Here is a 920572-nt window from a genome sequence, read left to right as displayed (position 1 = left end):
GGCGCCGGTATTGCCGTCGACCGGCGCGACGCTGCAGCAGCAGGCGCAGAAGCGTGTCGATGCCCGGCTCGGCGGCAACACGGTGCTGGGCAACGGCGCGGCGGTGACCAAGGCGCAGGCGCAGAGCAGCGGGCTCGGGTTCGTCGCGAAGCACTTCGACGAGATCGATGCGAAACACACCGGTCGCGTGACGATGAGCGATGTGCGGCAGTTCATCCAGCAGCGGCAGGTGCAGGCGCAGCAGGAACAGCAGGAGTGACGGTGTAGCGAGGTCGTGCGGGGAGGGCGGCCGGTGCCGGTTCGGTGCCGGCTTCCCCACCGCGGCGGCGACCTGCGTTCAACCTGCCGCGGCGCACGTTCGGCCGCGGCCTTCTTCATGGCAGTTCGGCACGCACGCGCGTAACGCGAAGCCGCATCACGATCGATGCTCAGGCTTCCCGGTGCGCGTAGCGCCTCGCCGTCGCCGACGGCAACTCGCCGAACATCGCGCGGTAGTCCTGCGCGAAACTGCTCAGGTGCCAGAAGCCCCACTTCGTCGCGGCCGACGTCACAGGGCCGCCGAGCCGCAGCTCGCGGCGCACGTGATTGAGGCGGACGGCGCGCAGGTAGGCGATCGGATTCAGATTGAGCGTGTCGTTGAACGCGTATTGCACGGTACGCCGGCTGATGCCGAGCTGCACGCACAGTTCGGCGATCGACAGCGGGCACGTCGACGCATCCTGCAGCCGCGCCTGCGCCGCGTTGACGAGCGACCAGTACTTCGTCGAACGCGTCGCGAAGGTGTCCGCGTCCGGCGCGGGCACCGTCATCGCTTCGGAAATCGCATACAGCACGGTCCGCTCGAGCAGTTCGATCCGGCCCTGCGTCGTCACGTCGTCGATCGGCGTGCTCTTCGCGGCCGCGGCCATCGCATGGCGCAGCAGGTGGCGCAGGCGATCCGCGACCTGGGTCGTCATCGGGATCAGCGGTGCGAAGGTGCGGGCCCGCAGCGACGCGGCGAACGTGCGCAGCGCTTGCGTCGACAGCTTGTCGGGCGCGATCTCGACGTTCACGAGCACGTGCCGGTCGGGAGAGTAGAACTCGAACACGGGCTGGCTCGAGAACACGTGCAGGCTGTCGCGCCCGCTCTTTTCGCCGCACATGCGCGCATGGCCTTCGAGCTCCAGCGGCACGGCCACGGCGACGCGGTCCGACGGCACCGCGCCCTGTTGCAGGATCACCTTGTCGAGGTCTTCGACCAGCAGCCGGATGCCGCCGAGCGACACGATGGACGACGAGCCATGAAACAGGCCGCCCGAGATCTGCGTGTAGTTGAGATGCCAGCCGTCGAATATCCGCGCCTGCTCTTCCACGTCGGTGAACGCGCAGAACGTCACCCTCCGCGCGAGCGGCGGGGCGCCGGAGTAATCGCTCGGATCGGCAGACGGCGTCATCGGAGTCGGGAGGGGAGCGGGCGGATCGATTCATTGTAGTCGCTGCACGCGCCGGTCAAAAAACCCCGGAGAAAACCCTCGCATGCCGAAATCCGATAGTGCAAAGCCGGCCGGCGAAATATCGTTGGCATGAACACGACGCATCGCGCCGGCACCGGGCATCTCCCGCTTTGGTGCCGGCCGAGCCGAACACGGCGGCCGGCGCGGGACGGCCGGCGCACTTCTGGAGAGACGTTGATGGAGCTTCCACGTGGCGGATTCTGGCGGAACTGGGTCGGCAATCAGTCGTGCGTCGCCGCGCACATGGCGGCCCCCACCAGCGAGGCGGAGATTGCCGAGCTGGTGCATGCCGCGACGAGCCGGGGCAAGAACGTCCGCTGCGCGGGATCGGGACATTCGTTCACGCCCATCGTCGCGACGAGCGGCCTGCTGCTGTCGCTGAAGGATTATCACGGCATCGTCGCGGTCGACGAGCAGCAAAAGCGCGTGACGGTGAAGGCCGGCACGCGGATCAACGCGGTGACGCAGCACCTGAAGCAAATCGGCTTCTCGCTCGTCAACCAGGGCGACATCGATTCGCAGGCCATTGCCGGTGCGTTGGCGACGGGCACGCACGGCACGGGGACGACGCTGAGCAACCTGTCGTCGCAGGTGGTCGGGATGCGCATCGTCCGCCCCGACGGCTCGATCATGGAAGTGAGCGACAAGCAGGACCTGGACCTGCTGCACGCGACGCAGGTGAATATCGGCATGTTCGGCGTGGTCTCGGAGCTGACGCTGCAGGTGACCGACGCGTTCTGGCTACACGACCGCGTGTGGCGCGAGGACTTCGAGGCGCTGATGGAACGGTACGACGAGCTCGCGGCGACGCACCGGCATTTCGGCTTCTTCTGGTGCCCGACGTCCGAAAGCCGCCACCTGTACTGCCTGCCCGACACCACCGCGGTGTCGAACGCGAAGAAGGACTGCGACGTGTGCGAAGTGAAGGTGATGGACGTCACCGACGTGCGCACGTACCACGAAGGCGAGCACGAGAAGATCGCGTACAGCGCCGAGGTCTACGCGATCCACTACGTCGCGAACTTCCACGAGCTCGAGTACGCGGTGCCTGCCGAACACGGCAAGGAAGCGCTGCGCCGCGTGCGCGACCTGATTCTCACGAAGCATCGGGACTGCATCTTCCCGGTCGAGTACCGCTTCACGAAGGGCGACCCGGCGTGGATCAGCCCGTTCAATCACCAGGACAGCGTGACCATCTCGTGCTCGGGCGGTCCGAACGGCGTCGACTACTGGCCGTTCCTGAAGGATGTCGACGACATCCTGCGCGACTACGGCTCGCGTCCGCACTGGGGCAAGCTGCACTTCACGAACCGCGACGACGTGGACCGCTGGTTCCCGAAGGCCGAGGCGTTCCGCGAACTGCGCCGCAGCGTGGACCCGGAAGGCCGTTTCCTCAACGATCATCTTCGGACCCTGTTCAGCTGAGGGGTCCTGACGAATCACACTGGAGAACGACGCATGAATGCCAAGATTGACGGTCGCCTTGCCGGCAAGGTCGCGATCGTGAGCGGCGGCGCGGGCGGATGCGGCGCCGCTGCGTCCGAGCTGTTCGCCGCGCAGGGCGCGAAGGTGGCGATCATCGACCGTGACGGCGACGCAGCCGAAACACTCGCGTCGCGGTTGCGCGATGCCGGCCTGCAGGCGATCGGCCTGCCAGCCGACGTGTCGAAGCAGCCGGACGTGCAGCAGGCGGTCGATGCAGCCCGCGCGCAGTACGGCAACGCGGACATCCTGTTCAATCATGCGGGCACGCTGATCGTCAAACCGTTCCTCGACATCGAGGAGTCGGAATGGGACTGGCTGATGAGCGTGAACGTGAAGAGCATGTTCCTGATGACGAAGGCGGTGCTGCCGCAGATGCTGGAAAAAGGGCGCGGCAGCATCGTCTGTACGTCGTCGATCTCGGCCGTCTTCGCGACGCCCGGCGAGGTGCTGTATGACGCGACCAAGGGCGCCTGCCAGATGTTCGCGCGGGCGATCGCCGTCGAATACCGCGACCGCGGCATCCGCTGCAACGCGCTGGCGCCGGGCTTCATCCGCACGCCACACGGAATGCGCGAGCTGAAGGATCTGCAGGCGATGGGCGTGGACGCGACCGAGGCGGCCATCGCGGTGCAGCAGGGCCGGCTGTGCGAGCCGTCGGAAGTGGCCGCGGCCGCGCTGTTCCTTGCGTCCGATGAAGCGAGCTTCGTCAACGGCACCCAGCTGTTCGTCGACAACTGTTTTTCCGCCGTTTAGGCCCCCATATTCGCAAGAAGCCGACAGGCAGGCACGACCTCTCCAGGAGCGGCAGGTTCGGTCGAAGGTGCCGCAGCGATGCGGACCTTCGATTTTTTTTGGCCGGGCGTCGCGCGATGTGTCCTAGCGGAATGTCGCAATCCTTCTATCTGAACGATCGGGCGTCTGCTGGAATGGCAATGACGAGTCACCGTTCAGCCGGCATCGCGAGGCGGCATGGTAGTCGACGTCATCGAGCGCCGCTCCGGCGCTCGGCTTCGCGGGTCCGGGCAAGTCCGGCATACCAGCATCAATCCATCACTCTCTTCTGATCAATCATCATGTTCAATCGCACTACCAGCACCGTCGCCAACGTCGATCCCGAACTCTGGACTGCCATTCAGGACGAGAACCGCCGCCAGGAAGATCACATCGAGCTGATCGCGTCGGAAAACTATACGAGCCCGGCCGTGATGGCCGCCCAGGGCTCGCAGCTCACGAACAAGTACGCGGAAGGTTATCCGGGCAAGCGCTACTACGGCGGTTGTGAATACGTCGACGTGGTCGAGCAGCTGGCGATCGACCGTGTGAAGCAGCTGTTCGGCGCGGAAGCCGCGAACGTGCAGCCGAACTCGGGTTCGCAGGCGAACCAGGGCGTGTTCTTCGCGATGCTCAAGCCGGGCGACACGATCATGGGCATGAGCCTCGCGCACGGTGGTCACCTGACGCACGGCTCGCCGGTGAACATGTCGGGCAAGTGGTTCAACGTGGTGAGCTACGGGCTGAACGAGCAGGAAGACATCGATTACGACGCCGCCGAGCAGCTCGCACAGGAACACAAGCCGAAGCTGATCGTCGCGGGCGCATCGGCGTTCGCGCTGAAGATCGACTTCGAGCGTCTGGCGAAGATCGCGAAGTCGGTCGGTGCGTACCTGATGGTCGACATGGCGCACTACGCGGGCCTGATCGCGGCGGGCGTGTATCCGAACCCGGTGCCGCATGCCGACTTCGTGACGACGACGACGCACAAGAGCCTGCGCGGTCCGCGCGGTGGCGTGATCCTGATGAAGTCGGAATACGAGAAGCCGATCAACTCGGCGATCTTCCCGGGCATCCAGGGTGGCCCGCTGATGCACGTGATCGCGGCGAAGGCCGTGGCGTTCAAGGAAGCGCTGTCGCCGGAATTCAAGGCATACCAGGAAAAGGTGGTCGAGAACGCCCGCGTGCTGGCTGAAACGCTGGTCAAGCGCGGCCTGCGGATCGTGTCGGGCCGCACCGAAAGCCACGTGATGCTGGTGGACCTGCGCGCGAAGAACATCACGGGCAAGGCAGCGGAAGCAGCACTCGGTGCCGCGCACATCACGGTGAACAAGAACGCGATCCCGAACGATCCGGAAAAGCCGTTCGTGACGAGCGGCATCCGCCTGGGTTCGCCGGCGATGACGACGCGCGGCTTCGGCCCGGCGGAAGCGGAGCAGGTCGGCAACCTGATCGCCGACGTGCTGGAAGCGCCGGAAGATGCGGCGACGATCGAGCGCGTGCGCGGGCTCGTCGCGGAGTTGACGCAGCGTTTCCCGGTCTACGGCTAACGCGCTGCAATCGGGCACTCGGTCGGGCGTTCAACTGCTCAGGCGGTTGAACTTCGTCCGGTCCGAAGCGATGTAAAAAAATCCGGCTCGCCGTGTATGTGCGAGCCGGATTTTTGCGTTGTGAGCCTAGGCGCGAGCCGGTGTCGCTTCACACCGACGCATCGACGTTCGCCTCGAGTTCGCGAATGCGCGCGTCGTTGCGCGTGTCCTTGAGGACCGGCGGCCCCGCGAACGACTTGCGCACCCCGAAGCCGTACCAGATCACCATCAGCACGACCACGAACGCAACCAGCACGTAGAGCACCTTCTCGTTCGGCGGCTGGATGCCGACGTAAGCCAGCACGCAGGCGCCCACCAGCCCGAGCAGCGCGCACGGCTTCGACCAGATGCCGAGCTGGAACGGGCCTTTTTCGGTCCACGTGCGCCCTTCGGCGAGCATCCCGGAGCCGATCGGCATCGCATACGAGATGAACAGGAACACGGCGCTGCCCGCGCTCAACACCGAGAACGCGTCGCCGTACAGCGTGACGACGATCGCGAGCACCGCGCACGTCCAGATCGCGGGGCCGGGCGTCCGATGGTTGTGATTCACGCTGCGCAGCAGCTTCGACGCCGGCAGCCCGCCGTCGCGCGCAAACGCATACACCATGCGCGACGTCGACATGATCGCCGCGAGCCCGCACACGTAGTTGATGAAGAACATCGCGAGTTCGAGGCACACGCGCAAGGCCTTCGGAATCGGCGCGAGGATCGCTTCGAAGAAGCCGGTGCCCTGTTTCATCGCGGCCGTCAGGTCCGGCATCACCAGCACGAACGTGCACACCATCACGTAGCCGAACACCGCGGACCAGAACACCGAGCCGATGATGCCGCGCGGCACGTTCTTCGCCGCGTCGTGCGTCTCTTCCGACGTGTGGGCGGATGCGTCGAAGCCCGTGATCGTGTAGGTCACCAGCAGCAGGCCGGACAGGAACGCGAGCGGCAGGGTCTGTTTCGGCCATGCGCCGCCGTCGACGCCCGTGAAGTTGGTGAAGGTGACGAGCCGATGCAGGTCGAACGCGATCGGCGAGTAGACCAGCAGCGACACGACCAGCGCGATCGTCACGACGAAGATCAGGTAGCCGGACAGGTCGGTGATCTTGCTCGCGATCTTGATGCCGCGTGCGTTCAGGATCGCCTGCGAGAGCGTGATGAACGCGATGAACGCGGTCTGATGCCACCACGTCAGGCTGTCCGGACTGACGCCGAACATCGGGGCGATCAGCGTCTTGAAGAACGGATCGTAGGTGCCGAAATTGATCGCGGCGATCACGAAGATCAGGCCGATCAGGTTCAGCCACGCCGTCATCCACCCCCATTGCTTCCCGCCGAGGATGGCGCCCCAGTGATAGAGGCCGCCGGCGGTGGGAAACGCCGACGCGATCTGTGACATCGACACTGCGACGATCAGCGCGAACAGCGAGCCGAGCGGCCAGCCGAGGCCGATCGATGCGCCGCCGGCGGCGGAAAACGCGAGCTGAAATGCCGTGATGCCGCCCGACAGAATGCAGATCACCGAAAACGACACGGCGAAGTTCGAGAAACCGCTCATGCGTCTCGACAGCTCCTGCGCATATCCCATCTTGTGGAGAAGGCTTACGTCACTGTCGGTGCCTGAGTCAGGCTGGATTTTCGCGTCCATGTTCGCTCCGTCACGAATGTCCTGCATGGCAGGACCGTCATCGCTGCCCGGGCCCGGCATTGCGGCCCGCCCCTGGGAATTCGTCGGCGGCACGCGACGTCATGGGTGAATGACACGTCGCTTTCCGGTCCGATGCGGGAACGGTATGAAGCCAAATCTCGCGGCGCTATCGGATTTCGGCAATGCACCGGAAACTCCGGGCGGATGCACCTTTCGGGGGCATCGAGCGGGCGGTTTTGCCGATACGGCGTGGGTCGCCGATCGCCGTTACGTGATGGACGGCAACGTGATGACGACGACCGGCGTGGCCGGGTCGATTCGCGCGTCGCTTGCATGGGTGAATGCGCACGTGGGGCCGGCGGCGGCGCGTCGCGCAACGTCGGCGCGCAACATCGGCGCGGATGGATGGAGCGATTTGCACGACGGCAGCCGGTTCGGATGGACCGCGCGTGCGGTGGCGACGTGGTGCTGCCCGGTGTGCTCGGAGACGTCGCGGCGCGCTACGGCGACGCGACGTCAGACTGGGTGGCGCTGCAACTGGAGTATGCGAAGTAGCGGCGGAGAGCTTGCGCGTCGCCCGACGCGAACCGCGCTTCCCGGCCCGGAAACGGCGTTGCGCTCAGGCCGTGGCCGTCCGCCGCGCCGTCAGTTGGTTCCACAGCATCCCGGAGCGGCTCCCGCTGCGGCAATACGCGAGCACGGGCTTCGGCAGCGCATCGACCAGCGCGCCGAACGCGTCGACTTCCGCCTCGCCGATCCGGTCGCGTTCGACCGGCAGATAGCGCGCGTCGAGGCCGAGTTCGCGCGCGGCGGCCGCGATCTCGTCGAAGGCCGGCTGATCGGCGCCTTCGCCGTCCGGCCGGTTGCAGATCACCGCGCGAAAGCCTGCATTGCGGATCGCCTTCAGGTCCGCCGGCGTGATCTGTCGCGACGCGGTGAACCCGGTGGCGGCCGCGGCCCGGCATTGCTCGATCGCGCGCGCGAAACACGCGACCGCGAAATCGACGTCCTGCTCGGTCGTGAAGCGGCCGAAGCTGATGCGCACCGTGCGGCCGGCGGTTTCCGCATCGAGACCGATCGCGGTCAGCACGTGGGACGGCGCGCCGCTGGTCGAGTTGCATGCGGAGGTCGACGACACGGCGAGCGAATCGCCGAGCATGAACGGGAAGAAGCCCGGCGCGTTCACCGTGAGGCTCAACGTGTGCGGGATGCGGCGCGCCGCGGCCGCGTTGTGCGTGATGTCGCCGAGCGCGAGCAGCGCGTCCTTCAGGCGCGCGCTGAGTGCCGCGATCCGCTCGGCTTCGCGCTCGAGTTTTTCGGCGGCCAGCTCGCAGGCGGTGCCCATCCCGACGATCTGATGCGTCGCGAGCGTGCCCGAGCGCAGGCCGCGCTCGTGTCCGCCGCCGTGAATCTGCGGCGCGATGCGATCGGCGATGTCACGGCGGACGAACAGCGCGCCGATGCCCTTGGGGCCATACACCTTGTGCGCGGACATCGACAGCAGGTCGATGCCGAGCGCGCGCACGTCGATCGGCGTCTTGCCGAGCGCCTGCGCGGCGTCGACGTGCAGCAGCGCGCCCGCCGCATGCACGATGCGCGAGATCGCGCCGATGTCCGTCAGCGTGCCGAGCTCGTTGTTGACGAGCATCAGCGACACGAGGCCCGTATCGGGGCGAATCGCCGCGGCCACGGCGTCGACGGTGATTTCGCCGTCGGCGGTGGGGCTCAGGTAAGCGGCCGTCATCCCGCGCTTCGACAGGTTCGCCATCGTGTCGAGGATGGCCTTGTGTTCGATGCGGCTCGTGATCAGGTGGCGCTTGTCGGTCGCAGCCTCCGCGTAGCCCTTCAGCGCGAGGTTGTTCGATTCGGTGGCGCCCGATGTCCAGATGATCTCGTCGGCGTGCGCGCCGATCAGCGCGGCGACCTGCGCGCGAGCGTGCTCGACTTTTTCCTTCGCCAGCCGGCCGGCGGCGTGCGAGCTCGACGCGGGATTGCCGAAGATGCCGTCGGCACCGAGGCAGGCCGTCATCGCTTCGATCACGCGGGGATCCGCAGGGGTGGTGGCTGCGTAGTCGAGGTAGTGCAGCGGGGTGGTATCGCTCATGTCCTTCTCTTGCTCTTCTCTTCGGAATGGGAGAAATGATACGAGGTCGGGTGGGGAAAAAGGATCCAAAAGGGGCTGGGAATTTAGCTTGATATGGAATATGGATCTATCTGAATCCGATATTGGGGGATGAATTTTCTTTCTTGGCGTAGCGGAGCATCGGGGATTGGTCATACGGATGCCCGCATGGCGCGGCGCACGGTGGTGGCGCGTGGGCCGGCCTGCGAATAACCGAATGCCGTTAGCGCGTCGGCGCGCGAGTCGGTCAGGCCGACTCGTTTTGATCGGGCCGGTTCGATAAACGATGCGCGTCCTGCACCCATGCGTGCAGCGCGCGCTCGTATTTCGCCGGGATCGTGATCGTGACCGTGGTGAGGCGTGTGACGTTACCCGGCAGGTCCAGGTACCGCTGCCACGCCTTGCGAACGAGTTGAGACATTGCCGAGCGGTTCATGCCCAGCTTCGCGGCCAGTTCGCGCTGCGGGCGGCCCTTCACGAAAATCTCGTGCAGCGCCCACTGGTTCACCGGCTTGATTCGGGTATCTTGAAGCCGCAACAGCCGGAACTGTTCGGCGGTCATGCGTCGTGTCTTCTGCATTCAAATTCGCCCCGAATTCGGAAGTGAAGAAATCAGTTTTGCGCCGCAGGTCGTTTCGTGGCCGTCGAACGCGGCGGCTTGGCCTTCAACGTTGAAGGCAGGGTCGCCTGCCGCAATCGTGCAGGCGCCGTGGATCGGACACGAGCAGGCGTCGCCGAAGCGCGCGACCGCGCGCCCCATGACCTTGCTGATTCCGGCGCCGGATTCGACCCGGCCGCCATGGGTATGCATGTCGCCTACCCGGATAATTCCTCGCATATGACTCGTCCTCCGAATGATTCGTGTGGTGGTCGCGTGTTGCTCGCACTGTGCCGCAGCGCCGGTCTGCATCACCACGAATAGCCCTGCATGCCGTAATCGACATCGTGTCGGCGTCCCCACCACGGGAGATAGGCGTTGTTTCCGCCGCGCGCGCGGAACCAGTCCTTGGTTGGATCGATCGGCGTGAGCTTCGATGGCGGCCTGACGACGACGGCGACGGGGTGCTCAGCGTCGGTCGTGCCGGCGACGAGTGCGTTGCCGCCGAAGTGGTTGATTCGACCGATCGCGAGCGCGACGTCGGTCAATGCGCTGCCTGTTCCCATGTCGCCGAGCAGGGCGGCGGTGTTGAATGTCTGCTTCTTGTGGTCGTATTCCGGCAGGGTTTCGGTCAGGGTTTGCGTGAGTGCGACGAGTCGTGACGACGCGGCATCGCTGCCGTGGCCTGCATCGTGAACGATGTAGTTCAGGTCAGTGACAGCGACGCCGGCATTGCGGGCCGCTTCGGCGATCGTTGCCTTCCACGCCTGTACGGCGCGCGTCGTGCCGACCTTCGGCGAAAACGCTTTCGTGTCGCCGGTCGCGGCCTTGCCGATCCAGGCGAGTGGTTCCCGCTCGGTGTTGAAGTTGGGGCCGGCGAGGAACAGCACGACAAGGTTCTCGTTGATCTGCGCATCCGTGGGCGGGAAGTTCGGGGCGTCCCAGTTCATTGCCCACGCGGTCTTGTCGGGGTTTGCCTGCAAGTAGTCCAGCGCGTTGTTCAGTGATGTGAAGCCGGCGTTCGCGTTGCCTTGGGTGATTCGGACATCGGGCGGCGTGTCGCGGCTCCAAAGCGTCTTGGGCGACGGCGGCCCGATCTCGAAGAAATTCATCATCCGATCAACCATGCGCGACTTGGCAAAGGTCGGATCAAGTCGGGGCGGAATGGCAATTTCGACGTGTATGCCGGCGAGTTCGCGCCAATCGTTCTGGCGATCGGAGCGCACCGTGTAGAGATACTTTGCGTTGCTGAAATAGCGGGATCGCAGCAATAAAATGAATTTATCGATGTACTTCGCATAGAACCCGTTGAACGTTTCCGTTCCACGATTGCCGTACACCAACGCACCGATCGATCGAAGCGACGAAAATTTTTCGGGTTTGGTGCGCACCATGTCATCGTTCTTGTTCGGTACGGTAAGCCCTTGTGCCCACAGCAATTGCCATTCGGTCGGATAGTCCATACGTTGCAACGGATTCAGCCACATGAGGCCGACAACCTGCGCGACGAACGGCTTGGCCGGCCCTTCGGCTGCTGGCGTTGCATTTCCGGTACGCTCACTAACCGGCACGGCTTGAGCCGGACGCATGATGGCCGTGGTGAAGAGAAACACCATGAGCGCGATCAAGCCGGGAACCACAACGAATCGTTTCATCCTATCTCCAAATGTGCCGTGTCGGGTTGTCCGACGTGCGCCATCAGCGATGCCATGAGCACGGTGGTGATGAGCCATGTCAAAACGGCGATGGCGACGCGTCGCGGCCACGTGGCGATCAGGGCCTTCATACAAGACCTCCGACCTACAGATAAAACTCACCTTCGCGTTCATCCGTTATCGGCGGTCATGCGTCTCAGCACCGGTTGCATCACCACGAATAGCCCTGCATGCCGTAATCGACATCGTGTCTGCGTCCCCACCACGGCAGGTAGGCGTTGTTTCCGCCGCGCGCGCGGAACCAGTCCTTGGTCGGATCGATCGGCGTGAGATTCGAAGGCGGCCTGACGACGACGGCCACGGGGTGTTCAGCGTCGATCGTGCCGGCGACCAATGCGTTACCGCCGAAGTGGTTGATCCGGCCGATCGCGAGCGCGACATCGGTCAATGCGCTGCCCGTTCCCATGTCGCCGAGCAGGGCGGCGGTGTTGAATGTCTGCTTCTTGTGGTCGTATTCCGGCAGGGTTTCGGTCAGGGTTTGCGCGAGAGCGGCGACGCGTGACGACGCAGCATCGCTGCCGTGGCCTGCATCGTGAACGATGTAATTCAGGTCAGTGACAGCGACGCCGGCATTGCGGGCCGCTTCGGCGATGGTTGCCTTCCACGCCTGGACGGCGCGCGTCGTGCCGACCTTCGGCGCAAATGCTTTCGTGTCGCCGGCCGCGGCCTTGCCGATCCATGCGAGCGGCTCGCGCTCGGTGTTGAAGTTGGGGCCGGCGAGAAACAGCACGACAAGGTTCTCGTTGATCTGCGCATCCGTGGGCGGGAAGTTCGGGGCATCCCAGTTCATTGCCCACGCGGTCTTGTCGGGGTTTGCCTGCAAGTAGTCCAACGCGTTGTTCAGTGATGTGAAGCCGGCGTTCGCGCCGCCTTGCGTGATCTGGATATCGGGAGGCGTGTCGCGGCTCCAAAGCGTCTTGGGTGATGGTGGACCAATTTCGAAGCATTGGAGAAACTCGTTGGTAAAGTACGTCTTCGCTTCGATCGGATCAAGCCTCGGAGGCAGTGCGAGCTCGATATGTATTCCGGCAAGCTCGCGCCAATCTTTGGGATTCTCGGATTTCACGGTGTAGAAATAGCTCGCGTTCGCGAAGTAGCGCGAACGCATCAACACGAGAAACTCGCTTACGTACTTGTGATAGAAACCCTTGAATGTTTCTTCGCCCTCGTTGCCGTATGCGATGCCAGCCACCGACTGCAGGGTGGTAAAGGACTTCGGGTCGGTGCGGACCATATCGTCATTCTTGTTGGGAGCGGCAAGCCCCTGTGTCCACAACAATTGCCATTCGGTCGGATAGTCCTTACGTTGCAACGGATTCAACCACATCAGGCCGACAACCTGCGCGACGAACGGCTTTGCCGGCGCTTCAGCTGCTGGCGCTGCAATGCCCGCGGGCTCTGGAACAGGGGCGGCTTGTGCTGGACGCATGATCGCCGTGGTGAACAGAAACACCGTCAGCGCGGCCAAGCCAGGTACGACAAAAAAACGTTTCATCCAATCTCCTATTTCCAAATGTGCCGGGTCGGGTTGTTCGACATGCGCCATCAGAGAGGCCATGAGGACGGTGGCGATCAGCCATGTCAAAACGGCGACGGCGACGCGTCGCGGCCACGTGCCGAGCAGGGGCTTCATACGAACCCCCCGACCTTCAGATAAAACTCGCCTTCACGTTCGTCCGTGATCGCCTCGGGTATCTTTCCTTCGCTATTCGTGGCATGTGCCCATTCGTGCATCGACATTCGATCAAGCATTCCGTATTTAAAGTAGTTGGCGTACGGCTTGTTCGGATTGGAGTCGGGAATGCCGGTCCCTATCCGCCAATCCGCCTCAATGCGCAGCGATTTAAGTTGCTTGTCCGTCAGGTAGCACAAGCCCACCGCAACGTCATACGCAAGCGCCTTCTCGGCATGCTCCGGGTTGGTCATCGTCGTAGAGTGATTGGTCGGGCTATTCGTCGCACCACGATCGAGCCAGTCGGCGATCTGCTTGTCGCGCCATTCCTTGTAGCCCTCGGGCATCGCGCTTTTGCCGTCCTCACCAATTACGTGGCCGTCGCTATCAAGCCATTCCGCATTCAGCGTTCGACGCGCTTCCATGCGCATCAACGCGCGGTCTTCATAGCGCTGTCCGGCTTCCGTTTCCGCTGTACCCTGTGCGACGCTATCCGCGTTCTTTGCGTTGTACTGGTCATACGGATCATCGGCCCGCTTGTCCGCGTCGGCCTTGCTCGCGTCACGCCACGCGGCCGGTGGATCGTTGCCTTCGTTGAAGTCGCTTGTCGCGTCGCCGTCCTTCGTTTCAACGGGCTTGCCGAATCGCAGCGCCGTCGGCGAAAAAGGCTCGTCAAGGGCCGGCGCATCCGCCACCACGGTCCAGCCTTTCGGCGGATCGGCATTCACGCGCAGCATGTTCAACGCCGAGCTGATACCGGTCACGACGAACATGAGCGGTGCGGTCACGAGCGTCGCTGCCATGCCCAAAACTGATTCATTCCCTTTGAGCGCACCGATCAGATTGAACTTGGCGGGTGGCGATGGCGGATACCAGAAGCCCGGTTTCGTTCCTTGCTTGCCATGCCGCCAATCGTCTTCCCAATATCGGTAGGGTTTCTGCACGCCGATCGGGAAACCCGATGCGAACACCCGCTGCGTCAGAATGCCTGCGGCACCGATATCGCCGAGTTCGTGCTTGCTGATCCCGCGCCAGCCGATGCCTTGCACCGTCACCGCTGAAATCACCTGATCGTGCGGACAGCAATACGCGGAGACGCGCCCATACGTCGACCCATTCAAGCCGTGCCGCGCGCGATCCTCTTGCGCCGTATAGGACCGGTTGCTCGTCGGCGATACCCGCTCGTTTGCCATGTCCTCATCGATCTTGCTTGCCAGCAACTCGTGCTCCCTGCGAGCGCCGATGATCGATAGAAACGTGCCGAATGTCTTCGTGCGCGCGGCGTAGGTCTGCCTTCCGCGCTGACCGCTCGCGTCCTTCGTCGCGCGTTGCGACCATGAATCCATGAACGTGTCGGATTTGTACGGGCCGTCCGCATTCGCAAGGCTATACGGCGCATTCGCCAATACGTAGGCATCTGCCACGCAATGTCCGGTCCGCCCCCACGGATCTTCGACATCGGGGAAGGCGTCGCCAAAGAACGCTGCTGTCAGTCCCACGATGTTGCCCTGGCTATGACATACGACGGTAATCGGTACATCAGCCTGCATGCGGCGGATCGACTGGATCAGCCGGGCCAGTCGCAACGCCGCGAGTACGCCATACGCGCGAGGCGGCGCGCGGTACAGCGGCCGATTGGTCGGATTGATGCCTTGCACAGTCATCCACCCCATCGTTCGATCGTCCAGACCCCCGTGCCAAAGATCGGGCAGGCTTGCACAGCCGTTCGTGAACGGACCACCGCCCCAATAGTCCTTCTCGTTCAGGAAGATTTTGTCGCCGTATTCCTTCAGTTCGGCCGCGGTCGCCCGATAGCCCCATCGGAAATGAATGACAGGCGAAAACGACGGCTCGGGTTTGATGTAGTCACCGGACCAAAGCTTCGGATTCAAGAACCCATCCGGCGTCACGCTTTCCGTGTACTTCGCGGGCGTCAGCTGCCCCGCGTCGATGCCGTGATACATCATCTGATCGTCCAGACGCCCGAGCCTGCGATTCATCCCTTTGCACAGCCCGTGCTCCGCTGCATCGAACCATTCACCCTCCGAGTTGACGCCGTGCACGAAGATCACGATGCCGGGCAACGGCAATTGCTTGATGCAGATCAGCGGCGTGTTCTTTGCAAACATCGTCACGCCTTCGCCGCGGCCGACGATGATCTGAGGCGGCGAAGGTCGCGGCGCAGGAACGTCGGGAGCATCGGCTTTCATCGCGGGTTGGCCGCCAGGAGCGGCCGGTACCGTCGGCGGGTCAAGAAACGAATCGGTCATTCAAACTCCTGCGCATTCCTATACGTTTTTCTTGATGAACCGCACCGCCAGTTTCTCGAACTGGTCGGCATCGACGGCGGGCAGTTGGCCGGCCACGTCGCTCGACACGTTCGATACCGGTCCGGACGGCTTTTGAACCTCGCCTTCGAATCCCGCGGCCGCGTGACCGTCCGTCGCGCGGACCAGCTTTGGCACGCGGCCAAGCGTGTCCTGAGCGAATGTCGGCATGTCCGCGTTCATGCTCGCCGGACCATCCCAAGCATGACCGGCCGACTTCACCGTGAACGTGCCGGGGCATCCCAGCTCGATATCGCCGCCGCGCAGCTTGAGATACGCGCCACCGGACGTAACGAGCACGACTTCATCACTCGCGGTGCCAACGAGCTTTCCGCCCGCCGCGGTCAATTGAATGTTCTTCGCCGAGTCGACGCGCGTATCGTCGTTGTGCGACTGGATCGTGACCTTCCCCTGATTCGCGATCGCCGACACGCCGTCGCCGTGCGCAAACATCGCGACGCCGCGACCGGCATGCAAGTTGATGCGCTCGCCGCTCGTGACTTGCACATGTTGCTGCGCGACCTGATCGATGTTCTCGCCCGCATGGATGACGTGCGTTTTGGGCGTGACGTGGAGCGCCCCGGACCGCGCGCCGAATGCGAGCAGCGCGCACGCATCGTCGGCCGCGCCGGCTTGCGCGCCGCCGGGCGTCCAGTTACGGAATGCACTGGCGACGTTGTCCTGACCGCGGGTGTCGGCGGACCGCCCGCCGTGCTGGCCGGCGTAATCGCCGAGCGATTTGAAGAGTTCGGTGCATTGATCGAGCAGGCGAACCAGTTCATCGCGATCGAGCTGTGCACCGGTGGCCCGTGTGCGCGCATAGGTCGACAGCAGGATGCCGCGCGCGGCGCGCAATGCGGCGGCGGCATCGGTGCGCAGCTCCGCGCCTTCGCCGCGCGCCTCCCCATGTCCGTTTTCTCGCGGCTGCGTCAGATACCCGAGATTCAATTCGGTGTGCGCATGTTCGCTCGCCAACTGCGCCGAGATTTGCGACGGCGTATCGTCCAGACGAAGCTGGTTATAACGCCTGCCGTTGATTTCCTTGGTCTTGATGCCGGAGAGGAACCGGTTGCCGGGAAGCGCGCCGGTATGGCTGAAGGTCGCAGGCGGGTTCGCGCCATTGCTCAGCACGCCGATGATGACCAACCGGTCCGGGTCGCCTGCAAGACATCCCAACAGGACTTCCATGCCGACGCGGGGCAGGAACAGCGTCCCGAAGTTGCCGCCCGCCAGATTTGCCCCGACGCGGATGGGTGCACTGTCACCGGCCCGGCCGTTCGTTCCGGCGCCTTGAGCGTGCGCATGATCGGCCGGATCGTAACCGTGGATCCGCACGCGCACGCGGCCGGCGCTGTCGCAAAACACTTCCTCGCCCTGCATGCCGACGATCGTGCCGGTCAGCAGGTGAACCGGCGGCACATCGATCTTCGGATCGTAGGCGGGCTTGAGCGGCACGCCGCGCCGCACGCACGTGAACCGGTTCTCGTAGCGCGTGTCGGTTTGCTCCGACGGATCGGCAGGTGTAGGCGGAGCGGTTTGCGTCAGGTTACGACTCGCCGCGAAAAGTCCCTGGGCCCGACTCGCAAGCTGCGTTGGCAGGTTGTTGCGGATATCGTGTCGAACCGACGTGACGACGAACCGACGATGCTCGATCGGCTTCATATCCAGCTCCGGGTCGCCCGTCAGCGTGAACCAGTGGCCGACCGGCACATCGCGCACGTTGCTGATCCCGTCGTATCGCTCGGCTTCGAACTGGTGAGCCAGTATCCGGTCGCGCGTGATGCGGTCGTGATCGTTCCACGAATCGCCAACATGCGGGATGTCGATCGCGACGTCGGTCAGCAGGTGTGCCAGATCGTTTCCCGATTCACCCTGATGGAGGCTGGCGACGGCCGTTGAATCGTCGATGCGCGCCGTCTTGTAGTCCCACGACGGACGGCGGACCTTGCCGGACGACAGGCTCTGGCGGTGCGCAAAGAGCGTCACCGTGTCGCGCTGCGCAGCGCCCGCGTCGCGAGGATGAAGGCGCAGCGCACCGGCCGGTGCCTCTTTCAGGCAATGCGGATCGTCGCAAAATACGAGCGTGTGAACCGGCTGCTCGTCAGCCATGCCGTGCACGCGTCCGACCGGCGCGGCCTTCACGAAGACCGTGATGCCTTCCCGGCGCAGCAGACGCCGGATGAAGCGCGCGTCCGATTCGTTGACCTGCCGCGTGAGCTCGCGCAGCGGATAGCGATCGGCCTGCAGCCCGGACAGGTCGAAATCGAACGCGCGCGCGAGTGCGTAGCTGCGCTGTTTCCATTCGTTCATCAGCGTCGCGAGGATTTCCGGCACGCTGCGCGAGCGGAATACGCGGGCGTTCGTGCGACCTTCCATCAACGACAGCGCGTCACACACGTGCAGTTGATAGACGGTCAGTTCGCCGTCGGATTGACCGGTCCGCACTTCGCGCACGATCGCATTGATCGCGCGTACGCCGCCCCGATCGGTCGTCACCCGAACCGACACGGGCAGGCCGAGAAACAGCGCCGGCGACAGATGGTCGTGGGTGGATACGCAGGTCAGCTGCCCTTCGATTCCGGACATCAGCCCGTCGTGGATATCGGCGTGATGGAGCGCCAGCAGATGGCCGACCGCGCGTTGCGCGCGCCCGAAATGGAGATCGACTGGCCGCGGGTTCCCGTCAATCAGACCAGACGCAAAATTACGGAGCGTTTTTGCTATCGACATCACGCTAATCTCATTGCTTTGTTTCAGAATTCTGATTTATTTGAAATTGAATATCGGTATGGTTAAAGGCGCAAAGCCGCTAAATCGCGCGGCGGAGATTAGCAAGTTTTTCGGGCTCGGAAAATGTATTTTTATTTCGAGATTGCGCGATTTGTCTTTAAGAAACAGTATTTTGCGTTTGTCGCGATCTGTTTGTTTTTTAAAAATCTTATGTTGGGAGGGGATTGATGCTGTCTCGACAATTGTTCGGTGGACTGCGCGGTGGGGGGGCGGGTTCTTTTGTCCGAATAAAGCAAGTATGGATTTTTAAAAACTCGATTTGTCAGACATAAAGGGGAATGACTGCATGTTGCAGTATCGGAAAAGATGCGAACGGGATCGCACTCGTGCCTGCGCAGGCAATGTGCGGGAACGCATGATGTCTATGAGGGATTCCCCCGTAACACGCCGGTGAACGTCACGTGGACGCCCGTGGCCCACCGCCTGGCGCTTTCCCGCCGACGCTTCCCACCTCCGGCTCCCGATTATTTGCATTTCGCGAATGGCGCGTTCGCCGGTTGTTCCATACCCGATCGGCGGCCGCGCCCCTATCGTTCGGGCGTCGGCTGATTGAATTCGACGCCTGCAACCGGAAAGGCGGCCGCCATTTCCTCGCGACTCTCGCGTCGCATCGCACACAAGACAACGGACCTGGCTTCATGCACCGACGCTCCGGCGCGTGCAGGCGGACCAATCCACGGAGACAGACATGAAAGCAAACGAGTGGGATACCTCCTATGAGTGGAAGGCGGTGACGCTGCTGGCGCTCGGTTTCGGGCTGGTCGGCCTCGACCGCTGGCTCATCGCGCCGCTGTTCCCATCGATCATGAAGGACCTGAACCTGACCGCGCAGGACGTCGGCAACTGCATCGGCGTGCTCGGCCTGTCGTGGGGCATCTTCGCGGCGCTGATGGGCGGCATCTCCGACAAGATCGGCCGCCGCAAGGTGCTGATCCCCGCCATCGTCGCGTTCTCGCTGCTGTCCGGCTTCTCGGGGCTCGCGGGCGGGCTGCTCGGCCTGATCGCGATCCGCGGGCTGATGGGCGTGGCAGAAGGTTCGTTCTGCCCGACCAGCTTCGCGGCGACCGCCGACGCGTCGCACCCGCGGCGGCGCGGCCTGAACCTCGGGCTGCAGCAAAGCGGCTTCGCGCTGTTCGGGCTGGCGCTGTCGCCGATCATCGCGACCCAGTTGCTCAACGTCGTGTCGTGGCGCTGGGTGTTCGCGCTCGTGGCCCTTCCCGGGCTGATCCTCGGCGCGATCATGTTCTTCGTGATTCGCGAACCGAAGCGCACCAAGGAGGTCGCGTCGGAACACGCGCCGGCCTCGCTCGGCCATGTGCTCAAGAGCCGCAACATCCTCGTCGCGATGGCCGCGCTCTGTTGCGCGATGACCGGCGTGTTCGTGCTCGGCGCGCTGCTGCCGCTGTACCTGACGGACTACCTGTCGCTCGGCACGCAGAAGATGGGCCTCGTGGTGTCGGCGATCGGCTTCGGCGGCTTTCTCGGGCAGTTCGGGCTGCCGGGCCTGTCCGACCTGGTGGGGCGCCGCCTTGCGAGCATCGTCGGCTTCGCCGGCACGGCGGTGATGCTCTACATTTTCCGCGGGCTCGGCCCGCAGCCGGTCGTGTTGTTCGTCGTCCTGTTCGTCGCGTCGTTCTTCACGCTCGGGCTGGTGTCGCTGCTGTCGGGCCCGGTGGCGACCGAAGCCGCGCCCGTCGGCCTCGTGTCGACGTCGATCGGCGTGGTGGTCGGCTGCGGCGAGATCTTCGGCGGCGGCATCGCGCCGGCGCTGGGCGGCTACGTCGCCGCGCACTTCGGGATCCAGAACATTCTGTGGCTGCCGATGGTGGCGGTGCTGCTCGGCATCGTGGTCAGCATGCTGCTGCGGGAAACCGCGCCGGCCGTGCTGCAGCGCCGCGTGGGCGTGCAGCCGGAGCTGACGGCGGGCGAACAGCCGTAACGTGCGGTCGCACCCGCACCCGCACCCGCACCCGCACCCGCACCCGCACCCGCACCCGCACCTGCACCCGCACCTGCACCCGCGCCCGCACCTGCACCCGCGCCCGCGCCCGGCGGCCCTGCGAGATTGACACCTGTCGGGTGACAGTGTGACGCTTTGCGCATGCTCCAACCAGCCGGCAGGTGCGGTTAGACTGGCGGTTTCGCTTTTCGGAAAAGGCGCCGCATGGACCGCTTTCTGAGCATCGAGGCATTCGTCAGGGTCGCGGAGGCGAGCAGTTTTGCGGAAGCGGCGCGACAGCTTGGGGTCACCAGTTCGGTCGTGACGAACCGCATCCAGCAGTTGGAGAAGTTCGTCAACGCGCCGCTGTTCCATCGCAGCACGCGCCACGTGCGGCTGTCCGACGTGGGCGAGACCTTCTACCGCGAATGCGCCGAGGTGGTCGGGCGCGTCAACGAGCTGACCGACCAGATGCGCGAACTGCGCGCGACACCGACCGGGCGGCTGCGCATCCAGATGCTGCCCGGTTTCGCGCTCGATCACTTCGGCGTGCCGCTCGCCGAATTCAATCGGCGCTACCCGGGCATCCAGCTCGACATCATCGTCAACGACCGTGTGGTGGACCCTGTCGAAGAAGGGTTCGACATCGCGTTCCAGATCTTCCCGCCGATTTCCGAATCGCTGATCGAGCGGCGCCTGTTCGTGGTCCGACGCCTGTTCTGCGCGTCGCCCGCCTATCTCGACGCGCATGGTGCGCCACAACATCCGCGCGAATTGCTGCAGCACACGACGGCGCTGTATTCGGGTTATCCATCACGCAACCGCTGGACGATGACGCGCGGCGACGAGGTCGTCGAAATGGAATTGCCCGGCATGATCCGCTCGAACTCCGTGCATTTGCTGCGCGAGTACGCGCTGACGGGCGGCGGTGTCGTGTGCCTGCCCACGCTGGTCGCGAGCGAGGCGCTCGTCGCGAGCCGGCTGGTGCCCATCCTCACCGACTTCCAGATCGCGCCGCTGAGCTTCGCCGCCGTCTATCCCGCCACGCAGCGACAGGCGTTGAAGGTGAAAGCGCTGGTCGAATTCCTCGCCGAATACATCGGCGACGAATCGCCGTGGGACCGTCCGCTGCTGGAGCGCGGCTGGGTTCGCTGAGCCGGGCGATTATTCGCGAAACGCAAATGCCGTAGTCGCGCTCCGTTGCCTTGTTGAGGGGCGCCCTTGCCCCTAGAGTTGAATCCAACAAGCGGTACAACTCAGGAGACAGCAATGACCGACACGGCATTCCACACCGTCTTTGGCTCGCTCGACAGCTACACCAAGGGCGAGATCGAAATCACCAGCGGCAGCGCGCAGCACTACGCCTTCTCGAACGTGTTCGAGGTGGCATCGAAGTCGGCCCCTTACGAGAAGGTCGTCGCCGGCAAGAACCTCGAATACGTGATCGAAGTGCTGCGCACCGACGGCCAGTCGCCGTGGTTTGCCTGCGCGCACGACGAGTTCGCGATCCAGATGGATGGCGAAGTCCGCATCGAATTCATCAAGCTCGACAACCCGCCGACCACCGGCCGCGGCACCGTGAGCGCCGGCACGCAGCCGGCGGGCCGCGAGATGGGCTACGTCGTCCTGCGTAAGGGGCATCAGGCGCTGCTGCCGGCCGGCTGCGCGTATCGGTTTTCCGCCGTCAAGCCGGGCGTCGCGCTCGTGCAGACCGTGCTCGGCGAACTGTCCGTCGAGAAGTGGGCCGACATCTGCCTGCACTGACCGATCCGACTGCCCCCCATTCGACTATTCCAGGAGACACGTGATGGCCACTCTCGAGACCCTCGATCTTTCCGCAGGCTTTGCCGCCGATCTGGTGCAAGCCACCGAAGCCGATGCCGTCACCGGCTACCGCCGCTTCCACCTCGGCGCGTTCGCGTTCCAGCGCGACGAGTACTTCGTGAAAATCAGCTGGCCGGCGAAGGGCAGCACGCGCACGCATGCGATACCCGCGGACGCGTTTTTGCGCGCGATGATGCGTGACGTGGCGTGGGGCTTCTTCTACGGCTGGGTGAATTTCGATCACGTGTTCGGCACGCGCAATCACTACGGCAAGGTGGACGTCTATGCCGGCACGTTCAACGGAATCCTGAAGGAAGCCGGCGTCGACTACACCGAGACCTTCGAAACGCCGACGATCATGGCGACCTTCAAGGCGATGCTGCACGACTGGACCAACGAAGGCTTCGACCCATTCGCGGCGCCCGAGGAAACCGGCACGGCCTTCGGCCGCAAGCACGGTGAGAACGGCGCGGCGATCGAACGCACGCGCATCGCGACGCGCCGCATGCCGGGCCTCGAAGGCGACTCGCCGCTGCGCGACGAACTGCCGGTCAACCGCGCGTTCCGCGACGTCGGCCAGGACGAGCCGGAGGTGCATGTGAAGCCCGGCTTCGAAGGCGAGCTGCACGCGTTCAACCTGTTCAAGTACCTGTCGCGCTCGGACGTGACGTGGAATCCGTCGGTCACCTCCGTGTGCGGCCGCAGCCTGTTCTGCCCGACCACCGAGGAATTCATCCTGCCGGTGTTCCACGGCAACGACCGCGTCGAATGGTTCCTGCAACTGTCCGACGAAATCGTGTGGGACATCGGCGACAAGAACACCGGTGCGCCGCGCGCGCGCATCACGATGCGCGCCGGCGACATTTGTGCGATGCCTGCCGACATCCGGCACCAGGGCTACTCGACGAAGCGTTCGATGCTGCTGGTCTGGGAAAACGCGACGCCGGACCTTCCGCAGCGATACGAGAGCGGCGAGCTTGCGCCGTATCCGATCGCATTCTAAGCAGCGCATGCGCGCGCGATACCGAGGACGATTCATGCAAACCCAACTCTTCATCGACGGCCGCTTCGTTGACGCCGTCGAGCGCGGCACGATCGACGTGCTCAATCCGCACGACGGCTCGCTGATCACGACCATCGCCGCCGCCACCGCGGCGGACGTGGATCTGGCCGTCGCCGCCGCCACCCGCGCGTTCCCGAAGTGGTCGGCCATGCCGGCGGCCGAACGCGGCCGGCTGCTGCTGCGTCTCGCCGATGCGATCGAAGCCAACGCGGAGGAACTTGCACAGCTCGAATCGCTGGACACCGGCCACCCGATCCGCGATTCGCGCGCGCTCGACGTGCCGCGCACGGCAGGATGCTTCCGCTACTTCGGCGGGATGGCCGACAAGCTGCAGGGCTCGGTGATTCCGGTCGAAACCGGCTTCCTGAACTACGTGCAGCGCGCGCCGATCGGCGTCGTCGGCCAGATCGTGCCGTGGAATTTCCCGCTGATGTTCACGAGCTGGAAGATGGGCCCGGCGCTGGCCGCGGGCAACACGGTAGTGCTCAAGCCGTCGGAGATCACGCCGCTGTCGACACTGCGTATCGTCGAACTGATGGCCGAGGTCGGGTTCCCGGCCGGCGTCGTCAACATCGTCCCCGGTTACGGGCATACGGCGGGCCAGCGGCTCGCCGAACATCCCGGTGTCGGGAAGATCGCGTTCACCGGTTCGACGGCGACGGGCCGCCGGATCGTCGAGGCATCGCAGGGCAACCTGAAGCGCGTGCAGCTGGAGCTGGGCGGCAAGGGCGCGAACATCGTGTTCGACGATGCGAACCTCGACGCCGCCATCAACGGCGCCGCGTGGGCGATCTTCCACAACCAGGGGCAGGCGTGTATCGCGGGTTCGCGTCTCGTGCTGCACGAACGCATCGCCGACGCATTCCTCGAGCGCTTCGTGTCGCTGGCGTCGTCGATCCGTGTCGGCAATCCGCTGGATCCGGACACCGAGATGGGGCCGCTCACGTCGAAGCAGCACCTCGATCGCGTGCTGTCGTTCGTCGACGTCGCGCGCGAGCAGGGCGGCCGTGTGCTCACGGGCGGCAGCGTGCCGCAGGATGCGGCGCTCGCCAACGGCTACTACGTGCGCCCGACGGTCATCGAAGCGAAGAGCGCGGCGGATCGCGTCGCACAGGAGGAAGTGTTCGGCCCGTTCGTCACCGTGCTGCGCTTCGGCAGCGACGAGGAAGCACTGTCGATCGCCAACGCGACCGAATACGGGCTCGGCAGCGGCCTCTGGACCAACGATCTGTCTCGCGCGCACAGGATGGCGGCGCGCATCGACGCGGGCATGTGCTGGATCAACTGCTACAAGCGCGTCAATCCGGGCAGCCCGTTCGGCGGCGTCGGTCAGTCGGGCTACGGCCGCGAGATGGGTTTCGAGGCGATGCACGACTACACGGAAGCGCGCTCGGTGTGGGTCAACGTCGACGGCAACGTGCCGCCGCACTTCAAGCGCTGAGGCCGAGATGGAGCGCTTCGTCTATCAGGGAACGCCGTCGCGCGTCGTGTTCGAATGGGGCGCGCTCGAGCGGCTGCCCGACGAGTTGTCCGCGCTCGGCGCGCACCGCGCGCTGATTCTGTCGACGCCCGAGCAGCAGCCGCTCGCCGAACGGGTCAGCGCCGTGCTCGGCGAGCGGGCGGCCGGCGTATGCGCGCAGGCCGTGATGCACGTGCCGGTCGAGGTGGCCCGTGCCGCGCGCGAGAGGGCGGCCGAGCTGGGTGCGGACTGCTGCATCGCGATCGGCGGCGGCTCGACGATCGGGCTCGGCAAGGCGATTGCGCTCGAATCGTCCCTGCCGATCCTCGCCGTGCCGACGACCTACGCGGGCTCGGAGATGACGCCGATCTACGGGCTCACGGAAGGCCGGCTGAAGCGCACCGGGCGCGATGCGCGCGTGCTGCCGCGTACGGTGCTCTACGACCCGTCCCTGACGTTGTCGCTGCCGCCGGGGATTTCGGCGGCGTCCGGCGTCAACGCGATGGCGCATGCGGTCGAAGCGCTCTATGCGGAAGATGCGAACCCGGTGATCAGCCTGATGGCCGAGGAGTCGATTCGTGCGCTCGGCGAGGCGCTGCCGGCGATCGTGCGCGCGCCCGACGACCGCGAGATGCGCAGCCGCGCGTTGTACGGCGCATGGCTTGCCGGCACGTGTCTCGGCGCGGTCGGCATGGCGCTGCACCACAAGCTCTGTCATACGCTCGGCGGCACCTTCAACTTGCCGCACGCGCAGACACACGCGGCGATGTTGCCGCATACCGCCCACTACAACCATGCCGCGGCGCCCGACGCGCTGCGCCGGGTCGCGCGGGCGCTGGGCGGCACTGACGCGGCCGACGCCGGCCCGCTGTTGTTCCGGTTGAATCGGCAGCTCGGCCTGTCGGCGGCGCTTGCCGATATCGGGATGCCGGAAGCGGGCCTCGACGAAGCCGCCGACCTCGCCTGCCGGAACCCCTACGCGAACCCGCGGCCGATCGAGCGCGCGCCGATTCGCGAATTGCTTCAGCGTGCGTGGCAAGGGCACGCGCCGCAGTGAGCGGCCGGCCGCATCCAAGGAGACGAACGTGACGAATGAACATCATGACGGCGATACCCGGCTGACCGAGCAGGTCGTCGCCAGCTTCGACGGTACGCCGAACCCGCGCTTGCGCGTGCTGATGCAGAGCCTCGTGCGGCACCTGCATGCGTTTGTCCGCGAAACGGAGCTGACCGAGGCCGAGTGGATGACCGCGATCCGCTTCCTGACCGAAACCGGGCAGATGTGCGACGACGTCGTGCGCCAGGAATTCATCCTGTTGTCTGACACGCTGGGCGTGTCGATGCTGGTCGATGCGATCAACCACCGTTTCGCCACCGGCGCGACGGAAACGACCGTGTTCGGGCCGTTCTACATCGAGGGCATGCCCGAGCGTGCGTACGGCGAGAACATGGCGTTCACGCCCGGCACGCCGGTCGTCGTGCAGGGTCGCGTGCTCGGCACCGACGGTGCGCCGGTGCCGGGCGCCGTGCTCGACGTGTGGCAGACCGCGGACAACGGCATGTATTCCGGGCAGGACAAGGAACAGCCGCACGGCAATCTGCGCGGCCGCTACCGGACGGACGCCGAAGGCCGTTATGCGATCACGACGATTCTGCCGGTCAGCTATCCGATTCCGACCGACGGCCCGGTCGGCAAGATGCTCGATGCCACCGGACGCCATCCGTGGCGGCCCGCGCACCTGCACTTCATGATCGACGCGCCGGGCTGCCGCAAGCTCGTCACGCATCTGTTCGACGAGGAGGACGCGTATCTGAAGTCGGATGCCGTGTTCGGCGTGAAGCCGTCGCTGATGGTCGCCTATCGGCCGCGTGCGGCCGACGATGAACTTGCACGCCGGTTCGGGTTGAGCGGCGCGTACCGCGAAGCGACGTATGACTTCGTGCTCGACCGGAGCTGACCGACATGGCTCGATTTTTCGCGGTGTTTGCGACCGACCAGCCCGGGATGCGCGACGTGCGCGACCGCGTGCGCGCCACGCATCGGACCTACCTGCGTTCCGCCGCGCAGCACGGCGTCTATGTGCGGCTCGGCGGGCCGACGCTCGATCCGCAGGGCGATGCGATGAACGGCACGCTGCTCGTCATCGAGGCGGACGACATCGATGCGGTGATGCAGTTCGTCGGCAACGATCCGTACGTGAAGGAGGGGTTGTTCTCGCGGGTCGAGGTGCGTCCGTGGGACTGGAGCCTCGGCAATCCCGAGCGGAGAGTATGAGTCATGGGCGCCACGCAACTCTGTCGCTTCTCCGAGGTGCCCGACGGTGGGGCGCGGGTCGTCGACGAGGCGGGCATCGGGCGACCCGTCATCGTCGTGCGGCGCGGGGAGCAAGTGTGGGCGTACGTGAACCGTTGTCCGCATTTCTCGGTTCCGCTCGATTTCGTGCCGGGCAACGTTTCCTGTTACCGGTCGCAAGTCATGATGTGCGCGCATCACAGTGCGCTGTTCCGGTTCGACGATGGTGTGTGTATCGATGGACCGTGCTCCGGGGCCGGACTAGAAGCCGTGGCGGTCGAGGTGGATTCCGCGGCGTGGGTGGTCTGTCGGGGCGCTTGAGTCGGAATGTGGGATTGTCCAGCCGTGTTCGGGTGATCGGGCAATCGCATCGAGGTGGATGAAATCGGGAATGAGCGGGATTTCATCCATTCAATTCAATCAGTAAAGCTAAATACATAGTTATTTTTCCAACCCGGATAAAAGCAAAGCCGGGCTGGGGAAGTCGTTGTTTCACGAAACATCGGTCGAGTACCGCGAGACAGTGGGCGACCGTTCGCATTGACAGAAAAAAGACGGAGACGCAATGAAACTGAGGTTTGGAGCAGCCGCGATGCTTGTCATCGCGCAGGGCGCGTACGCGCAAAGTAGCGTGACCTTGTTTGGTCTGATTGACAGCGGCATCTCGTATGTCAGCAACGAGGGCGGCGGGAAGAACGTCAAGTTCGACGACGGTATCTTCACGCCGAACCTGTTCGGCTTGCGCGGCACGGAAGATCTCGGCGGCGGATATCGCGCGACGTTCGCGCTCGTGAACCAGTTCTCGATGGCGAACGGCAGCATCATCGGCACCGGGATTTTCGGCCGCAATGCGTACGTCGGGATCGAGAGCGACCGCTTCGGCAACGTCACGCTCGGGAACCAGTACGACTTCATGGTCGATTCCCTGTTTGCGAAGGGGAACGCGATTTCGATGGATATCAGCGGGCTGTACGGGTTCAGGAATGGCCCGTTCCAGCGTCTTGCGCTGCCCAACAATCCGACCGGCGCATTCGATTGGGATCGAACGGCGGGCAGCAAGCCGGTGGCGAATTCGGTCAAATACAGTTCGCCGACGATTGCCGGTTTCTCCGGTGGCGTGATGTATGCGTTCGGCGGCGTGGCCGGTTCCATCGGCGCGGACAACGCCGTGAGCGCCGGGTTGAACTACGAAGTCGGGGCGTTCGGTATCGGCGCGGCCTATACGAACGAGAAGTACGGTCCGGCGCCCGGTACACCGTCGACCAGTGTGCGCAACTGGGGCGTCGGGATGCACTATGACTTCGGCGCGGTGACCGCGAAGGCGTTGCTGACCACCGTCCACAATTCGTTCAACGACGCCGGTGTGTGGATGGCTGAAGCCGGTGGCATGTGGCGCATCAGGCCGGACGTTTTTCTCGGCGCGAAGTACATGTACATGAAGGGCAACGAAGCCGTGAACGACAACCACGCGCATCAGGTCAGCGTCGCGCTTCAATACCTGCTGTCGAAGCGGACGATGGTGTATGTGTCCGGGGACTATCAACGCGCGAACAGCGGCGCGAACGCGCAGATCAACGGCGTGCTCGACCCGAACGGCGCGTCGAGTTCAGCGACCCAGGCGGTGGCGCGGATCGGATTGCATACGATGTTTTGACGGAGGCGGCGGCGGCGGCGCGCGGGTCAGCCAGCGTCGGGGCGGAGTTTGCGTCAAGCTCCGCCCGGCGCGGGACTACCTCGCCGTCGCGGCGCTCTCTTTGGCTTTGTCTTGCTCTGCCGCCAGCGCCGCATCTGCGGCCTGTGCGCGCTGGATGGCCGGGCGTGCCAGGATGCGATCGATGTACGCGCGAATGCGCGGCGTCTCGGGTATCAGCTTGAACATCGTGATCCAGTTCAGCGCCGCGCCCCACAGCACATCGGCCGCCGTGAAGCGCTCGCCCAGCAGGTACGGCCCCTTTGCCAGTTGCGCCTCGAGCATGTTGATGACGGTATCGAAATCGCCGTAGGGCGACGTCGAGTAGGGTACGGGCGGACGATTCATCGACCGGTCGACGATGGCCGGCTCGAAGCACGAACCATAGAACGTCATCCAGCGCAGGTACGGTCCGCGCAGCGAGTCGCCCGGCGCTGGCGACAGGCCGGCTTCCGGATACAGTTCCGCCGCGTACAGGTGGACGGCGGGCTGCTCGGTGACGATCACGTCGCCGTGGCGCAGCGCGGGAACCTTGCCCAGCGGATTGATGGCGAGGTAAGCGGATTCGTGATGCTTGCCGGTCGATAGATCGAACGCGTGCAGTTCATAGTCGGCGCCCAATTCCTCCAGCAGCATGCGGACGCCCGCCGATCGGCTGCGCGGCGAATGGAACAGGGTCAGGTGACGGTCTTGCGGCATCGCGGGCTCCGGTGTGCGTTCGGGACAAGGTTTCCAATGTAGGTGGGTTGCATGCCGCCGTCTTGGAAAAATCCGCTGTGGCGGTGCATCATTACGCAATCCTTCCACCCGTTCGTCACCATGGCCGACCTGCGTAACGTGACCGACACGCCCAAGGGCGTCGTCGGCCCGAAAGCCTTCAACCAGCGCTTCCGCCTGAATCGCTACTACCCGTGTGCCGAACTGGCCGGGGTGCTCGATCACCACTGGATCGTCGAATGGGATCTGCGCGACCAGCCGCCGTACGTGCAGCGCACGCTGCCGTATCCGTGCGTGAATCTGGTGTTCGACCGGCGACGCACGGGGATCTTCGGTGTGGTGTCGGGGGCGTTCGAGACGACGCTGGCCGGGGCGGGGAGGGTGATCGGCGTGCGGTTTCGGCCCGGTGCGTTTCGCGCGTTCCTCGGCAAACCCGTGCATTTGCTGACCGACAAGGTGGTGCCGGTGTCGACGCTGCTCGACTGCGGCGATGCGGAAGCCGAAAACGCCGTGCTCCGCGCCGAGGATGATGCCGCGATGGTGGCGGCGGCCGAGGCGCTGCTGTTGCGCGTGCTGCCGCCGCCGGATCCGCAGGTCGAGCGCATTCATGCCATTTTGCAGATGCTGCAGCAGGACCTCGCGCTGACGCAGGTGCGTGATCTGGCCGAGCGTGCGGGGTTGAGCGAGCGCACGCTGCAGCAGCTCTTTTCCAGCCATGTGGGGGTGACGCCGAAGTGGGTGATCTGCCGATACCGCTTGCATGAGGCCGCCGACAAGCTCGCGGGCGGCGAGCCGGTCGATCTCGCGGAGCTGGCGCATGCGCTCGGGTATTTCGATCAGGCGCATTTCACGCGCGATTTCCGCAAGCTGGTGGGGAAGGCGCCGGCGGAGTATCGGCGGGAAGATCGGCAGCAGTGAGGTGGCGGTTGTGGCTTCGTGACGGGCAACCGCATGTCGTTGCCTGCCGCACGTCGCGCCGCTGCTCGCGAGTCGTGGATTGTTGTAGTCCGGGCAATACGATAGTGTGGCGAGATGGCCTGCCGCCGGGCTGCAATTGAACCTACGATGTGACGCGTAGGCGCTCAGTGAGATCGAACGGTTGGCGCGCTGCCCATCATTTCATCCTGCCGATCGCGTGGTCGGCCGGTCAGCCAGATAATCAGGAGTCTGTCGTGTTTTACCGGAAATCCATGTTGGGTCGTCGGAATGTCGTGTGCGTTGCCGCCGTGGCGATCATGCTGGCGCAAGTCGCGACGCGTGCAGAGGCCGCCAATGTCGGCGACACGGCGAGCGCTGCGCCCGCCGTGTCGCCCGACACGTCGCCCACTCGGCCGATTGTCGGCGACGATCCGGTTGCCATTCGGGACGCGCTCCAGAAGCAGCACATCAAAAGCGCGGCCCCGTCCCTGAGCGATCGCGTTCGCAGCCTGGTCCCCGGCGGGGCCGACCAGCATGGCCGGAACGCCGACTTGGCCGCGGTCAATCTGGATCGTGAGGTGACTTTCCTGGTGCCGGTGTCGTATGGGCTGCTGTATCAGTCGAAGAAGCATGTGTTGAAGGTGGACGTCGACCTGGTCGACAGCGACGGCGAAGGTCGGAAAGGCATCCTGCTCAAAAAGAGCATCACCGGGAAGCGCGGGCGAGGGCTCGCGATCGCAGCCGAGGCGAAGGCAAAAGGCTATATCCAGCAGATCGACATCATCGAGCTCGATACCGGAAAAGGCGGGAAGTCTACCGTTCGCGGGCGTGTGAACCTGTCGCCGGCCGCGTATGCGCAAACGCATGGCCAGTTCGCGTTCGCTATTTCCGGGCGACTGGTCCGGCCGTATCTGACGGAGCACGTCGAGCATGCGGAGCCGAGCAACGACGAGCCGACCGACATCACGACGAGGACTTCCAGGTTGTATCTGGATGTCGAATCCATCTCGCTGGTGAGTCCGGCGAGTGGGGTGGTGGTGTTGAAGAAGTTGAGTTTGTCGAAGTAGGGGGTATTGCGATCAAGTGCATTTCACGCGCGAGATCCGACGCCGTCTTGACTCGCCGCGGTGACTTGGAGCGCCGATTGACGCACCGCGGAGTCTAGGAAGACTGCGCGTCCCAACGATGGAGGAAGGCCAGTACGTCATCGCGTGATCGAAGAATCCGCTTGTCGGCCCCGTATTCCTCAAACAATTTCTGGTGGCCAACGTACGAACTCGATCCCTGACGACTTCGATACGACGAGGCCCAATCCAGCAACGCGGCGAATGACGCCGCGTCTCCTCCTCGACGAATACCGCGTTGACGAATATTCTCAACGCATTCCGCTTCTTCGAGGCACAACCAGATCAGCGCGGTGGAGTCATCGCGGATCTCATTGACGAGCGAACCGTAAATGCCTTCGATGACCCATCGATCAGCTTTCGCGGCATCTCGCAGTAATTGAAGGGCATCGTTGCGCTCCCGAGCAACGCTGTATCCGCCCGGAAGCCAATGAATCGAATCCAGGTCGACACAGGGCGCCGCCAAGCGATTCGCGATTCGTTCGGCGAGCCAGCTTTTTCCGGAGCCCGAATTTCCCACTATCAGCGTTCTGTGCAGATCCATACGGGGGCTCGTCTCGTGGGGTCTAACGGCTAATCTCTTGATCGTCATGTGCCGCAGTTCAATTGAGCGGCGACGGCTCGGAGCGCAAGTTCGCCAAGTCGGTTAATAGCATGATCGCAGATGCGCGTGTGCCGACGTACATTAACTCTGGTTACGGACCGCTCATGGTTCTTGTTACGCCCAAACTCTCTCTTGCGAATCAATGACTTGCGTGGCCGACCCGACGAACTCAAATCTCACGTATGTTTGCGTATCCACCGTCAACATCCGGACGCGTGCTTTTGCAACAGTTTGAGTGACGTACGCTAGGGACTGCATGAGTAGGGGGCTGCGACATTGGCTGTCAAGGAATATTCGATTTGGAAATCGCCGCAACCAATTCATCGCACCGTAAAGCTGTCTCACCGACCCGAGGACAGCTCGCTTGTACCGGCGCGGCCATGCCACCTTTAATCGTGATTTTCCTGGAAAGCGACATGGTTGTCGGAAAAGATGATGATATTGTCGCCGAAAACAACGAGTACATCAGCGAGCTCCTTGGCGCTTGCTCTTCCGTCGCGAACATCTTCGTCAGTATGAAGATTTGCGTGAGACCAGAGACTGGGAAATGACTTGCGACATAACCGCACGAGCAGACGCTCGGAGTCGTTGACCCCCTCTGTCGTAGAGGGGTCGAACACGACCTTGTACCCGCTGTCCGTGTCACCATATCCGCTATCCTCTATCGTCCAGGTCTCAGCATCGCCAACGGCTGCCCTAGTAGGTGCAGTCGATAACCAACGCGCTCAGCAGCGCGGCGTCCGACGACGCATTCGCGCATGCGACGGAAATAGCCTTGCGACACGCATCAGTAGTGCCTTCTGGAATCAATCGCTGCGTGCTGCTCTTTCGCCGGTCATCCTCGCGCCACCTGTCGCACATAAACCACATGACTAGATATATTCCGAACCGGGCGCCTACCGCAGCCATGTAATTGTCGCGTAACTGAGAGGCGGGGGCTGTGAGGAGGTCGTTATTCCAACAGCCCTTTACCTCAATTACCAATCGTAACGTATGGTCGCCAGGCTCGTGATTCGGGGCTCTTGAGACCTCAACGAGGATGTCGGTTCGTTCGCCCACACCAGCCGGATTATGCGACCTTACTTGTACTTCTCGATTCACCACCGCGCCTCGATGCGATAGCCGGTCCCGCAACTCGATAGCTAGCCAATCGCAGAGCCGTGGCTCATGCTTTGGACGTTTTGAGGATTCGTCCCACAGGAAGTAAACGGCTGGTTGTGCCGCGACCGAACAAATTTTTTTGCGATGGAACCCAGCTCATCGATAACGACGGCATGAAGTTCTGCATCTGTCCGAACAACTCTCCCACTGGCCAAACCCAGTGCAGCGAATGTCTCGTGGAGGTCGAATGGGGTCCATGCATCGCGCGCAGCCTTCTGCTCTGCGTCATGTACTAGTGTTGCAATCCACGAAATATCTGAATGTCGAGTTGCGATTCTTTCAAGCGCCGCTATGCTTGCTGTATCGGCGCGCTCACGGAGCGCATAAAGGCAGCAACCTCTAAACGCCTGTACGTGATGTCGCCGCGTCACATATCCACTGAGCGAATCGTCCGCCGACGTGGGGTAATGCTTCTCTAGGATTTCAAATATGCTCTCGGTCACCGAAGCATCGACGAGCAAAAGAGGAACGGTCTGGCTGGACCCAATTACTTGAAATTCCGCTGCGAGCTCGGCTATTACTCTGGCGTCGGAGCTAATCCTGGACCAAGCGGCATCGACGAAGCGTTTGGGTGCGCGCTTAGCAAGTAGGACTAGGTACTTGGCCGCAATCTGTGACGATAGGTCATCTACGTTCGCCAGCTTGTCAACCAACGTGTCAATCGCGGCCTGACTTCCATGTTCCGTAAGGTACTCACAAAGCACAAGGAAGCTCCGGTCGTCCTGTAGCGTCGGCAACACGGCCTCGAGCTCACTAAGCAAGGCGGCTGTCGCGACTTCGTGGGCGAATGCCGGCATACGTGGAAAGTCGGACGTCAAGTACTGTTTGCACACGCTCAGCAACTCATGCGTCACCGAGTCAGGTTCCTTGCCAAGAGCCACATGTAGGAGTTCATTGATTACCTTGCGTGGCTGCCCGTCGAGATGGTAACGCGCCAATCCCCGAGCCCATTTGACAACTAAACTTGGAAAATCTGTTGTGCTCCCCTGACCGACTGAATGCAAAAAGACCAAGGCAGCGATGCCGCCGTCCTCGTATGCATTTCCTTGATTCGGGGCGAGGTCCGTTGTCACCGGGCCCGTGTCTCGCAGGTATCCAAACGCAACACCAGCGAGCCTTAAGCGAATTGTTATATCGAGCGTCGCCCATAGAGGCAACGTCGTGACTTCTTTGGCAGGCCATTGGTAGCCGCCAAAGTTGTCGTTGTATCGGAGATACGACAGAATGTTCATCCACTCCCATGTATCACCGGCTTCGCCCCGCTCAAGTGCTGCTAGAAGCAGGTCTACCGACCGCACCTTCTCAGCAGGCTCTGGCTGCTTTTCGTCACGTTGTTGCATTTGAGCCAGGGTTTTCCTGAGAGAGTCGGCTCTTTGCGAATCTAGGGCGATTGGGCTCACGTAGTCGTGAGCGACTTCTTCGAGCAGTGGGTCGACCAGTGCGGCATTTGGGCCAGCAGTGTTCAGGAGCCATTCGCGGACAGTGCCATCTGTTTCGAAGACGTAGCCAAGCATAATGTTGGCAATCACACGCTTTCCTGCTTCAGTGCAGGAAGGGGACTCGTATATTCGTATCAGATGCGCACCATCTGCATCGGTTAGTAGACCGGTCCCGAAACGCAATGTCACGGCGACAAAGGAGGGTTCTCCCTCGGCCACCTGTAGCATCGATTCGAAGATTTGCAGGCGGCGTTCGCTGTGGCTGTCGAGTTCTAGTGCCACGTCGAAGCCACGGTGCTCGCGCGATGCAGAGAGCCGGTGATGTTGGGAAAGCGCCAGCCATGCAGCTTTCCCAAATCCCGACCAGCCGCAGTCGAACTGAACTACGGCGAGTGCGGTCTTGCTGAACATGTGAAAGACAAAATCCTCCCACGAGTGGTTCAGGCGTTCCTTGCAAACCTGCGACGCCAACCACTGAACCATGGCCGCGATGTCCGATTGTGCGAGTTCGGTATTTTCGATTCGACGCAGCGCATGAGCGTATGCGCCGGAGTAGTTTGACCTTTTTTCCTCATCGATGTGGGCTATCAGCGACCCTATAGGCGCTCCAGTATCAAGCGCACAGTGAAGAGTGATGCCTTTTAGTTCATCTTCGGTGTCTTCGAGATGCACGCCGTCAATTAGCGGATAAAGCGCATGCCCTTGCTCAGAACTTCCTGCGTCCCGTATCGCATTGGCCGCACTTTGCCGAACTTCGTAGTTGTCGGACTTATCCAGTGCGATGGAGATGAGTTCGGGGATTTCGCCGACTAGGCCAGTTGCAGATGCCACGTCTGCGACAAACTGTCTAACCGCGCTAGCTTGATTCCGGTCGGAGACTATCGACCGAACCTTGCTACAAAGCGACGAGTGAGCGAGCTTGTCATATGACCGTATGAGAGTACGTTCGTATATGGGGAATTTTTGTCGGGCAACAAGTCTCGTCAGCTCGTCGAAGGTCGCAGCCACATCCGCCTCATCGACCAGAGACGCGCTGCTGCTAAATACGAAGGTTGGGTCTACTCGTAGCAAAACCGCCAAGAGACGAGGATTACCATGTCCCATCCACGCGGCCAGTTCTCGCAACTGCGGAATCAACCGTCCGGAACCATCAGGCAAGTACAGTAGGTCCGCTGACTTGTCTGTCGGAAGGCTGAGGGACGAAATGAAGTGTGCGGCCAGAAATTCGGCATAGGTCCGATGAGCGAAGGTGAACAGTCCATCACCCTTCGTGATAAATATTCCGGACTGCAATACTTCCAGGCATTGCTCCCTATCGATTTGCCATTCGATACCAAAATCGACAAGAGGGAGGTTCACCAGTTGCTCAACGTCTAGTCTCGCTGTTGCTGATTCATCGGAGCCGGTGCCGTCCAACTCGAAATCTGTTTTATTTGTCAGTAAGGCGGATGCAGCCAACAGTCCAGCCAATCGAAGTCTCTGTTGCGGAGTGGGGAGCGTGAGATTTCGGTCGTCGAGCCGGCGTCTGCTTTCTCTAAGCAGAGCGATGCAGCCTTTCTCGTAGAGGTCCCATCTACTGGTGGAAAAAGTCGCCTCCTCCTTAAATTGAGACATCAGAAATTGGAGGCCAAGTGGTTGGAGTGACAGGCTATGCGCACCCGCACCATCCAACGCGGAAAAAAAATCCGTATCGTCGATTTGTTGCTCGTCCAATCGTCGGCGAACCTGCTCACGAGAATGAGGTGCTATCTCGTAAACGCAGACATCTCTTTCGCCGCGCCAGTGGCCGCGCAACATGTCCTCGAGAGAGGCCGGCCAAGCAGGCGTGCGGCAGGCCACTACGACTTGAAGGTCGGTTGGCGACACATCAAGCAGTACGTCCTCAAGTACAGTTTCGGCCCGTTTGATGTTGACGCGGCACTCATCTAGGGCATCGAGAAAAAGTACCGTAGCTACGTGCTCGTGCGCGCATTCTTTCAGCAAGCGCCGCAATGCGGCGTCGAGTACCCCTGCATCCGCATATCTTCCCAGGTCCAAGAATCGTATCGCGCAAACGCCAGTCTCCTCGACCCGTTTCTTGAATGATTCCAGTTCATGCGACTTGCCGGAGCCAGGCTCACCGAGCAAGACTGTGACCCGTGATGCATCTGAGAACTCACCCGTCGTTCTTATATCGGGGTTATAGAGTTCGCGCCATCGGGCTGCAAATACGGTGTACCCGTGTTCGTCTACCTGTACGTGCGTACCGCGCGGCACCCAGTATCGTCCCTGGTTAGACGAATCATTATCCGTGACCATGCCGTTGCCCGAAAGATATGCAGTTAAACCGCGATGCGAGAGTGAATCAGGCGGACTTACTTGCTCCGTACTGTGCAAACGCCCGTATCTTAACGAATGGCTCGCGACGTTAGTGTCCCCAGCCAAGGTCCCTAATTACGAAGCCGGTCGCATGCAAAGCAAGCGCGGCGTCTTCATTGGACACCTCTCGCAAGGCAAGACGTTCACGTTCATTGTCCTTTCCGCGAGGGTGCAGAAGATTGACCGTCTCGAGCGCAGCACGGATAAGCCGTCGTTCGCTTTCCCCGAAATGTTTGCCGATTGCCGTGAGACATGGTCCAAGGTCTTTGTAAAGAGACTTCTCGTCTCCGGTCAATTCGCGTAACCAACGCCCGCCGAGCACCGCGCAGAGGTTCCTGCACTGGTCGACAACTGATGTAGGGGAGTCACGATACGCGACCTGCATCACTCGATTGTAGGCCTCGGTTACAGCCACTAGGCTGTCCTCTGGGATTCTGGTCGCGTCGAGAGACGGCAGAATAGCAAATGCAGATTCCGCTCGAAGGGTGACCAATACATCCTGATTGACCGTCTGTTCGGTCTGCAGGATTCGCCAGAGCGAGTATGCCCCAGCATGGCCTATTGCCAACTGCAGACTTTCCCCTCGCTCGGAGCGAGCCAGAAGTTCCGTGCAGTGAATAAAGAGATTCATTTCCTTCGTTACCCGACCATCACTCCGGCCACGACCAAAGTCTGAGGAGACGAATGGATGTGCGTCAACAAGAACGGACGTGCGATTGTGGTTGAGCAATGACTGAAAGAGTCGACCGCGACGTATTCTCGAAACCGGGTCGAACGAATCCTCTCTGAACAACCAACGGAAGGGGTCACTATCCATCCCGCGAGGTAAGTTCTCCAAGTCGGCCGGGGACGCGATAAGCTGGCATTGCGACACAATCGGCGCCGGCACAGCGAGATGGCTGGGATTGTCTCTGCCTTCGTAGATTAAGCCGTTCTGGCACTCGATTCCCAAACGTGACATAGTCGTCGATGTATTGTTGGATACCTGACTATAGCGCATAGCCGCGCCGAACCTGTCCCGCTCTCGGCGCCTAACATTGGCGTCTATGCGGAGTTCAAGAGGGGCGACCGCGCACTAGTTTCAGTGGGAGACTATGCCCAGTGTTTCAGGAGGCTGCTCCCGCGCTGTTGCTTATTGCACGAAGCTGTAGTCAGGGGCAGTAGCAAACCGCCGTCGTTGCTCTGGCGTGGCGGAAACCGTGTGTGGCATAGTGCAATATTATTTATGGACGGGTGAGACTATGGCTACCCTTGAGAGCATACAGACACGAATCGCAAAGCTGCAAGCCCAGGCCGAAGCACTGGTCGCAAAGAAGTCGACCGAAGTGTTGGAAAGAATCCGTGGGCTGATGGAGAAGCATGGAATTACGACGGCCGACATCGAAGCGCATGTTGGCGGAAAACAGAGTGGCCGGAGAACCGGCATCAAAGCTGCTGCAAAGCCAACCACTTCGGCAGCGAAATACCGCGACCCCAAGACCGGGGCGACGTGGACCGGTCACGGTCGCGCGCCGGGATGGATTGCGAATGCCAAGGACCGGAGTAAGTTTTTGATTGGTGGCGTGTCGCCCAAGGTGGCCTCCGCCGCCAAGAAGTCTGCAATGGACGGCAGCCCCTTGCAGGGCTCGCTGCCGCCTCTATACCGTGACCCGAAAACTGGAGGAACGTGGAGTGGCCGAGGCCGCGCACCAGCTTGGCTTGCGGGCGCCAAGGACCGCTCCAACTTCCTGATTGCAAAGGCAGATGTAATTGCCGCAGAGCCGAAGGCAAAAGCGGCAAAAGAGAGAGCAGCCGCTGAAAAGGTCTCCGGCAAGAAGGTGGCTACCAAGAAAGTAGCGGCAAAGAAAAGCCCCCCGGTCGTCAAGAAGGCGACGGCGAAGAAGCCCGTGGCAAAGAAAGCTAGGGCTAGGAAAGTAGCGGCTAAGAACGCGGTGGGCACGGTCGAGCCGGTGCAGGCAGCCGTGGCGACGACCATCCCCACCACTGCATAACCGTCGGTCCACGCTGCGCCCGATATCGGCGATTCGAGCAGCATCACTGCCGATGCTGCTCGAAATTGACTGCAACTACTAGCTCAACGCTGGCGACCTTTTCACCCAATAGTCTAGGCTAGACTCGGAGAAGTAATCGGTGGAGCCGCATTTTCCCAGCGCTGCAACTTGGGAAGGTGACCCGAGAATTTCTTGGCCCATACGTGATTTGGCCGTCACGTACACACTCGTTTTTGGAGGCTCATATGTTCTCATTCAGCATGTTCAAGAGCATGGACAAGATGGCCTTCGTTCTGCTGATTCCGCTCTGTACAGTTGCACTAATGATTGACCATCCGCTGACTGGTTTTCACCAACCGTATTCCACACTGAATTGGCTCAGCTGGCTCTTCTCAATGTTCGTATCGGCCGTCGCACTGGTCCTTGTGGTCGACTACGTTGTCGTTTACATCGATACGTACACGTTTGAAGATTGCGTTCTGCCTTTCGCAGGTTTGCTATTTTTGGCGTTCTCGCTGTACGGCGTTTCAAACTTCTATCGTCAGCTGCCGCCGTCTCCGTTCGGCCCTGCTTGGCATCTTGCGGCGGGCTGTTACGGATTTACGCTCTTTAGGCGAAATGTTCCACGGGGAGTCTCGCGCGAGGACGCGCGCACTTCCTAATTCCGAGCCCTCCACTTTCGACGGCTGCCGTGCGCCTTCCTCGAACCCTATTCAAGTACCGAGCTTTCAGTACTAATACCCTACGCATGCTGAGCGAGGCTGAGCTGTATTTCGCGAAGCCCTCAACATTCAATGACCCTTTTGATTGCAATCCCACGGTCCGGTCAGATGTTGCGCCAAGAGAAGTTGAGCGCCTTTGGAAGCACCTCGCGTCTACACGGATGACTAAGGCCAAAGCTGCAGCAGACCTTGGCAACCATCGTTACTTCGCAACTGAATACGGCGGTCGCTTCGATGACGGTGGCCAGGGGGCAGGCATTTACGTGGCGCGCTTGTGTTGTGATATCGAGACGTACGTGAAGGAGGGCTTCGGCAAGCGCGGCGTGCTTTCGTTGGCCGCCAAGTGGGATTGCCCCCTAATGTGGAGTCACTATGCAGACGAGCATAAGGGCATTTGCATCGGCTACTCGACCGAGGACCACCGGTGTGATGTACTCAAACCAGTCAACTACGACTCGACTCGCTACCTGAAAGTCAGCGACCTTATCAATTGGTTCATCGGCGACTCTGCTGACGCAGAGCAGACAATTTTCGACCAGTATTTCTTCGCGAAGGCGCGCGAATGGAAGTATGAGAAGGAGTGGCGAGCTGTCACGGAGATAAGCGGTGCAGATGACCGGCCATTCCGCCTAAGTTCCGTGCACTTCGGTCTACGCTGTGACCCGGCCGTTATTACGACGGTGGTGAAGCTTCTCGCGGGTCAGCATGACATCGCGTTCCATCGCATGGATTCACGCGATAACGGTTTCAAGCTAAGAAGGTACGAGCTCGACCCTGCCGAGATTGAGGTGTTCGGTGTGAGCGAGTCGGCCCATTTCGCGTTCGACGAGTTCGAGTTCGATTCGCGCGAAGCGACTGGAAAAATTTCGGGCTCTGTTCGGAAGAAGTAGAACGCCGCCGCAAGCTACGGCTTTGGCTTGCCAATATCCGACTCAACGAGCTCTAGTGTCTCGCTTGGCGCTGTGGTCCGATTCATCGAAGTTCGGCTGTTTTCAGTGTCTGCGTCAGGGAATCGGGCCCAACTATCGTCAGGACCGGTTCCCGGTCCTGACGAATCCGCCCTCGAACGAGATTCCGGGGCTGTAGCTCGTTTACTCCCTATGCGGTTTCTGCTCCCATGTCCGCGGCGGCATTAGCTGCCGATATGGTCAGTGATTGGCTGAAGGGTGCAGTCAGCCCAAGATTTCGTACCCGTTATCTGGAAACGGCTGATGCCCAACGCATCAAGAACCAGGATATCGCCCCGACGAACGGATGTCCCGCATGCCAGCAGCCCTGATTCTTCGACACCCGTTCCACGAAGACGCGCGAATTCTGATTGAACCGTTCGTGCTGTCGACGTTGATGGGCTTTCGGCAAACGGACCCTACAGCGCCAGAGTCCGGTGGCATCTTGCTGGGCTATCGACGGGGCTTGCATCTTCACGTGTCGATGGTGACGACTCCACAACCAGGTGAAACCCACACCGTTACGGTTTTCGACGACAGGCACATGGGCATCAGAAAATAGCCCTTGACCTCTGGAAAGCCGAGCGCGAGACAATGGACTACCTCGGTGAGTGGTATACCCATCCGGAAGCTGTCCCTGCACCGTCGTCAATCGACACCGGGGAATGGCGAAAGATTTGCGCGAAAAAAAGCGAGTCCATGATGTTTCTGATTCTAGGTACTCGCAACGTGCTGTGGGTCGGGGCGGGCCGACGTGGCGAACTGCTTGGGGAAACTGCCGACGTGCCTAGCGAAGGTAGAACAGAATAGCAGACGAATGTTCACCGCAATGGTGAAGCCGCAGGATGCCACCTCAAGGTGGAACATGGACGGCCGGAGAGCGTTCGGGTCATGTGATGGCATGCGCCCTCGTCCATCGCTGCCTAAGCGTCTAAACGGCATCATCTATCGCGCGCCCATGCTTCAAATCTTCCTCCATGGGCGCAGCTGCTGAAGACATAGGCTCGGTCGGCGTCGCTCGCCGCACGGCTCGCGTGGAGTCCTAGTGGCTCGACGGCGGCTTCCGGGGGCTGATGCGTCGTGAAGGCGAAATCTGGGATGCCGTGCGCAAACGAAGGGCGCTAGAAAATGCTCCATCGCCCCGTGAGGCATTAGTTTTGGTTACCGCTTGCCAGGTGCGGCTCAGCGGCCGGAAAGAGTCACGTAACCGAAACTGAATCGAGGCTTCGTAACCGAAATTAATGCACCTCAGCACGCGAGCACAAACAGCAGACACCCTCACTCCACCGTCACCGACTTCGCCAGATTCCTAGGCTTATCAATATCCGTCCCCCGCGCCAACGCCGCGTGATAAGCCAGCAATTGCATCGGCACCGTATGCAGAATCGGCGAAAGCGGCCCGTAGTACTCGTTGAGCCGAATCACCTCGATCCCTTCACTCGGCACCAACCCGCAGTCCACATCCGCGAACACAAAAAGCCTGCCATTGCGCGCACTGACTTCATGCATGTTCGACTTGAGCTTCTCGAGCAGCACATCATTCGGCGCCACCGCAATAACCGGCATTTCATGACTGACCAACGCCAGCGGCCCGTGCTTCAACTCTCCGGCGGGATAAGCCTCCGCGTGGATATACGAAATCTCCTTCATCTTCAGCGCGCCTTCGAGCGCGATCGGATAATGCATCCCGCGTCCGAGAAACAGCATGTTGTCGCGTCGCGCGAGCAGCTCCGACCAGCCCATGATCTGCGGCTCCAGCGCGAGCACCTTCGACATCGCATCGGGCAGATGCCGCAGCGCACGCAGATGCGCCTTCTCCTCGTCATCGCTCAACCGCCCACGCACCTGCGCAAGCGCCAGCGTGAGCAGAAACAACGCGACGAGCTGCGTCGTGAACGCCTTCGTCGACGCCACGCCGATCTCGATCCCCGCACGCGTGACGAACTGCAGCGCGCATTCGCGCATCAGCGCACTCGTCGCGACGTTGCAGATCGCGAGCGTATGCATCATCCCGCGCTGCTTCGCGACATGCACGGCGCCGAGCACGTCGGCCGTCTCGCCGCTTTGCGACACCGCGACAACCAGCGTGCGCGGATTCGGCACGCTGTCGCGATAACGAAACTCGCTCGCAATCTCGACACTCGCCGGCAGCTTCGCGAGGCTCTCGATCCAGTACTTCGCGGTCAGCGCCGCGTGATAACTGCCGCCGCACGCGAGCAGCAACACTGAATCGACGTCGTTGAACACGCGCCACGCGCCGTCGCCGAACAGCTCCGGCATGATCGACGCGACGTCGAGCAGCGTATCGGCCACCGCCTGCGGCTGCTCGAAGATTTCCTTCTGCATGTAGTAACGATACGACCCAAGATCGGCCGCGCCGCTGTGCGCCGCCACCCGCTGCACCGCGCGCTCGACGCGCTGGCCGGCCGCATCGACGATCCAGTAGCGATGCAGCTGGATATCGGCGACATCACCGTTCTCCAGATACGCGATGCGATCGGTGATGCCCGACAACGCGATCGCATCCGACGCCAGGAAATTCTCGCCATCGCCGACACCGACAACGAGCGGCATCCCGTCGCGCGCACCGACGATCCGGTGCGGCTCGTCGCGGCACATCACCGCGATCGCGTAGCTGCCGCGCAGTCGTGCAACCGCGCGGCGCACCGCGTCGAACAGGTCGCCGTCGTACAGGTGATCGATCAGGTGCGCGATCGCCTCGCTGTCGGTCTGGCTCGCGAACACGTAGCCGTGCGCCTGCAGCTCCGCGCGCAGTTGATCGCAGTTCTCGATGATCCCGTTGTGGGACAGCGCGATGCGCGCATTGTCGTCGCTCGGCGAGAAGTGCGGATGTGCGTTGAGCGTGACGGGCGCGCCGTGCGTTGCCCAGCGCGTATGCGCGATGCCGGTATAGCCCGACAGCGCGTGCGCGGCGATCTCGCGCTGCAGGTTGGCGACGCGGTCGACGCTGCGCGCGCGTGCCAGCGCGCGGTCGCGATAGACCACGACGCCGCACGAATCGTAGCCGCGGTATTCGAGCCGCTTCAGCCCGTCGACGAGGTTCGGCAGGATGTCCCGCTGGGCAACCGCCCCGACAATTCCACACATATCGCGCTCCGTAAATGTCCTGTATGGACCCGTGACAGCGATGGTAGAGGCGAGTGAATGGAATTAAATTTCAAAATACATCGGTAAATGAAACGAACCGGTGATCGATTATCATGTTGAAATTAAATTTCACACCCTGACCGAAAGGAGCCGCCGATGGCCGGCATCACGCTCGACGATCTCGACCTGCGCATTCTCTCGATCCTGCAGGACGACGCATCGGTGTCGAACCTGCAACTGGCCGAGCGTGCGCTGTCGTCGCCGCCGACCTGCATGCGCCGCGTGCGGCGGCTGACGGAAGCGGGCGTGATCCGCCGTCAGGTGGCGGTGCTCGATCCGGTCGCGATCGGCACGGCGGTGACGGCGTTGATCGAGATCAGCCTCGACCGGCAGACGGCCGAAGACTACGACGCGTTCGAAGCCTACGTGTGTGCGGAGCCGGCGGTCACGCAGTGCTACCGCGTGTCGCCGGGGCCGGACTTCGTGGTGGTGGCCGACCTGGCCGACGTCGCCGAATACGACGCGTTCGCGCGGCGGCTGTTCACCGGCGCATCGAACGTGCGCAACGTGCGGACGTTCTTCTCGACGCATCGCGCGAAGTTCGAGGCGAACGCGCGGGTCACGCATGCGATGCGCAAGCGCGCATAGCGTGAGGTGAACGCGTCATTCGTCTTACGTCACACCGTTGCGCCCGCATCGGCCAGTTGCAGCGGCTTCCCGTATCCGAAGCAATGCGCGGGCTCCGGAAACACGCGGTGCCGCACGTCATGCGCGTACTGGCGGATCGCGTCGCGCATCACCGCATTCGCATCCGCGTAACGCTTCACGAAGCGCGGCGTGTACGCATCGAACGCGCCGATCATGTCCTCGGTCACGAGCACTTGCCCGTCGCACGCGGGCGATGCGCCGATGCCGATCGTCGGGATCGTCAGCGTTCCGGTCAGGTGGCGCGCGAGCGCCTCGGCAGTGCCTTCGATCACGACGCTGAACGCGCCGGCCCGTTCGGCCGCACACGCGGCGTCGAAGACCTGCGCGGCCGAAAGCGGGTCCATCCCCTGCGCGCGAAAGCCGCCCGTCGCGTTGGCCTGCTGCGGCATGAGCCCGACATGCGCCATCACCGGAATGCCGCGCTCGGTCAGGAAGCGGATCGTATCGGTCATCTCGCAGCCGCCTTCGAGCTTCACGGCCTGCGCGCCGGTTTCGGCGAGCAGCCGCGCGGCGGAGCGGTACGCCTGCGCGGGCGATTCCTGGAACGTGGAGAACGGCAGGTCGACGACGACGCACGCCTGCGCGGCGCCGCGCACGACGGCCGCGCCGTGTGCAATCATCATGTCGAGCGTGACGCGCAGCGTATCGGGCATCCCGTACAGCACCATGCCGACGGAGTCGCCGACGATGATCACGTCGGCCACGTCGTCGACGAGTTTTGCCGTTGGCGCGGAATACGCGGTCAGCGACACGAGGGTGCCGATCCCTTTGGTCGAGCGGATCGCGGTGACGGTCTTGCGGGTGGTGCGGGTATGAGCGCTCATGAACGGAAGCCGTGTGAAAGAAGAGCCGCCACGGTAGCATCGCGCTCGTTCGTGCAATGACCTTCGGAGGACGTCTTATGTTGCTGGCAGGACAACCCGGCGACCCACACGCAGTGCCGCCGATGGCGCGCCTGCCGAGGCCGCTGTACGTGCGCGCTTTCGGGATTCCCGGCAACGTGAGCGTCGATGCGCACAGTCATCCGTGGGCCCAGCTAATGTATGCGACGAGCGGCGTGCTCGAGGTGTCGACGCCGTCGGGCCGGCAACTGCTGCCGCCGCACTATGCGATGTGGATTCCGCCGCACGTGCCGCATGCGGTATCGACGCGCGATTGCGTCGCGTTCCACAGCCTGTATCTCGATGCGGCGATCGCACGGAGCGACGTGAACGACGATTGCACGATCCTCTGCATGACGCCGCTGCTGCGCGAGCTGGTGATCGCGACTCGCGAATTGCCGGTGAATTACGACGAGACGGGGCCGGACGGTGCGCTCGTGTGCGTGATCGCGGACCGGATCGCCCGCATGCAGCCCGCGCCGCTCACGGTGCCGCTGCCGCGCGATCCGCGCCTGCTGAAAATCGCGCGCGCATTGCATGCGGCGCCGGGCGATACGCGCAGTCTCGACGAATGGGGCCATCAGGTCGGCGCGACGCGGCGCACGCTGTCGCGGCTGTTCCGGCAGGACACGGGGCTGTCGTTCACCGAATGGCGGCAGGCCGTGCGGCTGCTCGCGTCGCTGCCGCTGCTCGACGCGGGCGAGCCGATCGGCACGGTGGCCGCGCGACTGGGTTACGACTCGACATCGTCGTTCATCGCGCTGTTCCAGGCGAAATTCCGCGTGACGCCCGGCGCGTATGCGAAGCGTGAAGCGCGTCGACCCGTGTTGAGCGCGTGACGCGCGGCATGCGTCAGAACCCGAGCGTCTGCTGCACCGGATGACGCTCGTCGCGCGCGAACCCGGCGCCTTCGAGCGACAACAACGCGCGTTTCCGTTCAATCCCGCCTGCATAACCGGTCAGGCTGCCCGACGCGCCGATCACGCGATGGCACGGCACCATGATCGACACCGGGTTGCGGCCGACCGCGCCGCCGACGGCACGCGCGGCACTCATCGGCAGCCCGACGCGTTCGGTGATGTCGCCGTACGACACGAGCTCGCCGAACGGAATCGCGAGCAGTTCCTTCCACACGCTGCGCTGAAACGCGGTGCCGCGCAGATGAATCGGCACCGAGAAGGTTTCGCGCGTGCCGGTGAAATAGTCGGCGACTTCTTCGGCAACCTTGCGCGCGAGCGGCGGCACATTGCGCGCGTCCGCATCCGGCGCGATTGCCAGCGACGGATAGTATTTCTGGCCGACGAAGAACAGGCCCGTCAGCGCATCGTCCTCGATACGAATGGCGATGTCGCCCAGCGGGCTCGGAATCAGATGAGCGAGAGTCATCGCGAAAGTTCTCCTATGACTGTCCGGCCGGCGGCATCACAAACAGGCGCTCATCCCACACCACGGGTTGCGGCTCGTTCACGACGATTCGCGCGGCGTCGGGATGCGCGGGATTCACCAGCACGTTGGACTCCGCTCGGACGACAACGGAAGGCACGACCAGGAGCGCGGTGCGGGATTCGGTCAGCCATGCGTCACCGAACCGACGCGCCTCCTGCAGCGCAGCCGCATTCCATCCAACCGGCAATGTATCAGCCGTATGGCGTTCAACGGGAACATCGTCGGGAACCGTTGCTTCGACCCATCCGTGCGTCTTCGGCACCTTGCCGATGCGCGCGTGCACGAGCACCTCGAGCATCGCGCCTGCGAAGGTCGACGCCGCATAGATGACCGGGCGGCCTGGACTATTGAAGCGGCCGCCGACCAGCATCGCGCCGGTCCCGCTCCAGATCGCGTGTCGCGTGTCGGCAATGCGGAACAGCTTCATGCCGGCAGCCCATAGAACAGTTTCCAGAGCAGCTCTTCGACCCGGCGCGCACCGAGCTCGGTCAGCGCGACGTCGAGCGGCGCGCGCCCCTCGAGTTCCGGATGCGGTGTCGACAGGAATTCCCGCGCGTCCTCTTCGTCATTCCAGACGTAGGTGGTCGTCGCAACGATCCGGGCCAGGCGCTCGGTCTTCTCCGATTCGTCTTGCGTCAGTCGATCGCGGCGGCGCTTATAGGTCGCCTCGGGGATGATGCGGGCGAGGAGCGCACGTCGAGCGTCGGCACCTTGCGTCGCATGTTCGACGCCCGCGCGCAGAGCGGACTTCGGCAGGCCGTCCCGCACAAGCGCCTCGAGCTCGGCCAGCGTATGCGGGAGGGGTTGCAGCCCCATGACCGCGGCCACCGCTTCAGGGGTAACGAGTGACATGGCGATTCCCGATAAGGTATCAAATGATACTTAATTATAGGCCAGATGATACCGAACGCGCTACGCGCATGCGACGACTGTCAACCATCGTCGTCGCCGATTCTGGCTGGAATCGGACCTGTGTATCGGGCGCACGGGTTCGCGTCATGCCCCCGTTTTGCCTGCGGGAAAATTCCGGAAAAACGGTTAATGCCAATCTGCGAAACAGTCGTCTCTTTTTGCGCGGCCAAATTCGAGATGACTCATCGAAATCCCCGACTGACACGGCACCGGCCCACGCCCTATTCTTTGAAAAACGTTTTCCACGACTCGACGGGCAATCGGCCGCGCCACCAAAGGGGCGGGCCGCCGCCCGTCCCGGCGCCCGTCGCCGGTCACGGACAGGCAATAACTTGCGGCGCGACGGGCGCGGCCGCGCATCGGAGACACTCATGCAATCTGCCGTCGTCGGCGCGGTGCGCGCCGCCGCCAGCCGCTACCGCTGGACCGTCTGTGCGCTGCTGTTCTTCGCGACCGTCATCAACTATATGGATCGCCAGATCCTCGGCCTGCTCGCGCCGATGCTCCAGCACGACATCGGCTGGAGCCAGGTGCAGTACGGCCGCATCGTGATGGCGTTTTCGGCGTTCTATGCGATCGGCCTGCTTTGCTTCGGTCGCATCGTCGACTGGCTCGGCACGCGCATCTCGTATGCGGTCGCGATGCTGGTGTGGAGCATCGCGGCGATGCTGCACGCGATGGTCGGCTCGGTGATGGGCTTCGCGGCCGTGCGCGCGTTGCTCGGGATCGGCGAGGGCGGCAACTTCCCGGCCGCGATCAAGACCACGGCCGAATGGTTTCCGCGCCGCGAACGCGCGCTCGCAACCGGCATCTTCAACTCCGGCGCGAACATCGGCGCGGTGTTCGCGCCCGCGATCATCCCGGCGATCGCGGTGGCCTACGGGTGGCGCGCGGCGTTCGTGATCGTCGGCGCGATCGGCATCGTGTGGCTCGCGGTGTGGCTGGTGCTCTATCGCACGGCCGACACGCGCGCGCTCGCCGACGCATACGACGAGCCGCGCGACGAAGCCGAAGCGCTCGACGCGGCGAACGTGAACGCCGGCGCGCCGCGCTGGGGCGAGCTGATCCGCAAGCGCGAGACGTGGGCGTTCCTGATCGGCAAGTTCCTGACCGACCCGGTGTGGTGGTTCTATCTGTTCTGGCTGCCGAAGTGGCTCAACGAGTCGCGCGGGATGGACATGCAGCATATCGGCCTGCCGCTCGTGTGCATCTATGCGCTGACGACGGTCGGCAGCATCGGCGGCGGCTGGCTGTCGTCGGCGTTGCTGCGCGCGGGCTGGAGCGTGAACGGCGCGCGCAAGACGGCGATGCTGATCTGCGCATGCTGCGTGCTGCCGATCGCGTTCGTGTCGCAGGTGCAGAACCTGTGGATCGCGGTGCTGATCGTCGGTCTTGCCGCGGCCGCGCACCAGGGCTGGTCGGCGAACCTGTTCACGACGGCGTCCGACCTGTTCCCGCGCCGTGCGGTCGCGTCGGTGGTCGGCATCGGCGGGATGGCCGGCTCGATCGGCGGCGTGCTGTTCTCGGAAGTGATCGGCCAGGTGCTGCAACGCACGGGCCACTACTGGGTGCTGTTCGCGATCGGCGCGCTGGCCTACCTGCTCGCGCTGGCGGTCATGCACGTGCTCACGCCGAAGATGAAGCCCGCGAAGCTCGACGCGTGATGACGTGTCGGCAAACGAACGCGCCGCCCGGAGGCGGCGCGTTTTCATGTGCGGGGCGCGCAAGCGCTGGGTGTCGCGGAGGGCGCTTGCGTCAGCCGACCGCGGCGGTCGATGCGCGCATGATCAGCCGCGGCTCGAACGTCGAATAGCTTGCGTCGGTGCGCCCGGCGAGCGCGTCGATCAGCTTCTGCATCGCGAGCTCGCCCATGTTCTCGCTCTGGATGTCGATGGTGGTCAGCGCGGGCGCCGCGTATTCGCCGTACGGCACGTTGTCGACGCCGGCGATCGACACGTCCCGCGGCAGCTGGAAGCCGAGCGACGCAGCTTCCTTCATGAAGCCGAGCGCGATCAGGTCGTTGTAGCAGATCACGGCCTGCGGACGCTGCGGCCCGAGCATCACGCGCGAGCACGCGCGCTCGCCGGCCTCGGCGGTCGGCGCGTGCGCATCGTGCACGTCGAGCGTGAGGCCCGCCTCGGCGAGACAGTCGCGCGCGCCCTGGATCCGTTCGTCGTTCACGCGCGCCGGCCCGAAGCCGAGGTACGCGATGCGCGTATGGCCGAGATTGAGCAGGTGGCGCGCGAGCATGTAGGTGGCGAGCCGGTTGTCGATGCCGACGCTCGGAATCGGCAGGCCGGGGCTGCGCCGCAGCAGCACGAGCGGCTTGTGCAGGTCGAGCATCCAGCCGGCTTCCTCGTCGGGCATTCGCGTGCTGACGATCAGCCCGTCGACGCGCTGCGCGAGCGCCTCGATCAGCGAGCGTTCGCGCGCCTGATTCTCTTCGGTATCGACGAGCAGCAGCGTGTAGTCATGCTGGAGCGCGACGCGGTTCGCGCCTTTGACGACGTTCGTGAAGTACGGGTTGCTGATGTCGAGGATCACGACGCCGATGGTGCGCGTGCGTCCGGTGATCATCGAGCGCGCGAGCGGGTTCGAACGATAGCCGAGCCGCTCGATCGCTTCCTTGAGCCGCGCCTCGACGGCCGGCGAAAAGCGCTGCGTGCCGTTCACGTACTTGGATACCGTCGCGACCGACACGCCGGCTTCCGCCGCTACGTCGCGGATCGTCGGGGAAACTTTTTTCATGAAGAGGGTAACGTTTTCGTTCCGTTGCCCGGGATTGTGGCAGAAAAAGCCGGCGTCCGACCGCCGGCCGATATCGGGAAAGTGCGGATGGCCGCGGGCGAGTTCAAGCATTGACGGTCGGCTTTTGTCCCGCGTATAGTGGAAAACGTTTTCCGCTTTCGGTCACTTCCCCGATTTCGGGCAACTTCCCGGACACCCTTCAGGACAGATTCAAGGAGACTCGATGAACGCCTCATCCACCGGCGCACGCAAGCCGTTCGGGCGCCTGCTGCTGACCGGCGCGGCCGGCAACCTCGGCCGCCAGGTGCGCGGCGCGCTGGCGAACTGGGCCGACGTCGTGCGCGTGAGCGACATCGCCGCGCTGGACGACGCGGCCCCGCACGAAGAAACCCGGGTCGTCGACCTGGCCGATCGGCCGGCGGTGATGGAGCTCGTCGACGGCGTCGACGCGATCGTCCATCTCGGCGGCATTTCGGTCGATGCGCCGTTCGACGATCTCGTCGATGCGAACATCACCGGCACGTACAACCTGTACGAAGCCGCGCGCAAGCATGGCGTGAAGCGGATCGTGTTCGCGAGCTCGAACCATGCGATCGGTTTCCATCCGGTCACGGAAGTGCTCGATGCCGATTCGCCGCTGCGCCCGGACAGTCTCTATGGCGTGACCAAGTGCTTCGGCGAGTCGCTGTCGCGCTACTACTTCGACCGCTTCGGGATCGAGACGGTGTGCCTGCGGATCGGCTCGTCGTTCGAGGCGCCGAAGAACCCGCGCATGCTCGTGACGTTCCTCAGCTATCGCGACTTCATCGAGCTCGTGCGCTGCTCGCTGCTGACGAACCGCGTCGGGCATGCGATCGTCTACGGCGTGTCCGACAACCCGGTGAAGTGGTGGGACAACACGAAGGCCGGCTTCCTTGGCTTCCAGCCGCAGGACAGCTCCGCGCAGTTCGCGGGGCTGTTCCCGCTCACCGCGCCAACCGCCGAGTACGACGATCCCGCGCAGCGCTACCAGGGCGGCGGGTTCGTCGTCGGCGAGCCGATGGAGCGCAACGCGAAGTAAGCGCCGCGCACGGCGTGGATCAGCGCAGGATGTCGGTCGCCTTGTGCCGTTCATCCACGCCGTCGATCAGGATCAACGGGCCGCTCGCGTGCCGCGCGCGCAGCGGCTGGATCTGCTGGTACGCGTCCGATTCGTACCATGCGCGGGCGGTGTCGAGATCGGGAAACGCGATCGCGATCAGGTCGCCGCGCCACACGCCTTCGCGCACGTCGGGCCGCGCGCCGTGAATGACGAAATGGCCGTCGAACGGCGCGAGCGTGCCGTCGATGCGCTCGAGGTAGTCGACGATGTCGTCGCACATGTGAACGTCGTGCAGGTGGGCGATGGCGTAGGCGGTCATGGCGGGCTCCGTGGCGTCGATGCGATGCGTCGATCGATTCGTTGATCGATGCGGCCATGATCGGTGCGCGGGCGGCGCGCGTCGATTACCTGCGACGTAAGCAAATCCAACTCGCCGAGCGCGATGCCGGCCGAGCGCGTCATGCGTGCTTGCGCTTCGGCCGCGGGAGCGCGCAGTGCCAGACGCGGCGCTACCGCAAGTGGATGGCAGGGCGGCCGGCGCGTTAGGCGCGAGGGCGATGCGGCTCAGACCGGATACGCATCGTCGACCTTCAGGTTCGCGAGCCGGAACAGCGTGCGCAGCGTCTGCGGATGAATGTCGCGGCGCGCGGCGAGCGACGTCAGCATGAAGTCGAGCACCTTCGCGTAACGCAGCAGCACGAGGCAGCGCGCGAGGTCCGCGTTGCCGCCGCGCATGCCTTCGGCGAAGTGGACCATCTGGGTCGACAGCGAGCGCGCCATCTCGAGTTCCATCTGCTGTTTTTCGGTCCATTCGGGCTGCGGCTGTTCGAGCAGTTTCGCGAGAAAGAGCTGGAACGACGTATCGGATGAGTTGGGCAGCGCATCCATGGGGAGCCTCGTTGCTTGCGTGGATCGTTCGGGCGTATCCGGTGGACGGATCCCGATCCGGTTCATGTCCGCGTCGACCGGTGACGCGGGTGTCACTGCAAGCGGATGCAGGTTTCGTACCAGCGGCGCGATCCGATTGTTGAGCAATGTTGACGCGGGGCGCGGCCGCGGTCATCGCGTCCCGCCGGTGCTGGCTTGCGTGGAAAATCGACGAAGGGGTTCATACGCCGCGCGCGGTCACGATCGACCGCGCATCGGGGCCCGGACGGATGAAATGCTTCAGCGATGTAACGTAACGCGGCGTTGAAACCGGTTGCGTGTTTCGGTCGACGGATTGCCGGCATGGCGCGACGCCTGTGTGTTGGCGACGTCCCGCGGCCTCGGGCGGCTGCGCGACGTGCGCCGCGACCACGTCCGCCGCACCGTCGAATGCCGCGACACCTGCGCCGGATGTTTCATATCCGAGACGTTTTCGCGCGCGGCGATCCGGATGCGTAGGCAACGGACCTCGCCCGCGCGCTCCAACTGGCCCTGCGAATAACCGGACAACTGTCCATGGGCAGCCGCGCCGTGTTTGCGAACAATCTCCACATCATCCCTGCGAGGTTCGACATGAGCGTCCACGCCTTCTTCTCGGCCAACCTGCTGCTCGCCTACACGGCTTATTTCATCGGCACGGCCAGCCCCGGCCCGAGCAATCTCGCGATCATGTCGGTCGCCGCGAACCATGGCCGCAAGGCGGCGCTCGCGTTCGCGCTGGGCGTCATCTCGGGATCGATGTTCTGGGCGACGGTGGCCGCGCTGGGCGTGTCGGCGGCGCTGCTCGCATGGTCGAAGCTGCTGGTCGCGATCAAGCTGTTCGGCGGCGTGTATCTGCTGTGGCTCGCGTTCAAGTCGGGCCGCACCGCGTGGTCGGCCAGGGCGGCCGACACGCTGAAGGCGGCGCCCGAGCAGAAGCTGTCGCGCCTCTACGCGCGCGGCGCGATGCTGCACCTGACGAATCCGAAAGCCATCCTGGTGTGGGTATCGATCGTCGCGCTGTCGTCGAACGGCGCGGGCGCGTCGCACGGCGCCGTCGTGCCGGGCTGCATCGCGATCGGATGCGTGGTGTTCGGCGGCTATGCGCTGGTGTTCTCGACGGACGGCGCGCGCCGGCTGTACGTGCGCGGCCGGCGCGCGATGGAAGCGTGTCTCGCGGTGGTGTTCGGCGTGGCGGGAGTCCGCTTGCTGGCGTCGAACGTATAGAGGGCGGCGCGTCGCGAAACGGCGGCGCGTGCATCGGCGCGTCGGCGTTCCCGGTCCGCGCGTGGCGCGCACGCGCAAAAAAGCCGCTGCACCGGCGCGGGCAGCGGCTCGTTCCGGGCATCGCGCTTCAGAAAATGAAGCCGGTGTTGATGAACTTCGAGTGGTGATCCGACACGATCGAGTCGAGCAGTTGCTTGCTGCCCTCGGTCTGCTTGGCCGCGACCATCGAGCGAATCGAGAACGCGCGCAGCGCATCGGTCACCGACAGCGTGCCTTCCGCCGAGTCCTTGCGGCCCGCGAACGGGAACACGTCCGGCCCGCGCTGGCACTGACAGTTGATGTTCACACGGCAGACCTGGTTCACGAGCGGATCGACGAGCGCGCCGATCTGCGCCGGATCGGAACCGAAGATGCTGACCTGCTGGCCGTGGTCCGACGTCGTCACGTAGTCGAGCGCGGTTTCCACGTCGTCGAACGTCGCGACCGGAATGATCGGCCCGAACTGCTCCTCGCGATACAGCTTCATGCCTTCGGACACCGGATACACGACGGCCGGGTAGAACAGCGTCTTGCTGAACTCGCCGCCCGAGTGGTTGACGACCTGCGCGCCCTTGGCCTTCGCGTCGTCGATCGCGTCGGTCATGTACGCGGTGCGATGCATGCCCGGCAGCGGCGTGATGCTGACGCCTTTCTCCCACGGCATGCCGATTTTCAGCTGTTCGAGCGCGGCGGTGAAGCGCTCCAGGAACGCGTCGACGATCGAGCGATGCACGAGCAGCATCTTCAGCGCGGTACAGCGCTGGCCGTTGAACGACAGCGCGCCGAGCAGGCACTCTTTCACGGTGAGGTCGAGATCGGCGTCGGGCAGCACGATCGCCGCGTTCTTCGCGTCGAGGCCGAGGATCGCGCGCAGCCGGTGCGACTTCGGATGCTGCTTCTTCAGGTGATCGGCGACCTTGCTCGACCCGATCAGCGCGAGCACGTTGATCTTGCCCGACGCGAGCATGTGCGGCACGACCACCGCGCCCGGCGCGTAGATCGTATTGATCACGCCTTTCGGGAACGCGTCGCGGAACGCCTCGAGCAGCGGCTCGAACAGCAGCGTGCCGTACTGAGGCGGCTTGAACACCACGGTGTTGCCCATCAGCAGCGCGGGGATCAGCGTCGCGAAGGTTTCGTTCAGCGGATAGTTGTACGGCCCCATGCACAGCACGACGCCGAGCGGCGTGCGGCGGATCTGGCCGATCGTGCCTTCCGCGATCACGAAGCGCGAGTTCGCGTTGTCGAGCTCCTTCAGCGCGTCGATCGTCTGCGTCATGTACGTGACGGTGCGGTCGAACTCCTTCTGCGAATCGGCGAGGCTCTTGCCAATCTCCCACATGATCAGGTTCACGACCAGCTCGCGCTGCGCGACCATCCGCTTGATGAAGTCCTGCATGCACGCGATGCGCTGCTCGACCTTCATCGTCGGCCACTCGCCGCGGCCCGAGTCGTACGCGCGCACCGCGGCGTCGAGCGCCGCGTCGCTTTCCGTCTCGCCCATCACCGGATAGCTGCCGATCTCCATCTGCGCGACGCTGCCGTCCGGCTGGCGCACGCACACGGGCGACAGCACGGTCTTGGTCGTGCCGTCCCACGGGCGTAACTCGCCGTCGACCAGCGAGACGCGCTGGTGGATCGGGGCGGCGAGCCGGAACTCGGCGGGGATGTCTTGATAGGCGGGAAACAGCTGCTGCAGGGAGGCGGAATCGGGCATGACGGTCTCGTTTGACAGGTGTCCGGAAAGGACGGGCGATGCGGAATCCTGAGCTGAATGATCCTCGATCCTTGAATCGGCATGATGACGCGCGCACGACGTGACGTCACGCGGCGTCACGCGACGGCATGGCCGAAACACGGATTGGAACCAGTTCCATTAAAAAGGAACGCCGATCCGATTGCAAGATTTACCGAACGCGATCGTTCGGTGCGTAAGCGTTTTGTAGGATTGTTTCCAAATGCCGGAAATAAGCCGCTCGATGCGTGCGCAAACGTTTCACGACGGCTGGTTTGGGCGGATAATGGCCACGCGCGGCATAGAAAAAATTGCCCCGGGACCTGAGAGAAAACATACGCAGTGAAGAAATGAGAGAAGGTGCCGCCGCGCTGCCGAAGCGAGGTCGGCTGCCCGGAGCGCCGGGTCGGGGTTGCCCGCCCGGCGCGCACCGGACCTGTCGCGGTGCGCCGCGATCACTCGACGTCTTCGTCATCCTCCGCATCGAGATCGTCTTCCTCCCCGTCCCGCCCCGGCGCCGCATACGCGCTCGCCTGTTCCAGCAACCACGCACGAAACGACTCCAGCGGCTTGCTGTGGCTGAGCTCCGTCGGATACACGAGGTAGTACGCCGAATCGCCGACCGTCGCCGCGTCGCACGGCACGACGAGGCCGAGCTGCTGCAACTGTTCCTCGACGAAGAACTTCGGCACGAGCGCGATCCCGAGCCCGGCCGCGGCCGCGCTGATTAGCATCGTGTGGAGTTCGTAGCGCACACCCTGCATCGTGCGGATGTCCTCGACGCCGTGCGTTTCGAACCATTGCGCCCATGCGCCGGGGCGCGTCGTCGAGTGCAGCAGCGGATACGCGAGCAGATCCTCCACGCGTTCGACCGGCCCGTCGAGCAGCGCGGGCGCGCAGATCGGCACGACTTCCTCGCCGAACAGATAGTCGGACGACGTGCCCGGCCAGGTCGGCTTGCCGTAATGGATCGCGGCTTCGAAGTGCGTGTCCTCGAACGAGAACAGGTCGGTGCGGCTGCCCATGTTCACGCGCACGTCCGGCGTGCGGTCGTAGAAGCTCTTGATGCGCGGGATCAGCCAGTGCGACGCGAAGGTGGGCAGCACGGCAAGCTCCAGGTAGCCGCCGCCGCTGCCGTGCGCGATGATCGACAGCGTGTCGCGATCGAGCGCCTCCAGCGCGCGCCGCACCTGCGTGCCGTACAGCTTGCCGGCGCGCGTGAGCACGACGCGCTGCTTCACGCGTGCGAACAGTCGCACGCCGAGGCTCGCTTCGAGCGTCGCGATCTGCCGCGATACCGCGCTTTCGGTCAGGAACAGCTCCTTCGCCGCGTGCGTGAAGCTTTCGTGGCGCGCCGCGGCTTCGAAAGCCACGAGCGCACCCATGTTGGGGATCTTGAATTTGCGCATGATTTTGTCTGACGAAGGAACCCGCCCGAAGCGGGCCGGCGGACGAGGGCGGGAACCGTGAATAATTCCAAAAACTCATCACGTGTCAATTTAATCTCGCTTTACGCCCGGCTGCAACCCTTTGAATAATGCATCCCACGCAAGGTCAGGCGCCCGATGGGCAGCCGGCCAGCCGAGATGCCGGCACGTTTGCCGGTGGTCCCCCGACACGAGAATCCTGATGCGCAATCCGAATATCGAGAGCCTGCTGACGAAGCTGCTGGGACAGGCGAAGACCGACGCCCTGTTCGCGACCCTGAACATGCCGGCCATCCTCGACGAATGGGAAACCGACGTCGTCACGCGCGCGGAAATCGCGCAGGCGATGAACATGGCGCTGTTCGAAGGGCTGCTCGAACGTTCGGCGAACGGTCGCGCGTATACGGCCGAGGCAATCGAAAACGGCGGCTCGGTCTACTTCGACCACGGCGCGCTGCGCACGGTGCGCTGGCCGCACACGGGCGCGCTGCCGCCGGGCGAAGCCGCGTTCACGCGGATCCTGCGTCCGCTCGGCTTCCGCCTGAACGGCCGTTATCCGCTCGACAAGCTCGGCATGACCGGCCGCGCCTACGCCCATGAAGACGCGCCGGACGAGATCGCGCAGTTCTTCGTCAGCGAACTGCATCCGGAGCGTTTCTCGAAGGAATTCCAGCAGGCCGTGACGAACGTCGTGAGCTCGTCGCGCGATCCGCTGTCGCCGGCGGCCGTCGCGTTGCTGTGGGAGATCGAGCGCGAAGGCTGGCTGTCGCTCGACGCCGCGCATGCGCTGCTGCCCGAGATCGTCGGCGCGTTCGCGCGCCAGCACGACCTGCCGAACGAACTCGACTACGAGACGCTGCTGCTCGAATCGGCCGAGATGGCATGGATCGCGACCGAAGGCAACGCGTTCAACCATGCGACCGATCGCGTGACCGACGTGTTCAAGCTGTCCGACGACGAGAAGGCGAAGGGCCGGCCGATGAAGCCGGAGGTCGAGCGCTCGCGTTCGGGCCGCGTGTTCCAGACCGCGTACCGCGCGGACATCGTCGAGCGCGAGTTCCGCACGCGCGACGGCGGCACGGTGAAGCGCAACGTGCCGGGCTCGTTCTATGAATTCATCACGCGCCGTCGCACGTTCGACCAGGCGGCGCGGCGCTGGGTGACGGACCTGCGTTTCGATGCGGGCAACGCGCAGGGCATCTTCAAGATGACGGCGAACGCGGCGAAGTAAGCGCGACGCACGCAAGACAAACGGGCCGGCGGCTGATGACAGCCGCCGGCCCGTTTGCATTGCATGAGCGCCTCGCGCGTCAGAACAGATGCGTGACCAGGTAGAACAGCACCAGCACGCCGATCGGTACGCCCAAGAGCCATGCGATCAGATACTTGCCCATGTCGTTATCCTCCGCGTGGCCGCGACGCGGGACGCGTCGCGGCGGTGTGAGGAGACTGACGCGTTACAGCTCGCGATCGAACTCCTTCATTTGCTTCTCGGCTTCGTCGCGCGCGATCCCATAACGCTCCTGGATCTTGCCGACCACATACTCGCGATTGCCTTCGGCGACGGCCAGGTCGTCGTCGGTCAGCTTGCCCCACTTGGTCTTCAGCTTGCCGGTCAACTGCTTCCATTGACCTTTGATCTTGTCTTCGTTCATGGTGTGCTCCTTGTCGTAAAGGGAGAAAAGTGCGGCGCTAGGCCGCGTGACACCTCAGGCTTTCGCCTTCAGGCCGGATGCGTTGACGTGCTTCACGCCCTTCACCGAGCGTGTCACGGCGATGGCTTTCTTTACCGCGACCTTCGAGTGCAGCACGCCCGTCAGCGTGACGACACCGTCGACCGTCTTCACGCTGATATGCGTGCTCTTCACCCCATCGGTGGTCGCGAGTTCGCTCTTCACCTTGGTCGTGATCCATGTATCGGTCACGGGCTGGTCCGATTCGGCCGTCATGGCTTTGTCGGCCGACGACGCCTGTGCGTGCGCGTTCGTGAGCGGTGCGGCAGCGAGCAGGAAGGCCGCGCTGACGGCGAGCAGCGTCGAAAGGTGCGAGGTCTTGTTCATTGATGTTCTCCTTCGATTGGCGTGGGTGAATGAATGTGAATGGGGATCGCGCCGCGAGTTATCGCGCGATCGGCGTGTCGTAGCCAGGCTCGCGCGGCGGCATGTCCGGGCGCGGCACGTCGGGTGGCCGTGGCACGGGTGGGTCGGTGCCGGGCGACGGTTCGGGCGGATGGTCCGGAGCCGGTTCGGGCCGCGTCGGATCAGGTGTCTGATGCAGCTTCATCGGGTGGTCCTCCTCTGCGGTAGGTCAGCGCGTGAGCGCCGATGCAGTACCAGCGTACCGGCGCGAACGCACGCACACATCGCGCAAATTCACCGGGTTGGCTAGTGCGTTTGCACGGGGACGGAACGGCCGCGCGGGAACGGGAAATGCGCCGACAGACGGGCGATGCGGAAGGACAGGCGCGGGTGCCGCGCTGCGCGCCGCTTGGCGGGATAGCGCACGCTGGCGGCGTGGCACGCGAATGTACTATTGCGCATGGTGCATCCGCGCGTGCCGAGCGCATCGGCGGCACGCAACCATCGCGACAACGCGCCGGGCCGGCGCATGTCGGCGCCTCATGGCGCGGATGCGGCCGAACCGGCAACCATGCAGACGACGTGGACGACCCTTCAATGGACGATCGAGTAAACGAACAGACGCTCAAGTCGCATACCGACCGGCGTCAGCTGTATCAGATCATCGCGGGGCTCACCGAAGGCGTGATCCTCATCGAACCCGACCAGCGCATCGTGTGGGCGAACGAGGCGGCGCTCGCGATGCACGGCGTCACCGAGCTCGACGCGCTCGGCGCGGACGTGACCGAGTATCGCGAGCGCTTCCGGCTGCGCTACCGGAACAACCATCCGGTGGGCGACGGCCACTATCCGATGGACCGCGTGATCGCGGGCGAGGAGTTCAGCGACGTGACGGTCGAAGTCGAATCGGCCGCCGACGAGAACGTGAGCTGGGTCCACCGGATCCGCAGCCTCGTGCTGACGAATGCCGCCGGCGAGCCCGACTGTCTCGCGCTCGTGCTGCACGACGCGACCGAATGGGCGAGCGCCGAGGAGCGCTTCGAGCTCACGTTCAACGCGAACCCGGCGCCGGCCGTGATCTGCCGGCTCGACGACCTGCGCTACGTGAAGGTCAATCAAGGCTTCCTCGACATGACGGGCCACGCACGCGACGACGTGCTCGGCCGCTCCGTCTACGAAGTCGATGTGCTCGATCAGGCCGAGCGGCGTGAACTCGCGATCGAGCGGCTCGGCGAGGGCGCGACGATCCCGCAGATGGAGGCCGTGCTCAAGCGCGCGGACGGCGGCACGAAGGCGGTCGTCGTCGCGGGGCAGCCGATCGACATGAACGGCGAAGCGTGCATGCTGTTCACGTTCATGGATCTCGAGCCGCGCAAGCAGGCCGAGCTCGCGCTGCGGCAGAGCGAGGAGTGCTTCGCGAAGGCGTTCCGGATGGCGCCGGTCGCGACCGCGATCGTCACGGCCGACCGCTTCGAGCTGCTCGACGTGAACGATGCATTCGTCGGGATGGCCGGCCATGCGCGCGACGATCTGCTCGGCAAGTCCGCGGACGAGATCGGGCTGTGGGCCGAGCGCGGCGCGCGCCAGCGGATCGACAGCGAACTTGCGCGCGACGGCAACGTGCGTAACGCGGACGTGCAGATCCGCACGCGCGACGGCGACGTGCGCGATTGCGTGGTGTCGGCCGAACCGGTCGCGATTCACGGCCAGGATTGCCTGCTGATCGCGTTGCTCGACATCAGCGATCGCAAGCGTACCGAGATGGAGCTCGTCTACGCGATCGAGACCGCGATGCAGGATGCGTCGTGGTTCAGCCGCACGCTGATCGAGAAACTGGCGAACGTGCGGCGCGCGAATGCGCCGGACGCGGGCGCGCAGCTGTCGGATCTCACCGCGCGCGAGCGCGACGTGTTCGACCTGCTGTGTCACGGCCTCGCCGACAAGGAGATCGCTGGCCGCCTCGGGCTCGCGCCGAACACGGTCCGCAATCATGTCGCGACGATCTACGCGAAGCTCGACGTGCATAGCCGCGGCGAGGCGATCGTGTGGGCGCGCGAGCGCGGAATCGTCGGCGCGGCCGACGCGAACGGCACGCGCGGCGAGAAGGGCGCCGAGAAGGGCGGCGCGAACGGCAAGGACTGACGCCGGGCGCAGGCCGTCTCCCCCATCGGTGCGAATGCACCATGCAGGCTGGTGCATCCGCATCTGCCGCGCGCGGCGCGCGGCTGCGATCCTGTCCACTCGGCGGTGCGGCGCGGGCTGCGGCACCGTCGGCTCTCTCCCCAATTCATTGCAGGAGACGACCATGGACAGGAATCGCATCGAAGGCAAGCTCAAACAACTGAAGGGTTCGGTCAAGGAAGCACTCGGCAAAGTGACGGGCGACCGCGAGACGGAAGCGGAAGGCGTGGCGGAACAGCAGGCCGGCAAGATCCAGGAGAAGGCCGGCGAGGCGGCCGACGAGGTGCGCCGCCATACGGGCACCGACCGGCATTGAGCGCCGTTGACCCATCGCGCGAGGCGTCGACGCTGCATGACGCAGCGATGATGCTCGATCGGCATCACCCCGCGCAGCCTTGATTTGAAGGCACGTGCGCGCGTCCCGCCCGATGTTTCGCCTTCCCGGCCCGCCGTCGCGCGGGCCGGCGCCGTCGGCGCACATCGAACTTGATGACAATTCCTCACAACATAGTTCCGATATTTCGTTTGCTGCACGCGTATTGGCTACCCACAATCGGTTCACCTCTTTCGCGCTGACAGGTTCTTCGGAGACGGAACCGCGGTGATCGACCGGCAGGCGACGCGCCTTTGGCGCAGTCCCGGCGACAGCAGAATTCACCGGCACGCGGGAGGTCGCCGCCGCGCGATGGTCGCGCGGCGCACCCGACCCATACAAGAAGGATTGGCCGATGACGTTCCGCATTCGTTCGCTTTCCGGCATTGCCCTGACCGCCGCACTCCTCGCGTTCCAGACGGGCGTGGCCCACGCGCAGGAGACGGTCATCAAGGTCGGCGTGGCCGTGCCGCTGACCGGCGGCGGCGCCGCCTACGGCAAGGACATCGAGAACGGCGTGCGCATGGCCGTCGACGAGGCGAACGCCGCGCATACGACGATCGGCGGCAAGCCGGTGAAGTTCGTCGTCGCGTCGCAGGACGACCAGAGCGATCCGCGCATCGGCGTACAGGCTGCGCAGCAACTGACCGATGCGCAAGTGGCCGTCGTGATCGGCCACTTCAATTCGGGCACGACGCTGCCCGCGTCGAAGATCTACGCGAAGGCAGGCATTCCGATGATCACGCCATCGGCGACCAATCCCGACATCACGCGCGCAGGGCTCGGCACCGTGTACCGCGTGATCGCCACCGACGCGCAGAACGCCGGCAACGCCGGCGCCTATGCGGCGAGCGTGACCAAGGCGAAGCGCATCGCGATCATCGACGACCGCACCGCGTTCGGCCAGGGCGAAGCCGACGAGTTCGAGAAGGCCGCGAAGGCGAACGGCGGCACGATCGTCGCGCGCGAATTCACGAACGACAAGGCCGTCGACTTCAGCGCGCAGCTCACGAAGATCAAGAGCACGAACGCCGACCTGGTGTTCTTCGGCGGCCTCGACGCGCAGTCCGCGATGCTGGTCAAGCGCATGCGCCAGCTCGGTATCCGCGCGCAGTTCCTGGCGGGCGGCGGCGTGATGAACGCGAACTTCATCAAGCTCGCCGGCAACGCGGCCGAAGGCGCGTCCGTGTGGGAATACGGTCAGCCGCTGTCGCGTCTCGCGAAGGGCAAGCAGTTCGAAACGAAATTCAAGCAGAAGTACGGCGTCGACATGCTCGCGTATGCGCCGTTCGCGTACGACGCGACGTGGATCGCGATCAACGCGATGCAGAAGGCGAATTCGACGAAGCCGGGCGATTTCAACGGCGCGCTGAAGGGCACGCGCTACGACGGCATCACCGGCACGATCGCGTTCACGAACACGGGCGATCTGAAGAACCCGAGCTCGACGCTGTATGAAGTGAAGAACGCCGCGTGGCAGCCCGTCACCACGCAAACAGCGGACTGAATACCTGAACGCGCGCGGACTTTCGCGGTGACGCCGGACGTGCTGAAATACCCAGGGCGATCGAATGCGATCGCCGCGCATGTCGGGGCGATTCGCCGGGCGGTCCGCACGCACGGCGCCGCGCGTGACGCGGCACGAACAACCTACGGGCGCGGCCGGCTGGCCGCGCCTTTCACGTGCAACTGGAGTCAGTCGTGAGTTCTCAAGTCGTCATCGTCGGCGGTGGTGTGATCGGTAGCTCGATCGCCTATTTCCTGCGCGCTACCGATCCGACGGTGTCCGTGACCGTCATCGAACGCGATCCGACCTATGCGAGGTCGTCGTCGGCGCTGTCGGCCGCATCGATTCGCCAGCAGTTCTCGACGCCGCTGTCGATCGAGATGTCGCTGTTCGGGATCGACTTCCTGCGCACGATCGGCGAGCGGCTCGAGGTCGACGGCACGCGGCCGTCGATCGATCTGCATGAAGGCGGCTACCTGTTCCTCGCGACGCCGGCAGGCGATGCGACGCTGCGCGAGAACCATGCGCTGCAGACGAAGCTCGGCGCCGATATCCGCTTGATGGATCGCGATGCGCTGCGCGCGAAGTTTCCGTGGCTGAACGTCGACGATCTCGTGTCGGGCGCTTATGGCGTCAGCGGCGAAGGGTGGTTCGACGGCTACGGGCTCGTGCAGGCGCTGCGCAAGAAGGCGCAGGCACTGGGTGCGCGCTACGTGCCGGCCGACGTGACCGGCGTCGTTCGCGACGGTCGCAAGGTGACGCATGTGATGACGAGCGACGGCGAGCGCTATGCATGCGACACGCTCGTCAACGCGGCCGGCGCGTGGACGCGCACGCTGTCGTCGATGATGGGCATCGACATTCCCGTGTATGCGCGGCGTCGCAGCATCTTCAACGTGTCGTCGCCGGCGCAGCTCACCGGTTGTCCGCTGCTGATCGATCCGACGGGCGTGTATTTTCGGCCGGAAGGGCGCACGTATATCTGCGGGACGTCGCCGAGCCCGGATCGCGATCCGGACGATCTGCCGCTCGACGAGGTCGATCACGATCTGTTCGACGAGGTGATCTGGCCGACGCTCGCGAATCGCGTGCCGGCGTTCGAAGCGCTGCGCGTGGAGAACTGCTGGTCCGGGTACTACGAGTACAACGTGTTCGATCACAATGCGATCATCGGGTATCACCCCGAGCTCGATAACGTCGTGTTCGCGAACGGCTATAGCGGGCACGGGCTGCAACAGGGGCCCGCGACCGGGCGTGGGGTGAGTGAACTGATTCTGGGCGGGCGGTATGAATCGCTCGACCTGTCGTCGCTCGGCTGGGAGCGCGTGCTCGAAAACCGGCCGATCGTCGAAAAGAACGTCGTGTAGCGCGGCGTGACCGCCCGGTGTGGGGTGGGCGGGATTCTCCTTGTGTCTCAATCTGATTGGCCCGGCTTTGCCGGGCTTTTTTTGTTCTTCGGGGATTACGAGTGGGGGGCCGGGAGGCGGTCGGCATTCGGGCAGGAGCGGACGGTCGCTATTACGAATACTCGAAGAAGCTCAGTTGCACGCATGCGCTTCATGCCAACAGACCGGGTTCGGCCATCTCCGGCCGTTCGCGCGCGCTGCCGAGCGGGCATTTAGATGTCCTGTCCTATCTGCTTAGCGGACGCTCGCCACAGTGTTCAATTTGTCGCGTTGCCGATCATTGCGAACATCGCCCCGAAGAAGTCAATGTGACCGGCTCGACTGAAGGCTTCGTTTCAAGCTTGATCCGGGGGAATGCAACCGAAACTGCTAGCAAAAGCGATATCAGCGCGAGGCCTGACGCGACATAGACGAACGCCTTCACCCAATGCAGCGTGCTGTCGGGCAACTTTGCGCCCGTCCACACGAAGGCAAGCAACGCGCCATTGATGGCGACGAGAAAGCCGGCTATCGCGTCAAGTATCGTGATCCACTTCCGTGAAAACTCACTGGCGCCGCTCATGCTGCTCGCGAGGGCACATCCCAACGCCACCACATAGCTCCGTCGACTCGTCGCACGCTTGCTTCCCTCCTTTATCCGTCGGCCAAGAAAAAGATAAATTTGCGCTGGATCTATGCTCTCAAACCAGCATCGACTGCTGGGCGAAGATGCCCGCCATCGCGCCCTGCGATGATGCCTGGGTGACCGAGGGCAAGAGGGGCGTGGCAAGGTCGCCGGCGGCGTAAATGCCGGGCATGCTGGTTTGGCGGCGCTCGTCGACCTTAAGGGCGATGCCGACGGGCGTATCCATCGTGGCGAGGCCCAGCGATTCATGCAGATTTGCGGACGGCTTGGTGCGCGGATGGGCGAACAGGACGTCGACCGCGACGTTGCGGCGGGTATCGAGATTGACGGTGGTGATATGGCCCTTGTGATGGGCGATCTCGACGATCCGGCCATCGACGACAGGTATGTTGCGGCGCGCCAGATCGGCCTGGATCTCGGGCGCAATGTCATGACCATCGGCGAAGACAGTCAACTTGTCAGTCCAATCGCGGAACAGCCTGACAGACTGGTGCGACTGCGGGCCGGACCAAACGAGGCCCCAATGCTGGCCGGCGACTTCAAAGCCGTCGCAATACGGGCAGGGCACGATGGACGTGCCCCAGCTTTCGGCAAAGCCCGGAACATCAGGCATCTGGTCGGCGACGCCATAGCTCAGGATCAGGCGGCGCGCCCTAAGGCTTTCGTTATCGTCAGTGACGACGCAGAAATCGTCGATGGCGCCAGACACGCTTTCGGCCCGGGCATCGACCAGCCGGATCGTTGGATAGCGCGCCAGCTGCTGGCGCGCCTCGACTAGGATGTCCAGCGGCGGCTTGTGATCGTGGCCGAGCAGGCCATGCGAGTGGCCGGCAAAGCGGTTGCGCGGCCGACCAGTATCAAGAACGGTGACCTTGCGGCGGGCACGGCCGAGCTGCAGGGCGGCGGCGAGGCCGGCAAAGCTGCCGCCGATGATGATGACGTCATTCATGGTGATCGGCTCCGGGTTGTGGATGGAGGAGGGGCTGGGCGTGGTGTGCAATATCGTCCGGCGATACGCGCTTGAGACGGTCAGCGAGCAGGGCTTCGGCATTGGCGAGAAAGTTGCCCATGGCTGTATTGACCGGCCGGACAATGCCGCATTCGATATCGCCGGGCGCCCCGGGGGAACCTGATTTGGACAACCGGTTGAAACCAACCCTTGGCTTGCACATTTAAGATACTGCGTGGTATCGTAGTGCAAGAATTTGAATACTGTCAAGTACTGGAATTGTCGTGACCGAAAACAGCCAGGGCCGGCGCGGCCGGCCCGCCAACGAGGCGCTTCGCCAAACGATAGTCGACGCCGCCTGCGAACTCTTTGTGGAATTGGGTTTTCAAGCGACGACCATGGACAAGGTCGCCCAGCGGGCGAAGATATCCAAGCTGAGCATCTATCGGCACTTCGAGAACAAGGAGGCGCTGTTCAGCGCGGCCATGGCGGCCCACTGCCATCAGTTTGCACCACAGGCCCTTTTTGAAGGCGTCGACGGTTCGGCCGACGATCAGCTCATGGCGGTGGGATCATCCCTGCTTCGCACGCTATTGAGCCCCGACGTCCGCAGTGTCGAAGCCATGGTGTTGGCCGACAAGACGAATCAAAAGTCGTTAAGCAAGCTCCATTACGAAGCCGGGCCCGCCCATGTCATCGCCCAAATCGAGGCCGTGTTGCGTCAGTTGCACGCGAAAGCGATTCTGAACGTACCCGATGCTCTGAGGTCCGCCCGCTTGTTTGCCGCGCTTTTCAAAGGATCCGATCTCCTGCTTATCGCGCGCTTCGATGAGGCGAGAGCAAGGGACGACAACGAAATCGAATCCTATTGCCGCTCGGCCGTCGCCATGTTCATCGCCGCGCACGGTCGCAGCGACCGCGCGGACGGGTAGTCTAGTTACGAACGGATTAGAACAAGGAGATGGCATGGCAGAGAAAAATGTTGATCAGGTAGCCGACTGGAATGGCCAAAGCGGGGAGCGCTGGGTCGCTTACCAGGCCCGGCTCGATGCCATGATGGCTGTGTTCGGCCAGGCCGCGATCGAAGCCGCCGCGCCCGCCACGGGCGAACGCGTGCTGGACGTCGGCTGCGGCGCGGGCGCGTCTAGTCTGGATCTGGCCGCCCGCGTCGGCGCGGGGGGCCAAGTGCTCGGCGTGGACATATCCGAACCGCTGATCCGCCGAGCGCGCGCGCTTGCGCCACAGGATGCGCCGGCGCTGTTCCGGGTGGCCGACGCCAGCAGCGCCGAGCTGCCCGAGGGCGCGTTCGACCTCCTGTTCTCGCGCTTCGGCGTGATGTTCTTTGACGATCCCACAGCGGCGTTCGCTCATATGCGCCGTGCGCTCAAGCCGGGCGCGCGAGTCGCTTTCGTCTGCTGGCGCGGCATGGCCGAGAACGATTGGGTGCGCTTGCCGATGGGCGCGATCAAGGGCATCGTCCCGCCGACGGCGCCGCCCGATCCCGAGGCACCCGGCCCATTCTCGTTCGGCGACCGGGGGCGCGTGGCGCGCATCCTGACGGCGGCCGGCTTCACCGATATCGCTATCGCGCCATTCGATGCTTCCATCCCATTCGGCGAGGGGGAGACGCGGGATGCAGCGATCGACGTCGCGGTAGAGATGACACTCGAGGTCGGCCCGCTGTCGCGCGTTCTCGCTGATCAGCCCGACGACATCCGGGCCCGCGCCTCGGCCGCGGTTCGAGCCGCCTTCGGGGGCCTCCCCGGCGAGCGGTCGGTGATGATCGACGGCGCGGCGTGGATCGTCACGGCCCGCAATTCGGCAAGCTGACAGGAATTAACAGCGGAGACGCCCCCGCTCGGTGAAGCGGGGCGTCGGATTGGAGTCCCTTCTGGCTTGGAAGCCGCCATTAGCGAGCTCGTGGCTTTGATGGCATGACCTGCACTCGGACGGGAAACTTACTTCTTCATTGAAGTGGCATGCGAGCTTGATGGTTTCCGCAAAGGCGGCATTGGACAGCGCGCAAGCGACAAGGCTGATCACGATAGCTCTTGACATAGCTATCCCCGGCTTTGATTGACCGGAGTATAAATCGGCCATAGCGAACGGCCCTTGCGCCCCGGGTGCCTGCCGTTCGAGCCGCCAGAACCCCCACGTCGTCTCAGGGTGGACTACTGCCGACTCACACTTGGGAGGCGGCAATTCATGCACAATGTCGAACCCTCGCCCTTTTGGCGGGAGTCGGCGTTCAAACAGCGTGAGGTTCCGCAGACGATTGTCCGTTCGTTCACACTTTCGCACGAACTGACTGCCCCAACTGAGCTGCGACCCAGCGATAGGGCCACCACTTTTGCTGCCCGCTCCTCACGTGCGTGGGAACCGCGTATAAGCCCTTCAACTCATGCGAACGTTCTTGTTATGCCAGAAGATTTCGAAGTTCACGGCCCGCACGATCATGCAGTAGAGCACCATGCGGCGCATGGAGAAGACCACGGAGCGGCGCGCATCGCCGTGATGACTGCTGTCCTGGCCTGCATCGGTGCGATTTCCGCATACCAGAGCGGTGCGGACGAGAATTTCGCGTTGCTGCACAAGAACGAGGCCGCGATCCAGAAAACCGAGGCAGCCAACCTGTGGGCCTATTACCAAGCGAAGGGCGAAAAGCAGAATCTAGCCGAGCTCGGTGCGGCCTTGAGCCAGGAAGCGTCGCCGCAAAGAAAGCGTTTCGAAGCAGACGCGGCGCGGTATCGCGAAGAGAAGGAGCCGATCCGCAATCGCGCCGAAGCGCTCGAGCAAGAAGTCGTGAAAAGCAATGCTGCGAGCGAGGAGCGGCTACACCGGCACCATCGATGGGCGCAGGCCACTACCATCATCCAGATTTCGATCGCGCTTGCTGCGATCACGATTCTCACGCGGCGGAAATGGATGCAACGCCTGTCGATGGGTGCTGCCGCGATCGGCGTCGTCTTGGCAGGGCTGGCGTTCTTCGGTGTGTAGCGGCCCGATGAGGGGCGTTTGTCGGCCATGAAGCGCCGTTCGCCTGCATGCACATTCGGACACTCGAGCGACCGCTCCAGTCGGCAAACGGCCGTTCCGATGAGAATGATTCAGATCCGTCATCTGCCAAAGCGCTCCTGACCTGCACTCAGGGTGTTCAGAACCCGGTGAATTCTCAACCCGTCGGATTGGCGCTGCGGCGACATGCTACGATCAACGCGATCCGACTTTCATCCTGACGCACAATGACGACAATGTATGAATTGCTCGGTGTGTGCGAGAACGCGACCAACGAGGAAATCAAGCGAGGCTACCGAAAGGCGGCGATGAAAGCGCATCCCGACCGCAACGTCGGGTGCGAAGCGGACGCGCATGCGCGATTTCAGGAGATCAAGGAGGCATACGCGATTCTCTCGGACCCGGAGCTGCGCCGCGTCTATGACACCGCTTACGCAGAGGAAATGCTCCGTCACGCACGGCTTCGCGAAGAAGAGGAGCGCTTGAACGCGGAGCGCGAAGCGGAATATGCGCGGTTCGTGGCATGGGCGATGCGCTTCGCCGAGCAAGGGCACAACCGCGACGTTGTGTTCGGTGTTCTGCTCGGCCGTGATTGCGATGTTCAACTCGCCGAGCGCATTGCCGGCAGCGTGGTCGAGTTGCATGCGTCGCGCCAGCCGGGCGCATCGCCGGACGGTGAGCGTGATGAGCAGATGCCGCAATGCGACGAGAGGGCGACACAGGCGGCATCGGCGCAGGCGTCAACGAGCGACGCGCGAAGGAGTGGCGAACACGCGCATACGGACTTTTTCAGCGCTCTCTGGCACGGCGTGTTCGGGCTGCGCCGGTGAGCCTTGGTGTGTGACCAGTTCTGCGAACGCAGAACTCGACCGCGATCGGTGCCAACTTCGGGGGAGGTTTTTTTGATCGACTGCTTCATGAGTTGACGGCTAATTGGGCGGTATTCGGCCACTTTCGGTCGTTCAACCGCGCGCTCAGGCGGACGTTCGGATGTCCGTTGCGCCTTGGATAACGGTTGTTCCCTCGGTCGCGTCGCTACTTGATGGGCTTCAACAGCCCGCTGTCGGGCAAGCTCCAGATTCGTCCAGCACTGCTGGTCGACCAAGCCGGATGTGCTCGTGATTACCCATCACGAGCATCAAGCGATCGGGCAACCCGAAAGCCAAGATCATCGATTGCAAACGTCGGATGGCTACGACGTCGATTCGTCGCAAGGCAGCCTCGTTCGGCATCCGCCCATCCGCCGCCACGAAACACGCGATACGAACCATAGACTTCCGGGTCGTATAGATCGGCGCACCACTCCCAAACGTTTCCTAGCGTGTCGAAAAGCCCCCAGTCATTTGCTTGCTTTTGACCCACCTCATGCGTGTGGCCTCCCGAGTTTTCTCTATACCAGGCTATATCGCCGAGTTTGCCGTATCTCGGACCATTTGTTCCGGCGCGGCATGCGTACTCCCATTCAGCTTCGGTGGGCAGGCGATAGCCGTTACTTTCCGGGACAAGAGAAGCCTCCGTTCCATCGCCATGAAATTCATAACAGTCGAGAAGGCCGGCTGCCTTTGAAAGCATGTTGCAGAACCGGGTGGCATCAATCCAGGATACGTTGACTACTGGACATTGTGCGGCGACATGCGACGATGGCCATTGTCCGGTTGCCGCAGCATATTGCGCCTGCGTGATGGGATAGCGGCCGATCAAAAAATGCGGCAGCTCGACAGACCATCTACGGCCAATTCTGTCGTCCCTCAATGCAATCGTTCCTGCGGGAACGCGTATCGTTTGTATATCGAGTGTTTCAGACAGATGTTCCATTTTCCTCGTGACAATAGAAACTGCTTACAGCGGCAAAGGCCTCCAACGCAGTATCTAACAGAGCTTACCTTGCCTTCACGGAAGCAGCATGAGTCGGGAGCGAGGTGCGCCAAAACGAAGGATGCGTTGGATCAAATGCGCGCGCGTTCGATAGCCCGGCGAAGCTGACGTCGCGCGAGCGACTGTTGTATGTTGAACGCCGTCATTGTCGTCGAGCTGGGGCGACGGGCCGAAGTGGGTCGGCATCCGCCAGTCGGCCGCCGCCCCGATGCCAACCGACCGGGTTCGGCCATGAAGCGGCCGCTCACCTCATATGATCGAATGACGCCTGTCTCGCAGGTAGCAGACTTTTCCTAATACCCCAAGGCGGCTAACCTCACACGGTAACGGGAAGCAGCGGGTGAGACGAGCAGGGGAAAAGTCGGGTGCTGGTCGTCGCTAGTTGCAGGCAACCGGATACGGTGCCCGGGAGAAAACGTTAGGACCACTCCGCTGGCGTGCAGCCCGGCCCGCCGGATCGGCAATGCTCGCATCCATTCAAAATTGCCGCTGAACTGTCACTTCGGATCCGTCGCTCACTGCAGGTAGCGGGCGCGCTGCTTTGCGACATTGCATGGTTCATTACCCGATCCAAGCGCAAGTGCGTACGTGCGAGCCGATTCCGAGAGACGGTAGCTTGCCGTGACACCGACGAAGCTCACGTCGAGGATCGACTTTTCGACCAGTTGCGCAATGCAGTCGAGCGCGGTCGTGCGGTCGACACTGTCGTCGCAAACGACGGAGTACGCCGAATCCAGCGTGAACGCATGGTCAAACCGTGCGATGCGACGAACGACGGCCTGTTCGTTGTGCGTGAGCCGCTGGAAACTCCAGTCAAATGCGGCGCGCAATGTTCGGTGTCGCGGTTGCGCCGTGCGATAACCGCCTGCGAGAAGCAGAAAGCGTTCTTCGAGACGCTGGTGCACCCCTTCGATACCCAACACGGACGCACGCCCGGCGGCGAGCTCGATCGCAAGAGGAAGCCCGTCGAGCCGGTGACAGATTTCAGCGACGAGCCTGAGTTGATGCTCGTCGTCAACTCGCACGCCGCATCGGCTTGCGCGCTCCAGGAACAGCTCGACGGCAGGCGACTGCATCAGCTTGTCGCGGCACGACTCGTCTGCCGGTAGCGCTAGCGGTTCGACGCGGAACACAGTCTCGGGCGCGATGCGAAGGCGCTCGCGGCTCGTGAGCAGCACGCGCAAGCTATGCCATTGGCCGATCAGCCGTTCCACGAGGTCCGCCACCTCGTCAACGATGTGCTCTGCATTGTCCAGTACGAGCAGTGTACCGGCGGGCCGCGAGGGCGCGGGCCCGATCTGCGAGACGGCCGCGAGCGATCCCGCTTCCTCGAGGTCGATGAATACGACATCTGACGTGCCGGCGGCGGTCGTGCGGTGCGCATGTTCAATGGCGAGGCAAGTCTTGCCGACGCCACCTGGCCCCGTCAGCGTGACCACGCGGCTGAGCGCAAAGCGACCCTCAATTTCATCAAGAGCCGTGGCGCGACCGAGCAGCGTTCTTCTGCCCGGCAATCGATGCCTCGGCGGGGTCATTGTATCCGCGTTGCGGAAGAGCGGCGCATGCCGCTCAGTCGGTACGTCGCGTCCGGGCTCCGCTGACATGCCGTGGAATACCTTGAATCGGTAGCCGCGCCCCGGTACGGTGTCGATCAGTTGACGATGGTCGCCGAGCGCTTTACGGACCGCGCTCAGATGCACATGGATGTTGTTTTCTTCGACGAACACACCGGGCCATACGGTGTCCATCAGTTCGTCCTTGGACACGATGCGCCCGGATGCAAGCACGATCACCGATAGAATGTCGAACGCGCGCGAGCCGAGCGGCACTTCGCGTCCCGCCTTGTACAGCGCACGCATGCCGAGGTTCAGTTCGAATTCCCCCAGCGCGATGACGGAATGCTCGGGGGTACTTCGATACTGCGGCCTGGCCGGCTGTTCCATCACCGTGTTCATAAGCATCGTCTGACAAAGTGTGAATGGGTTGCACCTGCCGGCGGGGCTCGGTGCGCGTGAGTTTCGCACCGTCATCTTATGAAGCGGCGGCTTTTCGGAGCGTTGCGATACCGTTAACGTTTGTTAATGTGCGCGGTCGGATGCCGCCGAGCCCCGCTGGCAAACGGCGGCAGGTAGCCCACGCGCGCCTTGATTAAAAAAATTTAATACGGCGCGGTCGCTTCATCTGTCCCGACGAGGCGATAATGAAAGGTCAGCGCGACGGTGCACTATTTCGCCCGACCTGCACACGTCGGCGGCCTTTCTGTCAGGTCGCACACGACGCGTGACCGACGGGCCGCGAATCCAGAAATGAAAATCCTCTTGGTCGAAGACAATCAGCAGGTGGCGGGCTTTCTGAAGAAAGGCCTGCTTGAAACCGGCCACGTCGTCGATTGGGCCGACAACGGCCGCGACGGCATGGCGCTCGCGATCGGGGAATCCTACGACGCGATCGTGCTCGACCGCATGCTGCCCGGCGGTATCGACGGACTCAAGATCGTCGCGGCGCTGCGCGCGGCGGGCAGCAAGGTTCCCGTGCTGATCCTCAGCGCACTCGACGAAGTCGACGAACGGATTCGCGGGCTGAAGGCGGGCGGCGACGATTACGTCGTCAAGCCATTTTCGTTCGGCGAGGTCGTTGCGCGGCTCGAAGCGCTCGCGCGGCGTTCGCAGGACAACGGCTTCGACACGAAGCTCAAGGTCGGCGATCTCTGCATCGACCTGCTGTCGCGGAAAGTGGCGCGCGCGGGCAATGCGATCCTGCTCAAGCCGCGCGAATTCAAGCTGCTCGAATATCTGATGCGCCACGCGGAGCAGGTCGTCACCCGCACGATGCTGCTCGAAAACATCTGGGAATACCATTTCGATCCGCAAACGAACGTCATCGACGTGCACGTGAGCAAGCTGCGCCAGAAGATCGACACGGGCTTTGACCGCTCGCTGCTGCGGACCATCCGCAACGCGGGCTACATGCTCACTGCCGCCGACTGACCCAGAGCGTCTCGCGAGATAGGAACCATGATGCTGACGGGCTACGACGTAACGACATTGAGCGACGATGGTCAGTTCGTGCTGTCGCGCCTGACGAGCCCGGGGGCGTCGGACAGCTGGCTGACGGTCACGTTGTCGGCATCGCAGCCGCAGCCGGAAAGCCACGAGCGTCTGGAGCACGCGTATCAGTTGCGCGGCATGCTCGACGGCGCGCATGTCACGCGGCCTCACGCGCTGCTGCGCGACGAGCGCAACGCGACGCTCGTGCTCGAGGATCCGGGCGGCAGATCGCTTCGCGTGGCGCAAGCGGGGCCGTTGCCGATAGGCCTGTTCCTTACCCTTGCCGTCAACCTCGCGTCGGCGCTGCGCTCCCTGCACAGCCGCGGCCTCACGCACAACGACATCCGGCCGGGCAACATTCTCATCGACGATGCGACCCAGGCCATCGCGCTGACGGGTCTCGGCCTTGTCTCCCGTGCGCCGCGCGAGCGTCCGCGCGACGGCCCGCCCGCGATCGCCGTCGAAGCGCTTCCCTATCTGTCGCCCGAACGCACGGGGCTGATGAACCGCTGGTCTGACTCGCGTGCCGATCTGTACTCGCTCGGCGTCGTGTTGTACGAAATGATGACGGGGAAGTTGCCGTATCGGGCCGCTTCGGCGGCGGAATGGCTGCATTGCCATACGGCGCAAGTGCCCGTTCCAGTGGACGAATGCATTGACGGCGTGCCCGCGCAACTGAGCGCGATCGTTGCACGCCTGCTGTCGAAGGACGCCGCGCAGCGCTATCAGACCGCAGCAGGGCTCGAACACGATCTGCGGCGCTGTCTCGACGCATGGCGCACATCGGGCAACGTCGAGCCGTTTGCGCCGGGTGCCGCCGATGCGCCCGATCAGCTGCAACGGCCGTTTCGTCTCTATGGACGCCAGAAGCAGCAGCACAAGCTCGAAGCCGCGCTGGAGCGCGTCGTGCAGAGCGGCGAGACGGGCGTGGCGTTGGTGTCGGGCTATTCGGGCATCGGCAAATCGACGCTCGTGAGCGGGTTGCGCATGACGCCTGCTGCGTCGCGCGGATGGTTCGCGTCGGGCAAGTTCGAACGCTACAAGCGCGACATTCCGTACGCCACGCTCGCGCAGGCGTTCCAGACGCTGATCCGCGAGTTGATCGACGACGGCATGCGCACACATGCGGACCTGTGCCAGCGCCTGCACGATGCGCTCGGCGCGAACGGCCAGCTGATCGTCGATCTGATTCCCGAGCTGGAGGCGATCGTCGGGCCGCAGCCGCCCGTGCCCGAACTCGCGCCGCAGGAAGCACGCATGCGCTTTCTCGCCGTGTTCACGCGTTTCATCGCTGCGTTCCCGTGCGACGGACAGCCGCTCGTGCTGTTTCTCGACGACCTGCAATGGAGCGACGCGGGTACGTTCAGCGTACTCGAACAGCTGTGCGGGCCGGGCGCGCGCAACGTGTTCGTGGTCGGCGCGTATCGCGACAACGAAGTGGGCGTCGCGCATCCGCTCAGACGCACAGTCGATCTGATCGGGCAGACGGGCACGCGCGTCGACGAAATCATGCTGACGCCGCTGCAACCCGACGACGTCGCGCATCTGATCGGCGACACCCTCAAGACCACGCGCCCCGAACTGGAGGGCCTGAGCCGTCTCGTGTTCGAACGGACGGGTGGCAATCCGTTCTACGTCGTGCAGTTTCTGCAATTTCTCGCCGACGAGCGTTTCCTCGCGTTCGATCTCGAATGCCGCATCTGGACGTGGGACAACGAACGGCTGCGCGAAGCGCGTTTCGCGGACACCATCGTCGATTTGATGGTCGGCAAGATCGAACGGTTGCCGCTCAGCACGCAGGCGTTGCTCGAACAGTTCGCGTGTCTGGGCGGCCGCGCGACGTCGCCGCTGCTCGCGCGCATCAGCGGCCTGGACGAGGCGCAGGTGGCCACGACCCTCGCCGATGGCGTCGAGGCCGGCCTGCTGTACCGCAGCCGCGAAGGCTATGCGTTCGTGCACGACCGCGTGCACGAGGCGGCGTATGAACTGATCCCGCCGCAGTTGCGTGCGCAGGCGCATCTGCGGATCGGCCGGATTCTCGCGGCGCAGCCGGCTGCGGACGAAGCGCGCAGCATCTTCGAGATCGTCAACCAGTACAACCGCGTCATTCCTCTACTCGACGATCCCGCCGAACGCGCGCGGGTGGTGGACTTCAATCTCGAGGCGGGGCAGCGCGCACGCGCGTCGGCGGCGTACAGCTCGGCGCTCGCGTACCTGTCGACGGGCAGCGAACTGCTCGGCGAAGCAGGCTGGGACGCGGACTATGCCCGCAAATTCCAGCTGGAATGCCAGCTCGCCGAATGCGAGTTTCTGACGGGCGCCATGGAAAGCAGCGAACGACGGCTGTCGATGCTCGACACGCGCGCGCGCACGCTGGCCGACCGCGCGGCCGTCACGTTTCTGCGCGTCACGCTCTACACGGCGCTCGATCGGATGAACCTCGCGGTGCAGACCTGCCTCGACTATCTGCGGCATGTCGGCATCGACTGGAATCCGCATCCGGGCCGCGATGCGGCGCGCGAAGAATACGACACGCTGTTGCGGGGCATCGGCGGCGCGCCGATCGAAACGCTGGTCGATCTGCCCTTGCTCGACGATGCCGGACTGGCCGCGACGATGAACGTGCTGACGGCCGTGTTGCCGCCCGCGTTCTTCAGCGATGAAAACCTCGTGTGTCTCGTGCTGTGCCGGATGGCGAACCTGAGCCTGCTGCACGGCAACAGCGATGCGTCGTCGCTCGGCTATGCGTATCTCGGCATGGTCGCGGGTCCGCTGTTCGACGACTACGACGCGGGCTACCGCTTCGGCCAGCTCGGCCTCGCGCTCGTGGACAAGCGCGGACTGGACCGTTTCAAGGCGCGCGTCTACATGTGCTTCGCGTATCACGTGACGCCGTGGACGCAGCCGATCCGTACCGGTTTGCCCTTGCTGCGCCGCGCGTTCGAAGTCGCGAGCGAAGGCGGGGACCTGACCTACATCGGCTTCAGCAGTTGCTGCACGGTCACGACGCTGATCGCCGCGGGCGAGCCGCTCGCGGAAGTCGAGCAGGAAGCGCAGCGTCGCCTGCAGATCGTTCAGGCCGCGAAGTTCGGCCTCATCGTCGACATCATCACCGCGCAACTCGCGCTGATTCAATCGTTGCGCGGCAACCTCGACGCGCATGACACGCTTCCCGATCGCTTCGATGACGCGGCGTTCGAGCAGCGCCTCGACGGCGATCCGAGTCTCGCGATCGCGGCGTGCTGGTACTGGATCCGCAAGCTGCAGGCGCGCTATCTGGCCGGCGATATCGAAGGCGCGATGCATGCGGATAGCAAGGCGTCGCCGTTGCTGTGGACATCGTCGGGTCATTTCGAAATCGCCGAGTATCAGTTCTTTGCGGGGCTCACGCGCGCAAGCTGGCACGACGGCGCGCCGGAAATCGCCAAGGCCGGGAATCTGGACAAGCTCGCCGCGCATCAGCGGCAGCTGGCGCTGTGGGCCGAGCACTGCCCGAGCAACTTCAGCAGCCGCGCGGCGTTGATGAGCGGCGAAATCGCTCGCATCGCGGGCCGCGAGTTCGAAGCGATGAACAGCTACGAAGAAGCGATCCGTCTCGCGCGCAAGCATGATTTCCCGCACGACGAAGCGCTCGTGCACGAGATTGCCGCGAAGTTCTATCTGGCGCGCGGCTTTACGACGACGGCGGCCGCGTATGTCCGCAACGCGCGCCGCGCGTGGTTGCGCTGGGGCGCGATCGCGCGCGTGAAGTCGCTCGATCGGCGTTATGCTGAGCTGCTGCGCGAGCCCGTCGAGCAGGCGCCGGCGCCCGGCGTCGTCGCCGAACAACTCGACGTCGATACCGTGGTGAAGGCGTCGCAGGCGATCTCCGGCGAACTGGTTCCCGAGCGTCTGATGCGCACGCTGATGACCATCATGCTCGAACATGCGGGCGCGCGGCGCGCGCTGCTCGTGCTGCCGCGCGCCGACGCGTTGTGGATCGAAGCAACCGCGGTGGCGGCGCGCGAAGGACCGGAAGTGCGCTTCGGCAGCAGACCGGTGAATGCGCAGGATCTGTCGAGCGCCGTGCTGCTCGAAAGCATTCGCACGCAACGCGCCTTGCTGATCGACGATGCATTCTCCGACCAGACCTGGTCGACCGACGAGCATTTCGCCGCGCAGCATTCGCGTTCGGTGCTGTCGCTGCCGCTCGTCAAGCAGTCGAAGCTGATCGGCGTGCTGTATCTGGAGAACGAACTCGCGCCGGGCGTGTTCACGCCCGCGCGTCTCGCCGTGCTCAGGCTGCTTGCGTCACAGGCGGCCGTGTCGCTCGAAAATGCGTCGCTCGAAGAGAAACATGCGTTGCTCGCCGAGAAAGATGCGCTGCTGCATGAAGTGCATCATCGCGTGAAGAACAATCTGCAATTGATCAGCAGCCTGCTGAATCTTCAAGCGGAGCGCGTGACGGACAAGGCCGTTGCCGAACTGTTCGCCGACAGCCGCAATCGCGTGCGCTCGATGGCGATGGTGCACGAGAACCTGTATCGCGCGGGCAACTTCGCGCGCATCGCGATGACGGCGCACGTGAAGACGTTATGCGGTCATCTGGCACGCGTCTACGACATGGGGCGACTGGGCGTCGACCTGCAGATCGACGTCGACGACATTCAGCTCGACATGAACCGCGCGGTGTCGTGCGGTCTCGTCATCAACGAACTGGTGTCGAATGCGCTCAAGCATGCGTTTCCGGATCAGCGCGGCGGCGTGCTCAAGGTCGAACTCAAGGCGATCGACGACCAGCGATGCGCGTTGATCGTCGCCGACGACGGCGTCGGCCTCGCGCCCGACTTTTCGTTCGAACGCGATGAAACGCTCGGCTTGCGCCTCGTTCACGACCTCGTGCTGCAATTGCGCGGCCGCGTCGATATCGCGCAGCAGCACGGCACCACTTTCACCATTCATTTCAATGCAGCCGAACGTTGACGGCCACACGCCATGACCAGCGCGAAAATCTTGATCGTCGAGGATGACCGCATCGTTGCACGCGATATCGCGCAACAGATGACCCGCGCGGGCTATGTCGTGATCGGCAGCGCGGGTAGCGGCGAAGAAGCGCTCGCGCTGGTCGACACGCTGCCCGCAGACAGCAAGCCGGATCTGGTGCTGATGGACGTGCGGCTCGAAGGCGAACTGGACGGCATCGACACCGCGCGGCGTATCCGCGAAGCGCGCGACATTCCCGTCGTGTTTCTCACCGCCTATGCGGACGAAGAGACGATCCGCCGCGCGACGGCAGCGGAACCGTACGGCTACGTGCTCAAGCCCTTCGACGACACGCAGTTGCGTACCGTCGTCGAAATGGCGCTTTACAAGCACAGCGCCGAGCAGCGTTTGCGCGAGAGCGAGCAGCGCTATGCGATCACGCTGTCGAGTATCGGCGACGGCGTGCTGTCGACCGATGTGGATGGCTTCGTCACCTTCGTCAATCTCGCCGGCGAAGCGCTGACGGGCTGGTCGCGCAGCGAAGCGACGGGACGGCGGCTATGCGAGGTTTTCCGTCTGCACGATGAGAACACGTGCGCGCTGATCGACGATCCGATGGCCGCCGTGCTGCAAACCGGGAGCGACGGCGGGCTGCCCGCGCGCGCCATTCTGCGCGCGCGCGGCGGCAGCGACCTGCCGGTCGAATGCACGGGCACGCCGATGACGGACGAACGCGGCGTGCGGCAGGGCATCGTGATTGTGTTTCGCGACGTGACGCAAAAGCGCCGCGCGCAGGAAGCGGAAATTCTTCGTGAGACCAATGCGCGACTCGAAATGGCGATGTACGGCTCGAATGTCGGCGTGTGGGAAATCGACATGCCCGAAGGCGATCACAAGCGCGGCTTCGCTCGCTATTCGAACATCTACGAGTGGCTCGGCTTCGACACGCCGCAAGCGCGCCTCGATTACGAAGCGTATATGAGCGTGCTGCATCCCGATCATCGCGACAGTACGGATTGCGCGGTCGCGTCGTTCCTCGAAAGCGGCGCAGGCTTGTTCGAACTGGAGAACCGGCTGCGGCATCGCGACGGCAGCGACCGCTGGGTGCTGGTGCGCGGCACCGCGCGCCGCGACGCGACGGGCAAGCCGGTGCGCTTCGTCGGCAGTCTGGTCGACATCACGCAACTGAAAATGACCGAGCAGGCGCTGCGCGCGAGCGAAGAGCGCTTTCGCGGCACCTTCGAAAACGCCGCGGTCGGCGTCGCGCATTGCGATCTTGATGGGCGCTTTCTGCGTGTGAATCATCGGTCGGGCGAGATCGTCGGCTGGCCGCGTGACGCGTTGCAACAGCGACGGCTGCACGAGCTAATTGATGATGATTTCAGCGTGGCGAGCATTGACCGGTTCCGCCTGCTGACGGAAGGCAAGCTCAAACATTATTCGGAGGAAGTGCCGCTTGTCAGGTTCGACGGGGAACGCGTGTGGGTAACGCTGTCGGTTGCGCTTCAGCACGACGCGTCAGGTCAGACGACCCACGTCATCGTGATCATTCAGGACATCTCCGCGCGCAAGGCGCTGGAAGACACGGTGCGCGTCGCGAAGGACGCGGCGGAAGCGGCCAGCCGCGCGAAGGACCAGTTCCTCGCCAACATCAGCCATGAACTGCGCACGCCGCTCAACGGCATTCTCGGCTATGCGCAGATACTGCAGCGTGACGCGCGGCTCGACACGCGCCAGCTGGCGAGCGTCGGTGTGATTGAGCAGAGCGGGCAGCATCTGCTGACGCTGATCAACGATATTCTCGACTTCGCGCGTCTGGGCGCCGGCAAGCTGGAACTGCAGGTCGGCGAAGTGTCGCTGCGCGGGTTTCTCGAGACGATCGCGGAAATCGTCGCGGTGCGCGCGCAGCAAAAGCGCCTCGTGCTGAACTATGTGGCCGCGCCGGATCTGCCTGCCGTGGTCCGTGTCGATGAGCGCCGGCTACGCCAGGTGCTGCTCAATCTGCTGGCGAATGCCGTCAAGTTCACCGACCACGGCGGGGTCACGCTGTCGGTCAGCCGAGGCACGGAGGGGCGCCTGCGCTTCGAGGTGCGCGATACCGGTATCGGCGTGAGCGCCGACCGGCTGGAAGCGATCTTTCAACCGTTCGAACAGGCGGGCGATCACACGCGGCGCAGCGGCGGCGCCGGGCTGGGTCTCGCGATCAGCCGGCAACTCGTCCGCATGATGGGCGGCGAGATCGAAGTCACAAGTTCGGCCGGCGAGGGCAGCGTGTTTGGTTTTGAACTGGATGCGCCCGCGTCGGCGGCGGGGCTGGGCGAATGCGTACCGCGTCTTCAGGCGGGCAGCCTTGATGGCGCGCGCCGGGTCATTCTGGTGGTCGACGATGTCCCCGCGAACCGCACGCTTCTGGCGGAAGTGCTGGGACAGGCGGGCTTTCGGGTGATCGAAAGCAGCGATGGGCGCGATGCGCTCGATAAGGCTGCAGCGTGCGCGCCCGACCTGATCGTTCTCGACACGGTGATGCCCGTGATGGGCGGCATAGAGACGCTGGGCCATCTGCGCCGTTCGCCAGCACTGGCAGCGACGCCCGTGATCGTCGTATCCGCCGACGCTTCCGAACAGAACGCACGCGCGAACATCGACGCGGGCGCAAACGTATTTCTCCAAAAGCCGCTCAATCTCGACCGCCTATTAGGCGCGATCGCAATGTTGCTCGGCCTGGTTACACAGCAGGGAGCCGACCCATCCTGCGAAGCTAACCGGCCGATGATCATCCCGCCGCGCGAGGACATGGCAGCGCTGCACCGCTATGCACTGCTCGGCTCGATGCGCGACATCAGCCGGCACGCCGATCGTCTTGCGAGTTCGCATGAAAAGTATGAACCGTTCGCCGCGCGTTTGCGGCACCTTGCCATGACCTACGAATCGCAGGCCCTGCTTTCGTTGATCGAACATCATCTGAACAACGAAGGGAGTTGACGATGCGAGAGCACAACAAAGACGCGCCCGTCGTGCTCGTGGTCGACGACACGGCGGCGAATCTGGCGCTCGTCGTCGATACGCTGGAAGCCGAAGGGCTGAGCGTGGCCGTCGCGCGCGACGGCCACGAAGCGCTGCGCCGCGCCGAACTGGTCAAGCCCGACCTGATCCTGCTCGACGTGATGATGCCCGGTCTCGACGGTTTCCAGACCTGCCGCGCGCTCAAGGACAATCCCGTCACGCGGGATATCCCCGTGATTTTCATGACCTCGCTGACGCAGATCGAGGACAAGATCACGGGTTTCCGCGTCGGCGCGATGGACTTCGTGACCAAGCCGCTGCAAATGGAAGAAGTGGCCGTGCGCGTGCAGATGCATCTGAAGCTGCATGCATTGCAACGCTTGCAGCAGGAACAGAACGCGAGGCTCGAAGAAGAGATCAAGACGCGCGTCCAGGCGCAGGACGCGTTGATCGAAGTGCTGGACGGCGTTCGCAATGTGTCGAACGCGATTGCGCACGATCTGCGCACGCCGCTCACCGAACTGCGTTCGAGACTCGAGGTGCTGCTGCTCGGGCTGCGCAAGAAGGGCGACGAAGACACGCTGGGCCAGCTCGAAGTGGCGATGGCCGACGTGGACCGCGTGATCGGTATTTTCAATGCGCTGCTTCGTCTCGCCGAGATCGATGCGGGCGTGCGGCGCTCGGGTTTTGTCAAAAGCGACGTCGTGACTATCCTGTCGGATGCCGTCGAGTTCTATCAGCCCGTCGCGGAGTTGCGCGGCATTTCGCTGACGCTGTTGCTATGTTCGGAAAGGGAGGTGCTGGCCGACGTCGACCCGTTGCTGCTTGCGCAAGCGATTGGTAACCTGATCGACAACGCGCTGAAGTACGCGCAGGACAACGGCGAGGTCGAGGTGTCGCTGTGTGAGCGTGACGACCGTATCGACGTCACGGTGTCGGATGACGGACCCGGTATCCCGCTCGCCGAACGGTCCAAGGTGACAGAGCGGTTCTATCGCGGCGACCGAAGCCGGGGAACCCCTGGCGTCGGACTCGGGCTCGCGCTCGTCAAAGCGGTGGCGACGCTGCACCATGGTTTTTTGGAGTTCGCTGACAACGAGCCAGGCCTTGCTGCCACCATGACGATCCTCCGGTTCAGCTAGTTGGGAGCCACGGGGTTCAAGAGGGCCATTTCAGAAAATGCGTACCCCGCTGCGGTACAAGTGCCACCGGCAGGCTGCAACGTCGATCAGTTCAGTCGCTCCCGCGGACGTCTGCAAACCGACACATTGCTGACGTAGAAGCGAGCCTCGTCGAACGGCGGCGATGGGTCGGAAACCGACATCCGCGAAAATCTACAGCGCGTCTTTTTCGTTATGGCTCAGACGCAGCAGCTGCTTTTGACCCGCACGCACCTCACGCCAGCAAGCACGCGATCAGATCATGCGTCGTGCGCACCTCGTACTTCCGCAGCAAGCTCGCGCGATGGATGTCGACCGTGCGCGGGCTGATGTTTAGTTCCTTGCCGATCTCCTTGCTCGTCAGGCCGTGAACCAGGAATGCCGCGACGTCGCGCTCGCGATCGGTCAGCGTGCTCGTGACGTCGGGATGCTTTGCGCTCTCCGACAGGTCCGTGAAGGTCCAGACGGCCAGCTCGAAGGGCCGCTTCGAGTTGTATCCGAAGCCGCACACGGTGACCCAGAAATGGCTGCCGTCGACACGGCGCATGATGCGATCGTCGCTGAACCCGGCATGTTTCGCGAGCAGCGGCGCGAGGCGCCGGCCGGTCGTCGCGAAGTCCTTCTGCTGCGGATACAGCTTCGCGAACGACTGGTCGACGATGTCGTCACGGGTCGCCCGGAACAGCTGCAACGCCTTCTCGTTGCACTCGACCATGATGCGCTCCCTGGCCACGATCGCCGCGACGGGCAGATGTCGGAAGAGATCTTCGTAATCGAGACGGGGCGTCGTGTCGGTCATGTTCGGCAGCTTGTCGACGGGCCCGAACCGCGTTCGGGCCAAGGCTATCGGGCAGGTTCGCTCCTGCCGGATTGTAGCGCTTGCCGAACACTCACCCGACTTGAAAGACGCAGCAATCGTGTCCTTCGCCCGCGCACTGGACTTCGGCCGAGTGCGCGCGCGGGCCCTTGCCCGCCGGGTCGGCCGCGGTGTCGTTGACCCAGTCCATCGCGCCGGCGAACCAGCCCGCGAACATGTAGCACAGCTTGCCGTGTTGGTCGGGCTGGGCCAGCACGAACGACGAATGGTGCAGATGGATGCGCGCATGCGACGTCGCCGGATCGGCTTCGGCGAGCGTGAACAAGCCCCAGCCGCGCTGCGACAGTCGCTTCAGATAATGCTCGAACACGGCCATGCCGCCGATGCCGTGCTGCTTCGCTTCCTTGTCGCACCAGTGATAGGCCGACTTGTAGCCGGCCGTGTAGAGAATCGACGCATAGGCTTCGCGGCCGAGCGCCCCTTCGACAGCGACATGATTGTTCGTGAAGAAATGGCGCGGCACGTACAGCATCGGCAGCGCGTCGGTCGTCCAGACACCGGTATCCGGATCGACGTCGATGGGCAATTGCGGGTGCATGGCGGGTTCGTTGGTATTGGGCGATTCAACCGTTCCAGACTTCGCCGAATACCCGCAGCCAGTTTTCGCCCATCACCTTCTTGATGCGCGATTCGCTCCAGCCGGCGCGCTGCATCGCGGCCGTGAGGTTCGGGAATTCGCCGATCGTTCGGATACCTTGCGGATTGACGACCTTGCCGAAGTCCGTCAGACGACGATAACGGCCCTTGTCGTGCGTGATCCAGTCGAAGAACTCGGTGCTGTAGCCCTGCGTGAAGTCCGTGCCGATACCGACCTTGTCCTCGCCGATCACGTCGATCACGTATTCGATCGCTTCGAGATAATCGTCGATGGTCGCGTCGGCGCCGCGCCGCAGGAACGGCATGAACATCGTGACGCCCGCGAAGCCGTTGGCCTCCGCGATCTCGCGCAGTTGATCGTCCGTCTTGTTGCGCGGATGCTCTTTCAGGCCGGACGGACAGCAGTGAGAGTAGGTGACCGGCTTCGTCGAACAGGCGATCGCGTCGGACGACGTCTTCGCGCCGACGTGCGAGAGATCCACCATGATGCCGACCCGGTTCATCTCCTGAATCACTTCGCGGCCATAGCCGGACAATCCGCCGTCCGGCTCGTAGGAGCCCGTGCCGACGAGGTTCTGCGTGTTGTAGCAGAGCTGCACCACGTTCACGCCGAGTTCCTTGAACACTTCGATGTAGCCGAGATTGTCCTCGAACGCATACGAGTTCTGGAAACCGAAGATGATGCCCGTCTTGTTCTCTTTCTTCGCGCGCAGGATGTCGTCCGTCGTGCGCACCAGCGTGAGGATTTCACTGTATTCGCGGATGTGCTGCTTCATTTCCGCGATGTTGTCGATCGTCTTCTGGAAGTCGTCCCACACGGAGACCGTGCAGTTGACGGCCGTGACGCCGCCCTTGCGCATGTCCTCGAACACGGAGCGCTCGAATTTCGAAATGTTCAGGCCGTCGATGATGATGCTGGCGTCATGAAGGCTGGTCATCGTGTCGCTCCGTGCGTTGATGTTGTGCGGGACGGTCGCTCAAACGGCGCGTTCGACGCCGCCCTTGGCGGACTGGGCGGCTCTGCCGGTTGCCGGACCGGCTTCCTCGAGTGCCGTCTTCGACGTTTCCGGCAGTGACAGACCGCCGATCATCGCGAAGATCGACACGGCGATCAGGTAGTACGCAGGCGACAGGTTGGTTCCGGTCGCGGAGATCAGCCACGTGGCGACGAGCGGGGCGGTGCCGCCGAAGATCGTGTAGGCGAGGTTGTAGGTGATCGCGGACGCCGTATAGCGGGTTTTCGTCGCGAACACTTCCGACATCAGCGGCGCCGTCACCACGCCGGAGAACACCGCACCGATCGCGAGCAGCGCGACGCCGAGCAGCGAGTGCGACAACACGCCCGAGCCGCCCAGCGAGAAGGCCGGATACACCGACCCGATGATGAAGATGCCGGTCGTCGCGATCGTCGCGCGGCGACCGACGAGGTCGGAGAAGAGGCCGGCGACCGGGCACAGTGCCGCGGCGAACAGGAGGGCCAGCACCGTCACGAGGAGCGACGTGCCGCGCGACAGGTGCCCGGCCACTTGCAGGTAAGTCGCGAAATACGTCGTGAACGTGTAGAAGGACAGCGCCGTCACGGACACGAACGCACCGAGCTTCAGGATATTCCTCGACTGCGAATGCAGCGTTTCCATCAGCGGGGCATGCGCAATGTCGTGCTTGCCTTCGAGCGCCTGGAACGCGGGCGTTTCATTCAGGTTGACACGCAGGTAGACGCCGATGAGGCCGACCGGTGCCGCGATCAGGAACGGCACGCGCCAGCCCCACTCGATCATCGCCTGCGACGACAGCGACGACTCGAGCAGATAGGCGACCACCGCCGCGCAAGCGAACGACGAGAAGGTCGATACCGGCACGAAGCTGCCGAAGAACGCGCGGCGGCGGCGCGGCGCATGTTCCATCACATAGGCGCATGCGCCGGCGTATTCGCCGCCGGCGGAAAAGCCCTGCACGCAGCGGATGATCGTGAGCAGCAACGGCGCCCAGTAACCGATGCTCGCGTAGGTCGGCAGCAGGCCGATCAACGTCGTCGAGCCGGCCATCAGCAGGATCGTCAGCGCGAGCGTGCGCTTGCGGCCGATCCGGTCGCCGATGACGCCGAAGACGAGGCCGCCGAGCGGGCGGAATGCGAAGGCCACCGCGAAGACGGCGAACGTCTTCAGGAGTCCGATCGTCGGGTCGCCGCTCGGAAAGAATTCGCGTGTCAGGATGGTGGCGAGAAAGCCGTATGCGGCGAAATCGAACCATTCGACGAAATTGCCGATCGACGCTGCAGCGATCACGCGTCGTAACGTTCTGGTGTCGACGTCCTGGGTGGTCATGGTCGTGTCCTCTTCGTGTGTGGCGCTTTGGGTCGCGTCGAAACCCATGGTAGGGAGGACAATTACCTAGGTCTATACGTGTCAATTACCTAGGTAATCGGGGGCGGGGCGGGGCTGACGGGCGATCGGCCCGACTGTCGGATGGGCGTCTGGAATCGTGCAAAAAGCCGCGCGCGCGTTCGGGCACCAGGCAAAAAGCCGCGCCCGCAGCGTGGCGAAAGACAAGCGCGAGCCGGCTGCGGGTTCAGGTAGGGGCGGGTGGCAGGGCGGGTGGCAGGCTTGGCAAACGCCAAGCCTGAATCGTCAGAGGAATGACGCCGGCCATTGCGTCATCGCAGCGAGGCGAACGGTCGCCTGGCCGCACGGCGCGAGTATGGGGCTGACGCCATGTGCCGGTGCGCCTCTGGGGGCGACGAGCGAACCTAGGAACGGCGGAAAGGTTCGTACAGGGTCGATGAAGAGAACATCGTCAGAATAAAAGTCCCAGCATCGCCGCCTTGACCGCGGCTTCGGTCTTGTTGGTCGCGTTCAACTTGCGCATTGCATTGACGAGGTGAAATTTGACGGTGCGGTCGTCGACATGCATGATTTTGCCGATCTCGGCATAGGTTTTCCCCGCGGCAGACCATCGCAGCGTCTCGCGCTCGCGAGCAGTCAACTCGACGGCATATTCGGGCACGAACCGCGCGAGCAGATGCATGCTCATCGCATAGTTGGCCATGTTTGCGAGCCATGACATCTGGTAGCCCTTTTCCGCGAGCTCGCGCTCGTCGATCGGCTCGCCCGATCGCACCATGGTCACGAGTCCGATCGCCCCGGTGCGGCTGATGGACGGCATGCACCAGCCGTGGCGCAAGCCATGATGTTCCGCTTCGTCCCAGAACTCGACGCTCTGTGTCTGGCTATCGGCGCGCCAGATCAACGGGCTCATCTGACTGAGCCCATGCCGAACCGTCGGGTCGACGGCAAAATAGTTCTGGCTCACATAGCGGTCGACCCACGTCTGCGGATAGTTGGACTGCAGCATGAACTGCGGCTTGCTGACCGGCAGCGGAACGCGCAGACCGAACGAACAGTACTCGAATCCAAGTGCTCGCACGTCAGCCGTGAACTCCCGAAACACCTCGGTCTCGGATTTTGCCGTAGCGTATCCATTCAGATACTTCTCTCTCCAGGCATGCATATCATTCCCTTGCGGTCAATCTTGCCCACGAAGGCGGGCTATATCGTGTGGTTGGTGCGTTGACCGGTTTTTTCAACAAATTATTCAAGAGGGAGGCTCATTGTTTCAAGTATCGAGTGGCAAGCATGGTGTTGTGCACGAATTTTCTGCGTGATGGCGGATTCAGAGAGGATCCGCGCTCGATATTGATTGCTCCAGTTATGGGGTTTGCATGTGGGCATGGCGACTTGTACATCCTGATAATGCGGTGGCATTGTTGGGATGATCTGTAATAATCGTAAATAATATGCACACGATCGCGCCGGCTATCACGAATCACAACGCGGGCGCGCTACAAGCGTTGCAATGGCCTTCGCCTAGCCGATAGCCGCGAATCTTGCCAAACTATGCGGCAGCGATTTTAACAGGTGCCACGTCGAGAGAACGGACATGCCAGAAAAACTGAACGATGGATACGTACGATTGACCTTGCCGGCGTTTTACGCGCTGCGCTTCCGCCAGCATATGTGTCAGCAAGCCCCGAACGTGTTGCATGACTTGTGGGGCGAGGGCATTAGCGCCGTCAATGCCGGCTACTACGAACTGATCTGCACCGAAACGCGACCGACCGCGAGCGTCGGCTGCGTATGGCATGTGGCGGTGGGCCAGTCCGACGTGAGGGTCGGGAAGGACGACGTCAGCAGCAACGTGATGCTCCTCAACATGAACGGTGACGATTATGGAGCGCGATACAGCCAGGAATTGATCCAGAGCTGGCTGTGCTCGGGCGTCCGTCAGCGCGAACTTGAATCGGCCATCTTCGCAGGTCACTGATTTTGTTTTCAATGCATAGGGTTATCTTGCATGAAACCCTATGCTTCGCGGCACCATTTATGCCGCTCCGCCCCCGATTTCCGTCGATCCTCGTGATCCGTGTGGCAATGGTGCGATGACAGCCACGGTCATCCATGCCGTGACGCGGCCCTCCGATAATCAAGTGCGCTCCGGCCGGTTTTTCCGACCAGCTCGCGTAGTGCTCGCCCGTTGAATTCCACCCCCGTTTGCACGGCGTAATGTCCCACCGCATTCGCCGCGAAGAATCTCGCCCGAACGCCCGACCCTGCCCATTCGGGCAGCTTTTTTGACTTGGCAATTTCGGGTCCAATTCGCGCTAACAATTCTGAGATAAGAGAGAGAGGGCATTTACGATGCTGACTTTATTGTCGGGAAGAAGCGCTGATTTGAGTCGCGAGACGATGAATCGACTTGCGGAGTTTCGGCATAAGGTCTTCATACAGGAACTCGGTTGGTCATTACCCACCGGCGACGGCATCGAATTTGACGACTTCGATCACGCGGACACCCTCTATGTGGTCGCTTGCGACCGCAACGGCGAAATCGTCGGATGCGGTCGGCTGCTGCCGACCGATGAGCCTTATCTGCTCGGTGAGGTGTTTCCGGATTTGATGGGCGGCGCGTCCCTTCCCTGTGCGCGCAATGTGTGGGAACTGTCCCGCTTCGCGATGAGCATGCCGCGCGGCGAGTCGTTGAGCGCGGAAGAGTCGTGGCGAAACACGCGCGCCCTGATGTCCGAAATCGTCCGTGTCGCGCATGCACATGGCGCCGACCGTCTCATTGCCTTCTCCGTGCTCGGCAACGAACGGCTGCTGAAGCGAATGGGCGTCAACGTGCATCGCGCTGCTCCGCCGCAAATGATCGACGGCAAGCCGACCTTGCCGTTCTGGATCGAGATCGATGAGCAAACGCGCGCGGCGCTGAACCTCGACGCGCTGGAGCACAGCGTGCCGTTCAACCTGTCGCGCGCCCTGCCTATGTCGCACGCGTTCGGGCAAGCGGTGTGAACGCTCGATGCGCACGCACCGGGAAGCACGACGGTCCGCCGCAGCCGTGCCCCGGTGCAATGAATTATCTGAAAGGGTGTGCTTGAAGATGAACAGTTTTAACGACGTGGCTCGGCTGATCCCGGCCCGAAGGGGGAAGGTGAAATGACGCTTCGAGTGGTAGTAACCGGTATTGGCATCGTGTCCCCATTGGGTTGCGGTAAGGAGTTGGTGTGGCAGCGCTTGATCGGAGGCGGCTCCGGGCTGCGCCGGCTCGGCGACGACATCGTCGGTGAACTGCCCGCCAAGGTCGGCGGGACCGTACAGGGCAAGACCGACGATCCCGACGGCGGGTTCGATCCGGAGCTTTCGGTGCCGAACAAGGAACTGAGGAAGATGGATCGCTTCATCCAGATGGCGATGGTCGCCGCGGACGAGGCGCTCGCTGAAGCCGGATGGGCGCCGCAAAGCGAGCATCAGCGCGAGCGCACGGCTACGGTCGTGGCATCGGGCATCGGTGGATTTCCCGGTCTGGCGGAGGCGGTGAGAGTTGGCGAGACGCGTGGCGTGCGGCGGTTGTCGCCGTTCACCATTCCGTTCTTTCTGTCGAATCTGGCCGCTGGCCAGATTTCGATCAAGCACCAGTTTCGCGGGCCTCTCGGCTGTCCCGTGACTGCCTGTGCGGCGAGTGTGCAGGCAATCGGCGATGCGATGCGCCTGATCCGGACCGGCGAGGCCGATGTCGTGCTGGCCGGCGGCGCCGAAGCGGCCTTCGACAAGGTCAGCCTGGGCGGATTCGCGGCGGCGCGCGCGCTGTCGACCGGTTTCGGCGATCAGCCGACCCGGGCCTCGCGTCCGTTCGACCGCGCCCGTGACGGCTTCGTCATGGGCGAAGGGGCCGCGATGCTGGTGGTCGAGTCGCTGGACCATGCCATCGCACGCGGCGCCAGCCCGATCGCGGAAATCATCGGGTACGGAACCACGGCGGACGCCTATCACATGACCGCCGGACCCGACGACGGATCCGGCGCCATGCGGGCGATGAAGCTGGCGCTGGCCATGGGCGACGTCGCCCCGGAACAGGTGGGCTACGTCAACGCGCATGCGACTTCGACGCCAGTCGGCGACTCCGGAGAAATCGAGGCGCTGAAAACCGTCTTCGGCGTGGGCGCCGGTCCGGCGATTTCCTCGACCAAGTCGGCAACCGGGCATTTGCTTGGGGCGGCGGGCGCCATCGAAGCGGCGTTTTCCATTCTCGCGCTGCGCGATGGCGTGATGCCCGGCACGCTGAATCTCGAGCACCCCGACGAAGCTGCCGCCGGCCTGGATCTGATCGGGCCTTCCGCACGGCACGTTCCCATCGAGATCGCACTGTCGAACGGGTTCGGGTTTGGCGGCGTCAATGCATCGGTGCTGTTCAAACGGTATCCGCCGGATAGCTCAGCCTCGGCGCATTGAACGCAGACGCTCGCAGTCCGCGTGCCATTCGCCATTTAGAAAGGATTGCGAAGCGTCTGTAATCGGCGCTACGTCGCGGTCCGCGTACGCCCCCGCCATTCGATGGCGAGGGCGCGTCACGTGCAATCCGGGTTCCAGTCGTCATCCAAAGGGAAAACTTTCCGTGTTAGACACCCTCATCGTGGGCGCCCGCTGCGCGGGCGCCACACTTGCGATTCATCTGGCGCGCGCCGGCAAGCGCGTTCTGGCGATCGACGCGGGCAATCTCCCGAGCGACCAGCCATTGTCCACCCACTGGATTTCGCCGTACGGCATGGCGCTGCTGGACGAACTGTCTCTGGGTGACAAGGTGCGCAGCTTCGCGCCGCCGGTGCCCAGCATGATGTATGGCGTCGACGAGGTGACCGGCCGCATTGAGTATCCGGTCGGCGGCCGGTGCTCGTGCCCGCGACGCATGGATCTCGATGCGCTCCTGCTGGAGGAGGCGCGTACCTCGGGGGCCGAGGTCCGTACGCGGACCAAGCTGGTCGGCCTGCTGCGCGACGGCGGGCGGGTGACGGGCGCCGTGGTCGAACAGGGCGGAACCCGTGAAGAAATCCGGGCGCGGGTCGTGGTGGGCGCGGACGGTCCGCACTCGACCACGGCGGAACTCGTGGATGCCGACGAGTATCACGACTACGACTGCCCCCGTGCGATTTACTGGGCCTACTGGCCGCGGCCGGACTGGTTCGACGACGATCCACGCTATCAGGGTGGCGCGATGAACTGCCTCTTCGGCGACGATATCGTCTTCGTCTTTCCGACCAACCGCGATCTGTTGCTGATCGGGGTGGCTTTTTCGAAAACGCAGTTGCCGGAGTGGAAAGGGCGCGTGCTCGAAAAGCTCACGGAGACGCTAAGCGCCAACCGTCACACGGCTCCGCTGATCACCGGGGCGCCTGCGAGCAAGGTGCTCGGTGCGTTGAAGCTGCGCTTTTTCTTCCGTCAGGCGGCCGGGCCGGGCTGGGCCCTGGTCGGCGACGCGGGCCTGTTCATGGATCCGTCCCCCGGGTTCGGGATTACCGATGCGCTGCGCGATGCACGCGCGCTCGGCCGGGCGATTGTCGAGGGCGGTGATGATGCGCTGGTGCGCTACTGGCGTCAGCGCGACGCGACCTCGATCGACCTGTTCGAATACTCGCGTAGTCGCGGCGCCCTCGACCACAACAACCCGCTCAGCCGGATCCTGTACGGCAAGCTGGCGGCCGATCCGGTGCTGCAGGCACGCTTGCTCGCTTCGCAGAATCGCGAGTGCTCGCCGTTTGCGGTATTCGATCGGAGCGATATCAAGCAATGGGCAGACGAGGCCGTTGCGCGCGGCGAGATGGGCGTGATCCAGCCTTTGATCGACATGTCCCGGCGAGGCGAGGCGATCCGCGCCGAGATGGCGTTGCGCCAGCGTCTGGCCGAGGAAGCCCGTTCCAGCCGGCCGCAAGCGTCCGAGCCTGACGAGATCGAATCGTTCGCCGTCGGCAGCGATCACGACGTTCGCGTAAAGGAGTCCATATGAGCGCGGAATACCGGTGCGTGGTCGTTGCGGCCACGCGATTTCAAGCCACGGCGGGGCACGTTCGCCACTCGCCGGCCCTGCGTCGCGTAACTCGAGGAGAGACGCTTTGACCATCGAAGCCACGCTGGACAGTGAGCTCGCACTCTCGCGGCTCAAGCTGCCACGACACTTCCACCGAATCAGTTCCGTCGCCACGATCCTCTATCTGGCGCACGCGCTCGCATTCTTCCTGATTCCGGCCGCCGTGGCGTTCGCCATCGTCGATATCCCGGCGTCGACGCCCACACGCATTGCCATGGCGATCGTCCTGGGCGTGATCGGCGGGCATGGCATGCACCTGCTGACCTTCGTCGGGCACGAGGGGATGCATACGAACCTGCATCGCAACAAGTACGTGAGCGCCGCGCTCGCGCTCATCTGCTCGTCGCTGGTGCCCGGCTTCCTGATCGTCGGCTTCAGCATGACGCACTGGAAGCACCATCGCTTCACCGGTCAGGACATCGACCCGGATGTCCAGATCTATTCGCAGTACCGCACGTTCTGGTCGCGCTTCTTTCTCGCGCGCTCAACGGGCGTGCGGATCTACCTGAAGAACGCCATGCGCATGGCGGCGGGGCTGCCCTGGCCGGAGAACACCCGGTTGCCGTTCAGCCAGCGCGAAATGCGCTGGATCTCGCGGATCAATGTTGCGTTGAACCTGTCTGCGGTGACGGCCTACGGGTTCATCTGGCATCGCTCGTTGTGGCTGGGTTTCACGGTCATGCTGATTCCGTATATCGGGGTGTACGTGTTCAGCACGATCCGCGCCTACATCGAGCATACGGATACCGTGCCGGGGCGATATCGCGACAGCCGCAGCTACACGTCGCCGATCTATACCGCGCTGTTCTTCGGCAGCAATTACCACCTCGAACACCACCAGTATCCGGCCGTCCCGTGTTATCGGCTGCCCGCGCTCCACACGTACCTGGCGTCGCACGGGCTGTTCGAGGGGACCGGCGCGCAGGTCGAGCCGTCCTTCCTTGGGGCGTTGCGTTATACGACGGGTCGCTTCCAGTACCCCTGCGTCAACCTGCAGTCCGCGACAGACGAATTCCTCGAGCGGATGGCAGACGGTCGTCTCGATCGCGAAGCGGCCACCGCCGACGCTCGGGACGGCGACGCGCTGGCCGCCGTCGCGCGCAAGTAGAAACGATCCGGTAGGCACATGCCAGCCTGAACTCGGGTCCGGTGTGCCACAACGCCACCCCTGTAGCAAAGAGAGGAATCATGTTTATCCAGAATGCGTGGTACGCAGCAGCACTTTCCGACGAAGTTCAGCGGGAGCCTTTTGCACGGACGATCCTGAATCAGAAGATCGTCATGTACCGTACGTTGGCGAACCAGGTCGTCGCTCTCGAGGACCGATGCCCGCACCGACAGGTTCCGTTGTCCCGCGGGCGGGTTGTCGGTGACGATCTCCAGTGCTGGTACCACGGGCTCCGGTACGACTGCTCCGGCGCGTGCGTCAGTATTCCGAGCCAGACCACGATCCCGAAGGGCGCGCGCGCGCGGGCATTCCCCGCCGTCGAGAAATACGGCTTCATCTGGGTGTGGACCGGCGAGCCGGACCAGGCCGACGAAGCGACGATCCCGAACCATTGGGTCTGTTCGGCGCCCGAGCTCGCCGGAAAGATGAGCTATTGCACCATCGCGTGCAGCTACTTGTTCGGCATCGACAACATCCTCGACATCTCGCACGCCGCGTTCGTGCATGCGAAGACGCTGGGTTCGCTCGACATCGTCGAGACGCCGCCCGAAATCGTGATCAACGACGATGAAGTCCGCGTGCGCCGGTACCTGCGCCGCGAGAAGACGCCGCCGCTCTATACCCATATCCTGAAGCTCGACTACATCGACCGCTTCCAGGAGGTCGTGTACTGGCCCATCGGCAACACGCGGGTCGAAACGCGGGCGCACGCCTGCGACGATGCCAGCGGCCAGGTCTACCACGTCTACACCACGACGATCTTCACGCCCGCCACGGACACCACGACGCATGTCTTCGTGGGCATGCACCGCGATTTCGACATCGACAACGAACGGTTTACCGAGTTCACCGCGAAGGAAGTGTTCGCCACCGTCATGGAGGACAAGGACGTCGCGGAGAGCCTGCAGGCGAACTGGAGCCCCACGGCGCCGATGATCGACATCCAGCTCGATCGACCGGCGTTTGCCGCGCGGCGGATATTGGAGCGAATGGGCGCGAATGCGTCGATTCGAGCAGCCGTATGACGCACGCAGCGGAAGTATCGACGATCACCGGGAAGGAAACGACGATGAATCACCAAGGACGAGCCGGTCTCTATGTCGGCGAGTTGCTGCGCGAGCTCGACACGTCGGCGCAGGACGAGGTCAGTTTGCGGCATCCGATGACGTTCGGAGAAATCGTCGGTCGCGACCAGGTCGAGCGCCTCGCGGCTGCCGCCGACGGCATCTTCTCCGAGGTCGAGCCGACACACGCGTGGAGCGGCGCCGATATCGGCGGGCGCGAATGGCACGGCCGCTTCCAGGACCGTCAGATTCGCGGCGTGACGGTGGCGCGCCGGTTCGGCACGCGCATCCAGGTCGACATCTTCCTCGGCTCGTTTCCCGCGCCGGTGCGCCGGGCGCTGTATGACGCGAGCCGGGAGCTCGTCGACGCCAACGTGTGGACGCTGCCGCCGGGGATCGATACCGCGTTACCGCCGGTACCCGACGATGAAGTGCTGGACGCCAAGTTGCCGTTCGGCATCACCGACGAGATGTTTCTGACCAGTCCGGTGGCGTGCAAGCCGATTCGCGGCAGCGCCGATGTCGAACGCGTTTGCGGCCACTCGATCGCGGTCTACGGCGGGCGGGCGAGCGGCCCGCGTCTGTCGGCTGGCGCGACGACGCTGAGCCTCTGGACAGGGGAGGTCGGCGGGCTGCCGCTGGAAGTGGCGAACGTCATTCACTGGGAAGATGCCCAGAACGTAAAGGGCATGGCAATGGCGATGCGCCCGTGGCCGGTCGTGGCGCTGTTTCAAGCGCGGATGCGGGCGCGCACGCTGTCGTTTCTCGACGCGTCGTATTTCGAATCCGAATCGGGCGACGGCGTGCCGCCGCTTCAGCCGCGCGAGGTATAAGGATATGAACGGACCCAGCGTGCTCACTCCGCAGGCGCAGTCGAACGCCGTTTCGCCGTGGCCGGTTTTCTGGATCGCCAGTGTGGCGGTGTTCCTCGTTTCGATCGACGTCACCGTGCTCTACGCGGCCTTTCCCGCGTTGCGATTGGCGTTTCCCGATGCGCACCCGACCGGCCTGTCGTGGGTGCTGAACGCGTACACGCTGGTGTTCGCCGCGTTGCTCGTGCCGGCCGGCCGCCTCGCCGACCTGCGCGGGCGCAAGCGCACATTCCTGCTTGGTCTGGCGATGTTCCTGGCGGGATCCTTCGGCTGTGGCATCGCCACGCGTGTCGAGATGCTCTGGGCGATGCGCGCCGTGCAGGGAGCCGGCGCGGCGCTGTTGTTGCCTGCCTCGCTGTCGATCCTGCTGGCGGCGTTCCCCGTCAACAAACGGGCGATCGCCGTGAGCTTGTGGGGCGCGGTCAGCGGGGTGGCCGGTGCGTTGGGGCCGAGTCTCGGCTCGTTCCTGGTCGATCGCTTCGGCTGGCCGTCAGCCTTCTTTCTCAACCTGCCGCTCGGGGCAATCGCGCTATGGCGCGGGTGGCGCATTCTCGACGAGTCGCGTGATCCCGAGCGGGGCGCGCCGCTCGATCTCATTGGCGTCGTCTTGCTGATCCTCGGCGTTGGCGCGATTGCTTTCGGTTTGGTGCAGTCGGAGGCGGTCGGCTGGACTTCCCCCGAGGTGGCGCTGGCGATCGTCGGCGGGCTGGTCATGCTGGCCGCGTTCGTTGCATGGGCACGCACGGCACGCGCTCCGGCCATCGATCTCTCGCTGTTCCAGGATCGGACTTACTGCTACATCAATCTGGCTTCGCTGTGCTTCGCGATCGGCTTCGCCATGATGTTTTTCCAGACGTTCCTGTTTACCACCGGTGTCTGGTCGTATTCGCTGACGCGTGCGGGATTGGCCGGCAGCCCTGGGCCGCTGCTCGTCGTCCCCACGGCGATCGTGTGCGGACGGTTCGCGGCGCGCGCGGGGCACCGGCTTCTGCTGGTGACCGGGAGCCTGATCTCCACGGCGGCAAGCGTGTGGTTCGCGTTGGTGCCCGGCGTCACTCCCGACTATGTGCACGCGTGGCTGCCGGGGGCGCTGCTGACCGGACTCGGGGTGGGCATGGTCATGCCTGCGCTGTCGGCCGCCGCCGTCGCGCATCTGCCGCCGGCCCGCTTCGGCGTGGGCTCGGCCGTGAACCAGGCGATACGCCAGATGGGATCGGTGTTCGGCGTGGCGCTGACGGTCGCGATAACCGGCAACGCGATCGGGCACCTCGCTGAATTCCGCACCCTGTGTTACCTGCAGATCGCGCTCGGTCTGGCCACCGCGATCCTGTGCGCGCCGGTGGATACGCGACCGCGAGCGCTGGCACCCGCGACGGCGCATTGATGGCCGCGTGTCGGCCAGCGCCGGTTGGCGCATGAAGCTTTCACCAAAACAAAACAACACTAATTATCCGAGGGTCTCACGATGGCCGGTAGCATTCCCCCCTCCACCCTGACGGCGGAGCGCATGACCTCGTCTCTGCTCGACATTCTTCGAGAGCGGGCCGAGCAAACGCCTGAGCGGATCGCATTCCATTTTCTTCGCGACGGCGAGGATGATGTCGTGAGCTGGTCGTACGGGCAGTTCGCCGCCGCTGCTGTCCACGTGCGCGACAGGGTGCTGCAGCACTCGCTGCACGAACGGCGCGTATTGCTGCTGCTCGAACCGGGCCTGAGCTACGTCGCGGCGTTGTTCGGCATCCTGCTCGCGGGTGCCACCGCGGTGCCTTCGTTTCCGCCTGCCGGTTCTCGCGCGGTGGCACGCTTCACGTCGATCTGTCGCGACGCCCATCCTGACGTGGTCATTGCCGGCAAGCTTCACCGCTCGCTGCAACCGCAGCTCGACGCGCTCTACGGCGACCAGCGCGCAGCGCCGACCTTGCTGACGATCGACGAAGATGCCTTCGACGATAGCGAATTATCGGTACATGACGTTCGGAACCTGCTGGAGCAGCACGTCGACCTGGATCGGCCGGCGCTGCTCCAGTACACGTCGGGATCGACGGGCGAGCCCAAGGGGGTGATCGTCACGCACGAGAATCTCGTCAGCAACTGCGCGGTGATCGCCGAGCGGCTCGGCCCCGATCCGGATCGCGTCGGCTGCACTTGGTTGCCGCCGTATCACGACATGGGGCTGATGGGCGCGCTGCTGCTCGCGGTGTACAGCGGCTTTCCGCTCGTGATTCTGTCGCCGCAGCATTTCGTCCAGCGTCCTTATCGCTGGCTCAAGGCGATCACCGACTACCGCGTGACCACGAGCGTCGCACCGAATTTCGCGTTCGACCTGTGCGTCGACAACATCAGCGAAGAAGAAGCCGCCACGCTCGATCTCAGCGCGTTGCAGCACGTCTTCTGCGGCGCGGAGCCCGTGAGCCACACGACGCTCGAGCGTTTCTTCGCGCGCTTCGGCCGGCACGGCTTCGAGCGCCGCGCCGTGGTTCCCTGCTACGGAATGGCGGAGGCGACGCTCTATGTATCGGGCAAGGTGGGCCTTTCGCCGGTCTCGCTGCTCGAGGTCGACAAAGAGGCGCTCGTTCGCGGCCTGTGCAAGCCGCACGACCCGGAACTCGACGGGCACGGACGCGCCACGCTGGTCGGGTGCGGGCCCGCGGCAGCCGGCCATCGGCTGCTGATTGTCGATCCGGCGACGAAGCGCGTGCTGCCGGAGCGCACCGTCGGCGAGATCTGGTTTAGTGGTCCGAACGTTGCAGCTGGATATCTGAATCGTGCGGACAGCGACGACATCTTCGCTGCGACGATTGCCGGCGCAGACGACGGCGGTGATCCGACGCACTACCTGCGCACGGGCGACCTCGGCTTCCTGAACGGCGGCGAGCTGTTCGTGACGGGCCGCATCAAGGACGTCGTGATTGTCGCCGGGCGCAATCTCTATCCGACCGACATCGAGGGATCGGTGCAATCGGCGCACGACGCGATTCGCACCAACGGCGTAGTGGCTTTTTCGATTGACGGCGCGCACGGGGAGTCGCTCGTCATCGTGGCGGAACTCAAACGGTCGCGTCGTCCGAGTGCCGAGCAGATGAGCGAGGTGCGAGCCGCGATCACGTTGGCGGTCACCCGCGACCACGGCGTCTCGCCGGCAGTGGTGCACCTCGGCCCGACTGGCGCGATTCCGCTCACGACGAGCGGCAAGGTGCGTCGGCAAGCGTGCAAGCAAGCGTTCCAGCAAGGCAGCTTGAGCGCACTCGAGACGCGCGCATAAGCGGTTCGCACGAACCGCATCCCCGATTTTCATTGACGCTGTCTTTCTTCGGAGCCAGTCATGGCTGAAGCGGATTCTTTGTCTTCGCGAACACCGGCGGCCGCCCGTGAGGCGCAAGCCGATACCGACGTGCGCGCACGCCGGCTCGCTTATCTGACCGTGGGTATTCCCGCGCTCGGTTTCGTACTGGCGATTGCCTACACGTGGATATATGGGTTGCGCGCAACCGACTTCGTACTGTTGGCGGTGATGTATTTCTCGACCGCGATCGGTGTCGAAACCGGCATGCACCGGTATTTCTCGCACCGTTCGTTCAAGGGGCGCCCGGTCGTTACCGTGATGCTGGGCGTGCTCGGCAGCATGGCCGCCCAGGGGCCAATCCTGTTCTGGGCCGCCACGCACCGGATGCATCATGCGTTCACCGATCAGGACGGCGATCCGCATTCGCCGCGCCCGCGCGCGAACCGGCACGGCAAGCTCAGCCGATTCGCGGGCCTTTGGCACGGCCACGTGGGCTGGCTATTCACCGTGCGCCGCGAGAACTGGAGCACGTATGCCGCAGACCTGCTGCGCGACCGTCTGATCGTCAATCTCAATCTGCGCTACGGGTGGTGGGTGCTGCTCGGCCTCGCGATTCCCGCGCTCGCGGGCGCGTTGCTCGCGCCCGCCGGGCAGAGCTTGCTCGGGGCCGTCGGCGGCTTCCTGTGGGGCGGACTTGCGCGGATATTCCTGCTCGATCAGTCGACCTGGGCCGTCAATTCGCTGTGCCACACGATCGGCACCCGTCCGCACGCGACGCGCGACCATAGCCGCAACCTGGGCCTGCTCGCGATCGTTTCGGTGGGCGGCGCATGGCACAACAACCATCACGCGCAGCCGGCGTTCGCCAACAACGATCACGCGTTCTGGCAGATCGATCCGTCCGCCTGGCTCATCCGCCTGCTCGACGCGCTGGGACTTGTCACGGAGGTGCGCTATGCGCCGAAGCGCCGCGCGGCGTTCTCCTCAACTTCGCCGTAATCCTCTATTAGCGTTTGGAGAATCCTATGAATTCGTCGATTCAGGTTGCCCCCGGCGTGACTGCCGCCGGCGGGCTGTCGGCCCCTGACGGCCAGATCCCCGGCGTTTCGCCGCTAAAAGGCAGTGGTGCGCGCGTCAAACGCTACACCGCCCTGGCCGTCATGCTGGTGCCGCTTGCCGGGTTCGCGCTGGCGGTGCGTCAACTCGTGCTGGGCGAGTTCGCCGTCACTGACCTGGTGTTGTTCGCGGTGTTCTATTTTCTGCACATGGGCGGGATCACGATGGGCTTCCATCGGTATCTTGCGCACAAGACGTTCCGGACCTCGAAGTGGTTCGAAGGAATCCTGCTGATCTGTGGCTCGATGGCCGCGCAAGGGCCGGTCATGTTCTGGGTGACGACGCATCGCCGTCATCACCTGTACAGCGACCAGAAGGGCGATCCGCATTCGCCGAACCTGGGCGGCGCGGGCCTGCTCGCGAAGCTGCGCGGCCTCTGGTATGCGCACATGCCGTGGATGCTGGCACCGGACGTGTCGGGGTGGACGTTCTTCGCGCCCGATGTATTGCGCGATCGCCGCCTGTTTTTCTATCACCGCACCTATGTCTGGTGGATCGTGCTCGGCCTGGTGCTGCCCGCCGCGATCGGAGGCGCGATCGGCGGCTCCTGGCACGGCGCGTGGAACGGCCTGCTGTTCGGTGGCTTCGCACGGATTTTCCTGGCCAATCAGGCTGCCTGGTGCGTCGGTTCGGTTTGCCACATGTTCGGCGGACGGCCCTTCAAGACCGACGACAACAGCGCGAACAACTGGACCGTCGCCATCCTCACGTTCGGCGAAGGTCTGCAGAACAACCATCACGCGTTCCCCGCGTCGTATCGCCATTCGGTGAAGTGGTACGAGCCGGATCTCAGCGCGTGGGTGCTCTGGACGCTCGGCAAGGCGGGGGTCGTCTGGGACCTGCGCTTGCCGGGGCCGGCCGCGATCCGCAAGTTGGCCAAGCAACCGTATTGAAGAAAGTTGCCTTCATGAAGCTGTTCATCTCCCTCGTATAGAAGGATTATTCATCATGTCTCAAGCTGGAATCCTGGGTGGCCTGTTCGGCCGCAAGAAAGCGGTCGCCGCCGACGTCGGCCCCCTGACGGAAGCGTCGATCCGCAGCTGGCTGGTCGATCGGCTCGCGAAGCAGCTGAAGATGGACCGGGCTGCCATCGATCCCGCCAAACGCTTTGACGAGTATGGGCTCGATTCGATCGTTGCCGTGCAGGTGTCGGGCGATCTCGAGAAAGTCGTCGAGCAGCGGCTGTCTCCGGCGCTGCTGTTCGAACACAACAGCATCGACGAACTGGCGCGCCACCTCTCGACCGAGCTCGGTCTGCAGGCTGCGTAAGCGGAGATCGACATGGCGAACATCTACACTGTTCCGAGCGCGCCGCCGGCGCGTTTCGACGAATTCCTGCAGAAATCGAAGGCGCTCGAGGGCGTGCGGCTGACCGATGCGATTCCAAAGTCGCTGTACGAGCCGCGTGCGTGGCGTGGCGTTCTCGGCTTCGTGGTGAGCTATGCGGCGTACATTGGCGCGCTCGTCGGTATCGCGTATGCGCCGCACTGGCTGTTCTACGTTCCGCTGTGGCTGCTCGCGGGCCTGGGCGGCTGGGGGCTGCATTGCATCGCGCACGATTGCGGGCACAACTCGTTCTCCCGCTCCCGGTGGTTCAACCTGACGATCGGGCATCTATCGCTGCTGCCGCTGCTGTATCCGTTCCATGCATGGCGCCACACGCATAACCTGCACCACGCGAACACCAACAACCTCGAGCTCGACACCGACTGGCGGCCGATTCCCGCGCCGCTTTACGATCGCATGCCGCTCCTCAAGCGCCTCGAGTACGCCGGTACCCGCAAGTGGCTGTTCTGGGCAGGTACGTTGAGCTACTGGAAGGAATCGGGCTTCCGTCCCGGCTTCTATCCGAAGCGCGAGATGCGGCGCGACGTGAAGCGCTCGATCGGCTTCGTGCTGATCGTCGCGATGCTCTATTTCCCTGCGCTGATCTACTTTACCGGCGTCACGGGCCTGTTCCTGTACTTCGTCGTGCCGTGGCTCATGATCCATGCGTGGTTCAGCGCCACGACGCTGATGCACCACACGTCGGACGACATCCCGTTTCTGCCGTCGCAGCACTGGACGCCGAACGCAAGTCGCCTGCTCGTGACGACGGACTACCGGTATCCGAAGTGGCTGCACTTCATGACCCATAACATTTCGGTGCATACGGCGCACCACGTCGCGCCGATCGTGCCGTTCTACAACCTTCCGAAGGCACAGGCGGCGCTCAAGGCAGCGTTCCCGGGAATGATTCGCGAAAAGGATTTCACGTTCGGCGATCTGTGGCACGTGATCCGCCACTGCCACTTCTACGACACCGAGTCAGGCTATTACCGGACCCTGTCCCGGGAGGCCGTGGCCGTCGGCGCGCGTGCGGCGACGGAGGGCCGGTGATGGCGGCCGCGAATCACACGGAAGTCTCGCCGATCACCCGGCAGACCACGAAGGCGCCTTCGTTGCGCGTGCGGCTCGGCCGTCACGCGTTCCGGATGCTGAACACGTTCGCGCCGCGCATTGCCGGACGGCGCGCGGCCGATGCGTTCGGCTTCACGCGTGGCTACGGGCTGCCCGTCAGCGATCGCATACCCCTCGGCGCGACGGTGACGTCCATCGAGGGCAACGAGGACATCGACCGGGCGTATTACTGGGCGGGCGGCACGGCGCGCGTGCTGCTCGTGCACGGCTGGGGCACCGACAGCAGCAGCATGCTGAGCTTCGTCAAGCCGATGAAGACGCTGGGCTTTTCGGTGGCGGCATTCGACGCGCCCGCGCATGGTCTGTCGCCGGGCAAGCATACGACGATGACGCAGTTCACGCGGGCGACGGGCGCGGCGCTGGATGCGATCGAAGGCGCGCAAGTGGTGATTGCACATTCGCTCGGCTCGATCGCGACGATCTCGGCGCTGGCGGAGCGCTCGCGCCGCGCGTCGTTGCGCTGCATCGTGCTGATCGCGCCGACGAGCGCGCTGACCGAGGTACTGGAGCGCTGGGCGAACCGCGACATGGCGTTGCCGCGCCCGGTGATCGAGCGCATCTATGCGGAGCTGCAATGCCGCAATGGCGTGCCGGTCAGTCATTGGGACATTCTGGCGCGCGGCGCGTCGCTCGATGTGCCGGTGCTGGTCGTGCACGACCCGGCCGATCCCGTGGTGCCGTACTGCGAGGCGCAGCGGGTGGTGGCGGGCCTGCCGCAGGCGACATTGTGGCCGGCGCCGGGCACGGGGCACGGGCGGATCTTGTCGGATGCGAGGGTACGCGAGCAGGTGCGCGAATTCGTGAAGCGACAAATGTCGAATCTTGGAGAGTTGGCGGGATGAGCACGACAGCGGTGGAGATGCGCACGTTGATGTGTCTGGTGTGCGGCTGGATTTACTCGGAAGAAAAAGGTGCGCCTGAAGACGGCATTGCGCCGGGCACGCGTTGGGAAGACATTCCGGCCAAATGGAAGTGTCCCGAGTGCGGCGTCGGCAAGGAGGATTTCGAAATGATATCGATTTGACCCAACGGAGGGGGCGCACTGCGCCCCCGATCCTGTGCCCGCAAGCACAAGATGCGGGTTCACGAGCGTGCCGGGCATGCGAAGCATGCATCCCCCCGGCAGGCAACGCGCGACGATGCGGTGGCATTGCTTCAGGCGAAACTGAACGTTGAATGGAGTGTTGAAATGGTTGCTCGACAAGTAGTGATCTGCAGTCCGGTAAGAACGCCCATCGGGGCGTTTGGTGGCACGTTGACGAACGTCGCCGCGACGACGCTCGGCGCAATCGCGGTGCGTGAAGCGGTGCGCCGCAGCAAGGTTGATCCGGCGGCGTTGGCTTCGGTCGTGATGGGCAACGTCATTCAGGCGGGAAACAAGATGAATCCCGCGCGTCAGGCGGCCGTCGGCGGCGGCATTCCGGTGGAGGTGCCTGCGCTGACCGTGAATCGCGTCTGTGGCTCGGGCGCTCAGGCCATCGTGAATGCGGCCCACGAAATCTGGCTCGGATTCGGCGAGGTCGCGGTGGCGGGCGGTATGGAAAACATGGACCGTGCGCCGTATCTGCTGCATAGCGGTCGGTGGGGCCAGCGCATGGGCAATACCGAGATCGTCGACAGCATGCTCGGGGACGGTCTCGTCGACGCGTTTTCCGGCCGGCATTCCGGATGGCATACGGAAGACCTCGTGTCGAAGGTTGGCATGACGCGCGAGCAGCAGGACCGTTGGGCGGAACGTTCGCAAAGGCGCTTCGTGGAGGCTCAGGGGCGCGGGGCGTTCGACGCCGAGCTTGTGGCGGTCGATATCGAGGGGCGCAAGCAACCCGTCCGATTCGAGCGCGACGAGCAGCCGCGGCCGGACACGACGCTCGAGTCGCTTGCCCGATTGAAACCCGCGTTTCGATCTGACGGCACCATCACCGCAGGCAATGCACCGGGATTGAACAGCGGCGCGGCGGCGATGGTCGTGGCAGAGCGGCAGTATGCCGAGGCGCATGGAATCGAGCCGATCGCGACGCTCGTGTCGTACGGCGTGGGTGCGGTCGAGCCAGGCATGTTCGGACTGGGGCCCGTGCCGGCAGTCAGGATGGCGCTCGCGCGTGCCGGATGGTCGTTGAACGACGTGGAGCGTTTCGAGATCAACGAGGCCTTTGCCGCCGTGCCGATCGCAGTCATTCGGGAGCTCGGCATCGACGAAGAGCGGGTGAACGTCGAAGGCGGCGCGATCGCGCACGGTCACGCCATCGGTGCGACCGGTGCGGTCCTGACGACCCGTCTCGCGCATTCGATGCGCCGCGATGGCATCAAACGCGGCATGGTGACCTTGTGCATTGGCGGCGGCCAAGGTATCGCCCTCGCCCTGGAGGCCGTCTGACGGCGTCTTGATCGCGACGGGAGCCGGCAACGTCCCGACCATCAGCAATCACGGAGAAGACATGGACCAGCGTTCAGCACTGGAAGACCTGTGTGCCCCTGCCGCGGGTGGGCACACGACGACGGAGGCGGAGCTCGCGCGCAAGTGGTTGACCCACTTCGGCGCCGACCGCGTGCAGGACCTCGACCTCGGCATGCTGGAGGCAATTGCCGGCTACGTCAGGAAGGGTGTATCTCCTCCGGGCGAATAGCGCGCGATTTACGTGTGTCCATTGCGTGTCCAGTGCGCGTGACCGGCCGGGCCAAGGCGCAAGCGCGGCGCGGCTTGCGCCTGGTCTGGCTCGGTCCGATCGCACGCAGGCGCGTCGCCCGGCGTCATCGCGTTGATGGCGTCGCGGGGCTGCAACGGTGCGAATGCCGGGGTCGCGATGGGCCTCGCGCATTCGCGGCATGTGCCGGTGGGACGGCCGTGGACGAAACGCGGCTGTTCCTCAATTAATGACCAAACCGCAAGACCTAGTGCATAGATATCGTTTGCCGCAGCGTTAATGACTATCGACAATCGTGGCTCGAATTCCCGCCCTTGCGCCAGAAGCGCCTTGGGCGGGCGGCACCTGTCGGCTATCCCGGCCGGCCGTGCCATCCAGCTCACGACGACATGTACGCGTTTACGCCCTCATTCCAGAATCCTGCCGGTTCGCCGATCCGCGAGCTGTTCAAGTACCTCTCCGAGCCGGGGATGATTTCGTTCGCGGGCGGCTATCCGGCCAGCGACCTGTTCGACGTCGACGGCCTGAACACGGCCGCCGAACGCGCGTACGCGCAGCCGGTGCGCTGCCTGCAATACGGCCCGACCGACGGCCTTGCCGAACTGAAGCAGCAACTGATTGCGTTGATGGCGCGCCGTAACGTCGCGTGCACGCCGGCCGAACTGCTCGTCACGACCGGCTCGCAGCAGGGCCTCGACCTGCTGCTGCGCGTGATGGTCGCGCCGGGCGACGTCGTGCTGACGGAGCAGCCGGCTTATCCGGCGACGCTGTCGGCGATGCGTCTGCAGCAGGCGCGCATCGTCACGATCCCGGTCGACGGTGAAGGCCTCGACGTCGACCGCCTCGCGTCGCAACTCGCGTCCGGCGCGATCGCGCAGCCGAAACTGCTCTACACCGTCCCGACCTTCGCGAACCCGACCGGCGCGACGCTCACGCGCGAACGCCGGCTGAAGCTGCTGCGTCTCGCGGTGCAATACCGTTTCCTGATCGTCGAGGACGATCCGTACGGCGACCTGCGTTTCGCGGGCGAACCGGTGCCGTCGATGCTCGCGCTCGCGAACGAAGTCGAAGGCGCGCGCGACTGGATCGTGCATTTCGCGAGCCTGTCGAAAATCGTCGCGCCGGGGCTGCGCGTGGGCTGGACGATCGCGCCGGCCGAGATCGCGCGACGCTGCGTGATCGCGAAGCAGACGGTCGACCTGTGCAGCACGCCGTGGACGCAAGCCACCGCCGCCGAATATCTCGCCGACGGCGCGCTCGAACGCCATCTGCCGCGCATCACGGCGGCCTACCAGCGCAAATGCGACGCGATGTGCGACGCGCTGCGCGACGGTTTCGGCGATGCGATCACGTTCCATCGCCCCGAAGGCGGGATGTTCGTGTGGGCGCGGATCGGCGCGGTGTCGTCGGATGTGCTGCTGCAACAGGCGATCGCGAACAAGGTCGTCTTCGTGCCGGGCAAGGCGTTCTTCGCGGACAACGTCGACGCCGCATCGTTGCGGCTGTCGTTCGCCGCGCCCGACGTCGACGCGATCCGGGAAGGCGTGGCGCGCCTGGTGCGCGCATATGGTGCGGCGCTGGCCGCGTGAGGAGACACACCCATGAGCATCATCATCAACGACACCGCATGGCTGGATGAAGCGCCGGGCATGGCCGATATCCGTCCCGTCGAGCACAAGTCGTCGCAGATCGGCGCGGGGCCGCAATACGTCGCGGACGTGCTCGGCCGCTTCGGCGCGGATTCGACCGACAGGGGCGACGCCGCACCGGTCGTCCTCGGCTATAACTGAACCGCGCGGCGGCGGGTTTGCAACGAAAGCCATGCGGGCACCGCGAGCTGCGCCGCCGAAACGGTTAAGCTAGCGCGACCGAATCCCGCAAGATAGTCGCGCCATCATGTCCGATCCCGCTTCCGAATCGCTCCCGCAAACCTACGACCGTCTCTGGTCGTGCCTCGAGTCCGGCGTCGGCACGCAGCGCTCGCCGTTCACGATGGTGCAGGCCGCGACGCTCGGCCTCGACGGCGCGCCGAAGGTGCGTACGATCGTGTTGCGGCAAGTGAGCCGAGCCGATCGTCTGCTGGCGTTCCATACGGATGCGCGCTCGGAGAAGGTGGCGGAGTTGCGCCGCGATCCTCGCATCGCCGTCGTCGCGAACGATCTCGACGCGCTCGTGCAGATCCGCGCGGAAGGCGTTGCGTCGATCTGCGACGACGAAGCGCAACGGCGCGCGATCTGGCAATCGAGCCGCCCACATACGTTGGTGCTGTATCGCGCACCGTTGCGTCCGGGCACGCCGATCGAGTCGCCTGAAGAGGCGCACATCACGCCAAGCCCGGGCGAGGCTCCCATCGACGGCGGCTATCGGAACTTCTGCCTCGTCCACGTCACGGTGACGCGCATCGACTGGCTCGAACTTGCCCGCGGTGGTCATCGCCGCGCGGTATTCGACGTGAACGACGACGGCTACGCAGGCCGCTGGATCGCCCCCTGACGTCGACGTTCGCACGCCTGCTACAAACGCGTACAAATCAGACACATCCCGGATACATCAGACCTTTCAAATGGGTGACCGCCGCGTGACCGCCGCGCGCCCAAATGAAAGCAAAGGCGCGCCCGGGCGCGCGGCATGTTCACTTTCAACCTCACGAAAGGAGATGCCGAGCGATGTCTTCCACACCGTTTTCCCCGATGCGTCGGCACCTGCTGGCCACGTCCGTGGCCGCGGGTGTATCCGCGATGCTGCCCACCGCGCTGCATGCGGCAACCGGCGACACCGGCATACGCCCGTTCACCGCCCATATCCCCGATGACGCACTGGTCGACCTGCGCCGCCGCATCACCGCGACCCGCTGGCCGGGCCGCGAGACCGTCGCCGACGAATCGCAGGGCGTGCGGCTCGCGCGCATGCAGGCGCTGCTGCGCTACTGGGGCACCGACTACGACTGGCGCAAGGGCGAGGCGCGCCTGAATGGCTTCCCGATGTTCATCACGGAAATCGACGGGCTCGACATTCACTTCATCCACGTCCGGTCGCGGCACGCGAATGCGATGCCGATGATCATGACGCACGGCTGGCCCGGTTCGGTCTTCGAGCTGGTGAAGGCGATCGGCCCGCTGACCGACCCGACCGCGCACGGTGCGAGCGCCGACGATGCGTTCCACGTCGTCGTGCCGTCGCTGCCGGGCTTCGGTTTCTCGGGCCGCCCGACGAAGACGGGCTGGGGCTCGGACCACATCGCCCGCGCATGGGGCGAGCTGATGGCGCGCCTCGGCTATACGCGCTTCGTGTCGCAGGGCGGCGACTGCGGCTCGGTGATCTCGCACCGGATGGCGATGCAGCGCGTGCAGGGCCTGGCCGGGATTCACGTGAACATGCCGGCGACGGTGCCGCCGGACATCGCGACGCTGCTCCAGGTCGACGCGCCGGCCCCGGCATCGCTGTCGCCGAAGGAGAAGGCCGCGTACGAGAAGCTCGCGACGTTCTATCGCGACAACTGCGGCTACTCGGCGATGATGGTCACGCGTCCGCAGACGGTCGGCTACGCGCTCGCCGATTCGCCGTCGGGGCAGGCCGCGTGGATGTACGACAAGATCTCGCAGTGGACCTACAGCGGCGGCGTCCCCGAACGTTCGATTCCGCGTGACGAGATTCTCGACGACATTTCGTTGTACTGGCTGACCAACACGGCGACGTCCTCCGCGCAGATCTACTGGGAGGATCACTCGAACAACTTCAACGCGGTGGACATCTCGCTGCCGGCCGCGATCACGGTGTTTCCCGGCGAGATCTATCAGGCGCCGCGCAGCTGGGCCGAGCGCAGCTATCACAACCTGATCTACTTCAACGAAGTCGACAAGGGCGGCCATTTCGCGGCATGGGAAGAGCCGGAACTGTTCGCACGCGAAGTGCGTGCCGGGTTCCGGCCGTTGCGTCGCGCGTAAGCGCGGCTCGACGGGCGCGCGCGGGCCGGTTGCGATGCCGGCCTGCGTTCGTCGCCGCATCGGTGCATGGGGGCGCGTGTGTTGCGCGGCCCCCGAAACGCACCGCCTCGCGGGCGTTTTTTGAATCGCTCTGTGTCGTATCCGAACACAGATACGTTGGGATACAAAGCGTCCGGATGGTTCGGATATAAATCCGGTGAAGCGATTCACACGGCGGCGCGAAGCGATGCGCGGCCGGCGTGAACGGCGATACCGGAGCGCCCGCACTTGCCGTGGGCTCCTTACTTAGCGATCGACAATGGAGAACGAGTCATGCCTGATACCGTGAATAGCCGCCGCCGCCTGATCCTGGGTACGACAATCGCAAGCCTGAGCCTCGCCGACCTCGGCTTCGGCTCGCTGGCGCACGCGCAGTCCGCGCCCGATGCCCCGACGAGCCGCGCGGCCGGCGCGGCGTCGCTCGGCACCATCCACCAGATCGATGCGGGCGTGCTGAACGTCGGGTATGCGGACCTCGGGCCGAAGAACGGCCCCGTCGTGTTCCTGCTGCACGGCTGGCCGTACGACATCTACAGCTACGCGGACGTCGCGCCGCTGCTCACGGCGGCCGGCTATCGCGTGATCGTGCCGTACCTGCGCGGCTACGGATCGACGACGTTCCGCTCGGCCGACACGCTGCGCAACGGCCAGCAGGCGGTGACGGCCGTCGACATCGTCGCGCTGATGGATGCGCTGAAGATCGACCATGCGGTGTTCGGCGGCTACGACTGGGGCGCACGCACGGCCGACGTCATCGCGGCGCTGTGGCCGCAGCGCGTGAAGGGGCTGGTGTCGGTGAGCGGCTATCTGATCGGCAGCCAGCAGGCGAACAGCAAGCCGCTGCCGCCGCAGGCCGAACTCCAGTGGTGGTATCAGTTCTACTTCTCGACCGAGCGCGGCGCGCTCGGCTATGCGGAGAACCTCGATGCGTTCAACAAGCTGATCTGGCGGCTCGCGTCGCCGAAGTGGCAGTTCTCCGACGAGACCTATGCGCGCAGCGCCGCATCGTTCCAGAATCCCGACCACGTGGCGGTCGTGATCCACAACTATCGCTGGCGCCTCGGTCTCGCGAAGGGCGAAGCGAAATACGACGACATCGAGCGGCGGCTCGCGGCCGGCCCGGTCATCACCGTGCCGACGATCACGATGGAAGGCGATGCGAACGGCGCACCGCATCCGGCCCCGGCCGCGTATGCGAAGAAGTTCACCGGCAAGTACCAGCACCGCACGATCACCGGCGGCATCGGCCACAACCTGCCGCAGGAAGCGCCGCAGGCGTTCGCCGATGCGATCCTGCAAGTGGAGCATCTGTGATGCGGGCGCGTACCGGTGTTGTGCGTCACGGCGCGCGCCGTGCGCTCGTCGCGGGCGCGTTGCTGGCCGGCGCGTTGTCGGCGAGCGGCCCGGCCGCGTTCGCGGAGCAGCCGAAGCCGGCCGCGTCGCCGATCTACGGCGTGACGATCCCGCCCGGCTACCGGAAGTGGGAAATGGTCGCGCCGGCCGAGGAAGCGGCGCCGCTCGACGAATTGCGCGTGGTGCTCGGCAATCCCGTCGCGATGCGTGCGCTCGAAAAGTCGACGCTGCCGTTTCCGGACGGCACGATCCTCGTGAAGCTTGCGTACAAGCGCAAGCAATCGGACGAGTTCCCGCCGGCGACCGTGCCGGGCCAGGCGACCACCGTGCAGGTGATGGTGAAGGATTCGCGTCGCTATGCGTCGACGGGCGGCTGGGGCTTCGGGCGCTTCATCAACGGCGTGCCGGCCGATATCGGTCAGCATCAGACGTGCTTCGCGTGTCACCAGGCGCGCGTGAAGAATCATGACTTCGTGTTCACGCGGTTGGCGCCTTGATGGGCGTGTGTACGTCAGGATGCACGCTTCATTGCCGTGCCATCGTCGGCGGGAATTTGAGTGGAACTACGCCGAGCCGGGTTGGACCCGACCGCCTGGATGATTCCTCGCGTTCAGGTCGTTCCGCTTGATGACGCGGCGGCGCGAACCCGGTTGCACGGATCGCGTCGCTGAGTCGCTTGCATCACCACGAATAGCCCTGCATCCCGTAATCGGTATCGTGTCTGCGGCCCCACCACGGCAGGTAGGCGTTGTTTCCGCCGCGCGCGCGGAACCAGTCCTGATTCGGATCGATCGGCGTGAGCTTGGACGGCGGCCTGACGACGACCGCGACGGGGTGTTCAGCGTCGGTCGTGCCGGCGACCAACGCGTTGCCGCCGGAGTGGTTGATCCGGCCGATCGCCAGCGCGACGTCGGTCAATGCGCTGCCGGTTCCCATGTCGCCGAGCAGTCCGGCGGTGTTGAAGGTCTGCTTCTGGTGATCGTATTCCGGAAGCGTTTCGGTCAACGTCCGTGCGAGTGAAACAAGGCGTGCCGACGCTTCATCGCTGCCTTTACCCGCGTCGTGGAAGATGTACTGGAGGTCGGTGGACGCGACACCTGCATTGCGCGCGGCTTCGTCGATCGTGGCTTTCCACGCCTGTACAGCACGGGTCGTGCCGACCTTCGGCGCGAATGCTTTCGTGTCGCCGGCCGCGGCCTTGCCGATCCAGGCGAGTGGTTCCCGCTCGGTGTTGAAGTTGGGGCCGGCGAGGAACAGCACGACAAGGTTTTCGTTGATCTGCGCATCCGTGGGCGGGAAGTTCGGGGCGTCCCAGTTCATTGCCCACGCGGTCTTGTCGGGGTTTGCCTGCAAGTAGTCCAACGCGTTGTTCAGCGATGTAAAGCCAGCGTTTGCGCCGCCTTGCGTGATCTGGATATCGGGGGGCGTGTCGCGGCTCCAAAGGGTCTTGGGTGATGGCGGACCGATTTCGAAGCATTGGAGAAACTCATTGATAAAGTACGTCTTCGCGTCGATCGGATAAAGCCTTGGAGGCAGTGCGAGCTCGATATGTATTCCGGCAAGCTCGCGCCAATCTTTGGGATTCTCGGATTTCACGGTGTAGAAATAGCTCGCGTTCGCGAAGTAGCGCGAACGCGTCAACACGAGAAACTTTCTCACGTACTTGTGATAGAAGCCCTTGAACGTCTCTTCGCCTTCGTTGCCGTATGCGATGCCAGCTACCGACTGCAGGGTGGTAAAGGACTTCGGGTCGGTGCGGACCATATCGTCATTCTTGTTGGGAGCGGCAAGCCCCTGTGTCCACAACAATTGCCATTCGGTTGGATAGTCCATACGTTGCAACGGATTCAACCACATCAGGCCGACAACCTGCGCGACGAACGGCTTGGCCGGCGCTTCGGCTGCTGGCGCTGCAATGCCCGCGGGCTCTGGAACAGGGGCGGCTTGTGCTGGACGCATGATGGCCGTGGTGAACAGAAACACCGTCAGCGCGGCCAAGCCAGGTACGACAAAAAAACGTTTCATCCAATCTCCTATTTCCAAATGTGCCGGGTCGGGTTGTTCGACATGCACCATCAGAGAGGCCATGAGGACGGTGGCGATCAGCCATGTCAAAACGGCGACGGCGACGCGTCGCGGCCACGTGCCGAGCAGGGGCTTCATACGAACCCCCCGACCTTCAGATAAAACTCGCCTTCACGTTCATCCGTGATCGTCGGTCCTGCGTCTCAGTGCCGGTCTGCATCACCAGGAATAGCCCTGCATGCCGTAATCGACATCGTGTCTGCGCCCCCACCACGGCAGGTAGGCGTTGTTTCCGCCGCGGGCGCGGAACCAGTCCTGATTCGGATCGATCGGCGTGAGCTTGGACGGCGGCCTGACGACGACCGCGACGGGGTGTTCAGCGTCGGTCGTGCCGGCGACCAACGCGTTGCCGCCGGAGTGGTTGATCCGGCCGATCGCCAGCGCGACGTCGGTCAATGCGCTGCCGGTTCCCATGTCGCCGAGCAGTCCGGCGGTGTTGAAGGTCTGCTTCTGGTGATCGTATTCCGGAAGCGTTTCGGTCAACGTCCGTGCGAGTGAAACAAGGCGTGCCGACGCTTCATCGCTGCCTTTACCCGCGTCGTGGAAGATGTACTGGAGGTCGGTGGACGCGACACCTGCATTGCGCGCGGCTTCGTCGATCGTGGCTTTCCACGCCTGTACAGCACGGGTCGTGCCGACCTTCGGCGCGAATGCTTTCGTGTCGCCGGCCGCGGCCTTGCCGATCCAGGCGAGTGGTTCCCGCTCGGTGTTGAAGTTGGGGCCGGCGAGGAACAACACGACAAGGTTTTCGTTGATCTGGGCGTCCGTGGGCGGGAAGTTCGGGGCATCCCAGTTCATTGCCCACGCGGTCTTGTCGGGGTTTGCCTGCAAGTAGTCCAACGCGTTGTTCAGTGATGTGAAGCCGGCGTTCGCGCCGCCTTGCGTGATCTGAATATCGGGGGGCGTGTCGCGGCTCCAAAGAGACTTAGGGGATGGCGGGCCGATTTCGAAAAAATTCATCATCCGATCGCCCATGCGCGACCGGGCAAAGGTCGGATCAAGTCGGGGCGGAATGGCAGCTTCGACGTGCATGCCAGCGAGTTCACGCCAATCACTTTGCTGCTCGGAACCTACTGTGTAGAAATACTTCGCGTTGCTGAAATAGCGCGCGCGCAGCAGTAGGATGAATTTATCGATGTACTTGGCGTAGAAGCCCTTGAACGATTCTTCTCCCTCGTTGCCGTATGCGATGCCAGCTACCGATTGCAGCGTGGTAAAAGACTTTGGGTCCGTGCGGACCATATCGTCATTCTTGTTGGGCGCCGCAAGTCCCTGTGCCCACAACAATTGCCATTCGGTCGGGTAGTCCATACGTTGCAACGGATTCAACCACATCAGGCCGACAACCTGCGCGACGAACGGCTTGGCCGGCTCTTCGACTGATGACGATGAATTCTCTAACGCGTTGACAGGTGCGGCATGTACCGAGCGTGCGATGGCCGTGGTGAACAGGAACACCATGAGCGCAGCCAGGCTCGGTACGACTAAGAATCGTTTCATCCAATCTCCTATCTCCAAATGTGCCGGGTCGGGTTGTCCGACGTGCGCCATCAGAGAGGCCATGAGCACGGTGGTAATGAGCCAAATCGAAACGGCGATGGCGACGCGTCGCGGCCATGTAGCGATCAGCGTCTTCATACGACACTCCCGGCCTTCAAATAGAGTGGACCTTCACGTTCATCCACGATCGCGGTCGGCATCGTTCCTTCGCCGTTCTCGGCGTGTACCCATTGGTGGAGAGGCATACGATCGAGGGTGCCCGATGCAAAATAGTCGGTATACGTCTTGTTCGGATCATTCAAAGGAGCCCCGTCCCCCATCCGCCAATCCGCCTCAATGCGCAGCGATTTAAGTTGCTTGTCCGTCAGGTAGCACAAGCCCACCGCAACGTCATACGCAAGTGCCTTCTCGGCATGCTCGGGATTGGTCATCGTCGTAGAGTGGTTGGTTGGGCTATTGGTCGCACCGCGATCGAGCCAGTCGACAATCTGCTTGTCTCGCCATTCCTTGTAGCCCTCCGGCACGGCGCTTTTGCCGTCCTCGCCGATCACGTGGCCGTCGCTATCAAACCATTCCGTATTCAGCGTTCGACGCGCTTCCATGCGCATCAACGCGCGATCTTCATAGCGCTGTCCGGCTTCCGTTTCCGCTGTACCTTGCGCGACGCTATCCGCGTTCTTTGCGTTGTACTGGTCGTACGGATCATCGGCCCGCTTGTCCGCATCGGCTTTGCTCGCGTCGCGCCATGCGGCTGGTGGATCGTTGCCTTCGTTGAAGTCGCTGACTGCGTCGCCGTCCTTTGTTTCGACGGGCTTGCCGAATCGCAACGCCTGTGGCGGGAAAGGCTCGTCAAGGGCCGGCGCATCCGCCACCACCGTCCAGCCTTTCGGCGGATCGGCGTTCACTCGGAGCATGTTCAACGCCGAACTGATTCCGGTCACGACGAACATCAGGGGCGCTGTTACGAGCGTAGCGGCCACGCCCAAGACCGACTCATTACCCTTGAGCGCACCGATCAGATTGAATTTGGCGGGTGGCGATGGCGGATACCAGAAGCCTGGTTTCGTTCCTTGCTTGCCATGCCGCCAATCGTCTTCCCAATATCGGTAGGGTTTCTGCACGCCGATCGGGAAACCCGATGCGAACACCCGCTGCGTCAGAATGCCTGCGGCACCGATATCGCCGAGTTCGTGCTTGCCGATCCCGCGCCACCCGATGCCTTGCACCGTTACCGCTGAAATCACCTGATCGTGCGGACAGCAATACGCGGAGACGCGCCCATACGTCGACCCATTCAAGCCATGCCTCGCGCGATCCTCTTGTGCTGTATACGACCGGTTGCTCGTCGGCGATACCCGCTCGTTTGCCATGTCCTCATCGATCTTGCTTGCCAGCAACTCGTGCTCCCTGCGAGCGCCGATGATCGATAGAAACGTGCCGAATGTCTTCGTGCGCGCGGCGTAGGTCTGCCTTCCGCGCTGACCGCTCGCGTCCTTCGTCGCGCGTTGCGACCATGAATCCATGAACGTGTCGGATTTGTACGGGCCGTCCGCATTCGCAAGGCTATACGGCGCATTCGCCAATACGTAGGCATCTGCCACGCAATGTCCGGTCCGCCCCCACGGATCTTCGACATCGGGGAAGGCGTCGCCAAAGAACGCTGCTGTCAGTCCCACGATGTTGCCCTGGCTATGACATACGACGGTAATCGGTACATCAGCCTGCATGCGGCGAATCGACTCGATCAGCCGGGCCAGTCGCAACGCCGCGAGTACGCCATACGCGCGAGGCGGCGCGCGGTACAGCGGCCGATTGGTCGGATTGATGCCTTGCACAGTCATCCACCCCATCGTTCGATCATCCAGACCGCCGTGCCAGAGATCGGGCAGGCTTGCACAGCCGTTCGTGAACGGACCACCGCCCCAATAGTCCTTCTCGTTCAGAAAGATCTTGTCGCCGTATTCCTTCAGTTCGGCCGCGGTCGCCCGATAGCCCCATCGGAAATGAATGACAGGCGAAAACGACGGCTCGGGTTTGATGTAGTCACCGGACCAAAGCTTCGGATTCAAGAACCCATCCGGCGTCACGCTTTCCGTGTACTTCGCGGGCGTCAGCTGCCCCGCGTCGATGCCGTGATACATCATCTGATCGTCCAGACGCCCGAGCCTGCGATTCATCCCGTTGCACAGCCCGTGCTCCGCTGCATCGAACCATTCGCCCTCCGAGTTCACGCCGTGCACGAAGATCACGATGCCGGGCAACGGCAATTGCTTGACGCAGATCAGCGGCGTGTTCTTTACAAACCTCGTCACGCCTTCGCCGCGGCCGACCACGATCGGCGGCGGTGCCGGACGCGATGCGGCCACGTTCAGCGGAGCGACTGTTGCCGCGGGTTCGTCGTTGCGAGCATGTGCCACCGATCGCGGATCGAGAAGTGAATCGGCCATCCAAACTCCTGAACATCTCAAACACCGTCCCCGTTATCGGACGTACGAAACGAATCGATAAGTATCCGAATCAATGGAGAACTGAAACGAGGCCGCAAGCATATCGAATCGGTGTGAGTGGAAAGCACGGATGCCGGAAAATGCGCGCCGAGCGCGATGGCGACGAACGAAAATTGTCAGAATGTGTTTCCGAGCGGAAATCCGTCGCATGGCTTCGTCACGCAAAGAGCGCCGCGAGCGCGGCGCTGCCTTCACTCCGTAGCGACTGCGAGGCCCGTCATCCGGCGAGGCAGCCGTTTGACGCACCGCGTACAACATTTTGTCTGTATCTTTCAACGATTAATTCGCTGTTGTCCGTGCTTGCGTGGCGAAACCGACGAGTTTGTATCGCACTGTATCTATCGCCGCTCCGGAAACATCGGATTGCACTGAAACCATGGTTCGGAAACATGCCGGATACGTGAGCGGGTTCTACTGTCGACATGCAGGAAACGTTCGATGCCAGCCATCTGGATCGGATGCCGAATGATCGACACACCCATTTCCTTCCAGGAGAACACTCATGAAAGTCGCTCGAATCGTCGCCGTTGCCGTCCTCGCTTCGATCCCCGCATTGTCGTTCGCCGATACCGGCCACGGCCTCACGCGTGCCGATGTGCGCGCCGATCTCGTCCGGCTCGAGAAGGCCGGCTACAGCCCGGCCAGCGGCGAAGCCAATTACCCGGACGATATCGCTGCCGCGGAGAACGCCGTCGCCGCGCAGCAGGTCGCGCGCTCGGACCAGAACGGTCCGTCGAAGTCGCAGGGCGACAACGTCGCCGCCGCGTCGGTGCCGGCCGCCCGCTACGCCGCGGCCGATACGGGCGCTGCCCGCGACGGACGCACGGGCGCCGCCGACGGCCTGTACGCGCATTCGTGATCCGCTGCCGCGCCTGCCGAGCGCCGGCGCGGCCGCATCGTAAACATTTCAGATGGACAACACGACAGGAAGGAGCAAGACGATGGTCGGTTTGACGAAACGGGTGCTGGTGTCCGCGGCGGTGCTCGGCGGGCTGTTCGGTGCGGTCACGGCGCAAGCTGCGCCGAAGGAAGACCTGAAAGGCACGAACGTCGTGCTGGTGCACGGCGCGTTCGCCGACGGGTCGAGCTGGAACCGCGTGATTCCGCTGCTCGAGGCGCGCGGCCTGCATGTCGTAGCGGTGCAGAATCCGCTGAGCTCGCTCGCCGACGATGCCGCCGCGACGAAGCGCGCGATCGACGAGCAGAAGGGGCCCGTCGTGCTGGTCGGCCATTCGTGGGCCGGCGTCGTGATCAGCGATGCGGGCAACGACGACAAGGTGAAGTCGCTCGTCTATGTTGCCGCGTTCGCGCCGGACAACGGCCAGTCGATCGCCGACGTCACGCAGGGGCTGCCGGCGCCGGCGTGGGCCGGCGAGCTGCGCAAGGACTCGGGCGGTTTCGCGACGCTGTCGGACAAGGCGATCGCGCAGGATTTCGCGCCGGACCTGTCGCCCGCGCAGCAGCGCGTCGTCGCGGCGACGCAAGGGCCGTGGTACGGTGGCTGTATTTCGCAGAAGGTCACGCAGGCCGCGTGGCATGAGAAGCCGTCGTCGTTCGTCGTCGCGACGCAGGACCGGATGATCGATCCGAAGCTGCAGGAGGCGATGGCGAAGCGGATCGGTGCGACGGTCACGCGTGTGAACGGCAGCCACGTCTCGATGTTGAGCCAGCCGAAGGCCGTGGCCGACGCGATCATCGCGGCCGCGGAGCGTGCGAAGCACGATACGCAGTGAGCGATGCGGCGCCGCGATGCGAATGGCGCGCGGCGCCTTTCCTTCCCGCCATCCGCCCCGAAGGAAGTCCCCTTGGGGGAAATGGCGGAGTTTCTCGGAGCACATTCTGATGACGCAGCAACTCTGGCAACTGTCGGCGACTGAAATCGCGAAGCGGGTGCGGCAACGTGAAGTGTCCGCGCGGGAAGTGGCGGATGCGACGCTGGCCCGTCTCGATGCGGTGAACCCGGCGATCAACGCGGTGGTCGAGCATCGCCCCGACGACGTGCGGCGGCAAGCCGACGAAGTCGATCGCGCGATCGCGCGCGGCGACGATCCGGGGCCGCTCGCCGGCGTGCCCGTGACCGTGAAGATCAACGTCGACGTCGCGGCGTTCGCGACGACCAACGGCACGCGCCTGCAGGAAAACCTGATCGCGAGCGCCGACAGCCCGTCGGTCTCGAACCTGAGGAAGGCCGGCGCGGTGCTGCTCGGCCGCAGCAATTCGCCGACGTTCGCGCTGCGCTGGTTCACATCGAATCTCGTGCACGGCCATACGTACAATCCGCGTAATCGGTCGCTGACGCCGGGCGGATCGAGCGGCGGCGCGGCGGCTGCCGTGGCCGCCGGGATCGGCCCGCTCGCGGTCGGCACCGACATCGGCGGCTCGGTGCGCTATCCGGCTTACGCATGCGGCGTGCACGGGATCCGGCCGTCGCTCGGACGCGTGCCGGCGTTCAATGCGTCGTCGCCCGAGCGTGCGATCGGCGCGCAGTTGATGTCGACGACGGGGCCGATCGCGCGCACGATCGACGATCTCGCGCTGGCGCTGCGAGCGTTCGCCGCGCCGGACCCGCGCGACCCGTGGTACGTGCCGGTGCCGTTCGAAGGCCGTGCGGCGCCGAAGCGAGCAGCGCTGTGCGTGCGGCCGGGTGGCCTGCAGGTCGTGCCCGAAGTCGAGGCCGCGTTGCGCGATGCCGCGCGCCGGCTCGTCGATGCAGGGTGGACCGTCGATGAAATCGACGACACGCCGCCGATGCGCGAGGCCGCGTTGTTGCAGGAGCAGCTCTGGCTTGGCGACGGATTCGACGCGTTGACGAACGCGGTCGCGAGCGACGGCGACCCGGGCGCGGCCGCCGTGATCGCCGCCGTGCGCGGCAAGGTGCGCGATCTGCCGGCCGACGTGATCAGCCGCGCGCTCGTGCGGCGCACGACGCTGACGCGGCAATGGCGGCTGTTTCTCGATGAATACGCGGTGCTGCTGCTGCCTGTGTCGTCGGAGTTGCCGTTCCCCGACGATCTCGACAGGCAAGGACCGGAAGGGTTCGAGCGCGTATGGGAAGCGCAGCTCACGCTGCGTGCGCTGCCGGCGATGGGGCTACCCGGGCTTGCGGTGACGACGGGGATCGTCAATAACGTGCCGGTCGGTGTGCAGGTGGTCGCCGCGCATCATCGCGAGGATCTGTGCTTGCTCGCGGGGCGCGACATCGAGGCGCGCGGCGCGCCGGTGACCGTGGTCGATCCGATCGTCTGAGGCGGCGACGGGCGTGGTGCATCGGCGATGCACCGCGTCCGTCGGTTGTCGTTCATCGATCCATCCAAGCGCGCGCCGTTGGACCCGGCGCGCGATTCCATTTCGGATTCCCTCGCAACGTGCGGCGCATCGCGTGCCGCATCGTCCCTGACTTCGCAGTCGCCCATCCTTTCAAGAACCTTCGATGCGTGACATCGAACGGCCATCGCTCCAGATCCCCCGCGTGAACCCGCACCGATTGTGCGCGTCTGCCATTGCATTTCGCGCGCCGCTGATTAGGAAATGAATTTTTATTGGTTCTGCTTCCTCGAGCGCACTCGCATAGTCGGGCTGACGGCTATAGACAGCACGCAAGCTGCGCAGGCCGCAATCCCGGCGTTGTTGATCATACGAATCTGCGAGAACGAGGAAGCGTGATGACGTTTGCATTGGAAGAACGAACGGCTGCCCGGCAGGCGCTCGACGCCGCGCGCGCGGCGGCCGCATCGGCTGGCACGCCTTACGCGGGCGGCGTGGCGCCGCAAGCCGCGTGGGCGCTGTTCGCCGCCGGCGACGCGTTGCTGGTCGACGTGCGCACCGCGGAAGAACGGAAATTCGTCGGCCACGTGCCGGAGTCGCTGCATGTGCCGTGGGCGACCGGCACGAGCCTGACACGCAACCCGCGCTTCGTGCGCGAACTGGAAGCGAAGACCGGCAAGGACGCGGTGGTGCTGTTGCTTTGCCGCAGCGGCAACCGGTCCGCGCAGGCGGCCGAAGCCGCGACCAAAGGCGGTTTCACACAGGTATTCAACGTGCTCGAAGGGTTCGAGGGCGACCTCGACGAACAGCGGCATCGCGGCAGCCGGAACGGCTGGCGCCATCGCGGCCTGCCGTGGGCTCAGGACTGAGTCACGGCTGTTACGGGGAGAAGTCAGCATGGCCGCATTCGACATCGACGACATCGTTCAATCGCTTCAGAGCGTGCGCCGCGCGTGGCGCGAGAAGCAGCGACGCTCGCTTGAACCGGGCGGGCGCGACCTGCCGGCGCGCGAGGCGCTCGCACAGATCATCGGCGCGCTGAAGGGCGTGCTGTTCCCGATGCGGCTCGGGCCGCCCGACCTGCGGCAGGAGAGCGAGAACTTCCATGTCGCCCACGCGCTCGACGCGGCGCTGAACGCGCTGCTTGCGCAGGTGACGCTCGAACTGCGCTACGCGGCGCGGCAACGCAACGCCGACGCACCGATCGAAGACGTGGCGTCCACAGCCGTTCAGGCGTTCGCCGCACGCCTGCCCGAGATCCGCCGGCTGCTCGACAGCGACGTGCTGGCCGCATTCCATGGCGATCCGGCGGCAGGCAGCGTCGACGAAGTGCTGCTCTGCTATCCCGGCATCCTCGCAATGATCCACCACCGGCTCGCGCATGAGCTGTACCGGCTCGGGCTGCCGCTGCTCGCGCGGATCATCGCCGAGCAGGCCCACGCGGAAACCGGCATCGACATTCATCCGGGCGCGCGCATCGGTGGCGGCTTCTTCATCGATCACGGCACGGGTGTCGTGATCGGCGAGACCGCGATCATTGGCGAGCGCGTGCGTGTGTACCAGGCCGTCACGCTCGGCGCGAAGCGCTTCCCGCGCGATGCTTCCGGACATCTGGAGAAGGGGCTCGCGCGCCATCCGATCGTCGAGGACGACGTCGTGATCTATGCAGGCGCAACGATCCTCGGCCGCGTGACGATCGGCCGCGGCGCGGTGATCGGCGGCAACGTGTGGCTCACGCAGGACGTACCGGCCGGCGCGAACGTCACGCAGGCCGTGCTGCGCAGCGAAGCGAATGCCGCGCGGCGCGAACCGGCCGAGCCGGTGCCCGACGTACGGGTGACGACATGAGCGACCTGATCCAGCACTTCGGCGCCAACGTGCGCAAGCTGCGCGAAGCGCGCACGTGGTCGCAGGAGCAGCTCGCCGAACACGCGGGGCTGAACCGTTCGTATGTCGGCGAGATCGAGCGCGGCGAGGCGATCGCGTCGATCGTCACCGCGGACAAGATCGCGCGCGCGTTCGACGTGTCGATCTCGACGCTGTTGCCCGGCGTGTACGTCACCTGACTCATCTCGCGTCCTTTCCCGTTCGGCAGTGCCATGTGACGGCTATAGCATGTTGAGCCGGCAGGTGCGTGCTTCCGATAATCGCCAGGCGTCGTAAGCAATCCCGTTTTTCATCTTAAGAACCCGGAGCCACACATGTCGACCGTTGCAAGCGGCACGGCCGCGCTGAGCGATCACGCCGCCCGCCAACTAGCGAACGCTACCAAGACCGTCCCGCAGCTTTCCACGATTACGCCGCGCTGGCTGACCCATCTGCTGCAGTGGGTGCCGGTCGAGGCCGGCATCTATCGCCTGAACCAGGTGAAGAACCCGGAAGCCGTGCGCGCCGCGTGCACGCAGCTCGAGGACGAAAGCGTGCTGCCGCGGACCTTCGTGCCGTACGAGGAACAGCCGCGCGAGTATTTCCTGAACGCGGTGAGCACGGTGCTCGACGTGCATACGCGGATCTCCGATCTCTACAGCAGTCCTCATGACCAGATCAAGGAACAGCTGCGCCTGACGATCGAGACAATCAAGGAGCTGCAGGAAAGCCAGCTGATCAACAACCCGGACTACGGGCTGCTCGCGAACGTGACCGACGAACAGCGGATCTTCCCGCTGACCGGCGCGCCGACGCCGGACGATCTCGACGAGCTGCTGACCAAGGTGTGGAAGGAGCCGGCGTTCTTCCTCACGCACCCGCTCGCGATCGCCGCGTTCGGCCGCGAATGCACGCGGCGCGGCGTGCCGCCGCCGACGGTCAGCCTGTTCGGCTCGCAGTTCCTCACGTGGCGCGGCATTCCGCTGATCCCGTCGGACAAGGTGCCGATCGCCGACGGCAAAACCAAGATCCTGCTGCTGCGCGTCGGCGACAAGCGCCAGGGCGTTGTCGGCCTCTATCAGCCGGGCGTCGCGGGCGAGCAGGGGCCGGGCCTGTCGGTGCGCTTCATGGGGATCAACGACCAGGCGATCGCGTCGTACCTGATCTCGCTGTACTGCTCGCTCGCGGTCCACTCGCCGGATGCGCTGGCTGTCCTCGATGACGTCGAAATCGCCAAGTACCATGACTATCCCGACACCTACCGTTAATCCCGGCTCGGCCGGCAGCGACGCGCTCGCGTTGCCGCACGCGCCGCTGCCGGCCGGCCTGCCCGACCCGGCGGCGCTCGCGCGGCTCGCGTCCGGGTTCTTCGCGACGCCGCCCGGGCAGGCCGCCGCGCCCGGGCTGTTGGCGGGTAGCGGGGCGGTTGGCGGCGTGCCGTCGGCGTTGCCGGCTGCGGCGCCGATTCTCGCGTCGGTGAGCAACCCGGCGCCGGCCGGCTCGCCGCTCGCGGGACCGGGCGGCACGGGCACCGGCGTGCCGGGCCTCGCGCTGCCGCAAGGCAAGGCGCCCGGTGCGAACCTCGCGCCGTCCGCGCCGACGCACGTGCTGTCGCTCGGCAACCGCGTGCCCGCGCTCGCGCCGCATGCGGCCGCGCAGAACGGGTTGCCCGACAACGCGGTGTCGATCGCGCCCGCGTTCGAGCCGCGCGCCGGCGGCGCGGCGCTTGGCGTGCCGCAGGCGAATGCCGCGGTGTCGGAGGGCGCGGCGAAGGCGGCGCCGGCGGCGTCACCGTATTACTTCACCGACGGCTCGCTGCAGGGCTGGCAGGCGACACCGCAGGACATCGTCGTGCCGTCGAACGGCCTTGCGTCGCCGGAAGCGTTCGGGCTGCCGGGCGACGACGCGCTGCGCGACCTGCTCGCCGTGCATCGCGACGTGCCGGCGCGTGCATCGGGCACTTCAGGCACGGCCGTGCCGCGTTACTTCATCGACGATACGCACGCCGCCGAACCGCAGGGCAATCCGCACCGCGGCGCGCACCCGCCGTTCGACGTGAACGCGATCCGCCGCGACTTCCCGATCCTGCAGGAACGCGTGAACGGCAAGCAGCTCGTCTGGTTCGACAACGCGGCGACGACGCACAAGCCGCAGGCCGTGATCGACCGCCTCGCGTATTTCTATGCGCACGAGAATTCGAACATCCACCGCGCCGCGCATGCGCTGGCGGGCCGCGCGACGGATGCATACGAGCATGCGCGGGACACTGTGCGGCGCTTCATTGGCGCATCCTCGCCGGACGAGATCGTGTTCGTGCGCGGCACGACCGAGGCGATCAACCTGATCGCGAAGACGTGGGGCGTGCAGAACGTCGGCGAGCGCGACGAGATCGTCGTGTCGCATCTCGAGCATCACGCGAACATCGTGCCGTGGCAGCAGCTCGCGGCGCTCAAGGGCGCGAAGCTGCGGGTGATTCCGGTCGACGATTCGGGGCAGGTGCTGCTCGACGAGTACCGCAAGCTGCTCAACGACCGCACGAAGATCGTGTCCGTCACGCAGGTGTCGAACGCGCTCGGCACGGTCGTGCCGGTGAAGGAGATCGTCGAGCTGGCGCATCGCGCGGGCGCGAAGGCGCTCGTCGACGGCGCGCAGTCGATCTCGCACATGCGCGTCGACGTGCAGGCGCTCGACGCGGATTTCTTCGTGTTCTCGGGGCACAAGATCTACGGGCCGACCGGGATCGGCGTCGTATACGGCAAGCGTGCGATCCTCGACGACATGCCGCCCTGGCAGGGCGGCGGCAACATGATCGCGGACGTCACATTCGAGCGCACGGTGTTCCAGCCGCCGCCGAACCGCTTCGAGGCCGGCACCGGCAACATCGCGGATGCGGTGGGACTGGGCGCGGCGCTCGACTACGTGAGCCGCGTCGGCATCGAGAACATCGCGCGCTACGAGCACGATCTGCTCGCCTATGCGACGAGCGTGCTCGCGCCGGTGCCGGGCGTGCGGCTTGTCGGCACCGCGCGCGACAAGGCCAGCGTGCTGTCGTTCGTGCTGAAGGGCTATGAGACGGAAGAAGTCGGACAGGCGCTGAACGAAGAGGGCATCGCGGTGCGCTCGGGGCATCACTGCGCGCAACCGATCCTGCGGCGCTTCGGGCTCGAGGCGACGGTGCGGCCGTCGCTGGCGTTCTACAACACGTGCGATGAGGTCGACGCGCTGGTGAGGGTCGTGAGACGACTGGCGGCGCGGCGCTGATGCGCGCCGCCTGAGGCAAGGCCGCTTGCGGCGCCCGGAAGCAGGGCGTCGCAAGCGGCCTTTGGTGTCGATGCAGGGGCGGACGTGATGCGACTCAACGCCCCGCCAGCATCCTTGTGCCGAGCCCCATCAGCAGCAGCCCGGCTGTCGTATCGAGCACGGCCTTGCGCTTGATCAGCAGCCGGCGCACGGACGGATGCGACGCGAGCAGCGCCATCGTGCAATACCACGCGCCCGAAATCCCGATCGACAGTGCGACGACGGTGAGATCGAACCATGCCGGTGCGTCGGCCGGCACCATCAGCGCGAAGACACTGCCGTAGAACGCGACGGCTTTCGGGTTCGTCATGCTGACCACATAGCCTTTCTTCGCTGCATGCCAGCCTGAGGATGAAGCCGGCGCGTCAACGGACAACGGCTTGCACGCGGTCAGCACCATTTTCAGGCCGAGCCAGATCAGGTAGGTCGCGCCCGCCAGCCGCAGCGCGGTGTGCACCCATGCGACGTGGGTGACGAGCAGGCTCAGGCCGCCGATCGCGATCGCGGCCCAGGTGCCCGATGCGGCAGCGAGGCCGAGCCCGGTCATCACGCCGGCGCGGCGCTGCGCGACCGCGCTCGACGTGACGATCACGAAGTTCGGGCCGGGGCTGGCCACGCTCAGTAGCAGGACGCCGGCGAGCGGCAGCAACGCGTTGATGGTGGTCGACATGGATTGGGGGCAGTGACGCGGAATGGGCCTTCATCTTACCCCGTGCGACGTGCCGCGCCTGCGTGCGGGCGATCCAGAAAAAAACGCGTGACGACCGACGTCGTCACGCGTTGCATTGCTTCGGAAACACCGGGCATGCCGGCGAACCGGCACGCCGCGGCACATCGTCGGATCGTCAGAAATCGAACCCCGGCCCGCCCGCACCCGGGCCGCCCGGCCCGGCGGCCGGCGCCGCATCCTTCGGCGCCTCGAACACGGTCGCATCGGTCGTCAGCAGCAGCCCGGCGACCGACGCCGCATTCTGCAGCGCGGTGCGCGTGACCTTGGTCGGATCGAGCACGCCCGATTCGACGAGGTCGCCGTATTCGCCGGTCTGCGCGTTGTAGCCGAAGTTGCCCGAGCCTTCCGCCACTTTCGCGACGACCACGCTCGCTTCCTCGCCCGCATTCGTGACGATCTGGCGCAGCGGTTCCTCGAGCGCGCGCAGCACGATCTTGATGCCCGCGTCCTGGTCGGCATTCGCACCCTTGAGCTCGAGGATCGCCTGCCGCACGCGGATCAGCGCGACGCCGCCGCCCGGCACGATGCCTTCCTCGACGGCCGCGCGCGTCGCGTGCAGCGCGTCGTCGACGCGGTCCTTCTTCTCCTTCACCTCGATCTCGGTCGCGCCGCCGACCTTGATCACCGCGACGCCGCCCGCCAGCTTGGCCACGCGCTCCTGCAGCTTTTCACGATCGTAGTCGGAGGTCGCCTCTTCGATCTGCACGCGGATCTGCTTCACGCGCGCCTCGATGTTTTTCGCGTCGCCCGCGCCGTCGATCACGGTCGTGTTTTCCTTGCCGACCTCGATGCGCTTCGCCTGGCCGAGTTCGGCGAGCGTCGCCTTCTCGAGCGTGAGTCCCGTTTCCTCCGCGACGACTTGCCCGCCGGTCAGGATCGCGATGTCCTCGAGCAGCGCCTTGCGGCGATCGCCGAAGCCCGGCGCCTTGACCGCGACCGTCTTCAGGATGCCGCGAAGGTTGTTCACGACCAGCGTCGCGAGCGCTTCGCCCTCGACGTCTTCCGCGATGATCAGCAGCGGCCGGCCGGATTTCGCGACCTGTTCGAGCACCGGCAAGAGGTCGCGGATGTTCGAGATCTTCTTGTCGTGCAGCAGGATGTACGGGTTCTCGATCTCGGCGATCTGCTTGTCGGGATTGTTGATGAAATACGGCGACAGGTAGCCGCGATCGAACTGCAGCCCTTCGACCACGTCGAGCTCGTCGGCGAGCGACTTGCCGTCCTCGACGGTGATCACGCCTTCCTTGCCGACGCGGTCGATCGCTTCGGCGATGCGCTGGCCGATCGATTCCTCGCCGTTCGCGGAGATCGTCGCGACCTGCGCGATTTCCTTGCTCGTGGTGGTCGGCTTGCTGATCGTCTTCAGCGAGTCGACGGCCGATGCCACGGCCTTGTCGATCCCGCGCTTCAGGTCGAGCGGATTGAGCCCGGCCGCGACGTATTTCTGGCCTTCGCGCACGATCGCCTGCGCGAGCACGGTGGCCGTCGTCGTGCCGTCGCCGGCGGCATCGCTGGTGCGCGACGCGACTTCCTTCACGAGCTGCGCGCCGATGTTCTGCAGCTTGTCCGCGAGTTCGATTTCCTTCGCGACCGACACGCCGTCCTTCGTGACGACGGGCGCGCCGAAGCTGCGCTCGAGCACGACGTTGCGGCCCTTCGGCCCGAGCGTGACTTTCACCGCGTTCGCGAGAATGTTGACGCCTTCGGTGAGCTTCGTACGCGCGACGTCGCTGAAAATGATTTCCTTTGCTGCCATGATTGCGCTCCGTTATTGATTGACGACCGCGACGATGTCTTCCTCGCGCAGCACGAGAAATTCGTTGCCGTCCACCTTGACGGCCTGGCCTGCGTACTTGCCGAACAGCACGCGCTCACCGACCTGCAGGTCGGGCACGAGGCGCTGGCCGTCCGCGTCCTTGCGGCCGGGGCCGACGGCGATCACTTCGCCCTGGTCGGGCTTTTCCGCGGCGCTGTCGGGGATCACGATGCCCGAGGCGGTGGTGGTTTCCTGGTCGAGTCGCTTCACGATGACCCGGTCGTGCAAGGGGCGTAGGCTCATCTGTCCGTCCTGTTCTGTTGCGTCGAAATGGTTGGCACTCTTTATCGGAGAGTGCTGACGAGTATAAGAACGCGCGACGGCGCGATCCAATAACGGATTCGGAAAAGCATTTGCGTGGATGCGCTATGGATGCGTGGCGGGCGTCGGCGTGGAGCGCAAGCGTATGATTCCGACATCGCACACTCGCCCGGGGAGTCCATGAGCGTGGCAACGACACCGGAAGCCGGACGTCAGCCGGGCTGGCTGCGCTTCGCCCCCGCGCTGTTCCTGCTGCTGTGGGCGAGCGGCTTCGTGTTCCTGAAGCTCGGGCTGCGCGACGCGGATCCGCTGACGTTCCTCGCGCTGCGCTATGCGTGCGTGGTTGCGCTGCTCGCTGGGCCGTTCTTATGGCTGCGTCCCGCGTTGCCGCGCACACGCGACGAATGGCGCAATCTCGTCGTCGTCGGTTTGCTGCTGCAGGCCGGCTATTTCTCGTTCACCTATCTGAGCCTGAAACTCGGGATGTCGGCCGGCGCCGTCGCGCTCATCACGTCGCAGCAGCCGATTCTCGTCGGGCTGCTCGCGCCGATGATCGCCGGCGAGCGCGTCGGCGTGATGCGCTGGATCGGCCTCGCGCTCGGCGCGGCCGGCGCGGTGATGGTGATCCTCGCGCGTTCGTCGGTTGCGGTGTCGTCGTCGTGGGCGCTGGCGTTCGCGCTGCTCGCGCTCGCGTGCATCACCGGCGGCACGCTGTGGGAAAAGCGCTTCGGCACCGACGTCCATCCGGTCACGGCGAACCTCGTGCAATACACGGTCGGCCTCGCGGTGACCGCGCCGCTCGCGTTCGCGCTCGAACCGATGCACGTGCACTGGACCGCCAGCCTCGCCGGTTCGCTCGCGTACCTCGTGATCTGCAATTCGCTGATCGCGATCTCGCTGCTGCTCGCGATGGTGCGATACGGCGAAGCGTCGCGCGTGTCGGCACTGTTTTTCCTGATTCCGCCGGCCGCGGCGGTGATCGCGCTCGTCGTGCTCGGCGAGACGATCGGTACGCTCGCATGGCCCGGCATGGCGCTTGCGGCCGCGGGCCTGTATCTGGTGATGCGGTACTGAGCGAGTATCGCGGGCCTCGTCGATCTTGTAACCCAATTTATGGGTTCTGATGCGTGGGTGTCTTTGTGTGCGGTCGCCCGGAATGCCTCCGCCCTGTTCGTGTCCAAACCGCGGTCCATAGCGGCTCGACGGCGTGTTGCAAGGCGTCCATGTGCGCTTTCGGCCTCGTCGAGTGACGGGTCCGTTCCGTTCCATGAAAGCCGCGAGGTTGTCGCATCGTGTTTCGAAAAGTAGATTCGCCCGACGGTAACACCGGAGGGTCGAATGACTTCGATTGCGATCGAGTTGGATTCGGGAAAGCGCGCGATGCTGACACGCGCGGGACGTGCGACGTTGTCGGCCAAGCAACGCGCTGCGGTCTCCGAGTTGATGCTGCACTGGCCGAGGTACGCGGGCCTGACGACGAATGCGATGACGTACTTGCGGCAATTGGGCCTTGACGCGTTCCGTGGTGCCCCGCTCGATGTGCTCAGGTCTGCCATCGAGGACGGCCGAGTCATGGTCGAGATCGAGCGTCCGGCGGTTGCCGGCGGGCGCTTGTGGTGATCTGCCGTCCACGCTGCCTTTCCCACGGGCGAATCGGTTCGCCCGTGGGGCGCCGCAGGCGTCGCTGCCGGTAGACAAGCCTATTCCGAGTTGGGCGCGGCCAAGTGATGTATCGGCCAATGAATTGATAAGCTACCTGGAAAGCGTCCTGGGGAACGCAGGCAGCGTCGGTGCCGGCACGGCACTCGGGCTGGTTGATACGCCGCTCAGCGACGCCGCCCCGTTCTTGCTGCGGGACTCGCCCTTGCGCGACGATTCGTTGAATCTGGCCGCTCGTCGGCCGAACGAAGGGTTGGAGGCTGGCTGCATGGAGAAATACGAAGCAGCTATCGAGTTGTGCAATCGGCTGGCCAAGGTCATGGGCGGCCTTGCTGGTCTGACACTGTGCAAGCAGAATGCGTTTATGGATTACCAAGAGTGCAGGGGATTCTAAATGGCTAAGCATTCGCCTTATGCCGTCGTGGTGATTTACGACGAAGACCAGCAAAGACTTACCGTAAAAGCGGCCGATCCGGACAAGCTCGCGCCGCAATTACAAGGCGTTCTCGAAATGCCGATCCTGTTGGACGAGTTCGACTATCGGATAGATGATGAGTTTGCGCGTCGGCTGGGTGCCGCAATGCTGAATCTCATCGCTGCCGGTCAGCCCGGCATCGAGAAATACATGAGTGTGACGCTTGAGCCTATTCCGAGGCGGGGCGACGGCAACCGCTGATGCTTGCAGAGCAATGTGACATGAGCAAACCGGCACGCGCGACCATCGTGTTTTACGACGAAGACACCGAACAGGTAACGTTGTGCACCGTGTTTCGCAAGGACGTCCAGGCCCTACTCGACCGGGAAAGGAGTGCAGGTGTCGCCATCACGATTCCGCCGCATGCCGAACCGAACGACGGGTGCCCGATTACCGATGAGGACGCGCGGCGATTGGGCGGTATGGCACTGCTGATGCAGGCGGGCGTGCACCCAGAGTTGCGCGAACGGCTCAAATTCGCGGAGGCAGGGTTCGTCGACTGGTCCCCGGTTCGGCGCCCGGACGCAGACTGAAGGTTCAGTGCATGAGCCGCAGGATTTCCACGATGATCCTGCCAAAAATGCCGATCACCACCTGCCGTCCGGTTCTGCGGTTTGATAGCCAGTCCTATCGTTCGATTCCCTTCACTCGCTCCGGCGTTGAATGGCCGCGTGCCGCACTGGCTGAGCAACGCCGGCAACGACGACCGTACGCGTTTTCCCCGCCTGACGCACAATCGAGCGTGTCATGCATGCGCTGCGCGCGAGCGCGCACCGCTCCGTCTTCGATTCTTTCGTCAGAGGCACGAATCATGTCATCCCGCACCTATCTCGTTACCGGCGCGTCGCGCGGCATCGGCTTCGCAACCAGCACGCTGCTCGCCCGGCGCGGCCATCGCGTCATCGGCCTCGCGCGGCATGCGCAAGGCATCGACTTTCCCGGCGAACTGATCGCGTGCGATCTCGCCGATATCGAACGGACGGCCGCGACGCTCGCCCGCATCGGCGCGTCGGACGAGATCGACGGCATCGTGAACAACGCGGGCATCGCGTTGCCGCAGCCGCTCGGCAAGGTCGATTTCGCATCGCTGCAGGCGGTGTTCGACCTCAACGTGCGCGCGGCAATCCAGGTCACGCAGCATTTCGCCGACGCGATGAAGGCACGCGGATATGGCCGCATCGTCAACGTATGCAGCCGCGCGATCTTCGGCAGCCTCGATCGCACCGCGTATTCGGCCGCGAAAAGCGCGCTCGTCGGTTGCACGCGTACATGGGCGCTTGAACTCGCCGAGCACGGCGTGACGGTCAACGCGGTCGCGCCGGGCCCGATCGAGACGGAACTGTTTCGCCAGACGCGGCCGGTCGGCAGCGAAGCCGAACGCAAGGTGCTGGCAACGATCCCCGCACGCCGTCTCGGCACACCGCACGATGTGGCCGCGGCGATCGCGTTCCTGCTGTCCGACGATGCTGCCTTCGTCACGGGGCAGGTGCTCGCGGTGGATGGCGGCGGCAGCCTCGGCGGACGCAGCTGACACAGCTGACGTAGTAGACGCAACGCAACCATCGCGGCGCGCGTCGTAAAACACGGGCCGCGCCGCATATTCTCCTGCCCCGTTAGCATGTGACGAATCCGACTTTGGGCGCCGCGCGGGCGACGCTAAGATCGCCGATCCCGTAGATCGTGCGCTCAACAACAATGAAAAAGTCCGCTTCGCCCTTGCTTGCCTTTCGTTTCCGTGTGGTCTGCGCCGCGATCGCGGGTGCGCTGTCGCTCGCGTCGTGCGGCGGCGTCGACAGCGATCCGCCGCCGCAGGCGAATGCGACGCCCGTGGCCAAGCGCCCGAACATCCTCTACATCATGGCCGACGATCTCGGCTATTCCGACATCCATGCATTCGGCGGCGAGATCAACACGCCGAACCTCGACGCGCTCGTCGCATCGGGCCGCATCCTGTCGAATCACCACACCGGCACCGTATGCGCGATCACGCGCGCGATGCTGATTTCCGGCACCGACCATCACCTCGTCGGCGAAGGCACGATGGGCGTGCCGACCGACGAGCGGCGCGGCCTGCCGGGCTACGAGGGCTACCTGAACGATCGCGCGCTGTCGTTCGCGCAACTGCTGAAGGACGCCGGCTATCACACGTACATCGCGGGCAAGTGGCACATCGGCTCGGGGATCGTCGGCAGCGCGACGGGCAGCGGACAGACGCCGGACCAATGGGGCTTCGAGCGCAGCTACGTGCTGCTCGGCGGCGCCGCGACGAACCACTTCGCGCACGAGCCGGCCGGCTCGTCGAACTACACGGAAGACGGCCGCTACGTGCAGCCCGGCCAGCCCGGACAACCGGGCGGCGCGGGCGGCAGTCCGGCCGTGTTCTACTCGACGGACTTCTATACGCAGAAGCTGATCGCGTACATCGATTCGAACAAGCAGGACGGCCAGCCGTTCTTCGCGTACGCGGCCTACACGTCGCCTCACTGGCCGCTGCAGGTGCCGGAGCCGTGGCTGCACAAGTACGCGGGCGTGTACGACGCCGGCTACGACGCGATCCGCAACGCACGGATCGCACGGCAGAAGGCGCTCGGCCTGATTCCGGCCGACTTCAAGCCGTTCGACGGCCTGCCCGAAACGACGTCGGCGTCGCCCGCGACGGCGAACAACGGCACCGCGAACGCGAAGTACATCAGCGCCGTGCATCCGGCCGCCGACGGCTACGCGGACTACGGCATCGGCAAGGTCGACAAGCTGTGGGCGAGCCTGAGCCCGGCCGAGCGCCGTGCACAGGCACGCTACATGGAGATCTACGCAGGGATGGTCGAGAACCTCGACTACAACATCGGCCTGTTGATCCAGCACCTGAAGGACATCGGCGAATACGACAACACGTTCATCATGTTCCAGTCGGACAACGGCGCGGAAGGCTGGCCGATCGACTCGGGCGCGGACCCGACGGCGACCGACACCGCGAACGGGCAGGAGCCGATCTACTCGACCCTCGGCACCGACAACGGCAAGCAGAACGCGCAGCGGCTGCAATACGGGCTGCGCTGGGCCGAAGTGAGCGCGACGCCGTTCCGGCTCACGAAGGGCTATTCCGGCGAAGGCGGCGTGTCGACGCCGACGATCGTGCGGCTGGCCGGGCAGACGCAGCAGTTGCCGACGCTGCGCGCGTTCACGCACGTGACCGACAACACGGCGACGTTCCTCGCGGTCGCGGGCGTCACGCCGCCGTCGCAGCCGGCGCCGCCGCTCGTGAACACGCTGACCGGCATCGACCAGAACAAGGGCAAGGTCGTCTACAACAACCGCTACGTGTATCCGGTGACGGGCCAGTCGCTGCTGCCGGTGCTGACCGGCTCGGCGACGGGTGAAGTGCATACGGCGCCGTTCGGCGACGAAGCCTACGGCCGCGCGTACCTGCGCAGCGCCGACGGTCGCTGGAAGGCGTTGTGGACCGAGCCGCCGCTCGGCCCGCTCGATGGTCACTGGCAGCTGTACGACCTCGCGGCGGACCGCAGCGAGACGACCGACGTGTCCGCGCAGAACCCGTCGGTGATCGGCACGCTGGTCGACCAGTGGAAGACCTACATGAGCAACGTCGGCGGCGTCGAGCCGTTGCGTCCGCGCGGCTACTACTGAGGACGACACGATGCGGTTGCGCTTCTGGACGCTCGGCGCGGCGCTCGCGGCCACGCTGTTCGCGGCTGCGTTCGCGGCCGGCTATGCGAGCCCGTCGGCGTCGCCCGCTGGCGCCTTCGACGACGCGAATCGCGGCCGCCCGCTCGCGCCGCTCGGCTCGGAGCGGCAGTGCGAGCGCTACTCGGGCCTGCCCGCGACGTGGCGTGATGACCCGAAGGCCGGCATGGTGCACCTGAGCGGCGGCGCGTTCGTGTTCGGCAGCACGCGCGGTTATGCGGACGAGCGTCCGGTCGGCGACGGCAGGACGCGCGTCGGCGGCTTCTGGATCGATCAGACCGACGTGACGATCGCGCAGTTCGCCGCCTTCGTGAAGGCGACCGGTTACGTGACCGAGGCCGAGCAGCAGGGCGGCGCGGCGGTGTTTCACGTGCCGACGCGCGACGAGCTGAATGTACGTGACCTCGCGTGGTGGAGCTGGGTGAAGGGCGCGTCGTGGCGGCAGCCGCGCGGCCCGGGCAGCAGCGTCGATGGGCTCGGCAACCTGCCCGTCACGCTCGTCACGCAGCGCGACGCGCTTGCGTACGCGCACTGGCTCGGCCGCGACCTGCCGACCGAAGCCGAATGGGAATACGCGGGCAAGGCCGGTCGCGACGACGCGTCGCTCGATGCGGCGCCGCGCGACGCGCAGGGCAAGCCGGCCGCGAACTACTGGCAGGGTGCGTTCCCGGTGCTCGATACGGCCGAGGACGGCCATGCGGGCCTCGCGCCGGTCGGCTGCTACGCGGCGAACGGCTTCCACCTGTACGACATGATCGGCAACGCGTGGGAATGGACGAAGGACGCGTACACGGGCCCGCATCAGTCGCACACGAACGGCGACACGGCGGCCGTGGCGCCGCCGACGCGCCGGCACGACACGCCGATGGTGATCAAGGGCGGCTCGTTCCTGTGCTCGCGCGATTACTGCGTGCGTTATCGCGCGTCGTCGCGCGAACAGCAGGAAGCCGATCTCGGCGCGTCGCATATCGGATTCCGCACGATTCTGAGGGATGCATCGTGAAACGCGTCGCGCATTGCATTGCCGTATGGCTGGCCGTTGCATGCAGCCTCGTTCATCCGGATTGGGCCGTTGCCGCGGAAACCACCACGCGCACGGTGCGCGTCGGCGTGACGCGCGGCGTGCATGCGGAGATCCTCGACGCGGTGAAACGCGTTGCCGCCACGCGCGGGCTCGATGTCGACGTCGTCGAATTCGACGACGCGTCGCGCATCGATGCCGCGCTTGCGGACGGCAAGATCGACGCGGCGAGCTTCGAGGACGCGCAGCGCCTCGCTGCCACCCGCACGGCGAAAGGCTACGCGCTGAGCGCCGTCGCACCGACCGTCACGCTGCCGATGGCGCTCTATTCTCGCAAGCTGAGGAGTCTGAACGAACTGCAGCCCGGCGCGACGGTCGCGATCCCGGCCGATCCGCGCGGGATGGCGCGCGCGCTCGTGCTGCTGCAGAACGACACGCTGGTGACGCTGCGCGCCAAGGCCGGCCTGCATGCGACGCTGCGCGACGTGACCGGCAACCGGCTCGCGCTGAAATTCGTTGCGCTCCGTCGCGACCGGCTCCGTGCGGCGCTCGACTCGGCCGCGTTCGTCGCGATCGACAGTGGCGACGCCACGCGCATGGGCCTGCAACCGGCGCGCGACAGCATCAACCTCGAGGACGCGCGCTCGCCGTATGCGAACGTGCTGACCGTGCGCGACGCCGATCGCACGAAGCCGTGGGTCGCGCAACTCGTCGCCGCGTATCACTCGGACGACGTCGCGCATTTCATCCTGACGCGCTACCAGGACTCGGTGCGGCGGCCGTGGTAGACGACTACCGCCTCGCGTGCAATGCGTGCGGCCGCTGCTGCAACAGCGTGCCGACGCTGTCGTTGCGCGAGCTGTTCCGGCATCGGCATCGCTTCGTCGGCGCGTTGACGATCCATCGCGTGCCGAAGCGGCGCATCGGTGAACGGATCGCGCACGGGCGGGCGCGAGCAGGCGCTCGACGCCGACGACGTCGCCGCGTTCGATGCGCTCGCGAACACGCTGTTCCATCGCGCGCGCGGCACGGATGACGAATGGATCGCACTGACGCTGCAAGGCTACGACTATCCGTCGCTCGGGCGGTGCCCGGCACTGGCCGACGACGGCCGCTGCAGCATGCATGCGGACAAGCCGTCGATCTGCGGCGCGGTGCCGCTCGATCCGATGCTGCCGGACCGGTTGCAGTCACGCGTGCTCGCGCGGCGGCGCGAGGACACGGCGTGGCTCGGTGCGAACTGCATCGTCGGTGTGGACGACGGCACGGCTTCCGTCGATGCCGCGTCGGCGATACCGCTGGTCACGGCAGGGCAGGTCGTGGACCGCGCGGCGCTCGACGCGTTTCGCGACGCGCTCGCGTTCGAGCGCGCGGTGTGGCGCGACGCGGTGTTCGCATCGCTGATCGACGGTGGACCGCAAGTGCGCGATGCGTTGTCGCGGCTTGCGCCCGGCGGCTACCTGACGATGTCGATCGTGCCGGTGCTGCTGGCCGTCGCCTCGGTCTCCGCACATTGCCGCGCGCGATGCATCGACTTCATCGATGCGCAACGCGCGTTGATCGATGCCCGCGTCGACGCGGCGCTCGCGCGCCGGCGTCTCGACGACCGCCCGGCGACGCGCGAATTGCGCGGTTTCGCGGAAGCGCTCGGACGTGCGCGTCACGCACTCGCCGCGATGCCGGCAGCCACGCCGGCCACGGCGGCCACCCGCACGGACGCACCCCGCATCGACGCGTGGCTCGACGATCGGCACGACGCCGTCACGCTTACCTCCTGACGACAGCAGCACGCGATGCGTGCCTTACACTTGACGCTCTTTCAATCGTCTCCGACGGAGCGCGCATGTACGCATCGACCTTCATTTTCCGCGCTGGGCAATACGACGACGAATTCCATCGACTCGACCGGCAGATCGCCGACATGGCGCGCGCGACACCCGGCTATCTCGGCGAGGAAACCTGGGAGAACACGGAGGCGGGGCTGATCCAGAACGTCTACTACTGGGAATCCGAAGCGGCGTTGCAGCAACTGATCCAGCACCCCGCGCATCGGGAAGCGAAGGCGAAGCAGGCGCGCTGGCTGGACGGTTATCGCGTGGTGATCTCGCAGGTGCTGCGCGAGTACGGCGACGGCAAGCTCACGCAACCGCATGCGGGGCAGCCCGCGTGAATTGAATGCCGAATCGGCGCGTCGGGCTGCGCATCCGCGCACCGCGTCAAAGCGCCTCGACCAGCAGCCGGTTGCTCTTTTCGCAGTACTCGTGACACGCGGCACGCGCGGCGATCGACGCGCCGTGCACGAACTTCGGCGCGTCGGCACGGCGCGACATCGACACAACGATCGATGGCGGCGACGGCTGCAGCGGCAGCTCGACGACCTCGCCGCTCGCGATCAGCGCATCGACGAACAGCACCGGAATCGCGGCGACGCCGAAGCCGTCGCGCACGAGCTGCACGATCACCGAGATCGACGGCGAGCCGGTGATGCGCGTCTCCGACAGCGGCACACCATGCGCGTGCGCGAGCGTGCGCACGATGTCCTCGAGCGCACGGTGCGGCGCGGTACCGCGCCCGTAGGTCAGGATCGGCTGGCGCAGCACCTGGCGCGCCAGGCCCGTGCGCGTGGTCGGCAGCAGCCCCGCGCGCGCGATCCAGCGCACCGGATAGTTCGCGAGCGCGTCGCAGACGACCGACGCCTCGTCGCTGCCCTCCACCCGAATGATCAGATCGAGCTCGCCGGCCATCAGCCGGCGCTGCAGCACGACGCTGACGTCGACGGTCAGGTCGACCTCCAGTTGCGGATAGTCGGCGGCGAGGCGGCGCAGGTAGTGCGGCAGCCAGCTGTGCACGACCGTCTCGATCACGCCGAGCCGCAGCTTGCCGCGCAGCGCGCTTTCGCCGGCCGCGGCGGCCTGCAGCTCGTGCGTCGCCTCGACGACGGCCTTCGCATAGCCGAGCAGGTACTCGCCGTTCGGCGTGAGCCGGAACTCGCGGCTGTCGCGATCGACGAGCACGGTCTGCAATTCATCCTCGAGCGCCTTCAGGCGCTGCGAGATCGCGGCCGGCGTCGCGTGCAGCGCGGTGGCCGTCGTGCGGAAGTTGCGCAGCTTCGCGAGCGTGACGAAGGTTTCGAGAAAACGCGTGTTCATGGCGGTTGGCGGGATGGTGGACGCGCAGCTTGCCGGTGAAGAAAAGTGAACGGGACCGGGGAAAACCCGGAGATGCGTTAAGAAATTCTATACGCCGGGCGCAAAAAAACTCGTTGGCGGCAAAATTTTTTCTTTTCTATTCTTGGCCGTATCCGCTGACGCAATTGCGTTGGCCCGACGACATCCCGATCCGCCAACGACCATCATGACGCCTTCCGAATTCCGCCAGTCCGTACGCAGCGGCGCGTTCCGCCAGCCGACCGCCGGCCAGTGCGGCCCGTTCGCGCAAGCGAATCTCGCGATCCTGCCGAACGCGTACGCGCACGATTTCCTGCGCTTCTGCCAGGCGAACCCGAAGGCGTGCCCGCTGCTGGGCGTCGGCGAGCCGGGCGCGTTCCGGCTGGACGTGCTCGGCGAGGATCTCGACATCCGCACCGACGTGCCGAGCTACAACGTATACCGCGACGGTCGCCTGACCGAGCGGGTCGAATCGCTCGAGGCGCTGTGGCGCGACGATTTCGTCGTGTTCGCGATCGGCTGCTCGTTCTCGTTCGAGGACATGCTGGCGCGTGAAGGCATCGCGCTGCGCCACATCGAGGAGGGTCGCAACGTGCCGATGTACCGCACGTCGATCCCGAACCGCCGGGCGGGGATCTTCGGCGGCCAGCTGGTCGTGTCGATGCGGCCGCTGCGCGGCGCCGACGCGATCCGCGCGGTGCAGATCACGAGCCGGTTCCCGGGCGTGCACGGTGCGCCGGTCCATATCGGCCATCCGCGGGAACTGGGCATCGCCGATCTCGGCACGCCCGATTTCGGCGACGCGGTGACGGTGCGCGACGGCGAGCTGCCAGTGTTCTGGGCGTGCGGCGTGACGCCGCAAACCGCGCTGATGGAAGCGAAGCTGCCGCTCGCGATCGCGCATACGCCCGGCTACATGCTGATGACCGACATCACGAACGCGTCGCTCGCCGTGTTCTGACCCGGTCGGCACCCGCGGCCGGTACGGCCGCGGGTCCGGCCCCACCGCGGCGGCATGCCGCGACCGCAGACGATCCGCCCGGCCTCAGCGCGCAGCCGCGGCTGATGAATCGCGACGCACACACGACACGCGCGCCGCACGTACCGCACGCACCAAGAGCACGGCATTGACCGCACATTTCGACAGGAGCTTCACCATGGAAAGCAAGATCCTCGCGGCGCCCGCCGCCGACCCCGCGGGCCCCGCACGCAACGGCCTGTTCGGATGGTATGCGGACGCGCAGCCGCGCGAGCGCCGCGCGTTCTGGAGCTGCAAGGTCGGCTACATGCTCGACGGGATGGATACGCAGATGCTGTCGTTCGTGATCCCGACGCTCGTCGCGACCTGGGGCATCTCGTTCGCGGACGCCGGCTTCATCGGCACGATGACGTTGCTCGCGTCGGCGGTCGGCGGCTGGCTCGCCGGCATCCTGTCCGACCGGATCGGCCGCGTGCGCACGCTGCAGCTGACCGTGCTGTGGTTCGCGGTGTTCACCGCATTGTGCGGACTCGCGCAGAACTACCACCAGCTGCTCTCGGCGCGCGCGCTGATGGGCTTCGGCTTCGGCGGCGAATGGACGGCCGGCGCGGTGCTGATCGGCGAGGTGATCCGCGCGCGCGATCGCGGCAAGGCGGTCGGCCTCGTGCAGTCGGGCTGGGCGATCGGCTGGGGGCTGTCGGCGCTGCTGTATGCGCTGCTGTTCTCGGTGCTGCCGGCCGAACAGGCATGGCGCGCGCTGTTCCTCGTCGGCCTCGCGCCGGCGCTGCTGGTGGTGGTGATCCGCCGCTACGTGAAGGAACCGGACGTCTACGAGAAGGAGAAGGCCGCGCAGGCGCAGGTGGCCGACGCGCCGCGCCTCACGGAAATCTTCGCGCCGAAGCTGCTGTCGACGACGCTGCGCGCGGCGTTGCTGACGACCGGCGCACAGGGCGGCTATTACGCGATCACGACCTGGCTGCCGACCTTCCTGAAGACGGAGCGGCACCTGACCGTGATGGGCACGGGCGGCTATCTCGCGATGATCATCGTCGGCTCGTGGGTCGGCTACCTGACGAGCGCCTACCTGACCGACCGCCTCGGCCGCAAACCGAACTTCATCCTGTTCGCGCTCGGCTCGATGGTGATCGCGTTCGCCTATACGTCGCCGGTGCTGAACCTCACGAACGCGTCGATGCTGTGGCTCGGCTTCCCGCTCGGGTTCTTCGCGTCGGGCATCTTCTCCGGGATGGGCGCGTTCCTCACCGAGCTGTTCCCGACGCGGGTGCGCGGCTCGGGGCAGGGCTTCTGCTACAACGTGGGCCGCGCGGTCGGCGCCCTGTTCCCGTTCCTGATCGGCGCGCTGTCGAAGCACTACGGGCTCGGCGCGAGCATCGGAATCTTCGCGGTCGCCGCCTACGGCGTGATGATCGTCGCCGCGCTGACGCTGCCCGAAACCCGCGGCCGCGAACTCGACGCCGCATAAGCGGGCGCCGGCCCGCCGCCTTACCTCTTCCCTTAAATCGAAGCCCTCACGCGGCGCGCGACGCGCGCCGTGCGGCGGCGCTCGTCCTTCGCTTCAACGACGCATCGAGTTCATCGCCATGACTGACCGACACACTTTCCCCGTTTCCTCCGACGCCGCGCGCTGGCAATTCTGGATCGACCGCGGCGGCACCTTCACCGACATCGTCGCGCGCCGGCCCGACGGCTCGCTCGTCACGCACAAGCTGCTGTCGGAGAATCCCGAGCAGTATCGCGATGCGGCCGTGGCCGGCATCCGCCACCTGCTCGGCCTGGCCGACGGCGAGCCGATCACGCCCGAACGCGTCGACATGGTGAAGATGGGCACGACGGTCGCGACCAACGCGCTGCTCGAACGCAAGGGCGAACGCACCGCGCTCGCGACGACGCGCGGCTTTCGCGACGTGCTGCGCATCGCCTATCAGAACCGGCCGCGCCTGTTCGATCTCGACATCGTGCTGCCCGATGCGCTGTACGAGACCGTCGTCGAGGTCGACGAGCGGATCGGCGCGCACGGCGACGTCGTCGTGCCGCTCGACGTGCAAAGCGCGGAAACCGAGCTGCGCCGCGTGTTCGACTCGGGCGTGCAGGCGCTGGCCATCGTGCTGATCCACGGCTATCGCTACACCGCGCACGAGCGCGCGCTGGCCGAACTCGCACGCCGGATCGGCTTCACGCAGGTGTCCGTGTCGCACGAGGTGTCGCCGCTGATGAAGATGGTGTCGCGCGGCGACACGACCGTGGTCGACGCGTACCTGTCGCCGATCCTGCGCCGCTACGTCGAGCAGGTCGCGCACGAGATGCCCGGCGTGAACCTGCAGTTCATGCAGAGCAGCGGCGGCCTGACGCGCGCCGATGCGTTCCAGGGCAAGGACGCGATCCTGTCCGGCCCGGCCGGCGGCATCGTCGGGATGGTGCGCGCCGCGCGTGCGGCCGGCTTCGAGCGCGTGATCGGCTTCGACATGGGCGGCACGTCGACCGACGTGTCGCACTACAACGGCGAATTCGAGCGCGTGTTCGAGACGCAGGTGGCCGGCGTGCGGATGCGTGCGCCGATGATGAGCATCCACACGGTCGCGGCCGGCGGCGGCTCGGTGCTCGGCTTCGACGGCGCGCGGCTGCGCGTCGGGCCCGAATCGGCCGGCGCGAACCCGGGGCCGGCCGCGTACCGGCGCGGCGGGCCGCTGACCGTGACCGACTGCAACGTGATGCTCGGCAAGATCCAGCCCGATCATTTCCCGCGCGTGTTCGGCCCGCACGCGGACCAACCGCTCGACCGAGACGGCGTCGCCGCGAAATTCGCTGCGCTCGCCGATGCGATCCACGCCGCGACCGGGCGGCGCGAGACGCCCGAGGCGCTCGCCGAAGGATTCCTCGAGATCGCGATCGGCAGCATGGCGAACGCGATCAAGAAGATCTCGGTGCAGCGCGGCCACGACGTGTCGGGCTACGTGCTGACGACCTTCGGCGGCGCGGGCGGCCAGCACGCGTGCGGCGTGGCCGACGCGCTCGGAATGACGCAGGTGTTCGCGCATCCGCTCGCGGGCGTGCTGTCCGCCTACGGGATGGGCCTCGCCGACCAGACCGCGATGCGCGAGCGCGCGGTGGAGGCGGTGCTGTCCGACGCGTCGCTGCCGGCGCTGAACGCGACGCTCGACCGGCTGACCGACGACGCGGTCGGCGCGCTGCTCGAACAGGGCGTGCCGCCGGAACGCATCGCGACCGAGCGGCGCGTGCACCTGCGCTACCAGGGCACCGATTCCGCGCTCGACGTGCCGGCCGGCAGCGTCGCCGCGATGCAGCAGGCGTTCGAAGCCGCGTACCGGCAGCGTTACGCGTTCCTGATGCCCGGCACGCCGCTGGTCGCCGAACTGGCCTCGGTCGAGGCGATCGGCCGCTCCGATGCGCCCGTCGAGATCGCGCCGCTCGCGTCGCGCGACGAGGGCGCGGCGCCGCAGGCCCACAGCGCCGTGCGGTTCCATTCCGGCGGCCAATGGCACGATGCGGCGCTGTACGTGCGCGACACGCTGCTCGCCGGCGACACGATCGACGGCCCGGCGATCGTCGCGGAGAAGAACGGCACGACCGTCGTCGAACCCGGCTGGCGCGCGCGGATGACCGCGCAGGGCAACCTCGTGCTGACGCGCACGACGCCGCTGCCGACGCGCCGCTCGCTCGGCACCGACGCCGATCCGGTGCGGCTCGAGATCTTCAACAACCTGTTCATGTCGATCGCCGAGCAGATGGGGCTGCGGCTGCAGAACACCGCGTACTCGGTGAACATCAAGGAGCGGCTCGACTTCTCGTGCGCGATCTTCGACGGCGACGGCAACCTGATCGCGAACGCGCCGCACATGCCCGTGCACCTGGGATCGATGGGCGAGAGCATCCGCACGGTGATCGAGTGCAACCGCGGCCGCATGCGCGACGGCGACGTGTTCATGCTGAACGACCCGTATCACGGCGGCACGCACCTGCCCGACGTCACCGTCATCACGCCGGTGTTCGCGGACGGCTCGGACACGCCGCTGTTCTACGTTGGCTCGCGCGGCCATCACGCGGACATCGGCGGCACGACGCCGGGCTCGATGCCGCCCGATTCGACGCACATCGATGAAGAGGGCGTGCTGATCGACAACTGGCAGCTCGTGTCGGCCGGCGTGCTGCGCGATGCGGACACGCGCGCGCTGCTCGCGTCGGGCCGCTACCCGGCGCGCAACGTCGAGCAGAACATGGCCGACCTGCGCGCGCAGGTCGCCGCGAACCAGAAGGGCGTCGACGAGCTGCGGCGGATGGTCGCCCAGTTCGGCCGCGACGTCGTGCTCGCATTCATGGGGCACGTGCAGGACAACGCGGAAGAGGCGGTGCGGCGTGTGATCGGCGCGCTGCAGGACGGCGCGTACCGCTATCCGCTCGACAACGGCGCGGAGATTCGCGTCGCGATCCGCGTGGATCGCGCGGCGCGGCGCGCCGAGATCGATTTCACCGGTACCTCCGCGCAGCTCGACAACAACTTCAACGCGCCGAAGGCCGTCTGCATGGCCGCGGTGCTGTACGTGTTCCGTACGCTGGTCGGCGACGACATCCCGTTGAACGCCGGCTGCCTCAAGCCGCTCACGGTGATCGTGCCGGCGCGCTCGATGCTGAACCCCGAGTATCCGGCGGCGGTCGTGTCGGGCAACGTCGAGACGTCGTCGGCGATCACCAATGCGCTGTACGGCGCGCTCGGCGGCGTCGCGTCGAGCCAGGGGACGATGAATAACTTCACATTCGGTAACGCTCAGTACCAGTACTACGAGACGATCGCGGGCGGCAGCGGCGCGGGTGACGGCTTCGCGGGCGTCGGCGCGGTGCAGACGCACATGACGAACTCGCGCCTGACCGACCCGGAAGTGCTCGAATGGCGCTACCCGGTGCGGCTCGACTCGCACCGGCTGCGCGCGGGCTCCGGCGGCGGCGGGCGTTGGCGCGGCGGCGACGGCGCGGTGCGGCGGATCCGCTTCCTCGAGCCGATGACCGCGTCGATCCTGTCGAACAACCGGATCCATGCGCCGTTCGGCGCGGCGGGCGGCGAGGCCGGCGCGCTCGGTCGCAACACGATCGAGCGGGCCGACGGCACGGTCGAGACGCTCGAGCATATCGGCCGCGCGCAGATGGCGCCGGGCGACGTGTTCGTCGTCGAAACGCCGGGCGGCGGCGGTTACGGCACGGCGGGCTGAGCGGTGCCCCGCAACGGTGCGGAAGCGGTGCGGCGGCGTGCCCGCCGGACGGTTTTCACGCGTCGCGGCGGGGCGATCGTACCGGTTCCATTGATGGGCGCGGCAAGGCCGCTGCGCCGCGACGATATATTCACTGGCATCGATCGGCGCGATATTGCCACGCGTATGGGAATAAAGACGGGCATTCCCGCATAAACGGAAATGGAAATTCCCCGCTTCCCCGCTCGGCGCAATGCGATCCGACCCCCGCGGAATGCGTTGTGGCCGAGCGCTCCGGGGCGACCGAGATTTCCCGCAAACGCCCGTCCGGTCGGGCGCTCCGCTGATCCTGTCGCCCCGCTTCGGGGCCTTGCGCCCGCCCGCGCCCGTCCGCGCCCGTCCCGCCAGTCACGAAAAAGCCGCTGTGCCAATCGAGTCCCGATTCCTTGACACCCCCTTCCGAATGTGAGTGCCATTCTTGATTGTCATTTGATAAGATGGGTTCCATCATTCGTTTGGAAAAACCTGCGCGCGAGATGCGCAAACGCCGGGTCGCATTGGTTGGAAACAATTACGGAACGAGGGCCGCTGTCATGGCCATCACGACTGCCCCGCCGGGTACGCGCGCCGCGCGCCCGGGGATCGGGAGCGGCCAGCTCGCCTCCGTCTACACTGTGCGTTTTTTCTGGATCGGGGCGTGTCCATGGATGACGAAAACGATAGCGCGGTGCTTGAAGCGCACGTCGGTACGCGCAGCCCCTGCTGGCGTCTCGGCAGCGACAGCAATGCGCTGGAGCTGGCCGCCGTTCGCGGCTTGACCAACGTCGCGGTGGCGCTGACCGGCGAACAGGCCGCGCGGATCCGCGCGCTCACCGGCGTCACGTCGCACCTCGTGCTCGACCTCGTGCTGTTCGGCGACACGGTCAGCCTCCATCTGGTCGGCCGGAAGGTCGATACCTCGAACTGGGCCGGCACGGCCTCCGCCTATTCCGATACCGCGTCGGTTGCGAGCGACCTCTCGCACGGGCTCGCGTTCGCCGAGCAGGTCGTGTCCGAAGTGAATTCGCTCGTCGTGATCCTCGACCGCAACGGCATGGTGCAGCGCTTCAATCGCCTGTGCGAGGAAGTGACGGGCAAGCGCGAGGTCGACGTGATCGGCCGCAGCGCGTTCGAGCTGTTCATGAGCCCCGAGCAGGGCGCGCAGTCGCGCACCAACATCACCGGCTTTTTCGCGAGCAACTGTTCGTTCGCGGTCGAGCGCTACATCAACACGGTCAACGGCCCTCGCCTGTTCCAGTTCCGCAACAAGTTCGTGCAGAGCGGCAGCGGCGTCGACGAGCAGTACCTGATCTGCTCGGGCGTCGACGTGACCGAGGAGCGCAACGCGCAGCTGCGGCTCAGCGAACTCGCGAACACCGACATGCTGACCGGCCTGCCGAACCGCCATGCGATCAGCGAGCGCATCGGCGCGGCGCTGGCCGCGGATCGCACCGACATGCGCGGCCAGGTCGGCATCCTGTTCCTTGATCTCGACAACTTCAAGCGCGTCAACGATCACTACGGGCACATCACCGGCGACCGCCTGCTGCAGGATGTGTCCACGATCATCAGCGGCTGCCTGCCGTCCGGCGCGACGCTCGCGCGGCTTGGCGGCGACGAATTCCTGGTGCTGTTCGAGCACGGCACGCGGCCGCTGCTCGAAGCGACCGCGCAGATCATCCTCGAACGGCTGCGCACGCCGATCCACCTCGGGCTGATGGAGGTCTACACGAGCTGCTCGATCGGCATCGCGATGTATCCGCAGCACGGCGATTCGCTCGAAACGCTGATCCGCAGCGCCGACACCGCGATGTACGTCGCGAAGGAAGAAGGCAAGCATACGTATCGCGTGTTCTCGCTGGAGATGAACCAGAAGGTCGCGATGTACATGTGGCTCGACACGAACCTGCGCAAGGCGCTCGAGGAGGAGCAGTTCGTGCTGCACTACCAGCCGGTCATCGACCTCGCGACCGGCGACGTGCACGCCGTCGAGGCGCTGATCCGCTGGCAGTCGCCCGATCGCGGGCTCGTCGCGCCGGTCGAGTTCATCCACTTCGCGGAGGAGTCGGGGCTGATCGCGCCGCTCGGACGCTGGGTGATGCGCACTGCGGCTGCACAGGCCGCCGCATGGAAGGCGAAGGGGCTCGACGTGCGGATCGCGGTGAACGTGTCCGCGCGGCAACTGCAGGACATGAACATCGTCCATCAGTTCGCGTCGATTCTCGCCGGCGCGGGGCTGAAGCCGAGCCTCGTCGACATCGAGCTCACCGAAAGCAGCTTCATCGAGGACGAAGAATCGGCGCACGAGCTGATGAAGGAGTTCCGCCAGCTCGGCGCGAAGATTCACCTCGACGATTTCGGCACCGGTTATTCGTCGCTGTCGCAGCTGTCACGGCTGCCGCTCGATTCGATCAAGCTCGATCGCAGCTTCATCACGGGCATCGACCGCAACCCGCGCTCGCAGGCGCTGGTGCGCTCGGTCGTGTCGCTCGCCAGGGCACTGAGTTTCTCGGTGGTCGCCGAAGGCGTCGAGACGCATGCGGAAGCGGATTTCCTCAAGCAGGTCGACGTCGACCACGCGCAGGGCTTCTACTTCGCGCGGCCGATGCCGGCCCAGGCGTTCGAAGCCTGGCTCGCGGAAACGAGAAAGCTCAGGCTGATCGCCTGAGCCTTCCCCGCAAGACGGCGCGCGCCGCCCACCACGCGGCGGCGCGCGCCACTCACGTCACACCGTGCGCAGCTTCGACACGCGCCGGTTCTGCAGCATCACCAGGCGTTCCATGTACGCGAGATCCTTCGGCTCGATCGTGAACGCCGCGTGAACCCATTCCTCGGTGATGTCCATCAGCTCGGAACGCGTGATCTGGAACACGCGCTCGCGTGCGCGCAGCATCGCGCGGATGCCGTTCAGCTTCGGCTTCGTCACGTCGATGAAGGTGCGCGTCGCGAGATACGCGTCGCCCGCGTCGAACGTCTGGTCGACCAGCCCGCGATCCTCGTACCACTCGGCCGCATGCGCCTCGCCGGACGAGATCAGCGATTCCGCGAGCCCGCGGTCCGCCTTGCGCGCGACCAGCGAATAGCCGCCCATGCCCGGGAACAGGTTGAACGCGATCTCGGGAAAGCCGAGCTTTGCGCCCTTCTGCGCGAGCATGTAGTGGTGCGCGAGGGCGGCTTCGAAGCCGCCGCCCAGCGCGCTGCCTTCGACCATCGCGATCGAGATCGCACCGGTGCCGAAGCCCGTGTAGATCTCGTACACGCCGTCGATGCACGAGCGTGCGTAGGCCATCAACTGATCGCGGCGGCCGCTGCGGATCGCGTCGACGAAGAAGCTCAGGTCGCCGCCGACGTTGAACAGCTCGGGCACGAGCGAACCCGTCACCCAGAAGTCGAACGGCAGGCCGGAGTCGCGTGCGACGCGCGCGAGATGGATGATGTCGGTGACGAGTTGCTGGTTGAAGCACGGCCGCGGCTCCGATCGCAGCATCATCCACATGATGTTGCGGCCTTCTTCGTAGAACGCGGTCAGTTGCGTGAGTTCACCTGCTTCGTAAAACGGACGGCACGCCGGATGAGATTGGAGTTGCATGGTATGTCCTCGGTGAGATGTGGTTTTGCAAAGAGCATCGCGGCCGGCGCCGTGGACAAATGCCCCCGCACGGCGCCGGCCGCGAGGCACCGCCATTGTTGCGCGCACACAAAAGCCGAAATGCGGGGAACAACGCACGACGGGGACGAGGAGGGGCATCGCGTTCGATGTGAACCGTGCGGACCATGCGAGCCGTGAACGACCGGATCGATGCGATCGCTTGGCGGAAGAACGTGGGGGGGTAGCGGGGTAGCGGAGGCAGTGTGACGATGCGATGACGATCGGCGCGGGCACGCCGTCCGGGGAGATGTGTGGCGCGTCGGTCGCTTACGCGCTGAAAGCGACGCCGCGCCGTCGATCGCGTCTCATGGAATGTGCGGACTGGTGCAGCGGCCGGGTGTCGGCTAGCGTTAGAGGATGACGCCGCCGCGCCCGGCGCTCCGGGAGGGGACCATGGCCGCACTCCAGAAGATGTGGCAGCTGCTCGTCGGCAAGCCGCTGGACCCGCTCGATCCGCGCACGCGCCATGCGATCGCCGTGACGCCGTTGCTGGCCTGGGTCGGGCTCGGCGCCGACGGCTTGTCGTCGTCGTGCTACGGCCCGGAGGAGGCATTCCTCGCGCTCGCGCACCACACGCCGCTCGCGCTGTTCCTGGCGCTCGCCACCGCCGCGACCGTGTTCATCATTGCGCTTGGCTACAATCAGGTGATCGAACTGTTCCCGACTGGCGGCGGCGGCTATCGCGTCGCGACGTCGCTGCTCGGGTCGAAGCCGGGCCTCGTGTCGGGCGCTGCGCTGCTGGTCGACTACGTGCTGACCGTCGCGACGTCGCTCGCGAGCGGCGTCGACGCGTTCTTCAGCCTGCTGCCGGTCAGCGCGCAGGCGTTCAAGCTCGCCACCGAGATCGTGCTGATCCTGCTGATGACGGGGCTCAACTTCCGCGGGATGCGCGAATCGATCATGGTGATGCTGCCGATCTTCATCGGCTTCGTCGTGCTGCATTTCGGGCTGATCGTGTATGGCGTCGCGGTGCACGGCGGCAACCTCGCGACGGTCGTGCCCGACGCCGTGCACGAGGCGCACGGGATGTCGCAATCGCTCGGCGTATTCGTGATGCTCGCGCTGCTGATGCGCGCGTTCTCGCTCGGCGGCGGCACTTACACGGGCCTCGAGGCCGTGTCGAACAACGTGAACATGCTTGCCGATCCGCGCGTGCCGAACGGCAAGGTGACGATGTGGTACATGTCGACGTCGCTCGCGTTCACGGCCGGCGGCATCATCCTGCTGTACATGCTGTGGCACGCGCGGCCCGTCGACGGCCAGACGCTCAACGCGGTCGTGTTCGGCAGCGTGATCGACCATCTCGGGCTCGGCTCCGCTTTCGCACGTCACGCGCTGCTCGCGGCCGTGCTCGCGTTCGAGGCCGGGCTGCTGCTGGTCGGCGCGCAGACGGGGTTCCTCGACGGGCCGGCCGTGCTGTCGAACATGGCGTCGGACTCGTGGGTGCCGCGCCATTTCCGCGACCTGTCGACACGTCTCGTGCGGCAGAACGGCATCGTGGTCGTCGGCCTGTCGGGCCTCCTGATCCTGCTGTGGACGCACGGCAGCGTCGACGTGCTGGTCGTGCTGTACAGCATCAACGTCTTCCTCACGTTCAGCTTGTCGCTGCTCGGGCTGTGCACATACTGGTGGCGCCATCGCAGCGAGCACGGCTGGTTCAAGCACTTCTTTCTGTCGGCGCTCGGGTTCAGCGTGACGGCGACCGTGCTCGTCATCACGCTGATCGAGAAATTCACCGCCGGCGGCTGGCTCACGGTGCTCGTGACGAGCGCGGTGATCGCGCTGTGCATCATGATCAACCGCCACTACGCGTACACGCGCGCGCAGCTTGCGAAGGAAGATGCGCTGTTCTCGGGAGCGCCGCCGGAAGTCGACGAGGCCGCCGCGCCCGGCCGGCCCGATCCGTCGCAACCGACGGCCGTGCTGCTGGTCGGCAAGCATCGCGGTGCGAGCATGCACGCGCTGCTGTGGGTCAATCGGTTGTTTCCGGGGCACTTCCGCAACGTGATCTTCCTCGCGGTGGGCGAGGTCGACGCGAAGGCGTACGACGGGCACGAGCATCTCGAGCGGCTGCGTCACACGATCACCGAGGCGCTCGACTACTACGTCGCGCACTGCCGCCGCAACGGCATCGCGGCCGACTACCGGATCGCATTCGGCACCAACCCGGTGGTCGAATTCATGAACCTCGCGTCGTCGACGCTCGATGCGTATCCGAACGCCGTGTGCTTCGCGAGCAAGCTGATCTTCCGGCGCGTGAATTTCCTGACCGCATGGCTACACAACCAGACGCCGGTCGAACTGCAGGCGCGACTGCATGTCGAGGGCAGGCAGATGGTGCTGTTGCCGATGAACGTCGGGTAGCGGCGCGGACGAAGCGGGGACTGCGGGCCGATGAAAGCGAACGTCCGGCATGACGAAATCGCGTACGAGCTGAACGGCCAAGCCGCAGCCGCAACGCACTGACCCGATGCCGGACCCGTGCCTGACCGACACGGACGCGAAGAACCTGCGCAAGACGATGGAGTCGCGCCTGCAGCGCGACAACGTCGACTGCACGATCACGAACTGGAACTACGCGGGCACCACGCTGAAGATCGCGCTGGCCTGCGCGAACGAACAGGAGCGCGGCAAGCGCGTCGGCAGATTGCTGCTGATGCATCGATCTCGCGATACACATACGGCCACCCGCGCGCCGGAAGCTTGAATGCATCACGGCGTTACATAAAATAAGAATAGGCACTTCGTGCTATCCGGCCTCTACGCCGCAAGTGAACCCGGCCGCGCGATGCGCGCAGCGTTCCGGGCGAACGTCCGGTTCAGGAGAGCGGGGAATGGCCGCGGGGCCGCGCCACGACCGGCAGCGGCAAGCGCCGCACGGTCTCGCGGCGACGACGAGGGAAAAAATGACGATGATGGTTACGTTTCGGTCAACCGCCGCACCGGACATCGTGATGTTGCGCGATCTGGCGCAGTACCTGTTGGGACTCGTCGGCAAGGAGCTCGACGTTCGTGGGGTGATTTCCCCTGACGAATTGCCGGGCGCGATCGCGCGGCTCGAGCAGGCGATCACGGATGACGTGGCGCGGGAAAGCGCGCACGAGCGTTCAACGCAGGCGCTGCGCACCGAGCTGCCGCCGCATGCGGGCGGGCTCGCGCAACGCGCGTGGCCGCTGCTGGACATGATGCGTGCGGCCCACGAACAGGGCCGGCACGTGATGTGGGGTGTGTAGGCGCGCGACGCGCGCCGGCTACCCGGGAACCGGACCTCCGCTGCAAGGCCGACGGCGTGGCGTCGCAAGACGCCATACCGTCGGCCGTTTTTTTTGCGCGGGGCGCTTTCCGCTTACGAATGGTGGTGCGTATGCGAGCGTTCCGAGCGCCGCGACGTCCGGTGCAAGAGCCGGTCACGTATGCGCTCGCGGCTGCGCTGCTCCGCGAAGAACAGCACCGCGAACACGAGGACCGCGAGCAGCAGGATGATCGCGACGATACCGTTTTCCATGTCGCCTCCGGCAGGTTGGGGAGCGATGGATGCCATCGGCCGGCGTCAGCCGGTCGGCATGGGCATCAAGAGGCCGGTGAGCTTCATGTCGATGAAGCGCTTGCCCAGTGCGATCGCGACCCGGCGCGCATCCGCGTCGTTGCGGAACACGTGGTGCCCGGGGGGCGAGCAGATGCGCGTCGTGGCGGCCGTCGGCGTCGCGCCAGCACACGACGGCGCGCGGCGGGTACAGCGCGCCGAGCGGGAGGCCTTCGCCGGCCACCGGATCGACCCGCGCGCCCACGCGGCTCTCATATTGATGGTAGGTCAGACAGAGCGGGGACTCCATGGTGATTCCCTTCACGGGCGCCGGTCGTTCCGACCCCGCGCCGCGAACGCCCACGTCGCGGCACGCGCGCGGCGTACGAACGAGGGCCCGGCTGCGTTCACGTCAGCATCGGCATCGCTTCGATCAGCGCGATCCCGAGCAACGCGCCGATCGCGGCGCCGACCAGCTTCGGATGCCACCGCTCGAGATGCAGCGCCGTGAGCAGCGCCCCGATCAGGATCACGCCCAGCAGCGCGAACGCGATCACGAGATAACCGATTTCGAAATCGTTGTTGATCAGCATGATGTCTCCTTCCCGATGCAGGCGTGTCGAATTCGCGGGATCGTCATTCGTTTCGGCGACGTCGCGCGCACGTTTTCACTGTCTGAATTGTATGTCATAACGTGATATAAAAAGCGATCGCGCGCGGAGCAGATCGTGAAAGTACGACCGCCCCCTGCATCACGCGTGCGGCGCTTCTCCGCCCACATGTTGCGTCGCGGCGCGACCGGCCGCGCCGCGGCTTGACGCTCGCGGGCACGTCACCCACACTGGGTTGAACGACGGGGCGCGGCGCGCGGATGCGTGCCCGTCGCGTCCCGACATGAACACGAACGCGCGGAGAGCTTCGACGTGATGCGTTTTCCGTTCCGATCGACCGGCCGCCTGCCGTACCGCGCCGCCGCGTTCGCGGTGGCCGTCGCCGCTGCCGCGCTCGCGCAGCCCGCGTTGGCCGATTCGGGTGACGAAGCGCCCGTCACGCTCGTCAGCGATGTCCACGTATTCGTGATCCAGCACGACGGCTCGCTCGACGAGGAAGACGATTCGACACTGCGCGCGAACGATGCGAACGGGATCGACGCGATCGCGCAACGCTACGTCTGGTTCGACAAGAACCTGGAGAAGGTCGACCTGGTCGCGGCCGAGACGATCGATCGCGGCGGCGTCGCGCATCCGGTCGGGCCCGACGGCATCCGCGACGTCCAGGAGCCGCGTTCGGCCGGCGCGCCGACCTTCCAGGACGGCCTGCTGCGCACCGTCGTGTTTCCCGGCGTCGAAGCCGGGTCGAGTACGCGCATCGCGTTCCGCAAGGCGCGCACGAAGCCCGTCAACGCCGGTTACTTCGGCTACTACGTCGAACCGTCGCGCGAGCCGGTGGAGAACCAGCGGCTGATCTTCGACGTGCCGGCGGACATGCCGCTGCAGGCGGACGCGCGCGGCTACGTCGCGCTGCCGCCGGTCACGGCGAACGGCCGCACGCGTTATACGTTCGATTACCGGCACGGCGCGTACGACCGGATCGAGAGCGGCTCGGTCGGCTATCCGACCTACGGCGACCGGCTCGTGGTGTCCACGCTGCCCGACTATGCGGCGTTCGCCGCGCGCTATCGCAACGCGGCCGTCGACTCGGGCGCGAACGATCCGGCCGTCGTGCAGCTGGCGCGCGCGCTCACCGCCGACGTCGCCGATCCGCACGACAAGGCGCGCCTCCTGTATGACTGGGTGCAGGCGAACGTGCGCTACGTCGCGCTTTTTCTCGGCGAGACGGCCGCCGCGCCGCATCGCGTGACGGACATCCTGCGCAACCGCTACGGCGACTGCAAGGACCACGTCGCGCTGTTCGGCGCGTTGCTCGCGGCGGTCGGCATCCGCAGCGAACCGGTGCTGATCAACCTCGGCTCCGTGTACACGCTGCCCTCCGTGCCCGGCTACGGCGGCGGCGCGATCAATCACGCGATCACGTGGCTGCCCGGTCTCGGTCTCTACGCGGACACCACGACGAGCGGCATCGCGTTCGGCTATCTACCGCCGATCGTGATGGACCGGCCGGCGCTGCTCGTCGACTCCGGCGTGCTGTCGCGCACACCGGCCACGCAGCCGAAGCGCCGCACCGCGCGCGTGGAGATCGATGCGGCGCAACCGGGCGCCGCGCGGTTTCACGCGCTCGTCGTGGACGACGGCTGGACCGCGGAGCTCGAACGCACGCTGTTTCGCCGCGCGCCGCCCGAGCGCGTGCGGCAGCTCGCGAACGAACGCCTGCGGCAAAGCGGCTTGCGGGGCCGCGCACGGATCTCGACCGGCGAACGCCGCGCGACGGACGGGCCGTTCGACGTGACGTATGACGGCACGCTCGATCACGTCGTGTGGCCGGACGGCACGACCGCCGTGCCCGCGCTGTCGAGCGTCACGGGCGGCATCGCGACGCAGGTCGAGGGGTGGCTGGCCGAACCGATGCGCACGCAGCCGTGGGTATGTCTCGGTGGCACGTTCGACGAGACCGGCCAGATCGCGCTGCCGGCCGGCGTCGCGGTGACCGACCTGCCGACCGATACGGCCGTGCACGACCGCTTCGTCGACTTCACATCGCATTACGTATTCGATGCGGCCGCGCACATCGTGCAGGTCACGCGCCGGATGACGGCGACGTTCGGCCGGCAGGTCTGCACGCCCGACGAGTACACGGCGCTGCGCGCGTCGCTCGAACGCATCGAGCGCGACACGCAGGCGCAGATCGTCGTGCGGGCAAGGCAACGTTGAACGCCGGGCGCGGCGCATGCGGCGCTCGGCACGATCGGACGCGCGGCCGGACTCGGCCGATGCGCGGGAGACGAACATGACGAAGCGGGAAGAGGAAATCGCCGACCTGTCGAAGGAATTGCTGGGCCGGATCGTGCAGGGCGCGATGATGAGCGGCGCGCCGGTGGATGCGCAACAGTGCGCGGCGCTGGCCGTGCGCTGCGCGACGGCGCTGGTCGATCGGCTCGAGGCACGCAGCGGCTGAGCGGAGTCGTCGCAGGCGAAGACGGAGCGAACGAAGCCGGGGCGACTCGACAGGCGTTCGCCCGGGCCCGCGTTGTACGTGACGCGTTACACGTCGGCGTGCGTGTCGCCTTCCGCGCGCACCGCGCCCGGCGGCCGCCCGACCACGCGCTTGAACGCCCGGCTGAACGCGGCGAGCGACCCGTAGCCGAGCCGGTACGCAACGGCCTCGATCGTCTCGCGGTCGCGTGCGATCCACTGCGCGGCGAGCCGCATCCGCAGCTCGGTCAGGTAGCGCACGGGCGTCATCCCGGTGGCCGCGAGAAAGCGCTCCGCGAACACCGAGCGTGACACGCCCGCTTCGGCGGCCAGTTCCGACACGCTCCAGTTGCGCCCCGGATCGCGATGCAGCGCGACGATCGCGCGACCGAGCTTCGGTTCGCGCAGCGCCTGCACCCAGCCCGTCGCGTCGCCGCATCCGCACTCGACCCAGCCACGCACGATGAACGCGGCGACCACGTCCGCGAGCCGCGCGAGGATGCCCGCGAAGCCCGCGCGTTCGGCGCACGATTCGCGCTCCATCGCGTCGAGCATCGGGCGGATTTCCGGGTAGCGCGCGAGCAGCGTGCCGACGTGCATGAACTCCGGCATCGTCCCGACGAGCGGCTGCATGCCGCCGAGATCGAGTTCCATGCACGCGCTGAAGATCAGCGCGTCGCCGGCGGCCGGCTCCGCCGCGGCGCACGACGTCGCGGCCACCGACGCGACCGTGTCGCAGATCTTCGCGACCTCGAACCCGCCGATCTCGCGGCACGGCGCATCCGGATCGGACACCAGCGCATGCGTGCGGCCGTGCGGCAGCAGGATCGCATCGCCGGCCTCGAGCCGCACCATCGTGCCGGCCGCGTCGCGCAGCAGCACGGGCCCGCGCCCGACGAAATGGAACTGCGCGCGGCCCGGCGCATGGCCGAAGCTCAGCCCGAACGGCCGCGGCACCTGGATCCGGCGGTACTGCACGCCGCTCAGGCGCATGCCCAGCAGCAACTCGCTGACGAGGTCGTGCACGTCGGGCACGGGGGGAAGCAGTGGCTCGGCCATTTTGAGATTCGGACGATCGATCAACAAGAACGGATTGTATGTCATAGACCGTCCTGCCGTGGTTCCCTACGATAGGCCGTCATCAGTACTTTCCCTATCTCACTCGGAACGACGCATGAATCCCGGAATCTCCTCTGCCGCCGCCCCGGCGGCTCCCCGCGCCCCGGCCTGGGGTGCCGTCTTCGCGATGACGCTCGGCGTGTTCGGACTCGTCACCGCCGAATTCCTGCCCGCGAGCCTGCTCACGCCGATGGCCGACAGCCTCGGCGTGACCGAAGGCGTGGCCGGCCAGGCCGTCACGGCTACCGCGACCGTCGCGCTCGTCACGAGCCTGCTGATCTCGGCGCTGACGCGCACGATCGACCGCCGGCGCGTGCTGCTCGCGTTCTCCTTGCTGCTCGTCGCATCGAATCTCGCAGTCGCGTTCGCGCCCGACCTGACGACGCTGCTGATCGGCCGCGTCGTGCTCGGCGTCGCACTCGGCGGCTTCTGGACGATGGCGACGGCCACCGCGATGCGGCTCGTGCCGACCGCGATGGTGCCGCGCGCGCTGTCGATCATCTTCAGCGGCGTGGCGGTCGCGACGATCGCATCGGCGCCGATGGGCAGCTACTTCGGGCACCTGATCGGCTGGCGCAACGTGTTCCTGATCGCGGCCGGGCTCGGCGGCGTCGCGTTCGTGTCGCAGGTGATGACGCTGCCGTCGATGCCGCCGAGCGGCACGACGCGGCTGCGCACGCTCGTCGACGTGCTGCGCCGGCCGACCGTCGGCCTCGGGATGTTCGCGACGATCCTCGTGTTCACCGGGCATTTCGCGTTCTTCACGTATCTGCGGCCGTTCCTCGAACAGGTCGCCGGCGTCGGCGTGAACGGGCTGTCGGCGATCCTGCTCGGCTACGGGATCGCGAACTTCGTCGGCACGTCGCTCGCGGGCCGCGTGCTCGAACACCGGCTGCGGCCGATGCTGATCGGGATGCCGGCGCTGATGGTCGTACTCGGCATCGCGCTCGTCGCGCTCGGCCGAGCGCCGATGATCGACGCGGTGCTCGTCGCGTTGTGGGGGATGGCGTTCGGCGGCGTGCCGGTCGCCTGGTCGACGTGGGTCACGCGCACGGTGCCCGATGAAGCCGAGAGCGCGGGCGGGCTGATCGTCGCGGCGATTCAGCTCGCGATCGCGACGGGCGCGGCGGCCGGCGGCGTCGTGTTCGACGCGAATGGCGCGGGCGGCGTGTTCCTGGGCGCGGCCGCGGTGCTGGCCATCGCGGTCGCGACGATCGTGACCGGCGTGCCGAAGCGGGTTGGCGTCTCGCCGGCGCTGGCCGAATGATGGATCGCAGCGGGCCGGCGCGTGATCGCGCATCGGCCCGCTGCTCGGTACGATGCGCGCCGCCGGAATGGCGGCGCGACACCTGAAGTTTGGGACGGCGATTGCATCGGATGTAATCGTCCGCTGTCCGCCCCAGAGCAGCGGCTAGCCGCCTTGCTTCACCACTGCCGCCAGCGCCTTCATCGCCTGCAGGTAAGGGTAGGGCCCGTGACTGATGCGCGCGACGCCGTATTCCGCGAGTTCGGCAAGCGTCGGCGTGTCGGCCACGCGCATGATGTTCACGGGTAGCGGCGACGCGGCCGTCAGCGCGCGAATCAGCGCCGGCGAGTGCAGGCCCGGCACGAACAGGCCGTCGGCGCCCGCCGCCGCATACGCGCGTGCGCGGGTCAGCACGTCGTCCAGAAGCCGTTCGTCGTGCGTGTCGGCCGCGGCCGTGAAAAACACGTCGGTGCGCGCGTTGATGAAGTAGCCGATGTCCGCGCGATCGGCCGCCTGCCGGGCCGCCGCGAGACGCGCGGCCGCGTCGTCGACGGTGCGCAGCTCGCCCGTCGCCGGAAAGCTGTCCTCCAGATTGCAGCCGATCGCGCCGGCCTCGATGCTGCGCGCGATCGTGTCGGCCACCTCCTCCAGCCGCTCGCCGTACCCGCTTTCGAGATCGACGGTGACGGGCAGGTCGGTCGCTTGCGCGATCCGCGCGAGCACTTCCATCACGAGCGCTTTTGGCATCTGCTCGCCGTCGGCGAACCCGTTGGCGACCGCGACCGACCAGCTGCCCGTCGCCAGCGCGACGCCGCCCGCGTCGGCCACCGTGCGCGCGCTGCCGGCGTCCCACACGTTGAACAGCGCGAGCGGCTCGCCCGCGCGATGAAGCGAACGGAAATACGCGGCTTTTTCCTTCTTATTGCGACTCATGCTCGTCCCTCCGGTTGAAATGCCGATCGGTGATCGTATCGAACGATACGTCGATGGTGTCGAGCGCCGCGAGGAAATCGCGCGCGTCGAACAGTTCGCCCAGGCTGCGCACGCCGCCCGGCGTCAGTGTACGGCCGCGCAGCAGGCGGACCGTCGCCTCGACGATGATCGGCGCGCTGACCGCATAGATGTCGCGTCCCGATGCGGTCGCGCACTGCGTGATGCCGTTCTGCACGACGACTACGTCCATCACGAATTGCTGCGCCGAGCGGCCGAGCGCGTCGACCGGTTGCGGCGGCGGCGTGCCGGCATCGCGGACATCGCGCAGCGCGAGTGTCGCGAGCCAGGACTCGATCGTATCGATGCGCAGATGACGCGCGAGTGTCATCACTTCCGAGAACGGCAGCAGCGTCACGTCGACGTCGCCGAGCGGCGACGGAAACGGCCAGCGGCGCTCGCGTGCCGTCGTGGGCACCGCGGTCGGCTTGCCGTCCCGCTGAATCAGCCGGGTCGCGTGATTGCGCTCGCCGGTCACGCGCGTGCCGCGCGTCGGATGCCAGCTGTCGAGGCCGGTCGCGACGTCGACGCGCTCGATCGGCCGGTGCGGGTCGACGACGGCCGTCACGAGCAGGTCGGCCAGGCCGCCGTAGAACGCGGCGGCCGGCACCAGCGTCACACCGGCGGCGCGTGCGCGGGCGTCGCGCTGGTCGGTCAGTGTCTGAACGGACGGCTGCTCGGCCGTCAGGTCGAGATACGGGATACCGGCGCGCAACGCCGCATCGGCGAGCGGCAGCGCGGTGTCGAGATAGGGGCCCGCGCAGTTGATCACCGCGTGCGCGCCGCGCAATGCGGCGTCGAGCGCGGCCGGATCGTCGACCGATGCGACGTGCCACGGCGCCGCGTCGTTGCCGCCTTGCGCGAGCCGCGCGGCATCGCGCCCGATGCGCATCGCGCCGAGGCCGCGCCGCTCCAGTTCGGCGACGACAAACCGCCCGGTGTGACCCGTGGCGCCATACACTGCAACCGTCATTCGATCGTCCATGATCCACTCCGATACAGACCGGTTTGTTTTATAGTACAGACCTGTAGCGTCGTCAACCCCGCGGTGCTATCATCGGATGCACTTTTGCGGGACGGGCGGCCCTTGGCGGCCGGGCTTGGATGAAACAGGGAACAGACACGAAGGGGAGCGCGCCCGATACGCGCGAGCGCATTCTGCAAACGGCCAGCGCACTGTTCTATCGGGAAGGGACGCGCGCGGTCGGTGTGGATTTGATCGTCGCGCAGGCGGGCGTCGCGAAGACGAGCCTGTATCGGCATTTCGCGACGAAGGACGACCTGATCGAGGCGTTTCTGCTGCGCGAGGATGCGGATTTCTGGGCGCACTGGGACGCGGTGGCCGCGCGGTACCGGCGCACGCCGCGCGAGGAGCTGGATGCGCAGTTGCAGTGGATCGGCGAGCGCATCGAGCGGCCCGGTTATCGCGGCTGTCCGCAGATCAACATCGCCGCGGAGTACGCGGACGGCAATCATCCGGCCCGCAAGGTCGCCGTCGCGCACAAGCAGGAACTGCGGCGCCGGCTGACGGAACTGGCAAGCGCGATCGGGATCGACGAACCGCAGACTTACGCGCTGCGGCTCGCGACCGTCATCGACGGCGCGCTCAGCAGCGGGCACGCGCTGCACGCGCACGGCCCCGTGCGCTTCCTGCAGGAGTTCGCGCAACTGCTGATGCCGACGAAGGGCAGGAAGTGAAGCGCGGGTAGTGCCGGGCCGCGCGTGGCTTCAGCCGCGCGTAGCCGGATCCTCCGACAGCGTGCGCAACTGATCGCGCAACACATCGACTTCTCCCGCCGCGAACGGCTGTTCGATCTCGGCGTGCGTCTGCTGCCACAGCGGGAACGCGTCGGCCAGCAGACGATGGCCGGCCGGCGTGAGTTCGAGCAGGCGGCTGCGCTTGTCGTCCGGATCCTGCACGATCGTGACCAGCCCGCGCCGCTCGAGCGGTTTCAGCGCGGCGGTCAGCGTGGTGCGATCCATCGCGAGCAGCGACGCGACCGATTTCATCGCGGCCGGTTTCGGCCGGTTCAGCGACATCAATAGCGAAAACTGGCCGTTGGTGAGATCCAGCGGACGCAGCACATCGTCGAAGATGCGCGCGAGATTGCGCGCCGCGCGCTGCATGTGCAGGCACAGGCAGCAATCGCGCACCATCAGCGTCGTTTCGAAAGGAAGCTTTTCATTGCGTGCCATGTTGCAATTGTGTTGATATCAACCTATCTTGTCAAGGGCGAGGAGTGGCAGCCCGCTGTTCCCGCCATCGGACGGAGGAAGCATGAGTGCTCAACAGCAGTTGTATCTCGCGGTATTCCTCGGCAGCAAGGAGAGCCCGGCCATGAAGGCGTGGATGGCGCTACCGGAGGAGGAGCGGCGCACGCGGGAGAAGGAAGGGATCGCCGCGTGGCATGCGTGGGTCGACCGGCATCGCGACGCGATCGTCGAGCTCGGCGGGCCGCTCGGCAAGACCAAGACCGTCGGCAAGGGCGGCATCACGGACACCGCCAATGCGATGAGCGGCTTTACCGTCGTGCGCGCCGCATCGCACGATGCTGCCGCCGCGCTGTTCGAAGGCCATCCGCATTTCACGCTGTTCCCGGGCGACGCGATCGACGTGATGCCGGTGCTCGCGGTGCCTGGCATGTGAACGATCAACCATGAACCATGCCGGGCGCCGCGTGGCGTCGATGCGCCGCGGCCTGCATGGGGACCCTTTCCCGACATTCAGGATGGAGACACTGCAATGAAGCTTTACGGATTTGCCGGCACCCGCACGCAACGCGCGCTGTGGGGGCTGAAGGAACTGGACGCGGATTTCGAATTCGTGTCGGTCAACCTGCTCGCGGGCGAGCACAAGCGGCCCGAATTCCTGCATCTCAATCCGGCCGGGAAGGTGCCCGTGCTGGTGGACGGCGACCTCGTGATTCCCGAGTCGGCTGCAATCGTGCTGTATCTCGCGGACAAGTATCCGGAGAAGGCGTTGCTGCCGGTCGATCTCGCGCGGCGTGCCGAGGCCTATCGATGGATCATGTTCGCGGTGACGGAACTGGAGCAGCCGCTGTGGCGCATCACGCGGCATACGTTCATCTATCCGCCCGAGAAGCGTTCGCCGGCCGACATCGAACTGGCGCGTGAGGATTTCAAGGCGATGGCCACGATCCTCGACAAGCATCTCGAGGGGCGTGAATTCATCGTCGGCGATACGCTGACGGTGGCCGATTGCGTGACGGCGTATCTGATCGACTGGGCGAGCGAATGCAACCTGATCGAACCGTTCCCGCAACTGCGGGCGTATCTCGAACGGTTGTATGCACGGCCGAAGGCGCCGCAGCGGATTGCGGAGGCGCGCAAGGCGGCGTGAGCGGGTGGTTGATCCGGCTTGAGCGCGGGGTCAACCACGAACATTGTTGCGGACTGTTGCCATTCGCTGGACGAGAACGTGGCCATCCTTTATCCCTCAGCTTCCACAAAAAAATCAGTGGCTGAGAGAAAAACATGGCTCGACAACGAAGTGCACAGGGTGCGCTCGCGCAATGGATAACCGGTCGTCAGTCGTATTTCCTGGAGGTGCCGGGGGCGCCTCGGGCGCAGGACCTGTCGATTATGTCGTTCGCGCTCGACGAGCGGCTCGGCGAGCCCTATCGAATCGACCTGACGCTGACCAGCCCGGCCCCGCTCGCGCGCACGGACTATCTCAATCGCCCGGCGATCTTCACGATCGAGCCGGCAGGAGCGGACGGCGCCGTCGACGCCCAGCGTACTTTCGCCGGCTGCATCACCGCGTTCGGCCAGATTCGCAAGACCCGCGATTTCGTGTCGTATCGCATCGTTGTCGAGCCGTTCGTCGCTCGCCTGCGTCTCGTCGAAACGTCACGCATCTACCAGCAGCAGTCCGTGCCGGAGATCATCGAATCGATCCTGAGGCGGCACGAATTCCGCTCCCATCAGTTCTCGTTCAAGCTGAGGCGCGCCTATCCGCGTCTCGCGTTCCGCATGCAGTACCGGATGTCCGACTGGGACTACATCAGGTTGCTGATGGAACAGACGGGCTTGTTCTGCTTTTTCCGTGCCGGGCAGCATGGCGACGAACTGCATTTCGGCGACGACGTCGATGCCTATCGCGCGCCGCAGGTGGTACGTGAGGATCCGGATGATGCGTACTCGGTGCCGGTGGCGCAGCGGGTCCATACGTTCGGCGAGCGGCGGCAGTGGCAGGGCGCGTCGCTGTACCTGCACGAGCCGGGCACGTTCGTGCCGCTGGCACGGCTGGACGAGACGCTGGTGGAGGCGGCGTTCATTGCCACGGGCACGGACGGCGGCTTCGTCCAGGTGCCGGCCAAGACGCGGCATGCGACGCTGTTCTACCAGAACGATCATCTGGGGACACCGCAGGAACTGCTGGATGACGCGGGTAAGGTGGTGTGGCTGGGTCGGTATCGGGCGTGGGGCGGTGAGAAGACGGTGTGGCGGGAGAAGCCGGAGCGGAATGAGGTGGGGAACGCGATCCGGTTTCAGGGGCAGCATCACGATGAAGAGACGGGGCTGCATTACAACCGGTATCGGTATTACGATCCGCAATCAGGTAGGTTCGTTTCGAAGGACCCGATTGGGCTGCAGGGTGGGTTAAACGTCTATCAATACGCAGCGAACCCTATCGAGTGGGTTGACCCGTTCGGATTGTCAAAAGCGCCAGGAACTGCAGGAAGAAAACAAGTATCTTCAAAGGCGAACCAGAATGCAAAGTGTCCATGCCGAGGAAAGTGGGAAGTAAATCATTTCGACAGGATATGTTCAGGCAACGTGCCTGGCGTCGGCTACGCTAAGTATGTGCGAGATCCGAGTACAGGTATGTGGTGGTCCGAAGATCAAACGGGGCATGGAAACAGTGCCTGGAAATTATACGATAAAAATGGTGCATGGGTTGCAGACGCCGATGTCTATGGTGATTTTATGAATAAACACAAGAGCGATACGGGGAAGAGGGTTGATTTTGATTCATTGAAGTGCAAGGAGTCGAAATGATTTACTCTGCTGAAGAGTTTGTCGCGCTGCGAGATAGTTCTATCAAGGAGGAGTATGATCGCGCTGCGACTGACGATGCTCCTGTTTCAGTGTGGAAAGATGTTATTGATAGATTCCCGGAATACAGGAAATGGGTTGCTTATAACAAGACGGTTCCGCTTGAGATCTTGACGTTGCTTTGCAAATTTGAACCTGATGTTCGTCGTTTCATTGCCGTGAAGAGGAAATTATCTGATGAATTATTTGATATATTGTCAAGGGATCTTGATGCGATCGTTCGGCAGGGCATCGCTTCGAATAAAAGGACTCCTATTTCAGTAGTCAGAAGGCTTGCGGATGATGAGGACGAGGATGTTTCTAGAGTCGCCAAGTACAATCTCGATAACCGATCATGATCGGCAGTATATTCTTGGAGGCATTACTCGAGCACTATATTGCGCTCCAGCGGAGGTGCTTGTATCACCGGATCCAACGCACATTGGTCCCGTAACCCTGCGGATCTGCCAGCCGTTCGAGGGAGGCCGCACGGATCATGAGTTACGAATATAGATTGGTGTTTGACGACGCTGCCTCAGCGCAGCTTGTCATCGATTCACTGAAGTCCACTGACGCCTGTGTCAAAGCGCAAGCTCAGGAAGTCTGCTTGAAGGACCGGGGCCTACAGACGTTGGCTGAGTATAATGCTAGGTTGACAAAAGAGAGTGATCGAGCACTATGGCTGGAAGTTAATTTTAGATCGCCCAATTTGTACAATTTATTGCAAGGAGCATTGAGCAGTAGGGTTGTTAGATGCTTCGAAGATGGGGATTGGGATGATGAAGTAACGCTGCAAGAGGTGTTTCGCATCAAGCAGTAACTAACTACAAGGGCCGCGTTAGCGGCCCTTGTAGTTAGCGAGGTTAGCGGTGATCCGGGCAGATGGTGATTCTTGAGCTAATGGATATTGTTTCGGGTTTCTGTCGCCCCGATATGCGAGTTTGGTAGACGTGTCGCACGGTATGGGTGCTACGCTGCCGAACAGCAGGCGATTCATATCGAAGGATTCGATCAGACCGATCGTCTTAAGAATGTCTACGACACCTCGTCGGGGCCGCCGAGCGCCCGACAAAGCATCGACAGGTCGCGCAGTGTGAGATGTGCGGAAGCCGCTCGTTGCCGAACGTGTTCCCCGTCCGGATGCGTGTCGCGCACCACCCACGCCGCCTGAAGCCCCGCATTCAACGCGCCGACGACATCGAGGTGGTAGTCGTCCCCGACATGAAGCAGTTCCCCCACAGGCACGCCAAGCGTCGCGGCGGCCGCATGAAAGATCTCCGGCTCGGGTTTCGCGAAGCCGAACGCACGCGCGCTGAGCGTTTCGCGGAAGAACTCGCCGCCGCCCGTCAGCCGAAGGTCCGCATTGCCGTTCGTCACCGCGATCAGCGGAAAGCGCGCGCTCAGCCACGCGAGCGCCGGCAATGCATCGTCGAAGAACTCGACCTGGTTCCGCGCGGAATAAAACACGTCGTATGCGCGGTCGGTCAGCGTGACGTCTTCGTTCGCGCGCTCCAGCGCAAGCCGGATCGAGCCGATGCGTAACGCACGATAGTCGCCGACCAGATCCGGCCGCAAGCGTTCGTATTCGTCGCGCAACTGGCTCAGTGCCTGCGACGTGGGCAGCACGCGCGCGGTTTCGGGCGCGTGCGCGAGCAGCCACGCATGCAGCGACGCTTCGGCCCGTTCGACAGAGGGGCCGAACGGCCACAGCGTGTCGTCGAGATCGAACGAGATGGCGGAAACGTTGGTCAGGTGCATGGCGACGGAAGATACCACGCAGTCGCCATTCACCACGGCCACGGGATCGCGCGTCCCGCGCCGCGTTCGACAGCGTGCCGATACAGGAAACGCGCAACGGTCAGGTCCTGCAGCGCGAGCCCCGTCATGTCGAACACGGTGATCTCGCTCGCCGCGCGATCGACCGACACAGCCCCCGAGAGCACGTCGCCGATTTCAGTGCGTGGCAAATCCGGCGCCCACTGACACTCGCCGATGCTGCGCGCCTGCTCGTGATCGTCCACGAAAATCCGTGCACGCTCCAATACGCGTTCGGGAAGTTCGCGCTTGCCCGCGGTATCCGCGCCCACGCAAGTCAGATGCGTGCCTGGCTGAACCGCATCCGCATCGAACAGCGGGCGGCCGCCCGGTGTCGCCGTGATGACCACGTCGCTGTCGGCCACCGCATCGTTGCGGTCTCGTGCGACGCGGATGTCGCAGCGTTCGCGAAATGCCGATTCGAACTCCGGATCGATTTCGCCGCTGACGTTCACGTACTGCACTGAGCACCGTTGCGGCAGCAGCCTGATCGCATAGTCGAGCTGGACGCGCGCCTGCACGCCGGTGCCGAACACGCAGATGCGCGTGCTGTCGCGGCGGGCGAGCGCCTGCAGCCCGAGGCCGCCTGCCGCACCGGTCCGGGCCGTGGTGATCGCGTTGCCGTCCATGATGCAGAGCGGGCGGCCGGTGGCCGGATCGAACAGCGCGATCGTCGCCTGATGCGGTTCGCCACCGCGGCCCCGATTGCCGGGCCAGAACCCGGCCGCCTTGAAACCGAGCAGATCCTGGCTCGCGACGTCGCCCGACTTGATCCCGAATACCCCGCCGGTATGCAGCTTCTCGCGGACGACCGGGAACACGCGTCCGGCGCGTCGACTATGCAGCACGAAGGCTTCGCGCACCGCCGCCGTCACTTGTTCGGCTTGAAGCGCCGGTTCGACCACATCGCGGTCGAGAAGAAGGAGTTGAGCGTCTGTCGGCATGGTGGGCGAGCCTGTGGGGCAATGCGAATCGCAATGTTTATAGTTTGTACAGATATAGACAAACTGTCAATTCAGTCCGGATGAGGGAGCCGGGCTTTGGATCGCCGCACCGGCTACCGTGCTCGCGGCGCTCACCACCCGTAGAAGCGCGGCCAGGTCTGAAGCGTGCCGTCGCCGCTCAGCGCGTGGTATTCCGGATGTTGCGCACCGGTCGCGCACGCGTGGTTCGGCAGGATCCGCAAACGGGTACCAATCGGAAACCGCTGCGCGATGCGCGTGTCGGGCGTATCGATGCGCGACACGATGCCGTGCTCCTGATTGGCCGAACTCATGACGTATTCGCCGAGCACGTCGCCGTCTTCGGTACACACCTGCCCGTAGCCGAAATCCCGCGCCTGCCGCTGGGTGCCGCGATCGCGGCTCATCGCCATCCAGCCCGCGTCGACGATGGCCCAGCCTTTTTCTTCCTGGTGTCCGATGACGGTGGTCAGCACCGACAGCGCGATGTCGGCCTGCGCGCACACGCCGATGTTATGCATCACGAGGTCGAACAGTACGTAGACGCCGGCGCGGACTTCCGTCACCCCGTCGAGGTTCGTCGCGGACAGCGCGGTCGGCGTCGAACCGATGCTCACCACCGGGCAGGGCAAGCCGGCCGCCCTGAGGCGCTCGGCGGCGTGCACGGTGCGGCTGCGCTCCTGTTCGGCGATCGCGACCAGCGCGTCGTGCGTGTCGTATTCATAACTGGAGCCGGCGTGAGCGAGCGCGCCGCCGAGCGCCATGCCGCCGTCGACCAGCGCACGGCCGACGTCGATCAGCAGGCCGTCGTCGGGCCGAATCCCCGAACGGTGGCCGTCGACGTCGACCTCGATCCACACGTCGAAGCGCTCGCCGTGCTCGCGCCCGAATTCGGCGATCGCGTTCGCGGTCTCCAGGCTGTCGGCGACGATCTTCAGGTCGCAGCCCTGGCGGCGCAGCGCCAGCGCCTGGCCCAGCTTGGCCGGAATCATCCCGACCGCGTAGACGATGTCGCGCACGCCGGCGGCGAAGAACTGTTCGGCCTCCTTCAGCGTCGACACCGTGATGCCCTGCGCGCCGGCCGCGATCTGCGCGTCGACGACCTGCCGGCACTTGGTGGTCTTCACGTGCGGCCGGAACTTGACGCCCAGCGCGTCGAGATGCGCCTGCATGCGCGTGATGTTGTTGCGCATGCGATCGACGTCGATCAATGCGGCGGGGGTGTTGAGGGGTGGAATGCCCATGGTGCGTTGCCTCGGTGGGTTGCCGACAGCGAACACTGTAGGGCGGTTGGCAAGCCGCGTGTTTAACGCATGCCAAATCGATCATTAAGCCGCATTTAATCGTGGACGGCCGCTCAGGCCTTGCCGCGCCATGGCGGCGGATCGAGAAATTGCTTCGCGGCGTCGAGAAAAACCCGTTGCCGCGCGGAGCGGCCGGTGCGCGACGGCAGCAGCGCGGTCACCGGCGCGGGCGGCAGATGCCAGTCGGGCAGCAGACGCACCAGCTTGCCGTTCGCGAGCAGCGGCGCGACGTCCCATTCCGAGCGCTCCACGATGCCGAGCCCGGCCAGTGCCCAGTCGGTGATGACGGTGCCGTCGTTCGACGAAAGCGCGCCCGTGACGCGGATCACCGCGGATCGCCTGGGTTCGCCCTGGTGGTCGCCGTGTTGCGAGAAGTGCCAGCGCGGAACGTCCTCGTCGTTCTCGCGCAGGCACAGGCAGTCGTAGCGGGCGAGGTCGGACGGATGGTTCAGTGCCTCGATGCGACGCGCGTAACCGGGGCTCGCGCACAGGAAGCGCTCGTTGGGTGCGAGCGGATAGCCAATCCACGACGACGACTTCAGGGTGCCGACATGCACGACCACGTCGGCGCCCGACGCACTGCCCAGCGGGCTCTCCGACAGGTGCAGCGAGATCTCGAGCTTCGGATGCGCGCGCTGCACGTCACGCACGATCCGCGCGACGTACTTGCGTCCGAAGCCGAACGGCGCGACGACGCGCAGCGTGCCCTGCACGTCGCCGTGATCGCCCGAGATGTTGACCGGCAGTGCCTCGACGCGCTCGAGAATCTCGACGGCTTCCTGATACAGCCGCTGGCCTTCGTCGGTCAATGCGATGCCTTTCGGCTGTCGTACGGCAAGGCGTACGTCCAGCCGCGCCTCCATCCGTTGCAGGCGGATCGTGACCGCAGGCGGGGTGAGGTCGAGCAATCGAGCGGCGGATGCCAATGAGCGCGACGCGCCGATCGCGCGGACGAGTCGAAGGTCTTCGAGATCGAGCATTGCATGTCTCTTAATGCTGGCGTTGCGGTGCATTAAACAACACATCGCGTGAAGACGGTAGCGTTACACCGCGTCAACCGACATGCGGCTTCACGCCCGTCACGCATCCAGCCCGAAAATCAACGACCGATGCGCGCCCACGCCGGCTGCGACGCCCGATGCCGACGCGAACGTCGCATTCGTCATCAGGCTCGACGCATCGCCGGCCGCGAACACGCCGGGAACGCTCGTCTGCTTCCACGTATCGACGCGGATCGCCACGCCGAGCGGCCCTTCGTCGAACGCACAGCCGAGCTGTTGCGCGAGATCGCTCGCCATCTCCGTACGCGCGCCGATGAACAGCGCATCGATCGGCACGACCTGCCCGTCGGCGAGCCGTAACGCTTCGATACGCGGTGCGTCGCCGAGGATCTCGACGACCGGCGACCGCTCGATACGCACGCCACGTGCGTCAAGCAACGCGGCTTCCTCTTCATTCGGTTCGACCACGCCTTGGGTGAACCACGTCGTCGGCCCCCAGTCCGGAATCAGGATCGCCTGATGCACGGACAGCGGATGCGTGGCCAGCACGCCGAGCTGCCGGCCCGACACCTCGTACCCATGGCAATACGGGCAATGCAGGACGCTGATGCCCCAGCGTTGCGCAAGACCCGGCAGCGCGGGCAACGCGTCGTGGATGCCGGTCGCGAGGATCAGCCGGTCGGCGCTGGCGCGGCTGCCGTCTGCCAGCGTCACGTGAAAGCGGCCGCGCGCATCGCGCTCGGCGGTGCGCGCTTCGCCGGCGATCCGCCGCACGGTCGGATAGGCCGCGAGTTGCGCGGCGGCGTCGGCGACGATCCGCGCCGGCGGCTTGCCGTCCTGCCCGAAAAAGCCGTGCGCATGCGCCGCGAAACGATTGCGCGGCCGACCGGCATCGATCACGAGCACGCGGCGTCGCGCGCGCGCCAGTTGCATTGCGGCCGACAGCCCGGCAAAGCTGCCGCCAATCACGATCACTTCATGATGGTTCTGCATGTGTTCACCCCTTTTCCGGAATCCGTGCCAGCGAAGAACGTGCTTCGATGACGGTCAACTCATGAAACATGAGAAGTTGCATGATAGGTCGATGGTATCATTCATGCAACTTCAGAAGTTTCGAGAGTGGGAGCCATCCGTCGATGAGAACCGATAGCCGTTTGTCGCGCATGCTGCATGCGCTGATCCACATGGACCAGGCCGACGGCCCGCTGACGTCGGAGGCGATCGCGGCGATGCTGTGCACGAATCCGGTCGTCGTGCGGCGCCTGCTCGGCGGCTTGCGCGATAGCGGCTACGTGCAGTCGGAAAAAGGCCACGGCGGCGGCTGGGCGCTCGCCGTCGCGCTCGACGACCTCACGCTGCTCGACGTCTATCGCGCGGTGGGGGAGCCGCCGGTGTTTTCGGATCTGGTGTCCGAGGATGCCCCCGAATGCCTGGTCGAACAGGCGGTCAACGCGCATCTGTCGGCCACGCTGAAAGAGGCCGAAGCGGTGCTGCTCGCGCGCTTCGGCGAGGTCACGCTCGGCATGCTGTCACGCGATTTCGAAGCGAAGGCGGCGCGCCGCCGCACGCCGCGCTGACGCGCTGCAACATCGCGGCCGGCCGCCGATAGCCGGCAGTCCGACGTAATCCGGCGCGGCGCGAAACCGCCGTGCCGCCATGTTCTGTCCCCCAACTTCTGCCCGATTTGCCCGCCACAGGGCAAAATACGGGTTTTCCGCACCCGAGAGGGCGCGTCCGAATCACGCGCCGGGCGGCGGCAGTGCGCAATCGCACGCCGTCGCCGGGCGCCCAGGCAAGATGCTCGCCGCGTCGCGAGCCCACAGGAGTCCAGACCCCATGCCCGAAACCAACCTGTCCTTCTTCGGCCGGCTATCGCTGGCCGTCGGCACGTTCTTCTCCGTGCTCGGCAACCGCGAGTTCGCGGCCGGCGTGCTGCGCCTGCGCGACGGCGCGCCGGCACCGGTCGCCCCGGCGCCGGTCGCGCCGACCCCCACCGCGGCTCCGGCACCCGCGCCCGTGAAGGCGCCGGCGCCCGAGCTGCGCGAAGCGAGCCCGCAAGCCGCGCTGCAATTGCTCGGCCTGCTGCAGCGCGATGCGCGCTTCATCGACTTCGTCGAGGAAGACATCGCCGGCTACGCGGACGCCGATATCGGCGCCGCCGCACGCCTCGTGCACGACGGCTGCCGTGCCGCGCTGCGCGAACACTTCACGATCGTGCCGGTGCGCGATGAAGCCGAGGGCAGCCGCGTGACGCTGCCGGCCGGCTTCGACGCGACGGCCGTGCGCGTGACGGGGAACGTGGTCGGCGCGGCGCCCTTCACGGGCACGGTCAGCCATCGCGGCTGGCGCGTGGCCGACGTGCGCCTGCCGAAGCTGACGGGCAGCCACGACGCATCGGTGGTCGCACCGGCGGAGGTGGAACTGTGAGCGATCCGCGCTATTCGATCGGTATCGACCTCGGTACGACCCATTGCGCGCTGTCGTACGTCGACAGCGCCGCGAGCGACGGCGAAAAAATCACGCAGCAGGTGCTGCCGATCGCGCAGCTGACCGCGCCCGGCGCGCTGGAGTCGCGCGACCTGCTGCCGTCGTTCCTCTATCTTCCGCATGAAAGCGAGCTGACGCAGGGCGACCTGACGCTGCCGTGGACGGCCTCGCGCGACTTCGCGGTCGGCGAGATGGCGCGCACCCGCGGCGCGGGCACGCCGATTCGCCTCGTGTCGAGCGCGAAGAGCTGGCTGTGCCACCCGGGCGTCGACCGCCGCGCGGCGATCCTGCCGAGCGATGCGCCGCCCGAAGTGGCGCGCGTGTCGCCGCTGGAAAGCTCGATCCGCTACCTGACACACCTGCGCGAAGCGTGGGACCACGCGCATCCCGATGCCCCGTTCGCCGACCAGGACGTGACGGTCACGATCCCCGCGTCGTTCGACCCGGCCGCGCGCGAACTGACGGCGGAAGCCGCGCGTGCCGCCGGCTACACGCGGATGACGCTGCTCGAGGAGCCGCAAGCGGCGCTCTACAGCTGGATCCAGAAGAGCGAAGGCGGCTGGCGCAAGCAGGTGCGGGTCGGCGACCTGATCCTGTGCGTGGACGTCGGCGGGGGCACGACCGACCTGTCGCTGATCGCGGTGGTCGAGCGCGACGGCAACCTGGAGCTGCATCGCGTGGCGGTCGGCGAGCACATCCTGCTCGGCGGCGACAACATGGACCTCGCGCTCGCGCACGTGGTCGCGCGCAAGCTCGCGCAGCAGGGCACGCAGGCCGATCCGTGGCAACTGCGCGCGCTGACCTACGCGTGCCGCGCCGCGAAGGAAACGCTGCTGTCCGACCCGACGACCGACGCGGTGCCGCTCGTCGTGCCGAGCCGCGGCTCGAAGCTGATCGGCGGCTCGATCCGCACGGAACTGACGCGCGCGGAACTCACGCAGACGATCCTCGAAGGCTTCTTCCCGCAAGTCGATGCGGCCGCGCGGCCGGTGAGCCGCGCGCGCGTCGGCCTGACGCAGCTCGGCCTGCCGTATGCGCAGGACGCGGGCATCACGCGCCATCTCGCGGCGTTCCTCGGCCGTCAGGTCGCGGCGCTCGACGCGCTCGAAGGCGTGCAGCGCACGCTGCCGCAAGGCGCGACGTTCCTGCATCCGACCGCCGTGCTGTTCAACGGCGGCGTGTTCAAGTCGGCGCTGCTCACGCAGCGCGTGCTCGATACGCTCAACAGCTGGCTCGCAGCCGAAGGTGCGCCGGCCGCGCGCCTGCTCGAAGGCGCGGACCTCGATCTCGCGGTCGCGCGCGGCGCCGCGTACTACGGCTTCGTGAAGCGCGGCCGTGGCGTGCGCATTCGCGGCGGCACGGCGCGTGCGTACTACGTCGCGATCGAGTCGGCGATGCCCGCGGTGCCGGGGCTCGAACCGCCGGTGCAGGCGCTGTGCGTCGCACCGTTCGGGATGGAGGAAGGCTCGGATGCGGCGCTGCCGCCGCAGGAGTTCGGGCTCGTCGTCGGCGAACCGGTGCAGTTCCGCTTCTTCGGGTCGTCGGTGCGCCGTCAGGACGAGGTCGGCACGCTGCTCGACTACTGGTCGGCGGAAGAGCTGCAGGAGCTCGAGGAAATCCAGGCCACGCTGCCCGCCGAAGGGCGCACGGTCGGCGAGATCGTGCCGGTGAAGCTGCATGCGCGCGTGACCGAAGCCGGCACGCTCGAGCTCGAGGCGATCCCGAGCGGGACGGACGAGCGCTGGAAGGTCGAGTTCGACGTGCGCGGCGCCGCCTGAGCGCGATGAAGCGCTATACCGTCGGCATCGACCTCGGCACGAGCAACACGGTCGTCGCATACGTCGAGGCCGGCTCCGACGCGATCCGGGTGTTCGACGTCGATCAGCTGGTCGGCCCCGGCGCGGTGGCCGCGCAGCCGCTGCTGCCGTCGGTGCGCTATCACCCGGCGGCGGGCGAGCTGCCGCCGGACGCGCTGCGCCTGCCGTGGGCGGCCGATTCGAAGGCCGGCGCGGCCGATGCGCCGCCGGCCGTGATCGGCCGTTATGCGCGCACGCTCGGCGCACAGGTGCCGGGCCGGCTCGTCACCAGCGCGAAGAGCTGGCTGTCGCACGCATCGGTTGACCGGCTCGCGGCGATCCTGCCGTGGGGCGCGGCCGACGGCGTCGACAAGGTGTCGCCGGTCGACGCGAGCGCGAGCTATCTCGCGCACGTGCGTGCCGCGTGGGATGCCCGCTTTCCCGATGCGCCGCTCGCGAAGCAGGACGTCATCCTGACGGTGCCGGCCTCGTTCGACGACGGCGCACGCGCGTTGACGGTCGAGGCCGCCAGGCGCGCGAAGCTGCCGGCGCTGCGCTTGCTCGAAGAACCGCAGGCCGCGTTCTACGACTGGTTGTACGGCCAGCGCGCGACGTTGCGCGACACGTTCGCCGCAGCGCGCCGCGTGCTGATCTGCGACGTCGGTGGCGGCACGACCGATCTCACGCTCGTCGATGTCGCGCCCGGCGACGACGGCGAGCCGACCTTCACGCGCGTCGGCGTCGGCAATCACCTGATGCTCGGCGGCGACAACATGGACCTCGCGCTCGCGCGTCTGGTCGAGACGCGGCTGACCGAGCCCGGTACGCGGCTGTCCGCCGCGAGCCTGTCGCAGCTCGTCGAACGCTGCCGCGCCGCGAAGGAGCGGCTGCTCGGCGACGACGCGCCGGCGTCCGTCACCGTGACGCTGCTCGGCGCGGGCAGCAAGCTCGTCGGCGGCGCGCGCTCGGCCGAGCTGACGCGGCAGGAAGTCGAGCAGGTCGTCGTCGACGGTTTCTTTCCGCAGATCGACGCCGGCGAGCTGCCGCGCCGTGCGCGGGCCGCGATCGTCGAATTCGGCTTGCCGTATGCGAGCGACCCGGGCGTCACGCGCCATGTCGCCGCGTTCCTGAACCGTCATGCGGAAGGCCCGCTGCCCGACACGCTGCTGCTCAACGGCGGCGTGTTCCGTGCGGGCGCACTCGCCGGCCGCCTCGCGCAGACGCTCGGCGCATGGCGCGGTGCACCGCTCGACGTGCTGCACAACGCGCATCCGGACGTGGCCGTCGCGCGCGGCGCGGTGGCGTACGGCCTGGCGCGGGCCGGGCATGCGCCGCGCATCGGCGGCGGCTCCGCGCGCAGCTATTTCCTCGTGCTCGACGACGGTGAAGGTGAGAGCGACGCCGCGCCGCGCGGCGTCTGCCTGCTGCCGCGCGGTGCCGAGGAAGGCCGCGAGATCCGGCTCGAGGAGCGCACGTTCGCGCTGCAGCTCGGGCAGCCGGTGCGTTTCCACCTCGTGTCGACGGTGGCCGAGACCGCGTACCGGCCCGGCGATCTCGTCGAGCTGGACGGCGGCGATTTCGTGCGGCTGCCGCCGATCGCGACGGTCGTCGACCGGCAGGCCGGCGGCGACGCACGCGAAACGCCGGTGAAACTCACCGCGTCGCTGACCGAGGTCGGCACGCTCGAAATGCACTGCATCGCGACCGACGATGCATCGCGGCGCTGGCGGCTCGAATTCCAGTTGCGCGGCGATGCGCCCGCGCAGGGCGACGGCGCCGCGCTGGCGCGCCATCCGCGGCTCGACCACGCGATCGAGCTGATCGACCGCTCGTTCGGCAGCAAGGCCGCCGACGTCACGCCGAAGGACACGCGACGGTTGCGCGCGCAACTTGAACAGGTGCTCGGTCCGCGCGACGAGTGGGACGTCGCGCTCGCGCGCGAACTGTTCGACGCGTTGCTCGCACGGGCGCGTCGTCGGCGGCGCTCGGCCGATCACGAACGCGCATGGCTGAACCTGGCCGGCTATTGCCTGCGCCCCGGCTTCGGCCATCCGCTCGATGCATGGCGCATCGAGCAGCTGTGGCCGCTGTTCGACGACGGGATTCAGTACGTGAACGACGCGCAGGTGTGGTCGGAGTGGTGGACGCTGTGGCGGCGCGTGGCCGGCGGCCTCGACGACGATGCGCAGGCGCAGGTGCGCGATGCGATCGCATTCCTCGAACCGTCCGACGACAAGCGCCGCAAGCTGCCGTTCGACCCGGCCAAGGTCGGCCCGGCCGACATGACGCGCTTGTCCGCGTCGCTCGAACGGTTGCCCGTCGAGCGCAAGGTGGAACTGGCCGAGCGACTGATCGTGCAATTGCAGAAGCCGGCCGAGCGCACGCTGTGCGCGTGGGCGCTCGGGCGGATCGGTGCGCGCGGGCCGTTCTACGGCAGCGCGCACAGTGTCGTGCCGGCCGGGATCGCGAACCGCTGGCTCGACGCGCTGTTCGCGTTGGACTGGAAGCAGGTGGAACCCGCGGCCTTCGCGGCCGCGCAAATCGCGCGGATGACGGGCGACCGCGAACGCGATTTGCCGGACGACACGCGCGAAGCGGTGATCAAGCGTCTGTCGGCCGCGAATGCATCGGCGGCGTGGATCGACATGGTGCGCGAGGCGATCGCGTTCGACGAAGCCGACACGGCGCGCGTGTTCGGCGAAACGCTGCCGGCCGGGTTGAAGCTGCTGGCCGGTTGACGCAACGGCGCGGTGCGTCGATCCGGTTCGCAGACCGAAGCATCATCCGGTCGAGTCGGGCCGCGCGTCGCGGCCCGTCGCTGTCTCTCAGGCGTGCGACACGGGTTCGCGTTGCCGTTCCACCGATTCGATTGCCTTCCCGTCACGGGTTGCCGCGCGCCGCGCGAGGTGAATGCCCGCGAGCATGCAGCGCACCGAGCCGCCGGCCAGTTCGATCGTCGGCACGTCGAGCGGCAGCAGCCGCGCGGAGCGTTCGATCGTCTCGCGTTGCGCGCCGGTGAGGCAGTCGAACGCACGCCGCGACAACGCGAGCACGCGCCCGTCCTTGCCCGACAGTTCCAGCGTATTGCCCGCGAAGTTCGCGATCTGCGCGTGATCGAGCGCGATCACCGTGCGGCCCGTTTCGGTCAGACGTTGCGCGATCTCGTCGCGGCGCCGCCGATCCGCGATCAGGTCGAGGCCGACCATCGCGAATTCGGTGGCGACGCTCATCATCACGTTCGTGTGATAGATCGGCTTTCCATTCGCGTCGGCCGTGTCGAAGCAGATCGGCTCGAAGTTGAAATTCGTGCAGAAGCGCTCGAGCGCGACCGGATCGGCGCGGCGCGATCGCGCGGTGTACGCGATCCGCGCGACGTGATCGAGCACCATCGCGCCCGTGCCTTCCAGGAACACGTCGTCGTATTCGAGTCCCGAGTAGTCGATCACGTCCTGCACGCGGTATTCGGCCTTCAGCATCTCGATCACGTCGGCGCGCCGTTCGCGGCGGCGGTTCGCGCTGTACATCGGATACAGCGCGACGTGCCCGCCCGGATGCGTCGAGAACCAGTTGTTCGGGAACACGGAGTCGGGCGTGTCGCGCTCACCGTGGTCGTCGAACACGTGCACGCGTACGCCCGCATCGGCGAGTGTCCGCGCGGCGGCCGTGACCTCGTCGCGCGCGGCGGCCGACACCGACGGCGGGCTGCCCGCGCCGTTGCCGGCCGTGCGCTGAAAGGCGTTGTCGGCCGCGGTCTGCGGGTTCGGCACGAAGCGGTGCGGCCGGATCATCACGACGGCGGACGGCGCCTGGATCGATACGAGATTCATGAACGGCGGGAGCGAAGGGCAGGAGAGCGGGCGGCGCACCGGCCGCCCGCGGAGGTCGATCAGCGCGCGAACGCGGCGACGGCGTCGGTCACGAACGCCGCGTGACCCTGTGCGATCGCGGCCGGATCGTCGATCAGCGCGAACAGGTTCTTCGGATCGACGGCCGGCGGAATCAGCGCGATCTCGACGCCCGCGTTGTGCTGCTGGGCAAGCGCGTACAGGTAGCGCAGCGCCGAGTAGTCCTCCAGCGCGAAGCCGACCGAGTCGAACACCGTGACTTCGTCCGCACGTTCGCGGCCGCTCGTCTCGCCCTGCAGCACGCGCCACAGTTCGGTCACAGGGAAGTCGGCCGGCATCTGCTGGATCTCGCCTTCGATGCGCGACTGCGGCTCGAATTCGACGAACACGCGGCCCGCCTGCAGCACGCCGGCTTCGAGCTCGGTCTTGCCCGGGCAATCGCCGCCCACCGCGTTCAGGTGCATGCCGGGCTCGATCATGTCGGCCGTGACGATCGTCGCATAGGCCTTGTCGGCGGTGACGGTCGTCACGATATCGGCGCCGCGCACGGCATCGGCGGTCGACGCGGCGCGCACGATGCGCAGCGCCGGATACGCGGCGAGGTTCCGCACGAGCTTGTCGGTCGCGAGCGGATCGACGTCGAATACGCGGATCTCCTCGATACCGAGCAGCGTATGGAACGCGATCGCCTGGAATTCGCTCTGAGCGCCGTTGCCGATCAGCGCCATCGTGCTCGAGTCGGGCCGGGCGAGGGCCTGCGCGGCCAGCACCGACGTCGCGGCCGTGCGCAGCGCGGTGGTCAGCGTCAGTTCGGCGAGCAGCAGCGGATAGCCGGTGTCGACTTCGGCGAGCGCGCCGAACGCCATCACCGTGTGCATGCCGCGCGCGGCGTTCACGGGATGGCCGTTCACGTACTTGAACGCGAACAGCGACGCGTTCGCGACGGGCATCAGCTCGATCACGCCGTCGCGCGAGTGGCACGCGACGCGCGGCGACTTGTCGAAGTCGGCCCAGTGCAGGTAGTCGGCGCGCAGCGTGTCGACGAGCTCTCGCAGGAACGGCGTGACGCCGGTTTTGGCGATCAGTCGGGCGGTGGCGGGAACGTCGAGGAAGCGAGTCATCGGTCTGTCTCCATTGTGTTGCCGGTACGCGTGTCCGGCGTTCTGGTCGACCGGGCGGGCGCTTCGGCCCGGGCCCCGGCTCCATCAAATGCGGCGTGGCAGCGTGGGCTGCCGGTCGATGAAGTCATTATTTCCGGGAGTCGAGCCAACAAAAAGACGGCAAAAGTGGCAGATTTCTCGATAGACTTGACAAATTGCTACCCAGATTCGGCAATTTGTTCAATTCATGTGGGTCGGAATGTGCACTGTCAGGCACGCTGGCGGCCGGCTCGCGTTCGTTACGTTCAACAGGAAGGTCCGTTCATGATTACGCTCGACGACGTCGACCGGCAGCTCATTGCGCTGCTGCGCGACAATGCGCGGCTGCCCGTCGTCGCGCTCGCGAAGGAGTTGCGCGTCGCGCGCGCGACCGTGCAGAACCGGCTGACGCGGCTGGAAAAGAACGGCGTGATCGTCGGCTATACCGTGCGGCTCAAGCCGGCGGCCGAGCGGCACCGGATCCGCGCGCTGATGTCGATCGCGGTCCAGGGCAATCGCGGCGCGGAAGTGGTGAAGGTGCTGCGCGGGCATCCGAACGTCGCGTCGATCCACAGCACCAACGGGCGCTGGGATCTCGTGGCCGAGCTGCATGCCGATTCGCTCGAGCATTTCGATCGCGTGCTCGGCGCGATCCGGTTGATCGACGGGATCGCGAGCACCGAGACGAGTATTCTGCTGTCGACGCACAAGGCGTGACGCGGGCGGGTGGCACCCGCGTCAGCCTGCGTACAGGTTCGGGTTGCCCAGGCTTCAGGCGTGGGCCGCCGGCTCCGGAAACACTGGCTCGCCCAGCGTCAACATCAACCGGTTCGCCCACGCGAAGATCGCGACCACGTGCGACAGGTCGAGAATGTCCTCATGCGTCAGCCCTTCGGCTTCCAGCTCGGCGATATCGCTCGCGTCGACCGTATCGGGCCGTTCCGTCAGCGCGATCGCATAGCGGACGATCGCGCGTTCGCGCGCCGTCGTGCCGGCCGTCGCCGGATCGTCGAACACCTGCTCGATCGCGTCGGTGCGTTTCGCGAGCTGCGTGAAGCGCTGCGCATGCACGGATGCGCAATACACGCAGCCGTTCACGCGCGACACGGCCGTGCTGGCCAGTTCGCGCTCCGCGCGCGACAGTCCGCCGGGGCCGTACATGATCGCGTTGAATACCCCCGAGCGTTGCCGCAGGATCTCGGGAAGATGGACGAGCAGCAGGTAATAGTCGGACGTCTTCGCGTGCGGGTGGCTCGCTTCGAGCACGGCAAGCTGATCGGGTGTTGCGGCGTCGAGCGCAACGGTGTCGAGCCAGGCACGCCAGCCGAGCGTGTCGGACGTGAAGCCGTGGGCGGTCGTCGTCATGCGGCCTCCTTGGCGGCACGTGCCTGAAGCGCTTGCGCGGCAACGGCGATGCGCAGCTGATACGCGACGAACGCAACGAGCTGCGACAGCGCGACGATTGCGGGTGTCGTGAGTCCGGCGGACTTCAGCGCATCGAGATCGGACGGGCGTGCATCGACAGGGGAAAGCGTCAGCAGGCGCGCATGCGCAAGGATCGCGCCGGTGCGTCGAGGCAGTGCGTCGAACGCATCGGCGTCCGCATGTGCGACATCGTCGAGCGTGCCGCCTGCCTCGACCAGTCGTGCGCGATAAGTCTCGGCCAATGCCAGTGCATTCGATTTTTGTGCGACATACCGTGCCACGTGCAATCGTTCGGTTAGTGAAAGATCGGGCAGCGCGGGATCGAACAGCGCAGCCTCGCTTAACCGAGTATGAAGCAGCACCTTTTCGCGCGCGCGGCGCAGCGCGGCGACCGCATCGCCGTCGCGCAGGCCGGCTACCGCATCGATCGTGTCCGGCGCGCCGGCCGGCGTGATGGATTCAGTCATCGTTTCAGGTTCCCTTCGTCGTCAATGTGATCGATGGACGCGCGCTCACGCATCGGCGTCGCGCCATTCGTCGCCTTGCAGTTCTGCGTTCGCGTATGCGACGAGCGCGTCGTAGTGGCGATCGCGATCGGCGTCGAACAGCCGGCTCGCAATGCCGCGCGCGAGCCGCTCGGCGCCCGCGCTGATGGCCGGGATATCGCCGGACAGCTTGCCGTGGCTCAGGCTCGCCGCATGGTTGAAGCAGTGGATCCGCGTGATGGCCGCGCACGCGCCGGGCTCGCGCTCCTGGAACGCGAACGCGGGGCCGAGATCGGGCGACTCGGCGAGCTCGTCGAGCCACGCGCCCGCCTCCGGTCGATAGCGATCCTTCCAGCGCCGCACCTGCGCGCCGAACGACGCGAATTCCGCGCGGGTCGTCCAGTCCGAATGAAAGCCGGTCGCGAAGATCAGGAAGTCGACGGTGTAGCGCCCGCGCGGCGTCGTCACGTCGAGTCCGTCCGCGTGTTCGGCAAGCGTCTCGATCGGGTTGCCCGCATGGAAATGCGCATGCCGGTGACGCGACACGCGCAGCACGCTGTCGCGCGGCGGCGGCGTCTGCGACGTCAGCGCGTAATGCATGAAGCGCCATTTCGTCGCGTCGTCGAGATCGGCGTAGCCGTGCACGAGGCCCGGGCTGCCGATGCCCGTCAGCTTGTTGATGCGCGGAATGTCCGCGCGGCGGAAGAACAGGTCGACGCGTGCGGCGCCGGCTTCGAGCGCGGTGCCCGCATTGTCGAACGCGGACGCGCCCGCGCCGACCACGCCGATGCGCTTGCCCGAGAGCGCCGCGAAATCGATCGGCTCGGACGAATGGGCCCAGCGCGTGCGCGGCGCGCGCTGCGCGACGGGCGGCACGTACGGGCCGCCGAGCCCGTCGCGGCCGGTTGCGAGTACCACGTGCCGCGCGAGCAGCGTCTGCGCTTCGCCGTTGCCGCGCACATCGAGTGCGAGCAGGCCGTCGTCGCGCGGACGCAGCGCGACGAGCGTGGTGTCGTTGCGCACCTGCAGGTCGAGCACGCGCCGATACCAGCGCAGGTAGTCCATCCATTGCGTGCGCGGAATCTTGTAGAGCGCGTCCCACGCGTCGCGGCCGTATTGCGCTTCGAACCATGCGCGGAACGTCAGCGCAGGCAGCCCGAGCGCGGGGCCCGCGAGCTGTTTCGGCGAGCGCAGCGTGTCCATCCGCGCGAACGTGACCCACGGGCCTTCGTAGCCGGCCGGCGCACGGTCGATCACGCACTGGTTGTCGATGCCGAGCAGGCGCAGTTCGGCGGAAGCCGCGAGCCCGGCCATGCCGCCGCCGACGATCGCGACGTCGAGCACGCGTGTGCCGTCTGCCTCTCGCGGCGGCACCCACGACGGCGCGGGCAGGTCGAGCCAGCGCAGGTCTTGCGCGAGCCGGGCTTCGAGTGCGTCGAGCGAGGTCGTCATGCGGCCTCCTTGCGCGAACGGCGGGGGCGGGTCGGGCGAGGCGCGGGCGGCGTGCGGCCGCTGCGCAGCCGATCGCCACGCAACAGCGCGTCGTGCGCGGCCGCTTCATGAAAGATCACGTCGTCGAGCAGCGCGCGCGTCGTGCGGCGCAGCGCATCGAGCAGCGCATCGACGGCCGCCGTGCGCGTCTTGCCGGCCGGTGTCGCGACGCCGAACGCGAACGGGATGTCGACGTCGAGCGCTCGCGCGACGACGCCGTCCACCGGCAGCGCGATACCCGTCGCCGGATCGACGATGCCGATCCCGATGCCCGCGCGCGCGGCCATGACCGCATTCAGCGATGCATTGGTTTCGATGAACACGCGCGCGTTGACCCGCGCGGCCGCGAATGCCGCATCGATCCGCTGGCGCAGCCGGTGCCGGTTTGCGACCGTCACGATGCGGCGTTGCGCGAGATCGCGCAGCGCGATGCGTGGCTGCGCCGCGAGCGGGTCGCCGGCGGGCAGCACGGCGACGCACGGCGTCTGCGCGATCCAGTGCACGTCGAGCCCGGCATGCGCCATCGGCAGCGTGACGACGCCGACATCGGCCGTGCCGGCCAGCACCTCGTGGACGACATGTTCGGCCGATTCGCTGCGCAACTGGTAGTGCGGCGCGTGCGCGTGGTCAGGCAGCGCGGCGAGCGCGGCCGGTACGAGCGTGGCCGCGAGCGAAGGTGTCGCCGCGATGCGGACGGGTTCGGCGGTTTCATCGCCGAGCGCCCGTGCGCGTGCCTCGATCGCACGCAGGCCGACCAGCGAGCGTTCGACTTCCTCGTAAAGCAGGAAGGCACGCCGCGTCGGCGTGACGCGCGGGCCGTGCCGGTCGAACAGCGCGTAGCCGAGATCGGCTTCGAGCTCCTGGATCTGCCGCGTGACGGCCGGCTGCGAGCGGCCGAGCAGTTCGCCCGCGCCGGTTACGCTGCCGGCCGACATGACCGCGGAAAAGGCTTCGAGTTGATGCAGCTCCATGACGCGTTCCGATGATGCGATTTGCGCATTGTAGGAGCGCAAGCATGCGTGATTCATATAATGATTCTTGCTATCGACAGCGCAAAAACTTCGAAGCGCCCGATCGTCGCGATGGCCGGTGGTGCGCGCGTGAGCATCGGTAGCGACCGGTGACGTGAACGAAACGCCAATCGAATCAACGCGATGCGATGCATGCCGATGCATCGTGCGACACGGAGTGTGCGGATGGCCGTTCGCGAGCATCACGCGCTTCGCGCCGCGCACGATATCGATATGCGCAAAACTTCGTTGGATCGTCCTGAACCGGATGGTTACATGCCCTCACTCTTTTCGACTGACTGAAGCTGGGGGACGCATGAATGTTTCGGGGAACGACGCACGCGGCGCATGGCGGCGCGTGCTGGGCACGGTGGCGGCGCTCGCTGCCGCATGGGGCTTGTCGACGGGCGGTGCGCTCGCGGCCGGTGTGTCGGGCGAGCCGGTGGTGATCGGCGTGAGCGGGCCGCTCACGGGCCAGGACGCGCAGTACGGCGAGCAATGGAAGCGCGGCTTCGATCTCGCGCTCGACGAGATCAACGGCAGCGGCGGCATTCACGGCCGGCCGCTCGCAGTCGACTTCCAGGACAGCCGCAGCGACCCGCGTCAGGCCGTCGCGATCGCGCAGAAGTTCGTCGCCGATCCGCGCATCGCGATCGAGCTGGGCGATTTCTCCAGCGCGACGTCGATGGCCGCGTCGCCGATCTACCAGCGCGGGCAGCTGACCCAGTTCGGCTTCACGAACTCGCATCCGGACTTCACGAAGGGCGGCGACTATCTGTGGAGCACCGCGCTGAGCCAGGCCGAGGAGCAGCCGCTGCTCGCACGCTACGCGGTGAAGGAACTCGGCTTCAAGCGGATCGCGGTGCTGTACCTGAACACCGACTGGGGCCGCACCAGCAAGGACATCTTCGCGAGGGCGGTGGCCGGGCTCGGCGCGCAGGTCGTCGCGGCCGAAGGCTACCAGCCGACGGAGAAGGATTTCCGTTCGACGCTCGTGCGGATCGGTGAATCGAAGCCCGATTCGATCGTGCTGATCTCGTACTACGCGGACGGCGCGCAGATCGTGCGGCAGGCGCGCACGTCGGGCGTCACGCTGCCGATCGCGGCGGTTGGCTCCGTGTATTCGCCGAAATTCCTCGAGCTGGGCGGCGCGGCCGTCGATGGCGTCTATACGGAATCGAACTTCTTCCCGGCGGAACCGCGCCCCGAGGTGCAGGTGTTCGTGCAGCGCTATCGCGCGAAATTCCATGCCGATCCCGATTCGTTCGTCGCGCGTGCGTACGACGCGCTGATCCTGTCGGCCGAGGTGCTGCGCCGCTACGGCACGACACGCCAGGCCGCGCACGACGGCTTCGCGAAAATCAGCGACGTGCCGAGCGTGATCTTCGGCAAGGTGCGCTTCGATCCGCAGACGCGCCGCGTCGCGGGCGCGCGCACCGTGTATCTGGTCGTGAAGCAGGGGCAGTGGGCGCTATGGGATGGCGCGAAGCCGCAGCTCGCCGCGCGTTGACCCCAGCCCTGAACAGCATGCACGTAACGGACGCATCGTGATGGCTTCCTGGCTCGATTACACGCTCAACGGCCTCATCGTCGGCAACATCTACGCGCTGCTCGCGGTCGGGCTCGCGCTGATCTTCGGCGTGTCGCACCTGATCAACTTCGCGCACGGCTCGGTCTACATGGTCGGCGCGTTCATCGGCTGGCTGTGCCTGACGCGCTTCGGGCTGCCGCTGCCGGTCGCGCTTGCCGCGGTCGTCATCGGTTGCGGCGCGCTCGGCGTCGCGATCGAACGGATCGGGCTGCGGCCGCTGCGGCACGCGGCACGCATCGCGCCGCTGCTCGCGACGATCGGCATCAGTTTCATCCTCGACCAGCTCGCGCAGCTTGCATTCGGCGCGGACCCGCGCGCGGTGCCGACGCCGCTGCCCGACTGGCATCTGCGAATTGCCGGCGCAACGCTCGGCTCGCTCGACCTGCTGATCGCGGGCATCGGCATCGCGGCGGCCGCGTTGCTGTACGGCTTCCTGCGATTCACGCGGCTCGGCTGGGCCGTGCGCGCGACCGCGCAGGATCGCGACGCGGCGCTGCAGATGGGTGTCGACGTCGATCGCGTGAACCAGACCGTGTTCGCGATCGCATGCGCGCTCGGCGGCGTGAGCGGGCTGCTGGTCGGCATGTACTACAACAGCATCGATCCGGCGATGGGCTTCCAGGCAACGCTGAAGGGCGTGGTCGCGCTGCTGATCGGCGGGCTCGGCAACGTGCCGGGCGCGATTGCCGGGAGCCTGCTGCTCGGCCTCGTCGAAAGCTATGGCGTCGCGCTGTTCGGCACCAGCTATCGCGACCTGTTCGCGTTCGGGCTGCTGATCGTATTCCTCGTATGGCGGCCGAACGGGCTGTTCAGCGCGAACCGCGCGCTGCCGCCCGAGCCGATGACGGGGACCTTCCTCGCGGCCGCGAAGGCCGTGCGCGCGCCGCGCCCGGTACTTGTCGTACTGATCGTGGCGGCGGCCGTGCTGCCGTGGCTCGGTGCATCGCCGTACGTGTTGCAGACGCTGACCAACGCGTGGCTGTACGGGCTGCTCGCGCTGAGCCTCACGCTCGTCGCGGGCACGGTCGGGCAGATCTCGCTCGGCCACGCGGCGCTGCTCGTGATCGGCGCGTATGCGTCGGCGCTGCTGTCGTCGGATCTCGGCTGGTCGCCGGCCGTGACGATCCCGTGCGCGGGCGTCATCACCGCCGTGCTCGGCACGTTGCTCGTCTATCCGGCGTTCCGGCTGCGCGGGCATTACGTGTCGATCGCGACGCTCGGCATCGGCGAAGTGGTGAGCCTCGTGATCCTGAACTGGGACGGCCTCACGCGCGGCCCGCTCGGCATCACCGGCATCGCGCCGCTGCCGTGGGCGACGACCGCGCGTGCCGCGTACTGGTTCACGTTCGCGGTGCTCATCGTGTTCGCGCTCGTGCAGGTGCGGCTGCTGCGTTCGCATCTCGGCCGCACGCTGCGCGCGGTGCGCGAGGATGATGTCGCCGCCCGTGCGCACGGCATCGCGCCGAACCGCTACAAGGCGATCGCGTTCGCGGTCGGCGGCGTCGCGGCCGGCGTGAGCGGCGGGATCGCCGCGCACCTGTACAGCTACATCAATCACCAGACCTTCGATTCGCAGGTGTCGATCCTCGCGCTGACGATGGTGATCCTCGGCGGGCTCGGCAACGTGCTCGGCGGCATCGCCGGCGCGATTGCGCTGATCGGCCTGCCCGAGCTGTTCCGCTGGGCGGCCGACTACCGGATGCTGATCTACGGCCTCGTGCTGCTGCTGCTCGTCCGGTTCCGGCCGCAGGGCGTGCTCGGCACGGTGTGAGGAGATACGCGATGACCACGACCCGACCCCTGCTCGACGTGCAGGGCCTGACGCGCCGCTTCGACGGCGTGACCGCGCTCGACGGCGCGAGCCTGACGCTCGCCGACGGCGAGCTGCTGAGCGTGATCGGCCCGAACGGTGCGGGCAAGTCGACGCTGTTCAACCTGATCGCGGGCGCCGACCGGCCCGATGCCGGCCGAGTGACGTTCGACGGCCGCGACATCACGGGCACGGCGCCCGAACGGCTCGCGGCGCTCGGCATCGCGCGCACGTTCCAGCACGGCCGCGTGTTCGGCAACCTGAGCGTGCTCGACAACGTGCTGATCGGCGCGCATGCGCGGCTGCGTGCGGCGCGGCCGGGCTGGCCCGTGCTCGGCGCGGCGGCCGAGGTGTGGCGCGCGCTCGTGCGGCCCGCGTCGGTGCGGCGCGAGGAAGCCGAACTGCGCGAAGAGGCGCGCGCGATCGTCGCCGGGTTCGGCGAGCGGCTGACGCCGCGCATCGATCATCCGGCGCACAGCCTGTCGTATGCGAACCGGCGGCGTGTGGAGATTGGCCGCGCGCTTGCGCTGCATCCGCGCCTGCTGCTGCTCGACGAACCGACGGCCGGGATGAACGAGACGGAAACGGCCGAGATGCTGCAACTGATCCAGTCGCTGAAGGCGCGCGGCCTGACGATCCTGCTGATCGAGCACAAGCTCGAACTCGTGATGCGCGTGTCCGACCGCGTGGTGGTGCTCGACAACGGCGTGAAGATCGCCGAAGGCGCGCCGCGCGACGTGCGGCACGACCCGCGCGTGATCGAGGCGTACCTCGGCCGCCGCCATGCGGGCGGCGCGCCGGCCGACCGCGCAGCACAGGCGGCCGCATGACCGCACTTTCTTCCGGACCCGACACGACCATGACCGATGCGCTGCTGAAACTCGAACACCTCGACACGTTCTACGGGCCGGTGCAGGTGCACTTCGACGTGAACTTCGAAGTCGGCCGCGGGCAGATCGTCAGCCTGCTTGGCGGCAATGCGAGCGGCAAGTCGACGACGATGAAGCTGATTCTCGGGCTGATGCGGCCGCGCCGCGGCGTCGTGCGCTTCGACGGCGACGACGTGACCGCGCTCGCGACGCCGCAGCGCGTGCGGCGCGGGATCGCGGCCGTGCCGGAGGCGCGGCGGCTGTTCGGCGACATGAGCGTGCGCGAGAACCTGCTGATGGGGGCATACACGCGTGGCGACCGCACGGCGGTGGCGGAAGACTACGAGCGCGTGCTCGACCTGTTTCCGCGTGTGCGCGAGCGGCTGACGCAGCGCGCGGGCACGCTGTCGGGCGGCGAGCAGCAGATGCTTGCGATGGCGCGGGCGCTGATGGCACGACCGAAGCTGATCTGCATGGACGAGCCGACGATGGGGCTGTCGCCGCTCTACGTCGACAAGGTGCTCGAACTGATCGACGCGATCAACCGGCAGGGCGTGACCGTGTTCATGGTCGAGCAGAACGCGAGCCTCGCGCTGGAAATCGCGCATTACGGGTACGTGCTGCAGACGGGGCGTGTCGTGCTCGAAGGGCCTGCGAAGGCACTGCTCGACGATGAGCGTGTGCGCGATGCCTATCTAGGTGGCGAAGCGGTGGCGGCGTAGCCGGCGTGGCTGATGGCGGCGCCCGGATGCGAGCATCGCGAAAGACCGCGATGTACACCGAATTGTCGGGTAGATTAGCGCTCAGTCACCGTCACTGCCATCGGGAGCGCCGCGCCATGTTGACCTACGCCATTCAGAAAGCCGGCTACGAATTCGATCAACTCGATCCGCAAGGTGTGACCGATTATGCGTCGTTCGTTCGTGCATTCGACGCATTCCCGTGGGCGTCGCAGCATGCCGAATGGGACGATACGCAGGACGGTCCGTTGCCGGCCCTCGTGCTGCAGCAGGCCGACGATCAGCGGGAATTGTGGGTGACCGCGCTGAGCGACGCGCATCCGGACGGCTTCCAGCTGAATGTCGTCTCCATGCGGATGAAGAAGGGGCTGTTCGGGATCGGCAAGGGGAAGCTGGAGCAGCAGGTCGACACGATCGACGTCGACTCGCGCGCGGACGTCGACACGTTGTGTCGTCTTTTCTGCGATCGTCAGTATGACGAGCTGGACCGGCTGGTCGCGCGGCACGCCGAGCGCAATCGCTTCGACGACGACAGCGACCGCGACGATTGATCGCCTGCCGCGCATGAGCCGGCGCAGGTTCGCCTGTTCATGCCTTTTCTGCTTCAGCCCCCGCCGCGTGCGGAAACGTCAGCACCACCGCAAACCCGCCCGCATCAGGAAACGCGAACCCGACGCGCCCGCCGTGCGCCTTCATCACTTCCTGCACGATCGCGAGCCCGAGACCCGACCCGGTGCGGCGTTCGGTGCCGTCCGGCGCGATCCGCACGAACGGCTGCAACGCCGCGTCCCAATGCTCGCGTGGAATCCCGCGCCCGTTGTCGGTGACGGTCAGCGTTACGGCATCATCGCTGTTGCCCGCGGTCGCGACCGACACGACGATATCGTCCGCATGCCCATGCAGCAGCGCATTGTGCAGCACGTTCGACAACGCCTCCTGCAGACTGATTGCGTCGCCGTCGATCCACGCATGCGGTGAATCGCTCGCGAATGCGACGGCCACGTCGCGCTCGTCCGCGAGCGGAATCGCGCGGCCGAGCACGTCCTTCGCGAGCGCGACGAGTTCGACCGGTTGCAGCGGCACGGCCTCGGTACGATGGATCACCATCGCATGGTTGAGCAACTGCCCGGTGAGCCGCCCGACATCCGCGCTGGTCGCACGCAACGCATCGAGCCGCGCCGCATGACGCGCGGGATCGACCTCGCCGTCGAGCAGTTCGATCTGCGCGTCGAGCCGCGCGAGCGGCGTGCGCATCTGGTGCGCGGCGTCGGCGATGAAGCGCTGCATCGCGTTGATCCGCTCGGCCAGGCGGTGCATCAGCCCGTTGATCGACCCGATGATCGCGTCGATCTCGCTCGGCGTATCGACGGCCACCGGCCGCAAATCGGCCGGGTCGCGCGCGGCGATGATCGTGCCGATCTGCGCGAGCGGGCGCAGCCCGCGCCGGATCGCGAGGCCGCTCGCGCCGATCGCGAGCACGCTCATCAGCAGGATCAGCGTCCACACCTTGATGCTCATGTCGTTGGTCAACTGCTGCCGCGCGTTGGTGGTTTGCGCAACCGTCACGAGCGCCCAGCCGGGCGTGCTTTCCTCGGGCATGTAGCGCGCGATCGTCGCGGTGCGGATCCGGTGTCCCTGGTAGACGGCGTTCGCGAACGCGGGGCCCTGCTTCGCGGCGGCGAGCGTCGCGGAGCTCGCGAGATCGTTGTAGCCGGCCACCACGACGCCGCGCGAATCGACGACCTTGTAGTAGACGAGGTCGTAGCGCGACAGCGTCGACAACGCGGCGACTGGCGGATTCAGCGCGAGCACGCCGCCTTGCACGTACAGGTTCTCCGCGACCTGGATCGATGCGCCCGCAAGCAACTGGTCGTATGCGCGCTCGGCCGCGACGCCCGCGTAGTAGCGCGCGATCACCGCGAGGGCGAGCGCGCCGGTCGCGACGACGAGCGCGATGAACAGCAGCGTGCGCCCGAACAGCGTCTTCGGGAACCAGTCAATGCGCGGCAATCTGATACCCCATCCCGCGCGCGGTGCGGATCTCGACCGAGCTGCCCTGCAGCTTCCTGCGCACGCGCGTCACGTATTGTTCGACCGCGTTCGCGCTCGGCTCGTTGCCGAAGCTGAACAGCTGGTTCAGCAGCTCGTCCTTCGAGAAGATCCGCTGCGGACGGCTCGCGAGGATCTCGAGCAGCGCGAATTCCTGGCGCGACAGCGACAGCGGCTGGCCGTCGAGTTCCGCGAGGCGGCTGCTGCGATCGATCACGAGGCCGCCGAGCGTCAGCACGTCGTTCGCATGGCCGCTGTTGCGGCGCAGCAGCGCCTGCACGCGCGCATCGAGCTCGCGGTAGTCGAACGGCTTCACGAGATAGTCGTCGGCGCCGAAGCCGAGGCCGCTCACGCGGTCGTCGATCGCCGAGCGCGCGGTGACGAGCAGCACCGGCGTCGTGCTGCCCGACGCGCGCAGGTTGCGCAGCACCGCGAAGCCGTCGAGCCCAGGCAGGTTCGCATCGAGCACGACGAGGTCGAAGCGCTCGATGCGCAGCAGGCTGTTCGCGGTCGAACCGTCGGTTTCGAGATCGACGGCATGGCCGAGCCGCGCGAGGCGGCTGCGGATCGCCGCGCCGATTTCGGCATCGTCCTCCACGACGAGAATGCGCATGGTGCCGTTTGCAGGTAGAGGGTTAGGGGTTTTCCCGGGGCCGGGATGTCAGCATTTTCTCAGACTCGCTCGATAACCTGTGTTCAGCCGGAACAAGCGATGACGGCATTAATACCAGAGGAGACGGCAACATGCAGCATGTCATGGGCACGACGAAGGCGCGGCGCAATGCACGGCCGATTGCACGGCGCAATGCACGGCGAGGTGTGACGCCGGCTGCCGCGTGGCCGCTTGCCGTGCGCCGCACGCACGCGTGCGCATGACGACGTCGCCGCGCCGCCGCGCATTGCTCGCCGCCGGCCTCGGTGCGTTCGCCGCGCCGTCGCTGGTGCGCTCGAAGCCGCGCACGGTGCGAATCTCGAAAGGCTATGGCGTGCTGTACCTGCCGCTGCTCGTGATGGAGAAGCAGCGCCTGTTCGAGCGGCACGCGGCGCGGCACGGCCTGCGCGACCTCGCGCTCGACTGGGTGCTGCTCGACGGCGGCAATTCCGTCAACGACGCGATGATGGCCGGCACGCTCGACTTCGCGGGGGCCGGCGCGCCGGGCTTCATCGAGCTGTGGGCGCGGGCGCGCGGGATTCCGAACGTCGAGGTGATCGGCATCAGCGGCTTGTCGACGACATCGCTGTCGCTCAATGCGAACCGTCCGGGCCTCGCGTCGCTGCGCGACTTCACGCCGTCCGACCGGATCGCGGTGCCGGGCATCCGCACGTCGCTGTCGGCGGTCGTGCTGCAGATGGTCGCGAGCCGGCAGCTGGGTGCGAAGCATTTCGCGCAGCTCGATTCGATCACCGTGAACCTGCCGCATCCGCAGGCGATGCAGGCGCTGATCCGCCGCGAGAACGGCGTGACGGCGCACTTCACGTCGCCGCCGTTCTCGACGCTCGAATTGCGGCAGCCGGGCATTCATCGCGTGGTGAATTCGGTCGACGTGCTCGGCCCCATGACGCTCGACGTCGTGTTCGCGCCGAAGCGGCTCGTCGATGCGGAGCCTGCGCTGGCCGCGGCGTTTCTCGGCGCGCTCGACGAAGCGAACCGCCTGATCGTGCAGGATCCGCGTGCGGCGGCCGCGCTGTATGCAGCGTCGTCGGGTGTCGGCGTATCGCACGACGACATGATACGGATGCTCGCCGCGCCGGACACGCGGTTCTCGGTATGGCCGAACCAGCTGATGGACTACGTCGAGTTCCTGTACCTCGCCGGCACGATCAAGGCCAAGCCGCGCGCGTGGCACGAGATGTTCGCGCCGATGCTCGACGACTACCGGGCACGCTGAGCGCCGCCGATCCACGATTTCATCGACCTGCACCGCGCCTGCGCGTTCGTTGCGCGCGGCGCCGATTCAACCGACAAGCAACCGATTCACGGAGGAGCCCCCAATGAATGCCACCGAAACCCTGGACCCCGCGTCCGCCGAAGAGCAGCGCGTCATGTCGAAGATCGCGCGGCGCCTGCTGCCCATCCTCGTCGTGATGTTCCTGATCGCGTTCATCGACCGGCAGAACGTCGGCTTCGCGAAGCTGCAGATGGTGCACAGCCTCGGGATGACGGAAGCCGCGTTCGGGCTCGCGTCGTCGCTGTTCTTCATCGGCTACCTGCTGTTCGAGGTGCCGAGCACGCTCGCGCTGCATCGCTACGGCGCCCGTGTGTGGCTCGCGCGGATCATGCTGACGTGGGGCCTCATCACCGTGCTGATGGGCTTCACGACGTCGATGCCGGCGTTCTGCTCGCTGCGCTTCCTGCTCGGCATCGCCGAGGCCGGCTTCTATCCGGGCGTGATCTACTACCTGACGCTGTGGTTTCCGCAGAGCTATCGCGCGAAGGTGCTCGGCATCTTCACGCTCGGCAGCGCGCTCGCCAACATGCTCGGGTCGCTGGTCGGCGGCGTGCTGCTGAGCCTGAACGGCGTGTGGGGCCTCGCGGGCTGGCAATGGGTGTTCGTGGCGACGGGCATCCCGGCCGTGATCGTCGCGATCGTCGTGTTCCGCGTGTTGCCGGCCTCGTTCCGCGAGGCGTCGTTCCTCGACGAACGCGAGAAGCAGATCGTCGCGGCCGCACTGGAGCGCGAGAAGCCGGCGCATGCCGAGCACGGCCAGCCGTGGAAGGCGCTGCTCGATCCGCGCGTGATGCTGTTCGCGGCGACCTACATGCTGATGTCGACGTCGCTGTACGGCGTCACGTACTGGTTGCCGACGCTCGTGAAATCGTTCGGCGTGTCGAGCACCATGAACGGTTTCCTGAGCATGCTGCCGTGGGCGCTCGCGGTGCTGCTGCTGGTGTGGCTGCCGTCGAAGCTGCGCCGCGCGAAGAGCATCCTGCGCACGATCGCGATCGTCGCGGCGCTCGGCGCGCTTGGCTTTCTGCTGAGCCTCGTGCTGCCGTCGACGCCGCTGCGCTTCATCGCGCTCGTGCTCGGCGGCGCGTGCATCCCGTTGCTGTATCCGTGCTTCTGGTCGATGCCGCCGCGCTACTTCACCGGCGCGCGCGCGGCGGCGAGTGTCGCGGCGATCAACTCGATCGGCAACCTCGGCGGCTTCTTCAGCCAGAACCTGATGCCGTTCGCGGGCAAGGTGACGGGCACCGCGTTCGGGCCGATGATCGTGCCGATCGTGTGTCTCGCGCTGCTCGGGATCGGCGCGCTGGTCGCGTGGACGCGCTCGGAGCGGGGGATGGTGGCGGCGCGGGTGTGATGTGCTACCGTGCATGCGGTTTGAATGCACGGAGATAGCAATGAAGACTGCGGCGATGTGCGCGCTTCGAGTCGATCAGACATTACTCGAGGAAGCGCAAACCGTATTGGCGGAAAACGAGACGCTGTCTGCGTTCGTCGAATCGACGCTGCGCGCTGCGATTGCACGCCGGCGCTCGCAGCGCGAGTTTGTCGCGCGCGGCGTGTTGTCGGCTGAGGAGGCGCGGCGCACCGGTGAATACGTCGACGCCGCAGAAGTCCAGGTCGAACTTGGGACGATGCTGAAAGCGGCGCGTGCAGCGAAGATAACGGGTTAGACGATTGGCGTCGATCGACGCGCCCGGTCGAACCCGTCACGATCCTTGCCGGTCGGCACAAGCGGGAAGGCAACTACCACTGATGCTCACCGCGGCGGCATTCCGCCGCCGCTTCCTTGACCGCCTTACCCCTGCGTCCGCGACGTCCCCCGTCCATCATGCGCGATCGCCACATGCGCGGACGCCACCGGAATATCCACCTCCACCTTCGTCCCTTCGCCCAGCGTCGTATCGATCCGCAGCGTGCCGCCGACGAGATACGCACGCTCGCGCAGGCCGACCAGCCCGAACGATCCCGATTTGCGCGGCACACCGGGATCGAAGCCCGCACCGTCGTCGCGAATCGTCAGCGCGATCGTCTCGTCCCGGTACACGAGTTCCACGGTCGCGCTCGACGCGGCCGCGTGCCGCGCGACGTTCGCGAGCGCTTCCTGCGCGATGCGGAACACGGCGGTCGCATACGGTTCGTCGAGCTGCAGCTCGCTCGGCTCGACGTGCAGTGCGCACGCCATGCCGTGACGGTGCCGGAAATCCTCCACGAGCCATTGCATCGCGGCCGCGAACCCGAGGTCGTCGAGCATCAGCGGGCGCAGGTCGGATGCAATGCGTCGCGTGGCCGTCACCGCGCCGCGCGCGAGCGTATGCATCGCCGCGATCTTGCGCGCCAGCGGCGCATCGTCCTGCGGCACGTGATCGAGCAGCCATTCGAGATCGTTCTTCAGCGTCGCGAGCGTCTGCGCGAGTTCGTCGTGCAGTTCGCGCGCGATGCGGCGCTGCTCGGCCTCGCGTGCGCTCGCGCTGATCGCCGCGATCTCGCGCAGCTCCTCGCGTGACGCCTGCAGCGCCCGCTCCGCGCGCACGCGCTCCTCGACTTCGCGCCGCAAGTCGCGGTTCGACGCGCTCAACTGCGCGGTGCGGGCCGCGACGCGCTGCTCGAGCCGTTCGTTCGCGTCGTTGAGCTGCGCGCTCTTCTGCACGATGAGCAGGTGCTGATAGCGCGCGCCGGCGAGCGCACGCACCGTCTGCGCATGCAGCCGGCCGTTCTCGAACAGCAGCGCGAACAGCACGACGCCCGACGCGACGAGGCCGTAGGTCCGCCCCGCGTAGAAGCCCAGGTCGAAGCGCCCGTGGTTCAGCATCGACGACAACGCGATGTCGAACAGCCACGCGACGAGCACGATCATCACCCACAGGTCGAGCACGGAATGGCGCCGCCGCTGCCGCCACATCAGCACGAGTGCGGCCAGGTTCAACGCCCAGACGACCGTGATCGCGGTCGTCATCGTCGCGGCCATCCGGTTGCCCTGCATGATGCGCGGCAGCAGGTCATGGCCGGCGGTCGCGAGCAGCGCGAGCGCGCCGGTCGCGCCGGCCGTCATGACGATGCAGAGCAGCAGCGGAAGCGTCGCGCGGCGCCGCTCGAGCGACGGCGGGTGGGCCCGCGGCGTCGCGCGCAGCAGCACGTACGCGGCGACCGCCAGCGGAAAGCCGCCGTGCCAGAACAGATAAAGCCACGCAGTGGTCTGTTCGCCCGCGCCGAGCAGGCCCGTCGGCGTGAACAGCCCCGGAAAGGTCAGCATGTGCGTGCCGGCCATGAAACCCGTGAACAGGTAGCCGGCCGCGAGCGCGAGCAGCGATTTCTCGCGCAGGATCGCGTACTGGCCGAGCAGCAGGCCAGCCGTCACCATGTCGTTGATGACGATCGCCGACTGGTACACGGGAATGAAGCCCCACACGCGAGCAAGCGGTATGCCCGCGAACGGCGCGAGGGCGACGAAGATCACGGCCGACACGATCACCATCGCGATCGCGAGCCGCCGCTCCTGCCGGCCGGGCGGCAGCGACGACATGAACAGGTGCGACGGATCCGGCGCGTCGTCGTCGGTGGCTGCGGCGCGCACGCGGAACGGGGGCGTCATGCGTCGTCGACGCCGAGGTCGAGATCGTGGCGCACCGCGTAGCGCACCAGCGCGGCTTCGTGCGGCAGCTCCATCTTCTCGAGGATGCGCGTCTTGTAGGTGCTGACCGTCTTCGCGCTCAGCGTGAGTTCCGACGCGATCCGCGTGACCGTCTGGCCCGCGACGATGCGGCGCATCACGTCGAGTTCGCGCGCGGACAACCGTTCGTGCGGCAGCATTTCGACCGGCGCGCGCAGCGTGCGCGCGAGGCTTTCGGCCGCCTGCGGGCTCACGTAGACGCCGCCCGCCGCGACCTTCGTGACGGCCTGGACGAGCTCGGCGGTCGCGCTGTCCTTCGTCAGGTAGCCGGTCGCGCCGGCCTTGAACGCGCGCGCGGCGTATTGCGCCTCCGCATGCATCGTCAGCACCAGCATGCGCAGCGACGGCGCGCGCGTCTTGACGAGCCGGATCAGCTCGATACCGGTCGGCCCGGGCATCGACAGGTCGAGCAGCAGCACGTCGGCGGCGCCACGCTCGGCCAGCGCGAGCGCGGCCGCGCCGTCGCTCGCCTCGCCGACGATTTCGAAACCGCCGGCCGTTTCCAGGATGTGACGCAGTCCGTCCCGCATGACTGCGTGATCGTCAGCCAGAATTATCCTGATCACTAGCGTTCCTCTTCGGGATGCCGCCGCGGGCTGTTCCGCCGGTTGCCGCCGCGGCCGTTCTTCTGACCAATATATTCCGCCGAAGCCGGAAAAGGTGCACCTTCGGGAAATTTTTGAGACGTTGAGGTGTGGAGTGTGTCTCGAAACGAAATAATCAGCGTGAAATGGTACAGGCGATAGGGCCAGATGGGGCGGGTATTCCCGACGCGTCGTTGCCGTCCGGCGGCCGGTGTGTGTCGCGGACCGCCCTGATTCAGAGATAAACTGGTGCCCGATTGCACTGTCGCGATCCGAGGAGCCTCCACGATGATCGAACTCGCCGACATCCTGCCGTCCGCGCTGCCCGACGCCGTCGCGTGGGCCGACGCGCAGGCGGCGCACGGGCTCGCGCAGGGCGTGCCGCTCACGCCCGCGCAGGCCGACGACGCGCGTACCGTGGGCGTCGCGCAACCGGAGCGGATCCGCGTCGTGGTCGGCGACCGCCTGCCGTTTCCCGACACGCCGGCGCTGGCCGCGATCGCGCGCGACACCGGGCTGCTGTGGCCGGGAACGATCGGCCTCACGCTCGGCCATGCGGTGTTCGTGCTGCGCGGCCACGACACGCGGCGCCTGCTCACGCATGAGTTCCGCCATGTGCATCAGTACGAGGAAGCCGGGTCGATCGGCGCGTTTCTCGCGCGCTACCTGCACGAGATCGCGACCGTCGGCTACCACGATGCGCCGCTCGAGGCCGATGCGCGGCAGCACGAGTTCGACTGACGCCACCGGCCCGCACGAACACACACACCCTCCGTTGACGTCGTCACCCGCCTAAAGGCAGGAGATTCCCACACCTGGCGATGCACGTCCGCATCGGAGAATGTTCAGCGCAGCGTTGATATCTCGATCATGCACGACACCACAGCCATCGCAGGCCCACTCTCTCATTCGCAGTCCCGCGATACCTTTCGGCCGCGTCGTGCTGTCTTTCGACCCGCACGCCGAACAGGACTGGGTGGAACCGCTTTCGTCGACTTCCTCGAACGTGGCCCCGTGCGCCATCGCCTTGTAACGGAGCTTGTTTCGGAAGGACGACCAGGATGCGTCGTAGACGCTTTTCGCCATCCTGGTTCTGGCAAGTTTGGCGGCAGATACGTTGCCGACCGCGATGTAATCGAAACGCCGCACCAGATCGAGCGCGAGCTTGTGCTGGAAATCGGCACGGGCATTCGCCACTTTGGCGTGCAACTTCGCGATATGCCGCTTGTGCTTTCGCGCCCGTTGCGCTTTCGCCAGTTTCTCCGCCGCGCGTCGGCCGAATCGGTCATTGGGCAGCTTCTCGCCGGTCGAAAGTGTGGCGAAGTCTTTCAGGCCGAGATCGATGCCGACACCCGAACGGATCGGGCGGGCCTGAACATCGGGCATCTCGATCACGATGTTGAGAAACCAGTTGCCACGCGCATCCTGCGCAAAGTTGGTCCCGTCCTTGATCTTGCCTTCGGGAAGCGGGCGGCTGTTGAACACGCGAAACGTGTTGCCGGCGAAGCGAAACGCATCGCCTTCGCGCTTCAGGTCACGCCCCTTCAGCGGCACCCAGCCAAGCGACTTCCTGCCGCGATAGCGCAGGTAGGGCCGACGGTGCTGACTGCGCGACTTCGCGTATTGCTCGCACGTTGCATTGACCGTGCCGGAGTGAATGCCGAGCGCCTTGCTGCTGCCGGTCGTCAGCACGTTCAGATCGAATCCCGTCGGCCACTTCTTGCTCCACTTGAGCGCGTGCTTCTGCGTGTCGTTGCAGAAGTTCCAGACGTAGTCCACCGCTCGGCTCTGCTTGTTGAGCAGTCCGTTGAGCGACTTCACCCGGTAGCGGTAGACAAGAATCATGCCGGTGATCCTAACCCGTGGAAGAAGCTGCCTGTCAACAGCAATCCTTTCCTTCCCGCCATCCGCCCCGAAGGAAGTCCCCTTGGGGGAAATGGCGGGGTTTCTCGGAGCAAATTCTGATGAACCTTCCCCACGCCATGGCCGGCCCGGTGCGGACACGCCGCGCCGCCACGCCGCGCGACCCGCGATGAGCGACACGATCCACGCATGGCTGGGCGCGATCGGCGCACATCCGGTACTCGTGCTGGCGATCGTGTTCGTTACCGCCTGCGCCGAGGCGATCGCGCTGATCGGCACGGTCGTGCCGGCCGGCGCCGTGATGTTCGCGGCCGGCACGCTGATCGGCGCGGGCGCGCTCGACGGCTGGACGACGATCGGCGTCGCGGCCGCCGGCGCGGTCGTCGGCGACGGCGTCAGCTACGAGCTCGGCCGCCGCTACCGCGGCGCGATTCGCAACGGCTGGGTGCGGCTGGGCTACGCGGACGCCTATGGGCGCGGCGAGCAGTTCGTGCTGCGCCACGGGATGAAGAGCATCGTACTCGCGCGCTTCCTGGCACCGCTGCGCGCGGTCGTGCCGGTCGTGGTCGGCTGCGCGACGCTGCCGCGCCGGTCGTTCTATCCGGTCAACGTCGTGTCGGCGCTGATCTGGGCACCCGTGCACGTCGCGCCGGGCATCGTGTTCGGCGCGTCGGCGGCGCTGGCCGCGGCGATCAGCGTGCGGGTCGCCGCGATCCTGCTGGTGGTCGCCGCGCTGGTCGCGCTCGTGTGGTTCGGCGTGCGCCTGGCGCTGCGGCGCGGCTGGCCGTTGCTGTGCCAGGCGACCGGCGCGGCCGTGCATGCATCCGCGCGCCGCTGGCCGCGCTTCGGTGAATGGCTGCACGACGCGATCGACAAGGTACGCCGCCTGCCGGGCGCGGTGCCCGTGTTCGCGCTGCTGTTCGTCGGCTGCGTGTGGCTGTTCGCCGGCATCGTGCAGGACGTCGTCGCGAACGATCCGCTGACGCACGCGGACATCGCGCTGTATGCGTTCCTGCAGAACCTGCGCACGCCGCCCGTGGATGCCACGATGCGCGCGCTCGCGGTGCTGCACGGCCACGATACGGGGCTGATCGTTGCGGCCGCGTTTCTCGTCTGGCTGATGATCCATCGCTGCTGGGTGACGTCCGCATGGTGGCTCGCGACGGTCGGCATCGCGATCGTGCTCGTGCCGGCGTTCGGCGCCGGCCTGCCCGGCACGTCGCCTGCGAGCCTGCCGCCCGGCGCGCTGCACGTGGCGCTGCCCGACGCCGACGCGGCATTCGCGATACTCGCGAGCAGTGGCATCGGCTGGGTGCTGACGCGCGAGCGGCCCGCGTCGTGGCGGATCCCGGTCGTGACGGCGGTCGTGCTGTGGATCGTGCTCGGCGGCTTCGCGCGGCTCTACGTCGGCGATACGTGGCTGTCGGGCCTGCTCGGCGGCTGGAGCCTCGGACTCGCGTGGTTCGCGGTGCTGGCGGGCGCCCATGCGTACTGGGGGGTGCGCGAACACGTGCAGCCGCGCGGCGCGCTCGTCGCGGTGCTCGTCGTGCTCGCCACCGCCGGCGTGTGGACCGTGCCCGCGCAGTGGCAGCTCGATCGCGCGGCGCGTCCGCATGTCGGCGACGTCGTCGCGATGACCGTCGACCAGTGGATGCGCGGCGGCTGGCAGCGCGTGCCGACGCGGCGCACCGAGATCGGCGGCGATCGCGAGGAATATCTGCCGCTGCAATGGTGCGCGACGTCGGACACGCTCGACCGCCATCTGTCGCTGGCCGGCTGGCAGCGCGCGACGCCGTGGTCGCCCGCCACCGCGCTGCGCTGGCTGTCGCCGCAGGCGCCGGCCGATACGCTGCCGGTGCTGCCGCGCTACACGCACGGCGAGAGCACGCGCCGCGTGTTCGTGCGCGCCGACGCGGCCCATCCGGACAGCCGCCTCGTGCTGCGGCTATGGCGTTATCCGTACGTGCTGCAGGATGCGCTCGGCACGCGGCCGCTGTGGTACGGCGCGCTGTATCGCGAGACGCTGCATCGGCCCGTGCGGTTGATGACGGTCGTGCGCACGACGACGCTCGACGATGCGGCGACGATCGCGCAGGCGCTGAAGGTCGAGCCGACGATCGAGCGGCCGCCGGCGGGGACGAGCACGGCGCCGCCCGCGATGGTGCTCGTGTGGATGGTGCAGCCGTGAAGCGCGCGCAACGCGTCAGGCGTGCGCCGGTTGCGCGGGGACGACGGACAGGCGCAGGCCGACCGTCTTGAGCACCGCGAGCAGGGTTTTCAGCGTCGGGTTGCCGTTGGGCGACAGCGTGCGATACAGCGATTCGCGGCTGATGCCGGCTTCGGCCGCGACCGCGCCGAGCCCGCCGTACGCTTCCGCGACCGTGCGCAGCGCGAGCAGCGCGGCCGCGCGGTTGTCGGGATCGTCGAGCGATTCCATCGCGACGCGCAGATAGGCCACCGCGAGCTCGCGGTCGGCACCGAGTTCGGCGACTTCCGCGTCGTGGTGCGAGACCGCGCCTTTGAGCTTGTTCACATTTGCCTCCGTTTCCAGTTCAACCAGTGTTCGTGCGCACGCCGGATGTCGTCGGATTGACTGCGCTTGTCGCCGCCGGACAACAGCAGGATCAGCGCGCTGCCGTACCGGCCGAAGTACACGCGATAGCCGGCACCGACGTGGATGCGCAGTTCGACCACGCCTTCGCCGACAGGCTCGCAATCGCCGAAATTGCCGGTCTGCACGCGTCGCAGGCGTTCGCGAATCCGTGCCTGGATGACCTTGTCGCGGACGGCGTTCAGCCATTCGGTGAAAGGCTCGCGACCGTCGTCGCGCTGATAGCGAAGCAGTTCGAACTTGGAGAGCATTGTAACTTATAAGCTACATAAAGGATAGGGGTATCGATGTGATGGCGGGGCCTGCCGGATGAGACTGATGAAGTGACGCGTAAGCGGGCCGACTGCCGAATCGAGACGAAGCACGTCGCAAGGGCGCTGCTCAGGGATGCCCGCAGAGCCTTTGCGACGTGGGGTTTCGGGCGATGAGGCCGGCTTCCCGAACGAGGATCATTCTTTCATTCGGGGCATGCGATGACGATTCGGCCGAACGGCCGATCTCATCGGCGCGTGAGGATACGCGCCGTGCGGAGGAGGGACTGCTCGTCGAGCTGCGCGGTCACCGATTCGGGGAAGTCGATCGGCTTGCCCCACGCGTCGGGCACGTCCTTGTGCTCGCCGGTCGCGTATCCGGCGAGCGTGGACACCTTGTCGGCGGCCGACGGATGGAGCGCGACCAGAGCGCGAGCACCTTCTCCGTGTGCTTGTCGCTCATCGTCACGATCACGTCGGTGTGCTTGATATCGTTCGCGTTCAGTTGCGTCGACCGAGGCACGGACGCGGCATTGCGCCGAAGCCGCGCTCCGCGGCCTCGAGCGCTGGCATCACTACGCCGTCGCCGTCACCCGCTGCGCGGCAAACCCGGCCAGCGTCCGCAACGCGTCCCGCGCCGAGCGCAGATAGAACGCCTGCAGATGAAACACATGCCAGCGCGCGGCATGAATCTCCAGCCGGCACGGCACGCCGCACGCGAGCGCATGCGCCGCCAGTCGCTGCGCATCCGACAGCAGCACTTCCTGGTCGCCGGCCTGCACCAGGATCGGCGGCAGGCCGCGCAAGTCGGTGTCGAGCGGGCCGCGCGGGGCCACCGAGCCGGTACCGTGATACCAGCGCAACCCCTGTTCGAGCCAGCCGCGACGGATCATCGGATCGTCGTGGCGGCGCGATGCGAGCGTGTCGCCGCCCAGCGTCGGGTCAGTCACGGGCGAGATCAGCAGCAGCGCGGCGGCAGCGGGTTCGCCACGCTCGCGCAGCGCGATGGCGAGCGCAAGCGCGAGCGCGCCGCCGGCCGAATCGCCGGCGATCGCGATCCGGTGCGGCGCGTAGCCCAGCGCGCGCAACGCATCGTATGCGGCCAGGGCGTCGTCGAGGGCCGCCGGGCTCGGATGCTCGGGCGCGAGCCGGTAGTCGGGCACCCACACCGGCAGCCCGGCTTCGGTCGCGAGCCGCGTCGTCACGCCGCGATGCGTGTGCGGGCCGCCGAGACAGAACGCGCCGCCGTGCAGGTAGAGGATCGCGCCGCCCGCGTCGCCGCGCTTCGGCGCGATCACTTCGACCGGCACGCCGGCGGCCGACGTCCGGTAACGCAGCGTGCCGCCCGCGCCCGGCATCAGCGGCGACAGCAACGCGACGACGCGGCGCTGCATGCGCGCGCCGAACGGCGGCCCGATCAGCGGCCGGAACGCGACGCGCAGAAAGCCGCGCAGCGAGGCGGCGGCGAGTGCTTCCATGCGACCGGCGGGCGGCGCGACGACGGCGCCGTGCGTCGGCGTGGCCGTGCCGGGCAGCGGCTGCGTGAAGCGATACGCGGACAGCCCCGTGAAGCGCGTGATCCATCGATAGGTCAGCGTGAAGCCGGGCCAGTTCGTGCTGTTGTGGCCCGACGCATCGACGTACCAGCTCTTGCAGCCGCTCCACACCGAACCCGCGAGCCGCTGCTGCACGTGCGCGTTGAAGCGCCGGTAGCGGCGCGGGTCGACATCGATCGCGGTCGCGCCGTCGCGCCGCATCGCGCGCACGCAGCGCATCACGTGCGCGATCTGGCTCTCGAGCATGTAGACGATCGAGTTGTGGCCGAGGTTGGTGTTCGGGCCGTACAGCATGAAGAAGTTCGGGAAGCCCGGCACGGTGAGCCCGAGATACGCCTGCGCGCCACGCCGCCATGCATCGTTCAGGTCGAGGCCGTCGCGGCCGGTGATGCGCATCGGCGACAGGAACGCGGTCGCCGCGAAACCGGTGCCGTAGACGATCGCGTCGACCGGATGGTGCACGCCGTCGTCGGTTTCGATGCCGGTCTCGGTCACGCGCCGGATGCGCTGCGTGACGAGCTCGACGTTGTCGCGGTCGAGCGCGGCGAGGTAGTCGCTCGACAGCAGGACCCGCTTGCAGCCGATCGGATAGTCGGGCGTGAGCCGCGCGCGCAGCGCCGGGTCGCGCACGTCGCGCGCGAGCAGCTTGCGGAACGGCCGGCCGATCGCGACATTCATCAGCCCGTGCAGCCGCGTGAAGGCGATCGCACGAGACTCGTAGCGCACGTAGATCGACGCGCGATGCAGCTTCATCGCCCACGGCAGCCGGCGGAACAGCACCTGCTCCCACGGGCGATACGCGCGATCCGGACGCGGCATCACGTAGGCCGGCGAACGCTGGAACACGACGAGGCGCTCGACCTCGCCGGCGATCGCGGGCACGAACTGGATCGCCGATGCGCCGGTGCCGACCACCGCCACGCGCTTGCCGGCGAGCGGATAGTCGCGATCCCAGTGCGCGGAGTGGAATGCGCGGCCGCGAAACGTGTCGATGCCGGGCAGGTCGGGCATCGCGGGGCGGCTCAACTGGCCGGTGCCGCTGACGAGCACGGCGGCGCTGAGCGTCGTGCCGTCGGCGAGCGTGACGTGCCACAGCGCACGGGCCTCGTCATGCTGCGCGCGCTCGACCTCGGCGCCGAAACGCAGATGGCGTGCAAGACCGTACTTGCGCGCGCAGTGCTGCAGGTACGCATGGATTTCAGGTTGCGGCGCGAATACGCGCGACCAGTTCGGGTTGGGTTCGAACGAGAACGAGTACAGATGCGAGGGCACGTCGCACGCGGCGCCCGGGTAGCAGTTGTCGCGCCATACGCCGCCGACGTCGTGCGAGCGTTCGACGATCACGAAGTCGTGAATGCCGGCCCGTTGCAGCGCGATGGCCATGCCGATGCCGGCGAAGCCGGCGCCGATGATGATTGCCGACAGCGGCGCGGCCGGTTCGGCGGGACGTGCGGTTTCAGGCGACGACATGGCGAATCTCCTCGGGCTGGATCGCATCATGCGACGCGCACGATGCATAAACGGGGTCGCGGTGCATCGGCGCAGCGGCCGGTTCGCGCGCCGTATCGGCCGCTGAGCATGCCGGCACGCGCCGCGCGCCGCGGATCAGGTCGACGGCCTTCTCGGCGATCATGATCGTCGGCGCATTGGTGTTGCCGCCGATCAGCGTCGGCATGATCGACGCATCGACGATGCGCAGCCCCTGCAGGCCGTGCACCCGCAATTGCGGATCGACGACCGCGAGCGCGTCGCGCCCCATCCGGCAGGTGCCGACCGGGTGATACACGGTGTCGGTGCGCCGGCGCAGCACGTCACGGATCTCGTCGTCGGTCGTGACGTTCGCGGTGAACAGGTCGCGGGTGATCCATTCGGCAAGCGCCGGTGCCGCCATCAGCCGGCGCGTGAGCCGGAAGCCGGCGACCATGTCGTCGAGGTCGCGCGGGTCGTCGAAGAACGCGGGGTCGATGCGCGGCGCGGCGAGCGGATCGGTGCCATGCAGCGTGACCGAGCCGCGGCTGCGCGGTCGCAGCAGGCACACGTGGCACGACAGTCCGTGGCCGACGTGCAGCCGGCGTGCGTGATCGTCGACGAGCGCGACGACGAAGTGCAGCTGGATGTCGGGCGCATCGAGACCGGCCCGCGTTTTCAGGAAGCCGCCGCCTTCCGCGAAATTCGACGTCAGCATTCCGCGCCGTTCGCGGCGAAAGCGCGCGAACTCGCGCAGCATGCGCAGGCCGCCGCGCACGGACACGCCCATCGTGTCGACGCTGCGTGTGCGGTAGCCGAGGATGAAGTCGGGATGATCCTGCAGGTTGCGGCCGACGCCGGGCCGGTCGGCGCGCACCGGAATGCCGAGCCGCTGCAGTTCGCCGGCCGGACCGACACCCGACAGCATCAGCAACTGGGGCGTCTGCAGCGCGCCGGCCGCGAGCACGACTTCGCGCCGGGCGCGCAGCGTGCGCACTTCGCCGTGTTGCCGCACCTCGACACCCGTCGCACGCGTGCCGTCGAACAGGATGCGCAACACCTGCGCGTGCGTTTCGACCGTCAGGTTGTCGCGCCGGCCGACGTGCGGCAGCAAATACGCGCGCGCCGCGCTCCACCGCTCGCCGTGCTTCTGCGTGACCTGATAGAGGCCGACCCCTTCCTGCTGCGCGCCGTTGAAGTCGTCGGTGAGCGGCAGGCCGGCCTGCCGCGCGGCTTCCAGGTAGCGCGCATGAAACGGGTTGCCGGTGCGCAAGTCGCTGACCCACAGCGGGCCGTCGCGGCCGTGAAAGGCGTCGTCGAAGCGCTCGTTGTGCTCGCTCAGGCGGAAATACGGCAGCACGTCGTCGTAGGACCAGCCTTCGTTGCCGAGCGCGGCCCAGCCGTCGTAATCGACGCGATGGCCGCGAATGTAGACCATCGCGTTGATCGCGGACGAACCGCCGAGCGCCTTGCCGCGCGGCTGATAGCCGATGCGCCCGCCGAGCCCGGGCTGCGGCACGGTCTCGAACGCCCAGTTGTTCACGCGGGTCGGCAGCATCGCGACCGAGCCGGTCGGCACGTTGACGACCGCGTTGTCGCCGCGGCCGCCGGCCTCGAGCACGCACACGGTCACGGCCGGGTCCTCTGTCAGTCGCCCTGCGACGACGCATCCGCCCGAACCGCCGCCGACGACGATGTAGTCGAAAGTCTTGCTCATGGAATCGTCTCCGATGGTCGATGGATTACGCGATGCGCGTCAGCACGCGCAGCAGCAGCTCGAACGTCCTGCCGTACGGCGGGTGGAACAGCGCGGTGCCGCTGTGGCGAGCCTGGTGGAACACGGGCTTGTGATGGCTGAAGGTGTCGAAGCCCCATTTGCCGTGATACGCGCCGATGCCGCTCGGGCCGACGCCGCCGAACGGCTGGTGTTCCTGCGCGAGATGCCACAGGCAGTCGTTGACCGTGACGCCGCCCGACACCGTTTCGCGCAGCACGCGGTCGCGGCGCGCGGCATCGCGGCCGAACCAGTACAGCGCGAGCGGGCGCGGGCCGCGATTCACGCGATCGATCGCGTCGTCGAGGTCCGTGTATTCGACGATCGGCAGCACGGGGCCGAAGATCTCCTCGCGCATCACCCGCATCGTGTCGCGTGCGCCGAGCACGAGCGTCGGCGCGAATTTGCGCGCGCCCGCGGCGAAGCGTTCGCCGGCCGGGTTGACTTCGAGCACGCGCGCGCCGCCGTCGCGCGCGTCGTCGACCAGCGCCGCGAGGCGGTCGCGATGCCGTGCGCCGATGATCGCCGTGTAGTCGGGGTTGCCCGCGAGCGTCGGGTAGCGGCGCGCGATCGCGTCCGACAGGCGCGCGGCGACGGTCTCGGCGGTGCCGGCCGGCACCAGCAGATAGTCAGGCGCGATGCAGGTCTGGCCGGCATTGAGCAGCTTGCCGAACGCGATGCGCCCGGCCGCGTGCGCGACGTCGCACGACGGGTCGAGAATCGCGGGCGACTTGCCGCCGAGTTCCAGCGTGACGGGCGTCAGGTTCGCGGCCGCGGCTTGCGCGACGTCGCGCCCGACCGCCGTCGAGCCGGTGAAGAACAGATGGTCGAACGGCAAGCGCGCGAACGCCTTCGCGGTGTCGACGTCGCCCGTCACGATGCCCAGCTCGTCGGCGTCGAACGCGTCGGCGACGAGCGTGTCGAGCAGGGCCGACAGTCGCGGCGTCAGTTCCGACGGCTTGACCAGCACGCGATTGCCGGCGGCGAGCGCCGCGACCGCGGGGCCGATCGCGAGCTGAAGCGGATAGTTCCACGGGGCCATCACGCCGACGACGCCGCGCGGCTGCGGCACGAGCCGGTTGTAGCCGGGGCGAAAGTGCGGCGCGGTCGGCATGCGACGTTCGCGCATCCAGTGCCGCAGGTGCGCGCGGGCATGGCGCAGGCCGCTTCGAACCACGAAGAGTTCGGCGAGGCGCGTTTCGTGCGCGGAGCGTCCGCCGAAATCGGCGTCGATCGCGCGCACGATCGACGCTTCATGCGTATCGAGCAGCGCGCGCAGGCGATCGAGCCGCGACAGGCGGATCGCGAGCGGCGGGGCGGGGTCGCGGGCGAATGCTTCGCGCTGGCGTTCGAAGCGGACCGCGAGATCGGTCGGGCGACTCGGTCGCATGGTGTCTCCTCCGGGGGCGGGGCGTTGGTGTCGTTCAGGCGACGACTGATGACGCCGATGGTGCGGGCCGCATGGGAAAACACCAATGCTGCTTCGGGACAATTGTTTTAGTATTTGGGCCAAATCGGCGCTTCGAGGGTTTCTCCGCATGAGCTTCTGGGACTTCACCCGGAGTCCGGCCAGTGCCCGGCTGCTGGTCGATTTCGGCGACGAGCGCGGCGTGTCGCGCACGAAGCTGCTGGCCGGCACGGGCCTCGCGGACGCGCAGCTCGACGATCCGAACGTCGAGGTGACGGCCGCGCAGGAACTGCGGCTGACCAGCAATCTCCTGCGCGCGCTCGGGCGTGCGCCGGGCCTCGGGTTCGAGGTCGGGCAGCGCTATCACTTCTCCGCATACGGCGTGTGGGGCTACGGGCTGATCGCGAGCGCGACCGCGCGCGACGCGCTGGCGCTCGCGATGCGCTTCCTGCCACTCACGTATGCGTTCACGGTGATCACGTACCGCGAGGAGTCGCAGGCGTGCGTGCTCAATTTCGGCGCGCCGGAGCTCGATGCCGACCTGAGCCGGTTCTTCGTCGAACGCGACATGACGGCCGCCGCCGTGCTGCTGCAGGAAATCGGCGGCGACGATTTCGCGTTGTCGCGCTTCACGATGCAGGCCGCGAGCGCACCCGCGTCCACACGCGCGCCCGCACCGCGGATCGCCGGTGTCGAACCCGCGTTCGGCGCGCGTGCGAACAGCCTCGCGTTCTACCGCGGGTTTCTCGACCGGCCGCTGCCGCATGCGAACCCGCTGACGGTCTCGATGTGCGAGCAGATGTGCGGTCAGCTGGTCGAGGCGCGGCGCGCGCGGGTCGGCACGTCGGAGATGGTGCGGCAATACCTGACGGCGACGCCCGGCAACGTGCCGTTCTCGCTCGAGGACATGGCGCGGCTGATGAACACGAGCCCGCGCACGTTGAAGCGCCGGCTGCAGGAGGAGGGCACGACGTTCCGCACGCTGCTCGCGCAGGCGCGCGGCGCGATGGCCGAGACGCTGCTCGGCGATGCCCACCTGTCGCTGACGGAAGTCGCCGAGCGGCTCGGCTTCAGCGACCTGTCGAGCTTCTCGCAGGCGTTCAAGCGCTGGTATGGTGTGCCGCCGGGCACCTATCGCAGCGGCCTGCTGCGCGACGGCGCCCGCCCCGACGCGGCGTAGCGCCACGCGCATCCCCCCAACCCCTTCGCGAGAGGACCCGCATGATCACGCTTCGCCCGATGACCGAAGACGACTTCCCCCGCTTCTGGCCCACCTACCAAGCGATCGTCGCCGCGCAGGAGACCTACGCATTCGATCCGGCGCCGACGCGCGAAGCCGCCCGCGCGCTGTGGCTCGACGCGCCGCTGTGCACGTGGGTCGCCGAGGAGGACGGTGTGCTGCTCGGCTCGTACTACCTGAAGGCGAACGCGGCCGGGCCCGGCAATCACGTGTGCAACTGCGGCTATATGGTCGCCGAGGCGGCGCGCGGCAAGGGCGTCGCGCGCCTGATGTGCGAGCACTCGCAGCAGGTGGCCCGCGAACGCGGCTTCCTCGCGATGCAGTTCAACTCGGTGGTCGCGACGAACGAAGTGGCGGTCGCGTTGTGGCAGACGCTCGGCTTCGAGATCGTCGGCCGCTTGCCGCGCGCGTATCGTCATGCGCGGCTCGGCTTCGTCGATTGCCTCGTGATGTTCAAGTGGCTCGGCGACGCGGCGGCCGCCGAAGCCTGATTCCACGCTCAGACGGCGAACGCGCCGTCGAACACGATCTGCCCGTCGAACGCGAGCGTGCCGCGCGCGAAGATCAGGTCGAGGTGATGGCTGCCGTTCGCGCCGCCGCCGAGGCCGAGATGCAGGCCCGGATGGCGTTCCTCGAACCCGGCGTTGCGGCCGTACAGCCCGCGGATGCCCAGGTTCGTGCCGATGCCGAATTCCTCGATGCGCCGGTGATTGTCGTGCCGGTCGAGATACGACGCGAAGTCGCGCCGGAAGCCCGCGTCGTCGCTGTCGAAATCGACGATCAGGCTGTCTTCGACATGCAGCGTCGCGAGCCGCTCCGCCACACGGTACTTGATCGCGAACGGCACGGTGCCGAGAAACGTGCCGCTGAACACGATCGAGCCGTGCAGGTCGGTGACGTGCGTCGCGATTTCGCCGGGCACGACGTCGAGATTGCCCATCCCGTCCACGCTCGTCCATTTCTGGTCCGGCGTGAGCGAGCCGGTCAGCGTGTTACCGGCTTCGTCGATGAAGCGGATCTGCGACGCGCGCGCGGCCGCGTCGATCAGCCGGCCGTTGCGCGCGGCGATGTCGTCGAGCGATTCGGCGAACGCCTCGTCGAGATGCGGGCCGTAATCCTTGAACAGCACCGACTTGCTCCAGTGCTCGACGATCGCGGGACGGATCGCGGCCAGGAACGGCGGGCCGCTCGGCGACGGCGTCGGCAGGCACGACGAGTCGTACAGCAGCACGAACAGGTCGGCGTGCGTGAGCGCGGCGGTGATCTCCGCGGGCGGGGTGCTTTCGAGGCAGAGGGTCGTCGCGTCGAGCGAGTCGGGCAGGGCGGAAAACGCGCGCAATGCGGTGTCGCGGTTGCGGGTGTCGTAGCCGACCAGCAGTTGTCCCGTCTCGCCGCGTGCGAGTTTGTCGCGCAGCGCCGGGTGAAAACCCAGCGCGCGATGCAGGTTCAGCATGCGTGTCTCCGGAAGCGGCGGAAGGGCCGCAGCCCTTCCGCGAGAACGGGCTGGCCGCTCAGACCGGCCAGAGCGCGGTGCCGAACGGCACCACGGCATCCTCCACCATCATGTCGACGGCTTCGGGGTGCGTGTCTTCCTGCATCCAGTCAAGCAATTCGATTTGCCGGGTTTCCTGCATGTCAATTCTCCTGTGGTGAACATGAGTGATTCAACATGAAAGCGCGGTAAAGGGATTACCGCCCTCATCCGGAATTTTTTGAATACCGGGCGAGTGGCGTCGATATTAGTCTGACGATTTCACGAATGCAATGCGTTGCAAGGTTTTTAGCCGGAGCATGCTAAACATGCGGGTTCGCTGCGCATCGTGCGATTGAGGCGAATGAATCGAATTTCGAAGGCCGCAATTTTTTATTGAATATCGGGGCATGATCGATAAATCGATTTACGTGATTTTTTAAATCCGAAGCCCAATTGCGCCGATCGTTTCGATTTTTATCATTCGCGGAAGATGCGTGCGTCGCCGATGGTCTCGAACTGGCCGAGCGTCGGCGCATCGCGGTTTGCGGGCGGCGTACGGTATCGCTGCTGGCGGCGCGGGCAGCGCTCGCAGCCGGTCAAGTATCATCGGTCGAGCGGCGCACCGGTTCCGGCAGTCGGGACCGGCGCTCGCCATAACACGGAATCCGCAGCGACAACGTCACGGGCCACGGCCGTCAAGCCGCGTCGGCGTTGCGGAACCCAGGCCCCGGGCATCGGCCCGGACCGGCCTCGAACCACGATGGAGACACCGCGATGCGCGCAGCACCGCAACCGGAGCACGCCGGCCGAGCACGGCCGGATGCGAGCGCCACCGAACCCGACCGCATGGCCGCATGGCGGCTCGCGATCTGCCTGTCGCTCGGCAGCGCGATCGCGCTCGGTCTCGCACGCTTCTCGTATGCGCTGCTGTTGCCGCCGATGAAGGCCGATCTCGGCTGGACCTTCGCGCAGGCCGGCGCGCTGAACACGGCGAACGCGGCCGGCTACCTGATCGGCGCGCTCATTTTCCCGTTCCTGTCGCGGCGCTGGCGCACGGGCACGCTGCTGGCGGCCGGCTGCGCGCTGACCGTGGTGCTGATGGCCGCATGCGGGCTCACGTCCGGCATGAACGCGCTGCTCGTCGAGCGGCTCGCGACGGGCGTCGGCAGCGCGCTGATCTTCATCAGCGGCGGCGTGCTGGCCGCGCGGCTCGCATCCGCGTCGCCGCGCGATGCGGGGCTCCTGCTCGGGCTCTATTACGGCGGCACGGGGTGGGGCGTCGTCGCGTCGTCGCTGCTCGTGCCGGCGACGCTCGTGCATCGCGCGCATGGCTGGCAACCCGCGTGGTTCGCGCTCGCATTCGCGTGCGTGCTGTTCTCCGCCGCAGCCGTGTCGGCGGCACGCCGCATCGAGCGCGCGCACGCGGCACCGGCCGTGCCGCGCGACGGCACCGCGCCGGCCGCCACCGCGCACCCCGCGCGCTTCGCACTCGCGCTCGCGGGCTACGGACTGTTCGGCGTCGGCTATATCGGCTACATGACGTTCATCGTCGCGCTGCTGCGCGGCGCGGGAATGAGCGGGACGGTCGTGTCCGCGTTCTACGTGACGCTCGGCGTGGCGACCGTCGTGTCCGCGCGGCTGTGGTCGGGGCTGCTCGACCGGATGCGCGGCGGCCAGGCGCTGGCCGTGCTCAACGCACTGCTCGGCGTCGCGACGCTGATGCCGGCGCTGTTCGTGCATCCGGCGGCCGCGTTCGCGTCGGGCGTGCTGTTCGGCGCGACGTTCCTGTCGGCGGTCGCGGCGACTACCGCGTTCGTGCGTCACAACCTGCCGCCGGAAGGCTGGGCGAAAGGCATCAGCGCGTTCACGACGGTCTTCGCGTTCGGGCAGATCGCCGGCCCTGTCGCGATCGGCTGGGTGTCGGACAGCGCGGGGCTCGCGCGCGGGCTCGTGTATTCGGCGCTGACGCTGTTCGCGGGTGCGGCGCTCGCGGCCGGACAGCGCGCGCTGCGGGCGTCCTAGGGTCTGTTCACGCTAATAGCGGGCTTGCGAACGTGCGTTGCCGGTCGTCACGCGCGTTTCACCGCACACACGCCGTGCGCGACACGCGATGAAACGCGCGGCTGAAGTAGATGAGGCTGTCGCCGTCGTGGCGCACGCGGATCGACGTCGCCTCGATGAACATCACCGAATGCGAGCCGACTTCCTTCATCTCGGCGATCGTCCCCTGCAGGCTCGCGAGCGCGTCGCGCAGCACGGGCACGTCCTGCTCACCGCGCTCCCACACCGGCAATTCGAAGCGGCGCTCCATCGGCAACTCGGTGAGTCCCGCGAAATGCCGCGCGAGCAGTTCGTGCTCGGCCGGCAGCACGTTGATGCACACGTGCCGATTGCGCTCGAAGATCGCGTGCATCGCGCTCGACCGGTTCAGGCACACGAGCAGCGTCGGCGGCGCATCGGTGACGGAACAGACGGCGCTCGCCGTGATTCCGCAACGGCCGTGCGGCCCCGCGGTGGTGATCACGTTGACGGCCGCGCCGAGGTGGGCCATCGCTTGCCGGAAGGCCTTTTGCGCGTCGGTCGGTTCGGCGCGCGCCGGTTGCGGGGTTTCGGTCGTGGCGGACATGGGCGCTCCTGGGTGAATGAGTGCGGCGATCGTGCATCGCGTCGATGCGGCATCGGATCGTCGACGATGACCCAAGCGTACGTCGCGAAAAAGCCGGCGAACATTCGCACGATTGATGCCGAAGCTGGCGTTCCCGCCAACGCGTCTAAAGGTTCTACCTAGATGCGCGGCGCGGCGCGCGAAAAAAAGTGCGATCGGGCGTTCGCGCGGCACGTGAAGGGGTATTCAGCGCATTTTCGGCTCGTTATGATGTGCCGCACACCCCCGACGAACGACGCTTGCCTGATATGCGGCGCGTGCGATACCGATACCGATATTTTGCGAGACACCCCGATGACGTCACCCGCTCCGATCGTATACATCGTCGACGACGACAGCGGCATGCGGACGTCGCTCGCCTGGTTGCTCGAATCGGTCGGCATCGCGTCCGAAGGATTCGCGAATGCCGCCGACTTTCTCGCGCGCTTCGACGTGAACCTGCCCGCGTGCCTGGTGCTCGACGTGCGGATGCCGGAGAAAAGCGGGTTCGACGTGCAGGCGGAGCTGAATGCGCGCGGCGCGACGCTGCCGGTGATCTTCGTCAGCGGGCACGGCGACATTCCGATGTCGGTGCGCGCGCTGCAGAACGGCGCGATCGACTTCGTCGAGAAGCCATACAACTCGCAGCAGATGCTCGAGCGCGTGCAACGCGCGCTGCGGCTCGCGCAGCAGCGGCACGCGGTCGACCGGCATCACCGCGAGCTGCGCCAGCGGCTCGATGCGCTGACCGCGCGCGAGAAGGAAGTCCTGCGCGGCGTCGTCGACGGCAAGGGCAGCAAGCAGATCGCGTCTGATCTGTCGATCAGCGTGAAGACCGTCGACGTGCATCGGGCGAGCATCAAGGAGAAGCTCGGCGCGACGTCGATCGCCGCGCTCGTGCGCGACGTGATGGTCGTGTGGGGCGGCGACAACGAAACGCCGCGCTAGCTGCCAGCTGCACGCGCGCGCGCCGAAGCGCGCCACGTTCAACGCTCAACGCATGTACAACCCGCCGTTGATGTCCCAGCACGCGCCGTTCGCGAAATGCGCGTCGCCCGACGCGAGCAGCACCGCCGCATCCGCGACGAAACCGGCCGAGCCGAGCTTGCCGCCCGGCAGGCTCGCGAGCACCTGCCGCAGCTTTTCCGGCGCGACGCTCTCGTAGACGATCGGCAAGTCGAGCGGGCCCGGCGAGATCGCGTTGACGGTCACGCCCTGCGCGGCGAGATCGCGCGCGAATACCTTGGTCAGCGTCAGCGTGCCGCCCTTCGCGGCCGCATAGTGTGCGCCCGTCGCCGAGCCGCCGTTCTGCCCGGCGAGCGACGCGATGTTGACGATGCGACCCGCGCCGCGCGTCGCGAAGTACTGGCCGAATACCTGGCAACCGAACAGCACGCTGCGCAGGTTCACGTCGATCACCTGATCGAACTGCTCGGCCGTGATCTCCATCGCTGGCACGACCTTCGACGCGCCGGCATTGTTGACGAGCACGTCGATCGTGCCCCAGCGCGCGACGAGCGCATCGCGCGCGGCTTCGAAGTCGTGCTTCGACGTGACGTCGAGCGGCAGCGCGATCGCGCGTTCGCCGCTCGGGTCGAGGTCGCGCGCATGCGCTTGAATGGCGTCGGCGGCGATGTCGGCCAGCGCGACGCGATAGCCGGCCGCGTGAAAGCGTTCGGCGATGACGGTGCCGAGCCCGCGCGCGGCGCCGGTGACGAGGACGACTCGATCTGACATGGTGCGTGATTCCCTGGTTCGCGGGCGCGTGGCCGAAGCGGCGCCCGCATCGTGGTTCAGGCGGCGAGCGCCGCCTCGAAGTGCGCGGCGACGGCGCACACCTGTTCGTCCGCGCCCTTGCGTCCGACGATCTGCAAGCCGGCCTTCAGCGGCGTTCCCGCGAGCGGCAGCGGCAGGCTGAGCGCGGGGTGGCCGCTCAGGTTGAACGGGCGGATCAGCGACGACATCGCAATCACCGACACGCCGTCGCGTGCCTGCTGAAGCGTAATCGGCAACGCGGGCAGCGTCGGCAGCACCAGCACGTCCGCATGTTCGAGCGCGGCATCGACCTGCGCGGTGAAGCGCGTGCGCGCGGCTTCGGCTTCCTCCAGTGCGGCCGGTGTCGTCGTCGCGGCCGTGCGCAGCCGCGCATCGAGATCGGCGCCGAGCTTGCCGGTGGCGACGAGATGACCGAATGCGCGCGACGTTTCCGCGTTGATGACGGCGAGCCCGGCCGCGAACGCGGCAGGCAGCTCGTCGAGCACGGCATCGCGCACGCGCAGGCCGGACGCGCGCACCGCCGTGTCGAGCGCGGCGACGATGGCCGCGTCGGCATCGACGATCACGCGCGCGATCGTGCAGCCGGCAACGGGCGCTGCCGCACGCGCGCGGTCGAAGCCCGGTGCGATGGCGGCCATCACGGCCGCGAGCGTATCGACGTCGCGCGCGAACGGCCCGACGCAATCGAGCGTGGTGTCGGCGGGCGCGACGCCGCGCCGCGACACGCGGCCGAACGTCGGCTTGAGCCCGGCCACGCCGCAGCAGGCGGCCGGCCCGCGAATCGAGCCGCCGGTATCGGTGCCGAGCGCGGCGTCGACGACGCCGAGCCCGACGAGCGACGCCGAGCCGCTCGACGAGCCGCCCGGAATGCGCGTCGGGTCCTGCGGATTGACCGGCGTGCCGGTGGTGTCGTTGATGCCGGTCATGCCGAACGCGAGCTCGTGCATGTTCGCCTTGCCGGCGATCTGCCAGCCGGCGTCGAGCAGCAGGCGGACCACGTCCGCGTGCCGCGCGGCGGGCGGTGCGTCGGCGAGCGCGCGGCTGGCCGCGCGGGTCGGATGGCCGGCGATGTCGATCGTATCCTTGATCGCGATCGTCGGGCCCGGGCCGCCCAGCGTGAAGGTGTCGATGAAGCCTGTCATGGTGCGATGGCGCGCGAGCGCGGTGAAAGGGTTCAGGACCGCGGCGCGGCGGCGAGCGGCCACGGGCCGTCGAGCACGCGCTCGGTGCGGAAATGGCGGATCAGCCAGGCGGCGCCATCGGCCGGCGCGAAATCGACGGTCAGCCGCGCGGCGATCAGCTCGGCCGTGCCGTCCACATGGCGCGACGCCTGCAGCATGATCCAGCGGCCGCGCGCGGTCGCGAGATCGGCGCCGACGTCGATCGACTCCGACGTCAGGAAGTGCAGGTTCGCCGAGAAATGCGGCTCGGGCGGCAGATAGCGGCGCAGCATCGCGACGATCGCGTCCGTGCCTTCGAGGCGGCCGAACTTGCGCGCGTACTGCGGGCCGATGCCTTCCCACACCGCATCGGCCGTGAACAGCGCGGCGAGCGCCGGGCCGTCGCCGGCATCCTCGGGCACGTCGCACAGCGCCATGTAGCGCGTGATCGTCGCGCGCACCGCGCGTTCGGCGTCGAGCGTCGCCACGCGCCGCTCAAGCGCTCCGAGCACTTCAAGCACTTCGCGTGCATCGATCGAGCGGGCCGAATCGGAGCCGGTCATCGCGCGTCTCACGACGCGGGGCGCGCGGCCGGCGGCACGGTCAGCGCGCGGCCGACCCGCGCCTCGATCTTGCCGTAGCGCCACAGGTTGTATTCGCCGACGGGCGTCGTGCGATACAGGTTGCAGACCGCGACCGTCGTGTCGAAGTCGGCGACGTCGGCCATGATGTAGAAGGTCCACGGCGCGCCGTCGGCCTGGCCCACGACGAGGCGGTCGTCATCCATCACGCCGAGCACGCGCACGCCGGGCATCGCCTCGACGGCGGCGAGCATCGCGCCGTACGCTTGCCACACTTCGCCGATCTTCTCGCGCGGCAGATCGAAGAAGTTTTGCGACACGCCGCAGCAGAACAGCACGCGCAGCGGCAGCGGATTCGAATCGGACATGACAGGTTCTCCTGAAGAATGCGTTGAGCGACGTCGCGGCGAAGCGACGCGGATTACAGATAGCCGGGAAACGGGGTGACGCCGGTGAACACCGCGCCCGCGCCGTCGAAGTTGCCTTCGCCGAGAAACGCATGCTGCGTGACGACCATCGCGTCGCGCAGCAGGCGCTGCAGCGGATGCGTGCGATAGATCGCGGCCGTGCCGCCGAGGCGATACGCGCGCTCGACGACGCTCGCGCCTTCGCGGGCGATGTGCGTGGCGGCGAGCCTCAGCAGGCTGACCTGCTCGGGCGTCACGGGGTTCCCCGCGAGGATCGATTGCCAGACCGAGTCGGTCGCGTCGTAGAAGAACGCGCGCGCCGAGCGCAACTGCGCCTCGGCCTTCGCGAGCTCGATGCGGAAATACGCGCGATCGGCGAGGCGCGGCGCGCCGGTGGTCGTCTGGCGGCCGCCCGACATCCGGTTCGCGACGTCGAGCGCCGCGCGGGCCAGCCCGAGGTTGACCACGGCCAGCACCTGCGCCGCATACGCGACGGTCGGATAGCGGTACAGCGGCTCGTCGACGGTCGCCTCGCCGCCGCGCACGAAGGTCCACGCTTCGGGCACGAAGCGATCGTCGACGCGCAGGTCGTGGCTGCCGGTGCCCTGCATGCCGACCACGCTCCAGTTCTCGACGATCTCGACGTCGGCGGCACGGAACACGGCCGTGCGCGGCTTGTTCGGCGCGGCGTCCTGCGCGCCGGGCACCGCGATGCCGACGCCGAGCCAGTCGGCGCCCTTGCAGCCGCTCGCGAATTTCCACGTGCCGTTCACGCGCCAGCCGCCGGGGGCCGTCTGCGCCGGCTGCACCGGGAACAGCCCGCCCGCGAACACCTGGTCGGGCCCGCTCGCGTACAACTCGGCCTGCGTGGCGAGCGGCAGCGCGGCGAGATAGACGTTGGCCGAGCCGAAGCTCGCGACCCACGCGGCCGACCCGTCGGCGGTCGCGATCCGCTCGATCATGTCGAGGAACGCGCCCGGCGCGAGCGCGTCGCCGCCGAAGCGGCGCGGCGTGCCCGCGCGATAGATGCCGGCTTCCTTGAACAGCGCGATCACGTCGCGCGGCACGTGCGACAGGCGGTCGAATTCGTCGCGGCGCGCGGCGACGGTCTCGATCACGGCGTCGAGCGGCGACACCCGCGCGGCCGCTTCACGGACCGCGTGCGGCGAGGGGGACGCGGTGTCGATGGCGAGGGCGGCGTTGGGCATGGCGGTCTCCTGGGGATGGGGTTCGATTGCGGGGGCAAGACGATGCATGGGCCTAGTCTAGAAACGCCGAAAACCCGCAGCAATTGGTGCGTAGGGCCGCGTGACTGGTGTCGCTCCGTGCCGGACTAAAGAAATCTTCAGATGCGGGCCGCGCACGCCGGTGCTATGTTGGACATCCGGCCGCGCGACGCCGCGCGCCTTCATCCGAATCCGATCATGAGTTTTCCCGACGAAGACGATTTCCACCGGCTGCTCGACGCGTTGACCACCTGCGTGCTGCTGCACGACGCGCAGACCCGGGCGATCGTGTGGGCGAACCGCGCCGCGTGCATCGCGCTCGGTTTTTCCGTCGAGGAGCTGCTGCCGCTGAAGGCGCAGGACATGACGCGTCCCGAACCGAAATACCGCCGCGAGATCGCCGTGAGCGCGTGGGATCGCGCGCTCGTCGACGGACCGCAGGTGTACGAGTGGTGCTACCGGTCGCGCACGGGCGTCGACATGCTGTCGGAGGCGACCGCCACCTACGTGCCGCTGCGCGGGCGCGACGTCGTGATGGTGCAGTTCCGCGACATCAGCGCGGAAGAGGCGGTCCGCCAGCAACTGCGTCGCTACGAGGCGCGGCTGCGCGAGTTCATGCAGGATCTCGACGAAGGGATCGCGGTCGTGACGCCGCACGGCCGCGTGCAGTTCATCAGCGAGTCGGGCCGGCGCGTGCTCGGGCTCGCGCCGGACGAAGCGCTCGGCGAGGTGCTCGACTACTGCAGCGCGGCCGACCGCGACCGGCTCGTCGCGCAGCTGCGCGATGCGCCGTGCGCGTGCCCGTCCGAGCCGCAGCGCTACCGGATCGTGCGGCGCGACGGATCGACGTGCTGGCTGCGCATCCTGTGCCGGCAGGTCGAGATCGAAGGCGATCTCGACGGGCTGCTCGTGCAGTTTCGCGACGTGAGCGACGAAGTCGCGATCGAGGACGCACGGCGTGCGGAAGCGCGCATGCTCGAATACGCGGGCCGCTACAACGCGATGGGCGAGATGGCGAGCGTGATCGCGCACGAGCTGAGCCAGCCGCTCGCGGCCGTGCGCAACTTCATCGAGGGCGCGGTGCGGCGGCTGAATGCGCGCGGCGCCGTCGACGATGCGATCTGGGGGCTGCGCAGCGCGGACCGGCAGGCCGAGCATGCGGCGCTGATCATCAAGAGCGTGCGCGAATTCATCGTGAAGCGCGAGCCGGTCGTCGCGCTCGCCGACCTGCGCGAGATCCTCGCCGACGTCGCGTATTTCATCGAGTTGCGCGCGAAGGAGGCGGGCGTGACGGTCGCGATCGTGCAGGCCGATGCGCCGCTGCCGATCCGCTGCGAGCGTGTGCTGATCGGGCAGGTGGTGCTCAACCTCGCCTTCAACGCGATCGAGGCGTTCGCCGGCTGCGAGCGCACGCCGCGCACGCTGACGCTCGGCACCGCGAACGTCGGCGGGCAGGCGGAGCTGCGCGCGATCGACAACGGCCCCGGGGTCGCCGAAGGGGCGCACGACCGGCTGTTCGACGGCTTCTCGTCGTCGAAGGCCGGCGGCAACGGGATCGGGTTGTCGCTGTGCAAGAGCATCGTCACGCGCCACGGCGGCCGCATCGTCGCGAGCCCGGCCGAAGGTGGCGGGCTCGACTGCCGCGTGACGCTGCCGCTCGCCGACGCGCAGGCGTAGCCGCTGGGTTGCTTCGCAGGCTTCACGTGCTTTACGTGCGTCACGGCGAGGCTGCGACGCGTGGCACACGATCAGCGCCCCAATGCCCGCGCGGTCTGCCCGCCGATCCCGAAGTCGGTGTTCGGGATGTCCTTGATCATCACGCGCGTCGCCTGCAATGGTGCATCGAGCACGTTCGCGCCGGCGTCCGACAGCGCGGCGATCAGCGCGCGTTTCTGTTCGTCGGTGCGCCCGGCGATCAGGATCGCGACGATCACGGGCAGCGACGGCGGCGCGCCGTCGGCGGCCGTGCGCCCGCCGAGACCGATGTGCGTCGTGGGCAATTCGGTCAGCAGCACGCGCACCGATTCGACCGGTGCGCCGATCGCGTCGACGGTCGCACCGGTCAGCCGTGCGATCAGCTCGGCCTTGCGGGCGTCGTCATGGCCGGCCGGCAGGAAAACTTCGAGTGTGGGCATGGTCGTCCGGAAAGGTGAAGGTGACCGGTTCACCGTTGCACTTGCAGCGGCGAACCGGCCGCGCGTTACAGCAGGAAGCCGATCGCGCTGAGCGCTTCGGTCGAGTCGATCAGGCGCACGACCTTCTCGGCGATCCGCATCTCGCCTTCGGCGTCGACGTGCAGCTTGTGCGTGACGTCGGCCGCGAACAGCGTCGCGACGCCGCGCTTGTAGGCGACGACCACCTGCGCGGATTTCAGCTCGACGATGCCGGCGCTGCTGCTTTCCAGCGTGAAGCGCGACACGGTGCGCACCGTGCGCGCCGCGTCGGTCGCCGACGCCGAGTAACCGGACAGCATCCGCTGCACGCGCTTCTCGCGCATGTCCTGGTCGTCGAACACGTAGTTCAGCGTCGCCGCGAAATCGGTGGCGTCGGGATCGATCGGCACCACGTAGTGGCCGGCCGGATCCCACAGGTCGAGCCACGCGCGATAGTCGCGGCGGTCGAGCATCTCGGCTTCGCGCCACACGAATTCGACCGCGCGGGCGAAGGTCTGCTGCGAAAAAAGGGCGTTGCGGTCGTCCATCATGCTTGCTCCATCAACTTGCGCCATTGCTGGTAGGCCTCGCGCATGCCGGTCTCGTCGGTCGCATGCGCGGTCTTTTCGCCGTTCGCGGCGGTCGTCTCGCGATTCAGCCCGCGGTTCACGAGGATCGGCACGTCGGGGCCCGCATGCGCGCCGCGCTGCACGCGCTCCCACGCTTCCGCGTCGTCGGGGCTGCCGAAGCCGAACGGGCCCTGAAAGTGTTCGTGGATGCGCAGCCGCTCGCGGTTCGCTTCGTCGGGGCCGCCGTCCATCGCGAGCGCGACGTGGCGGATCTCGGTTTCGTTCGCGGAGATCGGCCGCAGCACGCGGAAGAACGCCATCGACAGCGCGAGGTTCGGAAACAGGTTCAGGTTGAAGCCGACGCCCAGCAGCGAGCGCACGATGCGGCGCACTTCGTCCGGCGCGTGGCGCTCGGCGAGTTTTGCTGCGAGCGGCGCGAAGCGCTCGGGCAGCGGCGCGCCGTCGTCTTCGTCGAGATCGATCAGCTCGGGCATCAGCACCGCGAGGCTGTGGCCGTTGCCGAGCGCGCGACAGAACGCGTGCTCGCTCGTCATGAAGCTCGTGATCGCGGCGGCTGTTTCATCGTCGATCGACTTCATCCACGACTTGTGCACGACCGGGAAGTGATAGAGATCCGTCGTGTTCTCGAGCTGGATCTTCCAGTTGCCCTTGAATTTGAACTTGTGCTCGCCGTTCGCCTTGATCGGGTAGCCTGCGCCCTGCTTCATGAACAGGTCGATCCACGGCTTCGCGCCGCCGAGGAAATCCTCGAGCGGTTCGATGTCGTCGTTGAAGCTCGCGAAGATCAGCCCTTGATACACGCCGACGCGCAGCTTCACGAGCGGCAGGTCGCCTTTCTCGCACACGCCTTCGTAGCCGTCGCCGTACGGCAGCGCGCGCAGCGTGCCGTCGAGCGCGTACGACCAGCTGTGATACGGACACGTGAAGCCCTTCGCGTTGCCCTTGTGCGATTCGCACACGGTCGCGCCGCGATGGCGGCAGCGGTTCTGCAGCACGTTGATCTCGCCGGTCTTGTCGCGCACGACGATCACCGGCTGGCGGCCGATCGTCGTCGTGATGAAGTCGCCCGGGTTCGGCAACTCGCTCTCATGCGCGACCCAGATCCAGGTGCGGTAGAAGATGCGGTCGAGCTCGGCTTCGAACAGCGCGGGGTCGTGATACATCGCGGGCGCGATGCGGTCGGGCTGCGCGAAGCCGTGCAACGCGCGGGTGTCGATCGTCTGGTAGGGAATGTCGCTCATCGTCGTCGTGGGGAAAGAGTCGCGAAGTCGGGCCGCGCTGTGCGCAGCGTCGGGAGACCAGTCTCGGCTTCTGCTACATATCCGTCAAATTGATCTAAAATTGATGATCAAATAAATACGGCAAATGATGGAGGTCACGATGACATCGGTCGATCATCTCGATCTGAACCTGTTGCGGGTGTTCCAGGCGATCGTCGAGGAGCGCAGCCTGACCAAGGCCGGCGAGCGGCTCGCGCTGTCGCAGCCGGCCGTCAGCTATTCGCTCGGGCGGCTGCGCACGCTGTTCGACGATCCGCTGTTCGTGCGCACGCGCGCGGGGATGCAGCCCACGCCGGTCGCGCTCGAACTCGCAGGGATCGTCGGCAAGGCGCTCGACATGGTGCGCGTCGCGCTGCGCTATGCGGAGCGTTTCGATCCGGTGTCGAGCACGCGCACGTTCCGGCTGTCGCTGTCGGACGCGGGCGAGATGGCGTACCTGCCGGCGATCTGCCAGGCGCTGCGCGAGCGCGCGCCGCGCGTGACGCTGAGCGTGCAGCCGCTGCCCGTGGAAGAGATCGAGGAGGCGCTGCGCGCGAGCCGGCTGGACTTCGCGATCGGCAACCTGCCGGAGCTGATGCCGCGCACGCGCCACCAGGTGCTGTTCGAGGAAACCTACGTGTGCATGACGGGCCGCCGGCGCGGATTGCCGGCCGGCGCGGCGCTGAGCCTCGAGCAGTTCGTGCGCGCCGCGCATGTCAATGTGAAATCGGTCGAGCACAGCCACCACGCGCTCGACGACGCCTTGCGCGCGCAGGGCGTGGGCCGCAACATCGCGCTCGAAGTGCCGCACTTCGTTGCGCTGCCGAGCGTGCTGTCGGTCACCGATCTCTATGCGACGCTGCCGAGGCGGCTCGCGCAGATCCTGAACCGCGGCAATGCGTTCCGGCTGTACGACCTGCCGGTGACGCTGCCGCCCGCGCCGGTCACGATGCACTGGCACGAGCACTTTCACGAGGACGAGGGCATCGCGTGGATGCGCGCGCTGCTCGCCGAGATCGTCGAGCATTTCGACGAAGCGTGAGCGCGTGAGCGCGCGAGCGCGGGCCGTCGCGATGCAGCGGCGCATCGTCGCGTCAGTGCATCAGCGCATCCGAGATCGAGGCGCGGGCCGTCGCGACGCAGCAGCGCATCGTCGCATCAGCGCATCAGCGCATCAGAGATCGAGGACGAGCACCGCCGAGCGCGCACGCGACACGCAGCAGCAGATCACCGTGTTGCTCGCACGCTCGGCCTTGCTGAGGCAGTGGTCGCGATGATCCGGCTCGCCGTCGATCACCGGCACCATGCAGGTGCCGCACACGCCTTCGCCGCATGACATATCGACCTCGATGCCGATGCGCGCGAGCGCGTCGACGATCGACGTGTCGGGCGCGACGCGCACCGATTGCCCGCTGCGCTGCAGCCGCACTTCGAAGCCTTCCGCCGGCGCGGCATTCACGACGGCATCGGCCGCGGCCGGTTCCGCCGCGAAGCGTTCGAGATGAATCGCATCCTCGGGAATCCGCGTGGCCGCCGCCGCGACGACCGCATCCATGAACGGGCCGGGGCCGCACGTGTACACGTGGGCGTGCGCATCGATCGATTCGACGCAGCGGCCGAGTTCGGCCGCCAGCGCGTCGGGCTCGATTCCGTAGTGGAACGTCACGTGCGCGGCGAACGGGGCGGTCGACAGTTCGTCGACGAAGGCCGCGTGTTCACGGCTGCGCGCGAAGTAGTGCAACTGGTAGCGCGCGCCGCGCTGCTCGAGTGCATACGCCATCGACAGCAGCGGCGTGATGCCGATCCCGGCCGCGATCAGCACATGTTCGCTCGCGTCGTCGGTCAGACGAAACAGGTTGCGCGGCGCGCCGATCGACAGCTCGGCGCCGACGCATACGTCGTCGTGCAGCGAGCGCGAGCCGCCGCGCGAGCGCGCTTCCTTCTTCACCGCGAACAGATAGCTGCCGCGCTCGTCGGGGCGGCCGCACAGCGAATACTGCCGCGTGACGCCGGACGGCGCGGTGACGTCGATATGGGCGCCCGGCTCGTACGCGTCGAACGGCTGGCCGTCGACGCGCGAGACCCGGAAACAGCGGATGTCCTGCGCCGCGTCGATCAGCGCATCGATCCGGACCTGGTGGCGGTTCGCTTGCATGGGTGTTCCGTGGGGTAGGGAGGAAACCGGCTCGGCGGATGCCGCGCCGTCATGCAGCCGAGAATAGGGATGGACATCGCATAAATCAAATCGATAAAAAAGCGATGCCGGAATCAGTGGGATGGATAATTGCCGGCGACCCGATCGCAACCGCTCAGCGTGCGGCGACCGCGTTGCCGCCGTCGACGGCCGCGTTGGCCGCGCTGGCCGACGCAGCCGCATGGCCGCGCTCGCGCTCGAGACTGCGGCGGTACTGCCGGCATCCGGCCGCCAGCAGCAGCGCGGCAAGCGTGGCGGCGACGACGTTGACGATCGACATCGAATGGCCGACCGCCGCCGGCGCGCCGAACACGCGATCGGTGAATAGCGCGACGACGGTCGTGCCGATGCCGAGCGCGATCAGGTTCGACACGAGCAGGAACAGCGCGGAGATCTGCGCGCGCATCTGGTTCGGCGCGAGCGTCTGCATCGCGGCGGTCGAGGTCGGCATCGGGAACGACGCGAAGAACATCGCGACGACGAGCATCGCGAGCGACGCCGGCAGGCTGTCGAGCTGCGTGAACAGCGTCGCGGGAATCACCATGCACGCGGCGCCGATAGCGCCGGCGCGCATCGGCGCATCGCTGCGTCCGCGGCGCAGCAGCCAGTCGTTGAGCCAGCCGCCGCAGAACACGCCGGCCGTGTTCGCGACCAGCAGCACGATGCCGAGCGTGTAGCCGGCTTCGACGGCCGTCATCCCGAAGTGGCGGATATAGAACGCGGGCGTCCAGCTCAGCAGGCAGTACAGCGTCATCGCATAGAACGAGAAGCCGAGGTAGTGGCACGTGAAGGTCGCGCGATGCGTGCCGACGAAGCGCAGCGAATCGCGCATCGACACGCGCCGCACGGCGCCCGAGCGATCCTGCGCGAGCCCCTTGCGCTGCGGGTCGCGCACGGTCGCGGCGAACAGCAGCGCGACGAAAATCCCCGGCAGCCCGACGATCAGGAACGTGACCTGCCACGCATGCACCTGCCCGACGAGCGGCAGCGTGAATGCGCTCGCGTGCTTGAGCAGCGCGATCACGTAGCCGCCGATCAGGAACGCGACGCCGCCGCCGATGAACGAGCCGAGCGAATACACGGCGATCGCGCGGCCGAGCTTCTCCTTCGGGAAGTAGTCGGCGAGCATCGAATACGCGCCGGGCGACAGCGCGGCCTCGCCGACGCCGACCCCCATGCGCGCGATGAACATCTGCACGAACTGCTGGCTGAGCCCGCACGCGGCGGTCGCGACGCTCCACAGCGCGATGCCGACCGCGATGATGCGCGGGCGGGCGTAGCGGTCGGCGAGATACGCGACGGGCAGCCCCATCACCGCGTAGAACAGCGAGAACGCGAAGCCGTTGAGCAGGCTGAACTGCGTGTCGGTCAGGTGCAGGTCGCGCTTGATCGGTTCGATCATCAGGACGAGCACCTGGCGGTCGACGAACGAAAAGACGTACGCGAGCATGCAGATGACGACGACATACCATTCGTACGTATAGCGCTTGCCGTCGGCAGCGCGGGCCGTGGGTGCGGACATGCGGATTCTCCAGGAGCGGGCGGTGGAAAGGCGCGGCGCCGGCCTCGCGGGCCGGGCGCCGTCGCGGCGCGAAAGCGTGCGGGTGACACGTGTCGGAGACGCAGCGTAGTCGGCCAAATTCGGCCGCCATAGCCGGAGTGACAGCCGCGCCACACGGACCTTTACCGACCCGGATAAAGAAAACACCGAGGCCGTGCGCGCGGGCCGGCGCGCAGCGCGCGTGCGGCGGGGCCCGCGTGCATCATGCGGCGCATCTATAAGCGTTATAGAGCGGATTGCGTCGACGTCCGAAATTGTCGTTCCTAGACTCGGCCCGGTTTTGATCGGCAGCGTTCGCACGAGATCGCGAACGCGATTCACATCGAGCGGCGCGACGCCGACAGGCGCCGGAATGACTACGGGACGACGAAGATGAACCATCCGAACGGGCGGGCCGACCGGCTTGCCGTACCGCGTGCCACGCTGATTGCCGCGCTCCTGGCGTGCGCGTCGCTGCCGGCGCTCGCGCAATCGAGCGTGACGCTCTACGGCCGCGTCGACACCGCGATCGAATACGCGAACGCCGGGCCGAACCACGTGACGCGCATGGGCAGCGGCAACCTGTGGGCGTCGCAGTGGGGGTTGAAGGGCGTCGAGAATCTCGGCGGCGGCTACGCGGCGATCTTCAAGCTCGAGGACGGCTTCAACGCCGCGAGCGGCACGCTGTCGAACAGCAGCGCGCTGTTCGGCCGCGAGGCGTGGGTCGGCATCACCGGGCCATTCGGCGGCGTGCAGTTCGGCGAGCTCTACACGATCCTGCACACCACGCTCGTCACGTACAGCCTGCCCGGTCTCGGCGCGGGCCTCGCGTGGGGCAACGCGACGAACAACTTCGTCGGGCCCGCGTTCCTGCGCGTGCGCAACTCGATGCGCTACACGTCGCCGCGCTACGCTGGCTTCCTGCTCCGCGCGATGGCCGCGCGCGGCACCAACGGCGCGGCCGGCCAGCCGGCGACGCTCGGCGATACGTACGGTGCGGGCCTCAACTACGCGCGCGGCGGGTTGTCGATCGACGTCGACTACATGCAGCAGAAGTTCAGCCCGGTCGCCGCATCCGCGCTCGGCACAACCAGCACGGCCGCGAACGGCAACTACACGCTCGGCGCGATCTCGTACGACTTCAGCGTCGTGAAGATCGCCGCGCTGTACCTGCGCCATCGCGGCGGCCCCGACGTCGCGGCCGCGATCGACAGCCAGAGTGCGTATCCGCACAGCGACACGATGGAGCTCAGCGCGACGGTGCCGATCGGACGCGCGTCGCTGCTGTTGAGCATCGGCCACTACCGGAAGGTCGCGGACAGCGACGGCAACGCCGATTCGTACGGCATCCGCTTCGACTATCCGCTGTCGAAGCGCACGGTGCTGTACACGGGCGCGGCGATGGTGCGCAACGGCGCGCATGCGCGCTTCGTCGTGAACGGCGCGGCGGGCGGCGGCGTCGCGGTCGCCAAACCCGGCGCGACCGCCAGCTCGATCGTCGCGGGCATCCTCACGTCGTTCTGAGCGCCGAGGGTTGCCCCCGGCCGCCTGCACCGCTACGCGCAGGCGGGCGGGTGCGGCGCGAGCCATGCGTCGAACGGCGGCTGCCGGCCGATATCGAACAACTCCAGCAGCAGCGCACGCAGCCAGCGATGGCCCGGGTCCGCATCGAAGCGCCGGTGCCAGTACGCGTTGACGGCCCATTCGCCGGCCCCGGCGATCTCATACAGCGTGGACGGCTGACGCGCGGCGAACGTGATCGCGACGGTCTCCGGCAGGATCAGCGCGTAATCGCCGTGTTCGAGCAGCGCCGGCACCACCATGAAGTCGGGCAGCGCCGCCCGCACGCGCGGCATCAGTCCGTGCCGCTCGAGCAATTGCATCGACTGCGGATGCGATGTCACGGCGACGAAGCGCAGCGTGTCCGGCGCGTCGCCGTCGAGCACGAAATCGTCGGGCAGTGCGACGCGTTGCGCGGTGCGGCGCGGCATCAGCAACACGCAGCGCTCGTGCAAGAGCGCCGCGCGCTGGAAATGGCTCGACGCATCCGCGAAATGCCCGAGCGCGAAATCGATGCGGCCCGATTCGAGTGCGACGTTGAGCTGGCATTCGTCGACGTGCAGCGTCTCGATCACCGCGCCCGGTGCGCGCCGGTCGAATGCCGCGAGCAACGTCGGCAGGAAGGCGCTCGCCGCGAAATCGCTCATGTGCAGCCGGAACACGCGCTGCGTGCTGTCCGGCGTGAACCGCGAGCCTTCGTCGAGCACGTCCTGCAGGATTGCGAGCGCCTTGTCGACCGATATCGCGAGCCGCTGCGCGCGCGGCGTCGGCTCGACGCCGGTGCCGGTGCGCACGAACAGCGCGTCGCGGAACATCAGCCGCAAGCGGCCGAGCGCGTAGCTGACCGACGGCTGCGTGACGCCGAGCCGCAGTGCCGCGCGGCCGACGTGCCGCTCCTCGTACACCGCGCGAAACGTCTTCAGCAAGTTGAGATCGAGATCCTGCACGCGCAGGCCGTCGGGCGAATCGCCGTCGTGCGGTGAAGGTTCGGCGCGGGCCGGGGCCGGCGGCCGGCCGGTGGCGGAGTGCGTCATGGTGCTTGCCTCGCGGTGACGGAAGGCGCGTGGCCGTAACGCCGCGCATACGCCTTCGCGAAATGGCCGAAGCCATGAATGCCGTGCGCGATCAGCACGTCGGTCACGCTGCGCGCGTCGCCGCGTTGCAGCGCGGCGTGCACCGCGGCCAGCCGGCGCTCGCGCACGTAGGCGGCCGGCGTGGTGTTCAGGAACGCGCGGAACGCATGCTGCAGCGTGCGCGGCGCGACGCCCGCGACGGCCGCCAGCGCGGCGAGCGCGAGCGGTTCGCCGAGATGCGCGTCGACGTGGTCGCATGCGCGGCGCATATGCGCGGGCAGTGGCGGCGTGCCGCGCGTCAACGCGGCGCTGTACGAATGCGGCAAATGCGTGAGGAGCAGCGACATCAGCCACGCGGTGAGATCGGCGCCGAACGTCGTCGCCGCCGCGCCGATGCCCGGCTGCGCGCCGAGCCGGCACAGGTACTCGAACGTCGGCGGCACGAGCGCGGCGCCCGCGCCGTTGCCGCCGGCGGCGAGATCGAAGTGCAGCGGCCGCGTGAGCGTCGCGTGCAGCATGTCCTGCAGCTTGCGCTCGAGTGCGCCGCGCTCCAGCCGCAGCACCAGGTTGCGGCAATCGGGACTCGTGCTCAGGCGGCTCGCGAGCGCGGGCGACGACACGGTCAGCTCGCCCGGGCCCGCCCGCGCGACCCGCTGGCCGGCCCGCAGCTCGCACGCGCCCGACAGCGTCAGCCGGAACAGGAAGTGATCGGCATCGTCGCCGAAATCGATGCGCGTTTCGCGGCCGTAGCAAAGCTCGAGCAGCGCGCCGTGATGCAGCGGTACCTCGTACAGCTCCGCATGAAACGGATCGCGGCCTTGCGCGGCCATCCGGTGCGGCCCGAGCCGGTGCGCGACCGCGCGTTCGACTTCGTCGGGCGCATGCAGCGTGCCGAGCCGGTTCGGCGCATGTCGGGAGAGGGCGATGTCCATGCGGGGGCCTCGTGTCGGATGCGTGGGTGCGGCGCCATGCGCGGCGCCGCGATTGCGTTGCGCGAACGGGCGTGCCGTTGCGCGTTTTGAAGCGACGCGCTGCGCGCCGCCGCGTAGTCTCGGCAACACTCACTCACCGGGAGAAAACGATGAAGGTATGTGTACTGGGCGGCGGCCACGGCTGCCATGCGGCCGCGATCGACCTGTTCGAGAAGGGCCACGACGTGACGTGGTGGCGGCGCGACCGCGAACCGCATGCGCGGCTGCGCGAGCTCGGCGCGTTGCACGTGACCGACTATCGCGGCGAGCGCGCGGTGCCGCTCGGCGATACACCCGGCGCGATCCGCCTGACCGACGATCTCGCGGCCGCGCTGCGCGGCGCGCGGCTCGTCGTGGTGCCGCTGCCGGCCGTGTCGCACGACGCGCTGGCCGCGCAGGTCGCGCCGCTGCTCGAGGACGGCCAGGTCGTGTTCCTGCCGCCCGGCACATTCGGCAGCTTCGTGTTCGCGCGCGCGGCGGCCGACGCCGGCAACCGTGCGCGCGTCGCATACGCCGAGACGGGCACGTTGCCGTACCTGGTGCGCAAGCACGGCGACAACAAAGTCGTGATCAGCGCGTATGCGACGCGCCTGCCCACCGGCGTGTTTCCCGCGAACGCGGCCGGCTGGGCGTTCGACGTGCTGCGCGCCGGCTATCCGTCGGTCGAGCCGGTCGAGGACGCGCTGTCCGGCGCGCTGATGAACGCGGGCCCGGTGATCCATCCGCCACTGATCCTGATGAACGCCGGGCCGCTCGAACACTTCGACGCGTGGGACATCCACAACGAGGGCACGCAACCGTCGATCCGCCGCGTGACGAACGCGCTCGACGCCGAACGCATCGCGGTGCGCGAAGCGCTCGGCTACCGCGCGCCGCATTTCCCGCTCGCGGACCACTACGCGACCGACGGCGACGAATGGATGTACGGGCGCGGCGCGCACGGCAAGCTGACCGACAGCGGCGACTGGCGCGAGAAGATCGATTTGCGCACGCATCGCTACATGCTCGAGGACACCCGGCTCGGGCTGTCCTTCATCGTGTCGTGCGGACGCTGGGCCAACGTGCCGACGCCCGTTGCGCAGGGGCTGCTGAGCGTCGCGTCGGCCGTCACCGGCCGCGACCTGTATGCGCAAGGGCGCACGCTGGACGGTTTGGGTCTCGCCGCCCTGTCGCGCGACGCGATGCGCGCGCTGCTCGATGCGGGGTACGCCGCATGACGGCCGCTCTCGACGTGACACGCGTGCACGTGCTCGGCGCGGGACGCATGGGGCAAGGGATCGCGCTCGTGTTCGCATTCGCGGGCCTCGACGTGACGCTGATCGACTTCAAGCCGCGCGACGCGCAGGGATGGCGCGCGTTCGAGGATCGCACGCGCGGCGAGATCCTGCGGCCGCTGCATGCGCAGGTCGCGCTCGGCCGCATCGATGCCGCGCAGGCAGAGGCCGTCGTCGCGCGCATCGCGCTGGTCGCGCGCGACGACGCGGCGCACGCGGTGCGCGACGCAGGCATCGTGTTCGAAGCGCTGCCGGAAGTGCTCGACGCGAAGGCCGACGCGCTGCGCTGGCTCGGCGAACATGTCGATGCGCGTGCAACCATCGCGTCGACGACGTCGACGTTCGTCGTCACTACATTGCAGCGCCATGTCGCGCACCCGGAGCGGATGCTGAACGCGCACTGGCTGAACCCGGCGCTGCTGATGCCGCTCGTCGAGATCAGCCGCAGCGACACGACGGATCAGTCGGTTGTCGATGCACTGGCCGCGCTGCTCGAGCGCGTCGGCAAGAAGCCGGTGATCTGCGGGCCGGCGCCCGGCTACATCGTGCCGCGCATCCAGGCGCTCGCGATGAACGAGGCCGCGCGGATGGTCGAGGAGGGCGTCGCGAGCGCCGCGGACATCGACACGGCGATCCGCACCGGCTTCGGCCCGCGCTTCGCGGTGCTCGGGCTGCTCGAGTTCATCGACTGGGGCGGCTGCGACATCCTGTACTACGCGTCGACGTACCTCGCCGGCGAGATCGGTCCGCGCTTCGCGCCGGCCGCGAGCGTCGTGCGCAACATGGAGGCCGGGCGCGATGGCGTGCGCACAGGCACCGGGTTCCACGACTATGCGCAGGTCGATGTGCCGGCGTACATGCAGCAACGGCTCGGCGAGTTCGCGCGGCTGCTCGATCACCTCGGGCTTGCGCCCGGGTTCGACGCCGCACGGCGCGATTCCCGCGCTTGAGCGTCGCGCGGCGCGCGGCCGCGCGGTCATGCCGCGTCGCCGCGCGTGTCGGCTGCGGGCATACCGGCGGCGGGCGTACCGGCTCCGGGCATACCGGCGGCGGGCATACCGGCTCCGGGCATACCGGCTCCGGGCATACCGGCTCCGGGCGTGGTGCGCGTCTCGCGCATCACGCACAGCGTCGCGACGGTCACGAGGCCGAGCGCAATGAGGAACAGCGACACGGGCCACGACGCGTGATAGCGCGCGAGCAGCGCGGTCGCGATCAGCGGCGACATCCCGCCGGCGAAGATCGACGCGACTTCATGGCCGAGCGCGACGCCCGAGTAGCGCACCTCGGTGCTGAACAGCTCGCCGACCAGCGCGGGCAGCGTGCCGATCATCGCGCCGTGGCTCACCGCCGTGCCGATCGTCAGCGCGAGCCACACGAGCGGCGTCGCGCGCGTGTCGAGCAGCCAGAAGAACGGAAACGCGCAGGCGACGAGGCTCAGCGCGCCGATCAGGTACACGGGCTTGCGGCCGATCCGGTCGGACAGGCGGCCCCACGCGAGCATCGCGCCCATTTCGACGATCATCGCGATCATCACGCCGGTCAGCATCACGCCGTTCGGGATGCCGACGTATTTGCCGTAGACGAGCGAGAACGCGAGGAAGATGTACGCGCCGCCGTTCTCGGCGACGCGCAGCCCCATCGCGAGCAGGATTTCCTTCGGATGACGGCGGATGCACTCGACGATCGGCAAATGCGTGTGCGCGCCGCGCTTGCCGGCCTGCTCGTAGTCGCGGCTTTCCGGCAGGTGGCGGCGGATATAGATGCCGATCACGAAGATCGCGATGCTCGCGAGGAACGGCAGCCGCCAGCCCCAGGTGCGGAACGCATCGTCCGGCAGCGTCTGCGCGGCGAGGAACGCGGCCGACGACAGCACGAAGCCGCCGCCCACGCCGAGCTGGCTCCACGCCGCGTAGTAGCCGCGCTGCTCGGGCGGCGCGTTCTCGCTGATCATCAGCACGCCGCCGCCCCATTCGCCGCCGGACGCGATGCCCTGCAGCAGCCGCAGCACGACGAGCGCCGCGGGTGCCCACAGCCCGACCTGTGCGTAGGTCGGCAGCAGGCCGATCGCGAACGTCGACGCGCCCATGATCAGCAGCGTCCACACGAGCGACGCCTTGCGCCCGTAGCGATCGCCGACATGGCCGAACACGATCCCGCCGAGCGGCCGCGCGACGAAGCCGAGCGCGAACGCCGCGAACGCGGCGAGGCTGCCCGCGAGCGGCGACGCGCCGGGCGGAAAGAACACGTGGCCGAACACGAGCGCCGCGGCCGTGCCGTAGACGAAAAAGTCATACCATTCCATCGCGTTGCCGGCGACGGAGGCGATGACGATCCGGCGCAGTTGCCGGTCGGCGAGCGGCCGGGCGGCGCTCGGGGATTGCACGGTGTCGGTCGGGTACATGGCGGACTCTGAAGGGGGACGAACGCGTGCCGTCTCTGGAGAACGCATGCGGCACTGCGGGCTAGTGTTGTCGGCACCGCCGCCCCGGTCAAATCCACAGAAAAAGGGGAGTGTCATCACTCCCGCTGATGATGGGTGCGCCGCGCGCGGCCGTGCCCGCGCGCGCCGTCGCCCGTTACCGCTCGATCTGCCGGTTCCAGCGCGTATCCCACTGCGCACGGCGCGCGTTGATCGCCGCCCAGTCGACCACCGTCACCTTGCGCACGAGATCGTCGACGTTGCCGAGGCTTTGCTGCATCGCGGCAGGCATCTTCGCGAGGCGGTTGGTCGGGATCTGCTTGCCGGCTTCGGCGGCCTTCGTCTGCGCGGGCGCCGACAGCAGGAACTGCGCGAGCTTCTGCGCCAGCTGCGGATCCGGATTGTTCGCGACGACGCACAGGTCGACGAGCAGCAGCACCGGGCCTTCCTTCGGGTTCGCATACGCGACCGGAATGCCCTTGTCCTGCAGGTCGCCGACACCGGTCGGCGTCAGCGGGAAGAGGCCAGCCTCGCCGGTCTGCACCATCTCGGAGATCTTCGCCGAGTTCGGGATGTACTCGACGACGTTCGGCCCGACCGTGCTCGCCCACTTGCTGAAGCCGGGCTCGACGTTCTGTTCGCTGCCGCCGAGCAGCCGGTTGATCGCGAGGAAGCCGTGCAGCCCGAACGTGCTGCTCGACGCCGACTGAAACACGACCTTGCCCTTGTATTTCGGATCGGCGAAGTCCATCCACGACGTCGGCGGCGCCCAGCCTTTGTCCGCGAACAGTTTCTTGTTGTACGCGATGCCGGTCATCCCGAGCTGCACGCCCGCGCCGACGTCGTCCTTCATCCGCGCGAACGGATACAGCTCCTTGAGCACCGGCGAATCGTCGAGCTTCTGGCACACGCCGAGGCTGACCGCGCGCGCCATCACGCCGTCGTCGAGGAACGCGACGTGGATCTGCGGCTTGTTGCGGTTCGCGAGCAGCTTCGCGAGCACGTCCGACGACGTGCCGGGCACGACGACGACCTTCACGTTGTTCGCCTTCTCGAAGTCAGGCAGCACCTGGCTCGTATAGGCCTTTTCCATCGGGCCGCCGTTCATGCCGACGTAGATCGTCTTCGTTTGCGCGAACGCGGGCGCACTCGCGCCTGCGATGCAGAGGGCGGCGGCCGCCGCGATCGTTCCGGACAGTTTCACTTGTGGGTCTCCTCTTGACGGAAAGGGGCGATCGGCGCGTGCGGCGCGAAGCGGCCGATCGAGAATGCTTCGAGTGGCGTGACGGTTTCACCGGTCGTGACGAGCTCGGCGAGTACCTCGCCGACGCCCGGCGCGAGCAGGAAGCCGCCGCCGGAAAAGCCGAACGCATGCAACAGGTTCGGGGTCGTGCGGCTCGCGCCGATGATCGGGTTGTGGTCGGGCGTGCAGCCTTCGACGCCGCTCCACGTGCGGATCAGCAGCGCATCGCGCAGCGCGGGCAACAGCGCGCACGCGTCGCGCATCACCGCGCGCGTCGTGTCGACCGACGGCTGGCCGAATTCGCCATCGCCGCGGCCGCGCCCGCCGCCGATCACGCAGTTGCCGCGCGCGACCTGCCGCGCGTACACCCCGCCGCCGTACACGCCGAGGTTGTGGGTGATGAACGGCGGCAGCGGCTCGGTCACCCACATGTTCGGGTAGATCGGCTCCATCGGCACGGCTTCGCCGAAGCGTTCGGCGATGGTGTTCGCCCATGCGCCGGCCGAATTGATCAGCCACGTCGCCGTGCACGCGCGGCCGTCCGCATGAACGTGAAAGCGCGTGCCGTCGTGCCAGGCGTCGTCGACGGCTGCGTGCTCGAACACGTCGGCGCCCGCCGCGCGGGCCGCACGCGCGAAGGCGGGCGACACGACACGCGGGTTCGCGTGCCCATCGGTCGCGCACAGCGAGCCGCCGAGCGCCGCGCGGCCCAGCCACGGGTAGCGGCGGCGGAACGCATCGCCGCGCATCACCTGCAGCGGCAGGCCGCGCTCGCCGGCGAGCGTCGCGTACGCATCGAGCGCATCGAGATCGGCGTCGCTGCGCGCGAGCCGCAAGTGGCCCGACACGACGAATTCGCCGTCGATGCCGATCAGCTCGGGCAGGCGGTCCCAGATGCGCCGTGCGCGCAGCGCGAGCGGCAGCTGCTCGGCCGGGCGGCCCTGGCAGCGCACGCCGCCGTAGTTCACGCCGCTCGCCTGCGCGCCGCAGTCGCGGCGCTCGAACAGCGCAACGCGCAGCCCGCGCCGCGCCAGCGCCAGCGCGGCCGACGCGCCGACGAGGCCGCCGCCGACGATCGCGACGTCGTAATGACGGAGATCACTCATCGCGCGCCTCGTCGGGAATCGCCGCGACGTCGTCGCCCGCGAGCGCGGCCGAGATCGGGAACGGCTTCACCGGCGGTTGCGCGCGCAACCGGCCGACGTCCGCGAGCGGGCGGCCGGTTTCGGCGGCGAGTACGCGTGCGGTTGCGTCGCCGCACATGCGGCCCTGGCAGCGGCCCATCCCGGCGCGCGTCAGCGCCTTCAGCCGGTTCAGCTCGGTGGCCGCGCCGTCGCGGATGCAGCGCCGCAGCGTGCCCGCGTCGATCTCCTCGCAGCGGCACACGATCGTATCGTCCGGGCAGCGTGCGGCGAGCTCGGGCGGCGGCGCGAACGCCGCCTCGAGGCCCGCGCGGAATGCGCCGAGCCGGGCGAGCGTGCGGTCCAGCGTCGCCGCATCGGGCTTGCCGGCCAGCGACGGTGATGGCGATGGCGTCACGATGCCCGCGTCGTCGAGCAGCGCGAGCGCCGCGCGTCGCCCGGACGCCTCGGCTGCGTCGGCCCCCGCGATGCCGGCGCCGTCGCCCGCGACGTAGAGGCCGCGCACCGACGTGCGGCCGGCCGCGTCGCGCTCCGGCAGCCATGCATCGTTGAGCGGATCGAACCGGAACCGGCAGCCGGCGAGATCGGCAAGCTGCGTTTCCGAACGCAGCCCGAAGCCGAGGCCGAGCGCGTCGCAGTCGAGCCGGCGCAGCGGTGCATCGTTACCGGCCGCGCGCCACTCGAGGCCGGTAACGTGCCGCTCGCCGAGTACGCGTTCGAGCGTGATGCCCGTTTCGATCGCGACGCCGTGCGCGCGCAGCCAGCCGATGTAATAGAGCCCCTTCGCGAAGGTCGCCGGCATGCGCAGCAGCGCCGGCGTCGCGGCCGCCTGCTGGCGCAGCGGGCTCGTGTCGAGCACCGCCGCGACCTGCGCGCCGGCCTTCGCGTACTGGTAGGCGACGAGATACAGCAACGGCCCCGTGCCCGCGAACACGATGCGGCTGCCGATCGCGCACCCCTGCGACTTCAGCGCGACCTGCGCGCCGCCGAGCGTATAGACGCCGGCAAGCGTCCAGCCCGGCACCGGCAGCATGCGATCGGTCGCGCCGCTCGCGATGATCAGGTGCGAGAACGGCACGGTCGTTTCGCGGCCGTCCTGCAGCGTGTCGACGCGGCCCGCGCCGCACGCCCAGGCGAGCGTGTTCGGCCGGTAGTCGACCTGCGGCAGCAGCGCGGCCATGGTCCGGTGCACGGCGTCCGCCTTCGCGGCCTCGAAGCCGTACAGCGCGCGCTTGCCGCGGGCGAACGCGCCGTCGACCGGCGGCTGCCGATAGATCTGCCCACCCCAGCGCGCGTTCTCGTCGATCACGACGGGGCGCAGCCCCGCGTCGACCAGCGCCTCGGCCGCGCGCACGCCGGCCGGCCCCGCGCCGACGATCACCGGTCGCAGTGCGTCGCTCACGATGCGTCTCCGTTGATTACGTGCTGCGCACCGGTGAGAATCCGCATGCCTGCGGCGATCGGCGTCGAGCAGGCGCGCACGCGCGCGCCGGCCTCGGTGCGCACCCAGCAGTCCTGGCACGCGCCGATCAGGCAGAAGCCCGCGCGCGGCGTGCCGCTGAATTCGCTCACGCGCACGCGGCGCTGTGCGACGAGGATCGCGGTGAGCACGGTGTCGCCGGCAAGCGCCTGCGCGGGGCGGCCGTCGAGCGTGAACGCGATGGCGGCGCGCGCGCGTTCGGCGACGCGCACGAATTGCGGGCCGTCGTCGGCGATGTCGGTGGAACGGGAAACGGAAGTCATCGTCAGTGTTGGCCGATCAGGATGCGGTTCAGGCCGTACACGCGATCGAGCAGCAGCATCGCGCCGGCGGTGATGAGGATGACGAGCGCCGATACCGACGCCATCATCGGATCGATCGATTCGGTCGCGTACATGTACATGCGCACCGGCAGCGTGACCGTCTGCGGCGACGTGACGAAGATCGACATCGTCAGCTCGTCGAAGCTGTTGATGAACGCGAGCAGCCAGCCGCCGGTGATGCCGGGCACGATCATCGGCAGCGTGATGCGGCGGAACGTCGTCCACGGATCGGCGCCGAGCGAGCACGCGGCCTGCTCGATGCTGCGGTCGAGGCCCGCGACGGACGCGAGCACGAGCCGCATCACGAACGGCGTGATGACGATCATGTGCGCGAGCACCAGCCACGCGAACGAACCGGTCGCGCCGATCAGCGCGAAAAAGCGCAGCAGCGCGATGCCGAGCACCAGGCCGGGAATCACGAGCGGCGACAGCAGCAGCCCGTTCAGGAACGCGCGGCCCGGAAACGTCGCGCGGCCGATCGCGAGCCCGGCGGGTAACGCGATCGCGAGCGACAGCGTCGCCGACGCGAACGCGAGCTTCACGCTGTTGGCGAACGCGGTGACGAAGTCGGGATAGTCGAGGATCGCGCGGAACCAGCGCAGCGACAGCCCGTGCGTCGGCAGCGTCAGCGTTTCGTCGGGCGTGAACGCGACGAGCACGACGATCGCGAGCGGCGCGAGCACGAACAGGATCACGAGCGTATGGAACGCAAGGGCGAAGGGGCCGTTCTTGCTCATCGGGAAGCGCCTCCGAGGCTGCGCGCGTAGCGGCGTTCGAGCACGCGGTAGTAGGTGAGCATCACGACGAGGTTCGCGACCAGCAGCAGCACCGCGATCGTCGCGCCGAGCGGCCAGTTCAGTGAGCCGAGGAATTCGTCGTAGACGGCGGTCGCCGCGACCTTCAGGCGACGTCCGCCGAGCAGGCCCGGAATCGCGAATGCGCTCGCCGACAGCCCGAACACCATCAGGCTGCCCGACAGCACGCCCGGCATCAGTTGCGGCACCACGATGCGGCGCAGCGTCGTGAACGGCGAGGCGCCGAGCGACAGCGCCGCGTGCTCGGTCTGCGGATCGAGCCGTTGCAGCGCGGTCCACACGGGAATCACCATGAACGGCAGCATCACGTGAACGAGCGCGATCACGATCGCGAACGTCGTGTATTCGAGCTTGTACGGCCCGAGGCCCGCGAGCCCGAGCGCCTGGTTCACGAGCCCGCTGGTGTTCAGCAGCATGCTCCAGCCGAACGCGCGCACGACGACCGACACGAGCAGCGGCGCGAGGATCACGAGCAGGAACAGCGAGCGCCACGGGTCGCGCATTTTCGACAGCACGTACGCTTCCGGCGTGCCGATCGCGACGCAGATCGCGGTGGTCAGCGCGGCGATGCCGAAGGTGCGCGCGAAGATCGTGTGGAAGTACGACGAGCCGAGCACCTCCGCGTAGTGGCCGAACTGGAACGCGGCGATCGGCCCGGTGGCCGGGTCGAAGCGATAGAACGTGAGCGTGAGGGTCATCGCGAGCGGCACGAGCACGAGCGCGGCGAACAGCGCGAACGCGGGCGCGCACATCAGCCACAGCGGCGCATGGGCGCGCCACGTGGCGCGCGGCAGGCGGCCGCCGGCGGCGCGCGGCATCACCGCATCGCCCGTGGCGGCGGGCGGTGCGAGGCCGGCCGTCGCGCCGTCGGCGGGGAGCGGGCGGGTAGGCTGTCCCATTCAGGCCTCCCGGCGCATCACACGCACCGCGTCGCTATGCCAGTCGACGCCGACCGGCGCGCCTTCCGCGAGCGGCTCCGCGCCTTCGTTCTGGCAGCACACGAGCACTTCGCCGAGCGCGCTGTCGACGCGGTACAGCCACTGGCTGCCGAGGAAGAAGCGGCTCGTGACGGTCGCGGCGAAGCGGCCCGCGCCGGGCGCGCACAGTCGCAGTTTCTCCGGGCGGATGCAGACCGACACGGCGTCGCCGACACGGATGTCGCGCTCGCGCGCCGGCAGGTGGGCGGTGCGGCCCGTTTCCGCGAGATCGTGGCCGAGGTCGATGCGGATCGCGTCGCCGTCGTGCGCGACGATCGTGCCGGGCAGCAGGTTCGCCTTGCCGATGAATTGCGACACGAAATGATTCTCGGGACGTTCGTACGCGCGGTACGGCGTGTCCGTCTGCGTGATGCGGCCGGCTTCCATCACGACCACGCGATCGCTGATCGACAGCGCTTCCGACTGGTCGTGCGTGACCATGATCGTCGTCGTGCCGATCTTGCGCTGGATCGCGCGCAGTTCGAACTGCATGTCCTCGCGCAGCTTCGCGTCGAGATTCGACATCGGCTCGTCGAGCAGCAGCACCGGCGGTTCGATCACGACCGCGCGCGCGATCGCGACGCGTTGCCGCTGGCCGCCGGACAGTTCGCGCGGGAAGCGGTGCGCGAGCGCATCGAGTCGCACGAGCGCGAGCGCCGCGCGGATGCGCTCGGCGCGCTCGGCCTTGTCGACGCCGCGCATGTCGAGGCCGAAGCCGACGTTCTCCGCGACGCTCATGTGCGGAAACAGCGCATAGCTCTGGAACACGATGCCGAGCCCGCGGCGGTTCGGCTTCATGTGCGTGATGTCCTGCCCGTCGAGCGCGATGCGGCCGCGCGTGACGTCGACGAAGCCGGCGATCATCTGCAGCGTCGTGGTCTTGCCGCAGCCCGACGGCCCGAGCAGCGACACGAATTCGCCTTGTTCGACCGACAGGTTGACGTCGGCGACGGCGGTGAGCTCGCCGAACGATTTCGTCAGATCCGTAAGCGTGAGAAACGACATGGAGAGCTCCGGGTTCGCACACCGTGGCCGGTGAGCCGATGACGCGGACTCTAGCCAGCCATATTTCGGAGCGTCAATTTCGAATTCTGCTGAACGAGAGGAATTTCGAAAAAATTCCGATGATCGGAATGGAATGGCGAATCACGTCGGAATCGTTCCGGTGAATGAAGGGCGGTCGGCCCGCGAAATGCGCGCGTCAATCCCGTGCACACCCGGATGCCCGCGCAATTCCGGCGGGACGACAATGGCGGTTACCGTATTCCGTTCACTGAAATCATCGAGGAGAGGCGGCATGCCAGAACCCCAGTCGCCCGGAATGTCGCCGGCCGCACGCGCGCCGCACCCGGACGAGGACGCCGCCGATCCGGGCGGCGCGCCGGGCACCGGCATGCTGCAACGTGCGTTCGCGATCCTGCGCGCACTGGCCGGCATGCAGCAGGACGGCGTGCGCGTCACGCACCTTGCGAAGGCCGTCGGCCTCACGCAGGGCACCGCGCACCGGATCCTGCAATCGCTGATCGCCGAAGGGATGGTCGAGCAAGACGAACAGTCGAAGCTGTACCGGTTGAGCGTCGACTTCTTCGCGCTCGCCGCGCTGGCCGGCAATCCGAGCAGCATGCGCACGCTGTGCCGGCCCGTGCTGCTGCGGCTGTGCGCGAGTCTCGGCGAGACGATCTTCCTGCTCGTGAAAAGCGGCTTCGACGCGGTGTGTCTCGACCTGTGCGAAGGGCCGTTCCCGATCCGCTCGTTTACCGGCGACATCGGCGGGCGCATCGCGCTCGGCGTCGGGCAGGGCAGCCTCGCGATCCTCGCGTTCCTGCCGGAGGCCGAGCGCGAGGAAGTGATCCGCTTCAACGTGCCGCGCATCCGCGGCTACGGCGTGCTCGACGAGGTGTACCTGCGCACCGAGATCGAACGCGTGCGGCAGCTCGGCTACGCGGGCCGCAACAGCGGCGTGCTCGACGGGATGGCCGGCGTCGCGGTGCCGATCCTCGACCGCACCGGCTATCCGGTCGGCGCGCTGAGCGTCGGCACGCTGGCGTCGCGCCTCGGCGACGACCGGATGCCGATGGTCGTCGAACTGCTCAGGCGCCAGGCCGATGCGATCGGCCCGCGCACGAATCCGTTCGACGCCGCGTTGCGGCGGCCGATGCACGGGCTGTCCGGGAAAACCGGATAGGCGCGTCGCGCGTCGCGGGTTCGTCAGCTTGCGTACGCGAGTCCTTCACGTCTGATCGAGGCGCGGATTTTCCAGCGCTTTCGTTTTACTCGCGACGGCACGTCGCCGGCCTGACCTGCACGAACAACGATCGTGGCAGTCGGCCCGTCGCGCCCGCCCGTGCCGCGCACTTACCCGCGCCACACGCCGGACGGCAGCGATACGCGCGGCGTCGATTTCGACACGATGTGCGACGTGTGCGAGGACATCGTCGAAGCGTGCCACGGCGATGCCGACGGCCGGGCCCAATCACGCCAGCGCCGCTTCACCAAGACGAAACTGCGCGACGGCATCGCTGAGCCGCGTGCTCTGATCCTCGAGCGACAGCGCCGCGGCGGCGGCCTCCTCGACCAGTGCGGCGTTGCGCTGCATCGTCTGCTCCATCTGGATGACGGCCGCATTCACCTGCTCGATGCCGGAAGTCTGCTCGTCGAAAGCGATGCTGGTCTCGCCCATGATCGCGTTGACGCGCTCGACCGCGGTGACGAGTTCGGCCATCGCCGAACCGGCGAGCGCGACGAGGCCGCTGCCGTCCTCCACGCGCTGCGTCGAGTTGCCGATGAGCTCGCGGATTTCCTTCGCCGCCGATGCACAGCGCTGCGCGAGCCCGCGCACCTCGGTTGCGACGACCGCGAAGCCGCGCCCCTGCTCGCCCGCTCGCGCCGCTTCGACCGCGGCGTTCAGGGCGAGGATGTTGGTCTGGAACGCGATGCTCTCGATCACGCCGACGATGCCGGAGATCCGCGCGGAGCTGTGCGAAATCGCGGACATCGTTTCGACGACGCGCTGCATCGCGTCGCCGCCTCGCGATGCGATGCCGGCCGCGCCTTGCGCGTAAGTGCGTGCATCGCGCGCGTTGTCCGCGTTCTGGCGCACGGTCGCGGTCAGCTGCTCCACGCTCGCCGCCGCCTGTTGCAGCGACACGGCCTGCTGCTCCGTGCGCGCGGACAGGTCGACGTTGCCGCTCGCGATCGTGCGGACATCGCCGACGATCGTCTCCGTGCTCGTGCGGACCTGCGTCACGGTTTCGACGAGGCCGTCCTGCATCCGCTTCAACGCGTTCAGCAGATACGCCATTTCGTTTTTGCCGGGAATGACGACCGTGCCGGTCAGGTCGCCTTTCGAGATCCTGTCGAAGTGGTCGACGGCGAGATGGATCGGCTCGATGATCGCCTTCGCGAGCACGCGCTGCGCCAGGAAACCGACGATCAGCGCGAACAGCGCGACCGCCGCCATCGCCCACACGATCCGGTGAAAGCGCGTGCCGGCCGCGTCGTAGCGTGCTTTCTGGCGCGCGACCTGGAACGATTCGAGCGCGTCGATCGCATCCTGGTAGGCGGTGAACAGCGCCGGCTGCGCGGTGCGGTGCGTGTCGAGGAAGTCGAATGCGTTGTCTTGGTCGAGTTGCGACATCGCCTTCAGGAACACCTGGTCGAGCAGCGTGCGACGACGCGTTTGCAGCGTGTCGAACAGGGCTTGCTCGTCGGCGTCGCGCGTGTGCAGGCGCGTGTAGGCGTCGAGTTCGTCGTTGCTCTGTTTCAGGAGCGTGTGGAGTTGCGCGATTTCCGCCTTCGCGGGCTGGCCGGCGCTGATGATCTGCGCGACGTCGCTCACGCGTTCGCGCAGCACGAGCATGCGCTCCGAGCTGGTTTTCAGGTGCAGCAGCGACGCGGTGTCGTCGCGGTACATCGCTTCGAGCGAGCCGTTGCCGACATAGAGCGCGGCGATGCACGCGCCGACGACCAGGACGAGCAGCGCCGTATAGCCGGCGATGGTCGCGACGAGTCCGCCGCGGATGGTGAGTTTACGCATGACGTTCCCTTGCCGGCGGCACGAAGGGCGGCCGACGGCGGATGTGGATTCCGGATCACGAACGACGACGGGCGCCGCGTCGCGATGCGGGCGCCGGGATTGCGAACGAGTTAACGGCGGCGATGACCGGAAGTTTTTATCCGAACGCGACGCGAACCCGACGGAATGCGACAGAAAGGGGAGCGGCATGGGTTGCCGCGGCGCGGCAGGGTACTGAATGTCGAGGTGGTAGGGCACGCGTGGGCAGCCGCATCGGCGTCGATTGCGGCTGCCGCCCCCGGCGTTGCCGTCAGCTTCAGGTCCGGAAACCCAACGCCGCGGCCTTCGCGCGCAGGTCGGAGAATCGGTCGGCGGCGGGATTGGCCGCCATTTGCGACGGATCGATGCCCGACACCGAGCTGGACGGCGAAGGCGCGGTGGCCCCTGAACACGTTCCGCCGAACGGCCCTTGCGCGACCGTGAACGCCGGCGCATCCGTACGCGCCGCGCCGGTGAGATCGAGTGCGTAGGCGAGATTGAAGGTCGCTCGATCGCTGCCGCGCACACCGAGCGGCTTCAAGCCGAAGCGCCATTGCAGCAGCGCGTGAATCGAGCTCGGGTCGAACGGATAGCGCGTTACCGTGCCTGCACGCACGCGCGGGCCGAGCAGCGCGAGCGGCACGCGAAAGCCGAGCTTGCCGTCGTTGCCAACCGCGTGCTCGTTGTTGCTGATCGGCCGGATCGGCGGCACGACGTGCTCGAGAAAGCCGCCCCATTCGTCGTAGACGATGATCATCAGCGTGCGGCTCCACGTCGGGCTCGTGCGCAGCGCGTCATACACCTGGTTGAGAAATGCCTGCCCGTCGCGGATGTCCGCGTGCGGGTGGTCGTCCGCGGACGTACCCGACTGCTCGCCGGTGAAAACCGGATCGACCATGCAGAACGGCGGCAGCGTGCCCGCCGCCGCATTCGACAGGAACTCCGAAAACGGACGCGAGATGCCGAGATAGCGCGTGCCGTAAAGCGCGGTGAACGGCACGTCGTGGTAGTAGTAGTTGCAACCGACGTTGGCGTCGCTGAGGTTGTCCCAGATCGTGCGCAGCGACGAGTTGTCGACACTGTCGGTGAGGCGGTCGGTGGCGCCGCTATGCAGATAGAGGCGATTCGGGATCGTGTCGGTCAGGACGCCGGTGAAGTAGAAGTCGCCGATGGTGTAATTGCTCGCCACCGCGTTGAAGAACGGCAGGTCCGCCGCCGTGTAGAAGCCGATCGGCAGCAGGTCGCCCTGGGTCAGGCTCGTGCCTGGCGTGAGGAGCCAGCCGTTCATCGCCCCCGAGGCCAGCTGCGTGCGTCCGCCCTCGTAGCTGTGGTTCGGGTCGTGGTACGCGCACGCCTGATAGCCGTATGCGGGATCGGCCGACAGGGAAAACGGCGCGTGGGTGCCGCCGAACGCGTCCTTGTATTGGCGGTTCGCCGGCATGCCCTCGGCGCCGGGCACCCAGCCCAGGAAGTGATCGAACGAGCGATTTTCCATCGTGACCAGCACGATGTGATCGATGCCCGAACTCGCCGGGTCGGGCAACGCTGGCCGCGGCAGGCTGTAGCGATCGCGAGCATTCGGCGACGGCGTGTCGCCGATCGACGGCGCGGGCGCGTTGCCGTCCGGTGAATTGATGTCTCCATCTCCGCCGCCGCCGCAACCCGGCAATGCGACACTGCCGGCCACGGCGGCAACACCGGCCAGAAAACGGCGGCGGTTGTAGCGGCGATATGCATCTGTCTCGTCCATGACAACGTCTCCTTCGTTATTGGATGCGGCGCTGGCCAGCCGATCACGCATCGCTGCCGCGAAGCGACGCACACTCGCCATGCGGAAAATGCGAGCGGGCGCAAGGCGCAACCTTCATGCCTGCGGGCGACCGTTCGGTGCGGGCTGCTGCGGATGCTGTTGCGCATTCGGCGGGCGCTCGGCCGTCGCACTGGCCGGCTTGCATGTGCGGGTCGCGACTGCTTGTTCGGCGCAGTGCACCATTCGGCGTTTCATGCGTGACGAGGTCGTAGTCGGACGATTGAACGGCGCCAATGCACAGGTCGTTGGTCAAAAGGAATCGACGATCGAGGCATGGCGAGAAGCCGTGCCGGCAGCTTCGTGGCGCCATGTCGTTTGCGAACGCACAGTTGACAGTCGCGGCCGGATTGCGGAGAGTTTCAACATCGTTGCGCGGGCGCAAGCGCGGTGTCCGGTTCCGTGCGTGTGCAACGAGCAAGACGACGGCGCTCGCACGACTGCCGCGCCGACCCGAAACCGCTGCACTGTCGATGCCGATGGTTGAGCGTCGGCGGACATGCTAGGATTTCCGACAAACAACTTCGGAGACTGCCATGCCGTTCATCTGCGAGAACGTTGAATGCCGTGCCGTGCTGGCTCGAGGGCAAGTCAGGTCCCATGAGGAGGACGCGGGCTGGTGCTTCTACTGCCCGGACTGCAAGGCCAGGAACGAGTTGAAGAATATCGGCGCGGCCGACGGCCCTGTCGAGCTGATTCAGCCGGAGCGGTCCGGTCTTCCACACAAGGTCGTCGCGACGGCCCGGCCACTGGAAGACGGCAGATACGCGGCGCAGTTGCGCGTTCAGCGCGCGCTCGCAGTGAAAGGAACATACGCGGCCGAAGAGCAGTGGGAGGAACTTGGCGTGTTCCCCGACCCGCAAGAGGCCGTCGCGCATGCGAGGTCCTTCGCAACGGACCTGCTTGAACCTACAACGTAATCATCGATACCGTCAGTTGTGCTGCGGGTAGTGCCACCGCACTCGCTCGGTGACACTATCCGGACGTAATGAATACGCGTCCTCGGAGCGCCGCACTGTCGTGCGGTTCGAGGCGTCATGACGGTTGCCTGAAACGAAGAAGGGGCGTCGTGCACGCGAGCACGACGCCCCTTTGCATTTCCCGCTCGCGTCCGTCAGTTGTAGATATCGAATGAAGTCGGTGAGTCAGCGTGCGGCGCCGGTGATGCGGGCCATGCTGCGCCGATAGCCGGCGGGCGAGAACGTGGCGTTCAACGCAGCCGTCGACGCGATCACGCCGATGTGCAGCCACCACGCGATCGCGAAGCCGCCGCCCGCGTCGCGCAGCCAGCCGATCAACCACGGGCTCGCGGCGACGATCAGGAAGCCGACGCCCTGCACGAACGCGGCGAGCGCACCCGCGAGCCGCGCGTCGGGCAGATGGTCGAGCGTGACGATCAGGCTCATCGAGAAGAAGCCGCCGAGCCCGAGGCCGACGCTCGTGACCCACAGCCACGGCGCGAACGCGGGCATCGTCGCGAAGCCGACGAAGCCGCCCGCCTGCAACGCGAGCGTGAGCCACAGCACGGCGCGGCGATCGTGCGAACGTTTCGCGAGCAGCGGCATCGCGAGCGCGCCGATTGCCTGGAACAGCGCCATCCACGCGAGCAGGTTGCCGCTCGCCTGCGGGCTCATGCCGACGCTGCGATAGAACGCGGGCAGCCATGCGACGAGGCTCGCATAGCCGCTGTTGCTGAGGCCGAAGAACAGCGCGAGCCGCCAGGCACGCGGAATCCGCGCGAACGCGGCGACGGGCGCGGATGCCGTCGCGGCGTGCACCGCGTCGCGCGGCGCCTTCGCGCGCCACAGCGCGAGCGTGACGAGCGCGGGCACGGCCCACACGGCGAGCGACAGATGCCAGCCGCCGTGCGCGGCGAGCCATGGGCTCGCGATCGCGCCGAACGCACCGCCGCCGACCAGCGCGGCCGAATAGAGCCCCATCGCGAGCGGCAGCCGGTCGACGAACCAGCGCTTGGCGAGGCCGGGTGCGAGCGACTGGATCACCGCGACGCCCGCGCCCGCGACGATCGCGGTGACCACCAGCCCGGTGCTGCCGCCGGTCCACAGGCGCGCGGTGCAACCCGCGGCGATCAGCGCCAGCGCGACGGTCAGCGCGCGGTGTTCGCCGACGCGCCGCGCGAGCCCGACACCGATGCCGGCGACGACGCCCATCAGCACGAACGGCAGCGTGGTCAGCAGCGCGGCCGCGCGGAATCCGAGGCCGGTGTCGGCGCGTACGAGGTCGAGCACGGGGCCGAACGCGGTCAGGAACGGACGCAGGTTGAGGCCGGCCAGCACCAGCAGTGCGAGCGCGCCATAGGACACGTAAGCCGCGTGCGGGCGGGGAACGGCTTGCGCGGTGCCGGGGTCGGTCATCGAGATGCTCCAGAAGGGGCCCGTGGCCCTGTGATGCGATGCCGAAAGGGTAAAGGCGCGCTTGGTCCGCGGAAAATTAAATATTCGACTGGGTGTCAGTGCGGATCGCAATGGCACGGCGCGGCATGACGGGGCCGGATGGGCGGAGCCGGCCGGGTGGCGGCCGTTGCAGCGGCGGCGCGGCGGGTTCGGTGTGATGCAGGGCGCACCTTCGACACGCTGCTATGCGGCCGGTGCGTGCAGGTCGCGGGCGTGTTCACGGGCGGCGACGAGCGTGCGGATCCGCGCGCGATCGGCCGGCGTCGCGGGCGTGAAGACCACGAGGCTCAGATCCGGGCGGCCGGTCACCGAGAACGCCGAGTATTCGAGTGCGATCCGGCCGGCCTGGGGATGACGAATCTCCTTCGTCCCTTCGTCATGCGAATGGATGTCGTGGCTGCGCCACATCGCGTCGAACTCCGCGCTCGCCGCGCGCATCTCGTCGACGAATGCCTGCACGGCCTGCGTCGCGCCGCCGCGCGCGATGTCAGCACGAAACGCGCCCACCGCGAATCGCGCGACGCGTTCCCAGTTCGGCTGCGCGTCACGCACCGCGGCATCAATGAAGATCAGCCGCAGGATGTTGCGCGCGGGCGGCGGCAGCGTGGCGTAGTCGGTCAGCGTCGCGGCGGCCGCGTCGTTCCACGCGACGACGTCCCACGTCGCCGTGCGCACGATCGCGGGGCTGGCGTCGAGCGAATCGAGCACGTGCTGCAGGCGCGGCGTCACGTCGCGGCTCGCGTGATAGCGCACCTCGGGCGGATGACCGAGGCCGATCAGGAACAGGTGCTCGCGTTCGGCGTCGTTCAGCAGCAGCGCGCGGGCGAGCCGTTCGAGCACGTCGGCCGACGGTGCGCCGCCGCGCCCTTGTTCGAGCCACGTGTACCAGGCGGCGCTCACGTGCGCGCGCTGTGCGACTTCCTCGCGGCGCAAGCCCGGCGTGCGGCGGCGCGCGACGGGCAGCCCGAGCGCGGCCGGATCGAGTTTCTCGCGGCGGTCCCGAAGGTACGCGCCGAGCGGGTTGTCGGATGCGTCAGCCATAGCCTGTTAGTTCGTTTACCGGTAAACCGTCACGTCTTCACCGTGCGCGACGCTCGACAGATAGTAAGCCTCTCATTCATCCGGAGGTGTTGAACATGCGTGTCTTTGTTACGGGAGCATCGGGTTTCGTCGGCTCGGCGGTCGTCGCCGAACTCGTGGCCGCCGGGCATTCCGTGCTCGGCCTCGCGCGTTCCGACGCGGCCGCTGCATCGGTCGCCGCCGCGGGCGCGGACGTGCATCGCGGGTCGCTGGAGGATGCCGACAGCCTCACGCGCGGCGTGCAGGGCGTCGATGCGGTGATCCACACGGGATTCAATCACGACTTCTCGCGCTTCGCGGAAAACTGCGAACTCGACCGCCGCGCGATCGAAACGATCGGCGCGGCGCTCGCGGGCTCGACGCGGCCACTGGTCGTCACGTCGGGCCTCGCGCTCGTCGCGCCGGGCCGCGCGGCGACCGAGGACGATGCGCACGTGCCGGTATCGGCGGGCTATCCGCGAGCGTCCGAAGCAACCGCGGCCGCGCTGGCCGCGCGCGGCGTGTGCACGTCGGTCGTGCGCCTGCCGCCGTCCGTGCACGGTGACGGCGATCACGGCTTCGTGCCGCGCCTGATCGCATTCGCACGGGAGAAGGGTGCATCGGCGTATCTCGGCGACGGCGGCAACCGCTGGCCGGCCGTGCACCGGCTCGACGCGGCGCGCGTGTACCGGCTCGCGATCGAACGCAGCGCGCCCGGCGCGCGCTATCACGCGGTCGACGATACGGGCGTGCCGTTCCGCGAGATCGCGGAAGTGATCGGCCGCCGGCTGAACGTGCCGGTCGTGTCGAAATCGGCCGCGCAAGCGGAGGAGCACTTCGGCTGGTTCGCGATGTTCGCGGGAATGGATGCGCCCGCAACGAGCGAGCGCACGCGCGCATGGCTCGACTGGGCGCCGACGCAGGCCGGGTTGCTGGCCGACATCGACCGGCCGCGGTACTTCGAAACCTGACGCGCGCCCGCCGCCCGTCATTCGACCGGATGCAGGTCCTGCAGCAGCGTCGGCACGAGCTCCGACACGGTCGGGTGGATGTGCATCGCGCGGCTGATCGTCGTGTACGGCGCGCCGGCGGCCATCACGTCGAGCAGCGCGTGCACGACCTCGTCGCCCGTCACGCCGAGGATCGACGCGCCGAGAATTGCATGGCTGTCCGCGTCGACGATCACCTTCATGAAACCCTGGCTCTCGCCTTTTTCGACCGCGCGGCCGACGCGCGTCATCGGCCGCGTGCCGACCAGCAGCCGACGGCCGGTCTGCTTCGCTTCCGCGAGCGTCATGCCGACGCGGCCGAGCGGCGGATCGACGTACATCGCGTAGGCGGCGATGCGGTCGGACACCTTGCGCGGATCGCTGTCGAGCAGGTTCGCCGCGACGATCTCGTAGTCGTTGTACGCGGTGTGCGTGAACGCGCCGCGCCCGTTGCAGTCGCCGAGCGCCCAGATGCCGGGCACGTTGGTGCGCAGTTGCTCGTCGACCGTGATGTAGCCGCGCGAGTCGGTCTCGACACCGGCCTGTTCGAGCCCGAGATCGCCGGTGTTCGGCACGCGCCCGACCGCGAGCAGCAGGTGCGAGCCCGCGACCTCGCGGCCGCCGCCCGCGCAGTCGAGGCCGACCACGATGCCGTCGCCGTCGCGCCGCGCATTCAGGCAGTTCGCGTCGAGCTGCACGTCGATGCCTTCGTTCTCGAGAATCTCGCGTACGGCCTGCGACACGTCCTCGTCCTCGCGATGGATCAGGCGCGCGCCCTTCTCGACGATCGTGACCTTCGAGCCGAAACGGCGGTACATCTGGCCGAATTCGAGCCCGACGTAGCTGCCGCCGATGATCACGAGATGCTCGGGCAGGAAGTCGACGTCCATCATCGTCGAGTTGGTCAGGTACGGCACCGCGTCGAGGCCCGGCATCTGCGGGATCTGCGCGCGGCCGCCGACGTTGATGAAGATGCGTTCGGCCTCGAGCAACTTGTCGCCCACGCGCACCGCATCGGGGCGCTCGAAGCGGGCATGGCCCTGAAACACGGTCGTGTTGTCGAGCCCGCGCACCCATTGCTCGACGCCGTGGTTCGAGCGGCCGGAGATCCGGTCCTTGCGCGCCTTCACGGCCTTCATGTCGACGCTGACAGGGCCGACCGACACGCCGTATTCGGCCGCGCGCCGCGCGAGCTGCGCGGCGTACGCGCTCGCGATCAGGGTCTTGGTCGGAATGCAGCCGGTGTTCACGCAGGTGCCGCCGAAGCGGCCGCGCTCGACGATCGCGACTTTCATGCCGGCGCCGGCGAGCCGCGCCGCGAGTGGCGGCCCGGCTTGCCCGGTGCCGATGACGATCGCGTCGAAGTGTTGCGTCATGACGTCCTCCTGCGCTGGTTCAACGTGGGAAGGGAGGCGCGCAAGCCGCATGCCGCGCCGGCGCGTGCCCGAACGGCGACGCGCGCCTATGGTAGACCGGTTGGCGCGGGTGTGCGAGTTTGCATGGATGCGCGCGAGACGGAACATGCTTCATTCCCGACCGGGCGGGCGGCTTCCCGCCCCGTGGCAATGTGGCCCCGTGATGTGTCCCTGCATCGACCGCTCGCGGCCGGAAGGGCCGGGGGCCGGCGCGGTGTCAACGCTTCGATCGAGCGGATCGCTTGCGGTCCGGGGCCGCCTTGGCTACGTCGACCGGAACGAACGGGGCCTCGAAGTGCTTGACGAGAAAGTCGATGAACGCGCGGGCCCGCGTCGATTCGTTGCGTTGCCCGGGATAGTAGACGAACAGGTCGGCGGACGGCAGGACGACGTCGGGCAGCACGAGACGCAGTCTGCCGCTCTGGATGTATTTGGCGAGATCCCACTCCGAGCGGATCAGGATGCCGTGACCGTCCAGCGCCCAGCGCAGCACGATGTCGCCGTCGTTGCTGGACAGCGAGCCGCTCACCTTCAGCGCTTCGAGGTGATCCTCCTGCATGAAGCGCCACACGCCGAACGCATCGTCGTTCTGCGTGTGGATGATGCAGCGGTGATGCGCGAGATCCTCCTTGCACTGCGGCACGCCGTGGCGCTCGAGATACTTCGGCGATGCACACAGGAACCGGCGATTGCTCATCAGGCGGCGCGCCCTCAAGCGCTGGTCCGGCAACTCGCCGAACCGGATGGCCATGTCGAATGCGCCTTCGACGAGGTCGACCGGGCGATCGGTGACCACGAACTGGACATCGACGTTCGGATAGCGCTTCGCGAATTCCGACACCAGCGGTGCGATGGTCGTGCGCCCGAAACCGAGCGTCGCATTGATGCGCAACCGCCCGTGCGGGTCCGCGGGCGTGCCCGCGATCGCGTCCTCCATCTCGCGCACCTGGTCGAGAATCTGCGTGGCGTACCGCGCGTACATCTCGCCTTCCGGGGTCAGGCTGACGCTGCGGGTGGTCCGGTTGACCAGCCGCTTGCCGAACCGGTCTTCGAGAATGCCGAGCCGCTTGGTTGCCGCGGGCGGCGTGATCCCGAGCGAGCGGGCCGCGCCCGACAGACTCTTCAGTTTGGCGAGCTGGACGAAGAACTCGAAGTCGGAGGTCGAATCAGTTCTCACTTTTGGTAAAAAATGAAATGAATTGAGGTGAATTATAGGGCGCTCTCCGCGGACTATGCTCCGTCTCGTTGCAGCAACGTGCATGCAATCGAGATACCCCGCAAACGTGCCAGTCCAGGAGACGCCGCCATGAGAATCGTCGAGATTCGCGAACAAACCGTTCCGATCAGTTCCCCGATCCGCAACGCCTACATCGACTTCAGCAAGATGACGCTGAGCCTCGTCGCCGTGATCACCGACGTGATCCGGGACGGCAAGCCGGTCGTCGGCTACGGCTTCAATTCGAACGGCCGCTACGGCCAGGGCAAGCTCATGCGCGAGCGCTTCATCCCGCGCATTCTCGAAGCCGACCCCGGTGCGCTCGTCAACGATGCCGGCGACAACCTCGATCCGCACCGAATCTGGGCGACGATGTTCACCAACGAGAAGCCGGGCGGCCATGGCGAGCGCTCGGTCGCGATCGGCACGATCGACATGGCGGTGTGGGACGCGGTGGCCAAGATCGAAGGCAAGCCGCTGTTCCAGCTGCTGGCGGACCGCTACGGCGACGGCCGGCCGGACCGCAGGATCTTCGTGTATGCGGCGGGCGGCTACTACTATCCGGGCCAGGATCACGAGAAGCTGAAGGACGAGATGCGCAGCTACATCGACCGCGGTTACACGGTCGTGAAGAAGAAGATCGGCGGCGCATCGCTCGACGAAGACCTGCGACGCATCGACGCGATCCTCAGCGTGCTCGGCGATGGCCAGAAGCTCGCCGTCGACGCCAACGGCCGCTTCGATCTCGACACCGCGATCCGCTATGCGAAGGCGCTTTCGCAATACGACCTGTTCTGGTACGAGGAACCGGGCGATCCGCTCGACTTCGAGCTGCAGGCGACGCTGCGCAATTACTACGACAAGCCGATGGCGACGGGCGAGGACCTGTTCTCGATGCAGGATGCCCGCAACCTGATCCGCTACGGCGGCATGCGCGCCGACCGCGACTGGCTGCAGTTCGACTGTGCGCTGAGCTACGGCCTCGTCGAGTATCTGCGCACGCTCGACATGCTGCGCCAGCACGGCTGGTCGCCGAGCCGCTGCATTCCGCACGGCGGTCACCAGATGTCGCTCAACATCGCGGCCGGCCTCGGCCTCGGCGGCAACGAGTCGTACCCGGACCTGTTCCAGCCGTACGGCGGCTTCCCCGACGGCGTGAAGGTCGACAACGGCTACATCACGATGCCGGACCTGCCGGGCATCGGCTTCGAAGGCAAGGCCGACCTGTACGCGCAAATGCGGAAGCTGTCCGCATAAGCGTTGTCGGCAAGGTGCGCCGGACGCTCGACGGCGCACCGCATCACATCACACAACAATCAGTCGGGCAGGCGGAATCGGCATGGGCGTTCAGGGCGATCGGCTGCATCGCCGGCACGCGTGCGCTTTCCGGAAACAGGACGCCATGCACAGGAGACAGTCATGCTGGCATCACGCATTCGCAGAACGCTTTCCAAACTCTACGTCCAGGTTCTGATCGGCATCGTCGCCGGCATCCTCGTCGGGCACTTCTACCCCGATATCGGCTCCCAGCTCAAGCCGCTCGGCGACCTGTTCATCAAGCTGATCCGGATGTTGCTCGCGCCGATCATCTTTGCGTCGGTCGTGGTCGGCATCGCCCGCATGACCGATCTTCACGAAGCCGGCCGGGTGGGTGTCAAGGCCGTGCTGTATTTCGAAGCCGCGTCCACTGTCGCGCTCGTGGTCGGGATGGCGGTCGTCAACCTGATCCGGCCGGGCAGCGGGATGAACGCCGATCCGGCGAAGATCGACGGCGCCGCAATCGCCAGCTACACGCACGCGGCGCAGCATCACGGCACGCTCGACTTCCTGATGAGCATCGTGCCGGGCAGTGTCGTCGGCGCTTTCGCGAACGGCGAGATACTGCCGATCATCTTCTTCTCGGTCATCTTCGCGATCGCGCTCGCGAAACTCGGCCCGAGGACGGCGCCGCTCGTGGACATGCTGGACATGTTCCTGCAAGGGATGTTCGGGGTCGTGCGCATCGTGATGCATGTGGCGCCCGCCGGCGCATTCGGCGGGATGGCGTTCACCATCGCCAGATACGGGATCGGCACGCTCGCACAGTTCGGACAACTGATGCTGTGCCTGTACCTCACGTCGATCCTGTTCGTCGTCGTGGCGCTCGGCCTCGTCATGCGCGTGTGCGGGTTGTCGCTGTGGCAATACCTGCGTTATATCCGCGATGAGATCCTGATCACGCTCGGCACGGCATCGACGGAAGCCGTGCTGCCGCAGATGCTGCTCAAGATGGAGCGAATGGGTTGCTCGCGTCCGGTCGTCGGGATGGTGCTGCCCACCGGCTATACCTTCAATGCCGACGGCACCGCGATCTACCTGACGATGGCGTCGCTGTTCATCGCGCAGGCATTCAACATCCACTTGTCGATCTGGGACCAGCTTCTGCTGCTCGGCGTGCTGCTGCTGACGTCGAAGGGCTCGGCGGGTGTCGCGGGCGCGGGTTTCGTCGCGCTGGCCGCAACCTTGTCGACCATGCATCAGGTGCCCGTATCGGGTCTGGTCCTGCTGCTCGGCGTCGATCGCTTCCTGAACGAGGCGCGCGCCGTCACGAACCTGATCGGCAACGGCGTGGCAACGGTCGTGGTGGCCCGCTGGGAAGGGGCGATGGACCTCGACAAGGCCCGGGCCGTTCTCGATCGTCGCGCCGGGGCGGAGTCGCTCGTCGCGGACGAGCACGACGCGGGACCGCCGGCGCCGCAGCGGCACACGCAGGCGAGCGCGCCGGGCATGCAATCGAATGTGCGCTAGTCGCGGCGTGTCAGGAACACGGACACGCGCATGACGAAACCTGCGCATGCTCGCCGCGCGCGGGTTTCATTCCTTGCGCCGCCACTGGCTGAACGACACCGGCTTGCGCGCGTCGGCCCGCACCACGCTGACGAAGTCGGGCTTGCCAGGATCGACCGGAAACGATTCGATATGGATCTGGCTGGAAAACACCCATTCGTGCGTGCGCGGGACGTAGTGAAACGTCACGTAGTCGCTCCAGTGCTGTCCGCATGCGACGTCGTTCTGCACCGTGAAATAGCGGCCCTTCACGGCGATCCCACCCTCGGCGGCGGATTCCGGATCGAACGGGTCGCACTGCAGCGCGTCGTTCGCGCGCAGCACGACGTTGTCGTTGCGCGCGGCGAGCCGATAGGTGTGGTCGGCCTGTTCCTCATAGATCAGGAGCGGGCGCGGCGACGGCTGCTCGCGCGTGTCGGTCGCGCGATGCACGACGACGAGCAGGGTGCGCCGGCCGTTGCCGAGTGCCGGGCCGGGCTGCGCGACGAAAGGCTGATAGCCGGCCGGCAACTGCGCGGCGATCGACGGCGGCAGCAGCGGCGCTGCCTGCGCATGGCAGCACCACGCGGCGAACAGCGGAACGAGGAGGGCTCGATGAACCGCCGGGGCCGGTGCGCGCATCGTGCCCCTCACAGATCCCGCCCGAGAAACTCGGTGCCGGGCACCGGATTGAACGCAACGGGCGCCGCGGGCGTGAAGCCGAGCGAACCATACAGTTGCCTTGCGGCGGCGAATTCGGGCAGCACGGTCATGGCGGGTGGTGCGGGATGGCGGGAACGGCAGCCAGCATAGCAGCGCGCGGGTGCTTCCGGCGGCTCGCGAAGCGTGCCAGAATCAGCGACTTCACCGTCGGAATCGACACGATACGACACGCAGGCGCCGGCGCTTCGGCGTCGCTGATCAAGGAGACTTCGATGACTGCATCGGCTGCCGTACTCGCCATTCTGGCCGCGCTATGGCTCGGCGCGATGATTCCGGGCCCGAGTTTCGTGCTGGTCGCCCGCAATTCGATCGGGCTGTCGCGCCGCGACGGGCTCGCTACCGCGCTCGGCATGGGCGTCGGCGGGATCGCGTTCGGCGGCGTCGCGCTGGCCGGGCTCTACACGCTGCTGCAGACGGTCGAATGGCTGTACGTCGGGCTCAAGGTGGCGGGCGGCGCGTACCTGATCTACATGGCGTTGAAGATCTGGCGCGGCGCCGAGCGGCCGATCGCGATGGACGACCCGCAGGCCTCCCTCGCCGGCAGCACGCGCAAGTCGTTCTGGATCGGCCTCACGACCCAACTGAGCAACCCGAAGACGGCGATCTGGTATGGCAGCATCTTCGCGGCGCTGTTGCCGCAGCATCCGCCGCTGTGGTGCTACCTGGCGCTGCCGCCGCTCGTGTTCGGCGTCGAGTGCGGCTGGTACACGATCGTCGCGCTGTGCTTCTCGACCCGCCGGCCGCGCGAGCTTTACCTGCGCGCGAAGAAGTGGGTCGACCGCGTCGCGGCCGGCGCGATCACGCTGCTGGGGCTGCGGCTGATCCTGAACGCGCCGAAGGCCGGGATCTGACGACGGCGGTGTCGCCGGGGTGCACCGCCGTTTCATTCCTGACGGACATGCCGCCATGGCCGGTCATGCCGACGGGCGATGGGCCAGCCCGCTTCGTCCGACGCGCAAGCGCGCGTCACGCCGCCGGATACCGCTCGATCAGCGCCGCGAACCGCGCTTCATCCGGAAACGCCGTCACTTCGTACCGCACCGGCCGGTGCGCGGTGGCCGTCATCAGGTCGCCGCATGCGTCCCGCAGCGCGGCCATCGGCACGTGGGCCGACTGCCGCGTCGCTTCCCGATACAGCACGACGATGTCCGTCTCGGGCAGCAGCGTCGGCACGCCGTCGCTCCACACGCCGTCGCTCCACACGCCGACGCTGAACAGCTCGCCGTTCTGCCGCCGGTACACGGTGTAGGTCGCGACGAAGATGTCGGTGCCGTCCCGCTGGTGCAGGTCGTTGAGCAGTGCCCGCTGATCCTGGTAGTCGCCGGCGAGTTCGTCCACGCGCAGCGCATGCAGCTTCGCTTCCAGTCCTTTGGGAACAAAATTCCGCCACGCGGCGCCGTCCCAGCGCAGCATCAGCGACGGCAGCGGGCGCGGCTGCGCGCGCGCCTGTTCGGCGAGTTCGACCATCGTCGCGAGCCCGGCCGCATTGCGGTCGCCGGTGAGCAGCAGCACCGTCCGGTTCGGCGCCATCACCACCGGTGCGCCGGAGATCGGCTGGCGGTGCAGCAGGTCGGTCAGCAGCAGCCGCGCCGCGTCGTAGTAGTCGCCGAACTGCGACAGGAACACGCCGTCGCGCAACGCGGCCCACGGCGCCGACGACATGCCGCGCAGGTTGTCGATCGCGACGTCGCATGCGTCGTCGAAAGTGACGCCCCATTCGGCGAGCCGCGCGGTCGTCAGCCGCGCGACACTGAATTCGCCGTCGTACGCGATGCCGATCTCGAGGTTCTCGCACAGCGGCCGGAACGCGACTTCCGACGCGCCGGGTTGTCCGGCGAGCTGCAGCGCGACCGCGCCGCGCTCGGTCGCGCTACGGATCACGGGGCGCAGCCGCGTGCGGACGTCCGCGAAGTTCGACGGAATCTCGTGCTGCATCATCGCGTTCGCCTGGCGCTTCAGCGTCGCTTCGCGCTCGGCCGGCTTCGCGCCCGCGTAGTCGCGGAACAGGTTGTGCAGGTTGATGATGTTCGACGGGACATCCGCTTGCACGAGACGGCCCTTGTCGTCCTCGTGAAGCCACTCGCGCGTGTCGCCGGTCGCCCGCAGCGCGGCGATCAGGCGTTCGGCGAAGTCCTGCCGGGTCGGCGGTTTGCTGAAACGCTCGCGCAGGCGCGCGACGAAGTCTGAAAGCATCGTGAGCGGTCGGGCGGGCCCGTCTGTTATTGGTTCTGTTGTCATGGGCGGCGGCACCCGTCTCGCCGGGGCGCCGACTGCGGCCCGCGGATATCGGCCGGATATCCGTCACGCGTCCGGCGACCCGCGCGCCGGGTGCATGGTGGCGCGGGCCCGCAGCGGGCGCGATCGCGTGGCGGGTGTCGCGATGGTACCGCACCGCGTGGCGAAATCGTACACAGGCGAACATCATCGGCCGGCGCGGACCGGCGCCCGCCGGGCCGGCTTCGGCAGGCGGCCGCGCACGTTGCCAGGGCCGGGCCGGCTGTGGCCGGGTACGTCGCCAGGACCGCGCCGGCTGTCCGCCACTCCGACGATCGGCCCGCGAGCCTTGTGCGGCGGGCGTTCGCGCCGGTTGCGCGGCATCCGAGGCCGGGGCGCTTCCCCGATTCTCGCGGTCGACCTGCCGCCGACGTGTAAACTGCTGCCTTTTTTGACGGTTTGCAGCATGGTGCAAGCTCCTCCGCGCCCGGCACTCAGCGGCCCGACGCTCGTCCGGCTGCTCGCGCGCCTGACCGATGCCGACGTCGCGGAATCCCGGCAGGCGCTGTCGGACCGCCTGAGCCAGTGGCTCGGCTGGACCGACGCAATCACGCTGTCGTCCGCGCTGAATGCGACCCCGCCCGGCGTCGCGGCCGGCGTGCGGGGTTACGACGCCGAGCGCGACGGCGCGCGCGTGCGCCACGACCTCGCGCAGGCGATCACGGCCGCCCACCGCCCGCGGACGCGGCGGCGCCCGGGCGAGATGCCGCCGCCGCCCGCTGACACGGCCGATTTCGCGGACTTCCGCCAGAGCTGTCTGTCCCTGCAGCAGGAGATGGAGACCGCGATCGGCCAGTTGCGCGGCCGCCTGCGGGTCGCGCTCGCCGCGCGCTCGTCCGGGATGGCGCGGCTCGCGGCGCTCGACGCGATCATGGAGCGCGTGCTCGGCGCGCGCGAGCGCAGCCTGCTGTCCGCCGTGCCCGCGCTGCTCGGCACGCGCTTCGAGCGGCTGCGTGACGCGGAACGGCAGGCGCTGGCCGACGCGCAAGCGGCCGCCGATGCCGGCGCCGACGGCGACGCACCGTCCGCCGCGGCGATCGTGCCCGGCACGTGGCTCGAGTCGTTCCGCGACGAGATGAAAAGCATCCTGCTCGCCGAACTCGAAGTCCGGTTTCAAACGGTAGACGGGCTGCTCGCAGCCCTTCGTACCTGCTAATCCCTACGCTATGTCCAGAATTCGTCTTGATCTCGTTGTCTTCATCGCCGGCCTGCTCGCAGTCTGCTGGATCGGCGTCGGCTATGTCGCGTCGAACCCGCTCGCGGCGGCCGTCACCCTGCTGATCGGCGCGTGCTACGTCGCCGGTGCGTGGGAACTGCTGCGCTACCGGCAGGCGACCGCCACGCTGTCGCGCGCGGTGGCCGGCCTGACCGAACCGCCCGCGACACTCGACACGTGGCTCGACACGCTGCACCCGGGCCTGCGCGGCGCGGTGCGTGCGCGGGTCGAAGGCGCGCGCGTCGCGCTGCCGGGCCCGTCGCTGACGCCGTATCTCGTCGGCCTGCTGGTGCTGCTCGGCATGCTCGGCACGCTGCTCGGGATGGTCGTGACGCTGAAGGGCACGGGCGCCGCGCTCGAAAGCGCGACCGACCTCGACGCGATTCGCGCATCGCTGATTGCACCGGTGAAGGGCCTCGGCTTCGCGTTCGGCACGTCGATCGCGGGTGTCGCGACGTCCGCGATGCTCGGCCTGCTGTCCGCGCTCGTGCGCCGCGAACGCGTCGACGCGGGCCAGCAGCTCGACGCGAAGATCGCGACCACGTTGCGCGTGCATTCGTCCGCGCATCAGCGCGACGAATCGTTCCGGCTGCTGCAGCGCCAGGCCGACGTGATGCCGGCGCTGGTCGACCGGCTGCAGACGATGATGACGACGCTCGAGGCGCGCAGCGTCGCGCTGCACGATCGTCAGATCGAAAGCCAGCAGGCGTTCTTCGATCGCACCGAGCGCGCGTATGCCGGTTTGGCGTCGAACGTCGGCGACGCGCTGAAGGAAAGCGCCGCCGAAAGCGCGCGCGTGGCCGGTGCCGCGCTGCAGCCGGTCGTCGCGGCGACGATGACGGGCCTCGCGCAGGAGATGGCCGCGCTGCGCGACACCGTGACGGGCGCCGTGCAGCGTCAGCTCGACGGGCTGACGGACGGTTTCGAGAAGACGACTGAAAACGTGACGGCCGTATGGAACCGCGCGCTCGACGAGCAGCGCCGCACTGGCGACGCCGTCGCGCAGCAGCTGCAGACGACGCTCGGCCAGTTCACCGACACCTTCGCGCAGCGTTCGACGGACCTGCTCGACGGCGTCGCGACGCGCCTCGAATCGACCGAAAGCCGCCTGTCCGACGCGTGGCGCGACGCGCTCGCGCGTCAGGAGCAGGTCGGCGAGACGCTTGCCGGCCAGCATGCGCAGGCGCTGGGCGACGCCGCCGCGACGTTCGAGCGGCATTCGGGCGCGGTGCTCGCCGCGATGCGCGAGTCGCACACTGGCTTGCAGACGCAACTGGCTGCCCGTGACGAGGAACGTCTGGCGACGTGGAGTGCTTCGCTCATGGAGATGGCGACGAAGCTTGGCGACGAATGGCAGCGTGCGGGCGCGCACAGCGCGGGCCGTCAGCAGGAAATCTGCGACGCACTTGCGCAAACGACGCGCGATCTGACCGCGCAAGCGGCAACGTTCGAGCAACGCTCGAACGATCTGCTGTCGACGATCCGCGATTCACACACGGGCCTGCAGACGCAATTGGCTGCGCGTGACGAAGAACGTCTGGCGACTTGGAATGCTTCGCTGATCGCGATGGCGACGAAGCTCGGCGACGAGTGGCAGCGCGCGGGCGCACACAGCGCGGGCCGTCAGCAGGAAATCTGCGACGCGCTTGCGCAAACGACGCGCGATCTGACCGCGCAAGCGGCGACGTTCGAGCAACGCTCGAACGATCTGCTGTCGACGATCCGCGATTCACACACGGGCCTGCAAACGCAACTCGCTGCCCGTGACGAAGAACGTCTCGCGACATGGAATGCTTCGCTCACGGAGATGGCGACGAAGCTCGGCGACGAATGGCAGCGGGCAGGCGTGCACAGCGCGGGCCGTCAGCAGGAAATCTGCGACGCGCTTGCACAAACGACGCGCGATCTGACCGCGCAAGCGGCAACGTTCGAGCAACGCTCGAACGAGCTGCTGTCGACGATCCGCGATTCGCACTCCGGCCTGCAAACGCAACTGGCTGCCCGTGACGAAGAACGTCTGGCGATGTGGAATGCTTCGCTTACGGAGATGGCGACGAAGTTCGGCGACGAGTGGCAGCGCGCGGGCGTGCACAGCGCGGGCCGTCAGCAGGAAATCTGCGACGCGCTTGCGCAAACGACGCGCGATCTGACCGCGCAAGCGGCGACGTTCGAACAACGCTCGAACGATCTGCTGTCGACGATCCGCGATTCGCACACGGGCCTGCAGACGCAACTGGCCGCGCGCGACGAAGAACGCCTGTCCGCCTGGAACGACTCGCTCGCCGCGATGGCCGCCGCGCTGCGCGACGAATGGGCGCGCACGAGCGAACAGGCCGCGACGCGCCAGCAGGACATCTGCGACACGCTGACCCGCACGGCGAACGACATCACCGCGCAGGCGCAGGTGCACGCGAGCGACACGATCAACGAAATCTCGCGCCTCGTGCAGGCCGCGTCGGAAGCGCCGAAGGCCGCGGCCGACGTCGTCGCCGAGCTGCGCCAGCGCCTGTCCGACAGCATGGTGCGCGACACCGCGATGCTCGAGGAGCGCAGCCGCCTGCTCGCGACGCTCGAAACGCTGCTCGGCGCGGTCAATCACGCGTCCACCGAACAGCGCACCGCGATCGACGCGCTCGTCAGCACGTCGGCCGACCTGCTCGATCGCGTCGGCGCACGCTTCAACGACACCGTCGATGCCGAAACGCGCAAGCTCGATGCGGTGGCCGCGCAGGTCACGGCGGGCGCCGTCGAGGTCGCGAGCCTCGGCGATGCATTCGGTGCGGCCGTGCAGATCTTCGGCGAATCGAACGACAAGCTGCTGAACCACCTGCAGCGCATCGAGGCCGCGCTCGAGAAATCGCTCGCGCGCAGCGACGAGCAGCTCGAGTACTACGTCGCGCAGGCGCGCGAGGTGATCGACCTGAGCATGATGTCGCAGAAGCAGATCGTCGAAGACCTGCAGCAGATCGCCGGTCGGCGCGCATCGGTCGGAGCGTAACGCATGCATGACGAAATCGACGACGGCACGCCTTCCGCGCCGGTGTGGCCCGCGTTCGCCGACCTGATGTCGGTGCTGCTCGGCGCGTTCGTGCTGATTCTCGTCGGCGTGATCGGCATGCAGTTGCAGCTTACGTCGAAGCTCGAGGAAGCCGTGCGTGCGCGCCAGCAGGAGGCGCAGCAGCGCAAGTCGCTCGAACAGGCGCTCGCCGGGCCGCTCGCGGCCGGCCGCGTGACGCTCGTGAACGGCCGCATCGGCATCAGCGGCGCGGTGCTGTTCGCCCTGAACTCCGATCAGCTGCAGCCCGAGGGTCGCGATCTGCTGAAGACGCTGGCCGGGCCGCTGGCCGCCTACCTGAAGACGCGCGACGAGATCCTGATGATCAGCGGCTTCGCCGACGACCAGCAGGTGCGCGCCGGCAACCGCCAGTTCGCGGACAACTGGGAGCTGTCGGCCAAGCGCGCGCTGACGGTCACGCGGGCGCTGATCGACGCCGGCGTGCCGGCGCGGTCGGTGTTCGCGGCCGCGTTCGGTTCCGAGCAGCCGGTCAGCTCGAATGCGGACGACGAAGGCCGCGCGAAGAACCGCCGCGTGGAGATCGCACCGGTGCCGCGCAAGTCCGCATCGAACGGAGGGAAGCCGAAGTGACGGACGACGCGACGCACGTGCGCGCGACGCTCGACGCGTGGCGCGAGCAGGGCGCCGACCGGCTCGATCCGGTGCGCTTCCATCGGCTCGACGCGCTCGAGAAGCGCGCGGCCGCGTTCGACGGCGATGCGCGCGCGTTGCTCGATGCGCGGCTCGCGACGCTGCTGGAAGGGTTTGCGGAGCTCGTCGCGCGCGCCGGTGACGCGGCAGCCGCGAGCGAGCCGGCGCAAGCCGCCGCGCAGGCGCCTGCACGCGGCGCGCTCGGCGGGCTCGTCGAGCAGCTCGCGCGCGATGCGCAGGCCGACCGGCGCGGTGTCGATCCGGAGCTGATCGACTACTTCCGCACGATGTGGTCGAAGGTCCGGACCGAACAGCAGTATCGACAGTCGCTCGACCAGGTGCCGCGCAACGCGGGGCCGCTCAATTCGAACAGCCTCGTGCATCGGTCGCTCGCGACGATGCGCGAGCTGTCGCCGGAATATCTGCAGCAATTCCTGTCGTATATCGATGCGCTGGCGTGGCTCGAGGATCTCGCCGGCGGCGGCGCGCAGCCGGAGAAGGAAGCGCCGCGCGCGAAGGCGGCGAAGCCGGCGAGGAAGACCACGCGCACCAAGGCGCGATAACGTACGCGGTCGGCTAAACCGATCGTTGTCTAGCGGCCCGGCGCCTGCGCGTCGATCGCCGCGCGCAGTGCGTGCAACGCGTCGGTGAGCGCCGACGCGAACGGCGGATGCGCGGCGATGCCCGCCGCTTCGAGCTGGCTGCCGAGGATCGGCAACGCGATCGATGCGCGCTCGACGATGCACGCCGACATCACCGACAGCGTTTCCCGCAGCGCCGCGTCCGCGTGCGTCGCGCGCGGCGACGCGTTCAATACCGCGACCGGCTTGCCCACGACGGCTTCGCATCCCACGATCCAGTCCAGCGCGTTCTTCATCACGCCCGTCACACCGTGTGCGTATTCCGGGCTTGCGATCAGCACGCCGTCCGCGGCGTTCAGCCGCTCGATCAGATCACGCACCGCGGCCGGCGACGGATGTTCGGCATCGGGATTGAACAGCGGAAATTCGCCGAGACGATCGAAGCGCGTGATGCGCATCCCGCGCGGCGCGACGCGTGCTGCCGCATCCAGCAGCGCCGCGTTGTACGACTGCGCACGCAGGCTGCCGCACAGCGCGACGATGTCGATGCGGCGTTCGGAATCGGTTCGGGGTTCGGTGGCCATCGAGGCGGGTGTCGGTAGGTGGCGTGCGCGGCGGCGTCGCGCGAATCCGCCGGATTATCGCATCGACGCGTGATCGGCGTGAGCGACGTGACGCGCGTTGGCGGCGCGGTGCAGATGGGCGAGTTCGCGTCCCGCCTGCTGAAATCTCGCGTCCTGACACCTTGCGCCAGCGACGTCCGTCATCCCGGTTGCCCGCGCCAGATCGCCGAGCGTCCACCCGTAGCCGAGCAACAGCCGGCGCGTATGCAGCGCGCCGTGCACGTGATCCGCGACGGCTTCGCCGAGATAACGCAGCGCGCGGCCTTCGACGTCGACGAAGCCGTGCCGGTAGTCGTGCGCGAGCGCAGTCCACAGCTGCGCCGCGCCGACCGACTGCCGGGCGCCGCTGATCAGGCACAGGCCCGCGTCGAGTGCCCAGCGATACAGCGTCGTCGCGAGGCCCTTGCGTTGCGCGGACCCGCGCAGCCGCGTATGCGGGGCGCGCAGGTAGCGGTCCGCGCGGCGCGGGAGTTCGGGCAAGCGGTTGAAGATCGTGTAGCCGGCGAGTTGGCGGGCCGACGGATCCTCGACGTAAAGGAAGTATTCGCCGTCCGCCTCGCGGTGGCGGACGATCAGGCCCGAGTCGCCGAGCGCGACGGCCGGCAGGCCGTGCAGGCGATGGCCCGGCTGATGCAGACGCGCATGGAGCGCGTCGAGTTCATCGTCGATGTCGTGCTGGGAATGCTGTACGTCGATACGCATGGCAAAAGGCGCCCGTCCCGGGCGCATCGAGAAAGGGGTTCATCGCAACGGGGAAGGGACAGGGAAGCGGCCCCCGGGCTCGACGCGCGAGCCGGGGCCGCGAATCAGCTGGGGATGTGCTGGAAACCGGCGGCGATCGCGGCGAGGCCCGCGATGCAGAGTGCGAACAGGATCAGGACTTTGTGGATCACGCCTCTCTCCTCATGAATGCGCGGCGCCGAATGACGGTGCCGCGGAGACGGTGACGGCGGGCACGGCCCGCGCGGCCGTCGTGCGGGACGACGGTCGGAGGTCCGGCGACTGGCGCGCGCGGACGGTCAGCACCATACGCGACGGATACGGGGCGGGCAATCTGGCGGCGGGAGAAAAGCGACGAAACGCGCGGAATCGGCGCGTTTCGCGACAATTGGTCGCAAGGAAGCGGCGTGATGCCGATGCGTTTGCGTGAACAGGGCTCGGCGTGCGACATCGCGAGTACGTTTGTGCCGCACGTGCGCGACACGACACGGTAGCCGCTGCGTCGATCGCACGCGTTCCGCCGGGCTGCCACGCTCGAGGCGCTCATCGAACCGATGAGCGCGAGACACCCTCACGCCGCCTGCCGCACCCCGAACGCCTGCTTGATCCGCGCGAACAACCCGTGCCGAGCGATCCATTCCGCATACGCGCGATAGTCGGGATCCCGCATCAAATGCCGTTCTTCCGTCTTCGCCCGCGTGTAGTAGATCAGGTTGACCGCGACGAGCCCCGCGCAGTGCATGAGCCCGAGCTGCCAGCCGAGCGGCTCGACGAACGGCACCGACACCATCCAGTACGACAGGTTCTTCGCGATGTATGCCGGATGCTTCGTGAAGCGGTACGGGCCCGACGTGATGATCCCGCGATTCGTGAGGTTCGAGAAACGCAGCCCGAACGAGATCGTCGACAGCGCGTAGGTCATCAGCAGCAGGATGATCACCGCGCCCCAGATCACGCGCAGCGTCGGCGCGGACAACAGCCAGTTGTCCCAGAACAGCGAGCCTTCGTAGCGGATGTAGTTGTTCGAGATCAGCGACCAGAACGGCTGGTAGCACATCAGCGCGGCGACCCAGCCGAGCGTGGTCGGCTCGACCGTGCGCACGTGGCTGTCGAGGATGCGGAACGTGCACAGGTAGCCGACGGTGCCGAACATCAGGTCCATCGTGAACGACAGGTCGTACAGGAACACGAAGGTCGCGAGCGTCATCGGCGCGTGCAGCGCGTTCGCGAGCGACGCGCTCAGGTGATCGGCGTCCTTCGACAGATAGACGGTCATCAGCGGCAGGAAGAACGCCTTCACGCCCCAGCCGGCGAGCATCTCGCGCACGGGCTGCCAGCTCGCGGGCTTCTCGCGGCGGAACAGGAAGCGGCCCCATAGCAGGTACGCGTCGTCGGTCTCGCGCTGGTGGCGATCCATCCACGCGAAGTAGAACGGCGCGGCGACGATCACGTACGGCGCGAGCGAGCGCAGCAGCGACCAGAACGGCAGGTAGAACGCGCCGTGATATTCGGGCAGCAGCCAGTAGAGCAGGCCGATGCCGGCGTAGATCGACGTCAGCGCGCCGAGCCGCGTCGCGACGCGGGCGAGCCCGAGCGTGCGCACGGCCTGCCGCGACAGTCCCGCGCTCGGGCGCAGGTAGACGCGCGAGATGAAGATTTCGTGCAGCGCGATCGTGCCGATGATCGTGAGGCTGGCGATGACGGCGCGCGTGGCCGCGTCGAGGGTCGGCTGGTCGCGGGTGATCCACAGCGCGAACAGGCCGGCCGCGATGCCGAGCAGGCCGGCGCGCAATGGTGTGGCGGAACGGGGCGGGCGGTCCTGGACCGCGGCGATGCCGTCGATGGTGGAATTCATGATCGAATCCTCGTCGGGATGAGGGCCGGCGCCCCCGCTTGGCGGGTGACGCCGGCCGTCGGCCGGGCATTGGATTGGTACGCGCCCGGCCATTGGCCTGTGGTTTTGATAGGTGAAGCGTTACTTCTTCGGGGTGGCGCCGAGCAGGCCGCCGAGCAGGTTCGTCACCGGCGCGAGCAGATTGTTCGTGCCGCCCGCGGCACCGGTCGAGCTGCCGGTCAGGCCGGTCGTGACGGCGCCGCTGCCGGACGGCGTCGTCACCGTGCCGGCCGCGCCGCTCGGGCTGGCCGTGCCGAGCGCGCCCAACGCGCCGGCCGGCGACGTCAGCGAACCCGTCAGCGTGCCGACGGGACCGCTCGTCAGCGCACCGCCGAGGTTGCCCGTCAGGCCGCCGCCCGGCGTCGTGACCGTGCCGGTCAGGCTGGCGCCGAGCGGGGTCAGCGAGTTGACGAGGCCGGTGACCGGCGCAAGCAGGCCGCCGACACCCGAGCCGCTGGTGCCACTCGTTCCGCTCGTTCCACTCGAGCCGAGGCCGCCGAGCGCACCCGTCACCGTGCCGAGCAGGCCGGTGATCGGCGCGAGCGGGCCGCCGCTGGTACCACTCGTTCCGCTGGTGCCGCCCGACCCGCTCGAGCTGCTGCCGCCGAGCCCGCCCGTCAGCGTGCCGAGCAGACCGGTGATCGGGGCGAGCGGGTTGGTGCCGCTGCTGGAGCTGCCGCTGGACAGCAGGCCGCCGGTCGACGCCACCGTGTTGCCGAGCTGGGACACGCTGCCGCCGGCGCTCGTGCCAACCGGGTTGCCGGTTGCGCTGCCGACTTGCGAACCGGCCAGGCCGAGGCCGCTGCCGAGCGTGCTCAGCAGGCCGCTGAGCGGGGCGCCGAGCAGGGTCGCGTTGCCGAGTGTCTGCGTGGCGCCCGGCGTCGTGACGCCGCCGGTCAGCGTGTTCGTGATCGGGTTGATCACGCTGCCGAGCTGCGTCTCGAGTTGCTGGACCGGCGTGCTGTTCAGCGCCGTGTTCAGCGCTGATGCGGTCGAGTTGACCGCGGTGCCGACCGTGTTGACCAGATCGCCGACCAGGGTCGTGGCCGGCGCGAGCGGCGACAGCGGTCCGCTGCCGAGGCTCGTCACTGCGTTGCCGAGGTTGTTGACCGCGCCGCCGGCGCCGGTCAGCAGGCCGGTGGTCGACGTGAGCGTCGGGCCAAGCGGGTTCGGCGACACGCCGATCGAGCCGAGGCCCGCCGCGACGCCGCTGCCGAGCGACTGCACGCCGTTGCCGAGGCTCGTGACCGCGTTGCCGATGCTGGTGGCCGTCGTCGGGTTCGTGCCGGGGACCTGCACGCCGCCGATCTGCGCACCGCCGTTCGCGACTGTCGTGCCAAGTCCCGTGACGAGCGTGCCGGTTTGCTGGAGGACGTTGCCGAGCGGGGTGACGTTGCCGGAGGTGCCTGACGTGCCCGAAGTGCCCGAAGTGCCGGAAGTACCCGAGGTACCGGAGGTGCCCGACGTGCCGGAAGTACCCGAGGTACCGGAGGTGCCCGACGTGCCGGAAGTACCCGAGGTACCGGAGGTGCCCGACGTGCCGGAAGTACCCGAGGTGCCGGAAGTACCCGAGGTGCCGGAAGTACCCGACGTACCGGAAGTACCCGAGGTACCGGAGGTACCCGACGTACCGGAGGTGCCCGACGTACCCGACGTACCGGAGGTACCCGACGTGCCGGAGGTGCCCGACGTGCCGGAGGTGCCCGACGTGCCCGACGTACCGGAGGTGCCCGAGGTGCCGGAAGTGCCCGACGTGCCGGACGTACCCGACGTACCGGAGGTGCCCGAGGTGCCGGAAGTGCCCGACGTGCCGGAAGTGCCCGAGGTGCCGGAAGTGCCCGAGGTGCCGGAGGTGCCCGACGTGCCGGAAGTGCCCGAGGTGCCGGACGTACCCGACGTACCGGAGGTGCCCGACGTACCGGAAGTGCCCGAGGTGCCGGAAGTGCCCGACGTACCGGAGGTACCCGACGTGCCGGAGGTACCCGACGTGCCGGAGGTGCCCGACGTACCGGACGTGCCCGACGTACCGGAAGTCCCCGAACTACCGCCTCCCGACGTCCCCGACGACCCGCCACCGGAAGTCCCCGAACTACCGCCGCCGGACGTACCCGTCGAGGTGTTCCCGGATGCGCCCGACGTCCCCGAAGTCCCCGAAATGCCGGACGTTCCCGACGTGCTCGGCTTGACCGACGGCGTCACCGGCCCGTCGACCGAGCCGCAGCCGTAGAGTGTGACGAGCGACAGGACGGCCAGCGATACCGTCGTTTTCTTGAAGTAATGGTGCATGGTGCCCTCGACATTGGAAGTTGTGTCCGGGCCATTACTGCAAATTCCGCGCCATGGCATCTTTCGCGCGACGCACCGGCGCTTTGTTGCGGAAATCGGGAATATCGCCGCGATTTAAACGGATGAATAGAGGTTTCGCGAGATGGGCATGCCAGGTGCGTCGATGCGCGCGCTGCGATGTTCCCGTAAGGCGCCGTAACGCGCGGCGCGATGTTACGTAGCGTTCGTCCCGACGCGACGCGGGTGGCCGCAACCGGAACGCCACCTCTTTGACGAAACGCCCGCGTGCCGCGAACATGACGCGAACCCACCCGGCCGCGGGCGACGCCGAAGCGGCCGCGACTTCAGACAGGACACCGACATGAGCGAACAGGACAGGGAACAGGGCAAGGCACGCCGCACCGAAGTCATGGGCGACGCATTCGTCGAGCGCGCGATGCGCGACCTCGACGGATTTTCGCGTCCGCTGCAGAACTGGCTGAACGAGCACGCGTGGGGCAGCACCTGGCAGCGCGGCGGAATCGACCTGAAGACGCGCAGCCTCTGCACGTGCGCGATGCTGGCGGCGCTCGGCCGCGGCGCGGAGCTGAAGGGTCACGTGCGCGGCGCGCTCAACAACGGCGCGAGTCTCGTCGAGATCCGCGAGGTGCTGCTGCACAGCGCGCTGTACGCGGGCGCGCCGGCCGCGGTCGAAGCGTTCCGCAGCGCACGCGAGGTGATCACGGAACTCGGGCTGTCGCTGCCCGACGACGAAGCGTGACCGACGCGCGGTGCCCGGCATCCGCCCCGCAGCGCCGGGGCGCCGTCATCCTCCGCGCGACCGCCCCGTCAACCCGATGACGCTCAATGCTCGACGTGCGTGCCCTGCGCCGGCACATCGACCGGCGCGGCGGCAACCTCGAGCAGCCAGTCCGCCGTCGCGTCCGGCATCGTGACCGGCAGCATGTGTCCGCCTTCGACGACCGTCAGCCGCACGCGCGCCGACTTGTTCGCCAGCGCCTCGCCGTGCACGCGCCAGTTCAGGATCGGATCGGCGCGGCCGTACAGCACGTCGACCGGCAGCGCGAGGTCCGCGTAGCGCCGCTCCATCGCGGGCAGGTCGACGGGCGCCGACAGCAGGTCCGTCGCCGTCGCGTAGAACACGTGCGGGCGCAGCCCGAGCAAACCGCCGCCCTTTACCGGGAAGTCGCGCGGCACGGCTTCCGGCGCGAACACCTGGTCGACGGCCTTGCGGCCGGTCAGGATCGTCAGCGGGACCGCGAAGGTCCACGACACGAAGCGGCGCACCAGCGGCGACGGCAGCATCAGCGGCTTGAACGGCGCCGGCGGTTCGGTCTGCTCGTGCGTCAGCGGCGCGATCAGCGCGAGCCGGCTCACGCGCTCCGGATGATTGAGGCCGACCGCGAGCGCGATCGCGCCGCCGAGCGAGTGGCCGACGAGCACCGTCCGGTCGAGCTTCAGCGCGTCGAGGAACGCGGCGATCGTGCGGGCCTGCGCGAACACGTTCGCCTGCGAGCTGGCGCCGCGCAGCGAGCGGCCGGCGCCGGGCCGGTCGACGAGGATCACGCGATGGTGCTGCGCGAGCCGCGTGAGCGGCAGGTACGCGAAGTTGCGCCACTGCCCGGCGAGCCCGTGCACGAACACGAGCGGCGGGCCACTGCCGTACTCGACGTAGTGGATGCGGTCGCCGCCGATGTCGACGAAGCGGCCTTCGGGCGGAAACGAGCGCGTCACGCGGCGCGCGATGAAGCCGGAAAACAGCGCGAGCGCGGCGAGCACCACGACGACGCCGAGCAGCACGTTCTGGATCAGATGAAGCGTATGGCTCATGTCGGCCTCAACGGGTTTCGAGTACGGGTTCGGCAACCGGCGCGGCGGCCGGGCCGGCTTTCGCGCGGCGTTCGAACTTCATCGCCGAATCGGCGAGTCCGCTGAACTTCAGCGACGCGAGATCGAGCACGTAGTTCTGGTGGAATTTCCAGGGCTTGCGGTGCCCCTGCCGCGGCAGGATGCCGGCCGCGCGCTGGATGTAGCCCGAGCTCAGGTTCACCGCCGGCACGTCGCCGAGGTCGCCGGCGCCGAGCCGCGGCACGCAGGTGTCGTAGCCGTTCGCACGCATGTGGTTGAGCAGCCGGCACACGTAGCGCGCGATCAGCTCGGCCTTCAGCGTCCACGATGCGTTCGTGTAACCGAACGACGACGCGAGGTTCGGCACGTCGCTGTACATCATTCCTTTATAGGACACGGTCTGCGGCAAGTCGACCGCGCGGCCGTCCACCGTGACGCGCGCGCCGCCGAGCATCTTCACCTTCAGCCCGGTCGCGGTGACGATCACGTCCGCGTCGAGCTGCTGGCCGCTCGTCAGCTTCAGGCCGGTCGGCGTGAAGCGCTCGATCTCGTCGGTGACGATCGAGGCGCGGCCCGCGCGGATCGACTTGAACAGGTCGCCGTTCGGCACGAGGCACACGCGCTGGTCCCACGGCATGTAGCGCGGCGTCAGATGCTTCGCGACGTCGAAGTCGGGGCCGAGCTGCTTGCCGGCCGCGCGGATGATGAACCGCTTCGTCCGCTCGGGCTTGCGGCGCGACACGTTGTACAGGTACATCGTCAGCAGCACGTTCTTCACGCGCACGAGCCGGTGCGCAAGCCGCGACGGCAGCACGCGGCGCAACGCGTTCGCGATCCTGTCGCGCGCGGGCAGCGACACGATGTAGGTCGGCGAGCGCTGCAGCATCGTCACGTGTTTCGCGTCGGTCGCCATCGACGGCACCAGCGTGACGGCCGTCGCGCCGCTGCCGATCACGACGACGCGCCGGTTCGCGTATGACAGGTCCTTCGGCCATTGCTGCGGGTGCACGATGCGGCCTTCGAACGATTCCATGCCGGCCCAGTCGGGCAGGTAGCCGCCGTCGTAGTCGTAGTAGCCACTGCACATGTAGAGGAAGCGGCATGTGTAGACGAGCGTGTCGACCGTCCCGTCACGCGTGCGCTCGATGCGCACCGTCCAGCGCGCGCGGTTCGAATCCCAGTCGGCCGCGACCACCTTCTGGCCGTAGCGAATCGTCTTGTCGATGCCGTACGCGCGTGCCGTGTCGCGGATGTAGTCGAGAATCGTCTGCCCGTCCGAGATCGCCTTGTCGCTGTGCCACGGGCGGAAGCTGTAGCCGAGCGTGAACATGTCGGAATCCGAACGAACGCCGGGATAGCGGAACAGGTCCCAGGTGCCGCCGATCGCATCGCGCGCCTCGACGATCGCGACGCTCGCGTACGGGCAGCGCTTTTTCAGGTGATACGCGGCGCCGATGCCGGACAGGCCGGCGCCGACGATCAGCACGTCGAGGTCGCGGCTGTCGCCGGAGGCGGACGGCGCGTCGCGCCGGTTGGTCGTCGTCGAGCTCATGCCAGGTCCTTGGTCGGTGGGGTCGGGCGTGCGGCCGGGGCGTGGGTGCGTTCCACCGCGGCGGCGGCCTTCGGACACAGATTGCGTGCGCGTGCGCGCCGCACGTAGCGCAACACCAGCTGCTGGTAGCCGGCGCCGAGCAGGCGCGCGATCCGGTCGAGGCGCCGCGCATCGGCGCCGACCAGCACGCGGCGCGCATTGCGCTCGACGCCGGCGAGAATCTGCCGCGCGGCGTCGTCGGCCGTCGTCGCGTTGATCAGGCGGTTCGCCTGGCGGCGGTGGGTCGCTTCGTCCTGGCCCGTGAGCGCGTGGATGCTGGTGTCGACGCGGCTCGCATCGACGATGTTGGTCGCGACGCCGCCCGGATGCACGCAGGTCGCGCTGACCGGCGCGCCGTCGAGTTCGAGCTCCATCCGCAGCGCCTCGGTGAAGCCGCGCACCGCGAACTTGGTCGCGTTGTATGCGCTCTGCGTCGGCATCGCGACGAGCCCGAACAGGCTCGACGTGTTGATCACGTGCCCGTCGCCCGACGCGCGGAGATGCGGCAGGAACGCCTGCGTGCCGTGCACGACGCCCCAGAAGTTGATGCCGACGATCCATTCGAGATCGGCGATGCGCGCGGTCTCGGCGCTCGCGGCCAGCGACACGCCCGCGTTGTTGAAGACCAGATTGACCTTGCCGTGTTGGGCGCGCACGAAATCGGCCCACGCGAACACCGCGTCGCGGTCGGCGACGTCGAGCCGCCGCATGCTCGTGCGCACGCCGTGCTTCCCGCACGCGGCCGCCGTGCCGGCGAGACCGACATCGTTGACGTCGGCGAGCGCGACCTCGCAGCCACGCCGCGCCAGCTCGACCGCGAGGCTGCGGCCCATGCCGGAACCGGCGCCCGTGATCGCGGCGACCTTGCCGGAAAAACCCTTCATTTGTCGTCCCTCCCGTTCCGCTTGCACTGCGCCGGCGGCGTGCTTATTGTGGTGATGTTCGTCACCACTTTAGTTTTCGGGTGTCCTGATGTCAAATAGCGAAATGGAGAAAGCACTCGAAACGGAAAAACGGGGGCGCGCGTACGGCGGTGTCGCGCCCGAGGTACGGGCCGCCGAGCGGCGCGACGCGCTGATCCGCGCGGCGACGCGCGTGTTCGGCACCGTCGGCTTCCGCAAGGCGACCGTGCGGTCGATCTGCCGGGAAGCGAAGCTCAACGACCGCTATTTCTATGCGGCGTTCGACAGCACGGAGGATCTGCTGCGCTGCACCTATCTGCATCACGCGCAGCAGCTGCACGACGCGGTCGAGCGGGCGGTGGCCGAGCGCGGCGGCGATCTGCGCGAGCGCGTCGACGCGGGGCTCGCCGCATTCTTCGGGTTCCTGCGCGACCCGTGCGCGGCGCGCGTGCTGCTGCTCGAGGTGATGGGTGTGAGCGCGGATACCGACATGACCTACCAGCGGATGCTGATCGACTTCGGCAAGCTGATCATGGCGATCGGCGCGGCGCGCGAAGCCGTGACGCCCGCCGAGCGCACCGAGCAGCGGCTCGTCGGGCTCGCGCTGGTCGGCGCGATGACGAACGTCGGCGCCGCCTGGCTGCTCACCGAGTATCGCGATCCCGAGGCGCAGATGGTGGCGAGTTGCAGGAAAGTGCTGCTGGGCACGTTGCGGGAAGAGGGGTAGCGCCGGGGCCAAGCGCCTGGCGGCGCCCGGAATGAAGGGGTCGAAGCCGACTGCGTACATGGGGCGATTCGATTCATGTTTCGCCTTGGTGAATGCCTCGCCAATACGTATCGATAATTATCGGGTGGGGATCGATATTAACAAGGCGCAGAATTTCACGGAATCGTCATTGGCTATATTCATTTTTTGATTTGTCGGTTTGTAAATATCAATAATCGAATTTAAATGAAAATAGCCGGCGCAACGCCAATGAAAATTGACGTCGCGCCGGCACTGCGCGTGAAACGTGTCGCGCTCGCGAAATGCGAGATTACGAGCCCGTGTATGCGCCCCGGGTCCAGCCGTCACCATCCCAGCACCATTCGGTGGTCGCACCCCCGCTGGTCGCGTACACGCGGATGTGCACGGCGCTGCCGGCCAGCCAGCACGTCGCCGACACGTTGTCGCCGGCCTGATTGAACGCACCGGTGTACCAGTTCGAACCGTCGTAGCAGCGCTCGGTGATCTTGTTGCCGTTGGCCGTGTAGACGCGAATCGACGGCGTGCTTCCCCAGGAAATTGCGGCGGTTTGCATGTTCAAACTCCTTGATTGGAATAAGGCGGAGAATTGAAGCGGTTCGGTAAACGCGGTTCGGCGTATTACCGGGAATAAGGTTAGGTGAAAATCTCTAAAATCAATATGAGATTTTTTGTGAATAAATGGCGCGATTAATTCGGCGCGAGAAAATCCGCGGCCGCCGGCGCGGTTTCCGCGATCCGCGCCTTCATCGCGTCGATGAACGCGCGCACCTTTTGCGACGGCAACCGCGTCGACGGATACACCGCATGAATCCCCGCCCGCGCCGAGCGCCACGCGGGCAGCAGCCGGACGAGCCGGCCGGCCGCGATGTCCTCCGCGATCGAGAAATCCGTCAGGAACCCGAAGCCGCCGCCCGCGAGCGCGATCGCGCGGCAGGCCGTCGCGGTGTTCGACACCACCGGCGCGGTGCAGCGCACCGACGCATGGCCGCCGCTCGTATCGTCGAGTTCGAGCGTATGCGGGCGTGACGGCGTCGACAGCATCACGAACGGCAGCGCGGCGAGCGCGTCCGGATCGCGCGGCAGGCCATGCCGTGCGACGAACGCGGGGCTCGCCACCACCCATTTCTCGTATTGACCGAGCTGCACCGCGCGATAGTTCGAATCCGCGAGGCGGCCGAGGCGGATCGCGACGTCGAGGTTGTCCGCGACCAGATCGACGACGCGGTCGTTCGCGATCTGTTCGACGTCGAGCCCCGGATGCGCATCGCGCAGCGCGACGATCGCCGGCGCGACGACCAGCGCGCCGTAGTCGATCGGCACGCTCACGCGCAGCGTACCGCGCAACGGTCCCGCGTCGGACGACACCGCGTCGAGCGCGCTTTCGGTCGCGCGCACGATGTCGCGGCACGCGTCGTAGAACGCGCGCCCCGCATCGGTCACGCTCAGCCGCCGCGTGGTGCGGACCAGCAGGTTCGCGCCGACTTCGGATTCGAGGCGCTGCATGTGCGTGCTGACGACCGTCTTCGCGAGGCCGAGCCGCTCGGCTGCGGCCGTCAGCGAGCCGGCATCGACCACCGCGACGAAGATCGCCAGCCGGTTCAGGTTCACGTCGCGCAGATCGGCCATCGTTGATTGTCCTATAGGAAAGGATAATGTTTCAGCGATTATCCGCCTTCTGGATGTGAACGGCGAGCGCTACGCTGCGGGCTGGTCGTCGCCGATTCCCGGCGGCGCGAGATCCAGGAGCCTTTTCATGCCAGCCGCCAGCAAGCCCGTCCGTCCGGTTCGTGTCTATTCGTTCCCGCTGTCCGGGCATGCGCACCGCATCCGGCTGTTCCTGTCGCTGCTCGGGCTGCCGTCCGACATCGTCGACGTCGACCTCGCGGCCGGCGCGCAGCGCGAACCCGCGTTCCTCGCACTCAATCCGCTCGGCCAGGTGCCGGTGATCGACGACAACGGCACCGTGCTCGCCGATTCGAACGCGATCCTCGTCTATCTCGCGAAGCGCTACGGCGACGCGCACTGGCTGCCCGACGATGCGGCAGGCGCGGCGACCGTCCAGCGCTGGCTGTCGTATGCGGCCGGGCCGATCGCATCGGGGCCGGCGGCCGCGCGGCTCGTCACCGTGTTCAACGCGTCGCTCGATCACGACGCGGCCAAGCGCACCGCCGCGAAGATACTCGCCGTGATCGACGGCGAGCTCGCCGGCAAGCCGTTCGCCGCGGGCGCGCAGCCGACGATCGCCGACATCGCCGCCTACACGTACATCGCGCACGCACCGGAAGGCGGCGTGTCGCTCGAACCGTATCCGCACGTGCGGGCGTGGCTCGCGCGCGTCGAGGCGCTGCCGGGCTTCGTCGGCATGCCGACGACCCGTGCCGGCCTGCTCGCCGCCTGACGCGAAGCGCCACGACACGTCTTTACCGGGAGAAACGTGATGACCGCACCAACCGCCGCCGTACCGGGCTGGGAACTCGACGTTGCGCCTTTTCATGCGGGCGAGCTCGCCGTGCAGCAGCGCGCGGGCGTGACGGAGGCTGCGGGGGCGGCCGGCCGGCGCGGGATCCGGCGCTTCATGCCGGAGCAGCACCGGGCGTTTTTTGCGCAGCTGCCGTTCTTCGTGCTCGGCGGGGTCGACGCGCACGGCCAGCCGTGGGCGACGCTGCGGGTCGGGATGCCCGGCTTCGTGACGGCGCCGGACGCGCGCACGCTGCACATCGATGGCGATGCGCTGCCCGGCGATCCGCTGGCCGGTGCGTGGCAGCCGGGTGTGCCACTTGGCGGGCTCGGCATCGAGTTCGACACGCGCCGGCGCAATCGCGTGAACGGCGTCGTGCGTGCGGTCGACGGCGGTGCGCTGACGATCGCGGTCGAGCAGAGCTTCGGCAACTGCGCGAAGTACATCCAGGGTCGCAAACCCACGTTCGTGGCGCGTGAAGGCGATGCGTCCGGCGAGGCCGACGTGTCGGACCGCTTGAGCGATGCGGATCGCGCGCTGCTCGCGCAGGCCGATACGTTCTTCGTCGCGAGTGCGAACACGTCGGCCGATGCGGGCGCCGCGCGCGGCGCGGACGTGTCGCATCGCGGCGGCATGCCGGGCTTCGTGCGCGTCGACGACGCGTGCACGCTGACGACGCCGGATTTCAGCGGCAACCGCTTCTTCAACACGCTCGGCAACCTGCAGCACGATCCGCGCGCGGGGCTGCTGTTCATCGATTTCGACAGCGGCGACGTGCTGTATGTCGCCGCGCGGGCGGAGATCGTGTGGGACGGGCCGCTCGTCGCGTCGTTCGACGGCGCGCAGCGGGTCGTGCGGTTTCATGTGCGCGAAGTGCGGCGCACGCGGGGCGTGTTGCCGTTCCGGTGGTCGGCGCCCGAGCGGGCGCCGCAGTTTGCGGCGATGGCTGAGGGTTCGGCGATCGCGGGTGCGCAGGCGGCATCCGCATCCGTATCCGCATCGCCCTCCAACTGGCGCCCGCTGCGCATCGCGAAGATCGTCGACGAAGCGCGCGCGATCCGCTCGTTTCATTTCGAACCGGCGGACGGCGGCGTGCTGCCGGCCCATGAAGCCGGGCAGCATCTGACGCTGCGCATCGCGCTGCCGGACAGCGAGGCGCCCACGATCCGCAGCTATACGCTCTCCGATGCACCCGGCGCATCGCATTACCGGATCACCGTGAAGCGCGAAGGACGCGTGTCGGCATGGCTGCACGACCACGCGCATGCCGGGATGACGCTCGATGCGCAGATGCCGCGCGGCCGCTTCACGTTCGACGTCGCGAGCCCGCGTCCGGCCGTGCTGGTGTCGGCCGGCATCGGCATCACGCCGATGTTCGCGATGCTGCGACGTGCGCTGGCGGACGACACGCCGTCGCGCCGCGTCGTGTTCGTGCACGGCGCGCGCGATACGGCCGACCGACCGTTCGCGGCGGAGCTGACGCGCATCGCGGACGCCGACGCACGCGTGTCGCTGCACTGGTTCGACAGCCGGCCGCAGCGCGACGGCGCGGCGCGGCCGGGCCGCATCGACGTCGCGCAACTGAAGCGCATCCTGCCGTTCGACGACTACGATTTCTACCTGTGCGGGCCGTCCGCGTTCATGCGCGATTTGTACGACGGATTGCGTGCGCTGAATGTGCCGGACGAGCGTATCCGCTTCGAGGCGTTCGGGCCGTCGAGTGTCGTGCGCAGTGCGACCCGCGCGGCGGGAGCGCCGTCGGTGGCAAGCGTGCCCGTCGTGTTCCGCCGTTCCGCGCGTGACGCCGCGTGGACGCCGGCCGACGGCACGCTGCTCGAATTCGCGGAAGGTCAGGGCGTGGCGGTGCCGTCCGAATGCCGTTCGGGGTCGTGCGGCACGTGTGCGACGCGCGTGCTGTCCGGGGCGGTCGATTACGTGCAGTCGCACGATGCGCCGGTCGAGCCCGGCTGCGCGCTGCTGTGCGTCGCTCAGCCTGCCGAAGGGGCCACGGAGCCGCTGGTGCTCGACCGCTGACGTGCGTGCGGCATGCGGTCGCACAGCGCGTGCTGCGCAAAAAACGCTCGCAACTGCTTCTTTTTCAGGAGGCCTGTCGGATCGACGATAGCGTCAACCGATAGAGGAAAAGGAGCAACATCATGAAACTGTTCAGCATGATCCGGCTGGTTCTGTGGAGTTTCTTCGGCGTACGCAACAGCAAGGCGCACGCGTCCGATCTCGCGAACGTCAACTTCACGCTGCTGCCGTTCGTCGCGATCGTGCTCGCGGTGCTGGTCGGCGCGGTGATCTACGGCGTCGTCCATCTGGTCGTCGATCCGACGGTGACGATGCAGGGGTTCTGAGCGCTCGCCGAATCACGCGGGCTGCCATGCCCGCGTTCCCGCCTCTCGCCGCCCACTTCGGCCGATTCTCCGGCCGTCAGCCCCGCCCGGGGTAAAATGCGCGCCACGCCGCGATGTCGCGTGCGACGGGCATTCCGCCGTTCCGACGAACGGCGCACGCAAATGCCCGGCGCACGCACCGGGGCGTTCGAAGCGTCCCCTGCATGACAACACCGCGCGACGCAGCCGGCCGCCCGACACGCACCCGATCCCCGGATCGGCGGCCGCGTCGGCGCCTGGCGCGTCACCGGCATCCGATGTCCCATCCTGCGCATTCCCGATCGATCGGCACGCAAGCGGCCGAATCGTGAGATTCGTCAGATTCGTCCGATGAATGTCGTGCCGACGGTCGTGCCCGGCGGCTCGCCGGGACCGTCGCGGGGTCATGCGCGAGGCTGCGCTTCGCGGCTGCATAACGTGTTTCGACAGGGTCGAGTGGCGAGTTTTCCATCCAGAACAATGACGGTGAATAGAACAACAGCGTCGCCCGCACGGCGGCGGCGCGCGAAGGTCGGCGTGGGCGTCGGTCTCGGCATCACGCTTTTCGCGGCGCAGGCCGCCGCGGCACAGGGCGACGCGCGGGCTCCCGAAGCCGATGCGGCCGCCAGCGCGACGCTGCCGGCGATCGCGGTCAGCGGCGAGCGCGGCGGCGCGTTTCGCGCGCGCGAAGCGTCGGTCGCGGGGCTCGACGACGCGCCGCTGCGTGACACGCCGGCCTCCGTCAGCGTCGTCACGCGCGCGCAGCTCGACGACCAGCAGGCCAAGCGCCTGAGCGACGTGGTGCGCAACGATGCGTCGGTCGTCAACGACTACGCGCCCGTCGGCTACTTCGAAGGCTTCGCGATTCGCGGTTTCCCGGTGGATCTCGCGAGCGCGATCCGGATCGACGGGCTGACGGTGTCCGGCGAGCAGAACGTGCCGCTCGAGAACAAGGAGCGCGTCGAGATCCTGAAGGGGCTGGCCGGCATCGACAGCGGCGTGGTCGCGCCGGGCGGCGTGATCAACTTCGTGACGAAGCGCTCGGCGAACGTCGCGAGCGTGACGACCGGCGTCGATAGCCGCGGCTCGACCTCGGCGGCCGTCGATCTCGGCCGCCGCTTCGGCCCCGACCATCAGTTCGGCTTCCGGATCAATGCCGCGAAGGAGAACATGCACTCGTACATCGACGGCACGAACGGACGGCGCACGTTCGGCTCGATCGCCGCCGACTGGGACATCAGCCCGCGCGCGAGCCTGCAGCTCAACGCGGAATTCCAGCAGTGGATCCAGCGTTCCGCACCCGGTTACCAGCTGCTCGGCGGCACCGTCGTGCCGTCCGTCAACACGACGTCGAAGGCGCTCGGCACGCAGCCGTGGGCGAAACCGGTGACGACCGACGCGCTGAACCTGAACGCGCGCTTCGACTACCGGTTCAACGACGACTGGAACGCCTACATCGCCGCGGGCCGCAGCCGCACGATGATCGACGACAACAGCGCGTTCGCGTACGGCTGCTATTACGCGCCGAGCTGCGCGGCCGGCGCGACGTCGCCGTTCTTCTTCGGCGCGAACGGCGACTACGACGTGTACGACTTCCGCAGCCCCGGCGAATACCGCCGCAACGACGACCTGCGCGCGGTGACGACAGGCAAGTTCGCGACGGGCCCGCTGCGCCACGAGCTGACGCTCGGCGTGAGCGTGCAGCGCCGCGTCGTGCACATGGCGAACGCCGTGTACGACTACGTCGGCAGCGAGAACATCTACGGGCCCGACGTCGCGTTCGCGCCGTCGCCGAACACGGCCGGGCCGTCGTATCCGCAGCTCGATTCGTGGCAGTACGGCGTGTTCGGGCTCGACCGCATCAGCATCGGCGAGCATTGGCAGGTGCTCGCGGGCGGCAAGGAAGTGCTGCTGCGCCAGCGCAGCTGGGACAGCCTCGACGGCGACGCGACGCACACCGACCGTTCGGTGTTCCTGCCGCAGGTCGCGCTCGTCTACAAGCCGGTGAACGTGCTGTCGCTGTACGCTTCGTACAGCAAGGCGCTGTCGCTCGGCGACCAGGCGCCCGTGCGCGCGACCAACGCGTATGCGTTCCTGCCGCCGGTCGAATCGCACCAGTTCGAGCTCGGCGCGAAATACGACTGGCTCGACCGGCTCAGCCTGACGGCCGCCGTGTTCTCGATCAGCAAGCCGTTCCAGTTCGCCGATCCCGATGCGTCCGGCACGAGCTACACCTTCGTGCAGCGCGGCACGCAGCGCCACCAGGGGATCGAGCTCGGCGCGGCCGGGCGGCTCACCGAGCGGCTGTCGCTGACGGCCAGCGTCGCGGCGATTCGCGCGCGCGCGTACGATTCGGGTTCGCCGGCGTACGAAGGGCACCAGATCATCAACGTGCCGGCACTGCGCGCGTCGCTGTACGCGGATTACGCGGTGCCGGGCGTCGCGGGCCTGAACATGCTGGGCGGCGTCGAGTACAGCGGGGGCCGCAACGCGAACGAGGAGGGCACCGCGCGCGTGCCGTCGTGGTTCGTGTTCAATCTCGGCGCGCGCTATACGACGAAGATCGGCGGCCATCGCACGGTGCTGCGCGTATCGGTGGACAACCTGTTCAACAAGTTCTACTGGCGCGACGCGGGCGAGCAGCAGGGCGACGCGTATCTGTTCCCGGGCGCGCCGCGCACCGCGCGCGTGTCGCTGACCTATGATTTCTGATCGACCGGATCCGGCCGCGTGACACGCGGCCCCGGCAGCTAACCAGGAGAGCACGGACGATGTCCCCACTCGAAATCGCCGGCGTGATCGTCAGCGCGCTCGCGATCTGGCTGACCGCGAAGCGGCGCATGCTGTGCTGGCCGGTCGGGCTCGCGTCGGTCGCGCTGTACGGCTGGATCTTCTTCGATGCGAAGCTGTATTCCGACATGCTGCTGCAGGGCGCGTTCGCGGTGCTGCAGGTGTACGGCTGGCGCCGCTGGATCGCGCAGCGTACGCTGGAGGCGAACGGCGGCGCGGCGCCGGCAGGCGACGTCGCGCCCGTCGCCGGCGTGCGGCCACGGCAGATGCTGCCCGACCTGATGGCGGCCGTCGTCGGCAGCGCGCTGCTCGGCGGGATGATGGCGCGCTGGACCGACGCCGCGCTGCCGTTCGTCGATGCGTCGCTGACCGCGTTCAGCCTCGTCGCGCAATACTGGACCGCGCGGCGCTACATCGCGTCGTGGGGGCTGTGGATCGTCGTGAACGTCGTGTACGTCGGGATGTTCGTGTTCAAGGAACTGTATCTGACGGCCGGACTCTATGCGCTGTTCATCGCGCTCGCCGTCATCGGCTGGCGCGACTGGAGCCGCACGGCCGACGCGCTGCGCGCGAGCGCGAACCCGGCGGGCTGATTCGCGGGCCGATTCAACTACGGAGCTACGTCGTTCATGTCATTTCCACTCGAGCCGGACGGGCCGCTATCGCCGGACGTCGCACCGCCGCAGTTCGGTGTCGACGGCGAGCAGGCCGAACGCGACTGGCCGCTGATGACGCACGACGAGGTGGCGGCGCTGCTCGCGCGCATCGACGGCGCCGGCGAACCGGCGCGGCTGACCTGGCACAGTCCGAGGCAGTTCGCGGCGGCCACGCTGGTGCGGATGACGGACGGGCGCGCACTGTTCGTCAAGCGTCATCACGTGAGCCTGCGCGACGTCGCGGGGCTCGAGGAAGAGCATCGTTTCATCGCGCATCTGCGCGCGCGCGGGATGCCGGTGGTGGACGTGCTGGCCGATCGCAACGGCGCGACGGCCTTTGCGTGCGGCGACTGGACGTACGAGGTGCATGTGGTCGCGCCCGGCGTCGACGCGTATCGCGGCGTGATGTCGTGGCAGCCGTTCACGCATTCCTCGCACGCTTACGCGGCCGGCCGCGCGCTGGCCGAGCTGCATCGCGCGTCGGCCGGTTACGACGCGCCGGCGCGGCCCGTGCGCACGCTGCTGTCGAGTTTCCGCGTGCTGTCATCTGACGATCTCGCGGGCGCGCTCGAACGCTGGGTCGACGCGCAGCCGCTGCTGGTGCGCGCGCTCGGCACGCGCGACTGGCGCGGCGATGTCGCGGATGCGATCGGCCCGTATCACGCGCGCCTCGTGCCGCTGCTGCCCGCACTGTCGCCGCTGTGGACGCACGGCGACTGGCATGCGTCGAACCTGCTGTGGACCGGCGCAGGCCCCGGCGCGCAGGTGCGCACCGTGCTCGACTTCGGCCTGTCCGATCGCACCTGCGCGGTGATGGACGTCGCGCTTGCGATCGAGCGCAACACGGTCGACTGGATGGCGCCACCCGATGCGCGTCGCATCGAATACGCGCACATCGATGCGCTGCTCGACGGCTACGAATCGCTCGAACCGTTGAGCGACGACGCGTATGCGGCGCTGGTCGCGATGCTGCCGATCGTGCATACGGAGTTCGCGCTGTCGGAGGTCGCGTATTTCGGGTGCATCATCGACGCCCCGGCGATCGTCGATGTCGCGTACGACGGTTATCTGATCGGACACGCGCGCTGGTTCGGTGAACGCGACGGGCGGCAATTGCTCGACTGGCTGGTGCAACGCCGGCGTGCGAAGCGGGGCAGCGTGTAACGCGCGTGCCGGACCTCTCCAGGGCACGCGTGTCGACTGCCCGAACTTCATCTCCCTGCCGTGCGGCGGTCGCGTCGCACCTTCACTGAACCTGCCTGACCGCCGGCGCGGGACGCTGTTTTCGCAGGACGCTGCCCGGGATCGCCGCACCAGCGCACGTACCTGACCGGCATCAGCGGGTCGCGAGGCTGTCGTGATTGTCGGCCTGCGGCGTCTTCTCGCCGGCATGCATCGAAATCACGTGGAGTTCCTTGTTGCGCGCGATCATCTCGCTGGTCGGCGGGTACTGCGTCTTGCTCGTCGGCACCACACCGTCGTGTTGCGCCTGCTTCAGTTCGTTGATGACTTCCGTGCGGGTCTTGCCCTGCGTTTGCGTTTGTGCGAACGCGGCTTGCGTGGTGATGCCGAGCGACAGCATGGCGGTGACGAACAGGGCCGTGAGTCTTGTCGTTTTCATGGAGCTCTCCTTGATGAGGCCGCCGGGTGGCGATCCATGCATTCAGTATGCGAAAGCAGCCGGGCGTGACCGTGATCGGAAGATGAAAAGTGCGTCAGATTGCGCGATGGCGCGTGTGACGCAATCGTCATGTTCGGGTCATGCATGCGACGGGAGCAAAGCGGAACATGCAGTCAACCAGCGGTGGACATGTCGGGCGCATTGCCACCGATAGGCGATCCGGCCGCTGGCATGCGCATCGTTCGCCGCGAGAGTCTCGACAGCGGACGAGCCTGTCACGACGCTTCCATTCGTTCGCCAAATGAATCGCCTGTCTGTCCGCTCGTCGCGCCTCGTCATGCTGGTCATCCCGCTTCTCGTCTCGCTTCTCGCAGGCTGCGCATCCGTGCGCCCAGGCACCGGGCCGGCCGCATCGACCGGCGCGGCAAAAGCAAAGCCCGTTGCCGCCGAGTTGATGCCAGGCGAGCAGATCGACTACGCGGGGCATCGCTGCGGCAATCCGAACCTGTACGTGAAGACGCATCCGTGCCTGTTTCCGCAGCGCAACGTCGCGCGCTGAATACCGTGGCCGCGGCCTCGTGAAAGAACATGCAAAAAAAGTGCTTCGTGGATTTCCGTAGACGTCGCTTGCCGACCCATTGCGGTCGGTCGTCAGATCGCGGTCCCTTCGTCGCTTCTTGAAGTACTGCGGTCATCCGACGGCCGGTCTTGTTGGTCGGGCATCGGCCAACATAGTCAACAGCGCCGCAGAACCTTATCGACTTGGCGTACGCCGACTTCCGAGTCATTGGATTTGAGGAAGCCGCGTCAGAGAGAGATTGCGCCGGAAGCTGCTTGTATTGCCGCGGCAATCTCGTCTTCGCTGCGCCCCCCATTGATGGCAATGCTTCCCCCAAAGACGAAGTGAGGAACCGAACGAACACCGGCATTGGCCGACTTGAACGCTTCCGCTTCGACGCGATGGTGCTGTTCAGGATCAAGAGCGATTGCGCGCGCCTGATCGCGGTCAAAACCGTAGTCGATGGCAATGTCGGCCAGCACGTCCGCGTCGGCGATGTCCTTCGCTGCGATGAAATAAGCATGGGTGATTGCAACTGCGAGCCTGTGCTGCGTGTCAAGCCCAGCGGCTGCCAGAATCACGGCATGAGCAGCTTGAGTCGGATAGGTCCAGAGCTGGCGGCCAAGATCCAAGTCGAAGCCCGAAGCGCGGGCTTCTCCTTCAGGGCGAGTAAAGGCGATTTTCGGATCGGTTATGCCGTAGCGCGAGCGCAGCAAATCAGGAATGTAGAGGCCGCCTGCCGGCGCATCTGGCAGTAGCAGGACTGGATGCTGCCGAATGTCAACAGCCAAGTTGGGGAAACGCTCCGCCAGCACTTTATCGAGACGGTGATGCCCGACGATGCACCACGGGCATGTGATTTCAGTATAGAGGTCTATTTGCATGACCATGTTCTCGTGATCGAATCTTCGAAGCCTTGCACCGTGTGCTTTAGCTTCGGCCCTTGCACGCCCGCATTATTGATGAGCGCGTCGATGCGCGGTTCCTTTTCGGCCAGTTTTGCTGCGTTCCGCACGCTCGTCAGATCTGCGAGGTCAAGCGGCAAGAATGCGAGATTCGCTTCAGATGTATTCAGACGAATCCGGCTAATCGCTGCTTCCGCTTTCCGCTCGTCACGGCACGCGAGAAGCACCCTGGCTCGCCGCGTTGCCAACGTACTCGCTATTTCAAAGCCTATGCCGGTGTTGGCGCCGGTGACGACAAAGGTCTTTCCCGATTGATCGGGTACATCAGCATGGGTGAATCCGCTCATGGCGTGAACCTTGTCGAGACGTTATTGCGTCAGTGGTTGGCGATGCCTGGCGCGGCACGCACGAACTTCTTGTCGGTCACCTGGTCGACCAAGAACTTCGCAAGATTGCCTCTGGAGAGCTTCATGCTGAGTTTGGTCTTTCCATACCAACCCACATCCACGCCGCCATCGTCGGGGCCATCCTTGAGGTTAGGAATGCGTACCAGTGTCCAGTCCAAGTCCGAATTGGCGATCAATTCGCCAGTCGCCTTGATGTCCTCATACCCCTTGCGCGCGATAACCTTGAACAACAGCACGAATGCATGGGTTTTTAAGGCAGAGCCATCCTTGGGATCACGATAGGCAGCCGTAGAAATCTGGATAAGGCGGCGCACGCCTGCGTGCTTCATCGTGGCGATGATGTTGGTCAAGCCGTGCATGATCGGCTTATCGCCTTGCACCTTGAGACTGTTGGGGCCAAGGGCGCTAATGACCGCATCGGCACCTTGGACGCACTTCGCAATGGCACTCTGGTCTTGCAGGTCGCCGACCACAATTTCGACCCTTCCCGCGAACGACGCGAGTTTCTTTGCGTCGCGCGTATAGACCGACAGGTTGTAGCCCTGCTTCAAGGCTTCCTCGATGATGTGTCTCCCGGTCGGCCCGGTTGCACCGAACAGCGCGATGGTTTTTTTCCCGGCCATGAGGTCACGCAGCCTTCGCCAACAAGGCTTTGACGGCCGTTTCGGTGTTGGCGATTGCGGCCTGCGCCGCATCGGGGCCGAAAACCGTGCCTTCGACACGCACCACTGCAACGTCGGTTAGGCCGATGAAACCGAGCAGGTGCAGCAAATAGTTGGTCTGAAAGTCGAACGGTGCCCAGGCACCTTCCGAGAACACGCCGCCGGTAGCGGTAACGAGATAGACCTTCTTGCCGGTCAGCAGCCCCTTCGGCCCAGTATCGCCGTAGCCGAAGGTGACGCCCGGCCAGGTGACGTGATCGAACCAAGCCTTTAGCTGCGAGGGCAGACCGAAGTTGATCATGCCCGAACCGAGCACGATCACATCGGCGACCTTCAACTCATCGACCAACTCTTGCGCGACCTTCACCGCCTCGACCTGTTCCGGCGTGCGATCTCCGGGCGACGTGATCCGGCCTTGGATGTAGGCCGGTGCGATATGGGGCGGAGGATTCGCGGCAAGGTCGCGCACGGTCAGCGGGCCGCCCGAGCGGGCCTGGATGCCATCGGCGATTTCGGTGGCAAAGCGGGTGGAAAGGCTGTCAGCCCCGCGCGGGCTGGAAGTGACAAGTAGGGTGTGGCTCACGGCGGCTCCAAGGTATAAAAAGAGAACTAAGTAAGGTATTGGCCCTTACTTACCAATTCATACAAAGGATGGTATGGTTCCTGCCGTTTCCCCACAAGAAGGCACACGCATGTCACTTAGTCACCCCGAGCTACCTGCCGATATGCCTGCACCTGACGCTGGCGGCTGCCTGGCAACTCGTGAAATCCTGGATCGCATCGGCGACAAGTGGAGCCTCTACATTGTCGCTAGGCTGGCCAATGGCCCGCGGCGCTTCAACGAATTGAAGCGCGGCATCGACGGCATTTCCCAGCGGATGCTGACACTGACCTTGCGCGGACTGGAGCGCGACGGACTGATAACGCGAACGATGTATCCAACGATTCCTCCTCGCGTCGATTACGAACTCACTGACATGGGAAGAACGCTGTTGAAGCCTGTCATGGCGTTGGTCAACTGGGCGAGCGAGAATCAAGTCGCCATCGCCGAGGCGCATAAACGTTTTGACGAGGAGCCGGAGCCAGATCAGGTCTCGATTCAGGGCGTTGTCTACCAGCGTCGATAGACGAGTCTAGGCCGTAGGCTTGTGCAGACACAGCGGCGAAATCCAACTGCCAGCTCGAGTTGGGACCTGCCCCAACGCGGATCTTTCGGGGGGTGAGAAGGCGCTGCATTTTCCGATCTATCCAACCAACAGTCGGCCACGGCCGATCGAAAAAGTCGCATGGCATGACTGGGTGTCCGCTCCCTGAGCCACCCGGGACGCCTCAACGTCTCGCCGTCGACGCAAACCAATGACGCTCCATGGCCGAACCCGGTCGGTTGGCATCGGGGGGGGGCGGCCGACTGGCGGATGCCGACCCACTTCAGCCCTTCGACGCCGCCTGAATCAACGGCGGCTTGCGCGGTACACCGGCTATTTCCGCCATCGTCCACACCGGCGGAAGTTGGGTCCTTACCTGCGGTTCACGCGTTCGTGATAATTCCCCAACTTCCGAGCCGAAGCCCTTGGCGTGCGGGCACCTTGGAAGGCCGCCTGACGGCAGACCAGTTGAGAACTGCTTGACGCTTTTGCAGTCGCCAGAGTTCCCTGGGCCCAAAGCGTCAATCGCCCCGCCTCTTAATACCGCCGGTCAACAAAGAGATCGCGGTACGCAGTAGATCGTCGATGTGATCGACATCCAGTCGAAGGCTATCGGGGCGCCACATCAGGCTGATAACGCCATTCATCATTGCCCACAGCGCCGTCGAGGCGTGTTCCGGCTCGACGTCTGCATGCACCCACCCTTCATCGATACCTCGGCTGATCAATGCAGCCAATTTGGCGTTTTGCTGTTTGATGAGGGCAGCGATGCGCGCGAGCGCCTCCGGCTCATTCGGTGGTTCGACAAGGATACGGAATTGGTGCGGGCGCTCCTTGGCGAACCGCGCGTAAGCATCTGCCACACAACGTAGTTTCTTCTCCACATCACCATCGGATGCATAGGCCGCGTCCATGTACTCGCGGTTTTCTTCCAACGCGCGCTCCGCCACGGCAATGAGCAACGCGGAACGGCCACCTACACGGTTATAGAGCGTCTGCACTGCGACATCCGCCCGGCTCGCAACCGCTTCAGGCGTGACCGCGTCCAGTCCGCCCTCCGTCAGCAACGTCTCGGCGGCTTGCACGATCGCCAGGCGGGTCGCGGCTGCCCGGCGCTGAGTTCTGGATTCCATACGGGGTTTTCCCTCATTAATTGGAGCGAGCTACAAACATAGAATGCATTCCAACATTGGATTTCAATCTACGATTTTACACCTTGGAGGGACACATGGCCGGGCGGAGAAGTGTCGAATTCGTGGCTGGCGGCCGCGGAGAACATTGCCGTGGCTGGCTGTACGAGCCTCGCGGGACGGGCCCGTTTCCCGTCATCGTGATGGCACACGGGCTGGGCGGAATCAAGGAAATGCGGCTCGACGCCTATGCGCAACGCTTTTGCGCGGAGGGCTACGCGTGCCTCGTGTTCGACTATCGACATTTCGGTGCGAGCGACGGCTCCCTTCGCCAATTGCTCGATATCGATCGTCAACTGGAGGACTGGTCGGGTGCGATCGCTTTTGCACGCGGGCACAGCAATCTCCGGCCGGATCAGGTGGTCCTGTGGGGAACATCCTTCGGCGGCGGTCATGTGATTCTCTCCGCAGCACGCGACCGGACCGTTGCCGCTGCCATCGCGCAATGCCCGTTCACGGACGGGGTCGCGTCGTTGTTCGCGTTGAACTGGCGTAGCGCGCTCAAGGTTACCGCGCTCGCTCTATGCGATGTACTGCTATCCCTCGTCGGCAGGGCGCCGGTGATGGTGCCGACGGCGGGTCCCCCCGGTTCCGCCGCGTTGATGACTGCACCGGATGCCCTGGATGGCTATCTCGCGCTTGTCCCTGACGGCACTGCATTTCGCAATCAGGTCACAGCACGCTTCGGCCTGAACATCGTTCGGCACCGCCCGGGTCGCAAAGCAGGCGACATTTCCTGCCCGATTCTGTTTTGCGTTTGCGAAGCCGACTCCGTCGCTCCGGCGGGGCCGACGAAACGGTATGCCAGGCGCGCGCCCAAAGGGGAAATGCGCGCGTATCAGGCAGGCCACTTCGACATCTATGTGGGCAAGGACTTCGAACAGGTGGTCGCCGACCAGCTGGCATTTCTCCACCGTCACGTTCCAACGAAGCAAGGAGGCGCGCATGTCAACTTATAAGCTGGCGAACAAGGTGGTGGCCATTACCGGTTCCACCGGAGGCCTGGGATCGGCCTTGGCCGAAGCGCTGCACGCACGGGGGGCGCGCCTCGCACTTTTCGATCTGGAGGCAGACAGGCTCACGGCGCAAACTCGCAGCTTCGGCCACCCTTCTGACGTTCTTGGCTGGACCGCCGACGTCCGCGATTTCGAAAGCCTGGAAGCCGCAATGGCGAATGCGGCGGATCACTTCGGTCAAATCGATGTGGTCATCGCAAACGCGGGCATTGACACCATGGCCCCAATGGCCACCATCGACCCGGCCGCGTTTGATCGTGTCATCGACATCAACCTCAACGGCGTGTGGCGTACGTTCCGGGCCGGCTTGCCGTTCGTCCAGCAACAGCGCGGGTACATGCTGGCGATTTCGTCAATGGCCGCGTTTGTGCATTCGCCGCTACAGGCGTCCTATACGGCCAGCAAGGCGGGCGTCTGGGCGATGTGCGACAGCATCCGTCTGGAGCTTCGTCATCTGGGAATCGGGGTCGGCAGCGCGCATCCGACGTTCTTCCCGACGCCCCTGATGGACGATGTCGTTGGCGATCCTGCCGGCCGGGCATTGTGGCGAGGCAACGATCGAGGCTTCTGGAAGATGATCCCGCGAGAGCAGGTCGTGCGGGATATCGTGGCGGGCATCGAGCGGCGCGCGGACATGATCGTCGTACCAAAGATCAACACCATCGTGGCCAAGGCACCCGGCTTCTTCAGGCGCTTCGTCGAACGCGCTGGCTTTCGCAGCGAGGACATTGAACGCGCCATCAGTCTGGCGTCGGCAACTGGATGGAACGACTCGGCTGCGCACGCTCCAGCGAAATGAATGGCATCCGGTGGCTGCAGAAACCGATCGGCTTCGCGTGATCAGCGGAGCCGATGGCCCGGCATCCATCGCCCCCTGTTTGCGCAGCAATGGAATTCCAATAGCAGAGGAGCAGTACACAATGGCTTACGATCTTCAGGGAAAAGTCGTGCTTATCACGGGTGCGGCAGGCGGCATTGGTGCTGCGACCGCGCGCGAGTTGCATGCATGTGGAGCACGACTCGTTCTAACCGATGTGACGCAGGCTTCAGTGGACCGCCTCGCCGCGGAGTTTGACCCGGAGCGCACGATTGCCCTGGCGCTCGATGTCACTGATGCTGCCGCCACCAGGGCGGTCGTCCAACACGCCGTCGATAGATTCGGCCGCCTCGACGTTGCGTTCGCCAATGCTGGCATCTCATGGCACGATGTGCCCGCCACCGTTTACAGCTGCAATGAACAGGAGTTCGAACGAATCGTCGAGGTCGACCTGTTCGGTGTCTGGCGCACGATCAAGGCCGCATTGCCGGAGATCGTCCGCAATCGAGGTCAGGTCCTGGTCACCGCTTCGGTCTATGCGTTCGTGAACGGCATGGTCAACGCGCCTTACGCAGCGTCCAAAGCCGCAGTCGAGATGCTCGCGCGTTCACTGCGCGCCGAATTAGGCGGCACCGGGTCCACGGCGAGCGTGCTCTATCCGGGATGGGTGGCGACAGCAATTGCCAAGGTCGGCTTTGGCGGAAATGCGCTGGCGACGAAATTGATTGAAAAAGGGTTTCCTGCACCGTTGCGGCGACCGATACAACCCGAAGACGTCGCCAAGGCTGTCATCAAAGGGCTGCGAGACCGCCAACCGCGCATCGTCGTCCCGTTCCGGTGGGCACCGTTTTCGTGGACGCGAGGAATCTTCAACATCGTGACCGACTGGCATCTCGGGCGACAACATGAAATGCATAAGTTGATGCGCGAGCTTGAGCGCGCTCGAGACCGACAAAGCTAGCGCGAGTTCTGAGCGGTATGTTGGCAGCGCCGGCGAGCGGCTTTCCGTCTGAAAGGACGGCTGCTGCGCGCTAGCGTAAGACTCCCGGCAACTGAGAGGATCGGGTTGCCTCCAAATGGCCGTTTGCTAGTGCGGAGCGGACGTCCACGCGGCCATGTGACTGTGCTGGAGAATGACGCCTCCCGGCCGAACGCCGACGTTCCTCCCCAGCGTTCCCCCGTAATCCGCGATGAACCAAAAAAAGCCCGGCACTTCACGTGTCCGGGCCTAACGCGTGTTCGTGCCGTGCGGCAGCGAATCGCTTGCGTGGGTGTAACGGGCATTGCCCGTCACGTTGTCGATCGTATAGAAGCGACCCATCGCGAAGCTGATCGGAACATGAAATTTTTGTCATGCAGGGGCGAATGCGTCGCGGTGCGACTCGCGCGATTCGTCTTCGACCGGTGACGCAACCGTCGTCGCACAATCACGATCGCGCGGGCGCGCGCCATGCGGCACCGGTTCGAGCTCGAACACCTTGAAGCCGCTGCGCGTTCAAGACAAAGCGGGCGTGTCCGCACGCCCGCGTCGGGTCACACCTGCGCGAGCGCCTGGTCGAGGTCGGCGAGCAGGTCGTCGATATGCTCGATGCCGATCGACAGACGCACGGTTTCCTCCTTCACGCCGGCCTTCGCGAGTTCGGCGGGCGATAGCTGGCGGTGCGTCGTTGAGGCCGGATGCGTTGCGAGCGACTTCGTGTCGCCGATGTTGACGAGCCGCGTGAACAGCTTCAGCGCGTCCTGGAACTTCGCGCCGCCGTCACGGCCGCCCTTCACGCCGAAGGTCAGGATGCCGGGCGCGCGGCCCGACAGGTAGCGCGCGACGAGCGGATGGTCGGGGTGATCGGGCAGTCCCGCGTAGTTCACCCATTCGACGTGTTCATGGCTTGCGAGATGCTGCGCGATCTTCAGCGCGTTGTCGCTGATGCGTTCGACGCGCAGCGCGAGCGTCTCGATGCCCTGCAGGATCTGGAACGCGTTGAACGGCGAGATCGCCGCGCCCATGTTGCGCAGCGGCACGACGCGCGCGCGGCCGATATAGGCAGCCGGCCCGAACGCTTCCGTATAGACGACGCCGTGATAGCTGACGTCGGGTTCGTTGAGCCGCTTGAAGCGGTCCGCATGCTGCGTCCACGGGAACTTGCCCGAATCGACGATCGCGCCGCCAAGGCTCGTGCCGTGGCCGCCGAGATACTTCGTCAGCGAGTGCACGACGATGTCCGCGCCATGTTCGAACGGGCGCAGCAGGTACGGCGACGGCACCGTGTTGTCGACGATCAGCGGGATCCCGTGGCGATGCGCGATGTCGGCGAGCGCGGCGATGTCGGTCACGTTGCCGAGCGGGTTGCCGACCGATTCCGCGAAGATCGCCTTCGTGCGCGCGTCGATCAGCGGCTCGAACGATGCGGGGTCGCGCGGATCGGCGAAGCGCGTCGTGATCCCGTATTGCGGCAGCGTGTGCGCGAACAGGTTGTAGGTGCCGCCGTACAGCGAACTGGCGGACACGATGTTGTCGCCGGCTTCCGCGATCGTCTGGATCGCGTACGTGACGGCCGCCTGGCCCGACGCGAGCGCGAGTGCGCCGATGCCGCCCTCGAGCGCGGCGATCCGCTGCTCGAGCACGTCCGTCGTCGGGTTCATGATGCGCGTGTAGATGTTGCCCTGGACCTTCAGGTCGAACAGGTCCGCGCCGTGCTGCGTGTCGTCGAATGCGTACGCAACGGTCTGGTAGATCGGCACCGCGACCGCGCGCGTGGTCGGGTCGGGGCGATAGCCGCCGTGCACGGCGATGGTTTCGAGGCGCCAGTTCGAAGAGGCCTGATCGGTCATGGGTGCTCCATCTGTTGTTGTGGTGGTCGAGCGATTATAGGAGGACGTGCGCGGCTACCCTTAGAACGAATGGTTTGTTGCTTATGGCGACGCGGTGCATAAAATGCCTTTTCCGCAAACAAGGGGTGCGCGATGAATCAGGACCGTTGGAACCAGGTGGATGCGTATTTTTCCGCGACGCTCGTGCCGTCCGACGACGTGCTCGACGCCGCGCTGGCGGCGAGCGACGCGGCCGGGCTGCCCGCGATCAACGTCGCGCCGAACCAGGGCAAGCTGCTGCAACTGCTCGCGACGATCCGCGGCGCGCGCCGGATTCTCGAGATCGGCACGCTCGGCGGCTACAGCACGATCTGGCTCGCGCGCGCGTTGCCGCCGGGCGGCACGCTCGTGACGCTCGAACTGAACCCCGAGCATGCGAAGGTTGCGACGCGGAACATCGCGCGTGCCGGGTTCGCGGAAGTCGTGACGGTGGTGGTCGGCAGCGCGAAGGACAGCCTCGCGCGGCTCGTCGATGCGGGTGAAGCGCCGTTCGATTTCATCTTCATCGATGCCGACAAGGACAGCAACCCGGTCTATCTCGACGCGGCGCTGAAGCTGTCATGGCCCGGCACGGTGATCGTCGTCGACAACGTCGTGCGCGGCGGGCGCGTGGCCGATCCGGACAATCGCGAGCCCGACGTGGTCGGCGTGCGCGACGGGTTCGCGCGTCTCGTGGCCGACCCGAACCTCACGACGACGGCCGTGCAGACGGTCGGGCAGAAGGGGTGGGACGGGTTCTCGATCTCGATCGTCGGCGGGTGATGTGGTGCTGCGTGACGTCGCAAGGGCATGCACTCCGCTAGCCCTTGGCCGGATCCGTATCGCTGCACTGGTCGGGATCGTCGCGCAGCAGGATCCGGCGGATCGTGCCGTGATCGTAGAACGGCACTTCCGGGCAGAACTTCCGGCCCGCCCGCGTTTGCGCCGGCTTCCATTTGACAGCTTCCGTGCGGACGCGCGTCGGTGCGTGACCGGCAGGAGCCGCCTTCCAGATATCGATGTACGTGCGCGCGAGGAACGGTGAATCGTCAGCTTCGCAGTCCTTAGGAGCGGGCAGAGTGGAGCGCAGGATGCCGGAAGCGGTTTGCTCGATGCGTTGCGGGAATGCGATGAAGCCGTCTCCGTAGTCGGGCACCATATAGCAATAGCGACGCGTGTTCCCATCGAGCACAGGCAGCAGATAGCTGGTGGCCGAGTCGATTTCCTTCACATCGTTGCCCTGCCAGCGGTAGGTCGTCACGCCGTGCTCGGCGGCACTCGCGCGCCAACTCGCCCAGATGATCCGGTGTACGGGATCGAACGACGGTGAGGTGATCGCCTGCAGTTTAGGCGGTGCATCGACGAAGCGCCGCGTCTTCGGGTTGAAAATCCACGTCTGGTACGGAATGTTCGGGCCGGCGCCCATCGACTGCGCGAGCATCAGGTCGGGCCAGCCGTCGAAGTTCACATCGTCGAATTCGGGCGTGAAAATGCCGCAGGTGCCTTGTGAATCGGTCTCGAGCGTTTGCACGAGGCGAGCGTGATCGTAGAGCCGAATCGCCGTGACGTGCGGGGTGTCGTCGCACGACCCATCGCCCGGCAGTGCATTGGCGACGAGGCGGACGTCGTAAGGGAATCGCTTGCCATCGTGCTTTCTGGCGAGCGACACGGGAAGCGTGCGTTTGCCGTCCGGCGAGATCCACGTGCCCGATGCCGTCTCGACGAAGCGGTCCATCTTCCACGTACCCGTGACGCGATCGGGATTTGATACGGCGCCGATGTCGCGCTCCGACAGCGACGCTCCCTGCGTGCCGAACGATCCCTTCAGCGACAGGCGATAGCGTGTGTCTGCCGCGCACGGCGCATAGCAGTACATGCCTGTCAGCGTGTCGGCCACACGCGACAGTGCAACCTCGATATGCCGGTTGCCGAGCGTGCCGGCCCACGCATCGGACCACACCGGGAATTCGACCGTGGGCTCGGCGCGCGCAGCCGTCGATGCGGTCGCGGCGCTTGCGGGCGGGCACGCCAACAGGATGGAGGCGGACGCGAGCAAAATCGCGTCGACGCGTCGACGCACCGACGCGAGGGAGGACGGTTGCATGGCTCGGAGCCTCGGGATTGTTGTTGATTGCCGGCCTGGATGCCGCGACGCGTTGGCGTCAAGGGCGTGTATTCGTCGAACCGGCCGTGCGATACAGCCGTGGCCACTGATCCTGGAACAACCCGTTGCAGGCGCCGTGCATCGCGACGTCGTTCAGCACGAAGCGCCGGCCGTCGAACACCCACGACGCGCTCGATCCGCAATCGCCGGCACTCCGCACGCGGTCGAGGCTCGACAGCATCGCACGCGCGGGATCGTAGCTTGCTTCGGTCAGCTGATTCGTGAATGACGCCGGATCGAGCCCCGCGCTCGCGTGCTCGCCGAAATCCAGCGGCGTCGGCGCGTACGGCGCGCTGCGATGCACGCGATACCAGAGGTCCGTATGGTTGTACGCGCTGCTTGTCTGGCACGGGATCGACACGATCGCGTCGGTGGCCGAGATCGCGATGGCCGACGCCGTCTTGCGGCGCTCTTGCGCCGACATTTCGTCGCCGGCATCGGCCACGCAACGCTTCACATTGCCGCTGAATTTGTCGAACACGGCGTCGACGAGCGGGCGTTGTTCGGCGGGCGTGAGGTCGGCCACACGCGGTGCGGGAACGGGCGCGGGCGGCAACGCCGGCGCGGCGGGCACCGACGACGCGGGCCGCGTGCCCTTGCGCAGCAGCGCGGTGACCGTGCCGATGCGGCCCTGCGTGTCGTCGATCAGCAGCAGGGCGGCGTTGAGCCCCGACAGCGAGACGCGCGGTGTGCGCGCGGCGGCCGGGTCGCCGAAACTGACCATCTGCGCGTTGTGCGACATGGTCAACCATGCGTCGACGGTCGTCGGGTCGCTGGTGCGGATACGGAACGGATAGACGTCGCCATCTTCGTTGCCCGTCCTGGCGACGGCGTGCCACTCGGCCGGCATCGCGTCGAACGGCTGGCCGTCCGCGCGTGCGGTGCGCAGGTCGAGCGGTGCCGATGCGAAGATTTCCAGCGACGCTCGCGCATCGGCGCCGGCATCGCGCGTGAGTCGCACGATCATGCTGGTGCGCGTGTCGTCGATGTCGTCGTTGCCGCCTTCGGCGACACAGCGGTTCGCGTTGTCGCAAACGACTGACCAGTTCTTGAAGTCGCGCGCGACCGAATGTTGCGCGGGATCGCGCGCGGCGGCGGAGAGCGACGCGGTGAGCAGGGTGACGGCGACGGCAAGCGGGAGATGACGAAACATGACGGTTCGTATCGGCGGTGACGGGGCGAAGGACGGATGTCCGGTTGCACGTGCATCGCGAGTGCGCGATGCGGATCGGGCGCGGGCGGACGGCATCAAGTATACCGCCGCAACGATGACGATTCGTGTGACGGTTGTCGAAGAGCGCGTGGATCGCGGGGCGGTGACGCGAAGCCCCGGCCGCGGCTGCGCGATTCGCAGGCGAACGGCATGCTCACGTGATGGCGTCGCTCGACGTCCTCCAGCTCCGTCATCACGCGCGCCGCGCTATCCCTTCACGCACACCACCTGACGCAGCGTGTGCACCACTTCGACGAGGCTGCGCTGTGCGGCCATCACCGCATCGATGTCCTTGTAGGCCATCGGAATTTCGTCGACGACGCCCGCGTCCTTCCGGCATTCGACGCCGCGCGTCGCCTTCACCTGGTCGTCGACCGTGAAGCGGCGCTTCGCCTCGGTCCGGCTCATCGCGCGGCCGGCGCCGTGGCTGCACGAACAGAAGCTTTCCGGATTGCCGAGCCCGCGCACGATGAAGCTCTTCGCGCCCATCGAGCCCGGAATGATCCCGAGCTGCCCCTTCTGCGCGGACACCGCGCCCTTGCGGGTCACGAGCACGTCCTCGCCGAAGTGGCGTTCGCGCTGCACGTAGTTGTGGTGGCAGTTCACCGCGTGTTCGTCGACCGAGAACGGCTTCGCGATCACGCCGCGCGCCGCGCCGATCACCGCATCCATCATGGCCTGCCGGTTGCGGCGTGCGTAGTCCTGCGCCCAGCCGACCGCTTCGACGTAATCGTCGAAGTGCCGGCTGCCCTCGGTGAAATACGCGAGGTTGCGATCCGGCAGGTTCGCGATGTGCTGCCGCATGTCGGCCTGCGCGAGTTCGATGAACAGGCTGCCGATCGCGTTGCCGACGCCGCGCGAGCCGCTGTGCAGCATGAACCACACGTGATCCGCTTCGTCGATGCACACCTCGATGAAGTGGTTGCCCGTGCCGAGCGTGCCCAGATGCGCATAGTGGTTCGTCTTTTCCAGCTTCGGATATTTATCGACGATGCGCTTGAAACCCGGCAGCAGCGACTTCCACGACTCGGTCACGGCGGCCGGCGTGCGGTCGCCCCATGCCCCCGGATCGCGACGGCCCGGCGCGCGACCGTGCGGCACCGCGCGCTCGATCGCGCTGCGCAGCCCGCCGAGCGAGTCCGGCAGGTCCGCGGCGGTGAGCGTCGTGCGCGCGGCCATCATCCCGCAGCCGATGTCGACGCCGACCGCGGCCGGGATGATCGCGCCCTTCGTCGGGATCACGCTGCCGATCGTCGAGCCCTTGCCGAGGTGGACGTCCGGCATCACCGCGACGTGCCGGAAAATGAACGGCATCTGCGCGGTGTTGCGCAATTGCGCGCGCGCGTCGTCCTCGACCGCGACGCCTTGCGTCCACATCTTCACCGGCTTGCCGTTCGCCAGTTCCATCACCTGAAAATCGTCGTTACTCATTTGTATCACCCTTCATTCGTCCGGCGCGGCTTGGTCGATCCGTTCCGCGACGCGCCCGAGCGTTTCCAGCTCCTTGAGCCGCAGCGCGGTCGAGTCATCTTCCATCACCTTCGCGGTGTTCAGCGCTTCCCCATATTCTTGTCTTTTTCTTCAACGGCCGCCGGGCGACACACATCGCACGGATCGGGGTCCGACGGGATCGGGTGGGCGGCGCGTGGATTCGGCGCGGCCGCACGCTGCGACGCATCCTGCATCGCGTTGTCGTGCGCATTCGGGGCGTCCCCTCCGGTCGAGCCGGCCCGATATTCGACCGCTCACACGCGGCAGATCGCGATGATCTCCGCGCTGGCCGCGTCGTCGAACGGCGCGCCGTGCCAGTCGCCGCACCAGTCGGCCGACGAGAAACCGGCTGCCGCGACCCGCGCCTGCAGTTCGCCTTGCGCGATGAAGCGCAGCCGGCTCGCGTTGTGCACCTGCGTATCGTCACGGTGAAAGCGGTAGACCGTGTCGAACGACACGATTGGCCCGTCGATCGCGGTCACCGCGTGGTGCAGCTCGACGATGCCGAATTCGGACGACTCGATGCGGGATGCGGACGCCTGCGGTGTCCACGCACGCCACGGCTCGACACGCGGGTTGCGGGTTTCGAACAGGAAGCGGCCACCGTCGGCCAGCACGCGCCGCACGCCGCGCAGCGTCGCGTCGATGTCCGCGTCGGTCAGCAGGCACTGGAACGCGTGCCCGGTCATCACGACGGCGTCGAATGGCGCGCCGCGCGGCAGGCCGTCGAGGCCGCATGCGAACCAGCGCACGGCGTCGGCGCCCGGCTGGCGTCGCGCATGGCCGATCATCGCGGGCGCCGGATCGATCGCGACGACGTCGTGTCCGGCCGACGCAAGCCGCCGCGCGAACGTGCCGGTGCCGCAGCCGAGATCGAGGATCCGTTGCCGCGCGGCGCCGATGCGCGAGGCGTAGAACGCGAAGTCGCGATCACCGGCGTTGAACCGGTCGTAGACCGCGACGAGGCGCGGGTCGGTATAGAGGCGTTCGCCGGCAGGCGCGGCGCCGGACGTCATGCGAAACGCGCGGGTCAGCGCTGCTGCACCGCGACCCGCAGCCCGAGCGCGATGAAGATCGAGCCGATGATCTTCCCCTGCCAGCGCGTGAGCCATGCGAGCCGCTTCACGACGCGCCCGAGCGGGCGGATCGAGCACGCGATCAGCGTCGTGTAGAGCGAGCTCAGCACGACGAAGATCAGCCCGAGCACCGCGAACTGCACGAACGTCGAGCCGCGTTCCGGATGCACGAACTGCGGCATGAACGCGAGGAAGAACAGCGCGGTCTTCGGGTTCAGCATTTCGGCGGGAATCGCCTGCAGGTACGCCTTCAGCGGCGTGACGGCAGACACCTTCGGCAGCGACGGATCCGACGGGCGGTCGAGCAGCGCACGCACGCCGAGGTAGATCAGGTACGCGGCGCCGACCAGCTTCACGACGTTGAACGCGAGCGCCGACGTCATCAGCAGCGCCGACAGCCCGACGGCCGCGAACAGCGTATGCACGAAATCGCCGCTCGCGACGCCGAGACCGGTCAGGATGCCGGTCTTGCGGCCGCCCTGCACGGTGCGGCTCAGCACGAGCAGCACGGCGGGGCCCGGGATCAGGAACAGGCCCAGAACGACGGCCGTGAAGGTGGTCAGCGTGGTCAGGTCGAACATGGCGGCTCCAGCAAGGTGGGCGCAGCGGCGGGGGAGGATCGACGCATTGTATTCGGTTCGCCGCGCAGCTGCCGGCGGCGCGGAACCCTGTCAGATGCCCGCGAGGCGAAACGCGTCGGCCATGCGCTCCTGTTCCCGCGCAGAAAGCGCGAGTCGTGTCGCGAGCGTGCGCCATTGGCCGACGACGTCGCGGAAGTCGTCGATGATCTCGTCCGCATCCTTCAGGCTCAGCCGAAAATATTCACATACCTCGCGGGCGAGTTCGAGGTTCAGCGCGTTGTCGGCTTCCGTGATGTTGAGCTTGAGGCCCTCGGCTATGGCAACGGGATTCATGTCGTAGGCTGCGGAGAGTCGCCAGCCCGCACCGGGTTCGAGAATGAATCCGTGATTGCGAAGATGATCGTCTGTATTCGAGACGAGAAGGTTGAAGACGATCCGGGTCCATAGTTCGCGCAGGTCGGCATTCGGTTGCACACCGTGTCGCATGAGGACTTCCGCCAGTTCCAGGTAGCTGACGCCGGTGGATGCATCATCGCCGTCGACATGGCCGGTCATCGTCATGGCCGATGCAAAATGCAGCCGGCCACCATCGGGAGTCCGATCGAAGCGTCGCACCAGGAAGCAGTGATGGTCGCTGGCGAATTTTCGCGCTTCGGCGTGGGCGACGTTCAGGCCGCAGCCGACCGCCAGTGCATTGACGACCATTTCCCAGCCGCCTACGTCGTAGTCGTCTCGCGCGCTCGGGAACTTCGCGATATACAGATGCCCGCGATCGTCGGCCACGCTGGCTTTCGGTCTTGCGCCACCGAGCGAGCCTCCGGGCGCGATGAGCATCGATAGCCAATCGCGACCGTCCGGGGCGATGTTGTCGACGTCTTCCTCCAGTGCCCGACTGGCTTGCTCCAGTTCGTGAATTTCGGCAAACGGTGGTGCGGCGAGATCGATACGGTCATCGAGAAATTCCCCAGTGTCGTCGAGCTTGTAGCGCAATGCACCGACCCGATAGAGATCATGGACGCCGAGCAGGTAGTCCGACTCATGGAGTCGCGTGCCCTTCGGTCGAAGACCTGCACGAATGTCGCGCTCCAGCCGGCGATCCATCAGCATGCGGCCCCACCGATCGGGGCTCGAATCGGCGAACGCGCCGAATGCGTTCCGTGGCGGAAGTGGATATTGCGGCCCTTCGAAGAGGCCGATTCCGGGGTCGAGCTGCACGCCGGCAAGCTCGGGCGAAGCCAGCGCAGCCGCGTCGTACCGGAATTCGAACCGTTCGCTGGCACGTGTCTGTCGACCGTGCAGAAGGCCGAGCTTCAGGGGGGCGGGCAGACTGCTCCAGTCCGCATAGACGGAGATGGTCGTCATTTCTTGGGCGTCTCCCCGTGTCGCTTGCCGACGGGTTTCAGCAATGCGGCCAGCTCCGCTGCGGTCGTGCCGCGATTGTTGTCAGGCACTGCGCGATCGGATGCCGGGGTTGCTGTTTCCTTGGCTTGGGACGTGGATGAGACGCGCGCGCGCCTGTCGGGTGTGCGCGACGCTGCGGCAGTCGCCGGGGGCGCGACGCGCTTCGGGCGCCGCGGCGACGCGAGGCGGGTGTCCTGAAGCTGGCGGCCGAGCGGATCCGTGGCGGCCAGCTGTTCCAGATCGCCCTGGAGCCCGAGCGTCTGCATGACGGAAAGATAGGCTCCCATCGTCACCCCCGAACTACCTGCTTCGAGGGAGCGAAGCGTCATCGGCGACATGCCGGCGCGCTCCGCGACCTGCTTGGCCGTCAGTTTTCGGCGCAGACGTGCCAACTTCAGCCGCTCGCCGAGATCGGCGAGCAGCCGACTGGATGCCGGCAAGAGCGGGGCGGTTTTCTTGGCCATGGTGAGAGCTATTATTTCAGCACTTTTTACGTGATAAACGCCAAAATAATAGCACTTTGACCGGCCGCAAGCGGTGGTTTGATCCGGTTGCGCAAGAGGAAATGTAAATATTTTGGCTTTTTGTGTGAAAAAACACCGAAATATTGACATTTTCTCGATCGCGCGAGCCAGCGCCGGACGCGGTTTATACCGGGACGCTCGGTGTCACTTCGCCATGCAGGACGCACTGGGGCTCGTCCGCCCGCCCCCCATCACCCACCCAGCTCCCCCGCCAGATAGTCCACGAACGCGCGTATCCGCGCGGACATCTGATGCCGTTGCGCATACACCGCGTAAATATCCGCGGCCGGCGTCTCGTAGTCCGGCAACACGACGACGAGGCGCCCGTCGGCCAGGTAGTCGCGGATATCCCATTCCGCGCGCATCAGGATCCCGTGTCCGTCGAGCGCCCACTTCACCGCGATCTCGCCGTCGTTCGTCGTCAGGTTGCCGTTGATCCGCACGGCCTCCGTGTTGCGCGCCGCGCCGCGTCCGCCCGTCAGCCGCCAGATCCCGTAGCCCTCGTCGCCTTGCCGGATGCCGATGCAGTTGTGCCGCGTCAGCTCGTGCGGGGTGCCCGGTGTCCCGTGCCGAGCGAGATACGCGGGCGCCGCGCACAGCAGCCGCCGGTTCGGCGCGAGCCGCCGCGCGACGACGCGCGTGTCGGGCGGCTCGCCGAAGCGGATGCACACGTCGAACGCGTCGTCCGTCAGCGGCGGCGGCATCACCGACAGCTGCAGCTGCACCGACACTTCCGGATAGCGCGCGACGAAGCGCGAGATCGCCGGGCCGACGTGGCTGCGCCCGAAGCCGAGCGTCGCGTTCACGCGCAGCAGCCCCTTCGGCCGCTGTTTCGCGCTGCCGAGCAGTTCGCCCAGTTCGTCCATCTGATCGAGGATCCGGCGGGCGTAGTCGAGATACACGTCGCCCTCGGGCGTGAGCATCATGCGCCGTGTCGTGCGGTTGACGAGCGTCACGCCCGCGCGGCGCTCCATCTGGGTGAGCCGCTTGCTGACGGCCGCCGCGGTCAGCCCGAGTTCGCGCGCGGCCGCGCTCAGGCTGCCCGACGCGGCCAGCGTCGAGAAGAAGCCGAGATCGGCCGGCTGGACGGTATCCGCCATGACGAGATTCGTGAATAAAAGTTAAAGATGCTTTGAGCCTAGCACCGGTTCCCGTACTTCCGGTTCGGTAAAGTGCATTCACGCTTACGATCAATCGAGGATGTCAGCATGAAGACCTACCGTATCGCGACCATTCCCGGCGACGGCATCGGCAAGGAAGTGGTGCCGGCCGGCAAGCAGGTGCTGGAAGCGCTGGCCCGCGGCAGCGACCGCTTTGCGTTCGAGTTCGAGGATTTCGACTGGGGCGCCGATTACTACCGCCAGCACGGCGCGATGATGCCGGCCGACGGTCTCGACGCGCTGCGCGGCAAGGACGCGATCCTGTTCGGCTCGGCGGGCGACCCCGACGTGCCCGACCACGTGACGCTGTGGGGCCTGCGCCTGAAGATTTGCCAGGGCTTCGACCAGTACGCGAACGTGCGCCCGACGCGCATCCTGCCCGGCATCGACGCGCCGCTGAAGCGCTGCGGGCCGGACGACCTGAACTGGGTGATCGTGCGCGAGAACTCGGAGGGCGAATACGCGGGCGTTGGCGGCCGCGTGCACCAGGGGCATCCGATCGAGGCCGCGACCGACGTGTCGATCCTCACGCGCGCCGGCGTCGAACGCATCATGCGCTTCGCGTTCCGGCTCGCGCAGTCGCGTCCGCGCAAGCTGCTGACCGTCATCACGAAGAGCAACGCGCAGCGTCACGCGATGGTGATGTGGGACGAGATCGCGAAGCAGATCGCGCAGGAATTCCCCGACGTCACGTGGGACAAGGAACTCGTCGACGCCGCGACCGCGCGCATGGTGAACCGCCCGGCGTCGCTCGACACGATCGTCGCGACGAACCTGCACGCGGACATCCTCAGCGATCTCGCCGCCGCGCTCGCCGGCAGCCTTGGCATCGCGCCGACCGGCAACATCGATCCCGAGCGCCGCTATCCGTCGATGTTCGAGCCGATCCACGGCTCCGCGTTCGACATCATGGGCAAGGGCCTCGCGAATCCGGTCGGCACGTTCTGGTCGGTCGTGATGCTGCTCGAGCATCTCGGCGAGACGGACGCCGCCGCGCGCGTGATGCAGGCGATCGAGGCCGTCACGGCCGACCCGTCGCTGCATACGCGCGACCTCGGCGGCAGCGCGAGCACCGCGCAGGTGACGGCGGCCGTCTGCGAGCGCGTCGCGAGCGCGGCGGTCGCCGCCTGACGTCAACGAGGACGGTAACGGCCGCGCGCGTGCGCAGCCGTTCGTCGTCGATTCACCGCCCCTGAAATTTCTGCCCGCGACTCGCGCATTCGACGCGAGCCGGGCGCCGGTGTGCGCGCGTCGTCGTGGCACCGGCCGGCACCCACCGGGCACGCGCGCACTGCGCACGGCTCGACCTCCAAGGAGGAGACACATGCAAGCGGATCTTGAAACCCGTGTCGCGCGGAAGCTGATGTGGCGCATCATTCCGTTCGTGATGCTGCTTTACTTCGTCAGCTTTCTCGATCGCGTCAACGTCGGCTTCGCGGCGATGACGATGAACAAGGCGATCGGCCTGTCGCCGACCGCGTTCGGATTCGGCGGCGGCCTGTTCTTCATCGGCTACTTTCTGTTCGAAGTGCCGAGCAATCTGATTCTCCATCGCGTCGGCGCACGCATCTGGATCGCGCGCGTGATGATCACGTGGGGCATCGTGTCCGCGGTGTCTGCGTTCGCGGCCGGGCCGACGAGCTTCTACGTGCTGCGCTTCCTGCTCGGCATGGCGGAAGCCGGATTCTTCCCCGGCATCATCCTGTACCTGAGCCTGTGGTTTCCCGCGAAGCAGCGCGCGGTGGCCGCCGCGTGGTTCATGGCGGCCGCGCCGATCTCCACCGCGATCGGCTCGCCGCTGTCGGGCGCGATCATGCAGATGCCGCCGATGTTCGGGCTCGCCGACTGGCAGATGCTGTACGTCATCGAAGCGCTGCCGGCGGTCTTGCTCGGCTTCGTCGTGCTGAAGTGCCTGACCGATTCGCCGTCGAAGGCCGCGTGGCTTCAGCCGGACGAGCGCGACTGGCTGATCGCGAAGCTGAAAGCCGAAGCCGACGCGCGCCACACGCACGCCGGGCATACGGCCGGCGCATGGCAGGCGCTGCGCGATCCGCGCGTGCTGGCGCTCGCGCTGATCTATTTCGGCACGTCGGCAGGGCTCTACACGCTCGGCCTGTGGGCGCCGCTGATGGTCAAGCAGTTCGGCTTCACCGCGTTGCAGACGGGCTTGCTCACCGGGATCCCGAGCATCGCCGCGGTCGTCGCGATGATCGTCTGGGCGCGGCATTCGGATCGCACCGGCGAGCGCACGTGGCACGTCGTGATTCCGTGCGTGCTGGCCTGCATCGGCTTCGTGTTCGCGGGGCAGGCGAGCACCGCGCTCCTGACCGTGCTCGCGCTGGTCGTCGTCAACATCGGGATCAGCGCCGCGAAGGCGCCGCTGTGGGCGATGCCGAGCGCGTTCCTGTCAGGCGCCGGCGCGGCCGCGGGGATCGCGATGATCAACTCGATCGGCAACCTCGGCGGCTTCGTCGGGCCGTTCGCGATCGGCTGGCTCAAGCATGTGACGGGCGGGTATGCGGCCGGGCTGTACGTGGTGGCGGGCACGCTCGCGGTGTCGGCGGTCGTTACGCTGATGCTGAGCCGCAAGGAGGCGAGGGCGCACGTCGTGACGGGGGCGCAGCAGCATCATTGAAGGCTGCGCGCGTCGGCGGTCATGTATCCGGCACACGCACGGCGCGCGCCCGCATTCACCGGATCGGGCATGTCTTACGCGTTGAACCAGAACCACAGGCCCGGGATGCAGAGCAGAAGGTGCAGCGGGAGCGCGATGCGGAATGAAGTTTCCGGACGCTGGTCCGGTTTCGACGTGTCGATCGCGAGACAACCGACGCCGACGGCAAGCGCCCGGACGGAGACAGTGGCCATGCTCCGCAGGCCGAAGCCGAGAACGCCGACACCTGCGTAAGGATCGATCATCGAGCTGGCATAGCCGTAGCACATCACCATCGCAATGATTTCAATGACCGCGAGTCACGCGAGAAGAGAGCCGAGTCGTGTTGTCATGTTGTATCGGGTGTCGTTTCAGGTTGGCGAAAAGCCTCGAGGATACACGGCGCGCCGACGACGTTCCCCGCGACGGCGCGATCGAAGCGGGCGCGTCAATGTGCGGGAAGCGCCGCACGGCGAGCGATCTCCGACGCACACGCATCGGCCGATGCCCTCGACGTATCGATCACGCAATCGCTGAACGCGCGTGCCGCATATCCTTCCCGATACATCTCGCCGATCCGTTGCCGCTCCCAGTCCGTCAGTGCGCGCGCGCCGCGATTCGACGACGCGATCGCTTCGGGCGGCGCGAGCGTGACGACGAACAACCGCGCAGCGCGTGCGTCGCAGGCCGCGCTCAGCCGCTCGAATTCCGCTTCGCCGATCGGATAGGCAATCACCAGATAGCGCTCGCGCGCGTGCGCGATCTGCGTGACGAGACGCTCGAGCGCGATCGTCCATTGCACGTCGAACGGCGCGTCCTCGGGCGCATCGTGATCGTCGCCGTCGATGAAACGCGCGCCGGGCAGCATGCGCGCGAGCGCGAGACCGATCGTCGTCTTGCCGCTGTTGATCGGGCCGTTCAAGTGGATGACGGTGAGCGTGGTCATGAGTCGACGCAGGAATCGGACGACTCGCAGCTTGCCATGACTGGCGCGACGGTGCAGTGCCGTAGGTGCGTCACGCGGCGTGGTGCGAATGCAGAGGGAAAGCGGAAAGGCGGGGAGGGGGGAAGCGGCAGGCCGTGTGCGTGATGATGCGCCACACACGCAGCCCGCCCGACCGTGCCGCATCCAGCGATGCGGCACGGCGTCGCGCGAAGCGACTTACTTGTCGTCGCCCTTGATCTGCGGCAACGCCGACGTTTCACCCGGCGTCAGCAGGCCGACTTGCGAATACACGCGCAGCTTGTCGCGCGTATCGGTGATGTCGAGGTTGCGCATCGTCAGCTGGCCGATCCGGTCGCGCGGCGAGAACGTCGATGCAACCTTCTCCATCGACAGGCGTTCCGGCTGGTACGTGAGGTTCGGCGACTTCGTGCTCAGGATCGAGTAGTCGTTGCCGCGGCGCAGTTCGACCTTCACTTCACCGGTGATCGCGCGTGCAACCCAGCGCTGCGCCGTTTCGCGCAGCATGATCGCCTGCGGGTCGAACCAGCGGCCCTGGTACAGCAGGCGGCCGAGACGGCGGCCGTTCTCGCGGTACTGCTCGATCGTGTCTTCGTTGTGGATGCCGGTGACGAGGCGCTCGTAGGCGATGTACAGCAGCGCGAGGCCCGGGGCTTCGTAGATGCCGCGGCTCTTCGCCTCGATGATGCGGTTCTCGATCTGGTCGCTCATGCCGAGGCCGTGGCGGCCGCCGATGCGGTTCGCTTCGAGCAGCAGCTCGACCGGGTCCTTGAACTCGACGCCGTTCAGCGCGACCGGCTGGCCGGCTTCGAAGCGCACCGTCACTTCCTCGGCGGCGATCTTCACGTCGTCGCGCCAGAACGCGACGCCCATGATCGGGTTCACGATCTTGATGCCGCTTTCGAGGCTTTCCAGGTCCTTCGCCTCGTGCGTCGCGCCGAGCAGGTTCGAGTCGGTCGAATACGCCTTCTCGGCCGACATCTTGTACGCGAAGCCGGCCTGGTTCATGAATTCGGACATTTCGGCGCGGCCGCCGAGTTCGTCGATGAACGTCTGGTCGAGCCACGGCTTGTAGATCTTCAGATCCGGGTTCACGAGCAGGCCGTAGCGGTAGAAACGCTCGATGTCGTTGCCCTTGTACGTGCTGCCGTCACCCCAGATGTTGACGCCGTCTTCCTTCATCGCGGCGACGAGCATCGTGCCCGTCACGGCGCGGCCGATCGGCGTCGTGTTGAAGTACGTGACGCCGGCCGTCGTGATGTGGAACGCGCCGCTTTGCAGCGCGGCGATGCCTTCGGCGACGAGCTGCGCGCGGCAGTCGATCAGGCGGGCGCCGGCTGCGCCGTATTCGATCGCGCGTTTCGGGATCGCGTCGTAATCGTCTTCGTCGGGCTGGCCGAGGTTCGCCGTGTATGCGTACGGGACGGCGCCCTTCAGTTTCATCCAGTGCAGCGCGGCGCTGGTGTCCAGGCCGCCGGAGAAGGCGATACCGACCTTCTGGCCGGTCGGGAGGCTTTCGAGAATCGTGCTCATAGGAATTACCGTGGATTGAAGCCGGTGGGATCGTATTTCGCGGAATATGCGAGTATCGGCTGTCCGGGAAGTTGGGGCAAGACCTGATTTTCGCGCCAATGCGTCGTCGGGCCTGTCGCGGCGGGCCTGGCGGCCGGTTAACCGCCCGGAGAATCCGCCGCGAAGCGGCCCCGAAAGGCGGCCGAAACCGGCGGGAACGCGCTGGTACGCACGCGCTGTTGCCGGGGCCGGATCGACCGAAAAGGGTGGCCGATGTCGTCAGGATGCAATCTCGGCCTAATGAAAGGCATGTGAAAGTTTTCCCGCCGTCTGCCGGAATCCGTCGAGCTTCAGCCCTTCAGATATTCCATGCCTGCGCGGTATCGAGCAGCTTCTCGCGCAACTGATCCACTTCGGCGGCCAGCTTGGCCGTGATCGATACGTAGCCCAACAACTGCGGCGGCGCGTCGTGCAGCGGATCGGCCGGCCGGCGGCGCGGCGCGAGCCGGCTCGGCGTGCCGAACTTGAGCGCGCGGCTCGCGCCGACGAGCGTGTCGCGGATGCGCCGGTTCACGGCCTTCATCCCGGTTCGCATGTATTCGCGGGCGGCGAGGTCGTCGCGGGCCGGCACGGCGCTCGACAGGATCTCCAGGTAGCCGATGCACAGGCGCAGGCTGCGCTGGATCGCCTCGAGGTGCGTGACCGAGATCTCGCACTCCTTCGACACCGACGGCATCAGCGAACGCAGCTGCACCAGCAGCGCGCTCAGCGCGGCCATTTCCTTCAGGTGCGCGTCATCGCTCACGGGGCGGTCGCCGGCGAGCCGTGCGTGCACGGCCGCGCATGCGCGCAGCGCGTCGGCGAGCTTGTAGCGCCACGAGTAGGTCGCATAGAGCGGCAGCGCGAACGAGAACGCCAGCGCGATCGCGATGCCGACCAGCACGTTCACCGCGCGCCACAGGCCGTCGACGATCTCGTTGTCGCCGTGTCCGGCGACGATCACCATCGTGATCGCCGACAGCAGCGCGATGTAGCCGGCCTTGCCGATCGCGTGATACGCGCAGAGCCCGCACGCGATCGACATCAGCAGGTAGATCGCGAGCGGCGCGTGCAGGACGGAATACAGCACGATCAGCCCGAGCCCCGCGAGCGCGCCGATCGACGTGCCGAGCGCGCGCTCGGCCGCCTTCTTGCGAATGTTGCCGTGGTGTTGCAGCCCGCCGACGACGATCAGCACGGTGATCGTCGACCATTCGCCGTGCGGCACGCGCAGGCCGGTGGACAAGCCGATCGACACGAGGATCGCGAGCGCGACGCGCGCCGCATGGATCAGCTTCGCGTGCCGGTAGCGGCGGTACGGGTCCAGCAGAGGACGGAGCGCGTGGCGCAGGAGCGGCGGTAGTCGGGCAGGGAGCTGGGCAGTCATGACGGAGTGGGGTGGCCGGTGGGGTGGCCGCCGGGGTGGCCGCCGGGGTGGCCGCAATACGCGCGGGCGGCCTGCGCGGGCCGGCGCCGCGCCGCACGCGCAGCTGACGTAACGCTAGCCGAACGCGCGCGGGCTGTCCACGGCGAGGCGGCGCGGCGTGGGCGGCCGCCGCGTCACGCGTCGGCCGTGCTCGCCTCGGCGTCCGACACGCGATTGCGCCCGCCGGACTTCGCGCGGTACAGCGCTTCGTCGGCCAGCCGCAGCAGCGCCGCGGCGTTCACGCGCCCGCCGGTGGCGGTCGCGGTGCCGATGCTCGTCGTCACGTGGCCGTACGGGCTGCGGCCGTGCGCGATGTCGAGTCCGGCGATCGCGCGGCGAATCGCCTCGGCGACGGTCGCCGCGCCCCGCGCATCGGTGTCGGGCAGCGTGACGACGAATTCCTCGCCGCCGTAGCGCGCGACATGGTCGCTGTCGCGACGCAGGCAGCGCGACGCGGATTGCGCGACGCGGCGCAGCACGTCGTCGCCGGCAAGGTGGCCGTAGTAGTCGTTGAACGCCTTGAAATGATCGACGTCGACGAACAGCACCGACAGCGGGCGGCCGCTGCGCGATGCGCGCTGCGCTTCCTTCGCGAGCACCGCGTCGAAGGTGCCGCGGTTGTCGAGGCCGGTCAGCGAATCGGTGTGCGCGAGCCGGTACAGCTTCGACTCGGCGATCTGCCGGCGCTTGAGTTCTCGCGACAGCGCGAGCGAGCCCCACGCGATGAACGCGGTAAACAGGCCCATCAGCACGGCGGTCCAGATCGCGCGATGGCGCCACGGTGCGTAGATGTCGGTCTCGGCGGGCGCGACGTCGACGACCAGCGGCAGATTCGCGAGATGCTTGTAAACATAGATGCGGCGCACGCCGTCGATCGCGCCGACACCCGTGAGCACGCCTTCGCTGCGGCGCTGGGCCTCGATGAAGAGCGGGGAGTTGTGCAGATCGAGGCCGACCACGCGCGCATCGTACGGCAGGCGGGACACGAGCGCGCCGTTGTTCTCGATGACCGCGGCGCTGCCGTGTTTGCCGACCGCGAGACCGTCGAGCAGCGCGCGGAAGTAGTCGATGTTCAGCGTGCCGACGACGATCCCGCCGAACGTGCCGTCGGCCTGGATGATCCGGCGGCTGAGCGCGATCGTCAGCGCGCCGCCGCGCAGCCGGGACGCATAGGGCCGGCTGATATAGAGGCCCTGCGCAAGCCGGTCGCGATGCACGATGAAATATTCACGATCGGCGAAATTTCCTTGCCGCGGCGGCGACGTGGCCGAATCGATCACGATATTGCCGTGCGGGTCCATCACGAAAATGGCGCCGAGATACGCGCCGGTCGCGGCGCGGTCGAACAGCAGCCGGTGACGCTGGCGCGGCGGCAATGCCATCAGTTCCGGATCGGCGAGACCATCGACGACGTTTTGCAGTGACAGATCATACAGTTCGATATTGCGGGAAATATCGCGCTCGATCAGCAGCATCAGGTTGCGCGCATTTTCGACCGCATGGTCATACGCGTCGTGGCGTGCCTCGATTAAAAGCGACGTCGAGAGTCCCCAGCTGAACAGCAGCAGCACGATGCCCGCGACGAGTACGCCGCGCGGCGACAGAATGCGGGCCACGACCGACGCGGTATGGCGGCGCAGCGTAGCGGGCAGCAGGTGTGGGTTCATCCTCGGGGCGGCGCGGCGGATAGGTGTGCGTCGAGGGTTCCGCGCGCTGAATATTTCGAATTAACCCGTATTATGTCGCGAATTTTTAAAACCCGCCGCGCGATGCAAAACATGCATGCGCAAAAATGTCGATTCGCGGCGGCTACGCATCATCACCGCGTGCCGCTCGGTTGATTTTGATTTGAATCAATTGTCGGTGTCGGGCATTTTGTCTGATTATTGGCGTGTATGTCGATCGATTTGTCGCTTTAATGCGGCATCGGCAATGGGTGTTGAAGTCGATTGCGCAGGGGGCGGATCGGCATGACGGATAACCGGTCGGCGAATATGGCTTTCGACGCGCACGTGCACGCGCACGCGGCCGCGAGAGCGGCGTGTTGTCGCGCGTGCCGCATCCAACCCGTTGATTCCGCGGGGTCCTGCCCGCGGCGGCGCGGGCGTTCGGACCCGCGCGATCCTGATGACGAATCAGGTAGAATCCGCGCTTCGCCGCAGGCGCCCGGCGCGCAATGCGTATCGGGGCCGCATCGAATGCATCGCAGGCGGCGCGCCGCGCCCCGATTCCGCATGCGCCGGCTCCGGATGCCGGCCCGCTCAACGTTCGTCTCGTTTATGTCCGCAATTCCGAATTCCGACCAACCCGGTTCTCCCGCGAACCCACCCAAGCTTCATCGCGCGCTGAAGGCGCGCCATCTGACGATGATCGCCATCGGCGGTTCGATCGGCACGGGCCTGTTCGTCGCGTCCGGCGCGTCGATTTCCCAGGCCGGCCCCGGCGGCGCGATGGTCGCGTACATGCTGATCGGCCTGATGGTCTACTTCCTGATGACGAGCCTCGGCGAAATGGCCGCATTCATGCCGGTGTCGGGCTCGTTCGCGACCTACGGCGCGAAATACGTCGACGAAGGCTTCGGCTTCGCGCTCGGCTGGAACTACTGGTACAACTGGGCCGTGACGATCGCGGTCGAACTCGTCGCCGCGCAGCTCGTGATGCACTACTGGTTCCCGGATGTGCCGGGCGTCTGGTGGAGCGCCGCGTTCCTCGCCGTGATGTTCCTGCTCAACGCACTGACCGTTCGCGGTTTTGGCGAAGCCGAATACTGGTTCGCGCTGATCAAGGTCGTCACGGTGGTCGCGTTCATCGGCGTCGGCCTGCTGATGATCTTCGGCATTCTGAAGGGCGCGCCGGGCAACGGCTGGGGCAACCTGACGATCGGCGACGCGCCGTTCGCGGGCGGCCTGCCGGCGCTGATGGGCGTCGCGATGATCGCGGGCTTCTCGTTCCAGGGCACCGAGCTGATTGGCGTCGCGGCCGGCGAATCGGAGAACCCGCGCACCACGATCCCGCGCGCGGTGCGCCAGGTGTTCTGGCGGATCCTGCTGTTCTACGTGCTGGCGATCTTCGTGATCGGCGTGCTGATTCCCTATACCGACCCGAGCCTGCTGAAGAGCGACGTGACCGACATCGGCGTGAGCCCGTTCACGCTCGTGTTCCGCCACGCGGGCCTCGCCTTCGCGGCCGGCGTGATGAACGCGGTGATCCTGACGGCCGTGCTGTCGGCCGGCAATTCGGGCATGTACGCGTCGACGCGGATGCTCTACAACCTCGCGACGGAAGGCCGCGCGCCGAAGCTGTTCGCGAAGCTGTCGCCGGGCGGCGTGCCGCGCAATGCGCTGTACGCGACGACGGCCGTCGGCGCGCTGTGTTTCTTCACGTCGCTGTACGGCGACAAGACGGTGTACCTGTGGCTGTTGAACACGTCGGGCATGACCGGTTTCATCGCGTGGCTCGGCATCGCGATCAGCCACTACCGGTTCCGCAAGGGCTACGTGAAGCAGGGCTACGCGGTCGACCAGCTGCCGTACCAGTCGAAGTGGTTCCCGTTCGGCCCGCTGTTCGCATTCGTGCTGTGTCTCGTGATCGCGCTGGGGCAGGACTATCAGGCGTTCCTCGCGAACCGGATCGACTGGGCGGGCGTGGCCGCGACCTACGTCGGCATCCCGCTGTTCCTGGTCGTCTGGCTCGGCTACCGGTTCCTGAACAAGAGCCGCTTCGTGCGCTACGAAGATATGGAAATCGCGCCGTGGGTGGCCGCGAACCGCGGCGCGCAGGTGGAGCGTGTGGCGAACCGCGAAACCGCGGGCTGATGTTGGTGCGGCACACGGCCGCGCGAGATGCGATGAAACGGGAAGCCGCGCGCTTCCCGTTTTTTTTGTCGGCTTTCCCCTGCACGGGGTCAAAGCCGGTTATATTTCCCGACCCTACCGGGCCACGGCCCGGCCGGCGCGACGAGCGCGGCGCGGATCGGGCATCCGGCGCGCGCCTGTTGCGGCGGCCGGCGGCGCCCGGCGTTTCAATCGTTCCGCCGGGGCCGGCACGGCCCGCGGAGCGGCAACCCAGAGGAATTCATGAGCGCATCACCCGCCGAGCGGAAGGCCGGACCCGTTTCCATCGTGCGAATCGAAGCCGCGATCAACGCGTGGCGCGAAGTGTATCCGCCGGCGCCGGACGGCGAGGACGGCTACGCGCTCGACGCCGGCAGCAACTGCCTGGCCGAGCTGTACGGCGCGATGATCTGCTATCGGCTGCCGGACGTGCCGCTCGATTCGCTGAGCGACGCGCAGCGCGATGCGCTGTACGCAACCGAGGCGTGACGCGCGGCCGGGACGATGCCGCGACGCGGCGTCGATGAACGAACGGGAAGCCTGGCGGCTTCCCGTTTTGCTTTGTGCGGTGCGCAACGCGCGTGCAAGCGCGACGCTGCTCGCACCGGTATCGGCGCGCCGTGAGGTATCGTCATGGCATCGGGATCAGGCGATCACGGGGCGACCAGCGTGGGCGACCGGCGCGGGACGCATCCGCGCGGGGCCGAATGAACGTCCGTGGCCTGTCCGGGAGGGTTCGAACATGGAGTTGAGACACCTCCGCTACTTCGTCGCGGTTGCCGAGGAGCGGAATTTCACGCGTGCGGCCGAGCGCCTGCACATCGCGCAGCCGCCGCTCAGCCGGCAGATCCAGCAGCTCGAGGAGGCGCTCGGCGTGCCGCTGTTCGAGCGCACCGCGCGGCCGCTGAAGCTGACCGACGCGGGGCGGTTCTTCTATTCGCACGCGGTGCAGCTGCTCGCGCAGACGACCGAGCTCGAATCGATGACCAAGCGGGTCGGCAAGATCGAGCGCAGCATGTCGGTCGGTTTCGTCGGCTCGACGCTGTACGGGATGCTGCCGAAGATCATCCGGCGCTTTCGCAGCGAGTATCCGGCCGTCGAGCTGAGCCTGCACGAGATGTCGACGATGGACCAGATCAAGGCGCTGAAGGAAGGGCGCATCGACGTCGGGTTCGGGCGCATCCGTCACGAGGATCCGAGCGTGCGGCGCGTCGTGCTGCGCGAGGAACGGATGATCGTCGCGCTGCCGGTCGGTCACGTGCTCGACGGCGCGAAGCCCGTGCTGTCGCTGCACGATCTCGTGAACGACACGCTGATCATCTTCCCGAAGGCGCCGCGGCCGAGCTATGCGGACCAGGTGCTCGCGGCATTCCACGATCGCGCGCTGCAGCCGCGGCGCATCTACGAGACGCGCGAATTGCAGATCGCGCTCGGGCTCGTCGCGATGGGCGAGGGCGTGTCGGTCGTGCCGCACAGCGTGTACGGGCTGAAGCGCGACGACATCAGCTACAAGCCGCTCGACGATCCGAACCTCGTGTCGCCGATCATCATGAGCATGCGGATGCTCGATGAATCGGAGGACATCCGCGCGATGCAGGCGCTGATCTACCGGCTCTACGACGAGTCGCAGATGGAGTATCTGCCGCCGCAACCCGAATGAGCGTGCGGGCGGTGGGGGCTTGCTTGACGTCGCGCGCGTCGCCGGGCCACCATCGTCGGCATTCGATACGGTACGCCCGCGTGCGGCCGCCTTCATGCAGACGACGACACACACATGACTGACATCGTGACCGAGGAGACCTGGGTCGAGACGCCGCAAGGGCGTCTCTTCGCGAAGCGCTGGCGCGGTGCGCCTGCAGGGGAAATTGCCGCACCTGAGCCGGCCGCACCTAAGCCGGCCGCACCAATCGTGCTGCTGCACGACTCGCTCGGCTGCGTCGAACTATGGCGCGACTTCCCCGCCCGGCTCGCGCGCGCCACCGGCCGCGACGTAATCGCGTACGACCGGCTGGGCTTCGGCCGGTCCGATCGTCATCCGGGGCAGCTCGCCGCGACGTTCGTGCGCGACGAGGCCGATCACGGATTCCATGCGCTGCTCGAACGGTTCGGCATCGATGCGTTCGTCGCGTTCGGGCACAGCGTCGGCGGCGGGATGGCGGTCGGGTGCGCGGCCGCGTATCCGGCGCGTTGCCGCGCGCTTGTGACGGTCGCCGCGCAGGCGTTCGTCGAGGATCGCACGCGTGACGGCATTCGCGACGCGGCGCAGCAGTTCGATGCGCCCGGCCAGCTCGACCGGCTCGCGCGCTATCACGGCGACAAGGCCGAATGGGTGCTGCGTGCGTGGGTCGACACGTGGCTGTCGCCGGCGTTTCGCGGCTGGAGTCTCGACGACGAATTGCCGCGCGTGCGCTGCGTGACGCTCGCGATTCACGGCGAGCAGGACGAATACGGGTCGGACGTGCATCCGAAGCGGATCGCCGCGCGCGTCGCGGGGCCGTCGTCGTTCCTGCTGCTCGACGGATGCGGGCACATGCCGCATCGCGAGCGGACCGACGACGTACTCGCGGCGGTGGCGACGTTGCTGCGCGACGCGCCCGCCTGAACCTGCCAACCTATGCGACCGGCGGGCCGAACCCGCCGGTGCTCAGAACGCCAGCTGGATCGCGAGATCGATCGCGAGCAGCGCGATCGAGCAGCCGATGCCGAGGACCACGTTCGGCAGGCGGTGCTCGAAATCGCGATGATCGCTGCGCATCGCGGCGCCGAGCAGGAAGATCGCCTCGACGACGATCTGCAGCCCGACGAACAGCAGCATCAGCAGATACTCGTAACCCATCTGCTTGAACGCGGCGAATTGCATCCCGTGATCGCGGATCCACTGGCCGACGCGCAGCAGTTCGTACACGAACAGCAAGGCGGGAAACAGGTAGCTGATGAAATACGTCGGCGCGGTGGCGTGCCGTAGCTCGAGGTGGAAGTGCTGATGTGTCGTAGCCATCACGAAGCCCTCCTTGCAACGCATGATTGCGGGCGCGACGGCAGCGCGACGACGTGCGGACTAGGGGATTGCCCGATGCATCGTGCGCGGCCGTACGACACCAGCATACTGCCGCGCGGGAAATTTGGCATCCCGTCTGATCATTCGTTGTAAAAATCCCTGCGCGTCGCGCGACCCAATCAGCGGTCCTCACGTGCCTCGGGCGACGCGTTGGCCGGTTGCGTGTCGCCCGTCGTACCGGACAGCAGCCATTCCGGTGGCGCAGCAGATCGCCGGTCAGCGCGCGCGGCGTGGCGCACATTCGATGAGCACGCACCTTTCTGCCCGAGCGTCGCCTGCGCGCCGTGAGCGCATGTCGCGCGGCGATCGGCGCGGCGCGCGCATGTGGCACGCGTTCGGTATCGGACCGCGGCGGCCGCTCACGGCTTCGCTTGCGCGCCTTCGACGAACAGCTTCGCGACCGACTGGAATTCGCGTTTCAGCGACAACCCCGGCACGGTCAGCCAGCGCAGCATCGCCGCGAGATACAGGTGATGGAACCAGGTTGCGAGCTGGCCGGCGGCCAGCGCCGGGTTCAGCTCGCCGGCCTGCTGACCGGCCGCGATCAGCTGCTGCCACACGAGCGCGATGTCGCTGCCGTTCTCCGTCCCGCCTTCCGCTTGCACCGCACCAATGCTCAGGAATCGATGCCGCAGGTACGCGAGCAGGTACACCGGATGCTGTTCGCACCACGCGGCCGACGCATCGAGCACGCAGGCGATCCGCGACGCGAAGCTTTTCCGTCGCGCAACGTCGCGCTCAAGATGGGCGAGGTCGCGTGCGAGTTCGCCTTCGAGCCAGTGCGCGAGCACGGCTTCCTTCGTCGGGAAGTGGTTGTACAGCGTACGTTTCGCGACGTCGGCCTGCGCGGCGATCTGCTCCATCGTGACGGCGTCGTAGCCGTGCGCATCGAACAGGCGTGCGCCGGTGGCGGCGAGGTGCGCGAGCATCTGGATGCGCTTGCGCGCACGGCGGCCCGGATCGTCGGTCGTCATCGGCATGGTTCGGGGATTGACGGAAAGTGTACGAATTGCATTAGTATACGACGTGCACTTTTGTGAATCCACTCGTTCTCGCCGTGTGCGAGGAGTCACGCATGAAGCTCGTCATTGCCACCTACGGCACCGAAGGTGACACGCGCCCGCTCGCGGCGCTGGGTTGCGCGCTGATGGCGGCCGGTCATGAGGTCCGGTTGCTGGCCGACGCCGCGACGCTCGGTTCGGCCGCCGCGCTCGGCGTGCCGTGCGCGCCGTTGTCCGGCGATATCCGCGCGGCGGTGGCGCCGGATGGCGCGTTGTCCGATGCGGTGCGCGGTCGCGGCGGCTTCAACGACACGTCGAAGGCGCTCGCGGCGATCGCGAATGCGAACACCGCTGCGTGGATGCGCGAAGTCGCGGATGCGTCGGCCGGTTGCGATGCGATCCTCGTGTCGGGGCTGGCGTCGTTCGTCGGGCTGTCGGTCGCCGAGTATCGCGGCGTGCCGGCGATCGGCGCGGGGATGATCCCGATCACGCCAACCGCGGCGTTCGCGTCGCCGTTCCTGCCGCCCGGCAAGGCGCCGCGCTGGCTGAATCGCGCCAGCCACCGGTTCGTGAACGCGCTGCTGTGGCAGGCGTTCAGGAAGGCGACCAATGCGGCGCGCGCCAGCGTGTGCGGACTGCCGCCGCGCCGGCGCGTGTGGACCGATCATCCGATGGTGTACGGCGTGTCGCCCGTGCTGCTGGCCGATCCGGCCGACTGGCCGCCGAATGTGCTGGCATGCGGTCAGTGGCGTATCGACACGCCGGCGTGGACGCCGCCGCCCGCACTCTCGGCCTTTCTCAAAGCGGGCGATCCGCCCGTGTATATCGGCTTCGGCAGCATGGCCGGGTTCGACCGGGCCGCGATGGTCGACGCGCTGGTGCGGGCGCTCGACGGCCGGCGTGCGCTGTTCCAGCCGGGCTGGAGCGGCATCGACGCGTCGATGCTGCCCGCGCACGTGTGCGTGATCGGCGAGGCGCCGCACGATTGGTTGTTTGCGCATGTATCGATGGCGATCCACCACGGCGGGTCGGGCACCACGCATTCGGCCGCGCGGGCGGGCATTGCGTCGGTCGTCGTGCCGTTCGCGGGCGATCAGTTCTTCTGGGCGAACCGGCTGCAGCGGCTCGGTGTGGCCGATGCGCCGGTGGCCGGGCGCCGCGTGGACGCCGCCGCGTTCGCCCGCGCGATCGCATTCGCGGCGCGTGCCGACACGCAGGCGCGGGCCGCCGCACTCGGTGCGCGGCTCGGGCAGGAGGACGGGTTGCGTGTCGCGGTCGACGCGATCGAGCGTTGGGGGCGCCCCGGCGCGCAATGAACGCGCCAGCCGCGCGTCAGAAATGCCCGGTGAACCGGTAGCGGCTGCCCGGGTGCCATAGATTCGCGACCGACGCGACCATTCCCTGCGACCACGTGCGCCGATGCAGCAGCAGGCAGGGCTCGCGTTCGTCCATCGTCAGGTGGCGGCGCGTCGGCGCATCGGGCATCGCGGCCTCGATCCGGTATTCGACACGCTGAAGCGGTGCGACGCGCGTCAGGTACTGGTTCGGCGTCGTCGTCGTGAAGTCCTGCAATGCGTATTCCGGCGCGCAGGCCGGATTGACCCAGCGTTCCTCGAGCTGCACGGGTGTGTAGTTCTCGAAGTGCAGCACGCGCGAATGGAAGATCGGGTTGCCCGTGTCGAGCCGCAGTTCGTCGGCGAGCTGCGCGTCGGCGATGGCAGCGCCGACCTCCAGCACCTGCGCCCGATACGCATGGCCGCGCGCGGCGACTTCATCCGAGATGCTGCGGATCGCGACCAGCGTCGATTCGTATTTCGGCGACGCGACGTAGGTGCCGGAGCCGCGCGTGCGGGTGAGCACCTGCTCGGCCGTCAGCTCGCGCAGCGCGCGGTTGACCGTCATCCGCGCGACGTTGAATTCGCGCGCGAGCTCGTTCTCCGACGGCACCTGGTCGCCTTCCGCCCACTCGCCCGCATGGATGCGCGCGAGGATGAAGTCCTTGATTTCCTGATAGATCGGTGTGGTCATTGCATTGCTGTTCAAGTGACGGCGGCCGCGTGCCGTCGCAGTCCGGCCTTCGTGCGGGGGCCGGGCGGAGTGTACCGGGTTCGATGCGGCATCCGCCCGGCCATCGACGCATGATCCCCATTATTTCGGCACATATCCACACGGGAAATCGCGCAGAGGCGTGGTTCCGGCGAACGTCGCGCACGAGGCGCGCACGCATCGCGAGCGGAAAAGTATAGACAAACGATCGCATGGCCGAGATGGTCACAATTGTCTTATTAAAGCGCGGTTACAGCAAAATGTAAGACGCAGTGGATTGAAATATAAGGAAATCCCGAGCCGATACGACGATTGTTCGGCAACTAGAGATAAACACGGATTGCTGGCGGTATCCCGAAAAAGGCAAAGTTGTATGTACAACTTGGGGCGCCGTCTAGATGACGGCTTCCGGGTTGGAAGGGTTCGCGGCGGCGACGCCCGACGGGCCCGTGCCCAGTTCGCCTATGACAGGAACGCCATGAAGAAACTCGCCCTCAGTATTGCCCTCGCGTGTATCGCGGTGGGTGCCCACGCCAAGGATTGGTCGACGATCCGGTTCGGCGTCGACGCCAGCTATCCGCCGTTCGAATCGAAGGACGCAAGCGGCAAGGTCGTCGGCTTCGACGTCGATCTCGGCAACGAGATCTGCGCGCGCCTGAAGGCGAAATGCGTATGGATCGAGAACGACTTCGACGGGATGATCCCGGCGCTGAAGGCGAAGAAGTTCGACGGCGTGCTGTCGTCGATGTCGATGACGCCGGCGCGCGCCGAGCAGATCGCGTTCTCCGACAAGCTGTTCAACACGCCGACGCGGCTCGTCTCGAAGAAGGGCGCGCACCTGCAGCCGACGGCCGAATCGCTGAAGGGCAAGTCGGTCGGCGTCGAGCAGGGCACGATCCAGGAAACCTATGCGAAGGCCTACTGGGCGCCGAAGGGCGTGCAGATCGTGTCTTACCAGAACCAGGACGGCGTGTACCAGGACCTGATGGCCGGCCGCCTCGATGCCGCGCTGCAGGATGCGGTGCAGGCCGACCTCGGCTTCCTGAAGACGCCGCGCGGCGCGAACTTCGAATTCGCCGGCAAGGACATCGACGATCCGAAGACGCTCGGCAACGGCGCGGGCATCGGCCTGCGCAAGGACGACGCCGACCTGAAGGCGAAGATCGACCACGCGATCGCCGACATCATCAAGGACGGCACGTACAAGAAGCTCGAGAAGAAGTACTTCGCATTCGACGTCTACGGCGGCTGACGCCTTCGCGGCGCACGCGGCGCGTGCCGCGCTGCGCCGCCGGTCTTTCTGGAAATGCTGACATGATCTTCCAAGGATTTGGCCCGCTGTTGTGGGCCGGCACGGTCGAGACCGTGAAGCTCGCGGTGCTGTCGCTCGCCGCGGCGCTGATACTGGGCCTCGCGGGCGCGGCCGCGAAACTGTCGACCAACCGCGTGCTCAGGTGGATCGGCACGTTCTATACGACGCTGATCCGCGCGGTGCCCGATCTCGTGCTGATGCTGCTGCTGTTCTACGGGATCCAGATCCTGCTGAACATGGCGACCGACGCGCTCGGCTGGGATCAGATCGACATCGATCCATTCGTCGCGGGCGTCATCACGCTCGGCTTCATCTACGGCGCGTACTTCACCGAGACGTTCCGCGGCGCGTTTCTCGCGGTGCCGCGCGGCCAGCTCGAAGCGGGCTTCGCGTACGGGATGAGCGGCTGGCGCGTGTTCCACCGGATCCTGTTCCCGCAGATGATGCGCTTCGCGCTGCCGGGCATCGGCAACAACTGGCAGGTGCTCGTGAAGGCCACCGCGCTGGTATCGATCATCGGTCTCGCCGATGTCGTGAAGGCGTCGCAGGATGCCGGCAAGAGCACGCTCGATTTCTTCTTCTTCACGCTCGCGGCGGGCGCGATCTACCTCGCGATCACGACGGTGTCGAACGTCGTGCTGCACCACCTCGAGAAGCGTTATTCCGTCGGCGTCCGGAGGCTCGCACTGTGATCGAACTCATCAGCCAGTACTGGCAAAACTATCTCTACACCGACGGCTACCGCTTCAGCGGCCTCGCGATCACGCTGTGGCTGCTGGTCGTGTCGATCGCGTTCGGCTTCGCGCTGGCCGTGCCGCTCGCAATCGCGCGCGCGTCGTCGAACCGCTGGATTTCCGGCCCCGTGTGGCTCTATACGTACGTGTTCCGCGGCACGCCGCTCTACGTGCAGTTGCTGATGTGCTACACCGGCATCTACAGCCTGCAGGTCGTGCACAACCACGTGCTGCTCGACACGTTCTTCCGCAACGCGATGAACTGCACGCTGCTCGCGTTCGTGCTGAACGAATGCGCGTATGCGACCGAGATCTTCGCGGGCGCGATCAAGGCCACGTCGGCCGGCGAGATCGAGGCCGGGATGGCGTACGGGATGTCGCGCTTCAAGCTCTATACGCGCATCATCCTGCCGTCCGCGCTGCGCCGCTCGCTGCCCAGCTACAGCAACGAAGTGATCCTGATGCTGCACGCGACGACGCTCGCGTTCACCGCGACCGTGCCCGACATCCTGAAGGTCACGCGCGACGTCAACTCCGCGACGTACATGTCGTTCCAGGCCTACGGCATCGCGGCCGTGCTGTACGCCATCGTCGTGTTCACGCTCATCTGGGCGTTCCGCAAGCTCGAGACGCGCTGGCTCGCGTACCTCTCGCCGCGCGGCCATTAATGCAAGGAAGGACCAAGCATGTACAAGCTCACCGTTGATAACCTCCACAAGAAGTTCGGCGACAACGAGGTGTTGAAGGGCGTGTCGATGAAGGCGAAGGCCGGCGACGTGATCAGCATCATCGGCTCGAGCGGCTCCGGCAAGAGCACGTTCCTGCGCTGCATCAACTTCCTCGAGCAGCCGTGCTCGGGGCAGATCACGATCGGTAGCGAACCGATCCAGACCGCGCGCGACCGCAACGGCTCGCTGCGCGTGGCCGATCAAAAGCAACTGCAGCGGATGCGCACGAAGCTCGCGATGGTGTTCCAGCACTTCAACCTGTGGTCGCACATGACGGTGCTCGAGAACGTGATCGAGGCGCCGATGGCGGTGCTCGGGATCGGCAAGGACGAAGCGGTCGCACGCGCACGAACGTATCTGGAGAAGGTCGGTCTCGCGCCGCGCGTCGAAGGCATGTATCCGTCGCACCTGTCGGGCGGCCAGCAGCAGCGTGTCGCGATCGCGCGTGCGCTCGCGATGGAGCCCGAGGTGATGCTGTTCGACGAGCCGACATCGGCGCTCGATCCGGAACTCGTCGGCGAAGTGCTGAAGGTGATGCAGAAGCTGGCCGAGGAGGGCCGCACGATGGTCGTCGTCACGCACGAGATGGGCTTCGCGCGCAACGTGTCGAATCATGTGATCTTCCTGCATCAGGGGAAGATCGAGGAAGAGGGCGATCCGCAGGAGATTCTCGTCAATCCGAAGAGCGAGCGGCTCGGCCAATTCCTGTCGGGGCGGTTGAAGTAAGTCGCCAGATCGCGTGCCGCGGATGGGCGCGCTGGATGCGCCCGTCCGGCACGCGCTGGCTTTTCGTATCCTTTCTCATTGCTTGTCGGCGCGATCGGTCATCGCGCCGTTTCTCTTCCTGTCCCCTTCTCTCGCGCACGTTCGCCCGTTCCGGCGGCGCCGCTTCATTCGAACTCCAGACCGTTGTGCTGCTGAAAGCATCGAAAGCATGTGGGTGCGCAGCCGCCAGCTTCGCCGCCGTCGAGTGGCCGATGTCAAAGATCGTCAATTATGTGCAGGTGCGGTACACGGAGATCGGGGGACCGGCGTTAAGCAGGTACCAGCCGGATGACCGGCTGACCTATCCGGGAGAGTTCCATGTACCGCATCGCGAAGATCCTGACGGCCACCGCACTGGCTTGCGCCGTTCTCGTGCCGGCCCTTGCCGAAGCGCACTCGCACCGCGTGTGCCATTTCGATCACCACCACCATCGCGAGTGCCGCTGGGTGCGGTAAGCAGGGTTGTCCCGGCGCTGCCCGGGACGCTTTCACGATTCAGGCAAATCAGGAGAGGACCATGAAAAAGATGATGTTGATCGCCGCGCTTGCTGCCGGCGTGGGGCTGTCGACCGGTGCGTTCGCGCAAGTTCCGGCCAGCGCGCCGGCGGGCACGACCGGTCTGTGCAAGGACGGGTCGTTCTATTCGGGCGCGTCGAAGAAGGGCGCATGCGCGGGTCACAAGGGGGTGAAGACCTGGTACGGCGCATCGGCTGCTGCGGCGGCCAGCGCACCGGCCGCGGCGCCCGCGATGGCGGCATCCGCTGCTCCGGCATCGGCCGCCGCGCCCGCGAAGAGCGCGCCGGCGACGACCGCGGCTGCGCCGGGCGGCGGCGCGGGCAAGGTGTGGGTCAACGACAGCACGAAGGTCTATCACTGCTCGACCGACAAGTACTACGGCAAGACGAAGCACGGCAGCTACATGTCGGAAGCGGATGCGAAGACAAAGGGCTTCCATCCGTCGCACGGCAAGGCCTGCTCGTAAGCCGGCCGCGCGAGCGTCGGCTTGCGCATTGCCCGCGCGTTGGCTGTCGGGCATCACGCCCCGCCGTTTCGGCGGGGCGTTTTTTTACTTGGCGGACAGTCTGAAGCTTGCCGTTCGCATGGCGGCCGGGTGCGTCAGGATCACGGAATCGTTCCGGCGGGCTTGGCTGGAGGCGGATTGGTCGGCCGCGTGACGAGTTCACGCGTGAGGTTGTCCGACACATAGTGCGGGCCATCGAACAGATAGACCGGATAGCCGCGATACGTCGCCAGCTGCTTGCTCAGTTCCTCTGCGCTGGCCGCACGAAAGCCACCGTGCTCGGCGGGCCGGAAGGCTTCCGCGATCATCCGCACGCGTTGCTTTCCGAGGCGCGCGGCCAGCTCGTCGAGATAGACGCGGGCGACGTACGGTTCGCGCGCATAGACGCCGCAACCGTCCTGGAAGAACACGCCGATGTCCGCGGGCAGCCACGATGCGAGCCAGTCGGCCAGCGCCTTACCGCCGATATTGGTCTGGTCGTAGACGCTGACCCACAGCGGACGCGGCAAGCGCTTCAGGATCTCGGCGAGTTTCGGCGCGTCCTGCCAGGTCGGATCGATTTCGACGGGGAAGTAGTAACCAGTCACATGCAGCGGGACGTGTGCGCGCGCCACCTCCGCGGACTGGTTCGCAAGCGTCGCCAGATGGGTGCGTGCACGCCTTTCGTCCTGGTAGCCGGCCAGGCCCAGAATGACGTTCCTGGCCCACGGTTCGCGACCGATGCGCTCCCAGTCGGGAAGGTGCGCCGCGGTACGGATGCCGGTGTTCGGCACGTACGCGGTATCGTCGACGACGCTCCACTGGATCAGCAGATCGTGCACGCCCAGCATCTGCCAGTTCCCGACGGGATTCGTCGTCGCGTTGTCCAGTTGCCACACGATTCCGTCGGCATGCACGTCGTGCGCCGTCCAGCTACACGCGGCCATGGCGAGCGACGCGCCGATCGCCGCGAGCGTCGCCGTGCGCGCGCGCCGGCGCGGCCGCCCTGCGTGCCGGAACCGGCCCATACGCTGTCGAATCGTGCGCAAGGCCGGGATGGCGTACTTGATCATCGCTGCCTCCCCGGAACCACTCTTACGCGTCATCGTAGCCGATCAAATGCAGGCGTGCGACCCGCGTTGCCGCAGCGGGTCGCACGCACGGGGCTTTCGCCGGCGAGCGTCACTTGGCCGTCGTGCCGTCCACCCACGTGTAGCCCAGGTTCGTGATGCCGGTCACGACGCTCTGGAAGTCCTGGTAAGCCGGCAAGCCGAGATCGGGTTCGAGCCAGTAAGGATGGAAGAAGAACGACGCAAAGCCGTCCCGCACCGCCAGGCCGTACTGGGCGTTGGTGACGAGTTGCTGCCACGTGTACGTGATGCACGAGAACGGGTCGATGTTGCAGATGTTGTACTGGATGCTGCCCAGGTTTTCCGGGATGATCCGCTGCCCGTAGTAATCGGAGTTGATGATGTACGGGAAAAACTGCCCGGCCGAAAAGTCCTGGTTGGCTGCGCCTGTACCGATTTGCGGATTGGTCGACGTGTAGTAGACGGCCCGCTGGAACGTGGTCGGGAACGTCTGCGCCGTGGCCGCCGACGCGTTCGGCGACATCTGGTACTGCGGCGCGGCCCAGCCGACGATGTGGTAGCCGTTGAGCGTGAACTCGAGCATGCCGTCGGCCATTCTGCCTTTCGCCCACTGCACGGAGTCCTCTACGACCGGACGATTCTGCACCGCGTACCAGAACTCGTAGTCGCTGCCGCTGACCGCGGTCAGAAGGTTCGGTGTCGAGTCGTACTGGTGCGTGTAGCCGTGCATCACGATCGAGCCGCCGCGCAGGAGCGCATAGTTCAGCGCGCTCTTGAGGCCCGTTGCCTGCGCGAGGTGAATCGTCTCCGGACGGCCGCCGGTGTAATACCCGTTCGGATCGGTATACAGCGGAATGGTCGCCATCGTGAACTTGATCCTCTTCGAGTACAGGTAGTCCGTCAGCTGTCTCATCGAACTCGTCGTCGTGTACGCGTCAAGATCCTCGAGACGAACGAGCGCACGGTGATTCACCGGTGCATTGGTCTGCAGGATGTCGTGCAGGATGTCGCAGATCACGAGATAGCGATCCGTCGGGCCGATGTACGAGAATGGCATGTCCGCGAAATACCAGAGCTTGCCCGAGCGAACGACGTAAGGCGTGGTGGCGCCGCTCTTGCTGTTCTTGATGGTGACGAGCACTTGGGCCTTGGTGGCGTCGAGGACCTGGGTCAATCCGACGTCGGGATCCGCACTGATGGCACCCGACGACGCGTCATATGCGTAATACTTGACCATCGGCAGGTTCTTGTACGTGATCGTATCGTAGAAGCCTGGATTCGGATTGCTCGACGAAGGCGACGCGTTCATCCCGGCAAGGCCCGTGAAGCTGAACCCGAAGGTCTGGTTGAACGTGTAGGCCGTGTTCCATGCGAGCTGCCACAAGTTGTACTTGAACCAGACCACGGTTTTCGTCGCGGTCATCACGTCGCTCATGAACGCCGCCGGAATCGGATTGTTGTAGTAGTCGCCGATGTAGAACGTGGCATCGTGGCTGCCGATCATGCCGGCCGTGTAGTTCTGTATCGGGACCAGGTCGACGGTCGTATTGAAGTGGCCGAGCAGGTTCCTCAACATGATGCTGTACATCAGCCCGAGCTTCGAGTACGGGTCGTTGGCCGGGTTGTCGTACAGCACGAGCGTGTGTGCGGTAGTGACCTGCGCATGCGCGGTGACCGGCAAGGTCAGTTGCGCGAGTCCGGCAAGCAGGGCTATGACGATCAAGATCTTTTTCATGGCCGTTTCTCCCTATTCGCGTTCGACGTTGCCGCCGTTTCTCTTCACGAGGCTCCTGTTGAACTTCGGGCGCCCGGTCTCCTTGTATGCCTTGTCCCAATCCTCCTCGGACATGCCTGGCTTCACGATGGTGTTGGCCGAGCCGTTGGGTAAGGGAGGGGCCTTGATCTTGCCGTGAGACGACTGGTTCGTCTGCTGAGCACTCGCCTCCGGCGCCGTGCCGATGACGACGAGCGCGGGAACCAACGTCAGGACCAGCCCGGCGGTGCTCAACCCGATTCGAAAAGATTGGTAGCGATGCGAAGGCATGATTTTCATCCTTTGATATGCAAATTAAGTTTTTCCCCTTAACGAAACGAGCGCGTTGAATTGCCGATTTAAATCGGGTCGTTATGTCGTGAGTTTTTGCGCGCTTCTACCCGATAAAAAAACGAAACCGGATACCGTTGCTTCCAAGCTAGTTCCATACCATCTGCCGCTAATGGGCGTCGGGGCGAGACGTCGAAACCGGCACGTCGCGACAGTCCCAAATTGCTTTCGATAAACGTTTCATGCCTGCAACGCACGCGTTTTTTCGAATCCAGTCCGGCAAGCGTGCATCCGGCGTGGTCGGACGATTCGGGAAAAGCCGGTTGCGCGCTGAACGTCGCACCTGGAACAAGGCAATCGAGTCGATCGGCGCGCACGTGCGATATCGGTTCGGATACGGGATTTTTCGTGAGACGCCGATCCTTCCTGCCCCGGTAGATAGCCGAACCGCGTGGCGATGCTCCGATCGCGTCGAACGGCGCGCGGCGCCGACCTGTCAGGCTGCTTTCAGAGGATCGCTCACGTAGTGTTGCAGCGCTGAAACGTTTGGGCCGGATTCGAGCCGGCAATCGTGTGACGTCACCCCCGGGGGCTCGGCATGCCAAGGGCGGCGCGGCGATGGCGCACGACTTGCTAGAACAGCAGTGCGCGGAGAAGACGGTGCCCGGGGCGCACTGCGAGGCGCCAGATCGCAACACGGCTGCAAGCATCGGCGAATGCGGGGCGGCGGCAAGCAGTGAAATCGGCTGTCGAAAGTCATCCACTGAACACGTTGCGTTTTTGAGGATGTTACGTGGCCGTATCGATAGCGCTCGACGCGTGATCCGGGTCTGTCGAGAGCGGCGGGTGCGGGTGCGGCGCCGCATCGGGGTGGACATGACGGGGGCGACGGGGACGGGGAGAGATTCGTCTTGCGTTGGTTCGGCGGAGAGGAAGCGAAGGCGAACGATCGAAGAACGCGGAAGGGGTCATGGATAATATGATATGGAGTACGTATCTATATGCGATCAATATCGTCGCCATTGTGACCGCCATCGTCATCCTGGTCAGCACGCTGGATGACCTCACGCTGGACGCCTGTTACTGGTGGTTCGAACTCGGGCGGATCTTGCGTCGCGAGAAAGCGCAGACCGTCGATATCGGCATGCTGCGCGCGCTGGAAGAGCGCCATCTGGCACTCATGGTGCCGGCGTGGAAAGAGTATGACGTGATCGCCAAAATGATCGAGAACACCCTGGCGACCCTCGAGTACGAGCGCTATGTCATCTTCGTCGGCACCTATCGCAACGACGCCGAAACCACGTCGGAAGTCGAACGGATGGTGCGCCGGTATCCGGGCAGGGTGACGCGCGCAACGGTCAGGAACGACGGGCCGACCTGCAAGGCGGATTGCCTGAACTGGATCATCGAAGCGATCCTGCGCTACGAGGAAGTCCATCATATTCGATTCGCAGGCGTCGTCATGCACGACTGCGAAGACGTCATTCATCCGGTCGAACTCAAGTACCTCAATCATGCGGTAGCGGAAAGCGACCTGGTTCAGCTCCCGGTCCTGTCGTTGCCGCGAAAATGGAACGAGTTCGTCGCCGGCTGCTATCTCGACGATTTCAGCGAAACGCACCAGAAGGACGTGCCGGTACGAGCCCGCCTGACCGGCGTCGTGCCGGGCGCGGGCGTTGCATCATGCTACAGCCGCCGTTCGATCGAGGCGGCGATGAAGGCGCGCGACGGTTCTCCGTTCAACACGAGTTCGCTGACCGAAGACTACGACTTCAGCTTCCGGTTGAAGGATCTCGGCATGAAGGAAACGTTTGCCCGCTTCGCGCTTTCGGACGCCGTGCACGATGCCGGCCAAGAGCGTGCGGAGGCCGGCGCTGGCAATCGAAACCTGCTGGCCACGCGCGAGTACTTCCCGAAGACGTTTCGCACCGCCTACCGGCAGCGCACGCGCTGGATCCTCGGCATCGCCTTCCAGGGCTGGGAGCAGCTCGGCTGGAAGGGCGACCTCCTCACCCGCTATATGTTCTTCCACGATCGCAAGGGCATCGTGACGTCGCTGTTTTCGGTGGTGGCCTATGGCGTGCTGCTCAACTTCGTGTTGCTTGCCTTTCTTCAGAAAAGCGGCGGCATCATCCCCGCCGGCGCTCATGTCGTGATGGGCGGTGCATGGGTGGCGCCGCTGCTGTGGGTCAACACCGCCATGCTGTTTGCCCGCGCCGGGCAGCGCTACCACTTCGTCAGCAAGCTGAACGGCCCACTCCAGGGGCTGCTGTCGATCCCCCGGATGTTCGTGAACAACCTGATCAATTTCTGCGCGGTGAGTCGCGCGTGGCGCATCTATGTCGGCCACCTCGTGAACGGCAGGCCGATCGCGTGGGACAAGACCAGTCACACCTACCTGTCGAACGAAGAACTCGGGAAAGAGCGGCGCAAGGTCGGCGAGATCCTGGTCAGCTGGGGCGTCGTCTCCCTGGAGCAGCTGCAGGCGGGGCTCGAGAAACAACTGACATGCGGCAAGCGGCTCGGTGAACTGTTGCTCGAATGCACCGAGCTGTCCACCGAATCGCTGGCTGATGCGCTCGCCGAGCAGGCGGAGTTGCCGCGCGTGAGCCTGGGCAACGTCGCGGTCGGTCACTTCGCGGACTCGCTGGCATTCGAACTGCAGTACGCGTATCGCGCGGTCCCGTTTTCGACCGCGGACGACGGGACGCTCAATATCGCGGTCGGGCGCCCGCTCACGCCGGACGAACAGGACGTCGTGCGGCGCGGCGCCAGATCGAACGTCGCCTATTTCATCGCCTGCGATGCCGAGATTGCCACCGAACTCGCGCGGCACTCGCGCTTCGTCGACATCGCGCGGCTGCGCGACGGCGATGACGCGACGCCGCAGGCATCTGCGGCAAAAAGGCCGTCGGGAGAACAGGCATGAAGCGCGCGACACGACCCATCGCGGCCGGCCTCAAGCGTTGCGCACGGTTGAGCGCGCTGGCGCTCGCCGTGTCGCTTGCCTGGCAGGCGCCGGCATCCGCGGCCCAGCCGCTCACTGCGAAGGCCTACCGGCTCGCCGACGGCGCATACAAGGCGATCAACGCCGGCGACCTGCCGCGCGCGGACGAGTATGCGTCGCGTGCCGTCAAGATTCAGCCGGGGAGCGAGCAGCTCGCGCTGCTGCTTGCGGATGTGTACCGGCGCGAAGGAAAGGTCGATGAAGCGGACGCGCTGCTGGAATCGCTGAGCGTGCGTTTTCCGAAGAGCGCGGCGGTGCTGGCGCAGCATGGCTACCTGGCGCAGCGGCAGATGCGCTACGACGTTGCGTGCCGCGATTTCTCGGCCGCCGTCGCGACCGGAAAATGGAGCCACGAGCAGCAGCGCAACCTGCGTCTCGCATGGTCCGACAGCGCGCTCGCGGATAATCGCCCGCATGAAGCCGGCATTGCACTGGCGCCGCTGGCCGATGAAAAATCGGCCGTGGTTCAGGTGCGTATCGCACAACTGAGCCTGCAGGCCGGTGATCGCGAAAGCGCCATCCGCATGGCGGAGCTGGCGGCCAGCGACGCATCGACGGATGCGGAACGCAACATGGCTGCGTCGATCGCGGCGCAGGCGCGGCAAGTCGACGCGCCGCCGCAGGCGGCGGTCGACGATAGCGCGCAGCAGAAGCTGCAGCACGCCTATGACCTCCTGCGCGAACACGACGATCGCGCCGCGCTGGACGCATTTCGGGAGGGCTTCGCCGGTGGCGCCGGCAACGCGATGAACTACGCGGACGCCGGCTATGCCGCGAAGCGGATCGGATTGAACGAGCAGTCCGTCCAGTTGTTCGAACACAGCCTCGACGCCGACGAAAACGAACACGCGTTCGATGCGCAGCGCAAGTTCGGCTATCGGCGGGAAGTGGAACAGCTGGAGCGCACTTGGGGTTTCGTGCTGAGCGCGCCATACCAGTCGGCCGCGTTCGGCCCGCAAGGCACCATCAGCGTGCTTCAGCCGGGTATCGAGGCGTACTGGCAGCCGCCGAAGATCGGCTATCAGAACGGTCGCATCTTCCAGTTCTTCGTGCGCGGATACGGCACGGCCTACGACGGCTCGGGCAACGTGACCGGGATGCCGACCGTGCAAGGGTCGGTGGGCGCGCGCTACAAGCCGATACCCGACCAGAACGTGGTGTTGACCGCCGAGCGGTTGTTCCATGTCGGCAGCCTGTCGATGACGGACTGGCTGATGCGGGTGGGCTATTCATCGGAGGGGGGCACCGACCTGCGGGTCACCGAACCGAGCTGGCGGAGCTGGCAGGCTTACGTCGAAGGTGCGTATTTCATCAAGGCGGGCCGCTACATCATTTATTCGGAGCTGCGTTACGGGCACACGTGGCGTTTGCCGGCGCTCAGCGACCGGCTGACCGTCTACCCCCACGTCGCGGTGGCAGGCGATCACGACAATCGTGAGCCGAACAGGACGGCAATCGGTGTGGGGCCCGGCATCCAGTTCAGGTACTGGTTTCGCGAAGGCAGGTATACCGCGCCGGCAAGCTATCTCGATGTGACGGTGCAATACCGTTTTCCATTGACGTCAGCGGCACGCGCACGTGGTCTCGTCGTACGCGCGACATTGTGGTTCTGAGCGACTGCGCTGACGTTGGAACGGTTCGTGGATGAGCCCGATCAGTTGGGCGACTTCAGCGTGATGATGGTTTGGCGCAACAACTGGAAGTAGGAGCTCGTCGAATACGGGAGCATCTGTTCGGCGTAGTTCCACCAGAAGAATCCGCCGATGAAACGCGGATCGTTCATGCTGTTGACCATCGGATAATACGTCTTGATCAGGTTCTGCTGCACCGACGCCGGCGCGGAAATTTGCGACGTGCCGATTTCGCCGAAGCCGACCTTGGCATTCGGGAAGATGTTTTCGAGCGCCGCGAAATCGCTATTCCACGAGGGATTCAGCCCCGTGCAATCCTGATACGGGTAGTAGCTGAACAGCGCGTAGTCCGCCTGCTGGCGCACCGTTGCCGGCAGGAAGGCCGTTGGCCAGGTCTTCCAGTAATCCTGGGGTTTCTCCCAACAGTTGTTACCCTTGCTGTCGTCGTTGTAGTACAGCGTGATCGCGGTCTTGCCGCCGTTCGATTTGACGATCGTGTTGGCCGCGGCGACCATCTGGCCGATCTGCTGCTCTTGCGAATTGACCACGGTATTCGTGCCGCTCGGGTCGTTGCGCAACCATTCGCCGTTGATTTCGTTGGCGATTTCCCACACGTCGACGGTGTTCTTCAACTGCGACACCAGTTCCTGCGTTCGCGCCTTGTACGTCGCGAGATCCGTCGGGAAATAGTACGAATCGTAGACCTCGCCCATCACATACGCGACCGCGTGCAGGCGCAGCAGCGGTGCGTAGTAGTCGGCGGCCGACGTGCCCGGATCAAACACGACACGCACGGTCGGTCGGTACGGCAGGTTCTGGAGCGACGCGACGATCGCATCGAGCTTCGTCAGGTCGTCGAGCGTGACGCCGTAGACCGGATTCTTCAGCGGTTCGACCTGGGCGCTGGCCGTTTGGGACAGGGGCATCAGCCCCGCATACGCCACGCATGCGGCAACGGCCGTGCGCGAGATAGTTTTCGTCAGTTTAATCAAAACTTCATTCCATCCTAAGGTAAGAAGAAGCGCGATTTTAGACGAAAATAAAAGGTAATTATCTGACAATAGGCGAAGTAAAGGGGCCGAATGCCGCGCTGCAGCAGTCGCCCGAGCGGGGCTGTCGCGAGATAAAGGCAGCATCCCGAAGCGATCCTGACGGGCCGACCGAACGGCGAATTCCGTCGTTGTACCGTTGCGCGTCCCACGCATCGTCGCGTTGTCTGTCGGTCGGCCGGGCGTACGGCAGGCGGATGCATCGAGGAATCTTCCGAAGATGCGCATTCGTTCGACGATGCGCATTCGTTCGCAAACGTTTCACCTTGATTTTCAGCAAAAACGAGCAGGAATTCGCTAAAGGATGCGCGGCGCGATGACGTTAAAACGGGCACGGGGACGACTGTCGATGGCATGCATGCGACATGCGACGTGCAGTCCGCAATAACCAGCGCAGCAGGGGAATCGACTTGAACCGTCAGCAATCATGGACGCGCACGGCCGCGCCCGGCGAGATCATCTACTCGGAGGGCTTCGCCGGCGAGCCCGTCATCTTTCTGATCGCCGACGGCAAGGTCGAGCTGTCGACGCGCTGCGAAGACAAGCGCGTCGTCGTCGCGACGCTCGGGCGCGGCGAGTTCTTCGGCGAATCGGCGCTGCTCGCGGCCGAGCCTCGCGCGCATACCGCCAAGGCGCTGTCGTTCTGTCAGCTCACGGTCGTGCCGGCCGCGGTGCTCGACGAAGAGATCGAGCACGTGTCCGCGCTGCTGCGTCATGTCGTGCGCACGATGATCCGGCGCGTGAAGCGCAAGGACGACCAGCTCGCGACCTATACGCACGCCGATTTCATGCCGGGCGTGCTGTCGTATGCGCACGTGCTGTCGCTGATGGCGGGCGCCGACACGCGCGCCACGGACGACGCGTGGTCGCGCCGGCCGATGCAGGCGCATGCGGCGGAAACGTCGGTGCCGCTCGCGGACGTGATCCGCCGCTGTCGCGCGATCGCCGGCCATTCGCGCCCGCACGTGCTCGCGATGCTGCACCGCATGGAGAAGCTCAATCTCGTCACGATCGAAGCCGCGCAGGCCGACCATGCCGGCGCGGCCGATTACGCGGGTTCGTCGGATGCGCGCCAGGTCGTCACGTTCGATGCCGCGCGCGTGATCGATCGCGCGCAGCAGGTCGCCGATCACGATCTCGACCTGTCGATCAACAGCGAGCTGGAGCTGATCGAGCTGGCCGATCTGGAAGCGCTGATCGGCGTCGACCGGAAGCTGCTGCTCAACAAGCTGTCGCACGGCGAAATCGCCGACGAGGTGTTCGCGTTCCGCAAGTCGAAGGTGCTCGGCTACGTCGAACAGAAAGGCGTCGCGTATTTCTCGCGCCGCAGCCCACGCGCCGGCGGCGACGTGCGCGCGCTCGAGGACATCGTGTGGGTCGATCAGCGCACGCTGTTCGACGTGATCAGCGCATTCGACACGTACGATCTCGCGAAGCTGATCGCGAGCCTCAACGATCGCGCGGTGGCCGACAAGCTGTTCTCCGTGATGACGGAGGCGCGGCGCAACGAAGTGTCGTGGGTGATGCGTCGCGAGCTCAAGCTCGATCCGATCGAGATCGAGGAGATCGAGCAGCGCGTGCTCGATGCCGTGCGTGTTGCCAAGGCGCCAGCGCCGTCCGCGCCCTTGGCTGCATCCGACGCGTAACACACGATCCGACGGAGACGCATATGGACCTGTTGACCCTGGCCGGCGTGGTGCTCGGCGGCGCGGCCATCGTATTCGGCTTCGCGCTGGAAGGCGGGCATTTCTCGACGCTGTTCCAGTTCGAAGCGCTCGTCATCGTGCTCGGCGGCACGCTCGGCGCGGTGATGATCCAGAACACGTGGGTGCGCTTCTTCGATGCGGTGAAGCAGTTGCGGCTCGCGTTCGTGCGCGCGCAGGAAGTCGATCGCAAGCACCTGACCGACCTGCTGGAGTGGGGCGATCGCGCGAAGCTCGACGGCTTGCTCGCGTTCGAATCGATGGACGTGAGCGGCATTCATCCGTTCGCGCGGCGCGGGCTGGAACTGCTCGCGAACGGCGTGTCGACCGCCGTGCTCGAGGACGCGCTGCACCGCGAGCTCGACGCCTACGAGCGCAGCCGGCTCGCGGCCGCGCGCGTGTGGCAGCAGGCCGGCGGCTATGCGCCGACGTTCGGCATTCTCGGCTCGGTGCTCGGGCTGGTCCAGGTGACGAGCCACATTCTCGAACCGGCGCAGCTCGGACCGGGCATCGCGGTCGCGTTCATCGCGACGCTCTATGGCCTCGCGTTCGCGAACCTCGTGTTCCTGCCGCTCTACGGCAAGCTGCGCGCGCAGATCGACAGCGAGCTGCGTTTTCGCAAGCTGTATCTCGACGGCTTGCTCGCGATCTCGCGCAAGGAGTCGCCGCATACGATCGAAACGCGGCTGACCGGCGACGTGCGCGGCCGCGCGGCGGAGTCGCTCGCATGACGCACCGGGAGCTTCGACATGACGGCTCGAACTGACGGCGCGCGTGCGGCCTCGGCCGCGGCCGACCGCGACGACGATGAAGCGGAAGGCACGCAGTCCGGACGCTGGCTGATTTCCTACGCGGACCTCATCACGACGCTGATGGTGCTGTTTCTCGCGCTGTACGTGCTGCAGCTCGCGAAATACAACGCGCTCGATGCGCGATATCAGACCCTCGCGCGGCACGACGGCGGTGCGGCAAGTGTGACTGCGGCCGCACCTGCGACACCCGAGCGCGCGCCGGCGTGGCTGGCCTCGCTCGATGCGCTGAAGACGAACGGCCGCATCTCGCTCGTGCGGGCGCCGCACGGCATCGAGATCGGCATCGATGCGAAGATCCTGTTCAACGTCGGCGATGCGCGCCTGCTGCCCGACGCGACGCCGGTGCTGAGCGAGATCGCGCGGGCGCTGAGCGAGCATGCGACCGGCGACATACTCGTCGAGGGGCATACCGACAGCGCGCCGATCGCGAACGCGAAATACGAATCGAACTGGGAGCTGTCATCCGCGCGGGCGGGCAGCGTCGTGCGCTATCTGGCCGAGCGCGGCGTCGCGCCCCATCGGCTCGCGGCGATCGGGCGAGCCGACACGCAGCCGCTCGTCGCCGGCGACGATGCGCCCGCGCGGGCGCGCAACCGCCGGGTGACGATCTTCGTCGCATATTGATCGCACGACGCACGACGCACGACGCACGACGCACGACGCACGACGCACGACGCACGACGCACGACGCACGACGCGCGGCGGGCCGCCACGCCCGCCCGGCGACGACATATCGGATCCCGCATGACGGACATGTGAAATCGGCGATGCGATTTCGCGCGTGCCTGCCGATAACCCAAGCTGGCTCAGACCGAGCGGTTATCGAGGGTTCCCCATGCATTTCTGGCGCAAGCTGTCCATTCAGAACAAGCTGATTCTCAGCATGACGAGTTGCCTGCTCGTGTTCGTCGCGATCTCGAGCGGGTTGAGCGTCCGCCTGATCGGTCACGCGGTGCGCGATCGCGTCGTCCGCGAAGAGCTGCCGACGGCCGTCAGCGGCATCCGCGCCGACGTGCAGCGGCAGATGGCCGGACCGATCGCCGCGTCGCGCCAGCTCGCGCGCGATGCGTTCCTGCTGCAATGGGAAGCCGACGGCGAGCCCGACGCCGGCACGCGCAACTGGATCCAGCTTGCGAAGAACGTGAAGGACGAGCAGAAGGCAGCATCCGTGCAGTGGGTGTCGGTGAAGAGCGGCAACTACTACAACGAAGGCGGCCTGCAGCGCAAGGTCACCGACCAGGATCGGTGGCTGACGAACTTCCTCGCGGCGGGCAAGGCGTTCGACGTGAACATGGATCGCGAAGTCACGCTCGGCGGCTACATGATGTTCATCAACAGCCGCGTGGAGCTCGACGGCACGCCGATCGGCGCGGCCAGCATGAGCCTGTCCGTCGATGCGCTCGCGAAGGGCATCGCCGCGTACCGGATCGGCGAGACCGGGTTCGCGTACCTCGTGCGGCCGGATGGCGCGATCATGATGCATCGCGACACGTCGCTGATCGACGGCAAGCACTTCCTGAAAGACGAACCGGGCCTGCCTGGCGACGCGGCGTCGACGCTGCTGGCCGGCAAGCCGTATGCACATCTGAGCTACGACGGCGACGGCGGTGCGCGCTTCATCGCGACGTCGTTTATTCCGGAGCTGAATGCGTACGTGGTCGTCGAAGTGCCGCAGGCCGAACTGCTCGGCCCGGTGACGCGCGCGATTCGCAGCGCGGCGCTGGTCGCCGCGGTGGTGGGCCTTGGCGTCGCGCTGATCGTGATCTGGCTGGTCGGGCGCGCGATCGCCGCGCCGATCCGCCGCGCGGCGACGCTGCTGTCGGAGATCGCGAGCGGCCAGGGCGACCTGACGCGCCGGATGACGGTCGAGAGCGAGGACGAGATCGGCCAGTTGTCGGACGCGTTCAACCGCTTCGTGTCGTCGTTGTCGACGCTCGTCCACCGGATCCGCGCGGCGTCCGCGTCGATCGCGACCGGCTCCGCGCAGATCGCGTCAGGCAACGCGGATCTCAGCGAGCGCACCGAAGGGCAATCGAGCAACCTCGAGCGGACGGCTTCGTCGATGGAGGAAATCACGGCGGTCGTGCGCAACAACACCGAAACCGCGACGACCGCCGCGAAGCTGATCACCGGCGCATCCGATACGGCATCGCGCGGCGGGCAGGTCGTCGGTGAAGTCGTGTCCACGATGGAGCAGATCAGCGATGCTTCGCAACGGATCTCCGAGATCATCGTGATGATCGACAGCATCTCGTTCCAGACGAACATCCTTGCGCTGAATGCCGCGGTCGAGGCGGCCCGGGCCGGCGAACAGGGGCGCGGGTTCGCGGTCGTCGCGGCGGAAGTGCGGAACCTCGCGCAGCGCAGCGCGCAGGCGGCGAAGGAGATCAAGGCGCTGATCGAGCACAGCGCGGGCACGGTGAACACCGGCTCGCGGCTCGTCAGCGAGGCGGGGAAGGTGATGCGCGATGTCGTGTCGCAGGTGCAGGGCGTCAGCGCGATGATGAGCGAGATCGCCGAGGCGAGCCTGGAGCAGAGCGCGGGCATCGACCAGATCGGCGACGCGGTGCAGTCGCTCGATCAGATGACGCAGCAGAATGCGGCGCTGGTCGAGGAAAGCGCGGCGGCCGCGGAGAGCCTGAAGCAGCAGGCGGCGGAACTGACGCGACTGGTATCGGCATTCAAGGTAGATGAATGAAGCGCGCGCGACGTTAGAATGAAGCGTTTCTGAGGGACGGCTGTCGCGGGATGACGGCAGCCGTTTTCGCTGTCGGCGCGGGGTTCGGTAACGTCATAAAAAATGAAGCGCATATCAAGACTGAAGATCGGGGCGGGGGTGGTGGTGGTCGCGGCGCTGCTTGCCGCGGTCGGGGCGAAGGTGATCGCATCGCCGGCGGAGTCGTATCTTGCCTATCGGAACCAGGCCGCGGCGAGCCTGGCGGCGGCGCGGATGGAGGATCGGGCGGCGCTCGACAAGCAGTACACGGCCGACGTGAATGCACGGCTCGCCAAGCTGATCGGCACGGTCCGGGCGAAAGGGTTTGCCGCGAAGTCGGAGGGCACCGTGCAGAGTGTCGGCCCCGTCGACGGGATGCCGCCGGGGCCGGACGGGTTGTCCTTCAAGTCGGAGGACGGCAAGACGAATCTCGTCGTGACGACGGTTGCGCTGCTGAAGGCCTGGGCGGGTACCGCGGATGCCGGCATCAAGCCGACCGACGACGTCGCCGCGATGTTCGACCATGAAGCGCTTTACACGAACGTGTTCGGCGACGACGCAGCGGCGTTTCGCTTCGCCGAATTGCCCGTCAAGCGGCAGCCGGCCGACGGCGTCGTGAAGGCGTTGCTGCTGGGCGAAAGCCAGGACGGCGTGCCGGAGGGGCCGAACACGCTGGCCGTGTCGGTCCGGCAGGGCCAACGGGTGTACATCCTTTGGAAGAGCGTGACGCTGCGCCCGATCGCGGCGTGCAGCGCGGCGCGCGTGCCCGAGGACGCGCGGCAGGCGTGTTTCGCCAAACAGGTGGCGTCCCAGCGGAGTTACCCGCGGCTGATTGCGCAGGCGCAATCGATGGCCGATGCGGTGGTCCGATAGCGGACGGCGGCGCTCGCCGGTTGTACGGTGCGATTCGACGGCGATGGACGGTGGTTCACGTGTGACGAATGACGGCCGGCGACGTCACGCGTCGCCGACCGTCGGCATGCCGTCCAATGATCGACGTCAACGCGAGCGCAACGCCTGCAACCCCAGTGTGAGCGGGTTGAACGGCATTTCCGCGGCGCCCGTCGAAAAGCTCGTCGTCTTCGCGGTCGCCCCCGGAATATGCATCAGTGCATGAATGATTCGCTCGCTTGCATGACCGTCGCCATACGGATTGCTCGCGTGCGACATTTCCTCATACGCGCGCTCGCTGTCGAACAGTCGCGACGCCTCCCAGATGATCCGTTCCTGATCCGTGCCGACGAGCCGCGCGGTGCCGGCCTGGATCGCTTCGGGACGCTCGGTCGTGTCGCGCGTGACGAGCACCGGCTTGCCGAGCGCCGGCCCTTCCTCCTGGATGCCGCCCGAGTCGGTGATGATGAAATGCGCGCGTGACATCAGGAATACGAACGAAAGATATTCCTGGGGATCGATCAAATAAATGTTCGGCACGCTGCCGAGCAGCGCGCGCGCCGGCTCGCGCACGTTCGGATTCATGTGCAGCGGATAGACGAACTGCGCATCGTGATAGCGGTTCGCGAGCGCGCAGAGCGCCTCGCAGAAATGCCGGAACGGCTCGCCGAAGCTTTCGCGGCGATGGCCGGTGATCAGCACGACGCGACGCGACGGTTCGAGAAACGGAAAGTGCGCGGCGACCGTGTCGTTGAGCTCGGCATTGTGATCGAGCATCCGTTTGACGTCGTGCAGCGCATCGATCACGGTGTTGCCGGTCATCACGACCGCACCCACCGGTATGCCTTCGCTGAACAGGTTGTCGCGAGCCTGACCGGTCGGTGCGAAATGCCATGACGACACCGCGTCGGTCACGCGGCGATTCAATTCCTCCGGCCACGGCGACCAGATGTCGCCGCTGCGCAAACCCGCTTCCACGTGTCCGACCGGCAGATAGCGGTAGAACGCGGCGAGACTCACGGCCAGTGTCGTGGTCGTATCGCCGTGCACCAGGACGACGTCAGGACGGAAGTCGTCGAAAACGACTCCGATCGCCTGAAGAATGCCGGTCGTCACGTCGGTCAGTGTCTGGCTCTGACGCATCAGATTGAGATCGTAGTCGGGCTTGATGCCGAACAACGTCAGGACCTGATCCAGCATTTCCCGATGCTGGGCGGTGACGCATACCCTGGCGTCGACATCCCGGCGCGCCTTCAGCGCGCGGACGAGCGGCGCCATCTTGATGGCTTCCGGCCGAGTCCCGAACACAAGCAAGATCTTTTTCATCGTTATCCTCGTTGAGCTTCTTCGCGCCGGGGGACCCGGCGCCTGGCGTCGGGCATCCATGCAGGCGAGTCGTCCCATGCCCGCATGCGAGCACGCTGGCCGGCACCTTGCATCGTCAATCACGTCATGAGCTTTCCTCGATGTGTTGATCGCGACGTCTGTCGGTCAGGTTGCGTACGTCACCGCGTCGCGGCGCACCGGTACCTGTCCCTGCTACGGATAGAGCAATATTCAAACCAGCGGCCCTGCGAGCGGGCCCGCGTCGCTTCGCAAACGCGGATTGCCGCGGAACGTTTCACAATTGCTACGAGCGCGATCGCCGCGCGCCGCCCCGACGCGGGTAAACATCCGACCGTTCGCGACATCGATCCGGTCATGTCATTGGAAGCACGGCAGCTTGCGTCGCGCGACGCGCTGCCGATCCAAGCGCGGGCGACCTTGCAGATCCCATGAGTCACTTTGAGATGCGATTTCTGTATAGGAATGGGTGGGACATCGTCTGCTCTCCTGCATTGTTTCCGCACAAAGGATTTCCCCGAGGCATCGCGTCGTGCGCATCGTCAGACTCGGCGGGTGCGAAATGTTGCGCATCTGAAACGCCCGCCCGGAGCGGGCTGACATATCGGCGCGATGGCTGTCGATCTGCAACGCGAGGCGCACAGGTACTTGCCCGACAGTAGCGATGGATAGCCTGTCCGCAGCGATTGGCTTCCCGGAATGGCGCTGCGCGCGGTGCTCGTGTCTTGCAAGGGGAATCCCCGCCGGAGCGCGACCGTTGATTCGGCGGTGAATCAAAAACATGCGATCCGGATCCGCAGCGTGTCGATCGAGTACTCACGGGCCCTTGCCGGACGGGGCGCGGCGATTCATGGCTCGCCCCTTGCTAGTTTCAGGAGTGACACGCGTGTCCCGACGGCGGAGAGAGCGGTGACCGGATCGCGCTGGCGCGACGGCGCCGGTCCATGAACGGAACCGGGAGGCAGACGCGTCATATGTGGAATCGTCGGCGCGGCCGCACAACGGGACATCGTTCCGACTACGACTCGGTGCCACGCGCACCCAGGTGCCCCGAACCACACCGTCGATATGTTGTTCGCCGGACGCGACGCGGCCAACGCCGCGTCCGACGATTGCGCAGGACTACCGCGCAGGAGCCCCACATCATGAACTGGCCCGCGCTTTTCCCGGCCGCACGCGCGTGCGTGGCGGCCACCGTCAGGCGGTGCCATGCGTGGCGCGTTGCCTGCTGCGTCGCCGCGTGCTGCTCCGTGCTGCACGCGGGCGCCGCCGAACTCCGGCTCAACGGGCTGTATCAACGCCCGGACGGCGCGATCACCGTGCGCCTGAACGGGGCCGGCATCGATCCTTATTTTGCGGCGAAGGCCCTGCTTGCCGCGGCCGATACGCGGATGGACGCCCGTCGGTCGGCACTTGCATGGATCGCATGGCTGTTGCCGCGCCAGCGTCCGGACGGCGGCTTCGACCGCTATTGCGTGAAGGACGGGCTGACGAACCGGTGCGCGGAAGCCGACGCGGACGACGCGATGATGGCGAGCTGGATCGAACTGCTCGCGCGCTTCGCGCCGCCCGACGGGATGCCGGCCGCGTGGGAGCTTAGCCTGAACCGCGCGGGCGCGCACCTGGATACGCTGCTCGACAAGACGAGCGGCGTCTATCAGATCTCGTCGTCGCCGCAGGTGGCGCTGCTGATGGACAACGTCGAGGTGCACAGCGCGTTCCAGGCGCTCGCCGCGTATTACGTGCGCCGCGCCGACGCCGCGCATGCGGCGCCGTGGAGCCAGCGCGCCGACCGGCTGGCGTCGGCGATCGTGAAGGTGTTCTGGCGCGGCACGCAATCCGGCTTTCGCGCGAGCACGCAGAAGATCAGCGACGCGAGCTTCTATCCGTCGAAAGTCGCGCAGATTTTCCCGCTCCTGTCGGGCGTCCAGGTGCCCGACCAGTCGAACGACAGGATCTATGCGCAGTGGATGCAGAAGTACGGCAAGACCTGGACGCAACTCGCCGGCTCCGATTTCCCGTGGGGGTTGATCGCGCTGGTCGCATACAAGATGAATGACTGGAGCACCGTCGCCTGCTGGTATGCGCGCTCGGGACCATACCGTCACGGCGCGCACTGGAATGTACTGGAGGAGGCACTGTACCTGGCATTCGAAAGCAGGATGACCGACCCGCTCGTGCCTGCCAAATGCGGGTTGACGACGGCGGAGGTCACGGTGACCGGATCGCGCTGACGCAATGGCGCACGGTTCGGCTCACGGTTCATGAACGGACAAAGGGAAGGAGGCGTTTCATGTGTGGCATCGTCGGCGCGGTTGCGCAACGGAACATCGTTCCGATTCTGATCGAAGGTTTGCGCCGCCTCGAATATCGAGGCTACGATTCATGCGGCGTGGCGACCGTCGTCGACGGCCACGCGCGCCGCGAACGCAGCGTGTCGCGCGTCGCGGATCTCGACGCGCACGTGCGCAGCGCCGGGCTGTCCGGGACCACCGGCATCGCGCATACCCGCTGGGCGACGCATGGCGCGCCCGCAACCTGCAACGCGCATCCGATCTTCTCGCGCGACGAAATCGCGCTCGTGCACAACGGCATCATCGAGAATCACGAAGCGTTGCGCAGGCAACTGTCCGACGAGCACTACGAATTCGACGGCCAGACCGACACCGAGGTCGTCGCCCACCTGATCCACAGCAAGTATCGCGGCGACCTGCTCGCTGCCGTGCGCGATGCGACGTCGCAGCTGCACGGCGCGTACGCGATCGCGGTGTTCAGCAAGCATGAGCCGCAGCGGCTGATCGGCGCGCGTGTCGGCTCGCCGCTCGTCGTCGGCCTGAAGGACGACGAATGCTTTCTCGCGTCCGACGCGCTCGCGCTCGCCGGCATCACCGATCGCTTCATCTTTCTCGAGGAAGGCGACATCGTCGAGCTGACGCCGGGCGGCGTGCGAATTCTCGAGCGCGGCGGCACGCCGGTCGATCGCCCGATCCAGACCGTCTCGTCGACGCAGGGCGTGGTCGAGCTCGGGCCGTACCGGCATTTCATGCAGAAGGAAATCTTCGAGCAACCGCAGGCGGTGGCCGCGACCATTCCCGATGCGGGGCTGTTCGATCCGGCGGCCTTCGGCCCGGATGCCGCGCGGGCGTTCGAGCAGATCGACAACGTGCTGATCCTCGCGTGCGGCACGAGCCACTATTCCGGCCTGACTGCCCGCCGCTGGCTCGAGACGATCGCGCGCCTGCCCGCGCAGGTCGAGATCGCGAGCGAATACCGTTACAGCGACGCGCTCGCGCTGCCGAATACGCTGGTGGTCAGCGTGTCGCAATCGGGCGAGACCGCCGACACGCTCGCCGCGCTCAAGTACGCGCAGGCGCTCGGTCATGTCGACACGCTCGCGATCTGCAACGTGCCGACCAGCGCGATGGTGCGTCAGACCAGCCTGCGGTTCCTGACGCGCGCGGGCCCGGAAATCGGCGTCGCGTCGACCAAGGCGTTCACGACGCAGCTCGTCGCGCTGTTCATTCTCGCGGTGACGCTGGGCCGGCTGCGCGGCTATGTCGACGATGCGCAGCTCGCCCGCTATGCGACGCAACTGCGACGATTGCCGGACGCGCTCGAGGACGTGCTTGCGCTGGAGCCGCAGATCGAGCGCTGGGCGGTGGAGTTCTCGCGGCACGAGAATGCGCTGTTTCTGGGGCGCGGGCTGCATTACCCGATCGCGCTCGAAGGGGCGCTGAAGCTCAAGGAGATTTCGTATATTCACGCGGAAGCGTATCCGGCCGGCGAGCTGAAGCATGGGCCGCTCGCGCTCGTGACGCACACGATGCCGGTCGCGACGATCGCGCCGAACGACGCGCTGCTCGAGAAGCTCAAGTCGAACATGCAGGAGGTGCGGGCGCGCGGCGGTCAGCTTTACGTATTCGCCGATGCCGATACGCGGATCGACAACAGCGACGGCGTGTCGGTGCTGAGGATGCCGGATTACTACGGGCTGCTGTCGCCGATCCTGCACGTCGTGCCGCTGCAGCTGCTCGCCTATCACGCGGCGTGCCTGCGCGGTGCGGATATCGACAAGCCGAGGAATCTCGCGAAATCGGTGACGGTGGAGTGAGGGGAAGGGGGGCGACGAGGCTGCTTCGGCGCGATGCGGAGCAGTCTCGGAATGGCGGCGGGCAAACCGACGCGATTCGCGCCCGGCCGCCCCGTCCGTTACGATTTCGCGTCGTTAGCCGGAGCGTCGTCGTCGATGCGGAACACGATCGGATCGCGCGGATAGTGCTTGATATCCGGCGATAAAGCGTACCTGCCCTCGGTCCAGTAATACACGAAGGAAACGATCAGGATCGCCAGCGAAAAGGGCAGCGACATGCGCCCCCATGCCCAGAAGGCGAGAAGCCCGAGCGCGCCGATGATCGAAAAAGCGATCATGGCCGGGCGTCGTGCTGTTGCGAGCGGCTGCCAGGTTTCAGGGTGAATCCCGGCGGCGATGAACGTCCCCGGATTGAAACGCAGCCCCTGATGTGCCAGGCCGCACAGCAGCGCGACGAGCAGTTCGTGATGATTCTTGAAGCGAACGCAGCGGATGGCACTGTCGGCGTCGTAATCCACGAGACTCGTGCGCAGCGTGAATCGCGTCGCCGGTTCGCGCTTGGCACCGCGTCGCCAGAACTGGAAACTCGCCGGCCTCATGGTCACTCGGGATGCCGTGTCGTATTCGACGTCGCAGCGCAGGTCCTCGCTGGGTACGACTTCGTGCCATTCGATGTGCCGTTCCTGCTGCAGGGCTGCCGCATTCGAGCGCTTGCCGATGCCATATCGGAAGCCGGTTGCATCCACATGAAACCAGCCGCCAGTATTCCTCATGGCCCGAATGACGATGACCACCGCCCACGCGAGGCAGCCCAATATGCCGAGCCACAAAACGAATCCAATGAAGCCGCCTCGCGCGAAAGACGCATCGCCGAATGGCGCGGTGAGCAGCCCGACGAACATCGTGCCGAAAAACAGCAGGAAGCCGATATTGATCAGATAGGTATTGAACAGGTCGGGAATTCCATCACACGATGGAATCTGCCGAAGATGCGCCGGTAGCGTAATGACGCGCGGCTGTGCACCGGTGCCCTGTCTTGATTGATTCGACGCGTCGGCGATGCCGGACGACAAGGTGCCGTCTGAGCGGGTAGTCATGGCGCGTGGCCCTTTCCGGAGGAGGTGTTCTGGAGATCGACGATTGATCAGATGGTAGTCGATCTCGCGGAATGGCTCGCATCCCGAATGCGGAATTCGCACGAAGGCGGAAAAATCCGGCACATTGTTCGCGCCTATGTCGAAAATCGGTTCGACGACGGCGGCCGGGTATCGCGGCTGTTCACGAAGCGGTGGCATCACGCCGCCACATTCATGCGAAGATTAACCCTCCGTCCGACCACCGAAGCCGAGACCGTCGTGATCCGATCGAACCCCGAGGGCAATCCGCAATCCGGTCATCCGCCGTGGATGTCCGTCGCGCTGGCCGAGCTGGGCATCCGCCGTTTCCCGCCCGGCAGCATCAATCCGCGCATCGTCGAATACAACAACCACACGAATCTCGTCGGCTACGACGACAAGATTTCGTGGTGCTCGTCGTTCGTCAACTGGTGCATGACGCATGCCGGCATTCGCGGCACGGGGTCGGCGCTCGCGCGTTCGTGGCTCGAGTGGGGTCGGCCGCTGAAGCGCCCGGTGTACGGCTGCATCGCGATCCTGACGCGCGACGATCCCGCGAGCTGGAAGGGCCACGTCGGGTTCTATCTGCGTCATGACGACGAGCACGTGCATCTGTTCGGCGGCAATCAGCTGGACGAGGTGCGTGAACTCGCGTATCCGCTGAGCGAGGTGATCGGATACCGGTGGCCCGACGCCGGCTGATCGCGCCGCCGGCCCGGCACCCCGTGCATGCACGGGCCACGGCGCCGGCGTCGCAGGGTGGCCGCGGTCAGTCCTTCGCGACGGCGACGGCCACGGCTTGCGTGTCCGTCCCGCCCGCCGCATCGTTCCTGCTCCATCCACCGCCAAGCGACCGATACAACGCGACCGCGGCCAGCGCATGCTCGCGCCTCACCTGATTGAGCGCATCCGAGTCCCGCAGATAGACCTCCTGCGCGGACAGCACATCCAGAAAATCCGTCGCGCCGCCCTTGTAGAGCTGATTCGCCAGCCCGAGCGCCTTGTTCGACGCCGCGAGCGCGCTGTCGAGCCGCCGTGTCGCTTCATCGCTGCTGACGAGGTTCGCGCGCGCATCCTCGACTTCCCGCAGCGCCTGCAGCATCGTCTGCCGCAAACCGAGTTCCGACTCGCGCATCCGGCTTTCGCTCTGCGTGATGTCGGCCGTGATCCGCCCCGCGTTGAAGATCGGGCTGGTCGCGCTCAACGCCGCGCTGAACAGGTTGTCGGTCAGCGTCGGCAACCCGAGGTACGACGCGGCAAGAATCCCGTCCGCCAGGTTCAGCGAGAACTTCGGATACCGCTCGGCCTTCGCGACACCGACCTGCGCCGCGCGCCGTTCGACCTGCGCGTAAGCAGTGAGCACATCGGGCCGTCGCAGCAGCGCCTGCGAAGGCAGCGTGGTGGGCGACCCGGCTGGCGGCGCGGGGATCGCGCCGCCCTGCGCGAGCACGAGCCGGTCGACCGACTCGGGCGTGCGGCCCGAATACACGGCGATCAGGTTGAGCTGATGCGCGATCTGCGCCTGCGTCGGCGGAATCCGCGCTTCGAGCGCATCGAGCTGGTTCTGCGCGCGCGTGACGTCGAGTTCCGTCGACAGTCCGAACGCCTGGCGCTTGCGCGTGAGCTCGAGCGCATGCTGACGGATCGCCGCGTTGTCCTGCAGGATCTTCAGTTCCTGCTGCGCCCAGCGCAGGTCGACGTACGCGGACGCCGCATCGGCCGCGAGCGCGAGCCGTATCGCATCTTCCGCATGCTGTTGTCCGACCAGCTCGGCTTGCGCGGCCAGCAGGTCGAGCCGTTCGCCGCCGAACACGTCCGGCGACCAGCTCAGCGCGAGCCCGATGCCGGCCTGCCGCACGTAGCCGAGCGGCGGCGGCGTGTTCTGGCGCGCGTCGGACGCATGCGCGGTCGCGTCGAGTTCGGGCAGCAGCGCCGCGCGCTTCTGCACGGTCAGCGCCTGCGCCTGCTTCACGCGCTCGGTGGCGGCCTGCAGATCGAGGTTGCCGTCGAGCACGGTCGCGATCAGCCGGTCGAGCACGGGATCGTGGAACCGCGCCCACCACGCGGCAGCGTCGATGTCCGCGCGCGGCACGTCGGTGTCCCACGCGGCGGGCGCGAGCGATTGAACGGAATCGTGCAGCGCGGGATGCTGCGCGGGCTGCACCGCGCAGCCGGCGGCGAACGCGCTGACGGCCAGCGCGACGAGTAGCTTTTTCATCAGAATTTGCTCCGAGAAACCCCGTCATTTCCCCCAAGGGGACTTCCTTCGGGGCGGATGGCGGGAAGGAAAGGCGTGCTGTTGACAGGCAGCTTCTTCCACGGGTTAGGATCACCGGCATGATTCTTGTCTACCGCTACCGCGTGAAGTCGCTCAACGGACTGCTTAACAAGCAGAGCCGTGCGGTGAACTACGTCTGGAACTTCTGCAACGACACGCAGAAGCACGCGCTCAAGTGGAGCAAGAAGTGGCCGACGGGATTCGATCTGAACGTGCTGACGACGGGGAGCAGCAAGGCGCTCGGCATTCACTCCGGCACGGTCAATGCAACGTGCGAGCAATACGCGAAGTCGCGCAGTCAGCGCCGTCGACCCTACCTGCGCTATCGCGGCAGGAAATCGCTGGGCTGGGTGCCGCTGAAGGGCCGTGACCTGAAGCGCGAGGGTGACGCGTTCCGTTTCGCCGGCAACACGTTTCGCGTGTTCAACAGCCGACCGCTTCCCGAAGGCAAGATCAAGGACGGGACCAACTTTGCGCAGGATGCACGCGGCAACTGGTTTCTCAACATCGTGATCGAGATGCCCGATGTGCAGGCCCGCCCGGTCCGTTCCGGTGTTGGCATCGATCTCGGCCTGAAAGACTTTGCCACACTTTCGACGGGCGAGAAGCTGCCCAATGACCGATTCGGCCGACGCGCGGCGGAGAAACTGGCGAAAGCGCAACGGGCGCGAAAGCACAAGCGACATATCGCGAAGCTGCACGCCAAGGTGGCGAATGCCCGTGCCGATTTCCAGCACAAGCTCGCGCTCGATCTGGTGCGGCGTTTCGATTACATCGCGGTTGGCAACGTGTCGGCCGTCAAACTTGCCAGAACCAGGATGGCGAAAAGCGTCTACGACGCGTCCTGGTCGTCCTTCCGAAACAAGCTCCGCTACAAAGCGATCGCGCACGGAGCCACGTTTGAGGAAGTCGACGAAAGCGGTTCCACCCAGCCCTGTTCGGCGTGCGGGTCGAGAGACAGCACGACGCGGCCGAAAGGTATCGCGGGGCTGCGAGTAAGAGAGTGGGCCTGCAGTGAATGTGGTGTCGAGCATGATCGAGATACCAACGCTGCGCTGAACATTCTCCGATGCGGACGTGCATCGCCAGGTGTGGGAATCACCTGCCTTTAGGCGGGTGAGGACGTCAAGACGATGACCTCGGCTTCAGTGCGCGTCCGGCGGCGGCGCGTTCAGGTTAATGGGACGGGAAAACGCGACGGCGATCAGCGCGACGATGAAGCACAGCGACAGCGCGTAGTACGCATCCGCGTAGGTGAGCGTCAACGCTTCGCGATAGATCAGGTGGTGCAGGTTCGCGAGGCCGGCCTGGGCGGTATCCAGCGTGTTGCCGGCCACCGAGGTCCAGTACGCTGCCTGGCGATCGAGCAGCGACGCGACCTGCGGCTCGCCGGCGCTCACGTGCTCGTTCAGGCGCAGGTAGTGAAAGTTCAGCCGGTCGTTGAGGATCGTCGCGCTCACCGCGATGCCGATCGCGCCGCCCAGGTTGCGCATCAGGTTGAACAGGCCGCTCGCCGATTTCAGCCGCGACTGCGGCAGCGAACCCAGCGCCATCGTCACGATCGGCGGCACGCTGAACTGCTGGCCGATGCCGCGCAGCGCCTGCGGCAGCAGCAGTTCCCGCCAGCCCCAGTCGTGCGTGATCGGCGTGTACAGGTAGCAGCCGAGGCCGAAGCAGACGAGCCCGAACACGAGCAGCGCGCGCATGCTGAAGTAGCGCGCGGCGAACGCATACGCGCAGAGCGCGAGCAGCTGGAACGCGCCGACCGACAGCAGCGCGATGCCGATCTGCAGCGAACTGAATGCACGCACCTGCGACAGAAACAGCGGCGTGAGGAACACCGTCACGAAGATGCCGATGCCCGTCACGAACGACAGCAGGCTGCCGATCCCGAAGTTGCGCACGACGAGCGCGCGCAGGTCGACGACCGGATCGTCCGCGGTCAGCGCGTGCACGATGAACAGGAAGCCGCAGATGCCGGAGATCCACGCGCAGATGACGATCGCGTCGTCGCTGAACCAGTTCTTGCGCGGGCCTTCCTCCAGCACGTATTCGAGGCAGCCGAGGAAGCCCGACATCAGCGCGATGCCGAGATAGTCGCCGCGCTTGAGGAGGCTCGGGTCGGGTTCGTCGATATGCACGTAGCGCGGCACCAGCACGGCCACGGCGATGCCCGGCACGAGGTTCAGGTAGAACAGCCAGTGCCACGACCATTGATCGGTGATCCAGCCGCCGATCACCGGCCCGATCGCCGGCGCGAGCGACGCGAGCGCGCCGATCGTCGTCGACGCGATCAGCCGCTGCCTGCCCGGGAACAGCACGAACGCGGTCGTGAACACGGTCGGGATCATCGCGGCGCCGAGCGCGCCCTGCAGCCCGCGGAACAGGATCATCGAGTTGATGTCCCACGCGAGCCCGCACAGCATGCTCGTGATCGTGAAGCCGACCGCCGACGCGGTGAACAGCCAGCGCGTCGACATCACCTTCGACAGCCAGCCCGACATCGGGATCACGATGATCTCGGCGATCAGGTAGGCCGTCTGCACCCACGACAGCTCGTCCTGGCTGGCGGACAGGCCGCCGCCGATGTCGCGCAGCGACGACGCGACGATCTGGATGTCGAGCGTCGCCATGAAGAAGCCGACGCACATCAGCGCGAACGCGAAGACGCGCTGCTTCGTCGGTTGCGACGCAGGGTCGCCGGAAAACGCGGTGGTCATGGTCGGCTCCCGTTCAGTTCGCGTGGTCGGTGTGCACCGTCACGCCTGCGGACAGGCCGGGGCGCAGCACGTGCTCGATGCCCGGTTGCGGATCGAGATGCACGCGCACCGGCACGCGCTGGACGATCTTCGTGAAGTTGCCGGTCGCGTTCTCGGGCGGCAGCACGCTGAAGGTCGCGCCGGTCGCGGGCGCGAGGCTGTCGACGCGGCCGTGCAGGCGCGTGCTCGACGCATCGAGCGTGACGTCGACGCGATCGCCCGCGCGCATCTTGCGCAACTGGTCTTCCTTGAAGTTCGCGTCGATCCACAGCCCCGACGCGGGCACGACCGTCAGCAGCGGCACGCCGACATTCGCGAGCATCCCGACGCGGCTCGTACGGTTGCCGACGTAGCCGTCGACCGGTGCGCGGATCGTCGTGTACTCGACGTTCAGCGCCGCGACGCGTTGCGCGGCGAGCGCCGTGTTCACGCGGGCCCGCGCATCGGCGAGCTGCGCGCCGAGCACGTCGAGCTGCCGCTTGGACGCGAGCAGCGCGGCGTCGCTGCGGGCGACGGCCGCATCCGCCTTCGAATAGTCGGCATCCGCGCGCTCGACGATCTGGTTCGACACCGCATCGGATTTGACGAGTTCGCGGTAGCGCACGCGGTCGGACGACGCACGCGTGAGCTCGGCCGACGACGCATTGCGGTCCGCTGCGTGCTGGCCGATCACCGCGTATTGCAGCTGCTGCTTCGCTTCGAGTTCCGTCACGGCGGAGCGCGCGCTGTCGACTTCCGCGTCGGCCTGCGCGAGCTTCGCATCGTAGTCGCGCGCATCGAGCTGCACGAGCACGTCGCCGGCCTTCACGCGCTGGTTGTCGGTCACGAGGATCTTGTCGACGAAGCCGTTCACCTTCGGCGCGAGCACGGTGACGTCGCCGCCGACATACGCATCGTCGGTGCTTTCCTGGAAGCGCAGCACGAACAGCCAGTCGAGCGCGGCCGCGGCCACGACGACGACCACGGCGCCCACCGCGATGCGCATCCACGGCACGCGGCGCTGCTGCTTCGCGGGCGGGTCGATTGTGGCTGCTTCACGGGAAGCAGCGGCTTGGGTCGTTTCCATCGATTCACCTATGTATATGCACTTATTAAAACGATCGACGATGTCGCATCGATCGGGAAAGGGGCTAGCGCTCCGGCAGGTTGTGCGTGATCCGAAACAATTCGTCTCTGAGGCGGGCCGCCTGGGTCGACCCGAACCGCTGCTCGAATGCTTGCTGCGCGGCGAGCCAGTGCACATGCGCGTCGGCGATCCGGGCCTCGCCGTGCTCGGTCAGCGCGAACGTCTGGCGGCGGCAACGCGGCTCCATCCGGCCCGTCACGAGCGCCGCGCCGATCAGCGGCTTGAGCGCGCGCAGGAGCGCCGTGCGCTCGATCACCAGCACCGCCGACAGCGTCGCCATCGTCAGGCCCGGGCGCTCCCGCAGCAGCGCGAGAATGCTGTACTGCGACGGCGTGACGCCCGCCCGCGACAGATAGCGCTCGTAGAACTGCGAGATTCGCCGCGCGGCCTGCCGGATCGCGAAGCAATCGTCATCGGTGAGGGTGGTCGTGTGCATGTGCACATATTAGGTGGCGAGGCGGCCTGAAGCGAGGGTCGGGGCGGGATCAGATTGGTGTCGTGGCTGTACCAATCGGCGGCCGGACGGCGCGTTTTCGCGCCGGATCAGGCGGCGGCAGGAACAATCCGGCCTTGGTGGTCGCAGTACGCGGCCGTGTAGTCGATGAACGCCTTGACCTTCGCGGGCAGCAGCGCGCGGTTCGCGTAAGCGAGCTTGATCTCCACGAACGCGTCGACCAGATCGGCGCCTTCGAGCAGCTGCACGAGCGCGCCCGACGCGAGTTCGGCCTCGACGAGCGTTCTCGGCACGACGCCGATGCCGAAGTCGTGCATCACCATTTCACGGTTGAACACGGGGCTGTTCGACGAGATGTCGAAGCTCAACGGCACGGTCAGTGTGTCGCCGTCGACGCGGAACGACAGCGCGGGCCGGCGCAGCGACGGCGACAGCGGCACGAACGCATGCTCGGCGAGCGCGGCCGGCGTCTCCGGACGCGGATGCGCGCGCAGATACGCGGGCGTCGCGACGATCACCACCGGAATGCGTTCGACCAGGCGCACCACGGTCGTCTCGCTCGTCAGCATGTACGGCACGACGATGCCGATGTCGTAGCCTTCGCCGACGAGGTCGACCGGGCGCTCGGTCAGCGTGACGTCGAGGCGCACCTTCGGATGCGCGGCCTTGAAGCCGGCGATCAGCGGCACGAGCCGGTTCAGCGCGGCCGTCGTGTGCGCGACGAGGCGCAGCAGCCCCTCGGGCTCGCGCGTGTGCGACTGCGCCTGCGCTTCCAGCGAGTCGAGTTCGTCGAGCACGGCCGCGCAACGTTCGTAGATGCGCTCGGCGGTTTCGGTCAGTGAGACCTGGCGCGTGGTCCGGTGCAGCAGGCGGCTGCCGAAGCGCGCCTCGAGATCCGCGACCGCCCGCGACACGACCGGCCGCGCGAGGCCGTGCATGTCGGCGGCGCGCGTGAAGCTGCGCATTTCCACCACCGACCGGAAGATCCGCAGCTTGTCGATGTAGTCCATGTTCGTCTCCTCGCGGCGATGGCGGCGCGCGGTGAAAGCGGCCGGCCCGGCCATGTTACGGCGGAGTGTACATTGACTTTATGCATATGCACATATAAATTGCCAAGCATGAACGATATCGAGATCGCCCAAGCCTGCAATTGCCTCGCGCTGCGCCAGGCGGCGCGCTTCGTCACGCAACTCTACGAGCGGCATCTGGCCCCGGTCGGGGTCACGCCCGCGCAGTTCTCGATCATGGCGAACCTGTCGCGCCGGCCCGGCCTGGTGATGAGCGAGCTTGCCGATACGCTGGTGATGGACCGCACCACGCTGTTGCGCGCGCTCAAGCCGCTGCAGCGCGACGGATTCGTCGCCGCGGCCGCGTCCGAGCATGACGCACGCGCGCACTCGCTCAGCCTGACGAAGCTCGGCGAGCGCACCTACGCGCAGGCGAAAGCCGCGTGGCAGGCCGCGCAGGACGAGTTCGAGACGCAGTTCGGCCGCGACCGGGCGAAGGCGCTGCGCGACGAGCTGTTCAGCGTGACGGCGCAGCGATAACCGCAACGCGCGGTAGTATGACAAAAGCGATCCGGACCCGCCGGACGAGACACCAGGAGCACCCCCCATGCTGCAGTTGAGCGAGCGCGACGACGCGATGTTGCGCGGCGCATTCGGCGACGGCGTCGCACGCGCGATGCGGATCGTCATGCGCACGGCCGAGGTCATGTCGGCGCCGCACCTGATCGACATCACGTCCGCGCATATCGACGGCTGCCTTTACCACGGCCAGACGAGCCTCGACTTCGTCGAGTATTTCGTCGACACCGGCGCGCAAGTCGCGGTGCCGACCACGCTGAACGTCGGGTCGCTCGACCTGATCCATCCCGAGCTGTATCACGGCGACCGCACGATCGAGCGCGACGCCCGCAGGCTGATGGATGCGCATCTGCAGCTCGGCTGCGAATCGAGCTTCACGTGCGCGCCGTATCAGCTGAAGCATCGTCCGCGCCTGGGCGAGCAGATCGCGTGGGCCGAATCCAATGCGATCGTGTTCGCGAATTCGGTGCTCGGTGCGCGTACCAGCCGCTATGGCGACTTTCTCGATCTGGCCGCGGCGATTACGGGGCGTGCGCCGTATGCGGGCCTGCACGTCGAATCGAATCGCGCGGCGCGGATCGTATTCAACGCGCCGGACTTCCGCAACCGGCCGTCGCGCGACATCTATTTCGCGGCGCTCGGGTTGCTGATCGGCAGGATCGCGGGCGCGATCGTGCCTGCGATCGTCGGGCTGCCCGCTGACACCACCGAAGACGAACTCAAGGCGCTTGGCGCGGCCGCCGCATCGAGCGGGGCCGTCGCGCTGTTCCATGCGGTGGGCGTCACCCCGGAGGCGCCGACGCTCGACGCCGCGTTGCACGGGCAAGCGGCGCAGCGAACGGTCGATGTCGCGATGGCCGATCTCGACGAGATCCGCCGCACGCTGAATCATGGCGCGGCCGGCGATGCGCTCGTCGCGGTCGCGCTCGGCACGCCGCATTTTTCGCTGGCCGAATTCCGCACACTCGACGCGTTGCTCGATCAGTTCGACGGCAAGCCGAAGTGCGATTTCTACGTGAACACGAGCCGCTTCATCCTGTGGGAGCTGGGCGAGCTCGGGCTCGCCGGCAAATTCGACGCGCGCGGCGTCCAGATCGTCGTCGATACCTGCACGTACATCACGCCGGTGATGAAACAGCTGTCGGGCCTGGTGATGACCAACTCGGGGAAGTGGGCGTCGTATGCGCCCGCGAACATCGGCGTCACGGTCGCGTACGGCAGCATGCGCGAGTGCGTGCGCTCCGCGTTCGAAGGAAAGGTGCGATTCGATGACTGAAGCAACGATGAGGCAACTGACGGGCGACACGCTCGTGCCGGGCAGCGCATGCGCGAACACGATCGTGCTCGACAAGCCGCTCAGCTTCTGGGGCGGCTACGATTCGGGCGCGGGGCGGATCGTCGATCGCGGGCATCCGCAGGCCGGCGCGAGCCTGGCCGGCCGGATCATGGTGATGCCGCACGCGAAGGGTTCGAGTTCGAGCAGCAGCGTGCTCGCGGAAGCGGTGCGCAACGGCACGGGGCCGGTCGGGATCGTGCTGAAGGAGCGCGACCTGATCATCTCGATCGGCGCGATCGTGGCGGCGGAGCTCTATGCGATCGCGGTGCCGGTGGTTTGCGTGACGGACGACGTGTATGACGCGATTGTCGCGGCGACCGGCGAGGTGCGGATCGAGGCACTCGAAGGCGATGGCGGCGCGCGGATTGACGTCGGCAGCTGACCTTCCCGCTTATTCGCGTGCCGGATCGCCGGCCGCTTCCCGATAGGCACTTGGCGTCTGCCCGGCCCACCGTCGGAATGCGCGCGTGAAATTCGCCGGGTCGGTGAATTGCAGCCGCTCGGCGATCGTCTTCAGGTCGAGGTCCGAGGCAGCGAGCAACTGCCTCGCATCGCGAAACCGCGCTTCGTCGAGCAGTTGCCGGTAGCTCGACCCGGCTTCCTCGAGCCGGCGCCGCAATGTGCGGGTCGACACGAGCAGCGCGTCGGCGAGCGCCTCCGGGCTCGAATAGTCGCCGGCCGTGCGCGCCAGTTCCGCGCGCACGCGCTCGACCAGATCGCCTTCCTCCTGGCGTACCTGCGCATACTCGCGCTCGACCTGCACGAGCGCCTGCCGATGTGCGACTTCGTCGGCGAGCGGCAGCGGCCAGTCGAGCACGTCGCGCGCGATCCACAGCGCATTCGCCGCACAGCCGAATTCGACCGGCGGCAACTGGTCGCGATAACGCGCGAAATAGCCGGGCTCCGGCCACGCGAAGCGCAACGCGATCGGCGGCGACGCGCGCCCGGACCACTGCGAGATATTTTGCGCGAGCCCGGTCAGCACGAACTCGAACATCACGTGATGCTGCAGCACGGGGCTCGCCTGCACGCCGTGCAGTTCGAGTGTCGCGCCGTGTTCGTCCTCCGCGTAGGTCAGACGATATTGGCGATTGCGCATCCGGAAGTAGCGCTGCGTGACGACCAGCGCGTCGCGGATGTCCCGCGCGGTCAGCGTCGCATAGCCGAGGAAGCCGTGCACGGTCGGCTTCAGCAGCAGCCCGAACGCGAGCCCGATGCCCGGATCGCCGCCGATCTCGATCGCGTTGAGCACGAGCCGGCCCCATTGCGACGGCGCGACGCGTGCGTCCGGTTCGGCCAACACCGCGTCGCGCAGCCCGGTGCCTGCGCGCACCGCGGCCAGATCGACGCCGCGCGCGGCCAGCGCCTGCAGCAGCAGGCGCGTATAGGCGACCGGAATCGTCGGCCGGCGGAGCCCGAGGTGATCCTTGCGTGACGGGGAGGTCATGTCGATTTGGCCGGAAATGACAAGCATTATGGCTGTTTGCCCCCTCACGTTCAAGGCGGCGCGCGCCTACGATGACACCCATCGCTTACCGGCAGACTCATCATGACGACCCCCTTTCCCCACCTGCTCGCACCGCTCGACCTCGGCTTCACCACGCTGAAGAATCGCGTGCTGATGGGCTCGATGCACACGGGCCTCGAGGACAGCCGCAAGACGCTGCCGCGGCTCGCCGACTATTTCGCCGAACGTGCGCGCGGCGGCGTTGGCCTGATCGTGACCGGCGGCTTCGCGCCGAACGTGGCCGGCTGGACCAAGCCGTTCGGCGGCACGCTGATGACGTCCGCCGGCGCGCGGCGCCATCGCGTGATCACCGACGCCGTGCATGCGGACGACGGCAAGATCGCGCTGCAGATCCTGCATACCGGCCGCTACGGCTACCACCCGTTCGCGGTCGCGCCGTCGAAGATCAAGTCGCCGATCTCGCCGTTCGCGCCGCATGAGCTCAGCGCGCGCGGCGTCGAGCGGCAGATCCGTGCGTTCGTCCGCTGCGCGCAGCTTGCGCGCGAGGCCGGCTACGACGGCGTCGAGATCATGGGCTCCGAGGGCTATCTGATCAACCAGTTCATCTCGATGCATACGAACAAGCGCAGCGACCAGTGGGGCGGTTCGTATGAAAACCGCATCCGCCTGCCGATCGAGATCATCGAGCGCACGCGCGCAGCGGTCGGGCGCGACTTCATCCTGATCTACCGGCTGTCGATGCTCGACCTGATTCCGGACGGCAGCGACTGGCGCGAGACCGTGCAGCTTGCGAAGGCCGTCGAGCGCGCGGGTGCGACCATCATCAACACGGGGATCGGCTGGCACGAGGCGCGCGTGCCGACCATCGCGACGTCGGTGCCGCGCGGCGCGTTCGCGTGGGTGACCCAGAAGATGAAGGGCGAGGTCGGCATCCCGCTCGTGACGACCAACCGGATCAACCGGCCCGAAGTGGCCGAGCAGATTCTCGCGGACGGCTGCGCGGACATGGTGTCGATGGCGCGTCCGCTGCTCGCGGATGCCGAGTTCGTCGTCAAGGCCGCGCAGGGCCGCGCCGACGAGATCAACACCTGCATCGGCTGCAACCAGGCGTGTCTCGACCACGCATTCAAGAACAAGATCGCGTCATGCCTGCTGAACCCGCGTGCCTGCCACGAGACGGAACTGGTCTACACGCGAGTGCAGCAGCCGAAGCGCATCGCGGTCGTCGGGGCGGGGCCGGCCGGGCTCGCGTGCTCGACCGTGCTCGCGCAGCGCGGCCACCACGTCGACCTGTTCGACGCGGCCGCGGAGATCGGCGGCCAGTTCAACATGGCGAAGCGGATCCCGGGCAAGGAAGAGTTCGATGAAGCGCTGCGTTACTTCGGCCGCCAGGTCGAGCTGACCGGGGTGAACCTGCACCTGAACCGCCGCGTCGACGCGAGCGACCTGATCGCGGGCGGCTATGACGAGATCGTGCTCGCCACCGGCGTGGCGCCGCGCGACCCGAAGATTCCCGGGCAGGACGGGCCGAACGTGCTCAGCTATATCGACGTGCTCGCCGGCAGGCAGCCGGTCGGCCGGCGTGTCGCCGTGATCGGCGCGGGCGGCATCGGCTTCGATGTCGCCGAGTATCTGGTGCAGGACGGCGAATCGCCGACGCTCGATCTGGACGAGTGGAAAGCGGAGTGGGGCGTGACCGATCCGGCCGCGACGCGCGGCGGCGTGACGCGCGCGCAGGTCGGGGCGCCCGCGCGCGAAGTGACGCTGCTGCAACGCAAGGCCGCGCCGCTCGGCAAGGGGCTCGGCAAGACGACCGGCTGGATTCACCGCGCGACGCTGAAGATGAAGCAGGTGAAGATGATCGGCGGCGTGAACTACGAATTGATCGATGCGCGCGGGTTGCACGTGTCGTACGGCGAACAGCGCACCGATCACGAACTGATCGAAGCCGACACGATCGTGCTGTGCGCGGGGCAGGAACCGCAGCGCGCGCTGCTGGTGCCGCTGCAGGCAGCCGGACGGTCGGTGCATCTGATCGGCGGCGCGGAGCTGGCGGCCGAACTCGATGCGAAGCGTGCGATCGATCAGGGTTCGCGTCTCGCCGCGCGGCTGTAACGGGCAATCGTTCCGGGTTTCGGGACGGCGCGCGTCGCGCGGCGGTGCCTTGCCTGCGCGACGGCGCGCGGTTTTCCGCCCGATGATTCGTCAGGCCGGGGCACGCCGACGGCGCGGAATCGATGTGCCGCGCGCCATGCGACGCGACGATTCCGGCACGCTGCCATCTGCCATCTGCCATCTGCCATCTGCCATCTGCCATCTGCCATCTGCCACCGGCCACCGGCCACCGGCCTGCGTGCGTCAGGCCGCTTCGGCCCGTTCCTCCTCTTCCGCTTCCAGCATCGCCTTGACGATCAGGTAGACGGCCGGCAGGTCGTCGTCGTCGCGACGCCAGTCGACCGGCTCCTCGACGTCCGCCGCGACCAGCCGGCTGTCGCGCAGGCGGATGAACGCGTCGACGACGGTCGGATCGTTGCGGCTCAGGAAACCGGCGTTCGAGAACGCGAGTTCCTCGACGTTCAGCAGCGCCTGCCAGCTCATCGTGCGGACGGCGGCCGGATGCGTGCGGCGTCGCAGGCCGAGCGCGCGCTGCGCAGGGCCGCCGACGACACGCTGCAGATCGACGACCGCGCGCTGCGCGGCACGCTCGAAGTGGCCGGGGTTGAAGCCGGGTTGCTCGGGATCGAATGCGGATGACTGGAACATGGTCGCCTCACAAAAGTCCGTCCGTCATGGGTGACGGAATTCGGGTCAAATGGTGCAAAAGCACTGTAAATATATACAGTGTTCGGGGCGGTTTCAAGTCCTGAATGAATACGCGTGTGCCGCGGCCCGTTTCGGACGATGGAAAGTGCGGTTGCGCTCGTGCCGCGAGCGATTCATAGCGACGCGGCGATCGTCTCGCGCAACCATCGATGCGCGGGATCGCGATGCACGCGTTCGTGCCACAGCATCGACATCTCGTAGCCGGGGACTTCGACCGGCGCTTCCACGACGCGTAACGCGGGCGTGTTGCGGACCAGCCGCTCCGGCAGCATGGCGACGAGATCGGTGCTGGCGACGGCCGACATCACGAACAGGAAATGCGGAACCGACAGCACGACACGCCGCGCCGCGCCCGCTTTCGCGAGGGCTTCGTCCGTCACGCCGAAAAAGCCGCCGCCGTCGGGCGACACGATCACGTGTTCCAGCGCGCCGAACTGCGCGAGCGTCGGGCGCCGCTTCAGCTTTGGATGACCGGCGCGGCCGACGAGCACGTATCGCTCGACGAACAGCGGCAGGCGCCGCATGCCTTCCGGCGACGCTTCGGTCATATGGAAGGCCAGGTCGATGCCGTTTCGCTCCGCGTCCTGCTCGATGCGCGGCGGCACGAGTTCGACGACGGCGAGCCGTGCAGCGGGGGCGGCCGAACGCAGCGTGTTCAGCGCGGGCAGGACGATCGTCGATTCGCCATAGTCGGTCGCGGCCACGCGCCACGTGTTCGTCGCGGTCGCCGGATCGAACGGCGTCGCCGTCAGCACCGCCCGCTCGAGTGCGTCGAGCGCGTCCCGCAGCGGCTCGCGCAGCGTTTCGGCGCGGGCGGTCGGCCGCATCCCGCGTGGCCCCGGCAGCAGCAGCGGATCGCCGAACAGGTCGCGCAGTTTCTGCAACTGCACGCTGACCGACGGCTGCGACATGTTCAGTTTTTCGGCCGCCCGCGTGACGTTGTGCTCGGCGAGCAGCACGTCGAGCGTGACCAGCAGGTTCAGGTCCAGTCGTCTGAGATTGTTCATGGCTATACCTGGAATATCGGGAATTCATTTCCAATATACCGTTGGCGCCGGCATCCTGCAGTCATTCAATCAACGGAGCAGTGAACATGAATGTGCTGATCGTCTATGCCCATCCCGAACCGCGCTCGCTCAACGGCGCGTTGCGGGACTTCGCGGTCGAGCATCTCGAAGCGGCGGGTCATGCCGTGCAGGTGACCGATCTATATGCGATGAACTGGAAGTCGGCATTCGACGCCGATGACGTGACCGACCGTGCGCCCGACGCGCGTTTCGATCCCGCGCTCGATTCGAAGCGTGCGTTCGAGACGGGCACGCAGCGCGACGACATCGCGCGCGAACAGGACAAGCTGAAGTGGGCCGACGCGGTGATCCTGCAGTTTCCGCTGTGGTGGTTCTCGATGCCGGCGATCATGAAGGGCTGGGTCGAGCGTGTGTATGCGTACGGCTTCGCGTACGGCGTCGGCGAGCATTCCGACCAGCATTGGGGCGACCGTTACGGCGAGGGCTCGCTGGCGGGCAAGCGTGCGATGGTGATCGTCACGACGGGCGGCTGGGAGTCGCACTACAGCGCACGCGGCATCAACGGGCCGATCGACGACGTGTTGTTTCCGATCCAGCACGGAATTTTGTATTACCCGGGGTTCGACGTGCTGCCGCCGTTCGTGATCTATCGGACGGGACGGATGAACGACGTGCGCTTCGACGAAACGCGCGCGGCGCTCGGCAAGCGTCTCGACGAACTGTGGACCGCACGGCCGATTCCGTTCCGGCGGCAGAATGCAGGGGACTACGAAATTCCGGCGCTGACGCTGAAGGCCGGGATCGCGCCGGAGAAGGTGGGGTTTGCCGCGCACCTCGCGCACGAGCAGTGAGGGTGTGCGATCACGGCCGGTCGATGCGCCGTTCGATGCGCAGGCGGCCCGGCGGTTCGAAGTAGGTGCCGAAGCGTACGAGTCCCGTGTTCTTCAGGTGGCAGGTCATTTCGAAGCTAACCAGGATGCCGGGATCGCGGTTGTCGACGATCGCGACGTCGATCGAACGGATGCGCGGCTCGTACTTCAGCAGCGTGGCTTCCATCTGCTGCTTGAGCAAATGCGCCGACGCGGGCAATGCCTTGTAGATGTTCGTGAGGTCGGGCAACCCGTAGTCGGGCAGGTGCTTGAGCGCGCCGGCCCGCGTATTGAGAATGCGGCGCACGTTCTGCTGCACGCTCAGGCATTCGAGCGTCCGGTCGTCGTAGGCGCCGATCGGCTCGCCGTCGATCTGGCCGAGTAGCATGTCGTAGAGGGAGGGGCCGGCGGTCATCGGTGGTTCGGTTGCTCGATGCGAGCATCGATCGTGGCCGGGGCATCGACGAAATCGATCGTCAACGCGCCTTCCAGGCCTGTCGACAGCAGGATGTGTCGAGGCGTGACACCCGTTGCCATCCGGGCAAGCAGCTCACGGGATACGACGGGCAGCACGCGCTGGTTCAGGAACGCATCGACGCCTCGTGCGCCGGATTCCCGCGACACGCAGTGCTGCGCGATCGATTCGATCAGATCGTCGTCGCACGTTAGCGTGACGGCGTGTTGCCGATGCAGGCGTTCGGCAATCTTGTCCAGTTTGATCCGCACGATCGATGCAAGCGCCGCGGCATCGAGCGGCCGATAGACGAGCGTCTCGAAGCGTGCGAGCAGCGCCGGCTGAAAATGCGCGACCAGCTGCGGATGAATGGCTTCGCGCAGGGCGACCTGCGTGATCGACGCGTTTTCGGCCGTCGCGTCGTCGATCTGCGCACTGCCGAGATTGGACGTCATCACGATCACGCAGTTGCGGAAATTAATTTCGCGCCCTTCGCCATCGCGCATCGTGCCGCGGTCGAACACCTGATAGAAAATATCGAGCACGTCGCGATGCGCCTTCTCCACTTCGTCCAGCAGCACGACGCTGTACGGACGCTGGCGCACGGCTTCGGTCAGCACGCCGCCGCGGCCGTAACCGACATAGCCGGGCGGCGAACCCTTGAGCTGCGATACCGTGTGCGCTTCCTGGTACTCCGACAGATTGATCGTCGTCAGCGCCGCAGTGCCGCCGAACAGCACGTCGGCGAGCGCGAGCGCCGTCTCGGTCTTGCCGACACCGGACGGCCCGGCGAGCAGGAATACGCCGAGCGGCGCGTGCTCGCTTTTCAGGCCGGCTTTGGCGGTGCGCAGGCTCTCCGCCAATGCGCCCATCGCATCGTTCTGCCCGATCACGCGTGTCGCGAGCGTCGACTCGAGCGCGAGCAGGCTCCGCAGTTCGTCCTCGACGAGATTGCCGACCGGTACGCCGGTCCATTCGGCGACCACGCGCGCGATCGATTGCGCATCGACGTCGGGGGAGATTATCGGCGACTTTCCTTGAGCGTTCGCCAGTGCATCGATCGCATTGATCACGTCAGCCGGATCAGGCGCGGGGTCGGCCGCACCACGAAGCGTGCGCACTGCATCGACGAGTTCGCGCTCCCGTGCGTACTGACCGAGCAGCGTGTCGGCGGTGTCGCGCATCGCGTCGTGCTCCGTATCGATCGCGGCACGGCGTTCCGCGATGTCGGTGATGCCGGCGCGGGCGTCCGCATCGAGCGCCGCGCGTTCCAGCTCGAGCGCCGCCAGCGCCGCATGCGCCTGTTGCAGTTCCGCCGGCGGTACGTCGAGTGCCATCCGCACGCGCGCGGCTGCCGTATCGATCAGATCCACGGCCTTGTCCGGCAACTGTCGCGCCGGAATGTAGCGGCGCGACAGGCGGACGGCCGCGACGATCGCCTCGTCGCGGATGTGAACCTCGTGATGGGCTGCATAGCGGCCGGCGAGCCCGCGCAGCATCAGGCAGGCTGCTTCATCGTCCGGCTCGTCGACCTTGACGACCTGGAAGCGCCGTTCGAGTGCCGCATCGCGTTCGAAGTATTGCTTGTATTCGGCCCACGTGGTGGCCGCGATCGTGCGCAACTCGCCGCGTGCGAGCGCCGGCTTGAGCAGGTTGGCGGCATCGGCGCCGCCTGCCGCGTTACCGGCACCGATCAACGTGTGCGCCTCGTCGATGAACAACAGGATCGGTGTCGTCGAAGCTCGCACCTCGTCGATCACGTTCTTCAGCCGTTGCTCGAATTCGCCCTTTACACCGGCGCCGGCCTGCAGCAAGCCGAGATCGAGCGTCAGGATGCGGGTGCCGCGGATCGTTTCCGGAACGCCGCCGTCGATCACGCGCAACGCGAGCCCCTCGACAAGCGCGGTCTTGCCGACGCCCGGTTCGCCGACCAGGATCGGATTGTTCTTGCGGCGGCGCGCGAGCACGTCGATCATCTGCCGGATTTCGCGGTCGCGTCCGAAGACGGGGTCGATCTCGCCGCGACGCGCCTTTTCGGTCAGGTCGAGTGTGTAGCGCGCGAGTGCGTCGTGCTCGATCGCGCGCGTGGGGGCAGGGTGTGCCGCGGCGGCCGACGTCGGTGTTCCAGTTGCGCGCAGATCGCCGGCCGAGTCGGCTTCGGGTACCGATATGGGTTCGTCAACTGCGTTTTCGCACGAGCGCCGCCCGAGCCGGGGCAGCACGCGACGAATCTGCGCGCTGGAGACGGACAGCAGCGGCCACGCACGCTGGGTGCGCAGGACATGAGGGGCGTCGACGATCGCTTGCAGCAGGTGCCCGGAACGAATCAAGTCGTCGGGATCGTCGGCCATCGCATGCGCCCACGCATCCTCCAGCACCGTGGCGAGTTGTCGCGACAGTGCCGGCATGCCGCGCAACGTGCGTGGCATGCGCTCGATCACGTCGATCATCGCATCCCAGACGGCGTCGATGTCGAGGTCGTAGTGGCGCAGCAGCGCGGGAATGTCGCCGTCGTCGGCTTCGATCAGCTTCAGCACCCAGTGCTCGACCGCGATTTCGTCCGCGAGCCGGGTCTGGCAAAGATTCGCCGCGGCTTCGAGTGCGCGCGTGCAGTGGGGATTGAGGCGGCGAATGAGATGGGAAGCGTCCCGGAGCGGCGGCGTCATGTCGGTATCGGATCAGGAAAGGAAGGGGGCGGGCGCCCGGAGGAGCGGAATCCCGCCGCGCAAGCGCGACGGATTCCGCCAGCCGGTCAATCCATCAGGAACGTTCGTTCCAGGTGTCCTTGTGGATGATGTTGCCGTCCTTGTACGACCACGTGATCGTCTCGTAACGCAGTTCCACGTCTTCGAGATGGTTGTGCTTCTCGTAGTCGGGGTTCTTGATGTCGAGCATCTTTGGCTTCACCGCGACGATCTTCACGTTGTCGAGCTTGGTGTTGAAGTATTCCTTTTCCTTGCCCGCGTCGTCGATCCGATACCACTTGATCTCGACCGACTTCAGCGTCTGGCCGCTCGTCACGGCCTTGTACAGATACGGCGTCGACGCGTCGGTCTCCTTCGTCAGCGTGATCGGCTTGTGCACGCGCGTGCCGGTCAGCTTGCCCGTATTGCCGTCGGTCGGAATGTGCACGCCATGATCGAACGCAACCAGTTCGACGCTACCCTCGCGATCCTGCACGGTTACCGAACCCTTGATGTCCGCGCCACCGTCGTCCTTGAGCCACATGTAGGCCGGAATTGCCATTTGTTCACTCCTTCTTCTTCGTACTGCGAATCGCCGGAACCGGATTCCGGCGCTGATAACCCCGGGGCGACTGCCCCGGGAACCCAAACGCGTGTTACTTCGCGGCGCCGGTCGGGACGACAGGCACCGGTGTATCGGGCACGAGCGTGATCTCGACCCGACGATTCTTCGCCCGCCCTTCCGGCGTGGCGTTGTCGGCAACCGGCCGCGTATCGCCGTAGCCCTGGATCGCGAACCGTGTCGGCGGGATGCCGGACGCTTCGACGAGCCAGTCGCGCACGGCCGACGCGCGATCGATCGACAGTTTCAGATTGCGATCGGGCCGACCCTGATCGTCCGCGTAGCCCGCAACGAGCACGCGTTTGCCCGGATGGGCCTTGATCAGTTCGAGCGCATCGACCATCGCGCGCGTGGTGCCCGTTCGGAGCCTTGCCTTGCCGCTGTCGAACAGCGACATGCTGTCCAGTGTGACGACGGCGGGCGGCGGCGGGGGCGGTTCGTACGACGCGATTGCGTCGTTGAGGATGGGCAGCAGCGGTGCGCCGCGATAGGTGCCGAACGACAGCCGGAGCGGCACGCCGACCCGTGCGTATCGGTCGAGCTGATCGCGGTCCGACGCAAGGATGCGGAGGGCGTCGCGTTTGGCCGCGTCGTGCGTGGCGGGGATACGGTTGTAGTGTTGGAGGTGCTCGCCGATGCGGGTCATCAACGCATCGTTGTTCTTTGCGGCTCCGCAGATGGCGGCGATTGCGGCGCAGGCGACGATCGCGATGACGTGCGCGGCGGCGGTGATGCGCGGCGACCGCCACGATCGGCGCGGCATCGCATCGATCAGCGGTTGCGGCAATGGCCATGGCGTCGACGACGCAGGCAGTGCGGCCGGGGCGATACCTGTCAGGCTGCGGACTTCACGTTCCCACGGTTGGCCGGGGCCGCTCGCCGGGCCGTGGTCGATCCAGCCGGCGCCGAACAACGGCCAGGGCGATGCGGGCTGGCGTCGATCCGTCAGCGTGTCGAACACGACGCGTCGAGTCCATCCGATCATCGATGCGACGCCGGCGGCGCGTGCCGCGACCGCCGGGCTCCCGTCGGCATGGAGGGCATCCGACTCGGCTGCGTCGATCGCGGTATCGAAGCGATGCATGTCGACGATGGCCGATCCGGTCGACATGCCATACCACCGGACCGCCGATTCGACGGCCGGCGGCGTCGCCGCGGCGTTTGCGTTCGAGAGCCGCTGATAGATGGCGACATAGCCCGGCAGCGCCGCGCCGAGCATGCGGGACGCATCAGCAACGGCCTGCCGGATCACGCGCAGCGACTGCGATAGCGTGTCGTCGTTCGCATGAAGGCCCGGCGCGACCGCCAGCACGACACAATCCGGCGCGTGACCGTCCCGCCACTGGCGGACCGCGACGGCAAGCCGGGGAAGATCCTGAGGGCGGTCGGCTCGCAACCAGATCGCGCCGTCGCCGACATGCACGAAACGCGACATGGCCGTATCGCGATCGAACAACGCGGACAGACCGTCGCCGGTGACGAGAGCGAGCGGCATTCTCGTGCGCAGCGCGACCGGCAGGTCGGCAGTCGCCGCGCCCAGTTGTGCAATCACATGAACGTTTCGTTCCCGGGCGCGCGTCAATCCGCGCGAATGCAGCCAGACGATCAGCGCGGAAAGCGTGACGACGATCGCCATCCATCCCCACATGACGCCGCGCTCGACGGGTACAACCCATCCGACGACGGCCAGTGCCAGTGCCGCGGACAGCGTCACGACCGTGCGGAGCGGATAGCCCAGGCCCGACAACGCCGCGCGTGCCGCATTGGAATCGGCGCGGGTTGCCGCCGTTGGGAGCATGGTGCCCGAACTCACGGTCGTTTCGCTTGCTGGACGAGTCGGGCCAGTTCGGCATCGAGGATCCGATCCCACGCGAACCAGACGAGTATCGCGATGACGCATGCCGTGCCCGCGATAACCCATGGCGACACATGCCTGAGCCGGTCCAGCAGTCGCGTGTTGGAGCGATCGGTGACGAACCCCGGGCGGACCGCCGGCCGCAATTGATCGATCTGCGCCACCAGCGCGGCGATCAGTGCCTGACGTTTCGCCTCACCATCATGGGCGCCCGCGGACGGCCCCGAGCGAGCGGCATACCGGCCACGGAATCCCAGGCCGAGAACGGCCGCGTAGCATTCGAGCAGGTCGACGTTCGGCGCGGGTTCGCGCATCCGGTAGTCGAGCCGCTCGTAGATGCGCGTGCCTGCATCGTGCGTGCCGAATCGCTCGACCTGCAGCGGCGTGGATTCCCAGTTCGCCTTGTCGGAAGCCGGCAGGTGCCGCAGTGCGGCTTCGTCGATCAGCCCGCACTGGGCGACGATGGCGTCGTCCCGTACGTCCACGGCAATGCCTTGCGCATCGAGCGCGGTCGCGAACTGTGCGACCAGCAGGCGGCACTGCTCACGCAGGCTTGCGGCATTGTCGACCTGGCCGCCGTTCGACAGGTGAGTGACGAGCAACGCGGTATCGCGCAGCAGCGCGCGCATCGAAGATCGATGTGCAGGACCGGATGAGGGATCGTGCGCAAGCAGCGCGGTTTCGTGACGCATGGAGGCGACGGCATTCATCAGCGCAGCACCGCATAAAGTTCGAGCGACGCGTCGGGAATCGACGCGGGAAGATAGATCTGGCAAGCGCGCGCGGCGAGCATCCGTGCATGCGCGGCGTCGTGCGCATCAAGCGCGAAATAGTGGTTGTCCAGCCGGACCGGTATGGCGCCGGGTACCCGCTGCACGGCTTTGAGCGGAATTCCCGCCACGGCGGAATTGACGATGTGCTCGACGTCGTCCGGTGCGCCGATCTTGCAGAGGTGCGGAAACTGTTCGACCAGCTCGAACGCCGGCAACGCGGCATTGACGGACAGATACCAGTCCGCGGCATCTTCGACGATGCGCTCGTCGCGGAACTGGCCGACCCAGGTCGTCGGTGTCGCATGCGAGAGCCCGATCGAGACGACGCGTGACGGGATGATCGCGTCGAGCAGATCGCGGATCAGCGATTCGAGCGCCGCGAATACGTCATGGGCGCTCGCGTGGTCGTAGGGCGGAATGTCGGTCAGCGACACGCGAGTCGAGAACGTGATCAGCGAGCCGGCCAACTGGGCGAGCACCTGGTACAGGCGATCGGTCGGCTGCCCCGGATGCGACGCGAGGAAGCGCAGTTGCGGCCACGCCTGATGAATGCAATGCAGGAGCCAGAAGAGCTGGACATCGGCGACGCCGTACTCGGCCACCTGCTCGATGCGCTCGCTGCGGCGCGCACCGAGGAGCGCGCTTTTGGCGGCGAGGATGTCGGCGATCCGTCGAATGCGCTCGATATGCAGCGGGTGACCGGATAGCGCCAGACAGGGCGGGACGTATCGGCGATCGACCTGGAACTGCCCGCTCGTCGTGCGCGTCAGGCGTGCGATCGCGCATGCCGTGTCGTCGGCGTGCGATTCGAAGCCGAACAGCAACCGGACGGCGTGACGCTCGGCGGCAATTTCGGTCTCGGCCGAGCCGTTCAGGTCCGTCACCTTGACGAACTCGCGATACGCGCGGCGCGGGCGGGCCAGCGCCGTTTCGTCGAAGCGACAGTTGCTGCCGTTCGCGTCGGGTAGCGCGAGCGCGGCGAGTACGTCGACGGTCTGGGCATCGGCGGGAATTTCGCCGACGAGGTCGCGCGCCGGCGGCAACGCGTCGGCGATGGCCGTGTCGATCGGCGTGCCGTCGGGGAAACGCAGTTGCAGCCGCGCGAGCTTCAGGCGGCCGGAGGACAGTGCCTCCTCGTCGATGTCGACGTTCAGCGTTCCCCATGGCGATACGGCGACGGCCGACGCCAGTTGTTGCAGCGCGAACGCGTTCCAGCGCTCATGCTGCTGGAAATGCTGCTGCGTAAGAATCAGCCCTTCATGCCAGAGCGGTTTGTCGATCCGCATGGTGTGGTCAATACCGATGTAGGAATTATGAGGCGCCGATTCTATACATCGTTTTCTGATTTCGTATACCCCGTTTTATTCGAATTTGTTGGGAAGTGTCTCGAATAAATTGAGATAAATGGGGTGTTTATTTTGAGATTTATTGGGCGTGGGGTGTTTCTTCGGTGCCAGCGGTGCCAGCGGTGTCGAGTGGAGTTTTTATTGAGATTTTGTGTTCCGTGTTTTTTGTAAAAATCGCCTGCAAATCAGGTGGTTGTGAGATGGTTGTGAATTTGTTTGATAGTGATTTGTGGGCGGGTGTTTGGGATTCGGACGGCGTGTCTGGAATGCGACATGGAATCGGACTAGTCTTATTTGCAAAAAACCTTGTGTCGTTAATTTTCAATTTTCCGTGTTTCGGGTTTACTCGCTGACAAAGGGCGTGATATTTTCTGCCGCCTGAGTCGGATATCGGGCCGCGAATATCCGGATGGGCCGTTCGTCGATGCACGTTGCGGGGTTGGCATGGGCAGTACGGACGGCGATGCACCCATGACTTGCGGGTGCGTGTCGCGGAGTCTTCAAGCTTCCTGAGATAAGGAGAACGAATTGGATAGCTTTCAGCGAGAGATCCCGAAGAGCCGGGTGTCGATCACGCTTGACCTGCATACGGGTGGAGCGCAGAAGAAGGTCGAGTTGCCCCTGAAGCTGCTGGTCGCCGGCGACTTCAGTGCCGGCCGTGAGCAGGCGCCGCTTGCCGAGCGCAAGAAGGTGAACATCGACAAGAACAACTTCGATGCCGTGCTGGCCGACTATGCGCCGGATCTCAGGATCGCCGCGGACAACACGCTGGCCGGCGACGGTTCGGAGCTGCCCGTCAACCTGTCGTTCCGCTCGATCAAGGATTTCGCGCCCGAGCAGGTCGCGCGCCAGATTCCCGAGTTGCAGGCGCTCCTCGCGATGCGCAATCTGCTGCGTGACCTGAAATCGAACCTGCTCGACAACGGCACGTTCCGTCGCGAGTTCGAGAAGGTGCTGAAGGACGATCGCCTGTCCGCGAAGCTGCGAGGTGAACTCGCGCAGATCGCGACCGCCGCGACGCAGCCGGAAGGGCATGCGTGAAACGCGCTGGGCAAAACGCGCGTTCAGCGCATTCCGCAACATCGTAGCGATTCGATCGCAGACAGGACACGCCATGAAATCCACTGAAACGCAGCACGCCGGCGCGAGCGAGACCGTCGTGCTGGACGCCCCGCACGGGGATATCGACAGCGTCTATGCGTCGCTGTGCAGCAAGATCAACCTGAAGCCCGTCAGCGAAGCGCGCCCGCTCGAGGCGTTCCGCGACAACGACATGCTGTCCGAGGCGTCGGCCGACGAGCGCATCGCGCGCGGGATGGGCGCATTCCTCGAACTCGTTGCGAACGCGAGCCAGCCGGTGGACCGCCTCGACAAGTCGCTGCTCGATTTCCATATCGGCCAGATCGACCGGCAGATCAGCCGCCAGCTCGACGCCGTGATGCATACGCAGGAATTCCAGGCGCTCGAGGCACGCTGGCGCGGCCTGAAGATGCTCGTGAGTCGTACTGATTTCCGCAAGAACGCACGCATCGAAGTGCTCGACGTGTCGAAGGACGCGCTGCAGCGCGACTTCGAGGATACGCCGGAACTGATCCAGAGCGGCCTGTACCGCCTGACGTACATCGAGGAATACGACACGCCGGGCGGTCAGCCGATCAGCGCGATGATCAGCGACTTCGAGTTCGCGAATTCGCCGATGGACGTCGCACTGCTGCGCAACATCTCGAAGGTCGCGGCCGCCGCGCACATGCCGTTCATCGGCTCGGTCGGGCCGGCGTTTTTCGGCAAGCAGTCGATGGAGGAAGTCGCCGCGATCCAGGATATCGGCAACTATTTCGATCGCGCCGAGTACATCAAGTGGAAGAGCTTCCGCGATACCGACGATGCGCGTTACGTCGGCCTGACGATGCCGCGTGTGCTCGGCCGTTTGCCGTACGGCAAGGATACGGCGCCGGTGCGGGCGTTCAACTACGAGGAGGCCGTCAAGGGCCCCGACCACGACAAGTACCTGTGGATGAATGCGTCGTTCGCGTTCGCGGCGAACATGGTGCGCAGCTTCGTGAGCAACGGCTGGTGCGTGCAGATCCGCGGTCCGCAGGCGGGCGGCAAGGTCGAGGATCTGCCGGTTCACCTGTACGACCTCGGCACCGGCCACCAGCCGAAGATCCCGACCGAGGTGCTGATCCCCGAAACGCGTGAATTCGAGTTCGCGAATCTCGGCTTCATCCCGCTGTCGTTCTACAAGAACCACGACTTCGCGTGCTTCTTCTCCGCGAACTCGGCGCAGAAGCCGGCGCTGTACGAGACCAGGGAGGCGACCGCGAACAGCCGCATCAACGCACGGCTGCCGTACATCTTCCTGCTGTCGCGCATCGCGCATTACCTGAAGCTGATCCAGCGGGAGAACATCGGCACGACCAAGGATCGTCGTCTGCTCGAGCTCGAGTTGAACAACTGGATCAAGGGGCTCGTGACCGAGATGAAGGATCCGGGTGACGAGCTGCAGGCGTCGCATCCGCTGCGCGAGGCGAAGGTCACGGTCGAGGACATCGAGGACAACCCGGGCTTCTTCCGGATCAAGCTGTTCATCGTCCCGCACTTCCAGGTCGAAGGGATGGATATCGGGCTGTCGCTCGTGTCGCAGATGCCTAAGTCCAAGAACTGATCTGACGCTGTTCTGCGAGCCGCCGGGGTGGTGAGGTTTGCCCCGGTGGTGCCGCGTGTTTGCACAACCGAGAGAGTCCATGTCGATGATTTTGCCTACGCAGGCTTATGAATTGAAGCTGGCGCCGCACCCGGCGCCGTTCTCGATCCTGAAGTTCACCGGGCTGGACCGCGTGAGCCAGCTCTATCGATACGAGATCGAATTCACGAGCCCGGTGGCGGGGATTCCGATGGATCAGGTGCTGGGGCGACCGGCGAAGTTCAGCGCGGATCCGGTCGATTCGAACATGGATTACCTGCGCAAGATGTTTGGGGAGAACGCCGCGCAGTTCAGCGCAAAGCCGGCGGCGTATACGGTTCATGGCGTGATCACGCAGTTCGACGAGCGGGAGACGTCTGCGGACGAAACGCGCTACCGGGTCGTGCTGGAGCCGACACTGGCCGATCTCGATCGTGGCGTGACCAGCCGGTTGTTTCAGAAGCAGTCGGTCGAGGAGATCGTGACCGACACGTTGCGGCATTACGGCTACCGCGCGGGTGTCGATTTCCAGTTTCAGCTGCGTGGACAGTACAAGCGTCGCGAGTACGTGACGCAGTATCACGAGACGACGTTTTCCTTCATTCAGCGCCTTTGTGCGGAAGAAGGGATCTGGTTTCGCTGGGAGCAAAAGAAGGATCGTGCAGTTGTTGTGTTCGGCGACGATCTGGATGCCTATGCGCGCAAGCAGCGCACGGTGCCGTATCGGCGTGACTCGGGGCTCGAGAGTGTCGGTGCGGATGCGATCAAGACGCTCGGGCGCGAGATGAAGCGTGTGCCGGAGGCGGTGCGGCTACATGACTACAACCATCGACAAGCCGAGGTGTCGCTGCTGGTCGAGGAAAACGCGGCGCGCGACGACAAGACGACGAATGCGGTCGATTATCGCTGGGGCGAGCATTACGAGACGCCGGAGGAGGGCAAGCGGGTTGCGCGGTTGCGGCACGAGGCCTATCTGGCGACGCAGATTACGTTCAAGGGGACGGGCAATCCGTTCTGGCTCGAAGCCGGCGAGGTGATGCGGGTCGAGCCGAAACCGGCTGATGCGAAGCACGGGATTTTCGTTACGTCGGTCGGGTCGCACGGCGGGCGGAATGAGTCGTTCTGGGTGGCGTTCGAGGGCATTCCGTCGGATCGCGTGTGGCGTACGCCGGTGGCTTCGGTTTCACGGCCGGTGGTGGACGGGATCCTGCCGGCGCGGATTACGTCGCCGGGCAACTACAAGTATGCGTATCTGACCGAGCAGGGCTGGTACGTGATCAAGCTGCCGTTCGATCTCGATGAATGGAGCCCGGGCGGGACGAGCCGGCCGGTGCGGTTTGCGAAGCCATACAGCGGCGACAACTATGGCCATCACTTTCCGTTGATCGACGGGGCGGAGGTGGCGATTGTCCACACGGACGGCGATCCGAACCGGCCGGTGATCATCGGGGCGATGCATGACAGCGTGCATCCGGATCTGGTGAACAACCTGAACCATACGCGGAATATCGTTCGCACCGCAGCCGGGAACGAACTGCGGATGGAGGACAAGGAAGGTATCGAGCATATCCATTTGACCACGCCGTACCAGACCAGCGAGCTCAATCTCGGACACATGGTCGACGAAAGTCGCAAAGAGCGTGGCCAAGGTGCAGAGCTTCGCACGGACGAACACGTGGCGGTACGGGGAGGGAAAGGTGTTTTCATCTCGGCCGACATGCAATCGGCATCCAATGGCCGGCAGCTCGATATGCGACCGGCGCAGGAACTGCTCGAGCTTGGCTTGCAGCAGATGCAGTCCCTTGCCGATGCGGCGAAAGCAGCGGAAGCCGTTGCCGCGGATTGCGCCAAGCAGAAGGTCCTGCTGGAGGAAACGCTGGCAGAACTGAAAAAGGCCGGTGTCCTGATCAGTGCGCCGGCCGGTATCGGCGTGGCGTCGGGGGATCATTTGCAGCTTACGGCGCGCAAAAACCTGATTGCAACTGCGGGGGGTAGCGCCGACATCGGTGTTGTCAAGCGATTTACGGTAGCGGCTGGCGAAACCGTATCGATGTTCGCGGCGAAACTCGGCATCAAGCTGTTCGCCGCGAAAGGCAAGGTCGCCATTCAGGCGCAAACCGACGAGTTGACGTTGGCGGCATTGAAGGACGTCACTATCACGAGCTCCGACGGCAAGCTCGTACTTTCGGCGGCCAAGGAAGTGTGGATTGGTGCCGGCGGCTCGTATATCAGGATCGACGCCAATCGCATCGAAAACGGTACGCCGGGAGACATCCTCGAGAAGTGCGCATCGTGGAACAAACCTGGGCCCGCTTCGGCGCAGATCAGTACTGCGCTGCCGAATAGCTTGCCGGCGGAGCGCCTGATGTTGAGCCTGGCAGCGTCTCCTTCGGCCAGGGCGGCGATCCCGCAGGACGTTCCGTACAAGTTGTATGCGCAGGGTGCATTGGTCACGCAAGGGGTAACCGATTCGGCGGGGCGAATCGCTGTCGACCATCGCCAGGGCACGAAATCGTATCGACTTGAACTAGCCAATGGCGTTTCCTACGAGATTCCGGTCAGCGAGGAATTTCGCGGTGACGCGGCCAACGGCCAATTGGCCAACCAGGGGTTTCATTTCTACGAGCAAGGTGCCGGCGGTGACAGGGAAGATCGTGCAGCCAATCGCCAGCATTACTACCGCCTGCTGAATCCCGATACCGACACGCAGAACACGGAGGCGCAGTCATGAGTCAACCGGCAGCCATCACGGTACCGATCGCGCAATCGTGCGGCAACGCGGCGACGTTGACGTTGCCGCACTTTGTACAAGGGGCGGAATATAAGCCAAGGAATGCGACGCACTGCCCGCTGGTGAATGGCGAGGAGGCGTTCGGGGCTGTATACGATGCGATTGCCAGCGCGCAGCACAGCGTCGATATCGTCTGCTGGGGGTTTCAGCCTTCGATGTATTTCAAGCGCGGATCGTCGGGACAGGGTTCGCTGTCGATCGGGGAATTATTGCTCGAAAGGGCGAAACACAATGTGAAAGTCCGATTGCTGGTATGGGGCGATAAATTCCATGTTGCGCAGTTTTTGGAAAATATGATGCCCGGCGGTCGTTTCTCGCACCTGCCAGATAATCGAAACTCGGCTCAGCGGGAGTTCGATGCTTGGTGGTACGAGATGGTGAAGATGGACAAGAAAAATCAAGTGGGCACCGAATGGACAGGAGTCGGTATCGCACCCATCCCCGTGCTGACGCATAAAGCCGTTCGACGTATTTTACGAGGCAAGCGTGATCCGGCATTCCGGAATATCGATTTTGCTACGCGTGATTTCAGCATGAACGAACGTGCCGAGATAGCGTGGCGTACTGCGACGGACAGCAAGTACGGCGATCGCACCACAAATGCAAAAATTCAGAATGCCGCAGCAATGGGCCTGGCACCCTCGCATCATCAAAAAATGGTGCTGGTCGACTACGCGCATCCGGAGATCGCGACTGGCTTTGTGATGGGGCATAACACGCTTGACGAGTACTGGGATATCAGTAGCCATGGCCACGTGCGCATGCATCCGCAAATGGGGCGCAACGGATTTTTGCCGCGACAGGATATCTCCGCCCGCATCACGGGGCCGATTCTGACCGATTTGAATAAAAACTTCTGTCAGGCATGGGATGCAACGACGGGACAGCAACTGGAAAAGCAGCGAGAGTCAGCAAAAGAGCCCCTGCTCCGTTGCAGTAAAGATGACATCGCCGTGAGGGCACAGATCCTGCGCACCCAACCCCAAGTTGGGAAAGGTGGCGTTAAAGACATCGAACGACTTTACCTGCAGGCGGTCAACAATACGACCAATTTTATTTATATCGAAAATCAATACTTCCGATTTCCGCCGTTAGCCGAGAAGCTGACGAAATTGGTAAAAGCGTACCAGGCTGGCGGGCGTAAGACGCCGCTCTATCTGTTCGTCGTGACCAACTCGAGCGACGACGGGATCGGGCTTGGGACGGTGAGTACCTATCACATGCTCAATGCACTCGGGCGCGCGGATGTTTTGCCGGGTGTCTCGAAACTGGAACGCACCGACGACTTGGAGAAGCAATACGAGGCAGCACTCGAGGCGAAGAAAGCGGCTGACCAGGCATATGAACGCGCGCAGCACGTTCCCGTCAATCCGTTTTCGAGTTCGGCGCAGTATGCCGTGAACAATCTCGCTGCGGCGCAACTGGATGCTGCCGAGGCTGCCCAGCGGGTGAACGACTTGAAAGTTCAATTGGAAAAGGCCAAGACCGAGGATCCGCAGAAGCTCAATATCCCGGGGCTCGAGGTTCATATCTGTACCCTTGTGCCACCCGACACGCCGAAGGGGCGACCGTGGGATGAAGTGTATATCCATTCCAAGCTGATGATCATCGATGACGTGTTAGTCACGCATGGTTCGGCGAACGTTAACCTGCGGAGCATGGAGGTGGATAGTGAACTGAATATCGCTCATGAGTCCATGCGCGTCGCTCAGCCGCTCCGAGAGAAATTGTGGAGAATTCATGCCGGGGAAGATGGGGTGGGGACGAAGGATAAAAATGGGAGGTTGAATGCAGATGTTGCTTATGAAGCTTGGGGGGAAGTTATTTTGAATAATAAAGACTTAAGGAGTGAAGGGCGCGCACCGTGCGCATCGCTGGTCGAGTTTTATAGAGACAGTCCAAGCCGGTCCAATCTGGATTAACCGATGCGCCTCATCATTCTAATCTGCCTGGCGATTGCCAGTTTATCTGCTTGCTCGAAGGAGAGCGACTTGCCTGGATCGCCCGACCTTGCTGGTGTGCGCGCCAATCTGGCGTTTACCTGCGCCCACGAAGCGGATCGTCTACCTGCCATCGATCCGGACGTGGACGCGTTGTTCCGCTACGGCCGGTATCTGCAAACGCGTGATGGTCCGAAGGACTTCGACGAGGTGGCGCGCTACTACCGGATCGCAGCGGCGCATGGCCATTACAAGGCCAACCACAACGTGCAGCAACTGGTGTCGCAGGGTCTGGCAAGCTCTCCGAACGCGGCGCACGAGGCAGTGGAGTGGGCGAGTCAGCTAGTCAATCTGGGGATTCCGATGGGCTACTACGATATCGGTTACTACCTGAATTCCGGATATGGGCTGAAGCAGAACAACGAGCTGGCGCTGAAATACATCCGAAAGGCTGCCGATCTTGGCAATGCCGATGCCCAGTATTACGTCGCCAAATTATTGGCGCCTCATAACAAAGCGCCCGATATCGCTCGACAGATGCGCCGATGTGCTGCTGATCAGGGGCATGGGATGGCGGCTTATGAACTGGCGATTAATCTTAAGAATAGCGAAGATTTCCCCGGCGCCGTGCTTGCTTATCAAAAGGGAGTGGCTGCAGGGGTCAGCGGAACCGCCATGAACCTTGAGCACGCGTTCCTTGGCGATAAGCAATATTATTTTCTTGACTTGCCCAAAGATCCCGAACGCTCGCGTCGCTATCAGTTGATCGGCCAATTTCTGAGGGACAACAAACTGGCCAACCCGAAGGTTCCAGACATTGACAAGATCGTTCCGCTGCCACCTGCGAAGCTCCCACCGTGGGACGGTACGTTCGAATGGGAAAAGCAGCAAGCCCAGGTGCCGCCCAAGCCGTCGGATGAACTGATCAACAGACTGGCGAAGGAAAAGAACCTTGACCCGGCGACTGGGATACTGCTTTCGCCCGATGCGCAGACGTCGCAGACGACATCGCCGACCGATGTAGTCGCGCGACTGCCGCTCGGCACACTGGCAAGAACCGGGACACGCTGTCCTGAAAGCGGTGTCTGGTGCGCACAGCTTCGTCCAGGTCTTCGAGCCGATACGACACGGACTTTCGAAAATGGCGACGTGCTGCCGATGATCGACTTCTACGAGCCGCGTGCGCTGGCTTGGCTTGACCGCGTGCTCGGCGAGCGTCGCTTGACGACGGAGGTCGTGTGGAAACTGGTGGCCTACGAGGATAAGGTGTGATGGTGAGGTTAGTCGGGCGGTTTAGCATTATTTTGCTTGCGATATTTAGCACTTTTCTTGGTCCTAGTGGATGCGTTCAATCGACAGAGCAGCATCGCCTTGCCGAATTCAATCACGCGAAGCCATGGGATGGTGTAAGTGCCGATGAGCTCGATCACGATCTGGTGCGACGGTACCAGGGAAAGCCGTTTCAATGTAGTCGTGCCGCGAACCATACTCCAGAAGAGACACCCGTGGCCGCACGCGCGTTCGCCGACTTCGTAAAGTATTCGGCCCACGGCGATTCAGTGCCTGATTTCTGGATGAATGAATCGTCACGGCACAAGCGGAAACAGCTGCTTGCTGACGCCGTTGAGGCGGGAAGCTGGAAGGCGGCGTACGTGGATGCTGTTTGGGCGTTCCACCTAGCCGAGGACAACGCGACTATGCAACGGAGTGGAAATCGGCTCGCTTCCCTCGTCAAGCGCGGTATTCCGATCGCAGCCTACACCTATGCCACCTACCTCGATCAGGCACCCGGCGAACAGGATCGTCTACTCAACGAAGCGATTATCCGCGGTAGTCCCGATGCGATGGCCGTGGTTGGCGGCACGATGGTCGTGCGCTCCAGGAAACTCCGACCAGTTGGGAAGGCTATGCTTGAATGTGCCCTTTCCCAAGGGAATGCAGATGCTTACGCAAGTCTCGGAAAAATCGCTGACATGGAGGGACGTGAGGTTGATGCATACAAGCTGTGGGAGAAAGGTGTGAACAGTGGCTGTAGAGATTGCCTGGACCACATGCTGGCCGTCGCAAAGGTCCGCCCCGGCTATACCAGCGCAACACCAAGAGGAGATCTTGTTCCAGAATTGAAAGCGATTCAGAACTTTCTTGATAAAAGCAGTCTGTACGAATGGACTCGGCTCCCGGAGCTTGCAACACCGTTGCCATCCAACCTTTCCTTTCATGTCAGTGATGCGGAACTGTTGAAGCTACTGGAACTGCAGGCAAAGATGCGCGACGTAGGTAATTGAGCTGAGCGGGGAACATTCTTAATGATGTGGCCGTGGCGACGGGCAACGCGTCAACGTAGCTGACGAAGCCGTTATGGCAGAGCAATCGTCGATTCTGGTGTACGCGGATGAGGCAGCATGCAAGCTACCAGCGATTGAGGAGCCGGTGCGCTTTCGGTCACCGGCGTTCCGTCTCTGAAGGGGATTCCCGTCAGGAGCGGCTCGATCTTGTCGACACCGAAGATCTTCCGCCACGATTGCTCGACCTGAACACTATGCCGAGGAACGTTGCGCGCGCCTGATACCGAATCTATGCGGTGTGCACTTGCTGAAATACACCCCTGATCGGGTTTGGCCGTCTCGCTTTTGCGCATATTCGAACCGTAGCGTCCAATCAAAAAACCAGCAGCACGGCTTCGTGCCTCTTTCTCACTTTAGGAATACTCAAATCATGATCGATCTCATTCGTCTCGGCGACGCAACCGACCATGGCGGAACAGTCATCACCGCGTCGAACTCGATGCGCTTCGACGGCAGGTACGTCGCTCGCAAAGGGGATGAAGTGACGTGCCCGCGGCACGATATCCGCCCCAATCTCATCATCGACGGAGACGAAACCATGCTCGACGACGGCGTACCGATCGCACGGCAGGGCTATCGCGCCATGTGCGGGTGCCGTCTGATTTCAAGTCTGGTGTGACAGGACGACCATGCCGGTGGAACTTCCCGACCTCGACCCGCCTGGCGCCGCGCCGAGGCCGCCGCGTGCAATCGTGTGGACGGTGCTGTTTGTCTTCGTCATGGTCGCCGGCGTGTCGGTGGCACTGTTGACACGGTCCAAAGACGAAGCGACCGATACCGCATGGTTCTGGGTGCGCCTGCTTGCTTTTCCTGCGTTGACGTGGTGCGTGATGTTCGGCCTGCGCCGGCACTACTACGATGAGCAGATGCAGCGACTTCAGGCCGAACGCGGCGTGCGTGCTGAAGATCGGGAGAAGGCGTTGCAGTTCGCGCGTGAACCGCTCGCTGTCCTGGGCTACACGTATTTGACCGCATTGGGCAGTACGGACGCCGCGGTCAAGCTAGCGAGGGGTGAGCATGCGTTGAGTGCGCAGACATCGGGTGCGGGCATTGACGCGATTCGTCACACCGCACTGAGACTGAACGAGGACAAGGAAATGCCCGTGCGCTACCGGGCGTGTTTCAACGCATTGCTGGAGCAAATTTCCGATGCCGTGATGACTGTGCCAGCCAAAGTCCCGCTCTGTATCCGTTTGCTCGCACCAGCTGATGTTGATCAGGACGATCTCCTCAAGACATGGGAGTCGTGCTGGAGCGCCAAAAACCTTCGATCGGCAAAGACGAAACAGCTTTCAGTCGATCAGGGCGTGATGGCGCTCGATGAGTGGCTGGACATTCGGGGCGGTCCCGCCCTTGAACGGGCCACATTGTTCGTTTCCGCGCAACTGTACGACCACCCTCCGCAGTCGAGTGCCGAAGCGGCCGTCGGTGTGCTGCTTGCGTGGGCGCCGCTCGCCGAGCGGCATGGTTTGACGACGCGGGCGCTGCTTCATCGGCCGGTGGACGCCAGTGGGCCCGGGATGGATACAGCGCTGTCCAGGGTACTGCTGTGGGGTGATGCGACCGCCGCCGAAATCAGCGATCTCTGGCAGGCTGGCATGGCCGGGCAGGACAAGCGCGCATTGCTTCAGGCCGCCTCGAATACGAAGCTGGGTGTTTCGCAAACTGCTGGACTGTCGGGCGTCCACGACGTCGATCTGGCAATCGGCCATCCCGGCGTGTGCGCGGGTTGGCTAAGTATCGCGCTCGGAATCGAGCACGCGGCGCAAACCGGCGCCCCTCAACTCATGGCATGGCACGAAGGGTCGCTGCGATTCGCAGTCGCTCGTACGCCACGCGCATAAAGCAACGGTATCTATTGCATGTTCATTCGCACGATCCTGGGGTATTGGGTTCTCGTGCCGGCGGTCACCGCGGTTGTGGCGCTGCTGGCGTACTTCATGGGGGCCGACCTTCATCCGTCGCCGGCGTTTCGCGTTGGCGTCGTCATCATGGCCGGTCTGGCTGTTCTGGCGTTCCACCCTCTATGGGTTGGAGCATGGCAATGGGCTGCACGGCATGCTTCCGCTCGATCGGCGAGCCAGTACGATCGCGATCCGTCCGCCCGGATCGGCACACGTGCCGAAGCGCAGGTGGATCTCGGTTCGTACCGCGCCCAGGGCCTTCGAGAAACGTTGCGTTCCCGACACGGATGGCGCTGGCGCTATCGTAATCACTGGGTGCTCGTGACAGGGGACGAACCGATCGTCAATCGATTGGCTCCGGGGCTCGCGGATGCCGGGTATGTGGTTTTTGGCGACACGATTCTGATTTATGCCCGGCAAGCGGGCAACGCGCTCGATACCGGGTGGCTCGACCAGATCCGGCGCATGCGCAGATCTCGGCCCGTCGACGCCGTCGTCGCATTGATGCGCAACCGTGCGTCGTCCCGCGCACCGTTCGACGCCGACGAGCTTTCTCAACGACTGGCGCGCCAGGCGCGGGCGCTGCGCTGGGCCGCGCCGGTGTACCTGGCCAACGTCACCGATTTCGGTAGCGAGTCGTCCGCACCGGACGGGACCATCGGCTTGACATGGTCGAATGCGCGGATCAACGCGGCTGAAGTCGACGAGCACTTGACGATGCTGTCGCACAACCTCGCGGACGCGGGCGTCGTAGCGCTCAGCAAGAACATTCGGGACCGGTATCCGGCCGTGCTTTCGCACCATCTTGCGCATGTGCGCAGTGCGCTGTCGGAACTGGTGCTGCAAACGACCCGATCGAATGTCTGGCGGCATGCGGTACATGGCCTGCTGTTCGCCCCACTCTTCAACGAGCAGGAACGGGTACCGTCGGCTCCGGGCGAGCCGGGCGACGAGCAATTTCCGTCGGGTCTGCCGCATCGATCTGTCTGGCAGACGGTTGCGGCACACAGCCGCAATATTCGCGGACGTCGTGTGGGCTTTTCGTTCGCGACGGCGGCTGCATGGTTGACTGGCATTCTCATCGGCTCGTGGATCATCGGCACGATGGTGTCGGGCTTTTCGAATCGTGTGGTGATTCAGACTGCCGCGGATACGGTCGCGAAATTGGCGGGCGTGCAGGACCGCACCCAGGCCATGATTTCGCTGGACGGCTTCGGCAATCAGATCGATACACTCGAATTCCGTCAACGCGATGGCGCACCGTTGAAGACACGTTTCGGTCTGAATCGCGACGCCGTGCTGCTTGATGTGCTTTGGCCGAGCTACGCGCAGGCCGCGAGTAGCATCCTCGTTACGCCGATCAGGGAAAGACTTGAACGCCGCCTGCATCAGCTCGCATCGCTGTCGGACGTGGAGATCGCCAGTGGTGGAGAGGCACAGGTACAGGCCGCCTACGATACGCTCAGGGCGTACATGATGCTTGCGAGGCCTGAACGCGCGGTGGCGACATTCCTGGCGCCTCAGCTGGTGGCAACGGCCGTACCCGCGCGCCCGACCGACTCGTCATTGTCAGCGGGCGCCTGGGAAGACCTTCGTCTGCGTACGATTGCATTCTTCGCAAACCACTTGGCCCAGGACAATTCGCTGGCAATTGCTCCTGATCTCGGGCTCGTTGCGTCGACGCGCCAGACGATCGTCGGTGTACGGGGTATCCAGAGTTCGTCGGACGCGGTTTATCAACAAATCCTCGACGACGCGACGCCGAAATATCCGCCGGTGTCGCTCGCTACGCTGTTGGGTGATACGAGCGGCCGAGGCGTGTTCAATACGGCAGCTACGATTCCGGGTGTCTTTACGCGCGAGGCGTGGGATGACCGAATCTCCAAGGCGATCGATGACGCAAGCAGGCAGCACAGCGTGGCAGGCGATTGGGTGCTTTCCGACGCGAAAGCCGGCAATCAGGCGTCTTCAACGCTGAAACTCGAACTCCGCCAGCGCTATTTCGACGATTACGCGCGTGCATGGGCGCTATTCCTCAACAGTCTGCGTTGGCAACCCGCACCGACGCTATCAGCCACGGCCGACCAACTCACGCTACTGGGCGATCCGCAACGCTCGCCGCTCGTCGCGTTGATGAATGCGATCGTGTATCAGGCGGGAACGGGAGCCAACGCCCAATCGCTGTCCGACACGCTGATCAGCAAGGCACAGCAACTGGTCGGCGCGGACGAGAAGGATCCGTCCAAGCAGGCCAAGCCTCAACTGGCGCCGCTGGTCGCCGCATTCGGCCCGATCTTGCGTCTGACCGGTAGCGATCTCACGTCCGAGGCGCTATCCGGCGGCAAGGGGAATACACCGCCGGCAGCGACCGGCGACCTGAGCCTGGCCCGCTATCTGGAGCGCATCACGGCCATGCGCCTGAAGACATCGCAGATAGTCTCCAGCCCGGATCCGGACGCGATCGCACGTCTGGCCGCGCAATCCGTGCTGCAAGGCAAGACGTCCGATATCGCCGACAGCCGCGATTACGCGAGTCGTGTCGCTGCGAGCCTCGGTGAACAGTGGTCCGGGTTTGGCGCATTGTTCCGCGCGCCGTTCGATCAGTCGTGGCAGGTCATCGTGCAGCCGGCCGCATCGAGCCTGAACGAGATGTGGCGCACCGCGATCCTCGCCGACTGGAACAAGACCTTCGGCGGCCGCTATCCGTTCGCGGATTCCGACAACGACGCATCGCTGCCCGAGATGGCGCGCTTCATGCGCCCGGACAGCGGCGTGATCGCGCAGTTCGTGACGTCGCAACTGGCCGGTGTCGTCGAACGGCAGGGGGACCGGTGGGTCGCCGCGCAGGGAGCCGATTCCGGCGCATTGACGATCGATCCGGCTTTCCTGAACGGTCTGAACAAGCTCACGCGCACATCGACGGTCCTGTTTCCGTCGGGCGACGCGCGCGTGCGCTATGAACTGCGGGCCGAGCCGACGCCGGGCGTCACCGACATGAGATTCGTGCTGTCCGGCCGCGAACTGCATTACTTCAATCAGAAGCAGGAGTGGACACCGTTCGAATGGCCAGGACAGTCGCTCGAGAACCTGTCGCATATCGAATGGCAAACGGAGCAGGGCGGCTTGCGTACCGCGCTCGATTCGCAGGGGCGTTTCGGCCTCGTTCGATTGCTGGAGCGCGCGAAGATCACACAGCAGGACAACGCCCGCTATCTGCTGACCTGGACGCCCGACACGAGCCAGGGCATTCCGCTCAAGGTGCAATTGCGCAGCGAAGCCGGCGGCGGTCCGCTCGACGTTCTCCAGTTGCGGAATTTCGCGTTGCCGACACGCGTTTTCGTGACGGGATCTCAGAGCGCAGGGCCTCGGGTGTCGACGATCGGCCCGCCACCGTTGCCGGCGTCGGCGATCGCGGCGGCGAAGCATGCGGCTGTGCCGTTGCCGCCGGGGCTTCCGGGCGGGAGCCCCTTGCCGGACGACACCATGCGGGCGTCGGCGGAGCAGGCCTCCGGTCAACGCACTGCGCTCGGCCTTGCTCGGGCGAAAGCGCGAACCGCCGAGCCTGGCCCGGCGACACAGACGAGCACGCCCAAGGCTGCGATTTCGCCGTTGGCGACCACGTCGGGGCGCTCCGATTCCTCCCCCCGTCCGTTTGGGCATGCCATCAGGCTGCCGAGTGACGTATTCGTTTTTTGAGACCTGCCATGACGCTTGCCAATTTCGTGAAGACACTCGTCGGGGGGCCCCGCATCGATTCGCTCCGGAAGGCACGGACGGATACCTGGGCCGCATGGGTCGCGCCGATACCCGGCGATTGCGCATGCGGGCGAGACCCCGGCTACGAAGACGCGTTCTTCGAACTGAAGGATGAAGCCGGCAAGCTGTCGGGAATCGATGACGGGCTGATCGTCCGCTTGTGCGAACACCTGCTCAAGGAGACCGGCAAGGATTTGCGCGTCGCCGGCTACTACGCGTTCGCGCGCCTGCGGCAGGACGGCCCGGCCGGGTTCGCCGACGGGCTTGAACTGGCTGCCGCGCTCGTCGACCGGTTTGGCGAAGCCGCTTTGCCCGCCCGTCACGAAGCGAAGAAGGCAGCGCTCGAAATGCTCGCGACTGCGCGCGTGATCGAGACGCTGGATAGTCGTGGTGACTTTGCGCCGGTTGATCTCGAACGCGCGTTGGCCGCGCTCGATGTGCTCGTGACGCATACGGCGGCATGGCCCGATGCCGCTCGCCCGAATCTGCAGTCGCTCGTTTCCCGCTTCGAGAAAAAGGAAGGGCCTGCACGCAGTGTCGATGTCGGCGTCGCGATGCCGCCTGTGACGGCCGCGGGAAAGACTTCAGCCGGACCGATCGCGTCAACGCGCGATCTGCTCGATCAGGCGCGAGCGATGTCGGCGTGGCTCAGGGATCAGGAAAACGGCTATTTGCCGTCGGTGCGGCTCGTGCGAAGCATTCGCTGGGACACCGTGCACGACGTGCCGCCATCGGATGCCGCGTCGCATACGCGTCTGGCGGCGCCGCGCGCCGAGTTGCGACAGCAGATGAAGCGCCTCGTTCTGCAGAAGCACTGGCACGAGTTGCTGGAGCGCGTCGAGGGTGCGTTCATGGAGGGCGTGAATCACCTGTGGTTCGACCTGCAGTATTTCCAGCACGTTGGGCTCGACCACGTCGGCACACCGTACAGCGCGTGGCGCGAATTGCTGCGCACCGACTTTGCGCTGTTTCTCGAACGACTGCCGGGCATCGAACGGCTGGCATTCAGCGATGGCACGCCGTTCGCCGACGACACGACACTCGAATGGATCGCCCGGCATGCGGTCGTGCGCGACCTGGAAGCGGGCGAGACGGTTGCGCCGCTGCCCGTTTCCGCGGATAGCGCGAGCGATGCGGCGGGCGACTGGCCGGAGATCGAAACCCAGGCTCGCGAACTGGCTGCCCGTGACGGTATCGAAACGGCCTTTGCGTGGCTCGAAGCGCTGCCCGGCATGAAAACCGATCGACATCGCTATTTACAGCGGCTCGTGATGGCCCGCCTGGCCGACCATGCCGGCCGTCACGATGCGGCGCTCGCACTCCTCGCAGAACTCGACGCAACGTCCCGTTCGCTGCCGTTGATGCGCTGGGAGCCGGCGCTGACGTTCGAGGTCAAGCAGCAACTGATCAAAGCACTGAAAGCGATGAGCAGCCGCAAGGACGCCGACAAGCAGGCGTTCGCACGCCGCATCGGCGAGCTGCATGCGGAACTCACGGTACTCGATCCCGCCCGCGCGTTGACCCTTTCGTAACGGATTCCCATGGACAACAACGATCCCATCCTGCGCTACTACGAAGCGGAAATGCGCTATTTGCGCGAATCCGGCAAGGAATTTGCGAAGGCGCATCCCGATCGCGCGCGCCTGCTCAATCTCGACCGCGTCGGCGATCGAGATCCGTACGTCGAGCGTCTTTTCGAAGGCTTTGCATTCCTGACGGGCCGGCTCCGGCAAAAGCTCGACGACGAACTACCCGAACTGACCGAAGGGCTCGTCAGCCTGTTGTGGCCTCACTATCTGCGGATGATTCCTTCGCTGTCGATCGTCGAACTGACGCCGTTCGCGGAGAAATTGCAGAAAACGATAGTCGTACCGGCTGGCGTGCCGGTGCGCTCCGCGCCAATCAACGTGCCGTCCGCGGGCGGCGCGGGCGGCGCGGCACCGCTGACCGTGCAATGTCTGTACCGGACCACGCAGCAGGTTGCGCTGCAGCCGGTGTCGCTCACGCATGCCGGACCGGCCGTGCGACACGACGGCCGATCAGTGATCCGCTTCGGCTTCACGTTGCAAGGATCCGCGCTGCGCAAGGAGACGGATCTGTCGCGGCTGCGGCTGCATTTGAACGCCGATTTGCCGACTGCATTCGCGATGCATCTTGCGCTGACGCGTCAGGTCGACGCGATTCACTGGCGCGTTCCGGAAATACGCGATGGCGAATCCGTGCCGCTGCCGGGCGTCACGATCGAGCCGGCGGGATTTTCGACGGAAGAACGGCTGTGGCCCAAAGCCGATGCGGCGTTCTCCGGATATCAGTTGCTGCTTGAATACTTCACGTTCCGCGAGAAATTCCTGTTCGTCGATCTGTGCGGCCTGGACATCACGAAGCTGTCTGAAAAATCGACCCGCTTTGAACTGGAGATCGTTCTGAAGGATGCCTATCCGTCGGATCAGCGATTCAGCGCGGACAACGTGCGACTGTTCTGTTCACCGGTGATCAACCTGTTCGAACTGGATGCCGAGCCGATCGAGATCGACCATCACGAAACCGAGTATCGCGTCGTGCCGGCCGGTCATCAGGGCGAGCATGTCGAAACGTATTCGGTCGATGCGATCGCGACGTTCGATCACGATACGGCTGAGCGATACGAATACGTGCCGTTCACGACTTTCCGGCACCGCGGCGGCATGCTGCGGCATGAGGCGCCGGAGCGCTATTTCCATACACGCGTGCGTCCTGGCGTATCGGGGCTGCACGAAATGTGGGTGATTCTCGGCGGTCATGCGTGGGAAACGATGGATACGCTGCCGGAGGAAAGCCTGTCGCTGCGCGTGACGGGCACGAACGGACTGCTGCCGCGCAAGGGGCTGCGGGAGGCGAGTCTCGACGAACTGGCGGCCAGCACGCCGAACGTCGCGAGCGTGCGCAATCTCGTGTCGCCGACGTTGCCGCTCCATCCGCCGACGGAAGATCGTTTCCAGTGGCGTGTGCTGTCGCATCTCGCGCCCAACTTCCTGTCGATGATGAACGCGGAGGTGCTGCGCGGCGCTTTGGCGCTGTACGACTGGACGAACGACGAACTGAACCGGCGGCGGCTCGCCGGCATCCTGCATGTGTCGCAGGAAATGATCGAGGAAGTGTCGGGCGGGGCGGTCGAGCGCGGCGTGCTGATCGAGGTCACGCTCGATGCGCATGCGTTCTCGGGCGAAGGCGACGTGATGCTGTTCGGCGAGTTGCTGCACCGGTTCTTCGGCGCATACGCGGAGATCAATCTGTTCACGAAGCTGGCGATCGTCAGCCTGCCGTCGCGGTTGCGGACGGAGTGGCCGCGCAGCAAGGCTCAGCGGGCACCGCTATGAGTGCATCGATCGATTGGATGAGTGCTGAAGCCACGGAGTCGCAGGGCCTGTCGGCAGTGATTGCGAAGCTGTTCGAGCGGGCGCCGAAGATGACTTTCATGCAGTTCTGTCGTCTTTTGGAGGCATGTGCGCCCGAACGTCCCGGGTTCGGTACGCGCGATACGCCGGAGCACGAGCCGGTGCGATTCAGGCCGCGTCCTCGGCTGGGGTTCCCGGCGGGTGAGGTGGCCGCTGTCGAATTCGACGACGAGCATCCCGATGCGCCGCCGACCGTACGCACCACCTTCATGGGGCTTTACGGCGTCGATGCCGCGATGCCGTCGCATACGATCGACGAGATCGCGTTGCGCGAAGAGGGGCATGAAGCGGTCGAGGCATTTCTCGATCCGTTCAATCACCGCATCGCGACGTTGCTGTATCGCGCATGGAAGAAGTATCGCTATCCGGAGGGTTTTCGGGCCGGCGGTGTGGACGATTATTCGCAGAGCCTGTTGTGTCTGCTGGGGTTCGGATGGGGCGACAAGCCTTTGCGGGCAGGCTTGCCGGATTCGCGGATGCTCACGTTGTCGGGGCTGCTGATCCAGCGCACGCGTACGTCGGAAGGCCTGGCCGGGGTGGTGGCGCTTGCCGCGCCGAGGGCCGGGGTTCGCGTCGACGAGTTCTGGGCGGTGACGACGAGTACCGGTCGGCCGAAACCGTTGACGTCGACGAAGCCGGCTGCAGGCGGGCTACCGGACGGCAAGCGCACCGGGCTCGGTGGCGGTTACGTGCTCGGCAGGCGTCTCGCGTATCGCAGCCGGGCAGTGCGCGTGACGTTGCGGCCAGCTGATGCGCAGCAAGCTCAGGATCTGCTGCCGGGCGCATGGCTGCATCGAGAGGTCATCGCATTCATCCAGCTGTATGTCGGCATCAAGGCCGATGTGTATTTGCGGATGGAGGTGTCGTCACGGTTCGTTCCGCATCCGTCCGTCGGGATCGCGCGTGCCGGCCCGGCGCCGCGTCTCGGCTGGACGACGGTGTTGCCGTCTGCCGACGAACGGCTGATCGATATTGCCCTGGGTGCCTACGAGGCATTGCCCGCGCCGCAACCCAACCCGCATCTCGTGCCGCGCACGATCTGATTCCGGAGTCTTCATGTTCTATCGAATGAGTGCGGCAGCCGCTGCCGCCGTATTGCTGCTGTCGGGCTGTGGTGCCTGGCAGTCCGTGTCGGATGCGTCGTCGAATGCGTATCGCGCCGTGTTTTTCAAGCAGGTGAAGGTGCTTGATGTCGATCTGACCGCACGCGCTGCATTGAATCCGGACGACGTAGGGCGGCCCACGTCGGTTGCGGTGCGCGTCTATCAACTGAAGGATCGCAAGGCGTTCGATGCAGCGTCGTATGACGATCTGTTGAAGAACGATCGAACTGTGCTGGCCCAGGATCTGCGAGCGGATATGTCGGCTGTGATGAACCCCGGAGCTTCGTCGAGCTTGTCTCAACCGATGCAACGCGAGACGGAGTATGTGGCGATCGTCGCGTTGTACCGCGTCCCCGGAGCCGCCGAAGACTGGAAACGAGTCGTCGAGAAAAAGAAGCTTGATCCGGATAAGCCTCTACGTCTCGGTTTGACGTCGAATGGATTACGGATGACGGGGGATAGCTCGAAATGAAAGTCATGCAACCAATTCGGAGCGGGAATAAGCCATTCACGCTGTCTAAACAACTCAGGCTGGCAGTTTTGCTTGGCGTTATCGTGTCCGCTCACGCGGTGGCTCGAGATGTGCCGTCTCCATCCATTGCGCCGCTCGCTGGAAAGCCAGACGGTTTCGTTCCCAAAGGCTGGAAGCTGGAATTTCAGACGAAGGGCGACCTGAACGGCGATGGCCGCGACGATCTTGTGCTGGTCTTACGTGACAATGATCCGGCGAACGTGGTATCGCATGATGGCATGTGCGAGAACCCGTTCGACGCGAATCCGCGCATTCTTGTCGTTGCCTTTGCGCAGCCGGATGGCCGGTACGCTGTCGCGTTGCGAAGCGATACGCTCATACCGGTCCGGGAATCCCCCTGTCTCGCGGATGCTCTGGAAGAGGGGAACGTGATTGTCAACCGGGGCGCGTTGCGGGTCACGCTGAGTCGCTTTGCCAGTGCTGGGAGTTGGGAAATGGGATCCACCACCTATACATTCCGGTGGCAGGACCGGAATTTCATGCTGATCGGTTACGACAACTTCTCGGTGATGCGCAATACGGGCGCCGTGCGAAACCTCAGCGTGAACTACTCGACAGGTAAGGTCAAGATATCGATCGGAAATGCGTCCGACGACCGCGAACGTACACGATGGGTAAAGCTGCATACGCAGCGTCGCTGGACGCTGGACCAGGTTGGTGACGGCTTCGAGTTTTCCCGGTCGCTGCCGAGCGTCGAATAGTCGTAAATGCAGGCGTGAATGGCGTCACCACGACGCCATGTTTCGTGGTCCATGCGCCGGATAACCGGTGCATGGACCATACAGGCATTACCGATCGTCGTCCCGAACGGACGACGGATGCCGGCACAGCGCCCGCACCTCCATCTCCATATACGGAAACAACGGCAGCTGACTCAGCACATCATGCAACTGCTGCACGCTCTCGACATCGAAAATGCTGACGTTCGCATACTGCCCCGCGATCCGCCACAGATGTCGCCAGATTCCTTCGTTCATCAACCGCTGGCACATTGCCTTCTCTTCGGCCTTCAGCGTGGCCGCTTTGACCGGATCCATGTCCGTCGGCAGACGGACGGTCATTTCCACATGAAACAGCATCCTGTACTCCTTGCGTTATCGATTCGTCGAACGGGAAGGCCGCTCACGCCTGTGCGCGGGCCCGCTCGACTTCGCTTCCCGGCACGTCCTGCTTTTCCTTGAGCAGCGAGAAATCGAAGTCGATCAGCGCGAACTGGCCGTCGACACCATACGGCTTGCCTTCCGCGCCTTCGGCCTGCTTGACCGCCGGGATCAGCCCGTCACGCGTCGCGAAGGCGAAGTCGTCCCACAGATGCGGATCGCCTTCGATGTTGATCTGCGTCGTCAGCTTACGATATCCGTCCGCGGAAACGAAGAAGTGGATGTGCGCCGGACGATGGCCGTGGCGGCCGAGCTGGTCGAGCAGCTGCTCGGTCTTGCTGCCCGGCGGTACGCTGTAGCCGACCGGCAGCACGCTGCGGAAGCTGTAGCGGCCGTCGGCATCGGTGCGGATCGAGCGGCGCAGATTGAACGCGGGCTGCGATTGATCGAAGTACGAGTAGTTGCCGAGATGGTTCGCGTGCCACACCTCGACGAGCGCATTCGCGATCGGCGCGCCGTCCTGACCGAGCACCCGGCCGCGCATGATCAGCGTCTGGCCCGGATCGGTGCCGTCGTCGAGACGCGCATGGCCGACCGATTCCGGTGCGCCCGCGACATACAGCGGCCCCTCGATCGTGCGCGGCGTGCCGCCCTGGAAGCCGGCCTTCTCCTCGGCCTCGTCCATTCGCACGTCGAGGAAGCGCTCGAGGCCGAGGCCCGCGGCGATCAGCCCGAATTCACGCCCGGCTTCGTTCAGGTAGTTGAGCGCGGTCCAGAACTCGCTCGGCTGCACGTCGAAATCCTCGATCGTGTAGCAGATGTCCTTCACGATCCGGTTGACGATCGCGCGTACGCGCGGGTTGCCGGGCTTTTCCGCGGCGTCGTCGAAGGTCTTCAGCAGGGCGTCGATGGCTTGCTTGTTCATCTGTGTCTCCGGTTTCGGTTGTCGTGTGGGGTGGGATCAGCGGGCGTCGCGTCGCATCCGTTCGATGCGGGCCCAGTCGAAGGTGATGCCGAGGCCGGGCGTCGCCGGCAGGTGCAGCTTGAAATCCTGGTAGCGCAGCGGCTCGACGAGAATCTCCTCGGTGAGCAGCAGCGGGCCGAACAGCTCGGTGCCCCATTTCAGCGAGCCGAACGTGCTGAACAGCTGCGCGGACGCCATCGTGCCGGCCGCGCCCTCGAGCATCGTGCCGCCGTAAAGGTCGATGCCGGCCGCCGACGCGATCGATGCGACACTCGCCGCGCCGAGCAGGCCGCCCGATTGCGCGATCTTCACCGCGAACACGTCGGCCGCGCGGTCCTGCGCGAGCGCGAACGCATCGACCGGGCCGTGCAGCGCTTCGTCGGCCATGATCGGAATCCGCGCGAGCTGCGTGAGGCGTTTCAGCCCCGCGCGATTGGTCGCGGCGATGGGCTGCTCGACGAGGCTCACGCCGGCGTCCGCGAGTCGTGCGCCGGCCCGGATCGCGTCGGTTTCGCTCCATGCCTGGTTCACGTCGACGCGGACGTCGCCGCGCTCGCCGAGCGCGCGCTTGATCGCGATCACGTGCGCAACGTCGTCGTCGACCGCGTTCGACCCGATCTTCAGCTTGAATGCGCGATGGCGGCGCGCGTCGAGCATCGCCTCGGCTTCCGCGATGTCGCGCTGCGTGTCGCCGCTCGCGAGCGTCCATGCGACATCGACCGCGTCGGTCGTGCGGCCGCCGAACAGTTCCGACAGCGGCACGCCGAGGCGGCGCGCCTGCGCGTCGAACAGCGCGGTTTCGATCGCGCATTTCGCGAACCGGTTGCCCTGGAACAGCTTGCGCGCCCGCGCCATCGCGGTGCCGGGGCGCGTTGCGTCCATGCCTTGCAGCAGCGGCGCGAAGTAGGTGTCGATGTTGACCTTGATGCTCTCGGGGCTCTCCTCGCCATACGCGAGACCGCCGATCGTGGTCGCCTCGCCGACGCCTTCGATACCGTCCGTGCATCGAACGCGGACCAGCACGAGGGTCTGGCAATTCATCGTGGCGACCGACAGTTTGTGGGGCCTGATTGTCGGCACGTCGACGAGCAGCGTCTCGATGCGCTCGATGGTGGCGGCAGTTGCTATCATGCGATTCCTCCTGTTGGTGCACATGGTAGGAATTCCCGCCCGGCGTCGTCCAACACTCTTTCCGACTACTTCCATACCTTTGAGGCATGAAATGGAATTGCGTCAGCTCCGGTACTTCATCGCCGTCGCGGAAGAAATGAACATCACGCGGGCGGCGGAGCGGCTGCATATGACGCAGCCGCCGCTGAGTCGCCAGCTTCAGGCGGTCGAGGACGAAGTCGGGTTGCCGCTGTTCGAGCGCGGGGCGCGGCCGCTGAAACTGACCGACGCGGGCCGGGTGTTCTATGCGCAGGCGAAGCGCGTCGTCGAGCAGGCTGACGAGCTTGGCCCGCTGACGCGGCGGCTCGCGCAGTTGTCGGAGCGGATCGTGATCGGCTTTGTGCCGTCGACGCTCTATGGCGCGCTGCCGGACGTGATCCGCGCGTTTCGCGAGGCGCAGCCGAATGTCGAGCTGTCGCTGATCGAAATGTTCACGCTCGAACAGCTCGGCGCGCTGAAGGGCGGGCGGATCGACGTCGGGTTCGGCCGCCTGCGCTTCGACGACGACCAGCTCGTGCGCGAAGCGCTGATCGAGGAAAAGCTGATCGCGGCGCTGCCGGTCGGGCATCCGCTCGCGGATCCGGAACGGCCGCTGACGCTGGCGGACATCGCGAACGAGACGCTGATCGTCTATCCGAGCACGCCGCGGCCGAGCTTCGCGGATCAGCAGCTGTCCGCGCTGCGCGACGGCGCGCTGGTGCCGGCGGCCGTTCACGAGGTGCGCGAGCTGCAGACGGCGCTCGGGCTCGTCGCCGCGCAGGTGGGTGTGTCGCTGGTGCCGGAAAGCGTGGAGGGCGTGCGCGTGAGGGGCGTCGTCTACCGGCGGCTGCCGGAACCCACGGCGACGTCGCCGATCATCATGAGCCGCCGGCTGCACGGGGAAAGTGCCGCGACGACCGCGTTCTGCGCGATCGCGCGGGAGATGATCGTGCCGGTGGTGTAAGGCGGCACCGTTTGCGCGTCGACTGCAACTAACGGTCTGTTTTGGCGCGCCCCGCCGAAGGTTGAGACGGCGTCGCGATGCGATGTGGTTCGCCGGTGACGCAGGCGGGCAGCGAGCTGGCCAGCCGACCAGCCGACCAGCCGACCAGCCGACCAGCCGACCAGCCGACCAGCCGACCAGCCAACCAGCCAACCAGCTGACCCAGCAACCCAACCCAGCCGGCAGCCGGCAGCCGGCAACGCAACGCACCAGCCCCCGCCTACCGCTTGCCGTCGAGCGTCTCCGACGGCGATTCGCCGAACTTCTCCCGATACGCGAGCGAGAACCGCCCGAGGTGCGTGAACCCGCAATCGAGCGCGATATCGGCGATCCGTCGATCGGACACCGACCCGCGCAGCAACTCCCGCGCATGGTCGAGCCGCGTCGCGCGCAGGTATTGCATCGGGCTCATCCCGCGGAACTGCAGGAAGGCGTCGCGCAGCGTCCGTTCCGGCACGTTGGCGGCCTGGACGATATCCGCGAGCTGCAGCGGCTGCGCATAGTGCGCGTTCACGAACTCCTGCGCGCGCCGCACGAAGCCCGGCGCCGGGTCGCGGTGCGAGGCGCGCAGCACGGACGGCGGGTGGCCTTCGATCAGCAGGTCGATCAGCAGGTGCTCGAGTTGCGACGCCACGCGCGGATTGGCGTTCGCGCGTTCGAGCAGTTCGGGCGAGCGGGCGACGAGCATCAACTGCTGGCGCCACGCGGCGAGCGCGGAGTCGCTGATGTGCAGCACGGGGTCGAGCGTCGCGCGCGGGTCGCCGGTGAGCGAGCCGACGGTCGCCGCGTCGATGCGCAGCACGAACTGCTCGCAGTCGGCGGACAGCACCGCGTCGAAGCGCTCGCCGGGCGCGCACAGCACGCCGGTCTGCCCGTCGACGCCGAGCTGGCGTCCCATCGCGTGGACTTCCGCCTGCCCGGACAGGCAGAACATCAGCAGGTAATAGCCGTCGACGGCGTCGACCTGCACGCGCATCGCGTCGCCGAATGCGATGGTGCCCATCCCGAGCCCGCCGAGCCGGACGAAATCCATGTGCGAGGCGCCTTGCACGCGGCCGCTCGGCAGCAGCGCATGCGGCTGCATCACGCGCGAGATCCGCTCGCGCGTCTCGTCGAGATCGCGGGATTCGAACAGCCGGTGCGCGCGCAGCGCATGCGGCTCGAACGACGTTGGGGACATGGGCATCAGCCTCGGTGTGGACGCGCGCTTCGATCCGACGAATGGGTCGCGATCGTGCGCGGGTCGCTTGTGTCGCCATGCTAGCGCAGAAATCCGCCGAAAGTGGATATTGCGCCGCCGCAATCGCACTTTCCGGATAGACGGCGAATATTAGCTTTTCAAAAATGGGCTCCATGCAATCAACGAACCGGAACCACAAGGAGTCCGACATGGAGCAGACAGAATCGCCCGTCGTATTCGCCGCGCGTGACGACGCGTCCGATGTGCGTTTTCCGCACGACGACGGCTCGCGCGTGCCCTACAAGGTGTTCAGCTCGCGAGCGGTCTACGATCGCGAGCAGGAACGCATCTTCCGCGGGCCGACGTGGAACTTCGTCGCGCTTGAAGCGGAAATCCCGAAGGCCGGCGACTTCAAGAGCACGTTCGTCGGTGACACGCCGGTCGTCGTCACGCGCACCGAGGACGGCACGCTGTCCGCCTGGGTGAACCGCTGCGCGCACCGCGGCGCGCAGGTCTGCCGCAAGTCGCGCGGCAACGCGAGCTCGCACACGTGCGTGTACCACCAGTGGAGCTTCGACAACCAGGGCAACCTGCTCGGCGTGCCGTTCCGGCGCGGCCAGAAAGGGATGACCGGGATGCCGGCCGACTTCGACCCGAAGCAGCACGGGCTGCGCAAGCTGCGCGTCGACAGCTATCGCGGGCTCGTGTTCGCCACTTTCAGCGATGAAGTGATGCCGCTGCCGGATTATCTCGGCGAGCAGATGCGGCCGTGGATCGACCGGATCTTCCACAAGCCGATCGAGTATCTCGGCTGCACGAGACAGTATTCAAAGTCGAACTGGAAGCTGTACATGGAGAACGTGAAGGATCCGTATCACGCGAGCATGCTGCATCTGTTCCATACGACCTTCAACATCTTCCGCGTCGGGATGAAGGCGCGCTCGATTCCGGATGCGAATCACGGGCTGCACAGCATCATCACCGTGACGAAGACGGGCGACGACACGTCGGCCGCGTACAAGCAGCAGAACATCCGCTCGTTCGACGAGGGCTTCCATCTGGAAGACGAGTCGATCCTCGATCTCGTGTCGGAATACGACGAGGACTGCACGAACCATATCCAGCCGATCTTCCCGCAGCTCGTGATCCAGCAGATCCACAACACGCTGGTCGCGCGCCAGATCCTGCCGAAGGGGCCGGACAACTTCGAGCTGATCTTCCACTTCTTCGGCTACGCGGACGACACGCCCGAGCTGCGCGCGCTGCGCATCAAGCAGGCGAACCTGGTTGGGCCGGCCGGCTACATCTCGATGGAGGACACCGAGGCGACCGAACTCGTGCAGCGCGGCACGGTGCGCGACGCCGATGCGACGTCGGTGATCGAGATGTCGCGCGGCAATCCGGACCAGCAGGACACGGTGATCACCGAAAGCCTGATCCGCAAGTTCTGGGTCGGCTACCAGAAGCTGATGGGCTATTGAAGCGGGAGCGCGGAATGATGGAAAACCTGACGGAAGACATGAAGACGTGGTTCGAGATTTACATGCTCCAGAACCGCTACATCGGCCACCTCGACAACGACCGGCTCGAACACTGGCCGGAAATGTTCACCGAGGATTGCACGTACGAGATCGTGCCGAAGGAGAACGCGGATCTCGGGCTGCCGGTCGGGATCGTCCACTGCACGAACCAGCGGATGCTGCGCGATCGCGTGGTGTCGCTGCGGCACGCCAACATCTATGAAGAGCACACGTACCGGCACATGACGTCGGGCCTCACGATCGTCGCGGAACGCGACGGCGAGATCGACACCGAGAGTAACTACGTGGTCGTGCAGACGCGCAGCAACGGCGAATCGAACGTGTATCAGGCCGGCAAGTACTACGACACGGTCGTGCGCACGCCCGACGGGCTGCGCTACAAGACCAAGCGCGTGATCTACGACACGTCGCGCGTGCAGACGCTGCTCGCGACCCCGATCTGACAGCCAAGGAAACGACATGACCGAAGCAACGCTCGCCGAATGGCATCCGCTGGGCGCATTCGACGAATTCTCCGAAGACGAACCGGCGGCGCGCGTCGCCGGCCAGAAGCCGATCGCGGTGTTCCGGATCGGCGACGAACTGTTCGCGATGCACGACCTCTGTTCCCATGGTCATGCGCGCCTGTCCGAAGGCTATGTGGAGGACGGCTGCGTCGAGTGCCCGCTGCACCAGGGGCTCATCGACATTCGCACGGGTGCGCCGAAATGCGCGCCGATCACCGAGCCGGTGCGGACCTATCCGATCCGGATCGTCGACGGGCAGGTGGAAGTCAATGTCGACTGACCCGTTCGTGATCGTCGGCGCCGGCCACGCGGCGCGGCGCACGGCCGAGGCGCTGCGCGCGCGCGACGCCGATGCGCGCATCGTGATGATCGGCGCGGAGCGCGAGCTGCCGTACGACCGGCCCGCGCTGTCGAAGGACGCGCTGCTGAGCGACGGCGGCGAGCAGCGCGCGTTCGTGCGCGATGCCGCGTGGTACGACGCGCAGCGCGTCGAGCTGCGGCTCGGCACGCGCGTCGAGGCGATCGAACGCGATGCGCGGCGTGTGCGCCTCGACGACGGCGCGACGTTGCCGTATGCACGGCTCGTGCTCGCGACGGGGTCGCGGGTGCGTGCGTTCGGCGGCCCGGTCGACGCAGGCGTCGTTCCTCATTACGTGCGTACCGTTGCCGACGCGCGCGCGTTGCGGGCGAAGCTTGCGCCCGGGCGTCGCGTGGCGGTGCTCGGCGGCGGCTTCATCGGTCTGGAAGTGGCGGCCGCGGCGCGCCAGCGCGGGTGCGACGTGACGGTGATCGACCCGGCGCCGCGCTTGCTGCAGCGTGCGTTGCCGGAAGTCGTCGGTGCCTATGCGCGGCAACTGCATGACGCGCACGGCGTGAACTTTCAGATGGCGACGCTGCCGCGCGCGATTCGCCGCGCGGCGGGCGGCGGTGCGATCGTCGAGACCGATCGCGGCGACGTGCCGGCCGATATCGTCGTGGTCGGGATCGGCGTGGTGCCCAACGTCGAGCTCGCGCAGGCGGCCGGCCTCGAGGTCGACAACGGGATCCGTGTCGATGCGGGCTGCCGCACGGCCGATCACGCGATCTTCGCGGCGGGCGAGGTGACGATGCACTTCAATCCGCTGCTCGGGCGTCACGTGCGGATCGAGTCGTGGCAGGTCGCGGAAAACCAGCCGGCCGTCGCGGCCGCGAACCTGCTCGGCGCGGACGAAACCTATGCCGAGCTGCCGTGGCTGTGGTCCGATCAGTACGACTGCAACCTGCAGATGCTCGGTCTGTTCGGCAGCGAACGCACGACCGTCGTGCGCGGCGATCCGGCGAGCGGGCCGTTCACGGTGTTCGGACTGGGCGACGATGGCAGGATCGTCGCGGTGGCCGCGGCGAACCTCGGGCGCGACATCGGCGCGTCGCGCCGGCTGATCGCGGCGGGGGCGGTGCCCGACCCGGTGAAGCTTGCCGACCCGGCGGTGAACCTGAAGACCTTCCTCTGACGCAGCGTGCGAACGCGGCCCGCGTGGCCGGGTTCGCGTCGGCGTCCGGCGGCGGGCAGCCGGGCGGTAGATCGAAGGAACGCCGTTCCGGACAACCTTCCCGGCGCGCGCGATGCGCGCGGGTTTGTCGCGGGCCGGCGATCGGTGCATATTAGCGGCATTGCCGTTTCACCGGTCGCCCATGACGCCAGACAAAGCCCTCGAACTGAAACGCAGCAAGCGCCGCGCGCTATGGCTGCTGCTGGCCGCCGTCGCGGTGTTCGTCACGACGATCCTGCTGCCGCGCGGCCCGTGGGTCGACGGTTTCAAGGCGGTGGCCGAGGCCGCGATGGTCGGCGCGCTGGCCGACTGGTTCGCGGTCGTCGCGCTGTTCCGGCGCGTGCCGATCCCGTTCGTGTCGCGCCACACCGAGATCATTCCGAAGAACAAGGACAAGATCGCCGACAACCTTGCGGTGTTCGTGCGCGAGAAATTCCTCGGCCCCGACGCGCTCGCCGCGCAGATTCGCCAGCACGATCCAGCCAGCAAGCTCGGCGCATGGCTCGGCGAACCGGCGAACACCGACGCGCTCGGCGGCTACGTGACGAAGCTGATGAGCTTCGCGCTCGACATGACCGACGACGCGCGGATCCAGTCGTTCGTCCACGATGCGTTCCGCGCGGTGATCGACCGGATCGACCTGTCGCAATCGGCCGGCGCGATCCTCGACACGCTGACGAAGGACGGCCGGCACCAGGCGCTGCTCGACGACGCGATCGAACAGGTGGTCGACGTGCTCGACAAGGAGGAGAACCGCGAGGTGATCGCGGGCTTCATCGTCGAATGGCTGAAGACGCAATATCCGAAGGTCGAGAAGATCATGCCGACGCAGTGGTTCGGCGAGAACGGCGCGCGCATGCTGGCGAGCGCGGTGAGCCGCGTGCTCGAGGGGGTGGCGGCCGATCCCGAACACGAACTGCGGCAGCGCTTCGACCGCACGGTCGTGCGGCTGACCGAGCGGCTGAAGCATGATCCCGTGTTCATCGCGAAGGGCGACGAGATCAAGCGCTACATCCGCGATGGCGACGCGTTCAACGACTATGCGCGCGATCTGTGGGACCAGTTGCGCGCGTGGCTGAAGGCCGATCTCGCGCGCCCGGATTCGTCGCTGCACCGGCAGGCCGCGACGCTGGGCGGCTGGCTCGGCGCGCGGCTTGCTGAAAGCCCGGCGTTGCGCGCGTCGCTGAACGAGCATATCGAGAAGGCCGTGCACGAGATCGCACCGGATTTCGCGGATTTCCTGATGCGTCACATCCGCGATACGGTTCGCAACTGGGATGCGCGCGAAATGTCGCGGCAGATCGAGCTGAACATCGGCAAGGACCTGCAGTACATCCGCATCAACGGCACGCTGGTCGGCGGGTTGATCGGGCTCGGGCTGTACCTGGTGTCGCTGGTGCCGCATTGGGCTGGCGGATGGCTGCGTTGACGTGGCCATCGCGCACCTGGCGCGCCCGCGCGCGCCGGCGAATCACGCGTGCGCCTTCGCGCCGTGCAGTTGCAGGCCGAGCGCCTTGATCACTTTCAGGATCGTGCCGAAGCTCGGATTGCCGTCATGCGACAGCGCCTTGTACAGCCCTTCGCGCGACAGGCCCGCGTCGCGCGCGACCTGCGACATGCCGCGCGCGCGGGCGATCACGCCGAGCGCATGCGCGATGAAGGCCGGGTCGTCGCCGCCTTCCTGCAGACAGGCCTCGAAGTAGTCGGCCATGTCGTCGTCGGTTTTCAGGTGTTCGGCCGAATCCCACGGCCGGGTCTTGATCTTGTCCATCGATCACTCCAGGTCGAGCCGCGCGAGCATCGCGTGCGCGGCGCGGATGTCCGCCTGTTGCGTTGACTTGTCGCCGCCGCAGAGCAGGATCACCCATATCGTTCCGCGCCTGACGTAGTAGACGCGATAGCCGGGCCCGTGATCGATACGTATTTCGACGACGGGGGAGCCGGCGGATTTCCAGTCGCCTGGATTGCCCATCGACAGACGGTCGATGCGCGCCTGGATGCGGCGCTTCGCGACGCGATCCTGCAGGCCGGCAAACCACGCGTCGAAGACGTCGGTGGTCCGGATACTGAATGTAGGTGCACTGTATGGCATGGATCTCAGCATGTCAACCATGGTTCACAGGTTCGATGAATGGAATTCGGGTGCCCCTACAGTAGGGCCGCGCGCGCCGTTCGACGTCGAATTGGCCGTCAGGCCGACCCTGTCGCGAGGCCGGCCCCGGCCATTCGGTCGAAGTCGGGATTGCGCGAATCCGTCTACAATCAAAAACGTCCTTGTCGACCGCGCGTGCTTGCCGCGCGCGTGCCGTGTCGTGGTTTGTGTCCAGTAGGTAAAGCGTCCGCGTGCCGTAGGCCGGCGCGCGTTCTGAACGTCGCGCGCCCGTAAGCCGGGCAGGCGGCATCAACCGAGAGTCCCCATGAAAGCATCGGATCTGTTCGTGAAGGCGCTGGAAGCCGAAGGCGTCGAGTACGTGTTCGGCATTCCCGGCGAGGAAAACCTCGATCTGCTCGAATCGCTGCGGCGATCCAAGATCAAGCTCGTGCTGACCCGGCACGAGCAGGCGGCCGGGTTCATGGCCGCCACCTACGGCCGCCTGACGGGCCGCACCGGCGTGTGTCTCGCGACGCTCGGGCCGGGTGCGACCAACTTCGTGACGGCCGCCGCCTATGCGCAGCTCGGCGGCATGCCGATGCTGATGATCACCGGGCAGAAGCCGATCAAGTCCAGCAAGCAGGGCCACTTCCAGATCGTCGACGTCGTCGACATGATGCAGCCGCTGACGAAGTTCACGCGGCAGATCGTGTCGATCGGCAACATTCCGTCGGCGGTGCGCGAGGCGTTTCGCCGCGCGGAGGAGGAGCGTCCGGGCGCCGCGCACCTCGAACTGCCGGAGGACATCGCGCACGAGGAAGGCGACGGCAAGCCGATTCCGCGCAGCTACAGCCGGCGGCCGATTGCCGAGGAGAAGGCGGTCGCGCACGCGATCGACGCGATCCAGGCCGCGCGCCATCCGCTGTTGATGATCGGTGCGGGCGGCAACCGCAAGACGACCTGCAAGATGCTGCTCGAATTCGTCGACAAGACGGGCATCCCGTTCTTCACGACGCAGATGGGCAAGGGCGTGATCGACGAAACGCATCCGCTGTGGCTCGGCAACGCGACGCTGTCGGACGGCGACTTCGTGCATCGCGCGATCGAGCATGCGGACTGCATCATCAATGTCGGCCACGACGTGATCGAGAAGCCGCCGTTCTTCATGCGCGCGGACGACAAAACGGTGATCCACGTGAACTTCCTCGGCGCGCAGGTCGATCCCGTCTATTTCCCGCAGATCGAGGTGGTCGGCGACATCGCGAACGCGGTGTGGCAGATGAAGGAAGCGGTGACGCCCCAGCCGCACTGGGATTTCGAGCGCTTCACGATGATCAAGGAGCATTTCGACGCACACCTGCAGAAGGGCCAGCACGACCCGCGCTTCCCGATGTATCCGGTGCGGATCGTGAACGACCTGTACAACGCGCTGCCGCTCGACGGGATCGTCTGCCTCGACAACGGGATGTACAAGATCTGGTTCGCGCGCTACTGGCGTGCGCACGAACCGAACTCGCTGCTGCTCGACAACGCGCTCGCGTCGATGGGCGCGGGCCTGCCGTCGGCGATCGCGACGAAGATCGTGCATCCGCAGCGCAAGGTGATCGCCGTGTGCGGCGACGGCGGCTTCATGATGAATTCGCAGGAACTCGAAACGGCCGTGCGGCTGAAGCTCGACCTCGTCGTGATGATCCTGCGCGACGATGCGTTCGGGATGATCCGCTGGAAGCAGGAGAACATGAATTTCCCCGATTTCGCGATGACGCTGAAGAATCCCGATTTCGTGTCGTATGCGCAGAGCTACGGCGCGCATGGGCATCGCGTCGAATCGGCAGACGATCTCGAGCCGCTGCTGCGCGACTGCTTCGCGACGCCGGGCGTGCATGTGATCGACGTGCCGATCGACTATTCGGACAACGAGCGCGTGCTCAACCGCGAAATCAAGCGCCTGTCGGCGCAACTCTGAATCCGCAGTTCACCGGAAGGAGCGTTCCATGTTGAAGGATACCTATCCGTATTACCTGGCCAACGAAGCCGTCTACGCGAACACCGATCTCGACGTGACCGACAAGTTCAGCGGCAAGGTCGCGACACGCGTCGCGCTCGCCGACGCGAAGGCGATCGATGCGGCCATCGGCGCGGCGGTCGATGCCGCGAAGCCGATGCGCGAGTTGCCGGCCTACAAGCGGCAGGCGGTGCTCGATCACTGCGTCGCGCGCTTTCGCGAGCGCTTCGACGAGCTGGCCGAGGCGCTGTGCATCGAGGCCGGCAAGCCGATCAACGATTCGAAGGGCGAAGTGACGCGGCTGATCGATACGTTTCGCGTTGCGTCCGAGGAGTCGGTGCGCATCGATGGCGAAGTGATCAACCTCGAGATCTCGGCGCGCGCGCAAGGCTACACGGGCTATACGCGGCGCGTGCCGATCGGCCCGTGCTCGTTCATCTCGCCGTTCAACTTCCCGCTGAACCTCGCCGCGCACAAGGTCGCCCCCGCGCTGGCCGCCGGCTGTCCGTTCGTGCTGAAGCCCGCGAGCCGCACGCCGATCGGCGCGCTGATCATCGGCGAGGTGCTCGCGGAAACCGACCTGCCGAAGGGCGCGTTCTCGGTGCTGCCCGCGCATCGCGACGGCGCGGACCTGTTCACGACCGACGAGCGCTTCAAGCTGCTGTCGTTCACGGGCTCGCCGGCCGTAGGCTGGGCGCTGAAGGAGAAGGCCGGCAAGAAGAAAGTCGTGCTCGAACTCGGCGGCAACGCGGCGGCGATCGTCGACGCCGATCAGCGCGGCCAGCTCGACTACGTGGTCGAGCGTCTCGCGTTCGGCGCATATTACCAGTCGGGCCAGAGCTGTATCGGCGTGCAGCGGATCCTCGTGCATGCGGATCTGTACGACGCGCTGCGCGACAAGCTGATCGCGAAGACGCGTTCGCTGAAAATGGGCGATCCGAAGGATCCGTCGACGTTCGTCGGCCCGATGATCTCCGAATCCGAATCGCGCCGGCTGTCCGGCTGGATGGATGCGGCCGTCGCGGCGGGCGCGAAGATCGTCGCGGGCGGCAAGGTCGACGGCGCGATGTTCGAGGCGACGCTGCTCGAAAATGTCGGCCGCGAGCAGGACCTGTACCGCAAGGAGGCATTCGGCCCGGTCGCGATCCTCGAGAAATTCGACCGCTTCGACGATGCGCTCGCGCGCGTGAACGACAGCGACTTCGGGCTGCAGGCCGGCGTGTTCACCGATTCGCTCGCGCATGCGCAGCGCGCGTGGGACGAGTTGGAGGTGGGAGGCGTCGTGATCAACGACGTGCCGTCGTTCCGGGTCGACAACATGCCGTATGGCGGCGTGAAGGACTCGGGGCTCGGCCGCGAAGGGATCCGCTACGCGATCGAGGACATGACCGAGCCGCGGCTGATGGTCGTGCGGCGCCGCTAGCGCGATCGCAGGCGGCAAGACGGCACGCGGGCGGGCGATCGCGGGATCGCGCCGGCCCGCGTGCCGTTTTTCATTTCGACAGCTGCGGACGGGCGCGCCGACTTCCCGCCGTGTGGTATCGACGCGGCACCGCGCGCCGCGCCTGCCGAACGCGCTCGACTCCCGGCATCGCATCGTGATGTAATCGCGCGAAATGGCCAACCAGGGTACGACACCGGTTGGCGTGCGCATTCATTCTTCACGAGGTCGATTCATGTCCCCCGTCTCGGCGTTCAAGCTGGTTCTGTTGTCGTTTCTCGCGATCGTCGCGCTCGAATGCATCGCCAAGCGATTGCGGTTGCCGCCTGCGGCCGCGCTGCTGATCGGCGGCATCGGCATCGCGTTCATTCCCGGTCTGCCGCCGATCAACCTCGATCCGGAACTCGTGCTGCTCGTGTTCCTGCCGCCGCTGTTGATGGACGGCGCGTATTTCTCCGTATGGGAGGAGTTCAAGCGCAACGTCGGCGGCATCCTGATGCTTGCGATCGGCGCGGTGGTGTTCACGACGTTCGCGGTTGGTTTTGCCGTGCACTGGGTCGTGCCGTCGCTGCCGTGGGCCGCATGCTTCGCGCTCGGCGCGATCGTGTCGCCGCCCGACGCGGTGGCCGCGAAGGCGGTGCTCGAACGCGTCGCGCTGCCGCGCCGGCTGATGGTGCTGCTCGAAGGCGAAAGCCTGTTGAACGACGCGGCCGGCCTGGTGCTGTTCCGCTTCGCGGTCGCCGCCGCGCTGACGGGCGCGTTCAGTTTCGAGCACGCGGTCGTGCGCTTCGCGGAGCTCGGGCTCGGCGGCGTCGTGGTCGGCTACCTGGTCGGCAAGCTCGTCGTGTGGTTCCTGAAGCTGCTCGATGACGACTATCTGGTGATTACCGTCGCGGTGATCGCCGGCTGGATCGCATACATCGCGGGCGAGATGGTCGAGGTGTCGGGCGTGATCGCGACGGTGACGGCCGGCATGATCGTCGGCTGGCATCAGCACGAGGTGTTTTCGGCCGCCGTGCGCACGCGCGGCACCGCGTTCTGGCAGGTCATCGTGTTCCTGCTCGAGGCGATGGTGTTCGTGCTGATCGGGCTGTCGCTGCGCGGCGCGATCCACCGGCTCGGCGGTTTCGAGCAGGTGCTCGCCACGATGGTGCCGCCGGTGCTCGCGGTGCTGGCGGCGGTGGTCGTGTCGCGCTTCGTGTGGGTCTACGCGGTCGAGGCGCTGAAGCTGCCGGTGCGCGGGATCGTCGGGCGCGGTTTCGCACCCGACTGGAAGGCCGCGACGATCATGAGCTGGGCCGGGATGCGCGGGGTCGTGACGCTGGCGATCGCGTTGTCGTTGCCGGAGGCGATGCCGGGCCGCGACGTGATCCTGGTCGCGTCGTTCGCGGTGATCCTCGTCACCGTGCTGCTGCAGGGCACGACCATCGGGCCGCTGATCCGGCTGCTGCGCCTGCCTCAGCACGAAGCGCGCGCCGCGCATCACCTGACCGAGCCGATGGCGTGGGCACATATCGAGGCGGCGCAGCTCGCGGCGATCCAGCCGCTGGTGCGCGACGAGCGCGGCAACGTGATTCACCCGCGCCTGCTGGAGCAATACACGTATCGCGCGCAGCTGACCGAGCGGGCGAAGAACGAGCCTGCGTATCCGGCGGAGGTGCGCACCGCGCACTACGACGTCGTGCTGGCCGCGATCAAGGCCGGACGTGCGGAATTGTTGCGCCTGCATCGTTCGGGCCGCATCCACGACGAGATGCTGCACATGCTCGAGCGTGATCTCGATCTGCAGGAAGTGTCCGCGCAGCACGCGCGCGGGTAGGCTGCCGCACGGCCCTCGCTGGTGCGGTTGCCGGTTCCGGCCGGCCACGCCCCCGGGGCGTTCGCGTCGCGGCCGATCCGGTCGCGACGCGCGACTTTCTCCCTCCATCTCCCCCGATTCCGTCGCATCGGAGTCCGGCCCCAATACCTCCGACACGCGAGGCTTGCAGCGCATGCAAGCCTCATGGCACCGGCTTCGCAAACGTTATCGTCTTTCGCGTCCGGAAATGATCTGATTTAACTGAATCCCTCTCTTTCACCATATTTGGCAAAACTAAACCGGAAGGAGATAGATGCTGTGTTCTAATTTCATTTAGAATCAGCCGGTTATCTTTATTGAGAGAAAGCACGCGGAGGTAATACGACCGTCGTCGGGGGAAAATCGGCGCTCGGATCCCCGTGAGGCAATGCCGACAGGCCAGGTCGGCAACAACAGGCGGATTTCTCAACCGCTAAATTAAGATGGCGTCCAAGTCGGATAAACAACTCCTATGAAAGAATCAATTGGAGATTTGGCGTTTGAAACGGTATTTATGAAAGAATCGAGCGGTGAAAATGCGCCGGATTGTCTCGAGTCGGGGCTATCGGTTCTGCTCGTCGACGATCAGCCGTTCGTGGGCGAGGTGATCCGCCGCGCGCTGCGCAGCGAGCACGATATCGACCTGCATGTGTGCACCGACGCGCACCGGGCGATGGCGGTCGCGCGCGACGTGAAGCCGACGGTCATCCTGCAGGATCTCGTGATGCCGGAAATCGACGGCCTCGACCTCGTTCGCGCGTGGCGCGCGGACGCCGACACCGCCCGCGTGCCGATCATCGTGCTGTCGGCGAAAGAGGAGCCGATCGTCAAGCGCGAGGCGTTCATCGCCGGTGCGAACGACTATCTTGTGAAGCTCCCGGACGCGATGGAGCTGACGGCGCGCATCCGCTATCACTCGAATTCGTACCTGATGTCGCGGCAGCGCGACGAAGCGCTGGATTTCCTGTCGCACGACATGCGCTCGCCGCAGACGTCGATCCTCGCGTTGCTCGAGGTTTACCGGACCGAGCACGGCGACATGCCGGCGATCATGGAGCGCATTGCCGGCCATGCACGGCGCGCGCTGGCGCTTGCCGACGGCTTCATCCACCTGACCCGCGCGCAGTCGGAACGCCGCGCGCACGAGGTCCTGAGTCTCAACGAGATCGTGCTCGACGCCGTCGACCAGCTGTGGGAGAGGGCGGCCGGCTTCGGCAGCCGCGTCGTGGCCCACGTGCCCGACACCGAGTGCGTGACGATGGGCGACCGCATGATGCTCACGCGCGCGGTCGCGAACCTGATCGACAACGCGCTGAAATACGGTCCGGCCGGCACGGACGTGCATTGCACGCTGGGCGACGACGACGGTGCCCTGCTGATCGGCGTCGAGGATGCCGGCAACGGTATCGCGCCCGAGCAGCGCACCGCCGCGACCGAGTCGTTCGTGCGGCTCGAATCCGTGCACGGCGCGGCGCGCAGCGGCTTCGGCCTCGGGCTTGCATTCGTGCGCGCGACGGCCGCGCGGCATCGCGGCCAGATCCTGATGCGCAATACGGCGCGCGGCTTCATGGTCGCGCTTCGGCTGCCGGCGCAAGCGGACCGGTGATTTCGCGGTGCGGCCCGCCGGTGCCGTGCCGCCCGCAGACCCCGATGCGCTCGTGGCGCGCCGTGCGGCGCGCAGGCGGGCGCGGTTTTTTTCAACGCTGATTTTAGAAAGCCCATAACGAACATGGCCACCGTGACGCCCCGCGCGACCAATGAAAGCCTGCATCCGACGATCGGCGCTGGCCGGCTGACGCTCGGCAACCGCATCCTGCTCAGCTTCGGCGTGCTGTTCGTGCTGATGCTGGTCACCGCCGGCGTGTCCTACGAGCGTCTGCATGCGATCAACACCGAAGCCATCAGCATCGAACGCGACTCGCTGCCCGGCGTCTATCTCGCGGCGTCGCTGCGCGGCTCGGTCAACGAATCGTTCGCGATGCTGCAGCAGGCGACCTTCGTCGATACCGATTCCGAACTTGTGCAGCGCGATTTCGCGAAGATTGCCGAGGCGCTCAAGGAGGTCGAGTCGTTGTCGGTCGACTACCAGAACACGACGTTCCGCGATGACGACCGGCAGCGTTTCTCGACGTTCCGCGGTTCCTACGACCGCTACGTACCGCTGCTCAACGATGCGATCCAGAAGAGCCACGTGTCGCGCGAGGAAGCCGTCGCAGCCTACGCGCGGACGCTGCCCGTGTGGACCGAGGTCGTGCGCAACGCGAACGTCCTGGTGCAGGAGAACCGCAAGTTCGCCGACAACTCCGCGAAGCTGATTCGCCAGTCCGTGCAGGACACCGAGGTCGTGCTCGCGCTGGCGCTGGGCATCGTGCTGCTGTCCGCGCTCGCGCTCGGCTACGGGCTGTTCCGCGCGGTCACCGTGCCGATGGCGCGACTCGTGGAAGTGCACGACGTGATGCGCACCGGCAACCTGACGCGCCGCCTCGACCTGCGCCGCCATGATGAGTTCGGCACGCTCGAGACGGGCTTCAACCGGATGGCCGACGAACTGACCGAGCTCGTCGCGCGCGCGCAGCAGTCGTCGCTGCAGGTGACGACGTCGGTGGCCGAAATCGCGGCGACGTCGCGCGAGCAGCAGGCGACTGCCAACGAAACCGCGGCCACGACGACCGAGATCGGCGCGACGTCGCGCGAGATCTTCGCGACGTCGCGAGACCTGCTGCGCACGATGAACGAGGTGGCCGGCGTGGCCGAACAGTCCGCGACGCTCGCGGGCGCGAGCCAGAGCGGCCTCACGCGGATGGGCGAGACGATGCGCAGCGTGATGGACGCGGCCGGGTCGGTGAATGCGAAGCTCGCGATCCTCAACGAGAAGGCGCTGAACATCAACCAGGTCGTCGCGACGATCACCAAGGTGGCCGACCAGACCAACCTGCTGTCGCTGAACGCGGCGATCGAGGCCGAGAAGGCCGGCGAGTACGGCCGCGGCTTCGCGGTCGTCGCGACCGAGATCCGCCGCCTCGCCGACCAGACGGCGGTCGCGACCTACGACATCGAGCAGACGGTCAAGGAGATCCAGTCGGCCGTGTCGGCGGGCGTGATGGGGATGGACAAGTTCTCCGAGGAAGTGCGCCGGGGGATGCTCGACGTGCAGCAGGTCGGCGGCCAGCTGTCGCAGATCATCGCCGAAGTGCAGACGCTTTCGCCGCGCTTCCAGATGGTCAACGAAGGGATGCAGACGCAGGCGAACGGCGCGGAGCAGATCACGCAGGCGCTGTCGCAACTGTCGGAAGCCGCGCAGCAGACGGCCGAATCGCTGCGCCAGTCGTCGCAGGCGATCGATGACCTGACGCTCGTCGCGAACCAGTTGCGCACCAGCGTGTCGCGCTTCAAGGTCGACGCGTGACGCGCGCCGAGTCGCACGGCGGCGCGCATGCGCTATTCCTGATGTTCGAGCTCGACGGCGAGCGCTATGCGCTCGACGCGGCCGACATCGATGAAGTGTTGCCGCTCGCGACCACCAAGGTCGTGCCCGGCGCGCCCGACTGGATCGCCGGGCTGCTGATGCGCGGCGGTCAGCCGGTGCCCGTGATCGACGTGCCGATGCTGGCGCTCGGGCGGCGCGCGCATGCGCTGCGTTCGACGCGCCTGGTGATGGTGCGCTACCGGGTCGAGCCGCTCGACCGCGAGCGCGTGATCGGCCTGATCGTCGAGCGCGCGACGCAGACGCTGCGAATCGACCGCACGGCATTCCGCGCCAGCGGCGTGTCGACCGCGCGCACGCGCTGGCTCGGGCACGTCGCGAACACGCCCGACGGAATCGTGCAGCAGGTGTCGGTATCCGATCTGATCGACGACGTTGCGCGCCTGTATCTGTTCGACGGCCTGCCCGGCCACGGAGGGGAGTCCGCATGAAAGAGTCCGATTCGCGATTTCGCGGCTGGCTGCTGCGCGAGACCGGCATCGACCCCGATTCGCTCGGCAACGATTTCCTGAGCCGCGCGCTGACCGAGCGCGTGCATGCGCTGCAGGGCGACGGCGAGCGGCTGCCGTCGGCGGCGCGGCCGCCCGTCACGCCCGAAGCGCTCGACGCCTACTGGCAGCAGCTCAACGCGTCGGCCGACGAACGGCGCGCGCTGATCGAGCTGTTCGTCGTGCCGGAGACGTGGTTCTTCCGTGAACGCGAGGCGTTCGTGACGCTCGCGCGGCTTGCGGTCGAGCGGCTTGCCGCGACGCCCGGGCGCGTGATCCGCGTGCTGAGCGCGCCGTGCTCGACCGGCGAGGAGCCGTATTCGGCAGCGATGGCGCTGCTCGACGCCGGGCTCGATCCGGCCAGCTTCACGATCGACGCGATCGACCTGAGCGCGCGCGCGATCGAACAGGCGCGGCTCGGCTGCTACGGGCGCAATGCGTTTCGCGGCACGGCGACCGAGTTCCGCGCCCGCTACTTCACGCCGGCCGCCGACGGCTGGCTGCTCGACGAGCGCGTGCGCGCGCGCGTTCAGTTTCGCCAGGCGAACCTGATCGAACCGGGCGTCGATACGGGCATTCGCTACGATTTCGTGTTCTGCCGCAACGTGCTGATCTACTTCGACCGCGACGCGCAGGACCGCGTGATCGGTTCGCTCGAAAGCTGGCTCGCCGACGACGGGATGCTGTTCGTCGGTCCGGCCGAAACGGGCGTCGCGATGCGGCACGGGCTGCGTTCGGCGCGCGTGCCGCTGGCGTTCGCGTTTCATCGCGATCATGGCGGCGCGGGGGCGGGGGCGGGGGCGGCGGACGCGAGCGCGGCGCGGCATGCTGCGCCCACGCCCGCGGTTGCGCCGTACCGGCGCGCCGAGCGCTTGACGGTGGCGCCGCCCGCCGCGGCGCGCCCGCTGCTGGCCGTCGTGCCGCCGACGTGGAGCGGTAGCGCGCCGTCGCCCGCGGGGCTCGCGCCGGCCGAGCGCACGACGGCGTTCGAGCCGCTGGCCGACATGCGCGCCGGCTCGCTGACCAACGCAGCCAACGCGGCCAACGCGGCCAATGCAGCCAATGCGGCCAACGCAGCCAACGCAGCCAACGCAGCCAACGCAGCCAACGCGGCCAACGCGGCCAACGCGGCCAACGTGCCCGCGCCGGCGGCACCGCTCGCCGACGGCGCCGCACCGACGCTCGAGGAAGCGCAGGCGCTGGCCAACGCGGGTGCGTTCGACGAGGCCGAGCGCGTGCTCGCGCGGTTCTCCGCGCACGCCGGGCCGCACGCGGACGCGTTCTACCTGAACGGGCTGATCGCGGATGCGTGCGGGCGTGTCGCGGAAGCAGGCGACTTCTACCGGAAGGCGCTGTATCTGCGGCCGACGCACCACGAAGCGCTGACGCATCTCGCGACCTTGCTCGACGTCGGCGGCGATGGCGCCGGCGCGCAGTGGCTGCTCGAGCGTGCGCGGCGCTCGGCAGGATGATGAGAATACGGGTTGGGAGCCGACATCGGGATGACCGAGGAAAGAATGAACCGCGACGCCGTTGCCACTGACGACACGACGATCGGCGTCGACGATTGCTGGAACCGGATCGGCACGCGCGGCGACCGCTCGTGCGAGCGGCTGGCCGACTGCCTGCGCTGCCTGAACTGCCCGGTCTACGCGTATCACGCGGCGAAACTGCTCGAACGCCCGCTCGGCGTCGCCGAGATGGCCGACGCCACGCGGCGAATCAGCGCGTTCGATGCGACCGGCCCGCACGGCGCCGACGATACGCGCCAGGCGGCGCTGGCGTTTCGCGTCGCCGACGAATGGCTTGCGCTGCCGATCGGCGTGCTGCGCGAGATCGCCGGCACGCGCCGGATCCATTCGCTGCCGTATCGCCGCCATTCGGCCGTGCGCGGCGTGGTCAACATTCGCGGCACGCTGCGCATCGCGATCTCGATCGGCGCGCTGCTCGGCCTCGAGGCGGGCAACGGCGGCAGCGGCAGCGACGGCAGCGACGGCCGTTTCACGCGACTGCTGGTCGCCGCGCACCAGGGCGAGCCGGTGGTGTTTCCGGTCGACGAAGTCGAGGGCGTGCTGCGCTTCGGCGCATCCGAATGGGTGCCCGTGCCGGCGACGGTCGGGCGCGCGAGCGCCGGCCTGTCGCGCGGCGTGCTGTCGTGGCGCGGCAAGTCGGTGGGCCTGCTCGACGATGACCGGCTGTTCGACGCCGTCACACGGAGCATGCGATGAGCGGCGATGACGATCTGAGCCACCTGTCGCTGCTCGAGCTGTATCGCGAGGAGACGCGCACGCAGACCCAGGCGCTGTCCGAACGCCTGCTCGCGCTCGAATCGGGCGAGCCCGATTCCGTCGCGCTCGAGGCGTGCATGCGCGCCGCGCACTCGCTGAAGGGCGCCGCGCGCATCGTCGGCGTGCCGCTCGGCGTCGAGATCGCGGGGCGGATGGAAGAATGCTTCGTCGCCGCGCAGGCCGGCACCATCGCACTGACGGCCACGCATGTCGACGTGCTGCTCGCCGGCGTCGACCTGCTGGTGCGTGTCGCCGATCCGCAGGCGCAGCCCGTGTCGTCGACGGAGATCGAGGCGTTCGCGCTGGCGCTCACGGGCGCCGACGGCGCGCACGCGATGCCGGCACCGGCCTTCGCGCCGCCGCCGGCGCCGCCGTCCAGCGTGCCGTTTCGCGATCACGACGGCGCCGCGAACGAGCCCGTGGGGGCCGGCGCCGCGGTGCCGCCGCTCGCCCTGTCGGCGGCCGTGCCCGATCCGGTCCCGGCCGGCCGTGCGGCCGGCGCGGGCGCGATGCGCCGCGTGCGGGCCGATACGCTGAACCGGCTGTTGAGCCTGTCCGGCGAGTCGCTCGTCGAGTCGCGCTGGCTCAAGCCGTTCGCGGAATCGATGCTGCGCGTGAAGCGCGCGCAGCGCGATGCGGCCCGCTCGCTCGATCTGTTGTACGAACGGTTCGCCGACGAGCTCGATGCGGGCGTGCTCACGTCGGTCAACGAAGTGCGGCACATGCTCAACGACCTGCAGCGTTCGCTCGCCGAGCGCATGGAAGAATTCGACCGCTTCGAGCGCCGCAGCACGCACATCGCCGAGCAGCTGTACGACGAGGCACTTCAGTGCCGGATGCGCCCGTTCGGCGACGCAACGCGCGCGTATCCACGCATCGTCCGCGATCTCGCGCGCTCGCTCGGCAAGCAGGTGCGCTTCTCGATCGTCGGCGAAGGCACGCAGGTCGACCGCGACATCCTCGACCTGCTCGACGCGCCGCTCGGCCACCTGCTGCGCAACGCGATCGATCACGGCGTCGACTCGCCCGACGCGCGCCGCGCGCGCGGCAAGCCGGCCGAGGCGAGCGTGACGCTCGAAGCGCGCCACAGCGCCGGCTCGCTGCTCGTCAGCGTGATCGACGATGGGCCGGGCGTCGACATGGACGCGCTGCGCGCGGCGGTCGTGCGCCAGCGCCTGACCGACGACGAGACGGCCGCCCGGCTGTCCGATCCGGAACTGCTCGAATTCCTGCTGCTGCCGGGCTTCTCGATGCGCGATGCGGTGACCGACGTGTCGGGGCGCGGCGTCGGCCTCGATGCGGTGCAGGAGATGGTGCGCGGCGTGCGCGGCGCGGTGCGCATCTTCAACGAGCCGGGCGCGGGCATGCGCTTCGTGCTGCAGTTGCCGCTCACGCTGTCGGTGATCCGAAGCCTGCTGGTCGAGGTCGGCGGCGAGCCGTACGCGTTCCCGCTCGCGCACGTGCGCCGCACGCTCGAACTCTCGCACGACGACATCGACGTGCTCGAAGGACAGCCGCATTTTCCGTTCGACGGCCGGCGTGCGGGCCTCGTCGGCGCGCATCAGCTGCTCGATGCGGGTGAGCCCGCCGTCGCGCGCACGAGCACGGCGGTCGTGGTCGTCGGCGGCGAGCCCGAGCTGTACGGCGTCGCCGTCGATCGCTTCCTCGGCGAACGGATGCTTGTCGTGCAGCCGCTCGACAGCCGCCTGCAGAAGATCCAGAACATCGCGGCCGGTGCGTTGCTCGAGAACGGCGACCCGGTGCTGATCGTCGATGTCGAGGACCTGATCCGTTCCGTCGACAAGCTCGTGCGCGGCGGCCAGCTCGCGAAACTCACGCGCGATCCCCAGTTCGCGCGAGCCGACCGGCGCCGCCGCGTGCTCGTCGTCGACGATTCGCTGACGGTGCGCGAGCTCGAACGCAAGCTGCTGGAAAAGCGCGGCTACGACGTGACCGTCGCGGTCGACGGGATGGACGGCTGGAACGCGGTGCGCAGCGATGCGTTCGACCTGGTCGTCACCGACGTCGACATGCCGCGCATGGACGGGATCGAGCTCGTCACGCTGATCAGGAGCGATCCGGCGCTCAAGCGGGTGCCCGTGATGATCGTGTCGTACAAGGATCGCGACGAGGATCGCCGGCGCGGGCTCGATGCCGGCGCCGACTACTATCTCGCGAAGAGCAGTTTCCACGACGAGGCGCTGCTCGATGCGGTGCACGACCTGATCGGCGGGGCACGCGGATGAACATCGGCATCGTCAACGATCTGCCGCTTGCCGTCGAGGCGCTGCGCCGCGTGATCGCGCGGCGCACCGATCACCGCGTGCTGTGGGTGGCAACCGACGGCGACGAGGCCGTGGATTTCTGTGTCGCGCATCCGCCCGACCTGGTGCTGATGGACCTCGTGATGCCGAAGCTCGACGGCGTGGCCGCGACGCGGCAGATCATGGCGCGTGCGCCGTGCGCGATCCTGATCGTGACCGCGAGCGTCAGCGCGAACACGTCGTCGGTCTACGAGGCAATGGGCGCCGGCGCGCTCGACGCGGTCGACACGCCGACGCTCGCGCTCGGCCTGCCGTCGGACGCCGCGCCGCAGCCGCTGCTCGCGAAGATCGACCAGATCGGCCGGCTGCTCGAAAGCCGGACCGCGACGCTCGTGCCGCCCGTGCCGGCACCCGCGCGCGGCCAGCCGACGCTGATCGCGATCGGCGCGTCGGCGGGCGGGCCGACCGCGCTCACCGCGCTGCTGCGCGCGCTGCCGGCCGATTTTCCGGCTGCGCTCGTGATCGTGCAGCATGTCGACCAGGCGTTCGCGCTCGGCATGGCGGAGTGGCTCGACGGCTATACGCGGCTGCCCGTGCGCGTCGCGCGGCCGGGCGGCGTGCCGCAGGCGGGCGAGGTGCTGCTCGCGGCGTCCAACGACCACCTGTGCCTGTCGCCGCGCGGCGTGCTCGGCTATACGCGCCATCCGGCCGAGACGCCGTACCGGCCGTCGATCGACGTGTTCTTCAACAGCGTCGCCGACGGCTGGCAGGGCGACGCGCTCGGCGTGCTGCTGACCGGGATGGGGCGCGACGGCGCACTGGGGCTGAAGGCGATGCGCGCGAAGGGGTGCTACACGATCGCGCAGGACGAGGCGACGAGCGCCGTCTACGGGATGCCGAAGGCGGCCGCGGCGATCGGCGCGGCGTCCGCGATCCTGCCGCTCGACCGGATCGCGCCGCAGCTGATCTCGCGCGTGACGCGCCTGCCGCTCGACTGACGGTGCGCGGCGACCCGGCCGGGGCCGCATTGCGTGCGATGTGCGGCGTCGCGTACAATCGCCGCCAGCGGAGATGGCATGCCTCCCTGCGGTCGATCCCGGCGCCTGGCGTGCGGTTCGGCCCTCAACCGCCGGTTTGCCCGGCTGATGATGCCTGCGTGTTCCTGGGTCGTCAGGAGGTCGCAGGCCATCCATGCGGTATTCTGCCGCCCAGGTTTTGATGTCCTGTCGAATCTGGAAATCATGTTTTTCTCGACTTCTGCCGATTTTTTCGCGACCGTGCGCTACGTGTGCCGCTGGCTCGCGCTCTCGGCCTTGCTCGGCGCGCTGGCCGGCACGGCTTCCGCGTTGTTCCTGCTCGCGCTCGACTGGGCGACCGGCACGCGCGTCGCGCATCCGTGGCTGTTGTGGGGGCTGCCGGCCGCCGGCTTCGCGACCGGCTGGGTCTACCACCGGTTCGGCCAGTCGGTCGCGCGCGGCAACAACCTGCTGATCGACGAGATTCACGACCCGAAGGCGCTCGTGCCGAAGCGGATGGCGCCGCTCGTGCTCGTCGCGACCGTCGTCACGCACCTGTTCGGCGGATCGGCCGGGCGCGAGGGGACGGCCGTGCAGATGGGCGGCGCGCTCGCCGATCGCATCACGCACCTGTTCCGGCTCGATCGCGAGCATCGGCGCGTGCTGCTGATGGGCGGCATCGCGGCCGGGTTCTCGTCGGTGTTCGGTACGCCGCTCGCGGGCGCCGTGTTCGGGCTCGAGGTGCTCGCGATCGGCCGCGTCCGGTACGACGCACTGCTGACCTGCGTCGCGTCCGCGATCGTCGCGGATGTCGTGTGCCGCGCGTGGGGCGTGCATCACACCGTCTATGCGATTCCGTTCGTGCCGGCCGTCTCGGCGACGCGGCTGGCCGCGACGGTCGTCGCGGGTGTCGCGTTCGGCGTCGTCGGCCGGCTGTTCGCGTTTGCCACGCATGCGCTGACCGCGTGGTTCCGGCGCGTCGTCCGCCATGCGCCGCTGCAGCCGGTGCTCGGCGGCGTGCTGGTGGCCGTGGCGGCTACCGTACTGAACGTGCCGCAGTATCTCGGTCTCGGGATTCCGACGATCGAGGCCGCGTTTCACGGGCCGCTGCCGGCTTACGATTTCGCGGGCAAGTTCGCGTTCACCGTCGTCACGCTCGCGTCGGGATTCAAGGGCGGCGAAGTGACGCCGCTGTTCTACATCGGCGCGACGCTCGGCAACGCGCTCGGGCAGGTGCTTGCGCTACCGGTGCCGGTGCTCGCAGGGCTCGGCTTCGTCGCGGTATTCGCCGGGGCGGCCAACACGCCGATCGCGTCGACGATCATGGCGATCGAACTGTTCGGCGCGGATGTCGGCGTGTATGCGATCGTGGCCTGCGTGGTCGCCTATCTGTTTTCCGGGCACGCGGGGATCTATCGGTCGCAGCGGGTGGCGGTGGGGAAGGGTGCGCAGGTGGAGGCGGAGTGAAGCCGCCGCGTGGGGCGGCCGGGCAGGGCGTGTCGACGCAAATCGCTACCCGGGGACCCCGCCCATTACCGGGAACAGGGCGGCCCGTTACTGCTTCGGCAGCCGCGCGACGTTCCGGGCGAGCAGTTCCTCGATGTCGATACCCTTCTCCGCGAGCAACGTCGTGACGACGCCGGTCAGCTCCCCGAGCGTTTCCTTGACCGACTCGCGGATCGTATCCACGACGACCTGGGTGCTGCGCTCGATCTCGATATTGACCTTGTCGTCGACGCCATTCGCATCGAAGGTGGTGGCGCGGCGCGTTTCGGGAATCAGCCAGACCTCGAACCAGCCTTCGTCGCGATTGACGTCCGACACGGTCAGGCTGCAGCCGTTGATCGCGATATAGCCCTTCGCGAAGACATAGCGCTTGAAATCGGCCGGCACGCCGATGCGGATCATCCGGTTGTGTTCGGAAGACGCGATGTGCAGGATGGTCCCCATGAAGTCGACGTGACCGGACAGCGGATGTCCGCCGATTTCCGCGCCGTCCTTCGCGGCCCGCTCCACGTTGACCCGGGCGCCGGTCGTCAGGTCGGCCAGCGTGGTGATTCGCAGGCTCGGCAACATCACGTCGAAGTCGATCAGCACCGGCGAGTGGATGGTCGTCACCGTCAGGCAGACGCCGTCGACCGAGACGCTCGCGCCGATCTCGATGTCGGCGGTAAACCGGTCGGGAAATTCGATGCTGAACGTTCTCAGTTCGCCGTGATCCTTGATGGCCTTGATGACGCCAACACCCTGAACAATGCCTGTAAACATGATCTGCCTTTCGTCGCGAATTGCCTGGCCGGTATGATAAGTGATCGCGGCGGGCCGTGTCGGGGCCGGGTTCGTTGCAGGCGGTGTTCACGCACGCCGATTCCCGTCGAAACAACCGGGCACGCGGTGGCGGTGCGCCGCGTACCCGGTTGCGAACGGGTTTCCATCAAGCCTGTGCCGGCGCTCCCAGCGGCCCGGCAGCATCGTCCGCCGTGCGACGCGGCGAATCGATCAAGCCTTTTGCCAGCTCCAGTGCCTGCCGCTCGAACAACCGGCGATACGTCCCGCCGTCGATGCGGATCAGCGTGTCGTGGCTGCCTTCCTCGATCACCTTGCCGCGATCGAGCACGAGCAGGCGGTCGAGCGAGCGCACCGTCGACAGCCGGTGCGCGACGACGAGCGTCGTGCGGCCGACCATCAGCCGCTCCATCGCCTGCTGGATCAGCAACTCGCTTTCGCTGTCGAGGCTCGACGTCGCTTCGTCGAGGATCAGGATCGGTGCATCCGCGAGGAACGCACGCGCGATCGCGACACGCTGGCGTTCGCCGCCCGACAGCTTGATCCCGCGCTCGCCGACGAGCGTGTCATAGCCGTCCGGCAGCGCGACGATGAAGTCGTGCGCGCTGGCCAGACGCGCGGCGCGCTCGATCTCCGCGCGGCTCGCGTCGGGGCGTGCATACGCGATGTTCTCCGCAAGCGTGCGGTGGAACAGCACGGGCTCCTGCTGGACGATCGCGATCTGGCTGCGCAGCGAATCCTGCCGCACCTGCGCGATGTCCTGGCCGTCGATCGTGATGCGGCCGCCCGACACGTCGTACAGGCGCTGGATCAGCTTGATGAACGTCGTCTTGCCCGACCCGGAATGACCGACGAGGCCCACGCGCTCGCCGGGCGCAATGCGCATCGAGAAGTCGTCGTACAGCGGTATCGGATGATTGCCGTAGCGGAACGTCACGTGCTCGAAGCGGATCTCGCCTTGCCCGATCCGGATGGCCTGCGCGCCGGGACGATCGTCGATGCCGAGCGGCTGGCGCTCGAGCGCGACGAGCTCTTCCATGTCGTTGACCGAGCGCTGCAGGTTGCGGATATGCATGCCGACGTCGCGCAGGTAGCCCTGCAGCATGAAGAACATCGTAAGCGAGAATGCGATATCGCCGACGCTCGCTTCGTCGTTCGCCCACAGCCGCAGCGCGACGCCGATCATCGCCGCCTGCATCGCGACGAGCATCGCCCCCTGCAGCCCGCCGTTGAGCGTGCCGCGCACCCACGTGCGGCGCGTGCGCTGACGCCACTTGCCGATCACGCGCGCGAGCCGCGCTTCCTCGCGCGTTTCCGCGCCGAACGCCTTGACGACCGCGTTGCAGCTCACCGCGTCCGCGAGTGCGCCGCCCATGCGCGTGTCCCACATGTTGCCGAGCCGCGCGGCCGGCGCGACGATACCGAGCGACACGGCGACCGTCACCGAGATGTACAGCAGCGAACCCGCGCCGACGACGAACCCCATCACCGGCCAGTGCGTGCCGAGCAGCACGGTCGCGCCGACGAGCATCGTGACGGACGGCAGCAGCGCGATCAGCACCGTGTCGTTCAGCAGGTCGAGCGCCCAGATCCCGCGCGTGATCTTGCGCACGGTCGACCCCGCGAAGCTGTTCGCGTGCCAGTCGGTCGAGAAGCGCTGCACGCGATGGAACGACGCAGCGGCGATCTCGCTCATCATCTTCAGCGTGAGCGTGATGATGTTCAGGTAGACGCCTTGCCGCAGCAGCGTCGCGGCGATGCCGAGCGCGGCCAGCGTGCCGAACGCGGCGACGGCCGAATGCCACGCGGCGGCGCGGTCGGTCAAGCCGGTCGACAGCGCATCGACGAGGCGTCCGGCGAACAGCGGTGTGAGCACGTCGGCGAGCGCACCGAGCAGCGCCAGTGCGGTGATCGTCGCGATGCGCACCGGCTGCTTGCGCCAGTAGCGGAAAGTGAAGCCGAAGACGGCCTGGAATGCCTGGCCGCCCAGATGGGTGGTTTTTCTGGTCATGTGTCGTTGCCCGGCGCATCGCGCGACGGGACTTTCCGGTTCGGAGAACGTCGAAAACGCAACAGCCGGGCCGCGCGGACGACGCGGGCGGAATGAAACGGGCTGTCGGGAAAGTGCGCGGGCCGGCGGGTCAGCGGAGAACCCGGGAGCCGGCGCGGACGACGGGCTGGATCAGCCGCGTCGTGGGACCACGTTCGGGAAGGCTGCTGGCATTCGGAACATCTGCACCTCCCTGAAGTGAACGTTGAAAGGACATCGAAAAGACGTGTAGGGATTTTATCAGCAGTGCCGGACGCGCCGCAACGTCTGACGAATGCGGCGTTGCAGCGTCGATACGGTCGGCATGCCGCGTGTCGGCCCTTTTCCCCGCGCGTGTTCCGCGGTGCGGCGCTCTACAGGAAAAGGACCGGCGCGCCGCATCGATTACACTTTGCGGTTGCGCGCCGGCCGCTGCGGCCCCGCGGATTCACCCCGAACCATTCCTGAGGAAACGATGAGCGACGTTCAGCAAGGCATCCTGGCTCCGATCGACACGGCGGCCCGATACCTCACTTTCACGATTTCGGACAACGCCAATGTGGCAACGGCGCTGAAGGCATTGCGCGAGCTCGTCGACGGGCGCGGCACGGTCGCCGGCTTCGGGCATGCGCTGGCCGCACACCTCGGGCGCCCGGTGCCGGGCCTGACCGAATTCCCGGCATTCGCGGTGAACGACCGTACGCTGCCGATCACGCCGGCCGACGTATGGGTCTGGCTGCGGGGCGACGATCGCGGCGATCTCGTGCTGCGCGCGCGGGCGATCGAGCGGGCGCTCGCGCCGGCATTCGCGCTGCAGGACGCGGTCGACGGGTTCCGCTATTCGAACGATCGCGACCTGTCGGGTTACGAGGACGGCACCGAGAACCCGACCGGCGACGACGCGCTCGCCGCGGCGAGCGTCACGGGGCAGGGCGCCGGGCTCGACGGCTCGAGCTTCGTCGCGGTTCAGCAATGGCTGCACGACTTCGACCAGATGGAACGCATTGCGTCGGGCGACATGGATCACATCATCGGGCGCCGCCGCTCGGACAACGAGGAACTCGACGACGCACCCGAGTTCGCGCACGTGAAGCGCACCGCGCAGGAGAGCTTCGAGCCGGAGGCGTTCATGCTGCGCCGTTCGTCGCCGTGGTCCGATGCGCGTCGCGCGGGGCTCTACTTCGTCGCGTTCGGTTGTTCGTTCCGCGCATTCGACGTGCAGATGCGCCGGATGAGCGGCGCGGACGACGGCATCGTCGACGGCCTGTTCCGCTTCACGCGGCCGCTGACGGGCGCGTATTTCTGGTGTCCGCCGGTGAAGGACGGCAAGCTGGACCTGTCCGCGCTCGGACTGTAAGCGCCGGACGATATCCGCAAACGGGCGGGCCGCGCATCGTGCGCGGCCCGCCCGTTTTGTTTGTTGCACGTCGATCGCGTGCGGCGCTGCGGTGCGAATCCCGTCCGACCCCGCACGCCCGGCACGGCGCGCGTCAGTTCAGCGTCGTTTCGATGCGCGTGCCGCGCTTGATGAACAGCGTCACCGGCGTCTTCTCGCAGATTTCCGCGAGACGCTCGCGCTGCGCGTCGTCGAGCGGACCATCGAGCGTGACGGTGCGGCGCACGTATTGCTGGCCTTCGCGATCGGCATGCAGTTCGGTGCGCACGTCGATGCGCACGGCCGGCCACGTCTTGCGCTGCATGTACATGCGCAGCGTCGCGGCCGTGCATTGTGCGAGGCCGCCGAGCACGAACTCGAACGGCGCCGGCCCGAGGCCCTGGCCGCCTTCGCGTGGCGCTTCGTCGCCGGTCAGCGCATGCGTGCCGGCCTGCAGCTGGACGACGTAGTTGGGCGCGTCGGCGGCGAGGGTGGCGGCAGCGTGGATGAGCGGCATGGCAAGTCTCCGTTAAGCGGGAAAGAGGGGGGCGCGACGATGCGCGGCGTACGAGCCGTCAGCATACCGTCCCGGCGGAAACCGCGGGCGCTGCGAGCGTCGACGAGGCTCGACGGGATCAGCCGGCGACGCCGGCCGTCCTGCGCACGAGCGTGGCGACGCGTTCGCGCACCCACTGATGCGCGCGGTCGGTCTCGCGCGATTCGTGCCAGTACGCGAGCAGGGGAAACGGTTTGAGCCGCAGCGGCAGCGGCTGCACGGCGACCGGCAGCAACGCCGCCATGCGCAGCGCATACGAGCGCGGCAGCGTCAGCAGCAGGTCGCCCGCCGCCGCGATCTGGCAGGCGGCGAAATAATGCTGGCACACGAGCTGGATGTGCCGGAAGCGTCCGTCGTTGCCGAGCAGCACGTCGAGCGATTGCGGTTCGCCGAGCGGCGACACCGCGATATGCCGCGCGGCGAAATAATCGGCGCGCCGCAGCGGGCCGCTCGTGAGCGGATGATCGTGCCGCATCGCGACGACGAGCGAATCGTCGAGCAGGTGTTCGGTCGCGATGCGCGGGCCGGTTTGCACGCGTCGATCGACGGCGAGGTCGAGATTGCCCGACGCGAGTTCGCGTTCGATGTCGTGCACCGCGACGCGGCGGCTCACGAACCGCAGGCCGGGCGCTTCGTCGGCGAAAGCGGCGACGATCTGCGGCAGCGCGATCGATTCGAGCACGTCGCGAATGCCGACCGCGATGCTCAGGTCGAGCGTCGCCGGGTCGAATGCCGACGGGTCGCGCGCGGTGCGCTGCAGTCCGGCGAGGTGAAGCTGCACGTCCGCGATGATCGCGCGCGTGCGCTCGGTCGGCACGACGCGGTTGCCCTGGCGGACGAACAGCGGGTCGTCGAAATGCGCGCGCAGCCGGTTGAGCGCATGCGTGACGGCCGGCTGCGTCAGGTGCAGCGCGCGGGCGGCCGCGCCGATGCCGCCGTTCACGTAGACGGCGTCGAGCACGCGGAACAGGTTCAGGTCGAGACGATGATCGGCGGGCACGGACGAAATCGGCGTGGTGGACGTTGAGCGATTCTAATGGACGCGCGGACAACGGAACGCAAGCGCGTGCGCGCGTTCGTTCGCACCGGCGTTGCTGCGAATATCACCAGAATCGGCAAGGCCGCGCACGTCGCGCGCCCGCGCCTTGCATGCGTATTTCCGCGCGGCTATACCAGCGGCCGGCGACAGCCTGTAGTAATCCGCCATCATGCTGTCACTGTCAGCCATTTCGCGCCAAATACAGGACCCGTTCGGCTAAGATGCCGTCGCTTCATATTTTGAGATAGCCGTCCTGTCGCACGTGTCCAAACCAAATATAAGCCTGACAGTTCGACGGTAATACAAGAAGTCGAAACAGTCCGGGGGCTTGGTCAGTGGAAGCAGCAGATCAGAGATGGGTCGTTGTCTATTTGAGTACGGGGTTTTCCTTGGCCCAGGCCGCGCGTCTCGGCGAGGCCTTCAACCTGGCGAATCGTCTGCATGCGCTCAGTGCGGATTACCAGTTGAAGTACGTATCCGAAAGCGGGGGACTGCTGCAGTCGTCGTCCGGCGTGCAGATCGCCGCCGATGCGCTCGGCGACGAGCACGGCCATCGTGCGCGCGCGTTCTTTCATCTTCACGGTGATCGCGCGTCGGTCAACTGGAGCGATGCATTGCGCCGCCGCCTGACCGACATTCATCGGCATGCGCGCTGGATCGTCGATGCGATGGACCTGTCGACGCTCGCGGCGTCGCAGCGGCAGACGGATGCCGGTCAGCCGCGAACGGATCGCACCCGTGGCGCGGCGGCCACGATCGAACCGCAGGGCGGCGAGGCCGACGTGTTCGCGGCCGTGCTCGACATGTTCCGCGCCGATCTCGGCGACAGCGCCGCGCAGGAGATCGCCAGCAACCTGATGCGGCCGGTCGAGCAACGCTATACACAGTCGATGTGGGCGTTTCGCGAGCTGAGCGCGAGCCCGTCGATCCGAATGTCGGCGCAGCGGCTGCGCGCGCAGAGCGCGAACCGCATTTCGATCGCGGACGTCGCGCGGACGGCCGCGATGAGCGAGCGTAATTTCCTGCGGCGCTTCAAGAAGGAAATCGGCGTGACGCCGACCGAATTCGTGCAGCACGTGCGGCTCGAGCGCGCCTGCCACATGCTGATCCACACGACGCTGCCGGCCGACAAGGTCGCGCGGCGCACGGGCTTCGGCAGCGGCGAGCGTCTGGCGAAGCTGTTTCGCCAGCGCCTCCTCGTGTCGCCGACCGAATATCGCATCGCCGAGCGCGAGCGGATCCTGACGAACGGCGCCGGGGCGCCCGATCCGCAGCCCGATCCGCAGCCCGCGCCGCAGCCCGCGCCGCAGCCCGCGAAAGCCGACGGCGAGCGGGCGAGCCGGGGCGTGCGCGCCGAGCCGCGCGGGAAAACGGAGCGGAAGACCGTAAAATCACCGTGTCGCGATCACGATCCCCGGTTTCCATGCCCTTGCTCCCCACTACCGCCACCGCCCCCTTCTGCCCGTCGGAAGTAAAGGGCAGCATCACGATCGACGCCGGCGCGTCGCGCTGGATGAAGCTCAAGCGCTTCTTCGGCCCGGGCCTGCTGGTCGCGATCGGCTATATGGATCCCGGCAACTGGGCCACCGACATCCAGGCCGGCTCGCAATTCGGCTATTCGCTGCTGTGGGTCGTCGCGTTCTCGAGCCTCGCCGCGATCTTCCTGCAGATGCTCGCCGCGCGGCTCGGCCTCGTCGCGGGCAAGGATCTCGCGCAGGCCAGCTACGATCGCTACGGCCGCTTCGGCCGCGTCGTGCAGTGGGTGACCGCCGAGGTGTCGATCATCGCGTGCGACATCGCCGAAGTGCTCGGCTGCGCGCTCGCATTCAAGCTGCTGCTCGGCGTGCCGCTTGCGTGGGGGATCGTGCTGACCGCGCTCGACACGGTGATCGTGCTCGGGCTGCAGGGCAAGGGCGTCCGGCAGATCGAGGCGATCGTGCTCGGGCTGATCGCGACGATGGCGTTCTGCTTCGTCGCGCAGGTCGCGATCACGCCGCCCGACTGGCATGCGGTCGCGAAGGGGCTCGTGCCAGGGAACCCCGGCCACGACAGCAAGGACGCGATCGTGCTCGCGCTCGGCATCGTCGGCGCGACGATCATGCCGCACAACCTGTATCTGCATTCGTCGGTCGTACAGACGCGCCACGTCGTCGGCGGCGCGCGCGGCCTGATTCGCGACACGCTCGCGCTGGTGCGGATCGATACCTGCGTGTCGCTGTTCGTCGCGATGCTCGTCAATGCGGCGATCCTGATCGTCGCGGGCGCGGCGTTCCATGCGACCGGCCAGCACGACGTCACCGATATCGAACAGGCGTACCGGCTGATCACGCCGATCGCGGGCGGCGCGGCCGCGCTGCTGTTCGGCATCGCGCTGCTCGCGTCCGGGCAGAGCTCGACGCTGACCGGCACGATCGCCGGCCAGGTGATCATGGATGGCTTCCTGCACACGAAAATCCCGTGCTACCAGCGCCGGCTGATCACGCGCGGGCTCGCGCTGGTGCCCGCGCTGATCGGCGTGCTGTGGCTGGGCGAAGGGTCGGTCGGGCAACTGCTCGTCTGGAGCCAGGTGCTGCTGAGCCTGCAACTGCCGTTCGCGATGTGGCCGCTGATCCAGTCGGTCAGCGATCGCAACACGATGGGCGAGCATGCGATCGGCCGCAAGATGCAGGTCGCCGCATGGGCGCTGTTCGTCGTCATCACCGGCACCAACCTGCTGCTGATTACGGGTGTCGCGGGCTGATACAGGCTGTCACAGGCTGAAACAGGCCCGTCGCGCGCTTGCGTTAAACTGCGGCCTTTCGCTAGCCGTTCGATGTGTGTCATGTGGAGTGAAATCAGCAACCTCGGCGACGCCGCGCTGACCCTGCCGGTCGCGCTGACCTGCGCGGTCTGGCTCGCGCTGTCCAACTGGCGGCTCGCGGTGCGCTGGATCGTGCTGCTCGCGGCCGGCATGAGCCTGGTCGGGGCCACCAAGATTCTCTATGCGGGCTGCGGTGTCGAGATCCCGCAGTTCGATTTCCGCGTGATCAGCGGCCATACGATGCTGTCGACGTCCGTGTGGACCGTCGCGCTGTCGATGCTGTGGCAGGCGTTCCGTCCGGGCAAGGCGCCGGGCGTGGCGGCCGGTCTCGCCGTCGGCGCGGTGACGGCCGCCGCGCGCGTGTTCGACCATTCGCACACGATTCCCGAAGTCGTCGTCGGCTGGCTGCTCGGCGCGCTGGTCGCGCTGGTGTTCCTGCGCGCCTATGTCCGCACGCACAAGCGCTCGTTCTCGCCGCGCATCGCGGCCGTCTGCCTGCTGCTCGTGTCCGGCATCGCGTACGGAAATCGCGCACCGTTCCAGCAGATGATCGACACGCATTCCCCTCAGGTCTGCGCGTTCATGCGCGCGTCCGGCGACGGGTTCTGACGGCGGCTGGTTCCGGGGTATCAATGCCCCGGTGCCGGATGCGGTCGTCGCCGCGGCGCTGCCCGCGCGCTATTCCTGGTTTCAATCATTCCCTGTCATCGGCAAACGCCCGCGTGCGGCCTTCGTCGAACCGGTATTTGCGGTAATCGGCCGCGCCGCGCCTGCGCGTCGCACCGACCCCGGCTGCGAAGGCCATAAGACGTGTCTATGACCGGGCATTACGAATATTCATTACATCGATTGGCGGCAATCGCGTACGCTGGCGTTCGTTCGATCGGGGCCTGCAGCGGCGACCTGCCCGATTGGTCCGGCGCGGTGCGGCCGGCTCGCTATACTCGCGCAAACCGCGCGGCCGTCGGCCGGCGCACGGCAACCGCCGTCGCGGCACCGGTCCGCCACGACGATTCACGATAGGAGCAGGTCCCATGACAGTCGTTTCCTCGCGCCTCGCAGGCAAGTGCGCGTACATCACGGGCGCCGCCGGCGGCCTCGGACGCGCGATCGCGCGCCGGATGGTCGAGCAGGGCGCGCGCGTGTTCCTGACCGACATCGCCGACGCGGCGGTGCTCGACGCCTTCGCGCACGAACTCAATGCGGGGCACGCGGCGCCTGTCGCGTTCGCGGCCACGCAGGACGTGCGCGACGACGCGCACTGGCAGGCGCTGCTCGCGCAGGCGAACGAAGCGATGGGCGGCTTGTCGGTGCTCGTCAACAATGCGGGCGTCGGGTCGATCGGCACGCCTGCGCAGATCGAGATCGACGAGTGGCGGCGCGTGATGGCGATCAACGTCGAGAGCATCGTGCTTGGCTGCAAGCATGCGTTGCCGTACCTCGGCGCGAGCCGGCCTGCGTCGATCATCAACATCTCGTCGGTGGCCGCGTTCAAGGTCGAGCCGGAATTCACCACGTACAACGCGTCGAAGGCAGCGGTCGCGTCGCTGACGAAGTCGGTCGCGATCGACTGCGCACGCCGCGAGCTCGACGTGCGCTGCAACTCGATTCACCCGGCGTTCATTCGCACGGGGATCGTCGAGCCGCTGTTCCAGTCGCTCGGCGAACGCGATGCGACGCGCAAGCTCGCGCGCGGCATTCCGCTGCGCCGGCTCGGCGATCCGGACGATGTCGCGCATGCGGCCGTCTATCTGGCGTCGGACGAAAGCCGTTTCGTGACGGCCGCCGAACTCGTGATCGACGGCGGCATGTGCGCGGTCTGACGCGCAATCGATAACACCAACCGGAGGAGAACATCGTGTCGACACCCGTGAACCGCCAGCTGCTGCTGAAGACGCGCCCGGAAGGGCGGGTCGGCCGCGAACACTTTTCGCTCGTCGAAACACCCGTGCCGGCGTTCGCCGACGGCGAAGTGCTCGTGCGCGTGCTGTATCTGTCGATGGATCCGACCAACCGTGTATGGATGAGCGACGTGCCGCAATACCTGCCGCCCGTCGCGATCGGCGAGGTGATGCGTGCGCTCGGCATCGGGCGCGTGGTGGCGTCGCGCCACGCGGGTTTCGCGGAAGGCGACCTCGTGCAGGGGCTCGTCGGCTGGCAGGACTATGCGGTCGTCGCGGCCGACCAGGCCGCGCAGCTCGTGAAGCTGCCCGCGCAGTCGGGCCTGCCGCTGCCGACGCTGCTCGGCGCGTGCGGGATGAGCGGCCTGACCGCGTACTACGGGCTGACCGACATCGCGCCGGTGCAGCCCGGCGAGACGCTCGTCGTGTCGGCGGCGGCCGGTTCGGTCGGCTCGATCGCCGGCCAGATCGGCAAGATCCACGGCGCACGGGTGGTTGGCATCGCAGGCGGCGCGGACAAGTGCCGCTACCTGACCGAGACGCTCGGCTTCGACGCGGCCGTCGACTACAAGGCCGACGATTTCCGTGAGCAGTTGAAGGCGGCGACGCCGGACGGCGTGCACGTGAACTTCGAGAACGTCGGCGGCGAAGTGATGCGCGCGGTGCTGTCGCGGATGGTGATCGGCGGGCGCGTCGCGCTGTGCGGCGTGATCTCGAACTACAACAGCGGCCGCGCGGCGGACGACGTCGGCGTGCTGATCTCGAAGCGCATCACGATGCGCGGCTTCCTGATCCTCGACTACCGCAAGAGCCGCGAAGCGGTGCAGACGCTCGCCGGCTGGCTGCGCGATGGCCGTCTCAAGGCCGAGGAAACCGTGGCCGACGGCCTCGAAAACGCCCCCGACGTGCTCAATCGCCTGTTCGACGGCGACCATCGCGGCAAGCTCGTGCTGCGTGTCGATCCCGACGCGTGAGCGCCCGCGCTCGCGCGCGTTGAGTTCGAACAGGCGGACATCGATTTAGGACTTGTCCCATATATTGTTTCGGTTGCTCTCCTTACAGTAATCGTCAGCAAACGGCGGCGTGACATGCGCGTCACGCCGCCGTTTTTATTGGCGCGCGAGAAGGGAGGGAAACATGCGAACGAAGGCAACGCACGCGGCATCGGCGGTGATGCGCGATCGAACGATGCGGCGCATGTACGACAGGCTGCGAGTCATCGCAGCGGGGCTCGGCATCGCGTGCGCGATGTCAGGCGCCGGCGCGGCCGAGCACGCGAATGCGGATGGCATCGTGCGATTCACCGGTGCGCTCGTCGATCTGTACGACGTGACATTCGACGCGCCGTCGATCGAAGCGGTGGACACCGCGACGGCGGCGACGCTCCGGTTCGATGCGCACGGCCGGCGCCTGCCGGGTGCGCACGTGGCGCTCGTGAGGCCGGACGGCGAGCCGCTTGTGCAGTCGGCGGGAGCGGAGATTCGCGCGACCTGGCGCGATGCACGCGACGATCGAAGCGTGCCGCTCGTATCGGGGCGCGCTCATCGCATTGGCCCGCATGGCGGCGTGATGACGGTGGCAGGGCCGGAAATGAAAACGGGCGCCGTGGCGCCCGTCGTGATCAGGATTCGTCATCCGTGACGCGCGGCGTCATTCTCCCTGTTCGGAGCGCGCGTAGATGTCCCAGCTTGCCATGAACAGCGCGGCGACGAGCGGCCCGATCACGAAGCCGTTGATCCCGAACAGCGCCATCCCGCCGAGCGTCGAGATCAGCACGACCCAGTCGGGCATCTTCGTGTCCTTGCCGACGAGGATCGGGCGCAGCAGGTTGTCGACGAGGCCGATCACGCCGACGCAGAACGCGACGAGGATCACGCATTTCCAGATCGCGCCGATCGCGAGGAAGTAGAGCGCGGCGGGTATCCACACGAGGCTCGCGCCGATCGCCGGCAGCAGCGACAGGAACGCCATCAGCGCGCCCCACAGCACGACGCCCTCGATCCCGAGGATCCAGAAGATCAGGCCGCCGAGCGCGCCCTGCACGAGCGCGACCGCGATATTGCCTTTCACGGTTGCGCGCACCACCGTCGTGAACTTCGCGAGCAGCAGGTTCTTGTGCTCTTCGTCGAGCGGTATCGAGCGGCGCACGCGGCGGCCGATCTCGCCGCCGTCGCGCAGCAGGAAGAACACCATGTACAGCATCACGCCGAAGCTGACGACGAACTGGAACGTGTTCTGGCCGATGCTGAGTGCCTGGGTCGCCGCGAACTGGCTGATCTGCGCGGCGCCGTCGGTCAGCTTCTTCTGGATGCCGGGGATGTTGGACAGCCCGTACTTCTGCAGCAGGTTCTGGATCGACGTCGGCAGCGCGTGAATGATGTCATGGAAGTACCGCGAATAATTCGGCTGCGCGTCCTTCAGTTCCTGGTACACGTACGCGATTTCCTGCACGAGCGTCGCCGTGACGAACACGAGCGGCAGGATCACGATCAGGATGATCAGCGACATCGATACGAGCGCGGCGAGGTTGCGCCGCTTGCCGAAACGCGCGGCGAGCCAGCGCTGCACCGGCTGGAACAGGATCGCGAGAATGGTGCCCCAGAAGACGGCGCCGGAGAACGGCGCGAGTATCCAGCACAGTCCGACGGTGACCGCGAACAGCAGGAAATAAAAGAATTTTTGGTGATCGTGTCCGCTATCCATGGATGGTTCGCGCAGATTGATGCCTGGTTTGATTGAATCTCGTTGCCTCGGGCGCGATCGGCTCGCGAACGTCACGGGTTCGCGGCGAAGCGCGCTGCAGGCGGCCCGACCGGCAGTATGCCCGCAAAGGTGTCGCCATCATAGCCGCTGCGCGCGGCGCACGCGAAAACGCCGCGGCCGGAGCCGCGGCGTTGGCGGGAAGGGACGCGGCGGCGCCGCGCCGGATCGTCAGATGTGGAGCCGGGTGACCTTGGTGCCGTTCACCGACAGGTCGCCCATCAGGCCGGCGTTGGTCAGCACCAGGACCTGGACCGGTGCGGTGGCCGTGTTGGAATCGATCGCGCCGTTCGCGCCGACCTTCACGACCGCGACGGAGGCGTCGGCGCCGGCCGACCAGCCTTCGGACTTGCGGAACGAGTCGAGCGCATCCTGCGTCATGAACAGGAACACGATCGCCTTCGATTGCGCGCCGGCCTGCAGGCCGACCGACAGCGACGACGTGTTGTAGTAGCCGACGGTGTTGCCGCCGACACGCAATGCGCCGTTGCCGGACTGGCCGCCGACGATCAGGCCGGCCTGCAGCACGTTCGGGAACACGAGCACGCCGCGCGATTTCGCGACGAGTTCACGCGAGCCCGGCACCGTCGAATAGAGGCGCGACAGCGTCGCGTTCACGCTCGCGTCGATCGATTGGCGTTTCGACGCGCTGGCTGCTGCGTTGTCGGGTTTGTCGGACGTCATGGTGCAACCGGCAAGGGCGAGACTGCCGACCATGACGGCGGTGGCGGCTTTCAGGGCGAGGGATTTCTGCATGGCGATTCTCCTTCGTTGTCGGGTTGAGGAGGGACGGTCCGGGCAGGGGTCCGGGCAGCGGGGCAACCGGCCCCGTTCAACGGCGGGAAAGGAGCAGGCCGGCGGCGAACGCGAGGCCCGCGACGACGCCCGCGGTCTGCCACGGGTTCTCGTGCACGGCTTGCGACACGCGTTCGGCCGAATCGCGCAACCGGGCGGCCGCGCTACCCGACGCGTGGTCGAGCGTGCTGCGCGCTTCGTCGAGCCGCGCCTGCACACGCTTGCGCAGCGCGGCGATATCGCCGTCGCCATCGTTCTTCAGCAGGTCTTCCAGTTCATCGACCAGCCCGCGCAGATCGTCGGTCACGTCCGCATGCAGGTCGCGGGCGGCCGAGCGCGTCGTGCGTCCGACGCGGCGGCCGGTGCGACGGATTTCGGACAGGCCGCGGTCCAGCTTGTGTTCGATCGAGTCAGTGAGCGCCATGGTGTTTATCCTCCTTCGATTTGATTTACAGGCCAATTTGAAGATAAGACGAATCCCAGCAACCAGTGTGATTCAAATCAGCCAATTGAGTTTCGAGACAAATTTTCAATTCGTCGGCAAGATCCCCCGGAAGCACCGCGCGATGGGGTCAGGCGGCGGTTGAAAAAATTTCGAGATCGGGCGAAGCGCCATAAAGGAGACCATTGCCGCCGTGAAAGCCCGGTAAATATGGCGTCGCCCGGCCTGTCAGGTAAATAGTGCCGTTGCACGCGTTCTGTTGATGCAATTGCACTAATTGCCATTCTTTCGTTGAGCAGGGTTTGTGCCCGCGGCGGCTCAGGTGGCGCCTTCCTCCAGCGCAAGGTCGATGACGACGGGATCGTGATCCGACGAACGGTATGCATCGGGTGCGTAATAGGCGGCCTGTTGCGCCGGGGTTTTGTAATCGGGCACGGCTTGCAGTGCAATCGGTTCATCGGCGTTGATGTGCCAGGCATGCACGGCTTTCACGCGGGCGGCGAGCGGCGGCGTGGCGAGTGCGTGGTCGAGGTTCCCCGCTTCGCCGCGGAATACATAGGAGTAGCCGGCATTGCCGGCGAAGCGGGCGACGAGGTTGGCGTAGCCGCGCGATTCGAGCGCGCGCAGCGGGTCTTCCTTCGCGTAGCTGTTCAGATCGCCGATCAGCAGCACGCCGTCGGCCGCGGCGCCGGTCGGCGACGTGGCAAGCCAGGCGGCGACGCGTTCAGCCGCGCGCGTACGCGTCGCATTCCAGCAGCCCTGGCCGTCCGACTGGTCGAGATCCGGGCCGGTGGCGTGCGGGCAGTTCTTCGACTTCAGGTGGTTGACTGCGACCGTGAACGCGCGGGTGCCGCCGATGCGACGGAACGTCTGCGCGAGCGGCGGGCGATTCCGGCCGTCGAGCGCGATGGTCGCGGCGCGCCCGACGGGCTCGATCGTCCGGCTGTCATACAGCAGCGCGACCGCGATCGCATCGCGCCCGAGCCGTGCGGTGCCGGGGTCGACCGCGCGCCAGTTGCCGCCGAGCCGGGCCGCGAGCCGCTGCACGGCGCTCGCAGGGCCGTGACCGTTGTTCGCGATTTCCATCAGGCCGATCACGTCGGCGCGCAGCGCACGCAGCGCGGCCACGAGCTTCGCGTCCTGCCGAGCGAAGGCGGCGGGCGTCTTCGCGCCGCGGCCGGACGGATCGCCGAAGCCGCCGCCCGCGCCGTCGCCGTTGAAGTAGTTGAATACGTTGAATGACGCGACCCGCACGTCGGCTTGCGGATGCCGTGCCGGCGCATCGGCCCGCGGATTCGACGCGGCATCGAAGGCGGGCGCCGAGGACGATACGGGCTGCAGTCGCCACGTGCCGTAGCGCCGCTCGAGCACGCCTTCGATGCCGCGCACCGTGTAGCCCGCGCGCAGCGTGTTGGCGGCGCTCAGCGCAGGCGGCGGATAGCGGGCGGTCGCAGGGTTCACGCGGCTCGAACCGTCGTCGAGCACGATGCGGTTGCGTGCATTGGCCGCCGCCTGCGCGGCGGCTTCGGCCGGCGGCACCACGTGAGTCGGCATGTACAGGCGGCCATGGCTGAGCACGATGCTGCCGTAGCGGCCGAGTTCGTAAGTATCGCTGACCGTCAGCGTTTGCGGAAAGCGCACCCGCATGCCTTCATGCGCGGCGAATACCGACTCGCTGTCGACCGGCAGCATCAGCGCGACCGGCGTGACGCCCTGCCCGCGCGCGCAGACGGCCACGCGGCCTGCCAACGCGAGTTGCGTCCGGCCGTATTTCTGCTCGATCCTGCCGGTGACGTGCACGCGCTCGCCCGGCCGGACGTGCGCATTCGGCGCATACACAAACAGGCCTTCCGGCACGCCCGGCCGGCGTCGCCGCTGCGCGTCAGCCTGCTGGACGAAGAATCCGCCGAAGCCATCGGGGCCGCCGAATGCCGCGGTGACGACCGCTTCGATCGACGTGGTGTGCCCGGCCAGCGGCGAGCGGCCCGCGGGATGCCGGATGTCGGCGATCGCCGTGGTGGCGCCGCCGCAGCCCGCGCTGACCGGCAACGCGGCGGTGGCGGGCGGAACGGACAGGACGAGAAAGGCGGCAAGCGCGAGCGGTGACGGCAGGGGTGACATGGCGTGGCACACAGGAAGAAAATTCGAAGGTTCGGGAGGCATCTTGACGGCAAAATCGCGTGCCGCGATCGAATTGGCCATCAGGCCAGTGCCGAATGGCCAACGATGACGGCAGGGCCGGCCGGGGCTGTTACGCTTCGCACCTGACGTGTCATTCCGGCCTGCGATCCGAACGCTTCCGCGCACGGCCCCCAACAGGAGATTTCCATGTCCTACATGCTGTTGATTGTCGAACCGACCGGCCAGCGCGCCGAACGCACGCTTGAAGACGGGCAGGCGCTTTACGCGCGGATGGTCGATTTCGCCGAGACGCTGAAAGCGCGCGGCGTGCTGCGCGGCGTCGAATCGCTGGAGCGCTCGGAACGCGCGACGCGCGTCGAGGTGCGCGACGGCGAGACGCGCCTCGTCGACGGCCCGTTCGCGGAGGCGAAGGAAATGGTCGGCGGCTTCTTCATCGTCGACGTCGACACGCGCGACGAAGCGATCGAGATCGCGCGCCAGTGTCCGGCTGCACAATGGTGCACGGTCGAAGTGCGCGCGGTCGGCCCGTGCTTCCTGTGACGGCTGCGCCTTGGTGTTTACCCGTGCTCGTCGCGCGGCATGTCGATCCGGCAGCCTGTCATCCGTCGTCCGGATAAGGCGCCGATGAACGGACGCCGCTTTTCACCGACGACAAGGAGTGAACGATGCGATTCATGATCATGATCCGGGCGAACGCCGTCAGCGAATCCGACGCATTGCCGGACAACCGGCTGGTCGAGGCGATGACGGTCTATCACGAGGAGCTGGCCAAGGCCGGCGTGCTGCTCGATGCGAACGGCCTGCGGCCGAGCGCGCGCGGCTGGCGCGTGCGGTACACCGGCGGCAAGGGCACGGTGGTCGACGGCCCGTTCGCGGAGACGAAGGAACTGATTGCCGGCTATACGCTGATCCAGGTGCGCTCGCGCGACGAGGCGCTCGAGTGGACGCGCCGGTTCCCCGCGCCGTTCGGTGCGGAAATGGACTGCGAGATCGAGGTGCGTCCGCTGTTCGAGCTCGACGACCTGACGCCCAGCGACGCGGTCGAGCGGTTCCGCGAACTCCATGTCGGACGCGGCCAGGCCGTCTGAATCCATCGTCGCCGGGAGCGCGCTTCATGCACAAAACGATCTTCATCAACCTGCCGGTGGCCGACCTGCCGCGCGCGACGGCGTTCTATGTCGCGCTCGGCTTCGAGGTCGTGCCGGCCTACACGACCGAGCAGGGCGCCTGCATCCGGATCGGCGATGCGATCTTCGTGATGCTGCTCGTGCGGCCGTTCTTCCAGACCTTCACCGGCAAGACCATCGTCGAACCGGCGACGCACGTACAGGTACTGCCGTGCCTGTCGTGCGACAGCCGTGCCGAGGTCGACGCGGTGGTTGCGAAGGCGCGGGCGGCCGGCGGCGCCGTGCCGCGTCAGGCGCAGGCGTGCCCGGGCATGTACAGCCACGATTTCGCCGATCCGGACGGCCACGAATGGGGACTGGTATTCGTGGAGCAGGACGCGATCGGGCAGGGGCCGGCGTCGTGACGCGCGAGGCGACCCATCGTGCGATCGAGGCCGTCTGGCGAATCGAGGCGCCGAAGATCATTGCCCGCGCCGCGCGCGTGGTGCGCGACGTCGGCGTGGCCGAGGAGCTCGCGCAGGACACGCTCGTCGCGGCGCTCGAGCACTGGCCCGTCGACGGCGTGCCCGACAACCCGGCCGCGTGGCTGATGACGGCCGTGAAGCGGCGCGCGCTCGATCGGGTCCGGCAGGAGTCGCTGCATGCGGCGAAGCGCGATCAGCTCGGGCATGAAATGGACGCGCTCGAAGCGCACGTCGTGCCCGACATCGCGGAGGCGCTCGCCGACGCGAGCGACGACGACATCGGCGACGATCTGCTGCGGCTGATCTTCACGTCGTGCCATCCGGTGCTGTCGACCGATGCGCGCGTCGCGCTGACGCTGCGGCTGCTCGGCGGGCTGACCACGAGCGAGATCGCGCGTGCGTTCCTGGCGCCCGAGCCGACGATCGCGCAGCGCATCGTGCGCGCGAAGCGCACGCTTGCGGCGGCACGCGTGCCGTTCGAGGTGCCGTCCGCTGCCGCGCGGCCCGCACGGCTCGCATCGGTGCTCGAAGTGATCTACCTCGTGTTCAACGAAGGCCATGCGGCGACCGCCGGCGACGACTGGACGCGCCCGGCGTTGTGCGACGAGGCGCTGCGTCTCGGCCGCGTGCTGGCCGGGCTCGTGCCGGACGAAAGCGAAGTGCTCGGGCTTGTCGCGTTGATGGAGCTGCAGGCGTCGCGCATGCATGCACGCACCGATGCGCAGGGGCGGCCGGTGCTGCTGCTCGACCAGGACCGCAGCCGCTGGGATCGGCTGCTGATCCGGCGCGGCCTCGCGGCGCTCGAGCGGGCCACGAAGCTCGGCGGCGTGCGCGGCCCGTATGCGCTGCAGGCCGCGCTGGCGGCGTGCCATGCACGCGCGCGGCACGCGTCGGAAACGGACTGGGCGCAGATCGTCGCGCTGTACGACGCGCTCGCCGAAGTCGCACCGTCGCCGGTCGTCGAGCTGAACCGCGCGGTGGCGGTGGGGATGGCGTTCGGGCCCGCCGCGGCGCTGGAAATCGTCGACGTGCTGCGCGACGATCCGGCGCTCGCGCGCTATCACTGGCTGCCGAGCGTGCGCGGCGACCTGCTCGCGAAACTCGGCCGCACGGACGAGGCGAAGATCGAGTTCCGCCGCGCGGCGGAATTGACCCGCAACGAGCGCGAAAGGGAATTGCTGCTCAAGCGGGCGACGGACGCGTGACGCACGGCAAGCGCCGCCGCAGCGAGGGACTGAAACCGTCCCCAATTCACTCCGCCCGCTATCGCCCGGATTGAAAAAGCCTATTGGGGGATGCGATCGCCAGCGCCTAGATTAAAAGGCACGACGCGTGCGCCACACGCACGCATCGTGCCCTACATACATCATCGGCCCGGCTTCGCACGCGGCTGCGCCGACTCGAACGGAGGCGCAAATGGCTCAACTCAAGGGCAGCAAAACCGAAGAGAATCTGAAGGCCGCATTCGCGGGTGAATCGCAAGCGAACCGGCGCTATCTGTATTTCGCTTCGAAGGCTGACGTCGAAGGCCAGAACGACATCGCCGCGCTGTTCCGCTCGACCGCCGAAGGCGAAACCGGCCATGCGCACGGCCACCTCGAATATCTCGAAGCAGTCGGCGATCCGGCGACGGGTTTGCCGTTCGGCTCGTCGCGGCTGAACCTCGAATCGGCAATCGCCGGCGAGACGCACGAATACACCGACATGTATCCGGGCATGGCGAAGGCCGCACGTGACGAAGGCTTCGACGAAATCGCGAACTGGTTCGAGACGCTCGCGAAGGCCGAACGCAGCCACGCGAACCGCTATACGAAGGCGCTGGACGCACTCGTCGACTGACGCGGCCCCCTGCAAGGCCGCACGGCCCGGTCGGCAAATTCCGCCGACCGGCGGCCGTGCGTCGATCGCCGCCCGCATAGCGCGGGCGGCGCGTCCGCGCGCATGCGCGCCACCGCATGCGCGCCACGCTGGAGCGCCCCATGCCCCACAAGGAAGGCAGTCTCGAAGCCCCGACCCGGCATCCGCTCGACTGGCAGTCCGAAGCGTTCTACGACCAGGCGGCGATCGATGCGGAAATGACGCGCGTGTTCGACATCTGCGCGGGGTGCCGACGCTGCGTATCGCTGTGCGGCGCATTCCCCACGCTGTTCGATCTCGTCGACGACACGCCGACGGGCACCATCGACGAAGTGCCGAAGGCGGCGTTCGGCAAGGTCGTCGACCAGTGCTACCTGTGCGATCTCTGCTACATGACGAAGTGCCCGTACGTGCCGCCGCACGCATGGAACGTCGACTTCCCGCACTTGATGCTGCGCGGGAAGGCCGCGCGCTACCAGCGCGGCGAAGCGCCGCTGCGCGACAAGGTGCTGTCGAACACCGACGCGCTCGGCCATTTCGCGGGCATTCCGATCGTCACGCAGGCGGTGAATGCGGTGAACCACACGCCGCCCGCGCGGCACGCGCTCGAAGCGGCGCTCGGCGTCGATCGCGACGCGTGGCTGCCGGAGTTCGCGCCGCGCAAGTTCCGGCGCACCGCGAAGCGCTCGGACGGCCCGCCGGTGCGCGACGGCGAGCGCACGCCCGGCAAGGTCGCGATCTACGCGACGTGCTACGTGAACTTCAACGAGCCGGGCATCGGCCACGACCTGCTCGCGATCCTCGCGCACAACGAAATCCCGTACGAACTCGTCACGCGCGAAGCCTGCTGCGGCATGCCGTTGCTCGAGCAGGGCAATCTCGCGGGCGTCGCCGCGAAGAAGGCCGTGAACATGCCGGTGCTGGAGCGCTATGCGCGCGAAGGCTACGCGCTGATCGGCGCGATCCCGAGCTGCGTGCTGATGTACAAGAGCGAACTGCCGCTGATGTTCCCTGGCGACGAAGCCGTGCGCGCGGTGGCCGATGCATTCTGGGATCCGTTCGAATACGTGATCGCGCGGCATCGCGACGGTTTGCTGAAGACCGATTTCAAGCAGGGCCTCGGCACTGTGTCGTATCACGTGCCGTGCCACGCGCGCGTGCAGAACATCGGCCGCAAGACGGCCGACACGCTGTCGCTCGTGCCCGATACGCGCGTGAACGTGGTCGAGCGCTGTTCGGGTCATGCGGGCACGTTCGGCGTGAAGAAGGCCTTCCATGCGGACGCGATGCGGATCGGCACGCCCGTGTTCAAGGCGATGGCCGAGCCGAAGCCGGACTTCGTGTCGTCGGACTGCGCGCTCGCCGGCCATCACATCGTGCAGGGCATCGACGAGAAGGGGCTGCCGGCCGCGCCGCTCGCGCATCCGTTGACGCTGCTGCGCCGCGCGTACGGCATCTGAGGCAGCCACCCGGCGAAGACATTGACCCTATCCGAGGACATCCCATGACGCTGACCCGCGAATCGCTGCTCACGCTCGAAGCGTACGCAAAGATCCGCAAGACCGAACACGCGCGGCTCGTCGCGCACAAGCGCCGCCGCGCGGTGGCGCTCGGCAACCATCTGCGCTTGCTGTTCGAGGACGAGACCACGATCCGCTACCAGATCCAGGAGATGCTGCACATCGAGAAGATCTTCGACGAGGCGGGCATCGAAGGCGAACTGGAAGCCTATCTGCCGCTCGTGCCCGACGGCACCAACCTGAAGGCGACGCTGCAGATCGAATACGAGCACGAGGCTGAACGGCGGGCGGCGCTCGCGCGGCTGATCGGCGTCGAGGATCGCGTGTACCTGCAGGTCGACGGGCATCCCGCCGTGTACGCGATCGCCGACGAGGATCTCGATCGCGACAACGCGGAGAAGACGTCCGCCGTGCATTTCGTGCGCTTCGAATTGAGCGCGCCGATGCGCGTGGCGCTCAAGGACGGCGCGACGCTGTCGATCGGCTGCGACCACCCGGCCTATACGTTGCCGCCGCAACCAGTGGAAGCGGACGTGGCCGCGTCGCTGGCCGGCGATCTGCGCTGATATACACGGCCGCGCGCAGCGTCCGTCCGGCGCGTCGTTCCGACCCGCACACGGTCTTCCCGCCGCCTCGGTCGCGCGATCGGCTGCCCTTCGGCCCGAGGATGTAACAAGCCTGTCCCCGCTTGCATGCCGGGAAACAATGTGCATTGCACGGTCAGATCGCTTTCATCACTCGCAGGGAAGCAATAAAAAGATTGTGCGTGGAGATAATTCGGTTCAGCGGGATTTGAACGATTTACCGATCCGTGAATATCTTGTTACGAAGTTTTCCCTGATTTACCGATTTTAGGCGGCGCTTTCCGGGATTGTTACGGGGAAGGGTCGGAACAGCCTGGAAGGAGCGCCGGCCGGGCCTCGGTCGCACCCCGCAGAGCCCCGCCAGACGGGGCTTCCCAGCCTCACGCATAAAGATCGCGTAAAAAAATTCATGCGTAAATGGATTGCGCATCCATGCCAGGTTGTTTCAGTACGTAACATTAAGTCATTGTCATATTGAGAGAAACCCTGAGGATGGTATGCTTCGTGCACAAAAATTCCCACATTGGAGTGAGACCGTGATTTGTGCGCCATTGCCGGGAATGGCGGCACCGCGAAAGTGCGGTGTCGCGCCGGCATGCACAACAATCGGATAACCATAATGTGCAACCGGGCCGCCCCGTCACGCAAAGCGTGACGACGGCGCCGACAATCGCAGCCCGGCCTGGCTGCGTGGAGAGATCTACTATGTTCTTCGATGAGCTTAACGATGAAGAGTGGGTTCGTCTTTCAACGCTGATCGCCGATGAACCCATCCGGCTGAACCGTCGAGGCCGTCCACGTGCCGAACCGCGCGTTGTCGCCAACGCGGTCCTGTGGATCCTGACGACCGGTGAAGCGTGGTCCAAACTGCCCGGGCGCTATCCGTCCGGGCCGACGTGCCGCCGCCGCTACGAAGAGTGGCTCGCGAACGGCACGTTGCTGCAGATGATCGACGTGCTGACCCAATTCAGCGGGCGTACGTTCGCGTATGTGCCGCCGCCGCCCGTGCCCGTGGCGCCCGCGTGCCGTGCCGAACCCGTGCCCGACAACGATCGTCTGCGCGGCGTGTTCTGGCAGAACCCCGAGTCGTGGCAATTGCCGGTTGCCCAGGCAAACGTTTGGGATGGCGAGGGCGCGACGCTGGCCGCGATGTCGAACACCAACACGGACCAACCGTCCGGCGCGTCGTTCGCGGTGCCCGGCGCGCCGCCCGCCGGGTTGCGCCGCGGGCGGGCGTCCGCCACGAGCTTCGCCGCGGCCGAGCCGCAAGTCGACGAGTATCGCGGCTATACGATCTACGGCAGCGCGCAGCCGGTGCAGAACCTGATGTACCGCGCGTGGGCCGAGATCATGCAGGACGACCGGCGCGTCGAGCGCTCGGGCCTGATCGGCCCGCGCTTTACCGACGCGGAAGCAGCGGAGCAGTACGCGCTCGACTGGGCGCGCCAGTGGATCGATCGCCATGGTGCGAGCGACGAGCCGGTGCGTGTGCCGCAAGGCGAAGTGCTGGCCGGCTTGTCCGCGCTGGCGCGTGCGGAGTCGGACATCAAGCGCTTCATCGCCGAGCGTCGCTCGGGTGTGCTGTCCGAGGGCCGCAACGACCCGGTGCAGTCGGATCGCCGCGAGTATGCGTATCGTGTAGGTTGATCGTCATCCGAACGAAAACGCGCGGGTCGTCGTGTGTCACGGCGCCCGCGCATTTTTTTGTCTCCTCCATGCGCGTGATGCGGGGCGCACCGTCGAGACGGCGCGCCCCGCATCCACTGCGTCACTGGCGTCCGTAGGTATCGTCGTAGCGGACGATGTCGTCCTCGCCGAGATACGCGCCCGACTGCACTTCGATCAGCTCGAGCGGCATCTTGCCCGGGTTCTCGAGACGGTGCGATACGCCGAGCGGGATGTACGTCGATTCGTTTTCGGACAGCAGGAAGGTTTCCTCGCCGCGCGTGATGCGCGCGGTGCCGCGCACGACGATCCAGTGTTCGGCGCGGTGGTGGTGCATCTGCAGCGACAGTCGCGCACCCGGCTTCACGACGATGCGCTTCACCTGGAAGCGCTCGCCCATGTCGACCGAGTCGTAATGGCCCCACGGGCGGTGGACCTTGCGGTGATCGGTCGCTTCCGCGCCGCGTGCGGCCTTGATGCGCCCGACGATTTTCTTCACGTCCTGCACGCGGGACTTGTCGGCGACGAGCACGGCGTCGGGTGTTTCGACGACGACAAGATTCTGCGTGCCGACGCACGCGACGAGCCGGCTTTCCGAATGCGCGAAGGTCGACGTGGCGTCTTCGAACAGCACGTGGCCGCGGCCGACGTTCTCGGCATCGTCCTTCGGCAGGATCTGCCAGATCGCGTCCCACGAGCCGACGTCCGACCAGCCCGCGTCGAGCGGCACGACCACGCTTTCGCACAGTTGCGGCAGGTTCGCGAGCGGCTCCATCACCGCATAGTCGATCGAGTTGGACGGCGACGCGGCGAACGCGTCGCGATCGACGCGGAAGAAGTCGCCGTCTTCCTTGCCGTTTGCGACGGCCTGCTCGCAGGCCGCGTAGATCTCGGGTTCGAGCTGGCGGATCGCGTTCAGCCACACCGATGCGCGCACGATGAAGATGCCGCTGTTCCACCAGTACTCGCCGGACGCGACGTACTGCTGCGCGAGCTCGAGATGCGGCTTCTCGACGAAGCGGTCGAGACGGCGCACGTCGAGGTCGCCGGTGGCGGCGTCGCCGAGCGGTGCGCCGACGCGGATATAGCCGTAGCCCGTTTCGGCGCGGCCCGGCACGATGCCCATCGTCGCGATCTTGCCTTGTGCCGCGCAGTGCACGCCGGCCGCGACCGCCGCATGAAAGCGCGCCTGGTCGGCCACCGCGTGGTCGGCCGGCATCACGGTCATCACGGCATCGCTGCCGCCGGCGACGATGCGCAGCGCGGCGAGCGTCAGCGCGGGCGCGGTGTCGCGCCCGAGCGGCTCGAGCATGATCGATGCACGCTTGCCGGTCAGGCGCAGTTGTTCGGCGGTGGTGAAGCGGTGATCCTCGCCGCAGACGATCAGCACGTCGTCGTTCAGCGGAAGACCGGTCGAGAGGCCGTCGAGCCTCAGCGCGGTGGATTGCAGCAGCGAATGATCGCCAAGCAGGCCGATCAGCTGCTTCGGATAGTGTTCGCGCGACATCGGCCACAGACGCGTGCCCGAACCGCCGGCAAGAATCACCGGCTGCACCGCGACGCGCGTAGCGGCGTCGGTTGCGGCGGAAGAAGATGGGCGCGTATCGGCTACCACGGCCGGAGCATTCATGATGACACTCTCCTCGATTGAAGTCAGTGCCTGTTTGTAGCATGAAGTAAATCGACAATAAAACCGGGCGCCTTGCGCGATATTCTCTTCGCGCACGTATCCGGGAAAATTTTCCGCGATGACATCCGGCGCAAAGAAAAAATAAAAAATAATTCAACGAATCGGGCGCGCATGCCTTGCCACAAAGGGCTGGCGAGAACCGTAAAGTTTTCAAAAAAAGCCCCGATTCGGGCTCGATTCGGGAAAACGTGCCGATTTAATTCAAGAATATCGCGGCAAGAATTTCCGATTATTTTTCGAAATACTTGTGAGCTTGAGGATGAATTTTCTTACCGCTTCAATAGCGTCATGCAACGTTTGAATCGAATGTGCGGCACGGGCTGCACGAGGAGCTGTTCGGCAAACGCCTGTTCAAAGAGGAAGCGAACATGTTGAGCGTGCTGGCGAGAGTCATCGATATCGCGATGGTCGTGTTGGGGGCGTTGATCGCCGCCGCGCTGCACGACGGCAGCATCTGGCTCAACGATCTGCAGCGCACGACGGTGTTGTTCGACTGCCTGCTGGTCGTCGTGTTCTTTCCGGCGATCGGCATCTATCAGTCGTGGCGCGGCAAGCGTCTCGTCGGGCTGGTGGGGCGTGTCGCGTTCGCGTGGCTGGTGGTCGAGCTCGCGGGCATCCTGATGAGCTTCAGTTTCCACCAGTCGGGCGATCTGTCGCGGCTGTGGCTGGGCTATTGGGCGCTCGTGACGATGGCGTTGCTCGCCGGCTCGAAGGCCTGCGTGCACGTCGTGCTGCGGCAACTGCGGCGCGGCGGCTACAACCTGAAGGCGGTCGCGATCGTCGGCGGTACGCCGGCCGCGCGGCGGCTGATCGCGCAGATGCGGGCGCGGCCGGAAGCAGGCTTCAACCCGGTATGCGTATACGACGAAAGCGAAGTGCCGGGCGAAGTCGCGCTCGACGACGTGCGCATCGAGCGGCAGTTCGAATCGCTGGTGTGGCTGGTGCGCAGCCGCGCGATCAGCGAGCTGTGGCTCACGCTGCCGATCACGGAGGAGCGCCGGATTCACCAGATCGTGACGGTGTTCCGCCACGACTTCGTGAATATCCGCTTCATTCCGGACGTGCGCACGCTGTCGTTCTTCAACCAGGAAGTGGTCGAGGTGCTCGGCGTGCCGGCGATCAACCTCGCGGCGTCGCCGATCACCGACGTGCGGATCCTGCCGAAGTTCGTGTTCGACCGGCTGTTCGCGCTGGCGGCGCTCACGGCGCTGGCGCCGCTGATGCTGCTGATCGCGTGCCTGATCAAGCTGACGTCGCGCGGGCCGGTGTTCTTCCGCCAGAAACGCAAGGGCATCGACGGGCACGAGTTCGAGATCTACAAGTTTCGCTCGATGAAGGTGCATCAGGAAGTCGCGGGGCAGGTCACGCAGGCGACGAAGAACGACACGCGCGTGACGCCGGTCGGCCGCTTCCTGCGCCGCACGAGCCTCGATGAACTGCCGCAGTTCATCAACGTGCTGAAGGGCGAGATGTCGGTGGTCGGCCCGCGGCCCCATGCGCTCGCGCACGACGACATCTACAAGGATCTGGTGAAGGGCTACATGTTCCGCTACCGGATCAAGCCGGGCATCACCGGCTGGGCGCAGATCAACGGCTTTCGCGGCGAGACCGATCAGATCGAGAAGATGATGGGACGCGTGAAGCTCGATCTGTACTACATGCAGAACTGGTCGTTCTGGCTCGACATCAAGATCGTCGTGCTGACGCTCTGGAAAGGTTTCACCGGCAGCAACGCTTATTGACGCAGCGCCCGCGCAGGCGTTCCGGTTTTACGAATTTCGAATCATTGGTCACGAGGTCCGACACATCATGAATCTGACTATCATCGGCAGCGGTTACGTAGGACTTGTCACCGGCGCCTGTCTCGCCGACATCGGGCACGACGTGTTCTGTCTCGACGTCGATCAGGCGAAGATCGACATCCTGAACAACGGCGGCGTGCCGATCCACGAGCCGGGCCTCAAGGAAGTCATCGCGCGCAACCGCGCGGCGGGCCGCCTGCGCTTCTCGACCGACATCGAGGCCGCGGTCGCGCATGGCGACGTGCAGTTCATCGCGGTCGGCACGCCGCCCGACGAGGACGGCTCGGCCGACCTGCAGTACGTGCTCGCGGCGGCGCGCAACATCGGCCGCTACATGAAGGGCTTCAAGGTGATCGTCGACAAGTCGACGGTGCCGGTCGGCACGGCCGAGCGCGTGCGCGCGGCGGTCGCCGACGAACTCGCGAAGCGCGGCGACGACCCGATGTTCTCGGTCGTGTCGAATCCGGAATTCCTGAAGGAAGGCGCGGCGGTCGACGATTTCACGCGGCCGGACCGCATCGTGATCGGCTGCGACGACGACGTGCCGGGCGAGCGCGCGCGCGAACTGATGAAGAAGCTCTACGCGCCGTTCAACCGCAACCACGAACGCACGCTGTACATGGACGTGCGCTCGGCCGAATTCACGAAATACGCGGCGAACGCGATGCTCGCGACGCGCATCTCGTTCATGAACGAGCTCGCGAACCTGGCCGACCGCTTCGGCGCGGACATCGAGGCCGTGCGCCGCGGGATCGGCTCCGATCCGCGCATCGGCTACCACTTCCTGTATGCGGGCTGCGGCTACGGCGGCTCGTGCTTCCCGAAGGACGTCGAAGCGCTGATCCGCACGGCCGACGAGCATGGCCAGTCGCTGCAGATCCTGAAGGCCGTGTCGTCGGTCAACGCGACGCAAAAGCGCGTGCTCGCCGACAAGATCGTCGCGCGCTTCGGCGAGGACCTGACCGGCCGCACGTTCGCGATCTGGGGCCTGGCATTCAAGCCGAACACCGACGACATGCGCGAAGCGCCGAGCCGCGAGCTGATCGCCGAGCTGCTGTCGCGCGGTGCGCGCATCGCCGCCTACGATCCGGTCGCGCAGCAGGAAGCGCGCCGCGTGCTGGCGCTCGATCTCGCCGATCACCCGAGCTGGCTCGAACGCCTCACCTTCGTCGACGACGAGGCTCAGGCCGCACGCGATGCCGACGCGCTCGTGATCGTCACCGAATGGAAGGCGTTCAAGAGCCCGGATTTCATCGCGCTCGGCCGGCAGTGGAAGTCGCCGGTGATCTTCGACGGCCGCAATCTGTATGAGCCGGAAGCGATGAGCGAGCAGGGTATCGAATACCACCCGATCGGCCGCCCAGGCTCGCGTCAGGCCGTCGCCGCCCGCGTGTCGGGCGCCGCGCGCGCGAACGCGTAACCCGCGCGTCACCGTTCCCCGTTACCCGAATCGAGACGCCATGTTCCGCAACATCCTGATCGTCTGTCACGCGAACGTCTGCCGCAGCCCGGCAGCGGAAATGCTGTTCAAGTCGCACACCGCGTCGCGCGGCGGCCCGCGCGCGACGTTCCACTCCGCGGGCGTGCGCGCGAACGATGGCGACGGCATCGATCCGGTGATGCGGCAACTGCTCGCCGAGCGCGGCGTCGATGCGACGACGCACCGGTCGCGTCGGCTGTCGCGCCGGCTCGTGCGCGACGCCGACCTGATTCTCGTGAGCGAGCGCGGACAGATCGCGGCCGTCGAATCGGTCGATCCGTTCGCGCGCGGCAAGGTTCACCTGCTTGGAAAGTGGGAGGACGCCGAGATCGCGGATCCGCATGGCGGCCCCGAGGCCGACTATCGCGAGAGCTACTCATTGATCGAACGTCTGGTTCAAGGATGGCTGCAAAAACTATGCTGAAACGTCCCATGCGCCCGCTGGCGCTTGCCGTCGCGATGACGACATTCCTGTCGGCCTGCGCGACCGCGCCCGGCAACTATCTCGATTCGTCGAACCTGAAGGACGAAGGCCGCCAAGGGCAGGCCGAAACCTATCCGGTTCATTACATCGACGCCAAGCTGGTGATGGATCAGCTGCAGAAGCAGCAGGTCGAGCACCCGCTGCCGCCGGGCCGTTACACCGATCCGTCGCAGTACGTCTACCGCGTCGGCCCGCAGGACATCCTCGGCGTCACGGTGTGGGATCACCCCGAGCTGACGACGCCGCAGGGCCAGTCGTTCTCGAGCGGCGGCAACACGACGCAGACGGTCGCGGGCGCGCTCCAGCAGCCGTATACGACCGCGCTGCCGGGGCAGGCCGATCCGTATGGCCAGACCGTGTCGGCCGACGGCACGATCTTCTTCCCGTTCGTCGGCCGCATTCACGTGGCGGGCAAGACGGTCGCGCAGATCCGCGAGCAGATGGCGTCCACCCTTGCGCGCTATGTGAAGAATCCGCAGCTCGACGTGCGCGTGCTGTCGTTTCGCAGCCAGAAGGTGCAGGTGACGGGCGAGGTGAAGCAGCCGGGCCCGCTCGCGGTGAGCGACGTGCCGCTGACGCTGGTCGACGCGATCTCGCGCTCGGGCGGCTCGACCAACGAGGCCGACCTGCAGCGCGTGCGCCTGACGCGCGACGGCAAGCTCTACACGCTCGACGCGAACGGCGTGCTCGATCGCGGCGAAGTGAAGCAGAACGTGATGCTGCAGCCGGGCGACATCATCAATGTGCCGGACCGCAGCGACAGCCGCGTGTTCATCATGGGCGAGGTCAAGACGCCGGTCACCGTGCCGATGCTCAAGGGCAGGCTGACCCTCGCCGATGCGCTGACGTCCGGCGGCGGCATCCTCGACACCGATGCGAACCCGCGCAAGATCTACGTGATGCGCGGGATGCATGACAACCCGACGAAGCCGGAAGTGTTCCGTCTCGACATGACGCAGCCGGATGCGCTGATGCTGTCGAGCCGCTTCCCGCTCCAGCCGCTCGACGTCGTCTACGTCAGCACGGCCGGCTCGGTGCAGTTCAACCGTGTGCTGCAGCAGGTGTTGCCGACGATCCAGACGATCTTCTTCATGCGGCAAATCACGCGCTGATAGCCCGCCGGGGTGGCACCTGCCCCCCGGCACCACTCAAGCGGGAATGAATGGTGAACACGCAAGCGAAACACACCTACGCGGGTCTGACCGCGAAAACCGAGGAAGAGGACGTCGTCCTCGGCCAGTTGCTCCAGGTGATCATGGACGACATCTGGCTGCTGCTCGGCATCGCGGTGACCGTCATCGCGCTCGCCGGCCTGTACTGCTTCGTCGCGAAGCCGGTCTATCAGGCCGACGTGCACGTGCGGGTCGAGGGCAACGACAATACGTCGCAGGCGCTCACGCAGACGCAGACGGGTGCATCGATCAACAGCGGCCCGCAGCAGGCACCGACCGATGCGGAAATCGAGATCATCAAGAGCCGCGGCGTCGTCGCGCCGGTCGTCGAGCAGTTCAAGCTGAACTTCTCGGTCGTGCCGAAGACGATGCCGGGGATCGGCAGCCTGGCCGCGCGCATCGCGACGCCGGGCGAGCCGTCGCGCGCGTGGTTCGGCCTGCGGTCGTACGCGTGGGGCGGCGAAGTCGCCGATATCGACTCGATCAACGTCGTGCCGGAGCTCGAAGGCAAGAAGATGACGCTGACGGCCGGCCCGGACGGCACCTATACGGTGGTCGACCAGAACGGCCGCCGCCTGCTGTCGGGCCGGGTCGGCGAATCGGAGCACGGCGGCGGCGTCACGCTGCTCGTGCAGAAGCTCGTCGCGCGTCCGGGCACGCAGTTCACGGTGGTTCGCTACAACGATCTCGACGCGATCACCGGCTTCCAGTCGGGCATCCAGGTGAGCGAGCAGGGCAAGCAGACGGGCGTCGTGCAGATCTCGCTCGAAGGCAAGAATCCGGACCAGACGGCCGAGATCGCGAACGCGCTCGCGCGGTCGTACCTGAACCAGCACGTGGTCGCGAAGCAGGCCGAAGCGACCAAGATGCTCGACTTCCTGAAGGGCGAGGAACCGCGCCTGAAGGCCGATCTCGAGCGTGCGGAAGCCGCGCTGACGCAGTATCAGCGCACGTCCGGCTCGATCAACGCGAGTGACGAGGCGAAGGTCTACCTCCAGGGCAGCGTGCAGTACGAGCAGCAGATCGCCGCCCAGCGCCTGCAGCTCGCGTCGCTTGCGCAGCGCTTCACCGACTCGCACCCGATGGTGATCGCCGCGAAGCAGCAGCTCGCGGAACTGCAGGGCGAGAAGGACAAGTTCAGCAACCGCTTCCGCAGCCTGCCGGCGACCGAAGTGAAGGCCGTCCAGCTCCAGCGCGACGCGAAGGTCGCCGAGGACATCTACGTGCTGCTGCTGAACCGCGTGCAGGAACTGTCGGTGCAGAAGGCTGGCACGGGCGGCAACATCCACCTCATCGACTCGGCATTGCGCCCGGGCGACCCGATCAAGCCGAAGAAGGTGCTGATCCTGTCGGCTGCGGTGTTCCTGGGCATGATCCTCGGCACCGGCGTCGTGTTCCTGCGCCGCAACCTGTTCCAGGGCATCGAGGATCCGGACCGCGTCGAGCGGACGTTCAACCTGCCGCTGTACGGGCTGGTGCCGCAAAGCGCCGAGCAGGTGAAGCTCGACGCAATGGCCGAGAAGGGCGGCGGCCGTGCGCGGCCGATCCTCGCGAGCCTGCGCCCGAAGGATCTGAGCGTCGAAAGCATGCGCAGCCTGCGCACCGCGATGCAGTTCGCGATGATGGACGCGAAGAACCGCGTGATCGTGCTGACCGGCCCGACGCCGGGTATTGGCAAGAGCTTCCTGACGGTCAACCTCGCGGTGCTGCTCGCGCATTCGGGCAAGCGCGTGCTGCTGATCGACGCCGACATGCGCCGCGGGATGCTCGACCGCTACTTCGGCCTCACCGCGCAGCCGGGCCTGTCGGAGCTGCTGAGCGATCAGTCGCCGCTCGAGGACGCAATCCGCGAGACGCCGGTGCAGGGCCTGTCGTTCATCTCGGCCGGCACGCGCCCGCCGAACCCGTCGGAGCTGCTGATGTCGACGCGTCTGCCGCAATACCTCGAAGGGCTCGGCAAGCGCTACGACATCGTGCTGATCGACTCGCCGCCGGTGCTGGCGGTGACCGACGCGACCATCATCGGCCGCATGGCCGGCGCGACCTTCCTGGTGCTGCGCTCGGGGATGCATACCGAAGGCGAGATCGCCGACGCGATCAAGCGCCTGCGTACCGCGGGCGTCGATCTGGAAGGCGGGATCTTCAACGGCGTGCCGCCGAAGGCGCGCGGCTACGGCCGCGGCTATGCGGCCGTCCACGAATACCTGAGCGCCTGACCGCATTGCACGAAACCGGGCCGGCGCGCATCGCGCCGCCCGGCCGAATGGAGAATCCTCGATGAAAATTTCCGTGCTCGTTCCGACCTTTCGGCGTCCCGCCGACCTCGCGCGCTGCCTGCTGGCGCTGCAGCGCCAGCAGCGGCTGCCCGACGAGGTGATCGTCGTCGCGCGCCCGGAGGACGATGCCACGCACGAGCGCCTCGCCGATCCGTCGGTCGGCGGCGCGCTGCCGCTGCGGATCGTGCCGGTCGACGTGCCGGGGCAGGTCGCCGCGCTGAACAAGGGGCTCGACTCGGCGAACGGCGACATCGTCGCGATCACCGACGACGATGCGGCGCCGCGCGCCGACTGGCTCGCGCGCATCGAAGCCGTGTTCCTGGCCGATCCGCGCGTCGGTGCGGTCGGCGGCCGCGACTGGGTGCACGAGAAAGGCCGCGTGCTCGACGAGTCGCGCGAGCTCGTCGGCCAGCTCACGGTGTCCGGCAAGATCATCGGCAACCATCACCTGGGTGTCGGCGGCGCGCGCGAAGTCGACATGCTGAAAGGCGCGAACATGAGCTACCGCCGCGCCGCGATCGAACGGTTGCGCTTCGACACGCGGCTGCGCGGCGCCGGTGCGCAGGTGCACAACGACATGGCATTCAGCATGCACGTGCAGCGCGAAGGCTGGAAGCTCGTCTACGACCCGGCGATCGCGGTCGATCATTTCCCGGCCGAGCGTTTCGACGACGACCGGCGCGATGCCGCCTCGCTGAATGCGATCAGCAATGGCGCGTACAACCTGCACCTGATCCTGCGCGAGCATCTGCCGCCGATGCGGCGCGAGCTCGCGTGGTGGTGGTGGACACTGGTCGGCACGCGCGTCTATCCGGGCTTCGCGCACGTGCTGCTGTCGCTGCACACCGCGCAGCGCGAGCGCGTGCGCGAGCACTGGCGCGCGGTGCGCCGCGGCGCACGCGATGCGCGCCGCGCCAACCTTGCCCCCCATCGTGCGGCGATGCCGCCGGTGACGTCTTGAACGAGCCGCGCGCGACGCATGGCCACCCCCGGAGGGCTTGATATGGTACGACCCGCTCATTTCCCTGAAGCCTGCCTGTCGGGGCATCCCACGGCACGGCGGAGGCTGACATGACTGCAACGAAGGTTCACGTCCACCTGTTTTACGGCGCCGATCCGCGGACCTACCGGAAAGGCGAGGACATCGGCTGCCTGTACGGCTATCACCACGCCGAATCCGACGAATTCCGCTTGACCTATTCGCAGGACCGGCGCGAGAACCGTGTCGCGAGCCTTGCGCGCCGTGCGCTGAAGGCAGCGCTCGGCTTCGACGTCGTGCACGCGTGGCGCAATCGCGCCGCGCTGCTGGACACCGACGTGATCTGGACGCACACCGAGCAGGAGCACCTCGCCGCGGCGCTGGTCCTGAAGCTCGCCGGCGCGCGGGGCAAGCGCCCGCTGCTGCTCGCGCAGAGCGTGTGGCTGTTCGACAAGTGGAACACGTTCGGCGGCGCGCGCCGCTGGCTGTATCGCAAGCTGCTCGCCCGTGCCGACGCGCTGACGACACTCGCCCGCGACAACGCCGAGCTGTGCCGCCGCTATCTCGGGCGCGACGCGGAGTTCGTGTACTACGGGCTGAACACGCAGGATTTCCCGCCGGTCGAGCCGCAGCAGTGGCAGGCGAACCGGCCGCTGCGGATCGCCGCGATCGGCAACGACCGCGACCGCGACTGGCGCACCTTCCTCGCCGCGTTCGGCGGCGACGAGCGCTACGACGTGCGGCTCGCGACGCGCCGCCGCGTGCCGCGCGAGTGGCATGCGCCGAACGTGAAGATCGGCTCGGCATCGGGCCTCGCGAAGCAGCACGAGCTGTACGCATGGGCCGACGTGATCGTCGTGCCGCTGCGGCCGAACTTCCACGCGTCGGGCATCACCGTGATGCTCGAGGCGGCGGCGGTCGGCAAGCCGATGATCGTGTCCGACGTCGGCGGGCTCAGCGACTACTTCCCGCACGACACGGCCGCCTACGTGCAGGCGTTCGATGCCCAGGCGATGCGCCAGGCCGCCGACCGCTTCGTGGCCGATCCGGTCGCCGCGCTCGAGTGCGCGCGCGCCGCGGCCGCGTGCCTGCGCGAGCGCGACCTGACCACGCAGGCGTTCGCCGAGCAGCACGTGCGCATCACGCGCGACATGCTGCGCCGGCGTCGCACGCCGGCGGCCGCCGGTCTCGCGATGCCGCTCGCGGATTCGCGTCCTTCGTCGCGGTGAGAGCGGATCGATGAGCACGATTGCCGCCGAACGCGAACCGTCGCGCAACCGCAGCTGGCTACCCGAGCGGAAGCACTGGGTCGGGCAGGCCGGGCTGTGGACGTTTACCGCCGCGCTGATCGCCATTCACCAGGGCAAGGTGCTGACGCTCGCGTTTCCGGTGCTGGCCATCGCGGTCGGCATCTGGCTGTATTTCAAGAGCCCCGCGCGCTACGTCGGCTTCATGTGGTGGGTGTGGTTCCTGAGCCCCGAGGTGCGGCGCCTGGCCGACTGGTCGAAGGGCGCGTTCACGCCGACCAGCCTGATCCAGGTCGCGCCGCTCGCGGTGACGATGATCGCCGCGTTCGGACTGATCAGGCATTACCGCGTGCTCGCGCAGCGGCGCGGGATTCCCGTGCTGCTGATGCTGTTCGGGCTGGCGTACGCGTATCTGGTCGGCATCGTGTCGAGCGGCGTGATGGCCGCGACCTACGACCTCGCGAACTGGGTGTACCCGGTGCTGATCGGCTTTCACATCATGGTGAACTCGCGCGACTATCCCGAGTACCGCGACGTGCTGCTGTCCACGTTCATGTGGGGCGCGGCCGTGATGGGCGTGTACGGGGTCGTGCAGTACTTCGTGATGCCGCAGTGGGACGTGCTGTGGATGATCGGGTCGAACATGGGTTCGCAGGGCGAGCCGGTGCCGTACGGCGTCCGCGTATTCAGCACGATGAACTCGTCGGGACCGTTCGCGTTCGCGATCATGGGCGCGCTGGTGTTCGTGTTCGCGGCGCCGCAGAAGGTGCGCTGGTTCGCGGGTGCCGCCGGCTTCGTGTCGTTCGCGCTGTGTCTCGTGCGCTCGACCTGGGGCGGCTGGGTGATCGCGCTCGCGATCCAGCTCCTGCAGTCGAGCAACCGCGTGCGGATGCGGATCCTGATCAGCGGCGTCGTGCTGGTCGGGCTGTGCGTGCCGCTCCTGACCGTCGGGCCGGTGGCCGACCGGCTCGGCGCGCGTCTGCAGTCGATTACGAACCTGAAGGACGACCGCAGCTACGACGACCGCAACAAGTTCTACGCGACCTTCGCGCAAACGGCGTTCACCGACGTCGCCGGCGAAGGGATGGGCGCGACCGGCGCATCCACCAAGCTGTCGAGCGACAGCGGCGAGCTCGGCAAGTACGGCAGCTTCGACAGCGGCGTGATGAACGTGCCGTTCGTGCTCGGCTGGCCCGGTACGCTGTTGTACCTGGCGGGTGTCGTGATGCTGCTCGGCCGTACGCTGCGCGCGGCGTTCAAGCTGCGCAAGGACAAGTTCGTCGGCGCATGCCTGAGCCTGTGCCTGTCGGTGTTCGCGATGCTCGTGTTCACGAACTCGCTGATCGGCACGGGCGGCCTGCTGCTGTTCACGGCCATTTTTTCAATACTATCCGCGGCGCACTGGCAGAAGGCGCAGCGCCTGCTGGCCGCCGCGCAATCACGGGGAGGCGACCATTGAGAATCGCGATCGTCACGCACGTCGTGCGACATAACGACGGCCAGGGCCGCGTCAATTACGAAATCGCGCGCGCGGCGCTGGCCGAGAACTACGAGGTCACGCTGGTCGCGTCGCATGTCGCGCCCGAGCTGCTGGCCGACCCGCGCGTGCGCTGGGTGCCGGTGAAGGTCGGTCGCTTCTGGCCGTCGAATCTCGTCAAGCAGCAGGTGTTCGCGCTGAAGAGCGCGTGGTGGCTGCGCGCGCATCGCGGCGAGTACGACGTGCTGCACGTGAACGGCTTCATCTCGTGGATCCGCGCCGACGTGAATACCGCGCACTTCGTGCATGGCGGCTGGTTCAAGAGCCCGTACTACCCGTTCGGGCTGACGAAGGGCATGTGGTCGGCCTACCAGTATGTCTATACGCGCGTGAACACCGCGCTGGAACGCTGGGCGTACCGGCGTTCGCGCGCGATCACGGCCGTGTCGCAGAAGGTGGCCGACGAGATCGCCGGGCTCGGCATCGACAGCCGCAAGATCAGCGTGATCTACAACGGTGTCGACGGCAGTGCCTTCGCGGGCGCGCAGGCCGATCGCGCGGCGTTCAAGCTGCCGGACGACGCGTTCCTGCTGCTGTTCGTCGGCGACCTGCGCACGCCGCGCAAGAACCTCGGCACCGTGCTGAAGGCGCTGACGAAGCTGCCGGCCAACGTTCATCTCGCGGTGGCCGGCTATCTGCCCGGCAGCCCGTATCCGGACGAGGCGCGTGCGCTCGGCATCGATTCGCGCGTGCACTTCCTCGGTCTCGTGAAGAACATGCCGACGCTGATGAGCTCGGTCGACGCGTACGTGTTTCCGTCGCGCTACGAGGCGATGAGCCTGTCGCTGCTGGAGGCGATGGCGGCCGGGCTGCCGGTCGTCACCGCACGAACGGCGGGTGGCGCGGAAATCATCACGCGCGAGTGCGGGATCGTGCTCGAGGATCCGGACGATCCGGCGGCGCTCGCGCGGGCGATCGGTTCGCTCGCGGCGTCGCGCGACACCTGCCGCGCGATGGGCGACGCGGCCCGCGAATTGATGACCCGTTTCGGCTGGGCCCATATGGGCGCCCAGTACGTCGCGCTCTACCGGCGCATCGGCCAACCCACGCAGCCGTCCGCCTTCGAGCGGGTCGAGCATGCGGTCACGCAGGAGCAATCGTGATGTCCCAATCTTCCCGGCCGATCAAATCGTTGCAGATCGGCATGCACTGGTTCCCCGAACGTGCGGGCGGCCTCGACCGGATGTACTACTCGCTCGTCGGCGCGCTGCCCGGTGCGGGCGTCGAGGTGCGCGGGCTCGTCGCCGGCTCGCCAAAGGTCGCCGACGACACGGGCGGCGCGATCCAGGGCTTCGGGCCCGCGTCGCAGCCGCTCGCGCGCCGGATGCTCGCCGCGCGCCGCGCGTTGCGCGACGAGATTCGCAGCGAGCGGCCGGACGTGATTTCGTCGCACTTCGCGCTGTACACGTTCCCGGGCCTCGACGTGACGCGCGGGATTCCGCAGGTGTCGCACTTCCAGGGGCCGTGGGCCGACGAAAGCCAGGTCGAGGGTGCCGCGTCGCTCGGGCAGCGCGCGAAGCGCTATCTCGAACAGGCCGTCTATACGCGCTCGTCGCGGCTGATCGTGCTGTCGCAGGCATTCGGCCAGATCCTGACGAACCGCTACGGGATCGAACCGTCGCGCGTGCGCGTGATTCCCGGCTGTGTCGATACCGCGCAGTTCGACACGCCGCTCACGCCCAGCGAGGCGCGGCACAAGCTGCAACTGCCGCAGGACCGGCCGATCGTGCTGGCCGTGCGCCGGCTCGTGCGGCGCATGGGGCTGGAGGATCTGATCGACGCGATCGGCCTCGTCAAGCAACGGCACCCGGACGTGCTGCTGCTGATCGCCGGCAAGGGCAAGATCGGCGAGGAATTGCAGCAGCGCATCGATGCGGCGGGGCTGCAGGACAACGTGAAGTTGCTCGGCTTCGTGCCGGACAACCATCTCGCGGCGCTGTACCGCGCGGCAACGGTCAGTGTCGTGCCGACGGTCGCGCTCGAAGGCTTCGGGCTGATCACCGTCGAATCGCTCGCGTCCGGCACGCCGGTGCTGGTCACACCGGTCGGCGGGTTGCCCGAGGCGGTCGCCGGGCTGTCCGACGATCTCGTGCTGCCGTCGACCGGTGCGGATGCGATCGCGGAAGGGCTCGGCGCGGCGCTGTCGGGCGCGATCACGCTGCCGGACGAAGCCGCGTGCAAGCGCTATGCACGCGAACACTTCGACAACGCGGTGATCGCGCGGCGCGTCGCCGGCGTGTACGAGGAGGCGATCCAGGCGGCGGGGTAAGCGAATGCAGTGCGCCGCCGCCGGATTCCGAGCGGCGCACGCGCAGGCGTCCGGTTCGCAAGCCGGACGCCTGCGCCGGATGCCTGCGCCGGATGCCTGCGCCGGATGCCTGCGCCGGACGCCTGCGCCGGATGCCTGCGCCGGACGCCTGCGCCGGATGCCTGCGCCGGACACCCAAGCCGGACACCCAAGCCGGACACACAAGCCGGCTCGCCCAATTCGGACGAGCCGGCTTTTTGTCGTTTGCTGCCGGACTCGCCGTGATTCGCACGCCGTTTTCGACAGGCTTCATGCACGCCGGAGCGTCACGGCCCAAACGGCGAGCGCGACGACGCTGACCGCCGCACCGAGCCCGCAGACGCCGATCCATCCGGCGTGCGCATACATCATCGTCGACGCAATCGCGCCGAGCCCACTCCCGACCGAATAGAACAGCATGTAGCAGCCGACGAGGCGGGCATGCGCGTCGGGCCGCGCGCCGAGGATCATGCTCTGGTTCACGACGTGGACGGCCTGCCCGCCGACGTCGAGCAGCACGATGCCGACGACCAGCAGCGCGATCGACGTGCCGCCGAACGCGAGCGGCAGCCACGAGAGCGCGAGCAGCGCCAGCGCGGCGCCGGTCGTCGCTTCGCCGAGCCCGCGATCCGCGAGCCGGCCCGCGCGCGCGGCGGCGGCCGCGCCCAGTGCGCCGACGAGCCCGAATGCGCCGATCTGCGTATGCGACATCGCATGCGGCGGCGCGCTCAACGGCAGGACGAGCGCGCTCCAGAAGATGCTGAACGCCGCGAACATCAGCAGCGCGATCGCCCCGCGCACGCGCAGCACGCGCTCGGTGCGCAGCAGCGTGGCCATCGACCCGAGCAGCGCCGCATAGCCGAGGCGTTCGCGCGGCGCATCGGCATCGGGCAACAGCCGCGCCAGCGCGACGAGCATCGCGATCGCGAGCGCGCCCGACACCAGATAAACCGCACGCCAGCCGGCGATGTCCGTGACGACACCCGCGAGCGAGCGCGATGCCAGCAGGCCGATCACGACGCCGCCCTGTGCCGCGCCGACCACGCGGCCGCGCTCGCCGGCACCCGCAAGCGCGGCCGAGCAGGCGATCAGCCCTTGCGTCATCGCGGTGCCGAGCAGCCCGACCGCGACCATGCCCGCGAGCAACGCGATGCGCGTCGACGATGCGGCCACGCCGATGCATGCCGCCGTCAGCAGCAGAAGCTGAACGGTGATCAGGCGCTTGCGGTTCAGCAGGTCGCCGAGCGGCACGACGAACAGCAGCGCGAGCGCGCAGCCGAGCTGCGTCGCGGTGATCACGCCGCCGACCGCCGCCTGCGATACGCCGAAGTCGCGGGCGATCGAATCGAGCAGCGGTTGCGCGTAGTACACGTTCGCGACGCTCGCGGCGCAGCAGACAGCCAGCAGCGCGACGCGCGCCGTGGATACGCGTGTGTCATCGGCCGGGCGAGCGGCACGCGATGCCGCATTCGACGCGACGGTTCCTGAACGACAAGACGATTCCATCGGTTGCCTCACGCAAGTAGTTGCAATTTGAAACTGGTATGAGTGTAGGAAAAGTAGTTTTAAAATGCAACTTCATGAGGCGGCGGGCGACGGGCCCGCGCACGGATGGCCGGCGGCCCGGGCGGGCGGCCGGCGCGACAGCGGAGAGCAATATGGCCAGGCAGAAAAGTCTTGCGGATTCGCCGTGCCCGGTGGCGCGGGCGACCGATATCGTCGGCGATCGCTGGGCGTTGCTGATCGTGCGCGACGCGTTCGACGGCGTGCGCCGGTTCGGCGATTTCCGCGCGAGCCTCGGCGTCGCGAGCAACATCCTGTCGGACCGGCTCAGGATGCTGGTGGAGGCCGGCGTGTTCGAAGTCGTGCCCGCGTCGGACGGCAGCGCGTATCAGGAATACGCGTTGACGAAGAAGGGCGAGGGGCTGTTTCCGGTGATCGTGATGCTGCGGCAGTGGGGCGAGGCGAACCTGTTCGCGCGCGGCGAGCCGCATTCGGTGCTGGTCGAGCGCAAGACGGGCCGCGCGATCCGCAAGCTCGCGCTGCGGCACGACGACGGCCGGCCGCTGAAGGCGGCGGAGACGGTCGTGCGAAAGGTGGGTGATGACGAGGGTGGGGCGCGGGGGTGAAGGCCGGCCGTACTGTTCAATCGACGGACGACGCCGCCTGACACGCGGCCGATACACCGCGATGCGCATCCGGCCTGACCAGCGTCGCGAGCAACCCCGCTGCGACGAGTAGCGCCGACCGACGCGAGCAGCAGCGTCAGCGGCGTCAATGCATCGATGAAATGCAGCGACCCGTAGCCGAACGCGGCGACGGTTCGTGCGGCCGCGAGCATCGGCATCGTCGGCGAGCCGCGCACGCAGCGCGGCGATGCGCGGGAACGCATCGCGCTCGAATACCGCGTGATAGTCGGCCCAGCGCGCGATCCCGGAGAAGTACGCGTCGTGCGCCCGAGGTTTCAGGAAGGCATGATGCGTCGATACGGTCGCCGGCTGAGATCCAATGCGATCGATTTACGCATGAAAAAAGGCGGCTTCGCACCACGCGACCGCGTTACGGCAGGCACGGATCGTCCGGCGGAATCGCTCAGTGCCGTTCGCCGCGCCAGCGCCCCGGCGCGACGCCGAAGCGCTTCGTGAACGCGTGCGTGAAGGTGCTCTGGTCGGCGAAGCCGACCATGCCTGCGATGTCGACGAGCGGATGGCGGCCGTCGGCGAGCAGCACGACGGCGGCGTCGAGCCGCAGCCGCTGCAGGTAACGATGCGGGGTTTCGCCGAACGCTTCGACGAACAATTGATGAAACCGGCGCATGCCGTAGCCGCAGTGTGCGGCGAGATCGGCGATGCGCAGCGGCTCCGCGAGCCGGGCGCGCAGCCAGCGGTCGATGCGCGCGAAATCGAGGCCCGCCGCAGGCGCGGCGAGGCCGGTGTCGCCGAGCAGCGCGTCGCACAGACGCGCGGCGGCCTGCCACTGGAAGCGATGCGCGTGCCGCGCGTCGCCGGCCGGCCCGTCGAGTTGCGCGGCGACCGCCGCGACCTGCGCGACGAGCGAGGTCAGCGCCGGGTCGATCGATACCGCACGCGCGCTGTCGAACAGCCGCTGCGGCACCGCGAGCGACGCGGCGGGCAGGTCGAGCACGAGCTGGCGATTGTCGCCGAGGCCCGCGTAATCATGGCGCGCGCCGGCCGGAATCAGCCAGGCCGCGTGCCGGTCGATGCGCTGGCCGACGCCGTCCACCGCCATCACCATCGCGCCGTCGACGCCGAGCACGACCTGGTGAAAGTCGTGCACGTCGGACGCTTCGCACGTGTCGTAACGGCGCAGCGCGATGGCGGGTGACGGGATGCGTTCCATCGGAGGGAGTCGGCCGGCGTCTTCGTCAGACGTCGAGCAGTTCGACTTCGAACACGAGCGTCGCGTTCGGCGGGATCACGCCGCCTGCGCCGCGCGGGCCGTAGGCGAGTTGCGGCGGGATCGTCAGGCGACGCACGCCGCCGACCTTCATGCCCTGCACGCCTTCGTCCCAGCCCTTGATGACCATGCCGCCGCCGAGCACGAACGCGAACGGGTCGTTGCGGTCCTTGCTCGAGTCGAATTTCTGACCGTCGGTCAGCCAGCCCGTGTAGTGGACGCTGACGGTCTGGCCGGCTTGCGCTTCCGCGCCGGTGCCTTCGGTCAGCTCTTCGATTTTGAGGCCCGATGCGGTCGTGGTGACAGACATGACTTCTCCTGAAAGGGGTTGGGTAAAACCGCTATTGTAGGCGAGCGCGCAGCGGGCCGCCCTGCATGGCGAAGGCCCGGCCGCGCGTCGATCGCGGCTCGCCGGCGGGTCGGCCGCGCATCTGGCGAGAAACGCGAATGGAACGCGCGTTTGAATTTTCCGCGAACCGGATCGCCGCGGTTGAACCGCGCGAACGGTGCGCGCGTATGAATCGGTGCGACCCGGCCGCTCGGCGTTGCGTCGAATACTGTCGCGCCGCTCCGCGAGACGCCCGTCGCATGGGGCTTTCAAGCCGATTACGGTTCGCGCATTGAGCGCCCGCCTGCCGGTCGCGCGCCGCTGGGTGCGTTCGAATCGCGGCACGCGCAAACGCCGTTCGAACGTCTTTTTTTCGCGCTGCCGAGCGCCCCCTGTTTGGAAGCGCGCGTCTACCGCGCGGCTTGCGCGCGGCGTCGCCCGGAGCCTATCTTTACAGTTATCGATGTCAAGATTTCAGCGTTGCGCGATGCGCCGCCGGGGCCCGCGCCGGCAAGGCCGCAACGGCTGCCGGGCCGCCCGAAAACAAGGAGAACCACGAACATGAAGTCAGCCGCTTCCGCCACCGCAGCCGAGGTGATGCCGGTGCGCCGCGACCTGCGCTTCGACCTGCCGGTCGAACGCGCGAAGGACTGGCACGGGCTCGGCCCGCACGTGACCCACTTCTTCAATGCGCTGTCGCTGCTGTTTCCGGCCGGCGAACGCTTTTTCATGGATTCGGTGCGCAACTATCGCGACCGGATCGACGATCCCGTGCTGAAGCGCCAGGTGCTCGGTTTCATCGGCCAGGAGGCGATGCATACGCGTGAGCACGTCGAATACAACGAGTTGATGCAGGCGAACCGGCTGCCCGCGCGCAAGCTCGACAAGCGCGTGTGGACGGTGCTCGGCTTCGCGAAGCGCGTGCTGCCGCATTCGGTGCAGCTCGCGCATACGGTGGCGGCGGAGCACTACACGGCGATGCTCGCGGACTGGATCCTGCGCGACCCGACGCGTCTTGCCGGCTCGGTCGAAGGCTACCGGCAGATGTGGGTATGGCATGCGCTGGAGGAAACCGAGCACAAGGCCGTGTCCTACGACGTGTGGAACGCCGTGATGAAACCGGGTCTGCGCCGCTACCTGATCCGCGTCGGCGTGTACCTGCTGACGACGCTGACGTTCTGGCCCACCGTGTTCCTGATCCATGTGACGCTGTTGTCGCGCGATCGCGACATCAGGCATCGCGTGCGCGGCATGCTGCGCATGATCGCATTCCTGTACGGGCCGCGCCGCGGGCTGTTTCCTCGCATCGCGGGGGAGTGGCTGAGCTTTTTGCGGCCCGGCTTCCATCCGTGGGACCAGGACAACCGCCATCACCTCCTACGCGTCGACGGGCTCGTCGCCGCGTACGGCGAACACGCTGACGCAGCGGCCGGCCGCGGCCGCGCCCACGCGCCCGCGCCGCTCGCATCGGGGCGCTGAATCGCCCGCCGCGCGATGCGGCGCGTGTTGCGTTCGTGCATCAACCCCGTTTAATTGACGATTGACCGGCATCAAGCGGAAACGATTGCGCGCGCGTGCGTCGGGACGGCCGACCAGCCACGTCGGCGCATGCGGCCGGTCCGATTCCGCATGCCCGGCATCGCATGCCGACCCGGCGCGCCAGCACCGGCGCGGTTTCGCGCGTTCGCCATCCGTGCGGCCTGCTTTCGCGCCCGCCGCGCCACCGGGAAAACACCCATCTAGCCGCGCGTCGGCGGCATCGATATACCGTTCATGAAAGGATTCGTTCGGCGCACGATTATTGCCCGGGGGGATTTTATTCGTACGGAAATACGGCCAATATGTCGGTTCGATCGAGGTCCTTCGTACGCGCAGTGAGCCGGCGCACGATACCAACGCCAAGCGGGGAATAACGATGGTTGCAAGGTCACCCGACGCAAACGGGACGGCGGCGCCCGAGATGCCGCTCGTATCCGTTACCGCCCCCGAGGCCGGACGCAAGCTATTCGTGATCATGCGTTCGCCGGATGAGCCGTTGCTGGCGCAACTGCGCGGGCTCGGCTGGGATATCTCGGTCGCGAAGACGGCCGGCGCCGCGCAGAACATGACATCCGGCGTGAACGTCGCCGCCGGGCTCGTCGATTTCTCGGGCTTCACGTCGCGCGACTATCCCGCGCTGAAGGCGTGCCTGAGCCAGGCGGCGATCGGCTGGATTTCCGTCGCGCAGGCCGGTGTCACGATCAGCCCTGCCGTGCGCGAACTGATCCGCAGCTACTGTTTCGATTACGTGACACTGCCGTTGCCGCACGAATGGATTTCGCACGTGCTCGGCCATGCACGCGGAATGGCCGCGCTCGATCGCGTCGACGGCGCGGCCTACGCGGCGTCGATCGGCGAGCACGGGATGATCGGCAACTGCGAAGCGATGCAACAGCTGTTCAGCACGATTCGCAAGGTCGCGAAAACCGACGCGAGCGTGTTCATCTCCGGCGAGTCGGGCACCGGCAAGGAACTGACGGCGCTCGCGATCCATGAGCGCTCGGCGCGCGGCAAGGGTCCGTTCGTCGCGATCAACTGCGGCGCGATTCCGCATCACCTGCTGCAGTCGGAACTGTTCGGCTACGAGCGCGGCGCATTCACCGGCGCGAACCAGCGGCGCGCGGGCCGGATCGAATCCGCGAACGGCGGCACGCTGTTTCTCGACGAAATCGGCGACATGCCGGTCGAAAGCCAGGCGAGCCTGCTGCGCTTCCTGCAGGAAGGGAAGATCGAGCGGCTCGGCGGGCAGGAATCGATTTCGGTCGATGTGCGGATCATCTCGGCGACGCACGTGGATCTCGACGGCGCGGTCGAAGCTGCACGCTTTCGCGCGGACCTCTATCACCGGCTCTGCGTGCTGCGCATTCACGAGCCGCCGCTGCGCGCGCGTGGCAAGGACATCGACATCCTCGCGCATTACGTGCTGCAGAAATACAAGGCCGACAGCGGCCGCAAGATCAGCGGCTTCACGTCGGCCGCGCTCGACGCGATGCGCCGCTACGAGTGGCCCGGCAACGTGCGCGAGCTGATCAACCGGGTGCGCCGCGCGATCGTGATGGCCGAGAGCCGGCTGCTGACGCCGAACGATCTCGGGCTCGAGACGCCGGGCGAAACGGAGCCCGTGACGCTCGAACAGGCGCGTTCGCTCGCCGAGCGCACCGCGATCGAGAACGCGCTGCTGCGCAACGATCACCGGATCAACAAGGCCGCCGCCGAACTCGGCATCTCGCGCGTGACGCTCTACCGGATGATGATCGAACACGGGCTGAACGACCACGACAACAACGGCGACAACGGCGGGAAGGACGGTTCGCCGCCCGGCGACGCCGACCACCAGCGCGTCGGCTGAACGGCGGCGGGGAAGCGTTCCCGGCCGGCCAGTGCGGGCGTCCGGCGGCATGTAAAGGGCGTGAAACGTTTCCTGTCGGCAGCCGCGCGCATAGACCCGGCAAATGCGGGCGGCGGCATGCCGAGCGCGCCGGGAAAACTTTCCGGATCGTCCGCGCGCCTTGTCCGGCAAGGCGCTGCCGCGGCGCAGCCGCGGCCGCCCGCGCGCGGCATGTTTCAGTTTCGCAACTTCCTGCGTGTCCCGCCCGATCCGGCCGCGGGCTTGTCCGACGAAAGCCTTGTGCAGCCGGCTTCATCCGAAGCTGGCCCGCTCCTTGCGCAGATCGAGGTGCGAGAGACGACGACGTGGCGTCCGGCCGGTTCGGCAGCGAACCCTGCAAGAGCCGGCAAGGACGCGGTCCACGGGGATGACCGGCGGGACGGGCAGCACTGCCTGGTTCCGACCGGCACGGGCCGTCGTCGTCGGATCGTCGGAGCACCGGCGGTGTCCGGTTGCCGGCACAAGCAACGGCTCGAATACGGGGTAGAAAAATGATGAACGATCGCCAAACGCCGCGGCCAGCAAGCCGCGAACGCAATGATTCGACCCATCGCGGGTCGTCCGCGCATCTTGCCGCCGGCCGGCATGCGTCGACAGGCCACCTCAGCGCGCCCGGTGCGAGGCGGATCCGGCTGATACCCGGTCATCCGCGCCGGGCCGGCACTTTTTTGCTGCCCAATCCGCTCCGCAAGGGCATGTGTACCCGGGCGCCGGTACCGCTGCGCCCGCTCTTCGCGTATTGACGTCGCACGCGAGCCATCGCCCGCGCAAGTCATCGGTTTGCAATCCGAATGAAGTGCGGCAGCAGGCGGTGAGGCATGGGGCGGTAAGACACGGTTGATGAAACCGGCGCGACGGCAAACGTCAGGGAGGCGTTACCGTCCGGCGGTTGGGGGAGGGCGGTTGGGCCGCGCGCGATGGGCATCGCACCCGTCGCGCGCGACGCCGCTTTAGCTGCCGTAGATATCGAAGTCGAAGTACTTTGACGCGAGCCGCTTGTAGGTGCCGTCCTTGACCATGTCGAGGATCGCGCGGTCGATCTTCGACTTCAGGTCCGTGTCTTCCTTGCGCAGCCCGATGCCGGCGCCGATGCCGAGCACCTTCTCGTCGATGAGTTCGGGCCCGACGAACTGGTAGCCCGCGCCGCGCGGCGACTTCAGGAACCCGATCGCGGCCTGCACCTCGTCCTGCAGCGCGGCGTCGAGGCGGCCCGACGTGAGGTCGGCATAGACGCCGTCCTGGTTCTGGTACGACACGACGTTCGCACCTTGCTTCGCCCAGTACGCCTTCGCATACGCTTCCTGCGTCGTGCCCTGCTCGACGCCGATCGACTTGCCCTTCAGCGATTCGGCCGTCGGCAGCAGCGGCGAGCCCTTCTTCACGACGAGCCGGGTCGGCTGGTTGTAGATCTTCGTCGTGAAGCCGATCTGCTCCGCGCGCTGCGGCGTGATGGACATCGACGACAGCACCGCGTCGAACTTCTTCGCCTTCAGCGCGGGGATCATGCCGTCGAAATCGTTCTCCAGCCACACGCACTTCGCCTTCAGCCGCGCGCAGATTTCGTTGCCGAGATCGATGTCGAAGCCGACGAGCTTGCCGTCGGGCGCCTTCGATTCGAACGGTGCGTAGCTGGCGTCGGTGCCGAAGCGCAGCGTGGTCCAGTCCTTCGCGACGGCGGGACCCGCCGATACCGCGAGCAGGGCGATCGAAACGGCGGCAATCAGTCTCTTCATAATGGTTCCTTGGCGTGGTCTATCCGGTTCTGGGCGACACGGTTGGTGCCGACACGCAGCGCGTTGCGATGCGCTGTCCGCACGGCCATTAACGCAAAAAATAAAATATTCGTCCAGAATGGACAAAAAAATATCGCCTTGTCGGGCGGCACGCCGATGTCGGGGGACGACCCTTGCAAAAATACGGAAATGGACTAATCTTGTTAGTGAATTCATTTCGAGACTAACGATCATGACACAGCCCGCCTTCGATCCGTATTCCGCCCCGCGGCAGACTTCGGTCGCGCAGATGTCGGCGGCCGGCCTGCGTGCGTTCTTCAACATCGCGCGCGACTGGGAGCTGACGATCGACGAACAGATCGTGCTGCTCGGGTCGCCCGGCCGTTCGACGTTCTTCAAGTGGAAGGCAGCGCCGGAATCGGCGCGCCTGCCGCGCGATACGCTCGAGCGGCTATCGCTGCTGCTCGGCATCTACAAGGCGCTGCAGATCCTGCTGCCGCAGCCGGCTGCGGCCGATACCTGGGTCAAGCGGCCCAACGACGCAGCGCCATTCGGCGGCAAGCGCGCGCTCGACCGGATGCTCGCCGGCAACGTCGGCGATCTGGTCGCCGTCCGGCAATATCTCGACGCGATGCGAGGTGGCTGGGCGTGACGATCCCGACCGAAGCGCAACACTGGCCCACGACCGTTGTCGACTGGGCGCCTGCCTATCGCGTGATTCCCACCCGTTTTCCAGCCATCAACCTGTTCGACCGCGTCGCGTCCGCGGAGGATTTCGACGCGCTCTATGCGCTCGAATCGCTGACCAACGACCGCATTCGCCACGAAGTCGGCACGCTCGAACTCGTGCCGCCGGCCGAGCGTCGCTACGGCCAGGGCTGGGGGCCGATCATGGCCGCGTTCACGCACCTGAATCCGCAGGGCAGCCGCTTTTCCGACGGCAGCTACGGCGTGTTCTACTGCGGACGGTCGCGTGATACGGCGATCGCCGAAACGCGCTATCACAGCGGGCTGTTCCTGGCCGCGACGAAGGAGCCGCCGATGCGCCAGCAGATGCGGCTCTACACGGTGTACGCGCAGGGCGAGGTCGCCGACGTGCGCACGTGGCCGCAGCGCAGCCCGGCGCTGCTCGATCCGCTCGATTACAGCGCGGGGCAGGCGTTCGGGCGCGCGGTGCGCCATGCGGGCGGCGCGGGGATCGTCTATCCGTCGGTGCGCGACCCGCGCGGCGAATGTCTCGCGGCGTTTCGCACGACGCTGCTGCGCGACTGTCACCACGCGGCGTATCTCGAATACAACTGGACCGGTTCCGCGATCGATGCAGTGTTCGAGTTGAACCAGGTGGGCTAGCGGGGGGGGGGAGGCTCGGGCGGGCAAACGCGTGCGCGTGGGCCCGCCAGGCGTTGCCGGCCTAGGGCAGCGGCAACTCGCCTGCGTGACGGGCGCGCGCGTCGGCCTGGGTGAGCGACCACATGCCGCCCGTGCGCGGTTCGACGATCGTCAGGCGTCCGGACGGCGCGAAAGCGCCGGTATCGATGAACCATTGCGCGCCGATGCGCTGCGGCGCGCGCACGGGCGTATGGCCGGTGCAGGTCAATGACAGGCCGGCCTGCAGGGCCGGGTCGGCGAGCCCCTGGACCAGGTCGCGCCCCCACATCAGCCGCTCGCGCACGTCGTGCGAATAGCTGCCGGTGTCGAGTTCGGCGTCCGGACCGAAGAATTCCGCATGCAGCACGTTGAAGCGCGCGGCGCCGTCGCCGATCACGCGCACGAGCGGCAGCGCGTCGACGCGCGCCGCATGCGCGTGCAGCCGTTCCGGCGGCAGATCGGCGCCCCAGTCGCCGCCGATCCCGCGCCATGCATCGGGCGAGAGCTTGCCGCGCGACACGAGGCTCAGCACTTCTTCGTGATTGCCGCGCACCACATGGCACCACGGGCGGTCGAGCAGCGTGAGCGCGGTTTCGGACGCGGGGCCGCGATCGACGAGATCGCCGACCGAGAACAGCCGGTCGCAAGCCGGATCGAAGCCGATATCGTGCAGCAGCGCGCGCAGCACATCCACGCAGCCATGCAGATCGCCGACGACGAAGTCGCGGCCGGCCGCGTTCGCGGGATGGTGGCAGAGGGCGGGTGTCATCCCGATATCTTAGGCGCTCACACCCATCGCAACGACATGCCGGAATGGCGATAATCGGGGCGGTACCCGCCGGCGCCCCGCAGCGGGCCGTTCGCGCGCCGGCCGAACCTTTCCAACCGCTTTCGGAATCACATGATGACGCTTTATCCGCAGGTATTACGCAACCGGCCGCGCATGGTCGCCGCCTTCGTCGCGGGCGTGCTGTGCGCGGTGCTGCTGCCGCTCCAGTTGCGGCCGACCGCGCGCGTGCTGATCGGCTGGGATTGCACGGTATGGCTGTATCTCGTGCTGATGTGGGTGCGCATGGTCACCGCGCATCATCACATGGTGCGCGAAGTCGCGATCCGCGAGGACGAGAACGCGACGACCGTGCTGACCGTCATCTGCCTCGCGACGGTCGCGAGCGTCGCCGCGATCGCGGTCGAGCTCGCGACCGCGAAGAGCGTCGGCTTTCGCGCGGGGCTCGGTCATTACGCGATCACGGGCGCGACGCTGTTCGGCGCGTGGTTCCTGATCCCGACGATCTTCACGCTGCACTACGCGCGGCTCTATTACGGCTCGCCGACCGGCGATCGCGCACTGCGGTTTCCCGACCGCAATCCCGAGCCCGACTACTGGGATTTCCTGTATTTCTCGTTCACGATCGCGGTCGCGTCGCAGACGGCCGACGTGTCGCTCGCGAACCGCGCCGCGCGCCGCGCGGTGCTCGCGCAGTCGATCCTGTCGTTCTACTTCAACATGGCCGTGCTCGGGCTGTCGATCAACGTCGCGGCGGGATTGCTGAGCTGACCCGGGTTACTTGAGGAGTTCGTACGGACCGCCGCGCTCGAGCGCGCGGCGGTAGGCGGGCCGCGCGTGGATCGTTTCGAGAAAGCGTGCGATCGCCGGATGCCTGGCGCCGTCGCCGCGCGCCATCGCGGCTTCGAGCGGGAAGCTCATCTGGATGTCGGCCGCGCTGAAGCTGTCGCCGACGAACCAGCCCGTGCGCTTCAAAGCGTCCTCGATATGACCGAGATGCAGCGCGATCTGCGGATCGACGAAGCCCGATTGCAGCGTCGCGGCGATCTTGCGCGCGATCGGCCGCGCGAAGAACGGCATCGGCGCATGCGCGATGCGCAACGCGACGAGCTTCAGCAGCAGCGGCGGCATCGCCGACCCTTCCGCGTAGTGCAGCCAGTACGTGTAGTCGTGCCGCTCGGGCGTGCCGCTCGACGGCGCGAGGCGGCCGTTGCCGTGGCGTTCGACCAGGTACTCGATGATCGCGCCCGATTCGGCGATCGCGCGGCCGTCATCGGTGACGACGGGCGACTTGCCGAGCGGATGGATCGCGCGCAGCGCGGGCGGCGCGAGCATCGTCTTCGGATCGCGCTCGTAGCGCACGATCTCGTACGGCACATCCAGTTCTTCGAGCAGCCAGAGCACGCGCTGTGAACGCGAGTTGTTCAGGTGATGGACGGTCAGCATGTCGAGGCCGGAAGAGGGGCGGGAACGACATCATACCGAGCGCGGGTGACGCCCGGCACGTCTGGCTGCCGCGCGATGGCTTCGCAAAGGTCTGGTGCCTTGCGCGACGCTTCTCACCCGTCGTTGCGCCCCGTCACGCGGCGCGCCGCAGCGCGATCCACGCGCCCCAGAACAGGCTCGAGAAAAAGCGCAGCGGCGCATCGAAACCCGCATCGTCCAGCAGTTCGAACACGGCTTCCTCGGAAGCCGGCGGATCGGCGCCCTGCAGGATTTTCGCCAGTTGCGCACGCACGGCGTCGGGCGTCGCGCCCTTCATGCGCCAGCGTTGCTGCCACGCATCGAGCAGACGAGGGTGGTCCGCGTAGCGGCGATGGTTGCCCGCGATCACGAGTGGTGCGCCGGGCTTCAGGCGGCGCGCGATCGCGTCCAGCAGCGCGGCCTTCGCCGTGTCGCCGGGCACGTGATGCAGCACGCCGATCAGCGTCGCGCCGTCGAAGGCCGGCGCGTCGGGCAGCGCATCGATGCCGGCCTCGATGAAGTGCGTGCGAGCGGCGAAACCCGCCGCTTCGACGTTGGCGCGCGCAAGCGCGAGCATCGGCGCGGACGGATCGATGGCCGTGAACCGCCAGCCCGGTTCGAGCGCGGCGGGCACGCAGATTTCCTGCCCGGTGCCGCCTGCGCCCACGACGAGGATCCGCGCATCGGCCGCGCCGATCGACGACGCGAGCATGCACGCGGCGAGTTCGTGGCATGCGTCGTAGCCGGCGAGCGCGATGCGGGATTGTTCGGCGTATTCGTGCGCGCGTGCCGGATCGAACTTCGCGGCGCTGGCGGGGAGTGACATGGCGGATGCCTCGGGTTCGGGCGCGGACGGGGTGTCCACGCGCACCGCATCGAGCGTAAGTGGCGGTCGGCGGCGCAACAAGGCGAGCGGCCATTCCGGTATGCGGACTACCCGACTCGGCACGCCTCGCGCGCAAACGTTGTCGGGGTCGATTCGCATTTAAAAATGTGAGGATTCCATGCGTTTCGAACCTGAAACCGGCGCATACTTTTCTTCCCCCCTGCCTGGCCGTCGCATGCCGGGCCCCGCTGCGCCGCGCCGTGTTCGCGCGGCCATGCCGCTCGGCACGCATGAGGAGCGCATGATGTCAGATTGTTCGCACGATCCGTATGCGCAGCACTACATTCACTGCCTGCCGTCCGGCGCGCAGCCGTGCGGCGCGCTCGGCACGTCGCAGCGCACGCATTTCCGCGTGTGGGCGCCGGCCAGCATGCACGTTCAGCTCGAACTCGATACCGGTAACGGCACGACGCTCGTCCCGATGACGGCCGCCGGTCGGAACTGGTTCGAAGCGTTCGTCGAATGCGGTGCGGGCGCGCGTTATCGTTATCGGCTCGACGATGTCGTGTCGATTCCCGATCCCGCATCGCGTTCGCAACCCGACGGGCTCAACGGCCCGAGCGAGGTCATCGATCCGCGCGCGTTCACGTGGCGCAACACGTTCTGGCGCGGACGTCCGTGGGAAGACATCGCGCTATACGCGATTCGTCCGCACGCGGTGGGCGGCTTCGACGGCGTGCGCCGCCGGCTGCCGCAACTCGCGCGTCTCGGCGTGACCGCGCTGGAGTTGCTCGCGTCGCCGCACGACAGCCTGCCGTTCGCGCCGCTCGCGGCCGAGGGCGGCCCCAACGCGCTGAAGGCACTGATCGACGACGCGCACGGCTACGGACTCGCGGTGCTGCTGGAGCTCGATTACGCGCGCTTCGGCAGCGGCACCGACGCGCTGCGCCATTACGCGGCGCCGTTCTTCCATACGCGCGACGATCCGCTGCAGGCGCCGCCGCTCGCGCTCGATCATCCGGAAGTCTGCGACTTCTTCTGCGACAACGCGGTGTACTGGATCAACGAATACCGTTGCGACGGGCTGCGGCTGCGCGAGGCCGACCGGATCGACACGTCGTGGCTGCGCGAGATCGCCGATCGCGTGCGCGCGGCCGTGCCGGCCGACCGGCTGATCCACCTCGTGCTCGGCAGCGAGCGTCATCCGGTGCATCTGGCCGATACCCATTTCGATGCCCAATGGAACGGTTGCGGCGAACGCGCGCTGCATCGGTTGACGGACCGCGGCGCGACCGCTCACGAAGGGATTTCGGCACATCAGTCGATCCATACGCTGGCCCGTGCATTGACCGCGGCCGGCGCGGCGTTCCAGCCGGCCGCCTCTGTCGACGGCCCCTGCGCCGAAGGGCTGGCGCTGACGTCGCTGGTGCTGTCCGACGGCGTATGGCGCGAGAGCGAGCATGGCGACCTCGAGACGCCGGGTCTCGCCGCGCTCGCGCTGTCGCTGCTGACGCCGCAGATCCCGTTGATCTTCGACGAAACCGCACGCGATGCCGACCGTGCGCATTTCGTGCAGTCGGCGCTCGCGGTACGCGCGAAGCTGATTGCGCCGCGGCTGGCCGATTGTCGGCCGCGGGACGCGCATACGTTGAAGGCGGACGGTGACGGCGATGCCGATGCGCTGGTGGCGTCATGGCGGCTCGCCGATGACGAGACGCTGACCATCGCACTGAACCTGTCACCCGACGCGCTGCCGTTCGATGCGCCGAGAGGGCAGGTCGTGTTCGAGACGCCGGCACGTGCACGCGACCGGATCGACGACGGGGATTTGCCGCCGTATTCGCTCGTTGCGTGGCTGACGGGGGACGTCAACCACTACGCGCTCACGCACGACGTGCGCCGGATCGACGACAGCACATGGCGCGGAATGCGCGCCGATCTGAACGCGTAACGCTCGGAAGGTCGGGCGCTGGCGCGCCCGGCCGCACTCACCAGAAGCTTCGAATGCCCGCGACGCCATGCGCGCCGTGGCGGCGCGCGTCGTCGAGATGCGCGCGTGTCATGCCGCCGAGCGCATAGACCGGCATCACGGCCTGCGCGGCCAATGCCGCGAAGCGCGTCCAGCCGAGCGCCGGCGCGCCGGGATGGCTGAGCGTCGGCAACACGGGCGACAGCGTGACGAAATCCACGCCTGCGCGCGCGGCCAGCACGAGATCCTCGGCCGCATGGCAGGCGGCCGACACGCGGCGCGTGGCCGGCAGCGGCCGCTGCGCGACGGCGCGCAGCGCGGCGCTGTCGAGGTGCCACCCCGCGCCGTCGAGCTGCATCACGCCGGCCGCGTCGATCGGCCCGTTGAGCATCAGTTGCGCGCCGGCTGCGGTGCAGCGCGTGAGCGCATCGGCAGCCAGCCGCGCGAACGCGGCCGCGTCGAACGATTTCACGCGCAATTGCACGAGCGTCTCGCCGCGCGCGAGCACGGCCGACAGCCGGTCGAGGAAGGCCTGGCAATCGGCGGCCGACGCGGACGCCGGCTCCGGCGTGATCACGCAGCAGCGCGCCAGCGTCGCGCTCATCGCGTGCGGGGAGCGCGGGAAGGGCGTGCGGCGGCCGTCATTCGTCGGCTTCCTTCACGGTCTTCGGATAGACGCGCACCAGCACGATGCGCGGCCCGTTCATCTTCTTCACGACGACGTCGAAGCGATCGAACGACACGCGCTGCCCTTCGGTCGGCAAATCGCTCAACGCCTGGATCACGAGGCCGCCGACCGATTCCGCGCGTCCTTCGTCGATGTCGATGCCGAGCGCCTGCTCGAGCGACACGACGGGCAGGCTGCCCTTGCCCATCAGCGTGCCGTCGTCGAGGCGGGTCCAGTCCGCGTCGCCCTGGCGGAACTCGTCGTGGATCTGGCCAACCAGCGCGCCGAGCAGGTTGTCGAGCGTCAGGAAACCGATCGGCTTCTCGCCCTTGTTGCCGACCAGCGCGAAGTGCGGCGCGCCCTTGCGGAAGCGGCGGAACAGTTCCAGCGCCGGCGTGTCGGGCTTCACGTACTGCACCGGGCGCACGTAGTCGGACAGGTCCTCGAGCGCCGCGCCCGCATGACGCGCGAGCAGCAGGTCCTTCAGGTGGATCAGCCCGCTCACCTGTTCGCGCGACGTATTCTCGAACAGCGGATAGCGGCTGAAGCGGTGCCGCGCGACGATTTCCATGTTGTCGGGCAGCGGCAGGTCGCGGCGCAGGCCGATCATTTCATGCGCCGGCCGCATCAGGTCCGACACCGTCATCGACGAGAAATCGAGCGAATGCGCGAGCGTGTTCCACTCGTCGTTGGTGTACGTGCCGCGTGCCGGCTGCGCCGTGTTGCCCGCGGTGCTGCGGCGGCCGCGCAGGATCAGCTTCAGTTCGTCGGTCGAGTAGTGCGCATCGCCGCCGTGGTCGGCCGACAGCCCCGCGAGCCTCAGCACCGCGTTCGCGCTGCTGTTGAGCACCCAGATCGCCGGATACATCGCCCAGTAGAACGCATAGAGCGGCAGCGCGACCCACAGGCCGACCTTCTCCGACTGGCGGATCGCCATCGATTTCGGCGCGAGTTCGCCGACCACGATGTGCAGGAACGAGATCAGCGAGAACGCGAACACGAGCGAGATCAGGTGCACGATGCGTTCGGACTGCACGCCGATCAGGTCGAGCAGCGGGCCGATCAGTTCCGCGAACGCCGGCTCGCCGACCCAGCCGAGGCCGAGCGACGCGAGCGTGATGCCGAGCTGGCACGCGGACAGATACGCGTCGAGTCGACCATGCACGACGGCGAGGATGCGCCCGCGCAGGCCGTGCTTGCGGGCAAGCGTCTTGACGCGCGTCGCGCGCAGTTTGACGAGGCCGAATTCGGCTGCGACGAAAAACCCGTTCAGGGCCACCAGGAACAACGCGCCGATGAGCGCGAAGATCTGTAACAAAGAATCGCTCCAGTCATGAAAGGCCCAACAGTATAGGGCCGGAAAGGAAAATGTAATGTGTCCGACGGCCGATGGCTTACCCCGCCGCCTCGCAGGGAACCGCGAGCGACAGGGTGACGACGGCGCCGTCGGCGAACGGGGCGTGCGTGAAGGTGCCGCCGTGCGCGAGCGCGACACGCTGGCACAGCGCGAGCACCCACGCGACACGCTTCGCGTCGCGCGAGCGCAGCATCTCGCGACGTGCGAACGCGTCGAAGGCGTGCGGCAGCGCCGGATCGGCGAGCGCATCGGCGTTCACGCGGCAGGTCACATGCGCGACGCACTGCGCGCCGTCGCGCGTGCACGCGAACGTCACGCGGTTGCCGGCGGCACTGGCTTCGACGGCCGTCGTCAGCATCATCCAGAGCGCCTGTGCGAGGCGTTCGCGATCGGCGCTCAGTGACGGCTCGCCGTCGGGCAGCGTCGCATCGATGCTCACCTGCCGGGCGTCGGCGAGCGCGAAACGCACCAGCGCGAGCGTGTCGTCGAGCAGCGGGCGCAGCGCGAACGGCTGCGCGGTGATCGCGAGCGTACGTGTTTCCGCGCGCGGTGCGTCGAGCACGTCGTCGATCAGCGCAACCTGCTGATCGATCCCCGTGCGGATGCCCGCGAGCGCGCGCTGCAGGTTCGGGTCGGCATTCGCGAGCTGGCGCTCGAGCACATACGCCCAGCTGTGCATTGCGTTCAGCGGGCTGCGCAGGTCGTGCGATGCGGTGGAAAGCGCCTGGTCGCGCAGGAACAGCGCGGCCTCGGCGGCATAGTGCGCTGCGCGTTCGCGCAGCAGGTCGGCGGCGGGATCGACGGGAATGGACGTCACGGAGCTGGTTTGTTGGATGCGGTTGGCATGAAAAACACGCGAATCGTCATTATAGGGATCGCGCGTGTCACGCCGGCAGCGCGTCCTCGTCCTTTTTCCGGGCGTCGCCGTTCGGCAGCAACTGACAGGCGAGCAGGCCGGCCAGCATCAGCGCGCAGCCGACCAGCGCGCGCAGCGTCAGCGTCTCGCCGAGCGCGGCCCAGCCGGCGATCGCCGCGAACACGCCTTCCATGCTGAAGATCACGGCCGCGTGCGCGGGCGCCGCATCGCGCTGTGCGACGACCTGCAGCGTATAGCCGACGCCGACCGACAGCAGCCCGCCGTACAGCAGCGTCGGCAGCGCGCTGCGCAGCATCGCGATGCTGACCGGCTCGATCACGAGGCCGACCGCGAGACACAGCGTGCCGCACGTGACGAACTGCAGGAATGCGAGCACGAGCGGATCGTGGCGCTTCGCGAAATGGCCGACGGCCATCACGTGCGCGGCGATGATGACCGCGCCCGCGAGCTGGAACCAGTCGCCGTAGAGCACCGAGAAATGCTCGTCGATGCTGAGGAAATACAGGCCGATCGCCGCGAGCAGCGCGCCGAACCACGTGCCGGCGCCGATCCGGTGGCGGACGAACACGCCGATCAGCGGCACGATCACGACGTACAGCGAGCTGATGAAGCCCGCGTTCGCGATGCGCGTGTACTGCAGGCCGAACTGCTGCAGCGAGATCGATACGGCGAGCAGCGCGCCGAGCGCGAGCCCGGGCACCAGCAGCGCCGGTTCGCGGCGAATCGCCGCCAACTGCGCACGCGACGCCGTGTTGAACGTCAGCAGCGGGATCAGCACCAGCGCGCCGAGCAGGAAGCGCAGCCCCGTAAACAGGAACGGCCCGATCACGTCGAGACTCAGCCGTTGCGCGACGAAGGCCGAGCCCCAGATCGCGGCGGCGCCGAGCATCAGCAGGTTGGCGCGGAGGTGCTTGCGGGCTTCGGGCTTCATCGGAATTCTTCAGAGGATTGCGGGCGGCGAAACCGGGTAGTTTACGCCGAGATTGCAAGGCTGTCGGCAAACCTTCGCAGTGCGGCGGCCGCGCGGGTGTCGCGCACGCGTGAATACAGCACGACCTGCGAGTGCGGCAGCGGCGGCAAGCCGAATTTCGCGCCGACGTCCACCAGCGTGCGCGGCGCGACGCGCCGGGCCAGCGGGCTGACCGCGAGCCCGGCCGCGGCGGCGGCCGTGACCGCCGCGACGCCGCCGCCCGTGAAGCGCTCGCGCCACGGCCGCCCCGCGTGCTCCAGCGCGCGCAGCGCGGCGGCTCGCACGCCGCACGGCCCGGCCAGCACGGCGAGCGGCAGCGGCTCACCCGCGCGCGGCGCCCAGTCGGGCGCGGCAAGCCATGCGAGCGGTTCGGTAAACAGCAGCGTGCCGTCGTCGCGCGGCGGATCCTCGCCCGGTTCGTGCCGCACGATCGCCGCGTCGAGCCGGCGTTCGTCGTATTGGACGAGCAGGCTCGCCGACATCCCCAGATGCATTTCCAGCGACAGCCCGGGATCCTGCCGGTGCAGGCTCGTCAGCACGGCCGGTAGGTCGGGCACCGCGACGTGCTCGCTGACGCCGAGCGACAGCCGGTGCGTGCCGGCCGAAATCGCGCCGAGCGCGCGGTCGTGCGCGTCGAGCAGCGCGCGGGCGGCCGGCAGGAAGTTTTCGCCGTCCGCCGCCAGCTTGACGACGCGCGGCGTGCGCGCGAGCAGCGGCTTGCCGAGGTGCGCTTCGAGCCGCTTCAGCTTCAGGCTGACGGCCGACTGCGTGGTGCCGAGCGCGTCGGCGGCGCGCGTGAAGCTCGCGAGATCGGCGACCAGCACGAACGCGCGTACCGCATCGAGGTCGAGGACTTTCATTTCCGATGTAAATGAATGAAATATTGGTCGATGACTGTTCATTATAGTTATGCGCGCCTAATCTGACGTTGCGTTCCAGTTTTTCAACGTCACCGAAAGGAGCAGAACCATGCCATTCACCCGTATCGCAGTGCGCGAAGGCAAACCGGCCGCCTACCGCGCGGCGCTCGTCGACGGCGTGCATCGCGCGCTGATGCACACGTTCAACGTGCCCGAGGACGACATCTTCATGGTCGTGACCGAGCACTCGGCCGAGAACTTCGTCTTCGGCCGCCACTACCTCGACATCGAACGCAGCGACGATCTCGTGATGATCCAGATCACCGCGAACAACACGCGCACGCTCGAGCAGAAACAGGCGCTGTACCGGACCATCGCCGAGAACCTCGCGCGGCAGCCCGGCGTGCGGCAGCAGGACGTATTCATCAGTCTTGTGGAAGTGCTGAAGGAGGACTGGTCGTTCGGCAACGGCATCGCGCAATACGTCGTTTGATGCGCGACAGGGCGGCAGGGCCAGATCGTCGCCCGCGCGTTTTGACGCCGTGTACTATGGAAGCTGATTCACGGACGACGCCGGCACGCAGCCGGCGCTTCTTCATGTGCGGGAGCCTCCATGTCGCGTGTGCTGGAAATCGTGTTGTGCCTGTCGCTGGATGCCTGGCCGGTCAAGACGGGAAGCCGGGCCCGTGGCGAGCCGCGCGATTTCGGCGCCGAACTCGTCCGTGCGTGGCGCATCTGTCCGCAGGTGCGGATGCGGCGCGGCCACGAGCGCGTGACCATCGAGCCGTGCCAGGTCGAGGAGGCCGAGCCGAGCCCCGGCGAGTGCTGGTGGACGTGGATCGAGTCGAACGCGCAGGGGCGGCGTGTCGTCGCGTCCCGCACGAAGGCGTTTGCGCCCGGCGTCGTGGAGCGCGAGCTGTTCGACGCCGAGCATGCCGGCATTGCCGTGGCCACGCCGGCGCCGCTCGCCGATGCGCAATCCACGCAGGCCACGGGCGAGGCTATGACGCCCGGCCCCGTTGACGAAGCGGCCGTCGCCGCCTCGTCCGGGCCGGCGCCGTTGCGGCTCGTCGCCGAGCGGCGGCGCGGGCGATGGGCGGACGACAGCGGCGTGGTGGTCGAGATGACGCTCGACGACATCACGCTGCACGGTGGCGCCGGACTGCCGCGCCGCCATGTCGAGCTGCGCCTGGCGGCGCCCGACTGGGAAACCGTCGCCGCCCGCACGGCCGCGCTGCACGCGCTGTTCGCCGCCGCGCGCGAGCTCAGCGGCGCATGGCCCGCGTTCGTGCAGCTGACCAGCGTGATCGATCGCGCGTGCGCGGGCGAGCCGGGCATCGCCGGGCCGGTCAAGGCGAAAATCGTCGACCTGACCGGCATCCGCACGCAGCGAACCGCGCTGTTCGCGCTGTCCGGCGACATCGCCGCGCAATGGCTCGGCAACGAGGGCGGCGTGCTCGATCGCGACGATCCCGAATTCGTGCACCAGATGCGCGTCGCGCTGCGCCGGCTGCGCACGCTGATGCGTTTCTTTCCGCGCTTCGCGGACGATCAGTGGCAGGAAACCTTCGGTGTCGACCTGCGCTGGCTCGCGTCGCTCCTCGGCACGGTGCGCGACTGGGACGTGTTTTCGACCGAAAGCCTGCCCGCGCTGATCGCGGCGGATGGCGGCAGCGCCGACTGGAACGGCACGCTCGATGCCGCGCGTGCGCAGGCGATGGCGGCGCGCATCGAACTGCGCCAGGCGCTGCATTCGGCGCGCTATGCGCGACTGACGCTCGGCTGGCTCGAATGGCTGAGCACGCTCGCGCTGCCGCCGGCCGCCGGCGACGACGATGCGCCGTCGCTGCGGCGTCACGCGACCAAGCGCGTGCGGCGGCTGTTCGGTCATCTGTATGCATCGCCGTCGCTCACGTCGCTCGATACGGCCGCGCGGCACCAGGTGCGGATCGACGCGAAGCGGCTGCGCTATGCACTCGAATTCTTCGCGTCGCTCGCCTCGCGCCGCACGCGCAACGAAACGGTCAAGACGCTCGCGCGCGTGCAGAGCGTGCTCGGCGAAGCGAACGACACGATGGTCGCGCAGCATCATCTCGAGCAACTGGCGGCACCCGCGTATCAGCTCGGTTTCGTGCGCGGCTACGGTGCCGCGCTCGAGCAACGCGCGGCGCGCGACGCCGAGGCGCTGCTCGCGAGCCTGCGTCCGCCGCGGCTCGACGGCAAGCCGCGTTGAGCGGCGTGCGCTCCCTATAATGGCCCCCCGTTTTCTGCAGACAGACCCATGAGCGACGCGTCGCCTCCTTCCACCTCCGCCGGACCGCTCGGACTGGGCGGCGAACTATGGCTGTGCGCCGGCCCGCAGACGCTCGGCGGCGCGACCCGCATCGCGCTGCTCGCGGCGATCGGCGATACCGGATCGATCACGCGCGCGGCGAAGGCCGTCGGCCTGAGCTACAAGGCCGCGTGGGATGCGATCGATACGATGAACAACCTGGCCGGCGAGCCCCTCGTGACGCGTTCGACGGGCGGCAAGGGCGGCGGCGGCACGACGCTGACGCCGCGCGCGACGTCGCTGATCACCGCGTTCCGCACGATCGAGCGCGAGCATCGCCGCTTCATCGACGCCGCGAGCGCGGCGGTGTCCGGCTTCGACGTCGATTGGGCGCTGATCGGCCGGATCGGCATGAAGACGAGCGCGCGTAACCAGCTGTTCGGCAAGGTCGAGTCGATCGTGCGCGGCACGGTGAACGACGAAGTGACGCTCGTGCTGCCCGGCGGGCAGGTGATCGTCGCGGTGCTGACGCACGAAAGCGCCGACACGCTCGGCCTGGAGCCGGGCGCGGATGCGTGCGCGCTCGTGAAGGCGTCGTGGGTCGTGCTGGCGGTCGACGATGAAGCCGAACCGACATTGAAGGTGTCCGCGCGCAACCAGTTGCACGGGACGGTCGAAACCGTCGCGGCGGGCGCGGTGAACAGTGAGGTGACGCTGGCGCTCGACGGCGGCGGGACGCTCACGGCCGTCGTCACGAACGACAGCGTCGGCGCGTTGCAACTCGACGTTGGCCGGCGCGCGATCGCGCTGTTCAAGGCATCGAGCGTGATTCTCGCGGTGACGGGCTGATCGCGCGCGCCGTTTCCGCTCCTGACCGCGGGTGGACGAGGCGAAACCGGCGCCGCCCGAAGTGCGCGAGGCGCCGGCTTCGATCCCGTTGCCAGCTTGTTCCAGCTTATGCCGCCAGTGCGGCTTCCCTCAGGCTCCAGCGTGGCCGCCCGGGCCACGGCCGGCGTGCGCTCAGACGACGCGCGTCGGCCACTCGGCGTGCGGCGTTGCGGCCTGCACACGTCCCTCGCTCAATTGCACGACCTGGTCGCCGAACGCGGCGACGTCATCGGGATCGTGCGAGATGAGCACCATCGGGATATCGAGCCGCGCCTGCAGTTCGGCGAGCTCGTGGCGCATGCGCTGGCGCATCGCGCCGTCGATTGCCGCGAACGGCTCGTCGAGCAGCAGCACGTGCGGCTGCGCGACCAGCGCGCGGGCCAGCGCGACGCGCTGCTTCTGTCCGCCCGACAACTGCGACGGAAACTGGCCGGCGAGCGCGTCGAGCTCGAACGCCTGCAGCCAGTACGCGACTTCGGGCGGCGCCGTCTTCGCACGCGGGTTGCGCAGGCCGGGCGTGAGCCCGAACGCGATGTTCTGGCGTACGTTCAGGTGCGGGAACAGCGCATAGTCCTGGAACAGGTACGCGACGCGGCGCGCACGGGTCGGCACGTCGATGCCGCGCGCGGAATCGAACAGGGGTTCGCCGTTCAGCGTGATCGTGCCTTCGTCGGGCGACAGCAGGCCGGCGATCGCCTGCAGCGTCATGCTCTTGCCCGCGCCGGACGGCCCGAACAGCACGACGCGCTGGGTGGTGGCCGCAAACGACACGTCGAGCGTAAAGCGGCGCTCGGCGCTCGCGTAGGTCTTGCGGATGTCGACGACGACGCTCATGCGGCCCTCCGTCGTGCTGCGCCGCGCGCGCAGCAAACCGCGCGCGCAACGGGCAGGCGTGTCGCCGCGAAGCGGTACGGATGCGATCGGCGCGTCATGTCGGCTGGCTCCGCCCGGCGCGCGACGGCACGAGCCAGCCGGTCGCGAGCAGCACGAGCACGCAGGTGATCGACGTCACCAGCACGAGGAAGTTGGCCGTGCTGTCGTCGCCGGCCTGCACCGCCGCATAGATCGCCACCGACAGCGTCTGCGTGCGGCCGGGCAGGTTGCCGGCGATCATCAGCGTCGCGCCGAATTCGCCGAGCGCGCGCGCGAATGCGAGCAGGGCGCCGGCCAGGATGCCGCGCGTGGCGAGCGGCAGCGTCACGCGGAAGAACACCGCGGTTTCGCCGAGCCCGAGCGTGCGTGCCGCGCGTTCGAGGTGCGGATCGACGCTTTCGAACGCGGTGCGCGCCGATTTCAGGATCAGCGGAAACGCGACGACCATCGACGCGATCACCGCGCCCTGCCACGTGAAGACGAGTTCGATGCCGAGCTTGTCGAGCCACGCGCCGAACACGCCGCGCCTGCCGAGCAGCACGAGCAGGTAATAGCCGAGCACCGTCGGCGGCAGGACGAGCGGCAGGGTCAGCAGCGAATCCACCACGTCGCGCATCGGCGAGCGCCAGCGCGCGAGCACGAAGGCGGCGGCGACGCCGAGCACGATGTCGAGCGCGGTCGCCCAGCCGGCGACCTTCAGCGACAACAGCAGCGGTACCCAAGCGTCCTGCATCATGCCGTGCTCACTTGCCCGCGGGCTTGAAGCCGAACGTCGACAGCACTGCCTGGCCCTGCGGCGACGCGACGAAGTCGATGAACGACTGCGCCTGCGCGGCATGGCGGCTGTCCTTGACCACCGCGATCGGATAGGTGATGGCCGTCTGCGTCGGCACGGTCAGTGCGATCTTCACGCGGCCCGGCATGATCGCCGCGTCGGTGCCGAACACGAAGCCCGCGTCGACTTCGCCGCGCGCGACGTAATCGAGGCTCTGGCGCACGTTGGCGGCCAGCACGCCCTTGGCGCTGACGGCGTCCCACACTCCTGCCGCGCGCAGCGCGCCTTCGGTATAGCGGCCGACCGGCACCGATGCCGGGTCGCCGTACGCGATACGCTTCACGCCGGGCGCCGTCAGGTCGTTCAGCGATGTCGGCGCGGCCGCATGGCTGTCCGCCGGCACGATCAGCACGAGCGAATTCGCCGCGAAATCGCGGCGCGTGCCGGGCACGATGACCTTTTCGGTGACGGCGCGATCCATTGCCTTCTGGTCGGCCGAAGCGAATACGTCCGCCGGCGCGCCCTTGGCGATCTGCTGCATCAGCACGTCCGACGCGCCGAAGTTGAACAGCACCTTGGTGTCCGGGTGCTGCTTGTGGTACGCATCGCCGACTGCCTTGAACGCGTTCGTCAGGCTCGCGGCCGCCGACACGACCAGCTCGTCGGCAGCGGAAGCCGACGCGCTGAACGCGATGCCTGCGGCAAGCGTGGCGAGCGGCAACAGGCGGAGCAGGGTGCGGCGAAGCGGGCGGACGGTTGAGCGCATGGTCTGGTCGTTCGAATGGTTGAAAACCGTAATCGTAATATAGGGCAGGTTATAACGCTCGACATACCGTTCATGCGCCGGGACGCATGAAACCTTCGGACTTGAAACGCGGCGGGAAAGACGTGCGCGGGGCCCATCACGCGTGCAGCGACGGCGGCGACGACCCGGTGCGGTGCAACGACGACGGCTGCGACGCCGGCCGGTAGTTCGGGTTGGCTTTCCAGCGGGCGCGGACGAACGGCCGCTCGTGCCCCGACAGCTCCAGCGCGACCTGGGTGACCCACCGGTGCGACGGCACCGTGATGCCGTGCAGCGCGATGGTGACGAGCGCGAGGCTCGCGACGACCGCCGGCACCGACCAGCGGTGCGGCACCGCCTGCCACGAGCCGGCGATGAACACCAGTGCGGCGATCGCGCCGATGATGCAGCCGGTGATCGATTCGGACGGCGAATGCGCGGCGAGCGCGACGCGCGACACGCCGACCGCGATGCCGGCCGCGAGCCCGAGCGCGATGCCGGCGATCCGTACCGGCGTGCGCGTGCGGATCAGCGCGAGGAACATCGCGACGGGATAGACCGACGTCGACAGCATCGCATGGCCGCTGAATCCGGTGAAGTCCCACGCGCGGATCCCGATGCCCCAGCCGAGGAACGCGATCTTGGTGAGCGCGACGACCCCGATGGCGGCCGCGAGCACGCCGAGCCACGCGGCTGCGCGCTGCCACGAGTAGCCGAGCGCCAGCCACACGGCGATCGTGATCGCGAGCGGCAAGGTCAGGCCGGCGCCACCGAACGCGGTGATCGTGATCCACAGGTGAGACGACAGGTCGAACATCGGGAAGGGAACGGACAGAGGCGGGACGAATGCTTAAATCAACGCGCGAGCCGGGAAGAACGACTACAACGGATACAAGCGGTTAAACCCCAGTATAGCGCCGCGGGTGGTCGAGGCCCGTTTTTTGCGCTGCGGGGAACTATCCGCGTGCAGGAAAAATCCCAGAAACAATGCTATGGTGCATTGCACAAAGTCGAACGATGTACCGAGTATCGTGACCCTATTTTTCCTGACTGCGAGCCCGATTGATGACCAAAAGTCTGACGAAGGTATGGCTGGGCGGCGTGAAACGCATGCTGTCCCCGGCCGCCAAACGTGGGGCGCGCGATGCACAGCGGATCGCGCGCGATACGCTCGAGGCCGCGGCCTCGAGCGCCGCCACCGATCCGTCCCCGCTCCGCGAGTCGCGCGTGCGGCCGCGTGCGGCTGCATGGGCGGCGGGCGAGTGGACGCGCGGCGAGCATCCGATGGCGCCCGCGCTCGGCCGCCTCGTCCAGCAGCTCGCATATGGGCTGTACGTCCCGCCCGGCCGCCGGCGCGGTGCGATGCCGCTCGTCGTGATGCTGCACGGTTGCCAGCAATCGGTCGACGAGTTTGCGCAGGGCACGCGGATGAACCTGCTGGCCGACAAGCACGGCTTCGCGGTGCTGTATCCGGAGCAGTCGCAGCGTGCGCACGCGCACGGCTGCTGGCACTGGTATGAGGATACCGATCGCGCGGGTCGTGGCGAAGCGGATACGGTCGCCTCGCTCGTCGATGCGCTCGTCGACGAGCACGGTTTCGACGCATCGCGCGTCTACGTCGCGGGGTTGTCGGCCGGCGCGGGGCTGGCGGCGCTGCTCGCACTGCACCATCCGGACCACTTCGCGGCGGTCGCGCTGCACTCGGGCCCCGCGCTCGGCGAGGCGAATTCCGGCATCAGTGCGATGGACGTGATGCGGCGCGGGCTGCGGGAGAACCCGGCGGCGGTGCTCGACGCGCTGGTAGACGCCAAGGCGTATCCGGGCATGCCCGCGCTGATCGTACAGGGTGACGGCGACCATGTCGTCGCGCCGAAGAACGCGGACCAGCTGACGGTGCAGTTCATGCGCCTGAACGGGCTCGCGGACAGCCGCGGCGCCCTGCGCGGCGGCGAGCGCGTGGAGACGCGCGAGGCAGGCGCGCAGATCACCGACGTGCGCCGCGACGGCGAGTCGGTCGTGCGGCTTTGCCACGTCAAAGGGCTCGATCATGCGTGGGCCGGCGGCGACGAAGCGGTGCCGTTTCATGCGGCGGTCGGCCCCGATGCGAGCGCGATGATCTGGTCCTTTTTCGAACAGAATCGTCGGACTGTGGCGACCGAACGACGCACCGTTTGATCGACGCTAGCCAAGGTCTAGGGTTTTCCCTATAATTCGGGAAAACCCTAGTCAAAGAACCCTTGGATTGCGAGATCGATCATGTACCTGCTGAGCCACCTCTTCCTGATGCTGACCAAGAACGCTGAAAAGGCCGCAAAAGAGCGCGCCGACGCGTACCTGTCCGAAGCAACCGACATCTACGATCTCGAATTCCGTATGCGCAAGATCGATCGCGAAGCGGCGATGAACCGTCCGTTCTCGTTCGGCTCGCGTTAAGCAGCGCAGCGCGGGCCGGCTCGTCAGCCGGTCCGGCGAATCACGCAAAAGGGCGTGTGCGGCAAGTAGCCGCACACGCCCTTTTTGCATTCGGCGGCGCGTGGCGCGTCAGATGACCGTCAGGCGCACCGGCACGTTGTTGCGGGTCGCGTTCGAGTACGGGCACACGTGGTGCGCCTTGTCGACCAGCGCCTGTGCGTCGGCCTTGTCGAGCCCCGGCAGCGACACGCGCAATTCGATGTCGAGCCCGAAGCCGCCGGCGTCGTTCGGGCCGATGCCCACTTCCGCGGTGACTTGCGTGTCGGCCGGCAGCGTCTGCTTGTTCTGGCCGGCGACGAATTTCATCGCGCTCAGGAAACAGGCCGAGTAACCTGCGGCAAACAGCTGCTCCGGGTTCGTGCCTTCCGCGCCCGTGCCACCGAGTTCGCGCGGCGCAGCCAGCTTCACTTCCAGCTTGTTGTCGGCGGAAACCGCGCGGCCATCGCGGCCGCCCGTGCTCGTGGCGCTGGTCTTGTACAGAATGTTCATCGTGCAGCTCCTGTCGGAAAAGGGGAGAAGCGGTCCGGTCGGACTAGGTGTCGCCGGCCACGAGGAAAATATAGAACACAAATGATTTGTGTGCAAATGAAATTTTGAAGAAAGGGCTGACATACCGGGCCGGTTCGCGACCGATCGGCTCGTCAGCCTTCGTTGGCGGCCGACAGCGCTTTGCGCAACTGCTGGAGATCCGCGCGCAGCCTGACCAGGAATTCGGGCGTTTGCTGCATCGCGCAAAAGAGATCGCCCGGCACCGAGCGGGCCTTGTCCTTCAGCGCGCGGCCTTCCGCAGTCACGCGCACGTTCACGACGCGCTCGTCGGTCGCGCTGCGCACGCGCTCGACGTAGCCGAGCGCCTCGAGCCGCTTCAGCAGCGGCGTGACGGTGGCCGGGTCGAGGTCGAGGCGGGCGGCGATGTCCTTCACCGCGATGTCGTCGCGTTCCCACAGCACGAGCATGGCCAGATATTGGGGATAGGTCAGCGACAGCTTGTCGAGCAACGGCTTGTACGCCTTCGTCATCGCATGCGAAGTCGAGTAGAGCGCGAAGCACAGTTGCTCGTCGAGCGTCTGGGGCAGCGGGGGCAGGCGGTCCATGATTCGGGCGGCGCGGCGAACGCGCTAACGATTTGTACGCAAATTATTTTGCGCGCAAAAGATTCGATTGAACAGGGGCCGCGCGTCGGGGGATCGGGCGGCAGCCGGGCTCCGCGAGACCGGCGCCGGGCCGGCCGGGAGGGAGGGAGAGGGACGGCCGGCGGCGTGCGCCGGCCGAATTGGCGTCAGCGGCCGGACGTGGGCGTCGGGGCGCCCGGTTCCTGCACGCCGAAGCAGCCGCGATAGGTCGCGTAGAACGAGCAGTACATCATCGTGACGATGATGATCGTCACCGGCATCATGATCGTCAGCACATAGGCGCCGGCGCCGAGCGCCTGCAGCAGCAGCGACAGGCCAAACGACGAGCCGAGCGCGACACCGAACCACAGCAGCCCGTATACGACGAATGCGCCGCGATTGCGCCAGCAGCTGACGACGCTGAAGAACAGCGCCTTGGCGGGCGGGATGTCGTGCCAAGCGGTGAGCACCGGCGCGAACCAGAACAGCATCGCGACCGGCGCGTAGAGCAGCGTCGCGAGCAGCAGCGCGCCGAGCGTGCCCTGCGCGGCAAGCGTTTCCGGCGTCGGATTCGTGTCGTTCGTCGCGCCCAGCATCATGTGGAGCAGCCCGCCGCCGTCCACGAGGGACGACGCGGCGAACACCGCCACCATCAGCGCGACATAGACCAGGCCGAGGACGAGCAGCCGCTGCGTCGTCGCGGAGCCGTACGAGCGGAAGCCGTCGATGAGGATCGTCGGCATCACCGGCTTGCCGGCGACCGTATCGCGGCACGCGGCCATGAAGCCGACGGCGATGCCGGGGATGAACAGCAGCGGCAGGGCCGCGCCGATCACCGGCACCATCGACACCAGCGTGATGGCCAGCAGGTACGTGAAAAACAGCGTGATGAACGCGAGGGGGTTCCGGCGGAACAGCCAGATGCCTTGACGGAACCAGACATAGCCCGCTTTCGCGGGTACTTCGATCAGTTGCATGCGGTATGGGTCTCGGGAAGCGCGGGCGTGTGGGCGATACGCTCACGCAGGATGCGTTCGAAATGACCGGGGTCGTGCGGTTTGAGCATTTCGGCCGCGCGCGGCAGGTAGAAGTCGTACAGGCGCGACACCCAGAAGCGGTACGCGCCCGCGCGCAGCATGTCGCTCCAGTGGCGGCGCTCCGCGGCCGTGAACGGCCGGACCGTCTGGTACGCACGCAGCAGCGCGTCCGCGCGCGCGACGTCGAGCACGCCCGTCGCGAGGTCGACGCACCAGTCGTTGACGGTCACCGCGACGTCGAACAGCCATTTGTCGCAGCCCGCGAAATAGAAATCGAAGAAGCCGCCGAGCCGGACGTCATGACCGGTGCCGGGCGCCGCGTGCGCGAACAGCACGTTGTCGCGGAACAGGTCGCAGTGGCATGGGCCGCTCGGGAGCGCCGCATAGTCGTCGGACGCGAAGAACGCGGCCTGGTGCGCGAGTTCGCCCTCGAGCAGCGTGCGTTGCGCGTCGGAGATGAACGGAACGATCGCCGGGACGTTTTCCTGCCACCACGGCAGGCTGCGCAGGTTCGGCTGGTAGCGCGCATAGTCGCGCCCCGCGAGGTGCAGGCGCGCGAGCATCTGCCCGACTTCGATGCAGTGCTCGATCCCCGGCGCGAGTTCGGCGGCGCCGTCGAGCTTCGTGACGATCGCGGCCGGCTTGCCGTGCAGCAGGCCGAACAGCGCGCCGTCGTCGCGCGGGATCGGATCCGGCACCGGCACGCCGTGGCTCGCGAGATGGCGCATCAGGTCGAGGTAGAACGGCAGCTGTTCCGCCGTCAACTTTTCGAAGATCGTCAGGACGTACTCGCCGCGCGTCGTCGTCAGGAAGAAGTTGCTGTTTTCGATACCGGACGGAATGCCGCGGAACGCCAGCACGTCGCCCAGTTCGTAGTGGCGCATCCATTGCGCGAGATCGGAGTCGGAAACAGCGGTGAAAACGGCCATGCGAGATGCGTCAGGTCAGTTGTCGGCACGCGCGCGGCGTGCGGCGCGACAGGAGGTGAAGGGAGAGCCGGTGCGCCGCGTGGCGACCGACGCGGCGCGGCGGGAAATCAGTAGCGCAGGTTCACCGACGGCAGGCGCGTGATCGGGACGCCCGCGTCGTGCGGCTTCGGCGACGTGTCGGGCGTCGAGCTCATCTGGTAGCGCGTGCCGAAGTTCGACTTCACGTTGATCTCGACCGGCTTGCCGCGATCGCGATACTCGGTGACCTCGGTGCCGTTCCTGCTCTTTTCATGGAAGCTCGGCGTGCGGCGGATATCGGCGAAGTCGACTTTCGACGTGACTTCGGCGCCGGGCCGGTTGATCTTGCGGAGATCGGGCAGGCCGGCGGCTTCGTTGGCTTCGGCCCGGGCCTGCGCGTCGGCGTCCGGCGTGCTGCCCGCGGCGTAAGCGGTGCCGACAGCGGCAAACATGCCAGCAAACGCGGCAGCAGCGGCGACGAGAATGAGCGGCTTCATGATGAGTCTCCAGTGAACCCACCGATTTTAGCAAATACTGGGCGCGGCCCGGCCCTCATGTGCAAGCGACATGCAAGCAGGCGGCCATGAGCGTGACCGGGTTCCGTGGTAATGTCGTTCGATCAGATGAGGTATCGAAAATGAAGAACGATTTGAGCCGCCGGCACCGGATGCTAATGCCCGAGAGCCCGCCTGTCGAAGCATTCGACGATTCCGTTGCCGCCGTCGCGCGGCTGTCGGCCATCTACGACACCAATACGGGCTTCCTGCGCGACGCGTTCGCGCGTTATCGCCGCCACGAACCGATCACCGAGCACGTGCGCGCGTGCTACCCGTTCGTGCGGATTCGTACCGACGTCAACACCCACGTCGATTCGCGCCGCTCGTACGGCTTCGTCGCGGGCCCCGGCGTGTTCGAGACGACGGTGACGCGTCCGGACCTGTTCGCGAATTACTATCGCGAGCAGCTGCGCCTGTTGGCGAAGAACCATCATGTGAAGATCGAGATCGGCGTGTCGTCGCAGCCGATTCCGGTTCACTTCGCGTTCCCCGAAGGCATCCATCTCGAAGGCGAACTCGACCGCGACCGCCTGCTCGCGATGCGTGACATCTTCGATACGCCCGACCTGTCGTACCTCGACGATCGCATCGTCAACGGCACGTTCGAGCCGGAGCACGGCGAGCCGCATCCGCTCGCGCTGTTCACCGCCGCGCGCGTCGACTTCTCGCTGCACCGGCTGCGTCACTACACGGCCACGTCGCCCACGCACTTCCAGAACTACGTGCTCTACACGAACTACCAGTTCTACATCGACGAATTCGTGAAGCTCGGCCGCATGATGATGACGGAGAGCGACGATCCCGAAGTGCGCGAGTACCGCAGCCAGTACAGCGCGTTCGTCGAGCCGGGCGACGTCGTCACGTACAACGCGAACCTCGGCAGCGAGCCCGTCGAGGGCGCCGCGCCGCCGCGGCTGCCGCAGATGCCCGCGTATCACCTGAAGCGCGCGGACGGCAGCGGGATCACGATGGTCAACATCGGCGTCGGTCCGTCGAACGCGAAGACGATCACCGATCACATCGCGGTGCTGCGTCCGCATGCGTGGGTGATGCTCGGCCATTGCGCGGGCCTGCGCAACACGCAGCGCCTCGGCGACTACGTGCTCGCGCACGGTTACGTGCGCGAGGATCACGTGCTGGATGCCGACCTGCCGTTGTGGGTGCCGATCCCGGCGCTCGCCGAAGTGCAGCTCGCGCTCGAGCGCGGGGTGGCCGAGGTCACCCGGCTCGAAGGCGCCGAACTGAAGCGCGTGATGCGCACGGGGACGGTCGCGAGCGTCGACAACCGCAACTGGGAGTTGCGCGATCACCGCGAGCCCGTGCAGCGGCTGTCGCAGAGCCGCGCGATTGCGCTCGACATGGAAAGCGCGACGATCGCCGCGAACGGTTTCCGCTTCCGCGTGCCGTACGGCACGCTGCTGTGCGTATCGGACAAGCCGCTGCACGGCGAGCTGAAGCTGCCGGGCATGGCCGACACGTTCTATCGCGGGCAGGTCGACCAGCATCTGCAGATCGGTGTGAAGGCGATGGAGATCCTGCGCACGAACGGGCTCGACAAGCTGCATAGCCGCAAGCTGCGCAGCTTCGCGGAAGTGGCGTTCCAGTAAGTGCGATGACCGGCGGGCCCTCGCGGGTACCGCTGGCGTTGCCGAATCGGCCGGCGGCTGGCGCAAGCGCGCGCGTGATTTTCCGGGCCAGCAGCCCGCGGCGGCGTGCCGACCGCGATCGGCGCCGCTTCGACACCCCGGCTCGACCTGATCGCCGGGGCCGCGATCACCATTGCACCGGTGCGATCATCCGGTCGAATGCTGCTTCGAGCAGCGCGGTTTCGCGCGCGTCGAGCGCCAGGTCGAGTGCCGCGAGCGCATCGCTCAGGTGATGCGGCTTCGACAGCCCGACGATCGGCGCGGTGACGCCGGGCTGCCGCAACGCCCACGCGAGGGCGATCCGGGCGGGCGCCACCCCGCGTGCCTGCGCCACTTGCCTGACCGCGTCCACGGTTGCCGCGATCGCGTCGCGACCGTCGTACCAGGACACCATCTGCTGGTCGGTCGCGGCCCGTGTCGTCGCGGCATCGCGCGAGCCGGCCAGCAGCCCGCGTCCGAGCGGCGACCATGGCGTGTACGCAATGCCTTCCTCGATGCACAGCGGCAGCATGTCGCGCTCGTCGTCGCGGCAGATCAGGCTGTACTGGCTCTGCATCGACACGAACCGGGCGAGGCCGTGATGCCGCTGGAACGCGAGCATCTTCATGAACTGCCACGCATGCATCGACGATGCGCCGAGATAGCGGGCCTTGCCGCTCCTCACGATGGCATCGAGCGCATCGAGCGTTTCCTCGATCGGCGTATCCGGATCGAACCTGTGAATGACATAGAGATCGACGTAATCGGTTCCGAGGCGCTGTAGCGACGCGTCGATGCTCGCGAGCAGGTGCTTGCGCGACAGCCCGCGTGCATTCGGTCCGGCGCCGGTCGGAAAGAACGCCTTGGTCGCGATCACCACGTCGTCACGCGTCGAGCATTCGCGCAGCGCGCGCCCGAGGATGCGCTCGCTTTCGCCGCCCGAATAGATGTCGGCCGTATCGAAGAACGTCACCCCCGCGTCGAGCGCCGCGCGGATGAACGGGCGGGCCGCCTCCTCGTTCATCACCCACGGTCGCCACGACGGATCGCCGTAGGTCATGCAGCCGAGGCACAGCCTGGACACCTTCAGGCCGGACGTTCCCAGTCTCACGTATTCCATCGGTCCATCCTCCGTCGCGGTATCGGTCAACGCATCCCGCCGATCGTGTAGCCGCCGTCGACGAGGATCGATTCGCCGGTCACGAAGCGCGCCTCGTCGCTGCAGAGCCAGACGGCCGCGTCGGCCACATCTTCGGGCGTGCCGATCCGCCGTGCGGGCGTGAATGCGGCGAACGGGCGAAACATCTCGTCGTCGCCGAAGCGGCGCGCCATCGGCGTGTCGATGATGCCGGGGTTCACGTTGTTGATCCGGATGCCGTGCGGGCCGCCTTCGAGCGCGACCGCGCGCACCAGCGCATCGAGCGCGCCCTTGCTGGCCGAATAGATCGACGAACCGGCCAGCGCGCCTTTCGCGAGCCACGACGAGGTATTCACGATCGCACCGCCGCCTTGCGCGAGCATCGCTTCCATCTCGTATTTGATCGACAGCCACGTCCCCTTGAGATTGGTGGCGATCACGCTGTCGAAGTCGGCCTCGGTCTGCTCCACGATCGGGGCGAACGTGCCTTCCGTGCCGGCATTGTTGAAGGCGGCGTGCAGCGCACCGTAGCGGCCGACCGTCGCGTCGACGAGCGCACGCACGCCCTCGGCGGAGGCGACGTCGACGGCGATCGCGAACGCTTCGCCGCCGCGCTCGATAATCGCGCGGACGGTGTCGTCGAGCGGCGCGGCGCGCCGCCCGGCCACGACGACACGGGCGCCGTCCCGTGCGAACGCGAGCGCGGCCGCCCGGCCGATACCGGTGCCGCCGCCGGTGACGAGCGCGACGCGTCCGTCGAGCCGGGGCCGCGCCGGGGCGCGGGGGTGTGAAAAGAGGGGGGAGTCGGACATGGTGTGGGGTGTTCCGTGTGAGGGGGAAACGAACCGGTGACGGGCCGGTGCTCAGTCCTGGCGGGCTGGAACCGTCAAGGGCACGCCAGGCGTGCCGGCATAGAACACGATGAGCTCGGCGGGCTCTTCGCCGGTCTCGCCGCGATGGGCGCCGTCGACCATTTCCGGCACCACGTCGCCGGGGCCGAGCGCGAGTCGTTTGCCGTCGCTGCGGCGCACGGCACTCAGATGGCCGGACAGCACGTAGCCGACGTTGATCGACGGATGCGTATGCCACGGCAATACCGCGTGCGGCGGGATCGTGTAGCGTACGACCGTGATTTCCGGTTGCCCGGACGGGTAGGCACGGTATGGCGAGCCGTCCCACGCGCGCGTCGCTTGCAGCAGGACCGTCTCGGCGGCGCGATTGCTCGCTTCCGTCTTCTGTGCAATCGCGTGTGGCGCACCGGCGACGATTAATGCGGCCGTGACGACGGTCCGGGAAACGACGGAAAATGAGGGCGTGTTCATGGCGTGCGGGCGGTTTCGGCCGGGTAGCGAAGACAGCGCCATTGTGCGAAGCCGGGCGCCGCGCGAATAGCGTCGGTCCGGTTGAAACCGATTCAACCGGGCGGACCGATTTTGCAACGCCATTGACGAATTTCCGGGCGTTCCGGGCTTGATGGAGAGCAGCGAATGGATCGTTTGAAGGCGCTGACGGTATTCGTCCGTATCGCGGTCGCGGGCGGCATCAGCGCGGGCGCTCGCGAACTGGGCATGACGCCCCAGGCGGCCAGCAAGCAGGTCGCCGCGCTGGAAGCGCTATTGAGCGTGCGGCTGTTCCAGCGCTCGACACGCGGGATCGTGCTGACACGCGAGGGTGAACGCCTGCTTGACCAGTGCCGCGGCGCCGTCGGGGAGCTGGAGAGCGCGTTGCGCACACTCGATGACGATCGTGCGCACGTGGTCGGCACGATCCGTGTTGCAGCGCCATATTCGCTGGCCCGGCGTTTTCTCGCGCCGCTGCTGGGCGAATTCTGCGACCGGCAGCCCGGTGTCACGGCCGAGCTGATCGTCAGCGACGATATGGCCGATATCGTCGAACAGCGGATCGACATCGCGCTGCGGACCGGAAATCTACCCGATAGCGGGCTGGTTGCACGGCGTGTCGCCGATCTGCAGCTGGTGATTTGCGCGGCGCCGGCGTATTTGCGCCGCCATGGCGAGCCGCTGACGATCGACGCGTTGCGCGAGCATCGTTGTACCGCCTTCCTGTATCCGCGCACCGGCAAGCCGTTTCCGTGGGAGTTCCTCGTCGACGGTCGGGTCGATACGCGACAGGTCGATCCGTTCATCGCGACCAATGATATCGACACGGAACTCGATACCGTGTTGAGCGGTGCCGCGATCGGCCAGTTCTTCGGCTATTCGGTTCACGCGCACGTGCGCGAGGGGCGCCTCGTGCCGCTGCTGACCCGGCACGTCACGTGTCGATACGGTCTCTATCTGTGCATGCCGCAGCGCGTGCATCTGCCGCGCAGGAGCCGTTTGCTGATGGATTTCCTCGCTGCCCGGCTCGGTGCGCATCCAGATCTCGCGCCGCTATCGTTCGCGGATCCGCCGGTATGACGCGTAGCTGCGTCGAGGGCGGAGGTGTCTGACGACGTTCTTGCGGTACGGTCGGGGCGATCCGGTAGAAGGGGGCGGTGTTCGCGGTGCAGGCGCTCAAAGCGACAAGGCCGCCCGACGCCGAAGCGCGTGGGCGGCCTTGCCTGTCGAGCGAGTGTGCCGATCGTTCAGCACTCGCCTTTCTTCGCGTGTCCCGGCGGGCAGTGATAGCCGCCGCGGCCTTCGTGACCATGATGGCGCTCGTGATCTTCCCACTCGCGGCGTTCCCAGTAGCGACGGCCGTCCCAATAGCGGTCGCCGTGCCAGCCGACGATCACCACGGGCGCAGGCGCGACGACGACCGGCGGGGGCGTGCCGATGTTGACGTCGACGTTGACGGCGTGGGCGAGGCCGGACAGTGAAAGACCGAGGCCGGCGAAGGCGAGGGCAATCAGCGAGCGTTGCATGTTGTTTTCCGTGATGTCGTTGTAAGAGGCCGGCGCGACGCGATGGACGCGAGGGGGGATCGTGCCACCGGGGGGACGCCACGCCGACGAGATACAGTGTGCGGGCACCGCGCGGAAAAGGCGAGGCGTGTTTGTTACGGCGGATTCCCGGCCAGCGGCCCGGCCGGATCGATGGCGGGCCGCACGATTTGACAATGACGGGGCGCAGGCGCGGAACGGGGCACCCACGTTGCGCGGCACAGGCTGCCCTGATTTGACATTCGGCGGTGCGCGGACGCGCAGCGGGATTAATGCGGCGTTACAAAATGACACGCGGCAGGTGGCGAAATCGCCATGCCTGCCGCGCGGGGTGCGGATGCCGGCCGCGAGGCCGGCCATCGACATCGATCGAATTACAGATAGAACATGCGGTCTTCTTCAGGCCGCGGCGGCTGGCCGTCGCCGTCCGAGCCTTCTTCCTCGCCGCTGTCCTCGTAGAACGCGAGCACGGCGTCGAGCACCTGGTCGGGATCGTCGATCACCTGCATCAGATCCATGTCTTCCGGATTGATGAGGCCCATCGGAATCAGCTGGTCGCGGAACCATTGCAGCAGGCCCTTCCAGAACTCGCTGCCGACGAGAATGATCGGCACGAGGCGCGACTTCTTCGTCTGGATCAGCGTGAGCACTTCGGACAGTTCGTCGAGCGTGCCGAAGCCGCCCGGCATCACGATCACCGCGTCGGAGTTCTTCACGAACGTGACCTTGCGCGTGAAGAAATGGCGGAAGCGCAGCGAGATGTCCTGGAAGTGGTTGCCCGCCTGCTCGTGCGGCAGCTCGATGTTCAGGCCGACCGATGGCGCCTTGCCGGCGTGCGCGCCTTTGTTCGCCGCTTCCATGATGCCGGGGCCGCCGCCGGAGATCACCGCGAAGCCGGCGTCGGACAGCTTGCGCGCGATCTGCACCGCGAGCTTGTAGTGCGGCGTGTCGGGTTTGAGACGGGCAGAACCGTAGATGCTGACAGCCGGGCGGATCTCCGACAGGTACTCGGTCGCCTCGATAAACTCTGCCATAATCGTGAACATCTGCCACGATGCGCGCGCCTTCTTGGCCGTCGCGCGTTCTTGATCTGCGAGCGAACGCAGACTCGGAATCACTTTTCTCTTGTTCATAATGCCTGAAGAACGAAATCTGGAAGGTAAGACCCTGCTATTGGTTGACGGTTCGAGCTATCTGTATCGGGCTTACCATGCGATGCCTGATCTGCGTGGCCCTGGCGGGGAGCCGACCGGAGCGCTCTACGGAATCATCAACATGCTGCGCCGTATGCGCAAGGAAGTCAGTGCAGAGTATAGCGCTTGCGTGTTCGATGCAAAGGGCAAGACGTTCCGCGACGACCTTTATGCCGACTATAAGGCAAACCGTCCGTCGATGCCGCCCGATCTCGCGTTGCAGGTCGAGCCGATCCACGGCGCCGTGCGCGCGCTCGGCTGGCCGCTGCTGATGGTCGAGGGTGTCGAAGCCGACGACGTGATCGGCACGCTCGCGCGCGAAGCCGAGCGGCACGGGATGAACGTGATCGTGTCGACCGGCGACAAGGATCTCGCGCAGCTCGTCTCCGACCGCGTCACGCTCGTCAACACGATGACCAACGAGACGCTCGACCGCGACGGCGTGATCGCGAAGTTCGGCGTGCCGCCCGAACGGATCATCGACTACCTCGCGCTGATCGGCGACACCGTCGACAACGTGCCGGGCGTCGAGAAGTGTGGGCCGAAGACGGCCGTGAAGTGGCTGTCGCAATACGACAGCCTCGACGGCGTGATCGAACACGCGGGCGAGATCAAGGGCGTGGTCGGCGACAACCTGCGCCGCGCGCTCGACTTCCTGCCGCTCGGCCGCACGCTCGTGACCGTCGAGACGGCCTGCGATCTCGCGCCGCATCTCGAATCGATCGAGGCGTCGCTGAAGACGGACGGCGAAGCACGCGACCTGCTGCGCGACATCTTCGCGCGCTACGGCTTCAAGACGTGGCTGCGCGAAGTCGAGAGCGCGCCCGCCGAAGGCGGCGGCGCCGATGCGCCGGAAGGCGAGCCGGCGCCAGTGGTCGCGGCGGACATCGTCCGCGAATACGACACGATCCAGACCTGGGCACAATTCGACGCGTGGTTCGCGAAGATCGATGCGGCCGCACTGACCGCGTTCGACACCGAAACCACCGCGCTCGACCCGATGACCGCCCGCCTCGTCGGCCTGTCGTTCTCGATCGAGCCGGGCAAGGCCGCGTATCTTCCGGTCGCGCATCGCGGCCCCGACATGCCCGAACAGCTGCCGATCGACGACGTGCTCGCGCGCCTGAAGCCGTGGCTCGAATCGGCCGATCGCAAGAAGGTCGGCCAGCACCTGAAGTACGACGCGCAGGTGCTCGCAAACTACGGCATCGCGCTGAACGGCATCGAGCACGACACGCTGCTCGAATCGTACGTGCTCGAATCGCACCGCACGCACGACATGGACAGCCTCGCGCTGCGTCATCTGGGTGTCAAGACGATCAAGTACGAGGACGTGGCCGGCAAGGGCGCGAAGCAGATCGGTTTCGACGAAGTGGCGCTCGAGCAGGCCGCCGCGTATGCGGCCGAGGATGCCGACATCACGCTGCAGCTTCATCAGGCGCTGTATCCGCAGATCGCGCGTGAAGCGGGCCTCGAGCGCGTGTATCGCGATATCGAGATGCCGGTATCGCTCGTGCTGCGCAAGATGGAGCGCACCGGCGTGCTGATCGACGACGTACGTCTGCAGGCGCAAAGCACCGAGATCGCGACGCGGCTCATCGAGCTCGAAGGGCAGGCGTACGAACTGGCCGGCGGCGAGTTCAATCTCGGCTCGCCGAAGCAGATCGGGCAGATCTTCTTCGAGAAGCTGCAGTTGCCGGTCGTGAAGAAAACGCCGAGCGGCGCACCGTCGACCGACGAAGAAGTGTTGCAGAAGCTGGCCGAGGATTACCCGCTGCCGAAGCTGCTGCTCGAGCATCGCGGGCTGTCGAAGCTGAAGTCGACCTACACCGACAAGCTGCCGCGCATGGTGAATCCGACAACGGGCCGCGTGCACACGAACTATGCGCAGGCCGTCGCGGTCACGGGCCGGCTCGCATCGAACGATCCCAATCTTCAGAACATTCCGGTGCGCACGGCCGAAGGCCGGCGGATCCGCGAAGCGTTCATCGCATCGCCCGGCCACCGGATCGTGTCGGCCGACTATTCGCAGATCGAACTGCGGATCATGGCGCACATCTCCGGCGACGCGTCGCTGCTGCGCGCGTTCGCGCAAGGCGAGGACATCCACCGCGCGACCGCGGCCGAAGTGTTCGGCGTGACGCCGCTGGAGGTCAACTCCGACCAGCGCCGGATCGCGAAGGTGATCAACTTCGGGCTCATCTACGGGATGAGCGCGTTCGGTCTCGCGTCGAACCTCGGCATCACGCGCGATGCGGCGAAGCTCTATATCGACCGCTACTTCGCGCGCTACCCGGGCGTTGCGCAGTACATGGAAGACACGCGCACGGCCGCGAAGGAGAAGGGCTACGTTGAAACCGTTTTCGGTCGTCGCCTGTGGCTGCCGGAGATCAACGGCGGCAACGGCCCGCGTCGCCAGGCCGCCGAGCGCGCGGCCATCAATGCACCGATGCAGGGCACGGCGGCCGACCTGATCAAGCTGTCGATGATCGCGGTGGACGACTGGCTCACGCGCGACCAGCTCGCGTCGCGAATGATCATGCAGGTGCACGATGAACTGGTGCTCGAGGTGCCCGACGACGAACTGTCGCTCGTGCGCGAGAAACTGCCGGAAATGATGTGCGGTGTGGCGAAGCTGAAGGTGCCGCTGGTCGCCGAAGTGGGCGCCGGCGCGAACTGGGAAGAGGCACACTGACGCACCCCCGCGCGATTCCCGCTTCCCGCGGCATATTGTTGCAGGGATGCTGAATATCGAGATGGTTTGCTTGTGGTCAACGCGCAAGCTCCCGGACAATGCAAGTGAGTCCGGTCATTGTCGCGGGGGCGGCGCGCCCCGCGTTCCGGAATCGGACGCATCGAAGTGTTTCGAACTGCACATCGATGATGTCCGAACCGGTTAATCCAACGGGCGGCGCGAATGCATGCGTCTGCATCGTCCGGCGGCAGCAGTTTCGAATCGCAAAGGGGGAATCAGATGCATCGGATCATCATCGTAGGCGGAGGCGCGGGCGGCCTGGAACTGGCGACGCGGCTCGGCGACCGTTACGGCGCGCGCGCCAATCGTCCCGCGCGTGCGCTCGTCACGCTCGTCGACCGCAATCCGACCCACATCTGGAAGCCATTGCTGCACGAGGTCGCGGCCGGCAGCATGGACCCGTTCACGCAGGAACTCGAATACGCGGCGCAGGCGCGCTGGCATGGCTTCGAGTTTCAGCAGGGCGAACTGACCGCGCTCGACCGCGCGGCGAAGCGCATCACGCTGTCGCCCGTCAACGACAGCGACGGCGAGGAACTGCTGCCCGCGCGCGACCTGGAATACGACACGCTGGTAATCGCGATCGGCAGCACGACGCACTTCTTCGGGGTGCAGGGCGCGGCCCAGAATGCGATCGCGCTCGATACGGTCGGTGAGGCCGAGCGCTTCCGCAAGCGCTTGATCGCCGCGTGCATGCGCGCCGAGCACCAGGCGCCGGCGCAGCCCGCGCCGGGCGCCGAGGCCGAGCCGCGCATCCAGGTCGTGATCGTCGGCGGTGGTGCGACGGGCGTCGAATTGTCCGCCGAGCTGCGCAATACCGCGCAGGTGCTGTCCGTGTACGGGCTGCACAAGCTCGATCCGCGGCACGACGTCGGCATCGTGCTGATCGAATCGGGGCCGCGGATTCTCCCGGCGCTGCAGGAGCGCGTGTCGACCGCAACGGCCGAACTGCTCGAAAAGCTCGGCGTGCGACTGATGCTGGCCGAGCGCGTGACGGAGGTCGCGCCCGGCGTCGTGCACACCGCGAGCGGCAAGGCGGTGCGTGCGGATCTCACGGTCTGGGCAGCCGGCATCAAGGCGCCGTCCGTGCTGTCGAATCTCGACGGCCTGCAGGTCAACAAGCTCGGCCAGCTCGACGTGCGCCGCACGCTGCAGACCTTCACCGACGACAACGTCTTCGCGCTGGGCGACTGCGCGGCATGCGCATGGCCCGGCAACGAACGCAACGTGCCGCCGCGCGCGCAGGCCGCGCATCAGCAGGCGAGCTTTCTGCTGAAGGCGATCGGATGCCGGCTCGACGGGCGTCCGCTGCCCGAGTTCACGTATCGCGATTTCGGTTCGCTCGTGTCGCTCGGTCACTTCAGTGCGGTCGGCAACCTGATGGGCGGGTTGATCGGCGGCAACATGCTGATCGAAGGGCTGTTCGCGCGGTTCATGTACATGTCGCTGTACCGGCTGCATATCGCGGCGCTGCACGGCTATCCGCGCATGATGCTCGATACGGTCGCGCACTGGCTGCGCCGCACGACGCTGCCGCGCGTCAAGCTGCACTGACCGCGGTTCGTGCACCGGGCGGGCAGGGAATGCGCATCGAGCGCGTTTCCTGCCCGTTGTCTTTTGCGGGCGCAGAATGACTGCCCATGCGCGTGCGAGAACCATGCGCCGCACGTCTTTTCGTTTCAATCCGAAAGCATTCGATCGCGCAACGGCGCTCGTTGTGCGCATGCCGCACATGGACGGGAGGGGCGGTCGGTGGCCATCGACACCGTGGTCGATGTGACGGGATCGCACCGTCGTAATCGAGTCTTACACATCTGACAGTTGACGTGACAACGGATTATTGGGCATCTTGTCCGGGTTTCCGCTTGCGGCGGGGTGCCCACCGCCGCGACATCCGCGCCGTCCGCCGGCGCGATGCCCCGTCAGGTCGGATCCGTGGCCGTGACGGCGGCGCCCAATCGAGGAGTGCATTCATGTTGAAACCCGAAGTCGACAGCCTGGTTCCCCACGTTCCGTTCTCGCGCCGCAAGTTCATGCAGGCCGCGCTGGGCGGCACCTTCGCGGCGGCCGTGCTGCCCGTGTCGGCGCAGACCATCACGACCGACAGCGCCGGGCTGGACGTCGACACCATCGAGATCCGCTCGGGCGACGCGAGCATCCCCGCGTATCGCGCGCAGCCGGTCGACAAGACGAACCTGCCGGTCGTCATCGTGATCCACGAGATCTTTGCCGTGCACGAGCATATCGCGGACGTCTGCCGTCGCTTCGCGAAACTCGGCTATCTCGCGATCGCGCCGGACCTGTTCGCGCGCCAGGGCAATGCGTCGAAGTACCCGACGATCCAGGCGCTCGTCGACCACATCGTCAGCAAGGTGCCCGACCGCCAGGTCACCGAGGATCTCGATGCGACCGTCGCGTGGGCCGGCAAGAACGGCGGCGACCTGTCGCGTCTCGGTGTGACGGGGTTCTGCTGGGGCGGTCGTCAGGCGTGGCTGTATGCGGAGCACAATCCGCACGTGCGTGCGGCCGTGGCGTGGTACGGATTCGTCGAGGGCAAGACCGACGAGATGACGCCGTTCAACCCGGTCGATCATGCGTCGTTGCTGAAGGTGCCGGTGCTCGGGCTGTACGGCGAGAAGGATACGAACATCACGCAGGCGTCGCTGGCTGACATGCGCAAGGCAATCCAGACGAGCGACTCGAAGCTCGCGCGCCAATCCGAGATCGTCGTGTATCCGGATGCCGGTCACGCATTCTTCGCCGATTACCGGCCGAGTTACGTGAAGGGCGATGCCGAGGACGGCTGGAAGCGGGCGATCGAGTGGTTCCACAAGTACGGCGTGATGTAAACGACAAGCGGCGGCAGATGCCGCCGCGTCATCGTGCGCAGTGCCGGTATTTACGGTGTCGGGCCGGTCGCGATCGGCCGCGACGGATCGGCGCTCCATTCGCTCCACGAGCCCGGATACAGCGATGCGCCATGCAACCCGGCGATTTCGAGCGCGAGCGCGTTGTGGCATGCGGTCACGCCGGAGCCGCATTGCAGGATCACGCTGTTCGGTTCGGTGCCGGCCAGCAGCGTGGTGAACGTCTCGCGCAGTTCATGGCCGGTCTTGAAGCGGCCGTCGGTGTTCAGGTTGTCCTTGAAGAACCGATTGCGTGCGCCGGGGATGTGGCCGCCGACACGATCGATCGTTTCGTTTTCGCCGCGATAGCGGTCGGGCGCGCGTGCGTCGATCACGACGCGCTTGGCCGACGTCACGTTCGCGAGCACGGCTGCCGCGTCGACCGTCGATTCGAGCGGGGCTGCCGCCCGGAAGTCGCCGGCGGGCGGGTGCGGCACGTCGGTGGCCAACGGCTGGCCGGCCGCTTCCCATGCCTGCAGGCCGCCGTCGAGCACCGCGATGGAGTCGTGCCCGAGCCAGCGCAGCAGCCACCACAAGCGCGCCGCATAGGCGCCGCCGTGTGCGTCATAGGCGACGACCTGCTGGCCCTGCTTGACGCCGCGACTGGCCATTAGCGTCGCGAATGCGTCGCGGGTCGGCAGCGGATGGCGGCCGTTGGTGCCGGTCTTGCGGCCGGACAGGTCGCGGTCGAGATGAAGATACTGCGCGCCCGGGATGTGCCCGGCCGCATAGGCGGCTTCGCCCGCGGCCGGATCGGCGAGATCGAAGCGGCAGTCGAATACGGCGACGCTGCCCGGCGCCGCGGCCAGACGTTCGGCGAGATTGGCTGCGGAGATGAGCGTGGTGTAGTGGGTGTGTGGCATGACGGCTCCCTGGAGTGCAAACGGCCTGATACTCCAAGTCTAAACAAAAAAAGACGGGCCGAAACCCGTCTTTTCATATGCCGAATGCGAGGCGGCGCCGGAAGCGCCGCGCGCGCTCAGAGATCGCCGAGGTGGCGGCGCAGGAACTCGTGGAAGTGCTGCATGCCGTCTTCCATCGGGCTCTGGTACGGGCCGACCTGCGATTCGCCGCGTGCCATCAGTGCACGGCGGCCGGCGTCCATCCGCATCGCGATTTCATCGTCCTCGACGGCCGTCTCCATATAGGCGGCGCGCTCGGCCTCGACGAACTCGCGCTCGAACAGCGCGATTTCCTCGGGGTAGTAGAACTCGACGATGTTGGTCGTCTTCTGCGGGCCGCGCGGAATCAGCCACGACACGACGAGCACGTGCGGATACCACTCGATCATCAGGCCCGGGTAATAGACCATCCAGATCGCGCCGAATTCCGGCGGCACGCCGTTGCGGAACTTGAGCACCTGCTCGTGCCACTTCTGGTAGGTCGCGCTGCCCGGTTTCGCGAGGGCGTTGTGCACGCCGACCGTCTGCACGCTGTACCAGTCGCCGAACTCCCACTTGAGATCGTCACACGACACGAAACTGCCGAGGCCCGGGTGGAACGGGGCGACGTGGTAATCCTCGAGGTAGACCTCGATGAACGTCTTCCAGTTGTAATCGCACTCGTGCACTTCGACGTGATCGAACTGGTATTCGGAGAAGTCGAAGTGATGCTTCGTGCCGAGGTTCGCGAGATCGCGCGCGACGTTGCGGCCTTCGGCCTCGAACAGCAGCCCCTGCCAGTTCTGCAGCGGGCTCTTGCCGAGATTCAGGCAGGGCTTGTCGGGGAAGTGCGGGGCGCCGAGCAGTTCGCCTTCCAGATCGTACGTCCAGCGGTGCAGCGGGCACACGATGTTCTGCGCGTGGCCACGCCCGTTGAGCATGATCGCCTGCCGGTGGCGGCACACGTTCGACAGCAGTTCGATCTGGTTCGTCTGGTTGCGGACCAGCACGCGGCCTTCCTTCTCGGACGGCAGCGCGAAATAATCCCCCGCCTCGGGCACCATCAACTCGTGCCCGACGTAACGAGGTCCTTTCTTGAAGAGGGTTTCGATCTCGCGCTCGAGTAGCGCCTCATCGAAATATGCAGTGACTGGAAGCTGGCTGTGAGCCGACTTCAACTGAAGCGCGTCGCTCAGATTGGACATTCCCACTCCCGGTGTTAGCGTGAAAGCAGTGAACAACCCAACCATCGAAAAATCGATTTAGGGAAACGGACAATTATACCCGGTTCGCCTCGCAAGGCTAGGATTAAGTGCCTGATTTGTGTCAATTTTTTGTCGGGAGACAATCGGGAGGCGCACACTGTGCGTCGAAGATGGGGCCGGAATTGTGCCGGGCTGGCCAAGTCGGCAGATCGGAGAATTCTCTTTTGCCGTAGAATGTCCGACTTGTTTTGAAATTTGACACCCTCGTCCATGGCGAAAACCGCATCCCCAGGCGCCACGCCGCCCGACAATGGCACCGAACCGTTGCCGGACAATTACGAAATGGCGCTCGCGGAACTCGAGACGCTGGTTGCCCGGATGGAAGGCGGCGCGTTGAGCCTCGAGGATTCGCTCGCTGCGTATCGCCGCGGCGCGAACCTCGTTGCGTTTTGCCAACAGCAGCTTGAGAAAGTGGAACAGCAGGTTCGCGTGCTCGACGGCGCGACGCTGAAGCCGCTTTCGTCCGGAACGGCCGCCACGGACGGCGAAGACGACGATCTATGACATTCGAACAATGGATGCGGTCCGTGCTTGACCGTGTCGAGGACGCACTCGGCCACTATCTGCCGGCCGAAAACGTGGTGCCCACGCAACTCCACGAAGCGATGCGCTACGCGGTCCTCGGCGGCGGCAAGCGCGTTCGCCCGCTGCTGTGCCATGCAGCAGGCGAACTGACCGGTGCGACGGAAGCGGCGCGCAACGCGGCGGCGGCGGCGCTGGAGATGATCCACGTCTATTCGCTCGTGCACGACGACATGCCGTGCATGGACGACGACGCGCTGCGTCGCGGCAAGCCGACCGTGCACGTGCAGTACGACGAGCCGACGGCGTTGCTGGTTGGCGACGCGCTGCAGTCGCAGGCATTCGTCGCGCTGACCGACGTCGATGCGCTGTCGCCGGTGCAACAGGCCGCGCTCGTGCGCGAGCTGGCGCTGGCGAGCGGCTCGATCGGCATGGCCGGCGGGCAGGCGATCGACCTGGCGAGCGTCGGCCTCAAGCTGACGCGCGAGCAGCTCGAGACGATGCACCGGATGAAGACGGGGGCGCTGCTGCGCGCGGCCGTACGGATGGGCGCGCTGGCCGGCGATACGCCGTCGGCGGAAACGCTGGCCGCGCTCGACGTCTACGCAGGGGCCGTGGGCCTGGCCTTCCAGGTCGTCGACGACATTCTCGACGTCACGACCGATTCGGCGACGCTCGGCAAGACGGCCGGCAAGGATGCGGCAAATGACAAGCCGACCTACGTATCGATCCTCGGCCTCGACGCATCGCGTGAGCTCGCAGCCCAGCTGCGCGCCGAAGCACACGATGCGCTGAAACCGTTCGGCGCACGCGCACAGCGTCTCGCCGAACTTGCCGACCTGGTAGTGAACCGGGTCAGCTGACGCGAAGCCCGCCGCTGCGCACACGCTTACGGTGCGTGCAATAGAATGCGGGCGCGTTTGATTTCCTACAATGGAACGACGATGTACGACTTGCTGAAAACCATCGACGACCCGGCGGATTTGCGCCGCCTCGATCGTCGCCAACTCCAACCGCTCGCGGATGAACTGCGCGCGTTCGTGCTCGACAGCGTGTCGAAAACGGGCGGCCATTTGTCGTCCAACCTCGGGACGGTCGAGCTGACGATCGCGTTGCACTACGTGTTCAACACGCCGAACGATCGCATCGTCTGGGACGTGGGGCACCAGACCTACCCGCACAAGATCCTGACGGGCCGCCGCGACCAGATGCATTCGCTGCGCCAGCAGGACGGCATCTCGGGCTTCCCGCGCCGCAGCGAATCCGAATACGACACGTTTGGCACCGCGCACTCGAGCACGTCGATCTCGGCCGCGCTCGGCATGGCGATCGGCAGCCAGCTGAACGGCGACGACCGCTTCTCGATCGCGGTGATCGGCGACGGTGCGATGACGGCCGGCATGGCGTTCGAGGCGATGAACAACGCGGGCGTGTCGGAAGATGCGAAAGTGCTCGTGATCCTGAACGACAACGACATGTCGATCTCGCCGCCGGTCGGCGCGCTGAATCGCCATCTCGCCCGCCTGATGTCCGGCCGCTTCTATGCGGCCGCGCGCGCGGGCGTCGAGCGCGTGCTGAGCGTTGCGCCGCCGGTGCTCGAACTCGCGCGCAAGCTCGAGGAGCACGCGAAGGGCATGGTCGTGCCGGCTACGCTGTTCGAAGAGTTCGGCTTCAACTACATCGGCCCGATCGACGGTCACGATCTCGATTCGCTGATCCCGACGCTGCAGAACATCCGCGAGCTGCGCGGTCCGCAATTCCTGCACGTGGTGACGAAGAAAGGCCAGGGCTACAAGCTCGCCGAAGCGGATCCCGTGCTCTATCACGGCCCCGGCAAGTTTAACCCGGCCGAAGGCATCAAGCCGTCGCCCACGCCCGCGAAGAAGACGTACACGCAGGTGTTCGGCGAATGGCTGTGCGATGAAGCCGAGCGCGATTCGCGTGTCGTCGGCATCACGCCCGCGATGCGCGAAGGCTCGGGCATGGTCGAGTTCGAGAAGCGCTTCAAGGATCGCTACTACGACGTCGGTATCGCCGAGCAGCACGCGGTGACGTTCGCGGGCGGCCTCGCGACCGAAGGGCTGAAGCCTGTCGTCGCGATCTACTCGACGTTCCTGCAGCGTGCGTACGACCAACTGATCCACGACGTCGCGCTGCAGAACCTGCCGGTCGTGTTCGCGATCGACCGCGCGGGCCTCGTCGGCGCCGACGGTGCGACGCACGCGGGCGCGTACGATCTCGCGTTCATGCGCTGCATCCCGAACATGACGATCATGGCCGCGTCCGACGAGGACGAGTGCCGCCAGATGCTGCACACGGCGCTTCAGCAGCCGAACCCGACCGCGGTGCGTTATCCGCGCGGCGCGGGCACGGGTGTGGCGACGGTGAAGGAATTCACCGAGATCCCCCTCGGCAAGGGCGAAGTGCGTCGCCGTACGTCGCAGCCGGAAGGCAAGCGCGTCGCGATTCTCGCGTTCGGCACGATGGTCGCGCCGTCGCTCGCGGCGGGCGAGGAGCTCGACGCCACGGTCGCGAACATGCGCTTCGTGAAGCCGGTCGATGCGGCGCTGGTGCGTGAACTCGCCGAGACGCACGACTACCTCGTCACGGTCGAGGAAGGCTGCGTGATGGGCGGTGCGGGCTCGGCCTGCGTCGAAGCCCTGATGGAGAGTGGGGTTATCCGACCCGTAATACAATTGGGCCTCCCTGACCAGTTCATCGATCACGGCGACCCCGCGAAGCTGCTGGCGCAATGCGGCCTCGACGGCGCGGGCATCGCGAAATCGATTCGCGAACGCTTCCTGAGCCCGGCGGCCGACGTCGCCGGTCAGGCGAAGCGCGTCGCGTAAGCTGGCGCCGCCTGCGGGCGGCGTCAGTGCGACTGGCGCAACCGGTCTACATTGATGCGGAAAACATGGGCCTGCGGGCCCATGTTGCTTTTCCGGCTACCGCGTGACGCGGCGTGCGCGTCGTCGAACGCGCGGCTTACAAGGATTGAACAAGATGAACCAGATGAATCCCGCCTTCGTGATGCCCGACGTGCAGAGCACGGTGGATACCCGCCAGATTCCGATTCAGCGCGTGGGCGTGAAGGCGGTCCGGCATCCGTTGACGGTGCGCACCGAGAGCGGCGACGTGCAGCCGACCGTCGGCGTCTGGAACCTCGACGTGCGCCTGCCCGCCGATCAGAAGGGCACGCACATGTCGCGCTTCGTCGCTCTGCTCGAAGAGAGTCGCGAGCCGCTGACGGTCGAGCGCTTCCGCGCGATGCTCGCGTCGATGCTCGTGAGGCTGGAAGCCGAGGCCGGCCGCATCGAGGTCACGTTCCCGTACTTCGTGAACAAGACGGCGCCGGTGTCGGGCGTGCAGAGCCTGCTCGACTATGAAGTGACGCTCGCGGGCGAAAGCCGCAACGGCGAAACGCGCCTGTTCCTGAAGGTGCTCGTGCCGGTGACGAGCCTGTGCCCGTGCTCGAAGAAGATCTCGCAGTACGGTGCGCACAACCAGCGCTCGCACGTGACGATCGATGCCGAGCTCGCGGCCGACCTGCCGGTCGAGGCGCTGATCCGCATTGCGGAAGAAGAGGCGTCGTGCGAGCTGTGGGGCTTGTTGAAGCGTCCGGACGAGAAGTTCGTCACGGAGCGTGCGTACGAAAACCCGAAGTTCGTCGAGGATCTGGTGCGCGACGTCGCGCAGCGTCTCGATGCGGACGAGCGCGTGGTTGCGTACGTGCTCGAAGCCGAGAACTTCGAGTCGATCCACAATCACAGCGCGTATGCGCTGATCGAGCGCGACAAGCGACACGCCGCGTAACGCTGCGTCGTTTTGCCGCTGCAATGAAAAATGGCCGCTCATCGAGCGGCCATTTTGTTTTCCGGCGTGCGCCGGCGCGTAGGGTATCGGGTTGCGCGAATCAGCGTGCGAGCGACGCGAGATCCCAGCGCGGCTTCACCGTGAACGCGTAGTCGGCGTTCGCCTGCTCGGGCCAGCGGCCGAGCCGCAATGCGCCGGCGAGCGCGATCATCGCGCCGTTGTCGGTGCAGAGCGCGAGATCGGGATAGTGCACGTCGAAGCCGCGCTTGGCCGCGGCGGCCGACAGCGCCGCGCGCAACTGGCGGTTCGCGCCGACGCCGCCCGCGACCACCAGGCGCTTGAGTTTCGTCTGCTTGAGCGCGGCGAGCGACTTCGCGACGAGCACGTCGACGGCCGCGTCGACGAAGCCGCGCGCGAGGTCGGCCTTCGCGCGCTCGAGCGCTTCGCCTTCCAGCTTCGCCGCCTCGAATTTCTTCATCTGCGTGAGCACGGCTGTCTTCAGGCCGCTGAAGCTGAAGTCGAGATCGCCCGAATGCAGCATCGGGCGCGGCAGCACGACCGCACCCGGCGTGCCCGTTTCCGCGAGCTTCGACACTTCCGGGCCGCCCGGATAGCCGAGGCCGATCAGCTTTGCCGTCTTGTCGAACGCTTCGCCGGCCGCGTCGTCGAGCGTCTCGCCGAGCGTCTCGTACACGCCGACGTCCGTCACGCGCATCAGTTGCGTATGACCGCCCGACACCAGCAGCGCGATGAACGGGAACGGCGGCGGCTCGTCGACCAGCAGCGGCGACAGCAGATGGCCTTCGAGGTGATGAATGCCCACGGTCGGCTTGTTCCATGCCAGCGCGAGCGCATTCGCGATGCTCGCGCCGACCAGCAGCGCGCCGGCGAGGCCGGGGCCTTGCGTGAACGCGATCGCGTCGATGTCGTCGCGGTGCGTGCCGCTTTGCGCCATCACTTCCTCGAGCAGCGGCAGCGCGCGGCGGATGTGATCACGCGACGCGAGCTCCGGCACGACGCCACCGTATTCGCGATGCATCGCGATCTGCGAATGAAGCGCGTGCGCGAGCAGGCCGCGCTGCGTGTCGTAGAGCGCGAGGCCGGTTTCATCGCAGGAGCTTTCGATGCCGAGAACGAGCATGGGTAAGGGCGGGGGCGCGCTTTATCGAGCGCGCCGCAGGAAGGTCGACGTAACCGGAAATTATAGCAGGCGGGGGCCGGTCGTCGCCGCGGACGGCCCGGGCCGGAGGCCGGGCAGGTACAATCCGCGCCATGGAAACTTATGACATCGCCGTGATCGGCGCGGGCGCCGCCGGGATGATGAGCGCCGCGGTCGCCGGGCAACTCGGCCGCCGCGTGGTCCTGATCGACCACGCGCCGCGGCTCGCCGAGAAAATCCGCATCTCGGGCGGCGGCCGCTGCAACTTCACGAATCTCTACGCAGGCCCCGACAACTACCTGTCGTCGAATCCGCATTTCGCGCGCTCGGCGCTCGCCCGTTACACGCCGCGCGACTTCCTCGGGCTGCTCAAGCGCCATCACGTCACCTGGCACGAAAAGCACAAGGGGCAACTCTTCTGCGACCACGGCAGCGATGCGATCATCGACATGCTGAAGCACGAATGCGACGCGGGCGGCATCGCCTGGCGCCGCCCGGTGGTCGTCGATGCGGTGCGCCACGCGGCCGACGGCTTCACGCTCGACACGCAGCACGCAGGGCCGATCCGCGCACGCGCGCTGATCGTCGCGACGGGCGGCCTGTCGATCCCGAAGATCGGCGCGACCGACTTCGGCTACCGGGTCGCGAAGCAGTTCGGTCACAAGCTCGTCGATACGCGGCCCGCGCTCGTGCCGCTCACATTCGCGCAGCACGACTGGGAGCCGTTCGCGGCGCTGTCCGGCGTGTCGCTCGAAGTGCGCGTGTCGACCGGTGACAAGAAACGCGGCGGCGAATTCGTCGAGGATCTGCTGCTGACCCATCGCGGCCTGTCGGGCCCCGGCATCCTGCAGATCTCCAGTTACTGGCAGTCCGGCGACCCGATCCGCATCGACCTGCTGCCGCAGCGCGACGCGGTGGCCGATCTGCTCGACGCGAAGCGCACGTCGAAGCGCCAGATCGGCTCGCTGCTCGCGGACTGGGTGCCGTCGCGTCTCGCGCACGTCTGGCTCGACACGCATCGCGTCGCGGCCGACGCGCGGCTCGCGGACCTGCCCGACAAGACGTTGCGCCAGATCGGCGACGCGCTGTCCGGCTGGACGCTGACGCCGAACGGCACCGAGGGCTACAAGAAGGCCGAGGTGACGAAGGGCGGCGTCGATACGCGCGAACTGTCGTCGGCGACGATGATGAGTGCGCGGGTGCCGGGGCTGTTCTTCATCGGCGAGGCGGTGGACGTCACGGGCTGGCTCGGTGGCTACAACTTCCAGTGGGCGTGGGCGTCCGGCACGGCGGCCGGGCAGGCCGCGGCGGAGTTTGCGCACGGCGTCTGATGCGTCCGCGCAGGCCCGCCGTTGACGGGGCCCGGCCCTTAGGCCTTTGTGCGACGCTCTGCTATACTCGTAAATCTTCTGTGCAAACCTTTATTCGTGTCGGATCATGACGATCATTCGCGTTAAAGAAAACGAGCCGTTCGAAGTCGCCATGCGTCGCTTCAAGCGCACGATCGAGAAGAACGGTCTGCTGACCGAGCTTCGTGCGCGGGAGTTCTTCGAGAAACCGACCGCCGAGCGCAAGCGCAAGAAGGCTGCAGCAGTGAAGCGTCACTACAAGCGGATTCGCAGCCAGACGCTGCCGAAGAAGCTGTACTGAACGAGTGAGCGCCGCGCGGGTCACTGAGCGGCGCACCGGCGACCTCCGCACGATCGGTCTTGATCAGGGGCCGCGAGTCGCCGATGCCGGATTCGAGCAACCCGCTTGAGACATAGTCCCAAGCGGGTTTTTGTGTTGACGTCCATTCACGGGCGTCGAAGTCACGTTTCCATCCCGGGTGCAAGATGAGTTTGAAAGAGCAGATCAGCGAAGACATGAAGGCCGCGATGCGCGCGAAGGAAAGCGAGCGTCTGGCGACGGTTCGCCTGCTGCTGGCCGCGATCAAGCAACGCGAGATCGATGATCAAGTGACCCTCGACGACGCGGGCATCACCGCCGTGATCGACAAGATGATCAAGCAGCGCAAGGACTCGATCAGTCAGTTCCAGGCCGCCGGTCGCGACGATCTCGTCGCGAAGGAACAGGCCGAACTGACCGTGCTGGGCGCCTACATGCCTGCGCAACTGTCGGACGCGGAAGTGGCCGCCGAAGTCCAGGCCGCGGTCGCGGCAACGGGCGCAGCCGGCCCGCAGGACATGGGCAAGGTGATGGGCGTGCTGAAGGGCAAGCTCGCCGGCCGTGCCGACATGACCGCTGTCTCCGCGCAGGTCAAGGCCGCGCTGTCGAAGTAAAACCCGCTTCCCGGCGCGTCGCATGCGCGTGCGCCGGGGCATCGTATTGTCCTTTTTTCGCTCGATCCCACGGTGATTCCGCATTCGTTCCTGCAGGATTTGCTGAACCGCGTCGATATCGTCGACGTGGTGGGCCGGTACGTGCAGCTCAAGAAGGGCGGCGCCAACTTCATGGGGCTGTGCCCGTTCCATAACGAGAAGAGCCCGTCGTTTACCGTCAGCCCGACCAAGCAGTTCTATCACTGCTTCGGCTGCGGCGCGCACGGCACGGCGATCGGCTTCCTGATGGAGCACGCGGGGCTCACGTTCCCGGAAGCCGTGCAGGAACTCGCGCAATCGGTCGGACTGACCGTGCCGCACGAGCCGTCAATGCGCGGCGGTGGTGGCGGCGGCGACTATCCGGCACCCGTGTCGAAATCGGTCGCGACGGCGCTGTCCGACGTGATGTCCGTTGCGTGCGACTACTATCGCAAGCAATTGCGCGGCGCGACCGTCGCGATCCAGTACCTGAAGAACCGGGGCCTGACCGGCGAGATCGCCGCGCGATTCGGTCTCGGCTATGCGCCGGACGGCTGGCAGAACCTCGAAACCGCGTTCCCGGACTACCGTGACGAGTCGCTCGTCGAATCGGGGCTCGTGATCGTCAGCGAAAAAACCGACGCGCAAGGCGTCGCGCGACGCTACGACCGGTTCCGCGAGCGGATCATGTTCCCGATCCGCAACGTGAAGGGGCAGGTGATCGGGTTCGGCGGCCGCGTGCTCGGCAGCGGCGAGCCGAAGTACCTGAATTCGCCCGAAACGCCGCTGTTCAACAAGGGCAGCGAACTGTACGGGCTGTTCGAGGCGCGCCTCGCGATCCGCGAGCGCAAGTACGTGCTGGTCGTCGAAGGCTACATGGATGTCGTCGCGCTCGCGCAGCTCGGCTTCCCGAACGCGGTCGCGACGCTCGGCACGGCGTGCACGCCGATCCACGTGCAGAAGTTGCTGCGCCAGACCGATACGGTCATTTTCAGCTTCGACGGCGACTCGGCCGGCCGGCGTGCGGCGCGCCGCGCGCTCGAGGCGTGCCTGCCGCATGCGGCGGACAACCGGACGATCCGATTCCTTTTCCTGCCGTCCGAACATGATCCGGACAGCTACGTACGCGAATTCGGCGCGGACGCGTTCTCCGAGCAGGTCGAACGTGCGATGCCGCTGTCGCAATTTCTGTTGAACGAAGCAATTGCCGGCAAGGCGCTCGATCAGCCGGAAGGTCGCGCGAAGGCGCTGTTCGACGCGAAGCCGCTGCTGCAGGCGCTGCCGGCAAACGCGTTGCGCGCGCAGATCATGCACATGTTCGCCGACCGTCTCGATATCCCGTTCGAGGAAGTCGCGGGGCTGTCGGATGTCGATGCACGCATTGCCGCGCCGGCGCGCCAGGCGCCTCCGCGCAGCGAGCGGCGGCGTGTGACGGACAGCGAAAAGCGGGCGTTGCGTACGCTCGTGATGCATCCGCGGATCGCGTCGCAGCTCGACGACGAACAGCTTGCGACCCTGCGCGCGCTGCCGCGCATCGGCGAGTTGTTCGCCGAAGTCGTCGAGCATGCGCGTGCGCTGGGCGACGGCGCGGAGTTCCGGCTGCTGTCGGACGTGCTGCGCACATCCTCGAACGGGGCGACTTACGAGGAAATCTTCCGCGAAATTCTGGACTATGATGAAAACGTCCGCGACTTGCTGCTACAGAATCCGGAAGACGAGACGGTGCCTGAGCGGCAGCGCGAACAGGAACGGATCGCGGGCGAGGAACTGCAGGCCGCGGTGCTCAAGATGCGCTATGACGCTTGCTGCGACCGGCTCGATCGGCTGGCGCGGCAATCCACCTTCACACCCGAGGAATTGGCCGAATTGACGGAATTGAACCAGCAGCGAACCGACATGAAGCGTCGGCTCGGGCTGTAGGCGGCCGGGGCGCCAGGAGAGGGCTCCCCAGCGTGCTATAATATAAGGTTTCCAGCGGTTTGTTTTCCAAGCAGAGGCGAGAATCGCGATGGCAAAGACGACAGGCGGAAAGAAAGCAACAGGCAAGGGCTCGACGGAGCCGACCACGAAGGTCACAGCGGCCAAGTCTGCTTCTTCCACCAGGACAACGTCTTCAGCCACGTCTGCCCCTGCAGGAAAGAAAACCGCGGCCGGCACTGCTCAGGCTGCGCCGGCGTCGGCAGCCAGAACACGGGCTGCCGCCAGACCCGACTCCGGGCCGGCCAAGCCGGCGGCGAAGCGGGCAAGTGCGAAAAGCGCAAGGGACACGACTGCCGCCGCGGACGAAACGGCAGTACGTACTACTCATGCACCCACGGTTCAACCGGCTGTCGTCCAGCAGCCGCGAGTCGATATAGCCGGTACGGCGAACTCCATGACCAAAAAGCTGAACGAAGTATCCGTCGATGACGACGCAAATCAGAGCGACGAGCAGCCCGCAGCCGCGGCTGCTCCGGGCAAATCCAAGGTGCGCGATCGTCGCGCCAAGGAAAAGGCGCTGCTGAAGGAAGCGTTCGCGACGAGCACGCCCGGCACGGCCGAGGAGCTCGAAGAGCGCCGCGTGAAGCTGCGCGCGCTGATCAAGCTCGGCAAGGAGCGCGGCTTCCTCACCTATGCCGAAATCAACGACCACCTGCCGGACAACTTCACCGAGACAGAAGCCCTCGAAGGCATCATCGGTACGTTCAACGACATGGGCGTGGCCGTATACGAGCAGGCACCGGACGCGGAAACGCTGCTCCTGAACGACAACGCGCCGGCCGCGTCGTCGGACGATGAAGTCGAGGAAGAAGCGGAAGTCGCGCTGTCGACCGTCGATTCGGAATTCGGCCGCACGACCGATCCGGTCCGGATGTACATGCGCGAGATGGGCACGGTCGAGCTGCTCACGCGCGAAGGCGAAATCGAGATCGCGAAGCGGATCGAGGACGGCCTGCGCCACATGGTGATGGCTATTTCCGCGTGCCCGACGACGATCGCCGACATCCTCGCGATGGCTGAGCGCGTCGCGAACGAAGAGATCCGCGTCGACGAACTCGTCGACGGCCTGCTCGATCCGAATGCTTCGGACTCCGCCGATACGGACGGTTTCTCCGCGAAGGAAGCCGAAGCGATCGAGAACGAAGACGAGGAAGCCGAAGAGGAAGAGGAAGAAGAGGAAGAGGAGGAGGACGACGGTGCCGCACAGGCGTCGGCCAACGCCGCCCAGCTCGAAGCCCTCAAGCGTGCATCGCTCGACAAGTTCTCGCAGATCAGCGAGTGGTTCGACAAGATGCGCCGCGCGTTCGAGAAGGAAGGCTACAAGTCGAAGGCCTACCTGAAGGCGCAGGAAACGATCCAGACCGAGCTGATGACGATCCGCTTCACCGCGCGTACCGTCGAGCGCCTGTGCGACACGCTGCGTGCGCAGGTGGACGAAGTGCGCCAGGTCGAGCGCCAGATCCTGCACATCGTCGTCGACAAGTGCGGCATGCCGCGTTCGGAATTCATCGCGCGCTTCCCGGGCAGCGAGACGGATCTCGACTGGGCCGAGAAGATCACGGCCGAAGGCCATTCGTACAGCGCGGTCCTGGCGCGCAACATCCCGGCGATCCGCGAACAGCAGCAGCGTCTGCTCGACCTGCAGGCGCGCGTCGTGCTGCCGCTGAAGGACCTGAAGGAAACCAACCGCCAGATGGCGGCCGGCGAACTGAAGGCGCGTCAGGCGAAGCGTGAAATGACCGAGGCGAACCTGCGTCTCGTGATCTCGATCGCGAAGAAGTACACGAACCGCGGCCTGCAGTTCCTCGACCTGATCCAGGAAGGCAACATCGGCCTGATGAAGGCGGTGGACAAGTTCGAATACCGTCGCGGCTACAAGTTCTCGACCTATGCGACGTGGTGGATCCGCCAGGCCATCACGCGTTCGATCGCGGACCAGGCGCGCACGATCCGTATTCCGGTTCACATGATCGAGACGATCAACAAGATGAACCGCATCTCGCGGCAGATCCTGCAGGAAACCGGTCTCGAGCCGGATCCGGCAACGCTCGCCGAGAAGATGGAGATGCCGGAAGACAAGATCCGCAAGATCATGAAGATCGCGAAGGAGCCGATCTCGATGGAAACGCCGATCGGTGACGACGACGATTCCCATCTCGGCGACTTCATCGAGGACAACAACACGGTCGCGCCGGCGGATGCCGCGCTGCATGCAAGCATGCGCGACGTCGTGAAGGATGTGCTCGATTCGCTGACGCCGCGTGAGGCGAAGGTGCTGCGGATGCGCTTCGGTATCGAGATGAGCACCGATCACACGCTCGAGGAAGTCGGCAAGCAGTTCGACGTCACGCGTGAGCGGATCCGTCAGATCGAGGCCAAGGCGCTGCGCAAGCTGCGTCACCCGAGCCGTTCCGACAAGCTGAAGTCGTTCCTCGAAGGGAACTGATTTCCAGCGTCTCACTTGCGAACGCCGCCGGTATCCGCGTGATGCCGGTGGCGTTTGTCTCCTTTGTCGTCTTTGTTGTTACAATGCCGGCCCGGCTTCGTTGCCGGGGCGACATGTAGCACGCCATGCTTCTCATCTGGGCCCCTAGCTCATGCTTGGTTAGAGCAGCGAACTCATAATTCGTTGGTGCCGGGTTCGACTCCCGGGGGGCCCACCAGATTCTCTTTCAGGGTCATCCAGGGAAGTTGTGCCGTTAAGCATAAGTTGTCCACCTGGACACGTTATGCCTTATTTCCCGATCGGCCACGTTTTGCTTTATCGGGAATCGGCTGTACGTTTGAAGGTTTGGTTTGCGGTGGCAATCGACCGCGATTCGACGCGAAAAGGCCGACCCGGTGGGTCGGCTTTTTCGTTTCTGATGTACCGGAGATGCCTAGCTCAGTCCGAGCGCCTCCTAGCCCCTCTGACGTCTGTCTATGACGCCTCGGATGCCGGTCACGACCTCATGGGGCATCCGGGCGAACGACTGCGCCGGCGACTGATCGACCGGCACCCAGCACTCGCTCGACGATGGCCGTTTGCGCGCGTCGGCTCTCGGCGACGGTGGCCCCGGCGTCGTCTGCGCTCAAACAGTCGCGAGCGTGTCCATAACGGAGTCGCGATATACACGAGCGAGGAGAGTCCCGGTTCTGTCGACGGTGCGTCCTTGAGCGGCTTCCTCAAGACAATGAAGAACCTCGAGTGCGTGCTTACCGCAGGCATCGCGGTCTCGCCTCCCGAACTCGAGTTCCGTCTTCAATCCCCTTCTGGCGAATTGAGCGGAAAGCCACTCGAACGCGGAGGTAGCGTCAGATGGCCTTTCGTGAGCCGGCAGCGCCAGCAACATTTCGGCGTTAGCTTCATCGAACGCATTGAGTCGCAAGAATTCGTTGACGTTCCGCAGCAACTCGTTCACATCACGGCCGGTGTCTTCGAGAGCATTTTGCCAATTCGGGATGCATCGGTTCATTGCAGTGACGAGATACGTCAGGTCGAAATTCTGCCAGAACCGCGGACGTGGTTGATACACGTATTCCAATGCCAACGAAAGGCACATCGAAGTCAGGTGGGCTTCATTAAATTGGCAATCCATCATATACGTGTACAGCGCGTCGGTCGTCCCGGCGTGAAGGTCTGCGGCTTTAAGTTGCATGCTGGTCTTCTTCATGTGAATTGTTCTTGCTTGGGGCAGTGTGGTAATTCCATTGTCGAGTACGTAAATTTCGTATGCGACATGTCACAGCGAAAGATGAGTTACGTTGTACTTCTCCCGGAAAGGATGAGGTCTTCAAAACAATATGTGGGGCCATATTCGACGATGTCGCTCACATCAAGAATACACTCCGTATCATCCGGAACAATCTCTAGCATTGCGACGGCCATACATTCCAGGGACGTGCAGGGAAATCCAGAAAGCAGGTGTCGTGGCATTATGCTGTTGAAATTAGGGGAATCGCGACCAGTAACGATATCGACGAGTAGATTCGAGGGTGTGAGACCTTCATGGCTTCGTGTCCAATAATGAATGCGAGATTTAACCGCATCTCCCAGTACGTCAAGCCAATCGTTAAGTGTTGCCTTCCTGAAAGCCTCGGCACGAGCATGCGCCGTCTTGGCGGTATTGAGATAGTGGTCCTGAAAGAAATATGGTGGATTGCTATGCCTAAATACTATATTTCTGTATTTAAGGTACTCGAGTTCCAGTGACGAGCGGTCGTAGCCCGCGATTGCAAGACGCCGGCGAAGTGTATCTGCTCTCGTAAGATACAAGTAGTCTGTTTCCGGTTCGCTCCATTCACTGGCGTCATCGGGCAAGGCGTGAGTGATTAGATTTCGTTGACCTTTTGTTCGTGTTCGAATGATTCTGTCCTCACGTACGAAGAACCATCGACGATATTGGTGTCTCGTAGAGGCAATCGGATAGCCGCCAATTTGAATAAAAGCGTGGAGAGACATAGTTACCCCCGTTCAGAAAGTGGATGCTACAAAAGTGCGCTGTCTATCTATGTGGCGCGTATCCGTTGATCTATCCACCATCACCCGGATTGCAACGCTTCACACGTACGTATAGTCGCGGGAACGTCTGATGAAGGCATAAAAATCGCCGATTTTCCCGATTGCGGACGACCCACTCCGCATCTGAATGCCATGACATACGGCACACCTACCCTTGATACCAGTACGCGCGATTTCCGCACATACCGACATCAGACGGCGTTCTCTCGTGTCGGCATCAGGTCGTCAGACAAAGGCACGAGTTCAAAAACATCTAGGACGCACTCCGCGTCATCGGGTACGACTTCGAGCATTGCAAGTGCCATGCATTCCACGCTGATGCAGGGGAAGCCGCCAACCATATGACTCGGCACTTTGATACTGCTGGGCAGAGACTCCGGTCCCATAACTATATCGACTAGCGCATTTATGTCTATAAACGGGTCGGAGTAGTCAATGTGTTTGGCGCGCGTCAAATGTCCGGAATTTCTAATTCCCACAGCCATTTTGAGCGCGAAAAACCAATCATCAAGACTCGCGAATCTAAATGCTTCCGCGCGCTGAGCTGCGGTCGTGGCGTTACTGGCTTTGTCGTCTCGAAAGAAATATGGTGGGTCCCAGCGGCTGAAAGCCTGGTCCATGTATTTCAGGTATTCCAGCTCCAATGCTTTACGGTCGTAGCCGGATGAATTGAGGCGGCGGCGTATGGTGCCTGCCGTCGAGAGATACAGATGCTCACCGGCACCGTTCGAAGATGGAATGGCTCGCGTTGACACAAATCCAGATTCAAGAGCGAACTGCCACGGCAGACCACTGTTCCTCATGTAAGCGACCGGATACCCCGCAATCTTGAACTGCAAGCAGGCTTCCATAATGATTTCATCTCCAAAACTGGTTATCTAATATCGAATTTCGATGTCCATCGCTTTGCCGATGGCTTCAGCGACATGAGCGGCGGAAACAAGTTCGTATGCAATTTTGCATGCGAGTGATCGACTGGAAGGGTATAGTGCGACCGTGGAGTGATGATCGTGATTTTTCCAACGATTTTCGGTGTTTTTTGGAAAAGAAACGTTTTTCCCGAAAATCTCTCTGAAAATCAATGTGTTTTTGTGCGTCAAGCCTTCCGCCAATCATCTCGATTTCCGAGCGTGGCTCTGACTGGGGGCCGGTCTTGAGTTGACGCTTGGGTCGCGCACCGCTCGGCGGATGACGTCGCCGCTTCGTACTGCTCGCCTGATCTGCACAAGTGATGGTGCTGCCTCGCCAGGATGTCTCTGGAGTACGAGATTCGTCGAGCGAGACCTGTCAGACCGGAGGGCGGCGAGGGAAAAAGCTGCGCTGCGCTTGCCGGCGACGAAAACAATCAATTCGGGTTCGGCGGTGGGATGCTTTCCCCGGTGGGACGTTTGGTTCAACACCTTGGTACGCAGGCTGGGAACTTCGGCGATTGGACCTCCTCCACGATGCGAGTCAGCGTGTCGGAAAAGCATAGGAGGGGATCTGCCACTGCGCGCTCCCGAGCGCGTTCAGGTCACCGGCGTACCAGAATTCGCGACGGCCCTTGCAGAACGGGCAAGAGGGAACAACTCGATCAGCGCGCGCCAGCGGGCGGTGCTCGAGGATCTCCGTCAACAGTTCGGCTACATTTCGCGAACCGCAAGTGACCGCCTAGAGACGACCGTGCCGGGTTATCGGGAGTTGAAGACGTGGGAGGTAGCCTGACCGGTCGCAGCGCGTTAGGAGGTAGGGCGGTTTGTTTGCTCGCCGTACGGCTGGGGGCGGTCTGCGGCAAGGGCATCAGCTAGCCCCCGGCGGTCCAACGGGTGCCTGCGCTCCCCGAATGAGCTATGCTGCCCATGCCGCTGGGGGCTCATCGGGCGTTCATCAGATGAAGCCTCTCTTCGACACATTTTGTTCCAACGGCCCGTCGTGGTAGGCGCACACGAATGCGGAGTACGGTGGCGCAGCATGTCGCTACGCCCGCGCGTTCGAAGAGTTACGAGTGCACCGGGAGAACGCCGTTACTCGAGCAAAGGCAACTGCGCCCCCACATCCTGCACGGGAAGCGCTTCGATCGAGATTCCTCGCACATTCGCAACGTCGACGACAACGCGTGTTAGATGATGTGTCGTATTAACTTGCCGCCAGGTGGTGGAGTTGCCCGGTCCATCTAGTCCCTGAGCGGTAAGTGCGATATATGCGTCGGCCGTAGAGAACTGTGCCCCTGCGAAATGCCCGCTTGTAACGATTCTCGCGCAGATCTCTTTCATGACCGTCTTATCTGGGCCGGCCTTACCGCCTCGCGCAACCAACCAAGCGGATTCCGTGGTGTAACGGTAGTGGCGAATCGCTTTTCCACCGCTACCCCCGAAGACCATTTTCGCGCAATCGGCCGCATAGTCGCCGAAAATCATGTGCTCTGCCGTTGCGGGGTCGAAGCTTACGGCCTGCCGCCATGCGGCCCATTCATTGCGAGGCCAAAGTTCACTAGCGCCATGCCCAGCGGGATTCTGCTCAGGATAGTGCGTCCCCTGGAAGATGATGTGCTTCCATTGTCCGAGGTCCTGGAGCAGTTCCAGCGCCCCGCCGATAATAGGTGCAACGAGATCCGGTGCAGAAAAATCGGAATCCGAGAAGTCAGCAATGACGGCGCAGTCAACGGCTTGCAAACCCAACTGCTCGACAGCGCGAGAAAGCGTTACACCAAATTCTGCTCCCACCATCTCGCCGGAATTGACGCAGAAGCAAAATTTCAAATCATCTTCTTCGGCGATGGACTCCTTGAACGCGTCCATCTCAAGATCGCCCAGATCCGTGAGCCTCGCCATCGGAACGGCCCTCACGTGCAGGCTTCTTGCACGGCGAAACATTTGCGGTAGCCACGACGCGAGGCTGTCTCTTCCGCGTTCGGAGATAAGGTATGTCGAGTCGATAATCGCAGGGCGATTAAGCCAATGCCGGGACAATAGTCCGCCGACGTCAGGTGTGTCGTCGAGCAAAAAAAGCTCCGGCTGATCGTCGTCTCTTTCGCTTGGCGGTGGCACGATAAAGCGAGGGAGGACATGTGCAGCAACATCAGACGCCAGTTCGCGGACGCCGCTTAGTTCGCCCGCTTTCATGCGCAATGCCGGGCAATACAAGATCTTATTTCCCTTCACTTACAACCTCCTAGGGCTGCGAAAGTAGTTGCCTGCGTACCTTGTTGCGACCAATTCTGTCCGAAAACAGGGCGTAGTTGTTTCGCTCCATGCGAATACGCCCAAAAACAATTGCGGGAGAGATTCCTAACTGATCCGCAAAACGCTCGATAGGATCAGCTGTTTTAGCAATGCGTGCCGGGGACCGCGACCACAGTTCTTCGGGGATGAGCATGTTTGACGCGAAGCGATTCGCTTCTTCTTCAAACTCGTCAACTTCCACGCTTTCGACGTCGTCGAAAAACCCCGCTGCCAAGCCTGTTCTGTAATGCAAAATCACGTGGCCGACTTCGTGCATCAACGTGAACCAGAAATTATCCAATGCGTCGCGTAGAAGCGTCAGGCCGATGACCGGGATATGGTCGACTAAGAAGGCAGCTCCATCGACGTTCATTCCCGGGATGTTGCGTTCCGCTATCAGAACAATACCATGCTGCCTGAGCAGGTCACCCGCCTGCGCCGGTCCATCGTCTAGCTTACTTAGCCGAACCAGGTCTTTCAGCCAGGACACGTCGAGCGGCCGGTACTTGAGTTTGTCGCGATCAATGACAGCCTTCGCTTTGCGCGTTACTTGGGCTTTCCAGGAAAGTAACGTCCAATCCTCGGAGTGATGCTTGACATTAAGACCGGTGCGAAGTAAGGAGGGGGTGCCATGCATCTCGACATGCTCCGCGACATGCTTGACCAGTTGGCTGATGCCGTTCTCGTCAGATCCGTTGTCGCCTTGAAGCCACCCGTGCGCCCGGGCGTGTTTGAGCACCTTTTGCGCTTCTGCTGGCGAAACTTCGAACGAAGGCGCCCAGCGATTCTCATTGACCGGCCGGATATCTGCGGTCAAATCCACGTCGAGGGCCCGAGCGACCCGTATGTAGCCGGCGAGGCTGATGGACCGATAACGCTCTGATTCGTACCGCTGAATTGCCTGTTCTCGCAAACCGAGTTTTCGTGCAAGGTCTTTCTGCGACCAGTCCTTGGCGATACGCGCAACTATTAAGACCTCGCCGAGATCGTTTTCAGCCTTGCGTTTCAGCAGCTCAAAATCGCCTTCTTTCGCGTTCTGGTAAGCCTCCAATATTTCGGACAACTCCTGCCTTTCAGTCGAAAGGGAGCGTCGGACTCCATCGATCACCTCCCTCGGCAATCCTTCAACAATCGACTTGAGGGTTTGCTCGGAAGACAACGCGTGGCCAATCTGTTCGATCAGGGCTGCGGTTTCGCGAGCTTGGCGTTCATTAGAAATCAGGGTAACAGGAGACATGAGCAGATTGTACACTACAAATATGTTGTGTGCGAAATCTGTGGTCGACTGAGTGGCAGTCTCACTTCCTTTCATTATCATTTCGGTTGTGCCAGACCATCCGGCGGACGTTGCAGGAGCCGGCGGTGCGCCCGCACTGTCCGGCTAGACGTCGTCTTGCTGCACCTTGTGCTCTCGCGCTGCTGCCCGAACGGCGGGCATTCCACCGTGCTGGAGACTCGGATGTGAGAATGGCAGCGACTCACTCTCGACAGGTCGCGCCCGATGAAGCGCGACTGGTTCGGCGACCCTTTGGCGGCCAAGCCAAGACCGCCGTCGTGGCGAGCGTCGTCGTGTCGTGGCGGCTTCGCTACGCATCGAGTGGCATTCCAAGGGCAGTGACGCTAGGCTTTCGGGAAAACGGCTGCATGAAGGCAATTCGCGCCAAGTCGAGCAAACACGGCCTGGTGACGAATCGCGACGTCGATGTATCCTTGAATTCTCCTCACGCTCGTTGTCCCGGCCGTTCAACTTGCCAGTTTGCGTCGGCATAGACGCAAAAACTGTTCATAGACGGGCACGAACTTAGAAGCCTCTTCATTCAGGATACGGGCGTCCTCGATCACAGAAGGGGAGCGGGGACCGACGGCGCGCTGGGCATCTGGAAATACTGACAGATACTCCATGTTGCCGACTGGCACCGTCTTTTCTACCACATGCATTGCCATATTCTCGGCTGCCTTGTAAAAGCTCTGCAGCGCCTGCTGCAGTTCCGAGTCCAGAAACTCTTTCTCCGGCTGATCCCAGGTCTCGACGAAATCCATGAGCGGCCTTATGGCTTCCTTGGAGAACGAAGCGCCAAAATCCTGCTCGCGAAGCAGGCGAACGGCTGGTTCGAAGGGGAAAACCGACTGAAACTCCCGAAATAGGCGCTCATCGTGAGTCAGCTTCTGCTCCGCCTCTCGTGGCTGTAGTTGCGGATAGTGTTGGAACAGACTCCTTTCATCTTTCGTCAGGTCCTGCCAGATGTCTGTCCAGAACAGTATGCTGACGCCAAATTTTCCGGTTGCTTCTCGCACTCCAGAAAGGTTCCCGACCACGCTTTGAATCTTCCGATCAGTATCTGCGGTGGTTGCAATGTACAGGTGCGTCAAAGCGGGTGTAAACGCATCGGCCTTATTGACCTCTTCAGCAATCATTTCTTCGGTGACACCGGATACAGTGTTCTTGCACTGTAGTCCGACCAGCTTCCCATCATTGTCGTTGCCATACCGGGACGCGGCGACGGAGCCGCGACTCGTCGCGAGCAATGCGCAAGACCGGCAAGCGCCGCGCACGGTATCGTCCATGCTGTCGGCCCGCCAGCTGATAGGGCGGCATCACGCGCGCCGTTTATCCTGACGGGCGACGTGCCAAAGTAAAAAGCCGGCGTTTGGCCGGCTTCGCAATCCGCCTTGCTGGGGCGGCTCCTCGTTCTGCTTGAGCGCGAGGAAGTGGACTACGGGGTACGTTACCGGGTCAATAGAAAACTCATGCCGAGACGTTTCCTTGCATCGGAAATATATCGTCTGCGCGTAACGGCTTTCCACGAAAGGGGATGCCGGTTTTTTCGCTGCGGACCCACGACCGGCATGCCGTCGTCGGTCGCACGCGCCTCCGCCTGTTCTTGTTGGTTGTCCTGGAAATTTTTTTCTCGCTTCGGGTGATCGTTCATCAAACGGCTCCGTCAGGAAATCGCGTTGCGTCACGGTTCAGGCTTGTACTGCTTGAATCGAATCAAACCGCGCAGGCGATAGGGGGCGCAACGGCCTACGTTCGTCACGACGTACCCCTCGTCATGAAGTCTACGATCCATCGCCAATCTGCGCGTGAAGTACCACCATGCGTCTGCAGGCTTCGGCAGTCGGTACGCTGCCGTACATGACCGATGGGGAATACAGGCTCCCTGCGCTTCAAGCGCGATTGAGCATGCCGCGCAGACTGTTCTTCAGCGTACAGATTCGTCGAGCCCCGCAATGCATGATGACTTTCGTTGCATTTTCCGTCAGGAGCGAGTCATGAAATATCCGGTCTATATCACGCGGCACGGGAATCCCCGCTATCGCGGCGCGCTTCCGGATTTTCCGGAAATCGATGTGGCGGGTGACTCGTATGACGAGTTGCTGGTGGCTGCGGCGCAACAGGTCATGGCCTGCTACGACCGCTCCGCGCGTCTTGTACCGCCGCCGACCACGGATATGTCGATATTGCAGGCGTCGGATGTCGACGTGGGTAACGGAATCTGGCGGTTCTTCGATATCGACCTGACCGGGATGACCTCGAGTTCCGTGAGGATCGAGCTGTGCCTACCGAAATGCATTGTGCGTGACATCGACCTGAAGGCGAGCGCGCTGCACACGACTCGCGATGCATTCGTGTCGATGGCGTGTGCGAACGCCGACCAATCAGCGCAGCACGTCGCGGTGCGTTCCGAACCCACCGTGAAATCGCTGTCGGAAGCGGCTTGACGGTGAGACGCTTTGGACGTGAAGCCTGGGCGGATGGAGTGGTCATTCGGGAGAAGGTGCGTTGAAGATTCACGTTGCGCGTGTTTCGCGACGCCGGACATCGCCATGGAGCAATGCACGCCCGATTCGCGAGGAGTTCTTCGGCGAGGAGCGGCTGGCGCAGCTTGCGGGCAGTCTGGCTCGCGGGCAGAAGGTGCTGCCCGCCGGGGCCTCTGGCCCGTCGCTCGCCACACGGCTGAAGGACAACGCCGATCATCTGCTGAAGGCGTACCGGAACACGGTAGCGGCGGACGCCCGCGGCGAGGAAATCACCCCCGCGGCAGAGTGGCTGCTCGACAACTACTATCTCGTCGGGGAGCAGGTGCGGCAGATCCGTGACGATCTTTCCCCGCGCTATTACCGGCAACTGCCCAAGCTCGGCAACGGCCCGTTTGCGGGATATCCGCGCGTGTTCGGGATCAACTGGTCATTCGTCGCCCATACCGACAGCCGTTTCGATCCCGACGCGCTATGCCGTTTCATGCTTGCGTATCAGGCCGTGGAACCGCTGACGATCGGCGAACTGTGGGCGGTGGCGATCACGTTGCGGATCGTGCTGATCGAAAACCTGCGGCGGCTCGCGGATCAGATCATTGACGACCGGCGCGCGCGGCTCGACGCCGACGCGCTCGCGGATCGCCTGCTCGGCGAACGCGGGCAGGCACGGGAGGAGACGGAGCCGCTCGTCGCCCGTTATGAGCAGGCCGTATTGCACGATGCATTCGCCGTACAGTTGATTCAGCGGCTGCACGATCACGATCCGGCCATGGCACCGGTATTTGCATGGCTACATCGGCACCTCACGGCGCGCGGCGCGACGCCGGATCAGATCGTCGCGTCCGTCAACCACCAGCAGGGCGCAGCCAGCCTGACGGTACGCAACGTGATCACCAGCATGCGGCTGATTTCGGAGGTGGACTGGACCGATCTGTTCGAGCGCATCAGCCTCGTCGATCAGGTGCTGCGCAGCCACCCGGGCTTCGCGGAAATGGATTTCCCCACGCGCAACCTGTATCGCGATGCGGTTGAAACGCTTGCGCGCGGCGCGCCCGTCAGCGAACGGGAGATCGCGCGCCGCGTCGTCGCCGCTGCGGCGGCGCAGGGCGCGAACCGCGCGTCGGCCGCCGGCGCGGCGCCGGGTCGCGAGACGGACCCCGGTTACTACCTGCTGGCGGAAGGGCGCGCCGCACTTGAAGCGGAGATCGGCTATCGGCCGCCCGTTGCGCTATGGTTGCGGCGCCTGACACGTCACGCAGGTCTCGGCGGTTATCTCGGCCGTATCGGGCTGATTGTCGCGCTGCTGCTGGCGGGCATGTTGGTGTGGCTCGCGCGCGTCGAACCGCCCGGCCACTGGCTGATCTGGCTCGGCCTCGCCGGCCTGCTGCCCGTGCTCGATGCTGCCGTCGCGCTCGTCAATCGCAGCGTGATGCGCGATGTCGGCGCGAAGATCCTGCCCGGGCTCGCCTTGCTCGACGGTATTCCGCCGGGCCTGCGCACGATGGTCGCCGTGCCGGTGCTGCTGACGACGGAAGCGGCGCTCGGCGAGCAGATCGAGCAACTGGAAATTCATCACCTGGCGAGCCCCGATGGTGCGCTTTACTTCGCATTGCTCTCCGACTGGATGGACGCGCCCACGCCGCACGCCGACAGCGACGACGAGCTGCTGGCATCCGCGGCGGCGGGTATCGACCGCTTGAATCGCCGTTATCCGGCGGCGCTGGGCGAAGGCGAGCGCTTCCTGCTGCTGCACCGCAAGCGCGTGTGGAACGACGGCGAACGATGCTGGATGGGCTGGGAGCGCAAGCGCGGCAAACTGCACGAGCTGAACCGATTGTTGCGCGGTGCATCGGACACGACGTTCATCTCGCATGCAGGCGGGCCGCCGCGCGTGCCGTCTGACGTGCGCTACGTGATCACGCTCGATGCCGATACGCGGCTGCTGCGCGATACCGTGCGCCGCCTGATCGGCAAGATGGCGCACCCGCTCAACCGGCCGATATTCGATTCGGCGAGCCGGCGCATTGTCGAAGGCTACGGCGTCCTTCAGCCGCGTGTCACGTCGTCCCTCGCGAGCGGCGACGAGGGGTCGCTGTTCCAGCGTGTGTTGTCGAGCGCGCACGGCATCGATCCTTACGTATCGGCCGTATCGGATGTCTATCAGGATCTGTTCGACGAAGGCTCCTATGCGGGTAAGGGCATCTACGACGTCGATGCGTTCGAGGCGGTGCTCGCCGGCCGCGTGCCGGAGAACGCGGTGCTCAGTCACGATCTGTTCGAAGGTATTTTCGCGCGGGCCGGGCTGGCGTCGGATGTCGAGGTCGTCGAGGCGTCGCCGTCCCGCTACGACGTCGCGGCGGGACGCCTGCACCGATGGGCACGCGGGGACTGGCAGCTTCTGCCGTGGTTGATTTTTGGCCACGAACCGCTGACGGCGGTCGGCCGCTGGAAGATGCTGGACAACCTGCGCCGTACACTCACTGCGCCCGCCATGCTGGTCGCGCTGCTGGCCGGATGGATGCTGCCGCTGCCCGTGTCGTTTGCCTGGAGCGCGTTCGTGCTGGTGACGATCGCGCTGCCGTTCCTGTTGCCCGTCTTGAGCGGGCTGGTGCCGCGCTGGCGGCGCACGCACGTCAAGATGACCACGCGCAGCGTGCTCCATGCGTGGTCGGAGGAGCTGCAGTTCGCGTTGACGCGGTTCGGCCTGTCGGTCGTCATGCTGCCGCAGCAGGCATGGTCGATGGGCGACGCGATCGCGCGCACGCTGTTTCGCGTGGGGATCAGCCGTCGCCACCTGCTCGAATGGACCACGGCGGCCGAAGCCGGCGCGCGCGACCGGCGGACCCTGACGCTCACCTATCTGCAAATGCGCGGCGGCGTGACGCTCGCACTGCTTGCCGCGGTCACCAGCATGCTGGTGGGCTGGCGCTTCGATCGTCATGCGGGCTGGCTGGCCGCTCCGTTCGCGCTGGTCTGGCTCGCGGCGCCCGCGATCGCCTACTGGCTGAGTTGCGCGCCGCGGCCGGCGGGCGAGCTGGCGGTGGCTCCGCACGGTGCGCGCCAGCTACGGCGCGACGCGCGCCGGACCTGGCGCTATTTCGAGACTTTCGTGACGGCCGACGATCAGATGCTGCCGCTGGACAATTTCCAGGAGGACCCGAAGCCCGTCGAGGCGCACCGGACTTCGCCCACCAATATCGGGCTGTACCTGTTGTCCGCCGTCAGCGCCCGCGAGTTCGGCTGGCTTGGCACGCTGGACGCGGTGTCGCGGCTGGAGGCGACTCTCGCGACGATGCGGCTGATGTCGCGCTATCGTGGCCATTTCTACAACTGGTACGACACGCGCGACCTGCGGCCTCTCGAGCCGCGGTATGTGTCGTCGGTCGACAGCGGCAATCTCGCCGGGCACCTGATCGCGCTCGGCAATTGTTGCCGAGCGTGGGCGAAGCAGCCCGCTGGCGTGGGACGACAGGCCGCGCATGAAGGGATCGGCGATACGCTGGCGCTGTTGTGCAAGGCCGTGTGCCGAGATGGCGACGCCCGGACGGCCTTGCACGGCGAGTTCGAGCGGGCCGCGACCGAGCTGGAGGAGACGCTCGCCGCGCCGGCCGGGGAGGGCGCTGCACCGGAATGGCCCGCGATCACGATCCTCACCGCGACGGTCGCCGATGTCGCGCGTGCGCTGATGGACGAGATCGGCCGGGTGCGGGGCGACGACGTCGACGACGTGCTGTTCTGGGCGCAGGCGCTGGAGCACGTGGTGCAAGGGCATTGCAGTGACGCGACGCGCACGCCGGACGAAGCGGACGTGCTGAACAAGCGTCTTCAGGTGTTGGCCGATTCCGCGTTGCAGATGGCCTATGCGATGGAGTTCGGCTTTCTGCTCGACCCGGGGCGGAACCTGCTTTCGATTGGCTACGCCGTGGCCGACGGGCAGCTCGATCCGGGCAACTACGACCTGCTGGCGTCGGAGGCTCGCCTGGCGAGTTTCGTCGCGATCGCGAAAGGGGATGTCCCGGCGCGCCACTGGTTCCGGCTAGGCCGCCTGGCGACGCCGATCGGGCATGGCGCGGCGCTGATATCGTGGTCGGGATCGATGTTCGAATACCTGATGCCGTCGCTCGTGATGCGCGCGCCGGACAGCAGCCTGCTCGCGCGTACCAATCACCTGGTGGTGCGACGGCAGATCGCCTATGGCGACGGGCTGCGGCTGCCGTGGGGCATGTCCGAGTCGGCGTACAACACGCGCGACATCGAGCTGACCTATCAGTATTCGAGCTTCGGCGTGCCGGAGTTGGGGCTCAAGCGCGATCTCGACCAGAACCTGGTGGTCGCGCCCTATGCGACCGCGCTCGCGGCGATGGTCGCGCCGGACGCCGCCGCGCGCAACTTCGAGCGGTTGCGCGCGGCCGGCGCGTGCGGACGCTTCGGCTTCTACGAAGCGCTCGACTACACGCCTGCGCGCGTGCCGGAAGGCATGCCGGTTGCCATCGTGCGGGCATTCATGGCGCATCACCAGGGCATGTCGATCGTGTCGATCGCCAATGCGTTGCTGGGCGGGCGCATTCGCACCTTCTTCCATGCGGAACCGGCCGTTCGCGCCACCGAGCTGCTGTTGCAGGAGCGGGTGCCGGGCCGGGTCGCGGCAGGGCGGCCGCGGGTCGACGCACGCCCCGCCGGCAGGATGCATGGGATCGATGCCGGCGTCGCGCGGCGCCTGCTGTCCGCGAACGATCCCGCTCCCGTCACGCATCTGCTGTCCAACGGCCGCTATGCGGTGATGCTCACGGCCGCGGGGTCCGGCTACAGCCGTCGCGACGATCTGGCCGTTACGCGCTGGCGGGAGGACGCGACGCGCGACGATTGGGGCAGCTATCTGTATCTGCGAGACGCGGAGAACGGCGACGTCTGGTCGGCCACGTGGCAGCCCACCGGCGTGGTACCGGACAGCTACGAGGTGACGTTCACCGAGGATCGCGCCGAGTTCGTGCGTCGCGACGGCACCTTGACGACGTCGGTCGAGGTGGTGGTGTCAGCCGAGGACGACGCAGAGGTGCGTCGGGTGTCGGCGGCCAATACGGGCACCCGGCCGCGCATGATCGAATTCACGTCGTACGCGGAAATCGTGCTCGCGCCCGCAACCGCCGATCACGCGCATCCCGCATTCTCGAAGCTGTTCATCGAGACCGAGTACATGCCGGCGTCCGGCGCAATTCTGGCGACGCGCCGCAAGCGCGCGCCGAGCGAGGCGGAAGTTTGGGCCGCTCATCTGGCGGTGACTGCCGGCGAAATCGTCGGCGCGGAAGAATTCGATACCGATCGCCTGCGTGTCATCGGACGCGGACGCAGCGTTCGCCTGCCGCTTGCGCTGACCGAACGGCGTGCGCTGAGTACTTCCGAAGGCGCGGTGCTGGACGCGGTGTTCACGTTGCGGCATCGGCTGCGCATCGAGCCGGGCGCGAAGGCGAGCATCGTTTACTGGACCATCGTCGCGGATTCGCGCACGCAGCTGCTCGATCTGGTCGACAAGCATCGCGACGGCGAATCGTTCGCGCGTGCGGCGATGCTCGCGTGGACCCAGGCGCAGGTGCAACTGCGGCACAGCGCGGTGAGCCTCGACGAGGCCGCGTTGTTCCAGCAGCTGGCCGGATACATGCTCTACAGCGATGCGTCGATGCGGCCGGGCTCCGCCGCACTGCTGCGCCATGCGGCGGCGGTATCAGCGGCGGGCGGAATGGGCGCGTCGCCGTTATGGACGCATGGCGTATCGGGGGATCTGCCGATACTGCTTGTCCGGATCGACGACATCGAGCACATCGCCATGGTGCGGCAGTTGATTCGCGCGCACGAGTACTGGCGGATGAAGCGGCTCGAGGTCGATCTGGTCATTATCAACGAGCGCGCGGCGTCGTATGTGCAGGATTTGCAGGTGGCGCTCGAGGGGCTGGTGCGGCCCCGGCAGCCCCCTGGCGAAGCCGGACGCGGCAGTATTTTCGTCCTGCGCGAGGACCTGATGGCGGTGGCGGCGCGCGCATTGTTTCCGGCCGTTGCGCGGGCCGTGCTCGCCGCGCGCAACGGCCGGCTGGTGGACCAGTTGCGGCGCCTCGGGGGTTCGCCGCTGCCCGCGCGCCCGGATGCCGCGCGCGCGCCGCTGCCGCCGCCCGTGATCCCGCCGCCGAAAGGCGCACAGGCCGGCGAGCGTCTCGAATACTTCAACGGCATCGGCGGTTTCGCGCACGGCGGCCGCGAATACGTCGTGATCCTGCAGCCCGGCCAATGCACGCCGATGCCGTGGGTCAACGTCGTCGCAAATCCATCGTGCGGCTTCCTGACGTCGGCGGAGGGGGGCGGCTATACCTGGGTGACGAACAGCCGCGAGCATCCGCTGACGCCGTGGTCAAACGACCCGGTTACCGATCCGCCGAGCGAAGTGTTCTACATCCGCGACGACGAGACTGGCGTGCGCTGGGGGCCGCAGGCGGGTTCGATCGGCGACGACGCGCCGAGCGCGACCGCTTTCGTGGCGAGTCATGGCCAGGGCTACAGCCGGTTTGCGCATTCCGCGGCCGATGTCGCCGTCGAGTTGCTGCAGTTCGTGCCGCTGGCCGATCCTGTCAAGATTTCCCGCCTGAGTCTGCGCAACCTGTCGGACCGGCCCCGCCGGCTGTCCGTCGCAATCTATGCGGAGTGGGCGCTGGGTGCGCCGCGCAGCGCCTCGGCGCCGCACACCGCGAGCGAGATCGATCCGCCCACCGGCGCGCTGTTTGCCCGCAACGACTGGAGTCAGGTGTATCGCGGCAGAGTGGCGTTCGCCGATCTATGCGGCCTGCAAACCTCGTGGAGCGCGGACCGGCGCGAGTTCATCGGCCGCAATGGAGTCCTGAGCGATCCCGCCGGTTTTCCGGGCAAGACCGGCGCGTCGCCGTTGTCGGGCCGCGTCGGCGCCGGGCTCGACCCGTGTGCCGCGTTGCAGACCACGGTCGATCTCGAACCCGGCGGCAGCGTCGAAATCGTCTTGCTGCTCGGCGAAGGCGCCGATGCGGCAACGGCGCGACAGTTGATCGTGCATTACCGTCAGGCGGATCTCGACGCGATATTCGCCGCCGTGACGGCGTTCTGGGACGAGACGCTCGGCGCCGTTCAGGTCGAAACGCCTGATCGTGCGATGGATCTGATGTTGAACCGCTGGCTGCTGTACCAGACGCTGTCGTGCCGGATCTGGGGGCGTGCGGGCTTTTATCAGGCGAGCGGCGCGTACGGTTTTCGCGACCAGTTGCAGGACGGCATGGCGCTCGCGGTCGCCCGCCCGGCCCTGACGCGCGAGCATCTGCTGCGGGCGGCGGCGCGCCAGTTTCCCGAGGGCGACACGCAGCACTGGTGGCTGCCCGAAAGCGGCAGCGGCGTACGCACGCGAATCTCCGACGACCGCGTCTGGCTTGCCCATGCGGTTGCGCACTACGTCGACGTCAGCGGCGACCGCGCGATTCTCGATGCGTCGATCCCGTTCATCGACGGGCCACCGCTCGCCGCCGACGAGCAGGACGCGTTCTTCATCCCGCGCATCTCGGAAACGAGCGCATCGCTGTTCGAGCATTGCGTGCGCGGACTGGAGTCCAGCCTCGCGCAGGTCGGCGAGCACGGCCTGCCCCTGATCGGCACGGGCGACTGGAACGACGGCATGAACCGGGTCGGCGAGGCCGGGCGGGGCGAAAGCGTCTGGCTCGGGTGGTTCCTGCATGCGACGCTCACGGCGTTCGCGCCGCTCGCCACGGCGCGCGGCGCGAACGCACTGGCGGCGCGCTGGTTGACGCGCGCCGGCGCGTTGCGCGCTGCGCTCGCCGATGCGGGATGGGACGGCGAGTGGTATCGGCGCGGCTACTTCGACGACGGCACCCCGCTCGGCTCGGCGAGCAATGCCGAATGTTCGATCGACGCGATCGCGCAGTCGTGGAGCGTGCTGTCGCGCGCGGCGGACCCGATGCGCGCCGCACGGGCGATGGACGCATTGGAAGCGCAGTTGATCCGCCGCGACGATGGCCTGGCCTTGCTGTTTGCGCCACCGTTCGATCATTCGCCGGTCGATCCCGGTTATATCAAGGGCTACCCGCCGGGCATCCGGGAAAACGGCGGCCAGTACACGCACGCGGCCACGTGGTCGGTGCTCGCGTTCGCGCAAATGGGCGACGGCGATCGCGCTGCGAATCTGTTCGCACTACTCAATCCGGTCAATCGGAGCCGCACGCGCAGCGGCGCGAATCGCTATCGGGTGGAGCCCTACGTGGTCGCCGCCGACGTTTATTCGGTGACGCCGCATGTCGGTCGGGGCGGCTGGACCTGGTACACCGGCTCGGCGGGTTGGCTGTATCGCGCGGGCGTCGAAGGCCTGCTCGGCCTGCGCAGGCAGGGCGACCTGCTGTCGATTCAACCGTGCATACCGCGATCCTGGCCGGGCTTCAGGGCAACGCTGCGTCACGGGGCGTCGCACTACGACATCGTCGTCGAGAATCCGGACGACGTCTGCGGCGGCGTGTCCCGCGTCGTCGTGGATGGCGTGCGGCTTGCCGCCGGCGAAGCAGCGGTACGGCTCGTGGACGACGGTCGGCGTCATAGCGTGGTCGTGACGCTGGGGGCCGCGCAGGCGGTGCTCCTGTGAAGCGGCAGGCGGACGTGGAAGTCGGCAGGTTGGCATTCGGGCCGGTACGTTAGCGGACGGACTGTGCGCGATTTACCTCCCATCATGAACCGATGTTTCGAATTCCATCGAGACGTCAGCGCATGGGCTTCCGTGCTTCGAGCCGGATCGGACGACGCAGCGGCAACCCGAGGAGATAATCATGAGAAAGCTACATTCCGTGGCGGTCGAGATGGCGATAGTCACCATGACGATGGTCGTGCTGACCGGTTGCGGCGGTATGTCTCGCCGTGGAACGGATACCGTGATCGGGGCCGGTGTCGGCGGCGTCGCCGGTGCGGTCCTGACGGGCGGCAGCGCGTTGGGTACGGTTGGCGGCGCGGCCGTCGGCGGGGTTGTCGGCAATCAGGTCGGGAAATAGATCGGGAAACAGGCCGGCCGGATGAAGGGAAGGGAATCGGCAGGCGCACTCGCCGTCACGGCGAAGCGTGCACTATACGAGAATGGCTCGGAGTGTGACCGATATGTCGGCATTTCTTCTGAACGGTGAGCTGAGGCTGTCCTGGTGGCAGCTTGCGTGGGTCGTGCTCGCGCTCACGCATGTCACCATCATCGGCGTGACGGTGTACCTGCACCGCTGTCAGGCGCACCGCGCGTTGGATCTGCACCCGTGCGTCAGCCACTTCTTCCGGTTCTGGCTGTGGTTGACGACCGGTATGTTGACGCCGCAGTGGGTCGCGGTGCATCGCAAGCATCACGCGAAGAGCGAGACGCAGGAAGACCCGCATAGCCCGCGAACCCGCGGCCTCGCGACCGTGCTGCTTCGCGGCGCGGAACTGTACCGGGAGGAGGTGCGGAACGAGGAAACGCTGCGCCGGTATGGATTGGGTACGCCGGACGACTGGCTCGAACGCCACGTCTATGCCCGCTATCCGAACCTCGGCGTCGGGCTGCTGGCCGTGATCGACGTCGGGCTGTTCGGGCTGCCCGGCGTGGCGGCGTGGGCGATCCAGATGATGTGGATTCCGTTCTGGGCTGGCGGCGTGGTCAACGGTTGCGGCCACTTCAGCGGTTATCGGAATTTCGCGACGCCTGATGCGAGTACCAACCTTTTCCCGCTGGGCATCCTGATCGGCGGGGAAGAACTGCATAACAATCACCACGCATACGTGACGTCCGCCAGGCTGTCGAACCGCTGGTTCGAGTTCGACATCGGCTGGCTGTACATCCGCCTGCTGGCAGCATTGAGACTGGCGACCGTTCGGCGAGTCGCAACGAAGCCGCGCCCGCTGCCGAACAAGGCAGTGGTCGACGACGCAACGCTGCAAGCGATCATCCGCAATCGGCATGCGGTGATGGCCGCCTATGCGCGCATGCTCGAACTCGCCTGCCGACGGGAACTGCGCCGCATCAAGGACATGAGCCGCGACGACAAGCGCGCGTTCGCGCTCGGCATGAAACGCTGGCTGCGCCAGGCCTGGGGCCATCGGGACAAGCCCGATCTGCGTGCGTTGACGAGCCCCAATGCGAACCGGCGAATACGCGTGTACGTGGATATGTACGAGGCGTTGCTGGAGCTATGGACGCGGTCACACGCATCGCACGAGCAATTGCTGGTTCAGTTGCAGGATTGGTGCCGTTGCGCGGAGCAGAGCGGCATCAAGGCGGTTGCCGATTTCTCGATGCGTCTGCGCCTGTATGCGTGATCGCGACACGCCGGTGCCCTGCCATGCGGGACCGGCCTGCAACGGTTCGCGGAGCAAGCCCCGCTCATCTCGCCCGACTGTCGGGACGCAAATAACGCCACTTGCTCGCATTGGAATTGATGCCGGCATCCCGGCGGATGCGCTTTTCGGCGCGTTCGACGTCGGCACGGGCCAGATCATCCCGCTGCTTTTGCCGGGTCGCGTCATCGCGCCGATCAATTGCGGGGCCTGAGTAATATTTCATGAATCGCTCCTGAGTGAGGTGTGCCCGCCCCGCGAGACGCCGCGTCGAGCGGGATGCGGCGGACGGATCAGATCGCTGTGGGGGCGATCTTGCCGTCCACGATGTCCTTGCCGAATTGCATCGCCAGGTCGAGTGCGAGCGCCGCCGTTTGCGGAGCGCCATGTTCGAAAATGGTCGAGTAACGCGGTGCCGTTGCCGAGGTCGCCGGAATCGTATCGATGCGCACGATTGAAGCGAAACGCTTCGGGCCGGGGGCGTGGGGATCGCCGAACGGCGGGAAAAGCATTTGTGAATAGACGCGGAGTTCACGTCCGCGATATTCGAGAGTGGGGATGGTCATGATTTGCTCCTGACAGAGCAACCGTTGGCGCCGAAGGATTCAAGGGCGCCGATGCCTTGACAAAAAACCGGCAGGTATCTTCAGTGTGCGCGCTTGACAATGGTTTCGCAATAAAAATATCGGATGCCGAATCATATTTTCGATACGGATAAATCACCGGGTTGCGGTGCGGTTGCGGAAGAATTCGCTTCAAAATAGTCGATACCGTACAGACCAACGCGTGTCGTCCGGTTCACGATAAAATCAACACCGAGGAGGCTGCCATGTGCATCCCACTTTCACCCGAGGTCGTCGAGACCCTCAAATCGCTTGATCGAATTCCGGATTCCCAAGCCGATATTCCACGCTCCATAGCCAATGAACTATTGACTCACGGGCTCGCATACGAGTCGCGCACCGGCGGCTCCATCAATATGACGTCAGCAGGCCGGATGTGGCTGAATCGGTGCGCCGATTATTAGGAAGCGCGCACGCGTCGATCGGACGAGATGGGAGTTTTGTCGCGTACAACACTCCATGGACAAGTGAGGCAATGATGAAAATCCAATCTACACGATGGTTTACGCTGAACCGGTATGCGCCTGTTCGCGACGGATGGTATGAAGTGCGACTGGTGAGCGGCGACACGGCGTTTGCGAAGTTTGGTGATGGCGAATGGACGGAAAAGCCGATGCTCGCCTTTACGCGTTGGCGAGGCTTGCGCTCCGATCCGGACAAGTCGGGCGACCAGGAGACGATTGCCGCGGATGCGACCGTAGCGAAAGGTGTCCGAGACGTGTGGAACGCATTCTTTCCCGGCGTGGGAGACGAGCAGCACACACCACTTGCCGCCGCGCACAGCGATCACACCCGACACACTGCGGCATCGTGACGGCCGGCTGGAAACGGAATTCGCCGGGTGCAGACGTGTGTTATCGGCACCCGGCGAGTCAACCGCAATTTGCACGATCGCGCGGCGCGTCGGAACGAGCCGCGCGCACACCCTACGGTCGCTTCTTGAATTGCGCTTTCGCGTCACCGAATGAGGCTTGTGTCTTTCCGACGACCTGCTCGACCGTACCCTGCATTCTGGTCGTTCGATTCCCCAGGATCCTGCCGATCATTTCCTTCAGTTTGCCTTTTGCTTCATCGATGCGGCCTTTCACTTGATCCGTGTTCATCACATTGCTCCTTGGCATGGGTCGCCTGTCTCACCGATACGAAACCACGAACCGATCGAAGCCTCGTATCGGGCGCTTTGGCGCGCGACAACCAAGGCACCCCGACACATGTTGTGCGCCGTCGTGATGGAAGTCGGTACGATGCCGTACTGCCGTACGCGAATCGGAGGCGGCAAGCCAGCGTATGCATGCGGGTGGCGATCGGATCGATCGCCGGCTTATGAGTGCGGATTCAACCCGTCGATGCAACGAATTGATGAAAGCGCTCAGCCGGTGTATCAAAGTCTAGTGTTTTCCGCGGACGCTCATTGAGCCGCCTGGCAACAGCGTTGAGCTTGGCCTGGGAATAGGCCGAGAGGTCGAGCCCCTTTGGGAGATATTGTCTGAGGAGCCCATTTGTGTTCTCGTTCGAGCCCCGTTGCCAAGGGCTTTGCGGATCACAAAAATAGATCTTGATGTCGGTGGACACGGTGAAGCGCGTGTGATCGGCCATCTCTTTGCCTCGGTCCCAGGTCAGTGATTTGTAGAGTTCCTGAGGAAGCTTGCCGGCGTGCCGAATCAACGCATTGATGACCGTTTCCGTATCCTTGCTGCCGACCTTCACTAGCATCACGAAGCGGCTCTGACGCTCGACGAGCGTGGCAATCTGACTGTTCGCGCTGCCGAACAGCAAATCGCCTTCCCAGTGGCCCGGTATCGCACGATCATCAACGGTCGCGGGGCGTTCACTAATCGGGACGGTGTCGCAGATTCTGCCGTGGTCGTCGGTCTTCATCGTGTGATGACGCGAACGACGCATAGCTCGCGAGCGCCGTAAATGCTCGAGCAATTCCTTTTTGAGTGCACCGCGAGCTTGTATATAGAGGCTGCGGTATATGGTTTCGTGCGACACCTGATAGTCCTTGTTGACCGCATACACGTGCTTAAGCCAACCGGCGATCTGCTCAGGTGACCACTGCAGCCCGAGCTTGCTTGCCACGACCTGGGCGAGTTCCCGGTTCCTGACGAGCTTGCAGACTTGGGGGCGACGGGCTCGCTCCCACGCAAGTTCGTCAGCATTGTTCGCCCGATAACCCTGCATACCGCCGTTCCGCTTGAGCTCGCGGCTAATGGTTGACGGAGCACGTGCGAGCCGAATCGCAATCGCGCGAATCGAATCGCCAGCAACCACTGAGCGCGAGATCTCCTCCCGCTCGGCAAGGGTCAGTGCCAAGCTCGAACGGCGCCGTTGCTTTGGCTGTATGCCGCCCGTTTCGGCCAGAATCCCTTGTACCGAGGAATGGTTCCGATCAAACAGCTGGGCGATCTGCTGCAGCGATTCGCCCCTGCGCCAGCGCTCCCACATTAACGCCTTCTGGCTGTCTGTATAGTAGATCCGCCGTCTCTGTTTCATTGCAACACTCCTTGCTGCTATGCAGCCTCAAGTGTGTTGCATCGACGGGTTGAATCCGCAAGAGATACTGGCCGGACACAGGCCTGTGCCGACAGCATCATCTTCACGCTCCGAAGCACAATGAGTGCGGCCTGCCAGCCCGCTGGCTGTCGTGGGTCGGCAAGCGCTTTTCACATGAGATCGCACCGTCATGGCATCCGTGCCTCGTGATCGTCGGCTCGGCGATTGTGGCGAACGGCGATGTGCTGCCCTACATGACGAGGTAGCGACGGGACTCGACACCGTTGACCCTGCACACCGCGGCAAGCGCAGATTGGAGCGTGCCTGTACCCAGTCAAATGCGTCGGCCCAGAGGCCCGCCAGTCTAGCCGCGAACTCGCTGGCCACGCTCCATCGCGATATGACGGCTGAACACCGGTCGGCCTCGTGGAAGCCATAAGGCGCCTTGCATCGCTCATCTCGCCCGATTGTCGGGACGCGAATAACGCCACTTGGTCGCATTGGAATTGATGCCGGCATCCTGCCGGATGCGCTTTTCGGACCGCTCGATGTCGGCGCGGTCGAAATCTTCCCGCTGCTTCTGTCGGGTCGCCTGATCGCGTTGATCAAGTGGTGTGCCTAAATGATGTTTCATGGATCCTCCTGATTGGAGCGTACCGTGTATCGATATCGACCACTGCCGCAAATGTGTGCAGACACAGAATGGGCGAGAAAAAGGGGGGAGTCGGTACGATGCCGTGCAGTGGTGGTTGGCGTCGCTTCAAATCGTCATGCAGATGCTTTCCGGCGATGTCCGCCATGACCCGCGTGCGCCCGGTACTTTGCCGGCCAGGCTCCGCGCCAGCGTTCGGCTACTTTGATATCGAAAGATTCGATGCACGTTCCGAACCGGGTGCATCGAGCACGTGTCCTGCATGAAGGAGAAGGGCGACTTGCGTCCGGCCACCCGGCACTTGCGTGCCGGCGGCATCGCACTGGACCGCTCGACGCTGGCGCGCAGCGCGCCACGGCGTCCGCCTGAGTCTTACGCATAGCGGCGCATAAGCGGCGTGGCCGAAATGCCGTGCAGCACGATCGACACGGCGATGATGGCCAGTACTTGCGGAACCAGCGGCAACAGTTGCGCGCGCGGCCCTTGCTCGAGGGACAGCATCAGGTAATACAGGGAACCCACGCCACGGATGCCGAACCAGCCGATCAGCCGGCGCTGGTGGCGCGACGCCCGGGAACCGATCAGCGCAAGCCAGGTAGCGGTCGGCCGGATGACGAGCAGCAGTGACGCAACCACGGCCGCGCCTGTCCAGGTGAGCATATCGGCCCAATAGCGGGAGACGAGCGCGCCAATCAGCAGGATCAGCACGGCTTCGGCGATGTGTTCCAGCTCGATCGTGAATCCCATGACCGATTCAGCGACGAAGGCATGAGCTTTGTCGGGGTTGGTGGAGGTGGCTTCGACATCCTCGCTGTCCACGACGCCGACCGTCTCCTTCGACGTCTTCCGGCCGCTCGTGCGATGCTCGACGCGTCGCATCGCGACGCCCGCAGCGAACACGGCCAGGAACCCGTAGCCGTGAACGGCGAGCGCCGCGCCATATGACAGCATGATCAGGCCCAGCGCGAAAAACCCTTCGAGGCCGAGCGCCTGTCCGTGACGGCTGCGCAGAAATGCGACGAGCCGGGCGGTGGCCAAGCCAAGCAACCAGCCGACGCCCACACCGGAGGCGATACCCCATGCAACGCCGCCGACCATGTTCCAGTGAAGCGCCGACGTCGTGCTGGAATCGCACAATAGCAGGCCGAGCACCGCGCACGGATAGGCCGTGCCGTCGTTGATCCCGCCTTCGCCAGACAACGAAAAGCGCACCAGTTCGACATCACCCGCGTCGCGCACGCCGACGTCATGAGCGAGCACGGGATCCGTCGGCGCGATCATCGCACCCAGCAGCACCGCGACGCCGAGACTCAAATGCAGCACCAGCATGCCAAGCGCGGCGATCGACGCGACGGTGAAGATCATCGCGACGACGCCAAGCCGCAGCGGCAGCATCCAGCGGCGATCGGCGGGCGGGACACGCAACCTCAGGCCGATCGCGAACAGCGAGATCAGCAAGCCGATTTCGGCAGCGATGCGCAAGCGCGTGACGTCATCAGGCAATGTCATCGCCAGGAAACCGATACCGGACGGCCCGATCAGAAAGCCGATGCCGAGATACACCATGGCCGCGCTCAGCGGCAAGCGCTTAAGCGACGATCCGATGAGTCCCATGAAAATCAGTAGGGCCCCGAAGATGAGGCATCCAATCGTTTCGGTCACTTTGAATGTCCTGCATGGATAACGTCGCGCTCGCCGCGCGTCGAGCGCAGGTCGCCATGCGGTGTCGTCGAGACTGCACGCGGCACGCGCGGGACGGCACACACCGGGATGGGCGTCGATGCCTCGCATTCGTCGCACGATATCGCGCTGGTCGTACCTAACCTGAGGCGGAATTTCGTGACCGATCAAGTAGTGAGTCTCGCGTCGATATTATCGGAATCCAGCCAGGCTCGACGGACCGTGGCAGGAGGTTGATAGCGATGCGCGCTATGAGGCCGGCGCTCGTTGTAGATCCGATCTTTCTCCGGTTGCTTGAGCGTACAAGTGGCCACTCGGCAGCTCAACCCCAGATAACCACATGCCTTGCGTTGCGAGAGACCCCGCCGAGTCAACTTGTTGCGCCAACGATAGAACGTCTGTTCCGAGATGTTGTGGCGCTTGCACCGATCCTTCACCGGCTCGTCCCGGTTCTCGGCCTCCCGCAAGTTGCGGATGATCTGCTCGTCGGTAAATCGCTTCTTCATCGAGTTCTCCTTGCCACCAGGATAAAAGAGAACTCACTTGCCAAATGCTACAAGAAACGGCTCAGGTCATACGCGCTATACGCTCGACGCGCGGGCTCAGTATGTCCGATGCCGGACGGTTTGTCGGTGCGGGTGACGAGCGGAACCGGAGCGGCCCCCGAGCGTGTGCGGACCGGCATGTCCGGCGCGTTGCGGCGAAACACGCGCGTTCCCGGCGGAATATTCGGATCGGGCCTATGCTGGCGTTGTGACCGGCGGCATTCCACGCTGGCGTGTCGCCGACACGCAGCGCGTCGAATCCGGGCCGGCCTCGTCCGGCACTCAGTTCCATGGAGGTGGATATGCGCAGCAGGTATCGAGAGCAGCATACGAACGGTGGCAAGAGCGAACGCAATGTCGACGAGGCGGTCGAGGGGACATTCCCCGCCAGCGATCCGCCATCGATCGGCGGTGTCACCAGGATGATTTCGCGCCCGGCCCATCGAAAGCATCACCGGAAGTCGCCGCACATCAAGCACCGTTAGTGCAGGTTGCGCGGCGCGCATGTCAAAGGCAGCCCGAACTTCGACGACGAGCATTGGCCGGTGATGATGCAATCACAGTGGGGATTGTCGCTTCACCAGTACTACAACCGGACTCCGTACTGGGTAGTCGGAAGGTAGCTAATCCGTCTCGTCGAGAGCGCGAACGTGTCGATGCTCCGGTTTCACGCCTTCGGGAGCGTCACGGACATTCGCGGTGCAGTAGCGACTAGAGTCGCTTCAGATCGGGAAGCAGGCGATCGAATTCGCGTTTGACCACCCCATAGCATTCGCACACGCGTTTTTCGAGCCCCGGGCGGTCCAGCACTTCGATATGGCCGTAGTTGTAGCGGATGAGGCCTGCGTCTTGCAGCTTCAATGCAGCTTCTGTCACGCCCGACCTGCGCACGCCCAGCATGTTGGCGATCAGCTCCTGCGTCATGCGCAACTGGTTCGAAGGCAGGCGGTCGAGGCTGAGCAGCAGCCAGCGGCAAAGTTGCTGGTCGATCGAGTGATGCCGGTTGCATACTGCGGTCTGAGCCATCTGCGTGATGAGCGCCTGGGTATAGCGCAACAACAGGCGTTGCATCGCATTGCCGCGCCGGAATTCTTCTTTCAGAATGCGCGCGTCGAGCCGGTAGGCCTGCCCCGCGCTTTGCACGACGGCGCGACTCGGCGTCGTTTCGCCGCCCATGAACAGCGACACGCCGATCATGCCCTCATGGCCGACGATCGCGATTTCAGCGGACGAGCCGTCCTCCATCACATACAGCAACGAAACGATCGACGTGGTCGGAAAAAAGACGTGATGAAGCTGGCCCCCCGACTCGTACAGCACTTTTCCCAACGGCATGTCGACAAGGGCCAGGTGAGCGGCGAGGTGAGCGCGTTCGTTTTCGGGCAGCGCGGCAAGCAGGTGATTTTCGGTAATGGGCGGGTTGTCCTGCATGCGAGGCTCCTGCGCGCGGCTGACGATGGTGAATCCGGCCGATATGGGCGCAGCAGAAATCGGCGGGACGAGACACCCATCATACTTTACCGATCCGACGACCGGACAGGATGGCGGCAATGCGTCCTTTTTTCTATGAGTTCGGAATGTCGTTCGAATGCGAACTTACCTTCAAAAAAATTATAGTGTTGGCACATGTCTCATCAAGGTGCGCGCAATCACGTGCGCCCGATACGGAACCGATATTTCACGGAGCGTTTGAAGGGAAATCGCGGTCGCCAGGCCTGCCCGGCGTCGACCGCGGAACGGTGTGCCGCGATGACTCGGGTGCGTCGGTACTCGGCGTCCAGGTGGGGAGGTAGGTCGAGGTGGTGGATCTAATCGAAGTGCGCGACGGCGATTGACCGACGGACGAGACGAACGTAGATAGATGACTACGCCGCTCGCCCGGCGCGTCTTGGCGAAAAGTCGAACTTGGTCGCACCGGTATCGGCAGATGCAGGCGTCACGAGAAACACGCGCTTCCCGGCCTTGAATACGTGATGCAACGGCAGGCGCGGATTGACCAGTTCGATGAATTCTGCGGCCGAGATGACGGGCATGAACGCGAACACGTAGCTTTTTCGATACGAACCGATAAAGAGTTCGCGATGGACGACCCTGAGGGCCGCAGCGGTCATGCTGGTGGCATCAAAGCGTCCCGCGGGCCGAGGATGATTCGGCATTCAGCCAGTAGCCATGCTTGCCGTAAAACTGATACAACGCAATCTCGTCGCTTCGGTAGAAGGGCTGTGAATCGTCGTATTCGGGACTGTGGCGAATCGAGTCGCGGTTGAGCGCGGTTGATACCGTTTCCGTGGCCCAGTTCACCCGGTCGAGCCAGTGCGTTGCGATCAGAATTTCCTTGTTGGTCAACCACCAGTTCCGCGTACTGATTGCGAGATAGCGGATCACCCAGGCTTCATCGTCGTAGACGAAGTCAGACACGTGGCCGATGCGTCCGGCCGTGGCTTCGAGCCGATAGCCCTTGACTCTGCTGGTGCCGTGCAGATGCGTATCCGTCGGCACATCGGCCGGCACATCGCGGGGCATTGTGAGGGAGGGGAGCGGATTTCCGGCCTCGAGTTCTCGCGACAGGGTGGCAGAACCGGACGTAGGGTATCCGGCCATGCCCCACCGGTTCGGGCCATCCCAGTAGCGCGGATAATGGTAGTAGCTCAGGTATTCGATCTCGTGTTGGCGGGATACGGGTTGGTGTGTGTCCAGATCCGGGCTGTCTCCCACTTGCTGGCGCGTGAGGTCGACATGCAGCGTGCTGGACCGGGAGTCGGTGTGCTTGATGCAGTAGGGCGAGATGAGCACCTGCCTCTCGTGCAGCCAGTCCTCCGTCTTGACGACGAGGTAACGGATGCACCAGTCGTTGTCGAAGTAGGCTTGATTGACGTGTCCGATGTCTCCGTCCTTTGCACGCACCGCACTTCCGTGTAATGCCTTGGTGCTTCGTAACATGATGTTCTCTTCAGATCGATGCGCGGCATGCCGATGATCCGGCTGAATCGCGAGCCGTGCGGTGGCGTCCAGTCACTCGCCCGCGGATGAAGGGCGATTCGTGCCGATCCCTTTCATTCACGCGGTTCGCAGTCTGGCGCGACGTCGTAACGGATAACCGGCATGCTTTACACGGTACCGGCAATGCGCAATCAACGCGGTACGAAAGCGTACAGAGTGCGTGCCAATCGATGCAGATCAGGGTGTCGAATCGACTCGAATGGAAAGGCCGATGCGTTTCAAGCGTTGGCGAGTTACGCGGATGTGACGTGAAGCCGAGGATGCAGGCATTCGACAATGCGAATTGGCTGCCGACGGCGAACTCGCAGTGCGGATTGTTGCTTCATCGTCGATTACAACGGGACGCCGTGCCTCGGCGGATAGACGCGGCCGTGTAGGCTCAACAGGTCGTTGGACCGACAGCCGCGTGTGTGAAGAAAAAACGGGTTCTCATGCTTACATGAACCAGATGAACGTATGCATCCACGATGTATCGTTCGGATCGGCCCTTATAGCTGGCATTGATCGCACAACGTCCGATTCTCAGATTGGCCAGCATGAACGGGCGGCCATCGGACGGCGTCTCCGGAACCGTATTTCCTTTCATACCCGTGATCGTCACCAGTACGTCGGACAAATATTCGTTCCCGCCTCGGGTGCGGCGGATGAAGGTGAGCACGAGAACGTAGCCGCGCATGGCCCCCTTGATGGCGATCGATTGATCCAGTCCAATGCCGCCTGACAAGTAGGACCTGATTGGCGCGCTGTATCGGAGGGAGGTTGCCGGGGGCTGCGGCTGGGGCGATTCCGACGAACATGGCGCTGAGAAGAAGCGCGAGCATTGAGGGCTCAGGGGTTTTCATGAGGGATCTCCTAGAGGATCAGGCGGGGGAGTCGAGGTGTGGGGGCACGGTCTGACTGACAGAGCAGGCCCGGCGCTCACAAATGCGGTTATTCGTGCCGCATGTCCGTTCGTGCCGGACGCTTGCTCTTCATTCGATTGCGTGCCGCTTGTTGTCGAAGGACCCGTTCGCATGCTCTGCGGACGGTTCCCTTCACCGTCGGGCGAAGAGGGGCCCCGTTACGCTATGTGTTTTTCGCTCCTACTGACAATCGATTGAAAGCAGCTCCTAAGATCGGCCATGGGCGCACTCGACGGCGGGCGTACCTGGACGGCGACATGCCGGTCGAACCGTCTTGCTGCGTGTCCACTCGGTCTCCGTTCGGGGGGCATGGCACCGCGTTCGACCGTTGCATCCAGCCGCGCTGGCGGTCAACGTTCGAGCGCATGAACCCGCAAATCGAATCGAACAGTCGTACAGAATCAGCGCCGCTTGATCCTCAAATTCGGGCGAATACTTCGTGAGAATTTGAAACCGGGTCTTGCGATCCTTCTACTCGGACCCTTTGTCCATACGTGGATCTGTACGCATTCGCCAATTGTTACGGTCGGTATTCGCGCACCCAGTTGCGAGTGCATACACCTCTGCATCCCACTGGCGGCCTAACTCGCCAACTTCGCGCACAGAAAGTCCCGCAGGGAATGCCTTTGGTTTTACGGATACGCGCGCCTTCGATGACGCGCTCGAACGTCCAGCGAACCCGCCTGCGGCCATTTTTTGTGATGGTTTCGATGTGCATGACGCGAGATACCTGTATAGCGAGTCGAGGTCGTAGACAAGCGTTTTATGTCCCAGCCTGAATCGCTGAATCACAGTGCAGCCGCGATCGATGCAACTGATGTTTGGTAGGCAACGCCGGGGAAAGCGGCGGCCTCCTTCGCAGTTGCGCGCTTGCCTTTGGATAGGTCCATGCTACGAACCCTCCTGTCTCAAAAGGTACGTTGATGCAATGCAGAAAAATTTGTGACGGGTTAGGAGATGAACTGCGAGCCGCGCGTGACCGAAGACGGCAAGCACGCGGCCTATCGTGGCTACGACGTCGAGATTGGGGCGATCAAGCGTGATCCGGATACAATGGTGGCTGTTGTAAATTTGACGCCATGCCCGCCAAAGCTCCCCGTCAAATTTAAACATTCGGTGCGCCGCTTCCTGCAATCTCAGTATCCGGCGCGTGCTACGATGACCACTGGCCGAGCAGGGGGCTGCAATGAATCTGGACGGATTCAAGCCATATCGCGGCTATTTCTATCGAGTCTCTGCAAAATTTGGCGACAATGGCCAGTGGTGCAGCACGATTGATGTTCTTCGGCGTCATTGGAACGGTACAACCGAAACCGTGATTTCGCAGATGAATGTGCCTGGCATGTTCATTTCTGAGAGCCTAGCCCTCGACGCCTCTAACGCCTACTGCCACTTGCTCATCGACGAGGGAAGTTTCGGGGATGAGTAGTCTCAAGACACCCTCCTGAATTCGGCGACCCAGACCCACGGATTTGCGTCCCTGCTATCGCCCCGCGCGGCGGTCAGCCTGTCCCACAGTCACTGATACGACTCGCGCGCCGTCTGAGTGCCTTCGCCGTTATCGTACTGGTACGCTCCAGCGAACGTGCCTTAGTCCTCCACTTCATCCTCGCTGATGTCCTGCAGGTGCTTGACCACACGCCGGCGATCTCAAGCGTATTTCATTCATGCTAGGCTCCTTCCAAGTAGCGGAGGTTGTCATGCAGCGCACGATCAAGTACCGCGGATTTGAAATTGATATCCAACTGATCGCATCCGCTCCAGATATGTTCGATGTCACGTTCCAGATAAAGGGGCGCGACAATCTCGGCATACTTGGCGCGCATGGGCATCGGATACCGCTTCGAAACGGCCCATTTACCCGACGCTGGGCATACCTTGTTGCCGAGATCGCTGGGCAGGCAGCGATTGACGTTCTGCTCGGCCCCGCTGATTGATTGCATGTGCGTCCCAGCGGAAAGTGGTGGCCATCGTTTCGTCGGCTGCTGCGATGTGCCCGGCGTCTATCAGGTGCGCGGCTACCCGCCCCCCAACCTGACCATACCGCGTCCGACCGTCGATTCGCCGTCAAGCGCGAATGAGATTCACGGTCACGAAAGTTTGTCAGATCGATGCGCGCGACTATACTTCGATCGTCTGACGAAATTGGGCCAATCTTTGGGGCTGAGTTCGACCCAACACATGCGGGGCCAGACGTACAGCGGTGCCGCGGTGAGTCGACGTTGACGTATTGAACCAACATCGCTGCAAGCGTGGAGCGGCCGGAATCGTCCAACTGTCCTAAGCAATCGTGTATCTGCGGCCCGACCCGTCACCGTGAGGCTTCGACCGACCCCACGCCGCCAATCGGCTCGATACGAATGCGATCGCGCTGGGCGGGATCGATGCGTCCCTATCCGTGTTCGGCGCACTTTTTGTCGGCGCAACACTTGAGATCCGTTCGATTCAGCGGCAACCGTTACCGGGATTGCGGGGAGAACCTGGCATGCGTTTTCAATCTAGGCTTCACCACGGACAGGGGGAGGCACGATCTGGGCCTCACGCCGGGGCTTACATGGAACCGCACTGGCTGCCCAGGCGCGTGCGCTCCGGCAGACACGGTGCGATGACGCCTGCAAAGGCGAAACCGTTGCCCTCGACCCACCACTGGCACCGTCAAGGGTCCTGCGTGAGCGCGCAGAGCGATTCGGTCAATCGTCGCGTCCTCGTGATCAACGACAACGTTGCGGCGCACCAGAATTTCCGCAAGATCCTCGCTCGCCCACTGGACGGCGAAACTGCGCTGGCCGCAACCCGGGCGCCGTTGTTCGGCGAGGTTCCAGCCGGTCGAGCGGCGTTTCAGATCGATTGCGCCTATCAGGGCCGGGACGCGCTGGAGCGGGTCGTGCGTGCGCTGGAGGAGGACAAACCCTATGCGATGGCCTTTGTCGACACGCACATGCTGCACGGTTGGGACTGCCTTCAGACCATCGAGCGACTCTGGCAAGTGGATCCGAAGCTGCAGTTTGCCCTATGCAGCCCGCATTCCGATACCCCTTGGGGCACCCTGGCCAGGCGCCTGGGCGCAGACGACCGGCTGCTCATTCTCAAGAAGCCATTGAACAACATCGAGGTCCGTCAGACGGCCAGCGTGCTGACCACGAAGTGGCAGATGACGAAAGAGGCGGCCTTCAAGACGGGCGACCTGGAAGAGCTCGTCGAGGAAAGAATCAATGCGCTTGCCGAAGCCAACGTCATCGTCCAGAACAGTCCGGTCATTCTTTACCGTCTGCGCGGCGTGCCGTCGTTTCCGCTCATCTACATATCGCATGACATCGCCAGGTTCGGCCACGACCGCGCTACCTTGCTCGCTTCGCCAGTCTGGGCCAACGAGCTTGTCGCGCAGGACGACCAGGCCAGAGTCGATGCGGCGCTGGCGCGAATACTGGACAAGGACACCGAAGGCGTCTCGATCGAGTTCCGCTTGCGCACTGGCGACGGCGCTTACCGTTGTGTCGAGAATCGCTATGTTCCGGTTCGCGACAAGGATGGACGGCTAATCGAAGTCGAAGGGATCATCATCGACATTGCCGAGCGCAAGGCGGCGGAGGAAAAGATCGCGCGGCTCGCTCATACCGACGCGCTCACGGGAACGGCGAATCGTGCCGGCTTCCTCGCGCGGGTGCGCCACGCTTTCGCCGCGGCCCGACATGGCACCATGCCGTTTGCGATCTTGTTTGTCGCTCTCGACCGCTTCAGGCCGGTCAACGACAGGCTGGGTTATCCGATCGGCGACCCGTTGCTTCGGGAGGTGGCGGAGCGCCTCGGGAATTGCGTTCAGGAAAGCGACCTGGTTGCACGGTTGGGCGGCGATGCGTTTGCCGTGGTGCAGGGCGAGATCATCGAGCCGGCGGACGCCGGGGCACTGGCTGCGAAGCTCCAGGCGGCGCTGGCGGCTCCCTATCTGCTTGATGGTAACGATGTGCGGATTTCGGTGAGCATCGGCATCCGGGCGTACGTCCAGGGCGACAGTGGAGCAGACGCCATGCTGATGCAGACCGATTTGGCGCTCCACCGCGCGAAGCATCACGGCGGCAACCGGTACCGCTTTCATTCCGACGAACTGGACCACGAAGTACGCGAACGTGTCGCACTCGCCGACAACTTGAAAGGAGCGATGGATCGCGGCGAGCTGGAACTCCAGTACCAACCCGAGGTTGAGTTGTCCTCCGGAAACATTCTCGGAATGGAAGGGCTGGTTCGCTGGCATCACCCGACGCGAGGCCTCATTGCTCCCGGTGTGTTCATTCCGATCGCCGAGAGGGAAGGCTCCATGGCAGCGCTTGGTCGCTGGGTGCTGGATCAGGCGTGCCGGCAAATGAGAGCGTGGCGCGACGAGGGGGTGGCCCCGCTGATGATCGCGATCAATCTGTCTCTCTTCGAGCTCTGGAGTGCTCAAACGTTCGTGCGCGATGTCGCTGAAGCTGCCGCGAAGTGGCACCTTGCCCCCTCCGATCTGGAATTCGACGTGACCGAGGCGACACTGGCCAGGCTGTCGTGGGCACAAAGCGACATACTCCCGCAGCTGCATGCGCTCGGCGCGAAGCTTGCCATCGATGATTTCGGTAGCAATTACGCGTCATTTGAGTATGTCAAGGCTTATCGCGTGAACCATCTCAAGATCGCGCGATCCCTTATCCACCGGTCAACCAGCGATCCAGAGAGTGCGGCGACGATACATGCCATCGTCACCTTTGCGCACAGTATCGGGATCGGAGTCATTGCCCAAGGCGTGGAGACGGAGCAACAGCGTGCGCTGCTGGCTGCGACGAATCGGGCGACAAGTGCGCAAGGCTTCCGTTTCAGCGAAGCGGTGGGGGCCGCTCGCGCCAGCGAACTCCTGCGCCAAGGCCACATCGCGCCATGCGCGGCGCCTTGTCCGGAAGGGTAGGCATTCGATGGTCGCGGCTGCACGTTTCGCACGGGTACCCGTTGACAAGAATCGAAAACCGATACGCATAGCGAATCGATGGTGCTGGAGCCGACTGGCTGGTTCGGCCGGTTCGGGTCGTCAAGCGACACCCGCGGCAATCCGCGAAGAATTGCTTGCATTGACGTCCCGATTGCCGGAAAAGAAGAAGGGGCGTCGCGAAGCCGCCGATCCTGATGTGCGATCGCTCACGTCCTGCCAGGTTCGAGCAGGTTCTTCAGCGCAGCCAGCTGTTCCTTCTGCATGTTCAGCAATTCAGTCCATTGCTCCTCGCGCAACCCGTCCAATTTTTCATGGAGCAACATGATCTCGAGTTCGGCCTTCAGATTGATTTCATAATCGTGTTCGGCCGACACCCGATCCTTGTATGACTGCCGGTTCTGGGCCATCAGGATAATGGGCGCCTGGATTGCTGCCAGCATCGACAGAAACAGGTTGAGCAGGATATACGGGTAAGGGTCGAAGGCCTTGCTGTACGTTGCCAGAATCAGCGAATTCAGGCTGACCCAGACGACCATGACCACAATAAAGCACGTGATGAATATCCACGACCCACCGAAGGCCGCAACGGCATCCGCTGCGCGCTGGCCGCGCGTTGCCGTTGCATCGAGCGTTTGCGTGGAGTCTCTCGCTATGTGCTTTCGTTCCGCGATGAGGCGTGCAACATTTTTCGTGCGCTCGTCCAACGATTCATAGGGTATGCCGAAGAATTTTTCGGCAAGCTCGGCAGGTTTGTGCATGTCGCCCTCCGCGCGGTCGCACAATCCGGACGGAATGGAACCGCAATAACGTCATGGAAAAATGTTGCCGGCGCAGCAATCGGAAAGCACGGAAACCGAACGAGACCGAACGGCGTTCTGTCCCGGTTCCGTTGCCATTCGGCTCAGCGGACAACGTCCCGTGCGATTCCGCACGCTACCGGAATCGGAGCGGTATGAACAGGCTGACGCCCGGCGCGGGCTGAGGGGCATAAACGACTGGGGGCGGCGCGTACACATAGTCCTGGGAGTCCTAGTAGTCGCCGCGACGGTAGACATTGTCCGGATGTTGATAGGCATGCCGATCGCGGTGATCCCATCGGTGTCCATGGTGCGGCCGGTACCCGTTGTCCATGCGGTGCTGCTGTAGCTGGCTTTGATCATGCTGATAGCCGTCATACGGGCCATGCTGCTGACCGTCGTAGTCGCCGTAGTCCGCGCCGAGCGCCGACGCCATGGACATGCCGCCAATCGCCAAGGCCGGGCCAACCGCCGTCATGCTTCTGGTCATCATCGAGCCGACCGACGCGACGCGTACATCTGGAGTTTTCATGATGTTCTCCTGTCTGAGATCTGGAGCGCCGAACGTGGGCACCGGTCCGCTTCCCGCTGCGGGTGTCTCGCGATCACCCCTTCCTCGCGGAGTGTCGATGGTCAGTCCGGAAAATCAGATCGGCATTCCTCTTCTGGGCATCGGACATGCTGTCGTATAACATCTGAAACGCAGGGGTGAGCCTTCTGATGCCGTCCGCATGAACGTCGGCAACCTGGCCATAGGACTTGAGGTCGTCGACCGCGCTCATGGTGTTGGCATGACTCGTTCTCGCCCGTCTGAGCGCGTCCATCGTGCCCGCATTGTCGCGCATGACCCGCGCGGCCTTGTGCCAAAGTTCTTCTTGCGCCGCGGTGATCTGAGCCTGTCGTGAAGGTCATTGATGCGCGTATCGATTCGATCGTGGTGCCTGTGCTGCAAAGGCAAGCAGCCATGTGCCCTTGTCACTGCATTCCCCTTACGCTGCAACGGCCGTCAAGTTGTGGCTCAGGGCCGAGCGCGCTTGCCGTGCCGGTCGAGACAAGGCATGCCTTGACCATATCCCGGATCGAAGTAGCATAGTGATCGGCACCGATCGCACTCTGGAGATCCTTGCTCCACTGATCGGTATCGCCTGCCGGCCAGAGACCAACGACGATCAACGCGTCCGGCAGGCGTTGTCGTACACGTCGCAACAGGTAACGGAGGTGGGACGGGATTCCATCGATACCTAGATAAAAAATACACACCACGGTCACCTCGGTGACGTCCAAACCGCCGATCCGGACGCGCGAGGCTGCGTCATAGCTGACCACCCGGCAATCGAGATCGTGCTTGCCGAGAAGCTGGACGAGCATGGCCGATGCCAACTCGTCGAGCGGTCCCCGGCCGGCTATGCAAAGAATCTGTTTGCCGGCGCGCGGAACCGGGGGACCTTCGATGCTGGGCGAAACAGCATGTGGCGCGGGTTCGCACGATACCTTTTGTCCGCCAGCGGCTGGCGCCAGCGCGCCCCGGTTGCCCGCCGCTGCGTTGGTACCCGGATCGGTGTCCGCGAAGCCTTCCAGACCCTCGATGATGTCGTTGACGGTGGTCTCGATTCGCGCCAGTTGTGCCGGCGATACGCCGCCACGCGAGACGTCGTCGGCCGCAAGCTGCAAACCCTTGAGGACGATTTCATCGTAATAGGAGGAGAGCGGCCGGTCGCGAAGCAGTACCCCGGCTTGCTCTACTGCATCGTCCGGGTCGCCGGCGAGCGCTCGCTGATAAAAGTTTTCGACTGGCGTCAGCGCTGGCTGGTCGCCAAGCAGCACGTCGAGAAATTCGAGCCGCGTAACGTGGCGACCGAGGACCAGCAGGCAAAGTGTCAGCGGAGTGGACAGGATGAGCCCGATCGGCCCCCATATCCAGCTCCAAAAAATCGCAGCGACGACGACCGAAAACGGGGAAAGGCCGGTGCTATGGCCGTACAGCAGCGGCTCGACGACCTGACCGACCAGCAACTCGACGATCAGGAAAAGCACCAGCGACCAGATCGCCATCGACCACTCCGGACTGACGGCCGCGGCGAGCGCGGTAGCCAGAATGGCGGAGATCCAGATTCCGACGTCGGGAACAAGACGCAACAGCGCGGCCAGAATCCCCCCCACAGCACTGGGCCCGGTACGCCAATAATGGACAGCCCGATCCCGATCCCGATTACGATGCCCACGCCTGCGTTTACGCCGAGTTGCGAAACGAAATATCGGCTGAGGCGCCGTGCGGCCTCGTCCATTGCGGTGGTGGTCCGATGCAGATCTCTCGAGCCAAACAACCGGATAGTGCGATCCCGAAGATCATCACGTTGCAACAGAATGACGATGGTGACGATAAATACGATGAAGGCCGTCTCAAGCGGACTGACGACGGGAGACAGTATGCGCCGTGCAAGCTGGAATGGTGTCTGGGCTGGCTCGCGCACCTCGACGGGAAGCGCCATAGGCGGTTGGGAGCCGGCGGATGATGAAGCAGATTCGCGTATCGCTTTCGGCGGGTCAACGGTTGCCCGTTGAAGCGCCTGGCCAGCAGCACTTGCCAGCCGGTTCAATTTTTCAACCGTGAGTCCATGCACGGCATCGATCTTTTTGTCGATACTCGCCTGATAACGGGGGATATCAACAGCGAGATCCGTGATCTGGGCGGCGATCACTGCCCCGATCACGACGATCACCGAGAGCGACATCGTCACCGCAAGGAGAACCGAGACCACATGGCCAAGCCTGATGCGGCCAAGAAGATTGGCCAGCGGAGCGACCAGGAAGCTGAGCAGAATCGCTAGCGTGACCGGGATCAGGATCTCGCGCGCGAAATAGAGCGCAGCGACGACCGTGACGCCAACGGCGAGCGTAATCAAGCCCTCCACGCCTGGTGTCTCAGGAGGCTTGATGCGCGCCGATGGTCTCGCGGGGCGCGACTCCTTGAAATCGAACATGACGGCTAATGCCCGCGATATAGTCCATTCCGGTGGGTGCTTTCGGACCGGTGCGAATGCACCCCATGCAGGCCGAAAATCGAAGCGTACGGCATACGTTGCTCGCAGCCTGGCTTGAAGTCGGTACGGTGCCGTACCCGCTTCGGGCAGTGCCACTTCTCGTTAGTCCCGCGGCACGATGGGGCACCCGGGAGCCGTGCTCGACGGCTGGCCGGTTGCGGAGCCCCGCAATCTGTGGCCGGGCTGGGTCGGGTTTAGTTGCCGTGCGGCATTCGCGTGCCCGGTGAAGATACTGAACGATGCAGCGATGCTTCGTGCATCGCGGAGCCCGGTGAGTGGGTACGGGAGGAAACAGTCTTCGGAACGCGTTTCGTGACGCCCCGTCGTTCACACGCGCGATCCGGGTACGGCAGCGTACCGATTTGCCCGGCGATCGGGCGCACGTTCGGATCAAGCGCCGGGGTCCCAGTGGCCAGAGCGCGCAGGACGACTCGGGATGCAACGCGTTACATCGCTTACGGCCGGGCCGTCGTCACCGAAACGGAACGCCACCGTGAATGCCACCACACGGGTTCTATGCGCCGCGCTTGTCGCCGCGGCATTCGCTGTCGGCGCGTGGGACAACCTGTACCCCCGCGGTCCTCCTCTTCATCATCGCCGTCGTCATCGCGCTGTCCGTGCGGGGCGCCAACGTGTGGGAAAAATTCGTGATCCTGCGGATCGGAAAGCGGCAGAGCGTCGAGGGTGCCGGTTTTTTCATGCGCATCACGATCCCCGACAATGTAGACGCGGCCACCGAAGAACGCATTCAAACCACCTCCTTCAACACCGAACAAGCGCCGACCAAGGACACGTGCCCGTCAATGTCGACGCCGCCATCTTCTGGCACGTCCATGACGCGCAGAAGGCCACGCTCGCCATTACCGACTACCGGCAAGCCATCGAGCGCGTTGCGCAAGCCTCGGTGCGAAAGATGATCGGGGCGTCGATGTCAGCCTCGCTGTTGTCGGATCGCAAGACGGTCGGCATGCACCTGCGCGACAAGATCGGTAGAATGATCGCGGATTGGAGCGTGCCTGTCCAACCGGGGCATGTGGTACGGATGACTAGCACGGCGGACCTATCAGGTTCGCGCAAACTGCCATGAGAAAAATCCTCCTCAATGCACTGGCCGCATTCTTTGCGGGCGGAGTCTGGCTTGCCCCCGCGCCGAGCCACGCGTATGCGCTAGACGCTCAGTTCGACTGTAAAACCAATGCGCACGCGTTCATCGTGCGCCTGTTGAATCACGGCTATATCGATCGCGATCCGATGCGGGTCGAAGAGAATTCGATCAACGCATTCCGGCCTACAAGGGACGCCGCGCTCACGGTGTTCGGCTTCAACGTCTATGCCGTTTTCGCCTATGAGCAGTATGACGCGCTGTTCAGGCAAGGAAGCGGCCACCCTCTGCCGGGCTCGATTTACGGCGTCGTCGTCAAGGCGCCGATCGAGTCGGTCGAGGAGCATTCTCGGCTTGCGGGCAGCAAGGCCGTCGCGCATCAGGTCATTCCGTTCATTCTCACCGCCATCGTCTGCGCAAGGCCCTGAGACTAGCGCCGCACAAGCCGCGCTAACGGTGCTTGATGTCACGTGGGGAAACGCTTGACGGCGATTGCATGGAGCACCCGTCCGTCACGCGCGGGGTCGCCGCAACTGCGCTGAAACTTTAGATCGCAAACTCGGCCATCGTCGTCGAGCGAAACGCGCACCAGAACACGCCGGTGGGTCGTGGGACGGTGCAGATCGCACAACCATCGACCTTGGCGAGCCTCAAAAAGCGGCTGGAACCATTGTCGGTGGATGAGAAGCATTTCCTCGCAGACTGAGCGGAAAGCCATTCAAACGCGGTGGCTCCGTCCATCGGTCGCATGTGGACCGGCAACGACCTCAGCATTTCGGCATTCGCTCCCCCGACAACGACAAGGTCGGGGTATCGTGCGTCGAGTATTTTGCTCGGAATGGCTTTGGCGGCATGACCGCGAATATGCGGTCGGTACCGGTGCTCATGGGGACTTCAAGTTCAGCCCGAACAACGCCAGGATATGGAACAAGATGTGTGCGAACAAACTCGACCAGGACTTCAAAACCTACGGGGAGTTCGCGCTCGAATGCATCAAGGCCGCAAGCAATTGAGTGTTCGGGGAGGTTGCCGGCGCAAGACCGGCCTCTACGGTCGCGGCCTTGTGCTATCGATGCTATGGATAATTGAATTGGCGTTACTCGCCCAACGCGAACAAGGTCGCTTGGAGTATTGCGGGCTCTGAAGGCAGCGGCACGATATGAATTCCGCGAACCTCCGCTACGTCGGTCACGACTTGCGTGATGTGATGTGTCGTGTTGACCTGACGCCAGATCTGCGGATTACCCGGGTTGGTACCGTCAGTGGCGTTATCGGAGATGTATCGGTCCGCCAGCGAAAAGTCAGGTCCGGCAAATTGACCGCTGGCGACGATCTTTTGGCAGACGTCGGCCATGATGCGCGAATCGCCACCACCTTTACCGCCGCGTACGATTAGCCAGTCGGTCGGGGTCGTAGTCCAGTCGCGACTTGTACACAATGCCTTCCCCGGCTACCGCCCAGCGACGAACGGCATCGGCATCGTCGCTGATGCGATTGCCCGTGACTGCCACGGTGCGCTCGCCGCTGGGCGGGGTAAAGCGCCAGCGTTCATGGAGCTGCTCGCTCCAGACGTATCGAAGGCAATTGTGTCGCCGCAGGTCATCAACTTTGGCCGGTGCGCCATGCCGTTTCAGGTATGGCGGCGCGGCGCACAATGCCCGCCGGTTGTTGTCGACCAGCTTCAAGGCCAGCAGAGACGAATCCGGTAGCGCTCCGTAGCGCACGACGGCATCCAACGGCTGGCGGATGAGGTCGGCCGCGCGGTCGCTCATTTTGAGGTGCAGCGACAAACCCGGGTGTTGGTGTTGAAATTCATCCAGCCACGGCAACAGCAGGTTTCGCCCAAAGTCAGACGGGGCGGACAACCGCAGCGGCCCGGTCAGGCCAGGCCGTGAGCGGAGCGGACCTGCCGCATGATAAGGCCCTTTTAATCTGGCTCGAGCGAGGTGGGAGCGCACGAGATCACTTACATCCATTGGTGCTGGTGGGGCTGAGGCCGAAATTGGTGCTGGTGGGGCTGAGGCCGAAAACAGGCTTATTTGTCGGGCATTTATTTTTACACCAAAAACTTCCTTAGTTTATCGCTTGTTTTTTCCATTCGAGGAAACTCCATCTATTTAGGGGGCGTTTTTTATCGCGTCATTCGCCTCAGTCTACACTATACGTCCTATGCCCGATTCGACAAATCGAGGCGATAACTCTGCGCGATCTCCCTTCGCAGCAGCGAGACTGGACTATGCGGATGAACAATTGCCGATTGAGCGGAATCCGCACATTAATGGAGTGCATCATGGGTGTTTTGTTTTGGGCTGGCAGAGGGCTGACGAAGCTTGATGAAGCAGCGTTAAAGGAGTTTAAGGGCCGTGATTACGTGTCGGAGGACCTGATGGTCGTGGAAGGCAATCCGGAAGTCCCGCAACTGGCTGAAGGCGTTGAGGTTGGCGCCACCTACCGGCTTGCTGAAGTCTTCTTCTTCTCATTTCCTCACTGGCGCGTTTGCCGTGACTGGGTCATAAAATTGGCGGCCATGGTTGGCTGCACTAACGAACTCCTGAATACAGGTGGTACTGTCGCTTTCAAAGATTTCTTCATGTGGATGCAGGAGGGAACGGTTGGCCCGAAGGCTTCGGCGAAGCTGGCGGCAGAGTTTGCGGAATGGGAAGAGCGCGCGAAGACGTTCGCCGACCAGGAATTCTATGAAATCTTCACGAACATGAGTGCAATGTTCGCCTGGGTGGCGGAGGATGGTTTGATTTCCCTTCATAGCGCGTAACCACTACGCGAACTGCATATCGCTTTGCAAGGGGAGAGCACGGGGCAGGTAGGCACCTTACGAGCGGCAACCCTGACAAACTCGCACGCCCTCAATAGCGAATTTGAAAACTGGCGAGCGCGGCACGATGCCGCGCTCGCTTTTTTCGATCTAGAGTTCAGACGCGGACCAGACTCCCGGCAACGCCGCAGCCGAAACAGCGAGGTCAACGTCCAGCGGGTAGTGCCTGAGCAGGCGTTCCGCGACTGATTGAACGTTGCTGTGGCAATCTACATGGTTGGCGGAAGCAAGCACCTGAAGGAGCACGCGGGTATCGATGACGGCCTTCGTGCGCTCATATGGAGTTGTCATCCTCGGCTCCGGCAAGCAGCTGCTTGGTGACGTCAACGTATGCAGCCACTTGGTTGATTGCACACCAGCGCTTCCACACATAGTCCGCATTATCTGACCAGCCAGGCTCCCCGATGAGTTGATAAATTCGGCCGGAGCGAGTCTCACCACGTAAGCCGAGATGGTCGAACGTAACGACTTCGGAGCTGACGCGTCCCGTGAGATCTCGGTTGTCTGCGCCGACAAAATGTCGAGTCCCGTCCGATGTTTCCATGATTCTCCAACGCGATAACGTGACCCCAGGTTCCTCACTCACTGGGGCGATTCTCCAAATAGTCATGAGCGTCTCCTGTTCACCAATGAGGGCCTGGCGGGAAGATGTCGACTCTCACCTTGGCGGCCCGTCGATACTGCGCTGTCATTCATGGTATTCGAGTTTGCGTCGAATTAAAGTTAAAAACTAGACTATTTTATCGGTGATTTTCATGGACGGAATATGCTTTATATTTACACGAGTGGTCGACTTATTGTTTTTTGGGGGTGATGTGATTGCCAGTAACGCCATACCGCGAGGACTGTTTATGCTTTATATGGCGGACGAGTTATGCTTAACGGCACAGAAGTTGTGCCGTTGAGCATGAGTTGTTCACCTGGACACGTTATGCTTTATTCCCCGATCGGCCACGTTTTGCTTTATCGGGAATCGGCTGTATGTTCGAAAGTTTGTTTCGCGGTGCAACCGACCGCGATTGGACGCAAAAAAGCCGACCCACCGGGTCGGCTTTTTCGTTTCTGATATATACCAGCATGCTTGGCTCAGTCCGAGGGCCTCCTGACCCTTCTGACGTCAGTCTATGGCACCTCGGATGCCGGTCATGACTTCATCGGGCATCCGGGCGAAACGACTGCTCCGGTGCCCTTGAAGTACTGGCGGGGCTAGATAGCCTCTACCGCGCTGCCCAATAAAGAGGTACCTTGCAGCCTACTCTCTGTAGGACGTCGCAAACATTGTCACGGGAATGCGCTGCAGCTGCGTTGAACATTCTGGGACGCCAACGTGCCGATCGCGACTGCGCAGTGCCGCCACTGCGGCATAGAGGGTCGCGCAACGGGAAGGCTTATAAGGGCCGCGCATTCCAGTATGATGGAGTGCGCTCATCGAAGTCTTCGAGATCTCACGTTCCCCGTTTAACAGCATCCCTCAATTCTCGCCACGCTTGCTCGACAGCCTCGGTCGCACTGACGTTACTAAGAATGTATTCCTCGTTAAGGCCGGACGCCGACTTCAGCGTGAGTTGCGCATACTCCATCACTGGGATGGAATAGTTGTCTTTGTACCGTCTGTCCGGTGAACCATCCTTATTGGTTTTTGCCCATGTGGTTCCAACCTGCCTCGCATCTTCGGGAACGGCTTTCTCCTCATGGAAATTGATGCGCTCGACCTTCAGCTCCACATCGCCGAATTCGATGAGTGCATAGTTGGTCGTGGATGCGTGGTAGACGATGAAGCCGGGGCAGATGTAGATGTCGCCGCCGTTGGCGTTCTCGAGATATGGCAACGGCATCTGCGTTTCGATAACACCGCATTGGCGAGCGCCAAATTTTACGGGCTTCAGGTCTACGGCGCGCGACGCCATCGTGCGTTCTGCGACTCGATTGGTTGAACGATATGCAACGTTGTCCCATATGCGCTTCGATCGGGTGCACGACGTGAAGTCGTCAGCGAACCGGGAAAACGCCTTCGCTATGCCGTCGGGCACCTCAAATTGGGTATGTAGGCGAGACAATTCGAGCTGAGTCTCGAGTTCTTGCCGAGCGGCCCGACTCTCCTCGGCTTTTGCTTGCATCTGAGCAAAGCGCTGCCTCATGATTCGGCGCAGTAGCCATCCATCGGCCCAGCTTCGGTATATTCTCGTATCCTGTTCCGATATCTTCTTTGCTTCACCCAGATCATGCTCGATGGCAGAAAACTGCTGCTGGGCGGTTTCGAGTGTTGCCTTGAAGGCGGCTAGACCGGAACTCGTCAGAACCCCCGAGCCGGCACTCTTGATGTCCTGCATAGGCGGGACAGCTTTGTCGAATGGCGAGGGTTCAGGCGACGGTGCCGGAGTTGGCGGAGAGCCGCCCGCGGCCGGAGGCACAAAGGGTAGGGGCGTGTGTTGAGGGGCAGGTATGGGGCCGGAGCCTACGGGTTGACGGAACGGCAGACCAGTGCCCGGAGCACTTATCGACAACTCGCCTTCATTTCGACTGCCCGTGATTCGAACCGGCCCCACGCCGACCGAAGTCGTGATTCCGCTCGGAGATAGCGTCAGTCGTATCCCTGGAATCGGACTGAAACTCGTTCTGAAGCGCCATGTCATTGTCTGGTCCCCCGTATCGATGTGTTTGGGGTGATATTACATATGCTGTGCGTTTATCGCGACTAGCTACCTGTGGCTGCTCTGCTTAAGTGTTGAGTAGAGCCGGATGACCATCGCCTCTGTGTTTTACGGTCAAATCCTGGTCCGGCTCTGTCGCCGATATGGATAATGAGCGCCAATCACCGTACACCGTGCTTGGCCACCAGCCTATCGATAAATTCGGCGACGCGTTGTTGAGCGTTGGGACCCACTTTGCGCTCCTCTAGGTCGACATCCAAGAACTCATGGTCGCCAAAGCGATAGAAGACCTCGTATCCGATCAGCCGTAGTCGACGATCCTCCGCTACCATCTCGGCGTAGCGCTGTGTGTTCGCGATGAACCGATCCGGTGCGTGTGGATCCGACGCCGCATAATGATGGCGGCCGTCAATCTCAATCACGATGCGCACGCCTTGTTCGAGCATCAGCAAAAAATCCATCCGCTGACGTGCAAGGACCTGTTCGTCGCCGCGTTGGTGCTGAGTGTACGGATCGTAGTGTAGATAGACCTGCGGTATGAGCGCCGGTAGTCGTTCGCCGAGTGAAACGCCAAGGATCAGGCAATTGACTGTAGCAGGAAGGTTTCCTCGGAATACGCAAAGCTTATTGGCAAAGCGAGCTTCGGTACTTGAGCATGCCGTCCGATCCGGCTATGTATGCGATCAACTGTTTTTTTCGCGCACAGACTCAGTCGAGAACTGTACCCGTGGACGACATTCAGTGAGGTTGTCGTAAAACCTAACGGGGCCGAATTTTGGTTCGTCGCGGATTAGCGGGGGAACGCGGCGCGGATCTTGAGGAAGAAGTATTCCTCGTCGCAGTACCCGTAAGCCCGGCGCTCAATGACCTTGATGGTGTTGTTGATGCCGTCGACGACGCGGGTATTGAGTTGATGGTGGCAGCGAGCGAGAACTCCGTGCCAGTATCCCTGCAGAGGCGGCGGGGACAGCTCGATATCGAGCGCCTTCAGTTGTTGGTGGATATCGTGTGAATGCGTGATGCTGGTCAGCAGCAGTCAAGGCAACTGGCGCCAGAGAGAATCGGAATGGCGCCAGCGGGTCGGTTTCAGGCGGGCATCGGCTCGCTGCCGAAGGCTTCGAGTTCGCGCGCTAGTGACTGCGCGGCCAGTTCAACCAGTGCGCGGCCTTTTTCGCGCGTGGCCAGGCCGGGATCGGAACCGATGCGTCCGTCAGGGAAGCGGGCGCGGAAGTCGAGTGCTTCGCGGATCGGGCCGGTGTTGGCGATCTGCGGCGCGTAGTTGGCCGACTTGATCGAATCGGGGAAGGCCCACTGTGTAATCGCAATCTCGGACGGGGTGGCATGCGTGCCGTGGCCCGTCGGGAACTGGTCCCGCGCCAGTTCGCCCACGCCTTCAAGATCCCACCAGTTGCAAAGCTTCAGCGCGAAGCCCGCACGGCGACGCGCAAAGCTGGCTTCGGCATAAAGCTCGGAGAACGCGGCATCGATCGATGAGATATTGCCGCCGTGACCATTGAGGAACAGGATTTTCTCGAAACCGTGTGCCACCAGCGAGCGGGTCCAGTCGCCGATCGCGGCAATGAATGTGGACGGGCGCAGCGAGATGGTGCCAGGAAAGCCAAGGTGATGCTGTGCCATGCCGATATTGAACGTGGGTCCCACGAGGATATCGGCGGATTTTTCGGCTTCACGCGCGATGATCTCGGGACACAGCCAGTCCGTGCCAAGCAGTCCGGTAGGGCCGTGCTGTTCGTTGGAGCCGATCGGCACGACGATCGTGCGGCTGCGCATGAGGAACTGCTCGATTTCGGACCAGGTGGAAAGATGTAGAAGCATGACGACTCCTTGTTACGGCTTTGCGGGTAGCTTGTTGGCGAGAATGATCAGTGCGGCGATGATCGGCAGCGTGGCCAGGATCAGCATACCGAGGTGAAGGTTGCCGGTGGCCGTCTTGGCCCATCCGATGATGGCCGGGCCCCAGAAGCCGCCTGAAAGCCCGATCGTGTTGATCAGCGCGATGCCGCCTGCTGCCCCGGGGCCCTTGATGTATTCGGAGGGCATGGCCCAGAACACCGTGTAGGTCATCCACAGTGCGCAGGTGCCGAGCGTGAGCAGCGCCAGCGATGCGGCGAGATTGCCGTCGACGAGGGTGGATGCGGCCAGCAGCAGGCCTCCGATGGTTGCGGGCACCGCGCTATGGAAACGGCGTTCGCCCGCCCGGTCGGACCGGCGTCCCATGTAGTACATGCCGAACGCCGCCGCAATATAGGGCAGGGCCGAGTACCAGCCGAGTTGTACGGTGTCGCTCACGCCCTGGGCCTTGATGAGGGTCGGCAGCCAGAAGCTGATGGCATAGATGGCGGCGATGATGCAGAAGTACGCGAAGGCCAGCACATAGACCCGGACGTCACGCGCCACGGCCAGGAAAGAGTGATTGTGCCCCGCCGCGGATCCGATCTCGCTGGCGAGCAGGCGCTTTTCCTGCTCGGTCAGCCACGCCGCATCGGCCGGCCGGTTCGGCACGAAGAACAGTGCGAGCACGCCGAGCAGGATACAGGGCAGGCCCTCGACCAGGAACATCCATTGCCAGCCGGCCAGTCCGCCGGCGCCCGACAGCGCGGTGATCAGCCACGCCGATATCGGCCCACCGACAATGCCGCCGAGCGGGCCGGCAAGGAACACAACGGCGATGGCGCGCGCCATGCGCTGCGGGCCATACCAGCACGACAGGTAGTAGATCATGCCCGGCGCAAAGCCCGCTTCGAAGATGCCGAGCACGAAGCGCATCGCGTAGAACATCGGCACGTTACGCACGAACAGCATGCAGGCTGAGGTAATGCCCCACAGCACCAGGATGCGGCTAAAGGTCTTGCGCGCGCCGATGCGCGGCAACATCAGGTTACTGGGTATCTCGAACAGTACGTAGCCGATGAAGAAGATTCCGGCGCCCACGCCGTACGCGGCATCGGAGAAACCGAGGTCGCCTTGCATCTGGAGCTTTGCAAAGCCGATGTTGACGCGATCGAGGTAGGCGAACAGGTAGCAGCTCAGCAGGAACGGCAGCAGCCGCCAGTTGATCTTGCTGTAGAGATTTGAGGTGTCGCCTACCGCACTTTCGTTCGGGATTGCCAGCATGCCTGTCTCCAATGTCGTACGTGGTACCGCCTTGATGCATCGGATAGTGGCAGCGCGAGGCGCAATCACCAACAGCAACCATGTGCACACTTCGTTGCCCACAGGGCAACGCATCTGGTAGGGTGTGAATCTGTCCATAGGGACGGTAATCACCGGGTGGATGGATTCGACATGCGTGAAATCAATCAGCAGCGGCTGCGTTACTTCCGCGCAGTGCTCGAGCAAGGGACCATCCGCGGCGCCGCCGAGAGCCTGAACACATCGCCGTCGGTGATTACCCGGCAGATCCGGCTGCTCGAGGACGAACTTGGCGCGACGCTGTTCGAGCGCCAGGCGCGCGGCGTCAGGCCGACCGAAGCCGCCGCGCACCTGCTCGAGTTCTGGCGCGGCTACCGCTCGCATCAGGAGCGGCTCGAGGATCAGCTCCACGCGCTCAAGGGCCTGAAGCAGGGGCAGGTCCAACTGGTCCTGAGCGAGGGCTATGTGGATGCGCTGGTCAACGAGGTGCTGGCGCCATTCTGTGCGCAGTACCCGTTGCTCGAAATCGGAATGGAGATCCTCGGCGTGGATCAGGTGCTGGAAGCTGTGGCGGAAAGCCGCGCGCACATCGGGCTTGCCTTCAACCCGCCGCCGCACCCGCGTATCGAGTATCTGGCGAGTTCGTCGCAGGCGGTCGGGCTGCTGGTGCGGTCCGACCATCCGCTAGCATTGCGCGGCGGCGCGGCCAGCGTCGAGGACATGTTGTCGTGGCCGCTGGCCATGATGCCAGCATCGTTCGGTGTCGGACATGCGGCCAAGATGCTCGAATTCGCTGAGAACATTACGATACGGCCGACGCTGGTCACCAATTCGCTAACGGCGCTCAAGCAGTTCGTCGCTTACGAAAACTACATGACGCTGATCGGCGGCGAATTCGCGGCGTATCGGGAGATCGCCGCCGGCACGCTCACGGTGGTGCCGATCGATCATCCGCTCTTCAAGGGCACCCAGGCGCGGTTGCTCGCGAAGGCAGGGCGGCCGTTACCGGCGGCCGCCCTCAAGCTCCTTGAACATATTCTGCGGGACATGCCGATGTTCGCACAGGGCGGAGAGTAGACGAATAAACGGACAGGTCATCGCTCAGTCGGTTCAGATGTCGATAGGTGATCGACCGGTCCTTGTCCACCGCTGCAAGCCGCTCGCCGGATTGAAGCAGGATCGGTTGCAGATGCTCTGTCATGTCTGGCAGCGTCATTTTTTACACCTTCGATCCGTCGGCGATATCGGCGCAGGAGATAGAACCGGCCGGGCAGGTCAATGCTTGATGGCACATTTTTCAGCTTGACTACGGGTACGCTTGCGTTCAATATTTATCCGATCGGATAAATATTGATGGGTGGAGGAGAACGGACTTGAGCGAATCTGATCGATCGACCGCTGCTGGGCGCACGTGTTGCGCTCCTCGGCGTGAGAATTCATGCGAAGGTGTCGCGGCCTCGGTGTCCGAACCCGATCGGCTCGTGCATCCCGCGCCGGCCAATGTTCGTCTCCCGGCGGAAAACGTCATCGAGTTCGACGGCGGGACCAGCTGGGTGGGCACCGATGCGCCGGTCATCAAGGCCGATGGCGAGGGGCCGCGCCGAAAGGTACATCTGAAGCCGTTTGGCATCGAACGGTACGCGGTGACGAACGACCGATTCGCCGAGTTCGTGTCGGCGACCGGCTATCGCACGGATGCCGAGCAATTCGGATGGAGCTACGTGTTCGACGCCTTTCTCGAGCCCGACTGCGTCGCCGAGGCGCCGGCAAACGTACCCTGGTGGCGGTCGGTGCCGGGGGCGTACTGGGCTGCCCCCGAAGGGCCGCTTTCGTCGCTTGACGGGCGCGGCATGCATCCCGTCATCCATATTTCCTGGAACGATGCGACCGCGTTTGCAAGGTGGTGCGGAGGGCGATTGCCGACCGAGGCCGAATGGGAGCATGCGGCGCGTGGCGGTGCCGATGCCCGACGTTTTCCGTGGGGAGACGAGGAACCGGTGGAAGACGCGCTCTGCTGCAACATCTGGCAAGGCCGCTTTCCCGATCGGTATAGCGGAGGCGACAGAGCCTTCGGAACGGTGCGGGTCGATGCGTTTGCGGCGAATCCGGCGGGCCTCTACAACTGTAGTGGCAATGTCTGGGAGTGGTGTGTCGATCCGCTTCGCGTCAGATCGTTGTCGAGCGCCGGCAAGGCGAGAGATCGGCAGGCGGTCTCGGATCGGGAGTGCACGCTGAAAGGCGGCTCATACCTCTGTCATCGAAGCTATTGCTATCGCTATCGGATCGCGGCCCGAACCGGGCGGCCAAGGGATACTTCCGCTGGGCACACGGGATTTCGCGTGGCTTATGATTTGACGCGGAAATAAGGCCGGGCCCGACGATTTTCCGTCGGGCTCGACGGCTGGTCGTCAGCGAAAGACGAACGCCAGGACGGCTTCGCAATGGGCTTCCACGGCCTTCTCCCGCAGCGCGTTGATGCCGTGTGCGTATTTGATTTCAGCGGTCAGCAGATACGGGATTTGCGCGATCGCGGTGATCATGTACAGGAGCGTGACGGGATCGATCTTGTCGAGCCCCTTCGTCTGCGCGCTCACATGCTCGATCAGCGGAATGGTGAGATCGTGGCGTGGGCGAATGAACGTCTGCGCCATCCATTTCAATCGTTCGGAATCGCGATTGGCTTCCTGCATCATCAGGCGTGCGTGCTCCGGATACTTCGCGCAATACCGGACGTAGTTCCGGATGTACTCCTTCACGACATCGAGAGAGATTCGCCCTACATCCGACCCGGGTGGCTTCGCCTCTTCCATGAAGCGGTCGAAGAGGAAGGTCACGCTTTCCCGCCACAGATTGTCCTTGCTGCCGAAGTAGTAACGAATCATCGCGTGATTGACGCCGGCCGCGTCGGCGATATCGCGCACGCTCACCGCATCGAAGCCGCGAGTCGAAAACTGCTCGAGTGCAATGGCCAGAATTTCTGCTCGTGTCTGCTCGCTTCGTTCCTGCTGAGCCTGTCTGACAATCTGCATCGCAACGTTTCCTGAGTCGAGTCATCCGGATTGTGCCTTTCGTTCGAAGGGTTCGCAACGCCGTCCCGTATCCGCATGAAAGGCGGGGTGTGTCGTCGGCCTCGCTCGGCGATGCATGCGACCGATGTCGGGGAAAGTCCCAGTGTCCACGGATCGCATTGCGCTTGACGAGGGGGCGGCCGTATCTATAAATTATCCAAGTGGATAGTTATTCAATGAAAAGAGCTCTCATGACGCCTGTCGACCCTGATGCCGGTATCGAATTTTCGAATGCGGTGCTTCAATCCTCCTTATCCTCGCCGATGGCGGCGATTGCCGATCCTGACGAACGCGCCCGGGAAGTCGAAGCCCGCATGACGGACGACGAGCGGTTTTCGATGTTGTACAGCCTGATGGTGCGCATTTTCGGCACGAACGCGCGCGAATCGCGCGTGCCGGCACACGTCCCCGACATCGCGGGATACGTTAATGGCGTGCCGCGACTCGGAATTCCGCCGCTGCTGCTCGCCGATACCAGTCTGGGCTTGCGGGCGACCCATGACGTCAACGAGACGGCCACCGCGCTGCCGGCGGGGCTGGCGCTCGGGGCGACGTTCGATCCGATGCTGGCCACCGCGGCGGGTACGCTGATCGGCAAGGAAATGCGCGAGCGCGGCTTCAACGTCGCACTCGGCTGCGGCATCAATCTCGTGCGCGAGGTGCGCAACGGCAGGAATTTCGAATACCTGTCGGAAGACCCGCTCCTGTCGGGAAAGCTCGGTGCGGGCATGGTGTCCGGTACGCAGGCCGAAGGCGTCATCGCGTTGGTGAAACACGTCTCGCTCAATGCGAGTGAAACGAACAAGTTCTTTCTGGATGCGATCATCGACCCGGCCGCCCATCGGGAAAGCGATCTTCTCGCGTTCCAGATCGCGATCGAGACCGGTCGGCCCGGTGCGTTGATGGGCGCATACAATCTGGTTAACGGCGAATATGCGTGCGGTAACAAGCAGATCATTCAGGACACCATAAAGGATGCAATGGGGTTCGAAGGGTGGGTGATGTCTGACTGGCGCGCGGTCAATAGCTGGGATTACGCGCTCAAGGGCCTGGACCAGCATTCCGGTGCCCAGCTCGATGAATGCGAGTGGTTCAACGAACCATTGCGCCGGGCCTTCGACGAAGGTCGCATTCCACGGCAACGGATCAGCGAGATGGTGCAACGCATGTTGCGCTCGTACTTTGCGGTGGGCATCGACCGGCCGTCCGCCGCGGAGCCGGTCGACGCGGACGCGCATAACGACGTCGCACTGGAGATTGCCCGTAAAGGCATCGTCTTGTTGCAGAACCGCGATGCGATGTTGCCGCTCGGCCGGAATGTGCGGCGGATAGCGCTGATCGGCGGCTTCGCGCAGGCCGGTGTCCTGTCGGGATCCGGTTCGAGCCAGGTTCGGCCGCGCGGCGGCTACACGGCGGAGATTCCGTTCAGAAGTCACCCGTTGCTCGGCGCGACCTCGATGTGTTTTTTCGGGCCATCGCCACTCGCGCAACTGCGTGCGCGCCTGCCGGGAGCGAGGATCGATTTCGACAGCGGCGCGCATATTGCCGATGCGGTGGCGCTGGCTGAAAAGGCCGACGTCGTGATCGTGAACGCGATTCGACACGAGGGCGAGCGCTTCGATTGCCCCGACATGACGTTGCCGTATGGTCAGGACGACCTGATCGAAGCCGTGGCGCGTGTGAATCCGAATGTCGTCGTCGTACTGCAGACCGGCAACCCGATCGCGATGCCGTGGCGAGACAAGGTGCGGGGCATCGTCCAGGCCTGGTTCCCGGGGCAAGCCGGTGCCCAGGCCATTGCCGAGGTGTTGACCGGCGAGGTCAATCCTTCGGGGCGTCTGCCCGTTACGTTCCCCGTCAGCGTCGATCAAACACCGCATCCGCGGTTGCCCGGGGCGGATGTGGAACTCGGCACGCCGATTCAGGTGCGTTATCACGAGGGCGCCGAAGTCGGATATCGCTGGTTCGCGCAGCAAGGCAACACGCCGATGTTCGCGTTCGGTCACGGGATGAGCTATACGGACTTTGCGTACAGCGATTTTGCGGTGAGCGGCGGCGACACGGTAACGGCGAGCTTTACCGTCACCAATACCGGCCCGCGAGACGGGGACGACGTTCCGCAGCTTTATCTCACGCATGCGGCCGAAGCGACGCGCATGCGTCTGCTCGGTTTCGAGCGCGTCTGGTTGCGTGCGGGCGCGTCGGTCACGGTGAGCATGGTCGCGGATCCGCGCTTGCTCGGTTGTTTCGACGCGACATCGGGGCGGTGGCGCATCCTCGAGGGCGACTATCGGATCGTGCTCGCTCGCTCGGCTGCAGATCACGTCGTCGATGCGACGGTTCGGCTCGAGCATCGTGAATTCGGCAGGTAAGCAACCGGCGGATCGGCTGGCGCTGTGTCGGTACGGGCGCGCTCGCGTACCGCGCATAGCCGATGGGCGGGGAATTTTCGCATCAGCAATTTATCCGGTCGAATGATTCAGGGTGGTTTTTGCCCAATCGGCTGCAATGGAGACACCATGGACGAACTCGTGCTTGCGGGGGCCGGCAGGCGCTCCCGCGGACATCTCGGCATTACCCTGACCCTGGCCTTTATCGGCGTCTGGCTTGCATTGATTCCGTATCCGATGATGATCCTGCCGATGCTGGCCGAGCGCATCGCGCCGTTGGACAAGGCGAACGTGCTGGCCCGGGCGATCGGCGTCGGCGCGATCGTCGGATCGATTGCGCAACCGATCTTCGGCTTGCTGAGCGATCACACGCGCGCCCGCTGGGGCATGCGCAAACCGTGGATCTTCGGTGGCGCGGTGGCCGGTCTGGGCGCCATGGCGATCCTGGCAACGGCTGGGTCGCCGGCTCAGCTTGCGCTGGGATGGGCGCTGATGGCGCTGTCGTTCAATGCGACCTTGAGCGGGCTCAATGCGATTCTCCCGGATCAGGTGCCGCCCGCCCGGCTCGGATTCTTTTCCTCGATCGTCGGATTCACGCCGCCGATCGGCATTCTGCTGGGCGTGTGGATCGTGCGGCAACTGGCGCCCGATCTCGTGTCCGTCGCGATGTTGCAAGGTGCGATCGCGTTTACCGCCATCACATGTTTTGTCGTGTTTGCGAATGACCGGAGACTCGAGGAAGGTCAGTTCAAGCGGCTGCAATGGAAGCGGCTGGCGGCATGTTTCTGGACGAATCCGGTCAAGCATCCCGATTTCGCCATCGCGTGGCTATCGCGTGCGTTGGTGCTGTTCGGCGTGAGCTGCCTGCAACACTATCTGATGTTCTATTTGCGCGACCGGATCGGCCTGTCGCAACAGGAAACGCCTCATGCGATGTTCATGTGCCTGTTGGTCGCCACGGCGGCGATGACGGTCAGCGCGTTGCTGTTCGGGCGACTGTCGGACCGCCTGCAACGCCGGAAGGTATTCGTCTTCGTGGCAGGGGTGGGGATGGCATTCGGTCTGCTGGCCTTGCTGGCCTGCACGACACTCGCGCAACTGCTGGGCGTGATCGTGTGGATCGGTCTGGCACAGGGCGCGTATCTGGCCGTCGATCTGGCGTTGGTGACCGAAGTGCTGCCCGATCCCGATACCGCGGCCAAGGACATGGGCGTGTTCCACCTCGCAAACGTGCTGCCGCAATTCGTGTTGTCGCTTTTCGTGACATGGCTGACATTGCCCGGCGGTGCGATCCGTTACGACACCTTGTTCGTGACGGCGAGTTGCGCGACGGCGCTCGGTGCGCTCGTCATCACCTTCATCAAAGCGGTTCGTTGACATCGAACGTCTCTTTACCATCGGATTTGAAATGACCAAGCAGCCCAATTTCGTCGTCATTGTCGCGGATCAGCTACGTGCCGATTGCGTGCATGCCGTGCATCCGTCAACCCAGGTCCGGACACCGAATCTGGACCGGCTCGCAGCCGACGGCGTGGCCTTTACGCAAGCGTTCGGACAGCACAGCGTGTGTTCACCGTCGCGCGTGTCGTTCCTGTCGGGCCGGTATCCGCATGTGGGCGGTCATCGGACACTCGGCCACTTGCTGGGCCCGCATGAACCCAATTTCCTGCGCGTCTTCAAGGAAAGCGGCTACCACGTCGCGATGGCGGGCGGCCGTGGCGACTCGTTTGCCGCCGGTGCGACCGAGTTGTCGATGCATGAGCACGGCTTCCTGCCCGAGGAAACGCGGCGCAGCGCCGGCGAATTTCTGCGGAGCAAGACGCAGGGTGATCCGAGCGATCCGATGGTCCGTGCGTTCTATCGCGGGCAGCGCTCGCAGGATCAGGCGAACGTCGAATATGACGAAGTCGTGGTCAAGACAGCGGAGCACTGGCTCAAGTCTCCGCCGCGGGAACCCTGGGTGCTATATGTCCCGCTCTTTGCCCCGCATCCTCCGTTCGAGGCGGAAGAACCGTGGTTCTCGATGTACGACCGCGAGATGGTGCTCGAACGTGTCGCCGGGAGCGGGCGCATGCCGGCCTACATCGACGCGCTCACGAAAGCGCACGGCTGGGATCACATGACCGAAGCGCAGTGGCGGGAATTGCGTGCCGTGTATTACGGGATGGTGTCGAGGCTCGACCATCACGTCGGGCGGATCGTGGATGCGGCCCGGCAGGCGACCGAGCCGGAGCGGCTGATCACCACCTTCTTCTCCGATCACGGCGAATATCTCGGCGATTTCGGTCTCGCCGAAAAGTGGCCGTCTGGCGTGCACGAATGCCTGCTGAGAAACCCGCTGATCGTGTCGGGCGTGTCGGCGCCCGGTGTGGCCGGCACCGTTTCCGACGCGTTGGTGGAAATGATCGACGTGTTTCCCACGTTGCTGGATCTGGCGGGTCTCGAGGCCACGCACGCGCACTATGGGCGCAGCTTCGTGCAGTGCCTTCGCGAGACCGGTGCGGCGCATCGCGAGAAGGTGTTCAGCGAAGGAGGATTTCTCGTCAGGGAAGCCGATCATTTCGAGAATGCCGGCTTCCCGTACGACATCAAGGGCATGCAGCAAAGGGAGCATCCCGAGTCGGTCGGAAAAGTGGCGGTCGTTCGCACGCTTGAATGGACTTACGTGTGGCGATTGTACGAAGGGCCGGAACTGTATCGACGGACGACCGATCCGAACGAGACGACGAATCTGGCCGGTATGCCGGAATACGCCGAGATAGAGGCCGATCTGCTCGCGTCCTTGTTGCGCTGGCAAGTCGAGACAGCGGATGTGCTGCCGGCCGGGAAAGGCGCCCGATTCCCGGTCGTCGATTTGCCGCGTCCCGGAGAGTGGCGCGAACAGCAGGAACGTTGACGGCGCTCAGGTCGCGGAGTTGTCCAAGCCGACAGCTCGGCGACCTGATTTCCAGGTCGGGCGGTGGCATTGGCCAGACAGTTTTCCGGTTGAATTTTCATAATAATTACTTAATAGAACTAATTATTAAATGGAGGAGACAGTGCGGAAAGGAGCTGTAGCGGTGATCGCCATGGTGATCTCAGGATATACGTATGCGCAGTCGAGTGTGACGCTGTTCGGAACGGTCGGGGGAGGCGTGCGTTGGACCGACGGGATACAAGGTGGGCATCAGATCGGGTTCGACAGCAATTCCATTTCGGGCAACTCGTTCGGCATCCGCGGGGTGGAAGACTTGGGCGCGGGATGGCGTGCGATCTTCATGTTGCAGAGTGGCTTCATTACTGGCACGGGCGGCACGAAAACGTCGAGTACTTTCTTCTCTCAGCGCTCCTATGTCGGGCTGGAGGGCGGATTCGGCCGGCTGATGCTGGGGCGTCAACTCAACGCAGCGGAAGACATTGGGGTTCAGCTCGACCCGAATGAGGCCAACGGGCCTTCGTTGGCCACCGTGCCGGGCATTGTGTGGGGCGGCAACTTCTTCACGCTGGACGCGCGCTTCAACAATACGATCAAGTACGTCGGACGTAACGGCGGATTCACGTTGCGGGCGAGCTATTCGCCGGGCGGGGTGGCCGGCAATACGCGGGCCGGGACCAACTTCGCCGTCGGCACCAGCTATCAGTTTCGGACGTTGCTGCTGGCCGCCGCGTATCAGAAGACCTACAACGCTAGTGCGTCGCAACGCGCGGAGACGGCGATGGGCGGGGCAACGTGGCAGCTCGGGCCGACCCGGATGTATTTGAGCTACAGCGCACTGAAGGTTTCCGCGGCGACCGCGGCCGGCGCGGAACGACGCGATCACATTCCGTCGGTAGGGCTCGTCTATCGGGTAACGCCCACGCTGCAGTTCACCGGGGCGACCTATTACGACATCGCCAGCAATCTGAAAAATGTCGCTGGCGCCGACGGCCGAAAAATGACGACGTATGCGATGGTCGAATATTTTCTGTCGAAGCGCTCCGAACTCTATGTTGAATTCGACCGAAACGGATTTTCCGGTGCTTACAAGAAAGATCCCACGAACGTATCGGCGTTGAATCTTCGTCCGGATGGCCGCGCGGTGACCGGTGTTTCGATCGGGATGATCACGCAATTCTAGATACACATTCGATGGCAAGGTCGTGCTCGAACACGAAGCACGACCGGCGCATCGATTTTACGGGGAGGATGTATGCATGTTCGAGTGATGGTGTGCCGGGTCGCTGTGGCAACGGCACTGACGGTGCTGGCCGCGAGCGCGGCGGCTCAGGAGCGGCAGGCGGAACCGGCGCTTTCGTCAATGCCCGCGGCGGCGCCCACCAAGGCGCAGAAGGCGGCGGATCGCCAATTGAGGAAGCGCGTTGCGCGTGCGCTCGGGCGAGCGAAGCGACTCGATGCGAGTCGCTTGTTGATCTTCGTGCGCGGCGATGTCGTGACGCTCTCCGGCGATGTAGCAGATTTGGAACAGAGCGCGTTGGCTATCGGTACCGCGCAGCGCGTGCCGGGCGTCGGTGAGGTACGCAACCAGCTTCGTATCCGTACACGAAACTGACGAGCAGCGAGCCGATCGCATGAAGAATGAGCGTTAATCCTGGAGTGAAATGAGCGAATCATGAAAGCAATTCTCGTGATGTACGATAGCCTCAATCGGCACATGCTCCCGCCTTATGGCAACGAGTGGGTCAAGGCGCCGAATTTCCAGCGGCTTGCCGAGCGGAGCGCGACGTTCGACAACTGCTATATCGGCAGCATGGCGTGCATCCCTGCCCGCAGGGAATTGCATACGGGGCGCTACAACTTCCTGCATCGAAGCTGGGGGCCGCTCGAGCCGTTTGACGATTCGATGCCGAACATGCTTCGACGCGAGGGCATCCATACGCATTTGGCCAGCGATCATCCGCACTATTGGGAAGATGGCGGTGCGACCTATCACACGCGGTACAGCAGTTGGGAGTTCTTTCGAGGGCAGGAAGGCGACCCGTGGAAGGGGCAAATCCGGCAGCCGCCGATTCCGGCGCGGCTCAAGGGGGCGCTGAACGAGAAGGCCGCGCGACAAGACTTCGTCAACCGCCAGTACTATCCGACCGAAGATCTCCATCCGCAAACGCTGACGTTCGACGCAGGCGAGGCGTTCATCCGGGAAAATCACGATGCGGATTCGTGGTTGCTTCAGATCGAGACTTTCGATCCGCATGAACCGTTCGCCAGTTATCCGAAGTATCGCGATCTTTATCCTCGAACGAATACGGACGCGCATTTCGACTGGCCGCCATACGGTCCGGTATCCGGCAACGAAACCGACGACGACATTCGGCACGCGCGATCCGAATATGCCGCGCTGGTATCCATGTGCGATCACTCGTTGGGGCGGGTTCTCGACCTGATGGATGAACTGAATCTGTGGCAGGACACGATGCTCATCGTGTGCACGGACCATGGCTACATGCTCGGAGAACACGGTTGGTGGGCCAAGACGGCGCAACCCTGGTTCGACGAGCTCGCGCATACGCCGCTTTTCATCTGGGACCCGCGTTCCCGCCGTGCGGGCGTTCGACGCCAGTCGCTCGTGCAGATGATCGACATCGCGCCGACGCTGCTCGATTTCTTCGGCGTGCAAGCGACGCCGCGCATGCAGGGTGTGGCGCTCGCGAAAACCATCGACGAGGATCTGCCGGTTCGGGAGGCGGCGCTGTTCGGCATGCATGGCGAACACGTCAACGTGACGGACGGGCGTTACGTATATATGCGCTCAGGGCCGGACCCAGACCGCAACGCGCCGGTGTATGAATATACGTTGATGCCCACGCACATGCGCGAGATGTTCAGCGTCGACGAACTGCAGGATATCGAGCTGGCAGCGCCGTTTCCGTTTTCACAGGGCGTGAGCATGATGAAGATCGCGAGCCGGCCTATTGGATATTCGTATCGTGCCGGCACGCTGCTGTTCGACTTGATGACGGATCCCGGGCAGGCGCGCCCGTTGTACGACGATGCCGTGGAGCAGCGCATGGCGACACTCGCTCGGGATCTGATGCGTGCCAGCGACGCACCGGACGAGCAGTATGAACGTTTGGGTTTGCCGGCCGCGGGCCCGATCGACCGCGATCAACTGCTCGCCCGTGCCCACGCGGATCGATCTGAGGCGCTACGTCTGCATCTGGCCGCGCGTGCGCAAGTGATGCGCGCTGAAGTGGAGGGCCGGCGCGTTCGCGCCGAAGCATCTCCGGACCGTTGAGCCGTATGTGAAGGCTTTGCCGTCCGCAAGAAGGAGTGGCGGCAGGGCGGAAGGCACGGTCGCCTGTCGCGGCCCGGCGTGGAATGCGAAAAACCCGCGAAGGCTTCACGGCCTTCGCGGGTTTTGTTTTTTCGTGCGGCAGCGCTTGGCTTCGCCGACAGGCGCGGAACCGCACGCGTCATCCGGCCGTCAGCGCGCGAAATCCGACGTGCTCTGGATGAACGTGTTCAGCTTCGAGATGTTCACGCTGCCGAAGCCCGTCGTCGCGTCCCAGCCGGCCTTTGCCTTGTAGCCATACGTCCCGCTGCCGTTGTTGCCGGACGTCACGTCGTGCAGCAGGGCCGCGTTGGTCGGGAAGTACTTGTAGATGCTCGACGCCGGGAAGCCGAGCGCGTTGTTGTTGGCCGATTGCAGCCGCGCCCAGATGCCGGTGAAGATCGGCGCGGCGAGACTCGTGCCGCCTTCGTTGTTCAGGTAGCCCGAACCCCACAGCGTGTCGGACGTCTGGCCGTTCACCACGAGGATCGCGCCGGTGCGCAGGTCGGCGTCGAAGCCGACGTCCGGCAGCGCGCGCTTGGTCGATCCGGTGAGGCTCGACGATTGCCACGACGGCGCGGCTTCGTATTTGCTGTAGCCGCCGCCCGTCGACCACACGGTGCCCGCCTGCCAGCTCGGATCGTTCCACACGATTTCGCTGTTGTACGCGTTGGTCGACGTATTGGTGAACAGCGTCGTACCGCCCACCGCGATTACGTAAGGCGACGTCGCGGGTTCGCTCACCGTGTAGGTCGAGCGCGACGGCGTGCCGCTCGCGCATTCGTATGCGCCGTGGTCGCCGGCCGACACGGAAAAGGTCTGCCCCTGCGCGACGGCCTGCTTGAAGATGGTGTCGTCGGTCGCCTGGGAGCCGGTGCTGTACGAGGACGATTCGCACACGCCGAGCGACACGTTGATGACCTTCGCGACGTTGTCGCTCACCGCCTTGTTGTACGCGGCGGTGATCGCCGTGAGCGTCATCGACGGCGCGACGTAGAACACGACCTGTTTCACGCTGCCGCCGGCGGCGCCGACGATCGACTGGCTGTCGAGGTTCCATTCGACGGTGCCGGATGTATCGGTGTACGAACTGCCTGACGGCCCTGTCGGAACGACGCTGCTGCTGATCGTGCCGAGGCCGTTGTTCGCGGCGAACGTGTTGAGGTCGCTGACCGTCTGCGACAGGTCGCCTTCGGAGATGATGCCGACCGTGGTCTGCGAGGCCGTCGGCGTACCGTCGCCGCCATAAAGCGACGAGAACTCGGTCGGGTTGTGCGGCACCGCGGATGCGCCCGCCGGGATCGTCAGGTTGCTGGTGTTGCCTTGCGGCTTGCCGCCCGCGCCGGTATGCATGAGCTCGACGTTCTGCAGGCCGAGCACGGCGCCGACGATGCCGCCGATCGCGTTCGGCACCTGCGCGGCGTCGGTGTTCGCGTAGACGCTGCGGCCGTTACGCGTGAAGCGCTTGAGCGTCGTGCGGAAGGCCGACTTGATCGTTGCCGCGGTGCCGGATGCGGACACGAGCAGGCGGTTCGGCGCGACCACGATGTTGACGAAGCCGGCCTTGCGCAGGTGCGAGACGACCGAGGCGACCTGTTGGTCGGTCGGCGCGTATTGCGCGGCGAACTGCGCCGGCGTGAGGAACTGCTTGTAGTGCGGCGAGCCGGGCGTATGCAGGTCGCGCAGGTACTGGTCGAGTTGCGCTTCGTTGCGCAGGTTCAGCCCGAGCACGATGTCCACCGATTCGCCGGGCGCCATCTCGGTGGCAGCCGCCGCAGCGGCGGCGGTGCTGGCCGCCGGTGCGCCGGCGGTACTGCTGCTTTCACCCTGCTGGACGAGCGGCAGGAATCCCTTGGTGCGCGTTTCCGTCCAGCCGGCGGCCGGTGCGGCATGGACGGCCGTCATGCCGAACGAAGCGGCTGCCGCGGCGGCGAAGGCGAGCTTGACGATGCGGATATGCTTTTGTTTCTTGTCTGCAACCTGATTCATTTTGAATTACCCCTCCGGTTGAACATCGAACGGCATGAACAACAACAGTCGACAGCGGCGCGGATCGTGTGCCGCCGATATCCGCCGCGCTCGCGTGGATGGCGCGGACGCGACGGGGCCTTTCGCCCGATCCGGAAAGGTGGTGACCTCCGGGAGCGAAATGCTGGAATGCTACGTAGTGGTGGCGCTGCGCCACGTTTCGGGTGGCCGCGCCAGCGGGCTTGATGCGGGCGGGAATGGCTAGAGCAACAGTTTCGGTGTCCTGCTCATTCGGTTCGGTCCTTCGGCCCGCTGCCGGACGGCAGCTGCCCAATGAAATGCATCGGGATGTTGCATGCGCCGACGGAAGAGAGGTGGTCGGCGGCGAGAACTTCGGTGCGGCGGAAGCGAAATGCGTCGAGCGGATCGATTGCGTGGTTTGCAATGTGTCAGATTGCTTGCATCGGACGGTATCAAGAACGAAAGTTCGGTGTCAAACTTTTTCTGATTATATGAAACAAAATTAAATGAATTAAGCTGAAATGCTTTTGAAAAGATCTGGGGTGTTTTGTAATTTCCGAAACCCGATTTGGTTGTAATCGCAACTTCATCGGCCGGATCATTCGCGGTTCGAATCGTAATGGGCGAACCGTTGTGGAAGAAACATTCGAGTCGGCGGTGCCGGTCATCCGTCGCGCAATGCACCGGGTGTCACGACGTCCGGTGCGGAACGCCGGATTCGAGTGCGATGCCGGCGCCATTGACGAACTTTGCCGGGCGAGCGCCTCGAACACTGGCATGGGCAGCGCGGTGCAATTGCCGACGAAACATCGGCCGGCTTACAGCGCGGCGTGGGCGTGAAACGCGCGGCGAAGGCTGCTGCACCGGCCGACGCATCGAAGCGCGTGCCGCGCACGAAGAAGCCCACGGCACGCGCGATCAGTTCGGCTTGCGCTCCGGCGGGGCGGGACGCGTCTCGGCGGCAGGCATGCCGGCGGCATCGCCATCGTTTTCGGGGCCCACGGGCCGCGAACCTTCGTCATATGCGACGAGGCTGCGCTGCGGATTCGCGATCCGGATCCCGCGTTCGCGGAACATCACCGCGATCCGCCGGTTGAATTCGCGCTGCACGCCCCAGCGTGCCGAGTCCTTGCACTGGATCTGGCCTGCCAGCGCGATCATCGCGCCGTCGACCTGGTCGATGCCCCAGTAGCTGAAATCCGACAGGATGCCGTCCTTGTAGTTCGGGTCGTCGCGCAACGCGGCGCCGATCTCTTTCAGCGTCGCGATCGCGAGATCGATGTCCTGGCCGTAAGCGATGCTGACCTTGACGGCTGCGTTGCCGAGCCCGCGGTTCGTATTGTTGACGGTCGTCACCGAGCTGAACGGGATCGTGTACAGCGACCCGTCGCCCGCGCGAAGCCGCACGGTGCGGATCGACAGGTATTCGACCGTGCCCGACACGCCGGCGAGCGTGACCCAGTCGCCCACCTGCATCGCGTTCTCCATCAGCAGGAAGATCCCGGTGATGAAATCCTGCACGAGCTTCTGCGAGCCGAAGCCGAGTGCGACGCCGAAGATGCTGGCGCCGGCGAGCAGCGGGCCGATGTTCACGCCGATTTCGCTGAGGCCCGTCAGCACGACGACGAGCGCAATCAGGATGAACAGCAGCGAGCGCAGCATCGGCAGCAGCGTGCGCAACCGCGCCGCGCGCACGAGGTTGCCTTCGCGCGTCCATAGCTGCAGGCGCCGCTCGATCGCGATGTTCGCGGCTTCCCATACGATCAGCGCGACGACGGCCGCGATCGCGATCGTGATCAGCGCCGACGCGAGCCGATGGCCGATCGTGCCGGTCCCGAACGCATGGAAGATCGGCACGCCCCAGGTCTGCAGCAGCAGCACGACGGTCACGACGGCGATCACCGCCGACACGATCTGGCGCATCAGCGGGTAGTAGCGGTACGCGTGCAGGTGGACGAGCGTGCGATCGTCGTCGCGGCGCTGGAACAGCCGCGCGAGCGCGCCGAACACGACGATCGACACGATCCGCATGCCGACCATCACGGCGATCGAGCGGCCGCCGAGCGTGATCAGCACGCGGTAGCCGTTGTGGACGTCGAGCGCCCACACGAACCACAACGCCATCACGACGAACACCGACACGGGCGCCCACGCGTCGGCGAGCGCATTGCCGATCATCGCGAAGGCCGGCCGCTCCTCGCCGGCGGCGCGGATGCGCGCGGCGACCGGCTGGCGGCACTGCAGGATCAGCGCCGAGATCATCAGGTGGCCGACGAGCGCGACGGCCTTCAGCAGCGCGACGTGACCGGCGTCGCTGAGGCCGAAGCTCCCGGCGATCTCGACCGCGGCGGTGCAGGCGCCGAGGACGATCACGATCCGCGCGATCGAGCGCTGCGCGAACGCGGCCCATGCATCGCTGATGTGCAGCAGCCGCAGCTGCGGCGCATCGGGCTGGAAGAACAGCCGGCTGACGATTGTCACGAGGCGGCAGATCACGTAGATGTCGATCAGCGATTCGAGCGCGATTTCGGTCGGCGTGCCGGCGTCGTCGAGCAACGACATCGTCAGGCTCGCGACGCCGACGAACACCAGCAGCGGCACGACCCGCAAGGCGAGACTGATCAGCGCGCGCGGCATCCGGCGCAGCAGCGTGGTGTTGCGCCGCGCATGGCCGCGGCCTTGCGACGACGTATCGGGCGTGCCGGTGCCGTCCGCGTTAGCGGCGGAGTCGACCGTTGAGGCTGGCGCCGTGTCGTCGTCCGGCCCGGGCGGCTCGGATCCGGCTGCCTCGTCGTCGGCCAGGCGCGACGATTCGGCGCGACGCGCGCCCAGGGCGGCCAGCGCGCGCCGCAGCAGCCGCCTCGCGAACCATTCGACGACGAACGCGGGCACGAGCACGGCGAGGATGATCCCGATCGCGCGCGTGAGGTCCGCTCGTGCGTCGGCGCGGACCAGCCGCTCGTGCCACCAGTTGCCCACCGAGCCGACGTCGAGCAGCGAGCTCAGCGATTCGTGCAGCGCGCCGCCGATTTGGGCGGCCCAGCGCGATCCCTGCCGGACGACCATCGACGCGAGCCCGTTCGTCGTCAGCGCGGCGGGGGCGGCGGCAGCCGATGCCGCGCTGGCCGGCGCCGCGCCGCTCGCCGGCAGCGCGGGCGTGCTCAGTACGCCGACGGCCGCGATCGCGCGCAACGTGGTTTCGACCTGTTCGCGCTCGCGCGGGTTTTGCAGCACGGAGAGGGCCTGCTGCGCCTGTTGCGGCGTCAGCGTGGGCACGGCGCCGGAGGCGGCCGATGCGGTGGTCTGGGCGGGGGCGGCCGCGTGGGCGGCCGATACGACGGCGGCGAGCAGCCAGCCGAGCAGGAAATGTCGCATGAGTAGGCGTGCGGGCGCGCATCGAAGCGTGGCCCACCGGTCTGGACGATGGACGGAAGTTAACATGATCGCGATCGCAACCGAATAGTTCCGTCGATGAATATTCGATTCGGGCATACCGCGTGCGGCATGCGTTCCTGATGAATCAGCTTGGCTCGTCGTGAAAGATCGGCAGCACGTGCTCGGCGATTTCCTCGATGACCTCGCGCACGGGCCGGTCCGAGCCGGGATTCAGCGTGACATGGTGCGTGCCGGCCGCGCGCATGTCCCGCAGAATGCCGATCAGCGCGTTCCGCCCGGTTGCATAACCGAGCGACAGCGCGGTGGCCGGCGCATCGCGGTTCGCATCGAGATCGAGCCGCATCGACACGCCGAACGCGCGAAAGGCCGGTTGTGCGAGCCGGTCGACCGCCGCGCGCCACATCGAATAGCGCGCACGCTGCGTGTCCGGATCGCGGTGGTACGTCATCCAGCCGATCGCATTCCGTGCGATCCAGTCGACGCTTTGTCCGCCGGAGCCGACCGCGAGCATCGGCACCGCGTCATCGCCGCGCGGTAGCAGCGTGAAGTCGGGTGCGTCGGGCGGCGTTTCGTCGGGCAGCACGCGGGACGGCACGGCGAGCGCGGCCGCGACGATGTCCCAATGCCGGCGATACCGGTCGCGCCGCGTTTGCGCATCGACGCCGAACGCTGCATATTCGGGCGGCCGGTCGCCGGAGCCGAGGCCGAGGATGAAGCGTCCGCCGGACAGCGTCGCGACCGACAGCGCGCCCTTCGCGACATGCAGCGGATGACGCAGCGGCAGCACGATCGCGCCACTCGCAAGCGCGATCCGGCGCGTGCGCGCCGCGAGCGCGCCGAGCAGCACCCACGGATCGAGATGCCCGACCGGGTCGGGATAGTCGGCGCTGTTCAGCGGCACGTCGCGAATCCACAGCGCGCGAAAACCGAGTGAATCGGCCAGCGCCGCGAGTTCGAGCTGCTCGTTGAAATCCGCGACGGCACGACCGCTGCGCAGCAGCGGCAACGTCAGGCCGATCGACAGCCGCTCGGCCGAGAAGACGCGATGCGCGACGTCGGCGCGGTCGAAGGCGGGCAGGGGCATGTGCATTCCTTGAAGACGGGGCGAAGCGCTCGCGCGCCGTACGGTGTCCGAATGCTAACGTGTTCGCGACGCCCGCGACGCGATCCGCAGCGTCGTGTCGCGCGGCGCGAGGCCGAGGCGCTCCGCCACGCGTCGCGACGCCCGCTTCGGCGCCGACGTGCGAGAGCCGCGCGCCGAACGCGGTCAGCGTCGGGCGATTGTAAGTGGCTCGTCGGCATCGTGTAGGCGCACGTGTACGGCCGGCCACGCGTCCCGTTCCTGCAACGCCCGCGTTGCGCCGGCCGCCGTCGATCGCGCCGGCCGTTTCCCGTCGTTTCACTTTCGAAACATTCACGCATTCCTGTCGCCGTGCGATTTGCATCGGGGCCATTTCACCGGCCCGCGCGGCCTTGCGCCGCGAAGCATGGTGCGCTCCTTGCATATCTGTATGGGCCGTGAGCGCGATCGCGGGCGCAGCAGGGGCCGGGCGATCGCTTCAGTGGGTCGGACGTACAGAAGACGGGGACAAGAGAATGAAAACAGACCGAATCGCAACGCGCCGTGTTGCAAACATGAATCGCCGACCTGCCCGTGAATCTGCCTCGCCGTTGATTGCGGCGACGTGAGCGCGCGGCCTTCCGTTCCATCCGAACCAACCGGATTCGTTCCGAACGACGACGTGCAGGCGTGACGCGCGAGGCCGACGGGTGCTGGTCGGTCGTCGAGGATGAACTGCCGGTGCATGCAGATGGGCGACCATGACCTCCGGATCGTCATGCCGACGCGCGAAACGCAGGCGCACCGCGCCCGACGCATGCGCATGCGTGCCGCATGCGGTCCAGCGCGGCGCTCCGCGCAACATCAGTAAATCGAAGGTGTAGTTCAGGGGAAAGGTCCGCCGGCCGCGCCGCGGCGGATCCGATGACATTGTGCTGTCAGTTGATCCACTACCCCGATGGATCAATTGTTGAAGCGCCCATCGCCATGTGGTCGATGGGCGTCTTTTTTTGTGCGCCGGTCTCGCGCGCGGACCGCCGGCCCGATCGCGCGGCGTTCTGTATCATGTGCTGGCGCGCTGGCCGCCCGTGCGGTGCACGACCTGCCGCCGCGCCCGAACACGCGCCGCCAACATGAACGACACCGCCTTGCACGACCCCTCATCCGCCAGCATCGATCCGGCCGCGCTCGATGCGCTGCACACGTTCGTCGAGCGCCATCCGCGGCTGCTCGTGCTGACCGGTGCGGGCATCAGCACGGATTCCGGCATTCCCGGCTATCGCGACCGCAACGGTCAATGGATGCGCTCGCCGCCGATCCAGCTGCACGAATTCCTCGGTTCCGACGCGGCGCGCCGACGCTACTGGGCGCGCAGCATGATCGGCTGGCCCGTGGTCGGCCGCGCGCAGCCGAACCGTTCGCACGTCGCGCTCGCGCGGCTCGGCAGCGCCGGCCGGATCGAGCGCCTCGTCACGCAGAACGTCGACGGCTTGCACCAGCGCGCGGGCAGCGGCGACGTGATCGAACTGCATGGCGGCATCGACCGCGTCACGTGCCTCGATTGCGGCGCGCATCACGCGCGCGCGACGATCCAGACCGTGCTCGAAACGGACAACCCGGAACTGCTGGGCGCGCAGGCGGAGCCCGCCGCCGACGGCGACGCGCACCTCGAATGGGCCGCGCTCGACACGTTCCGCATTCCGGCCTGCCCGGCCTGCGGCGGGCTGCTGAAGCCGGCGGTGGTGTTCTTCGGCGAGAACGTGCCGCGCGAACGCGTCGCGCTGGCGTCGCAGGCGCTCGATGCGGCCGATGCGCTGCTCGTCGTCGGCTCGTCGCTGATGGTGTATTCCGGCTATCGGTTCTGCGTGTGGGCGCAGGCACGGAACAAGCCCGTCGCCGCGCTGAATCTTGGCCGCACGCGCGCCGATCCGATGCTGGCGCTGAAGGTCGAGGCGCGTTGCGCGCCCGCGCTCGACGCGCTGAACGCGCGGCTGGGCGTTTCTGGCGGTGCGCCGGAGCACGCATCGTGACCGGGCCGACGTCTTCGTCCGATCCGTCCGCGCGGCTGTCGGCGCCGGCCGCCGAGCGCAATCGCGGGCCGATCCTCGACGTGCTGCGCCGCGTGCTGCCGGCGAGCGGCAGTGTGCTCGAGATCGCGAGCGGCACCGGGCAGCATGCGGTCCATTTCGCGCAGGCGCTGCCGGGGTTGCGCTGGCAGCCGAGTGATCCCGACGCGCACGCGCGCCGCTCGATCGCTGCGTGGGTCGCGCATGCCGGCCTCGCGAACCTGGCCGAGCCGCTGGCGTTCGACGTGCGCGACGCGTCGTGGCCGGCCGCGGCGCTCGACGCGATCGTCTGCATCAACATGATTCATATCTCGCCGTGGGCCTGCACGGACGCGCTGTTCGACGGCGCGTCGCGCGCGCTGCGCCCGGGCGGCGTGCTGTTCCTGTACGGCCCGTATCGCCGCGAAGGCCGGCACACGGCGCCGTCCAACGCAGCCTTCGACCAGCAGTTGCGCAGCCGCGATCCGTCGTGGGGCGTGCGCGATCTCGAGGCAGTCGTTGCGCTCGGCCTCGATCGCGGGCTCGACTGCATCGAGGTCATCGAGATGCCGGCGAACAACCTGAGCGTCGTGTTCCGGCGCCTGCCGCACGCGGAGCAATGACACGCCGGCGCGCATCGCGGCCGGGTTTCCACTATCCTTTCGCCTGTGCGCGCGGCCCGGTTCGGGTCGCGCCCCGTTTTTTCCGGAGAATTGAATAATGGGCAAACAAGCAATCGGTGTGATCGGGCTCGCGGTGATGGGCCGCAATCTCGCACTCAATATCGAGAGCCGCGGTCATGCGGTGTCGGTGTACAACCGCAGCCGCGCGAAAACCGACGAACTGATCGCCGAATTCCCCGGTCGCAATCTGGTACCGACCTATACGCTCGAGGAGTTCGTCGCGTCGCTTGAAACGCCGCGCCGGATCCTGATGATGGTGAAGGCCGGCGAAGCGACCGATGCGACGATCGCATCGCTCAAGCCGTTGCTCGAGAAGGGCGACGTGCTGATCGACGGCGGCAATACGCATTTCACCGACACGATCCGCCGCAACCAGGAACTCGCGCAATCGGGCCTGCACTTCATCGGCACCGGCGTGTCGGGGGGCGAAGAGGGCGCGCTGCGCGGCCCGTCGATCATGCCCGGCGGCCAGCGCGACGCATACGACCTGGTCGAGCCGATCCTCAAGCAGATCGCCGCGAAGGCGCCGTCGGACGGCGAGCCGTGCGTCGCGTACATGGGCCCTGACGGTGCGGGCCACTACGTGAAGATGGTCCACAACGGGATCGAATACGGCGACATGCAGCTGATCGCCGAGAGCTATGCGGTGCTGAAGGACGTCGCGGGCCTGACCAACGACGAACTCGGCGCGGTGTACACCGAATGGAACCAGGGCGAACTCGACAGCTACCTGATCGAGATCACGTCGAAGATCTTCGGCAAGAAGGACGACGAAACCGGCAAGCACCTCGTCGACGTGATCCTCGATCGCGCCGCGCAGAAGGGCACCGGCAAGTGGACGAGCCAGAACGCGCTGGATCTGGGCGTGCCGCTGCCGCTCATCACCGAGTCGGTGTTCGCACGCGTGCTGTCGTCGCTGAAGACCGAGCGCGTCGCGGCCAGCAAGATCCTGTCGGGCCCGGCCGCCGCGCCGTTCGACGGCGATCGCGCCGCGTTCATCGAAGCGGTGCGCCGCGCGCTGTACCTGAGCAAGGTGATCTCGTACGCACAGGGCTTCGCGCAGCTGCGCACGGCGTCCGAAGAGTACGGCTGGAGTCTCGACCTCGGGACGATCGCGAAGATCTTCCGCGCGGGCTGCATCATCCGCGCGCGCTTCCTGCAGAAGATCACGGACGCGTACGCGAAGGATCCGGCGCTCGCGAACCTGCTGCTCGACCCGTACTTCAAGGACATCGCCGCGAACTACCAGGCATCGCTGCGCGACGTCGTGGTGGCCGCGGTGAAGGCCGGCGTGCCGGTGCCGGCGTTCGCGTCGGCGGTCGCGTACTTCGACAGCTATCGTTCCGAGCGGCTGCCGGCGAACCTTGTGCAGGCGCAGCGAGACTTCTTCGGCGCGCACACGTTCGAGCGCACCGACAAGCCGGGCAGCTTCCACGCGAACTGGTCGTAACGGGCTGCGAGGACGGTATTGTTGCGAAAATCTATTCTTTGAGTAGGGTTTTTCGTTTCCGGATCCCGGAATTGTTGGCTCCGCGGAAACAGTGTTTTCGTTCTTTCATGGTTTTCCCTAGGTGATCTCCGGACTAAACTTTGTTCAATCGCTGCAGACATGGTGTGTGCGGCGAAGCAAAAAAATCCCGGAGGTAATCATGAAATCGCTGATCGCAACGTTCGCTGCAGCTGCTGTCCTCGCCGTTCCCGCCGTGTCGTTTGCCCAACAGAACGCGCCCGTCACCCGTGCGCAGGTCAAGGCCGAACTGGCCCAGCTGCAACAGGCCGGCTACAAGCTGGGCAGCGACCGTACCGACTACCCGGCAGGCATCCAGGCAGCTGAAGCCCGTCTGAGCCCGCAACAGAACGTCGCTGCCGCCGATACGACCGGCTACGGCGCGCAACCGGCCGCCCAGCAAGAGTCGGGTGCTCCGGCAGCCGCCAAGACCGGCTGGCAAGTGAAGCGCGTGTCGGATGGCGCACCGGTCTACAAGGGTCGTTAATCGTCATCGATCGCAGGCCGCATGCGCGGCCTGATCCGACCCCCGCAGTACACGCAGCCCGTCGTTCCGCATCACGGAACGACGGGCTGTTTTCATTGGTGCCTGCCGCGTCAGTGCAGCGGCTGCGGGCCGCGGCCGATGTCCCGGAACAGCGCATCGGCGGGCTCGAGCGCCTGTAGCCACGCTTCGTCGTAGCCGCTCAGCGTATCGAGCGCGTCGCGCAGCCGCTCGATCGCGAGCACCGGCAGCTCGACGCTGTGCCGGGTGGCGCCGCTCAGGTGCGCGACGCTCGCCAGCTGGACGAGGGCGTCCGCGGCTTCGGCGACGTCCGTCGCGAACAGCAGGTGCCGATTGAGCAATTCGACGAGGCCGCTGGAACCGGCGAAATCCTCGGCGTTGAACTGCACGGACAGAAACATCGCATTGTTCATGTTGATCTCCTCGTCATTGGCGGATCGTGCGGTGCATTTCGGAGTATAGGAGGTGGCCGGCAGCGGGGCGGTGGCTGGCCGGCCGCCGCGGTCCGGCCCGCAGGAAGCCGCCCGGACGCCCGCGCGGCGCGGCTTGCGGACCGCCGACACCCGTCCGCGGTGCCGCAAGATTGTTGCCGGATCGAGCGCCTGTCGCGGTCCCGAGCGCGACAAATGGTATCTTTCACGATCGGGACGACGTGCAAAAGGCGCGAAAAAGGGGCCGGTGAGCCCCGTCGCGTCGGCGTTCCGCTGTGGAAACTGACGGCCGCGAGAGCGGTCGGATACTGGTTGGTCCGGCCATGCGGCCGGACATCGTGCGTCGCGTGCCGGAGGGCGGTGGGCGGCGCATCGACGCAAATCCGGGAGGACCCTTGAGAAAAACGATTCCGATCCACGATGCGCTCGCGCGCTGGTTGCCGCAGGCGGCGTTCGTCGTCGCGGCCGCCGCGCTGACGGGCTGTACGATGACGCCGTGGACCGACAACTGGCAGCCGGTGCGACCGTCGACGCCCACGTCGGCCGCCACGCCGGGCGTGATCGCCGGCTATTACCGCGTGAATCCGGGCGACACGCTCGCCGGCATCGCCGCCGCCTACGGGCAGCGCGTGCAGGACCTGGCCAGCTGGAACCACATGTCGCCCAATGACGCCGTGTCGCCCGGCCAGGTGCTGCGCGTCGCGCCGCCGCCTGCCGCGACGTCGCTCGGGCAGCCGTCCGCCGCGGCGCAACCGGGCTCGCTGGCATGGCCGGCCACGGGAAGCGTCGCCGCGCCGTTCTCGGCCGGCAGGACGCGCGGCATCGTGATCGCCGCGTCCGGGCCCGACCATTCGGTGCGGGCCGCGGCAAACGGGCGGGTGGTCTACGCCGGCGCCGGCGTCAAGGCGTACGGCCCGCTCGTGATCCTGAAGCATGACAACGGGCTCATCACGGCCTACGGGCACAACGGCAGGCTGCTCGTCAACGAAGGCGACGCGGTGCGTTCGGGCCAGCCGATCGCCGAGATGGGCACCGACGCGAGCGGCCGCTCGACGTTCGAGTTCGAAGTCCGGCAGAACGGCAAGGTCGTCGATCCGATGAACTTCCTGCCGCGCAACGGCGGCTGACGCGCCGCATCACGACGTGTGCGCCTGGCGGCGCACACGTTCCCGCCTTCATCCTTCCTTCAGCTCCGTGGCGTCGGACTGCCTCGCATGATTGCCGAGCCAGCGAATGCCCAGCGCGAGTCCCGTCGCGCCGAGCGCGATCAGCGAACACTGGATCGCGACCGGCAGATAGCCGTTCGGCCGCGGATCGACGAACGGGTAGGGATACCAGTTCTCCACCGCGCCGCGCACGAGCGTATAGCCGAGATAGACGATCGGAAAGCCGAGCCATGCGAGCGCGCTGCGCCACGGGATCGGCGAGCGCGGCTCCACGTACAGCCAGTCGCACAGCACCACGAGCGGCACGATCCGGTGCAGGACCCAGTTGTTCAGGGCCGGCGTGACATGTAGCAGCGCATCGAGCCGAGCGAGCAGCAGTTCGTAGACGATCGCGGTGATCAGCATGTAGAGCACGGCGGCGCCGCGCATCGATTCGTAGCGGGCCGAGCCGGGGCGCGTGACGCGCGAGAGCCCCGCGACCAGCATGGCCGCCGCATACAGGCTGCTCAGTTGAGTGAAGTAGCTGAGGTAGTTGCCGAGATGAAAGGTCGGCATGGCCCAGTAGTCGGCGACGCTGTGCAGCGTGGTGGACACCGCGAGCAACGCGGCGATCAGCCGGTAGGCCGCAACGAAGAACGCTTTGCTCATGATGCCCGCGCAACGTCGCACCAAAGCTTCATCGTGCCACAGCCATCGGCGCGCGCGATGCGGATTTTCCATATGACAGCGCGGTGACGCGGGCGCTACGCGGATTCTTCGGATATTTGATCCGGCCGAGGAACACCGGCCGCACGTGAGGCTACAATCGGTGCAGCCGCCGGGTACCGCCCGGCCGCCGCATGGGCCTCCCCGCAGACCAAACGAGAAATACGAGACGAAGCATGAGAAACATCCTCGCGAAACAGACGCGTTACAGCTCGCCTGCGATCTTCTTCCACTGGATCATCTTCCTGCTGGTGGCGCTGGCCTACCTCGCCATCGAGGTTCGCGGACCGAAAGGCAGCGACAGTCGCGCGTTCTGGATGAACGTGCACTTGCTCGCGGGTACGTCCGTGCTCGTGCTCTCGGTGCTGCGCGTGTTGTGGCGGGTGGTCAGCCGCGTGCCGGAGCCCATAGTGCAGGCGCCGCTGCTCAAGTGGCTGTCGAAGCTCGCGCATGTCGCGCTGTACCTGTTCATCATCGCCCAGCCGCTGCTCGGCATCATGATGATCAACATGGGCGGCAAGCCCGTATCGCTCGACTGGATCGGCGTGTCGTTCACGCTGTTCGGCCCGGACAAGGCGCTGCGGCCGACGATCAAGGCGGTGCACGAACTGCTCGGCAATGCGTTCTACTTCGTGATCGGCCTGCATGCGCTGGCCGCGCTTTACCACCATTTCATCCGGCGCGACGACGTGCTGCGACGCATGGCGCCGTGATCGCCGCGCGCTGAAGCCGCGCAGCAGCCGGGGGCGCATGGTTGTGTTGACAACCATGCGCCCCCGGTTCGTTTACCGCGATGCGCGACTGGCCTTCGCGGCGAACCTTCTGTAACATCTCGGTTGTTTTTACATTCCGCTTACGCGTCGCCGCGCATGCTGCATCGACATCGTCACCTGACCGCCTGGCTCGGCGTGTTCGCGATCTGGCTCGCGATCGCGGCGCCGCTGGTGTCGCAGTGGCGCCTTGCGCGGGTGGCGATCCCCGACGCGATTGTCTGCGGTAGCGAGCATGGCGCGCACCGCGCGCCCGATGCAGGCCACGCGCACGATCACGCGCTGCATCTCGACGCGTGCGGCTATTGCGGCTTCTTCGCGCACAGTCCCGCGATCGGCGGCGCGGCCGCCGTATCGTTCGCTTTCGTCCCCGTCCATGTCGTTTCCGCCGTCGCGCCGCATGCCGTCGCGCCGCGCGCCGCCCCCTATCCGCGCGCGTATCCACGCGCACCGCCCGAGCGCGCCTGACGCGCTGCCTTCCGTTCCATTCATCGCCGACATCCGTGCGGTCCGTCGAGGCCGCGTGGAGGGCGTCACTCGGGCTTTCGATCATGACCATTCTTTCCTTGCGCACGCCGAGGGCGTCGCGCTATTGCCGCGCGCGGCGCGTGCCGCGCATGCTGAAACTCACCATTCCCGCGCTGGCCGTCGGCGCGATGACCGCGGCGGCCGCCGCGACTGAAGCCGCGCGTGCGGCCGGTATGCCGACGGACGACGCAGCCGCTCTGCTGCCGCCCGTCGAAGTCGTCGCGTCGCCGCTGACGACACCGCTCGTCATCGTCACGGATCCGAAGACGCCGCGCCAGCCGCTGCCGGCCAGCGACGGCGCCGACTACCTGAAGACGATTCCCGGCTTCACGTCGATCCGCAGCGGCGGGACGAACGGCGACCCCGTGCTGCGGGGGATGTTCGGTTCGCGGCTGAACATTCTGGCGAACGGGATGCCGACACCCGGTGCGTGTCCGAACCGGATGGACGCGCCGACCTCGTATATCGCGCCGGAAAGCTATGACAAGGTCACGGTCGTGAAGGGGCCGCAGACCGTGCTGTACGGCCCCGGCGCATCGGCCGGCACCGTGCTGTTCGAGCGCGTGACGCCGCGTTTCGAGCGCCCCGGCATGCGCTTCGACGGCAGCGTGGTCGGCGGGTCGTTCGGCCGCAACGACCAGAACGTCGATGTGACGGCCGGCACGCCGGACGTCTATGGCCGCGTGAGCGCGAACCACGCGCACGCGCAGGACTACCAGGATGGCAACGGCAACACCGTGCCGTCGCAATGGGACAAGTGGAACGCGGATGCAGCGCTCGGCTGGACGCCCGACGATCACACGCGCGTCGAGCTGACGGCCGGCACCGGTGACGGTTATGCGCGCTATGCGGGGCGCGGGATGGACGGCGCGCATTTCCGCCGCGAGACGTTCGGCCTGTCGTTCGACAAGCGGCATCTCGGCGACGTGCTCGATCGCATCGAGGCACGCGTGTACTACAACGAAGCCGACCATGTGATGGACAACTACACGCTGCGGCAGCCCGACCCGACCAGCAGCATGCCGATGCGGATGGCATCCGAAGTGCGGCGCCGCACGCTCGGCGCGCGGGCGGCGGCGACGTTTCGTTTCGGCGACGACTTCAAGCTCGTGACCGGCGTCGACGCGCAGTCGAACCGGCTCGATGCACGTTCGGCGATGGGGCGGCAGAACTACGGCGACCGGCCGTGGGACGCGCAGGCGACGATGTGGAATGCGGGCGCGTTCGGCGAGCTGACGTGGTACGCGAGCGATGCGTCGCGCGTGATCGGCGGCGCGCGGGTCGACTACGCGAGCGCCCGCGACAAGCGTGCGACGACGAGCGGGATGATGGCGAGCAAGCCGAACCCCACCTTCGACGACGATCGCGCACGCGTGCTGCCGAGCGGCTTCGTGCGCTACGAGCGCGATCTCGCGTCGCTGCCGGTCACGTGGTACGCGGGGATCGGTCATGCGGAACGCTATCCGGACTACTGGGAGCTGTTCTCCGCGAAGCGCGGGCCGGCCGGTTCGGTCAACGCGTTCTCGGCGGTGCAACCGGAGAAGACCACGCAGCTCGACATCGGCGCGCAGTACAAGAGCGACCGGATCGATGCGTGGGTGTCGGCCTACGCAGGCTATGTGCAGGACTACATCCTGTTCAATTACGCGGCCGGAATGATGGGCCCGACCACGCAGGCGACCAACGTCAACGCGCAAATCATGGGCGGCGAAGCCGGTGTGTCGTGGCGGCCGGTCGCACCGCTGCGCCTCGAGACGTCGCTTGCGTATGCATGGGGGCGCAACGCGACGAGCGGCGATCCGTTGCCGCAGCTGCCGCCGCTCGAGGCGCGCGTCGGGCTGGAATACACGCGCGGCGCATGGTCGGCCGGCGGCTTGTGGCGGATCGTTGCGCCGCAGCATCGCTATGCGCTGAATGAGGGCAACGTGGTCGGCAAGGACTTCGGTCCGAGCGCAGGGTTTGGCGTGCTGTCGCTGCATGCGCAGTACAACGTCAGCAAGAAGGTGCAGATTTCGGTCGGCGTCGACAACCTGCTGGACAAGGCCTATACCGAGCACCTGAACCTCGCCGGCAACGCGGGCTTCGGCTATCCGGCGAACGCGCCGGTGATGGAGCCGGGGCGTACGGCATGGGTACGCGTGAGCGCGAAGCTCTGATCCACGGCGCGTGTGCGATGCAGCATGCGCGCGCATCGACGCGACCCCGCCCGAACGGGTGGGGCGCGTCAACCGATTAGAGAACCGTATCTAGTCAGGGCGCAAACGTTCGCGACTCGTGCTTCACTCCCGCATTCGACGCACACGATGCCCGCGACTGCGGGCAACGTGCCGTGCGCGTCGATCCGATCTCATTCGCACCGGCAGCACAATAATCAGGAGAACATGCATGGCCAGATCGATGCGTTCCAGGGTGGTGGCAGGGGCAGTGGCATGCGCGATGAGCGTCGCGCCGTTCGCGGGGACGACGGCGATGATGATGCTCGCGACGACGCACGCGGCGATGGCGGCAACGGCGCCGTCGGACGACTACGCGACGACGCGTTATCCGATCATCCTCGTGCATGGGCTCACCGGCACCGACAAGTACGCGGGCGTGCTCGAGTACTGGTATGGCATCCAGGATGACCTGCAGCAGCACGGCGCGACCGTCTACGTCGCGAACCTGTCCGGATTCCAGAGCGACGACGGTCCGAACGGACGCGGCGAACAGCTGCTCGCTTACGTGAAGACGGTGCTCGCCGCGACCGGGGCGACCAAGGTCAACCTGGTCGGTCACAGCCAGGGCGGCCTCACGTCGCGCTATGTGGCGGCCGTCGCGCCCGATCTCGTCGCGTCGGTGACGACGATCGGCACGCCGCATCGCGGCTCCGAGTTCGCCGACTTCGTGCAGGGCGTGCTCGCCTACGATCCGACCGGGCTGTCGTCGTCGGTGATCGCCGCGTTCGTCAATGTGTTCGGGATCCTGACGAGCAGCAACCACAACACGAACCAGGACGCGCTCGCCGCGCTGAAGACGCTGACGACCGCCCAGGCCGCCACGTACAACCAGAACTATCCGAGCGCGGGCCTCGGCGCGCCGGGCAGTTGCCAGACGGGTGCGCCGACGGAGAGCGTCGGCGGCAATACGCACCTGCTGTATTCGTGGGCCGGCACGGCGATTCAGCCGACCCTTTCCGCATTGGGCGTCACGGGCGCGGCCGACACCAGCACGATTCCGCTGGTCGATCCGGCGAACGCGCTCGACCTGTCGACGCTTGCGTTGCTCGGCACGGGCACGGTGATGATCAATCGCGCCTCGGGCCAGAACGACGGGCTCGTGTCGAAGTGCAGCGCGCTGTACGGGAAGGTGCTGAGCACGAACTACAAATGGAACCATCTCGACGAGATCAACCAGTTGCTCGGCGTGCGCGGTGCGTATGCGGAAGACCCGGTCGCGGTGATCCGCACGCATGCGAACCGGCTGAAGCTTGCGGGCGTGTGATCGATGACGGCACGTGAAGGACGCGCGCCGCTGGTGCGGCGCGTGGCGGTCTACGGTGCGGTGGGGCTGGCGGCGATCGCCGGCGTCGCGATCTGGAGCGGCGCGGCGTCGCATCGTGGTGCCGACACGGCACACCTGTCGGCCGATGCGGCGGCGCGCGACGGCGCGAGCGCCGCACCGCCGCAGGCCGCATTGCCGGCGAGCGCGGGCCTGCCGTCGCCGCTCGCCGGTTCCAGCGCGCCGCGGCTGCCGCTCGATGCCGGCGGCCATCTCGCGAAGTCGCGCGCGGTTCGCGATTTCTTCGACTACTGCCTGAGCGCGCAGAGCGACCTGAGCGCGACCGCGCTCGATGCGCTCGTCGTGCGCGAGATCGCCGCGCAGCTCGACGGCACGATGGCGCAGCCCGAGGCGCTCGACGTCTGGCATCGATATCGCGCGTATCTCGACGCGCTCGCGAAGCTGCCGGACGCCGGCGCGGCCGACAAGTCGGATCTCGGTGCGCTGCAGCTCGCGCTCGACCAGCGCGTATCGATCGCGTACCGGACGCTCGGCGACTGGAGCCAGCCGTTCTTCGGCGCCGAGCAGTGGCGGCAGCGCTACGATCTCGCCCGGCTGAAGATTGCGCAGGACCGCACGCTGACGGATGCGCAGAAGGCGGAGCGGCTCGCGGCGCTCGCGCAGCAGATGCCGGCCGACGAACGCGCGGCACGGCAGAAGGCCGACCGGCAGCAGGCCGCGATCGAGCAGATCGCGCAATTGCAGAAGAGCGGGGCGACGCCCGACGCGATGCGCGCGCAACTGACGCAGACGCTCGGGCCTGACGCCGCCGCGCGCGTCGCGCAGATGCAGCAGGACGACGCGTCGTGGCAGAGCCGCTACGCCGACTATGCGGCGCAGCGCGCGCAGATCGACGCGGCCGGACTGTCGCCGCAGGATCGCGACGCGCAGATCGCCGCGCTAAGGCAGCGCATGTTCACGAAGTCCGGCGAAGCAGTGCGAGCGGCGTCGCTCGACCGCGGCGCGGCTGCCGCGCGATGACGAACGATGGCGCGTGATGGCGCACGGTGACGCGCGCCATCACGCCGCGCGCGTGAAGTGCCGCGGCAGGTGCTGTTCGATGGTTGCCGCGAGCGTGTCGAACGCGGGGCCGATGCCCTCGTGCGCGACGCATGCATAGCCGAGCAGCAGGCCGCGCCGCGCGGTGTCCAGCCGGCTGTAGTAGCTGGTCAGCGGGCGCACGATCACGCCCGCGTCGAATGCGCTTTGCGTGACTGCGCGATCGTCGCATGTGTCGGGCAGGCCGAGCACCAGATGCAGGCCGGCTTCGTCGCCCATCACGGGCAGCGCGTCGCCGAAGCGCGCATGGATCGCATCGATCAGCAATTGCCGGCGCTCGCCGTACAGCGTGCGCATCCGTCTGACGTGTGAAGTCAGGTGCCCGTCCATGATGAACTCGGCGAGCACGGCCTGCTGCATCAGCTGGCCCTCCCGATACAGCTCCGACAGGCCGGTGCGGAACGTGTCGACCAGATGCTCGGGCACGACCATGTAGCCCATCCGCAGGCCCGGGAACAGCATCTTGCCGAGGCTGCCGACGTAGATCACGCGGCCGCCGTCGTCGAGCCCCTGCAGCGACGCGAGCGGCCGGCTGCCGTAGCGGAATTCGCTGTCGTAGTCGTCCTCGATGATCCAGCAGCGGTGCCGGCGGGCGTATTCGAGCAGCATCCGGCGCCGCGCGAGGCTCATCACCATCCCGAGCGGATACTGATGCGACGGCGTGACGAGCACGAGCCGCGGCGGCTGCTGCATGTCGCTCGCGCTCGGATCGATGCCTTCCTGGTCGACCGGCACCGGCGTAAGCGTGAGGCCGGTCGCCTGCAGCACGCTGCGCACGCCCCAGTAGCACGGCTCCTCGACCCACGCGCGATCGCCGATGTCGGACAGCAGCCGCACCGCGAGGTCGATCGACTGGTGGATGCCGGTCGTGATGATCACCTGATCCGGCGAGCATTTGACCGAGCGCGCGACGCGCAGGTAGTCGGCGAGCGCGCGGCGCAGCGGCCGGTAGCCGCCGCCCGGCGCATAGGTCAGCAACTCGGGATTCGCTTCCTTCCACAGTCGCGCCTGCAGGCGGCTCCAGGTGCGGCTCGGGAATTCCGATACGTCCGGCACACCCGGCATGAACGCGCCCCATTGACGTCGCGACACGCCGGCGTGCTCGATCAGCTGCCGGCCGCGCATCGACAGGCCGCCGTGCGCGTCCGGCAGCGGCGGTTCGTCGGCGGCCGACGGGGGCGGCGCGGCGCCCGGCGCGTGGATGACGGCGGCGTCCGGCCGCGTGTCGGCGACGTAGGTGCCGCTGCCGGTCGTCGTCAGCACGTAGCCTTCGGCCGTCAGCTGGTCGTACACGTGCAGCACGGTATTGCGCGCGATCGACAGGTCGGCCGCGAGCGTGCGCGAACTCGGCAGTTTTGTGCCCGGCCCCAATTCCCCGGTCAGGATGGCCTGCTGCATCAGCTGCAGCAACTGCCGGTACATCGGTTCGGGCGAGCTGCGGTCGATCCGGCCCGAGAGCCAGTCAGCGACGATGACGGTGTCCAAAGTGGTCCCACGCGGAATATTGAAATGGTTCCCTATTGTAGGACCGTGCGCGCCGTATAGTGAATCTCATCTCATAATCAATTGTCGCGCAGCAAGGGGACAGCCACGATGAAGTCCGATGATGTGATCGTCAGCTTTCGCGGCGTGCGGAAGACCTACGACGGCGAGACGCTGGTCGTCAAATCGCTCGACCTCGACATCCATCGAGGGGAATTCCTGACGCTGCTCGGGCCGTCCGGCTCGGGCAAGACCACCTGCCTGATGATGCTGGCGGGCTTCGAGTTTCCGACGGGCGGCGAAATCTGGCTCGACGGCGAGCTGCTGAATACCGTGCCGCCGCACAAGCGCAACATCGGCATGGTGTTCCAGAACTACGCGCTGTTCCCCCACCTGACGGTCGAGCAGAACGTCGCGTATCCGCTGACGGTGCGCAAGCTGTCCGCCGCCGAGCGCGTGGAGCGCGTCGCGCATGCGCTGAAGATGGTGCAGATGGAACGCTTCGCGAAGCGCTATCCGGCGCAGTTGTCGGGCGGCCAGCAGCAGCGCATCGCACTCGCGCGTGCCCTTGTGTTCGAGCCGAAGCTCGTGCTGATGGACGAGCCGCTCGGCGCGCTCGACAAGCAGTTGCGCGAACACATGCAGTACGAACTGAAGGCGCTGCACGAGAAGCTCGGCGTGACCTTCGTCTACGTGACGCACGACCAGGGCGAGGCGCTGACGATGTCCGATCGCGTCGCCGTGTTCGACAAGGGCATCGTGCAGCAGCTCGATACCGTCGATTGCCTGTACGAATCGCCGTGCAACGAATTCGTCGCGAACTTCATCGGCGACAGCAACCGGCTGCGCGGCACCATCGCGCGCGTCGACGGCGAGTTCTGCGAATTCCGGCTCGACGACGGCACGCAGCTCGTCGGGCGCCGCATCGGCGATGCGGCCGAAGGCGCGCCGGCGGTCGCCTGCATCCGCCCCGAACGCATGAGCCTTGCCGCCAACGGGCACGCGCATGGCGCCGCCGCCAACCGCGTGACCGGCGAGGCGCGCAGTCTCATCTATTTCGGCGATCACGTGCGCATGCGCTGCGCGCTGCCGGGCCAGGAAGAATGCTTCGTGAAGGTGCCGCTCGGCACGGATGCGCTCCACGCGTTCGCGCCCGGCGCACCGGTCGCGCTCGCCTTCGCGCCCGAGCACCTGCGCGTGTTCGCCTGACACCGGGTTTCACCGTTTTTCCGTAGCACGTCGTCAACAACAAAGCCCATTTCCACCACGAGAGGAGAGGAACCATCATGAACGGAGCAAGCTCAACCGCACGTCGCACCGCGCTCGCACTGGCACTGGCTGTCGTCGGCGCATCGGCCACGGCGGCCGAACTCACGGTCGTCAACTTCGGCGGCGCGAACGGCGATGCGCAGAAGGCCGCATTCAACCAGCCGTTCGAGAAGGCGACCGGCAACAAGGTCACGGCCGTCGAGTACAACGGCGAGCAGGCGAAAGTGAAGGCGATGGTCGAGGCGAAGCACGTCAACTGGGACGTGGTCGAAGTCGAATCGGGCGACCTGAACCGCGGCTGCGACGAAGGGCTGTACGAGAAGCTCGACTGGTCGAAGATCGCGAAGAAATCCGACCTGATTCCGGAAGCGCCGCAGGTGTGCGGTGTCGGCTTCTTCGTGTGGTCGACCGCGCTGTCCTACAACGCGGACAAGCTGAAGTCCGCGCCGACCGGCTGGGCCGATTTCTGGAACGTGAAGAAATTCCCCGGCAAGCGCGGGATGCGCAAGGGTGCGCGCTACAACCTCGAGTTCGCGCTGATGGCTGACGGTGTCGCGACGAAGGACGTGTACAAGGTGCTCGGCACGAAGGCCGGCCAGGACCGCGCGTTCAAGAAGCTCGACGAGCTGAAGCCGTACATCCAGTGGTGGGAAGCCGGCGCGCAGCCGCCGCAGTTCCTGGTGGCCGGCGACGTCGTGATGTCGACCGCGTACAACGGCCGCATCGATGCCGCGCAGAAGGAAGGCAAGAACCTGAAGGTCGTGTGGAACGGCAGCATCTACGACCTCGACTACTGGGCGATTCCGAAGGGCTCGCCGAACAAGGCGCTGGCCGAGCAGTACATCGCATACACGCTGACGCCGAAGCCGCAACAAGGATATGCGCAGCACATCGCGTACGGCCCGACGAACGTCGTGGCGATCAAGTCGCTCGACGCGAAGACGCTCGCGAACCTGCCGAACTCGCCGGCCAACGGCAAGAACGCGGTGCTGGAGGATATCGGCTTCTGGACCGACCACAGCGACGAGCTCGAGCAGCGCTTCAGCGCGTGGGCCACGAAGTAACCGTCTTCAGGCTGTCCTGATGCAACCTGCCGCGCGACGCGCCGAACGCGTCGCGCGGCATTCCGCCGGATCGAGCCCGGCCGGAGAGAACCGTTGAACACGATGACGATCGCTCCTTCCTCGCCGTCGACAGCCGCGCTCAAGCGCGAACTGAAGGCCGCCGAGGCCCGCAAGCGCACGATGGCGCTGCTGCTGGTCGCACCGCTCGCGATCTTCCTGCTACTCATTTTCGTCGTGCCGATCGGCACGCTGCTCACGCGCGCGGTGCAGAACCCCGAGATCGCGACCGCGCTGCCGAAGACGGTCGCCGCGCTGTCGGGCTGGGACCGCAAGGCGCCGCCGGCCGACGCTGCGTACGTCGCGCTCGCGGCCGACATGACGAAGGTCGCCGACAGCGAGGCGATGGGCGCGCTTGCACGGCGCCTGAACACCGAGATTCCCGGCTACCGCTCGCTCGTCGCGAAGACGGCGCGTGCGATGCCGCTGAAGGGCGACAACGATGCCGTCACGGCGCTGACGCCCGCGCAAACGCGCGCGAAACTGCTCGACCTCGATGCGCGTTGGGGCGATGCTGCGTACTGGCAGGCGATCGCGAAGAACGGCAGCCAGGTGTCGCCGTTCTATCTGCTCGCCGCGCTCGACCACAAGGAGGACGGCTTCGGCCGGATCGTGCAGGCCGATCCCGATCAGTCGATCTATCTCGCGATCTTCGGCCGCACGTTCGTGATCGGCGTCGCGGTCACGCTGTTCGCGCTGCTGCTCGGCTATCCGCTCGCATACTGGATCTCGACGCTGTCGGATCGGCGCGCGAACCTCGTGATGATCCTGGTGCTGATTCCATTCTGGACGTCGGTGCTGGTGCGCGTGGCCGCGTGGATCGTGCTGCTGCAAAGCGAGGGGCTGATCAACACGGCGCTGATCGGCAGCGGGCTGATCTCGCATCCGCTGGCGCTGCTGTTCAATCGCGTCGGCGTGTACATCTCGATGACGCACATCCTGCTGCCGTTCATGATCCTGCCGCTCTACAGCGTGATGAAGTCGATCCCGCCGACCTACCAGCGCGCGGCCGTCTCGCTCGGCAGCCATCCGTTCGCGGCGTTCTGGCGCGTGTACGTGCCGCAGACCTATCCGGGCGTCGGCGCGGGTGCGCTGCTGGTGTTCATCCTCGCAATCGGCTACTACATCACGCCCGCGCTGCTCGGCGGGCCGAACGACCAGATGGTCAGCTACTACGTCGCGTACTTCACGAACGTGACGATCAACTGGGGCATGGCGTGCGCGCTCGGCGGGCTGCTGCTCGCGGCGACGCTGGTGCTATATGCGGTGTACGGGCGCTTCACGCGCTCGAACGTGAGCCTCGGCTGAGCGCCGGGCACAGGGAAACGGGAAGGGGATGTCGACCATGAAACTCGCCAGGCCGCTGTTCGCGCCGCACATGTCGTTCGTCGAACGCGCGTGGTATGTCGCGCTGCGCGTACTCGTCGTGCTGACGCTGTTGTACCTGATCCTGCCGGTGCTCGCGATCGTGCCGCTGTCGTTTTCGTCGAGCACGTTCCTCGTCTATCCGATCCCCGGCTTCTCGACGCGCTGGTACGAGAACCTGATCGCGTCCGACGAGTGGCGAATGGCCGCGAAGAACAGCTTCATCGTCGCGCCGTCGGCGACCGTCGTCGCGACCGTGCTCGGCACGCTCGCCGCGATCGGCCTCACGAAGGCGGACTTCCGCGGCAAGGGGCTCCTGATGGCCGTGCTGCTGTCGCCGATGATCGTGCCCGTCGTCGTGGTCGGCGTCGGCATGTACCTGTTCTTCGCGCCGCTCGGGCTCGCGAATACCTACACGGGGCTGATCGCCGCGCACGCGGCGCTCGGCGTGCCGTTCGTCGTGACGACGGTCGCCGCGACACTGCAGGGCTTCAATCAGAACCTGGTGCGCGCGAGCCTGTCGCTCGGCGCGAATCCCGTCACGACGTTCTTCCGCGTGACGCTGCCGGTGATCGCGCCGGGCGTGATGTCGGGCGCGCTGTTCGCATTCGCGACGTCGTTTGACGAAGTCGTCGTCACGCTGTTCCTTGCCGGCGCGGACCAGACGACGCTGCCGCGCCAAATGTTCACCGGCATTCGCGAGAACATCAGCCCGACGATCGCCGCGCTCGCGACGATCCTGATCATTTTCTCGACGAGCCTGCTGCTCGCGCTCGAATGGCTGCGCGGACGCAACGCGCGACGGGCGGTGTCGTAACGCGATCGTTGCGTCCTCGACGATGCCGCGCACCGGGCGCGGCATGCCGAAGCTTTCGTTTCGCTGACTGACGGCGCGCTTGCCTGCAGGTTCGATGGGGCTCTGCAACAATACGGGTCGCGACGGCCCGTGAACCGGTTTCACCGCAGAACATACGCCGCCGCGCCGCTCAATCCGCGACGCCGCGCGTCGCTTGTCAGCCGAGCCTCATCTTGTCCGAATTCGCTTCCCCCGCCGGCGCCCGGGAGCCGGCCGTCAACTGGCGCGCGATGTCCGCCGTGCTGCTGGCCGTCGCGCTCGCGACGCTCGACACCGCGATCGCGAACACCGCACTGCCCGCGATCGCCACCGACCTGCACGCGTCGCCGGCCGCGTCGGTGTGGATCATCAACGCCTACCAGCTCGCGATGGTCGCGACGCTGCTGCCGTTCGCATCGCTCGGCGACATCGTCGGCCACAAGCGCGTGTATATCGCGGGCCTCGCGGTGTTTACGCTCGCGTCGCTCGGCTGCTCGCTCGCGTCGACGCTGCCGCAGCTGACGGCGGCGCGGATCGTGCAGGGCTTCGGCGCGAGCGCGATCATGAGCGTGAACGTCGCGCTGATCCGCAACCTGTTTCCCGCGCACCGGCTCGGGCGCGGCGTCGGCTTCAACGCGCTCGTCGTCGGCGTGTCGTTCGCGGTGGGGCCGACGATCGCGTCGTTGATCCTGTCGGTGGCCGCCTGGCCGTGGCTGTTCGCGGTGAACGTGCCGCTCGGCGTGCTCGCGCTTGCCGTCGCGATTCCGTCGCTGCCGCAGTCGGCGCGCGGCAAGCATGTGTTCGATCCGCTCGCCGCGCTGTTCAACGTGATCACGTTCGCGTCGCTGATCTTCGCGCTCGGCGAATTCGCGCAGCGCGGGCCGCTGTCCGTCGTGTTCGCGGCGGCCGCGGCCGCGCTCACGTTCGGCTGGCTGCTGATCCGCCGCCAGGCCGGGCACCCGGCGCCGATGCTGCCGGTCGACCTGTTCCGCCGGCCGGTGTTCACGCTGTCCGCGCTGACGGCCGTATGCGCGTTTGCCGCGCAGGGGCTTGCGTTCGTATCGCTGCCGTTCTACTTCGAAACCGTCCTGCATCGCAGCGCGGTGGAGACCGGCTTCCTGATGACGCCGTGGTCGGCGGTCGTCGCGCTGGCCGCGCCGATCGCGGGCCGGCTGTCCGACCGTTATCCGCCCGGGTTGCTCGGCGCGATCGGGCTCGCGCTGCTGAGCGCGGGGATGGTGGCGCTCGCCGCGCTGCCGGCCGCGCCGAACGTCTTCGACATCGGCTGGCGGATGATGCTGTGCGGCGCGGGCTTCGGCTTCTTCCAGTCGCCGAACCTGAAGGCGCTGATGTCGAGCGCGCCGCCCGAGCGCAGCGGCGGCGCGAGCGGGATCATCGCGACCGCGCGGCTGATCGGGCAGGCGACCGGCGCGGCGCTCGTCGCGCTGTCGTTCGGCATCGCCGGACGTCAAGGGCCGACGCTCGCGTTGATGCTCGGTGCGGGCTTTGCCGGCGCCGCGAGCGTCGCGAGCGGGTTGCGGCTCTTCGCGCCGTCGCATCGGGCCGGCGCGCCGGTGCCGGTGAAGGAGCAGGCGACGGAGTAGCACACCGAAGCCTGGAAATGCTTTGGCCGGCGCGCGCCGAACCTCCGCCGCGCGCCGGCCTTCGCGTCACGCTCAGAAGCCGCCCGTCTGGATCAGCTTGTTGAGGTTCGCGATGTTCAGGCTGCCGAAGCCGGTCGTCAGATCGCGGCCGGTGCCTGCCTGGTAGCCATACCCCTGATAGCCGTTGTTGCCCGATACGACGTCATAGCGCACGAGCGACGGGTTCGACGGAATGTCCGCATAGAAGTTGCCGGCCGGGAAGCCCAGGCCCGTGCCGTTTGCCGCGAGCAGACGCGCCCAGAAGCCGGTGAAGATCGGCGCGGAGAGGCTCGTGCCGCCGATCTGCTGCAACTGGCCGTAGTTGTAGATGTACGCGCCCGTGCCTTGCGCGGCGTCGAACGACACATCGGGCAACTGCCGGTTGCTGCCCGACTGCCACGACGGCGCCGGCAGGATCGTGCTGACGCCGCCGCCCGTGGACCATAGCTTGCCGTTGCCGTCGAGACCCTCGTTCCACACCGTTTCATTCGAGAATGCACCCGAGGACGTCGTGTACAGCGTCGTGCCGCCGATCGCGAGCACGTGCGGCGACGCGGCCGGCCACGACACCGTGTAGTTCGCGCCGTCCGGATAGCCGCGGTTGTTGCACTCGTACACGCCTTCGTCGCCCGACGACACCGAGAACGTCTGCCCTTGCGCGGCGGCCGTCGTGAAGATTTGCTCTTCGGCGTCGAGCGTGCCGTCCGCGTTCGCATCGGTCTCGCACCAGCCGAGCGACACGTTGATCACCTTCGCGGTGTTGTCCGACACCGCGCGGTTGAATGCCTGCGTGAGCCCCGTGTTGCCGGCGGCGTTCAGGTCCGCCATGTAGAACACGAGCTTGCCGACCTGGCCGCCGGCCGAGCCGACGATCGACTGGCTGTCGAGATCCCATTCGCCCTGGCCGTCCTGGTCGTCGCTGTAGCTGCCGGTCGTGCCGGTGCCGTTGGTCTTGACGGTCTGGGTCGTGACCGTGCCGTAACCGTTGCTCGACGTGAACTGCCTCAGGTCCTGCAGCGTCTGCGACACGCCGCCGATCGTGATGATGCCGACGGTCACGCCGGCCGCGGTCGGCACGCCGGTCGCGTTGTAGAGGCCCGGGAATTCCTTCGGATAGTGGCCGGTGGCCGTGCCGGCCGCGAGCGCCTGCGGCTTCGCGACGTTGCCGATGCGCAGCATCGGCCGTGCGCGTGCGACGTTCTGCAGCCCGAGCACCGAGCCGACGACGTCGCCGAGCGCATGCGGCACCTGCGCGGTCGACGCATTCGCGAAGCCGGAGCGGCCCGCGTACTCGAAATGCACGAGCGACGTGTTGAACGCGGTCTTCACCGTGCCGGCCGTGCCGCGCGCCGACACCAGCAGCCGGTTCGGCGCGACTTCGATGTTCACGAAGCCGCTCTTGCGCAGATAGTCGACGACCGACTTGACCTGTGCTTCGGTCGGCGCATAGCCGGCGAGGAACTGGTCGTGCGTGAGGTACCGGCGGTAATGCGCGTTGCCGGGCCGGTTCACGTCGTGCGCGAGTTGCTTGAGTTGCGCGGCGTTGCGCAGCTTCAGGCTGACGACGATGTCCGTCGTCTCGCCGGCCGCGAGTTCGAGCGACGGCGCCGCGCTGCGCGCCATCAACTGCGGGCCGGTCAGAAAGGCCTTCGTGTGGGTATCGACCCAATCCGTCGCCGCATGGGCCGCAGTGGCGGCGAACACGAGCGGTACCGCGCACGCAAGGTGTCGGGGCGACGGAAGGGGCAGCGCAAACCAGGTGTTCCTTTTCATCGGGAGTCCTTTTAAGGAGGGACGACGTTGCTGGAACCCCCGGCCCTTGTGGGGCCGCGAGCGGTGACGAGCGTAGGGCGTCGGTGCCGTTCAGGTAGCTGCCAGTTTCCATAGCTGTCAGATCTGACATCGGCGGGCTCGCACGCCTGCGCCACGTCGTTCGTGCAGGCGCAGCGGCCCCGGAGAAGGGAACCGGTTCGCGGCGCGCTCGCGCGACGGTCGACGACGTTTGAACGCACGCGTCGTTCGTTGCCGTGCCGGAATGCGCGCGATTGCGGAGCGCAGCGGCGCGCGAGCACATTGGCCGCGAGCGGGCCTGCGCGCGTCGTGCGTCGCACTATGTGGTCAAGTGCGGCCGCGGCATCCGCGCGACGACGTCCCGATGCGCGGAGTCACGAAAACGGGGCCGGTCGATCGCGCGCCTTTCCCGAACTGTGGAACAGCGCGTTGCCGAGTCTTGCAGCGTGCTTTCGGTTCGCGGGCCGGGTGAGTCGATTAGAGGAAGGGCTCGAATTCATCCGGCGACGCGCGCTCGAGGTCCGTCGCGCGCCGGTACGCCGCCGTTCGGCTCGCCGCGGCGAACGCAAATGCGGAAGGATCGCACGACGCCCTCCGCGAATTCCCTCCTTGACGCGCACCATTGCGCGGCTATCCTTCAATCCATAACCATCGAGTTATTGATTGAAACATGCAAAACACTCACGACATGCTGTTCAGGACGCTGGCCGATCCGACGCGCCGCGCGCTCTTCGAGCGGCTGTGCGAGCAGGGCGAACTGACGGTGGGCGCGCTGACGGCCCATGCAGGCGTGTCGCAGCCGGCGGTATCGAAGCATCTGGGTGTACTGAAGCAGGCCGGGCTCGTACGCGACCGTCACGCGGGCCGGCAGACGCACTACAGCGCGCAGCCGCAGGCGCTGACTCCGTTGATCGACTGGACCAGCCAGATGGCCGGCTTCTGGCAGAACCGGTTCGACCTTCTCGAAGATCTGCTCAACAGGATGGACCAATGAACCAGGCCACTACCGAAACACGCACCGTCGTCGTCGAACGGGAACTGTCGCATTCGCCGGAGAAGATCTGGCGCGCGCTCACGCAACCCCACCTGATCGAGGCGTGGCTGATGAAGAGCGATTTCGAGCCCGTCGCGGGCCGCGCGTTCAGCTTTCACGCGGACTGGGGTTCGGTCGACTGCACGTTGCTGACGATCGAACCGCAGCGCGTGCTGTCCTACACGTGGGCCGCGTATGGCCTGGAGAGCGTCGTCACATGGACGCTCACGCCAACGCCGAGCGGCACGCTGTTGCGCATGGAGCAGGCCGGCTTCCGCCCGGATCAGGAACAGGCATACCGCGGTGCGCAGCACGGGTGGGTGCGGTTCTTCGAGTCGCTCGAACAGGTGCTGGCGCGTCCCGATGAAGATCAGGAGGGCCGGGCATGAGCGCATCCGACCCGGGCCTGCCGCCGTCGGCCCGTATCGACGCGCTGATCGCGGGGATCGCCGACTGGCGCGGCAAGACGTTCGCCGAGTTGCGCGAGACGATCCTCGCCGTCGACGACGGCATCGTCGAGGAATGGAAATGGATGGGCAGCCCCGTGTGGGCGTGCGACGGGATGATCGCGGTCGCGAATGCGCACAAGGGCAAGGTGAAGCTGACCTTCATGCACGGCGCGCATCTGCCTGATCCCGACGGGCTGTTCAATGCGGGCCTCGACGGCAATGCGCGCCGCTCGATCGATTGGCTCGAAGGCGACAAGCTCGACAAGCGGGGGCTGAAGCGCCTCGTTCGCGCGGCGATCGACTACAACCGCGCGCACCTGAAGAAGAACGCGCGCGCCGGCTCCGGCGCGAAGGCGCGAGCCGACAAGGCCGCATAACGCACCGGCACACCGGGCGCACGGCCCGGCCGCCGCCTTCCCGCCGCCGACCGGCAGGCAAAAAAAAGCCCGACACGAGGTCGGGCATTCAAATCGGCCGCAACCGCCGCGAGGCGGCTGCGACACCTGCAAAAGCAGGACGCTTACGCTGCCAGCAGCGAGCGCAGCACGAACGGCAGGATACCGCCGTGCTTGTAGTAGTCGACTTCGATCGGCGTATCGATGCGCAGCAGCACCGGCACGCGCTGCGTTTCGCCGTTCTTGCGGTGGATCACGAGCGTGACGTCCTGCTGCGGCTTGAAGTCGTCGCCGAGGCCTTCGATGTCGTAGGTCTCTTCGCCGGTGATGCCGAGCGACTGGATGCTGTCCGCACCCTTGAACTGCAGCGGCAGCACGCCCATGCCGACCAGGTTCGAGCGGTGGATCCGCTCGAAGCTGCGTGCGATCACGGCCTTCACGCCGAGCAGTTGCGTGCCCTTCGCGGCCCAGTCGCGCGACGAGCCCGTGCCGTACTCTTCGCCCGCGAACACGACGGTCGGCGTGTCGGCGCCGACGTAGCGCATCGCGGCGTCATAGATCGACAGCTGTTCGCCGCTCGGCTGGTGGATCGTCAGACCGCCTTCGACGCGCGAGCCGTCTGCCTTCACCGGGATCATCAGGTTCTTGATCCGGACGTTCGCGAACGTGCCGCGCATCATCACGTCGTGGTTGCCGCGGCGCGAGCCGTAGCTGTTGAAGTCGGCCTTCTGCACGCCGTTCTCCTTCAGCCACTTGCCTGCCGGCGAGTCTTCCTTGATCGAGCCTGCCGGGCTGATGTGGTCGGTCGTGACCGAGTCACCGAAGATGCCCAGTGCGCGCGCGCCCTTGACCGTCGGGATCGACGCGGCCGGCTCCATCGAGAAGTCGTTGCCGAAGAACGGCGGCTCCGCGATGTAGGTCGACTTCGGCCAGTCGTAGACCTGGCCCGTTTCGCCCTCGATCTTGCTCCAGAGGTCGCCCTTCTTGGTCAGCTTCGCGTAGTTGTCCTCGAACTTCTTCGGGTCGAGCGCGAACTTGAGCAGCGCGTGGACTTCCTCGCTCGTCGGCCAGATGTCGCCGAGGTAGATGTCGTAACCGTCCTTGCCCTTGCCGACCGGCTCGGTCATCAGGTCGCGCGTGATGTTGCCGGCGATCGCGTAGGCGACGACGAGCGGCGGCGACGCGAGGAAGTTCGCGCGGATGTTCGGGTGAATACGCGCTTCGAAGTTACGGTTGCCCGACAGCACGGCTGCCGCGACGATGTCGTTCTTCGTGATCGCTTCGTTCAGCTCCGGCGTCAGGTCGCCCGCGTTGCCGATACAGGTCGTGCAGCCATAGGCCGCGACTTCGAAGCCGAGCATCGACAGGTAGGGCAGCAGGCCCGTCTTCGTCAGGTACTCGGTGACGATGCGCGATCCCGGCGCGAGCGAGGTCTTGATCTTCGGATCGACCGTGAGGCCGGCCTCGACCGCCTTCTTCGCGAGCAGGCCGGCGGCCAGCAGCACGCTCGGGTTCGACGTGTTCGTGCACGACGTAATGGCGGCGATCAGCACGTCGCCGTTCTTCACGTCGACGCCGTTGCTCGTCGTGTATTGCGTGCCCAGGTCTTCCGCCTTCTTCGCGAAGCCATTCTCGGCGACCGGCTTCGAGAACAGGTCGGTGAACGTCGACTTGACGTTGCCGATCTCGATGCGGTCCTGCGGGCGCTTCGGGCCGGCCAGCGACGGTGCGACCGTTGCGAGATCCAGCGTCACGACCTTCGTGTAGTCGATGTCGCCTGCCTTCGGGATGCCGAACAGCTTCTGCGCCTTGAAGTAGTTTTCGAACGCGGCGATTTCCGCCTTCGTGCGGCCCGTGCCTTCGAAGTAGTCGATCGTCTTTTCGTCGACCGGGAAGAAGCCCATGGTCGCGCCGTATTCCGGCGCCATGTTGCCGATCGTGGCGCGGTCCGGCAGCGACAGCGACTTCGTGCCTTCGCCGAAGAACTCGACGAACTTGCCGACAACCTTTTCCTTGCGCAGCATTTCGGTGATCGTCAGCACCAGGTCGGTGGCCGTCACGCCTTCGCGCAGCTTGCCCTTCAGCTCGACGCCGACGACGTCCGGCGTCAGGAAGTACACCGGCTGGCCGAGCATGCCGGCTTCGGCCTCGATGCCGCCCACGCCCCAGCCGACCACGCCGATGCCGTTGATCATCGTCGTGTGGCTGTCCGTGCCGACGAGGGTGTCGGGGTAGTACACGGTGTCGCCGCCGTCCGCCTTCTTGTGGACGCCGCGCGCGAGATACTCGAGGTTCACCTGGTGGACGATGCCGACGCCCGGCGGCACGACCTTGAACGTGTCGAACGCCTGCATGCCCCACTTCATGAACTGGTAGCGTTCGTTGTTGCGCTGGAATTCCAGCTTCATGTTCAGGTCGAGCGCATCTTTCTGGCGGAAGTAGTCGATCTGGACCGAGTGATCGACGACGAGATCGACCGGGACCAGCGGCTCGATCTTCTTCGGGTTCTTGCCCGAACGCTCGGCGACGCCGCGCATGGCCGCGATGTCGGCGAGCAGCGGCACGCCCGTGAAGTCCTGCAGCACGACGCGCGACACCACGAACGGAATCTCGTCGACGCGCTTCGCGGTCGGCTTCCAGTTCGCCAACTGCTCGATGTGTTCTTCGGTGATCTTCTTGCCGTCGTAGTTGCGCAGCACGGACTCGAGCACGATACGGATCGACACCGGCAGGCGCTCGATCTTCGTCTTCAGTTCCTTGCCGAGCTGCGGTAGCGAGTAGAACTTGCCTTTGCCGGAACCGCTGTCGAATTCCTTGAGGGTCTTGTGGAGATTGTGGGCCATGGTGATTTTCCTGGGTTTAAGGCTAGGAAACAACGTGTCCTGTAGATGACAAGGGGGCTGTTTGCGGATGAAACGGACATGCGTTGCCCCGAGAAAGGCCGCTCGCAAGGACTGCGACGCAGCGAATACTGGACGTATTCGCAAGGAGCGTGACGCAGCGAGCGGCCTTTCTCGGGGCAACCCCAAACTTGAATTTCATACCACGGGAATGCCCCAAATCGGCCACATGACGGCGTCGTTCGTCTCTTGTTTGGCACGGCCAAACGGCGCTCCTCACTCCTTGTCCTGCGACCGATTTGGGGCATTCGCATGTCCGTTTCATCCGCAAACAGCCCCCTATATCACATACAGATCGACGTATTCATCGACCGGCATTGCTTCGAGCTTTGCCTGGTCCAGCGACACGTCGAGAATCGCTTGTTGCTGCTTGGCCGGGAAGCGGCGGGCGAGGTTGGTCCTGAACTTCTCGACCAGCAGCGGGATGCCGTCCGTGCGGCGCCGCCGATGGCCGAGCGGGTATTCGATCGCCACTTCGGCAAGCTTCGACCCGTCCGCGAATTCGATCGTCAGCGCATTCGCGATCGATCGCTTGGCCGGGTCATGGTAATCCTTCGTGAACTGCGGATCCTCGACGCACACGGTTTTCGCGCGCAGCGCGTCGATGCGCGGATCGGCGGCGACCGCGTCTTCGTAATCGGCCGCGGTCAGCCGGCCGAACAGCAGCGGCACGGCGACCATGTACTGGATGCAGTGATCGCGATCGGCCGGATTGGCGAGCGGCCCCTGCTTGTCGATGATGCGCAGCGCGGCCGCGTGCGTGCGGATCGTGATCCGGCTGATGTCGTCGGTCGTGCGGCCCGTCGCGGCGAGCTGGGCGTGCAACTGCAGCGCGGCCTCGGCGGCCGTCTGCGCGTGGAATTCGGCCGGGAACGCGATCTTGAACAGCACGTTCTCCATCACGTACGTGCCGTACGGGCGCTGGAAGCGGAACGGCTGCCCGTCGAACAGCACGTCGTAGAAGCCCCAGGTCTTTGCGGTGAGCGCCGACGGGTAGCCCATTTCACCCGTTTTCGCGATCAGCGCGAGGCGCACCGCGCGGGACGTCGCGTCGCCGGCCGCCCATGACTTGCGCGAACCGGTGTTCGGCGCGTGGCGGTAGGTGCGCAGCGCTTGACCGTCGACGAACGCGTTGGACACCGCATTGATCAGCTCGTCGCGCGTGAGCCCGAGCAGGCGGCCGACGACGGCCGTCGACGCGACTTTCACGAGCAGCACGTGGTCGAGCCCGACCGCATTGAACGAATTTTCGAGTGCGAGGCAGCCCTGAATCTCGTGGGCCTGGATCATCGCGACGAGCACGTCGCGCATGGCAAGCGGCTTCCTGCCGGCCGCGACGGCCGTGCGGGACAGCCAGTCGGCCGTCGCCAGGATTCCGCCGAGATTGTCGGACGGATGACCCCATTCGGCGGCGAGCCAGGTGTCGTTGAAGTCCAGCCAGCGGATCATCGCGCCGATGTCGAACGCGGCCTGGACGGGATCGAGCTGGAAGGACGTGCCGGGCACCTTCGCGCCGTTCGGCACGATCGTGCCGGGCACGACGGGGCCGAGCAGCTTGGTGCAGGCGGGATAGGACAGCGCCTCGAGTCCGCATCCGAGCGTGTCGATCAGGCAATGACGCGCCGTCTCCAGCGCGAGCGCGCTGTCGATGCCGGTGTTCAGCACGTAGTCGACGATATCGACGAGTACCGTATCCGGAGCAGGGCGGACGTTGGAGACCGGGGCGGACATCGAGGGGCCGGGGAACGCGCTTAGTTCGTTGCCGGCTTCAGCTCGTTCGACTGCGTCGGTGCCGCGGTGCCTTGCGCCATTTCCGGCGTCACGCATTCGTCCGCGAGGCGCTCGCCGCCGTTTGCGTCGGAGAACAGCATCGCCTTGCTCGGGATCACGACCAGCTTGAGGCCGGCTGCCGGATCGTAGAAGGTGTCGGCGCCCGTCGTCGTGGCTTCGCGCGGCAGCTTGTAGTTCCTCTTCGCCCAGTGAACCGTGACGAGCTGGTCGCGCTTCATGTCGCCGGCGAGGTCGAACGACAGACCTTCCTTACAGGACCACTTGACCGCGCCTTCCGGTACCGTGTCGACCTTGGCAGCCGCGCGTGCCTGCGCCTTCTTGCTGCGCGGGATGATGCGCTTGGCCGGCGCCGGGCGCTTGGCCGTCTTCTTCGCGGTCGTCGCCGTACCCTGGGCGAACGCGCTCGGAGCCGACACCAGCATCGTGGCGGACAACGCGCCGATGGCGGTAGCGATCAGGAGTTTCTTCATGGAGTCAGAACCTTTCGATTATCAGTTGACAAGGGCCGGCAATCGAAACCGCCGGCCGGTTTGAAACTGCACGCGCCCCGGAAGCGCGCAGCGGCCGCTATTTTCACCTATTTGGCCGCGCATATTTCAGGTTTTCGGGCTCCGTTACGTTTTTTGTCGTTTCGCAAACCTGTGTCGGGTTCACACCCCGGCGATTCGATGAAATTCGTGTGTCGGCGCGCGCTCACCGCGCGTCTCCGGCGGCCGGGCCGAACAGCGGCGCGGCCTCGGCCGGCACCGGCTGGCCGGTCGCCCGCGCGCGGCGCAGCACCGACCAGTAATAGCGGTAGCTCGCGCGGTCATGCAGCGTATCGCCGTGGCGTGTCGGGCCCCAGTCGGCGGCCTGCGCGGCCAGCAGGATCTCCGCGGCCAGTGCGACTTCATCGGTGCGCGGCGCGAATGCGTCGACGATCGGGCGGATCTGCGCGGGGTGGATGCTCCACATCCGCGTGAACGCGAACTCGTCGCGCGCGCGGCGCGCGTCGCCGGCGACGACGGCCATGTCGCGCACCTCGGTTGTCACATTGTGTGACGGTGTCTTGCCGTGCGCGTGGCACGCCGCGGCGATTTCCAGCTTCGCGCGGCGCACGAGCGGGTGGTCGAACTGGCCGGGCGAGCGCATCGCCGCATCGGGAATCGCGCCGTGATGGGCGGACACGAAGTCCATCAGCCCGAAGCTCAGCGTGCCGACCAGCGGCAGCGCGGCGAGGGCGGCCGCCTGCGCGAGCGCGCCGTGCGTCTCGACCAGCACGTCGACGGGAATCGGCTGCGCGAGGCCGAGCTCGCGGCGCGTGCCTTCGATGAACGCGACCATCTCGGCCGCGTCGGCGGCGCTCGCGATCTTCGGCAGCGTGACGTAGGCCGGTGCGCGCGCGGCCCGCAGCACGATGCGCACGTCGTCGCGCCAGTGGGGATGGGAAAAGTCGTGGATGCGGACGCCGACCCGCCCGAAGCGGTTTTCGGCGCTGCCGAGGAACTCGGCGACGAGCTGCGCATGCGCGGCTTCCTGGCCGACGGCCGCGCCGTCCTCGCAGTCGAGCGTGATGTCGAACACGGGGCCGAGTTCGGCCTGGAGCGCGAGCGACTTGCGCATCAGCTTCTCGCTGCCCGCGTAGTGATCGCAGCAGGGCAGGATCGCGGGCGGGGACGCCCCGTCGTACAGCACTTGTGCAGGAGTGAGCGCGGACATCTCTTCTACGTCCAGGAAGCGGGCAACGTGGAGAACATCGGATTCGGGCGCGTTCTGGGCCGGCGCGCGGGGCGCCTGGAGCGGCAAAACGTGCCCGGATCGGATCGGGCGGCGGGGCTGGCTGCAGGCCCGCCGCCCATGCCGTGACCGGCCCGCCCGGAGGCGGCCCGGCCATCATGCAGCCTGCTTAGTTCTTCAGCAGGTGGGCGACGCCGTCGCGCTCTTCGAGCAGCTCGGCCAGCGTGCCGTCCATCTTCTCGCGCGAGAACGCGTCGATTTCCAGGCCTTCGACGCGCTTGTACTCGCCGTTTTCGCACACGACCGGCACGCCGTAGATGATGTCTTCGGGGATGCCGTACGAGCCGTCCGACGGGATGCCCATCGTGACCCACTTGCCGTTCGTGCCGAGGACCCAGTCACGCACGTGGTCGATCGCCGCGTTGGCTGCCGACGCTGCCGACGACAGGCCGCGCGCTTCGATGATCGCCGCGCCGCGCTTGCCGACGGTCGGGATGAACGTGTCGCGGTTCCACACGTCGTCGTTGATCAGCTTCAGCAGCGACTCGCCTTCGACGGTCGCGAAGCGGAAGTCGGGGTACATCGTCGGCGAGTGGTTGCCCCACACGGCGAGCTTCTCGATCGATGCGACCGGCTTGCCCGACTTCGCGGCGAGCTGCGACAGCGCGCGGTTGTGGTCGAGGCGCAGCATTGCCGTGAAGTTCTTCTTCGGCAGGTCCGGTGCCGACTTCATGGCGATGTACGCGTTGGTGTTCGCCGGGTTGCCGACGACCAGCACCTTCACGTCGCGGCTCGCGACTTCATTCAGTGCGGCGCCCTGGACCGTGAAGATCTCGGCGTTCGCCGACAGCAGGTCCTTGCGCTCCATGCCCTTCGAGCGCGGACGTGCGCCGACCAGCAGAGCAACGTCTGCATCCTTGAATGCAACCTTCGGATCGTCGGTGATCACGACGCCCGCGAGCAGCGGGAACGCGCAATCGTCGAGCTCCATCACGACGCCTTTGACGGCGGCTTGGGCTTGCGGGAGGTCGAGCAGTTGCAGGATGACCGGCTGGTCCTTGCCGAGCAGGTCGCCGTTCGCGATGCGGAACAGCAGGGAGTATGCGATTTGACCTGCGGCGCCGGTGACGGCAACGCGCTTTGCGGGCTTAGCCATTGAAAATCTCCAGGACGGGTGAAGCGTTGGACGCTAGGCAAAACGCCATTCTATGCGCGTTACGCGTAGCGTTGCATTGAAGCAGGGCGGAGGACTCGCGAATGGCAGACGCGGTGAACCTGGAGACGGCCGTGGCACGTAGCCGGGGACGCATTTGCACCCGCGAACCCTTGCTCGCCCCGGAGTGTAGGAGCCGGCTGGCCCAAAGTCAAACGGTATCATATGTCTTATATAAGACAGATGTTTTGCGGAATTTGAGTGGACGAAAAAGCGCGGTTTGTGATGAAATGCGCGCCATGACATCGAACCAGGCGAACAACGCGAATCCAACCGGCGCAGGCGGCCCAGGGCAGCCGGGCGCGGGTGATTCCGCGCCGGCGCCTGCCGCTTCGCCGTCCCCGACCTTCAGTCCGTTATACCAGCAGATCAAGTCATTGATCACGCAGAGTCTCGAATCCGGTGAATGGAAGCCGGGCGAGATCATCCCGAGCGAAGTGGAGCTCGCGGCCCGCTACAAGGTCAGCCAGGGCACCGTTCGCAAGGCGATCGACGAACTGGCCGCCGAAAACCTCGTGGTCCGGCGACAGGGCAAGGGTACGTTTGTTGCGACGCACAACGAGGATCGCGCGCAGTTCCGCTTCCTGCGGCTGCTGGCCGACGACGGTGCCGAGCATCCGCACGTGAGCCGGCTGCTCGAGTGCCGGCGCCTGCGCGCACCGGCCGAGATCGCGCGGCAGCTCGACCTGAAGCCGGCCGACCCGGTCGTGCAGGTGCGCCGCCTGCTGGAGTTCGATAGCGAAGTGACGGTGCTCGACGAGATCTGGTTGCCGGGCACGATGTTCCGCGGGCTCACGTTCGAGCGGTTGAGCGAGTACAAGGGGCCGCTCTACGCGATGTTCGAGACGGAGTTCGGCACGCGGATGATCCGCGCGACGGAGAAGATCCGCGCGGTCGCGGCGGAGCCGGCGGTGGCCGACCTGCTGCACGTGCCGGCGGGTTTTCCGTTGCTGTCGGTCGAGCGCGTGTCCTACACATACGGTGACCGGCCGGTGGAAGTGCGGCGCGGCTGGTATGTCACAACCGGGTACTACTATCAGAATGACTTGAGTTGACGATGTTCGGCTCAGGCCGGGTGCATTCGCGTTCCCCACGCTCGCGAAGCACGTTTTGGGCCGCCTTTGTTCGTGTTCGCGCAACTATCCAGAGCAGACTTTCGCTGCAGCGCGATATAAAAAGGCGCTAAAATCGCGGATTAGTGTGACAACATAGTAGGGGTCTAGCATGACTGACGCAGTAAGAAAGCCGAGGCCGGAATACCGGAACATCGGAATCGGCGACATCACGTTGAAATACCGCATGCCTCTGGCTGCGATATTGTCGATTCTCCACCGAGTCAGCGGCGCGCTGCTGTTCCTGTTCCTGCCGTTCGTGCTGTTCCTCTTCGATCAGAGCCTCACCTCCGAGCTCAGCTTCGAAGTCTTCAAGGCTTTCCTCTCCAACATCGTCGTCAAGCTGATCGTCCTCGCGCTGTCCTGGGCGTTCTTCCACCATTTCTGCGCCGGCATTCGCCACCTGCTGATGGACGTCAACCACGACGCCGTCACGAAGGAAGGCGGCAAGCGGACGGCAGTCGTCGTCTTTGTCGTCTCGATCGCGCTGACGATCGCCATGGCACTCAAACTGTTCGGAGCATTCTAAGAAAATGGCAGCCAATAACCGAATCGGCTCGAAGCGCCTCGTCGTCGGCGCTCACTACGGCCTGCGCGACTGGCTCGCGCAGCGCGTCACCGCCGCGATCATGGCGGTCTACACGGTCATTCTGCTCGTCCTGTTCTTCGGCGCGCATGACTTCTCGTACGAAGGCTGGGCGTCGATCTTCTCCGCGCAATGGATGAAGCTCGCGACCTTCGTGACGCTGCTTTCCCTCTTCTACCACGCATGGGTCGGCGTGCGCGACATCTGGATGGACTACGTGAAGCCCGTCGGTGTGCGCCTGCTGCTGCAATCGCTGACCATCGTCTGGCTGCTCGCATGTGCGGGCTACGCCGCGCAGATTCTCTGGAGAGTGTAAAGAATGGCTGCAATCAAAACTTCCCTGCCGCGCCGCAAGTTCGACGTGGTGATCGTCGGCGCGGGCGGCTCGGGCTTGCGCGCAGCGCTGCAACTGTCGCGCGCGGGCCTGTCGGTCGGCGTGCTGTCGAAGGTGTTCCCGACCCGTTCGCACACGGTGGCCGCACAGGGCGGCATCGGCGCGTCGCTCGGCAACATGAGCGAAGACAACTGGCACTTCCACTTCTACGACACGATCAAGGGTTCCGACTGGCTCGGCGACCAGGACGCGATCGAGTTCATGTGCCGCGAAGCACCGAACGTCGTGTACGAACTGGAACACTTCGGCATGCCGTTCGACCGTAACGCGGACGGCACGATCTACCAGCGTCCGTTCGGCGGCCACACCGCGAACTACGGCGAGAAGCCGGTCCAGCGCGCTTGCGCGGCCGCCGACCGTACCGGTCACGCGCTGCTGCACACGCTGTACCAGCAGAACGTCGAAGCGAAGACGCAGTTCTTCGTCGAATGGATGGCGCTCGACCTGATCCGCGATGCGGACGGCGACGTGCTCGGCGTGACGGCCCTCGAGATGGAGACGGGCGACGTCTACATCATGGAAGGCAAGACGACGCTGTTCGCGACGGGCGGCGCAGGCCGGATCTTCGCGGCGTCGACCAATGCGTTCATCAACACCGGCGACGGCCTCGGCATGGCTGCGCGTTCGGGCATCGCGCTGCAGGACATGGAGTTCTGGCAGTTCCACCCGACCGGCGTGGCCGGCGCGGGCGTGCTGATTACCGAAGGCGTGCGCGGCGAAGGCGGTATCCTGCGCAACGCGAACGGCGAGCGTTTCATGGAACGCTACGCGCCGACGCTGAAGGATCTGGCGCCGCGTGACTTCGTGTCGCGTTCGATGGACCAGGAAATCAAGGAAGGCCGCGGCGTCGGTCCGAACAAGGACCACGTGCTGCTCGACCTGTCGCACATCGGCGCCGAGACGATCATGAAGCGTCTGCCGTCGATCCGCGAAATCGCGCTGAAGTTCGCGAACGTCGATGCGATCAAGGAACCGATCCCGGTCGTCCCGACGATCCACTACCAGATGGGCGGCATCCCGACCAACATCCACGGTCAGGTCGTCGGCACGTCGCGCGATCACAAGGAACCGGTCAACGGCTTCTACGCAGTGGGCGAATGCTCGTGCGTGTCCGTGCACGGCGCGAACCGCCTCGGCACGAACTCGCTGCTGGACCTCGTGGTGTTCGGCCGTGCGGCCGGCAACCACATCGTCGAGCATGTGAAGAACCAGAAGGAACACAAGCCGCTGCCGGCCGATGCAGGCGAATTCTCGCTGGCGCGCCTGGCGAAGCTCGAGAAGTCGTCGTCGGGCGAATACACGCAGGACGTCGCGAACGACATCCGCGCGACGATGCAGAAGCACGCAGGCGTGTTCCGCACGTCGGCGCTGCTGAAGGAAGGCGTCGAGCAGATGGCCGGCCTCGCGGCACGCGTGGAAAGCATCCACCTGAAGGACAAGTCGAAGGTGTTCAACACCGCGCGCGTCGAAGCGCTCGAGCTGGAGAACCTGATCGAAGTCGCCCGCGCGACGATGGTGTCGGCGGAAGCGCGTAAGGAAAGCCGTGGCGCACACGCCCACAGCGACTACGAACACCGCGACGACGACAACTGGCTGCGCCACACGCTGTGGTACAGCGAAGGCGATCGCCTCGACTACAAGCCGGTTCAAATGAAGCCGCTGACGGTCGAATCCGTGCCGCCGAAGCCGCGCACGTTCTAAGCCGAGTCAAAGGAATCCGAAATGGCAAAACGCATTTTTGAAGTCTACCGCTACGATCCGGACAAGGACGCGGCGCCGCGCATGCAGACGTACGAGCTCGATATCCAGCATGAGCGCATGCTGCTCGACGCACTGGTCAAGCTGAAGGCACTGGACGAGACGCTGTCGTTCCGCCGCTCGTGCCGTGAAGGCGTGTGCGGTTCGGACGCGATGAACATCAACGGCAAGAACGGTCTCGCGTGCCTGACGAACCTGAACGACCTGCCGCAGAAGATCGTGCTGCGCCCGCTGCCGGGCCTGCCCGTCGTGCGCGACCTGATCGTCGACATGACGCACTTCTTCAACCAGTATCACTCGATCAAGCCGTACCTGATCAACGATGCGCCGCCGCCGGAGAAGGAACGCCTCCAGTCGCCGGAAGAACGCGACGAGCTCGACGGCGTGTACGAGTGCATTCTGTGCGCGAGCTGCTCGACGTCGTGCCCGAGCTTCTGGTGGAACCCGGACAAGTTCGTCGGCCCGGCCGGCCTGCTGCAGGCTTACCGCTTCATCGCGGATAGTCGCGACACCGCCACCGGCGAGCGTCTCGACAACCTGGAAGACCCGTACCGTCTGTTCCGTTGCCACACGATCATGAACTGCGTCGACGTTTGCCCGAAGGGCCTGAACCCGACGAAGGCGATCGGCAAGATCAAGGAACTGATGGTTCGCCGCGCGGTTTAAAGTTTGATGAGCGACGATTCGCATCAATCCGACCCGCACCGTCGCGCGCGCCTCCGCTGGCGCGCGCGGCGGGGTCTGCTGGAAAACGACATCATCTTCGAGCGTTTCTTCAGCAGATACGAGCATGACCTCACCGATGCAGACGTAGGCGCGTTGTCGCGCCTGCTCGATCTGAGCGACAACGACCTGATGGACTTGCTCCTCGCGCGCAAGGAACCAGAGGGCGACCTAGACAGCCCGGAAATTCACAGGCTGTTGGAGATGCTGCGCAACGTGTAACGCGTTACGCCCGTTATCGAATCCCGTTTCTTTATTTCGATTGAGGATGTGCCATGACTCCGTCTGATGTTAAAGCCACGCTATCGTTCAGCGACAACTCGCCGAGCGTCGAAATGCCGATCTACAAGGGCACGATGGGCCCGGACGTAATCGACATCCGCAAGCTGTACGGCCAGACCGGCAAGTTCACTTACGACCCGGGTTTCATGTCGACGGCAGCTTGTAATTCGGCGATCACGTACATCGACGGCGACAAGGGCGAACTGCTGTACCGCGGCTACCCGATCGACAACCTCGCGCAGAACGCCGACTTCCTTGAGACCTGCTACCTGCTGCTGAAGGGCGAGCTGCCGAACGCGGCGCAGAAGAAGGAATTCGTCGACACCGTCACGAAGCACACGATGGTGCACGAGCAGATGCACTTCTTCTTCCGTGGCTTCCGTCGCGACGCGCACCCGATGGCGGTGCTGGTGGCGGCCGTCGGCGCGCTGTCGGCGTTCTATCACGACTCGCTCGACATCAACGATCCGCGTCACCGTGAAGTATCGGCGATCCGCATGATCGCGAAGCTGCCGACGCTCGTCGCGATGGCGTACAAGTTCAGCATCGGCCAGCCGTTCGTTTATCCGAAGAATGAACTGTCGTACAGCGCGAACTTCATGCACATGATGTTCTCGAACCCGTGCGAAGAGTACAAGGTCAACGACGTGCTCGTCCGCGCACTCGACCGTATCCTGATCCTGCACGCTGATCACGAGCAGAACGCATCGACGTCGACGGTCCGCCTGGCCGGTTCGTCGGGCGCGAACCCGTTCGCGTGTATCGCTGCCGGTATCGCGTGTCTGTGGGGCCCGGCGCACGGTGGTGCGAACGAAGCCGCGCTGAACATGCTCGAGCAGATCGGTTCGCCGGACAACATCCCCGAATTCATCAAGCAGGTGAAGGACAAGAATTCGGGCGTGAAGCTGATGGGCTTCGGCCACCGCGTGTACAAGAACTACGACCCGCGTGCGAAGCTGATGCGCGAAACGTGCTACGAAGTGCTGAACGAACTGGGCCTGCACGACGACCCGCTGTTCAAGCTCGCGATGCAGCTCGAGAAGATCGCGCTGGAAGACGAATACTTCGTGTCGCGCAAGCTGTACCCGAACGTCGACTTCTACTCGGGCATCGTTCAGCGCGCGCTGGGCATCCCGACGTCGATGTTCACGTGTATCTTCGCGATGGCACGTACGGTCGGCTGGATCGCACAGTGGAACGAAATGATTGCGGATCCGGAGCAGAAGATCGGCCGTCCGCGTCAGCTGTTCATCGGCGACGCGCCGCGCGAAGCGAAGCCGATCAACGCACGTTAAGTCGTGCGCGGCGCGAACGGCCGTCAGGCCGCTCGCGTCCGGCAATCGCAACGCCCCGACACCCCGGTGGGTCATCCCGCCGGGGTGTTTTCATTTGCGCGGCGCAGGTTCGCCCGATCCGCTACGGTGATCCAGCGACGGCGGCCGCGTGTCGAGCGGCGGCGCGTCGGCGTCGGGCGCGTGGCCGTGCTGAGCGAAGAATTGCCGGTAAGCGCCGGGCGTCATCCCGCGCGCGGCGAGGAACTGGCGGTTGAAGTTCGCGGCATTCGGAATGCCGCAGCGTGCGGCCACCGTCGCAATCGGCCAGTCGGTGCCAACCAGGTGGCGGCACGCATGCGCGAGCCGCAGCCGCTGCACGTAGCGGCCGACGCTTTCGCCGAGGTGCCGCACGAACAGCCGCTGCAGCGTGCGCTCGGACATGTGTGCGACGGCCGCGAGCGCGTCGATGCGCAGCGGCTCGTGGAAGTGCCGGTCGATCGCATCGAGCACGCGATCGAGGCGCTCGGCTTCGGGCGCGGCCGAGTCGGCCGATGACGTTGCCGGGTCGGCCCGCTCGTAGGCCTGCGCGGTGGCGAGCGGGTCGCCGCCGGCTTCCGCAAGGTCGGCCAGCGTGTCGAGCGCGGCCGCGAGGCGCACGCGCGGCGAAGGGTCGAGCAACCGCGGCAGTCGCTCGCGCATCGCGCGGGCCGTCGCGGCGTCGAAAGCGAGGCCGGGCGCCGCGCGCCGCAGCAGCGAGCGCAGCGGCGCGTACTCGGGGCAGCAATCGGCAACCCGCCGCGCCCAGTCGCCGTCGAACCAGACGACGAGCGCGACTTCCGGCGCGTCGCGATCGATGCGCGCGTTCGACGACCACGTATGCGGCAGGTTGGGCGGCACGAGCACCAGGTCGTCGTCCGTGTAGCGGGCGACGTGATCGCCGACGAAGCGTCGGCCGCGGCTGTTCAGTGTCAGCGTCAGTTCGTACTCGGGGTGGCGATGCCATTCGAACGGAATACGCGCGAGCTGGCGGTGGTACACGCGGATCGAACAGCCGGGGGCGAACGCCACATGCTCGTACTGCGGTTTCATCAGGATTTGCTCCGAGAAACCCCGCCATTTCCCCCAAGGGGACTTCCTTCGGGGCGGATGGCGGGAAGGAAAGGCGTGCTGTTGACAGGCAGCTTCTTCCACTGGTTAGGATCACCGGCATGATTCTTGTCTACCGCTACCGCGTGAAGTCGCTCAACGGACTGCTCAACAAGCAGAGCCGTGCGGTGAACTACGTCTGGAACTTCTGCAATGACACGCAGAAGCACGCGCTCAAGTGGAGCAAGAAGTGGCCGACGGGATTCGATCTGAACGTGCTGACGACGGGGAGCAGCAAGGCGCTCGGCATCCACTCCGGCACGATCAACGCGACGTGTGAGCAGTACGCGAAGTCGCGCAGCCAGCACCGTCGGCCCTACCTGCGCTATCGCGGCAGGAAATCGCTGGGCTGGGTGCCGCTGAAGGGCCGTGACCTGAAGCGCGAAGGCGACGCGTTCCGTTTCGCCGGCAACACGTTCCGCGTGTTCAACAGCCGACCGCTTCCCGAAGGCAAGATCAAGGATGGGACCAACTTTGCGCAGGATGCACGCGGCAATTGGTTTCTCAACATCGTGATCGAGATGCCCGATGTGCAGGGCCGCCCGGTCCGTTCCGGTGTTGGCATCGATCTCGGCCTGAAAGACTTCGCCACACTTTCGACCGGCGAGAAGCTGCCCAATGACCGATTCGGCCGACGCGCGGCGGAGAAACTGGCGAAAGCTCAACGGGCGCGCAAGCACAAGCGGCATATCGCGAAGCTGCACGCCAAAGTGGCGAATGCCCGTGCCGATTTCCAGCACAAGCTCGCGCTCGATCTGGTGCGGCGTTTCGATTACATCGCGGTCGGCAACGTGTCGGCCGCGAAGCTCGCCAGAACCAGGATGGCGAAGAGCGTCTACGACGCATCCTGGTCGTCCTTCCGAAACAAGCTCCGTTACAAGGCGATCGCGCACGGGGCCACGTTCGAGGAAGTCGACGAAAGCGGTTCTACCCAGTCCTGTTCGGCGTGCGGGTCGAAAGACAGCACGACGCGGCCGAAAGGTATCGCGGGACTGCGAATAAGAGAATGGGCCTGCAGTGACTGTGGTGTCGAGCATGATCGTGATATCAACGCTGCGCTGAACATTCTCCGATGCGGACGTGCATCGCCAGGTGTGGGAATCCTCCGCCTTTAGGGGGAGGAGGACGTCAACGCGACCTCCGGTCGAGCGCGGCACCGCGCCGTGGCATGATCGTGATCGATCGTCACGACGGAGCGATGCCATGTTTTCACATGTTTGCGTGGGCGTCCGCGATACCGCGCGCGCGTACGATTTCTACGCGCCGCTGTTCGCGGAACTCGGGCTGCGTCTGAAATTCAGCGAGCCGGACGGCTGGTCGGGCTGGATGCCGGCCGACGCCGACCGGCCGTTGTTCTTCTTCGGCCGGCCGCTCGACGGCCGCGTGCCGGAACCGGGCAATGGCCATACGATCGCGTTCGACGCGCAAACGCGAGCGCAGGTCGATCGCTGCCATGCGCTTGCACTGCAGCACGGCGGCACCTGCGAAGGGCCGCCGGGCCTGCGGCCGCACTATCACCGCGACTACTACGGCGCGTATTTCCGCGACCCGGACGGCAACAAGCTGTGCGTGGTCTGCCATCGCGCCGAGTAGCGAGTCGGTTGTCAGAATTGTATCGATTGTTGGCCGAATAGTGTCGATCGCAACCGTGCGTCGGCCGTACGCTGAGTACTCGTCACGACACGATTCCACGAGGAGACAGCGATGCACCTGACGATCGACGATTTGCCGGCCGCGATCCGCACGGCGAAAAGGGCGCTGCGCGCCGACCTGCCCGGTTACGCGGCCACGTTCCGCGAACTGGAGGGCGATATCGCGCGGCAGGTCGACGCGATCCGCCGTGCGCACGCGCACGGCCATGACGTGATTCCGGTGCTGCGGTTCGCGGATATCGCGAGCGGCACCGTCGATCCGCAGGCGATCGCCGCGATCCGCACGCACGGTGCGGCGGTGATCCGCGGCGTGTTCGACGCGGCGCAGGCCCGTGACTGGAACGACGAGATCGGCGCCTACCTGGATGCCAACCGCTTCGCCGAGCGGCTGGATGCGCGTGCCGAGGACCGCTACTTCGGCAATCTCGCGTCGGGCAAGCCGCAGATCTACGGCGTCTACTGGTCGAAGCCGCAGGTGGCCGCGCGCCAGTCGCCGGCACTCACACAGGCCCGCGTGTTCATGAACCGCCTGTGGCGGCATGCGGACGGCCAGCGCACGCATTTCGATCCCGACCAGATGCCGGCCTACGCGGACCGGATCCGCCGCCGGCCCCCGGGCTCCACGTCGCTCGGGCTGTCGCCGCATGTCGACGGCGGCTCGGTCGAACGCTGGCTCGGCGCGAATTTCCGGCAGGTCTATCGCCACGTGCTGGGCGGTCGCTGGCGCGATTACGACCCGTTCGACGCCGCGTTTCGTCCCGATGTCGAGGAGATTCCGTCGCCGGCCGTATGCTCGATGTTCCGCACGTTCCAGGGCTGGACCGCGCTGACGCCGCAGGGGCCCGGCGATGGCACGCTGCAGTTGATTCCGGTTGCGAACGCGATGGCGTACGTCGTGCTGCGCGCGCTGCAGGACGACGTCGCCGACGACGACCTGTGCGGCGCGCGTCCGGGCCGCGCGCTGTCGATCCTGCCCGAATGGCATGCGCTGCTGCTCGACGCGCTGATGCCGATTCCGCACATGGAGCCGGGCGATGCCGTGTTCTGGCACGGCGACGTCGTGCACGCGGTCGAGGATGCGCATCGCGGTAGCGGCGACAGCAACGTGATGTACATCGCGGCCGCGCCCGGCTGCGCGAAGAACGACGCCTACCTGCAGCGCCAGCGGCTCGCGTTCCTGCGCGGCGACAGCCCGCCGGATTTCCCGGCCGATCATTTCGAGGTCGAATTCGACGGACGGGGCGGCGAGGGCGACCTCACGGCGCTTGGCCGTGCGCAAATGGGGTTCGAGCCGCTCGCTACATGACGGATGCAGCGGCCGCAGCGGCCGCAGCGGCCGGATCGGACGCTCCGGCTCCCGGAATCGGTCGATCGCGCCGCTTCCGCCGGCCGTCTGCCGAATCGGCTGCATCCCGCGTTCAATTCGACGCGATCGGCTGCAGGCGTGCCCGAAATCGACGCGAATTGCGCAATTTGGCTTCCGATAATGGTCCGGACACAACGCAGCTGCCCCGTGCGCCGCACGGGGCAGCGTGACCATGGAGGAGTCGATGCAATTCACGCAAGCGATCGTTCGCCGTCCCGCGCCGTCCTGTGGCGCGGGTCTTACCACCGCCACGCTCGGCGCGCCCGACTACGACAAGACGCTCACGCAGTTCCATGCCTACTGCGACGCGCTGCGCGGGCTCGGCGTCGAGCTGACCGAGCTGCCGCCGCTCGACGCGTTCCCCGATTCGCATTTCGTCGAGGACGTCGCCGTCGTGACGCCCGAATTCGCGGTGATCACGCGCCCCGGCGCGCCTGCGCGGCGCGGTGAGACGGTGCACATCGAAGCCGCGCTCGGCGCGCATCGCGACCTGCTGCCGATGCAGCAAGGCCGTCTCGACGGCGGCGACGTGATGCTGGTCGGCAAGCGCTTCTACATCGGCCTCACGGGCCGCACCGACGCCGAAGGCATCGCCGCGTTCGAATCGCTGGTGTCGCGCTACGGCTATTCGGTCGTCGCGGTGCCGGTCGGCGCGGGCCTGCACCTGAAGTCGGTCGTCAACGCGCTCGGCGACGACACGCTGCTCGTGACCGAGGCGCTGGCCGCGCATCCGGCGTTCGCCGGCTATCGCCGGATCGCGATCTCGGCCGCCGACGAATACGCGGGCAACACGCTGCGCGTGAACGGCACGCTGATCACGCCGGCCGGCTATCCGCGCGTGCACGATGCGATCGGCTCGCTCGGGCTGCCGCTGCACGTGATCGACACGAGCGAGTTCCGCAAGATGGACGGCGGCCTGACCTGCCTGTCGCTGCGGTTCTAGCCGATTGGCGCGCGGCCGCTTCGGCCGGATAATGTGGCCCCCGCGCGGAAACGGAGGAGACGTTCCGCGCACCAGCCACGACCCGACCGGAGCGAACGCGGATGACCGACAAGAAGATGCAGCTCGACAAGATCGATCTCCGGATCCTCGACATCCTGCGTACCGACGGACGGATTTCGTACCGCAAGCTGTCGGAGCTCGTGAACCTCACGCCGCGTCCGTGCCAGGCGCGCGTGGAGCGGCTCGAGGCGCTCGGCGTGATCGAAGGCTACCGCGCGGTGATCAAGGCGCCGCGCGCGACCAAGCCGATCGTCGTGATCGCGCAGATCGTGCTGGCCGATCACGGGCGTTCTCAGGCGCCGTTCGAGGACGAAATGCGGACCAATCCGGCCGTGCTCGACTGCTGGCTCGTCAGCGGCACGTTCGATTTTCTCGTGCGGCTCGCGTGCGAGGATCTCGACGAATACCGGCGGATCGCGAACGTGTGGCTGGAAAGCCCGCGGTTCCGGATCGAGAAGATCGTGACGACCGCCGAGCTGCAGGCGATCAAGCGCAGCATCGTCTGACGCGGCAGCGCGCGTCGGGGCCGCCGGCATCGAACGCGCGGCCCGGCGGGCAGAACGGGTTTTCGAAGCGAATAACCGGGTCGATCGATTGGTATTCCGAATCAATTCGAGCGGCCCGAATCCAATCAGGGTGAATACTATGGATGCTTTGCAAGCGGCAGCGCAGACGGCCGCGCCGTCCGGGACGGCGCTCAAGCGCCGGCTGCAGGGCCGCCACATCGCGATGATCGCGATCGGCGGCTCGATCGGCACGGGGCTGTTCGTCGCGTCGGGCGCGTCGGTCGCGCAGGCGGGGCCGGGCGGCGCGATCGCCGCGTATGTCGCGATCGGGCTGATGGTCTATTTCGTCGTCACCGGGCTCGGCGAGATGGCCGCGCTGATGCCGGTGTCGGGCTCGTTCGCGATCTACGGCGAGAAATACGTCGACGAAGGCTTCGGCGTCGCGCTCGGCTGGACCTACTGGTACAGCTGGGCCGTGACGATCGCGATCGAGCTGGTCGCCGCGCAGATCGTGATGCGCTACTGGTTTCCCGCGATACCGGGGGTATGGTGGGGCGCCGGGTTCCTGGTGCTGATCTTCCTGCTGAACACGCTGTCCGTGCGCGGCTTTGGCGAATCGGAATACTGGTTCTCGCTGATCAAGGTCGTCACCGTGATCGGGTTCATCGCGGCCGGGTTGCTGATCGCGGCCGGGCTGCTCGGCAACGGGCAGCCGGTCGGCTGGCGCAACTTCAGGACCGGCGACGCGCCGTTCGTCGGCGGCGTGCACGCGATGATGAGCGTCGCGCTGATCGCGGGTTTCTCGTTTCTCGGCACCGAGCTGGTCGGGATCACGGCCGGCGAATCGGAAAACCCGCGCAAGACGATCCCGCGCGCGGTGAAGCAGATCTTCTGGCGGATCATGCTGTTCTACGTGTTCGCGATCTTCGTGATCGGCCTGCTGGTGCCGTACACCGATCCGAACCTGCTGAAGAGCGACGTGACCGATATCGGCGTGAGCCCGTTCACGCTCGTGTTCAGCCACGCGGGTTTTCCGCTCGCGGCCGGCGCGATGAACCTGGTGATCCTGACGGCCGTGCTGTCGGCCGGCAATTCCGGCACCTATGCGGCCACGCGGATGCTGTACAACCTCGCGGCGGAGGGCCGTGCGCCCGCGATGTTCGCGACGCTGTCACCGGGCGGCGTGCCGCGCAACGCGCTGTACGCGACGATGGCGGTGGGCGGGCTGTGCTTTCTCACGTCGCTGACCAACAACCAGAGCATCTATCTGTGGCTGCTCAATACGGTCGGCATCACCGGCTTCATCGCGTGGCTCGGCATCGCGGTCTGTCATTACCGGTTCCGCAAGGGCTTCCTGAAGCAGGGCTACCGGCTCGATCAATTGCCGTACCGCGCGAAGTGGTTTCCGTTCGGGCCGCTGTTCGCGATCGCGATCTGCATCGTGATCTCGCTCGGGCAGGACTACCAGGCGTTCTTCGCGACCCGCATCAACTGGATGGAAGTGCTGTCGATCTATGTGTGGATCCCGCTGTTCGTCGCGATCTGGTGGGCGTATCGCCGCGTGCGCAAGAGCCGGCTCGTGCGGTACGAGGAGATGGATATCGGGCCGTGGCTCACGCGCTCGGTCGAGGCCGTCGACGCGGCGCTGATGCAGCACGGGCAGCACGGGCAGTCGCGCTGAATGGCGAGCGTGCGCCGCAGTTGCGCGGGCATGGCGCACGCCCTGGACTCGCGATCGCGATCGACGAATGGCGCGAGACACCGACCGACGGTGAAGGGCGGCGCGCGGTGCGACGCTCGCTGGCCGTGTTCCGGCGTGAAGCGAATGGCCTGACCGCGTGGCGACAGCGTCACGAGACGCCGGTCCGCGCCTGAATCGACGCTACTTGTCCAACTCCGGATAGTGCCGGAAGATCCCCATGTCGTTGAACGGGATGCGGCGCTTGGACTCGAGATAACGCACGACCGGCGGATGCTGCGCGACGCGATCGTGCAGGCCGACGAGTCCCTCAACCTTGCGCTCCGCGCGCTTCATCGCCTTCGGAAACGCGTAGCGCAGGCCTTCGATCAGCTGGAATATCGACAGGTCCGCGTAACTGAGCGCGCTGCCGGCGAGATAGCCGCCCTTGTGCGGGTTCTGCTCGAGCACGCGATCGAAGTAGCCGAGGTATTTCGGCAGCCGGTGCGCGAGGAAATCGGCCGCGCGCTCGGCGGCCTCGGCCTTCTGGTCGTCGTAGTACAGGCCGCTGCCGATCGGGTGATGCGTGTCATGGATCTCGGTGACGAAATCGGCGATGGTCAGCTGGAGCTGATGCACCCACAGCCGCCCGGCTTCGTCGTCGGGCGCGAGCCCGAGCCGCGCGCCAAGAAACAGCAGGATGTTCGCGACCTGCCCGACGACCACGTCGCCGGCCTTCAGGAACGGCGGCGCGAATGGCACGCATTCGTCCTTCGTGCTGTCCATCATGCGCATCATCGCCGACACGCCCATGCCGCGCCCCGATTCGCGCGCGACGTCGACATAGTCGGCCTCGGCCGCCTCGAGCGCGAGCCGCACGTATTCGCCGCGACCCTGGATTTCGGGCCAGTAATAGAGTTCATATCGCATGCATTGCTCCTGTCCGGTCGATGCGTCGGGGTTGCCCGCATCGTGGTGGCGGGGAGGGCGGCCATGCGCCGCCCGTTGCGAATAGACAGTCTAGGAGATCGAGCGGGAAGTGCCGCGCGCGTCGCGTCCGGTGCTGCGCTCGCCGCGTTCGCCGCCTTCCTGGCCATGGAAGAACACCCAGGTCGAGAAGTCGTCGGAGAAGCCGGCGAAGCGGTGCGCCGCGAACGCGGGCACGAACAGCACGTCGCCGGCCGCGACGCCGCATTCGCGTCCGTCGAGGACGAACCGCGACGTGCCCGCGGCAATCACGTAGACCTCGTCGCGCGTATGCGGCGTTTGCAGGTCCTCGCCGCGCGGCCGGTACAACTCGATGTCGAGTGAGCCGTGGCGAAACAGTGTCGTGAACAGCGTGCCTTCAGCGTCGAGGCGGGCGAGCGAATCATGGATGCCGAGCTTCATCGTCGTGGGCTCCGGGTCCGGATCGTGGGGACGTTCAGACGTGCGTCGTCCCATCGTAGGCCGGAATCCGGCTCGGGGTGAACGCCGTGTCGCAGTGAAATAGTTTCGAAGACCACCATTGATTAGTTTTCGCGACAGCCCGCAAACACCCGTGGATCAAGGCTTCGAGGCGAGGTTTGCCGATGCCGACATTGTCCTCAATCGCGTTCTTGAAAGAGCGTACGAGATTTTAAAACGATGGATTATTTTCGAAGGCAGGGCACCAAAAGGCAGGCCAGACGAGTCGCGAGCAGTGCGCGCTTGATATTTATCGGGGACTGACCGCTTTTCCTCCGGGGGGCTGGCGTTTGTTGGGAGCCAAATGGCTTGCGGAGGCCGAACGCGCTGGGCCTTGGAAAAAATTCCCGGCTTTCGCGACAAACGGTTACGACGATTTCCGGTGCCGCTCCTCGGCCAGCAGGGCGGCGGCGGCCAACGGGTCCTCCGGAAGAACCGGTTCGAGCTCCCATTTGGGAAGAGGCTGTGGCTTCGCGGCGGAGATGCCTGTATCGAGGCCGTACGAACGCCGCTCTGCGCGACCCTGATCGCTTTCCCTGAGCGCTGCTGCGTTTTGTTTTGCCTTCGACTTCGTCATGCCAACCGCGCCGGCGTAGGGGTTTCCGCGCCCACGCTCGATCGCGTTGATACCTTCTTGTTTCGTTGCCTTCAGGGTTCTCGATTGCTTGACCCGACGTTTCGCGAGGACAGTTTCACCGATAGAATCGTCCAGCAACGCAAGCTCGAGGTTCTTCCAGGTGAGCATTCCAAACCGCCGTTTGTCCTCCTCGACCATTTCGATTTCGAACACCTTGTAGCCTTTGTTCCTGCACAGCAAGGTGGTGGAGAACCGGCCAACGCGCTTCACTTCGACCGTGAGCCGTGGGTTCTTGCCGGGAAGCATGGAGTATTCAGTCGCGATCTGAAGGAGATCCGGCGAAGTGTATCCTGCACGCTTGTACCGTATGCGACCGTTAACGACGGTGACCTGCTCCCAAGGAAGGAAAATGTCGTAGATTTCGGCGGGTGTTCGAAGTTTCGCCGCCTCCCCGCGCCGGATTCCCTGGTTGTAGACGTGGATGTCGGCTGGCGCAATGCCGACCCCTGCGTTCCTCATGGCTTGCGTTCTCAGTCTGCTTTTGTTCGACGTGGTATTGAGGTAGCTGATTGTCTTCAGAAGATGTCGCTCGAAGTCGTCTAGCGAGATTGGCTTGAGGCGCTTCCTCTCTTCGCGTCGCGTTCTTTCGAGCAGGCTCTTACCGCGTGTGTAACCCTGGCGTGTTTCCTCGGCAACCAACTGAATGATCGCGTTGTTGACCCGCTCGATAACGCCTTTCAGGTCGCCCCGTCCACTGGGCGCATAAAACATTATGCCGCCGAGTCGGTTTACAACAGCTGCTTGCACGGCCTTCGATTTCCCTGCGCCGTTATCCACGAACATGCCGTCAATATTGCCGTAAACGAGGCCGGGCAGAGGTTCGAGCCCAAGCGAAGCCACGCGTTCATCCTTCGGCAGGAGGGCGCAGACCAGAGCCCTCAAGTATCCGGATGGGCGCTCGCCCTCCAGACTTATCTCGTATCCTACGATCGCTCCCGACGATCTTGATACGACCAGCACGACGACGATTTCTACGGGCTCGAGCCTTCCCTTGACGAGGGCGCCGATGGGGATTTTTGGTCGGAATCCGTCGGCATCGACCAGTTCCATCACACCTTGAGACAGGTCGCTGGAACTACCGGGCCTTGGCAGCAGGTATTGCGCAGTGACCTGCTGTCCATAACGCTTCTCGAGCAATCCGTTGGCCTGAACGATGTCCTTGTAGTTGTATTGGACCTGGTTGTAGCTTGGGATAAGTTCCTCCGGCACGCCCTGATAGTATTCGTCGACCATTCGCCGATAGGTCGTCGCAAGTCCCAGCTTTTCGCCTGCCCAATATTTTGTCAGCGCTTCTGTCATGTTGCGGATATCGTTAGCGTCGATGCGTCCGCCGCGCCTGAACGTCGTTTTACCTTTCATGGTGGCTCGAGCCCGGTTCATCATCTCCCTGCGAGTGAGTCGACCAGGCTTCATTGCCGGACTCAGTCGTTTCTTATTGGGGCCACCCTGCTGCGGTGTTAGTGCGAACATCGAACTTTCGCGGCCGCCATACCACATAAATCGCGTAAAAAGTTTGCAGATGTACCCTTTAAAGTGAGCGGGCCTTCCAAGTGCTTGAGCGATTTGCTCGATACGCCTCGCTCGCATATGTATGTCGAAGAAGATGTCATCGTTGAGCATGTAATCCGACGACTGTCGACGCCCTCTTGGGTCGAGCATTATCAGCGCATGGAGGAGCATTAAACGTCGCTGATATCCCTTGAGCATGCTCGGGGGTACGTATGCAAGATCTGCCTCCATGTTTGCCGGAAGAGACCGATCCGTCGGCACCCTTACTCTCGATACCCAGTCGCCGTCGTCCACCCAGATCGTTTTGCCCATTCGCGATGCCGGAGGATTGCCGGTACGCGAGATTCTGAGCGCGTACAGCCGACGCGTATCGGGCTGCCAGGCTACCGCAACCCAGGCGACATCAGGGGCGTCGCCATCGAGAGCGAATGTGGCAAAGCGCGACAGTCCCGCGGGCCATTGCGAGTAGGCGAACTCGCGTAACCTTGCGATCGTTGCTTTGTCACCCACGGGAGGAAACACCTGGGGGCAAGTTTTCTCGGTGCTCATGGCGCGAACTCCAGATGTAATGGTTTGTCTACGCGAAGCTCTTCGTTGCGGTCGGGGTATAGAAAGCCGAAGCACGTTCCGATTGCGAATAGCTCGTATGCCCTGTCGGACGGAATGCCGAGATGCCTAGCGTGTCTGTCCATGATCCGGTCGAGGTCGCCACGCCTCGAGCAATTGAGCAGTCTCGAAGCGAATGCCTGCGCTTCGTCATAGTGTCTGTTGATGTCGACGCCACAGATCCACGACCGCATAAGCCAGTTGTTTATCCACGCTCTCTTGCCAAACTGGTCACCGCGCAGAACCTCCCATGTCCACTGGCGTCGTGAGCATCTGCTGTTCTCGCGCTCGAGTTGCCGGGCGATTGTCTGGTCGAATTCCGCCTGGGCGTCCTTGATGGAAACGACATGCTGATGAAGGCCGGGCGTGTCCGGCAATACGACGGTTAGCACGATGTCGACTGCTGACAGGTCGGAGAAGGGCATCCTCGTTCCGCGAAGGCGGGCGCGGTTGTACGCCTCCTGATCGTAGAGCGGATACTGGTCGCGGACGGAAATGACGTAGGGATTAAAGCCGAAAGCGAGCAACGCGCGCTTTTCGTTGAGAGCTAGAGCTTCGTGAACACGCCAGAATTTGACGCCGGCAAAACTGGCGCGCGTCGCCATCCTGCTGTTGTCGGCCCCGTCTAGAATCGGTAGATAGTCTTCACCGTACGGCACGCCGAACTCGTCGCGGCGCGGAAGCGCAACGTCGCGGGGGGTGACGAATGGAAGAGGTAACTCGAGTATCTTCATGATCGCCCTTGCTTCTTTTCCGCCAACATATGTCGGTTCCAGAGGAGCTGGGCTTGTTTGAACTGTAGGTCTTTGAGGCGTCCGACATCCTTCGCACGCCATCCGGGTATCTGGCCGGAGAGAACGAGTGGACGCAGCAATCGGATATAACGTTGCAGAGGCGTCTCGATGAGTTTTTCGAGGACTGCGGCGGCTTTCGGATAGCGGTCGACAAAAACGCGACGTGAGCAGGCCGATCCGCGATGCCCGCCGATCAGGAGGTGGGCCGTTAGACGACGCGTCGTATTCATCGCCTTGAAGGTACGCGCCCGTTCTTTGATTCTCTGAACGAGCAACGCATCGTTCTTCCGGTACATGGCCGTTCCATGCCTGGCGGGAGGCACGTTCGCACCGTGCTCGAGAAGTCGCACTCTCGTCACGGCGAGTCGATTCGTGGGAGGCAAAAGTTCGCGAATGTTGCTGTGGGAGAGGGAAGGATGTTTCTTGCGCAATTTGTTGTACTGCGCAATCGTCTCCGGAAGCAGAGTCATTGAAATCTTGTGGAGGCGCTTCTTGGCCGCCGTCTCGAGTTCGGGCGACCGCCCCTGTTTTACCCTTGTGTGAGTTGAAGGTGGTGGTGGCGCAGGCGAGAGTAATGCTAATTCGGCGTTGTCCCAGCCATCGAACAGCGCGATGAGCATGAAAAGTGCATGAAATGGGTTGCGGGGTGGAGCCTCGCCCGCCAGGGCTCCCCTGACGCTCTCAGATTTGAACGTGAAGCCGATGTTTTGGGCTACACGCATGCATCCTGGCGAAAGGAAGAATTCGTAGAAGTCGTTCCAGCGCACGTGCATACCGTCAACGATGCCAATTGACTGCGCCCGTCTGTTGATGACCGCGGCGATTGCCGGCCCGTGCATGTGCGGCGCGAATCCCGCGTCCAGCAACCGGGACCAGCCTCGTGCCAAGTCGAATTCCACATGCTCGAATCCCTGCATGTCCCTGTGAACGCGCGGCTTGAGGTCGCCGCCGCATAGGCATCTCGACTTCGGCCAGGTCAGCCGTCGTAGCCAGCGGCCGCAGTTTGCGCACGTGTCGCAGATGTCGTGGATGCGGGTCCCGTGCCTGGCACAAAGGCGAAAGTCGAAGAGTACGAAATCGCGACGCCAGAATGGATTGCCGTCCGGCGAGATGTCTTCGTCCAGGCAGGCAAGACAGATCCCCGGTTTCCAGTTGGACCCCGGAAAGCTGTTCCGGAATGCGGCAAAGGGATGCCTGTGTGGCGGACTTACGCCGACAAGATGGTAGGCACGCAGTCTGGCTGCGTCGGCTGGAGCAAGGAAGCGGCTGAGGGCGGGCAACAACGTATTGTCGGCGAGTACACCATTCACCGAACCTACGGCGCTCCCAAGGCGCGGGACCTGCTTTTCGAGGGAGTGAGGGAGAACCCACGAAACTTTGTCGTCGAACTGCCTGCTGATTGGCACGAGTGAGTTCATCTGATTCTTCGTGAGAAATCCGGCGAAATTTTCGCCTTTGCAGATCGATGGGAGAGATAAGAGGCCTTTCACGGCCGTGGCTGATAGTTCCATGATCGATTTGCGCTCCAACGGATGGTGATGGTAGGAGTGGCAGTTGGCACTTGCGCATCTGTAATGACGACGGGCGGCACCAACGGTTCGACGGGCATCTTGGTGGCTCAGTGGTCCTCGGCGTTGTTTGCATGGTCGTCTCCCGAAGCTACCGCAGCTCCGGCGTTGGATGCGTCGAAGCAAGTTCATCGAACGAGAGCCAATCGGAATGCCTGGTCAGGCTCGATGTGGTAAAGCGACCGCCTTGCCGGATCATCCGCACAGCATCGACATGCGGCCTATGCAGTGCAGTCTCCTGCTGGCCGTACTTCAAGAACATTTCGGCCGTTAACTTGGTTACATTGAACGCTAGGAAATGCAGGCTGACGCCGACCAGCGCAATCGAAAGCAGTCCCGGGTGCCCAAGCGCCAGATCGTGCGCTGCCTGAGGAAACCACGATGGCATCGATCTGACTCCGGCTACGCGCAGCGACGCGTCGAACTGAGCGCGGCAGACGGCCACCCAGTAGGGGTCTGCGGCATCGCGGCAGATCGTCATCTCCGTGACGCCACTGGATGCCAAGTCGTCCGACGCTCCATGTAATCTCGAGAGGCTCAGCGCCGCTGCACCCGTCGTGGGCAAGCTCAGAACGGGGATGCCTGTCGTTCTGGTGAACTGCGCAAGCGCATTCCAAGTGGCTTCCGCATACCTGGAACTAGTGTCTTCCACATTGATCCGGTCGACGATGAGCAAGCCGAGGTTCGATGCGACGCCGAGTGCACACATCGACGGCAGCACATCTCGCTCGACGAAGAGAGGGGTTTTCGCGAGCTTGTTGTAGTGCGTATCGAACGTCGAGTCGATGGCGCCGATGAACGCTCGCCCAAGACCTTGGAGTTTTCCGCCGACTGGCCAGTTGATTCTGAGCGCGCGCAGTTGACGATATGTGTTAAATCCTGCATCAGCAGGCACGATGACTTCCCTTGATCCGGTTCCGACGACCGATTCGACGATGCTGGCAATCGAATGTCGCCCTGTACATGCTGGGACGGCTAGAACCAGTCCATGTGGCCTCGCCCTCGGAACAACGCCACACCCAGAGGGGATCTGCTCGCGTGAAAGAGGGTTCGGATGCAGGAAGGCGCGGGTACTGAACGCGAAATCGCGGTATTCGGGCAGGCGTAAATCCCTGATGCCGTACGAGCGCCGAACAAGCGTGAGAATGATGATGAGAACACGCGCGAGTATCGCGTTCGACACGAACGTCTCGGCCATCCTACATACGACGGCTTCCTCGCGGGATGACGGTTTCGCGTGGGTCGGCAGCTGCGATTCGATAAGAGTCATCGCCTGCGATAAGGTTGGAATTGCTGGAACGTTTTCCAGTAGTGGGTTGTCGCTGGTCCAGGCTGATTGCGGGAGGACCACAAGAGCGCTACGTTCGTCGGTATCTTCCTGCTTCATGATCTCGCCTCCGACGTGTCGCGCAGGATCGATGGACGGCGCTGCCACATGCGTGCTGCTTTGAATACCTCGCGTAGATGCGTGCAGAATTGGGTTGCGACCAACCGTAGCGAGGGCCGCGCGATATCCCCGGTTTTGAGGGGAGTAACCGTGGACGCGACACGCGTACGTGTGTATCTAGACGATGGTTGTGACAATGAGGCTGGGCCAGTCTGCCAAACGTCAATTGAGTTGACGCATTCCATGGTCGAGGCGACTACTGAGATTTTTAGTTTCATTACTAAGTTATCCTTTGGAAATGGATCTCAAATGTCGGTGCGTCGGAGTGTCATCGTATGGATGCGGGAATGGGCCATTCACGAGCGTGACGACGCCCGGCAGCGCTACAACCTTGACGAAAGCGCTTGTGTTGGTCGCGTCGATGATCCGCGCACCGATGGCGAGGTGTGCGATCCGCTTACGCTTGGAGCAGGTCCCGACGTTTCACCCATTCGCATCTATTCATGGGCTAGCGTCCTGCGTCGTCGCGGGACCGGCATGTCGAGTCGAAGTATCGAGAGCTGATAGCAGATATGCGGTATCTCGGACCTAGAATGCGCTTCAGCGCGTTCTTCCGGCGACTTGCGCGCCGAAGCTTCTTGCGCGCAGGGCCGCAGGAGCGAAAAGTGACACCGCCCCCCGCATGGGTTCAGGGCTGGCGGCCGCGGTGGGCCCGTGAATGCCGGGCCTGGCATTGGAGGTGGTTTCCCGGTCAGATCGCGGTTTCCGAGCGGTCGATGCATGAGCTTGCCCACAGGCTCGGACTGCGGCGGCTTTTTCTTCGCTGACATGATTGCGCCTTTCAGATGCCTGTCGATTTTCTGCATACAGGCATGGGTTGACATGGCGCACCCATCGTGAGAGTCTTTCCGCGTGTGACCGCGTGGAGCTCTTTTTTGGGGCCGCCACCAAACCCGGCGCGTCAGGGGTACCGCCCTGACGCGCCGACCTTCAATCGGCGATGGGATTTATGTCACTATCGTCGTCTCGCTGAAAATTCCCTCCATTTGTAGCTTAAAAACCAGTCTTGAATGCGTGACTCGGTTGCTTGACAAAATCCACATTTCGTGGTTCTAATTAAAATCTACGATTTTATGGTACCCGAGGCACTTGCTTTGCCGCAAGTGGCGGTTGGCGTACGTGTCTTTTCTGTCGCGTTAACTTGAGCCACGCAGTCGATGTTTCGCTTCTTGTGAAGCACATTACGCGTCGCGCCCGAGGAAGTACGGTCTCTCTCTTTGCTCCCTGACCGACATCGCAAGGTTCCAGGAGTGTTGATGCCAAGGGCGACTGGCCTGACGGGCTGTGACCTGCATGGTCGGCGCGAATATTCGATGTGTGCAAGTGCGATCAACAGAACGGCAATCGCCGTTGGATGATGCGCATATTGGGGCTGCTGCAAGTGGCGCACGACTCGGCGAATCAGCTGGAGCTGAAACAGCCAGAAATTGAGCCTGCTATCCTCGAAGCCGTCCGATAGCACGGCATTGATGTCCCGTACCAACTCAGTTTCCCTAGGCGCGCCGTCATCAGTCAGGTATCGACGCTCGAGCAGGAGAGATTGGATTTCATCGAGCGCGCAGTGACTTTCCGTGCTGCACAGTAGCTGCGTGCAAATCTCACTTAGGTGTTGACTGTTGCGCAAACAACCTGCGCTTCGGAAAGCGTACATCCCAAGTTCGCGCGCACTACACCGATCTGCAAGATATAGCGAGCAACCGTGCACGGGGCAGCGGGCCAGGAATGGTAAGCAATGGAAGGTTAGGGAGCAGTATCGCCCCGTTTCTGCGCGTGAGAGCCGGTTGCACTCAGGGCAGGAGAGCCCGTATCGGTTTCCGACGCGTAATGGTGTAGGAACGGCGGGGCATGGCACATGGCTTCTTCCGGTGCCGCATATTTGTGTCGCGACCGTCGCTGCCAGCGAAGTAGGGAGACAACTCATGTAAAAGGGATATAGCGTTCGTTGCATCAGGACCTGTTCGGGCCTGCCGTATGCGCCTTCCGTGAGCGCACAAAACCGTGTCAGCCGGCAGGGCGCGGTTTGAAGTAATGGTGCATCGACGTAGTATGCGTGCTCGGCGGTGATTTGGATGACGTGGTCGCATGTTGTCGTGGCAAGTGCTTCGAGGAGACTGAATGCAGTCTCGTGTGGGGCCGCTGCGTAGAGTGTTCTCAACATGGTGGTTGCCTCGCTGCTATCCGCTAGCGCAGTTCCGGCATCTGATGTGCTGTCTCGAGTTCGCCAAATGAGAGCCAGTCGGCGTGCCGGAGTATGCTTGACGGACGATACGATCCCCCTTGGCGAAACATCCTGACGGCGTCGAGGTGAGGCGCATCGAGCTCGAGTGCCTTGCGACCATATTGCATGAAGATTTCCGCGGTGAGCGACGTGAGCTTGAGCGCCGAAAATTGAAGCGCGATGCTTGTCAGTGCTCTGGCAAGTGCCCCCGGATACCCGAGCGTTAGGTCGTATGCGGCATCGGGCAGCCATGAAGGCATTGGATGAGCGCAGACGACGCCCAGTGAGTTGCCATTGATGGCTTGGCAGATATCGATCCAGTGTAAGTCGTGTGAGCTGCGGCAATGGGCGATTTCGATCAATCCAGCTCCCGTTAGGTCGCTCACGACGCCGGGTAGTTCGGAAAGACCAATTGCCGCAGCTCCCGGTGTTGCTAGGCAAAGCACCGGGATGCCGGTTACCCGCGTGAACTCCCCAAGCGCATTCCAACTTGATTCGGCAGCTTTCGTATGCGCATCGTGGTAATTAATTCGCTCGACGATAAGCAGACCAAGGTTTGATGCAACGCCGAGCGCACACATCCACGGGACCACGTCGCTCTCGCGAAACACTGGGCTATGCGTGCGGACTGCATAATCGGTGTCCAACTCCGTGTCGATTGCCCCAAAGTATGCTTGCCCAAGTGCTGGCAACTTGCCGCCGATTGGCCACTGAATTCGCAGCGATCTAAGCTGCAAATATTCGGTGAATCCAGTAGCGACCGGTACCTTGAAGGGTCTTGTGCCGCGTCCAATCTGTGATTGGACAATGCCAGCGAACGAGCGCCGTCCCATGCGTACGGAGGCGGCAAGTATGATTCCTCGCGGTTGGGCGCGAGGGGCGACGCCAAAGCGCGACGGAATTTCGCGCCGTTGTCGTGCAGCTGTGTGATGGAGCAGCAAGTTCGCGCTGATGGCGTGGCCCCGGCATTCCGGCGTACGTAGATCGCGACTGCGATACGAGCTGCGAACCTGGCAAATAACGGCCATAAGTGCGCGTGCGAACGTCGCATTAGTAACAAATGCGTGGGAAGCTTGATGTGCGATGATTTCTTCGATGGACCAGTTGGTGGTGTCGACGCCCTCGGAGAGCTCAGTCAGACGCATAGCTTCAGGCAGCCGCGGCACGCGTGGGACACCAATGAGGAGCGGATTGCCATCATCCAGAGTCTCCTCGCGAACGGAAACATCGACGACGGGCGCGCGGGTGCGTGTCATGGTCGTTCGACTCATGTCGGCTCCCCATCAGGTGCACCCGAGAACAGTGGTAGAGCCCTCGGACCGACCCTATAATGGGGTGGATTCCAATCGGGCTGTCAAGCCACTCGCTTTTCGACCGTTTAGTGTTTGTTTGGCGGCGTATCGCATTCTGTGCAGATGAAGTGATCGACTTACGCCTAGTGCATGGGGGCGCGCGGAGAGCCCCAACGGGACCTTAACCGCGGCGTTCCGCTTTTGTTGTGATTTATTGACGGTTCACCCGCCGATTCGGCAGCGTGGCCTCCTAGAGGCGGCGGATGGGTCGATTTCCGCGCTGCGCGAATCGGTGTGAAAGTGAGGCTTTGGTCACAGTTTAATTTAGCTCGAAATGATGAAATTTCAAGGAGTCGTGTGAGCGAGGCGGATATGTCCTGGGCAAGTTTGGCGTCCCGTGTGATCCGGGTTGCGCTTGCTCGTGAGGACTACAGCTACGCAGAACTAACAGAAGCGTTGGCCAGGGAAGGCGTACGAGAGGACGAGCGTCCGCTCATTGCTCGTGTGGCGCGTGGCTCTGTCAAGTTCACTTTGCTCCTTCAGATCATTCACGTAACCGGAACTCGTCCGCCGAACTTATGGGCTGAGGCCCTCGTGTTGCACGACACATGGCAGGCGCGTGCGTACGCCGTTCTTGCGGCTGAATTGTCTCAGCAGCCATGGGTTACCCCAGATGAATTGGTGCGTCGTCTTGCAGTGGTGGGTGTGAAAACAACTGAAGAGACGATGCTCTCGCATTTTTCTGCTGGCACCTTTTCCCTCTCGTTCTTCCTCCAGTGCATGGCCGTGCTGAGAAGCCGAAGCTTGGATGCTTTCGTTGATTTCGAGGCGCTCACATCAGTGGCAATGCAAGGATTCACACATCCCGTCGAGTAAGGCTTGTGGCGTGGAGGTTCCCTTGCGCATCGCCTGCCATCGTCTAAAATGAAACCGTATATTGGTAACGGTTTTTATTTCCGGGTCGACACACTCCGAGATGGAGGTTGTCGCTGGCCAAGGAGTGGAGGGGATGACTACGCCGAGTGAACGGACGGTTGCCGTTCTTAGGACACGGACGTTTCTAATGGAACTTGGGAGCCCGGTGGCTTGCGGGATTCCTCGCGAGATTGCAAGCGCCGCGGAGAACTTGTTGCGCCACTATCCGTCGTTGATGGACATCGAGTTGACGTGCGCCATGTATCCGGCGTGTTGGGAAATGCCGGTGACGCGCACGAGGCCCGGCCGATGAAGTGGCGGGTGCGGCGCCGGGCCTTTCGGCTCATGGATTGCCCGGCTTGACTTTACGAGCTGAAAGCTCACTCAGCACGGGAGACTGCGGTGCCAATCTGGAGACTGCCGTCGTCTGACGAAGCGCCTAACGTCACGCTATCGAGCTGGCGTATCTTCGAGATAGATGCTGGAACCCGGCATTTCGTCGGTGCCGATGTGCTTGATTTGACTGGTCGTGTCAGTTCCGCGATTACGAATTTTGACCGTGCAACGCTGCGTGGCCAGACTCGGTCGGGCCGCGTTTATCAACTGGTCGGCCAGGATGGCTGGTCACTTGATGCAGAGTACGTGTGGAAACGGTGGTGCACGGTGAACGACGTGAAGTCGTACTCCGACGTCACCATGCAGCTACTCGCTGGAACTGGCGATGATTCCCGTACGTGATTGAGTGCAAGGCGCCCCGATGCGATGAGTAAGTCGCTTGTCGAGTGGGGATAATGCCGGACGTCTCAAATCGTGCAGATTGTCCGGCACTTGACGATTAGTTATACAACTTCACGATTTGTACGAAACCGCTTTGCAGTCGGCGAACACCGAAATCGTGACCCATTAGCTTTGGTCTACGACTGCTTACGCAGCGTGTAGTGTGTTGCATCGACCGGCGAATCCGCCTCCCGTTCACGACATTCAGTCGGTCCAGGAATCTACGTTGATACATGGGGACAAGTTGCTGGTTCCTGCCTCAGTGCTTCGGCAATATCCAGTGCTGCTTTTTGCAGTTCGGGCACATAGCGGCGAGTGGCATCTTCGAGACTCACCGCGCGTGACAGGAAGACGATATTGAGACTGGCGATCACGCGTTCGTCCGCGCTGATCGCGACCGCCACCGCACCGATTCTCGCCTGTGCGGTCCAGCCACCGTTATTCGAGCCGAAACCATCCTCGCGCGCTCGCTGGATCAGCTTTCGTACGAGCGCATCGTTCTTCGCGAACGCCTGTTGCTCTTCGCCGCCCGCGTCGGAACGCAACAGTTCCAGAATGTCCTCGGGCTCCTCGTCGGCGCACGTCGCGAAGTAGGCGCGGCCTGCCGCCGTCAGCAGAATCGGCAAGCGCCGCCCGACCATCGCGCGATGAAACGACAGCCGGCTGAAGCGATGCGGCGTCTCGCGGATGATCATCGCGTCGCCATCGGGCGTGGTCAGATCGGATGGCCACGCGACGCGCTGCAGCAGCTGCGCCGTGATCGGCGGCGCCACGGTGACGATGCGCTCGGTATCGGTGAAGCCCTCGCTCAACGAACGCACCGCGAGCGTCAGGCGGAAGCTGTCGTCCGATGTGCTGCGTCGCACGAACCTCACATCACATCACGGGTCAGCGCTGCAACCTCCGCGGCACTCAATGCGCCTGCGTACACGCGGAAGCCTTGGATGCGGCCGTTGAACGACGGATGCGACCAATTGCGGCCCAGGAAGGTAACCTGGTCGCCAACCTGGCGCGGCGACAGCAGGATGTCGTCGGATTTCCCGGCCTCGGTACCGTCAACATACAGGCGGCAGGTATTGCCCTGCAGCGTGACCGCGAGATGGACCCAGCGGCGAATCGGGAGGGCCCATGGCGCCGCCACAACCTGCGCGTCGTTGCCTGTCGCGCCGAAGATCACGAAGCACAGCGTGCCCGAGCGGGTCTGGGGTGCGATGCACATGGCTGCGTTCGCGTCCAGCCCCGCGAAGAACATGCAGCTGTCCCAGTGCAGCCCATTCGCGTGGGCCCAAAAAGACACGCTGAAGTCGTCGAGGTCGCTGAATATGCCCGACGGCAGCTGCAGGCCGGCCTTCTGGCCGTCGAACACGATGGCCTTGTCGTTGCGGCGCCCGTCGCCCCAGGTCGCGCCGTCCAGCAGCTTGCCCTCGATGAAGGTCATGGTGCCAGCGGCGGTCCGCAGCACGCCGTGCGTGCCGGTGCCGTTCGGGTTGTTCAGCGGCAGGGACAGGCGGACCTCACCGGGAACGGCGGTACGAACCACATTGGAGCCAGCTCCCGGGGCGCCAGGGCCCTGCGCCGTGATTTGGTAGAACCAGACGCCGTTGGGCGGTATATCGCTGTAGGTGAGCACCTCGCTCGCCGAAACTGTGCCCAGCAGCCTGAAGGGGCCGTTGGCCTGGCTAGCGCGCTTGACCTCATACGAGGTTGCGCCGACGCTGCCCCACCACGACAGCACGACGCGGTTGCCGCGCAGGTAGGCCGTGAGGCCAGACGCCGGCTTCATGGGGCCGGCATAGTCCGGGAGGCGATGAATCAGCGTCGGCCACCAGACGTCGTCGCTGCTGCCGCCGTACTTCGGCTCGACCAGCTTCACCATGCGCGCAACGTTCGGTGCCGCCAGTCCCATGCGATTGACGTAGTGGTTGTAGATGGGTTCCCAGCAGTTGCGATCGCTCCCGGGGAGGTCCCCGAACGACTGGTTCACCTCGGTCCACAGGGACGTGTGGGGCGCCGACGGATTCTGCTCGCGCGCATACGGCATCGGGTAGGGCTTGCCGTTCTCGTCGTGCAGGTTGGAACGCGCCACGTACTCGGCGGCTGCCAGGAAGCGGTTGTTGTACAGCCCGTAAAGGTCGTCGCCCTGGTTCCAGGCGATCTCCAGCAGGTCGCCGCCCAGCGTCATGCCCAGCGTGGAGTGGCCCTGGTCGCGGCCGCTCTCCTCCCACTGGCCGAAATGGCCCGGGTGCATGAAGTACACACCATGTCCGATGGCGCCGTTGCCGAAGTTCCTGAGCTTGCCGCGGTTGTTGCCAGCGTAGCAATCGTAGGCCTGGCGGTACAAGTCCGGCTTGTCGCAGAACACGCCGATAGCCATGGCGCCCACCATCGAGGCCATGTCCCAGTTGGCATGGGAGCCGATGCGCCCGTCGCTGAGGAACCACGACGAGATCGGGGCGAAGATATTCAGGAGCATGTCCTGGAAGCGCTTCAGGTTCGCCGGCGCCCAGCCGGAGTAGGTGCGCAAGATCTCGCCGATCTGCGCCAACTGGTGGCCCTGTATGCCGGCCAGGATGATGAAGGTGTGATCGTCATGGGCGGTCGATCCAGGAGGCACCGTCCCGATCTCCTTCAGGGTGTTCGCCCAGGCGTCCAGGAACTCCACCGCCTTGTCGGCATAGCGGTTGTCTTGCGGGTCGGACAGCTTCCAGCGCAGTACCACGGTCCAGGCGTGCCATATGTCGCCGTACAATGCGTACTTGGTACTGTCGGCCCGGTAGACTGCGGGCTGCGGATTGGGCTTGGCGTTCAAGGAGGCGTTGGGCTCGGAGCACAGCTTGTTCCACCAGCCCGTCCACGGCTCCTGGTCGGCTTTAATGAGCGCACGGATGCGGGTGAAGTCGTCTTCGGTGACTAGCAGTCCCGGGTGACGGAAGACACCACTCGTCGAAGCCGGCGCGAGCGCCGTGCCTGCACGAGCCGCCGCTGCTGCCTGGACTCCGAGTCCCGGCAGCAGCGGCAGCATGGGGAGTAGCCCCAAGCCAAGTGACAACGCTCGACGCGCAGGATTCGGCAACTCATCGACGCTGGCACGCTCCATGACCCATTTCGACATCTTTATTTCCCCTGTCGTTTTGTTGAACCGCGCAACAGTATGGATTACGCGACAGTCGGTCGGTGTGACAAAGCAAGCCAACGCAATAGCCGAAGCGGTGAATATTTTTTATCGGCAGAGTGGGACGCGACCACGGCCAGCTCCGAGGTCGAGCCTTGCCTTCGGGTAACTTGACTTCCGAACGGGCGCCGGGCGCTTAATTCCGGCGATATGCTGGCGCACCCATCATCGCGCCAGTTACGCCGCCATCGACATACAACTCGGCGGCTTGCACGTAAGACGATTCATCTGAGCATAGAAAAAGCACGGCATTGGCGATTTCCTCAGCCTCGCCCAAGCGGCCCATCGGCACAGATCGCGCGGCGAATTCATGAACTGCCGGGATATGAGCGTCATCCGCTACAGTCCGCCAGAACGGCGTGCGAATGTTGCCGGGCGAAACCACATTTACGCGAATACCTCTCCCGGATAGCTCCGAGGCCAGGCACCGTGCCATTCCAACCAGTCCAGCCTTGCTGGCGGCGTAGACAGCCATGCCAGGCAATCCAATGGTATTCCCGATTGAACTATTGAAAACGACCGATGCATTGTTTCGCAAATGTGGCAGAAGCGCCTGAAGATAAAATAGCGGGCTCTTTAAATTCGTCGCAATTAAATGGTCGAACTGTTCTTCAGTCGTCGCTCCGATAGGGGTGATGCTGGCGTCGCCGGCATTCAGAAAAACTGCGTCGAGTTCACCCATCTGTGCCACGATACGAGCGATCGCGCTCTCCAGACCGGCGAAGTCCGTCGCATCCAGGCAAAAAGCGACTGCCTGCTCGCCGAGCGCTTCCTGGCACGCGCTTAGGGTTTCCTCGTTGCGTCCCGTGATCGCGACTCTTGCCCCTTCCTCCGCGAGGCGCTTGGCGGTTGCGAATCCGATTCCACTGCTGCCGCCTGTAATGAGCACAGCCTTCCCTTTCATACGCATGGGTGCCTCTCCCGTCTTCGATTTGCAGTGCATTTGCCAGGCTCGCGAATCTATTGAATAGTTGACAGAAACGCGAGTTCAAGACGCCAGCGGCCTGCCTCGACCGATCTCCAGCTTTGATCTTGTAACGATGTGGAAATCGGTCAACCTGGATAGATTGCAGTTCCGCTCCAGGGTTGCAGCACCGTCGAGTTTTCCTATTTCTGTCGAATACTAGAATTTGTATGCGAGGCCAAGGTAAGTGACGAGCGGCCGTAGGCGCACCTTCGCATGACTAACGATCTCCTGCCCGTTTGCGGTTCTGCCAGTTAACGTGACGTTCGTATCGGTCGGGATATACGCGAGCAAGACACCGACGGACCATCGGCGATTTATCTGATAGTCGAGTCCAGCCTGGAATACGGGTGCCCATGAGCTGGATGCCGAGGCGGTGGCGGTTCCACCGGGGCCGAAGCTTTGCTCGACAAATGACCCGTTTGTCACCCGTGTGTTGGTGAACCACGTGTAGTTGACACCAACGCCAACGAAAGGTCGAAACCGACCGTCTGCCTGGCCGAAGTGATAGCGCAAGACCAGTTCCGGCGCCCATGTTCGAGTATCGCCCAGCACGCCGTATCCGTTCATCACGCCGCGACCTTCGAGCTGCATGCGGCCCGGCCAGCCACCGAGAAACGCAACGCCGATCTGATCGGTGAAAAAGTGTTCGAAGGTGAATGCCGGTAAATCAGAGCTTCTGGCGCCAGCGCCCGAACCCTCTATCGGGGAGTTAACGGGCATCCCGCCGATGCTAGTCACAGTAAGCGGGCCGCTGCCCGTTTGAGGCGCAACATGCGCCCAACCAAGGTTGAGAACGTTGCTGCCGGCTGCTTGCGCGTAGGCTCCGTCAATCGACCCGGCAAACAACATCAGCCCAGCCAGGCTTGAAGTTCCAGCGCCTTTCAAATTCCACATGATTGTCTCCGGTTTATTTTTTTCATATTTGATGATTAAAACGCCAGTCGTTGTCCCGTCTGGTACAGCCGTTCGAGAGCGCTGCGCGCGACCACTTCTCACCGGTCGCCAGCTGCGTAATACGCAGTTGAACGACGCAAAAGAATTGCTAGACGCCCAACTTGCGACGCACGAGCGCTCCGTAGCTGTCTGGAAACAGTCGAGCAATCCATTGCAATGAGCGAGCGCCATTTCCCACCAGCAGTCGCTTGTTTCCTCGCACGAGGCCCGCCACGATCTCGCGCGCGCACTGCTCGGGTGTGGTGGTCATCTGCCGCTTGTTGGCAGCCAATAGCCGGCGCTCGAATTCCGTCTCATGCGCGGCTTTGGGTACCTTGCTGATACCGGTGTTAATGCCGCCGGGATGCACGAGGACAGCTCTCACACCGGTACCTTCAAGTTCCTGCCACAGTGTCTCTGTTAGCCCGCGTACGCCGAACTTGGAGATCGTGTAAGCAGCCGAGCATGGTGTTGCCACCAATCCGAAAACGCTCGACACATTTACGATGCAGCCTTGACGTCTGGCTAACATCATTGGTAAAAACGCCTTCGTGCCGTAGATCACACCCCACAGGTTGATTCCGATGACTTTCTCGAATTCCTCGAGCGTCGCGTGTTCGACTGTGGCTAGCACCGAGGTACCAGCGTTATTAATAACGAAGTCTATTTGACCGAAGTCTCTGACAACGTCATCGGCATGGCGGAGCATTGCCTCCCGGTTTGAAACGTCCAGCACATATGAACCGGCGGAGACGCCGATTGGCAGTTGTGCAAGTGTCTGCGCTAGCCCGCTCTCGCTTATGTCCGACAACGCGAGACGCGCGCCCTTAAGCGCCAGCTCTATCGCTAATGCGCGGCCGATACCCGAGCCGGCGCCGGTGATGACTACAACCTGGTCTTTGAACACGTCATGTCCTTCCGGCATCACGATGTGCCGTAAACAACTAATTGACCGGCGAGACAGAGATGTCCGAAACGCCATTGGCGTTTTGAACATCTCGAAACTTGACATACGATGGTGTCGTGTTAATGAGCGCCGATACCAATGGGTGAGTAGGCTATTCAAAGAGCTAATTCGTATTATTAAAAACTGAAATATCCGGTTGCAGATGGATCAGTTTCGTAGAAGCACTATTGAATAGCCGATGTCTCGTCAAATTCTTCGCGATTTATCCCGCCAGAACGGCTCACGTACGTCTTTTTTCAGAACCTTGCCGTTCGGGCTGCGAGGAAGTGCGTCGATAAAGACGACCTTCTTCGGCGTTTTGATTCCCCCCAACTTTGGGCGGCAATATGCAATGATTTCGTCCGCGGTTGCTTCGGCTCCCTGATTGAGCTCGATCACCGCTGTGACTGCCTCGCCCCAGTCGGCGTCGGGAATGCCGATAACGGCGCAGTCTTGAACCGCCGGGTGCGTCCAAATGACTTGTTCGACCTCGCTCGGGTAGACATTGAATCCCCCGCTGATGATCATGTCCTTCTTGCGGTCGGTAATATGAAGAAAGCCCTCGGAGTCCAGATAGCCGACGTCGCCGGTGTGTAGCCAGCCATCGATGATCGTCTCGGCGGTTTTGTCGGGTGCCTTGTAATAGCCCGCCATCAACAAGTCGCCGCGCACGCAGATCTCACCGGTTTCGCCAACGGGAAGGATCTTGCCGCTCTCGTCGAGCACTTCCACTCGCACAAACGGTGCGGGGCGTCCGGCGGCCGACAAGCGCGCATCTTCGGCGATTTTTCCGTCACGGAAGTGTTCTTCCGGGCGCATGAACGCAATTGCCGAAGGTGCTTCGGCTTGGCCATATCCTTGAAACATCACGGGACCAAATACTTCAATGGCACGACGCAACTTCTCCGTCGACATGGGTGCCGCGCCATAGATGAAGTACTTCAACGACGAGAAATCTCGCTTCTCGATTCCGGGCATCTCCAACAGGCGATAGATGACCGTGGGCGGGAGATACAACTCCGTGACACGATGCTTCTCGATCAGGTCCACCAGGAGATGCAGGTCCATTCGGTTCATCACCACGATCGTACCCGCGCGTGCGGTGCACGGCAGGGTGAGCGTGCCAGCGGCATGTGTCATCGGCGCCGCGACAAGATTCACGATCGGCTCGTCGGACGAGTAGGGGGCTGCGAACATCTGATGCAACGCGCTCACCGACAAACTTCGGTGGGTGTTCATTGCCCCTTTGGGTGCACCTGTTGTTCCACCGGTCGGCATGACGCCGGCCAAGGAGTCCTGCTCGGGGATGTGGCCCGGAACTGAATCGGATGCACCTTCCGTGAGAGAAGAAAGCGTAATTGCGCCTGCTGTTGATGCCGCTTCGGGACTTTGACCCAACGAGATCACGGTATGCAACTTTGTAAGGCCTGGACGGATTCCTTCGACCAGCGGGAGGAACTGCTCGTGGCAGAACAGCACTTCGCAGTCGAATCCGTCCAGCAGACGCTGGATCTCCTCCGGCGGATTGGCTGGATTGACCGGGACCCAAGCCATCCCTGCACGCCACATTCCAAGCACGCACCCCCACGCCGTGGGGTCATTGCTCGCCAGTACCGCGCCCTTTGCTTCGCGCTCGAGACCGCGGCTCAGCAGAGCGTTGCCGACACGACAGGACAGCTCGCCAATCTCCTTGTAAGTGAAATTGCGATCATCCGCGATAAAGGCAATCTTATCCGGCGCCGTCCGCCATCCGCGATCGAAGAAATCAGTAATAGCCATACAAGTTCCTGTCTCAAAACCCGATTCGATTGCCGCGATAAAGCAGCGAGTTCAGGTATCCGAATTTCATGTTGAGAAGATGATTTTCGCCGTCCTCGATCCGCGCGGCCCGCGCGTCGCGGAAGAGCTTTTCGAGCGGGTACTCGCGGGTCAGACCGTATGCGCCGAAGAGTTGCAAGGCTTCATCGACTACCTCGAAGGCGAGGTCGGTGCAGGTGACTTTGGACCCGCCCGTGAAGTACGGATGCTTGGCCGGCGAAAGCAGCGTGTACTCGGTGGCGCGACGAGCCACGGCACGCATGGTTTCCACCTTTCGAGCCATCGCACCGAGCCGGTACTGGACCATTTGATGGTCGGCGAGAAGCGCACCGCCCTGGCGCCGCTCGTGGACGTACTCGAGCGCAAGCTCGAATGCTGCCCGGGCCATGCCCGTTGCCATCTGACCCATGCCAACGCCGGCTGTAGACCAGGTGCTTGCGTGACCGCGCCAATATTCGTCCCCGGACGACACCGCATAGCGCAAGGGCACCTTGACGTTGTCAAAGTAAATTTCGCCTTGGGGCAAAGCCCGTTGTCCCAGCTTTTCGAGCGGCTTGCCTCGGCTTACCCCCGGGAGGTCCAACGGCACAATGACTTCGATACCGTGTGGGTGACCGTCCTCATCGAAGAACCCTTTGCCGTAATCGGCAACGATCGTCAAAATCGCAACTTGCGCGACCGAGCCATTGGAAACCCACGCGGAGCTTTGCCCGTTGATGACAATGTCACCGCCGGTGACCTTCGCCGTGAGGTTGCCCTTGTTGCCTTGCGGCGCGAGAGGGTGCCGCTCCCCCGGATAGAGCATTGTCCCGTCCGAGCCGCGATCCGGCTGAGTGGCGATCCAACACCCTAGTTTGTTCGCCGTCAACTCGATCAGTTCGTGGTTGGCGGCTCGCTTGGCCATCATGTTGGGGAATGCTGCCGCGGCTAGCGACACCGTAAGCCCTACGTCACCCCAACCAAATTCCTCGATGACGATAGCCTGAAGCCGGGCTAGCGTCTCGGGCGGAACGTCCCCGGCGTCGGTGTCGAAACTGATCCCCGATGCGGCGGCCGTCTTGATGAATTCCCAGTATGGCGAGCCGGGCGCAATCGCTTCCTCGGCACTGAGCTTGTCGATTGCGATCGCCGCCGGGCGCATCACGTCACGTGCAAATCTGTGCATCGCGTGCTGGACGGTTCTTTCTTCGTCGCTGAGCACTTCAAATCCCGTTAGTTCTACATACGGGAGTCCGGGCCGCACTGAAGCCGGTGTATTGCGTTCCGTCTGCTGACTCATTTTCGGCGTCTCCGTTTCGTTTCTTTACGGTGGTTTCTGCTACTTCGCGGCGGCGAGGTGCGCCGGGAGATCGCGTTCGTGCTCGACATCCTGCATTTGAGCCATTCTTTCAAGGCTCTCGCGAACGGCGGGAATATCGACGAGTTTCATGAATGCCGCGTTTTCGCTCGCAAAACCTGCAAACTGAGCATCGACGGCGGATCCAAAGACGCTCTTGATGACTTCGTCCACTGCGGCGACCGAGCCGGCAGGGCGCTTTGCGACATCATGGGCGAGCGTATTCACATAGGCGTTCAGGTCGTCGCGCGGGAGCGAGCGATTCACAAAGCCGTAGGCTGCGGCTTCGTCACCCGTGAAATCGCGAGACGACAAAATCACCTCGCGAGCGCGAGCGGGACCGATCAGCATCGCAAGCCGGGTAGTACCGCCGCCGGCCGGCAGGATTCCGCCGCTGGCCTCGGGCAAGCAGAATTTGCTTGTTGGCGTGCTGAACCGCATGTCCAGCGCGAGAATAAATTCCAGGCCAGCGCCACGGCAAATTCCGTCAACCACGCCAATGGTCACTTGAGGCAGGATCTGCCATGCTGTTGCGAGCGCCTGCATCACGTTGATGTCGTCATAGCGACTGCGCGGTGCACTCGGATCGTTCGACAGTCGAAGCAGATCGTTCAGATCGAAGTGAGCGACGAAGAATTCGGGGTTGGCACTGCCGAAGACGACGACTGCGGTCTCACGGTCAAAAGCCAGCGATCCTGCGAGATCGAACAACTCGCCGATCGTCTGAGCGTTGATGAGATTCAACGGGGGATTGTTGAAGTCGACGAAGAGAGTCCGGCCGTCGCGCCGAGTGTTAAGTGTCTGGTAGGTCATAGTCTCCTCCGGGATTGGATGCGGACGACTCAGGAGCCGAGAATGGTGATTGCGGCGGCGGCCTCTTCACCGGCGTAGAGTCCGCCGCCGTTTTCTGCAAGGGCAATGCGGGCGCCGGCGACCTGACGCGCTCCACAATTGCCGCGAAGCTGCTGCACGAGCTCGTAAATCTGCGCGAGGCCCGACGCACCCATGGGATGTCCCTTGGACTCAAGGCCGCCGGATGGGTTGATGGGCATGCGGCCGCCCAGCCTGGACGCGCCGGACTCCGCGAACCGGCCACCGGAACCGATCTCACAAAATCCAAGCAATTCCGATTGCAGGAGTTCACCGAAGGACGATGCGTCGTGGACTTCCGCTACGGAAATGTCCTGTGGACCGACGCCCGCTTGTTCATAGGCGGCTTGCGCGGCCAGGCGGGTGACGGAACAGTCCCATGCGGATAACGGACGCACGGTCCCGCTTTGCAGAACGGCCGCCAGGATGCGAATTGGCCGACTACCGTCGAGACGTTTCAAACCGGCTGCGTTGCAGACGACGACTGCCGAGGCTCCGTCCGTTAGCGGTGCACACATTGGAACGGTGAGCGGGCCCGACACCGGGCGTGCAGCAAGGATTTCCTCTACGGACATCTCGGCGCGGAAGTGCGCGAGCGGGTTGTGTACGGCATGCTCGTGGTTCTTCGAGGCGATCAGAGCCAGTTGTTCCCGAGTCGTACCGAACGCGTTCATATGCGCTCTCGCGAGCGCCGCATAGACGTCCATAAACAGGCTATGAGGCTTCCCGTCTTCCGGAAGCGCACCACCGAGTTCCTCGAGCACGGCACGGACGCCTTGCCGATCATTGACGTCGACACCGCCGTCAAAGACGCCGAGTGCTTTCGTCTTGTCGCCGATACTGAGCTTTTCGGCACCAACGGCCAGAACAATGTCGGCGGCTCCAGAGCGCACATGCATGATGGCTTGATGTAATGCCGTGGCCCCCGTTGCACACGCGTTCTCGACATTGACGATCGGGATACGTTCGAAGCCCATCGACCGAAGCGCCATCTGACCGGCCACTACGACTTGACCTTCCAGGACGTCTTGGCAGGTATTGCCGAAATACGCGGCTTCGATGGCGGTAGGATCGGCGCCGGCATCGGCGAGCGCGTCGACGACCGCGGCCCGCGTCAGTTCCTTGACCGAGACGTCCGGCCTGACACCGAATTCGGTCATGCCGACGCCGGCGATCCAAACGGGCATGGGGGTCATGCCACTGTCTCCTCGGTCACGCGAGCCAGGCCGTAGGCTTCCAACGCCCCCATGAGCTCGCGATGTCCCAGCAGTTGCGCCGGGGAGCGGAAGCCGACTCCGCTGAAGGTATTGCCGATCAATCGCATTGCCGCGTAGGCTTGCAACAAGCCGGTGATCTGATAGCCGGAGGTGCCGTGAATGACGGTGCGCGCCGTGACGTTGTTGCCCCGACCGATACACCAGTCAATAGAGCGATGTACCTGCCGGTTTTCTCGGGGAGGGGTGTTCGGCGTCATGCTGGCCGCAACACGATCCAGCACGGGGTGCAATTTTTCCTCGGGTAGCCACTGGAACATGACCTTGAACATGCGCTCCGCAGCTCGAACGCGTTGAGGAATGTCGCCCTTGTCGTTGCGCATCGCGACGAACATGCGACAGTTGCGTACCCGTCGATCGTCGCGGAAGAAGACCGGCAATGCGGTGCCGCCCCACTGAAGACCGGGCACGACGTACGCAGTGCCCGGTACGACCATGTCCTGCTGCACGATTCCGTCGTACTTCTTCAGGACGTTGTCTTGCAGATAGTACGAGTCGGTACGAATCACGTCGAACATCGATTGGCTCGACCCAACCGTCGGGATGGCGTTGACGTATTCGCCGAGCTCGAGGGTGTCGATTCCAGGTGTTTCCAACACGATGCGGGCAGCGATGTCGTGCACTGCGTACTGCATCGAAACCGCAGTGGAGACAACCAGTCCGGCCGCGGCAAATTTCGGACCCCAGTGGTCCAGCAGTTGAAGATGGTGTTGCTGTTCGCCGGCGGTATCGAGATAGTGGCAACCGGCACGAAGCGACGCCTCGAGGACAGCGGGGCCATATCGCAGGAAGGGGCCGACCATATTGCAGACGACTTTTCGGCCTTTGAAAAGCGCTACCAGCGATTCGACGGAGCCGTCGACTTCGGCAATCTCGTAGTCGGCAGTCTCGATCCCGGGGACGGAATCCATGACTTCCTTGAGCTTGGCCTTGTTCCGCCCCGCGGCGACAAAGGGAATGCTGTACTCACGCAGGTACTCAGCCACCAGCCGTCCGGTATAACCACTGGCGCCATAGATGACGACAGGACGCAATTCGCTCATCGTCTCCTCCTATTTAATAGTTTGGTTACTGTTGGTGATGACTGAATGTACGAGGGGGCGGACATCGCGCGCTTGCACATGAGCGCATGCGACTTGTCGATTTGTGCAGCACGTGCCTGGGTCGGGGTTTCCACGCGCTTGACGCCGTGCCGTCTTGTCCACAGGATCGGAAATTGTCTTACTGGTAATTTCACGATGGAGAGGGACCCCATGGCAGCTGTCACTTGGTCGACCCACGGGTTGCCTCAAAGGCTTGTGCAGGATGCGTTCGCCAGCAAGCTTTCCGATCTGCATGTGACATGGGCGTTATCGATTCCAGAGCCGCGAGGTTTTGACGCATCGGTGCGATACCGGAAACTGGATCGGCTAACAATCGGGGAATTGAAAAGCGGCCCACTCGCAGGGCAACGCCTGGCAGTCAACCAAGCGCCGATGCTGGGTGTACTGATGAACCTCAGCGGCCAATTGAAATGTCGGTACGAAGGTAGACGTGAAGTCGTGTTGCCGCCCAATCACCTGTTGATTTGGGATAGCGAATTGGGGTTCGACTTTGACGTCGAGGAGGCGCATCGGGAGGTTTACTTGCTCGTGCCCCGTGAGCGAGTTCCGTCGGTGGTCGCGAGGACGGCAGCGAATCTGCGCGGCGCAGTGCCTGCGGCCCCCGGTTCTGGACTTCCGGCTATAGCGGCAGAGCAACTTCGCGCCATCTCCCAGGAATTGGATCGACTGTCCGACGGTGCCCTGGCGCTTGCGTGCCAGTCGTTCTTCGATTTGCTCGACGCGTCTCTCACGGTCGACGCCGATCACCCGTCGCCAAAGGCGTCGCTGCTAAATTCCATTCGACAGTACATAGAGGACAACCTGGATGACCCGGAGTTGTGCGCTGCGTCAATTGCAACGGCGCATCGGATTTCGGTGCGCACGCTTCACATCGCTTTCGCGGGTACGGGTACGACGGTTGGCCGATGGATTCGCGACAGACGGTTAAAGGTCTGTTACCGCGAGCTTTGTGCCGCCGCTGGAACAAAGACCGTGACCGATGTTGCCTATCGGTGGGGATTTAACGACGCGGCTCACTTTAGCCGCACGTTCAAGCAAGCATTTGGCGTTAGCCCGAGAACCCTGAGGGCGAGTTCGCCCGTTTCAACTTGCGACGATTGCTGAGTCGCGTCGTTTGAAGAATGTGCGGTGCCGATGCCTCGGTTAGCGGGCGAGGTCCAGCTGCTTCTCGGGACACAGTGCTTTCCGACCTTCGAGCGAAGTGGTTCGGCAGCCGTTGCACCTTAGTCTTCGTCGACGTCGCTCAGCAGCATCTGTTCCATGAAAAAGCGCCGCTCGTCCTTTTGTTTGCCGGTCCCCTGATTGGATAGCAGCGACTCGGCTAATTCGTAACTGTAGAGCGCGAACGCGCGCTTGCGTGATTCGGCGATGTCGAAGCCAAGTGCACTGAAGCATTGGGCAATATACGACAACCGTTTTCCATCCACTTCATCCACGAATCGGCGTGCCATTTCGTCTCGCCTTGCCCAGCCCCGGATCGCTAGCTCCGTCGCTGCGGCAGCCTGCGCCGCTTCGCCGTGAAACGGCAGCGCGAGCAAATCGCGCAGCAGTTGCCGCGCCTTGACGTTGCGCTTCTCAAAGCGATCGATGATTTGCTCCGTTGCCGTATCGCGCCACCAGGTCAGCAAGTGACTCAAGAGATCGTCTCGATCCTTGAAGTGCCAGTAGAAGCTGCCTCGTGTGACGCCGAGATTCTTCGACAAAACCTCAACGCGAACAGCATCCACGCTCTTGTCGACCAGGACATCCGCAGCTGCGCGAATCCAGTCGTCCGGGGTGAGCTGGGGTTTGCTCGATGAGTCCATCGCAGGCGGGGGGGAAGAGCGTGGCATCTGGGCTTCAGGTAACGAAAAAGGGCATTTTACCTGAGTAGAAAATACATAAGTGTATTGATGAGGGAATCATCGTTAACGCTAGTTCCCGAGACGCCATATCGGATTGACAACCGGCAATCCACGCTCTACGATCCGTTCCATACACATACGTATGTGTATGGAACGGACGAGGAGAGCAAAGAATGGGCGAGTTGACGGGCGTCGGCAAGACGCTAGTGGCGGCGGATCATCGGACGAACTATCACGAGCTCGGGCGGGGCAAACCGCTGTTCTTGCTGCACGGCTCCGGTCCCGGGGTGTCCGGCTGGACGAACTGGAAGGGCGTGATGAACGAGCTCGGCGAACATTTCCATGTGATCGTGCCGGACATTGCCGGTTTCGGCTTCACCGAGTTCAAGGAAGGAAGCAAGTACGACATCAAGCTTTGGGTGCGGCATCTCACGGGCATCATGGACGCACTCGCGATCGAGAAGGCCTCTTTCGTGGGTAATTCGTTCGGCGGCGCATTGGCTATTGGTCTCGCCCTCTTCGACAAGCAACGCGTTGACCGGCTGGTGTTGCTTGGCACTCCTGCAGGCGAATTCGAACAGACCCCCGGCCTGCGGTCGGCATGGACGTATGAGCCGTCGCTCGAGAACATGGAGCAGACGATGCGTTTGTTCCCTTACGACCAGACGATCATCACCGAAGAGATGGTCCGGACGCGTTATGAGGCCAGCGCTCGTCCTGGTGCGCAAGACGCCTTGCGTAAGCTGATTCCGAGGCCGAATAGCGATGGGCCGACGATCGTCAAGGGATTTCCCGCGTCCGCCGTTGCCGGCATCGAAGCGCCGACGCTCGTGCTGCACGGGCGCGAGGACAGAGTCGTGCCGCCTGCTTGCGGTGCGCTACTCGCTCAGCACATTCCCAACGCCGATCTGCACCAGTTCGCCAAGTGCGGCCACTGGGTGCAAACGGAGCGCCGAGACGATTTCCTCCGGCTCGTCACGGATTTCGTTGGACAGCCATCATGAGCCGCAACAGCGTGGAGCGTGTGCTGCATCAGCTGTGTATCGATCGCGGCGCCAAACAGCGGTTCAAAGAGGGCGCGGAGCAGTTCCTCGAGCGCTTGCCGCTGACTGATGCCGAGCGCGCGATGATCTTGTCGTTCGACGTGAAAGGCCTTCAGCGATACGGCGTGAACAGCATGTTGACCATGGGTTTTTGGCAGGAGCTCTCGCCGAATCGCGACATGAGGGCCTATCTGTCGCGTCTGCGTGATGTGAAGGATGGGGAAGCGGTGTTTGCAGCGGCACTGAAGGGGTAGATCAACTATGGGAAAAATCGTAGGAGCGTTTCTGGTTCCGCATGATCCCGTCATGTATGTGGCGCCGGAGGCGCCGGCGAAGCAGCAGCGCGATGCGGTCTGGCAGGCCTATGCGGCGTGCTCGAAGCGCCTGCAAGAGCTGGAGCCGACCACTGTAATCATCATCGGCTGCGATCACTACATCTTGTTCGGTCCGCAGTGTCTGCCGAGCTACCTGATAGCGACCGGAGACGTCGACGGCCCCATCGATCAGCTACCCGGACTCAAGCGCGCTGCGTTCAGCAATAACGAGGCGCTGGCGACACATATCGCTACGTACGGACGTGAAAACGGATTCGATTGGGCGGTGGCGCGCGCGTTCACGGTCGACCATTCGGTGGCGATTCCTCAGCAGCTTGTCGTTGATCCGTTGCGCATGATGGGCGCCGATGTCAAAACCATTCCGGTCTATCTGGCGTGCGGCGTCGATCCGTACATCACATTACGGCGATCGGCGGAACTGGGCGAACAGATTAGGCGCGCCGTGGAGGCCTTCCCAATCGATGAGCGCGTCGTCGTAATCGGCAGCGGTGGAATAAGTCACTGGGTAGGCTCTGCCCAAATGGGGCGAGTGAACGCCGTGTTCGATCGCGAAATCATCGGGTACGCCGAGGCAGGCGATCTCAATGCGCTATGCGCGTTGTCGGACGAGTACATCCTCAAGCACGGCGGTGAGGGTGGAATGGAAATCCGCAATTGGGCCTGCGCCATGGGAGCGCTCGAAGGCGCCCGCGGAGAAACGATTGCCTACGAGGCAGTGCCGGAGTGGGTGACCGGGCTGGGTTTCGTACAGCTGCATCCGCAGTGAAGCGAGAAGGACTCCTGAGATGAGCAACAAGATTTTCTTGATCAAACGAGACCAGCTGCAACCAGGACAGGTGTGCAAGGTCGAGCAGTCGAGCTGCCCGCTTGCGGTCTACAACGTCGACGGTGTTTTCTATGCGACGTCCGATATGTGCACGCATGCGACCGCTTCGCTTTCGGAAGGCGAAATTGTAGACGGCGATCTGATTGCCTGCCCGCTCCACGATGGGCAATTTCATATTCCGACCGGGCAAGCGATGGCGTTCCCATGCACGGTGGATCTGCGGACTTACAAGGTGATCGAGGAAGGCGACGATATTTACGCCGACCTTGAACAGGAAGCGGACGCGGCGGCGTCGGCAATCTGAGGAGCGAAGAAATGACACACGAGTGCATTGGAAGCTGCGAGCGGCTGCGCAAGGATCCGGCTAGCGAGCCGCTTGCCGGCCTCGACCGGCTGATCGATCTCGACGCCGGGCGTCTGTCGCGCAGGGTCTATTGGGATCAGCGCATCTACGAGCAGGAACTCGAGAAGATCTTTGCCCGGAGTTGGCTGTTTCTCGCGCATGAGTCACAGATTCCCAAGGCCGGCGATTATCTGACGACCTATATGGCCGAAGACAACGTCATCGTCGTTCGCCAGAAGGACGGATCCGTCAAGGCGTTCCTCAACACCTGTCCGCATCGTGGCAACAAGCTGAACTTCACGGACGCCGGTAACGCACGCAGTTTCGTCTGCAACTATCACGGCTGGGCTTTCGGCATCGACGGTGCGCTGCGCGGCATGGCCGGCCAGGAATTGTTCGACGAAAGTGGAATGAATCGTGCCGAGCACGGCCTGCATCCCGTCGCTCAGGTCGCAACCTACAAGGGCCTGGTATTCGGCAATATGGATCCGGATGCGCCCTCGTTGAACGAATACCTTGGCGATTTCCGGTACTACCTCGATGTGATCCTCGATATGGACGAGGAGGGCACCGAGTTTGTCGGCGGCTGCGTCAAGTCGGTGATCAACTGCAATTGGAAGATTCCGACGGAAAACTTCATCGGCGATATCTACCACGCGCTCTGGACGCACGACTCGGCGGCACGCGCAATGCTTGGCGGACCGGTCGCGGAAGTTTATAAGGATCCCGACTCGTACCATGTGAACTTCAACGGCCACGGCTGGGAGTTCAATCTCGACATCATCGGCAATGCGGCTACGTTGGGCGAAAAGGACATTCGCAAATATCTGTATGGCATTCAACCGAAAGTTGCAGAGCGACTTGGCGAGTTTCGCTCCAAGATGATCGGTTCGATTTCGTCTGTCAGCGTCTTTCCGAACCTGTCGTTCCTGCCGGGGCAGAACACTTTCCGCGTTTGGCATCCGCGAGGACCGGGCAAGATCGAACTGCACACGTGGACCATCGTCAACAAGAGCGCGCCGCAGGAGATCAAGGACAAGTGGCTTAAGGGGACGATGATGACGTTCTCGCCGACGGGTGTGTTCGAGATGGACGACGGCGAAAATTTCGAGTTTTCGACGCGTACCAATGCGGGTTTCGTCACGCGGCAACAGGACTTGTACATGGGGCTTGGTCGCGGCAGCCGTCTCGAGGACAGTGACTTGCCCGGCAATGTTTACCGGAATCAGGTCAACGAGGCCAACCACCGCGCGTTCTATCGGCGCTGGCTCGATCTGATGCAGGCCCGCTCGTGGAGTGACGTGCCGAAGCGCGACTCGGCGAGGCTTGATGAGAATGCATTTGTCCACGGGCAGGCAGCAAAGGAGGTCGCATGAGTGCGGTACCTACGCTCGTATCAGCCGGCCCGGCGGATGGCACGGTGGATCGGGAGGTTGCCCATCGCATCGAGCAGTTCCTCTTCCGTGAGGCACGGCTGCTCGATACGGAGGCATGGGACGACTGGCTCTCGCTCATGACGGAGGATATCCATTATTGGATGCCTGCCATCGAGAACCGCAGGCGCGCAGACAAACTCGGCGCGTATGCCCCGGGTCGTGCCGCTTACTTCGATGACAACCACTTCGATCTGGCGCGCCGCATTGCCAGGTTCAAGCAACCGTCGGCATGGGCGGAGGATCCGCCAACCCGGCATGTGCATGCGATCAGCAATGTGGAGGCGTTGCCCGGTTCTCGCCCTGGCGAATATGTCGTCCATTCCGTCTTTGTCAATTACCGCAGCCGCGGCGAGGCGGACAACGACCTACTACTCGGCAGACGCGAGGATCTACTCCGCGAAGTCGACGGCAGCTTCAAGATCGCGAGCCGCAAGATCGTCATCACGCAATCGCTGCTGATGTCCAAGAACCTCAATACGTTCCTTTGACCATGGGTTGGCTAGACAACGATGTAGCGCTGATTACGGGCGCCAATTCCGGGATCGGGCTCGCCGTGCTGCGGCGTTTCCTCCAGGAGGGCGCGAAGGGCGTCGGGGCGTTGGTGCGGAGTGCTCAAGGCGCGGATGCCTTGCGTCAGGAGTTCGGCAACCGCGTCGCGGTGACTGTTGGTGACGTTCGATCCGCCACGGCCAACGAAGAGGCTGTCGCTGCGACGCTGAGCGCATTCGGCAAACTCGATACGTTGGTTGGCAATGCGGGCGTTTGGGACTACTTCGCATCGCTGCGGAAGTTTGCCGACGGAGAGCAGCTCGCCGTCACTTTCCGCGAAGTGTTCGAGGTCAACGTGATGGGGTATTTGCTTGCCGCGCACGCAGCGGCGCCAGTGTTGCGTGAGACGAGGGGCAGCATGATCTTTACGCTCTCCAACTCGAGTTTTTATGCGGGTGGTGGCGGTCCCGTCTATGTGGCTTCGAAGCACGCTTGCGTCGGGATGATTCGGCAACTCGCCTATGAACTCGCGCCGGACGTTCGCGTGAACGGCGTGGCCCCGGGCGGCACTGCGACCCCGCTCAAAGGCCCGGAGGCACTAGGCAAGCATGACGCGCGGCTATCCGAGATCCCTGGATTCTCGGATGCCGTGGCGGAGGCCGTACCGCTCGGCTTTATGGCCCAACCGGAAGACCACACGGGACATTACGTGCTGCTCGCCTCGCGCACCAATTCATGCGCGACGACGGCGAACATCATTCAAAGCGATGGCGGGTGGGAGGTGCGCGGGCGTCCCCCGCGCAAAGCATGATGGATATGGGAGGCGTGACGAAGATGGACGGTGCGACAAACCGGGGCTGCCTCGACGAGCTGTTCCCTGCCGGTCGGCTGCCGTTAATGGCGGCGCCAATGTTTCTGGTTTCCGGACCGGAGCTAGCGATCGCCTGTGCAACAGCCGGCATTGTCGGTAGCTTCCCCGCCCCGAATGCTCGCAATGTCGATCTCCTGGAGGTATGGCTCGCGCAGGTGACATCGGCTTTGCGCGATATGCCGGGCGCTTCCCCTTGGGCGCTCAATATGATCGTGCATAGCACCTACGATCGCTTCGAGCGTGAGCTGGCACTGGTCATGAAATATCGGCCACGCATCGTTTCCACCGCGCTCGGCAGCCCTGCGCGCGTGCGCGAGCATGTGCATAGCTACGGCGGCATCGTAATGGCGGATGTTGTTACACCCACGCTGGCGCGCAAGGCTGTCGATGCAGGTGTCGATGCGCTGATTCTTGTTACCCATGGCGCAGGGGGGCACACAGGTTATTACAACCCTTTCGCGTTCGTCGCCGAGGTCCGTCAATTCTGGAGCGGACCACTTGGGCTCGCTGGATGCATTACGAGCGGACGCGATATCCGCGCCGCCCAATTGATCGGTGCCGACTTCGTCGTGGCCGGCACACGCTTCATTGCGACTCGCGAAAGCATGGCGTCGGCCGAATATCGCGATCTGGTGGTGAGTAGCCGGATTGAGGATTTAGTTGAGTCGAAAGCCGTGTCGGGTGTTCTTGCCAATTGGCTCAAACCCACGCTGCATGCGGCCGGCATCGATGCGTCTCTGAATAGTGAAGGCAAACGGATCGATTTTTCGGGCGACATCAGTGCCGGGAAAAAGGCGTGGAAGGACGTGTGGTCGGCGGGACAAGGGCTAGGCGCAATCGAGCGCTTGAGCAGTGTCGCCGAGTTGGTGAGGCAGCTCGAATGCGAATACCTCGAAATGCTGACAACTGAACGGGAACAGAGCGGTGCACTGTTGGGCCGCTGGCGAGAGGCATCCGCGTGACGCGCGTCGGTCCGTCAATATTAGGAGGAGAGAGACATGAAACCAGGCATTGAGGGAGCGGCCGAAGCATTGTGGCAGGCGCGCTCCGAACGGAAGACTATCGCTCGCGTGTCGGAGACCTTCGACATTCACACGGTGCAGGATGCCTACGCGATCGCCGAGGTCAACGTCAGCCGCGCCCTCGCGGCGGGCGCACGAGTCTGTGGAAAAAAGATTGGCTTGACGTCGAAAGCCGTGCAACAGCAGCTTGGGGTCGATCAGCCCGACTACGGCGTACTGTTCGCGGACATGGAGTATTTGAGCGGTGCCGAACTGCCGGCACAAAAGCTGATTCAGCCAAAGGCCGAAGGGGAGATCGCGTTCGTCGTGGGGCGCGATCTAGATGCCCCGGACTTGAGCTGGGGGCATTTTCTCATCGGTTTGGAATACGCGTTGCCGGCGATCGAGGTTGTCGACAGTGCGATCGACGATTGGAAGATCACGCTTGTCGATACCGTCGCTGACAATGCGTCGTGCGGGCTCTACGTTCTCGGCCTCGAGCCGCGCCGTATAGGCGACCTCGCGCTAGCGGGATGCGGGATGGACTTCAGGAAGAACGGGACGACTGTCTCCGTCGGGGCAGGGGTGGCTTGCCTCGGAAATCCGCTGAGCGCGACGTACTGGCTTGCCAAAAAGATGGCTGAACTCGGCCAACCCCTGCGCGCCGGTGACGTCGTGATGTCGGGCGCGCTCGGGCCGATGGTGCCGGTGACGAGGGGCGATCGCGTCGACGTTGAGATCAGCGGCCTGGGCCGCGTGAGCTGCGCGCTGGAGTGACGTGATGAACTCGGCGCGTGATGTACTCGACGGGCTTGGCTGGAAACAGGCGTCAGCGGGGCTTGCCTTGGCAACGCCCGATATCGAACGCATTGACGCTCCGGACGGCAGCTTCATTCTGCGTTCGCGCATGCCGCCGAGGCCGCACGCTCGGTGCATCGGCAGCTGGCTTGAATACTGGAGCCGTACCACGCCTGGACAGGTCTTCCTGGCAGAGCGTACTGACGACGGTGCGGGTTGGCGCCGTTTGACGTATGCGCAAGTGCGTGTAGAGGTGGGCGCGATCGCCCAAGGCCTGCTCGATATCGGCCCGGCATCGGGGAGGCCCATTGTCGTTCTATCGGATAACAGCATAGATGCTGCGCTTGTGGCGCTGGCCGCGATGCATATCGGCTTGCCGGTGTCGTTCATATCGGCAGCCTATTCGAGGGCGGCGCACGATTTCAACAAATTGAAAGCACTCCTGAACGTGCTGGATCCGGGTCTGATGTATGCCGACGACGGAGACGTTTATGGCAAGGCAATGCAGGCTAGCGGCAGGCAATGCCCGCTCGTGTATTCGCGGAATGTACCGGACGGCGGGATCGATCTCGGCAGCCTGCGCAAGATGCGGGAAACGGCAGCCGTCATGGAGGCTCACGCACGCGTCACGCCGGATACGCACGCGAAATACCTGCTGACGTCGGGCTCGACTGGCGTCCCGAAAGCCGTAATCAATACGCACGGCATGCTTTGTGCAAACCAGGAGGCAATCGCTCAGGTTTGGCCGTTTGTTGACTCCGCCGCACCGATCGTCGTGGATTGGCTGCCTTGGAGCCATACGTTTGGCGGCAACCACAACTTCAACATGATCCTGCGCAATGGCGGCTCCCTCTATATCGATGAGGGGCGGCCCGTGCCTGGGTCGATCGAAAAATCGGTGTGTAATTTAATCGAACTGTCGCCGACGCTCTATTTCAACGTGCCGCGCGGATTCGATATGTTGCTGCCCCATCTCGAGCAAAACGAGACGTTTGCACGGCATTTCTTCAAGAATATGCGGGCGATCTTTTTCGCTGGCGCTGCGTTGCCAAAGCCGCTATGGGATCGCCTGAAATTGGCCGCTGAACGCCATTGTGATGCGCTGCCACTGTTCAGTTCGGCGTGGGGCTCGACGGAAACTTCACCGGTTATCACCAGCCTCCACTTCCATTATCCCGAGCCCGGCAATCTCGGTGTGCCGGTTCCGGGCGCAGAAATCAAGTTCGTACCGAACGGTGACAAGTTCGAAATGCGAGTGCGCGGCCAACACGTCTTCCGCGGGTACCTCCATGCGCGGGAGCTGACAGACAAGGCATTCGATGAGGAAGGATTTTATTTGATAGGAGATGCAGGGCGCTTGGCCAATCCCGCAGATCCGAACGCTGGCGTTCTGTTTGATGGACGCATCTCGGAAGATTTCAAGCTGACCACGGGGAGCTGGGTATCGGTCGGCACGTTGCGCCTACGTGCCGTTGCCGCCCTGATGCCGTACGCGCAGGACGTTGTTGTGGCTGGACATGATCGCGATGAAGTTGGCCTGCTCGTTTTTCCGTCACCGGCGTTGCACACGCTGGTCGGAGACGACGCGCGTGCGATGACGGGCGAGCAATTGGCGGCCAATGCAGAGGTCCGAAGAAGGATTGCAACCGCGCTCTACTCGCTCAACGAAGGTCATGGCTCTGCTAGCCGAGTCGCACGCGCAATCATCATCGGCTGTCCGCCGAACCCAGAGACGGGCGAGATTACGGACAAGGGATACATCAATCAACGGAGAGTGTTGACGTTGCGCGCGCACGAGGTCGAGCGATTATTCGGCGGGGGCGCCTCGGTCATCTTTCCCGCCACCAACACTCATTGAACGCACTAGCGAAGGACGAGCAATGGCAAAGAAACTGAAGGCCGCGATCATCGGATCCGGAAATATCGGCACCGATTTGATGATCAAGATCATGCGACATGGCGAGCATCTCGAGATGGGGGCGATGGTCGGCATCGACCGTGCATCTGACGGGCTCGCACGTGCTTCGCGCTTGGGCGTAGCCACGACATACGAGGGCGTCGAAGGGCTCACCCGTCTGCCGGTGTTTGACGAAATCGATATCGTATTCGATGCGACAAGCGCCGCCGCGCATGTGAAGAACGACGCGTTCTTACGTGGGCTCAAGCCTGGCGTCCGAATGATCGACTTGACGCCGGCAGCGATTGGTCCGTATTGCGTACCTGTCGTGAACCTCGATGAGCATGTCGATGCGCTAAACGTCAACATGGTCACGTGCGGCGGACAGGCGACGATTCCGATGGTCGCTGCCGTCTCTCGTGTCGCGAAAGTGCACTACGGCGAAATCGTCGCATCGATCTCGAGCAAATCGGCAGGCCCGGGTACGCGCGCGAACATCGATGAATTTACCGAAACAACCTCAAAGGCGATTGAGCAGATCGGTGGAGCGACGAAGGGAAAGGCGATCATTATCCTGAATCCCGCAGAGCCGCCACTGATGATGCGCGATACGGTGTATTGCTTGTCAGAGCCGGCCGACGAGGATGCCGTGGCGCAGTCGATAGAGGAAATGGTGGCTGCCGTCAACCGTTACGTACCTGGCTATCGCCTCAAGCAGACAGTCCAATTCGACCGCATCGACGCCACTCAACCGTTGAATATCCCCGGGGTTGGCGCGCGGATGAGCGGGTTGAAGATCTCGGTATTCCTCGAAGTGGAGGGGGCCGCGCATTATCTGCCGTCTTATGCCGGCAACCTCGACATCATGACCTCCGCGGCGATGGCCTGTGCTGAACGCATGGCCGCCGAAATGGTCGCCCGTACCACTGCCTGAAGGGAGAGACGGCATGACATCTGACAAGAAGCTCTACATTTCCGACGTGACGCTACGCGATGGTTCGCATGCGATTCGTCACCAATACAGCGTGGAACAGGCCGTCGCCATTGCCAAGGCGCTCGACGAGGCGAAAGTCGACTCGATCGAGGTCGCTCATGGCGATGGTTTGCAAGGATCGAGTTTCAACTATGGCTTCGGCGCACACACCGACCTCGAATGGATCGCGGCAGTGGCGGGGACGGTCAAGCATGCCAAGGTCGCGACGCTACTTTTGCCTGGCATCGGCACGATTCACGACTTGCGCAATGCCTACGATGCCGGCGCACGCATCGTACGTGTCGCGACCCACTGCACCGAAGCCGATGTCTCGCGACAGCATATCGAGCATGCGCGCAAGCTTGGGATGGAAGCGGTGGGATTTTTGATGATGAGCCATATGACGACGCCGCAGCATCTGGCTCAGCAGGCAAAGCTCATGGAAAGCTATGGAGCGACGTGCTGCTACGTCGTGGATTCGGGCGGTGCCCTTGGCATGAACGACGTCCGCGAGCGCTTCCGCGCATTCAAAGACGTGCTTGATCCCCGGACGCAGACCGGCATTCATGCGCACCACAACCTGAGCCTTGGGGTCGCGAACAGCATCGTCGCGGTAGAGGAAGGATGTGATCGCATTGATGCGAGTCTTGCAGGGATGGGGGCGGGGGCCGGCAACGCCCCACTCGAAGTATTTATCGCGGCGGCCGCTCGACTCGAATGGAACCATGGCTGTGATCTCTACAAGCTGATGGACGCTGCAGACGATATCGTCCGCCCGCTGCAAGATCGGCCGGTGCGAGTCGACCGCGAAACGCTCGCGCTCGGTTACGCCGGTGTTTATTCGAGCTTCCTGCGCCACACCGAAGTTGCCGCAAAAAAGTACGGACTCAAGACCGTCGACATCCTCGTTGAACTTGGCCGCCGTCGTATGGTCGGTGGCCAGGAGGACATGATCGTGGACGTTGCGCTTGATCTGCTCAAGGAAAAAGAGGCCGAACGAGTAACCGGATAGTGCCATGACTGCATTCAAGCTGAGAATCGAGCCGGCGGGTGTCGAAATTCCGTGTTCCCCCGAGGGCAGCCTGCTCGATGCCGCGCTGGCGGCCGGATACTTTCCGCGTCATAGCTGTCGGCGTGGCCAATGTAACGCGTGCGAGGCGCGCGTCCTGTCCGGCGACGCGCGCTATCCGAGCGGATTCGAGCCGGAAGGCGTGCGCGACGGTTACGTCCTGACCTGTCAGGCTCGCTGCACGACGGATGTCACGATCGAGGCCCAGGAGGTCGCGTCCACTCCGGGGCAGCGTGTTTTGCAGACCGGCGCGCGGGTGCTGGAAGTCCAGCGCGTGAGCGAGGACGTGGCCCGCGTGCAGCTGGCAGTGCCAACGGAAGCGGGTTTCGCTTTTCAACCGGGGCAGTATGTGGAAGTGGTCTTGCGGGATGGGACGCGGCGCAGCTACTCAATGGCGAACGCGCCCGACGGGAGCGGAACGATCGAGTGGCATGTCCGCGCAGTGCCAAGCGGGCGCTTCTCGAACCACGTCTACCGCTCGCTGAAGCCGCGTGACATGCTGCGAATCGAGGGACCATTTGGCACGTTCATGCTACGAGATTCGTCTGCGCCCGTTATCTTCCTGGCCTCGGGAACGGGTTACGCGCCGATTGCGGCGATGCTGAAGGCGCATGAGACGGTCATCCAGCAACGTGGCGCGGTGCTCTATTGGGGAGGCGTGCGTCTTGGCGATCTCTACGCATACGACGAGGTATGCGCGTGGGAGCAGGCCCATCCCGGGTTCCGCTTCGTTCCGGTTCTGTCGGGCGACGAGCCCGGTTGGACCGGACGCAAAGGCTTCGTGCATGAGGCCGTGTCTGCGGATTTCCCGAATCTTTCGCAGCATGAAGTTTACGCGTGTGGCAACCCGCTGATGGTCGACGCAGCGCGGTACACCTTCACTCAAGCGAACGGACTTCCCGCGGGAAATTTCTTCAGCGATGCGTTCGTCACTAGACCGGAGCCGGTGAAGACCGACGAAACGGTATGACTTTCGACCGCACAGGTGTGCACGAATACGCCGGTGCGCATGCCATGACCTCGGCCCGGTAGGAAACTGGGAACGACAGATGAAAGGCATGATGGGAACGATGCGTTTGTCGAACAGGCGGCCGCCGCCGCGCAGTCACTCCGAGAGCAAGCAAAAAATCCAGGCGACGCGGTATCGGTCTTCGTGTTGAGGCAGAGCGCTGAAGGAACGGTGGCATCCGAACGCCGCCAGGTTGAGGAGCAGCTGGATGTTCCCCTCGCTTACCAAGAAATTCCGAGCCCTCGGAGGGTTTTGCATTTTTCAATGAACGGTGATTGAGATGAAATTGTTGGTTCCAGTGAAACGCGTGGTCGACTACAACGTCAAGGTCCGGGTCAAGTCGGACGGCACGGGCGTCGACATTGCGAACGTGAAGATGTCGATGAACCCTTTCGACGAAATCGCCGTTGAAGAAGCGGTGCGCCTGAAGGAAGCGGGTGTGGCGACCGAAGTGATCGCGGTGTCTGTCGGTGTGACGCAAGCGCAGGAAACGCTGCGCACGGCGCTGGCGATCGGCGCGGATCGCGCGATCCTCGTCGAGTCGAACGACAGCGTCGAGCCGCTGGCGGTGGCGAAGATCCTGAAGGCGCTGGTCGACAAGGAACAGCCGCAACTCGTGATCCTCGGCAAGCAGGCGATCGACGACGATTCGAACCAGACGGGCCAGATGCTGGCTGCGCTGGCCAACTTGCCGCAAGCGACGTTCGCATCGAAGGTCACGATTGCCGACGGCAAGGCAACGGTCGCACGCGAAGTCGACGGCGGCGCGGAAACGCTGTCGCTTCAACTGCCGGCGGTCGTCACGACCGACCTGCGCCTGAACGAGCCGCGCTACGTGACGCTGCCGAACATCATGAAGGCGAAGAAGAAGCCGCTGGAAACGATTAAACCCGAGGACCTCGGCGTGGATGTGGCACCGCGTTTGAAGACGCTGAAGCTGGCCGAGCCGCCGAAGCGAGCGGCCGGCGTGAAGGTGCCGGACGTGAAGACGCTGGTCGAGAAGCTGAAGACCGAAGCCAAGGTGCTGTAAGAGGGAGCGGAAAGAAATGACGATTCTGGTGATTGCAGAACACGACAACGCGTCGATCAAGGCCGCGACGCTGAACACGGTGGCGGCGGCAGCGAAGATCGGCGGCGACATTCACGTGCTGGTCGCGGGCCACAATGCGCAAGCGGCTGCTGACGCAGCAGCGAAGATCGCAGGCGTGTCGAAGGTGCTGCTGGCCGACGCGCCGCAACTGGCCGAAGGCCTCGCGGAAAACGTCGAGGCGACCGCGCTGAACATCGCGAAGGACTACTCGCACATCCTCGCGCTGGCGACGGCCTACGGCAAGAACATCGCACCGCGTATCGCCGCGAAGCTGGACGTCGCGCAGATCTCGGACATCACGGCGGTCGATTCGGCCGACACGTTCGAGCGACCGATCTACGCGGGCAACGCGATCGCAACGGTGCAGTCGAGCGACCCGATCAAGGTCATCACGGTGCGTGCGACGGGTTTCGATCCGGTGGCAGCGGAAGGCGGCAGCGCATCGGTCGACAAGATCGAAGCAGCGGCCGATGCAGGCAAGTCGCAGTTCGTGAGCCGTGAAGTGACGAAGCTGGACCGTCCGGAACTGACGAGCGCAAGCATCATCGTGTCGGGCGGCCGCGGTCTGGGCAGCGGCGAGAACTATACGAAGGTGCTGGAGCCGCTGGCGGACAAGCTGAGCGCAGCACTGGGCGCATCGCGCGCGGCAGTCGACGCCGGCTATGTGCCGAACGACTACCAGGTCGGCCAGACCGGCAAGATCGTCGCGCCGCAGCTGTACATCGCGGTCGGCATCTCGGGTGCGATCCAGCATCTGGCCGGCATGAAGGATTCGAAGGTGATCGTCGCGATCAACAAGGATCCGGAAGCGCCGATCTTCAGCGTGGCCGACTACGGGCTCGTCGGCGACCTGTTTGTTGCCGTGCCCGAACTGAGCGAGCGTATCAACTGAGGTTCGTCGAAATCGCCATCGGCACTATCTAAGGCGGAAGAGAACGATGGATACGATGCAGCAGGCCCGCCTTGACGCGGCTGCCGCGGCCAATGCGGAGGACGCTTCGATTTGGCGCTGGTTTTGCGTGCTTCTCGAAGAGCGCAGAGTTCGGTGGCGCTATGCGTTCGGTCAATGGGTCGTGAGCGTTGATCGAGTTCGCGTTGCAGCCGAAAGTAATTTTCACGATGCCATACGCGCGGCTAAACGGGCTGCCGAAAATCGCGGCCTTGGCCTGTTGCACGAAGCATCGGGCGATGTGAGGCGATCGAGGGTGAACGAGGACGCGACGCGGTGCCTCCGGACCGACGATGAATGTCTGCGGTCTCCAGTCGGACATACCCATTAAACCGCGATAAGGCGGCGTCCTTGTTCGCCTATTTGTTGAGAATTTCGGAATAGCGATCGCGGCATCGAGCGGTGCATGGAGAACGTATGAAGCAAAAGTCGTGGATTGTCCACAAGCCGGCGCGAGGCGCCTATGACCCTAGCTGTCTGAAGCTTGAGGAGCGAGAGAGGCCGAGGCAGGCGGATGGAGAGGTCCTCGTGCGCACGCTATTGCTGAGCCTGGACCCGAGTAGTCGCAATTGGCTCAGGCTCGATCCTGCATCTTCCCATTCGGCACTCGGAGTAGGCAGCGTGATGGTTGGCATGGCCGTGGGTGAGGTCGTTCAGTCGGGGTCGGGGCGCTTCTGCCGAGGAGACCTCGTGCAGGGACTATGGGGATGGGAAGAATTCTCGGTTGTCCGTTCCGACGCGCTTGAGAAAATCGAGCTGCCACCAGGCGTTCCGTTGGAAACGCACCTTTCAATCTTTTCGCACATCGGGCGTGCGGCCGCGGTGGGCCTTCTCGAAGTGGGCGCGCTCAGTCCGTCGGACACTGTGGTGGTGTCGGGTGCAGCGGGGGCGACGGGATCCCTGGCGGCGCAGATAGCCAAGGCATTTGGCGCCCGCGTGATCGGCATTGCCGGCGGTGAGGCTAAGTGCCGCAGGTTGCTCGACGAGTTCGGACTCGATGGTGCGATTGACTACAAGTCTGAGCCACTCGATGCAGCGCTTCGTCGCGAGTGTCCCGACGGCATTGATCTTTTCTTCGACAACGTCGGGGGGGCGACGCTTGACGCTGTCTTGGAAAATATGGCTGTTGGTTGCCGCATTGTGGTCTGCGGCGCAATCTCGCAGTATGACCTGGCTACCGAGAGCGAAGCATACGGAATCAAGAATCTTCCACTCATGCTCATCAAACAAGCGCGGATGGAAGGATTCGTCGTTTCGCAATTCGAACATCGTTACGCCGAGTTCGACGAAGTGCTTCTCGATTTGTTTACCCAGGGCAAGCTTAAGCATCGTGCGCACTTGGTGGACGGGATCGAGTACGCTGCTGAATCTCTAAAGCTGTTTTTCAGCGGTGCTAATGAAGGCAAGGTAATGATCCGCGTGGCGTCCCGATAGGATTTCCATTACCGTTCTCAGACATATGAAAATGGGCTGGCGCCGAGATCGGTGCTTTGTCGACCACCGGCTTCACGCGGTTCGCTCCTGGTGCACCGATCGGTTGTCTTGCCACCGTTGCGGCTTGTACAGGGCAACGCCTCTCGCAATTTTCGATCGAAACAACTCAATCCAACTTTCAGACTGAAGGGAATCACGCATGAAGATTCACGAGTACCAGGGTAAGGAAATCCTGCGGAAATTCGGCGTCGCGGTACCGCGCGGCAAGCCGGTGTTCTCGGTTGACGAAGCCGTCAAGGTGGCGGAAGAGCTCGGCGGCCCGGTATGGGTCGTGAAGGCTCAGATCCACGCGGGTGGCCGTGGCAAGGGCGGCGGCGTGAAGGTGGCGAAGTCGATCGAGCAGGTTCGCGAATACGCGAACCAGATCCTCGGCATGCAGCTCGTCACGCACCAGACCGGTCCGGAAGGCCAGAAGGTCAACCGTCTGATGATCGAAGAAGGCGCCGACATCAAGCAGGAACTGTATGTCAGCCTCGTCGTCGACCGCATCTCGCAAAAGATCGTGCTGATGGGTTCGAGCGAAGGCGGCATGGACATCGAAGAAGTCGCCGAAAAGCACCCGGAACTGATCCACAAGGTCATCGTCGAGCCGTCGACGGGCCTGCTCGACGCGCAAGCCGACGACCTCGCCGCGAAGATCGGCGTGCCGGCTGCTTCGATCCCGCAAGCGCGCGCGATCCTGCAAGGCCTGTACAAGGCATTCTGGGAAACCGACGCGTCGCTGGCTGAAATCAACCCGCTGAACGTCTCCGGCGACGGCAAGGTCATCGCCCTCGACGCGAAGTTCAACTTCGACTCGAACGCGCTGTTCCGCCACCCGGAAATCGTCGCTTACCGCGACCTGGACGAGGAAGATCCGGCTGAAATCGAAGCGTCGAAGTTCGACCTCGCGTACATCTCGCTCGACGGCAACATCGGCTGTCTCGTGAACGGCGCGGGCCTGGCGATGGCGACGATGGACACCATCAAGCTGTTCGGCGGCGAGCCGGCGAACTTCCTGGACGTCGGCGGCGGCGCCACGACCGAGAAGGTCACGGAAGCGTTCAAGCTGATGCTGAAGAACCCGGACCTGAAGGCGATCCTCGTGAACATCTTCGGCGGCATCATGCGCTGCGACGTGATCGCGGAAGGCGTGATCGCCGGTTCGAAGGCCGTGAACCTGAACGTGCCGCTCGTCGTGCGCATGAAGGGCACGAACGAGGACCTCGGCAAGAAGATGCTGGCCGATTCGGGCCTGCCGATCATCTCGGCGGACAGCATGGAAGAAGCTGCGCAGAAGGTCGTCGCGGCAGCCGCAGGCAAGTAAGCGCGCGCTAATGAACACGCATGGCGGCGCGGTTCATACGCGACGCCAATCGAACAGAGGTCAAAATACATGTCGATTCTGATCAACAAGGACACGAAGGTCATCACGCAGGGCATCACCGGCAAAACCGGTCAGTTCCATACGCGCGCCTGCCGTGAATACGCAAACGGCCGCGAAGCATTCGTCGCGGGCGTGAACCCGAAGAAGGCCGGCGAAGACTTCGAAGGCATTCCGATCTACGCGAGCGTCAAGGAAGCGAAGGCAGAAACCGGCGCGACCGTTTCGGTCATCTACGTTCCGCCGGCAGGCGCAGCCGCTGCGATCTGGGAAGCGGTCGAAGCCGACCTGGATCTCGCGATCTGCATCACGGAAGGCATCCCCGTGCGCGACATGATCGAAGTGAAGGACCGCATGCGCCGCGAAGGCCGCAAGACGCTGCTGCTCGGGCCGAACTGCCCGGGCACGATCACGCCGGACGAGCTGAAGATCGGCATCATGCCGGGTCACATCCACCGCAAGGGCCGCATCGGCGTCGTGTCGCGTTCGGGCACGCTGACGTATGAAGCCGTTGCACAGCTGACGGCGCTGGGCCTCGGCCAGTCGTCGGCAGTCGGCATCGGCGGCGACCCGATCAACGGTCTGAAGCACATCGACGTCATGAAGATGTTCAACGACGATCCGGATACGGACGCGGTCGTGATGATCGGTGAGATCGGCGGTCCGGACGAGGCCAACGCCGCTCAGTGGATCAAGGACAACATGAAGAAGCCGGTCGTCGGCTTCATCGCTGGCGTCACGGCGCCTCCGGGCAAGCGCATGGGCCACGCCGGCGCGCTGATCTCGGGCGGTGCGGATACGGCCGAAGCGAAGCTGGAAATCATGGAAGCGTGCGGCATCACCGTCACGCGCAACCCGTCGGAAATGGGCCGTTTGTTGAAGGCCTCTCTGTGATCCACGCGATTTTCCCGTAGAAACATTGATCTTGCAGCTGGTCGGCCGTGCCTCGATGTCACGGCCGACCACTGCCGCTCCATTTTGGCAATTCGGTGGAACAGGTGTGAATCGGCAGCGATCTGGTGGCGCAGGCCGGCATGAAGATGGATGAAATCGTGCTGAGCGTGGAGCGGGTGAAGCGCATCATGGGTGAGGTCAAAGACGCGAGCCAGGCACAGAGCGCCGGGATCGGGCAGGTCAACCAGGTGATGGAGCAAATGGATCAGGTAACCCAGCAGAACGCGGCGCTAGTCGAACAGGCCGCTGCGGCCGCCGAATCTCTGCACGATCAGGCAGGCAAGCTCTCAGAATTGGTGGGCGTATTCAAGCTCGATTTCATACCGGCATCTACGCGGCATGCCGAATTTGCTCCCTGGAGAAGGTCTTTCGCACACGAGGTCTCGTAGAACGTTGGACACCGTCGTGAGTGCGATTTGCAACAAGTCGAGGGTTCGGACGCTTCCGTCGACGGTGATGTGTGTGACGACATAGCCGCGACAGATGCAACCGGCAAAAATCGAAGCGTTTCGACTGGCCCGCAATATCACGCGGCGCGCATGGCAGGTCGTTCTGTGGCTGGGGGAAATACATACCACCAGCCGTCTTCGTGCTGGAAGAAGAAGATTGCCAACGGCGCTGCCGGGCGCGCCGACTCGACACAAATGCAGCGCGCGTCGTTCGTAGGCGTGCGGCTGAGTCGCACTCGCTTAACCCGAACCGGCATTGCCGGGGTGGGCGCAAACCACTTATCGACCAGCCTGCGCAAGGATTTTTCGCCGCCGTTCATTGCAAACTCCTAAGACCCATCGCTACAGGTCGGAACCTGTACCCACACCGCACATCGTCTGCGGCAACGTTCTCGAAATACGTTGGCAGGCCGGCGGGCGGGTTGCCGAAGGCCGGAGGGAGACGACGTCTGGTGCGTCGAGCCTCCGTTCCCATTTGATCGAGGTCAAAATCTCAAAACCAGTCAAGTGACTTATTTATACAGTCATGTGACTGGTATTTCAAGCAAACACGAATCGGGTAAACACCCGATTTTCCATATGTAAGCGCGGTCTTGTGGGGTCGTATGCGTAATATGTCAGTCGGTAGACTGGTAATTACCAGTCAGGGCACGTATGCTTTACTGTGTGACAGTGCTCCGACACGTCATATCGCCGGCCCTGCCCGGCAAGAGATTCACACTTGTACACGGCACGAACCCACCGGAGGTCCTTACACATGAAGCAGGTGGCGATCACCTTCGCGGGTAGTCAAGCGGGACCCGACGAGCCCAAGCGTCGCGGTAACAGGACGACGCGAATTCCGGAAATCCTGGAGGTGGCGATTGATGTGCTTGCGCGGTATGGCAACGTAGGGTTCACGCTGCGGCGTGTTGCGAGCGAGGTCGGCATTCATATGGCGACTTTGCAGCACTACTTCACGGCCCGTGAGGATTTGTTGCGGGCGGCCATGGAGGCAGTGGCAGCGCGCTACCTAACGCTGTATGAAAGCTTGGTCAACGACGACGATCGCACGCCGCAAGCGCGGTTAGATGCCATCGTCGATGTGGCCTTCGATGAGTTGACGAAGCCCGGTACCCACATCGCGCCGTTTTGCCTCGAAGGATGGAGCATGGGCGAACGGGAAGAATTTGCCCGGGAACTGGTGACCAAGTTCAATCGCCAGTTCGAAAAAACCTTCGCCAGCCTGGTTGTGAAGATCAACCCTTTGCTTTCCGCGCACGAGTGCTCGCTGCGTGGCCGCCTACTCTATACGCATTTGGCGGGGTTGATTGTGCTTATCCGGCCGGTGAGGGGGAGCGCCGCGGCAGATCACGAAGCGCTTCGCGCAGCGACGAAGGTGATATGGAGAGCGCTTTGTACCGCTCCGCAATAGTGAATGGGGCGCTCGGTTTGCCAAACGAATTTCAATAGACCCACGCTTGATGGGCGCGACGACATGTATGCATCGATCCAGTCGACATCGCTTCACTGGGGGGCGGGCGAGCCAGGCACGACGGCAAGTCGCGCGGATGCAGCGCATTGAGTGCGCAGGCGCGTAGCACTGTGTGCCAGAGCGACGCGTAGCCGAACGACGCTTACACAGCATGCTCCTTCATGACCGCGTTGCGATACACGCGGGCAATGAGCATCCCCGTCCGCTCAACGTTTCGACCAACTGCCGCTTCTTCGAGGCAGTGCAACATATCGAGCGCTCCGTCGCCGCAGACATCGCCATCTCGCCGCGCGAATTCGAGCTCTTCCGCCATCCCTTTCCTTGCAAACTGAGTGGAAAGGCATTCGAACGCGGCGGCTCCGTCCGTCGGTCGCATGTGGCGGGGCAGTGCCCTCAGTATTTCGGCATTCGCTTCGTCGAACGCGTTGACGCGCACGTATTCCTCGACGTCCGCGAGCAGCCTTGTCGCGCCTCCTGAGGCATGACCGGCGCTATTGATGGCGGCGCGCCAATCGGGAACACACAGAGTGAGCGCCCGGACGAGGAATGCAATGTTGAAGTCCCGCCAGAAGCGCGGGTGAGGTTGGTAGGCGTACTCAAGTGCGAGCGAAACAGTCGCAGCCGTCAGGTCTGAGGCGCCGAACCGGCAGTCATACATGAAAGAAATCAGTGCGTCGACGGTTCCGGCGTGAGCTTCTCGAGTTACTTTGGATTGCATGGGCAACGCAGATGAGTGGGACTTGGCCCGTATAGCTGCGTTGCTTGGGCATGACGGCGCAAATATTCGCTGGTAGTCGGGCCCCCCCGGCAAAGTTGGCTCTCCACGGATTGCGCCCCATATCTGTAGGCCATAGGGCACCGCAGCACTATTTCGCAGCCGCGACGTCACTTTGCTGGAGTCCTGGAGCAGCCTGATGTTATGTCCCGCTCGGGCGACGGGAAAATGACGTGCGCTATCTTGGCCCCTTCGCGGTGGAACGAAAGGGCGCCGGCAACGACGGCCTGGAGTGAGGCAGCTTGGCTGCTATGTATCTCCTCCATGAAGGAGGTACTGGTCCGTGCAATCCAGTTTCGTCCCGGTTATTGGCGGTTGCTGAAGTCATCCATCGTCAGCACAACCCGTTCACCACCGTGCGAGAGCATCTTGCGCTCTGCTATGGCAACAATGCGTCCGCGCCCGTCGGCAAACGCTCGTAGAATTCGCGTCTCGGTGGCGCCGGGCGGCACCCAGAAGTGCTGCTCCAACACCTCGCGCGCCACTTGGCAATCGATGTTCCGACCGCGGCTCGACAGCACGAAAGTGATGCTTTGGCCGTCCGGCGCGACACGGGGTTGAAGCTGCGCTGCTTCCATGGTTATGGGCTACCTGCTGATTCAACTGTAACGCCTTGCATCGTACTGGCGAGACAACGATTTTCTCAACCCCTGGAAGCTCGGAGTAGTCGGCCGGAGCGGATGTCGGCACCGTAGAGGCGGCGGATGTGCCCCCACGCGCTGTGGGACCAGGCTATCTCGGCGCGCCTTAACCACCACGGAGCTGCCGTAGCGTTGCGCTATCTGGTAAGCACCCAAGCCGGTCAATTCCCGTCGGGCATGGGGGCAGGGGCCCTACACTGGGGGGCGGTGATTCGATTGTGGGAACCGGCCGGGCAATCGGAGGCGCTGAAGGGCTCGGGGCGGTGGGCGCTTTCACTGCTGCGACCGAATGTCGATAATGGCGCTGCGGTGACGCTCCACGTTTACTGGCGCGCTGCGCGGTCTGCGTGGTTGCGGCGGGATGTAGGCGTGACCAGCACCACGGGCCGATAACGCTCGCTACAAGCAGAGCTGCAACTGTCAGCTTGAAGCGCCGGCGCGGTCGGCGCTCCGGTCGTGCCTGAACAACCCGCGTAGCCGGTGCCGGCTGGATAGATGGCGTCAGGTCTATCACGACCGGACGGGCGTCACGTGGGTGAGGTAAGTCAGATAGTGACTCGCCGACGGGGACCATGCCACGCTCGAGAGCCCACGCCCGTAAGAGTGCGAGGGGCCATCGACGGGTATCACCCCGCTCAATGAGAGGCCAAGCGAGCAGGTCCTCAAGGCCACTATCGTCGGCGATCGCGATACGGTCGGTGCTGGGCGGCACCTGTGAATCGTGCGGAATGCCGCCTTCGAACAGCACGGCGCAACGCGGATAGCCGGGATCCTGACCGGCATAGCGGCGCAACGTGTCCTTCAGCGCATGCATCGTATGGCGTACCTGAAGGCAAGGATTTTTCCAGCGCTCGCCGGTGCGTCGTGCCGTCCAGTGCGCGTCGATCATGCCGCCCGCCACGGGCTGCAGGTAGTGCTTCACTTCGATGACGAGCGTCGTAAGCGGCGTGCTGACCAGCACGTCACATTCGCGCTCCCCACATCGGACGTTGATTAGCACGATGGCTGGGTCGCCGCGCCGCTGCAGAATGTCGACAACCCTTGGCTAGTACGCGCTGCTCGGCCGCGTTGCGTGGTGCCTCTGGATCGCCGCAGTACACCTCGATGGTCATGCGCGATGATTGGTCAGATGAAATCCCAATTGGACCATGTTAGGCAAAATGCGACAAGGTCATCTTCTAGTGCCTTGGTCTACCTTAGCTGTTTGTAGCCGCAAGAAACAGCATGTCGCTGCACGCTTCGCTGACGCCTTCTGGTTAATTGTCCGCAGGATGCAGTGGCACATCTCAAGCTCCGCTATGGTTAAACCGAAACTTCCAGTAAGCGGAACTTTGCAGACCGGCGTGCGGAATCGATTACCGAACGCCATGCCTGGCCAACAACCTATCGAAGAATTCAGCGACGCATTGCTGTGCGTGCGGGCCGACCTTGCGTTGTCCGAGGTCGACGTCCATGAACTCATACCCGCCGAAGCGATAGACCTCGTATCCCGTCAGCCGTAGGCGACGGTCCTCCGCGACCATTTCGGCGTAGCGCGGTGCGTTCGCGATGAACCGATCGGGATCCGAGGCATCCTGTACCGCGTAGTGGTGGCGGCCATCAATCTCAATCACGATGCGCACACCTTGCTCGAGCATCAGCAGGAAGTCCATGCGCTGTCGCACAAGGAACTGCTCATCGCCGCGCTGGCGCCGCGTGTACGGGTCGTAGTGTAGATAGACCTGTGGGATGAGAGCCGGCAATCGATCGCCAAGCGAAACACCGTAGCGCTCGTAGTAGCCTTGAAACACTGCGAACTCCCCCGCAGAGCGGGCACCGAGGACGGCCTGACGCAGTCGTCGGAATAACTGATCCTTCGCGCTGCCGGGGTCGGTGATACCTTGTATTTCGGCATACCAGTCCCGCAGATCTTTCCAGAGCAGGAGGCCAGAACTGGGCAGGGGGCGATCGAAGACCAGCACCTTGTCGGCATGCTTGACGATCTCGACGTCGTTATTGACCGCGTCGAGAAAGACCAGCTCCGGCTTCTCGCCGATCGAGGCGAAGATCAAGTTCTTCATCGCTCCGGCAACACCCGCTTGCGCCCGGACTACGCCGTAGATGGCGTACCCGGACTCCACGCCGGTCTGCCGAACCGTGAAGCCGTCCCGCCGTAGCGCCGTGCCAATTGCCGTGGCCAACTCCGTTTGTTCCGCGTCGCGGCGTGTCATGGGGTGCAGAAGCTTGGCCAGCAGTTCGACGAAGCGCGTCTGGCTGCACGTCAGTGCGCCGCATCGGGTCAGCAATTGTTCGTGCGACCAGTCGTCGTTGTCCAGGCAGTGTTGAACTATCTGTCCATACAGACTGGTGCGGCCGAGGAGCCCATCCGGATCATCCCGGATGACCGAGACACCGAATACCTCGCTGAGGCAATCAAGCAATGGCAGCTCGCCGAACAGGGATGCCAAGTGGTTGATGGCCTTGAGCACATCACGCCGGACCAACTCGCTTATTCGGTGCTCCGCATGGACCGTCATCTCGCTCACGGTGTCCGCGAGATCGTCTGATGGGTACTCGCGCAGCACCCGCATTGCCAAATCGAGAAGAGCTTGCTCGCTCCAGGTGAGGATGCGGTGCCGGACGTACAGCCGCTTGCTGTTGAAAGCTTCCTGCGCGTCGCCATCTTCGACCGCCTGTTGAATTCCCAGGCGGACACATGCGTCGGGAATCTCGTAGGCCTTGGCTGCTGCGACCGCCCGCGCGATGTACTCCCTCAAGGTGTCGAGAGGGACGAGTGAAGCCTGCATTGCGTCTCCACAATATTGCATGAGCGGATATTTTGACAGCTTTTAAAGCGAAGCCGGTTCACTAGCGGTCGTGCCTGATCGGTCGCAATTTGCCGGTGTGCTCGGCGGAGGCACCGGGTGCTGACTGCGACGGCTCCGACGTCTCAGATTAGCCTGAATGCGACTAACTGCGACATGCAGCCTCCGACGAGACGTCGCGTGGCGCGACGAGCGTCTGGAGAAGACGAACTTTCGCGTGCCGACATTCAACGGAACATAACTCGTGTGGGATTGGGCCGAAAAAGACCTCTCGATGCTATGGAGATATTCCGAGCCGAGTTCCGCATGCAATTTTTCGCGGGATGACGCACTACGGATGCTATACCTCCCCGTCACACGTTGGCCGAGCACGGGCCGCCCAACGCTAGAGCTGCCCCTTCCGCTTGAAGGGCTTCGGTGGTGACCGCTGGCGCGAACGGGCATGACCGGTGGCGCGCTGGGGAAAACCGGACGACCACGGGGGTAGGGTTGAGACAGTCCGGCGCGGTGGCGAAGATAGAGCCGCGACCCGAACGTCTATCGGAACCATTCGACCATGGAATGGTGGAAGGGCGGCAAGCGACAGCTGGCAGGGGCTCCGGCCATTCCGGTTCTGCTCACGTGAGGATATCCTCACAAGCAATTCTCAAGTAAACATATCCTCATCCATGGATATGCTCGACTTTCAAATGGAGACGCTTACGTAAGCATATCTTCCCGGTCGCGCTTATCCGGTGTTGCGGCCGCTGCGCGGCTGCTGGCCAGAGGAGCGGTGTACCGCAAGCTCAGCGTCGCTCACGTTGGTCGGTCATCGTCGTCCGCGTACTCAGTCGTCGCCAGCGCAAACCAAATCACTTCGATGGCCACCGCACCTCAATGGACGATAGCCGTTGTCATCGGGCGCGCGGCCGGCCAGGAGTCGGGGCGAAAGAGGAGGTCAACGAAGCCAGTCCCGACGAAGCAAATCCCCAACGTGAGGCTCCGTCCATCAGCAGCGGACGGCGTGCTTGAAGCGAGCCCTACTCGGCCCCCGATTTCCTGGCCGCCAATCGCTCAATCGCCTGCAAGAAGGGGATTTCACTGACTCCATGTGGGATGACCGGGTCAGTGATGCCGCGCATGGCCGTGATGAGAGGTGAAGTCGCCCCGATCTGCCACGCCGGGATGAACTTAAGGTGCGAGAGCTTGATGCCCAACTGACGGTTCTCATTTGTCATCTCGATGACGCCTGGCGACGCTGGATTGAACGCCACCGGCATCAGGAAGACGAACCCTGCACTCCCGAAATGGTCTCGAAGGACGTCCAGATTGCGGCTAGACGAGGGCGTCATGTCATTCATCCGGTAGACCATGGCGAACATGCGCTTGCCCTCCATCATGGTCGTCATGTACGACTCGCTGGTGCCGATGGCCACTCGATAGTCCAGCGGGCTTTCACGCCGAATTCCAGTGATGACGGTCACGCCAAGCCACCCGTCCCGATTTTCCGCGCCGGCCTTCTTGCGCCAGCCCCGGAAAATCTTCTGGCCCGCGTCGATGTTCTCGAATGCCAACGCCATTAGCGGCGGCGCCACCTCGCCAGGCGCCGCAGGCAGAGCTACTCCGGTGCCCTTCCACTTGGCCTTGTCCCACAGGGGCAAGATGATGGGCGACATGACGGTCATGTCGCGATGCAGTACCGCATCCGCGCCGAAGAGTTGCTCTGGCGGCGCGTCCGCAGAGAAGGTGGATTCCGTCTTAGGAGCAGGCGTAGCAGGCGCGGGGGAGGCCGCAGCGGGTACCCATGCTTTCTCGCGAACCAGCGGGTATTGCGTAAGCACCTCGTCCTGCACCCAGTCTTCCGCACGCCCTGGCGGCGAGTTCCCCAGCACGTTCGTGACGGAGACGATGGAGCGCGCTACGTGATACGCCCGGTCTTGAGCGCGATGCTTGGCAAGCATCTCCTCAAAGTCCTCGTGCCCGACGCCCAGCAGTAACTCGTAGGTCACGCGCGCGAACAGCCCCATCATTGCTGTGTCGAATCCCGTGCCGACTAGACTCGCGGCCGAAGAGACCGGGTGGGTGACGATGAGCGACGTCTCGCCGCAGTCGTCCTCAACGTGGCGATGAGCGAACGGAGCCTTCGCTGCTTCTGACTGTCGCACCTCGATGACCAGTCGCTCTCGGGGCGAGAGCAGGTTCCTGGAGCGAACGGCGGTGGAGTAGAACGCTTCGAGAAAGGCGATGATGCTCTCGCCGAGCAATGCCGAGGCGACGCCGCCTCGGGCGACAACATCAACTTGGCAGCCTAGGATGGCGGTCGTCATGGTTGTCGTGCCGAAGTGCCAAGCTGGCTGCCGAGGAAGGTCCGCCGCGGCCGGAGCGGCAAGCCACTCGGAGACGAACTGGTTCAGGTCGTCGTCCGCCGTCCCGTACTCCTCGCGCACCTTATCCTCGTACCCGAGCATGAAGAGGGAGGCTGCGCGGGACATCTCCAATCCCAGCGAAGAGAGCAGATCGGGAAGCCGCGTAAGCGAAGTCCAATCCTCATGCGGGGTGCGCAGAATCAGGATGCCCAGGACTCGGTCGATAGCACGGACTTCCTCTTCCAACTCCTTTGTGTCGGCCTCGTTCAGGCTCAGCGCCACCTGGATAGGCGCAAACCACTTCACCCAGGTAAGTACGTAAGGCACGCGACCGAGCTGCAGTTCCAGCCATGCCAGCTTCTTCAGAAGCGGCAGCGCGCGACGGTCGATCGCTCGTTCCTTGAACCAGGAGTACAAGCAGCGGTCCAGCGCGGACAACAGGTTCGCCCTGGCTGCGTAGAGAAGGCCAGCAGACTCGTATGCCAGACCCGTGCCGCACAGGGCAGCGATGAACTCGTCGCGGCTGTCGTCCTGCGCGAGGAGCAGTTGCGACTTGGCTAGGTCGTCAATCGCGTCGTAGGCCTTCTTGCGCTTAAGCTTTTGCAGTCCGCGCTCCAACTGCAGCTCGCCAGCGACGCGGTCGCCGTTCCTCTCACGCTCAATGTCGATGACAGCGTCCAGCAGCTCGTCGTAGCCTGGTGAGTCGCCGATGACGTTCGCGAGTTCCCGCACGATGCGAACGACAGGCTCTATTGGGAACTCGATTTGCCTGCGCACCTCGCCCAGAACCTGACGCAAGGCAGCAAGGGTAGGCTGCAGATCGCTTTTTGAACGCATGCCCGCAACCAGATTCATCTGTAGCAGCTGTGTCCGCGCCCACAGTGAGCTCGTCTCCTTGGACTTGTCATCAGCGTGGCGCTGCAGTGCAGCGCGCAACGAGCCGGTACGTGCTTCGTCCGGAGCTTTCCCAGTCTGTAGGGCCAGCCAAAGGTTGACGAGGTCGTCGACGTCCCAAATCCAGTCGGACGCCTGCACCTCGGGTGCCAGCAGATCGTAGATTCGCGTCGCCTCGTCTACATCATCGAACCACCACAGAGCGGTCCAGGCCTTCTGGTACCAGATGCGCTGGAGTTGTCTGCTGCTGGTCTTGCGCGCAAGACGCTCGGCACGGTCGAAGCGGCCGTCGACCTCGTGCCGCGGCCGGTCAAGGCCTCGCGCGAGCAGCGCCGACTGCAAGCTCTCTTCGACCAGTTCAAGCGTGACAGTTGACGCGGCCGCCGCCTCGATTTTCTTGTCGAGCGTCTCTAGGTCGCGGAGTCTCCCGGCGTCCAGCGGCCCGGGGGGCGAAACGACCCTGTGCGTGAGCTCGAATTGGAGAGTCTCCGAGACGATGTCCCATCGCCGATGCCGAACGACTTTCTCGATAATCCAGCTACGGTCAAGGATACGCACCTGCGTGCCATGTTTGGCCGTGAGGGCGTCCTCCATCTCGGCGCGGTCTTTGTCCTTGATGGCTTGGTTCGAGATGAAATAGATCAGGGTGTACGAGCGGCCCGTCGCGACGATTTTGGCGACGTCGGAGCGGACCTTCGGCTTCCAGTCTGCCTTGGCACTTACGGCGAAGCCCCAGCGCTGGCCGGCTGATGCCGGATCACCCTCGTACCAGAGCGTCGCAATTGCCGGCGCGACCGGATAGTTCTCCGTGTCTACCTTGCTGTCACCGCCCCCCGTGGGCCCGGTCTGCGGAATCAGGTTCGGGCAAAGCTCCTTTTCAGCCAGCACCCGCGCGAAGTTCTCAAACGCGGTTTCTTCTTTGCGGCTTGTGAGTGACTGCAGGTGGAACTCGAACTGGCGCCGGTCCATCTCGCCGACTTCAGCATGCAGCGTGTCGGAGTACAACTGTGGGCGCCGAGCGCGCATGAACTCCCTGTAACTCGGTGTTCTGCTTTCCTTGTCCATGGGAGCCCTCAAGTCGCGCGCGTGACACGCGACATGGTCGCAAGGTGATAGCCCTGCCGCAGGATGTCTTTGCGTGCCTGCTCTTCGGAGTGCATCCCGAACATCACGCTTGCGCGTAGTAGACCGCTGAAAGAACGCCAGTAAAGCCAGCGCTCGCCCCTTTGGGTCGGCAGCTGCGCGCCTTGCTTGTCTACCGTCAGCGCACAGCTGCGCGCGTCCTTCGATTTGCGCCAGACGTGGTAGACCCACTCGTCCCGCCGCTTGTAGCGGGTACCGGCGTAGAAGGGAATGCTGTCAATCTTTACCTTCTGCTGATCGACTTCGTAGCCGTGGCGCTCCATCACCTGCCGCACCATGTGGCCAATCATCTGTTTGAAGCGGTCCTCGATGACGTCGGCCCCAAAGTCCCGCAACAGGGGCTCTTCAATCCCCTTGACCGCAGGCTGACGCAACGCAGTAGCCGTCTCGAGACAGGAGACGTACTCACGGGTGTTCAGCTTCGTCCATAGACGCTGGCCGCGCGGCTCTCCAAAGAGTTGGGCGAAGGTGCCGGGGTCATAGGGAGGTGTATTCATGGCGCAAATATGCGCCCTAAGTAAAGGGTTGTCAACGGTCCGGCTTAGGTTTCCTTCGGGGGACTTCGTTGGGATCCGACCGGCCGCTTCGAGGCGGCGTGTTCAACGCCGTGGACGTCGCAGATGGGGCGATCGCGGCTTTGGGCACCGAAATCAGGCTACCTGCGACCTGATCTGACTCTGTCTGTTAAGTCATGTCTAGACTTATACAATTCAGAGATCGCCTTGCCTACATTCGCATCCCACCCGACGCGTTCGGGCCAATCCGCGCGCAGTTGCTGACAGCCGGCATCAACCGCAGGGAAAGCGTTGCGGGGGTTAAGCTGGAGGCCTCGAATCGGCAGTCGGTCATGAAGGAAACCAGCGCGTCGACGGTTCCAGCGTGGGCTTCTCGAGCTGCGTTGAATTGCATGAGATTCGCGGATGAGTGGGCTTGGCGAGTATAGGACTGCGGCCTACGCATGACCGTGTTCAAATTGCGGAGCTTCAGTTCGCTCGGTGCTCCGCATATTGCGCGACCCACTCCGGTTCATCGCTTGTAGCGACGAACACGCTTTGCGCCGTCTGGCCGCGCCATTGCCGAGCGCGGTGTTCCACACCGCCGAAGAATGTCATCTGCCACCAAGTCGTGGCCGGATTGGCGTGGTCACGCACGCCGCGGTAGACGAACACGCCATCCCCAAAGCTACCTGCGACTCGTGCGCGGGAATCCTGGCTTGCGATGGCTTGTTCAAACAGATGTAGACCACCGGAGGAAAATAGTGATGCCCTTACCGGCGCATTCGGCACAAGCTGGGTCTGCCAGTGATGCCAGGCGAGTCCGAGCGCGATATAACACGCGAGCTCGCTCAGCTTGGTCGTGTCGAACGGCAGCATTATGCTTTCGTGCCAGCGCCCATCAGGGGTTCGGACCCAGCGCACCTGTTGGCCAACCGCGAGCTGGCGCCGTAACGCTTCATTCTTGTCCAGTCGCGGACCGACTTGCTCGACGATGACCGTGGCTGACCCAGCGAGCAGGCTCCCCATCGGTAACACCGCCAGTACATAGTGCTCGAGCTTCGATTTGGCGTTGTTGCAAGCAACGCAGGCTGGCACCTTGGGCAGGTTGTCGCGCGCGGCCTGGGGGCAAAACTCTCGCGCGACGACGTGATCACCCGTGCTCGACGTCCGCTCCCGCCCACAATAAATGCAGGTCTTGTCGCGATATTTCTTGCTTGCCATCGATAATTCCCAGACGCGTTGTATGCGAATCGACCGGCGCGAGTCGCCTGTCTCTTGCAACGTCACAGTGCCATCGCCAACCATTCACCTAGCCCTGCGCTTCACCGCGGCGGCGCTCCCAAACAAAGAGGAGGATGATGCTTTCCGAGCAAGCGCTACCGTACGGTGCTACTCATCGCTCGGGGTCCAGTGAAGGACGGATTCGATGCGCCGACGGTATGGAGTATCAATTTGGCGCGGGGCCTTGCGGACATATTGCTCGGCAACCTCGCGCTGCCGGCCTTCGAGAGACCCAAGGTACGCGATCACTTCTTCAGACTTCGCGCGGTACTCATCTCGGGTGTCTAGCTTCGGCGGGAGTGCCGTCCATACCACTCCGTCGATTCCGCAAGACTGTGCCCATTGGGCTAGCGCAGGAATCACGGTAGGCGGCGCGCTGTCTCGGTGTAGCCAAGCTCCGACATGCTTCAGCAAGTTTTTCTCAGGAATCTGCTCTCGCTCACCAAGCGCGCGGCGTGCGTCTTGAATATTTGTTGCTTCCATCAGCGCCCACAGCACGCGTACGGGTGGCCCACCTTCGTCAATAACCAGCGTTATCCTTCCGTCTTTCGATTGACGAAGGAATTCGACTGGCACTAGGGGGCCGTCGTCGAACCATTCATTTCGAATGGGGAGCTCCCGCGTATCCCAAACGAGAGAGCCCCAGCCAAGACAAGCTATTGTTTGCATTCTCCATCCGTATATTGATCAGCACGTAACGCGTGCCAGGGACGGCGTAGTTGCTTGCCGTCGGGTCGATATGTTGCTTGGACGAGAAATTAAATCATCGGAAACGAGGTGCAACCGCTTGTGCCGCGCTGGCTTAATTTGCTTCTTGTGCTGGTCTTGACGGACAGGCAGTGTTGCCGCACAAATGCGCGCCATGTACTTGAGGAAAAAAGCAGCTGCTCGACCGCCTCTCCGTCAGCCAGTCGAAGCAGATGGGCAAGGTCCTCGAGGATCTCGCAGAAACGTTCGTATTCTTCAGCAGTGACCTGATCCACAACCATCGTCCGCTGGTGGTTGAGCTTCGGAAAGTTGCTCGAGCGCCAAGTGAAAACTGGCAACCCATTCGGGTCGAGTGTCCAGTGCGTGGCGTTGAGTACCTGCGCCGAAGCAGCTAGCCACTTGTCGAGAATGTAGCCGGTACCACCACCAAAGAAGAAGATCAATTTGGTGAAATACGCCGGGCCCATGCCTGGCAGCTTGCCTTGACGCCTGAGCTCACTGAATTCGCGAAAGGCCTCCTTGCGAGAGAGGTGCGGCAGGCGTTCGAGGAGCGGAAGCCAGACATGACGGGCGGCCCAAAGAGAAGGGGCGTGCGCGTAGCCTTTACCGCCAGCACGTCCCCAACCCAGCACTGCAGCAGCTCTCAGCTCGAGGCGTACGTTTTGGCGAAGGCAAAAATCTCGCAATTCCGCACGCTCAAGGCGCTGGTACAACTCACGGTGACCGGCGGCGGTAATCGTCGCGGCAAGCGATGGGTCGCGAACATACGATGCCCACGTCGCTGCGTCGATGCAAGACCACTCAAGCATCTGGTGCTTACCGTTGAGAATGTCGATTGCGAGCGGAAGCGGCTTGAACGAAGGGGAGTTGGTGGTCGGCGCTTGCATGATGGATTCTCCAGTTGCAAATCAACAAACCGGTTTCCATCATCCCGAGTAGATGTGGATGTGACGGAGCCGGCCAAAACGCGTGCAATCGATCAATTGCACCAAACGCTTTGTCCGAGGTCCGATACATCCATGGCGCCTAGCTTTGCGCTAGGCCGACCCGTAAGAGTCCCCACATCTCGCATGCACTCCGGGGGGAGTGCCGATGTTGCCTGGAATAATTCGCGCGCCAGAACTTCGGCGGCGGTCATTGCTTGCTTCGCCTCGTAACGGCGATCCTATGTGGGGCGCGCTGGCTTGTCAATGGGACAAGTTGCGCCTTTCACGGACCGGGGCTGAAGGTCGGCTGCCTTGGGGCAGTGGCAACGACACCCTTACAGATAACTTCAAGCGAAGCATTGGCGTGCAAAACCAGACAAGCATTTTCGACGTCAGTGCGGACCATACCGGTCGTTCCGCTAGGACTCTCCTGCTATGATTTGGCAGATGTCGAAGTCTTGCTCGCATGAGAAATACTAAGGCTTGCATCAGAAAAACCATTGTTCGGGGGACGCGTGGCAGAAACATCGAATATCGGCGAGATCGCCGCAAAAATATCCAAAGATATCTTTAAGCACTTTCTGTGGGAGACCCATCCGAAGCGCGATGATAATTTTCAGTGCGCTAATGAGACTCACGTAGGTGAGGGAGGCAAGCCGAAGGGCACTCATCCTGGAGATGTCGTATTTTACTATGACGATCCATATCTCGGGAAGCGCATTTACCTGCATACGGATTTGAAGAGCTATGCTAGCGATTCCATTACGGCTACGAGGCTGCGAGGTGCGTTCAAATCGTTGTGTATGACAATCGAATGTGCGAAAGAATCGGCGGAGTGGAGGGGGAAATACTCGGTCGATGCGTCGGAGCCTCACGACGTTCGAGGTATGCTATTTATTCATAATCATGACAATGGTTATGAAAAATCGTTCTACAATGCTATTGATAGAATTGATTTGCAGAAATTGCCGGTGGCGCCTGGGTCAATACTTCACTTTCTTGGTCCGCACGACATACAAAGACTTTACAGCATAGGAAACGACATAATCCGTCTGAAAGTCGAAGATGACCTGCCCAAGGAATATACGTTTTTTTATCCCGACTTGGTTATGAAGCGCCGGCAAGGCGACGTTTGGGGGCAGGCAGCCACCATTGAAACCCTGGCTGGACCATATATTATAATTAAACATGGTGCTACTAATAGTCACGGCTCGGGATATGTGATCTACTACAATCGATCCGGTGATTCCCCGGAGGAATTTGAATATTTTTTAGACAGCTTGTCTCGGTACCAAATGTTGGAGTCAAGTGAAAAAATTCGCATCAGGGTAACCGGGGAGAAGGCGACTTCTGATCTTAAGAGTATTTTCCATACGGCAAAGAAGAAATACGCCAAGGCGTGGGGGTTTGATCCTGCTCGAGAGGCCATTCTCGATAAGATCGAGATTGATCGTGTAACGAGTGTGACCAGTACTTATAACCCGGGTGATATGGGGTGGAGAGAATGAAAAAGCGTATACACGGGCCGTCTCTCTATTATGCAACCGATAAGAATATCTTCGATGCGTTGCTGCAGCATAAAGTGGATACGCCGACAGTTATTAAATTATTTCGGCGTCGGAACATTATTGTGGGAAAGCGAACGCCGCGCGAGGATCTCGCCAAGTATTTTGCAAGGCTGACCCATGACTACTATGACCACAAAGACATCGCGGCGCGACTCGGTGTGGCACCCCGGAAGGAGCGTATTACCTCCATGGACGTTTCTGGTGCGGGCGACATTGGACAATTGCAAATTGCTGTAGACCAGCTGAAGCAGGAGTTGGAAGCCGCGGGTGACGTTGTTCAGGTTTCTCGCGAAGGCAACCGGCTGACGATGCACGTCCAATACTCAACGGTAGACTACAACCGAAGCGAGTTCACCCAGGTACAGGTTCGGGATGGTGCCATCGAATTTGAAGGATCAGGTGCCGGGTACATCGTCCGAAATACTCAGAACGAATATCTTAATGATGTGCGCGACACTCTACTCGGTAAGCTGGAGAAAGCGACACAAGAGCCACTAACAAAGGTGGTTGTTTCTCTATTCGACGTTCCCTCGCCCAAGTTGCGCTCCAAGTTTTTTCACGAGCTGATGACAGACCTGCCGGGATACGTTAGACGTGATGTCACGGATGTTTACGTATATAAGGCCAAGCCCCAGCCAGATGATGACATCGACGACGAAGATGTATCTAGCGATCCCGACACGCACGTTGAACGCGTATTCCTGCGTGGAAACGGAGTAACGAGGTCTGAGTTGCTTAATGATCTGCTCGACGAGGAAAGCTACTATATTATAAAGGTCGGTTGGACGGCTACAGAAACTATGGGGGTAGGTAATGTTTACGATATTGAGGCCTTGTTTGTTGATTACAAAGATTGTTCCGATTTTTCCTTTATTTTGACCGGCGTGTATCCGTTGGAGGAGGGGAAGATCTCTTCGCGTCGCCGACCGCCTTATAAGAGTGAGATTGATGCTATCTCGAGAGTTATTGAGGTGAAATCGCGCGAGCTTATGCTTAAACTCCGGGAGGAGTTCGGCGCGGCAAATGCGGGAGGTATCTGATGCTCACAAGATATCGCTGGTATAAGATTAGATTGCCTCTAAAAGAATTCGATTTACCTTCGATGATCGTAGGCAGGCCACTGACGCGTGAGGCGAACTCTGGATTCGTGCGAGTTGAGGATGGTGGTGATGTTTCGAAATTTCGATTCTTGTGGCGCACCAAGATTTTGATAACAAGGTTGGATGACGAAGGAGCTCCGAGATACGAGGAAATAGAAAGCGTCAGCTTTAAGGATTTTGCGGTAATTGACGTCAAGGGGATGACGTTCTTGCGCGTGGAGAATCCTGGTAGGAATTTGCGCGATTTGCTAAATGCGCTCGAGTCAATGATCGGACTTGGTTTTAGTAGTGAGCCACTTACGTTTGAGAAGGGGCGGCCTACAAGCGTATTTGATAATGTCGAATCGTCAAAGCTTGTAGGGCTCAAAGTGGTTGGGGCGGTCATTCAAGAGGATCTGGTTGCTCGGATGGAATTTGCATCAAAGCAAGGAATGGTTGTGGAGAGCATGAAATTGCTCGATGGGCTTCGTTACAATGTCGAGTCAGCAGTGTTCGAATTGATCCACCAGGGCGTGAGAGGGCAATTGGCTTTTTCATCGAGCGGGGTGGTTAAAGTCAGCGGACAGCTCTCTCCGAAACTTGTCAGCCTAATAGAAGATGACCTTCCGAAGCTCGTGTGAGCTTCTCTTGCTGGTTTGTCTGTAGGTGGGGAACCCGCGCTACGCCGCCGAATGGGCAGCTAAGAAAGCTTGGTATGTTGCTCACGGATTTCGTTCCTACGACGAGCCTGAAACAGCAAGCACGCTTGGCGTGCTGATTTGGACCGACGATCGCGGTGGCGTTGACCAGCCGGCCTGGGTGTCCTTGGCGCAGAGTGTGCTCGGCGTAGCGGCGCCACGCAGGGTGGCAAAGAAGGTGGCATCCAAGAAGGGTTGATTACAGTCAGGCCGAGTTGGCGCCCAGCAGATATGCCAAACCACATCTGTAGGCCATGTGCCGCGGCACAAATTCACACCCCGACATCACTTTGCCTCAGCCCTGGGGGGCCTACGTGAACGACTGCAGCAAGTGCCGTCACCGGACGATGGAATAGACGGTGGCGCCAGCGCGACACTTTTACTCGGCCCGATGATGGCACGTTGCGGGATTAGGCGGCCGCGAAACGTACGACGATCGGCGTGTTGGACGCGATCGAGTTCGTTTCTACGTATTTTCGCAGTGCTAGAACGGCACCTTCTGGAGAGTCAGAAAAACTGCAAGGCCCTTTCTTTGGGCAAGCGGGAGCCTGGTGGCCGAGGATGATACAGCCGCGGGACCAGCTTGCATCGAGGCCGTAGTGGAATTGTATGGCGGTTCGGTGTGGCACATTATTTAATTCGATGCGCCAGGCGCGGTTTTGTCGAATCAGCCCGATGCCTACCTGACCTCCGGTCCACATCCATTTCTTGGTGCCGTCCCCGCGCACGGCAGCATTGTATGTTCCCTCTGGGATGGAGGAGGGATGGGCGCTGTCCGGCTCGTAGCTTAGCTCAACCGTGTCCGCGATTAGAGTGAGAAGTCCCAATGCATGCTCGGCACTCGCGAGATCGATGCTTCCCGGCACACCGTAGAGTTTGCCCGCGACGCAGGGCAGGCACTTATTTTGGTAGCCTTGCTCACGCACCATCAGAAGTCGGACAGACCCACCTTGTGCTCGCGCAGGTCGCCAAAGCATGGGCAGCAACGCCAAACCGGTTGCCCATGAGACAAACTTGCGTCGTTTCATCGCTACCAACTCCAGTTAGCTGGGTTGGCGGCGTTGAGGAGATTCTGTGCACCTTTGGCAAGTTCGCTTCCGATGTTCCTGGGCGTATTGGCCAACTCCTGAACTGGATCCTTTCGGAGGTTTTCCATCGAGAGATCGATTCCATCTTTCGTGCTTTGGACGCCCTTCCCGAGTTCGCTAAAGGCGTGGCCCGCTCCACTGACGACGCCATTTGCGACTTGAACATGGAATATGACAATCTGACCAACGACAGAGTCCTTCGAAATATTCTCGTTCGTGATGGCCTTGGCCAATTTTTGAAACTCGTTACCATCGCCAAAGCAGCCTGTCTTGCCGAACTCGGCAGTTTTGCACCCTTGAAGCTCAATGAGCGTGAATCGGCCTGCGATGCAGGCCGCTGCGGTTACCGGCACGCCCCCCGATGAGGCGGCACACTGCAGAAGGATCTGTTGACCTGGGCTAAGCTTCAACGAGGAAGAGGCGACACACACGCCGGTGGCCATTGGATCGCCGCCTGACTCAACGGCACATCTGACGATTGAGGCCTGCTCGGGTGGTAGGGTCGTCCCGATCGCGCAGACAGCAAGTCCGGCTTCGGTGGTGGAAGACGTGTAACAAGCAACAACTTTCTTGACAGAATCTGGGATGTTGTTGCCGCCAATGCAAATTATGCGGGCCTGTGTGTCGGACTTTTCCGCGAGGCACTGGGCTACGCGAGCACCATCACCTCCAAACTTTCCGACCAAGCATTTCAGGTCCGCAACGGACTTCGCACCGGAAACGCAAGCCCATTCCGGCGGCAGAGCAGCGTCGAGCGCGCATCCTTTCCTTTTGCTATCAAAGCATTTCTGAAGTTGCTTAATCGCTCGGCTACTAGGTCCATCCGGGAGTAGGCAGTCAACCCGATTGGCACCATTCTCGCTCATTAGGCAGTTTGCCTGTTGGGAAATCTCGGGCGGAATGCTTTTGTGGGCGAGACACGCGGCGGCGGCATCGGCGTCGCCTGTGACTGCGCAAGCCTTGTACGTGTCGACCATCGCGACGAACGAACCTTTTATCTCCGAGTAGGGACGCGGGAGGAGAGCGTCGGTATGCAGCTCACTTATTCTACGTCGCGATGATTGCAGTAGGGCGCCGACTTCTGCGGTTGCGACGGGGTTGGGCATGCATGGTCCGCTATTGAGGCAGTTGACCATAGTGGTAGCGTCAAGTTGATATCCAGCGCAATCAGCGACGGCAGCGACATCGCGAAGTCCGTGATAGACCTTGCATTCAGTTAAGCGGATGCGAGCGACCTCATCTTGCAAATTTTTGAGCTTGAGTTCGGGGGCGTCAACACCAAGGGTGTACGCATCTCGTGGGTCTCGAAACGCAAGCGCGGTGCGCAAAACGGTGGACCTCGGCAAATTGATCTGTGCCGGCACGACAGATGACAAGGGCGGCAGGTCGGGGTTGGACACGATGCGCGCAACGCCCGCTTCGAATTTCTTCTGAATCTCCTCCGACGGCAATCGCGCCGGCCATTTCTCTGCCGGCCTAAATTCCACAATCTTCGGCTCCAGTCCTCCTGAAGCGTTGAAGTCCAAAAGCACCGCCTGGTTGACGGCGGAGTCGAAGTGGTTCTTCAAGGACCAGAAATAGATCGCCTCGAATACTCGCTCGCGTTGCTCTCCCTCGGAGATCTCCCCGCTGGCATTTGGGCGATCAGGAACCTCCAGTCCTGGGCAGAAATCTCCGGTGCATTCCCGCTTGACTACCGCCAGACGCGTCCCGTCGATATAGGTTCTCAGTGGGTCGGCGGCGCCAACCGACCTGCAATGGGTGACAATCGCGGCCTTGTACTCTCCGCGCGCAGTGACCAGTGCGTTCTGCGTCCGCGTCACCTGTTTGTCCGAAGCGATTGACTCAACTTTCGGCACGAACAAATTCGCCTGGTCGCTCAGCGATCGGACGAACTTATCGCCGGCATCCTTGACTGCTTGCCTAAGACAGTCGCCATAGTCCTTGCTGGCCTTAGTGGGGCGCGGCCCGATCGCAGCGAAGTAGTAGCCATAGGCGAGGTCAGCCTCTGCTTTGCCATCCTTCTGGCGCGTAGCAACAACGACGTGCCCGATGCGGCGCTCGAACCATATCGAAGTCTGCGGCGCTGCTTCCGTCGCCCCAGAATCTTGAGCCCATGCAGACCAACTTTGCAATGCCAGTATGGTCGCGAGTAAGCCGAGCAAGAGTCCACGCATGCCGATGCCCCTTATCTTCGAAACATGTTACGAATGCACGCGTCGCCCGTAGTGCACCGTTATGGTTGTTTCCTCAGCCTCCCAGATGAAACGAGGAAGGATCGTCGGGACGATTACCGGGCTGCAACGTTGCAGTTCGCCCCAGCAGGCGCGCTGGCAGCAAGTCCTGCGCGATATTCTTTGGTTGTTCCGGCCATGCGACCAGCCTCAAATGAGGCAGCGCTGACAACTATAAGGTCGCGGACGAACTGCGGCCGCTCCCACAATGACGAATTTTTTTGCTTAAGCAAAGTAATCGCGCGAGCAGTTACCTTATCCGCGACTTGGGGCGTGAGGAATTGCGCCTGAGGATTTGGACCGCAGAACGTGGCGACGTCTGCGGTGCGGCGAGCGGCCCGCAATTCCGTTGCATAGTCGGGTGGGTTGCCTGGATCGGCGCCAAGGGCTTGCGCCACGGCGGTTATGACATCGGTCCTGAGCTTGTCTTCAGCCGTTTGCTCACCAAGGCAGATGAGCGGCAAAGATGCGGTGACAAAGAAAGCCGTTCCCAATGCGGTTGTTTTTATGTTGCGCATGAGCGTCCCCGATTCCAGGAAAATGCGGCGGTTGGCCGTGAGCCGATAAGCGTCCCTCTCCAAGACACGTCATAACTAGCACCAAATCGTGAATGATTGGAAAGGCGAGGCCTAATTTGTAATAGACCTTTTTTGATCGAAAATCTACCCCATCAACTCGTCCATAACCCACTTGGGGAGCTAGTCAACGCACCGCTCTACTTCTCCCTGGGCGGCTTACGACATGCAGGACACTATATTGTGGCGGGAAGGGGGCTGGCCGCTCACGGTCCTATCGGACATGTGATTAAGCGATTGAAAGAGTCTGTCGGAATTTTGGAGTAAGACGGCCAGATAAATAACATTATCAGTCTGTCATCGATTTTCGCCTAAACTGGCAATCATGAAAACGCGTGAGGCTCTTCCCGTCGACGGCACGGGCCCTGAGTTCCCGAACGAAGCGGAGCTCGCCGCATTGCGCGGCTGGTACGCCGGCCTGGACGCACGGGCTGCCGTTGCCCGCTACCTGGGCGACCGCCGGCAAGCCGGTGTGTCGTCGCGCGGCATCCTCGGCCGTATCCGCCGGCAACTCGTCGCGTTCGCCGTGCAACGTCACCGCGAGGACCTGGCTGCCGTCTTCGTCGACCGCCCGTCGAAAGCGTCGGCCGACGGGGTGGCCCGTGCGATTGAAACGCTGCGCAACCTCCCCGTGCCGACCCCGGCGATTACCGACACGCTCGAAGTCTGGTTCCCGCCGCGCATCGTCGCGGCGCTGCAGGCACATGGCATCCGGACCCTGGCCGACCTGACTGTGCGGATTCCGCGGCGACGGCGCTGGTGGGCCGCCATCACCGGACTCGGCATTGCCGGCGCGCGCCGCGTCGAGGCGTTCTTCGCCGCCCATCCGGCGCTGACCGAACGGGCGCGGGCGCTGATTGTCGTGGCGCCGACGGGCAATATCGTGCCGTGGGAGCAACTGCGCGTGCCACACGACGTCGACGGCTCACATGGCCAGTTCCGGGCACCGCAGGCGGCCTGCCTGTTGAACGCGTCGAACGACTACGAGGCGATCCAGTCCTGGCTAGCGTTGCATGAATCGGTCGCCACCCAGCGTGCCTATCGTAAGGAGGCGGAACGCCTGATCCTTTGGGCCATCGTTGAGCGCGGCCGCGCGCTGTCGTCGCTCAACACGGACGATGCGATCGCCTACCGGGGCTTCTTGCGGAAGCCGACGCCACACGAGCGTTGGGTCGGGCCGTCGAGGCCGCGGCGTAGTGTTGAATGGCGGCCGTTTACCGGTCCGCTTTCGGCTCGCTCAGCGGCATATGCGCTGAACGTCCTATCGGCGCTTTTTCGCTGGCTGGTCGAGCAGCGCTACGTGCTCGCGAATCCGTTCGCCGGCGTCAAGGTCAAGAGCCAAGCACAGCGTGCGGGATTGGACGTGTCCCGCGGCTTCTCCGAGGGCGAGTGGCTGCTGACCCGCACGCTCGCCGACGGCCTCGAATGGTCCTACGGCTGGAGCGTACCTGCCGCGCAGCGCCTGCGGTTCCTGCTGGACTTCGGCTATGCCACCGGCTTACGCGCGAGCGAATTGGTCGGCGCAACGCTCGGCGACGTCCGTCGCGATGAGCGCGGCGATCACTGGCTGCATGTGCTCGGCAAGGGCGGAAAGCTGGGCAAGGTGGCGTTGCCATCGCTCGCCCGGGCTGCGCTTGACCAATACCTCGTCCAGCGCGGGCTGCCGGTTACGCCGAGTCGCTGGAACCCGGCGATACCGTTGGTTGCGAGCCTCGATGAGGACGGCGCTGGCATTGAAAGCACGAGGCTTTGGCGTGTGTTGCGGCGGTTCTTCGTGCTGGTCGCCGACGCGATTCAGGGCGAGCGGCCATCGACGGCCGAAAAACTGCGCCGCGCGAGCCCCCATTGGATGCGCCACACGCATGCCTCGCACGCGCTGGCGCGTGGGGCTGAGTTGCTCATGGTCCGCGATAACCTGCGCCACGCGTCAATCTCGACGACGTCAACCTATCTGCATAGTGACGAGGCGCAGCGAGCCCGGCAGTTCGATCAGGCGTTCAGTACGGCGGCTGTCAAGCGGTAATTCGGCCTCGGAAAGCCAGCGTCATGCCGTCTCTCTCGAATCTGCCATTCGCTGCCCATTCGATTAATGTCGGCTGTCTCGCCGTTAGCGGACGGTAAGAGCTAGGATGCGCAAACGCGGTGGGATCTCCTTGAGTATTACTGGGAATATAACTATGTGTCGAAAACGTTTCGAGAATGGTCGCGGACGCAGAGGTAGCGAGAGACATTCGAGAGTCTCTATCCCGATGCCAGTGCCGTCGCTTCACACTTCGACGTCAGCGTTCCGCCCCGTCAGTGGGGCCGCCGATCCGATCGGCGTCGCTGCGCGATGACCGGACTGCTGGTCCGTCTGTCCGCCTGGCGTGCCCGTCGCCGTGCGAGGCTCAGTGCGGAGGCCGCAAGAACCGAACGGCCGGACGGCGGGATCGGTGCGGAGGCACCGATCCGGACTGCTTCCGAGGATCGCCTGAGAAGGGCGGACTTCGCAGGCCGCATAGCCGGCGTGCTCTCGGAACTCAGTTTGCGCGAGGGCAGGGTGTTCGCAATCCGAGGTGGGTGGGGTTTCGGCAAGTCCTCACTTAAGAACCTAATCACCGAGCGGCTCGATGCCAGGAGTGACGGGGCCGACTGGCTTGACTTCAATCCCTGGCAGTGGGGCGCGGGCGATGCGATTGCCCGTGCCCTCTTCGGACAGATAGCGGATCGTCTGGGAGGCGAACATTCGAAGGCAGCGCTCGCCCGCGCCGAAGCGCTTCGACGGTACGGCGCGATCCTTACGGGGGCCAGCGCGCCGCTAAAAAAGGCGGGCGGCTCAAGTCATCTTATCTCGACAGCGCTGACGAACGCCTCGGTGATCGCCGTCGCGTCGGCAATAGGCTTCGACCTCCCGATGGCAGCGAAGGTGGCGACTGGTCTCGCACTCCTCTCGATCGGCACGCCCGTGCTGGGACGAGCACTGTCGCATCTCGGACGTGATCGCGGCAGCGAACCGCTCGACAAGATGCGCGATGCGCTGGAGGTTCGTCTTCGCGAACTCGACCGACCGCTGGTTGTCTTCATCGACGACATCGACCGGCTCGAGCCCGAGCAGATCAGGATGCTTCTCCGGCAGGTGAAGGCTAACGCCAACCTGCCGAACATCGTCTTTGTCCTCCTGTTCCAACCCAGCATCATAGAGCGTGCGCTCGATCCGGTCGCAGACGGTGACGGTCGCGCTTTCCTCGAAAAGGTCGTGCAGGCTAGCTTCGATCTACCGGCGGTTCCGGTATCGATTGTGCATCATATATTCGGTGAAGAGCTCTCCGAGCTGGCGGGAACGCATGCAACGGAGGCGAATGGGTTCTCGCAGACGCGTTGGGGTAACGCGTTCGTCGCCTGCATCCAGCCGCAATTGCGCAACATGCGCGACGCGCGCCGATTGATCTCGTCCATCGCTGTGCACTTACCGTTGCATGCGGCCGGCGACGTGTTTGAGGTCAACATTGTCGACTTCCTTCTTCTGGAGGCGCTCCGGGTCTTCGAACCGGACCTTCATGAGGCGCTGTTCCGAGAGAGGGAACTAGTCCTCCAAGAGGGGCGTTTTCCGGGCTATGGCCGGCGGGATGAGGACAGGACGGCGGCCGAGCGACTTCTCGAGCTTGTGCCGGAGGAGCGCCGCGTCATCGCCCGGGACGTGCTCAAGGACCTCTTTCCGCCACTCGAATGGGCATACGGTGGCACGAACTACGCGGAGGGCTTCCAGCTCAAGTGGCTGACAGCCAAGAGGGTGTGCTCCCGGCGCTACTTCCCGCGTTACTTCGAACTCCAGACAGCGGCTGGCGAAATGTCGGAGCGCCGCTTCGTCGCGTTCCTCGATGCGACGGCGACGGAGGACGGGCTAGCTGCCGCGATCGCCGATGTCGAGACCGACGGCCTTCTGCCCTCGCTCGTCGCGAGGTTCGACGAGTCCGTCGACCGCCTTCCGGTCGACAACGCCGCCGTGCTGCTTCCAGCGATGTTCGGGATCGCCCAGAAGCTTGCAGGCCTGCGCGCCGGCGACCCCTTCAATTCGCCCTGGCTTTCAGCATGGCGAGCGACGAGCTGGTTTCTGAAACGGGTGCCGGAAGGTATGCGGGGTGGTCTGGCGCTTGAGGCGCTCCGCCAGACCAAGGCGCTGTCAATTGCTGCGATCCTGATTAATCTGAACGATCCCGCCGATCGGAAGGAAGGAGAGAACGACGCCTTCGATCCGGCGCTCGACACTGATACCGTCGAGGCAATGAAAGTCGAATGGCTGCGGTTGATGAGGAGCCGCGCCGCGGACGTCGACGCGCTGATCGTCGAACCGGATCTCATGTCGCTCCTGTACCGATGGAGGGACTATGCGGGTTCATTGGACGAACCACGCGAGTGGATGGCTGAGGCGATCCGGACCGACGAGGGCTTCGCAAGGATCGCCACACGCATGATGAGCCGAGGCACAGTCCACGCGTGGGGTGACAGAGTCTCTACACCGCACAACACATTCGACAAACAGACGATCGACGACTTCGTCGGCATTGACGTGGCCAAGGTCAGGTGCGACGCGCTCGATCCCGCAGAATTTCCAGAGCACGAGGAGGCTCTGCGAACGCTGCGTCGCTCTGTTGATATGTGGCTTGGACTAAGAGAGCGCGATCCATTCGATTTCTAATCGGTTGCCCATGTCAAGGCCGAAACCAAGCTGTCCAACCAACGTGGGAGAATTTCGACGGAGGAGGAGGGCAGATTTGCTTGAATCGACAGGGCTGGTGTTGCTGATTGCCTATCGACGTGCTGCTGGAAACGAGGGTGCGTTTTTCCGCTGATGCCAAAGCCGTATCTCATTAGATGTGGATACGCGTTGTGCTGCGGGCGTGCCGGGCCGGTGGCGGCTACCCGTATCCGCATCTAGTCGAGAGCTATATCCGCTTCTAATCAAGTTCGACACTGTTCGCGCATTCCCGAGGGCGGGATTAGTTCGTGAGACGTCTTGGGAGAGTAGGCGGGGCGGGCCGCTCGTGCATGTTGTCTCTAGAACTAATCGACCATAGTCTTCGAAACTAATCCGCCGGGACACGCCGTTTGCCGGGTAATGCCGATACAGGTATTGGCACTACCAGCCAAACCACTGTTTTTAATGGGTTTTTTCGCGCGGCGCCTGCGCCGCGGCGCATTCTGCGTGGCATAATCGATCGCATCCGCAAGGCTTGTAGTCACAACGACCCCGCATACCCATGGCACAGACTCTCTACGACAAACTGTGGAATACCCACGTCGTCCACACCGAGGACGACGGCACGGCATTGCTCTATATCGACCGTCAGCTGCTGCACGAAGTCACGAGCCCGCAGGCATTCGAAGGGCTGAACGTCGCGCACCGCCCGGTGTGGCGCATCAGCGCAAACCTGGCCGTGTCGGACCACAACGTCCCGACCACGGATCGCAGCCACGGCATCGCCGATCCCGTCTCGAAGCTGCAGGTCGACACGCTCGACGCGAACTGCGACGCGTTCGGCATCACGCAGTTCAAGATGAACGACGTACGCCAGGGCATCGTGCACATCATCGGGCCGGAGCAGGGCGCGACGCTGCCGGGCATGACGATCGTCTGCGGCGATTCGCACACGTCGACGCACGGCGCGTTCGGCGCGCTCGCGCACGGCATCGGCACGTCGGAAGTCGAGCACGTGCTGGCGACGCAAACGCTGCTGCAGAAAAAGAGCAAGAACATGCTCGTGAAGGTCGAGGGCGCACTGCCGCGCGGCTGTACCGCGAAGGACATCGTGCTCGCGATCATCGGCAAGATCGGCACGGCCGGCGGCACGGGCTACGCGATCGAATTCGGCGGCTCGACGATCCGCGCGCTGACGATGGAAGGCCGGATGACCGTCTGCAACATGGCGATCGAAGCCGGCGCGCGCGCGGGCATGGTCGCCGTCGACGACACGACGATCGACTACCTGAAGGGCCGTCCGTTCGTGCCGACCGGCGCGGAATGGGACCAGGCCGTCGAGTACTGGCGCGAATTCAAGTCCGACGAAGGCGCGCAGTTCGACCGCGTGGTCGAGCTGAACGCGGCCGAGATCGTCCCGCAGGTCACGTGGGGCACGTCGCCGGAGATGGTCACGTCGATCGACGGTCGCGTGCCCGATCCCGAGCGCGAGAAGGATCCGGTCAAGCGCGGCGCGATCGAACGCGCGCTGGCCTACATGGCGCTCGAGCCGAACACGCCGATCGAGTCGATCAAGGTCGACAAGATCTTCATCGGTTCGTGCACGAACGCGCGCATCGAGGACATCCGCGCGGCCGCGTATGTCGTGAAGAAGCTGAACCGCCGCATCGCATCGAACGTGCGGCTCGCGATGGTCGTGCCGGGCTCGGGCCTCGTGAAGGCGCAAGCCGAGCGCGAAGGGCTCGACAAGGTGTTCACCGATGCGGGTTTCGAATGGCGCGAGCCGGGCTGCTCGATGTGCCTCGCGATGAACGCCGACCGGCTCGAACCGGGCGAGCGCTGCGCATCGACGTCGAACCGCAACTTCGAAGGCCGGCAGGGCGCGGGCGGTCGCACGCACCTCGTGAGCCCCGCGATGGCGGCGGCGGCGGCGATCGAAGGCCACTTCGTCGACATTCGCCAGCTGGGGTAACGCGTGACGGCATCGAAGCTCATCGCGCGGCTGGTTGCCGCGCTGGCGCTCGCGGGGCTGGGCTTCGGCCTTGCGGGCTGCAATACCGTCCGAGGCTTCGGCCAGGACGTCAATGCCGCCGGTAACGCGCTGCAGCGCGCCGCGGACTGACGCCCGCCAGGAATTTGTCGATGTGCGCCGGCTGAATGCCGGCCCTTCAACCGGATAGACGGATCATGGAAAAATTCACAGTGCATACCGGCGTCGTGGCGCCGCTCGATCGCGAGAACGTCGACACCGACGCGATCATCCCGAAGCAGTTCCTGAAGTCGATCAAGCGCACGGGCTTCGGTCCGAACGCGTTCGACGAGTGGCGTTACCTCGACCACGGCGAGCCGGGCCAGGACAACTCGAAGCGCCCGCTGAACCCGGACTTCGTGCTGAACCAGCCGCGCTACCAGGGCGCATCGGTGCTGCTCGCACGCAAGAACTTCGGCTGCGGCAGCTCGCGCGAGCACGCGCCGTGGGCGCTGCAGCAGTACGGCTTCCGCGCGATCATCGCGCCGAGCTTCGCCGACATCTTCTTCAACAACTGCTACAAGAACGGGCTGCTGCCGATCGTGCTGACCGAGCAGCAGGTCGATCACCTGTTCAACGACACGTATGCGTTCAACGGCTATCAGCTGACGGTCGACCTCGACGCACAGGTCGTGCGCACCGGCGACGGCCGCGAGTATCCGTTCGACATCGCCGCGTTCCGCAAGTACTGCCTGCTGAACGGCTTTGACGACATCGGCCTGACGCTGCGTCACGCGGACAAGATCCGCCAGTTCGAAGCCGAGCGGCTCGCGAAGCAGCCGTGGCTCAACAACAAGCTGGTCGGCTGAGATTGCCTCCGGGCGGGCGCGCATGACGCGCGCTCGCCGACCTGCCACCCACACCTACCCAGTCAGGAATAACGCATGAAGATTGCAGTGCTGCCCGGCGACGGCATCGGTCCGGAAATCGTCAACGAAGCCGTCAAGGTGCTGAACGCCCTCGACGAACAGTTCGAACTCGAGCAGGCGCCGGTCGGCGGCGCGGGCTACGAGGCGAGCGGTCATCCGCTGCCGGACGCGACGCTGAAACTCGCGAAGGAAGCGGACGCAATCCTGTTCGGCGCGGTCGGCGACTGGAAGTACGACTCGCTCGAGCGCGCGCTGCGCCCCGAGCAGGCGATCCTCGGGCTGCGCAAGCACCTCGAGCTGTTCGCGAACTTCCGCCCGGCAATCTGCTATCCGCAGCTCGTCGATGCGTCGCCGCTGAAGCCGGAACTGGTCGCGGGCCTCGACATCCTGATCGTGCGCGAACTGAACGGCGACATCTACTTCGGCCAGCCGCGCGGCGTGCGTGCAGCGCCGGACGGCCCGTTCGCCGGCGCGCGCGAAGGCTTCGACACGATGCGCTACTCGGAACCGGAAGTGCGCCGCATCGCGCACGTCGCGTTCCAGGCCGCGCAAAAGCGCGCGAAGAAGCTGCTGTCGGTCGACAAGTCGAACGTGCTCGAAACGTCGCAGTTCTGGCGCGACGTCATGATCGACGTGTCGAAGGAATACGCGGACGTCGAGCTGTCGCACATGTACGTCGACAACGCGGCGATGCAGCTCGCGAAGGCGCCGAAGCAGTTCGACGTGATCGTGACCGGCAACATGTTCGGCGACATCCTGTCGGATGAAGCGTCGATGCTGACGGGCTCGATCGGCATGCTGCCGTCGGCGTCGCTCGACAAGAACAACAAGGGTCTGTACGAGCCGTCGCACGGTTCGGCGCCGGACATCGCGGGCAAGGGCATCGCGAACCCGCTGGCGACGATCCTGTCGGCCGCGATGATGCTGCGCTACTCGCTGAATCGCGCCGAGCAGGCCGATCGCATCGAGCGCGCGGTGAAAACGGTGCTCGAACAAGGCTATCGCACCGGCGACATCGCGACGCCGGGCTGCAAGCAGGTCGGCACGGCGGCGATGGGCGATGCGGTGCTCGCCGCGCTGTAACGCGCATGGCGATGACGTACGGTATTTAATGTAGAAAGGGCGCGAACAGGCCATGAAATCGGCCGGTTCGCGCAGGGTTGGCCGTTGTGCGGGCAACCGGCTTTGTGTAGACTCGAACGATGGCGCTGATTTCCCTGATCTCCCCGGTCCTGAAACTCCACGGCAACACTGCCCGTGTGGGTGCGCGCGCCATCGTCATCACGAAAACCATTACCACGAAAACGATCATTAAACGCTGATCGTCCGTCGTGCCCGCCTGTTTCCCCGCGCGGTCACGCCGGGGGCGGAAATGGCGGGGAAGCTCCATTCAAAGGGTTAGTCATGAACGTAGGTCTCGTAGGTTGGCGCGGCATGGTCGGCAGCGTGCTGATGCAACGCATGCAGGAAGAAGGTGATTTCGACCTGATCGAACCGGTGTTTTTCAGCACCAGCAACACGGGCGGCAAGGCGCCGTCGTTCGCGAAAAACGAGACTACGCTCAAGGACGCGACCAACGTCGACGAGCTGAAGAAGTGCGACGTGATCATCACGTGCCAGGGCGGCGATTACACGAACGACGTGTTCCCGAAGCTGCGCGCGGCCGGCTGGAACGGCTACTGGATCGACGCGGCTTCGTCGCTGCGGATGAAGGACGACGCGGTCATCATCCTCGATCCGGTCAACCTCGACGTGATCAAGGACGCGCTCGTCAAGGGCACGAAGAACTTCGTCGGCGGCAACTGCACGGTCAGCCTTATGCTGATGGCGCTCGGCGGCCTGTTCCGCGAGAACCTGGTCGACTGGATGACGGCAATGACCTACCAGGCCGCATCGGGCGCGGGCGCGCAGAACATGCGCGAACTGCTGTCGCAGATGGGCGCGCTGCACGGCGCGGTGCAGGAACAGCTCGCCGATCCGGCTTCCGCGATTCTCGACATCGATCGCCGCGTGCTCGCGACGATGAACAGCGATGCGATGCCGACGAGCCACTTCGGCGTGCCGCTCGCCGGTTCGCTGATTCCGTGGATCGACAAGGATCTCGGCAACGGGATGTCGAAGGAAGAGTGGAAGGGCGGCGCGGAAACCAACAAGATCCTCGGCAAGCCGGCCATGGGCGAGCCGGGTTCGATTCCGGTCGACGGGCTGTGCGTGCGGATTGGCGCGATGCGCTGCCACTCGCAGGCGCTGACGATCAAGCTGAAGAAGGATGTCCCGCTCGACGAAATCAACGGCATCCTCGCGTCGGCGAACGACTGGGTGAAGGTCGTGCCGAACGAGCGTGAAGCGTCGATGCGCGATCTGTCGCCGGCGAAGATCACCGGCACGCTGACGGTGCCGGTCGGCCGCCTGCGCAAGCTCGCGATGGGCGGCGAATACCTGTCGGCGTTCACGGTCGGCGACCAGCTGCTGTGGGGCGCGGCCGAGCCGCTGCGCCGCATGCTGCGTATCCTGCTCGACAAGTAAGGATCGACGCGCGAAGCGAGACGCCTGCCAGCCCTTTGCGGGGCGGCAGGCGTTTTTCATTGGTCGGCGCCGGGCATGGACGGCCGCATCCGTCGGCGACGAATTCGGCCGGAACCCGATCGTGTGAAGTAAACTATGCGGTTACGACGCGCAGAGTCGCCGAAAGCGTCGCGTTCTGCGCGACGCTTTTGCATTTCTGCGGCGACTTTATTGACGCTTCCCTACGCGAATCCGAGCCGCGCCCGCGCGCGGCGATTGAGCCTACGATGTCCCGAATTTCCTTGTTTCCGCGTCAGTCCCGTCTGTCGCGCGCCGTGCGTGGCGCGCTGGCGATCCTGGCGCTCGGCACGGCCGTGTCGGCCGGGGCGGCCGACACCGGCGAGCTGGCGGCGTCCGCCGCCGGCGGCCCCGCGCCGCTGAACGTGACGGTCCAGCCGGGCCAGTCGTTGAACGACCTCGCGAAAGCGGCCACGCAGTCGCACGACCCGGCCGTGCTCGCGCGCGCCGGCCGTGCGCTGTTCGACGCCAATCCGCAGGCGTTCATGAAGCGCGACCCGAGCCGCCTGAAAGTCGGTGCGACGCTGACGGTGCCGGCGCTCGACGCGACGGGCGCGGCGCTCGTGCCGGCCGGTGCGTCGAGCGCGTCCGGTGCAGCGGCGGTGTCGGCGCCAGCGTCGGCGGTGGTAGCCGCGTCAGGCACGGCCGCAGTCGCGCAGCATGGCGCGTCCGCGCCGCACCCGGGGTCGGCCGTGCAAAGCGCACCGGCCGCATCGGCTGCGCATGCGGCGCCGGTCAGCGGTGCAAGCGTCGCGGTGGCGGCAGGGGCGTCGGCGCCGATCGGCGCATCCGCCGCGCATGGCGCGTCGATGGTTGAACCCGTTCAGCCGGTAGCGCCTGCGGCTGGCGCAAGCGGGCCGCACGTATGGAGCGGCGCGATCCAGTCCGCACCGTCGTCCGCGAGCGACGCCGCTGCGCAGGTCGCACCGGACGGCGCGGCTCAAGGCATGCACGAACCGTCCGCGGCGGCACCCGTCGCGGGCGCGTCGCAGCCACGGCCGTCGAGCCTTCAGCAACTGCTCGCGCTGAAGAACCGCGTGCTGATGGAGCTGCAGAAGCACGGGATCGGCAAGCCGGCCGACACGAACAACGTTGCACCGGCGCGTGCGCCGGCTCCGGCACCCGCTGCGCCGCGCCCCGCCGCGAATGACGCAGGTGCATCGGCTGCCGCGTCCGCGTCGGCCGCGAGCGAAGCGGCGGCCGGTGTGGTCGCCAGCGCGGTGCAGCCGGCATCGGCGCCCGTGCAGCCGGCCGTGCCCGTCACGACCGCCGCGCCCGCGCGCGGTGCGGCACAGATCGACTGGCGTCCGACAGCAATGGCCGGCGCGGCCGTGCTCGTTCTCGCGGCCTGGTTCGCGTGGCGCAAGCGCCGGAAAGCGCGGCCTGCCGATGCGATCACCCCGGAATCCGGCGGGGCGGCTGCCGTCGATGCAGGCGCATCGTCGTCGCCCGTCGAACCCTTGCCGCCGATCCTTCCCGAGACGCTGCTTGCACGCGACGCAGCGGCCGATGTGAATCTGATCGCGGCAACCGCGGCAGCGGCGGGGGCCGTCGACACGCATGAAGCCGAGGTCGCGTCGTCGCCGGAAACCGTGAAGCCGCACGACGATCAACCGGAAGCGCCGTCCGCGCACGTCGCGCTCGAACGCGGCGCAGCGCCGGCCTCGCACGACGTGAAGCCCGTCGCGGAAACGGCCGCGGACGAGCCACTGCAAACGCCAGCGGCGCCTTCGACGAACGACGCCCAGCACGCGGCGCTGATGCAGAACGCGATCAGCGCGCTCAACAGCCTCGACATGCCGTTGCCGCCGCGCCAGGCGGACGAGCCGGCCGCACGGGAAGGGCAAGCCGAAAGCGACCAAATCGCAACTAACGGTCAATTCGCATCGCGTCCGCCGATTGGCGCGGGCGATCTGTCCCCGGAACACCCGGCCGACCAGGACGACGAGTTCGGCTGGGATCCGGATGCGGCAACGCCCGCACCGCACGCAGGCGGTGCATCCGCGCCGTCGTCGCTGCCGCCGCTCGGCGGCGCGCAGTTCGGCGCGTTGAACCTGGATTTCGATCTCGACCTGCCGTCCGCGCCGGGCGCCGCGTTGCCCGCGCTGACGCCGGAAGAGCTCGCGCGCATCGCCCGCAACAAGCTGGATCTCGCGTCGGAGTACGTCGAACTGGGTGACCTGTCAGGCGCGCGCACGCTGCTGCAGGAGGTGATCGACGCGAACGACGCCGCCACCGGCGACGATGCGCGTGCGCTGCTCGCGAAACTGGCGGACGAGGCGTAATGCGGATCGCGCTGGGAATTCAGTACGACGGTGCCGCGTTCTGTGGCTGGCAGGCGCAGCCGCACGGCAAGACCGTGCAGGACGCGCTCGAGTGCGCGCTCGGCGAATTCGCGTGCGTGCCGTTGCACACGACGGTCGCGGGGCGGACCGATACGGGCGTGCACGGGCTCGGGCAGGTCGTGCACTTCGACACGGACCTCGACCGCACGGATTTCTCGTGGGTGCGCGGCACCAACGCGTTCCTGCCGTCGACCGTTTCCGTGCAGTGGGCGAAGCCGATGCCGGACACGTTCCATGCGCGATTCTCGGCGTTCGAACGCACCTATTACTACGTGCTGTACGTGCATCCCGTGCGCTCGCCGATGCTGGCCGGCCGGGCGGGATGGATCCACACGCCGCTCGACGACGACGCGATGCGCGCCGCCGCCGCGCACCTGATCGGCGAGCATGACTTCTCGTCGTTCCGGTCGTCGGAATGCCAGTCGAAGACGCCGGTCAAACACCTGTATCAGATCGACGTGCGGCGCGCCGGCCACTTCATTCATTTCCGCTTCCGCGCGAACGCGTTCCTGCACCACATGGTGCGCAACCTGATGGGCTGCCTCGTCGCGGTCGGGCGCGGCCGCTATCCGGCGGACTGGCTCGCCGACGTGCTGGCCGGGCGCGACCGCAAGCTCGCCGCGCCCACGTTCATGGCCGACGGGCTGTATCTTGCCCATGTCGGCTACCCGGCGGAATTCGCCGTCCCGCCCGCGCAACTCGGCAGCGTGCCGTGGAGCAGCGTCTGGGCCGATCTGGACCTACCATCATGACGGATCACGCCGTGTCTTCTCCGACTTCCGCCGCGACCGGCCTCGCGCCGCGCACGCGCATCAAGCTGTGCGGCCTGTCGCGCCCCGAGGACGTGCTGCACGCCGCGGCACTCGGCGCCGACGCGATCGGCCTGGTGTTCTACCCGAAGAGCCCGCGCGCGGTGTCGATCGCGCAGGCGGCCGAACTGGCGCGCCTCGCGCCGCCGTTCGTATCGGTGGTCGGGCTGTTCGTGAACGCGACCGAAGCCGAGATCGAGGCGGTCGTGCGCGACGTGCCGCTCACGGTGCTGCAATTCCACGGCGACGAGACGCCGGAGCAGTGCGACGCGCTTGGCCGCGCGGCACGCCTGCCGTGGTTGCGCGCGGTGCGCGTCGGCCCCTCGACGCAGCCGTCCGATTTGGTAGAATCGGCACTTCATTATTCGAAAGCGCGCGGCCTCCTGTTCGACACCCTGGTGCCGGACTACGGCGGTAGCGGCAAGGTCTTCGATTGGTCTCTTATTCCCGCAGAGCTCGCGCATCGGGCCGTTTTGAGTGGTGGCTTGAGCGCGCAAAACGTCGGTGATGCGATCCGCCAGTTGCGCCCATTTGCTGTCGATGTCTCGAGTGGCATCGAAGTGGAGGGCGCGAAGGGCGTGAAGGATCACGCCCGGATGGCGGCGTTCGTACGCGCGGTGCGCGAAGCGGACGCCCGGTGATTCAAGAAGGTGCGACCCCCGAACGCGGGGCGCGCCGACCAATCGAGAGTGACACCATGTACAACCTTCCTGATGATCGCGGCCATTTCGGCCCGTATGGCGGCGTGTTCGTCGCCGAGACGCTGATTCACGCGCTGGACGAACTGCGCGCCGCGTATGAAAAATTCCGGAACGACCCCGATTTCGTCGCCGAATACGAGCGCGAACTGAAGCACTTCGTCGGCCGTCCGTCGCCGATCTATCACGCGCAGCGCTGGAGCGAAACGCTCGGCGGCGCGCAGATCTACCTGAAGCGCGAGGACCTGAACCACACCGGCGCGCACAAGATCAACAACGTGATCGGCCAGGCGCTGCTCGCGAAGCGCATGGGCAAGAAGCGCGTGATCGCCGAGACGGGCGCCGGCCAGCACGGCGTCGCGACGGCGACGATCTGCGCGCGCTTCGGGATGGAGTGCATCGTCTACATGGGCGCCGAGGACGTGCGCCGCCAAGCCGCGAACGTCTACCGGATGAAGCTGCTCGGCGCGACGGTCGTGCCGGTCGAATCGGGTTCGCGCACGCTGAAGGACGCGCTGAACGAAGCGATGCGCGACTGGGTCACCAACATCGAAAGCACGTTCTACATCATCGGCACGGTCGCGGGCCCGCACCCGTATCCGGCGATGGTGCGCGACTTCCAGCGCGTGATCGGCGACGAGTGCAAGGTGCAGATGCCGGAACTCGCCGGCCGGCAGCCGGACGCGGTGATTGCGTGCGTCGGCGGCGGCTCGAACGCGATGGGTATCTTCTATCCGTATATCGACGACACCTCGGTGCAGCTGATTGGCGTCGAAGCGGCCGGCGACGGCCTCGACACCGGCCGTCACGCGGCGTCGCTGATCGCCGGCAGCCCCGGCGTGCTGCACGGCAACCGCACGTACCTGCTGCAGGACGACGACGGCCAGATCATCGAGACGCATTCGGTGTCGGCCGGTCTCGACTATCCGGGTGTCGGCCCCGAGCACGCATGGCTGAAGGACAGCGGCCGCGCGCAATACGTGCCGATCACCGACGAGGAGGCGCTGAAGGCGTTCCACGATTGCTGCCGGATCGAGGGGATCATCCCCGCGCTCGAGTCGAGCCACGCGATCGCGTATGGCGTGAAGCTCGCGCCGACGTTGCCGAAGGACAAGATCCTGCTCGTCAACCTGTCGGGCCGCGGCGACAAGGACATGCACACGGTCGCCGAGCGATCGGGCATCGCGCTCTGACCCGACCGATGCGTGACCTGATCGAACAGCCGGGCGGCGGCGCCGCGAGCGAAGCGGAGGCGGGGCAGCCCGCCGTCGCCGTGCCGCGCGCACGGCCGTCCGGGATCGAACTGCACAACCGCGATTTCATGACCGAAGCCGCGCGCCTGCCGGATGCGTCGATCGACCTGATCGTCGCCGATCCGCCGTACGGGCTCGGCAAGGACTACGGCAACGACTCGGACAAGCGTTCGGGCGACGAGTTTCTCGCGTGGACGCGCGAGTGGCTCGAGCTCGCGATTCCGAAGCTCAAGCCGAGCGGGTCGATGTACATCTTCTGCACGTGGCAGTACGCGCCGGAAATCTTCAGCTTCCTGAAGACGAAGCTCACGATGGTCAACGAGATCATCTGGGATCGACGCGTGCCGAGCATGGGCGGCACGACGCGCCGTTTCACGTCGGTGCACGACAACATCGGCTTTTTCGCGGTTTCCAGGGCGTATTACTTCGATCTCGATCCGGTCCGCATCCCGTACGACGCCGACACGAAGAAGGCCCGCTCGCGCAAGCTGTTCGAAGGCAGCAAGTGGCTGGAGATGGGCTACAACCCGAAGGACGTCTGGTCGGTCTCGCGCCTGCATCGGCAGCACGCGGAGCGCGTCGATCATCCGACCCAGAAGCCGCTGGAAATCATCGAGCGGATGGTGCTCGCAAGCTGCCCGCCGGGCGGCCGCGTGCTCGATCCGTTCATGGGCAGCGGCACGACCGCGGTGGCCTGCGCACGGCAGGGGCGCGACTTCGTCGGCTACGAGATCAACGAAAGTTATTGCGCGATCGCGCACGAGCGCGTGAACGCGCTCGCCGCGCAGGCGTGCGCGTGAGTCGCGCCGCCGCAGTGCCGATCGCTGCTTTGCATGGACCGGAGTAAGCGCTAAAGCGCTAACTCCGGTCGACAAAGGAAAATTGCCATGAATCGTATCCAGCAGACCTTCGCCGCACTCGCCGAACAAGGCCGCAAGGGCCTGATCCCGTTCATCACGGCCGGCGACCCCGATCCCGCGAAAACCGTCGAGTTCATGCACGCGCTCGCCGAAGGCGGCGCCGACGTGATCGAGCTCGGCGTGCCGTTCTCGGACCCGATGGCCGACGGCCCGGTGATCCAGCGCTCGTCGGAGCGCGCGCTCGCGCGCGGCGTCACGCTCAAGAGCGTGCTCGCCGACGTGAAGCGCTTCCGCGAGACCGACCAGAAGACCCCCGTCGTGCTGATGGGCTATGCGAACCCGATCGAGCGGATGGGCGTCGACGCGTTCGCGGCCCAAGCGCAGGCAGCCGGCGTCGACGGCGTGCTCGTCGTCGACTATCCGCCCGAGGAAGCCGGCGTGTTCGCCGAGAAAATGCGTGCCGCGCAGATCGATCCGATCTTCCTGCTCGCCCCGACGTCGACCGACGAGCGCATCGCCGACGTGGGCAAGATCGCGAGCGGCTACGTGTACTACGTGTCGCTCAAGGGCGTGACCGGCGCCGGAAATCTGGATGTTTCGAGCATTGCGGGTAAAATCCCGGCCATCAAGTCGCGCGTGCCGGTTCCGGTGGGCGTCGGCTTCGGCATCCGCGACGCCGAAACGGCGCGCGCGGTGGCCGAAGTGTCGGACGCCGTCGTGATCGGCAGCCGCCTGGTGCAACTGCTCGAGAGCGCCGCGCCGGAAGGCGCCGCCGCCGCGCTGAAGACATTCATCGCCGAGCTGCGCGCCGCCCTGGACGGCGCCGGCAAGACGGCGCGATAAACACAACACAGGAGGCGGGAACGGGCCGGTCGGCCCGCCCCGCCACGGAACAGGAAACCATACACGATGAGCTGGCTCGACAAACTGTTGCCGCCGAAGATCAAGCAGACCGACCCGAAAAGCCGCAAGGGCATTCCGGAAGGCCTGTGGGTCAAATGCCCGTCCTGCGAGGCCGTGCTGTACCGCAACGACGTGGACGCGAACCTGCACGTGTGCCCGAAGTGCGATCACCACATGCGCATCGGCGCGCGCGAGCGCCTCGACGGGCTGCTCGATCCGGAAGGCCGCTATGAAATCGGCCAGGAAATCGTGCCGGTCGACTCGCTGAAGTTCAAGGACAGCCGCAAGTACCCCGATCGTCTGAAGGAAGCGATGGACGAGACGGGCGAGACCGACGCGATGGTCGTGATGGGCGGGGCGATTCACACGCTGCCCGTCGTCGCGGCCTGTTTCGAGTTCTCGTTCATGGGCGGCTCGATGGGGTCGGTCGTCGGCGAGCGTTTCGCGCGCGGCGCGCAGAACGCGCTGGAACAGCACGTGCCGTTCATCTGCTTCACGGCGTCGGGCGGCGCACGGATGCAGGAAAGCCTGCTGTCGCTGATGCAGATGGCGAAGACCACCGCGATGCTGACCAAGCTGGCCGAAGCCAAGCTGCCGTTCATCTCGGTGCTGACCGATCCGACGATGGGCGGCGTGTCGGCGAGCTTCGCGTTCCTCGGCGACGTCGTGATCGCGGAGCCGAAGGCGCTGATCGGCTTCGCCGGCCCGCGCGTGATCGAGCAGACGGTTCGCGAGAAGCTGCCGGAAGGCTTCCAGCGCGCGGAATTCCTGCTGACGACGGGCGCGATCGACATGATCGTCGACCGCCGCAAGATGCGCGACGAGATCGCGCAGCTGCTCGCGCTGCTGCAGCGACAGCCGGCCGACGCGCTGGCCTGATCGGCGCGGCGTTGTGAACTGCGCGCGTCGCCCGGCTGAACCGCCGGGCGGCGCGTTTCGTTTTTTGGCGTAGTGACGGTACCGATTCAGATTTGATCCGATGAGCACTTTTCCCACTCTCGACGCGTGGCTTTCGCATCTCGAACGCGCGCACCCGGTCGGCATCGACATGGGCCTCACCCGCATCGGGCAGGTCAAGGCGGCGCTGCAGCTCGAATTCGCGTGCCCCGTGATCACGGTCGGCGGCACGAACGGCAAGGGCTCGACCTGCGCGTTCCTCGAGGCGATCCTCGTCCACGCGGGCTACAAGGTCGGTTGCCACACGTCGCCGCACCTGCTCGAATTCGCCGAGCGCGCGCGTGTGAACGGTCAGCAGGTCAGCGATGCCGACCTGCTGCCGCACTTCGAAGCCGTCGAAGCGGCGCGCACGTCGCTGCCCGAGCCGGTGTCGCTCACGTACTTCGAATTCACGACGCTCGCGATCCTGCACCTGTTCGCGTCGCGCGGGCTCGACGTCGTGATCCTCGAAGTCGGCCTCGGCGGCCGGCTCGACGCGGTCAACATCATCGATACCGATTGCGCGATCGTCACGAGCATCGACATCGACCACACCGAATACCTCGGCGACACGCGCGAGAAGATCGCGTTCGAGAAGGCGGGAATCTTCCGCGCGGGCAAGCCGGCGATCTGCGGCGACCCTGCCGTGCCGGGCACGCTGGTCGACCATGCCGCCGCGATCGGTGCGGACCTGTGGCTGGTCGGTCGCGATTTTCGCTATGAAGCGCAGCCGGGCGCGGAGCGCCAGCAATGGAGCTACCTCGGCCGCGACAAGCGCTATCCGGCGCTCGCGTACCCGGCGCTGCGCGGCGCGAATCAGCTGATCAATGCGTCGGCCGCGCTGGCCGCGCTCGAGGCGCTGCGCCCGGTGCTGCCGGTGTCCGCGCAGGACATCCGGCTCGGGCTCGCGAACGTCGAGCTGCCGGGGCGCTTCCAGGTGCTGCCCGGCAAGCCGGCGATCGTGCTCGACGTCGCGCACAACCCGCATGCGGCGGCCGTGCTCGAGCAGAACCTCGGCAACATGGGCTTCTTCCCGTACACGTACGCGGTGTTCGGCGCGATGCACGACAAGGACATCGACGGCGTGTTGCGGCACCTGGCGGGCGAGATCGACCACTGGTGCGTGACCGACCTGCCGCTGCCGCGCGCGGCGAGCGCGGAGCAGCTCGAAGCCGCGCTGCGCAAGGCCGGTGTGGAGGACGGGGCGGATTCGAGCGTCACGCGGTTCGCGTCGCCCGCGGAAGCATTTCGAGATGCGCTAAAAAGAGCCTCCGAGAATGATAGAATCGTGGTTTTCGGCAGTTTCCATACGGTGGCCGGTGTGATGGCCTACCGGAAATCGCAGCAACACTGACTGTCGGGCAGTTTCGGACTCAGCCATTCATGGGAATTTTCTCGTTCGGCAAGAAAGACGACGACGCGCCCACCCGGCGCGGCGGTCGTACCGGGGCCTCCCGGAACGTGCGCACGGAGCGCACTGAACGCGTCGAGCGACGCACGCGCCGCACCGAGCGTTCGGAATCGGACGCACTGCTTCTCGATCCGACCCTTCCTGAAAAGCAACGCGCCCGCCGGCGTCTCGTCGGCGCGATCGCGCTCGTCGTCGGCGCGGTGATCGTGCTGCCGATGGTGCTCGATTCGCACCCGAAGCCGGTGACGGACGACATCGCGATCGATATTCCGAACCGGCCTGCGCATCAGGCGGTCGCGCCGCGTGACGACGATGCGTCCGACGTGCAGGCGGGCGTCGCGCACGACGAGCCGCCGGCCTCCGATGTCGCGGTGGCGCCCGCGCCCGCCCCCGCGGCGAAGGATACGGCCAAGCCGGCCGCGAAACCCGCTGCCACGACCTCGACGACCTCGACGACCACGGCGAGCGTGACGCCGCCGAAGCCCGCTGCCAAGCCGGCCGCCCCCGCGGCGAAGCCGGTCGCGCCGAAGCCGGCGCCGGCACCCGCGACGGTCGCGAACGCCGACGTCGCGACCGACAGCGGCGACGCGTCGTCGCCCGCATCGCCGGCCGGTGCGCGCTTCGCGGTGCAGCTCGGTTCGTTCAAGGACGACACGACGGCCCGTTCGTGGGCCACCAAGTTGAAATCGGCGGGTGTGCCCGCATATGTCGAGCATCGCAAGCAGGCGGACGGCAGCACGGCTACACTGCTGCGTGCCGGCCCGTTTGCGGATCGCGCGGCGGCGTCCGCCGCGATCGCGAAGGTGCGCGAAGCCGGACTGACGCAGTAACGTGCGATGCTGACGGCTTTCGACTACGCTGTATTGGCGGTAATCGCGTTGTCTGCGCTGCGTGGCGCATGGCGCGGTTTCGTCTCGGAGATTTTCGGGTTGATCGGCTGGATCGTGGCGGTCGTGATCGCGGCACGCTATGTCGGGCTGGTGGTGCCGTATATTCCGGCGAACTGGCCGGGCGGCGCGCTCACCCAGTGGGTGCTCGCGTTCGCGCTGATCGTGATCGGCGTCGTGTTCGTTGCGGGTGTCGCGAACGCGCTGTTGTCGCGGATCGCGCAGGCGACGGGCCTCGGTGGAGTCGATCGCTCGCTGGGCATGATGTTCGGGCTCGTCCGCGGCTGCGTGCTGGTGGTGCTGCTGGTCGCGGCGGCCGGGCTGACCGAATTGCCCAAACAGGATTTCTGGCGCAATGCGCTCTTGCGTCCTTTCGCCGAACAGGGCGTGCACGAGCTGAAGCAGCTCCTGCCCGACGGCATGGCCCAGTACGTACGCGTGTGACGACGCGGCCGGGCAGGACGGAACCGATTTTGTCATCTTGAAGGACATGCCATGTGCGGCATCGTAGGTGTTATCTCCCAATCCCCGGTCAATCAGCTGATCTATGACAGCCTGCTGCTGCTGCAGCATCGCGGTCAGGACGCAGCGGGCATCGCGACGGCGGACGGCAGCAATTTCCACATGTACAAGGCGAACGGCATGGTGCGCGACGTGTTCCGCACGCGCAACATGCGCAGCCTGCCCGGCACCTTCGGCATCGGCCAGGTCCGCTATCCGACGGCCGGCTCGGCGTCGAGCGAAGCCGAGGCGCAGCCGTTCTACGTGAACGCGCCGTTCGGGATCATCCTCGCGCACAACGGCAACCTGACGAACTGGGAACAGCTGAAGGACGAGATGTTCCGGATCGATCGCCGGCACATCAACACCAATTCCGACAGCGAAGTGCTGCTCAACGTGTTCGCGCACGAGCTGCAACTGTCGACGACGGGCCTCGAGCTCGATCCGGCCGCCGTATTCAAGGCGGTCGCGGGCGTGCATCGCCGCCTGGAGGGTTCGTACGCGATCGTGTCGCTGATTGCCGGCTACGGCCTGCTCGCGTTCCGCGATCCGTTCGGCATCCGCCCGCTGTGCCTCGGCAAGCTCGAAACCGAACACGGCACCGAATGGATGGTCGCGTCGGAGTCGGTGGCGGTCGAAGGCATCGGTTTCGAATTCGTGCGCGACGTGCAGCCGGGCGAAGCGATCTTCATCGACAAGGCCGGCAACTTCCACAGCCAGCAATGCGCGGAGCAGCCGACGCTGAATCCGTGCATGTTCGAGTACGTGTATCTCGCCCGTCCGGATTCGTGCCTCGACGGCGTGCCCGTCTACAACGTGCGCCTGCGCATGGGCGACTACCTCGCCGAGAAGATCAAGCGCGAGCTGCCGAACGTGCCGATCGACGTCGTGATGCCGATTCCCGATTCGTCGCGTCCGGCTGCGATGCAGGTCGCCGCGAAGCTCGGCGTCGAGTATCGCGAAGGCTTCTTCAAGAACCGCTACGTCGGCCGCACCTTCATCATGCCGGGCCAGGCCGTGCGCAAGAAGTCGGTGCGCCAGAAGCTCAATGCGATGAGCATCGAGTTCAAGGACAAGAACGTGCTGATCGTCGACGATTCGATCGTGCGCGGCACGACCTCGCACGAGATCGTGCAGATGGCGCGCGATGCGGGCGCGAAGTCGGTGATCTTCGCGTCGGCGGCGCCGCCGGTGAAATTCCCGAACGTGTACGGCATCGACATGCCGACACGCGGCGAGCTGGTCGCACACGGCCGCACCGACGACGAAGTCGCGAAGATCATCGGCGCCGACTACCTGATCTACCAGGACGTCGACGACCTGCGCCGCGCGGTGCGCGACATCAACCCGAAGCTCGAACGCTTCGAGGCGTCGTGCTTCGACGGCAACTACATCACCGGCGCCGTGACGCCCGAGTACCTCGATGCAATCGAGCGCGCACGTCTCGCCCCGGCGTCGCAGGCCGATCGCGACACGGCGGGCGACACCGCGCGTTCGCAGATGAACCTGCAACTGTCGGTCGAGTGATGCCGGCGCACGCTTCCGACGAAGCGTGCTAGGATGTGGCCATGCGTCGATTTGATTCAGCTTGCGGACGCGGGGCGACTTCCCAAAACAGCTAAAGCGAAGGCCGGCGAGAGCCGGCCCGAGTCGATCGCTGTCGTACCCGCACCGAAGCCCGCTGATGCCGACGCATAGCGGGCTTTTTGTTTTGGCCTGGTTTTTGGCTGGGTTCGCGCCCGATGCATGACCCGCGGCGCGACCCTCGAATACGGAAAACGGAACATGGACGACTCCCTCAATTTCGACACGCTTGCCGTGCGCGCGGGCACGCTGCGCAGCAGCGACTTCAACGAGCACTCGGAAGCGCTGTTCCTCACGTCGAGCTTCTGCTTCACGAGCGCGGCCGAGGCCGCCGAGCGCTTCGCGAATTCGGAAGACTATTTCACCTATTCGCGCTTCACGAACCCGACCGTCACCATGTTCCAGGATCGTCTCGCCGCGCTCGAAGGCGGCGAGGCTTGCATCGCAACGGCGTCGGGCATGGCCGCGATCATGTCGGTCGTGATGTCCGCGCTGGAGGCGGGCGATCACCTCGTCAGCTCGCGCAGCCTGTTCGGCTCGACGCTCGGGATGTTCTCGCAGATCTTCAGCAAGTTCGGCATCACGACGACCTTCGTCGACCCGACCGACCTGAACGCATGGCAGGAAGCGGTGCGGCCCGAAACGAAGATGTTCTTCCTCGAAACGCCGTCGAACCCGCTGACCGAACTCGCCGACATCGAGGCGATCGGCAAGATCGCGAAGGCGGCGAACGCGCTGTTCGTCGTCGACAATTGTTTCTGCAGCCCGGTGCTGCAGCAGCCGCTGAAGCTCGGCGCGGACGTCGTGATGCACTCGGCAACGAAGTTCCTCGACGGGCAGGGCCGCGTGCTCGGCGGCGCGCTGGTCGGCTCGAAGGCCTTCATCATGGGCAAGGTATTCCCGTTCGTGCGCAGCGCGGGCCCGACGTTGTCGGCGTTCAACGCGTGGGTGCTGCTGAAGGGGATGGAGACGCTGTCGCTGCGCGTCGAGAAGCAGTCGGAGAACGCGCTGGAAATCGCGCGCTGGCTCGATTCGCATCCGGCCGTCGCGCGCGTGTTCTATCCGGGGCTCGAATCGCACCCGCAGCATGAGCTCGCGAAGCGCCAGCAGAAGGCGGGCGGCGCGATCGTCTCGTTCGAGCTGAAGGGCGACACGCCGGAGCAGCAGCGCGCGAATGCGTGGCGCGTGATCGACAGCACGAAGCTGATCTCGATCACCGGCAACCTCGGCGATACGCGCACGACGATCACGCATCCGGCGACGACGACGCACGCGCGCATCACGCCGGAAGCGCGTGCGGCCGCGGGGATCACCGAAGGGCTGATCCGCCTCGCGGTCGGCCTGGAGAATGCGGGCGACCTGCGCCGTGATCTCACGCGCGGCCTCGACGGCTGAGCGCGGCGGCAGGTTTTTTCACGGCCGACATGACGACGGGCCGCTCGATAGAGCGGCCCGTTGTCTTTTGACCGGCGACGCGCGCGTTGCCGGAATCAGCCGGCCTGCGCGGGCTGCTGCGGCACGTCGCGCATCGCTTCCATCATCCAGCGCAGCGTGTCGTCGAGCGGCGTCACGGGCAGTTCACCCACCGCGCGCCGCAGCTTGTCGCGCGACCCGCTCAGGCTCTTGACTTCGTTGTGCCGCACGAAACGCGGATCGATCGTCACGTCGATCACGTAGCCGGCGATCCGCGCCAGCATCGCCAGCACTTCCTTCAGCGAATACGCGCGCTCCGAGCAGACGTTGAACGTCTCGCCGGCCGGTGCCGCCTCGAGCAGCTTCAGGTAGGCGGCCGTCACGTCGCGCACGTCGGAAAAATCGCGGCTCACGTCGAGATTGCCGAGCGAGATGCGCGGGGCGTTGCGCGCATAGTGCGACACGAGCTTTGGCAGCAGATAGGCATCGTCCTGGCCGACGCCGGTGTAGTTGAACGGCCGCGCGATCACGATCGGCAGCCGGTCGGCCCACAGCTTCGCCGCATATTCCATCGCGAGCTTGCTGACGGCGTAGTCGTTCGCGGGCGCGGGCGAGACCGCTTCGTCGAGCACGCCGGCCGTCGAATTGCCGTAGATGTTCGCGCTGCTGGCGAGCAGTACCGCCGACGGACGGTGGTCGAGGCCTGCGAGCGCGGCCAGCAGGTTGCGCGTGCCGACGATGTTGACCGCGTAGGTTTGCGACGGCTCGTCCTGCGCGACATGCGCACGCGCGGCGAGATGCACGACCGCATCGGGCCGCGCGTCGGCCGCCGCCGCCCGCATCGCGTTCGCATCGAGCAGGTCGACCGGCAGCAGCGTGCAGTTCGCGAACGCCGGATCGTCCGGCCGCGCCGCGCCGGGCGCCACGGTGCCCCACACGTCGTAGCCGGCGGCTTCGAGGCGCTGCGCCATGTAGCGGCCGGTGAAGCCCGTCAGGCCCGTAACGAATGCGCGGCGCGACGGGTGGCCGGCTTCAGTACGTGTCATGGTGACGATTTCGCGTCAGGTCGGCTTCGACCATCATCTGGCAGAGCTGTTCGAGCGTCGTCTCCGGCGCCCAGCCCAGCTTGCTTTTGGCCTTGTCGGCGCAGCCGATCAGCAGGTCGACTTCGGCGGGGCGGTAGAACTTCGGGTTCACTTCGACGAGCACGTTGCCGTTCGACGCGTCGATGCCGCGTTCCTGCTCGCCCTTGCCGGTCCATTCGAGCTGGTAACCGGCGGCCGCGAACGCCATCCGCACGAAGTCGCGCACGGTCTCGGTGCGGTTGGTCGCGAGAACGTAGGTGTCGGGTTCGTCGACCTGCAGCATCCGCCACATCCCTTCGACGTACTCGAGCGCGAAGCCCCAGTCGCGCTTCGCGTCGAGGTTGCCGAGCTCGAGCTTGGTCGCCTTGCCGAGCTGGATCTTCGCGACGGTGTCGGTGATCTTGCGCGTGACGAACTCGCGGCCGCGCAGCGGCGATTCGTGGTTGAACAGGATGCCGCTGCAGCCGAACAGATCGTAGGACTCGCGGTAGTTCACGGTCATCCAGTGCGCGTACAGCTTCGCGACGCCGTACGGGCTGCGCGGGTAGAACGCGGTCGTTTCCGTCTGCGGGATCGACTGCACCTTGCCGAACATCTCGGACGTCGACGCCTGGTAGAAGCGCGTCTTCGGGCTCACCACGCGAATCGCCTCGAGCAGGTTCAGCGGGCCGATGCCCGTGACTTCGGCGGTCGTCGCCGGCTGGTCGAACGACACGCCGACGAAACTCTGCGCGGCCAGGTTGTACAGCTCGTCGGGTTGCGTCCGTTCGAGCAATCGCAGGCTGGAGCCGGCATCCGTCAGGTCGTGCTCGACGAGCGACAGGTTCGGGTGCGTGTCGACGCCGAGTTCGGCGATGCGCCAGAAGTTCACCGAGCTGGTGCGGCGATAGGTGCCCGTGACCTCGTAGCCCTTGTCGAGCAGCAGCTTGGTCAGATAGGCGCCGTCCTGCCCCGTGATCCCCGTGATGATGGCCTTCTTGCGGTTTTGGCTCATGGCAATGTCCTGGTCGAAACGATGGATTGAGAAAGTCAGGCGGTCGTGCGCGCGGCGGCGGGCAGCGTGTTGCGCGCCGGGCCGCGTGTCAGGCGCCGTTCGAAGCCGTACCAGCTGAGCGTGGCGTAGGCGAGCGTGATCGCGAGGGCGAGCGCGGCCGTGACGAAGCGGTTCAGGTGCAGCGGCCAGAGCGCATACAGCACGCTCAGGTGAATCAGGTAGACGGTGTAGCTGACGGTGCCGACGTACACGAGCAGCGGGTTCGTCAGCACGCGCTGCACGAGGCCGCGTCCGCGCAGCGCGATCACGACGATCGACGTGCACAGCAGCAGCGAGATGCTGTAGAGCGCGGCATTCGACATCGGCGTGTTCGCCGCGCGGAAACGCGGGAACGACAGGTGCAGCCAGCCGAGGATCGCGAGCGACACGAGCGCGCCGACGATCGCGAGCGGATAGAACGGGTCCAGCGCGCGCCGGTCGCGGCGCAGCACGATCGCGAGCAGCGCGCCCGCGGCGAGCAGGTCCATCCGGAACGGCGTCAGGTAGTAGATCGGCCAGAACGAATCGAACCACGGCGTCGCGATGGCGCGCAGCACGGGCGCCGCGACGATCAGCGCGGCGGCGATCCACAGCAGCGCGCGCTCCGAACACCACAGCACGACGAACGGCCAGAAGATGTAGAACTGCTCCTCGACGGCGAGCGACCACAGCACGTTCAGGCTGTCGTGCCCGATGCTGCCGAGCGACAGCCCGATGTTGGTCGAGAAGAACGCGAACCACGGCCAGTGCGGCAGCCAGCTCGCGCCGAACAGCAGCGTCGACACGACGAGCAGCAGCACGTACGGCGGCAGGATCCGGCGCACGCGGCGCGCGTAGAAGTGGCTGAAGTACGACTGCCCGCGCGCCTTGCGATCGAGCAGGATGCCCGTGATCAGCAGGCCGCTCAGCACGAAGAACAGGTCGACGCCCATCCAGAGCGGCGCCTTCAGCGCGTGTTGCAGGAACACGGCGCCGACGGCGATCGCGCGCAGCCCGTCGAGCTGCACGATGCGGCCGTGTTGCGGCGGGGCGAGGTCGGCGGTGCGCGAGATGCCCGTCATCGCGCCGCTCCTTCGCGACGCGCGGCCGGTGCCGTGGCGCGTCGTGCATCCGATGCGTGAACGTAATGCATGCCTTTTGAATGAAATATTGAATCGAAATCGATTCTAGGGAAAAGAAATCGGCAAAAAAACGCATGTCATTTATCCGGCCGAAAACATTCAAATGCCGGTCGTTTCAATCGCGACATGAAAGGTTTGCAGGCCGGGCGCGCCGTCGGGCGGGCCGGGGCGGCATTTTCTACGGATCGGCGCGTGAAAGGCGGTCGTTATTTCCGCTTTGCGGCGGCTATTTCCCGTTGTTCCGGCGCGATATTTCACGCGGAAACATCCCCAAATATTTCCAAATTTCTTGTGATTATTTTTGCTTGTAACCTGCATCGCGACGTTTGAAACCCATTTAGTGACAGGGCATCCGGCCAGGCAGTCCGCCGCGGTGCCCCGTTGCTTTTGCATCGAGTCTGGAGAGCGCATTGCGACGTCTGATTCTGGTTGGCATGACGGTATGCGCGGCGCTGTCCGTGAGCGCCGCCCCGGCTGAAACCGTGTTGCCCGCGACCACGTCGTGGATCGGCAACACGTTCGGCTATGGCGACGGCAGCTGGACGCAGATCGACATTCGCGCGATCGCGGTGACGCCCGACGGCAAGGTGTATACGAACGCGCCGTGGGACGAGAGCGGCGCCGAGGCGAGCGTCTACCAGGACGGCAAGATGCTCGGCTTCGCCGGCGGCACGCACGGCTGGGGCAACCTCGGCGGCAACGCGGTCGCGGTGAACGGCAAGTACGCGTACGTCGCGATCGGCGTCGGCAACGAACGCGGCCATCTGCAGTCGCCCGGCATCTGGCCGGACAAGGGCAAGCAGTGGTTCGGCATTTCGCGGCGCACGATCGGCGACATGAAGCAGCCGGCGCCGTTTCGCGCGGCGCCGCAGGTCGCGCCGGGCGGGCGCGCCGATGCCGGCCGCGCGCGGATGGCCGCGAGCTTCATGGTGATGAACGAGGTGGCGGCCCCCGCACGCTCGGAGGTGGGCGAGGCGAAGGCCGAAGTGGGCGGCCTCGCGGCGGACGACAAGACGCTGTTCGCGACGAACCCGTCGCATGACGAAGTCGACGTGTTCGACGCCGAGACGATGCAGAAGAAGGGCACGTGGAGTGCGCACGAGCCGGGCCGCATCGCGCTTGCCGGCGACGGCACGCTGTGGCTGCTCACCGACACCATCAGCGGGCCCGCGCACCTCGTGCACGTGCGCGCGGACGGCCGCAAGCTCGACGACGCGCCCGCGCTGCCCGACGGCACCGAAGCGGTGGACGTGGCGGTCGATGCGAAAGGACGCGTGCTGGTGGCGGACAACGGTCCGCGCCAGCAGGTGCTGATCTTCTCGAAAGGCGGCAAGGGCTATGCGCCGTCCGGCACGCTCGGCGAGCGCGGCGGGATCTTCGCGGGCCCGGTGCCGGGACGCCCCGGGCCGCAGCGCTTCAACGGGCTGACGGGCGTGGGCGTCGATCGCGCGGGCAACGTGTATGTGTCGATGAACGGCATCGGGCCGCGTCACGACACGATCGGCGCGGGGCTCGGCGCGGTGCTGGAGAGCTACACGCCGGACGGCAAGCTGCGCTGGCAGGTGCAGGGGCTGCTGTTCGTCGACGGCGCGTGGCTCGATCCCGCACGGCCGAACAGTGTGTATACGGGCAACAAGCGCTTCGAGCTCGACCTGTCGAAGCCGCCGGGCCAGGACTGGAAATACGCCGGATTCCTGTCGAATCGTTTCAAGTATCCGGACGATCCCGTGTTCCACACGGACCAGTATCCCGGCATGCCGTTCGCGCGGCGCGTCGACGGCCGCACGTTCCTGTACCTGACCGACATGTACGCCGACCACCTGAAGATCTACCGCTTCGACGCGAAGCGCGACGGCGAGGTCGCGATTCCGTCGGGCCTGATCGCGGGCCGCGCGCGGCCGGTCGACAAAGTGCCGAACAAGCCGCCGGGCGGCGACTGGATCTGGCGCGACGCGAACGGCAACGGCCGGCTCGACGCGGACGAATTCACGATCAACACGACCGGCAAGGCAAAGGCGGGCGGCTGGGGCTGGTGGGTCGACACGAAGGGCGACATCTGGCGCACGAGCGACGTCCGCGGGATCCATCGCTTCAGCTACGGCGGCGTCGACAAGGCCGGCAACCCGATCTACTCGTACGACAAGGTCACGACCTATCCGATGCCGCAGCCGTTCACGCAGCTGCGCCGTTCGATCTACGACGCGCAGACGGACACGCTGTACGTGACCGGCTACACGGCCGACGCGCCGCCGCAGCCGGGCATCAACAAGGAAGTCGGCCGCGTGCTGGTGCGCTTCGACAAGTGGTCGACCGGCTCGCCGGTCGTGCGCTACACGGTCGCGCTGCCGTGGCAGCTCGATGCGAAGCCGATCCTCGACCTGATCGGGATCACCGTCGAGGGCCGCTACATCTTCACGGTGGAGCCGGTCGGCAAGATCCACGTGTATGACAAGGAAACCGGCAAGGAAGTCGGCGTGATGAGCCCGGGCGCCGAGGTCGGCAAGGCGTCGGGCTGGGTCGACGTGCCGTTCGGCATCAGCGCGTTCCGGCGCGAGAACGGCGAATACCTGGTGTTCGTCGAGGAAGACGCGCGCGGCAAGGTGCTGATGTATCGCTGGAAACCGTGACGGGGCGCACCGGCGTCGTCGCCACACAAGGCACAAGAATGGACAAAGGCATACTCAAGAACGTTTCGATCAACTTCATCGGGCTGATCCTGCCGACCTTCGTGTCGCTGGTGACGGTGCCCGCCTATATCCACGCGCTGGGTGTCGAACGCTACGGCGTCGTCAGCCTCGTGTGGACGCTGATCGGCTATTTCGGGATCCTCGATCTCGGGATGAGCATGGCCGCGCAGAACCACATCTCGAAGGCGCTCGCGAGCGGCAACGCGGACGAAAGCGCGCGGGTCTTCTGGAGCGCGTTCTGGCTGAACCTCGGCACCGGCATCGTGGGCGGCTTGCTGATCTATTTCGGGGCGTTCGTCTACACCGCGTATTTCACGAAGGCGTCGGCGGCGATGCAGCACGAGGTGTATCTCGCGCTGCCGTGGCTCGCGCTCGCGATTCCGCTCGCGAACGTGTCGTGGGTGTTCGCCGGCGCGATCAACGGCGCCGAACGGTTCGGCGTGTTCAACACGAACCAGACGATCGGCACGTTCCTGTTCCAGCTGCTGCCGCTCGGCGCCGCGTGGTGGATCGCGCCGAACCTGCAGACGGTGCTGGCGGCCGCGGTCGTCGCGCGGCTCGTCGCGGCGGTGATGCTCGGTCACGCGAGCATCAAGGTGCTCGGGATCCGGCGCATCGACCCGCCGCAATGGGGCACCGCGAAAGGGCTGTTCAACTTCGGCGGCTGGATGCTGATCGCGAGCACGACAAGCATGATCGCCGACACGCTCGATCGCGTGATGCTCGGCGCCGGCCTGGGCGCGAAGTTCGTCACCTACTACACGGTGCCGCAGAACCTCGTCACGCGCCTGAACATGCTGCCGAACGCGCTGGTGCGCACGCTGTTTCCGCGCCTGTCGGCGGTCGGCCGCGATCACGCCGACACGCTCGCGCGCCAGTCGCTCGAATTCCTGAACGGCGTGTTCACGCCGGTCGGCATCGTCGCGATCTTCGCGCTCGCGCCGTTCCTCTCGCTGTGGGTCGGCGCCGATCTCGCCGCGCATTCCGCGCCGGTCGGCCGCGTGCTGGTGATCAGCGTATGGCTCGTCGGCCAGGCGAGCGTCACGCGCATCCTGATCCAGTCGCAGGTCAACCCGGCCCGCGCGGCGTTCGCCGGGCTCGTCGAAATGCCGTTCTTCGTCGGCGGCCTGTGGTTCGGCATTCATCACTTCGGGCTGATCGGCGCGGCGGTGGTCGTCGCGACGCGCGCGCTGGTCGACTACGGCGTGCTGCTTTACCTGTCGGCAATCCGGATGCGCGCGATCGTGCTCGACATGCTCGCGCATCTCGCCTTCCTGCTCGCGAGCCTGTTTCTCGCGCAAGCGTGGTCGGGGCTCGGCGAGTCGATCGGCCTGTGCGCGGTCGTGCTGCTGCTGAACCTTGCGTGGTCGCTCACGATGACGCCGGGACTGCGCGCGCTCGTGCGCGACCTGTTCGTCCGTCTCAATGCGAGGAAAACGATATGAATCGCGATCTGGCGGAACACGCCATCCTGAACGTGGCCACGGCGGACGCCGCCGTGGCCGAAGCCGGCGGCGCCACCGCGCTGCGCCGGACCGAAGCGGCCGCGCCGGCGGGCGCACGCGATGCGTCGCGTCCGCTGCGCGTGGCGATCGTCCACGACTGGCTCGTCACGTACGCGGGCGCCGAGCGCGTGCTCGAACAGATCGTCGCGTGCTTTCCCGACGCGGACCTGTTCAGCCTCGTCGATTTTCTCGACGATCGCGCGTTCGTGCGCGGCAAGCCGGTGACGACCTCGTTCATCCAGAAGCTGCCGTTCGCGCGCACCAAGTACCGCAGCTACCTGCCGCTGATGCCGCTCGCGATCGAGCAGCTCGACGTGTCGGACTACGACCTCGTGATCTCCAGCAGCCATGCGGTCGCGAAGGGCGTGCTGACGGGGCCGGACCAGATGCACATCAGCTACGTGCATTCGCCGATCCGCTATGCGTGGGATCTGCAGCACCAGTATCTGGAACAGTCGAACCTCACGCACGGGCCGAAATCGCTGCTCGCGCGGATGATCCTGCACTACATCCGCAACTGGGATACGCGCACCGCGAACGCGGTGGACGGGTTCGTCGCGAACTCCGCGTTCATCGCGCGACGCATCCGCAAGGTGTATCACCGCGACGCGGCGGTGATCTTCCCGCCGGTCGACGTCGACGGCTTCTCGCTGAACGAGGTGAAGGACGATTTCTACCTGACCGCGTCGCGGATGGTGCCGTACAAGAAGATCGACCTGATCGTCGAGGCCTTCTCGCGCACGCCGGAGCGCAAGCTCGTCGTGATCGGCGACGGCCCGGAGATGCAGAAGATCCGCGCGAAGGCCGGCCCGAACGTCGAGATCATGGGCTACCAGCCGTTCGCGGTGCTGCACGACCGGATGCGCCGCGCGAAGGCGTTCGTGTTCGCGGCCGAGGAGGATTTCGGGATTTCGGTGGTCGAGGCGCAGGCGTGCGGCACGCCCGTGATCGCGTACGGCAAGGGCGGTGCGCTCGAAACCGTACTCGAGCCGCGCTCGCACGCGAACCCGACCGGCCTGTTCTTCGACGAGCAGACGCCGCACGCGATCGTTGCGGCGGTCGACGATTTCGAGCGCGCGCCGCAGCGTTTCACGCCGCACGCGTGCCGCGCAAACGCGGAGCGCTTCTCCGCCGACACGTTCCGCCGGCGTTTTCTCGACTATGTGGAGGCCGCGCTGCCCGGCGCGACCGCGCAGCGCGGCAACGCCGCGCCGATGCCGGCCGCGCACGGCCCGGCGACGCTGGTGCTCGACCAGAGCGGCGTGCTCGGCGGCGCGGAGCTGTCGCTGCTGGAGATCATGAAGCACATGCGCGCGAACGCCGACGTGCTGCTGTTCGACGACGGCCCGTTCCGCGCGGCGCTCGACGAGATCGGCGCGCGCGTCGACGTGCTCGACCAGGGCGCGCTCGCCGGGGTGCGCAAGCAGGGTGGCGTGTCGGTCGGCGCCTTGAAGCGGCTCGGCGGCCTGGTGCGCGACGTCGCACGGCGCGCACGCCGCGCCGAGGTGATCTACGCGAACACGCAGCGCGCGATGGTGGTCGCGGCGCTGGCCGGGCGGCTCGCGCGCAAGCCGGTGGTGTGGCACCTGCGCGACATTGTCAGCGGCGACCATTTCGGCAGCAAGCAGCTGATGGCGATCAAGTACTGCGCGCGGTTCGGCGTCACGCGCGTGATCGCGAACTCGGACGCGTCCGCGCAGGCGTTCCGCGCGCTGACGGGCTTCACGCCGCAGCACGTCGACGTCGTGTTCAACGGCATTTCGGCTGAACCGTTCGACGCGCTGGACAATGCCAGCCAGGCCGCGCTGCGCGCGCGCTTCGGGCTGCCCGAGCACGCATGGCTGGTCGGCTCGTTCAGCCGCCTCGCGCACTGGAAGGGGCAGCATCTGCTGCTGGAGGCCGCGGCACGCCATCCCGACATGCATGTGGTGCTGGTCGGCGCGCCGCTGTTCGGCGAGGACGAATACGCGGCGCAGCTGCATGAGATCGTCGCGCGGCACGGGATGGGCGACCGCGTCCATTTCCTCGGGTTCCAGCGCGACGTGGCCGCGTGCATGAAGGCGGTCGACGTGGTCGCGCATACGTCGATCACGCCCGAGCCGTTCGGGCGGGTGATCGTCGAGGGGATGCTCGCGCGGCGGCCGGTGGTCGCGGCCCGCGCGGGCGGGGTCGTCGAGATCATCGAGGACGAGGAAAACGGGCTGCTCTGCGAGCCGGGCGACGCGGCCGCGCTGGCCGATGCGCTGGGCAGGCTGAAGCACGACGCCGCGCTGCGCGAGCGGCTCGTCGCGAGCGGGCGGGCGACCGCGGTGCGCCGGTTCGGCACCGAAACCTATGTGGAGCGGGTCGAGAAGATTCTCGCGGATACGGCGAAGGCCGCGAAGGCGAAGAAACGGTAGGCGCGGTGCGCCCCGACGCGCGATGCGTCGGGAAACGAGCCCTCATGCGGTGTCGTGCTGCATGAGGGCTTTGCTTTTGGGCGGGCGAACGCCTGTCGCGCGGTCGGGCGATGGGTGTCGGGTGTCGGGCTGGGCCGCTGCGACGTTGGCGCAGGGATTACCGACCGCGACTGTCGCCCGCGCCGTGATCGCTTGACGGAACGCCCTGAGCGGCGCCGTGCGGTCATGGTGCGGAGCTGGCGAGGGGTTGGGCGACGCGACGGTAGCGCAGCCGCCTGACGGCCGTCTGGCTCGATTGGGATGCTTGCGTACCGGGTGCCTGTCGCGACCCGGCGCGCGAATGGATCCCGGCGGTCCGTCCCGCCCATGAAAAAGCCCCCGCGCAGCCTGAGGCCGGGCGGGGGCAGGGAGCGCGGGAGTGGCGCCGCTCAGACGGCCCGTTCGGGGGCCGGCGCGACGACGCGAGCGGTGCGCGTCGGCTTCAGGCTCGCCGACCACATCATCGCCGGGCGTTCGAACAGCCGGTAGAACACATAGGCGACCGGAATCGCGGCGGCCATGAACGCGAACGACGGCCAGATCGACAGTTGCAGTTCGGAATGGAACAGCACCGAGCCGAGGCAGACGAACAGCGGCAGGTGGACGAGATACAGCGAATAGCTGAAGTCGCCGAACCAACTGAACACGCGCAGCAGCGGCGTCGGGCGCGGCGGGCAGGCGAGCGCGCGGTACAGGAAGCACGCGAAGCCGGCCGCCCACAGCTGGAATGCGCCGTACTGGCCGATATGGAACGCGCCGCAGCCCGCGGCCAGCAGCACGGCGGCCGCGAGGTACCACGCGCGCGACGGCACGGCGGCCGTGCCGTGCGCCGGCTGCGCGCGCACGTCGGCGATCCACGCGCCGATCGTCCAGGACAGCCAGTACGACGTGAAGAACTGCAGGTCGTGCCGTTCGAGCAGCCATGCCGACGCGACGTTGACGAGCGCGACGGCCGCCACGATGGCCGGCATCCCGATGCGCCGGCGCAGCGCGAACAGCAGCGGGTAGATCGCATAGAACTGGACTTCGAGCGACAGCGTCCACAGCGCGCCGTTCGACCCGTACGTGTAGCCGGCGACGCCCTGCAGCGAGAACAGGTTCACGAGGAACGCGGTGAGGCCGACGTCGCGGATCTTGTGGCTGACGGGCGCGATCTGCAGGCTGACCGCGTCCATCGCGAGCGTGAACAGCAGCGCGGCGAGCAGCACGGGGTAGATCCGGGCGAAGCGGCGCGCCCAGAAGTTCGTGGCGTCGAGCCGGTACGCGGGATTGGCCGCGAGCTTGAGCGCCGCGTTGCGGTGGATGCAATAGCCGCTGATCACGAAGAAGATCGGCACGCCGGCGGATCCCCACCCGAACGGGAAGGTCAGGTAGCCGACGATCACGCTCGGGTCGAGCGCATGACCGTAAGCACGATGGAAGCTCTGCATGCCGACCCAGACGACCTGGCGGCAATGGAAATAGGCGACGAGCAGCGCCGCGAACCCGCGCATCGCGTCGATCACGTGTTCCTTGTGGTCGGCGACGGGCGGCGCGGTCAAAGGCGATCCGCTGAAAGCTTGCATGCGATTCGATTCCTTGCGACGGATGAAGGGGATGGTCCAATCGTAATGCGCAAGAATTCGATCGAATGAATAAAAAAATCCCGCCGTGAAATAATGATATTTCAGATAGTGGTTTCATCCGGCTCTGAAAGCGGTTTGGCAACCGCTACAATTATTTGCGGATTTTTTTCTGATAGTTTGAAGCTCCAGTTGATTGAAGCAAGGAGCGGCAAGATGGACATGCATTGGATCGCTAGCGCAGCTGTACTGCTGGTCATGGCCGTGCTGTCGGCGTACCGCGAGGCGCTGCAGAACGAGCCGATTCGCCCCGGTCTCGAGCGGGGCGGCGTCCCGTTTATCGAGGAATTCGATTCGTAAGAATTTGTATCCGGAAAATCGGTAATTTGTTTCTACTTCGGCAATCGGTTCGGCAATATCGACCGGATCCGCGGATTATCTATTTTCCGGAAACATGGGGCAATCGTTCCATATCGAAAATGAGCGGAGTGGAATTGGCCGTACCGTCGATTCTCGATATGCCGTTCGGAAAACAATCGCGCCGGGTCGCAGGGCGACGCGGCGCAGTCAACGCAATCAGGATGCGAACATGTTGAAAGTCACCAGGGCCGTGTTCCCCGTTGCCGGTCTCGGCACCCGGTTCCTCCCGGCAACGAAGGCGAGCCCGAAGGAAATGCTGCCCGTCGTCGACAAGCCGCTGATCCAGTACGCGGTCGAGGAAGCGATCAACGCCGGTATCACCGAGATGATCTTCGTGACGGGGCGCAGCAAGCGCGCGATCGAGGATCACTTCGACAAGTCCTACGAGATCGAGGCCGAACTCGAGGCGCGCGGCAAGGAAAAGCTGCTCGAGCTCGTGCGCGGCATCAAGCCGAGCCACGTGAACTGCTTCTACGTGCGCCAGCCGGAAGCGCTCGGCCTCGGCCATGCGGTGTTGTGCGCGGAAAAGCTCGTGCACGGCGAGCCGTTCGCGGTGATCCTCGCCGACGACCTGCTGCACGGCGAACAGCCGGTGCTCAAGCAGCTCGTCGATGTGTTCGACCACTATCACAGCTCGGTGATCGGGGTCGAGACGATCCCGCGCGAGGACAGCCGCTCGTACGGCGTCGTCGAAGGTCGCGAGTGGGAAGAGGACATCATCAAGCTGTCGGGCATCATCGAGAAGCCGGCGCCGGAAGACGCGCCGTCGAACCTCGGCGTGGTCGGCCGCTACGTATTCATGCCGACGATCTTCGATCATCTGCGCAAGCTCAAGCCGGGCGCCGGCGGTGAACTGCAGCTGACCGACGCCGTCCAGTCGCTGCTCGCGAACGAACAGGTGCTCGCGTATCGCTACTTCGGCACGCGTTTCGATTGCGGCAGCAAGATCGGTTATCTCAAGGCGACCGTCGAGCTCGCGCTCCAGCATCCGGAAGTGAGCCGCGAATTCGAGGCGTACCTGCGTACCTGCCTGCCCGCGCTGGCTGCTGTCGCATAAGCAGCCACGCTGCTCCGCTGTTTCAGGTGGTGGTTGTTCCGTTGGCCCCGGCTGCCTTGTGCGCCGGGGCTTTTTTGCGTGTGGGCGAGGTGAGGAATGCGCGGCGCAGGGTAATCGGCGCCGTCGAATCCGGCGGGATCGAACCGGGGCGTGTGCGGCGATTCCGGTGTGCCGCGAGGCGCGAACCGGTTGCCGGGTGCGCGTTGCGCAGTGCGTGGCTGCCGGACACCGTGGCGATGAAACCGGCGCCGACGTGCCGGTTGCGTGCGGCTTCAGGGACGAAGGTTGCGCGGGGCGATAGCCGTCGTTGACGCTGGGTCGGGGTGTCGCTTCGCGGTGGATGTCGACGAAGCACCACGTTGCCGCAGCGGCACTTTCATCCGCCGACGTGATGCGTGTTCGTGAGGGACGAACGGCGTCGGCGGCGCACCGTTTCGGTGCTCGGCGTCGCCGGCCCCGACGTATGTTTTCCGCTTGCGTCGCGCCGGGACGGCTGTTCCGTTCAGCGCGGCGACGTGCTCGGCCGCGCGACGAAGTGCCGGGCCAGCATCGCGGCGATCGGCTTCTTGAAGTCGAGCAGGCGCCTTTCGAGATAGCGCCACGACAGATGGGCAAGCAGCACCGCGAGCGCGAACTGCAGCAGTTCGGGCAGCGCTTCCCGGACGATTCCGGGCATCGGCACGTGGGCGAACAGCGCGGGCATTTCGCCGAAACGTGCCGGAATCAGGTTGTGGAACAGGTAGAAGCCGTAGCTGATCGTGCCGAGATAGACGAGCGGCGCCCGGTCGAGCAGCGCCACGGCCGGATGGTCGGGCTCGGTGACGATCCACAGCATCAGCGCGCCGAGCGACACGGACAGCCCGAGATCCACGAGCCCCGAGACGATGTCCGGCAGCGCCGTGAACGCGGGCAGCGTGAGGAAGAACACGACGCCGACGGCCCCGAGCCAGCCGGGCGGAATGCGGCGGACGACGGTCGGGCCGCGATCGGCGAGCGCCATCCCGCCGACGCCGCCCAGCGCGATCAGCGCGAAATTCCACGGGGAAAACGCGTAGATCAGCACCGGCGATGCGTCGAGCGCGTACAGCGCGAGATGCGCGAGCGCGCACAGCGCGACGGCCGCGACGCCGAGCGCGACGTGGCGCGCGGCCGGCACCGCGAGCAGCGTGAGCGGCGCGATCAGGTAGAACTGCTGCTCGACCGCGAGGCTCCAGAAGTGCGACGTGGAGCCCGGCCAGCCGTCCTTGACGATGCCGATCCAGTAGTTCGACAGGAACGCGGCGTGCCACGCGAGCCCAAGATTGACGCCGCGCTGGTAGAACAGCGCGTGCGCGATCGCGAGCGCGGCGAGCAGCAGGTAGTAGACGGGAAAGATCCGCAGCGCGCGCTTCGCGAGGAACAGCGCGAGCGCGTGGCGGCGGGTCATCGTGCCGCATTCGATCGCCTGACGGTTGCGATGCAGTTCGCCGACGATCAGGAATCCGCTGATGAAGAAAAACGTCCACACACCGAGCTTGCCCACGTCGACAGCGAGGACGTGGCCTTTGTGGGACAGGAAAACGAGGATGACGGCGATGGCTCGCAGGCCGTCGAGTCCTTTGACGTATCTGACTTCGCGCATGAAGACATCCGGGGCACTGAGCGAGGTCAGTATAGGTGTGCAAATATCGAACGTAATTCGCGTTCGAACGTATACGTGAAGGTGTTTTTTGACGTTCGAGCGTCGACGAAGTCGGTCGCGCGCAACAAAACCTGCGGGAAACCCCGCGAAAACGCATAAAAGTACTGCACGAAGCGTCGAGGCGCTTGTAGAATCCGGCGTTGAAGCGCGCGCGTTGCACGCTTCGTGTATCCAACGACCACACCTGGTAGGAGAAACATGGCGACTTCCGCAAAAAAGGTGGCCAAGAAGGCTGCCGCACCGGCCACCAAGAAAGTGGCTGCAAAAAAGGCTGCGCCCGCGAAGAAAGTAGTGGCCAAGAAGGCTGTCGCGAAGGCAGCACCGGCCGCTCCGACGCCGCTGAAGGACAAGTTCACGAAGGCATCGCTCGCAACGCACATCGCTGAGCGTGCAGCTGTCGAAGTGAAGGCGGTCAAGGCAGTGCTCACCGCACTCGAGAACGTCGTGCTGGGCTCGGTTCACAAGAAGGGCGCAGGCGAGTTCACGCTGCCGGGTCTGCTGAAGATCACGGCGCAAGTCGTGCCGGCGAAGAAGAAGCGCTTCGGCAAGGATCCGTTCACGGGCGAAGAGCGCTGGTTCCCGGCAAAGCCGGCCAGCGTGCGCGTGAAGGCACGTGCGCTGAAGAAGCTGAAGGACGCGGCTGCGTAATGCCGCGTAACGGCCGCCGAATGCAAGTCGGCGACCGTTACGATGTCCGACGGTCCCCGTACGCGAAAGCGTGCGGGGATTTTTATTGCGTTGCGCAAATCGCGCGGCGGTGATGTCGTGCCGCGCGGATGCGGCATGACGTGGTGCGCATCCGGGGCTGCCGGCCGCGCGTGCGGATGGCCAGATCGCTGCGTGCTGGTCGCGCAGCCTTGCAACGCTGCGCGTCGCGCGGGTCTCGCGTCATGAACGCGGCGATCATTCCCGTCGAGTCGCCGGCCAGATGGCTGCCGCGTGCGCCTCGATCGAACGGCATCTGGGTGCGACGCTGCAGGCGATGCATCTGTTCGGCCAGGCGCTCGACGGTGGCCCGAAACCGCGCAGCGACATTGAACTGCTGATGACGATTGCCGCCCCGCCGGGCGAAGGGGCGCGGTGCGGGTTGATACTCGAGTTGCTCGATGTGTCGGCGTTGCCGCGGAGCACGGCGCAGATGCGCGCGCTGGAAGTGACGATCGTCGTGCGCGGCGACGTGGTGCCGTGGCGTCATCCGGCCCGACGCGCGCTCCAGTTCGGCGAGTGGCTGCGCCGCGAGCTACGCGCGGGTATCGTCGAGCCGCCATGCATCGATCACGATCTGGCGATCCTGTTGACGAAGATGCGCCAGTACGACGTTGCGCTGCTCGGGCCGCGTGGTTCGAGCCGGTGCCGCGCATGACTTCGTCGCCGCGCTCCTCGCTACGGTCGCGCTGCGGCATGCCGAGCCGGACTGGCGCGGCGACGAATGCCACTTAGTGCTTGCGCTCGCACGCATCTGGTACAGCGTCGCGAGCGGCAGGATCGCGCCGAAGGACGTCGCCGCTGCGTAGGTACTGGCGCGCTTGCCCGACGCGTACCGCCCCGTCCTGTCGGCCGCGTGCACCGTCTATCTGCACGGTGACGGCGCCGATGCGCCGCCGTCATGCGAACCGGTCGCCGCATCCGTGCGCTACGCGCGACGGATCGTCGAAGCGATGCTGTCGACGTAGCGGTGTGTGAACGGCCGCGGCCTGCGATTGCGTCGTGGCGCGATGCAATCCGTCGAAGGAAGCGGTCATTGCGCGGGCCGCACGACCGCCACGAACCTGCCAGCGCGCCCGCGAACGACGGCGCGGCGCCCGTTGGCTTCGTCAGCCCGCCGTGCCTGCGTACGCGGCCTTCAGCGCGGCGACGTCGAACTTCGTCATCTGCATCATGGCCGCGGCCACACGCGCCGCCTTGACCTCGTCGCGGTCGGTCATCATCGGGATCAGTGCATCGGGCACGATCTGCCACGACACGCCGAAGCGGTCCCGCAGCCAGCCGCAGCCGTCGGCCGTGCCGCCGTTCTCGAGCAGCGCGCTCCAGTAACGGTCGAGTTCGGCCTGGTCGGCGCAACTGACCATCAGCGAGATCGCATGGTTGAACGTCTCGGTGCGCGGGTGGCTCATCGCGGTGAACGGCTGCCCGAACAGTTCGAACTCGACCATCCGGGTGCCGCTGGTGCCCGGCACCGCCGTGACGCGCACGACGCGCGAGTTCGGGAAAATGTCCGTGTAGAAGGCCGCGGCTTCTTCGGCTTCCGTCGCGTACCAGAGGAACGGCGTGATCTTCTGAATCGTCATGGAGCGTCTCCTGTCTGCTTTCGGTGAGGGGCGGCCAATCTGTATGCCGCCATCGATACGACGAATCAAGCTCGTCGAAATCGACATGTCGAAGCATACGTGCTTCGTATCGGGGAATCCGGGGGATTGGAGGATCGGGGAACCGGCGCATCCGAGTCGACAGCGCGAGGCGTCCGGCAGGTGCTCAAAGGGGCTTCCCGCGCGCGACAGGGCCCCAGGCGCCGCTCGCGGCGGGTTGCCGTACCCAAGGCCCGGCCGCGGCCGTAGCCCGCCACGGCGCCGCTGGCAACGGACGAAAAAAAACCAGCCAGGGCCGAAGCCGATGACTGGTTTTGCAGTTCGGCGGCATGGCGTCGAAGACGCCATGCACACCGGAAACGTACTTCTTAGAACTTGTGACGAATGCCGAGTGCGACGAGTTCGGCCGAGCTCTTGCCGGCGAAGCCGTACGAAGCGATCGACGCTTGCGCGCTTTGCTGCACGCCGTCGACGAGCTGCGTACCGCTCGCGTGCTGGTATGCGCCAACCAGGTAGATGTCCGTGCGCTTCGACAGCGAGTAGTCCGCGCCGACACCGACTTGGTGGTACTTCGCGGTCGTGTCGCCGCTCGCCTTCGTGTACGAGTAGCCGAGGCCCAGCAGCAGCGGCGGCGTGACCTGGTACGTCACGAACGCGCGGCCCGTGTTGTACTTTTCGGTCGAACCGAAGCCCGAGAACGCGTCCGGCTTGTACTGTGCGTTGCTGTAGCCGAGGCCGAACGTCACCGGGCCCAGTGCGTACTGACCTGCGACTTGCGCGATGGCGATCGACTTCGCCGTTGCGTAACCCGAGTTGATCGGGCCGTCGAAGATCGCGTCGGACGTCGTCGAGCCCCAGCCTGCGCGGCCGACAGCCGTCGTCGGCGACGGGTTGGCTGCGTAGAAGTAGCCTGCTGCAACGCCGACCGGGCCGTTGTTGTAGGCAGCCGCGACCGACCACGTCTGGCCCGAACCCGTCTTGCCTGCAACGCCGCCGAGGGCGTACATGCCTTCGACCTGGAAGCCTGCCCAGACCGGCGACGTGTACTTGATTGCGTTGCTGACGCGCAGCGAGTTGTCGTTGTTGTCGACGTCGCCCGGCGTTGCCATCACGCTACCGAAGTAGTTGTCAGCCGTCACTGCCTGGACCAGGTCGACCAGCGGGTCGTACTGGCGGCCGAGCGTCAGCGTACCGTACTGGTCGCTCTGGAGGCCGACGAATGCCTGACGACCGAACATGCGACCGCCCTGGTTCAGGTGGCCCGTGCCCGGATCAAAGCCGTTTTCCAACTGGAAGATCGCCTTCAGGCCGCCGCCGAGGTCTTCAGCACCTTTCAGGCCCCAACGGCTGCCTTGCAGGTTGCCCGACAGCATTTGCCACGAGTTATTGGCTTGACCGTCGTTGCCGTGAACCCATGCGATCGACGTGTCGATCACGCCATACAGCGTCACGCTCGACTGAGCATGAGCAGCGCCAGCGGCGCCCAGCAGGGCGAGCGAGAGGGTCGAGAGAGCGAGTTTCTTCATCGTTGAGTATCTCCACGCAAATGATTCGTCATTCGTTATTTGTTGCGGATTGGAGAATAGCTCAGTGCTATCCAGGCAAGAAAGCTTAAAAAATAAAGTGTCTCGAAAAGGTAACAGCGAGGAAAAGTCTATATATATCAAGCACATCAAGGACTGTTCCTCTTTTTGAAATAGTTGACAATTGGTGCAGCTCGATTGTTGCAGTGGTCGATGCACTCGGCAACGGAAGGGCGGATTTCGCGGGTTGGCGCACGGAAATCGACGTGAGCAAACGTTTGCCGTTGCAGCGTGCAATCCGGGCCGATGCAAAGAGCGCATCAACGGCCACGAACGCGCGGCGGGGCCGGGTGGTTGCGAGAAGGAACGCGGTCGCGTAGGGAGCGTGGATGCAGCGCGCGGCGGCGCGCGCGATGCGCGGCCGCATGCGAGGCAATGGGCGGGAATCAGTCGTCGCGTGTGCGATCGACGGTGGGATCCATCGGCGCGGACACGGCAGCAGCATTGCGGGCGCGGCGATGCGCATCGCCGCGCGCGGCCGCGAATTCCGCACCGAGCAGCAGCACGGCCGCCGAGAAGTACAGCCACATCAGCAGGACCGCGAACGATCCGGCCGCACCGAACGCACTGGCCGTACCGGCACGCGCGAGATACAGCGCGAACAGCTTCTTGCCGCCGGAGAACAGGATCGCGGAGACGATCCCGCCGATCACCGCGTCGTGCCATGCGACGCGCGCGTCGGGCAGGAACTTCATCAGCACGGCGAACGCGGCCGCGAGCACCGCGATGCCAACGACGAACTGCAGCACGTTGGTGATCGCGACGTACGGAGAATCGCCGAGCAGCCACGTGCCGATGAACGTGATCGCGGTATCGAGCACGAGCGACACGATCAGCAGGAAGGCGACGCCGAGCACGAGCCCGAACGAGATGAGCCGCACCCGCACGAGCCCGAGCATGCTCGACCAGCGGTTTTCCGTGCTCGGCCAGATCACGCTCAGCGCCGTGTTCAGCGATGCGAAGGTCGCCGATGCGCCGATCGCGAGCGCGGCGAACGAGATCAGCGTCGCGATGCCGCCGCGCTCGCCCGCGCGATGCGCGTTCTGCACGATCGTCTGGATGCTGGCCGCCGCATCGTCGCCGATCAGCTGGTGGGCCTGTTCGAACACCTGGCCGCGCGCGGCTTCGTCGCCGTAGAACCAGCCGGCCACGGCGATCACCATCACGAGTGTCGGCGCGAGCGAGAACGCCGAAAAGAACGCGATGCTCGCGGCCATCGCCGAGCAGCGGTGAGAGGAGAAACGCTGGAATGCATTGAGCGCCCAGTTGGCCTGCTGTTGCGCGAGGCGGGTGGCTTCGGAAGTGATCTGTCGTTTCATGACGGTTCGGTTGCGCGCTGATCGCCGGACATCGGTGGATCAGACAAATCGGTATTGATCCGAGGATTGCATCATAGTTGCGCTCAATGTCTATAATCCTTTCAGTTTCTCCTTACCCCACAAAGACGCCGAGACCATCATGCTACAAATGTCACGGCGCCAGTTCCTGAAGGTGACGGCCACGTCGCTTGCCGGATCGAGTCTTGCCCTGCTGGGCTTTTCTCCGACGGAAGCGCTTGCCGAAGTCCGACAGTACAAGCTGGCGCGCACCGTCGAAACCCGCAACACCTGTCCTTACTGTTCAGTGGGTTGCGGCATCCTGATGTACAGCCTCGGTGACGGCGCGAAGAACGCGCAGCCGAGCATCATCCATATCGAAGGCGATCCCGACCATCCCGTCAACCGCGGCACGCTGTGCCCGAAGGGCGCGAGCCTGATCGATTTTATCCACAGCCCGAGCCGCCTGACGCACCCCGAGTATCGTGCGCCCGGCTCGGACAAGTGGGAACCCATCTCGTGGAACGATGCGCTCGACCGGATCGCGAAGCTGATGAAGGCCGACCGCGACGCGAACTTCGTCGAGACGGCGGAAGACGGCTCGAAGGTCAACCGCTGGCTCACGACCGGCATGCTGGCCGCGTCGGCGAGCAGCAACGAGGTCGGTTACCTGACGCACAAGACTGCCCGCAGTCTGGGGATGCTCGCATTCGACAATCAGGCGCGTGTCTGACATGGCCCGACGGTGGCAGGTCTTGCCCCGACGTTTGGCCGTGGAGCGATGACGAACCATTGGGTCGACATCAAGAACGCGGACGTGATTCTCGTGATGGGCGGCAATGCAGCCGAAGCCCATCCGTGCGGTTTCAAGTGGGTGACGGAGGCGAAGGCGCACCGCAAGGCGCGGCTGATCGTCGTCGACCCGCGCTTTACGCGTACGGCCTCGGTGGCCGACTACTACGCGCCGATCCGCACCGGTACCGACATCGTCTTCCTGGGCGGCGTCATCAACTATCTGCTGACGAACGACAAGATCCAGCATGAGTACGTGAAGAACTACACGGACTTCTCGTTCATCGTGCGCGAGGATTTCGCGTTCAACGACGGCATCTATTCCGGCTATGACGCCGAGAAGCACGCGTACCCCGACAAATCGAGCTGGGACTACGAGCGCGGCGACGACGGCTTCGTGAAGGTCGACCCGACGCTGCAGCATCCGCGCTGCGTGTACAACCTGATGAAGCAGCACTACGCGCGCTATACGCCGGACATGGTCCAGCAAACGTGCGGCACGCCGAAGGAGAAGTTCCTGAAGGTGTGCGAGATGCTCGCGACGACGGCCGTTCCCGGCCGTGCCGGCACGGTGCTGTACGCGCTCGGCTGGACCCACCACTCGATCGGTGCGCAGATGATCCGCACCGGCGCGATGGTGCAGCTGCTGCTCGGCAACATCGGCATCGCGGGTGGCGGGATGAACGCGCTGCGCGGCCACTCGAACATCCAGGGGCTGACCGACCTCGGGCTGATGTCGAACCTGCTGCCGGGCTACATGACGCTGCCGATGCAGTCCGAGCAGGATTTCGACGGCTACATCAAGAAGCGCGTGCAGTTGCCGCTGCGGCCGAACCAGTTGAGCTACTGGAAGAACTACAAGGCGTTCCACGTCAGCTTCATGAAGTCGTGGTGGGGCGACGCGGCGACCGCCGAGAACAACTGGGGCTACGACTACCTGCCGAAGCTGGACAAGCAGTACGACCTGCTGCAGGTGCTCGAGTTGATGAGTGCCGGCAAGATGAACGGCTACATCTGCCAGGGCTTCAACCCGCTCGCGGCGGCGCCGTCGAAGGTGAAGACGGCCGCCGGGCTCGCGAAGCTGAAGTGGCTCGTGATCATGGATCCGCTCGCGACCGAGACGTCCGAGTTCTGGAAGCATCACGGCGACTACAACGACGTCGATGCGTCGAAGATCCAGACCGAGGTGTTTCGTCTGCCCACCACGTGCTTCGCGGAGGAAAACGGCTCGCTCGTGAGTTCGAGCCGCGTGCTGCAATGGCACTGGAAGGGCGCGGAGCCGCCGGGCGAGGCGAAGAGCGATCTCGATATCATGTCGGGGCTGTTCCTGCGCATGCGCAAGATGTACCAGACGGACGGCGGCAAGTATCCGGACCCGATCGTCAACCTGACCTGGCCGTACGCGAACCCGGAAAGCCCGACGCCCGAAGAGCTCGCGATGGAGTTCAACGGGCGTGCGCTCGCCGATCTGCCGGATCCGAAGGATCCGACCAAGACGCTCGTGAAGAAGGGCGAGCAACTCGCCGCGTTCGCGCAACTGAAGGACGACGGCACGACCGCGAGCGGCTGCTGGATCTTCTGCGGTGCCTGGACGCAGGCCGGCAACCAGATGGGGCGGCGCGACAACTCGGATCCGACTGGCATCGGCCAGACGCTGAACTGGGCGTGGGCGTGGCCCGCGAACCGGCGGATCCTGTACAACCGCGCATCGTGCGACGTGAGCGGCAAGCCGTTCGACCCGACCCGCAAGCTGATCGGCTGGAACGGCAGCGCGTGGAAGGGCACCGACGTGCCGGACTTCAAGGCGGATGAACCACCTGAAGACGGGATGGGGCCGTTCATCATGAACCCGGAAGGCGTCGCGCGCTTCTTCGCCCGCGCGGGGATGAACGAAGGTCCGTTCCCCGAGCACTACGAGCCGTTCGAGACGCCGCTCGCCGCGAACCCGCTGCACCCGAACAACCCGCAGGCGCTGAACAATCCGGCCGCCCGCGTGTTCCCGGGCGACCGCGCGTCGTTCGGCAAGGTGTCCGAGTTCCCGCACGTCGCGACGACGTACCGGCTGACCGAGCATTTCCACTACTGGACCAAGCACGCGCGGCTGAACTCGATCATCCAGCCCGAGCAATTCGTCGAGATCGGCGAAGACCTCGCGAAGGAAGTCGGCGTCGCGCACGGCGATCGCGTGAAGGTGTCGTCCAAGCGCGGCTACATCATCGCGGTCGCGCTCGTCACGAAGCGGATCAAGCCGCTGATGATCGAGGGCAAGAAGGTCCAGACGGTCGGCGTCCCGTTGCACTGGGGCTTCAAGGGTCTGACGAAGCCCGGCTATCTCGCCAATACCCTGACTCCGTCCGTAGGCGACGGCAACTCGTACACACCGGAATTCAAGTCGTTCCTGGTGAAGGTCGAAAAGGCGTAAGGGGAAAGAGATGGCACTGCAATCGCTGGATATCAAGCGCGTCTCGGCCACCACGACGCCGCCGGCCACGGCGCGCGAACCGGTGACCGGGAGCGTCGCGAAGCTGATCGACGTATCGAAGTGCATCGGCTGCAAGGCGTGCCAGACGGCATGCATGGAGTGGAACGACCTGCGCGATGAAGTCGGCACCAACGTCGGCGTGTACGACAACCCGGCCGACCTGACCGAGCACTCGTGGACGGTGATGCGGTTCTCCGAATACGAGAACCCGGCCGGCGACCTCGAATGGCTGATCCGCAAGGACGGCTGCATGCACTGCGAGGATCCGGGCTGCCTGAAGGCATGCCCGTCGCCGGGCGCGATTGTGCAGTACAACAACGGGATCGTCGATTTCCACGAGGAGAACTGCATCGGTTGCGGCTATTGCGTGACCGGCTGCCCGTTCAATGTTCCGAGGATTTCGAAGAAGGATCATCGCGCGTACAAGTGCACGCTCTGTTCCGACCGCGTCGCGGTCGGCCAGGAACCGGCCTGCGTGAAGACCTGCCCGACCGGCGCGATCGTGTTCGGCACCAAGGAGGACATGAAGCAGCATGCGGCCGAGCGGATAGAGGACCTGAAGGAGCGCGGCTTCGAGCATGCGGGGCTGTACGACCCGCAGGGCGTCGGCGGCACGCACGTGATGTACGTGCTGCACCACGCGGATAAACCCTCGCTGTACCACGGGCTGCCCGACAATCCGTCGATCAGCCCGATGGTGAAGCTGTGGAAGGGGATCGCGAAGCCGCTCGCGGTCGCCGGCATCGCGCTGACCGCGCTCGCCGGGTTCTTCCACTACATCCGGGTCGGGCCGAACGAGGTCAGCGACGAGGACGAGGCCGCCGCCCGCGACGAGGCGCGACGCATCAAGGAGGACGCAAAATGAAGCACGACGACCCCAACCTGATCGTCCGCTACACGGCGAACGAGCGCACGAATCACTGGATCACCGCGATCACCTTCGTGCTGCTCGCGCTGTCCGGGCTCGCGCTGTTCCATCCGTCGATGTTCTGGCTCACCGCGCTGTTCGGCGGCGGCCAGTGGACGCGGATCCTGCATCCGTTCGTCGGCCTCGTGATGTTCGTGTCGTTCGCGATTCTCGTGGCGCGCTTCTGGCACCACAACGTGCTCGACGCGGACGATCGGCAATGGCTGAGGCAGATCGACGACGTGGTGACCAACCGGGAAGACAGGCTGCCGCCCGTCGGGCGCTATAACGCCGGACAGAAGCTGCTATTCTTCACGTTGGTGGCGTGCCTGCTGCTGCTCCTGCTGTCGGGGATCGTGATCTGGCGGCGCTACTTCTCGTTCTACTTTCCGATCGGGGTGATCCGCGCGGCCGCTGTCGTGCATGCCGTGGCGGCCTTCGTGCTGATCGTGAGCATCATCGTGCACATTTACGCGGCGTTGTGGGTGAAGGGTTCGATCGGCGCGATGGTGCGCGGCACCGTCACGCTGGGCTGGGCCCGCAAGCATCACCCGAAGTGGTTCCGTGAAAGCGTGAAATAACGCACCGGAGCGGAACGGTTCGCCGATTGCGGCGTACCGTTTCGCCACCCGCCGGAATCGCCAGAAGCGCCGATTCGTCGGCGCTTGTTTATTTGGAAGACATATTTGTGACACAACGCATTCTCGAACCGACCGAGATCTCGGCGCTCGATCATTCGGCCATTCCGCGCTTTCGCCTGCCGGAGCGCGCCACCGTGTTTTCGGCGCGCGCCGCGCGGCTGCGCAAGCTCGCCGACCTGAATCCGATCAGCGGCTACCTGCGGCTGATGGCCACGGTCGCCGATGCGCAGCATGCGACGCTCCAGACGCTGGAGTTGCCGCTGCCGTCGACGGAAGCGATCGCTCGTGCGCAGCAGCATTCTATGCCGCTCGTGCCGGCGCTCGGCGGCGAGCGCGATCCGCGCTGGCGCGCGGTGCTGTATGAACTGCTCGACCGCGTCGAAGGCGCCGGGCTCGTCAACCCGCAGCTCGCGAAGCTGCTCGATCGGCTGCGTCTGATGGCGCCCGCCGAACTCGATGCGCAGGCCGAGGCGATCCTCGCGCTGCGCTTCGCCGAGGTCGACCCGGCCACCGCGCCGTTCCTGATGGCCGCTCTGCAGGTCGTCTGGACCGATCTCGCGAGCCGCATCACGCCGGCCGACATCCCGTATCTCGACCAGCCGGGGCTGTGCCCCGTGTGCGGCACGCATCCGGTCGCGAGCGTCGTGCGCGTCGGCGGCCAGTTCCAGGGCTACCGTTTCCTGCAGTGCGGGCTGTGCACGACCGAGTGGCACATGGTGCGTACGAAATGTTCGCACTGCGACTCGACCAAGGGCATCGCTTACCACGGAATCGAGGGCGGCAGTGAAGCCGTCAAGGCCGAGTCGTGCGACGAATGCAAGACTTACCGCAAGATCGGCTACCAGGACAAGGACTACGAGTTCGAGCCGCTCGCGGACGATCTCGCGAGCCTCACGCTCGACCTTCTGATGAACGAAGCCGGCTACCAGCGCAGTTCGCCGAACCCGCTGCTGTGGCCGGACATGTCGCGCGAAGCGGATTGACGGCAGGCAGCCGGGGCGGGCGCGCGTGCACCGGCGCCGGCCGCCAGCCCCGCATGGAAATGGAGCCACCTCTACGTGAGCGAACCGGGTTTGAATGAACTGAATGCCGTCCTCGCGCGCGTACCGTCGGTCGAGCGCGTGCTGTCGTCGGCGCCGCTGCAGCCGCTGCTCGCCGACTATGGCCGCACGCGCGTGCTGAACGCGGTGCGCGCCGAACTCGAACGCTGGCGTACCGCCGCGCAGCAGGATCCGGCGACGGCCGAGCCGCTCGACGAGCCGCGTATCGCGGCGGCCGTCGCCCGCACGCTGGCCGCAAAGAGCGCGGGCACGGTGCGCGCGGTGTTCAACCTGACGGGCACCGTGCTGCACACCAATCTCGGGCGCGCCCTGTTGCCCGACGACGCGGTACGCGCGGTGGTCGACGCGCTCACCCAGCCCGTGAACCTCGAATTCGATCTCGCCACCGGCCGCCGCGGCGACCGCGACGACCTGATCGACGATCTGTTGTGCGAACTGACCGGCGCGCAAGCCGCGACCGTCGTCAACAACAATGCCGCGGCCGTGCTGCTCACGCTGTCGGCGCTGGCAACGAAGAAGGAAGTCGTCGTGTCGCGCGGCGAGCTGGTCGAGATCGGCGGCGCATTCCGCATTCCGGACATCATGAGCCGAGCGGGGGCGAAGCTGCATGAGGTCGGCACGACCAACCGGACCCATCTGCGCGACTATGCGGATGCAATCGGCCCGCGCACGGCGATGCTGATGAAGGTGCACTGCAGCAATTACGCGATCAGCGGCTTCACGAAGGAAGTGACGCTGGCCGAACTCGTGCCGCTTGCGCGCGAGCGCGGGCTGCCGGTGGCGGTCGATCTCGGCAGCGGCACGCTCGCCGATCTGTCGCAATGGGGCCTGCCGCACGAGACGACCGTGCAGGAAACCATCGCGGCCGGCGCGGACCTCGTCACGTTCAGCGGCGACAAGCTGCTCGGCGGGCCGCAGGCCGGCCTGATCGTCGGCGATCGCGCACTCGTCGCGAAGATCAAGAAACACCCGCTCAAGCGCGCGCTGCGCGTCGGCAAGCTGACGCTCGCCGCGCTCGAACCCGTGCTGCGGCTCTACCAGGCGCCGGAATTCCTGTGCGAGCGGCTCACGACGCTGCGGCTGCTGACGCGGCCGCAACGTGACATCACCGAGGCCGCCGAACGCGTGCGTCCGGCGTTGCAGGCCGCGCTCGGCAGCGGCTTCGACGTACGCGTCGAGCCGATGTTCAGCCAGATCGGCAGCGGTGCGCTGCCGCTCGATCAGCTGCCGAGCGCCGGGCTCGTCGTGCGCACGCCGGACGGCAAGCGCAGCGGGCGTGCGCTCGCGCAGCTCGAGCAGCGGTTGCGCGAATGGCCGCGTCCGGTGATTGGCCGCGTGGCCGACAATGCGCTGCGGCTCGACCTGCGCTGCCTCGAAGCGGCCGACGAAGCGACATTCGTCGCGCAATGCGTGCGGATCGCAGGGCCCGCTGCATGATCGTCGGGACTGCAGGACATATCGATCACGGCAAGACGACGCTCGTACGGGCGCTGACGGGCGTCGATACCGACCGCTTGAAGGAAGAGAAGGCACGCGGCATCTCGATCGAACTCGGCTATGCGTATACGCCGCTCGAGAACGGCGACGTGCTCGGCCTGATCGACGTGCCCGGCCACGAGAAGCTGGTTCATACGATGGCGGCCGGCGCGTGCGGAATCGACTTCGCGCTGCTCGTGATCGCCGCCGACGACGGCGTGATGCCGCAGACCCGCGAGCATCTCGCGATCCTGCAACTGCTCGGCGTGACGCATGGCGCGGTCGCGCTGACGAAGTGCGATCGGGTCGACGCCGCACGCCTGTCGGCGGTGCGCGACGAGATCGCCGCGTGGCTGCACGGCTCGACGCTCGATGGCGCGCCGATCTTCGAAACCTGCGCGACGCGCGACGACGATCCGGGCGTCGCCGCATTGAAGCGTTTCCTCGCCGATGCGGCGCTCGCGTGGCGCGCGCGCCGCGACGACGGCCTGTTCCGGCTCGCGGTCGATCGCGTGTTTACGCTCGCCGGGCAGGGCACCGTCGTGACGGGCACTGCGTTCGCGGGGCGCGTGGCGACCGGCGACACGCTCGCGGTCGTGCGCACCGGCGCGGCGGCGCGCGTGCGCAGCATTCATGCGCAGAACCGGCCGGTCGACGCGGGCCGCGCGGGCGAGCGCTGCGCGTTGAACCTGGCCGGCGTCGACAAGGCGGACGTCGAACGCGGCGATACCGTCGCGGATGCGCGGCTCGTCGCGACGTCGCCGCGGCTTGACGTTGAACTGACGCTGCTGGCCGACGCGGGGCTCACGCTGACGCACTGGGCGCCGCTGCACGTGCATCTCGGCACGCTGCATCGCGTCGCGCACGTCGCGCTGCTCGACGGCGATACGCTGGCGGCCGGCCAGAAGATGCGTGTGCAACTGGTGTTCGACGAACCCGTGTTCGCGCTGCCGGGTGATCGCTTCATCGTTCGCAATCCGCAAGCGACGCGCACCGTCGGCGGCGGCCGTGTGCTCGACCCATTCGGTCCCGCGCGCAAGCGCCGCACGCCCGAGCGTCGCGCATGGCTCGACGCACTGGCGTCGTGGCTCGACGAAGGACGGCTCGATGCGCTGCTCGCGCAGGCGCCGCTCGGTATCGCCCGAACGATGCTCACGCACTTGAGCGGGTTTGCGCCCGACGTGCTCGCGTTGCCGGACGATGCGCTCGCGATTGGCCAGCGCGACGCCGCGTCGAACGAAGGCACGGTGATGGCGCGGGCGCACTGGCTGGCGCTGCAGTCGCGCACGATCGACACGCTGCGCGCGTATCACGAGCGCGTGCCGGACGAGCAGGGGCTCGACGCGGCACGCCTGCGGCGGATGGTGGCGCCGCTCGTTGGCGATGCGCTGTGGCGCGCGCTGGTCGATGCGCTGGTGGACGGCGGGGAGGTGGCGCGTAGCGGGCCCTGGCTGCATCTGCCGTCGCATTCGGTGAGTTTCGATGCGCGCGAGGAAGCGCTGGCGCGGCAACTGCTGCCGCTGATCCACGCCGGGCGCTTCGATCCGCCGTGGGTCCGCGATCTGGCGCGCGATACGGGGGGAGCGGAGGAGGCCGTGCGGTCGCTGCTGCGCAAGCTCGCGCGGCGCGGCGACGTGCATCAGGTCGTGCGTGACCTGTTCTATCACGCGGATGTCGTGCGCGAGCTGGCCGGGCTGGTTGCGGATCTCGCGCCGACGCGCGGCGGCGGGCTCGATGCAGCGACGTTTCGCGACGCGACGGGGCTTGGCCGCAAGCGTGCGATCCAGATTCTCGAGTTCTTCGATCGGGTTGGGTATACTCGCTTCCACCGCGATCTCCACTTCCTGCGGCCTGACAGCGGTTGGGCGAGTATTCAGGCGTAGGCGCTCGGCGTTCTTCTCGTTCTTTTGGTTCTTCTCTCGTCGGAAGGCATTCGTATCCGGTGGTACGGCTGGACTTCAAATCCAGTTGGGGGTGTCAGACACTCCCGGGTCGGTTCGACTCCGGCTGCCTTCCGCCATTTCGCACTTCCACCGCTTTCCGATCGTCGGGTATTGCGACCTCCATGATTGATGTCGGCAGATGCCCTGTCTCCGACGCACGGGCGGCGGCGAATGCCGGACAAGCGGGCTACCCCTCCTCTTGGTGAGCCCGTTTGACGAGCCTGATCACCGTCGAGACGAGTACGATCAACAGCACGAAAGCAAGGACCAAATAGCTCGGCGCATCCCGGATCACGGCCGCGATTGCGTGGTCGGCGACCGCGGACGCGGTTACAACGTTCAGGCCATAGACGATGAACCATCCGTTCAGCATCGCCAGGGCGATGGTGACCGTCAGCAATACGAAGCGAGCGTGATCGACAGGCGGCCCGGCGGCGCGGTGCCCGTGCCGCCGGACTCGATCGTGTTTTTGATCGTCGTGAATGAACGAGCGATGACGCAAGGCTCAGCTGTTCGGAACGCTGTTGCCGGAACGCACGTCGACGTCCGTCAGGCCGCCCCCGAGCGCCTTGTAGAGCGCGACCGCGTTGCCCAGTTCGGCGTTGCGCAGATCCAGCAAGGCCTGACGCGCGGCATACAGCTGCCGCTGCGAGTCGAGCAGTTCCAGCCGATCCTCGATGCCGGCGCGATAGCGCAGGTTCACGAGATCGGTGCGGCGCTCGGCGCTCTTGACGACCCGGCTTTGCGCGTCGATCTGGCGGCTGAAGGTCTCGCGCCCGGCGAGGCCGTCGGCCACTTCGCGGAACGCGGTCTGGATCGCGCGTTCGTACTCGACGACCGCGCTGGACTTGCGCACTTCCGCGAGATTCAGTTCGGAACGCAGCCGGCCGCCCTGGAAGATCGGCAACGTGACCTGCGGCGCGAAGCTCCACACGCGCTGGCCGCCGTCGAACAGGCTGCCCAGCCCCGGGCTGAGGAAGCCGATCGACGAGGTCAGCGACAGGCGCGGGAAGAACGCCGCGCGCGCCGCGCCGATGTCGGCGTTGGCGGCGACGAGATTCTGCTCGGCCTGCTGGATGTCCGGCCGGCGGTACAGCAATTCCGACGGCAGTCCGGCCGGCAATTGCGTCATCACCGGCTGGCGTTCCAGCGACAGCGGGTCGGGCAGGGTCTTCGGCAGGTCGGTGCCGACCAGCAACCGCAGCGCGTTGCCCGCCTGCTCGACGGCGCGCGAACGCGCTTCGAGATCGGCGCTGGCGCTCGCGACCTGGCCTTCGGCCTGCGCGATGTCGACGCCGCTCGCCTGGTCCGCGAGCTTGAGCCGGCGCGCGAGATCGAGCGACTGGCGCCAGTCGTTCAGCGTGCGTTCGGACAATGCGCGCTGTTCCTGCGCGAGGCGCTCGGCGAAATACGCGTTGGCCACGGAGCCGACGAGCGCGATCTGCACCGCGCGGCGGCCGTGATCGGTCGCGAGGTAGCGCGCGAACGCCGCATCGGACAGCGACTTCACGCGGCCGAACAGGTCGATCTCGAACGCGCTGACGCCGACGTTCACGCCGTACTGGTTCTGCGTGTTTTCGAGCAACGGCGGGTTCGATTGCGAGTCGGCCGCCGTGCGCTGGCGCGTGAAGCTCGCGCCGGCGCCGATCGACGGCAGGCGCGCGGAACGCTGGATGCCGTACTGCGCTTCGGCAGCCTGGACGTTCAGCGCGGCCAGGCGCAGGTCGCGGTTGTTGTCGAGCGCGAGCTCGATCAGGCGCTGCAGGCGACGGTCGCCGAACATCGTGCGCCAGCCGAGATCGGCCGCGTTCGCGTGCTGGTCGGCCGCGGCAGCGGTCGTATAGGCGGTCGGCACCGGCATCCCGGGCTTGACCAGCTTCGGCGCCATCGAGCACGCCGACAGCGCGAGGGCGGCGGAAACCGCGGCGGAAAGAATAAGCAATCGCATGGCATCAACCTTCATGTTCGTGGGTCACGGCGGCGGGCTTCTTGCGGGGTGCCAGCCATGCCGAGATGCGTTCCTGGATGCTCATCACGAACACAAAGAAAACCGGGACGAAGAAAATGGCCAGCACGGTGGCGGTGATCATGCCGCCCAGCACGCCGGTGCCGATCGCGTGTTGCGTCTCGGAGCTGGCGCCGGAGGCGATGACGAGCGGCACCACGCCGAGCCCGAACGCGAGCGACGTCATCAGGATCGGGCGCAGGCGCAGCTTCGACGACTGCACGGCAGCCTCGATCAGCCCCTTGCCTTCCTCGCGCAACTGCTTCGCGAATTCCACGATCAGGATCGCGTTCTTCGCCGACAGGCCGATCACGGTGATCATCCCGACCTTGAAGAACACGTCGTTCGGCAGCCCGCGGAGCATCACGGCGCCGAGTGCGCCGATCAGGCCGAGCGGCACCACCAGCATCACCGACAGCGGAATCGCCCAACTCTCGTAGAGCGCCGCGAGCACGAGGAACACGACGACCATCGACAGCGCCATCAGCATCGGCGCCTGCGATGCCGACTCGCGCTCCTGCAGCGACTGGCCGGTCCAGGCGACCGAGAAGCCCGGCGGCAACTGCGCGGCCAGACGCTCCATCTCGGCCATCGCCGCGCCGCTGGAGTAGCCGGGCGCCGAGCCGCCGGAGATGCGCGCGGACGGGTAACCCTGGAAGCGCACCATCTGGAGCGGGGCTTCCGACCAGACCGGCCGCACCACTTCGGACAGCGGCACCATGCCGCCGGTCGCGTTGCGCACGTAGAGCTTCATCACGTTTTCGATCTGCATGCGTGCCGGCGCATCGGCCTGGATGATCACCTGCTGCATGCGGCCCGCGTTGGGGAAGTCGTTCACGTAGGTCGAACCCATCGCGGCCGACAGCGTGTCGCTGATGGTCGTGAACGACACGCCGAGCGCTTCGGCCTTCTCGCGGTCGATGTCCAGCTTCACGCTCGTACCGGTCGGCAGGCTGTCCGGATAGACGCCGGTCACCACCTTGCTTTGCGCGGCCAGTTCGAGCAGCCGGGTTTCAGCCGCCTTGAGCGCCGCGTAGCCCTGGTTGGCGCGATCCTGCAGGCGCATCGTGAAGCCCGAGCTGGTGCCCAGCCCGTCGATCGCCGGCGGCAACAGGCTCATGACCGTGCCTTCGGTCACGCCGCCCATCGCTGCCTGCGCGCGCATCGCTTCGTCCAGCGTGGAGGCACCGCCGCGCTTGTTCCAGTCCTTCAGCACCGCGTAATTCAGTGCCGCATTCGAGCCGAGGCCGGAGAAGCCGTAGCCGATGATGGAGATGCTCGACTCGATGGCCGGACGTGACGCGAGATGCTTCTCGAGTGCCTTGACCACGTCGCCGGTGCGCTCGACGGTCGAATCCGCCGGGAGCAGGAAACCGGTCATGAAGTAGCCCTGGTCTTCCTCGGGCAGGAACGACGACGGCAGCATCCGGAAGCCGAACACCAGCGCGGCGGAAATCGCGACGAACAGCAGCATCACGCGCCCGGTGCGGCCGACCAGCCGGCCGACGCGCGTCTCGTACCATTGCGTGAGGCGGTCGAAACGGCGGTTGAACCAGCCGAAGAAGCCGCGCTTCTCGTGGTGCCCGTGTTCGACCGGCTTGAGCATCGTCGCGCACAGGGCCGGCGTCAGCGTCAGCGCGAGCAGGGCCGAGAACATGATCGACACGGCCATCGACAGCGTGAACTGCTGATAGATCACGCCGACCGAACCGCTCGACATCGCCATCGGCAGGAACACGGCCGTCAGCACCAACGTGATGCCGATGATCGCGCCGGTGATTTCCTTCATCGCCTTGATCGTCGCGTCCTTCGGCGACAGGCCTTCTTCCACCATCAAGCGTTCGACGTTCTCGACGACGACGATCGCATCGTCGACGATGATGCCGATCGCGAGCACCATGCCGAACATGGTCAGCACGTTGATCGAGAAACCGGTCATCAGCATGACGGTGAAGGTGCCGAGCATCGCCACCGGCGCGACGATCGCCGGGATCAGCGTGTAGCGCACGTTCTGCAGGAACAGGTACATCACCAGGAACACGAGCACCATCGCCTCGAGCAGCGTGTGCACGACCTTCTCGATCGAGATCTTCACGAACGGCGCGGTATCGAACGGGATCGAGTAGGCCATGCCGGCCGGCATCGTCCTGGCGATCATGTCCAGTTGCTCGCGCACGGCCTCCGCGGTCTTCACCGCGTTGGCGCCCGGCGCCAGCTGCACGCCCGCGAAGGTGGCGGGTTTGCCGTTCTCGCTGTTGACGAAGGTGAACGCCTGCGGGCCGAGTTCGACCCGTGCGACGTCGCCGAGCACGACCTTCGAGCCGTTCGCATTCGCGCGCAGCACGATCTTCGCGAACTGCTCCGGCGTCGTGAGCTGGCCTTGCGCGGTGAGCGGCACCGTGACGCGCTGCCCGGACAGCGCGGGCGCCGCGCCGAGGCTGCCCGGCGCGATCTGCACGTTCTGCTGGCTGACGGCCGTCGTCAGGTCGTTCATCGACAGGCCGTAGGTGATCAGCTTCTGCGGATCGACCCAGATGCGCATCGCCTGTTCGGAGCCGAACAGCTGCACCTTGCCGACGCCTTCGACACGTCGCAGATCCTCGACGACGTTGCGCGCCATGTAGTCGGCAAGCGCGTTTTCGTCGTAGCGGCCGCTCTCCGACTTGAGGCCGACGAACAACAGGAAGCCCGTGGCGGCCGACTGCACGATCACGCCGTTTTGCCGCACGACGGGGGGCAGGCGTGGTTCGACGGACTTGAGCTTGTTCTGTACCTCGACCTGCGCCATCGCCGAATCGGTGCCGGGCTTGAAGGTCGCGGTGATCTGCGCCTGACCGGAGGTATCCGCCGACGATTCGAAATACAGCAGGTTTCGCACGCCGGACAGCTCGCGCTCGACGAGGCTCAGCACGCTGTCGCTCATCGTCTGCGGCGTGGCGCCCGGGTAGGTGGCGGTAATGGTGACGGTCGGCGGCGCGACCGACGGGTAGCGCGCAACCGGCAGTTCGGGAATGGCGATCAGGCCCAGCAGGATGATGAAGAGGGCGATCACCCATGCGAAGACCGGGCGCCGGATGAAGAATTGGGACATGACTGGAGGCTCCCCGTGACTCAGTGCGCGGAAGCGGTCTTGACCGCCTCGGGCGCCTTCCATGCGGTCGCCGTCACGGTCGCGCCGTCGCTCAGGCGTTCCATGCCTTCGACGACGACCTTCTGGCCTGCCTGCAGGCCCGACTTGATGCGGTAGCTGCGGTTCGTCAGCTCGCCCACCTCGACGGCCTTCAGATGCGCCTGGCTCTTCGCGTCGAGCACCCAGACCTGTGGCTTGCCGCCTGCGCGGACGATCGCCTGTTGCGGCACGGTCAGCGCGTTGTCGTAGTGCCCACGCGGGATGCGGGCGCGCACGTACATGCCGGGCAGCAGCTCGCGCTTCGGGTTGTCGACCAGCACGCGCAGCAGCACGTCGCCGGTGCCCGGGTCGACGTTGACGCCCGAGAACAGCATGCGGCCCCTCACGTCGTAGCGCGAGTCGTCGCCGCGCAGCACGTCGACCGGCAGGCCATTGCCCGTCGCGTCCGGCTGGGCCGCGAGGGCGCCGCGCAGCGATTCGAGCGATGCGGCCGGCTGGCGCACGTCCACGTAGACCTGATCGATCTGCTGGATGCGTGCCATCGGCTGGCTGTCGCTGCTCGCGACCAGCGCGCCCTCGGTCACGAGCGCCTGGTCGATGCGGCCCGTGATCGGCGCCTCGACGGTCGCGAACTTCAGGTCGAGCTGGCGTCGTGCGAGCGTCGCGCGGGCCTGTGCGACGTCGGCGGCGGCCTGGTCGCGTTGGGACACCGAGTCGTCATAGACCTGCCGGCTGATCGCGTCGGCCTCGACCAGCGGTTTGAGCCGCGTCGTCTGCACCTTGGCCCGTTCGAGCGCGGCTTGCGCGCGTTGCAGGGCCGCCGCGGCCGTATCCATGTCGGCCTTGAACGGCGCCGGGTTGATCTGGAACAGCGGCTGGCCCGCCCGCACCTCCGTGCCCTGTTCGAACAGCCGTCGCTGCACGATGCCGCTGACCTGGGGGCGGATCTCGGCAATCCGGACCGCCGCGACGCGGCCGGGCAGGTCTTCGGTCAGATCGAGGCGCGAGGCGGCCAGCGTCATCGCCGCAACCGGGGTGGCCGCCGCGGCGGCCTGCTGTTCGGCGGGCCCGCAGCCCGCCAGCATCGCCGCCGCCAGCGCGCATACGGCGCCGTAGCAGCGTCGTTTGTGATTTTTCATGTGGACTCCTTGGGACGCAGGCGCCAATGGCCCGCATTGTCGGTTCGAGTGTCGCGGCGACGGTTTCGGCACCGCAGCCCCGTGCAACTACCAAGTTGCCGCGGGTTTCTGGTTGTGGTCAAATGACCATGTCAATTGACCAAAGGCGCGTAGTCTATCTCAAACTCGGACGTCTCGCGTTCAGAGGCGGGCGCTTTCGTGCCGCGAAATGTTCAGCGGAAACCGCGGCGCGGCGGCGAAACGGCGCGGCGCCTGCCGGTGCGTCGCACGCGGTGTCTTCAATGACGGAAGTCGTTTTGCATTTGGCGCCGGAACAGTATTTCGTTGGCGCCGTTCGGCGGGTTGAAGCGATCCGGCCTTGGTCGAGCGGGTTCCCGTTGCGGAATCGACGAATATCAGGAAATGAAAAACGTGTGGTTGCAGTCTGACGGCAACGTCGGTATCAAGGAAACGTCAATGGAAATGTCCCCGCAGTCGATGTTGTTCGAAACCGTCCCGTCGATTCTCCAGGAATGGAGCTGTGTGCGCCGCCTGGGTCAAGTCATGGCGGCCTGGACGGACCGCCGCAATGTGCTGATCGTCACGGACGCGGGGTTGCACGAGGCCGGCGTGCTGGAGCCGGCGAAAGCGTCGTTGGCAGCGGCCGGATTCCATGCGACGGTTTTTGACGAGGTCGTGGCCGACCCGCCGGAGGCCGTGGTATCGCGGTGCGTCGAGGTCGCTCGCAGTGCAGAGGTGGATGTGGTCATCGGCCTGGGCGGCGGCTCATCGATGGACATTGCGAAGCTGGCCGCGGTACTTGCCGTCTCGCAGCAATCTCTCGCAGAAATGTATGGAATTGCCAACGTTCACGGCGACCGCTTGCCATTGGTACAGATCCCGACGACGGCCGGCACCGGGTCGGAAGTCACCAATATTTCCATCGTTTCGGTAGGCGAAACGAACAAGATGGGCATCGTCGCCCGTCAGCTGTATGCCGACAGGGTGATCCTGGACGCCGAACTGACTGTTGGCCTGCCGCGCAGTCATACGGCTGCGACCGGCATCGATGCGATGGTCCACGCCATCGAGGCGTATACCAGCAAGCACAAGAAGAATGCGATTTCCGATGCGCTGGCGCGGGAAGCACTGCGTTTGCTGGCAAACAACCTGATCCCGGCTTGCGAGAACGGCGCAGATCAGCGTGCGAGGGAGGCCATGCTGCTCGGCGCCACCCTGGCGGGGCAAGCGTTCGCCAACGCGCCGGTGGCCGCGGTTCATGCACTGGCGTATCCGTTGGGCGGCCATTTCCACATCCCGCATGGTTTGTCGAACGCATTGATGCTGGCCCCCGTCCTGCGTTTCAACGCGGAAGCGGCCGCTCCGCAATATTCGGAACTGGCAGACGTCGTAGGGGCGGATGGAAACGGCGATGTCCACGCGCGCACGGTCGCATTCATCGGATTCCTGAATGACATGATCGAACGATCCGGCGCGCCGCGACGCCTGCGCGACGTGGGCGTCACGCGTTCGAGCCTGCCGACACTCGCGGCGGATGCGATGAAGCAGCAGCGCCTGCTGCAGAACAATCCGGTCGTTGTCACGGATGCCGATGCGTTGCGCCTGTATGAGCAGGCCTATTGAACCGACGCAGGTCGATCCGTCGTCGCCGTAACGTTAATGGAGAGAGTGCACCGTGAACACTGTAGAAAAGGTTGAGCATCACGAGGTCGTCATTCTGGGTGCCGGCTTCGGCGGCCTTGGAATGGCGGCCCGCATGAAAATCGCGGGTATCGACGACTTCGTCGTGCTCGAGAAACGTCCGGAGCTCGGTGGCGTCTGGCTCGACAATTCGTATCCCGGCGCGGCATGCGATACCGAGTCGCACCTGTATTGCTACAGCTTCCATCCGCACTTGCGCGTCAGCGCGATGTATGCCGGCAGAAACGAACTGCTCAATTACCTGAAATCGCTTGCAGCGCGGTTCGACCTGGCAGACCATCTGCGGTTCAATCGCGAGATTTGCCGCGCACAATGGGATGCGGCTGCACACCTCTGGCGGTTCGAGCTGGACGACGGATCGCGGTTGACCGCTCGCTTCTTCGTGCCGGCGTGGGGACAACTGAACCGGCCGATGACGCCGGCGGTGCGCGGCCTGGCGAGTTTCAAGGGCGACACCTTCCACTCCGCGCAATGGCGGCACGATGTGGACCTGAGCGGCAAGCGCGTGGCGAGCATCGGCAACGCCGCGAGCGCGGTGCAATACGTGCCGGCGATTGCGCCGAAGGTCGCGCAGCTTACGGTGTTCCAGCGCAGCGCAAACTGGATCATGCCGCGCAACCAGATCATCTTCTCGAAGGAGCAGCTCGATTCGTACGAGCAGGAGCCTCGTCTCTTCGAGGAGAGCCGGAAATCGCTGCACGCGTTCCGCGAGTCGGGATTCGAGCGCACGCGGATGGGTTCCAATGCGCAGACGGAAGGCAAGAGCCTCGCGTTGGCGCATCTTCATCGGCAGGTGTCCGACCCGATACTGCGCGAGAAGCTGACGCCGGACTACGAATACGCATGCAAGCGGATCCTGCGGTCGGACGACTACTACCCGGCGCTCATGCGTGAGAACGTCGCGCTCGAAACGGCAGGTGTGGAGGCGTTCGTCGAAGACGGTATCGTGACGCGGGACGGCCGTGTTCTGCCGTTCGACGTGGTCATATTCGGCACGGGCTTCGAGAGCCAGGCATTCCAGGGCAGCCTGCAGGTGCGCGGCACGAGCGGCACGCTGGCGCAGGCGTGGGAACACGGGCCGGAGGCCTATCTGGGCATTACGGTGCCGGGCTTTCCCAACATGTTCATGCTGTACGGGCCGAACACGAACCTGAACCACAACTCCATCGTGTCGATGCTCGAGATTCAGCAGAACTACATCATCGATGCGATCGGCGGCATGGCCGCGGCGGGTATCGACGCGGTCGACGTCGACAGGGTCGTGTTCGACGAATACAACGGCAAGCTGCAAGCGTCGATGGCCGGCTCGGCGTTTTCCGCGGGCTGCTCGAGCTGGTACAAGAACGCGCAGGGCAAGGTGATCAACAACTGGCACGGCACGGTGGACGAATACCGTGCCGCCACGCAATGGGATCAAAGCGTGTTCGGTACGCTCTGAGCGAGGGATGCGCATGACATCGATGCCGTGGTTGCCGCTGACGGAAGTGGCCGACGATGCCCGGGACGCCGTGCGGACGTTCCGCGAACTGGGCGGACGGCACTACGGCAGCTTGCCCGTGGATCAATCGCGCGCGAACTTCGAGCGTGCGTGCGAACTGAACGGCCTCGCGGGTGACGACGCGGTGACCCATGACGACATGACGGTTCCCGTAACGGGCGGCAGCATTCGGATACGACTCTATCGCCCGCGCAACGCGGCGGGTATCGGCCGCGATCCGCTCGTCGTGTTCATTCACGGCGGCGGGTGGGTGATCGGAAGCGTGGACACGCATGACGGCATTTGCCGTCATCTCGCACGGCATGGCGGGTGCCCGGTCGCGTCGGTGGAGTACCGGCGATCGCCGGAGCACCGGTGGCCGGTCCCGCTCGAGGACTGCGAACGGGCGTTGGATTATCTCGTTGCCCATGCCCCGGCGCTCGCCATCGACGCGTCCCGGGTGGTGCTGGCCGGCGACAGCGCCGGCGGCAACATGGCGACCATCATCGCGAATGCGGGATCGTCGGCGCGATCGTCGATCGTCGGACAGCTCCTTTTTTATCCGGTGACGGACCTGACCGCGTCGCTGCCGTCATATCGACGCATTCAAGGCGGATTTCCGCTGGTGGCCGAATCGATGCGCTGGTTTTGCGACCACTACGTGCCGGCCGGCACGCCGCTCGATCTTGCACGCCTGTCTCCGCTGCTGCATGCGGAGGGCCGGCGGCAGCCGCCGATGTTCATTGCAACCGTGGGGCTCGACCCGCTGTGCGACGAGGGCGTGGCCTATGCATCGTGCGCGGCGCGTGCCGGCAGTGAAGTCGAGCATCACCATTTGCCCGCGCATCATCACGGCATCGTGACCGCGGCCCGTCATATCGCGACAGCGCGCTATTTGCTGGAACGCGCCGGCGCCTTCGTTCGGCGGCTGGCCGAAAGGGGCAGTGTCGGCGCCTGACGCTTGGGTCCGCGCATTGCCGTGTGAGCAATGCGGCTTGCGACGGACCGGCAGGATATCGCTCTCGTGTCGTTCGACGCGCGCCGGCGTGCCCGAGGTGCGTCGAAGCGCGGAGCATCGCGCGATCATTCAAAACAGGACAGAGGAGATTCGGTATGGAAAAGATCTGGCTTGCTTCCTATCCGCCAGAAGTGCCGGCAGAGATCGACTGCAGCGCGTATCGATCCGTCAGCGAATTGATCGACGCAAGCTTCGACAAGTTTCGCGAAAGCCCCGCGTTCGCGTGTAACGGCACGCTGATCACGTATGGTGAACTCGACGCGATGTCGCGCTCGCTGGCCGCTTGGCTGCAATCGAGGGGGCTCGAGCGCGGTGCGCGCGTCGCGATCATGATGCCGAACGTGCTGCCTTACCCGGTGTCGATCTGTGCAGTCCTGCGCGCCGGCTACGTCGTCGTCAACGTCAATCCGCTTTATACGCCCCGCGAGCTGGAACACCAGCTGAACGATAGCGGTGCCGAGGCGATCGTCCTGCTCGACAGTTGTGCGGCGACGCTGGACGCCATCATCGCGCACACGCAGGTGAAGCATGTGCTGGTCGCCACGCAGGGTGGCCCCACCGCGACGACACAGGCCCCGGGCGCGCATACGACATTCGACGACGCGATCGCGGAGGGCCGCGGGCGCCCGTTCGTGCCGGCTCGCCTGTCACCGGACGACATCGCGTTTCTCCAATATACGGGCGGGACGACCGGCGTGTCGAAAGGGGCGACGCTGTTGCATCGGAACATCGTCGCGAATGTATTGCAGGCGGACGTCTGGCTCGAGCCCGCGCGCAGTTGGCGCCCCGACGTGAAGCAGTTCATCACGGTGGCGGCCCTTCCGATCTATCACATCTTTGCGCTCAACATCTGCTGCCTGTCGACGATGTACACGGGCGGGATGTGCGTGCTCGTTCCGAACCCGCGCGACATCGGCGGGATGATCGCGTCGCTCGCCGGATACAAGATCACCACCTTCCCGGGCGTGAACACGCTGTATAACGCGATGCTCCATCATCCCGACTTCTCGCGTCTCGATTGCTCCAATCTGCTGCTGGCCAACGGCGGCGGGATGGCCACGCAGGAAGTCGTCGCAAAGCGCTGGAGGGAAATGACCGGCGCGCCGATCATCGAAGGATACGGGCTGTCCGAGACATCGCCGTGCGTGACGGTCAACCCCGTTGCACGCGGCGAGTTCAACGGCACGATCGGCCTGCCGTTGCCGTCCACCGACATATCGATCCGGGACGACGACGGCAACGAACTGCCGCCCGGACAAGCCGGCGAGCTGTGCATCCGCGGCCCCCAGGTGATGGCGGGTTACTGGCGGCGACCGGACGAGACCGCGAAAGTGATGACCGCGGACGGCTTCTTCCGGTCGGGCGACATTGCGTCGATCTCGGCGGACGGCTTCGTGCGAATCGTCGATCGCAAGAAGGACATGATTCTCGTGTCCGGCTTCAATGTCTATCCGAACGAGATCGAAGAGGTCGTCGCCAAACACCCGGGCGTCTACGAAGTCGCGGCGATCGGCGTACCCGACGAGCACTCGGGAGAGGCCGTCAAACTGTTCGTGGTCAGGAAAGCGCCCGAACTGACGGCCGATGACTTGATGACGTTCTGCAAGGGTCAGCTGACCGGCTACAAGCGTCCGAAAAGCATCGAGTTTCGCGACAGCCTGCCGAAGAGCAACGTCGGGAAAATCCTTCGGCGCGAGTTGCGGGTGACGAACACCTGACGTCGCGGGCGGGCCGATTTCCGGAGATCGAGCTGCCGCGTGGTCAAACGATCGTGTAATGGAAAGTCCTGATTCAAATTGTTGTTCGACTGCATAGACTGGGAACCATTGAACTTGGTCAATTGACCATGTTAGGGATGACAAACCAAACCGGGATACGTATCGCCATGGCCCGCTTGCCTATTGGGGCGGATGATGCGGCGATCTTCCCGGGTTTGGCGCGTGATCGCTGGCATGCACGGGTGAGCGTCTTCGTGCCGCATGGTCAAATGACCAAGTCGCGTGATCTTGCCGTGCGGCGTGACGGATATCTTCAATAACTGGTCATCGGAGGGATCTCATGACTGAGAAACAAACAGCTGCGTGTTCGCCTGAGCACGTAGATGTACTAATCATCGGAGCGGGAATCTCGGGGATCGACGCAGCATGCCATCTCCGCATGAACCTGCCGGGACGCTCGTTCGCCATTCTGGAAGCCATGGACGGATTCGGCGGGACGTGGTGGACGCACCGTTACCCCGGCGCACGGTCCGACAGCGACCTGTACACGTACGCATTCGGATTCCGCCCGTGGCAGGGCCGCTCGATCGCGACGGCGGAGGAGATCCACAGCTATCTCGGCGAAGTCATCGACGAGTATGACCTCGGTTCGAAGATCCACTATGGGCATCGCGTTCAAACGGTGAACTGGTCGAGCGAACAAAAGCGCTGGATAGTGGAAGTGTCGCGCAACGATAGCGGCGAACGTTTCACGATGACCACCGGCTTCCTGTGGCTGGGCGCAGGGTACTACGACCATCGTCAGGGCTTTACCCCCAAGTGGAACGGGTTCGATCGTTTCAAGGGAACGGTCGTTCATCCGCAGCACTGGCCCGAAGACCTCGACTATGCCGGAAAGCGCGTGATCGTCATCGGCTCGGGCGCAACCGCCGCGACGCTGGTTCCGGCACTGGCCGGCACCGCGGCGCACGTGACGATGCTGCAACGGTCGCCGACGTTCTTCACGGCGGTGCCGTGGACCCACCAGCTGGACGCAACGCTCCGAGAACTCAGCCTTCCCGAGGAATGGCGCTCGGAGATTCTGCGACGCGCGCACCTGAAGCAGACCTTCGACCTGATCAACCTGTCCACGGCGAACCCGGACGCGGTGCGCGACTGGCTGATCAACGAGACGCGGCAACAGTTGCCGGAAGGGTTCGACGTCGACAAGCATTTCAATCCGAGCTATCGCCCGTGGCAACAGCGCGTGGCTGCCGTCCCCGACGGCGACCTCTTCGCGGCCATCCGGGACGGGAAAGCATCGGTCGTGACCGACACCATCGAAGCGTTCGACGAAAGCGGCATCACGCTGGCATCGGGCGAACACCTGGACGCGGACATCGTCGTGACGGCCACCGGCTTCGACATGAGCGCTTTCGGCCAGATCGCATTCCAGCTCGATGGCGCCCCGGTCGACATGAGCAAGCGCGTGTCGTACCGCGGCATGATGATCGAAGGTATCCCGAACATGGCGTTCGTCTACGGCTACTACCGTTCGAGCTGGACGCTGCGTGCGGATCTCGTCTGCGAATTTACGTGCCGCGTACTCGCGCATATGGACAAGGTCGGTGCGAAGACGGTGGAGCCGCGCCTGCGTGACGAAGACGCCGACATGCAGCGGCTGCCCTGGACGGACCCGAACAACTTCAATGCCGGGTACGTGATGCGCTCGCAACACCAGATGCACATGCGCGGCGATCGCATGCCTTGGCAGCACCACTTCGAGTTCGAGGAAGAGCGCAAGACCATTCCGGAGCTGAGCCCGGACGCCGAAGTCCTCGTGTATCGCTGATCCCCGCCCAACGTTCGATTACAAGGTGATGTCATGGCACTCGATTTGCATCTCGCGGGTTTTCTCGAATCCTTTGCCGGGTCCGGCGCGAAACCCTTGCCGCAGTCCACGCCGGAAGAAGCGCGCGGACTGATGCTGCATCTGGCGCGCGCCGTTCGCGCACCGGAAACCGTTGTCGACCTTCATGGCGTGGAAGACCTGACCATTCCCGGCGCGGTCGGTTCGCTGCGGGCACGGCTCTATCGGCCGAGCCAGGAGCGTCATCTGGCGACGGTCGTCTATCTCCACGGCGGCGGGTTCGTCATTGGCGATCTGGATACCCACGACAACATTTGCCGGGAGGTGGCGCGCGCCGCGAACGCGGTCGTGGTCTCGGTCGACTACCGCCTGGCGCCCGAGCACCGGTATCCGGCCGCGGCGGACGACGCGATTGCCGCGACCAGATGGGTGATCGCGAACGCGGGCGAGCTGGGCGGAAACGACGTCGTGGCGGTGGCCGGCGATAGCGCCGGCGGCAATCTGGCGGCCGTCGTGACCCAGCAACTGCATGCCGACGGCGTTTCGTTGGCCGCGCAGCTCCTGATCTATCCGGCGGTGGCGGGGGACCGTTCAGGCTTTCCGTCCTTCAAGGAAAACGGTGAAGGCTATCTGCTCGACCTCGAGACGATCGCGTGGTTCGAACGGCATTACGTTGCCGACGGGGCGAGCCCGCAGGATGCGCGGCTGGCGCCGATCCACGCGAAGGACTTCGCAGGGCTGCCGCCGGCAGTCATCCTGACCGCGGAATACGACCCGCTGCGCGACGAGGGCGAAGCATACGGCCGCCTGCTTCACGCAAGCGGGGTCAAGGTCGAGACAATCCGGTGCGATGGCATGCTGCACGGCTTCTTCGACATGGGCGCGATCTCCCCCGGCGCGCAGACGTGGATCGAGAAGGGCATCGCAAGTTTCCGGAAGTTGCTCGACGGCGCGCAGCACCGTTGATACGCCGGCGGTCGCGATCTGAATCGCGCTTATCGCCATTCCGTGGCCGCATGCGGTTCGATGGGGGATCTCCGTCGTTGCCGATGCGGCCACACAGTTCTGATGCGTGACGGAATGAGGCCGACCGCACAACGGCTCGAGGGAGCTGCGACGCGAGCGGTGGAATCGATGCATCAGGTAGTTGCTTGTGAAGCGCTCAGGCATCTATCCAGGACACAGACCCGTGAAGAACTCATTCGATTATCTTGTTGTAGGCGGCGGCTCGGCAGGCAGTGTGCTGGCCTCGCGCCTGACCGAAGACCCCGATGCGACGCTCTGCCTCTTCGAAGCCGGCGGCACCGGCAACGGATGGCCGATCAACGTGCCGGCCGCCCTGGTGCTGATGATCCCGTCCCGGCTGAACAACTGGGCGTTCGAAACCGTGCCGCAGAAAGGGCTGCAGGGGCGGCGCGGCTATCAGCCGCGCGGCAAGGCATTGGGCGGATCGTCCGCGATCAATGCGATGGTGTACACGCGCGGCCATCATGCCGACTACGACGACTGGGCCGCGCTCGGCAACGAAGGCTGGGGCTGGAACGACGTCTTTCCGTATTTCAAGCGAAGCGAGCATAACGAGCGCCTCGGCAATGACTGGCATGGGCGCGGCGGCCCGCTCTGGGTGAGCGACCTGAGGACGGACAATCCGTTTCAGGCGCGTTGGCTGGAGGCCGGACGGCAGTGCGGCCTGCCCATCACGGACGACTTCAACGGTGCGGAGCAGGAAGGCGTCGGCATCTATCAGGTGACCCAGAAGAATGGCGAACGCTGGAGTGCCGCGCGTGCCTATCTGTTTCCGCACATGAACGCGCGCGGCAATCTGACGGTGGAAACCAATGCGCAGGTCCGGCGCATCGTGTTCGACGGCAACAGGGCCGTGGGCGTCGAAGTCACCCGTGCGGGGAATGTCGAGACGGTCTGGGCGAAAAAGGAGGTGATCCTTTCCGCGGGTGCATTTCAGTCGCCGCAGTTGCTGATGCTGTCCGGTATCGGTCCGAAGGATGAACTTCAGCGTCACGGGATCGACGTCGTGGCCGATCTCCCGGGTGTGGGGCAGAACCTGCAGGACCACCCGGACTTCGTCGTCAGCTACAAGACGAACAGCCTGGATGCGCTCGGCGTATCGGTACGCGGCGGGATCAAGACACTGGCCGACATCAGGCAATACCGGAAATCGCGCAGCGGTACGCTCACTACCAATTTTGCCGAAGGCGGCGCGTTCCTGAAGACGCGTGCCGATCTCGAGCGGCCGGACGTGCAGATGCACTTTGTCGTCGGCCCTGTCAGCGATCACGGACGGAAAATGCATCTGGGACACGGCATTTCCTGTCACGTATGCGTGTTGAGGCCGAAGAGCCGCGGATCGGTGAAGCTGCGCAGCGCGGATCCGCTGGATGCGCCGCTGATCGACCCGGCATTCCTCGAGCACAGGGACGATCTCGACGTTCTCGTCGAGGGATACAAGCTGACGCGGCAGTTGATGGCGGCGCCGGCCATGTCGGCGTTCGTGACGGAAGATCTGTATGCGTCCCGGTCGCGCTCGGACGAAGACATACGCGCGCTGCTGCGCGAGCGGACCGACACCGTTTACCACCCGGTGGGAACGTGTCGCATGGGGAACGACGCGCTCGCCGTCGTCGACGCTCAATTGCGCGTACGGGGCACGGAGGGCCTGCGTGTCGTGGATGCGTCGATCATGCCGACGCTGGTGGGGGCAAACACGAACGCGCCGACGATCATGATCGGAGAGAAAGCGTCGGATCTGATGCGGGGGATCTCGCGATTTCCCGGCGGCCATGCCGCAGTGAAAGCCGGAATCGGGGTTTGACCGGTCCCTTTTCGCGCCGGCATGCGTCGGCACGAAAGCCGTGATCGAACACGGACGTTGCGGCAGCATCGGATGCGCTGCAACGTTCGCTGTCGTCAGGCCCATCAACTCATCGCTCAGCCGATCAACCGCGATCGGCGCGTGACCCTTGCGCGGCCAGTCTACGCGGAAGTGGCCGCCACGCGATTTCGCGCGACTCGTCGTCGTTCAAGTGCGTTCGCCAAGGAACACCGGCTGCGGAGAAAGCGGAGAGTCGTGGGGTACCGGATGCGCGTGCACCACGCCTGAGATCGACTTCGAAAACACGGCTGACAGGAGGATGGGTCGTCGTTCGATCCCATCAGCGGTAAGCTTCGCGCGGCATGCAGACCGCACTTCGTCCACATGCCGCTTCCCCGTCGGGTTCGTCCCGTATCAGCGACACGCGCCCCGTTACGCGATGATCACACCATCCGTCCCGGGGTGGGACGACGTCGACGCAGCGAGCCGCGCGTTTCCATCGCGGCCCGCTGCGCCGATCGGACATCGAGTGGTTACCGCGAGATCGCCCCGTCGCGAGAGAAAACCAGCCATTTGTCGCCAGGCGACGGGAGTGCGGCCGTATAGGTCGTCCCGGTGTCGGTATGCATGCGCTTGAATGTCTTTCCGTCATCGGCGCTTTGCGCCTGCAACCCGTCGACACCCACGGCCAGGACGGTGGAGCCGCTGGACGTGAGTGCGGTGATCGAATTCCGGGTATCGAGCGTTGCGCGTGACCAGGTGTGGCCGTTGTCGTCGCTTCGCATCAACGTGCCGCGCAGTCCGCCGACCAGCAGCACACCGTCGGGCAGCGCGACGCCGCACCAGAACGAGCCCTTGTAACCGGTCTCGATCGTCTCCCACGTATTACCCTTGTCCTTCGACACGAGGAGATGCCCTTTCTCGGCGGTCGCGAAAATATCGCCGTTGCCGTTCGAAAAAATGCCGAACAGGTTCAGGTCGGACTTCTTGCCGTTCGGAAGAACGGGTTCCTTTTTCGTCCAGGTCTTGCCGCCGTCGTCGGTGACGAGGATCAGCGACCAGAGCCCGACGGCCACGCCGTGGTTCGCATCGACGAAGTGAACGCCGAAGAGGGGACGATCCTCGGTCGTCGCGAACCGCTGTATCTGCCAGGTCTCGCCGCCGTCGGTGGTCTTCAGGATCGCGCCCCAGTGGCCGACGGCCCAGCCCGTGTTGGCGTCGATGAAGCTGACCGACGTCAGCGTCGAGCTCACGGGTACGGCCTTGGCCTGGCGGTACGTCGCGCCGCGGTTGTCGGACAGCAGGATGATGCCGTTCGCACCGACGCTCACGACCCGCTGCCCCGCCCACGTTGCATCCAGCACGGCCGACTGCGTCGCAATGCTCGACTGGACGGCCGGCACGGGTTTGAGTTCCGGTGCGGATACCGCGCATTGCATGCCGCCCAGCAGTGTTGCGCCGACGACGATAGCAGCCGAAATGGCGCGCATCTTGTGATTCATGAGCATGGAATCCTCTTCTTCAATGAGCGAGCAGGCCGGGTGCGCGCGCGGGCCGGCGTCTCGGGAACAGGCGCTCGAGCCACACGGCGAAGGCGGGCAGCACGGTCATGGCCATGACCATATTGACGATGAACATGAATGCCAGCAGCTTGCCCATGTCCGCCTGAAACTTGAGCTCCGAGAACGACCAGGTGGCCACGCCGATCGCGAGCGTGATGGCCGTGAAGATGGTCGCCGTGCCGATCTCGAGGATCGATTGTTCGAGCGCCTTGACGATTCCCACGCCGTTGGCGAGATGCAGTTGCAGCCGGTTGTAGATATAGAACGCGTAATCGACACCGATGCCGACCGCGAGCACCATCACCGGCAGCGTGGCGACGGTCAGGCCGATCTGCAGCTCCTTCATGAACCAGTACCCGATGAACGTGCCGATCGTCAGCGGCAGGCAGCAGGCGAGCACGGCGCGCAGGTCGCGGTACGTGACGAGCACGAGCAACACGATGGTCGCGTACACGTAAAGCATCATCGGCAGCTCGCTGCGCTCGATTTCGTCGTTGACCGCGGCGAGAACGCCGGCGTTTCCGGACGCGAGCCGGATCTTCACGCCAGGCAGCTTGTTCGTGTCGCGAAAATGCTTCGCGGCGGTGATCACCTGATTGATCGTCGTTGCCTTGTGGTCGGCCAGATAGATGTTCACCGCGGTCATGCTGCAGTCCTTGCGCATGACGCCCGGCGTGCGGGCCACCTCGCCGGCCAGTGACGAATAGTTGTCCGGATCGATCGGGATCGCCGACATCTTCGGGTTGCCTTCGTTGTACCCCTCGTTGTATTGACGCAGCAGCGAAGAAAACGACACGACCGACAATACGCCGGGAACGGCGCGCATCGACCAGACGAAGCGATCCTGATACGCACCGATCTCCACGTTGTTGCACGACTGCGGCGGCGCCTCGAAGACGATGGACATCCAGTCCAGTCCGACGTCATAGCTCGATGCGATCGACACCGAGTCCTGGTTGAAGCGGGCATCCGCGCGCAGCTCCGGCGCGCCTGCCTGCAGCGTGCCGACTACGCGGTCGCGGCTTTCCCACGCGGCCACGCAGAAGACCACGACGGCGGCCAGCAGGATGATCGCCGCGTTGCGGGGAACCGCGACTTTCGCGAGCACGCGCAGCACGCGGCCGCGGCGGGCGGCATGCAGCTCGGCGTTCTTCGCATAGCCGGGGTCGACCTTGAGCAGGGACGCGGCCAACGGAAGCATCACCAGATTCGTGACGATCTTGTACGCGACGCCGAGCGAAGCGGTGATCGCGAGCTCACGAACCATCGGAATCGGGATCAGGATCAGCGTGACGAAGGACACGAATGCGGTCACCAGCGCGAGCGTTCCGGGAATCAGCAGCCCGCTGAAGCTGGATCGGGCGGCCTGCTCGACGGACTTCCCGTGCGAGATCTCACGAACGATGAAGTTGATCTGCTGGACGCCGTGTGACACGCCGATCGCGAACACGAGGAACGGCACCAGCACGCCCAGCGGGTCGAGCCCATAGCCGAGCAGATGCAGCGTGCCGAACTGCCAGACGAGCGAGACGAGCGAGCAGGTGAGCGGCAGAATCGTCAGGCGGACCGAGCGGCAGTACCAGTAGACGGCCAATGCGGTCAGCAGCAGCGCGATCGCGCAGAACTTCAGGACGGACGACGCACCGTTCGCGATATCGCCGATCTGTTTCGCGAAGCCGATGATCTGGACCTCGTAGTTCGCATCTTCGAACTTCGATCGCAATTGCGATTCGAGCGCACGGTCGAATGCGACGTAGTCGATCCGCTCGCCTTTCGCGTCCAGCTCGTTGAGGTCCGCGGTGACCATCGCACTGGTCTGATCGCGAGACACGAGATTGCCGACGAAACCGCCCTGCGCAGTCGAGCGCGAAATGGCGCTGACCGTGTTGCCGTCGAGTTGATCCGGCGTCACGGTGCCGGGAATGAGCGGGTCGGCCCGGAAGCCGTCTTCGGTGATCTCGTTGACGAATGAATTGGGCGTCCAGAGCGATTGAACGCTGCTGCGCGAGACGTTCGGCAAAAACGTGACCGCCTGCGTGACGTCGTAGAGCCGCTTCAACGCGGTGGGCGTCCAGATGCTGCCGTGGCGCGCTTTGACGACGACGATCAGGCGATTGGCACCGAGCAGGTCGCCGCGATACTGGTTGAAGGTTTCCGTGTATTCGTGGCCGAGAGGAAGCTGCTTCTCGAACCCCGCATCCATGCGAAGCTTCACGGCGAAGGAGGCCATGACGACCGTGAACAGAACCAGGAGTCCCAGAACGAGCCGCCTGTGACCGAACAGCGCATTTTCCAGCGAATGAAGCATTCTCAGCAGCTTGCCGGGTCGGGCTGCGTCGGAAACAGGCGTTTGGTTCATATTGACCTCAGAAATTGCGAGAAGCGACGACAGCCACGAAGTCCCTGTCACGTAGCGGGTTGGCCAGCGGGTTGGTCGGGCCCATGAAGCGCGTGTAGTTCAACGCGACCTGCCAGTTCGCCGGGTTCTGTATGAAATTCACATACAGGTTCATCGCCGTCACGCCGCGCATGAACTGGGCGTTCACGTTCGGCGTATTGCCGAACAGGCCGTACCGGACGTATATCCCCGGATTGACCTGCCACCCGGGAATGACGGTGCCGTCGTAGACCCAGTTGAAATCGACGTCGATCCCGCCGGAGTATTTCGTGCCCTGTGCACTACCCGGCGAGTTGAGTGCGCCCGTCGCGAACAGGTCGTTGAATTCGTTCCCCCACAGCAGCGCACCGGGAGAAATCGGCGAGCCGCCATAGCTCTTGTGAAGCCCCGGATAGGCAATGATCACCGTCTCGGTCGTCAGCGTGGCGGTCTGCGCGCCGAGCAGCTTGAGGAATGCGCCGGAATTGCCCGGCTGGAGCGAGTAGAGGGTAGTCAGGTGCCACTGGAAACGCTTCTCGTCGACCCAGCAGTTGCCGCCTTGCGCGACGCATCCACTGGCCGGATTCAGCGGAACGGCGTCGCGCGGACGGTACGACAGTTCGGTGCCGATCGCCCAGTCGCCAACCGGGAAGTTCGCGCTGACACCGATCATGTGGCGGTCTTCAGGAAACCTGAAGACGGTCCCGCCCGTCGAGCTCAGCGACACCTGTGGAAACTTGTCGTGGTACGCGATCGTATAGAAACCGAGGTTCAGGTCCGTTCCCGCGGGCTGATAGCGGACGGAGAAACCGTACTGCCCGCCGTTCTTCGGATGCACGGTGGCCACGCCATACGCGTTGTTGCCTGGCCCGACGATCTGATTGGACCAATAGCTGCCGACGGGGGGTAGATAGTTCTGGTTCCAGTTGCTCTGGACGTACCCTTCGACGTTCACGCCGTGACCGAGGCCGGACGCGACGCTCAGTATCGGGGCCGGCAGGATGATTTCCTTGACCTGCGCGCCGGGCTGCGAAGCGCGATTCACGTCGATCGCATTCGTCGCGTTGATCCCGCCGACTTCCCAGACGCTTTCGCCCCAGCTGACGACCTGGTTACCCACGCGGATACGCGCAATCTGGTCGCCGACGTTGAACTGCTTGCTGACCCACAGGTCGAGCAGGCGCGGCTTGAAGCGGATGTTCTTCTCGGCATCGGACGGGAGTCCGCCGCTCAGGCTCGGCGCAGGATTGTAGAAGAGATCCTGCCCGCTGGTCGCGCCGGACGTGCGGGTGCCGGAGTAGTCGTATTGCCAGGTGCCGCGCGCCATGAACGTCAGCCCCTGCGACGGCATCTTCAGCAGCAGCTCGTGGTTGCCCTTGAGATAGCTGGTGAACGGATCGCCCTTCTTGTAGTTGATGTCGCCTTGATCGGAGAGCCCGCTCAGTTGACCGAGCCGGCCGCCACCGGTCGGTGCACCGGTGGCCGCGTCATAGGTCGGCGAGACGAGATTGCTGCTGGGCGACGCGGTTCGAATCCCGACGCCCGCCGACACCGTCGAATCGAAACTGCCTTCGACATTGCCGATCGTGAACGTGAAGGCGTGCGCGCTGCCGCACCCGAGGGCGACGAGCGCCGAGACCGCCGCGCGCACGAACGCCACACTGCAGCGGGGCTGAAATGAGGAGGGGGTAGCCATTTTGTGTCGGCCCCTGTCAACGCTCGCTCAACGCGCGAAGATTGTCGGCGTTGTAGAAGCTCGGCTTGTAGTGTTGGTCCGCCGACGAGTCGACCGACCACTTTGCGTCCCGCCCGGCCGCTAGCATCGAACCGTCCACGAGGTACCGGCCGTCGACGAGGTTGTATTGAGCGAACGCGAGCGTGTCGCAGCTTCCCGTCTCGTACACCGGAATGATGTAGCCCTCGCGGACTTTCGAGATGTTGCCCTGCGCGTCGTAGTCCACCGCGCCGAGGTAGCTCCAGCTGTCTTCGTCGACGTAGAACAGGCGCTTCGGCGCGGTATGGCGCATGCCCTGCTTGACCGTGGCTTCCACGACCCACACGCGGTGGAGTTCGTAGCGGCGCTTCGACGGATTCACGAAGTCCGGGCCATACGCGTCTTCGAATTTGTCGGAGAAGTCGTACATGCCCAGGTCGTTGTAGGTCACGATCATTTCCTTCTTGCCGAGCAGCTTCCACGAGAATCGGTCGGTCTGCCCGGAGAAGACCAGCGCTTCGTCCATGTTGTACTGGTTGTCGAAGCCGATCTGCGGTGCGTCGTAGGCGTACGACGGCATGCGGCGGGTACGGCGCTGGCCGGGGAAGTAGTAGAAGACTTCGGTCGGCTTGCCGGCGTAGGTCGTGAAGATCGCGGCCTGGCCGGCAATGGCGGCCGGCGACTTGTACGCGTAGTACGCGTTGCCTTCGACCTGGTTGACCTTCGCAAACGCCGTGCCGGATTTGTCGCCCCACGGCTGGTAGATCCACGCGTCCGACACGTTCTTGATCCAGTCGGACGCACCCTTGCGCGGCGAGACGACGGTGATGATGTCGCGCATCTCGACACCGGCGCCGCGGTAATGCAGCTTCGCGTTCCACATCACTTCCGCGCCGGTCTTGGGCGCGGGGAACGGGTAGCCGGGCAGGCGGGCATCGGCGAGTTCCGAGCCGTCCGCGGACATCTTGGCGAAGCCCACGTTGTTCTTCGTGTTCTCCGCGACGAAATCCGGGACGCCGCAGGTGCGCCGCGATGCATAGACCGGCATCGTGAAGCCCTTCAGGTTCTTCAACAATGCAATCTGGCCCGGATTGAGCTTGTCCGCGTATTTGTCGACATTGCTGGCGTCGATCGTGTACAGCGGCTTGTCGGACTTGTATTTGAAGAAATCCGCGCGGCGTTTGCCGAACGTCCAGCCGGGCCCGACGTTGCCGACCTGCGCCCAAGCGGGAATGCCGCTGGCGGTGCCGGCGATCTCGGCGCCGGACGGCGTATGAGACGAGTCCAACCCTTCCGCAAACGCGCTGGTCAAAGTCATCGCGACTGCGGAAGCGAGAAGCGACGATTTCGCTGCCGATCGAACGAGCGAAGCGGATTGTTTGAAAGAATGCGTCTTGACCACATCAATCTCCTTGACCTTGACCGGGTAACGTGCGCCCGTCAAAAGGGTTGGGCATAGGCGAATGTATGCGAACGTAGCGATTTTCGTTGCAATTGATTCGTAATGCGAATTATAGAAACGTGCGTTTTACCGTCTTTTGCATGAATCAACCGGCCCGTTCATCCGTGTTGCATCGGTGCCCGGGTTGTCCGGCACACCTGATGGCGTGCCGGACGGTGTGTGCTGCATGCAGCTGACTTTCGTTTGCCGAAGCCGGGTACGGTCTGCTCGACCGGCGCGGCTCCGTACGCGTGCCACCTTCGGGTGGCGTCGGCTTATGCCGCGACCGACGACAAGTATTCGGCCGGCTGCGCGTGCCAGCCTGCCCAACGCTTCTCCCAATACAGGTTGTGAATCTTCTCGGAGATCGGGCCCGGGCCGTTGCGATTGCCGAGCGGCTGATCGTCGATCGCGCTGACGGGCATGATCCCGCCCGCGGACGACGACGTGAACGCTTCATCGGCTTCGCGCAACTGGGTCGCGGTGTATGTGCCGATGTTCACCTTCAGGCCGAGCTCGGCGGCGATGTCGAACACGCTCTGGCGCGTAATACCCAGCAGGCAGCCTTCTGCAGGCGTATGGAGCTCCCCGTTCTTGATGAAGAAGATGTTCGCACCGGCCGCTTCGGTGAGGTTGTCGTGTTCGTCGACGAGCACGGCCCAGTCCTTTTCCTGCGTCATCGCTTCGAACAGCGCAAGCTTCATGTCCATCCAGTGGAAGTTCTTGGCAGTCGGGTCGACCGCTTTCGCGGAGATGCGGTTGTACCGCTTGCTGACCAGCAGGTTCGAGCCGCGCGTGCGGATCTCGTCGTCCGCCTGGAAGAAGAACGGCACCGCGAACGCAAACATCGCGTTCTTCATCGCGCTGCGGTCGCGGCGGTCGACACTCAGCGGGCCGCGGGTGACGCACCACCACACGTATGCGTCTTTCAGGCCGGCGTTGCGCACGAGGTTGTGCAGGATTTCACGGACCTGGTCGCGATTGAACGGATTCTCGAGGAAGAACTTCGCGGCCGACTCTTCCATGCGGGTGAGGTGATCGTCGAGCCGGAAGAAGTTGCCTCGCGACACTGTGACCACATCGTAGGCGGCGTCGGCATGCAGGAAGCCGGCGTCGACGAGCGGGACGGTCGCTTCGGTGATGGGGACATAGTTGCCGTCGCAGAAGGCGCTGCCGTCCGCGTAGCGGGGTTCATGCGGTGCACGAGCATGCAACGGGTGCTCATGCATGATCTGCTGGACCTGGATGATTGCCATGGTAATTACCTTTCGCTCCCGTGGGAGAGTTGCCGTTCGGCGTTGATGTCAGAAAGCGACCGGATCGCGGTGCGCTACTTTGCGGATGGCTTGCTGCCTGGCTATCCGGCTGAAAGTCTGCCACATGACTTGATCAAATGACCGTGTAGTAGAAAAGTATTGCTCGAAAAATGCGTTGTCGATGAAGGTTAACCCTCTGTGATGTGCGACCGACCCGCGATCAGCGGGGCAGACTTCAACGCGCCCGTTCTGCAAACGTGCAACGAGCGTCGTACTCTGCGTCGCTTTTGGCAATGCTGATTATTACGTAGTCTTATGACTTGGACAAATGATCAAAAAAGGCGATAGTATCGGTCGTCCCGGGCGATTCCGAAGACTGACGACGTGCCCCGAGACCAACTGACATGGAGCGAGCTGATGGCGATTTTTGAAGCAGATCATCTCCGCCGGGCGTTCATCGGCGGGCGATGGGTGGAGCCGGTGAACGGGGGGATCGAACAGGAAATCATCGATCCGGCGACGGGCGAAGTCTCGGGCGTTTTGCTGTTCTCCGACGAAGCGGACGTGGACCGGGCCGCGAAGGCGGCGAGCGATGCCTTCGCCACATTCTCGAACACGCCGCTGGTCGAGCGGCTCGAGTTGCTCGAGGCCGTGATCGGTGTGTACACCGAGCGGATGCAGGATATGGCGGATGCAATCACGCTCGAGATGGGCGCGCCGATGGATGCGATTTCCCGTCCGCTTCAGGCGGCGCTGGGGCTCTGGCATCTTCATACGACGCTGGAAGTCGCCAGGCAATACCCGTTCGATCGCATCCAGCGCACATCTCGGATCGTGAAGGAGCCGGTAGGGGTGTGCGGGTTGATCACGCCGTGGAACTGGCCGATGAACCAGGTCATGTGCAAGGTCGCACCGGCGCTGGTGTCGGGTTGCACGATCGTGCTGAAGCCGAGCCAGAATGCACCGTATTCGGCCATCGTGCTCGCCGAGATCCTCGAGCAGGCAGGGGTGCCGCCCGGCGTCTTCAATCTCGTGCAGGGCTCGGGGCAGCGCCTCGGGCGGGCGATCGCTTCCAGTCCGCTCTTCGACATGGTGTCGCTGACGGGGTCGACGAGCGCGGGCGTGGAGGTGGCCCAGGCTGCGGCGACGACGATCAAGCGGGTGACGCTGGAGCTCGGCGGAAAATCGGCGAACATTATTCTGGACAGCCAAAACTTCGAGCAAGGCGTCACGCATGGCGTGCTGCAGATGATGGCCAATTCCGGCCAGACCTGTACCGCGCCGTCGCGCATGCTGGTGCCGGCGCATCGCCTCGACGAGGCGGAAAGGATCGCGGCGCCCGCGTGCGCGCAGGTCGTGGTCGGCGATCCGCGCGACCCGCGCACGACGATGGGCCCGGTGGCGAACCGGCGCCAGCATCGCAAGGTGCAGGAGATGATCCAGGCGGGCATCGACGAGGGCGCGCTGCTATTGTCGGGCGGGCTCGGCAGTCCTTCGGGACTCGAAAGAGGCTACTACGTGAAGCCGACCATCTTCAGCCGCGTGAACAATCGCATGAGGATTGCGACGGAGGAGATTTTCGGTCCGGTCCTTGTAATCATTCCCTATCGGGACGAATCGGACGCCGTCGCCATCGCCAACGACTCGCCGTACGGTTTGTCCGGCTACGTCTATGGTGAATCGATCGAGCAGGCGGAGCGGGTCGCCAGACAATTGCGGACCGGGATGGTGCATTTGAACGGTGCGGCCGTCGACATCGCGGCGCCGTTCGGCGGTTACAAGCAGTCCGGCAACGGGCGCGAATGGGGCTACGCCGGCATCGAGGAGTTTCTCGAGACGAAGTCCATGTTCGGTGCGGTGCCGGATGCGGTCAACTGAAGGGAATCGACGACGGGCGCCCATGTCGGGTGGGCGCCCCGCGTCAAGCCGCCGCCTATCTACGAAGCCGCGACGATGTCGCGTGCTGCCTTCCTGCGCGGTGTTGCGCGGGCGGGCATCGTAGCGGCCTTGCCACGGTGTCGGCTTTCGGTGCAACGACGCACCGCGCCGATTTTCAGGCGCGTGCCGTCGAGTTCGAGAGGGAGGCGGCCAACGCTTCCAGGGCCGAACTTGCGCTATCCAGGTTCGCCCGCAGCCTGCCGATATTCGGTTCGGCCTGCCAGCTATTCAGCAATCCGTCGACCAGGATGATGCTCATTCGGGCGACGGGTTCGATCACGTCAGGGCTGACGTGCGGGGCTTGCTTGCCGATATAGGCGACCATGCGTTCGACAGTCTGGATATAGGTCTTCAACGCGAAATCCGGACGATGGCGTTCTGCCCACTGGATCAGTTCGGATTGCGCTCGCGCGTACGATGGATGCTGAACGAGCCATTCGACGGTCTTGCGCAACTGCCATCCGGCGAGTTCGCCGAACGACTGAAATTCACCATGAGCGAGAGTGTTCGTCGCGAGAAGATCGAACAGCGATTCGTACACCGCGTTGAACAGATCGTCCTTGGTATGAAAGACATAATGGAGGGATGCGAGCGGGCAGCCTGCGGCTTGGGCAATGCGCCGCGTGGTGGCTCCAGCGACACCGTGCGCGGCGATGACCTCTACAGCAGCGTCAACAAAATCTTGTCGCCGCAACGCAGCGCGAATTCTTGCCATTGGTAAGCTCCGGTACCCGAAAATCCTCGTCAGTGACGTCTTGTGGGCGTGTAGCGCTCATTCGTGATACGTGGTCAAGTGACCATGACGTGGATGAATTATGTCGGCTTCTTGAAAGTTTGTCCATGGGGCGGCCAGCTTCCGGTTTTCGTTCCGCGAATATCCCGCTTGCATTGAATTGCTGACGAGAAGCGTGTTCCGTTGACTTGGTCATGTGACCAATAAAACGTTACGCAGGCGGCCATGTGCTGTCGATGGAGGTAAACCCGTGCGCGAGGCTCGACGCTCGCCTGTCATGTCACGTTTCCGTGAGGATCGAAGCGAGAGGGGGAGCGATTTGTCTGGAATGCCTGCGGTGCCGATGACGCGCGTCGCGCTGACCACGCCGGGGGCGCGAGCGATGGTTCTTCAAGGGCGCCCTTGAGCAGGGCTCGCGTGCGGGCGCGGCGGCGCATGGGATGAAACTGTCGGCATCATGCGCCGTGCCGCGTGGAGGTGCCGACCAGATGATGCGAACCTCGCGGCAGCGAGGTTGTCGGGAAGCGAATGCGTGGGCGACGCGGCAGAAGCTTACTGCTTGCGCGCCGTCTTGCGAGTGGCCTTCGCAGTGGGCCGAGCATCCGAAAGGGTTGCCGCATAGGCGGCCAGCATCTTGCTCGCGTGATCGACATCGGTCGCCAGGCGTTTCGAGTCTTCCTGAGCGAACCAGGAAAAAAGCAGCCCGTCGGCCAGGGCAATGGTCAGTCGCGCGACGGCATCCAGCGCCTTGGCATCGGGGCGTGGCTCGGCGGAGGAAAGGTAGGCGCGCGCGCCTTCCAGCGAGATACGCAGGGCGCCGACGGCCACGTCGGGCTGATGCCGCAGCGCCCAGGTATACAGTTCCGACTGGGTCTTCGCGTAGGCCGGGTTGGCTTCGAACCAGGCCATCACCGAGCGCAGATTGAATTCCGCGAGATCGGCCAGGCTGCCATGCTCGGGCGCGTCCGGGCTGTCCGAGCGGATCAGGTCGATCAAGGATTCGTAGACGGCCAGTAACAGCTCGTCCTTCGAGTGGAAAACGTAGTGCAACGAAGCAAGCGGGCACCCCGCCGCTTCGGCGATGCGACGGGTCGTGGCGCCCTTCACACCGTGCTCTGCAATCACCGCGACAGTCGCCGCCACGAGGTCCTGGCGGCGGACTTCAGCCCGTACTCGCTGCATAGGCCAGCGCTCCGTTTTATGTTTTCGTTCAAGGATGCTACCCGCGCCGGGTAGTCGAATCGCCCGATATTAGCATGACGATGGGCAGGCTTTGGAAAGCCACGCAACGCATCGTCGAGCACGGATGTTGCATCGGACGCGGCGTGGAAAACATGGTGCGCCGGTTCGTGGCGGGCATGACTGCGGCGCTCCACGCAGGGAAGCAGCGCACGGCGTGACGATGCTGGCGCGGCGGTGCGCGGCGCCGCTGCGGTGGCCCGCTCGACGCGTTCATCGGGCGGCTAATGGAAACCCCGTATTCCCAATGTCATTTCGAAGCATAAGACTCGTACCTGCTGATATGGTCATTTGATCAAGTCTAATGATCTTGTGGTCCGGGCTGAGTGAGGGCTGCCTCCCGGAAACGTGATAAACGACATCGAAAGGGTATGCGAATGAGCAATTTGATTGCCGTCCTCGGCCTGGGCGCGATGGGATCCGCGATCGCTGTCTCGCTGATTGGACAGGGCGAGGACGTCGTCGTCTGGAACAGGAAATCCGGAAAGGCGCAACTCATGGCCGAGCTGGGCGCACGGGTGGCCGACAGTGCGATGGCTGCCTGTGCGCAGGCGGACGTGATCGTCATCGTGACTTCAACGCCGGTCGACCTCGCGGCGGATTTCGACGAACTCGGCGAGCGCCTGCAGGGAAAAACGATCGTCAATCTGGCAACGGGGCGTCCGTCCGAGGTCCTGACGCTGGATCGAATCGTGAGCCGCGCCGGCGCGAAATTCATCAGCGGAACCATCCAGTGCTTCCCGCCCGATATCGGCGGCGAGCGCGCATCCATCCTCCTGGGTGGCGACGAGGCTGTCTGGAACGAAGCCGAGTCCGTCGTTCGAAAGATCGCGCCGCAATCCGTCTACGTCGGCACACGCCCCGATGTACCGAATGTGCTCGACGCCGGGTTGACGGGCACGTTCGTTTTTGGCGCCGGCGCAGCCTTCCTGGAAGGTCTCCGGTTCGTCGTGGATTCAGGCATGTCGATCGACGAGATTCGCGGCCTGATTCCCACCTACATCGCCGGTCAGGCGCACTTCATCGAAGGCCTGTTCGAATCAGTGGCGGCTTCCGATTATCAGCCAAGGGGCGCGAGCCTGGACGTCTACGCGCGGGCGGTCGACCTGTTCCGGCAGGCACAGGAAGATGCAGGGTCGCCGCCACGCATCCTGAAAGCATTACGCGAGCGCATCCGGTCATCCGTCGCGCAAGGCGATGGTGAACGCGGATACGCGGCACTTTTCAATCATTGATACTTGTTGGAGGAAATCATCATGTCGTTGCAACGCCTTTCGAGCGATAGCACTCCTGACGATCTGGCGAACGCGGTTCGTCAGGACGGCGGTGCGATCGTCAAGAATTTCATCGGTTCCGACTTGCTCGCGCGTATCCAGCGTACGCTCTTCGATACGCTCGAGTCGGCTCCGAACGGCGTAGACGAATACTTTGCCGGGACGCAGACGCGGCGCGTGTCGCGTCTGTTCGCGCGTACCGACTGGATGGCCGAGGTCGCGTTGCATCCGCTCTACCTGGGCGCCGCGCGCAGCATTCTGCAAACGCCGATCAAGATCTGGAGCGGCGAAAACCAGGTCGATGTCGCACCCGATATCCAGGTGGGCGTGACGCAGGCCATTCAGATACTGCCGGGCCAAGGCCTGCAGCCGTTGCACCGCGACGATTCCGTATGGCTGTGGCGACACCCGAACTATGGGCGTGAAGCACGCTTCCAGGTGATGGTCGCGGTATCCGACTTTACGGAGGAAAACGGCGCGACCCTGGTCATTCCGGGCAGCCACAAGTGGGATGACGAGCGCATGCCCAGGCAGGAGGAAGCGATTCCCGCAGCGATGTCCGCCGGCGATGCGCTTTTCTTCATCGGCTCGACTTATCACGGTGGCGGAAAGAACGCCAGCAATGCGCCGAGAACCGGCCTGACGATGTCGTATGACCTGGCGATCCTCCGGCAGGAAGAAAACCAGTATCTCACGCTGCCGATTGAACGCGTGAAGCGCTACCCGGAAGAACTGCAGCGGCTGCTCGGCTGGACGTACGGCACGACGTTTGCCGGCTTTGTCGAGCGTAACGGACAGATGTCGGACCCGAATGACCTGCTGAAAATGAAGGATTTCCTCGAGGTCGGGCATTTCGACTAACGAGGACGTGGCGGGGTGGGGGTTCCGGCCCGGTAACCGGATGGCAACCGGGCGATTCCATCACGCGAGCGTCATTCGATTGTTTCGTGATGCGAACCAGTCATCTGAACAATGCATTCATGAATGCGAGCTGGAGAGCGATTCGACGCGTCGACGCGATTCCGCACTCGTGCAAACGATTGGGAGTAGATCGTGAATTACGAAATCAACGGAATCCGGAAAATCGCGCTGCTCTATACCGGAGCCGTGGTCTGGACACCAACCTACCTGCTTCCGTTCAACATCGAAGAGTCGATGGCCCGGTTCGGGCTGTCCGAAAGCAGCGCCGGGTGGCTCGCGTCCGCGGTACTGCTCTGCCTTTCACTGTCCATCGTGATCTTCGGACGACAGATGGCGACGTTGAACAAGCGAACGGGCGCGCTCGTTGCGGCGGCGCTCGCCGTGCTGTCGACCTGCGCGATGTTTTCGAATGATTTCCACATATTCGTCGCGGCAAAGCTGGTGCTCGGCGTTGCGCTGGGCGTCAGTTGCGTTTGTGCATACGGCGTCATTTCACACGTCAGGCACCCGGAGAAGGTCGCCGCGCAAGTGGCCGTGGCGATGGCCGTCATATTTTCCGGAGCGATGTACGTGGTACCGATCGCCACTGCGAAGATCGGCAATATCGGTGTCGATGCCGTCCAGTTCGCCATCGTCGTGGCGGGGCTGTTTTTTGCCGCGTTCATGCATCCTGCCGTGAACGCAGCCGAGGAAAACGTCGCGAAGGATGCGATCAAATCCAACGACGTCCGCGCGATGCTGGTAAGTGCGTTCTTTATTTACGTGTCGCAGACGGCGCTCATGGGATTCGCCGCGGAAGTGGCCGCAACCCGGGGCGTTGCAGCGGAGCAGCTCGGCATCCTGTTCATGGTCAATGCCGCTGCGCAATTGCCGGTGGGGGTAGCGGTCAACTGGTTGGGCGACCGCTTCGGCTTGTTCAAGCCGATCGCCTTCGGACTCGCGCTGTTGATCGCATGCAGCCTGGGCATGTATTGCGTGGGCGGCCGATGGGCGTTTCTCGTGTCGACGGCGCTCATCAGCGCCGGTGCGACGCTGATCGCCCCTTATATGGTGGCCGCGCTCTCGAAAATGGATGCCAGCGGAAGAAGCACCGCGACCTGCGCGTCGGCAATCAATCTTGGCTTGGCGGTCGGCCCCGCGATTGCCGGCACGGTGTTCGGCGTGGCAGGTTTGCGCGCGGTCGGCTGGCTTTCCGTCGGGCTGCTGGTCGTGCCGATTTTCCTGACCAGTGTTGCGATCCGGCAGCTCAAGTCGCGACATGCCCGGCCCGCGATCGCTTGACGCGACAGGCCAGACAACCGCGTTGCCGGCCGAGCTCGCGCCGGCCGCTGCGCGCGTTGGTGCGGTACCGGCCGCCCGGCATGTCGAGCGGAACCCGACGGATCCCTGTCGCGCGATGTCGCATCGGGACGCGATGTATCGACTCGTATTGATGCGGGCAAGCGCAAACGAGATCCAGGTCTTGACGATCGTCGGAATAACTCATGGAACCCAAATTTCTTCTTTATTGTCTTGCCGACCTCGCGTTGATCGCGACTTCGCTCATCTATGGCGTGAAACTGCTCAGGAAACGCAACGCTCTCCTCGGATTCGAGTGGCTGGTTACGACGTTTTCGGCAACGAATCTGATGCTCAATGCGCTGACCGGCGAACCCGCGTTCTTCAGTGTTTCGCTGTTCTGCGATGCGTTTTCCAGAGGGTTTGGCATACCGATCATCACCATCGCAGGCATGATGGCGGTTACGCATCGATATAAGCCGTCGATCTTCATCGATGTCGTGTACGTAGTGGGTGCGCTGGCGGGAACCGTTGTCGTGTGGACAGCGGATTTCATGGTTCAACCCAAGCCGTATTTCTACCTGGTGATGTGGTCGTTGTTCTCCGTGTACCTCGTATACGTCGTCAAGAGGTTGCTGGGCGCCGGGGAGAAACGCACCGCCGTGAGCATGATCGTCGCGCTGGTGTCCACGCAGATCATTGCGAGCATCTACGACTTCCATCGGATACCAGGCGACAGCGATCACATGATTTTCTACATCTTTGCGCTGCTCTCGTGGTCTTACCTGTCCGTTGCCTTGTACTACGCGTATGGTGCGCTGGAGCGTGCGCAGGAACAGCAAATGAACCTCGATCGACGCCATAGCCTTGGCAGCCTGAGACGAAATCCGCTGTAGTCGGGGAGACCCCGCCGAAGTGCCGGTCGTTCTGCGTGCGAGACGAAGGGGCGACTACCGACGGTAGGGGCGGGCGGTCGATCGAGAGAGGCCGTGCGCGCCGGGCGAATCCGCCCGGCAATGCGGCCTTCAACCATCGGTCGAAGGCCCGCGAAACATCAAGGTCAACGCTGCACGGTGTCCAGAATATCGAGACGATTCAATGCGACCGACTTCTGTTTGAGTGCGCCGAACGCCGCTTCGGTCGCCTCGAGCGTACGCGCGATGTCTTCGTCAGTGTGGCTCGCCGTGAAGAACATGTTGTGCCACGGGTGAAGATAAGCGCCGTTCTTGACGACTTCCGAAGCCCATGCCCGGCCGCGGGACACGAGCTCGTCGTCACCTGCGAAAAGCATCTGGGGCATCACGCTCGGTCCGGTCTGCTTGAGCTCGAAGCCATGCCGCTCCGCTTGTTCGGCGAGGCCGGCGCGTAACGTGTCCGCCAGGCGCTTCGTGTGTTCGAGGTAGTCGGTCTCTCTGACCAGGCGCAGCGTTTCGATTGCGGCGGCCATCGGGACGGCGGACAGCCAGTAGGAGCCCGTGACGAAAATGTTCGTCGCGGCCTCCCGTGCCTTGTCGGAACCCAGGACCGCGGCGATCGCATAGCCGCCGCCAATGGCTTTGCCCCAGCAGCTGAGGTCCGGGTGCACGCCCCAATCCGACCATGAACAATCGCGCGAGAGGCGCAGCCCGGTACGGACCTCGTCCACGACCAGAAGCGCTTCCTGTTCATCAGCGAGGCGGCGGCATGCGTGGGCGTACTCGACCGACGGGAAGAACTGGTCGAAAAGCACTTCGTGGCGGAACGGCGTTGCGTAGATGGCCGCCACGTCACCGTCCACGCTCTTGACGGCGGCGTCGAGACTCTCGATATCGTTGTACTCGAAGTAGACGACGTGTGCGCGATCTTCCTTGGTAATGCCCGTCGTATACGGCACGTTCCACGGCGACGCGCCATGGTACGTGCCGCGCGCGACGAGAATCTTCCGCTTGCCGCGATAGGCTCGCGAGATCACCATGGCCATCGAAGTGGCATCCGAGCCGTTCTTGCAGAACATCGCCCAGTCGGCGTGGCTGACCTGTCGAGTGAGCGCCTCGGCAAGCTCGACCATCACCGCGCTCGGGCCCGTGGCCGTGTCGATGTTCTGCAACTGAAGGGCCGCCGCGCGCTCGATCTGCTCGTTGCCGTAGCCGAACAGATTCGTGCCGTAACCACACACGTAATCGATGTACTGGTTGCCGTCGACGTCCCAAAGATAGGTTCCCTTCGCTTTTGCGAAGTACAGCGGGAAGTCTTCCGTCAAATACTTGACGCTTTGGTGACCATACATCCCGCCCGGGATGACTTTTTCGGCTCTTGCAAACCACTCGCTCTTCTTCGCCAGCCTGTCCATGCTCGACTCCTTGTGAAAGATTCGTTTCAGGCGATACCAGATTGACATTCGATCAGTTGAATTGGTCGATTGACTTTCATAACGCGAACTACCGGGTCGAGTCGTAATGCTCGATATGGTAAAGAACCATGAGTCCCGGGCTGAATACGAACAGTATCCCGGCGACAAGCGAGAGTAAGATGAGTAAGCGCTTCGCCATGATCAGCCTCCGCGGTTGATGAGCTGAGTTAGAAAATCGATTGTTCGCGAACATGCCGGGAGCGTGAGGCGATGCCCGTATTCGCGGGAAACGAGCATTGCGTCAGACCACTTCGAACAGGCCGGCGGCACCCATTCCGCCTCCCACGCACATCGATACGACGACGTAGCGGGCGCCGCGCCGTTTGCCTTCGATCAGTGCGTGACCGACCATGCGCGCGCCGGTCATCCCGTACGGATGGCCGATGGAAATGCTGCCGCCGTTGACGTTGTATCGCTCGGGATCGATGCCGAGCTTCTCGCGGCAGTACAGCGCCTGACATGCAAACGCCTCGTTGAGCTCCCACAAGCCGATGTCGTCGGTCTTCAGGCCATGAAGCTTCAGCAGCTTGGGGATCGCGTAGATCGGGCCGATGCCCATCTCCTCCGGCGCATTGCCGACGACGGTCATCCCGCGATAGATGCCGAGCGGCATGGCGCCGATCTGCTGGGCGGTATTTCCGTTCATCAGGACGCACGCGCTTGCACCGTCCGAAAGCTGGCTCGCGTTGCCTGCCGTCACGACGCCGCCGTCGACTACCGGTGCGAGAGACGCAAGCGATTCGAGCGTCGTGCCGGGACGATTGCCTTCGTCCTGCGTAAGCGTGACCTCATGCTGCGACGTCTTGCCGGTCACTTTGTCGACGACCAGCTTTCGTGTCGTGATCGGGACGATTTCGCTCGAGAAGCGACCCGCGGCTTGTGCGGCGGCCGTGCGCAGCTGGGAGTCGAGGGCGTACTGATCCTGGACGTCCCGGGAGATCCCGTACTTGCGGGAAACGAACTCGGCGGTCTCGAGCATCGGCATGTAGGCCGCCGGTTGCACGGCCAGCACGTTGGGATCCTGGTCGGCGCGCGTCCACTCGAAGTAGCGCGTTTGAACTGCCGAGATATTCTCCTGGCCGCCCGCGACGACGACCTCCATCCCGTCATACATGATCTGCTTCGCAGCCGTCGCGATCGCCATCAGGCCCGACGCACATTGCCGGTCAAGCGTTTGCGCCGCGACGCTGGCAGGCAATCCGGCTGCCAGCACTCCATGTCGGGCGATATTGCCGCCGGCGGTGCCGGCGTTGAGGACCGAACCGATCACGGCGTCCTCGATGCGATCGGGCTCGATGCCGGCACGCAGCACCGCATGCCTGATCGCGTGCCCGAGCAGCGTGGGCGAGTGCGTGAGGTTGAACGCACCGCGATAAGCCTTGCCGATCGGCGTGCGCGCGGTGGAAACGATGACTGCGTCAATCATGGGGCATCCTTATAAAGCAAGCGACGAAATGAAATGGAGACGTTGCGTACGGATCAGAACCAGTGCTCCGGCATGGTGAGTGGCGTCGTCTCGACTGGATCGACCACGGCGAGCCACGCGGCCACCTTGGGCATTTCCCATCCGAAGAAGTAGTCGCATGCGGCGAGCTTGCCGCGATGGAAGTCGGTTCCCGTGGGGCCGTTCTCGAGCGTACTGGCCACAATTGCCTGATCGAGCCAAAGCCAGCCGACCACGACATGCCCGAATGCTTCGAGATAGGCAGCGGCGTTCGCCAACTGGACATCGGGATCGTCGAGCCGGTGCAACGCACCGGTGACGGTACGGATGCGCTCCCACGCGGCATTGAGCGTGCCGGCTTGGCGCTGGAGCGAACGGGCCGACTGCGCGCGCGATACCGTCGCGGCGATTTTTCTGTCGAGCGCCGCCATGGCGACACCGCCGTTTGCGCGTGTTTTGCGGCCCAGCAGGTCGAGCGCCTGAATGCCGAACGTGCCTTCGTGGATCGGATTGAGGCGGTTGTCGCGATAGAACTGCTCGACGTTGTACTCGCGTGTGTATCCATACCCGCCGTGAACCTGAATGGCGAGATCGTTGGCGACGAGGCCCCATTGCGATGGCCAGCTCTTGACGACGGGGGTGAGCAGGTCAAGCAGGCAATGGGCTTCTTCGCGGCCGTCGGCGTCTTCCAGCGACTGGATATCGTCGCTCAGACGCGCCGCGTAAAGGCACAACGCCAGCGCGCCCGACACATACGCTTTCTGGGCCAGCAGCATGCGCCGGACGTCGGCATGACGGATGATCGGGATCTGCGCGGAGGCGGGCGACCGGTCGGTGCGTGGCCGCCCCTGTACGCGCGTCTTTGCATAATCGAGCGCGTGCAGATAGCCCGTATAACCGATCGAGGCGGCGCTGAGGCCGACCGAAATACGCGCCTCGTTCATCATGTGGAACATATACGCCAGCCCCTTGCCGGGCTCGCCGACGATCTCGCCGATCGCCCCGGCCTTACCGTCCGGGAGGTAGCGGCCCTCGCCGAAATTGAGCAGGCAGTTCACGGTGCCGCGATATCCCATCTTGTGATTGATGCCTGCCAGCGCGACATCGTTTCGCGGGCCCGGCAGGCCGTCCGGGCCGATCAACTTGCGCGGAACCGTGAAGAGCGAGATGCCCTGGGTGCCCGGCGGAAGCTGGCCGCGCTCGTCGGGAATTTTTGCCAGCACCAGGTGGACGATATTCTCGGCAAGCTCGTGATCGCCGCCTGAAATCCACATCTTGTTGCCGAACAGGCGGTAGCGGCCGTCCTTGCTCGGGACCGCACGCGTGCGGATGTCGGCAAGGCTCGACCCGGCTTGCGGTTCCGACAGGCACATCGTGCCGAAGCACCGACCTTCCGACATGGCCTTCACGTAGTGCTCCACCCGCTCCCGTTCGCCGTGGGCCATGAGCAGATTGGCGTTGGCGATCGTCAGAAACGCGTAGCCCGCGGTACCCGGATTGGCTGCGAGCAAATACGCCATACCGGCCCGCTCCACGGTGCTCGGCAGGCTCATGCCGTTCCACTCGCCGGGGAACGACGCGCTGATCAGGCCGGCGTCCGAAAATGCGCGCAAGGCGATGCCGACTTCCGGATTGACGGTGACGCGTTCCCCATCGAATGCGGGTTCGTTGCTGTCGTTCTTCTTGTTATGCGGCTTGAAGAGATCCGTGGCGAGCGATTCGTAGACATCAAGCACGGATGTATAGTCGAAGCGGTCTTGCCCCGCATATCGTGGCCTGCCGGCAAGAGACTCGACCTGCAGCCAGTCGAAAAGAATGAACTCCACGTCGCGACGGGAGAGGGTGAGTTCGCTAGTCATGAAATAGAGCGGGTGGGCTTCGGTTGGCTTCGTAATCTGCAGGACAAAAACTGAGGAATCCGAATAACTGTCACCGGAAATCGGTCCCCCAGGCATGGCTGCGCGTGATGGTGTTCATTGCCACGACCGCGCTGCCGGACGGTACAGCACGTTCAGGTTTGCGCCGCGCTGTCCACGTGTTGTCGTGCACGGGGCCGCGCCTGTGCATTCGCGGCGGCGATGCCGGCCTTCTTGAGCTCGAGATCGCCCTGGGCCACACCGGACGAAGGAACGGTCTCGCCGTTCCGGTTCGTGACCTCGCCAAGGCGCTGCGCGAGCTGGTGCACGACGTAGTCGCCCGCCCCGAGATGGATGCCCGGCGTCAGCGTGATGTGTGCGCTCTCGAAGCTGCCCGCGCCTGCGCACAAGATCGTGCGGTTGGGCGCGTCTTCGCCGGCAAGCACTGCTACCGCGGGGCTGACCGACGCAGGCGACAGCGTGTCGAGGGTGTCCGCCGACATCAGGCCTTCGAGCATGCGCGTGCCAGCCGTCGGAGCCAGACAGTTCACACGAATGTCGTATCGCTCGCCTTCGATGGCCAGCGTCTGCATCAGCCCCACCAGCGCCATCTTCGCGGCGCCGTAGTTCGATTGCCCGAAATTGCCGTACAGACCCGACGACGACGTTGTCATCACGATGCGGCCGTACCGTTGCTCCCGCATGGTTTCCCACACGGCCTTCGAACAATTCACCGCGCCCATCAGGTGCACCTCGATCACCGCACGAAAGTCGTCGAGTGTCATCTTGCTGAAGCTCTTGTCGCGCAGGATGCCGGCATTGTTCACCAGGATGTCGACACGACCCCATTGCGAAAGCGCCTGATCGACCATGCACCGAACCTGTTCGAAATGGGTCACCGATGCGCTGTTCGCGATCGCCTTGCCGCCGGCCGCGACGATTTCGTCGACGACCTGCTGGGCGGCCGTGGCGGAGCCGCCGTTGCCGTTCACGTCGCTGCCGAGATCGTTGATCACGACCTTTGCCCCCAATCGGGCAAGCAGCAGCGCATGCTCGCGCCCGAGGCCGGCACCGGCGCCGGTCACGATTGCAACACGATTGGTCAGGTCAATGGTCATGGGTTGTCTCGTCGATGGTGAGGGTGTGGTACTTCGCGCATCCGCGTGAAGGAAGTCGGCGCCGCATGGTCCGAACCCGTCCGTATGCACGCTTGTGTGTGCGGCTCAAAGGCCGAGGTGCGTTGCAATATCGTCGTAGTCGACTTGCCACAGGCCCGGCGTGCCAGCCGGATATTGGGAGCGGAAGCCGATGATTCGCTGCACGCGCTTGGACAGGCTTCTCACGATGTCCATGTCGACGATGAACGGATACGCTTCCTCCGGCGTCAGGTAGGACGGTTGCATCGGCAGCGTGAGCCCGCGCCGGCGCTCGTTCTTCGTCACGTTGGCGCCGCCGCCGTGGATCACTTTTCCGCTGAACAGCAACGCGTCGCCGGCATCCATCTCGGCGGCAATGGTCATGTCGGGCGTGCCCTTGCTGTCGAAGTAGTCCTCGTCCCAGTTCTGGCTTCCGGGAATGATTCGGGTGGCGCCGTTTTCCTCGGTGAAGCGGGTGAGGGCAATCATCAGGTTCGTAAACACCGTCGGCCCGTTGACGCCGAGCGCGCATAGCGGCGGGAAGTTGCCGACATCTCGATGCAGCATTTGCGTGGTGTTGCCCGGGCCGATGTCGATCACCTGTGCAGTCGACAGCCACCAGTCGCCGGACTCTTCACGGTATAGCACCTCACCGAGTTCATGAAAAAGGTCGTCGTCGAGCACGCCGCCAAAGGTCTTGCTGTGCGTGATCATGTTCGTCAGGCGCTTCGTATGCGCGCCGTGGAATGCCTTGATCAATTCATTGTCGTGCGACGACCCTTCGCGAAGCCCTTCGAGCGGGCCGTCGACTTCGCGATTGATGTTCGCGACTTGTTCTTCCGACAGGTAGCCCTTGATCCGGACGCCGCCGTATCGATTCATCAGCGACACGATTTCCTGCGCGCTCGTCGTCTTGGGGACGATGGGGAGAGAGTCTTGAATGGTCCGGCTATTTGCGCTCATGGTTTTCTCGACGTGGTGGGGACGGGTCAATCAAAGCAGCGTCGCTTTCTGGATCCGGTATTCGTAAATGAAGTTGAGTATTTGACTTGATCATGTGACCGTATGTGCTCCGGCTTTGGGCGGCTGATTCCGTTCCCGATGGTCAACGGAGCGCATGCTCGCCACACCCCCGTCTCGACAGCCTGACGGTCCGACGGCCAGTGCTCGGTGCCGGATACGACAGGGCCGTCGGGTTATCGATGAGCCGGGGTGTTCGCGTCAAATATGGTCGGATGATCAAGTCAAGCGACGATGAAAAATTATCATCATGCTCCCCCAGGGTCGATCATGGTTAACCCGTTCGCTTTCCGAATGATTTGGCCGGTGAACGACACGAGACCGTGGCGGCATGGGCAAGAGGGACAGGGCCATCCGCTGAACGCGGCGCGAAGGATCGGTCGCGGCGGCCGGCATGCATGCGTGACGGCGGCGCCGTGTCGAATGGAAAGGAAAGATTGCCCATCCGGTTCGGTCAGTGATCGACCGGAGCCGGAGGGGAGGAGGCGAAGGCGAGGGGTGCCAGCCGGGGGGAATCCGGAGGCTAGTCGAGAGAACGCGGGAAAACCGCGGCGGCGTCGATCAAGCGCGCGTCGGCTCCCGCCCAACAACCGCATTTCGAATGGCCGTCGTGCGCATCAGGCGAACACATCGGCAACATATCGGCCATGCTCGCGTTCCATCGTGTCGATCCATGCACGAGCGTTCTCGTCGTTCTCGCCTGTTGCATCCTGGTAGATCCGACCCAGCGTGGCCCGCACGGCGGGCGCCATGTTCTTGCCGTCCCCGCAGACATAGACGACGGCGCCTTGCGCAAACAGCGCGGCGATTTTCTCGCGCTCGAGCCATACCTTGTCTTGAACGAAGCGAGCGCCATCCTCCGGGCGGTTCGAATAGGCCGGCATCACGTCGACCACACCGCGGTTCGCCCACTCGTCGAGCTCGTCGCGATAGAGAAAGTCGACGTCCGGGTCGTCGATGCCGAAGAACAGCAACGACGGGCCGACGTTCTCTCCCCGCTCTTTCTGTAGCGCACGCTCTTGCAGAAAGCCGCGGAACGGGGCGATACCGGAACCCGCGCAAATCATGATCATCGGAAGACCCGGTTCGGCCGGTGGCCGAAAGCGCGCATTCGACGGCCTGACCGCCACGGACACACCGTCCCCCGCGTCGGCCCGTGCGAGATACGACGACGCGACCCCCTCGTGACGGCCGTTGCCCGAAAGCGCGGGCGCATCGACCACGGCGATCGTCAGCGTAACGTGATCCGCTTTCCAGAGCGGCGACGATGAAATCGAGTACTGGCGTGCTTTCAGCGCGGGCAGCATGTCGAGGAACTGGTCGAACGGCAAATCGACGGACCCGAAGCGTTCGAGCAGATCGATGACGGTGGTTCGCTTTTCCAGAATCTCGCATTCGAACGCGCCGGCGCCCAGGCGCTCGAGCTCGACTTTCTCTGGTGGGCAGCGCGTGGCGGCGGCCAGCGTCGATACTTGCGAGCGGGTGGCCGGCACGGCCAGTTCGACGTAGCTCGAAAACAGCTCGCCGCAACCGATGGCCTGGCCGAGCGGCAGGCGGGGATTGCTCGATGCCCCTTCGATGACCACCTGCGTGTCCCAGCTCAACCGGAATCGGCGCAATACCCGATCGACGTTACGTTTCGAGTTGCGAGGCAGGACGGCCAGGTAATCGCCGGCGCGATAGGTCATCGTTTCCGGCAGCTTCAGTTCGATGTGCTTCTTCGAGCGGCTTCCCGGCGCACTAATATCGACCAGCTCTCGATTGTCGGTCACGATTGCGAGCGTCATGGCGTCAACGCTGAGCAATTTCTCGCGAACGTTATCGAGGAAGTTGATGCTGAGTGCGGGATGGCCATTTTGCGCAACCGGCGCTTCCTTCCCGAAGCTGATCGCAAAGTGGTTCCAGAGCTCGGCATACCATCGGTCGAACTCGCCAAAGAAGTCCCCGCCCGAATCGAGCTCGCCCCGGGCGTGAACGCGCGTGGCGCCCGCTTTCTCGAAGGCTTCGTCGACGCGCTTCGGGATCGCCTGATACGTTCTTGCCCACTGCTTGTTGCCGCATCCAAGCACGGCGAACTTGACTCCGTCCAGCGTTCCGTTGCTCATCGCCTCGATATACGGCAGAAACGCTCTCGCGTTGTCTGGCGGCTGGCCTTCGTAGGAAGCCGTGACGATCACGATCGCGGGGAACCCGTCGATTTTTCCCGCGAACGCATCGAGCGGGGCGCAGGTGGCATGAAAGCCGTGGCGGCCTGCGTCGCCTGCAATGCGCCGAGCAAACGACTCCGACGAACCCGTGTTCCCGCCAAACAGGACAAGCATCTTCGACGCGTCGTTGTCGGCGATCGACGTAGCGTGGTCGACGCTCGGGCGTTGGGCGCTCGCGTGGACGCGAAGCGTGTCGTTCGACACCTTGCGCGCACTTCGCGCCCGCGGCCGTACGTTGATACGCAGGTCGGTGGGCTTGAGCGTGAGGGTTTCGGCGACTTTCAGCTCATAGTCCGGATCGGCAAAGGAGAAGTCGAATCGCTGAAGCAGCATGATCAGAACGAGGTGGGCTTCCTGCATCGCAAACGGCCGGCCGATACAGGCGCGCGCACCATTGCCGAACGGTTTCCACGCGTTCGGCGGAAGCTTTTCCGCATGCTCCGGTGCAAATCGCTCCGGACGAAACGCCTCGACGTCGTCGCCCCAGACGCTGGTATCGCGATGCAGCATCGGCGTCAGGATCATGATGATGTCGTCTGGAGAAACGGCATATTTCCCGCCGAACGTGGTGTCGGCGAGCGGCGTGACGGCGAAGGCCGGGGCCGTCGGCCAGATCCGCAACGTTTCCATCAGGATCTGCTCGATGTAGCGCAGTCGCGCCAGATGCTCGATCCGCGGGGTGTCGTTGCCGACGACCTCGTCGACCATGCTCCGTGCTCGTTGCAGTACGTCCGGGTTCTTGAGGAGGAAATAGGTGGCAAAGGACAGGAGCCCGCTCGTCGTCTCATGCCCCGCGATCAGGAACGTGATCATCTGGAAGACGATATTCTCGTCATCGAGCTTTTCTCCCGTCACGGGATCGACGCCGTTCAGCATCCGGTCCAGCAGGTCCATCGCTTCTTCGTTGTCGTGCGGATGCTTGCGCCGGTCTTCGATCATCCTGGTCGCGAGCGATCGCATGACCTCGATATCCGCGTCGAACTTTCGACTCCGGCTGAGCATCAGCTTCGACACCAGTTTCGGCCGCAACTCGCGCTTGCCGGCCTCGCTGAGCGTGTCGACCATCGCGTCCACGAACGGATGCTGGTCTTCGCGGTAGAAGCTGTTGAAACGGCAGTCGAACGCACACAGCGCGATCGTATCGAGTGTCAGGCGCGTCATGTGATCGGACACGTCGACAGGCGTCTCGGGGCCGAATCGTTCCCAGTAGAGAAACATCTGATCGGCGATGTCGACCATCTTGTCGAACATCGACCAGATGCTGAGAGGCCCGAATGACTGCATCAGAACACGATGCGCCTTCGCCCAGTTCGGTTCATCGCTGAACGCCGTGAACAGCCCGTCGCCGATCGCCGGTCTCAGTTCGAGCAGGGACTGGTGCACGGACTTCTGAAACCGGCTTTCGTCGCACACCTCATCGACGAGTGCTTGCCCGCTGACGACGTAGTAACCTTGTCCGAACACCTCGAACCAGTAGACCGGCCCGTACGTTCGCGCGAGGTCCATCATCTTGGCGAGCGGCGATGGCCCGAGGACTTCCATCAGGTGACCGATGATGGGCTTCAGCGGCGGTTGCGGGACGAGGGCGGAGGATTTCATTTCAATCACCTTTCACAAGGACATGTCGAAGCGTCGTAGCTCAATCTAGTGAACGAATGTAAAATAGACAAAACGACGTGTCCAGAGCTTTTTTATGCCCCCTGATGTAAGCCCTAATCCCGCCGATCCTCGCTTTCAGCGCAGTTACGATGCCCTCGTCCGGGCCGTGACGGAACTGCTCGACGAGGCGCCGCTGAGCAAGCTCAGCATCGCTCAACTGGTGCAGCGTGCAGGCGTCGCTCGCCCCACTTTCTATCAGCACTTCCCGGACCTTCAGGTTGCCGCTCAGCGGGCGGCGTTGGTGAGGCTCGAGAACGCATTCACGTTCGTCGAGGAGCAGGGCAAGCAGCTGAACCCGACGAACGTCGCGTTCGTCAAGTCGATGGAAATGGAAACTGCGCTGATCCTTCAGCATTTGCAGGCCCATCAGTCTTTCTATCTGACCGTATTCAACGACGCGGCGACATCGGCGTTTTTCGATGACCTCGTTACTTTCGTCGCGGGCCGCATCCTCCCACCCTATGAAGGAACCCGAACGGAAGCGGAAGGGGATTGCCTGACCGTATTGGGCGGTGGCCTGGTCTGGACGGCGGTTCATTGGCTTCGCCAGGGCCCCTCGCGCGAGCATCCGGACGCAATGGCCAAGCGCATGGCCAGGACATCGGCGACGATCCTCGACGCTTTCGATCTGACTCAAGGGTTCGCGCAGGCGGATTCAAATTAGCTGCGGCGGCGCGGGAAATCGACTCCACCGTTGGTTGAGCGCTGATTCGCCATGCGCGCGACGTGCAGCATCGCCCCATGAACGCGACGGAGCCGACCATGCGCATCCTATAGTCGGCGCCAACGCACGCACCATGAAAAAGGCCCGCTTTCCGCGGGCCTGATGCAATCAGCAATTGCCTTTCTTCGCCTGTCCGGGCGGGCAGAATCCATTGCCCGGGCCGCCCTGCGGTGCGACCACGACCGGCGGACCCGGAACGTATGCGACGCACCCGCCGAGTGCGCCAACCACGCTCGCCGCGGCGAGCAGTGCGATAACCGCTTTCTTCACTTCGTTCTCCCGTTATCGAGGAAAGGGCCGCGAGGCCCTTTCGTTGCTGCTGCCGACGCGCCCGTCAGAAGCTGAAATTGACGTTCGACTGGCTGGTCGTTGCGTTGACGCTCGTCGATTGCGTTGCGCCCGACGCCGCGTCCGCCTCGATCGTATATTGTGCCGCGGCAGCCGGCGACGCAGCCAGCGCGACCGGCAGCGAGCCCGAGTACGTACCGACGATCGGTGCGGCCGTGGGCACGTTGAGCGCATAGGCGCCGTTGTCCATGTTCGCGTTGATCGACGTGATCTCGTACGCGTTGGCATCAACCGTCTGCAAGGCCCGCACGAACGCGTCGGCGCTTGCCGTCACCGTGCCGCTGATCGTGCTCATCGTCGAGGCCGGCAGCGTGATCGGGGCGTTCGATACCGACACTGCCGTGGTCGTGTTCACAACGACCGGAACCGTGCGCACGATGCCCGACGCGAAGTTGCTCTGCACGATCACGACGTCGTAGTTGCCTTGCGTCGAACTCTGGATCAGCGGCGACAGCACGAACTTCCCGGTGCTGTCGGCAACGGTGCCCCTGACCACCTTGCCACCCTGTTCCGCATACACGGTGGCGCCGGCTTCGGCCGGTGCGACATAGCCGGAGATCGCGCCGCTCACGACGGTCGGGATCGCGGTGACGACCGGCTTCAGCGCATACGTGCCGTTGCCGCGCTGAACGATCGACTTGCATGCGTTGAAGTCGAGCACGAGGTCGACGAGCGTGTTCGGCTCCACCGTGAAGGGCTGGATGATCTTGTAACCGCTTTGCGTCGCACTCGGCGTTGCAAGCGCCTGCTCGGTGCCGCCCGTCGGAACGACCGAGTTCGCGAGATTGTTGCCCTGGTTCTGCGCGAGAACGAGGCGGACCTGCTGATACTGGCCGGCTGGCAGTGCGGTCTGACCGATATCGGCGAGCACGCCGTTGGTCAGCGACAGCAGGTCGATCTTCCGCGGGGTCGCCAGCGTGATCGTCGACCAGCCGGCATCGTTATCGGAAGCATTCGTATTCGCATTGACTCGCACTTGGGAGACGGTCACGTAGACGTGGTCGAATCCGCATGAAGGCGAATCGGTCATCGCGACATGCAGCGTGCCGGTCTGCACGCCGCCGCCATCGTCGCCGCCGCCGCAACCCGCCAGCGCAAACGGCACCATGGCCGCACACAGCGCGGCCTTCCAGAAGCGGTTGTTCATGGCTTGTCCCCTTCCGTTGTGATTGTGGATGCAACGAAGCATAGCGGTCGGGAATGCCCGGAATGTGGACAGCTTTGAAACGAACGGTAAATTGTGCGTCGGAGCGTAAGGACTGCTGGCGATCGATTGCGCGTGGCGATGCAACGGCGGGAAGGCCGCTGCTGGCGGCCAAATATCCGTTATTCGTCTGATGAATACTGGCGGCCCGCGACGCCGCGCGATTACGGCCGCAAAAAACTTGATGGGTAAAAGCACCGAACCCGTTTAATTTTTTCCTCGCTATAGTCGAGGCACGGACGGTAGACGCGTGCGCAATGCGCCGATACCGCTCAGGCAATAACTGTAGACGGGTGCTGTATGAAAAACACAATCGAAAAGACCACCGGACCGGTGTGGGGTGTGGCGGCAGGCGTGCTCCTGGCTGCTGCAGGACTGAGTCTCGGCATCTTCCCGAAATCGCTGAACAGCGCGGGAACCGCAAACGACTTCATTGCATCCGGCGTCGCGATGCTGGGTATCTTCCTCGTCGTCTATTCCACGCACGAACTGCGAAGAAAGCGACTGCACTGAGCGTCCGCACGCCGCTGATCCGCGCAGCACGTTCGAGGCCGGCCACCGGCTCAGGAATGCGCTCGCCCGTCGGCGGAGCCGCAATCGACCAATAGATCGTCGACGATGATTTCGCCGGCCGTCCGGCCTGCGCGCAACGCATTGAGCGTGTTGTCGAACAGCCGACCGCCATCGTCCGCGAGGCGGATCGGCGCGAGCAGCCGCGGCGCGCTGCCGGCCGTGCGCACCTGCACGACCGCGACGAACCCGAACCGGAGCGTGTCGGGCGGCGGCGCGTGGTCGCGCGGTTCGTCGAGCCGGAATTCGCAGCGGACGTCGATGGTGTATCCGCGGTAGGTGTACGCACTGTTCATCTGCAGCTCGCTCGGAAGGGAACGCGACGACGGACCGTGGGCGCATCATATCGGCTCGTGCGAGCCGTTGGGGGTGGGGTGTCTACCTACTTGAGGAGTTCGTGCCGGTAGACGAGCTCGACGATGCGCTTGGTCGGGATGCTCGTGCGCACTGCGTCGACGCTGTCGATGCGAAACCACTTGCACTTCTGGATCTCGTTGCTCGCTTGCGGCGTCTGGTCCGGGCCGACTTCGGCGAAGAACACGTGATGCACCTTCGCGAGCCCGGTGAACTGCATCGAGTAGACGAGATGCTGGCCGGTCAGGCCGGTCTCTTCCTGCAGTTCCCGATGCGCGGCTTCGAGCGGCGTTTCTCCGCGCTTGATCGTGCCGCCTGGCAGCGCCCAGCGCGACGTCGCGCGCGCAACGAGCAGGACCTGTTCTTCGCGGTAGCAGACGATGGTCGCCCGTTCCTTGACGGGAACGGCAATGGCTTCCGGCGTGTTCGTGGAGAGAGGGGCTTGAGGCATGGGCCGATTCTAGCGAGTGTCGGGCGCCCGGCCAAGCCGGGGCGTCGAGCGCGACGCGGCCCGCCCGCCGGGTCGCGTCGTCATGGAGCCGCCAGCGTTACTTCTGTTCCGGCAAGAACCAGTTCATCACGAGCGCACAGATACCGCCGGTGGCGACGCCCGATTCCAGCACGTTCTTCAGGGCATGCGGCAGGCTGTTCAGAATGTCCGGCACTTGCGACACGCCGAGGCCGAGCGCGAGCGACACAGCGATGATCAGCAGCGCGCGGCGATCGAGCTGGATGCCGGACAGGATGTTGATGCCCGAAGCGGCCACCGCGCCGAACATCACCATCGCCGCACCGCCGAGCACGGGCTCCGGCACGGCCTGCAGCGCGCCCGCGACGACCGGGAACAGGCCGAGCACCACGAGCATGCCGGCGATCCAGATGCCGACGTGGCGGCTCGCGACGCCGGTGATCTGGATCACGCCGTTGTTCTGCGCGAACACGGAGCTCGGGAACGTGTTGAACACGCCGGCCAGCAGCGAGTTCGCGCCGTTCACGAGCACGCCGCCCTTGATCCGCTGCATCCACACCGGTCCTTCGACCGGCTCCTTCGAGATCTTGCTGGTGGCGGTGACGTCGCCGATCGCTTCGAGCGACGTGACGAGGTAGATGATCAGCATCGGCACGAACAGCGACCACGAGAAGCCGATGCCGAAGTGCAGCGGCGTCGGGACCTGGAACAGCGCGGCCTGATGCACGCCGGTGAAGTCGAGGCGGCCGAGCACGGCGGCCGCGGCATAGCCGATCACGAGGGCGATCACGAGCGCGGTGCTGCGCACCCACACGATCGGCACGCGGTTCAGCAGGATGATCGTGCCGAGCACGAGGCACGACAGCGTCAGGTTCTGCGCGCTCGCGAACGTGCCGTTGGCCATCGCGCCGTAGCCGCCGCCCATGCTGATGAGGCCGACCTTGATCAGCGTGAGGCCGATCAGCAGCACGACGATGCCGGTGACGAGCGGCGTGATCAGGCGCTTCACGAACGGCAGGATGCGCGACACGCTCATCTCGACGAACGAACCGGCGATCACGACGCCGAAGATCGCGGCCATCACGGTCTCGACCGGCGTGCCCTGCTTGATCATCACGCTGCCGCCGGCGATCAGCGGGCCGACGAAGTTGAAGCTGGTGCCCTGCACGATCAGCAGGCCGGCGCCCAGCGGGCCGAAGCGCTTGCACTGCACGAAGGTGGCGATGCCGGAAATCACGAGGGACATCGACACGATAAGCGTGGTATCCCGGCTCGATACGCCGAGCGCCTGGCAGATCAGCAGGCCGGGCGTGACGATCGGCACGATGATCGCCAGCAGGTGCTGCAGCGCGGCGACGAAGGCGACCATCGGCGCGGGCCGGTCATTGGGGCCATAGACGAGGTCGTGCGACGAATCTGCGTCGGCGGCGCCGGGGGAGGCGGATCGGGCGGGGGAAGCGGGTTGCATGGCGAGCGGGCCGGACAAGGTGGAAAGTGCGGCATTTTAGCCGATGGGCCCTGCGGCGGCCCGGGCGCGATGCAGTGGGCTGCAGGCGGCAAAGCGGCGCCGGATGCGTGCCGCCGAGCACGCGACGACGACCTTGCCGATCGTCGGCTGGCCGGTGCCTTCCCCGCGAGCGTTTCGCGTGGCTCGCGGCGCTTCAGCCGACGCTGCGCGGTTTCGTGCTGCGCGCCGGTGCGCGCGGCGCGCGGGCCGCCGGATACGCGCGCCTGCATACGTCGATGATGGCATCGCGCAGACGGCGATGGACGGGGTCGCCGTGCATGCGCGGATGCCATAGCGCGGAGATCAGGATCTCGGGCAGCCGGACCGGTATCGCGAAGCTGCGCAGCCCGAGTGCATCCACGAGCCCCGGCGTGAATGCGTTGCCGAGGCTCGAGCGCGGCACGAGCGCAATCAGGTCGGTGCCGGCCGCGACGCGCATCGCATCGGGATAGCCGGGCACCACGACCTGCACGGTATGGGCGGGTGCGGGCATGTCGGCCGCCTCGTTCGTCGGGCCGCCGAAGTCGCCGAGCTGCGATGCGATCACATGACGGCAGGCCGCGTAGCGCGCGGGCGTGATTCTGGCCGCCGCGAACAGCGGATGCCCGGCGCGCGCCACCGCGACGTGCGAGTCGTGAAAGAGCTCGCGCGTGTGCAGTTCGGGGGCGTCGTCGCCGCGCTTGCCGATTTCCAGGTCGACCATGCCGTCGCGCAGCGGCCCCGGGTCTCGGTCGGGCTTGGGGACGAAACGCACGCGCACGCCGGGGGCGATGTCGCCGATCGCGGCGACCACCGGGCCGGCGAGCATGTCCATGAACGATGCGGCCGCGCGGACGGTGAACGTGGACGAGAGTGTCGTCATGTCGATGTCGGCCGTGGCCGGCCGAAGCACGGCACGCGCATCGACCGCGATGGCATGCACGCGATCGCGCAGTGCCGCCGCGTGCGGCGTCGGCACCAGCTTGCGTCCAGCGCGCACGAGCAGTGGATCGCCGGTCGCGGTGCGCAGCCGCGTGAGCGTGCGGCTCATCGCGGAGGTGCTCAGTCCGAGGCGGCGCGCGGCCCCGGTCACGCTCCCTTCGGTCAGCAGCACGTCGAGCGCGGTGACGAGGTTCAGGTCGATATCTTCCATCCGGACAGCATACGACATCGCGCGAGATGACACGGCGTTTGACGCAACTATTGATTGAATTCGGTGCGTCTGGTGCATGCGATGGTGCGCGCCTATAGTGGCCGGATGATGGACTTCGGCAAAGGGGGAACCCATGCAATCGACTGTATCGAACGCCAGCACACCATCGATCCTGATCGTCGCGGCCTCGCGCGGCCTCGGGCTCGCGATGGCGGAGCAATTCCTGAACAAAGGCTGGCATGTCACCGGCACCGTCCGCGCCGGATCGGGGCGCACCCAGCTGCATGAGCTCGCCGAGCGCTTCGACGGACGGCTCGAGATCGACACGCTCGACATCTGCGAGCCGGAACAACTGGCTGCGTTGCGCGCGCGCCTGTCGGGCCGGCGCTTCGACATGCTGTTCGTGAATGCCGGCACGACCAACGATCCGAACGAAACGATCGGCGAGGTCACGACCGACGAGTTCGTGCGCGTGATGATTACGAACGCGTTGGCGCCGATGCGCGTGATCGAGGCGTTGCACGATCTCGTGACCGAGGACGGCCTGATCGGCGCGATGTCGTCGGGGCAGGGCAGTGTCGCGAACAACGTCAGCGGCATGCGCGAGGTCTACCGCGGCAGCAAGGCCGCGCTGAACCAGTTCATGCGCAGCTTCGCGGCGCGCCAGGCCGCTACGCCGCGCGCGATGGTGCTGATGGCGCCGGGCTGGGTCCGCACGGAACTCGGCGGCCCCGATGCGCGATTGACGATCGACGAAAGCGTGCCGAGCCTCGTGAACGTGCTGATCGGGAAGCAGCGGCGCGCGGGGCTCGAATACCTCGATTACCAGGGGCGCACGGTGCCGTGGTAGTGGCCGCTGCAGCGGGGCGCGTGACGACGCGCTGCGCACGCCGCGCCGATTCAATACAATGCGACGTCGAGGTGTCGGCGCCGTGTCGGGCAGCCGAGCGCCCCGTTCGATGAGCGGTATCGACCGGCGACCGCGCATTGTGGAATCACGCCCCGTCCCGACGGGCTGCTGGCGAATACGGAGCGCAGCATGAACGAACCCTACCTGCAGGTCATCGCCCATTTCTTCGCGAAACCCGGCAACGGCGACCGCGTGATCGAACTGCTCGCGGAACTCGCGCCGCTCACGCGCGCCGAGCCGAAAAACCTCGACTACGCGTACTTCCGCTCGCCGGTCGAGCCTGACCACATCGTGATCCTCGAGCGTTACCGCGAGGCCGACGGCCTCGACGTGCATCGGGAAACGCCGCATTTCCAGCGGATCGGTGTCGGCGCGATCATTCCGTTGCTCGATCGCCGCGACGTGACGAGCTACATGGTGCAGCCGGACCGCGGCACGGCGACGCCACCGGGAGGCACCCGATGAACCCGTTTCAATTCCGTACCGTTCCGACGCAGATCGTCGAATTCGGCGCCGCGCGCCGGCTCGGCGCGGTGTTGCGCGAACGCTTTCCGGCGCTCGCGCGACTGTGCGTGGTCACCGACGCGTTCCTGCATCGCAGCGGCGTGCTCGCGCCCGCGCTGGCGAGCCTCGCCGCGCACGGCTGGCAGGTGACCGTGATCGACGACGTGATCGCCGATCCGCCCGAACACGTGGTGCTCGACGCGACCGCGCGGGCGGTGGCGGCCGACGCGGAGATCGTGCTCGGCCTCGGCGGCGGTTCATCGATGGACGTCGCGAAGCTGATCGCCGCGCTCGCGCCGGGGCAGCAGGCGCTGGCCGACATGTACGGCGTCGACAAGGTGGCAACGTCGCGGCTGCCGCTCGTGCAGATGCCGACCACGGCCGGCACCGGCTCCGAAGTGACGGCCGTGTCGATCGTCACGGTCGGCGAGGCGCGCAAGATGGGCGTCGTGTCGCCGCACCTGTTCGCGGACGTCGCGATCCTCGACGCCGAACTGACGCTCGGGCTGCCGCGCGCGGCAACGGCTGCGACGGGCATCGATGCGATGGTGCATGCGATCGAGGCCTATACGTCGTCGCGGCTGAAGAATCCGGTGTCCGACATGCTGGCCGTGCAGGCCTTGACGCTGCTGTCGCGCAACCTGCTGAAGGCGTGCGACGACGGCCGCGATCGCCACGCGCGCGAAGCGATGCTGGTTGGCGCGATGTTCGCCGGCCAGGCATTCGCGAATGCGCCGGTCGCGGCCGTGCATGCGCTGGCTTATCCGGTCGGCGGAATTTTCCATGTGCCGCACGGGTTGTCGAACGCGCTCGTGCTGCCGCATGTGCTGCGCTTCAACGCCCAGGCCGCCGCGCCGCTGTATGCGGAGCTCGCGGCGATCGTCGCGCCGTCGGCGACGGGCAGCGACGAAGCGAGGACGCAGGCGCTGATCGACGAGATCGATCGGCTGATCGTCGCGACGGGCATCCCGCGCACGCTGCGGGAGGTCGGCATCGGCGAGGGCGACCTGCCGCGCATGGCGTCGGATGCGATGCTGCAGACGCGCTTGCTCGTGAACAATCCGCGCGAAGTGACGGAAGCGGACGCGCTGGCGATCTATCGGCACGCGTGGTGATGCGGTGCGCGTGACTGCGTGACGGCGGGCGGCGTAACGTCACCGGCCGCTGCTATTTCTGACCGCGATCCTTGCAGGTTGATTCGCGTTCGCCGTCGGGCTTGCGAGGTGGCGCGTGCGAGCATCGGCGCCGCGAGTGACAATCGCCTTCGCTCGCTCGACAGGAGACCACATGACGCAACGGGACGAAGCGGCGCGCACGCGATGCGTCGCATGGCAGATCGCGCAGACCTGGCAAGCGGCCGAATGGTGCCGGCTCGTCGAGACGCGTGAGGGCATCGATCTGTCGGGGGCGGTCGCGGGCGCGATCGACGGCACGCCGTTTCGCGTCGACTATGCGATCGCGTGCGGCGCCGACTGGCTGACGCGTGCCGTGCGCGTGACGCACTGGCTCGGCGCGGCGCCGCCAACGCAGCTCGAGATCGAATGCGACGCGGGGCGCTGGACCGTCGACGGCGCCGACGCGCCGGCACTCGCGGGCGCAACCGACATCGATCTCGGTTTCAGTCCATCGACCAATACGCTGCCGATCCGGCGTCTCGGGCTGGCGGTCGGCGCGTCGGCTGTCATCCACACTGCGTGGCTGTGTTTCCCCACATTCGAGCTCGTGCGCGGCGAGCAGCGCTATGCGCGCACGGCGGAACGCGTGTACCGCTACGAGAGCGGCACGTATGCGGCCGACATCGCGGTCGACGAGGCGGGCCTCGTCACCGATTACGACGAATGGCGGCGGATCGGCGCGACGCGTTCGCCGTAACGCGTCGCAGCGGCGGGGCGTCAGCGCGCGTTGGCGACCGTCACCTTGGCCGGAATCAGCTTCAGCGTGCTGAACGCGTCGGCGATCTTCTGCTGATACGTGAGCGTCGCATCGGTGATGGGCTGCACGCCGTAGCCGGCCCGCTTGAGCGCGATTTCGAGCGTCGGCGCGTCGAGGCCGACGAGCGGCGACAGTTGCGCGGCGACTTCCGGAATATTGTCGCGTCCCCAGCGGTCGACCGCGTCGACTTCGTCGAGCAGCGTGCGCAGCACCTGCGGTTGCGCGGCCGCATACTTGCGTGCGGCAAGGTAGTACTGCGTGTTGCGCACGAGCCCGTCGCCGTTCGCGACCACGCGCGCGCCGAGCTGCCGTTCGGCGGCCGCCAGATACGGATCCCAGATCACCCACGCGTCGACGCTGCGCTGCACGAACGCGGCGCGCGCATCGGCGGGCGTCAGGTAGATCGGCTGGATGTCGGCATACGTGAGGCCCGCGTGTTCGAGCGCCTTCACGAGCAGGTAGTGGACATTCGAACCCTTGTTGAACGCGACCTTCTTGCCGCGCAGCTGCGCGACGGTGCGGATCGGTGAATCGGGCAGCACGACGATCGCCTCGCCGTGCGGCGCGGGCGGTTCGTTGCCGATATAGACGAAATCGACCCCGGCGGCCTGCGCGAAGATCGGCGGCGTCTCGCCGACCGTGCCGACGTCGATCGCGCCGGCGTTCAGCCCCTCGAGCAATTGCGGACCGGCCGGGAACTCGAGCCACTGCACCGCCACGCCCTGGCTCGCGAGCCGTTTCTCGAGCGTGCCGCGCGCCTTGAGCACGACGAAGTTGCCGTATTTCTGGAAGCCGATGCGCAGCCGCTTGTCGCTGCCCTGGGCCCGTGCGGGCAGGCCCGCGAGCGGGCCGAGCGCGAGTCCGGCCAGCCCGGCGGCCGCGCCGTGCAGCCAGTGGCGGCGGCGCGGGTTGGCCGGGGTCGTTTCAAGGTCGGCGTGCGGGGTGTCGTTCATCGAGGCGTCCTGCTGGCGGGTTCACGGGGCGCGCGGGCTGGCGGCGCAATCGGCACGGGGGCACGGGACGCAGCCGTTTGCGGGCGATGCGCACGGCCGGCCCGCGCCGGATTCAGCACGATAACGGCCGCGCGGGCTGGCGACCAACCAACGAATCCGCATATGCAAATCAGCGGCCGGGCGATACGTGAACGACGAGGCGGCAGCGGGCCGCCGCGCTTAATCGGTGCCGAGCGTGCTTTCCTCGATCGAGTCGACGCGGTCCGGATAGAACGCGAGGTGCGCGCGAATCGATTCGACGGCCGGATTCGGATGCTCGTACGTCCACACCGCGTTGGTCGCGCGTTCGCCGCCGGCGGGGATCGAGTAGTACGCGCAATCGCCCTTGTACGGGCAGTACGTCGCATGGTCGGTCCGTTGCAGCAGCGACATGTCGGCATCCTCGCGCGGAATGTAGAACACGACCGGATAGCTGGCCTCGCGCAGCGCCAGCGCACGGCGCGTGTCGGCGACGGTCTTGCCGGCCACCTTGACCACGACGCGCGACGGATGCGGCTCGATCGTGATCGGATGATCGGGGCCCGGCGACTTCACGGGACGAGAGGGCGTATCGGGGCTGATCGACATCGTGGGTCCTCCAGGAAGGGTCGGCGCGCCGGCAGCGCGCCGTGCCGGAACGTGCGCGCCGGGCGGATCCCCGCGCGCCGGTGCCGGCGTCGGCCAACCGATACGATGCGCCAATTCCGGAGAACCTGCAGGGGGCCGGAAGGCGGCGCGCGGCGATGCTCGTCGGCATGTCCGCGGCGCTCGCATGGACAATTCGATGCAGCGGCAGCGGGATGCATCCGCCGCGATAAGCAACGCGGAATTAATTGGTAAGCGATCGGCGGGCGGCGCGCGAAGATCGGCGGTCGTCATTCGCATGACAGTCCTGTCCGAGCGCCACCATGAAGCTTTCATTCGTCTCATCCGCCGCGCATCGTGCGCGGCGCACGTCCGTTGCCGTCGTGGCGTTGCGCGCCATGGCCGCGTCGCTGCTGCTCGCCGGTGGGTTCACGCACGCGTTCGCCGCGCCGGCCGGCAAGACGCTCGTGTACTGCAGCGAAGGCAGCCCGGCCGGCTTTGATCCGGGCCAGCACACGACCAGCACCGATTTCGACGCGAGCACGTACACGATCTACAACGGGCTCGTGCAGTTCAAGCGCGGCACGCTCGATCTCGTCCCGTCGCTCGCGACGAGCTGGGATGTGTCGTCCGACCAGCGCGTCTACACGTTCCATCTGCGGCGCGGCGTGAAGTTCCAGACGACCGCGTGGTTCAAGCCGACGCGTCCGTTCCAGGCCGACGACGTCGTGTTCACGTTCCGCCGGATGCTCGACGCCGACAGTCCGTTCCGCAAGGCCTACCCGGTCAGCTTCCCGTACTTCAGCGATCTCGGTTTCGACCGCAACATCGAGCGCATCGAAAAGGTCGACGACGACACGGTGCGCTTCGTGCTGAAGTCGCCCGACGTCGTGTTCGTGCGCAATCTCGCGATGGCGTTCGCGTCGATCCTGTCGGCCGACTATGCGTCGCAGCTGGCGGCACGCCACCGCGAGGCCGACATCAACCAGCTCCCCGTCGGCACCGGGCCGTTCCAGCTGCGTGCGTACCAGAAGGACGCGGTGATCCGCTACGACGCGAACCCCGACTACTGGAAACCGGACGACGTGAAGCTCGCGCATCTCGTGTTCGCGATCACGCCCGATCCGGCCGCACGCCTGCAGAAACTCACGGCCGGCGAGTGCCAGGTGTCGGTGTTCCCGCGGCCGGCCGATCTCGAGACGGTGCGGCGCGATCCGAAGTTGACGCTGTTTTCGGGGACCGGTTTCAACGTCGGCTTCGTCGCGTACAACACGCAGCATCCGCCGCTCGATCGCGTCGACGTGCGGCGCGCGCTCGACATCGCGATCGACAAGACGGCGATCATCAAGACGGTGTTCAACGGCGACGCGTCGATCGCGACGAACCCGATGCCGCCCGCGCAATGGTCGTACAACCCGCGCCTGAAGGACGCGCCGCGCGATCCGGCCGCCGCGAAGGCGCTCCTCGCGCAGGCGGGATTCCCGAACGGCTTCGACCTGACGCTGTGGGCGATGCCGGTGCAGCGCCCGTACAACCCGAACGCGCAGCTGATGGCGCAACTGATCCAGCAGGACTGGGCGAAGATCGGCGTGCGCGCGAAGATCGTCAGCTACGAATGGGGCGAATACAACCGTCGTGCGAAACGCGACGGGCAGCACGACGCGATCCTGTACGGCTGGTCGGGCGACAACGGCGACCCCGACAACTGGCTCGGCACGCTGCTCGGTTGCGATGCGGTGCACGGCAGCAATCTCGCGAAGTGGTGCAACGCGGATTTCGAGCGGCTTGTCAGTGCGGCGCGCACGAACGCGGACGTCGCGAAACGCACATCGCTTTACGAGCAGGCGCAGGTCGTGTTCAAGGATCAGGTGCCGTTCACGCCGATCGCGACGTCGATCGTGTCGCTGCCGATTTCGAAGCGCGTGCATGGGGTGACGTTCTCGCCGCTCGGCGGGCACCGGTTCGACGGCGTGTGGCTGGATTGAAGCAGGGAAGCCGGCGCGTGCGGGGCGCGCCGGCGGTCGATGCGATGTTCAGTTCAGCGCGAGTGCGGCGGCTGTCTCGACTGGCGAGCCTTCGAGCGTGACGGATGCGACGCTGTTGGCGCAAGTGAACGGGGCGGACGGCCGGCGACATCGTTGCGCATGCACGCGTCGGCCTGGTGGCGGGACGGTCGTGGCCGGATCATCCTGTCGGAAATGCAGGAACGCAGGAACGCAGGAACGCAGGAACGCAGGAATCGCACCCGCACGGCCGCGGCTGACGCCGCGCACCGTGCGCGGCGCACGTCATTGCAGTGTCGCGCCCGGCCCCTTCAGCACGACGCTGCGGCGGCCGTCGATGCCGACCGGCACATCGCCGTGAACGGTCGCGCGGCGCACGACGCGGCGCGCATCGCCGTAATCGTCGATCGCATAGTGCTGCGTCGCGCGGTTGTCCCAGATCGCGACGTCGCCTTGCTGCCAGCGCCAGCGCACGGTGTTCTCGAGGCGCGTCACGTGTTCGTGCAGCACCTGCAGCAGATGCGCGGAATCCTGCGACGACAGCCCCTTGATCTTCTGCACGAAATGCCCGAGCACGAGCGTGCGCTCGCCGGTCTCCGGATGCACGCGCACGACCGGGTGTTCGGTTTCGTAGACGGTCGACGTGAACACTTCGCGGTAGCGTTTCAGTTGCGTGTCGTCGGCATGAACGTGCGTCGACGCGTAGTCGTAGGCGTTCGTGTGCAGCGCCCACAGCGTGTCGGCGAGCGCGCGCAGCGGCTCCGGCAGATGCGCATACGCGGCCGCCGTGTTGGCCCACACCGTGTCGCCGCCGAACGGTGGAATCACGACCGCGCGCAGGATCGACACCTTCGGGTACGCGTCGACGAATGTCACGTCGGTGTGCCACGAGTTGGCGCGCGCGCCGTGCGCGGAATCGAGTTCGAGCAGGTGCGCGCTGCCGTCGACGGGCGGCACAGTGGGGTGCGCGACGGTCTCGCCGAAGCGACGCGCGAATGCTTCCTGCGCGGTGTCGTCGAGATGGTCCTGGTTGCGGAAGAACAGCACCTTGTGGCGCAGCAGCGCGGCCTGGATGGCGTCGAACGTCGCGTCGTCGAGCGTGCTCGACAGCCGGACGCCGGCGATCTCGGCGCCGATCCGGCCGGCGACCTGGCGCAGCTGAAGCGGTACGCCAGCCGTGTGCGGCGCAGCGGCGTGCGACGCATGCGACGACGGGTGAGCGGCATGCTGGACGTCGGACATCGGGAGTCTCCTGGGTCGGGTCGGTCGGGTCTCCATTCAAGCAGGGGCCGCGCGAAACCGGAACCGATGAATCGTCACAACCTTAGCGCGCGTCGTGACGATCGATATGTGTCGTCGTGCTGAGCGACTTGTACGCGGCATCAGGCAAACCGATCGGGATGCGGAATATTTTCCCGGTCAAATCGGCGGGCGCGAAAGGATTGCCGGCAAGCGGGCGCGAATGCCGTTTACATATTTGCAGATGCGAATCAAGTGAATTTGGAAAAACCGAGTAAAAAAATATTGAATCATCCGCCAGCAGCAATGATGCGTGTCGTCGTTGACATTCTTACGCCGAGCCGCGACAGACCTTGCGTGTCGCGGCGAGAAAGTGGTAACCGGTGTGCCTGTATTTCATTGCTGAAGGGTGCCGTCCATAAATACACTCCGACGCTAAATAATTTGAAATCCCCCCAAAAATTATCTATACACTAGACGAAACGGCGTGATCCGCATCGTGTCAAATGCGGCCACGCAACAAAACGCGCGAAGTACCGGCAGATGCGTTGCCGTACTCCGCGCGTCGCAGCGATCGAAAGGATTCCGGGGGATGCGAACGGCCCGATGCCCGGGCCGCCGCATGAGTCGTGAATGGGCGAACGCCATGCGCCGCCACAGAAGCAACGCAGCGTCTTTACATTCAACGGTCGATCACCGACCCCGTCACACGGAGGGAGTCATGCTGCAATACGTCAAGTCCTTGTTGCGCGATGAACGGGGCGTCAGTTCGCTCGAATACGCAGTGCTGGCCGGCATCATCGTGGTCGCACTCGCGGCGGTTGGCACGTACCTCAGCGGCGCGCAAGGCCTGCAGGCCATATTCACGCAGCTGGTCAACAAGGTCACCTCGCTGATCTGATCTCCTGAACCCGCGCGCCGCCGACGAACACACGGATCCGCAGCGGTACGACGTATCCAGCCGGGGCGCGCCGACGGACGGCTCTCCGATGCTCTATCTCGTACAGCTGGCGGCAACGCTCGTGCTGGTGTCGATCGCGGCGCAGGACCTGCGCGAGCGGCGCGTGTCCAATCGCGCCGTGCTGGCGTTCGCGATGCTGTACCTGATCGCGGCGGCGCTCGTGCGCGAAGGGCTCGCGCCACTGGCCGGTCACGTCGCGACCGCCGCGGCGATGCTGGTGGTGTTCGGCGGGCTGCGTCACGCGGGCTGGCTCGGCGGCGGCGACGTGAAGCTGGCGGCGGCGGTATTCCTGTGGGCCGGCCCGCCGCTTGCGTTGCCGGTGCTGACGATCGTCGGCGCGAGCGGCGCCGCGTGCGGCCTCGCCACGCTCGCGGCCGTCGCACGGCGGCGTCGCATCGCGCCTGCGCACGCGATGGCGACGCGCGGCGTGCCGTACGGCATCGCGCTTGCGCTCGGCGGCGTGCTGGCCGTCTGGGCGCCATTCCCTCACGCACTTTCGCTTACCTAGCCCGGGGGACGCGCGCCGCCATGCCCAAACCCCTGAGAATGGCCGTGCTGATCATCGCTGCCGGCATCGGTGCGTTCATCCTGCGCCAGCTGTATGTTTCCGCGTCGACACCTGCGCCGCCCGGCGACCCGGCCGAGGTACGCGTGCGGGTCGCGGCGGCGGATCTTCCCGAAGGGCTGCTGCTGCGCGACAACGATCTCGCGTGGAAGCCCATGGCGCGCGCGCAGGTGCCGGTCGGCGCGTTCGTCGAATCGCAACCGGGCGCGGACCTGAAGGGCGCGCTGCTGCGCAACCGCGTCGACGCGGGCGCGCCGATCCGCGCGGACAACGTGATTCCGGCGGGCGCGCCGGATTTTCTCGCGGCCGCGCTTCAGCCCGGCATGCGCGCGATCTCGGTGCCCGTCGACGACGTGTCGGGCAACGCGGGGCTGATCCAGCCGGGCGACTTCGTCGACGTGGTGCTCACGCAGCAGATCGGCGGTTCCGCGACCACGCCCGGCACGTTCGAAGCGGAGACGGTCGTGCGGCGTGCGCGCGTGCTCGCGGTCGGCTCGGAATTCCAGCGCGCGAAGGCGCCCGCGAGCGCCGCGGACGCGCCGGTCCGCGCGCGCACGGTCACGCTCGAGGTCGCGCCGCGCACCGCGCAGGTCGTGCTGGTCGCGACGCGCCTCGGTTCGCTGTCGCTGGCGCTGCGCAGCTTCGCGACGAGGGACCGCCGCCAGGCGGCGGGCGGCGACGAACAGGAGGCCGATACGCCACCGGTGTGGGCCGGCGACGTATCGCGCGCGGCCCGCGAAGCGGCGCGTGCGCCGTCCGCGAGGACGGACGCCGGCACGCGGCCGGCGCAGGGCAACACGGTCGTGATCTATCGCGGCTCGTCGGTCGACGATGGATCGCGCGCCGGCGGCACCGGCACGCCGGGCGTGCCGCCGCTGCCGTCCGGGTGGCCGGGCACGCCTGTTGCACCGGTTGCGCCGGCCGCGCCCGCGGGCGGCAATGCCGCCGCGGACGCGACGGCGCAAGCGCCGCGCGCCACGATGTTGCAGTGACGCAGTGAAGAAACTGACGGGAAAACGCATGGTGCGCATGGTTCGTTGGATCGCTTTCTGGTGTCTGGCCTGCATCGTTGCGCCGGGCGTCGCGCTCGCACAGCGCGCGCACGCGGCGGACGCCGGCGCGGCGTTGTCGATCGCGACCGGCAAGGGCGAGATGCTGTCGCTGTCCGAACCCGCGACCGCGATGTTCGTCGCGGATCCGAGCATCGCCGACATCCAGGTGCCGTCGCCGCGCACCGTGTTCGTGTTCGGCAAGAAGGCCGGCACCACCACGCTGATCGCGCTCGGCGCGAACCATCGGCCGATCCTGCGCCGGACGGTGATCGTGCAGGTCGACACCGTATCGCTGCAGGCGGTGCTCGACAGCCGCTTTCCGCAATTGAAGCTGTCGGTGTCCGGCGCGCCGGGCTCGCTGATGGTGTCGGGCAAGGTGCCGAGCGCGGCCGACGCGGACGCCGTGATGCAGTCGCTCACGCCCTACCTGAACGACAAGGAAAAGATCGTCAACCGGCTCACCCTGTCGCGCCCGATCCAGGTCAACCTGCGCGTGCGCGTGACCGAGGTGAGCCGCAACGTCACGCAGCAGCTCGGCATCAACTGGAGCTCGCTCGGCGCAGCCGGCAATTTCATCGGCGGGCTGTTCAACGGGCGCACGTTGGTGGATCCGACGACCAAGCTGTTCAACCTGTCGCCGACCGGCGCGTACTCGGTGCTCGGCGGCTTCCACGCGGGGCGCTGGTCGATCGACGTCGTGCTCGACGCGCTCGACCAGGAAGGCCTGATCACGATGCTCGCGGAGCCGAACCTCACCGCGATGTCCGGCCAGACCGCGAGCTTCCTCGCGGGTGGCGAGATTCCGATTCCGGTCGCGCAGGCCGGCAACACGACCGGCGCGATCACAGTGGAGTTCAAGCCGTTCGGCGTGTCGCTCGACTTCACGCCGACCGTGCTCGCCGACAACCGGATCAGCCTGAAGGTGCGCCCGGAAGTGAGCGAGGTCGACGCGAACAACAGCGTGAAGACGGGCGGCGTCACGGTGCCGGGGCTCAGCGTGCGGCGCGTCGAGACGACGGTCGAGCTGTCGAGCGGGCAGAGCTTCGCGATCGGCGGGCTGCTGCAGAGCCAGACGGCCGACACCGTGTCGCAGGTTCCGGGGCTCGGCCGGCTGCCGATCATCGGCCGGCTGTTTTCATCGAAGAACTTCCAGGACAACAAGACCGAGGTCGTCGTGATCGTGACGCCGTACATCGTGCAGCCGACCGGCCCCGGCCAGCTCGAACAGGCGCTCGACACCGTCGCCCGGCCGAGCAGCGATCTCGAGTTCGCGGTGCAGCGCAACCTCGGGCTTGACCTGTTGTCGGGCGAAACGCCGCGCCTCGTCGGCGCCGCGGGCTTCGTGTATTGACCGGAGGAGCGCGCATGCGGGTTCGAACCATCATCTTCGCTCTGCTGGCGCCGGCGCTTGCAGGCTGCCTGTCGGCGCCGCCGCCGATCAACCTGCCGGATGCACGCGCGATCGGCTTCGACGGCGTGCGCGCGGTGCCGCCCGACTGCGCGGCGCTGATGCAGCCGTCGCATCTCGTCGACGCGGGGTTCGGGCGGCCCGGCGTGCCGTTCGGCTGCGCGACCTATACGAACCTCGCGACGATGCTCGCGCGGCCGGAAGATCTCGTCGCGCCCGTGCCGTACGGCGGCGCGGACGCGCAAGTCGCGGCCGACGCGGTGCGCCGCTACGTCGAGGATCGCGTGAAGCAGCCGGCACCCGGCAAGACGCTGACGACCGGCTCGCCCGGCCATTGACCCGCTCACGAGGCCATCGCGATGCCGCCCATGAACGTCCTCGATCGCCAGAACGCCAAGCGTGCCGCCTCCGCCGGGGCGGCGGATCTCATCGCGGTCGTGTCGGACGCGGGCAGCGAAGACGTGATTCGCCGCGTCGTGCAGGATCTGTCGATCACGCGCGCCCACGTGCAGCCCGGCAACTGCGACGACGCGATCCACCTGCTGCAGCAGCACGAGCGCTCGCCGCGCCAGCTGATCGTCGACGTGTCGGATTCGGTGCTGCCGGTGTCCGACCTGATGCGGCTCGCCGAGATGTGCGATCCGTCGGTGCGGGTCATCGCGATCGGCACGCAGAACGACGTCGGGCTGTTCCGCAACCTGCTCGGCATCGGCGTGCAGGACTACATCGTGAAGCCGCTGACCGTCGAGTTGATGCGGCGCGCGCTGACCGCGACGGAATCGATCGTGCACGCGCGTACCGGCAAGATCGTCAGCTTCGTCGGCGCGCGCGGCGGCGTGGGCGCGACGACGGTCGCGGTGAGTCTCGCGCGCTGCCTGGCGGGCGAGAAGCGCCGCCGTGTCGCGTACGCCGACCTGAACCTTCATGGCGGGGGCGCGAACTCGATGCTCGGGCTGTCGAGCAACAACGGGCTGATCGAATTGCTGAACATGGAGCAGCGTCCCGACGACGCGTTGTTCGACCGCATGTTCGTCACGAAGGGCGACCGCCTGCACGTGCTGTCGGCCGAACTGGCGTACGGCGACGACGCGCCGCTGCGCGACGATGCGATCGTGCAACTCGTCGACATGCTGAAGGACCGCTTCCATTACGTGCTGTTCGACGTGGGCAACCGCGCCGGCAAACTGTTCGAGGACGCACTGGCGGCGTCCGATCTCGTCTATATCGTCGCCGACCGCTCGGTGCACGCCGCGTACGAAGCCGCGCGGCTTGCGCGCTTCGTGAAGGAGCTGCCCGGCGAGCGGTTGCTGTCGATGGTGTTGAACAATCCGCTCGAGCCGGTCAAGGGGCGCGTCGCGCAGACCGATTTCGAGGACGCCTTCGGCGGCGTGAAGCTGCGCGAGCTGCCGCACGAGCCGCAGCCGCTCGCGGTCGCCGAGAACCTCGGCGAGCCGATCGAAGGCGGGAAGCGTCATGGCTTCCTGGACGAGATCCGGCGGCTCGCGAACGGCATCACCGGCGAATCGATGGCCGTCGCCGAGCCGTGGTATGCGCGCTTCGTCAAGTGGAGGAAAGGATCGTGACGTTCGGTACTCGCAAACGGTCGACGCCGGAGCCCACGCCGGCAGTGTCCCCGGCCGCGCCGCGCGACGACGCGCCCGCGCCGGGGCCGATCGCGAGCCACGCGCCGCCGCCCGTGCGCGGTGCGGCGGCGGCCGACACGCAGGAGGCGCTGATCCGCTCCGGCAAGTTCGATGCGATTCGCACCGCGGTGTTCTCGTCGATGAACATGTCGGCGGCATTGATGAAGACGCGCGACGAAGTGCGGACGGGCATCGAGCAGGTAGCCGCGCACACCGTCGAGCGCGAGCGCCTGAAGATCACGGCGGGCGAGCAGGTGCTGATCGTCGACGCGATCCTGAACGACATGTTCGGCGTCGGGCCGATCGAGCCGCTGCTCGCCGACGACACCGTGTCCGACATCCTCGTGAACGGCCCTGACCAGGTGTACGTCGAGCGCGCGGGGCGGCTCGAACTCACGTCGCTGAAGTTTCGCGACAACGCGCACGTGACGAGCGTCGCGCAGCGGATCGCGGCGGCGGTCGGGCGCCGTGTCGACGAGAGCAGCCCGATGGTCGACGCGCGGCTTGCCGACGGCAGCCGCGTGAACGTGGTCCTGCCGCCGATCGCGATGCGCGGCGCGTCGATCTCGATCCGCAAGTTCGCGAAGCGCGACATCACGCTCGCGCGCATGGCGCACCAGGGCAATATCTCGCACGGGATGCTGCAGGTGCTGAAGATTGCCTGCGCGTGCCGGTTGAACATCGTGATCTCGGGCGGTACCGGCTCGGGCAAGACGACGCTGCTGAACGCGCTGTCGCAACACATCGAGGAGCACGAGCGGATCGTGACGATCGAGGATGCGGCCGAGCTGCAACTGCTGCAGCCGCATGTCGTCAGTCTCGAGACGCGGCCGGAGAATACCGAAGGGCTTGGCGGGATCTCGCAGCGCGACCTCGTGCGCAACGCGCTGCGGATGCGGCCCGATCGCATCATCCTCGGCGAAATCCGCGGCGCGGAGGCATTCGACGTGCTGCAGGCGATGAATACCGGCCACGACGGCTCGATGACGACGATCCATGCGAACACGCCGCGCGACGCGATCAGCCGGCTCGAAAGCATGGTCATGATGGCGAACGCGAACCTGCAGCTGCTGTCGATCCGGCGCCAGATCGCGAGCGCCGTGCACCTGTTCGTGCAGATCGAGCGAATGCGCGACGGTGTGCGCCGCGTGACCCGGATCACCGAGATCGTCGGGATGGAAGGCGAGGTCGTGATCACGCAGGACCTGTTCGCGTTCCGGCAGGAAAGCGACACGACCCGCGATGTGGTGAAGGGGGTGTTCGAGGCGTCGTCGCTGCGTCCCGCGTTCGCCCCGCGCGCCGCGTACTACGGCATGGAGGACGCGCTCTCCGAGGTATTCCGGCAATGAGGCCCGCAGACCTGGTCGCGCTCGGTGCATTCGTCGTGATCCTCGTGATCGGCCTCGTGCTGTCCGCGCTGCTCGACCGCGCGCGACAGGCGCCGGAGCAACGCATTCGCGAGCGGATGCGGCGCCTCGCGCCGTCGCTGGCGGGCAGCAAGGCCGGTGCGGCCGCCGTGCCCGGCGTCGCGCTGTTCAACCTGCCGCGCCGGCAGGGCCGCGTGCGTGCCTGGCTGCAGCGCTACGTGACGCGCGTACGTGCGGTCGGCGGCGAGCGCGGGATGCGGATCGTCATCGCCAGCACGATCGTCGGCGCGATCGCGGCGATCGTCGCGATGAAGCTCGTCACGCTGCCGAGCGTCCTGCATCCGCTGATCTACGTCGGGTTGCCGCTGCTTGCGATGCGCACCAGCTATCGCGCGCTGGTCGAGCGCTTCCGGCTGCGCTTTCTCGAAGCGTTCCCGGACGCGATCGACCTGATCGTGCGGGCGGTGCGCGCGGGAATCCCGGTCACGCAGGCGATCAGCACGGTCGGCGACAGCGCGGCGGAGCCGGTGCGCTCGACCTTCCGCACGATGGGCGACAGCCTGCGCGTGGGCGCGGATCTGAAGGACGTGCTGACGCAGGCGTCGGACCGGCTGATGATCGCGGACTTCTCGTTCTTCACCGTCTACCTGCTGCTGCAGCGCGAGACCGGCGGCAGCCTCGGCGAAACGCTCGACGAGTTGTCGAGCATCATCCGCACGCGCCGCGACATCCGCCTGAAGACGCGCGCGTTGACCGCCGAAGGGCGGATCACGACGAAGATCATTTCGGCCGTGCCGTTCGTGATGATCGGCGCGCTGTTCCTCGTGAACCGCTCGTACGTGATGCTGCTGTTCGACACGCATGCCGGACACGTGATGCTGACGATCGCCGCCGTGCTGCTGACGATCGGGCTGCTGACGATCAACAAGATCTCGAAACTGGATACCGCGCGATGACGATGTCGATGCTGGCCGCCCGCGGCCTTGAACTGCTGTTGTTGATCGCGTGCGTCGCCGCGGCGCTCGCGACGCCCGGCGGCGGCACGCGCCGGCGCATCGCCGCGCGCGTGCAGCAGGCGGCCGGACAGCGCTCGCTGTCGCTGGCGGCGGGGCGGCTGCAGCCGGGCGAGGTGCGTCAGGACCTGACGCGGCGGCTCGCGCAGCTCGGCGAGCGGCTGCCCGTGCTCGACCCGATGCAGCGCGTGAAGCTCGGGCTGCAGCTCACGCGCGCCGGCTTTCGCGAGCGCCGCGCGGTGTCGTCGATGATCGGCATCAAGCTGAGCTGCGGCGTGCTGTTCGCGGGCTTCGCGATCGTGTTCAGCCCGTACATTCCGCGTCTCGGCGAATTCTTCGTGATCCGTGCGGTGGCGATGGTCGGCGCGTTCGTGATCGGCGTGATCGTGCCCGAGTACGTGCTCGGCGCGATGATCCGGCGGCGCCGGCGCATCATCGCCGCGTGCTTTCCGGATGCGCTCGACCTGCTCGTGATCTGCACGATGGCCGGCAACAGTCTCGGCTCGGGCGTGCGGCGCGTCGCCCGCGAACTCGAGCGCATTTGCCCGCCGCTCGCCGACGAGCTGACGGTGTGCGCGGACGAGCTGACGCTGAGCGGGAATGTTTCCGAGGCGCTCGCGCATTTCGCGCTGCGCGTCAATTTTTCGTCGGCCCGCTCGCTTGCCACGACGCTCACGCAATCGCAGCGATTCGGCACGCCGATCACGCAGGCGCTGCGCACGCTGTCGCGCAGCGAGCGCACCGAGCAGGTCGTCGCGCTCGAGGAAAAGGCCGCGAAGCTCGCGCCGAAGATCACGGTGCCGATGATGCTGTTCATCCTGCCGACGGTCGGCCTGATCGCGGCGGGCCCGGCGGCGATCCGCCTGATCGAGGTATTCAAATGACACGAACTGTCATCCGCGCGCTTGCGTTCGCGATCGTGCTGCCGGTGCTGGCCGGCGGCTGCGCGCCGGGCATCCAGACGAGACCGGCGCTGTCGCACAAGAGCGACGATCCGCAGGCCGAATTGCGCATTGCCGACAGCGCGCTGGCCGGCGGCAACATCGAGCTCGCGTCGACGCTGTACGGAAAGGTGCTCGCGCGGCATCCCGATTCGCTCGCGGCGCAGCTGGGGCTCGGTGACGTCAACTACCGGGCCGGCGATCTGGAGCGCGCGCGGATTCTCTATGAGCAGGCACGGCAACAGGCGCCGGCGGATCTCGGGCCGCAGCTCGGGCTGGCGCGCGTCGCGTTGCGGCAGCGCCGGCTCGACGAGGCCGCACAGCGCTACCGTGAACTGCTGGCCGCGCAGCCGAACCTGCCGCTCGCGGCGCAAGGGCTCGGCACGGTGCTCGACCTGCAGGGACGCCATGCCGACGCGCAAGCCGTGTATCGCGACGCGCTCAACGCGCATCCGGATGCGCAGGGGCTGCGCGTCGACCTCGGGCTGTCGCTCGTGCTGAGCAACCGGCCGCGCGAAGGCGTGAACGTGCTGCTCGACGTGGCCGGCTTGCCCGACGCGCCGTGGCAGGCGCGCCAGAACCTCGCGTTCGCGTACGGGGTGCTCGGCAACACGGATTCGGCGAAGAAGCTGCTGTCCGCCGACCTGCCGGCGTCGGCGGTGGCCGACAACCTGCGCTTCTACCAGGCGGTGCGCGCGCAGCTTGCAGCGCGTCCGGCTACCGCCGCCGCGCGGCCGTTGACGGGCGCCGCGCTCGAGCCGCGCGTCGTGCCGAGTGCCGCGGGGGCCGCAAAATGACACGCGGGGCGACGGGCGCCCGCCACGCGCGCGGCGTCGTATCCCTCGAGTTCGCATTGATGCTGCCGTTCCTGTTGATGGTGCTGATCGGCATCATCGACGTGAGCCTGCTGCTGTGCGACAAGGCCGTCATCACGAACGCGAGCCGCGAAGCCGCGCGGGCCGGTGTCGTGCTGCGCGTGCCGATGCTGACCACGACGCAGATCGCCAACGTCGCGTTGAGCTACACGCAGAACAGCCTGATCACCGGCGGCACCGCGACGACCCCGACCGTGACCGTGACGCAGGCGAACGGCACGACCGCGGGCACCGCGCTGACGGTGACGGTGACCTACACGTATTCCGGGCTGGTGCTGGGTACGGCATTGAGCGTGCTGACCGGCCCGTTGACGATCTCGGCCAGCTCGGTGATGCTCTATGAATGACGCCGCCGGCACGCGATGCACAGGCCCCGCGTCCGAGCGGGGCTCCGTCGCGCTGTTCTTCGTGATGTTCCTGATTCCGCTGCTGTCGTTCGGCGCGCTGGCGATCGACATCGCATGGGTCGCCACCGTGCGCAACCAGCTTCAGAACGCCGCCGACGCGGCCGCGCTCGCGGCGGCCGATGCGATGATGTCGCCGACCGGCGGCCCGCTGAACTGGTCGCAGGCCGCGCCGGCGGCGAACGGCGTGATCGCGCAGAATTCGGCGGCGGGCGCGGCACTGTCGACGGGCTCGGTGACGACCGGGTACTGGAACGTGACGCGCAACCCGGCGTCGATGCAGCCGACCACCATCACGCCTGGCGCGTACGACGTGCCGGCGGTGCAGGTCACGGTATCGCGCGCGCCGGGTGTCAATGGCGGCTCGATTCCATTGCTGCTCGGCGGGCTGCTGGGCATTCCCGGCACATCCGGCAGCGCAACCGCGATCGCGGTGCTCGCCGCGCCCGGCGGGGTGGCGGCGGGCGGCCTCTTTCCGATCGCGATCGACCAGTGCGTGTACAACCAGTACTGGAACGCGGTGACCAACCAGCCGCTGATCAATCCGCTGACGGGCCAGCCGTTCGAGTTCTCGATCACCAACGGCCAGACCTATGGCGCGCTGTGCATGGGCGGTCAGTGGACGTCGTTCCAGTCGACCGCGACCGACACCACGACAATGAGCGGCCTGATGGTGACCGGCAACCCGACGACGCTCAATATCGGCGACAGCATCAATCTCGCCACCGGCGTGAAGGCGACGCTCTACACGTCGGTGCCGATCGGTGCGACGGTCGTGCTGCCGGTCGTCACGCAGACCTCGAGCAGCACCACCGTGCCGATCGTCGCGTTCGCCGCGTTCCACATCGACGTGTCGCTCGGCGGCACGTACAAGTACATCCAGGGCCACTTCGTCGCCGGCGTGAAGCTGACGGGCGTCGCGACGGGCGTCGGGCCGTACTACGGCGTATACGTGCCGCCGCGGCTCGCGTTGTGAGCGTCGTGCCGCGCGCGCCGCAGCAGCACGAGCAGCGCGAAGAGGGTCACGGCCGGGCCGATCTGCGGCCACTGCAGCCACGGGTTCAGGTATTCGACGATGGGCAGCGCCCACATCAGCGCGATCGCGGTCTGCTCGCCACGCAGCCAGCCGTCGCGCCAGCCGATCGCCAGCATGCACGCGATCGCGACGGCGAGCCACGCGAGTTCGTAGTGCCACACGTACGGGTTGGCCGCAAGCGTCGCGACCGTCAGCACGGCCGCGCGCACGCGGGTATCGCGTGACTGCGCCCACGCGATGCAGGCGGCCGCGATCGCGATCGCGGCGATACACGCATGGGCGGCATAGGCGGCGCCGAGCGGCACGCCCGCCAGGCGGAGCGTCGCGAACGGCGTCGGCGACGCCAGCCAGAACACGACACCGTGTTCGAGGACGATCGAGCGTGCGAGCCCGGTGCTGGCGACGAACAGACGCAGCGACTCGACCCCGCAGACCAGGACGCTCAGCGCGACGAACGCTCCCGTGGCGAGCGCGGCCCATGCGATCGTGCGCCACGCGCGCGCCGCGACCAGCACGAACGGGAACAGCAACGCCATCTGCGGCTTGACCGACAGCAGGCCGATGCAGAGGCCGGCCCACATCGGCCGCCGAGCGGCCCAATGGACGGCCAGCGCCGCGCAGGATGCGGTCAGGAACGCGTTCTGCCCGAGCGTCGCGGTGACGAACACGCAGGGTGCGGCGGCCAGTGCGAGCGTACCGCCGCGCCATGCACCGGCCATCGTGCCGAGGCCGGATACGCGCGCCGCCGCGAGGCCGAGCACGAGCACGCCGAACGCGACGAACAGCGGATACCCGAGCGCAAAGGGCAGCAGCGCCAGCGGCGTCACGAGCAGCAGATAGGTGGGCGGGTACAGCCACGGCGCGAAGCTGTCACGACGAAAGTGTGTGAACAGCTCGGCCGTCAGCCGCGAGAATGACGAGAAATCGTACGCCTGCGCTGGCGAGCCGTGCAGCATCACGTACGAGGCGGCCCAGAACACCGAGAAGTCGGCGCCGGGGCGCGACCCGGCGTCGCCATGCGTGTGGCGAACGACGGTCGTCCAGATCGCGATGAACAGCGCGTAGAACACCAGCATCAGCGCGCTGTACAGGACGAGGCGCCGCGGGGTGAGCCACGCGCCGACCGGGCGCTGCGCCGAGCGCATCGATTGGCTGGAAATGTCCAATTGCGGCGGCCCGGCTTACTTGAACGACGTCTTGCGGGCGGCGAGGCCGGCGGCTGCCGGTATCGTCGTCCGGCGGCGGGCCGCGTGCGTGCGCTTGAGCGGGAACTGCAGCAGCTTCGATGCGGGCTGCGCGGCGGCATCCCGCTCGGCCCGGTAGCGCCGCCTGACGAGATAGACGGGACGCTGCTTGGACTCGTGATAGATCCGGCCGAGGTATTCGCCGATCACGCCGATGCCGATCAGCTGGATGCCGCCGACGAACAGCACGACTGAAATCAGCGACGGGTAGCCGTGCACCGGATTGCCGAACAACAGCGTGCGTACGACGATGAACGCGCCGTACACGAGCGACAGCATCGCGAACGTGAGGCCGACGTAGGTCCACACGCGCAGCGGCACCGTGCTGAAGCTCGTGATGCCCTCCAGCGCGAAATTCCAGCGCCGCCATCCGGAGAACTTCGAGCGGCCACCGCTGCGCGGCGCCCGCGTGTATTCGACGATCGTGGTGCGAAAGCCGACCCACGCGAACAGCCCCTTCATGAACCGTCGCCGCTCCGGCAACGCGCGCAGTGCATCGACGACCTCGCGATCCATCAGGCGGAAATCGCCGACGTTTTCCGGCATTTCCACCTCGGATAGCGCGTTGTGCACGCGATAGTAGAGCGCCGCCGCCGCGCGCTGCATGTAGGGATCGCACATCCGGTCGGTGCGTTTCGCGGCGACGACCTCGGCGCCGCCGCGCCAGTGTTCGATCATCGCGGGAATCAGCGCGGGAGGGTCCTGCAGGTCGGCGTCGATCAGGATCACCGCGGCGCCAGCCGCCTCGTCGAGGCCCGCGGTGAGCGCCGCTTCCTTGCCGAAGCGGCGCGTGAGATCCACGACGTGCACGCGCGCGTCGCCGGCGGCGACCGCGAGCAGCCGGTCGAGCGTGCGATCGCGGCTGCCGTCGTTGATGCAGATGACCTCGAAGCGGATCGCGGCGACCGACTCGAGAATGGGCAGCGTTTCGGCAAAGAACGCGTCGATCGTTTCCTCTTCGTCATGAAACGGCACGACGAGCGATATCAGCGGCTTCCTGGCTTGCGTGGACATGCTGCGGGCTCCCGAGAGGTCCGGCCTGCGCTGCACCGTGTAGTTCCGGTTGTTGTGTGCCGAGCGGGCGTGGCCCGGTTCGGCGCGAAGTCGGTTCCGGCCTGCTTGTCCACCGCGGACCGGACGTAGGTGTTGTGTCCATTGTATGCAGGTAATCGCCGATTCGTAACACGTATCGGCGGATTTGCAGGTCGTTGCGAACGGCCTGTCGGGAAAACACCGGTCGGCGCCTGGCGTCGGGCCGCGCGACGGCGCTAGGATGGCGTTTTCAATGCCGAAGGAGCGCGCGGTGCAAGTTCACGATCTGACAGGTGCGCCGCTCGATTTCTGGGTGGCGATGGCGGAAGACCTCGGCGCACCGCGCGTCGACGCCGGGGGCTGCACGGTCATTCGCGAGCCGGGCGGCGCGCCGGTGCCGTACGCGCCGTCGGCTTCATGGGCGGACGGCGGCCCGCTCGTCGAGCGTTTGCCGTTCGGCGCATTCGAACGCGACGGCGGGCACGGCGCGTGGCGCGCGGTGCTGCATCGGGCGGTGCCGGCGGCGGGCGAGCGCTGCACGTTCAATCAGTCGGGGCCGACGCTGCTGGTCGCCGCGATGCGCACGCTGGTCGCGTCGACGTTCGGCGACGACGTGCCCGATCTCGACATGTCGACGCCGCGCTGAGTGTGCGCGCAACCGGTTACGCGGCCGACAGGTTGCGCACCGCGATCGATGCGACGTCGACGCGCTTCGGCAGGATCGCGTCCGCGGCCGCGCGATCGGCGACGCGTTGCAGCACGTCGATGTCCGCGCCGGTGACGCCGCGTTGCGCGAGCGCCGCCCGGCGGGCGATATCGGTGGCCGCATCGCGCGGCAGGCGCGTGAGCGACGCATAGACGGTCGCGTAGTCGGCCGGATGCGCGAGCGCCCACTGGCCGGCACGGGTGAGCCGCGCGAGCACGTCCGATAGCGCCGCGCGCTTCGATCGATCGTCGAGCGTGTCGACCGGCGACGTGAGGAACGCAAGCCCCGAATTGATCCCGCTGCCGTCGCGCACGATGCGCGCGCCGCGCCGCACCACGTTGCCGTAATAAGGATCGAAGGTCGCCCAGATGCCGATCTGCTTCGCCTCGAACGCGGCGAATGCGTCGACCGGCAGCACGAAGCGCACGTCGACGTCGCCCGGTGCGAGGCCGTGTTCGCGCAGCGCGCCGTACAGCTGGTATTGCGAGATGCTGCCGCGCGCCGACGACACGACGACGGTGCGCCCCTTCAGGTCGGCGACCGTGCGCACCGGCGAATCGGACTGCACGACGATGCCGAGCGACGCCGGCGAGCCCACGCGCGTCGCGACGATCCGCAGCGCCGGATCGCCGAGCGCGGCCGTCAGCACGGGCAGGTCGCCGGCCGGCGCGAGATCGATCGCGCCCGCGCGCTGCGCTTCGAACAGCGGCGCGGCGCCCTGGAAATTCGCCCAGCGAAACCGGTACGGCACGCCGTCGAGCACGCGTGCGGCCTCGGCCAGCGCGCGCAGGCCGCCGGCCTGATCGCCGAGCACCAGCGTGACGTTCGACAGGTCGGGGCCGGCCGCGCGGGCGGGCAGTGCGGCGGCGCCCGCAAGCGGTGCGGCGGCCAGGGCGGCCACACGCAGCAACGCGCGGCGGCGGGCAGGGGCGGAGGGCGAAGTCATCGGCGGCGAGTCCTCGGTGATCCGCGCGCGGGCCGCGCGGCTGCCGGGCAGATTACGGAATCGGTTTCGCGCCGGCAAACATCGAATCGCGCAATGCTTATTCGTGCGAGCGGGGAATGGCGGCCGGGGAAGATCAGGCGCTAGCCTGCCGCAGGGACGGTGCGCAGGAACGCGCGTACCGCGGGCGCCTTCTCGAAGCGCCGGTGCGCGAGCGCGAGTTCGGACGTGATCGGCTTGCCCGCGATTGGCCGGTACACGACGCCCGGCAACGACACGCAGCCGGCGAGCGCGTCCGGAATCACGGCGACCCAGCCGTTGACCGACACGCACGCGAGCACCGCGAGCAAGCCGCCCGGCCGCGCGGCGATCACGGGCGCGAAGCGGCCGCGGCGTGCGACTTCGAGCGTGCCGCGCTCCTGCTCGGGCACCGCGAAGCGTGCGTCGGCGAGATCGGCGGCGCGCACGGCGGTCATCGACGCGTAGCGCGAATCGGCCGGTACGGCCGCGACGAACACGTCGCGCTGCAGCGTGACGATCCGCAGCCCGCCCGGTAGCGGCAACGGCGGGCGCACGTATGCGAGGTCGAGCCGGCCCGCGTCGAGCTGCTTCGCGACTTCGTCCATCGGCACTTCCCGCAGGTTCAGTTCGATGCGCGGATGCGCCGCGCGAAACGCGCCGACCGTGCGCTGCAGCGCGCCCGAATAGACGGCCGATGACACATAGCCGATTTCGATACGGCCGAGTTCGCCGCGCTCGGCCAGCATCGCGAGTTCGCGGCCGCGCTGCAGATGCTCGAACGCGGCGCGCGCCTCGGCGAGAAACGCAACGCCTGCCGCAGTCAGCGTGACTGCGCGACGCGACCGCTGGAGCAACCGCACACCGAGCAGCCGCTCGGCCTCCTGGATCTGCCGCGTGAGCGCGGGCGGCGCCATGTCGAGCGCGTCGGCCGCGCGAGCGAAATGCAGATGCTGCGCGACGCTCAGGAACGCGCGCACGTGACGGAATTCGAGCGGATTCATGATTGCAATTTTCGTCAATAAAACTGCACGGACATATCAATGACAGGCAATACGGGCCCAGCCTAGCATACGGCTCGTTCCTCTTGCTCCGGAGCTGTCGATGTCCCAGCCTTCCCCCGTCCCGCGCGCCGCCGCGCCCGCGATCCCCCGCCTGCCGGCCACCGCGACGCTCGCGGTCGCGTCGGCGACGTGCTCGCTGATCGTGCTCGACACGAACGTCGTCGCCGTGTCGCTGCCGAGCATCGCGCGCGGCTTCCACGCGAGCTTCGCCGACATCGAATGGGTCGTGAGCGCCTACATGACCGCGTTCGCCGCCTGCCTGCTGCCGGCCGGCGGGCTCGCGGACCGCTTCGGGCGCAAGCGCATGCTCGGCGCGGGGCTCGCGCTCTTTTCGCTCGCGTCGCTCGGTTGCGGACTCGCGCCGTCGGCCGGCTGGCTGATCGCCGCGCGCGCGGTGAAGGGCGGCGGGGCCGCGCTGCTGCTGACGGCCGCGCTCGCGGTGATCGCGAACCGCTTTCCGGACGGGCGCGAACGGGCCCGCGCGTGGGCGATCTGGGGGATGTGCATGGGGATCGCCACGGCCATCGCGCCGCTCGTCGGCGGCGCGATCACGCAGTGGATCGGCTGGCGCTGGGTGTTCCTGCTGAACCTGCCGGTGTGTGCGCTGCTCGCGGCCGGCGCACGCGTCGCGATCGACGAGTCGCGCGATCCGCACGCGAAACGGGTGGACGCCGCCGGCAGCCTGCTGTTCGGCGCGGCGCTCGCGTGCGCGATCGCGGCGCTGATCGCTGCGCCGTCACACGGCTGGCTGTCGGGCGCGACACTCGGCCAGTTCGCGCTCGCCGCCGCGCTGCTGGCCGCGTTCATCGGCGCGGAGCGCTGGCAGGCGCGGCCGATGATTGATCTCGCGCTGTTCCGCCAGCCGCGCTTCGTCGGCGCCGTGCTTGCGATGTTCGGCTATGCGGCGTGTGCGCAGGTGATGATGACGTTTCTGCCGCTGTACCTGCAGAACGCGTTCGGGATGTCGGCGATCGACGCGGGGCTCGGGATGCTGCCGTTCGCGGTCGCGATGATCGGCGGGCCGTCGCTCGGCGGCATGCTCGCCGCGCGCGTGTCGCCTGGCGGCGTGCTGGCGGGCGGGCTCGCACTGATCGGCGCGGGCAATCTCGCGACCGCCGCGCTGACGGCCGGCGGCGACTATCGGCTCGTCGCGCTCGGCATGTTCGTGACGGGCTGCGGCGCCGGCATCATGAACGGTGACACGCAGAAGGCGATCATGGCGTGCGTGCCGCCGAACCGCACCGGGATGGCGTCGGGCATCAGCACGACCACCCGCTTCTCGGCGATCGTGACGGCCGTCGGCGTGCTCGGCGCGGTGCTGGCCGCCAGTACGCACGCGCAACTCGACCGGCTGCTGTCCGCCGCGCCGGGCGTGCGGGCATTCGTCGATGCGCCGTTCATGTCGAGCCTGCTGGCCGGCGATCTCGCGCAGGCGCTCGCGCACGTGCCGCCGTCGGCCGCGCGCACGCTCGCGGAAGCGGCGCCTGCGGCCTTCGCGAGCGGATTCGCCACCGCGCTGACGGCGAGCGGCGTGCTCGCGCTTGCTGCCGCCGTTGTTGCATACAAGTTGCTTGCGCAACCGATTCGCGACGCGTGATGCGTGTGGCGGTGCGTGCGGCGCCCATTGCGTGCGACTGCACGGAGCCGTTAAGCGCGTTCCGGTTCCGCGCGGCGTGCGCAAGATGTCATCGACGATCGAGATTCTATTGCCAGTGTTCGGGCTGATCGCGGCGGGGTTCCGGTGTCGCTGGCGTGGCGCGCGCGATTCAGCGGGACTCAGTGCGACTTAGTCACGATGCGATGGATGCGCGTCGCGCGCGCGGGGCGTGGCCGCTGCGAGGTGCCGCAATGCGTCGCCTGCCGGCGGCGGGGGCGTCGCGCGGGTTCGGGCGGGTCGTCGGCGACCGGCACAGCCGTTCGCGCGTCCGCGTTCGCGGCAACCGCCGTGACGTCCGGCAGTGCTGCCTCCGCGTCGAGCCAGCTGCGCGTCGCTTCGGCGATCAGCGTGCGCAGCCAGCGCACGCCGTCGATGCACGGCCCCGACTCGTTCCACGTCATCCGGTACACGATGTCGGGCGGCGCGGCCGGTAGCGCGACCGCGCCGAGCGGCAGCAACTTCGCGTAGTGGCGCGCGAGCCGATAGGTGGTGGTCAGGATCAGGTCGGAGCGCACGAGCGCATGCGCGGCGAGTTCGAAATGAGGGAGCGTGACGACGATCCGCCGCTGCAGGCCGACGCGTTCGAGCTGCAGGTCGATCGCGCCGGACGCTTCGAGCCACGACGGCGTCGGGCACAGCTGCGCCGCCTGCGCGAATTCCGCGGCCGTCATCGTGCCGCGCCGCGCGAGCGGATGCGTCGCGCGCATCAGGCACACGACGCGGTCGTCGAACAGGTCGTCCTGCCGGAACCGCGACGAACGGGCAGGGCGATTGTCGATCACGACGTCGAGCTCGCCGTCGGCGAGCGCACGTTCGTCGTCGTAGCCGTCGCCGAGCGGATGGAACACGAGCTGCGCGTTCGGCGCGCGTTCGCGGAACAGCGCGACGAGCTTCGGCACGAACAGCACGTTCAGGTAATCGGGGCAGCCGATCCGGTAGGTGCGCACGGAGGTGCGCGCGTCGAAGGTCGGCTGCTGGATGCGGATGAAGTCGATCACGCGCAGCGCATTGCGCAGCGGGTCGATCAGCCGCGAGCCGAACTCGGTCGGCACCATGCCGTAGCGGCTGCGCACCAGCAGCGGATCGCCGAGCAGCGTGCGCAGGCGCTTGAGCGCGGCGCTCGTCGCCGGCTGCGACATGTTCAGCCGCACGGCCGCGCGCGACACGGTGCGCTCGGTGAGCAGCACGAGCAGAATGCGCATCAGCCGCGCGTCCAGTACGTCGAGCGCGCCCGTGGCGTCGGACGCGTCGAGGGGCAGGCCGTTCGGCTCCGGTGCGTCCCGCATGTCGCTACGCGTTCCCGCGGCCCGTCATTTGACGAAGGTGCCCGGCCAGCCGACGATCCGCTTCGGACGCGGCGTCGTCCGCGCCGAGCACGATGCCGGGCCGGTGGATGGCTTCCAGTTGCACGCCTTGTCTCCTTCCATGTGCGGGGCGCGAACCGGCAGCGTGTGCGCGCAGCGCGGGCCCGGCCACCGTGGACGTTATGTCTCGGATGTGTTCGCGAGTATGGGTTGGCGCCGCGGCGATGGGAAATTAAATATTCGGCTGGGCGTCATTTGGAAAATGAATGGGGCGCGACGAATGTCGGCGTCGGCGCGCGGCACGTGAATTGCGCGCCCCGGGCTTCCATTCATCGACATCAGCGGAGGTGTCATGCAGCGATATTCCATTCGTTACGTATCGCGAGCCGTGTTCGCCGGCATCCTGATCGCCGGCCTGGCGGCAGCTGCAGGCTGTCAGAAGAAGAGTGAGACCGACACCGGCACTGGTGCGAGTTCGAGCGCCACGGGCGGCATGGCGCCGGCGCCGTCCACCGCGCCGTCGGGCATGGCGAGCAGCCCCGCGGCCGGCAGCGGGGCGGACAGCGGCGCGGCGAGCATGCCGGGTGCGGCATCCGCGCCGGCAGGCGCGAGCGGCGGCTGACACGCGGCAGCGGGCGTCGCCCGGTACTGCCGCGGTGACGTGCCGACACGGCACGTGCGTCGCAAGGCGCACGCGTGCGATGCCCTGCGCGTGAAAGATTTGCAAGGACCGTTGTAGCGATTCCCGGACCGGCGCCGGCCGTATTTCGCCGTCGCACGCCGTCCGGAACAGGAGGTGCAATGCAGAACGCGGAATCGAACTCAACCCCGAAACAGCAGCGCGAACAGATCGAGAAAAGCCCGGTGAAGACGCCGGCGGCCGGCGACATGCCCGATGCGGCGACCCAGGCTGCCGAGGTCGCGAAGCGGCCGCTGACGCCGGAGACGATCGCGGCGAAAATGCCGACCGGCCTGCCGCCGATCGACGTCGACGCGCACGCGGTCGACAGTGGCGACCCCGTGCGTCGTGCCGCCGGCCGGATCGTCACGCTCGACAACGCGAACATGGCGATGACCGACAACACGGTCGACGTGGACGGCAAGGGCATGGAGGCCCGCACCGGCGCGACCGAGTGGCACGACAACGTGATTTACTCGAATGCGTCGCTCGACGACGCTGTCATTACGCCCGACGAAGGGCTCGGCGGCATCGAGAGCCGGCCGGGCGGCAATGTGCCGCTGATCGCGACGCGGCCGGGCTGGCGCGTCCGGTATGTCGGTGATGTCGACGTCGAGGTCGAGCATGGCGGCAGCGCGCGGGCCGAACACGTGATCCGCTTCGAGCGGATCGGCTGACGTCGCGATCGTTGCTTCGGCGGACCGCCAAGAGGCGGTCCGCCGCGAGCCCCTACTGCAAGCCCTTACTGCGGGCCGAGTTCCTGCGCGGACGTGTCCGCATCGTTGCCTTGCGCGACGAGCACGTGAACGTCGTTGGGTACCACGTCGCTGATGCCGCCGGCTGGAATCGTCAACAGCAGCCAGTCGGCGTTGTTGTTGAGGGCGACCGGCGCGGTCTTCAGGATCGGCGTCTTGCTGCCGGCCGTCGTGACGATCACCTGGTAGGTGCCGCCGTTCAGATACACGGAATCCTGACCGGATGCCGGCACCGCGTTCTGGTAGGCCGCACCGGCCAGCGTCGGGCTTTGTGCCGTGATGTCGGTGCCCGGAGGGACCACGTAGACGTCGACGTTCTGTGCATTCGGCGACGCATTGAAACTACGCACGCGCGCCTTGTCGGACAGCAGCTTCTTGTCGAACGGATCGTCGATCACCGAGATCGCCGACGACGTGCTCGGCAACGCAATGGTCGTGTAGTGGTGCCCGTTCGCCGCGCTGAACGACTGCGACGCGACGGTCGTGGTCGTTCCCGATACGTCGTAGCTGGCGGTCTGCGCGCCCGAGTCGACGTCGTGATAGCGCGTCACGCCCTTGTAGGCGATGCCCGACGCATCCACCTTCGCATTCAGGTAGTAGTCGAGATTCGGACCGGCCGGCACCGCGTTGATGAAGCGCGCCTGCGGTTTCGAGATGCCGAGTTCGGTGCCGACGTCGTCGCCGCCGCCACATGCCGTGAGTACGGAAATGACCGAGCACAGGGCCACTATCGTTCGAATGGATTTCATTGTCGTCCTCTCGTTCAGGGAATCTGCTTGCGATGCAGCGCCGCCGCACGAAGAGCGTCGTGCGGTGTGCAGCGCCGGTTGAGGAAGGATTGCCTTCCGCCGGGGCGGCGGGCGCGTTGATGTCGCAAGGGACGTGCCTGCACGGCTTCGAACGCGGCCGTGAGTCGATCCGGCGGCGTGCGGGGCGTGCGGATGCGAGGGCATGCCGGGAGTGATTACGCGAGTGGGGCGGCGCCGTGCTTGTAAAAAACGGCAGCTCCGCAGCTCCGCAGCTCCGCAGCTCGGCGGCGTGGCGGCGTGGCGACGCTGGCGGCGGGGGCGCGTTTGCCGAAAAGCGTTTCGCGCGGCATGGCCCGAAACCGCGCGACGACCGGCAAAAGCGACCCACCGGGCAACGCCGGGCGCGCCGCGCGCCGTAAATCTTGCCGGCATCGGCGCATAGTTTAACCATTCGAAACAATGTGTTCACTCAAAAGGGCATGATCTCCGGCGATCGGGCAGGCATACTGTCGCCTATGTTGCTCAATGCCGTCGAACCGACGTGCGCTTGCCCCCCATGCCCATTCCCGTACCTTTTCGATCCTTGCGATGGTTGACCATCGCGGCCGCTGTATGCTTGCTCGCCGCGTGTTCGACTGCTTCCGATGTGACCGCGACGTCGAACCCGAACGTCTTCACCGTGACGACGCGCACGCTCGGCGTGTCGACGACGTGGGCCGACGCCCATGAAAAAGCCATCAGCGAAGCGACCAGCTACTGCACGCAGCGCGGCATGCGCGCGAGCCTGAGGCAGGAGCAGGTGAGCGCCGGCCGCCGCGTCGACGCGCGCTCCGAACTCGCGTTCGAGTGCCACCCGACCTTCGAGACCGCGTCGAACCCGCGCGGGTAAGCGCCACACTGCCCGTGCTGCTCCGGATATGAAACGACCCGCGATGCCGTTGACGGGCATCGCGGGTCGGCGCACGTCCGTCGATCGCGTTACGCGGGTTGCGCCTCGTACAGCTTCACGCACGCGGAGAAGTCGAGCGCGCCGAGCCCCTGCTGGCTCATCGACTGATAGAGCTGCTGCGCGAGCGCGCCCATCCACACCGGCTGCCGTGCGCTGCGCGCGGCTTCGGTCGCGAGCCCGAGATCCTTCAGCATCAGGTTCGCGGCGAAACCGCCGGCATAGCCGCGCGCGGCAGGCGCCGCGTCGTTCACGCCGGGGTACGGGTTGTACGTATCCGAGCTCCAGCAGCGGCCGGTCGACGTGTTGATGATGCCGGCCAGCACGGCCGGATCGATGCCGAGCGCGGCGCCGAGCGCCATCGCTTCGGACACGCCCATCATCGAGATCCCGAGCAGCAGGTTGTTGCAGATCTTCGCGATCTGCCCGGTGCCCGTGCCGCCGCAGTGCACGACGTTCTTCCCCATGTCGAGCAGCACCGGGCGGATGCGCTCGAACAGCGCGGCCGGCGCGCCGACCATGAACGTCAGCGTGCCGGCCTGCGCGCCGCCGGTGCCGCCCGACACCGGTGCGTCGGCGAGCGGGAAGTCGCGCTGCGCGGCGGCGTCGGCCACTGCGCGCACGGTGTCCGGGTCGATCGTGCTGCAGTCGACGAACGTGGCGCCGGCGCGCGCGCCGGCCAGCACGCCGTCGTCGCCGAGATAGACCGCGCGCACGTGCTGCGCGGCCGGCAGCATCGTGATGACCAGCGAGCCGCGTGCGGCCGCGTCACGCGGCGACGCGGCCGCCGTCGCGCCCGCGCGCACCGCGGCGTCGACCGCGTTCGCGTCGAGGTCGAACACCGTCAGCGCGTGGCCGGCCTTGAGCAGGTTGGCGGCCATGGGGCCGCCCATGTTGCCGAGTCCGATGAATGCGATTTCCATGTGCGGGCTCCAGTTCAGCGCAGCGCGATGGTCGTGTTCACGCCGCCGGCCGTCGTGTCGTCGTCGAACCAGCGCGCGGTGACCGTCTTCGTCTGCGTGTAGAACTGCACGACCTGCTTGCCGTACGGGCCGAGATCGCCGAGCTTCGAGCCGCGCGAGCCGGTGAAGCTGAAGTAGGGGACCGGCACCGGGATCGGAATGTTGATGCCGACCTGGCCGACGTCGATCTCGCTCTGGAACTTGCGCGCGGCCGCGCCGCTCTGCGTGAACAGGCCGACGCCATTGCCCATCGGGTTCGCGTTGACGAGCGCGATCGCGTCGTCGAGCGTGTCGGCTTCGAGCACGACCACCACCGGTCCGAAGATTTCTTCCTGATAGATCGACATGTCGGTCGTCACGCCCGAGAAGATCGTCGGGCCGACGAAGTTGCCCTGCTCGTAGCCCGGCACCTTCACGTCGCGGCCGTCGAGCAACAGCGTCGCGCCTTCCTTCACGCCGGCGTCGATCAGCGACAGGATGCGCGCCTTCGCCGCCTTCGACACGACCGGCCCGACGTCCGTGCCGGCTTCGGCGCCCGCGTTGACCTTCAGCGCCTTCGCCTTTTCGACCAGATCGGGCAGCCAGTCGCGCGCGCGGCCGACCAGCACGACGACCGAGGTCGCCATGCAGCGCTGGCCCGCCGCGCCGAACCCCGCGCCGACCAGCGCGTTGATCGCCTGCTCGCGGTGCGCATCGGGCAGCACGACCGCGTGGTTCTTCGCGCCCATCATCGACTGCACGCGCTTGCCGTGCTGGCTGCCGAGGTTGTACACGTGCGTGCCGACGCGCGTTGAGCCGACGAACGAGATCGCCTTGATGTCCGGGTGCGTGCAGAGACGGTCGACCACGGTCTTGCCGCCATGCACGACGTTCAGCACGCCCTGCGGCACGCCGGCCTCGATCGCGAGTTCGACGAGCTGCATCGTCGACAGCGGGTCCTGTTCGGACGGCTTCAGCACGAACGTGTTGCCGCACACGATCGCCATCGGGAACATCCACAGCGGGATCATCCCGGGGAAGTTGAACGGCGTGATGCCCGCGCACACGCCGATCGGCTGGCGCAGCGTGTAGGTGTCGACGCCGCCCGCGACGTTCTCCGCGAATTCGCCTTGCTGCAGCGTGCCGATCGAGCATGCGTGCTCGACCACTTCGAGGCCGCGGAAGATGTCGCCCTGCGCGTCGGGCAGCGTCTTGCCTTGCTCGGCCGTCAGCGTGTGCGCGATCCGTTCGAGATTGCGGCGCACCAGGTCCTGGAATTTCAGCATGATGCGCAGCCGCGCGCCGATCGGCGTCGTCTTCCAGGTCTGGAACGCGCGCTGCGCGGACGCGATCGCGGCATCGACCTCGTCAAGCGTCGCGTACGGCACGCGGCCGATCACTTCCTGCGTCGCGGGGTTGACAATGTCGCCCCATTCGGCGCTTTGCGAATCGACGAACGCGCCGTCGATCAGCAGCTTGGCGGTGGGCAGGGCGAGGGTGGTCTGGGGAACTGCGGCGTTCATGGAATTCTCCGGGAATCGGTGGTGCGAGGAAAAAGGGTGGCCCGCGTCCGTCGCGCGTGCAGCCGCGGCGGACGGCAGGTCAAACAGGAATCGGGTCAATACGGGCGGTGCTTCGGTGCGCTCACACGCGCGCCGGACGCATCAGCGCGGTACACGCGAGGGCGAACACGCCGAAGCCCACGAGGTATGCGATCACGTAGTGCGGCTGGCCGCCGCCGGCCTTGAGCAGCGACGTCGCGATCATCGGCGCGAAGCCGCCGCCGATCACGCCGGCGAGCTGCACCGACAGCGAGATGCCGCTGTAGCGGATTTCCGCCGGGAACTGCTGCGCGAACAGCAGCGCCTCCGGCGCATAAAGAATCGGGAACACGACGCCGAGGCCGAGCACGATCGCCCACCATGCATACGACGTCTGCTGCGTGCCGAGCATCATGAAGAACGGCGCGGCGAACGCGCACATCAGCACGAGGCCGATCGCGAACATCCGGCGCTGGCCGATGCGGTCGCTGAGATGCCCGCACAGCGGCATCGTGACAAGCGACAGCGCCGCGCCGGCCGTGATCGCGTGCAGCATCTCGGCCTTCGGCAGATGCAGCTGCTGCGTCGCATACGCGAGGGCGAACGTGACGACCATGTAGAACCAGGTGTTCTCGGCGGCGCGCGCGCCGACGATCGTCAGCACTTCGCGCGGATGGCGGCGCAGCGCGGCCGTCACCGGCGACTTCTCGGCCTTGCCCTGGCGCTGCATCTTCTCGAAGTCCGGCGACTCCGGCACCTTCGCGCGGATGAACCAGCCGAGGCCGACCAGCGCGATGCTCGCGAGGAACGGCACGCGCCAGCCCCACGACAGCATGTCGGCGTCCGGCAGCGCGGCCACCGCGGCCATCGCGACCGACGACAGGATCAGTCCGAGCCCGACGCCCGTCTGCGGCAGGCTGCCGAACAGCCCCTTGCGGCCCTTCGGCGCATGCTCGACGGCCATCAGCACCGCGCCGCCCCATTCGCCGCCGACTGCCATCCCCTGCAGGAAACGCATCGCGATCAGCAGGGCGGCGGCCCAGTAGCCGATGCTGTCGTACGACGGGATCAGCCCGATGACCATGCTCGGCACGCCCATCAGCAGCAGCGTGATCATCAGCATCGCCTTGCGCCCGATGCGGTCGCCGAAGTGGCCGAACACGATGCCGCCCATCGGCCGGCCGATGAAGCCGACCGCGAACGTGCCGAACGCGGCGAGCGTGCCGACGACGGGGTCCAGCGACGGAAAGAAGATGCGGTTGAATACCAGCGCGGCGGCGGTGCCGTAGAGGAAGAAGTCGTACCATTCGATCGTCGTGCCGGCCATGCTGGCCCAGCCGGCCAGCAGGTAGTGCCGCGCGGTGCGGGCAGGCGCCGGCGTCGCGACGGTTGCATGCTCATCGAGGGTGGATCGGGTCTGCATGGTGTCTCCGTATTGGGTGCCCGTGGCTCATGGTCCGCAGGTCACGGTCGAGTATAGTTATGCGCTGATCCATGATGTACCGACAAGAAAACCGGTTGGATATGCATTTCTGCATATCGACGGCCGACCCGGAGACGCCTGCCGATGCGACACACCCCCGAGCCGGTTTCCGGCAACCTGAACTGGGACGACCTGCGCTTCTTCCTCGAAGTCGCGCGCACGCAGCGCGCGAGCGGCGCGGCGAAGCGGCTCGGCGTCGACTACACGACCGTCGCGCGGCGCATTCGCGCGCTGGAGGCCGCGATGGGCACGCTGCTGTTCGACAAGTCGCGCTCCGGAGGCTTCACGCTGACGGCCGAGGGGCAGCGGCTCGTCGCGTATGCGGACGCGATGGAGACGACCGTGCAATCCGCGTGCGACCTGGTCGCGAACACCGGCGGCGCGCTGTCGGGCCACGTGCGGATCGGGTCGACCGAAGGGTTCGGCTGCTTTTTCCTCGCGCCGCAACTCGCGCGGTTTCGCGTCGTGCATCCGCATGTGACGGTCGACCTGCTGCCGGTCCCGCATTTCGTCAACCTGCCCAAGCGCGAGGCCGACCTGGCGATCACGCTCGAGCGGCCCGAACGCGGGCCTTACGTGGTCACGAAGCTGTGCGACTACCAGTTGCGGCTCTATGCGACGCGCGACTATCTGGCGAACCATGCGCCGATCACCTGTACCGACGATCTCGCGGGCCATGCGTTCATCAGCTACGTCGACGATCTCGCGTTCAGCAGCGAGCTGCTGTACCTGGAGCGGGCGGTGCCCGGCGCGACGGCCGGGTTGCGCACGACGAGCGTGATCGCGCAGGTGTTCGCGGCGCTGCAGGGCGGCGCGCTCGCGATCCTGCCATGCTTCATGGCGGCCACGCAGCCGGCGCTGGTGCCGGTGCTGCCGGACGACGTGGTGGTCACGCGGTGCTTCTGGTTGACCTGTCGCGAGGATCTGCGCAAGCTGCGGCGGGTGACGGCGCTGTGGGATTACCTGCGCGCGGCGGCGGACGCGAACCGGGCGTTGCTGATGGGGGAGTCGGGGGCGTTGTGTTTCGTCGGCGAGCTGCAATAGCGGCCGACGGGCATGTCGCATCGGCGACGCGACGATCGATCGGGATGACAACACGGCTGGCGGCACGCGCGGGTCCGGCGGCGAGGGGACAGACGGTCGCGCCGGAGGCAGCGTGTTAGGTCTTGGGCGCGGGCGCGTAGTAGATTTGTCCGATATCCGTGTCGCGCGCCTGGCCATTGCGTTCGGCCTCGGTGCGCGTATCTAGGAAATCGACCGTGCACAGATCCGGACGCCCAAGCGCCTTCAGGATGCTCGACGTGCGCCACGCCGGCAGCCAGTCGGACCATGACAGCCGCACGCCCAGCACCAGCGCGAGCAGGATGCCGATCGTGAGCGGCATACCCAGCAGCATGGCCAGATCGACATCCAGGTTGGAAAACCCGCGGTCGCTAGTCCAAAGCACGAGGGCCATAATCGGTACGAGAAAGCAGTTCATGCCGATGAACATCCATTTCCACGCCAGCCAGAGGCTGCGCGTCAGGCCGGCCAGCCCCGTGTCACTGCACGCGTGATCCATGACCATGCGGCGCCGGTCGGGGGATGACAGCGCGAACAGGCGACCGCGACGATCGACCACGGCAACCACGTCGTCGCCAACGTCGAAGCACTGGCCGCCAAGGAATCCGCGGTACGTTTCGCCGCCTGTTTCGATTTCCACCGGAAGTTTCGCGAACAGGATCTTGTCGTTCTTCCCGACAGTCACGAACGCGTTTGCCGACACGAAGGTCCGGGTCTCGCGCATGTTCGCGTACGACCAGGTCGCCGGATGTTCGACCTTGTCGGCCGCGGCGTTCAACCGGGCCAGGATGAGGTCTTCGTTGGTTTGCTGAAACACCAGCGCATTGGCCGCGGCCCCGTTGCCAGTGAGCGCCGCAAGGATCGGCACCACGGTGTGCGTGAACCAGTAGCCGAGCGATTTTTTGCGGGCTTCGGGGTTGACGGGCGACATTTGACGGTTCCCGCCACTGTCTTGGTCGGGGCGCTCGAGAAACCGCAACGCGGTCAGTTTGCCTTCGACGAGGCGCAAGGGAGATGACATCGGGGGCAGGTGGTCGCAACGGGACAAAGTTTGCGGAGTCTACCAGTCGTTCCGCTGGCGCTGCCGCGCGGTCGGCAGCGCGCTGCGATCACGCACCAAAGCCGGCATTCAACCCGGACAACCGAGCCGGTCCGCGAGTTCGTTCAGGTCCCTGACGTCGAAGTCCCACGCGTCGTCCGCTTGCAGGTCCGTCGTCTGGCCGGGCCCGTGTTCGGTCGGCCGCAGCACGAACGCGGTCGCCAGCCCGAGTTGCCGCGCGGCGGCGAGGTCGCCGTTGTGCGCGGCGACCAAGCACAGCTCGGCCGGCGCGACGCCGAGAATCTCGACCGCATCGGTATACACCTTCGGCGATGGTTTGTACGCGTGCGCGACTTCCGCGCCGAGAATCGCGTCCCACGGCAGGCCGCCGTGCTTCGCGACGTCGATCATCAGCCGGATGTTGCCGTTCGACAACGGCGCGATCACGTAGCGCTGCTTCAGCCGCTGTAGCGCCGCGACCGAATCGGGCCACGGATCGAGCCGGTGCCACGCGAGGTTGAGCGCGTCGATCTCGTCATCGGGCGCGCCGTCGATGCCGTAGCGGTCGAGGGTGCGCACGAGGTTCTCGCGATGCAAGACATCGAGCCGCACGTAGCGCCTGCGCCCGCTGCGGATTTCCTCCATCGACGGCGAATATTCGCGGCGCCACGCGTCGGCGAATTCGAGCGGATCGAGATCCGGCGCATGGCGCGCCAGGAACGCGGCGGCTTCGCGCGCGACGCCGTTTCTCCAGTCGACGATCGTTCCAAATACGTCGAAAACGAGCGCCTTGATGTCGGCAGGGTTCGTCATGGGGTTCCGTGAAGATCGGTGAAGGGACGCGCGCTGCGCTGCGTGGCGGCGGCGCGGCGCCGGTTTCAACGACATTGGATCACGTATCCGCAAACGCGGCTGGCCGCTTCGTCGTGGTGCAATCATCTGATGAATGACGCTCCGGCAATGCATGCCGGCCGCGACCGCGCGTAAGCCCTGATGCGCATGGATGCGCGGGGCGTCGTGGATTGGTGTTAAATGTATTTTGGTGCGCGTTGCGGCGCGTGCCCATGGGGACGCACCGGGTTCGCGTAAACCCGGAGCGATAAACGGCACGAAGAATCGCTCACGAATCGGGCGCATCAGACCCGATCGAACTGACGGCAGGATTCACTTGAATACCGAACCGCAAAGTTCTCGATACAGTCTGGGCCTCGCAGCGGAAGTCCTCGCGTCCGAGCAGAGCGTGCTGAGGCTGATCACGCGCAACACACCGCTGCCGGAACTGCTCGTCGAGGTCTGCCGGCGCGCCGAGGCGCTGCTCGGCGAAGGCGCGTCGTGCACGATCCTGCTGCTCGACGCGGACGGCGTGCATGTGCACGTAGGCGCCGCGCCGTCGCTGCCCGCGCAGTACAGCGCCGCGATCGAAGGCGCGTCGATCGGGCCCGCCGCGGGCTCGTGCGGCACCGCGATGTACGAGCGCCGGATGATCGCCGTCGAAGACATCGAAACCGATCCATTGTGGGCCGACTATCGTGCGTTCGCGCTGCCGCTCGGCCTGCGCGCGTGCTGGTCGGTGCCGTTCCTGGACGACACGGGCACCGTGCTCGGCGCGTTCGCCGTCTATCACCGCGCGCCGCGGTGGCCCAGCGACACGGAAACCGACCTGCTGCGCGATATCGGCAACAGTGTCGGCCTCGCGGTGCACCAGGACTCGATTGCGCGGCAGCTCGCGCGCAGCGAGGAGCATCACCGTCTGGTCGTCAACAGCCTGAACGAAGGGATTCTCGTCTTGTCGCCCGACGGCGTGGTGGTCGCGAGCAATCCGAGCGCGAACCGGATGATGCGCGTGAAGGGCGACCTCGTCGGACGCCGGCTGTCGAGCGTGATCCTGTACAAGCTGCGCGAGGACGGCACGCCGATCGCGCCCGACGATTGGCCGAGCCGGCTCGCGTTCACCACGGCCATGCCGCTGCTCGACTACTCGGTCGGCTTCGGGCTCGCGGACGGCGACATCATCTGGGTGCGCGGCAACGCGGTGCCGATCGTGAAGCCGGGCGAGACGCGGCCCGAGTCGGTGCTCGTGTCGTTTCACGACATCGGCCCCGTGCGCGAAGCGCAGCAGCAACTGCGCTACCTGGCGACGCGCGACGCGCTCACGGGCCTCTACAACCGACGCTGGCTCTCCGAGCGGATGCGCGAGCTGTTCGGCACGCGCGAGGCGGCGGCCGGGCCCGCGCGCGTCGCGATCCTGTTCATCGATCTCGTCGGTTTCAAGAAGGTCAACGACACGGCCGGCCACGACGCCGGCGACGCGCTGCTGCGCAGCGTCGCGGCGCGCCTCGCGGCCTGCGCGGGCGGGCGCCACGCGCTCACGCGCGTCGGTGGCGACGAGTTCGTGATCCTCGTCGACCAATGCGACGATCCCGACGAACTGTCCGCGCTCGCGCGCGAGGTGATCGACACGATCGCGAAGCCGTTCGCGATCGCGAACAACGAGTACTGGCTCGGCGTGTCGATCGGGATCAGCGTCGCGCCGCGCGACGGCGACGATGCGGTCACGCTGATGCGTAACGCCGACTCCGCGATGTACGACGCGAAGCAACGCGGCCGCAACCACTTCACGTTCTTCACCGCGCAACTGAATCTGCGCCTGCAGCGCCGCTTCGCGATCGAGCAGTCGCTGCGCCGCGCGATTTCGTCGGACGCGCTACGGCTCGCCTACCAGCCGGTCGTCGACGCGCGCAGCGGCCGCACCGTCGGCGCCGAAGCGCTGCTGCGCTGGACGAGCCCCGAGCTCGGGCCGATGTCGCCGACGGAATTCATCCCGGTCGCGGAAGATACGGGGCTCATCGTGGCGATCGGCCAGTGGGTGCTCGAAACGGCCTGCCGGCAGGCCGCCGAATGGCGCCGCACGATCGCGCCCGACCTGATGCTGGCGGTCAACCTGTCGCCGCGGCAGTTCCACGAGGGCCTCGTCGAGTCGGTCGACCGCTGCCTCGCGCAGACGCAGCTCGACCCGGGCGCGCTTGAGCTGGAGATTACCGAAGGACTACTGATGAACGACACGGACACCGTGCTGCCGATGCTCGAGGCGCTCACGGACATGAACGTGCGGATCTCGGTCGACGATTTCGGCACCGGCTATTCGTCGCTTGCGTACCTGAAGCGGTTTCCGCTGCATAACCTGAAGGTCGACCGTTCGTTCGTGTCGGGCGTGCCCGATCATCGCGACTCGGTCGCGATCACGCAGGCCGTCGTCGCGATGGCGCATTCGCTCGGGATGAAGGTGACCGCGGAAGGCGTCGAGACCCAGGCGCAGTCGTGGTTCCTGCAGCAGATCGGCTGCGACATGCAGCAGGGCTACCTGTTCGGCCGGCCGCTCGATCCGACCGACTACGCGCGCCGGCTCGTCACCGTGTAGGCGCTCAAGCGAAACCGCCGCCGGGTGGGCGGGCAGGCGGCGTATCGATCTCGACGCGATTCTTGCCGTCGTGCTTCGCGCGATACAGCGCGCGATCGGCCGCCTCGATCAGCGACGTCGTCGGCAGGCCGGGAGTCGGCACGATGCTCGCGCCGCCGATGCTGATCGTCACGTAGCGGCCCGTCGACGAGTGCGCGTGCTCGAGCCGCAGCGCCTCGATCGCGAGGCGGATCTTCTCGCCGAGCAGCCGCGCGGCGCCCGGCGACGTGGCCGGCATCACGACCGCGAACTCCTCGCCGCCGAACCGCGCGGCGAGATCGCCGGACTGCCCGAGACAGCGCTCGATGGTCGCCGCGACCTGCTTGAGCACGCTGTCGCCCGATACGTGGCCGTACGTGTCGTTGTACAGCTTGAAGTTGTCGACGTCGATCATCAGCAGCGACAGCTCGCTGCGCTCGCGCGTGCCGCGCCGCCATTCGGCGGCCAGGTATTCGTCGAGATAGCGCCGGTTCGACAGCCCGGTCAGGCCGTCCGAATGCGTGAGGCGTCGCAGTTCGAGATTGGCCTCGAGCAGTTGCTGCTGCGATTGCCGCAGCGCGCGATAGGCCTCGTCGCGCTGCAGCAGGCTCATGTACGAGCGCGAGTGATAGCGGATCCGCGCGACTAGCTCGATGCGGTCGGGCAGTTTCACGAGGTAGTCGTTCGCGCCGGCCGCGAACGCGGCGCTCTTGATCACCGGCTCTTCCTGCGTCGACAGCACGATGATCGGCACGTCGCGCATCGCCGGATTCGCGCGGTACGCCTTCACGAGGCTCAGCCCGTCGGTGCCGGGCATCACGAGATCCTGCAGGATCACCGTCGGCCGCGTCTCGATCGCGGTCGCCAGCGCGTCGTCCGAGCGCGGGCAGTAGTGGAAGTCGATGCCGTCCTCGTCGACGAGCGCGCGCCGGACGGCTTCCGCGACGATCGTCTGGTCGTCGACCAGCAGGACCATCGCGGGGGCGTCGGCGTGCGGCGTGGGCCCGGCGTCGAACGCCGCATGCAGGCCGCCAAGCGGGCGGGTGAGGTCGCTAGTCATGAGGGATGCCGGGTTGCGCCATGGCCGCGAGGGGTGTGACGGGGTTTCATCGGGCTCAGATCCGCGCGAGTGCCGCCAGCTCGCCCGCGATGCGTTCGAGCGGCAGGATCGCGCGTGCCGCGCCGAGCGTCGCGGCCGCTTTCGGCATGCCGTAGACGGCGCTGGTCGCCTCGTCCTGCGCGATCGTGTGGTAGCCCTTCATGCGCAGTGCCTTCAGGCCGATCGCGCCGTCGCGTCCCATGCCGGTCAGCAGCACGCCGATCACGCGGCCCGGCCAGTGCTCGGTCAGGCTGTTGAAGAACACGTCGACCGACGGCCGGTACGGCGTGGCGGCCGGTTCGCGCGTGTATTCCAGCGTGCCGGCGCGCGTGATGCGAAGGTGATCGTCGGTCGCCGCGAGCAGTGCGACGCCCGGCTGCGGGCGGTCGCCTTCGCGCGCGACGCGCACGGTCAGCGATGTCTGGCCGTCGAGCCATTGCGCCATCCCTTCGGCGAACGCGCGATCGACGTGCTGGACGATCACGATCGGCGCACTGAAGTCGGCCGGCAGGCTGCCGAGAATCGACGCGAGCGCGCCGGGGCCGCCGGCGGACGCGCCGATCGCGATCAGCGGGCCGCCGGCCGCGCGTGGGGTCGTGCCGGTCGCGCGGGCGCCGCCGGGCGCGTCGAGCAGCCGGCCGATCTGGTCGATTTTCGCGAGCAAGAGCCGTGCGGTGTCGCCGGCCGCGCCTTCGCCGAGGCGTGGCGTGTCGACCGCGTCTAGCGCGCCGGCGCCCATCGCTTCGAACACGCGCCATGCGTTCGCGCCGATGCAGCTCGTCACGATCAGGATCGCGCATGGGCGGCCGGAGCGCATGATCCGCCGCGTCGCCTCGATCCCGTCGAACTTCGGCATGATCAGGTCCATCAGCACGACGTCGGGCGGTTGCGCGGCGCACAGTTCGACGGCCTGCGCGCCGTCGGTCGCAACCCACAGCACGCGATGCTCGGGCCGGCGCGCGATCGCACGGCGCATCGCCTCGACGGCAAGCGGGAGGTCGTTGACGATGCCGATGTTCACAAGCGGGATACTCCGGTCGGTTCGTAGTGTTGGAGGTGGGCCGGGTTCATGGAAGGCAGTGCCGGGTCGGCGCCGCCGAACGGCATCGGCGGGCGGACGGCACGGAATTCTTTTCGATTGGCAACGCCCCGAATGCTGTCATGCGCCGCGAGCGGCGGCAATCGAAAAAATTGCGCATTGCGTCGTTCAGACCCTTTCCTCTATGGACGGCCGGCATTTTTTGCCGTCCGCGCGGTGGAAAGACGACGAGCGCAGCCGGGTGCGGTGGCGGATCGACATCGGGAGCGGGCAGGCAGTCCTTCAACCGCGAGCTTGCGGTCGATGCCGACGCGGTGCGCGAACGCTACTTCCGCGCGATCCGGTTTGCCGGCCGCGACGAGCTCGAGACTTTCCTGGCGGAGCGCGATCGCGCCAGCAGCGGCGCGCTGGCGAACCTGCCCATGATCTTCACGCGGGCCGGTAGCTCTTCGGCATGGACCCCGGCACGCCGGCCGCCCGGCAGCGACCCCCGGCCGCGCGCCGAAGACGCGGCCGCGTCGTCAATGGCTGCGCGCGTACCCCTGGATCAGCGCGCGCATCATCCCTTCGACGGTCGCGTCGAGCAGGTCGGCTTCCTGCTCGGATTCCTCCACGAGCGCGGCATAGGCGGTCGCGAGCGTCACGCGGTCGACTTCCTGGCGTTGTTCCATCAGCGTCACCATCCCGTCCTTCGCCAGATGAGCGGAGAACGCGCGGCTGCCGATGGTCTGGAATACGTCAATCATGGCGGCTCTCCCGAACGTTGCCGATGCCTTCCAGTGTAGTCGGCGTACCGGCGCTCCGCCATGCGCGGCGGGAGCGGGGCGCGCCGCGGGCCGCTCCGGTCGACACCGCCGAAACACCGCCGCAACACCGCGGACACACGGCCGGCGCACCGTCGTACCGGTTTCAACGTTTACCCGAAGCGTCAAATTGTCGATTTTTTATCGATAAAGTCTCGTGCTAGATTTTGCGACCTGAAGCCGGTCGAAACCGGGCGGGCGGCGCGTCTTCAGCGTCGCGCATCCATCACAAGGAGGGGCAATGCTGGTGCTGATTGGGGTACCGATCGTCGTGATCGGTTTCGCGCTGCGCTTCAACGCGCTGCTGGTGGTCACGATCGCGGGCCTCGCGACGGGGCTGGCGGGCGGGATGAATCTTGTCGACATCGTCAGTGCATTCGGCAAGGCGTTCACCGACAACCGCTACATGGGGCTGATCTGGCTGACGCTGCCGGTGATCGCGCTGCTCGAGCGCAATGGCCTGAAGGAGCAGGCGAAGCGGATGATCTCGCGCGTGCAAGCGGCGACCACCGGCCGCGTGCTGATGCTGTATTTCGTGCTGCGCCAGGTGACCGCCGCGCTCGGCCTCACGTCGCTCGGCGGGCACGCGCAGATGGTGCGGCCGCTGATCGCGCCGATGGCCGAGGCCGCCGCCGTCAGCCAGCACGGCGAGCTGCCTGAGTCGGTGCGCCAGCAGATCCGCGCGCACGCATCGGCCGCCGACAACGTCGCCGTGTTCTTCGGCGAGGACATCTTCATCGCGATCCAGTCGATCCTGCTGATCAAGGGCTTTCTCGAACAGAACGGGATCGCGATCGAGCCGCTGCACCTGTCGGTCTGGGCGATCCCGACCGCGATCGCCGCGCTGCTGATCCACTGCACGCGGCTCGCGCTGCTCGACCGCCGGCTGTCGCGCGGCTTCGGCGCGTTCGGCCGGGAGGGCGCGCGATGATCGGCCTCGAACCGCTCTATACGCTCGCCGGGCTGATGTTCGCCGCGTTCGCGTGCTTCAACCTGATGGATCGCACGAACCCGCGTCGCGTGTTCAATTTCGCGTTCTGGGCGATCTATGCGCTCACGTTCCTGTTCGGCGCGCTGCTGCCGCACTTCGTGATGGGCTGCCTCGCGATCGCGCTCGCGCTGATCGCGGGCTCGGGCAAGCTCGGACGCGGCAAGTCGGACGAAGCCGGCGACGCGGCGGCCGCGCGGCGCGACGCGAAGGCGCTGCGCTTCGGCAACAAGCTGTTCCTGCCGGCGCTGCTGATTCCCGTCGTCACGCTGATCGGCACGTTCGCGCTGAAGCTCGTGCCGTTCGTCGATCCGAAGAGCGTGACGCTGATCTCGCTCGTGCTCGGCACGCTCGTCGCGTTCGCGGTCGCGCTCGCGATGCTGCGCGACTCACCGGTGCACGCGCTGAAGGAGGCGCGCCACACGATGGACGCGGTCGGCTGGGCCGCGATTCTGCCGCAGATGCTCGCGGCGCTCGGCGCGCTGTTCGCGGTCGCGGGCGTCGGCGGCGTGGTGTCCGGGCTCGTGAAGGACTGGGTGCCGATCGACTCGCCGTTCGCCGTCGTCGCCGCCTACACGGTCGGCATGGCGCTGTTCACGATGATCATGGGCAACGGGTTCGCCGCGTTCCCCGTGATGACGGCCGGCATCGGCCTGCCGCTGATCGTCCATCAATTTCACGGCAACCCGGCGATCCTCGGCGCGATCGGGATGCTGAGCGGCTTCTGCGGTACGCTGATGACGCCGATGGCCGCGAACTTCAACATCGTGCCCGCGGCGCTGCTCGAACTGAAGGACAAGAACGGCGTGATCAAGGCGCAGTGGCCGACCGCCGTGCTGCTGCTGGCCGTGAATACGCTGCTGATGTACGCGTTCGTATTCCGCTTCTGAGGAGATGCCCTTGACCGACCGACTGACTCCCGAACTCGCATCGAAATTCGCGTCGCTCGCGCTCGCGCACCTGACCCGCGAATATCCGAACAAGCTCACGCATTCGCTCGAAGGCCCGCACGACGTGCAGGGGCCGCGCGCGCTCCACCCGATCTTCTACGGCAGCTACGACTGGCATTCGTGCGTGCACGGTTACTGGCTTTTGCTGCGCGTGCTCGAACGCTATCCGGCGCTGCCGGAGGCCGAGCGGATCATCGCTGTCGTCGACGCGCATTTCACCGACGCGAACGTCGCCGGCGAACGCGCGTACCTCGCGCTGCCGCACAACAGCGGCTTCGAGCGGCCTTACGGGTGGGCGTGGCTGCTTGCGCTGTCCGCGCAGCTGGAGCGGCTCGCGCTGAAGGGCGTGGTGCCGCAGGCCGCACGCTGGGCGAAGACGATGGCGCCGCTCACGGACCTGTTCGTCGCGCGCTTCGAGACCTTCCTGCCGAAGGCGACCTATCCGCTGCGCGTCGGCACGCACTTCAACACCGCGTTCGCGCTCGCGCTCACGCTCGACTTCGCGCGCGCGACGCAGCGCGACGGGCTCGCGGCGCTGATCGTCGATACGGCGAAACGCTGGCACCTGGGCGATGTCGCGTGCCAGGCGTGGGAGCCGTCGGGCGACGAGTTCCTGTCGCCCGCGCTGATGGAGGCAGAGCTGATGCGGCGTGTGCTGCCGGCCGCCGAATTCGACGGCTGGTTCGCGCGTTTCCTGCCCGATCTCGCACGCGGCGAGCCGGCGACGCTGTTTGTGCCGGCAACGGTCAGCGACCGCAGCGACGGCAAGATCGCGCATCTGGACGGGTTGAACCTGAGTCGTGCGTGGTGCCAGCGCTCGCTTGCCGGCGCGCTGCCGGAAGGCGATGCGCGGCGCGCGAAGCTGCTCGATGCGGCAGAGCGGCATCTCGCGAGCGCGCTCGCGCACGTGGCCGGCGACTACATGGGCGAGCACTGGCTCGCGACGTTCGCGCTGCTGGCGCTCGACGCGTAGTCGCTTCGCTGGGGATTGTTGCGACGGCTTTGCATCCGGCGCAACACCACTTTCCATCGGCCGAGCGGCGCGACCCGGCGGCAAATCGATACACTGCCGTACCGGTTGCACGGGCCCCGGCAATCAGGCCCGACGAAGGAGACAGCACAAGATGGACACCCAACGCGCAGCGGTCGTCACGTACCGCGGCAATGCGATCGAGAACACGCACGTCGCCGATGTGGCGGTGGTGGATGCCGGCGGCAAGCTGCTGTTCAGGCTCGGCGATCCGTTCCGGACGACGCTCGCGCGCTCGGCGGCGAAGCCGGCCCAGGCGCTGTCCGTGATCGAGACGGGCGCGCCGGAGCGGTTCGGTTTCGACGATGCGGACATCGCGTTGATGTGCGCGTCGCACAGCAGCGAGGAGCGGCACATCGCGCGCACGCGGGCGATGCTGGCGAAGGTCGACGCGCACGAGTCGGATTTGCGCTGCGGCGGCCATGCGCCGCTGTCGGACGCGGTGTACCGCTCGTGGATCAAGCGCGACTACACGCCGACCGGCGTCTGCAGCAACTGCTCGGGCAAGCACGTCGGGATGCTGGCCGGCGCGCGGGCGATCGGCGCCGCGATCGCCGACTACCATCTGCCGGAGCATCCGATGCAGGTGCGCGTGAAGCAGGTGGTCGCCAATGCGTGCGGCCTGCGCGACGACGAGGTCGACTGGGCGATCGACGGTTGCAACCTGCCGACGCCGGCGTTCCCGCTCGACCGCCTCGCGCGCCTTTACGCGTCGGTGGCCGACGGCGCGGATACGGTGGAAGCCCGCGGCACGGCGACGACCGATCGCGTGCGTGCGCTGGCGCGCATTCATCATGCGATGACGGCCCATCCGGAGCTGGTCGCCGGAGAAGGGCGCTACTGCACGGTGCTGATGGACGCGTTCGAAGGGCAGGTCGTCGGCAAGCTCGGCGCGGATGCGTGCTACGGGATCGGCGTACGCGCGTCGGCGCGCACGCGGGAACTGGGCGCCGACGGCGCGCTCGGCATCTCGGTGAAGATCGGGGACGGCAACATCGACGTGCTGTACATGATGGTCAGCGAACTGCTCGAACGGCTGCGGATCGGCACGGACGCGCAGCGCGCGCGGCTCGCGGCGTTCCACCGGCCGCGGATGCTGAACACGCAGGGCGTCGAGATCGGGCACGCGACGTTCCCGTTCGAATTGCAGCCTGCCTGAAGGTAGGTAATGCTTCGACACGTCGAGGCCGTATGCGGGCGGTGCGTACGATGTGTGCGGCATCGATGCCTGCCTGCTGACCGGCGCGCCTGCGGCCGCCCGCGCGGCCGCTACGCGCCCGCGTCGCGAATCTTCATCAGTTCGACTTCCGACAGCTCGCCGATGTGCGCGAGATGGTCCGCGAGAAAGTCCTTCAGCACGCGCAGCTTCGCCGAGCTGCGCCGGTTCGCCAGATACGCGATGTAGATGTGCTCGCCCGTCAGCTTGTTGTGCAGCCGATAGCGCGGCAGCACGGCTTCGAGCCGGCCGCTCGCGAGCAGGTCGCGCACCAGCCAGATCTCGAACTCGGCGATGCCGAGCCCCGCGCAGGTCGCCTCCAGCAGCAGCTCCGAATGATCGGTGACAAGATTGCCGGCCGGCAGCACGCTGTGCCGCGCGTCGCCGCGCACGAGTTCCCAGCGCGGATCGCCTTCGGGATGCACGTAGCGCAGGCAGTTGTGATGCAGCAGGTCGTCGGGCGTCGCGGGCCGCCCGCAGCGGTCGAGATAGCCGGGCGTCGCGCACAGGATGCTGTCGTTGCGCGACAGACGGTGGACGACCAGGTTGTCCAGATAGTTCTCGCCTTCGTGGATGTCGAGATCGTAACCGCCGGCGACGAGGTCGTTGTGGTTGTCGGTGAGCCGCACGTCGAGCTGGATCGTCGGGTAACGCGCGAGAAACGGCGCGATCAGCGGCGCGAGATGGCGGCGGCCGAACGCGACCGGGGCGGTGAGCTTCAGCGGGCCGCTCGGCTGCGCATTGAGCTCGGCGACGACGCGCAGCGTGTCGTCGAGATCGGCGATCAGCGTGACCGCGCGTTCCAGGTAGATGTGGCCGGCTTCCGTCAGTGTCACGTTGTGCGTCGAGCGATGCAGCAGCGCGACGCCCAACGCGTCCTCGATCGCCGTGATCTTGCGCGCGACGGTGGACGTCGACACGTGCATCTCCTTCGCGACCGCGGAAAAGCTCCCCATTTCGACGACACGCACGAACGCGCGCATCGCGCCCAGGTGATCGAGGCCGGTGTCTCTCGCCATGGTTTTCATTCGTCTCTCGTTGTTGCGTCCCACGCAAAACCGCTTTCGATAATACAGAATCGAGCTTCTTTATGCAAAGGCATAGAATGCGATCCCGTCGTCCCGGGAAGCGGCGAGCGCAGCTGTTTTCCCCTGGCGGCACGGGACAATTCTGGAGGGGACACCATGACGGCAAACGGCTTCCGCGTCGAAGCGGATCTTTTAGGTAAACGAAGCATTCCGAATGAGGTGTACTACGGCGTCCACACGCTGCGCGCCAAAGAGAACTTCGACATTTCGGGGCGCACGATCGCGTCGCTGCCGTACCTCGTCATGGCGCTCGCGGCCGTGAAGGAAGCCGCCGCCGATGCGAACTGCGAGCTCGGGCTCCTGCCGGCCGCGTATCGCGACGCGATCACCGCGGCGTGCGTCGAGATCCGCGAAGGCCGGCTGCACGACCAGTTCGTGGTCGACATCATCCAGGGCGGCGCCGGCACGTCGACCAACATGAACGCGAACGAGGTGATCTGCAACCGCGCGCTCGAAATCATGGGGCATGCCCGCGGCCAGTACGAATACCTGCATCCCAACGAGCACGTCAATCTCGCGCAGAGCACCAACGACGTCTATCCGACCGCGATCCGGATCGCGACCTGCTTCGCGGTCGAGCATCTGCTCGAGGCGATGGCGCGCCTGCGCGATGCGTTCGCGGAGAAGGCCGACGCGTTCTCGGGCCTCCTGAAGCTCGGCCGCACGCAGTTGCAGGACGCCGTGCCGATGACGCTCGGCCAGGAGTTCTCGACCTACGCGGTGATGGTGACGGAAGACATCGCACGCCTGCAGGAAGCCGGCTGGCTGATGCGCGAGATCAATCTCGGCGCGACCGCGATCGGCACCGGCATCACCGCGCATCCGCAGTACGCGGAGAAGGCGCTGGCCGCGCTGCGACGCATCACCGGCCTGGACCTGAGCACCGCACCGAACCTGATCGAAGCGACGCAGGACTGCGGCGCGTTCGTGCAGATTTCCGGCGTGCTGAAGCGCATCGCGGTCAAGCTGTCGAAAATCTGCAACGACCTGCGGCTGCTGTCGAGCGGCCCGCGTGCCGGGTTCGGCGAGATCAACCTGCCGCCGGTGCAGGCCGGCTCGTCGATCATGCCGGGCAAGGTGAACCCGGTGATTCCGGAGGTCGTGAACCAGGTCGCGTTCGAAGTGTTCGGCAACGACCTGACGGTGACGTTCGCCGCCGAGGCCGGCCAGCTTCAGCTCAACGCGTTCGAGCCGGTGATCGCGAGCGCGCTGTTCCGCAGCTTCAGCCACCTGACGGCCGCCTGCACGACGCTCGCGGGCCGCTGCGTGAGCGGGATCACCGCGAACCCCGAGCGGTTGCGCGACACGATGGAGCGGTCGGTCGCGCTCGCGACCGCGCTGAACCCGTACATCGGCTACAAGCGTGCGACAGCCGTGGCCGCCGAGGCGCACGCGAGCGGCAAGTCGATCCGCGAAGTCGTGCTCGATCGCGAGCTGATGACCGCCGCGCAGCTGGACGAAGCGCTGCAGCCCGAAGCGCTGATCCGTCCGCGCGCGTACTGATTCCGGCCGCGCGGCGCCGGCGCATGCCGCCGGCGGCCCGCGCGCGCCCGTTACCGCAGCGCCCCGTCGACGGGCGCGATACATCAAGAAACGGAGACACACCATGAAGCACGTCAGCGAGCGCCCGGCCGACACGGCCGGCGGCGCGGATCCCCGTCATGCCGATCGCGAAGCGATGTTCGCGTCGCACGAAGCCGGCTATGCGAAACAGTTGAAGCCGCGACACGTGCAGATGATCGCGATGGGCGGTGCGATCGGCACCGGCCTCTTTCTCGGCGCGGGCGGCCGCCTGCAGAGCGCGGGGCCCGCGCTGGCGGTCGTGTATCTCGTGTGCGGCGTATTCGCATTCCTGATCATGCGCGCGCTCGGCGAGCTGGTGATGCACCGGCCGACCAGCGGCGCGTTCGTGTCGTACGCACGGGAGTTCATGGGCGAGCGCGCGTCGTTCGTCGCGGGCTGGATGTACTACCTGAACTGGGCGACCACCGGCATCGTCGACATCACCGCGGTCGCGATCTACATGAAGTACTGGGCCGCGTTCTCGGACGTGCCGCAGTGGGTGTTCGCGCTCGGCGCGCTCGGCATCGTGTCGGTGATGAACATGATCGGCGTGAAGGTGTTCGGCGAGATGGAGTTCTGGTTCTCGATCGTGAAGGTGGGCACGCTCGCGCTGTTCCTCGGGGTCGGCGCCGTGTTTCTCGCGAGCGGCCATCCGGTTGCCGGCCAGATGCCGGGGCTGCACCTGATCGCGGATCACGGCGGGATCTTTCCGCACGGCATCCTGCCGGCGGTGCTGATCGTGCAGGGCGTTGTGTTCGCGTATGCGAGCATCGAGCTCGTCGGCGTCGCGGCGGGCGAGACCGCCGATGCGCGCAAGGTGCTGCCGAAGGCGATCAACAGCGTGATGTGGCGCATCGCGCTGTTCTACGTGGGTTCGGTCGTGCTGCTGACGATGCTGCTGCCGTGGACCGCGTACAGCGCGCACGAAAGCCCGTTCGTGACGTTCTTCAGCAAGCTCGGCGTGCCGTACGTCGGCACGGTGATGAACGTCGTGGTGCTGACCGCCGCGCTGTCGAGCCTGAACTCCGGCCTCTATTCCACCGGGCGCGTGCTGCGTTCGCTCGCGATGGGTGGCTCGGCGCCGCGCTTCGTGTCGCGGATGAACGCGCGCGGCGTGCCGTACGGCGGGATCCTCGTCACGGTCGCGGTCAACGCGATCGGCGTGCCGCTGAACTACATCGTGCCGGCGCAGGCGTTCGAGATCGTGCTGAACATGGCGTCGCTGGGGATCATCACGACCTGGGGCTTCATCGTGATGTGCCAGATCCTGTTCCGCCGCGCGGTCAATCGCGGCGAGCTGAGCCCCGTGTCGTTCCGGATGCCCGGCGCACCGTTCACGTCGTGGCTCACGCTCGGGTTTCTCGTCAGCGTGCTGGTGCTGATGGCGTTCGATTACCCGGGCGGCACGTGGACCGTCGGGATGATTCCGTTGGTCGTGCTCGCGCTGGTGATCGGCTGGAAGCTCGCGAAGCGCGGTGCCGCGCGAGAGCAGGCAAGTGCCGCACCGGCCATCGCCGATCCGGCCAGCAACGTCTGACGATGTCCGATGATGCGCGCGGGCGGGTCGACCGCCCGTGCGCTCAGTTCAATCCGACGCGCGCGCCGACCCAGCGGCTGAAGTCGTCGGCCATCGGCGCCGTGAGTTCGTGGCCGGCGTCGTAGAGCCGCGTATCGTGCGCGACGCCGAGCGCCGTCAGCTTCGCGTCGGCCGTATTGGCCCACGCGAGCGGCAGCTTGTCGTCGAAGCGGCCGTGCATCACCAGCGCGTGCAGCCGGCTCAATGCATCGCGCGACGCGATCAGCGGATCGATCTCGGGCAGGATGCGCCCGCACAGCACCGCGAATGCGGCCACGTCGGCCGGCGACGTGAGCGCGACGCTCGCGCTCATGATGCCGCCCTGGCTGAAACCGGCGATCACGGCGGGCAAGTCGGGGGCGCCGGTGTCGGCGTCCGGGGCGCGCAACGCACGCAGCAGCGCGATCAGCTGCACGCGGCTCGCCTCCGCGCGGGCCGCATCGATTTCCGGGCCGTTCGGGCCGAAGCGCACCGGAAACCACGCGTGCTGGTTGGGGCCGAACGTCAGCGGGCCGCGCACGAAGGCGATTTCGATGCGCGGATCGATCGTGCCGGCCAGGTTCAGCAGGTTGGTTTCGTTGCCGCCGACACCATGCAGCAGCAACAGGCGGCCCGCGGGGCGGCCGGCGGCCGGGCGCAGCCGGTACTGGAGGCCGGATTCGGCGTCGGTGGTCAGCGGCAGGACGTCGGTCATTGCGTGGGTCCGGTAGGGGGATGAGCCGACAGTCTAGAACGCGCGGACGGCGACGTGAATCGCCGGATGGCGATTGATTGTTTCCTGACGGGAATGAATGTAAGGGGGCCAGGGTCCCCAATATAGGGGCAGCGACTGCGGAGGGACGGATTCGCCGGCAGTAAAAGGCTGCATCAATACCGGCGAAAGAGACCGAACAAGCGACTCGATTCGCAGATAATACGCAAACGTTTTACCGGTATTCGACCGGATTGAATTGCCGGATCACAAATAAAAGAATAAATACCCGGATTCATTTACGGCAGGCCGCCTGGCCGCCCCGACAGCGCCTGCAGGCCCGATGTTAACGGCCGATTCGAGAATAACTTTAGGATTTTCTCGCCGCAATTGACCATTGCGATTTCCTCAATGACCGATTGATTTGCAGTCATCGGACAGTCATACACCATCCCCGATAATTCGGCGCTCACATTCTTTCAATAGACCAAAGGGCGATCGAAGCCGGATCGCTGCGGGGAGCTGTACTCATGACCATTCGTCATCGCATTACGCTGCTAGTCGTCCTGACGTTTTTCGCGCTGTCCGCGATCGGCGTGTACGCCGTGTACCAGACGCGCAAGAGCGCGTCCGAGGTGCGTCAGGTTACCCAGGGAATCGTGCCGAGCGCGCTCGCGTCGGCGGATCTCGTCGCCGATGTGAAGAACATCCAGATCGCGACGATGACGCTGGTGTACGCGCCCGACGCGAACACCGCCGCGCAGGCGCGCGACGAGCTGAAGGCGAAACAGGCCGCACTGCGCGCGGCGCTCGACGCGCAGGCAAAGTCGGCGGTCGGGCAGGCGCAGCAGGGCCTCGTCGAGCAGGCGAAGGACAGCGCCGCGAACTACTTCGCGGCGATCGACGACACCGTGAAGATGAAGGCCGACGGCGAGCTGGAGATGGCGCAGGCCTACCTGTTCGCGAACGTCGCGCAGTATCGCGACGAACTCGAAAGCATCGTCGACACGCTGCGCGTCGAGAAGAACCGCCAGAAGGACGACGCGATCCGCGCGCTGAACGGCATGCTGTCGACCACGGCGACCGCGATCGCGGCTGTCGCGGGCACGGTCGTCGTGCTGCTGACCGCGCTCGGCTTCGTGCTGTACCGCCAGATCGCGCGCCCGCTGATCGGGATGCAGACGGCGATGAGCGAGATCGCGACGAGCCAGGACTTCACGCGCCGCGTGCCGGTGGGCCGGATGGACGAGATCGGTCATTCGATCGTCGCGTTCAACGGGATGATCGAGAAGATCCAGGAGAACGCCGCGCAACTGAAGCAGAAGACGGCCGACATCCAGGCGATGCTGCAGAACATGCAGCAGGGGATCATGACGGTCGTCGAAGGCGGCGTCGTGCATGCGGAGTATTCGGCGTACCTCGAGACCATCTTCGAGACGAGCGACATCGCTGGACGCGACCTGATGACGCTTGTGTTCGACGATTCGAGCATCGGCGCCGACGCGCGCTCGCAGGTCGATGCGGCCGTGCATGCGTGCCTCGGCGAGGACAGCATGAACTTCGCGTTCAACGAGCACCTGCTCGTCAACGAAGTCGCGAAGCGGATGCCGGACGGCCGCGAGAAGTGGCTCGACCTGAGCTGGTCGGCGATCACCGACGAGACCGACACGGTCGTGCGGCTGATGCTGTGCGTGCGCGACGTGACCGAGATCCGTGAGCTGACCGCGCAGGCCGGCGAGCAGCAGCGCCGCCTCGAGATGATCGGCGAGATCCTGTCGATCAGCCAGGACAAGTTCCATGACTTCGTGCACAGCGCGAAGGGCTTCCTCAGCGAGAACGAGCGGATGATCCGCCAGCACGAGCGCGCGGATCACTCGATCGTCGCGGCGCTGTTCCGCAACATGCACACGATCAAGGGCAATGCGCGTACGTACAGCCTTCAGCATCTGACCAACATCGTGCATGAAGCGGAGCAGGCGTACGAATCGTTGCGCCGCGCGGACGGCGGCCCGGAGTGGAACCGCGATGCGCTGATGGACGACCTGGTTCGCGTGCGCGAGGCGGTCGATCACTACGCGACGATCAACGCGGTCACGCTCGGCCGCCAGGGCGAGCCGGCGCAGCCCGGCGGCGGTGACTACCTGATGGTCGAGCGCGCGCATATCAGCGAGAGCCTGCGCATGCTCGACGGCGCCGATCCGGCGAACGCGGGCGACTGGCTCGCTGCGCGCGATTCAGTGCGCCGCCTGCTGAGCCAGTTCGGCACGCAGGGCATCGGCGATGCGCTGGGCGGCGTGATCGAATCGCTGCCGTCGCTCGCGGCCGAACTGGGCAAGCCGGCGCCCGTCGTGCATATCGACAGCAACGGCCATCGCGTGCGCAGCGAGATCGGCGCGACGCTGAAGAACGTGTTCATGCACCTGCTGCGCAACGCGATCGACCACGGGATCGAAACGTCCGACGAGCGACGCGCGGCCGGCAAGGCGCCGGCCGGCAAGATCGACATCGCGGTCGACGTCGAGGATGATGCGCTGCGTTTCGTGCTAGGCGACGACGGCCGCGGCCTCGCGCTCGACCGGATTCGCGGGATCGCGCGCGAGCGCGGGTGGATCGACGCCGGCAACGAAGCCGCGCTGACCGACGAAGCGGTGGCCGAACTGATCTTCCGTCCGGGCTTCTCGACCGCGCGTGCCGTGACCGAAGTGTCCGGGCGCGGCGTCGGGATGGACGCGGTGCGCAACTTCCTGAAGCGCGACGGTGGCGACATCGCGTTGCGCTTCACCGACGATCGCGTCGGCTCGCCGTATCGCTCGTTCGAGACGATCGTGTCGCTGCCGGCGCGCTTCGCCGCGGACGGCGCCGCGCACCACGCCGAGCCGCACGCACGCGCCGGCATCGTGAACGTCGACGTGGCGGAGTGATCGTGCAAGCATGGATGATCCCGATCGGCGCCGCGCTGGCGGGCGGCCTGGTGGTCGCGGTAATCGCCGCGATCGTGTGTCGCGTCATGCGAGCGCGGCTCGTTGCCGCGCTGACGCGTGAAGCGGATGCGTTGCGCGATGCGCTCGGCGCGGCCGATGCGCGTGCCGACGAAGCCGTCGCCGCGCAGACGCAAGCGGCGCAGGCATGGGCGCGCCGCGAGACGGAGCTCGAGGAAGCGCTGGCCCGGGAGGCGGCCGGCACCGGCGAGCAGCGCGACGCGCTGCAGGCGCTCGCGGCCGAGCGCGCGGCACTGGCGCAGCAAGCGACGAAGCTTGCCGACGAAGCGGCGCGGCTGCGCGGGCTGGCCGGCACGTTCGAACGCTGGCACGAGCAGATGATCTCGCTGACCACGCAGAACCAGGACATGCGCGCGAAGAACCAGGAACTGTCGGCGATCGTCGCGCACGTGTCGATCGTGTCGCTGAACGCATCGATCGAGGCTGCGCGCGCGGGTGCGGCCGGACGCGGCTTCTCGATCGTCGCGAGCGAGGTGCGCGGGCTCGCCGCGCGCTCGCAGCAACTGTCGAACAGCTATCGCGACAGCCTGAACCGCAACGATCTCGTGACGGCCGCGACGTTCCAGGACATCCAGGCCGGCGGCAAGATGATCACGGCCGCGCTGGCGACGGTCGAGACACTCGCCGGGCAACTGCATGCGCGGCTCGAAGGAGCGGCGGCGTGATCAGCGTGCAGGCCCGGGCCGGTTTCGAGCGGATCTTCTTCGATGCGGCGCGCACGCGGCTCGCGTCCGGCGGCGCCTGCGAGATCCGGCCGGCCGCGGGCGATGCGCACGACGCATCGCACGATCCGTCACGCCAGAAGTCGCGCACGACGCCGAAGGTGTCCGAGCACGTCGCGGTGCTGACGATCTCGGCTTTGCATTTCCGGCTGCTGCTCGCGCTGCGCTTTCGTGACGACGCGCCGACGCGCCGTCATTTCGCCGCGGCCGCGTCTGGCGCGAGCGCGCAGCGGCCGCTGCCCGAAGCGTTCATGGAAGTCGCGAACCTGTGCTGCGGCGCGATCAACCAGGCGCTGACCGCGCCGTTCCCCGATCTCGGGATGTCGACGCCTTACCTGCTGAGCGGCGCGAGCATCGACTACCTGCCGGCGCTGAATCCCGATCATGTGGCCGCGTACGACGTGACGCTCGACGGCGACGTGCGGATCGGCGCGACGCTGTGCGTGTGCGCGAACGCGCCGGTCGATTTCCACGTGCCGGAAGGGGCGAGCGTGGACACGGGCGGCGAACTCGAACTGTTTTGACTGATTCCGAGGACTTCACGAGATGACCGTAGACCAACCCGTCAGCAAGGTGCTCGTGCTCGACGACAGTCCGGCGCATGCGGCGACGATCAAGCGCTTCTGCGACGAGCACAACCTCGTCGGCCTGACCGTGCGGCGCAACCGGCTGCTGAAGGTGCTGCGCTCGAACATCGATCTCGGCGCGATCCTGCTCGCCGAGGACTACGGCGGCTCCCCGGCCGAGAGCGCGATCATCGCGACGCAGATCGACGCGTTGCGCCCCGAGCTGCCGATCATCCTGCGCCGTGCGTCGGACGCGTCGCGCGACGGGCTGCCCGAAGCGCTCGCGCGCGTCGCGTGCGCCGCCTACGTCGCGGACGACATGACGCCGCTCGCGCGTGCGATCGGCGAATACCTGTTCGGCCGCGACTATCCGAACGCGCTCGTGCGCGGCATCTCGGAGATCACCGAGGCGCGGCTCGACAGTCTGTTCCCGGGCATGACGATCGAGCGCGACACGCCGTGCATCGTCCGCGACCAGATCATCTTCGGCGAAGTGTTCAGCCTGATCGCGCTCGAAAGCGCGTGGTGCCGCGGCTACATGCTGCTGCAGACGAGCGAGCAGCCGCTGCTCGACATGATCGGCGGCACGCGCGACGACGGCCGCGCGCCCGATTTCCGCGACGTGAACAGCCTGCTCGGCGAGCTGACCAACCTCGTGTGGGGAGCGTTCAAGAACCGCTATCTCGGCGACGCGGAGGCGCTCGCGCGCCATCCGGTGCAGGTGCCGCTCGTCGTCAATCACAAGCAGAAGTTCATTTCGTTCGGCGGCGACTGTCCGCAGCTCTGTTTCAAGTACCGGATGACCGACCCCGCATCGGGGCGGTCGGTGCAGCTCGATCAGCGTTTCGTGTTCAGCCTGAGCTGGTCGCCGGAGGATTTCCGCGAATCGGTGCAGGACGTGGGGCCGATGGTCGAATCGGGCGAACTCGAACTGTTTTGAATGTTGAAGTAGTCACAACGAAAGAGGAACACGGCATGGCAAAGATTCTGGTGGTCGACGATTCGGGCACGGTGCGCGACGAAGTCGCGGGTTTCCTGCGCAATCACGGGCTCGACGTCGCGACGGCGGTGGACGGCAAGGACGGGCTCGCGAAGCTCAAGGCAACGCCCGGCGTGCGCCTCGTGATCAGCGACGTGAACATGCCGAACATGGACGGCCTGACGATGGTCGAGAAGATCCGCGGCGAACTGGCGAACGCGTCGGTCAACGTCGTGATGCTGACGACCGAAAGCAGCCCGGCAATGAAGGAGCGCGGCAAGGCCGCTGGCGTGAAGGGCTGGATCGTGAAGCCGTTCAAGGGCGATGCGGTGCTCGACGCGCTGAAGAAGCTCGCGGGCTGAGCGCGCAAGCCCGTTACCGGGTGGATGGCGTGGCGGTTGCGAATTCGTCGACGACGGCTTCGATCACTGCCTGCACGCGTGCGGTCTTGTAGAGATCGGCATGGGCGACGAGCCACACGTCGAAATGATTGCATCGCCGGGCCATGAGGCGCACCAGTTCCGGTTCGGCCTCGGCGCGGAAGCACGGCAGCTCGGCAATGCCGAGCCCTGCAAGCGCAGCCTCGACCAGCATCATCGTCGACGATGTCTGGAACATCACGCGCCCGCGCGAAGTCGGTTCGCCGCATAGCGCGTCCCACATCGTCGGCATCACCGGCTGCTGGTACATCACCAGATCGTGTCCGTCGAACGCGCTGCCCGCGACCGGTTCGCCGCGCTCGGCCAGGTAGTGGCGCGATGCATAGATGCCCGTTTCGAGATGTCCGAGCCGCCTGACGATCAGGTCCGGCGACTCCGGCCGCAACGTGCGAATCGCGAGATCCGCTTCGCGGCGTGTGAGATTGGCGATTTCGGCCGACGTCACGCACACGACGTCGATGCCGGCATGCCTGCGCCGCAAGCGGGCGATGGCGGGAATCACGAAACGCTTGCCGAGCGAGTCGGTCGTGGCAATGCGCACGGATCCGGCCAGTTGCTCGTCGAGCCCCATCACGCGTCGTTCGATCGTGAGCGACGCCCGTTCCATCGTTTCGGCGGGTTCGAGCAGCGCTTCGCCCGCGGTGGTCAGCACGTAGAGGGCCGGCGTTCGGAGAAACAGGCGCGCCGAGAGCTCGTCTTCGAGCGCGGCGATCCGGCGCCCCACCGTCGCCTGATCGACGTTCAGTTGCGCCGCGGCGCCGCGCAGCGTGCCGGTGCGCGCCAGGGCCAGGAAGAAGCGGGCATTGTCCCAGTTCATGCGGGTCGACAGTGTCATCGGGTAGCGCGGCGGCGGGAAGTGAAGATGCATATCTGCATCAGGGAAATGCAAAATTATCACTTTTCTGCATCGCATGCGGTTTCTAGACTCCCGGCATCTGCCTGGAGATCTCATGACCGATTGCAATCCTGTTTCCGTTCCCGTATCCATGGCGGCAGCGAGCCGCCCGACGGCGCGCGAGCAGCGCTTCACGCTGGCGCTTGTCGCGATCGGAATGTTCATGGCGGTACTCGATACGACGATCGTCAACGTTGCACTGCCCGCGATGCGCACGAGTCTCGGCGCGACGGTCGCGGAACTCGCGTGGATCGTCGACGCGTATACGCTCAGCTTCGCGGCGCTGATCCTCGCGGGCGGCGCGCTGTCCGACCGGTACGGCGCGAAGCACGTGTATCTCGCGGGGCTGGCGTTGTTCGTCGGCGCATCGGCGGCGTGCGGCGTCGCGTCGTCCGTGGCGATCCTCGTGGCCGCGCGTTTCGTGCAGGGCATCGGCGCCGCACTCTTTTTGCCCGCGTCGCTCGCGGTCGTGCGCAGCACTTTCGACGTACCTGCCGAGCGGGCGCGCGCGATTGCGGTCTGGGCGGGCATCGCGTCGGTCGCGGTGGCCGTGGGGCCGGTGCTGGGCGGCATCCTGGTGGATGATTTCGGCTGGCGCAGCGCTTTCCTGATCAATGTACCGACCGGCGCGCTCGCCTTCGCCGGGGCGGCCGTGCTCGTTCGGGCGTCGGTCGCGCGGCATGCACGCCACTTCGATTGGGCCGGCCAGTGCCTCGGTGCGACGGCACTCGGCGCGCTGTGTTTTGCAGTGATCGAATTGCCGACGCGCGGCCCTGGCGCCGCGGAAGTCCGGTGTGCACTTCTGGTCGCCGGGCTCGCTGCAGCCGTGCTGATCGTCGTCGAGCGGCGTGCCCGCAATCCGATGGTTCCGCTGGCCTGGTTTCGCAATCGCATATTCGTCGCGATGAACCTGATGGGCAGTCTGGTCTATGTCGGCTACTTCGGTCTGCTGTTCGTCCTGAGCCTGTACCTGCATGGGCGCTTCGGCATGAGTGCGCGGCAGACGGGGCTGACGCTGTTGCCGTTTGCGCTGAGTTTGTCGCTTGGCAATCTGTTGTCGGGGAAATGGCAGGGCCGCGTCCACCCGGTCCGGCTGATGGCAAACGGCCTCGGGATGGCGGCGCTGGCCATTCCGGCGCTCGCGGTCGCGCTCACGCTGCGCGCGCCGTGGCCGGTGGTCTGGGCGGCGATGGCCGCCTTCGGCACCGGGACCGCGTTGTCCGTGGCGCCGATGATCGCGACCGTGCTCGAACAGGTGCCTGCGGATGCGGCGGGCGTGGCGTCGGGATTCCTCAATGCGGCGAGACAGGCAGGGAGCCTGCTCGGCGTGGCCATCGCAGGCGCCGCGACGATACTGTTGCCGAATCTGACCGACGCGCTGTGGGCGATCGCGGCGGTCGGCTGTGTCGCCTATGCGACGGCCGCCGTTGCCGCGCGGACGGCGGGCACGGCGAAAGGCACGTGACTGGACGCCGCGCCGAATGTGGAGGACCATTTCATCGATACGCCGCGAACGCGCGTGCACGATCGCTGCGCTGTTCGCGCCGCACCGAATCCTGCCGAACCCTGTCGAGCGGAACATCATGGAACCCGATCAAGAGACTGCCGAGCCGATCCTGTTGCGCGACGCGCACGACGGCGTCGTCACGCTGCGGCTGAACCGGCCGCAACAGTTCAACGCGTTGTCGGAGGCGATGCTCGCGAGCCTGCACGACGCGTTCGAATCGCTGGCCGCCGATCCGCACGTGCGCTGCGTCGTGCTCGCCGCGCAGGGCAAGGCGTTCTGCGCGGGCCACGACCTGCGGCAGATGCGCGGCAAGCCCGAACTCGACTACTACCGCACGCTGTTCGCGCAATGCAGCCGCGTGATGCTCGCGATGCGCGCATTGCCGGTGCCGGTGATCGCGCGCGTGCAGGGGATCGCGACGGCGGCCGGCTGCCAGCTCGTCGCCGCGTGCGACCTTGCGATTGCGGCCGACACCGCGCGCTTCGCGGTATCGGGCATCAACGTCGGGCTGTTCTGTTCGACGCCGGCCGTCGCGTTGAGCCGCAACGTCACCACGAAGCGCGCGTTCGACATGCTCGTGACCGGGCGCTTCGTCGATGCGGCGACGGCCGCCGCGTGGGGGCTCGTCAACGAGTCCGTGCCCGAGGATGCACTCGATGCGGCTCTCGCGCGCAAGGTCGCGGAGATCGTCGCGAAGAGCCCGGCCGCGGTGCGTTACGGCAAGCAGATGTTCTACCGGCAGCGCGAGTTGCCGCTCGACGAAGCCTATGCGTATGCGGGCGACGTGATGGCGCGCAACATGATGGAAGAGGACGCCGGCGAAGGGATCGATGCGTTCCTGGAGAAGCGCAAGCCGACGTGGCGTTCGTAGCGCCGCGTGGCGGCGGGGCGGTAACGCGTGCTCGTTCGACTGCGTTCCGGGCACGCCGTAAAAGCAAACGGGCCGCTTGCAACGCGGCCCGCAAATGGATCCGGATACGCCACGACACGACAGCGTGCCGCCGCATCCGTGACCTCCATCATCGCCCGTGGCTGCCCGTGCGCAGCAGCGGCTCCATCGTCGACGCCCCCGGCGGCACGATCACGACCGGCACGCGCTGCGCGAGCGCGCACATCAGCTCGTAACCGATCGTGCCGCTGGCTTCCGCGACATCGTCCACCTTCACCTGATCGCCCCACAACTCGACGCTCGAACCGATGCCCGCGTTCGGGCACGGCGTCAGGTCGACGGTCAGCATGTCCATCGACACGCGGCCGACGACACGCGTCATCACGCCGTCCACCGCGATCGGCGTGCCGGTCGGTGCGTGGCGCGGATAGCCGTCCGCGTAGCCGCACGCGACGACGCCGATCCGCATCGGCCGGTCCGCGGTGAAGCGGCGACCGTAACCGACCGTCTCGTCCGGCGCGAGCGTCTGCACGCCGATGATCTTGCTGGTCAGCGTCATCGCGGCCATCAGCGGCGTGTCGGCGATGTGCCGCGCCGCGCCGGTCGGCGACGCGCCGTACAGGATCGTGCCGGGCCGCACCCAGTCGCGGTGCGCGCGCGGATGCCACAGCACGGCTGCCGAATTCGATGCCGAGCGCTCGCCCGGAATCCCGGCCGTGGCCGCATCGAACTGTTCGAGCTGCCAGTTGACTTCGCCTTCGTCGGCGTTCGCGAAATGCATCATCAGCGTGATCTTGCCGATCGACGGCGCGGCCGCCGCGCGTTCCCACGCGGCGCGGAATGCGTGCGGCCGGTAGCCGAGCCGGTTCATCCCCGAGTTCATCTTCAGCTGGATGTCGAGCGGCTGCCGTGGCTTCGCGGCGATCAGCAGGTCGAGCTGTTCGTCGCAGTGCACGGCCACCGTCAGCCGGTGGCGATCGGCCAGTTCGACGTCCGCCGGCTCGAAGATCCCTTCGAGCAGCAGCACCGGCTTGTCCCAGCCAAGCTCGCGCACGCGCACGGCTTCGTCGAGATCGAGCAGCGCGATGCCGTCGGCGGCCGCGAGGCCCGGGTAGATCCGCTCGATTCCGTGACCGTATGCGTTGGCCTTGATCACGGCCCACACGCGCGATTGCGCGGCGGTGCGGCGGATGAAGTCGAGGTTGTGGCGGACGGCGTCCGGACGGACATGGGCGACGATGGGACGGGGCATGGGCAGGCTCGGGTCGAAAAGTCGTTCGGCGCGCGCGGCGGCGCGGCGCGGGTCGGCAGACTGGCGCGGCAACGCGCCGAGCCAGTGTTGATCGCTATCTTATTGGTGTTCGACAAGTTTTAATTAACGTATTTATCGGTGATTTGGTGGAATTTTGGGTGCCGGATCCGTGGAGCGATGGCCGTCAGCAGCTCGCACGGCCGAGTCTCCCGTCTAGAAAACCGGTGCCCGAACAGCGCAGGCCAATGCTAAGCTCTGCGCGACCGTGTCATTGATCAATGTAATCATAAAGGAGGAGACCTGGATGACCACGTCCCAGCTGTGCCTGTTCATCGTCGCGCTGTTGCCGTTCCCGCTGACGTTCCTGGCCAAGGCCCGCAAGGGTTACGACAACCACACGCCGCGCGAGTACCTGGCGAAGCTCGAAGGGTGGCGCGCGCGGGCGCAGGCCGCGCACCAGAATGCGTGGGAAGCGCTCGCACTGTTCACCGCCGCGCTGGTGGTCGCGTGGCACAACGGCGCGAATGCGCACCATGTCGACCAGATCGCGATGGGATTCGTCGCGATCCGCGTCGTCTACACGCTGATGTACCTGCTGAACTGGGCGTCGCTGCGCTCGCTCGTGTGGTTCGGCGGAATGGTGTGCGTCGTCGCGTTGTTCTTCGCGGCGCCGTGACGACGGCGTGAAGGGGGAGGCTGGCGGGGCTTCGCGCGCCGCGCGCTCCGCGCCTCCTTTTCCTCCGATTTATCCCGTCCGTTCGGCGCGGGTTTCTCTCCATGCATTTATCCGGTGAGCATGTTTTTGTTGTCGTAGTATCCGCATTGACAACACATGTTGCGTTAATGTCTAATTCAACATCGCATGTTGCGATGAGGCTCGAGGTCGTCGTTCTCCGGCCAGCCGGCCGCTTACATCGCTCGATCATGCAGAGAACAAGGCATTCCTGAAACACGTGTCCTGAACGAAACCGAACCACGCGACATGCCGCTTTCCCTTTCCCCCGTTATCGCGGGCACGCCGTTCGAGATCGGCGTGCGCCTCGGCGAGCTTGCCCGCCCCGTGTTCGATACGTACATGCAGCAGAGCAGCGCATGGCAGGCCGTGCGCCGCTGGCGCGGCCATCCGTTCGTCGCCGCGCTGCGGCAGGCCGCGCTGGCCGCGTACCCCGATCTCGTCGCGGAACTGGACGGGATCGCGGCGGGCGTCGGCTGGCCGGCCGAGGACATCTTCTTGTGGAATTGCCGCGGCGAGCTGATCCACAACGCGCCCGACGGCTGCACGACGCTCGCCGCGCGCGATGCGCACGGCACGCGCTGGATCGCGCACAACGAGGACGGCGATCCGTACCTGCGCGAGCGCTGCTTGCTCGTCGACGTGCAGCCGCAAGGCAAGCCGGGCTTCATCAGCTTCTATTACCCGGGCTCGCTGCCCGGGCATACGTTCGCCGCGAATCGCGCGGGCATCGCGCAGGCGATCAACAACCTGCGGATCCTTACGCCGGCGGTCGGCGTGCCGCGGATGATCCTCGCGCGCGCGGTGCTCGACGCGACGTCGCTCGATGCGGCCGCCGACGTGCTGCGCACGCATGCGCGCGCGAGCGGCTTTCACCACACGCTCGGCGCGACCGGCGATGCGCGGCTCCTGAGCATCGAGGCGAGCGTCGCGCGGTGCTCGGTGGTCGACGTCGCGCGGCTTGCTGGCCATGCCAACCATCTCGTACATCCCGGCTGCGAAGCTGAGGCGCAGATCGTCACGCAATCGTCCGGCGATCGCCAGCACCGCGTCGATGCGCTGACACAGGGCATCGACACGATCGACGAAGCCGCGCTGCTGCGCGTGCTCGGCGATCGCGCACCGGAAGGGCTGCCGATCTATCGCGACGATCCGGCCGATCCCGACGACGAGAACACGCTGGCGACCGCGGTGTTCGCCATTCGCGACACAGCGATCGACTTCACCATCCATCAACACGGCACGCAGCGCTTCGCGACGCGCATCGTGCCGTCCGCGCACGCGCGCAGCGCGTTCTGATCCATGAGGCAACGCATGACGACCGTTTTTCATCGCGCTCCACGCGCCACCTTGCCCGTCGCTGTCGCAGGCGACGGCATCGAGATCATCGATTCGACCGGTAAACGCTACATCGACGCGTGCGGCGGCGCGGCCGTTTCGTGTCTCGGCCACAGCAACCAGCGCGTGATCGATGCGATCAAGCGGCAGGTGCAGCAGCTGCCGTACGCGCATACGTCGTTCTTCACGACCGACGTAGCCGAGGAACTGGCCGACCGGCTCGTCGAAGCGGCGCCCGCCGGCCTCGAACACGTGTATTTCGTGTCGGGCGGCTCCGAGGCAATCGAAGCCGCGTTGAAGCTCGCGCGCCAGTATTTCGTCGAGAAGGGCGAGCCGCAGCGCCGTCACTTCATCGCACGCCGCCAGAGCTATCACGGCAACACGCTCGGCGCGCTCGCGATCGGCGGCAACGCATGGCGGCGCGAGCCGTTCCTGCCGCTGCTGATCGAAGCGCACCACGTGAGCCCCTGCTATGCGTATCGCGACCAGCACGCGGGAGAAACCGACGAAGCGTATGCGCAGCGCCTGGCCGACGAGCTCGAGCAGAAGATCGTCGAACTCGGCGCGGAAAACGTCGCGGCGTTCGTCGCGGAGACGGTGGTTGGCGCGACGGCGGGCGCGGTGCCGCCGGTACGTACCTACCTGAAGAAGATTCGCGCGGTGTGCGACAAGTACGGTGTGCTGCTGATCCTCGATGAAATCATGTCGGGGATGGGGCGCACCGGTTATCTGTTCGCATGCGACGAGGACGAAGTCGCGCCCGATCTGCTGACGATCGCGAAAGGGCTCGGCGCGGGTTACCAGCCGATCGGCGCGACGCTGGTGAGCGACCGCATCTACCGGACGATCGTCGACGGCTCGGGCTTCTTCCAGCACGGCCACACGTATCTCGGCCACGCGACCGCCTGCGCGGCCGCGCTCGAGGTGCAGCGCGTGATCGCCGAAGAGAAGCTGCTCGATAACGTGAAGGCGCGCGGCGAGCAACTGCGTGCGTCGCTGCGCGCGCACTACGGTGCGCATCCGCATGTCGGCGACGTGCGCGGCCGCGGGCTGTTCGTCGGCGTCGAGCTCGTCCGCGATCGCGACAGCAAGGCGACGTTCGATCCCGCGTTGAAGCTGCATGCGGCGGTCAAGCGCGAGGCGATGCAGCGCGGCCTGATGGTGTATCCGATGGGCGGCACGATCGACGGCGTGAACGGCGATCACATCCTGGTCGCTCCGCCGTTCGTCTGCACTGCGCAGCAGATCGACACGATCGTCGAACGGCTGTCCGGCGCGATCGACGCGGCGCTCGCGTCGGCCGGCGCGTGAACCACGACCTCACCGAGTCCCGACCATGACAGACAGACTGCCTCCCTTCGATCCCGCATCGGCCACCGACGAACAGAAGGCTGTGCTGGCCGACATCCTCAGCGGCCCGCGCGGCAACCTGAACGGGCCGTTCCTCGGCTGGATCGCGAGCCCCGAGCTCGCCCAGCATGCGCAGCGGCTCGGCGCGTTCTGCCGCTATCGCACGGGCCTGTCGCTGCGCCTCTCGGAGCTCGCGATTCTCGTGACCGCCGCGCGCTGGCGCTCGCAGGCCGAGTGGCACATCCACCATCCGATCGCGCTCGATGCGGGCGTGCCGGCCGCGACAGCCGACGCGATCCGGCGCGGCGTCACGCCGGCGTTCGAATCGGACGACGATGCGCTGATCCATGCATTCGCGACCGAGCTGTACGACACGCAACGCGTGAGCGATGCGACGTTCGCGCGCGCGCAGGCGCGTTTCGGCCACGAGACCGTCGTCAACCTCGTCGCGCTGCTCGGCTATTACGCGCTCGTCGCGATGACGCTCAACACGTTCGGTATGCGCGCAGACGGACAAACTGATTTGCCGTTTCCGGAATAATCGCTGCATGCGCGTGCGTCGGCAGATGCCGCGCGCGCCTTTCGATTGCGCCGAAAAGCCCGTCAGCACGGGCTTTTCGGCGTTTTGGCGTGACGCGATCGACATCCTCGCCGCGTCTTGCCGACGCACATCGCAGCGCCTGCGCGTCAGCGCACGAAATTTTTCCCGTACCTAGAATTTCTGCAAAGAGCTTACGGGGAGATGATCGATGCGGTGGGTCCTGTTGATCGTGTTCATTGCGTGTGTGGTTCATACGCACCGGCGCGGCAAGGTTCGGCACAGGTTGTTCAGGCAACTATCCGATCACTCGACCTTCACCGCGCCGCTGAACTGCTTTTCATACGCGTTCTCTTCGGTGCCGACCACACCGTTTCTCGACCCGCGGCACTTTCCGGAACTCACGGTGCTGCAGCGCGAATGGCGGACCTTTCGCGAGGAAGCACTCGCGTTGCGCGATGCCAGCCGGATCAAGGCGTCGGGCGAGTACAACGACATCGGCTTCAATTCGTTCTTTCGCAACGGCTGGAAGCGCTTCTACCTGAAGTGGTACGACGCGCCGCATCCGTCCGCACAGGCGTTGTGTCCGCGGACGGTCGAGATCCTGTCGCAGATCGCGTCGATCAAGGCCGCGATGTTCGCGCAGCTGCCGCCGGGCGGCAAGCTCGGGCTGCATCGCGATCCGTATGCGGGCTCGCTACGCTACCACCTCGGGCTCGACACGCCGAATGACGACGCGTGCCGGATCGTCGTCGATGGCGAGTCGTATGCATGGCGCGACGGCGAGGCCGTGATGTTCGACGAAACCTATCTGCACTGGGCCGAGAATCGCACCGCGCACGATCGCGTGATCCTGTTCTGCGACATCGACCGGCCGATGAAATATCGCTGGGCGCAGCGCGTCAACGATGCGTTCGGGCAACTGCTGATGCGCGCGGCCGCGTCGCCGAACGAAACGGGCGACCGCACCGGCGGCCTCAATCATGCATTCAAGTACCTGTATGCGATTCGTCGCGCCGGCAAGCGGCTGAAGGCGTGGAATCGCACCGTGTACTACGTCGTCAAGTGGGCGCTGTTCGGCGGGATCGCGGTCGCGATCTTCTGCCTCTGATGGGGCGCGAGCGGGCGGGTGTCGAACCGTCTGACGATAGGGCGGCGCAGCGTCGGTCGGGCCCCGCCGGCGTTGCGCCGGCATCAATGCAACCAAATGTATTCGTGCGAGATTTGGCGCAAACCCGCGCGTATGATGGCTCGTTCACGTCGATAAGATCGGTGAGCAAGCATGAGAAGGACCCAAAAGACTTTGATGATTGTCGGCGGACTGCTGGTTGCCGCGGCAGGCAGCGGCTACGTGATGCTCCTGCGCGACGACCACCGCGCGATCGCGGAGGCCGGCATCGGCGATTCCGCAGCACCTGCCGCCGCCGTGACCGCGGCGAACGACGAACATACCGCACAAGGCACGATCGCGCCGCCGGCGGCGGTCGCGATCCCGTCCACGCACGTCGACGAGGCCGTGCCGCAACGAGCGGCCGTGCCGCCGCCGGCCGCGGCTCCCGCGCATGCGAACGCGGCGCCGCCATCTGCCCCCGTCGCGCCGGTGATTGCCGCGCAGGCACCCCCCGCGAAACCGAGTGCGCCGCCGCCGACCGTTCACGTCGTGACGGTCGAGCCGGAGGATTCGACCCCGGCGAAGGCGAAGCCCGCGCCAGCGATTCAAGCGCCGGTACAAGCGGCACGACCGGCGCAGCCCGCGCAAGCGGCGCAACCCGTGCAATCGACACCGCCGGTCCAGGCGGTGCAGGCGAGCCGCCCGAGTCAGCCGGCCTATCAGCCGGCGCAACGCGCGGAGCGCAAGCGCGACGGGCTCGAACGGCACGCGGCAGCACCGTCCGTCACGAAATCCGAAACGCCTGAAACCGCTGCGCTCGTGCATGAATCGGCGAAGCTCGATCCGTCGTTGCCGCCGCCACAATATGTGGCGACCCCGAGCGCCGATCGAGCGCATCCGTCGGCGGGTGGGAATGCGGTTGCCGCCGCGATGACCGAGCAGCTGGTCAGGCAGTCGAGCAGCTTCAAGGCGCCCGCATCGGCCAGTGCCGGTCCCGCCGCGGCCCAGTGAGAACGGTGCCGGCGCGCTCGCACCGCGCCGCACGACGCCGGATGAAAAAGGACCCCGCACGCCGACCAGGGCATGCGGGGCCAAGAGAGACGAATCCGAGCGGTGCGTCGCGCGTTACGCGGCGATCGCTTCTTCGGCCTGGGGCGCGTCGGCCGTAGCCGGCGTCACGTCCTGCCGGATCAGGTGGTCGAACGCGCCGAGCGATGCCTTCGCGCCTTCACCGACTGCGATCACGATCTGCTTGAACGGCACCGTCGTCACGTCGCCGGCCGCGAACACGCCGGGCACCGACGTCGCGCCGCGTGCATCGACGACGATCTCGCCGTGCTTCGACAGCTCGATCGTGCCCTTCAGCCATTCGGTGTTCGGCACGAGGCCGATTTGCACGAACACGCCTTCGAGATCGACGCGCTTCGCTTCACCCGAACGCAAATCCTTGTAGACGAGCCCGTTCAGCTTGCTGCCGTCGCCGGTCAGCTCGGTCGTCTGCGCCTGCGTGACGATCGTCACGTTCGGCAGGCTGCGCAGCTTGCGCTGCAGCACCTCGTCCGCGCGCAGTTGCGCGCCGTATTCGATCAGCGTGACTTCCTTCACGATGCCGGCCAGGTCGATCGCGGCCTCGACGCCCGAGTTGCCGCCCCCGACCACCGCGACGCGCTTGCCCTTGAACAGCGGGCCGTCGCAGTGCGGGCAGTACGCGACACCGCGGTTGCGGTATTCGCGCTCGCCCGGCACGTTGATTTCGCGCCAGCGCGCGCCGGTTGCCAGGATGATCGTCTTCGCCTTCAGCACCGCGCCGTTCGCAAGGCGGATCTGGTGCACGTCGCCCGGAATCAGCGCGTCGGCGCGCTGCACGTCCATGATGTCGACGTCGTACTGCTTCACGTGCTGCTCGAGCGCGGTGGCGAACTTCGGCCCTTCGGTTTCCTGCACCGACACGAAGTTCTCGATCGCCATCGTGTCGAGCACCTGGCCGCCAAAACGCTCGGCGACGACGCCCGTCGCGATGCCCTTGCGCGCCGAGTAGATCGCGGCAGCCGCACCGGCCGGGCCGCCGCCCACGATCAGCGTGTCGAACACCGGCTTGTTCTCGAGCGACTTCGCGGCGCGGGCGCCGGCGCCCGTGTCGAGCTTCGCGAGGATTTCCTTCACGCTGCTGCGGCCCTGGCCGAACGATTCGCCGTTCAGGAACATCGTCGGCACGGCCATGATCTGGCGCGCTTCGACTTCGTTCTGGAACAGCGCGCCGTCGATCGCGACGTGGCGAATGCGCGGGTTGATCAACGACATCACGTTCAGCGCCTGCACGACTTCCGGGCAGTTCTGGCACGACAGCGAGAAATACGTTTCGAACGCGTAGTCGCCGTCGAGCGCGCGGATCTGTTCGATCACGTCGTCGTCGAGCTTGATCGGATGGCCGCCCGTCTGCAGCAGCGCGAGCACGAGCGACGTGAATTCATGGCCCATCGGGATGCCGGCGAAGCGGATGCCCGCCGGCTTGCCAGGTTCGCCGATCGAGAACGACGGCTTGCGCTCGGCGTCGTCGCGGCGTTCGGTCACGGTCACGCGCGACGTCAGCGAACCAATCTCGTTGAGCAGCGCAAGCAGTTCCTGCGACTTCGCGCTGTCGTCGAGCGACGCGACGAGTTCGATCGGGCGCGTGATCTTTTCGAGGTACGCTTTCAGTTGATTCTTGAGATTGGCGTCGAGCATGGCGTTTCGGATTCCGTATTGATAATTCTGGTCGGGCACGTCGTGCCGGAGGAGGGCACGGGCCGCACGAGGCGGCCCGTAGCGCGTCGCTCGCACGCCTCGGGCGAGGCGCGCGCGGCGAGCGTCAGATCTTGCCGATCAGGTCGAGCGACGGGGTCAGCGTTTCCGCACCCGGCGTCCACTTGGCCGGGCACACTTCACCCGGGTGCGCCGCGATGTATTGCGCAGCCTGCACCTTGCGCAGCAGTTCGCCTGCGTCGCGGCCGATGCCGTTGTCGTGGATTTCGCACAGCTTGATCTCGCCTTCCGGGTTGATCACGAACGTGCCGCGCAGCGCCATCCCTTCTTCCTCGATCAGCACGTCGAAGTTGCGCGACAGCGTGAGCGTCGGGTCGCCGATCATCGGGTACTTGATCTTGCCGATCGTGTCCGACGTGTCGTGCCATGCCTTGTGCGTGAAGTGCGTATCGGTCGACACGCCGTAGATTTCGACACCCAGCTTCTGGAATTCCGCGTAGCGGTCGGCGAGGTCGCCCAGTTCGGTCGGGCAGACGAACGTGAAGTCGGCCGGGTAGAACACGACGACGGACCACTTGCCCTTGAAGTTCTCTTCGGTCACGGGCACGAATTCGCCGTTGTGGTATGCGGTTGCCTTGAACGGCTTGATTTGGGTGTTGATGATCGGCATCTTGCGAGTTCCTTTGGAGTGGTGTTGATGAAGTGTTCCCAGTATCCGGGTTGACCCCGAGTTTGTGAAATTGCTTGTTTCAATCCACGGCATCGGGAATTCCTATCTGCTTCCGGCCCCCGTTGCGGCGGGCCGTCCGGACGGCCCGTGACATCCGGGCCGGGCCTTCCGGCGGATTTCGGCCGGGCGGCGCTTCTGACACATTGGGCGGGCGGGAGCGTGCGGCGCCGAACCACGGCCACGCGCTTCGCGCCAGGGCCCGGCAACCGTTCGACACGAACGGCTGCGCGGTCGTTCGACACTCTTCGTCCTCCTGCGCCATGAACCTCTTTCCCGGACGCGCCGCGCGCGCGCTGCTTGCGTGGTGCCGCGACATCTTCCTCGTGCGCCGATGCCTGCGTCGGCACTTGCGCGGTGCGGCCTGCGCATTCATCGCCGTGTCGTGCGCCGCATCGGCGCTGGCCCTCGACGCATCCGCGCCGGCCGCGCCGGCCGCGCCGGCCCCGACGGCCACGCCCGCCACCACGGCCACCGGCCTCGTGCCGATGCCCGACGGCCGGCTGCTTGCGCCCGAGTTCGCCCGCATCGTCACGCGTGGCACGCTTGTCGTCGCGGTGCTCGGCGTCGATCAGCCGCCGTTCTTCGGGTCGCGCAACGGCGCGTTGGCGGGCGTCGACATCGACCTCGCCGACGAGCTCGCGAAAAAGCTCGGCGTGTCCGTGCAGTTCGACCGCGAGGCGCGCACCTTCGACGACGTCGTTCATCTGCTCGCGATCGGGCAGGCCGACGTCGCGATCAGCAAGCTGTCGCGCACGTTGCCGCGGGCGCAGGTGGTCCGCTTCAGCACGCCATACATCAGCCTGCGGCGCGCGCTGCTGATCAACCGCGTCAGCTTCGCGGAACTCGCGAAGGGGCGGCCGCTGCCGGAAGTCGTGCGCGACTATCGCGGCACGATCGGCGTCGTCGCGCGCTCGGCCTACGCCGAATACGTGCGCAACGACTTCCCGGCCGCGCAGGTGCGCACCTATCCGAGCTGGCCGGCGACGCTCGACGCGCTGAACGCGGGGGCGGTAACGGCCGTGTATCGCGACGAGCTCGCGATCAAGCTCGTGATGCAGGACGACCCGAGCGCGCCGATCCGGCTGCGCGTCGCGACCTTCGACGACCTGACCGACGCGCTCGCCGTCGGCGTGCCGGTGTCCGCGCCGACGCTGCTCGCGTTCGTCAACCAGTTCCTGGTCGAGCGCAACAAGCGGCTCGACGTGAAATCCCTGCTCGATGCGATGGGCCACTGAAATGAACATGAACGAGACCCGCAGGATCAAGCCACGCATCGAGCGGCTGCATGCGTTCGCGATCCATCCGTTGACGGTATTCGGCAGCCTCGCGCTCGGGATCGTGGCGGGGATGCTGTGGCCGGCCGCCGCGCCGCAGTTCGACTACGTGGGCGAGGTGTACGTCGGCCTGCTCAAGATGACGGCGCTGCCGTTCATGACGGCCGCCGTGATCTTCAGCCTGCAGCGGTTGCTGCGCGAGGGCAGCGCATCGGATCTCGTGATGCGCGTGATCGCGATGTTCGGCTGCGTGTCGGTGTTCGTCGTGGTGGTCGGCGCGGTCGTGCTGGTCGCGATGCGCCCGGGCGAGCATCTGTCGAATGCGACGCTGAAGGCGTTCGGCGCGCTGGTCGGCAGCGACGGCGCGGCGAGCGACACCGTGATGACGCTGTACGGCACCGATCCCGCGGAGAAGTCGTCGGGTCTCGCCGACATGCTGATCGCGCTGGTGCCGGGCAACTTCTTCGCGGCGCTCGCGAGCGGCGACACGCTGAAGGCGCTGGTGTTCTCGCTGTTCTTCGGCTTCGCGTCGGGACGCGTGCCGGCGAGCATCTCGGCGGCGCTGAGCCAGACGCTGGAGACCGTGTATTTCACGTGCCAGAGGATCATGCACTGGCTCGCGTATCCGACGCCGATCGTGCTGTTCTGCGGCGGCGCCGCGCAGATCGGCACGTCCGGGTTCGGGCCGCTCGAGGCGATGTTCCGCTTCGTCATGGCGTTCGTGGTCGTCTCCCTCGTGCTGATGGCGGCGGCGATCGCCGTGATCTGGAAGCGCTCGGGCGCGACGCTGGCCGAGACGCTGGCCGGCTTGCGCACGCCGTTCGCGATGGCGCTCGCCACGCGCAGCAGCGTGGCCTGCATGCCGAGCATGATCGAGTGCCTGGCCGACGGCTTCGGCTTTGCCCGCGCGCGCGTCGAACTGGTCGTGCCGCTCGCCGTGTCACTGCTGCGCGTCGGGCCGATGGTCTATTACGCGAGCGCGACGCTGTTCGTCGCGCAACTCTACGAACGCTCGCTCGGCCCCGGCGAGCTGTGCGTCGTGCTGGTCGCGTCGGTGCTGGCCGGATTCGCGTCGACGGGCACGTCGGGGGTCGTGACGGTGTCGCTCGCCGGCATGGTCTGCGCGGCGCTGCACCTGCCGTTCGAGGCCGCGTTCGTGCTGTTCGTGGCGGTCGATCCGTTCTGCGAGATATTGCGCACGCTGTTGCTGGTGATCGGCAACTCGGCCGTCGTATCCGCGATCTGCGCGCGGCCGCCGCGCGCGTGAAGGAGACATCATGGCGCTTGTCGGGGTATTGGGCGGAATGGGGCCGCTGGCCACGGTCGACTTCATGCATCGCGTGATTCGCTTGACGCGCGCGCGCTGCGACCAGGAGCATCTGCCGATGATCGTCGCGAACCTGACGCAGACGCCCGATCGCTCGCGCGCGATCATCGACGGCGGGACCGATCCGCTGCCGGCGCTGCTCGACGGCGTCGCGCTGCTGAACCGCTGCGGTGTCGACGTGATCGCGATCCCGTGCAATTCGGCGCATCACTGGTATGCGCCGCTGCGCGAGCGCAGCGCGGCGCCGGTCCTGCATATCGTCGATGCCTCGGTGGCCGCGGTGCCGGCCGGCGTGCGGCGCGTCGCGGTGCTCGCCACGGGCGGCACGCTGGTATCGGGCTTCTACCAGGCGGCGCTGCGTGCGCGCGGCTTCGAGCCGGTGATGCCGGCCGTGGCCGCGCAGCGCGATATCGCCGCGTGCATCGCGGCCGTCAAGGCGGGGAAGCTCGATGCGTCGGTGCGATGCCTGTCGCGCGCGCTCGCGACGCTGGCGCGGCGGGACGTGGGCGTCGCGGTGATGGGCTGCACGGAAATTCCGATCGCCGCGCGTGCGTTGCGCGATGCGCCGTTCGTGTTGATCGACAGCACGCAGGAGCTGGCGCGGGCGACGGTCACTTATGCGGCGGAGCGCGGCTGGGGGCGGGCAGTGTGACGCGCGGCTCTCCGGCATGCTTGACGGACGCCGCTCGCGCGGGCCACGCGTGCGGCGATGCTCGGCCGGCCGGCGGCGAGCCAGCCGCTCAGGCGGCGATCTTCCTCAGCCAGTCGGCAAGCCGTCTCGCGCCGTCCGGCATGTCCGCATCCTCGCGCGTGCACAGGTAGTAGTCGCGCCCGTCGTCGAGCGCGTGGTCGAACAGCTGCACGAGTTCGCCGCTCGCCAGTTCGCGCTCGACCAGCGGCGCGCGCAGCAGCGCCGCGCCGAGATCCGCGCGCGCCGCGCTCAGCGTCAGTTGGCCGTCCTCGAACATCGGCCCGACCGCATGCGACACGTGCCGCACGCCGGCACCCTGCAGCCAGTTGACCCAGGTGCTGCGATCCTCGTCGTGCACGAGCGGCGCCCGCGCGAGATCGGCCGGCGTGCGGAACGGCCCGTGGCGCTTCAGGAACGACGGGCTGCACATCGGCACCATCGCGCCCGGCAGCAGCCGCTCGCAGCGGTAGCCGGGCCAGTCGCCGGTGCCGAAGCGGATCGACAGGTCCGACGCGTCGCTTCGATAGTTGCGGTGATGGGCGTACAGCACGGTCACGTCGACGTCGGTGTTGTCGGCGAGGAACGCGTGCAGCCGCGGAATGAACCAGCCGATGCCGAGCAGCGGAATCAGGCTGATCGTGATCTGCCGCAGCGACGAGCGGTCGCGCACGAAGCGCGTCGCGCTGCGTAGTACCGAGAACGCGGCGCTGATCGAGCGGTAATAGTCGCGCCCTTCATCAGTGAGCGCGAGCAGCCTGCCTTCGCGCACGGTCAGCGGCGTCTGGATGAACGCTTCGAGCAGTTGCAGCTGGTGGCTGACCGCGGACGGCGTGATGTCGAGCTCGTGCGCGGCCGCGGTGACCGACCCGAGACGCGCGAATGCCTCGAACGCGCGGACGGCGCGCAGCGGCGGATCGTGCGGCAATTGTTCGATATTTTTCATGTATCGAATTTTATCGAAAAATCAGGGTAAGCGACAATCTGAAAATACGCTGTATTTACAGGTGTTTACGCTATTGTGTCGGGAATGGCATAAGCATCCAACAATTGAGTATTTGGGGTGCGGGTGTCGAATCTTTAATATTTTTCATGTTTTGAGCCGAATCACTGATCCCCGCACATGAAAATCGCCTTTCTTCCCGCCCGTCTCGCCTTCTCCGCGGCCGCGCTGATCGCGGCCGTTCCCGCCTTCGCGCAATCCGCGCCGCAGACCATCCTGATTGGTCTCGCCGCGCCGCTCACCGGCCCGTCCGCGCGAATCGGCAAGGACCTCCAGAACGGCGCGCAACTCGCGATCGACGACGCGAACGCGAAGCATCCGAGCATCGGCGGCAAGCCGGTCGTCTACAAGCTCGTCGCGGCCGACGACCAATCCGACCCGCGCACGGCCGTCGCGGTCGCGCAGCAGCTGGTCGACCAGCACGTGATCGGCGTCGTCGGTCACTGGAACACGGGCTGCAGCGTGCCGGCGTCGCGCGTCTATCGCGATGCGGGCATTGCGCAGATCGCGCCGGCATCCACCGGCCACCAGTACACGCAGCAGGGCTACGCAACCGCCTTCCGCATCATGGGTCACGACGATGCGGGCGGCAACTTCACCGGCGCCTATGCGGTGAAGACACTGAAGGCGAAGCGCATCGCGGTGATCGACGATCGCACGTCGTTCGGCGCGGGGCTCGCCGACCAGTTCATCAAGGGCGTGCAGGCGAACGGCGGCACGATCGTCGATCGCCAGTACGTGAACGACAAGACGACCGACTTCAGCGGCGTGCTGACCGCGATCAAGGGCAAGCGCGCGGATCTCGTGTTCTTCGGCGGGCTCGACGCGCAGGCCGCGCCGATCGCGCGCCGCATGCGCCAACTCGGCGTGAACGCGCCGCTGCTCGGCGCCGGCGGTTTCGTGAGCCAGACCTTCCTGTCGCTCGCGGGCAAGGACGGCGAAGGCGTGACGGCGCTGGAGCCGGGCCTGCCGCTCGACCGGATGCCGGGCGGCAAGGCGTTCGACGCGCAATATCGCGCACGCTGGCATGCACCGATCGAGCTGCACGCGCCGTTCGCGTACGACGCGGCCGCCACGCTGATCGCGGCCGTCCAGAAGGCCGGCACGACGCAGCCTGCGAAGGTGGTCGCGGCCGTGCGCGCGATCGACCGGTCCGGCGTGACCGGCCAGGTCGCGTTCGATCAGCAAGGCAACCTGAAGGACCCGGCGTTCACGATCTACCAGGTACGCGGCGGCAAGTGGACCGTCGTCGACGTGCTCGGCGGCGCGCGCCCCGCAACGAAATAACGACGGAGACGTTTCCCATGACAGACACGACCCATGCAGCCGCGGCGGCACCCGAGGACACGCGCCTCGGCATCCTCGCGCGGCGCCGCATCGAAGCGGAAATCATCAAGCCGATCTACGAGATCATGAAACGCGAATTCGGCACCGAGCGCGCGCAGGCCGTGATCGCGGAAGCCGTGCGCGGCGCGGCCGTCGACGCGGGCCGCACGTTCGCCGCGCAGGAGCCCGACGGCACGAGCGTGCAGTCGTTCATCGCGCTGCAGGTGCTGTGGGAGAAGGACGACGCGCTCGACGTCGAGGTGCGCCGCGCGGACGACGCGCACTACGACTACGACGTGCATCGCTGCAGCTATGCGGAGATGTATCACGCGATGGGGCTCGGCGAGATCGGCCACCTGCTGAGCTGCGCGCGCGACAGCTACTTCATCGAGGGTTACGACCCGCGCATCGCGCTCACGCGCACGAGCACGATCATGCAGGGCGGCAAGCGCTGCGATTTCCGCTATGCGCTGCAGGCCGCGCCGCGCGACGACGCAGCGGAGGCCGGCAATGCATGACGACCTCGCACGCGCACCGCGTGTCGATGGCGCGCGGCTGTGGGCATCGCTCGAACGGATGGCACAGATCGGCGCGACGCCGAAGGGCGGTGTCTGCCGTCTCGCGCTGACCGATCTCGACCGCGAGTCGCGCGACCTGTTCGTGCAGTGGGCATGCGACGCCGGCTGCACGGTGCGGGTGGATCGGATGGGCAACGTGTTCGCGCGCCGCGCGGGCCGCAATCCCGACGCCGCGCCGGTGATGACGGGCTCGCACGCCGATTCGCAGCCGACCGGCGGCCGCTACGACGGCATCTACGGCGTGCTCGGCGGCCTCGAGGTCGTGCGCGCGCTGAATGATGCGGACATCGAGACGGAGCGCCCGATCGACGTCGTGATCTGGACCAACGAGGAAGGCTCGCGCTTCGCGCCGGCGATGATCTCGGCCGGCGTGTTCTCGGGCGTCTATCCGCTCGAATACGGGCTGTCGCGCGCGGACGGCGCCGGCAAGACGATCGGTGAGGAACTCGCGCGGATCGGCTATGCGGGCGCCGAGCCCGTCGGCGGCTATCCGGTGCATGCCGCCTACGAACTGCATATCGAGCAGGGCGCGATTCTCGAGCGCGCGGGCAAGACGATCGGCGTCGTGACGGCCGGGCAGGGGCAGCGCTGGTACGAGGTGACGCTGACGGGCGTCGACGCGCACGCGGGCACGACGCCGATGGAATTCCGGCGCGACACGCTGGTGGGCGCCGCGCGGATGATCGAATTCGTCGATGCGCTCGGCCGGCGCCATGCGCCGCACGCGCGCGCGACGGTCGGGATGATCGAGGCGCGGCCGAATTCGCGCAACACGGTGCCGGGCAATTGCTTCTTCACGGTCGAGTTCCGCCATCCCGACGATGCGGTGCTCGACGAACTCGATGCGGCGCTGCGTGCGGAACTGGCGCGCGTGGCGGCCGACGCCGGGCTCGGCGCGCGGATCGAGCAGATCTTCACGTATCCGCCGGTGCCGTTCGCGCCGCGCTGCATCGACGCGGTGCGCGACGCGGCGCAGGCGCTCGGGCTGTCGCACATGGACATCGTGTCCGGCGCGGGCCACGACGCGTGCTATGTCGCGCGCGTCGCGCCGACCGGCATGATCTTCGTGCCGTGCGTCGACGGGCTGAGCCACAACGAGGCCGAGGCGATCACGCCGGAATGGTCGACGGCGGGGGCGGACGTGCTGCTGCGCGCGGTGCTGCAGAGCGCGCAGGAAGCGGGCGCTTGACCGGCGCGGCTTACTTGCCGGCCTTGCGCCGCGCCATGTACGCGAGGTAGGCGACGATCTGGTCGAGTTCCCGGTCGCTCAGTTGCTCGGGCGGGAACGCCGGCATCACGCGGCCTGGCCAGTCGCGCACCGATGCCGGATTGCGGATGTAGCGGCGCAGCGCGGCCGGCTGGAAGTAATCGACCGGATTCATCGGTGCGTTCAGGTCGGGGCCGGCGTGGCTGCTGCCCGCGCCGTCGAGCCGGTGGCACGCGAGGCATTGCGTGCCGAACAGCCGCTGGCCCGCGCGGGCCGGATCGTTCGCCGGCAGCGCGGGAGCGACGGCGAGCGACGGCCAGCGCGCGAGCGGCGACGATTCGACCGTGATGCGCACGATCTGATACGGCCACTGCTCGCCGCGGACCGACGACGCGTCCGGCCCGAGCCACACGAGATAGAACGGCCCCGCGCTGACCTGCTTGTCCGGCAGCGTCGGCCACGGGTGCGCGGGATCCTCGATCGCGAGCCACGCGACGGCGCCGGCCGGCGCACGGCGGCGCGCGAGATCCAGCGGCAATTGCGCGGCGAAACCGTCGGCCGCGCGCGTTTCGAGCACGCCGTCGGCGGCTGGCGGCGTGTCGCCGAGCAGCGCGGCGAACGGCACCGCGCGGAACGTCATCGGCCGGCCGTACGCAATGTCGCGCGGCACGTGGATGTCCGTCGCGTCGGTGCGCGCGAGCAGCGCCTGGCGCGTCAGGACGCGCGGCGTGCCGTCGGTGTCGAGTTCGAGCGAGCCCTGGGCGGACGCGCGCGTGGCGATCAGGCACATCATCAGCAGCAACAGCGAAAACCACCGGCGCTTCAGCATTCGTACTCCGTGGAGGGGCGTTGCGGCGGCGGCAGAAGGGGCGAGTGCCGCGGCCGATGGAAGGAATCGGGCGACAGTCTAGCGGTTAAGGGCGGCGCTGGCGACTGCGGCGGCGGGAGCACGGGGCCGGGATCGAACCGGCGACGGTAGCTTGTCCGGCTACCCGGCCGCCGGATGCGTGCGCAGGAATCGCACCGCGCGATTCGGGCAGCGGTGCAAAGGGATGGGTGATTCGCGTGGGTCCGGATGATCGATGCGCGTCGTCGTCAATGCGTCGGACACTGCGTGTCGGCCTTCGGCAACGGCGTGTCCCGCGCCGTGTCGAAATCGGCTTCGCGCGTGCCGGACGGTGTCAGCGACACGAAATGCATCGCCCCGCCGCGTGCCGGGAACCCGGCGATGCCGGTCGAGCCCCACGGAATCGGCGAACGCTGTACGCCGCTCACCGATATGCCCGTTGCCGAAAGCGCCAGCGTCAGCAGCCGCCCGTCGCGGGTCGGCACGTACGCATGCGTGCCGTCGACGCCGATCCCGGCCTCCCGCACCGACGCCGGCAGGCAGTCGAGCGTGGCGACGCGACGGCCGTCCGGGTCGATCAGCATCGCGACGCCGCGATTGTCCGCGGTCGTCGTGACGACGACGAAGCGGTCGACCGCCGGCGCGTAGGCCGACGAATACACGTAGTACTGGATCGCGTCGTTCAGCACCCCGAGCTTGTCGAGCTTGGCCGTGACCGGATCGAAGATCGCATATTCGAGCGTCGCGTCCGTGCTGCCTTCGATGTATTTCTGCCAGACCAGCAGCGCGCGGCGCGGCGAGCCCGCGACCATGGGCCACCACTCGCGGCGGTGCGGCGCGACCGACACATGGTTCAGCACGCGTCCTTCGGCATCGTAGGTTTTCACGTAGACGCCGTTGCCGGTGCCGAGATTGTCGACGCCGCCGCCGTCGATCCAGTCGGCGGAATAGAACACGACGAAGCGCTCGCCCACCGCGGCGACGTGCCCCGAGTGGCCGCCCGCTTCGACGTCGTTCGGGTAGGGCTTGATCGGCTTCAGGTCGCGCCGGTAGATGCCGTATCGCTGGCTGACCGTCTCCGGCGTGTCCCAGCCGTCCTCGAACGTGACGAAGATGTCGCCGCGCGGGTTCTGCGCGATCGATACCGGTTCCTGCGCCTCCGGGCGGCTGATGAACGTATGGACGCGCAGCAGGCCCGGCTTGCCCGGCAGCCATTCGCCGACATACACGTCATGCGGCCAGTTGCCGTTGCGCAGCGCGCCGCGCGGCGCGATGCCCGAGCTGCTGAAGAACACCCAGCGCCGGCCGTCGCCGGCGTCGGCCACGCCGATCCCGTGCATGAAGCGCCGCGCGTCGCCGCGTTCCTGCGGCGCTGAAGCTTCCTGCACGGTGACCGTATGCACGACCGGCGCGCCGGCGCACGTGTACGACGGCGCGGCGGCAACGCATGCGCCGCACAGAGCGGCCGCGACGCGCCATGCGGCGGCACGCCGGGCCGCGCGTGCGCGCAGGGGGAACGCGTGCGCCACGTCCGGCCGCTCCCTCATTCGACGGTGACCGATTTCGCGAGGTTGCGCGGCTTGTCGACGTCGGCGCCGCGCGCGCAGCCGACGTGATACGCGAGCAGTTGCAACGGAATCACGTTGACGATCGGCGACAGCGCATCGCCCGATTCGCGCACGCGGATCAGGTGCGTGTCGCGGTCGGCGTCGATCTCGAGCTGATGACCCGCGAGCACGTACAGCCGTCCACCGCGGGCGCGCACTTCGGCCATGTTGGACTTCAGCTTCTGGAACAGGCGGTCGTCCGGCGCGATCGTGACGACCGGCATCGCGCTCGTGACGAGCGCGAGCGGGCCATGCTTCAGTTCGCCGGCCGGATAGCCTTCCGCATGGATGTACGACACTTCCTTGAGCTTGAGCGCGCCTTCCAGTGCGATCGGATAGTGAATGCCGCGCCCGAGGAACAGCGCGTTCTCGGTGCGCGCGAACTTCGCGGCCCAGCCCATGATCTGCGTTTCCAGCGCGAGTGCGTGGGCGATGCGCTCCGGCAGTGCGTGCAGCTTCTTCAGGTGCATCGCGACCTGCGCGGCGTCGAGCCGGCCGCGCTGCTGCGCGAGCGTCAGCGTCAGCAGGAACAGCGCGACGAGCTGCGTCGTGAACGCCTTGGTCGACGCGACGCCGAGCTCGATGCCGGCACGCGTCAGGAAGCAGAGCGGCGCGCTGCGCGCGATCGAGCTGGTCGCCACATTGCAGATCGCCATCGACATGTCCTGGCCCATCCCGCGCGCGCGCTCGAGCGCGCCGATCGTGTCGGCGGTCTCGCCGGACTGCGAGATGCCGACGACCAGCGTGCGCGGATCGGGCACGGTATCGCGATAGCGGTATTCGCTCGCGATCTCGACCTGCGCCGGGATGCCCGCGATGCCCTCGAGCCAGTATTTCGCCGTCAGGCCCGCGTAGTAGCTGGTGCCGCAGCCGAGCAGCAGCACGCTGCGGGTCTTCGACAACAACGCTCGCGCGGTTTCGTCGCCGCCGAACAGCGCGGGCGAGATCGCGTCGATGCCGTCGATCGTGCTGGCGATCGCCTTCGGCTGCTCGAAGATTTCCTTCTGCATGAAGTGCTGGTAGGGCCCAAGCGCGGCGTCGTCGTCGCGCGCCTTGACCTCGCACAACGGACGCTTGGCTTCGCACCCGACCGAATCGACGACGTCGATGCGATCCGGCGTGATCAGCGCGACGTCGCCGTCTTCCAGGTAGACGAAGCGGTCGGTCAGGTCGCCGAGTGCCGCGCAGTCGGACGCCAGATAGTTCTGGTCCGCGCCGATGCCGATCACGAGCGGCGAGCCGGCGCGCGCGGCGACGAGCCGCTGCGGTTCGAGCGCGCTGAGCACGGCGATCGCATACGCGCCGTGCAGCCGCTTGACCGCGCGGATGACGGCATCGAACAGGTCGTCGCGATAGACGCTGTGGATCAGGTGCGCGATCACCTCGGTGTCGGTTTCTCCGCGAAACGTATAGCCGCGCTGCCGCAGTTCGGCGCGCAGCGCGTCATGGTTTTCGATGATCCCGTTGTGCACGACCGCGATCGTGTCGCCCGACATGATCGGGTGCGCGTTGACTTCCGACGGCGCGCCGTGTGTCGCCCAGCGCGTGTGCGCGATGCAGGTCTGCGCTTCGAGACCGAGCGTCAGCACGCGGTGCTGCAGGTCCGCCACGCGCCGCAGCGTGCGTTCGCTGCGCAGGTGGCCGTCACGCAGCACGGCGATGCCGCATGAATCGTAGCCGCGATACTCGAGCCGGCTCAGTGCATTGACCAGTTGCGGCACTTGATTCTTCAGACCGCTTGCTCCGACGATTCCGCACATGATTCACCTCGTCTACAGGGGAGTTGCCGGCTGGCGCGCGCGACGCGCGGCAGCGCGCTATCAGGAGCGGTGTCGCGCCGCGCGGCATGCGTCGCGCGCGGCGTGGCACGTCTCCGCTGACCTATTCGCGGTGTTGTGGCCCTGCGTGCGCGACCCATTCGATGCCCGAGATCGAGCCGTTCGCGTCGTGCGACGCGACGAGAATGCGCGTCGTGCGTCGTGCGCCGCGCCGGCGGGCGCCCGCGAGCGCGGTCGGGACCGAGCGTACCTTCACGCTGGCCGAGCGCCGCAGCATCTTCGACACGCGCCACCGGTATGCGAGCGGATGCACGACGCGCCCCGCGATCAGCCACATGACGATCGTGCCGGCGATCAGCGCGATGCTCGTCACGTAGAACACGATCTGTTCGATCGGCATCTCGGCCTCGTTGAACGGCAGCAGGTAGCGGTAGGTATAGATGCAGATCGATGCCCAGACCCCACCCACCAGCGCGGGCCGCATGAGGCGGAACCACGCAACGAGCACAGGTCCGACGATGCCGCCGCGCTCGGCGATCAGTTCGCGCGGGGCGCGCAGGGAAAGGTCAATAATCGGCGCGTTCTTCATGTTGAATGCCTCGGTCGGGACTGACCCAAACGGCGCGTTTGCCGCGGCCCCGCAATACAACGGCGGGCAGGGCGACGACGGTGGTGACCATGCTGATCAACCAGAACGCGACGGGGTACCAGATAGTGTCAAGGAAGTACATCAGGAGTTTTTCGTCATAACGACGATCGATCATGCTGCCGATAATCAGCTGCAGGATGCAGGTCGCCACCAGCAGCATCCCGTGCCAGTGCGGCACTACGGACACATGCCAGCTCGGCGGAAGCGGGTAGACGACGTTGATCAGCGCGAGCAGCAGGATGAACGACATCGAGTACGCCCACGCGATGCCGATCAGGTACTCGATGAACAGCGGCCACATCATCATCTGCGTCGGCCGCGCGAGCGTGCCGGCGTACTTGATCAGCACCTGGATGCCGCCCTTCGACCAGCGCAGCCGCTGCCGGTAGAGCCCCCTGACCGTCTCGGGCATCAGGATCCAGCTGAGCGCGTGCGGCTCGTACACGACGCGCCAGTCGCGGCACTGCAGCTTCCAGCTGATGTCGATGTCCTCGGTCAGCATGTCCGAGCTCCAGTAGCCGACATCGGCGAGCGCGGTCTTGCGGAACATCGTGATCACGCCCGACACCGTGAAGATGCGGCCGTACACCTGCTGCGTGCGCTTGATCAGCCCCACGATCGACGAGAATTCGCCGACCTGCATGCGCCCGAGCAGCGACGTGCGCGTGCGGATGCGCGGGTTGCCGGTGACCGCGCCGACGCCCGGATCGGTCAGGAAATGCTCGAGCATCCAGCCGATCGCGTCGTGCGCGAGCAGGGCGTCGCCGTCGATGCAGAGCAGGTATTCGGCGTTCGATACCGCGGCCGCGGTCGTGAGCCCGACTGCCTTGCCCTCGTTGCGCGCGTGATGGATCACGAGCAGCCGCGGGATCTCGACCGCCAGCTCGTTGAGGATTTCGCCGGTGCGGTCCTGGCTGCCGTCGTTGACCGCGATGATGTCGTAGTTCGGGTAGTCCATCGCGTTCAGGTGCCGGATCACGCTGCGCGCGTTCGCCGCTTCGTTGAAGCACGGCACGACGATCGAGATCTTCGGGATGCCGCTCGACGCGATCGTGCGCGTCGACAGCTCGCGGCCCTCCTCGAGCAGGAAGTAGTGAACGACGCCGCCGATCATCCACAGATACGACATGAAGAACGGATAGTAGAAGACGAAGTCCTGCAGGCGCTGGATGATGCTGTGGGTGTTCATGGCGTCTTGCTTCCCTGCGGATGCTGCATCTGCATCAGCGCGTTGATCGAGTTCGGATCGAGGCGGGACTTCAGCGACATCACGTCGCGCATCGCTTCGAGTTGCGGCTGGCCGTTCAGGAAGTTGTCGGGGTAGTAGCCGAAATTCACCGCGCCCTTGCTGCGCAGCCGCCGCATCTGCGCAAGCAGCGTGCCCGCCGGCACGTCCTTGTGCGCGTGCCAGTCATACGACTGCAGTTCGAACACGGTGCGCTCCAGCCCGCGCTGCTTCGCATGGACGGCCTGCACGAGCTGGTCGAGCCAGCCTTCGGGATCCTTCGCCTGTTCCATGTACGGCATCGCCATCAGCGCGACGTAGTCGTAGGTCGCGAGGAAATCGTCGTAGTTTTGCGCGTACCACGCTTCCGATTCGGGCTTGAGCACCGGCATCGCGAAGATGTTGCGTGCCGTCAGCACGTCGCCCGCATTCTGGTGGGCCAGCACGATCTGCGAGAGCTGGCGGGTCAGGTCGATCAGGTAGCGCGACTTCTGGCGCGTCCAGCGCTTCATCAGGTCGGGGTTCTCGCGGATCTTGCCGATGTCCGCCGGCAGCCCCCACTGCGAATAGATGCGCAGCGCATGCTTGCCCGCATCCTCGTAGTCGTCGAGCACGGCGTCGTCGCTGAACAGGATGCCGCTGAACGACGCGTGCTTGGAGAGATCCTCGTAGATCTGCTGGATCATCAGCCGCGCATCCGGATCGAACGGGCTCAGCCGGAACACGCGCGTGCCGTTCTCGCGGGCCGGCGCGCCGCCGTAGGCGCTCACGGCCTCGATCCCGCGCTGCTTGTCCGCCGGCGGCCGGAAGGCGAGCACCGGCATCCATGCGTACACCTGCACGTTGGCGCGCGTGTTGAGCTGCCACGCGGCGCGCGAGAACAGGTCGGCGCGCATCGGCAGGTGCCGGTTCGGGAAATACACCGCTTCGGCCACGCCCGTGCCTTTCGGATCCGCATACGCCTGCAGGTACACGGATTTCGGCTGCATCCGGTAGATGCGTTCGATCAGCTTGCCGAGGTTCGCTTCCTGCCGCGCGGGATCCGGATCGTAGACCTGGTCGAGATCGACCTGCACGGTGCGCTCGGGCACGTCGACGTCACCGCGGTTGGATGCCGGTTCGCGCATCGAGCGTTCGAATCCGCCGATGTCGACGTCATACATCATCAGGATCCGTCTCAACCGGTCCAGCGGCACGTCCGGCGTATTCGGACCGGCGTCGAGGCTGAACTGGATGTCCATGCCGAGCGACGTCGATATCTTGCGCACGGGCTGGTTTTCCGCGCCGTATGGCCACACCATCGAGCGAGCGACGATGCCGGTGTGTTCGCGGATCTGCCGCACGCACGTCTGGAGGTCGTTGTGCACGCGCGCTTCGAATTCGGCGTCGGTTTCATAGCGCTTCTGGTCCTGCAGATAGAGGTGCGAGGTGGTCGCCGGCAACTCGTTGCCTTGCGGATTCGCGATCGCGCCGTGATGGAGGTTGTGAGTGTGGCAGCCGAGCTCGACGAGGTGCGACTGGCCTAGCTTCTTCACTTCGTCCCACGACAGGAAGTAGTCGCGCGGCACCTGCACCTTGTCGCTGATGCGGATCGGCGTATCCGGCGGTGTATCGATCCACGCGGTGACGATGCCCATCACGGCCGGATACTTGAAGCGCTCGAGCAGCGGCAGCACCTTCGTGTAGTGGCTGCGAAAGCCGTCGTCGAACGTGAGCAGCACCGAGCGCGGCGGCAGCGGCTTGCCGCCGTGCCGCGACTCCTCGATCTGCTTGACCGTGATGGTGTGGTAGTTGTTGGTCTGCAGCCACGAGAAGATCGCGGTCAGCGTGCCGGTATCGACCGCGAACGGGTCGACCACCGCCGACGGGGAGTTGAACGACGCCATCAGGTTGTCACGCACGTCATGCAGGCAGATCACGCGAAACGTCTTGCCGTCGGCCGGATCGGACGGCGGCAGCAGGTCGATCATCTTGGCATTGCTCACGCCCGGGAACAGCGAGCAGGCGGCAAATGCGCCCATGCATCCGCACATGAAGGTCCGTCTGGATTGCATCGTACGATCTCCTTGTTAGAACGGCAGGTTGAGCGACAGGAAGCCGGTTTCGGAGCGCTCGCGCTCGCCGTCGTACGCGTGGCTGCTGACCTCGACGCCGTAGCTCAGCGTGATGTCATGCTTGAACGTCCACGCGTGCTCGAGCCGCGCGCTCCACAGCGCACTGGTGCCGAATCCGCGCTCGTTGTAAGCGCCGCCCGACACCGAGATGCGCTGCTGCAGCCCCATGTCGCCTTTCTTCCACAGCGTCAACTGGTGCATCACGGTCGCTGCGGCCGCATAGTCGCGGCCCGGGCTGAAGTAGGGTGCGTCCCGGCGCGTGTTGCTGTCGGTGCCGAGATCCAGCGATACGTTGACGAGCTGGTTGGCGGCCGTGTACACGCGCTGCGTGGCGGTCGCCGTGATCTCCTGGTGCAGGTTCGAATCGCTGTAGCGGCTCACGCCGTAGCTCAGCTTGACCTCGCGACGGTCGTTCTGGCGATACACGACCGACGCGTTCGCGGAGCGGCCCCAGATGTGCGCGGCATACGCCTTCCACGGCAGCGAGTTGTCGTTGCTGTCGAGCCCGCCGGAGACGGTCCAGTAGTCGTTCAGCGCGTAGGCGATCGACCCGCGGCCGCCGGTTCGGCCGTCCCCGCCGAACGAGCGCGTGACTTCGCCGAGGACCGTGAGCGGCCCGTGCCGGTAGTCGCCGCCGATGCCCGTGCGGGTGCGGCTGACGCTGCCGCTGTCGGTTTGCGCGTGGCCGAAGAACGTGTGCGAGAAGACCCGCCAGTTGTCGCCGAACGGTTGCGAATAGATGTAGCTGTCAGACGTGAAGCTGTTGTCGGCCAGCGCGCTGTTGCCGTGCTCGAAGCTCAGATCGGTCGTGAAGATGGGGCTGCGGTAGGCCTTGTAGTCGCGCTTGAAGCTGCGCACGGCGCCGCTGTCCGGGAACGTGTTGTCCAGGGTCTGGTCGACGGTCTTCGCAGTTGCGTAGTCGTCCGCCGTGAGCGACGCGCGGCCCAGGCCCGCCAGCATCTCGACGCTGTCCGGGTGGTCGGCCAGCGACGCGCGATACATCGAGATCGCCTGGCGCGGATGCGACTGGCCCGACACCGCGTCGGCGTGCGCGGCGCGAACCTCCGCGTTGAACGGCACCTCCTTCTCGAGTTGTTCGAGCGCGGTGATCCCTTCGTCGGGGTGACCCGTGAAGATCAGGTATTGCGCGCGCAGCCGGTAGTAGCGCAGATAGTCGCTTTCCCCCGGGCCGTAGTTGCGGACTTCCGTGGCCGGCGGCAACGACTTGCCCATGTCGTCGAGCACCTGCTTCGCGTCCGCCGCGCGGGCCTGGTCGACGTACGACCAGAACAGCCCTTCGCGCAGTTCGATCGCGCGCGTGCGCGCACCGTACTGGAAGCCGCGGGTCGCGCGGTCCGTCGGCGACGCGGTCGCCTGATTCAGCGCACGCTGGTACACGGCATTCGCCTTGCCCGGTTCGCTCAGGTACAGGTAGGCGTCGCCGACGGCCGCCAGCGCGTCGATCGAGATCTCCGCGTCGGGCGGGATGGTTTCGAACGTCGCGACGGCCTTCGTCATGTCGCCGCGTGCCGCAAGGGCGACCGTGCGGTCGCCCGCGAGCGCCGTCCTGACGGGCGTGTACTCGGGTGTGGCCGGCATCCGCTGGTCGAGGTCGTCGGCCGCGCGCAGCGCGTTGTCGAGTCCGTCGAAGCGGTCCGAACTCGTCATCGAGCGCGACTTGTCGCGTCCGCCGCGCACCTGCTGGCGAATCGACAGTTCTTCCAGTTGCGCGATGTCGACGGCGGAGAACGCATCGGGCCGCATTTTCGCTTCGTCGAGCGCCTTGACCGCGCCGCCGCTCGCCGCGAGGCCGAACACGTCTTTGCGCACGGTCTCGACGTCGGCGGTACGGAGATCCGGCGCCTGCGCGTTCGGCGTTTCGACGTCAGGCCCCTGCGATCGTTGTAGGGATTCGCCGGGTAGCTGGGCGCCGGGCGTCTGTGAACTCGGCCCCTGGGACGACGGCGATTGCGCGCCCGGCATCTGCGTCACGGGCGCGGGCGAGTTCGGCATCGGCGTGCCGGATGCCTGAGCCGTTTGCGTCGACGCATTCGGCGGCGCGGTGGTCGCGGCTTGTGCTGATGCAGATGGTTCGGATGGCGTCGAGGCGGTCGGCGCAGGTGTATCGGTCGGTTGGGTGCTGGCGGCCTGGGCAGGCGGCATCGGCGCGTCCGGCGTCAGCGCGATCGGTGCCGGCGTATTCGGCGGTGCGGTGTCGGCGGCCTGTGCAGGCGGCATCGGCGCGTCTGGCGTCTGCGCGACCGGTGCCGGCGTAGTCGGCGGTGCGGTGTCGGACGCCTGGGCAGGCGGCATCGGCGCGTCCGGCGTCAGCGCGATCGGTGCCGGCGTAGTCGGCGGTGCGGTGTCGGACGCCTGCGCCAGCTGCATCGATGCGTCCGGCGTTTGCGCGACCGGTGACTGCGCGCCAGACGCCGGGTCGCTCGATTGCGGCGCTTCCGGCTCCACCACGACCGTGGTCGGCGTATTCGATGCCTGAGCGATCTGCATCGACGCGTCCGACGCCTGCGCGATCGGCGTCGGCGCATGAGGGGGCAGCGCGCCCGAACCCTGGGCGACCTGCATCGGCGCCCCCGTTGGCTGCATGTCGGGCGGCAGCGCGTCCTGCGTGCCGTGGGTCCCGGCGATTTCGCGCGCGCTGCCCGGTTCCGCGTCGCCTTCGGCGGCGAAGCAGGGGCCGGACGCGAGGAGCAGCAACAGCAATGGCGCATGCAGGAGGATCCGCCGGTTGGACGGAGCGACGGTGGTGCATTGTTGTTTACGATTGTTAGCCACGGTATGTCCTCTCTTCGAATCGATCACATCGGTTGCATGCCCGACGATGCTCGTCGCCGGCCATCACGCTGCCGGGTGGCGAGGCCCGGCAGCATCCGGCCGGTTCACAGGCGGTTGCGGATCGCTTGTCCAAGCAGCGCGCGCGATTCGCTGTTCTTCGGGTCGATCGCGAGTGCCCGGCTCGCGTTGTGCTCCACGCAGTTCCATTCGTCCATCTGTGCGCATGAGCGCGCCTTCGCCAGCGCGCGGGCGCCTTCCACCTCCTCGCGTGTCACGCTGGCAGCCTCCATGTGCGCAGAGTCCGCTATATACGAATGCGGCTGAATTCTCGGCTCGGGGTCGGTGGGTTTTTTCGTGCGCGCCAGCGTCTGCGAACGTGACGTCCGGTGCGCGTCGGTCGAGCGCGCGGCGCGCGTGCTGGCCGATGCGGCGTACCCGTTGCCCGCGAGCGTCGTGGAGTGTCCATGCGCACGACGCGTGTGTTTCGCGGGGGAGTGGGCCGTCGTTTGCGGTGGCACGGTCGGTTCGGCCGCCGCCGACATCACGGGCGCGGCCGGTGCAGGCGACATAGCCGGCGCGGCCGGTGCGGACGACGTAACCGGCGCGGCCTGTGCGACAGCCGTTGCCACGCCGGCGGGCGCGGAGGCGCCGGAAGCGGCGTCCGTCGCGGTCACGACGGCGTGGCGATATTTGTCGACGGCGGTGCCGATCACGCCAGCGATGTCGTGCGCCACGGTTGTGTGGGATGCATTGCCCACACCCGCGTCGCGCTCGACATACGCGAACGCACCGAAGATCGTGGCAAACGCAACGATGCTGAGTGCCGCACTCTTGCCCGGGCCCCAGGAGGGTTTCGCCTGACGGACCGGCGAGTCGTCCGGTCGTTCTGCGCGAGTCATTCCATGCTCCTCGTTTCGGTGGATAGGGGTGGATGGGGGAATGGCGCGATTGCGCGCTCTCGGCACGCGGATTCAGGCGGGGCTCACCATTTCAACTGCGTGGTGAGCGCACCCGTTTCGACGATCGCGAACTGCGTCGCCCCCTGATAGGTGCCTTCGACCCGGTAACTGGCCTCGGGCACGCTGAACAGACAGCGTGGCCCCGTTGCCTTGAACTCGAGCAGCACGCGGCCGTGTCTCCGCAGCCGTACCTGCACGTTGGACAGCGGTTGCCCGGTGCTGCCCGCCACGAATGACACACCGAGGTTGTATGGACGGCCGTCGGGGGGGAGCGGCGCCGTACCGTCGATTCGTGCATCACCGCAGATGTACGAAATCACGTATCGCTCCGGGACCGCGCCGGACGCAGGCATCTCGGTTTGGGTCTGGCCCTGGGCCACGGCATCGATGCAGAGCGCGAATACGACGATGGCGAGGAGCGGGCGAGCATGCTGTTTAAACGACGAGGAAGACATTGCAACCTCCAGCCGGAATCGATGACAACGCATTTATTCCGAGTCGAAATTATGTGCGTGCTTTTGCGACATGATATTGATACACGATGGGTTTGGAACAAACAATTGTGTGTAGCCCGAACGGCACACCGTTTAAAATGTCTTATTTAAATAGGATTCAGATTTATTCGACGAATGCCTATCAACAGAATAAAGGCGATATTGCCGGACATGAAATTTGCTCACCGGTAGCGATGACCCGTCGGGAAACTTACGACGTAAGAGGTACCGGAATTCGTACCGAAAAATAACGACTGATAAAAGGAAGTGTTGCCTCTGTATGCGAGGCATTGCGATGACATCGGCGCACAGATTGGAGAAATCGAAAAATAGGGTGTGACGGCTTTGGTGCGAATCGTCGTCCCATGCAAATCGAAACTTTTATTTTGTTCTGTAACAGGTTATTTCCGCTGTTGAAATCGGCAAGTTATTCAGGATCAGATATTTCTGATAGAAAGAAATACGGCCTGAACTCGCAAACGTTTGGCCTGTTTTACGCGCTTGATCCAGCGCGCGATATTCGCATCAATACCCGGGGCAGGACCGGAAAATGCTCGCCGCGCGCCGTTTGAATGACGGCGCGACGCGCGGTTATCTGCGCATCGTGCGCCGGCGAGTCAGGCGATGAGGGACGGGGAAGGGTGCTATCGGCTGCCGCCGACGCTGCGGCGCGCCATGCGCACGGCCGGTGCGACCGGCTCGGCCGCGATCGGGCCGTCGGCCGCGGCGCGCGGCCGGTTCATGATGTAGGTCCACAGCTGTTCGGCCGCGAGCCCGCGCTTGCGCGCGGACCGGTACAGGCGGATCTCGAGCTCGGTGATCCAGTCCGCCGAGCCCGCACGCACGAGCGAACCTTCCGCGAGTTCCTTCGCCACGCAGCTTTCCGGCAGCCAGCCGATCCCGTGCCCGGCCACGACCATCCCCTTGAGGGCCTCGGACATGTGCGTCTCGAAGCACCGGTGCAGCGCATACGATTCGGACGCGTTCAGCAGCAGCATCTCGACGACGTTCCCGAGGAACGCGCCCGACGAATACGCGAGCAGCGGCAGCGGCGCGTCCGGCGTGCCCGGCAGTTCGAATACCGGCCTGCCGCGCGCGTCGGGCGTCGACACCGGCAGGATCCGTTCGACGCCGAGCGTGACGAACGGGAAGTGGTTCGGATCGAGCACGATCGGCAGTTGCGGATGGTGATAGCCGAGCAGCAGGTCGCACTCACCTTCGACCAGTTGCTGCACGCCTTCGGGCACGTTCACCGCATTGACGCGCGCGGTCACATGGCCGACTTCGCCGTTCAACTGCTTGAGCCATTCGGGGAACAGCGTGAACACGAGCGTATGCGCGACCGCGAAGCGCACGACCTGATCGCTTGCCGCGAACTGGTCGTAGCCGTTCACGAGGTTGCGTGCCGCATACATGCTGCGCAGGATGTCCGCGGCCAGCCCGCGGAACATCTGCCCGGCCGGCGTCAGCGTGATGGGATTGATGCTGCGGTCGACCAGCTTCGCGTCCATCCACGTTTCGAGCGCGGCGATTCGTCTGCTGAACGCCGACTGCGTCAGGTGCCGATGACGCGCGGCCCGGGAAAAGCTCTTGGTATCCGCAAGGCTCAGGAAATCTTCCAGCCACTTCGCTTCCATTTCGATCTTCGCTTGTTATGGTCGGGCGCCCACAGGGGCGGCGGCGCCGTTTCGCTGCACGAACCTTCTAGCCTACCGCGCCTCGCGCGCCGGCAGCCGATGTTTTTTTTCGATCGGTGTCAGTCGAAATATGCATGAGCATTGTCGGCGGCATTACGGCTGCATAAGTTTGAGGCGCCGGACCCGGCTAACCAGTTAGTTCACCGCGTCGAACGCTGGTGCGGCCGCAGACGGTACTTCCCCAGGGCCGGCCGCGCAGGTTGCGTGGCCGGCCCGCTTTCCCGCGGTCGGTTGCGACGACCCGGCGCCGTGCCATCCTGATCGGCGAACGGGGGCGGGGATCGGGGCGCCCAGGGCCAGGGCGGGTGGTGCGGGGCACCATTTGCCACGACGGGCACGATGGGCGCGGGCGCACATTTGGTGCAGTGCAGATTGCGCATTCGTGACACGCGGGGGAACTATGTTCGACAGGCGCGCGCGATCGCGGCGCGTCGATGCGGCGGAGAGAGCCGTCGCTGCACCGTCGTGGTGCGTCATGGCGCACGAGCGTGCGCGGTGCGGCGCCAAAAGGGGGGAATCGAGCGGATAGCGCAAGGCACGTTCCTTGCAAAGCAATGAGTACGCCGGTCCGGCATGCGCAATGCCGGGGAGAACGATGGAGAACAATTCGATGAAACCGTTCGATGAAATGCTGCAATCCGGCGACATGGTGAGAGCGCCTTACGCGCGCCTCAAGCAGTGGCTCGACACGCAGAACCCAGCAAGCCTCGCCCAGAAGGCCCACGACGCCGAAGGGGTGTTCCGCAGGACGGGCATTACGTTCGCCGTGTACGGCGACGCGCAGGCCGCCGAGCGGCTGATTCCGTTCGATATCGTGCCGCGCATCATCTCGGGCGCGGAATGGAGCCGGCTGTCGCTCGGCATCGAGCAGCGCGTGATGGCGCTCAACGCGTTCCTCGACGACATCTACCACCGCCAGGAAATCGTCCGCGCGGGCATCGTGCCGAAGCACCTGATCGCGCACAATGAGGCGTTCATCCCGGAGATGATCGATTTCCGGCCGCCCGGGAACGTTTACACGCACATCATCGGCGTCGACATCGTGCGCACCAGCGAAAACGCGTTCTACGTGCTGGAGGACAACGCGCGCACGCCGTCGGGCGTGTCGTACATGCTGGAAAACCGCGAAACCATGATGCAGCTCTTCCCGGAGCTGTTCCAGCAGGTCAAGGTGCGCCCGGTCGAGACCTATCCGCAGATGCTGCGGCAGTCGCTCGCGGCCGTGTGCCCGCCGGGCGGCAACGCCGACAACCCGACCATCGCCGTGCTCACGCCCGGCATCCACAATTCCGCGTACTACGAACATTCGTTCCTCGCCGACCAGATGGGCGTGCACCTCGTCGAGGGCAGCGACCTGCAGGTGGTGGACGGCCGCGTCGCGATGCGCACGACCGAAGGCTTCCGGCAGATCGACGTGCTGTACCGCCGCGTCGACGACGCGTTCCTCGATCCGCTCACGTTCCGCCCCGACTCGGTGCTCGGCGTGGCCGGGATCATGGATGTCTACCGCGCCGGCAACATCACGATCGCGAACGCGCCGGGCACCGGCATCGCCGACGACAAGGCGATCTACTCGTACATGCCGGAGATCGTCGAGTTCTACACGGGCCGCAAGGCGTTGCTGGAGAACGTGCCGACCTGGCGCTGCGGCGAGGCCGACAGCCTGAAATACGTGCTCGACCATCTCGACGAACTGGTCGTGAAGGAAGTGCACGGCTCGGGCGGCTATGGGATGCTGGTCGGGCCGTGCGCGTCGAAGGCCGAACTCGAGGCGTTCTCCGCGAAGCTGCGCGCGCGGCCCGCGAACTACATCGCGCAACCCACGCTGGCGTTGTCCACGACACCGATCCTGACCGAAGCCGGCCTCGCGCCGCGCCACGTCGACCTGCGGCCATTCGTGCTGGTGTCGGACCGGATCCGCATCACGCCGGGCGGGCTCACGCGCGTCGCGCTGCAGGAAGGATCGCTCGTCGTCAACTCGAGCCAGGGCGGCGGCACCAAGGACACCTGGGTGCTGGCCGACTGAGCCGGGCACGACCACGCGCGCCGCAGCCGGCGCGCGAACCGAACGAAGACGGAGTGGACACGAGATGCTTCTGGGACGAACTGCGAGCGGGCTCTACTGGATGTACCGCTATATCGAGCGCGCGGAGAACATCGCGCGCATCGTCGATGCCGGGCTGCGGATGGCGCTTACGCGCACGGCCGACGCGCCGGCCGAATGGTCGTCGGTGCTGGTCAGCTCGGGCGCGGACGACGGCTATCGTCAGAAGTACGACGCGTATGCCGCCGATACCGTGACCGACTACCTGCTGCGCGATCGCGACAACCCGTCGAGCGTGCTGTCGTGCATCGAGGCCGCGCGCTCGAACGCGCGCATGGTGCGCACGGCACTTACGCGCGAGGCGTGGGAAAGCGTGAACGGCGCGTGGCTGGCGCTGCGCCGCGCGCTCGCGCAGCCGGTACCGGAGAGCGGGCTGCCGGCGGTGCTCGACGAAGTGAAGCGGGAAACCGCGCTGATCCTCGGCAGCTTCTACAGCACGATGCTGCGCAACGAGATCTTCGATTTCGCGCAGATCGGCGCGTTCGTCGAGCGCGCGGACAACACCGCGCGGATCATCGACGTGAAATATCACCTGCTGCTGCCGTCGGTGTCGCACGTCGGCACGATCCTCGACAACTACCAGTGGGAGACGATCCTGCGCTGCGTGGCCGCGCACCGCTCGTATCGCTGGGTGTACGACGTGCAGTACAAGCCGATGAACATCGCCGACTACCTGATCCTGAACGGCCGCATGCCGCGTTCGCTGCGCTATTGCTACGGGCGCGTCGTGTCGAGCCTGAACCTGCTCGCGAAGGATTACGGCGTGACACATCCGTGTCACGACACGGCCGCGAAGATCCTGCAGATGCTGTCCGACACCTCGGTCGAGCGGATCTTCAAGAGCGGCCTGCACGAGTTCCTGACCGACTTCATCGGCCGCAACAACAGCCTCGGGGCCGATATCGCCCAGGCCTACAACTTCGACTGAGACTTGCCATGCGCCTCGCCATCCGACACATCTCGCGTTATAAGTTCGACGATCAAGCCACCCACGCGCTGCAACGGCTGCGGCTGCGCCCGCAATCGGGGCCCGGGCAGACGGTGCGCGCGTGGCAGGTCACGATCGACGGCGTCGAGCCGACGCTGTCCTATGCGGACGGCTTCGGCAACCGGATCGACCTCGTGCGCCACGACCCCGGCGCGCGGAACGAGATCGTCGTGGTCGCGGCCGGCGTCGTCGAGACGCAGGACCGTGCGGGCATTCTCGGCAACTCCGAGGGCTATGCGCCGCCGTGGGTCTTCGAGCGCGAGACCGCGCTCACGAAGGCCGGCGACACCGTGCGCGAGCTCGCGCAGGCGCTGCCGATCGAGCCGCACAGCCTCGATGCGCTGCACTGGCTGATGACGGAAGTACACGATCGCATCGCGTACGCGCCGAACCTGGCCGATGCGCCGGTCGACGCCGAAACCGCGCTGCAAAACGGCGAGGGCACGAGTCGCGACCATGCGCATGCGTTCATCGCGGCCGCGCGCGTGCTGAAGATTCCCGCGCGCTATATCTCGGGCTACGTGCTCGCCGACAGCGCGATGCAGCGCATCGCCGACGCGAAGCAGAGCGTTGCCGACGAAGACGAGGAGGAATCGCTTGCGCTGCAGAGCAGCGAGGGCATGGAGCAGGCGCTCGGCGCGTCGCATGCCGCGCAGTCACAGTCGCAATCACAGTCGCAAGGGCAGTCACAGTCGCAGTCGCAGGGGCTGCAGCAGCCGGCGCTCGGCGCGCAGCCGCGGGCCGCCGCGCTGATGCAGCAGCCGGCAGGGCACGCGTGGGCCGAGGCGTACGTCGAAGGGCTCGGCTGGGTCGGCTTCGATCCGTTCATGAACCGCTGCCCGGACGAGCGCTACGTGCGCATCGCGGTCGGCCTCGACCATCGCGACGCGCAGCCGGTGACAGGAGTCGGCGCGCGCGCCGTCGGCGTCGAAATCAGCGTCGTGCAGTCGCCGGAACTGGTCTGACGCGCCCCTTCGCCGAATCCGCCGTGCCGTGCCGCCGCAGTGACGGCGACGCGGCGCGCGCGGCCGGCCCAACCCGAACCGAGCGGCTCCCCCATGCCCATCCACGTCGCGCTGCATCACACCACCCGCTACCGTTACGACCGGCCCGTCAACCTCGGGCCGCAGATCGTGCGGCTGCGGCCCGCGCCGCACTGCCGGACGCCGATCATCGCGTATTCGATGACGGTCGAGCCCGCCGAGCATTTCATCAACTGGCAGCAGGACCCGTTTTCGAACTATCTCGCGCGGCTCGTGTTTCCGGAACGCACCGAAGTCTTCGAGATCACCATCGATCTCGTCGCCGAAATGTCGGTGTACAACCCGTTCGACTTCTTTCTCGAAGCGAGCGCTGAGCAATACCCGTTCAGCTATGACGATGCGCTGAAGACCGAACTCGCGCCGTACCTCGCGTGCGATCCGGCCACGAGCGCGGCACCGCGGTTCCGCGCGTATCTCGACAGCGTCGACCGCACGCCGGCCGGCACCACGAACTTCCTCGTCGCGCTGAACCAGCAGCTGCAGCGCGACATCGGCTATCTCGTGCGCATGGAGCCGGGCGTGCAGACGCCCGAGCAGACGCTCGAGCTCGGCTCCGGGTCGTGCCGCGACAGCGCATGGCTGCTCGTGCAGCTGTGCCGGCATCTCGGCATCGCCGCGCGCTTCGCGTCCGGCTACCTGATCCAGCTCACGCCCGACGTGAAGGCGCTCGACGGCCCGAGCGGCACGTCGGTCGACTTCACCGACCTGCACGCATGGTGCGAGGTCTATCTGCCGGGCGCCGGCTGGATCGGCTTCGATCCGACGTCGGGCCTGCTCGCCGGCGAAGGGCATATTCCGCTCGCATGCACGCCGCAGCCGACTAGCGCCGCACCGGTCGAAGGGCTGATCGACGAATGCGAGGTCTCGTTCGAGCACGAGATGGCGGTGACGCGCGTGTACGAATCGCCGCGCGTGACGAAGCCGTATACCGAGTCGCAATGGGATGCCGTGCGCGCGCTCGGCACGCAGGTCGACGGCGCGCTGACGGCCGGCGACGTGCGGCTGACGCAAGGCGGCGAGCCGACCTTCGTGTCGATCGACGATCGCGACGGCGCCGAGTGGAACACCGATGCGCTCGGCCCGACCAAGCGCGGCTACGCGACCGAACTCGTGCAGCGGCTGCGCGCCGAATACGGTGAAGGCGGCTTCCTGCATTTCGGGCAGGGCAAGTGGTATCCGGGCGAGCAGTTGCCGCGCTGGGCACTGTCGATCTTCTGGCGTGCCGACGGTCAGCCCGTGTGGCAGGATCCGTCGCTGTTCGCCGACGAGCGCGAGCCGTCCGCGCTGACGACCGACGACGCGAAGCGCTTCATCGACGCGCTGGCCGCGCGCCTCGGCCTGACCCACGAATTCGTGCAGCCCGGTTACGAGGATGTCTGGTACTACCTGTGGCGCGAGCGCCGGCTGCCCGTCAACGTCGATCCGTTCGATTCGCGCCTCGACGACGAGCTCGAACGCGCGCGGCTGCGCAAGGTGTTCGATCAGAAGCTCGACAGCGTGGTCGGCTACGTGCTGCCGCTCAAGTGCGCGGACGATGAGTCGGGTGGCGATCGGTCGGGCCTCGATGGTCCGCGCTGGCAGACGGGCCCGTGGTTCTTCCGCGACGAGCGGATGTATCTCGTGCCCGGCGATTCGCCGATGGGCTATCGGCTGCCGCTCGATTCGCTGCCGTGGGTCACCGGCGCCGACTATCCGTATCTGGTCGAACGCGATCCGTTCGCGCCGCGCGCCGCGCTGCCGGACGCGACCGCGTTCCGTGCGCGTCATGTGGGCACGGCCGACGCGCCGCGGTATCTCGTCGGCGCGCATCGCGAAGCCCCCACGCAAACGGTCATGCAGTGGCGCGGCGACGGCACCGGCGCAGCCGGGAGGCACGCGCCTGGCTTGCAGGACCCGCAGCGCCGCCCCGAGCGCTTCGAATCCGCCGGGTGGATCACGCGTAGCGCACTGTGCGCCGAAGTGCGCAAAGGCATTCTGTACGTGTTCATGCCGCCGCTCGCCGCGCTCGAGGATTATCTCGACCTGCTCGCGGCAATCGAGCTGACCGCGCACGCAATCGGCGTGAAGCTCGTGCTCGAAGGCTATCCGCCGCCGCGCGATGCACGGCTCAAGGTGCTGCAGGTCACGCCCGATCCCGGCGTGATCGAGGTGAACATCCATCCGGCCCGGAGCTTCGACGAACTCGTCGAGCAGACCGAATTCCTGTACGACGCCGCGTGGCAGTCGCGCCTGTCCAGCGAGAAGTTCATGGTCGACGGCCGGCACGTCGGCACGGGCGGCGGCAACCACTTCGTGCTCGGCGGCGCGACGCCGGCCGACAGCCCGTTCCTGCGCCGCCCGGACCTGCTCGCGAGCCTGATCGCTTACTGGCACAACCATCCGTCGCTGTCGTACCTGTTCTCCGGGTTGTTCATCGGTCCGACCAGCCAGGCGCCGCGTGTCGACGAGGCGCGCAACGACCAGCTCTACGAGCTCGACATCGCGTTCGCGGAAATCCAGCGCAACAAGCTGCTGTACGGGCAGGACATGCCGCCGTGGCTTGTCGACCGCGTGCTGCGCAACCTGCTGATCGACGTGACCGGCAACACGCACCGCAGCGAGTTCTGCATCGACAAGCTGTATTCGCCCGATTCGTCGACCGGCCGGCTCGGCCTGCTCGAACTGCGCGCGTTCGAGATGCCGCCGCATGCGCGGATGAGCATCGTGCAGCAACTGCTGCTGCGCGCGCTGGTCGCGCGTTTCTGGGCCGCGCCGTACACGACGCCGCTCACGCGCTGGGGCACCGCGCTGCACGATCGCTTCATGCTGCCCGCGTTCCTGAAAATGGATTTCGATGACGTGCTGGCCGAGCTGCGCGACGCCGGCTTCGGGTTCGATCCGGCGTGGTTCGCGCCGCACTTCGAGTTCCGCTTCCCGCTGTTCGGCCAGATCGCGGTGAACGGGATGGAACTGTCGCTGCGCGGTGCGCTGGAGCCGTGGCACGTGATGGGCGAGGAGGGTGCGCCCGGCGGCACGGTGCGCTACGTCGATTCGTCGGTCGAACGGCTCGAGGTGCGCGTGACGGGGCTGAACGACAACCGGCACGTCGTGACCGTCAACGGCCGCCCGCTGCCGCTGCAGCCGACCGGCACCGTCGGCGAATATGTCGCGGGCGTACGCTACAAGGCGTGGGCGCCGCCGTCGGCGCTGCATCCGACCATCGGCGTGCACGCGCCGCTCACGTTCGACATCGTCGACACGTGGCTGCAGCGCTCGCTCGGCGGCTGCCGGTATCACGTCACGCATCCGGGCGGGCGCAGCTATGCGACGTTCCCGGTCAATGCGTACGAGGCCGAAAGCCGCCGGCTCACGCGTTTCGTCGAGATGGGACACACACCGGGACGGATGACGGCATCGGCCGCCGCGCCGAGCCGCGAATTCCCGTTCACGCTCGACCTGCGGCGGCCCTGAGCGCCGGATGAACGGACGGACGACGATGCGTGGTTCGCGACCCCCCGGCGCGCCGGCCGGAGTGCTAGGATGCGGGCAGGCCGCGGCTGCCCGCCGCGTCCGCCGTGCCCGGCCGCCGCTGCGGCGGCGCGCGGGCACGGCCGCACCCTGACGACGGAACGATACAGACCGTGCCGCCCCTTCACCCCGACAATCTCGCCGACGCCGACGCGATGCCCACGCTCTTCGATACCGGCGCGCAGCCGGACGCCGCGGAACTGGCCGCCGCGCTCGCGGCGCCGGCCGCGGCCGGCCGCTACGACGAACTGCGCGGCAGTGCCGCCGGCCTCACCGCGCCGCTGCTCGCCCCCGCATGGCGCAACTTCTTCACGTCGATCGGCAGCGACGGCGTGGCCGACCTCGACCGCCGCGCCGACGCGCTGCAGCGACGCATGCGCGAGAACGGCCTGTTCTACCAGCTCCACGAACAACGCGCGGGCGACGGCGCGGCCGGTCCGTGGTCGCTCGACCTGCTGCCGCTGATCGTCACGCCCGAGGACTGGGTCGCGATCGAGCGCGGCGTGCTGCAGCGCGTGCGGCTGCTGAACGCGACCATGGCCGACCTGTACGGTCCGCAGACGATCCTGGAGCGCGGGCTGCTGCCGCCCGCGCTCGTCACCGGCCACCCGGGCTACCTGCGCGCGATGCGCGGCGCGCGCGTGCCGGGCGACACGTGGCTGCACATCGTTGCGTTCGATCTCGCGCGCGGCCCCGACGGGCAATGGCGGATCGTCGCGCAGCACACGCAGGGCCCGTCCGGGCTCGGTTATCTGCTCGAAAACCGGCTGATCGTGTCACGGCTCTTTCCGCGCGGCTTCCGCGGGCTGCGCGTGCAGCGGCTCGCGTCCGCGTACCGGTCGCTGCTGCAGAGCATGCAGGCGCTCAGCCCGGCCCGCAAGAATTCGCGGATCGTGCTGCTGACGCCGGGGCCGCACAGCGCGACCTACTTCGAACATGCGTATCTCGCGCGCTATCTCGGTCTCACGCTCGTCGAGGGCGGCGACCTGACCGCGCGCGACAACCACGTATTCCTGAAGACGCTGCGCGGGCTCGAGCCCGTGCACGGGATCCTGCGGCGCGTCGACGACGCGTGGCTCGATCCGCTCGAACTGCGGCCCGATTCGATGCTCGGCGTGCCGGGGCTGCTGCAGGCCGTGCGCGCGGGCAACGTGCTGCTCGCGAATGCGCCGGGTTCGGGCTTTCTCGAATCGCCGGGCATGCTCGGCTTCATGCCGCGCCTCGCGGAAGCGCTGCTCGGCGAAACGCTGACGCTGCCCGCCGTGCATTCGTGGTGGTGCGGCGAGGCCGCCGCGTGCAACGACGCGCTGCCGCAGCTCGCGCGCAGCATCGTGAAACCGTCGTATCCGCCCGACGCGCAGGCCGGCGGCGGGTTCGATCCGGTGATCGGCGCGCGGCTCACGCCGGCGCAGCTGGCCGAGTGGCGTGCGCGGATCCTCGCCCGGCCCGAACATTACACGGTGCAGGCCGACCTGCCGTTGTCGCAGGCGCCGACCTGGCCGGGTCGCGACGCGCCCGACGGTAACGGCGGCGCGCGTATCGTGCCGAAACCGCTGCTGCTGCGCGTGTTCGCGCTCGCCGACGGCGCGCAGCGCTGGCGGTTGCTGCCGGGCGGCCTGTCGCGGGTCGGCACGCGCGATACGCTGTTCAACGCGCCGATGCCGCGCGGCGGCAGCACCGTCGATACGTGGGTGATGACCGAAGGCATCGTCGATTCGACGACGCTGCTGCAGACCCGTCTCGGCCCCGACGATCTCGTCGAGCACCCGCGCGCGATCGCGAGCCGCGCGGCCGAGAACCTGTTCTGGCTCGGCCGCTACACCGAACGCGCGACCAGCCTGATGCGTCTCGCGCGCGCCGCGCTGGAACGGCTGCGCGGCGAGGACGACGTCGACAGCCCCGCGCACCTGGAGCTCATCGACACGCTGTGCCGCGACACGGGGCTGATCGCGTCTGACGCGCCGAACGCCGTCGATGCGCCGCGTGCGTTCCAGCACGCGCTCGCGACGTCGCTCACGCGCGGCGCGGACCGCACGTCCGGCATTGCATCCTGCCTGTTCGGGATGCGCGGCGCCGCCGCCGCGATCCGCGAGCGGCTGTCGAGCGATCAGTGGCGGTTGATCGACGACGCGACGCAATTGTTCGCCGACAGCGCCGACCATCCGGAAGCCGAAGAACAGATCGGCAACGAGGCGCTGCAACTGCTGGAGCGGCTGGGGCTGCTGCTCGGTGCGATCACTGGCGCGCAGACCGACAACATGACGCGCGACGACGGCTGGCGGCTGCTGTCGATCGGCCGGCAGATCGAGCGGCTGGACTTCCTGTGCAGCGTGCTGAAGTTCGCATTCGACGAGGGCGCCGTGCACCGGCAGGACGGCTTCGAGCTCGTGCTCGAACTGTTCGACAGCACGATCACGTTCCGCTCGCGGTTCCAGCGCGGCTTCGACGTCGCGCCGCTGCTGTCGCTCGTGGTGCTCGACACCGACAACCCGCGCTCGCTCGGCTGGGTCGTGCAGGCGCTGCGCGGCCGGCTGACGAAGGTCGAGCACAGCGAAGGCTATGCGCTGTCCGAACTCGCCGAGACGATTCCGGACGTGCCCGCGTGGTCGCTGCACGAATTGTGCGAAACCGGCGACGACGGCCGGCACGACAAGCTGCTCGAGGCGCTCGACGCGACCGTGAAGGCGGTGTGGGAATTGTCGAACCGGATCGGCGAGCGCTATTTCAGTCATGTGCGCGAGGCGGGCAGGACGCTATGGTGACGACGAAACACGCGGCGAAGATGTCGCCCGCGCCGGGTTCCGGCAGCGCGAAGGACGCGCCGGTGGCGACGCCTGCAACACCCGCCGCGCCGACCACCGTCGCGCCCGGTCGCGTGCTGCGGGTGACGCACGACACCGAATACCGCTACGCGGCGCGCGTCGAATCCGCGCAGCACCAGGCGCGGCTGCAGCCGCTCGCGACGCCGCGCCAGCAGGTGCTGTCGTTCGCGCTCGACATCGAGCCCGCACCGGAGTCGGTCTGCACCGAGATCGATGCGTTCGGCAATGCGCGCGCGTCGTTCGCGCTGAACCAGCCTCACGATGCGCTGCTCGTGCGCAGCTGCAGCACGGTGCGCGTGAGCCCGCCCGTATGGTCGCTAGGGGCACGCGGCGCACCGCCGCCCGCGATTGCGAACCCCGACGCCGATCATGCGATGGCGTGGGAAGCCGTGCGCGAGCGCTTGCGGTTTCGCGCGGGGCAGTCATACGACGCGGCGAGCGAGTTCGTGTTCGCGTCGCCGCATGTGGCGTGCGATCCCGAACTGGCCGCGTATGCGGCGGCGAGCTTCACGCCGGGGCGGCCGCTCGTGCAGGCCGCATGGGACCTGATGCGGCGAGTTCACGCGGATTTCGCGTACACGCCGAACAGTACCGACATCACGACGACTGCGCTCGATGCGTTGCGATTGCGCAAGGGCGTCTGCCAGGATTTCGCGCACGTGATGATCGGCGCGCTGCGCTCGCTCGGGCTCGCCGCGCGCTACGTGAGCGGATATCTGCTGACCCAGCCGCCGCCCGGGCAGCCGCGGCTGATCGGCGCGGATGCGTCGCATGCATGGGTTGACGTGTACGACCCGGCATGGCCCGAAGATGGCGGCTGGCTGCAACTCGACCCTACCAACGACCGTGCGCCGGGTGACGACTACGTAATGCTGTCGATCGGCCGCGACTATGCGGACGTGACGCCGTTGCGCGGCGTGATACGTGGCGGCGGCGCGGATCAGGAGCTGAAGGTCGGCGTGACGGTCGAGCCGCTCGACGAAGCGTCGTGATACGCGGTGATCGGCCCGATACACCGCTCGCCGGCCGTTTAAGTCTTCGTTAATACTGCCCGCCTAGCATGATGGTGCCGGCGAACGGATCGAACCCGGTCTGGCGCCGGCGGCACGCGCGGGTGCGTCGACGTCACGGCGCCGCGCCGTCGCGCGCAGCCATTCCCTTGCAACGGCGGCTGAGATGATCAAGAACTTCGACTACCCGCTCGGCAACGAGACGATCGCGCTCTGCGCGAGCTTCGGCGCGGGCCCTGCGTTCCGCCGCGTGCTCGTGAGCCGCGCGGATTCGATGGAGACGCTGGTGGTGCTCGACGCGCGCGGGCTGTCCGGCCTGCTGAAGGTGGCGACCGAGGAGCCGGAAGGGTTGCTCGACGATGCGATCCGCAAGGTCGGGGACGAACAGCTCGTCGAGCGCGCGATCAGCGGCAAAGCGATCGTCGAAGCCGCGTTGTGAGCGGCGCGGCGCGTGCAGGCCGTGCCTGATGCAGCGCGCCGCGCCGCTTTGCGTGGAGTCGCTTACGCGGCGAACCGGTCCGTTGCGGCGAGCAACGCCTTCAGGATGCCCGGTTCGTTGTACGCGTGCCCGGCGTCCGGCACGATTTCGAACGTCGCGTCCGGCCACACTTTCGCGAGATCCCACGCGGTGCGTGCGGGCGTTGCGATGTCGTAGCGGCCCTGGACGATCACGCCCGGAATGCCGGCGAGGCGATGCGCGTCGCGCAGCAACTGGCCTTCGTCGACGAACCCGCGATTCACGAAGTAGTGGTTTTCGATCCGCGCGAACGCGAGCGCGTAGCGGCCGTCCGCGAAGTGCGCGGCCAGCGCCGGATCGGGCAGCAGCGTGATCGTGCGGCCTTCCCAGAGGCTCCACGCACGCGCGGCTCCGAGCTTCGCGGCTTCGTCGTCGCCCGTCAGCCGGCGATGGTACGCGGCCATCAGGTCGCCGCGCTCGGCTTCCGGAATCGGCGCGAGGAATTCTTCCCACAGGTCCGGGAACAGCCACGACGCGCCTTCCTGGTAGTACCACAGCAACTCCGCGCGACGCATTGTGAAGATACCGCGCACGACGAGCGCGCTCACGCGTTGCGGGTGCGTCTGCGCGTAGGCGAGGGCGAGCGCGCTGCCCCACGAACCGCCGAACACGAGCCATTGCTCCGCGCCCGTCATCTCGCGCAGCCGCTCGATGTCGGCCACCAGGTCCCAGGTCGTGTTGTTGTCGAGGCTGGCATGCGGCGTCGAGCGCCCGCAGCCGCGCTGGTCGAACAGCAGGATGTCGTAACGCTCGGGATCGAACAGGCGGCGATGGTCGGGGCTGCAGCCCGCGCCCGGGCCGCCGTGCAGGAACACCGCCGGCTTGCCGGACGGGTTGCCGCAGCGCTCCCAGTAGATGTGGTGGCCGTCGCCGGTGTCGAGGTGGCCGTGGGCGTAGGGTTCGATCGGTGGGTACACAGGCAGGGCTCCGGGTGAGGGTCGACAGGACGGCGGACGAGGCGCGGGCCGGGATGCGGGAGCGCCGGTATCGCGGGGATTGCGGCGCCGCAAGATTCGTTGCGTCTGCATCTGGCCGCCGCTGCCGCCGGACAATGCCGGTCATTATGCCCATTCATTCCGGCCGCTGCGCGGCGGTCGGCGCCCCTGAATTTTTGAAATAATTTCATTCCGATATTTTTCAGACAAAATCGCGGCGGCATGTCAGCGCTGGCTCGGAATCGGGAATTGCGCGCCGGCCTGCCATCCCTCCACCGTGCCAACGGAAACCATCCGATGAACCATCGCGTCAAGCAGCTGACAGGGTTGCGCGCCGTCGCGGTCACGATGGTCGTCGTCGGCCACGCGGAGCACGTGCTGCCGGGCGGCTACACCGGCTGGCTCGCGCCGTTGCGGCTGATCGCCGACGGCCGGCTCGGCGTGCTGATCTTCTTCGTCCTGAGCGGGTTCCTGATCACCAACGTGCTGCGCGCGGAGTTCGCGCGCACCGGCGGGATCGCGCTGACGTCGTTCTACGTGCGCCGCGCGCTGCGGATCTGGCCGGCCTGCTACGTGTATCTCGTGATCGTCGGCATCCTCGCCGTGGCCGGCTGGCTCGACGTCGATCGCCGCCAGTGGCTGTATGCGGCGCTGCATCTGTGGAACTACTCGGCGTGGTTCGGCCTGGCCGGCGACAACGCGCTGCATCCGGACGGCGCGTGGTATCTCGGCCACTTCTGGTCGCTCGCGCTCGAGGAACAGTTCTACTGGTTCTGGCCGCTGCTGTTCGTGTACGGCACCCGCCACCGTGGCACGCGCTGGCTGGCTGTGCTGATCCTGGCCGTGCCGCTCGTGCGCACGCTGACGTATTTCGTCGCGCCGGCGCTGCGCGGGCAGCTCGCGATGATGCTGCATACGGGCGTCGATCCGATCCTGATCGGCTGCTACGCGGCGCTCAACCGCGAACGGCTCGAAGCGTGGATTGGCTCGTGGCGCGGCGAGACGCGCATCGTGACGGCGATCGTCTTCATCGTGCTGTTCGGGATGCCGCTTGCCGAACGTCGGCTCGGCGGCTTCTGGAATGCAACCTACGGCGTGACGATCGAGGCCGCGCTGATCGCGATCGTGATCGTCGTGCTGAATTTCCGCAGCGAGTTCTGGTGCGCGCGGTGGCTGCGGGCTGCGCCGGTCGTGTTCGTCGGCACGATTTCGTTCAGCCTGTATCTGTGGCAGCAACCGTTCGCGAACCCGGGTCTGCCGGTCGCGCATGCGTTCCCGCTCGGTATCGTGTGGGCGCTGCTGGCGGCGACGGCGAGCTACTTCCTCATTGAAAAACCGTTCCTGCGGCTGAAGGATCGCTACACCGCGCGCGAGGCGCGACGCGTGCGCGACGACGCGCTGCGGATGCCGGCGCCGACCGATGCGATCGGGCCGAAGGTGGTGGAGTAGGTGGGCGGGGCGGCGGTCTGCCGCCGTCTTACTTGAAGCGCTTGCGCGCGGCGGGTGAATACCAGAAGTCCCGGAACATATCGATACCGTACGATTGGCCGTCGTATTTGACGACCGTGCGCGTGGTTCGCTTGCCCGTTTCCGAATAGTCGCCGTCCTTGCGTTGCGTCTTCGTGACGTGTGCCGTGATCGACAGGTCGGCGAAGCCGTGACTCGATGTCTTTTCGACCGCGATCGTCATCCTTGCGTCCTCGCTGCGCGCGTCGCCGGCACCCGCGCCGCAAGCCTCGCCCTCGACACTGACCCAGCCGTACAGGTTCGTGCCGAACACCGGGCGGATGCGATTGCCTTCGCGAACCCACAGCGTCAGTTCTTCGCTCGCATTCGCATCGGGACAGCTCGGCCCGCGCGCGCTGCTCAGGAACACGACGCCGAACGCGCGCACGTCGGGTGACAGCCGATACGGCGCGGTGTCGATGCGATAGCTGTCCGGACCGACTTCCGTCGTGGCATCTTCCTCGACGATCGAGCGCGCGGCCGCGACGATCTTGCCACCCTCGAGGAGCGCGACGACCTGCAGCTTGTTGTTGCCGCCCGGGTTCTCGCTCTTCGGCAGCGAATCGAACGCCACGGCTGCGATCGTTGTACTCGGTGCGTCGGGCATCGCCTTGCACGCCGATGCGATGACGAGCCGGTCCGCGTCGCGCGTGGCGATGCGTGCACTCGCGATGCCGGCCCAGCGGGCGACGGCCGTGACGGCTGCGTCGCCGCAGGGCTGGTTGTCGGCGGCGTGAGCGGCGGGAGCGAAGACGAGTGCCAACAGCGGGACGAAGCGGGAGACTCTCATGGCGCCAATGGAAAAGGTGTTTCGCATCTTTCGATCAGAGATCTCCGCGCACTTCACCGGTTCCCAGCGCGCTCCGCTGCCGATTGACTTCCGCCCAAAGCTCATCGCTGTCGTCGTCGCGCAGCACGATCATGCAGTCCAGTTGATCGTCAGTCACGCCGAAGTAGTCCAGGATTTCCCGGCGAACCGCATCGACGAACTGCGCGTATTCCGGGGTTGTCTGGGCCTGGGCGTGCAAGGCGTCGTATGCTGCATCGTCCGCGTCGCCGCCGTGCTCGTCGATATAGCGCGAGATCCACTGGTCTCGTTCGTGGTCGTAATCTGCCTCGGCGCGCATCGCTTGCACAGCCGTGTAGAAATCCAATTGGGCGAACGCGGCGATCGCCGCCGTTGTCGCCTCGTCAAATGTAGTCGTCATTCCATTTCTCATGTCTGTCATGGCACAACATCGCACGGGATGTGCCCGGCTTGGTGCCGCGAATCCGGACGGCATAATACGCCGTTTCGCACTGATGTTTGGCTCGAGCAAAGGCACCATGCTCGGGAAGTTTACGCCTTCGAGTGCGCCAGTCATCGGGGCCGCGCGGGCAACGGGGCGCTCATTTTGCCGCACTGCAAGCACGGCGATAGCGATGAAAACAACCCGGCGCGGCAGATCGCGGAACAAGTGTCGAGCGTACCCGGCAGGGTTTTGCCGCGCCTCGGAGCGTTCTTCAAAGTAGGTGTCAGATAGGCATATCCGTCGCACACCCAGAAAGCAAAGGGATTGTCCGGTTGAGCGATCGCGAACGTCCGCATCGCAACGTATGCGGCTAGGCGTTCCTATGCCGCCAAGTCGCCTCGCTAGCAAGTTCCGAAGGCCCCCACTTTATTCCGCCGAAGAGTCCTGCGCGTCACCAGTTTCCATCGGATCCTCGTTGCAAAACCGATACCACGCCGAAGCTGGAACCGGCATTCGAAAGTGTCGGCAGGCAACAAAGTCAAGCGCCCACAGCCCGACCGTTCGCGTCTGCGACGACTCGATCCAATCGAACTCCGGTCGTTCCAGGAATTGCTTAATCCGTTGCTTCATGTCTACGATCGACGGAAGGAGTGCGTAGGGAGCCTCGGCTTCACCGTGCTCCAATGATCCGCCGAAGTACCAATTGCCGGGCCAATCGTTAGTTGGATGCCAGAGTTGGGCACAGACGTTGTCATAGGAGCCGATCGCACCTCGCGCCAAGGCTGTGTAGTGGTCATCCAGTTCGAAAACAACACACCATGCGGCGATCGTGGCAAGGGACCAGGACGTACCCATTAGCTTTTCGATCAGCTTGGAGTCCTTCGGATTGACTTCAAGTTCCACGAGATCCTCGAGCGAATCTGTCGACACAGGAAACATCGATTTGGTCTTGAAGCAGTAGTCGAGTCGCTTCGCCATTTCAGCGACCCAGCCCTTGGCCACATCGTGTCTCCCAGCAAGCACCAGAAACATCAGTGCCAACGTGACGTCAATGATGTGCCCGTCGAGACGGGGCGAAGCACTCGCTTCATGGTTTTGAATAAGCGCACACAGACCATCCGCAACCACCGCGACATTGTTCTCGATGATAGCCGTGGCCTCTGGGTCATTGGTCGGTTCCACCCGACAGGCGAGGCCGATCGTAGCGATCAAGCCGATGTGCTCGAAAAGCACGACGGCGAACGCGGCGCCTTCCCTGTCGTAACCTGCCATGCCGTCCCGTACCTCGAGGTGTGGTCGAATCACATCGAAGTATCTCGCCGCTGCCTGCGTATAGGAGTGCCACATGCCACCGATCGCTGCGTGAAGCTTGGGCCGCTCCTTCGCATCCGTCAGCTGTAGCCTGTGCCAGGACCAAAGCAAAGTCCGCTCGCTAATCCAAAGCGCCTGCCGCGAATCGCCATCGGCTTGGGCCCACCTCGTACAGATCTGTGCGGCAAGGTGAACTCGCCGGAATGCCTTTTGCAGAGCCCGCGTGTCCGGGTTCGGCATTTGTAGCTTTCCGTCTGCTGTAAGGCCCAATTGTCTGAGCAGCATACGATTTAGGTCGCGGAAGTCGTATTCTGAGTCGCTGGCCAGTGCGAGAGATTTTCGAAGATCGGCTCGGTCGCTTGGAGCAAAGAGGTTCTCGTCCAGCATGAATCGCTCGATCAGGCTAGACACGCGATCCGCGCCCCAAAATTCAAAACTTGCGCGTGCCGAGTTCTGCTCCTTGAATCCAGTCCAATTCGTTTCAACGTCTTGCTTGAGGTCCCCCGTCGTAGCCAGAATGATCGTCTTTCGCAACCCTACATGCTCAGGCGCTATGAGTTTCGTCGAGTAGACGTCCAGCACTTCGTTGAGACTCGGTCGGACCGAGGTCGGATCGCCATTGTCCCAGTCGCGGCGTCCAAGATCCCCCTGTTTGATGACCAGCAGAAGCAACTCTTCTACACCATCGGCAGGCGACTTCCCGACGGCAGCTAGGTCGACGCCGAACTGCCTCACACCGGTCTGTGGCTTCGCCAGCGGCACGTACCCCATGGCCAGCAGCAGGTCGGGAAGCAAACGGTCGAACTCATCACGCTCGCGCAGCGTTCGCAGAAACTGCGAAATGATCAGCCTCATGATCCGCTCCGCCTTGCAAGCCTGAATCCCAGATGGCGGATCGAGTTCCCGATCGGGTCAAAGGCTTCGCGCCGCGGCAGTTCGATCGAGTGAGACATCGACGAGAGCTTCATTGAGGGGCCATAGTTTGCATCGTGGTAGCTGAATGTGCCTCGCCCAGCCTTGATGGTGATATGTGTCGCGACCTGTCGCCAAATAGCGTTCTGGCTGGCCTCTTCAAATGATTCGTTCATTTGCTTCGCTCGGGCTCGAGCAAAAAGCCTGCGCAGCCGGGTGGGCGGTCGAAGCTCATTGAGCATCGGCAGTGCACTCTGTGCATCAGCGACTTGCTCAATCGTCTCTGCGACCGTAAACAAAAACGCCTTGTGGCTGTCCATGGAAGCAGTCTCGCCGGCCTTGCGGCACGCAGCGGCCGTGCTTCCGGGATAGTCATATCCAATTTCGTCCACGAGCAAGGCACGAAGCACTGGGTAGATACGCTTCTCTGGTTCGTTCGACAGAAGCATCGACAGGGCTAGGGAGGTCAGTTGCGCCCTGTCGTGCACATAGCCGATCAATCGTCGCGCGAGAAACAGGAGGTCTTCTGTTGCAAGCCCATCCAGGTGTCCCTTGTCTAGACCCAACTCAGTATGCAAATGGTGACTGAGTGGGGTGAGAAATCCAGCCAACGCTGCGGGATGCTCCTGCGCGCCACTCAGCAGCCAGTCCGTTACCAGTGACGCCCAACTAGCCTCGAGTTGGGCCAGTTCTCGTACTGTGTCGCCAAAGAGACTCGCCGTCTCAGAGTCGATGGCTCCCCTGCGGCCATGTTCAGCGACCCACTTCCCTAGCACAGACGCGACCATGGGCGCCTTGGCTGGATCGGAGAGCAATCTGGCCATAGCGTGATCCAGGTTGCGAATAGCGCCCTTGAACTCGGGCTTCAGCGACGTTATCAATTCGAGCCAGCGTTGCGTGATGCCGCGCTCGCCCAGCTCTTTTGCCTTGAGGAAGAGTGCCGTTGCCACAGCACAAAGTACATCCTGGTCGCCGCCTTGGGCTAGACGTTGCAGGATGGGATCAAATGCGGTCATGACGTGCATGGCGCTCACGGCCGCTTGAATCGCCTGTGATCTCAGTTCACCTTGTCCGCGCTCAATCAGTTCGAGGACCGCTCGTATGACAACGTCGATCGAAGTTGATGGCGCACGCTCGTCGAGCAGCAGGCGGCCAAGCGCCCAAACGCCGACTCGCGCTCGTAAAGGTCCTTCTGCCTGCGCATCCCTTCTCGCGATCTCAACGGCTGCTGAATAGTCCGTCTTCGCGAGTGCGACGATCGCATTCCCTAACAGGCTCGCCGTAGCTTCGGATAGATGCTCCAGCACGTTTGCATGAAGTGCCAGAGCGTCACCTGCCCGTGTCTCCAGCCAAGATTCAAGAGCACTATGAATTGGCCCCCCCGCGATATCGTTCTTGGTCGGTTCGTACTTGGCAACGAAAAGATCGATGATCGATCGCGCTTCAATTCTTTGCAGGTAGGGTAAGGTGGCTTCGACAAGGTGGAGAACGTCGAAAACATCTGAGCCGTTACGTATGCGTTGGGCTCCGATGGCGAGGACGTCCGTATTGGCTGAATCCAGCGCGAGGAGGCGCCCGGAAGCTTGGTCGTTGTGACCGATCTCGTCGCGCCAGAGTTCGTATGCTTGCTCGAACAGTGCATCTGCGTCAATGCCGGAAGGGGACTTTAGACCTTCAAACGCCGCGCCTGCAACGATAGCATTGCGAACGACGAGTGAGTCGAACTGGAGCACCGCCTCTTCCACCAATTGGCAACCACCTGGCAGTTCGACTGCGGTCAGAACCGCGCCGGCGGGCACGTCGATGCGCAGCCCGACTCCGTACTGGCGGTGAAGGTTTAGAGCCAACTCCGCCACCAGCGCGGCACCGGATGCGGCCGCATTCATTCCCTCTTCCATGATTAGCACTCCTAGTGCTCTGATGCTCCCTGCTACGCCTGCGGCGACAGCATTCAAGCCGACTTCAACGAGATCGAGGCCATTGGTGTTCAATGGCCCGTGTTGTGATCACTTCCCCTCAGGTCTTGGACTGCGAGAGACTCAGATTAGCCTGAAGCAGGCATTGCCAGCTAGCCCATAAACGTCCGGTTGTGACCGAATACCGACAGTCTCCCCGCATTCCCCCGTGACCCACGATGACCAACAAAAAAGGCCCTTGCGGGCCTTTCATGGACGAACGTACGAGCAGGGCAGCGCTTACCGCGTCAACTCCGTAAACCCATCCAGCAACCGATCGACGTCAGCGGCCTGAATCGCCCCCATCGTCGAAATCCGGAACAGCTCCTTCGACAACCCGCCTTGCCCCGCGTAGATCACGAAGCCACGCGCCTTCAGGCCGTCGTGCAGCGTCTCATACGTGACGCCTTGCGGCAGCCTATACGCACGCAGCACGACCGACGAAGCGCCTTCGGGCAGCACGAGCGACATCCCCCGCGCAGCAAGCCCAGCCTGCGCCTGATCAGCGAGCGCCTTGTAGTGAGCATGCCGCGCACGCCAGCCACCGGCCTCATCAAACTCGCGCAACGCCTCGACGAGCGCATAGTAAGCATGCACGGAAGGCGTAAACGGCGTATTCCGCTGATCCTGCAGCTTCGCGAGACGACCGAGATCGAGGTAATAAGTACGGCTCGCGGCCTTGGCAAGCGCGCTACGGCGCACGATCACGAACGCGGCCCCCGGCACACCGTGCAGACACTTGTTCGCGGTAGCGGCAACAGCATCGATCACACCGCCGGCAAAGTCGATCGCCTCAGCGCCGAAGCTGCTCACACCGTCGACGAGCATCTTCACACCACGCGCACGGCATACGTCGGCGATCGCGCCGAGGTCGTTCAAGCGGCCGGTCGTCGTTTCGTGATGAATCACCGCAACGTGCGAATACCCACCCGCGTCGAGCTTCGCACCAATCTGCGCGAGATCAGGCGCCTGCATCCACTCATGCTTCAGCACGTCATGCGCGATCCCGTACTGCGTCGCGATCTGCGTGATGCGCTCGCCGTACACGCCGTTCTCGATCACGAGCAGCTTGCCGTCCTGCGGCACGAGCGCCGCGATCATGCTTTCGACGGCGGCGGTGCCCGAGCCCGTCATCAGCACGGCGGCCCATTCGGCCGGATCGAGCTCGTACGCGGCGACGAGGCGCGCACGCGCTTCATCCTGCAGATCGAAAAATTCGCTTTCGCGATGGCACAGGTCGGGTTGCAGCAGGCTGCGGCGCACGCGTTCGGTGAGCGTGACCGGGCCGGGGTTCAGCAGCAGCATCAATGAGCTCCTTCGGCGTGGGCTTCGGCCTGTGCGGCGCCGATATGCCGCATCAGGCGGGTCTTGACCTCGACCGGCGTGACGGTCGGGCGGGGCAGGCCGTCGGGCACGCCCGTGCGGATCGCAACGCGCACGAACTGCGTACCGTTGCTCTGCGCAGCGAGCGTCTCATCCACCACGTCGAGCGTGTCGCCTTCGACGGCGGACGCATAGCCGCACGCGGCCGCGACGCCCGCGAACGACACATGCCGCGACACGGTCGCCTGGCCGCCCGTCGATTCGTGCGCGCCGTTGTCGAGCAGCACGTGCGTGAGGTTGGACGGACCGTAGGTGCCGAGCGTCGCGAACACGCCCATGCGCATCAGCGCGGCGCCGTCGCCGTCGACGGCCACCACGCGCAGGTCGGGGCGCGCGAGCGCGAGACCCAGCGCGAGCGGCGTCACGCAACCCATCGAGCCGACCATGTACAGCTGGTTCGGACGGTCGTCGATCGCGTAGAGTTCGCGGCCGCAGAAGCCGGTCGACGCGAGCACGACGGTCGAATCGACCGGCGTGTGCGCGATCACGCGTTGCAGCGCGTCGTGGCGGGTCGGCCACGCGGCGGGTGATTCAGCACGTGCCGCGGACTGTGCGGCAACATGCGCGCGCGGCGTCGCCGCCGGGTTCGCCTTCAGTTCATACGGCGCGACGCTGCCTTTCTGCATCACGAGCGCGTACGGGCGGCCGGTTGCGTCCATGTGCGCGATCGCGCGGTCGAGCGCCGGGCCGACCTGTTCGGGGTCGGTCGGGAACGTCTCCCACGGGATCTCCATCGTGTCGAGCATGGCCGGCGTGATCGGCCCCATCAGCGCGTGCTGCGGCTCGTCGGATACGCCCGGCTGGCCGCGCCACGTGACGATCAGCAGCTGCGGCAGCCGGAACGTCCAGGTCAGCGACGTGAGCGGGCTCACCGCATTGCCAAGCCCGGAGTTCTGCATCATCGCGATTCCGCGCTTGCCGCCGAGCGTGGCGCCCGCGATCAGCGCGACCGCGTCGCCTTCGTTCGCGGCCGACAGATAGTGCAGCGTCGGGTCCTGCAGCACGTAATTGATGAACGGCGTCAGGTACGAGCAGGGCACGCCCGCGTACCAGTCGAAGCCGCGCTCGCGCGCGGCCTCGACGAACTGGGCCGCTTCGATCATTGCGCGCCCCCGTTGCCGGCGCCCGGCTCGGACAGCGGCGTCTGGCCGTGCGCGAAGTCGCCCGCGCGGCGGAAGTCTTCGAGATCGTTGACGCCGCGCCAGTGGCCGTGCACGTACTGCACCTCGATCTTCTCGCCGGCGGCGATCAGTTCGTTGAGCAGGGACGGGATATCGAGCGTCTCGAAATCAGGACGTGCCTGCAGCGTCGCGAGCATCGCCTTCAGGCGGTCGACGCCTGCGCCGCGCACGTTCAGCAGACCGATCCAGCGGCCGTGCGGCGTGCCTGCGGCGACGTCGCTCGATACGCGTTGCAGGTAGGTTTTCTGACCGAACAGGCCGCGGTCGTCGGCGGCCGAGCAGAGCGCGAAATCGCGCACGCTCTGGTTGGTCGGCTCCGTCAACGACGAGTCGACGACGACGCTGAACTCGGCCTCGCTCTCCGCGAGGTCGCGCACGATGTAGCTGCGGAACAGCAGGTCGCCGTACGAGATCACGGTATCGCCGGTCAGGCGTTCGGCCGCGCATGCGAGCGATGCGAGCTCGCCCGTCTGCGCATGGCGTTCGTTGACGACGAGCTTGATGCCCGACGTGTCGATCGCGTCGGCGCGATAGCCGCCGACCACGGTGATGTCGTTCACGCCGTGCGTCTTGAAGCCGTCGACGAGCCAGCGCAGCAGCGGCTTGCCGGCGACCGGCAGCATGACCTTCGGCTTGTCTTCGGTCACGGCTTCGAGGCCCTTGCCGCGGCTCGCGGCGAGCACGATCGCCGCGTTCGACGCGCGCGACGACGACGACAGGTAGATACGCTCGGCCGCCGAGTATTCGTCGGCGTCCTGCAGGCGGAAGATCTCGTTGACCGATGCGACGCGGTCCTCGACGTTGATCAGCGTTTCGTTCTCGTGGATCTCGCGGGCGGTCGCCTGCATCGCAGATGCCGATGCGCGGATCAGGTGGTTCGCCCAGATCACGGTGCTGATGCCGGCCTGGCGGAACACGTCGGTCGGCGTGCTGTAGTACTTGGTCGGCACGATCACGAGCGGCGCCTTGCCGCTCCATTCGCGTGCGAACTGCAGGATCTCGTCCGGGCGCGACAGCTTGCTGTGGATCAGGATCGCGTCGGCGCCGGCTTCCGCATACGCGTTCGCGCGGCGCAGCGCCTCGTCCATCCCCCAGCCGGCGATCAGCGCTTCAACGCGCGCGACGATCGAGAAGTCGGGGTCGGTCTGCGAATCCTTGCCGGCCTTGATCTTGCCGCAGAACTCGTCGATTTCCGCGAGCGGCTGGCGCTCGCCGCCGATGAAGCTGTTGGTCTTCGGGAATTGCTTATCTTCGATGCACACGCCGGCGATGCCGCGCTGCTCGAGCTTCTTCACGAGGCGGCGCACGTTGTTGAAGTTGCCGTAGCCGGTGTCGCCGTCGAGCAGGATCGGCAGGTCGCTCGCGTCGGCCATGAACTCGAGCACGTCGACGACCTGGGTCCAGCTCGCTTCGTTGTTGTCACGTACGCCGAACTGCGCGGAGATCGCCAGGCCCGATGCCCAGATCCCCTTGAAGCCTGCTTCGCGGACGATCCGCGCGGACAGGCCGTTGTGCGCTTCCATCAGGAATTCGAGTTCGTTGCTGACGAGCATGCGGCGCAGGCGTGCGCTGCGCGATTCGGAGAAGTTGGGTTCGCGAGCGTTCATCGTGCGGCTCCTGCCGTGGTGCGTTGAATCAGGGGAAGAATGTCTTGTGTCGCGCGTGCGACGTCGTTCGGGAAGTCGATCTCGATCCACGGCGAACCCGTGACGTCGGCGACGTCGAACGAATGGCCGCCTTCGAGCAGCAGGTCACGCACGGCTTCCTCGTGCGGCATGTTCGCGCGGCCGCTGTCGACGTAGCCCGCGACGATCTTCGCGAGGCGGCGCGCGGTGCCTTCGGTGAAGCGGAAGAAGCCGACCGATTCGCCGATCGTGTCGTAGTCGAGGTCGACCGCGAGCTGCTTGCGCAACTCGACCGGCACGCCGTTTTTCAGGCACAGCTTGACAGGCTCGTCGCCGGCTTCGAAGTCGCGATCGATCAGCAGGCGGTCGACCGCCTTGTCCGAGTCGGCCACCAGCGCGTGCAGGATGTTCTCGTCGTAGAGCACGTCGGCGTCCATCAGCAGCACGTCGCCGCCGCGCGTCATCGCATCGGCGACGGTGTGCACGGTCAGCACGCTGCCGAGGTCGTAGCGCTCGTTGATCACGATCTCGGCGGTGCGGCCGAGGCGCTTCAATTCCTGCTCGACCTTCTCGGACTGGAAGCCGAGCCCGAGCACGATTTCATCGACGCCCGCGGCGTCGAGTACGCGCAGATGGCGCTCGAGCAGCGACACGTCGTCGAAGCGCAGCAGGCACTTCGGGTATTGCGCCTCGGGCGGTTGTTGCAGGCGCAAGCCGAGGCCTGCCGCAAGAATGATGGCTCGCATGGGTTCTCCAACCAAAAAGCCGGCGGATCTGAACGATCAGTCGGCGAGCGGCTGCGGCGCATGGCGCCGCTGCCAGTTTCTTTCACTGAAATGCAGATAGAGCAGGCCGGGCAGGCCGAGCGCGAGTTCGCGCGCGCGCTTCGCGAGCGACAGCGCGAGCGCCGCGTCGGGCGGCAGGCCGACCAGCGGGGCGAGCAGCAGGTACCCGCCTTCCTGCGCCCCGAGCGAGCCCGGGATCGCGAACGCCGCACCGCGAATCGCCTGGCCGACGCTCTCGAGCAGCAGCGCGTCGAGCCAGCTGACCGGGTGCCCGAGGAAGTGCAGCGCGAGCCACACTTCCGCGGTGCCGGCGATCCAGCCGACGAGGCTCAACGCGAAGGTCTTCGCGACCTTCGCGCGATCGCGGTACAGCGCGGCGACCGCGTTGTCGATCGCATCCGCGCGGGTCGCCAGCGACGACCAGTCGCGCGGGCCGAGCAGCTTCGACGCGAGACGCATCCCGCGGCCGAACAACCCGCGCCGCTGCGCCGCGTAGAACGCGACGGCGAGGGCGCCGAGCACGCCGGTGGCGATCAGCGCCGGCGTGCGCAGGTGAGCGACCGAATCGTGCGTCGCATACAGGCTGAACGCGGCGATGCCGATCAGCGCGAACGCCATCTGCGCGAGCGCCTGCATCGTCGTGCCGACGGTGATCGCGGCGGCCGCATCGGCCATCCGCGTGCCGCGCTGCGCGAGGTAGCGCACCATCAGCACCGGGCCGCCGATCTGCCCGGCGGGCAGCAGGCTGTTCACCGATTCGCCGACCCAGCGCGCGCGCAGCGCGTTGCCGAGCTCGGCGGCCGGTTGACCGCGGCGGAACATCACGGATACCGCAAACGCGTCGATCACGAGCGGCACGACGTGGAACGCCGCGACGAGCGCGAGGCCCCAGCCGGCCGCGAGGAGCGTCGACGCGACCGCGCCGACGCCCTGCCACGCGAGCAGGGCGATGAAGAGTGCCGTTCCGAGGGACAGCAGGATCAGGCCGGCGCGTGTCATGACCCGCTCGACCGTCGCGTGGCCAGCTGCTTGAACACCTGGCGGAAACCGAAATACGCGATCGCGTCCTTCATGTTCGAGATGAAGCGCTTCCACGGCCGCATGCCGGGGTTGGTCACGTATTCGAAAGTCAGCGATACGCGCGTCTCGTTCTGGCCGAGCGGCGTGATCCGGTGGCGCAGCTTGTCGCCGTCGAACAGCACGATGCCGCCGTCGGCGATCTGCACGGAGCCCGGTTCGTCGGGCACGTCCGGATTGCGCGTATGCAGTTCGTAGTCAAGCCGGCACGACGATTCGTCGATCACGCCGATCAGCAGCGTATAGCGGCGGCCGTCGTAGTACGACGTGTCGTAGTGCCAGCCGATGTGGTCGCCCGGCTTCGTGTAGTAGTACAGCGCGTACGCGTGCGGATCGTTCTCCGGCGACACCATCAGCTTGTCGCCCGTGATCTTCTCGAGGAAGCCGATCAGCGCCTTCGAGCGGTACAGCTCCGCGATGTACGGGGCCTGCTCGTCGATCGTGTGCCGGCTCACGCTGCCGCCCTGCTTGTGGCCGGGCAGGTAATTGCGGTTCAGGCCAGGCTGCAGCGTGCGGGCGGCGGCCGCGAGTTTCGCGTGCGCGTCGGGCGGCAGGAATGCGTCCAGATACAGGAACGACCCCTGGCGCGTGTAGTCGCTGCGCAGGCGGTCGAGGTCGAGGCGGCCGACACAGCCGGCCACGGTGCGATCGGGATCGGCTGCTGCCGCGCGCGCAGGCGCGGGGCGTGCCGGGCTCAGCACGGAGTCGTCGCGCGTGCTAGAAGTCATTTGGAAGCCTGGATTTCGGTTGAACTGTGCGGGGCGTTGCCGCGGCGCACGATGCGCCACCAGTCGATCACGACCCACGCGGCGAACAGCGGGGCGCCGATCGACGCCGCGAGCAGGAACGGCTGGACGCTGTCGGTGAGCGTCACGAGCGGCAGCAGGTAGAGCACGTCTTCCGTCTCGAATCCGCCGGCGAATGCCTGCTTGGTGCCGGCCTTGCCGGCGACCGATTCGATCCGCATGCGCAGGAAGAAGATCAGCGCGACGGCCCCGCCGGCCAGCGCACCGAGCAGCACCGGCGACGCGGCCATCTGGCCGCCCTGGGCGACGATGCCGAGGCCCATGCTGACGAACAGCGCGACCGTCACGAGCGCGTCGGCCGCGAGGTCGTAAAAGTGACCGATCTTGCTGGACTTGCCGCTGATGCGCGCGAGTTCGCCGTCGGTGTGGTCGACGAAGTTCGACAGCACGATCAGGAGTGCGCCTGCGTTGCTCCAGCCGAAGCCGCCTTGCGCAAGGCACCAGGCGCCGGCGAGGCCGATCAGCAGACGAAGGGTAGTGAGGTGATTCGGGGTGACAGGCGTGTCGATCAGCGGTCGGACGAGCGCGCGCGCGAGCCGCGCATCCCAGGTGCGTGGCAGCGGCGGTTCCGAGAGTTTGGTGGTTTTTCTTTGGTCCATCGGCGAAATATATACGGAATTGTAATTTGTTGCTTTTTATTCAATCAATGTCCTGACATGCGGGAGTGTTACCGCGATTCCGGGCATCGGCCGGTTGCGAATCGGATGCGCGAAACGGCGTTCGCGCATCCGGCCCATACGTGATCCAGTGTGGTTCGCATGGCGCGACTGTCAAGGGCCAGCGGGCCTCGCTCGCGGGCCCGGCGGCGCGTCGCACGCGTCACCGGGTTGATATACATCAGGCCCGAAAAAGCGGTGCCGGGCGACAATTGGCCGCGGCGATCGACGGTCGGCCGTGGCATGCGGATTCCCTGCGTTCACACGGTCAATCCGGAAAGGTCGCAGTCGATTGACGTTCAGTCGTTCGTAATCCGCGGCCGGCAAATTGGCGATTCGCTTTCGCGCACCTTTCGAGTGCATTCGGCAGATTGTTCCGCCTGTCACAGAACGGCCGTTCGATACCCGGTGCATTCAGTAAGTATCTTTTGCATTCAGCGGACATTTCGCGGCGATGGCCTCTGCGATACTCCGACCGTGCCTGTGGTGCCGGGCCGCCCCTCGCGGCCCCAAGGGCTTCGCGTCGCTCAGGAGACACCCCCCGCGACGTCAACGACAGACCAGAAGCGTCAGATATACAGCCATGTCTTCATCACGCATCCTCGCTCCCGCCCTGCGTTCGCTCGTCCGCACCGCCGACGAAGCCGCCGCGCTGATCCGTCCCGGCATGACCGTCGCGATGAGCGGCTTCACCGGCTCGGGTTATCCGAAGGCCGTCCCGGCCGCGCTCGCCACCCACATCGACGCCGCCCATGCGCGCGGCGAGGACTTCCGGATCAACGTGCTGACGGGCGCCTCGACCGCGCCGGAACTCGACGGCGCGCTCGCCCGCACCAACGGCATCTCGATGCGCCTGCCGTACCAGTCCGACCCGACGCTGCGCGACAAGATCAACAGCGGCGAAGTCGACTACCAGGACGTCCACCTGAGCCACGTCGCGCAATACGCGTGGTTCGGGCTGTACGGCGATCTCGACGTCGCGATCGTCGAAGTCGCGGGCATCCGCGAGGACGGGCTGCTGATTCCGTCCGCATCGATCGGCAACAACAAGACGTGGCTCGAGCAGGCGAAGCATGTGATCCTCGAAGTCAACTCGCGCCAGCCGCTCGGCCTCGACGGGATGCACGACGTCTATTACGGCACCGCGCTGCCGCCGCACCGCAAGCCGATTCCGCTGACGAAAAGCGACGACCGGATCGGCGAGCCGTACCTGCGCTGTTCGGCCGACAAGATCGTCGCGATCGTCGAGACCGACGCGCCGGACCGTAGCAACGCGTTCTCCGCGCCGGACGCCACGTCCAGGCAGATCGCGCAGCAACTGATCGACTTCCTGCGCCACGAAGTGAAGCGCGGCCGTTTGCCGGAAAACCTGCTGCCGCTGCAGTCGGGTGTCGGCAACATCACGAACGCGGTGCTCGCGGAACTGAGCTCGGCCGGCTTCTCGAACCTGACCGCGTACACCGAGGTGATCCAGGACGGCATGCTCGACCTGCTCGACGACGGCACGCTGAGCTTCGCGTCGGCCACGGCGCTGTCGCTGAGCCCGGCCGCCGTGCAGCGCTTCGCCGACGAGATCGCGACGTTCCGCGAAAAAATCCTGCTGCGCCCGCAGGAGATCAGCAACCATCCGGAACTCGTGCGCCGGCTCGGCTGCATCGCGATGAACGGGATGATCGAAGCCGACATCTACGGCAACGTGAACTCGACGCACGTGATGGGCACGAAGATCCAGAACGGCATCGGCGGCTCGGGCGACTTCGCGCGCAACGGCTACCTGTCGTGCTTCATGTCGGCCAGCACCGCGAAGGGCGGCGCGATCTCGCGGATCGTGCCGATGGCGAGCCACGTCGACCATACCGAGCACGACGTCGCGGTGGTCGTCACCGAGCAGGGGCTCGCCGACCTGCGCGGCCTGTCGCCGAAGCAGCGTGCGCGCAAGGTCATCGCGACCTGCGCGCATCCCGACTACCGTCCGATGCTCGAGGACTACTTCGAGCGTGCGTCGCGCGAGAGCTTCGGCAAGCACACGCCGCACCTGCTCGCCGAGGCGCTGTCGTGGCACGAACGCTACGTGCGCACCGGGACGATGAAGGCCTGAGCCGGCCCGCCGGGGCGCCGGCGCGCACCGTGCGCGCCCGTCGCCTCGTCAGTCCATCGCCGCGTGCGCGACGTCGACGCTCGCCGTTTTCTGCGGCGGGCGGATCAGCAGCAACAGCGGGATCATCAGCAGCGTCGCGACGAACATCAGCTTGAAGTCGTTCAGGTACGCGATCATCGTGGCCTGCTGGTTGATGGTGCGGTCGAGCAGCGCGATGTCGAGGTGGCTGCCGGCCATCGCCTGCACGGCCGGGTCGAACGGCGTGATGTGGGTCGCGAGGTCGGCATGCGCGACCTGCGTGTTGCGCGTCATCAGCGTCTGCACGATCGAGATGCCGATACTGCTGCCGATGTTGCGCATCAGGCTGTAGGTGGCCGTGCCGTCCGCGCGCAGCTCGGGCGTGAGCGTCGAGAACGACAGCGCGCTCAGCGGCACGAACACGAGCCCCAGCCCGAAGCCCTGGACCACCCCGGGCCACACGATGTCCGCCTCGGACAGCACGATCGTGTACTGCATCATCTGCCATAACGCGAGTGCGGAAATCGCCAGCCCGGCGAACAGCAGCGCCCGCGCGTCCACGTATTTCAGCAAGCGCCCGACGAACAGCATCGCGATCATCGTGCCCGCGCCGCTCGGCGCGGTGACGAGGCCCGTCGTCGCGACCGGATAGCCCATCAGGTTCTGCAGCATCGGCGGCAACAGCGCGCGCGTCGCATACAGCACCGCGCCGACGACGAAGATGAACAGCGTGCCGGTCGCGAAGTTCGGGTCGCGCAGCAGCTCCGACTTGAAGAACGACGCCTTGCCGACGGTTGCCGTGTGCACGAGGAAGAACGCGAAGGCGAGGGCGGCGACCAGCGCCTCGATGCGGATTTCGTACGAGCCGAACCAGTCGAGCTGTTCGCCGCGGTCGAGCATCGCCTGGAACGCGCCGATCGCGAGCGCGAGCGTCGCGAAGCCGAACGCGTCGAATTTCACGTGCGGGCGCGGTGCCCGCGCGGGCAGGAAGGTCAGCACGCCGGCCAGCGCGAACGCGCCGATCGGCACGTTGATGAAGAACACCCAGCGCCAGTTGTAGCTGTCGGTGAGCCAGCCGCCGAGCGTCGGGCCGAGGATCGGGCCGACCATCACGCCCATCCCCCAGATCGCCATCGCCTGGCCCTGCTTCTCGCGCGGGTTGATGTCGAGCAGGATCGACTGCGACAGCGGTACCAGCGCGGCGCCGAACACCCCCTGCAGCAATCGTGCGCCGACGATCTGCACCAGCGACTCGGACAGCCCGCACAGCGCGGACGCAATCGTGAAGCCGGCGATCGAGAGCGTCAGCAGCCGCTTCATGCTGAGGCGGTCGGACAGCCAGCCGGTCAGCGGCGTCGCGATCGCCGCGGCGACGATGTAGGAGGTCAGCACCCAGGTGATCTCGTCCTGCGACGCGGACAGCGTGCCCTGCATGTGCGGCAGCGCGACGTTCGCGATCGTGCTGTCGAGCGTCTGGATCAGCGTCGCGAGCATGATCGACAGGGTCAGCATCGGCCGATTGAGGGCAGGCGGCGAGGCAGGGGTGTCGGCGGCGGCTGGATTCAAGCGGGTGTCTCCGTGGGGCGGTCGCCGTGGGCGGCGATCCGGTGCGACTCGAATTATAAGCATGCTTATTATATCCGTGCTTATCGCCCTGGATCGAGCCGCGGGTCAGTCGCGGCCTGCCCCTATAATCGCCGCATGGACAAGACTTACGAGAACCGGATCGGCTACCTGATCAGCGACGTGGCCCGCCTGCAAGGACGCCTGTTCGACCGGCGCGCGAAGCGCATCGGACTGACGCGCGCGCAAAGCCGCGTGCTCGCGTACCTGACGTGGAAGGGCGAGATGAATCAGGCGCGGCTCGCGGAATGGCTCGAGATCACGCCGATCTCGCTGACGCGGCTGCTCGACCGGATGGAAAGCTGCGGATGGATCGAACGGATCGCCAACGACGACGACCGGCGCGCGTTCGTGATCCGGCTGACCGATAAGTCGCGCGACATCTTTCCGCAGATGCTGGAAGTGGGGGACACCGTCACCGACGACGGGCTGCGCGGCTTCACGCGCGACGAGCGCGACACGCTCGTGCGCCTGCTCGGGCGCGTGCGCCACAACCTGATCGACAGCGGCGGCGAATGACGCAGGCGCGTGCTCGGCCGCTGAATCGACCGGACACGGCGGAGCGTCGTTCGCGATGACGAGGTGGCTCGGCCTGGGCCGATTCCGTTTCAACCCCTCCGCGCCGGCCCGATCCGCTGGGCCGGTGCGCGGCGCTCAACGGCCCAGCGCCGCCAGCCCGAACGCCGCCAGATAAAGCCCCGCCCCGAACACCAGGTGCGTGACGATGCTGCGCCGGCGCGCGACGCCCGGCTGCGGCGTGCGCGATGCGGCGACGCCGAACCCGAACGCCGGCTGCATCACGAAGAACGGCGCGGCGACGCTGATGAGGCCCGCGACAAGTGCGGGCATGAGCGTCGGCGCACCGACCCATTCCGCGCCCGCGATCGCAACGGGCAGCCCCGCGAACGCGATGCCGATCGCGTAATGCGCGATCCAGCCGAACACGCGTTCGCCCGGCACGGGCGGCGCGGTGACGATCGACGCATGCCGGAACCGGCCGCGCATCATGTGGCCGAGCCAGCGGCCGACCAGCGCGTAGTCGAGCGACGGAATCCCGAATGCATTGCGACGCAGCAGCGCCCACAGGTCCGTCACGAGCGTCGCGCCCGCGCCGATCAGCAGGATGCGCACCAGGAAGTCGGGTGAGGTCATCGCGCGCCTGCGGGACGAAAGGTTGCGGCGGGGCGCGACGGGAGACGAGTCGGTTTCGGCGGGTTCACGGCGGTCCAGTCTTGTGTCGAAGGAGTCGAGCGGCTATCTTGCAACTTCAAGTTAACTTGAGGTCAAGCATGAGCCGTCTGGATATCGCCGATGTCGCGCGTCGCTCGGGATTGCCCGCGTCGACGCTGCGTTACTACGAGGAAAAGGGATTGATCGTGTCGAACGGCCGTCTCGGGCTGCGGCGCCAGTACGACGAGTCGGTGCTGGAGCGCCTTGCGCTGATCGCGCTCGGCCGGGAGGCCGGTTTTGCGCTCGACGACATCCTCGCGATGTTCGGCGCGGACGGCCGGCCGGCGATCGATCGCGCGAAGCTCGACGACAAGGCCGACGAGCTCGACCGTACGATCCGCCGTCTCGGTGCGGTGCGCGATGCGCTGCGGCATGCGGCCGTGTGTCCGGCGCCGAGTCATCTCGAGTGTCCGTCGTTCCGCAAGCTGCTGCGCATCGCCGCGCACCGTCATCCGGCGCGTCGCACGAAGACGGAAGGCGCGTAGAGGGTTCGGCTTGCCTGAGTAGGGTGCTCGAGCGTGCGACGGGGCGGGCATGCCGCGACGGCTAATGCCCCGAGCGCGTCATCCCGCGTAATAGACGCGGCATTCCATCTCGCGTCCGCGCACGATGCGCTTGCCGACGAGCGAACCGAACGTTTCGGTGACGACCGTGCGCTGGTGCTCGCATTGCAACGCATCGTAGAAATAGAGCGCGACCCAGTCCGCGGTGCGGCCGGCCTCGTGCGGGCGTGCGGGATACGGGCACAGTGCGGTGAAGTGCCAGCCGCCTTTCGTCATGTGCATCACGGGCGGCGACACGCTGACGTCCGCGTTCACGCGACGCGTCACGAGCATGGGCAGGATGCCGGCGGCGGCCTTGTTGCGGTACAGGCGGTCGATGTAAAGCAGCAGTTCGACCGGCGGTTCGGTGCCGAGGTCGGCGTCGCTCGCGTGGCCTTGCCAGCGCCGGCGCCGGCTCAGTACGTCGTCGAGCGCCGCGCGGATGCCGGCCGCGCGACGCGGGCCGACGCCCGAAATCGCGTCGAGCTGGCCGCTGCGGGCCGCGCGTTCGAGATCCTCGAGCGTATCGATGTGCAACTGGTCGTGAATCCGCAGCGCGAGCCCGTGGCCGATGCCCGGCACGGCTTCGAATGCGGACACGCGTTCCGCATCGCCGCGCAGCCGATCGAGCAGGCGCCAGCGCCCGGTCACCAGCCATTCGGCGATCGCCTGCGCGACGCCCGTGCCGACCTCCGGGAGCGCGCCGAGCGCATCGACACCGCCCGCGTTGAAGCGCGTGCGGATGCCGTCGTCGAGCGACTCGATCGTATCGGCCGACGCGCGGTAGGCGGCAACCCGGTAAGGATTCGCCCCCTGTTCGGCAAGCAGCTGCGCGGCTTCGCGCAGGCAGGCCGCGATTTGCCGGTTTTCCTCGTGCGTCTGGCTGACGGTCGTCTGCATGGTGCGGGACCTGGGGAAGCGCAAACGGAAAGAACGGGGCGCGCAACGCGCGGGCCACCGCTCATTTCAGCACATTGTCACGGCAAGCGACGAACAAAACTTGATGCGCGTCAATGGCAAACGTTGCACAGCCGGGAACCGCGCCGGTCGCGGGGTGGGGGCGGGGGGGGGGCCCCACCCGCCCCCCGGTACCCGGCGGGGGACGCCGGCGCCCCCCCCGCCGCCCCGGGCGGGGGCCGCGGGGGGGGCGCGCGCGGGGGGAGGAGCC

General features: G+C 65.6%; 801 protein-coding genes, 2 tRNA genes, 11 pseudogenes and 1 riboswitch (1 of these 815 cut by a window edge). Of the genes and pseudogenes, 452 read left to right on the top strand and 362 right to left on the bottom strand.

Features of this window, described 5'->3' with window-relative positions; all coding sequences use genetic code 11:
* A protein-coding gene (locus tag ACVK00_RS04070; protein ID WP_011660125.1) for a hypothetical protein crosses the window boundary here: on the top strand, positions 1–259 show its 3' portion. Its footprint begins 170 nt before the window's first position; the window shows 259 of its 429 coding nt (coding positions 171–429); its start codon lies off the left edge, out of view; the stop codon is at positions 257–259.
* Positions 260–428: 169 nt separating this feature from the next.
* Here ACVK00_RS04070 and ACVK00_RS04065 read toward each other — a convergent pair whose 3' ends face one another.
* A complete protein-coding gene (locus ACVK00_RS04065; protein WP_284888687.1) occupies positions 429–1433 on the bottom strand; it encodes a helix-turn-helix domain-containing protein in 1005 nt (334 codons plus the stop codon).
* Positions 1434–1670: 237 nt separating this feature from the next.
* Between ACVK00_RS04065 and ACVK00_RS04060 the strand changes: the two genes are divergently transcribed.
* The 3 genes from ACVK00_RS04060 (at position 1671) to glyA (ending at position 5299) form a co-directional block, all read left to right on the top strand.
* A complete protein-coding gene (locus ACVK00_RS04060) occupies positions 1671–2918 on the top strand; it encodes a D-arabinono-1,4-lactone oxidase (RefSeq protein WP_354123200.1) in 1248 nt (415 codons plus the stop codon).
* Positions 2919–2951: 33 nt separating this feature from the next.
* Complete coding sequence (locus ACVK00_RS04055) at positions 2952–3731, top strand: SDR family NAD(P)-dependent oxidoreductase (protein ID WP_284888691.1); 780 nt, start codon at positions 2952–2954, stop codon at positions 3729–3731.
* A 320-nt stretch (positions 3732–4051) separates the two neighbouring features.
* The gene (glyA, locus tag ACVK00_RS04050) at positions 4052–5299 is read left to right on the top strand and encodes a serine hydroxymethyltransferase (protein ID WP_354123199.1); all 1248 of its coding nucleotides are present in this window, start codon (positions 4052–4054) and stop codon (positions 5297–5299) included.
* 148 nt (positions 5300–5447) lie between these two features.
* On the opposite strand, the gene ACVK00_RS04045 is transcribed toward glyA, so the two are convergent.
* Positions 5448–6980: an amino acid permease gene (locus ACVK00_RS04045; protein ID WP_284900869.1), complete on the bottom strand. Its 1533-nt coding sequence runs from the start codon at positions 6978–6980 to the stop codon at positions 5448–5450.
* Positions 6981–7215: 235 nt separating this feature from the next.
* On the opposite strand from ACVK00_RS04045, the pseudogene ACVK00_RS04040 reads away from it, so the two are divergent.
* Positions 7216–7535: pseudogene (locus ACVK00_RS04040) on the top strand (DJ-1/PfpI family protein); the annotation flags it as partial.
* Between the two features lie 64 nt (positions 7536–7599).
* Here ACVK00_RS04040 and ACVK00_RS04035 read toward each other — a convergent pair.
* The 8 genes from ACVK00_RS04035 to ACVK00_RS04000 form a co-directional block, all read right to left on the bottom strand.
* Positions 7600–9084 (bottom strand): aminotransferase class V-fold PLP-dependent enzyme, encoded by a 1485-nt coding sequence (locus ACVK00_RS04035; RefSeq protein ID WP_284900867.1) that lies wholly within the window; start codon positions 9082–9084, stop codon positions 7600–7602.
* Between the two features lie 265 nt (positions 9085–9349).
* A complete protein-coding gene (locus ACVK00_RS04030; protein ID WP_228891702.1) occupies positions 9350–9664 on the bottom strand; it encodes a TrfB-related DNA-binding protein in 315 nt (104 codons plus the stop codon).
* A gap of 18 nt (positions 9665–9682) precedes the next feature.
* On the bottom strand, positions 9683–9940 hold the full coding sequence (locus ACVK00_RS04025) for a PAAR domain-containing protein (RefSeq protein WP_006761954.1): 258 nt from the start codon (positions 9938–9940) through the stop codon (positions 9683–9685).
* 71 nt (positions 9941–10011) lie between these two features.
* Positions 10012–11355: a virulence factor gene (locus ACVK00_RS04020; RefSeq protein WP_284900866.1), complete on the bottom strand. Its 1344-nt coding sequence runs from the start codon at positions 11353–11355 to the stop codon at positions 10012–10014.
* Positions 11352–11486, bottom strand: a complete 135-nt coding sequence (locus tag ACVK00_RS04015; RefSeq protein ID WP_284900865.1) for a hypothetical protein — start codon at positions 11484–11486, stop codon at positions 11352–11354. The genes ACVK00_RS04020 and ACVK00_RS04015 overlap by 4 nt, the downstream gene beginning before the upstream one ends.
* A gap of 80 nt (positions 11487–11566) precedes the next feature.
* Entirely contained in the window at positions 11567–13048 is a 1482-nt protein-coding gene (locus ACVK00_RS04010; protein WP_435521254.1) for a virulence factor, read from the bottom strand.
* Positions 13045–15297, bottom strand: coding sequence for a T6SS effector phospholipase Tle3 domain-containing protein (locus tag ACVK00_RS04005; RefSeq protein ID WP_435521278.1), 2253 nt, complete (start codon positions 15295–15297; stop codon positions 13045–13047). The genes ACVK00_RS04010 and ACVK00_RS04005 overlap by 4 nt, the downstream gene beginning before the upstream one ends.
* A 78-nt stretch (positions 15298–15375) precedes the next feature.
* Positions 15376–18144 (bottom strand): type VI secretion system Vgr family protein, encoded by a 2769-nt coding sequence (locus tag ACVK00_RS04000; protein WP_284898159.1) that lies wholly within the window; start codon positions 18142–18144, stop codon positions 15376–15378.
* Positions 18145–18892: 748 nt separating this feature from the next.
* Here ACVK00_RS04000 and ACVK00_RS03995 point away from each other — a divergent pair.
* From ACVK00_RS03995 to ACVK00_RS03950, 10 genes are all read left to right on the top strand, one after another.
* Entirely contained in the window at positions 18893–20143 is a 1251-nt protein-coding gene (locus ACVK00_RS03995; RefSeq protein ID WP_284898162.1) for an MFS transporter, read from the top strand.
* Positions 20144–20368: 225 nt separating this feature from the next.
* On the top strand, positions 20369–21298 hold the full coding sequence (locus ACVK00_RS03990) for a LysR family transcriptional regulator (protein ID WP_284898165.1): 930 nt from the start codon (positions 20369–20371) through the stop codon (positions 21296–21298).
* A 114-nt stretch (positions 21299–21412) separates the two neighbouring features.
* Positions 21413–21907: a cupin domain-containing protein gene (locus ACVK00_RS03985; protein WP_284898167.1), complete on the top strand. Its 495-nt coding sequence runs from the start codon at positions 21413–21415 to the stop codon at positions 21905–21907.
* A 43-nt stretch (positions 21908–21950) separates the two neighbouring features.
* Positions 21951–22970, top strand: a complete 1020-nt coding sequence (locus tag ACVK00_RS03980) for a hypothetical protein (RefSeq protein WP_011660141.1) — start codon at positions 21951–21953, stop codon at positions 22968–22970.
* Between the two features lie 34 nt (positions 22971–23004).
* Complete coding sequence (locus ACVK00_RS03975; protein WP_006752305.1) at positions 23005–24471, top strand: aldehyde dehydrogenase family protein; 1467 nt, start codon at positions 23005–23007, stop codon at positions 24469–24471.
* 7 nt (positions 24472–24478) lie between these two features.
* Positions 24479–25546: a maleylacetate reductase gene (locus ACVK00_RS03970; RefSeq protein WP_228908896.1), complete on the top strand. Its 1068-nt coding sequence runs from the start codon at positions 24479–24481 to the stop codon at positions 25544–25546.
* A 28-nt stretch (positions 25547–25574) separates the two neighbouring features.
* On the top strand, positions 25575–26447 hold the full coding sequence (locus ACVK00_RS03965; protein WP_284898172.1) for an intradiol ring-cleavage dioxygenase: 873 nt from the start codon (positions 25575–25577) through the stop codon (positions 26445–26447).
* 5 nt (positions 26448–26452) lie between these two features.
* The gene (locus ACVK00_RS03960; protein ID WP_012365279.1) at positions 26453–26764 is read left to right on the top strand and encodes a YciI family protein; all 312 of its coding nucleotides are present in this window, start codon (positions 26453–26455) and stop codon (positions 26762–26764) included.
* A 3-nt stretch (positions 26765–26767) separates the two neighbouring features.
* On the top strand, positions 26768–27103 hold the full coding sequence (locus ACVK00_RS03955) for a Rieske (2Fe-2S) protein (RefSeq protein WP_284898176.1): 336 nt from the start codon (positions 26768–26770) through the stop codon (positions 27101–27103).
* Between the two features lie 244 nt (positions 27104–27347).
* A complete protein-coding gene (locus tag ACVK00_RS03950) occupies positions 27348–28436 on the top strand; it encodes a porin (protein ID WP_284898177.1) in 1089 nt (362 codons plus the stop codon).
* A gap of 75 nt (positions 28437–28511) precedes the next feature.
* Here ACVK00_RS03950 and ACVK00_RS03945 read toward each other — a convergent pair whose 3' ends face one another.
* Entirely contained in the window at positions 28512–29171 is a 660-nt protein-coding gene (locus ACVK00_RS03945) for a glutathione S-transferase family protein (RefSeq protein ID WP_284898180.1), read from the bottom strand.
* Positions 29172–29291: 120 nt separating this feature from the next.
* Between ACVK00_RS03945 and ACVK00_RS03940 the strand changes: the two genes are divergently transcribed.
* Positions 29292–30107, top strand: a complete 816-nt coding sequence (locus ACVK00_RS03940; protein ID WP_284898318.1) for an AraC family transcriptional regulator — start codon at positions 29292–29294, stop codon at positions 30105–30107.
* A gap of 254 nt (positions 30108–30361) precedes the next feature.
* Positions 30362–31174 (top strand): hypothetical protein, encoded by an 813-nt coding sequence (locus ACVK00_RS03935; RefSeq protein ID WP_284898182.1) that lies wholly within the window; start codon positions 30362–30364, stop codon positions 31172–31174.
* A 94-nt stretch (positions 31175–31268) separates the two neighbouring features.
* Here the strand turns inward: ACVK00_RS03935 and ACVK00_RS03930 are convergent, their stop codons facing one another.
* Entirely contained in the window at positions 31269–31775 is a 507-nt protein-coding gene (locus ACVK00_RS03930) for a P-loop NTPase family protein (RefSeq protein WP_284898184.1), read from the bottom strand.
* Positions 31776–32134: 359 nt separating this feature from the next.
* Here ACVK00_RS03930 and ACVK00_RS03925 point away from each other — a divergent pair, with 359 nt between their 5' ends.
* The gene (locus tag ACVK00_RS03925) at positions 32135–32386 is read left to right on the top strand and encodes a hypothetical protein (RefSeq protein WP_284898185.1); all 252 of its coding nucleotides are present in this window, start codon (positions 32135–32137) and stop codon (positions 32384–32386) included.
* A 591-nt stretch (positions 32387–32977) separates the two neighbouring features.
* Here the strand turns inward: ACVK00_RS03925 and ACVK00_RS03920 are convergent.
* Positions 32978–36418 carry an NACHT domain-containing protein gene (locus ACVK00_RS03920; protein ID WP_284898187.1) on the bottom strand — a complete coding sequence of 1147 codons (3441 nt, stop codon included), beginning with the start codon at positions 36416–36418 and terminating at the stop codon, positions 32978–32980.
* Between the two features lie 424 nt (positions 36419–36842).
* Positions 36843–37424 (bottom strand): hypothetical protein, encoded by a 582-nt coding sequence (locus tag ACVK00_RS03915; protein WP_284898190.1) that lies wholly within the window; start codon positions 37422–37424, stop codon positions 36843–36845.
* Positions 37425–38034: 610 nt separating this feature from the next.
* Between ACVK00_RS03915 and ACVK00_RS03910 the strand changes: the two genes are divergently transcribed.
* The 5 genes from ACVK00_RS03910 to ACVK00_RS03890 all read left to right on the top strand — a co-directional run bounded on the left by ACVK00_RS03910 (position 38035) and on the right by ACVK00_RS03890 (position 41263).
* On the top strand, positions 38035–38784 hold the full coding sequence (locus tag ACVK00_RS03910) for an H-NS family nucleoid-associated regulatory protein (protein WP_284898193.1): 750 nt from the start codon (positions 38035–38037) through the stop codon (positions 38782–38784).
* 245 nt (positions 38785–39029) lie between these two features.
* Positions 39030–39446, top strand: a complete 417-nt coding sequence (locus tag ACVK00_RS03905; protein ID WP_284898195.1) for a hypothetical protein — start codon at positions 39030–39032, stop codon at positions 39444–39446.
* A 221-nt stretch (positions 39447–39667) separates the two neighbouring features.
* Positions 39668–40396 carry a DUF2971 domain-containing protein gene (locus ACVK00_RS03900; protein ID WP_284898197.1) on the top strand — a complete coding sequence of 243 codons (729 nt, stop codon included), beginning with the start codon at positions 39668–39670 and terminating at the stop codon, positions 40394–40396.
* 373 nt (positions 40397–40769) lie between these two features.
* Positions 40770–41015, top strand: coding sequence for a hypothetical protein (locus tag ACVK00_RS03895; RefSeq protein ID WP_284898200.1), 246 nt, complete (start codon positions 40770–40772; stop codon positions 41013–41015).
* Between the two features lie 32 nt (positions 41016–41047).
* Positions 41048–41263, top strand: a complete 216-nt coding sequence (locus tag ACVK00_RS03890) for an MPN domain-containing protein (RefSeq protein ID WP_350227447.1) — start codon at positions 41048–41050, stop codon at positions 41261–41263.
* A gap of 468 nt (positions 41264–41731) precedes the next feature.
* Here the strand turns inward: ACVK00_RS03890 and glmS (ACVK00_RS03885) are convergent, their stop codons facing one another.
* A complete protein-coding gene (gene glmS / locus ACVK00_RS03885) occupies positions 41732–43561 on the bottom strand; it encodes a glutamine--fructose-6-phosphate transaminase (isomerizing) (protein WP_284898202.1) in 1830 nt (609 codons plus the stop codon).
* A gap of 156 nt (positions 43562–43717) precedes the next feature.
* On the opposite strand from glmS (ACVK00_RS03885), the gene ACVK00_RS03880 reads away from it, so the two are divergent.
* The gene (locus ACVK00_RS03880; protein ID WP_284898204.1) at positions 43718–44209 is read left to right on the top strand and encodes an Lrp/AsnC family transcriptional regulator; all 492 of its coding nucleotides are present in this window, start codon (positions 43718–43720) and stop codon (positions 44207–44209) included.
* A 29-nt stretch (positions 44210–44238) separates the two neighbouring features.
* On the opposite strand, the gene panB is transcribed toward ACVK00_RS03880, so the two are convergent.
* Complete coding sequence (panB, locus tag ACVK00_RS03875; RefSeq protein ID WP_284898206.1) at positions 44239–45093, bottom strand: 3-methyl-2-oxobutanoate hydroxymethyltransferase; 855 nt, start codon at positions 45091–45093, stop codon at positions 44239–44241.
* A gap of 77 nt (positions 45094–45170) precedes the next feature.
* On the opposite strand from panB, the gene ACVK00_RS03870 reads away from it, so the two are divergent.
* Complete coding sequence (locus tag ACVK00_RS03870) at positions 45171–45989, top strand: AraC family transcriptional regulator (RefSeq protein ID WP_284898208.1); 819 nt, start codon at positions 45171–45173, stop codon at positions 45987–45989.
* 13 nt (positions 45990–46002) lie between these two features.
* Here ACVK00_RS03870 and ACVK00_RS03865 read toward each other — a convergent pair whose 3' ends face one another.
* From ACVK00_RS03865 to ACVK00_RS03855, 3 genes are read right to left on the bottom strand one after another with little or no spacing between them, the layout of a single operon-like run.
* On the bottom strand, positions 46003–46536 hold the full coding sequence (locus tag ACVK00_RS03865; RefSeq protein ID WP_284898210.1) for a methylated-DNA--[protein]-cysteine S-methyltransferase: 534 nt from the start codon (positions 46534–46536) through the stop codon (positions 46003–46005).
* Positions 46537–46549: 13 nt separating this feature from the next.
* Complete coding sequence (locus ACVK00_RS03860) at positions 46550–47023, bottom strand: RES family NAD+ phosphorylase (RefSeq protein WP_165752432.1); 474 nt, start codon at positions 47021–47023, stop codon at positions 46550–46552.
* Positions 47020–47448, bottom strand: a complete 429-nt coding sequence (locus ACVK00_RS03855; protein ID WP_228908909.1) for an antitoxin Xre/MbcA/ParS toxin-binding domain-containing protein — start codon at positions 47446–47448, stop codon at positions 47020–47022. Before ACVK00_RS03855 ends, ACVK00_RS03860 begins: the two co-directional genes overlap by 4 nt.
* Before the next feature lie 431 nt (positions 47449–47879).
* On the opposite strand from ACVK00_RS03855, the gene ACVK00_RS03850 reads away from it, so the two are divergent.
* Entirely contained in the window at positions 47880–49172 is a 1293-nt protein-coding gene (locus ACVK00_RS03850) for an MFS transporter (RefSeq protein WP_006756967.1), read from the top strand.
* A 91-nt stretch (positions 49173–49263) separates the two neighbouring features.
* Here the strand turns inward: ACVK00_RS03850 and ACVK00_RS03845 are convergent, their stop codons facing one another.
* On the bottom strand, positions 49264–50367 hold the full coding sequence (locus ACVK00_RS03845) for a LacI family DNA-binding transcriptional regulator (RefSeq protein ID WP_284898214.1): 1104 nt from the start codon (positions 50365–50367) through the stop codon (positions 49264–49266).
* 112 nt (positions 50368–50479) lie between these two features.
* Between ACVK00_RS03845 and ACVK00_RS03840 the strand changes: the two genes are divergently transcribed.
* The gene (locus tag ACVK00_RS03840; protein WP_228908911.1) at positions 50480–51316 is read left to right on the top strand and encodes an NAD-dependent epimerase/dehydratase family protein; all 837 of its coding nucleotides are present in this window, start codon (positions 50480–50482) and stop codon (positions 51314–51316) included.
* Positions 51317–51335: 19 nt separating this feature from the next.
* On the opposite strand, the gene ACVK00_RS03835 is transcribed toward ACVK00_RS03840, so the two are convergent.
* From ACVK00_RS03835 to ACVK00_RS03825, 3 genes are all read right to left on the bottom strand, one after another.
* The gene (locus ACVK00_RS03835; RefSeq protein WP_284898216.1) at positions 51336–51656 is read right to left on the bottom strand and encodes a DUF1330 domain-containing protein; all 321 of its coding nucleotides are present in this window, start codon (positions 51654–51656) and stop codon (positions 51336–51338) included.
* A gap of 245 nt (positions 51657–51901) precedes the next feature.
* Positions 51902–52225, bottom strand: coding sequence for a hypothetical protein (locus ACVK00_RS03830; protein ID WP_006756972.1), 324 nt, complete (start codon positions 52223–52225; stop codon positions 51902–51904).
* Between the two features lie 279 nt (positions 52226–52504).
* Positions 52505–52849 carry a hypothetical protein gene (locus ACVK00_RS03825; RefSeq protein ID WP_284898219.1) on the bottom strand — a complete coding sequence of 115 codons (345 nt, stop codon included), beginning with the start codon at positions 52847–52849 and terminating at the stop codon, positions 52505–52507.
* On the opposite strand from ACVK00_RS03825, the gene ACVK00_RS03820 reads away from it, so the two are divergent.
* Complete coding sequence (locus ACVK00_RS03820; RefSeq protein WP_228908914.1) at positions 52838–53470, top strand: LysE family translocator; 633 nt, start codon at positions 52838–52840, stop codon at positions 53468–53470. The genes ACVK00_RS03825 and ACVK00_RS03820 overlap by 12 nt on opposite strands.
* Before the next feature lie 127 nt (positions 53471–53597).
* Here ACVK00_RS03820 and ACVK00_RS03815 read toward each other — a convergent pair whose 3' ends face one another.
* Positions 53598–55226: an NADP-dependent glyceraldehyde-3-phosphate dehydrogenase gene (locus tag ACVK00_RS03815; RefSeq protein WP_284898221.1), complete on the bottom strand. Its 1629-nt coding sequence runs from the start codon at positions 55224–55226 to the stop codon at positions 53598–53600.
* A 473-nt stretch (positions 55227–55699) separates the two neighbouring features.
* Positions 55700–56653, bottom strand: coding sequence for a LysR family transcriptional regulator (locus ACVK00_RS03810; protein WP_284898223.1), 954 nt, complete (start codon positions 56651–56653; stop codon positions 55700–55702).
* A 220-nt stretch (positions 56654–56873) separates the two neighbouring features.
* Between ACVK00_RS03810 and ACVK00_RS03805 the strand changes: the two genes are divergently transcribed.
* Positions 56874–57902, top strand: coding sequence for a DUF1338 domain-containing protein (locus tag ACVK00_RS03805; protein ID WP_175794355.1), 1029 nt, complete (start codon positions 56874–56876; stop codon positions 57900–57902).
* A 226-nt stretch (positions 57903–58128) separates the two neighbouring features.
* On the opposite strand, the gene ACVK00_RS03800 is transcribed toward ACVK00_RS03805, so the two are convergent.
* From ACVK00_RS03800 to ACVK00_RS03790, 3 genes are read right to left on the bottom strand one after another with little or no spacing between them, the layout of a single operon-like run.
* Positions 58129–58326, bottom strand: a complete 198-nt coding sequence (locus ACVK00_RS03800) for a CsbD family protein (protein ID WP_228908917.1) — start codon at positions 58324–58326, stop codon at positions 58129–58131.
* Between the two features lie 54 nt (positions 58327–58380).
* Positions 58381–58731: a BON domain-containing protein gene (locus tag ACVK00_RS03795; protein ID WP_228908918.1), complete on the bottom strand. Its 351-nt coding sequence runs from the start codon at positions 58729–58731 to the stop codon at positions 58381–58383.
* Between the two features lie 58 nt (positions 58732–58789).
* Positions 58790–58954: a hypothetical protein gene (locus ACVK00_RS03790; protein ID WP_166721607.1), complete on the bottom strand. Its 165-nt coding sequence runs from the start codon at positions 58952–58954 to the stop codon at positions 58790–58792.
* Between the two features lie 392 nt (positions 58955–59346).
* On the opposite strand from ACVK00_RS03790, the gene ACVK00_RS03785 reads away from it, so the two are divergent.
* The 4 genes from ACVK00_RS03785 to ACVK00_RS03770 all read left to right on the top strand — a co-directional run bounded on the left by ACVK00_RS03785 (position 59347) and on the right by ACVK00_RS03770 (position 64177).
* On the top strand, positions 59347–60891 hold the full coding sequence (locus ACVK00_RS03785; protein WP_284898226.1) for a helix-turn-helix transcriptional regulator: 1545 nt from the start codon (positions 59347–59349) through the stop codon (positions 60889–60891).
* Between the two features lie 163 nt (positions 60892–61054).
* On the top strand, positions 61055–61246 hold the full coding sequence (locus ACVK00_RS03780; protein ID WP_006749575.1) for a CsbD family protein: 192 nt from the start codon (positions 61055–61057) through the stop codon (positions 61244–61246).
* A 412-nt stretch (positions 61247–61658) separates the two neighbouring features.
* Positions 61659–62810 (top strand): branched-chain amino acid ABC transporter substrate-binding protein, encoded by a 1152-nt coding sequence (locus ACVK00_RS03775; RefSeq protein WP_284898229.1) that lies wholly within the window; start codon positions 61659–61661, stop codon positions 62808–62810.
* 194 nt (positions 62811–63004) lie between these two features.
* On the top strand, positions 63005–64177 hold the full coding sequence (locus ACVK00_RS03770; RefSeq protein ID WP_166721604.1) for an NAD(P)/FAD-dependent oxidoreductase: 1173 nt from the start codon (positions 63005–63007) through the stop codon (positions 64175–64177).
* 316 nt (positions 64178–64493) lie between these two features.
* Here ACVK00_RS03770 and ACVK00_RS03765 read toward each other — a convergent pair whose 3' ends face one another.
* The gene (locus ACVK00_RS03765; protein WP_284898235.1) at positions 64494–64778 is read right to left on the bottom strand and encodes a hypothetical protein; all 285 of its coding nucleotides are present in this window, start codon (positions 64776–64778) and stop codon (positions 64494–64496) included.
* 118 nt (positions 64779–64896) lie between these two features.
* Positions 64897–65790 (bottom strand): NAD(P)/FAD-dependent oxidoreductase, encoded by an 894-nt coding sequence (locus ACVK00_RS03760; protein ID WP_284898237.1) that lies wholly within the window; start codon positions 65788–65790, stop codon positions 64897–64899.
* On the opposite strand from ACVK00_RS03760, the gene ACVK00_RS03755 reads away from it, so the two are divergent.
* The 5 genes from ACVK00_RS03755 to ACVK00_RS03735 all read left to right on the top strand — a co-directional run bounded on the left by ACVK00_RS03755 (position 65789) and on the right by ACVK00_RS03735 (position 69635).
* Entirely contained in the window at positions 65789–65974 is a 186-nt protein-coding gene (locus tag ACVK00_RS03755) for a hypothetical protein (RefSeq protein ID WP_284898239.1), read from the top strand. The genes ACVK00_RS03760 and ACVK00_RS03755 overlap by 2 nt on opposite strands.
* 100 nt (positions 65975–66074) lie before the next feature.
* Positions 66075–66722 carry a TetR/AcrR family transcriptional regulator gene (locus tag ACVK00_RS03750; protein WP_284898240.1) on the top strand — a complete coding sequence of 216 codons (648 nt, stop codon included), beginning with the start codon at positions 66075–66077 and terminating at the stop codon, positions 66720–66722.
* Between the two features lie 34 nt (positions 66723–66756).
* Positions 66757–67620, top strand: a complete 864-nt coding sequence (locus ACVK00_RS03745; RefSeq protein ID WP_284898242.1) for a class I SAM-dependent methyltransferase — start codon at positions 66757–66759, stop codon at positions 67618–67620.
* A 588-nt stretch (positions 67621–68208) separates the two neighbouring features.
* A complete protein-coding gene (locus ACVK00_RS03740; protein WP_105831672.1) occupies positions 68209–68787 on the top strand; it encodes a DUF4337 domain-containing protein in 579 nt (192 codons plus the stop codon).
* A 245-nt stretch (positions 68788–69032) separates the two neighbouring features.
* Complete coding sequence (locus ACVK00_RS03735; protein ID WP_284898246.1) at positions 69033–69635, top strand: J domain-containing protein; 603 nt, start codon at positions 69033–69035, stop codon at positions 69633–69635.
* Between the two features lie 292 nt (positions 69636–69927).
* On the opposite strand, the gene ACVK00_RS03730 is transcribed toward ACVK00_RS03735, so the two are convergent.
* Both ACVK00_RS03730 and ACVK00_RS03725 read right to left on the bottom strand, forming a co-directional pair.
* A complete protein-coding gene (locus tag ACVK00_RS03730; protein ID WP_284898248.1) occupies positions 69928–70620 on the bottom strand; it encodes a formylglycine-generating enzyme family protein in 693 nt (230 codons plus the stop codon).
* 575 nt (positions 70621–71195) lie between these two features.
* Complete coding sequence (locus ACVK00_RS03725; protein ID WP_284898249.1) at positions 71196–72635, bottom strand: ATP-binding protein; 1440 nt, start codon at positions 72633–72635, stop codon at positions 71196–71198.
* A gap of 351 nt (positions 72636–72986) precedes the next feature.
* Between ACVK00_RS03725 and ACVK00_RS03720 the strand changes: the two genes are divergently transcribed.
* From ACVK00_RS03720 to ACVK00_RS03705, 4 genes are read left to right on the top strand one after another with little or no spacing between them, the layout of a single operon-like run.
* Positions 72987–73667: a response regulator transcription factor gene (locus ACVK00_RS03720; protein ID WP_012363588.1), complete on the top strand. Its 681-nt coding sequence runs from the start codon at positions 72987–72989 to the stop codon at positions 73665–73667.
* 27 nt (positions 73668–73694) lie between these two features.
* Positions 73695–78689: an AAA family ATPase gene (locus ACVK00_RS03715; RefSeq protein ID WP_284898250.1), complete on the top strand. Its 4995-nt coding sequence runs from the start codon at positions 73695–73697 to the stop codon at positions 78687–78689.
* A gap of 12 nt (positions 78690–78701) precedes the next feature.
* Positions 78702–81671, top strand: a complete 2970-nt coding sequence (locus ACVK00_RS03710) for a response regulator (RefSeq protein ID WP_456826941.1) — start codon at positions 78702–78704, stop codon at positions 81669–81671.
* A 2-nt stretch (positions 81672–81673) separates the two neighbouring features.
* Entirely contained in the window at positions 81674–82834 is a 1161-nt protein-coding gene (locus ACVK00_RS03705) for a hybrid sensor histidine kinase/response regulator (protein WP_228908930.1), read from the top strand.
* A gap of 253 nt (positions 82835–83087) precedes the next feature.
* Here the strand turns inward: ACVK00_RS03705 and ACVK00_RS03700 are convergent, their stop codons facing one another.
* The 5 genes from ACVK00_RS03700 to ACVK00_RS03680 all read right to left on the bottom strand — a co-directional run bounded on the left by ACVK00_RS03700 (position 83088) and on the right by ACVK00_RS03680 (position 87833).
* Positions 83088–83660: a PAS and helix-turn-helix domain-containing protein gene (locus ACVK00_RS03700; RefSeq protein ID WP_228910046.1), complete on the bottom strand. Its 573-nt coding sequence runs from the start codon at positions 83658–83660 to the stop codon at positions 83088–83090.
* An 82-nt stretch (positions 83661–83742) separates the two neighbouring features.
* Positions 83743–84267, bottom strand: coding sequence for a DUF5943 domain-containing protein (locus tag ACVK00_RS03695; protein ID WP_284898255.1), 525 nt, complete (start codon positions 84265–84267; stop codon positions 83743–83745).
* Positions 84268–84292: 25 nt separating this feature from the next.
* Entirely contained in the window at positions 84293–85264 is a 972-nt protein-coding gene (locus tag ACVK00_RS03690) for a dipeptidase (RefSeq protein ID WP_354123194.1), read from the bottom strand.
* A 39-nt stretch (positions 85265–85303) separates the two neighbouring features.
* Positions 85304–86650 carry an MFS transporter gene (locus ACVK00_RS03685; RefSeq protein ID WP_284898258.1) on the bottom strand — a complete coding sequence of 449 codons (1347 nt, stop codon included), beginning with the start codon at positions 86648–86650 and terminating at the stop codon, positions 85304–85306.
* A gap of 469 nt (positions 86651–87119) precedes the next feature.
* Positions 87120–87833 (bottom strand): helix-turn-helix transcriptional regulator, encoded by a 714-nt coding sequence (locus ACVK00_RS03680; protein ID WP_284898261.1) that lies wholly within the window; start codon positions 87831–87833, stop codon positions 87120–87122.
* Between the two features lie 429 nt (positions 87834–88262).
* On the opposite strand from ACVK00_RS03680, the gene ACVK00_RS03675 reads away from it, so the two are divergent.
* From ACVK00_RS03675 to ACVK00_RS03565, 23 genes are all read left to right on the top strand, one after another.
* Complete coding sequence (locus ACVK00_RS03675) at positions 88263–88646, top strand: DUF4902 domain-containing protein (protein ID WP_229050597.1); 384 nt, start codon at positions 88263–88265, stop codon at positions 88644–88646.
* Positions 88647–89020: 374 nt separating this feature from the next.
* Positions 89021–89674, top strand: coding sequence for an acyl-homoserine-lactone synthase (locus ACVK00_RS03670; protein ID WP_284898264.1), 654 nt, complete (start codon positions 89021–89023; stop codon positions 89672–89674).
* Between the two features lie 144 nt (positions 89675–89818).
* Entirely contained in the window at positions 89819–91111 is a 1293-nt protein-coding gene (gene fabF, locus ACVK00_RS03665; RefSeq protein ID WP_284898266.1) for a beta-ketoacyl-ACP synthase II, read from the top strand.
* Between the two features lie 163 nt (positions 91112–91274).
* Entirely contained in the window at positions 91275–92660 is a 1386-nt protein-coding gene (locus ACVK00_RS03660; RefSeq protein WP_284898268.1) for an NAD(P)/FAD-dependent oxidoreductase, read from the top strand.
* A gap of 106 nt (positions 92661–92766) precedes the next feature.
* Entirely contained in the window at positions 92767–93849 is a 1083-nt protein-coding gene (locus ACVK00_RS03655; protein ID WP_284898271.1) for a fatty acid desaturase family protein, read from the top strand.
* A 41-nt stretch (positions 93850–93890) separates the two neighbouring features.
* Complete coding sequence (locus ACVK00_RS03650; RefSeq protein ID WP_284898273.1) at positions 93891–94934, top strand: aromatic ring-hydroxylating dioxygenase subunit alpha; 1044 nt, start codon at positions 93891–93893, stop codon at positions 94932–94934.
* Positions 94935–94978: 44 nt separating this feature from the next.
* Positions 94979–95806 (top strand): hypothetical protein, encoded by an 828-nt coding sequence (locus ACVK00_RS03645; RefSeq protein WP_284898275.1) that lies wholly within the window; start codon positions 94979–94981, stop codon positions 95804–95806.
* A 4-nt stretch (positions 95807–95810) separates the two neighbouring features.
* Positions 95811–97229 (top strand): MFS transporter, encoded by a 1419-nt coding sequence (locus ACVK00_RS03640; RefSeq protein WP_284898277.1) that lies wholly within the window; start codon positions 95811–95813, stop codon positions 97227–97229.
* 123 nt (positions 97230–97352) lie between these two features.
* Positions 97353–99107, top strand: a complete 1755-nt coding sequence (locus ACVK00_RS03635; RefSeq protein ID WP_284898278.1) for a fatty acyl-AMP ligase — start codon at positions 97353–97355, stop codon at positions 99105–99107.
* Between the two features lie 78 nt (positions 99108–99185).
* A complete protein-coding gene (locus tag ACVK00_RS03630; RefSeq protein ID WP_284898281.1) occupies positions 99186–100127 on the top strand; it encodes an acyl-CoA desaturase in 942 nt (313 codons plus the stop codon).
* 56 nt (positions 100128–100183) lie between these two features.
* Positions 100184–101137: an acyl-CoA desaturase gene (locus tag ACVK00_RS03625; RefSeq protein WP_284898284.1), complete on the top strand. Its 954-nt coding sequence runs from the start codon at positions 100184–100186 to the stop codon at positions 101135–101137.
* 55 nt (positions 101138–101192) lie between these two features.
* On the top strand, positions 101193–101513 hold the full coding sequence (locus tag ACVK00_RS03620; RefSeq protein WP_006749604.1) for an acyl carrier protein: 321 nt from the start codon (positions 101193–101195) through the stop codon (positions 101511–101513).
* A 12-nt stretch (positions 101514–101525) separates the two neighbouring features.
* Entirely contained in the window at positions 101526–102623 is a 1098-nt protein-coding gene (locus ACVK00_RS03615) for a fatty acid desaturase (RefSeq protein ID WP_284898289.1), read from the top strand.
* Positions 102623–103546, top strand: a complete 924-nt coding sequence (locus tag ACVK00_RS03610; RefSeq protein WP_284898291.1) for an alpha/beta fold hydrolase — start codon at positions 102623–102625, stop codon at positions 103544–103546. The genes ACVK00_RS03615 and ACVK00_RS03610 overlap by 1 nt, the downstream gene beginning before the upstream one ends.
* A complete protein-coding gene (locus tag ACVK00_RS03605) occupies positions 103543–103728 on the top strand; it encodes a rubredoxin (protein ID WP_006749607.1) in 186 nt (61 codons plus the stop codon). The genes ACVK00_RS03610 and ACVK00_RS03605 overlap by 4 nt, the downstream gene beginning before the upstream one ends.
* A 165-nt stretch (positions 103729–103893) precedes the next feature.
* Entirely contained in the window at positions 103894–105078 is a 1185-nt protein-coding gene (locus ACVK00_RS03600; RefSeq protein ID WP_284898320.1) for a thiolase family protein, read from the top strand.
* A gap of 61 nt (positions 105079–105139) precedes the next feature.
* Positions 105140–105328, top strand: a complete 189-nt coding sequence (locus ACVK00_RS03595) for a hypothetical protein (protein WP_284898294.1) — start codon at positions 105140–105142, stop codon at positions 105326–105328.
* Positions 105329–105735: 407 nt separating this feature from the next.
* Positions 105736–106935, top strand: a complete 1200-nt coding sequence (locus tag ACVK00_RS03590) for an aminotransferase-like domain-containing protein (protein ID WP_284898296.1) — start codon at positions 105736–105738, stop codon at positions 106933–106935.
* Positions 106936–106947: 12 nt separating this feature from the next.
* The gene (locus ACVK00_RS03585) at positions 106948–107136 is read left to right on the top strand and encodes a hypothetical protein (protein ID WP_284898299.1); all 189 of its coding nucleotides are present in this window, start codon (positions 106948–106950) and stop codon (positions 107134–107136) included.
* Between the two features lie 106 nt (positions 107137–107242).
* Positions 107243–107839, top strand: a complete 597-nt coding sequence (locus tag ACVK00_RS03580; RefSeq protein ID WP_284898302.1) for a pyridoxamine 5'-phosphate oxidase family protein — start codon at positions 107243–107245, stop codon at positions 107837–107839.
* Positions 107840–108012: 173 nt separating this feature from the next.
* Positions 108013–109290 carry an epoxide hydrolase family protein gene (locus ACVK00_RS03575; RefSeq protein WP_006749613.1) on the top strand — a complete coding sequence of 426 codons (1278 nt, stop codon included), beginning with the start codon at positions 108013–108015 and terminating at the stop codon, positions 109288–109290.
* 312 nt (positions 109291–109602) lie between these two features.
* Positions 109603–110643 (top strand): alpha/beta fold hydrolase, encoded by a 1041-nt coding sequence (locus ACVK00_RS03570; protein ID WP_228908954.1) that lies wholly within the window; start codon positions 109603–109605, stop codon positions 110641–110643.
* Complete coding sequence (locus tag ACVK00_RS03565) at positions 110643–111179, top strand: cytochrome P460 family protein (protein ID WP_228908955.1); 537 nt, start codon at positions 110643–110645, stop codon at positions 111177–111179. Before ACVK00_RS03570 ends, ACVK00_RS03565 begins: the two co-directional genes overlap by 1 nt.
* Positions 111180–111363: 184 nt before the next feature.
* On the opposite strand, the gene ACVK00_RS03560 is transcribed toward ACVK00_RS03565, so the two are convergent.
* From ACVK00_RS03560 to ACVK00_RS03550, 3 genes are all read right to left on the bottom strand, one after another.
* Positions 111364–112845, bottom strand: coding sequence for a virulence factor (locus ACVK00_RS03560; protein WP_284898309.1), 1482 nt, complete (start codon positions 112843–112845; stop codon positions 111364–111366).
* An 81-nt stretch (positions 112846–112926) separates the two neighbouring features.
* Complete coding sequence (locus ACVK00_RS03555) at positions 112927–114405, bottom strand: virulence factor (RefSeq protein WP_354123193.1); 1479 nt, start codon at positions 114403–114405, stop codon at positions 112927–112929.
* On the bottom strand, positions 114402–116714 hold the full coding sequence (locus ACVK00_RS03550) for a T6SS effector phospholipase Tle3 domain-containing protein (protein WP_354123192.1): 2313 nt from the start codon (positions 116712–116714) through the stop codon (positions 114402–114404). The genes ACVK00_RS03555 and ACVK00_RS03550 overlap by 4 nt, the downstream gene beginning before the upstream one ends.
* Before the next feature lie 562 nt (positions 116715–117276).
* Here ACVK00_RS03550 and ACVK00_RS03545 point away from each other — a divergent pair.
* The 8 genes from ACVK00_RS03545 to ACVK00_RS03510 all read left to right on the top strand — a co-directional run bounded on the left by ACVK00_RS03545 (position 117277) and on the right by ACVK00_RS03510 (position 125165).
* Positions 117277–117633: a DUF4148 domain-containing protein gene (locus ACVK00_RS03545; protein WP_354123191.1), complete on the top strand. Its 357-nt coding sequence runs from the start codon at positions 117277–117279 to the stop codon at positions 117631–117633.
* Positions 117634–117715: 82 nt separating this feature from the next.
* Positions 117716–118507, top strand: a complete 792-nt coding sequence (locus ACVK00_RS03540) for an alpha/beta fold hydrolase (RefSeq protein WP_284891446.1) — start codon at positions 117716–117718, stop codon at positions 118505–118507.
* 109 nt (positions 118508–118616) lie between these two features.
* On the top strand, positions 118617–120020 hold the full coding sequence (locus ACVK00_RS03535; protein ID WP_284891447.1) for an amidase family protein: 1404 nt from the start codon (positions 118617–118619) through the stop codon (positions 120018–120020).
* 416 nt (positions 120021–120436) lie between these two features.
* Entirely contained in the window at positions 120437–120907 is a 471-nt protein-coding gene (locus tag ACVK00_RS03530) for a rhodanese-like domain-containing protein (protein ID WP_228908959.1), read from the top strand.
* A 28-nt stretch (positions 120908–120935) separates the two neighbouring features.
* Positions 120936–121886 (top strand): serine O-acetyltransferase EpsC, encoded by a 951-nt coding sequence (gene epsC / locus ACVK00_RS03525; RefSeq protein WP_284891448.1) that lies wholly within the window; start codon positions 120936–120938, stop codon positions 121884–121886.
* On the top strand, positions 121883–122104 hold the full coding sequence (locus ACVK00_RS03520) for a helix-turn-helix domain-containing protein (protein ID WP_006749621.1): 222 nt from the start codon (positions 121883–121885) through the stop codon (positions 122102–122104). The genes epsC and ACVK00_RS03520 overlap by 4 nt, the downstream gene beginning before the upstream one ends.
* Positions 122105–122239: 135 nt before the next feature.
* Positions 122240–123172, top strand: a complete 933-nt coding sequence (locus tag ACVK00_RS03515; protein ID WP_166721572.1) for a family 2A encapsulin nanocompartment shell protein — start codon at positions 122240–122242, stop codon at positions 123170–123172.
* On the top strand, positions 123147–125165 hold the full coding sequence (locus ACVK00_RS03510; protein ID WP_284891449.1) for a family 2A encapsulin nanocompartment cargo protein cysteine desulfurase: 2019 nt from the start codon (positions 123147–123149) through the stop codon (positions 125163–125165). Before ACVK00_RS03515 ends, ACVK00_RS03510 begins: the two co-directional genes overlap by 26 nt.
* A gap of 94 nt (positions 125166–125259) precedes the next feature.
* Here the strand turns inward: ACVK00_RS03510 and ACVK00_RS03505 are convergent, their stop codons facing one another.
* The 3 genes from ACVK00_RS03505 to ACVK00_RS03495 form a co-directional block, all read right to left on the bottom strand.
* Positions 125260–125874: a LysE family translocator gene (locus ACVK00_RS03505; protein ID WP_284891450.1), complete on the bottom strand. Its 615-nt coding sequence runs from the start codon at positions 125872–125874 to the stop codon at positions 125260–125262.
* 175 nt (positions 125875–126049) lie between these two features.
* Positions 126050–127690: a chaperonin GroEL gene (groL, locus tag ACVK00_RS03500; RefSeq protein ID WP_284891451.1), complete on the bottom strand. Its 1641-nt coding sequence runs from the start codon at positions 127688–127690 to the stop codon at positions 126050–126052.
* Between the two features lie 12 nt (positions 127691–127702).
* The gene (locus ACVK00_RS03495) at positions 127703–127993 is read right to left on the bottom strand and encodes a co-chaperone GroES (RefSeq protein WP_006749630.1); all 291 of its coding nucleotides are present in this window, start codon (positions 127991–127993) and stop codon (positions 127703–127705) included.
* Positions 127994–128191: 198 nt separating this feature from the next.
* Here ACVK00_RS03495 and ACVK00_RS03490 point away from each other — a divergent pair, with 198 nt between their 5' ends.
* From ACVK00_RS03490 to ACVK00_RS03440, 11 genes and pseudogenes are all read left to right on the top strand, one after another.
* A complete protein-coding gene (locus ACVK00_RS03490) occupies positions 128192–129085 on the top strand; it encodes a DMT family transporter (protein ID WP_284891452.1) in 894 nt (297 codons plus the stop codon).
* Between the two features lie 264 nt (positions 129086–129349).
* A complete protein-coding gene (locus tag ACVK00_RS03485) occupies positions 129350–129631 on the top strand; it encodes a hypothetical protein (RefSeq protein ID WP_284891453.1) in 282 nt (93 codons plus the stop codon).
* A 124-nt stretch (positions 129632–129755) separates the two neighbouring features.
* Positions 129756–130064 carry a hypothetical protein gene (locus ACVK00_RS03480; protein ID WP_284891454.1) on the top strand — a complete coding sequence of 103 codons (309 nt, stop codon included), beginning with the start codon at positions 129756–129758 and terminating at the stop codon, positions 130062–130064.
* A complete protein-coding gene (locus tag ACVK00_RS03475; protein ID WP_228908974.1) occupies positions 130065–130346 on the top strand; it encodes a hypothetical protein in 282 nt (93 codons plus the stop codon).
* A gap of 20 nt (positions 130347–130366) precedes the next feature.
* A complete protein-coding gene (locus tag ACVK00_RS03470) occupies positions 130367–130678 on the top strand; it encodes a hypothetical protein (RefSeq protein ID WP_284891455.1) in 312 nt (103 codons plus the stop codon).
* Positions 130679–130956: 278 nt separating this feature from the next.
* The gene (locus ACVK00_RS03465) at positions 130957–131676 is read left to right on the top strand and encodes an SDR family oxidoreductase (protein WP_165752460.1); all 720 of its coding nucleotides are present in this window, start codon (positions 130957–130959) and stop codon (positions 131674–131676) included.
* A 164-nt stretch (positions 131677–131840) separates the two neighbouring features.
* On the top strand, positions 131841–133790 hold the full coding sequence (locus ACVK00_RS03460) for an arylsulfatase (protein ID WP_284891457.1): 1950 nt from the start codon (positions 131841–131843) through the stop codon (positions 133788–133790).
* A gap of 10 nt (positions 133791–133800) precedes the next feature.
* On the top strand, positions 133801–134850 hold the full coding sequence (locus tag ACVK00_RS03455) for a formylglycine-generating enzyme family protein (protein ID WP_284891458.1): 1050 nt from the start codon (positions 133801–133803) through the stop codon (positions 134848–134850).
* Positions 134847–135656, top strand: a complete 810-nt coding sequence (locus ACVK00_RS03450; RefSeq protein WP_284891459.1) for a MetQ/NlpA family lipoprotein — start codon at positions 134847–134849, stop codon at positions 135654–135656. Before ACVK00_RS03455 ends, ACVK00_RS03450 begins: the two co-directional genes overlap by 4 nt.
* A pseudogene (locus tag ACVK00_RS03445) lies at positions 135650–136646 on the top strand (YkgJ family cysteine cluster protein). Before ACVK00_RS03450 ends, ACVK00_RS03445 begins: the two are co-directional and overlap by 7 nt.
* A 65-nt stretch (positions 136647–136711) precedes the next feature.
* Positions 136712–137038 (top strand): antibiotic biosynthesis monooxygenase family protein, encoded by a 327-nt coding sequence (locus tag ACVK00_RS03440; protein WP_228908987.1) that lies wholly within the window; start codon positions 136712–136714, stop codon positions 137036–137038.
* A 46-nt stretch (positions 137039–137084) separates the two neighbouring features.
* Here the strand turns inward: ACVK00_RS03440 and ACVK00_RS03435 are convergent, their stop codons facing one another.
* Positions 137085–138017 (bottom strand): LysR family transcriptional regulator, encoded by a 933-nt coding sequence (locus ACVK00_RS03435; RefSeq protein ID WP_006749637.1) that lies wholly within the window; start codon positions 138015–138017, stop codon positions 137085–137087.
* A gap of 205 nt (positions 138018–138222) precedes the next feature.
* Between ACVK00_RS03435 and ACVK00_RS03430 the strand changes: the two genes are divergently transcribed.
* From ACVK00_RS03430 to pdeR, 4 genes are all read left to right on the top strand, one after another.
* Complete coding sequence (locus ACVK00_RS03430) at positions 138223–138996, top strand: putative hydro-lyase (protein ID WP_006749638.1); 774 nt, start codon at positions 138223–138225, stop codon at positions 138994–138996.
* Between the two features lie 196 nt (positions 138997–139192).
* Positions 139193–140497 carry an MFS transporter gene (locus tag ACVK00_RS03425; protein ID WP_284891461.1) on the top strand — a complete coding sequence of 435 codons (1305 nt, stop codon included), beginning with the start codon at positions 139193–139195 and terminating at the stop codon, positions 140495–140497.
* Between the two features lie 118 nt (positions 140498–140615).
* A complete protein-coding gene (locus tag ACVK00_RS03420; protein WP_284891462.1) occupies positions 140616–144254 on the top strand; it encodes a hydantoinase B/oxoprolinase family protein in 3639 nt (1212 codons plus the stop codon).
* A 682-nt stretch (positions 144255–144936) separates the two neighbouring features.
* Entirely contained in the window at positions 144937–146940 is a 2004-nt protein-coding gene (gene pdeR / locus ACVK00_RS03415; protein ID WP_284891463.1) for a cyclic di-GMP phosphodiesterase, read from the top strand.
* Positions 146941–146997: 57 nt separating this feature from the next.
* Here pdeR and ACVK00_RS03410 read toward each other — a convergent pair whose 3' ends face one another.
* On the bottom strand, positions 146998–147861 hold the full coding sequence (locus tag ACVK00_RS03410; RefSeq protein ID WP_012365354.1) for a crotonase/enoyl-CoA hydratase family protein: 864 nt from the start codon (positions 147859–147861) through the stop codon (positions 146998–147000).
* Positions 147862–148314: 453 nt separating this feature from the next.
* Between ACVK00_RS03410 and ACVK00_RS03405 the strand changes: the two genes are divergently transcribed.
* From ACVK00_RS03405 to ACVK00_RS03395, 3 genes are all read left to right on the top strand, one after another.
* Positions 148315–150285, top strand: a complete 1971-nt coding sequence (locus ACVK00_RS03405; RefSeq protein ID WP_284891466.1) for an APC family permease — start codon at positions 148315–148317, stop codon at positions 150283–150285.
* A 106-nt stretch (positions 150286–150391) separates the two neighbouring features.
* A complete protein-coding gene (locus ACVK00_RS03400) occupies positions 150392–150628 on the top strand; it encodes a DUF3617 family protein (protein WP_284891468.1) in 237 nt (78 codons plus the stop codon).
* A gap of 205 nt (positions 150629–150833) precedes the next feature.
* The gene (locus ACVK00_RS03395; RefSeq protein ID WP_284891506.1) at positions 150834–151154 is read left to right on the top strand and encodes a DUF1840 domain-containing protein; all 321 of its coding nucleotides are present in this window, start codon (positions 150834–150836) and stop codon (positions 151152–151154) included.
* Between the two features lie 113 nt (positions 151155–151267).
* Here the strand turns inward: ACVK00_RS03395 and ACVK00_RS03390 are convergent, their stop codons facing one another.
* Positions 151268–151426 carry a hypothetical protein gene (locus ACVK00_RS03390; protein WP_228909011.1) on the bottom strand — a complete coding sequence of 53 codons (159 nt, stop codon included), beginning with the start codon at positions 151424–151426 and terminating at the stop codon, positions 151268–151270.
* Positions 151427–151851: 425 nt separating this feature from the next.
* Complete coding sequence (locus ACVK00_RS03385) at positions 151852–152037, bottom strand: hypothetical protein (RefSeq protein ID WP_006749647.1); 186 nt, start codon at positions 152035–152037, stop codon at positions 151852–151854.
* 330 nt (positions 152038–152367) lie between these two features.
* Between ACVK00_RS03385 and ACVK00_RS03380 the strand changes: the two genes are divergently transcribed.
* Together ACVK00_RS03380 and ACVK00_RS03375 are read left to right on the top strand one after the other, a co-directional pair.
* Positions 152368–154272 (top strand): DUF3857 domain-containing transglutaminase family protein, encoded by a 1905-nt coding sequence (locus tag ACVK00_RS03380; protein ID WP_284891469.1) that lies wholly within the window; start codon positions 152368–152370, stop codon positions 154270–154272.
* 76 nt (positions 154273–154348) lie between these two features.
* Positions 154349–154516 (top strand): hypothetical protein, encoded by a 168-nt coding sequence (locus ACVK00_RS03375; RefSeq protein ID WP_165752471.1) that lies wholly within the window; start codon positions 154349–154351, stop codon positions 154514–154516.
* A gap of 86 nt (positions 154517–154602) precedes the next feature.
* On the opposite strand, the gene ACVK00_RS03370 is transcribed toward ACVK00_RS03375, so the two are convergent.
* The gene (locus tag ACVK00_RS03370; RefSeq protein ID WP_284891470.1) at positions 154603–155637 is read right to left on the bottom strand and encodes an AraC family transcriptional regulator; all 1035 of its coding nucleotides are present in this window, start codon (positions 155635–155637) and stop codon (positions 154603–154605) included.
* Positions 155638–155707: 70 nt separating this feature from the next.
* On the opposite strand from ACVK00_RS03370, the gene ACVK00_RS03365 reads away from it, so the two are divergent.
* Complete coding sequence (locus ACVK00_RS03365; RefSeq protein ID WP_284891471.1) at positions 155708–156919, top strand: MFS transporter; 1212 nt, start codon at positions 155708–155710, stop codon at positions 156917–156919.
* A gap of 144 nt (positions 156920–157063) precedes the next feature.
* On the opposite strand, the gene ACVK00_RS03360 is transcribed toward ACVK00_RS03365, so the two are convergent.
* Positions 157064–157831, bottom strand: a complete 768-nt coding sequence (locus tag ACVK00_RS03360; protein WP_284891473.1) for an isocitrate lyase/PEP mutase family protein — start codon at positions 157829–157831, stop codon at positions 157064–157066.
* On the bottom strand, positions 157818–158873 hold the full coding sequence (locus ACVK00_RS03355) for a saccharopine dehydrogenase family protein (protein WP_284891475.1): 1056 nt from the start codon (positions 158871–158873) through the stop codon (positions 157818–157820). Before ACVK00_RS03355 ends, ACVK00_RS03360 begins: the two co-directional genes overlap by 14 nt.
* 119 nt (positions 158874–158992) lie before the next feature.
* Here ACVK00_RS03355 and ACVK00_RS03350 point away from each other — a divergent pair, with 119 nt between their 5' ends.
* Positions 158993–159586 carry a TetR/AcrR family transcriptional regulator gene (locus ACVK00_RS03350; protein WP_105831634.1) on the top strand — a complete coding sequence of 198 codons (594 nt, stop codon included), beginning with the start codon at positions 158993–158995 and terminating at the stop codon, positions 159584–159586.
* A 30-nt stretch (positions 159587–159616) separates the two neighbouring features.
* On the opposite strand, the gene ACVK00_RS03345 is transcribed toward ACVK00_RS03350, so the two are convergent.
* The gene (locus ACVK00_RS03345) at positions 159617–160084 is read right to left on the bottom strand and encodes a MarR family winged helix-turn-helix transcriptional regulator (RefSeq protein ID WP_011660218.1); all 468 of its coding nucleotides are present in this window, start codon (positions 160082–160084) and stop codon (positions 159617–159619) included.
* An 82-nt stretch (positions 160085–160166) separates the two neighbouring features.
* Between ACVK00_RS03345 and ACVK00_RS03340 the strand changes: the two genes are divergently transcribed.
* From ACVK00_RS03340 to ACVK00_RS03325, 4 genes are all read left to right on the top strand, one after another.
* Positions 160167–160535: a hypothetical protein gene (locus ACVK00_RS03340; protein WP_284891476.1), complete on the top strand. Its 369-nt coding sequence runs from the start codon at positions 160167–160169 to the stop codon at positions 160533–160535.
* A gap of 96 nt (positions 160536–160631) precedes the next feature.
* Positions 160632–161249, top strand: a complete 618-nt coding sequence (locus ACVK00_RS03335) for a glutathione S-transferase family protein (protein WP_284891477.1) — start codon at positions 160632–160634, stop codon at positions 161247–161249.
* Between the two features lie 134 nt (positions 161250–161383).
* Positions 161384–162910, top strand: coding sequence for a contractile injection system protein, VgrG/Pvc8 family (locus ACVK00_RS03330; protein ID WP_354123190.1), 1527 nt, complete (start codon positions 161384–161386; stop codon positions 162908–162910).
* Entirely contained in the window at positions 162907–163305 is a 399-nt protein-coding gene (locus ACVK00_RS03325) for a hypothetical protein (protein WP_175759684.1), read from the top strand. The genes ACVK00_RS03330 and ACVK00_RS03325 overlap by 4 nt, the downstream gene beginning before the upstream one ends.
* Positions 163306–163981: 676 nt before the next feature.
* Here ACVK00_RS03325 and ACVK00_RS03320 read toward each other — a convergent pair.
* From ACVK00_RS03320 to ACVK00_RS03300, 5 genes are all read right to left on the bottom strand, one after another.
* The gene (locus ACVK00_RS03320) at positions 163982–164704 is read right to left on the bottom strand and encodes an HAD family hydrolase (protein ID WP_284891507.1); all 723 of its coding nucleotides are present in this window, start codon (positions 164702–164704) and stop codon (positions 163982–163984) included.
* A gap of 29 nt (positions 164705–164733) precedes the next feature.
* The gene (locus ACVK00_RS03315; RefSeq protein WP_284891481.1) at positions 164734–165705 is read right to left on the bottom strand and encodes an ornithine cyclodeaminase family protein; all 972 of its coding nucleotides are present in this window, start codon (positions 165703–165705) and stop codon (positions 164734–164736) included.
* 131 nt (positions 165706–165836) lie between these two features.
* Entirely contained in the window at positions 165837–166967 is a 1131-nt protein-coding gene (locus tag ACVK00_RS03310) for a DSD1 family PLP-dependent enzyme (RefSeq protein ID WP_284891482.1), read from the bottom strand.
* A gap of 113 nt (positions 166968–167080) precedes the next feature.
* On the bottom strand, positions 167081–168007 hold the full coding sequence (locus tag ACVK00_RS03305) for a LysR family transcriptional regulator (protein ID WP_175698035.1): 927 nt from the start codon (positions 168005–168007) through the stop codon (positions 167081–167083).
* Between the two features lie 99 nt (positions 168008–168106).
* On the bottom strand, positions 168107–169021 hold the full coding sequence (locus tag ACVK00_RS03300) for an NAD(P)/FAD-dependent oxidoreductase (protein ID WP_284891483.1): 915 nt from the start codon (positions 169019–169021) through the stop codon (positions 168107–168109).
* 143 nt (positions 169022–169164) lie between these two features.
* On the opposite strand from ACVK00_RS03300, the gene ACVK00_RS03295 reads away from it, so the two are divergent.
* The 4 genes from ACVK00_RS03295 (at position 169165) to ACVK00_RS03280 (ending at position 175049) form a co-directional block, all read left to right on the top strand.
* Positions 169165–169605 (top strand): Rrf2 family transcriptional regulator, encoded by a 441-nt coding sequence (locus tag ACVK00_RS03295; RefSeq protein ID WP_284891484.1) that lies wholly within the window; start codon positions 169165–169167, stop codon positions 169603–169605.
* Positions 169606–169864: 259 nt separating this feature from the next.
* Positions 169865–170455, top strand: coding sequence for a DUF2760 domain-containing protein (locus ACVK00_RS03290; RefSeq protein WP_284891485.1), 591 nt, complete (start codon positions 169865–169867; stop codon positions 170453–170455).
* A complete protein-coding gene (locus ACVK00_RS03285) occupies positions 170452–172293 on the top strand; it encodes an Hsp70 family protein (protein WP_284891486.1) in 1842 nt (613 codons plus the stop codon). Before ACVK00_RS03290 ends, ACVK00_RS03285 begins: the two co-directional genes overlap by 4 nt.
* 5 nt (positions 172294–172298) lie before the next feature.
* Positions 172299–175049 (top strand): Hsp70 family protein, encoded by a 2751-nt coding sequence (locus tag ACVK00_RS03280; RefSeq protein ID WP_284891487.1) that lies wholly within the window; start codon positions 172299–172301, stop codon positions 175047–175049.
* 87 nt (positions 175050–175136) lie between these two features.
* Here the strand turns inward: ACVK00_RS03280 and ctlX are convergent, their stop codons facing one another.
* On the bottom strand, positions 175137–176138 hold the full coding sequence (ctlX, locus tag ACVK00_RS03275) for a citrulline utilization hydrolase CtlX (protein WP_284891488.1): 1002 nt from the start codon (positions 176136–176138) through the stop codon (positions 175137–175139).
* Between the two features lie 59 nt (positions 176139–176197).
* Positions 176198–177277 (bottom strand): ornithine cyclodeaminase, encoded by a 1080-nt coding sequence (locus tag ACVK00_RS03270; protein WP_284891489.1) that lies wholly within the window; start codon positions 177275–177277, stop codon positions 176198–176200.
* A gap of 303 nt (positions 177278–177580) precedes the next feature.
* Between ACVK00_RS03270 and ACVK00_RS03265 the strand changes: the two genes are divergently transcribed.
* A complete protein-coding gene (locus ACVK00_RS03265) occupies positions 177581–178012 on the top strand; it encodes an Lrp/AsnC family transcriptional regulator (protein WP_006753967.1) in 432 nt (143 codons plus the stop codon).
* Positions 178013–178066: 54 nt separating this feature from the next.
* Here the strand turns inward: ACVK00_RS03265 and ACVK00_RS03260 are convergent, their stop codons facing one another.
* Genes ACVK00_RS03260 through ACVK00_RS03245 form a run of 4 tightly spaced genes read right to left on the bottom strand, consistent with a single transcriptional unit; the run spans position 178067 to position 181667 of the window.
* Complete coding sequence (locus ACVK00_RS03260; RefSeq protein ID WP_284891490.1) at positions 178067–178660, bottom strand: peroxidase-related enzyme; 594 nt, start codon at positions 178658–178660, stop codon at positions 178067–178069.
* Positions 178657–179187: a CMD domain-containing protein gene (locus ACVK00_RS03255; RefSeq protein WP_284891491.1), complete on the bottom strand. Its 531-nt coding sequence runs from the start codon at positions 179185–179187 to the stop codon at positions 178657–178659. Before ACVK00_RS03255 ends, ACVK00_RS03260 begins: the two co-directional genes overlap by 4 nt.
* 45 nt (positions 179188–179232) lie before the next feature.
* Positions 179233–180657 (bottom strand): NAD(P)-binding domain-containing protein, encoded by a 1425-nt coding sequence (locus ACVK00_RS03250; protein ID WP_284891492.1) that lies wholly within the window; start codon positions 180655–180657, stop codon positions 179233–179235.
* Positions 180654–181667, bottom strand: a complete 1014-nt coding sequence (locus tag ACVK00_RS03245; protein ID WP_284891493.1) for a LysR family transcriptional regulator — start codon at positions 181665–181667, stop codon at positions 180654–180656. Before ACVK00_RS03245 ends, ACVK00_RS03250 begins: the two co-directional genes overlap by 4 nt.
* A gap of 355 nt (positions 181668–182022) precedes the next feature.
* Here ACVK00_RS03245 and ACVK00_RS03240 point away from each other — a divergent pair, with 355 nt between their 5' ends.
* The 5 genes from ACVK00_RS03240 to ACVK00_RS03220 all read left to right on the top strand — a co-directional run bounded on the left by ACVK00_RS03240 (position 182023) and on the right by ACVK00_RS03220 (position 187267).
* Positions 182023–183216, top strand: coding sequence for an ABC transporter substrate-binding protein (locus ACVK00_RS03240; protein ID WP_284891494.1), 1194 nt, complete (start codon positions 182023–182025; stop codon positions 183214–183216).
* A gap of 40 nt (positions 183217–183256) precedes the next feature.
* Positions 183257–185068 carry an ABC transporter permease gene (locus ACVK00_RS03235; RefSeq protein WP_284891495.1) on the top strand — a complete coding sequence of 604 codons (1812 nt, stop codon included), beginning with the start codon at positions 183257–183259 and terminating at the stop codon, positions 185066–185068.
* Between the two features lie 11 nt (positions 185069–185079).
* The gene (locus tag ACVK00_RS03230) at positions 185080–185937 is read left to right on the top strand and encodes an ABC transporter ATP-binding protein (protein ID WP_284891496.1); all 858 of its coding nucleotides are present in this window, start codon (positions 185080–185082) and stop codon (positions 185935–185937) included.
* Positions 185934–186698 (top strand): ABC transporter ATP-binding protein, encoded by a 765-nt coding sequence (locus ACVK00_RS03225; RefSeq protein ID WP_043178306.1) that lies wholly within the window; start codon positions 185934–185936, stop codon positions 186696–186698. The genes ACVK00_RS03230 and ACVK00_RS03225 overlap by 4 nt, the downstream gene beginning before the upstream one ends.
* A 116-nt stretch (positions 186699–186814) precedes the next feature.
* Entirely contained in the window at positions 186815–187267 is a 453-nt protein-coding gene (locus tag ACVK00_RS03220; protein WP_284891508.1) for a hypothetical protein, read from the top strand.
* Positions 187268–187304: 37 nt separating this feature from the next.
* Here ACVK00_RS03220 and ACVK00_RS03215 read toward each other — a convergent pair whose 3' ends face one another.
* Positions 187305–188726, bottom strand: coding sequence for a sensor histidine kinase (locus ACVK00_RS03215; RefSeq protein ID WP_228909067.1), 1422 nt, complete (start codon positions 188724–188726; stop codon positions 187305–187307).
* On the bottom strand, positions 188713–189378 hold the full coding sequence (locus tag ACVK00_RS03210; protein ID WP_228909069.1) for a response regulator transcription factor: 666 nt from the start codon (positions 189376–189378) through the stop codon (positions 188713–188715). The genes ACVK00_RS03215 and ACVK00_RS03210 overlap by 14 nt, the downstream gene beginning before the upstream one ends.
* A gap of 131 nt (positions 189379–189509) precedes the next feature.
* Between ACVK00_RS03210 and ACVK00_RS03205 the strand changes: the two genes are divergently transcribed.
* The 4 genes from ACVK00_RS03205 (at position 189510) to ACVK00_RS03190 (ending at position 192384) form a co-directional block, all read left to right on the top strand.
* Positions 189510–189641: a hypothetical protein gene (locus ACVK00_RS03205; RefSeq protein ID WP_354123189.1), complete on the top strand. Its 132-nt coding sequence runs from the start codon at positions 189510–189512 to the stop codon at positions 189639–189641.
* Complete coding sequence (locus ACVK00_RS03200) at positions 189638–190654, top strand: ABC transporter substrate-binding protein (RefSeq protein WP_284891500.1); 1017 nt, start codon at positions 189638–189640, stop codon at positions 190652–190654. The genes ACVK00_RS03205 and ACVK00_RS03200 overlap by 4 nt, the downstream gene beginning before the upstream one ends.
* A 103-nt stretch (positions 190655–190757) precedes the next feature.
* Positions 190758–192068: an MFS transporter gene (locus ACVK00_RS03195; protein WP_284891501.1), complete on the top strand. Its 1311-nt coding sequence runs from the start codon at positions 190758–190760 to the stop codon at positions 192066–192068.
* 40 nt (positions 192069–192108) lie between these two features.
* The gene (locus ACVK00_RS03190; RefSeq protein WP_011660247.1) at positions 192109–192384 is read left to right on the top strand and encodes a YlcI/YnfO family protein; all 276 of its coding nucleotides are present in this window, start codon (positions 192109–192111) and stop codon (positions 192382–192384) included.
* Between the two features lie 125 nt (positions 192385–192509).
* Here the strand turns inward: ACVK00_RS03190 and ACVK00_RS03185 are convergent, their stop codons facing one another.
* Positions 192510–194303 carry a sensor histidine kinase gene (locus ACVK00_RS03185; RefSeq protein WP_284891503.1) on the bottom strand — a complete coding sequence of 598 codons (1794 nt, stop codon included), beginning with the start codon at positions 194301–194303 and terminating at the stop codon, positions 192510–192512.
* Positions 194300–194947: a response regulator gene (locus ACVK00_RS03180; protein ID WP_006755807.1), complete on the bottom strand. Its 648-nt coding sequence runs from the start codon at positions 194945–194947 to the stop codon at positions 194300–194302. Before ACVK00_RS03180 ends, ACVK00_RS03185 begins: the two co-directional genes overlap by 4 nt.
* Before the next feature lie 306 nt (positions 194948–195253).
* Between ACVK00_RS03180 and ACVK00_RS03175 the strand changes: the two genes are divergently transcribed.
* Positions 195254–195706: a hypothetical protein gene (locus tag ACVK00_RS03175; protein WP_228909083.1), complete on the top strand. Its 453-nt coding sequence runs from the start codon at positions 195254–195256 to the stop codon at positions 195704–195706.
* A gap of 51 nt (positions 195707–195757) precedes the next feature.
* Here ACVK00_RS03175 and ACVK00_RS03170 read toward each other — a convergent pair whose 3' ends face one another.
* Positions 195758–196810 (bottom strand): RNA-guided endonuclease InsQ/TnpB family protein, encoded by a 1053-nt coding sequence (locus ACVK00_RS03170; protein ID WP_354123304.1) that lies wholly within the window; start codon positions 196808–196810, stop codon positions 195758–195760.
* Positions 196811–196997: 187 nt separating this feature from the next.
* On the opposite strand from ACVK00_RS03170, the gene ACVK00_RS03165 reads away from it, so the two are divergent.
* Positions 196998–199016: an LssY C-terminal domain-containing protein gene (locus ACVK00_RS03165; RefSeq protein WP_284891125.1), complete on the top strand. Its 2019-nt coding sequence runs from the start codon at positions 196998–197000 to the stop codon at positions 199014–199016.
* A 15-nt stretch (positions 199017–199031) separates the two neighbouring features.
* On the opposite strand, the gene ACVK00_RS03160 is transcribed toward ACVK00_RS03165, so the two are convergent.
* From ACVK00_RS03160 to ACVK00_RS03135, 6 genes are all read right to left on the bottom strand, one after another.
* Positions 199032–199361, bottom strand: a complete 330-nt coding sequence (locus ACVK00_RS03160; RefSeq protein WP_006752118.1) for an addiction module antidote protein — start codon at positions 199359–199361, stop codon at positions 199032–199034.
* On the bottom strand, positions 199358–199690 hold the full coding sequence (locus ACVK00_RS03155; protein WP_284891126.1) for a type II toxin-antitoxin system RelE/ParE family toxin: 333 nt from the start codon (positions 199688–199690) through the stop codon (positions 199358–199360). The genes ACVK00_RS03160 and ACVK00_RS03155 overlap by 4 nt, the downstream gene beginning before the upstream one ends.
* A gap of 248 nt (positions 199691–199938) precedes the next feature.
* A complete protein-coding gene (locus tag ACVK00_RS03150; RefSeq protein ID WP_284891127.1) occupies positions 199939–200085 on the bottom strand; it encodes a low molecular weight phosphatase family protein in 147 nt (48 codons plus the stop codon).
* Positions 200086–200265: 180 nt separating this feature from the next.
* A complete protein-coding gene (locus tag ACVK00_RS03145; protein ID WP_284891128.1) occupies positions 200266–202716 on the bottom strand; it encodes an alpha/beta hydrolase fold domain-containing protein in 2451 nt (816 codons plus the stop codon).
* Positions 202703–204430, bottom strand: coding sequence for a GMC family oxidoreductase (locus ACVK00_RS03140; protein WP_284891129.1), 1728 nt, complete (start codon positions 204428–204430; stop codon positions 202703–202705). The genes ACVK00_RS03145 and ACVK00_RS03140 overlap by 14 nt, the downstream gene beginning before the upstream one ends.
* Positions 204431–204455: 25 nt before the next feature.
* A complete protein-coding gene (locus ACVK00_RS03135; protein WP_284891130.1) occupies positions 204456–205877 on the bottom strand; it encodes a coniferyl aldehyde dehydrogenase in 1422 nt (473 codons plus the stop codon).
* Between the two features lie 148 nt (positions 205878–206025).
* Here ACVK00_RS03135 and ACVK00_RS03130 point away from each other — a divergent pair, with 148 nt between their 5' ends.
* Both ACVK00_RS03130 and ACVK00_RS03125 read left to right on the top strand, forming a co-directional pair.
* Positions 206026–207075, top strand: a complete 1050-nt coding sequence (locus ACVK00_RS03130; RefSeq protein ID WP_354123188.1) for an AraC family transcriptional regulator — start codon at positions 206026–206028, stop codon at positions 207073–207075.
* 41 nt (positions 207076–207116) lie between these two features.
* A complete protein-coding gene (locus tag ACVK00_RS03125; protein WP_228909102.1) occupies positions 207117–207626 on the top strand; it encodes a GNAT family N-acetyltransferase in 510 nt (169 codons plus the stop codon).
* 8 nt (positions 207627–207634) lie between these two features.
* Here the strand turns inward: ACVK00_RS03125 and ACVK00_RS03120 are convergent, their stop codons facing one another.
* Entirely contained in the window at positions 207635–208588 is a 954-nt protein-coding gene (locus ACVK00_RS03120) for a M29 family metallopeptidase (protein ID WP_284891132.1), read from the bottom strand.
* Positions 208589–208646: 58 nt separating this feature from the next.
* Positions 208647–208769 (bottom strand): hypothetical protein, encoded by a 123-nt coding sequence (locus ACVK00_RS03115; RefSeq protein WP_006752127.1) that lies wholly within the window; start codon positions 208767–208769, stop codon positions 208647–208649.
* Between the two features lie 614 nt (positions 208770–209383).
* Between ACVK00_RS03115 and ACVK00_RS03110 the strand changes: the two genes are divergently transcribed.
* On the top strand, positions 209384–210631 hold the full coding sequence (locus ACVK00_RS03110) for a YbfB/YjiJ family MFS transporter (protein ID WP_284891133.1): 1248 nt from the start codon (positions 209384–209386) through the stop codon (positions 210629–210631).
* 58 nt (positions 210632–210689) lie between these two features.
* Here ACVK00_RS03110 and hpaC read toward each other — a convergent pair whose 3' ends face one another.
* A complete protein-coding gene (gene hpaC / locus ACVK00_RS03105) occupies positions 210690–211235 on the bottom strand; it encodes a 4-hydroxyphenylacetate 3-monooxygenase, reductase component (protein WP_228909107.1) in 546 nt (181 codons plus the stop codon).
* A 333-nt stretch (positions 211236–211568) separates the two neighbouring features.
* On the opposite strand from hpaC, the gene ACVK00_RS03100 reads away from it, so the two are divergent.
* Positions 211569–212201, top strand: a complete 633-nt coding sequence (locus ACVK00_RS03100; protein WP_011660264.1) for a response regulator transcription factor — start codon at positions 211569–211571, stop codon at positions 212199–212201.
* Positions 212202–212246: 45 nt separating this feature from the next.
* Here ACVK00_RS03100 and ACVK00_RS03095 read toward each other — a convergent pair whose 3' ends face one another.
* Genes ACVK00_RS03095 through ACVK00_RS03075 form a run of 5 tightly spaced genes read right to left on the bottom strand, consistent with a single transcriptional unit; the run spans position 212247 to position 216385 of the window.
* The gene (locus ACVK00_RS03095; protein WP_284891134.1) at positions 212247–212990 is read right to left on the bottom strand and encodes an SDR family NAD(P)-dependent oxidoreductase; all 744 of its coding nucleotides are present in this window, start codon (positions 212988–212990) and stop codon (positions 212247–212249) included.
* Positions 212991–213046: 56 nt separating this feature from the next.
* On the bottom strand, positions 213047–214171 hold the full coding sequence (locus ACVK00_RS03090) for an amidase (RefSeq protein WP_228909109.1): 1125 nt from the start codon (positions 214169–214171) through the stop codon (positions 213047–213049).
* 32 nt (positions 214172–214203) lie between these two features.
* Entirely contained in the window at positions 214204–214752 is a 549-nt protein-coding gene (locus ACVK00_RS03085; protein ID WP_284891135.1) for a nuclear transport factor 2 family protein, read from the bottom strand.
* 8 nt (positions 214753–214760) lie between these two features.
* Complete coding sequence (locus tag ACVK00_RS03080) at positions 214761–215138, bottom strand: hypothetical protein (RefSeq protein ID WP_011660268.1); 378 nt, start codon at positions 215136–215138, stop codon at positions 214761–214763.
* Between the two features lie 53 nt (positions 215139–215191).
* Complete coding sequence (locus ACVK00_RS03075) at positions 215192–216385, bottom strand: acyl-CoA dehydrogenase family protein (RefSeq protein WP_284891139.1); 1194 nt, start codon at positions 216383–216385, stop codon at positions 215192–215194.
* A 141-nt stretch (positions 216386–216526) separates the two neighbouring features.
* Between ACVK00_RS03075 and ACVK00_RS03070 the strand changes: the two genes are divergently transcribed.
* Positions 216527–218080: an ATP-binding protein gene (locus ACVK00_RS03070; RefSeq protein WP_284891140.1), complete on the top strand. Its 1554-nt coding sequence runs from the start codon at positions 216527–216529 to the stop codon at positions 218078–218080.
* 71 nt (positions 218081–218151) lie between these two features.
* Here ACVK00_RS03070 and ACVK00_RS03065 read toward each other — a convergent pair whose 3' ends face one another.
* From ACVK00_RS03065 to ACVK00_RS03055, 3 genes are all read right to left on the bottom strand, one after another.
* A complete protein-coding gene (locus ACVK00_RS03065) occupies positions 218152–218538 on the bottom strand; it encodes a tautomerase family protein (protein ID WP_284891141.1) in 387 nt (128 codons plus the stop codon).
* 65 nt (positions 218539–218603) lie between these two features.
* Positions 218604–219107, bottom strand: coding sequence for an aromatic-ring-hydroxylating dioxygenase subunit beta (locus ACVK00_RS03060; RefSeq protein WP_175655273.1), 504 nt, complete (start codon positions 219105–219107; stop codon positions 218604–218606).
* Positions 219104–220387: an aromatic ring-hydroxylating oxygenase subunit alpha gene (locus ACVK00_RS03055; RefSeq protein ID WP_284891142.1), complete on the bottom strand. Its 1284-nt coding sequence runs from the start codon at positions 220385–220387 to the stop codon at positions 219104–219106. Before ACVK00_RS03055 ends, ACVK00_RS03060 begins: the two co-directional genes overlap by 4 nt.
* A 139-nt stretch (positions 220388–220526) precedes the next feature.
* Between ACVK00_RS03055 and ACVK00_RS03050 the strand changes: the two genes are divergently transcribed.
* Positions 220527–221447 (top strand): LysR family transcriptional regulator, encoded by a 921-nt coding sequence (locus tag ACVK00_RS03050; protein WP_284891143.1) that lies wholly within the window; start codon positions 220527–220529, stop codon positions 221445–221447.
* 132 nt (positions 221448–221579) lie between these two features.
* On the opposite strand, the gene ACVK00_RS03045 is transcribed toward ACVK00_RS03050, so the two are convergent.
* The gene (locus ACVK00_RS03045; RefSeq protein WP_284891145.1) at positions 221580–222560 is read right to left on the bottom strand and encodes a PDR/VanB family oxidoreductase; all 981 of its coding nucleotides are present in this window, start codon (positions 222558–222560) and stop codon (positions 221580–221582) included.
* A gap of 154 nt (positions 222561–222714) precedes the next feature.
* Positions 222715–224121, bottom strand: a complete 1407-nt coding sequence (locus ACVK00_RS03040; RefSeq protein WP_284891146.1) for a spinster family MFS transporter — start codon at positions 224119–224121, stop codon at positions 222715–222717.
* Positions 224122–224532: 411 nt separating this feature from the next.
* Between ACVK00_RS03040 and ACVK00_RS03035 the strand changes: the two genes are divergently transcribed.
* Positions 224533–225663, top strand: coding sequence for a porin (locus tag ACVK00_RS03035; protein ID WP_284891147.1), 1131 nt, complete (start codon positions 224533–224535; stop codon positions 225661–225663).
* Positions 225664–225695: 32 nt separating this feature from the next.
* Here the strand turns inward: ACVK00_RS03035 and ACVK00_RS03030 are convergent, their stop codons facing one another.
* On the bottom strand, positions 225696–226733 hold the full coding sequence (locus ACVK00_RS03030) for a LysR family transcriptional regulator (protein WP_284891148.1): 1038 nt from the start codon (positions 226731–226733) through the stop codon (positions 225696–225698).
* Complete coding sequence (locus tag ACVK00_RS03025; RefSeq protein WP_284891149.1) at positions 226730–227704, bottom strand: AraC family transcriptional regulator; 975 nt, start codon at positions 227702–227704, stop codon at positions 226730–226732. The genes ACVK00_RS03030 and ACVK00_RS03025 overlap by 4 nt, the downstream gene beginning before the upstream one ends.
* 149 nt (positions 227705–227853) lie before the next feature.
* Between ACVK00_RS03025 and ACVK00_RS03020 the strand changes: the two genes are divergently transcribed.
* Together ACVK00_RS03020 and ACVK00_RS03015 are read left to right on the top strand one after the other, a co-directional pair.
* On the top strand, positions 227854–228960 hold the full coding sequence (locus ACVK00_RS03020) for an NAD/NADP-dependent octopine/nopaline dehydrogenase family protein (protein WP_284891150.1): 1107 nt from the start codon (positions 227854–227856) through the stop codon (positions 228958–228960).
* Entirely contained in the window at positions 228957–229967 is a 1011-nt protein-coding gene (locus ACVK00_RS03015; protein WP_284891152.1) for a 3-hydroxybutyryl-CoA dehydrogenase, read from the top strand. The genes ACVK00_RS03020 and ACVK00_RS03015 overlap by 4 nt, the downstream gene beginning before the upstream one ends.
* 26 nt (positions 229968–229993) lie before the next feature.
* Here the strand turns inward: ACVK00_RS03015 and ACVK00_RS03010 are convergent, their stop codons facing one another.
* The 8 genes from ACVK00_RS03010 to ACVK00_RS02975 all read right to left on the bottom strand — a co-directional run bounded on the left by ACVK00_RS03010 (position 229994) and on the right by ACVK00_RS02975 (position 238424).
* Entirely contained in the window at positions 229994–231421 is a 1428-nt protein-coding gene (locus tag ACVK00_RS03010) for an MFS transporter (RefSeq protein ID WP_284891154.1), read from the bottom strand.
* Between the two features lie 175 nt (positions 231422–231596).
* Positions 231597–232643, bottom strand: coding sequence for an ABC transporter substrate-binding protein (locus ACVK00_RS03005; RefSeq protein ID WP_228909140.1), 1047 nt, complete (start codon positions 232641–232643; stop codon positions 231597–231599).
* Positions 232640–233788 (bottom strand): NAD(P)/FAD-dependent oxidoreductase, encoded by a 1149-nt coding sequence (locus ACVK00_RS03000; RefSeq protein WP_284891155.1) that lies wholly within the window; start codon positions 233786–233788, stop codon positions 232640–232642. Before ACVK00_RS03000 ends, ACVK00_RS03005 begins: the two co-directional genes overlap by 4 nt.
* The gene (locus ACVK00_RS02995; RefSeq protein WP_284891156.1) at positions 233781–235226 is read right to left on the bottom strand and encodes an FAD/NAD(P)-dependent oxidoreductase; all 1446 of its coding nucleotides are present in this window, start codon (positions 235224–235226) and stop codon (positions 233781–233783) included. The genes ACVK00_RS03000 and ACVK00_RS02995 overlap by 8 nt, the downstream gene beginning before the upstream one ends.
* Positions 235223–235567: a (2Fe-2S)-binding protein gene (locus tag ACVK00_RS02990; RefSeq protein ID WP_284891158.1), complete on the bottom strand. Its 345-nt coding sequence runs from the start codon at positions 235565–235567 to the stop codon at positions 235223–235225. Before ACVK00_RS02990 ends, ACVK00_RS02995 begins: the two co-directional genes overlap by 4 nt.
* Positions 235568–235569: 2 nt before the next feature.
* Entirely contained in the window at positions 235570–236364 is a 795-nt protein-coding gene (locus ACVK00_RS02985; protein ID WP_006759617.1) for an ABC transporter permease, read from the bottom strand.
* Positions 236361–237341 (bottom strand): ABC transporter permease, encoded by a 981-nt coding sequence (locus ACVK00_RS02980; protein ID WP_284891159.1) that lies wholly within the window; start codon positions 237339–237341, stop codon positions 236361–236363. Before ACVK00_RS02980 ends, ACVK00_RS02985 begins: the two co-directional genes overlap by 4 nt.
* Positions 237342–238424 carry an ABC transporter ATP-binding protein gene (locus ACVK00_RS02975; RefSeq protein WP_006759615.1) on the bottom strand — a complete coding sequence of 361 codons (1083 nt, stop codon included), beginning with the start codon at positions 238422–238424 and terminating at the stop codon, positions 237342–237344. It abuts the gene before it with no gap.
* 292 nt (positions 238425–238716) lie between these two features.
* Between ACVK00_RS02975 and ACVK00_RS02970 the strand changes: the two genes are divergently transcribed.
* Complete coding sequence (locus ACVK00_RS02970) at positions 238717–239604, top strand: IclR family transcriptional regulator (protein ID WP_284891160.1); 888 nt, start codon at positions 238717–238719, stop codon at positions 239602–239604.
* A 288-nt stretch (positions 239605–239892) separates the two neighbouring features.
* Here the strand turns inward: ACVK00_RS02970 and ACVK00_RS02965 are convergent, their stop codons facing one another.
* Positions 239893–241455, bottom strand: coding sequence for a methyl-accepting chemotaxis protein (locus ACVK00_RS02965; protein WP_284891161.1), 1563 nt, complete (start codon positions 241453–241455; stop codon positions 239893–239895).
* 295 nt (positions 241456–241750) lie between these two features.
* Positions 241751–243223: an alkaline phosphatase family protein gene (locus ACVK00_RS02960; protein ID WP_284891162.1), complete on the bottom strand. Its 1473-nt coding sequence runs from the start codon at positions 243221–243223 to the stop codon at positions 241751–241753.
* Between the two features lie 593 nt (positions 243224–243816).
* On the opposite strand from ACVK00_RS02960, the gene ACVK00_RS02955 reads away from it, so the two are divergent.
* A complete protein-coding gene (locus ACVK00_RS02955) occupies positions 243817–244200 on the top strand; it encodes a hypothetical protein (protein ID WP_228909156.1) in 384 nt (127 codons plus the stop codon).
* Positions 244201–244425: 225 nt separating this feature from the next.
* On the opposite strand, the gene ACVK00_RS02950 is transcribed toward ACVK00_RS02955, so the two are convergent.
* Positions 244426–245655: a cyanate transporter gene (locus ACVK00_RS02950; RefSeq protein WP_284891163.1), complete on the bottom strand. Its 1230-nt coding sequence runs from the start codon at positions 245653–245655 to the stop codon at positions 244426–244428.
* Positions 245656–245877: 222 nt separating this feature from the next.
* Positions 245878–246735, bottom strand: a complete 858-nt coding sequence (locus tag ACVK00_RS02945) for a helix-turn-helix transcriptional regulator (RefSeq protein WP_284891164.1) — start codon at positions 246733–246735, stop codon at positions 245878–245880.
* 95 nt (positions 246736–246830) lie between these two features.
* Between ACVK00_RS02945 and ACVK00_RS02940 the strand changes: the two genes are divergently transcribed.
* Positions 246831–247724, top strand: a complete 894-nt coding sequence (locus tag ACVK00_RS02940) for an SDR family oxidoreductase (RefSeq protein ID WP_284891165.1) — start codon at positions 246831–246833, stop codon at positions 247722–247724.
* A gap of 17 nt (positions 247725–247741) precedes the next feature.
* On the opposite strand, the gene ACVK00_RS02935 is transcribed toward ACVK00_RS02940, so the two are convergent.
* Together ACVK00_RS02935 and ACVK00_RS02930 are read right to left on the bottom strand one after the other, a co-directional pair.
* Complete coding sequence (locus tag ACVK00_RS02935) at positions 247742–249118, bottom strand: FAD-containing oxidoreductase (protein WP_284891166.1); 1377 nt, start codon at positions 249116–249118, stop codon at positions 247742–247744.
* Between the two features lie 256 nt (positions 249119–249374).
* Positions 249375–250334: a LysR family transcriptional regulator gene (locus ACVK00_RS02930; protein ID WP_284891244.1), complete on the bottom strand. Its 960-nt coding sequence runs from the start codon at positions 250332–250334 to the stop codon at positions 249375–249377.
* 129 nt (positions 250335–250463) lie between these two features.
* On the opposite strand from ACVK00_RS02930, the gene ACVK00_RS02925 reads away from it, so the two are divergent.
* Together ACVK00_RS02925 and dctA are read left to right on the top strand one after the other, a co-directional pair.
* A complete protein-coding gene (locus tag ACVK00_RS02925; protein ID WP_175726891.1) occupies positions 250464–251630 on the top strand; it encodes a mandelate racemase/muconate lactonizing enzyme family protein in 1167 nt (388 codons plus the stop codon).
* Positions 251631–251792: 162 nt separating this feature from the next.
* A complete protein-coding gene (gene dctA / locus ACVK00_RS02920) occupies positions 251793–253160 on the top strand; it encodes a C4-dicarboxylate transporter DctA (protein WP_284891167.1) in 1368 nt (455 codons plus the stop codon).
* Positions 253161–253226: 66 nt separating this feature from the next.
* Here dctA and ACVK00_RS02915 read toward each other — a convergent pair whose 3' ends face one another.
* Both ACVK00_RS02915 and ACVK00_RS02910 read right to left on the bottom strand, forming a co-directional pair.
* Positions 253227–253820: a hypothetical protein gene (locus ACVK00_RS02915; RefSeq protein WP_284891168.1), complete on the bottom strand. Its 594-nt coding sequence runs from the start codon at positions 253818–253820 to the stop codon at positions 253227–253229.
* Between the two features lie 8 nt (positions 253821–253828).
* Positions 253829–253951: pseudogene (locus ACVK00_RS02910) on the bottom strand (GNAT family N-acetyltransferase); the annotation flags it as partial.
* A gap of 162 nt (positions 253952–254113) precedes the next feature.
* On the opposite strand from ACVK00_RS02910, the gene ACVK00_RS02905 reads away from it, so the two are divergent.
* Positions 254114–254752 (top strand): LysE family translocator, encoded by a 639-nt coding sequence (locus tag ACVK00_RS02905; RefSeq protein WP_284891169.1) that lies wholly within the window; start codon positions 254114–254116, stop codon positions 254750–254752.
* A 115-nt stretch (positions 254753–254867) separates the two neighbouring features.
* On the opposite strand, the gene ACVK00_RS02900 is transcribed toward ACVK00_RS02905, so the two are convergent.
* On the bottom strand, positions 254868–256094 hold the full coding sequence (locus tag ACVK00_RS02900; protein ID WP_354123187.1) for a hypothetical protein: 1227 nt from the start codon (positions 256092–256094) through the stop codon (positions 254868–254870).
* Between the two features lie 487 nt (positions 256095–256581).
* Between ACVK00_RS02900 and ACVK00_RS02895 the strand changes: the two genes are divergently transcribed.
* Genes ACVK00_RS02895 through ACVK00_RS02880 form a run of 4 tightly spaced genes read left to right on the top strand, consistent with a single transcriptional unit; the run spans position 256582 to position 261660 of the window.
* Positions 256582–257331: a DUF3348 domain-containing protein gene (locus ACVK00_RS02895; protein ID WP_228909177.1), complete on the top strand. Its 750-nt coding sequence runs from the start codon at positions 256582–256584 to the stop codon at positions 257329–257331.
* A 10-nt stretch (positions 257332–257341) separates the two neighbouring features.
* Complete coding sequence (locus ACVK00_RS02890) at positions 257342–260389, top strand: DUF802 domain-containing protein (RefSeq protein WP_284891170.1); 3048 nt, start codon at positions 257342–257344, stop codon at positions 260387–260389.
* Between the two features lie 3 nt (positions 260390–260392).
* A complete protein-coding gene (locus ACVK00_RS02885) occupies positions 260393–261037 on the top strand; it encodes an OmpA family protein (RefSeq protein WP_166723671.1) in 645 nt (214 codons plus the stop codon).
* Entirely contained in the window at positions 261034–261660 is a 627-nt protein-coding gene (locus tag ACVK00_RS02880) for a DUF2894 domain-containing protein (protein ID WP_284891171.1), read from the top strand. The genes ACVK00_RS02885 and ACVK00_RS02880 overlap by 4 nt, the downstream gene beginning before the upstream one ends.
* 29 nt (positions 261661–261689) lie before the next feature.
* Here the strand turns inward: ACVK00_RS02880 and ACVK00_RS02875 are convergent, their stop codons facing one another.
* The 4 genes from ACVK00_RS02875 to ACVK00_RS02860 form a co-directional block, all read right to left on the bottom strand.
* A complete protein-coding gene (locus ACVK00_RS02875; RefSeq protein ID WP_228909182.1) occupies positions 261690–262262 on the bottom strand; it encodes an NADPH-dependent FMN reductase in 573 nt (190 codons plus the stop codon).
* Between the two features lie 54 nt (positions 262263–262316).
* On the bottom strand, positions 262317–263003 hold the full coding sequence (locus tag ACVK00_RS02870; protein ID WP_284891172.1) for a histone acetyltransferase: 687 nt from the start codon (positions 263001–263003) through the stop codon (positions 262317–262319).
* A gap of 589 nt (positions 263004–263592) precedes the next feature.
* Entirely contained in the window at positions 263593–264876 is a 1284-nt protein-coding gene (locus tag ACVK00_RS02865) for an isoprenylcysteine carboxylmethyltransferase family protein (RefSeq protein WP_284891173.1), read from the bottom strand.
* A 120-nt stretch (positions 264877–264996) separates the two neighbouring features.
* Positions 264997–266214 (bottom strand): collagen-like triple helix repeat-containing protein, encoded by a 1218-nt coding sequence (locus ACVK00_RS02860; RefSeq protein ID WP_350227424.1) that lies wholly within the window; start codon positions 266212–266214, stop codon positions 264997–264999.
* Here ACVK00_RS02860 and ACVK00_RS02855 point away from each other — a divergent pair.
* Both ACVK00_RS02855 and ACVK00_RS02850 read left to right on the top strand, forming a co-directional pair.
* Complete coding sequence (locus ACVK00_RS02855; RefSeq protein ID WP_354123186.1) at positions 266159–267142, top strand: highly repetitive protein; 984 nt, start codon at positions 266159–266161, stop codon at positions 267140–267142. The genes ACVK00_RS02860 and ACVK00_RS02855 overlap by 56 nt on opposite strands.
* A gap of 420 nt (positions 267143–267562) precedes the next feature.
* Positions 267563–267961 carry a carboxymuconolactone decarboxylase family protein gene (locus ACVK00_RS02850; RefSeq protein ID WP_166723677.1) on the top strand — a complete coding sequence of 133 codons (399 nt, stop codon included), beginning with the start codon at positions 267563–267565 and terminating at the stop codon, positions 267959–267961.
* A gap of 83 nt (positions 267962–268044) precedes the next feature.
* Here the strand turns inward: ACVK00_RS02850 and ACVK00_RS02845 are convergent, their stop codons facing one another.
* Genes ACVK00_RS02845 through ACVK00_RS02835 form a run of 3 tightly spaced genes read right to left on the bottom strand, consistent with a single transcriptional unit; the run spans position 268045 to position 271524 of the window.
* On the bottom strand, positions 268045–269031 hold the full coding sequence (locus tag ACVK00_RS02845) for an alpha/beta fold hydrolase (protein WP_228909186.1): 987 nt from the start codon (positions 269029–269031) through the stop codon (positions 268045–268047).
* A 7-nt stretch (positions 269032–269038) separates the two neighbouring features.
* On the bottom strand, positions 269039–270601 hold the full coding sequence (locus ACVK00_RS02840; protein ID WP_284891176.1) for a flavin-containing monooxygenase: 1563 nt from the start codon (positions 270599–270601) through the stop codon (positions 269039–269041).
* The gene (locus ACVK00_RS02835) at positions 270598–271524 is read right to left on the bottom strand and encodes an SDR family NAD(P)-dependent oxidoreductase (RefSeq protein WP_284891177.1); all 927 of its coding nucleotides are present in this window, start codon (positions 271522–271524) and stop codon (positions 270598–270600) included. The genes ACVK00_RS02840 and ACVK00_RS02835 overlap by 4 nt, the downstream gene beginning before the upstream one ends.
* An 88-nt stretch (positions 271525–271612) precedes the next feature.
* Here ACVK00_RS02835 and ACVK00_RS02830 point away from each other — a divergent pair, with 88 nt between their 5' ends.
* Positions 271613–272269 carry a TetR/AcrR family transcriptional regulator gene (locus ACVK00_RS02830; RefSeq protein WP_284891178.1) on the top strand — a complete coding sequence of 219 codons (657 nt, stop codon included), beginning with the start codon at positions 271613–271615 and terminating at the stop codon, positions 272267–272269.
* Between the two features lie 310 nt (positions 272270–272579).
* Here ACVK00_RS02830 and ACVK00_RS02825 read toward each other — a convergent pair whose 3' ends face one another.
* Both ACVK00_RS02825 and ACVK00_RS02820 read right to left on the bottom strand, forming a co-directional pair.
* Entirely contained in the window at positions 272580–272843 is a 264-nt protein-coding gene (locus ACVK00_RS02825; protein WP_228909193.1) for a fucose-binding lectin, read from the bottom strand.
* Between the two features lie 134 nt (positions 272844–272977).
* The gene (locus ACVK00_RS02820) at positions 272978–273916 is read right to left on the bottom strand and encodes a LysR family transcriptional regulator (protein WP_228909195.1); all 939 of its coding nucleotides are present in this window, start codon (positions 273914–273916) and stop codon (positions 272978–272980) included.
* Positions 273917–274043: 127 nt separating this feature from the next.
* On the opposite strand from ACVK00_RS02820, the gene ACVK00_RS02815 reads away from it, so the two are divergent.
* The 6 genes from ACVK00_RS02815 (at position 274044) to ACVK00_RS02790 (ending at position 281736) form a co-directional block, all read left to right on the top strand.
* Positions 274044–274688 carry a glutathione S-transferase family protein gene (locus tag ACVK00_RS02815; protein WP_284891179.1) on the top strand — a complete coding sequence of 215 codons (645 nt, stop codon included), beginning with the start codon at positions 274044–274046 and terminating at the stop codon, positions 274686–274688.
* A gap of 39 nt (positions 274689–274727) precedes the next feature.
* Positions 274728–276782, top strand: a complete 2055-nt coding sequence (locus ACVK00_RS02810; protein ID WP_284891180.1) for a pyridoxamine 5'-phosphate oxidase family protein — start codon at positions 274728–274730, stop codon at positions 276780–276782.
* 122 nt (positions 276783–276904) lie between these two features.
* Positions 276905–277108: a DUF2970 domain-containing protein gene (locus tag ACVK00_RS02805; protein ID WP_006750787.1), complete on the top strand. Its 204-nt coding sequence runs from the start codon at positions 276905–276907 to the stop codon at positions 277106–277108.
* A gap of 498 nt (positions 277109–277606) precedes the next feature.
* Positions 277607–279838 carry a TonB-dependent siderophore receptor gene (locus ACVK00_RS02800; protein WP_284891182.1) on the top strand — a complete coding sequence of 744 codons (2232 nt, stop codon included), beginning with the start codon at positions 277607–277609 and terminating at the stop codon, positions 279836–279838.
* Positions 279839–279897: 59 nt separating this feature from the next.
* A complete protein-coding gene (gene pnuC / locus ACVK00_RS02795) occupies positions 279898–280509 on the top strand; it encodes a nicotinamide riboside transporter PnuC (protein ID WP_228909202.1) in 612 nt (203 codons plus the stop codon).
* A 36-nt stretch (positions 280510–280545) separates the two neighbouring features.
* Positions 280546–281736 (top strand): phosphotransferase enzyme family protein, encoded by a 1191-nt coding sequence (locus ACVK00_RS02790; RefSeq protein WP_284891183.1) that lies wholly within the window; start codon positions 280546–280548, stop codon positions 281734–281736.
* Positions 281737–281908: 172 nt separating this feature from the next.
* Here ACVK00_RS02790 and ACVK00_RS02785 read toward each other — a convergent pair whose 3' ends face one another.
* Positions 281909–282193: a DUF4148 domain-containing protein gene (locus ACVK00_RS02785; protein WP_228909206.1), complete on the bottom strand. Its 285-nt coding sequence runs from the start codon at positions 282191–282193 to the stop codon at positions 281909–281911.
* A gap of 301 nt (positions 282194–282494) precedes the next feature.
* Here ACVK00_RS02785 and ACVK00_RS02780 point away from each other — a divergent pair, with 301 nt between their 5' ends.
* Complete coding sequence (locus ACVK00_RS02780; RefSeq protein WP_284891185.1) at positions 282495–282752, top strand: hypothetical protein; 258 nt, start codon at positions 282495–282497, stop codon at positions 282750–282752.
* 248 nt (positions 282753–283000) lie between these two features.
* Here ACVK00_RS02780 and ACVK00_RS02775 read toward each other — a convergent pair whose 3' ends face one another.
* The 4 genes from ACVK00_RS02775 to ACVK00_RS02760 are packed head-to-tail and all read right to left on the bottom strand — an operon-like array spanning position 283001 to position 285309.
* Positions 283001–283636, bottom strand: a complete 636-nt coding sequence (locus tag ACVK00_RS02775) for a DsbA family oxidoreductase (RefSeq protein ID WP_284891186.1) — start codon at positions 283634–283636, stop codon at positions 283001–283003.
* Positions 283627–284004, bottom strand: a complete 378-nt coding sequence (locus ACVK00_RS02770; protein ID WP_284891187.1) for an SDR family NAD(P)-dependent oxidoreductase — start codon at positions 284002–284004, stop codon at positions 283627–283629. Before ACVK00_RS02770 ends, ACVK00_RS02775 begins: the two co-directional genes overlap by 10 nt.
* A gap of 29 nt (positions 284005–284033) precedes the next feature.
* Complete coding sequence (locus ACVK00_RS02765) at positions 284034–284687, bottom strand: NAD(P)-dependent oxidoreductase (RefSeq protein ID WP_284891189.1); 654 nt, start codon at positions 284685–284687, stop codon at positions 284034–284036.
* A 4-nt stretch (positions 284688–284691) separates the two neighbouring features.
* Complete coding sequence (locus ACVK00_RS02760; RefSeq protein WP_284891190.1) at positions 284692–285309, bottom strand: FMN-dependent NADH-azoreductase; 618 nt, start codon at positions 285307–285309, stop codon at positions 284692–284694.
* A 109-nt stretch (positions 285310–285418) separates the two neighbouring features.
* Here ACVK00_RS02760 and ACVK00_RS02755 point away from each other — a divergent pair, with 109 nt between their 5' ends.
* A complete protein-coding gene (locus tag ACVK00_RS02755) occupies positions 285419–285853 on the top strand; it encodes a winged helix-turn-helix transcriptional regulator (protein WP_284891191.1) in 435 nt (144 codons plus the stop codon).
* Positions 285854–286392: 539 nt separating this feature from the next.
* Here the strand turns inward: ACVK00_RS02755 and ACVK00_RS02750 are convergent.
* A complete protein-coding gene (locus ACVK00_RS02750; RefSeq protein ID WP_284891193.1) occupies positions 286393–287004 on the bottom strand; it encodes a TetR/AcrR family transcriptional regulator in 612 nt (203 codons plus the stop codon).
* A gap of 95 nt (positions 287005–287099) precedes the next feature.
* On the opposite strand from ACVK00_RS02750, the gene ACVK00_RS02745 reads away from it, so the two are divergent.
* From ACVK00_RS02745 to ACVK00_RS02735, 3 genes are all read left to right on the top strand, one after another.
* Positions 287100–288020, top strand: a complete 921-nt coding sequence (locus ACVK00_RS02745; RefSeq protein WP_284891194.1) for an alpha/beta hydrolase — start codon at positions 287100–287102, stop codon at positions 288018–288020.
* Entirely contained in the window at positions 288007–288876 is an 870-nt protein-coding gene (locus ACVK00_RS02740; protein ID WP_284891196.1) for an SDR family NAD(P)-dependent oxidoreductase, read from the top strand. Before ACVK00_RS02745 ends, ACVK00_RS02740 begins: the two co-directional genes overlap by 14 nt.
* Before the next feature lie 121 nt (positions 288877–288997).
* Entirely contained in the window at positions 288998–289855 is an 858-nt protein-coding gene (locus ACVK00_RS02735) for an SDR family NAD(P)-dependent oxidoreductase (protein ID WP_284891197.1), read from the top strand.
* 572 nt (positions 289856–290427) lie between these two features.
* Here the strand turns inward: ACVK00_RS02735 and ACVK00_RS02730 are convergent.
* Complete coding sequence (locus ACVK00_RS02730) at positions 290428–291723, bottom strand: O-acetylhomoserine aminocarboxypropyltransferase/cysteine synthase family protein (protein WP_228909215.1); 1296 nt, start codon at positions 291721–291723, stop codon at positions 290428–290430.
* Positions 291724–291855: 132 nt separating this feature from the next.
* Between ACVK00_RS02730 and ACVK00_RS02725 the strand changes: the two genes are divergently transcribed.
* Positions 291856–292524, top strand: a complete 669-nt coding sequence (locus ACVK00_RS02725; protein ID WP_284891198.1) for an O-methyltransferase — start codon at positions 291856–291858, stop codon at positions 292522–292524.
* A 37-nt stretch (positions 292525–292561) separates the two neighbouring features.
* On the opposite strand, the gene ACVK00_RS02720 is transcribed toward ACVK00_RS02725, so the two are convergent.
* The 9 genes from ACVK00_RS02720 to ACVK00_RS02680 all read right to left on the bottom strand — a co-directional run bounded on the left by ACVK00_RS02720 (position 292562) and on the right by ACVK00_RS02680 (position 301291).
* Complete coding sequence (locus ACVK00_RS02720) at positions 292562–293845, bottom strand: XAC2610-related protein (protein ID WP_354123185.1); 1284 nt, start codon at positions 293843–293845, stop codon at positions 292562–292564.
* A gap of 58 nt (positions 293846–293903) precedes the next feature.
* Complete coding sequence (locus ACVK00_RS02715) at positions 293904–295058, bottom strand: DUF1176 domain-containing protein (protein ID WP_284891201.1); 1155 nt, start codon at positions 295056–295058, stop codon at positions 293904–293906.
* Positions 295059–295153: 95 nt separating this feature from the next.
* Entirely contained in the window at positions 295154–295312 is a 159-nt protein-coding gene (locus ACVK00_RS02710) for a hypothetical protein (protein ID WP_416378671.1), read from the bottom strand.
* 13 nt (positions 295313–295325) lie between these two features.
* Positions 295326–296549 carry an RtcB family protein gene (locus tag ACVK00_RS02705; RefSeq protein WP_228909224.1) on the bottom strand — a complete coding sequence of 408 codons (1224 nt, stop codon included), beginning with the start codon at positions 296547–296549 and terminating at the stop codon, positions 295326–295328.
* A gap of 314 nt (positions 296550–296863) precedes the next feature.
* On the bottom strand, positions 296864–297625 hold the full coding sequence (locus tag ACVK00_RS02700; protein ID WP_284891202.1) for a class I SAM-dependent methyltransferase: 762 nt from the start codon (positions 297623–297625) through the stop codon (positions 296864–296866).
* A 14-nt stretch (positions 297626–297639) separates the two neighbouring features.
* Positions 297640–298266 carry a LysE family translocator gene (locus ACVK00_RS02695; protein ID WP_228909227.1) on the bottom strand — a complete coding sequence of 209 codons (627 nt, stop codon included), beginning with the start codon at positions 298264–298266 and terminating at the stop codon, positions 297640–297642.
* A gap of 90 nt (positions 298267–298356) precedes the next feature.
* Positions 298357–299628 (bottom strand): type II toxin-antitoxin system HipA family toxin, encoded by a 1272-nt coding sequence (locus ACVK00_RS02690; RefSeq protein ID WP_284891203.1) that lies wholly within the window; start codon positions 299626–299628, stop codon positions 298357–298359.
* Positions 299625–300131: a helix-turn-helix domain-containing protein gene (locus tag ACVK00_RS02685; protein WP_284891204.1), complete on the bottom strand. Its 507-nt coding sequence runs from the start codon at positions 300129–300131 to the stop codon at positions 299625–299627. Before ACVK00_RS02685 ends, ACVK00_RS02690 begins: the two co-directional genes overlap by 4 nt.
* Positions 300132–300382: 251 nt before the next feature.
* Complete coding sequence (locus ACVK00_RS02680) at positions 300383–301291, bottom strand: LysR substrate-binding domain-containing protein (RefSeq protein WP_105830003.1); 909 nt, start codon at positions 301289–301291, stop codon at positions 300383–300385.
* Between the two features lie 108 nt (positions 301292–301399).
* On the opposite strand from ACVK00_RS02680, the gene ACVK00_RS02675 reads away from it, so the two are divergent.
* A complete protein-coding gene (locus ACVK00_RS02675; protein WP_284891205.1) occupies positions 301400–302482 on the top strand; it encodes a tartrate dehydrogenase in 1083 nt (360 codons plus the stop codon).
* Between the two features lie 193 nt (positions 302483–302675).
* Entirely contained in the window at positions 302676–303986 is a 1311-nt protein-coding gene (locus ACVK00_RS02670; RefSeq protein ID WP_284891206.1) for an MFS transporter, read from the top strand.
* A gap of 74 nt (positions 303987–304060) precedes the next feature.
* Here ACVK00_RS02670 and ACVK00_RS02665 read toward each other — a convergent pair whose 3' ends face one another.
* From ACVK00_RS02665 to ACVK00_RS02645, 5 genes are all read right to left on the bottom strand, one after another.
* A complete protein-coding gene (locus ACVK00_RS02665) occupies positions 304061–304300 on the bottom strand; it encodes a hypothetical protein (protein WP_284891207.1) in 240 nt (79 codons plus the stop codon).
* A gap of 152 nt (positions 304301–304452) precedes the next feature.
* The gene (locus tag ACVK00_RS02660) at positions 304453–304950 is read right to left on the bottom strand and encodes a shikimate kinase (protein ID WP_284891208.1); all 498 of its coding nucleotides are present in this window, start codon (positions 304948–304950) and stop codon (positions 304453–304455) included.
* A gap of 216 nt (positions 304951–305166) precedes the next feature.
* A complete protein-coding gene (argG, locus tag ACVK00_RS02655; protein ID WP_228909244.1) occupies positions 305167–306501 on the bottom strand; it encodes an argininosuccinate synthase in 1335 nt (444 codons plus the stop codon).
* 337 nt (positions 306502–306838) lie between these two features.
* The gene (locus ACVK00_RS02650) at positions 306839–307906 is read right to left on the bottom strand and encodes an FUSC family protein (protein ID WP_228909245.1); all 1068 of its coding nucleotides are present in this window, start codon (positions 307904–307906) and stop codon (positions 306839–306841) included.
* Between the two features lie 173 nt (positions 307907–308079).
* Entirely contained in the window at positions 308080–309612 is a 1533-nt protein-coding gene (locus ACVK00_RS02645; RefSeq protein WP_284891209.1) for a GGDEF domain-containing protein, read from the bottom strand.
* A 115-nt stretch (positions 309613–309727) separates the two neighbouring features.
* Here ACVK00_RS02645 and ACVK00_RS02640 point away from each other — a divergent pair, with 115 nt between their 5' ends.
* From ACVK00_RS02640 to ACVK00_RS02620, 5 genes are all read left to right on the top strand, one after another.
* Complete coding sequence (locus ACVK00_RS02640) at positions 309728–309919, top strand: hypothetical protein (RefSeq protein ID WP_228909251.1); 192 nt, start codon at positions 309728–309730, stop codon at positions 309917–309919.
* Between the two features lie 305 nt (positions 309920–310224).
* Positions 310225–311760, top strand: coding sequence for an amino acid permease (locus ACVK00_RS02635; RefSeq protein ID WP_284891210.1), 1536 nt, complete (start codon positions 310225–310227; stop codon positions 311758–311760).
* A gap of 261 nt (positions 311761–312021) precedes the next feature.
* Positions 312022–312267 carry a DUF3717 domain-containing protein gene (locus ACVK00_RS02630; RefSeq protein ID WP_006761486.1) on the top strand — a complete coding sequence of 82 codons (246 nt, stop codon included), beginning with the start codon at positions 312022–312024 and terminating at the stop codon, positions 312265–312267.
* Between the two features lie 253 nt (positions 312268–312520).
* Complete coding sequence (locus ACVK00_RS02625; RefSeq protein ID WP_228909253.1) at positions 312521–313438, top strand: LysR family transcriptional regulator; 918 nt, start codon at positions 312521–312523, stop codon at positions 313436–313438.
* A 114-nt stretch (positions 313439–313552) separates the two neighbouring features.
* On the top strand, positions 313553–314380 hold the full coding sequence (locus ACVK00_RS02620) for an alpha/beta fold hydrolase (RefSeq protein ID WP_354123184.1): 828 nt from the start codon (positions 313553–313555) through the stop codon (positions 314378–314380).
* Positions 314381–314422: 42 nt separating this feature from the next.
* Here the strand turns inward: ACVK00_RS02620 and ACVK00_RS02615 are convergent, their stop codons facing one another.
* Both ACVK00_RS02615 and ACVK00_RS02610 read right to left on the bottom strand, forming a co-directional pair.
* Complete coding sequence (locus ACVK00_RS02615; protein WP_006750810.1) at positions 314423–314776, bottom strand: hypothetical protein; 354 nt, start codon at positions 314774–314776, stop codon at positions 314423–314425.
* A 419-nt stretch (positions 314777–315195) separates the two neighbouring features.
* Positions 315196–315816 (bottom strand): TetR/AcrR family transcriptional regulator, encoded by a 621-nt coding sequence (locus ACVK00_RS02610; protein ID WP_284891214.1) that lies wholly within the window; start codon positions 315814–315816, stop codon positions 315196–315198.
* A gap of 95 nt (positions 315817–315911) precedes the next feature.
* Here ACVK00_RS02610 and ACVK00_RS02605 point away from each other — a divergent pair, with 95 nt between their 5' ends.
* Positions 315912–317153 carry a glycosyltransferase gene (locus tag ACVK00_RS02605; RefSeq protein ID WP_284891215.1) on the top strand — a complete coding sequence of 414 codons (1242 nt, stop codon included), beginning with the start codon at positions 315912–315914 and terminating at the stop codon, positions 317151–317153.
* A 16-nt stretch (positions 317154–317169) separates the two neighbouring features.
* On the opposite strand, the gene hutC is transcribed toward ACVK00_RS02605, so the two are convergent.
* Complete coding sequence (hutC, locus tag ACVK00_RS02600) at positions 317170–317865, bottom strand: histidine utilization repressor (protein WP_354123183.1); 696 nt, start codon at positions 317863–317865, stop codon at positions 317170–317172.
* Positions 317866–318361: 496 nt separating this feature from the next.
* Here hutC and ACVK00_RS02595 point away from each other — a divergent pair, with 496 nt between their 5' ends.
* The 6 genes from ACVK00_RS02595 to ACVK00_RS02570 all read left to right on the top strand — a co-directional run bounded on the left by ACVK00_RS02595 (position 318362) and on the right by ACVK00_RS02570 (position 322404).
* On the top strand, positions 318362–319135 hold the full coding sequence (locus tag ACVK00_RS02595) for an ABC transporter substrate-binding protein (protein WP_284891216.1): 774 nt from the start codon (positions 318362–318364) through the stop codon (positions 319133–319135).
* 62 nt (positions 319136–319197) lie between these two features.
* On the top strand, positions 319198–319887 hold the full coding sequence (locus ACVK00_RS02590) for an ABC transporter permease (RefSeq protein WP_166725682.1): 690 nt from the start codon (positions 319198–319200) through the stop codon (positions 319885–319887).
* Entirely contained in the window at positions 319884–320597 is a 714-nt protein-coding gene (locus ACVK00_RS02585) for an ABC transporter permease (RefSeq protein WP_166725683.1), read from the top strand. Before ACVK00_RS02590 ends, ACVK00_RS02585 begins: the two co-directional genes overlap by 4 nt.
* A gap of 18 nt (positions 320598–320615) precedes the next feature.
* A complete protein-coding gene (locus ACVK00_RS02580) occupies positions 320616–321383 on the top strand; it encodes an ABC transporter ATP-binding protein (protein WP_284891217.1) in 768 nt (255 codons plus the stop codon).
* Positions 321384–321740: 357 nt separating this feature from the next.
* On the top strand, positions 321741–321878 hold the full coding sequence (locus ACVK00_RS02575; RefSeq protein ID WP_166725685.1) for an HHHH-motif protein: 138 nt from the start codon (positions 321741–321743) through the stop codon (positions 321876–321878).
* A 61-nt stretch (positions 321879–321939) separates the two neighbouring features.
* Complete coding sequence (locus ACVK00_RS02570) at positions 321940–322404, top strand: hypothetical protein (RefSeq protein WP_228909265.1); 465 nt, start codon at positions 321940–321942, stop codon at positions 322402–322404.
* A 140-nt stretch (positions 322405–322544) separates the two neighbouring features.
* On the opposite strand, the gene ACVK00_RS02565 is transcribed toward ACVK00_RS02570, so the two are convergent.
* The 3 genes from ACVK00_RS02565 to ACVK00_RS02555 all read right to left on the bottom strand — a co-directional run bounded on the left by ACVK00_RS02565 (position 322545) and on the right by ACVK00_RS02555 (position 325566).
* Positions 322545–323495 (bottom strand): alpha-amylase family protein, encoded by a 951-nt coding sequence (locus ACVK00_RS02565; protein WP_284891218.1) that lies wholly within the window; start codon positions 323493–323495, stop codon positions 322545–322547.
* A gap of 109 nt (positions 323496–323604) precedes the next feature.
* Positions 323605–325248 carry a DUF2334 domain-containing protein gene (locus ACVK00_RS02560; protein WP_284891219.1) on the bottom strand — a complete coding sequence of 548 codons (1644 nt, stop codon included), beginning with the start codon at positions 325246–325248 and terminating at the stop codon, positions 323605–323607.
* Between the two features lie 12 nt (positions 325249–325260).
* The gene (locus ACVK00_RS02555) at positions 325261–325566 is read right to left on the bottom strand and encodes a hypothetical protein (RefSeq protein ID WP_228909271.1); all 306 of its coding nucleotides are present in this window, start codon (positions 325564–325566) and stop codon (positions 325261–325263) included.
* Between the two features lie 961 nt (positions 325567–326527).
* Here ACVK00_RS02555 and ACVK00_RS02550 point away from each other — a divergent pair.
* On the top strand, positions 326528–328486 hold the full coding sequence (locus ACVK00_RS02550) for a glycosyl transferase family protein (protein WP_435521277.1): 1959 nt from the start codon (positions 326528–326530) through the stop codon (positions 328484–328486).
* Positions 328483–330177, top strand: a complete 1695-nt coding sequence (locus ACVK00_RS02545; RefSeq protein ID WP_228909274.1) for an NfrA family protein — start codon at positions 328483–328485, stop codon at positions 330175–330177. The genes ACVK00_RS02550 and ACVK00_RS02545 overlap by 4 nt, the downstream gene beginning before the upstream one ends.
* 41 nt (positions 330178–330218) lie before the next feature.
* Here the strand turns inward: ACVK00_RS02545 and ACVK00_RS02540 are convergent, their stop codons facing one another.
* On the bottom strand, positions 330219–331121 hold the full coding sequence (locus ACVK00_RS02540; protein WP_284891222.1) for a hypothetical protein: 903 nt from the start codon (positions 331119–331121) through the stop codon (positions 330219–330221).
* A gap of 533 nt (positions 331122–331654) precedes the next feature.
* Here ACVK00_RS02540 and ACVK00_RS02535 point away from each other — a divergent pair.
* The 5 genes from ACVK00_RS02535 to ACVK00_RS02515 all read left to right on the top strand — a co-directional run bounded on the left by ACVK00_RS02535 (position 331655) and on the right by ACVK00_RS02515 (position 337348).
* The gene (locus tag ACVK00_RS02535) at positions 331655–332890 is read left to right on the top strand and encodes a Crp/Fnr family transcriptional regulator (protein ID WP_284891223.1); all 1236 of its coding nucleotides are present in this window, start codon (positions 331655–331657) and stop codon (positions 332888–332890) included.
* Positions 332891–332913: 23 nt separating this feature from the next.
* Positions 332914–333678 carry a flagellar motor protein gene (locus ACVK00_RS02530; RefSeq protein WP_284891224.1) on the top strand — a complete coding sequence of 255 codons (765 nt, stop codon included), beginning with the start codon at positions 332914–332916 and terminating at the stop codon, positions 333676–333678.
* 18 nt (positions 333679–333696) lie between these two features.
* A complete protein-coding gene (locus ACVK00_RS02525; RefSeq protein ID WP_228909278.1) occupies positions 333697–334383 on the top strand; it encodes an OmpA/MotB family protein in 687 nt (228 codons plus the stop codon).
* A gap of 211 nt (positions 334384–334594) precedes the next feature.
* A complete protein-coding gene (locus tag ACVK00_RS02520; protein ID WP_284891225.1) occupies positions 334595–336457 on the top strand; it encodes a methyl-accepting chemotaxis protein in 1863 nt (620 codons plus the stop codon).
* A 102-nt stretch (positions 336458–336559) separates the two neighbouring features.
* Complete coding sequence (locus tag ACVK00_RS02515; protein WP_284891226.1) at positions 336560–337348, top strand: hypothetical protein; 789 nt, start codon at positions 336560–336562, stop codon at positions 337346–337348.
* Between the two features lie 126 nt (positions 337349–337474).
* Here the strand turns inward: ACVK00_RS02515 and wecB are convergent, their stop codons facing one another.
* A complete protein-coding gene (gene wecB / locus ACVK00_RS02510; protein WP_284891228.1) occupies positions 337475–338692 on the bottom strand; it encodes a non-hydrolyzing UDP-N-acetylglucosamine 2-epimerase in 1218 nt (405 codons plus the stop codon).
* Between the two features lie 1163 nt (positions 338693–339855).
* Here wecB and ACVK00_RS02505 point away from each other — a divergent pair.
* Positions 339856–340944, top strand: a complete 1089-nt coding sequence (locus ACVK00_RS02505; RefSeq protein ID WP_228909285.1) for a hypothetical protein — start codon at positions 339856–339858, stop codon at positions 340942–340944.
* Positions 340945–341003: 59 nt separating this feature from the next.
* Positions 341004–342821 carry a glutamine--fructose-6-phosphate transaminase (isomerizing) gene (gene glmS, locus ACVK00_RS02500; RefSeq protein WP_284891229.1) on the top strand — a complete coding sequence of 606 codons (1818 nt, stop codon included), beginning with the start codon at positions 341004–341006 and terminating at the stop codon, positions 342819–342821.
* A 98-nt stretch (positions 342822–342919) separates the two neighbouring features.
* On the opposite strand, the gene ACVK00_RS02495 is transcribed toward glmS (ACVK00_RS02500), so the two are convergent.
* Positions 342920–343897, bottom strand: a complete 978-nt coding sequence (locus ACVK00_RS02495; RefSeq protein WP_284891230.1) for a hypothetical protein — start codon at positions 343895–343897, stop codon at positions 342920–342922.
* A 309-nt stretch (positions 343898–344206) separates the two neighbouring features.
* Here ACVK00_RS02495 and ACVK00_RS02490 point away from each other — a divergent pair, with 309 nt between their 5' ends.
* Complete coding sequence (locus tag ACVK00_RS02490; RefSeq protein WP_228910052.1) at positions 344207–344617, top strand: NlpC/P60 family protein; 411 nt, start codon at positions 344207–344209, stop codon at positions 344615–344617.
* A gap of 67 nt (positions 344618–344684) precedes the next feature.
* On the opposite strand, the gene ACVK00_RS02485 is transcribed toward ACVK00_RS02490, so the two are convergent.
* Positions 344685–346133, bottom strand: coding sequence for an efflux transporter outer membrane subunit (locus ACVK00_RS02485; protein WP_284891232.1), 1449 nt, complete (start codon positions 346131–346133; stop codon positions 344685–344687).
* Positions 346134–346252: 119 nt separating this feature from the next.
* On the opposite strand from ACVK00_RS02485, the gene ACVK00_RS02480 reads away from it, so the two are divergent.
* The gene (locus ACVK00_RS02480; protein WP_284891233.1) at positions 346253–347305 is read left to right on the top strand and encodes an RNA-guided endonuclease InsQ/TnpB family protein; all 1053 of its coding nucleotides are present in this window, start codon (positions 346253–346255) and stop codon (positions 347303–347305) included.
* 33 nt (positions 347306–347338) lie between these two features.
* Here the strand turns inward: ACVK00_RS02480 and ACVK00_RS02475 are convergent, their stop codons facing one another.
* The 4 genes from ACVK00_RS02475 to ACVK00_RS02460 form a co-directional block, all read right to left on the bottom strand.
* On the bottom strand, positions 347339–348913 hold the full coding sequence (locus ACVK00_RS02475) for a DHA2 family efflux MFS transporter permease subunit (RefSeq protein ID WP_284891234.1): 1575 nt from the start codon (positions 348911–348913) through the stop codon (positions 347339–347341).
* A gap of 13 nt (positions 348914–348926) precedes the next feature.
* Entirely contained in the window at positions 348927–350018 is a 1092-nt protein-coding gene (locus ACVK00_RS02470; protein ID WP_284891235.1) for an HlyD family secretion protein, read from the bottom strand.
* Positions 350019–350082: 64 nt separating this feature from the next.
* Positions 350083–350514, bottom strand: a complete 432-nt coding sequence (locus ACVK00_RS02465) for a MarR family winged helix-turn-helix transcriptional regulator (RefSeq protein ID WP_166722165.1) — start codon at positions 350512–350514, stop codon at positions 350083–350085.
* Between the two features lie 107 nt (positions 350515–350621).
* Entirely contained in the window at positions 350622–351542 is a 921-nt protein-coding gene (locus ACVK00_RS02460) for a LysR family transcriptional regulator (RefSeq protein WP_284891236.1), read from the bottom strand.
* A gap of 108 nt (positions 351543–351650) precedes the next feature.
* Here ACVK00_RS02460 and ACVK00_RS02455 point away from each other — a divergent pair, with 108 nt between their 5' ends.
* The 3 genes from ACVK00_RS02455 to ACVK00_RS02445 all read left to right on the top strand — a co-directional run bounded on the left by ACVK00_RS02455 (position 351651) and on the right by ACVK00_RS02445 (position 353836).
* On the top strand, positions 351651–352079 hold the full coding sequence (locus tag ACVK00_RS02455) for a MarR family winged helix-turn-helix transcriptional regulator (protein WP_284891237.1): 429 nt from the start codon (positions 351651–351653) through the stop codon (positions 352077–352079).
* A 67-nt stretch (positions 352080–352146) separates the two neighbouring features.
* Positions 352147–353394, top strand: coding sequence for an aconitase X (locus ACVK00_RS02450; RefSeq protein WP_284891238.1), 1248 nt, complete (start codon positions 352147–352149; stop codon positions 353392–353394).
* Positions 353387–353836, top strand: coding sequence for an aconitase X swivel domain-containing protein (locus ACVK00_RS02445; protein ID WP_284891239.1), 450 nt, complete (start codon positions 353387–353389; stop codon positions 353834–353836). Before ACVK00_RS02450 ends, ACVK00_RS02445 begins: the two co-directional genes overlap by 8 nt.
* A 9-nt stretch (positions 353837–353845) precedes the next feature.
* Here the strand turns inward: ACVK00_RS02445 and ACVK00_RS02440 are convergent, their stop codons facing one another.
* Positions 353846–354928 (bottom strand): AraC family transcriptional regulator, encoded by a 1083-nt coding sequence (locus ACVK00_RS02440; RefSeq protein ID WP_284891241.1) that lies wholly within the window; start codon positions 354926–354928, stop codon positions 353846–353848.
* A 75-nt stretch (positions 354929–355003) separates the two neighbouring features.
* Here ACVK00_RS02440 and ACVK00_RS02435 point away from each other — a divergent pair, with 75 nt between their 5' ends.
* Complete coding sequence (locus ACVK00_RS02435; protein ID WP_284891242.1) at positions 355004–357037, top strand: NADPH-dependent 2,4-dienoyl-CoA reductase; 2034 nt, start codon at positions 355004–355006, stop codon at positions 357035–357037.
* A gap of 243 nt (positions 357038–357280) precedes the next feature.
* On the opposite strand, the gene ACVK00_RS02430 is transcribed toward ACVK00_RS02435, so the two are convergent.
* The gene (locus ACVK00_RS02430) at positions 357281–357685 is read right to left on the bottom strand and encodes a DUF2471 family protein (RefSeq protein WP_006750278.1); all 405 of its coding nucleotides are present in this window, start codon (positions 357683–357685) and stop codon (positions 357281–357283) included.
* A gap of 173 nt (positions 357686–357858) precedes the next feature.
* On the bottom strand, positions 357859–358752 hold the full coding sequence (locus ACVK00_RS02425; RefSeq protein ID WP_228909309.1) for a LysR family transcriptional regulator: 894 nt from the start codon (positions 358750–358752) through the stop codon (positions 357859–357861).
* Between the two features lie 86 nt (positions 358753–358838).
* Here ACVK00_RS02425 and ACVK00_RS02420 point away from each other — a divergent pair, with 86 nt between their 5' ends.
* The gene (locus ACVK00_RS02420; RefSeq protein WP_284900044.1) at positions 358839–359624 is read left to right on the top strand and encodes an NAD(P)H-dependent oxidoreductase; all 786 of its coding nucleotides are present in this window, start codon (positions 358839–358841) and stop codon (positions 359622–359624) included.
* Positions 359625–359634: 10 nt separating this feature from the next.
* Here the strand turns inward: ACVK00_RS02420 and tssE are convergent, their stop codons facing one another.
* From tssE to tssK, 6 genes are all read right to left on the bottom strand, one after another.
* The gene (gene tssE, locus ACVK00_RS02415; protein WP_284900045.1) at positions 359635–360057 is read right to left on the bottom strand and encodes a type VI secretion system baseplate subunit TssE; all 423 of its coding nucleotides are present in this window, start codon (positions 360055–360057) and stop codon (positions 359635–359637) included.
* Complete coding sequence (gene tssH / locus ACVK00_RS02410) at positions 360054–362762, bottom strand: type VI secretion system ATPase TssH (protein WP_284900047.1); 2709 nt, start codon at positions 362760–362762, stop codon at positions 360054–360056. The genes tssE and tssH overlap by 4 nt, the downstream gene beginning before the upstream one ends.
* A gap of 94 nt (positions 362763–362856) precedes the next feature.
* A complete protein-coding gene (locus ACVK00_RS02405; protein WP_006750272.1) occupies positions 362857–363342 on the bottom strand; it encodes an Hcp family type VI secretion system effector in 486 nt (161 codons plus the stop codon).
* Positions 363343–363436: 94 nt separating this feature from the next.
* The gene (locus ACVK00_RS02400) at positions 363437–365200 is read right to left on the bottom strand and encodes an OmpA family protein (protein WP_284900063.1); all 1764 of its coding nucleotides are present in this window, start codon (positions 365198–365200) and stop codon (positions 363437–363439) included.
* Positions 365201–365211: 11 nt separating this feature from the next.
* Positions 365212–365886, bottom strand: coding sequence for a DotU family type IV/VI secretion system protein (locus ACVK00_RS02395; RefSeq protein WP_284900065.1), 675 nt, complete (start codon positions 365884–365886; stop codon positions 365212–365214).
* 80 nt (positions 365887–365966) lie between these two features.
* A complete protein-coding gene (gene tssK, locus ACVK00_RS02390) occupies positions 365967–367316 on the bottom strand; it encodes a type VI secretion system baseplate subunit TssK (RefSeq protein ID WP_284900068.1) in 1350 nt (449 codons plus the stop codon).
* Positions 367317–367904: 588 nt separating this feature from the next.
* Here tssK and tssB point away from each other — a divergent pair.
* The 14 genes from tssB (at position 367905) to ACVK00_RS02320 (ending at position 388565) form a co-directional block, all read left to right on the top strand.
* Positions 367905–368417, top strand: a complete 513-nt coding sequence (gene tssB / locus ACVK00_RS02385; protein ID WP_006750268.1) for a type VI secretion system contractile sheath small subunit — start codon at positions 367905–367907, stop codon at positions 368415–368417.
* 73 nt (positions 368418–368490) lie between these two features.
* The gene (tssC, locus tag ACVK00_RS02380; protein WP_006750267.1) at positions 368491–370041 is read left to right on the top strand and encodes a type VI secretion system contractile sheath large subunit; all 1551 of its coding nucleotides are present in this window, start codon (positions 368491–368493) and stop codon (positions 370039–370041) included.
* 79 nt (positions 370042–370120) lie between these two features.
* Positions 370121–372790, top strand: coding sequence for a type VI secretion system Vgr family protein (locus ACVK00_RS02375; protein WP_284900073.1), 2670 nt, complete (start codon positions 370121–370123; stop codon positions 372788–372790).
* A complete protein-coding gene (locus ACVK00_RS02370) occupies positions 372787–374772 on the top strand; it encodes a phospholipase D-like domain-containing protein (RefSeq protein ID WP_284900074.1) in 1986 nt (661 codons plus the stop codon). Before ACVK00_RS02375 ends, ACVK00_RS02370 begins: the two co-directional genes overlap by 4 nt.
* Before the next feature lie 3 nt (positions 374773–374775).
* A complete protein-coding gene (locus ACVK00_RS02365; protein ID WP_284900076.1) occupies positions 374776–376062 on the top strand; it encodes an SEL1-like repeat protein in 1287 nt (428 codons plus the stop codon).
* A complete protein-coding gene (locus ACVK00_RS02360; RefSeq protein WP_175668023.1) occupies positions 376062–377075 on the top strand; it encodes a hypothetical protein in 1014 nt (337 codons plus the stop codon). Before ACVK00_RS02365 ends, ACVK00_RS02360 begins: the two co-directional genes overlap by 1 nt.
* Before the next feature lie 430 nt (positions 377076–377505).
* A complete protein-coding gene (locus ACVK00_RS02355; RefSeq protein ID WP_126226698.1) occupies positions 377506–377754 on the top strand; it encodes a PAAR domain-containing protein in 249 nt (82 codons plus the stop codon).
* A gap of 10 nt (positions 377755–377764) precedes the next feature.
* On the top strand, positions 377765–378979 hold the full coding sequence (locus tag ACVK00_RS02350; RefSeq protein WP_284900080.1) for a hypothetical protein: 1215 nt from the start codon (positions 377765–377767) through the stop codon (positions 378977–378979).
* Positions 378980–378997: 18 nt separating this feature from the next.
* Complete coding sequence (locus ACVK00_RS02345) at positions 378998–382735, top strand: ImcF-related family protein (RefSeq protein WP_354123181.1); 3738 nt, start codon at positions 378998–379000, stop codon at positions 382733–382735.
* Positions 382736–382743: 8 nt separating this feature from the next.
* The gene (gene tssA / locus ACVK00_RS02340; protein WP_284900084.1) at positions 382744–384327 is read left to right on the top strand and encodes a type VI secretion system protein TssA; all 1584 of its coding nucleotides are present in this window, start codon (positions 382744–382746) and stop codon (positions 384325–384327) included.
* A 9-nt stretch (positions 384328–384336) separates the two neighbouring features.
* Entirely contained in the window at positions 384337–386151 is a 1815-nt protein-coding gene (tssF, locus tag ACVK00_RS02335; protein ID WP_284900086.1) for a type VI secretion system baseplate subunit TssF, read from the top strand.
* A 17-nt stretch (positions 386152–386168) separates the two neighbouring features.
* Positions 386169–387272 carry a type VI secretion system baseplate subunit TssG gene (gene tssG / locus ACVK00_RS02330; RefSeq protein ID WP_416378689.1) on the top strand — a complete coding sequence of 368 codons (1104 nt, stop codon included), beginning with the start codon at positions 386169–386171 and terminating at the stop codon, positions 387270–387272.
* 13 nt (positions 387273–387285) lie between these two features.
* Entirely contained in the window at positions 387286–387804 is a 519-nt protein-coding gene (tssJ, locus tag ACVK00_RS02325; RefSeq protein WP_284900087.1) for a type VI secretion system lipoprotein TssJ, read from the top strand.
* The gene (locus tag ACVK00_RS02320) at positions 387801–388565 is read left to right on the top strand and encodes a hypothetical protein (protein ID WP_284900089.1); all 765 of its coding nucleotides are present in this window, start codon (positions 387801–387803) and stop codon (positions 388563–388565) included. The genes tssJ and ACVK00_RS02320 overlap by 4 nt, the downstream gene beginning before the upstream one ends.
* 87 nt (positions 388566–388652) lie before the next feature.
* Here the strand turns inward: ACVK00_RS02320 and catC are convergent, their stop codons facing one another.
* Genes catC through ACVK00_RS02305 form a run of 3 tightly spaced genes read right to left on the bottom strand, consistent with a single transcriptional unit; the run spans position 388653 to position 391059 of the window.
* On the bottom strand, positions 388653–388943 hold the full coding sequence (gene catC / locus ACVK00_RS02315) for a muconolactone Delta-isomerase (RefSeq protein WP_228909350.1): 291 nt from the start codon (positions 388941–388943) through the stop codon (positions 388653–388655).
* Between the two features lie 43 nt (positions 388944–388986).
* The gene (catA, locus tag ACVK00_RS02310; protein WP_284900091.1) at positions 388987–389889 is read right to left on the bottom strand and encodes a catechol 1,2-dioxygenase; all 903 of its coding nucleotides are present in this window, start codon (positions 389887–389889) and stop codon (positions 388987–388989) included.
* Positions 389890–389925: 36 nt separating this feature from the next.
* Positions 389926–391059, bottom strand: coding sequence for a muconate/chloromuconate family cycloisomerase (locus ACVK00_RS02305; RefSeq protein WP_284900093.1), 1134 nt, complete (start codon positions 391057–391059; stop codon positions 389926–389928).
* Positions 391060–391150: 91 nt separating this feature from the next.
* Between ACVK00_RS02305 and ACVK00_RS02300 the strand changes: the two genes are divergently transcribed.
* The gene (locus ACVK00_RS02300) at positions 391151–392041 is read left to right on the top strand and encodes a LysR family transcriptional regulator (RefSeq protein ID WP_284900096.1); all 891 of its coding nucleotides are present in this window, start codon (positions 391151–391153) and stop codon (positions 392039–392041) included.
* Between the two features lie 259 nt (positions 392042–392300).
* Here the strand turns inward: ACVK00_RS02300 and andR are convergent, their stop codons facing one another.
* Positions 392301–393260: an anthranilate 1,2-dioxygenase regulatory protein AndR gene (gene andR, locus ACVK00_RS02295; protein WP_284900098.1), complete on the bottom strand. Its 960-nt coding sequence runs from the start codon at positions 393258–393260 to the stop codon at positions 392301–392303.
* Between the two features lie 209 nt (positions 393261–393469).
* On the opposite strand from andR, the gene andAc reads away from it, so the two are divergent.
* The 5 genes from andAc (at position 393470) to ACVK00_RS02270 (ending at position 398265) form a co-directional block, all read left to right on the top strand.
* Complete coding sequence (gene andAc, locus ACVK00_RS02290; protein ID WP_284900100.1) at positions 393470–394741, top strand: anthranilate 1,2-dioxygenase large subunit AndAc; 1272 nt, start codon at positions 393470–393472, stop codon at positions 394739–394741.
* 14 nt (positions 394742–394755) lie between these two features.
* Positions 394756–395244, top strand: a complete 489-nt coding sequence (gene andAd / locus ACVK00_RS02285; protein ID WP_105830064.1) for an anthranilate 1,2-dioxygenase small subunit AndAd — start codon at positions 394756–394758, stop codon at positions 395242–395244.
* Between the two features lie 16 nt (positions 395245–395260).
* The gene (gene andAb / locus ACVK00_RS02280; protein WP_006756593.1) at positions 395261–395587 is read left to right on the top strand and encodes an anthranilate 1,2-dioxygenase ferredoxin subunit AndAb; all 327 of its coding nucleotides are present in this window, start codon (positions 395261–395263) and stop codon (positions 395585–395587) included.
* Positions 395577–396797 carry an anthranilate 1,2-dioxygenase system ferredoxin--NAD(+) reductase gene (gene andAa / locus ACVK00_RS02275; RefSeq protein ID WP_284900104.1) on the top strand — a complete coding sequence of 407 codons (1221 nt, stop codon included), beginning with the start codon at positions 395577–395579 and terminating at the stop codon, positions 396795–396797. The genes andAb and andAa overlap by 11 nt, the downstream gene beginning before the upstream one ends.
* 181 nt (positions 396798–396978) lie before the next feature.
* The gene (locus ACVK00_RS02270) at positions 396979–398265 is read left to right on the top strand and encodes a DUF445 domain-containing protein (protein WP_228909367.1); all 1287 of its coding nucleotides are present in this window, start codon (positions 396979–396981) and stop codon (positions 398263–398265) included.
* A gap of 42 nt (positions 398266–398307) precedes the next feature.
* Here the strand turns inward: ACVK00_RS02270 and ACVK00_RS02265 are convergent, their stop codons facing one another.
* The gene (locus ACVK00_RS02265) at positions 398308–398607 is read right to left on the bottom strand and encodes an addiction module antidote protein (RefSeq protein WP_166722195.1); all 300 of its coding nucleotides are present in this window, start codon (positions 398605–398607) and stop codon (positions 398308–398310) included.
* A 3-nt stretch (positions 398608–398610) separates the two neighbouring features.
* Positions 398611–398928 carry a type II toxin-antitoxin system RelE/ParE family toxin gene (locus ACVK00_RS02260; protein ID WP_350227449.1) on the bottom strand — a complete coding sequence of 106 codons (318 nt, stop codon included), beginning with the start codon at positions 398926–398928 and terminating at the stop codon, positions 398611–398613.
* 325 nt (positions 398929–399253) lie between these two features.
* On the opposite strand from ACVK00_RS02260, the gene ACVK00_RS02255 reads away from it, so the two are divergent.
* The 11 genes from ACVK00_RS02255 (at position 399254) to ACVK00_RS02205 (ending at position 415218) form a co-directional block, all read left to right on the top strand.
* The gene (locus ACVK00_RS02255) at positions 399254–400894 is read left to right on the top strand and encodes an acetolactate synthase large subunit (RefSeq protein ID WP_354123180.1); all 1641 of its coding nucleotides are present in this window, start codon (positions 399254–399256) and stop codon (positions 400892–400894) included.
* A gap of 28 nt (positions 400895–400922) precedes the next feature.
* Positions 400923–402356 (top strand): aldehyde dehydrogenase family protein, encoded by a 1434-nt coding sequence (locus ACVK00_RS02250; protein ID WP_006756588.1) that lies wholly within the window; start codon positions 400923–400925, stop codon positions 402354–402356.
* A gap of 253 nt (positions 402357–402609) precedes the next feature.
* Positions 402610–404193: a Na+/H+ antiporter gene (locus ACVK00_RS02245; RefSeq protein ID WP_284900110.1), complete on the top strand. Its 1584-nt coding sequence runs from the start codon at positions 402610–402612 to the stop codon at positions 404191–404193.
* Between the two features lie 490 nt (positions 404194–404683).
* Positions 404684–405817, top strand: a complete 1134-nt coding sequence (locus tag ACVK00_RS02240) for a hybrid sensor histidine kinase/response regulator (RefSeq protein ID WP_166722199.1) — start codon at positions 404684–404686, stop codon at positions 405815–405817.
* A gap of 123 nt (positions 405818–405940) precedes the next feature.
* Positions 405941–407617, top strand: coding sequence for a methyl-accepting chemotaxis protein (locus ACVK00_RS02235; protein ID WP_228909381.1), 1677 nt, complete (start codon positions 405941–405943; stop codon positions 407615–407617).
* Entirely contained in the window at positions 407614–408126 is a 513-nt protein-coding gene (locus tag ACVK00_RS02230; RefSeq protein WP_006750237.1) for a chemotaxis protein CheW, read from the top strand. The genes ACVK00_RS02235 and ACVK00_RS02230 overlap by 4 nt, the downstream gene beginning before the upstream one ends.
* Positions 408123–409655 carry a CheR family methyltransferase gene (locus ACVK00_RS02225; protein ID WP_354123179.1) on the top strand — a complete coding sequence of 511 codons (1533 nt, stop codon included), beginning with the start codon at positions 408123–408125 and terminating at the stop codon, positions 409653–409655. Before ACVK00_RS02230 ends, ACVK00_RS02225 begins: the two co-directional genes overlap by 4 nt.
* 45 nt (positions 409656–409700) lie before the next feature.
* Positions 409701–410411, top strand: a complete 711-nt coding sequence (locus ACVK00_RS02220; RefSeq protein ID WP_284893644.1) for a chemotaxis protein CheW — start codon at positions 409701–409703, stop codon at positions 410409–410411.
* A complete protein-coding gene (locus tag ACVK00_RS02215; protein WP_228909385.1) occupies positions 410408–412717 on the top strand; it encodes a hybrid sensor histidine kinase/response regulator in 2310 nt (769 codons plus the stop codon). Before ACVK00_RS02220 ends, ACVK00_RS02215 begins: the two co-directional genes overlap by 4 nt.
* Positions 412714–413733, top strand: a complete 1020-nt coding sequence (gene cheB / locus ACVK00_RS02210) for a chemotaxis response regulator protein-glutamate methylesterase (RefSeq protein WP_284893648.1) — start codon at positions 412714–412716, stop codon at positions 413731–413733. The genes ACVK00_RS02215 and cheB (ACVK00_RS02210) overlap by 4 nt, the downstream gene beginning before the upstream one ends.
* Positions 413734–413793: 60 nt before the next feature.
* Positions 413794–413897, top strand: a riboswitch (Fluoride riboswitch).
* 79 nt (positions 413898–413976) lie between these two features.
* Complete coding sequence (locus ACVK00_RS02205; RefSeq protein WP_284893649.1) at positions 413977–415218, top strand: voltage-gated chloride channel family protein; 1242 nt, start codon at positions 413977–413979, stop codon at positions 415216–415218.
* 87 nt (positions 415219–415305) lie between these two features.
* On the opposite strand, the gene ACVK00_RS02200 is transcribed toward ACVK00_RS02205, so the two are convergent.
* Together ACVK00_RS02200 and ACVK00_RS02195 are read right to left on the bottom strand one after the other, a co-directional pair.
* The gene (locus ACVK00_RS02200) at positions 415306–416019 is read right to left on the bottom strand and encodes a riboflavin synthase subunit alpha (protein ID WP_284893651.1); all 714 of its coding nucleotides are present in this window, start codon (positions 416017–416019) and stop codon (positions 415306–415308) included.
* Positions 416020–416185: 166 nt separating this feature from the next.
* Complete coding sequence (locus ACVK00_RS02195; protein WP_284893653.1) at positions 416186–418048, bottom strand: ABC transporter ATP-binding protein; 1863 nt, start codon at positions 418046–418048, stop codon at positions 416186–416188.
* A gap of 493 nt (positions 418049–418541) precedes the next feature.
* Between ACVK00_RS02195 and ACVK00_RS02190 the strand changes: the two genes are divergently transcribed.
* On the top strand, positions 418542–419423 hold the full coding sequence (locus ACVK00_RS02190; RefSeq protein WP_284893655.1) for a Dyp-type peroxidase: 882 nt from the start codon (positions 418542–418544) through the stop codon (positions 419421–419423).
* Positions 419424–419556: 133 nt separating this feature from the next.
* On the opposite strand, the gene ACVK00_RS02185 is transcribed toward ACVK00_RS02190, so the two are convergent.
* Both ACVK00_RS02185 and ACVK00_RS02180 read right to left on the bottom strand, forming a co-directional pair.
* A complete protein-coding gene (locus ACVK00_RS02185) occupies positions 419557–419958 on the bottom strand; it encodes an OsmC family protein (protein ID WP_284893657.1) in 402 nt (133 codons plus the stop codon).
* A gap of 118 nt (positions 419959–420076) precedes the next feature.
* Positions 420077–420997, bottom strand: a complete 921-nt coding sequence (locus tag ACVK00_RS02180) for a LysR family transcriptional regulator (protein ID WP_175663185.1) — start codon at positions 420995–420997, stop codon at positions 420077–420079.
* 428 nt (positions 420998–421425) lie between these two features.
* On the opposite strand from ACVK00_RS02180, the gene ACVK00_RS02175 reads away from it, so the two are divergent.
* The 6 genes from ACVK00_RS02175 to ACVK00_RS02150 all read left to right on the top strand — a co-directional run bounded on the left by ACVK00_RS02175 (position 421426) and on the right by ACVK00_RS02150 (position 427378).
* Positions 421426–422511 (top strand): helix-turn-helix domain-containing protein, encoded by a 1086-nt coding sequence (locus ACVK00_RS02175; protein ID WP_354123303.1) that lies wholly within the window; start codon positions 421426–421428, stop codon positions 422509–422511.
* Positions 422460–423776 carry an Nramp family divalent metal transporter gene (locus ACVK00_RS02170; protein WP_284893661.1) on the top strand — a complete coding sequence of 439 codons (1317 nt, stop codon included), beginning with the start codon at positions 422460–422462 and terminating at the stop codon, positions 423774–423776. The genes ACVK00_RS02175 and ACVK00_RS02170 overlap by 52 nt, the downstream gene beginning before the upstream one ends.
* An 81-nt stretch (positions 423777–423857) precedes the next feature.
* On the top strand, positions 423858–424445 hold the full coding sequence (locus ACVK00_RS02165) for a phosphatase PAP2 family protein (protein WP_284893663.1): 588 nt from the start codon (positions 423858–423860) through the stop codon (positions 424443–424445).
* Between the two features lie 425 nt (positions 424446–424870).
* Complete coding sequence (locus tag ACVK00_RS02160; protein WP_228909396.1) at positions 424871–425659, top strand: SDR family oxidoreductase; 789 nt, start codon at positions 424871–424873, stop codon at positions 425657–425659.
* 35 nt (positions 425660–425694) lie between these two features.
* Entirely contained in the window at positions 425695–426711 is a 1017-nt protein-coding gene (locus ACVK00_RS02155) for an NADP-dependent oxidoreductase (protein ID WP_284893666.1), read from the top strand.
* A gap of 163 nt (positions 426712–426874) precedes the next feature.
* A complete protein-coding gene (locus ACVK00_RS02150) occupies positions 426875–427378 on the top strand; it encodes a thioesterase (protein WP_284893667.1) in 504 nt (167 codons plus the stop codon).
* Between the two features lie 9 nt (positions 427379–427387).
* Here ACVK00_RS02150 and ACVK00_RS02145 read toward each other — a convergent pair whose 3' ends face one another.
* The 4 genes from ACVK00_RS02145 to ACVK00_RS02130 form a co-directional block, all read right to left on the bottom strand.
* A complete protein-coding gene (locus ACVK00_RS02145; RefSeq protein WP_006753353.1) occupies positions 427388–428440 on the bottom strand; it encodes an AI-2E family transporter in 1053 nt (350 codons plus the stop codon).
* A gap of 228 nt (positions 428441–428668) precedes the next feature.
* Positions 428669–429253, bottom strand: a complete 585-nt coding sequence (locus ACVK00_RS02140; protein WP_284893670.1) for a BPSL1445 family SYLF domain-containing lipoprotein — start codon at positions 429251–429253, stop codon at positions 428669–428671.
* 76 nt (positions 429254–429329) lie between these two features.
* The gene (locus ACVK00_RS02135; protein WP_166725263.1) at positions 429330–429716 is read right to left on the bottom strand and encodes a DUF883 family protein; all 387 of its coding nucleotides are present in this window, start codon (positions 429714–429716) and stop codon (positions 429330–429332) included.
* A gap of 336 nt (positions 429717–430052) precedes the next feature.
* Entirely contained in the window at positions 430053–431855 is a 1803-nt protein-coding gene (locus ACVK00_RS02130) for an ExeM/NucH family extracellular endonuclease (protein ID WP_284893675.1), read from the bottom strand.
* Positions 431856–432062: 207 nt separating this feature from the next.
* Here ACVK00_RS02130 and ACVK00_RS02125 point away from each other — a divergent pair, with 207 nt between their 5' ends.
* From ACVK00_RS02125 to ACVK00_RS02090, 8 genes are all read left to right on the top strand, one after another.
* Complete coding sequence (locus tag ACVK00_RS02125) at positions 432063–432416, top strand: YciI family protein (protein ID WP_138850166.1); 354 nt, start codon at positions 432063–432065, stop codon at positions 432414–432416.
* Between the two features lie 125 nt (positions 432417–432541).
* Positions 432542–432964: a YciI family protein gene (locus tag ACVK00_RS02120; RefSeq protein ID WP_006752516.1), complete on the top strand. Its 423-nt coding sequence runs from the start codon at positions 432542–432544 to the stop codon at positions 432962–432964.
* Between the two features lie 26 nt (positions 432965–432990).
* Positions 432991–433407 (top strand): VOC family protein, encoded by a 417-nt coding sequence (locus ACVK00_RS02115; RefSeq protein ID WP_284893687.1) that lies wholly within the window; start codon positions 432991–432993, stop codon positions 433405–433407.
* Positions 433404–434672, top strand: a complete 1269-nt coding sequence (locus ACVK00_RS02110) for an RNA polymerase sigma factor (protein ID WP_354123178.1) — start codon at positions 433404–433406, stop codon at positions 434670–434672. The genes ACVK00_RS02115 and ACVK00_RS02110 overlap by 4 nt, the downstream gene beginning before the upstream one ends.
* Before the next feature lie 211 nt (positions 434673–434883).
* Positions 434884–435306 (top strand): rubrerythrin family protein, encoded by a 423-nt coding sequence (locus ACVK00_RS02105; protein ID WP_006752513.1) that lies wholly within the window; start codon positions 434884–434886, stop codon positions 435304–435306.
* 140 nt (positions 435307–435446) lie between these two features.
* Positions 435447–436784 (top strand): heterodisulfide reductase-related iron-sulfur binding cluster, encoded by a 1338-nt coding sequence (locus ACVK00_RS02100; RefSeq protein WP_284893695.1) that lies wholly within the window; start codon positions 435447–435449, stop codon positions 436782–436784.
* 44 nt (positions 436785–436828) lie between these two features.
* The gene (locus tag ACVK00_RS02095; RefSeq protein WP_284893697.1) at positions 436829–437410 is read left to right on the top strand and encodes a DUF3501 family protein; all 582 of its coding nucleotides are present in this window, start codon (positions 436829–436831) and stop codon (positions 437408–437410) included.
* A 723-nt stretch (positions 437411–438133) separates the two neighbouring features.
* A complete protein-coding gene (locus tag ACVK00_RS02090) occupies positions 438134–439075 on the top strand; it encodes a transposase (protein ID WP_228910054.1) in 942 nt (313 codons plus the stop codon).
* A gap of 121 nt (positions 439076–439196) precedes the next feature.
* Here ACVK00_RS02090 and ACVK00_RS02085 read toward each other — a convergent pair whose 3' ends face one another.
* Positions 439197–440723, bottom strand: coding sequence for a mannose-1-phosphate guanylyltransferase/mannose-6-phosphate isomerase (locus ACVK00_RS02085; RefSeq protein ID WP_284893699.1), 1527 nt, complete (start codon positions 440721–440723; stop codon positions 439197–439199).
* A gap of 428 nt (positions 440724–441151) precedes the next feature.
* Here ACVK00_RS02085 and ACVK00_RS02080 point away from each other — a divergent pair, with 428 nt between their 5' ends.
* The 10 genes from ACVK00_RS02080 to ACVK00_RS02035 all read left to right on the top strand — a co-directional run bounded on the left by ACVK00_RS02080 (position 441152) and on the right by ACVK00_RS02035 (position 454029).
* Positions 441152–442525: an undecaprenyl-phosphate glucose phosphotransferase gene (locus ACVK00_RS02080; protein WP_034176447.1), complete on the top strand. Its 1374-nt coding sequence runs from the start codon at positions 441152–441154 to the stop codon at positions 442523–442525.
* Positions 442526–442592: 67 nt separating this feature from the next.
* Entirely contained in the window at positions 442593–444005 is a 1413-nt protein-coding gene (locus ACVK00_RS02075; protein WP_228909407.1) for a UDP-glucose dehydrogenase family protein, read from the top strand.
* A 40-nt stretch (positions 444006–444045) separates the two neighbouring features.
* On the top strand, positions 444046–444489 hold the full coding sequence (locus ACVK00_RS02070) for a low molecular weight protein-tyrosine-phosphatase (RefSeq protein ID WP_166724168.1): 444 nt from the start codon (positions 444046–444048) through the stop codon (positions 444487–444489).
* Complete coding sequence (locus ACVK00_RS02065; RefSeq protein ID WP_228909408.1) at positions 444483–445661, top strand: polysaccharide biosynthesis/export family protein; 1179 nt, start codon at positions 444483–444485, stop codon at positions 445659–445661. The genes ACVK00_RS02070 and ACVK00_RS02065 overlap by 7 nt, the downstream gene beginning before the upstream one ends.
* A gap of 50 nt (positions 445662–445711) precedes the next feature.
* Positions 445712–447937, top strand: coding sequence for a polysaccharide biosynthesis tyrosine autokinase (locus ACVK00_RS02060; RefSeq protein WP_284893706.1), 2226 nt, complete (start codon positions 445712–445714; stop codon positions 447935–447937).
* Positions 447938–447998: 61 nt separating this feature from the next.
* Positions 447999–448958 (top strand): glycosyltransferase family 2 protein, encoded by a 960-nt coding sequence (locus ACVK00_RS02055; RefSeq protein ID WP_228909410.1) that lies wholly within the window; start codon positions 447999–448001, stop codon positions 448956–448958.
* Positions 448959–449068: 110 nt separating this feature from the next.
* On the top strand, positions 449069–450205 hold the full coding sequence (locus ACVK00_RS02050) for a glycosyltransferase family 4 protein (protein WP_284893709.1): 1137 nt from the start codon (positions 449069–449071) through the stop codon (positions 450203–450205).
* Between the two features lie 10 nt (positions 450206–450215).
* The gene (locus ACVK00_RS02045) at positions 450216–451682 is read left to right on the top strand and encodes an O-antigen ligase family protein (RefSeq protein ID WP_006752501.1); all 1467 of its coding nucleotides are present in this window, start codon (positions 450216–450218) and stop codon (positions 451680–451682) included.
* Positions 451679–452863: a glycosyltransferase family 4 protein gene (locus ACVK00_RS02040; RefSeq protein WP_354123177.1), complete on the top strand. Its 1185-nt coding sequence runs from the start codon at positions 451679–451681 to the stop codon at positions 452861–452863. Before ACVK00_RS02045 ends, ACVK00_RS02040 begins: the two co-directional genes overlap by 4 nt.
* Positions 452863–454029 carry a glycosyltransferase family 4 protein gene (locus tag ACVK00_RS02035; protein ID WP_166724175.1) on the top strand — a complete coding sequence of 389 codons (1167 nt, stop codon included), beginning with the start codon at positions 452863–452865 and terminating at the stop codon, positions 454027–454029. The genes ACVK00_RS02040 and ACVK00_RS02035 overlap by 1 nt, the downstream gene beginning before the upstream one ends.
* 288 nt (positions 454030–454317) lie before the next feature.
* On the opposite strand, the gene ACVK00_RS02030 is transcribed toward ACVK00_RS02035, so the two are convergent.
* Positions 454318–455553, bottom strand: coding sequence for an MFS transporter (locus ACVK00_RS02030; RefSeq protein WP_284893714.1), 1236 nt, complete (start codon positions 455551–455553; stop codon positions 454318–454320).
* Between the two features lie 152 nt (positions 455554–455705).
* Between ACVK00_RS02030 and ACVK00_RS02025 the strand changes: the two genes are divergently transcribed.
* Positions 455706–456176: a winged helix-turn-helix transcriptional regulator gene (locus ACVK00_RS02025; RefSeq protein ID WP_228909413.1), complete on the top strand. Its 471-nt coding sequence runs from the start codon at positions 455706–455708 to the stop codon at positions 456174–456176.
* Positions 456177–456389: 213 nt separating this feature from the next.
* On the opposite strand, the pseudogene ACVK00_RS02020 reads toward ACVK00_RS02025, so the two are convergent.
* The 3 genes and pseudogenes from ACVK00_RS02020 to ACVK00_RS02010 form a co-directional block, all read right to left on the bottom strand.
* A pseudogene (locus tag ACVK00_RS02020) lies at positions 456390–456497 on the bottom strand (glutathione S-transferase family protein); the annotation flags it as partial.
* A gap of 142 nt (positions 456498–456639) precedes the next feature.
* Positions 456640–457407, bottom strand: coding sequence for an AraC family transcriptional regulator (locus tag ACVK00_RS02015; protein ID WP_284893717.1), 768 nt, complete (start codon positions 457405–457407; stop codon positions 456640–456642).
* Positions 457408–457432: 25 nt separating this feature from the next.
* Positions 457433–457774, bottom strand: coding sequence for an FKBP-type peptidyl-prolyl cis-trans isomerase (locus ACVK00_RS02010; protein WP_006754049.1), 342 nt, complete (start codon positions 457772–457774; stop codon positions 457433–457435).
* Positions 457775–458353: 579 nt separating this feature from the next.
* Between ACVK00_RS02010 and ACVK00_RS02005 the strand changes: the two genes are divergently transcribed.
* The 3 genes from ACVK00_RS02005 to ACVK00_RS01995 all read left to right on the top strand — a co-directional run bounded on the left by ACVK00_RS02005 (position 458354) and on the right by ACVK00_RS01995 (position 461714).
* Positions 458354–459271 carry a metal-dependent hydrolase gene (locus tag ACVK00_RS02005; protein ID WP_284893720.1) on the top strand — a complete coding sequence of 306 codons (918 nt, stop codon included), beginning with the start codon at positions 458354–458356 and terminating at the stop codon, positions 459269–459271.
* 436 nt (positions 459272–459707) lie between these two features.
* Positions 459708–461180 carry a sigma-54 dependent transcriptional regulator gene (locus ACVK00_RS02000; protein WP_284893723.1) on the top strand — a complete coding sequence of 491 codons (1473 nt, stop codon included), beginning with the start codon at positions 459708–459710 and terminating at the stop codon, positions 461178–461180.
* Between the two features lie 60 nt (positions 461181–461240).
* Positions 461241–461714: a hypothetical protein gene (locus ACVK00_RS01995; RefSeq protein WP_284893725.1), complete on the top strand. Its 474-nt coding sequence runs from the start codon at positions 461241–461243 to the stop codon at positions 461712–461714.
* A gap of 455 nt (positions 461715–462169) precedes the next feature.
* Here ACVK00_RS01995 and ACVK00_RS01990 read toward each other — a convergent pair whose 3' ends face one another.
* Positions 462170–462952, bottom strand: coding sequence for an ABC transporter substrate-binding protein (locus ACVK00_RS01990; RefSeq protein WP_166724182.1), 783 nt, complete (start codon positions 462950–462952; stop codon positions 462170–462172).
* A 232-nt stretch (positions 462953–463184) separates the two neighbouring features.
* Here ACVK00_RS01990 and ACVK00_RS01985 point away from each other — a divergent pair, with 232 nt between their 5' ends.
* Both ACVK00_RS01985 and ACVK00_RS01980 read left to right on the top strand, forming a co-directional pair.
* Positions 463185–463604 (top strand): MbcA/ParS/Xre antitoxin family protein, encoded by a 420-nt coding sequence (locus ACVK00_RS01985; RefSeq protein WP_228909419.1) that lies wholly within the window; start codon positions 463185–463187, stop codon positions 463602–463604.
* The gene (locus ACVK00_RS01980) at positions 463601–464302 is read left to right on the top strand and encodes an RES family NAD+ phosphorylase (protein WP_284893728.1); all 702 of its coding nucleotides are present in this window, start codon (positions 463601–463603) and stop codon (positions 464300–464302) included. The genes ACVK00_RS01985 and ACVK00_RS01980 overlap by 4 nt, the downstream gene beginning before the upstream one ends.
* 61 nt (positions 464303–464363) lie before the next feature.
* On the opposite strand, the gene ACVK00_RS01975 is transcribed toward ACVK00_RS01980, so the two are convergent.
* Positions 464364–465089, bottom strand: coding sequence for a metallophosphoesterase (locus tag ACVK00_RS01975; protein WP_284893729.1), 726 nt, complete (start codon positions 465087–465089; stop codon positions 464364–464366).
* Positions 465090–465224: 135 nt separating this feature from the next.
* On the opposite strand from ACVK00_RS01975, the gene ACVK00_RS01970 reads away from it, so the two are divergent.
* Positions 465225–465878 carry a DUF1345 domain-containing protein gene (locus ACVK00_RS01970; RefSeq protein WP_228910055.1) on the top strand — a complete coding sequence of 218 codons (654 nt, stop codon included), beginning with the start codon at positions 465225–465227 and terminating at the stop codon, positions 465876–465878.
* A 6-nt stretch (positions 465879–465884) separates the two neighbouring features.
* On the opposite strand, the gene ACVK00_RS01965 is transcribed toward ACVK00_RS01970, so the two are convergent.
* The gene (locus ACVK00_RS01965) at positions 465885–466553 is read right to left on the bottom strand and encodes a glutathione S-transferase (protein WP_284893731.1); all 669 of its coding nucleotides are present in this window, start codon (positions 466551–466553) and stop codon (positions 465885–465887) included.
* A gap of 133 nt (positions 466554–466686) precedes the next feature.
* Entirely contained in the window at positions 466687–467397 is a 711-nt protein-coding gene (locus tag ACVK00_RS01960) for a class I SAM-dependent methyltransferase (protein ID WP_284893732.1), read from the bottom strand.
* Positions 467398–467701: 304 nt separating this feature from the next.
* Here ACVK00_RS01960 and ACVK00_RS01955 point away from each other — a divergent pair, with 304 nt between their 5' ends.
* Positions 467702–469348 (top strand): DUF3459 domain-containing protein, encoded by a 1647-nt coding sequence (locus tag ACVK00_RS01955; RefSeq protein ID WP_228910056.1) that lies wholly within the window; start codon positions 467702–467704, stop codon positions 469346–469348.
* 37 nt (positions 469349–469385) lie between these two features.
* On the opposite strand, the gene ACVK00_RS01950 is transcribed toward ACVK00_RS01955, so the two are convergent.
* The 5 genes from ACVK00_RS01950 to ACVK00_RS01930 form a co-directional block, all read right to left on the bottom strand.
* Positions 469386–469970, bottom strand: a complete 585-nt coding sequence (locus ACVK00_RS01950; RefSeq protein WP_284893734.1) for a thiamine phosphate synthase — start codon at positions 469968–469970, stop codon at positions 469386–469388.
* A gap of 37 nt (positions 469971–470007) precedes the next feature.
* A complete protein-coding gene (locus tag ACVK00_RS01945) occupies positions 470008–471351 on the bottom strand; it encodes a hemolysin family protein (RefSeq protein WP_228909425.1) in 1344 nt (447 codons plus the stop codon).
* 76 nt (positions 471352–471427) lie between these two features.
* Entirely contained in the window at positions 471428–472207 is a 780-nt protein-coding gene (locus tag ACVK00_RS01940) for a sensor histidine kinase (RefSeq protein ID WP_284893737.1), read from the bottom strand.
* Between the two features lie 67 nt (positions 472208–472274).
* Positions 472275–473198, bottom strand: a complete 924-nt coding sequence (locus ACVK00_RS01935) for a DMT family transporter (RefSeq protein ID WP_284893740.1) — start codon at positions 473196–473198, stop codon at positions 472275–472277.
* Positions 473199–473239: 41 nt separating this feature from the next.
* Positions 473240–474097 carry a LysR family transcriptional regulator gene (locus tag ACVK00_RS01930; protein WP_228909428.1) on the bottom strand — a complete coding sequence of 286 codons (858 nt, stop codon included), beginning with the start codon at positions 474095–474097 and terminating at the stop codon, positions 473240–473242.
* Between the two features lie 109 nt (positions 474098–474206).
* Here ACVK00_RS01930 and ACVK00_RS01925 point away from each other — a divergent pair, with 109 nt between their 5' ends.
* The 3 genes from ACVK00_RS01925 to ACVK00_RS01915 all read left to right on the top strand — a co-directional run bounded on the left by ACVK00_RS01925 (position 474207) and on the right by ACVK00_RS01915 (position 477218).
* Complete coding sequence (locus ACVK00_RS01925) at positions 474207–474590, top strand: tautomerase family protein (protein ID WP_057924044.1); 384 nt, start codon at positions 474207–474209, stop codon at positions 474588–474590.
* A 120-nt stretch (positions 474591–474710) separates the two neighbouring features.
* Positions 474711–476330, top strand: a complete 1620-nt coding sequence (locus ACVK00_RS01920; protein ID WP_354123175.1) for a CHAD domain-containing protein — start codon at positions 474711–474713, stop codon at positions 476328–476330.
* 48 nt (positions 476331–476378) lie between these two features.
* Positions 476379–477218, top strand: coding sequence for a TOBE domain-containing protein (locus tag ACVK00_RS01915; RefSeq protein WP_284893748.1), 840 nt, complete (start codon positions 476379–476381; stop codon positions 477216–477218).
* A 171-nt stretch (positions 477219–477389) separates the two neighbouring features.
* Here the strand turns inward: ACVK00_RS01915 and ACVK00_RS01910 are convergent, their stop codons facing one another.
* The 4 genes from ACVK00_RS01910 to ACVK00_RS01895 all read right to left on the bottom strand — a co-directional run bounded on the left by ACVK00_RS01910 (position 477390) and on the right by ACVK00_RS01895 (position 480506).
* Positions 477390–478091: a sulfate/molybdate ABC transporter ATP-binding protein gene (locus ACVK00_RS01910; protein WP_166723005.1), complete on the bottom strand. Its 702-nt coding sequence runs from the start codon at positions 478089–478091 to the stop codon at positions 477390–477392.
* A 94-nt stretch (positions 478092–478185) separates the two neighbouring features.
* Positions 478186–478863 (bottom strand): molybdate ABC transporter permease subunit, encoded by a 678-nt coding sequence (gene modB, locus ACVK00_RS01905; protein WP_284894047.1) that lies wholly within the window; start codon positions 478861–478863, stop codon positions 478186–478188.
* A gap of 10 nt (positions 478864–478873) precedes the next feature.
* Positions 478874–479671, bottom strand: a complete 798-nt coding sequence (gene modA / locus ACVK00_RS01900) for a molybdate ABC transporter substrate-binding protein (protein ID WP_284893750.1) — start codon at positions 479669–479671, stop codon at positions 478874–478876.
* A 136-nt stretch (positions 479672–479807) separates the two neighbouring features.
* Complete coding sequence (locus tag ACVK00_RS01895; protein WP_228909432.1) at positions 479808–480506, bottom strand: phosphatase PAP2 family protein; 699 nt, start codon at positions 480504–480506, stop codon at positions 479808–479810.
* A gap of 248 nt (positions 480507–480754) precedes the next feature.
* On the opposite strand from ACVK00_RS01895, the gene ACVK00_RS01890 reads away from it, so the two are divergent.
* Together ACVK00_RS01890 and ACVK00_RS01885 are read left to right on the top strand one after the other, a co-directional pair.
* Complete coding sequence (locus ACVK00_RS01890; RefSeq protein ID WP_228909433.1) at positions 480755–481864, top strand: extracellular catalytic domain type 1 short-chain-length polyhydroxyalkanoate depolymerase; 1110 nt, start codon at positions 480755–480757, stop codon at positions 481862–481864.
* 81 nt (positions 481865–481945) lie between these two features.
* A complete protein-coding gene (locus tag ACVK00_RS01885) occupies positions 481946–482122 on the top strand; it encodes a DUF3563 family protein (protein WP_006753395.1) in 177 nt (58 codons plus the stop codon).
* 108 nt (positions 482123–482230) lie between these two features.
* On the opposite strand, the gene ACVK00_RS01880 is transcribed toward ACVK00_RS01885, so the two are convergent.
* The 5 genes from ACVK00_RS01880 to ACVK00_RS01860 form a co-directional block, all read right to left on the bottom strand.
* Positions 482231–482650, bottom strand: coding sequence for an organic hydroperoxide resistance protein (locus tag ACVK00_RS01880; RefSeq protein ID WP_006753396.1), 420 nt, complete (start codon positions 482648–482650; stop codon positions 482231–482233).
* A gap of 152 nt (positions 482651–482802) precedes the next feature.
* Complete coding sequence (locus ACVK00_RS01875; protein ID WP_284893760.1) at positions 482803–483255, bottom strand: MarR family winged helix-turn-helix transcriptional regulator; 453 nt, start codon at positions 483253–483255, stop codon at positions 482803–482805.
* A gap of 185 nt (positions 483256–483440) precedes the next feature.
* Complete coding sequence (locus tag ACVK00_RS01870) at positions 483441–484250, bottom strand: BPSS1780 family membrane protein (protein WP_228909435.1); 810 nt, start codon at positions 484248–484250, stop codon at positions 483441–483443.
* On the bottom strand, positions 484241–485239 hold the full coding sequence (locus ACVK00_RS01865) for a homoserine kinase (protein ID WP_175722338.1): 999 nt from the start codon (positions 485237–485239) through the stop codon (positions 484241–484243). The genes ACVK00_RS01870 and ACVK00_RS01865 overlap by 10 nt, the downstream gene beginning before the upstream one ends.
* A 107-nt stretch (positions 485240–485346) precedes the next feature.
* Entirely contained in the window at positions 485347–485754 is a 408-nt protein-coding gene (locus tag ACVK00_RS01860) for a hypothetical protein (protein ID WP_006753400.1), read from the bottom strand.
* A gap of 140 nt (positions 485755–485894) precedes the next feature.
* Here ACVK00_RS01860 and ACVK00_RS01855 point away from each other — a divergent pair, with 140 nt between their 5' ends.
* A complete protein-coding gene (locus tag ACVK00_RS01855) occupies positions 485895–487421 on the top strand; it encodes an AMP nucleosidase (RefSeq protein WP_284893766.1) in 1527 nt (508 codons plus the stop codon).
* A 166-nt stretch (positions 487422–487587) separates the two neighbouring features.
* On the opposite strand, the gene ACVK00_RS01850 is transcribed toward ACVK00_RS01855, so the two are convergent.
* From ACVK00_RS01850 to ACVK00_RS01840, 3 genes are read right to left on the bottom strand one after another with little or no spacing between them, the layout of a single operon-like run.
* A complete protein-coding gene (locus ACVK00_RS01850; RefSeq protein ID WP_284893767.1) occupies positions 487588–488559 on the bottom strand; it encodes an aldo/keto reductase in 972 nt (323 codons plus the stop codon).
* 26 nt (positions 488560–488585) lie between these two features.
* On the bottom strand, positions 488586–489389 hold the full coding sequence (locus tag ACVK00_RS01845) for an SDR family NAD(P)-dependent oxidoreductase (protein ID WP_228909439.1): 804 nt from the start codon (positions 489387–489389) through the stop codon (positions 488586–488588).
* Between the two features lie 51 nt (positions 489390–489440).
* On the bottom strand, positions 489441–490022 hold the full coding sequence (locus tag ACVK00_RS01840; RefSeq protein WP_284893770.1) for a cupin domain-containing protein: 582 nt from the start codon (positions 490020–490022) through the stop codon (positions 489441–489443).
* A 42-nt stretch (positions 490023–490064) separates the two neighbouring features.
* On the opposite strand from ACVK00_RS01840, the gene ACVK00_RS01835 reads away from it, so the two are divergent.
* Complete coding sequence (locus ACVK00_RS01835) at positions 490065–490997, top strand: LysR family transcriptional regulator (protein ID WP_284893772.1); 933 nt, start codon at positions 490065–490067, stop codon at positions 490995–490997.
* Between the two features lie 167 nt (positions 490998–491164).
* On the opposite strand, the gene ACVK00_RS01830 is transcribed toward ACVK00_RS01835, so the two are convergent.
* Both ACVK00_RS01830 and ACVK00_RS01825 read right to left on the bottom strand, forming a co-directional pair.
* Complete coding sequence (locus ACVK00_RS01830; protein ID WP_166722997.1) at positions 491165–491443, bottom strand: hypothetical protein; 279 nt, start codon at positions 491441–491443, stop codon at positions 491165–491167.
* 392 nt (positions 491444–491835) lie between these two features.
* Positions 491836–492594 (bottom strand): LOG family protein, encoded by a 759-nt coding sequence (locus tag ACVK00_RS01825; RefSeq protein ID WP_228909442.1) that lies wholly within the window; start codon positions 492592–492594, stop codon positions 491836–491838.
* 1 nt (position 492595) lies between these two features.
* Here ACVK00_RS01825 and polA point away from each other — a divergent pair, with 1 nt between their 5' ends.
* From polA to ACVK00_RS01810, 3 genes are all read left to right on the top strand, one after another.
* Positions 492596–495349 (top strand): DNA polymerase I, encoded by a 2754-nt coding sequence (gene polA / locus ACVK00_RS01820; protein ID WP_228909443.1) that lies wholly within the window; start codon positions 492596–492598, stop codon positions 495347–495349.
* A 279-nt stretch (positions 495350–495628) separates the two neighbouring features.
* Positions 495629–496963: an NAD(P)/FAD-dependent oxidoreductase gene (locus ACVK00_RS01815; RefSeq protein WP_284893776.1), complete on the top strand. Its 1335-nt coding sequence runs from the start codon at positions 495629–495631 to the stop codon at positions 496961–496963.
* Positions 496964–497382: 419 nt separating this feature from the next.
* Complete coding sequence (locus ACVK00_RS01810) at positions 497383–498258, top strand: dienelactone hydrolase family protein (RefSeq protein ID WP_228909445.1); 876 nt, start codon at positions 497383–497385, stop codon at positions 498256–498258.
* Positions 498259–498308: 50 nt separating this feature from the next.
* Here the strand turns inward: ACVK00_RS01810 and ACVK00_RS01805 are convergent, their stop codons facing one another.
* The gene (locus tag ACVK00_RS01805; protein WP_284893778.1) at positions 498309–499178 is read right to left on the bottom strand and encodes a sulfurtransferase; all 870 of its coding nucleotides are present in this window, start codon (positions 499176–499178) and stop codon (positions 498309–498311) included.
* Positions 499179–499294: 116 nt separating this feature from the next.
* Entirely contained in the window at positions 499295–500401 is a 1107-nt protein-coding gene (locus ACVK00_RS01800) for an aromatic ring-hydroxylating oxygenase subunit alpha (protein ID WP_228909446.1), read from the bottom strand.
* A 270-nt stretch (positions 500402–500671) separates the two neighbouring features.
* On the opposite strand from ACVK00_RS01800, the gene ACVK00_RS01795 reads away from it, so the two are divergent.
* The 4 genes from ACVK00_RS01795 to folE2 all read left to right on the top strand — a co-directional run bounded on the left by ACVK00_RS01795 (position 500672) and on the right by folE2 (position 504796).
* Positions 500672–500965 (top strand): exodeoxyribonuclease VII small subunit, encoded by a 294-nt coding sequence (locus ACVK00_RS01795; RefSeq protein ID WP_006760428.1) that lies wholly within the window; start codon positions 500672–500674, stop codon positions 500963–500965.
* On the top strand, positions 500962–501846 hold the full coding sequence (locus ACVK00_RS01790; protein WP_166722989.1) for a polyprenyl synthetase family protein: 885 nt from the start codon (positions 500962–500964) through the stop codon (positions 501844–501846). The genes ACVK00_RS01795 and ACVK00_RS01790 overlap by 4 nt, the downstream gene beginning before the upstream one ends.
* Before the next feature lie 81 nt (positions 501847–501927).
* On the top strand, positions 501928–503832 hold the full coding sequence (gene dxs, locus ACVK00_RS01785; RefSeq protein WP_228909447.1) for a 1-deoxy-D-xylulose-5-phosphate synthase: 1905 nt from the start codon (positions 501928–501930) through the stop codon (positions 503830–503832).
* A 154-nt stretch (positions 503833–503986) separates the two neighbouring features.
* Complete coding sequence (gene folE2 / locus ACVK00_RS01780) at positions 503987–504796, top strand: GTP cyclohydrolase FolE2 (protein ID WP_006751740.1); 810 nt, start codon at positions 503987–503989, stop codon at positions 504794–504796.
* A gap of 100 nt (positions 504797–504896) precedes the next feature.
* Here folE2 and tsaD read toward each other — a convergent pair whose 3' ends face one another.
* Complete coding sequence (gene tsaD, locus ACVK00_RS01775) at positions 504897–505937, bottom strand: tRNA (adenosine(37)-N6)-threonylcarbamoyltransferase complex transferase subunit TsaD (protein WP_105786713.1); 1041 nt, start codon at positions 505935–505937, stop codon at positions 504897–504899.
* Between the two features lie 122 nt (positions 505938–506059).
* On the opposite strand from tsaD, the gene ACVK00_RS01770 reads away from it, so the two are divergent.
* From ACVK00_RS01770 to ACVK00_RS01745, 6 genes are all read left to right on the top strand, one after another.
* Positions 506060–507286, top strand: coding sequence for a BaiN/RdsA family NAD(P)/FAD-dependent oxidoreductase (locus ACVK00_RS01770; RefSeq protein ID WP_284894048.1), 1227 nt, complete (start codon positions 506060–506062; stop codon positions 507284–507286).
* 106 nt (positions 507287–507392) lie between these two features.
* A complete protein-coding gene (gene rpsU, locus ACVK00_RS01765) occupies positions 507393–507605 on the top strand; it encodes a 30S ribosomal protein S21 (RefSeq protein ID WP_006751743.1) in 213 nt (70 codons plus the stop codon).
* Positions 507606–507790: 185 nt separating this feature from the next.
* Positions 507791–508237 carry a GatB/YqeY domain-containing protein gene (locus tag ACVK00_RS01760; RefSeq protein WP_006751744.1) on the top strand — a complete coding sequence of 149 codons (447 nt, stop codon included), beginning with the start codon at positions 507791–507793 and terminating at the stop codon, positions 508235–508237.
* A 72-nt stretch (positions 508238–508309) separates the two neighbouring features.
* Positions 508310–510175: a DNA primase gene (dnaG, locus tag ACVK00_RS01755; RefSeq protein WP_284893786.1), complete on the top strand. Its 1866-nt coding sequence runs from the start codon at positions 508310–508312 to the stop codon at positions 510173–510175.
* Positions 510176–510263: 88 nt separating this feature from the next.
* Entirely contained in the window at positions 510264–512681 is a 2418-nt protein-coding gene (gene rpoD, locus ACVK00_RS01750) for an RNA polymerase sigma factor RpoD (protein ID WP_228909450.1), read from the top strand.
* A gap of 138 nt (positions 512682–512819) precedes the next feature.
* Positions 512820–512898 (top strand) — tRNA-Ile (locus ACVK00_RS01745).
* 408 nt (positions 512899–513306) lie between these two features.
* Here ACVK00_RS01745 and ACVK00_RS01740 read toward each other — a convergent pair.
* The 7 genes from ACVK00_RS01740 to ACVK00_RS01710 form a co-directional block, all read right to left on the bottom strand.
* Positions 513307–513888: a hypothetical protein gene (locus tag ACVK00_RS01740; RefSeq protein ID WP_354123174.1), complete on the bottom strand. Its 582-nt coding sequence runs from the start codon at positions 513886–513888 to the stop codon at positions 513307–513309.
* 86 nt (positions 513889–513974) lie between these two features.
* Positions 513975–514676, bottom strand: a complete 702-nt coding sequence (locus ACVK00_RS01735; protein WP_354123173.1) for a HEPN/Toprim-associated domain-containing protein — start codon at positions 514674–514676, stop codon at positions 513975–513977.
* Positions 514677–514927: 251 nt separating this feature from the next.
* Entirely contained in the window at positions 514928–515575 is a 648-nt protein-coding gene (locus ACVK00_RS01730) for a HEPN/Toprim-associated domain-containing protein (protein WP_354123172.1), read from the bottom strand.
* A 1164-nt stretch (positions 515576–516739) separates the two neighbouring features.
* Positions 516740–517876, bottom strand: coding sequence for a beta family protein (locus ACVK00_RS01725; protein ID WP_354123171.1), 1137 nt, complete (start codon positions 517874–517876; stop codon positions 516740–516742).
* A gap of 10 nt (positions 517877–517886) precedes the next feature.
* Complete coding sequence (locus ACVK00_RS01720) at positions 517887–519173, bottom strand: XRE family transcriptional regulator (protein ID WP_354123170.1); 1287 nt, start codon at positions 519171–519173, stop codon at positions 517887–517889.
* 506 nt (positions 519174–519679) lie between these two features.
* On the bottom strand, positions 519680–520501 hold the full coding sequence (locus ACVK00_RS01715; RefSeq protein WP_354123169.1) for a hypothetical protein: 822 nt from the start codon (positions 520499–520501) through the stop codon (positions 519680–519682).
* Between the two features lie 161 nt (positions 520502–520662).
* Entirely contained in the window at positions 520663–520866 is a 204-nt protein-coding gene (locus ACVK00_RS01710; RefSeq protein WP_175663594.1) for a hypothetical protein, read from the bottom strand.
* Between the two features lie 343 nt (positions 520867–521209).
* Here ACVK00_RS01710 and ACVK00_RS01705 point away from each other — a divergent pair, with 343 nt between their 5' ends.
* From ACVK00_RS01705 to ACVK00_RS01690, 4 genes are all read left to right on the top strand, one after another.
* Positions 521210–521659, top strand: a complete 450-nt coding sequence (locus ACVK00_RS01705; protein ID WP_175663595.1) for a type II toxin-antitoxin system HicB family antitoxin — start codon at positions 521210–521212, stop codon at positions 521657–521659.
* Between the two features lie 61 nt (positions 521660–521720).
* Entirely contained in the window at positions 521721–530348 is an 8628-nt protein-coding gene (locus tag ACVK00_RS01700; protein WP_354123168.1) for a GH36-type glycosyl hydrolase domain-containing protein, read from the top strand.
* A gap of 181 nt (positions 530349–530529) precedes the next feature.
* Complete coding sequence (locus ACVK00_RS01695; protein ID WP_012365720.1) at positions 530530–530748, top strand: glycine zipper 2TM domain-containing protein; 219 nt, start codon at positions 530530–530532, stop codon at positions 530746–530748.
* A gap of 103 nt (positions 530749–530851) precedes the next feature.
* The gene (locus ACVK00_RS01690; RefSeq protein ID WP_354123167.1) at positions 530852–532033 is read left to right on the top strand and encodes a DesA family fatty acid desaturase; all 1182 of its coding nucleotides are present in this window, start codon (positions 530852–530854) and stop codon (positions 532031–532033) included.
* Between the two features lie 64 nt (positions 532034–532097).
* Here ACVK00_RS01690 and ACVK00_RS01685 read toward each other — a convergent pair whose 3' ends face one another.
* Positions 532098–532277, bottom strand: a complete 180-nt coding sequence (locus tag ACVK00_RS01685; protein ID WP_284889117.1) for a hypothetical protein — start codon at positions 532275–532277, stop codon at positions 532098–532100.
* 67 nt (positions 532278–532344) lie between these two features.
* On the bottom strand, positions 532345–532617 hold the full coding sequence (locus ACVK00_RS01680; RefSeq protein WP_006755264.1) for a hypothetical protein: 273 nt from the start codon (positions 532615–532617) through the stop codon (positions 532345–532347).
* Positions 532618–533152: 535 nt separating this feature from the next.
* Between ACVK00_RS01680 and ACVK00_RS01675 the strand changes: the two genes are divergently transcribed.
* Positions 533153–533488: a hypothetical protein gene (locus tag ACVK00_RS01675; RefSeq protein ID WP_175663816.1), complete on the top strand. Its 336-nt coding sequence runs from the start codon at positions 533153–533155 to the stop codon at positions 533486–533488.
* A gap of 112 nt (positions 533489–533600) precedes the next feature.
* Here the strand turns inward: ACVK00_RS01675 and ACVK00_RS01670 are convergent, their stop codons facing one another.
* The 9 genes and pseudogenes from ACVK00_RS01670 to ACVK00_RS01630 form a co-directional block, all read right to left on the bottom strand.
* A complete protein-coding gene (locus tag ACVK00_RS01670; protein WP_212116179.1) occupies positions 533601–533777 on the bottom strand; it encodes a CsbD family protein in 177 nt (58 codons plus the stop codon).
* Between the two features lie 232 nt (positions 533778–534009).
* Entirely contained in the window at positions 534010–535170 is a 1161-nt protein-coding gene (locus ACVK00_RS01665) for an IS30 family transposase (protein WP_354123166.1), read from the bottom strand.
* A 454-nt stretch (positions 535171–535624) separates the two neighbouring features.
* The gene (locus ACVK00_RS01660) at positions 535625–535804 is read right to left on the bottom strand and encodes a hypothetical protein (RefSeq protein WP_006755260.1); all 180 of its coding nucleotides are present in this window, start codon (positions 535802–535804) and stop codon (positions 535625–535627) included.
* A 390-nt stretch (positions 535805–536194) separates the two neighbouring features.
* Positions 536195–537484: a cation:proton antiporter gene (locus ACVK00_RS01655; RefSeq protein WP_212116181.1), complete on the bottom strand. Its 1290-nt coding sequence runs from the start codon at positions 537482–537484 to the stop codon at positions 536195–536197.
* 278 nt (positions 537485–537762) lie between these two features.
* Positions 537763–538008 (bottom strand): annotated as a pseudogene (locus ACVK00_RS01650) (transposase); the annotation flags it as partial.
* Between the two features lie 750 nt (positions 538009–538758).
* Positions 538759–539478, bottom strand: a complete 720-nt coding sequence (locus ACVK00_RS01645; protein ID WP_175663600.1) for a Crp/Fnr family transcriptional regulator — start codon at positions 539476–539478, stop codon at positions 538759–538761.
* 434 nt (positions 539479–539912) lie between these two features.
* Positions 539913–540158, bottom strand: a complete 246-nt coding sequence (locus ACVK00_RS01640; protein WP_354123165.1) for a hypothetical protein — start codon at positions 540156–540158, stop codon at positions 539913–539915.
* A 10-nt stretch (positions 540159–540168) separates the two neighbouring features.
* Positions 540169–540987 carry a PRC-barrel domain-containing protein gene (locus tag ACVK00_RS01635; RefSeq protein WP_212116186.1) on the bottom strand — a complete coding sequence of 273 codons (819 nt, stop codon included), beginning with the start codon at positions 540985–540987 and terminating at the stop codon, positions 540169–540171.
* A 439-nt stretch (positions 540988–541426) separates the two neighbouring features.
* Complete coding sequence (locus tag ACVK00_RS01630) at positions 541427–541771, bottom strand: carboxypeptidase regulatory-like domain-containing protein (protein WP_212116188.1); 345 nt, start codon at positions 541769–541771, stop codon at positions 541427–541429.
* 1364 nt (positions 541772–543135) lie between these two features.
* On the opposite strand from ACVK00_RS01630, the gene ACVK00_RS01625 reads away from it, so the two are divergent.
* From ACVK00_RS01625 to ACVK00_RS01615, 3 genes are all read left to right on the top strand, one after another.
* Complete coding sequence (locus ACVK00_RS01625; protein ID WP_175663604.1) at positions 543136–543378, top strand: hypothetical protein; 243 nt, start codon at positions 543136–543138, stop codon at positions 543376–543378.
* Positions 543379–543649: 271 nt separating this feature from the next.
* Positions 543650–543886 carry a hypothetical protein gene (locus ACVK00_RS01620; RefSeq protein ID WP_175663605.1) on the top strand — a complete coding sequence of 79 codons (237 nt, stop codon included), beginning with the start codon at positions 543650–543652 and terminating at the stop codon, positions 543884–543886.
* Between the two features lie 617 nt (positions 543887–544503).
* Positions 544504–546879 (top strand): EAL domain-containing protein, encoded by a 2376-nt coding sequence (locus ACVK00_RS01615; RefSeq protein ID WP_354123164.1) that lies wholly within the window; start codon positions 544504–544506, stop codon positions 546877–546879.
* A gap of 227 nt (positions 546880–547106) precedes the next feature.
* On the opposite strand, the gene ACVK00_RS01610 is transcribed toward ACVK00_RS01615, so the two are convergent.
* The 4 genes and pseudogenes from ACVK00_RS01610 to ACVK00_RS01595 form a co-directional block, all read right to left on the bottom strand.
* Positions 547107–547658, bottom strand: a complete 552-nt coding sequence (locus tag ACVK00_RS01610; RefSeq protein ID WP_012365732.1) for a DUF1003 domain-containing protein — start codon at positions 547656–547658, stop codon at positions 547107–547109.
* A 271-nt stretch (positions 547659–547929) separates the two neighbouring features.
* A complete protein-coding gene (locus ACVK00_RS01605) occupies positions 547930–548229 on the bottom strand; it encodes a hypothetical protein (RefSeq protein ID WP_354123163.1) in 300 nt (99 codons plus the stop codon).
* Between the two features lie 73 nt (positions 548230–548302).
* Positions 548303–548542, bottom strand: coding sequence for a hypothetical protein (locus tag ACVK00_RS01600; RefSeq protein WP_346275215.1), 240 nt, complete (start codon positions 548540–548542; stop codon positions 548303–548305).
* A gap of 130 nt (positions 548543–548672) precedes the next feature.
* Positions 548673–550678, bottom strand: a pseudogene (locus tag ACVK00_RS01595) (AI-2E family transporter).
* Positions 550679–551531: 853 nt separating this feature from the next.
* On the opposite strand from ACVK00_RS01595, the gene ACVK00_RS01590 reads away from it, so the two are divergent.
* Both ACVK00_RS01590 and ACVK00_RS01585 read left to right on the top strand, forming a co-directional pair.
* Positions 551532–551825, top strand: coding sequence for an SPFH domain-containing protein (locus ACVK00_RS01590; protein ID WP_407045216.1), 294 nt, complete (start codon positions 551532–551534; stop codon positions 551823–551825).
* Complete coding sequence (locus ACVK00_RS01585) at positions 551822–552268, top strand: hypothetical protein (RefSeq protein WP_175663608.1); 447 nt, start codon at positions 551822–551824, stop codon at positions 552266–552268. The genes ACVK00_RS01590 and ACVK00_RS01585 overlap by 4 nt, the downstream gene beginning before the upstream one ends.
* A 38-nt stretch (positions 552269–552306) precedes the next feature.
* On the opposite strand, the gene ACVK00_RS01580 is transcribed toward ACVK00_RS01585, so the two are convergent.
* The 3 genes from ACVK00_RS01580 to ACVK00_RS01570 form a co-directional block, all read right to left on the bottom strand.
* Positions 552307–552531, bottom strand: a complete 225-nt coding sequence (locus tag ACVK00_RS01580) for a TonB C-terminal domain-containing protein (protein WP_354123302.1) — start codon at positions 552529–552531, stop codon at positions 552307–552309.
* A 405-nt stretch (positions 552532–552936) separates the two neighbouring features.
* A complete protein-coding gene (locus ACVK00_RS01575; protein ID WP_249189597.1) occupies positions 552937–553194 on the bottom strand; it encodes a beta family protein in 258 nt (85 codons plus the stop codon).
* 22 nt (positions 553195–553216) lie between these two features.
* A complete protein-coding gene (locus ACVK00_RS01570; protein ID WP_282964569.1) occupies positions 553217–553816 on the bottom strand; it encodes a substrate binding domain-containing protein in 600 nt (199 codons plus the stop codon).
* Between the two features lie 314 nt (positions 553817–554130).
* Between ACVK00_RS01570 and ACVK00_RS01565 the strand changes: the two genes are divergently transcribed.
* Positions 554131–554613 (top strand): hypothetical protein, encoded by a 483-nt coding sequence (locus ACVK00_RS01565; RefSeq protein WP_354123162.1) that lies wholly within the window; start codon positions 554131–554133, stop codon positions 554611–554613.
* 150 nt (positions 554614–554763) lie between these two features.
* Here ACVK00_RS01565 and ACVK00_RS01560 read toward each other — a convergent pair whose 3' ends face one another.
* From ACVK00_RS01560 to ACVK00_RS01525, 8 genes and pseudogenes are all read right to left on the bottom strand, one after another.
* The gene (locus ACVK00_RS01560) at positions 554764–554964 is read right to left on the bottom strand and encodes a BPSL0761 family protein (RefSeq protein ID WP_282964571.1); all 201 of its coding nucleotides are present in this window, start codon (positions 554962–554964) and stop codon (positions 554764–554766) included.
* A complete protein-coding gene (locus ACVK00_RS01555) occupies positions 554948–555217 on the bottom strand; it encodes a hypothetical protein (protein WP_249189599.1) in 270 nt (89 codons plus the stop codon). The genes ACVK00_RS01560 and ACVK00_RS01555 overlap by 17 nt, the downstream gene beginning before the upstream one ends.
* A 901-nt stretch (positions 555218–556118) precedes the next feature.
* Entirely contained in the window at positions 556119–557003 is an 885-nt protein-coding gene (locus ACVK00_RS01550; RefSeq protein WP_284893787.1) for a hypothetical protein, read from the bottom strand.
* 147 nt (positions 557004–557150) lie between these two features.
* Positions 557151–557306 (bottom strand): annotated as a pseudogene (locus ACVK00_RS01545) (DUF4236 domain-containing protein); the annotation flags it as partial.
* 179 nt (positions 557307–557485) lie between these two features.
* A complete protein-coding gene (locus tag ACVK00_RS01540) occupies positions 557486–557785 on the bottom strand; it encodes a hypothetical protein (protein ID WP_354123161.1) in 300 nt (99 codons plus the stop codon).
* A gap of 329 nt (positions 557786–558114) precedes the next feature.
* A pseudogene (locus ACVK00_RS01535) lies at positions 558115–558279 on the bottom strand (transposase); the annotation flags it as partial.
* 131 nt (positions 558280–558410) lie between these two features.
* Positions 558411–559160: a creatininase family protein gene (locus tag ACVK00_RS01530; protein ID WP_284893789.1), complete on the bottom strand. Its 750-nt coding sequence runs from the start codon at positions 559158–559160 to the stop codon at positions 558411–558413.
* Between the two features lie 12 nt (positions 559161–559172).
* Complete coding sequence (locus tag ACVK00_RS01525; RefSeq protein ID WP_284893790.1) at positions 559173–560459, bottom strand: MFS transporter; 1287 nt, start codon at positions 560457–560459, stop codon at positions 559173–559175.
* 171 nt (positions 560460–560630) lie between these two features.
* Here ACVK00_RS01525 and ACVK00_RS01520 point away from each other — a divergent pair, with 171 nt between their 5' ends.
* The gene (locus tag ACVK00_RS01520) at positions 560631–561554 is read left to right on the top strand and encodes a LysR family transcriptional regulator (protein WP_166722977.1); all 924 of its coding nucleotides are present in this window, start codon (positions 560631–560633) and stop codon (positions 561552–561554) included.
* Positions 561555–561937: 383 nt separating this feature from the next.
* Positions 561938–562843 (top strand): formylglycine-generating enzyme family protein, encoded by a 906-nt coding sequence (locus ACVK00_RS01515; RefSeq protein WP_354123160.1) that lies wholly within the window; start codon positions 561938–561940, stop codon positions 562841–562843.
* A gap of 42 nt (positions 562844–562885) precedes the next feature.
* Here ACVK00_RS01515 and ACVK00_RS01510 read toward each other — a convergent pair whose 3' ends face one another.
* A complete protein-coding gene (locus ACVK00_RS01510) occupies positions 562886–563506 on the bottom strand; it encodes a TetR/AcrR family transcriptional regulator (RefSeq protein ID WP_284893792.1) in 621 nt (206 codons plus the stop codon).
* A gap of 230 nt (positions 563507–563736) precedes the next feature.
* Here ACVK00_RS01510 and ACVK00_RS01505 point away from each other — a divergent pair, with 230 nt between their 5' ends.
* The 6 genes from ACVK00_RS01505 (at position 563737) to ACVK00_RS01480 (ending at position 572147) form a co-directional block, all read left to right on the top strand.
* Entirely contained in the window at positions 563737–565917 is a 2181-nt protein-coding gene (locus tag ACVK00_RS01505; protein ID WP_354123159.1) for a beta-glucosidase family protein, read from the top strand.
* A gap of 147 nt (positions 565918–566064) precedes the next feature.
* A complete protein-coding gene (locus ACVK00_RS01500) occupies positions 566065–567312 on the top strand; it encodes an MFS transporter (RefSeq protein WP_284893794.1) in 1248 nt (415 codons plus the stop codon).
* 31 nt (positions 567313–567343) lie between these two features.
* A complete protein-coding gene (locus ACVK00_RS01495) occupies positions 567344–568831 on the top strand; it encodes a sulfatase-like hydrolase/transferase (protein ID WP_284893795.1) in 1488 nt (495 codons plus the stop codon).
* A gap of 142 nt (positions 568832–568973) precedes the next feature.
* Positions 568974–570032, top strand: a complete 1059-nt coding sequence (locus tag ACVK00_RS01490) for a porin (protein ID WP_435521276.1) — start codon at positions 568974–568976, stop codon at positions 570030–570032.
* Between the two features lie 72 nt (positions 570033–570104).
* Positions 570105–570464 (top strand): BON domain-containing protein, encoded by a 360-nt coding sequence (locus ACVK00_RS01485; RefSeq protein ID WP_284893797.1) that lies wholly within the window; start codon positions 570105–570107, stop codon positions 570462–570464.
* 60 nt (positions 570465–570524) lie between these two features.
* Positions 570525–572147, top strand: a complete 1623-nt coding sequence (locus ACVK00_RS01480) for a sulfatase (RefSeq protein ID WP_284893798.1) — start codon at positions 570525–570527, stop codon at positions 572145–572147.
* A gap of 189 nt (positions 572148–572336) precedes the next feature.
* On the opposite strand, the gene ACVK00_RS01475 is transcribed toward ACVK00_RS01480, so the two are convergent.
* The 3 genes from ACVK00_RS01475 to ACVK00_RS01465 form a co-directional block, all read right to left on the bottom strand.
* Positions 572337–574172, bottom strand: coding sequence for a S53 family peptidase (locus ACVK00_RS01475; protein WP_228909451.1), 1836 nt, complete (start codon positions 574170–574172; stop codon positions 572337–572339).
* Between the two features lie 918 nt (positions 574173–575090).
* On the bottom strand, positions 575091–577547 hold the full coding sequence (locus tag ACVK00_RS01470; protein ID WP_284893799.1) for a mechanosensitive ion channel domain-containing protein: 2457 nt from the start codon (positions 577545–577547) through the stop codon (positions 575091–575093).
* 145 nt (positions 577548–577692) lie between these two features.
* Complete coding sequence (locus ACVK00_RS01465) at positions 577693–578652, bottom strand: LLM class oxidoreductase (RefSeq protein ID WP_284893800.1); 960 nt, start codon at positions 578650–578652, stop codon at positions 577693–577695.
* 1109 nt (positions 578653–579761) lie between these two features.
* Between ACVK00_RS01465 and ACVK00_RS01460 the strand changes: the two genes are divergently transcribed.
* The 4 genes from ACVK00_RS01460 (at position 579762) to ACVK00_RS01445 (ending at position 583350) form a co-directional block, all read left to right on the top strand.
* Positions 579762–580658, top strand: a complete 897-nt coding sequence (locus tag ACVK00_RS01460) for an NAD-dependent protein deacetylase (protein ID WP_228909453.1) — start codon at positions 579762–579764, stop codon at positions 580656–580658.
* Positions 580655–581296: a DUF938 domain-containing protein gene (locus ACVK00_RS01455; protein WP_228909454.1), complete on the top strand. Its 642-nt coding sequence runs from the start codon at positions 580655–580657 to the stop codon at positions 581294–581296. Before ACVK00_RS01460 ends, ACVK00_RS01455 begins: the two co-directional genes overlap by 4 nt.
* Positions 581297–581393: 97 nt before the next feature.
* A complete protein-coding gene (gene gndA / locus ACVK00_RS01450; RefSeq protein ID WP_166725901.1) occupies positions 581394–582806 on the top strand; it encodes an NADP-dependent phosphogluconate dehydrogenase in 1413 nt (470 codons plus the stop codon).
* A gap of 199 nt (positions 582807–583005) precedes the next feature.
* A complete protein-coding gene (locus ACVK00_RS01445) occupies positions 583006–583350 on the top strand; it encodes a DUF4148 domain-containing protein (protein WP_166725900.1) in 345 nt (114 codons plus the stop codon).
* A 110-nt stretch (positions 583351–583460) separates the two neighbouring features.
* Here the strand turns inward: ACVK00_RS01445 and ACVK00_RS01440 are convergent, their stop codons facing one another.
* Positions 583461–583781 carry a hypothetical protein gene (locus ACVK00_RS01440; RefSeq protein ID WP_284893801.1) on the bottom strand — a complete coding sequence of 107 codons (321 nt, stop codon included), beginning with the start codon at positions 583779–583781 and terminating at the stop codon, positions 583461–583463.
* A 413-nt stretch (positions 583782–584194) separates the two neighbouring features.
* Between ACVK00_RS01440 and ACVK00_RS01435 the strand changes: the two genes are divergently transcribed.
* Positions 584195–584926: a peptidoglycan DD-metalloendopeptidase family protein gene (locus ACVK00_RS01435; protein ID WP_228909456.1), complete on the top strand. Its 732-nt coding sequence runs from the start codon at positions 584195–584197 to the stop codon at positions 584924–584926.
* 48 nt (positions 584927–584974) lie between these two features.
* Here the strand turns inward: ACVK00_RS01435 and ACVK00_RS01430 are convergent, their stop codons facing one another.
* Positions 584975–585613 carry a Pr6Pr family membrane protein gene (locus ACVK00_RS01430; RefSeq protein ID WP_284893802.1) on the bottom strand — a complete coding sequence of 213 codons (639 nt, stop codon included), beginning with the start codon at positions 585611–585613 and terminating at the stop codon, positions 584975–584977.
* Positions 585614–585846: 233 nt separating this feature from the next.
* Here ACVK00_RS01430 and ACVK00_RS01425 point away from each other — a divergent pair, with 233 nt between their 5' ends.
* From ACVK00_RS01425 to ACVK00_RS01405, 5 genes are all read left to right on the top strand, one after another.
* Entirely contained in the window at positions 585847–586383 is a 537-nt protein-coding gene (locus tag ACVK00_RS01425) for a cytochrome b (protein WP_228909458.1), read from the top strand.
* Between the two features lie 156 nt (positions 586384–586539).
* On the top strand, positions 586540–586908 hold the full coding sequence (locus ACVK00_RS01420) for a DUF2946 domain-containing protein (RefSeq protein WP_284893803.1): 369 nt from the start codon (positions 586540–586542) through the stop codon (positions 586906–586908).
* Positions 586909–586991: 83 nt separating this feature from the next.
* On the top strand, positions 586992–589124 hold the full coding sequence (locus ACVK00_RS01415; RefSeq protein ID WP_284893804.1) for a TonB-dependent copper receptor: 2133 nt from the start codon (positions 586992–586994) through the stop codon (positions 589122–589124).
* A 229-nt stretch (positions 589125–589353) separates the two neighbouring features.
* The gene (locus ACVK00_RS01410) at positions 589354–590448 is read left to right on the top strand and encodes an esterase/lipase family protein (RefSeq protein WP_284893805.1); all 1095 of its coding nucleotides are present in this window, start codon (positions 589354–589356) and stop codon (positions 590446–590448) included.
* A 3-nt stretch (positions 590449–590451) separates the two neighbouring features.
* Positions 590452–591486, top strand: coding sequence for a lipase secretion chaperone (locus ACVK00_RS01405; RefSeq protein ID WP_284893806.1), 1035 nt, complete (start codon positions 590452–590454; stop codon positions 591484–591486).
* Positions 591487–591525: 39 nt separating this feature from the next.
* On the opposite strand, the gene pdxR is transcribed toward ACVK00_RS01405, so the two are convergent.
* Positions 591526–593049: a MocR-like pyridoxine biosynthesis transcription factor PdxR gene (gene pdxR, locus ACVK00_RS01400; RefSeq protein ID WP_284893807.1), complete on the bottom strand. Its 1524-nt coding sequence runs from the start codon at positions 593047–593049 to the stop codon at positions 591526–591528.
* Positions 593050–593157: 108 nt separating this feature from the next.
* On the opposite strand from pdxR, the gene ACVK00_RS01395 reads away from it, so the two are divergent.
* The 5 genes from ACVK00_RS01395 (at position 593158) to ACVK00_RS01375 (ending at position 599240) form a co-directional block, all read left to right on the top strand.
* Positions 593158–594255 (top strand): ABC transporter ATP-binding protein, encoded by a 1098-nt coding sequence (locus ACVK00_RS01395; protein WP_228909464.1) that lies wholly within the window; start codon positions 593158–593160, stop codon positions 594253–594255.
* 77 nt (positions 594256–594332) lie between these two features.
* Positions 594333–595379 carry an ABC transporter substrate-binding protein gene (locus ACVK00_RS01390; protein WP_228909465.1) on the top strand — a complete coding sequence of 349 codons (1047 nt, stop codon included), beginning with the start codon at positions 594333–594335 and terminating at the stop codon, positions 595377–595379.
* Positions 595380–595481: 102 nt separating this feature from the next.
* Positions 595482–596744, top strand: a complete 1263-nt coding sequence (locus ACVK00_RS01385) for an ABC transporter permease (protein WP_228910059.1) — start codon at positions 595482–595484, stop codon at positions 596742–596744.
* Between the two features lie 37 nt (positions 596745–596781).
* Positions 596782–597618: an ABC transporter permease gene (locus tag ACVK00_RS01380; protein ID WP_040141016.1), complete on the top strand. Its 837-nt coding sequence runs from the start codon at positions 596782–596784 to the stop codon at positions 597616–597618.
* A gap of 212 nt (positions 597619–597830) precedes the next feature.
* Positions 597831–599240, top strand: a complete 1410-nt coding sequence (locus ACVK00_RS01375) for an MFS transporter (protein ID WP_284893808.1) — start codon at positions 597831–597833, stop codon at positions 599238–599240.
* A gap of 72 nt (positions 599241–599312) precedes the next feature.
* Here the strand turns inward: ACVK00_RS01375 and ACVK00_RS01370 are convergent, their stop codons facing one another.
* Positions 599313–601052, bottom strand: coding sequence for a S53 family peptidase (locus ACVK00_RS01370; protein ID WP_284893809.1), 1740 nt, complete (start codon positions 601050–601052; stop codon positions 599313–599315).
* 688 nt (positions 601053–601740) lie between these two features.
* Here ACVK00_RS01370 and ACVK00_RS01365 point away from each other — a divergent pair.
* The 3 genes from ACVK00_RS01365 to ACVK00_RS01355 are packed head-to-tail and all read left to right on the top strand — an operon-like array spanning position 601741 to position 602929.
* A complete protein-coding gene (locus ACVK00_RS01365) occupies positions 601741–602064 on the top strand; it encodes an ArsR/SmtB family transcription factor (protein ID WP_284893810.1) in 324 nt (107 codons plus the stop codon).
* Positions 602061–602492 carry an SRPBCC family protein gene (locus ACVK00_RS01360; RefSeq protein WP_228909469.1) on the top strand — a complete coding sequence of 144 codons (432 nt, stop codon included), beginning with the start codon at positions 602061–602063 and terminating at the stop codon, positions 602490–602492. Before ACVK00_RS01365 ends, ACVK00_RS01360 begins: the two co-directional genes overlap by 4 nt.
* Positions 602489–602929 (top strand): DUF1801 domain-containing protein, encoded by a 441-nt coding sequence (locus ACVK00_RS01355; RefSeq protein ID WP_284893811.1) that lies wholly within the window; start codon positions 602489–602491, stop codon positions 602927–602929. The genes ACVK00_RS01360 and ACVK00_RS01355 overlap by 4 nt, the downstream gene beginning before the upstream one ends.
* Before the next feature lie 143 nt (positions 602930–603072).
* Here ACVK00_RS01355 and acnA read toward each other — a convergent pair whose 3' ends face one another.
* The 5 genes from acnA to ACVK00_RS01330 all read right to left on the bottom strand — a co-directional run bounded on the left by acnA (position 603073) and on the right by ACVK00_RS01330 (position 610510).
* Entirely contained in the window at positions 603073–605790 is a 2718-nt protein-coding gene (acnA, locus tag ACVK00_RS01350) for an aconitate hydratase AcnA (protein WP_354123158.1), read from the bottom strand.
* A 336-nt stretch (positions 605791–606126) separates the two neighbouring features.
* Complete coding sequence (locus tag ACVK00_RS01345) at positions 606127–607578, bottom strand: bifunctional 2-methylcitrate dehydratase/aconitate hydratase (RefSeq protein ID WP_284893813.1); 1452 nt, start codon at positions 607576–607578, stop codon at positions 606127–606129.
* Positions 607579–607598: 20 nt separating this feature from the next.
* Complete coding sequence (locus ACVK00_RS01340) at positions 607599–608108, bottom strand: hypothetical protein (protein WP_175670851.1); 510 nt, start codon at positions 608106–608108, stop codon at positions 607599–607601.
* Between the two features lie 223 nt (positions 608109–608331).
* On the bottom strand, positions 608332–609336 hold the full coding sequence (locus tag ACVK00_RS01335; protein ID WP_059689669.1) for an HpcH/HpaI aldolase/citrate lyase family protein: 1005 nt from the start codon (positions 609334–609336) through the stop codon (positions 608332–608334).
* A 187-nt stretch (positions 609337–609523) separates the two neighbouring features.
* Complete coding sequence (locus ACVK00_RS01330) at positions 609524–610510, bottom strand: malate dehydrogenase (protein WP_124659954.1); 987 nt, start codon at positions 610508–610510, stop codon at positions 609524–609526.
* A 287-nt stretch (positions 610511–610797) separates the two neighbouring features.
* Between ACVK00_RS01330 and ACVK00_RS01325 the strand changes: the two genes are divergently transcribed.
* From ACVK00_RS01325 to gltA, 7 genes are all read left to right on the top strand, one after another.
* Entirely contained in the window at positions 610798–611622 is an 825-nt protein-coding gene (locus ACVK00_RS01325; protein WP_011658350.1) for a GntR family transcriptional regulator, read from the top strand.
* Positions 611623–611791: 169 nt separating this feature from the next.
* The gene (gene sdhC, locus ACVK00_RS01320; RefSeq protein WP_006754982.1) at positions 611792–612208 is read left to right on the top strand and encodes a succinate dehydrogenase, cytochrome b556 subunit; all 417 of its coding nucleotides are present in this window, start codon (positions 611792–611794) and stop codon (positions 612206–612208) included.
* 4 nt (positions 612209–612212) lie between these two features.
* Complete coding sequence (gene sdhD / locus ACVK00_RS01315) at positions 612213–612581, top strand: succinate dehydrogenase, hydrophobic membrane anchor protein (RefSeq protein ID WP_166724943.1); 369 nt, start codon at positions 612213–612215, stop codon at positions 612579–612581.
* A gap of 3 nt (positions 612582–612584) precedes the next feature.
* Positions 612585–614360 carry a succinate dehydrogenase flavoprotein subunit gene (gene sdhA / locus ACVK00_RS01310; protein WP_175667923.1) on the top strand — a complete coding sequence of 592 codons (1776 nt, stop codon included), beginning with the start codon at positions 612585–612587 and terminating at the stop codon, positions 614358–614360.
* A gap of 21 nt (positions 614361–614381) precedes the next feature.
* Positions 614382–615083 (top strand): succinate dehydrogenase iron-sulfur subunit, encoded by a 702-nt coding sequence (locus ACVK00_RS01305; protein ID WP_059237255.1) that lies wholly within the window; start codon positions 614382–614384, stop codon positions 615081–615083.
* A gap of 6 nt (positions 615084–615089) precedes the next feature.
* A complete protein-coding gene (locus tag ACVK00_RS01300; protein ID WP_011658353.1) occupies positions 615090–615362 on the top strand; it encodes an FAD assembly factor SdhE in 273 nt (90 codons plus the stop codon).
* 53 nt (positions 615363–615415) lie between these two features.
* A complete protein-coding gene (gltA, locus tag ACVK00_RS01295) occupies positions 615416–616717 on the top strand; it encodes a citrate synthase (protein WP_011658354.1) in 1302 nt (433 codons plus the stop codon).
* A gap of 90 nt (positions 616718–616807) precedes the next feature.
* On the opposite strand, the gene ACVK00_RS01290 is transcribed toward gltA, so the two are convergent.
* The gene (locus ACVK00_RS01290; RefSeq protein WP_284893814.1) at positions 616808–617785 is read right to left on the bottom strand and encodes an AraC family transcriptional regulator; all 978 of its coding nucleotides are present in this window, start codon (positions 617783–617785) and stop codon (positions 616808–616810) included.
* 119 nt (positions 617786–617904) lie between these two features.
* On the opposite strand from ACVK00_RS01290, the gene ACVK00_RS01285 reads away from it, so the two are divergent.
* The 6 genes from ACVK00_RS01285 to ACVK00_RS01260 all read left to right on the top strand — a co-directional run bounded on the left by ACVK00_RS01285 (position 617905) and on the right by ACVK00_RS01260 (position 624050).
* Positions 617905–618957, top strand: a complete 1053-nt coding sequence (locus tag ACVK00_RS01285) for an RNA-guided endonuclease InsQ/TnpB family protein (protein WP_456826940.1) — start codon at positions 617905–617907, stop codon at positions 618955–618957.
* A gap of 88 nt (positions 618958–619045) precedes the next feature.
* Positions 619046–619435: a VOC family protein gene (locus ACVK00_RS01280; RefSeq protein WP_228909475.1), complete on the top strand. Its 390-nt coding sequence runs from the start codon at positions 619046–619048 to the stop codon at positions 619433–619435.
* A gap of 111 nt (positions 619436–619546) precedes the next feature.
* Positions 619547–620800, top strand: a complete 1254-nt coding sequence (locus ACVK00_RS01275; protein ID WP_284893816.1) for a DUF1479 domain-containing protein — start codon at positions 619547–619549, stop codon at positions 620798–620800.
* A 244-nt stretch (positions 620801–621044) separates the two neighbouring features.
* A complete protein-coding gene (locus tag ACVK00_RS01270; protein WP_284893817.1) occupies positions 621045–621803 on the top strand; it encodes a dimethylarginine dimethylaminohydrolase family protein in 759 nt (252 codons plus the stop codon).
* 101 nt (positions 621804–621904) lie between these two features.
* Positions 621905–622369 carry an Lrp/AsnC family transcriptional regulator gene (locus ACVK00_RS01265; protein ID WP_165752777.1) on the top strand — a complete coding sequence of 155 codons (465 nt, stop codon included), beginning with the start codon at positions 621905–621907 and terminating at the stop codon, positions 622367–622369.
* A gap of 139 nt (positions 622370–622508) precedes the next feature.
* Complete coding sequence (locus tag ACVK00_RS01260) at positions 622509–624050, top strand: amino acid permease (protein WP_284893818.1); 1542 nt, start codon at positions 622509–622511, stop codon at positions 624048–624050.
* Positions 624051–624251: 201 nt separating this feature from the next.
* Here the strand turns inward: ACVK00_RS01260 and ACVK00_RS01255 are convergent, their stop codons facing one another.
* The 7 genes from ACVK00_RS01255 to ACVK00_RS01225 form a co-directional block, all read right to left on the bottom strand.
* The gene (locus tag ACVK00_RS01255; protein ID WP_228909480.1) at positions 624252–624977 is read right to left on the bottom strand and encodes a glutathione S-transferase; all 726 of its coding nucleotides are present in this window, start codon (positions 624975–624977) and stop codon (positions 624252–624254) included.
* A gap of 90 nt (positions 624978–625067) precedes the next feature.
* A complete protein-coding gene (locus ACVK00_RS01250) occupies positions 625068–625436 on the bottom strand; it encodes a cupin domain-containing protein (RefSeq protein ID WP_228909481.1) in 369 nt (122 codons plus the stop codon).
* 424 nt (positions 625437–625860) lie between these two features.
* A complete protein-coding gene (locus ACVK00_RS01245) occupies positions 625861–628188 on the bottom strand; it encodes a hypothetical protein (RefSeq protein ID WP_354123157.1) in 2328 nt (775 codons plus the stop codon).
* On the bottom strand, positions 628185–628979 hold the full coding sequence (locus ACVK00_RS01240) for a PDDEXK family nuclease (protein WP_212173049.1): 795 nt from the start codon (positions 628977–628979) through the stop codon (positions 628185–628187). The genes ACVK00_RS01245 and ACVK00_RS01240 overlap by 4 nt, the downstream gene beginning before the upstream one ends.
* Positions 628976–630550, bottom strand: coding sequence for a hypothetical protein (locus ACVK00_RS01235; protein ID WP_354123156.1), 1575 nt, complete (start codon positions 630548–630550; stop codon positions 628976–628978). Before ACVK00_RS01235 ends, ACVK00_RS01240 begins: the two co-directional genes overlap by 4 nt.
* Before the next feature lie 148 nt (positions 630551–630698).
* Entirely contained in the window at positions 630699–631994 is a 1296-nt protein-coding gene (locus ACVK00_RS01230) for a hypothetical protein (protein ID WP_354123155.1), read from the bottom strand.
* A gap of 2241 nt (positions 631995–634235) precedes the next feature.
* Positions 634236–635543 carry a hypothetical protein gene (locus ACVK00_RS01225; RefSeq protein ID WP_354123154.1) on the bottom strand — a complete coding sequence of 436 codons (1308 nt, stop codon included), beginning with the start codon at positions 635541–635543 and terminating at the stop codon, positions 634236–634238.
* Positions 635544–635858: 315 nt separating this feature from the next.
* Between ACVK00_RS01225 and ACVK00_RS01220 the strand changes: the two genes are divergently transcribed.
* The 3 genes from ACVK00_RS01220 (at position 635859) to ACVK00_RS01210 (ending at position 637217) form a co-directional block, all read left to right on the top strand.
* Positions 635859–636440, top strand: a complete 582-nt coding sequence (locus ACVK00_RS01220) for a DUF6471 domain-containing protein (RefSeq protein ID WP_354123153.1) — start codon at positions 635859–635861, stop codon at positions 636438–636440.
* Between the two features lie 100 nt (positions 636441–636540).
* Positions 636541–636792 carry a BPSL0761 family protein gene (locus ACVK00_RS01215; protein WP_354123152.1) on the top strand — a complete coding sequence of 84 codons (252 nt, stop codon included), beginning with the start codon at positions 636541–636543 and terminating at the stop codon, positions 636790–636792.
* An 89-nt stretch (positions 636793–636881) separates the two neighbouring features.
* Entirely contained in the window at positions 636882–637217 is a 336-nt protein-coding gene (locus tag ACVK00_RS01210; protein WP_354123151.1) for a hypothetical protein, read from the top strand.
* 260 nt (positions 637218–637477) lie between these two features.
* Here the strand turns inward: ACVK00_RS01210 and ACVK00_RS01205 are convergent.
* The 10 genes and pseudogenes from ACVK00_RS01205 to ACVK00_RS01160 all read right to left on the bottom strand — a co-directional run.
* Positions 637478–638125 (bottom strand): annotated as a pseudogene (locus ACVK00_RS01205) (DNA-binding transcriptional regulator); the annotation flags it as partial.
* A gap of 2 nt (positions 638126–638127) precedes the next feature.
* Positions 638128–640368 carry a LamG-like jellyroll fold domain-containing protein gene (locus ACVK00_RS01200; protein ID WP_456826939.1) on the bottom strand — a complete coding sequence of 747 codons (2241 nt, stop codon included), beginning with the start codon at positions 640366–640368 and terminating at the stop codon, positions 638128–638130.
* Positions 640369–640564: 196 nt separating this feature from the next.
* Complete coding sequence (locus ACVK00_RS01195; protein WP_354123148.1) at positions 640565–641338, bottom strand: SDR family oxidoreductase; 774 nt, start codon at positions 641336–641338, stop codon at positions 640565–640567.
* Positions 641339–641551: 213 nt separating this feature from the next.
* On the bottom strand, positions 641552–642289 hold the full coding sequence (locus ACVK00_RS01190; protein ID WP_354123147.1) for an OmpW/AlkL family protein: 738 nt from the start codon (positions 642287–642289) through the stop codon (positions 641552–641554).
* 148 nt (positions 642290–642437) lie between these two features.
* Positions 642438–643340, bottom strand: coding sequence for an SDR family NAD(P)-dependent oxidoreductase (locus tag ACVK00_RS01185; RefSeq protein WP_354123146.1), 903 nt, complete (start codon positions 643338–643340; stop codon positions 642438–642440).
* A gap of 141 nt (positions 643341–643481) precedes the next feature.
* Entirely contained in the window at positions 643482–645053 is a 1572-nt protein-coding gene (locus ACVK00_RS01180) for an AMP-binding protein (protein ID WP_354123145.1), read from the bottom strand.
* Between the two features lie 13 nt (positions 645054–645066).
* Positions 645067–646371 carry an acyl-CoA dehydrogenase family protein gene (locus ACVK00_RS01175; protein ID WP_354123144.1) on the bottom strand — a complete coding sequence of 435 codons (1305 nt, stop codon included), beginning with the start codon at positions 646369–646371 and terminating at the stop codon, positions 645067–645069.
* A 39-nt stretch (positions 646372–646410) separates the two neighbouring features.
* Entirely contained in the window at positions 646411–647241 is an 831-nt protein-coding gene (locus ACVK00_RS01170; RefSeq protein ID WP_175752546.1) for an enoyl-CoA hydratase/isomerase family protein, read from the bottom strand.
* A gap of 29 nt (positions 647242–647270) precedes the next feature.
* On the bottom strand, positions 647271–648494 hold the full coding sequence (locus ACVK00_RS01165) for a thiolase family protein (protein WP_354123143.1): 1224 nt from the start codon (positions 648492–648494) through the stop codon (positions 647271–647273).
* On the bottom strand, positions 648491–649615 hold the full coding sequence (locus tag ACVK00_RS01160; RefSeq protein WP_175737752.1) for a saccharopine dehydrogenase family protein: 1125 nt from the start codon (positions 649613–649615) through the stop codon (positions 648491–648493). The genes ACVK00_RS01165 and ACVK00_RS01160 overlap by 4 nt, the downstream gene beginning before the upstream one ends.
* 210 nt (positions 649616–649825) lie before the next feature.
* On the opposite strand from ACVK00_RS01160, the gene ACVK00_RS01155 reads away from it, so the two are divergent.
* On the top strand, positions 649826–650779 hold the full coding sequence (locus ACVK00_RS01155) for a helix-turn-helix domain-containing protein (protein WP_208450243.1): 954 nt from the start codon (positions 649826–649828) through the stop codon (positions 650777–650779).
* 119 nt (positions 650780–650898) lie between these two features.
* Here the strand turns inward: ACVK00_RS01155 and ACVK00_RS01150 are convergent, their stop codons facing one another.
* The gene (locus tag ACVK00_RS01150; RefSeq protein WP_354123142.1) at positions 650899–651480 is read right to left on the bottom strand and encodes a TetR/AcrR family transcriptional regulator; all 582 of its coding nucleotides are present in this window, start codon (positions 651478–651480) and stop codon (positions 650899–650901) included.
* A gap of 212 nt (positions 651481–651692) precedes the next feature.
* Here ACVK00_RS01150 and ACVK00_RS01145 point away from each other — a divergent pair, with 212 nt between their 5' ends.
* The 15 genes from ACVK00_RS01145 to ACVK00_RS01075 all read left to right on the top strand — a co-directional run bounded on the left by ACVK00_RS01145 (position 651693) and on the right by ACVK00_RS01075 (position 665591).
* Positions 651693–652523, top strand: a complete 831-nt coding sequence (locus ACVK00_RS01145; RefSeq protein WP_354123141.1) for an alpha/beta fold hydrolase — start codon at positions 651693–651695, stop codon at positions 652521–652523.
* Positions 652520–652816, top strand: a complete 297-nt coding sequence (locus ACVK00_RS01140) for a hypothetical protein (protein ID WP_354123140.1) — start codon at positions 652520–652522, stop codon at positions 652814–652816. The genes ACVK00_RS01145 and ACVK00_RS01140 overlap by 4 nt, the downstream gene beginning before the upstream one ends.
* 7 nt (positions 652817–652823) lie before the next feature.
* Positions 652824–653663: a DODA-type extradiol aromatic ring-opening family dioxygenase gene (locus ACVK00_RS01135; RefSeq protein WP_175737760.1), complete on the top strand. Its 840-nt coding sequence runs from the start codon at positions 652824–652826 to the stop codon at positions 653661–653663.
* Between the two features lie 19 nt (positions 653664–653682).
* Complete coding sequence (locus ACVK00_RS01130) at positions 653683–654027, top strand: non-heme iron oxygenase ferredoxin subunit (RefSeq protein WP_059564688.1); 345 nt, start codon at positions 653683–653685, stop codon at positions 654025–654027.
* Between the two features lie 11 nt (positions 654028–654038).
* A complete protein-coding gene (locus ACVK00_RS01125; RefSeq protein WP_354123139.1) occupies positions 654039–655442 on the top strand; it encodes an aromatic ring-hydroxylating dioxygenase subunit alpha in 1404 nt (467 codons plus the stop codon).
* On the top strand, positions 655439–655990 hold the full coding sequence (locus tag ACVK00_RS01120) for a 3-phenylpropionate/cinnamic acid dioxygenase subunit beta (protein WP_354123138.1): 552 nt from the start codon (positions 655439–655441) through the stop codon (positions 655988–655990). Before ACVK00_RS01125 ends, ACVK00_RS01120 begins: the two co-directional genes overlap by 4 nt.
* 2 nt (positions 655991–655992) lie before the next feature.
* Positions 655993–656802, top strand: a complete 810-nt coding sequence (gene hcaB, locus ACVK00_RS01115) for a 3-(cis-5,6-dihydroxycyclohexa-1,3-dien-1-yl)propanoate dehydrogenase (RefSeq protein WP_354123137.1) — start codon at positions 655993–655995, stop codon at positions 656800–656802.
* A gap of 23 nt (positions 656803–656825) precedes the next feature.
* On the top strand, positions 656826–657824 hold the full coding sequence (locus ACVK00_RS01110; protein ID WP_354123301.1) for an NAD(P)H-dependent flavin oxidoreductase: 999 nt from the start codon (positions 656826–656828) through the stop codon (positions 657822–657824).
* A gap of 36 nt (positions 657825–657860) precedes the next feature.
* Positions 657861–658640 carry a 2-keto-4-pentenoate hydratase gene (locus tag ACVK00_RS01105; RefSeq protein WP_354123136.1) on the top strand — a complete coding sequence of 260 codons (780 nt, stop codon included), beginning with the start codon at positions 657861–657863 and terminating at the stop codon, positions 658638–658640.
* 4 nt (positions 658641–658644) lie between these two features.
* The gene (locus ACVK00_RS01100) at positions 658645–660519 is read left to right on the top strand and encodes a feruloyl-CoA synthase (protein WP_354123135.1); all 1875 of its coding nucleotides are present in this window, start codon (positions 658645–658647) and stop codon (positions 660517–660519) included.
* A gap of 22 nt (positions 660520–660541) precedes the next feature.
* Positions 660542–661492: an acetaldehyde dehydrogenase (acetylating) gene (locus ACVK00_RS01095; RefSeq protein ID WP_354123134.1), complete on the top strand. Its 951-nt coding sequence runs from the start codon at positions 660542–660544 to the stop codon at positions 661490–661492.
* A gap of 13 nt (positions 661493–661505) precedes the next feature.
* On the top strand, positions 661506–662543 hold the full coding sequence (gene dmpG / locus ACVK00_RS01090; protein ID WP_354123133.1) for a 4-hydroxy-2-oxovalerate aldolase: 1038 nt from the start codon (positions 661506–661508) through the stop codon (positions 662541–662543).
* A 4-nt stretch (positions 662544–662547) separates the two neighbouring features.
* A complete protein-coding gene (locus ACVK00_RS01085) occupies positions 662548–663570 on the top strand; it encodes an FAD-binding oxidoreductase (RefSeq protein WP_354123132.1) in 1023 nt (340 codons plus the stop codon).
* A gap of 319 nt (positions 663571–663889) precedes the next feature.
* Complete coding sequence (locus tag ACVK00_RS01080; protein WP_354123131.1) at positions 663890–664639, top strand: electron transfer flavoprotein subunit beta/FixA family protein; 750 nt, start codon at positions 663890–663892, stop codon at positions 664637–664639.
* Positions 664640–664655: 16 nt separating this feature from the next.
* Complete coding sequence (locus tag ACVK00_RS01075) at positions 664656–665591, top strand: electron transfer flavoprotein subunit alpha/FixB family protein (protein WP_354123130.1); 936 nt, start codon at positions 664656–664658, stop codon at positions 665589–665591.
* Between the two features lie 28 nt (positions 665592–665619).
* Here the strand turns inward: ACVK00_RS01075 and ACVK00_RS01070 are convergent, their stop codons facing one another.
* On the bottom strand, positions 665620–665874 hold the full coding sequence (locus tag ACVK00_RS01070) for a hypothetical protein (RefSeq protein WP_354123129.1): 255 nt from the start codon (positions 665872–665874) through the stop codon (positions 665620–665622).
* 191 nt (positions 665875–666065) lie between these two features.
* Here ACVK00_RS01070 and ACVK00_RS01065 point away from each other — a divergent pair, with 191 nt between their 5' ends.
* The 4 genes and pseudogenes from ACVK00_RS01065 to ACVK00_RS01050 all read left to right on the top strand — a co-directional run.
* Entirely contained in the window at positions 666066–667082 is a 1017-nt protein-coding gene (locus tag ACVK00_RS01065) for an NADP-dependent oxidoreductase (protein ID WP_354123128.1), read from the top strand.
* 199 nt (positions 667083–667281) lie between these two features.
* Positions 667282–668448 (top strand): ADP-forming succinate--CoA ligase subunit beta, encoded by a 1167-nt coding sequence (sucC, locus tag ACVK00_RS01060; protein ID WP_354123127.1) that lies wholly within the window; start codon positions 667282–667284, stop codon positions 668446–668448.
* Between the two features lie 69 nt (positions 668449–668517).
* The gene (gene sucD / locus ACVK00_RS01055) at positions 668518–669399 is read left to right on the top strand and encodes a succinate--CoA ligase subunit alpha (protein ID WP_212214713.1); all 882 of its coding nucleotides are present in this window, start codon (positions 668518–668520) and stop codon (positions 669397–669399) included.
* Between the two features lie 110 nt (positions 669400–669509).
* Positions 669510–669848: pseudogene (locus tag ACVK00_RS01050) on the top strand (methyl-accepting chemotaxis protein); the annotation flags it as partial.
* 137 nt (positions 669849–669985) lie between these two features.
* Here ACVK00_RS01050 and ACVK00_RS01045 read toward each other — a convergent pair.
* A complete protein-coding gene (locus ACVK00_RS01045; RefSeq protein WP_175742108.1) occupies positions 669986–670228 on the bottom strand; it encodes a hypothetical protein in 243 nt (80 codons plus the stop codon).
* Positions 670229–670665: 437 nt separating this feature from the next.
* Between ACVK00_RS01045 and ACVK00_RS01040 the strand changes: the two genes are divergently transcribed.
* Positions 670666–671322 carry a TetR/AcrR family transcriptional regulator gene (locus tag ACVK00_RS01040; RefSeq protein WP_175742110.1) on the top strand — a complete coding sequence of 219 codons (657 nt, stop codon included), beginning with the start codon at positions 670666–670668 and terminating at the stop codon, positions 671320–671322.
* Positions 671323–671524: 202 nt separating this feature from the next.
* Here ACVK00_RS01040 and ACVK00_RS01035 read toward each other — a convergent pair whose 3' ends face one another.
* The 8 genes from ACVK00_RS01035 to ACVK00_RS01000 all read right to left on the bottom strand — a co-directional run bounded on the left by ACVK00_RS01035 (position 671525) and on the right by ACVK00_RS01000 (position 683357).
* Positions 671525–672100, bottom strand: coding sequence for a hypothetical protein (locus ACVK00_RS01035; RefSeq protein ID WP_354123126.1), 576 nt, complete (start codon positions 672098–672100; stop codon positions 671525–671527).
* A gap of 362 nt (positions 672101–672462) precedes the next feature.
* Complete coding sequence (locus ACVK00_RS01030) at positions 672463–672735, bottom strand: DUF1488 family protein (protein ID WP_059898116.1); 273 nt, start codon at positions 672733–672735, stop codon at positions 672463–672465.
* A 169-nt stretch (positions 672736–672904) separates the two neighbouring features.
* Positions 672905–673825 (bottom strand): nuclease-related domain-containing protein, encoded by a 921-nt coding sequence (locus ACVK00_RS01025; protein ID WP_354123300.1) that lies wholly within the window; start codon positions 673823–673825, stop codon positions 672905–672907.
* 328 nt (positions 673826–674153) lie between these two features.
* Positions 674154–675584 carry an AbiJ-related protein gene (locus ACVK00_RS01020; protein WP_354123125.1) on the bottom strand — a complete coding sequence of 477 codons (1431 nt, stop codon included), beginning with the start codon at positions 675582–675584 and terminating at the stop codon, positions 674154–674156.
* A gap of 1037 nt (positions 675585–676621) precedes the next feature.
* On the bottom strand, positions 676622–679906 hold the full coding sequence (locus ACVK00_RS01015) for a hypothetical protein (RefSeq protein WP_456826938.1): 3285 nt from the start codon (positions 679904–679906) through the stop codon (positions 676622–676624).
* Between the two features lie 8 nt (positions 679907–679914).
* On the bottom strand, positions 679915–680481 hold the full coding sequence (locus tag ACVK00_RS01010; protein WP_354123122.1) for a hypothetical protein: 567 nt from the start codon (positions 680479–680481) through the stop codon (positions 679915–679917).
* Between the two features lie 486 nt (positions 680482–680967).
* A complete protein-coding gene (locus tag ACVK00_RS01005; protein WP_354123121.1) occupies positions 680968–681702 on the bottom strand; it encodes an HNH endonuclease in 735 nt (244 codons plus the stop codon).
* Between the two features lie 818 nt (positions 681703–682520).
* Positions 682521–683357, bottom strand: coding sequence for an 8-oxoguanine DNA glycosylase OGG fold protein (locus ACVK00_RS01000; protein WP_354123120.1), 837 nt, complete (start codon positions 683355–683357; stop codon positions 682521–682523).
* Positions 683358–683911: 554 nt separating this feature from the next.
* On the opposite strand from ACVK00_RS01000, the gene ACVK00_RS00995 reads away from it, so the two are divergent.
* Genes ACVK00_RS00995 through ACVK00_RS00985 form a run of 3 tightly spaced genes read left to right on the top strand, consistent with a single transcriptional unit; the run spans position 683912 to position 686684 of the window.
* Complete coding sequence (locus tag ACVK00_RS00995) at positions 683912–684904, top strand: Rossmann-fold NAD(P)-binding domain-containing protein (RefSeq protein ID WP_354123119.1); 993 nt, start codon at positions 683912–683914, stop codon at positions 684902–684904.
* The gene (locus tag ACVK00_RS00990) at positions 684901–686004 is read left to right on the top strand and encodes a hypothetical protein (protein ID WP_354123118.1); all 1104 of its coding nucleotides are present in this window, start codon (positions 684901–684903) and stop codon (positions 686002–686004) included. The genes ACVK00_RS00995 and ACVK00_RS00990 overlap by 4 nt, the downstream gene beginning before the upstream one ends.
* A complete protein-coding gene (locus tag ACVK00_RS00985) occupies positions 686004–686684 on the top strand; it encodes a hypothetical protein (RefSeq protein ID WP_354123117.1) in 681 nt (226 codons plus the stop codon). Before ACVK00_RS00990 ends, ACVK00_RS00985 begins: the two co-directional genes overlap by 1 nt.
* 467 nt (positions 686685–687151) lie before the next feature.
* On the opposite strand, the gene ACVK00_RS00980 is transcribed toward ACVK00_RS00985, so the two are convergent.
* The 3 genes from ACVK00_RS00980 to ACVK00_RS00970 form a co-directional block, all read right to left on the bottom strand.
* Positions 687152–687769, bottom strand: coding sequence for a DUF5675 family protein (locus ACVK00_RS00980; protein ID WP_354123116.1), 618 nt, complete (start codon positions 687767–687769; stop codon positions 687152–687154).
* A gap of 2 nt (positions 687770–687771) precedes the next feature.
* On the bottom strand, positions 687772–690006 hold the full coding sequence (locus ACVK00_RS00975) for a hypothetical protein (protein ID WP_456826937.1): 2235 nt from the start codon (positions 690004–690006) through the stop codon (positions 687772–687774).
* A 113-nt stretch (positions 690007–690119) separates the two neighbouring features.
* Positions 690120–690644, bottom strand: a complete 525-nt coding sequence (locus tag ACVK00_RS00970) for a hypothetical protein (protein WP_456826936.1) — start codon at positions 690642–690644, stop codon at positions 690120–690122.
* A 319-nt stretch (positions 690645–690963) separates the two neighbouring features.
* On the opposite strand from ACVK00_RS00970, the gene ACVK00_RS00965 reads away from it, so the two are divergent.
* From ACVK00_RS00965 to ACVK00_RS00870, 20 genes are all read left to right on the top strand, one after another.
* Complete coding sequence (locus ACVK00_RS00965; protein ID WP_354123113.1) at positions 690964–692661, top strand: phage integrase family protein; 1698 nt, start codon at positions 690964–690966, stop codon at positions 692659–692661.
* A gap of 309 nt (positions 692662–692970) precedes the next feature.
* On the top strand, positions 692971–695313 hold the full coding sequence (locus ACVK00_RS00960) for a KAP family P-loop NTPase fold protein (RefSeq protein ID WP_354123112.1): 2343 nt from the start codon (positions 692971–692973) through the stop codon (positions 695311–695313).
* A 562-nt stretch (positions 695314–695875) separates the two neighbouring features.
* The gene (gene leuC, locus ACVK00_RS00955; protein WP_228909482.1) at positions 695876–697285 is read left to right on the top strand and encodes a 3-isopropylmalate dehydratase large subunit; all 1410 of its coding nucleotides are present in this window, start codon (positions 695876–695878) and stop codon (positions 697283–697285) included.
* A gap of 3 nt (positions 697286–697288) precedes the next feature.
* Entirely contained in the window at positions 697289–697435 is a 147-nt protein-coding gene (locus tag ACVK00_RS00950; RefSeq protein WP_011658379.1) for an entericidin A/B family lipoprotein, read from the top strand.
* A gap of 65 nt (positions 697436–697500) precedes the next feature.
* Positions 697501–698151, top strand: a complete 651-nt coding sequence (gene leuD / locus ACVK00_RS00945) for a 3-isopropylmalate dehydratase small subunit (protein ID WP_006756677.1) — start codon at positions 697501–697503, stop codon at positions 698149–698151.
* A gap of 75 nt (positions 698152–698226) precedes the next feature.
* Positions 698227–699294 (top strand): 3-isopropylmalate dehydrogenase, encoded by a 1068-nt coding sequence (gene leuB, locus ACVK00_RS00940; protein WP_166725030.1) that lies wholly within the window; start codon positions 698227–698229, stop codon positions 699292–699294.
* 119 nt (positions 699295–699413) lie between these two features.
* Entirely contained in the window at positions 699414–699533 is a 120-nt protein-coding gene (locus tag ACVK00_RS00935; protein WP_006487736.1) for a hypothetical protein, read from the top strand.
* 82 nt (positions 699534–699615) lie between these two features.
* On the top strand, positions 699616–700737 hold the full coding sequence (gene asd / locus ACVK00_RS00930; protein WP_006756674.1) for an aspartate-semialdehyde dehydrogenase: 1122 nt from the start codon (positions 699616–699618) through the stop codon (positions 700735–700737).
* A 266-nt stretch (positions 700738–701003) separates the two neighbouring features.
* A complete protein-coding gene (locus ACVK00_RS00925; protein WP_284893819.1) occupies positions 701004–703079 on the top strand; it encodes a FimV/HubP family polar landmark protein in 2076 nt (691 codons plus the stop codon).
* Positions 703079–703891: a tRNA pseudouridine(38-40) synthase TruA gene (gene truA / locus ACVK00_RS00920; RefSeq protein WP_284893820.1), complete on the top strand. Its 813-nt coding sequence runs from the start codon at positions 703079–703081 to the stop codon at positions 703889–703891. Before ACVK00_RS00925 ends, truA begins: the two co-directional genes overlap by 1 nt.
* On the top strand, positions 703888–704589 hold the full coding sequence (locus tag ACVK00_RS00915) for a phosphoribosylanthranilate isomerase (protein ID WP_284893821.1): 702 nt from the start codon (positions 703888–703890) through the stop codon (positions 704587–704589). Before truA ends, ACVK00_RS00915 begins: the two co-directional genes overlap by 4 nt.
* A gap of 56 nt (positions 704590–704645) precedes the next feature.
* Positions 704646–705839: a tryptophan synthase subunit beta gene (trpB, locus tag ACVK00_RS00910; RefSeq protein ID WP_175725112.1), complete on the top strand. Its 1194-nt coding sequence runs from the start codon at positions 704646–704648 to the stop codon at positions 705837–705839.
* A gap of 8 nt (positions 705840–705847) precedes the next feature.
* A complete protein-coding gene (locus tag ACVK00_RS00905) occupies positions 705848–706699 on the top strand; it encodes a DNA-methyltransferase (protein ID WP_166725241.1) in 852 nt (283 codons plus the stop codon).
* A gap of 87 nt (positions 706700–706786) precedes the next feature.
* Positions 706787–707602: a tryptophan synthase subunit alpha gene (trpA, locus tag ACVK00_RS00900; protein WP_006755100.1), complete on the top strand. Its 816-nt coding sequence runs from the start codon at positions 706787–706789 to the stop codon at positions 707600–707602.
* Between the two features lie 66 nt (positions 707603–707668).
* Positions 707669–708541, top strand: a complete 873-nt coding sequence (accD, locus tag ACVK00_RS00895; RefSeq protein WP_006755101.1) for an acetyl-CoA carboxylase, carboxyltransferase subunit beta — start codon at positions 707669–707671, stop codon at positions 708539–708541.
* 100 nt (positions 708542–708641) lie between these two features.
* Positions 708642–709952 (top strand): bifunctional tetrahydrofolate synthase/dihydrofolate synthase, encoded by a 1311-nt coding sequence (gene folC, locus ACVK00_RS00890; protein WP_228909487.1) that lies wholly within the window; start codon positions 708642–708644, stop codon positions 709950–709952.
* 29 nt (positions 709953–709981) lie between these two features.
* On the top strand, positions 709982–710839 hold the full coding sequence (locus ACVK00_RS00885; RefSeq protein WP_284893822.1) for an SPOR domain-containing protein: 858 nt from the start codon (positions 709982–709984) through the stop codon (positions 710837–710839).
* A gap of 6 nt (positions 710840–710845) precedes the next feature.
* Complete coding sequence (locus ACVK00_RS00880; protein ID WP_006755189.1) at positions 710846–711340, top strand: CvpA family protein; 495 nt, start codon at positions 710846–710848, stop codon at positions 711338–711340.
* Between the two features lie 51 nt (positions 711341–711391).
* Positions 711392–712924 carry an amidophosphoribosyltransferase gene (gene purF / locus ACVK00_RS00875; RefSeq protein WP_166725238.1) on the top strand — a complete coding sequence of 511 codons (1533 nt, stop codon included), beginning with the start codon at positions 711392–711394 and terminating at the stop codon, positions 712922–712924.
* 258 nt (positions 712925–713182) lie between these two features.
* Positions 713183–714376, top strand: coding sequence for an O-succinylhomoserine sulfhydrylase (locus tag ACVK00_RS00870; RefSeq protein WP_284893823.1), 1194 nt, complete (start codon positions 713183–713185; stop codon positions 714374–714376).
* A 95-nt stretch (positions 714377–714471) separates the two neighbouring features.
* Here the strand turns inward: ACVK00_RS00870 and ACVK00_RS00865 are convergent, their stop codons facing one another.
* The 4 genes from ACVK00_RS00865 to ACVK00_RS00850 all read right to left on the bottom strand — a co-directional run bounded on the left by ACVK00_RS00865 (position 714472) and on the right by ACVK00_RS00850 (position 718026).
* Entirely contained in the window at positions 714472–715440 is a 969-nt protein-coding gene (locus tag ACVK00_RS00865; protein ID WP_284893824.1) for an NAD-dependent epimerase/dehydratase family protein, read from the bottom strand.
* Complete coding sequence (gene gmd, locus ACVK00_RS00860) at positions 715427–716473, bottom strand: GDP-mannose 4,6-dehydratase (protein WP_166725235.1); 1047 nt, start codon at positions 716471–716473, stop codon at positions 715427–715429. The genes ACVK00_RS00865 and gmd overlap by 14 nt, the downstream gene beginning before the upstream one ends.
* Positions 716474–716508: 35 nt before the next feature.
* Positions 716509–717573 carry an acyltransferase family protein gene (locus ACVK00_RS00855; RefSeq protein WP_175702210.1) on the bottom strand — a complete coding sequence of 355 codons (1065 nt, stop codon included), beginning with the start codon at positions 717571–717573 and terminating at the stop codon, positions 716509–716511.
* A 159-nt stretch (positions 717574–717732) separates the two neighbouring features.
* Positions 717733–718026, bottom strand: a complete 294-nt coding sequence (locus ACVK00_RS00850; RefSeq protein ID WP_284893825.1) for a hypothetical protein — start codon at positions 718024–718026, stop codon at positions 717733–717735.
* A 41-nt stretch (positions 718027–718067) separates the two neighbouring features.
* Between ACVK00_RS00850 and ACVK00_RS00845 the strand changes: the two genes are divergently transcribed.
* Genes ACVK00_RS00845 through ACVK00_RS00835 form a run of 3 tightly spaced genes read left to right on the top strand, consistent with a single transcriptional unit; the run spans position 718068 to position 724224 of the window.
* Positions 718068–720260, top strand: a complete 2193-nt coding sequence (locus ACVK00_RS00845) for an NHL repeat-containing protein (RefSeq protein WP_284894049.1) — start codon at positions 718068–718070, stop codon at positions 720258–720260.
* A gap of 38 nt (positions 720261–720298) precedes the next feature.
* Complete coding sequence (locus tag ACVK00_RS00840; RefSeq protein ID WP_228909492.1) at positions 720299–721765, top strand: oligosaccharide flippase family protein; 1467 nt, start codon at positions 720299–720301, stop codon at positions 721763–721765.
* Complete coding sequence (locus ACVK00_RS00835; RefSeq protein ID WP_284893826.1) at positions 721762–724224, top strand: glycosyltransferase family 4 protein; 2463 nt, start codon at positions 721762–721764, stop codon at positions 724222–724224. The genes ACVK00_RS00840 and ACVK00_RS00835 overlap by 4 nt, the downstream gene beginning before the upstream one ends.
* A gap of 428 nt (positions 724225–724652) precedes the next feature.
* Here the strand turns inward: ACVK00_RS00835 and ACVK00_RS00830 are convergent, their stop codons facing one another.
* Positions 724653–725828 carry an acyltransferase family protein gene (locus tag ACVK00_RS00830; protein ID WP_105788818.1) on the bottom strand — a complete coding sequence of 392 codons (1176 nt, stop codon included), beginning with the start codon at positions 725826–725828 and terminating at the stop codon, positions 724653–724655.
* A 213-nt stretch (positions 725829–726041) separates the two neighbouring features.
* Between ACVK00_RS00830 and ACVK00_RS00825 the strand changes: the two genes are divergently transcribed.
* Both ACVK00_RS00825 and galU read left to right on the top strand, forming a co-directional pair.
* Positions 726042–726185, top strand: a complete 144-nt coding sequence (locus ACVK00_RS00825; RefSeq protein WP_006754480.1) for a hypothetical protein — start codon at positions 726042–726044, stop codon at positions 726183–726185.
* A 229-nt stretch (positions 726186–726414) separates the two neighbouring features.
* Complete coding sequence (galU, locus tag ACVK00_RS00820; protein ID WP_006754479.1) at positions 726415–727302, top strand: UTP--glucose-1-phosphate uridylyltransferase GalU; 888 nt, start codon at positions 726415–726417, stop codon at positions 727300–727302.
* Positions 727303–727804: 502 nt separating this feature from the next.
* Here galU and ACVK00_RS00815 read toward each other — a convergent pair.
* Complete coding sequence (locus ACVK00_RS00815; RefSeq protein ID WP_284893827.1) at positions 727805–728923, bottom strand: acyltransferase family protein; 1119 nt, start codon at positions 728921–728923, stop codon at positions 727805–727807.
* Between the two features lie 258 nt (positions 728924–729181).
* Between ACVK00_RS00815 and ACVK00_RS00810 the strand changes: the two genes are divergently transcribed.
* Positions 729182–729631, top strand: a complete 450-nt coding sequence (locus ACVK00_RS00810) for an HU family DNA-binding protein (protein ID WP_006754477.1) — start codon at positions 729182–729184, stop codon at positions 729629–729631.
* 280 nt (positions 729632–729911) lie between these two features.
* A pseudogene (locus ACVK00_RS00805) lies at positions 729912–730656 on the top strand (aminoglycoside adenylyltransferase family protein).
* Between the two features lie 141 nt (positions 730657–730797).
* On the opposite strand, the gene ACVK00_RS00800 reads toward ACVK00_RS00805, so the two are convergent.
* The 3 genes from ACVK00_RS00800 to ACVK00_RS00790 all read right to left on the bottom strand — a co-directional run bounded on the left by ACVK00_RS00800 (position 730798) and on the right by ACVK00_RS00790 (position 734191).
* Positions 730798–731271, bottom strand: a complete 474-nt coding sequence (locus ACVK00_RS00800) for a VOC family protein (protein ID WP_006754865.1) — start codon at positions 731269–731271, stop codon at positions 730798–730800.
* A 386-nt stretch (positions 731272–731657) separates the two neighbouring features.
* A complete protein-coding gene (locus tag ACVK00_RS00795; protein ID WP_228909495.1) occupies positions 731658–732815 on the bottom strand; it encodes a porin in 1158 nt (385 codons plus the stop codon).
* A gap of 443 nt (positions 732816–733258) precedes the next feature.
* Positions 733259–734191 carry a YihY/virulence factor BrkB family protein gene (locus ACVK00_RS00790; RefSeq protein WP_284893829.1) on the bottom strand — a complete coding sequence of 311 codons (933 nt, stop codon included), beginning with the start codon at positions 734189–734191 and terminating at the stop codon, positions 733259–733261.
* Positions 734192–734330: 139 nt separating this feature from the next.
* On the opposite strand from ACVK00_RS00790, the gene fdnG reads away from it, so the two are divergent.
* The 7 genes from fdnG to ACVK00_RS00755 all read left to right on the top strand — a co-directional run bounded on the left by fdnG (position 734331) and on the right by ACVK00_RS00755 (position 743567).
* On the top strand, positions 734331–737402 hold the full coding sequence (gene fdnG, locus ACVK00_RS00785; protein ID WP_284893830.1) for a formate dehydrogenase-N subunit alpha: 3072 nt from the start codon (positions 734331–734333) through the stop codon (positions 737400–737402).
* A 10-nt stretch (positions 737403–737412) separates the two neighbouring features.
* Positions 737413–738327 carry a formate dehydrogenase subunit beta gene (gene fdxH / locus ACVK00_RS00780; protein WP_166722219.1) on the top strand — a complete coding sequence of 305 codons (915 nt, stop codon included), beginning with the start codon at positions 737413–737415 and terminating at the stop codon, positions 738325–738327.
* Positions 738324–738950, top strand: coding sequence for a formate dehydrogenase subunit gamma (locus ACVK00_RS00775; RefSeq protein WP_284893831.1), 627 nt, complete (start codon positions 738324–738326; stop codon positions 738948–738950). Before fdxH ends, ACVK00_RS00775 begins: the two co-directional genes overlap by 4 nt.
* A gap of 107 nt (positions 738951–739057) precedes the next feature.
* A complete protein-coding gene (gene fdhE, locus ACVK00_RS00770) occupies positions 739058–739993 on the top strand; it encodes a formate dehydrogenase accessory protein FdhE (RefSeq protein WP_284893832.1) in 936 nt (311 codons plus the stop codon).
* A 75-nt stretch (positions 739994–740068) separates the two neighbouring features.
* Complete coding sequence (selA, locus tag ACVK00_RS00765) at positions 740069–741508, top strand: L-seryl-tRNA(Sec) selenium transferase (protein ID WP_284893833.1); 1440 nt, start codon at positions 740069–740071, stop codon at positions 741506–741508.
* Positions 741505–743430, top strand: coding sequence for a selenocysteine-specific translation elongation factor (gene selB / locus ACVK00_RS00760; RefSeq protein WP_284893834.1), 1926 nt, complete (start codon positions 741505–741507; stop codon positions 743428–743430). Before selA ends, selB begins: the two co-directional genes overlap by 4 nt.
* Before the next feature lie 41 nt (positions 743431–743471).
* Positions 743472–743567 (top strand) — tRNA-Sec (locus tag ACVK00_RS00755).
* A 110-nt stretch (positions 743568–743677) separates the two neighbouring features.
* On the opposite strand, the gene ACVK00_RS00750 is transcribed toward ACVK00_RS00755, so the two are convergent.
* From ACVK00_RS00750 to ACVK00_RS00735, 4 genes are read right to left on the bottom strand one after another with little or no spacing between them, the layout of a single operon-like run.
* Positions 743678–743992 (bottom strand): hypothetical protein, encoded by a 315-nt coding sequence (locus ACVK00_RS00750; protein WP_284893835.1) that lies wholly within the window; start codon positions 743990–743992, stop codon positions 743678–743680.
* Positions 743993–743995: 3 nt separating this feature from the next.
* A complete protein-coding gene (locus ACVK00_RS00745) occupies positions 743996–745438 on the bottom strand; it encodes an efflux transporter outer membrane subunit (RefSeq protein WP_228909547.1) in 1443 nt (480 codons plus the stop codon).
* A 4-nt stretch (positions 745439–745442) separates the two neighbouring features.
* Entirely contained in the window at positions 745443–748586 is a 3144-nt protein-coding gene (locus ACVK00_RS00740; protein ID WP_354123111.1) for an efflux RND transporter permease subunit, read from the bottom strand.
* 20 nt (positions 748587–748606) lie between these two features.
* Entirely contained in the window at positions 748607–749764 is a 1158-nt protein-coding gene (locus ACVK00_RS00735; RefSeq protein ID WP_354123110.1) for an efflux RND transporter periplasmic adaptor subunit, read from the bottom strand.
* Positions 749765–750220: 456 nt separating this feature from the next.
* Between ACVK00_RS00735 and ACVK00_RS00730 the strand changes: the two genes are divergently transcribed.
* From ACVK00_RS00730 to ACVK00_RS00695, 8 genes are all read left to right on the top strand, one after another.
* Positions 750221–751387: an iron-containing alcohol dehydrogenase gene (locus tag ACVK00_RS00730; protein ID WP_435521275.1), complete on the top strand. Its 1167-nt coding sequence runs from the start codon at positions 750221–750223 to the stop codon at positions 751385–751387.
* 52 nt (positions 751388–751439) lie between these two features.
* Positions 751440–752903, top strand: a complete 1464-nt coding sequence (locus ACVK00_RS00725) for a flavin-containing monooxygenase (protein ID WP_354123109.1) — start codon at positions 751440–751442, stop codon at positions 752901–752903.
* 13 nt (positions 752904–752916) lie between these two features.
* Positions 752917–753900: an alpha/beta hydrolase gene (locus ACVK00_RS00720; RefSeq protein ID WP_284893838.1), complete on the top strand. Its 984-nt coding sequence runs from the start codon at positions 752917–752919 to the stop codon at positions 753898–753900.
* Positions 753901–754055: 155 nt separating this feature from the next.
* Positions 754056–755678 carry an AMP-binding protein gene (locus ACVK00_RS00715; RefSeq protein ID WP_284893839.1) on the top strand — a complete coding sequence of 541 codons (1623 nt, stop codon included), beginning with the start codon at positions 754056–754058 and terminating at the stop codon, positions 755676–755678.
* A 137-nt stretch (positions 755679–755815) separates the two neighbouring features.
* Positions 755816–755998: a hypothetical protein gene (locus tag ACVK00_RS00710; protein ID WP_284893840.1), complete on the top strand. Its 183-nt coding sequence runs from the start codon at positions 755816–755818 to the stop codon at positions 755996–755998.
* Between the two features lie 20 nt (positions 755999–756018).
* Positions 756019–757509 (top strand): flavin-containing monooxygenase, encoded by a 1491-nt coding sequence (locus ACVK00_RS00705; protein WP_284893841.1) that lies wholly within the window; start codon positions 756019–756021, stop codon positions 757507–757509.
* A gap of 33 nt (positions 757510–757542) precedes the next feature.
* Complete coding sequence (locus tag ACVK00_RS00700) at positions 757543–758493, top strand: alpha/beta hydrolase (RefSeq protein WP_284893842.1); 951 nt, start codon at positions 757543–757545, stop codon at positions 758491–758493.
* 223 nt (positions 758494–758716) lie between these two features.
* Positions 758717–760357, top strand: coding sequence for a GMC family oxidoreductase (locus ACVK00_RS00695; RefSeq protein WP_284893843.1), 1641 nt, complete (start codon positions 758717–758719; stop codon positions 760355–760357).
* Positions 760358–760890: 533 nt separating this feature from the next.
* Here ACVK00_RS00695 and ACVK00_RS00690 read toward each other — a convergent pair.
* The 5 genes from ACVK00_RS00690 to ACVK00_RS00670 form a co-directional block, all read right to left on the bottom strand.
* A complete protein-coding gene (locus tag ACVK00_RS00690) occupies positions 760891–761859 on the bottom strand; it encodes a WD40/YVTN/BNR-like repeat-containing protein (RefSeq protein WP_284893844.1) in 969 nt (322 codons plus the stop codon).
* 19 nt (positions 761860–761878) lie between these two features.
* Positions 761879–764278, bottom strand: coding sequence for an efflux RND transporter permease subunit (locus ACVK00_RS00685; protein WP_228909557.1), 2400 nt, complete (start codon positions 764276–764278; stop codon positions 761879–761881).
* Between the two features lie 7 nt (positions 764279–764285).
* Positions 764286–765992: a DUF1302 domain-containing protein gene (locus tag ACVK00_RS00680; RefSeq protein ID WP_284893845.1), complete on the bottom strand. Its 1707-nt coding sequence runs from the start codon at positions 765990–765992 to the stop codon at positions 764286–764288.
* 16 nt (positions 765993–766008) lie between these two features.
* Positions 766009–767328 (bottom strand): DUF1329 domain-containing protein, encoded by a 1320-nt coding sequence (locus ACVK00_RS00675; RefSeq protein ID WP_228909559.1) that lies wholly within the window; start codon positions 767326–767328, stop codon positions 766009–766011.
* A gap of 398 nt (positions 767329–767726) precedes the next feature.
* Positions 767727–768707, bottom strand: a complete 981-nt coding sequence (locus ACVK00_RS00670) for an aminotransferase class IV (RefSeq protein ID WP_284893846.1) — start codon at positions 768705–768707, stop codon at positions 767727–767729.
* A 417-nt stretch (positions 768708–769124) separates the two neighbouring features.
* Between ACVK00_RS00670 and ACVK00_RS00665 the strand changes: the two genes are divergently transcribed.
* A complete protein-coding gene (locus tag ACVK00_RS00665; protein WP_284893847.1) occupies positions 769125–770585 on the top strand; it encodes an aldehyde dehydrogenase family protein in 1461 nt (486 codons plus the stop codon).
* Between the two features lie 175 nt (positions 770586–770760).
* Here the strand turns inward: ACVK00_RS00665 and ACVK00_RS00660 are convergent, their stop codons facing one another.
* Positions 770761–771360, bottom strand: a complete 600-nt coding sequence (locus ACVK00_RS00660) for a TetR/AcrR family transcriptional regulator (RefSeq protein WP_228909562.1) — start codon at positions 771358–771360, stop codon at positions 770761–770763.
* 570 nt (positions 771361–771930) lie between these two features.
* Positions 771931–772560 (bottom strand): TetR/AcrR family transcriptional regulator, encoded by a 630-nt coding sequence (locus tag ACVK00_RS00655; protein WP_228909563.1) that lies wholly within the window; start codon positions 772558–772560, stop codon positions 771931–771933.
* Between the two features lie 74 nt (positions 772561–772634).
* Here ACVK00_RS00655 and ACVK00_RS00650 point away from each other — a divergent pair, with 74 nt between their 5' ends.
* The 5 genes from ACVK00_RS00650 (at position 772635) to ACVK00_RS00630 (ending at position 776986) form a co-directional block, all read left to right on the top strand.
* Positions 772635–772778 carry a hypothetical protein gene (locus tag ACVK00_RS00650; protein WP_228909564.1) on the top strand — a complete coding sequence of 48 codons (144 nt, stop codon included), beginning with the start codon at positions 772635–772637 and terminating at the stop codon, positions 772776–772778.
* 216 nt (positions 772779–772994) lie between these two features.
* Positions 772995–773852: an NAD(P)-dependent oxidoreductase gene (locus ACVK00_RS00645; protein ID WP_228909565.1), complete on the top strand. Its 858-nt coding sequence runs from the start codon at positions 772995–772997 to the stop codon at positions 773850–773852.
* 21 nt (positions 773853–773873) lie between these two features.
* The gene (locus tag ACVK00_RS00640; protein WP_284893848.1) at positions 773874–774752 is read left to right on the top strand and encodes a phytanoyl-CoA dioxygenase family protein; all 879 of its coding nucleotides are present in this window, start codon (positions 773874–773876) and stop codon (positions 774750–774752) included.
* Positions 774753–774944: 192 nt separating this feature from the next.
* The gene (locus tag ACVK00_RS00635; RefSeq protein WP_284893849.1) at positions 774945–776093 is read left to right on the top strand and encodes an MFS transporter; all 1149 of its coding nucleotides are present in this window, start codon (positions 774945–774947) and stop codon (positions 776091–776093) included.
* A gap of 203 nt (positions 776094–776296) precedes the next feature.
* Positions 776297–776986, top strand: coding sequence for a hypothetical protein (locus ACVK00_RS00630; RefSeq protein ID WP_284893850.1), 690 nt, complete (start codon positions 776297–776299; stop codon positions 776984–776986).
* Between the two features lie 164 nt (positions 776987–777150).
* On the opposite strand, the gene ACVK00_RS00625 is transcribed toward ACVK00_RS00630, so the two are convergent.
* The 6 genes from ACVK00_RS00625 to ACVK00_RS00600 all read right to left on the bottom strand — a co-directional run bounded on the left by ACVK00_RS00625 (position 777151) and on the right by ACVK00_RS00600 (position 787741).
* Entirely contained in the window at positions 777151–778419 is a 1269-nt protein-coding gene (locus tag ACVK00_RS00625; RefSeq protein WP_284893851.1) for an aminotransferase class III-fold pyridoxal phosphate-dependent enzyme, read from the bottom strand.
* 301 nt (positions 778420–778720) lie between these two features.
* Positions 778721–779905 carry an acetyl-CoA C-acyltransferase gene (locus ACVK00_RS00620; RefSeq protein WP_284893852.1) on the bottom strand — a complete coding sequence of 395 codons (1185 nt, stop codon included), beginning with the start codon at positions 779903–779905 and terminating at the stop codon, positions 778721–778723.
* Between the two features lie 53 nt (positions 779906–779958).
* On the bottom strand, positions 779959–781782 hold the full coding sequence (locus ACVK00_RS00615; RefSeq protein WP_284893853.1) for an acyl-CoA dehydrogenase: 1824 nt from the start codon (positions 781780–781782) through the stop codon (positions 779959–779961).
* Positions 781783–781934: 152 nt separating this feature from the next.
* Complete coding sequence (locus tag ACVK00_RS00610) at positions 781935–782897, bottom strand: SDR family NAD(P)-dependent oxidoreductase (RefSeq protein WP_284893854.1); 963 nt, start codon at positions 782895–782897, stop codon at positions 781935–781937.
* A gap of 105 nt (positions 782898–783002) precedes the next feature.
* Positions 783003–783908, bottom strand: coding sequence for a phytanoyl-CoA dioxygenase family protein (locus ACVK00_RS00605; protein WP_284893855.1), 906 nt, complete (start codon positions 783906–783908; stop codon positions 783003–783005).
* Between the two features lie 644 nt (positions 783909–784552).
* Complete coding sequence (locus ACVK00_RS00600) at positions 784553–787741, bottom strand: bifunctional cytochrome P450/NADPH--P450 reductase (RefSeq protein WP_284893856.1); 3189 nt, start codon at positions 787739–787741, stop codon at positions 784553–784555.
* A gap of 166 nt (positions 787742–787907) precedes the next feature.
* Between ACVK00_RS00600 and ACVK00_RS00595 the strand changes: the two genes are divergently transcribed.
* Complete coding sequence (locus ACVK00_RS00595) at positions 787908–788465, top strand: TetR/AcrR family transcriptional regulator (RefSeq protein ID WP_284893857.1); 558 nt, start codon at positions 787908–787910, stop codon at positions 788463–788465.
* 394 nt (positions 788466–788859) lie between these two features.
* Here the strand turns inward: ACVK00_RS00595 and ACVK00_RS00590 are convergent, their stop codons facing one another.
* The gene (locus ACVK00_RS00590; RefSeq protein WP_354123108.1) at positions 788860–790020 is read right to left on the bottom strand and encodes a DUF4382 domain-containing protein; all 1161 of its coding nucleotides are present in this window, start codon (positions 790018–790020) and stop codon (positions 788860–788862) included.
* A gap of 357 nt (positions 790021–790377) precedes the next feature.
* Between ACVK00_RS00590 and ACVK00_RS00585 the strand changes: the two genes are divergently transcribed.
* Complete coding sequence (locus ACVK00_RS00585) at positions 790378–790590, top strand: hypothetical protein (RefSeq protein WP_166722255.1); 213 nt, start codon at positions 790378–790380, stop codon at positions 790588–790590.
* A gap of 50 nt (positions 790591–790640) precedes the next feature.
* Here ACVK00_RS00585 and ACVK00_RS00580 read toward each other — a convergent pair whose 3' ends face one another.
* From ACVK00_RS00580 to ACVK00_RS00565, 4 genes are all read right to left on the bottom strand, one after another.
* Positions 790641–790943 carry a hydrogenase maturation factor gene (locus tag ACVK00_RS00580; protein ID WP_284893859.1) on the bottom strand — a complete coding sequence of 101 codons (303 nt, stop codon included), beginning with the start codon at positions 790941–790943 and terminating at the stop codon, positions 790641–790643.
* An 86-nt stretch (positions 790944–791029) separates the two neighbouring features.
* Positions 791030–791452, bottom strand: coding sequence for an NUDIX hydrolase (locus ACVK00_RS00575; RefSeq protein WP_228909578.1), 423 nt, complete (start codon positions 791450–791452; stop codon positions 791030–791032).
* Between the two features lie 97 nt (positions 791453–791549).
* On the bottom strand, positions 791550–792938 hold the full coding sequence (locus ACVK00_RS00570; RefSeq protein ID WP_284893860.1) for a nucleobase:cation symporter-2 family protein: 1389 nt from the start codon (positions 792936–792938) through the stop codon (positions 791550–791552).
* A gap of 193 nt (positions 792939–793131) precedes the next feature.
* A complete protein-coding gene (locus ACVK00_RS00565) occupies positions 793132–794109 on the bottom strand; it encodes a LysR family transcriptional regulator (protein WP_284894051.1) in 978 nt (325 codons plus the stop codon).
* 133 nt (positions 794110–794242) lie between these two features.
* On the opposite strand from ACVK00_RS00565, the gene ACVK00_RS00560 reads away from it, so the two are divergent.
* The 4 genes from ACVK00_RS00560 to ACVK00_RS00545 all read left to right on the top strand — a co-directional run bounded on the left by ACVK00_RS00560 (position 794243) and on the right by ACVK00_RS00545 (position 797395).
* The gene (locus ACVK00_RS00560; RefSeq protein WP_228909580.1) at positions 794243–794959 is read left to right on the top strand and encodes an SDR family oxidoreductase; all 717 of its coding nucleotides are present in this window, start codon (positions 794243–794245) and stop codon (positions 794957–794959) included.
* A gap of 189 nt (positions 794960–795148) precedes the next feature.
* Positions 795149–795484 carry a putative quinol monooxygenase gene (locus ACVK00_RS00555; RefSeq protein ID WP_228909581.1) on the top strand — a complete coding sequence of 112 codons (336 nt, stop codon included), beginning with the start codon at positions 795149–795151 and terminating at the stop codon, positions 795482–795484.
* Positions 795481–796638, top strand: coding sequence for an iron-containing alcohol dehydrogenase (locus ACVK00_RS00550; protein ID WP_284893861.1), 1158 nt, complete (start codon positions 795481–795483; stop codon positions 796636–796638). Before ACVK00_RS00555 ends, ACVK00_RS00550 begins: the two co-directional genes overlap by 4 nt.
* A 172-nt stretch (positions 796639–796810) precedes the next feature.
* Positions 796811–797395 (top strand): putative glycolipid-binding domain-containing protein, encoded by a 585-nt coding sequence (locus tag ACVK00_RS00545; protein WP_284893862.1) that lies wholly within the window; start codon positions 796811–796813, stop codon positions 797393–797395.
* A gap of 20 nt (positions 797396–797415) precedes the next feature.
* Here the strand turns inward: ACVK00_RS00545 and ACVK00_RS00540 are convergent, their stop codons facing one another.
* Both ACVK00_RS00540 and ACVK00_RS00535 read right to left on the bottom strand, forming a co-directional pair.
* On the bottom strand, positions 797416–798408 hold the full coding sequence (locus tag ACVK00_RS00540; protein ID WP_354123107.1) for a sulfonate ABC transporter substrate-binding protein: 993 nt from the start codon (positions 798406–798408) through the stop codon (positions 797416–797418).
* Between the two features lie 219 nt (positions 798409–798627).
* Positions 798628–799035: a DUF427 domain-containing protein gene (locus tag ACVK00_RS00535; RefSeq protein WP_166722264.1), complete on the bottom strand. Its 408-nt coding sequence runs from the start codon at positions 799033–799035 to the stop codon at positions 798628–798630.
* 320 nt (positions 799036–799355) lie between these two features.
* On the opposite strand from ACVK00_RS00535, the gene ACVK00_RS00530 reads away from it, so the two are divergent.
* Entirely contained in the window at positions 799356–801017 is a 1662-nt protein-coding gene (locus ACVK00_RS00530) for an ABC transporter substrate-binding protein (protein ID WP_284893864.1), read from the top strand.
* Positions 801018–801320: 303 nt separating this feature from the next.
* On the opposite strand, the gene ACVK00_RS00525 is transcribed toward ACVK00_RS00530, so the two are convergent.
* Both ACVK00_RS00525 and ACVK00_RS00520 read right to left on the bottom strand, forming a co-directional pair.
* Positions 801321–802277 carry a TauD/TfdA dioxygenase family protein gene (locus ACVK00_RS00525; RefSeq protein WP_284893865.1) on the bottom strand — a complete coding sequence of 319 codons (957 nt, stop codon included), beginning with the start codon at positions 802275–802277 and terminating at the stop codon, positions 801321–801323.
* 82 nt (positions 802278–802359) lie between these two features.
* Positions 802360–802581, bottom strand: a complete 222-nt coding sequence (locus ACVK00_RS00520) for a hypothetical protein (protein ID WP_354123106.1) — start codon at positions 802579–802581, stop codon at positions 802360–802362.
* A gap of 414 nt (positions 802582–802995) precedes the next feature.
* Between ACVK00_RS00520 and ACVK00_RS00515 the strand changes: the two genes are divergently transcribed.
* From ACVK00_RS00515 to ACVK00_RS00460, 12 genes are all read left to right on the top strand, one after another.
* The gene (locus ACVK00_RS00515) at positions 802996–803175 is read left to right on the top strand and encodes a Flp family type IVb pilin (protein WP_105831465.1); all 180 of its coding nucleotides are present in this window, start codon (positions 802996–802998) and stop codon (positions 803173–803175) included.
* Positions 803176–803263: 88 nt separating this feature from the next.
* On the top strand, positions 803264–803743 hold the full coding sequence (locus tag ACVK00_RS00510; protein WP_284893866.1) for an A24 family peptidase: 480 nt from the start codon (positions 803264–803266) through the stop codon (positions 803741–803743).
* Between the two features lie 20 nt (positions 803744–803763).
* The gene (cpaB, locus tag ACVK00_RS00505) at positions 803764–804792 is read left to right on the top strand and encodes a Flp pilus assembly protein CpaB (protein ID WP_284893867.1); all 1029 of its coding nucleotides are present in this window, start codon (positions 803764–803766) and stop codon (positions 804790–804792) included.
* 28 nt (positions 804793–804820) lie between these two features.
* A complete protein-coding gene (locus tag ACVK00_RS00500; RefSeq protein WP_284893868.1) occupies positions 804821–806203 on the top strand; it encodes a type II and III secretion system protein family protein in 1383 nt (460 codons plus the stop codon).
* Positions 806204–806217: 14 nt separating this feature from the next.
* Entirely contained in the window at positions 806218–806598 is a 381-nt protein-coding gene (locus ACVK00_RS00495) for a CpaD family pilus assembly lipoprotein (protein ID WP_228909589.1), read from the top strand.
* A 21-nt stretch (positions 806599–806619) separates the two neighbouring features.
* Positions 806620–807843, top strand: coding sequence for an AAA family ATPase (locus ACVK00_RS00490; RefSeq protein ID WP_284893869.1), 1224 nt, complete (start codon positions 806620–806622; stop codon positions 807841–807843).
* Positions 807840–809252 (top strand): CpaF family protein, encoded by a 1413-nt coding sequence (locus ACVK00_RS00485; RefSeq protein WP_284893870.1) that lies wholly within the window; start codon positions 807840–807842, stop codon positions 809250–809252. The genes ACVK00_RS00490 and ACVK00_RS00485 overlap by 4 nt, the downstream gene beginning before the upstream one ends.
* Positions 809249–810226, top strand: a complete 978-nt coding sequence (locus tag ACVK00_RS00480) for a type II secretion system F family protein (RefSeq protein WP_228909592.1) — start codon at positions 809249–809251, stop codon at positions 810224–810226. The genes ACVK00_RS00485 and ACVK00_RS00480 overlap by 4 nt, the downstream gene beginning before the upstream one ends.
* The gene (locus tag ACVK00_RS00475; protein WP_228909593.1) at positions 810223–811167 is read left to right on the top strand and encodes a type II secretion system F family protein; all 945 of its coding nucleotides are present in this window, start codon (positions 810223–810225) and stop codon (positions 811165–811167) included. The genes ACVK00_RS00480 and ACVK00_RS00475 overlap by 4 nt, the downstream gene beginning before the upstream one ends.
* Positions 811164–812021 (top strand): tetratricopeptide repeat protein, encoded by an 858-nt coding sequence (locus tag ACVK00_RS00470; RefSeq protein ID WP_284893872.1) that lies wholly within the window; start codon positions 811164–811166, stop codon positions 812019–812021. The genes ACVK00_RS00475 and ACVK00_RS00470 overlap by 4 nt, the downstream gene beginning before the upstream one ends.
* Positions 812018–812446 carry a TadE/TadG family type IV pilus assembly protein gene (locus ACVK00_RS00465; protein ID WP_284893873.1) on the top strand — a complete coding sequence of 143 codons (429 nt, stop codon included), beginning with the start codon at positions 812018–812020 and terminating at the stop codon, positions 812444–812446. Before ACVK00_RS00470 ends, ACVK00_RS00465 begins: the two co-directional genes overlap by 4 nt.
* Positions 812439–813479 (top strand): TadG family pilus assembly protein, encoded by a 1041-nt coding sequence (locus tag ACVK00_RS00460; protein WP_284893874.1) that lies wholly within the window; start codon positions 812439–812441, stop codon positions 813477–813479. The genes ACVK00_RS00465 and ACVK00_RS00460 overlap by 8 nt, the downstream gene beginning before the upstream one ends.
* On the opposite strand, the gene ACVK00_RS00455 is transcribed toward ACVK00_RS00460, so the two are convergent.
* Together ACVK00_RS00455 and ACVK00_RS00450 are read right to left on the bottom strand one after the other, a co-directional pair.
* On the bottom strand, positions 813443–814705 hold the full coding sequence (locus tag ACVK00_RS00455; protein ID WP_284893875.1) for a glycosyltransferase family 87 protein: 1263 nt from the start codon (positions 814703–814705) through the stop codon (positions 813443–813445). The genes ACVK00_RS00460 and ACVK00_RS00455 overlap by 37 nt on opposite strands.
* Positions 814706–814720: 15 nt before the next feature.
* Entirely contained in the window at positions 814721–815797 is a 1077-nt protein-coding gene (locus tag ACVK00_RS00450) for a glycosyltransferase family 2 protein (protein ID WP_284893876.1), read from the bottom strand.
* 289 nt (positions 815798–816086) lie between these two features.
* On the opposite strand from ACVK00_RS00450, the gene ACVK00_RS00445 reads away from it, so the two are divergent.
* Positions 816087–816461, top strand: coding sequence for a phage protein NinX family protein (locus ACVK00_RS00445; RefSeq protein WP_284893877.1), 375 nt, complete (start codon positions 816087–816089; stop codon positions 816459–816461).
* A 16-nt stretch (positions 816462–816477) separates the two neighbouring features.
* Here ACVK00_RS00445 and ACVK00_RS00440 read toward each other — a convergent pair whose 3' ends face one another.
* Together ACVK00_RS00440 and ACVK00_RS00435 are read right to left on the bottom strand one after the other, a co-directional pair.
* Entirely contained in the window at positions 816478–817467 is a 990-nt protein-coding gene (locus ACVK00_RS00440; protein WP_284893878.1) for an ABC transporter substrate-binding protein, read from the bottom strand.
* A 140-nt stretch (positions 817468–817607) separates the two neighbouring features.
* The gene (locus tag ACVK00_RS00435; RefSeq protein ID WP_284893879.1) at positions 817608–818486 is read right to left on the bottom strand and encodes a LysR family transcriptional regulator; all 879 of its coding nucleotides are present in this window, start codon (positions 818484–818486) and stop codon (positions 817608–817610) included.
* Between the two features lie 100 nt (positions 818487–818586).
* Between ACVK00_RS00435 and ACVK00_RS00430 the strand changes: the two genes are divergently transcribed.
* Entirely contained in the window at positions 818587–820143 is a 1557-nt protein-coding gene (locus ACVK00_RS00430; RefSeq protein ID WP_284893880.1) for an MFS transporter, read from the top strand.
* A gap of 179 nt (positions 820144–820322) precedes the next feature.
* On the opposite strand, the gene ACVK00_RS00425 is transcribed toward ACVK00_RS00430, so the two are convergent.
* Entirely contained in the window at positions 820323–821489 is a 1167-nt protein-coding gene (locus ACVK00_RS00425; protein WP_284893881.1) for a LysR family transcriptional regulator, read from the bottom strand.
* On the opposite strand from ACVK00_RS00425, the gene ACVK00_RS00420 reads away from it, so the two are divergent.
* The 3 genes from ACVK00_RS00420 (at position 821488) to ACVK00_RS00410 (ending at position 822863) form a co-directional block, all read left to right on the top strand.
* Complete coding sequence (locus tag ACVK00_RS00420; RefSeq protein ID WP_284893882.1) at positions 821488–821814, top strand: hypothetical protein; 327 nt, start codon at positions 821488–821490, stop codon at positions 821812–821814. The genes ACVK00_RS00425 and ACVK00_RS00420 overlap by 2 nt on opposite strands.
* Positions 821815–821859: 45 nt before the next feature.
* Positions 821860–822129, top strand: a complete 270-nt coding sequence (locus tag ACVK00_RS00415) for a hypothetical protein (protein WP_354123105.1) — start codon at positions 821860–821862, stop codon at positions 822127–822129.
* A gap of 179 nt (positions 822130–822308) precedes the next feature.
* Entirely contained in the window at positions 822309–822863 is a 555-nt protein-coding gene (locus ACVK00_RS00410; RefSeq protein ID WP_284893884.1) for a DUF3005 domain-containing protein, read from the top strand.
* A gap of 65 nt (positions 822864–822928) precedes the next feature.
* Here ACVK00_RS00410 and ACVK00_RS00405 read toward each other — a convergent pair whose 3' ends face one another.
* The gene (locus ACVK00_RS00405; RefSeq protein WP_228909607.1) at positions 822929–823690 is read right to left on the bottom strand and encodes a DUF4397 domain-containing protein; all 762 of its coding nucleotides are present in this window, start codon (positions 823688–823690) and stop codon (positions 822929–822931) included.
* Positions 823691–824246: 556 nt separating this feature from the next.
* On the opposite strand from ACVK00_RS00405, the gene ACVK00_RS00400 reads away from it, so the two are divergent.
* Positions 824247–824579 carry a hypothetical protein gene (locus tag ACVK00_RS00400; RefSeq protein ID WP_284893885.1) on the top strand — a complete coding sequence of 111 codons (333 nt, stop codon included), beginning with the start codon at positions 824247–824249 and terminating at the stop codon, positions 824577–824579.
* An 89-nt stretch (positions 824580–824668) separates the two neighbouring features.
* Here ACVK00_RS00400 and mmsB read toward each other — a convergent pair whose 3' ends face one another.
* The 3 genes from mmsB to ACVK00_RS00385 form a co-directional block, all read right to left on the bottom strand.
* On the bottom strand, positions 824669–825559 hold the full coding sequence (gene mmsB / locus ACVK00_RS00395) for a 3-hydroxyisobutyrate dehydrogenase (RefSeq protein ID WP_284893886.1): 891 nt from the start codon (positions 825557–825559) through the stop codon (positions 824669–824671).
* A gap of 14 nt (positions 825560–825573) precedes the next feature.
* A complete protein-coding gene (locus ACVK00_RS00390; protein ID WP_228909610.1) occupies positions 825574–827100 on the bottom strand; it encodes a CoA-acylating methylmalonate-semialdehyde dehydrogenase in 1527 nt (508 codons plus the stop codon).
* A 121-nt stretch (positions 827101–827221) separates the two neighbouring features.
* The gene (locus ACVK00_RS00385) at positions 827222–828541 is read right to left on the bottom strand and encodes an MFS transporter (protein ID WP_354123104.1); all 1320 of its coding nucleotides are present in this window, start codon (positions 828539–828541) and stop codon (positions 827222–827224) included.
* 144 nt (positions 828542–828685) lie between these two features.
* On the opposite strand from ACVK00_RS00385, the gene ACVK00_RS00380 reads away from it, so the two are divergent.
* Positions 828686–829645 carry a LysR family transcriptional regulator gene (locus ACVK00_RS00380; RefSeq protein WP_284893888.1) on the top strand — a complete coding sequence of 320 codons (960 nt, stop codon included), beginning with the start codon at positions 828686–828688 and terminating at the stop codon, positions 829643–829645.
* Between the two features lie 115 nt (positions 829646–829760).
* On the opposite strand, the gene ACVK00_RS00375 is transcribed toward ACVK00_RS00380, so the two are convergent.
* Both ACVK00_RS00375 and ACVK00_RS00370 read right to left on the bottom strand, forming a co-directional pair.
* Entirely contained in the window at positions 829761–830672 is a 912-nt protein-coding gene (locus ACVK00_RS00375; RefSeq protein WP_284893889.1) for a hypothetical protein, read from the bottom strand.
* 120 nt (positions 830673–830792) lie between these two features.
* Entirely contained in the window at positions 830793–831515 is a 723-nt protein-coding gene (locus ACVK00_RS00370; RefSeq protein WP_228909614.1) for a haloacid dehalogenase type II, read from the bottom strand.
* A gap of 355 nt (positions 831516–831870) precedes the next feature.
* Here ACVK00_RS00370 and ACVK00_RS00365 point away from each other — a divergent pair, with 355 nt between their 5' ends.
* The gene (locus ACVK00_RS00365) at positions 831871–834120 is read left to right on the top strand and encodes a putative bifunctional diguanylate cyclase/phosphodiesterase (RefSeq protein WP_284893890.1); all 2250 of its coding nucleotides are present in this window, start codon (positions 831871–831873) and stop codon (positions 834118–834120) included.
* Between the two features lie 4 nt (positions 834121–834124).
* Here ACVK00_RS00365 and ACVK00_RS00360 read toward each other — a convergent pair whose 3' ends face one another.
* The 3 genes from ACVK00_RS00360 to ACVK00_RS00350 all read right to left on the bottom strand — a co-directional run bounded on the left by ACVK00_RS00360 (position 834125) and on the right by ACVK00_RS00350 (position 837022).
* Entirely contained in the window at positions 834125–835198 is a 1074-nt protein-coding gene (locus ACVK00_RS00360; RefSeq protein WP_284893891.1) for a diguanylate cyclase domain-containing protein, read from the bottom strand.
* 55 nt (positions 835199–835253) lie between these two features.
* Positions 835254–836258: a chemotaxis response regulator protein-glutamate methylesterase gene (cheB, locus tag ACVK00_RS00355; RefSeq protein WP_229050568.1), complete on the bottom strand. Its 1005-nt coding sequence runs from the start codon at positions 836256–836258 to the stop codon at positions 835254–835256.
* Between the two features lie 539 nt (positions 836259–836797).
* Positions 836798–837022, bottom strand: coding sequence for a hypothetical protein (locus ACVK00_RS00350; protein ID WP_006750126.1), 225 nt, complete (start codon positions 837020–837022; stop codon positions 836798–836800).
* A gap of 298 nt (positions 837023–837320) precedes the next feature.
* Here ACVK00_RS00350 and ACVK00_RS00345 point away from each other — a divergent pair, with 298 nt between their 5' ends.
* The 4 genes from ACVK00_RS00345 (at position 837321) to ACVK00_RS00330 (ending at position 841206) form a co-directional block, all read left to right on the top strand.
* A complete protein-coding gene (locus ACVK00_RS00345) occupies positions 837321–838010 on the top strand; it encodes a DUF969 domain-containing protein (RefSeq protein ID WP_006750127.1) in 690 nt (229 codons plus the stop codon).
* Positions 838007–838957, top strand: coding sequence for a DUF979 domain-containing protein (locus ACVK00_RS00340; RefSeq protein WP_175659468.1), 951 nt, complete (start codon positions 838007–838009; stop codon positions 838955–838957). The genes ACVK00_RS00345 and ACVK00_RS00340 overlap by 4 nt, the downstream gene beginning before the upstream one ends.
* 10 nt (positions 838958–838967) lie before the next feature.
* Positions 838968–839990 (top strand): DUF2891 domain-containing protein, encoded by a 1023-nt coding sequence (locus ACVK00_RS00335; RefSeq protein ID WP_284893892.1) that lies wholly within the window; start codon positions 838968–838970, stop codon positions 839988–839990.
* Between the two features lie 151 nt (positions 839991–840141).
* Complete coding sequence (locus tag ACVK00_RS00330; RefSeq protein ID WP_284893893.1) at positions 840142–841206, top strand: asparaginase; 1065 nt, start codon at positions 840142–840144, stop codon at positions 841204–841206.
* Positions 841207–841316: 110 nt separating this feature from the next.
* Here the strand turns inward: ACVK00_RS00330 and ACVK00_RS00325 are convergent, their stop codons facing one another.
* Entirely contained in the window at positions 841317–842291 is a 975-nt protein-coding gene (locus ACVK00_RS00325) for a LysR family transcriptional regulator (protein ID WP_228909620.1), read from the bottom strand.
* Between the two features lie 156 nt (positions 842292–842447).
* Between ACVK00_RS00325 and aspA the strand changes: the two genes are divergently transcribed.
* Both aspA and ACVK00_RS00315 read left to right on the top strand, forming a co-directional pair.
* On the top strand, positions 842448–843854 hold the full coding sequence (aspA, locus tag ACVK00_RS00320) for an aspartate ammonia-lyase (RefSeq protein ID WP_166725979.1): 1407 nt from the start codon (positions 842448–842450) through the stop codon (positions 843852–843854).
* 103 nt (positions 843855–843957) lie between these two features.
* Positions 843958–845451, top strand: a complete 1494-nt coding sequence (locus tag ACVK00_RS00315) for an amino acid permease (protein WP_228909621.1) — start codon at positions 843958–843960, stop codon at positions 845449–845451.
* 43 nt (positions 845452–845494) lie between these two features.
* On the opposite strand, the gene ACVK00_RS00310 is transcribed toward ACVK00_RS00315, so the two are convergent.
* Positions 845495–846184, bottom strand: coding sequence for an alpha/beta hydrolase (locus tag ACVK00_RS00310; protein WP_284893894.1), 690 nt, complete (start codon positions 846182–846184; stop codon positions 845495–845497).
* 527 nt (positions 846185–846711) lie between these two features.
* Here ACVK00_RS00310 and ACVK00_RS00305 point away from each other — a divergent pair.
* The 5 genes from ACVK00_RS00305 to ACVK00_RS00285 are packed head-to-tail and all read left to right on the top strand — an operon-like array spanning position 846712 to position 851809.
* Entirely contained in the window at positions 846712–849102 is a 2391-nt protein-coding gene (locus tag ACVK00_RS00305) for an MCP four helix bundle domain-containing protein (protein ID WP_284893895.1), read from the top strand.
* Positions 849103–849104: 2 nt separating this feature from the next.
* A complete protein-coding gene (locus ACVK00_RS00300) occupies positions 849105–849845 on the top strand; it encodes a methyl-accepting chemotaxis protein (RefSeq protein ID WP_284893896.1) in 741 nt (246 codons plus the stop codon).
* Positions 849842–850426 (top strand): hypothetical protein, encoded by a 585-nt coding sequence (locus ACVK00_RS00295; protein WP_284893897.1) that lies wholly within the window; start codon positions 849842–849844, stop codon positions 850424–850426. Before ACVK00_RS00300 ends, ACVK00_RS00295 begins: the two co-directional genes overlap by 4 nt.
* Positions 850427–850448: 22 nt before the next feature.
* Complete coding sequence (locus ACVK00_RS00290) at positions 850449–851408, top strand: chemotaxis protein CheX (protein ID WP_284893898.1); 960 nt, start codon at positions 850449–850451, stop codon at positions 851406–851408.
* Between the two features lie 35 nt (positions 851409–851443).
* The gene (locus ACVK00_RS00285; RefSeq protein ID WP_060238818.1) at positions 851444–851809 is read left to right on the top strand and encodes a response regulator; all 366 of its coding nucleotides are present in this window, start codon (positions 851444–851446) and stop codon (positions 851807–851809) included.
* 13 nt (positions 851810–851822) lie between these two features.
* On the opposite strand, the gene ACVK00_RS00280 is transcribed toward ACVK00_RS00285, so the two are convergent.
* Complete coding sequence (locus ACVK00_RS00280) at positions 851823–852704, bottom strand: LysR family transcriptional regulator (protein ID WP_228910067.1); 882 nt, start codon at positions 852702–852704, stop codon at positions 851823–851825.
* Positions 852705–852837: 133 nt separating this feature from the next.
* On the opposite strand from ACVK00_RS00280, the gene ACVK00_RS00275 reads away from it, so the two are divergent.
* Positions 852838–854247, top strand: a complete 1410-nt coding sequence (locus ACVK00_RS00275; protein ID WP_228909626.1) for an MFS transporter — start codon at positions 852838–852840, stop codon at positions 854245–854247.
* Positions 854248–854365: 118 nt separating this feature from the next.
* Positions 854366–855160 (top strand): enoyl-CoA hydratase, encoded by a 795-nt coding sequence (locus ACVK00_RS00270; RefSeq protein ID WP_284893899.1) that lies wholly within the window; start codon positions 854366–854368, stop codon positions 855158–855160.
* A 148-nt stretch (positions 855161–855308) separates the two neighbouring features.
* On the opposite strand, the gene alr is transcribed toward ACVK00_RS00270, so the two are convergent.
* On the bottom strand, positions 855309–856430 hold the full coding sequence (gene alr, locus ACVK00_RS00265; RefSeq protein ID WP_284893900.1) for an alanine racemase: 1122 nt from the start codon (positions 856428–856430) through the stop codon (positions 855309–855311).
* Positions 856431–856734: 304 nt separating this feature from the next.
* Between alr and ACVK00_RS00260 the strand changes: the two genes are divergently transcribed.
* The 6 genes from ACVK00_RS00260 to ACVK00_RS00235 all read left to right on the top strand — a co-directional run bounded on the left by ACVK00_RS00260 (position 856735) and on the right by ACVK00_RS00235 (position 862511).
* Positions 856735–857106 carry an MAPEG family protein gene (locus tag ACVK00_RS00260; RefSeq protein WP_228909628.1) on the top strand — a complete coding sequence of 124 codons (372 nt, stop codon included), beginning with the start codon at positions 856735–856737 and terminating at the stop codon, positions 857104–857106.
* Positions 857107–857412: 306 nt separating this feature from the next.
* Complete coding sequence (locus tag ACVK00_RS00255; protein WP_284893901.1) at positions 857413–858462, top strand: C45 family autoproteolytic acyltransferase/hydolase; 1050 nt, start codon at positions 857413–857415, stop codon at positions 858460–858462.
* A 15-nt stretch (positions 858463–858477) separates the two neighbouring features.
* Positions 858478–859812 carry an aspartate aminotransferase family protein gene (locus tag ACVK00_RS00250; RefSeq protein ID WP_284893902.1) on the top strand — a complete coding sequence of 445 codons (1335 nt, stop codon included), beginning with the start codon at positions 858478–858480 and terminating at the stop codon, positions 859810–859812.
* A gap of 25 nt (positions 859813–859837) precedes the next feature.
* Positions 859838–860392: a carboxymuconolactone decarboxylase family protein gene (locus ACVK00_RS00245; protein WP_175713436.1), complete on the top strand. Its 555-nt coding sequence runs from the start codon at positions 859838–859840 to the stop codon at positions 860390–860392.
* Positions 860393–860600: 208 nt separating this feature from the next.
* Entirely contained in the window at positions 860601–861500 is a 900-nt protein-coding gene (gene lpxO / locus ACVK00_RS00240) for a lipid A hydroxylase LpxO (protein WP_284893903.1), read from the top strand.
* 171 nt (positions 861501–861671) lie between these two features.
* On the top strand, positions 861672–862511 hold the full coding sequence (locus ACVK00_RS00235; protein ID WP_284893904.1) for an extensin: 840 nt from the start codon (positions 861672–861674) through the stop codon (positions 862509–862511).
* 114 nt (positions 862512–862625) lie between these two features.
* Here the strand turns inward: ACVK00_RS00235 and ahpF are convergent, their stop codons facing one another.
* Both ahpF and ahpC read right to left on the bottom strand, forming a co-directional pair.
* Positions 862626–864224 carry an alkyl hydroperoxide reductase subunit F gene (gene ahpF, locus ACVK00_RS00230; protein ID WP_284893905.1) on the bottom strand — a complete coding sequence of 533 codons (1599 nt, stop codon included), beginning with the start codon at positions 864222–864224 and terminating at the stop codon, positions 862626–862628.
* Between the two features lie 124 nt (positions 864225–864348).
* Complete coding sequence (gene ahpC / locus ACVK00_RS00225; protein WP_011658525.1) at positions 864349–864912, bottom strand: alkyl hydroperoxide reductase subunit C; 564 nt, start codon at positions 864910–864912, stop codon at positions 864349–864351.
* Between the two features lie 320 nt (positions 864913–865232).
* Here ahpC and ACVK00_RS00220 point away from each other — a divergent pair, with 320 nt between their 5' ends.
* The 3 genes from ACVK00_RS00220 to cuyB are packed head-to-tail and all read left to right on the top strand — an operon-like array spanning position 865233 to position 868225.
* A complete protein-coding gene (locus tag ACVK00_RS00220; protein ID WP_284893906.1) occupies positions 865233–866207 on the top strand; it encodes an ABC transporter substrate-binding protein in 975 nt (324 codons plus the stop codon).
* A 1-nt stretch (position 866208) separates the two neighbouring features.
* Positions 866209–867513 carry a dicarboxylate/amino acid:cation symporter gene (locus tag ACVK00_RS00215; RefSeq protein WP_284893907.1) on the top strand — a complete coding sequence of 435 codons (1305 nt, stop codon included), beginning with the start codon at positions 866209–866211 and terminating at the stop codon, positions 867511–867513.
* A gap of 10 nt (positions 867514–867523) precedes the next feature.
* Positions 867524–868225, top strand: coding sequence for a cysteate racemase (cuyB, locus tag ACVK00_RS00210; RefSeq protein ID WP_284893908.1), 702 nt, complete (start codon positions 867524–867526; stop codon positions 868223–868225).
* An 88-nt stretch (positions 868226–868313) separates the two neighbouring features.
* Here the strand turns inward: cuyB and ACVK00_RS00205 are convergent, their stop codons facing one another.
* Entirely contained in the window at positions 868314–869207 is an 894-nt protein-coding gene (locus tag ACVK00_RS00205) for a LysR substrate-binding domain-containing protein (RefSeq protein ID WP_011658529.1), read from the bottom strand.
* Between the two features lie 177 nt (positions 869208–869384).
* On the opposite strand from ACVK00_RS00205, the gene ACVK00_RS00200 reads away from it, so the two are divergent.
* The 3 genes from ACVK00_RS00200 to ACVK00_RS00190 are packed head-to-tail and all read left to right on the top strand — an operon-like array spanning position 869385 to position 872357.
* Positions 869385–870551: a branched-chain amino acid ABC transporter substrate-binding protein gene (locus ACVK00_RS00200; RefSeq protein ID WP_228909638.1), complete on the top strand. Its 1167-nt coding sequence runs from the start codon at positions 869385–869387 to the stop codon at positions 870549–870551.
* Between the two features lie 17 nt (positions 870552–870568).
* On the top strand, positions 870569–871108 hold the full coding sequence (locus tag ACVK00_RS00195; protein ID WP_012365809.1) for an L-2-amino-thiazoline-4-carboxylic acid hydrolase: 540 nt from the start codon (positions 870569–870571) through the stop codon (positions 871106–871108).
* Entirely contained in the window at positions 871101–872357 is a 1257-nt protein-coding gene (locus ACVK00_RS00190) for a Zn-dependent hydrolase (RefSeq protein WP_354123103.1), read from the top strand. Before ACVK00_RS00195 ends, ACVK00_RS00190 begins: the two co-directional genes overlap by 8 nt.
* A 10-nt stretch (positions 872358–872367) precedes the next feature.
* Here ACVK00_RS00190 and ACVK00_RS00185 read toward each other — a convergent pair whose 3' ends face one another.
* The 9 genes from ACVK00_RS00185 to ACVK00_RS00145 all read right to left on the bottom strand — a co-directional run bounded on the left by ACVK00_RS00185 (position 872368) and on the right by ACVK00_RS00145 (position 884802).
* Positions 872368–873204 (bottom strand): c-type cytochrome, encoded by an 837-nt coding sequence (locus ACVK00_RS00185; RefSeq protein ID WP_284893910.1) that lies wholly within the window; start codon positions 873202–873204, stop codon positions 872368–872370.
* Positions 873205–873470: 266 nt separating this feature from the next.
* Positions 873471–874769 (bottom strand): hypothetical protein, encoded by a 1299-nt coding sequence (locus ACVK00_RS00180; protein WP_284893911.1) that lies wholly within the window; start codon positions 874767–874769, stop codon positions 873471–873473.
* Positions 874766–876589: a glutamine--fructose-6-phosphate transaminase (isomerizing) gene (glmS, locus tag ACVK00_RS00175; protein ID WP_284893912.1), complete on the bottom strand. Its 1824-nt coding sequence runs from the start codon at positions 876587–876589 to the stop codon at positions 874766–874768. The genes ACVK00_RS00180 and glmS (ACVK00_RS00175) overlap by 4 nt, the downstream gene beginning before the upstream one ends.
* 121 nt (positions 876590–876710) lie before the next feature.
* Positions 876711–877196 carry a Biofilm PGA synthesis auxiliary protein PgaD gene (locus ACVK00_RS00170; protein ID WP_166723628.1) on the bottom strand — a complete coding sequence of 162 codons (486 nt, stop codon included), beginning with the start codon at positions 877194–877196 and terminating at the stop codon, positions 876711–876713.
* Positions 877174–878445: a poly-beta-1,6-N-acetyl-D-glucosamine synthase gene (gene pgaC / locus ACVK00_RS00165; RefSeq protein WP_228909643.1), complete on the bottom strand. Its 1272-nt coding sequence runs from the start codon at positions 878443–878445 to the stop codon at positions 877174–877176. Before pgaC ends, ACVK00_RS00170 begins: the two co-directional genes overlap by 23 nt.
* Entirely contained in the window at positions 878442–880535 is a 2094-nt protein-coding gene (gene pgaB / locus ACVK00_RS00160; protein WP_228909644.1) for a poly-beta-1,6-N-acetyl-D-glucosamine N-deacetylase PgaB, read from the bottom strand. Before pgaB ends, pgaC begins: the two co-directional genes overlap by 4 nt.
* A gap of 15 nt (positions 880536–880550) precedes the next feature.
* Positions 880551–883388 carry a poly-beta-1,6 N-acetyl-D-glucosamine export porin PgaA gene (gene pgaA / locus ACVK00_RS00155; RefSeq protein ID WP_284893914.1) on the bottom strand — a complete coding sequence of 946 codons (2838 nt, stop codon included), beginning with the start codon at positions 883386–883388 and terminating at the stop codon, positions 880551–880553.
* 104 nt (positions 883389–883492) lie between these two features.
* A complete protein-coding gene (locus ACVK00_RS00150) occupies positions 883493–884287 on the bottom strand; it encodes a hypothetical protein (protein ID WP_228909646.1) in 795 nt (264 codons plus the stop codon).
* Between the two features lie 83 nt (positions 884288–884370).
* Positions 884371–884802: a hypothetical protein gene (locus ACVK00_RS00145; protein WP_228909647.1), complete on the bottom strand. Its 432-nt coding sequence runs from the start codon at positions 884800–884802 to the stop codon at positions 884371–884373.
* 404 nt (positions 884803–885206) lie between these two features.
* On the opposite strand from ACVK00_RS00145, the gene ACVK00_RS00140 reads away from it, so the two are divergent.
* Positions 885207–885413 carry a hypothetical protein gene (locus ACVK00_RS00140; protein ID WP_228909648.1) on the top strand — a complete coding sequence of 69 codons (207 nt, stop codon included), beginning with the start codon at positions 885207–885209 and terminating at the stop codon, positions 885411–885413.
* Between the two features lie 72 nt (positions 885414–885485).
* Here ACVK00_RS00140 and ACVK00_RS00135 read toward each other — a convergent pair whose 3' ends face one another.
* The gene (locus tag ACVK00_RS00135; protein WP_284893915.1) at positions 885486–886478 is read right to left on the bottom strand and encodes a LysR substrate-binding domain-containing protein; all 993 of its coding nucleotides are present in this window, start codon (positions 886476–886478) and stop codon (positions 885486–885488) included.
* Positions 886479–887148: 670 nt separating this feature from the next.
* Here ACVK00_RS00135 and ACVK00_RS00130 point away from each other — a divergent pair.
* The 7 genes from ACVK00_RS00130 to ACVK00_RS00100 all read left to right on the top strand — a co-directional run bounded on the left by ACVK00_RS00130 (position 887149) and on the right by ACVK00_RS00100 (position 898451).
* Complete coding sequence (locus ACVK00_RS00130) at positions 887149–888564, top strand: circularly permuted type 2 ATP-grasp protein (RefSeq protein ID WP_166723634.1); 1416 nt, start codon at positions 887149–887151, stop codon at positions 888562–888564.
* Between the two features lie 64 nt (positions 888565–888628).
* A complete protein-coding gene (locus tag ACVK00_RS00125) occupies positions 888629–889570 on the top strand; it encodes an alpha-E domain-containing protein (RefSeq protein WP_006753601.1) in 942 nt (313 codons plus the stop codon).
* 8 nt (positions 889571–889578) lie between these two features.
* The gene (locus ACVK00_RS00120; protein ID WP_284893916.1) at positions 889579–890595 is read left to right on the top strand and encodes a transglutaminase family protein; all 1017 of its coding nucleotides are present in this window, start codon (positions 889579–889581) and stop codon (positions 890593–890595) included.
* Positions 890596–890688: 93 nt separating this feature from the next.
* On the top strand, positions 890689–894123 hold the full coding sequence (locus tag ACVK00_RS00115; protein ID WP_354123102.1) for a transglutaminase family protein: 3435 nt from the start codon (positions 890689–890691) through the stop codon (positions 894121–894123).
* Between the two features lie 212 nt (positions 894124–894335).
* Entirely contained in the window at positions 894336–896942 is a 2607-nt protein-coding gene (locus ACVK00_RS00110) for a circularly permuted type 2 ATP-grasp protein (RefSeq protein ID WP_284894052.1), read from the top strand.
* Positions 896936–897994 (top strand): transglutaminase family protein, encoded by a 1059-nt coding sequence (locus ACVK00_RS00105; protein ID WP_284893918.1) that lies wholly within the window; start codon positions 896936–896938, stop codon positions 897992–897994. Before ACVK00_RS00110 ends, ACVK00_RS00105 begins: the two co-directional genes overlap by 7 nt.
* 184 nt (positions 897995–898178) lie before the next feature.
* A complete protein-coding gene (locus tag ACVK00_RS00100) occupies positions 898179–898451 on the top strand; it encodes a hypothetical protein (protein ID WP_011658549.1) in 273 nt (90 codons plus the stop codon).
* A 62-nt stretch (positions 898452–898513) separates the two neighbouring features.
* Here the strand turns inward: ACVK00_RS00100 and pip are convergent, their stop codons facing one another.
* Positions 898514–899446 (bottom strand): prolyl aminopeptidase, encoded by a 933-nt coding sequence (gene pip / locus ACVK00_RS00095; protein ID WP_284893919.1) that lies wholly within the window; start codon positions 899444–899446, stop codon positions 898514–898516.
* A 315-nt stretch (positions 899447–899761) separates the two neighbouring features.
* Between pip and ACVK00_RS00090 the strand changes: the two genes are divergently transcribed.
* A complete protein-coding gene (locus tag ACVK00_RS00090; RefSeq protein ID WP_284893920.1) occupies positions 899762–900913 on the top strand; it encodes an acyltransferase family protein in 1152 nt (383 codons plus the stop codon).
* 28 nt (positions 900914–900941) lie between these two features.
* On the opposite strand, the gene ACVK00_RS00085 is transcribed toward ACVK00_RS00090, so the two are convergent.
* The 11 genes from ACVK00_RS00085 to ACVK00_RS00035 all read right to left on the bottom strand — a co-directional run bounded on the left by ACVK00_RS00085 (position 900942) and on the right by ACVK00_RS00035 (position 913836).
* Complete coding sequence (locus tag ACVK00_RS00085; protein ID WP_284893921.1) at positions 900942–901760, bottom strand: PA3715 family protein; 819 nt, start codon at positions 901758–901760, stop codon at positions 900942–900944.
* A 34-nt stretch (positions 901761–901794) separates the two neighbouring features.
* Complete coding sequence (locus ACVK00_RS00080; protein WP_284893922.1) at positions 901795–902178, bottom strand: ATP-dependent protease; 384 nt, start codon at positions 902176–902178, stop codon at positions 901795–901797.
* Between the two features lie 450 nt (positions 902179–902628).
* Positions 902629–904368, bottom strand: coding sequence for a hypothetical protein (locus tag ACVK00_RS00075; protein ID WP_284893923.1), 1740 nt, complete (start codon positions 904366–904368; stop codon positions 902629–902631).
* Positions 904365–906323 carry a hypothetical protein gene (locus ACVK00_RS00070; protein WP_284893924.1) on the bottom strand — a complete coding sequence of 653 codons (1959 nt, stop codon included), beginning with the start codon at positions 906321–906323 and terminating at the stop codon, positions 904365–904367. Before ACVK00_RS00070 ends, ACVK00_RS00075 begins: the two co-directional genes overlap by 4 nt.
* A 297-nt stretch (positions 906324–906620) precedes the next feature.
* Complete coding sequence (locus ACVK00_RS00065) at positions 906621–907685, bottom strand: 2-aminoethylphosphonate aminotransferase (protein ID WP_284893925.1); 1065 nt, start codon at positions 907683–907685, stop codon at positions 906621–906623.
* Positions 907685–908866 carry a phosphonopyruvate decarboxylase gene (aepY, locus tag ACVK00_RS00060; RefSeq protein WP_284893926.1) on the bottom strand — a complete coding sequence of 394 codons (1182 nt, stop codon included), beginning with the start codon at positions 908864–908866 and terminating at the stop codon, positions 907685–907687. Before aepY ends, ACVK00_RS00065 begins: the two co-directional genes overlap by 1 nt.
* Entirely contained in the window at positions 908863–910551 is a 1689-nt protein-coding gene (gene aepX / locus ACVK00_RS00055) for a phosphoenolpyruvate mutase (protein ID WP_284893927.1), read from the bottom strand. Before aepX ends, aepY begins: the two co-directional genes overlap by 4 nt.
* The gene (locus tag ACVK00_RS00050) at positions 910548–911315 is read right to left on the bottom strand and encodes a phosphocholine cytidylyltransferase family protein (protein WP_011658559.1); all 768 of its coding nucleotides are present in this window, start codon (positions 911313–911315) and stop codon (positions 910548–910550) included. The genes aepX and ACVK00_RS00050 overlap by 4 nt, the downstream gene beginning before the upstream one ends.
* A gap of 36 nt (positions 911316–911351) precedes the next feature.
* The gene (locus ACVK00_RS00045) at positions 911352–912353 is read right to left on the bottom strand and encodes an HpnL family protein (RefSeq protein WP_165752911.1); all 1002 of its coding nucleotides are present in this window, start codon (positions 912351–912353) and stop codon (positions 911352–911354) included.
* Positions 912350–913159 (bottom strand): HalD/BesD family halogenase, encoded by an 810-nt coding sequence (locus tag ACVK00_RS00040; protein ID WP_166724961.1) that lies wholly within the window; start codon positions 913157–913159, stop codon positions 912350–912352. Before ACVK00_RS00040 ends, ACVK00_RS00045 begins: the two co-directional genes overlap by 4 nt.
* Positions 913156–913836 carry a CDP-alcohol phosphatidyltransferase family protein gene (locus ACVK00_RS00035; RefSeq protein ID WP_284893928.1) on the bottom strand — a complete coding sequence of 227 codons (681 nt, stop codon included), beginning with the start codon at positions 913834–913836 and terminating at the stop codon, positions 913156–913158. Before ACVK00_RS00035 ends, ACVK00_RS00040 begins: the two co-directional genes overlap by 4 nt.
* Positions 913837–914476: 640 nt before the next feature.
* On the opposite strand from ACVK00_RS00035, the gene ACVK00_RS00030 reads away from it, so the two are divergent.
* Entirely contained in the window at positions 914477–915991 is a 1515-nt protein-coding gene (locus tag ACVK00_RS00030; protein ID WP_284893929.1) for an acetyl-CoA hydrolase/transferase family protein, read from the top strand.
* Between the two features lie 48 nt (positions 915992–916039).
* On the opposite strand, the gene ACVK00_RS00025 is transcribed toward ACVK00_RS00030, so the two are convergent.
* Positions 916040–917575: an MDR family MFS transporter gene (locus ACVK00_RS00025; protein ID WP_284893930.1), complete on the bottom strand. Its 1536-nt coding sequence runs from the start codon at positions 917573–917575 to the stop codon at positions 916040–916042.
* A gap of 135 nt (positions 917576–917710) precedes the next feature.
* Between ACVK00_RS00025 and ACVK00_RS00020 the strand changes: the two genes are divergently transcribed.
* On the top strand, positions 917711–918151 hold the full coding sequence (locus ACVK00_RS00020) for a MarR family winged helix-turn-helix transcriptional regulator (RefSeq protein ID WP_284893931.1): 441 nt from the start codon (positions 917711–917713) through the stop codon (positions 918149–918151).
* 135 nt (positions 918152–918286) lie between these two features.
* On the opposite strand, the gene ACVK00_RS00015 is transcribed toward ACVK00_RS00020, so the two are convergent.
* Complete coding sequence (locus tag ACVK00_RS00015; RefSeq protein ID WP_354123101.1) at positions 918287–918784, bottom strand: DUF2938 domain-containing protein; 498 nt, start codon at positions 918782–918784, stop codon at positions 918287–918289.
* Positions 918785–918921: 137 nt separating this feature from the next.
* Here ACVK00_RS00015 and ACVK00_RS00010 point away from each other — a divergent pair, with 137 nt between their 5' ends.
* Positions 918922–919347 carry a helix-turn-helix domain-containing protein gene (locus ACVK00_RS00010; RefSeq protein ID WP_284893933.1) on the top strand — a complete coding sequence of 142 codons (426 nt, stop codon included), beginning with the start codon at positions 918922–918924 and terminating at the stop codon, positions 919345–919347.
* A 78-nt stretch (positions 919348–919425) separates the two neighbouring features.
* Here ACVK00_RS00010 and ACVK00_RS00005 read toward each other — a convergent pair whose 3' ends face one another.
* Positions 919426–920304, bottom strand: a complete 879-nt coding sequence (locus ACVK00_RS00005; protein ID WP_354123100.1) for a helix-hairpin-helix domain-containing protein — start codon at positions 920302–920304, stop codon at positions 919426–919428.
* Positions 920305–920572: the final 268 nt, after the last annotated feature.

This window comes from Burkholderia sp. PvR073, from assembly GCF_054055695.1.
This window is presented reverse-complemented; position numbering and strand designations above follow the sequence as displayed.

Bases quoted from the DNA above. Each gene is read 5' to 3' on its own strand.
- ACVK00_RS04065 (WP_284888687.1), bottom strand. From the start codon at position 1,433: ATGACGCCGTCTGCCGATCCGAGCGATTACTCCGGCGCCCCGCCGCTC.
- ACVK00_RS04060 (WP_354123200.1), top strand. From the start codon at position 1,671: ATGGAGCTTCCACGTGGCGGATTCTGGCGGAACTGGGTCGGCAATCAG.
- ACVK00_RS04055 (WP_284888691.1), top strand. From the start codon at position 2,952: ATGAATGCCAAGATTGACGGTCGCCTTGCCGGCAAGGTCGCGATCGTG.
- glyA (WP_354123199.1), top strand. From the start codon at position 4,052: ATGTTCAATCGCACTACCAGCACCGTCGCCAACGTCGATCCCGAACTC.
- ACVK00_RS04045 (WP_284900869.1), bottom strand. From the start codon at position 6,980: ATGGACGCGAAAATCCAGCCTGACTCAGGCACCGACAGTGACGTAAGC.
- ACVK00_RS04035 (WP_284900867.1), bottom strand. From the start codon at position 9,084: ATGAGCGATACCACCCCGCTGCACTACCTCGACTACGCAGCCACCACC.
- ACVK00_RS04030 (WP_228891702.1), bottom strand. From the start codon at position 9,664: ATGACCGCCGAACAGTTCCGGCTGTTGCGGCTTCAAGATACCCGAATC.
- ACVK00_RS04025 (WP_006761954.1), bottom strand. From the start codon at position 9,940: ATGCGAGGAATTATCCGGGTAGGCGACATGCATACCCATGGCGGCCGG.
- ACVK00_RS04020 (WP_284900866.1), bottom strand. From the start codon at position 11,355: ATGAAACGATTCGTTGTGGTTCCCGGCTTGATCGCGCTCATGGTGTTT.
- ACVK00_RS04015 (WP_284900865.1), bottom strand. From the start codon at position 11,486: ATGAAGGCCCTGATCGCCACGTGGCCGCGACGCGTCGCCATCGCCGTT.
- ACVK00_RS04010 (WP_435521254.1), bottom strand. From the start codon at position 13,048: ATGAAGCCCCTGCTCGGCACGTGGCCGCGACGCGTCGCCGTCGCCGTT.
- ACVK00_RS04005 (WP_435521278.1), bottom strand. From the start codon at position 15,297: ATGAAAGCCGATGCTCCCGACGTTCCTGCGCCGCGACCTTCGCCGCCT.
- ACVK00_RS04000 (WP_284898159.1), bottom strand. From the start codon at position 18,144: ATGTCGATAGCAAAAACGCTCCGTAATTTTGCGTCTGGTCTGATTGAC.
- ACVK00_RS03995 (WP_284898162.1), top strand. From the start codon at position 18,893: ATGAAAGCAAACGAGTGGGATACCTCCTATGAGTGGAAGGCGGTGACG.
- ACVK00_RS03990 (WP_284898165.1), top strand. From the start codon at position 20,369: ATGGACCGCTTTCTGAGCATCGAGGCATTCGTCAGGGTCGCGGAGGCG.
- ACVK00_RS03985 (WP_284898167.1), top strand. From the start codon at position 21,413: ATGACCGACACGGCATTCCACACCGTCTTTGGCTCGCTCGACAGCTAC.
- ACVK00_RS03980 (WP_011660141.1), top strand. From the start codon at position 21,951: ATGGCCACTCTCGAGACCCTCGATCTTTCCGCAGGCTTTGCCGCCGAT.
- ACVK00_RS03975 (WP_006752305.1), top strand. From the start codon at position 23,005: ATGCAAACCCAACTCTTCATCGACGGCCGCTTCGTTGACGCCGTCGAG.
- ACVK00_RS03970 (WP_228908896.1), top strand. From the start codon at position 24,479: ATGGAGCGCTTCGTCTATCAGGGAACGCCGTCGCGCGTCGTGTTCGAA.
- ACVK00_RS03960 (WP_012365279.1), top strand. From the start codon at position 26,453: ATGGCTCGATTTTTCGCGGTGTTTGCGACCGACCAGCCCGGGATGCGC.
- ACVK00_RS03955 (WP_284898176.1), top strand. From the start codon at position 26,768: ATGGGCGCCACGCAACTCTGTCGCTTCTCCGAGGTGCCCGACGGTGGG.
- ACVK00_RS03950 (WP_284898177.1), top strand. From the start codon at position 27,348: ATGAAACTGAGGTTTGGAGCAGCCGCGATGCTTGTCATCGCGCAGGGC.
- ACVK00_RS03945 (WP_284898180.1), bottom strand. From the start codon at position 29,171: ATGCCGCAAGACCGTCACCTGACCCTGTTCCATTCGCCGCGCAGCCGA.
- ACVK00_RS03940 (WP_284898318.1), top strand. From the start codon at position 29,292: ATGGCCGACCTGCGTAACGTGACCGACACGCCCAAGGGCGTCGTCGGC.
- ACVK00_RS03930 (WP_284898184.1), bottom strand. From the start codon at position 31,775: ATGGATCTGCACAGAACGCTGATAGTGGGAAATTCGGGCTCCGGAAAA.
- ACVK00_RS03915 (WP_284898190.1), bottom strand. From the start codon at position 37,424: ATGAATCTCTTTATTCACTGCACGGAACTTCTGGCTCGCTCCGAGCGA.
- ACVK00_RS03910 (WP_284898193.1), top strand. From the start codon at position 38,035: ATGGCTACCCTTGAGAGCATACAGACACGAATCGCAAAGCTGCAAGCC.
- ACVK00_RS03905 (WP_284898195.1), top strand. From the start codon at position 39,030: ATGTTCTCATTCAGCATGTTCAAGAGCATGGACAAGATGGCCTTCGTT.
- ACVK00_RS03900 (WP_284898197.1), top strand. From the start codon at position 39,668: ATGACTAAGGCCAAAGCTGCAGCAGACCTTGGCAACCATCGTTACTTC.
- ACVK00_RS03895 (WP_284898200.1), top strand. From the start codon at position 40,770: ATGCCAGCAGCCCTGATTCTTCGACACCCGTTCCACGAAGACGCGCGA.
- ACVK00_RS03890 (WP_350227447.1), top strand. From the start codon at position 41,048: ATGGACTACCTCGGTGAGTGGTATACCCATCCGGAAGCTGTCCCTGCA.
- glmS (WP_284898202.1), bottom strand. From the start codon at position 43,561: ATGTGTGGAATTGTCGGGGCGGTTGCCCAGCGGGACATCCTGCCGAAC.
- ACVK00_RS03880 (WP_284898204.1), top strand. From the start codon at position 43,718: ATGGCCGGCATCACGCTCGACGATCTCGACCTGCGCATTCTCTCGATC.
- panB (WP_284898206.1), bottom strand. From the start codon at position 45,093: ATGAGCGCTCATACCCGCACCACCCGCAAGACCGTCACCGCGATCCGC.
- ACVK00_RS03870 (WP_284898208.1), top strand. From the start codon at position 45,171: ATGTTGCTGGCAGGACAACCCGGCGACCCACACGCAGTGCCGCCGATG.
- ACVK00_RS03865 (WP_284898210.1), bottom strand. From the start codon at position 46,536: ATGACTCTCGCTCATCTGATTCCGAGCCCGCTGGGCGACATCGCCATT.
- ACVK00_RS03860 (WP_165752432.1), bottom strand. From the start codon at position 47,023: ATGAAGCTGTTCCGCATTGCCGACACGCGACACGCGATCTGGAGCGGG.
- ACVK00_RS03855 (WP_228908909.1), bottom strand. From the start codon at position 47,448: ATGTCACTCGTTACCCCTGAAGCGGTGGCCGCGGTCATGGGGCTGCAA.
- ACVK00_RS03850 (WP_006756967.1), top strand. From the start codon at position 47,880: ATGCAATCTGCCGTCGTCGGCGCGGTGCGCGCCGCCGCCAGCCGCTAC.
- ACVK00_RS03845 (WP_284898214.1), bottom strand. From the start codon at position 50,367: ATGCTTGAACTCGCCCGCGGCCATCCGCACTTTCCCGATATCGGCCGG.
- ACVK00_RS03840 (WP_228908911.1), top strand. From the start codon at position 50,480: ATGAACGCCTCATCCACCGGCGCACGCAAGCCGTTCGGGCGCCTGCTG.
- ACVK00_RS03835 (WP_284898216.1), bottom strand. From the start codon at position 51,656: ATGACCGCCTACGCCATCGCCCACCTGCACGACGTTCACATGTGCGAC.
- ACVK00_RS03830 (WP_006756972.1), bottom strand. From the start codon at position 52,225: ATGGATGCGCTGCCCAACTCATCCGATACGTCGTTCCAGCTCTTTCTC.
- ACVK00_RS03820 (WP_228908914.1), top strand. From the start codon at position 52,838: ATGAGCGTCCACGCCTTCTTCTCGGCCAACCTGCTGCTCGCCTACACG.
- ACVK00_RS03815 (WP_284898221.1), bottom strand. From the start codon at position 55,226: ATGCCCGATTCCGCCTCCCTGCAGCAGCTGTTTCCCGCCTATCAAGAC.
- ACVK00_RS03810 (WP_284898223.1), bottom strand. From the start codon at position 56,653: ATGCGCAAATTCAAGATCCCCAACATGGGTGCGCTCGTGGCTTTCGAA.
- ACVK00_RS03805 (WP_175794355.1), top strand. From the start codon at position 56,874: ATGCGCAATCCGAATATCGAGAGCCTGCTGACGAAGCTGCTGGGACAG.
- ACVK00_RS03800 (WP_228908917.1), bottom strand. From the start codon at position 58,326: ATGAACGAAGACAAGATCAAAGGTCAATGGAAGCAGTTGACCGGCAAG.
- ACVK00_RS03795 (WP_228908918.1), bottom strand. From the start codon at position 58,731: ATGAACAAGACCTCGCACCTTTCGACGCTGCTCGCCGTCAGCGCGGCC.
- ACVK00_RS03790 (WP_166721607.1), bottom strand. From the start codon at position 58,954: ATGAAGCTGCATCAGACACCTGATCCGACGCGGCCCGAACCGGCTCCG.
- ACVK00_RS03785 (WP_284898226.1), top strand. From the start codon at position 59,347: ATGGACGATCGAGTAAACGAACAGACGCTCAAGTCGCATACCGACCGG.
- ACVK00_RS03780 (WP_006749575.1), top strand. From the start codon at position 61,055: ATGGACAGGAATCGCATCGAAGGCAAGCTCAAACAACTGAAGGGTTCG.
- ACVK00_RS03775 (WP_284898229.1), top strand. From the start codon at position 61,659: ATGACGTTCCGCATTCGTTCGCTTTCCGGCATTGCCCTGACCGCCGCA.
- ACVK00_RS03765 (WP_284898235.1), bottom strand. From the start codon at position 64,778: ATGAGCGGCGCCAGTGAGTTTTCACGGAAGTGGATCACGATACTTGAC.
- ACVK00_RS03755 (WP_284898239.1), top strand. From the start codon at position 65,789: ATGGTGATCGGCTCCGGGTTGTGGATGGAGGAGGGGCTGGGCGTGGTG.
- ACVK00_RS03760 (WP_284898237.1), bottom strand. From the start codon at position 65,790: ATGAATGACGTCATCATCATCGGCGGCAGCTTTGCCGGCCTCGCCGCC.
- ACVK00_RS03745 (WP_284898242.1), top strand. From the start codon at position 66,757: ATGGCAGAGAAAAATGTTGATCAGGTAGCCGACTGGAATGGCCAAAGC.
- ACVK00_RS03740 (WP_105831672.1), top strand. From the start codon at position 68,209: ATGCCAGAAGATTTCGAAGTTCACGGCCCGCACGATCATGCAGTAGAG.
- ACVK00_RS03735 (WP_284898246.1), top strand. From the start codon at position 69,033: ATGACGACAATGTATGAATTGCTCGGTGTGTGCGAGAACGCGACCAAC.
- ACVK00_RS03730 (WP_284898248.1), bottom strand. From the start codon at position 70,620: ATGGAACATCTGTCTGAAACACTCGATATACAAACGATACGCGTTCCC.
- ACVK00_RS03725 (WP_284898249.1), bottom strand. From the start codon at position 72,635: ATGAACACGGTGATGGAACAGCCGGCCAGGCCGCAGTATCGAAGTACC.
- ACVK00_RS03720 (WP_012363588.1), top strand. From the start codon at position 72,987: ATGAAAATCCTCTTGGTCGAAGACAATCAGCAGGTGGCGGGCTTTCTG.
- ACVK00_RS03715 (WP_284898250.1), top strand. From the start codon at position 73,695: ATGATGCTGACGGGCTACGACGTAACGACATTGAGCGACGATGGTCAG.
- ACVK00_RS03710 (WP_456826941.1), top strand. From the start codon at position 78,702: ATGACCAGCGCGAAAATCTTGATCGTCGAGGATGACCGCATCGTTGCA.
- ACVK00_RS03705 (WP_228908930.1), top strand. From the start codon at position 81,674: ATGCGAGAGCACAACAAAGACGCGCCCGTCGTGCTCGTGGTCGACGAC.
- ACVK00_RS03695 (WP_284898255.1), bottom strand. From the start codon at position 84,267: ATGCACCCGCAATTGCCCATCGACGTCGATCCGGATACCGGTGTCTGG.
- ACVK00_RS03690 (WP_354123194.1), bottom strand. From the start codon at position 85,264: ATGACCAGCCTTCATGACGCCAGCATCATCATCGACGGCCTGAACATT.
- ACVK00_RS03685 (WP_284898258.1), bottom strand. From the start codon at position 86,650: ATGACCACCCAGGACGTCGACACCAGAACGTTACGACGCGTGATCGCT.
- ACVK00_RS03680 (WP_284898261.1), bottom strand. From the start codon at position 87,833: ATGCATGCCTGGAGAGAGAAGTATCTGAATGGATACGCTACGGCAAAA.
- ACVK00_RS03675 (WP_229050597.1), top strand. From the start codon at position 88,263: ATGCCAGAAAAACTGAACGATGGATACGTACGATTGACCTTGCCGGCG.
- ACVK00_RS03670 (WP_284898264.1), top strand. From the start codon at position 89,021: ATGCTGACTTTATTGTCGGGAAGAAGCGCTGATTTGAGTCGCGAGACG.
- fabF (WP_284898266.1), top strand. From the start codon at position 89,819: ATGACGCTTCGAGTGGTAGTAACCGGTATTGGCATCGTGTCCCCATTG.
- ACVK00_RS03645 (WP_284898275.1), top strand. From the start codon at position 94,979: ATGAATCACCAAGGACGAGCCGGTCTCTATGTCGGCGAGTTGCTGCGC.
- ACVK00_RS03640 (WP_284898277.1), top strand. From the start codon at position 95,811: ATGAACGGACCCAGCGTGCTCACTCCGCAGGCGCAGTCGAACGCCGTT.
- ACVK00_RS03635 (WP_284898278.1), top strand. From the start codon at position 97,353: ATGACCTCGTCTCTGCTCGACATTCTTCGAGAGCGGGCCGAGCAAACG.
- ACVK00_RS03620 (WP_006749604.1), top strand. From the start codon at position 101,193: ATGTCTCAAGCTGGAATCCTGGGTGGCCTGTTCGGCCGCAAGAAAGCG.
- ACVK00_RS03615 (WP_284898289.1), top strand. From the start codon at position 101,526: ATGGCGAACATCTACACTGTTCCGAGCGCGCCGCCGGCGCGTTTCGAC.
- ACVK00_RS03610 (WP_284898291.1), top strand. From the start codon at position 102,623: ATGGCGGCCGCGAATCACACGGAAGTCTCGCCGATCACCCGGCAGACC.
- ACVK00_RS03605 (WP_006749607.1), top strand. From the start codon at position 103,543: ATGAGCACGACAGCGGTGGAGATGCGCACGTTGATGTGTCTGGTGTGC.
- ACVK00_RS03600 (WP_284898320.1), top strand. From the start codon at position 103,894: ATGGTTGCTCGACAAGTAGTGATCTGCAGTCCGGTAAGAACGCCCATC.
- ACVK00_RS03595 (WP_284898294.1), top strand. From the start codon at position 105,140: ATGGACCAGCGTTCAGCACTGGAAGACCTGTGTGCCCCTGCCGCGGGT.
- ACVK00_RS03590 (WP_284898296.1), top strand. From the start codon at position 105,736: ATGTACGCGTTTACGCCCTCATTCCAGAATCCTGCCGGTTCGCCGATC.
- ACVK00_RS03585 (WP_284898299.1), top strand. From the start codon at position 106,948: ATGAGCATCATCATCAACGACACCGCATGGCTGGATGAAGCGCCGGGC.
- ACVK00_RS03580 (WP_284898302.1), top strand. From the start codon at position 107,243: ATGTCCGATCCCGCTTCCGAATCGCTCCCGCAAACCTACGACCGTCTC.
- ACVK00_RS03575 (WP_006749613.1), top strand. From the start codon at position 108,013: ATGTCTTCCACACCGTTTTCCCCGATGCGTCGGCACCTGCTGGCCACG.
- ACVK00_RS03570 (WP_228908954.1), top strand. From the start codon at position 109,603: ATGCCTGATACCGTGAATAGCCGCCGCCGCCTGATCCTGGGTACGACA.
- ACVK00_RS03565 (WP_228908955.1), top strand. From the start codon at position 110,643: ATGCGGGCGCGTACCGGTGTTGTGCGTCACGGCGCGCGCCGTGCGCTC.
- ACVK00_RS03560 (WP_284898309.1), bottom strand. From the start codon at position 112,845: ATGAAGCCCCTGCTCGGCACGTGGCCGCGACGCGTCGCCGTCGCCGTT.
- ACVK00_RS03555 (WP_354123193.1), bottom strand. From the start codon at position 114,405: ATGAAGACGCTGATCGCTACATGGCCGCGACGCGTCGCCATCGCCGTT.
- ACVK00_RS03550 (WP_354123192.1), bottom strand. From the start codon at position 116,714: ATGGCCGATTCACTTCTCGATCCGCGATCGGTGGCACATGCTCGCAAC.
- ACVK00_RS03545 (WP_354123191.1), top strand. From the start codon at position 117,277: ATGAAAGTCGCTCGAATCGTCGCCGTTGCCGTCCTCGCTTCGATCCCC.
- ACVK00_RS03540 (WP_284891446.1), top strand. From the start codon at position 117,716: ATGGTCGGTTTGACGAAACGGGTGCTGGTGTCCGCGGCGGTGCTCGGC.
- ACVK00_RS03535 (WP_284891447.1), top strand. From the start codon at position 118,617: ATGACGCAGCAACTCTGGCAACTGTCGGCGACTGAAATCGCGAAGCGG.
- ACVK00_RS03530 (WP_228908959.1), top strand. From the start codon at position 120,437: ATGACGTTTGCATTGGAAGAACGAACGGCTGCCCGGCAGGCGCTCGAC.
- epsC (WP_284891448.1), top strand. From the start codon at position 120,936: ATGGCCGCATTCGACATCGACGACATCGTTCAATCGCTTCAGAGCGTG.
- ACVK00_RS03520 (WP_006749621.1), top strand. From the start codon at position 121,883: ATGAGCGACCTGATCCAGCACTTCGGCGCCAACGTGCGCAAGCTGCGC.
- ACVK00_RS03515 (WP_166721572.1), top strand. From the start codon at position 122,240: ATGTCGACCGTTGCAAGCGGCACGGCCGCGCTGAGCGATCACGCCGCC.
- ACVK00_RS03510 (WP_284891449.1), top strand. From the start codon at position 123,147: ATGACTATCCCGACACCTACCGTTAATCCCGGCTCGGCCGGCAGCGAC.
- ACVK00_RS03505 (WP_284891450.1), bottom strand. From the start codon at position 125,874: ATGTCGACCACCATCAACGCGTTGCTGCCGCTCGCCGGCGTCCTGCTA.
- groL (WP_284891451.1), bottom strand. From the start codon at position 127,690: ATGGCAGCAAAGGAAATCATTTTCAGCGACGTCGCGCGTACGAAGCTC.
- ACVK00_RS03495 (WP_006749630.1), bottom strand. From the start codon at position 127,993: ATGAGCCTACGCCCCTTGCACGACCGGGTCATCGTGAAGCGACTCGAC.
- ACVK00_RS03490 (WP_284891452.1), top strand. From the start codon at position 128,192: ATGAGCGTGGCAACGACACCGGAAGCCGGACGTCAGCCGGGCTGGCTG.
- ACVK00_RS03485 (WP_284891453.1), top strand. From the start codon at position 129,350: ATGACTTCGATTGCGATCGAGTTGGATTCGGGAAAGCGCGCGATGCTG.
- ACVK00_RS03475 (WP_228908974.1), top strand. From the start codon at position 130,065: ATGGCTAAGCATTCGCCTTATGCCGTCGTGGTGATTTACGACGAAGAC.
- ACVK00_RS03470 (WP_284891455.1), top strand. From the start codon at position 130,367: ATGAGCAAACCGGCACGCGCGACCATCGTGTTTTACGACGAAGACACC.
- ACVK00_RS03465 (WP_165752460.1), top strand. From the start codon at position 130,957: ATGTCATCCCGCACCTATCTCGTTACCGGCGCGTCGCGCGGCATCGGC.
- ACVK00_RS03460 (WP_284891457.1), top strand. From the start codon at position 131,841: ATGAAAAAGTCCGCTTCGCCCTTGCTTGCCTTTCGTTTCCGTGTGGTC.
- ACVK00_RS03455 (WP_284891458.1), top strand. From the start codon at position 133,801: ATGCGGTTGCGCTTCTGGACGCTCGGCGCGGCGCTCGCGGCCACGCTG.
- ACVK00_RS03440 (WP_228908987.1), top strand. From the start codon at position 136,712: ATGTACGCATCGACCTTCATTTTCCGCGCTGGGCAATACGACGACGAA.
- ACVK00_RS03435 (WP_006749637.1), bottom strand. From the start codon at position 138,017: ATGAACACGCGTTTTCTCGAAACCTTCGTCACGCTCGCGAAGCTGCGC.
- ACVK00_RS03430 (WP_006749638.1), top strand. From the start codon at position 138,223: ATGACGCCTTCCGAATTCCGCCAGTCCGTACGCAGCGGCGCGTTCCGC.
- ACVK00_RS03425 (WP_284891461.1), top strand. From the start codon at position 139,193: ATGGAAAGCAAGATCCTCGCGGCGCCCGCCGCCGACCCCGCGGGCCCC.
- ACVK00_RS03420 (WP_284891462.1), top strand. From the start codon at position 140,616: ATGACTGACCGACACACTTTCCCCGTTTCCTCCGACGCCGCGCGCTGG.
- pdeR (WP_284891463.1), top strand. From the start codon at position 144,937: ATGGATGACGAAAACGATAGCGCGGTGCTTGAAGCGCACGTCGGTACG.
- ACVK00_RS03410 (WP_012365354.1), bottom strand. From the start codon at position 147,861: ATGCAACTCCAATCTCATCCGGCGTGCCGTCCGTTTTACGAAGCAGGT.
- ACVK00_RS03405 (WP_284891466.1), top strand. From the start codon at position 148,315: ATGGCCGCACTCCAGAAGATGTGGCAGCTGCTCGTCGGCAAGCCGCTG.
- ACVK00_RS03400 (WP_284891468.1), top strand. From the start codon at position 150,392: ATGCCGGACCCGTGCCTGACCGACACGGACGCGAAGAACCTGCGCAAG.
- ACVK00_RS03395 (WP_284891506.1), top strand. From the start codon at position 150,834: ATGATGGTTACGTTTCGGTCAACCGCCGCACCGGACATCGTGATGTTG.
- ACVK00_RS03390 (WP_228909011.1), bottom strand. From the start codon at position 151,426: ATGGAAAACGGTATCGTCGCGATCATCCTGCTGCTCGCGGTCCTCGTG.
- ACVK00_RS03385 (WP_006749647.1), bottom strand. From the start codon at position 152,037: ATGCTGATCAACAACGATTTCGAAATCGGTTATCTCGTGATCGCGTTC.
- ACVK00_RS03375 (WP_165752471.1), top strand. From the start codon at position 154,349: ATGACGAAGCGGGAAGAGGAAATCGCCGACCTGTCGAAGGAATTGCTG.
- ACVK00_RS03370 (WP_284891470.1), bottom strand. From the start codon at position 155,637: ATGACATACAATCCGTTCTTGTTGATCGATCGTCCGAATCTCAAAATG.
- ACVK00_RS03365 (WP_284891471.1), top strand. From the start codon at position 155,708: ATGAATCCCGGAATCTCCTCTGCCGCCGCCCCGGCGGCTCCCCGCGCC.
- ACVK00_RS03360 (WP_284891473.1), bottom strand. From the start codon at position 157,831: ATGAGTCGCAATAAGAAGGAAAAAGCCGCGTATTTCCGTTCGCTTCAT.
- ACVK00_RS03355 (WP_284891475.1), bottom strand. From the start codon at position 158,873: ATGGACGATCGAATGACGGTTGCAGTGTATGGCGCCACGGGTCACACC.
- ACVK00_RS03350 (WP_105831634.1), top strand. From the start codon at position 158,993: ATGAAACAGGGAACAGACACGAAGGGGAGCGCGCCCGATACGCGCGAG.
- ACVK00_RS03345 (WP_011660218.1), bottom strand. From the start codon at position 160,084: ATGGCACGCAATGAAAAGCTTCCTTTCGAAACGACGCTGATGGTGCGC.
- ACVK00_RS03340 (WP_284891476.1), top strand. From the start codon at position 160,167: ATGAGTGCTCAACAGCAGTTGTATCTCGCGGTATTCCTCGGCAGCAAG.
- ACVK00_RS03335 (WP_284891477.1), top strand. From the start codon at position 160,632: ATGAAGCTTTACGGATTTGCCGGCACCCGCACGCAACGCGCGCTGTGG.
- ACVK00_RS03330 (WP_354123190.1), top strand. From the start codon at position 161,384: ATGGCTCGACAACGAAGTGCACAGGGTGCGCTCGCGCAATGGATAACC.
- ACVK00_RS03325 (WP_175759684.1), top strand. From the start codon at position 162,907: ATGATTTACTCTGCTGAAGAGTTTGTCGCGCTGCGAGATAGTTCTATC.
- ACVK00_RS03320 (WP_284891507.1), bottom strand. From the start codon at position 164,704: ATGCACCTGACCAACGTTTCCGCCATCTCGTTCGATCTCGACGACACG.
- ACVK00_RS03315 (WP_284891481.1), bottom strand. From the start codon at position 165,705: ATGCCGACAGACGCTCAACTCCTTCTTCTCGACCGCGATGTGGTCGAA.
- ACVK00_RS03310 (WP_284891482.1), bottom strand. From the start codon at position 166,967: ATGGGCATTCCACCCCTCAACACCCCCGCCGCATTGATCGACGTCGAT.
- ACVK00_RS03305 (WP_175698035.1), bottom strand. From the start codon at position 168,007: ATGCTCGATCTCGAAGACCTTCGACTCGTCCGCGCGATCGGCGCGTCG.
- ACVK00_RS03300 (WP_284891483.1), bottom strand. From the start codon at position 169,021: ATGCAGAACCATCATGAAGTGATCGTGATTGGCGGCAGCTTTGCCGGG.
- ACVK00_RS03295 (WP_284891484.1), top strand. From the start codon at position 169,165: ATGAGAACCGATAGCCGTTTGTCGCGCATGCTGCATGCGCTGATCCAC.
- ACVK00_RS03290 (WP_284891485.1), top strand. From the start codon at position 169,865: ATGCCCGAAACCAACCTGTCCTTCTTCGGCCGGCTATCGCTGGCCGTC.
- ACVK00_RS03280 (WP_284891487.1), top strand. From the start codon at position 172,299: ATGAAGCGCTATACCGTCGGCATCGACCTCGGCACGAGCAACACGGTC.
- ctlX (WP_284891488.1), bottom strand. From the start codon at position 176,138: ATGAATCTCGTATCGATCCAGGCGCCGTCCGCCGTCGTGATGATCCGG.
- ACVK00_RS03270 (WP_284891489.1), bottom strand. From the start codon at position 177,277: ATGACTCGCTTCCTCGACGTTCCCGCCACCGCCCGACTGATCGCCAAA.
- ACVK00_RS03265 (WP_006753967.1), top strand. From the start codon at position 177,581: ATGATTACGCTCGACGACGTCGACCGGCAGCTCATTGCGCTGCTGCGC.
- ACVK00_RS03260 (WP_284891490.1), bottom strand. From the start codon at position 178,660: ATGACGACGACCGCCCACGGCTTCACGTCCGACACGCTCGGCTGGCGT.
- ACVK00_RS03255 (WP_284891491.1), bottom strand. From the start codon at position 179,187: ATGACTGAATCCATCACGCCGGCCGGCGCGCCGGACACGATCGATGCG.
- ACVK00_RS03250 (WP_284891492.1), bottom strand. From the start codon at position 180,657: ATGACGACCTCGCTCGACGCACTCGAAGCCCGGCTCGCGCAAGACCTG.
- ACVK00_RS03245 (WP_284891493.1), bottom strand. From the start codon at position 181,667: ATGGAGCTGCATCAACTCGAAGCCTTTTCCGCGGTCATGTCGGCCGGC.
- ACVK00_RS03240 (WP_284891494.1), top strand. From the start codon at position 182,023: ATGAATGTTTCGGGGAACGACGCACGCGGCGCATGGCGGCGCGTGCTG.
- ACVK00_RS03235 (WP_284891495.1), top strand. From the start codon at position 183,257: ATGGCTTCCTGGCTCGATTACACGCTCAACGGCCTCATCGTCGGCAAC.
- ACVK00_RS03230 (WP_284891496.1), top strand. From the start codon at position 185,080: ATGACCACGACCCGACCCCTGCTCGACGTGCAGGGCCTGACGCGCCGC.
- ACVK00_RS03225 (WP_043178306.1), top strand. From the start codon at position 185,934: ATGACCGCACTTTCTTCCGGACCCGACACGACCATGACCGATGCGCTG.
- ACVK00_RS03220 (WP_284891508.1), top strand. From the start codon at position 186,815: ATGTTGACCTACGCCATTCAGAAAGCCGGCTACGAATTCGATCAACTC.
- ACVK00_RS03210 (WP_228909069.1), bottom strand. From the start codon at position 189,378: ATGCGCATTCTCGTCGTGGAGGACGATGCCGAAATCGGCGCGGCGATC.
- ACVK00_RS03205 (WP_354123189.1), top strand. From the start codon at position 189,510: ATGCAGCATGTCATGGGCACGACGAAGGCGCGGCGCAATGCACGGCCG.
- ACVK00_RS03200 (WP_284891500.1), top strand. From the start codon at position 189,638: ATGACGACGTCGCCGCGCCGCCGCGCATTGCTCGCCGCCGGCCTCGGT.
- ACVK00_RS03195 (WP_284891501.1), top strand. From the start codon at position 190,758: ATGAATGCCACCGAAACCCTGGACCCCGCGTCCGCCGAAGAGCAGCGC.
- ACVK00_RS03190 (WP_011660247.1), top strand. From the start codon at position 192,109: ATGAAGACTGCGGCGATGTGCGCGCTTCGAGTCGATCAGACATTACTC.
- ACVK00_RS03185 (WP_284891503.1), bottom strand. From the start codon at position 194,303: ATGACGCCCCCGTTCCGCGTGCGCGCCGCAGCCACCGACGACGACGCG.
- ACVK00_RS03175 (WP_228909083.1), top strand. From the start codon at position 195,254: ATGATCGAACTCGCCGACATCCTGCCGTCCGCGCTGCCCGACGCCGTC.
- ACVK00_RS03170 (WP_354123304.1), bottom strand. From the start codon at position 196,810: ATGATTCTTGTCTACCGCTACCGGGTGAAGTCGCTCAACGGACTGCTC.
- ACVK00_RS03165 (WP_284891125.1), top strand. From the start codon at position 196,998: ATGAGCGACACGATCCACGCATGGCTGGGCGCGATCGGCGCACATCCG.
- ACVK00_RS03155 (WP_284891126.1), bottom strand. From the start codon at position 199,690: ATGCTCTCCAAGTTCGAACTGCTTCGCTATCAGCGCGACGACGGTCGC.
- ACVK00_RS03145 (WP_284891128.1), bottom strand. From the start codon at position 202,716: ATGTCGTCGCCTGAAACCGCACGTCCCGCCGAACCGGCCGCGCCGCTG.
- ACVK00_RS03140 (WP_284891129.1), bottom strand. From the start codon at position 204,430: ATGAGCAAGACTTTCGACTACATCGTCGTCGGCGGCGGTTCGGGCGGA.
- ACVK00_RS03135 (WP_284891130.1), bottom strand. From the start codon at position 205,877: ATGCGACCGAGTCGCCCGACCGATCTCGCGGTCCGCTTCGAACGCCAG.
- ACVK00_RS03130 (WP_354123188.1), top strand. From the start codon at position 206,026: ATGAGCTTCTGGGACTTCACCCGGAGTCCGGCCAGTGCCCGGCTGCTG.
- ACVK00_RS03125 (WP_228909102.1), top strand. From the start codon at position 207,117: ATGATCACGCTTCGCCCGATGACCGAAGACGACTTCCCCCGCTTCTGG.
- ACVK00_RS03120 (WP_284891132.1), bottom strand. From the start codon at position 208,588: ATGCTGAACCTGCATCGCGCGCTGGGTTTTCACCCGGCGCTGCGCGAC.
- ACVK00_RS03115 (WP_006752127.1), bottom strand. From the start codon at position 208,769: ATGCAGGAAACCCGGCAAATCGAATTGCTTGACTGGATGCAGGAAGAC.
- ACVK00_RS03110 (WP_284891133.1), top strand. From the start codon at position 209,384: ATGCGCGCAGCACCGCAACCGGAGCACGCCGGCCGAGCACGGCCGGAT.
- hpaC (WP_228909107.1), bottom strand. From the start codon at position 211,235: ATGTCCGCCACGACCGAAACCCCGCAACCGGCGCGCGCCGAACCGACC.
- ACVK00_RS03100 (WP_011660264.1), top strand. From the start codon at position 211,569: ATGACGTCACCCGCTCCGATCGTATACATCGTCGACGACGACAGCGGC.
- ACVK00_RS03095 (WP_284891134.1), bottom strand. From the start codon at position 212,990: ATGTCAGATCGAGTCGTCCTCGTCACCGGCGCCGCGCGCGGGCTCGGC.
- ACVK00_RS03090 (WP_228909109.1), bottom strand. From the start codon at position 214,171: ATGACAGGCTTCATCGACACCTTCACGCTGGGCGGCCCGGGCCCGACG.
- ACVK00_RS03085 (WP_284891135.1), bottom strand. From the start codon at position 214,752: ATGACCGGCTCCGATTCGGCCCGCTCGATCGATGCACGCGAAGTGCTT.
- ACVK00_RS03080 (WP_011660268.1), bottom strand. From the start codon at position 215,138: ATGTCCGATTCGAATCCGCTGCCGCTGCGCGTGCTGTTCTGCTGCGGC.
- ACVK00_RS03075 (WP_284891139.1), bottom strand. From the start codon at position 216,385: ATGCCCAACGCCGCCCTCGCCATCGACACCGCGTCCCCCTCGCCGCAC.
- ACVK00_RS03070 (WP_284891140.1), top strand. From the start codon at position 216,527: ATGCGGGCCGCGCACGCCGGTGCTATGTTGGACATCCGGCCGCGCGAC.
- ACVK00_RS03065 (WP_284891141.1), bottom strand. From the start codon at position 218,538: ATGCCCACACTCGAAGTTTTCCTGCCGGCCGGCCATGACGACGCCCGC.
- ACVK00_RS03060 (WP_175655273.1), bottom strand. From the start codon at position 219,107: ATGATGGACGACCGCAACGCCCTTTTTTCGCAGCAGACCTTCGCCCGC.
- ACVK00_RS03055 (WP_284891142.1), bottom strand. From the start codon at position 220,387: ATGAGCGACATTCCCTACCAGACGATCGACACCCGCGCGTTGCACGGC.
- ACVK00_RS03050 (WP_284891143.1), top strand. From the start codon at position 220,527: ATGACATCGGTCGATCATCTCGATCTGAACCTGTTGCGGGTGTTCCAG.
- ACVK00_RS03045 (WP_284891145.1), bottom strand. From the start codon at position 222,560: ATGCAAGCGAACCGCCACCAGGTCCGGATCGATGCGCTGATCGACGCG.
- ACVK00_RS03040 (WP_284891146.1), bottom strand. From the start codon at position 224,121: ATGTCCGCACCCACGGCCCGCGCTGCCGACGGCAAGCGCTATACGTAC.
- ACVK00_RS03035 (WP_284891147.1), top strand. From the start codon at position 224,533: ATGAACCATCCGAACGGGCGGGCCGACCGGCTTGCCGTACCGCGTGCC.
- ACVK00_RS03030 (WP_284891148.1), bottom strand. From the start codon at position 226,733: ATGACGCACTCCGCCACCGGCCGGCCGCCGGCCCCGGCCCGCGCCGAA.
- ACVK00_RS03025 (WP_284891149.1), bottom strand. From the start codon at position 227,704: ATGGACATCGCCCTCTCCCGACATGCGCCGAACCGGCTCGGCACGCTG.
- ACVK00_RS03020 (WP_284891150.1), top strand. From the start codon at position 227,854: ATGAAGGTATGTGTACTGGGCGGCGGCCACGGCTGCCATGCGGCCGCG.
- ACVK00_RS03015 (WP_284891152.1), top strand. From the start codon at position 228,957: ATGACGGCCGCTCTCGACGTGACACGCGTGCACGTGCTCGGCGCGGGA.
- ACVK00_RS03010 (WP_284891154.1), bottom strand. From the start codon at position 231,421: ATGTACCCGACCGACACCGTGCAATCCCCGAGCGCCGCCCGGCCGCTC.
- ACVK00_RS03000 (WP_284891155.1), bottom strand. From the start codon at position 233,788: ATGAGTGATCTCCGTCATTACGACGTCGCGATCGTCGGCGGCGGCCTC.
- ACVK00_RS02990 (WP_284891158.1), bottom strand. From the start codon at position 235,567: ATGACTTCCGTTTCCCGTTCCACCGACATCGCCGACGACGGCCCGCAA.
- ACVK00_RS02985 (WP_006759617.1), bottom strand. From the start codon at position 236,364: ATGAGCAAGAACGGCCCCTTCGCCCTTGCGTTCCATACGCTCGTGATC.
- ACVK00_RS02980 (WP_284891159.1), bottom strand. From the start codon at position 237,341: ATGGGACAGCCTACCCGCCCGCTCCCCGCCGACGGCGCGACGGCCGGC.
- ACVK00_RS02975 (WP_006759615.1), bottom strand. From the start codon at position 238,424: ATGTCGTTTCTCACGCTTACGGATCTGACGAAATCGTTCGGCGAGCTC.
- ACVK00_RS02970 (WP_284891160.1), top strand. From the start codon at position 238,717: ATGCCAGAACCCCAGTCGCCCGGAATGTCGCCGGCCGCACGCGCGCCG.
- ACVK00_RS02965 (WP_284891161.1), bottom strand. From the start codon at position 241,455: ATGCGTAAACTCACCATCCGCGGCGGACTCGTCGCGACCATCGCCGGC.
- ACVK00_RS02960 (WP_284891162.1), bottom strand. From the start codon at position 243,223: ATGGACGAGACAGATGCATATCGCCGCTACAACCGCCGCCGTTTTCTG.
- ACVK00_RS02955 (WP_228909156.1), top strand. From the start codon at position 243,817: ATGCCGTTCATCTGCGAGAACGTTGAATGCCGTGCCGTGCTGGCTCGA.
- ACVK00_RS02950 (WP_284891163.1), bottom strand. From the start codon at position 245,655: ATGACCGACCCCGGCACCGCGCAAGCCGTTCCCCGCCCGCACGCGGCT.
- ACVK00_RS02945 (WP_284891164.1), bottom strand. From the start codon at position 246,735: ATGGCTGACGCATCCGACAACCCGCTCGGCGCGTACCTTCGGGACCGC.
- ACVK00_RS02940 (WP_284891165.1), top strand. From the start codon at position 246,831: ATGCGTGTCTTTGTTACGGGAGCATCGGGTTTCGTCGGCTCGGCGGTC.
- ACVK00_RS02935 (WP_284891166.1), bottom strand. From the start codon at position 249,118: ATGACGCAACACTTCGACGCGATCGTCATCGGCACCGGGCAAGCCGGG.
- ACVK00_RS02925 (WP_175726891.1), top strand. From the start codon at position 250,464: ATGAGAATCGTCGAGATTCGCGAACAAACCGTTCCGATCAGTTCCCCG.
- dctA (WP_284891167.1), top strand. From the start codon at position 251,793: ATGCTGGCATCACGCATTCGCAGAACGCTTTCCAAACTCTACGTCCAG.
- ACVK00_RS02915 (WP_284891168.1), bottom strand. From the start codon at position 253,820: ATGCGCGCACCGGCCCCGGCGGTTCATCGAGCCCTCCTCGTTCCGCTG.
- ACVK00_RS02905 (WP_284891169.1), top strand. From the start codon at position 254,114: ATGACTGCATCGGCTGCCGTACTCGCCATTCTGGCCGCGCTATGGCTC.
- ACVK00_RS02900 (WP_354123187.1), bottom strand. From the start codon at position 256,094: ATGCTTTCAGACTTCGTCGCGCGCCTGCGCGAGCGTTTCAGCAAACCG.
- ACVK00_RS02895 (WP_228909177.1), top strand. From the start codon at position 256,582: ATGGTGCAAGCTCCTCCGCGCCCGGCACTCAGCGGCCCGACGCTCGTC.
- ACVK00_RS02890 (WP_284891170.1), top strand. From the start codon at position 257,342: ATGTCCAGAATTCGTCTTGATCTCGTTGTCTTCATCGCCGGCCTGCTC.
- ACVK00_RS02885 (WP_166723671.1), top strand. From the start codon at position 260,393: ATGCATGACGAAATCGACGACGGCACGCCTTCCGCGCCGGTGTGGCCC.
- ACVK00_RS02875 (WP_228909182.1), bottom strand. From the start codon at position 262,262: ATGGCCACCGAACCCCGAACCGATTCCGAACGCCGCATCGACATCGTC.
- ACVK00_RS02870 (WP_284891172.1), bottom strand. From the start codon at position 263,003: ATGCGTATCGACGTACAGCATTCCCAGCACGACATCGACGATGAACTC.
- ACVK00_RS02865 (WP_284891173.1), bottom strand. From the start codon at position 264,876: ATGAATTCCACCATCGACGGCATCGCCGCGGTCCAGGACCGCCCGCCC.
- ACVK00_RS02850 (WP_166723677.1), top strand. From the start codon at position 267,563: ATGAGCGAACAGGACAGGGAACAGGGCAAGGCACGCCGCACCGAAGTC.
- ACVK00_RS02845 (WP_228909186.1), bottom strand. From the start codon at position 269,031: ATGAGCCATACGCTTCATCTGATCCAGAACGTGCTGCTCGGCGTCGTC.
- ACVK00_RS02840 (WP_284891176.1), bottom strand. From the start codon at position 270,601: ATGAGCTCGACGACGACCAACCGGCGCGACGCGCCGTCCGCCTCCGGC.
- ACVK00_RS02835 (WP_284891177.1), bottom strand. From the start codon at position 271,524: ATGAAGGGTTTTTCCGGCAAGGTCGCCGCGATCACGGGCGCCGGTTCC.
- ACVK00_RS02830 (WP_284891178.1), top strand. From the start codon at position 271,613: ATGTCAAATAGCGAAATGGAGAAAGCACTCGAAACGGAAAAACGGGGG.
- ACVK00_RS02825 (WP_228909193.1), bottom strand. From the start codon at position 272,843: ATGCAAACCGCCGCAATTTCCTGGGGAAGCACGCCGTCGATTCGCGTC.
- ACVK00_RS02820 (WP_228909195.1), bottom strand. From the start codon at position 273,916: ATGGCCGATCTGCGCGACGTGAACCTGAACCGGCTGGCGATCTTCGTC.
- ACVK00_RS02815 (WP_284891179.1), top strand. From the start codon at position 274,044: ATGCCAGCCGCCAGCAAGCCCGTCCGTCCGGTTCGTGTCTATTCGTTC.
- ACVK00_RS02810 (WP_284891180.1), top strand. From the start codon at position 274,728: ATGACCGCACCAACCGCCGCCGTACCGGGCTGGGAACTCGACGTTGCG.
- ACVK00_RS02805 (WP_006750787.1), top strand. From the start codon at position 276,905: ATGAAACTGTTCAGCATGATCCGGCTGGTTCTGTGGAGTTTCTTCGGC.
- ACVK00_RS02800 (WP_284891182.1), top strand. From the start codon at position 277,607: ATGACGGTGAATAGAACAACAGCGTCGCCCGCACGGCGGCGGCGCGCG.
- pnuC (WP_228909202.1), top strand. From the start codon at position 279,898: ATGTCCCCACTCGAAATCGCCGGCGTGATCGTCAGCGCGCTCGCGATC.
- ACVK00_RS02790 (WP_284891183.1), top strand. From the start codon at position 280,546: ATGTCATTTCCACTCGAGCCGGACGGGCCGCTATCGCCGGACGTCGCA.
- ACVK00_RS02785 (WP_228909206.1), bottom strand. From the start codon at position 282,193: ATGAAAACGACAAGACTCACGGCCCTGTTCGTCACCGCCATGCTGTCG.
- ACVK00_RS02780 (WP_284891185.1), top strand. From the start codon at position 282,495: ATGAATCGCCTGTCTGTCCGCTCGTCGCGCCTCGTCATGCTGGTCATC.
- ACVK00_RS02775 (WP_284891186.1), bottom strand. From the start codon at position 283,636: ATGCAAATAGACCTCTATACTGAAATCACATGCCCGTGGTGCATCGTC.
- ACVK00_RS02770 (WP_284891187.1), bottom strand. From the start codon at position 284,004: ATGAGCGGATTCACCCATGCTGATGTACCCGATCAATCGGGAAAGACC.
- ACVK00_RS02765 (WP_284891189.1), bottom strand. From the start codon at position 284,687: ATGGCCGGGAAAAAAACCATCGCGCTGTTCGGTGCAACCGGGCCGACC.
- ACVK00_RS02755 (WP_284891191.1), top strand. From the start codon at position 285,419: ATGTCACTTAGTCACCCCGAGCTACCTGCCGATATGCCTGCACCTGAC.
- ACVK00_RS02750 (WP_284891193.1), bottom strand. From the start codon at position 287,004: ATGGAATCCAGAACTCAGCGCCGGGCAGCCGCGACCCGCCTGGCGATC.
- ACVK00_RS02745 (WP_284891194.1), top strand. From the start codon at position 287,100: ATGGCCGGGCGGAGAAGTGTCGAATTCGTGGCTGGCGGCCGCGGAGAA.
- ACVK00_RS02740 (WP_284891196.1), top strand. From the start codon at position 288,007: ATGTCAACTTATAAGCTGGCGAACAAGGTGGTGGCCATTACCGGTTCC.
- ACVK00_RS02735 (WP_284891197.1), top strand. From the start codon at position 288,998: ATGGCTTACGATCTTCAGGGAAAAGTCGTGCTTATCACGGGTGCGGCA.
- ACVK00_RS02730 (WP_228909215.1), bottom strand. From the start codon at position 291,723: ATGACCGATCAGGCCTCTTCGAACTGGCGCCTCGAAACCATCGCCGTG.
- ACVK00_RS02725 (WP_284891198.1), top strand. From the start codon at position 291,856: ATGAATCAGGACCGTTGGAACCAGGTGGATGCGTATTTTTCCGCGACG.
- ACVK00_RS02720 (WP_354123185.1), bottom strand. From the start codon at position 293,845: ATGCAACCGTCCTCCCTCGCGTCGGTGCGTCGACGCGTCGACGCGATT.
- ACVK00_RS02715 (WP_284891201.1), bottom strand. From the start codon at position 295,058: ATGTTTCGTCATCTCCCGCTTGCCGTCGCCGTCACCCTGCTCACCGCG.
- ACVK00_RS02710 (WP_416378671.1), bottom strand. From the start codon at position 295,312: ATGACGGAGCTGGAGGACGTCGAGCGACGCCATCACGTGAGCATGCCG.
- ACVK00_RS02705 (WP_228909224.1), bottom strand. From the start codon at position 296,549: ATGAGTAACGACGATTTTCAGGTGATGGAACTGGCGAACGGCAAGCCG.
- ACVK00_RS02700 (WP_284891202.1), bottom strand. From the start codon at position 297,625: ATGACGTCCGGCGCCGCGCCTGCCGGCGAACGCCTCTATACCGACCCG.
- ACVK00_RS02695 (WP_228909227.1), bottom strand. From the start codon at position 298,266: ATGTTCGACCTGACCACGCTGACCACCTTCACGGCCGTCGTTCTGGGC.
- ACVK00_RS02690 (WP_284891203.1), bottom strand. From the start codon at position 299,628: ATGACGACCATCTCCGTCTATGCGGACTGGAGCAGTCTGCCCGCCCCC.
- ACVK00_RS02685 (WP_284891204.1), bottom strand. From the start codon at position 300,131: ATGGCCAAGAAAACCGCCCCGCTCTTGCCGGCATCCAGTCGGCTGCTC.
- ACVK00_RS02680 (WP_105830003.1), bottom strand. From the start codon at position 301,291: ATGGCGGATACCGTCCAGCCGGCCGATCTCGGCTTCTTCTCGACGCTG.
- ACVK00_RS02675 (WP_284891205.1), top strand. From the start codon at position 301,400: ATGAAGACCTACCGTATCGCGACCATTCCCGGCGACGGCATCGGCAAG.
- ACVK00_RS02670 (WP_284891206.1), top strand. From the start codon at position 302,676: ATGCAAGCGGATCTTGAAACCCGTGTCGCGCGGAAGCTGATGTGGCGC.
- ACVK00_RS02665 (WP_284891207.1), bottom strand. From the start codon at position 304,300: ATGGTGATGTGCTACGGCTATGCCAGCTCGATGATCGATCCTTACGCA.
- ACVK00_RS02660 (WP_284891208.1), bottom strand. From the start codon at position 304,950: ATGACCACGCTCACCGTCATCCACTTGAACGGCCCGATCAACAGCGGC.
- argG (WP_228909244.1), bottom strand. From the start codon at position 306,501: ATGAGCACGATTCTCGAAAGCCTCCCGACCGGCCAGAAGGTCGGTATC.
- ACVK00_RS02650 (WP_228909245.1), bottom strand. From the start codon at position 307,906: ATGACTGCCCAGCTCCCTGCCCGACTACCGCCGCTCCTGCGCCACGCG.
- ACVK00_RS02645 (WP_284891209.1), bottom strand. From the start codon at position 309,612: ATGAACCCACACCTGCTGCCCGCTACGCTGCGCCGCCATACCGCGTCG.
- ACVK00_RS02640 (WP_228909251.1), top strand. From the start codon at position 309,728: ATGCGCAAAAATGTCGATTCGCGGCGGCTACGCATCATCACCGCGTGC.
- ACVK00_RS02635 (WP_284891210.1), top strand. From the start codon at position 310,225: ATGTCCGCAATTCCGAATTCCGACCAACCCGGTTCTCCCGCGAACCCA.
- ACVK00_RS02630 (WP_006761486.1), top strand. From the start codon at position 312,022: ATGAGCGCATCACCCGCCGAGCGGAAGGCCGGACCCGTTTCCATCGTG.
- ACVK00_RS02625 (WP_228909253.1), top strand. From the start codon at position 312,521: ATGGAGTTGAGACACCTCCGCTACTTCGTCGCGGTTGCCGAGGAGCGG.
- ACVK00_RS02620 (WP_354123184.1), top strand. From the start codon at position 313,553: ATGACTGACATCGTGACCGAGGAGACCTGGGTCGAGACGCCGCAAGGG.
- ACVK00_RS02615 (WP_006750810.1), bottom strand. From the start codon at position 314,776: ATGGCTACGACACATCAGCACTTCCACCTCGAGCTACGGCACGCCACC.
- ACVK00_RS02610 (WP_284891214.1), bottom strand. From the start codon at position 315,816: ATGCCGATGACGACCGACGATCCGGGCCGCCGTGCGCGCAAGCGCATC.
- ACVK00_RS02605 (WP_284891215.1), top strand. From the start codon at position 315,912: ATGAAGCTCGTCATTGCCACCTACGGCACCGAAGGTGACACGCGCCCG.
- hutC (WP_354123183.1), bottom strand. From the start codon at position 317,865: ATGACCACACCGATCTATCAGGAAATCAAGGACTTCATCCTCGCGCGC.
- ACVK00_RS02595 (WP_284891216.1), top strand. From the start codon at position 318,362: ATGAAGAAACTCGCCCTCAGTATTGCCCTCGCGTGTATCGCGGTGGGT.
- ACVK00_RS02590 (WP_166725682.1), top strand. From the start codon at position 319,198: ATGATCTTCCAAGGATTTGGCCCGCTGTTGTGGGCCGGCACGGTCGAG.
- ACVK00_RS02580 (WP_284891217.1), top strand. From the start codon at position 320,616: ATGTACAAGCTCACCGTTGATAACCTCCACAAGAAGTTCGGCGACAAC.
- ACVK00_RS02575 (WP_166725685.1), top strand. From the start codon at position 321,741: ATGTACCGCATCGCGAAGATCCTGACGGCCACCGCACTGGCTTGCGCC.
- ACVK00_RS02570 (WP_228909265.1), top strand. From the start codon at position 321,940: ATGAAAAAGATGATGTTGATCGCCGCGCTTGCTGCCGGCGTGGGGCTG.
- ACVK00_RS02565 (WP_284891218.1), bottom strand. From the start codon at position 323,495: ATGATCAAGTACGCCATCCCGGCCTTGCGCACGATTCGACAGCGTATG.
- ACVK00_RS02560 (WP_284891219.1), bottom strand. From the start codon at position 325,248: ATGAAAAAGATCTTGATCGTCATAGCCCTGCTTGCCGGACTCGCGCAA.
- ACVK00_RS02555 (WP_228909271.1), bottom strand. From the start codon at position 325,566: ATGAAAATCATGCCTTCGCATCGCTACCAATCTTTTCGAATCGGGTTG.
- ACVK00_RS02550 (WP_435521277.1), top strand. From the start codon at position 326,528: ATGGATAATATGATATGGAGTACGTATCTATATGCGATCAATATCGTC.
- ACVK00_RS02545 (WP_228909274.1), top strand. From the start codon at position 328,483: ATGAAGCGCGCGACACGACCCATCGCGGCCGGCCTCAAGCGTTGCGCA.
- ACVK00_RS02540 (WP_284891222.1), bottom strand. From the start codon at position 331,121: ATGCCCCTGTCCCAAACGGCCAGCGCCCAGGTCGAACCGCTGAAGAAT.
- ACVK00_RS02530 (WP_284891224.1), top strand. From the start codon at position 332,914: ATGGACCTGTTGACCCTGGCCGGCGTGGTGCTCGGCGGCGCGGCCATC.
- ACVK00_RS02525 (WP_228909278.1), top strand. From the start codon at position 333,697: ATGACGGCTCGAACTGACGGCGCGCGTGCGGCCTCGGCCGCGGCCGAC.
- ACVK00_RS02520 (WP_284891225.1), top strand. From the start codon at position 334,595: ATGCATTTCTGGCGCAAGCTGTCCATTCAGAACAAGCTGATTCTCAGC.
- ACVK00_RS02515 (WP_284891226.1), top strand. From the start codon at position 336,560: ATGAAGCGCATATCAAGACTGAAGATCGGGGCGGGGGTGGTGGTGGTC.
- wecB (WP_284891228.1), bottom strand. From the start codon at position 338,692: ATGAAAAAGATCTTGCTTGTGTTCGGGACTCGGCCGGAAGCCATCAAG.
- ACVK00_RS02505 (WP_228909285.1), top strand. From the start codon at position 339,856: ATGAACTGGCCCGCGCTTTTCCCGGCCGCACGCGCGTGCGTGGCGGCC.
- glmS (WP_284891229.1), top strand. From the start codon at position 341,004: ATGTGTGGCATCGTCGGCGCGGTTGCGCAACGGAACATCGTTCCGATT.
- ACVK00_RS02495 (WP_284891230.1), bottom strand. From the start codon at position 343,897: ATGACTACCCGCTCAGACGGCACCTTGTCGTCCGGCATCGCCGACGCG.
- ACVK00_RS02490 (WP_228910052.1), top strand. From the start codon at position 344,207: ATGTCCGTCGCGCTGGCCGAGCTGGGCATCCGCCGTTTCCCGCCCGGC.
- ACVK00_RS02485 (WP_284891232.1), bottom strand. From the start codon at position 346,133: ATGAAAAAGCTACTCGTCGCGCTGGCCGTCAGCGCGTTCGCCGCCGGC.
- ACVK00_RS02480 (WP_284891233.1), top strand. From the start codon at position 346,253: ATGATTCTTGTCTACCGCTACCGCGTGAAGTCGCTCAACGGACTGCTT.
- ACVK00_RS02475 (WP_284891234.1), bottom strand. From the start codon at position 348,913: ATGACCACCGCGTTTTCCGGCGACCCTGCGTCGCAACCGACGAAGCAG.
- ACVK00_RS02470 (WP_284891235.1), bottom strand. From the start codon at position 350,018: ATGGAAACGACCCAAGCCGCTGCTTCCCGTGAAGCAGCCACAATCGAC.
- ACVK00_RS02465 (WP_166722165.1), bottom strand. From the start codon at position 350,514: ATGCACACGACCACCCTCACCGATGACGATTGCTTCGCGATCCGGCAG.
- ACVK00_RS02460 (WP_284891236.1), bottom strand. From the start codon at position 351,542: ATGGACTACATCGACAAGCTGCGGATCTTCCGGTCGGTGGTGGAAATG.
- ACVK00_RS02455 (WP_284891237.1), top strand. From the start codon at position 351,651: ATGAACGATATCGAGATCGCCCAAGCCTGCAATTGCCTCGCGCTGCGC.
- ACVK00_RS02450 (WP_284891238.1), top strand. From the start codon at position 352,147: ATGCTGCAGTTGAGCGAGCGCGACGACGCGATGTTGCGCGGCGCATTC.
- ACVK00_RS02445 (WP_284891239.1), top strand. From the start codon at position 353,387: ATGACTGAAGCAACGATGAGGCAACTGACGGGCGACACGCTCGTGCCG.
- ACVK00_RS02440 (WP_284891241.1), bottom strand. From the start codon at position 354,928: ATGCTTGTCATTTCCGGCCAAATCGACATGACCTCCCCGTCACGCAAG.
- ACVK00_RS02435 (WP_284891242.1), top strand. From the start codon at position 355,004: ATGACGACCCCCTTTCCCCACCTGCTCGCACCGCTCGACCTCGGCTTC.
- ACVK00_RS02430 (WP_006750278.1), bottom strand. From the start codon at position 357,685: ATGTTCCAGTCATCCGCATTCGATCCCGAGCAACCCGGCTTCAACCCC.
- ACVK00_RS02425 (WP_228909309.1), bottom strand. From the start codon at position 358,752: ATGAACAATCTCAGACGACTGGACCTGAACCTGCTGGTCACGCTCGAC.
- ACVK00_RS02420 (WP_284900044.1), top strand. From the start codon at position 358,839: ATGAATGTGCTGATCGTCTATGCCCATCCCGAACCGCGCTCGCTCAAC.
- tssE (WP_284900045.1), bottom strand. From the start codon at position 360,057: ATGACCGCCGGCCCCTCCCTCTACGACATGCTACTCGGCCAGATCGAC.
- tssH (WP_284900047.1), bottom strand. From the start codon at position 362,762: ATGACGCCGCCGCTCCGGGACGCTTCCCATCTCATTCGCCGCCTCAAT.
- ACVK00_RS02405 (WP_006750272.1), bottom strand. From the start codon at position 363,342: ATGGCAATTCCGGCCTACATGTGGCTCAAGGACGACGGTGGCGCGGAC.
- ACVK00_RS02400 (WP_284900063.1), bottom strand. From the start codon at position 365,200: ATGCTCCCAACGGCGGCAACCCGCGCCGATTCCAATGCGGCACGCGCG.
- ACVK00_RS02395 (WP_284900065.1), bottom strand. From the start codon at position 365,886: ATGCGCGCGCTGCTGCGCGATACCGCGTTGCTCGTCACTCACCTGTCG.
- tssK (WP_284900068.1), bottom strand. From the start codon at position 367,316: ATGCGGATCGACAAACCGCTCTGGCATGAAGGGCTGATTCTTACGCAG.
- tssC (WP_006750267.1), top strand. From the start codon at position 368,491: ATGAAATCCACTGAAACGCAGCACGCCGGCGCGAGCGAGACCGTCGTG.
- ACVK00_RS02375 (WP_284900073.1), top strand. From the start codon at position 370,121: ATGTCGATGATTTTGCCTACGCAGGCTTATGAATTGAAGCTGGCGCCG.
- ACVK00_RS02370 (WP_284900074.1), top strand. From the start codon at position 372,787: ATGAGTCAACCGGCAGCCATCACGGTACCGATCGCGCAATCGTGCGGC.
- ACVK00_RS02365 (WP_284900076.1), top strand. From the start codon at position 374,776: ATGCGCCTCATCATTCTAATCTGCCTGGCGATTGCCAGTTTATCTGCT.
- ACVK00_RS02360 (WP_175668023.1), top strand. From the start codon at position 376,062: ATGGTGAGGTTAGTCGGGCGGTTTAGCATTATTTTGCTTGCGATATTT.
- ACVK00_RS02355 (WP_126226698.1), top strand. From the start codon at position 377,506: ATGATCGATCTCATTCGTCTCGGCGACGCAACCGACCATGGCGGAACA.
- ACVK00_RS02350 (WP_284900080.1), top strand. From the start codon at position 377,765: ATGCCGGTGGAACTTCCCGACCTCGACCCGCCTGGCGCCGCGCCGAGG.
- ACVK00_RS02345 (WP_354123181.1), top strand. From the start codon at position 378,998: ATGTTCATTCGCACGATCCTGGGGTATTGGGTTCTCGTGCCGGCGGTC.
- tssA (WP_284900084.1), top strand. From the start codon at position 382,744: ATGACGCTTGCCAATTTCGTGAAGACACTCGTCGGGGGGCCCCGCATC.
- tssF (WP_284900086.1), top strand. From the start codon at position 384,337: ATGGACAACAACGATCCCATCCTGCGCTACTACGAAGCGGAAATGCGC.
- tssG (WP_416378689.1), top strand. From the start codon at position 386,169: ATGAGTGCTGAAGCCACGGAGTCGCAGGGCCTGTCGGCAGTGATTGCG.
- tssJ (WP_284900087.1), top strand. From the start codon at position 387,286: ATGTTCTATCGAATGAGTGCGGCAGCCGCTGCCGCCGTATTGCTGCTG.
- ACVK00_RS02320 (WP_284900089.1), top strand. From the start codon at position 387,801: ATGAAAGTCATGCAACCAATTCGGAGCGGGAATAAGCCATTCACGCTG.
- catC (WP_228909350.1), bottom strand. From the start codon at position 388,943: ATGCTGTTTCATGTGGAAATGACCGTCCGTCTGCCGACGGACATGGAT.
- catA (WP_284900091.1), bottom strand. From the start codon at position 389,889: ATGAACAAGCAAGCCATCGACGCCCTGCTGAAGACCTTCGACGACGCC.
- ACVK00_RS02305 (WP_284900093.1), bottom strand. From the start codon at position 391,059: ATGATAGCAACTGCCGCCACCATCGAGCGCATCGAGACGCTGCTCGTC.
- ACVK00_RS02300 (WP_284900096.1), top strand. From the start codon at position 391,151: ATGGAATTGCGTCAGCTCCGGTACTTCATCGCCGTCGCGGAAGAAATG.
- andR (WP_284900098.1), bottom strand. From the start codon at position 393,260: ATGTCCCCAACGTCGTTCGAGCCGCATGCGCTGCGCGCGCACCGGCTG.
- andAc (WP_284900100.1), top strand. From the start codon at position 393,470: ATGGAGCAGACAGAATCGCCCGTCGTATTCGCCGCGCGTGACGACGCG.
- andAd (WP_105830064.1), top strand. From the start codon at position 394,756: ATGATGGAAAACCTGACGGAAGACATGAAGACGTGGTTCGAGATTTAC.
- andAb (WP_006756593.1), top strand. From the start codon at position 395,261: ATGACCGAAGCAACGCTCGCCGAATGGCATCCGCTGGGCGCATTCGAC.
- andAa (WP_284900104.1), top strand. From the start codon at position 395,577: ATGTCGACTGACCCGTTCGTGATCGTCGGCGCCGGCCACGCGGCGCGG.
- ACVK00_RS02270 (WP_228909367.1), top strand. From the start codon at position 396,979: ATGACGCCAGACAAAGCCCTCGAACTGAAACGCAGCAAGCGCCGCGCG.
- ACVK00_RS02265 (WP_166722195.1), bottom strand. From the start codon at position 398,607: ATGGACAAGATCAAGACCCGGCCGTGGGATTCGGCCGAACACCTGAAA.
- ACVK00_RS02260 (WP_350227449.1), bottom strand. From the start codon at position 398,928: ATGCCATACAGTGCACCTACATTCAGTATCCGGACCACCGACGTCTTC.
- ACVK00_RS02255 (WP_354123180.1), top strand. From the start codon at position 399,254: ATGAAAGCATCGGATCTGTTCGTGAAGGCGCTGGAAGCCGAAGGCGTC.
- ACVK00_RS02250 (WP_006756588.1), top strand. From the start codon at position 400,923: ATGTTGAAGGATACCTATCCGTATTACCTGGCCAACGAAGCCGTCTAC.
- ACVK00_RS02245 (WP_284900110.1), top strand. From the start codon at position 402,610: ATGTCCCCCGTCTCGGCGTTCAAGCTGGTTCTGTTGTCGTTTCTCGCG.
- ACVK00_RS02240 (WP_166722199.1), top strand. From the start codon at position 404,684: ATGAAAGAATCAATTGGAGATTTGGCGTTTGAAACGGTATTTATGAAA.
- ACVK00_RS02235 (WP_228909381.1), top strand. From the start codon at position 405,941: ATGGCCACCGTGACGCCCCGCGCGACCAATGAAAGCCTGCATCCGACG.
- ACVK00_RS02225 (WP_354123179.1), top strand. From the start codon at position 408,123: ATGAAAGAGTCCGATTCGCGATTTCGCGGCTGGCTGCTGCGCGAGACC.
- ACVK00_RS02220 (WP_284893644.1), top strand. From the start codon at position 409,701: ATGAACCGCGACGCCGTTGCCACTGACGACACGACGATCGGCGTCGAC.
- ACVK00_RS02215 (WP_228909385.1), top strand. From the start codon at position 410,408: ATGAGCGGCGATGACGATCTGAGCCACCTGTCGCTGCTCGAGCTGTAT.
- cheB (WP_284893648.1), top strand. From the start codon at position 412,714: ATGAACATCGGCATCGTCAACGATCTGCCGCTTGCCGTCGAGGCGCTG.
- ACVK00_RS02205 (WP_284893649.1), top strand. From the start codon at position 413,977: ATGTTTTTCTCGACTTCTGCCGATTTTTTCGCGACCGTGCGCTACGTG.
- ACVK00_RS02200 (WP_284893651.1), bottom strand. From the start codon at position 416,019: ATGTTTACAGGCATTGTTCAGGGTGTTGGCGTCATCAAGGCCATCAAG.
- ACVK00_RS02195 (WP_284893653.1), bottom strand. From the start codon at position 418,048: ATGACCAGAAAAACCACCCATCTGGGCGGCCAGGCATTCCAGGCCGTC.
- ACVK00_RS02190 (WP_284893655.1), top strand. From the start codon at position 418,542: ATGAGCGACGTTCAGCAAGGCATCCTGGCTCCGATCGACACGGCGGCC.
- ACVK00_RS02185 (WP_284893657.1), bottom strand. From the start codon at position 419,958: ATGCCGCTCATCCACGCTGCCGCCACCCTCGCCGCCGACGCGCCCAAC.
- ACVK00_RS02170 (WP_284893661.1), top strand. From the start codon at position 422,460: ATGCCCTTGCTCCCCACTACCGCCACCGCCCCCTTCTGCCCGTCGGAA.
- ACVK00_RS02165 (WP_284893663.1), top strand. From the start codon at position 423,858: ATGTGGAGTGAAATCAGCAACCTCGGCGACGCCGCGCTGACCCTGCCG.
- ACVK00_RS02160 (WP_228909396.1), top strand. From the start codon at position 424,871: ATGACAGTCGTTTCCTCGCGCCTCGCAGGCAAGTGCGCGTACATCACG.
- ACVK00_RS02150 (WP_284893667.1), top strand. From the start codon at position 426,875: ATGCGAACGAAGGCAACGCACGCGGCATCGGCGGTGATGCGCGATCGA.
- ACVK00_RS02145 (WP_006753353.1), bottom strand. From the start codon at position 428,440: ATGGATAGCGGACACGATCACCAAAAATTCTTTTATTTCCTGCTGTTC.
- ACVK00_RS02140 (WP_284893670.1), bottom strand. From the start codon at position 429,253: ATGCAGAAATCCCTCGCCCTGAAAGCCGCCACCGCCGTCATGGTCGGC.
- ACVK00_RS02135 (WP_166725263.1), bottom strand. From the start codon at position 429,716: ATGGCGCTCACTGACTCGATCGAACACAAGCTGGACCGCGGCCTGTCC.
- ACVK00_RS02130 (WP_284893675.1), bottom strand. From the start codon at position 431,855: ATGTCACCCCTGCCGTCACCGCTCGCGCTTGCCGCCTTTCTCGTCCTG.
- ACVK00_RS02125 (WP_138850166.1), top strand. From the start codon at position 432,063: ATGTCCTACATGCTGTTGATTGTCGAACCGACCGGCCAGCGCGCCGAA.
- ACVK00_RS02120 (WP_006752516.1), top strand. From the start codon at position 432,542: ATGCGATTCATGATCATGATCCGGGCGAACGCCGTCAGCGAATCCGAC.
- ACVK00_RS02115 (WP_284893687.1), top strand. From the start codon at position 432,991: ATGCACAAAACGATCTTCATCAACCTGCCGGTGGCCGACCTGCCGCGC.
- ACVK00_RS02105 (WP_006752513.1), top strand. From the start codon at position 434,884: ATGGCTCAACTCAAGGGCAGCAAAACCGAAGAGAATCTGAAGGCCGCA.
- ACVK00_RS02100 (WP_284893695.1), top strand. From the start codon at position 435,447: ATGCCCCACAAGGAAGGCAGTCTCGAAGCCCCGACCCGGCATCCGCTC.
- ACVK00_RS02095 (WP_284893697.1), top strand. From the start codon at position 436,829: ATGACGCTGACCCGCGAATCGCTGCTCACGCTCGAAGCGTACGCAAAG.
- ACVK00_RS02090 (WP_228910054.1), top strand. From the start codon at position 438,134: ATGTTCTTCGATGAGCTTAACGATGAAGAGTGGGTTCGTCTTTCAACG.
- ACVK00_RS02085 (WP_284893699.1), bottom strand. From the start codon at position 440,723: ATGAATGCTCCGGCCGTGGTAGCCGATACGCGCCCATCTTCTTCCGCC.
- ACVK00_RS02080 (WP_034176447.1), top strand. From the start codon at position 441,152: ATGTTGAGCGTGCTGGCGAGAGTCATCGATATCGCGATGGTCGTGTTG.
- ACVK00_RS02075 (WP_228909407.1), top strand. From the start codon at position 442,593: ATGAATCTGACTATCATCGGCAGCGGTTACGTAGGACTTGTCACCGGC.
- ACVK00_RS02070 (WP_166724168.1), top strand. From the start codon at position 444,046: ATGTTCCGCAACATCCTGATCGTCTGTCACGCGAACGTCTGCCGCAGC.
- ACVK00_RS02065 (WP_228909408.1), top strand. From the start codon at position 444,483: ATGCTGAAACGTCCCATGCGCCCGCTGGCGCTTGCCGTCGCGATGACG.
- ACVK00_RS02060 (WP_284893706.1), top strand. From the start codon at position 445,712: ATGGTGAACACGCAAGCGAAACACACCTACGCGGGTCTGACCGCGAAA.
- ACVK00_RS02055 (WP_228909410.1), top strand. From the start codon at position 447,999: ATGAAAATTTCCGTGCTCGTTCCGACCTTTCGGCGTCCCGCCGACCTC.
- ACVK00_RS02050 (WP_284893709.1), top strand. From the start codon at position 449,069: ATGACTGCAACGAAGGTTCACGTCCACCTGTTTTACGGCGCCGATCCG.
- ACVK00_RS02045 (WP_006752501.1), top strand. From the start codon at position 450,216: ATGAGCACGATTGCCGCCGAACGCGAACCGTCGCGCAACCGCAGCTGG.
- ACVK00_RS02035 (WP_166724175.1), top strand. From the start codon at position 452,863: ATGTCCCAATCTTCCCGGCCGATCAAATCGTTGCAGATCGGCATGCAC.
- ACVK00_RS02030 (WP_284893714.1), bottom strand. From the start codon at position 455,553: ATGGAATCGTCTTGTCGTTCAGGAACCGTCGCGTCGAATGCGGCATCG.
- ACVK00_RS02025 (WP_228909413.1), top strand. From the start codon at position 455,706: ATGGCCAGGCAGAAAAGTCTTGCGGATTCGCCGTGCCCGGTGGCGCGG.
- ACVK00_RS02015 (WP_284893717.1), bottom strand. From the start codon at position 457,407: ATGGAACGCATCCCGTCACCCGCCATCGCGCTGCGCCGTTACGACACG.
- ACVK00_RS02010 (WP_006754049.1), bottom strand. From the start codon at position 457,774: ATGTCTGTCACCACGACCGCATCGGGCCTCAAAATCGAAGAGCTGACC.
- ACVK00_RS02005 (WP_284893720.1), top strand. From the start codon at position 458,354: ATGAAGTCAGCCGCTTCCGCCACCGCAGCCGAGGTGATGCCGGTGCGC.
- ACVK00_RS02000 (WP_284893723.1), top strand. From the start codon at position 459,708: ATGGTTGCAAGGTCACCCGACGCAAACGGGACGGCGGCGCCCGAGATG.
- ACVK00_RS01990 (WP_166724182.1), bottom strand. From the start codon at position 462,952: ATGAAGAGACTGATTGCCGCCGTTTCGATCGCCCTGCTCGCGGTATCG.
- ACVK00_RS01985 (WP_228909419.1), top strand. From the start codon at position 463,185: ATGACACAGCCCGCCTTCGATCCGTATTCCGCCCCGCGGCAGACTTCG.
- ACVK00_RS01975 (WP_284893729.1), bottom strand. From the start codon at position 465,089: ATGACACCCGCCCTCTGCCACCATCCCGCGAACGCGGCCGGCCGCGAC.
- ACVK00_RS01970 (WP_228910055.1), top strand. From the start codon at position 465,225: ATGACGCTTTATCCGCAGGTATTACGCAACCGGCCGCGCATGGTCGCC.
- ACVK00_RS01965 (WP_284893731.1), bottom strand. From the start codon at position 466,553: ATGCTGACCGTCCATCACCTGAACAACTCGCGTTCACAGCGCGTGCTC.
- ACVK00_RS01960 (WP_284893732.1), bottom strand. From the start codon at position 467,397: ATGTCACTCCCCGCCAGCGCCGCGAAGTTCGATCCGGCACGCGCGCAC.
- ACVK00_RS01955 (WP_228910056.1), top strand. From the start codon at position 467,702: ATGTCAGATTGTTCGCACGATCCGTATGCGCAGCACTACATTCACTGC.
- ACVK00_RS01950 (WP_284893734.1), bottom strand. From the start codon at position 469,970: ATGAGCGCGACGCTGGCGCGCTGCTGCGTGATCACGCCGGAGCCGGCG.
- ACVK00_RS01935 (WP_284893740.1), bottom strand. From the start codon at position 473,198: ATGAAGCCCGAAGCCCGCAAGCACCTCCGCGCCAACCTGCTGATGCTC.
- ACVK00_RS01930 (WP_228909428.1), bottom strand. From the start codon at position 474,097: ATGAAAGTCCTCGACCTCGATGCGGTACGCGCGTTCGTGCTGGTCGCC.
- ACVK00_RS01925 (WP_057924044.1), top strand. From the start codon at position 474,207: ATGCCATTCACCCGTATCGCAGTGCGCGAAGGCAAACCGGCCGCCTAC.
- ACVK00_RS01920 (WP_354123175.1), top strand. From the start codon at position 474,711: ATGTCGCGTGTGCTGGAAATCGTGTTGTGCCTGTCGCTGGATGCCTGG.
- ACVK00_RS01915 (WP_284893748.1), top strand. From the start codon at position 476,379: ATGAGCGACGCGTCGCCTCCTTCCACCTCCGCCGGACCGCTCGGACTG.
- ACVK00_RS01910 (WP_166723005.1), bottom strand. From the start codon at position 478,091: ATGAGCGTCGTCGTCGACATCCGCAAGACCTACGCGAGCGCCGAGCGC.
- modB (WP_284894047.1), bottom strand. From the start codon at position 478,863: ATGCAGGACGCTTGGGTACCGCTGCTGTTGTCGCTGAAGGTCGCCGGC.
- modA (WP_284893750.1), bottom strand. From the start codon at position 479,671: ATGCGCTCAACCGTCCGCCCGCTTCGCCGCACCCTGCTCCGCCTGTTG.
- ACVK00_RS01895 (WP_228909432.1), bottom strand. From the start codon at position 480,506: ATGTTCGACCTGTCGTCTCACCTGTGGATCACGATCACCGCGTTCGGT.
- ACVK00_RS01890 (WP_228909433.1), top strand. From the start codon at position 480,755: ATGACCAAAAGTCTGACGAAGGTATGGCTGGGCGGCGTGAAACGCATG.
- ACVK00_RS01885 (WP_006753395.1), top strand. From the start codon at position 481,946: ATGTACCTGCTGAGCCACCTCTTCCTGATGCTGACCAAGAACGCTGAA.
- ACVK00_RS01880 (WP_006753396.1), bottom strand. From the start codon at position 482,650: ATGAACATTCTGTACAAGACCAGCGCCACGAGCACGGGCGGCCGCGAT.
- ACVK00_RS01875 (WP_284893760.1), bottom strand. From the start codon at position 483,255: ATGGACCGCCTGCCCCCGCTGCCCCAGACGCTCGACGAGCAACTGTGC.
- ACVK00_RS01870 (WP_228909435.1), bottom strand. From the start codon at position 484,250: ATGCAACTGATCGAAGTACCCGCGAAAGCGGGCTATGTCTGGTTCCGT.
- ACVK00_RS01865 (WP_175722338.1), bottom strand. From the start codon at position 485,239: ATGGCCGTTTTCACCGCTGTTTCCGACTCCGATCTCGCGCAATGGATG.
- ACVK00_RS01860 (WP_006753400.1), bottom strand. From the start codon at position 485,754: ATGAAGCCGCTCATTCTCGTCGCCGCTGCTGCCGCGTTTGCTGGCATG.
- ACVK00_RS01855 (WP_284893766.1), top strand. From the start codon at position 485,895: ATGAAGAACGATTTGAGCCGCCGGCACCGGATGCTAATGCCCGAGAGC.
- ACVK00_RS01850 (WP_284893767.1), bottom strand. From the start codon at position 488,559: ATGGAATACGTGAGACTGGGAACGTCCGGCCTGAAGGTGTCCAGGCTG.
- ACVK00_RS01845 (WP_228909439.1), bottom strand. From the start codon at position 489,389: ATGTCCGACTCCCCCCTCTTTTCACACCCCCGCGCCCCGGCGCGGCCC.
- ACVK00_RS01840 (WP_284893770.1), bottom strand. From the start codon at position 490,022: ATGGCGTTGCAAAATCGGTCCGCCCGGTTGAATCGGTTTCAACCGGAC.
- ACVK00_RS01835 (WP_284893772.1), top strand. From the start codon at position 490,065: ATGGATCGTTTGAAGGCGCTGACGGTATTCGTCCGTATCGCGGTCGCG.
- ACVK00_RS01830 (WP_166722997.1), bottom strand. From the start codon at position 491,443: ATGCAACGCTCGCTGATTGCCCTCGCCTTCGCCGGCCTCGGTCTTTCA.
- ACVK00_RS01825 (WP_228909442.1), bottom strand. From the start codon at position 492,594: ATGAACAAGAGAAAAGTGATTCCGAGTCTGCGTTCGCTCGCAGATCAA.
- polA (WP_228909443.1), top strand. From the start codon at position 492,596: ATGCCTGAAGAACGAAATCTGGAAGGTAAGACCCTGCTATTGGTTGAC.
- ACVK00_RS01815 (WP_284893776.1), top strand. From the start codon at position 495,629: ATGCATCGGATCATCATCGTAGGCGGAGGCGCGGGCGGCCTGGAACTG.
- ACVK00_RS01810 (WP_228909445.1), top strand. From the start codon at position 497,383: ATGTTGAAACCCGAAGTCGACAGCCTGGTTCCCCACGTTCCGTTCTCG.
- ACVK00_RS01805 (WP_284893778.1), bottom strand. From the start codon at position 499,178: ATGCCACACACCCACTACACCACGCTCATCTCCGCAGCCAATCTCGCC.
- ACVK00_RS01800 (WP_228909446.1), bottom strand. From the start codon at position 500,401: ATGTCCAATCTGAGCGACGCGCTTCAGTTGAAGTCGGCTCACAGCCAG.
- ACVK00_RS01795 (WP_006760428.1), top strand. From the start codon at position 500,672: ATGGCGAAAACCGCATCCCCAGGCGCCACGCCGCCCGACAATGGCACC.
- ACVK00_RS01790 (WP_166722989.1), top strand. From the start codon at position 500,962: ATGACATTCGAACAATGGATGCGGTCCGTGCTTGACCGTGTCGAGGAC.
- dxs (WP_228909447.1), top strand. From the start codon at position 501,928: ATGTACGACTTGCTGAAAACCATCGACGACCCGGCGGATTTGCGCCGC.
- folE2 (WP_006751740.1), top strand. From the start codon at position 503,987: ATGAACCAGATGAATCCCGCCTTCGTGATGCCCGACGTGCAGAGCACG.
- tsaD (WP_105786713.1), bottom strand. From the start codon at position 505,937: ATGCTCGTTCTCGGCATCGAAAGCTCCTGCGATGAAACCGGCCTCGCG.
- rpsU (WP_006751743.1), top strand. From the start codon at position 507,393: ATGACGATCATTCGCGTTAAAGAAAACGAGCCGTTCGAAGTCGCCATG.
- ACVK00_RS01760 (WP_006751744.1), top strand. From the start codon at position 507,791: ATGAGTTTGAAAGAGCAGATCAGCGAAGACATGAAGGCCGCGATGCGC.
- rpoD (WP_228909450.1), top strand. From the start codon at position 510,264: ATGGCAAAGACGACAGGCGGAAAGAAAGCAACAGGCAAGGGCTCGACG.
- ACVK00_RS01740 (WP_354123174.1), bottom strand. From the start codon at position 513,888: ATGAAGAAGACCAGCATGCAACTTAAAGCCGCAGACCTTCACGCCGGG.
- ACVK00_RS01735 (WP_354123173.1), bottom strand. From the start codon at position 514,676: ATGTCTCTCCACGCTTTTATTCAAATTGGCGGCTATCCGATTGCCTCT.
- ACVK00_RS01720 (WP_354123170.1), bottom strand. From the start codon at position 519,173: ATGTCTCCTGTTACCCTGATTTCTAATGAACGCCAAGCTCGCGAAACC.
- ACVK00_RS01715 (WP_354123169.1), bottom strand. From the start codon at position 520,501: ATGGACGATACCGTGCGCGGCGCTTGCCGGTCTTGCGCATTGCTCGCG.
- ACVK00_RS01710 (WP_175663594.1), bottom strand. From the start codon at position 520,866: ATGAACGATCACCCGAAGCGAGAAAAAAATTTCCAGGACAACCAACAA.
- ACVK00_RS01705 (WP_175663595.1), top strand. From the start codon at position 521,210: ATGAAATATCCGGTCTATATCACGCGGCACGGGAATCCCCGCTATCGC.
- ACVK00_RS01695 (WP_012365720.1), top strand. From the start codon at position 530,530: ATGAGAAAGCTACATTCCGTGGCGGTCGAGATGGCGATAGTCACCATG.
- ACVK00_RS01690 (WP_354123167.1), top strand. From the start codon at position 530,852: ATGTCGGCATTTCTTCTGAACGGTGAGCTGAGGCTGTCCTGGTGGCAG.
- ACVK00_RS01685 (WP_284889117.1), bottom strand. From the start codon at position 532,277: ATGAAATATTACTCAGGCCCCGCAATTGATCGGCGCGATGACGCGACC.
- ACVK00_RS01680 (WP_006755264.1), bottom strand. From the start codon at position 532,617: ATGACCATCCCCACTCTCGAATATCGCGGACGTGAACTCCGCGTCTAT.
- ACVK00_RS01675 (WP_175663816.1), top strand. From the start codon at position 533,153: ATGAAAATCCAATCTACACGATGGTTTACGCTGAACCGGTATGCGCCT.
- ACVK00_RS01670 (WP_212116179.1), bottom strand. From the start codon at position 533,777: ATGAACACGGATCAAGTGAAAGGCCGCATCGATGAAGCAAAAGGCAAA.
- ACVK00_RS01665 (WP_354123166.1), bottom strand. From the start codon at position 535,170: ATGAAACAGAGACGGCGGATCTACTATACAGACAGCCAGAAGGCGTTA.
- ACVK00_RS01660 (WP_006755260.1), bottom strand. From the start codon at position 535,804: ATGAAACATCATTTAGGCACACCACTTGATCAACGCGATCAGGCGACC.
- ACVK00_RS01645 (WP_175663600.1), bottom strand. From the start codon at position 539,478: ATGCAGGACAACCCGCCCATTACCGAAAATCACCTGCTTGCCGCGCTG.
- ACVK00_RS01640 (WP_354123165.1), bottom strand. From the start codon at position 540,158: ATGACCGCTGCGGCCCTCAGGGTCGTCCATCGCGAACTCTTTATCGGT.
- ACVK00_RS01635 (WP_212116186.1), bottom strand. From the start codon at position 540,987: ATGTTACGAAGCACCAAGGCATTACACGGAAGTGCGGTGCGTGCAAAG.
- ACVK00_RS01625 (WP_175663604.1), top strand. From the start codon at position 543,136: ATGAATCTGGACGGATTCAAGCCATATCGCGGCTATTTCTATCGAGTC.
- ACVK00_RS01620 (WP_175663605.1), top strand. From the start codon at position 543,650: ATGCAGCGCACGATCAAGTACCGCGGATTTGAAATTGATATCCAACTG.
- ACVK00_RS01615 (WP_354123164.1), top strand. From the start codon at position 544,504: ATGGAACCGCACTGGCTGCCCAGGCGCGTGCGCTCCGGCAGACACGGT.
- ACVK00_RS01610 (WP_012365732.1), bottom strand. From the start codon at position 547,658: ATGCACAAACCTGCCGAGCTTGCCGAAAAATTCTTCGGCATACCCTAT.
- ACVK00_RS01605 (WP_354123163.1), bottom strand. From the start codon at position 548,229: ATGAAAACTCCAGATGTACGCGTCGCGTCGGTCGGCTCGATGATGACC.
- ACVK00_RS01600 (WP_346275215.1), bottom strand. From the start codon at position 548,542: ATGCGCGACAATGCGGGCACGATGGACGCGCTCAGACGGGCGAGAACG.
- ACVK00_RS01585 (WP_175663608.1), top strand. From the start codon at position 551,822: ATGAGAAAAATCCTCCTCAATGCACTGGCCGCATTCTTTGCGGGCGGA.
- ACVK00_RS01580 (WP_354123302.1), bottom strand. From the start codon at position 552,531: ATGCTTCTCATCCACCGACAATGGTTCCAGCCGCTTTTTGAGGCTCGC.
- ACVK00_RS01575 (WP_249189597.1), bottom strand. From the start codon at position 553,194: ATGGCCGACGTCTGCCAAAAGATCGTCGCCAGCGGTCAATTTGCCGGA.
- ACVK00_RS01570 (WP_282964569.1), bottom strand. From the start codon at position 553,816: ATGGATGTAAGTGATCTCGTGCGCTCCCACCTCGCTCGAGCCAGATTA.
- ACVK00_RS01565 (WP_354123162.1), top strand. From the start codon at position 554,131: ATGGGTGTTTTGTTTTGGGCTGGCAGAGGGCTGACGAAGCTTGATGAA.
- ACVK00_RS01560 (WP_282964571.1), bottom strand. From the start codon at position 554,964: ATGACAACTCCATATGAGCGCACGAAGGCCGTCATCGATACCCGCGTG.
- ACVK00_RS01555 (WP_249189599.1), bottom strand. From the start codon at position 555,217: ATGGAAACATCGGACGGGACTCGACATTTTGTCGGCGCAGACAACCGA.
- ACVK00_RS01550 (WP_284893787.1), bottom strand. From the start codon at position 557,003: ATGCAGGACATCAAGAGTGCCGGCTCGGGGGTTCTGACGAGTTCCGGT.
- ACVK00_RS01540 (WP_354123161.1), bottom strand. From the start codon at position 557,785: ATGGATTTTTTGCTGATGCTCGAACAAGGCGTGCGCATCGTGATTGAG.
- ACVK00_RS01530 (WP_284893789.1), bottom strand. From the start codon at position 559,160: ATGCTTCTACATCTTTCCACCTGGTCCGAAATCGAGCAGTTCCTCATG.
- ACVK00_RS01525 (WP_284893790.1), bottom strand. From the start codon at position 560,459: ATGCTGGCAATCCCGAACGAAAGTGCGGTAGGCGACACCTCAAATCTC.
- ACVK00_RS01520 (WP_166722977.1), top strand. From the start codon at position 560,631: ATGCGTGAAATCAATCAGCAGCGGCTGCGTTACTTCCGCGCAGTGCTC.
- ACVK00_RS01510 (WP_284893792.1), bottom strand. From the start codon at position 563,506: ATGCAGATTGTCAGACAGGCTCAGCAGGAACGAAGCGAGCAGACACGA.
- ACVK00_RS01505 (WP_354123159.1), top strand. From the start codon at position 563,737: ATGACGCCTGTCGACCCTGATGCCGGTATCGAATTTTCGAATGCGGTG.
- ACVK00_RS01500 (WP_284893794.1), top strand. From the start codon at position 566,065: ATGGACGAACTCGTGCTTGCGGGGGCCGGCAGGCGCTCCCGCGGACAT.
- ACVK00_RS01495 (WP_284893795.1), top strand. From the start codon at position 567,344: ATGACCAAGCAGCCCAATTTCGTCGTCATTGTCGCGGATCAGCTACGT.
- ACVK00_RS01485 (WP_284893797.1), top strand. From the start codon at position 570,105: ATGCATGTTCGAGTGATGGTGTGCCGGGTCGCTGTGGCAACGGCACTG.
- ACVK00_RS01480 (WP_284893798.1), top strand. From the start codon at position 570,525: ATGAAAGCAATTCTCGTGATGTACGATAGCCTCAATCGGCACATGCTC.
- ACVK00_RS01475 (WP_228909451.1), bottom strand. From the start codon at position 574,172: ATGAATCAGGTTGCAGACAAGAAACAAAAGCATATCCGCATCGTCAAG.
- ACVK00_RS01470 (WP_284893799.1), bottom strand. From the start codon at position 577,547: ATGCGACATTTCCTGCTCGGCTGGCTGCTCGCCGCCGTCGTATCGGCC.
- ACVK00_RS01465 (WP_284893800.1), bottom strand. From the start codon at position 578,652: ATGCCCCTGCCCGCCTTCGACCGCGCCGACGTCGCGCATCGCGTCTTC.
- ACVK00_RS01460 (WP_228909453.1), top strand. From the start codon at position 579,762: ATGAACGACACCGCCTTGCACGACCCCTCATCCGCCAGCATCGATCCG.
- gndA (WP_166725901.1), top strand. From the start codon at position 581,394: ATGGGCAAACAAGCAATCGGTGTGATCGGGCTCGCGGTGATGGGCCGC.
- ACVK00_RS01445 (WP_166725900.1), top strand. From the start codon at position 583,006: ATGAAATCGCTGATCGCAACGTTCGCTGCAGCTGCTGTCCTCGCCGTT.
- ACVK00_RS01440 (WP_284893801.1), bottom strand. From the start codon at position 583,781: ATGAACAATGCGATGTTTCTGTCCGTGCAGTTCAACGCCGAGGATTTC.
- ACVK00_RS01430 (WP_284893802.1), bottom strand. From the start codon at position 585,613: ATGAGCAAAGCGTTCTTCGTTGCGGCCTACCGGCTGATCGCCGCGTTG.
- ACVK00_RS01425 (WP_228909458.1), top strand. From the start codon at position 585,847: ATGAGAAACATCCTCGCGAAACAGACGCGTTACAGCTCGCCTGCGATC.
- ACVK00_RS01420 (WP_284893803.1), top strand. From the start codon at position 586,540: ATGCTGCATCGACATCGTCACCTGACCGCCTGGCTCGGCGTGTTCGCG.
- ACVK00_RS01415 (WP_284893804.1), top strand. From the start codon at position 586,992: ATGACCATTCTTTCCTTGCGCACGCCGAGGGCGTCGCGCTATTGCCGC.
- ACVK00_RS01410 (WP_284893805.1), top strand. From the start codon at position 589,354: ATGGCCAGATCGATGCGTTCCAGGGTGGTGGCAGGGGCAGTGGCATGC.
- ACVK00_RS01405 (WP_284893806.1), top strand. From the start codon at position 590,452: ATGACGGCACGTGAAGGACGCGCGCCGCTGGTGCGGCGCGTGGCGGTC.
- ACVK00_RS01395 (WP_228909464.1), top strand. From the start codon at position 593,158: ATGAAGTCCGATGATGTGATCGTCAGCTTTCGCGGCGTGCGGAAGACC.
- ACVK00_RS01390 (WP_228909465.1), top strand. From the start codon at position 594,333: ATGAACGGAGCAAGCTCAACCGCACGTCGCACCGCGCTCGCACTGGCA.
- ACVK00_RS01385 (WP_228910059.1), top strand. From the start codon at position 595,482: ATGACGATCGCTCCTTCCTCGCCGTCGACAGCCGCGCTCAAGCGCGAA.
- ACVK00_RS01380 (WP_040141016.1), top strand. From the start codon at position 596,782: ATGAAACTCGCCAGGCCGCTGTTCGCGCCGCACATGTCGTTCGTCGAA.
- ACVK00_RS01370 (WP_284893809.1), bottom strand. From the start codon at position 601,052: ATGAAAAGGAACACCTGGTTTGCGCTGCCCCTTCCGTCGCCCCGACAC.
- ACVK00_RS01365 (WP_284893810.1), top strand. From the start codon at position 601,741: ATGCAAAACACTCACGACATGCTGTTCAGGACGCTGGCCGATCCGACG.
- ACVK00_RS01360 (WP_228909469.1), top strand. From the start codon at position 602,061: ATGAACCAGGCCACTACCGAAACACGCACCGTCGTCGTCGAACGGGAA.
- ACVK00_RS01355 (WP_284893811.1), top strand. From the start codon at position 602,489: ATGAGCGCATCCGACCCGGGCCTGCCGCCGTCGGCCCGTATCGACGCG.
- acnA (WP_354123158.1), bottom strand. From the start codon at position 605,790: ATGGCCCACAATCTCCACAAGACCCTCAAGGAATTCGACAGCGGTTCC.
- ACVK00_RS01345 (WP_284893813.1), bottom strand. From the start codon at position 607,578: ATGTCCGCCCCGGTCTCCAACGTCCGCCCTGCTCCGGATACGGTACTC.
- ACVK00_RS01340 (WP_175670851.1), bottom strand. From the start codon at position 608,108: ATGAAGAAACTCCTGATCGCTACCGCCATCGGCGCGTTGTCCGCCACG.
- ACVK00_RS01335 (WP_059689669.1), bottom strand. From the start codon at position 609,336: ATGTCCGCGCTCACTCCTGCACAAGTGCTGTACGACGGGGCGTCCCCG.
- ACVK00_RS01330 (WP_124659954.1), bottom strand. From the start codon at position 610,510: ATGGCTAAGCCCGCAAAGCGCGTTGCCGTCACCGGCGCCGCAGGTCAA.
- ACVK00_RS01325 (WP_011658350.1), top strand. From the start codon at position 610,798: ATGCGCGCCATGACATCGAACCAGGCGAACAACGCGAATCCAACCGGC.
- sdhC (WP_006754982.1), top strand. From the start codon at position 611,792: ATGACTGACGCAGTAAGAAAGCCGAGGCCGGAATACCGGAACATCGGA.
- sdhD (WP_166724943.1), top strand. From the start codon at position 612,213: ATGGCAGCCAATAACCGAATCGGCTCGAAGCGCCTCGTCGTCGGCGCT.
- sdhA (WP_175667923.1), top strand. From the start codon at position 612,585: ATGGCTGCAATCAAAACTTCCCTGCCGCGCCGCAAGTTCGACGTGGTG.
- ACVK00_RS01305 (WP_059237255.1), top strand. From the start codon at position 614,382: ATGGCAAAACGCATTTTTGAAGTCTACCGCTACGATCCGGACAAGGAC.
- ACVK00_RS01300 (WP_011658353.1), top strand. From the start codon at position 615,090: ATGAGCGACGATTCGCATCAATCCGACCCGCACCGTCGCGCGCGCCTC.
- gltA (WP_011658354.1), top strand. From the start codon at position 615,416: ATGACTCCGTCTGATGTTAAAGCCACGCTATCGTTCAGCGACAACTCG.
- ACVK00_RS01290 (WP_284893814.1), bottom strand. From the start codon at position 617,785: ATGAAACCGCAGTACGAGCATGTGGCGTTCGCCCCCGGCTGTTCGATC.
- ACVK00_RS01285 (WP_456826940.1), top strand. From the start codon at position 617,905: ATGATTCTTGTCTACCGCTACCGCGTGAAGTCGCTCAACGGACTGCTC.
- ACVK00_RS01280 (WP_228909475.1), top strand. From the start codon at position 619,046: ATGTTTTCACATGTTTGCGTGGGCGTCCGCGATACCGCGCGCGCGTAC.
- ACVK00_RS01275 (WP_284893816.1), top strand. From the start codon at position 619,547: ATGCACCTGACGATCGACGATTTGCCGGCCGCGATCCGCACGGCGAAA.
- ACVK00_RS01270 (WP_284893817.1), top strand. From the start codon at position 621,045: ATGCAATTCACGCAAGCGATCGTTCGCCGTCCCGCGCCGTCCTGTGGC.
- ACVK00_RS01265 (WP_165752777.1), top strand. From the start codon at position 621,905: ATGACCGACAAGAAGATGCAGCTCGACAAGATCGATCTCCGGATCCTC.
- ACVK00_RS01260 (WP_284893818.1), top strand. From the start codon at position 622,509: ATGGATGCTTTGCAAGCGGCAGCGCAGACGGCCGCGCCGTCCGGGACG.
- ACVK00_RS01255 (WP_228909480.1), bottom strand. From the start codon at position 624,977: ATGCGATATGAACTCTATTACTGGCCCGAAATCCAGGGTCGCGGCGAA.
- ACVK00_RS01250 (WP_228909481.1), bottom strand. From the start codon at position 625,436: ATGAAGCTCGGCATCCATGATTCGCTCGCCCGCCTCGACGCTGAAGGC.
- ACVK00_RS01245 (WP_354123157.1), bottom strand. From the start codon at position 628,188: ATGAGCACCGAGAAAACTTGCCCCCAGGTGTTTCCTCCCGTGGGTGAC.
- ACVK00_RS01240 (WP_212173049.1), bottom strand. From the start codon at position 628,979: ATGAAGATACTCGAGTTACCTCTTCCATTCGTCACCCCCCGCGACGTT.
- ACVK00_RS01235 (WP_354123156.1), bottom strand. From the start codon at position 630,550: ATGGAACTATCAGCCACGGCCGTGAAAGGCCTCTTATCTCTCCCATCG.
- ACVK00_RS01230 (WP_354123155.1), bottom strand. From the start codon at position 631,994: ATGAAGCAGGAAGATACCGACGAACGTAGCGCTCTTGTGGTCCTCCCG.
- ACVK00_RS01225 (WP_354123154.1), bottom strand. From the start codon at position 635,543: ATGAGTCGAACGACCATGACACGCACCCGCGCGCCCGTCGTCGATGTT.
- ACVK00_RS01215 (WP_354123152.1), top strand. From the start codon at position 636,541: ATGGAGGTTGTCGCTGGCCAAGGAGTGGAGGGGATGACTACGCCGAGT.
- ACVK00_RS01200 (WP_456826939.1), bottom strand. From the start codon at position 640,368: ATGTCGAAATGGGTCATGGAGCGTGCCAGCGTCGATGAGTTGCCGAAT.
- ACVK00_RS01195 (WP_354123148.1), bottom strand. From the start codon at position 641,338: ATGCGTATGAAAGGGAAGGCTGTGCTCATTACAGGCGGCAGCAGTGGA.
- ACVK00_RS01190 (WP_354123147.1), bottom strand. From the start codon at position 642,289: ATGTGGAATTTGAAAGGCGCTGGAACTTCAAGCCTGGCTGGGCTGATG.
- ACVK00_RS01185 (WP_354123146.1), bottom strand. From the start codon at position 643,340: ATGTCAAGTTTCGAGATGTTCAAAACGCCAATGGCGTTTCGGACATCT.
- ACVK00_RS01180 (WP_354123145.1), bottom strand. From the start codon at position 645,053: ATGGCTATTACTGATTTCTTCGATCGCGGATGGCGGACGGCGCCGGAT.
- ACVK00_RS01175 (WP_354123144.1), bottom strand. From the start codon at position 646,371: ATGAGTCAGCAGACGGAACGCAATACACCGGCTTCAGTGCGGCCCGGA.
- ACVK00_RS01170 (WP_175752546.1), bottom strand. From the start codon at position 647,241: ATGACCTACCAGACACTTAACACTCGGCGCGACGGCCGGACTCTCTTC.
- ACVK00_RS01165 (WP_354123143.1), bottom strand. From the start codon at position 648,494: ATGACCCCCATGCCCGTTTGGATCGCCGGCGTCGGCATGACCGAATTC.
- ACVK00_RS01160 (WP_175737752.1), bottom strand. From the start codon at position 649,615: ATGAGCGAATTGCGTCCTGTCGTCATCTATGGCGCCAGTGGTTATACC.
- ACVK00_RS01155 (WP_208450243.1), top strand. From the start codon at position 649,826: ATGGCAGCTGTCACTTGGTCGACCCACGGGTTGCCTCAAAGGCTTGTG.
- ACVK00_RS01150 (WP_354123142.1), bottom strand. From the start codon at position 651,480: ATGGACTCATCGAGCAAACCCCAGCTCACCCCGGACGACTGGATTCGC.
- ACVK00_RS01145 (WP_354123141.1), top strand. From the start codon at position 651,693: ATGGGCGAGTTGACGGGCGTCGGCAAGACGCTAGTGGCGGCGGATCAT.
- ACVK00_RS01140 (WP_354123140.1), top strand. From the start codon at position 652,520: ATGAGCCGCAACAGCGTGGAGCGTGTGCTGCATCAGCTGTGTATCGAT.
- ACVK00_RS01135 (WP_175737760.1), top strand. From the start codon at position 652,824: ATGGGAAAAATCGTAGGAGCGTTTCTGGTTCCGCATGATCCCGTCATG.
- ACVK00_RS01130 (WP_059564688.1), top strand. From the start codon at position 653,683: ATGAGCAACAAGATTTTCTTGATCAAACGAGACCAGCTGCAACCAGGA.
- ACVK00_RS01125 (WP_354123139.1), top strand. From the start codon at position 654,039: ATGACACACGAGTGCATTGGAAGCTGCGAGCGGCTGCGCAAGGATCCG.
- ACVK00_RS01120 (WP_354123138.1), top strand. From the start codon at position 655,439: ATGAGTGCGGTACCTACGCTCGTATCAGCCGGCCCGGCGGATGGCACG.
- hcaB (WP_354123137.1), top strand. From the start codon at position 655,993: ATGGGTTGGCTAGACAACGATGTAGCGCTGATTACGGGCGCCAATTCC.
- ACVK00_RS01110 (WP_354123301.1), top strand. From the start codon at position 656,826: ATGGACGGTGCGACAAACCGGGGCTGCCTCGACGAGCTGTTCCCTGCC.
- ACVK00_RS01105 (WP_354123136.1), top strand. From the start codon at position 657,861: ATGAAACCAGGCATTGAGGGAGCGGCCGAAGCATTGTGGCAGGCGCGC.
- ACVK00_RS01100 (WP_354123135.1), top strand. From the start codon at position 658,645: ATGAACTCGGCGCGTGATGTACTCGACGGGCTTGGCTGGAAACAGGCG.
- ACVK00_RS01095 (WP_354123134.1), top strand. From the start codon at position 660,542: ATGGCAAAGAAACTGAAGGCCGCGATCATCGGATCCGGAAATATCGGC.
- dmpG (WP_354123133.1), top strand. From the start codon at position 661,506: ATGACATCTGACAAGAAGCTCTACATTTCCGACGTGACGCTACGCGAT.
- ACVK00_RS01085 (WP_354123132.1), top strand. From the start codon at position 662,548: ATGACTGCATTCAAGCTGAGAATCGAGCCGGCGGGTGTCGAAATTCCG.
- ACVK00_RS01080 (WP_354123131.1), top strand. From the start codon at position 663,890: ATGAAATTGTTGGTTCCAGTGAAACGCGTGGTCGACTACAACGTCAAG.
- ACVK00_RS01075 (WP_354123130.1), top strand. From the start codon at position 664,656: ATGACGATTCTGGTGATTGCAGAACACGACAACGCGTCGATCAAGGCC.
- ACVK00_RS01065 (WP_354123128.1), top strand. From the start codon at position 666,066: ATGAAGCAAAAGTCGTGGATTGTCCACAAGCCGGCGCGAGGCGCCTAT.
- sucC (WP_354123127.1), top strand. From the start codon at position 667,282: ATGAAGATTCACGAGTACCAGGGTAAGGAAATCCTGCGGAAATTCGGC.
- sucD (WP_212214713.1), top strand. From the start codon at position 668,518: ATGTCGATTCTGATCAACAAGGACACGAAGGTCATCACGCAGGGCATC.
- ACVK00_RS01045 (WP_175742108.1), bottom strand. From the start codon at position 670,228: ATGAACGGCGGCGAAAAATCCTTGCGCAGGCTGGTCGATAAGTGGTTT.
- ACVK00_RS01040 (WP_175742110.1), top strand. From the start codon at position 670,666: ATGAAGCAGGTGGCGATCACCTTCGCGGGTAGTCAAGCGGGACCCGAC.
- ACVK00_RS01035 (WP_354123126.1), bottom strand. From the start codon at position 672,100: ATGCAATCCAAAGTAACTCGAGAAGCTCACGCCGGAACCGTCGACGCA.
- ACVK00_RS01030 (WP_059898116.1), bottom strand. From the start codon at position 672,735: ATGGAAGCAGCGCAGCTTCAACCCCGTGTCGCGCCGGACGGCCAAAGC.
- ACVK00_RS01020 (WP_354123125.1), bottom strand. From the start codon at position 675,584: ATGCAGGCTTCACTCGTCCCTCTCGACACCTTGAGGGAGTACATCGCG.
- ACVK00_RS01015 (WP_456826938.1), bottom strand. From the start codon at position 679,906: ATGGACAAGGAAAGCAGAACACCGAGTTACAGGGAGTTCATGCGCGCT.
- ACVK00_RS01010 (WP_354123122.1), bottom strand. From the start codon at position 680,481: ATGAATACACCTCCCTATGACCCCGGCACCTTCGCCCAACTCTTTGGA.
- ACVK00_RS01005 (WP_354123121.1), bottom strand. From the start codon at position 681,702: ATGGCAAGCAAGAAATATCGCGACAAGACCTGCATTTATTGTGGGCGG.
- ACVK00_RS01000 (WP_354123120.1), bottom strand. From the start codon at position 683,357: ATGCAAGCGCCGACCACCAACTCCCCTTCGTTCAAGCCGCTTCCGCTC.
- ACVK00_RS00990 (WP_354123118.1), top strand. From the start codon at position 684,901: ATGAAAAAGCGTATACACGGGCCGTCTCTCTATTATGCAACCGATAAG.
- ACVK00_RS00985 (WP_354123117.1), top strand. From the start codon at position 686,004: ATGCTCACAAGATATCGCTGGTATAAGATTAGATTGCCTCTAAAAGAA.
- ACVK00_RS00980 (WP_354123116.1), bottom strand. From the start codon at position 687,769: ATGAAACGACGCAAGTTTGTCTCATGGGCAACCGGTTTGGCGTTGCTG.
- ACVK00_RS00975 (WP_456826937.1), bottom strand. From the start codon at position 690,006: ATGCGTGGACTCTTGCTCGGCTTACTCGCGACCATACTGGCATTGCAA.
- ACVK00_RS00965 (WP_354123113.1), top strand. From the start codon at position 690,964: ATGAAAACGCGTGAGGCTCTTCCCGTCGACGGCACGGGCCCTGAGTTC.
- ACVK00_RS00960 (WP_354123112.1), top strand. From the start codon at position 692,971: ATGACCGGACTGCTGGTCCGTCTGTCCGCCTGGCGTGCCCGTCGCCGT.
- leuC (WP_228909482.1), top strand. From the start codon at position 695,876: ATGGCACAGACTCTCTACGACAAACTGTGGAATACCCACGTCGTCCAC.
- leuD (WP_006756677.1), top strand. From the start codon at position 697,501: ATGGAAAAATTCACAGTGCATACCGGCGTCGTGGCGCCGCTCGATCGC.
- leuB (WP_166725030.1), top strand. From the start codon at position 698,227: ATGAAGATTGCAGTGCTGCCCGGCGACGGCATCGGTCCGGAAATCGTC.
- ACVK00_RS00935 (WP_006487736.1), top strand. From the start codon at position 699,414: ATGGCGCTGATTTCCCTGATCTCCCCGGTCCTGAAACTCCACGGCAAC.
- asd (WP_006756674.1), top strand. From the start codon at position 699,616: ATGAACGTAGGTCTCGTAGGTTGGCGCGGCATGGTCGGCAGCGTGCTG.
- ACVK00_RS00925 (WP_284893819.1), top strand. From the start codon at position 701,004: ATGTCCCGAATTTCCTTGTTTCCGCGTCAGTCCCGTCTGTCGCGCGCC.
- truA (WP_284893820.1), top strand. From the start codon at position 703,079: ATGCGGATCGCGCTGGGAATTCAGTACGACGGTGCCGCGTTCTGTGGC.
- ACVK00_RS00915 (WP_284893821.1), top strand. From the start codon at position 703,888: ATGACGGATCACGCCGTGTCTTCTCCGACTTCCGCCGCGACCGGCCTC.
- trpB (WP_175725112.1), top strand. From the start codon at position 704,646: ATGTACAACCTTCCTGATGATCGCGGCCATTTCGGCCCGTATGGCGGC.
- ACVK00_RS00905 (WP_166725241.1), top strand. From the start codon at position 705,848: ATGCGTGACCTGATCGAACAGCCGGGCGGCGGCGCCGCGAGCGAAGCG.
- trpA (WP_006755100.1), top strand. From the start codon at position 706,787: ATGAATCGTATCCAGCAGACCTTCGCCGCACTCGCCGAACAAGGCCGC.
- accD (WP_006755101.1), top strand. From the start codon at position 707,669: ATGAGCTGGCTCGACAAACTGTTGCCGCCGAAGATCAAGCAGACCGAC.
- folC (WP_228909487.1), top strand. From the start codon at position 708,642: ATGAGCACTTTTCCCACTCTCGACGCGTGGCTTTCGCATCTCGAACGC.
- ACVK00_RS00885 (WP_284893822.1), top strand. From the start codon at position 709,982: ATGGGAATTTTCTCGTTCGGCAAGAAAGACGACGACGCGCCCACCCGG.
- ACVK00_RS00880 (WP_006755189.1), top strand. From the start codon at position 710,846: ATGCTGACGGCTTTCGACTACGCTGTATTGGCGGTAATCGCGTTGTCT.
- purF (WP_166725238.1), top strand. From the start codon at position 711,392: ATGTGCGGCATCGTAGGTGTTATCTCCCAATCCCCGGTCAATCAGCTG.
- ACVK00_RS00870 (WP_284893823.1), top strand. From the start codon at position 713,183: ATGGACGACTCCCTCAATTTCGACACGCTTGCCGTGCGCGCGGGCACG.
- ACVK00_RS00865 (WP_284893824.1), bottom strand. From the start codon at position 715,440: ATGACACGTACTGAAGCCGGCCACCCGTCGCGCCGCGCATTCGTTACG.
- gmd (WP_166725235.1), bottom strand. From the start codon at position 716,473: ATGAGCCAAAACCGCAAGAAGGCCATCATCACGGGGATCACGGGGCAG.
- ACVK00_RS00855 (WP_175702210.1), bottom strand. From the start codon at position 717,573: ATGACGGGCATCTCGCGCACCGCCGACCTCGCCCCGCCGCAACACGGC.
- ACVK00_RS00850 (WP_284893825.1), bottom strand. From the start codon at position 718,026: ATGCAAAAGCAACGGGGCACCGCGGCGGACTGCCTGGCCGGATGCCCT.
- ACVK00_RS00845 (WP_284894049.1), top strand. From the start codon at position 718,068: ATGACGGTATGCGCGGCGCTGTCCGTGAGCGCCGCCCCGGCTGAAACC.
- ACVK00_RS00840 (WP_228909492.1), top strand. From the start codon at position 720,299: ATGGACAAAGGCATACTCAAGAACGTTTCGATCAACTTCATCGGGCTG.
- ACVK00_RS00835 (WP_284893826.1), top strand. From the start codon at position 721,762: ATGAATCGCGATCTGGCGGAACACGCCATCCTGAACGTGGCCACGGCG.
- ACVK00_RS00830 (WP_105788818.1), bottom strand. From the start codon at position 725,828: ATGCAAGCTTTCAGCGGATCGCCTTTGACCGCGCCGCCCGTCGCCGAC.
- ACVK00_RS00825 (WP_006754480.1), top strand. From the start codon at position 726,042: ATGGACATGCATTGGATCGCTAGCGCAGCTGTACTGCTGGTCATGGCC.
- galU (WP_006754479.1), top strand. From the start codon at position 726,415: ATGTTGAAAGTCACCAGGGCCGTGTTCCCCGTTGCCGGTCTCGGCACC.
- ACVK00_RS00815 (WP_284893827.1), bottom strand. From the start codon at position 728,923: ATGCGCGAAGTCAGATACGTCAAAGGACTCGACGGCCTGCGAGCCATC.
- ACVK00_RS00810 (WP_006754477.1), top strand. From the start codon at position 729,182: ATGGCGACTTCCGCAAAAAAGGTGGCCAAGAAGGCTGCCGCACCGGCC.
- ACVK00_RS00800 (WP_006754865.1), bottom strand. From the start codon at position 731,271: ATGACGATTCAGAAGATCACGCCGTTCCTCTGGTACGCGACGGAAGCC.
- ACVK00_RS00795 (WP_228909495.1), bottom strand. From the start codon at position 732,815: ATGAAGAAACTCGCTCTCTCGACCCTCTCGCTCGCCCTGCTGGGCGCC.
- ACVK00_RS00790 (WP_284893829.1), bottom strand. From the start codon at position 734,191: ATGAAACGACAGATCACTTCCGAAGCCACCCGCCTCGCGCAACAGCAG.
- fdxH (WP_166722219.1), top strand. From the start codon at position 737,413: ATGGCACTGCAATCGCTGGATATCAAGCGCGTCTCGGCCACCACGACG.
- ACVK00_RS00775 (WP_284893831.1), top strand. From the start codon at position 738,324: ATGAAGCACGACGACCCCAACCTGATCGTCCGCTACACGGCGAACGAG.
- selB (WP_284893834.1), top strand. From the start codon at position 741,505: ATGATCGTCGGGACTGCAGGACATATCGATCACGGCAAGACGACGCTC.
- ACVK00_RS00745 (WP_228909547.1), bottom strand. From the start codon at position 745,438: ATGCGATTGCTTATTCTTTCCGCCGCGGTTTCCGCCGCCCTCGCGCTG.
- ACVK00_RS00740 (WP_354123111.1), bottom strand. From the start codon at position 748,586: ATGTCCCAATTCTTCATCCGGCGCCCGGTCTTCGCATGGGTGATCGCC.
- ACVK00_RS00735 (WP_354123110.1), bottom strand. From the start codon at position 749,764: ATGAAAAATCACAAACGACGCTGCTACGGCGCCGTATGCGCGCTGGCG.
- ACVK00_RS00730 (WP_435521275.1), top strand. From the start codon at position 750,221: ATGGAAATGTCCCCGCAGTCGATGTTGTTCGAAACCGTCCCGTCGATT.
- ACVK00_RS00720 (WP_284893838.1), top strand. From the start codon at position 752,917: ATGACATCGATGCCGTGGTTGCCGCTGACGGAAGTGGCCGACGATGCC.
- ACVK00_RS00715 (WP_284893839.1), top strand. From the start codon at position 754,056: ATGGAAAAGATCTGGCTTGCTTCCTATCCGCCAGAAGTGCCGGCAGAG.
- ACVK00_RS00710 (WP_284893840.1), top strand. From the start codon at position 755,816: ATGACAAACCAAACCGGGATACGTATCGCCATGGCCCGCTTGCCTATT.
- ACVK00_RS00705 (WP_284893841.1), top strand. From the start codon at position 756,019: ATGACTGAGAAACAAACAGCTGCGTGTTCGCCTGAGCACGTAGATGTA.
- ACVK00_RS00700 (WP_284893842.1), top strand. From the start codon at position 757,543: ATGGCACTCGATTTGCATCTCGCGGGTTTTCTCGAATCCTTTGCCGGG.
- ACVK00_RS00690 (WP_284893844.1), bottom strand. From the start codon at position 761,859: ATGAATCACAAGATGCGCGCCATTTCGGCTGCTATCGTCGTCGGCGCA.
- ACVK00_RS00685 (WP_228909557.1), bottom strand. From the start codon at position 764,278: ATGAACCAAACGCCTGTTTCCGACGCAGCCCGACCCGGCAAGCTGCTG.
- ACVK00_RS00680 (WP_284893845.1), bottom strand. From the start codon at position 765,992: ATGGCTACCCCCTCCTCATTTCAGCCCCGCTGCAGTGTGGCGTTCGTG.
- ACVK00_RS00675 (WP_228909559.1), bottom strand. From the start codon at position 767,328: ATGACTTTGACCAGCGCGTTTGCGGAAGGGTTGGACTCGTCTCATACG.
- ACVK00_RS00670 (WP_284893846.1), bottom strand. From the start codon at position 768,707: ATGGCAATCATCCAGGTCCAGCAGATCATGCATGAGCACCCGTTGCAT.
- ACVK00_RS00665 (WP_284893847.1), top strand. From the start codon at position 769,125: ATGGCGATTTTTGAAGCAGATCATCTCCGCCGGGCGTTCATCGGCGGG.
- ACVK00_RS00660 (WP_228909562.1), bottom strand. From the start codon at position 771,360: ATGGCAAGAATTCGCGCTGCGTTGCGGCGACAAGATTTTGTTGACGCT.
- ACVK00_RS00655 (WP_228909563.1), bottom strand. From the start codon at position 772,560: ATGCAGCGAGTACGGGCTGAAGTCCGCCGCCAGGACCTCGTGGCGGCG.
- ACVK00_RS00650 (WP_228909564.1), top strand. From the start codon at position 772,635: ATGACGATGGGCAGGCTTTGGAAAGCCACGCAACGCATCGTCGAGCAC.
- ACVK00_RS00645 (WP_228909565.1), top strand. From the start codon at position 772,995: ATGAGCAATTTGATTGCCGTCCTCGGCCTGGGCGCGATGGGATCCGCG.
- ACVK00_RS00640 (WP_284893848.1), top strand. From the start codon at position 773,874: ATGTCGTTGCAACGCCTTTCGAGCGATAGCACTCCTGACGATCTGGCG.
- ACVK00_RS00630 (WP_284893850.1), top strand. From the start codon at position 776,297: ATGGAACCCAAATTTCTTCTTTATTGTCTTGCCGACCTCGCGTTGATC.
- ACVK00_RS00625 (WP_284893851.1), bottom strand. From the start codon at position 778,419: ATGGACAGGCTGGCGAAGAAGAGCGAGTGGTTTGCAAGAGCCGAAAAA.
- ACVK00_RS00620 (WP_284893852.1), bottom strand. From the start codon at position 779,905: ATGATTGACGCAGTCATCGTTTCCACCGCGCGCACGCCGATCGGCAAG.
- ACVK00_RS00615 (WP_284893853.1), bottom strand. From the start codon at position 781,782: ATGACTAGCGAACTCACCCTCTCCCGTCGCGACGTGGAGTTCATTCTT.
- ACVK00_RS00610 (WP_284893854.1), bottom strand. From the start codon at position 782,897: ATGACCATTGACCTGACCAATCGTGTTGCAATCGTGACCGGCGCCGGT.
- ACVK00_RS00600 (WP_284893856.1), bottom strand. From the start codon at position 787,741: ATGAAATCCTCCGCCCTCGTCCCGCAACCGCCGCTGAAGCCCATCATC.
- ACVK00_RS00590 (WP_354123108.1), bottom strand. From the start codon at position 790,020: ATGAACAACCGCTTCTGGAAGGCCGCGCTGTGTGCGGCCATGGTGCCG.
- ACVK00_RS00585 (WP_166722255.1), top strand. From the start codon at position 790,378: ATGAAAAACACAATCGAAAAGACCACCGGACCGGTGTGGGGTGTGGCG.
- ACVK00_RS00580 (WP_284893859.1), bottom strand. From the start codon at position 790,943: ATGAACAGTGCGTACACCTACCGCGGATACACCATCGACGTCCGCTGC.
- ACVK00_RS00575 (WP_228909578.1), bottom strand. From the start codon at position 791,452: ATGCCTCAAGCCCCTCTCTCCACGAACACGCCGGAAGCCATTGCCGTT.
- ACVK00_RS00570 (WP_284893860.1), bottom strand. From the start codon at position 792,938: ATGCAACCCGCTTCCCCCGCCCGATCCGCCTCCCCCGGCGCCGCCGAC.
- ACVK00_RS00565 (WP_284894051.1), bottom strand. From the start codon at position 794,109: ATGGAAGATATCGACCTGAACCTCGTCACCGCGCTCGACGTGCTGCTG.
- ACVK00_RS00560 (WP_228909580.1), top strand. From the start codon at position 794,243: ATGCAATCGACTGTATCGAACGCCAGCACACCATCGATCCTGATCGTC.
- ACVK00_RS00555 (WP_228909581.1), top strand. From the start codon at position 795,149: ATGAACGAACCCTACCTGCAGGTCATCGCCCATTTCTTCGCGAAACCC.
- ACVK00_RS00550 (WP_284893861.1), top strand. From the start codon at position 795,481: ATGAACCCGTTTCAATTCCGTACCGTTCCGACGCAGATCGTCGAATTC.
- ACVK00_RS00545 (WP_284893862.1), top strand. From the start codon at position 796,811: ATGACGCAACGGGACGAAGCGGCGCGCACGCGATGCGTCGCATGGCAG.
- ACVK00_RS00540 (WP_354123107.1), bottom strand. From the start codon at position 798,408: ATGAACGACACCCCGCACGCCGACCTTGAAACGACCCCGGCCAACCCG.
- ACVK00_RS00535 (WP_166722264.1), bottom strand. From the start codon at position 799,035: ATGTCGATCAGCCCCGATACGCCCTCTCGTCCCGTGAAGTCGCCGGGC.
- ACVK00_RS00530 (WP_284893864.1), top strand. From the start codon at position 799,356: ATGAAGCTTTCATTCGTCTCATCCGCCGCGCATCGTGCGCGGCGCACG.
- ACVK00_RS00525 (WP_284893865.1), bottom strand. From the start codon at position 802,277: ATGTCCGACGTCCAGCATGCCGCTCACCCGTCGTCGCATGCGTCGCAC.
- ACVK00_RS00515 (WP_105831465.1), top strand. From the start codon at position 802,996: ATGCTGCAATACGTCAAGTCCTTGTTGCGCGATGAACGGGGCGTCAGT.
- ACVK00_RS00510 (WP_284893866.1), top strand. From the start codon at position 803,264: ATGCTCTATCTCGTACAGCTGGCGGCAACGCTCGTGCTGGTGTCGATC.
- cpaB (WP_284893867.1), top strand. From the start codon at position 803,764: ATGCCCAAACCCCTGAGAATGGCCGTGCTGATCATCGCTGCCGGCATC.
- ACVK00_RS00500 (WP_284893868.1), top strand. From the start codon at position 804,821: ATGGTGCGCATGGTTCGTTGGATCGCTTTCTGGTGTCTGGCCTGCATC.
- ACVK00_RS00495 (WP_228909589.1), top strand. From the start codon at position 806,218: ATGCGGGTTCGAACCATCATCTTCGCTCTGCTGGCGCCGGCGCTTGCA.
- ACVK00_RS00490 (WP_284893869.1), top strand. From the start codon at position 806,620: ATGCCGCCCATGAACGTCCTCGATCGCCAGAACGCCAAGCGTGCCGCC.
- ACVK00_RS00480 (WP_228909592.1), top strand. From the start codon at position 809,249: ATGAGGCCCGCAGACCTGGTCGCGCTCGGTGCATTCGTCGTGATCCTC.
- ACVK00_RS00475 (WP_228909593.1), top strand. From the start codon at position 810,223: ATGACGATGTCGATGCTGGCCGCCCGCGGCCTTGAACTGCTGTTGTTG.
- ACVK00_RS00470 (WP_284893872.1), top strand. From the start codon at position 811,164: ATGACACGAACTGTCATCCGCGCGCTTGCGTTCGCGATCGTGCTGCCG.
- ACVK00_RS00465 (WP_284893873.1), top strand. From the start codon at position 812,018: ATGACACGCGGGGCGACGGGCGCCCGCCACGCGCGCGGCGTCGTATCC.
- ACVK00_RS00460 (WP_284893874.1), top strand. From the start codon at position 812,439: ATGAATGACGCCGCCGGCACGCGATGCACAGGCCCCGCGTCCGAGCGG.
- ACVK00_RS00450 (WP_284893876.1), bottom strand. From the start codon at position 815,797: ATGTCCACGCAAGCCAGGAAGCCGCTGATATCGCTCGTCGTGCCGTTT.
- ACVK00_RS00440 (WP_284893878.1), bottom strand. From the start codon at position 817,467: ATGACTTCGCCCTCCGCCCCTGCCCGCCGCCGCGCGTTGCTGCGTGTG.
- ACVK00_RS00435 (WP_284893879.1), bottom strand. From the start codon at position 818,486: ATGAATCCGCTCGAATTCCGTCACGTGCGCGCGTTCCTGAGCGTCGCG.
- ACVK00_RS00430 (WP_284893880.1), top strand. From the start codon at position 818,587: ATGTCCCAGCCTTCCCCCGTCCCGCGCGCCGCCGCGCCCGCGATCCCC.
- ACVK00_RS00420 (WP_284893882.1), top strand. From the start codon at position 821,488: ATGTCGCTACGCGTTCCCGCGGCCCGTCATTTGACGAAGGTGCCCGGC.
- ACVK00_RS00425 (WP_284893881.1), bottom strand. From the start codon at position 821,489: ATGCGGGACGCACCGGAGCCGAACGGCCTGCCCCTCGACGCGTCCGAC.
- ACVK00_RS00415 (WP_354123105.1), top strand. From the start codon at position 821,860: ATGCAGCGATATTCCATTCGTTACGTATCGCGAGCCGTGTTCGCCGGC.
- ACVK00_RS00410 (WP_284893884.1), top strand. From the start codon at position 822,309: ATGCAGAACGCGGAATCGAACTCAACCCCGAAACAGCAGCGCGAACAG.
- ACVK00_RS00405 (WP_228909607.1), bottom strand. From the start codon at position 823,690: ATGAAATCCATTCGAACGATAGTGGCCCTGTGCTCGGTCATTTCCGTA.
- ACVK00_RS00400 (WP_284893885.1), top strand. From the start codon at position 824,247: ATGCCCATTCCCGTACCTTTTCGATCCTTGCGATGGTTGACCATCGCG.
- mmsB (WP_284893886.1), bottom strand. From the start codon at position 825,559: ATGGAAATCGCATTCATCGGACTCGGCAACATGGGCGGCCCCATGGCC.
- ACVK00_RS00390 (WP_228909610.1), bottom strand. From the start codon at position 827,100: ATGAACGCCGCAGTTCCCCAGACCACCCTCGCCCTGCCCACCGCCAAG.
- ACVK00_RS00385 (WP_354123104.1), bottom strand. From the start codon at position 828,541: ATGCAGACCCGATCCACCCTCGATGAGCATGCAACCGTCGCGACGCCG.
- ACVK00_RS00380 (WP_284893888.1), top strand. From the start codon at position 828,686: ATGCGACACACCCCCGAGCCGGTTTCCGGCAACCTGAACTGGGACGAC.
- ACVK00_RS00370 (WP_228909614.1), bottom strand. From the start codon at position 831,515: ATGACGAACCCTGCCGACATCAAGGCGCTCGTTTTCGACGTATTTGGA.
- ACVK00_RS00360 (WP_284893891.1), bottom strand. From the start codon at position 835,198: ATGACTAGCGACCTCACCCGCCCGCTTGGCGGCCTGCATGCGGCGTTC.
- ACVK00_RS00350 (WP_006750126.1), bottom strand. From the start codon at position 837,022: ATGATTGACGTATTCCAGACCATCGGCAGCCGCGCGTTCTCCGCTCAT.
- ACVK00_RS00345 (WP_006750127.1), top strand. From the start codon at position 837,321: ATGCTGGTGCTGATTGGGGTACCGATCGTCGTGATCGGTTTCGCGCTG.
- ACVK00_RS00340 (WP_175659468.1), top strand. From the start codon at position 838,007: ATGATCGGCCTCGAACCGCTCTATACGCTCGCCGGGCTGATGTTCGCC.
- ACVK00_RS00330 (WP_284893893.1), top strand. From the start codon at position 840,142: ATGGACACCCAACGCGCAGCGGTCGTCACGTACCGCGGCAATGCGATC.
- ACVK00_RS00325 (WP_228909620.1), bottom strand. From the start codon at position 842,291: ATGAAAACCATGGCGAGAGACACCGGCCTCGATCACCTGGGCGCGATG.
- aspA (WP_166725979.1), top strand. From the start codon at position 842,448: ATGACGGCAAACGGCTTCCGCGTCGAAGCGGATCTTTTAGGTAAACGA.
- ACVK00_RS00315 (WP_228909621.1), top strand. From the start codon at position 843,958: ATGAAGCACGTCAGCGAGCGCCCGGCCGACACGGCCGGCGGCGCGGAT.
- ACVK00_RS00310 (WP_284893894.1), bottom strand. From the start codon at position 846,184: ATGACCGACGTCCTGCCGCTGACCACCGACGCCGAATCCGGCCTCCAG.
- ACVK00_RS00305 (WP_284893895.1), top strand. From the start codon at position 846,712: ATGACCATTCGTCATCGCATTACGCTGCTAGTCGTCCTGACGTTTTTC.
- ACVK00_RS00290 (WP_284893898.1), top strand. From the start codon at position 850,449: ATGACCGTAGACCAACCCGTCAGCAAGGTGCTCGTGCTCGACGACAGT.
- ACVK00_RS00285 (WP_060238818.1), top strand. From the start codon at position 851,444: ATGGCAAAGATTCTGGTGGTCGACGATTCGGGCACGGTGCGCGACGAA.
- ACVK00_RS00280 (WP_228910067.1), bottom strand. From the start codon at position 852,704: ATGAACTGGGACAATGCCCGCTTCTTCCTGGCCCTGGCGCGCACCGGC.
- ACVK00_RS00275 (WP_228909626.1), top strand. From the start codon at position 852,838: ATGACCGATTGCAATCCTGTTTCCGTTCCCGTATCCATGGCGGCAGCG.
- ACVK00_RS00270 (WP_284893899.1), top strand. From the start codon at position 854,366: ATGGAACCCGATCAAGAGACTGCCGAGCCGATCCTGTTGCGCGACGCG.
- alr (WP_284893900.1), bottom strand. From the start codon at position 856,430: ATGCCCCGTCCCATCGTCGCCCATGTCCGTCCGGACGCCGTCCGCCAC.
- ACVK00_RS00260 (WP_228909628.1), top strand. From the start codon at position 856,735: ATGACCACGTCCCAGCTGTGCCTGTTCATCGTCGCGCTGTTGCCGTTC.
- ACVK00_RS00255 (WP_284893901.1), top strand. From the start codon at position 857,413: ATGCCGCTTTCCCTTTCCCCCGTTATCGCGGGCACGCCGTTCGAGATC.
- ACVK00_RS00250 (WP_284893902.1), top strand. From the start codon at position 858,478: ATGACGACCGTTTTTCATCGCGCTCCACGCGCCACCTTGCCCGTCGCT.
- ACVK00_RS00245 (WP_175713436.1), top strand. From the start codon at position 859,838: ATGACAGACAGACTGCCTCCCTTCGATCCCGCATCGGCCACCGACGAA.
- lpxO (WP_284893903.1), top strand. From the start codon at position 860,601: ATGCGGTGGGTCCTGTTGATCGTGTTCATTGCGTGTGTGGTTCATACG.
- ACVK00_RS00235 (WP_284893904.1), top strand. From the start codon at position 861,672: ATGAGAAGGACCCAAAAGACTTTGATGATTGTCGGCGGACTGCTGGTT.
- ahpF (WP_284893905.1), bottom strand. From the start codon at position 864,224: ATGCTCGACGCCAATCTCAAGAATCAACTGAAAGCGTACCTCGAAAAG.
- ahpC (WP_011658525.1), bottom strand. From the start codon at position 864,912: ATGCCGATCATCAACACCCAAATCAAGCCGTTCAAGGCAACCGCATAC.
- ACVK00_RS00220 (WP_284893906.1), top strand. From the start codon at position 865,233: ATGAACCTCTTTCCCGGACGCGCCGCGCGCGCGCTGCTTGCGTGGTGC.
- ACVK00_RS00215 (WP_284893907.1), top strand. From the start codon at position 866,209: ATGAACATGAACGAGACCCGCAGGATCAAGCCACGCATCGAGCGGCTG.
- cuyB (WP_284893908.1), top strand. From the start codon at position 867,524: ATGGCGCTTGTCGGGGTATTGGGCGGAATGGGGCCGCTGGCCACGGTC.
- ACVK00_RS00205 (WP_011658529.1), bottom strand. From the start codon at position 869,207: ATGAAAAATATCGAACAATTGCCGCACGATCCGCCGCTGCGCGCCGTC.
- ACVK00_RS00200 (WP_228909638.1), top strand. From the start codon at position 869,385: ATGAAAATCGCCTTTCTTCCCGCCCGTCTCGCCTTCTCCGCGGCCGCG.
- ACVK00_RS00195 (WP_012365809.1), top strand. From the start codon at position 870,569: ATGACAGACACGACCCATGCAGCCGCGGCGGCACCCGAGGACACGCGC.
- ACVK00_RS00190 (WP_354123103.1), top strand. From the start codon at position 871,101: ATGCATGACGACCTCGCACGCGCACCGCGTGTCGATGGCGCGCGGCTG.
- ACVK00_RS00185 (WP_284893910.1), bottom strand. From the start codon at position 873,204: ATGCTGAAGCGCCGGTGGTTTTCGCTGTTGCTGCTGATGATGTGCCTG.
- ACVK00_RS00180 (WP_284893911.1), bottom strand. From the start codon at position 874,769: ATGAGGGAGCGGCCGGACGTGGCGCACGCGTTCCCCCTGCGCGCACGC.
- glmS (WP_284893912.1), bottom strand. From the start codon at position 876,589: ATGTGCGGAATCGTCGGAGCAAGCGGTCTGAAGAATCAAGTGCCGCAA.
- ACVK00_RS00170 (WP_166723628.1), bottom strand. From the start codon at position 877,196: ATGAAGAACGCGCCGATTATTGACCTTTCCCTGCGCGCCCCGCGCGAA.
- pgaC (WP_228909643.1), bottom strand. From the start codon at position 878,445: ATGAACACCCACAGCATCATCCAGCGCCTGCAGGACTTCGTCTTCTAC.
- pgaB (WP_228909644.1), bottom strand. From the start codon at position 880,535: ATGCAATCCAGACGGACCTTCATGTGCGGATGCATGGGCGCATTTGCC.
- ACVK00_RS00150 (WP_228909646.1), bottom strand. From the start codon at position 884,287: ATGACTCGCGCAGAACGACCGGACGACTCGCCGGTCCGTCAGGCGAAA.
- ACVK00_RS00145 (WP_228909647.1), bottom strand. From the start codon at position 884,802: ATGTCTTCCTCGTCGTTTAAACAGCATGCTCGCCCGCTCCTCGCCATC.
- ACVK00_RS00140 (WP_228909648.1), top strand. From the start codon at position 885,207: ATGCAAATCGAAACTTTTATTTTGTTCTGTAACAGGTTATTTCCGCTG.
- ACVK00_RS00135 (WP_284893915.1), bottom strand. From the start codon at position 886,478: ATGGAAGCGAAGTGGCTGGAAGATTTCCTGAGCCTTGCGGATACCAAG.
- ACVK00_RS00130 (WP_166723634.1), top strand. From the start codon at position 887,149: ATGAAACCGTTCGATGAAATGCTGCAATCCGGCGACATGGTGAGAGCG.
- ACVK00_RS00125 (WP_006753601.1), top strand. From the start codon at position 888,629: ATGCTTCTGGGACGAACTGCGAGCGGGCTCTACTGGATGTACCGCTAT.
- ACVK00_RS00120 (WP_284893916.1), top strand. From the start codon at position 889,579: ATGCGCCTCGCCATCCGACACATCTCGCGTTATAAGTTCGACGATCAA.
- ACVK00_RS00115 (WP_354123102.1), top strand. From the start codon at position 890,689: ATGCCCATCCACGTCGCGCTGCATCACACCACCCGCTACCGTTACGAC.
- ACVK00_RS00110 (WP_284894052.1), top strand. From the start codon at position 894,336: ATGCCCACGCTCTTCGATACCGGCGCGCAGCCGGACGCCGCGGAACTG.
- ACVK00_RS00105 (WP_284893918.1), top strand. From the start codon at position 896,936: ATGGTGACGACGAAACACGCGGCGAAGATGTCGCCCGCGCCGGGTTCC.
- ACVK00_RS00100 (WP_011658549.1), top strand. From the start codon at position 898,179: ATGATCAAGAACTTCGACTACCCGCTCGGCAACGAGACGATCGCGCTC.
- ACVK00_RS00090 (WP_284893920.1), top strand. From the start codon at position 899,762: ATGAACCATCGCGTCAAGCAGCTGACAGGGTTGCGCGCCGTCGCGGTC.
- ACVK00_RS00085 (WP_284893921.1), bottom strand. From the start codon at position 901,760: ATGAGAGTCTCCCGCTTCGTCCCGCTGTTGGCACTCGTCTTCGCTCCC.
- ACVK00_RS00080 (WP_284893922.1), bottom strand. From the start codon at position 902,178: ATGACGACTACATTTGACGAGGCGACAACGGCGGCGATCGCCGCGTTC.
- ACVK00_RS00075 (WP_284893923.1), bottom strand. From the start codon at position 904,368: ATGAGGCTGATCATTTCGCAGTTTCTGCGAACGCTGCGCGAGCGTGAT.
- ACVK00_RS00070 (WP_284893924.1), bottom strand. From the start codon at position 906,323: ATGGAAGAGGGAATGAATGCGGCCGCATCCGGTGCCGCGCTGGTGGCG.
- ACVK00_RS00065 (WP_284893925.1), bottom strand. From the start codon at position 907,685: ATGCTGCTGCTGAACCCCGGCCCGGTCACGCTCACCGAACGCGTGCGC.
- aepY (WP_284893926.1), bottom strand. From the start codon at position 908,866: ATGATCGAAGCGGCCCAGTTCGTCGAGGCCGCGCGCGAGCGCGGCTTC.
- aepX (WP_284893927.1), bottom strand. From the start codon at position 910,551: ATGAACGCTCGCGAACCCAACTTCTCCGAATCGCGCAGCGCACGCCTG.
- ACVK00_RS00050 (WP_011658559.1), bottom strand. From the start codon at position 911,315: ATGCGAGCCATCATTCTTGCGGCAGGCCTCGGCTTGCGCCTGCAACAA.
- ACVK00_RS00045 (WP_165752911.1), bottom strand. From the start codon at position 912,353: ATGACACGCGCCGGCCTGATCCTGCTGTCCCTCGGAACGGCACTCTTC.
- ACVK00_RS00040 (WP_166724961.1), bottom strand. From the start codon at position 913,159: ATGACTTCTAGCACGCGCGACGACTCCGTGCTGAGCCCGGCACGCCCC.
- ACVK00_RS00035 (WP_284893928.1), bottom strand. From the start codon at position 913,836: ATGGACCAAAGAAAAACCACCAAACTCTCGGAACCGCCGCTGCCACGC.
- ACVK00_RS00030 (WP_284893929.1), top strand. From the start codon at position 914,477: ATGTCTTCATCACGCATCCTCGCTCCCGCCCTGCGTTCGCTCGTCCGC.
- ACVK00_RS00020 (WP_284893931.1), top strand. From the start codon at position 917,711: ATGGACAAGACTTACGAGAACCGGATCGGCTACCTGATCAGCGACGTG.
- ACVK00_RS00015 (WP_354123101.1), bottom strand. From the start codon at position 918,784: ATGACCTCACCCGACTTCCTGGTGCGCATCCTGCTGATCGGCGCGGGC.
- ACVK00_RS00010 (WP_284893933.1), top strand. From the start codon at position 918,922: ATGAGCCGTCTGGATATCGCCGATGTCGCGCGTCGCTCGGGATTGCCC.
- ACVK00_RS00005 (WP_354123100.1), bottom strand. From the start codon at position 920,304: ATGCAGACGACCGTCAGCCAGACGCACGAGGAAAACCGGCAAATCGCG.